Genomic DNA, 922,746 nt, shown 5'->3' with positions numbered 1-922,746 from the left:
TGGCCAGCGTCCAGGAACCGGGCGACCATGCGCGCAGCCAGTTCCGGCTTGGTGGCGAAAGCGGTCTGCTCGCCGAGCCCGGCGGCGCGGCAGCGGTCAGGGTCAGCGGTCCAGGAGCGCGGGATGTACAACTCCCGGTCCACCGCGGCGTGCCCGCGCCGACCGGCGTAGACCATGTAGACGGCAACCTGGGCGTTCTCGATCCGGCCAGGGGCCCGTATTTCAATAACTGTCAGCGACAGGTTTCCGCGGGGGTTGTTCGGGCGTGTAGCTGTTCCAATGTGCGGGCGGGCGATCCGGGTATCGGCGTGACGAGGATCCGGTGCAGGTCCAGGAGCCGTTTTGCGTCCTGGTACTGGATGGACAGGTTGGTGCGGTTGACGCCCAGTAGTTGGGCCAGGAAGGTCATGGTCACCGCTCTGCGGCGGCGCAGAATGGCTGCCAGGAGCCGGTGGGTGTGGTCCACGCTGCTGGTCTGTGGGTGGCGGTAGCTGCGCGGGCGGTGGAAGCGTCGCTGGAATGCTGCCTCGGCCAAGGCGTCCCAGAAAGGCTCCGAGACCGCCACCAAATACTCGAAGGCGGTTCGTGACATGCCGGTCAGGGCCGGATCGGTGAGCATCGCGGTCAGGGCCGGGTCGGTCCGGTGTGTCGTTGCCGACGCGTCTGGCGCTCGCGGTGGAACGGGAGACAGTGTGTAGTTCCAGTCGCCGTGGAAGGTGTTGGGTGTGATCGGAAGGGTGTGGAACTCGGCGGGTGTGACGCTGATGCCGAGGTCGTAGTTGCCTGTGTCCAGTTCGGCCCCGATGGTCAGGCCGGTCTTGGTTGTTGTGGCGGCGATGGTCTCGAGGACGACCTGGTAGCTGGTCAGCGGCCGCCCCCGCCAGTTCGCGGTGATGTGACAGAACATCCGGTGCTCTATCTTGTTCCACTTCGAAGTCCCCGGCGGTAGGTGACAGACCGTGATCTCCAGGCCGGTCTCTCGTGCGAAGGCGGCAAGGTTGCTTTTCCAGGTCCAGCGCCGGGGGTCGTTGGAGCCGCCGGAGTCGGCGGTGATCAGGAGCCTGCCGGCATTCGGGTGGTCCGCCCGTCCGCGGTGCTGCCACCAGCGTCGGATGGACTCCACCGCGAACTGGGCGGTGTCGTGGTCGGTGCCGACGTTGACCCATCCGCTGTTGTTGGCAATGTCGTAGATCCCGTAGGGGATCGCCATGGGCTGGTCGTTGGTGGTGAACGTGTGGCAGTCCACCTTGATCGCGTTCTTGCCCGGCCGCCAGGTGCGACCGGGCCGGTCCCGGTTGCCGAGCCATTCCTTGGCCTTGGTGTCGACGCTGATCACCGGCTGGACGTCGTTGAGGAACTCGGCGGCGGTGGCATTGAGGTGGGTGAACTGGGCATCGCGGTCCGGATGGCTGATGCCCTCTGTTGTCTTCGCGGTTCCCTGCAGGCTGTAGCCCAGGGTGTGCAGCAGGTGTCCGACGGTTGAAGCGCTGATCGGGTGGCCCTGTGTGGTGAGGGCCGAGGCCAGGGCCCGTAACGACAGCGTGGTCCACCGCAACGGGGAGACGGGGTCGCCTCGGGTGTGCGGCTCGATCAGCGACTCCAGCGCGGGCAGCAGACCAGGGTCGGTGTCTGTCAGCCGCTTGCGGCCCGCACCTGGAGCCCGGACCCGCAGGATCGGTGAGGAGCAACCGGCCAACTCGGCCATACCTCGCGCGATGGTTGCAGTGCTCGTGCCGGAGGCGGCGGCGACCCGGACGATCCCACCACGGCCGAGGGCCGACGCCTCACTGGCCAGGTACAACCGACGGCGGCGCTCATCGAAGTGCGGCAGGATCTGATCGAACTTGGCCCGCAGAGCACGAGCGGCAACGCGGCCTGCCAGACACGGGGTCATATCTCAGACTCCCACCAACACCCCTCTACCGAGCACTTATTGAAATACAAGCCCCAGCAGTCCCGGTGTACTGGCGCTGGACGCCGACCGTGCCGACGCCCTTCTTCACGTCGCCGGTCTCGTCGACCACCAGCACCGCCCGCTCGTCGTGCAGATGTTCCACTACGTAGCCCCGCAGGGCGTCACGGACCGCGTCAGCGTCCCACTTGGCCCGGCTGAGCAAGTGCTGCATGCCGTCCGGGGTGGACTCCCCGGCCCACTCGGCGATGGTCCAGCAGTTCTTGCGAGGCAAGTCCGACAACAGTCCGAGCACCAACCGCCGGACCCGGCGTCGGGGTTCGACCCGGGCGAAATGGCCTGCGATCCGCGCCATCAGGCCCTCGAATGCCTCCTGCCAGTGGGCAGGATCTAGGCTGTGACCTGCGGCCATCGCGTGATCTTCAGTCTTCACACACCGATGATCAGCGGTGGCCGTACCCATTCCTGCACCGGCCCCTGCCAGTACGAACGCGGCTTGGGGTCATAGCACTGACCACTCACGAGCTGAACCAGCGCAGCCAGATGGGCACGTCCGTCCCTGCGTGCCAGCGGTCGCTTGCCGCACGACGCAGTTCCGGGGTTGTCAGCGGCTCCTCGCGGGTGAGCCAGTCCAGGTACCACTCGCCGAAGGAGGCGGGCTGTCCGTCGTCGTTCAAGAGCGGGCTGAGGCGATCGCAGGTCGCGCGTCCGTCGAACCACATGGCACCACGCATGGGTCCGCTGACCACGAGGAGGGTGTAGAAGCCGCAGCCGTCATCGCAGAGAGGAACGGCCCCGGAAGTCCGCGCGTCCTCGGCGGCATCGGCCGTCTCCAGCCATGCGTCGTGATCGGCTTGGTACGCAGCAACAGAGGCGTAGTCCCCCTCCTGGGGTTCGGTCAGACAAAGATCTTCGCTCGCTGCGAGAGCGGTGTCGTGGTCCGGGAACGGCACATGCAGGTTCGCACGGTCCACAGGCTGGTCGCCGTCCCAGCGCCAGCCACGCTGATCGACCCGAAGCGTGCGAACCCGCCCGCCGGCACTGACGCGCAGCAGGTACTGGCGATAGTCGTCAGGGAACACCACACCGAACTGTTCCTCGGCCTGACGCACCTGAGCCTCACTTAGAACCGGCGGGAGAACGGCACTGGCCTTCGATCCCCGCCGTGCGTAGAGAGCGATTGTCCGCTCCCGGACACCGCTCCAGTCCATAGTCTGCATGCCCGGCAAGATAGCCCGTCAGCCAAGGACCATTCAGGCGGCCCTTGTCGGATTCGCCGAGTTGCAGCTGGGGTGTCCCCGCAGTTGACCTCCCATCTCGCGGCGACAGGGAGATCACCGGGAAGCCCAAGATCACGATCTACGACTGGAGTATTAGTACTCCAGCAGCACTTTGACGTTTTCCCTGTTCAGGGGCGGTCTGGGTGAGTGTAGAGGGCTGATGACCGGCCTGTGTTCTCTTTCCCGGGCCGCCCCTCGATCGTGTGCAGCCGCCGCTGATAGTGACAGCGGCGGGCGACGGCTTGGCGTCGTCTGCGCCAGTGTGACCACCTCAACGCGCGTGCGCTGATGAGGGGCTGGTGAACGGCGATGGATGAGTGGCCAGTTGCCAGGAGCCGCCGAATTTCTGCCACGGTGAGGGGCGCGAGGCAGGAACCGTTTCTGCTGCCCCTTTGCCGCGGCGTCGACGGCCATGACGGCCAGAAAGGCATGCGCCAGCATGGCCAGGGTGATGTGCCGCATCCAGCCGGTGTAGCGGCGGACTTCGTACTGGTCGAGGCCGCATTCGTTCTTCGCGGCCTGGAAGGCTTCCTCGATGGCCCAGCGCGTCCCGGCGACGCGGACCAGGTGCTCGATGGTGGTGCCGAGCGGTGCGTAGGCGAGGTAGTAGGCGATCTCTTCGGGCTTGCTGATGCTGCGGCGGGCCAGTGCCCACCGCTGGTGGGTGGGCATCTCGTCGTCGAAGTCCTCGATGGGCGTGATCTGCAGGGCGGCCCAGTGGTAGACGCGCGGGCCCTTGGCACCGTCACCGCACGAATGCCTCTCCCACGCTTCGTCGGGTGCTTGGGAGAAGAGGTGGTCGATGCGTCCGAAGTGGGGCACCTGCTGGGACTTGGGAACCGCGAGTACATACCCCAGGCTGGTCTCCTCCAGCATGTGGCGCAGCCGCCATTCCTGGCCGTAGGCGGCGTCCGCGGTCACCCATGCGATCGGCAGCGGTGAGGCGATCGCCCGCAGCACCATGGCCTTGGCCAGGTCGGGTTTGGTGGCGAAAGTCCGCTCGTTGGGGATGTGGGCGGCGCGGCAGCGGTCGCGGTCGTCGGTCCAGGTCTTGGGCAGGTACAACTCCCGGTCCACCAGGGCGCGTCCACGGGTGGTGGCGTAGGCGGCGAACACGCCGATCTGGCAGTTCTCGGTGCGGCCGGCGGTGCCGGAGTACTGGCGCTGCACGCCGGCCGAGGTGGTGCCCTTCTTGAGGAAGCCGGTGTCGTCGAGGATGAGGATCCCGTCGGGCTCGCCGAGCCGTTCGGCTACGTAGTGCTGGAGGTCGTCGCGGAGCTCATCGGCGTCCCAGCGGGCGCCGTTGAGAAGCCGCTGGAGGCGGTCGGGTGTGCGGTGTCCGGCGTATTCGGCCAGCTGCCAGCCGTTTTTGCGGCCGACCGGGCCCAGTAGTCCACGGATGTAGTCACGCATCCGGCGACGCGGCTCGACACGCCTGAAGCGGTGGCCGGTACGCAGGAACAGTTCCTCGAGTTCGTCGTTCCAGATCTCAACTGCACGCTCGTCGATCACGCAGGGAGGCTGCCCGGACCGCTGTCACTATCAGCGGCGGCTGCACACGATCGAGGGGCGGCCCGGGAAAGAGAACACAGGCCGGTCATCAGCCCTCTACACTCACCCAGACCGCCCCTGAACAGGGAAAACGTCAAAGTGCTGCTGGAGTATTAGGGGGCAACAGGGGCCGCTGGTCGCCGAGGGATGTTGATCGGGCTGATGCCCTGGGGGAGCGGCTGTGGTTGTGCGGGCAGCCCCCGGTGTCTATACGCGCGTGCGACGTCACGCGGACGCTGGACTGGCGGGGCCGAAGCGTCGCGAACGGGCGCCGAGTGCAGGACAGATTCGTGTCCTGCCTCTGCTGGGGATGCCGGCTGGAGTGCCGATTCAGGCGGCGGCCTTCGACAGCGCCTCGAACTCGTCGTCGGTGAGCTCGACGCTCGCGCCGGCGAGGTTGTCCTCCAGGTGCGCGACGCTCGACGTCCCCGGGATCGGGAGCATGACCGGGGAGCGCTTGAGGAGCCAGGCGAGGGCGAGCTGCGACGGGGAGGCGTCGTGCTGCTTGGCGAGTTCGGTGAGCGGGTTGCCCTCGCCGGTGAGCTGTCCGGTGGCGAGCGGGAACCAGGGGATGAAGCCGATGCCCTGCTCGGTCGACCAGTCGAGCAGCTCTTCGGAGGAGCGGTTGGTGAGGTTGTAGAGGTTCTGTACGGAGACGATCGGCGCGATCTCCTGCGCGGCCTTGACCTCGGCGACGGTGACCTCGCTGAGGCCGATGTGGCGGATCTTGCCTTCGTCCTGGAGCTTCTTCAGTTCGCCGACCTGGTCCTCGAGCGGGGTGTCGGGGTCGATGCGGTGCAGCTGGAACAGGTCGATCCGGTCCACGCCGAGGCGGCGCAGGCTCAGCTCGGCCTGCTGGCGGAGGTAGGCGGGGCGGCCGACGGGCATCCACAGGTCGGGGCCCTGACGGGTGAGTCCGGCCTTCGTCGCGATGACGACGTCGTCGCCGTAGGGGTGCAGTGCCTCGCGCAGCAGGGGCTCGGCGACATCGGGGCCGTAGCTGTCGGCGGTGTCGAAGAAGTTCACGCCGAGCTCGACGGCCCGCTTGAGTACACGGACGGCTTCGTCGTGGTCCTTTGGCTCGCCCCAGACGCCCTTGCCGGTGAGCTGCATCGTGCCGTAGCCGAGGCGGTTGATCTCGAGGTCGCCGCCGAGGCGGAAGGTGCCCGAAGCCTCTGCCGGGCGGGTGTTGGTTGCCTTGCTCATGGGGTGGTCCCTTCGCATCGGATATCCGGACAGGTCGCGTACCCGTTCGTGGCCGGGGCACGATGACCTGACCGTGTGCCATGACCCCACGATGCAGGGTTGACATTTATGTCAAGGTCAAGCCGGACCGGGGTGACCCGCCTCTCCGCAGGACACGTGCGGCTTCCCCTTTGACCTTCCACCAGTGTCAACGTTTGACCCTGGAGTCACGACAACAGCACAAGACCCCGAGCACGCGGTCCAGCTTCCCCGACCTCCCAGGGCACCGCGACCGCGAGCGGGGTCGAGTGAACCAGACGGAACAGGGCATGAGCGCGCAGGCCCCAGCCGCCGGGTCAGGATCATCGGGCCCGGCTTCTGGGCCGGCTACGGACACATCCCGGCGTTGCGGACACTGCCGGAGTTCGAGGTGGTCTCCGTATCGGCGCGCCGGCAGGAATCCGCGCAGCAGACGGCCCAGAAGTTCAGTATCCCGCACGCCTACGATGACGCCCACGAGCTGATCAAGGACCCCGGCGTCGACCTCGTGGCGGTGCTGACCCCGACTTCGCAGCGCGTGCCGCTCGTGAAGGCCGCCATCGAGGCCGGCAAGGACGTCTACAGCGAGTGGCCGCTCACCACCCGCACCTCGGACTCGGAGGAATTGCTTGCCCTGGCCGAGGCGAAGGGTGTCCGGCACGTCGTCGGCCTCCAACGCCGCCAGGGGCCCGCCGCCCGCTACGCACGGGACCTGGTAGCGCAGGGCTACGTCGGGGACGTGCGGGCCGCCCGGATCTCGCTCGGCGTGGACGCCTTCCCGCCCGTCATGCCGGAGAGGGTCGCGTGGACCTTCGACGTCGATGGGGCATGCCCATTCCAGGCCACCGCAGCCGGCTACCAGGAGATGCTGGCGTGGGCACGCTCCTTCGGCGATCTGCATCACCCGGGTGTGGAAGGCACGGGCTCCTACGGTGCGGCCCTGTGTCGGTACCTGCTCTCCCAGAACGTTCAAGTGATCGAGGTGAACAGGCCGGACCGAGCATCGCTTTCGAGGCGATCGTGGTTCTCGCCGGCGGCGACCAGGAGGGCCGCGGCGCTGTCGGGTCCCACGCCCTCATCTCCAGGAGCGCGGGGTTGTGGTCCTTGAACGCACCCTCCGCCGGGGCCTGCGCCACATCCAACTCCGCCCCGACCTGATCGACGGCTGCCTCACCGGCACCGGACTCACTCACCGACCAGCCGACACCAACCCCAAGAGCTCAGAAGTCGTCCTTGTGAATCGCGTCGGTTGAGACGTCAGCTGGAGCGCTGATCAGCTGCTGGAGGTGGTGAATGAAGTCCGAGTCGTCGAGACGGGGGTCGGTGACACGGTCGCGCACATCGGTGAGGAGCCATTCCACCAGCTCCGCGGTGGCGTGGTACTCGCTGTGGAACCCCAGGCTCAGGTCGGTGATCTCGTACTCGAACAGCACGTCGACCATCAGGTCCGCCAAGTGTGCGTCGGCGGCCGGGGTCCGGGTGGCGGTCCAAATGTCCAGCGAGGGGCGCAGGCTGTCGGTGGCGACGGTGATGAGGCCGAGGGTGTCCCTGATGGACACCGGGCTGGGGTGGGTGTGCAACGTGGCCTGCCACCATGCGGTCCAGACGTTGCGAAGAGCGTCGGCCAGGGGCGCGTCCCAGGTGCTCCAGCCTGCCTCGCCCAGGCGGGTGGCGATCAGTTCCTCGGAGACGTGGAACTGACCGGCGACAAGGGGGCGGATGATGCGCGGGACGAGACGGCGGTAGAGACGTGGGAAGTCGTCCCAGTGGCTGGGCACCTCTCCGGCGGCCGCGGACACCATGTCGTCGGGTATGAGGTGCAGCGGTCTGGAGAGCTCGGCGAGTCCCTCCTCGCCGTAGCAGTACGTGCAACCGCCGACGGGGAACGGCTCTTCCGAGGCGAAGGCGCAGTCCAGCGCATCGAGGGCTGTCAAGAGCTGCTGATGGTGCGACATGGCGACCCGCCGGGGAACTCCGTCCGGGTGACCGGCGAAGATCGCAGGCTATCAGGCTGTGCCGGAGCTGATGCTGCGGACTGAACCGTCACTACCCGACTACAACTCGAAATTCTCAGTAGGCCGAGTGCAGGGGTGGGACGTTCCTCGCGAGCGCGGCGGCTCGCAGCAGGATGCTCGGCTCGGCGCCGGGGTCCTCGACCATGACGACGCCGGCCGCCTGGATGTCGAAGCCTGTCGGCCAGATGGTGACGTCGCTTGCCAGTGCACCCTCAAGCTTCGCCCGTGTCAGGTCGGCACTGGTGAGGTCGGTTCCTCGGAGGTCAGCCAGTCTCAGATCCGCGCCGGTGAACTTGGTGCCATGGCCTCGCGCCTTGCGCAGATTCGCCTCCCGCAGGTCGGCCCCGGAGAAGTCAGCCTCGCGGAGGTCGGCCCTGACCATGCGAGCGCCGCGCAGGTCGGCTTCGATGCAGCGGCTCTGGTGGAGAATCGACGTCCCGAGCTCCACGTGCCGCATGTTGGCCGCGATCAGCGATGCCTTGGTCAGGTTGACCTGGTAGATGCTCGCCGCTTCCAAGCAGGCGCCGTCGAAGTTGATGTGGTGCAGCCACAGTCCGTCGCAGTCGGCCCGACGCAGGTCGGTGTAGCTGACGTTGAGCCAGTCGGGCTGGCGTTCCTGGCACAGGACTCCGAGGCCGGTGAGAGCCACCTGGGCATCCGGAGCACGGGTCTCCAGCGGAGGCACGGAATTGATGGAGGCTTCCGCCGTCGGAGAGTCCTGCCCTTGCGGAGGCCATGGCAGGTGAGTCCGGAGGAACGCGGCCTTGATCGAGATGACCGCCTCCCGGTCGTGAGCCGAATGGTCCGCGATCCGCCACAGTGCGTGGAGGCCGCCGATCCGCACGTCCGTCTTTTCGTTGCCCAGCTGGTCGACCGCCCGGCTGAAGCGGTCCGTGATGTGTCCCTCCCGGGTGGCGTTCAGCCCCTCCTGGTTGACCCTCAACTGCCGCCAAGTGGCGTACGCGCCGAAGAGGACGACAACGCCACCGATCGCCTGCACGAGCGTCGTGCGTACGTTGTTCACAGCTGCGAGCCGTTCAGCGGCCGAGATCCTGGCCCCGCCGAGATCGCGCTCGACCACCAGCCCTGGCAGCACCACGACCACTACGGCCAGCGCGGCGAGCACCGCCAGCACCGCCGCCACCGCGAAAAGAGCGGAATTGACCCGACGCCGCCGAGAGGCGACCGGCATGCGGCGGCCATGAGTAGATCCCCCCGTATCCATTCGCACATGATCGCAGGGAGGCACGGAAGCCGGTGCACCTGTCCGGTCAGAGCACTAGTAGGACTCCGTTAGGTCTGTCTCGCGGTCCTGTTTGAGGGCATGGTGGGGGTGTGGACGCACATGAAGTGAACCGTGCTCGGGCGAAGTTGGCGATATTCGTGGCTGATGTGTTCGCGTCGGTGCCGCGCAAGGATCAGCGGGCGAAGGGTGACTGCTATCTGCGCGGACTGATGCTGGACGGGCGGCGCAAGTCCATCCAGGCCATGGCGGAGCGGCTGCCGGACGGCAACGAGCAGAACCTGCAGCAGTTCGTGAACCAGTCGACCTGGGATCCGGTGCCTGTGCGGCGGCGGATCGCTGAGCGGATGGTGCCGCAGATCGGCCCGGACGCGTGGGTGGTCGACGACGTGTCGTTTCCCAAGGACGGGAAGATGTCGGTGGCGGTCGCTCCGCAGTACTGCGGGGCTTTGGGCAAACAGGCCAACTGCCAGGTCGCGGTGAGCGTGCACGCGGTCTCCGACACCGCGTCCTGTCCGCTGCAGTGGCGGTTGTTCGTGCCCGAGGAGTGGGCGCACGATGCCGGGCGGCGGAAGAAGGCCGGGATGCCGGAGGGGGTCGGGCATCGGGAGAAGTGGCGCCTGGCCCTGGACACCATCGACGAGTTGGCCGGGTGGGGTCTGGTGCCGCCGGTGGTGGTGGCCGATGCTTCCCAATCTGGAAGTCAAGCGGCATGAGTGACTGGTGGTGTGACGGTGTAACACCGTCGGTCACGAATCAGAGCCCAGATCACATTGACGCGTCGGCGTGCGAGAGCGAGCACGGCCTGGACATGGTGTTTGCCCTCGGCTCTCTTGCGGTCGTAGAAGCGGCGGGAGTTGGGATCCCAGCGGATGCTGACCATGGCGGACTGGAAGAAGACGCGTTGCAGCCGTCGGTGATACCGCCGGGGGCGGTGGTGGTTGTCGCTGACCTGGCCGGAGTCCTTGGGTGCGGGTGCCACCCCGGCGAAGGTCGCGAGTCGGTCAGCGGTGAGGAAGGCATCCAAGCTGCCGCCGGTCGCGGCGAGGAACTCGGCTCCGAGGATCGGCCCGATGCCAGGCATCGACGTGATCACCTCGGCGAGTTCGTGTTCGCGAAACCGACCCTCGATGAGCTTGTCGGTCTCGGCGATCTTCTCGTTGAGGGTCATCACCTCCTTCGCCAGAGTGTGGACCATCTTCGCGATGGCCTTCTCCCCGGTCACGGCGGTGTGCTGACGGTCGGCGGCTTCCAGCGCTTTGGCCGCGACGGCCTCGGGGGTGCGAACCTTGCGGTTGCGCAGCCACATCGCAAGGCGTCGCTTGCCTGCCCGGCGGATCGCCGCGGGTGTCTGATAGCCCATGAGCAGGACCAGAGCACCGGTAGTGCCCATGTCGAAGGCGCGTTCCAGGGCCGGGAACATGCTGGTGAGCAGGGACTTTAGCCGGTTCACGGTCCGGGTCCGGTCGGCAACCAGGTCGGAGCGGTGCTCGGTCAGCAGCCGCAGCTCGATGGCGGCCTCGTCGCCAGGGCGGATCGGTTGCAGATCGCGACGCATGCGGGCCTGATCCGCGATCACCCTCGCATCACGGGCATCGGTCTTCCCCACACCTCGGTAGCTGTCGGTGGCCCGGTTGACCGCGATGCCAGGGATGTAGACGAGTTCCTGTCCGTGGTTGAGCAGCAGCTCGATCAACAGGGCAGGTTCACCGCCCGTCATGTCCATCGCCCAGGTCGCCCGGTCTCCACCGACGATGTCCAGGACATCAGCGATCAGTTTCAGCAGCTCGGGTTCGTCGTTGGCCACCCGGCGCGACAGCAGCGTGTCGCCATCAGCATTCATGACCAGGCAGTGGTGGTGGCTCTTGCCGCAGTCGGTCCCCGCCCATATCCGGCTCATCGTGCTCCATCAGGTCGTACTTGCAGTGCGTACCACGGACGACCTCGCCGGCAAGGCTCTACACAGCGACACATTCGCACTTCCCAATCGGCGGCCGAGTCGTCGTGGGGAGGCAGGCGGCCAAGCATCGAAGGCCACGAACGGCAGCCGGCTACAAGCCACACCCGCCTCCCCTGGTGTCCCCACCCTACGAACGGGAGGACCAACCGGTTGAAAGGTAGAGCCGGTTACGGGCAGAACGCTGACTTCCGGGCCGGCCTGAGCGAGCGGGGCATCGGCTATGTCGTGGCGGTCCGTTCGGACGTGACCGTCCACCCGCACGGCACCGAGCCCCTCACGCCGCCGTGGTCGGGCCACGGCCGCAAGCCACAGCCCCGCTACCGGGACAAGCCGTCCCCGGTGGTCGCGCTCGCGGCCGGCCAGGGGCGGCAGGCGTTCACCGAGGTCACCTGGCGTGAAGGTTCCCGCGGGCCGATGCGCTCGCACTTGCTGGCAGTGCGGGTGCGGCCGGCTGGGGTCAGGGCCCGCCGTCTGGCCCGGGCCGCCGCCACCGCCGAACACGGCCACTGGGACGGTGTCCTGCCCGAGGCGACGCTCCTGGCCGAATGGCCCGAGGAAGCCGAAGTACCCAGTGACTACTGGCTGTCCAACCTGCCCACCAGCACACCGCTGCCCGAGCTGGTCCGTCTGGCCAAGATCCGCTGGCGGATCGAGCACGACTACCGGGAACTCAAACACGGCCTCGGCCTGGACCACTTCGAGGGCCGTTCCTGGGCGGGGTGGCATCACCATGTCACCCTGGTCACCGCCGCCCACGCGTTCCTCACCGAACAGCGCCTGGCCCCAAAAGCCGATACAGCGGACTCACCCTCTACCAGATCCTCGACGCCATCCAAGACCTGCTGAACTGCTGGACCGGCACCTGCCCCACCTGCCACCGCCCCCTGCCCAGAACAGCCACCACCAGCCCAAACCCAAGAACCAGAGCAACCTAACGGAGTCCTACTAGCAGTCATGCCTGGCTCCCGCGGCTTCACCCATCCTCTCTGCACGATGGCGCCTGTGCTTGGGGGACGGGGTGAGTCATGACGTGAGCTGGGCCGACAGCCGCCAGACCTCTGCGCACACCACACAACGGTCGTTCTTCATCCGCCGATCAGCCGGAACGGTCCCCGGTACCGTGTGGACACCGGTCAGGCGCTCAGGACCAGTTCCCGCGCAGGGGTGCCGCCACTCGTGAGCTGTTCTGTTTGCCCGGATGATACGAGGCTGAGGAACGGCTGGAGTTCACACCCTTTGGCGCGGCCCAACGCAGTCAGTGGCGCAGCGAAGACGACCGGCTCCGGCGCGCTGTGACCAGCGCGCCGGAGCCGACATCACCTCGCTGTCACCTCTCGGGCTGGTGTGGTGAGCCGGAGACCTCAGGGAACAATTCCGACGCCGTCGATGCGGCTCCAGGACTTCTCCTGGGCGGCGGTCATGGCCGGCCAGTGGAGTCCGCCCGGCCGTGCATTGACCCGTGAGGCGTAGGAGTCTGGGTGGAAGTCCTGGTTGTAGAAGCAGCCGGTGCCGTATGTACGGTCGAACGCCGCGCAGGATTCCGCGATCGACTGGGGCGTCGGCTTCTTTCCGGTGCGCACCCACGTGTCCAGGGCGGAGATGGAGTTGGCGTACTCGGAGTTACTCAGTCCGCTGTGCTCGCTCTCCTTGGTGAAGGTCTGCACCAAGTACTTTTCCCGGTGCTCGCCTCGGAGGGTGGCTCGGTAGGCGGCCTCGTGTTCGACGAACGCCGTTGGGTCGTCGATCGCGTGGAGGGTGAGGACAGGGATGGCGACCTTGCCGGTGAGGTCGCTGTCATAGGACAGGTCCCGTGCAGCGGTCGGGTCGGCGGAGAACCGCTCGACGCCGGTGTTGAGCGCCTTGTCGTCATGTGAACCGGAGTACCACACGCCTTGGTTGCTGAACGGATTGCGGTCGCCGAGCCGGTTGTGCACGATGTCGCGGAAGGTGAAGGTCGCAAACCGTAGGTGTGACTCCAGGGTGCGCTCGGGGATCTTTGTGACGGCGAGGATGTCGTCGAGGTTGCGCTGCTGCGGCGCGGTCCGCTCCTGCGGGGCGGAAGCGTATCCGGTGCATTCCTGCAGGCGGGCGCGGAGCCCGGCGGCTGTCATGGTCGAGTCGGCGCGCAGCCCTTCCCACAGCGGGTACTGAGGCTCGCTGGGACGGGGGTGGTTTTGGCAGTAGTACTGGTAGACCACGCGCAGGTCGACCCGGTAGTCGTATCCGCGTGAGCCGCCGCCGAGGACGCCGCTGGTGAGCAGGGCTCCGTCGTACGGGCCGTTTTTCTTGCCGTAGGTCTCCACGACCTTGGCGGCGACGTTTCCGCCCCAGGACTGGCCGTGCACGTAGGTTCGCTTCGGCTTGCCGAACTCCTGGACGAACAGGCGGCGCAGGTTCTCGGTGTCGGCGGCCGCCATCCGGGTGCCATAGCCACCGCGACGATAGGACGAGCCGGCCCAGGCGTAGCCCTCGTCCACCATCACCGACCAGCGGTCCAGATCGTCGACGCTGCGGCCGGGGTCGGAGCCTTCGCCGAGGTCGGGACCGCCGTGGGCGTGCACGACGAGCGAGCCGTTCCATGTCTTGGGGAAGGCGATCCAGTAGTAGGCCCCGTTGGCATCCTGGCCGGTGTAACACGTGGCCCACCCCGCCAGGCTTGACGGGCATGCGGCGGATACCGGATGACCCGCGTCCGCGTGGGCCGAAGATGTGCTCGTGAGTGCGCCAATGACCACCCCGGCAAGGCAGGCGGCCAGTCCCACGCGGCGCTGGTTACCGGACCGGACCCATCTGGGGATGCGTGCGAGCGTTCTGGACCTGTCCAAGGTGCGGCTCCCTGTCCTCGCGGGCGCACCGTTGCGCCGCGAGTTGTGATGCTAAGGAGGCTGCAGCCGAGGAGCCCCACTCTTGATCGTTATGTTCATAGTGTTCGCTCAGCAATGCGCTGACCCGCTGCGTGCCTCTCTCAGCCGCCCGGCCCGAGCCCGCGGCGGCCATACGCAGTCACACCCACCTCAACTACAGCGACATCTGCGCCATGCTGCGAGCACCAGGAGCCGTACCTGGAGTGGGCCGAGCAGAAGCTCCGCCGGACAGCACCGCCACCGGGACCACCACGTCCCGCACGGCGGCCTTCATGTGTCGTCACCTGGTGGGAGGCGTACCGGCAGGCGGGCCGCCATGTCCCCATGCGGGAGATCCACCGCGCCGTGGGCCTCCGCAGCGGCGACCTGATCGAGCACCTGCTCGGAGACGACCGCGACCCCGACGGCGACGAGCAGCTCACCTCGGCCCACCACGCCCTCTACGCCACGTACTTCGAGCGGCTACCGGCGCTGGACGAGGCAGGCAACCTGCTGCGCGCACTGGCCGGGCGGGACTGGGAGATCGTCCTGGCGACCTCGGCGAGCGGCCCGGAACTCTCCGCGCTGCGCGGCGCCATCGACGCCGACGACGTCATCCTCGGGGCAGCCAGTGCGGACGACGTCGATGACGGCAAACCCGCCCCCGACCCCGTCCGGCAGGCAAGGGAGCTGACCGGCGTGCCCTTGCTGCCGATCCTTCGTGAACTGTGAGCGTGGGATGACCGCAAAGCGTGATCCCACGCGCGGACCTGGAAGCGGTCGGCGCCCGCGCGTTGTACCGAGATCCCTCCGACCTCCTCAGACACCTGGACACCAGCGTCGTCGCCGACCGCGAGTCAGCAGGGGAGACCGGTGTCCCGGGCCGTTGACCGAGCGCAGCGTCTGGTCGTACAAGGTGGCTCTGCGCCTGGCTACCGCTTCGTGGGAGGCGCGGGCCCGGTCGCGGACTGTTCCGGCCCGGTCTGCGGGGCCATGCGGAAAGTGGCCATGTCCCAGGCCTTCCCGGACGACGGTGCCTGTTCCAGGATCGCCCGAAATCATTCGTGACGCCCGCGGGTGCTCGCGGGCGTCACTGGGGCTAAGGGCTATGGGCATGGCGTTGCGGATCGTCGGCATCGCTGGCTCGACGATGCCGCTTTTCATCGTTCGCCCCCACTCCGACAACCAGGCATTCTGAGCGCCGTCCGCGCGCGCTTCTGGTGACGGCGTTGGGACCGATCGACTACGGGTACTCGGAGGCCGAACGGCGGTGAAAGCATCGCCCACTACACTGAGGGATGGTTCCGTGACTCGGCATGTCAGCGACGTCATGGCAAAGGCACGGTGAAGCCCTACGACAACCTCGGCCGCGCGGTGGGCGTGGTGCGCGAGCATTTCGTCCGCCGTGTACCGGTCGTCGACGAGTGGTGAGATTCCTGGGGACTCGAATCGATCGGCCTGCTCTCCGCCACCCCACGCGGTCGGGCGGCGGGCACCACGCCGCCCCACAGGCCGCCGAACATCTGTCGAACCCAACGACGTGACCAGCCCACGGGGAGCTGGGCCCCGAGAGGAGCGTGCGCCATGACGACTCCTGACCCCGACCCGACGCGAACTCCGAGAACCGAACCGCGCCGCGGTGTGTCACCCGGTGAGACACCGCCCGCCGAAGGGGGCATTTATGGCATCTCCTATCCGGAGCCACCCGGGGTGGGCAAGGGATGGGGACCGATGGCACTCGCCCTGATCATGGCGGTGGTGGTACTGATAGCGATCGGACTGATCGCCATGGTGGTGGCCCTGATCGTGTAACTTCTCCTGCGCATGCTGGCGTCCCCGGCCCCGGGTCCTGCGAGGTGCGCTACGAGGACAACGAGGTCGTCCTGCGCAGCCGGGGCGACGTGGTGGCCCGTATCCACTCCGGCGCGGTCGAGGCGGCCCCCGACCCGACGATCCGGCCGCACTGGCAGATCCACTTCACCGTCGACGACGTCGAGGCCGCCGCCCGCGCCGCACGCGCCCACGGCGGCACGGCCCACCAGCAGGGCCTCGGCTCGACCGAGGCCATCCTGACCGACCCCGACGGAGCCCGCTTCTTTGTGACCGTGCGAGGGGAGCTCTGAGGGTCGCGCAGTTGTCGAGGCCGTGAAACAGACGCCGACCGGCATGCCGCGTGACTCGCCCCCGCGGCCAGCGCACCAGCTCCCCTGAGAAGCTGAGGGCCCAGCTGTGTAAGGGCGGCGGGGCTGCCGGGACATTCGCGCGGGCACCACCGCACCCGGCTCCTCTTCGATCGCGATCGGCCGAGATATTGCCGCCCAGCGAACGCAGCGTCGATTCAGCGCAGGCCGTGTCCCGTGCGCTGGTGCGGCCTCCATGCGGCTGATGCTGACTACGTCGCGTCGCGCGGGACGTTACCGTCAAACAGCCCGTTATGGAGCCTTGCCCTTTCCCGCGACCGCGCCACCAAGCCGTACCGGTCGAATCAGAGGCAGGTACATCGGGAGTCGACCGGGGCAGACCGCCCTCGCTTGTGAGCCGTCCCCATAGGGTCGATCATCGCGACTCATGACTTCACTCGGTGACGGCCGGCATGAACGGATTTCGTGGCCGTCATGCTGTCATCGTCAGGAGACTCCTCCGTGCCATCGCTCCCATGTCCGGCCCCCTGCCCGGGCCGGGTTTCGTGGGGGTTCTCGTGCTGGTCGAGGGCGGCCAGCAGGCCCGCCACGGTGAGGCCGGCGTCGGCCGGGTGCCGGAGGACGGTTCCCTCTTCGATGCGGTAGCGATTCGAGCGGCCCTGCCGGGTGTGGGTGAGATAGCCGTTCTGCTCAAGATCGGAAATGATCTTCTGGACAGCGCGCTCGGTGAGCCGGCATCGCGCGGCGATGTCACGGATACGGGTGCCCGGATCGTCGGCGATCGCGGCCAGCACTCGGGCGTGATTGGTCAGGAAGGTCCAGCCACTGTGTCCCTCAGGTACTCCACCCATGCCTCTCAGCGTAGTGCCCGACGTTCACGTATTCAAAAGGGTGAAAATGAGTTCATGTATCTCTTGACGTGCGAGGTGAGGGAGGTCGAGCCTGGAGGAGGCAAGGACCAGTGGATGCCCCCGGAGCGACTCCCATGCAAGAACATCTGCCTTCTTCCCAGGCGGGGGGCGCAGACGAAGCCGTCCACGAGACGCAAGCGGATGGCACGGTTGGAGCCCACACCTCGCCGTTCCTGAAGGTCGCGGCATACCCCGCCGGCGAGCGGACGGTCGTGGCGGTCGCAGGTGAACTCGACATCGACACGGAGCAGGCGCTGCGGCACGCCCTGCGTGAAGCGCTGGCCAAGTCGGTCCACGGCCTCGACCTCGACCTCGCCGGGGTCGACTTCTGTGACTGCTCCGGCCTCAACGTCCTGGTGCACATCCGCCGCCTGGCCCTGGTAGAGGCCAAGACGGTCCGCATCCAGACCGCGGGGATGGCGGTCGAGCACCTGCTCACACTTACCCGCACCTGGCCGCTCTTCCCGCACCCGGATGATGTCGGTCCGGGCATGGCCACCAACGGCCAGGGCATGCGTACCGGTACCACCCCCAGCCCCGTGGAGGAGGACGGGTTGCCCGAGGATGTCGAGGAGGACCTGCGCATCGAAATCAGCCAGCTCAAACGGGCCATGCAAACCAGGCCGGTCATCGATCTGGCCCGCGGAGTCCTGATGGCCTCCTTCGGCCTGAACGCCGAGGACGCCTGGAGCGTCCTGGTCGAGGCCTCGCAGCGCACCAACACCAAACTCCATCACCTGGCCCAGGAGTTGGTGGGAGCGGTCAACGATGCTCCGCTGTCCGACCGGTTGCAGCAGGGGATCTCCGCGGCGGTCACCGAAACCCTCAACCCCCTCTCCCCGAATCACCGACGCCATGACTGGACCTCTCCCGCCAGCAGACCCGCGCCACGGAACAGCGACAGATCCGCGCCGTGACCCTTCCTCGAGGCGTCGCCTGTCGGCACAGGAGTCCGGGATTCGCTTCTAGCCCCGGAGCACTGTGGATGCTGTCCGTTCACGCTCGTCCGGGCCGGTGTCCGTCGCCGGTGGCGTCGGCCGGCGATGTATTGCTCCAGTGAGTAGATGCAGGGCGGCGTGGCTTTGTTCGCTTTTGGTGGCAGTGTTTGTTGACGGGGTTCAGCAGCAGTGGGCAGGTAAGGACATCGCTGATGTCCGCGGGAAATGACGGCACCGCCGTGCGATCAAGAGGCCGAGGACCTTCAGTGTCGGATCATGAGCCAAGAGAGCCAAGAGCCGCCTACACCGAACTCGCGGATCAGGAAGTGCGCAGTCTGCGAGTGCGTTACTGCCGGTTGCGGACCGTTGGAGGTGAACCGGTCGCCGAGCTGGAGGTGCTCTCTTTCCAACTGCGGTTCGGTGCGGTGGCCGTTGCAGCAGAAGGCATCGGTGGCGTGGAAACCCAGCCCGAGTTCCGACGTCAGGGGCACATGAGTCGACTCCTCCGACAGGCGTTGGCCGGCATGGCACAGCGGGTGGACGTCGCCTTCGTATCCAACGGTATCGAGGGGGTGTACGAGCAGTTCGGTTTCATCGGAGCCGTCGCCGAAGGGCACCTGGTCATCCCCGTGCGCAACGTCGAACAGGCGGTGGGAGACGATCTGGGTACGGCCGTCCCGGGCATCCGCAGCAGCTCTCCGGCCGATCTCCCGGCGATGATCCGCATGTACAACACCGCGCACGCCCAGCGGCCCTGGACCCACGCACGGCACCCAGGCTGGAACCGGCTCATTCCCCAGGCCACGTGGAAGCCCGGGTCGCAGACCCTGGTCCTGCAGACCGATGGTGCTGCCGCCGGCTATGCCGTGCTGGAGGGCCGAGCGTTCGGCGACCCCCTGGGTTCGCTGACCGTGGACGAACTGGTTGCCGAGAATGCCGCCGCGGCACGCCTGCTGCTCATGGCCATCGCCCGACTCTGCTGGAAACGGCGTCTGAGCGAATTCACCGTGCGGGAGCCGGCCGACAGCCTCACCGGCCGAGTGGCTCGCCATATGGGCTGCACCTACCAGCAGAGATTTCCGCCGAGCGGCGGGATGATGGCCGCCGTCTTGAACCGCTCGTCCCTGGTGCGGAAGCTCGAGCCCGAGCTGCGGCGCCGGGCTGCCGTGCAGCAGTCGGACAAGGCCTACGACAGGGCGTTCGACGCGCTGCGACGCGGCGATCTGTTCCCCGATGACAAGGCGCTCATCCGGCTGCTTCTTGGCTACTGGTCGACCGATGACGCATACGTGCACGGCATGTCGGTCCCCGAACGGTACCGGGATCTATGCACGGCTTGGTTCCCCCGAGGCGGCACACAGTCTCTGCCGACCCCGTACGCCCACCGCCTGGATCGGTATTAGAACCTGCTCTCAACAAAGCACTGTGACCAGCCCTGTACCGCGAAGCATTCGCTGAGTCGGATGATGTTGGTTCCGGCGGCTGTGGGCACATGTTGGACGTATGTCTTTGCCAGGCCGCGGTAGTGGCAGTGACGCAGGCCATGAGCGTGGACCGTTTCTGAGACCTGTCAGGGCTCATCGTTATCGACAGGTGCACCCACGACCCGGCCGGCCTCGACATCGACCAGAACGGCGCCGTAGGTGCAGCCTTTGCGGAAGGCGAACTCGTCGACCCCCAGCACCCGCGGGGCACGGCTTTGAAATGGTGGCGCGGTCAGCAGCCTGAGCAGCCGGGTGCGCCCCGCGGCCAGCCGCAGACGACGGCACAGCCGTACCGCCGGACGGCCGCCCAGCTCCACCGCGATCGACCGCAGCCACCCCGTCAGCCCGGTGCTCGACCGGCGGTGCCGCTCGGTTAGGCCCGGCACCTGCTCGACGAACGTCTTCAGGGAGCACTGTTTCCGGTCGCAGAAGTACCGGCGCACCCGGAGACGGACCACAATCCGCCGAGAGCCCAACGGCCGTTCGTCGAGGCTGCGTTGGTGCGAGCTGTGCACGCGTCTCGCCTGCTTCCGGCAGTCTGGGCACTGGCCCGGCCGACCGGTGGACACCGCATCCACCGCCAGCGCGCCGGAGGAGTCGCTGACACGCTCCACTCGTACAGCGATCCCGGGAATCAGCACATCCTCTATCGTCTTGCTCGCCACGCCAGGAAACACACTGCCGAAGCGATCCCCCGTCCGGCCCCTGACCTGGGGATTCACGGAACTGCAGACAGAGCGAATTTCGGGATCCCCATCAGCGGCGGCGAGGTTGCACACCGCACGTGCCCAGGCTGGTCCAGTACCCGTCGCAAGGCGCACCCCGGCCGGGCCGAGGCGGACTGAACGCCGCGCCAGGGGCGTCTGCCTCGGCCCACCACCGTCGCCCTGAAGTGCCGAACTCGGTAATGCGGCGGCGCGACGGACGTGATCGGCGTCGGCTTCCCCGCGGCGGTGTTATCAAGGGTGTATGGAGGTATTTTCTGGGCGCCCTCGGAGCCCGGAACGTCATCCGCTCATCGGACGCTCGCGGCAACACCGGGCTTCCCGGTTGGACCTGCGCAGTATGGCCGGTCAGGTATTCCTTCTCCAGGTCGTCATCGTGGTCCTGCTGGTCGTGGCCGCGGTGGCGGCCGTGGTGCTCCAGACGTCGAGTGACGCGCTGCAACGGGGGCGTCGTGAGTCGGTCGTCGCGGCCCAGTCGTTCGCGTCTGCCCCTGGCACGGCCGAGGCGCTGCGGAGCCCTGATCCGACGGCGGTGCTCCAGCCGCGGGCCGAGGAGGTGCGGAAACGCACGGGTGTGGACTTCGTCGTCGCCATGAACACGCGGGGGATTCGTTACACGTATCCCTATCCGCGGGAGATCGGCAAGAAGTTTGTCGGCACGATCGCACCGGCGCTGAAGGGCCATACCGTCGTCGAGCAGGCCGGCGGGCCGCCTCTGCCCGCGGGCAAAGGGACGGCCGTGCAGGCCGTGGTCCCGGTGACCGACTCGCGCGGCGAGGTGGTCGGCCTGGTCTCTGCCGGAATCACGGTCAAGAACGTGGCGGCACTGTGGCTGCCGCAGCTGCCGATCATCCTGGGGAGCGGCGCGGCCACGCTGGCGCTGTCCATGACGGGAACGACGCTGGTGGCCCGGCGGCTGCGGCGGCAGACGCACGGCCTGGCCCCGGCGGAGCTGGCGCAGCTGTACGAGCACCACGACGCGGTCCTGCACGCGGTGCGGGAAGGAGTGCTGATCACCGACACCGACGGACGACTGCTGTTGGCCAACGACGAGACGAGGCGTCTGCTCGACCTGCCGGCGGACGTGCAGGGGCGCCCGGTGCGGGAGCTGGGACTGCCGGAGCCGATCACGCGTCTGCTGTCGTCGCCGGAGGTGGTCACCGATGAGGTGCATCTCGCAGGGGACCGATTGCTGGCGGTCAACAAGCGGCCAACGTACCCCCAGGCCGACCGGGGAGGCAGCGTGGTGACCCTGCGGGACACCACGGAGCTGGCGGCGGTCTCGGGGCGGGCCGAGGTCGCGCGGGAGCGGCTGAAGCTGCTGTACGAGGCCGGGGTGCGGATTGGCACGACGCTGGACGTGGGACGTACGGCGCAGGAACTGGCCGACGTTGCGGCGCCGCAGTTCGCCGACCTGGTGACGGTGGACCTGCTCGACGCGGTACTGCGGGGGTGGGAGCCGACGGCGGAGGGCTGGCGGCATCTGCGCCGGGCGGCGATCGGCGGTGAGCAGCGGATGATCCCGGTGTATCCGCTGGGCAAAGTGATCACGTTCTCGCGCCGAACGCCGCAAATGCGGACGCTGCAGGAGCGACGGGTCATGCTGGAGGCGGACCTGCGGCAGGCACATGGCTGGCGGGAGCAGGATCCGGAGCGCGCCCGCAAGGCCCTGGAGTGCGGGTTGCGTTCGTTGGTGACCGTACCGCTGCAGGCGCGGAACGTGCCGCTGGGCGTGGTGAACTTCTACCGGACAGTGGATTCCCCGGCGTTCCAGCCGGAGGATCTCTCCTTCGCGGAGGAACTGGCCGTGCGGGCGGCCCTGGCCATCGACAATGCTCGGAGGTTCACCCGGGAGCACGCGATGGCGGTGACGCTGCAGCGCAGTCTGTTGCCGCGGGCACATCCGGATCAGGACGCACTGGAGGTGGCCTGGCGGTATCTGCCCGCGGAGGCGGGGGTGGGCGGGGACTGGTTCGACGTCATCCCGCTTCCGGGCGCTCGGGTGGCCCTGGTCATGGGTGACGTCGTCGGTCACGGGCTGCACGCGGCGGCGACGATGGGCCGGCTGCGCACCGCGGTGCACAACTTCTCCACCCTGGACCTCCCCGTTGACGAGGTGCTCGGGAAACTGGATGACCTCGTTGTCAGCATGGACAACGAGGAGAACGCGAGCGGTGCCGCGGAGGGCCACGAGGGGGAGGGGGTGACCGGAGCGACCTGTCTCTACGCGGTCTACGACCCGGTGGCGGGGGCCTGCACGATGGCTCGTGCGGGACACCCGGAACCGGTGTTGGTGCGTCCGGACGGGACGGTCACCTGTCCTGGCGTCCCGGCTTCGACGCCGCTCGGCCTGGGCGGCTACCCCTTCGAGACCGCCGAGCTCTCCTTGCCAGAGGGTTCACAACTGGTGCTGTACACCGACGGCCTGGTGGAGGACCGCACCCACGACATCGACGTCGGGATGGAGAGGCTGCGCCGGGCATTGGACGGTTCCGGGCGCCGCACTCCGGAGGAGACGTGTCAGGCGGTGATCGACGCGCTGAAGCCGTCACACTCCTCCGACGACATCGCGCTGCTGGCGGCGCGTACGCGGATATTCCCGCCTTCGCGCGTGGCCGAGTGGGACGTGCCGTCGGACCCGGCGGCGGTTCCCTCTGTGCGGGCGCGGTGCAGGGAGACGTTGCGGGAGTGGGGACTGGAGGAGGTCGGATTCGCCACGGAACTGATCCTCAGCGAGCTGATCACGAACGCGATCCGGTACGGCTTGCCGCCGGTCGGTGTGCGGCTGCTGCACGGACGCTGTCTGATCTGCGAGGTGTCGGACGGCAGCGGCACCTCGCCGCGCCTACGGCGGGCGGCGACCACGGACGAAGGCGGGCGGGGGCTGTTTCTGGTGGCACAGTTCGCCCAGCGATGGGGAACGCGGTACACGACCCGCGGCAAGGTCATCTGGACAGAACAGTTTCTCCACGACGGCACATCCGCCGTCCCGAGCCGGACACCGGTCGACTTTCTTCTCGACCAGTTCGATGATCTCGACGCGTGAGCCCGCATGGCCCACGTGCGCCGCGTCCTCTCTGCACACGCGCCGGAGATCTTGCACCCGCGAGCACGACGACGCCTGAGGGCGCGAGTTTCATCTGGGCGTTCAGGAACCGCCTCCAGTCCTGTGCTTGTGCAGTGGGACCAGCGCCAACCACCTGCTCGAACCTCGACCAGAACCGCCACAACGCGTTCCGCGGCCGACTGAAGGAGTTGCGGGCCAAGCACGTTGGTGAGCGCGGGAAGCCCTTCGGCTCGTAGGTCGCCGGATGGGCCGTTGCCTGGGCCGTCCGAGGCCGCTCGGCGGTGGCCGACAACGACCAATGACAACCGCTCAAGCAACCGTGCTCATCACGCGGCCAGGGAAATCCCAGTTCCCCAAGATCCACGACAGGCTCCAGCAGATCCTGCAACTGCTCGAGGACGCCAACCCGCACGGGGAGATCTGGATCGCCACCGACACCTGTGGTGCCTGACGAGAGGCCGAGCCTCTGCGTCCGGCAGAGGGCTCATGGCAGTCGCGCGAATGCCGTCGTCGGGTCAGCTGCCGCACGCGGGCCATGCCCGTTCGCAAGCTCGTTGAACGCCCCTGAACTGCGCTTCGATGCGAACCCGTTCTCCATCACTGTCAAACTGACCGGGGCGACGACACGGTCCCCGGCATCACAGCTAGCTGCTCCAGGTCGTGGACGGCAGGTCCGCGAAAAAGGTGCCTTTCGGCGGGGCATCGTTGGCTGATCCCCGGCAGTACCGCGAGACCGGATGGTGCTCGTCCTGTCCGTCCTCCGTTCCGGGGCCCAGGACACTCACAACTCGCCCCGGAACGAGGTCACATCACGGCATCGGTCTGAAGCGGGCCCGCGGTGATGCGGAGTGTCCGGATGCGAACCGGCTCTTCCTGGTCGAGGTAGAAGATGTGCATGAACGGGGCGCGCACCACTTGGTCGGTTCGGTCTTCCTGGCCATGGTCGCTTCGCCGCGCAGCAGGCGGACGCCGTCGCCCGCGGTCCAGAACTCCAGGACCTCGTGGGTGATGTTCAGCGGCGCGTCGATCTTGATGAAGAACTCCTTGATGGCCTCGACGCCGTGGATGTGTGCGGTGCCGAAGAACATGTCGGTGTCTTCGGACAGTGGCGCGAAGCCCTCACCGAACTCCAGGGTGTCGATGGCGTCCATGAACTTCAGGACCCAGCCGGGCACGGCCGTCGCTTGTGCGTTGTCTGTCATGGTGGTGGTCTCCTGATCAGGCCGCGGCGGGCAGGGCGGCGAGGAAGGCGTCGATCTCGGCGTTGACGCCTTCGGGGTTCTCGCGGGCGGCGAGGTGGGCGGTGTGCTGGAGCACACGGAAGGTGCTTCCCTCGATGGCGTCAGCCATTTTCCGCACCACGTGCACGGGGAACTGGCTGTCCTCCTCGCCGGCGAGGATCAGGACGGGTACGTTCCTGATGGTGTTCAGGCGGCGTGCTCGTCCTTGCGGCCGATGAGGATGCTGCGCAGGGCCCAGGCCACGGACTGATCGCCGCCGTGGTCCGCTGCGGGTAGTAGGCCGGGAATACCCCGGCGAGCATGCCGCCCCAACTGTTGCCCACCAGGACGCACTTGTCGATGTCGAGCGTGTCGAGGATCTCGACGAGCGCGTCGGAGCAGTCCTTGAGATCAATGATCTTGCGCAGCGCGTCGGACTTGCCGTGTCCGGGACTGTCGATGAGTACTACGCGGTGGGTCGGGGCGAAGTGCTCGTGCTGGTACTGCCATATGGTGCCGAGGCTCAGTGAGGTGGGGATCAGCTTCTCGGTGACTCCTTCGAGCCGGTTCGTGGTCATGATCAGTCCTCTGCGACCGAGGATGCGTTCTAACTACCCGTTGGGCCGAGACCTACGCGACCGATACCGACATCACGCATCACCCGCTGATGCACACCACGTGCGGCAACCCGACCAATCCGTACCTCGCATGCAGCAGCTGCCACCAGCCGGTCGAGGCCTCGACTCTGCGGCCGACGTCCGCCAAGGAAGGCGGTGCCGATCAGCGGAGGGAGGGGAAGGGAGCGGCTCCCGCGGGGCCGGACGGCCTCGGTTCGAGGCCCCCTGCGGTCTAGTAGTGCTTTGAAACTAGTAGCGTTATGCCGGTGAGCTCGTACTCGTACCAGGGCTTGTCCGGGCGGTAGGCGCGTTTGGTGAGCAGGCCCAGCTCGGTCAGGCTGTTGAGCCGCGCGGTCAGGATGTTCGCCGAGATACCCAGGGCTCGCTTGAGTTCGCCGAACCGGCCGATGCCGAAGAACACCTCCCGAAGGATCTGGTAGTTCCAGCGCTCGGAGATCGCGGCCAGGAACTCCTGTCCGTGCTGGAAGGTGACGTGGCTCCCATGGTCGGGCACGGCTTCGCCTCTCCGGTGGTCCGGTAGTGGTTTTGTATCGAAAGTAGTTCTGCAATGTTACTAGTCGCACTCGCTGCCGACGTGACGGCCGCGGTGGCGTCCCGGCAGGCGTCGGTCACGACGATCACGTGCACCGGCAGAGCCCGCACGAGCGGGTGGCGGGCCGCGGCGTCGAGACAGGCCCCGGCGCACACGGCACTGGTGGCCTAGGTATTGATAAATCGGAAGGACTCGTCGTGAGCGGTGCTATCCCAGTGGACGACAGCTGCGCCACGCCGGGGATACCCCGGTGATCTCCTGTCTGTCCTCGGACCAGTACGCGAAGGCGCGGTGCATACCCTGCGGATGGGTGGCCGGCCGCCACGCCTTCTCGAAGTCATCGAGGGCGCCCGACCGAATGCGGCGCGTCGTCACCCAGACGAAGTGTTCATCCATCCGGCCCATCCTCCTCCGCTACGTGAGTCCGGTTTTTCGGCGCCCATGCGGCCACTGTGGGTCCGCCGCACCGATTGCGCCTGAGCGGCGGTCGCGGTGCTACGGAGAATCCCCCTGTGGTGTCGGCAGCGGCTGAATCGCGACCCGGTGTGCTCTGTGCTGCGCCGTGCGCGGCGGGCGTCCCCAGCACGGAAGGCGGGACATGATGGACGTAAATCCATGTTCTGGGAGGAGGGGTATGAAATGGTCGAGTCCGACCCTGGTGGTACCGACGGTGTGGCGGGCGGCAAATCGCGGTTCGATGACATCTATGACCGTCCGGACCCCCGCGCGTACTTCCAGCGGTTGGCCCCGCTTGAGTACGAGATCCCGCATCATGCCCAGCCGGTCTTCCGGCGGGTAGCAACCGACCGGGCGGCGCTCGACGATGGGCACCGCGGCAGGCCGGCCGTGCTGGACGTGTGCTGCTCGTACGGGATCAATGCCGCGCTGCTCAACCACGACGTCACGCTGGCGGAGATGTACGAGCGGTACACCTCTCCTGCTTGCCAGACGATGTCGACGGCAGAACTCGCCGCAGGGGACAAGGAGTTCTATGCCGAGCGACGCCGACCGGACGCAGTACCTGTCTTCGGCCTGGACGTCGCGGCACCCGCCGTGCAGTACGCGCTCGGAGTGGGACTGTTGGACGCCGCCTTTACCGATGACCTGGAACAGAGCTCACCCAGTACCGGTCTGAGGCGCGCGCTCGCCGAGGTCGGTCTCATCACGCTGACAGGCGGCGGCAGCTATATCACCGCCCGCACATTCAGGGCACTGCTGGGCAGTGTCAGAAGGCCGGTGTGGGTCAGCGCGTTCGTTCTGCGGACCGTGTCGTACCACCCGATCGTCCGGGCACTGGCCGCGCATGGTCTGAGCACCACCGTCGATGTCGCCCACACCTATCCGCAGCGTCTCTTCACCGACGAGCGGGAACAGCGGTATGCGATCGAGGCGGTACGGGCGCTGGGAGGCGACCCCGCAGGGCGCGAGAAGGACGGTCGTTTCCACAGCCTGCACTACGAGTCCCGGTCTGATTCGCGGTGACAGTCAGGCGATCAAAGGCCCCGGACCAAGATCGGTCCGGGGCCTTTTGCCTGGTGCCCCCACAGGATTCGAACCTGCGGCACCCCGCTTTAGACGTCGTCTCATTTGGTGAGTCGGCGGTAGCGAATGAGGGTGCAGGCGATGGCGGTGAAGGCCAGGAAGTGTTCGGCTTTGCGTTCGTAGCGGCGGTGGAGCCGACGGCCGCCGCCGAGCCAGGCCATGGTGCGCTCGATCGTCCAGCGGTGGCGGCCCAGCCGTGTGGAGGATTCGATGCCCTTGCGTGCGATGCGGTGCGTGATGCCGCGCTTGCGCAGCCATCGACGCAGGTGGTCGTAGTCGTAACCCTTCTCGGCGTGCAGCTTGGCGGGCTTGCGTCGGCGTGGGCCGCGGCGGGAGTCGGCGGGATCCCGCGGACCAGGGGCTGCAGGGCCTGGTTGTCGTGGAGGTTGGCGCCCGATATGCCGACGGAGAGGGGCAGACCAGTCCGCTCGGTGATCAGGTGGATCTTCGAGCCTTTCTTGCCCCGGTCGACAGACATCCCACGCAGGTAACGCGTCAAGCGGCTTGTGCCGGGAGGTCTCCTCCAGACTGGTTGGGAAAGGCCTTCTCCTCGTCGTAGCACTCGCCGTGTTGGAGGCAGTAGAAGAGCATCCCCATGAAGCGGTTGAAGAGGTTGCGCTGGGCGGCGATGTGGCGGTCACCTGCTTCTTTGCGACGGTCATAGTGGGCTCTGGCACCCGGGGAGGCGGTCAGTGAGGCGAAGGCTCAGACATAGCCGACGGCGGCCAGCCGCTGGTTCTTGACCCGGCGGGCCATCACCGTGCAGCTTTTGCCGCTCGCCCGGGTGACCGGTGCACTGCCGGCGTATGCCTTCATTGCTGTGGCGGTCGTGAAACGAGCCCGGTCATCGCCGATCTCGGCCAGGACCCGGGCCCCGGTCAGGGACCCCAGGCCCGGAAAGCTGGAGACGATCGGGGCGTCCGGATGCTGCTCGAAAGTCTCCCTTGTGGCGGCTTCGAGCTGGTCGGCATTGGTGCAGGCTGCTTCCAGCTGACGCAGCAAGGCGGTGGTCTGCCGGCCGAAGGCATCCTCGACCAGGGGTGGTTGGTGGAGGTACTCGCGGTGGAGGACCTCGTGGAGCCGGTCGGCTTCGACTTCGATGCCGCGCAGGCGTCCAGCCTGTTTGAGCAGGGACTGCAGACGTCGTCGTGTGAGGCGGGCCGCCGCTGTGGGCGTCGGCGCCGCGGCCAGGATGGTCCGGGCCTCGGGCGAGCAGATGCCCTCGCGTTTGTCAGCGAAGGCGGCAAGGATCGCAGGGTAGAACTCACGCAGCTGAGAGCGGAGTTTGTTGTGTGCCTGGCAGTGGTCCCAGACCGCGTCCTGCTGGGCTCGGGCGAGCACCGCAATCGCCTGGGCCAGCTCGGAATCCTTCGGCAGAGGCCGGTGGGCGGCCATGTCAGTGCGCAGGATGTTCGCCAGGGCAGCAGCGTCGATGGCGTCCGACTTCTTCCTCGCAACTGAGTGCCGGTCTCGATAGCGGGCCGCCGCCAGCGGATTGATCGCGAACACTGGGCGTCCCGTCGCGCGCAAACAGGCGACCAGTAGTCCCCGGGACGTCTCGATCGCGACCGGGATCGGGTGATCCTTGCCGTCTCCGTGCTCGGTCAGCAGCGCCGCGAGCTGGGTGAATCCAGCAGCATCGTCGTTGATTCGCAGCTTGGCGAGCCGTGTTCCGCCGGCGTTGACGAGCGCGACATCGTGGTGGTCTTCTGCCCAGTCCACCCCGCAGAACACCGGCACTGGTAACCCTGCGATTTCCATCATGTTCTCCCTGGTGATCCGCTGTTCATGCAGGCCAGAGCCTGTGCAGGGTGCGCGTGCTCCCTAATGGAAGTGCTCGAGGCACAACATCCCACCAGCCGTTCGCAACCCCAGCTAACTGCACGGTCCTTCGTCTTCGTGAGAGCTCTCAGGCTCGCGACGCGGTGAAAGGTGCTCCGTGCGGTCGGCTCAGGCCACGACCATCGAAGCGCTCGGTGCGAACCGCCTGGTGACGTGATCTGAACTGGGCCTGCTAAGACCCACTCGGAGGGCATTTTGTCCGCGCGAGGTGCTGCTGTGCCCGCGAAGATGGGAGGCTGCGAACGGTTCCGGCCGGAACCAGATCGCTCTCAGTAGAGGACTTCCTGCCCTGGTGGCAGATGAGATCTTCGTCCTGACCGGAACCGCTGCTGAGGCGAGCCTCGCGGTCTGTCGAAAGAGCTCTCACTCCGGATTCGGATAGCAATGACTCGCTTCGCCGCCCATTAGGATTCGGACCTGTCAGGTCCCCCCTTGTCGGCGTACACGCCTATCTCCCCAGCCCGGTACGAGCGAACGTCCTCGGCTGCCTGGCCGCCGCATGGCCGGGGCCGGCCGATAGCCAGCCAGCCTCGGGACAGGGCGGTCGGGCAGGGTGGGGCGCGGCCCCGTCGTGCAGCGGCGGCCGCCCGTCGGAGTATGCGCTGAACTGCGGGCGCGCGGGAACCGGGTTGCGAGACGGTCGGGAGCTGCGGTGGAATCGGGCGGCCTGTGCATCTGCGGCCCGGGCGGGGAGGGGTCGGTTCATGGACAGGTCGACAGCGCTGGATAGCGTGCTGCAGCAAGCGCACGTGGTCCAGGTCAGCTCGGTGAGCGGGTTCGGGGCGTTCGGAGAGATCCGGGTGGACCTCTCCGATCCGGCGGAGTCGGTCCAGCTCAGGACGGCCATGGCCGTGGAATCGCTGCCCGGGGTTCGCTGCATGTGCCTCGGGGACGTCCGCTTCGAGGTGTTCGACCGGTCCGGTGGGCGGCTCGCAGTCGTCGTCCTGCACCACGGGGCGACACTGAGGTGGGGGCAGTGGGAGAGTGACGCCGTCCTCGCCGACGGCCGCCTGCTCCTGGCCTGGCTGGCCGGGCACGGCATGCCCGGCCCCATGCAACAGTTCAAGGCAGACCGGCAGCGAGCGGAGGAAGGCGCTGAAGAAGAGCGCAGCTGGCTGGCCGCGATGACCGCCGACCGGATCCTCGGCCTCTCCCGCACCGGCGGCAGTCCCTCCCCCGAATTGCTCGCGGAACTCACAGACCGACTGCACCTGACGTTCCCCGACCCGGTAGAGCGGGTGCTGGCCCTGCTCGACTGGTACGGATCCGGCAGCGGGCGCTGCTCCGGCTACCCCGTCCACGAGAGCGTGCCTGGCGAACTGCTCGGCAGGGTGCCGATCGCCGACCTGCTCGCCGCCCTGGCCGACCCGCGGGCCGAGGAACGGCACGACGCCGGGGCCGTGCGGCATCTGGTGGGCTGGAAGACCCGCCCACGCCAGAAGCGGGACATCGCCCGCCTGCCCGAACCACTGCGCGCCCGACTGCTGGCACACGCCCGCCGCTCTGGAGACTCCGACAAACAGGGCCGCGCCGAACGATGGTTGGCACCCCCGCGGGCCTGAGAAAGTCGGGTGGCCCTGGCTCCCGACATACGCACGGCCACCTTCAGGACGGGGACGTCTCGCTGTACCTCACTGGCCACGTTCGGGTGTACGCCGACACCCCTTTCAGGGCCCGCATGTTCACCGAGTCGATCGCACACCTCGACCAGTCCAGGTCTCCGCGAGCGCCGAGTTCGTCCAGCACCAGGCGGTGCAGTCTGGCCCGGACCCGGGCCCTGCTCCATTCGCTGAACCGGCGGTGCGCGGTCGGCCCTGACGGGCCGAAGGATGGCGGTAACGGCGCCCGCAGGCCCGGATCAGGGGCCCTCAGCCACTGCAGCCCACCGCCAAAGGGCACCCGTGGCCTCCTCGTTCATTCGCACAGCGCACGCCCACCCCCACACCAAGTGTCCGCTCAGGCTTGGGACTTGGCATGATTGTGGTGCTCGACCGAGTCGCCGCGGGCGACGAATATGTCGGCGACCAGCGTCGGAGGGAACAGGCCGTGCTCGACGACGCCGGGGGTGGCGCCGAGCAGCGCCGCCAGGCCCGCGAGGTCGTCGACGGCACCGTGGTAGTCCCCGATAACGCCGCCGTCGGGGCTGCGTGGCGCGTCGCGCAGGGAGATCGGGTGGAGCAGGCGCATCGTCGCGGCCAGCCCGAACTCGAGCAGCTCGAGCGGGACCGGCGGGTGCAGCGCGGTCACTCGTTTGCTCGAGTCGGCGATCACGACGAAGCGGTCGGCGGCCGCCGCGACAATCTTTTCCCTGGTGTGCGCGGCGCCGCCGCCCTTGACGAGCCAGCCGTCCGGCGCTATCTGGTCCGCACCGTCGATCGCGATGTCGAAGCGGTCGATGCTGCCGAACGGTTCGACCCGCAGACCGAGCATCAGGGCCGCCTCCTCGGTCTGCGGCGACGTCGCGACGCACCGCAGTGACAGACCGCGGCGGGCCAGCGCAGGCAGGAGGTAGGCGACGGTCGAGCCGGTGCCGAGGCCGACGGTCATGCCGTCCTCTACCAGCTCGGCCGCAGCCTCGGCGGCACGTTGCTTCTCATGGTCGACGCTCACGGTCCTCCTCCTTGGGCCAGGTCTCAGGCTGAGGGCAGCCAGGTCCGGGCAGTGCGGTGACGCGGGTCATAGGATGAACTGCTCGACCGCGTTCGCGAAGCCCTCCTCCTCGTTGCTCGTTGTCACCTGCCTCGCCGCGCGCTGGACCTCGTGGCTGGCGTTGCCCATCGCGATGGACAGTCCCGAGTGGGCGAACATCAGTACGTCGTTGGGCATGTCGCCGATCGTGGCGATCTGTTCGGGGGAAATCTGGAGCTTGGCGGACCAGTACTTGACCACAGCGCCTTTGTTGGCCTGCGGATGGGTCACATCGAGGTAGTAGGGCTGTGAGCGGGCGGCCGAGACATGCTCGCCGAACTGCGCGCGAGCTGCGACCGCGGCCGCCTCGACGACCTGGTGGTCATCGCTGACCCCGACGACCTTGGCGGTGCCCTCCTCGAGCCCGTCGAAGCCGGGAACGAGCGTGGGCGCGAACTGCACCGTCCAGCTCTCGCGATCCACGTGCGGCCCCTTCAAGTCGCGGACGTACCAGTCGGCACCCCGGTAGATCCAGACGCTGAGGCCGAACGACTCCATCAGCGCGACGACCGGGGCCACCACCTCCGCGGGAATGACCTGCTGTTCGACAACGGTCATATCCGGGTTGACGATGAGACCACCGTTGAAGGCGGCGAGTTCAGTGGTCAGCGCCAAGGGCTCGATGATCATGGACATGCCGCGGGGTGGTCTCCCGCTGGTCACCGCGAAGACGACGCCGGCGTCGTAGAGCTTGTGGACCGCACGGACGGCGCGGTCGGTGAGGACCTTGTCGCTCGTGACCAAAGTGCCGTCGACGTCGGCAAGAAGCAGTCGGATCGGGCGGGTTGGCATCACGCCTCCGTAAGCTCTGGTCGCGGCCGGTCCGGGTGGGAAGAGGCAGCGGCTCATGGATGCGGGGGACCTGTGGGACGGGTTCCCAATCGGCTTGATTTCCGAAACCCAATGCCCTTGAGGGCGCGCAATGCTTGGATTTACCCCTTGGGCTTCGATGCAACCCTGTAAGAGTGATGTGGCGAATATAGGGGACATGTGCGAGCGTTAAGGATTACATGGCAAAGCTCTTACGGGGCCTGACGTCCAAAATTCACACAACACATTTTGGGCCGACCCCTGAGGGGAGCGGGCAGTGGCGCAGGCAAGTCTGGACGAGACGGCCCACGTGCTGGGGATCGACATCGGCGGAACCGGTATCAAGGGAGCGCCGGTCGATCTCGAGCTCGGCAGCCTCATCGGTGAGCGGGTCCGGATCCCGACCCCGCATCCGGCGACCCCGGGGGCAGTCGCGGACGTGGTCGTGCAGGTGCTCTCCCAGATCGGCGTCCCAGGACCGGTCGGGCTGACGCTCCCGGCAGTCATCCGGGCCGGCAAGGTCCAGACGACGTCCAATATCGACCCGGCCTGGATGGAGACGGACGCGGCCCAGCTCTTCGCGCGAGCGACCGGCCGCGACGTGAGGGTAGTGAACGACGCCGACGCGGCCGGGATCGCCGAGATGCGCTTCGGCGCCGGCAAGGGACGCAAGGGCGTCGTCGTGATGGTGACGCTCGGCACCGGTATCGGCAGCGCCGTCTTCTCCGACGGATACCTGGTGCCCAACAGCGAGCTGGGGCACCTGCCGCTGCACCACGAGGATGCCGAGGACTGGGCCGCGGAGTCGGTGCGCGAGCACGACGACCTGTCCTGGAAGAAATGGGCGCACCGTCTGGAGACGTATCTCGAGCTCGTTCAGCGGCTGCTGTGGCCCGACCTGATTGTCATCGGCGGCGGCGTCAGCAAGAAGGCCGACAAGTTCCTGCCGCACATCGAACTCAGGACCGAGATCGTGCCGGCGCAGCTGTTGAACGACGCGGGAATTGTCGGCGCGGCGCTCTTCGCCCCGGCCGGGAAAGCTCAACCCTAGTCTGCCGCCCTCGATATGAGCGCAGGGGGAGCACCTTCAGGGAGGCTCGCGTTGAGCAAAATGGACCTGGAAACACCTTCCGTCGACACGATCCGCACTCTGTGGATGGACGCCCTCCAGGCGGCCGACTCCGGCCATCCGGGGACGCTGCTCGCCCACGACACGCGGCGAACGGTGGCGGCCGCCAAGGCGCTGCACGCCGAGGCCGACGGGCGCAACCTCTACGTCGCCGACCGGCGCAACCTCTGCATCGCCGACCGGCGCAACCTCTTCATCAAGGTGACGCTGCCGTTCTCGGCATACCACCACCGGGCCGTGGCCGACGCCCACCTGCGTGGCATCGAGCGCCGGGTACAGGCCGGCCACGACCCCGCCCTCGCCGTCGGCCTCGACGTGTACCGGGCGTACCGCGAAGTGATGGGCTCGCAGTGCTTCCAGCGGCTGGAGAATGCCGGCGCGCGCATGCGGCGGCTGCTCCGGGCCGGCACGAGGACGAAGGACCCGGCCTGCTCACCCCGTACCGGCTCGGCACGCTGGTCGCGCTCGACGAGCACAGCGTGTTCACCCGGGGGACGATCTGAGGGATCGACTCCTTCGACCAGTGGGGCGTCGAGCTCGGCACGGTGCTTGCTGTCGCGATCAGCCCGGAGCTCAAGAGCGTGACCGACCCTGAACTCGTCCACGACTCGTCCACGAACGCGCTGATCCGGCACTACCGCACGCTCAAGGACTAGGAGGCGCCACATGGCGACAGACAAGCCCATGCAGCTCGGGATGATCGGTCTCGGCCGGATGGGGGCGAACCTGGTGCGTCGGCTGATGCGAGACGGCCACCGCTGCGTCGTGTCCGACGTCAACGCGGCCGCCGTCGCCGAACTGGCCGGCGAGGGCGCGACGGGCGCAGACTCACCCCGGGACTTCGTCGCGAAACTGGACAAGCCACGGGTCGTATGGCTCATGCTTCCGGCCGCGATCGTCGACTCCATCCTCGACCAGCTCGAGCCGTTGCTGGAGCCCGGCGACATCCTGATCGACGGCGGCAATTCCTACTACCGCGACGACATCACACGCGCCAAGCGTCTTGCCGACAAGTCGCTGCACTATGTCGACTGCGGGACCAGCGGTGGGGTCTGGGGCCTGGAGCGCGGCTACTGCCTGATGATCGGCGGCGAGGACGAGGTCGTGGCCCATCTGGACCCGATCTTCAAGACGATCGCTCCCGGCGAGGGCTGTGCCGAGCCGACGCCGAGCCGGACCCGGACCGACGGCACCGCCCCGCTCGGGTACCTGCACTGCGGGCCGAACGGCGCCGGGCACTTCGTGAAGATGGTCCACAACGGGGTCGAGTACGGGATGATGGCCGCGATCGCCGAGGGCCTCAGCATCATCAAGAGCGCGGACGCCGGCAAAACCCGGCAAGAGGTCGACGCGGAGACGACGCCCCTGCGCGATGCGTGGGCCTACCAGTACGACATCGACGTCGGCGAGGTGGCCGAGGTCTGGCGGCGCGGCTCGGTCGTCGGCTCGTGGCTGGTCGACCTGATCGCCGACGCCTTCGCCGGCTCGCCCTCCCTCGACGGCTTCGCCGGGCGGGTCTCCGACTCCGGGGAAGGCCGCTGGACCGTCCTCGCCGCGGTGGACGAAGGCGTCCCGGCACCGGTCATCACCACCTCGCTCTACGAGCGCTTCGAGTCCAGGGAGGCCGGGGAGTTCACCGACAAGATCCTCTCGGCGATGCGCTCGGAGTTCGGCGGGCACGCCGAAAAGAAGGGCTGAGGGCTGTGCATCACGAACTCCAAGTCGTCGCCGACCCCGACGCGGTCGCCGGCACCGCGGCGGCGTTCGTGGCGCGGCTGGCCCGGGCCTGCGTGCAAGCCCACGGCCGATTCACGTTCGCCGTCAGCGGGGGGCACACGCCATGGGCGATGTTCGCGCGGCTCGCACATGAACACGTCCCCTGGGAGCACGTGGCGGTGTTCCAGGTCGACGAGCGGGTCGCGCCCGACGGCGACCCGGACCGCAACCTCACCCATCTGCGGGAGAGCCTCGGTGCGGCCCCGGCCGAGGTCATCGCGATGCCCGTGAACGACGCCGACCTCGACGCGGCGGCCGCCGCCTACGGGCGGTCGCTGCCGGAGCGTTTCGACCTCGTTCACCTGGGCCTCGGCCCGGACGGGCACACCGCCTCGCTGGTGCCACGGGACCCGGTGCTCGAAGTCTCGGACCGGCTGGTGGCCCTGACGGCGCCCTACATGGGCCACCAGCGCATGACACTCACCTATCCTGCGCTCGCCCGCGCCCAGCAAGTGCTCTGGCTCATCACCGGAGCGGACAAGAGCGAACCGCTCTCCAAGCTCGTTGCGGGAGACCGGTCGATTCCCGCCGGCCGGGTCGAGGCGGCGGCCTCGCTCGTCCTCGCGGACGCGGCGGCCGGCCAGGGCCCGGCTCGCGCCGGCCCCCAGTCGCCAGCATGACCATGACGCCCGACCCTGTTGCCGTACCGGCCCCGTAAGGGGGATCAGATGGCTTTGAACTCGTCGAACGTTCCCGCAGACGTGCTGGTCATTTTCGGGATCACTGGCGACCTGGCGCGAAAGATGACGTTCCGCTCGCTCTATCGGCTTGAGCGGCGCAAGCTGCTGACCTGCCCGATCGTCGGAGTGGCCCGCGACGGCTGGTCCGACGACGCGTTGCGTGACCACGCCCGCGCGGCGATCAAGGCAGCGGGCGAGCCGCTCGACGACACCGTCTTTGCCCGGTTCGCCGCCCGACTCAGCTATGTGCAGGGCGATTACACCGACGAGGAGACGTTCCATCGCCTCGGCCGGGCGATCAACGGCAGTCGGCACCCCGTCTTCTACTTGGAGATCCCGCCGTCGCTGTTTGCCCGGGTGGTCGGGGGCCTGGCAGGCGCCGGGCTGACCAAGGGCGCCCGGGTTGTCGTGGAGAAGCCATTCGGGCATGACCTCGCGTCGGCGCGCGCCCTCAACGCCGAGTTGCGTCAGCTCCTCGACGAGGATCAGCTGCTGAGGATCGACCACTTCCTCGGCAAAGAGCCGGCGATGGACATCCTGTTCCTGCGGTTCGCCAACTCGGTGTTCGAGCCGGTGTGGAACCGCGACCACGTTTCCTGCGTGCAGATCACCATGGCCGAGGACTTCGGGGTCGAGGACCGCGGCCACTTCTACGACCCGGTCGGCGCGTTGCGCGACGTCGTGCAGAACCATCTGCTGCAACTGCTCGCCCTGGTGGCGTCCGAGCCGCCGTCAGCCGCCGATGCGGACGCGCTGCGAGACCGCCGGGTTGATGTGTTCCGGGCGATCCCCGACGCCGACCCGGCCCACTACGTCCGCGGGCAGTACGAGGGGTACCTGCAGGTCCCCGGCGTGCGGCCGCGCTCGGGCACCGAGACCTTCGTCGGGTTGCGGCTGGAGGTCGAGAACTGGCGCTGGTCCGGGGTGCCGTTCTTCATCCGCGCCGGCAAGTCGCTCCCCGAGCGAGTGACCGAGATCCGGATCGTGTTCAAGCGCCCGCCGCGGCTTGCGTTCGCGGCGCGGTTCGCGCCCGAGCCCGATCAGTGGATCCTGCGGATCGATCCGAGCCCTGGCATGGACTTCCGCATCCAGGCCAAGCAGCCGGGCAAGCAGGACACGCAGCTGGTGGACCTTGACCTCCTCTTCGCGGCCGCGCTGGGTGAGGCACCCGAACCGTACGAGCGCCTGCTCAGTGATGCAATGCAAGGCAACGCGAGCCTGTTCACGCGGGAGGACTCGGTGGAGGAGACGTGGCGAATCGTCCAGCCACTGCTGGAGGCGCCCGGCGACCCCGAGCGCTACCGGCAGGGGACCTGGGGACCGGCGGGCGCGAACAAGCTCGTCGCCGGATATCCGCGATGGCACGAACCATGGCTGCCGGCGAGGTCTCCCGACTGACACAGCCGCGCCCCCGGACCCGGTGAACCGCCGGTTGCGCCCCCCATCTCGGTGTCGGCAACTCGACCGGCGCCTTTTACAGTGGCGGGGCTGGTGCCACCTGCACATCTACGAAGACCACATCCGTCGCCTCACCACGGAGAACGCATCCCTGCGTGCAGACCTGAAAGCCCACAGCGACGTCGCCATCATCCACCCCACGGCACAGCAAGCCGAGGCGTGACGGCGCAACTGCACGCCTGGCGAGCGGGCCGCGCGCCTGGGTCGACGGACTCTGTGGTCGCGCAGTCCGGCCTTCGCCGTCAGGCGGCCTGGTGCTGGAAGGTGCGGCGATAGGCCGTGGGGGTATTGCCGACGGTGTCACGGAATCGGGCGCGCATGTTGGCGCCGCTGCCGAGGCCGCACCGGACGGCGATCTGCTCCACCTGGAGGTCGGTGGCCTCCAGGAGTTCTCGCGCGCGGTTGATGCGGGCGGTCAGGAGCCATTGGTGGGGGCTGACGCCGGTTTCCTGGCGCCACAGGCGGGTCAGGGTGCGTGGGGAGACGCCGGCATGGTCGGCGAGGTGGGGGATGGTGAGCTCTTCTTCGAGGTGGAGCAGGGCCCATTCACGAGTGTCGGCGAGCGTGGTGGCCTGGGGGGTGGGGAGGGTCCTGTTGATGTATTGGGCTTGTCCGCCGTCGCGGTGGGGGGCGGCGACGATGTCCCTGGCGATGTCGTTCGCGACGGCTGCGCCGAGGTCTTTGCGGACCAGGTGCAGACACAGGTCGATGCCGGCCGTGAAGCCCGCGGAGGTCAGGATGGTGTCGTTGTCGATGTAGAGGACGTTGCGGTCGACGCGCAGCCGGGGGTAGAGCTCTTCGAGGTCATCCGCCTTGGCCCAGTGGGTGGTGACGGTGCGGCCGTCGAGCAGTCCGGCCGAGGCGACGGCGAAGGCGCCGGTGCAGATGGAAGCGATGCGTATCCCGGCGCGGCCGGCGAGCTTGAGAGCGGCCCTGACCCGTGGGCGCGGAGGGCGCCGGAAGTCCTCGAAGCCCGGGACGATGATCGTGTCCGCTTCGGCGAGCGCCTCGAGACCCGCGGTGAGCCCGAGGGTGAAACCTGCGCTCGTGGTCACGGCCTCCTCGGTGTCGCCGCACACGGTGAGCTCGTAGGGGGTGTTCGGACGGGCGTTGAAGATCTGCGTGGGGATCCCCAGATCCATGGGCAGCACGCCGTCGACCGCCAGAACCATGACCCGATGCTTGTTCATGGCCGCAATATTACGTCCGCCGCCAATATCGCGGGGAAGGCCAGGGAGCCGCCGTGCCCTGACCCAGAGATGTTCCCTGGGTAAATCCCCTGATCAAGTCACTGATCGTGTGACCGGAAAGCACGGGCCCACCCGCAACGTTCTGGCCCAAAAGATGCGCATGCTGCAGATGAGCCGTGGCCTGGAAGGGTGGTTCCGGAGCAGGATCGAAGAGCGAGCGCGGGGCAGCCGACTCCACACACCGGTGGAGCGGTCCCAGAGCCCCGGCCGTGGATGAGGAGCCGGCGATGACTTCGCAGAATGTGGTGGGCCGCTTCTTCGACGTGCGGGGCGGCCAGGTGTACGCCCACGTCCGCGAGGGTGACGGCCCGGCGCTGATCTTCCTGCACTACTGGGGAGGCTCACGGCGCACCTGGATCCCGGTGCTGCAGCGTCTGGATTCCGGGCAGGGCTTCGTGGCCTACGACCAGCGTGGATGGGGCGACTCCACGAGCGTGCCGGGACCCTATGACCTGGAGCAGCTCGCGGACGACGCGCAGCGGGTCGTCGACGCGCTCGGATACTCCCGCTATGTGCTGGTCGGGCATTCCATGGGCGGCAAGGTGGCTCAGATACTGGCCGCACGCAAGCCCGCCGGGCTGCGGGGAGCCGTCCTCGTGGCACCCGCGCCGCCCGCGCCGGTCGGGGTGACCGAGCAGGTGCAGGAGACGGTTTCCCACGCCTACGACAACGAGGAGGCGGTTCTTCAGAGCATCGACCTGATGCTGACCCGCGGCGGGCTGACTCCCGAGCTGCGCCGGCAGGTGGTCGAGGACAGTCTGCGCGGTGGCGACGAGGCCCGTCTCGAGTGGCCGCGCCAGGGCCTGGTCCAGGACGTGTCGGCCGACATCTCAGCCATCGAGGTGCCGGTGCTGGTTCTCGCGGGCAGCCACGACAAGGTCGACCCGCCGACCGTGCTCGCCGACCACCTGCTGCCGCTGATCCCGACCGCCACGCTGACCGTCCTGAAGGACACCGGCCACCTCTCGCCCCTTGAGGTGCCCGACCAAGTGGCCGCGCACATCGGCGCGTTCGTCGCCCAGCTGTAAGCGCAGCACTCCAGCCGCACATCCCCCCCGTGGGGCGACCGGCTGCCACGCCACCTGCCGTACAGCCGCACCCCCCATACCCGGCACGCGTGAGCGCGCCGCCCGGCCACCGTGCCGATCCGCCCCGGACCGGGGCCCAAAAGAAGGAGAATCTCAATGATCGTGTCAAGCCGCCTGCGTGACCGGCGGGGCGGAGGTGAACAGTCTCTTGTCACGCAGCAACGCCCACAGAACGTCGACCCGGCGCCGGGCGAGCGCGAGCAGGGCCTGGATATGCAACAGTCCTTCGGCGCGCTTCTTGAGGTAGTAGTCCCGGGAGGGGCCGGGTCGCATCATGGCGGACTGCGCGGACATGTAGAACAGCCAACGCAGGCGCCGGTTGTAGCGTTTGGGCCGGTGATAGTTGCCGGTGCGGCGGCCGGAGTCGCGGGGCACCGGCGCCAGGCCGGCGTGCGAGGCCAGGCGCCCGGCGTCGCGGTAGCCGGACAGGTCACCGACGATGGCAACGAACTCGGCACCCAGGATCGGGCCCATGCCGGGCATGGACTCGATGATCTCAGCGCGGTCGTCGGCGCGGAAGGTCTCGCGGATCTCCCGGTCGTTGTCCTTGATCCGCTCGTCCAGGGCCAGGAGCTGGTGGGCCAGGTCGCGCACCAGCTTGGCCGCCCGGGCCTCCCCGGGCAGGGCAGTGCTCTGGGACTGGGCAGCCTCGACGGCCTTGACCGCAACGGCGTCGGCGCCGCGGACCTTGCGGCGTTCCAGCCAGGTGGTCAACCGCTTGGCGCCGGTCCGGTGCAGAGCAGCCGGGGTCTGATACTCCGTCAGCATGACCACCGGGCCCTTGGCCGCGGAGTAGTCGAAGGCCCGCTCCAGCGCGGGGCAGATGCCGACCAGCAGGTCACGCAGCCGGTTGATCAGCCGGACCCGGTCGGCGATCAGGTCGCGCCGGTAACCGGTGAGCAACTGGAGCGCGGAGACCAGTTCTGGAGGAGTCTCAATCGGAGCGAAGTCCCGGCGCATGCGGGCCTGGTCGGCGATGACCAGGGCGTCTTTGGCATCAGTCTTGCCCTCACCGCGGTAGGCGCCGGTCATCCGGTTGACGGTGCGGCCGGGCACGTAGACGACCCGCTGCCCGTGCGCGATGAGCAAGGCCAACAGCAGGGCGGAGGCCCGGCCGGAGATGTCCACCGCCCACGCCACCTCGTCGGCCTTCTCCCGGGCCGTGTCGATCAGCGTAAGGATCTGGGCCTCGTCGTTGATCACCTTCGTCGAGAACAGCGTCTCACCGTCGGCGTTCACGCCACCGCCCAGTGATGCCCCTTGCCGGCGTCAATGCCGACCCATATCCGCGCGTGAGGCGTGCTCAAGCCCGTCGCTCCGTTCCACCGTGACCAGCACTTCCGTGGCCCGGGGAACACTCCGCCGACAGGTCCTTAACCAGCGATGACCGCAGTTCTCAATCAGTGGTCGGAGCATCCCGGAGGACCGGGCGGCCATTCTCCTGGAGCCATCAACAGCAAACACATCATCAGCCACACCCGGTCCTCCCGGACCGCCCAACATTCTTAAGGACACATCATGACCACCGACGCACACCTGTCCGTCTTCGAGCAGCTCGACCTCCCCGACACGAGCCTCACCCGGGACACATTCGCCTTTGCGGCACAGGCCACGCCTGCGTTCATTCACGATCACTGCGTCCGCAGCTACGTCTTCGCCCGCGCCCATGCCCAGAACCAGGGTCTGCGCGCCGGTACCGACTACGACGACGAGCTGCTGTTCGCCGCTTGCGTCCTGCACGACATGGGACTGAGCGAGGAGGGCAGCAACAGCGACCAGCGTTTCGAGTTCGACGGCGCCGACCTCGCCGCGGCATTTCTCCGCGAGCGTGGTGTCGAGGAAGCGCGTATCGCCGTCGCCTGGGACGCCATCGCTCTGCACACCTCGGACGGCATCGCGTCGCGGAAGGGCACGGAGGTGGCGCTGGCCCAGGCGGGTATCGCCACCGACATCCTCGGAATCCAGCGTGAGAGCCTTCCGGCCGGCCTCGCCGACGAAGTGCACGCCCTGCTGCCGCGTCAGGACCTGGCGCACGGGTTCAGCGACCTCATCATCACCCAGGCCGTGGCCAAGCCCCACAAGGCGTCCCCGACGACCTTCATCGGCGACCTGCTGCGTCGCCACCTGCCCTACGGCGCCTATCCCAACTGGTACGACCTGATCGACGCGGCCGGCTGGGGCGACAAGCCGGTCGGCGTCACCGCCCGGCGCCGTGCCCAGACACCCCAGGAGTTGGGGGCCATGTACATGGAGTACCTGGAGGCCGGTGACGTCGAGGGTCTGGTGTCGCTCTACGAGCCGAACGCCCACTTCGTCCCCACTCCCGGAACCCACCTGGTGGGCACGGACGCCATCCGCCAAGCCATGCGGCAGATGGTCGACAGCGGTGCCCGCCTCAAGCTCGAAATGCGCGAGATCCGACAGGTCGACGACGTCGCCCTGGTGTCGAACACCGCCACCCTCACCGGGGTCGGACCGGAGCCGGTGGTCACCACCACCACCGAGATCCTCCGACGCCAGCCGGGCGGCGGCTGGGTTCACGTCGTGGACGACCCGTTCTTCGGCTGACCGCGTCGGGCGGCCTGGGCACGGAGGGCGTTGCCATTCCCGTGTTCGGTCGGCACGCCGTCAATGCCCATCTGCTGCTGGGCAGGCAACCGATCATCGTCGACGCCGGAACACCCGGCAGCGGCCGGCTGGTCAACAACGGCCTGGCGACGCGAGCGACCGGGCGGCCGCCCCGGTTCACCGCGGTGGCCCCCGATGTTGATGGACGCTCACCGCGAGGCATCCCGGATCAGCCACCCCGACATGCCGGTCGAACTGCTCACCGACCGCACCGACGTCATCGCTGCGGTACGGCGGCTGACCGCCGAGGCGCGCCGCGAAGTACGGGTCTTCGACCGGCCCCCGTACGTCGACCGCCCGAGCGACGACATCCTGCCCAGCGTCCGGTCCGGCGAACAGGCGCGGGTCCGAGCATCGAGGTGGAGTGGGAGCGCGCCGTTCCGGTGTCCGTGACGGGCCAGGCGCCGCCCCGCCGGTACCGCGGAGGAACCTGCGGCCGACGGACCCGACGTGGCGACCCGCCACCTGCTCACGCTGCCGCCGCCGGGCACACCGACGCCGCCATCGCCCGGGGCCAGGGCCGGAGCGAGCGCACCACGCAAAGGCGCATTCAGCGTGTGATGGCCCAGTTGGGTGCCCCCGCACGCTTCCGGGCCGGCCTCCTCGCGACTCGCCGCGGCCGGCTGCGACCACGACCGCCGCACCCGAGTGCAGGGCGGTCCCGGTCGGAACTCACGTCGTTACGAACCGCTGACGAAGCCACCAGGTTCCGTTCTCACGAACCTTGTCCGTGGGAACACCTTGCCCACCAGCGTAAATGATGTCTGGACGAAATGAGGAAACGAGTTCCATTTCTCTCCGCCCCCTTTGGCTTATTTCAACTCGTTGGTGCAGTTGACTTGCTTCAGGAAATCTCAATAGCGTGCACATGACCAAACTTGCGATAGGGGGAACTGACCCGTGCACAGAAAAGCGATCAGCCTGTTCTTTGGAGCCGCGACCATCGCCGGCACCGTCGCCATGGGTGGTGCAGCCGAGGCGGCGACGCCCCACTCGACAGCGGCGGGCGTGACGCACCACGTCGTCTGGCAGTCGGGCAAAGTAAGCCCCATGCATGTCCCGAACCACGGCTTCAACACGTACTCCTTTAATGGGGTTTCCTGGCGCGCAACGGTCACCGTCGATTACGGCCGCACCGGGGCATGGACGCACTGCAGTGATGGCACGGACATCCACGGCCCGCTGCAGGGGCCCGGTTTCTGGGACTTCGGGGGCAGCTGCAGCGGTCACGGCACCATCACTCAGTACGGCTGGTACGACGGCTGATGATTCTCCCGGAGGCGCAGCGGAATACTGACCGCACCGAATAGACGGCAATGGTGGTGTACCGGAATCTGATTCATTGTCCGGTACACCGTCACCCGTCCAGGGCCACACCGAATTTCGCGTCTGAGCGGAGCATGCTGGACTCTGGAGACGGCACACCCGGCGGAGCCGTGGCACCTCTGCGGTCGACGCGACTGGGATGCTGGACAGCCCTCCGCTCCCTCAAGTACGCGTACGCCCGTATCCAGCCGATCCAGTCGATCCTGCGCAAGGCGGGCAAGGTCCGCCCGGCCGCTCACCCGGGGCTGGAACTGGCCTCGGCCGAGCGTGAGTTGGCCCGCACCCTGCACCAGGGCATGGCCCAACTGGGCATCGGGACGCCCGAGCGCCTCTGACCGAACCCTGATCGAGGCCTGACCAAAACCTTGATCATGCCTTGCGACCCGTCGCCGCGTAGATGTTGATGTCCGCTTCCGTGACGTCGTTGATGTCATGGAAGCGGATCATCTCGATGGCATCGAGGGTCGCGAGGTGGGCGGGGTCGGCCTGTTCGGGGGAGGGGGCCGCGCCGTCGGGGCGCCAGCGGTGGACCGGGACGACACTCGGCTCCTCCAGTACGAGCCCGACCTCCGTGAAGAACCGCTCGACGTCCCGCTTCGATCGCAGCACGAAGGTGAAACCGCGCTCGGTGTACGTCCGTCGCACCGCGCCGATGGCCTCGGGGTTGACGTCCTCGGTGAGATGACTGAGGACGAGCCGGCTGCCCGACGGCAACGCGTCCACCAGCTCACGCACGGCCCGGTAGGCCTCCTCGTCCTCGACGAAGTGCAGGACGGCCGCGAGCACGAGCGCGACCGGCTGGTCGAAGTCCAGGGTCTTGGCAGCCTGTTCGAGGATCCGAGCAGGCTGCTTGAGGTCCGCGTCGATGTAGTCCGTACGGCCCTCGGAGCCGTTGGTGAGCAGGGTGTACACCTGGGCCAGGACCACCGGGTCGTTGTCGACGTACACGACCCGCGAGTCCGGGCTGATCCGCTGGGCGATCTGATGGACGTTCTCCTGCGTCGGCAGCCCCGTGCCGACGTCCAGGAACTGCCGGATGCCGTCCTGCGCCGTCAGCGTGGTCACCGCCCGGCGCAAGAAGTCCCGGTTGTGCCGGATGTCGAGGTAACCCCGCGGGTTGGCGGCGAGCGCCGCGGCGGCCGCTGCCCGGTCGACCGGGTAGTTGTCCGTGCCCCCGAGAAACAGGTCGTAGACGCGTGCCGGGTGCGCCTTGGTGATGTCGACCCGCCATCTCAGCACGGCGGCGTCCTGACCCAAAGCGTCACCGAACATAAAGCTCCTCCCCGGAGAGCCGCGCTATTCAAGAGCAAACAACCTAACCCCAGGGGGAGTTGATCGGGGACGGGTCGACAAGACCTTCACGTACGTAGGCCACGCCACCCGCACCACACGACCTTTCCGGGATGTCTCCCCAGAGACTCCTCCGGACGGCTCCTGATGTACTCGCCCCCCTGACGACGCCGACTCCCGGCGCATGACCGCCGGGCACCCCGTGCATGGCGTGTGTCGGCTGCGCCTGGCATCCGTCCCCGCGGGCGGCCGGGCGGGAAACTCTGGGAAGGCACCGAGCGGGCCGCCGCCGCGTTCCCTGGCGTCCGCAAACCGGCCCTCCACGCCCTGTACGGACGGACCAGCGATGGATGCGCCTCTACAGCGTCGTGGATCGGCAGGGCGGCCTCGACGACCAGGCCGGCCGGGTCATCGAGCTGCCAGTCCAGGTACCGCACGGCACCCTGTCACTGCCTGCGGCGTGGGCACTCGTTGGTGGGACAGCCGGCACAGGACCGTTCCGTGCACTGAGCGGATCCGTTCGCCCTTGGGCCGGAGACGGCTCAACGGCGAACGGACGATGGTGCGGTAGACACCGATCCAGGTGCGGTCTTCGTGAGATCAGCGGAGACGGCAGATCATCTCGGTCGGAGCAAGGAGACCATCCTCCATGTTCTGGAGCACCTTTGCGAGCTTGGTCGATGCGTCGGTGCCCATCGCCACGCTGATCGGGGCAGGAGGCGTGTCTCCGCCCGCAGGGTTGTGCGGCGTGCTGTTCCGGTGGTGCGCGTCGCCCGCGTCACGAAGCGCCTGGACGGCTTGCGAGCGGTGATCGTGCTCGGCGACGATGTCGAACCCGGCCTTGCGCAGCAGCGAGCGGTACTCCTGGGGGCGGGCCAGGAAGCTGTGTTCGGGCTCCGAGGCCCATGGCAGTGGGTAGCTGACGAGGGTGGGATCGCCGAGGAGCATGACGTCGTACACGATGAAGAGGCCGTTGTCGGTCAGGACGCGGCTGATCTCGGTGAACAGGCGGGCCTTGTCCTCGATGTTCATGCCCACGTGCAGCATCCAGGCCCGGTCGAAGCTCGCCTGGGGAAAGGGCAGTGCGGTCACGTCCCCCTGCTGGAAGCGGACCCGGTCGGCGAGGCCCACGCGGTCGGTGAGCCGGCGCGCGACGTCGACGTACTCCTCGGTCAGGTCCACGCCGGTGACATCGGCGCCTGCGTGCTGGGCCAGATGGCGGGCCGGGCCGCCCAGGCCGCTTCCCACGTCGAGGACACGCAGGCCCGCGCTCAGTTCCAGGTGTTCGGCCAGTTCTCGCGTCGCCGCATGGCCGCCGATGTGGAACTCGTCCACGCCATGAAGGTCGTCGGTGGTGAGCGTCGTATGCCCCGGGTGGAGGCGGTCGAGCGCTTCGTCGATCTTCCGGCGCAGGTCGCCTTGCCGGTAATGGCGTGCTGCGGCGGACGGTTGCTGTGGGGACGGCTGCTGTGCGGTCACGGGAACGTCCTTCCGGTGAAGACGGCGGACTCAGGGGTGTTTTCCTAGTCGTGATCGGTGGCGAGGGCGACGTGCCGCCAGGCGTCCATCTCCTTGCGGAACGTGTCCAGTTTGGCGCCGAAGGCTTGCAGGGTGTCGGCTCCGAGGGGGAGGCGCAGGGGCGGCTCAGGAGCGGCGGCCATCTCGACTATGGCGTGCGCGGCCTTGACCGGGTCGCCGGGCTGGGCGTGGTTCAGGCTCGCGGCGGCTGCACGCATCGCGCCGACGGTGGGTGCGTAGTCGTCGATCGTGTCGGGGCCGGTGTGCAGGCTGGTGGGGTCGAGGAAGTCGGTGCGGAAGAAGCCCGGTTCCACGAGCGTCACGTGGATGCCGAGGGGGGCCAGTTCGGTGTGGAGAGTCTCGGTGAAGCCTTCGACGGCGAACTTCGTGGAGGCGTAGATGCCCCAGCCCGGCGCGGTGGCGAAGCCCACGATGGAGCTGATGTTGATCACGTGGCCGGAGTGCTGGCGCCGCAGTACCGGCAGTACGGCGCGTTGGACGGCGAGCGGGCCGAACACGTTGGTCTCGTACACCGCGCGGACCGCGGCGTCGTCGGACTCTTCGACGGCGGCGAGCAGTCCGGTGCCGGCGTTGTTGACCAGGACGTCGATCCGGTCGAACCGCTCGACCGCCGCGTCGACGGCCGCCTGGATGCTCTGGGGGTCGGTCACGTCCAGCGGCACGGTGAGCAGCGCGTCGCCGGCGTCGGGAAACTGCTCGCGGACGGTTTCGGTCTTCCGCGCGGTCGCGACCACCTGATGGCCGGCGGCGAGGGCGGCACGGGTGATCTCCAGGCCGAAGCCCCGGGATGATCCAGTGATGAACCAAACGCTCATTGCTTTTCTCCGGTGTTCAGGCAGTGGGCAGGTCGAAGGCCGCGCGGTTTTGGGCGATGAAGCCCTCGACGTCGAGGGGGTCGCTGTCGCCGATCGTCTTCACGAGGTCGTTGGTGCCGGCGAAGACGCCGTTGCGGTAGTCGACGGCCACGGCGAGCAGGTGTTGGATCAGGTGGTCAGGCGCGCCGCGCCCCTGCAGGATGGCGGCGAATTCGTCGAGTTCGATGGGCACGTAGGTGACTTCACGGTCCAGCGCCCGCGACATCTTCTCGGCGATCTCGTAGTGGTTGAGCTCCTCGGCTCCGTACAGCGGGTAGATCTGGCCGGCGTGCGGGGCGGGATCTTCCAGGACGGCCGCGATCACCTTCGCCTGGTCGCTTTCCGCGATGGGGGCGTGGCGTCCGTCGGCGAACGGCAGGCGCAGTTCGCCGGTTCCGTCGGCCCAGGTGTCGATCAGCCACTGGGCGAAGAAGGTCGGGCGGATGTGGGTGACGGGGACCGGAGAGTGGTCCAGGACGCGTTCGGCGACCCAGTGCTGGCGTGCCGCGTTGCTGGCGGTGTTGCGCCGGGCGGAGACCTGCGACATGTTCACGATCGCCTGGACCCCGTTCTCCTCCGCCGCCTGGGCCACGTTCGCGGTCGCGTCCATCAGGCCGGGGCTGATCGGATAGGTGAAGTACAGGGCGTCGATCCCCTGGCTCGCCCGGGCCAGGGAGTCCAGGTCGAGGACGTCGCCTTCCACGACGTCCGCTCCGAGGGCGGCGAGCCGCTCGGCGCGCCCGTCGAGGCCGCGGACGAGTGCGCGGACGCGGTGTCCGCGCTGGAGCAGGAGTTCCGTGGTGTGGCCGCCGGTCTTGCCGGTGGCCCCGATCACGAGGAGGTTGCGTTCCATGATGGTGATCTCCGTTGTTCGAGAGGGAGCTGGTGGGAACTCCAGCGTCAGTGCTTCGAGCGGGTGTCGCTCGCGAGGGGTGAGAGACGGTGCGATGCCCGTCCAGCAGGAGCAGGAGGCTGTGGTGGCGGGCCTGACCCGAGTGGCCGCGGCCCTGTGGTCAGGGCGTGTGGTCAGGGTGTGTGGCGGGGCCGGAGGGCGAGCAGCGCGGTGGCCGCGGCGATTCCGGCGCCGGCTTGGACGGACCAGGCATGGTCGAACCCGGCGGTCGTGGTCTGGGGGGTGAGGGCGACGAGCAGGGCCACGCCCACGGCGCTGCCGATCTGCCGGCTCATGTTGAGTACGGCGCTGCCGGTGGTGGCGCGTTCGGGTGCGAGGGTGCCTGCGGCGGCGAACAGCGGCGCTTGGGTCAGACCGCCGGCCAGGCCGACCAGGATCAGGCCCGGGAGCATGCCGCCCCAGTAGTCGGGGGTGGTGTGCACGTTCGTGATCCAGTAGCCGGCGGCGAGTGCCATGGCCAGCGTGCCGGTCACGGCGGGGGCGGTGCGTCCGAAGCGGCTCTGGATGGGGCCGGCGTTCATGGCGAAGGCGATCGAGGCCAGGGGGGCCGGGGCGATGGAGACGCCGGCGCGCAGCGGGCTGAAGTGCCAGACCTCCTGCATGAACAGGGCGGTGCTGAGCAGGACGATGGCGAAGCCGGCGGAGAACAGGAACAAGGCCACGGTGGCGGCGGTGAACGGCCTGCCCGCGAACAACTGCTTCTCGATCACCGGCGCCTTGGCGCGGAGGGTGCGCTCGACGGTCGCGGCAGCGGCCAGGGCCGCGACCGCGAACAGGGCCACGGTGCGGATGTCCGTCCAGCCCCACCCCGGTCCCTCGACGGTGGCGAGCACCAGCAGGCTCACGGCCAGCAGCAGTGCGAGGGCGGAAGCCGCGTCTGGCACAGCGGCACCCTTGGGCTGACGCACCTCGGGCAGCAGCAGCGCGCCGGCGACGAGGGTGGCGATCCCGACGGGGACGTTGATCAGGAAGATCCACCGCCAGTCGAGGGTGACGAGCAGACCGCCGACGGGCGGGCCCGCCGAGGCTGCGATCGCGCCCACGCCCGCCCACAGGCCGACCACCAGGGTGTGCCGGCGCTTGGGGAAGCTCGGGTAGAGCAGGCCGAGCGAGGTCGGCACGATCATCGCCGCGCCGACGGCCTGGAGAGCCCGGGCACCGACCAGCACGCCGAGACTCGGCGCGGCAGCCGCGACGGCGGAGGTCAGGGTGAAGAGTGCCACTCCGGACAGCAGCATCTTCTTGCGCCCCCAGTGGTCCGCGATCCGGCCCGCGGGCACGAGCACGGCGGCGAAGACGATCGCGTAGGCCGACAGAACCCACGACACGCTCGCGACTCCCGTGCCCGGGAACGACTGCCCGATCCCGTCGAGGGCGACGTTGACGACGAAGAAGTCGAGCTGCGCCATGAAGGCGACGGCACCCAGCACCGCCATGATGCTCCAGCGGCGCGGGTGACCCGCCTCGGTGACGGCCGGGGCCGGGCCGGTGTGCGGTGGCGTCGCGACCGCCTGCGGTGCAGCCTGTGTGGACATCCTGTCCGCCTCCCCAGAGGAATGGGCTTGGCAGCCCTTTTTGACCTGCCTCCAGGAGACACCCCGGAGAATGGGTTGTCAAGCCCCTTTTTGCGGTACGATGCTCACCATGACCATCACCAGCGAAGCGCCGGGCCAGAAGCTGACCGCCAAGGGCCTGGCCACGCGCGAACGCATCGTCAAGGCGGCCGCCGAGCTGATCTACGAACACGGCGCGCAGAACACCAACAACGAGCAGATCCGGGAGGCCGCCGGAGTCAGCGGCTCGCAGCTGACGCGCCACTTCCCCACCAAGGAGTCCCTGGTGCGCGCGGTGCTCGCCTGGCAGGCCGACAACATCGTCGCCCGCCACCAGGCACCCGAGCTGGGCGAGCTGGACAGCTTCGCCGCCCTGCGCCGGTGGGCCGACTCCTACATCGCCTCGCAGGACATGCTGCGCGGCGGGTGCACGTTCGGCTCCCTGGCCGCCGAGGTCGTCAAGGCCGAGCCCTCCCACCGGGACGCGGTGGCCCACGGCTTCGAGCGGTGGCAGGAGCTGTTCAAGCGCGGTCTGAGCAAGATGCGCGAGCGCGGCGAACTGCGGCCGGAGGCCGACCCGGCCGCGCTCGCCCACCTGCTCGCCGCCGCGTTCCAGGGCGGAGCACTGCTGGACCAGGCGGTCGGCGAGTCCACACCCCTGCGTGACGCGCTGTACGGGGCCCTGGCCTACATCGAGTCATTCGCCGCAGAACGCTGACCGCACTGCGGAGTGCGGACCCTCGAGCAAGCGGCGCTCAGCAAGCGTCGGAGACGACTGGGCGGGGCGCCCGATGGGACCGGGCCCGTGTCGTCAGCGGGAGTCCTTCGAATGCCTGATCGGCAACGCGCTCCAGCGCGACCACGTCGAACCCGGCCCTGGCCATTACTTCCATGCCCCGGTTGACCGCCATGAGCAGGTGACTGATTCCTCGGGCGTCCGCCTCGGGATCGAGGTCGCCATGGCGCTGCGCAGCCTGAACGCACCCGGTCAGCGAACCCTCGATCCTCCCGAGGGCCTGGCTGACGCGTGCACCGGCCTGTGGATCATGGTCGACTCCCTCGACGGCGAAGCCGGTCACCATGCAGCCGAGCCGGTCGGGGTCATCGTGCACACATCGCGCTGACTTCACGAGATAGGCGTGCAGCCGTTCCAGGGCGGTGTCATCCGGGCCTTCGAGTACGGCCTCCCAGGCGGCCTCGGTGCGGTCGCAGTACGCCTCCAGCGTCCGCAGGTACAGCTTGCTCTTGTCGCCGAAGGCGGCGTAGAGGCTGCCGCGGCCCAGCCCGCCGGCCTTGGCGATGTCGTCAACACTGGTACCGGCGTATCCGGTGCGGCGGAACTGCCGTTCCACGGCGTGTACGACCTCGTCCTTGTCGAAACCTGGTGGGCGTCCCATGAGACCAGCGTACAGGCCCCACAAGCATTCTTGACATTCCGGTCCACAACTTCCTACCGTTCCTGACAGGGCGGTCCAGAACCCCTGGTGTCCTTTGCTCACGGCATTCCGTGCATCCCGCAGAACGGAAGAGGCGCATGTCTTCGCATGGCACTGCTCGGCCAACGAGACCGGATGTGCCGGCCTCCCCGGCCCTGCGGGCTTCGTGCCGGCCGTCACTCTCGGTGATGCCATCCAATGCCGATTCCGCCTTCCGGCCGGCACCATCGCCGCGGTCGGATGTGCCATCGCCTCTGCCGGCGCCCTTCTCTTCGCCGTTCTGCTGCCCAACGACGCGAAGCACGCTTCCGGAATTTTCCCGTGCTGGCTGATCTGTTGCGCGGGATGGAACGGCACTTCAGGCCACGACGCAGTTCCGAGAGAATGTCGTCCTTTGATTTATGTCTAGTGATTGGGATATGCGTCGATGGGTGTCGAATCAGAAATTAACAACATCGCTACCGGTGACGGCAACCCTGTTGCAGCACAAAGCGGCCGGACGGTGACCGACGTAGTGACCTCTGACCTGGTGTTTCGACTCACGCGAGGGGTCCAGGGCAGCGGCCGTACCGTGAGTTGTACCCCCATGACGGGCGAGATTGTCGCGGAGCTGCCCGCGTCGACACCCCACGATGTAGAGGTGGCGTTCAGCAGGGCCCGGGAGGCCCAGCGGGAATGGGCCTCGCTTTCGGTTCGAAGGCGTGCGGCAGTTCTTCTCCGATTTCACGACATCCTCCTGGACAAACAAGCCGAGGCGATGGACCTGATCCAGGTGGAGACAGGAAAGGCTCGCCTGCACGCACACGAGGAAGTGCAGGGAGTCGCCGTGGTGGCCCGGCACTACGGACGCAAGGCCCCCGCGTACCTCCGGCCGCGGCGACACCTCGGCGCGTTTCCGGTGCTCACGAAAGTCACCGAGTGGCGCCACCCGCGAGGCGTGGTCGGGCAGATCGTCCCCTGGAACTACCCCCTTGAACTCTCCCTGGGGGACGCGCTGCCCGCTCTCGTCGCCGGCAACGCCGTCGTGACGAAACCGGATACGCAGAGCACCCTGACGCCGCTGTGGGCGCGCAGGCAGCTCATCCAGGCCGGGCTGCCGCCGACGTCTGGCAGATTGTCATCGGCGACGGCCGGGTCGTCGGGCCCGCCGTCGTGGATCAGGCCGACTACGTCGCGTTCACCGGCTCTGTTCGCACCGGCCGGGATGTCGCAACCCGTGCGGCGGCCCGTCTGGTCGGCGCGTCACTCGAACTGGGCGGCAAGAACGCCCTGCTCGTGTTGGCCGACGCGGACCTGGACAAGGCGGTCGAGGGCGCGGTTCGCACGTGCTTCTCCTCGGCCGACCAGTTGTGCCTGTCGGCCGAGCGGATCTTCGTCCACTCGTCGGTCGCCGCCGCGTTCTTGGAGCGATTCGTCAGACGCACCAGAGCGCTCACCCTCGGCACATCGCTGAGCTACGGGGTCGGAATGGGTTCGCTGGATGGCCGGCGCCAACTGGAAGCGGTATCCCGGCACGTCGACCAAGCCGTCGCCGAGGGGGCCACAGTCCTCACCGGGGGAAGGCCGCGCCCTGATGTCGGCCCCTTTTTCTATGAGCCCACCATCCTGGACGGCGTGGAGCCCACGATGGCCGTCCATGCGGAGGAAACCTTCGGACCGGTCGTATCGGTGTACCGCTTCACCGACGAAGACGAGGCGGTCGAGCGAGTGAACGCCACGCCGTACGGCCTCAACTCCAGTGTGTGGACGAAGGACATACGGCGCGGTGAACGCATCGCGGCCCGTCTGCAGAGCGGCACCGTGAACGTCAACGAGGGCTACACATCTGCCCATGGCAGCGTCCGGTCTCCGATGGGCGGCATGAAGGACTCCGGACTCGGTCGTCGGCGCGGCCTCGAAGGCATCCTCAACTGCACGGAGGCGCAGACCGTCGCCACGCAGCGGATACTTCCGCTGGCCCCGCCGATGGGCATGGACGATCAGCAGTACGCAGCTTTCATCAGCGTGAGCCTACGTGTCATGAAGGCACTGAGACTCCGCTGATCCAACCTCCCATCGATTCCTCGTGAGTGCCTGTCGCGGACGTGGCCGCCCGCTACAAGCGAGCGGCACTCGACATCACCGCCGCGCTGGCCGCGTCCGCCCTCGCTGGTAGACGAAGCAATGACCACACCCGACGCGCCCGTTGCGGGCGCCGGTGGGGACAGCTGCGCCCATCACCGCCCGACCGTCAGCAGCTCGTCGGCGTACATCACCCGCTCGGCCCCGGGCCGGATGACCTCGACGAGTGCACGACAGTCGGCCCTTCCGCAGGACGGGCGGGCAAACGCAGCGTTCGCGTAGCCGGGAGCTTTCATGCCCCTACTCATCGAAGAGGTACTGACCATGGATCCGCTGTCCGAACGAGGCATGGGCGGGGTGTCCGCACAGAACCACGCGGAGCCGCTCGCACGCCGTCGTCGGCACGCAGGCTGCTCGCTACCCTCACCGAACTGATCGGCGACTGCGCACAAGCCGCCGGTGAGGTGTACCGGCCGGTCGCCGAGGCCCGGCCCACACGGACCGACGTCTCCGTGAACCTCGGGCTGTTCGCCGGCCTCTGATATGAGGACACAAAGGCCCCACAACCACCGCGCATGATCCCCAGTCAGCCCCTAATGCAGTGTGCGGCCGGCGCGCTGGCAGACGTCGGTGCCGACTTCCTCACCGAACTGCTGGACGATCCGGCGCAGGCCATCAAACGGGCGCGGGAACTGGCGGGCACAGGCGAGGTGACCGTGGATCAGATCCTTGACGAGGCAACCGATATGGCCGTGCTGTCCGGACTGCTCTCGCTCCACGAAGCGCAGCGGCAGTCCGACCCGAGCACAGCGGCGGCGAAGTGCGTGGCCGCCACCGGGTACTTCGCCTTGGCCAACTTCGCAATATCGGTCGACGTACCGGCCGCCACGCCCTGAGTGTCCGTACCCGACTGTCGCGTCTCAACGGAGTTTGACCAGTCTCACCGAAGTCTGATCGCCGCGCGGTGGTGGGCTCGTCTCAGGATCAATGAAGTCAGGCGAAGAGGAGCCACCTCCTACGGGCCCTCGGGGCTGGTGTCCTCGGCTCGCGCGGCGGCCGCCGGCTCCAGCAGGAGCCAGCCGTCGACCTCCACCGCTCGCGGCTCCCCTGGCTGCCACCCACCGGCCAACGCCACGTCGAGCAAAGCCCGGACGGCGCCCGGCTCGTGCAGGTTCAGCTCTGCACCCCGGATGAAGCCCACGTCCCCGGAGCCGAAGGGGGCGCCGCCTGGGACGTATCGGCCGGGACCCGCGGCAAAGACAATGCGCAGCGGGCCGCCGGTGCCAACCGGTTGCGGGGACAGAGTCAGGGTTTGGCGGCAGTCCACGGACCGGCCGTCGGCGTCCCGTCGGTGGCTGTGGCGCATCGTCCACATGTACACGCGCCCGTTGGCGACCAGCCGGCGGGGCTTCTTCGAATGGCGAGGCACGCAGCCGAGGGTACGCGGCCTGATCTACGAGACGCCCCTAGCAGTGATCAAGCTTCGATAAGACGAACAGGATGGTCGTCAAACTTCGGTGAGACCGATCAAAGTCCCTTGAGACAGGACACCGACCGAGCGTCCGGCTCCAGAAATGAAACCGAGCGCGGGTGCGGCGGACGTCCACGAGCTTTACCCTTCCGCCGCACCTACGCACGGATTATTACGCGGCCTCGGTCTCGGTGGGAACGTCGCGAACGAGCTCGGTCAGCTCACCGGAATCGATGTCGTAGAAAAGGCCGTAAATCTCAACGTGCTTGGGGGTGCCCGGGCTGTTGCGGATCAGGCTCACGTCGTAGTTGAGTGACTTTTCTAAGTCGGCGATGGCGATGCCGTCCCAGTCGTACAACGACGAGATGTCGGTGTGCTGCTCCTGATTCCACGCAGCGGTGATTCCCTCCGCCGTGAAGGTGGTGGCGCCGCAGAAGGAGTGGTGTACGACGACAACTCGCTCGACTCCGAAGAGGTGCTGGGAGACCGTGATCGAGCGAAGAGCGTCCGCCGCGCGCCCACCGCCGACGATCAGGGGGAACACCGTCGCGTGAAGCCTATCTTTCTGCCGGTCTCGTCGAGGAGAAGTTCGCCGGGGTAGATCTCGTCGCCGAAGTGATCGGCCACCGCTTGTGCGGCCCCGGCCGCCCGGGGGTCGAAGCAGTACATGGCGATCGTCCTGACGGGAATCGATCTGGTGACGATCTCCCGAGCCGCTGCTTCGTTGTAACCCGGCTGTGCTCGGAACGTGAACTCTGCAAAATTCGACACTGCTTGACTCCGCTTCTCATGGTTGACTCCCCGGATTTCTTGGGAAGCCAGGAAAGTTTCAAATATGGAATGGGACGACCGGCTGGATCCCTCTCACTTGGACGGCAGGCCGCCCACGATGTCGAAAACGTAGAGCCACCGGCCATCGGTTCCGTGAAGAACGGTGCCTGGTTCGGGCTGCACATATGCCTCGGGCTCGTACAGCGAAAGCTTCGCTACTCACCCCACGGTCCGCTGACCACGCCACGCTCCATGGAGGTGACGCCGTGGGCTGCCCGCTCCTGCGCAAGGTGGTAGGCGATCGCGTAGGGAGGCGCGGCCGTCTCGGAGCGGGCACCGTGGGCGAGGACTTCTTCGGTCAGATTGCGGACCATCTCCAGCCGCGGATACGCGGCATGGATGCGCTCCTGTTCCCCGGCCACGAGGTCGGCGTTCTTGCCGAAGTCGATCCAGATGGCTTCGTAGGTCAGGTAGGTCAGCAGCCCCATGCGTTCGGGGATCTGCGGAGTGGTGTGAAGCGCGATGGCTTCCCAGACCTTGTCGACGTCTCCGGCGGGGGCTCCGAGACCGGTCAGCACGGCGGCGGCGAGATCGGCGCCTTCCATCTCGAACCGGAGTCGGCCCGGTGCGTCCGGGCCCGTTCCCAGGTCGTGCATCACGTTGGCGGCGAAGAGGAGCTCCTCGTTGTAGTCCGCGTCGTTCAGAACTCCCCTGTGGGCGGCGAACAGGCGGGCCCAGTAGAAGCCGCGAATGCTGTGGTTCAGCACGGACGGATGCACCGCGGCGCGGGCGGCGGCGAGGCTCGCCTCGACCAGCGGCCCGGAAGGGAGAGCGAGTACGCCGTCGTGCAGCCTGTTCGAGAGGGTAGGAGGAGTGTTGGTCATGACTTGACGCTACGAGAGCCGACCTCGCGCCAAAAGTGGCACGGATGCCAACCAGCGCTACTGTCGTGCCACTATGACGAACAGGCATCATGTCGCGGTGCTCGTGCTGCCGGGTGTGCTCGCCCTTGAGTTCGGCGCCGCGACGCAGATCTTCTCGACGGATCCGCACTACGAGCTGACCGTGTGCGCCGAAAACGGACCCGGACCCGTGCCCGGGTCCGGCTTCGCGATCACTGTCGCAGCCGGCCTCGCAGCGCTGGAGGACGCCGACACCGTGATCATCCCGGGTTACGACGACATCGACGCGACCCCGTCAGCCGGATTCCTGACGGCGCTGCGGGCGGCTCACGCCCGGGGCGCCAGGCTCGTCTCCATCTGTACCGGGGTCTTCGCCCTCGCCGCGGCCGGACTGCTCGACGGGCGCCCCGCCACCACGCACTGGCGGCAGGCCGAGCAACTGCGACGGCGCTACCCGCACGTCGATGTCCTGCCGAACCAGCTCTACGTAGACGACGGCGACATCCTCACGTCCGCCGGCGTGACGGCAGGGATCGATCTGTGCCTGCACCTGATCCGCACCGACCTGGGCGCGGCGGCGGCGAACACGCGCGCACGGGACCTCGTCGCGCCGCCACGGCGACAGGGAGGTCAGGCACAGTTCATCGAGCGGTTCCGCCCCGAAGCCGACGGAGACGAGCTCGCTCCCCTGCGGGAGTGGATGCTCGACAACCTCGCGGCCCCCCTCACTGTCGACGACCTCGCAGAACACGCCCATATGTCCCGGCGGACCTTCATTCGCCGCTTCCGCGAGGAGACCGGCACTACGCCGATGGCCTGGTTGACCGACGCGCGTATCGACCGAGCACGGGAACTGCTGGAGGCGAGCGCCGTGCCCGTCGAGCAGGTCGGCCGCCTCACCGGCTTCGGTGCTCCCGCTTCCCTGCGGGCCGCCTTCCACCGGCATCTCGGCTCCTCCCCCCAGGAGTACCGGACTCTGTTCCGCCACAAGTCGGAGCCGGCGCAGACCTGACCGCGCAACCGCCGCCGGTAGATCGTCGTGCCCGTGCGAGGTGATCGCCTGACGGTGGATACTCACGCACCGGGTTCCAGGTGCACCGCGGCCCTCGGTAGCAGTGCAGGAAAACCTTGGGCAAGGCGCTGACCTGGAACCCTCGTGACCATGAGCGGGAGCGGGCAGCGGGCAGCGGACGTGATGGCGTTGCTGTCGCGCCTGAGCGCTCAGGAAGCGTCTGAGACGACTGGGCGGGGCGCCTGATGGGACCGGGCCTGTGCCGTGAGCGGGAGTCCTTCGAACGTTTGATCGGCAACGCGCTCCAGCGTGGCTGCGTCGAGCCCGGCCTTGGCCATCACTTCCATGCCGCGGTTGACGGCCATGAGCAGTTGGCTGATTTCGGAGGCGTCCGCCTCGGGTTCGAGGTCGCCACGGCGCTGTGCAGCCTGAACGCACTCGGTCAGTGAGCCCTCGATTCTCCTGAGGGCCTGTCGGACTCGTTCGTTGGCCTGCGGATCGTGGTCGACGCCCTCGACGACGAAGCCGGTCACCATGCAGCCGAGCCGGTCGGGGTCGTCGTGGACGATCCGCGCCGACTTCACGAGATAGGCCCGCAGCCGTTCCAGTGCGGTCTCGTCGGGGCCTTCGAGTACGGCCGCCCAGGCGGTTTCGTTGCGGTCGCAGTAGGCCGCCAGCGTCTGCAGGTACAGCTTGCTCTTGTCGCCGAAGGCGGCGTACAGGCTGCCGCGGCCCAGCCCGCCTGCCTTGGCGATGTCGTCCACGCTCGTGCCGGCATATCCGGTACGGCGGAACTGCCGCTCGACGGCCTGCATGACCTTGGTCCTGTCGAAACCTGGTGGGCGTCCCATGGGGCCAGTTTACAGGCCACGCGAGCATTCTTGACATGTCGTTCCAGAACTTCATAAGGTTCTTGACAAGGCGGTCCAGAACTCTGCCGCCAGTCACTCACGGCGCCCCTCGAAGCCCACGGAACGGATCGAACACGCATGTCTTCGCAAGATCAGATGGCCTCGGTAAAAGCGCTGAAGGCGCAGAGGGGAGGTGGGCGCACGTCGAACGCACGGCCGGCTCTCATCCTCGCCGTACTGGCCATGGCGAGTTTCCTCGGCCAACTCGACGTATGGATCACCAACGTCGGTCTGCCGAACATCGGGCAGGGGTTGGGTTCGACCTCTTTGTCGGACCTGAGCTGGGTGCTCAATGGCTACGCGATCGTCTTCGCCGCCCTTCTCGTCCCTGCGGGGCGGCTCGCCGACCGCTTCGGACGCAAGAGCGGCTTCCTTCTCGGCATGGGTGTCTTCGTGGCGGCGAGCCTCGGGGCGGCCCTCGCCGGCGATGTATGGGTGCTGGTCTTCTTCCGTGCCCTTCAGGCGGTGGGCGCCGCCCTGTTGACCCCCGCCAGCCTCGGCCTGGTCCTGACGAGCGCCCCTGCCGACAAGGTGGAGCGGTACGTCAAGATCTGGTTCACCGCGGGCTCGCTGTCCGGGGTGTGCGGACCGATTTTCGGCGGGCTGCTGGTTCAGATCTCCTGGCGGTGGCTGTTCCTGGTGAACATTCCCGTCGGACTGCTCGCCATCGCGCTGGCCGCCCGGCTCGTAGCCAATGTCAAGCACGAACAAGACGCCCGCGTCCCCGACATGCTCGGCGGCGTCCTGCTGATCGTGATGGTCGGCGCCCTGGCTCTCGGCGTGGTGAAGGCGCCCGACTGGGGCTGGTCGGACACCCGGGTCATCACGTCCCTGGTCGTGGCAGTCGTCGGGTTGCTGGCGTTCCTGCTCCGCTCGTCCCGGCACCAGGTGCCGGTAGTTGACCTTTCTCTCTTCCGCGACCGGATCTTCGCCTCGGCGAACCTCGCCGGCATGCTGCAACTGGCCTCGTTCGCCAGCCTCCTGCTGTCGACGATCCTCTGGCTGCAGACCCACTGGCACTACTCCGCCATCAGAACCGGATGCGCCAGTCTTCCCGGCCCGATCGGCTTCGCGCTGGCTGCCACTGCCAGTGAAACCCTCCAGCGCCGGTTCCGGATCCCGGCCGGTGTCATCGCGGCGGCCGGCAGTGTGATCGCCTCTGCCGGCATCCTGCTCTTCTCTGTTCTGCTGCACAACGACCCGAACTACGCCTCCGGAGTCCTCCCGTGCTGGCTGCTCTTCGGGTTCGGCGCCGGCTTGGCGCTCCCGACCGTCGTCTCTTCCGCGACGGTCGGTCTGCGCCCGGAGCAGGCCGCTACCGGCAGCGCCATCGTGACCATGTCGACTCAGATCGGTTCGGTCGTCGGCATCAGCATCCTGGTCGCCATGCTCGGCACCGCCTCCGGAGGAGCCTCTCTGGAGACCTATCGGCACGCATGGTTGGTCACGATGGCCCTCATGGCTGCCGCGGCTGTGGTGTCGCTGGGCGTATCGCAGAAGAAGCTGGTGGCAGTCCGATGACGGCGTCCGTTCCGGCTCAGGCTTCCCGCGCCACGGCCCCCGGCAGCGGGCGGGCCCGCTGGCTCGGCCTTCTGGTGGTCTGCCTCGGGGTCATGATGGCCTTCGTCGACGTCACCTCCACCATCTCGGCCCTGGGCGACATACAAAGCGACCTGCACGTCACCGCGAGCACGCTGGTATGGATCACCAGCGCGTACAGCCTTGCTGTCGTGAGCTTCGTGATGTCCGCCGGGACCTTCGGCGACCTCGTGGGGCGTCGACGCGTGTTCAGCCTGGGTGCCGCCGTCTTCCTGGTCGGCAGCGTAGTCGCCGTCTTCGCCGACAGCGCCGGCATGCTCATCACCGCACAGGCGATCGCGGGCCTCGGCGGGGCAGCCGTGTTGCCGACGAGCCTGGCGATCGTCAGTGCCACTTTCACAGACCCGCACGAGCGCACCTCCGCCATCGGTATCTGGGCCGCGTGCTCCGGCGTGGGCCTGGCCATCGGCCCGATCCTCGCCGGAGCCCTGCTCGAACGCTTCTCCTGGCACGCCGTCTACATCGCCAACATCGTGATCGCCGGCGCGGCCCTCCTCCTGGCCCCGGTCTTCGTGGCCGAGTCCAGACACCCCACGCGCAAGCCCGATCTTGCGGGACTTGTCCTGGGCACAGTGATGACGGCCTCGGCCACCTACGCGATCATTCAGGGTGGCTCCACCGGATACACCAAGGCGCCGATCATCACCATGTATGTGGTCTTCGCTGTATCCCTGTTCATGTTCGTGCGGGTGGAACTCCGAAACCCCGACCCCATGTTGGACCTGAGGCTCTTTCGGAACGCTTCCTTCTCGGCCGTCATGGGCGTGGCTGCTGTCAGCGTTTTCGGACTGGTCGGTGTCGCCCTGCTCAGCGTGCTCTACATGGAACGTGTGGGACAGACCAGTCCGCTCGACGTCGGCGTGCGCCTGCTGCCGCTGTTCGGAACGTTCCTCCTGGTCACCGTGGTGGCGGCCCGGGTGCTGGTACACCGGGTCGGCCTCACACCCTTGATCACCGCGGGTCTGGTCCTCATCGGAGCCGGGTCTCTCGCGCTGCTCGCGACCGATGCCTCGGGAAGGTACGGGGCGATGTGGCCCGGACTGCTCGTGGCGGGCGTCGGCGCGGGCCTGTTGACGGCGCCTTCGACGGCTGCCGCGGTCAACAGTGTCCCGCCACAGCAGGATGGCATGGCGGCAGCAGCGGTGAACATGGCTCGTCAGCTGGGAACGGTGCTCGGCCCCAGTGTGCTCGGAACGATCGTCACCAGTCGCTTCCCCCGGAACCTGCATGACCGTCTCGTCGAGGCAGGCGTCCCCTCGCCGCAGGCGGACAGGATCGTGGAGGGGGCGTCACACGGCGGCGGCGCGACAGACCTCCCCGCATCCCTCGCTCGCGTGGTGGGAACCGCGGTACCGAGGGCGTTCACCGACGCCGTGCACTTGGGCAACGTCATCGGCGGAGTCGTACTGATCGTCATGGCCGTGCCTGCGGCGCTGTTCGTCCGTCACAAGGTTCACAGTCCCCGGGCATCCGCCGAAGCGTGAGCGGTACGTCAACGGGACGGTGTGAGGCGCCCACAGGACTTCGACCGAACAACGTCCCCCCGAACAGCCGGTGTTGATCGCTGAGTCCAGCCATCAACACCGGCGCCGTCCACGAACCGACCACCGGTCAAACGCGGGACCGGACCTGGACCAGACCTCCGGGCGACGCCGTGATCAACCGTCGGCCGGTTCAAGCCAGACTGAAACCGTGCGCCTGACGCCCTGCGTCAGCGTGCGCGCGAAAGGGAGACACCGCCATGGCCAAAATCCTGCTCAGCATCCACGTACTGGCGGCGATCCTGCTCATCGGACCGGTCACCATTGCGGCGAGCTTGTTCCCGCGTTATGCGCGCCAGGCACTGGCCGACGGACCCGAGCAGCAGTCGGCCGAGGGATCGGTCCGGCTGCTGCACCGGATCTGCCGGGTCTACGCCGTGGCCGGCATCTCCGTCCCGGCCTTCGGTATCGGCACCGCCGAGGTGATGGGCGTGATGGGCAGCGCCTGGCTCATCGCCTCCATGGCTCTGACAGTGGTGGCCGCCGTCCTGCTGGGCGTCGCGGTGCTCGGCACCCAGGACAACGTGGTCACCCAGCTCGACAATCCCGAACAGACGTCGACCGCCGCGGAGGCCCTGATCGCCCGGCTGCCCCGCCTGTCGATGATCACCGGCCTGTTCGCCCTCAGCTGGCTGATCGTGGTGGTCCTGATGATCGTCCGCCCCGGCTCGACGACAGGCGCATAACGGCTCAACCACCGCAGGAACCACGCGCTCTGCCAACGGCTGTTGACGTGGCCGTGCTGTTCAACAGCGTGCGGGTGCGCCCCAGGGCAAACCAGCCGGCCGGCGCGGCCGGCCCGGGGCGCTCCCCAACTCCGGTCCGTTGAACAGCTGATCACGGTCGAGGCGGGCGGCGGTGTGCCGCCGTACCGGTTTCACCACCGCAGGCACCCCTGAGAACGCTCTGAAACCGCGCTGAATGGGGGGTCGGCCACGCTCTGCGCCATGACGACGACGACCCCGCCAGGGGCAGCAGACCGGGAGGGGATCACCATGAACGGCCTGCGACTGATCCGTCGGCACGCGGCGGCCTTCGGGCGCTTCGCCGGGCTGGGCAGCGGGGTCACCCTGGCTGCCTCGGCGGCCCTGGTCCTGCTGTCGCAGTGGATCCCGTGGATGGCGGCGAACGCGCTCACCACCGTCGCCTCCACCGTGGTCGCCACCGAGCTGCACGCCCGCGTCTCGTTCGGCCACGGACGGCCCGGTCTGGTCGGCCACCTGAAGAGCGCGGCCGCCATGGCTCTTGGCTGGATGGTCACGTCCGCCGCGGTCGGCTCGCTGGCCGTGCTCCGTCCCGGCGCCGGACTCGTCCTGCAGCAGACGGTGTACCTGTCGGCCACCGCGCTCGTCGGGATCGGTCGCTATCTCGTGCTGCGTCTGGTTGTGTTCGCGGAGCGCGCCCCGAGGTCCCGGGCCGGTGGCGGCGTCCGGTTGCGGGCCGCGTACGACGCGGCGGCGTGAGGGCCGGCGGGGAAAGTACGGGCGGCCCGTTCCGCAAGGCGGCCGCTGTCGGGGGGATCAGGTCGCGGGTGTCGGCGAAGACCGTGAGCGGGGGAGGGGCTGCGAGCCCTGCCGGCCTGTGTCGATCGGGTTGGCAGGCCATGATGCTCCGTGATGTGTTCCGCCCTCTTGACGCAGGGCCGATGGCGGCGGGGATGAGCTCGTGGCGATGGTGCTGCCCAGGGGCGCACCGCCTGATCACTTCCCGCGGTGATTGTCTTGCGTGGCTGGACCGTCGTTCGCCTGGTCGGGACGGTCCGCCCACTGGAGGAGGAAACGCAGTGCTTCCTGGGAGGGAGAGTCGGGTGGGGCGGTGTACGCGACCAGTTGCTGGTCAGGTTGCGTGTCGACGGAGAACTGCTGAACGTCCAGGGTGATGCTGCCCGCGACGGGGTGGAGGTAGGTCTTGGCGAGCTGGCGCGGCCCGCGGACCCGGTGGTCGGCCCACCAGGTGCGGAAGTCCGGATCGTGCAGGCTCAGCTCGCCGATCAGCGCGGCGAGGGCCTGGTCTTTGGGGTGGCGGCCGGCTTCCATGCGCAGAACAGCCACGCACTCGCGCGCGGCTCGCGGCCAGTCCGCGTACAGCGCGCGATAGGCGTCGTCGAGGAAGGTCAGCCGGATCAGGTTGCGTTCGGCCGGGGCGAGTGCGCCGAAGTCGGTGAGCAGGGCGGCCGTGCCCCGGTTCCAGGCCAGGACGTCCATGCGCCGGTTGAGAATCATGGCGGGGATGTCGTGCATGGTCGAGAGCAGCTGTTGCAGCTGCGGGTCGACCTGCTGCCTGCCCGGTCTCGGCGTGGGAGCGCTGGGGGTGACGTCGGCGACGGTGAAGAGGTAGGCGCGTTCGTCCGGAGCGAGTTGCAGCGCGTCGGCGAGGGCGTCGAGGACCGGGCGCGAGACCCTGCGGGTGCGCCCCTGCTCCAGGCGGACGATGTAGTCGATGCTCACGTGTCCGAGCTGGGCGAGCTCCTCGCGGCGCAGGCCCGGTACTCGGCGTGGACGGCCGTCGTCGGGAAGGCCGACCTGGTGCGGATCGAGGGCGGCGCGGCGGGAGCGCAGGAAATTGCCCAGCTCGTTGCCGCCGGCAGCACTGTCCTGGAGTTCCATGACCTAAGTGTGCGCAGGCGGACCGCCGCGTGCCTGGTACTGGCGTGCATAGGCAGCACCGTCCCTGGTACCCCCCAATGCGCCGACGCCACCGTGGATGTGTGGCCGCCGGCAGGAGGCCACCGGACCCGCCCATCGCGAGCCCGTCCCTCTGCGACTGGAGCACCTCTGTGAGGACCGACGTCACCTTTACCAGTGCCGGCCTGAAGCTCGCCGGTCACCTGTACACGCCGGACGACGGGGTCGTCGGCCCGCGCCCGGCGATCGTCGTCAGCCACCCCGGCAGCGGTGTGAAGGAGCAGGCCGCCGGCCTGTACGCGCTTCGCCTGGCCGAGCAAGGCTTCGTCGCCCTCGCGTTCGACGCCGCCTACCAGGGTGAGAGCGAGGGCGAGCCGCGCGGCCTGGAGGACCCGGCCCACCGGGTCGAGGACATCAAGGCCGCGGTCTCGTTCCTCACTACTCGTGACGATGTCGCCGCTGACCGCATCGGGGCGCTGGGCATCTGCGCCTCCGGCGGCTACGTCCTCAGCGCGACGGTGTCCGACCACCGGATCAAGGTCGTCGGTACCGTCAGCGCCGTGGACATCGCCCGCCAGTTCCATGACGGCGCCGACGGCGCCCAGGACCCGGCCGTCTTCCAGGGCATGCTCGCCGCGGCCGCGGCCGCACGCACTGCCGAGGCCCGCGGTGAGGGAGTCCAGACCTTCCCACTCTTCCCCGACACGGCCGAGCAGGCCCGCGCGCTGGGGGGCCGGCACGCCGTGGAGGGCTGCGAGTACTACTGCTCCGACCGCGCTCAGCACCCGCGCTCGGCGAAGTCCTTCACCTGGTCCAGCGTCGACCGCATGGCCTTCTTCGACGCCTTCCGCTTCGTCCACCTGATCGCGCCGCGCCCGCTCCTCATGATCGTCGGACGCGAGGCGGTGACCTCCTGGATGAGCGTGGAAGCGTTCCGGAACGCCCGCGCCCCGAAGGAGCTCCACTGGATCGACGGCGCCAGCCACGTCGACCTCTACGACAAGGAGCCGTACGTCGGGCCCGCGGTCGAGAAGCTGACCGACTTCTTCCGGGCCCAGCTGGCCGACACCGAGTAGACGTCAGGGCGGGCCGCCGATGGGGGCGCTCTACCAGCCCGACGCACGTCGCCGGGCCCGGCTGGAGCCAGATCGTTCGTGACGGGACACCCCGTCCCGTCACGCTGATGCAGCCCGCGGCGTCGCCTCCAGCCACGGTGGAAAGGACATAACCATCCGCTGCGTGCCGTCGCTCTGACCGTCGTTTCGACGGTGCCCGAAAGGGGTTTGGGCCGGCAATTCCGCAGGAGAGGGTCGCGAAGTCGCAGGCCCCGCACGGTAGGCCTGCGCAGTTGCTCACCCGTCGGCTGGAGGGCTTTACCTGGACCGGTTCAGACATAGGGGGAATGACATGCGCAAAATCTTGCGTGGCGTCGCCGCGTTGGCTACCGCGGCGACCGCCGTCGTGGCGATGTGCGGCGCGGCGCAGGCGAAGCCCGCTGAAGGCGATTGGAATGGTTGCCCGTACGGGGCCGTCTGCATCTGGGGCCAGGACCGCTACCCGTACCTCGAACCCCACCCGACCAACGTGTACTGGAGCTACGGCGCCCACAACCTGAGCAACCAGTATGGCGACCACTACGTCTTCAACAACCAGTACGGCGGCGCCGGCGTGGGCCTGTGCACCGGCTACAACGGTGTTGGCTGCCACGTGGCGCTCGGGATGCAGGAGATCGGGAGCTTCAACCTGACGCCCTACAACTCGGTCACCCTCAACCGGTAGCCCATCCACTGCCCGGGGACCGCATTCGAAACCGCGAACGGCGGTGCCGAGCTCGCGATCAGGCGACAGCTCTACGTGCTGGGCCTCAGCGGTCGGTTCGTCACACGGTGATGACGACCTTCGAGCGCGCGTGCTCCACTTCGAGGTACCGAATGGCCTCGGGTACTTCACTCAACGGGTAGGTCCGGTCGATGACTGGGGTGAGTTTCCCAGACTCGGCGAGTTCTCTCAGCGCTGCCAAGTTCTCCTTGCTCGGCGTCGCCGTGAGGATGAGCAGCTGATGGTGGACAAAGCGTGACATCACTTGCCCCTTGAGGATGAGACCCATCGGCCCGATAAGACTCCCGCCTTCGGATACGCCCCCACCGGAGAGAACGAGCCTTCCCGTGGGTGTCAGCGCGCGTCGGCACTCGGTCAACGAATGGTTCCCCACCAGGTCGAACACGACGTCGTACCGCCGTCCGTTCCGGGTGAAGTCTTCCTGGGTGTAGTCGATGAGGTGATCCGCGCCCATCGACCGGATCAGTTCCATGTTTCTCGTACTGCACACGCCGGTCACTTCCGCGCCGAACGCCTTGGCCATCTGTACGGCGAAGGTGCCCACACCACCTGACGCACCATTGACCAGTACCCGCTGTCCCGGCTGTACCCGTCCCAGGTCGCGCAGGCCCATCAGTGCGGTGTTCCCCGCCAGCGGCACCGCGGCCGCCTGCTCGAACGACAGGCCGGCTGGTTTCGGCTCCACCATGTTGTCCTGGGCACACACGTACTCGGCAAATGCCCCCTCGACTTCGCCGAATACCTCGTCACCGGGACGGAACCGCTTCACGTTCCTGCCCACCGCTTCCACCCGACCCGCGAAGTCCGTGCCCCGGATCTTCGTTTTTGGGCCGCTCAACCCGAGCACCAGGCGCGCCAGGTACGGGTCGCCCCGCATGAGGTGCCAGTCGCGGGCGTTGACAGCGGCCGCGTGGACTCGAACCAGTACCTTGTCGTCGGCGACGACCGGCTTGTCGACCTCCCTGAGTTCCAAGACGTCAGGTGAGCCGTACCGGTCCTGGGCGATCGCCTTCATCGGGCCTCCACGGCATACGAGTTCGATGCGGATGGGATCGGCTGACCGGAAGTTCAGCACTACTCATGACGGTAGGCGAGTGACCTCGGTGCGGGCATCGGGGCAAATCCCTAGGTGACGCACGGAACCAGGCGGCGACGTGCGCTGGTCCCTCGCCGAACTCGTCGGCAACGGTGAGGATCTTCTCCGCCTCGTGGAGGAACGTTGATGGCTCTGGCGGAGTGGCCGCCCGGTCCTCCGGGACGCTCCGACTGCTGATTGAGAACTGCGAAGCATCGCTGGTCAGGGACCGGTCGGCCTGCCTGCCCGCGAGCCCGCGGGACTTGCCTGAGCGGTGTGCCTGGAAAGCACCGCTCGTCCTCAGACAAGTACCGCGGCGAGACCGAGCTGGTGTCCCGCTCAGGTGTTGCGACCACCTCCAGAACCCGAGCCCGTAGGTGGGACCAGAACTCACGCCCAGAATCAGGGGGTTACTGCTGACCACCCTGTGCCCGATGACAGCACGAAGCCCCGGGCCCGTGGGCCCGGGGCTTCGCCGTGCTTCTGTCACCGCCGGGTTCCACGACCGCTCAGCGGCGATGTCACGGTCAGACGCGTCGTTGCCGGGCGTGTCTTTCGCCTCGGCCATGAGGACCGGGACGACGTTCTCAAGGACGTTGCAGTGCCGTCCGGATCCGTCTGCTCGTGCTCAGAGCTCTGCGTGATCCAGCGAAGCCTTGGTCAGCGCGGAGGTCATCCCGCGGCCGGCTGCGTGATTTGGGTGGGCTCAGGAGGTCGGGGCGACGAGCATGTGTTCGGTTCCCAGCTGGTTGGCGAGGGTATCGGCGTACATGGTGGTCTCGCCGTCGGACCAGCGGATGACGAGGTCGTCGGTACGGCCGTTGCCGGTGAAGTCGCCGGTCGTCATGGCCGCGTCGTGCTTCCAGAGCCCGTTGGGGTCCAGGATGCGATGCTCGCCGCCGAGGCCCGAGGTCGTCGTACCGACGTAGTTGTCGAGCTCGCAGTCGGTCCAGCGCACCATGAGGTCCCATTTCTGGTTGCCGGAGAACTCACCGGCCGTCAGGAGCGTGGCGTCCCGCCAGGTGTCGTTCTTCGGCTTCAGCTGGTGCTCCTGGCCGAAGGTGCCGGCGCTGACGTTCGTGTAGAGGGTCAGCTCACCGTCGACCCAGCGCACGATGAGGTCGGTGACGTACTTCGACGCGGCGAAGCGGCCCGCGGCGATCTGCGTCGCGTTCTTCCAGAGGTCGTTGGGTTTGATCATCTGGGTGCCGGCCCAGTTCAGTCCTTTGGAGCCGACGTCGTTGCCGCCGTGTCCGTTGCCGGGGTAGAGCGTGACCTCACCGTCGGACCAGACCACGATCATGTCGCTGTGGCCGGTCTGGCGGAAGTCGCCCGAGGCCATCAGGTTGGCGTGCTGCCAGGTGGTTGCCGCGCCGGGCAGCCAGGGGTCTCCGGACGGCTGGTACGGCGGCTTGTTGTCATCCACTTTCCGATGCGCGGCGGCGTCGGCGAACAGGTCCTGGGCGTCCTTGCCGTAGATCGGCGAGTAGGTCACCCAGTCGTCGTTGGCGTCGTTGCCGCCGCCGTGATATCCGCCGGTGTTGCCGATGACCTTGCCGGTGCCGTTGGTGCTGTTGTAGTCCTCGATCCACGGGCCGCCGGAAACACCACCGTAGAAGCCGGTGCAGGTCATGCGCATCTGTCGGAAGCCTGGCAGCTGGGAGGTGCTGCCGGGGCAGCGGACCGGCACGTGGTCGGGGTTGACACTGACGTCGTCGGGATAGCCGATGACGGTGACCTCGTGGTGGTAGCTGCTGGTCGGGGTGAAGGTCAAAGCCCCCGTGACGTCCTCCACCTTGCCCCGCGTGTTGGGGTCGACCTGCGCGAAGGCCAGGTCCAAGTCGGAGGTCGGCTTCTTGGTGTTCGCCTCGTAGCGAGGGTCTATGTACAGGCGGGACACCGGGTAGACGCCGGACGGCTGCTCGACGGCGGACCTGCCGATGCGGTACTGCGGAACGAAGATGCGGTGGGTGGCCCTCTCCAAGCCACGGCCGCAGTGTCCGGCGGTCAGGACGATGTCCTTGGCGGCCGTGTGTACGACGCTGCCGGCGCAGTACGTCTTCGGGCCGCCGAGCGGCTTGCCGTCGAAGAAGAACGTGCCCACCATCGGGTGGCCGAGGAAGTGCTCCGGGGTGGGGGTGCCCCCGTCCAGTACTTCTCTTCCTCACTCAGACTCGGCCCGTCCGAGGGGGAGGGAGAGGAGGTTGGCTCGGCGGACTGCGTCGAGGACGCCGAGGGCGTGGCGGAGTCGGTCGGCTCGACGGCCCCCGCGACCGTCGACGGCACCGAGGGTGCCGACGACGTCGGCGGGGCCTGACGCCCAGTGCTGGGAGCCGCCGGTGATGCGGAGGCCGCCGGTGGGGCGGAGGGCGCTGGTGCCGGATGGGCCGTCGCGGCCGATGCTGTCCCGGCGCCGAGAACGCCGACGCCCAGTCCTAGCGCTAGGGCTGGAATCCATCTGTGTCTGGAACGCAACAAGGTGCCTTTCCGTCTTGTAGGGGGCCGTACGGTGAGCGAGCCCCGAACTACCTTTGATCGTACGTATGTTCGATGAAACGGACTATCGAGTAGCAACCGACATATCGTCAAATAGGAGATGGGTGAGGCGATGGACCGACTCCGCAAGACCGCGTGGGCGGCACTCCCTCTCCTGCTGCCCTTTCTGGCAACCGGGTCGGCCTCGGCCTCCCCGCTCGAGTCATCCCTCCCGTTCGGGAGCGTCCGGTCGGTGCATCCCGGCGACACACTGACGGTCAATGCCAAGATCGGCGAGGCCAGTTACGCCGAGACCATCACTTCATCCGCGTTCATCAGGGCAGGGAAGCTGCGGATGATGGATCCGCTGCTGACCACCACCGTGACCGTCGCCTGCGATACCCGGCCCGGCACCTACCCGGTCCTGCTGCACGGCGCCGGGGACGTGGGCCCGGAAGAGCATCCGTTCCGTTGGGCACGCGTACGCGTTGAAGCCGCCGACGAGGCGGCACGCCGCGTCTGCCGGAACAAGGTCAAGAAACTGCCCCCGCCCAGCCTGGAGGAACGCTGGGCTCCCGACAGCACGTGGCCCCAGTCGGCATGGGACGTGCGGACCTTCCGGGCCGGCAGCCGCATCACGATCACTGACAACTATGACGAGGGATCGGACGGTGACATCACCCTCACCTCCCGCGCATTCACCGACCGCTCCGTCCTGCGCGGAGCCAGAGCCGTCCTGACCGCCACCACCACCCTCAGATGCGACTCCGCACCCGGCCTCTATGTCGTTTACCGGCATGGCGCCGACCAAGCCGGCCCCGACAAACCATGGGCCCGTCTGCGTATCGCCCCCGCCGCACCCGGAAAAGCCTGCGCTGCTCAGCAAGCTGCAAAGCACTCAGCCGGGACATCCCGCATCGGCACGGTGGCCTGGGCCGCGGGGGGCGTACTCCTCGCCGCCGCAGTCGGCGCCGCACTTCTTCTGCGGGCCAACTCCCGCCGCACACACTCCGCCTGAGCGCGCCTCGCCGCTCGTTGTCCGGCTTGGATCGCTGCTGCGTTGACGCGATCAGGCGGCCCGCGCACCCACTCTGACCCTCGAGTTCACTGGCGGCACACCGCCCCGTAGCCCGGGGGACGGTTGAGCCGTCGTCGCCCCATCGCGCGTGAGCTGGTTCAAGGCGTCTGCTGCCGGGCTGGGCGACGAGCCGGTCTGCTCTGCACCCGGCTGCGTTCCGGGGCCGGGCAGACGGCTGAAATCGGCCACTCGGGTCGAGCCGCCAGGTGGTGTCTTCACCGAGCCCGACGACCGCGGCCTCGGACGCCCGGCCGGGCAAGGTGCGTGCCGGCAAGGCATACGGATCCCGCGCGTACCGCGCCTACCTGCGTAAGCGCGGTACGAGGCAACCGTACTGGTCGCAGCCATCGACGAGTTGCTGTGACCAGCACTTTCGAAACGCACCCCCAGTACTCCAGCAGCACGGCCCTTCAAGGCGGCACGCCCTCAAGCGGCACGGCAAGGCTCCGCCGGCTGCGGCTCCCCAGCCGCACCCGTTTCCGTTATCCCGCACGACCCACTCCGGTCTCCCCTATGGAAGCCCCACGCCCGTGGGAACGGACAGGAGTCTTGTGACATGCACCACCTCCGCCGGCGCCGCCAGGTTCTCCGGCCTGGCCGCCACCGCCGCCGTACTCTTCACGTGCCTCGCCCTGGTGACCGGCGTGGTGCTGGCCCGTATGCAGTCGGGCCCCGCATCGGCACACCGCGCCGTCGCCGCCGACCCCTCGGCCACGCCCCGTACGACGGCCACCGCCACCCCCCTCAGCAGCTCCTCGCCGAACACGTCACCGTCCCGCTCGGCGAGCCCGCATGCCACGCCCCGCACCTCGCCCTCCGCCACCGCCTCCCGCACGGCAAAGCAGCCGACGACCGCTGCCCAAACCCCCGGCAAACGCACCATCACGCTGCCGGCCCCCGTTGGCTGTCAAGCCGCTGGAGTCAGGTCGGTTTGGGTGATTCGTTCGGTTGGTGTGCTGGTCAGTGCGCGGTAGACCTCTCGGGCGGCATATCGCTTGAGTCCTCTGAGTCAAGTCAGCTGGCTTTGAGGCGTTGGGTGGCGGGGTGGTTGTCAGGGTCGTAGGGGGTGGCGTTGTGCCAGCAGGCCCATATGACGCGGAGCCACGCGCGGGCGACGATGCGGGTGGCGTGCGGGTTGCGTTTCCCGCGTGCGCGGGCGTTTGCGTAGAGGGCGGCGGCCCAGGGTGATTGCATGCGGGAGTTGTGAGCGAAGGCGGTGACGGCCTTGCGGGCACGTGTGTTGGCGGCCCATCGGAAGTAGACGCCATGTGCCTTCCCGGATGCCTTGGTCACCGGTGCGGCTCCGCACTCGGCGGCGGCCTGTTCGGCGGACTCGACGCGGTCGAGGATCGGGCCGACCTCGGCAAGCAGCTGCGCGAGGTTGATGGTGCCCACGCCAGGCAACCGGGCGAGGAGGACGGCGCGCGGGTGCCTGGCGAGACACTTCTTGATGGCCGTCTTGAGCTGGGTGATGGTGGCCTGCAGACTGCGCAGGAGCTGGACTTGTGCCGTGATGAGCGCGGTGAGGACGGGCGTGGGGAGGCTGACCGGGGCGACGGGAGCGGAGCGGAGCCGGGCCAGCAGTGCGGATGCCGGTTTGCCGCCGCGTTAGGCATGGCGCTTGCAGAAGGCGGCCATGCGGGCTTCGCCGAGTCGGGCGGCCGCCTGCGGGGTGGGGTAGTCGGTCAGGAAGTTCAGGGCGATGTCGGAGACGAGCGAGCAGAACAGGTTCCTGGGCCCCAGGCCAGTGCTGTTCGAGCAGGGCGCCGAGCTGGTTGCCCGCGGCGTAGCAGCCGCCCACGTGGACCTCGATGGGCGGGCGTCCGTTGCCGATGCCGAGTTCGACGATCCAGTCCGGCTCCCTGTGGCCGGTACTTCTGGCCGTGTTCCTGTTCGGCTTCCCGCTTCTGGAAGTCGGCGATCTTGGTGTCGATGCGCTGCAGCCACATGGCGTGCCACACCCGCATTCTGTGGAATCAGGGTCTGTCAAGCAGCTCGGCATGCGGCGCGGGGCCGCCCTACGGTCGGAAGCCGATCTGCCGGGGCAGCGCCGGCGGGATGGTTGAGGGTGCGCCACAGGCAGCTCAAAGCCCGAGTCGCTGATCATGTGGGCTGCCATCACCCTGATGACCAGGCGCATCACCCGCCGAACCTTCCGCTGCACCAGCCAGCAGACTTCCCGAGAGTACGAACGGGACTGATCATCATGGCCCTGCCGACGGGCAGGGCCACCTCTCCCCGGCCGCGACGCTGACGCCGTCACCCGGCCGACGGACGGGTGACCCTGGAACGTCGGCGCGGGCCCGGGGCCGACGACACCTCTCGCGCCGCGGTACTGGTTAGACGCCTCTTCGGCGCGCAGGGCTGCCGCGTCGGTCGGTTACGAGCCGGTCTTTGTCCCGATGCCATGGGCGAGGAGGCTCTCGGCGGTCTCCGCGATGGTGTCCTCAATGGGACGTGTTCTCCACCCGAGAAGCTTCTCCGCCTTGGCGCTTGTGGCGTTGAGATCCCGGCCGAGCTGGTGCTTGAGCAGTCGCAGTTCCGGGTTCACGATGCCCAGTGTGCGTGCGAGCCACACGGGCAGTTCACGGGTCGGGGCCTGCGCGGCGCGCTGACCCAGGCGGTCATGCAGAATGCGTGCGATGTCGATGACGCGCAGGCTGTGCCCGGCGATTGCCAGGAAGCGTTCGCCAGCGGCTGCCGGGTCGGTCATTGCGCGCACGTGCAGATCCGCGACGTCGCGGACGTCGACGAAGCCCATCCCGAAGGGAGGGCACGCAGGCACCTGTCCCTCGAGCATTCTGCGGACCAGACGCAGGGACGGTGGGTCGTCCGGGCCGAGCAGCGGTCCAAGGACCCCCACGGGATGAACCGCTGCCAGTTCCAGACCACCGCCTTCGTCCTGGACGAACTGCCAGGCGGCGCGTTCGGCGAGTGTCTTGGACCGCTGGTAGGGCGGGATATCGCTGTCGACGTTGGTCCAGTCCTCCTCGGTGAACGGGGTCGAGCGCGGAGGGTGCCCGATCCCGACGGCGCCGAAGGCGCTTGTCAGGACGACCCGGCGCACGCGGGCGTCGCGAGCGGCGCGCAGCACCCGCAGGACGCCCTCTCGTGCCGGGACCACCAACTCGTCGTCGTTCGCCGGCGTATGGCGCAGGGTCGGCGAGGCGACGTGGAGGACGAACTCGCAGTCGGCGACGGCAGCGTCCCAGCCGTCGGGGTGTTCAAGGTCGGCGCGTACGACCGTGAGACGGTCGTCGTCGAACGGTGCGGCCGCGTGCAGCCAGGAGCGCAGCGCCGGCTCGCGCCGCAGGTCACGGACTGTGGTGCTTACGGTGTGCCCGGCATCCAGCAGAGCCTGGATGCACCAGCTCCCGACGAATCCGGTTCCTCCGGTGACCAGTACTCGTGTCATGTGTCTCTCCTCAGCTCTCGACTCGTGCAGAAAGGGGTGCCAGCGGGTGCGTCGCACGATGCCGCTCGGTGGCGGCCACGCTGCTTCCGAGGAGGGCGTGGCCGATCAAGATCGGGTAGATCACGGCGCGCTCGAACAGCCCGATGTCCCACATCCAGCCGGTGAACACGTCGGCCATGAAAAGGGGGAACGCAATCAGCCCGGCGGTGCCGAGAGTGATGCTCGCGATCGACCGGCCCCTGGTGAGACCGATGCGGGTTCCGCCGGCTCCGACGGCGATCGCCATGAGGTTGCCGGCGAGCATGACGCCCTGTGCGCCGAAGGTGTGGAATGCGATCAGGCCGTTGTCGACGTTGGCGTTGGAGCCCTGGAAGATGCCGACGAGCGAGACTCCGACGCCGGCGAGGACGGCGAGGATCATGATGATGATCGGGCGGGTGCCCTTGCGAGGGTCGAACACGAGGAACGTGCCGACGATCAGGAGGGTGCCGTAGATCACCCAGCCGGTGTCCATGACGGCGCCGAGGGGGGAGTTGGCGACCTGTCCGAACGCGGTCTGCGGCGGGCCGGTCAGGCCGAGGTGGCTGACCCAGTTGTACAGGGGCGAGTACGGCGGGTCCTGCCATGCGGCGGCGGTGATGAACTCGGCGACCCAGGAGACGAGCGGGCCGAGAAGGATGAGGAGGGCTCCGGCGCGGGCAGCGGCGCCGGAGCGGACGATGGGTTTCATGCGAGCGCCATGCCGGGCACGCGCTGGCGGATGGCCTCCATCTCGGCTTCGTCCGAGACGCCCTGCCAGTCGTAGCGGGGGGTGTACGGGGCCTCCAGGGCGCGCACTTCGTCGTCGGTGAGCTCGATGTCGAGGGAGGCCACGGCCTCGTCGATCTGCCGGATCGAGCCGGCGCCGACCAGCGGCGCGGTGACGACCGGCTGGCGTCGCAGCCAGGCGAGCGCGACCTGTGCGCGGCTGACGCCGTGGGCGTCCGCGACCTGCCCGACCGCGTCGATGATCGCGTGGTTGGACGCCTCCTCGGCCGGCGAGTAGAGCAGGTCCGCGTAGGCGCTGTCCGTCTCGGAGCGCACCGTCGAGCGGGCGTCGTCCCACGCGCGGGTGAGGCGGCCGCGGGCCAGCGGCGACCAGATGACCGTGCCGACACCCTCGTCCAGGCACAGCGGGATCATCTCGCGCTCCTCCTCACGGGCGAGGAGGTTGTAGTGGTCCTGCATCGACACGAACCGCGCCCAGCCGTTCTCTTTCTGCAGGCGGAGAGCCTTCGCGAACTCCCACGCGTGCATGGACGAGGCGCCGAGGTAGCGGACCTTGCCGGCTTTCACGAGGTCGCTGAGTGCCTCCAGGGTCTCCTCCCAGGGGGTGGCGTGGTCGTTGCGGTGGATCTGGTAGAGGTCGATGTAGTCGGTTCCGAGGCGGCGCAGCGAGTGGTCGACCTCGGTCATGATCGCCTTACGTGACAGTCCCCGTCCGTTGGGTCCCAGCCGCATCGGATGGCGCAGTTTCGTGGCGATCACCACGGCATCACGGTCGGCGAAGTCCTTGAGCGCCCGGCCGAGGATTTCCTCGCTGGAACCGTTGGAGTACATGTTCGCGGTGTCGAAGAAGTTGATCCCCGCCTCCAGCGCGTGCTTGATGAGCGGTCGCGCGTCCTGTTCGCCCTTGGACCAGACGGGGTGCCCGCGGTCGGGCTCGCCGTAGGTCATCGCGCCGATCGCGATCGGGGATACGTCGAGGCCGGTCATGCCGAGCTTGATGTAATGCATGACGCTCCTTAGAGTAGGTGGAGAGCTCTCCATATAACGTAGTGGAGAACTCTCCACTTATCAAGGTGAGGTCCTGTGGTCCGTTCGGACGCCCGTGAGAACAGGGCGCGCATCCTCGCCGCCGCACGCGAAGCTCTTGCGGCGGACGGCAGCACGTCGATGAACCAGATCTCTCAGCGCGCGGGAGTCGGCGCGGGCACCCTGTACCGCAACTTCCCCACCCGTGAGTCGCTGGTTCTGGCCGTCTACCAGGACGAAGTGGCACGCATCATCAACACCGTGCCCGACCTGCTGGCCCGGATGCCGCCACTGGAAGCGCTCCGCCTCTGGACGACCGACCTCGTCGAGGCCATGCGCAGGAAGCACGGCCTCGGCGACGCCCTCGGCCCGGGCGCACACCAGGCGATCAGCGAGCAGAGCTACGGGCCGGTCATCGCCGCCATCACAGAACTCCTCGACGCCGGCAAAAGGGACGGAAGCATCCGCCCAGACGCCGACCCAGGCGACTTCCTCCAACTCACCGGTGCCTTGTGGCGCGCAGCGTCCAGCCCCGAGGACCGGGCACCCCGCATGCTCGCGCTCATCCTCGACGGACTCCGCCCGCACCGGTGAACGACGCGCGCGCGACAGGGCCCGCCAGATGAACGACTTTTCTGTGTAATCAGATTTGTCATGCTTGCGCTGCTTTGCCCTGTCGGACGCCGACGATCGGTAGGAGCTGAGCTGTGCCGGGTGCCGTCGTCTGCCGGGGTGTTGGCCCGGCCGGGGTCGGGGTATCGGCGAGTCTGCCGAGGAGTTCGTCGATCGCGGTCTGACCGTCGGTGAGAGCGGCCTGTTCGTCCTCGGTGAGCGGGATCGAGACGGCCATCTTCTGCAGGTTGCCTTTGGCTTCGAGGAGTTGGGCTCTCGTGGAGTCCTTTGGGGAGTAGAAGTCGCAGCGGGCGCAGGCCATGCGGTGCTGGCACTGTTCGAAGAAGGTGTAGGTGCAGTAGCCGTGTCCGAGGTCGTAGTGCTGCCAGGGTTCGGTTCGCCGGCTGCGGCGGCGCCAGAGGCGACCGCGTCGCGGTCGACGAGGACCTCGATGGTGCGTACGTTGCGGGCGAAATACCCGGCGTCCTCGTATGCCTTGGCCAGTGTGTTGGGGCTGACCTTCGCGGCCGGCATCAGGCGCCGGGCGCCGGGCACGGCGCGGTCGTTGTCAGTGGCGCGCAGTAGGCTGACCGGGCTGTGCCACCAGCACGGCGGCCGCGGCGACAGGGGAGGGGGCGGACGTGAACCGGGGCCGAGCGACCAGCCTGCTGACCTTGCCCTTGCCGAAAACCTCATCCGCCCTGGTCAGAGCCCATGTGCCGTGATCTTCGTTCCGTTGGATGCTGAGGCCGACGCAGTGCTCCGGCGGAGATGACGGTCACCTCGGCATGATCGTCGCTCGTGCTGTTGAAACTCGCCTACCTGAGCGTGACCAACATGTTCGCGATGCTGCGACTGCTGCCGGTGAGCACCCAGGACAAGGATGTAGAGATCCTGGCTCTACGCCATCAGATCACCGTGCTGCAACGGCATCTGAACGGGCGGCGAGTCCAGTTCGCACCGGGGGGTCGGGCGTTCCTGGCGGCGCTGCTGCATGACCTCCCGAAGGAGGCGCTGCTCCGTATGCGGTTGCTGGTGCGGCCGGACACGATCCTGCGTTGGCACCGTGACCTGGTCGCCCGCCGGCATGCCGCCCGATCCCGGCCTCACCGCGGAGGCCGACTGCGCACCGTGGGCCGAGTGCGCAGACCAACGTCGACGGCGCCTTCCCCGCTGTGCGCAGTCGGCTGCACATGCCGAATGCGCAGGACCCGGAACCATTGCGCAGCCGACCGCGCAATGAGCGACGCTGCCGCTGCGCAACCGCGACTGCGCATCCTTCGGGTGCCACCGGGGAAGCGCCGTGGTCGGCCCGACCATGAGCCCGACCACGCCAGCCCAGTGCGCATGTTGCCGGATCGTGACCAGTGGTCGGGGGCTGTGGCCGCCAGCCTGGTCGGGGGCGCCGGGTGAGCTGACGGAATGGATCTCGCTCACGTCACCTCACACAGCGGCCCCGGCCCCCTCGCTCCCGCACGTCCGCTCCAGGGCATCGGCGGCCGCGCGCACGGCGCGCGAGGAAGCACGATGAGCCGCTTCGGGGCGGGAATCCGCCGTGGAGTGATGGCGGCGGACCAGTTCACCCAGATCGCCAACGGCCTGTTCCACGACGCCCGGCTATCGTTCAAGGCGAAGGGGATCTTCGGCTACATCAGCACCCACGTCACCGGCTGGCACGTGACGGTCGCCGACCTCGTCCGCGTCGGCCCCGACGGGCGGGACGCCGTGCGGGACGGCCTGGGCGAACTGCAGCGGCATGGTTACCTCATCCGCGAACAGCTGAGGCACGGCAACGGGACGCTCGGCGAGATCATCTACTCGATCACGGACCGCCCGGCCTCCGACGACGTCGACCTTACGCAGGCGGTTCGCACGGCATTCGCCTCCGCTCCGACGGGCGAGGCGGGGCCCGGCTTCGGGGCGGGGATCCGCCGTGGGGTGATGGCGGCGGATCAGTTCACGCAGATCGCCAACGGCCTGATCCGCGACAGCAGGCTGTCCTTCAAGGCGCGGGCCTGTTCGGGCTCATCAGCACGCACCGGGACGGCTGGCGGATGACCGTCACCGACCTGGCGCGACGCGGCCGCGACGGCGAGGCGGCCGTCAAGAGCGGACTCAAGGAGCTGGAGAAGCACGGCTTCCTGCTCCGGGAACGCGAGCGCCACCCCGACGGCACCCTCGGCGCGGCCGCGTACTTCATCACCGACCTGCCCAGCCTGCAAACCGGCAGGTCGCAACCGACGTCGGGTTCTCCACCGGTGGATAACCCGACGTCGGTTAATCGCCCCACTAAGAACGCCAACAGAAAGTAGACCAACAAGCAGAAGACCAGCCCCCTCCGTCCGTGCGATCGCGGCGACGTCGCGCGAACGTCCGGAGGGGCGGACCAGCCGGACGCCCCAACGTCCCCGCCGGCCGGGCTCCCGGCGGACGAGATGCATTCGGGGATCCAGCTGCTGCTCGAGATCGGAGCGAGCCGTCCGGAACTGCTGCTGACCGGGACGGTCCTCACCGATCAGGGCCGCGTGGTCACCGTGATGATGGAGGCAGGCTGGAGCAGCGAGCAGGTGCGACACGTCATCACCGACCGGCCACTGCCGCACCCGGTGCGCACCACGGTTGGTGCGATCATCGCCGCCCGCTTGCGGGCCGCTCAGGCCTACCCGCCGCCCGTCACAGTGGAAAGCCACCACCCCCGCGGCGACGTCCTCGAGCACCAGCCGCCCGCGTGGCTGGTGACCGGGCGGCCGTCCACGGGGGCTGCCGCACGCGCGGTGACCGAAGCACTGACCTACCGAGTCGAATGCGCCGGCTGCGGCGTGCCCGCGACCGCCCCCGGCGAGGACCTTTGCCCGGCCTGCCTCGGCTGGCCGCTGTGCCGCACCTGCCCCGGACCGACACCCCGGCGGGCCCACCCCGACGGCGACGGCCGCTGCAGGACATGCGCCTCCGCCTGACCGCCCCACTGGAAGGAAGCAGCCCGTGACGGACACGCTCCGCACACCACCGCCGACCGCGGCCGAACAGCACCGGCGCCCCTTCACGCTCGACCCGGGCCGCTGGGAGGCGGAACGCTCACGCGCCCTGCGGACCGGCCACGTCCGCGACAGCACGTGCTCAGCCGAGTTCGAGCCCCTCCTCGTGTATGAACGCACCCCGTGGGGCTGGCTCGCCTGGACTGTCCCCGGTGACGGCACCCCGCCTGAGCAACCCCATCAGGTCGGGGTTCTCACCCCCGCCGCGACGCCCACGCAACGCCTGTCCCTGCGCTGGCTGACCAGGCGCCCCGCCCGCCGCATCGCCCTGGTCCCCACCACCCCCGGGTCCCTCAGGCTCTGTAGCCCTCATCAGCCTGGTTACCAGCCTATTCGCCATGACCCACGGCGTCCCCGCGGGCATGATGCTGCCAGCGTCGGTGCTTGCTCCACTGCTCGCCGAGCACTTGCCTGGACGGCTGGACGCCCGGGCCCGCGAACACGTCCGCAGCGTCGAGGACGACGGCGCCTGCCGCTACCTGCAGCGCCTCGCTGTCCTGCACACCTACCTCGTCCAGGCCGTCGCCGGCAGCGACCGCTACGAGCTGCACCGCTCGGCCGAGATCGGCCGGCACACGCTGTGGGATGCAGCCGGCCTGCTCCAGACCCAGGACACCCGCTCAGCCTCGGCCGAACTCATCGCCCGCGAGCGGCTGATGGTCCAGCTTGCCGACCAAGTCGCCCAGACCCTGAAGTGCGCCCACGCCGAGGACAGACCAGCCGACGCGGGCCAGCCTCATACGCGAGAGCGGCCGTTGGGGCCCTACCCGCCAGGCTCCGAGCAGACGACACGGCCATCGCCTCATCACATGCACGGCACTTCACCGCTGAACGGACACCACTCCATGCCCCAGCCCGAACCTGGCTGGCACGTCTCGCTGCGGCGGTGGGCATCTTCAAGGGAGGCGAGCTGACCGGCGCCGAACAAGCCACGGGCCCGGGGGCATGCCCAGGGGCCGGTGCAGGCGGTCGCGCTGTTCAACGACGACGCAAAGCGCGCGTCCGGGAAACGTGGCCGCTGCTCGCGTACGGCCGGTCCCTGTCTCAGCTCCCTGCTCGTCTACGAGGTTGCTGCGGGGACGCGGTACAGCTGTCTCCACCTCAAGTCTGCGGTGCGTGGACTACGGGGATCGAGTCGGTGCACAAGTCGTCACGAGTTGAATTCTGGAGCTCATCCAGGATGCCGCTGGCCCCCGCGCCCCGCAGCCCGAAGGCGCCACCCAGCCCACCCGCCCACCTGCGCCTCATACCGCGTGGACAAGGCTGAGAGCAGGAAGGCCGAAGCCTCCGGGGCCTGTTGGCCCCCGGAGGCTTGCCCCATGCTCCGCATCACTGTTTAACCGGTCTGACTCGGTTGGTTCACGCCAGTCAGCCCAGTGGGAGGGCCGCCGACTGCTGGAGCCTGTGCACTTGTTCGTTCCGGCCGCTGTCTCAGCCGGCCCGCGCTGCATGTGTCCGGCTCGCGCTGTACGTCACCGGGATGACGTGCGCCGACGACGGCCAGGTGCACGTCGTCGCGGCTGTTTCTACGGGGAACGGCCGCCGTGGTCGGGGTTGCGGCATCCGCTGTGTTGAGTGTTGCGACAGGTGTTGCGGTGTCCGGAGTCCGGTACGTGTTGTCGCTCCAGGTGGGCCCGCATGGTCGGGCGATTCCACTTCCCATGACATCCCCTCTACACCACCCACGACCGCCACGAACAACCAGGAGGAAGGGAAAGGGAGGTGGGGCGGGAGCTCGGGCGGTGGGCGAGGGGACCGGGCGCCGTTCTGTCCCCTCGCGCGCGACGGCGGGGCCGCGCGCGAGGGCCGGGCAGGCGAAGCTGCCCTCAGGTCACGTCCGCTGGAGTGGTGTATCGACGGCCACTCGGTGATCTCGTCTTGAGGCTATGCGGTGAGTCCGGTGGGCAGGGCGGTGTCGTCGCGTTCTGACTCGATCGGGTGGAGGCGGGCCCTGGCGAGGAGTTCGCGGCCCACGTATGACCTCGCTCCATTCGTCGTTCTGCTCGGCCAGGACGGCGCCGACTAGGGCCTGTCCGGCGGATCATGCCGGACAGGCCCGTGGTCCCGAGGAGGGCTCAGCGTCTCCTCGGTTGCGACAAGACGTGCGTATCCGCCATCGAACTCGGAAAGCTCAGCCCCACTGCTCTCGGATCCCGATGCTATGTCTGTGACCAACTGTGCCTGCCACCACACATCCTGGGCGTCACCGACGCAGCCGATGTCGATCGCCGGGCGATGCTGCATCCAACCCGGCGCGCGGGTAAAGGCCTGACGCCGCGATCACGACGGCGGCTTCTTCTGATCCCGCGTCAGGCGCTGCGGTCGTCAACCGACTTCCGCCGGTGGGGCGACGACTTGCGCCCGAGGGGGGCACCCGGTGGCTCCTCAGGGTGTGCTGTCGACGTCCATGGCCGCCGGGTTCAGTGACGCCAGGAGTTTCAGGAGCAGTGAGTGGGCCTGTTCCTGCTCCGTCGGTGTGAGTACTTCCAGGGCTTCGGTGTGGGTGGCGTCCACGGCGACGCCGGCCTCGGCCGCGAGTCGCAGGCCGGCCTCGGTGGCGTGCAAGCGGTGAGTGCGCCTGTCGCCGGGGGCGGTCCGTCGTTCCAGGAGCCCCCGCTCGACCAGCCCGTTGACGGCGGTTCCCATGGACTGGGGGGTGATCGCCGCCCGGCGTGCGGCGGTCGCGCTGGAGACGCCCGGGTCGAAGGCGGCCTGGATCAGGGCACTGTTCTGGGCGAGGGTCAGCTGGAAGGGGCGCAGAGTGCGCTCGATCCGGGTCGCCATGATCTGGCCGATCTGCCAGGCCACATAGCCCGTACGCCGGTCGGGATGTTTCACGTGGCGGACCCCTTTTGTAAGGCAGCTGATTGTGGTGTACAACAGATTATCAGTTGACTTCTATTTTCGAGGATCCTGCCTCTGATGTCCCAGCACGCCTCCGCCCGACAGCACCACAAGCACGCTCTGGACGTGGCTCACGCGCCGCCGCGCCCCGGGACCCCGCGCGCCGTCCTGGTGCCCGTGGCGGTCGTCCTGCTGATCGGCACCGTGTTCGTCAGCGTCTACCTCGCCGCCTTCCACGCACCGCGCCCCCACGAGTTGCGGGTGGGTACCACGGAGATCGGCACCCATCAGGCCCAGCTGCGCCAGGACCTCGCACGCGCCGTCCCCGACGGCTTCACCCTGGAGACCTACCCCGACGAATCCGCCGCCCGGCGCGCCGTCCAGGACCGGTCCGTCTATGCGGCCTACCTCGGCAACGGGGATCTGCTCTACGGCAGCGCCAACGGAGCCGCCGTCACCGCCACCGTGACCACCGCGTTCGGCTCCGTGGCCCGCGCGGAACACCACCGCCTCTCAGTCGAGGACGTCGCCCCGGCGTCAGCGGGAGACACCCGGGGACTGTCCGTCTTCTACGCGGCCTTCGGCCTGGTACTGGCCGGATACCTCTTCGGCATGACCACCTACCAGCTCGCCCCCCGCCTCCAGTACCGCTGGCGGATGGCCAGCCTGGCCCTGTTCGGCGTGGCCGGCGGCGTCCTGGTCGCCGCCATCGCCGGCAGCACCGGCTTCGGCGCCCTGCCCGGCCCCTTCCTGCCCCTCGCCCTCGTCATCGCGCTGATGGGCGCCGCGGTCGGCGCCACCACCATGGTGCTGCTGCGCCTGTTCGGCTCCGCCGGCGTCAGTCTCGCCTCGATCCTGCTGCTGATCCTCGGCAACAGCAGCAGCGGTGGCATCATGCCCGCCGCCTACCTCCCCGCCTGGCTGCGCCCGCTGTCCGAGATCCTGCCCGTCGGGGTCGGCGTCCGCGCCATGCAGGGGCTCGACCGATTCCAGGACGACGGCCTGACCCGCGCCCTGGTGATCCTCCCGCTGTGGGTGCTGGGCGCTGCCGCCGTGCTGTACCTCAAGGACGTCTTCCGACGCGAGACCCCGAGCCGCGTGCCGGACACGGTCGAGCCGCAGCCCGCAGCGGCCTGACAGCGGACGCTTCCGCACCCGGCCGTTGCGGTGACGGTGACGGTGACGGTGACGGTGACGGAGCGAGTGTGGGCGCGCAGCAGGGAAATCGAGGCCCGGATGAAGTCAGTCGGCCCGGATGAAACGGGCCATCCCGATGGACTTGGGCGCCCGGTCGGTGAACCCGAACTTCCGGTAGAGATGGTGGGCGTCGCCGTCGGCCATGAGGGAGACGTGCGAGAGTGCCGGTGCGCGGCGTTCCAACTCGTCGTTCAAGGCCTGCATGATGCGGCGGCCGAGTCCACGGCCCTGGTGCTCGGGCAGGACGCAGATGTCGACGATCTGAAAGAAGCAACCTCCGTCGCCGATGATCCGGCCCATGCCGATCGGATCGCCATTGTGGATGGCCATCACCCCGTACCAAGTGTGGGCCAGCCCCACCGCCGCGCCCTCGGCGGACTTGTCGCTGAGGCCGGCGCGGGTGCGGAGCCGGCGGTAGTCCGCCACCGACGGGACGCCGGGCCGGATGTCGTACGTGCTGGGATCGGGCAAGGCGGGTCCCCTTACGGCTCGGTGTGACGCGGGGCGTAGTGGCCCAGGAACATGTCGACCCCACCCGTGATCAGGCGGTCGGCGAGACCGTCGTCGATGTCGGTGCCGTAGGCACTGAAGACCAGGTGCGGGAAGACCAGCAGGGAGGAGAGCTGGAGCACGGCCACCTCGATGTCGGGGACATCGAGCCGGCCCTGTGCGACCAGTTTCCGGAGTGCTCCCGCGACGGCGGGGTGATGGCGCTCGGGGCCGGCATCGAGGTGGCCCTTGCCGAGTTCGGGGAAGCGGTGCAGTTCGCGGGCGACGACGTTTCGCAACGCGAGGATCTCCGGGTGGGTGCGGATTCCGGCCACCCAGGCGCGGGCGGCGGCGATGAGCGACTCACGCAGGTCGTCCGAGTCGGCGAGGCGGGCGACGGCGTCGGCGAGGGTGCCGCCGAGCGGGGCGTCGAGCGAGTCCTTGACGACCCCGATGAACAGGGCTTCCTTGCTGCCGAAGTGGTTGTAGACCGTCACCTTGGACACGCCCGCCTCGGCGGCGATGAGATCGACACTCACGTCGAAGCCCTCACGCACAAAGAGCTCGCGGGCCGCTTTGAGGATGGCCAGTCGCTTTGCCTCGGCGCGCGGTCCGGCGGGGGGCCGCTTGACGTCCTTCGTGCTCATGCGACGAGTCTACCGACATGTGAACTGAACGGTGTAGTTCATATGTGCTGGGCCGTACAGTTCACTCGACTGGGCTCGTATGGAGTTCGTCGCGGCCCGGCCGCACTTCCCCCTTTCGTATCGCACGCTTGGAGGAGTCGCCGTGAGCGACCGACCTCGACCTCGGCAGGCAGGCGCTGACCTGGGTGGTGACCTCGTACACCCTGTGCTTCGGCGGGCTGATGCTGCTCGGCGGGCGCGTCGCCGACGTGTTCGGTGCCCACCGCACCGTCCTTGTCGGGATCGCGGTGCTCACCACCTCATCCCTGGTCAGCGGGCTGGCCACGGGCGCGCCCATGCCGCTGGGCGGGGCGCTGACTGTCGCCGCTCGCGGCGGTCGTGCTGTACGGGGCGTTCGCCGCGGCCGAACGGGTCGGCGGCGCCCCGCTGATGGGCCTCCGCATGCTCACCCGCCGTCCCGTGGTCGCGGGCGCGTTCCTGTTGCTGATCGCCACCGCGCTGGCTGGTCGCGTTCTTCTTCCTGGGCTCGGTCTACGGAGGCGGGGCTCGCCTCGGGCGTCGTCAACACCTTCCACGAGGTGGGGGGCGACCGGCGTGGCCGTCCTGTCCACCGTCGCCGCCGCGGGCGTCGAGCGCGGCGCGATCGACGGTTTCACGGACGCGTTCACGTTCAGCGCGGTCGCGGCCGCCGTGCGCGCGGGCGTCGCCCTGTTCCTCGTACGCCTCGACAGCTGTTCCCGGCAGCCCGGCCGGTGGTGCTGCTTCCACGACCGCGGGGGCGGTTTCCGCGACCGGCGGGGGAGTCACAAGGCGTCGATAGGTCGCCCGGACGACGGCTGTCGTGGCGGTCGGCGTACTGGGCGTTGCCGTGCGCCTCGGGCCGGGTGCGGTCCTGTTCGCCCACTGGCGGTGGATCGGCTGGGTGGCGGGCCTCGTCCTAGCAGTTGTCCTGGTGAAGACCACCGCCCTCACCGGCCCGGCCTGCTTCGCCGTCCGCCTCCGCAGGGCATCCAAGGGGGCTGCTGGTCAGGGTGTGGTGGAACAGGACGTGCCCGGCCTCGACGGCGGTGAGCGCCAAGGCCGGGCGTGACCGCTCCGGGCGCCCCACGGCGGCCGAGGGAGCCCGGAGCGGTCAACGGTTACCGCGGATCAGAGCCGGTCTAGGATGCTGTGGAGTTGCTTGACCTCGGCGGACTGGCCCGTGACGATGGCGTCGGCCATCTTCTTGGCGTCGGCGTTCTGGCCGCTCTTCTGCTCGGTCTTCGCCATGGCGATCGCGCCGTTGTGGTGGTCGATCATCATCTGGGCGAACATCTTGTCGAACTCCTTGCCCTGCATGGCCTTGAGTTCCTTCATGTCCTTGTCGGACATCATGCCGTCGCCGCCCATGTCCATCCCGGGCGTGTCCCCCGTCGCGGTGGGCTTGCCCCAGGACTTGAGCCAACCCGTCATGGTCTTGATCTCGGGGTCCTGAGCCTTCTCGATCTTCGCGGCCAGGTCCTTGATCTCCACGTCGGAAGCGCGGCCGTCGGCCAGTTCGGCCATCGCCACGGCCTGCTCGTGGTGGGGGATCATCATCTGCGCGAACGTGACGTCCGCCTCGTCGACGTCACCCGCCTTGGCGGCCGCCGTCGCGGTCGCTGTGGCCGAGCTCTTGCTGCCGCCGTGGTCCATGCCGCTCATGCCGCTCGCGCCGTCGCCGTCGCTGCCGCAGGCGGAGAGCATCAGGGCCCCGGCGGCTACGACGCCGACGGCCGCGACACGGCGGACGGGCTTGCGGTGGAGGCGCTTGCCGTGGAAGGCGCGCGTGAAGGCAGTCATCGTGAACTCACCTCGTGTGTTGGTTCTGGCTGTGTGGGCGTACGCGTCGTCGCGGGAGCGCGCGTGGTGCGCGTCCGCGAGGGCGGTTCGGCCTACAGCCGCAGGACCGACAACTCGGTGAGATCAGGGCCTCGGGGTGGGGGATTGGGCCGCAGCATGACGGGCGCCTCGGCAAGGAGCTTCGCCAGCCAGTTCGGACGGCGGGCGAGGGCCCTCCTCAGCAGTGCGGTGAGTACCCACGCACCGAACATCACCGCCACGCACAGCGAGACCATGTCCATCGCCATGGCCGGCCTGTCCTTGGAGGACGTGTGCGTGGAGTGCGCGGCGCTGCCCCGCTCCGGTGATGCCGGAGCCCCCATGGGGTCGTGGGCGGCCACCACCGTGGACATCGTCGAGACCTGGGACGCGGGGCTCATACCGTCGCCGGGCGCCTGGTCGGGGTGTCCCACGGTGTGCATGACGAACACGCCCAGCGCGAGAACGACGACGAGCAGCAGGTGCCCGTAGGCCCCTCCCACCCGTACGTATCGGTTCACGTGCACGTCGGCAGTCTCCGTCTGTGATCGCTCCGGACTGGCTTTCCGACACTATCGAAGGGGAGTGGTGCGTGCCGTCGTGGGGGGCGGGTTCCGGCCGACTTCCTGAACGGCTCATTGAACGCACGGTGCGGTACCGGAACCCCGCACAGACATGGTCGACCCGGAACCGCACCCCCGGCGGGGCGTCCTTCACCCGGTCGGGCCAGGGCACGTCAAGGCGGTGTCAACGTCCACATGACCGGCGCCAAGGATGCGTCAAGGGTCGTGCCGGACGACTTGCGGAAGGGCTTCCGTGGGGGGAAGTACCCCTTCCCGTCGGAGAGTTGATCTTCAGTGAGCGGAGTGCGTCGGCTGCGATGAATGACGGACCGACCGAGATGCGTGATGTGCGGACCGGCGGGGGTGAGGTACGGACCGCCGTGGGTGACGTACGGCCCGGACGGTTGAAGGTCTATCTGGGGGCGGCCCCGGGGGTGGGCAAGACCTACCGCATGCTCGACGAGGCGCGCCGCCGGGCGGCACGCGGCGCGGATGTGGTGGCGGGGTTCGTGGAGTGCCACGGGCGTCCCGGCACGGAGGCGATGCTCGACGGCCTGGAGGTCGTACCGCACGCCCGCTGCGTCCACCGCGGCGAAGAGTACGAGGAGATGGACCTCGCCGCGGTCCTCGAGCGCCGGCCGCAGATCGCGATCGTCGACGAGCTGGCCCACACCAACGTCCCCGGAGCCGGCCGCAACACCAAACGCCGGCAGGACATCGAGGAACTGCTCGGCGCCGGGATCGACGTGATCACGGCGCTGAACATTCAGCATCTGGAGTCCCTCAACGACGTCGTCGAGAAGATCACGCGGGTGCCGCAGCGCGACACGGTGCCCGACGAGGTCGTACGACGGGCGCAGCAGATCGAGTTCGTCGACATCACGCCGGAGGGACTGCGTCGCCGGATGGCGCACGGCAACATCTACGTCCCCGAGAAGATCGACGCGGCCCTGGCCGACTACTTCCGGCCCGGCAATCTGACCGCGCTGCGCCAGCTCGCCCTGTTGTGGGTGGCCGACCGGGTGGACGAGGCGCTGCAGTCGTACCGCTCGGAGCATGGCATCGGCGGGGTGTGGGAGATCCGGGAGCGGGTGGTGGTCGCCCTCACCGGCGGGCCGGAGGGAGACACCCTCGTCCGGCGGGCCGCGCGGATCGCCGACCGGTCGGCGGGCGGTGATCTGCTCGCCGTGCATGTGACCCGCAGCGACGGTCTCGCCGCGGGTACCTCGCACGCCTCGCTCGCCCGGCAGCGGCGGCTGGTCGAGGATTTGGGCGGTAGCTATCACTCGGTCGTCGGTGACGACGTGCCGACCGCCCTGGTCGAGTTCGCGCGCGCCGAGAACGCCACCCAACTCGTCCTCGGCACCAGCCGCCGGGGCCGCATCGAGCGCTTCGTGACCGGACGCGGCACCGGCGAGACGGTCGTCGAACTCTCCGGCGACATCGACATCCACACGGTCACGCACGAACGCGCGGGGCGCGGCACGCTGCTGCCCTCGCGGCGGCGCACCCTGTCGACCGCGCGCCGGGTCGCGGGCCCGGTCGCCGGGCTGCTGCTGCCCGTGGCACTCACCTTCCTGCTCGATCTCGACTGGGCCCGGGACCGCCTCAACCTCACCAGCGAGGCGCTGCTGTTCCTGCTCAGCGTGGTGGGCGTGGCCTGCATAGGCGGGGTCGTCTCGGCGGTGATCGCCTCGGTCACGGCGTCCCTGCTGCTCAACTACTGGTTCATCCCGCCCGTCGGGCAGTTCACGCTCGACGATCCCAACGCGCTGCTGGCCCTGGCGGTCTTCGCGGCGGTCGCCGCCGTGGTCGCCGGTGTCGTCGACCGCTCCCTGCGCTTGTCGCGGCGCTCGGCCCGTGCCACCGCCGAGGCCGAGACCATGTCCTCGCTCGCCGGCACCATCGTGCGGGGCGGCGCCACCATCCCGGCGCTGGTGGAACGCACGCGCGAGACGTTCGGCATGGACTCGGCGGAACTGGTCGTCGAGCCGCCTGGAGAGGATGGCGCGACGGTCGTGCCCGCGGGGCCCGGCGCCTTCCTGGTCCTGCGCGGTCGCACCCTTCCGTCGTCCGAGCGGCGCGTGCTCGCCGCCTTCGCCGCGCATGTGGGGTCGGCGGTCGAGCGTGCCAGGCTCGCGGAGGCCGCCGCCGAGGTCGAACCGGTCAAGGCGGCCGACCGGATGCGTACGGCGCTGCTGCGGGCGGTCGGCCATGACCTGCGCACGCCTCTCGCGGCGGGCTGGGCCGCGGTCTCTTCGCTGCGCAGCCGGGACGTCGATTTCTCCGACGAGGACCGGGACGAACTCCTCGCGACCGCGGACGAGTCCATGGCCAAGCTCAACCGTCTGGTCGAGAACCTCCTAGACCTCAGCCGCCTTCAAGCGGGCGCGCTCACCCTGAACCTGCGGGCCACCACGCTGGAGGAGGTCCTTCCGGCGGCGCTCGCGGACACCCCCGAGGTGGTGGTCGGGGACCTGGAGGAGATTCCGGCCGTGCTGGCCGATCCCCCGCTCCTGGAACGTGTGATAGCCAACCTCGTCGGCAACGCGGTCCGCCACAGCCCGGCGGACCGCAAGGTGCTGCTGACCGCGAGCACACACGCGGGCCGCGTCGAGGTGCGCGTCGTCGACCGCGGCCCCGGCCTGCCACCGTCCCTCAAGCTCTCGGTCCCGCCCGAGCAGGGAGGCACCGCCGTCCGTGACCGGCTCTTCGAGCCCTTCCAGCGGCTCGGCGACACCGACAACACCACCGGCCTCGGCCTTGGCCTGGCCCTGTCCCGGGGGCTGACCGAGGCGATGGACGGCACCCTCGCCCCGGAGGACACTCCCGGCGGCGGTCTGACGATGGTGCTGTCGCTGCCCTTCGCCGAGCGGGTGGATCTTCCCAGTGATACGCACAGCGTAGGAGGCGGCGTATGAGCGGGAGCGTACGAGTCGTGGAAGCGGCGTACGAGGGCCCGGGCCCGAGGTCGCCGTGGCAACCGCAGGAGGTGACGGTGTGATGACCGGCTATTCGCTCCGGGACCGGCTCGCCCTGGTGGCGGGCCTGGTGGGCCCCTTCCTGGTGGCGCTCGTCCTGGTGCCCTTCCGCACGGATCTGTCGCGTACGAACGCGGCGCTGATCCTGGTCGTGGTGGTGGTCGTGGTCGCCGCCCTCGGCAGCCGTACGGCGGGGGCGCTCGCGGCGCTGTCCTCGGCGGCCTGGTTCGACTTCTTCCTCACTCGCCCGTACGAGACGTTCGACATCAATACCTCCGCCGACATCGAGACGGCGGTGCTGCTGCTCGTCGTCGGCGTGATCGTGTCCCAGCTCGCGGCCCGGGCCCGCCGCCTGGAGGTCATCACGGTGACGGACGCGGACTATCTCGCCCGCGTCCACGAGACCGCCGAGCTCGCCCAGTCCGCCAAGTCCTCCGACACCGTGGTCGACCACGTCCGCGGCCAGCTCACCGAGCTGCTCGGCCTGCGCGGCTGCCGCTACGAGTACGGCAGCCTGCTGGGGCAGCCGCCCCGGCTCGAGCAGGACGGAAACGTCTCGGTCGGCCACCGGCGCCGGGACGTCGACGCCTGCGGATGGCCGGACGGCGAGATCGAACTGCGCACCTACGGCAACGGCCACTACCTGGGCCGCTTCATGCTCACCCCCGGCCCGGGCGCCGTACCGCCGCTCCAGGCCCGCCTGGTGGCGGTCACCCTCGCCGACCAGACGGGCGCCGCCCTCGACACGGCCGGGCGGTAGGTACTCGCAGGGTCACTGAGCGCAGCCGTGCAGGAGCCGCGCGGGAGTCGTGCGGCGCATACAGCCGTCAAGGTCGCGTCAAGGTCGGGGGTTCCGGCGCGAAGAAGGCGCAAGGAAGGGTCGAAAGCAATCGGGGACGGACAGAACCTGGGCGCACCCGCGCACCGCCTCCCCGCGTGCGCGGGCCACCGCGTAAGGAGCCCGTATTCCATGTCTGTCCTGACCATCGAGCCGGGGGCGAGCCCCGCCGACGAGGAGCCGCCCGATACCGGTGAGCGTCATCGCTTGACGGCCCTGACGGGTCTGGCTGCTCTGTCGCTGGATGCGATGGCCTCGGTGGCGTACGGGCCGGAGGCGATCGTTCTGGTGCTGGCGGGGGCGGGTGCGCACGGTCTGGGTTTCACGTTGCCGGTGACGCTGGCCATTGCGGGGCTGCTGGCGGTGCTGGTGGCTTCGTACCGGCAGGTGATCGCCGCGTTTCCGGACGGTGGCGGGTCGTATGCGGTGGCCAGGAGGCATCTGGGTGCGCGTACGAGTCTGGTGGCGGCGGCGTCGCTGGTTCTGGACTACGTGCTGAATGTGGCGGTGGCCGTGACCGCGGGGGTGGCGGCGCTGACGTCGGCGTTTCCTGGGCTGTACGGGGAGCGGCTGTGGTGGTGTCTGGCCGTGCTGGTGCTGATCACGGGGGTGAATCTGCGGGGCATCGTGGAGTCGGCGCGTGTGTTCATCGTGCCGACGGCGGTGTTCGTCGTGTCGGTGCTGGTGCTGATCGGGGTGGGTCTGTTCCGGTCCGCGCCGGTGAGCACCGTGGCCGCGGCCGGGCATGCCTCGGTTCTTGCGGGCAATGCGACCACGGTCGGGGCGCTGCTGTTGCTGAAGGCGTTCGCTTCGGGGTGCAGTGCGCTCACGGGTGTGGAGGCGCTGGCCAATGCTGTGCCGTCGTTCCGTGTGCCGCGGGTGCGCCGGGCGCAGCGGGCGGAGGTGGCGCTGGGGGCGGTCCTGGGGGTGATGCTGATCGGTCTGTCGGTTCTCATCTCGCGTTTTCATCTTCAGCCGGTGGCGGGTGTCACGGTGCTGGCCCAGCTCGCGGATGCCTCGCTGGGCCACAACTGGGCTTTTTATGTGATCCAGTTCGCGACGATGGTCTTGCTGGCGCTGTCCGCGAACACGTCGTTCGGTGGTCTGCCGGTGCTGTTGAAGCTGCTGGCCCGGGACAACTATCTTCCGCATGTCTTCGCGTTGAAGGCGGAGCGGCAGGTGCACCGGCATGGTGTGCTCGCGCTGGCCCTGGTCTCGGCGGCTCTGCTGGTCTTTTCTGGTGGGGACACGAACACTCTGGTGCCGCTGTTCGCGATCGGTGTCTTCATCGGCTTCACGGTTGCGCAGGTGGGGATGGTTCGGCACTGGCGTGGTGAGCGGGGGAGGGGGTGGCGGGGCAGGGCGGTGCTGAACGGTTTGGGTGCGGTGCTCACGGGTGTCTCGGCGGTCGTGGTGACGGCGACCAAGTTCGCCGAGGGTGCTTGGCTGATAGTGATCGCCGTGCCGTTGCTGGTGGCTGCCTTCGAGACGGTGCACCGGGCGTATGGGCGGATCGGTGAGCGGCTGGGCCTGGGGCGGATTCCCGAGCCGCCGCACCGGGACCGTTCCCTGGTGATCGTTCCGGTGTCGAACCTGTCCCGGCTGACCGTGGAGGCACTGAACGCCGCCGCCTCCCTCGGCGACGAAGTACGCGCCGTCACGGTGTGCCACCCCGACACCGAGGACCGCGCCCAGGCCCACGCGCTGGCCCGCGACTGGGCACGGTGGGACCCCGGAGTACCGCTCGTCCAGCTCACTTCCGAGCGCCGTACCGTGGGGCGCCCGATCGCCGAGTACGTGGGCGAGGCGGCCGCCGCGGAGCCCGGCACCCGCGTCACCGTGCTGATCCCCGAGGTCGAGCCGGACCGGCTGTGGCAGCGGCTGCTCCAGAACCAGCGGGGCGCGGTCGTCGCCCACGCGGTGCGCCGTGACACGGACGCGGTGATCTGCCGGCTGCGGTTCCGCATCTACTGAATCCTTATCTACTGAATCCTTTGACGCCCTATTCCGACGCCCTGCTTCGGCGTCCTTCCCTGCTACGCGTCCTGCCGGCCCGCATCTCGTCGATGCGGGCCATCGGCGTATTCAGCCGGACGGCGGGACCCGTCGCCGCACGTGGAGCGGTCGGCCGTAAGGGTTCCGTCAAAGGCAGACCGGCCGCCGTATGGGAGGTGTCAACGGCGCTCGAATTCGGCCAGAGAGGCGGTTTCCTCTAACCGTCCGTCTCATTCATTCCGAACCTCTCCTAGGAGTTCGCGATGGCCGATCTGGCCTTCGTTGTCACCACGATCGCGGTGTTCGCGCTGGTGGCCCTTGTCGCCAAGGGGGTGACGAAGCTGTGACCGCCGAGAACATTGTCGGCCTGGTCGTGGCCGTCGCCCTGCTGGGCTATCTCGTCCTCGCCCTGATCTTCCCGGAGAGGTTCTGAGAAGCGATATGAGTCCCGTTCTTGCCGGCGTGCTCCAGTTGCTCGCGCTGATAGCGGCGCTGGCTCTCGCCTATGTCCCTCTTGGCGACTACATGGCCAAGGTCTACTCCTCCGACAAGCACTGGCGTGTGGAGAAGTGGATCTACAAGGGTATCGGTGCGAATCCGAACACGGAGATGCGCTGGCCCGCGTACCTGCGTGGCGTACTCGCCTTCTCCGCGGTCGGTGTCCTGTTCCTCTATCTGCTGCAGCGGCTGCAGGGTCATCTGCCCGGCTCGCTCGGCTTTGCCGCGATCGACCCGGACCAGGCGTTCAACACCGCCGCGTCCTTCGTCACCAACACCAACTGGCAGTCGTACTACGGCGAGCAGGCCATGGGCCACGTCGTGCAGACCGGCGGCCTGGCGGTGCAGAACTTCGTCTCCGCCGCGGTCGGCATCGCGGTGGCTGTCGCGCTGGTGCGCGGCTTCTCGCGCTCCCGTACCGGTGAGCTCGGCAACTTCTGGGCCGACCTGGTGCGCGGCACGGTCCGCATCCTGCTGCCGCTCTCGGTCGTCGCCGCGATCATCCTGGTCGCCTGCGGCGCGATCCAGAACTTCTCCGGGATCCACTCGGTGGGCCAGTTCATGGGCGGCTCGCAGCAGTGGAACGGTGGCGCGGTCGCCTCGCAGGAGGCCATCAAGGAGGTGGGCACCAACGGTGGCGGTTACTTCAACGCCAACTCCGCCCACCCCTTCGAGAACCCCACCCCCTTCTCGAACCTTTTCGAGATCTTCCTGCTGCTGGTCATCCCGTTCTCACTGACCCGCACCTTCGGCCGCATGGTCGGCTCGCTGCGGCAGGGCTACGCGATCCTCGCCACGATGGCCACGATCTGGCTCGGCTTCATCGCCCTGATGATGTGGACCGAGTTCGCCCACCACGGTCCGGCGTTCCAGATCGCGGGCGGCGCGATGGAGGGCAAGGAGAACCGCTTCGGTGTCGGCGCCTCGTCGATCTTCGCGGTGTCCACGACGCTGACGTCGACGGGTGCGGTGGACTCCTTCCACTCCTCGTTCACGGGTCTGGGCGGCGGTATCACCATCCTGGGTATGCAGCTGGGCGAGATCGCGCCCGGTGGTACCGGTTCCGGTCTCTACGGCATGCTGATCATGGCGGTCATCGCGGTGTTCATCGCCGGTCTGATGGTCGGCCGCACCCCCGAGTACCTGGGCAAGAAGATCGGCACCCGCGAGATCAAGTTCGCGGCCTGCTACATCCTCATCACCCCGGCGCTGGTGCTCGTCTTCACCGCCGCGGCGATGGCCCTGCCCACCCCGGGCCACTCCATGACCAACTCGGGCGCGCATGGTTTCTCCGAGATCCTGTACGCCTACACCTCGGGTGCCAACAACAACGGTTCCGCGTTCGCGGGTCTGAACGCGGACACGCAGTGGTTCAACAGCACGATCGGCATCGTGATGCTGCTGGGCCGGTTCCTGCCGATGGTGTTCGTGCTGGCGCTGGCGGGTTCGCTGGCCGAGCAGAAGCCGGTCCCGGCGACCGCGGGCACCCTGCGCACGGAGAAGCCGCTGTTCACCGGTCTGCTGGTGGGCGCGATTCTGATCATCACCGGTCTGACCTACTTCCCTGCGCTCGCGCTGGGTCCGCTGGCCGAGGGGCTGGCGTCATGACCACTCGCACAGATTCACCTTCAGAAGAGGACTCGATGTCCACAGTCACTCCGACCCGGGCGCCGCACAGTGATGTGCCGACCGGTCACAAGGACGAAGGAAGGGTCGGCGCGGGTCTGTTCGACCCGAAGCAGCTGCTGAAGTCGCTGCCGGACGCCTTCCGCAAGCTCGACCCGCGGGTGATGATCAAGTCGCCCGTCATGTTCGTGGTGCTGGTCGGCTCGGTCCTGACGACGGTGTTCTCGTTCAAGGACCCGGGTGACTGGTTCGGCTGGGCGATCAGTGCCTGGCTGTGGCTGACCGTGATCTTCGCCAACCTGGCGGAGGCGGTGGCCGAGGGCCGCGGCAAGGCGCAGGCGGACACCCTGCGCAAGGCCAAGACGGACACGGTGGCCCGCCGCCTCAACGGAGACGTGGAGGAGCACGTCCCCGGCACCGAACTGCGCGTCGGCGACCTGGTCGTCTGCGAGGCGGGCGACATCATCCCCGGTGACGGTGACGTCGTCGAGGGTGTGGCCTCCGTGGACGAGTCGGCGATCACGGGTGAGTCGGCCCCGGTCATCCGCGAGTCCGGCGGTGACCGCAGTGCCGTCACCGGCGGTACGAAGGTGCTCTCGGACCGGATCGTCATCAAGATCACGACGAAGCCGGGCGAGACGTTCATTGACCGGATGATCGCTCTGGTCGAGGGCGCGGCCCGGCAGAAGACGCCGAACGAGATCGCGCTGAACATCCTGCTCGCGTCGCTCACGATCGTCTTCCTGCTCGCGGTGGCGACCCTGCCGCCGTTCGCGGACTACGCGGGCACGCACCTGACGATGGTCGTCCTGGTGGCCCTGCTGGTGTGCCTGATCCCGACCACGATCGGCGCACTCCTGTCCGCGATCGGCATCGCGGGCATGGACCGGCTGGTCCAGCGCAACGTCCTGGCCATGTCCGGCCGTGCGGTTGAGGCGGCCGGTGACGTCTCCACGCTGCTGCTGGACAAGACGGGCACCATCACCCTGGGCAACCGCCAGGCCTCCGAGTTCGTGCCGGTGACCGGCACCACCGAGGCCGAGGTGGCGGATGCCGCGCAGTTGTCGTCGCTGGCTGATGAGACGCCCGAGGGCCGTTCCATCGTCGTGCTGGCGAAGGAGAAGTACGGGCTGCGCGAGCGGCACCAGGGCGAACTCGCGGGGGCCGAGTGGATCGCCTTCACCGCCCAGACCCGTATGTCGGGTGTGGACGTCGACGGACGCAGGATCCGCAAGGGCGCGGCCGGTTCGGTCATCACCTGGGTCCAGGAACAGGGCGGCACCGTCTCCAAGGACGCCGACACCCTCGCCAACCGCATCTCCGAAGCGGGCGGCACGCCGCTGCTGGTGGCCGTCGAGGACACCGACGGCGCCCGCATCCTGGGTGTCATCCACCTGAAGGATGTCGTCAAGGAGGGCATGCGGGAGCGGTTCGACGAGCTGCGCCGGATGGGCATCAAGACCATCATGATCACGGGTGACAACCCGCTGACGGCCAAGGCGATCGCGGACGAGGCCGGCGTCGACGACTTCCTCGCGGAGGCGACTCCCGAGGACAAGATGGCGCTGATCAAGCGGGAGCAGGCGGGCGGCAAGCTCGTCGCGATGACCGGTGACGGCACCAACGACGCCCCCGCGCTGGCCCAGGCCGACGTCGGCGTGGCGATGAACACCGGTACGTCGGCCGCGAAGGAGGCCGGCAACATGGTCGACCTCGACTCCAACCCGACCAAGCTCATCGAGATCGTCGAGATCGGCAAGCAGCTCCTCATCACCCGGGGTGCGCTGACGACGTTCTCGATCGCCAACGACGTCGCGAAGTACTTCGCGATCATCCCGGCGCTGTTCGCGGCGGTCTACCCGGGCCTGGACAAGCTGAACATCATGCACCTGTCCTCGCCCGACTCGGCGATCCTGTCCGCGGTCATCTTCAACGCGCTGATCATCATCGCGCTGGTCCCGCTCGCCCTGCGGGGTGTGCAGTACCGGCCGGTGAGCGCGGACAAGATGCTGCGGCGCAACCTCGGGATCTACGGCATCGGCGGCCTGATCGCCCCCTTCATCGGCATCAAGATCATCGACCTGCTCATCTCCCTCATCCCCGGAATCGGCTGATCGGCTATGAACAACTCGGTTACGAACACTGCCCGGTTGCTCTGGGCGGGCCTGCGCGCGCTGCTGGTGCTCACTGTGGTGACGGGTGTCATCTACCCGCTCGCGATCACCGGTGTCGCCCAGGGCCTGTTCCCCGGCAAGGCGAACGGCTCGGAGATCAAGTCGGACGGCAAGGTCGTCGGCTCCTCGCTGATCGGCCAGTCCTACAACCTGCCGCTGAAGAAGGGCCAGGAGACCCCGGATGCCGACTTGAAGTGGTTCCAGGGCCGCCCCGCGAACGGGCTGGGCACCAACAGTGTCAACACGCAGTACAAGCTGATCCTGTCCGGCGCCACCAACCGTTCCGGCGACAACAAGGACCTGATCGACTGGGTGACCGCAGCCAAGAAGGCCGTCATCAAGGACAACTCGGTCAACGGCTACACGGTCAAACCGTCCGACGTGCCCGCCGACGCGGTCACCTCCTCCGGCTCGGGCCTGGACCCGGACATCTCCCCGAAGTACGCCGACATCCAGGTCCACCGGATCGCGGAGAAGAACGGCCTGTCCGTCGCCCGGGTGCAGAGGCTGGTCGACGAGCACACCGACGGCCGCACCCTCGGCTTCATGGGCGAGCCCCGCGTCAACGTGCTCGAACTCAACATCGCGCTCAAGGAACTCGTGGCGAAGAGCTGACGGGCTTAAGGCACAACCGCGCGGGAGTTGACGGACGGGGAAACACATCCCGGTTCGTCAACTCCCGCGTTCACGAGGCCGGTTCCACGGTTCCGGCCCGCCGTACGACAGGAAAGGCGCACCCCGATGACCCGGGTACTGGTGGTGGAGGACGATCCTCAGCTCGTCCGGGCCCTCGTGATCAACCTGCAGGCCCGCAGATACGGAGTCGACCCCGCCCCCGACGGCACCACCGCACTGCGTATCGCCGCCGCCCGCCAGCCCGACGTGGTCCTGCTCGACCTCGGCCTGCCCGACATGGACGGCACCGACGTCATCAGGGCCCTGCGCGGCTGGACCCGCGTACCGATCCTCGTCCTGTCCGCCCGCCGCGCCTCCGACGAGAAGGTCGCGGCCCTGGACGCGGGCGCCGACGACTACATCACCAAACCCTTCAGCATGGACGAACTCCTCGCCCGGCTGCGCGCCGCCGTCCGCCGCCGGGACGACGTTTCGCCGGCCCCCGAGACGACACTCGTCACGACCGACGGCTTCACCATCGACCTCCTCGCCAAGAAGGCCACCCGCGCCGGGCACGACGTACGCCTCACCCCGACCGAATGGCACCTGCTGGAGATCCTGGTCACCAACCCCGGCCGGCTCATCACACAGAAACACCTCCTGGCCGAGGTCTGGGGAGCCAGCCAGAGCAACAAGACCAACTACCTGCGGGTCTACATGGCCCAACTCCGCCGCAAACTCGAGACGGACCCCGCCCACCCCCGCTACCTCATCACCGAACCCGGCATGGGATACCGCTTCGAAAGCTGAAGACCGGACGGCGCTCGCGCTGTCAGGACGGGTCCTGTCGGCGGAGGACCGCCGGGTGCCGCGGCCGCCTTCGCCGCCTTGCTGGAGGGCATAGAGGAGGGCGGACTGGAAGGGTGACGTCCTGGTGCGGGGTGCCCGGACCGGCCGGCTGCTGAAACGGCTCAGCGTGGCCACGGGCGAGAAACCTCTCGTCAAGGACGTTGAACTGCCGGACGAGCCCGGTGGTCGTCGACCCCTTTTCGGTGATGCTCCCGGCGCGACCTTCCGGTCCACGGACCTCACCGTCTGGTCCCGGGCCGCCTGCGTCCGGGCGGGCCGGGCACTGACCGGCGCCGAGGCCCACCGCTTCGACACCGGCGACCCGCTCTCGTGCTCGCTCTGACCCGCCGACCGCATGCCGTCGTGGTCCCCGGGCACAACTGGGGTCATGGAGACCCGAGGACCATGGCGAAGACACCGCGAGGAGCAGAGGTACGCGACACCCCGCCTGGTGGTGTACCAGGACGAGATCACCCTGCCCGACGGGCAGCCAGGCCACTACGACTGGGTGCGCGTACCGGATCTGGTCCGGGTTGCGGCGCTGGTCGACGGGCGGCTGCTGATGATCGAGCAGTACCACTACCTCACCGGATCCATGTGGCAGCTGCCCGGCGGCAACGTCGACGCGGACGATCAGGGCCATGAGGCGGCCGCACGGCGCGAACTCGCCGAGGAGACCGGCTACCGCGGCGGCCGCTGGACCCCGAGGGGCGTCGTTCACCCCATGCCGGGACTGACCCCGGCACGTGTCCACCTCTGGAGTGCCGAGGGACTCACCCCGGGAGAGCCGGCACCGGAGTCCGGGGAGGTGGATCTCCAGGTGCGTCACCTGTCCCTGGACGAGGCCGTACGGGCCGTGCGCGACGGCCGGATCGGATGTGCGTCCAGCGCGGCCCTCGTCCTGGCCGTGGCCGCCCCTCGTTGAGGGCTGACGCGACTACCCGCCCGCGATGAGCAGGCGATATCCGTAGTCCATGGTTTGCTGAGCCAGCAGGTCGGCGTGGCGCCGGTGCCAGGTGCCGGAGTCGAGGTCGGCGCGGAGCCGGGCGATCGCCGGCTCCACGACGGACGGCGGCAGCTGCGCGAAGGTGGAGCTGGCCTGGCGGATGACCGGGTCGAGGTAGCACTCCGGTCGGCGCCAGTAGGCGCGCTGGAAGCCGTCGGTGAAGTCGTGCGGGATGGAAAAGGGCGACATGGTATGCGCGTTGAGCGCGTCGGCGACCTCGGTCACAGGGGTGAAGCGGGCGTGGTCCAGCTCACGGATCTCCGGCAGGTACTCCTCGAGCAGCCACAACTCCGGCCGGTGCGTGGGATCCCAGGTGAAGACGACCTGCCTGTCGGCGACGCGGCGCAGTTCGCCGAGTCCGCGGTGCAGGTCGGGCCAGTGGTGGAGGGTCATGATGGCCATGGCCGCGTCGAAGGAACCGTCAGCGAACGGCAGCGCTTGGGCCCCGGCCTTCACCCTCTTCGTCCCAGGGTGCTGGTCGAGCATGACCTGGGAGGGATCGACTGCGGTCACGTCGACGCCTTCCGGCTCGTAGGAGCCGGTACCGGCACCGACATTGACGACGGTGCGGGCATCTCCCAGTGCCTGGCCGATCAAGGCGTGCAATTGGGGGTCAGGGCGCCGGATGTCGCTGTGTCCGAAACCGATGCGGTCGTAGGTCGCCGACGGACGGTCGGCAGCGGCGGTGTCCATGGGGCAAGCCCAGCAGATCGAAGGGCGGAAGACCATTCAAAGATTCAGCACGATGCCCCGGCGCGGACGTGACCGGAAAGGGCAGCGAGAATCCACGCATCACAACGTCAAAGCCGAGGGAGAACCCGTGAACAGACCGGTCCCGCGCCGCGCCACGGTCCTGTATGCGATATCAGCGACCTGCGTGGCCATAGGCGCCCTGCTGTGGGTGCGCGGCCAGACCGGCGCGCCCCCCAGGGTCTACGGGTCCTACCTGGCAGCCGATGGCTACACCTCATCAGCTTGGCGGGTGTGGTCACCGGCAGTGCCCGAAGAACGTCTTGGCCTCTATCTCATCGTGGCCGGGCTGGTGCTGGCTGTGGCGGCACGCCTGTTCTCCATCCGGCGCGACTGAGCAGCGCCAACCCTATTTCTACAACCGGCTGCGGATAATATGGGCCGTCGCGGGGGAGCGGGTGTTCACCGCGCTGATGGCCCAGGCTGCCGCGGACGAGGACCTCAACTGGGCCGTTTCGGTGGACTCCACGATCGTGTGCGCTCATCCGAAGCGAGGTTGATCCGGCCCGACAGGACAGGTGCTGACAACGGTGAAATGCTGGCTGTCAGGACGTACTGATGGTGAGCGCCGCGCTTACCGCCTACCCGAACCAACACCTCCGATGGCTCGGTATACGCATCGCGCGTCCAAGCGCTGCGGGCGGGTGTGAGTGAGACGATCGCGGGCGCGGAATTCCCGATATGTGGATGGCGGCGGAGGCCACGGAACTGGTTCGTGAAGCGGAGCCGCCGCTGCTGTTCGACCCCTCGCGCAGAGTTTGCCTGTTCGGGATGTCGCAAGGTCCACCACGCGGTCCGAAGCCCGTTCCGGAACTTCTCTACGGCGGAGCGATCTTCCACGACCTGGGTCTGGGTCTTGCTGGAAGATACCGGACCACTGATCAGCGATTGGATCAATGGTGCGAATGAGGCGCGTCGGCCCAGGAGTTATCAAGGAGTACGTAGCCATGGTGAGCATTCACAAGCGTTATGGCGCAACGGCCCTTGCCTCAGTGCTGCTGGCAGGGAGCATCGTCCTGCCGGCCACGGCGGCCGCGGCCGATCCAGGCCTGTCGACGAAACCGACCACCCCAGCCGCGGCAGGGTATGCCGCGCGGCCAGCTGCTCACACGGCACCGACGGGGTCGGTCACCCTCCTTCAATACACCGACACCTTCACCGTCAGTCACGACATCAGATTCGGGGGCGGTGTCCCGGTCGGCGGCTGGTCGGCGCTGACCCTGCACTCCAACGGGACGTACAACTGGACCGGGCACGTACACGACTCAGGCTTCACCGGATACAACTTCAGCAGGGCCTGTGTTGTCCGCTTCCACACGGGCGATACCTACATCTTCGACGTCCGTGGAACCATGGGCGGAACCATCGGCGGGTCCCGCGACTTCAACTGGCAGAAGTCTGGGCGACTGCGGACTCTTCCCACAGTGTGGGACAAGGCCTCGGGCTACAAGACGAGCTGCTCCTCGCGAGCCAGTCTCGACGTCGGCGGCACGATCCAGTCGGCGAAGGACGCCATGCCCTACGTCATGACGGTCCTCGCGGTCGTGGCCGCCTGATTCGCACCGCACGTACCGGGGCCTGCCCGTACGTACCGCGTACGGTACCGAGTTCGGCCCAGCGCAGCTGCCGGACTCCGTGGACGACTGCTGAGCCCCTGGGAAGCACAGGTCGACGGGCACCGACTGTCCCGCACAGGGATGTGCGGGGCGTCGTCCATGTTCAACAACGCACGCGTCGCCAACTCGGGCTCCAATCCCGGAGCGTTGAACATGTACGTGTACCGGCCGACGTCCCCGCCCGGATGCGACGGGTGAGATGGAGGCGCATGGTGGTATTGGAGGCAAATCTCGCTGGAGGTAATGGCGATGGGGCATCCGCTCACTACTATGACCACTGCCGCAGTCCTGCTGGTCTCTGTCGCTTCTGCGGGGGGCGTGGGGACCGCCGTCGAGGCACAGACGGCCCGGGCCGCTGCTCCGGCGACCCTGTGCACATACCGCGACGCATTCCCACCTGCCGGCGGCACCAACACCGGAGGTACCCCGAAGCGGTACCGGTATCCGGGCAGCCCGTACGCCGGTGCCCGCTTCGACGGCTGCACCAACACGCTCAAGGTGTTCTACGGCGGCAATTCCAGCCCCCGTTACGCCTACTACGAGATCCGGTACACCTATCCGTCACGGCTCGGCTGGTTCAACTGGCAGATGCGCATGGGGCCGAACAGGGTCGCGACGCTCCGCGCGCCCGCTCACGGCGACTGGAATTTCAAGGTGCGGGCCTGCGCCAGAACGATTGACGGCCCGGGTCCCGGCACTTGCACGGCGTGGTCGCCGCAGCTCTTCCTGCACGCCGTCTGAGCGCACCAGAGCCTGCATGGCCGCTCGCGCCAGGAGCTGTTCGGGCGATCACGTTCTACTGATCGTTCAGAATGAAATGCATTGTGGGGATTGGTAGTTGGGTGCTGTGTCGGCAGGATCGGTTGGGTGCCTCCGGATGACCGGGCGAGCTCGTGAGCCCCGCCGCCGACAGGCACCCCCCGCAGGCGGGGTGCTGGGAGTGTCGCTCACCGCGGGGCCCCGACCGCGCGCAGCACCGCGTCGGCCATGCCGCGCGCGCCACGCTCGTTGGGATGCATCGGGGCGGCGGGAAGGCTGGGCAGCAGCGGCTCGATCCAGCGGGTGTCCCTGCCCGAGCAGGCGTCACGGCCGGCGGAGGGCTTGTACGTGTCGACGTATCCGGCCCCGGCGTCCTGCGCCCGCTGACGCAGCACGGCGTTGAGCTGCTGTTCCTTGTCGTGGAGGTAGGTCGCGTCACCGGGTGCGAGGGTCAGGTCGTCGGCGCATCCGGAGCCATGGGCCGGCAGGATCGCCGGGTATCCCACGACGTACACACGGGCCTTCGGGGCACGGCGCTTCACCTCGGCCAGTGCTTCGGACAGCCGCTCACCCGCCGTGTCGATCTTCCGCTGTACGTCGTCGGTGTCGCCGGAGACGTACTTCCCCCGGCACGGCGCGTCGTCCCCGGTGTACTTGCCGCGGCCGGTCATGTCATAGAACACGCCCGCCTTGACGCACATGGTGACCAGCGAGGCGAAGCCGATGTCGTTGCCGCCGATGCCGAGGGTGACCAGCCGCGTCCCGGCGGACAGTGCCGACAGCTGGGCCGGGTTGGTGCCGTCGTCGGTGGACTGCGGCGCCGTCAGGTCGGCGACGGTGGCCCCGCTGCAGCTCAGGTCGCGGAAGTCGGCCGCCCGCAGCCCCAGCCGCTCGGCGACCAGCGCCGGGTAGTCGTGGTCGGAGCGATCGCACCCGGCGGGGGCTCCGGTCCGGTCGGGGATCCGTGGCCCGGCGGTGTAGGAGTCGCCGAGCGCCACATACGGTCCCCGTGGCGTCGCGACGCCGGCCGGGTCGGTGCCCGAGGTGTGACGGCTGATGCCGACCGCGGCGACCAGGGTGGCGCAGGCGAGGAAGACGCCGATCAGCACGGTCCGTAGGTGATTCGTCATCAACATGTCCTGCTGCCTCGGTGACGGATGAGGGCGCGCACGCCGGAAGGCCCAACAGCCCGGTGGCCAAAGGGAAACAGCCATGGGAGAGGTCTTGTCGTCCCGCTCTCGGGGACGTCTTCAGGCTCTCGGACAGGGCCCTGCCGCGTCGTCCTGCGGCTGCCGACAATCCCGGCTACTGAGAACGCAGTACGCCGTGGAGTGCGCGTAGTGCCGATGCAGACGCACGCCGGCGCCCACCGTGGTCCTCAGTCGCTGCCACGCCACTGGAGCAGATCGAGGGCGACGGCGACCTTGACGGTGTGGTCCTCGAGCGGCTTCGGAAGCAGTTGGTCGGCTCGGTCGAGCTGCCGGAGCAGGGTGTTGCGGTGGGTGAAGAGCCGGCCGGCGGCGCGGGTCGTGTTGCACTGGGCCTGGATGTACGTGAGGACGGCGTGCCTCAGTTCCGGGCTCGCCGTGGCGAGGTCGCCGAGGGTGGTCTTGACGAAGTCGTCGGCCTGTTCGACGTCCTGGCTGATCAGGCTGCTGAGCTGGACGTCGTCGAAACCGGCGACTCGACGCGGCGAACGGAGCCTGGCGAGCATGCGCTGGGTGGTCAGCGCGGCGAGGTGGCTGCGCCGGAAGCCCTCCCTGCCCCCGGCGGGCGGGCCTACGGCGATCCGGACGCCCGGCAGCGGGTCGAGGAGCCGGCTCAGCAGGCCGGTGTCGGGTGCGGCGGGTCCGGGCAGCCACACCCACAGAGTGGCCGCGCCGACGATCACGGTGAGCGGCTGCTGCACTCCGGCCGTCTGCGCCAGAGCCTCGGTCGCCCGCTCGAGGTGGCCCGGTTCGGGGGCCGGTTCCTCGCTCCACACGACGGCGGCGGTGTGTGTCCGGTCGAGGGCGTAGCCCAGGCGTGCTTCCGCCCGTTGTCGGCTGATGGGTGCGCCCTCGACCAGCAGGGTGACGATCTCGCGACGTTCGGCGTGGGTGCCGTGGGTCAACTCTTCGCGCTCGGCGGCCATACGTGCGGCGATGTCGACGATCGTGGCGTCGAGGAAGCCCGAGACGGAGCGCGCCGAGGCATCGAGCAGCTCGCGCAGTTCGTCGGGGTCGGAGGTCAGGGTGAAGGCGGTCTGCATCCAGCGCCGCCAGGCCGCGTTCTGTCCGACGCGGTAGGAGTCGAGGGCCGATTCGTCGAGCCCCCGGCGTACCAGGTCGCGGGCGTGGCTGAGACTGTCCGGGCCGGTGTACGCGGGTACCGGCGCGCCGGGGTCGCGCACGGTCTCCGACGCCCAGAACGTCAGGTGGGCGCGGTTGATCCGCCGTGTGGCGGCGCGCAGGGCGGGGTCCTGCGCGATGGCTCGCATGGTCACCGCCGCCAAGGTCGCCTCGTCGATCTCGTCGAGCCACTCCTGCAGACTGTTGAGTGCGATCTCCGCACCCTGCCGAAGCAAATCGCATGTACGTTCGGAAGGGTGCTGCCAGGCCATGTCCGCACGTTAGCCCGCGGTGGTGCAAAATGCACTGGTCTTTTCCGATGAAGGTGCGAACTGCCACACCGTACTGGCTGGTATGTGAGGTCATCATCGAGGCACCACCCAGCGAACGCCTCATCAACGGAGTCCCCGCACATGACCCGTCAGAGCGAGCACATCGACGTGCTGATCATCGGCGCCGGCATTTCCGGCATCGGCGCTGCCCACTACCTGCAGACCGAGCGGCCGGGCAGCAGTTACGCGATCCTGGAGGCCCGTGGTGTCTCCGGCGGCACGTGGGCGCTGTTCCGCTATCCGGGCATCCGGTCGGACTCCGACCTGCACACGTTCGGCTACGCCTTCAAACCGTGGCGCAACGACAAGTCGATCGCCACCGCCGATCTGATCCTCGACTACCTGCGGGAGACCGCGGGGGAGAGCGGCATCGAACAGCACATCCGCTACCACCACAGGGTGCGCGGCGCGGCCTGGTCCACCGCCGAGGCCCGCTGGACGGTGGAGATCGAGCGCGCCGACACCGGTGAGACGGTGTCCATGACCGCGAACTGGCTGTTCTGCGCCGGTGGTTACTACCGCTACGACGAAGGCTTCACCCCCCGGTTCGAGGGCCGGGAGCGGTTCGCCGGACAGATCGTGCACCCGCAGCACTGGCCGGAAGACCTGGACTGCGCGGGCAAGAAGGTCGTGGTGATCGGCAGCGGTGCGACGGCCGTCACGCTGATCCCGGCGCTGGCGGACACGGCCGGTCATGTCACCATGCTCCAGCGTTCCCCCACCTACATCCTTCCGGTCGCCTCGGAGGACGTGATCGCGAACACGCTGCGCAAGGTGTTGCCCGCGGGCCTCGCCTACCGGATCACCCGGCGCAAGAACATCGCCATGCAGCACTTCGTCTGGCGGACCTCGCAACGCCACCCACGGGTCGTGCGACGTCTCATCCGCGCCGTGAACATCAGGCAGCTGCCGGCCGGTTATCCCGTGGACGAGCACTTCAACCCGTCCTACGACCCCTGGGATCAGCGGCTGTGCGCGGTCCCCGACGCGGACCTGTTCAAGGCGCTCAAGAAGGGAACGGCCTCGGTCGTCACCGACCGGATCGCGACGTTCACCGAGACCGGCATCCGGCTCGAGTCCGGTCGTGAGCTCGACGCCGACATCATCGTCACCGCCACCGGGTTGAACGTGCAGTTGTTCGGCGGGATGGCACTCTCGGTGGACGGCGAACCCGTCGACTTCGCCGACAAGGTGGCCTTCAAGGGCATGATGCTGAGCGGCGTACCGAACTTCGCCTTCGCGATCGGCTACACGAACTCCTCGTGGACGCTCAAGGTGGGCCTGCTGTGCGAGCACTTCACCCGGCTGCTCGGACACATGGACGCCACCGGCACGGACATCTGTTGCCCCGAGCTCCCCGACCCGGCCATGCCGACCCGCCCGCTGCTCGACTTCGGCGCCGGATACGTCAAGCGGTCCCTCCATGTGATGCCGCGTCAAGGACTCGCCTATCCCTGGCTCATGTCGATGAACTACCACTCCGACGTCAAACTGCTGCGCGGCGGCCCCGTCGAGGACGAGAACCTGCACTTCACCTCCGTCGCACGCCACGCGAAGGCCCAGACGTCGGCCTGAGCGACGAACGCTTCGCTCCCGCCGGACACGACATCACCTCTGCCACCGGACGCACGGCGACGACCGACGGCTGCGTCGGGCGGCACTCCTTCGTCACCCGCTCCGACAACCGTGACGCCGGTCGGTCCACGAGGATCGCGGCGTCGCCGCCGGGCACGCCGCGTCAGGCGTCGGCCCGCCCGCGGTCCGACGCGTACGGCCTCGGCGACGACCTGGCCCAGGACACCACCGGCCCGCTCGACCACCTCGGTGCGGCGGTCGCCGTCGTGACCGGCGCGGACTCGGAGACCGGGGCCGATCCCGCGCGTGCTGCCCGCCGATCTAACGAGCGGTGAGGTCCAACGGCTTCGCCGACGGGCCGGGGCGGGTGCGTGCCTCCGGGGGGACGAGGGCGCCGTGTCCCGCGGAGCAGACGACCAAGGTCTCGACCGGCGCGCCGCAGTCGGCGTGCGTGACCTCCAGGGGCGGGCCCTCCGGATCCGCCGCATGGCGGTCTCCCCACTGCTTGAGGGCCATCATCGCCGGCCACAGCTCCCAGCCCTTGCGGGTGAGCCGGTACTCGTGGCGGGTGCGGCTGCCGGGCTCGTTGTAGGGGACGGTGTCCAGGATTCCGGCCGCGACGAGCTTGCGCAGCCGGTCCGCGAGCACGCTCTCGGACAACCCCACGTGCCGGCGGAAGTCGTCGAAGCGCCGTACGCCGTTCATGGCGTCCCGCACGACCAGCAGCGACCACTTCTCGCCCACCAGGTCGAGAGTCCGCTGGACCGTGCAGTTCTCGGTGCTTGTCTCCAGCCACGTCATGCACCCCATCGTAGGCTGGCTTCGACGTTGACATCCAGACCTCGTCCTGGCTAGCTTCGAATTCCACATTCAGATCATTGAGGGAGCGACATGGGCAGGTCACGCACGTACGACTGGGAGGACCCCGCCGTCTCGGCCGCCGCCGTCCGGCAGTACAGCGGTCTCGACTTCCTCCGTGAGGTGCAGGCCGGACGGCTCCCCGCCGCGCCGATCGCGGCGACCCTCGGGATGACGTTCGAAGAGGTCGAACGCGGCCGGGTCGTCTTCGCCCTCGTCCCGGGCGAGGAGCACTACAACCCCATCGGAAGCGTCCACGGCGGTGTGTACGCCACCCTGCTCGATTCGGCGGCGGGCTGCGCGGTGCAGTCGGTCCTGCCGCAGGGGATGGGGTATACCTCACTCGACCTGAATGTGAAGTTCCTGCGCCCGGTCACCGTGGACACCGGCAAGGTCCGTGCCGTGGGCACCGTCCTCAACAGCGGACGTCGTACCGCCCTCGCGCAGGCCGAGCTCTTCGATTCCGGGAACCGGCTGCTGGCGCACACCACCAGCAGCTGTCTGTTGTTCCCCGTCTGAGCGGCCCCGCACAGGAGCGCGACGTACGGAAAGCAGGCAGCTATGGTGGTGTACGACTACGACCGGCGCCGGACGGGGGTTCTGCTGGTCGATCCGCTGAACGACTTCCTCGCCGACGAGGGCAAGCTCTGGCCGCGCATCGCGGAGGTCGCGCGGGAAGTCGACCTGCGGGCCCATCTGTCCGAACTGGTGACCACCGCTCGCGAGGTCGACGTGCCGGTGTTCTATGTTCCGCATCACCGCTGGACACCGGGGTTGTACGAGTCCTTTTCCCACCCGAACCCGTCACAACGCTCCGTGGACAAGCATCAGCTCTTCGCCCAGGACGCGTTCGGCGGGGACTGGTATCCGCCCCTGCGGCCCGAGCCCTCGGACACGGTGGTCGTACAGCACTGGGCCCAGAGCGGATTCGCCAACACCGACCTGGAGATGCGCCTGCGTCAGCGTGGCGTGGATCACGTGATCGTCATCGGACTGCTCGCGAACACCTGCATCGAGACCACGGCCAAGTACGCGATGGAACTCGGATTCCATGTGTCGCTGGTGACCGACGCCACAGCGGCGTTCTCGAGCGAACTCATGAGGGCCGCCCACGAATTGAACGGTCCGACCTACGCGCATGTGATCACAGACACGAAAAGTGTCGTAGCGGCACTGAAGACATAAAGTCACAGGGTCAGATGGTGCAGAGGATGTTGGACCGGCTCTGAGCCGGGCTTCACCGGAAGGATCCACTCATGGACGAGCGCTTCGACGTGGTCGTACTCGGAGCAGGACCGGGCGGCTATGTCGCCGCCATCCGTGCCGCGCAACTCGGCAAGCGGGTCGCGGTCGTCGAGGAGCGGTACTGGGGTGGTGTCTGTCTGAACGTCGGCTGCATCCCCACGAAGGCGCTGCTGCGGAATGCCGAGCTGGCGCACATCTTCACGCGGGAGGCGAAGACCTTCGGCATCAAGGTCGACGGCGAGGTCTCCTTCGACTACGGCGAGGCGTACCGGCGCAGCCGCCGGGTCGCGGACGGCCGTGTCAAGGGCGTCCACTTCCTGATGAAGAAGAACGCGATCACCGAGATCGACGGCCGCGGCACCTTCCTCGACGCCCACACGCTCCAGGTCGCCCTCGCCGACGGCACCACGAAGACGGTCGGTTTCGACGACTGCATCATCGCCACCGGCGCCACCCCCAAGTTGCTGCCCGGCACCCGGCGCAGCGACCGTGTCGTCACCTACGAGGAGCAGATCCTCGCCGAGGAGCTGCCGCGCTCCATCGTGATCGCGGGCGCCGGGGCCATCGGCATCGAGTTCGCGTACGTCCTGCACAACTACGGCGTGAAGGTCACGGTCGTCGAGTTCCTGGACCGGGTCGCCCCGCTGGAGGACGCGGACGTCTCCGCCGAACTCGCCAAGCAGTACCGGAAGCTGGGCATCGACGTGCTCACCTCGACGCGTGTCGAGTCGATCGACGAGTCGGGCCCGCAGGTGCGGGTGACGGTCACCGGCAAGGACGGTGCGCAGAAGGTGCTGGAGGCCGACAAGGTCCTCCAGGCGATCGGCTTCGCGCCGAACGTAACCGGGTACGGCCTGGAGGCCACGGGCGTACGGGTCACCGAGCGCGGCGCGATCGACGTCGACGGCCGCTGCCGCACGTCCGTACCGCACATCTACGCGATCGGGGATGTGACCGCGAAGCTGATGCTCGCGCACAACGCCGAGTCCATGGGGATCATCGCGGCCGAGACGATCGCGGACGCGGAGACCATGGAGCTGGACTATGTGATGATCCCGCGTGCCACGTACTGCCAGCCGCAGATCGCCAGTTTCGGCTACACCGAGGAACAGGCGAAGGAGCGGGGCTACGACGTCAAGGTCGCCAAGTTCCCCTTCACGGCCAACGGCAAGTCGCACGGCCTGGGTGACACGGTCGGCTTCGTGAAGCTGATCAGCGACGCCAAGTACGGCGAGCTCCTCGGTGGCCATCTGATCGGTCCGGACGTGACGGAGCTGCTGCCGGAGCTGACGCTGGCGCAGCAGTGGGACCTGACCGTGCACGAGGTCGCCCGCAATGTCCACGCCCACCCGACCCTGGGTGAAGCGGTGAAGGAAGCCGTGCACGGCCTGGCCGGACACATGATCAACTTCTGAGGCGGTATTTTTTGCAGTCCAGTGCAAATTAGCCGAGGATGGTAAAGTTCGGGCATGACGAGCGATGGTCTGCGGGAGCGGAGCAAGGCCCGGCGCAGGGAAGCGATCGTCCGGGCGGCGTACGAACTCTTCGCCGAGCGAGGCTTCGACGCGACGACGATCGCCGACATCGCCGCGGCCGCCGAGGTGTCGCCGCGGACCGTCACGCTCTACTTCCCCTCCAAGCTGGAGCTCGCGCTGTCGCGCCCCGAGGCCTTCGCGGACCGGCTCGCCACCGCGATGCGCGAGCGACAGGAGGGACGGGGGGCCCTCGACGCGCTGGAGCACTGGCTGCGCGAGGAGGTTGCCCACCGAGGTGACCTGGACGACCTCACTCACCGCATGCTCGAGCTCAACCCGCAGCTCAGGGCGGTGGCCGGCGCCCGCCTTGCCGAGGTCGTCCAGGATGCCACCCGCATTCTCGCCGAGGAACAGGGCAGTGTCCCGGGCGACTTCGGCCCGCGCATCGCGGCCGCCGCCGCGGCAGCGGTCGTCGGCGAAGTGGTGCACCGTCGTGAGGAAGCCGACATCGAGGCGGCGATGACCTTCCTGCGCGCCGGGCTCGACACCCTGACGCCCGCCGCGCAGCCCCCGCGGTGACTCGCTCCGCAGCCGTACGCGGGGCCGGCCGGCGGTGACGTGGAGCCGCTCAGGGGCGCAGCACCAGGTGAGGCGTCCCCCGGAGTGTGGACACGGGGGTTCATGCTGCGAGTGTGAGTTTACGTTCTCTCTGCTGTTGCTGTTCGAACTCGGCTGGCGAGAGGTAGCTGAGAGCGCTGTGGCGCCTGCGTGCGTTGTAGTACGTGAGCCACTGGAAGATCTCCAGCCTTGCCTGCCGCATCGTGGAGAACAGCCTCGGGTGCATCGTCTCTCTCTTGAGCCCCTGCGAGAACGACTCTGCGAGGGCATTGTCATAACTCGAGCCGACCCGGCCCATGCTCCTGCGGATTCCGAAACCATCGCAGACCTGCGCGAACGCGGCCGACGTGTACTGGGAGCCGCGGTCCGCGTGAAAAATCACCCCGCCCACGCGGCCACCGCGGGTCGATACCGCCATCTTCAGGGCGTCGATGACCAGCTCCGCACGCATGTGTGAGGCCATCGACCAGCCGATCACCCGGCGTGAACAGATGTCCAGGACGCAGGCGAGGTACAACCACGTCCCGCCGACCTGCACGTATGTGATGTCGCCGCACCACTTCTCATTCAACTTCCTGGCACGGAAGTCGCGTTGGACGAGGTCTGGGGCAGGCGGCGCGAGCCGATCGGGGACCGTGGTGCGCTTGCGGCGCCGCAGGTGGCGGCCCTCGAGCCGGTTGATGCGCATCAGACGCTCGACCCGCTTGCGATTGACCGTGTGCCCGAGGCCCCGTAGCTCGGCATGGATGCGCCGGACTCCGTAGGTGCCCTTGTGTTCGGTATGGATCTCACGGATCTCCACGAGCAGGGCGTTGTCGGCGGCCTGCCGTTCTTGACGGGTCTTCGCGCCGGCGAGCCACCGGTAGTAGCCCGAGCGAGAGACCCGAAGGACCCGGCATATCCGCTGGACGCCGAAGACCTCTGCGTGGGCGGAGACGAAGTCCCAGCGGCGGGTCTTCACTTCATCTCTTGCGCGAAACAGGCCGCTGCCCGGCGCAGGATCTCCCGCTCAAGTTCCCATTCCTTCTCCGCTTTGCGCAGCCGACCGTTCTCCGCGCGCAGCCTGCCCAGTTCCTCGTCCCGGCTCTCCGCGCCCTGCTCGCCATAGCCGTGATCGCGGCCCGCGTGCTCGTCGGCCTGGCGCACCCAGCTCCGCAGGGTCTCGCCGGTCACCCCGACATCCGCCGCGACCGCCGCATACGTGCGTTTCCCACCCGCCGCGCGGTACAACGCCACCGCATCGTTCCTGAACTCCGCCGGATACGGAGACCTACGTCCCACCAGGACACCTTCCCTCGGATCTGCAAGATCCATTGTCAGAGTGTCCACACCACAGGGGTCGCCTCACCGGTGCCAGTACCCGCCGAGCGGACGGGATGTCGACAGCACACCCTCCCCCTGTTTCGTTACGGGGGCGATCCGGGCTGAGGTCTGTCGTTCGAGTCGGGCGGGGGTGAGTCGGTGGCTGAAGCTGGGGCGGAGGGCTGCGTGTGCACGGTGAATCGGGAGAGCGCTTTCGGCAATTGATCTGACTCCCCGTCAGTTCTCGCTATTCTCCCGTTGCCCCCACAGGCGGGGCGGCAACAGTGAGGCCGCGGCCTTGGACCAGGGCCTGTGAGCCGCAGTCTGCCGTCCCCTCATGCCTGAGGAAGCCATGACTCCCACCCCCCACCTCACCGAACTCGACGCCCGCGTGGAGCGCCCCGCCCCCTTCCAGCCCGTGGAACGTTCGCTTCTCCCACACGCCGGTACCGCGACGGTGGACATCGTCGTTCCGGTCTACAACGAGGAACGAGCGCTGCCCGGCTGCCTGCGCACGCTCCACGCCCGTCTGTCCCAGGGCTTCCCCTTCCCCTGGCGGATCACTGTCGCCGACAACGCCAGCACCGACGAAACCCTCGCCACCGCCCGCCGCCTCGCGGACGAGCTGCCCGGCGTCGGCGTCGTCCACCTGAACCGCAAAGGGCGCGGACTCGCGCTGCGCACCGTCTGGGGCGCCAGCAACGCGGACATCGTGGCGTACATGGACGTGGACCTCTCCACCGGCCTCGACGGACTGCTTCCGCTGGTCGCGCCCCTGGCCAGCGGTCACTCGGACCTCGCGATCGGCTCCCGGCTCGCTTCCGGCGCACGCACGGTCCGCGGCCCGCGCCGCGAGTTCATCTCCCGCTGCTACAACGGCATCATCCGGCTCACCCATGGAGTCCGCTTCACCGACGCCCAGTGCGGATTCAAGGCGGCCCGCACAGACGTGCTCCGGCCGCTGTTGGAAGTGACGCGCGACGACGCGTGGTTCTTCGACACCGAGCTGCTCCTGCTCGCCGAGCACAACAGACTGCGTATCCACGAGGTCCCGGTCGACTGGGTCGAGGACGTCGACACCCGGGTGGATGTGGTGAGCACCGCCAGGGAAGACCTGCGGGGCCTGTGGCGCATGGCGCGGCTCAAGGCGTCCGGTGACGCCCGGGTCGAGGTGCGGACGCGCCCCGAGCCGGCCGCCGAACACCCCGACGCCGTCCTCGCCCCCTCCACACGACGCGGTGTGCTGTCGTGGGAGGTCGGCTGTTTCCTCGCGATCGGTGTCGTCTCCACGGTCGGACAGGCCTTGCTGTACTGGCTGTTGCGCGGTTGGTGGTCTCCGGTCGTCGCCAACCTGATCTCGCTGTTCGGCCTCACCGTCCTCAACACCGAGGCGAACCGCCGCCTCACCTTCCGGTACTCCACCACCCCACCCGCACGTGCGCACCTCGGTGCCGGGGGTCTGTTCGTCCTCGGCTATCTGGTCACCTCCGCTGCGGTGCTGTGGTTCAAGCGGCTCGATCCCGGTGCCTCACCGGCCGCGGAGACCGCGGTCCTCGCCACGGCGTCCGTCGCGGTCACCTGCGTGCGCTTCGCCGTGCTGCGGCTGGCTGTCTTCACCGCCCCCCGTAGCCGTACCCGTTGATGAGAGCGAATCCCGACATGAGCAACTACGCGCACATCAGGCCCGCACCGGCGGCATCGGCACACGACGGGAGAGGTACGAGTACGTCCGTCCGCTCGCTCCCCGCCTGGGCGGTACCCGCGGCGCTCGGAGCCGTCCTCGTGCTCGCGGCCGTCCTTTACGGCTGGGCACTGGGCTCCCTGGGGTGGGGCAACAGCTACTACTCGGCGGCCGTGAAGTCGATGGGGAAGAGCTGGACCAATTTCCTCTTCGGCTCCTTCGACCCGGCCGGCGTGATCACGGTCGACAAGCCCCCGGCCGCGCTGTGGCCGCAGGTGATCAGCAGCAAGATCTTCGGGATGCACGGCTGGGCGCTGATCCTGCCGCAGGTGCTCGAAGGTGTGGCCGGGGTGCTGGTGCTGCACCGCACCGTGCGCCGCTGGGCGGGGGAGGGAGCGGCGCTGATCGCGGCTCTGGTGCTCACCCTGACGCCCATCACCGTGGCCATCAACCGGGACAACAACCCGGACACGCTGCTGGTCCTGCTGCTGGTGTCGGCGGCGTACGCGCTCACCCGTGCGCTGCAGGCCGAGGGCCGGGCCGCGACCTGGTGGCTGTGCGCGAGTGGCTTCCTGATCGGGTGCGGATTCCTCACCAAAATGCTCGCCGCCTGGATGGTCATCCCCGCGTTCGCCGTCGCCTGGCTCGTGGGAGGACGCGGCCCCTGGATACCGCGAGTGCGGCGTCTGCTGAGCGCAGGAGCCATCCTGGCGGCGTCCTCCTTGTGGTGGGTCGCCATGGTGGCCCTGTGGCCGGGCGACCGCCCCTACATCGGCGGCAGTAAGGACGGCTCGGCCTGGGATCTCGTGATCGGCTACAACGGACTGGGGAGGGTCTTCGGCTCCAGCGACGGAACGCCTCAGACGATGGGCGGGTTCGCCGGGGGATTCGGCGGTCAGTCCGGCCTGGGCCGGCTGTTCGGCGTACAGGTGGGCGGTCAGATCAGCTGGCTGCTGCCGGTCTGTGCGCTGGCCCTGGCCGTCGCCGTCGCCGGCGCGGTACTGCGCCGACGCGGCGGACTGCCCGACTCCGCCGTACTGCCGGCCTCCGGCTGGCTGCTGTGGGGAACCTGGCTGGTGGTCTGCGGGGCCGTGTTCTCGACCCAGAAGGGCATCTTCCACCCCTACTACACCACTCAGCTCGCCCCGGCGATCGCCGCCCTGTGCGGCGGACTGATGGCTGCCCTCGTCCGCATCCACCGCGCCGGCCTGCGCTGGGCGCCTCTGGTCGGCGTAGCCGCGGTCGTGGTGAGCGTCGCCTGGGCCGTGGCGCTGGTTCGCCGTGAGCCCGACTGGAACGGCTGGCTGGTGTGGCCCGTGCTGCTGGTCGGTTGCGTCGCGGTCGTCCTGCTGGTGCTGTCACGACGCCGTGGCCGGCTGTCGACGGTTGCCGGTTGTGCCGCGGTCGCATCGGTTCTGCTGGCGCCGGGAGCGTGGGCGGTGGCCGTACCCGGCTCCATCAGCACGGGGGGCTCCAACCCGATGGCCGGTCCGCAGACGCTCGGATTCGGCGGAGGGGGTGGCATGCCCCGGCAGGGCTCGAACGGTGGAGACCTTCCCTCGGGCATGCCGTCCGGGATGCCGTCGAACATGCCGGGCTTCCCCGGCGGTGGCACCTCTTCGGGACAGACCGCTGAACCTCCGTCCGGCGGAGTGCCTTCCGGCATGCCCACAGGAGGAGCGAACGGTATGCCCGGTGCACCCGGGGAAGCGGGCTCGAAAAGCCGCGGCGCACCCTCGTTCCCAGGTGCTGGCTCAGGAAGGGCCCCTGGTGGGCGCGGCGGCTTCGGTAGCGGGAAACTCACCGCCCAACAGCGCAAGATCATCCAGTACGCCGTCGAGCACGCACCCCACGCACGCATCAAGCTCGCCGTCGAGGGCGGCGCCCTCAACGCCAGCGCCTACATCCTGGGCACCGACGAGACCGTCATCGCCATGGGCGGCTTCACCAACAGCGACAACTCGCCGTCGGTGGCCCAGTTGGAGAAATGGACCAAGGACGGCGAACTACGCTACATCCTGGGCTCCGACACGAACGGCGGAGGCGTGCCGGGCCTGTCCGGCGGATACACCAAGCAGCGCTCCGACTGGATCGCCGACCACTGCACCAAGGTTCCGGCGTCGGCATACGGCGGCACCTCCGGCACGTCGTCACAGCAAGACGGCGGCGGTGCGATGGGATCCGGGGGAGGCAACGTGCTCTACGACTGCGCCGCCAAGTAGCCGACGCCCAAGCGACGGTCACGACACGGCAGAACGGACCAGCAGACGCATGACCGAGCAGCCCACAGCCGCGCGGCCGCGACATCGGCTCCTCGTGGTCGAGGACGAGCCCAGCATTCGCACCCTGCTGGAGGCAACGCTTCGCCTGACCGGATACGAGGTGAGAAGCACCGACACCGGACAGGCTGCCCTCCTGGAGGTCGAACGCCTAAAACCGCATCTGGTGCTGCTGGACGTGATGCTGCCCGACCTGGACGGCTTCGAGGTGACCCGCAGGCTGCGGGCGGCAGGCAACGACTGTCCGATCCTGTTCCTGACCGCCCGCACCGGCACCGACGATCGCATCACCGGTCTCAGCGCCGGCGGGGACGACTACGTTGCCAAACCCTTCAGCATCGAGGAGGTGTTGCTGCGCATCGAGGCCATTCTGCGTCGCACGGCGCCGGCCGCCGAATGGCAGGCGGTGCAGAGCGTTCTGCGCTACGCCGACCTCGAACTCGACGAGGGCGCCCACGAGGTGCACCGCGCAGGGCAGTACATCGCCCTGTCTCCAACCGAGTTCAAGCTCCTGGCCTACCTCCTGTCGAACGCGGGCCAGGTGGTGAGCAAGGTCCAGATCCTCGACCACGTCTGGAGCTACGACTTCGCGGGCGACTCCCGGATCATCGAGACGTACGTCAGGTACCTGCGCAGGAAGATCGACTGCTTCGAACCGCCACTGATCCACACCGTGCGCGGCGTCGGCTACTGCCTCAGGCTTCCCCGCGACCACGCAGGGACCTCGGGCCAGTGACCCGGTTCCTGCCCCGGCCGCCCAAGTCGGTGCGACGGCGCCTCATCCTCGGCGCCACTCTGCTCGCCACCGCGGCAGTCCTGACCTCCCAGGCGATCGGCTACGTGGTGCTTCGCTCCTGGCTGCTGGACCGCGTCGACGAGCAGCTTGTCGAGTTCCATACACCGGCTCCCGCCTATGACGACGCGCTCCAAGGCAGGCTCCCGGACCCGGGGGAACGCCCGGACATACTTCCCTCGGACTTCCACGTCTACTTCTACGACTCCTCCGGGCGCCGTCTGAACGACTCCCTGGGCTCCGAGACCAAGCCAGGACCCCGGTTGGCCGATCAGGCGGAGGAGCTCGGACTGCGGGACGGCCACCCCGAAACCGTGCCCGCCGTCAGTGGTGACGGCCGCTGGCGGGTGCTGCTGAACCCCGGTCCGGACGGCATGAGCGCGGTGGTCACCCTTCCGCTCGACACCGTCGACGGTGCCACATCGAAGCTCCTGTGGCTGAACGCCGTGCTGCTCGCCGTCACGATCGTCGCCCTGATCGCCCTGGGCCGGTGGGTGGTTCGTCTGGGGCTGCTGCCTCTGACCAGAATGGAACGGACGGCTCAGGACATCACCGCAGGCCGGCTCGATCTGCGTTTGGCAGACACCGATGCGCGTACCGAGATCGGACGACTCGGCCGGGTCCTGAACTCCATGCTCGACCGCCTGCAGAGGGCGCTGGTGGCCCGGGAGGCCTCGGAGGCCCGCCTTCGCCGGTTCGTCGCCGACGCCGGGCACGAATTGCGCACTCCGCTCACCGCCATCCAGGGCTACGCCCAACTCGCCCTCCGCCCGGAACCGCGCTCGGCCCTCGAACGAAACGAGGCCAACCGGTTCATCGCACAGAACGCGGAACGCATGAGTCTGCTCGTCGACGACCTCCAGTTGCTCGCGACCCTCGACAAAGAACCCTCCTACCGCAGGGAGCGGGTCGACCTGCTGTCCCTCGCGGCGGACGCCGTCAGCGCCGCCGCCGTCCACAGCGAGTCCCACCCCGTCGACCTCGGCCCGCTGCGCACCCCGGCCGATCCCACCGGGGCCGAGGAACTCGACGTTGCGGAGACTGTCGGCGACCCGCACCGATTGCGTCAGATCGTGGAGAACCTGCTCTCCAACGCCCGCACCCACACCCCGCCGGGCACCCGCGTCCACGTTCACGTCGGCACGACCGAGGCGGGTCCCGGAACCGGAGGCACGGACCGACCCGGACGCACCACCGCTTCACCGCCTCTGCCGGAGGGCCTGCCGATCACCGTGATCGAGGTGTCGGACGAAGGGCCGGGCCTCGAACCCGTCGACGCCGAGCTCGTCTTCGAGCGCTTCTACCGCGCCGACCCCGCCCGCTCCCGCATCCACGGCGGCAGCGGCCTCGGCCTGGCCATCGCCGCGACCATCGCCGAGGGCCACGGCGGCCGCCTCGAACTCGACACGGGCACCGGCCGCGGCTGCACCTTCCGCCTGGTTCTGCCCGCAGCCGACTCCGGCCAGGAACCCCGCTGATCCCGCGCGTACGGGTGTGCGGCCCTCAGGGACCGAGAGCGACAGCGGCTCCCCGGACGTATGGACGGGATCGGGAGGATGACCCACAGTCGATGTGGCCGGGGAGCGTCACAGCGGTCGGTGCGTGCAGCGGAGTTCAGCGGATGCGTGCGGAAAAATCCGTGGGCGTGGGGGTGACAGCGCGGGATGTGAGCGGCCGACCGGTCACCAGGAGTGCGTCGACGGCTACGGGCGAGGTCGCGTTCCTGCACGCGCTCCAGGAAGCGCAGCATGGCGAGGCGAGACACCGGATAGTCGTTCACGTGTTCGATTATAGAGCTGTTCCTATTGGCCAGCGCTGTGACGTTCAGGCGTAGGTGGCCAGGCACAGCGACACTTGACCAGGATCCATCACTCGACGACTCAATGCTCGAGTGGGCCGCGATCTGGAAGCCGGTCGGCGGTCTCCCCGTACAGCATCGTCTCGTACAGCCGTCGTCCCAACAGGTGGACGCCGACCTCTCGTATCTCGTTGGTGGCGAAGCGAAAGACCTCCTCGTCGGGCGCCGTCCAGTCGAAGTCGCCGTCCGGCCCGACGATGTAGCCGTCAAGTGAGACGCCCATCGAATAGGTCACGCTGCGCATCAGAAGCCCTCTTCGGATCATTGAGGCCCTCGCCGCCTTGGTGGAGCCGAACGTGAGACTTACTCCAGCTCCTCCGCCAACAGGTCCATCAGCAGCCCGTCGTGCCAGCTGCCGTCCGGGCCACGCTCGTACTGCCGCATGATGCCCACCGGGCGGAAGCCGACCTTGCGGTAGCACCGGATGGCAGCGGCATTGTCTGCGGCCGGGTCGATCACCAGTCGGCGGTATCCGTGATCATCGATCAGGTGGCGTGCCAGGGCGCGGACGGCGTCAGTGCCAAGGCCGCGCCCGTGTACCGCCGGGTCGAGATAGATGTCGATGTTGGCATGCCGGTAGTCGGGCTCGTCCTCGGCTCCCCACTGGATAGCGCCGACCACCCGGCCGTCGTGCTCGACCGTGAAGGTCCGGGCCCCGGGATCTTCGAGGTCCTCGGTCACGGCGGCCGTCAGGTCGTCGCCGCCCCGCCAGCGCGTGTACACCTCAGGCGTGGTCCGGATCGCGGCCAGAGCCGGGATATCGCCCACGGTCGACGGGCGAAGCGTCACCAGGGCTCCGCGCAGGACCGTCTGCATGCCACTGATCATCCCCGACTTCGGATCCACTCGTCCAGGCCGAAGTCCATGCTGCGTCGACCCGGGACCTGGCCCGACCGAAAATTCGGCGGCAACCTTTTCGCCACCCGTGGCCACTGAGTAGGGCAAGCGACACGCTCTTCGAACGGATGGACATGCAAGAAACACGCCAGATCGCGCGGCAGCGCAGGCGCAGACGCCGGCTGATGGTGGGTACTACCACGGGGCTGGTCGTCACAGGTCTCCTCGTCTGCTTGGCCATGGCGATGCAGCCGGACCGCAAGGAGGATGCCGGGCGGGCTCCAGCCACGACCGTCGCCAACTCCCAGGAGACTGACCCACCAGCATTGCCCGAGAAGAAGAAGTCCTCCCCCACACCTTCCCCGTCCAAAGTCTCCGCGTCCCCGTCGGCCGGGGCCAAGAAACCGAAGGCCTCTGCGTCCCCGTCGGGGACGCCGTCATCGACGTCACCGGGGAAGACGTTCACCACGTCCTCCTTGGCCGGACGGATCCGAGGCAAAGTCACCTACCCGGGAGTCGCCACCGTCTACAAGGCCGGGGTCGGGGACGGCGCCTGCTCGTATGGCCCGAGCGGCGACATGATGATCGCGGCGATGAACACCACCGACTACGAGACGTCCAAGGCCTGCGGGGCATACATACTCGTTCACGCGGCGGACGGTGCCTCCGTCACCGTCCGGATCACCAACGAATGCCCTCTGCCCTGTGCGCCGGGCCAACTCGACCTCAGCGAACAGGCCTTCGCCAAACTGGCCCCTGTCTCGACCGGCCGGATCGCCATCACCTGGAGCCTGGTGAGCCCCAGCTCGTCGGGCACGATCTCTATCCGCTACAAGAACGGATCCAGCCCCTACTGGTGCGGCGTCCAGGCCATCGGGCACCGCAACCCGCTCGCCCGGCTGGAGGTCAGCACCGGCGGCGGCTGGCGCCAACTGACCCGGACCGACTACAACTACTTTCTCTCTCCCGACGGCAGCGGATGCGGCAAGGCGATCAGGCTCACCGACATCTACGGAGAACAACTGACCATCAACGGCATCGCCCTGCGGCCGGACGTCGTGCAGTCGACGGGAGTCCAGTTCGCCCGGCACTGACTCCGCCGCCGACACCGGGCCTCTCCGAACGCAACGCTCGGAGGGACCCGGTGTTGGTGTGCCAGGCCGGTTGCCCGAACTGGATACCGCGACCGTTGGTGGCCAGGCGCACGTGGCCGTAGGCCCGGGGGTCCCCGGTGATGGCCTCACCGATCCAACCCCACTGGTGCTGGTCGTCGTTGATGCGCAGCCAGGCCCGTTGTTCTTGGCGCTGAGCCACAGGGTCCCCGGACCGGTGGCCCGGGCCGCGAACGTCGTACCCTTGTCGGTGCTGGCGAACAGGGGGCCTTCCACAAGGGCGGGTAGTTAGTGTATTTCCGCTGGTGGCAAGGGAGTTCGGTGTCGGGTAGGAACGCGGGCAACGGGGCCGCGTTGGTCAGGTAGTCCGCCAAGACTTCCGGCCGTTGAGGAGCCCCGTTGCCCACGCGTCATTGTGTCCTGCCACCCGGTCTGGCGAGGGTCACCCGTGAGTTCATCGTGGCCGAGGGCCGGTTCGCGCCAGGTCATCTGGGCGAGTTGACGCAGGTCATACCGTTCGACCTCGTCGATGCCGTTCTGGATGAAACCCGTTGCGTGCAGCGCCGGTTACGGGATCTGCCCTCGCGGGTCGGGGTCTACTTCCTTCTCGCGATGTGCCTGTTCCCGGAGCTCGGCTACCGGCTGGTCTGGCACAAGCTGACCGCAGCCCTTACGGGCGTCGGGATCGAGGTCGCGGAGCCAACTGCGAAAGCCTTACGTGACCTGCGCAGACGGCTCTGTGCAGAACCGATGAAGCGCGTGTTCGAGACCCTGGCCGGCCCGCTCGCCCAGCCGGTGACTCCCCCCTGCTCGGGACCCCCGCTGGCTGCGGGCGCACACCCGCGGAAGGCTTCGAGGGGCCCGGCGGCCCGGTCGGAGCGGCTCATCATGTCACCCCGCCGGTCTGTCGACACACCGGCCCCAAGCCGTGGAAGCCGTGCCCGCCGGTCCCCACCCGCCGCCATCGGTCAGTCTTCGCCGCGGCCGAGTGCCGTGCCCAGGGCGATGGGGCGGGCCGCGGAACTTCGCCCGCCGCCATGCCTGCGACTACGAACGGCTTGCGTGACTGCCCAGCGGCTCCGGCTGCCTGGCTGTCTGTGCCGAGGGTGCGGTGAGGCCGGCGCCCTGCGGAACGGATCAGCAGACGTCCGGCGGGCACACCTGGCGGATACCTCGTAGGTTGGAGATGAAAGCGGTCGCGCTCGTAAAGATCGGCAGGGCACGCGCGTGACGACAGCGGAGATCGATTTCGAGGAGCTGTTCGACGCCGCGCCGAACCCGTACCTGGTGCTGGACGCCGACCTGGTGGTGCGCTACGCCAACCGGGCCTATCTCCGGGTCTCCGGCAGGACCCGCGAAGAACTGGCCGGGCGGTACATCCTGGAGGCATTCCCGGACACGTCTGCCGCGCCGGACGCGGCGCGTGACTTCGGCGCCTCACTCCAGCGCGTGCTGGGCTCCCGCGAGCCCGAGGTGGTGGCACCGCAGCGATTCGACATACCCGTCGCCCGGCCGGCCGGGCGACGTTGAGGAGCGCTGGTTGTGCGGGTTGTCCAGCCCCGTCCTGGGGTCGGATGGCACCGTGAAATGGATCATCGCGCGGGCCGACGACGTCACCGAGTTCATGCGTTCCCCCGTCATCCGTGAGCTCACTCCGTCGCTGAGCAAGCAGTCAACAGGGACCGCGGCCCAGGTGTGCGCCCGGTCGCACGATCTGGAACAGCTGAACGAGCAACTGCGCCAGGCGCATGCCCGCGAACGTGAAATCGCCGTCACCCTGCAGGAGGCCATGCTCCGCTCGCCCGACTTGGACAGGCACCGGGACATCGCCGTGCGCTACCTGCCTGCCAGCGGATCACTCAACGTGTGCGGTGACTGGTACGACGTGGTCGATCTGCCACCCGACCGCTACGCCATCGCTATCGGGGACGTCGTCGGCCATGGCCTGCAGGCCGCCGCAGTCATGGGCATGCTGCGCAGCGCCTTGAGCGCAGCCATCCGGGCCGTTCCCAGCCCGGCACAGGCCCTGGAGGTACTGGGTCTGTACGCCCGGGCGGTCGACGGCGCGCTGGCCACGACCGTAGTCAAAGTGCTCATCGACCCGCGCAGCCGACTGATCATCTACAGCAACGCCGGCCACCCACCGCCGGTACTGCTCCATCCAGACAGCAGATGGCAGCTGCTGGACCAGGCCACAGACCCGCCGCTGGGCGCCCGACCGGACCATGTCCCCCGTCCCCAGGCCGGCCTGCCCTACACGCGGGGCGACACCCTCGTGCTCTATACCGACGGCCTCATCGAACGCCGCGGTGAAGACATCGACGCCGGCCTGGCGCGGCTGACCGACGCCCTCGCCCAGTACAGCACGTTCCCTGTTGAACAACTCGCCGATGCGCTGCTGGCCCACCTGGGCGTCACCAGCGGTAGCTGGGATGACATCGCCCTGGTTATCGTCCGCGTGTGACCGTTTCCAAGGGGTGAAGTTCCGCCGGGCTGGGAACAGGTCCGCGAACTCCTCGTCGCGGAACAACACTCCCAACTCGTCCCGGACCCGGATCGCCAGGCTCCCCTTGGGGAAAGCCGCCCGCGCCACCCGGACCGTCTCTGCCGGGATCTGTCCAGGGCCCTTCGGACGCATCGACATCGACACCTTCCCCATACGACAACGTCGGTTCCCAGGACCACAACCAGGTCTTGGGAACCGACGTCACGCGAGGCCCCGAATTAAGTAAGACCCCCCGGTGCGGCGAGGGGCCGACGACTACGTGCTCCGGTCCGTTGTCAGGGGCGGTTCGTACCCTGGCTGCTGCTGTCCCGCGCCACCGGCACCTTCAAGGAGACGCCTTCCATACCGGCCATCGTGCGGCGTCTGGCCCGCCGGGAGTTCGTCGGTCCCTTCGATCAGAGGCCGCGGTCTTGCGGTATCCCGCTCGCGACGCGGTTCGAGGGCCGGCGGGCGGCCAGCTCCTCGAGGCGGGAGCGTCTCCAGCGCTGCTGGTGGGGGCGGCCGGCGCTGCCGCAGTGGTAGGCGACCCCGTCGGGCTGCTCGAGATCGGGCAGGAGCCCGTGTCCGCGTCTCGGCGGGCCGCGTGAGCTGGTCCTTGGTGAGCTTTTCCGGTCCGGACTTTGTGTTCGAGTTCCGTCATGCGGCGTGGTGCGGGATGTCTTGTTCGGTCCAGATGCATTTGCCGTCATGGTGGTAGCGGGCGCCCCAGCGTTTGGAGAGGGCGGCGACGAGTTGCAGGCCGCGGCCGCCCTCGTCGGTGTGGGCGGCGTGGCGGATGCGGGGGGTGCTGAGGCTGCCGTCGTAGACCTCACAGGTCAGCGAGCGGCTGCGTAGCAGGCGCAGGCGGATGGGGCCCTTGGCGTGCCGGATCACGTTGCCGACCAGTTCGCTGGCGAGCAGCTCGGTGGTGATCGCTAGCTCGTCCAGTTCCCAGGCGGCCAGTTGGTTTCGGACGTGTTCGCGGGCCTGTTTGGCCGCGCGGGGATCCTCCGGGAGGATCCAGGAGGCGACGTCACCGGCGTGGATGGCCCGCGTGTGGGCGATCAGCAGCGCTGCGTCGTCGTTCGTCCGGGCGTGGTCGGGCAGCAGGGCCGAGACCACTGTGTCGCACAGGTCGTCCAGGCGCCGGACGTCGTCGTCCTCGTCGGATGTCGTGAAGGTGGGCGCCGCGTGCTGGGCGAGGACCTGTTGCAGTCGGGTCAGTCCTTGGTCGATGAAGCGGGTGGCGGATTCGACGAGTCCGTCGGTGTACAGGACCAGCAGGCTCTCCTCGGGCAGGAGCATCTGGTGCGTTTCGAACGGTGGCTCGGCGGCTCCCAGTGGCGGGTCGGCGGTCAGGTCGGGCCTGTGGACAGTGCCGTCGGGATGGACGACGACCGGTGGGGGATGACCGGCCAGAGAGAACGAGCATATCCGGGTGATCGGGTCGAAGACGGCGTACAGGCAGGTGGCGTAGCAGTCCTCGCTCAGGTCGCTGACCAGGTCGTTGAGACGGCTGAGCAGCTCGGCAGGGGGTATGTCCAGGTCGGCGAGGGTGCGCACCGCGGTGCGCAGCTGGCCCATGGTGGCCGCTTCGGGGGTGCCGTGTCCCATGACGTCGCCGATCACCATGGCGACCCTGTCGGCGGACAGCGGGATCACGTCGTACCAGTCGCCACCGACTTGCTCGCCCCGGCCCGCAGGCAGGTAGCGTGCGGCAGCGCAGGCGGCAGGCAAGCGGGGCAGTGTCCGGGGCAGCAAGCCACGCTGCAGCTCCTGTGCCCGGGCGTGTTCCACGTCGTACAAGCGGGCCCGCGCCAGCGACTGGCCGACCAGACCGCTCAAGGCGGTCAGCAGCGTGCGCTCCTCGTCGGTGAAGGAGCGCTGCCGGGTGAAGGACACCAAACACATGCCGATGGCGTTCCCGGAGGCGATCATGGGCAGGAACGCCCACGCGTTCTTCTGGGACGCGGCCGGTATGGGTTTCAGTGTTGGATAGCGTCGGCAGTACTCTGCGGCCGATTCGATGAACCGGGGAGCGCACGTCCCGAACACGTCGGCGGCCACGGGGTAGTCGGTGACCGCGAGCCCGTCAAGCAGGCTGAGGAATTCCTGTGTGTATCCGGCGGAGTCAACCACATGCTGTCGGCCGCTTTCGAACACCCAGACTATGAGCCCGTCGGCGCCGAATGGGGGCAGGACGTGCGCCGCGACGGCCTGTACGACCTCCCGGGAGGTGACGGCCTCGGCGAGCGCCGAGGTCAGCTTGCCCATCTGGACAGTCCGCTCAGAGCCGGCCACCGAACGACGGACGGGTGGCGTGCTGGGCAAGTCCTCCAGGCGCGCAGCGGCCCATCCTGCCACCGACCGCAGAAAGGATCGCTGTGCCTCTTCCGGCTCGCCGGGCCCTGCCGTGATCACGGACAGCACACCAACCGGCCCGTCGGCGCCGAGGAGCGGCACTGCTGCCGTGCCGGCCGCCCCCATACCCAGGCTGTCCCCGGCCACCCAGGCATAGTGACCGCGCCGCATGGCGCGTATGGGCGCCACGTCCTGCTCAGCGGACAGATCCGCCCACGCCTCGGCGCTCTCTGCGGCCAACCCGCTGGCCGCAACCATGCGCAGCCGGCGAGCAGCAGGGTCCCACCAGTGCAGGAACGCGCCCCGGCCTTCCAGGCACTCGGTGGCCTTGAGGGCCAGCGTCAGTGTCTCCGCGCCCCGCGGCGTTTTGTACGAGTCGGCAGGAAAGCTCAGCCCTGACGGCTGAGGGTGACTCCCGGCTTTGGCTGCCCCAGGTGCCAACTCGTCTCCTACTCACTCTTATAGCTCGCGGACCTGCACAAGCGGTGACGGATGACTCCGCAAATCAGGCAAACACTCCTATACGCTACCCTGCCGTCCGTCCATATCCCCAGCTTCGAACCCGTCGGCAGGGGCGGGTCGGTTGGCTCCAGGCCGTCGGGCGGGGAGCCGGAAGGCGGTGTGGCCGGCAGGGGCGGATCATGCGGAAGCGGCGGTCGGTGGTGAACGGGGGTGCCGGTGCGGCAGGCGGTGGCAAGGGCCACGTTCATCGCGCCTGTCAGTCCGTTGTCCTCGCCGCCATCGGCGTCCTGACCTCCTGGGCCACCGGCCGACCGCCCCGCCGCAGCACCACTTCAGGGGTCGAAACCCTGGCTGTACGCGAGCCCGGCTGCCACTACCTACAGGCATAACGGCCACAAAGTCTGCATAATCGTGCATAGTCGGGCATGAAACGGTATAGAGTGGGCATCGTTTAGCAAGGGTGTGCACCACCGGCACAGTCTCGACGCCAGGAGAACTCATGACCTACGGAGCGATGGCCGCTCCCGATTCCAACCCCCGCGCCAACACCGCTTTGGCCGCCGGCTGCGAGCTGTGTTAGGGCTGGGGAAGCGTGATCACTTTCCAGGGGCGGCACGAACTGTGCCAGGCCTGCCAGTCCCTCACCGCACACGAGTGCCACGACAGCAGCACTCCTGCGCCTGGGACGGAATAAAGAGGAATGGCGCGGGGCAGCGGCCCTGACCTGCGACATTATTGCGTCTGGGATTTCCGGCAGCTTTCCGCCGTGACCTACCTCTATTCCTCGTAGCTTGCCCTCCGATCGGGCACGGCTGGGGCGCGACGTCGTTCCTGCGGCACCTTCACCTGTGCCGACCGGCACCCCTCCGAGCGCCAGCAGTGCTTCCTGGTGCCAGTCGATTGGTTTCGCCTCGGGCAACGCAGATCATGACGTAGATGGTTCTGATGGCGTGTCCCATCAAGGCGATACCGAAGACCAGGAACAACCGACCGCGCGATGCGCCGAGGTAGGTGAACACGCTGGCGGCTGCCACACCAAACAGAAGGTTCGCGATCAGCAAGGGCCAGCCGGAGTCGGTCTTCGCCATGTTGAACCGCTCCCACGTGAAGCGGGGCGTCGATTTCGGGTAAGGGCTGATCCGCTGCTCGAAGGTGCCCCTGTCAGACCGCGCTAGCATGCCGCCCATCCAACAGGCTGGATGATCCCTTTACAAGATCTTCCAGCCAACCGCCCACCAGCCCCATCGAGGGCATGCGCGCCAAGCTCAAGCGCCTCATCCGACGCGGCATCCTCATCAAGACCGAACCGGGCTTGTTCGCCCAGACGCGCCCGTAACCCGCCACCGAGGCAAGTGACCAGCCGACCTCACCCTCATTCGCCCAGCGGGGTGTACTCGATGACTCGGCCAAGCCAGCCGCGGAAGGACCATCATGCCCAGCCACCCAGAGCCCCAGTTTGGAAGATCGCACGCCCCACGACGGGGCGGAGGGCCGTCCCTCGCCCGTAGCGGATCGTGACCTCCTGCAGTGGCGCCGTTGGGCACTCAGTCAGCTGCGGCCCGTTCGCTCGCTTGTGTGGGGCAGCTCCGCGGTGAACACCTGGAACGCCCGGCGTGCGTCGGTGCTCTCGTGGCTGGGCTGGTGCGATGAGCGCGGGTACGACGGCCCGGCGGTCCCGGGCTGGGCGAAGCGGCTTACCCCGCCGGACTCCGAGACCCCGGCCCGCTCGAAGATGGCGATCGACCGGCTGATCGCACGGCGTGAGGTGCACCTGCGGGAGAAGACGCTGTGGCGGATGCTCTATGAGACCGTCGCCCGCACCGAGGAGATCCTGGGCGTCAACATCGAGGAGCTGGACCTCGCCGGGCGCCGGGCTCCGGTGAAGGCCAAGGGCGCTCGTCCTCGTACGCGTCGCCGTGGTGCCGTCCGCGAGGACTTCGTCCTGGAGACGGTCTACTGGGACGCGGGTACCGCCCGGCTGCTGCCCCGCCTTCTCAAGGGCCGTACGCGCGGGCCGGTGTTCGTCACCCACCGCAAGTCCGGCCCTGGCAAGGTCGTCAGCACTCGCGACGTGTGCCCCGACACCGGGCTGGCCCGCCTGTCGTACGGGCAGGCCCGGATGCTTCTGGACGAGCACACGGCCCTGGGCGGCGAGCCGGGCACGGGCTGGGATCTGCATGAGTGGCGGCACTCCGGTCTGACCCACCTCGGCGAGGGTGGGACGAGCCTGCTCATGCTGATGGCGAAGTCCCGGCACAAGAAGCCGGAGAACGTACGGAAGTACTTCCATCCCTCGCCGGAGGCGATCGCCGAAGTCACCAGCCTGCTTGCGCCCGGTGACAGCAGGCGCTGATCGGGGTGGCCGCTGGCGGAGCTTGGATCGTGTGGTGGTTGCGGATGCGGATGGCGAGTGCGCTCAACCGGAAGTCGCAGTGCTTCCTTCGGCCGGGCAGGCTGAGGCGAGCGTGAGGGTAGCCGTCTGGACCGCAGACGATGGCGAGCGGCCGGTCTGTGCGGGATGCCGTAGGTGCGGGTGTGCTGCTGCGTCGTGGTGGCGATGAGCATCCATTGATTTGTACATCTGTTCTTAAGGCTTATACGTTTGTGCGCATGCTGCACATCGAACCGCCGTCGGCGGACCCTCCCGAAGGTGAAACGGCCAAGGAAATGGCCGGTGGTGAGCGCCGGACCTCCGCCGAATCGGGTGGCGGGCGGCGACGGACCCGTCGCAACGACCCCGGCCGCAAGACGCACATCCTGGACGCCACCCTCGACGTCATCGCGGATCATGGGGTGGCCGGGACGACGCATCGGCACATCGCTGCCCGGGCCGGCGTGCCGCTCGGGTCGATCACCTACCACTTCGCCAGCTTGACCGATCTCCAGGCGCAGGCGTTCGCCCGGTATGTCGAACTGCAGTCCGCGGTGTTTGAGAATCTGTTCGAGGATGTCAATACGCGCGAGCAATTCATTGATGTCCTGGTCGATCTTGTCCACGGAGGTCCTGCCAGGCACCGCAGTGCGGTCCTCGGCTTCGAGCTGCACCTGGCGGCCCTCCGCAACCCCGGACTGCGAGCTCTGACACAGGCATGGACGGAGGACAGCCGCACCGTTCTGGCCCGTTTCACCGGCCCGGACAGCGCCGCCCGCCTGGACCCCCTGCTTGAGGGAATGATCATGCATGCTCTGCTCACGACTGCGCCGGAGTCGCGCGAGAGAACGCGGGACGCGATCGACCAGACGCTCGGCCCAGCCGGTCGACCGGGATCGTGACCGGAGCGTCTGCCGCCGTCCCGGCGGCGCCGACAGCGCGGGAGGTGACGGCGGGTGCGAGGTCGACCTACGCGGTCTTCGCCGGTCTGGGGCTCGCCGGGTCGACCTGGTCCTCCCGGCTCCCCGAGGTCCGCACGCAGCTTAATCTCGACTCGGCATCACTGGGACTCCTGCTGCTCACCATCGCCGTCGGCGGCGTGATCGTGCTGCCTCTGTCAGGGACGGTCGTCACACGCATCGGCCCCCGCCGGGCCGTCACTGTCGTCGCCCTGCTCGTCGGCGCGAGCCTCGGCGTCATCTCACTCGGATACGCCCTCTCAGCATCCCTGCTGGTGGCCGGGCTGTTCCTGCTCGGCGCGGCTACGGGTTTCTGGGACGTCGCGATGACCGTGCACGCTGCGGCGGTCGAACGGCAGCTCGGCCGTCCCGTCATGCCGCGCTTCTTCGCCGCGTTCAGCCTCGGTACAGTCGCCGGTGCCGCGGTCGGTGTGCTGATGACCGCACTGCGCGTCCCGGTAAGCATCCATGTGGCCGTGGTCGCAGCAGTCATCGCCGGGGCGATACCCGCGGCGGCACGGCACTTCCTTCCCGAGCACGCCGCGCGCCCCATCGCAGTGCCACCGCCGGCGAGAATGTCCCGCCCGGGTCTGGGCGCGTGGCGAGAACCGCGCGCCCTGGCGGTCGGGCTCGTCGCACTGGCCTTCGCGGTCGCGGAAGGGGGGGGTAGCAACTGGGTCAGCGTCTCGGTCATCGACCGTCACCACGTCACCGCCACGATCGGCACGCTGGCGTACGCCTCCTTCCTCACCGCGCTCACCGCCGGCCGCTGGCTCGGGCCAGCGGTCCTCCACCGGTTCGGACGAGTCACTGTCCTTCGGACAGCCGCCGCCGTCACCGCCACCGGCGTCGCCCTTTTCGCGCTTGGGCTGTCCACTGGACTGGCGTTCGCGGGAAGTCTGCTCTGGGGGATGGGCGCGGCGCTCGGCTTTCCGGTCAGCATGAGCGCCGGGGCCGACGAGCCCGCTCGTGCCGCCGGCCGGGTCAGCGTCATCACCTCGATCGGATACTGCGGCTTCGTCGGCGGACCGCCGCTCATCGGCTTCCTCGGCAACCAGACCACTGTCGGGCATGCCCTGCTCGTCATCGCGATCCTCATGGCCCTGTCCGCTGTGATCGCCGGGACCACCCGCCGGTCCCCCGACAACCGCACGCAGAGCGGCTCCGACACCCAGGCACGCACCGCTGTCATGTGAGAACGAACCCCTTGGAGACCCCCATGACCCGCCACGCGCCTGTGATCGCCGTCCCCGAGGCCGAGCTGAACGAGCTGCGCTCACGGCTGCTCAACACACGCTGGCCGACCCCCTGGCCTGCCACAGGCTGGGAGGCCGGCACCGACTCCGGCGAACTGCGACGCCTCGTCACCTACTGGGCCTCCGAATACGACTGGCGTGCCCACGAAGCCACCATCAACGCCCTGCCGTCCCATCTCGCGGATATCGACGGAACCCCCGTCCACTACCTCCGCTTCGACGGCGAACACCCCGGCGCCCTGCCGATCGTCCTGACCAACGGGTGGCCCAGTTCCTTCCTCGAACTGACCACCCTCGCCCGCCGGCTGGCCACGCCGTCGCGGTACGGGGGCGACGCCGCCGACGCGTTCACCGTTATTGTCCCCTCGCTACCCGGATTCGCCTTCTCACCTCAGCGGCCCTCGCTTGCGGAGCCCCCGCAGACACATGAGATCTGGCACCGGCTCATGCACGACGAACTCGGCTTCGAGCGCTACGTCGCGCACGGGGGCGACCTGGGTGCCGGCATCACTTCCCGGCTCGGCGAAGCTCACCCCGAGGCCGTGGTGGGCATCCATCTGATGGCGATCGCCAGCCCAGTCGCCTATGACGCGGCCGGTGTCACCCCCGAGGAGCGGGATTACCTCGATTCCGTCGCGGTGTGGTCCGCGGAAGAGGGCGGGTACATGCACCAACAGAGCACCCGCCCTTTCACGCTGAGCTACGGTCTGGCCGACTCACCGACCGGGCTGCTTGCCTGGATCGTCGAGAAGTACCGTGCGTGGAGCGACTGCGGTGGTGACCTGTCGTCCCGGTTCAGCGACGACTTCCTCCTCACGCAGGCATCGCTCTACTGGTTCACCGGCAGCATCTCGACCTCCTTCCGGCCCTACTACGAATACGCCCAGCGGCTGACGAGGCGGGTGGAGCGGGTCAACGTGCCCACGGCCCTCGCTCTGTTCCCGGCCGACCTCACCCAGCCGCCCCGCAGCTGGGCCGAGCGCACGTACAACATCACGAGGTACACCCGCATGCCCCGTGGCGGACACTTCGCCGCCCACGAAGAACCCGAACTCCTCGCGCACGACCTCACCGAGTTCTTCCGCGCACACCGGTGAACACCGAAACCCGTGAGAGTTCTTGAGTCTCAGCACCAACGCACCCGTAGCCGGATCGACTTACCGGTCGTCGTCGGCGTCCGGATCCCGCAGGGGCCGCAGGCCCCCGGGCAGCTCCGGCAACTGGAACGAGTACCGGCCCAGCATGTTGACGTGGTGTCGCACGAACGGCGAGAGGCGGGCCACGTCCTCGTCGCGGACATCGAAGCCGTCGGCCCAGAGCTGGGTGATGGCGGCATCCATGTAGCGGGTGTTGAACAGCACCAGGGCGTTGAGGACGAGGCCGAGGGCGCCGATCTGGTCCTCAATGCCGTCCTGGTAGCGCTGGTAGAGCTGCCCGGCCCGGCCGTGGAAGATCTTCCGGGCGAGCGCGTGGCGGCCCTCCTGGAGGTTGGCCTGCACCTTGATCTTCCGCCGGTAGGCCGGTTCGTCGGCCAGGCGCAGGATGTGCAGGGTCTTGGCGATCCGTCCGTAGTGCGCGATCGCGTCGCCCAGCGGGGTGGGCCGCCCGTCGCGCGAGAGCATCCGGATCACGTCGTACGCGCGCACGGCCCCGGTGTGGATGGAGCCGATGATCCGCAGGATGTCCTCCCAGTGCCGCTCGATGCGGACGATGTCGACCCGGCCGCGGGCCGCGTCCTGGAACGCGCCGTAGTCCGCCGTGCGGTCAATGCGCCACATCTTTTGGTCCGGCAGGTCGGCCAGCTGCGGTGCGTAGGTGAACCCCGCCAAGGTCAGGAGTCCGAAGACGATGTCGGAGTACGAGGCGGTATCGGTCACGATCATGTCGGGGCGTTTGCCGCCGTCACGGTCGTAGAGGACGTCCAGCACGTACAGCGAGTCGCGCGGAGTGCCGGCCACCACCTTCCCGCCGAGTCCGGCCGCCTGGTCATTGATCATGTTGAGCCAGGTGGCACCGCCCCGGCGCCCCAAGTACTTCGGGTTCGGCCGTGCATAGACCGAGGGCACCGGCACTACGAACCGCATCCCGTCCACGGAGGCGACCAGCCCGCCACCCCACGCACTGGCGAGCGGGATCGCCGCCTGGGTGTCGATCAGTGTGGCGTTCGCGGCCCGGTAGGTCGCCAGCCGCAGATACGTCTGGTCGACGTGGGACAACCGCCCGTACTTCAGCGCGTCGACGCCGCTGATCACGGGGGTGTAGCCGATGTTGCAGCCATGGGCCACCAGGAGCGCCGCGATGGTGACGGGCAGGTCCTTGAGCCGGGCCTCGCCGCCGGTGACCGAGGTGAACGCCTGGTCGGCGCCGGTCCAGGAGAACACCTCCAGCAACACCTCCGGCAGGTCGACGCGGGGCAGCATCGCGTTCACTGCCGCCCGCAGGTCAAGCAGGGAGGCCGGTTCGGGCTCCGGATCCAGGGCGGCGAAGTGCAGGCTGCCGCCATCGTCGAAAGAGATCTGCGCATTGTCAGGCAGACGGCCCGAAACCTCCCGGTAGGTACCGTCCAACAGCGCGGCCCGCGCCGCCAGGTGTTCACCCGCCCCCTCGGGCAGGCCCAGGGACGCAAGGACGGTGGGCTTGACCTGCTCCCACGCCTCACCGGACAGCAATTTCGCCCTGGGGTCACCCCACTTCCATGCTCATTGGCCAGCTGTCCGCGTTCGGCGCCGACCTCGCCACCATCCGCGCCAACACCCAGCGGTACGGCGGTGAGCGCCCGGGCGAGCCGGCCCCGGCGGTGGAGCAGTCGCCCGTCGAGGATCACGAAGAGGGCAAGGAAGACAAGCATCCGAAGCTGCTCCTCGCCGCAGCCGGCATCTCCGCGGCCGAGCTACGAGTCCACCGCGACACCTGGCCGTTCCTCGTCGAACACGCAGGCCAAGACCGGCACTTCCACATTCCCGGCGGCGTCGAGGAGAAAGACGGCATCGTCAAGGTGCAGGTGTCCGGGCCGTCCCTCGTCGCCGCGCTCACCAGCCTTCGAGCCGTTCACGAAGCCGACGGCGCTGACCCGGGTACGGCGGCCATCGCCCAGCACGTGTACGGGCGCATCGCCAAAACCGTGAAGGCCGTCGCAAAGGACCCCCACAGCGGCACCGGCGGCAATCCCGTGGCCATCGTCATCGACGACCGGATCAAATCGACTGGCGAGCAGGCCGGCAGCAACAGCGACGACCAGCGGCCGACCGACGAGGACTGACAGAACGGCGCCCCTGCTCCTGCTGGAGTTGGGGGCGCCTCGGCGTGTAGCTATCCCTCCGGGAGCTCCGCCCACACCGTTGCCGCGATCAGATCCACCCCGTCCTGTGGCAGGCCTGGCTTCACCGCAACGACCACCCGCGCGCCATCCGGCAGCGTCGCCTCCCGCATCTCCGTACCCAACGGGCCCGGCGTCGGCTCCTCCGGCATGACGGCTCCTCTCGATCGGCTCTCAGACGGCTAACTGTGAACATCGCCGACGCGAAACGCGGGCGGAAGAACAGCGTGTTCGCGTCTACTCGGGCAATACGTCGTCCAGGTAGGCCTGGACCGGCGCGAACAGCCCGCCCGGCACGAGCTCCGGGATCTCCCCAAGCCGCACCCAGCGAACTTCCGCCACCTCCCGCGGACTCGCCGCATGCGCCGTACCCGACAGGAGACGGCAGGCCACGTAGACCACCGGCCAGCCGGATCCCGGATGCACCCGCTCGCCCAGCAGCAGGACCGCCTCCACCGTCACGCCCGCCTCTTCCAGGGCCTCGCGTGCGGCAGCCTCGGCCGCGGACTCGCCGCCCTCGACCTTGCCAGAGGGGAACGTCCACAGCAGGGAACCCGCGGGGGTACTGCGGCGAATCAGCAGAACGCGGTTGGCGTGGACGATCACCGAGCCCGCGATCAATCTGCCTCCGTCTGCCGGCAACCTCAACTCCACCTCTGAAAACGGTCATTCACCGCATGCTGTCCAGTGCGCGCGGACAGCATGCCGCCATGAGCGACAGTGACGACAAGACGAAGATTCCGGCCAAAGTGTGGATCGGCGGAACACTCGGTGCCGCCCTCTTCATCGCCGTCCCCATCTGGGGGCCGTGGCTCGTCGAAGGCCACCACCTTCGCGACAAGGGCGAGCTCGTCTCCTCCGCCGGGATCATCATCACCGGACTCCGCACTGCCCTCATCGCTATCGTCGCCGGCGTCATCGCCGCAGCAGGCCTCCTGTACACGCACAAGAGCCACGAGCAGACCGTCAAGAAGGACCGCGAGCAAGCAGGGCTCACCCGCGAGGAGCAAGTCACCGGCCGCTACGTCGAGGCGGTCAAGCTCCTCGCCTCGGACAAGCTTCACGAACGCCTCGGCGGAATCTATGCCCTCGAACGCATCATGACGGACAGTGATCGCCGTCGTGGCGGTGGATGCTACGGAACCCGAGGCCCTGCACCAGCGGGTTGCGGACCTGGTCGGTCTTGTCTGGGATGGTGCATCGGATGCCACGTCTGCGCAGGTAGGCGCGGTTCTTGCGGGAGGCGTACGCCTTATCTGTGCGCACCCGCTTGGGAAGGGTTCGCGGTCTGCCCGGCCCCGGTCGGGGCACCCTGATGCGACCCGGGACGACCTCGAACTGAGGGGAGTCTCCGCGCTGCCCGGCGGTGATCACGATGGACATGGGCTTCTGTCCCTGCTCGACGGCCAGGTGCAGCTTGGTGGTCAGGCCGCCGCGTGAGCGCCCGAGGCCGTGGTCGTCGGGCTCGGTGGCGACGCCGCCGGGCGGCTCCTTCTGCAGCTCCCCTTTTTCCTCGCTCCGGCGGCGTGTTGGGATGAACAGCGCGAAGTCGATGCCCACCGCGAGGCCGATCATGACGGCGAGCATGGCGGAGGTCCCGGTCATCTCCACGAAGCGGGACACGAACTTGATGTCCAGCACGCCGATCGCCACCCCCAAGAGCGCGGTGATCAGCGACAGCCCGCCGCGACCAGCGAGCCGAGGGTGAGGGCCAGGACGGCGAAGGCGATCACGACACCCACGAGTTCCGCAGGACCGCCGACCTTGGTCGCCGCCTTCATGGCCGACCCGCCGTACTCCACCCGCAGTCCGGCGTCCCGGGCCTGGGCCATCGCGCGGGACAGGGCGTCCTTGGACTCCCGCGTCACATTGGCGGCGGCCTGGCGGAAGCGGACGTCGGCGTAGCCGATCCGCCGGTCCGCCGAGAGGTCCTTCGTCCTGAACGGATCGGTGACCTGCACGACGCCCGATATCCCGGCGGCCTTCGCCAGGCCGGCCTCGGCACTGGGCGCGGTGAGCGTACGGCCTGCGCAGGACGGAAGGAAGACGGACATGGCGTCACGCCTGTACGCGTTGGGGCGCTGGGCGGTCCGCCGCCGGGGCCGGTTCACGGCGGTCCGGTTGCTGCTGCTCGCCGTGGTCGGCGGCCTCGGGATCACCGTCCACGGCAAGGTGGCCTCGGACTTCACCGTGCCCGGGATCGAGTCTCAGCAGGCCCAGGACCTCCTCGAAGCCAAGTTCCCGGCCGCGGCCGGCGGTGTGATCCGCGTGGTGTACTCCGCCCCGGCGGCCCGCGGGTGCTCCTTCGGGCCGCAACGTTCTGCGTCCTAAGGCATAGTTGCCATCGAAGGTAAAATAACCATGGGCAGTAGCATGCGGCGGATGGGGGAGTGTGCGGGGTGGCCGTTCTACGATCCGGGGCATGACGACTCCCCCCTGCTACGCATGCGGCAAGGAAGCGCGGTTCGACGAACTTCCGGCGCGTGAACGCATCGCGTTCGACCAGTACTGGCGGGTGGCTCACAGCTTCAACACCGCGGTGCCCGGCTGGCTGGTGCTACTTCCGCGGCGGCACGTCACGGCCGTCCACGACCTCACCGACGTTGAGGCCGCGGCCCTGGGGGTGTGGCAGGTCGGGCTCTCCAGGGCGCTGCGCGGGGTGACGGGTTGCCTCAAGACCTACGTCGTCCAGTTCGCCGAGTCCGAGGGCTTCGCGCACGTGCACTTCCACATCGTGCCGCGCATGGCGGATCTGCCCGCCGCACACCGTGGGCCCGGCATCTTCGGGCTCCTGGACCGCCCGGAGGCGGAGGGGGTGACAGCGGAAGGCGCGGACCGTATGGCCCGCGCCCTACGAGCCCGGCTCCACGGGCTCCCGTACTTCTAGGGTCCGCAGCCCCTAGTTCTGGACCCGGAGGGTGCCCCGGTCGCTCTCCCGCAGCGCGCGACCGATGATCAGGCGCTGGATCTGGTTGGTGCCCTCGAAGATCTGCATGACCTTGGCCTCCCGCATATAGCGCTCGACCGGGAAGTCGCGGGTGTAACCGGCGCCTCCGAGGACCTGGACGGCGTCCGTGGTGACCTTCATGGCGTTGTCCGTGGCGATCAGCTTGGCGATGGACGCCTCGCAGGCGAACGGGAGCCCCTGGTCCTTGAGCCGGGCGGCGGCGAGCGTGGTGGCCCGGGAGGCCTGGACCGCCGCGGCCATGTCCGCGAGGACGAACGCCAGCCCCTGGTGTTCGATGATCGGGCGGCCGAAGGTCTCCCGTTCGCGCGAGTAGCGCAGCGCGTGGTCCAGCGCTCCCTGGGCCAGGCCCGTGGCCACGGCCGCGATGCCCAGTCGCCCGCAGTCGAGTCCGGCGAAGGCGATCTTGAGTCCCTGGCCCTCCTCGCCGATCCGGCGATCCGCCGGGACGCGCACGTCCTCCAGGCGGATGGTCGCGGTGGCCGACCCGGTCAGACCCATCTTGTGCTCGGGCGGATCGGCTATCAGGCCGGGGGTGTCGGCCGGGACGAGGAAGCAGGAGATCGCGCCCGAGCCCGCGTCGGACGTACGCGCCATGATCGTGTAGAAGTCCGCGTGCCCACCGTGCGTGGTCCACGCCTTGGCGCCGTTCAGGACGTAGTCGTCGCCGTCCCTGACGGCCCGGGTGCGCATCGCGGCGGGGTCGGAACCGGCGTGGGCCTCGGACAGGCAGTAGGCGCCGAGCAACTCGCCGCTGAGCATGTCGGGCAGCCACTCCTTGCGCTGCTTCTCGGTGCCGAAGGAGGCGAGGGCGAAGCAGGACAGCGCGTGCACCGAGACGCCGACCCCGACGCTGGCCCACACGGCGGCGATCTCCTCGACGACCTGGAGGTAGACCTCGTAGGGCTGGTCCCCACCGCCGTACTCCTCGGCGTAGGGCAGGCTCAGCAGGCCCGCCCGGCCGAGCGTGCGGAAGACCTCGCGGGGGAACTTCTCCTCGGCCTCCGCCTCGGCGACGCGGGGCGCGAGCTCCTTCTCGGCGAGCTCACGGGTCAGGCCGATCAGGTCGACTGCTTCCGGGGCGGGAAGCGTGCGGGTAGCAGGCATGGGATGTCCTCGGTCGCTCAGAAATTAATGATACGGCGAGCGATACAACAGTATCGTTTTTGGTACCGTGATGCCATGCAGTCCAGCGATGGATCCGCCGGTCCCCTCGCCGGCCTACGCGTCCTCGAACTCGCGGGACTCGGGCCGGCTCCGCACGCGGCCATGGTGCTGGCCGATCTCGGCGCCGACGTGGTGCGCGTCGAGCGGCCCTTTGGCCGGGCGCTGCGGTTCGGCCCGGAGGACGCGACCGACATCGTGCGACGCGGCCGCCGGTCGGTCTTCGCCGATCTCAAGGAGTCCGAGGGACGTGCGCTGGTACGGGCGCTGGCCGCCCGAGCCGATGTGCTGATCGAGGGCCTCCGGCCGGGCGTCGCCGAGCGCCTCGGCGTCGGCCCCGAGGACTGCGGCAGGGACAATCCGGGGCTCGTCTACGCACGCGTCACCGGCTGGGGTCAGGACGGCCCGCTCGCCCAGGATCCCGGGCACGACCTGAACTACATCGGTCTCACCGGGCTGCTCCACGCGATGGGCCGTGCCGGTGATCCGCCGCCCCCGCCGCTCAATCTGGTGGGAGATTTCGGGGGTGGGTCCATGCTCCTGGTCATCGGCGTCCTGGCCGCGCTCTGGGAGCGCTCACGCTCCGGGGCCGGGCAGGTCGTGGACTCCGCCATGGTCGACGGGACCGCCCTGCTGGGTCAGATGACGTACGCGCTGCGCGGCATGGGCGAGTGGTCGGACGAACGGAGCGCCAACCTCCTCGACGGGGCCGCCCCCTTCTACGACACCTACGAGTGCGGCGACGGCAAGTACGTGGCCGTCGCCGCACTCGAACCGCAGTTCTTCGCGGCGCTGCTGGAGGGACTGGGCATCGCCGGGGCCCACCTGTCCGCCCAGGGCGACCGCGGCGGCTGGCCCGCGCTGCGCGCCCGGTTCGCGCGGCGGTTCGCCTCCCGTACGCGCGACGAGTGGGCCGCGCACTTCGCCGGCACGGACGCGTGCGTCACCCCCGTGCTGACGTTCGCGGAGGCGGGAGCGCATCCGCACGTGGTGGCCCGGAGCACCCTCATCGAGGTCGACGGCATCCTCCAGGCCGCCCCCGCCCCGCGCTTCTCGCGCACGCCCAACCGGCGGCCCTCGGCCCCGGGTGCGCCGGGCGCGGACATCGAGTCGGTGCTGCGGGACTGGGGTGTCGGCTCACCGGCCGCCACCCCCGCGGTCAGGGCGAGACCGCGTGCACGATGAGCGACGCCAACTCGGCGTACGCCTCCGCGTCGGTCAGCCCCGTGCGCGCGGACACCTCGCCGCGCTGGATCTCCTGCATGGTGGCGGCGACGACCTCGCCCACGAAGGCCGCGTGGACGTCACGGAACGCGCCGGCGGCGACCCCGTCCGCGATCAGCTGTCTGATCCGGCCCGCGGCCAGGCGGGTGTTGGCCTCGTACACCTCGCGGGCCGGTTCGAATCCGGCCATGTCGTCGAGGAAGCGCCGGGACAGCGGCCTCAGCTGCTGGGCGACCGCGTTCAGGTAGACCACCACGCGTTCCGCGGGCGCGGAGGTGTCCGCCACCTGCTTCTCGATGGCCTCGGCCGCGCTCCGGAAGTAGTGCTTCACGGCCTCGCGGACCAACTCCTGCTTGCTTCCCGCCAGTTGGTACAACGTCGTCTTCGAGCAGCGCAGCCGCTCGGTCAGCTCGTCGAGCGTGAACGAGGCGAAACCTTCCGCCGCCAGCAGGGCGACCAGCCTTTCGAGCAGGTCGGTCTGGCGCGCTGTGCGACGTGTGGACGGCATGACCTCAGCGTAGCCGTTTCCCTTTACTCGGCAGGAGGTGCTGTCAGCGGGCGGTCCAGCCGCCGTCGACGACGACCGTCTGCCCAGTGACATAGCTTCCGGCGTCGCCGACGAGCCACAGGACCGCGCCGGCGATGTCGTCGGCGGTCCCCTCCTTGGGCAGCGGGGTGTTGCGGCGCAGGTACTCGGCGGCGCGCTCCCCCTCGTAGAGCGGGCCGGTGATCTCGCCCGGCAGACGGCGTCCGGGATCACCGTGGGCGACCCCCGGGGCGACTTGGTGATGGGGCCGGTGGTCTCGGGGGCCCAGTTCGAGAAGATCCAGGCGCTGATCCAGAAGGGCATCGACGAGGGCGCCACCCTGGTGGCCGGCGGCACGGGGCGTCCGGACGGCCTGGAGAAGGGCTACTACGTGAAGCCCACCGTCTTCGCCCGGGTCACCAACGACATGACCGTCGCCCGCGAGGAGATCTTCGGGCCGGTGGTGACGATCCTCGGCTACGACAGCGTCGACCACGCCGTCGAGATCGCGAACGACACGGAGTACGGCCTCGCCGGTTATGTGGCGGGCGCGGACCTGGAGAAGGCGCGTGCCGTGGCGCGTCGCATCCGGGCGGGACGGGTCGCGATCAACGACGCGTTCGACTTCGACTGCCCGTTCGGCGGGTACAAGAAGAGCGGCAACGGGCGGGAGTGGGGCGAGTTCGGCTTCCAGGAATACCTGGAGACCAAGGGCATTCTCGGCTACATGCCTGAGGCGGCCTCGTCGGGCTGACGAGGCCGCCTCACGGAGCGGACATCCCGGTGCCGGCTGATGCGGGCGAGGGTGTCGGACGGGTCAGGCGCCGCAGGAGCGCAGGAACTTGCGGGTGCGGACGGCGATCGGGAGCGGCTTGTCCGGCTCGCAGGGGTACATGTCCTGCTCGACGATGGCGAACAGGTCCACGCCCAGACGCTGGGCGGCCACCAGCACCGGTTCCAACTCCGGTACGCCGGACGGCGGTTCGCACATCACGCCGCGCTGCACGGCGGGACCGAACGGCACCTCGTTCTTGACGACGTCGGCGAGGATCGCCGGGTCGACCTGCTTGAGGTGCAGATAGCCGATGCGCTCGCCGTACGTCTCGATGAGCTTGACGCTGTCGCCGCCGCAGTAGGCGTAGTGCCCGGTGTCCAGACACAGGTTGACCAGGTCGGAGTCGGTGGAGTCGAGGAAGCGCTCGACGTGGTCCTCGGTGTCGATGTGCGTGTCCGCGTGCGGATGCACGACGATGTCGAGGCCGTACGTCTCCTTGACCTCGTGACCCAGCCGTTCCATGCCCTTGGTCAGGTGGGCCCACTGCTCGGCGGTCAGCTCCGGCGGCTCGATGATCTCGGCGGTCTTGTCGTCCCGCCAGAAGGAGGGGATGACCACCAGATGCTTCGCGCCCATGGCCTGGGTGAGCGCGGCGACCTCGCTGACGTGCTCCCAGGTGGCGTCCCAGACGGACGGTCCGCGGTGCAGCCCGGTGAAGACCGTACCGGCCGACACCTTCAGGTCGCGCTTGTCGATCTCGGCGGTCAGCCGGGCCGGGTCGCTCGGCAGATAGCCGTAGGGGCCGAGTTCGATCCAGGAGTAGCCCGCCTCGGACACCTCGTCCAGGAAGCGTTCCCAGGGCACCTGCTGGGGATCGTCGGGGAACCAGACACCCCAGGAGTCCGGCGCGGAGCCGACCCGGATGCGGTCCAGGGGAGCGGTCATGTCAGGAGGTCCCTTCGGGGGAGGCCGTCACGGGTGCTTTGAGGTCCTCCGCTTCGGGGAGTTCGTCGACGTCGACGCCGCGGACCTGGGCCAGTTCGTGCTTGAGCGCGGCGAGTTCGGCGCCGCCGGCCATGTGGTTGGTCAGCTCTTCCAGGCTGACCTCGCTGCGGGCGGCGCTGAGTTCCATGGTGCCCAGGCGCAGCACGCTGAAGTGGTCGCCGACCATGTACGCGTGGTGCGGGTTGTGGGTAATGAAGATGACGCCGAGGCCGCGGTCGCGGGCGGCGGCGATGTACTTGAGCACCACGCCGGACTGCTTGACGCCGAGGGCGGCGGTCGGCTCGTCGAGGATCAGCACGCGGGCGCCGAAGTAGACGGCGCGGGCGATGGCCACCGACTGGCGCTGGCCGCCGGAGAGGGTGCCGATGGGCTGGTCGAGATCGTCCAGAACGATGCCCATGTTGCGCAGTTCCTCGTCCGCGGTCTTCTTCATGCGGTCGATGTCGAGACGCTGGACGGGCCAGGGGCCCTTGGTCATCTCGGAGCCGAGGAAGAAGTTGCGCCAGACCGGCATGAGGGGGACGGTGGCGAGATCCTGGTAGACGGTGGCGATGCCCTTGTCGAGGGCCTCGCGCGGGGTGGAGAAGCGCACCGGGGCGCCGTCGACGAGGAATTCGCCCTCGGTGTGCTGGTGCAGGCCGGAGATGATCTTGATGAGGGTGGATTTGCCGGCGCCGTTGTCGCCGAGGACGCAGGTCACCTGGCCGGGGTGGACGGCGAGGGAGACTCCGTGCAGGGCACGGATGTTGCCGTAGGCCTTCCCGGCGCTGCGCAGTTCGACGATCGGGGCGGTGCCGTCCTCGGGCGGAGCGTCCGGGAGGATGGCGCCGGCGGGTCCGGATCCGTTGGTTGTCATGGGTCGGTTCACCTCCGGGTCGCCGCGCGGCGGACCCACAGATTGATGAGCGTGGCGCCGAGCAGCATCACGCCGAGGAAGGCCTTGAACCAGTCGGGGTTCCAACCGGCGTACACGATGCCCTGGTTGACCATGCCGAACATGAAGGCGCCGAAGACCGGTCCGATCGCGGAGCCGTAGCCGCCGGTGAGCAGACAGCCGCCGATCACCGCCGCGGCGATGTAGATCAGTTCCTGGCCGACGCCCTCGCCGGACTGCACGGTGTTGAAGGAGAACAGCTGGTGCATGCCGATGAACCAGGCGCCGAAGCCGACCATCATGAAGAGCGTGATCTTGGTGAAGGTGACCGGTACGCCGACCGCGCGGGCGCTGTCCTGGTTTCCGCCGACGGCGAAGATCCAGTTGCCGTACTTGGTGCGCAGCAGGACCCAGGTGGCGATGGCCGCGAAGACCAGCCACCACACGATGGTGATCTTCACCTGGACGCCGCCGACGTCGAAGGAGGAGGCGAAGACCTTCTTGGCCTGGTCGAAGCCGTCCATGGTGCTGATGTCGTCGGTCGCCACGTTCCCGGTGATCAGCTTGGTCACCGCGAGGTTGACGCCTTGGAGGATCAGGAACGTACCGAGAGTGACCAGGAAGCTTGGTAGCCCGGTGCGGACCATCATCCAGCCGTTGAACGCGCCGACCGCCAGCGAGACGATGAGCGCGACGATCACGCCCACCCAGACGTTCATGGTCAGTTGGTAGCTGATCATGCTCGCGGTGAGCGCCGAGGTGATCACGGCGACACCGGCCGACAGGTCGAACTCGCCGCCGATCATCAGCAGGGCCACGGGCAGTGCCATGATCCCGATCGTCGACGACTGGTAGAGGACGGTCGCCATCGAACTGCCGGAGCGCACCGACGGCGCCGCGATCAGGAAGAAGACGAACACCGCCACGGCGCCGAGGAAGACGCCGACCTCGGGCCGGGCGAGCAGCCGCAGTGTCAGGGAGCGCTGCGCGGTCCGCCCGTCGGTCTCCTTGGGGCCGGGGGCCGGCGGTGTGGTCACCGCCGGCTCAGCCTGCTGGGCCATGCGCATCACCGGGTGCCCTTCGCGGCGAACTGGGCGACGGCGTCGACGTTGGACTTGTCGACGAAGGCCGGGCCGGTCAGGATCGGCTGCTCACCGCCGCCGCTGTAGTTGCCGTTCGTCTTGTAGAGCCACAGCGAGTCGACGGCCAAGTAGCCCTGGAGGTAGGGCTGCTGGTCGACCGCGAACTGGATCGTGCCCTTGCTGATGGCGCCGGTCAGGTCCTTGTTCAGGTCGAACGTGGCGATCTTCGCCTTGCTGCCGGCGTCGCCCACCGACTGCACCGCGGTGAGGGCGTACGGGGCGCCGAGGGTGACGACGTAGTCGATGGCGCTGTCCTGCTTGAGCTTGGCGGTGATCGTCGACTTCACGGACGGCATGTCGGTGCCGTTGACGTAGAGGGTCTCCGTCTTGCCGCTGAAGGTCTTCTTCACTCCGTCGCAGCGCTGGGTGAGTCCGATGTTGCCCTGCTCCTGGATCACACAGACGGCCTTCTTCGCGCCTTCCGAGTTCAGCCTCTTGCCCAGCGCCTCACCCGCCACCGTCTCGTCCTGGCCGAAGAACTCCATCAGGCCCAGCTTCTGCCAGTCGCTGACGCCCGAGTTGAGGCCGACCACGGGGATCTTGGCAGACGTCGCCTTGCTCACGACGTCCTTCATGGCGTCCGGCTTGGCCAGGGTGATCGCGATGCCGTCGACCTTCTGGTCGATGGCGTTCTGGACCAGGTTGGCCTGGCTGCCCGCGTTCGGGTCGGCGGAGTAGATCAGCTTGACGTTGTCCTTGGCCGCGGCGGCCTCGGCGCCCTTGCGGACGATGTCCCAGAACGTGTCGCCGGGTGCCTGGTGGGTGACCAGCGCGACCGTCATGCGGGGCGTGCTGGCCTTGCCGGCCGACACCGCCGCCCCGCTCTCCTCCGCCTTCTTTCCGCCGGAGCTGCTGGAACAGCCGGCTATCAGCAGCACGGACGCTGCCGCGGTCGCGACGAGGGGGGCGATTCTGCGGGTACGGGGGTGAAACGTGCGGTCCATCTTTCCAGCACCTCACTGTGCGACAGGGGAAAGGGAACGGGACGGCGCCGGGGCGCTGGGCCCGTGCGGAGCTCGGACAGGACGTCCGGGTCGATGTGGGTGACGCGGCTGCTTCGTTGGGACGGGATACAAGTCCCTTACGCACCCCCCTGTCAATACTTTGTTAAGACATCATTTCCTGAGCAGGTCCGAATGTCAGTACAAAGTCTTGACAGGGGAGGGCCGTGGGTCCTACACCTAAGAGGCACCGGGCGCCCCGTTGCCCGCATCCCACGCATCAGGAGCGTCACGCATGCCTGAGTCCGCTGAATCCTTCGACGCCGAATCCCTCGACGTCATCACCATGGGACGCATCGGCGTCGATCTGTATCCCCTGCAGACGGGTGTGCCGCTCGCGCAGGTCGAGTCCTTCGGGAAGTTCCTCGGCGGCTCGGCGGCCAACGTCGCGGTGGCCGCCGCACGCCTGGGCCGGTCCACCGCGGTGATCACCCGCACCGGACAGGACCCCTTCGGTACCTATCTCCACCAGGCGCTGGGGGAGTTCGGCGTCGACGACCGCTGGGTCACACCCGTCGACGCCTACCCCACGCCGATCACGTTCTGCGAGATCTTCCCGCCGGACGACTTCCCGCTCTACTTCTACCGGCGGCCCAAGGCACCCGACCTGGAGATCCGGACCGACGAGCTGGACTTCTTCGCGATCCGCGCGGCCCGCATCTTCTGGATCACCGGCACCGGCCTGAGCGAGGAGCCCAGCCGCTCCGCCACGCTCGCCGCGCTGAAGGCGCGCGCCAAGTCCGGCACCACCGTCTTCGACCTCGACTGGCGGCCCATGTTCTGGTCCGACCCGGACGAGGCGCGCCCGTACTACGCCGAGGCGCTGCGGCACTCCACCGTCGCCGTCGGCAACCTCGACGAGTGCGAGATCGCCACCGGCGTACGCGAACCCCGCGCCTGCGCCGAGGCCCTGCTGGCGGCCGGTGTGGAACTCGCCGTCGTCAAACAGGGCCCCAAGGGAGTCCTGGCCGTCCACCGCGACGGCACCGTCGCCGAGGTCCCGCCGGTCCCGGTGGAGGTCGTCAACGGCCTCGGCGCCGGAGACGCGTTCGGCGGCTCGCTCTGTCACGGGCTGCTGTCCGGCTGGGAGCTGGAGAAGACCATCCGGTACGCCAACGCGGCCGGCGCGCTCGTCGCCTCCCGTCTCGCCTGCTCCTCCGCGATGCCCACCGAGTCCGAGGTCGAGGGCCTCCTCGCGCGCGGCTGACTGCCGCCACCCCCTGAACGGAGCCTGTCTTGAGCATCAGCATCCCCGACCTCGCCACGGTGCGCGCCCGGCATCCGGAGGCCATCGCCGAAGCGGCCGCCCGCCGGGTCCGCCGCCCGCTGATCGGCGACAGCGGCCGCCTGATGATCGTGGCCGCGGACCACCCCGCGCGCGGCGCGCTCGGCGTCGGCGGGCACCGCCTGGCCATGGCCAACCGCGCCGACCTCCTCGAACGACTCTGCGTCGCGCTGGCCCGGCCCGGGGTGGACGGGGTGCTCGCCACCGCCGACATCCTGGAGGACCTGCTGCTCCTGGGCGTTCTGGAGAACAAGGTCGTGATGGGCTCCATGAACCGCGGCGGCCTGTCCGGCGCGTGCTTCGAGATGGACGACCGCTTCACCGGCCACCGCGCCGAGGACATCGAGCGGCTGCGCTTCGACGCCGGAAAGCTGCTGGTGCGCATCGACTACGACGACCCGGGCTCCCTGGAGACCCTGCACACCACCGCGCGCGCCATCGACGACATGGCCGCCCGCCGACTGCCGCTGTTCGTCGAGCCGTTCATATCCCGCCGGGTGGACGGCAAGGTCCGCAACGACCTGAGCGCCGAGGCCGTCACCCGGTCCATCGCCATCGCCTCCGGCCTCGGTGGCACCTCGGCCTACACCTGGCTCAAGCTCCCCGTCACCGACGACCCCGACGACATGGCCGGGGTGCTGGAGGCCTCCACCCTGCCCGCCGTCCTGCTCGGCGGTGAGGTCGGCGGCGACCAGGAGGGCGCGTACGAGAGATGGCGCAAGGCCCTGCGGCTGCCCACCGTCCAGGGCATGGTCGTGGGCCGCTCGCTGCTCTACCCCGCCGAGGGCAGCGTGGAGACCGCGGTGGACACCGCGGTCGGCCTGCTCTGACTCCCACCCGCGCCGACTCGCCGCCTCCCGAAGGCCCGCTCTGATTCCCGTAGAGGAGCCCCTCCCGATGACCACCACGCACCATCTGCCCGCGGGCAAGGCCGCTGCCGACGTCTACGCCGTGGACGTCACTCCCGAGTCGGCCGACTGGGGCCACTCCAGCCTGCGGGTGCTCGAACTGCCCGCCGGTGGCTGGCACACCTTCGACACCGGCGACAGCGAGTGGATCGTGCTCCCGCTCTCGGGCGGCTGCACCGTCGCGGTCGGCGGCGACACGTTCCGGCTCACCGGGCGCGAGAGCGTCTTCAGCGGGGTGAGCGACTTCGCGTACGTGCCCCGCGACGCCCAGGTCTCGATCGCCTCGCGCGAGGGCGGCCGGTTCGCGCTCACCGGCGCCCGCTGCTCCCGCCGGCTGCCTGCCCGCTACGGGCCCGCCTCCGCCGTCCCCGTCGAACTGCGCGGCACCGGCTCCTGCTCCCGCCAGGTCAACAACTTCGGCGCCGCAGGGGTCTTCGAGTGCGACAAGCTGATCGCCGTCGAGGTGATCACCCCCGGTGGCAACTGGTCCTCCTTCCCGCCGCACAAGCACGACGAGCACCGGCCCGGCGAGGAGTCCGAACTCGAGGAGATCTACTACTTCGAGTTCGCCCCCCACGAGGGCACACCCGGCCTCGGCTACCAGCGCGTCTCGCCCTCGGGTCGCGGCGCCCACACCGATGTGCTGGCCGAGGTGCGCGACGGCGACGTCGTCCTCATCCCCGACGGCTGGCACGGACCGTCCATGGCCGTGCCCGGCCACGACATGTACTACCTCAACGTCATGGCGGGCCCCGGCACCGACCGCGCCTGGCTGATCTGCGACCACCCCGACCACGCCTGGATCCGCGACACCTGGCCGGAGCGGCCGGTCGACCCCCGCCTGCCCCTCTACACCGCCCCCGAGAGGTCCTGATGAGCACCACCACCCGTCGCCTGACGACAGCCCAGGCGCTGGTGCGCTTCCTGTCCGCGCAGTACAGCGAGCGCGACGGCGTGCGCCACCGGCTGATCGCCGGCACCTGGGGCATCTTCGGCCACGGCAATGTGGCGGGCATCGGCCAGGCACTCCTGGAGGCCGGCGAGGACACCATGCCCTTCCACCAGGGCCGCAACGAACAGTCCATGGTGCACGCGGCGGTCGGCTACGCCCGCCAGCTCAACCGCCTCTCCGCGCAGGCCGTGACCACGTCCATCGGCCCCGGCGCCACCAACCTCGTCACCGGCGCCGCCCTCGCGACGATCAACCGCCTGCCCGTACTGCTGCTGCCCGGCGACTACTTCGCGACCCGCTCCGCCGACCCGCTGCTCCAGCAGCTGGAACACCCCGTCGAAGCGGACGTCTCCGTCAACGACACACTGCGCCCGGTCTCCCGCTACTTCGACCGGATCACCCGCCCGGAGATGCTGATCCCGGCCGCGCTGAACGCGATGCGGGTGCTGGCCGACCCGGCCGACACCGGTGCCGTCACCCTCGCCCTGCCGCAGGACGTGCAGGCGGAGGCGTACGACTGGCCGGAGGAGTTCTTCGCCGAGCGCGTCTGGCGCGTACGCAGGCCCGCCCCCGATCCCTTGGAACTCGCCGAGGCCGTACGGGCGATCCGCGCCGCCGAGCGCCCCCTGATCGTCGCCGGCGGGGGAGTGCACCACAGCGAGGCCGAGGCGGCGCTCAAGGCCCTGGTCGACGCCACCGGCATCCCGGTCGCCTCCACCCAGGCGGGCAAGGGCTCCCTGCGTCACGACCACCCCGCCGACCTCGGCGGCATCGGCCACACCGGCACCGCGGTCAGCGACGACATCGCCCGCACCGCCGACCTGATCGTCGGGGTCGGCACCCGCTACACCGACTTCACCACCGCCTCGAACACGCTGTTCCAGCAGCCGGGCGTGCGGTTCGTCAACCTCAACATCACCGCCTTCGACGCCCACAAGCTCGCCGCCCGGCCGCTGGTCGCGGACGCGCGGACGGGGCTCGAGGCGCTGACGGAGGGGCTGTCCGGCCACCGGGTCGACGCGGCGTACGAGGCCGAGTACCGCGCGGGCAAGGCGCGTTGGGAGGAGGTCGTCGAGGCCGCCTACCGGGCGGAGGACTCCGCCGTGCCCACCCAGACGCAGGTCCTCGGCGCCCTGGACGCCGTCGTCGGCGACGACGACGTGGTCATCAACGCGGCCGGCTCGCTCCCCGGTGACCTGCACAAGCTGTGGCGGGCCCGCGGCCCGCGCCAGTACCACCTGGAGTACGGCTACTCCTGCATGGGCTACGAGATCCCGGCCGGCATCGGCGTCCAGCAGGCCGCCCCCGGCACGCCCGTCTGGTCGCTGGTCGGCGACGGCACCTATCTGATGATGCCCACCGAGATCGTCACCGCCGTCCAGGAGGGCCTGCCCGTCAACCTGGTCCTGATCCAGAACCACGGTTACGCCTCCATCGGCGGCCTCTCCGAGGAGGTCGGAGGCGAGCGCTTCGGCACCGCCTACCGCTACCGTGCCGCCGACGGCACGTTCTCCGGAGCCCCGCTCCCGGTGGACCTCGCCGCCAACGCCGCGAGCCTCGGCATGGACGTCATCCGCGCCAAGACCGTACGGGAACTGCGGGACGCCCTGACCGCGGCACGCGCCTCGGACCGGCCCACCTGCGTGTACGTCGAGACCGACCCGACGCCCACCGCACCGCCCGCCGAGGCCTGGTGGGACGTACCCGTCGCCGAAGTCGCCTCCCGCGACGCCGCGTCGAGCGCCCGTGCGCGGTACGACGGCCACGCCGCCGACCGCCGCCGCCACCTCTGATCCCGACCTCTTCGCCTGCCCCGCCACCGAAAGGCCCCCGCACCATGAAGACCATCACCCACTGGATCGGCGGCAAGCCCGTCGAGTCCGCCTCCGGACGCTTCGGCCCCGTCTACAACCCGGCCACCGGCGCCCAGGAGAAGCAGGTCGGCCTCGCCTCGGTCGACGAGGTGGACGCCGCCGTCGCCAACGCCAAGTCGGCGTACGAGAGCTGGGGCAGCGCCTCGCTCGCCAAGCGCACGGCGATCCTCTTCAAGTACCGCGAACTGCTCGACGCGCACCGCGACGAGATCGCCGAGCTGATCACCGCCGAGCACGGCAAGGTGCACTCGGACGCGCTCGGCGAGGTCGCTCGCGGCATGGAGATCGTCGAACTGGCCTGCGGCATCGCCGACAAGCTCAAGGGCGAGCTGTCCACGCAGGTCTCGACCCGGGTCGACGTCGCCTCGATCCGGCAGCCGCTGGGCGTCGTCGCCGGCATCACGCCGTTCAACTTCCCGGCCATGGTGCCGATGTGGATGTTCCCGCTCGCCATCGCCTGCGGCAACGCCTTCGTGCTCAAGCCGAGCGAGAAGGACCCGTCGGCCTCCTTCCGGCTCGCCGAGCTGGCCTCCGAGGCCGGACTGCCGGACGGTGTGCTGAACATCGTGCAGGGCGACAAGGTCGCGGTGGACCGTCTCCTGGAGCACCCGGACGTCGTCGCGGTCTCCTTCGTCGGTTCCACGCCCATCGCCAAGTACATCCAGCTCAAGGGCGTCGAGCACGACAAGCGTGTACAGGCCCTCGGCGGTGCCAAGAACCACATGCTCGTCCTGCCCGACGCCGACCTGGACTTCGCCGCCGACCAGGCGATCAACGCCGCCTACGGCTCGGCCGGCGAGCGCTGCATGGCGGTCTCGGTCGTGGTCGCGGTCGGCGACACCGGCGACGAGCTGGTCGGCAAGATCGCCGAGCGGGCGAAGAACCTGCGCATCGGCCCCGGCGACGACCCCGCCTCCGAGATGGGCCCGCTGATCACGTGCGAGCACCGCGACAAGGTGGCCTCGTACGTCGCCGGCGCGGCGGCCCAGGGCGCCGAGGTCGTCGTCGACGGCACCGGCTACTCCGTCGACGGCCACGAGGACGGCTTCTTCCTCGGTGTCTCGCTGCTCGACAAGGTCCCGGTGACGGCGGACGCCTACAAGGACGAGATCTTCGGCCCGGTGCTGTGCGTGGTGCGCGCCGACACCTACGACGACGCCATCAAGCTCATCAACGCCTCCCGCTGGGGCAACGGCACCGCGATCTTCACCCGGGACGGTGGCGCCGCCCGCCGCTTCCAGCTGGAGGTCCAGGCGGGCATGGTCGGCATCAACGTGCCGATCCCGGTGCCCGTCGGCTACCACTCCTTCGGCGGCTGGAAGGACTCCCTCTTCGGCGACCTGCACATCTACGGCAACGACGGCATCGCCTTCTACACCCAGGGCAAGGTGATCACCACGCGCTGGCCCGACCCGGCCGACGCGGGCATCAACCTCGGCTTCCCCAGCCACTCCTGACTCGCAGTGGCGGCCGGTGCGGGGACAGATCTCCTCGGTTCCCGCACCGGCCGTCCTCAGGACCGACCGTCAGGACGATGCGATGGCAAGGGTTCCCGTCCGCCGGACCGCCCGGACCCCACGAGCAGCGGCCGCGATGCCCGTGGGCCTGGACTTCGCGCTGGACCGCAACAGCCCCGTACCGCTCTACTACCAGCTCGCGCGACAGCTGGAGGCCGCGATCGAGCGCGGTGTGCTGAGCCCGGGCAGCCTGCTGGGCAACGAGGTCGAGCTCGCGGGCCGCCTCGGCCTGTCCCGCCCCACCGTCCGGCAGGGCATCCAGACCCTGGTCGACAAGGGGTTCCTGGTCCGCCGCCGGGGCGTGGGCACCCAGGTGGTGCACAGCCAGGTCAAGCGCCCGCTGGAGCTCAGCAGCCTCTACGACGACCTGGAGAACGCCGGACAGCGCCCCACGACGCAGGTGCTGCACAACGCGGTCGAGCCTGCGTCCGCCGAGGTCGCGGCCGCCCTGGGCATCGCGGAGGGCGGCGCGGTGCACCGTGTGGAGCGGCTGCGCCTCACCCACGACCGGCCCGTGGCGGCCCTGTGCAACTACATTCCGGAAGGGCTGCTGGACGTCGACACCGCCCGGCTGGAGTCGACCGGCCTCTACCGCATGATGCGTGCCGTCGGCATCACCCTGCACAGCGCACGCCAGTCCGTGGGCGCCCGCTCCGCCACGGCGGAGGAGGCCGAGCGGCTGGACGAACCGGCGGGCGCCGCCCTGCTCACCATGCAGCGCACGGCCTACGACGACACCGGCCGCGCGGTCGAGTACGGCACTCACATCTACCGCTCCTCGCGGTACGCCTTCGAGTTCCAGTTGCTGCTCCGTACCTGAGCGCGCCGCGACCGATGGGCGGGCGCCCGCCCGTCACCCGCCCGCCCGTCACTCCCCGGTGTCGCGGCGGGCCCGGTCGCGGCGGCGCAGCAGGAGGAAGCCGCCCGCGAGGGCGGCGACGCCGGTGGCGGCGGTCCAGGCCGGCAGGTCGGAGGAACCGGTGGCGGCCAGGTCGCCGCCCTTCCCGCCGAGGGGGCTCGCGGAGGAGGAGGGCGTGGCGGACGCGGCGCCGGAGGGTGACGTACCGGACCCACTCGCGGTGGGCGTCGGCGACGCCGTCGCCTCGGCGGCGGTGGCCCGGGGCCGGGTGAACGCCAGCGTGCCGAAGCCGAGTTGGTCGTAGCCGCCGCTGTTGGGGCCGTAGTCCCCACCGCCGCCCTCGGGCGCGAAGCGTGCCGCGATCTTCGTGAGGTGCGGCGCGTCCAGTCCCCGGCGCCTGGTGTAGTGGTTGGCGATCATGGCCCAGATCGGCCGGGCCATGGCCGGGTCGACGGCGGCCGCCGCGGACGCGGTCTCCGAGCCCGACCAGATGCCGGGTGCGCCCTTCTTCCGGGTGTACGAGGTGTAGGGCACGTCTCCGCCCAGGCTCCACTTGGCGACGTACTGGGCACCCTTGAGGAAGCGGCTGTCGTCGTAGCCGTACAGGTCGATGCCCTGGTTCCAGGCCATCTCGCAGATGGTGCCCATCAGGCCGACGCCCAGCAGGGCATGACCCTGGTCGCGGCCGGCCTCGACCCACTCGGCGAGGCCGTCGGCGTACACGACCGGGATGGCGTTCTTGACGGAGCCCATCCCCGCGCCGTGCTTGAAGTACTCGACGGCGCGGTCGACCTTCGCCCGGTCGTCGCACAGGATGCCGATGGCCAGGACGGAGGCGATGTTCGTCAGGTCCCAGTTGGCCCAGTAGTTGGTGATGTAGGAGCCGTTGTGGTGCGCGAGGAAGTCCTCGCTCAACGGGTGGAAGACGTCGAGCATCATCTTCTGGAACCGGGCCAGTTCGAAGCCGTCGTGGCCGCGGACGAGCTCGGCGGCATTGGCGAACTGGTAGCCGTAGAGACCCGAGGCGAGGAACCGGTCGGCGCTGCCGTCGAGCCTCGTCAGCCTGGCCGACCAGGCGTTGAGGATGTCGCGGGCGGTGTCGGCGTACGCGGAGTCGCCCGTGATGTGCCAGCGCAGGGCGTTCTGGTAGGCGGCGTGGATGTCGTTGTAGAGCGTGGCGTAGTTCTCGGGAGTGCCGGAGCCGCGGTACACGGTCGCCTGGGGGTTGGCCGTCCAGGTGCTCTGGGCGTGCCGGTTGGCCGTCAGCCTGGCGAAGCCGGCCGTGTAGGTCTCCGCGCCGGCCTTCACCTGGGTCGCCATACGGTGCAGATCGGCCCGGGTGTGCAGCATCCCGGGGTGCGCGAAGGCACCGTCCGCCGCCGTTGCCGGGGCCGCCGCGAGGGCGGTACCGGCCACGGTGGCGCCCGCGGCGACCCCGGCGATCTTCAGCATGTTCCGGCGACTGATGTGTGCTGTCACTGACGTGGTTCCTTAGCGCTCGGTGCCCGGGGATGCCTGCGCACAGGAGACGCCGTGGAACGCGGCCGATAACAGAAAGTCGTCCAGAGGCCTTTCTCCATGGCGGCGATGACCGATCCGGCCATCGCGCCCGCCCCGTCATGCCAGAGGCACCCACGCTCCCCGCTCGGCGGAGCGAGCCATCGCGTCCAGCGCGGCCGCGCTGTGCACCGCGTCGGCCAGCGTCGCGCCGTACGGGGTGTTCTCGGCGATCGACCGCAGGAAGTGGTGGGCCTCGATGACCTTGAGATCGTCGTAGCTCATGCTGTTCGCGGAACCCGGCTGGAAGGCCGCGTACTCGCCGTCCCCGGGGCCGACGTACACCGTGCTGACGGGCTGGTCCTGGTACGACGTACCCCTGCTGACGCCCAGTTCGCCCATGCGCCGGAAGTCCCAGAGGACCGCGCCCTTGGTGCCGTGCACCTCGAAGCCGTAGTTGTTCTGCTCGCCGACCGAGACCCGGCAGGCCTCCAGGACGCCCCGCGCGCCGGAGGCGAAGCGCAGCAGACAGTTGACGTAGTCCTCGTTCTCCACCGGGCCGAGTTCGCCGCCCGTCGCGCGGGTGTGACCGGCGGTGGCGCCGGTCGGGCGGGCCCGGCGAGGCAGGAAGATCGCGGTGTCGGCGGTCAGTGCCTCGATCTCGCCGAGCAGGAAGCGCGCCAGGTCGACGCCGTGCGAGGCCAGGTCGCCGAGGACGCCGCTGCCGCCGCGCTCCCGCTCGTAGCGCCAGGTCAGAGCGCCCTCGGGATGGGCCGCGTAGTCGCTGAACAGCCGGATGCGGACATGGGTGACGGTGCCGATCTCGCCGGAGGCGATCAGTTCGCGGGCGGCGGCGACGGCGGGCGCGCCCCGGTAGTTGAACCCGACCGTGCCCTGGACCCCGGCCTTGGTGACCGCGTCCGACACGGCCCGGGCGTCCTCGGCGGTCAGTCCCACCGGCTTCTCGATCCAGATGTGCTTGCCCGCCTCGGCCATGGCGAGGCCGATCTCGCGGTGCAGGAAGTTCGGCGCGGCGATGCTCACCGCCTGGACCCGGGGATCGGCGGCCACCTCGCGCCAGTCGCGGTGGGCGGCGGCGAAGCCGTACTGGGCCGCGGCCTCCTCCGCCCGGCCCGGCACCTCGTCGGCGACGGCGACCAGTTCGGGCCGCAGGGACAGCCCGGGGAAGTGGTGGGGCACGCGGGCGTACGCCTGGGTGTGCACCCGTCCCATCCAGCCGAACCCCACGACGGCAACGCCGAGCGTACGCACCATGACTGCCCCTCTTTGGACCGGTCCAACGACTTCCTGGCTCACAGTGAAGGTCGCTGCAGTGCGTGTCAAGACCTTTGACAAGCTCGCCCGCCGTATGGAACGGTCCAGGAATGGAGCCACGCAGACCATGAGAGCACCGACGATTCGCGACGTCGCCGAGCGGGCCGGAGTGTCGAAGTCGCTGGTCTCCCTCGTGCTGCGCGGCTCCGACCAGGTCCGTGACGAGAAGCGGCAGGCCGTGCTGGCCGCTGTCGAGGAGCTCGGCTACCGGCCCAACGCCGCGGCGCGCAGCCTCAGCGAGCGGCGCACCCGTACGGTCGGGGTGCTCCTCAACGACATGCGCAACCCCTGGTTCGTGGAGCTGCTGGACGGTCTGAACTCCCGGCTGCACGACTCGGGCCTGCACATGCTGCTCGCCGACGGCCATCTCAACCGGCGTCTGGGCGAGGACCTCACCCGTACCTTCGTGGACCTGCGTGTCGACGGTCTGATCGCCGTCGGCACCCTGCCGGCCGCCGAGGCGCTGCGGACGGCGGCCGGGCAGATTCCCACCGTGGTCGCGGGCGCCCGGGAGCCCGAGCTGCCCGGTGTCGACGTCGTCGCCAACGACGACGAGCGCGGCGCCCGTCTGGCCACCGAGCATCTCATCGGCTTCGGACACCGCCGGATCGCGCACATCGCGGGGCGGGGGGTGGTCGGTGAGCTGCGCCGCCGTAGCTTCGAGGCGGTCATGCGCGAGCACGGACTGGCCGCGGAGGCGGTCGTGGAGCAGGGCGACCTGACCGAGGAAGGCGGCTACCGTGCCACGGTCCGGCTGCTCAGCGCACGCGAACGGCCCACCGCCGTCTTCGCGTTCAACGACATCGCCTGCGTCGGCGCCCTCTCGGCCGCCGAGGAACTTGGCCTCCAGGTGCCGCGCGACCTCTCCCTCGTCGGGTACGACAACACCTACCTCTCCCGGCTGCGGCACCTGTGGCTCACCACCGTGGACAGCGCCGGCCATGACGTCGGCCGCCGCGCCGCGCAGTGTCTGCTCGACCGGATCGCCGACCCCGCCCGCCCGGGCGAGGTCGTCCTCACCGCCCCTGCCCTCGAGGTCCGCGGCACGACGGCGCCCGTGCGGGGTTAGGGCCCCTTCGGTCTCCTGCTCTCCGACGCGAGTACCTCCGCACCGGGGGGACTTGGCGATCGCGCCGGTCAGCCACGAACCGCACCGGGGGCCGCCTGCACGGATACGAACCACACTTCGTGCCCGCCTACACGGACACCGCGCTCCGGCCGGACTCGGGCCGCGCCGACCCACACGGTCCCACCGGGGAGCCGCTGCATGTCCGGACCCGGCCGCCGAGCAGGCCGGTCAGGAGGGCGTCGGTGGCCGGGGCCAGCAGATGCCGACTGTTGGGGGACGACTCCAGGCCGACGACCAGGGCCAGACAGATGTCGGCGGCCTCGGCGGGCTCGACACCGGTCGGGGCGGCCGCCTCGGCGAAGAGGCTGATCAGCAGGCGCCGCAACTCCCCGACGAACGCGTGGCAGATGTCCCCGAACAACCGGGCCTTCTCGTCGAGGAGTTCGGCCGTGTGCGGGGAGTCGCCGGCCAGCTGGAGCACCAGGTCGAGCTTGGCGGCCAGCACGCCCCGGACGCGCTCGGCGTGCGGGGCGCCGCACTCGGCGGCCGCCTCCCGGGCCCGGCCGAGCGCCCGCTCGTGCAGATGCCCGGCGAGCAGACGGAAGACGTCGTCCTTGCCGCGGACGTACTGGTAGACCGCCGACCGGGACACGCCCATCGTGGAGGCGATGTCGTCCATCGTTGTGCGCCGTACGCCGTACCTGGTCAGGCAGTCGTAGGCGGCGTCGAGGACCTCATCGAGCCGGTCGGTGGCCATGAGGGTCAGGCCAGCTTCTTCAGTAGCTCGACGGCCAGAGGGGCAGAGGACGCCGGGTTCTGGCCGGTGACCAGGTTGCGGTCGACGACCACCTTGGGGGCCCACGGCTCGCCCTCCTGGAAGTCGACGCCCACCTCGACGAGCCGGTCCTGGAGCAGCCACTTCGCCTTGTCGGCGAGACCGGCCTGCGTCTCCTCGGCGTTGGTGAAACCGGAGACCCGGTAGCCCGCGAAGGCGTTGGTGCCGTCCTCCTTCGTCGCGGCGAGCAGCGCGGCCGGGCCGTGGCACACCACACCGAGCGGCTTGCCCGACTCCAGCGCGAGGGTGAGCAGCCGGCCGGAGTCCGCGTCGACCGCCAGGTCCTCCATCGGTCCGTGGCCGCCGGGGTAGAAGACGGCCGCGTAGTCGGCGAGGTCGACCTCCGCCAGCTTGATCGGCCGCTGGAGCGCGGTCATCGACGCGAGGGCGCCCGCGATGCGGTCGGCGGCCTCCTGGCCACCGTTGACCTCGGGAGCCAGGCTCCCCTTGTCCACGGTCGGCACGACGCCGCCCGGCGTGGCGACGACGACCTCGTGGCCCGCGGCCTCGAACGCCTCGTACGGGGCGACGGCCTCCTCGGCCCAGAACCCGCTCGGGTGGCGGGTGCCGTCGGCGAGCGTCCAGTGGTCGACGCCGGTGATCACGAAGAGAATCTTCGACATGGTGCGTTTCTCCGAGGGTGCGAGGGGTTGTTGCCGGTAGTTCCTGTCGTACGCCCTGACGCTCTGGACCCAGAGCGTCAGGGCGGTGATGTCCTCGACGGTATGCGGCTCTGACATAGGTGACCAATAGGAACGGTGGCCAGAGCCATAGGAATTCCAATGTCTGGACGTCGGGCACCACCCCAACTACTCTGTTCGTAACCTAATCAATTAGTTGAGTGAGAGAGGTGGGGCTCGGATGCACCCCTTCCGGAAGGCCGTAGAAGCGGGCGACCTCGCCGCGATCGAGGAGATGCTGGCCGACGACGTGGTGTTCACCAGCCCCGTCGCCTTCAAGCCGTACCCGGGGAAGGCCATCACCGCGGCCATCCTGCGCGGCGTCTCCCGTGTCTTCACCGACTTCCGCTACGTACGCGAGATCGCCGGTGCCGACGGTCGCGACCACGCGCTCGTCTTCACCGCGAAGGTGGGCGACAAGGAGCTCAACGGCTGCGACTTCCTGCACTTCGACGAGGACGGCAGGATCGACGACCTGATGGTGATGGTCCGCCCGCTCTCGGCGGCCCACGCGCTCTCCGAGGCGATGGGTGCCCAGTTCGAGCGGATCTCACGCGAGGCGGCGGAGGCGATGGGCGGCTAGGAGCCGTTCGTTCGCTTCAACTCGTGGGGTGTCAATCGGTGCTCGCTCGGGGGCAGTTCGTTGGGCTCGCGGTGCTCCCTGACCTCGTGGACCGGGCCGCTGTCGGGCAGGCGAGGCTGTTCCTCCGGGCGGGGCGGGGGCGGTTGTTGTTGCCGCTTGCGGCGGCCCCACCAGACGACACCGATCAGCATCGCCACCAGCACGACGCCCACGGCGAGCGGCCCGATGATCAACAGACCCTGGGCCGCGGCGAGCACTGTCCCATCCGTATCCATGGCACTCATGCGTCCCCGGGTACCCAGAGCTGTCCGTGCAAACCGGTGGACGCTGGTCCGAAGAGCGGCCGCAGGGCCCTGAAGTGAGGGTTTGGCGGGTCTTCCCGTGGCTACCCGTCCGCGGTGACGACAATGACATCCCAGCAAGAACGCATTCGATTCCTCGAGGACCGCTTCGACTGTGCGCAGGCCTGCGCCGAGGCCGCCCGCGCCTGTGCGCTGCGGGCGAGCGCGGTGGATCCGGACGGGCCGAGGGAGCACGAACTCGTACGGCGCAAAGGCCTTCTCTGTGTGGAGGTGTGCGACGCGACCTGCCGTGTGCTGGCGGAGGAGGCCCGCCGGGACACGGCCGGCATCCGCCTCCAGGTCGAGTGGTGCCGTACCGTCTGCCGCGAGTGCGCGGACGTCTTCGACGAGCACCCGGGTGGGCAGGACAGCGCCAAGTCCTGCCGGGAGTGCGCCCAGGCCTGCACGGACTTCCTCGCCACCCTGAGCCGCGCCTGAGCACCACTTCGCAGGCGAGTACCGCCTCGTTGACGGACCGCCGCCGAGGTGCAGGTGATGGTCCGCATGCCATGTCCGCGTCGGGTTCGGGACGATCTCTCCTCCGCTGAGAACCTGGAAATCTACGTCACGGCGCTGCTCTCGCTGCCCCTGGCCGCGCTCGGCGCACTCGATGTGGCCGGCGGCAAGGTACTGGCCGCGGCCACCCTCGCGACGCTCGCCCCCGCCGTCGCAGGAGGGGACGCCGTGTTCACCCTGCGCCCCGCCGCGACGGGCACTGGTACCGGCACCTCCAGGCCGAGTTCGACCGTGTCCGGGAGTACGGCCGCCCGTTCGACACCTCGGACGGGTTCCGCGAATGAGTGTCCGCTGGAAGGTCACGGGTCGGGGCGTCGGCGTCATCGGCATTCACAATTTCTGAAACACGTTCTACGGTGTGCGCCGTCAGGTCCGGCCTTGGGGAGCCAGGAGGCGCCGTGCATCTCGAATACACGCCAGAGCAGCAGCGGCTGCGGACCGAACTGCGCGGCTACTTCGCCGAGTTGGTGCCCGATCACGCCTACGCCCGATACGGCGACCCGGCCGCCCAGAAACGGTTCTACCGCGAGACGATCCGGCGGCTCGGCAGGGACGGCTGGCTCGGGGTGGGCTGGCCCACGGAGTACGGCGGGCGCGGGCTGACCCCGATGGAGCAGTTCATCTTCTTCGACGAGGCCGCCCAGGCGGGCGTACCGCTGCCCCTGATGGCGCTGAACACCGTCGGCCCGACGATCATGCGGTTCGGCACCGCGGAGCAGAAGGAGTACTTCCTTCCAAGGATCCTCTCCGGCGAGATCGACTTCGCGATCGGCTACAGCGAGCCCGACGCGGGCACGGACCTGGCCGCGCTCAAGACCAAGGCCGTGCGGGACGGCGACACCTACGTCGTCAACGGGCAGAAGATCTGGACCACGAACGGCGACACCGCCGACTGGGTCTGGCTCGCCGTGCGCACCGACCCGGACGCCCCACCCCACAAGGGCATCACCATGCTCCTCGTGCCGACCTCCGACCCCGGCTATTCCTGCACCCTCATCAACACCCTCGCCTCCCACGACACCACCGCCAGCTACTACGAGAACATCCGCGTCCCCCTCTCGCGCCGGGTCGGCGAGGAGAACAAGGGCTGGCGGCTGATCACCAACCAGCTCAACCACGAACGCGTCACCCTCGCCGCTCACGGCACCATGGCGATCCGGGCCCTGCACGACGTCCAACGCTGGGCCATGGACACCAAGCTCGCCGACGGCCGCCGCGTCGCCGACCTCCCCTGGGTGCGCCGCCGCCTCGCCCAGACCCACACCAAACTTGACGCGATGAAACTCCTCAACTGGCAGATGGTGAACGCCGTCCAGGAGGGCACCCTCACCCCGCAGGACGCCTCCGCGGTCAAGGTGTACGGCTCCGAGGCCCGCCGGGACGCGTACGCCTGGCTCATGGAGGTCGTCGCCGCGCCCGGCGTCCTCAAGGAGGGCTCCACGGGCGCCGTCCTGCACGGCGAGCTGGAACGCGGCTACCGCTCGGCGGTGATCTTCACCTTCGGCGGCGGGAACAACGAGATCCAGCGCGAAATCATCTCGTGGATCGGACTGGGGATGCCGCGGGTCCGGCGTTAGCCTGATTGTGACGAGGATTTATAGTTGGCACAAAAGAGGGATAGTTGGGATCAAGATCACCGCATTTCTCAGAGGTGACGGCGCATCACTTCGACGCCTAGCTCGGGCCGCGTTCGATCGGTCCCGAGGGTACGGGACTCCAAGGTTCATGCCGCTGTCTGTGCCGATCGGTGGCTGCTGCCAGGCGAGGCTCATTTGCGCGCCAGCTTCCGCTCGTGCCGTGGCCACGAGGGTTGCGTAAGGGCCCGCGACGGTTGTGGCCTCGATCTGGAGCCATGCCTGGTGGAAGGCCATTCGTGCCAGCAGACTACTGGCCTCGTCGGTGAGTTGCTGTCGTATGGCGGACGAGGACTCGGGGCGGCGCCGTATGCGGTACGGCATCTCCAAGTATTCCTCGACCGCCGTCAGCGCTTCGGCGAAGGTCTTGGCCCGGTGTTCCCTTCGTACGGCCCGTTGGTTGAGGGCGTAGGTCAGGAAGGCGCCGAAAAGGGCGATGCACGGGACGATCAGCCCAGCGGTCTGGGCCCACGTCCAGCTGCTGTCCGTCGTTTGTGCCGCCGAGAAGACCTGCACACGTCGCTCCCCGGGATGCCGTGAGGGGCATCCTCCATCAGCCAATGGCCGCCCTGCTCACCGCCGGTGAGCCGCCAGTAGTGTTCGAGGAACAAGTGTGTGCGAACAATCTCGATGAGGTCCAGAAGCCCTTTGGAACTTGTCCACCGCTGCTCTGCCGGGTCGAGCGGATACCAGAGGCAGAGGGCGTCGTCGAACGAGTACCGGTGTTTCGAGAGGGCTCCGGGCCTGGCGCGGACCCGAGGGAAGTCCTCCGGCTTCTGGCCGTAGGTGGAGTAGGGCGGATCCTCGTAGAACCGGATTCGGACGTCGACCGGGTCGGGTTCGCCTATGACGTCGAGTCCGGTGAGTTCGTACGTCAGTGAGTCGCGACGGTAGGTGTGGCGGAGGGCGTCACCGAAGTGTTGCCGGGCGTCCCGTTCGAGTGGGGCCCACCAGATGGGCTGGGCCCCGTACCAGGCCAGCATGGCCTCAGTCTCCCCAGGCGCGGGTGGGGGTGACGAGTCCGGTAGCGAGCCCGAGTCCAGTGGCGGCCGTACCGCCCGAGCGGACGGTCCTCGCGAGACGATCGGCTTCCTCCTGCGTGCCGTCCGCGTCGGGCACGAGTTCTGGGAGGGCCTGGTGCAGCACGTGCTGCGCGCTGAGCGGGCGTCCGCCCTTCTCGTGTTCGATCGCGAGGTCGATGTGCTTCCGGGCCGTGCAGAGCCGCTTGTGCACGTCGGCGCGCGGCATGTTGAGAGGGATCGGGCCGGCCACACCGGCTGGGTCGGGTGTCGGGCCCATGTCGACCTCGTCCGCCGCGTGGGTGAAGAAGACCTGTAGCGCGTTGATCAGCGGCATGGGCTCGTCGAGGCAGTCGAGGCAGAGGGCCTTGATGTTCCAGGAGCACATGGGCTTGCTGTGGGTGCCGTTCCAGTGCTTCAGAAGCCGGACGACGCGGGCGAAGACGACGTTGGTGTCGTCGATGGCCTGGAGCACCATCCGGGTGTGGGTGACAGGGTCGGCACGGTCCCACTGGTCCGCGATCTTCGTGTTCGGGATGTACAGCCCACGGCCCGATGGGTGCGGGATCGCGGTCATCACGTCCGCCGTGAAGTCGGCCTGTCCAGGCGTGACCGGGTCGCCGAACCGGACGAGTACGGCCCGGCGGCGGCCGATGACCTCGATGGTGAGCTTCGGGAATTCGTCGCCGAGGTCCTCGCGGATCGTGTCGTGGACGATCTCCATCAAGGGCAGGGCGCTCTTCTTGCCCGGACCGTAGGGGGGCCCTGACCCAAGGCCGGGTAGTTGACGTTTTCCAGGTCACACAAGGGAGTTGAAGGATTCCCGACGCAGAGCAACGGAGCTCGTTGGTACAGGCAGTCGACCAAGACAGCTTGTCCCGAAGGAGCTCCGTTGCCCCGTCATTGTGTCCTGCCGTCTGCGCTGACGGCCATCACGCGTACGGTCACCGTGGCCGGGGGCCGGTTCGCTCCCGGGCATCTGGGAGAGCTGACGGCGATCGTGCCGTTCGAGCTCGTTGACGCGGTCTTGTCGGAGACGAGGACCGTGCAGCGGCGGCTGCGTGATCTGCCCTCGCGGGTGGGGGTCTACTTCCTGCTCGTGATGTGCTTGTTCCCCGAGGTCGGCTATCGGCTCGTCTGGGACAAGCTGACGGCTGGTCTGTCCGGGGTACCGGTGGTCTGCCCGTCGGCGAAGGCGTTGCGTGACCTGCGCCGGAGACTCGGCAGCGCGCCGGTTCGGGCGTTGTTCGACGTACTGGCCGGGCCGTTGGCCCGGCCGACGACGCCGGGAGTGCGGTTCGGGCCCTACCGGACGGTGTCCTTCGACGGCTGCAGTTCGCAGAGGGTCTCCGACTCCGATCGGAACCGGGCCTGGCTGGGGAGAACGTCTCATCACGGCTATCCGACGCTGGAGTTGATGACGCTGGTCGAGACCGGCACCCGGGGCCTGCTCGGTGCGGTGTTCGGCCCGACGGCCGAGGGCGAGACGAGCTACGCGGGCCGCCTGCTGCACCTATTGAGGCCGGACATGCTGGTGCTCTGGGACAGGGGATTCGACGGCAACGCCTTCCTCTCCGCCGTCACCAGCACCGGCGCCCAGTTCCTTGGACGGCTCCGCAGCAACCGGCGCACACCGGTTCTCACTCGACTCGTCGACGGCTCCTATCTGTCAGTCATCGGCACCGTGCGGGTGCGGGTCATCGATGCGCAGATCACCGTGACCTGCACCGACGGCTCTGTCTTCACCGGCTCTTACCGGCTGGCCACGACCCTGACCGATGCCCGCCGCTTCCCGGCGGCCGTGTTGGTGGATCTCTACCATCAGCGGTGGGAGCACGAATCAGCGTATTACGCGCTCCGCCACACGATCATGAACGGGCGCCTGTTGCGCTCGGGCGACCCCATCGGCATCGAGCAGGAGATGTAGTCGCTCCTTACGCTCTACCAGGCACTGCGGACCGTCATGGTCGACGCCGCCGAGTCCGTCCCTGGCACCGACCCCGATCGCTGCGGCTTCACCATCGCTGTCCAGGCCGCCCGTGACCAGGTCATCCAGGCCGCCGACGTCGTCACCACGACCGTCGAACCGGTCGGTCTCATCGGACGCCGGATCCTGTCCGGCCTGCTCCCGCCCCGGCGACAGCGGGTGAGTACCCGCAAGGTCAAAACACCGACCTCCCGCTACAACGGGCGATGCGACAGCGACGGCCGGCCCGATGCCAGCCGCACCGTCACCGACCTCGACGTCACCATCCTCGAACCCTCCGATCCGCTGCCCTCGCTGCCGACCGCCTCCAGGGATGATCGGCACACCGCCCCCGGCAAGCGCCGCCGACACCGAATCCTGGCCCTGCTCCAGGAAGACCCCACCCGCCTCTGGCAACCCCGCGACATCGCGACTCACTTCGGCGACGTCACCCTGGAAACCATGTATAGACAACTGAACCGCTGGGCCGCCAGCGGACTCATCCACAAGCTCGGCCCCGGCCTCTACGCCGCCACAGTGTGGTCACCAACTCCCCTTGCGTGACCTGCGAAAACGTTAACTACCCGGCCTTGGGGCCTCCCCTGAGTGGTGGACACGCTGATACTGGATCTGCTTGATCCGGAGGAAGCGAGAACACCGCCGATGGCGATGAAGGACTACTCGGACGAGTTCAAGGCCGATGCCGTGGCCCTGTACGAGTCCACACCCGGGGCGACCTGCAAGAGCATCGCCGCCGGCCTGGGCGTCAACCGGGCGACCCTGCGCGAGTGGGTGCTGCGGGACCGCGAACGCCGCGGTGTCACCGCCACGGCTGCAAAGCCGGCCGTCCAACCGGGGTCGGCGGTGCCCTCCGACGCTCCGGACGAGCGGATCCGGCAGTTGGAGGCCCGGGTGGCCGAGCTCGAGGCGAGTGAGCGGAAGCTCGCGACCGAGCGGGACATCCTCCGCAAGGCGGCCAAGTATTTCGCCAGAGAGACGAACTGGTGAGGAGCCGCTTCCAGTTCGTCGACGACCACCGGGACACCTACGAGGTGAAGCGGCTCTGCCACGTCCTGGACGTGAACCGGTCCAGCTACTACAAGTGGCTCGCCGGCGCCGAGGCCCGGGCCGCCCGGCAGCACAAGGACCGGATCCTGGCCGAGGAGATCCGCGAGATCCACGGCGAGTCCGGCGGCGCCTACGGCTCCCCGCGAGTGACCGCCGGGCTCCGCGAGAAAGGACGGCGGGTCAACGAAAAGCGGGTCGCCCGGATCATGCGGACGTTCTCGATCACCGGCATCCGCCTGCGCAGACGCGTGCGCACCACCGTCCCGGACCCGGCAGCCTCACCGGTTGCGGACCTCTTCCAGCGGGACTTCACCGCCGCCGATCCGGGACGGAAGTACATGGGCGACATCACGTATCTCCCGCTCGCCGGCGGGGAGTTCCTCTATCTCGCGACCGTGCTGGACTGCTTCAGCCGCAAGGTCGTCGGCTGGTCCATCGCCGACCACATGCGCACCGGCCTGGTCGCCGACGCGCTACGGATGGCAGCCTCGACCCGCGGCCGCCTCGACGGCGCCGTGTTCCACTCCGACCACGGGGCCCAATACGGATCCCGGGCCTTCGCCGGCCTCTGCGACCAGCTCGGGGTCACCCGCTCGATGGGCGCGGTCGGCACCAGCGCCGACAACGCGGCCTGCGAAAGCTTCCACGCCTCCCTGAAACGCGAGACCCTCCAGGGCGCCCACGACTATGGTGACGCCGCCACCTGCCGCCGGACCGTCTTCGCCTGGCTGACCCGCTACAACACCCGCCGCCGGCACTCCGCCAACGGCCACCTCAGCCCCAACGAATACGAACACCGACACCACACCGCTAAACTCACGCTCGCCGCGTGATCAATAACCGCGTGCCCACCTTCACGGGGGAAGGCCCCTCCTCGGACACCACAATGTCGAGGTCGATGATCGGTTTGGCGGCGCACCCGGGCGCGGCCGTACTGCCGACATGCTCGATGGACACAGCCAGATCCGCGACGTGAGGTGCCAATCGCTGCCGCAGTTCCTCGAACCGCTCGGACCATCGGGGGGCGTAGTCACTGACCACGATCATGCCAGTCATGTCGGCAGTCTCACAGGATCGCCGGGACCCTCGCATCCGGCGGAGATCCCTGGCTATCGCGTACCGAGCCGTAACGTCTGGCAGGGCGACGGCCCGTCCGGTTGTTCCGAGCGACGGATGGAAGGACGCCCGTTCCCGCAGTCATCGCGGCGGGAACAGGTATGCCGCGTTCAGGCATGTGGCAGTAGCCGTTCGATGCCGGTCTTCAGTGACGGTTCGCCTGCCCGGGGCGGGTTCGCGCCGGCGACGGAACAGGTCAGGGCTGCGACGCGGGCGGCGAAGGCGCAGGCTTCGGTGACGTCTTGGAGGCTCAGCCGGTCGAGCCGCCCGCCCAGGTGGCCAAGTGCGGCGAGTCGGTGCAGCAGGCCCGCGGTGAAGGAGTCGCCGGCGCCGACGGTGTCGACGACGTTGACGGCCGGAGCCGGGACGGTGACGCGAAGGCCGTCGAGGGAAGCGAGCGCGCCGCGTGAGCCGAGGGTGATGACGACGAGGCGTGCGCCGGCGGCGTGCCAGGTGTCGCAAGCCTCTTCAGGGCTGGCGCCAGGGAGGAGCAGGGCGAGGTCGTCCTCGCTGAGGCGGAGGATGTCGGCGAGGGCACACCAGCGTGGGAGCCGTTCGCGGTAGGCGGAGGGCGGTACGAGCAGGGGTCGGACGTTGGGGTCGATGGACACGGTGACGTGCTCGTGTGCCTTGGCGAGGTGGTCCTCGATGCGGCTGCCGCCGGGTTGGCGTATCAGTGCCAGGGAGCCGGTGTGCAGGCAGACGGTGCCGTCGTGTTGGGTGGCGGAGAGTTCGTCGGCGGTCCACTGCCAGTCGGCGGTGCTGTCGGCGTGGAAGGTGTAGGTGGCCTGGCCGGTCTCGTCGAGGGTGGCGACGGCGAGGGTGCTGGGCTCGGGGGCGGTCACGCTGCCGCTCAGGTCGACGCCGGAGTCGCTGAGGCGGCTGCGGAAGAGCGTGCCGAAGACGTCGTGGGAGAGCCGCCCGAGGAAGCGCGTGGGAGTACCGAGCCGGGCAAGGGCGACGGCGGTGTTGGCGGGGCCGCCACCGGGCAGGGCGCGCAGGGCGAGTTCGCTCGGGCCGGACAGGGCGGGGTCGGTGAAGGCGTCGGCGACGCACTCACCGAGGACGGTGACACCGCTGGGGGACTCGAGTCGAGCCATGGGACGGTCTGCCTCTCTGGGAAAGCGCGCGGGACTGCCGCGGTCCGCGCATGGGCTTTGGTGGCCGGTGCCAGGCGGCCCGGGCGTACGTACGGGCGAAGGGACACCGCACGGTGGCCTAATGCAGCCCATGCCTAGGTATTGACATGCCGTGCGAAACGCCCGTAACTTCCTGGCAACCTACCACTAACGCGCGTTATTAAAGCGCGAAACTAGAGGCCATGTCGCGCCTCCTGTGGCTTACAGGACACGAGAAGTAGCCACGGGCGAGACACGCCGTGTGGTCATGAGTGAGGGTGCGGGTGCCTCGCTGGCCACGGTCTCCTACGTCTCCAGAAAGGAACACCGAGCATGGAGCATCGCCATCTGGGCGGCAGCGGCATGCTGGTCAGCGCCATCGCCTACGGGAACTGGGTCACCCATGGCTCGCAGGTCGATCAGGACGCGGCCACGGCCTGTGTACGCGCCGCTCTCGACGCCGGCATCACCACCTTCGACACCGCCGACGTGTACGCGGAGACCCGGGCGGAGGAGGCACTGGGCGCCGCCCTCAAGGGCGTGCGCCGTGAGGGTGTCGAGATCTGCACCAAGGTCTACTTCCCGACCGGCCCGGGCAAGAACGACCGCGGCCTGTCCCGCAAGCACATCATGGAGTCGATCAACGGCTCGCTGCGCCGCCTGGGCACGGACTACGTGGACCTCTACCAGGCTCACCGCTACGACTACGCCACTCCACTCGAGGAGACGATGGAGGCCCTGGCCGATGTCGTCCACTCGGGCAAGGCGCACTACATCGGCGTCTCGGAGTGGAAGCCGCAAGAGATCAGGGCCGCGGCGCAGCTGGCCCGGGAGCTGAAGATCCGTCTGGTCTCCAACCAGCCGCAGTACTCCCTGCTGTGGCGTGTGATCGAGCCGGAGATCGTCCCCGTCTGCCAGGAGCTGGGCATCGGCCAGATCGTGTGGTCCCCGCTCGCCCAGGGCGTACTGACCGGCAAGTACAAGCCGGGAGCGCAACCGCCGTCCGGGTCCCGTGGCACCGACACGAACGGTGGCAGCGACGCGGTGGCCGGATGGCTGCGCGACGAGGTCCTCGCCCGGGTCCAGGAACTGGTTCCGCTCGCTGCCGAAGCTGACATGTCGCTGGCGACCCTGAGCCTGGCGTGGGTGCTGCGCAACACGAATGTCTCCGCGGCCATCGTCGGAGCATCCCGCCCCGAGCAGATCGCTGAGAACGCCAAGGCGGCGGACGTCACGCTGGACAACGCGTTGGTCAAGCGCGTCGACGAGATCCTCGATCCCGTCATGGAGCGCGACCCCGAGCGCGTCGACGTGTTCACCAAGCGACCCTGAGCCGCATCCCTCGGCGCGCTCGCCGGTGAGTCACAGCCATGCCGTGACCTTGGCCGTCTCGCGCGATGTCGCTGGCACCGAGGAGGCGTCTGGTTTCCATCCCTCTTCGTTACCGGCGATGTATTGACATGCCGCATAAGGCGGCCGTAACTTCCCAGCAACACTGAAGTAACGCGCGTTATTAAAGCGCGAAACCGGAGGAGCCACAGCGCACCTCCACCGACCGAAGGGGACTGAAAGTGGCCACGAACAAGACGCAGCGCGTGACCATGAGCGATGTGGCTCAACGCGCGGGTGTCTCGCGGACCACAGTCTCCTTCGTCCTCAACGACAAGCCCGGCGCCGCCATCCCTGACGAGACCCGTCGGCGGATCCTGGAGGCGATCGACGAGCTCGGCTACCGGCCCAACGCCGGGGCGCGGGCGCTGGCCGCCAACCGCAGCGGCTGGTTCGGTCTGATCACCGAGATCGTGACCGGCCCCTTCGCGGCGGAGGTGATCACGGGCGCGCAGAGCCGCGCCTGGGGTGACCGGAGGTTCCTGCTGATCGCCGCGAGCGAGGGCGATCCCGTGCAGGAGGCCGCCGCGCTCGACCAGATGCTGGAGCACCGCGTGGAAGGGCTGCTGTACGCCACGACCTGGCACCGGGCCGTCAGCCTGCCCAAGGCCGCCCGCGAGGTGCCGACGGTGCTCGTGAACTGCTACGACGCGGCAGGAGAGCTGCCGTGCATCCTGCCCGACGAGGTGTCCGGTGGACACAAGGCGACCCGCCGGCTCCTGGACGCCGGTCACACCCGCATCGGGTTCATCAACCTCGACCCGGCGATCCCGGCCGCCATCGGCAGGCGCGACGGGTACGAACGTGCCCTGCGCGAGGCCGGGATCACCCCCGACCCCTCCCTCGTCATCCCCGGCTGGGCCACCGCGGACGGCGCCTACACCGCCGCCTGCGAACTGCTGGACCGTCCGGCCGCCGACCGGCCGACCGCTCTGTTCTGCGGCAACGACCGGATGGCGATGGGTGCGTACGACGCGATCAAGGAACGTGGACTGCGCATCCCGCACGACGTGGCCGTGGTGGGGTTCGACAACCAGGAACTCATCGCCGCCTATCTGCGGCCGAAGCTGACTACGCTCGCCCTGCCCTTCGAAGCCATGGGCACCAAGGGCGTCGACATGCTCGCCGCTCTCGCAGCGGGGCAGCCGCTCGACACCCACCGGGTGACGATCGACTGCCCGCTGCTCGAACGCTCGTCGGTCTGACTGCGAATCAGTCCGCCGAGGAATCCCATCCCGTCTTCGTCCTGTGTGTTGAAGAGAGGAAAAGAGTCTCCATTATGGCACCCTCCATCGCCCCGCGGCGGCTTCGGCCCGCCCTGAGAGCGGTCACCGCGACCGCCGCCGCAGCCCTGGTCCTGTCCGCCTGTACGGGTGGCTCGGGCGCCGCCGGCGTCGGTGACACGTCTGGCAACCAGCTGCTCACCATCCCGCGCGAGGATCTGGCGACGTTCACGCGCAATTTCAATCCGCTCTCCCCGCAGGCCGCCCCCATGACCCTCCAGGCGGTCTACGAGCCGTTGGCAGTACACAGCATGGCGGATGCCAAGGACACGCCGTGGCTGGCCACCAAGTGGGAGCAGGCCAAGGACGGCAAGTCCCTCACCTTCACGCTGCGCGACGGCGTCAAGTGGTCGGACGGCCAGGCGCTCACCGCCGACGACGTCGTCTACACCTTCGAGCTCCAGAAGAAGGTGCTCGGTGGCTTCGACTACCTCGACAAGGTCACCGCGGTCGACGCCCACACGGTGAAGTTCTCCTTCAACAAGGTGTTCTCGACCGCCTTCTACGAGATCAGCGGCCACTACATCCTGCCGAAGCACATCTGGTCCAAGGTGAAGGACCCGGCGAAGTTCACCAACCCGAACCCGGTCGGCACCGGCCCGTACACCAAGATCGAGAAGTTCCAGAGCCAGTCGTACGAGCTGCGCAAGAACCCCGACTACTGGCAGCCGGACAAGCAGCAGATCGCCGGCATCCAGATGCTCGCCTTCTCCGGCAACGACAGCGCCAACATCGCCTTCACCAACGGCGAGGTGGACTGGACGCAGTCGTTCATCCCGGACATCGAGAAGTCCTTCGTCGCCAAGGACAAGAAGCACAACCACTACTGGTTCCCGGCCACCGGCGCCATGATCAACTGGCAGCTGAACACCACCAAGGCGCCGTTCAACGACCCGGCCGCGCGCAAGGCGCTCAGCATGACCGTCGACCGCGACCAGATCACCAAGGTCGCGATGAACGGCTACGCCGAACCCGCCGACTGCACGGGCCTGGCCCACACCTACGACAAGTGGCGTGACACGTCGCTGGCCGCCTCCTGTACCTGGACGAAGTACGACACCGACGCGGCAGCCAAGGCCCTCGACGCGGCCGGCTACAAGGAGAGCGGCGGCAAGCGGAAGCTGAAGAACGGCAAGAACTTCACCCTCGACATCTCCGTCGGCTCCGCCTCCTCCGACTGGATCTCCGTCGCCAACATCATCAAGCAGGACCTGGCGAAGGTCGGCATCACCGCCACCGTGAAGACGCCCGACTGGTCGGCGGTCTCGTCCTCGTACAACACCGGCACCTTCGACACCGGCATCGTGTGGAGCAACAACGGCGCCACCCCGTACGAGTACTACCGCGGCGTGATGTCGACCAAGATGGTGCAGCCGGTCGGCAAGCAGGCCACGGAGAACTACCACCGCTTCGGCGACAAGAAGGCCGACAAGCTCATCGACGCCTTCGCCGCCGCCACGGACGAGAAGACGCAGCGCGAGCAGACGAACGGCCTGCAGGAGCTGTACAACAAGGACGCGCCCGTCGTCCCGCTGTTCACCGGCCCCGAGTGGGGCGCGTACACGGACGCCCGCTTCACCGGCTGGCCCACCGAAGAGAACCCGTACGCCACCCTCGGCAACCGCAACGGCAGCACGATCCTCGTGCTCACCTCGCTGAAGCCCGTCAAGAGCTGACGCACGGATCGGCGGCCGTCCTCCTCCCCGGACGGCCGCTCCCCACCGCACCCCCGCACCCCCTACGACAGGAGCACGACCCGTGCGTCTCATCCTGCGCAACCTGGGGTTCTATCTGCTCGCCTTCTGGGCCTCCCTCACCCTGAACTTCGTGCTCCCGCGCTTCATGCCGGGCGACCCGGTCTCCCGGATGTTCGCGCAGGCCCAGGGCACGATGCAGCCCGACCAGATAGCCCAGTTGCGGAAACTCTTCGGCCTCGACCACCGCCCCCTGTGGGAGCAGTACCTCAGCTACATCAAGAGCGTCTTCACCGGCGACCTCGGCATCTCCATCACCCGCTTCCCCACCCCGGTCACCGACGTGATCGGCTCGCAGATCGGCTGGACCCTGCTCCTCGGTGGCGTCGCGCTCGTCATCGCGGCCGTGCTCGGCAACCTGCTCGGCATCGTCGCCGCCTGGCGGCGCGGCGGCGTCCTCGACTCCGCCTTCCCGCCCCTGCTGATCTTCGTCGGCTCGTTCCCCTACTTCTGGCTGGCCATGGGCGCGCTGTACCTGTTCGGGGTGAGCCTCGGCTGGTTCCCCATGCGGCACGCCTACGACGTCGGACTGACCCCCGGCTTCAACGGCGAATTCCTCTCCAACGTCGCCACCCACCTGGTGCTGCCCGCGCTGACCATCGTGCTGGTCTCCATCGGCGGCTGGATGCTCGGCATGCGCAACACCATGATCGCCACTGCGGCCGAGGACTACATCACCATGGCCGAGGCGAAGGGGCTCAGCCCCTCGCGGATCATGTTCCGCTACGCCGCCCGCAACGCGCTGCTCCCCTCCGTCACCAACTTCGGCATGGCGCTCGGCTTCGTCGTCGGCGGCGCGCTGCTCACCGAGGTCGTGTTCGCCTACCCCGGCATCGGCTACCAGCTGCTGATGGCCGTCCAGGGCCTGGACTACCCGCTGATGCAGGGCATCTTCCTGACGATCACGGCGGCGGTGCTGATCGCGAACTTCCTCGTCGACCTCGTCTACGTCCGCCTCGACCCGCGCGTCCGCGTCCGCTGAAGGGGGCTGCCGACATGACCGCCATCGAGATCGCGACGGCCACCACGCCGACCACCCCCGCACGCACCTCCCGCCGACGCGGACTGGTGCGCCAGCTCATCGACAGCAAGAAGGCGTTGACCGGTCTGATCCTGCTCGCCGTCTTCGCGCTGCTGGCCCTGCTCGCACCCGTCCTCGCACCGGGCGACCCGTCGCTCATCAACTCCACGGGCAGTCAGGCCCCCTCGGCCGCACACTGGCTCGGTACGACCGCCAAGGGTCAGGATGTGCTCGCCCTCACCCTGTGGGGTGCGCGCAGTTCGCTCTTCGTCGGGTTCACCGTGGGGCTCGTGGCGACGGGCGTCGCCATCGTCGTCGGCCTCGCCGCCGCGTACTTCGGCCGCATCGTCGACGACGCGCTGACCCTGGTCACCAACGTCTTCCTGCTGCTGCCTGGCCTGCCGCTGCTCATCATCCTGGCCGCGTTCCTGCCGCCCGGGACCTCCACCGTGATCCTGGTGCTCGTCGTCACCGGCTGGGCGGGCTCGGCCCGGGTCCTGCGGGCGCAGGCCAAGTCGATCCGGGGCAAGGACTTCGTGGCCGCGGCCGTCGTCACCGGGGAGCGCCCGCTGCGGATCATGTTCCTCGAGATCCTGCCCAACATGGCGTCCGTGGTGATGACCACGCTGCTCGGCTGCGTGATCTTCGGCATCGGCGCCCAGGCCGGCCTGGAGTTCCTCGGCCTCGGCGACAGCAGCGTCGTCAGCTGGGGCACCAACCTGTACTGGGCCAGCAACGACGGCGCGCTGATGACCGGCACGTGGTGGGCCTTCGTGCCCTCCGGACTGTGCATCGCGCTCGTCGCCTTCGCGCTCGCGCTGGTCAACTACGCGGTCGACGAGATCACCAACCCGAGGCTGCGCAACCGCCGTGCCCGACGTGAGAGGAGGGGCTGAGCCATGGAACCCGTACTTGAGGTGAACGGCCTGCGCGTCGAATACCGCGGCGACGGACGCACCGTCGTGGGCGCCGACGACGTCTCCTTCTCCATCGGCGCCGGAGAGATCTTCGGCCTCGCCGGGGAGTCCGGCTGCGGCAAATCGACCATCGCCAACGCCGTGATGCGGCTGCTGAAGCCCCCGGCGGAGATCACCGCCGGCAGCATCCGCTTCCAGGGCAGGGACGTCCTCGGCCTGGACCCACGGGAGCTGCGCGCCTTCCGGTGGCGGGAGATCGCCATGGTCTTCCAGTCGGCGATGAACTCCCTCAACCCCGTCCTGACCATCGGCGAGCAGATCGTCGACATCTTCACCACCCACGAGAAGCTGAAGAAGCGGCTCGCGCGGGAGCGGGCCGGCGAGCTGCTTCAGCTGGTCGGCATCGACCCGGGAAGGCTGAAGGCGTACCCGCACCAGCTCTCCGGCGGCATGCGCCAGCGCGTGGTCATCGCCATGGCCGTCGCACTCCACCCCCGGCTGCTGATCATGGACGAGCCGACCACCGCGCTCGACGTGGTCGTGCAGCAGGAGATCATGGCGCAGATCCGCGACCTCCAGCGGGAGCTGGGCTTCTCCATCCTCTTCATCACCCACGACATGTCCCTGATGATCGAGCTCTCGGACCGCATGGGCGTGATGTACGGCGGACGGATCGTCGAACTCGCCGACGCCAAGGATCTGTTCGCGGGGCCGCTCCACCCCTACACCGAAGCGTTGATGAACGCCTTCCCGCCGCTGACAGGCCCGCGCCAAGAGCTCACCGGCCTCTTCGACGCCCCCCGCACCGCCGACAGTTGCGGCTTCCACGTCCGCTGTCCCGAGGACCGCTCGGACTGCTCCATGAACATCCCCGACCTGCGCGAGATCGCCCCCGGCCGGTGGGTGGCCCAGAGTGCCCAGGGAGCCCCGCGATGACCCAGCCCCTGCTGTCCGTACGCGGTCTGACCAAGGACTTCCAGGTCGGCACCGTCTTCTCCCGGCGCCGCGTCCGTGCCGTCAACGACGTGTCCTTCGACCTGCCGGCCGGCCGGATCACCGCCCTGGTCGGCGAGTCCGGCAGCGGCAAGTCCACCATCGCCCGCTGCCTCGCCCGCCTCGAACAGCCCTCCGCCGGACAGGTACTGCTCGACGGCCAGGACATCCTGCGCACCGAGCCGCGCCGGGCATCACGGGCGTACCGCCGCAAGGTCCAGATGGTCTTCCAGGACCCCTTCGGCTCACTCAACCCCGTCCACCGCATCGAGCACTTCCTCACCCGGGCCCTCGTCCTGCACGGCCACTCCGCCACACCAGAGGCGCTGCGCGAGCTGATAGAAACGGTCGGCCTGACCGAGGACATGCTCCAGTCCTACCCGCACGAACTCTCCGGCGGCCAGCGTCAGCGTGTCTCCATCGCTCGCGCGTTGGCGGTGGAACCGCGCCTCATCCTGGCCGACGAACCGACGTCGATGCTGGACGTCTCCGTGCGCGTCGGCGTGCTCAACCTGATGCGGCGCCTGCGCGACGAGCGGAACATCGCCATGCTCTACATCACCCACGACCTGGGCTCCGCCCGCTACCTCGCGGACACCACGATGGTCATGTTCGCCGGCGAACTCGTCGAGGGCGGCGACGCACTGGCCGTCATGGACGCCCCCGCCCACCCCTACACCCGCCTGCTGCTGTCCGCCGTACCCGACCCCGAACGGGCCGGCAGCTACGACCCCGTCGAGCGCGCCAGGCTCCGCGAGGCGATCCTCAACCCCACGTCCTGCCCCTACGGCGACGACGGCGCGTGCAGCCGCACCGAACCCGTCCGCCACATCGTCGGCGAGAACGACGGACAACCCCACTGGGTGCGCTGCCACCTGCGCGCACCCGCCTCCGACATCGCCCGCCGCGTCCTCAAGGCCACCGACCGGCCGGACGACGAGGCCACCGACGACACCGAGAAAGCGGAGACCACCGCCGCATGACCCACGACCTCACCCTCCCCTCCGGCACTCCCGTCGCCGAGGGGCTGGCTGAACGCGCCCTGCGCGACCCCCACCGCCCCCGCTTCCACTTCACCTCGCCCGGCGGCTGGCTCAACGACCCCAACGGGCTGAGTCACTGGAACGGCGTCTACCACCTCTTCTACCAGTACAACCCGCTCGCCGCCGCCCACCACCGCATCCACTGGGGCCACGCCACCAGTACCGACCTCGTGTACTGGGCCGATGAGCCAGTCGCCCTGATGCCAGGCTCGGACGGCCCGGACCGCGATGGCTGTTGGTCCGGTGTCCTGGTGGACGACGGGGGAGTGCCGACGCTCGTCTACTCGGGCAGGCACGGAGACCACGAACTCCCCTGCGTGGCCAGGGGATCGGCCGACCTGCGGTACTGGACCAAAGACCAGGCCAACCCGGTCATCACCGCCCCGCCCGAGGGCGTCGACATCACGGCCTTCCGCGACCACTGCGTCTGGCGGGAGGGCCAGGTGTGGCGCCAGCTGGTGGGCTCGGGCATCCGGGGCGTCGGCGGAACGGCCTTCCTGTACGAATCCGACGACCTGCGCAGCTGGCGCTACGTCGGCCCCCTGCTGACCGGCGACGCCTCGCAGAACCAGGGCGAGCTCGACTGGACCGGCACGATGTGGGAGTGCGTCGACCTCTTCCGGCTCGGCGAGGACGAGGAGGCCGACAGCACCGACGTCCTGGTCTTCTCCGCCTGGGACGAGGGCACCACCCACCACCCCCTGTACTGGACCGGCCGCTACCAGGGCGACACCTTCAACCCGACCGCCCTCCACCGCCTCGACTACGGCGGACGCTACTTCTACGCCCCCCAGTCCACTCGCGACGAGCACGGCCGCCGCATCATGTTCGGCTGGCTCCAGGAGGGACGGACGGACGAGGCGAACGCGCAGGTCGGCTGGTGCGGCGTGATGTCCCTGCCGAGGGTCGTCACGCTCGCCACGGACGGCGGCCTGCATCAGGCCCCGGCGCCGGAGCTGACCGAGCTGCGGCGGGAGCGCGTAGAGGTGGCTCCGGGCCGGCAGGCCGACCGGTACACCCGGCTGCCCGCCGTGCGCGGGGACCAGCTGGACATCGAGACGACCCTGCGTCTCGCTCCCGGAGCGACCGCCCGGCTCGTGATCCGCGAGACACCGGACGGCGCGGAACGCACGGTCGTGGAGGTGAGCAGGGCGCAGGACGGAACGGGCGGCACCCTCCGCCTGCACCGCGAGACCAGCAGCCTCGACCCGACGGTCGACACCGAACCCCGTTACGGCGAACTGCCGTTGGGCACTGACGGGCGGGTCGACCTGCGCGTCCTCGTCGACCACTCCGCACTGGAGGTCTTCGCCAACGGGCGTGCCCTCACCGCCCGCATCTACCCCACCCGCCCGGACGAGGCCGTAGGCGTCGGTATCGGCGCCGACGGCGAGGTGGCCCTGGAGCGGTTCGACGCCTGGCAGATGGCGTCGGCCTTCACCAACGGACCCCGGCCGCTCTGGCCGTGACGGTCTTACACACGGCCACGGCCCGCGGGGTGGACGTCCCCCCGGGCCGTGGCCCACCCTCCCCTGCTCTCCTCAGGAGCTGCCATGAGCGTGTCCCGCCGTACCCTCCTGCTCGCCGGAGGAACCGCCGCCACCCTGCTGCCTCTCGGAGGCATCCTCCCCGCAGCACAGGCCGCCCCGAGCGACGCCGGAGCGACGCCCGCCGCCACCCCGATTCCCGACCCCATCCCCGTCACCGGCACCTGGACCCGCACCTCCGACGGCGGCCAGAAGGCGACCGCCGGCCGTCGCGGGCCCGCCCTCGCCCTGTCCGAGCAGCAACTCGCGGCCAAGGGCACGTACGCGGCCCGCGTCACGGCCCATTCCTCCTCCGCCGTAGGCGCGTTGGTGTTCCGGGCAGCCCTGGACGGCTCGACCGGATACGCGGTCGCCCTCGACCCCGGCCGCGCCCGCATACGGCTCTACGACCTGGCCGGCGGCGACACACTCGCCACCGCGCCGCTGCCGGGCGCGCGGACCGCAAGACCCTATGACCTCGAAGTGGCAGTCGACGGATCCGAGCTGACGGTGCATGTCGACGGCAAGCGGCTCCTCCACATCGAGGCCCACCGCCACGACACCGGCTCGGTGGGCCTGCTCGCCCAGGGCGGCACGGTCACCTTCGGCCCGCCCTCCCTCTCCTCAGTCACCACCAACCTCACCGGCTGGACCACGAGCGGCGGCACCTGGACGGCGAGTCCGCTGGGCTGGCGCGCGGCCCCAACCCAGAAAGCCACCGCCCGCGCCATCACCACGACCAAGACCTACGACACCGCGCTCCAGGCCGACCTGCTCCTGCACGACGCCTCCGCCATCGCCTCACTGCTGGTGCGCACCGACGCCACGGCCACGCTCGGCTACGGCGTCCAAGTCGACGCGGACCAGGGCACGCTGAGGCTCTACCGCATCGACGGCAACGTCACGCTCAGCACCTACGCGACCACCATCAAGGCCGACACGGTCTACCGCCTGCGCATCGAAGCCGAACACGACGAACTGCGCGTGCACTGGCAGACCAACTTCCTCTCTCCCGACGGCTACAGCCCCGTCATCACCGCCCAGGACTCCACCCACACCAAAGGCCGACTCGCCGTCACGGCATCGGCCGGAGCGGTGTCCTTCGAGAACATCGCCGCGGCCGACCTCGCCACCGGCCTCCAGGGCTGGACGGCCCGCTCCGGCACCTGGACCCCCGACCTGCGCGGCATCCGCGGCGAGAACGGCCTGCGCACGACCCCCTTCACCGACGGCGACCTGGTGGCGAGAGCCGACATCACACCCGGCGGCCCCTCCTCCTCTGCCGGTCTCGTCCTGCGCGCGTCCGCGAACGGCTCCGGCGGCTACGAAGCCCGCCTGGAAGCCGGCCGCAACGCCGTCGTCCTGCTGGACCGCTCCTCCGGCGCCCGCCTCGCCTCCGCCTCCGGCCCGGTCCGGCGCATCGCGTCCGGCGGCACCTATCGCGTCGAGGCCCGAGCGACGAGCAGGACGATCGAGGTGTACCTGGACGGCGTACGGGCGCTCAAGACCCGCATATCCCGAACCACGGGCGCCACCGTCGGCACCGCGGCCGCGCACGGGGCGTCGTACTTTCAGAACGTCGAGATCCGCAGCACCGCCGACTACTTCACCGAGCCGTACCGCCCCACGTACCACTACTCCCAGCTCACCGGCTCCACCAGCGACCCCAACGGCCTGGTCTACTACGACGGCGAATACCACCTCTTCCACCAGGACCAGGGCCGCTGGGCGCACGCGGTCAGCACCGACCTCGTCCACTGGCAGGCCCTGCCGATCGCCCTGCCCTGGAACGCCTACGGCAACTGCTGGTCGGGCTCGGCGATCGTCGACGCCGACGACACCTCCGGCCTCTTCGACGGCGGCTCGGGCCTGATCGCGTACTACACCAGCTACCACCCGGACAAGCCGGGCGGAAACGCCAGCGTGCGCATCGCCTACAGCAAGGACAAGGGCCGCTCGTGGCAGTGGCATGGCGGCTCGACCCCGGCCGTGCAGAACCCGGGAGGCCCCGACGCCGGCTGGACCTTCCGCGACCCGAAGGTCATCCGTGACGAGGCTCACGACCAGTGGCTGATGGTCGTCTCCGGCGGCGACCACATCCGCTTCTTCACCTCCGCCGACCTCCTCACCTGGACCCAGGTCAGCTCCTTCGGCTACGGCGACTGGGCCACGCCCGGCGTCTGGGAGTGCCCCGACTTCTTCCCGCTGCCGGTCGACGGCGACAAGGACAAGGTGAAGTGGGTCCTCACGCTGAGCACCGGTGCCGTACGCGCCACGAACGGCTCGGCCGCCCAGTACTTCACGGGTGAGTGGAACGGCACCGGTTTCACTCCCGACCAGAAGGCCGGCACGGTCCTGCGCGCCGACTCCGGCCGTGACTACTACGCCGCTATGTCCTTCTACGGTCTGCCCGACGACCGCCGCGTCTGGCTCGGCTGGATGAGCAACTGGGACTACCCCTTCAGCGCCCCGACCGGCGGCTGGAACGGCCAGCTGAGCACCCCCCGCGAACTGACCCTCACGGACACCGCCGACGGCGTACGCCTGGCGCAGCGCCCGGTCCCGGAGCTGGTCACGCTGCGCACGTCCACCACAACTCGCAAGGACCTCGCCGTCGGCCCCGACTCCGCGAACCCGCTCGCGGGCGTCACTGGCATCGCCTATGAGATCGAGGCCGAGATCACCCTCGGCACCGCCACGGAGATCGGCTTCCGGCTCCGGACCGACGACGACCAGCACACGACAGTCGGATACGACGCCGAGGCGCAGGAACTGTTCGTGGACCGCTCGGCATCGGGTCTGAGCGACTTCACGCAGTACTTCGCGGGCCGCACGACCGCGCCGATGAAGACGACCGACGGCCGCGTGACCCTGCACGTGTACGTCGACTCGTCCTCGGTCGAGGCATTCGGCGCGGACGGCCGGGCCGCCGTGACCAGCCTGATCTTCCCCACGCCGGACGCCAGCGGCATGGCCTTCTACGCCAAGGGCGGCACCGCGCACATCGACTCGCTCAAGGTGCACAAGCTGGACAGCACCTTCCGCCTGGTGGATCGGGTGAAGCCGCTGGTGGCCGCCCCGACCGGCGGTGAATTCCGCTCGGACCTCGACAAGTTGACGATCACCCCCGCCGGCCGCTGGTCGACGGACAGCGCGGGCCGCGCCGGAAGCTTCGACAAGGACTCCAACGCGATCTCGTCCCGCACGGCGGCGGACTTCGACCTCACCACCCTGGTCCGGCTCGGCGGCCCCGACCCGGACACAGGCGGCGCCCTCTCCCTCCTCTGGCGCGCCTCCTCCGACGGCACCGATGCCTACTGCCTCAACATCGACCCCGACCTACGCGTGATCCGCCTGGTCGGCAAGGCCAACGGCTTCTTCGACGACGGCGCCGCCCTCGCCCGCGTCCCGGCCCTGCTCCGCCGCGGCACGACCTACCCCGTCCGCATCCTCACCGAGGGCGACCGCATCCAGGTGTTCCTCAACGGTGAGCGGATCATCGACGTGACGGACACGACGTACACGAGCGGACACATCGGCCTCAACGTGTTCGGAGGGAGGGCGGCGTACCAGGACACCTACGCGAAGGAGCTGTGACCGCCGGAATACCTCGCCAGGAGAGTTACTCCTCGTCCGGTTCATCACGCTCGGGCGGCTGGTCGTAGGCGCTCAGGAGCCCTTCGCATCGTGCGCGCCAGCGCAGCCGATCTCACTGCGAGGCCGCGCCGGAGCGCTCCGGCGCGGCCTCGTGGTCTCACGGCTCCGCACAGAGGTCCCGTCAGGATGGTTCCCGGCGGGGCTTCGCCGTATCACAGACGCCCCTATAACGGGGGGTCGATAGAGACCGTCCTGACCAGGTGGAAGACCTCGCGGGCGGCATATCGCTTGAGTCCTCTGAGTCAAGTCAGCTGGCTTTGAGGCGTTGGGTGGCGGGGTGGTTGTCAGGGTCGTAGGGGGTGGCGTTGTGCCAGCAGGCCCATATGACGCGGAGCCACGCGCGGGCGACGATGCGGGTGGCGTGGGGGTTGTGTTTCCCGCGTGCGCGGGCGTTTGCGTAGAGGGCGGCGGCCCAGGGTGATTGCATGCGGGAGTTGTGAGCGAAGGCGGTGACGGCCTTGCGGGCACGTGTGTTGGCGGCCCATCGGAAGTAGACGCCATGTGCCTTCCCGGATGCCTTGGTCACCGGTGCGGCTCCGCACTCGGCGGCGGCCTGTTCGGCGGACTCGACGCGGTCGAGGATCGGGCCGACCTCGGCAAGCAGCTGCGCGAGGTTGATGGTGCCCACGCCAGGCAACCGGGCGAGGAGGACGGCGCGCGGGTGCCTGGCGAGACACTTCTTGATGGTCGTCTCGAGCTGGGTATGGTGGCCTGCAGACTGCGCAGGAGCTGGACTTGTGCCGTGATGAGCGCGGTGAGGACGGGCGTGGGGAGGCTGACCGGGGCGACGGGAGCGGAGCGGAGCCGGGCCAGCAGTGCGGATGCCGGTTTGCCGCCGCGTTAGGCATGGCGCTTGCAGAAGGCGGCCATGCGGGCTTCGCCGAGTCGGGCGGCCGCCTGCGGGGTGGGGTAGTCGGTCAGGAAGTTCAGGGCGATGTCGGAGACGAGCGAGCAGAACAGGTTCCTGGGCCCAGGCCAGTGCTGTTCGAGCAGGGCGCCGAGCTGGTTGCCCGCGGCCGTGCGTGCGCGAACGTGGTCGTCGCGCAGGCGCACGAGGGCTTGGAGTTCTCGCAGGCCGCTGTCGACAGGCACGAGGCGGCGCAGGCGGTGGCCGTCGGTTCGCAGGTAGTCGGCGAGTTTGTAGCTGTCACCAGGATCGGACTTGGCGCCGGAGGCGCCCCATCGAGGCCGGGCGGCGTGGAAGGCGGTGGGGTGCACGGGGACGACCGGGTGTCCGGCCTCGAGCAAGCGGTCGACGACCAGCCCACTGGAACGTTCGATGATGACGGGCAGTTCGGCCGGGGTGCCGTGGCTGGCCAGCCGGGCCAAAGCAGTCTCAAAGTCGTCTTCGCTGTGCTGGAAGGCCCAATGGTCGATCACGATGCCGCGGTCGTCAATGACGGTCACGTCATGGCTGGCGCTGGCCCAGTCCCATCCGACGAACATCAATCCCAGCCCTTCTGTCGGAGTTGGCGGTTGACTCCGCAGGTGGCGAGACCCAGCTGCCGGTTCCTCATTGTTCGGCCCTCGGTCGGGCATGTCCTTGACGCCGGTCTGGGGCCCCGGTGTGTCAGGGGCGGCAAAACTCAAACTGGCCGTCGAGCGCGGCACGGCAACGAGGCCGTCCCCCAACACCCACCGAGGGAGTCACGACCCGTGGATTGGGCCGCACCATCAATACTTCCCCAATGAGTCCTTGACGTTCACGAGTCGTCGCACGCTTGCTTGTAGCCCCTGGGCCGGGAGACGGTCGTCCGGCCACAGTGTGGAGAAGTCCTCGAATTCGATCGTTCGTTTGAGGATCTCCCTGCGAACACCCAAGCCTGCGTCGCCCTGTTCATTGATCCGGCTGAGCACGGCACGAACGATCTTGTACTTGCTGACTGCTGACTTGTCCGCGGCGAGCTGGTGTCGATGGGGCGCGAGCAGGTCTTCGCTGACGCCAGCGCCCCGCAGGAATCCAAGGACCCCTTCTTTGCTCCGGTTGAGCCGGGGCACCAGTTCAATCAGCAGGTCCAAAAGCTCAGGCGGCCAGTGGTAGGCGTCGCTGTGGGCCACTCGTCATCTACACCTTCCGCGCGGGAGCAGCTCTCCGGGGTGGTCGATCTGGACGATGTCCGAACGGCGCAACGCTATGAACCTGATTGTGCAGCGGCTGCGGCTGCTTGAGACCGGGGTTCGCGGCATGAGGCTGGTGCGGAGATCTCTGATGGCGCCTCTCGGTACGCTGGAAGACTTCTTGGACCCACTGGCAGCTTCAGACTGGCCGAGCCGGGGGACTGGCCCTACTGCAGCGGTTGGCCTGCCGGGTGGTGTCCAACTCGCGTTCCTTCACGTCCCCGACGGTGAGGTCGACTGCGCGGGCAACGAGCCAGACGCGCGATCTCGTCAGTTTGACGATTTCCCCTATCTGGTGGAGCCCTCGGTGGGAGGCTGTGTTCATGCACGCCTTCATCTCTCACAACCACCGCGACAAGCCCCAAGTGACGCCACTTGCCGCCCGCTTGCGGCTGCTAGGCGTGGACGTCTGGCTCGATTCATGGAAGATCCGACCTGGGGATCGAATCCCCGGCAAGGTCAACGAGGCGCTGGGGCTCGTAGACACCGTCATGGTCTTCTGGTCCGCCAACTCTTCGAAGTCTCCTTGGGTGAACACAGAGTGGGAGGCCGCCCTCACACGGCGACTGCGGGATGACTCTTTCCGCGTCATCCCGGTTGTCCTCGACGACACCCCGCTTCCGCCGCTCCTTGAGCCGATCATGTGGGTTTCCGTGGTTGACGGTGATGTCGATCGAGCTGCTCGGGAACTCGTAGGTGTGGACTCCCAAGCAGAACTCGTGAAGACGATGCAGCGGACGGTTGAGGAGTCCGGACTGGAGTACAGGTACTTCCATGGGTTCGGCGTCATCGTTGGCTGTCCCCGGTGCGGAGCTCCAAGTTCGAAGTTGGAAGGCTGGAGCGCCGTTGATCACGTCCGAGACGACATGTACGCGGGAGTTCGTTGTACTGAATGTGGGTGGGACGAGGGCGGCGAAGTCTGACTACACCGCGCACACCGCACAGAGTTTCGTCGGGGCCAACGCGCCGTGGCATTGGCCCTCGTCATAGGGGCAGTCGTGACAGATGAGAGGGTCAGGCGGGTGAGTGAGACGCCAGTGAACACCCTGCAATACCGCTTTGACGGGCCAGAAGACGCTCCTGTCCTGATCTTGGGTCCCTCACTGGGTACCACATGGCACAGGTTGTAGAGACCGTCCAGCGGTGTCCTTCTGATCCAGGGCGGGCGCGTATTGCCAGGTCGGGGCCGCATGGTCCGGGAGAGTCCGCACAGTCGGTGAGACTTGCGTGCGAGCGCGTGCGACGGCCGTGCGACGACGAAGCCCCGCCGGCATGGTCCGACGGAGAGCTGTCTCGTCCCTGGTGAGGTGTGGACCGGTCCGCGGAATACCGCCGTCGTCTGTTACTTGTCGACCAGCGACATGTGGTGCTCGTTGTAACGGTCTCCCTGTACCCCGACCCGGCCGGCGAGTTGGTTGAGGTCCGCCAGTTCGTCGGGGGACAACGGCAGCTTGGTGGCGCCGGAGTTCTCGTCGATTCGCGCGATGTGTCGTGTGCCCGGAATCGGAACGATCCACGGATCCTGTGCGAGCAGCCAGGCGAGTGCGACCTGCCCGGGTGTGGCGCTCTTGGTTTGCGCGAGGGTGGTGATGTGTTCGACGAGAGCCTGGTTCGCCGCCCGGTTCTCGGCCGTGAATCGTGGAATGTTCGTGCGGACGTCACCGGTCACGAACGAGGTCGACGCGTCCACCGTGCCGGTCAGGAATCCCTTGCCGAGCGGGCTGAAGGGCACGAATCCGATCCCGAGCGCCGCGCACGTCGGCAGGACCTCCGGCTCGGGATCCCGGGTCCACAGCGAGTACTCGCTTTGCACCGCGGTCACGGGGTGGACCGAGTGTGCGCGGCGGATGGTCTCCGCACCGGCTTCCGAGAGCCCGAAGCAGCGGACCTTGCCCTCCTGCACGAGCTCACCCACCGTGCCGGCGACCTCCTCGATGGGCACCTCCGGATCAACGCGATGCTGGTAGAACAGGTCGAGCCTCTCGCCCCCGAGCCGTTTCAGGGAGGCCGCGGCGACGGCACGGATCTGCTCGGGCCGACTGTTGAGCCCGGCGGGGGCGCCGTTCTCGATGCGGAATCCGAACTTGGTGGCGATCACGACCTGGTCACGCACCGGAGCGAGGGCCTCGCCGACAAGCTCCTCGTTGACGTAAGGGCCGTACACCTCCGCGGTGTCGAAGAAGGTGATCCCGCGGTCGACGGCGCCACGGAGTACGGCGATCATGTCGCTCCGGTCACCGGGGTTCGGCCCGTAGCTCTGGGACATGCCCATGGCGCCGAGGCCGATGGCGGAGACCCGCAGGTCGCGCCCGAGCGTTCGCGTGTGCATTGTTTCTCCTTGTCGAGGCTGGCGCCGGCCGGCCGATGTCGAGCGCAGGACGGCCGGCCGCAGCGTCCTGCGTCCTTCCGGCGGCCCATGGAGCCCGGAGCGTGCGGTCGGTTCCCGGCGTCTCAGGTTCGCAACGGTGAATGAGTAAGGCCGATGGTGGAGGCGCAGTCGGTGTTCAGGGCTTCCAGGTGAGCGAAGTGGTGCCTGGTGAGCCGGGCTACCACGCTTCGTTGTCGAACACGAGGACGATTCGTTCGCGCAGGCCGCCCTGCTCGAGCCGGGCATGGGCCGCAACCGCGTCGTCCGCATCGAAGGACATTGCGGCGCGCAGTGTGATGGTGCCGTCTTCGACCTGGTCGCGCAGACGTACGATCGCGTCCCGGTCCGTCCGTCGTTCTCGCACGTTGAGGTGCTTGACCTTGATTCCGCGCCCTGGATCGCCGTCCCAAGAGCGCAGGATGCTGATCTGGCCGCCGTCACGCACGGCGGGGGCGATCTGCTCGTGCAGCAAGGCGGCATCAGCCACCGCGTCCACCGGAGTACCGAGCTCGTCGAGTACCCGGAGGGCGATGCCGGGGCCGCGCGGTATGAACGCGTGCGCGCCGAGTGAGCCCAGGAGGTCGGCATCTTCCTCTGCCGCGACGGCCACGACGCGAAGGCCCGCCGCGGCACCGAGTTCCACGAGGTATCCGCCGACCGATCCCGCAGCGCCTGTCACCAAGAGCGTGGCGCCTTCTGGCAGCCGAAATGCGTCGAGCACGTTGTGAGCGGTGAGCGCATTGTTGAGAAAACCGGCCGTCTCGGCGGCGGAGGCATTCGAGGGAGCGATGGCCACGGACCGCGCGGGTAGGGCGAGATATTCGCTGTAGCCGCCGTGACTTCCGGCGTTGTCGACGAATCCCACGACGTGTACGCCCGGCACCAGGCCCCAGCGAGGGTCTACATCGCTGCCCACATCTTCGACGGTACCTGTGACCTCCATCCCGGGGACGAAGGGCGGCGTGAGGCCCTTGTACATCTGCTCCAGCTGTCCGGACCTGACCATTGCGTCCACGGGATTAACTCCGGCGGCGTGAACACGGAGCCGCACCTCCTCGGCTCCAGGGTGCGAGTCGGGGAGTTCGAAAGATCGCAGCACTTCCGGTCCGCCGAACTCGCGCAGTCCAATGACTTTCATCCGGCCGTTTCCTAACTTCTCGCGATGTGATGTGGCGAGGCTCAATGGATTTCTCGCGCAGAGCCATCAGTTATCGTACCCAGGCACTCGATCCTGAAGGGGGGAAGGATTTTTCCCAGGATGAATCCTTCCCCTGCGCAGGGGTGGGTCGACCGTGCAGGCTCTATCTGCCTAGCAGCATCGTCCTTGGCAGGAATTCTCGCGTCCGGACGACTGTGCATGCATCGATCCGGTGACTGATAGGTCCCGGCAAAATAGATCCGTGGCCGCAATGCTCGCCTACAGTCATGCTCCGGCTGCGACCAAATTCCCATTCCACCTCTGTTCGGAGAATCCTGTTCATCGTCAACGCGTACGTCGCTACGTCCGCGTCCGAACCGCTCGCTCAGGCCACCGTCGTATGGGGGTGTCCGCGTACAGGAGTGTCGCGAGGCCGAGGACGACGTCTTGCACTGAGCATCTCCGCCCCCGCTCTGGAGCGGGCGGGCGAGCAGGGTGCCCAAAGCGTCGGCGGCCTGGGCGCCGCCGACCCGCCTGCGCGGTTCGGACACGCCGCTGGCGGTGCCGGGGCCGAAGTGTGCCGCTTTCCAGCACCACAGCCGTGGTCGGGGCATGACCAGCGAACCGGCCGCTGGGGCAACCGTTGGCCGCCCCCTACAAGGGAGAGCTTGAGCAGGGGGTGCTTGCGGGCCGCTCGGCGATGATGGGGGCGCCCCGTGCCCTTCGCGCGGCGTCTCGACCTCCAGGTGAGGACGAGGTTGGTGGTGAAGGGGCGTTTGGGGCGCGGGATCGCGGCAAGGTGCGAAGCTGTGGGTGTGCGACGCGATCCGAGCCTGGAGGAACTGGGCGCCTTCCTCAAGGCGCGCCGTGCCCAGCTGAGTCCCCACAAGGCCGGGCTGCCCGACAACGGTGAGCCCCGGCGTGTTCCCGGCCTGCGGCGTGAGGAAGTCGCTCAGATGGCCGCGATCAGCACCGACTACTACACCCGGCTCGAGCAGGGACGTGTCCAGGCGTCGGCTGCCGTACTCGACGTGCTCGCACAGGTGCTCCGCCTCGACGGCGATCACCGCGAGTACCTCCTGACCCTCGCAGGGAAGACGGCCTCGCCCCCTGCCAGCCGGAGCGTTCGCCAACGAGTCCAGCCGCAGATGCAGCACCTGCTCGACGACCTCTCCTTGACCGCGGGCTTCGTCATCGGGCGCAACACGGACCTGCTGGCGTGGAACGCCATGGCCGCCGCCCTGGTGATGGACTTCGGACATGTCCCGGAGGAACAGCGGAACTACGTGCGCCTGGTGTTCACCGAGCCCGCCATCCGCGTGCTCTACCGGGACTGGGAGGACATGGCTCGCCTGGCCCTGTCCCATCTGCGCATGGACAGCAGGCGGAACCCTGATGACCCTCGACTGACTGCCCTCGTCGAGGAGCTTTCCACGCTGGATGCGCATTTCCGCCTGTGGTGGACCTCGCACGATGTCGCCGTGCGGGCCGGCGGTACGAGGCTGCTCCGGCATCCCCTGGTCGGCGACCTGGCCCTCGAGCGGTCCACCTTCATGTGCGCCGAGGATCCCGAGCAGCAGCTCGTCGTGTGGACCGCGGAGCCGGGAAGCCCCGCTCACGAGGCTCTGCGCTCTTTGGCGTCCACGATCGAGAGGGAGTCTGAGGGAGTGGACAGCGCCGTGTGACGCCTTCGCCGAGCAGGCACATCGGACCTGGGCCCTGGAGACGAGGTTCGCCGCCGGACCGGCGGCGCAGGCTTCATGACCGCGTCGGCACGTGGCTCGCCGTGGTTCATCACGAGGCGCTCTGGAAGACACGCTTGGCGTTGGCCGTCGTGAGCGACCGCCACGTGGCGCCTTTCGCCGGCGGCTCGGCGGCGTCGATCGCCGCGATGTGCGCGTCGGCCAGCGGGGACGGCGTCCAGCAGTAGTCACTGCCGAAGAGCACGCGGTCCGGGTCGACGAGCTTCAACAGCGCCGGCACGAGGCGTGGGAAAGCGGTGCCCGCCATGTCGTAGTACAGACCGCGCAGTTGCTGTACCGCGTCCAACCGGGGCGGCTGCTGCGACTGCAGAAACAGGCTCATGAACTCGTTGATGCGATCAGCGAGGACGGGCACCGCACCGCCGCAATGCGGGACGATCACTTTGATGTTCGGGTGACGTGCCAGGACGCCCGCCATCACCATGTCGGTGACGGTACGGGCCGTGTCGAAGATGTACTCGACCATCGGCCGCGGTCTGCCGAGTGCGGACTGTTCCCAGCACACCGGTGAGGTGGGGTGCAGGAAGACGACGGCCTGGCGGCGGTCGAGTTCGGCGAAGACCGGCTCCAGGCGCTGGTCGCCCAAGTACACCCCGTGCGTGTGGGTCAGCAGGGCCACGCCGTCGGCGTCGAGTCCGTCGAAGGCGAAGGCGATCTCCTCCAAGGATCCGTCCACGTCGGGAAGGGGCAGCGAGGCGAAGGTGCCGAAGCGACCCGGGTGGCCCCGGGCCAGTTCGGCGGTGTACTCGTTGACGCGGCGGGCGAGGAGGCGGGCCGCCTTGTCGTCGCCGAAGTGCACGCCGGGTGAGGACATGGACAGCATCGCGGTCTCGATGCAGTTGCGGTCCATCAGGTCCAGGTGGGCTTGCACGGACCATGACGGCCAGCCGCCCATGCCGTCGGGGTGGCCGTGGCCGGCTGCCGTCGCCTGCTGGACGTAGAAGTCGGGGAGGAGATGGGCGTGGACGTCGACGAGGCCGGTGGACATGACGGGAGGTCCCTTCTGGTGTGTGGTGTCGTCGAGGCCGGCTCGGCTCACTCCACCTGCTCGCGTCCGGCCAGCCGCACCTCTTCGTAGTCCAGGGCGGTCTGGAGGCGGCGCAGCACGGTGTCGTCGATCCGCTGTTCGTCACGCACGGACGACGGTTGCGCGCTTGTGGGCGACGAGGGCGAGGCGGAGGTCGGTGTAGTGGCGGTCGTGGAGCAGAGCGGGATCCTCGTCGGTGCCGGCGCCTTCGGCCCGTACGGTCGCCAGGTGGGCTTCGTACTCCCGGCGCAGCCACTCCGTGACCTTGGGAGCGGTGCCCAGTTCGGCGGCGAGTTCCGGGAGCGACTTGACGGCTTCCTCGGTCGCCGTGGTCTCGGCGAGGATCTGTTCCTCGTCGACGGAGGTGTCGCGGGGCAGCCGGGCCCAGCGCACCACGCCCGGCAGCAGCAGTCCCTGCACGACGAGGGTCACCACGATGACGCCGGAGGTGACGAAGACGATGAAGGCGCGGTCGGGGAAGGGTGCGCCCGAGTCGACGGTCTCCGGTACGGAGAGCGCCACGGCCAGCGACACCGCGCCCCGGAAGCCGGCGAAGCCGCTGACGGTGCGTGCCCGGTGACTGATTCTCCGCAGCCGCTGCTGTGGACGTCGGTCGATCAGGCGGATCAGGTAGGCGGAGGAGAACAGGAACGCGAACCGGACGAGGACCAGCACCAGGCTGACCACACCGACGGCGATCAGCGCATCCCGCAGATCTGCGCGGCTCAAGTGGCGGAACGCGTATTGGAGTTCCACTCCGACGAGGACGAACAGGGCGCCGTTGATGATGAAGGTCGCCAGCGGCCAGAACGCCAGTGCCTGGCGTCGGTGCTCGGCCCGGATCAGGCTCGGAGCCACCTGGGCCATGATCAGTCCGCTCACGACGACAGCGAGGACACCCGAGGCGTGGATCAGTTCGGCGATCAGATAGGCCGTGAACGGTGCCAGGATCATGACGAGATTGCCCAGCAGGGGATCAGCCAGGCGGCGCCGGAGGTTCATGTTGACCCAGGCGACCCCCACCCCGACCGCGGCCCCACCGCCGTACGCCAGCAGGAACAGCGCTCCGACGTGCGCAAGGGTGAGGTGCTCCTCGCCGACGGTGATGCCGACCGCCAGACCGTAGATGACCAGCGCCGTGCCGTCGTTGACGAGGCTCTCCGCCCGGAGCACGGTGACCTCACGGCGCGGCAGGGAACCGGCCAGCGCGCCGACCGCGGTCGCGTCGGTGGGCGCCACGGCCGCGCCCAGAACCCACGCCGGTCCCTACGGCAGTCCGAGCGCGTGCCCGGCGGCCGCGACGGCCCACGCGGTGAGGATCACCAGGACCGTGCTGAGCAGGACGATGCCGCGCAGGTTCGAACGGATCTCCCGCATGGACGTGGTCAGGCTCTCCCAGTACAGCAGCACGGGGAGGAAGAGCAATAGCACGACTTCGGGCGGGAGTTGGGTTTGGCGGACGGCCGGCACGAGCCCGATGAGGGCGCCCACGATCAGTAGGACGACGGGCGGCGCGACACCGAAGCGCTGCCCCAGGGCATTGCCCAGCAGCACGGCCGCGCCCAGGACGACGACGAGTTCAAGACCGAGCATGGCGCTTACTCCAGTGCTGGACCAGCTGTTCGTGGGGGCTCAGCGGCTTCCGCGGGGATCGTTCTGCTCATCGGGGGATCAGCCGTAGCGTCGTGGAGCGTGCGGCGACCATGGGGTCGACGTAGGCGCCGCCGAAGCGGCCGTACTTGGTGCGGTACGCCGTGTCGATACGGTCGTTGATCTCGTCGTCCTGCACTCCACGAAGGTGACGTCCTTGTCGACTCCGCCGGAGCGGATGTGCCCCTCGTGGCTCGCACGGGCCGTACGCCACCAGCCGCCATCCGCGCCTCGGAAGGAGCGGACGCAAAGGTCGTCACCGTCGCGGACGACCCAGATCGGCACCGGCCTCGCCAGAGTGCCGTTGCGCCTGAGCGGTGCCATCTCCAACTCGTCAGCGGTGGCGATGCGGTTGAGGTCATCGCTCGTCCATGCCGTCATGGGTGTGTCTCCGATCTCCTTGATCCGGTGAGTACGCGAGGAAGCTCGTCAGGGTCGTAGGGCCGGCCTCGGGGAGAGAATCGCCGCAACACCGACGAAGGCCATGACCGCGGTGATGGCCAGGCTTTCGCGCAGGCTGTGCGGGATGTCGCCATGGGCTGCCAGCAGGGCGCCGAACGGACATGCGGGGGCTCCTGAGACCGAGGAAGGCGTACGCACCGATGTGTTGCTTTCGAGGGGTTCGGAAGACCTGCGGTCAGGCGGGACCTGGGGTGAGAGGCGCACCGAGGTAGCTACGGGTGATGCCGAGCGAGTCCTCGAAGTCGCGGTAGTCGGTGATCAGGCCGTCGGCGATGGTGAAGCGCAGGATCATCTCGCTTTCGAGCACCTGCCCCGAGGGATGGAACCGGGAGGCGTACCGGCCCGGTACCAGCACCTGTCCGTCGGTCTCCACCAAGGAGCGCAGCTCACATGCGAGCGGCTCGACGGCCGCGAAGAACGCGGCGAGAGACTGCCGGATCTCCTCCGGCCCGCTGCGGCGCCCAGCCCATGGCGTCAGGGCCGGATCACCGGGGATCGTCCAGGTGGCATCGGGAGCGAAGTGGGGGAGGATCCGTTCCATGTCGCGCGTATCGAGCGCCTTGAAGTACGCCTCGACGGTGGCGATCGCCTCGCTGGTCATGGCGGTCGGTCCGTTTCTGCTGGGCTGCGGTGGGCGGGCGCTCACCGCTCGGTGGTGGCGGCGGTGGTGGGCACGGCTCATCCCGCACCCACCACCGCCGGGCTTCATGTCACGGACGCAGCAGCGCCTTGATGGCGCGGCGCTCGTCCATGGCCTTGTAGCCTTCGGCGACCTCGTCCAGGGGCAGGGTGAGGTCGAAGACCTTGCCCGGGTTGATACGGCCGCTGACGACGCGGTCGATCAGGTCGGGAAGGTAGGCGCGCACGGGCGCAGGGCCGCCGCGTAGACCGACGTGGGAGAAGAAGAGTTCCTGGCCGTCGATCTGCACGCCGTGAGGCATGCCGACGAAGCCGACGTTGCCACCCGGGCGTGCGGACTGCAGGGCCTGGTGCATCGACTCCTGGGTGCCGACGCACTCCAGGACCGAGTCGGCGCCTATGCCGTTCGTCAGCTCCTTGACGCGGGCGACGCCCTCCTCGCCGCGCTCGGTGACGATGTCGGTGGCACCGAACTCCAGGGCCAGCTTCTGCCGGGATGCGTGCCGGCTCATGGCGATGATGCGTTCGGCGCCCAGTTCCTTCGCCGCGATGACCCCGCACAGGCCCACCGCACCGTCACCCACGACCACGGCCGTCGAACCCGGCTCGACCTCGGCCGCCTTGGCGGCGTACCAGCCGGTGCCCATGACGTCGGAGAGGGTCAGCAGATTCGGGACCAGCTCTGAGGTCGGCTGCTCCGGGGTGGCGACGAGGGTGCCGTCGGCGAGGGGGATGCGGACGTATTCGGCCTGGCAGCCGTTGGGGAAGTCACGGTGCTGGCAGGAGGTGTGGTAGCCGGCCCGGCAGACCGGGCAGGTGTTGTCGGAGGCGATGAAGGAGCCGATGACGAACTGGCCGGGCCTGACATTGGATACGTCGCTGCCGACCTCCTCGACGATGCCGACGTACTCGTGGCCGATCGGCTGCGGCTCGGTGACGGGGTTGATGCCCCGATAGCTCCACAGGTCGGAGCCGCACACGCAGGTGGCGACGGTACGGATGACGGCGTCCGTCGGTGCGACGATGTTCGGTTCGGGGACGTTCTCCACCCGGATGTCACCAGGCGCGTGGATGATGGTGGCTCGCATGATGCTCTCTCAGGTCGCGTCGGATCTGGCGTGGTGTCAGGGGTGGGTACGGGCGTTGGCGCGCGGTCCGTTGTACTCGTCGACCGAGACGTGCTCGAGCCAGGTGGCGTCGTCCGTCTCCCACAGGGCGAGGTGGGTCATGAACTGGTCGGGCGCGGCACCGTGCCAGTGCTGCTCACCCGGAGGCGTGTGGATGACGTCTCCCGGGTGGGCCTCGATGATGTTGCCGCCACGGGACTGCACCAGCGCGATGCCCTCGACGATGTAGAGGGTCTGGCCCAGGCCGTGGGAGTGCCAGGCGGTGCGGGCGCCAGGAGTGAAACGGACCATGTTGGCCCGCATCCGAGAGGGCTCCTCGCCACGGTGGATCACGTCGGCGTAGGCGTCGCCGGTGAACCATTCGGCAGGCAGCTTCATGGTCGGAGGCTGCTTCAGCAGTTCCATGGTGTGTCTTTCCCTTGATGGGGGCGGTACCTCAGCCCGACTGCTCCGACTTCTCCACGATCGCCTTGAGCTGGGTCACCGCGGTCATCGCGTTGGGCCATCCGGCGTAGAAGGCCAGATGGGTGAGGGCCTCTACCAGTTCGTCCTTGGTCACGCCGTTCTCCAGCGCCTTGCCGAGGTGGAAGCCGAGCTGGTCGTTGCGGTACAAGGCGGCCAGAGTGGTGACGGTGACCAGGCTGCGGTCTCGAGGGGACAGGCCCGGTCGCTCCCAGATGTCACCGAACAGGACCGTGTCGGTCACCTCGGCAAGCTTCGGGGCGAATTCCTGGATCGCCGGCGGAGCGAACTTCTTCCGCTCGGTCATGGGGTGGTGCTCCTCGCGTGTTCAGGGATTAGGGTGGCCAGGCCTATGGCCGGGAGCTGTCTCATATTCGCAAACCAATTCCGAACTCAGCGTTTGACAGCCTGCCTTTTCGGTTGAAGGCTTTCCGCGGGCCGACCGTGCTCGCCGACCCCGGCTTCGACCCTGCCACCATCGCGTGAGCCCGCAATGGGGAGAATTCCACCCCGGGCAAGGCTTATCCAGGGAAGAATCCTTCCCCCCTCGTCAGGACGGAGCGGTGCGAGACTGGTCGGCATGACCAGCGACGCGCATGTGAACGAGCTGGGAGCATTTCTCAAGGAGCGGCGGGCCGAGTTGAGTCCGCGCACCGTCGGTCTGCCCGACACTGGTGGCCCGCGACGTGTGCCCGGCCTGCGCAGGGAGGAGGTCGCCCTGCTCGCGGCCGTCAGCTCCGACTACTACACACGGCTGGAGCAGGGGCGTATCCAGCCCTCTGCGCCGGTGCTGGCGGCTCTCGTCAGGGTCCTGCACCTGAACAACGACCAGCGGGACCACCTCTTCGAGCTGGCCGGTCGCCAGGCGGCTTGCCCGCGCCGTCAGGCCGCACAGAAGGTGCAACCGCAGCTGCGTCGCCTGCTCGACGATCTCACCGCGACCCCCAGCGTGGTGATCGGTCGCCGCATGGACATCCTGGCCTGGAACTCTCTGGCGGCCGCTCTCTTCACTGACTTTCATCGCGTCCCGGAGAAACGGCGCAACTACGTCCGGCTGCTCTTCACCGAGCCCGCCTTCCGCGATCTCTACGTCGACTGGAGTACGGTCGCCCGGAGCTGCGTCGCGCAACTGCGCCTGCTGGCCGCCCGGTGCCCCGGGGAACCCGGATTGACGGCGCTCGTCGGCGAGTTGTCGGTGGCGGACGCCGACTTCCGGCAGTGGTGGGCAGGCCGCCACCTGGCCGGCCCGCGGGTGGGCGCCAAGAAGCTGCGCCACCCGGTCGTCGGCGACCTCACGCTCGACTGGGACAGCCTGACCTGCTTGGCCGACCCCACGCAGCAGTTGGTGATCCTGACCGCGGAGCCCGGGACGCGGTCCCATGACGGACTGCGCCTCCTGGCGTCATGGACTGCCGATCCGTACGAGCCAGAACGGGATGTGACAGCTTGAGTGGCACTCAGAAGGTCAGGACGAGCCGGCCTCGCACCCCGCCGGGCCGCCGGCACCTGATGGGCCTCGGCGGCCCGTTCCGCCGGAAACGTCTTCGCGGCCCGGAGGCGTGATCCGGCCCTCCTCCACCTGCTGCGGGAGCCGAGGGCTCACCCGAAGGAGCCGGATGCCGTCCGCTTCTGGTCCGCTGCCCAGGATGCCAGCAGACGCAACCCGTCGTGCGAAGGGGAACCGGGTGCTGCGGTCCACACGATGATGTGCTGCTCGGGATCCGTGGCACAGGTGAGCGTGTCCCAGTCGAGCGTCAGCTCCCCGACCACCGGGTGACGAAGCTTCTTGGTGCCCTTGCCCCGCGTGGCGACGTCGTGCTCGGTCCACCACTGTCGGAACTGCGCGTCGCGGGCAGAGAGCTCCTCGACCAGATCGGTGAGGCGCTGGTCGCCGGGGTAGCGCGCACTCTGCATGCGCAGCTGGGCGATGGCCAGACGGGTGACCTCTTCCCAGTCCGCGTACAGCTCGCGCATCCAGGGTTCGGCGAACAGCAGCTGGACGAACACGCGCTCCTGCTCCGGGTAGCGCCCGAAATCGGTCCACAGGGCGGCGGCGAGCTGGTTCCAGGCCAGGATGTCGGTCCGCCGACCGATCACGAACGCCGGAGTGGCGGTGAGATCGTCCAGCATGCGCCGTAGTTGGGTGTCCACCTGCTGGCGCTCGCCTGCCCTGGGCGTGCGCACCGTCTCCTTCGCCGCGAGCTCGAACATGTAGGTGCGCTGGTCCTCGTTGAGGCGGAGCACTTGGGCGATCTCGTTCAGCAGGGGACCCGACGCCTGGAGACGGCCCTGCTCGATCCGCGCGTAGTACTCGGTGCTGATCGCGGCCAGAAGGGCCACTTCCTCGCGGCGCAGACCGCGCACACGCCGCCGTTGGCCGCCGCGCAGCCCGACCTCCTCGGGGCTGAGCTCGGCACGGCGGGCCTTGAGGAACTCTCCCAGCTCGTTCAGGTGCGGTTTGCGGTTCATCACCTCCAGCGTCGCACAGAGGTCAGGCGTTGTGAGGGGGAAGGATTCTTCCTACGTTGCGTTCGACCAGCGTGGGAAAATCATGCGTTTCGACGTTTGTGTCCGCATGTGACGAGTCTCGGCGGCCAGGTCGCGCCTGGTGAGCGCGACCTGGCCGCCGAGTGAGCGCACCGCTGGGACGTCTGGGACGTCAGCCCAGTGCCTTGAGCAGCTCCTGGGCCAGTGCAACCGCCGAGCCAGGGTTCTGGCCGGTGAACAGGGCGCGGTCGACCTCGACGTGCGGGGTGAACGGCTCGGCCTCGCGGTAGTCCGCCTTGAGCTCGCCGACGAGGCGGTCCTGCAGCAGCCACTTCGCGCGGTCCGCGAGACCGTTCTGCTTTTCCTCAGCGTTGGAGAGGCCGGTCAGGCGGTAGCCGGTGAACGGGGACGTCCCGTCCGCACCGATGGTGGCCAGGAGCGCCGCGGGGCCGTGGCACACCAGAGACACCGGCTTGCCCGAGGCGAGCCATTCGGTGAGCAGCTTGCCGGACGCGGCGTCGTCGGGCAGGTCCTCCATCGGGCCCCAGCCGCCGGGGTAGAACACGGCGACGTAGTCGTCGATGTTCACGTCCTCGATGCGCATCGGATGCGCCAGTTCGGTGGCCTCGCGCAGCGCGGTCCGCATGCGCTCGGCGCCTTCCTCGCCGCCGTTGAACTCCGGGCTGAGGCTGAGCGCGTCCGCCGTGGGCGGCACGCCTGCCGGCGTGGCGGCGGCGATCTCGTACCCGGCCTCCTTGAAGACCTGGTACGGGCCGAGCGCTTCTTCGGCCCAGAAGCCGGCGGGTTGCCGGGTTCCGTCGGCCAGCGTCCAGTGGTCGGACGCGGTGATCACGAAGAGGATCTTCGCCATGGGGGTCTCCCGGTGCTGGGTCAGCCCTTGAGGGCTTCCTGAAGGACGTGGCTGTCGGCGGCCTGCTGCATCCGTACGGCCTTGCCGTCGCGGATGGTCCACAGGTGGATGAAGCGGACGTCGGCCTTGTTCCCGGTCTTCGTCTCGGCGTGGTAATGCCCGTACACGAAGACGTGTCCTTGGTCGTCCGCGTAGAACTCCTCGGGCACCGCGCCGAAGGACTCGTAATTCGGCATCATCCCGCCGAAGAAGTCCCTCGCCGCACTGTCCCAGCCGTGGTACACGCCGCTGTTCGGAAAGCCCGGGGTGATGTCCCAGACGAGGTTCGGTGCCATGATCTCGGCGGTTGCTTCCGGGGACATTCCGGATTCGTAGAGCCGGCGGATGAGGGCGATGTTCGGGGAGTCGGACATAGTTCTCTCCTTGCGGAGGCGCATCAGATGGAGGCCCGGAAACGGCACATGGTCGCGCGGCCTGTCGCATGTCGTGCTCGCCGCGTGATGAAGCATTGCATCGGAAGGACGCGGTGTGAGGGGGAAGAAATTTTCCCCGGCACGCAATGCACCGGAGATCCGGTTGATCCCTCAGCGAGAAGGGAAAACGGCGAAGCAAAAGCACGGGGCGCTGCATTCAATTATGGGAGCGCAGGGCTCAGCCCTCGGCGGCGTTCCACAGCTCGCTGAGTTCTGCCCAGTCCGGAGCCGGGCTCTGCAACGTGGTGGGCCCGTCGGTGGTCGACGTGCGCAGTCCGGCGAGGATCAGGTCCAGGTACCGCAGGTGGAGCGTGGTGGCGCGTTCGTCGGTGACGGGGATCCGCGCGGTGAGGTGTTCGAGCAGCAAGGGGATGTCGGCGGAAGTGAAGTCGGCGCGCAGTACGCCCGCGCGGTGCGCGCCGTCCACCAGGTCATCGAGGGCGGCCCGGAGCCGGCTGGAGGCGGCCACGATCTCACCGGTGGCCGGCAGTCGGCCGCCCACCAGCGGGAGCAGCGGACCGACTGCACCCTGGGCCGAGAGCGCGTTCCGCAGGAAGCGGGCGAAGGCCGCCCAAGGGTCCGGCTCCTCGGCGAGGGCTGTGCGGGCCTGGGCGATGAGCTGTTCCATCCCCATGACGCGCATCCGCTGGGCCAGCAGCTCCTTGCTGGGATAGCGGCGGTAGAGGCTGCCCATGCCGATGCCGGCCCGGCGGGCGATCTCCGAGACGGGGGCGTCCCAGCCGAGCTCGGCGAAGACTTCGCGCGCAGCCTGCATGAGGCGGGCGTCGTTGCGGTCCGCCTCCCGCCGGCGGCCGCGCGGTCTGCCGGTCTGCGTGTCACCCATGGACAGGTATTTTTCCCTACCGGCGTGCCACGCCGTACCCACCGTCGACGGTGAGCACCTCGCCGGTGACGAAGCCGGCTTGCTCACCGACGAGCATCGCGATCGCCCGGGCCACGTCCTCCGGCTCCGCGACCCGCCCCAGGGGGGTGTTCGCAGCCAGTCGCTGTTGGAATTCCTGCGGCATACGCGTGCTGCTCTCGGTGCGGACGTAGCCGGGTGCCACGACGTTGACGGTGATGCCCAGCGGGCCTGCCTCGTGGGCGACGAAGCGGGCGAAGGTGTTCAGGGCGGCCTTGGCGGTGCCGTGGGCGGCCATGCCCGGGGCGGGCGGACCGTCGGCCACGGCGCTGGAGACATACACGATCCGGCCCTGCCCCTGGGTGCCCATCAGCCCCAGTGCCCCCTGGGTGAGCGTGTAGACGGATGCCAGCTCGTCCGTCACCTTCGTCCTGAAGTCGTCCCAGGCGAGGGCTTGAACCGGGGTGGGAATGAAGCGGGCACCGGCGTTGCAGACAAGAACGTCCAAGCGCCCGTCGACCGCGGAGCGCTCCAGCAGTTCGGCAGCCTGGGTGGGGTCGTACACGTCGGCCTGTACGGCGAAGGCTTCCCCGCCGTCGGCCTCGATGAGCTTGACCACCTGGTCGGCGGACTCGCGGCGGGAGAAGTAGTTGACGGCTACGCGGTAGCCGCGAGCCGCCAGTTCCCGTGACGTGGCAGCGCCGATTCCCCGGCTGCCGCCGGTCACCAGGGCCGTGGGTTTGGTCATGGCGTTCATGTGTCCTCCCGCGTCGGTTGATCGGCTGCCCAACTTATCGGAGCGGAGCGCTCCGCTCAAAAAAGTCACCGCAATGGGGAATCGGGCCTTCCGGCACCGCGTTCTCTCCTGACATGAGCGAAGTAGTAGTAGCGCGTGCTTACGGTGGTCCCGAGGTGCTGTCGGTGATCGATGTCGCCGTAGCGGAGCCCGGGCCGGGTCAGGTGCGCATCGAGGTCCGCGCCGTCGGCGTCAACCCCTTCGACCACAAGATGTACAGCGGCGCCTTCGGAACCGATCAGGCGAACCTGCCGATGCGGCTCGGCGCCGAAGCGGCCGGTGTGGTGACCGCTGTCGGTGCCGACGCGACCGGCCCCGCCGGTCCGATCCAGATCGGCGACGAGGTGATCGCGTACCGAGCGCCCGGCGCGTACGCCGCCGAACTCATAGTCCCGGCCTCGTCGGTGGTGCCCAAGCCCGCCGCTCTCTCCTGGGAGCAGGCCGGAGGACTGATGGTCACGGGCGTCACCGCTGTGCACGTTCTCGAAGCGATCGGCCTACGCGAGAACGACTCGGTGCTGGTCCACGGCGCGGCGGGTGGCGTCGGCCTGATGGCCGTGCAACTGGCCGTCGAGCGCGGAGCCAGGGTGCTGGGAACGGCGAGCCCCGCCAAGCACGACGTACTGCGCGACCTGGGGGCGATTCCGATCGCGTACGGGCCGGGTCTGGCGGACCGGGTGCGCGCGGCAGCACCGCAGGGAGTCCAGGCGGCTGCCGACCTGGTGGGCACCGACGAGGCGGTGGACGTCTCGGTGGAGCTGGTGGCGGACCGGTCCCGCATCGCGACCGTCGCAGCGTTCGAACGCGGGGCCCGAGCCGGCATTAGGCTCCTGGGCGGCGGGCCCGGCGCGGACCCCGGCACGGAAGTCCGCGCCGCTGCGCGCCTGCAGCTCACCGAAGCCGCGGGCGCCGGGCGACTGCGCGTCCTGATCGCCGCCAGCCATCCGTTGCGCGAAGCCGCCGCCGCGCATCGGCAGATCATGACCGGGCATACGACGGGGAAGATCGTCCTCGTCCCGTGACCGGGCCCCTGACTGCACCGGCAACTTCGTTCGGATGGCCGTGGCCGGCCGACGCACGAGTCCTGACGCTGGTGTGCCCGTGACGGCATGACGCAGTGAGAAGAGAGAAGGGAGCGTCCGAGGCGGAAGCGGAGGGCGAAGAAGCTCTGCCCCGTTGCTCGCGGTGGTGGGGACCGCTGGAAGCTGCGGCACCCACCTGCTTCAGGCGGCAGGGCGCCGTTCAGGATCCCTGCCGCCCTGCACGGACCGACCGTGCATGGACGAGATCGCCGTGCCGATGTCGACCTTGAGGTGAGGGCGGTGGACTGGTCCTCGAGCGAGTGGTCGCTGCTTTCGCTGCGGGCCGACCGGTGCCGCGGTCGGCTGGAACCCCGCTGGCGGCGGCATACGATGCGCCGAGACCGCCGGGGGAGCGGGCGGCGTGCGCCGCGCCTGGGCCACCGACGCGCCATCCTGTCCTTGACCGGCCGACGAGCTCAGGCGTTGCGCACCGTCTTGCTCACCTGGTCGAGCAGCGTCCGTAGCTGCGCGCTCTGGTCCGGTCCCAGGCCCTCGGTGATGTGACGCTCTACGTCGGCGATCACCTGGTCGGCCGCGCGCAGCGCCTCCCGCCCGGCGTCGGTGAGGTGCAGTTCCTGCACGTGCCGGTGGCGCGGGTGCTCGCGCCTCTCCAATTGGCCGCGGCCCTCCAGGCGTGCCACGAGGGAGGCGACGGCCTGAGGGGTGACGTTGAGGCGGCGGGCCAACTCGGCGCCGGCCAGCCCTGGTTCGCTGTGCACCGACATCAGCAGGGTGTAGTGCGCGGCTGCCATGCCCAGCGGACGTAGCCGCTGTTCCTTGAGCGTCTGCACCGCCAGTTCCGCGCGGCGCAATGCCCAGGTCACCCGGTCAAGCGCGCCGAGCCCCACAGGCTCCTCGTCATCACGTATCACCTGTCAAGGATACGACACTTCATAACCATCAAGCGTTTGACACTAAGCTAACGGTTGAGGCATGCTCAGCGTATGACTCGCACGATCGCTCTCATCACCGGAGCTTCCTCCGGCATCGGCGCCGAATACGCCCGTCTGCTGGCGGATGACCACGACCTCGTCCTGGTGGCGCGCCGTGCGGACCGGCTCGGCGACTTCGCAGAGGAGCTCCGCGCCCGGGGTGCCGCCGTGGAGGTGCTGCCCGCCGATCTCGGCACCCACGAGGGCATCACCGCTGTCACCGGCCGTCTCGCCGCGGGGGACGTGCGCCTGCTGGTCAGCAACGCCGGCGCCGGCGGCTACGCCCCGCTCGTCGACGTCGACCCCGCCGACATCGACCGCCTGCTCACCCTCAACGCCGTGGCCCCCATTCAGCTGGTCCGCGCCGCGCTTCCCGGAATGCTCGCCGCCGGAGAAGGCGCGATCATCACGGTGGCCTCGCTGCTGGCCTTCAGCGGCGGCCTCAACGATCCCCGCGCACCACGACGCACTCTCTACGCGGCGGCGAAGGCCGCCACCGTCGCCTTCACCCGGACCCTCACAGGTGAGCTCGCGGACACGCCCATCCGTACGCAGCTGCTGCTGCCCGGCGTCGTGGCCACGGAGTGGAACGAAGGCGTCGGCCGCGACATCCCCTGGGCGATGCCCCCGCAGGACGTCGCCTGGGCCAGCCTTGCCGGCCTGCGCCTGGGGGAGACCGTGTGCGCACCCGGTCTGGAGAACCAGGCCGCAGCCCTTGAAGCCCTGCTGGCCGCGGAGTCCGCTCTGCTCACCGGCGGCAACCAGCCCACCCCCGCAACTCGCTACCGCGGCCCGCACGCGTAGCAGCGGGCGTCTCCTCGGCGCTGCTCCCGACCCGGCCACGGGTCGCCCTCCCAAGGCTGCGCTACGCCCGTCCGTCGAGGGTGCCTCCCGATCCGCGGCCACCCTTGCCCAACTGCCGAACGGGGCACGGCACACGCTCCCCATGACCTCCACCATGCAGTCCTCCACGTCGGCCCGCGCCGACTGCCCTCCAGCGGCCACTCGTGCCGAAGACCGCCTCCGCCACCGCCCTCACCCACGGTGTGTCTCATTCGGGCGGGCGGAAGAAAGTTAGGGAAGACCTATGACCGACAACATTCCGACGATCACCCGTGACGGCGTCATCGGGTACGACGCGACCGAGATCGTCACCATCGACCAGGCCACCGGAGCCGAGTTCGCCCGATATCCCGTGGCCGGCAAGGAAGAGGCTGCCGCGGCCGTCGCCGCCGCACGCTCAGTCACCGGGGCCTGGTGGGACCTCGGCTTCGAGGGCCGTGCGGAGCGGCTGCGTGCGTGGCGGCGGCAGATAGCTTTGAGCGGTGAGGAGGGCGCCGCACTCATTCACGCCGAGAATGGCAAGCCCCTCGACGACGCCCGCGTGGAGGTGCTCGGGACTCTCGAGCACCTGCAGTACGTTGCTGACAACGCCGCGCGGGTCCTGGAGCGCCGGGAGGTTCCATCCAGCCCCACCACGCCCAACCAGCGTGCGTGGGTCGAGTACCAGCCCTACGGCGTGGTCGGCGTCATAGGCCCGTGGAACTTCCCCCTGCTCACTCCCGCGGCCATCCTCGCCGATGCGCTCGCGGCCGGGAACGCCGTCATCCTCAAGCCGAGCCAGATCACGCCCGGCGTCGCCGAATGGCTCATCCGAACCTGGCAGCGTGCCGTACCGGAACTGCCGGCCGTCCTGCAGAACCTGAACGGATACGGGGCCACGGGTCAGGCGCTCATCGAGGCCGGCCTCGACAAGCTCGCGTTCACGGGCAGTGTCGCCACGGGCCGGACGGTGGCCGCCCAATGCGCGCAGACCCTGACCCCCGTTCTGCTGGAACTCGGCGGAAAGGACGGCGTCATCGTCGCCGAGGACGCCGATCTGGACGAAGCCGCCGCTCACATCGTGTGGGGCGCGATGCAGAACACCGGACACGGTTGCATCAGTCTCGAAGTGGCCTATGTCGTCGAGTCGGTGCACGACGAGTTCGTCGAGAAGATCAGCGAGCTCGCCGGGCAGGTACGCGTCGGCAGCGACGAGGACGCGGAGATCGGGCCGGTTCCGCTGCCGAGCCAGACCTCGATCATCCGGGAACACATCCAGGACGCCCTGGAGCGCGGCGCGACAGCCACCGTCGGCGGCCTCGACGCGGTGGGCGACCGCTATGCCGCGCCCACCATCCTGGTCGGTGTGGCCCCCGACGCCCTCGCGGCGACGGAGGAGACGTTCGGGCCGACGCTGGCGGTCGTCAAGGTCGCCGACGCCGATGAGGCCGTCGCTCACATCAACGCCGGCCGGTACGGGCTGGGCAGCGCCGTCTTCAGCCGCGACCGCGGCGAAGCCATCGCTCGTCGCCTCCGCGTGGGAATGACCAGCATCAACGATGCTCTGGTGTTCTCCATGAACCCCGCCGTGCCGTTCGGCGGTCGGGGCGACAGCGGTTACGGGCGCAAGCAGGGGGAGGAGGGACTGCGGGAGTTCGCCTACGCGCACTCCTTCACCGCCAAGACCGGCCCCGCCCGGTTCTCCGCCTCGACCTTCGGCAGGCCCGCGGGTGCCATGGCGGGAGCCCTCGCCGGCGCCCGTAACAGGATCCTGGCCGAGAGCGGCGAGAAGTCGGACTGATTCAACTCACGGGCGCCCACGGACGTTCCGGACCGAGCCCGGCCCGCCGTACGTGCCCTCACAAGGCAGGCCATCGGCCTGCCCGGCACCCGGGTTCGAGACGTTGCACCGTCTTGGACCCGGGTCCCGGACGCCGCGCCGATGTCGGGGCGCATGGGAGAGCTGCGGCGCGCCGGGCGCGGGTGCGAGCGGTGAGCGATGGATGGCCGCCGGGCATGCGGCCGCCTGGCGATGGTACGGAGCGCTGGACCGGACATCGGAGGATGCCGGGCCCAAGGCAGCGTCGACTCCTATCAGGCGGGGGCCCCGCCATTTCGCCTGAACCTCGACGCCCGACCCCCTTCGGTCCGGGCCTGGGCCCGCTCACCCGCGGGTCAGGCCCAACTTGCCCGCGCGCACCCCGGCCTGGAAACGTGAGCCCGCGTCCAGGGCGACGAGGAGTTCGGCGACTCTGCGGCGGTAGGTGCGCAACGAGATGCCCAGTTCGCGTGAGGCTGTCACGTCGCTCATTCCAGAGCCCAGTGCGTACAGCACCTCGCGGGCTCGCGCGTCGATCCGGGGCCGGTTGGGGTCGAAGAAGGCCGCCAGTTCGGTGGCCGTCTCCCACGCGGCTTCGAACAGCGCGTACGCCCCGCTGACCAGGGCGGGTTCGGCACTCATCGTGTACTTACGGTGCTGGGGACCGAGAGCGGACGAGGCTGAGGACGCATGCCCGGCAAGGACGGCATAGAGGCCACCCGCCGCATCGTCGCCGCCGGTGACCGTTCACGCGTCCTCGTGCTCACGAAGTTCGACCTCGACGAGTACGTCCACGCCGCCCTGCGGGCCGGCGCGAGCGGCTTCCTTCTCAAGGACGCCCGCCCCGAGGAGCTCCTCGCCGGGATCCGCGCGGTCGCCGTCGGCGACGCTGTCATCGCGCCCGCTCTCACCCGCCGCCTCCTTGACGAGTTCGCCCAGTACGTCCCCTCCCACAGAACTGACCCCTCCGAGGACCTGAGGCTCACCTCCCTGACCGACCGTGAGCGCGAGATCCTCGTGGCCGTCGGCAAGGGCTGGACCAACGGGGAGATCGCTGCGCGGTTCGTTCTGTCCGAGTTCACGGTCAAGACGCATGTCGGCCGTGTCCTGGCCAAGATCGGAGCCCGCGACCGCATCCAGACCGTGATCTTCGCCTACGACCACGGCCTCGCCCGGCCCGCCGTGGACTGAACCGGCGAGCGGCCGCCGCCTGTGATCCGGAACCCCGTCACGTCGAGGGTGATGGGGCTCGCGCTCATCGGACGATCCGGTATGGCCTGCCGCACCACCGGAAAGATCGTCGTCACGCCGTAACCCATCTCCGTGAGCTCATACGGACCCATCTCAGGAGCCCGCCCGCGCGATGACCCCTTCCAGCAGGAATCGGATCAGCTCGTGGGCGGGGCGCTGACGGGAGCGGGGCACATTCGCGCCTTCGAACACGGCGACGGTCAGATCCGCGATCATCTCCCTGTCCACTGGGTGCGGGCACCGGTCGAGCACCTCGCACACCATCGACCGCATCCAGTGCAGGAACCGCTCGTGGACCTCCCGCACGACCGATGAGTGGTCGAGTCGCTCGTGCGAAGCCCGATGCAGCGAGCGGAAAGTACGCATGTCCGCGAGGCGCCAGGTCAGCGGATCGCGGTCACGGAATTCGCTGTCCAGCGCCTGGATCTCGTGACTTAGCACCCCGTCCATCACCGCGGCGAATATGTCACTCTTTAGTCAGTAATACCCGTAGACATTGCCTCGGGCGACACCTGCTGCCGCGCTGATGTCCGCCATCGCCGTGCCGGCATAGCCGCGGGTCAGGAACAGTTCCGTCGCGGCGGCGAGCTGCTCCGCGGCACGATCCTCGCGCTGAACGCGCCGCATCTTCCCCGGTGAAGGATCTCCAGAGACTCCTCGCCGGGGGCCGGTGGGCACAGCACTCCTTCCTCCTGAGCAGGGCGCGGCCTGCCGGGTGTCTACACTCACTTGAGATGTGGTGAACTCATGGGAGGAGTCGGGATGCCGCGGAACCGCCAACAGATCCCCCGGGAGGAGCGCACGGGTGATCTGCTAGCCGCGGCCACCGAGCTCTTTCTCTCGAAGGGCTACGACAAGACCACGATGGCGGACATCAGTTCCGCCGCAGGCGTGGCCCGGGGCAACGTCTATTGGTACTTCGACTCCAAGGACCACATTTTCGCCGCCGTCATGAACCGCATGCTCAGTCGCGAGATCCGCATCCTCAACGAGGAGCAGGCCGGTGCAGACCCACTGAGCCGCCTGGTGCGCGGGCTGTCCGACATGCGCTATTCCCGTCCGCTGCACCAGGCCATGCACGACCGGCTTCCTCATTCGGAGGCAGTCCGCGAGGCCCACAACACCTTCCTGAACTGGATCGTGGGACTGGTCGACGAGCTCATGGCCGAGCACGGCCTCGATCACGCTCCCGGCGTCGATGCCGCGCTCGTCCGCGATGTCGCGGTCGCCGTGTTCGAAGGGGCGAACGTGCCCAACGACCGGAACAGGCCGGCCCACGAGATGATCCGGTTCCTGATGGAGTCCGCCCTGGCCAGGAGTTCGGGGGCCAAGGGGCGGGAGCGCTGAGAGCGGTAACTCAGACGAGGTGAGTACCGACTCCCGCTGATACCGTCCGCGCCGCTCCGGGCGCTTTCGCGTCCGGAGGCGGGACCGTCGCCCCGCGCAGCATGTCGAGCACAGCGACGGGATCCGCGGGAGCCTTCCGGCCCCGCCAGCCGACGTGGCCGTCCGGGCGGACGAGGACGAGTGGCCGCTCGTACAGCTCTGCGGCGGCCGGGTCGGCGAGGCGCAGCACCGTCAACGGCACATCACACCGGCGGGCGGCCTGCACCAGCGGCGTCGGGTCCGCGGAACCCGAGACCACGAGCGTGAACCCGCGCCCGAAGTGGTCGAGCACCGAACTGCCGTCGGGCAGCCAGACGTGCGGTGCGCGGCAGCCGGGCCACGTCGACGGTACGTATTCGTCCGGCTCGTCGGGCGGTTCCGGGCTGCCGTCCGGCACGCAGATCGGGGAATCGCCGTAACGGTATCCGAGCTGGACGCCCGTGCAGCGGAACTCCTTGGCCCGGGACCGGCGGATCTCCTCGCCCAGCTCACGTCGGAGCCGTTCGCCTTCCGCGTCCATGCGGTCGAGCACCGGATCGGGGACGAGTCGCGCGTCGGCCCTCCAGTTGCTGGAGGCTTCCGTGACGTTGCGGACGGCGACCGGCCGCCGCTCCTTCTCGTAGCTGTCCAGGAGCGCCGGGCCTCCCCATCCTTGGAGGGTCGCGGCGAGCTTCCAGCCGAGGTCCACGGCGTCGCCGATCCCGGTGTTGGCGCCGAAGCCTCCCTTGGGCCAGAGCAGATGCGCGGCGTCGCCCGCGAGGAACATGCGCCCCTCCCGGTAGGTGCGGGCCACGACGCAGTGTCCGCTCCAGGGCTGCGCTGCGAGGATCTCGACGTCGATCGGCGCACCGACGGCGTCGCGTATCCAGGCGACCGCGTCGTCGGGGTCGGGCTCCTCGTCCAGGTAGACCGAGAGCCGCCACTCGTCCACGCCGTTGACGACCGTGATGTACGGCCTGCGCACCGACGACAGGGTGTGGATCTGCACCGCTGGGCCGCCCAGCCGCTCCCGCAGCAGGTCCAGCAGCTGCGGCGAACGGAAGTGCACGGCGAAGTTGTGCCCCTGGGCGAACATGCCCTCGAACTCGATGCCGAGCGCCCGACGTATGGCGCTGCGGCCTCCGTCGCAGGCCACCAGGTAGGTGCCGGTCAGCGTCTCCGTGGCACCGCTCGCCAGGTCGCGCACCACGGCCAGGACACCCTTGGAGTCCTGTTCCATCGTCTCCAGGCGGGTGCCGTACCTGATCTCGACTCCTGGCAGTTCACCGGCTGTGCGTGCGAGCAACGGCACGAAGGAGAACTTGGACAGGAATGCGGGACCCTCCGGCGTCAGCGGGTTGTACACGCCCGAAGACCGGTTGGTGACCCCGTAGTCGAACTCGGTGAGGACGTGCCCGGTGGCGGAGGTGGCGAACACTGTGCGGTGCGGGTAGTCCGGGGCCGGTGCCGACTCCGTGCGTGCCTCTTCCGCGCAACCCCAGCGCCGCAGGTGTTCCATGGTGCGTGAAAATATCGCCTCGCCTGCCGGAAAGGGCACGCGGCCGTCGCCCTGATCGATCACGGTGACCGGTACACCACGCCACCCCAACTCGATCGCGAGCGCGAGGCCCACGGGCCCCGCTCCTACGACTAGGACGCGCCGAGATTCGGCTCTTTCGTGCTGGTCAGACATAGAAGATCTGCCTTCCTGAGCAAGGGTCGGACCGCTCATGGTCCTACCTCTTGAACCGGGGTCAGAATTGCACGCGCATGTCGATGTATGGAAGACCTGGAAAAATACAAGACTTTTGACCGATCGTGTGCGGTGCTACGCTCATCTCAGGTTCAAGAGACAGGGAACGTCATGGTGACACCTGCTGATTAAGACGATGCCGGGAGCAACTGCGTGGCTCTGGTTGTCGGCTGCCACCACGACATCGACAGAGGCTGGGCCACTGCCGGGATCGACGTGTTCGCGGACGATGCCGAATTCGAGGCCCACGGCAGGGCCTTCCGTGGGCGCAGTGCAGACCGTCCATGTGCTTGCCAATGAGGTCACCACGGTCCAGGCCGGCGGCCCCACGGTGAGTCCGTCCAGTTGCAGGCGCTGATCCTGCTGCACGTGCGGCAGCCCGATGGCGCCTATGTCCCGGACGGCGTCCTCAACACGACCCACCGGTTCCGCCGTACCGGGGGCCAATGCCGCATCGCGCGCCGCGCCTCAAGGCCGCTGCACCCCACCGTTTGACGGGCAAGGAGGCCCTCACGATGACGACGACCCCCCGGGCCGAGGCCGGGACAGTGGCCGGCGGGACGCAAGCCGTCGCGCTGCAGCTCTCCGAGCTGGTGCTCAAGACCGCGTGCTACGACGACATGGCCGCCTTCTACGCTCACGTTTTCGGGCACGGCCCGTTCTACGAGCGAGCCCCTGACCCGGACGCCCCGCCGCGTCCCGCAGGCATGCCCGAGCGGGCGGTCGACGTCCGGCTGGGCTTCTTCCGTATCGCAGACGCCCCGCACAGCCAGGTTTTCGCCCTGTTCGGCGTCGAAAGCCTGAGCGAGACGGAGTCCTCCGGGCCCGGTCTGCACCACTTCCAGTTCGGCGTCAGCGGCTTGGGCGACCTCATCTCCCAGCACGAACACATGGCCTCCATCGGCGTGCGCCCGCACCGTGCGGCCAACCACGGACAGGCCACCAGCTTCTATTACCGTGACCCGGACCGGAACATCGTCGAGTTCTCCTGCCCCAACTTCACCACGGTCGAGGAGGAGGTGGCCTTCGTGTCCGGGCCTGTCTTCGCCGCGAACCCCTCCGGGCTGGAACTGGACCCCGACCGCTTCGACGCCCGCTTCCGCGCCGGTGACTCCGAGCGCGAGCTGCTGCGTCTCGACAACCGGGCGGTGGCCTTGTGACCAGGCTCGTCAGCGCGGTCAAGGGAATCGGCAGGCTGGAGGACGACGGCGAGACCGTCGCCTTCGTCGACGTCGATGCAACCGGCGTCGGTACGGCTCTCCAGGGCGGCCTCGACCTCGGCACCCTGGCCACGGCCGCGGTCCGCGACCGGGTGCCCACGACGCAGACCCAGTTCCTCGCTCCCGTCCCCCGTCCCTCGAAGATCTGGGCAGTGGGCTACGCGTACGCCGACCACCGCACCGAGGTGGCCTACAACGGCGTCGCGGAGGAGCTGGTCGTCTTCCTGAAGGCGCCGTCCTCGGTCATCGGCACGGGCGAGCGGATCCGCTTCCCGAAGGCAGCCCCCGACGAGGTCGACTACGAAGGCGAGTTCGCGGTCGTCATCGGCCGACGCGCGACCGACGTGTCCGAGGCGGAGGCGTACGCGTTCGTCGCCGGCTTCACGATCGTCAACGACGTCAGCGCCCGTGACGTGCAGAAGGGCCGCATCCCCGGCCGGGCGGCCGATGTCACCGCCGCCAAGAGCTTCGACACTTTCACCCCCATGGGGCCGGCCCTGGTCACGATCGACGAATTCACCGAGCCCGACGACCTGCGCCTGCGCACGTGGGTGGGTGGCGATCTGCGCCAGGACGCACGCACCTCGCAGCTCATCCACCCTGTTCCAGCGCTGGTCTCCTATCTGTCTCGGCAGACGACCCTTGAACCCGGCGACGTGATCAGCACCGGAACCCCGGCCGGCGTAGGCCACAGGCGGGGACTCTTCCTGCGGTCCGGCACCGAGGTGTGCATCGAGATCGAAGGCATCGGCACCCTTGTCAACACCTGCGCTTGATCGACCGGGCGCGCCGGGGGCGGCATTCCAGCCGGAGGAACGGCCCCTTCACCACACGATTCCGGCAGGCTATGGAGGACATGACGACATGAGTACACAAGCCAAGGACAGCTTCGGTGGCGGAGACCCGTGGGGATACATCCAGCCGTGGGACGAGGAGCGTTTCGGCCCGGAGATCCAGGACGTCAACCTGCGGGCGAAATGGGAAATGGCCATGGCCATCGCCGGTGGCCTGCCGTATATCTGGCAGGAGCTGGCGCGGCCGATTTCCGAGATTGTCTACGGTCTGCTCGAACTCCGTGCCGGAGACCGGGTTCTGCTCATCGGTGAGGGCATCGCGCCCTCCGGATGGGTCGAAGACATGCGGGCCTTGGTGGGGCCGGAGGGCGTCATCGACACCGTGGAGATCATCAAGGACGGACGAAACGCGGTCCTTGGCAAGGTCCCCGGTCGGAACGGCCAGATCGGCTGCTGGCGCTGGTCGTACACGGACTCGGTGGACGACGAGGCATACGATTGCGTCGCCGTGTTGCAGGCGACCCAACACTGTGACGACTGGGCCGAGACGGCTGCGGACCTGCTGCGGGTGATGAAGCCCGGCCGGCGCATCGTGTTGGCCGAATCGGTCCTTAAGGGAGCGACGTTCTTCTCCCGTATCAACTCCGACGTCCACCTTCGGCAGTGGTTCGACAAACTCTTCGCGCACGTCCCCGTGGACGACATCCCCTACTACTCCGGAGAGCAGATCCGCGAGGCGTTCGGGGACAAGGTCGACAGTCCTCAGCTGTTGGAATGGAAGGGCATCGAGATGTACTGGGGCCGAAAGAGGTGACCACTGCCACGAGCTTCAGGCAACAGGCTGCGGCACACATTCCCTCCCCGTCACCCGAGTCGATCCACTCATTCACCCAAGGACAAGGAGGTCCCCGTGAGTGTCGTTGAAGACGTCATGGTCTTGGGCTCCGACCATCCCTTGCGCAGCATCGTCCGCGACGAGCACCTGCTTCTCTCGCCGCCGCATCCCCCGAAGGTGCCCGTCCAGTTGTGGGGGGAGCACCCGCCGCTGACCGTGGTGCACTACCCGCAGCAATACGAGCCGGAAGCATTCGCCCCGCCGCGCGGCGTCTACGAGAACGACGAGATCCGCGTCGAGTGGCAGAAACTCGACGGCCGGCAGCCGTTCTACCACCGCAACTGCGACGTCGACGAGATCTCCTACCAGATCGGCGGCGAGCGGACGCTGATGTCCGAGCTCGGCGTGATCGAGTTCCAGCCCGGCGAGTTCTCCCGTATCCCGCGCGGCGTCGCCCACGACAACTACGGCCGCGAGGACACCCACCTGCTGTTCTACATCCCCGCGCCGGTTACCGAGCTGGCGCCGGCCCAGCGGGAGTCCGGGGCCGTGTTCCCGCCGTTTCCCGGCTGGCAGCCCGGCGAGGCCAACGAGGCGATCACTCAGTGCATGGCCGCGGTCGGCCACGACATCACCGTCTTCGGGGTCGACGAACAGCTCCTGCTCGAGCAGGTGCACCAGGAGGACCGGCGGATGGCGGTGCTGCGGGCCGATCCCGGTCAGGACATCACCTGGCTGTACACGACAGATCGCATCCGCCTCGGCATGGTCGCCACCATTCCCGGTGGACAGCGCCGCTACCGGCGCACCCTCGACGCCGACGAGATCCAGTACCAGGCCCATGGTCACCGCACGCTGATCACCCAGCGGGGCATCGTCGACCTCCAGCCGGGCGACTTCGTGCGCATCCCGCTCGGCATCTCCCACACCAGCGTCGTGACCGAGCCCGGTGACTACGTCAGTCTCCTCTCGCACCAGGAACTGCCCCAGGTCGCCGAGACCACGCGTACGGCGGATGCCTACACCCCCGAACTTCTCCCGAGCCTCACCGTGGAGGTCCGCTGATGGCCACGATGCTTGCCCTGCGAGCGCACCAGGGCGCCGAAGCACTCGTCCTGGAGGAAGTGCCCGTCCCCGAGCCAGGTCCGCACGACGTGGTCGTGAAGGTCGCCTCCGCCGGCCTGGCGCCGGGCATCATGCGCCTGCTTCGGATGGGAGCGCTCAAGCACCTGCCCACCACACTCGGCCACGAGGCCGCAGGCGTCGTCTCCGCCGTCGGCCGCGACGTCACCGGCCACGCGGTCGGCGATCGAGTGCGGGTGCACCCCCTGCTGAACTGCCGTGAGTGCGAGTACTGCCGTACCGACCGGGACATGATGTGCGCCCAGCAGGCCATGCTCGGCCACGCCGCCTTCGGCGATGCCCCGATGCCCCTGTACGAGCAGTACCACGACGGCGGACTCGCAGAATACGTCCGTGTCCCGCACTGGCTGACCGATTCCCTGCCGGACTCCGTCGGCTTCGACGTCGCGGCCAAGGTTCAGGATCTGGCCAACGCCGTGCGCGCACTCAAGTGCGCAGACCTGCCGGAACGGGCCACCCTCGTGGTCACCGCGGCGACCGGCACCATGGGAACCGCGACGGTCAAACTCGCGGAGCATTTCGGAGTCGCCCGTCTGATCCTCGTCGGCCGCGACAGCGAGCGCCTCCACCGCGTCGCCGGGCTCGCCGGCGGCGTACCGGCCGGTGTCGTCGCACTCGACGAACTCCCTGAGAACTGGTCGACCGACGGCACTCTCACCCGTCGGCTGCGCGAGCTGGCGCCCGAGGGAGCCCATGCCGTCATCGACTTCATCCCGGAGGGTCCCGCCCTCGGCCAGACCATGGCCGGCATGGCCACCGGCGGCACACTCGTGCACATGGGCGGTAACTCCACCCCGCTGTCGCTCCCCGCCATCGCCCTGATGATGCATTGCTGGCGCTTCGTCGCCACTCGCGCGTGCACCCGCCAGGACACGACGGATGTGCTGCGTCTGCTCGCGACGGGCGCCCTCACGGCCGACGAGCTCATCACCCATCGGTTCCCGCTCACCGAAGCGCTCAAGGCCATGGACGCCATAGAGCAACGGGTCGACGACCCGATGTGGATGACCGTGATCAATCCCTGAACGGACGCACGAGCCTGTCACGACTCTGAGAAGTCGCCGCAGAACTGCGAGAGGAAGCCGGGAACGTGTCCGAATCACAAGCCGTACGCAGTCAGGAGCCGCCCCTGATCGCGGTGATCGGGGCGGCCGGGCTCTGCGGTACGTACGTGCTGAAGGCCGCGCTGCGAGCTCCATTCAGGGTCCGGGCCGTGGTGCACGGCCCGGCAGGGCGGGAACGAGTGGCTGCCCTGGGCCTGGACGACATCGTCGAGGCCGACCTGGCGAAGCCGGACAGCATCCGTCAAGCGCTGGAGAACGCGGACTCCGTGTTCATGATCCCGCCGGCGTTCCACCCGGAGGAAGACGTGCTCGCGATGAGGGCGCTCGAGGCGGCTGAGCACGCGGGCGCCCGCCGGTTCGTGTACCTGTCTGTCCTCCACCCCCACACCCCAGGGCTGCGCCACCACTTGCGCAAAGCGAACGCCGAGGCCGCCGTGCGGGCCTCGCGGCTGAACTGGACGATCCTCCAGCCCTCGATGTTCGCGCAGATCGTCCTGTCGACGTGGGGGAGGGCTCCGGCCGGCCCCGTCGGGGTGCCGTTCAACGTCGACAACGTGTTCTCGTTCATCGACTTGCGCGACCTCGGGGAAGCCGGCGTCAAGGTGCTTGCCGAGAAAGTCCACGACTCGGCGACCTACGAACTCGCGGGACCCGCCCTGACGTTGGCCGAGGCGGTGCGCTTCGCCGGGCGTGCGCGAGGAGTGGATCTGGAGGCGAGGACGGTGGACTGGGCGGACGCACCGCTCCCGCCGGGAGTGGCCGACTCTGCCTCCCGGGCCTCGGACATGCGCGCCATGTGGCAGGACTACGACCGGCACGGCCTGCGCGGCAACAGCAACGTCCTGCGGATGCTGCTCGGCCGTGTACCCGCGTCCTTCATGGAAGCGGCCACCGCGTTCGCCGCGAGAGACTGAGCGCCCCGACGCAGTCGTGGGGTGCCGGCCAATGGAGGGGAGACATCTCACGCAGGGACAACGGAGAACCACCACCGCGCTGACGGCTGGTCGGTATGCGACGGACAAGCGGCCGGGGCGCACCACCGTGTCGGGTTCGCGCGCCCACCGGGTGCGGCGGGCGGGCGGGTGGCAGCGGCTGCGCCCCCATGCCTACGCGTTCAACTGCGTGGGGAGCTGACAGGCCGTAGGCCATGGAGGACGGTGTCGACGATCTCTTCGGGCAGTCCATCCGGGAGGTCGGGGTCGTGGCGTACGAACGTGCGGATGAGCAGCGGGCCGACGAACATGTCGATGGCCAGTTCCAGGTCGATGCCCGGCGCCGAGGAGGCCATAGCGCTTGAGGTAGTCGTTGTACACGTCGGGGGAGTAGTGCGCGTGGGTGTCAATGCGCCAGTTGCCCTTCGGCAGCCCCGGCCCGGACGCTGCCGCCTCCGGACTGGCCATGGCAGCAGGCACCGTGGCCGCAGCCGCCGTGACAAGCGCCGCGGCCGATGCTCCTTCGATCATCCTTCGACGCGAGATGTTCCGTCGCAGGTTCATTTCCGGTTCCCCTCTTCATTCTGTGTGCGAGTCAGGTCGTGTGTGCGTGCGTCACGGCGCCGTCGCCAGCCCGGCAGGGCCTGCGCAGAAGGGCGATGGTCCCCGCGATGGTGGAGACCGCTCTCTCCTCGGGCTGGCGTGCGCGCGGTCCAGGCCGACCGGGGAGCGTAAGCGGCCAAGTCGCTCCTCGGCCTGGCCGGTTGCCGCCAACAGGCCGGTCCGGCGCTCAGGCGTGGGAACCCACGGCGCCGACGTAGCCGCGTAGGCTGGCGGTCACCGGTCGGCTAGTGGAGCGGACCCGCGAGCAACGCCGCCGGCCCCGCCGCCGCTGCCCCCACCCAGGTGAGCAGGCCGGCGGTTCCTCCATGTAGCGCGTCATCGCCGAGCTCGTGTCCAGCGGGCTCCACGTGCCTGGCCGACCCCATACCAAGGAACGCGCTCACGACGGAACCGGACAGCGCGGTGCCGACCGCCGAAGTCAGGTGCCGCACAGCAGGGTGGTCGACGTTGTCCACCGGCGGGACGAGGAGTACGTGCATGACCGCCAGACAACAACCGCCTCATAAAGCACGTACCACTCAGCACATGAAGCCGATCGCCTGAGCGACGCCCGTGCCTTCGAGAACTTCGCACCGGTGCAGGGTCTCGCTCAGGTCGATGGTCGACCACACCGGCTCGGCCAACCAAGGGTCGGCGAGCATGTCCGCGAGGACCTGACGGCGCTCCACATGCGGACCGGGGCAGCTGGCCGGCGGTCATGCTGGGTGTGGAGCAGCGCCCGGCACCAGGCGGCGAGGCTCACGCGGCAGGGGCGGCGATGACGGGTTGACACGAGTCCGGTTTCGCTGCCTGTACGCGGTTGTTCCTCTCTGTAGAGAGCTTTCGGTGATTACTACCGGGAGTCCTGCGGTGCCTCGGCAGGCTGCAGCGTGGTGAGCCATTGGGCGACCACGGCGTCGATGAAGGCGTCGGTGACCTGGCCACGGTCGAGGAAGAGGCGGGCGAGGACGGGCCCGTACAGGAGGGTGAAATCGTCGTCGCTGATCTGGATGCCCGAAGGCTCCAGCAGCTTGTTGAAGCCGACATAGCGGTCTTCGCCGATGCGGACGAGCGCCCGCGCACTGTCGGGGTCGTGGTCGGCCTGGGCGGTGACGGCCAGGGCCGCGGCTCGCACGGCCGGCACGCTGACGCCGGCGCGCAGGCTCTTCAGCCAGGCGGTGGCCACCTCACGCACGTCGCTGCCCGGTTCGGGGTAGGTGCCGAGGTCGGGGCCTTCGAGGACGAGGTCGAAGAGCAGCGCGGCCCTGGTGGGCCAGTGCCGGTAGAGGGTTTGGCGGGTGACGTCCGACCGCTCGGCCAGCAGGGCGTAGGTCAGCCCGGCAGGTCCGACCTGAGGCAGCAGTTCCCGCGCGACCGCCAGCACACGATTGCGGGTGCGCTGTACGCGCGGGTTGCCCGGGGTCGGCTGACGGCGGTGGAGGGGCTGCTTCATGCCACCACCCTACCCGCACATCATACGGCGTGTGTGATTGACGTCACAGGCGGCAATCATACGCACTGTGTGATAGACCTGAGGAAGTAATCACACGCACTGGATGATTCTTGCGTGTCGACGATTCGAAAGGCAGACGCCATGTCACCCCGCAACCTCACCGCACCCACATTCGCCCGCACTCGCCTCGGCTTCGGCCCCGGCCTGCTCCTCGCCCACGGCGCCGGCAGCAGCCTGGCCGGCACCTACGGCCCCGTCCTGGAAGCGCTCGCCGCCCGCCACACCGTCGTCGGCGTCGACTACCCCGGCAGCGGCGACACTCCCCGCTCCACCACCCCGCTGTCCGTCGACGACCTCGCCGACCAACTCGTCGCCGCCGCCGACGCAGAGGGCCTCGACCGCTTCGCCGTGTCCGGCTACTCCCTCGGCGGCCCGGTCGCCATCCGCGCCGCCACCCGCGACCCCGAGCGCGTCAGCGCACTCGTCCTGACCGCCGCCTTTCCGCACCGCGACAACCGGCTCGCTCTCGCCTCCTCGATCCAGAGCAAGATCGCCGCGTCCGGCGACCGCGAGCTGCTCGCCGAATTCCAGCTCATGACGGCCCTCGGCACCCAGGCGCTGGAGTCGATGTCGGCCGAGCAACTGCAGCAGACCCTCGGCTACGTCGCCGCCAGTACGGCCGACGGCAGCTCCGAGCAGACCGACCTAGTCGGCCAGGTCGACGTCCGGGACGACCTCGCCGGCATCACGGTCCCCACGCTGGTCATCTCGACCACCGACGACCGGCTCGTCTCCAGCGACCTGCACCGCCGGCTCGCCGAGACCATCCCCGGCGCCCAACTCGCCGAAATCGCCACCGGCCACCTGCCGATGCTGGAGCGGACCGACGAGTGGCTGCAGCTCATCACCGATTTCCTCGACAAGCACAACGCCTGAACGCACACCACGGGCGGTGCCACAGGGGCCTGGCCCCTCACCCGGACCGCTCCTTGATCACAACTCACCACACACGAGTTCATGGAGGAACCATGCTCAAGTTCGGCCACCTCGACGAGTCCACCCACTTCCACGACCAGCAGAAGGAGGAGGCCGGCCCGGTCACCATCATCAACACCTTTGTCGCCCCGGAGGGCAAGGAGGATGAGGTGGTGGCCGCCTGGACGGACGACGCGGAGTACATGAAGAAGTCGGGGAGCCTCCTCTCGGTGCAGCTGTACCGGGGCATCGGCGGCAGCCGGCTTTTCACCAACGTCGCAGTCTGGAAATCCACCGAGCACCTCCGTGCAGCGCTCGGCACGCCGGAGTTCGCCTCGCATCTGGGGAGCTACCCTGCCGGTACCGTGGCCTACCCGCACCTGTACCAGAAGTTCGCTGTAGAGGGCGTCTGCGACGGGGAATGACGACCACTACTCGATTCCGGGCCGCCGTTGGCCATGCGCACGACGGGTGGCGACGTTCGGTCCCTGGTCAGCCGTGGGCTCGCGCCGACGACGCCGATCCGTGTCCTCTGACCGACCGACTGGTGCTCGAAGCACTCGGCCTGGTCCGTACAGAGAAAGACTCAGCGGCAGGACGTACGAGAGGACGCATATCGCTGGTCACCAGGACGGGGTACATCCCGCTGCTGGTCCGACGGTCGGGACGGGGCGACGGCGATGGCGGTACCTGGAGCTGTTTCCCCAGGTACCGCCAGAAGGCCGGCAAAGCCGATTGACTCCCTCCGGGGAAGCGGGAGCGTCACCGCAACGCCGCCGGCCAGTTCGCCGCCGCGGCGAGCGCCGTCACACCGCCTCGACGGAGTCCGCCTTGCCACGGACGACATCCCGCAGACGCTTCTTGTCGATCTTGCCGACCTTTGTCAGCGGCAACTCCTCCACGACCAGCAGGTCTTCCGGGAGCTTGTATCGCGCCACCTGCATCGCGATGAGGGCGGCACGGACCGATTCGAGGCTCAAGTGGGTTCCCGCCTCGACGACCACGACCGCGCACACCCGCTCCCCCAGGTCGGGGTCGGCCTTCGCGACGGCCGCGACGCGGGCGACACCGGGCAGGCGGTAGATCAGGTTCTCGACCTCCTCGGCGGAAATCTTCTCGCCGCCCCGGTTGATGAGGTCCTTGTCTCGTCCTTCGACGACGAGATTGCCCGACGGGTGCAGCCGGACGACGTCACCGGTGCGGTACCAGCCGTCGGGAGTGAACGCTCGGGCGTTGTGCTCGGAGGCCCGGTAGTAGCCGCGTGGGGTGTACGGGCCGCGGGTGAGCAGGGCGCCCATCGCGCCGGGCGGGACCGGTTCGTCGGAGGCGTCGACGACGAGGATCTCGTCGTCCGGGCACATGGGGCGCCCCTGTGTCTCGATCTTGATCTCGTCGGGGTCGTCAGGGCACGTGTAGTTCAACAGCCCCTCTGCCATGCCGAACACCTGCTGGAGCGTGCCACCGAGCACGGGTCCGGCGCGGCGGGCGACCTCCGGCGCGAGGCGGGCGCCACCCACCTGCAACAGCCGTAGTGCGGGCGGGGCGGGGTGGCGGCCGGAGGCCACCGCGTCGATCCAGCGCTGGACGACGGCCGGTACGGCGGCGGTGGCCGTCACGCCCTCGGCGGCCATCAGCGGCAGCACCTTGCCGGGCTCCGGGGTGCGGGCCAGGACGACCCGGCCGCCGTTCATGAGGGTGCCGAGGATGCCGGGGCAGGCCAGGGGGAAGTTGTGTCCGGCGGGCAGGGCCACCAGGTATACGGAGTCGGAGTCGAGGCCGCAGACCTCGGCGCTGCGGCGGGCGTTGTACTCGTAGTCGTCATGGGTACGGGTGATGAGCTTCGGCAGTCCGGTCGTGCCGCCGGAGAGCAGGAAGACGGCGATGTCGCCGCTGTCCGGGGCTGTCCGGTCGAGCCGGGCCCGTGCGGCGACCGGGTCGTCGGCCGGTTCCGCCAGGGCGCGCAGGTCCGTGGCGCCCGTGCCGACTGTGCCACCCGTGACGAGCAACAGCCGTACGCTCGGGGTGGCTTCGGCGATCTCCCGCCCCAGGGCCTGGTGGTCAAAGTCGCCGAGTCGGTCCGGTACGGCGATCGACGTGACCTCGGCATGTGCGGCCAGGTAGCGCAGTTCGTGACCGCGGTGCGCGGGCATCGCCATCACGGGAGCGATTCCGGCCCGCAGACAGGCGAGGGTGAGTGTGACGAACTCCCAGCCGTTGGGCAGCTGGACGAGCATCGCGTCACCGGGGTTGAGACCACTGTCCAGCAGACGGCATGCCAATCCGTCTGCCCTGTTGATGAGCTGACGGTACGTCAAACGCATGTCGCCGTCCACGACGGCCACCGTGTCGTCGTAGGTCTCGGCCCACTCGTGAAGGTACGAGCCCAGTGGCCTGCCACGCCAGTACCCGGCCTCGCGGTAGCGGTCGGCCGCCTCCTTGGGCCAGGGCACGAATCCCTCACGCGTCATTGGATCCTCCTTGATCCCGGGGGTCTCGCAGCAGCAGTACGGCGTCGAGCGCGACGACGTCGCCGTCGGGCAGGACGCGCAGAGGGTTGATCTCGCACTCGGCCACGGCATCGTCGGCGGCGAGGGAGGCGAGGGCGAGCAGCACGTGGGTGAGTCGCGCGCGGTCGACCGGGGTGGCGCCGCGCGTGCCGAGGAACATCTGGCGGGTGGCGAGCTCGTCGAGCATCGCGTGGGCCTCGTTCGCGGACAGAGGTGCGAGGCGCAGGGAGACGTCGCCGAGGATTTCGGCAGCCGTTCCCCCGGCGCCCAGAGCCAGCACGGGGCCGAAGACCGGGTCGCGGCGTACGCCGACGATGAGTTCGGGACCCGCGGGGGCCATCTGTTCCACCAGCAGCGCGGGGCTCGCGGGCATGCGGGCGAGGGCTTCGTCGAGCTCCTCGTGCGTGCGGATGCCGACCTGGACCCCGCCCACTTCCGTCTTGTGCAGGATGTCCGCGTCGAGGATCTTCACGACGACCGAGCCGCCGAGCTCATCGAGAGCCGCGTGCGCCGCGGCGGGGTCGGCGCACACGCGCCGTACGGGCGTGTGGATGCCCAAGTCCGCGAGGACGCCCTTGGCCGTGTGCTCGTCGACCGGCCCCGGCGGGGGCAGGGTGGGTGCACCGGGCACGGTGACGTCGGGGGCCTCCAGACGGGCTCGGGAGGCCGCGTCCTCGACGAGCGCACGCACCATCGCCGATCCCGAGGCCGGCGTGGCCGCGCAGGGAATGCCGGCTTCGCCGAGTTCACGGCGGGCCCGCCGCGCCTGCTCCACGGGTCCGCCGACGACGGCGACGAGCGGAGTGGCCGTACGGGCGGCGGTCAGCGCCGCCGGGAGGTCCACCGCCGTCGGTTCCAGCAGCCCGTACACGGCGGTGACATCGATACCGGGGTCCTCCGAGACCCGCTCCACCACCTGCGTGAGCACGGGCGAAGGCCGGCCGGTGTCGACGGGGTTGTTCAGATAAGTGAGGGCCGGAAGCAGCTCACGCAGCTCCTTCACCGTCCGTTCGACCAGCGAGGGAACCTGGATGCCGTGGGAGCGCAGGACGTCCGTGAGCAGCAGACCGGGTCCGGCCTGGGCGGTGACCAGGCCGACGCCTGCACGGGGATGCGCGGGAAGTCGTAGACGGCTGAGCGCGGTGACGGCGTCGACGAGGTCGCGCTCGTCGTCGACGAGGACTGCTCCGGCCTGGCGCAGGGCCGTCCTGGTCACGCGCCAGGAGGTGGCCAGGGCACCGGTGTGGGAGCGGGCGAAGTCTCCGATGTCGCTACGGCCCACGACCAGGGCTACCACGGGGACACGATCGGTCAGACGCCGTACCGCCTCGGTGAGGCGGCGGCCTTCCGCGGCGGTCTCCACGTGCAGGGCGACGGCCCGTACGCCGTCGTCCTCTGCAAGGTGGTCGAGGACGTCGGCCTGGGTGACGTCCAGGCTGTTGCCCAGCCCGACCCCGAGACGCAGGCCGACGCCGGCCTCGGCCAGGGCGAACGCCAGCGCGTGGTTCACGCCGCCGCTCGCGGCCACGACCGCCACCGGACCCGGTTCCAGGTCGGGCGCGCCCGGGACGAAAGTGGCCGTGAGCCGTCGGTGGGGAGCGAGGAAGCCTGATGTGTTCGGTCCGAGGACCCGGATGCCGGTGTCCCGTACCACCTCGGTCAACGCCTTCTGGTGCAGCGGGCCGTCACCCCCGGCTTCCGCGAACCCGCCGGCGCACACCAGTGCGGCGCGGGCGCCGACGGTTGCCGCCTCGCGCAGGGCGTCGGCGGTCACGGTGGCCGGAATGCAGGACACGACCAGGTCGGGTGTGATGCCGTGGGCTGCGGCGGCCTCGCCGACGGTGGGGAAGAAGCCCCGATCGGGGTCCGGACGGCCGGAGTTGACTTTCATCACCGGCCCCGGGAAGGAAGCCAGGGAGTCGGCCATCGCCGCGCCGAGCTTCCCAGGCGTGGCCGATGCGCCGAGCACGGCAATGGCTCGGGGTGCGAACAGCGCGTCCAGGGCGGTCACTTGGTGCCTCCGACGAGGTCGGCCCGGCCGGAGAGGACGAGCGTGGTCGCGGTGTCGTCGTCGTACGCGCCGACGATCGCGGCGGGCAGGCTGTGCACGAGCCGGGCCTCCTCCGCGACCAGTACGCGGGTCAGCGCCGTACCGCCGCGTACACCGACGAGCAAGGCGCCCGCCTCTGCCGTCTCACGCACCTGATCAAGGGCGAGCGGCAGACCTTTCTCAGTGTCCGGGGCGTCGATCCATACGCCCGCCCCCGACGACTGACCGCTGAAGGGGACCATCGGGATGCCGGTGCCGTCGGTCCCGGTCAGGACGTCGTCGTCGACCGTCACCCGCCGCGAGGGAAGTCGGTACGGACCGCCCCGGAAAGGCGTCTTCAGGGGCCCCGCATCGTGACAGCGCCGCCACCATCCGTCGACGCGGTCCACGTACGACGCGTCGCGCACGGCGAGTTTGCCGCGCGGGATGCTGCGGGTGAGGAAGTGGAAGGCGAACTGCGTCGGGGCGTCGAGCGTACGGACGTAGCGGCCGAAGTGCTCCCACCAGGACAGGCTGGGCCGCGCCGAGTTCTGGATCTTCTCCACCTTGGGGCGGCGGCGCTCCTCGTAGATCTCCAGTGCCTCCGGCACGCTGTGAGACGCCTCACCCAGGGCCTCGGCCAGCGCGACCGCGTCCTCCATGGCCATCTTGGTGCCGGACCCGACGGAGAAGTGCGCGGTGTGCGCAGCGTCGCCCAGCAGCACCCACTTGCCCCGTCGCCACGAACGGGCCCTGCGGGTAGCGAAGTTGGCCCAACGGGAGTTGTTGCCGACCAGCGGGTGCCCGTCGATCTGCTCGCGGAACAGGTCTTCCAGGTAGCTCTTGGTCTTCTCGTCGCTCATGCCCGGCGGGGTCGACGGATCGAAGGCGTCGAGACCGGCCCTGGCCCATGAGTCCGCGTCGGTCTCGACGATGAACGTGCTCAGCGAGTCACTGATCGGATAGGCGTGGGCGGCGAAGACACCGTGGGGGCCGTACTGGTGGACGAACGTGAGCCCGTCGAACGCGTAGGTGGTGCCGAACCAGATGAACTTCGCGCTCGCCACCTCGGCGGTCGGTCCGAAGTCGTCGGCGAACAGGGTGCGGAAGCGGCTGTTGGCGCCGTCGCACACCACAACCAGGTCGAAGTCGTCCAGCTCGGCGGGATCGCGGACCTCATTCTGGAAGCGCATCTGCACGCCCTCGGCGCGGGCCCGTTCCTGCAGCAGGCTCAGCAGCGTCTTGCGTACGACAGCCGCCATGCCCATGCCGCCGACGCGCTCCCGGGCACCGTGCACGCGGACCTCGATGTCGTCCCAGTGCCGGCCGTGCTTCTCCAGCGCCTCGCTGAGGACGGGATCGGCGGCGTCAATGGCGTCGAGTGTGGCGTCGGAGAAGACCACTCCGAAGCCGAACGTGTCGTCGGGGCGGTTGCGTTCGAAGACCACGACCTCGGCGCCGGGCCGGCTCCGCTTGAGCAGTGTGGCGAAGAACAGTCCTCCGGGACCTGCGCCGATGCAGGCAACTTTCATCGTCTTTCCTTCGTGCTCACAGCCACGCGGGCAGCTTCGGCAGGGATCCCCCGCCGGTCGGGTACAACGGGCCGGGGACGGGGCGCCCGGTCGCGTAGGCGGCCAGGCTGGGCAGGTCACCGCTCACCACGACCGGCTCGACGTCGGCCGAGTCGCCCAGCAGCCAGGTGCGCGGACCGGCCTCGGACCGCAGCCGGACGGAGGGTCGGTCCGGCCGGCCGGGGAAGGAGGCGGCCACGTCGTCGACGAGGCCCGCGCACACCTCGTGCGGCACGTCGTCGAAGCTGGTGTCGATGTTCAGGTCGACGGCGTGGACCCATACCTCGCGCACCCGCATCCAGGGCACCTGAGAGACGGGCACCTCACGGCCTCGCGCGGTGCGGACGGTCGCCGCCCAGCACTCGTCGGGCAGCGCGGCGAGCTCCTCGGCGAGACGGCCGTCGGCCGCGAGCAGCTCGGCACGCAGCTTTTCGGCCGGCTGCCGGGCGCCCTCCTCGATCTCGCGCGCACGCTGGTCGCCACTTGCGTACATGGGCGTCTCGATACCGGTACGCGCCCAGATGAGCAGGTTGACGAGTGCGTCGGCGTTGCGGGCGACGTGGGCGACCACGTGAGCGCGGCTCCAGCCCGGCAGGTACGAGGGCCTGGGGAATCCCGGGTCGGTCAGCCGGTGCACGGCGGCTTCGAACGCCGCCGTGCCCTTGGTCACCCGCCCCAGCATCGCGGCCGGGCGTTCGCTCACCGTGTCTCCCGACGGCAGGTGTTGCGGGTCTCGCCGATCCCCTCGATCCGGGTGACGAGGAGTGATCCGTCCTGCAGATAGCGGGCGGGCTTGCGGGCGTGGCCGACCCCGCCCGGAGTGCCGGTGGCGATCACGTCGCCGGGCACGAGGGTGACGACCTCGGACAGGTACGCGACCAGTGCGGCCGGGTCGAAGACGAGGTCACCGGTGTCGGCCTTCTGGACCGTGTCGCCGTCGACCTCACACGTCAGGTTCAGGCCCTGGGCGGAGACCGCGGGGTCGTCGACGGTCACCAGCCACGGTCCGATGGGCGTGGTGGCCTCGAAGTTCTTGCCCTGGTCCCACTGGGTGGTGCGGTACTGCCAGTCGCGGGCGGTGACATCGTTGAGCACGGTGTACCCGGCGATCGCGGCCCGCGCCTGCTCCGTGTCGGCGTGCCGGACCTCGGCACCGATGACGACGCCGAGCTCGGCCTCCCAATCCATCTGCGTGGACGCGGCGGGCAGGGTCACGTCGTCGTACGCGCCGACCAGCACCCGCGCGAACTTGGAGAACAGCGTCGGGTGCGAGGGGAGTTCGCGGCCCATCTCCAGAATGTGGGTGCGGTAGTTGAGACCGACGCACACGACCTTCTCCGGCGCGACGACCACGGGGGCGTAGTCCAGGGCGCCTTCGTACGTCTCACCGTCGGCGTCCGCGGCACGCGTCGCCCAGTCACTGTGGCGCAGGAAGACCACCAGATCGCTCTCGCCCAGGTCCACCGCCTTGTCGTCATCGATACGGACGGCGCGCGTGGTGCCGTTGACCCGGATGGTGGCGAGCTTCACTTGTGTTCTCCTCGGGAGGTACGGGCGAGGCCGAGGGCCTCGTAAACGGGCTCGTCGCTGAAACGGAACAGGTCGACCTGGGTGCGGGCGGACAGCGAGACCTCGCACCAGGACGGGACCACGAACAGGTCGCCCTTGGCGATCTCGAAGACCTTGTCGCCGACCTGGGCGACCGCCTCGCCCTCGAACACCTGCCAAACCGCGGAGCCGACCGTGCGCACCGGGGTGGTCTGGGTGCCGGCACTCAGGCGGCGCATCTCTGTGCGCATCGTGACCAGGGCGTCCCTGCCGGTGGTGGGGTTCGAGAAGCGGACTCCGGCGTGCCCGGGCTCGAGCACACCGGGCACGCCCTCCTGCTCCAGCTCCAGCTGGGCGTTCAGGGCGGCGTCGGTGTGCTCCCAGCGGTAGGCGTTCAGCGGGGAGTTGGGCTGGTCGGGTCGGCTGATCGGGCGCAGCCCGGGGTGGCCCCACAGTCGCTGGCCGCGCGAGCGCTCGGGGGTTTCGCGGGTGGAGAGCTCGTCGGGGCCGAACTCGAAGAAGCCGGCGTCCAGCTTGGAGACGAGCGGGATGTCCAGGCCGTCGAGCCAGGCCATCGGCTCATCGGTGACGTTCTGGTGCTCGTGGAAGGCCCAGCTCGGCGTGAGCAGCAGGTCACCCCGCCGCATCGCCACCGCGTCCCCGTCGACGTTGGTCCACACGCCCTCGCCTTCGACCACGAACCGGAAGGCTCCCTGGCTGTGCCGGTGCGAGGGTGCGACCTCGCGCGGCCCCAGGTACTGGATCGCGGTCCATAGGGTCGGAGTGGCGTAAGGCAGGCCCGGAAGACCGGGGTTGGACAGGGCCATGGCGCGGCGCTCGCCGCCACGCCCCACCGGTACGAGCTCTCCGGAGCGCTGTGCGATGGGCAGCAGCTCCGCCCACCGCCACAGGTGCGGAACCGCGGTGGGCTGCGGCACCGTCGGCATGAGGCCGTCCACCTGGGTCCACAGCGGGATCAGGCCCGCGTCCTCGAAATCCGCGTACAGCTCGTCGAGCAGCTTGCGCTCGGTCTGTTCGTTGGTGGTGTCGGTCACGGAAACCTCCACGTCGTGTTGTACGGCGACCGCCGGAAGAAGCGCGCATCGTGCCGCGCTGTCCCTGACGTTACGCCGCGTTTTCCTCTCACCGGAATCCATGAAGGGTAGGATTCCTCTATGGAGAATTCAGGCAGTCTTTCGACGAGCCCTTCGTATCCGGTGAGCGCAGCCGGCAACGCCCTGCGCGTCGTCCGGCTGCTGCACGAGCTCGACGAACTTCGGGTGATGGACGTCGCCGACCGGCTCGGCGTCGCGCGCTCGACCGCGCACCGGGTCCTCGCGATGCTCGTCTTCGAGGGATTCGCCGTGCAGGACCGTCACAAGGTGTACCGGCCGGGGCCGGCTCTGCAGGCGATCAGGGGAAGCCAGGCAGCCCCTCCTCCGGACTTGATCACCATCGCCCACCCCCACCTGCAACGGCTGGCGGACGCCGTTCGAGAGACGACCCACCTGATGGTGCTCGAGGGCAACGGCAGCCGCTTCCTCGACGGCGTGGAAGGCCCACAGGCGTTGCGCGTCAGCTACCGCACCGGCACACTCCTGCCCGCCCACGTGACCTCGGGCGGCAAGGCCCTGCTCGCGGCACTGCCGACTGACCGGCTCCGGGCCCTCTACCCCAACGGGCTCCCCGAGGGCCGGGCCAAAGCTCCCAAGGACTTCGAGAGCCTGATGAACGAGCTGGTGTCCGTGCGCCGCCACGGCTACGCCCTCAATTTTCAGGAGAGCGAGCGCGGAGTGCACGCCGTCGGCGCATGTGTGCGCGACCGTACGGGCGCCGCCGTAGCTGCCGTGGTCGTGGCGGCTCCGTCCGTCCGCTGCACCCGCGCAAGGCTCGCTGAACTGTCCCAACCTCTGCTCGCGACCGCGCGGGACATCGGTCAGGGTCTGTGAACGGCAGCGGCGCACGCCACCGTCAAACCGCATGGTGGCGTGCGCCGTAGCGTCTTCGAGGCATGTCGTACGACCTCTGCGAAGGGCATCCCGGTGAAGGCGGCAGCTGTAGTCGTTCTCCAGAGCGGCCCCGGCGCGCGCCGCCGACTCACCGGCTGGGCGCGAACTTCGTTCATCAGCGGGGGTGAGAGTTCGTCGCGGCTTGAGCACGATCCTTCCTCACCGTGCGAGGACGTTCCGGTCCTTGGAAGGCTTTGAGTACGTTGTCGAGCTGGTGGCAAGGGCGATGGGGATTCGCAGATCACCATCGGCGATCAGCGTGGTGACACTCTGCGGGACATTGCCCTTGCCGCGGCGCAACCTCCATCTTGGTGCCGCGCCTCGCCCGGGTGGATCCCGGCGGCCGTCACCTAGACCTGCACCGGGCTGGGGCCCTTTGACGCCGACCACGTTCCGTACGTCGATGCCCCTCCCCGTTCGGCATCGTGGCTCGTCACAGTCCCAGAACGCGCTCGGCGTTGCCGTGCGCGATGCTCGCGAGGTCGGCCGGCGCGTACGGTGCGGAGCGCAGGAATTCCACCGCCGCAGCGCTGGACTCGAACGGGTAGTCGATGGAGAACAGCACCCGGTCGACACCCACGGCATGGACGGTTCCCAGCAGCGCGGCATGCGACATGACTCCGCTGGTGGTGACGTACACGTTGTTCCGCAGGTAGTACGAGGGCAGGTGTTGCACCCTGTGCTCGGGGGGCACCTGGTCGTAGCGGCTGTCGAGCCTGGCCATCTGGAACGGCAGCAGCTCGCCCATGTGGCCCAACATCACCGACGCGCGCGGGAACTCGTCGAACACTCCGCCGTAGATCAGCCGGAGCGCATGGGCACCCGTCGTCGCGGTCCATCCCCAGGAGGGCCCGACCAGCACGGGATACCCGTCGAAGACATGCCAGTTGTCTGCCGGAACGACAGCCGGATGCAGATACAACGTCACACCGAGGCGCTCCAGTTCGGCCCAGACCGGCCTGAACTGCGGCTCGTCAAGGTAGTGCCCCCGCACATGGTCGTTGTACAGCACGCCCTTGAAACCGAGCTCCGTCACCGCCCGGCGCAGCTCCACGACCGCGGCCTTGGGATCCTGCAACGGAAGGGTGGCAAAGCCGGCGAAGCGGGTCGGATGGGAGGCGATGGCCTTGGCGAGATAGTCGTTGATCCGCCGCGCGGCCGCCACGGCCTCCGCGGGATCCTCTATCACTTCCACGCCCGGCGTGGAATACGAGAGGACCTGGACGTCGACGCCGTTGGCGTCCATGTCCGCCAGCCGCAGCTCGGTCAGATCGTCCAGGCGCCGGAACCACTCCTGCTTGATCGCCTCCGGCACCGCCATGTGCTGACGGATCGCTTCCTCCTGCCGGATGGATCCGGGAACGGAGAACGCCTCTTCCACGGCCACAATGCGCATCTTGTCCTCCGAAGTGTTCCGATGGTCCTTCGAGCGGCCGCCTACGGGCCGGGGCGGCGGACCTGACGTCGGGTGCTTGGGGTTGACCCCCTGGGCACCGGTGACCGCCGTGGAGACACGGCTGCCGGGCGCGGCCTCGGCGGCCCGCGCGGGCGACCCCGAGACCAGACCGCCGACCATGGCGGCTCCTGAAGCAGCGGCGGTCGCGGCGATGAATCTTCGCCGGGTGCGGGGCTCGGCGGGCGGAGTCACGGCTTGGAAGGGACGGTCGTCGGGCATGTCCACTCTCCCTCGAGGGCGCGCGGGTGATTGCCGGGGTCCTGTCAATGGCTGTTGCGCTCCGCGAGGGTGCGCGTCGTTCGCGAGCGGTCCGACGGCCCTTCCAACCGCGGCCGCTGAAGGCATGGCGTCAGTCAGGGGGCTGGTCGTGACCGGCTGGTCCTGGTCGGCTCGCAGAGTCGGCGAGCCGCGTCCGTCGACAGGGTCCGACTGTGAGTGCACTCTTTCGGGCTGGACCAGCCCGAAAGAGGTCAGGCTGTTTCTCGGTAAGTCGCTGATGCTCATCCCTGCGTGCCACCTGACCATCAGCGTCTGAGCAGAGGAGGTGTTGGCTCATGCCGCTACAGAGCGCTCCTGCGTGGCGTGGGACTGCCGTCTCCCTCTCTTGAACTGGAGCCAAGCTAGTTCTAGGGTACTTTCCAGTCAAGGCCAGCAAGGAAGCTGCTTAGGCTCGGCTTTTTCTCATGACCCGTAGCCAAGAATGTTGACGGACTGTCAACTGGCGGCTGCCTATGTGGCTGCGTCGGAGGGTCGAGCGTCGGGTGCGTCGGACTCGGTCGCTGTTGCGTTCGTGGTCCGGCCCTGGTGAGCCGCCTGGCCGGGATCCGTTCGCTCACGGTGTCGCCGGGTCGGGTGAGGTGCGGGCGGCTGTGTGGAGCCTGCGGTGAAGTGCGTAACGATCTGAAGGAACGTGAAGTGGTACAGACCATGATGGCGGTCCGCCTGTTCGAACACGGCGGCCCCGAGGTGCTCCAGTACATCGAGACGCCGATTCCCGAGGTCGGCCCGGACGACGTCTTGCTGCGTGTGCACGCCACGGCCGTCAACAGCTGGGACCTGCGCTACCGCTCGGGCAACCTGCCGCGGCCTCTCCCGGGACGCCCGTCGTGGCCCCTGCCCTTCCAGCTCGGCCGGGACGCGGCCGGTGAAATCGTCGCCACCGGCGAGAACGTCACCCGCTGGCGCCCCGGCGACAGGGCGGTACAGCTCCCGCACCCCCCCTGCCGCAACTGCGCCCTGTGCCTACGCGGACTCGAAAACCTGTGCATCGACACCGCCTACCCAGGACACCAGGTCTTCGGCGGATACGCCCAGTACGTCGCCCGCCGCCAGGACGCCATCCTGCCCATCCCCGACGGCGTCGACTACGAGACAGCCGCAGCCACCATGTGGACCTACACCACCCCCCTCAACTGCGCGCGCCAAGCACCCGTCGGCCCCGGCGACACCGTGGTCATCACCGGCGCCAGCGGCGGAATGGCCATCGCCTGCGCACAACTGGCAAAACTGAGCGGAGCCACCGTCATCGGCACCACCACCAAGGCGGACCACGACGAAGCGCTCACCAAACTCGGCTACGACCACATCGTGCACTCCACCGATCCCCGACTCCCCGCACAGGTACGCGAGCTGACCCACGGCCTGGGCGCCGACGCCGTCTGGGACTGCGTCGGCGGCAACGACTTCTTCCAGCTCTCCCTCGCCTGCACACGGCTCGGCGGCACCGTCATCGTCCTGGGCACACCGACCGACCAGGGATCCCGCCTCGAACTGGACGCACTCGCCCTCATCGGCCAGCAGGTGACCATCGCCAGCGTCCGCGGCGCCACCCTGCGCGACCAGCAACTATGCCTTCAACTGCTGGCAGACAAAAAGATCACCCCGATCATCGACCGCGCCTACCCCCTCGAACAAGCCGCCCAAGCCCACACCTACCTCGAAAGCCACCGACAGACCGGCAAAGTACTCCTCCTGCCCTAACAACCCGGAGCCGATCACTGACGAGGTGAAGGCGGCAGAACCCTGCCAGAGGTCGGTGGGACCGCTGTGGTCGTCCCACTTGTAGGCGTCCCGCTCGGTGACCGAGAGCTTGTCGACCCACCCCGGACCCGCGGGCCGGGGAGCCGGCTCACAGCGGGTGATGTCTCCTTGAACAGCGACGCCCAAGCCGCCATGTGCCCTCGGCGAATCCGGAATCCGCCCCCCCTTCTCTCTCCCCTCTTCCCTCCACGATTGAGGAACGCGTTCATGCGCATCGACACGCACGCGCACGTCTACCCCAGCGACTACCTGGACTTCCTGGCCGACTCGGGCGTCACCACCACCGGCGGCCAGCGTGGGCTCGGGGCCGACGACACCGACAAGGAACTCGAGGCCCGCTTCTCCCTGATGGACCGGGCCGGTGTGGACCGGCAGGTGATCTCCGCCTCGCCGCTGACGGGCGCCCTGCCGGATCCGGATCGGGCCGCTGCCGCCGCGCGCCTGATCAACGACCGGTACGTCGCCCTGGTGGACCGCCACCCCGACCGCTTCCTGGCCTTCGTCGTGCTTCCTCTGCCGCACGTCGACGCGGCCCTGGCGGAACTCGACCGCGTCCTCGACGCGCCGGGGGTGGTGGGCGTGGCCCTGACCACCTCGGCCGCGGGCCGGGCGCTGACCGACCCGGCCTTCGCGCCGGTGTGGCAGGAACTCGACCGCCGCGGCACCGTGATGTACCTCCACCCCGCCGGCGACGGGGTCGCCTCCCCGCAGATCATTGACCACCACCTCACCTGGATGGTCGGCGCGCCCGTGGAGGACACCGTCGTAGCGGCCCAGCTCATCACCCGTGGCTTCGTGACGCGCTACCCCCATGTGCGCATCCTCAACTCCCATTTCGGAGGGGCGTTGCCCATGCTGCTGGAGCGGTGGGACAACCTTGCCCACTTCGAGGCACCTGAGGCCCCCCTCCCGCCGAGCCAGGCGGCGCGCCGAATGTGGTACGACACCGTTGCCCACAGTTCCCAGACGGCGCTGCGGGCCGCGGTCCAGGCCGTTGGCGCGGACCGACTCGTCCTCGGCAGCGACTTCCCGTACCAGGGCGGCGAGCACTACCTCGACACTGTCGCCTACATCGAACGGGCAGGTCTCGACGCAGAGGACACCCAGGGCATCCTGGCCGGCAACGCCGAAGCGCTTCTGGGACTGGCCTGATCATCGGGGTGCGTTGACGAGACCATCCGTGGCCGACAGGACAGCGGTGCGACGGATCGCCGGCACACACTGCCTGGCACCTTCTTCGTGACCAGCGGTATCGGGACCTGAAGTCCGTCGGCCGCACACGGGGGAGCTTCACGCCCGGAGGACAGCTGGATTTCCTGCTCCAGCGACACGCCCTGTGACCTGCGCTGTACCAAAGTGCCAACTATCTCTCTGATTCCGTACCTCCAGTCGCTGAACCTAGTTGGCATCGGTGCAGGTCACGAATGTTGCCTGGTGCCAACTAGCGATCCTTGTCACACTGACGAGGTGGACGCGCTTCGCTCGGGTGACCAGGGGTTGTTCGGTCCCTCCTCGGTGACCTGGCAGATGCACGGTGATCCCATGATGTGGGTCGCCGGGATCCGCGCGCTCTACCTCCAGGCCCTGCACCCCCGCGCGGTCCGGGGCGTCCTGCAGAATTCCGACTTCCGGCGCGACGCCTGGGGTCGGCTGATGCGCACCGCGAACTTCGTCGGCACGGCGACGTACGGCACCACCGAGGCCGCCGAGCAGGCCGGCGCCCGGGTCCGGAAGATCCACACCCTGCTCAAGGCCACCGACCCGGACACGGGGGAGCGGTACCGGATCGACGAGCCGGAGCTGCTGCTGTGGGTGCACTGCGCCGAGATCGACTCCTATCTGCACGTCCTGCGCCGCTCGGGCTTCCCGATGACGGACGCGCACGCCGACCGGTACATCGACGAACACCGGATCAGCGCACGCCTGGTCGGCCTCGACCCCACCGACGTACCGGCGAATCGGGCGGAACTGGCCGCCTACTTCGAGAAGGTGCTGCCGGAGCTCGCCGCCGGGCCCGAGGCGCGGGACGTGGACGACTTCCTGTCGCGCCCGCCGACCCACCCGCTGCTCGTCCCGGCGCGCGCCCTGCTGTGGCGGCGCGTGGCGCGGCTGGCGTACGCCGCTCTGCCGCCGTACGCCCACGAGCTGTACGGCAGACCCGCGCCGGCCCCCTCGACGGTGACCCGGCGCCTGCGTGTCACGGGCACCTTGCTGCGCTGCGTTCCCGCACGTCTTCGCTGGCGACTCCCGCCCAAACACATTCTGCGGGCCATGGCGCGGCTCGGCCCCGGCTCCCGACCGGCGCCGTACAAAGTCGGCAGATAACTCGCCATACTGGACGGGCCAGGGGAGGGCGCGGCGAGCAGCGACGGGGGCGATCGCACGAGATGGCGGAGACCAGGCTGATCCAGAGCCGGTACCGACTGCTCGATCTGATCGGGCGGGGAGGCATGGGTGAGGTGTGGCGCGCCCGCGACGAGTCGCTGGGGCGGCAGGTGGCCGTGAAGTGCCTCAAACCGCTCGGCCCGCACCACGATCAGTCGTTCACCCGTGTGCTGCGGGAGAGATTCCGGCGCGAGGCCCGGGTGGCCGCCGCGCTGCAACACCGCGGGGTGACCGTGGTGCACGACTTCGGAGAGTCGGAGGGCGTGCTGTACCTGGTCATGGAGCTGCTGGAGGGCCGCAACCTCAGCCAGCTCCTGGAGGACAACAAGCAGCATCCGCTCCCCGTCGCCGATGTCGTCGACATCGCCGACCAGGTGTCCGGCGCCCTCGCCTACACCCACCAACAGGGCATCGTGCACCGCGACCTGAAGCCCGCCAACATCATGCGGCTGGCCGACGGCACGGTGAAGATCTGCGACTTCGGCATCGCGCGCCTCGGCCACGACATCGGCTTCACGGCCCGGCTGACCGGCACCGGCATCGCGATGGGCACCCCGCACTACATGTCGCCGGAGCAGATCAGCGGTGCCCACGTCGACCAGCGCAGTGATCTCTACTCCTTCGGATGTGTGCTCTACGAAATCGCCACCGGGGCACCGCCGTTCGACCTGGACGACGCGTGGGCGATCCTCGTCGGCCACCGTGACACGCCTCCCGAGCCGCCGCGCCACCACCGCGCCGAGCTCCCCGAGTACTTCGAGCGGATCATCCTGGATCTGCTGGCCAAGGAGCCCGAGCGGCGCCCGCAGGACGCGCGCGAGCTCGGCCGACGGATCGGCACGGGGCGTACGACTCCGGTGTACGTGCCGACGGTCGTGTCCCCCGCCATCGGCCGTCCCGCCGACGAGCGGCGCATGTTGGAGCCGTCGACGAGGGCTCCCGCGCCCTCTTCCTCGCGTGAACCCCGGCTGCCCTCCTGGACCCGGGGCATGACCACCGGCCACAAGGCGACCGGTGCCGGACTGGGCGGCGCCCCGCCGGACGCGGCGGCGGGCCTGACCGGCGCATGGACGGCACGCTCGGCCGCGTCCGTACCGGAGGTGCCGGAGCGCGTCGAACGCCCGACTCCCGCACCGGAGTTGCTCACCACCCTGACGGGCCGGCACAACGCCGGACTGAGCCTCGGGCGGCTCGGCCGGTGGACCGAGGCCGGCGAGGTGCACCGCGCGGTCGCCGCTGAACGCGAGCACGTCCTTGGCCCCGACCACCCCGACACCCTCGCCAGCCGCTACGAGGTCGGCTTCACCCTCAGCCGCACCGGACGCGCCGCCGAAGCGTTGCACGAGTACGCGCGGGTCGCCCGGGGCAGGGAGCGGGCGCTCGGCCCCGACCATCCCGACACCCTGGCAGCGCGCCAGGAAATGGCCTACGTGCTGGGCCAGTTGGGCCGTCATTTCGAGGCGCACCAGGCGTACATCGCGGTGCTCGCCGCCCGGGAGCGTGCCATGGGCCCCGACCATCCCGACACCCTGCGCTGCCGCCACAACCTGGCCTTCAACCTGAGCAGGCTGGGCCGCCTGGAGGACTCGTACCGGATGGCGAGCGAGGTCGCCGCCGCGCGGACCCGGGTGCTCGGCGCGAACCACCCCGACACACTCGTGTCACGGTACGAAGTCGCGTACACGCTGGGCCAGTTGGGCCACTGGCCGGAGGCGTTGGGGACCTACAGGGAGGTGGCCGAGGCACGGGCCGAGGCCCTTGGCCCCGACCACCCGGACACCCTCTCCGCCCGCTACGAGGTCGGCATCAGCCTCGGCCGGCTCGGCCGCAGCGCGCAGGCCCTGGAGCTGTACCGGGACCTGATCGACGATCGCACCCGGGTGCACGGCCCCGCCCACCCCGAGACCCTGCGCGCCCGGCACGGCCTCGGCGTCAACCTGGGCCGGATGGGGCGCTGGGAGGAGGCGCTCGCCGAGTCCCGTGACGTGTGGGCCCTCCGCGAGCGCGTGCTCGGCCCCGACCACCCGGACACCCTCGTCAGCCGCCGCGAGGTCGCGGTCGGCCTCGGCTGGCTGGGCCGCTGGTCCGACGCCCTCACCGAGTACCGGGGCGTCGCCACCGCCCGCGAGCGCGTCCTCGGCGCCGACCACCCCGACGCCCTGGCCAGCCGCAACGACGAGGCACACTGCCTGGAACAACTGGGCCGGGGCCAGGAGGCGGTGGAGCTGTACCGCAGAGTGGCCGCGTTGCGCCAGCAGCGGGCGGCACGGGGAGACTGAGGGGCTCTCGTGCGGGGGTGCGCTCGCCCTGTTCGAGGGACGGCACCGGCCATACGGCGGTGCCGTGGTCGACGGCACCGGCCATACGGCGGTGCCGTGGTCGACGTACCGGCCATACGGCGGTGTCGCGGTCGAGCGCCCCGGCCATACGGCGGTGTCGTGGTCGACGGTGGTGAAGGCCACGCCGGGGCCGATGCCCGCGCTCGTGCCCCGTCCGGACGCCCGCCGGGTGCCGCGTACCTCTGGCCGTTCTAGATCATCGCGTGCTACGAAGAACCATGCCTGCACACGAGGGATACGACGTCGTGATCGTCGGCGGGGGCCACAACGGACTCGTTGCCGCCGCCTACCTGGCCCGGGCCGGCCGGTCCGTGCTGGTGCTCGAGCGCCTGGGGAGCACCGGCGGCGCCGCCGTGTCCACCCGGCCGTTCGCCGGGGTCGACGCCCGGCTGTCGCGCTACTCCTACCTGGTCAGCCTGCTGCCCCGGAAGATCGTGCGGGATCTGAGCCTCGACTTCCGCGTGCGTGGCCGCACCGTGTCCTCGTACACGCCCGTCGAACGCGACGGACGGCCCACCGGCCTGCTCGTCGGCGGTGGCGAGCGCCGCACCCGCGAGGCCTTCGCGCGTCTGACCGGCTCGGACCGTGAGTACGAGGCCTGGCAGCGCTTCTACGGCATGACCGGCCAGGTCGCCCAGCAGGTCTTCCCGACGCTCACCGAACCGCTCCCCACCCGCGAGGAACTCCGCGCCCGCATCGACGACGAGGAGGCCTGGCGGGTCCTGTTCGAGGAGCCGGTCGGTGTCGCCGTGGAGGAGAACTTCGCCGACGACCTCGTGCGCGGTGTCGTCCTCACCGACGCGCTCATCGGGACCTTCGCGGACGCCCACGACCCGTCCCTGCGCCAGAACCGCTGCTTCCTGTACCACGTGATCGGCGGCGGCACCGGCGCCTGGGACGTGCCGGTCGGCGGCATGGGTGCCCTCACCGACGCGATCGCCGCGGCGGCGCGCGCCGCGGGCGCCGTGATCGCCACCGGCCACGAGGCGGTGCGCATCGAGACCGACGGGCGGGCCGCCGAGGTCACCTACCGCACCGCGGACGGCGAGGGCGTCGCCGCGGCCCGGCACGTCCTCGTGAACGCCTCGCCGCAGGAACTCGCGCACCTCACCGGCGACGAACCGCCCACCCCCGCCGAAGGAGCCCAGCTGAAGGTCAACATGCTGCTCAAGCGGCTGCCGAGGCTGCGCGACACCTCCGTCGACCCGCGCGAGGCGTTCTCCGGCACCTTCCACGTCGCCGAGGGCTACGAGCAGTTGGCGACCGCCCACGCGCAGGCCGCGTCCGGCGAGCTGCCCACCGCGCCGCCCTCCGAGATCTACTGCCACTCCCTCACCGACCCGAGCATCCTCGGCCAGGACCTGGTCGAGCAGGGCTATCAGACCCTCACCCTCTTCGGCCTCCACACACCCGCCCGGCTGTTCGAGCGGGACAATGACGCCGTACGGGCGGAGCTGCTGAAGTCGACGCTGGCGCAGCTGGAGGCGCACCTCGCCGAACCGCTCGCCGACTGCCTGGCCACCGACACGGACGGCCGCCCCTGCATCGAGGCGAAGACCCCGCTCGACCTGGAGCGCGACCTGCGGCTGCCCGGCGGCAACATCTTCCACCGTGACCTCGCCTTCCCGTACGCCCAGGAGGGCACGGGCCGCTGGGGCGTCGAGACCCGGCACGCGAACGTCCTGCTGTGCGGGGCGGGCGCGGTGCGCGGCGGTGGCGTGAGCGGGGTGCCCGGGCACAACGCGGCCATGGCGGTACTGGAGGACAGGTCCTAGCTCCGCCGGTCGGTCGTGTGCCGTCGGCGCGGCGCGGGGTCTGGAACTCTGCCGAGGGACTGGCCAGAAATCTGACGGAGCATCAGAAAAGGCCTTCCCTCGTCCGGAGGACTGCGGCATTCTGCGGCCATGCAGACGGAGCTGAGCAAGAAACTGGGAGTCGAGCACGCCATTTTCGGCTTCACGCCGTTTCCCGCCGTCGCCGCGGCCATCAGTCGCGCGGGCGGATTCGGTGTGCTCGGCGCGGTCCGCTACACCGCACCCGACGACCTCAAACGCGACCTCGACTGGATCGAGGCGAACGTCGACGGCAAACCGTACGGCCTGGACGTCGTCATGCCCGCGAAGAAGGTCGAGGGGGTGACGGAGGCCGACGTCGAGGCGATGATCCCGGAGGGACACCGGCAGTACGTCAAGGACACCCTCGCCAAGTACGGCGTGCCCGAACTCGCCGAGGGCGAGGCGTCCGGCTGGCGCATCACCGGCTGGATGGAACAGGTCGCCCGCACCCAGCTCGACGTCGCCTTCGACTACCCGATCAAACTGCTCGCCAACGCGCTGGGCTCGCCACCCGCCGACGTCGTCGAACGCGCCCACGAGCGCGGAGTGCTCGTCGCGGCCCTCGCGGGCAGCGCCCGGCACGCGCGCAAACACGCCGAGGCGGGCATCGACGTCGTCGTCGCACAGGGCTACGAGGCGGGCGGCCACACCGGCGAGATCGCCTCGATGGTGCTCACCCCCGAAGTCGTCGACGCCGTCGATCCGTTGCCCGTACTGGCGGCGGGCGGCATCGGCAGCGGACAGCAGGTGGCCGCCGCCCTCAGCCTCGGCGCCCAGGGGGTGTGGCTCGGCTCCCTGTGGCTGACCGTCACGGAAGCGGACATGCACGCGCCCGCCGTGACCCGCAAGCTGCTCGCCGCCGGGTCCGGCGACACCGTCCGCTCGCGCGCGCTGACCGGCAAGCCCGCCCGCCAGCTACGCACCGAGTGGACCGACGCCTGGGACGACCCGAACGGCCCCGGCACGCTCCCCATGCCGCTCCAGGGGCTGCTGGTGGCCGAGGCGGTCTCCCGGATCCAGAAGTACGAGGTGGAACCGCTGCTCGGGACGCCGGTGGGGCAGATCGTCGGCCGGATGAACAGCGAGCGCAGTGTCCAGGCCGTCTTCGACGACCTGACGAGCGGCTTCGAGCGGGCCGTCGAGCGCGTCAACCGGATCGCGGGAAGGGGCGAACAGTCATGAGCACCTCACCCAACGGCTTCTGGGCCCAAGCCACTGCCGACCCCGGGCGGACGGTCCTCATCACCCCGGACGGGGACGAGTGGACCGCGGGCCGGCTGCACGCCGCGGCCAATCGACTCGTCCACGGGCTGCGCGCCGCGGGACTCGAACGCGGCGACGCCTTCGCGGTCGTCCTGCCCAACGGCGTCGAGTTCTTCGTCGCCTACCTCGCCGCCTCCCAGGCGGGCCTCTACCTGGTGCCGGTCAACCACCACCTCGTCGGCCCCGAGATCGCCTGGATCGTCTCCGACTCGGGCGCCAAGGTGCTGATCGCCCACGAACGGTTCGCCGACGCCGCCCGCCACGCCGCCGACGAGGCGAAGCTTCCCGCCGGTCAGCGGTACGCGGTGGGCACGGTGGCGGGCTTCCGGCCGTACGCCGAACTCCTCGACGCGCAGCCCGACTCGGCGCCCGCCGACCGCACCCTCGGCTGGGTCATGAACTACACCTCGGGCACCACGGGCCGCCCCCGCGGCATCAGGCGCCCGCTGCCCGGCAAGCTCCCCGAGGAGTCGTACCTCGGCGGCTTCCTCGCCATCTTCGGCATCAGGCCGTACGACGACAACGTGCACCTGGTCTGCTCTCCGCTCTACCACACCGCCGTCCTCCAGTTCGCGGGCGCCTCCCTGCACATCGGGCACCGCCTGGTGCTGATGGACAAGTGGACGCCCGAGGAGATGCTCCGCGTCATCGACGCCCACGCCTGCACCCACACCCACATGGTCCCGACCCAGTTCCACCGGCTGCTGGCACTCCCCGACGAGGTGAAGGCGCGCTACGACGTCTCCTCGATGCGGCACGCCATCCACGGCGCGGCCCCGTGCCCGGACCATGTGAAACGAGCCATGATCGAGTGGTGGGGCCACAGCGTCGAGGAGTACTACGCGGCCAGTGAGGGCGGCGGCGCCTTCGCGACCACCGAGGACTGGCTGAAGAAGCCCGGCACGGTCGGCAAGGCCTGGCCCATCAGCGAACTCGCGGTCTTCGACGACGACGGCAACCGGCTGCCGCCCGGTGAACTCGGCACCGTCTACATGAAGATGAGCACCGGTGGATTCGCGTATCACAAGGACGAGAGCAAAACGAAGAAGAACCGCATCGGCGACTTCTTCACCGTGGGTGACCTGGGCTGTCTCGACGAGGACGGCTATCTCTTCCTCCGTGACCGCAAGATCGACATGATCATCTCGGGTGGGGTCAACATCTACCCGGCCGAGATCGAGGCCGCGCTGCTCTCCCACCCCGCCGTCGCCGACGCGGCCGCCTTCGGCATCCCGCACGACGACTGGGGCGAGGAGGTCAAGGCCGTCGTCGAGCCCGCCCCGGGCCACGAACCGGGCCCGGCCCTCGCCGCCGACATCCTCGTCCACTGCGAACGCCTGCTCGCCGGGTACAAGCGTCCCAAGAGCGTCGACTTCATCGAGTCGATGCCGCGCGACCCGAACGGGAAGCTGTACAAGCGGCGCCTGCGGGATCCCTACTGGGAGGGCCGTACGCGAGCGGTGTGACAGCGGAGCGGGGTGTGACCGGGGTGGTCCCCGCCGGCGCGGGCAGGGACCACCCCGCTGCCGTCAGCGGTGCTCGCCCACGCGGATCACCCGCAGCCCGGGCGAGGACAGGATGTCCTTCTCACAGAACCGGGAGGTGACCCACTTCCCCTCGGAGAACAGCCGTGTCTGGTCGCTGAAGTGCGGCGAGTTCGGGTTCGACGACTGGGAGTAGGTCAGCAGCGTACGGGCGACCGGGCAACGGCCGCCGTCCCACCCGACGGCCTGGATGTACGAGGACCCCGTGGTGACCTCCGTGTAGCCGCCGGCCGCCGCGTCCCACACCGGCTCGACCTTGTTCCACACGCCGAGCGACTCCGTGCCGCCCGGCACGGGGATACGCCGATCGCCCCGGACGACGACCTGGTGCGCGCCGAGCGTCGCGTCCAGCGCGATGCCCGTCGCCCGCAGCTCGCTCACCGCGTCGGCGAGGGCCGTGGCCACGCCGGGCGCTTCGGTGTTGAGCGTGTTCGGGGTGTGCACGGGGTCCGCCGCCGAGAACGGGACCTTCCAGAGCTGCGCGGGCGCGACCGCGACCATCAGTCGCCGCCAGAACCGGTCGAAGAGCAGTGCGCCCCGGCTGCCGGTCTTCATGGAGTGGTCCCACGCCTTCAGCACACCGCACGCCTCGCCCACGTCGACGGCCTTGCCGTCGCTGCCCGTCGCCGTGCCACCGGGCAGCGCGGCACAGGCACGGGCCGTGTCGTCGGCGATGAGGTCACCCGAGGTGGCCCGGTTCGCGAACTGCTGCGCCTGTAGATCCCGTACGGTCAGCTCCCCCTTTGCGGCCATCGCGGCCACGTCCGTCTTCGCGCCGCGCGCACGGGTCGACAGCGGCGAGCCGATCGAGCCGAAGACCCGTTCGTACCCGGTGAGCGGCCGGTCCGTATTGGCCAGCCAGGCGCTGTCGTTGGAGTTCTCCGCGTACGGCGCATCCTTGAGGACCGGCATGTTCGCCGGGCCGAAGATCCCGGGCTGTACGGCGTCGGGGTCGCTGCCCGGCGCGCAGTCGCCGCGGGAGCCGTCGAGGACCGCGATACCGGACGACGGATAGAGGGCCTTGCCGAGCGCCGTCGAGCAGCGCTGGGCCAACTCGTCGGTGATACGCGGGAGTACCTGCGACTGTGTGAACAGCGAGTGGCCGCCCGAGTCGGCGGCGATCGTGTTGATCCAGGGCAGCCCCTGTGTGCGCCTCAGTGTCGTGAGGACGTCGGCCGTGCCGCGGGCCCGGCCGAAGCCGAGGGCGGTGTCGGGGGCGCGCAGGTTCTCGGCGTTGGGGTCGTTGAGTGCGTACGCCGTCGTGGACGTCCAGGGCAGCGGGAGTCCCGCGCCGAGCGAGGTGACGACCGGGCCGTAGCGGGTCCACCACTGGGTGCGGGTGACGGGCGGGCCGCCCCGCGCCTCGACGGTGACGGTTCGCCTCGTCATCCGCTCCGGCTTCCCGTCCACCAGGTACGTGGTCGGGTCGGCCGGATCCAGCGTCAGCTGATGGAGGTTGAGCGTCACACCGGTGGCGACGGTATGGCTCCAGGCCACCCGTGCGTTGTGCCCGATGGAGACCGTGGGGGAGCCGAGCAGCGTGCCGCCCGCCACGTTCAGCTCGCCGGGGATCGTCTGCTGCGACTGCCAGAAACGACGGCCGCCCTGCCACGGGTAGTGCGGGTTGCCCAACAGCAGCCCACGGCCGTTCGCCGTGCTGGCACCGCTGAAGGCGACCGCGTTGGACCCCATGTCGGCGGTGTCGAAGAGTTTTCGGGCGGCGCGCGCGGCACTCTGCGCGTCGGGTATGCCGACGGCTGTACGCGCGGCGGGTGTCGCGGGCGGCTGCGCGGCCGTGATGCCGTCGACCGCGCGGCCCTGACCGCCGAGCACCGCCAGCGCGAAGGTACGCGCGGCCACGTCCACCGAGGTCACGGGCCGGACCCAGGAGGCACCCCGGCAGGCCGGATCGGTGATCCGGTGCTGGGCGAGCCAGGCGTTGTAGCCGGCCGCCCAGCCCAGCATCAGATCCTTGGAATCGCGGCTCGGACCCCGTGGCGCGGGCTCCGCGAGCAGTTTCTCCACGGTGCCCGTCGCCCGCACGCCGCGGAAGTAGAGGTCGCTGGAGAGGTTCTCGGCCGCCGAGGACAGCGAACCGTCCGGCTCCGCGTCGGCGCCGAAGAAGCGGGAGCGTTCGCCGCGTAAGGTCACGAACCCGTCGGCGAGGGTGCACACCTGGTCGGCGGCCTGCGCCCAGCCGGTGCCGAAGCCTAGGTCCGCGTAGTTCTTCGCGAGGATGTGCGGAATGCCGTACTCGGTGTAGCGGATCACGGCGGACAGACCGCCGGCGGACGGGTGGGACGGAGAGTGCTGACGCTCCTGGCCGTTCGCGGCGGCCGCGGGCAGCGCGGCCGAGGCGGTGAGCAGGGCTACGGCCAGGACGGCGAACCGTCTGGGGCGGATGCGCATCGTGCCTCCCGACATCATTGAGGGAAGGGGCGGTTGAGCGTAACAACAGCCACAGACGTGTGACCTGGTGTCAGTACGTTCCACGGCGGGGTTGATCCTCTTCGCGCCAAGAGCGCGGGACGCTTGACCCCGCTCGCGGGCCGGAACGAGGATCACGGCACAGCAGCCGGACGAAGGAGCAGGTCATGACGGCGGGTCAGAACCCCACGGTGGCGGCGGGCCGGAGCGCCACGGTCGACGGGGTGCTGCGGCGCAGCGCCCGGCGGACCCCCGAACGCGTCGCGATCCACTACCGCGACCGGTCCTGGACCTACGCCGAACTCGACGAGGCCGTCTCCCGCGCGGCCCAGGTGCTGCGCTCCTCGGGACTGGCACCGGGCGACCGTGTCGGTGCCTACGGCCACAACTCGGACGCGTACCTGATCGGCTTCCTCGCGTGTGCGCGCGGCGGGCTTGTGCACGTGCCGGTCAACCAGAACCTGACCGGTGACGACCTCGCGTACATCGTCGGACAGGCCGGCTGCGGACTGGTCCTGGCCGACCCGGACCTGGCCGGGAACCTCCCCGAGGGAACCCGCTCTCTCGCCTTGCGCGACAGCGACGACTCGCTGCTCGCGCGACTCGACACGACCCCGCCGTACGACGGACCGGAGCCCCGCGGCGAGGACCTGACGCAACTCCTCTACACCTCGGGCACCACCGCGCTGCCCAAGGGCGCCATGCTGACCCACCGCGCGCTGGTGCACGAGTACCTCAGCGCGATCACCGCCCTCGATCTGCAGGCCGGCGATCTGCCCGTGCACTCGCTGCCGCTCTACCATTCGGCGCAGATGCATGTGTTCCTGCTGCCGTATCTCGCGGTCGGCGCCGTGAACGTCATCCTCGACGCGCCCGACGCGGGGCAGATCCTCGACCTGGTCGAGGCCGGTCACGCGGACAGTCTGTTCGCGCCGCCCACCGTCTGGATCGGACTGTCCAACCGCCCCGACTTCGCCACCCGTGACCTGAGCGGACTGCGCAAGGCGTACTACGGGGCGTCGATCATGCCGGTGCCGGTTCTGGAACGGCTGCGGGAGCGGCTGCCGAAGCTGGCGTTCTACAACTGCTTCGGCCAGAGCGAGATCGGACCGCTGGCCATGGTCCTGGCACCCCACGAGCACAAGGGGCGGATGGACTCGTGCGGGCGGCCGGTGCTGTTCGTCGAGGCGCGGGTCGTCGACGAGTCCGGCAAGGACGTGCCCGACGGGCAGCGGGGCGAAATCGTCTACCGCTCACCGCAGTTGTGCGAGGGCTACTGGGACAAGCCGGAGGAGACCGCGGAGGCCTTCCGCGACGGCTGGTTCCACTCCGGGGACCTCGCCGTGCGCGACGAGGAGGGCTACTTCACCGTCGTCGACCGGGTGAAGGACGTCATCAACTCCGGTGGCGTGCTGGTCGCCTCGCGTCAGGTCGAGGACGCGCTCTACACACACGACGCCGTCGCCGAGGTGGCCGTGATCGCGCTCCCCGACGAGCGGTGGATCGAGGCGGTCACGGCGGTCGTCGTCGCCCGTACCGAGGTCACCGAGGCCGAACTCCTCGCCCACGCACGCGAGAAGCTGGCCGCCTTCAAGGCGCCCAAGCAGGTCGTCTTCGTGGACGAACTGCCACGCAACGCCAGCGGGAAGATCCTCAAACGCGAGCTGAGGGACCGCTTCGCGGACGCACGGGCCGAAACCGCCCAGGGGTAGGGCGCCCTGACGGAGACGGCCGACGACCGTCGCGTTCGACCGTCACCGGTCGCCCGGGACGGGCTCGGCGTGGGCGCTCTGCTCAACCTGGGCGCACGTCGATCGCAAGCCACCTGGTGCCGGGGCGGCGGTTGTCGGTCGCGGTGGCCGCCGCGGGATTCCTGACGGCGGCGGCCCTCGCCGCGAGCTTCGTCCGTTCGCCGGTCACGCGGTGACCGACGCCGGTCACCGCGTGACCGGCGTGGGGCGGCGGTTGCGCCGCATGCGTCAGCGGGTCGCCTCCGTCGCCACCGAGCGCGCCCACCGGTAGTCCGCCTTGCCGCTGGGCGAGCGCTGGATGGTGTCGGTGATGACGAGCTGGCGGGGAATCTTGTAGCCGGCGAGGTGGCTTCGGCAGTGGGTCTGGATGTCCTCCAGCGAGGGCCTGCCCGCGCCCTCGCGGAGCTGGACGACCGCCGCCACATGGTTGCCCCACTTCTCATCGGGGACCCCGGCGACCAGCGCGTCGTACACGTCCGGATGGGACTTCAGGGCCTGCTCGACCTCCTCCGGATAGACCTTCTCGCCGCCGGTGTTGATGCACTGGGAGCCGCGTCCGAGGACGGTGACGATGCCCTCCTCGTCGACCGTCGCCATGTCGCCGAGCAGCACCCACCGCTCGCCGTCCTTCCGGAAGAAGGTCTCGGCGGTCTTCTTCGGGTCGTTGTAGTAGCCGAGGGGCACATGGCCGCGCTGTGCGACCCGGCCGGGCTCACCGACGGCGACCGGCTTGTACGTGGCCGGATCCACCACCTGCGTACGGGAGTTGACCCGTAGCCGGAAACCCTGTCCGGCCCCCGAGTCCGCGGTCGCGGTGCCGTTGAAGCCGGACTCCGAGGAGCCGTAGTTGTTGAGCAGCATCACGTTCGGGACCAGTGACTGGAACTGCTCACGCACCGTCTCCGACATGATCGCGCCGGACGAGGACACGCTGAACATCGAGGAGCAGTCCGTGCCCTTCATCGGCCCCCGCAGCGCGTCGATCAGCGGGCGCAGCATCGCGTCGCCGACCAGCGACATGCTGGTGACCTTCTCCTTCGCCACCGTCCGCAGGACCTCTTCGGGCACGAACTTGCGGTGGATCACGATCCGTTGGCCGAAGTTGAACCCGATGAACGCCGTCAGTGTCGAGGTGCCGTGCATCAGCGGGGGAGTGGGGAAGAAGGTGATGCCCTCGCCACCGGCCGCCACCCGCTCGGCGAGCTCCTCCGGCTTCCTGACCGGCTCGCCCGTCGGGGCCCCGCCGCCCAGCCCGGAGAAGAACAGGTCCTCCTGGCGCCACATCACCCCCTTGGGCATGCCGGTGGTGCCGCCGGTGTAGATGATGAACTGGTCGTCCGCCGAGCGCGGCGGGAAGCCCCGTTCGGGGGATCCGGCGGCCTCGGCCTCGGCGAAGTCCAGGGCGGGCAAGGAGGTTCCGTCGGTCGCTGCGCTCCCCACCCGCAGGAGATGCCGCAGCGCCGAGGCCCGCGGCAGTGCCGCCGCCACCCGGTCGCTGAACTCCGTGTCGAAGACCAGCGCCACCAGATCCGCGTCCCGGTAGAGGTAGACCAACTCCTCTTCCACATAGCGGTAGTTGACGTTGACCGGCACGATCCGTGCCTTCAGGCAGCCCAGCACGGTCTGCAGGTACTCGACGCCGTTGTAGAGGTGCAGTCCGAGGTGCTCGCCGGGGCGGATGCCGCTGTCGATCAGGTGATGGGCGACGCGATTCGCCGCCGCGTCGAGTTGCGCGTACGTCAGACGGCGCTCCGCGCCCGTGCCCGGATGGTCGATGTACACGAGCGCCTCGCGGCCAGGAACCACGTCGACGACCGACTCGAACAGGTCGGCAAGGTTGTACTCCACCGCTCCTCCTGACCTCGCGCGTCCGGGTCCGCCCCAAGGGCCTGTCGTTTGGATCAGGCCTGGGCCGCGGGGTCTGGCACGCACATCTGCGGCGTTGTCGTCGGTCAACGACGCTCCGCGTCGCTTCCCTCCTCCGCCTTGCAGCTGCACGCACCAGACCCCGCTCACCGGCACTGACCAAGCCCCGTCTCCTGAAACGACCTGATCCAAACGACAGGCCCTGGGCTCGACGGCCATCAGAGCAAAGGCCGCCACAACTGGGAAGGGCCCGCGCAGAAGAAATCTGACTGTCTGTCAGAAAACTCTTGTACTGGTCCCGCGCCTACTGCAACCTGTTCTCGTTCCAGAGAGCCTGTCTGACGGGAGGACGGCAATGGGTGGTACGGAACACCTCACCGTGCAGCGCGAAGGCGCCACACTGGTGCTCACGCTCAACAGGCCCGAGGCCAAGAACGCGCTCTCGCTGCCGATGCTCGTCGGTCTGTACGACGGCTGGCTCGAGGCCGACGAGGACGACGCGATCCGCTCGATCGTGCTCACCGGCGCGGGGGACGCCTTCTGCGCCGGCATGGACCTCAAGGCGCTGGCGGGGCGAGGCATGGAGGGCCAGCAGTACCGGGACCGGCTGAAGGCCGACCCCGATCTGCACTGGAAGGCGATGCTGCGCCACCACCGCCCCCGCAAGCCGGTGATCGCCGCCGTCGAGGGGCACTGTGTCGCGGGCGGTACGGAGATCCTCCAGGGCACCGACATCCGGGTCGCGGGAGAGTCGGCGACCTTCGGGCTCTTCGAGGTCAAGCGCGGGCTGTTCCCGATCGGCGGCTCCACGGTCCGCCTGCAACGCCAGATCCCCCGCACGCACGCCCTGGAGATGCTCCTCACGGGGCGTCCGTACTCGGCCCGCGAGGCCGCCGGGATCGGCCTGGTCGGACACGTCGTGCCCGACGGGACGGCGCGGCACAAGGCCCTCGAGATCGCCGAACTGATCAACGCCTGCGGTCCGCTGGCCGTCGAGGCGGTGAAGGCGTCCGTGTACGAGACCGCCGAGATGACGGAGACGGAGGGCCTCGCGGCCGAGCTGACCCGAGGCTGGCCGATCTTCGACACCGCCGACGCGAAGGAAGGCTCCCGAGCCTTCACCGAGAAACGCCCACCCGTCTATCGGCGCGCGTGACGTGCGGGGGCGTGACGGTGTGCGGGTCCGGGACGGGCGTGACAGAGGCCTTCTGTGGCCGGGAGAGGGAGACCCGAGGGCCTGGGTTCCGCCCTCGGGGGCGTGCTCGATCCTCTCCTTCCCCCCGACGGAGTCACCGCGTGCTCGATCCTCCCCCTCCCCCCGACGGAGTCGTGACGCGCACGATCCCCCTCCCCTAAGGAGACATCCGGGATGCCCGAAGTCCTCAAAGCCCCCCTCGTCGTCGAGTTCCCCTTCACCCGATCGCTCGGCCCCGTCCAGAGCGCGTTTCTCACCGGGCTGCGTGAGCGTGTCGTCCTGGGTGTGAAGACCACCGACGGCCGGACGCTCGTCCCGCCCGTCGAGTACGACCCCGTCACCGCGGAGGACCTGGACGAGCTCGTCGAGGTCGCCCCCACCGGCACCGTCACCACCTGGGCCTGGAACCACGAACCCCGTCGGGGTCAACCCCTCGACACCCCCTTCGCCTGGGCCCTGGTCCGGCTCGACGGCGCGGACACCGCCCTCCTGCACGCCCTGGACGCGCCGGGCCCCGAGGCCGTACGCACCGGTATGCGCGTGCGTGTCCGCTGGGCCGCGCAGCGCACCGGCGCCATCACCGACATCGCCTGCTTCGAGCCGTACGACGGAGACCGCCCGCAGATCGCCGGCCACGACGGGCGGTTCGAGGACATGGTCACCGGCATCGTCGCTCCCGCGCGCCTCGACTACGTCTACTCGCCCGGCCGCGCCCAGTCCGCCTACATCAACAGCCTCTCCTCACGGCGCACCGTGGGCGAGCGCTGCCCGTCCTGCCGCAAGGTGTACGTCCCGCCGAGGGGCGCGTGCCCCACCTGCGGTGTCGTCACGTCGGAGCAGGTGGAGGTGGGCCCGCGCGGCACCGTGACCACGTACTGCATCGTCAACATCAAGGCCAGGAACCTCGACATCGAAGTGCCGTACGTCTACGCGCACATCGCCCTCGACGGCGCCGACCTCGCGCTGCACGGCCGGATCGGCGGCATCCCCTACGACCAGGTGCGCATGGGGCTGCGGGTGGAGCCGGTGTGGACGGAGGGCGGCCGCTATCCCGACCACTACCGGCCCACCGGCGAACCGGACGCCGAGTACGACACGTACAAGGAGCTGTTGTAGATGCCGCCCATCAGGGACATCGCCGTCGTCGCCTTCGCGCAGAGCGACCATCTGCGCACCACCGACGAGCTCTCCGAGGTGGAGATGCTCATCCCGGTCCTGCACGCCGTCCTGGACCAGACCGGGTTGAAGACCAGCGACATCGGTTTCACCTGCTCCGGTTCGAGCGACTACCTCGCGGGCCGCGCCTTCTCCTTCACCATGGCCCTCGACGGGGTGGGCGCCTGGCCGCCGATCTCCGAGTCGCACGTGGAGATGGACGGGGCCTGGGCGCTGTACGAGGCGTGGACGAAACTGCTCACCGGGGACGCCGACACCGCGCTGGTGTACGGGTACGGGAAGTCGTCACCCGGATCCGTACGGGACGTCCTGACCCGGCAGCTCGACCCGTACTACGTCGCGCCCCTGTGGCCCGACTCCGTCGCCCTCGCGGCCCTCCAGGCGCAGGCGCTGATCGACGCCGGCGAGACCGACGAGGCCGCGCTGGCGGGGGTGGCGTCCCGCAGCCGCGCTTCGGCCGCCACCAACTCCCATGCGCAGGTGAGGGGTTCGGTGCCTCAGGGTGAGTACCTCGTACGGCCCCTGCGCGTCGGCGACTGTCCGCCCGTCGGCGACGGTGCCGCCGCCGTCATCCTCGCGGCGGGGGAGCGGGCCCGCGAGCTGTGCGAGCGGCCCGCCTGGATCCGGGGCATCGACCACCGCATCGAGGCGCACGGCCTCGGCGTGCGCGACCTGACGGACTCGCCGTCGACCCGCCTCGCCGCCGAGCGGGCCGGGGCCTTCGAACGGCCCGTCGACACCGCCGAGTTGCACGCGCCGTTCACCTCCCAGGAGGTGGTCCTGCGCAAGGCGCTGCGGCTCGGCGAGGAGGTGCGCGTCAACCCGTCGGGCGGCGCCCTCGCCGCCAACCCGATCATGGCCGCCGGGCTCATCCGCATCGGTGAGGCCGCCGCCCGCGTCCACCGGGGCGAGTCCGACCGGGCGCTCGCCCACGCCACCTCCGGGCCCTGCCTCCAACAGAACCTGGTCGCCGTACTCGAAGGGGATCCCCGATGAGCAAGGAGCCCGTGGCCGTCGTAGGCATCGGCCAGACCAAGCACGTGGCGGCCCGACGGGACGTGTCCCTCGCCGGACTCGTCCGCGAGGCCGCCGGGCGGGCGCTCGCCGACGCCGAGTTGACGTGGGCCGACATCGACGCCGTGGTCATCGGCAAGGCGCCCGACTTCTTCGAGGGCGTCATGATGCCGGAGCTGTACCTCGCCGACGCGCTCGGCGCGGTCGGCAAACCCATGCTGCGGGTGCACACGGCGGGTTCCGTCGGCGGATCCACGGCCCTGGTGGCCACGAACCTGATCGCGGGCCGCGTCCACGGCACCGTCCTGACCCTGGCCTACGAGAAGCAGTCCGAGTCGAACGCCATGTGGGGCCTCTCGCTGCCGATCCCCTTCCAGCAGCCGCTGCTGGCCGGGGCGGGCGGCTTCTTCGCACCGCACGTACGGGCGTACATGCGGCGCACCGGCGCGCCCGACACCGTCGGCTCGCTGGTCGCGTACAAGGACCGGCGCAACGCGCTGAAGAACCCGTACGCCCATCTCCACGAGCACGACATCACGCTGGAGAAGGTGCAGGCCTCACCCATGCTGTGGGACCCGATCCGCTACTCGGAGACCTGCCCGTCCTCGGACGGCGCCTGCGCGATGATCCTCACCGACCGGGCGGGGGCGGCCCGCTCGCCGAGGCCGCCCGCGTGGCTGCACGGCGGCGCCATGCGCAGCGAGCCGACCCTGTTCGCGGGCAAGGACTGTGTGTCGCCGCAGGCGGGCAAGGACTGCGCGGCCGACGTGTACCGGCAGGCGGGCATCGCGGACCCGCGCCGCGACATCGACGCTGTGGAGATGTACGTGCCCTTCTCCTGGTACGAGCCCATGTGGCTGGAGAACCTCGGTTTCGCCGAGGAGGGCGAGGGCTGGAAGCTCACCGAATCCGGTGTGACCGAGCTTGACGGGGACCTGCCCGTCAACATGTCGGGCGGTGTCCTCTCCACCAATCCGATCGGCGCCTCCGGCATGATCCGCTTCGCCGAAGCGGCACTTCAGGTGCGCGGTCAGGCGGGAGAACACCAGGTGGAAGGGGCTCGCAGGGTGCTGGGACACGCCTATGGAGGGGGATCCCAGTTCTTCTCGATGTGGCTGGTCGGGGCCGAGCCGCCCTCCTCCTGAAAGCGTCCCCCTCACGTGGCCTGTCCGCCGCCGGAACCGATCGCTAGGCTGGCGGCGGACGACGAACCGGGAGGAGCACGGACGTGGCCGAGAGCACCATCGAGCAGCACCCGCTGGCGGGGTGGGACAAGCCTGAGCTGGACCTCAGCAACGCCGAATGGCAGTCCAGCAGCCGAGGGCGGGGAGACGTCCAGATCGCTTTTGTCGAGGGCTTCATCGCGATGCGCAACAGTGGCCGCCCCGCGAGCCCTTCCTTGATCTTCACACCGGCCGAGTGGGGCGCGTTCGTGTCGGGCGCCCGCGAGGGAGAGTTCGACCTGACCTGAGCCGACCTGACCCGACCTGATGTCGAGACCATGAGCCGACGCCCCGTACGAGGAGGCGATACGCGACGTGGGTCCCGTCCCGGGGCCGGTGCCCGAGCCGGGGTCCGGTCCCAGGACGAGGCCTCCTCTTCGGGGCGGGCGATCCGTGAACGACACGGCGGCCCCGAGCGACTGAACGGTGTGGCGGCCCGGAGCGACTGAACGGCGTGGCGGCCCCGAGCGGCTAATGGGTGCACGTGTACCTATCATTACCGTCATGGCGGACTCGATCGACGCGGACACCCGGATCGCCCTGGACCTCGCCCTCACCATCCGGCACGACGGACAGGGCGGAGTGGTCGACGACCTCGCGGAACCCGGCGGACTCACCACCTGGGTGCGCGGGCACGCCGAGCTGCTGCCCGGAGCCGACGCCTTCATCGCCGACGCCACCGCGCTCGCCGCCGTACGCGACCTGCGTGCCGCGGTCCGCGCCCTGTTCGCCCGCGCCGTGCGCCCCGGCGACCCCAGCCCGGCCGACGCGGCCCGGCTGCTTCCCGTACCGCAGGCGGTGCTGTGCCTGAACACCGCCGCCGCCCTCGCTCCGACCGTCCCCGTCCTCACCTGGGACGACGGCGCCGAACCCGTCGTACGCCGGCAAGCCGTGGGCGCCGCCGCTCCTCTCCCGGCACTGCTCGCCCGCGCCGCCCTCGCCTTCCTCGCGAGCCCGGACCGGTCGCGGCTGCACGCCTGTCACGCGCCGCGCTGCGTGCGCTACTTCATCAAGGAACACCCGCGACAGGAGTGGTGCAAACCCTCGTGCGGGAACCGTGCGCGTGTCGCCCGCCATCACGAACGGCACAGGAAGTCCGCGCAGGCCGTGGGGGATTGACCGAAGAATCCGGTCGGTGGTCCGAAGCCCGCGCCGGTCGCGGCGGAAGGGCTCCCCACGAGGCGCTACGAGCGTACGCTGAGGTCCCTGGAGGTCACGGTACGCATCCGCTCCCCGCGTGGACCGCACCACCGTGGCCAGGGGGTGGATCATGGGACAGCGCGCTGTACGCAGCAGAAGGACACTCTTCGAACGAGAGGGTGAACTCGCCGCTGCCGATGAGGCGTTGAACGACCTCACCGGTCTGCGCGAGGACGGAACCGAAGCATCCGAGCGGCCCCGCGGCGCGCTCCTCGCCTTCGCCGGACGCGCCGGAATCGGCAAGACCACGCTCCTCGCCGAGGTACGGCGCCGCGCCGCGGCCCAGGGCTGCACCGTCCTGTCCGCGCGCGGCGGCGACCAGGAACAGGGCGTCGCCTTCCACGTCGCCCGCCAGCTCCTGCAACCCCAGCTCGCCGGGATCGCGGAGGCGGAACTCCGCGCCCAGCTGGGGAGTTGGTACGCGATCGTCGGCCCCGCGCTCGGCCTGTGCGCCCCGTCCGAGGGAGCCCCGCCCGACCAGCAGGGCCTGCGCGACGGCCTCGACTGGGTGCTCACCCACCTCGCGGTGCAGCGCGCCCCGATGGTGCTCGTCCTCGACGACGCGCACTGGGCCGACCCCGAGTCACTGAGCTGGCTCGCCGCCTTCGCGCCGCGCGTCGAGGAACTTCCGCTGCTGCTCGCCGTCGCCTACCGGCCCGACGAACTCCCCGACCACGCCGAGGCGTTCAGGAGCCTTCCCGGACGCGCGGGCCAGCGTCCCCTCGACCTCGAACCGCTCAGCGCCGCCGCCGTCGCCGACCTCGTCCGCGAGGACCTCGGCACCCAGGCCGACGACGTGTTCTGCCGCGAGTGCTGGGCGGTCACCGCGGGCAACCCCTTCGAGGCGGTGGAGCTGACCGCGAAGGTCCGCGACCGCGGGCTGGTCCCGACCGAGGAGGGGGCGCACCTGCTGCGCGACCTCGCCGCCGCCGTCAAGGGCAGCGGCCTGATCACCCGCCTCGAACGCCTCGGCGCCTCCACCGTGCGCTTCGCCTGGGCCTGCGCCGTCCTCGGAACCGAGATCCCGCCGACCCTGGCAGCCGCCGTGGCCGGCCTCGGTTCCGAGGAGGCCGCCGACGCCGCGGACGCCCTGCGCGGCGCCCGTATCCTCGCCGGCGTCGACACCCTGGAGTTCGTCCACCCCCTCATCGCCACCGCCGTCTACCGCGCCATCCCCGCCGCCGTCCGCGTGGCCCTGCACGGCCAGGCCGCCTGGTGCGTCATCAACGAAGGACTCGGCCCCTCGGCCGCCGCCCGCCACCTGATGGAGACCCACCCCGAGGGCGACAACTGGGTCGTCCAGCAGCTGCGCGCCGCCGCCCGCGAGACCCAGCGCGCCGGAGCCCCCGACGCCGCACGCCGCTACCTCGCCCGCGCCCTGCGCGAACCGCCGCCCCTCAAGGAGCGGGCCGCGGTTCTCCACGAACTGGGCTGCGCCTCCCTGCTCACCGAACCGGCGACCACCGTCAACCACCTCCGGGCCGCCCTCGAAGAGCCCATCACCGATCCGGAGCTGCGCCACAACATCGTCTACCGGCTGTCCCAGGTCCTCGCCCACAGCGACCGGCTCGCCGAGGCCTCCGAGACGCTGGCCCGTGAGATCCGCGTGACCGGTGACGCCCGGGTGCGGCTGCGCATGCAGTCCGAACAGTTCATGTGGGACGCCTTCCGCGCCGACGAACCCGACTCCCCGGCCCGCTCCCGCCGCCTGGCCCGCCTCGCCGACCGGCTCACCGGCCGCGACCTCACCGAGCGCTATGTCATCGGCCTGCGCGCCTGGGACGCCACCCTGCGCGGCGAGCCCGCCCACGTCGCGCTCCACCACGCCGAACGCGCCCTCGCCGGAGGGATCCGCTGGGCCGAGGCCGACCGCGGCTTCGAGGTGCCCGTCCTGGTCGCCCTCACCTTCATGTACGCCGACCGCCCGGGCCGCACCGAGGAACTGTTCGCCGCCGGGATCGCCGACTTCGAGTCCCAGGGCTGGCACGGCGCGCATCTCTCCTTCGGCTACACCCTCCTCGGATACGTCCGCTACCGCCGCGGCCGACTCGCCGAGGCCGAGGACTTCGCCCGCGCGGGCCTCAGGCTCGCCGAACGCGTCGGCGCCAAAACCCCCGTCCACTGGTACGCCGTCGGTGTCATCATCGAGATCCTGCTCGCCCGCGGCCGTGTCACCGAGGCCGCCCAGATCGGCGAGGACCACGCGTTCGGCGCGCCCTTCCCGGCGGCCGTCACCTTCCCCGACGTCCAGACCGTGCACGGCGAACTGCTGCTCGCCCGCGGTCTCACCAAGGAGGCCGCCGCCGAGCTCGAAGCGGCCGGACGCCGCCTGGACCCGCGCGGCATGCGCAACCCCTCCTGGTGTCCCTGGCAGCTCCACCTCGCCCGCGCCGAACGGCACGACGCGCCGGAACGCGCCGTCGCCACGGCACTCGAAGCGGTGCACCGCGCCCGCCAGTTCGGCGCCCCCTCGGCCGTCGGACAGGCGCTACGGGCCGCCGCGGACGTCTCCTCCGGCTCGACCCGCGTCAAGTTCCTCGAAGAGTCCGTCAGCCATCTGGAGCGCTCCCCGGCCGCCTACGAACTGGCCTGCGCGCTGGTCGCCCTGGGCACCGAACTGCGCCGCTCGGGCTCGCCCAAGGAAGCCGCCGAACACCTCTACCGGGGACTGGACGCGGCCATGCAGTGCGGCGCCGACGGCCTCGGCGACGAGGCCCGCGCCGAGCTGGCCGCCGCCGGACTGCGCCCGCGCCGCCTGCACAGCACCGAGACGGACACCCTCACCGCCCCTGAACGCGCGGCCGCCGCGCTCACCGCCCGGGGCCGCACCACGACCGAGGTCGCCGAGGAACTGGGGACCGAGGAGCCGGCCGTCGTCCGCCTGCTCTCGGCGGTCTACCGGAAGCTGGGCACGGACCGTACGGGACTGGCGGCGGCGCTGGGCCGGCAAACGGTCCGGTAGCCACACGCGACCGGTCCGCCAATCATCCACGAACCGGGTCCGGCGACCATCCACAACCGGGTCCGGCAACCGCGCACAGCCGGGTCCGGCAGCCATACACAGCGGGGTCAGGCGGCCATGCACAGCGGGGTCCGGGGGCCACGCACGGGGGACGCCCCCGAGGCCCGGTTCGCGCCCGGGCACGTACCATTGCGGCATGTCCTTCCTCCGCCGCCGCAGCGCCACGCCCGCCGGGCCCGACTTCGACGTTCTGGCCATGGATCCGGGTGACTGGCCGGGCAATCTCGGCGCGGGTCTGCTGCCCGCCCCCGACGGCAGCTGCCAGGGTGTCTTCCTGCGCTACGACCTGTTCGGCGGCCGTGGCCCCGCGATGATCATCGGCAATCTGCCCGAGGGCTCCCCGGCCCGCGAGGTCGCCGAGGACGAGATCCCGTTCGAGGTGGCCCAGCTGCTGCTGGCGCTGGAGAACGACGAGGAGGTCACCGTCACCGGGACCGAGGACATGCCGGTGATGCAGGGCGACGGTCTCCTCATCGTGCGCCGTCTCAAGCTGTCCGAGACCCGCATCTCCTGCGTGCAGTTCGACCGCAGCGACAACGTCCTGGTGACCATCGCCGCCTGGGACCGTCCCATCACCGACGACCTGTACGCCCTGCTGAAGCCGCTGCCCCCGGAGCTTTTCCAGCAGGGCTGAGGCCCCGGCGCCGCGTTCAGGCGGCCGGCTGCCACCCGAGTGCCGGACCGAGCCGGGTGGCGATGTCGGTGAGGATCTGCACGTAGTCCTCGTGCCCGAAGGTGAACGGCAGCGCGAACGCGACCTCGTCGACCTCCCGGAACGCGGCGTGGGCGTACAGCCGTTCGGCGATCTCCTCGGAGGTGCCGACGAGATCGGGCGCGAACATCATCCGGGCCGGGCCCTGCGGGGTCGCGGTGCGAGGAGTGCGCTTCAGGGCGTACTCCTCGTACTTCTCGCGTTGCTCGGGTGAGGCGCTGTCGGTGGGGATGACGACGAGGCCCTGGGAGACCCGGGCACGGTCGCCGTCGGGGTGGTGGGCGCGGAACGTCCGGATGTGCGACCGCTGGATCTCGGCGAAGTCCTCGGACTCCTCCGCCTTGACGACACTGCTGGTCAGCAGGTTCATCCCGTGCTCGCCCGCCCACTGCGCGGAGCGCAGGCTGCCGCCCCCGTACCACATGCGCCGGCCCAGACCCGCGGCGTGCGGCTGGACGCGGTCGGAGAACACCTCGAAGCCCTCGACGCCACTGAAGTCGGTCGCCGACTTGCCGCGCACGAAGTCCAGCAGCCGTTCCACGCGGGCGTAGCTGAAGTCCTCGACGTCGCCGGTGTCGGGGTAGAGGGCCTGCTTGACCTGGTCGTAGTGCATCGGCGGGCCGACGCTGACGCCCGGGTTGAGGCGGCCCCCGGACAGGATGTCGACCGTGGCGAGATCCTCGGCCAGCCGCAGCGGGTTCTCCCACCCCACCGGGATGACCGCCGTCCCCAGCTCGATCCGGCTGGTGCGCTGCGAGGCCGCCGCCAGCACGGCCACGGGGGAGGAGATCCCGTACTGGAGATGACGGTGTCGCACCCACGCGCTGTCGAATCCCAGCCGCTCACCGAGCTCGATGATCTCCAGCGTCGACTCGTGACCACGCCGCGGGTCGGCCTCGTCGAACAGCCCGATGGTCAAGAAGCCCAGCTTCCGCAAGGGGTGTGAGGGCAGTGGCACGAGGCTCCTCCAACGTTCGCGACGATCTCTGTTGAACAGATGATCTCTGTTGAACAGTCGAACGTCAGCGCCACGGCGGCTATGCCCAGGGAAGCAGGCGTCTTCCGTGTTCCCGCCCCGACCTCCGCGCGGTCCGCGGGGTGGCGCGGTTGCGACATGTCCCATCCGCGCCACCGGGAAACGGTGACATCGCGTCCGGCGGCGGCGGATTCTGTGCAGCACCCGCATGAAGATCTCCTCACGCGCACAACCATGCACGGAAAGGTGCTGATCTGATGAGACGCATCCGCCTCGCGGCGGTGATATCCGCCGGCCTGGCGCTGACCGCCGGCGGCGTGCCATCGGCGGCCGGCGCGGCTGGAGTGTCCAGTACGGCCGGGACGACCACGACGGCAGCGCCAGCCACGACGGCAACGGCAGCCACGGCTGTCTCGGCGGGAGGCTCGGCCGGCGGCACCGTCACCGTGCGGCTGATCACCGGCGACCGGGTGACCGTCACGACGGACGGTGACGGCAAGCGGATCGCCGCCGTCGAGCCCGGCAGCGGCAGGCGCGGCATCCTGTTCCGGACCGTGGAACAGGACGGTGACCTGACGGTTCTGCCCTCCGACGCCCAGGACCTGGTCTCCGCCGGGCGCCTGGACCGGCAGCTCTTCAACGTCAGCGCACTCATCAAACAGAAGTACGACGCGGCGCACACCGACACGCTCCCCCTGATCATCGGCCGGCCGGACGGTGTCCCGGCCTCCGCGGTGCGCAGGCTCACCACGCTGACCGAGGACGACGCGCCCGCCCGCACGCTGGACAGCATCGACGCGCAGGCGGTCCGGATCTCCGACGACGACCTGGACCGGTTCTGGAAGCAACTCGCCCCCGCCCCGGACAGGGTGAGCGCCGCGGGCGTGGCCGCCACGCCCAGGATCTGGCTGGACGGCCGGGTGGACGCCACCCTCGACCGCAGCACCGGACAGATCAACGCCCCGGCGGTCTGGAAGGCCGGGTACGACGGCACGTCCGTCAAGGTCGCGGTACTCGACACGGGTGTCGACCGGACCCACCCGGACCTGGCCGGACGCATCAGCCAGGCGAAGGACTTCTCGGGCAGCTCCGGGACCGGTGACGTCTTCGGCCATGGCACCCACGTCGCCTCCACGGTCGGCGGGACCGGCGCCGCGTCCGGCGGCACCCGCAAGGGGGTGGCACCGGGCGCCGACCTGCTGATCGGCAAGGTTCTCGGGGACGACGGCTACGGAACCGAGTCGCAGGTCATCGACGGCATGGAGTGGGCCGCCGCCGAGGGCGCCAAGGTCGTCAACATGAGCCTGGGCTCGGACGAAGTCAGCGACGGCACCGACCCGATGAGCCTCGCCCTCGACGAACTCAGCAGCACCAGTGGCGCCCTGTTCGTGGTGGCGGCCGGCAACAGCGGAGAGCAGGGCGCGGGAACCATCGGCTCGCCCGGCGCCGCGGACGCCGCACTGACCGTGGGCGCGGTGGACCGCGACGACTCACTCGCCCCGTTCTCCAGCCGCGGTCCACGCCACGGCGACCGCGCGGTCAAGCCCGATGTCACCGCGCCGGGCGTGGGCATCGTCGCGGCCCGCGCGGCGGGCACCACCATGGGCGAACCGGTGGACCAGTACTACGTGGCCGCTTCCGGTACGTCGATGGCCACTCCGCATGTGGCGGGTGCCGCCGCCCTGCTCGCCCAGGCGCATCCGACCTGGAGCGGACAGCGGCTCAAGGACGCGCTCATCAGCACGGCGCACACCGTCGGGGGACAGCAGGCGACCGAGGAGGGCGGCGGCCGCGTCGACGTGGCCGCGGCGGCGCTCGGACCGGTCACCGCCACCGGGAGTGTGGCCCTGGGACCCTACGGGACCGGCGGCGACAACGGCGCCCCGCGCACGGCCACCGTCCGCTACACCAACACCTCGGACAAGGACGTCACCCTCGCGCTCGCCGCCCGCCTCGCCACCACCGGTGGCCGGGAACTCACGACCGGTGCGCTGCGACTCGGCTCCGACGCGGTGCGGATCGCCGCCGGTGCCACCGTGGACGTGCCGCTGACGGTGGACCCCTCCCGGGCCGGCCGGGGCGACTACTACGGCTATGTCACCGCCACCACGACCGACGGCGCGGTCAAGGTCCACACCACGGTGAGCGTCGTGGTGCACGGCCCCACCCACAAGCTCACCGTCACCACCTACGACCACGACGGGAACCGCGTCCCGGCACTGCCCACCATCTGGGGCACGGACGGATTCGTCGACTACGTCAGCACCGAGCCCGCTGTCGCCGAAGTCGAGGAAGGCACCTATCAACTCGACTACTCCAGCCTGGACACGGCCGACGACGGACAGGAACTGCGCCACGTCGTCCTGCCGGAGGTGAAGGTCACCAAGGACACGGCCGTCACCCTGGACGCGCGCAAGACCACCAAGGTCGACATCCGCACGCCGCGGCCCGCCGAACAGCGCGGCATCCTCGACTACCAGACCTACCGGCAGATCGACGGACACAGCCTGCTCCAGGGCACGATGTACTTCGACGTGGCCAAGCGGCTCTACGTCAGCCCCACCGCCGCCGTCACCGACGGAACCTTCGAGTTCGCCTCGCGCTGGCAGCTGGTCGCCCCGCTGCTCGAGGCGAAGGTGTCGGGCAGCGACCTCGCCCTCAATCCGTACTACATGCCGAGTTCGCCGCTGTTCGACGCCGGCGGCACCACCTTGACCGCCGTGGACGCGGGCACCTTCGCCGAGCCCGACTTCAGCCGGGCCCGCGGCAAACTCGCGATCGTCCGCAACGAAGAGGGCACGGACGAGCGGGAGTTGACCCGGAAGGCGGCCGCTGCGGGCGTACGCGGACTGCTGATGACCCACTTCGCCGACATCGCCTGGACGCGCTGGAGCCCCGACGGCGAACGCACCGCCGTGCCGACCGTCCGCGTCGGCACGGCGGTGGGCGCCGCCCTGCTCGACCGGCTGAAGAAGCACCCGACCACCACCGTCAGGTTCACCGGAACGGCGAAGAGCCCGTACCTCTACGACGTCATGCAGACGTCGTCCCAACAGATACCCCGGCAGGTCGTGTACACGGTGTCCGAGCGCAACAGCGCGGTGCTGCGGACCACCTACGCCGACAACGGAGGAGCGCCCTGGGCCAGTGAACAGCGGTTCGCCCGGCGCCCCTACCAGGACACCGCCTGGCTGCAGTACACCCGCTATGTGCCGACGGGCTTCGTACGCACCGAGTACGTCAGCGCGAACGGCACGACCTGGCTCCACCGGGTGCATCACACGACCACGTTCGACGTCGACATGCCGCTGGCCGTGGGCATGAACGACGCGCCCCGCATCTACCGGCCCGGCGAGCACCTCGACGAGCGCTGGCAGGGGGCAGTGGTGCGCCCCTCGATCCCCCGGGGCACCACGACGCCCTCGGTACGGACCGGAGACGTACTGGCCCTGCGTATCCCGGAGTTCACCGACTCCACGGCGGGTCACTGGTCACGGCTGCTCGCCGGTGACGGCGGCGGGGTGGGCGGACTCGCCACGGCGGCCGACGCGCCGGGCGGTGACACGGCAGCCGCGGCGCTCTACCGCGACGGGGTGAAGGTCGCCGACGCCGACAGCGCCTGGACCGATTTCGAGGTCTCCCCGGGCGCAGCCGACTACCGGCTGGACCTGACGACCTCGCGCGTGGACGACGAGTGGGCGTTCGCCGCCCGTACGGACACCTCCTGGTCCTTCCGCTCCGCGACCACGGCCATGGCGACACCGCTGTCCCTGCTGCAACTCGACTACGACGTACCGGTCGACGCGCACAACGCGGTGGGAGCCGGGCGGACGCACACCATCGGCCTGGCCGTCCGCGCCCAGGACGGGCAGCCCGCCCCGCGCGGAGTGTCCCTGCGCGTGGAGGTGTCCTACGACGACGGCAGGCACTGGGGCGGTGCGGCGGTCCGCGGCCGCGGGCACAACGCCTTCCGGGCCACCGTCACCAGGCCCTCCGGCCACGGCGACGCGTACGTGACCCTGCGGGTCACGGCGCGGGACCGGCTCGGCAACAGTGTCCGACAGACGGTGCAACGCGCCTACCTGCAACGGGGGTAGACACCGCTGCGCACAGCGAGCACAGCGCGCAAGGCGGGTGCACGGCGGAGCGACGCGGCCGTGCACCCGCCGCCCGTCCACACGGATGCAGTACGGTGTGCAACCGTTGGACGGGGTGGGACCAAGGAGAGCGCCGTGACACTGGAAGCCGCCGGGGTCACCGATGCCGAGGAGTCCGCCTACCGGATCCTGGTGACGATGAGCAACGCCTCGGCGGGCGAATTCGCGATCCGCTCGGGTGCCACCACCGCGGACGCCGCACAGATCCTCGAGGCGCTCACGGCCAGGGGACTGGCCAGTCACACCGACGGATCACCACGGCTCTACCGGGCCACACCACCCGATGTGGCCCTCATGCCCCGGCTCAAACGCAACGCCGACGCCCTCGACCAGGCCCGCGCCACGGCCACCGCCCTCCTGGCGACCTACCGGAACACCATGCGCCGGCGCGACGCAGGCGAACTCATCGAGGTGATCACCGGGGCGGACGCGCTGCGCCAGCACCTCCGCCGCATCCAGGCGGACACCCAGGACGAGATGCTGTGGTTCTGCAAGGCCCAGTACGTCGCCATGCCATCGGGCAGCAACGAGGCGGAGTTCGACGCCCTGGCCCGCGGGGTGCGCTATCGGGTCCTCTACGAGAAGGCGTTCTTCGACGACGAGGGAGCCGTGGACAACGTTATCGAGGGCGTACGGGCGGGTGAAGTCGCCCGCGCGGTACCCCATCTGCCCCTGCGGCTCGCCGTGTCCGACCGTGCCATCGCCATCTGCCCCCTCGTACCCGGTGGTCCGCAAGGCAGCCCCGAGGAACCCACCGCGGCCCTGGTGCGCGACAGCAGCCTCCTCGCCGCGCTCATCGCACTCTTCGAACGCTACTGGGACGACGCCGTCCCCCTGCACGTCGACGACACCGGAACGGTCAGCGGCACTGACGGGACATCCGACGCCGACTCCCTCTCCACCACGGACCGGCGGCTGCTCTCCCTGCTCGTCGCAGGCGTCACGGACAAGGCGATCGCTTCGCAACTGGGCCTGAGCAGGCGTACGGTCCAACGTCATATCCAGCAACTGATGACGTTCGCCGGGGCGGCCACCCGTATGCAACTGGCCTGGCAGGCCGCTCGCCGGGACTGGGTGTAGCGGAGATGGGCCCGGCGCCCGTCTCCGGGCAGTACGCCCGCCACCGATAGGAGTCCCCATGACCGACGGTTCACTCATCGTGGAAAGCCTGAAGGTCGGCACCCATCTGAAGGACCTGCGGATAGAGGCCCGGGAGATCTATCGGTTCCGTCCGCAGAACGTCGGGGCGGGGCAGCCGGACGTCTGGACGGTCATCGAGTTCAGCGTGGCGGCGGCACGCGCGGCGGAGGTCGCGGAGGCGATTTCGGGGGCCTTGGACCAGCCCGGCTGGTACGCGGATCTGCGGTCCGCCGACGAGACGTTCGTGGTGTTCCCGGGGCGCGTTCTGCGTTATGCGCGGGGCGACCGCGCGGCCCGGGCCGAGGCGCGGGCGGTGGGCTGGACCTTCGGGGTGCCAGAACACCAGCTCGACTGGTCGGAGTGACGACGGTACGGCAGCCGGGGCCGGGACGCTGTCCGCGGCCCCGGCCCCCGCTGCCCGGCTCCTATGCGTGCGAGCGCGTCAGGTTCACGTCCGCCGCCCGCACGAACGCCACCCGGTGGCCGAACTGGATCTCGTAGTACATGTCCTTGCCGATCACGACCTTGTGCGGGGCCGTGTCGAACGTCGGCGCGTAGAAGTACTCGCCCGGCACCTTGTCGCCGACCGCGTACTTCTGGCCTGCCGGGATCTTGTACGGCAGCGGCGAGACGGCCTGGACGGGCACGCCCGCGGGGTACGCCGCCGCCTCCGGGTAGGCACGCCCGTACACGGGGATCGCCGTGACGCCGGCCTTGGGGGTCACGACCTGACCCGAGGCGTTCACGGCCGTCGGCCGACTCTGCGGGTTCTTGAACCAGGCCTTCTGGCCCAGGTACCAGATCGCCGTCCAGTCGCCGGCACGGTCCGCGACCGCGTACCGCTGTCCGGTGGAGACCCGGGAACCCACGTCGTTCACGTCGATCGTCGAGTCGTTGCCGTTGGGACGCAGCCCGATGTCCTTGATCAGGGGCGAGGTCTCGTCCGCCCGGGAGTAGAGCCGCACCTCGCTGGAACCGTGCGCCGCGCAGGTCTCGCCGCTGGTGACACAGCCCGTGTACCGGGGTTGGTTCTGCGCGAAGTCCGGCAGCACGGTGACCAGACCGCCGCTCGTCTTCGTCGCAGGCTTGAAGGGGTGGCCGAGCAGGGTGAAGTAGTGCTGCCAGTCCCAGTACGGGCCCGGGTCCGTGTGCATGCCGGGGATGGTCGACGTGGTCGGACCGGGCACGTTCTCGTGGCCCAGGATGTGCTGGCGGTCCAGCGGAACGCGGTACTTGTCGGCGAGGTAGTTCACCAGCCGCGCCGAGGCGCGGTACATCGCCTCCGTGTACCAGGCGTCCGGCGAGGCGAGGAATCCCTCGTGTTCCAGGCCGATCGACTTGGCGTTGATGTACCAGTTCCCCGCGTGCCAGGCCACGTCCTTCGCCTTCACATGCTGGGCGATGTGACCGTCGGTCGAGCGCAGGGTGTAGTTCCACGACACGTAGGCCGGGTCCTGGACCAGCTTCAGAGAGCCGTCCCAGGTGCCCTCCGTGTCATGGATGACGATGTACTTGATGCTCTGCGACGCGGGCCGGTCACCGAGGTCGTGGTTCCCGTAGTCACTGCCGCCGAACTCGGTGTACGGAGCTGGGATCCACTCGCAGGACACGGACGTGGGGCACTCGGTGTTCGCGGCGGAGACGGTACGCAGCCCGGCCCGCCGCAGCTGCGCGGTGTCGGGGCTCAGTCCGGGCCGGGCGGTGAGCACGACCTGCTGACCGGCGTCCGTGGTGCGCTCCTCGCCCTGGCGGATCACCTCGTAGACGTCATTGGCGTAGGTCGCCGCGGTCGCGGTGTCGTCCGCGCCGGAGAAGCGTGCCACCGCGCCGTACCAGTCGGCCGCGTCGTCACTCAGCGGCTCGCCGAGGTCCTTCTGCTCGGCGGCGAGGAGCGCGGCCCCGCCCGCCACGTTCGCGGCGGCGTCGATACGCAGCCGCTCCTCGGGCAGGCCGGTGAGCCGGGCCGCCTTCGGCAACGTCTTCAGCCGGTCGGGGAGTTGGGAGTCCTGTGGCACCTGGGTGGTGGGCAGCAGGGGCGGGCGCGAGCTGTCGCCACGGGCGTCCTCCGTGCCCTCGCTGTGGTGCGGGGCCTTCGCGATCGCCGTCCGCGCGTCGGTGAGGTGCATGGGGCCGTAGCCGCCGCTGACGCTCGACGCGCCCTCGTGCGCGTCCCAGCGGGACTGGAGGTAGGAGACGCCGAGCAGGACGCTCAGCGGCACGTGGTACTCGGTGGCAGCGTCGGCGAAGGCCTGCTGGAGCTCCGCGGAGGACGCCTGCGCGTTGCTGCTCGACGGGGCCGCGCCGAGCAGCGGCAACAACAGCGCCGCCGAGGCGACGGCGCCCGCGGTGCGGCGCGCGCGTCTGTGCCCGGCAGTGGCCTCGGGGTCGATGAGAGATCCTCGCAATGCAGCCTCCTGGGACGGTCGAGCGCGGTGGGGCGTGCGGGGCCGATCGTGGGTCAGTGGTATCGGCTCTCCGACGATCCGTCAATCTTGCCCAGGAACAGGCGATTTCCCTTGTCAAGACGGGACGAACGGGTTTTCGTGGCGGCAGCGGGACGGCCTGCAAGGCGTCAGTGGAGTGGACCCCTGGCGCGAACGGGTGAAGATGCCCGGGGGAGAGATACCGACGGGGGAAGAGCCGCTCGCCGTACATCGGTGCCGCACGGCAGGTCCCGCACGACGAAGGCCCGCGGCGCGCCGCCGTTCAGGCGCACCGCGGGCCTTCGTCCCCGTCAACGAGTGCCGACCGCCGCTCGAACGGCCCGACGGGCCATCTGGCAGTCGTCGTGCAGCCGCCGCAGCAGCAGCCGCTGTTCCTCGCCGGACGGCGCAGCACCCGGATGGGCCGGTCCCGGTGCCGCCGGGGTCGAGTCGTGCATCGAACGCTGCACGGCCGTCTCGTACGTACGGATCTCCCGGGTCAGTACGAGCATCAGGTTCACCAGGAAGGCGTCACGCGCCGCGGGACCGGCGGACTGCGCGAGCTGACTGATCTGACGGCGCGCCACGGGAGCGTCACCGAGGACCGCCCACAGCGTCGCCAGGTCGTAGCCCGGCAGGTACCAGCCCGCGTGCTCCCAGTCCACCAGTACGGGACCGGCCGGTGAGAGCAGGATGTTCGACAGCAACGCGTCCCCGTGACAGAACTGGCCCATGCCCTGCTGGCCCGCCGAGTGCGCGATGCCGTGCACCAGCTTCTGCAGATCGCCCATGTCCCGGTCCGTGAGCAGACCCAGCTCATGGAAACGGGAGATCCGCTCCGCGTAGTCCAGCGGGGCGTCGAACGTCCCCGCCGGCGGCCGCCACGCGTTCAGCCGACAGATCGCACCCAGTGCCGCCCGGATGTCCGCGCGGGGCGGCGCCTCCGCCGGGTGCCGCTGCAGCGCGGCCACCCGTCCCGGCATCCGCTCGATCACGAGGGTGCAGTTGTCCGGGTCCGCCGCGATCAGCCGGGGCACCCGGACCGGCGGCCGATGCCGCACGAACGACCGGTATGCCGCTATTTCGTGCCTGATCCGCTCCGACCAGATCGGGGAGTGGTCCAGTAAACACTTGGCGACTGCCGTGCTGCGCCCCGTCGTGCCGACGAGGAGCACGGAGCGCCCGCTGCGGCGCAGTACCTGGACCGGAGCGAACTCCGGACAGATCCGGTGCACCGACGCGATCGCCGTGCGCAGCTGCGCGCCCTGGGGGCCGGACAAGTCGAGTCTCCCGCTGAGCGGTTGGGTGCCGAGCCCCGGAACGCGCCGCGTCCTGCCGGCGCCGAGCACGGGGGCCGCCGGTCGAGCGGGGTCGAGGTAGGGGCCGCTGCCCGCCGCCGCCGGGCGGGGGTGAAGCGACCGGGGCGGAGCGGACACGGAGGACGATGCTGTGTACATGGGCGAAACAGATCCCTTCGTGTGCCTGCAAGTTGCCGCGCTACCCGCCCCGGCCGCCCTGGTACACCCTGGGGGAATGTCCCTCGGCAACCGGGTCGGGGTGGCGCTTTCCTACCTGACACCGGATGCCCAGTGGCAGACCATCTGGCGCACCCTGGCGAACCCTGGCGAATAGTCGCTCAGCAACTGACAGAGGGTTACTGTCAACTCAGCCGAGAACCTGGGGGCTTGACGTGAACGGACAACCCAACACTCGTCTGTCGGATCTGTTCGGCCTGGCCGGCTGGTCCAAGGGCGAACTCGCGAGGCTGGTCAACAAGCAGGCGGCGGCCATGGGTCACCCCCAGCTGGCGACCGACACCTCACGGGTGCGGCGTTGGATCGACATGGGAGAGATCCCGCGCGATCCGGTTCCGCGAGTGCTGGCGGCTCTTTTCACCGAGCGTCTCGGCCGTGTCGTGACCATTGAGGACCTCGGTCTGGTGCGGCACGGGCGTGTGGGGAAACGGCCGGGCGGCGGGAATGTGGAACATCCCGACGGTGTGCCGTGGGCGCCCGAGCGAACCGCTGCGGTCCTCACCGAATTCACGGGAATGGACCTCATGCTCAACCGACGCGGCTTGGTGGGCGCGGGTGCCGCGCTCGCCGCGGGATCCGCACTCAGCAGTGCCATGCACGACTGGCTCCACACCGATCCGGCCCTCGTGGCCGACGCCCCTGTAGTCGACAATCCCCTGCACGCCGACCCCGCTGGGTTCGACCGTTACGAGGCCGCCCCCATCGGGTCGCAGGAGATCGAGGAACTGGAGCGCTCGGTCGAGGTGTTCCGGGCCTGGGACGCGGCCCGCGGCGGCGGGTTGCAACGCAAGGCCGTGGTGGGCCAGCTCAACGAAGTGGGAGGCATGCTCTCCTACCGACACCCTGACCATCTGCAGCGCCGCCTGTGGGGCGTCGCCGCCAATCTCGCCGTCCTCGCGGGCTGGATGTCGCACGACGTCGGCCTGGAGCCCACGGCCCAGAAGTACTTCGTCATCGCCGCGCACGCGGCCAGAGAAGGCGGCGACCGGCCGCGCGCCGGGGAGGCGCTCTCCCGCGCCGCCCGTCAGATGGTGCACCTGGGCCGGCCCGACGACGCCCTGGACCTGATGAAGCTCGCCAAGTCGGGCTCGGGTTCCGAGATGTTGCCGCGCACCCGCGCCATGCTCTGCACGATCGAGGCCTGGGCTCAGGCGTCGATGGGCAAGGGCCAGGCCATGCGGCGCACCCTGGGAGAGGCGGAGGACCTCTTCGTCTCCGACAAGGGTGATGTGCCACCGCCGAGCTGGATGCAGATGTTCGACGAGGCGGACATGCACGGCATGCAGGCCCTGGCCTACCGGACGCTCGCGGAGCACGATCCGGCCGCGGCGACCACGGCGCAGCGCCACGCGAAGGCAGCGTTGCATCTGCGGGAGAACGGGCGGCAGCGGTCACAGATCTTCGACTGGCTGTCGCTGGCCTCGGCGTGCTTCATCGCGGACGACCCCGAGCAGGCGGACCGCTATGCCCGGCTGGCCCTGGTGTCGATGGGAGCGAACTCCTCCCACCGCACCTGGGACCGACTGCGGGAGATGTACCGGCTCACCGCCGAGTACTCCGGCTTTCCGAAGATCCACGAACTGCGTGAGGAGATCCAACTCGCCCTCCCCAAGAGCTCGCTCAGGCCGAAGCGCGGGGGCACCACCACACAGGCATGAACACTCCTTGCCTGTGTGCGGAAAGGGTTCCGGGTCGGGTCGTGCCAGGTCGGGTCTGTGAGTCGATCTCGGCGAGGTCTATGAGCCGATCCTGGCGATGAGCACGCAGGCGTCGTCCTCGCGCTCACTCTCGCCGAATTCCTCGACAACCGTCCGTACACAGTCCTGGGCCGTGCGGGCTCCGCGAAAGCGCGGGGCCAGGTCGAGCAGCCTCTGGACGGCCTCCGCTCCATAGTGCCCGGGGACCAGTCCGTCGGTGTGCAGAAGCAGCAGGTCGCCGTCTTCGAGGGTCTCTTCGGCCTGCCCGTAGACGGCCCCAGAGGTCGCCCCGAGCAGCACGCCCTCCGGCGCGGCCAGCATGCGCCCCGTCCCGTTGCGGAACAGCAGCGGGGCGGGGTGTCCTGCCTGCGCCCAGGTGAGCGTACGGGTCTCGGGCCGGTAGCGGCAGCAGACGGCGCTGCCGAGGGACGGCTGCACCGAGGCGTCCAGCAACTGGTTGAGCCAGGACATGAGTTGCCCGGGCCGGGTGCCCGCGACGGCCATGCCGCGCAGGGCACCGAGCAGCATCGCCATGCCCGAGGCGACGGTGACGCCCTGCCCGGTGAGGTCACCGACGCTCAACAGCGTCGCTCCGTCGGGCAGTTCCATCGCGTCGTACCAGTTGCCGCCGATCAGCGCGTTGTTCGAGGAGGGCAGATGGCGGGCGGCGAGGTCCAGGGCCTCGGGGCCGCGCTGTGGGAACCGCAGGGAGCCGCGCCAGGGCGGCAGTACGGCCTCCTGCAGCTGGACCGCGAGCCGGCGCTCGCTCTGCGCGTGGTGCCGGTGCAGCTGAAGCGACTCACGGCTCTCGCTCACCGTCCGCTGGCTGCGGCGCAGTTCGCTGACGTCGCGCAGCACGGCCCACATCGCGGCGGTGCTGCCGTCGGTGTCGAGCACGGGCTCGCCCATCATGTGCACGGTCCGTACCCCGCCGTCGGGGCGCACGATGCGGAACTCGCCGTCGATGGGCTTCGCGTCGATGAGGCAGTCGGTGACCATCGCCGTCAGCATCGGCCGGTCCTCGTCGAGCATCAGCGACGGCAGTTCGTCGAGGGTGAGCGGGGGAGCGGCGGGGTCGCGGCCCAGGATGTCGTAGAGCTCTCCGGACCAACTGGCCTCGTCCGTGAGCAGGTTCCACTCGGCGCTGCCCACCCGGCTGAGCAGCGAGCCGCGCCGGGGCGCGGCCGACACGGCCGGTGCGGCGGGCGCGCCGGCCGGCTCCGCGGGCACCGGCGGGGGTCCGTCCCGCAACTGTGCCAAGTGCTCGTCCAGATCGTCGAGTTGGTGCACCGCCAGATCGCACAGCGCGCGCTGCCAGCGTCCTTGGGGGTCCGTGCCGTCGAAGGGGGCGTCCCGCCGTACGGCGTCCACCTCGCCGCGCAACCGTCGCGTCTGCGAAATGAGCGCGTCGACCGAGCCGCGTGGGGGCGGCTGGGCGGCTGGGCGGTCCGCAGAGAGATGGGACGGCATGACGCACTCCGATGGGGGACGGTACGACCAAGGCTGGGCGGAAGGACCGTTACGACTGTTGCACAGCCCGCGACGCCCTGTAAGGGATTTGGCAACACACGATCCGGTGGTGCTTCTGGCATATGCCTCAGTCCAGACGGACGGGTCGACCGGCATCGATTCGGTACGCGGGTCGCGCGCCCAAGTCGTAGAAAGCGTACGTGACTTGAGGGGGTCCAGGGGTGGCCGGGACTCTCCTTCATTTCTTTGTTCGACGGTCATATGTACGTGGCGTGCCCATGTCGGGGAACGAGGGGCCCACGTTCGCAGTGAACGGACGAAAGGCGGCGGCGTTCGGCCGCTGTTCATTCGTCCCTCACCGCATCGGTATGACCCTTGGCGATTGCCGCGTGCACGCTGTCGCGCGGTGTGCCGCAGGGGCACTCCGGTGAGGAGGAGGCGGGCGAATGACACCGATCAGCCGAAGAGGCTTCGTGGGACTCGGCGCATCCGTGGCGGCGGGCGCCGCGCTGGGCGTCGGCTCGCGCCCGGCGGCGGCCGTCGGCGCGACGACCGGCACCATCTCGGACGTACGGCACGTCGTCGTCCTCATGCAGGAGAACCGCAGCTTCGACCACTACTTCGGCCGCCTCAAGGGCGTCCGCGGCTTCGACGACCGCAGCGGCATCACCCTGTCCGGTGGGTACTCCGTCTTCAACCAGCCGAACGGCGGCGGACGGCAGTACCCGTGGAAGCTCAGCTCCACGCCCGCCGCGGGCGGCAAGGACGGCGAGACCCTCGCACAGTGCAACGGCGACCTCCCGCACTCCTGGTCCTCGCAGCACTCCGCCTGGAACAAGGGACGCCTCGACAACTGGGTCTCCGGTGTCGGCAACGTCCGCTCGCTCGGCTATCTCGACCGCTCCGACATCCCCTTCCACTACGCGCTCGCCGACAACTACACGATCTGCGACGCCTACTTCTGCTCCGCGCTCAGTGCGACCGGCCCCAACCGCACCTACCTGTGGAGCGGCAAGGTCGACGGCTCCAGCTACGACGGCGGCGACGAGTCCGGACTGACCTGGCAGAACTACGCCGAGGCGCTCCAGACGGCCGGCGTGACCTGGAAGGTCTACCAGAACGCGCAGGACAACTACGGCGACAACGGCTGCGCCTACTTCAAGAAGTTCGCCTCCGCGAAGGCGGGCGACCCGCTGTACGACCGCGGCATGGCCTCCGTGCCGAAGGCCACTGGCTCCACCCCCGACGACATAGCCGCCGCCATCAGGGCCGACGTCCTCGCGGGCACCCTGCCCCAGGTCTCCTGGGTGGTCGCCAACCAGGCCTTCTCCGAGCACCCATACGCCCCGCCCGGCGACGGCGCCCACTTCGTCGACCTGGTGTACAAGGCCCTCGCGGCCGATCCGGACGTCTTCGACTCCACCGTCCTGTTCCTCAACTACGACGAGAACGACGGCTTCTTCGACCACGTGCCGCCCCCGGCCCCGCCCGCGAACACGGCGGGGGAGTTCCTCAACGGCGTCCCGTACGGTCTCGGCTTCCGTGTCCCGATGCTCGTCATCTCGCCCTGGACGCGTGGCGGCTGGGTCTCCTCGGAGGTCTTCGACCACACCTCGGTCCTGCGCTTCCTGGAGACGTGGACGACGGCGCTCGGCAAGCCCGCCGCCTGCCCCAACATCAGTGCCTGGCGCCGCAAGGTCACCGGCGACCTCACCGGAGTCTTCGACTTCTCCAACCCGGCCTACGGGACGGTCCCGCTGCCCGCCACGAGCGTGCTCGGGATCGCCACCTGCGGCCCCCTGCCCAACCCGGTGCCGACCACCAACGCCCTGCCCGCCCAGGAGCCCGGCACCCGGCCCGCCCGCGCCCTGCCCTACCAGCCGAACGGCTTCCTGGACCACCTGGAGTTCGGGGCGAGCGGCAAGATAGTCGCCTGGTTCACGATGGCCAACCAGGGCACCCCGGCTAGCAGGGCCGCGCACCTGTCGATCCACCCGAACGCCTACCGCGACACCACGCCCGGGCAGTACACCGTCGACGCCGGCGCCACCGCCTCCGACTCCTTCAACATCGGCTCGGGGTACGGCAACGGCAAGTACGACTTCACCATGGCCGGCCCCAACCGCTTCCTGCGCCGCTTCAAGGGCGACGCGACTTTGGCGGGCAAGTCGGCCGAGGTGAGCAGCCGTTACGCCACCGAACCCGGCACCGGCAAAACCGCCCTCTACTTCAAGATGACCAACTCCTCGGCCGCCCTGGTGAAGTTCACGATCACTTCGAACCACTACCGCGACGACGGGCCGTGGACGTACACCGTCGCCGCGGGCGGTTCGGCCGAGGACTTCTTCAACGCCGTCGCGTACCAGAACGGCTGGTACGACTTCACGATCACCGTCGACTCCGACGCGAGCTGGTCGCGCCGGTTCACCGGGCACATCGAGACGGGGGCGGCGAGCGTCAGCGGCTGATCACACGTAGAGGTCCGGGCGCGGGGCGAGTTCGACGGTCACCCGGCCGCCGCCCTCCAGCGCCCGGACCCCTGCCTCGGCGACGGCCGAAGCCGCGTACCCGTCCCACGCGCTCGGCCCGGTCACCTTCCCCTGCCGGGTGGCGTCCACCCAGGCCTGCACCTCGCGGTCGTAGGCGTCGGCGAACCGTACGAGGTAGTCCTGTGCCACCTCCTCGCGGGCGCCGCCCGCAGCCGTCACCACCATGGTGTGCTCGTCCCCGATCCGCGCGCTCCCGGACTCGCAGACCGCCTCGCAGCGCACCTGGTAGCCGAAGCCGGAGTTGACGAAGACCTCGACGTCGACGAGAGCGCCTTCGGCCGTCTCGAACACCACGAACTGGGGGTCGAGAAGACCCTCGGGGGCATCCGCGGACGGCCGTGGGCGCAGCACGGTCACGGCGGTGAGTTCCTGGTCGAGCAGCCAGCGCGCCACGTCGATCTCGTGCGAGACCGAGCTGTTGACCAGCATCGCCGAGGTGAAGCCGGGCGGGGAGGACACATTGCGGTGCGTGCAGTGCAGCATCAGCGGACGCCCCAGGCGCCGACTGTCCAGCAGGGACTTCAGGCGCTGGTACTCGGCGTCGTACCGGCGCATGAACCCGACCTGCACCAGCCTCCGGCCGAGCCGCGCCTCCGCCTCCACCACCCGCAGTGCCCCGGCCGACTCCGGCACCATCGGCTTCTCGCACAACACCGGAAGACCGCGGTCGAAGGCCGCGAGCAGCGCCTCCTCGTGCGCGGGCCCGGGGGAGGCGATCAACACCGCCTGTACGCCGGGCGTGTCGAGGGCCGCCGCCACCTCGGTGTGCACCGAGGCACCGTCGATGCCGGCGACGGCGTCCTTGGCGCGCCCGGTGTCGGGATCGGCCACCGCCGCGACCCGGGCGCCGTTCACCACCCGATCGATCCGCCGTACATGGTCGGCCCCCATGTGGCCCGCACCCAGGACCGCGACACCCAACAGCTCACTCACGCGCTCACCTCTCCGGCAGACAGCTCTGGAAGCGATTGTCTGCCGGAATGATCAGTAGCGCAGCACCCCGGCGATGCCTTTCGCGTCACCGAGACTGCCGTCGGGGACGAAACGGACGTCCGCTCCGGTCTCCAGGCACTGTTCGACGATCTCGTCGACGATGTCCTCGCGGGCGTCCAGATCACCGCTCTCGGCCGGGATCAGATGGTCACCGCCGTCGTCGCGTACCGTCACGCGGTAGTTCTCCTCGACGGCCAGCAGCCGGACCCGGCCCTGGGAGGCGTTCTGCCACACCTCGTCGACCCCGGCTGCGAACTCCTTGCGGCCACGGGCCGACTCGAGTTCGCGGGCCACCGCGTCGGTGTCCCTGCGCTCCTCGGCGCTGATCAGCGGGCGGACCGCCTGCCACACGGCGTCGGGGGTGCCGTGCGCGAGTCCGCCGTGCGGGATGTGCGTGGCGTCCTTGGTGACCGTGCCGACCTCGTCGAGGAGGGAGAGCGCGGCGGTTTCGCCGGTGACGTACAGCGGACGCGGATCCTCGCGCAGGACGGCGCTCATCGCGGTGTCGGCGTCCCGCACGAAGTGCTTGGTGCGCTCGTCGCGGAAGGTGCTCGGCAGGTCTCCGATGCGCTCCTTGCGCTCGGCGTTCGGGTCCTCGAGGCTGCGGGTCCGCGGGAAACCGCCGATGCGCTCCTCGGTGACCCGGTCGGCGCCGCCGTTCCACAGCGTCACCCGGTCCGCCGACACCGCGAGCACCCAGAACGGCCGCTCCGAGACCTGCGCGGCGACGAGGTTGCGGGTCAGGAAGGTGTCCGAGAGCACCACGCGTTCGGGCACCGTGCGGGCCAGCGACCACACCTGGTGCTCGCCAGGCGCCGCGAAGATCGCGAGGCCCTCCTCCGCGTGCGCCAGGTCGACCTCCGCGAGGGCCTGGTCGAGCTGCTGGACGAGGTCGGTGCGCCGTTCGCGGGTGACGGCCGGATCGGACTCGATCTGTTTCTTGGCCTCGGCCACGACATTGCGCAGCCGGACCGGATCCTGGGCGTTGTCGGGTTCGCGGCGGTGCGTGGGCGTCAGCACCGACACCGCGGGATAGGGCCGCGGCCTGCGCAGCATGGTGAGGGTCGCTGGGCTGAGTGCGTGCTCCATAACAGCACAATAGAGCGGATTCAGTTATCGGGCATTTGGGGCAATTGATTGTTGGTGTCGTTCGGGTCGCCAGATTGGGACAGCGGCAACAACGCGGTCGCGCTGGAACCGGGCGTGGTGGTCACCTACGACCGCAACACCCAGACCAACACCCTGCTGCGCAATGCCGGGGCGGCGGCCACTGCATGACCTGCCCCGTCATCAGGGACCCGGTGGAGTTCTGAACGCTCAGAACGCGTCCGGATCCGCCGCCTTCCAGTCCGCCTCCCAGGACGCGGGCGGCTCCGCGAGCAGCACCCCGGGCTCCAGCCACTCGTAGAGCTGCGCGTACGACCGTACGGTCGCCGGGTCCGTACGCCGCAGCAGCTGATGCGGGCCGAGCTCGGCCGGATCGCGTACCCCCATGGCGGCCATGATCCGGCTCGCGCTGCGGACCGTGGCCCGCTGGTAGCGGTGCACGCGTGCCGACTTGTCGGCCACGTCCAGGGCGCGCGCCCGACGCGGGTCCTGGGTCGCGACCCCGACCGGGCAGGTGTTGGTGTGGCAGCGCCGGGCCTGGAGGCAGCCGAGCGCGAACATCATCGCGCGGGCCGCGTTCGTGTAGTCGGCGCCCTGCGTCAGCCGTTTGACGATGTCCGAGCCGGTGGCGACCCTGCCGCTCGCACCGATCCGCACCCGGTCGCGCAGCCCGGTGCCGACCAGCGCGTTGTGCACCGTGATCAGCCCTTCGGTCAGGGGCGTACCGAGGGAGGCGGCGAACTCCGGCGGCCCGGCCCCCGTACCGCCCTCGGCGCCGTCGACCACGATGAAGTCGGGCGAGACCCCCTCGGTGAGCATCGCCTTGCAGACGGCGAGGAACTGGCGGCGCGAGCCGACGCACAGCTTGAAACCGGTCGGCTTGCCGCCCGCGAGCTCCCGCATCCGGGCGAGGAAGCACACCAGCTCGCGCGGGGTCGAGAAGACCCGGTGGTACGGCGGTGACACCACCGCCTCGCCCTCCCGGACGCCGCGGGCCCGGGCGATCTCGGCGCTCACCTTGGCGCCGGGCAGCACCCCGCCGATGCCCGGCTGCGCTCCCTGGGAGAGCTTCAGCGACACGCACTTGACCTCCGGCAGCGCGGCCTTGTCCGCGAACTCCCTTGCCTCGAAGCCCCCTTCCGGGGTGCGGCAGCCGAAGTACCCGCTGCCGATCTCCCAGATCAGGTCGCCGCCGCCCCGCAGGTGGTGGTCCGAAAGACCGCCCTCGCCGGTGTCGTGCGCGAAACCGCCGAGCGCCGCGCCCCTGCTGAGCGCCAGGATCGCGTGCGAGGACAGCGCTCCGAAGCTCATCGCGGAGACGTTCAGCAGGGCCATGTCGTACGGCTGGGTGCAGTCCGGGCCGCCGACCCGCACCACGGGCGGCTCGTCCGGCATCTCGACCGGGCGCATCGACGGTTCCAGGTACTCGTACCCGTCCCCGTACAGGTCCAGCCCGGTGCCGAAGGGCTCCTCGGCCTCGACGCCGCCGGCGCGCGCGTACACGATGCCGCGCACATCGCGGTCGTCGGGCCGCCCGAGGAAGCGGAGGTGGCCGAGCAGGGGACGGTTCCGCAGGATCGCCCGGCGGCGCTGGGCCAGGTCCCGGACGGCGAGCGCGGTCAGGGCGAGCAGTACGGCGGCCGCCCACCACCACCAGGGCGAGACGGCCCAGGCCAGGACCAGCGCCCCGGCCGCGCCCAGGGCGACGAACAGCGGTAAAAGCATCCGGCGCACACCATGAGTCAAACCCATGGGACGGAAAGGGGCGAGAGCGGGCATGCCGCTCGGGGTCCCGAGGGTGCCTCCCCGGGCGGTCCGGTGGATGTTGGGGAAGACTTTGCTCGTGGCCGATTCCCGTTCGCGGACGCCCGGCAGCGGGACGATCCGCCCGTCCGCGGGATGCAAAGCGCGGCCGAAACCGTCGGGGTGACTGGTCCGGTCAGGTTACGTACGTGTTGACGTCACTTGCGCACATGACACAACCTCGTCATATAGCTGCCCAATACAACTGGTTTTGCGGAAGTGCTGGCCCGTCCATGAAACCGCAGGCAGGCGCGGTGTTCCCGGTAGAACCGGACGCGGGAGGTAACACATGTGCGGCATCACCGGCTGGGTCTCCTTCGACCGCGACCTGCGCGCCGAGGCGGAGACATTGGATGCAATGACGGAGACGATGTCCTGCCGGGGTCCCGACGACCGCGGCACCTGGACCGAGGGGCCCGCGGCCCTCGGGCACCGCCGGCTCGCGATCATCGACCTGCCCGGCGGACGCCAGCCCATGACCGCCGAGACCCCGGACGGCACGGTCGCGCTCGTCTATTCGGGGGAGGCCTACAACTTCACCGAGCTGCGCCGCGAGTTGACCGACCGCGGGCACCCTTTCTCGACCGACTCCGACACCGAGGTGGTCCTGCGCGGCTACCTCGAATGGGGCGAGGCGCTCCCCGAGCGGCTCAACGGGATGTACGCCTTCGCGGTCTGGGACGGCCGGCACGACAAGCTCGTGATGATCCGCGACCGCATGGGCATCAAGCCCTTCTACTACTACCCGACCCCCGACGGCGTCCTCTTCGGTTCCGAACCCAAGGCGGTCCTCGCCAACCCGCTGGCCCCGGCCCGGGTCCGCCTCGACGGACTGCGCGAGCTGTTCACCTTCGTCAAGACGCCCGGACACGCGATCTGGGACGGTATGCGCGAGGTGGAGCCCGGCACCGTCGTCACCGTCGACCGCTCCGGTCTGCGCCGCCGCGTCTACTGGCAGCTGGAGACCCGGTCGCACACCGACGACCGCGACACCTCCATCGCCACCGTCCGCTCGCTCCTCGAGGACATCGTGCGCCGCCAGCTCGTCGCCGACGTGCCGCGCTGCACCCTGCTCTCCGGCGGCCTCGACTCCTCCGCCATGACCGCGCTGGCCGCCCGGCAGCTCGGCGAGCACGGCGAGAAGGTCCGCAGCTTCGCCGTCGACTTCGTCGGCCAGACCGACCACTTCGTCGCCGACGAGCTGCGGGGCACCCCCGACACCCCCTTCGTGCACGACGTGGCCCGCGCCTCGGCCACCGACCACGAGGACATCGTCCTCGACGCGGACGCCCTGGCCGACCTCGACGTCCGCGCGAAGGTGATCAGGGCCCGCGACCTCCCCATGGGCTTCGGCGACATGGACGCCTCCCTGTACCTGCTCTTCCAGGCCATCCGCGAGCACTCCACGGTCGCCCTCTCCGGGGAGTCGGCGGACGAGGTCTTCGGCGGCTACCTGCAGTTCTTCGACGAAGAGGCCCGCAGCGCCGAGACCTTCCCCTGGCTCGTCCGGTTCCGTCGGGACTTCGGCGACGACGCCGACGTACTGCGCCCGGACCTCACCAAGGCGCTGGACCTGGAGTCGTACGTCGCCGACGGCTACCGCACGGCCGTCGCGGGCATCCGGCGGCTCGACGGCGAGAGCGACTTCGAGTACCGGATGCGGCGCATCTGCCACCTCCACCTCACCCGCTTCGTCCGCGTCCTGCTCGACCGCAAGGACCGCGCGAGCATGGCCGTCGGCCTGGAGGTGCGGGTGCCGTACTGCGACCACCGGCTCGTCGAGTACGTCTACAACACGCCCTGGTCCCTGAAGTCCTTCGACGGACGGGAGAAGAGCCTGCTGCGGGAGGCGACCGCCGACCTGATCCCCAAGTCCGTGTACGACAGGGTCAAGAGCCCCTATCCGTCGACGCAGGATCCCAAGTACGCGATCGCCCTCCAGGAACACGCCAAGGACCTCCTGGCCCGGCCCGCGCACCCGGTCTTCGACCTCGTCGACCGGGAGCGGGTCCACCGGGCCACCCACCGCGACAGCCCGCAGATCACGCAGGCGTCGCGGCGGGGCCTGGAGCGCACCCTGGACCTGGCGCTGTGGCTGGACATGTACGCCCCGGACGTGCTCGTTGCCTGAGCGCCTGGTTCACCCGAGTGCCCGGTCGGCGGCCGCCTGAGAGGGCTTCCACCACGAGGTCACCGGCTCCCACACCAGGACGACCCGACCGACGCCCAGCTCGCGCGCGGTGAACGTACGGCCGAAGCGCATGGGGTCTGCCGAGACGCTGATCGCCTCCACCCGGCGGGCCTCCGGGTCCGCCGGGTCGGCGATGGTCCGCAGGGCCGCGTACGCCGTCCGGCCCGCCTCGAGCAGGTACGGCCCGCTCCGCCCCGCGGGAACCGGCAGGGCGGCGCCGTCGAGGTCCCCGAAGACGACAGCCGGGATGCGCTCGATGGTGCACGCCCGGGTGGAGCGGTTGGTGACGTCCAGGTGCAACAGGGTGGGGTCGGCGGAGCGGTGGGCGTGGACGACGACGGCCTTCTCGGTGCACTGGGCGGGCCGCGCGGCGGCGGAGCCGCTCTGCGGCGCGGCGAGGAGCAGCGCCACGGCGACGGCCGGGAGGGCGAGAACGGGTCGGATGCGCATAGGTGGGTTCCCCCTGTTTCGGTCACGAGCGGTGTCATGAGGGTGTCACGAACGGTGAGCGACACCTGCTCAGTGTGACGGCCGAGGTGTCCTTCGGGTGGTGTCCGACCCCTCAGGGGGCCGTCGCATCCTCCGGGCCGCAGGAGCTGCCGTTGTCCGGCAGCGAGCCGTACAGCAGGAAGTCGGTGACCTTCTGGCGCACGCACTTGGAAGACGCGTACCCGGTGTGGCCCTCGCCCTTGTTGTCGAGTACGACGGCCGAGGGGCCGAGCCGCGCGGCGGTCTCCTCGGCCCAGCGGTACGGAGTCGCCGGGTCCCCGCGGGTGCCGACGAGGAGCATCTTCGGCGTGCGGACATCGCGTACCTTCTCGCGGATGTAGTCGCTGCCCTTGGGGCGGCCGTAGCACATCAGCAGCTCGTTGAGGCGGAGGGGGCCGAAGATGGGCGACGCCTCCTGGTAGGCGGCCCTCAGCTCGTCGATCTCCTTGGTGAGCTGCGCGGCGCTGGGCCGATCGGGGTCGTCCGCGCAGTTGATCGCCAGGAGTGCGGACTCGAGGTTGTCCGGAGGCACGTTCGCGGGGTCGACCAGCCCGCTGTACGTGGCGTGGGGCAGGGCGACGCCCCCGGCCGCCTGCAACAGTGGGCTCGGGTCGCCGTCCTGGACGAGTGAGGCGAGGGACCGCTCGAGCTGCGGCCACCCCTTGCGGTCGAAGAGTTCAAGACCCATGGTCGCCACCAGGTCCTGGCCGGAGAACTGCTGCCCGAAGCTCGTCGGCACCGGGTCCTTGTCCAGCGAGTCGACGAGCCGGGCGACCCGCTGCCGGGCATCGCGCGGATCCTGCCCGAACGGACACGACGTGTCCTGGGTGCACCAGGTGAGGAAGTCCTCCAGGGCGGTCTGCTGCCCCTCGGCGCTCACCAGGCCCGACTCGGACAGCGGCTCGGTGAGCGTGTCCACGCCGTCGAGCACCATGCGGCCCGTCTTGTCGGGGAACTGGCTCGCGTACACCGCGCCCAGGCGTGTTCCGTACGAGAATCCCAGGTAGTTGAGCTTCTTGTCGCCGAGGGCCTGGCGCATCACGTCCAGGTCCCGGGAGGCGTTGACCGTGCCGATGTGGGCCAGTACCGGGCTGGAGTGCTTGGCGCACTCGTCGGCGTCCTTCCGCACCTGCCTGAGGAGTGCCTCGGGGCTGCTGTCGTGGGTGGCGGGGCCCGTCGCGCCGGAGGCCTGGCCCATGCCGCCGCCGCAGCTGACGGGAGAGGACCGGCCGACACCGCGCGGGTCGAAGGTCACCACGTCGTAGCCGTTGGTGAGCGGCATGAAGTCCTTGCCGCCGGTGGCGAGCTGCGGGACTCCTGGGACACCGGGGCCGCCGAAGTTCAGCAGTACGGATCCCCTCGACGCGCCGGTGGCGCGGTAGCGGGCCAGCGCGAGGTCGAGCGTCCCGGCCCCCGGGCGCGCGTAGTCCAGCGGGACGGTCACCTGCCCGCACTGCAGGTCCGCGGGCATTGCATCGCCTTTGCAGGTGCCCCACTTGATCTGCTGGTGGTAGAAGCGGGACAGGTCGGGGCTCTCGGCGGCCGTCGCCACCCCCGAGGGCAGACCCGCCGCCAGCAGGGCCAGTGTCACGACGCGGGCTCCGGCGTACGCCCAGCGTTGGTGCGCGGACAGCATGGATGCCTCCAGGGACGCCCGGCGTCGTACCGGGCGCCAGGGGATAGCTCCTCGCTCACGATAAGCGGGTGTCCGGGAGCGCGCCTCTGGGCGGGCGTTCGATAAACGTGACCCCCGATGGGGTGAAAGCGCGATCAGCCATAACGTCGGATGGTCCTCCCGCGTTTTACGCGGTGCGGGCGAGTGCCCGCGTCCATGTCTGGAAGGCAGGGAACCTATGAAACGGGTTACCCGAAATAGTTTGATCGCCGCGGCCGCCGCCTCGAGCGCGCTGGCCGTGACGATGCCGGCGCACGCCGACGCCTCGGCGGACGGCGGCACGGCGGCTTCGCCCGGGCTGATCTCCGGCAACACCCTCCAGCTCCCGGTGCACGTCCCCGTGAACGTGTGCGGGAACACCGTGAACGTGGTCGGGCTCCTGAACCCCGCCGCGGGCAACGGTTGCGCGAACGTGAGCGAGGCCGGTGGCCCCGGCGTCGGCGGGAGGAGCAACGGCAGGAGCCGTGAAGGCGCTGGTGGCGCGACCCGCGGCGGGGCCCTCACACACGGCGGTGCTGTCGCGGTCGGGAGCGGAAAGGATTCTCCGGGCGTGCTCTCGGGCAACGTCCTGCAGCTCCCGTTGCACCTCCCGGTGAACGTCAGCGGCAACTCCGTGAGCGTGGTCGGCCTCGGCAACGCGTCCGTGGGGAACACGTCCACGAACACCTCCGTCGACCACCCCCAGCCGGTGAAGACCGCCCCGAGGCCGCACACGACGCCCAGGGCGCAGGGGACGCCGTACCAGGCCCCGCCGCGGCCCATGGCCTCCCTCGCCCACACGGGCGCCGACCAGACGATGCCGGCGGTCGCCGCGAGCGCCGCCCTGCTGCTGGGCGGGGCCGTGCTGTACCGGCGGTTCCGGCCCACGGGGGTCCGCTGACGCGCTAGGTCCTGTCGTCACATTCCCGTCGCGGGGCAGACGGGAATGTGACGACAGGACCTAGGCCCCACCGGGCACACGACCGGTGGGGCCCCGTTCGGGTGGCATGCGCGAGCGGTCCCCGGGCCGGGTCAGCGCATCTCGGGAAGGTCGTCGCGCAGGATGCTGTAGCGCACCCCGTCACGCCACCGGCCGTCCCGGAACCCCACACTGCGCAGCACGCCCTCGCGGGTGAACCCGGTCTTCTCCAGGGCGCGTTGCTCGGCGATGTTCTCCGCCTCGGTGTCCGCCTCGATGCGCACCACGGTCGTGTGCGCGAACAGGTAACGGACCAGCTGCCGCTGGGCTTCCGTGCCCCAGCCCTTGCCGCGCGCCTCCGGCAGCAGGCCTATGCCCATGTTCCAGTAGTACGTGCTCGGCGTGGGCCGGATCTTCCGCCACCCGACGAAGCCCAGCCGCTCCTCGCCGCGCACGACCATCAGATAGCCCGCGTCGTCGCCGAGCATGTGGTCCTCCGCCCACTTGCGCCGCCAGCGGTCCGGGTCCCGCCAGCCGAACCACTGGAAGGGTGTGGCGGTCTCGGGTTCCGTCAGGAACCGCTCCATGACGGGCAGGTCGTCCTCGGCCACCGGGCGCAGGGTCACGTCATCGACACTCATGGGCGGCAAGCCTATGAGTGACGGAGGGTCAACTACACGTCGCTAAAGCGGCGGGCTTGCACAACGGGCATCACTGGCGGTGATGTGTCGTTTGCGTCCAGCCCTGCTCCGAGGTGTTCGGGGTGGGGCGGGGGCCGTTGACGGGGCCCCGCGTCGCCACAACTCCCAGGCTCGTGCCTGGATGTTGCGGGAGCTGTTGCGGTCTGCGTGATCAACGAATCCGCAGTTCCGGCATGCGAACCAGGCCTGGGAGACCCGGTTCGCCCTGTCGATGTGGCCGCACTCGGCGCAGGTGCGGGAGGTGTACGCCGGATCGACGTGCACCACCGGCACTCCTGCCCGGCGGGCCTTGTATCCGATGAAAGCCCCCAGCTGGGAGAAGGCCCAGCTGGAGTGGGTGGCCCGTTGGGGCTTGCGAAGCCGTACCCGTTCGCGGATCCCTGTCAGGTCTTCCAGGGCGATCCCGCGACCGGTGCGTGCTGCCTCGGCCACCACATGCTTTGCGATCTTGTGGTTGATGTCCCTCGCCCGCCGCGCCTCCTTGCACCGCCGCTTCCTGGCGCGGCGTTTGGCGGACGGGGTGTTCTTCTTCTGCAGCTTGGCCCGCAGTCCGCGCTCCCGGACCCGGACGCGGTTCAGCTCGCGTCCGGCCATGATCTCGCCGTCCGAGGTGGTGGCGATGTTCACGATCCCCAGGTCGATCCCGAGGAAGTCCACCGGGTTGGGGTTCAAGGGCGTTTCGGGCACCTCGCAGGTGGCGTTCAGAAACCACATGCCGTCCCGCTGCAGCAGGTCCGACTCGCCCTTGCGGTACAGGGCCAGCATGGCCAGCTGCTTCGGTGAGGCGGTGAACGCCACGTTCTTGACCCGACCCGCCACGGTCCAGACCGACACCGTCCGGTCCGGGATCTGCCAGGACAGCATGCGGTCGTCGTAGGGCTGCGCGCCCTGGAGACGGAAGGCGATCGGCTTCTCGGTGGCCCGACGGTATCGGCGCGAGCCAGAGCGACCCAGATTTCCGGCCCTCAGGTTCGCCTTCAGCGTGGCGTACGCGTCACACGACTTCTTGATGACGTGCTGGGCGGCCTGCGCGCCCAGGTCCCAGCGGGACTTGACCTCGCCGTAGACCTGCTTGCGCAGGGCGAAGTTCTTGAACTCCCCGCGCTTGAAGGCGGTCTCGCTCACCCAGGTCGCGGCCTCGTTGCACGCACGCAGGGTCGCCTCGAGCGCCGCCGCCTGCACCGGCGTCGGCAGCAGCTTCACCTGCACCACCAGCTTCACCTCCCCAGGCTAGCGACGAGAATTGATCTGTGTCACCGAGACCGACGAGCTCCTCACGCGCTGCGAGGAGATCATGCGGGACGTGTGCGCGGATTTCGGCGCTCAGCTGCACGAGTTCAACGGCGAGAAGGACCATGTGCACCTGCTGGTCCACCATCCGCCCAAGATCGCTCTGTCCCGGCTGGTGGGCTCATTCAAGGGCGTCTTCGCGCGCCGCCTGCGCCAGGCATTCCCCGACCATATCCGCCGCTACCTGTGGGGCGACCATTTCTGGTCCCCGTCCTACTTCGCGGATCCGCAGACGGCGCACCCCTTACGGTCATCAAGGAGTACATCGAGAACCAGGAACGTCCTGGGTGAGCCATCAGCGGCTCCGCCGCCACGACACGGCGGCGCTCCGCGCCACCCCACCAAGGATGCGATTCCTCCTGGGCGCAAACGCCCGGGATTCCTCGCAAGAATCAAGCTGAAATCCCCGTGGAGATCGGGAAGGATGCTGCGGGCGCGGGCGACCGCCGCGCACCCCCGCCGCAAGCGAATGGAGCGCACACATGACTTCTCCGGGTTTCGCGGATCTCGTCGTCGCCCGGGCCTCGCTCGACGACTGGTCGGTGATCAGCGGGTGGGCGGGGGACGAGGGATGGAATCCGGGGCTGTCCGACGCACCGAGCTTCTTCGCCCAGGATCCCGAGGGTTTCTTCATCGGCAGGATCGACGGGCAGCCGGTCTCGGCGGTCTCGGTCGTGACGTACGACGCCGACTACGCCTTCCTGGGCTTCTATCTCGTACGACCCGATCTGCGCGGCCGCGGCCACGGCCTCGCCACCTGGAAGACGGCCCTCGCCCACGCCGGCGGCCGGACCGTCGGTCTGGACGGTGTGGTGGCGCAGCAGGACAACTACCGCAAGTCCGGCTTCGAACTCGCCCACCGCACCGTCCGGTTCATCGGAACCGTGCCGGCGGAACAGACGCCACCGGGGGTGCGGCCCGCCGCAGCGGCCGACTTCGCGTCGATCGCGGCGTACGACAGTGTCTGCTGCCCGGCCGACCGCCCCCGCTTCCTGGAACGGTGGCTCACCGGTCCCGGCCACCGCACCTTCGTCCGCGTCGCCGACGGCCACCTCACCGGCTACGCGGTGATCCGGCCCGCCCTCGACCGCCCGCGCGTGGGCCCGCTGTTCGCCGACACCGCCGAGGATGCCCGCGCCCTCCTGCTGGCGCTGGCCGCCGACGCTCCCGGGGGCGAGGTCGCCATCGACATCCCCGAGTCGAACGTGCCGGGCGTCGCCCTCGCCGAGGAGTTCGGCCTCACCCCCTCCTTCGAGACCGCCCGGATGTACACCGGCCCGGTCAGGCCGTTCAGCGGCGAGCGGGTCTACGGGGTTACCACGCTCGAACTCGGCTAGGGCGGCCTGTCCGGTGGATCAGGCCGGGCCCCGGTTCAGGCGGCGGAGCGTTCGTCGGGCAGGCGGCGGCGCAGGGCGGTCTGCTGGATGGCGGGCGGGTTGTAGGCCATGTCGAGCGTCCCGATGTCGGTGCCGGGCGGCACGATCGCGTCGATCTGGTCGAGGAGCTCGTCGGTCAGAGTGGTCTCCGCGCCCGCGAGGAGGTCGTCCAAGTGGGCCATCGTGCGTGGTCCGATGATCGCGGAGGTGACGCCGGGGTGGGCGATCGCGAACGCCATGGCCAGGTGCGTCAGCGGCATCCCCGCCTTCTCGGCCAGGGGGATGAGCTGTTCGACGATGTCGAGCCGGCGTTCGTCGCTGAGGTGCTTGAAGCCGAAGGCGGCACGGTGGCTGTCGGCCTGGCGGTCCTTGCGGTAGCGGCCGGTCAGCAGGCCGCCCGCGAGCGGGCTGTAGACCAGGGCGCCCATGCCGTAGCGCTCGCAGACGGGCAGCACCTCGCGCTCGATGCCGCGGTTGAGGATCGAGTACGTCGGCTGCTCGCTGCGGAACCGCGTCAGGCCCCGTCGCTCGGCGACCCACTGCGCCTCGACGAGGTCCGAGGCGGGGAAGGAGGAGGTGCCGATGGCCCGGACCTTGCCCGCGCGCACCAGGTCGGTGAGGGCCGAGAGGGTCTCCTCCACGTCGGTGTCCGGGGCGGGCCGGTGGATCTGGAACAGGTCGACGTGGTCGGTTCCGAGCCGGCGCAGCGAGTCCTCCAGCGCGCGGACCAGCCAGCGCCGCGAGTTGCCCCGCTGGTTGGGGTCGTCCCCCATGGGGAGGTGGGCCTTGGTGGCGAGCACGACGTCGTCCCGGCGGCCCTTGAGGGCCTTGCCGACGATTTCCTCGGACTCGCCGCGTGAGTAGGCGTCCGCGGTGTCGACGAAGTTGATGCCCGCGTCCAGCGCCTTGTGGATGATCCGGACGGAGTCGTCGTGGTCGGGGTTGCCGATGGCGCCGAACATCATCGCGCCCAGACAGTAAGGGCTGACCTTGATGCCGGTTCGGCCCAGTGTGCGGTACTTCATGAGTCTCCTTGCGCGTCGGCCATTGCCCGCCGTGGCGCGTCAGGCCGGCAGAAACGGAACAGCGTTCAGCATGGACAATACGGAACGGCGTTCCGGTTAGCAAGGGGGAGCATCGTGAACGAGGAAGCGACTCGGGAAGCCGATGCCGCCGTGGTCCCGCACCGGTGCGTCCACTCCCGAAGTGGCGAAGACTTTCCGCGGCCGCAGTGATCAGGGCGTCGGTGCTGCGTTGCGCGTCGGCGCGCAGCCGCTTACGGGGCTGCCCTTCCGCCGACCACCGCCAAGGCGGTCGCGGGGGCCGGCACCCTCTACCGCCCCCGGCGCAGGGGTACCCGCCCGCCCGCCGGTTCGCCGGGCAGGCCCGGAACCCGCCACCGCACCCAGGGCGCGAGCAGCGCGGAGAGTAGGGACGGCACGCCGAAGGTCATGAGGATCGGTGAGCTGTCGCGCCGCACCGGCGTCCACACCCGGATGCTGCGCTACTACGAGGAGCAGGGCCTGCTGCGCCCCGCGCGGGTCGCCAACGGCTATCGCTCGTACGGCGACGCGGCCGTCCCGTGCGTACGGCAGATCCGCGGACGGCTCGACTCCGGGCTCACCACCGAGATCATCCGTGTCATCCTGCCGTTCCTGTCCGACCCCGGCGAGATCCCTCTCCACCCCGAGTGCCTGACCCAGGAGACCGCCGCACTCCTGCGGAGCGAGATCGACCGCATCCAGAGCCGCATCGACTGCCTGGCCCGCAACCGGGACGCGCTGCGGGCCTACCTCGACACCGTCCAGCCGGGAACCCCGCGGCCCTGAGTCGGCGGGCTCACGGCGGCCGTCAGTTGGCGAGTGCCCGGGCGCGCTGGGCCGCCTCGCTCACGGATCCGCGGTGCACGGGGCCGTGACCGGGCAGCAGGACGTCCGCCGAGAGTGCCTCGATGAGCTTCAGCGACGCGAGGGCGTTCGCGCGCTCGGCGTGGAACATGGCGGGCAGCAGCTGCGGTCCCTGTATCCGCGAGGTGGGGTGGCCGCTGACCAGGGCGTCGCCGGAGATCACGATGCCGGCGTCCGGCAGGTGGTAGACACAGTGTCCGGCGGTGTGCCCGGGTGTGTGCACCGGCACCGGACCGCCGGGAAGATCGAGCGCCCCCTGGCCGGGGAACGGCTCGGGCCGGGTCATCCGGACATCCGCCTTGCCGCCGGACCGGATCGCGTGCACCGCCCAGGGCAGCACGCCGGGACGCCAGGCCTGGCGCATCACCTCGCCCACGCTCACCTGCTGGAGGAACTCGCGGCGCGCGTGCGGCACCTCCTCCTCGTGCAGATGGACCGGGACGCCGTATGTGCTGCTCAGGTACTCGGCCGACCCGAGATGGTCGTTGTGCGCGTGGGTGATGAGTACGGCGCTGATGGCCTCGGGGGAGTGGCCGAGCGCGTCGAGGGAGGCGAGGACGTCCGGGCGGTCACCCGGATATCCGGTGTCGATCAGGGTGACGGCGTCCCCCTCGGTCAGGATCACCCAGTTGGTGTTGCTGCCGTGAACCAGATGGATTCCGGCCGCCACCTCGACGATCGCGTCCTCGCGCATGACCATCCCGATGCTTGAGATCTTTGCCGGCCGGGTCGGGCCGGATCGAACCGAAGGTACCGCGTGCGGGTGGCGACGCGACGGGCGGCCTCCGGGGCGCGGAGACGTTCACCGACGGTGTGGCCGAACGTGAACGGGCTCTGCCGGCAAGGGACTTGACGCGCCTGCGGAATGGCGGCTCCCATATGGCGAGTCTCGTTGACTTTTGTTCGAGTCTGCGAACAAACCGCCCAAGGGAGAGCCGCATGTCCCCCCATTCGCACACCGCGCGCCTCAGGGGCCTCCTGAAGCGCGCAGCCGTTCATGGCGTCGTCCTGGGCCTGGCCATCGCCGGATTGGCCGGAGTCGGACGCTCCGCCACTTCGCTCACCGCCGAGCCGACCGCCGTCAGCACCAACCAGATCGGGGTCGCACCGGCCCCGATGGGCTGGGCGTCCTGGAACACCTTCGCCAGCGTCATCGACTACGACACCATCAAGGCCCAGGCCGACGCCCTCGTGTCGTCGGGCATGGCCGCCGCGGGCTACAAGTACGTCAACATCGACGAGGGCTGGTGGCTGGGCACCCGCGACAGCAGCGGCAACATCACCGTCGACACCGCCAAGTGGCCGGGCGGGATGAAAGCCATCGTCGACTACATCCACAGCAAGGGCCTCAAGGCCGGGATCTACACCGACGCGGGCAAGAACGGCTGCGGCTACTACTACCCGACCCCCTCGGGGACGCCCGCCGCACCCAACACCGGTATGGAGGGCCACAACCAGCAGGACCTGGAGACCTTCCAGAACTGGGGCTTCGACTTCCTGAAGGTCGACTGGTGCGGCGGTGACGCCGAGGGCCTCGACCAGGAGACGACGTACAAGGCGATCCGCGACGCCAACACCGCCGCGACCGCGGTCACGGGCCGCTCACTGGTGCTGTCACTGTGCGAGTGGGGCACGGGCAACCCCTGGAACTGGGCTGCCGGCACGGGCGCGATGTGGCGCACCAGCACCGACATCGTCTACTACCCCGACAACCCGACGATGACCAGCATCCTGGCCAACTTCGACAAGTCGCTGCACCCCGCCGCCCAGCACACCGGTTACTACAACGACCCGGACATGATGACGGTCGGCATGAACGGCCTGAGCGCCGCCCAGAACCGCACCCACATGGGCCTGTGGGCGATCTCCGGCGCCCCCCTGCTCGCGGGCAACAACCTGGCCACCATGAGTGCGACGACCGCCTCGATCCTCACCAACTCCGAGGTCGTCGCGATCGACCAGGACCCGCGCGGCCTCCAGGGCGTCAAGGTCGCCGAGGACAGCACCGGCCTGCAGGTTTACAGCAAGATCCTCTCCGGTACCGGCAAGCGCGCGGTCCTGCTGCTGAATCGTACGTCCGCCGCGGCGAACATCACCGCCCGCTGGCAGGACATGGGTCTGACCACCGCCTCCGCCGCCGTACGCAACGTCTGGTCGGCGTCCAACGCCGGTTCGTTCGCGACGAGTTACACCACCAGCGTCCCCGCGGGCGAGGGTGTGCTGCTCACCGTCTCCGGCACCGAGGCGTCCGGGACGACGTACGAGGACACCACGTCCGCGACGACCCCGGCCTTCACCGGAGTCACGGCGTCCGCCGCGGGCACCGAGTTGATCGACATCACCTACGCCAACGGGGGTACCGCGGACCGCAAGGCGACGCTTCAGGTGGGTGGCCAGTACGCGCAGACGCTGGCCTTCCCGCCCACCGGCTCGGCGACCACCTACCGGACCGTCTCCGTCCTCGCGTCCCTGGCGAAGGGCTCCAACACGCTGACCTTCGGGGCCTTGGGCACCGCGCCCGACATCGACGCCGTGGCCGTGCGCGCCGTCCCGGGCACCAACGGGACGGCGGTCGTCGGCACCGGATCCGGACGGTGCCTGGACTTCTTCAAGAGCACGATCACCAACAACAGCCAGGCCGAACTGTGGGACTGCGGCGGTGGCCAGAACCAGACGTTCACCTACACCTCGCGCGGTGAACTGGTGGTCTACGGCAACAAGTGCCTCGACGCCTACAACAGCGGTACCGCCAATGGCACCAAGGTCGTCCTGTGGGACTGCAACGGCGGCACCAACCAGAAGTGGACCTTCAACTCCAACGGAACCGTCACCAACAATGTCTCGGGCCTGTGCCTGGACGCGCTGGGCGCCGCGACGGCGAACGGAACCCTGATCGACCTCTGGTCGTGCAACGGCGGATCCAACCAGCAGTGGACCCGCAACTGAACCGTGCCTGACCAGGGACGAAACACCGGGGTGGAGTGGGCCGATCGACTCCGCCCCGGTGCAGAGCCGTTGCCCTATGCGCTCCGGGGTGCTGGAGTGACCCCATGGATCACGTTGCGGTACTGGCCCTGTTCGACCGGGACATGCGGGAGGGCGCGCGGCCCGACAGCCCGGGAGCCCGGGTCGAGCGCGTCGACAAGGTGGTGCGCCAGGTCGGCACCGAGCACGGCTGGAACGGAGTGATCTGGTCGGACCTGGACGAATCGATCGCCGATGCCGCGATCGCCGAGCAGATGCGCTACTTCGGCGAACTCGGCCGCGAGTTCGAGTGGAAGCTGTACGGGCACGACAAGCCCGAGGGCCTGGGAAAGCGGCTGCGCGCCGCCGGGTTCGTCGCCCAGCCCGAGGAGACCCTGATGATCGCCGAGTTGGGCGACCTCGCGCTCGACGCCCAGCCGCCCGAGGGCGTACGGCTGCTGCCCGTCACCGACCGCGCGGGCGTCGACCTCGTCGCGGACGTCCACGAACAGGCCTTCGGTACGGACAGCACCCGGATGCGCCACCAACTCCTCGCCCAGCTCACCGGCGACGAGGACAACGTCGTCGCGGTGGTGGCCCTCGCCGGTGACGTCCCGGTCAGCGCCGCCCGCATGGAGCTGGTCCCCGGCACCCGCTTCGCCGGCCTCTGGGGCGGCGGCACCATCGACTCCTGGCGTCGCCGCGGCATCTACCGCGCGCTGGTCGCCCACCGCGCCCGCGTCGCCGCCGAGCGCGGCTACCGCTATGTCCAGGTGGACGCCACCAGCCAGAGCCGCCCGGTCCTCGCCCGTCTGGGCTTCGAGCCCCTGACCACGACAACGCCGTACGTGTACGGGTGACACCGGACGTCGTCCGGGCGGGGACGGCGTCACCGACCGCCGGTCGGCCCCGTCAGCGGCGCACCTTCACCCGGTCGAGCGCCGCGACGCCCACCGCCGCGAGTCCGATCTGAATGAGCCACTCGATCCAGTCGACGCCCTTCGTGTTCGCCACGCCGAACGCGGCGGCGATCCCCGAGCCGATGAACGCGGCCACGATGCCGACGAGGATCGTCCACAGGATGCCGATGCGCTGGCGTCCCGGGACCACGAGCCGGCCCAGTATGCCGATGATGATGCCGATGAGAATGGCACTGATGATGCCTGAGATCTCCATGTCCGCCCCTTTTTGCCAGGACCCCCGCAGTTAGGTGTGTTCCCCCTGCGGGCGAAGACAGTCCGTTCCGCTTTCCGGCCGTCCCGCGTCCGCTCCGACGGGCTCCTGTTCACTCGCGTTCCTGTCATGTACCGTTCAAGAATCTGTCGCGCGGCAGACGGCCAACCACCGTTCTACGCGCGCAGACTTGGCGCCCGCACCGCCTCTCCCCACCCCTCATGGAGGTTTGCAGGATGCTCGGATTCAGAAGATCCCGCCACAGACTCACCACGGCTGCGGCCGTGTTCGGACTGCTCGTCGCGGGTGCGGCCGTCCAGGCGTCCGCGGCCGCTCCGGCCGCCGCCGCGACCCCGCACCGCATCCTGCTCGACAACGCCCACGCGGAGACGGCCGGCAACGCCGACTGGATCATCTCCACCAGCCAGCCCGACCCGCTGGGCCAGGACTCCTCGCCGTCGGCGGAGACCGATTGGACCGGCGCCCTCTCCTCCTGGGGTGTGGCCCTGCAGAAGACCGGCGACTACAGCCTGAAGACGCTGCCTTCGGGCTCCAGCCTGGCCTACGGCGGCTCGACGGCCACCGATCTGTCGAACTTCGACACGCTGGTGCTGCCCGAGCCCAACACGCTCTTCACGACCGCGGAGAAGACCGCGATCATGACGTTCGTGAAGAACGGCGGCGGTCTGTTCATGGTCTCCGACCACACCGGTGCCGACCGCAACAGCGACGGTGAGGACGCGGTCGAGATCCTCAACGACCTGATGACCAACAACAGCGTCGACTCCACCGACCCGTTCGGGTTCTCCATCGACACGCTGAGCATCAGCTCCGACTACCCGAGCGCCATCAGCGACAGCAGCAACGCGGTCCTGCACGGCTCGTTCGGTACGGTCACCAAGAGCCTGATCGCCAGTGGTACGACGGCCACGCTCAAGCCGGCCGACAACTCGGCCGTCAAGGGCCTGCTCTACCGCACCGGATACTCCGGCAACACGGGAGCGTTCTTCGCCACCAGCACCTTCGGCAGCGGCCGAGTGGCGTTCTGGGGCGACAGTTCGCCGATCGACGACGGCACCGGTCAGTCCGGCAACACCCTGTACGACGGCTGGAACGACACCGGCGCCACCGACGCCGCCCTCGCCCTGAACGCCACCGAGTGGCTCGCGGGCGGCGGCAGCAGCGGCGGTGGAGGGGGCGGCGGTACCTGCACGGCCGCCCAACTGCTCGCCAACCCCGGCTTCGAGTCGGGCAACACGTCCTGGACCGCGACCAGCGGTGTCATCACCAACAGCTCCAGCGAGGCCGCCCGTACGGGCTCCTACAAGGCTTGGCTGAACGGCTACGGCTCGGCCAACACGGACACGCTCTCCCAGTCGGTCACCATCCCGTCCGGCTGCGCGGCCACCCTGAACTTCTATCTCCACGTGGACACGGCCGAGACGACCACCAGCACGGCCTACGACACCCTCAAGGCCCAGGTGCTCAACAGCAGCGGCACGGTCCTGTCGACGCTCGCCACGTACTCGAACCTGAACGCCGCGTCGGGCTACACGCTGCGCAGTTTCGACCTGTCCAGCTACGCCGGGCAGACGGTCACCGTCAAGTTCACCGGTACCGAGGGCTCCACCCTGCAGACGTCGTTCGTCCTCGACGACACGGCGCTCAACGTGAGCTGAGCGCGAACAAGTGAGAGGGCGGGCCCAGGAGCGGGCCCGCCCTCTCGCGCACCGGAGTTCGGGGCGCCCGCCGCGTCAGGCGACGTGATGCGTCTTGACGCCGCCGGCCTCGAAGTCGTAGACGTACTGATTGATCCGCAGACCGTCCACGGCGCCGACCCACATGTGGTCGCGGCCTTTGCCCACGGCGGCGGAGTAGATGGTCGGCACCGGGCCGCCGTCGTTGAGCGAGGTCCTCAGCTGCGCGAGGGAGCAGTGCGCGACAGGGCCGTTGCAGGCGGTCTCGCCGCCCGTGAGGTACCAGTAGCCGGTCGTGGTGGCATCGATGTAGCCGCTCCAGCGGTTCGTCACCGGTGCCGCGTCCGGTACCCACACCAGCGCGGAGTAGTTGTCGCCGGGGTGCGCGCTCACGTTCGGATTGATCTCGAACCTGATGTTCGGCATGTTCTTCGTGCCGCCGTAGTTGATGTTCGCGCCGGTCTGGAAGACGTGGAACCCGACCTTGTTCAGGCTCAGCACCGGATCGCCGAGGAAGTCGACCTCGTTGCCGAAGTCCACCCTCTCGCTGGGACTGGTCAGTGAGGTGGACCTGTCCGCGACCTCGATTCCGAGGCTGCCCTTTCCGTAGGGCGGCCTGCCGGAGGAGTCCAGCACGCCGGCGGAGCCGTACGGGCCGTTCCTGAGAGCGGCGACGGGGGAGCCGATCGTGGTGCGGGTGATCACACCCCAGTGCTCCGAGTGCACTCGGTTTCCATCAGCGAGAGCGGGCACCGATCCCGGGACGGTCGAGGCGAGGATCGCGGCCAGTGCGGTGGCCGCAAGCGCCTTTCCCCGGCTCACGCCAAAACGAGCTTTCACGCTCACTCCTTGCAGGTAGTCGGAGAGTCGAGGTGCGCCGGTGTTCGGCCGGCGCGACGCCCGTCACGCTATTCGACTCTCTGTGACGGAATCGGCAGCGACATACCCTAGACATATGACTATTCAGGTCATAAGGCATGAAACGCGCGAGTCGCTGTCACCCTCCGTGTCGGGTGGATCGGGTGCCGGCCGCCGGGACGGTCGTCTCCGGCGTGTTCCATCCCGAGACCCGAACCCGGGGGGCCGAACCGTGCAGGTCGGCCGTCCGGTAGGTGGCGGTGAGCGTCGTGGACTCGCCGGGCCACAGGCTGACCTGGTTGTCGGACCACCGAACGGGCAGGACGGGCTTGCCGGCGGCGTCCACGAGGTGCACGTCGGTCAGCAGAGAAGGAGTCTTCCCGGTCCCGGTGTTCCGTACCGTGACGGTCGTCCTGGACGCGCCGTCCACGCCGACCGAGGTCGAGGCCGTCGCCGAAACCGGCACCCGTGCCATGGAGTTGAGCCCCTTGAGGTCCGCGTAGCTCGTCGTCGGCGTGTAGTACCAGTCGGTCTTGGCCCAGTCGAGGGTGTCGGACTTGGTGGACAGCCAGTAGACGTTGCGGCTGACCTCCTTGCCCTCGGCGTCGGTGAGGACGAGGCGCGCCAGGTAGGTCGTCGACAGGCCGGTCACGGAGGACGGCACGGTGAGGGGGGTGCTGTGGGCGCCGTCCCCGTCCACGCCCACCCCGGTCGCCGTCCTGTCGTACTTCTGGCTACCGTCGGTGTTGAAGAGCGTGACCCGGGCCGTGAGTCCGGACACGGAGGCGTGCCGGTTGTTCACGACGACGACCGAGCGGGTGTCGTAGGAGTACTGGATGTGCAGCGGCTCGTTCCCCTTCTTGGCCCCGAAGTAGGCGCCGCCCTGGTCGAGGTATCGGTCCATCAACTGCCAGTGCAGTGACGTCCATCCGCTGTTGAACATCCAGTAGACGACCCCGGTCGCGGGCTTGGCGGAGTCGGTGGAGTTGCGCCCGTACGCCTCGTACTGCGCGCGTACGTTCTCGTACTGGGCGAGCTGTGCCTTGCGTACGTAGTCGGTCAGGCCGCTCGGCGCTCCGTACCGTCCCGCGAGCGCGGCGTCGTACAGCTTGAGCGTGCCGAAGGTCGACGACGGTGAGCGGTGGTACTGCTTGGCGGTCGGGTTCTTCCACAGGGTGTCCAGCTCGGCGGGGGACATCATGCGGCGCAGGGTGTCGAGGGTGGGGATGTCGGGGCCCGCGCTGGTCTCGGAGTTGAAGCCGGTGGCGCCGCCCTCGCGCTTGGCGTACCAGTAGTTCGGCGGGATCCAGTCGTAGGGCCCGGTCATCTTCATGCCCGAACTGCCGCTGATCGGGGAGGACTTGTCGGAAGCGGCGGCGACCACGGGGTTCGGCCAGTCGGCGTCGGCCAACGCGTCGAGGTAGTTCTTCTCGATCGTCGCGTCCGGCGCGAAGTCGCTGCCGATGAGGAAGGAGATGACGCTCGGGTGGTCGCGCAGCCGGGCGGCCTCGGCGGCCATCGACGCCTTGGCGACGGGGTAGTCGGCCGCGGTCCACTTCTCCCCGGCCTCGCTGCCGTTGACGTTCCCTTCCCACTTGTCGCAGCATTCCCAGCCGGGCAGCGTGAGGATGCCGTACCGGTCGGCGAGGTCGAAGAACTCGTCCGGCTCGATGTGGCCTTCGAGGCGGATGGTGTTGAGGCCGAGGTCGAGCGCGTACTTCAGCCGGTCCTCGACATACGTCCGGTCCCAGCGCAGGAACTCGTCGGGGGACCAGCCTCCGCCCTTGATGAGCAGCTTGCGACCGTTGACGCTGTACTGCCGGGCGCCGTCGGAGTTGAGGGGCGCCTTCACCTCGCGGATGCCGAAGTTCTCGTGCGCGGTGTCCGAGGCGGTGCCGCCGACGGAGGCCGTCAGGTCGAGGCCGTACAGCGGCTGTCCGCCCATGCCCGCGGGCCACCACACCTTCGGCGCGCTCAGATGCAGGCCGGGGGTGTCGGCGGGGGAGAAGGTGACGGTCTTCGTCTCGTGCGCGGCGAGGGAAACGGTCTTGCTGAAGGAGCCGACCGGGCCGATGCTGCCCGACACCGTCGCCGTGACGGGAGCGCTCGTCTCGTTGCGGGCCTCTGCCTTGACCGTCAGGTCCGCGGAGGCGAGCGAGGGAACGGCGAGCTCGGTCACGACATGCGCGTCGCGCAGCGCGACCGGACCGCCCCGGCGGACGAGAACGTCACGCACGATGCCCATGTTCTGGTCGGGCGGAGGCTGGAGCCAGTCCAACCAACCCATGGTCAGGTTCTTGGTGGGCACGTTGGGCCGGATGCGGAAGGCCACCGTGTTGGTGCCCGACCGCACCAGCGAGGTGATGTCGAGTTCGTGCCGTGTGTAGGCGCCCGCAACTTCGGCGGCGGTGGCGACCCGCTTGCCGTTGACGTAGACGTCGGCGGCCGAGATCACCCCGCTGAAGTCCAGGTAGCTGCGCGCGGTGGTGTCGGTGGCCGTGAAGTCCGAGCGGTACCACCAGGGGACCTGGAAGTCGGCCTTCGGGATCTTCTGCTGGTTGGTCGAGTAGAACGGGTCGGCGTACTTGCCGTCCGCGAGCAGCGCCGCGAGGACGGTGGAGCGGGAGCCCGCCGAGTACCAGCCGCTCGCCGGATAGCCCGGGCTCGAGACGTCGGCCGCCGCGTCCGTGACCTTGGCCGTCGACTGGATCGCGTACCCGGACAGCGCGGTGGTGCTTCCCGTGGTGGCGGGCACCGGGGTGACCGGCACGCGTGCGGCCGCGTCGGGTCCGGCGCTCCGGGACCCGGCCCACGCGCTGGTCGGGAGGGTGCACAGGAGGCCCAGGGCGACGGCGGCCGTGGCGGAACGCCGTCTTGGGGCAGGGTGATGGAACACGGTGGTCTCCTTGGGGGTGGGGAGCATCCGCGCTACGAGACTGCATGTCGGCACTGCGAGGCAGGAGCAAGGAAGGAGTGAGGAGGCGCGAGCCGGGCCTGCAAGTTAGGAAACTTTACTAACTGGCCCACAAGCTAGGCGGCCGAGCAATCCGTGTCAATCACCGAAGCCGAGTGCCCCGCTCAGGACGCCGAGCGTCGCTCGAACACCACGTCCCGCGCGGTCCCGAGAGCCGTCGCCACCGCGCCCAGCAGAACCGCGTCCTCGCCCAGCCGACTCGGCACGATCTTCGGACGCAGGGGCGTGAGCGTACGCAGGGTCTCGCGCACGGGCCGCAGCAGCAGGTCGATGCTGTGGCCCACGCCGCCGCCGAGCACCACCAGATCGGGATCGAGCACCGCGGCGGCCGCGGCCACCGTATAGGCGATCCGCTCACCCTCCAGCCGTACCGCCCGCACCGCGGCGGGGTCTCCTTCGCGCGCCGCGTCGAACACGGCCTTGGCCGTGAGCTGGCCGGTCATGCCGAACTGCCGCGCGGCCTCGACGACGGCCTCCCCCGACACCGCGTCCTCCAGCCTCTCCGGCTTCTGCAGCCCCGGCCACGGCAGGAACCCGATCTCCCCGGCCCCACCGCGCGCCCCCGTGAACAGCCGCCCCTCGCTCACCACGCCCATGCCGAGACCGGTGCCGATCAGGATGTACGTGAACAGCCGGCTGCCCGCGCCGACGCCGTACGTGTACTCGCCGAGCGCCGCGAGGTTCGCGTCGTTGTGCACCTCCAGCGGGATGCCCAGCTCCTCGCGCATCCGGTCGAACAGGCCCGCGCGGCCCCACCCGGGCAGATGCATCGCGTACCGCACCCGGCGCCGTTCCTCGTCGTACACGCCCGGCGTGCCCACCACCGCGTGCGCCACCTCGTGTGCTCCCGCGCCGGAGTTGGCGACGACCTGACGGGCGGTGGAGACGACGAGGTCGGCCATGGCACCCGAACTGCGCGCCCGATTGCGCACATCGGCGCGCGCGACCACGCCGCCGTCCAGATCGGCGACCGCCACCCGCAGCCAACTGCGCCCGATGTCTATGCCGAGCGCGTACCCGGCCGCGGGATCAGGTGCGTAGAGCACCGCCACCCGGCCGCGCTCGGGTGCGTGCGTGCCCGCCTCACGCACCAGCCCCGCCTCCTCGAGTGCCGCGAGCGCGCTGGAGACCGTCGGCTTGGACAGCCCCGTTTCCCGTGCGAGCTGAGCCCGCGAGGCGGCGCCGCCCGTACGCAGCCGGTCGAGCAGCAGCCGCTCGTTGGTACTGCGCAGCCGCTGCCGGTTCCAGGGCTGTTCGGGCTGCGCTATGACGTCGCTGGCGGGCATCGCACCATTCTCACGCATGCCTGACACCCTCTTGACGCATCTAGTAAGTCTCCTTAACTTTATCGCCCAGTCAGCCTCGCCGGGCCGGCCGAAAGGGAGCCCGCTCCCCGCGTCCCGATATCAGGAGACCCCTATGTCCGGTAGCCCGCCACCCACCGGCGGTTTCGTCCGCCGCGTCGGCCTGTTCCAGGCCACCGCCATCAACATGAGCCAGATGTGCGGCATCGGCCCGTTCGTGACGATCCCGCTGATGGTTGCCGCGTTCGGCGGCCCGCAGGCGATCATCGGCTTCGTCGCGGGCGCGCTGCTGGCCCTCGCGGACGGCCTGATCTGGGCCGAACTGGGCGCGTCCATGCCCGGCTCCGGCGGCAGTTACGTGTATCTTCGCCAGGCCTTCCAGTACCGCACCGGACGCCTCATGCCGTTCCTGTTCGTCTGGACGGCCATGCTCTTCATCCCCCTGATCATGTCCACCGGCGTGGTCGGCTTCGTCCAGTACCTCGGCTACCTGGCTCCCGACATGGGCAAGACGACGGGCGACCTCATCGGCCTGGCCGTCGTCGCCCTCGTGGTGCTGCTCCTGTGGCGCGGAATCGAACACATCGCCCGCATCACGGCGGTCATGTGGGCGGTCATGATCACCTCGGTCCTCCTGGTGATCACCGCCGCGGCCACCGACTTCAGCGCCCATCTGGCCTTCACCTACCCGGCGCACGCCTTCGAACTGACCAGCAGTCACTTCTGGATCGGCTTCGCCGCGGGACTGACCATCGGCATCTACGACTACCTGGGCTACAACACCACCGCGTACATGGGCGCCGAGATCAAGGACCCGGGCCGCATCCTGCCCCGCTCCATCGTCTTCTCCATCCTCGGCATCATGGCGATCTACCTCCTCCTTCAGATCGGCACCCTCGGTGTCATCGACTGGCACCGCATGACCGATCCGACGGACATCGCCTCCACCTCCGTCGCCTCGGCCGTCCTCGAAGAGACCTGGGGCAAGGGAGCCGCCGACACGGTCACGGTCCTCATCCTCATCACCGCGTTCGCCTCGGTCTTCACCGGACTCCTCGGCGGCTCGCGCGTCCCCTACGACGCCGCCCGCGACCGCGTCTTCTTCCGCCCGTACGCCAAGCTGCACCCCAAGCACCGCTTCCCGATGCTGGGCCTGGCGACCATGGGCGTCATCACGGCGATCGGCTTCCTCATCGGCCGCCACACCGACCTGGCCACCCTGATCCAACTCCTCACCACCGTCATGGTGATCGTCCAGGCCCTGGCCCAGATCGTCGCCCTCTCGGTCCTGCGCAAGCGCCAGCCCACGCTCCAGCGCCCCTACAAGATGTGGCTCTACCCGATCCCCAGCCTCCTCGCCCTCGTCGGCTGGCTCACGATCTACGGCTACGCCGACAAGAACTCCCCGGGCCGACACCCCATCGAATGGTCCCTGGCCTGGGTGGCCCTGGGCTGCGTCGCCTTCGTCGTCTGGGCGAACCTGGAAAAGGTATGGCCCTTCGGCCCGAAGGAGATCAAGGAGGAGTACCTGCCCACCTCGACCCCGGACCCGGAGCCCGCCGGAGCCTGAACAGCCCACTGCCCGCACTCGCCCACGCACGGAAGGGGCCGTGACGGTACGTCGCAAGCCCGTCGCTTACGTTCGGATCTGGAAACGGCTCCCTACAGGGCAACGCCTGATCCGGCGGCGACGGGCTCGACGTACCGCCACGGCCCCGACCCACTCACCCGCGACCGGCGAAGGGATCAGCCCAGCCCCGCACAACGCAACGCCGCCCGGACCTCGTCCACCGGATCCCCCCGGTGGTAGGGCCGCTCCGAAGGCTCGATGCCGTCCAGGAACTCCTGATACCGGACGGCGTACGTGAGATGGGCCAGCGGCTCGGCGAGGTCGAGCGCCCGAGCCGGGTCACTGCCGGGCACCCGCGATTTCCAGGCCGCCACCCAGTCCCGGGCGGCCGCCGCACGACCCGACTCGGGAAGGAAGCCCTGGACACGCAGACCGTCGAGCACGGGATTGCCCCAATGGGCATCGGCGAAGTCCATCACGACAGGCGCCCCACCGTCGCTGCGCCAGTTCCCGGGGTGGAAGTCGCCGTGCACCAGCGTGTCGGGCAGCCCGCACTCCGACAGAAGCTCCCACCGCCCGGCCAACTCCCGCGCTCCCTGCACCTCCGGCTCGGTCAACTCCTCGGCGAGGGGCCCGTCGAGCAGATCACGCACCGCCACCTCGAGAACCGGCGCACGCCAGTCCCGCACCCCCGCCACGAAGCCGCCGCACCCACCCGAACCCCCGGAGGCGACCGCGGCCTGCGCGCCGACGAACCGCTCCACCGCCGCACCGACCGTCTCCGGCGAGGCCCCCCAGCAGTCCTCACCGGGAATGTGCTCCATCAGGACGCGCCGCTCACCCACGCCGAGGACCGGGGGAACGAGCCCCGGGTCGACCCCCGCGAACGCGGCGATGACAGCGGCCTCGTCCGCCGCGAAGTGCGGTGTCGCCTTGAGCCACACCGGACCGCGCGCGGTGGGCAGACGAAAGAGCCCGGCCAGATTCCAGCTACGCCGCTGCACGACCGGACCGCTCACCGGCCGCCCCGCCGAAGCCAGCTCCCCGGCCGCCCAGTCGAGCAGCTCGCGCAGCCCCTCCGCCCGGGCCCACGGCGACCTGAGCGCCTCGGAACCGTCCAACACCCCTGGTTCGACCGGTCGTTGATCCAGCAGGCCGCTCGCCGGGCGCTCCAACGCCTCGACGTGGTACGTCACATGGCCGTCCCGCCCGCGCGCACCCCCCTCCACGTCCAGCAGACGCAGTACCAGCACGGGAACCCCGAGCCGTTCCTCCAACCACCCGACGACCGGCCCCACTTCGGACCACCAGGGAACGTCCACGGCGAACGGCCCCGCGCTCCCGAGGAACTCGTCCCCCGAAGTCACCCACGCACTCACAGTTCTTGTCACCGCGCGAGTGTGAACGACCGGGCGCGCTCCCAGCCAGCGATTATCGGCGGCCGGGACGCGCGTATCGGAAGGCACGGGTATCGGACGACGCACGCATCGGAAGGGGAGCGGAGCCGATGCGGCGACTCCGCTCCCCTTCCCCCGGGTCCCCCAACCCGGTCCCCCCGCGGGCCCTGTGGCCTCCCGGGCCGGAGCGCCCCCCGCGCGCCCCGGCCCGAAATCCTCCTGTCCGACCCGGACCCGAGGGCCGGACAGCACATCGAACGAAACCCTCGGCGTCAGCCCTCGGCCTCGGTGTAGACGAAGGTCTCCAGCAGCCGGCGGTCCGCCGCCCGGTATCCCGGACACACCACGAAGGCGACGGGGCGCCCGGCCTCGCACGAGGGCCAGAGAACGTGTTCCTCCGGATCCGCCGGGGCGCCGGGCTCCACCGCGAAGTCGAAGTGGCTGGCATGACCACTGCCGGTCATGGCCCGGAACAGATGGGCGGCCTCCGTGCCGACCCGCTCCAACAGCCGCTGGTGGCGCGCGTCGAGCCCCACCACCCCGGCGTCGGTGGCGATGCGGGCCAGTTCGGCGAGGTCGGGCTCGCCGAGCCCACCGTGCTCGTCGGGGCCGAACAGCACCACACACAGCCGGCTGATCAACTGCGCCTGGCGCCGTGCGACATCACGGGGCCGCTCCGCCGTCAGCCGCGGCTGGATCAGGTCGGGCATCCGCTGGGTGTACAACGCCCGCAATCGCTGGGCGAGTTCGTAGTGGACGAGAAAGTCCTCACGGGTGAGATCGTCCCGTTCCGCCACCTGGGTGACCCGCACCAGGTCCAGTACCTCGCTCTGCTCGTCGAGCACGCGGCGGGTGTCCGCGACGGCCGTCTCCAGCGTCCGGGCCCGTTCCTCCGCGCGTTCTTGGCGCATCCTCAACTCGATCAGCCGGTCACCCAGCGGGTCGAGCGCGGCGAGCGCGGCCCGCTGGTCGTCCGCGGCGGCCTCCAGCTTCCGGATCCGCGACTCCAGGGTGTCCAAGCCGTCCAGCCTGATGCTCACTTCCTGCGGCCGCTTGCCCTTGTCGCGGTTGAACAACACGTCTCCTCCTTCGGGGCGGTAGGCCATGGCTATACGCGGTCGAAGTCGACGGAGACCCGGCTGGTCTCTCCGGTGGCGGGGTCGAACACCTCGACCCGAAGCTCGGCGGCGCCGAAGTAGAACAGCAGCATGATCGGACGCTCCCGCAGCGGTCTGCCGACGGTGCCGGACAGGTCGACGGTCAGTCGGCCGATCTCCTCGGACCCGTCCTCGTCGACGTACCGGGGATCGGCCTTCGCGGAGCGGTACAGGCGTACGTCGAGCTCGTCCTGGTCCTCGCGGACCGGCACGATCCGGAAGGGGTGGGCGTCGTTCACCCGCACGCTGTCCATGCGCCGGACCGCGACACCGAAGCGGCCGACGCACAGGAGGTCGCCCTCGTCGTCGCGGTACATGCGCATCGTGGAGTCGACCCCCTCCTCGAAAGGCTTGGCCGTCTCGAAGCCGTAGGTGTACTTGGCCTGCCGGGAGACGAACACGTCCGGCCGGTAGGCGAAGTGGACGGCGCCCTCCAGCACCGCGAGGGCCGGGTCCGGTGGGACGAGGATGCGGTGCCGCTCGCCGAAGCGGGCCCGCATCCGCTCGCGCAGCCACGGGGAGCGGGCGAATCCGCCGACCAGGACCAGGGTCTCCGGCTCCGCGCTCGCGCCGCTGGTCCGGCCGATGGTCGCGAGCTGCTCCGCGACCTTGTCCAGGATGCCGTCCACCCTCTCGTCGAGCAGCCCCTCCACCTCCTCGGGAGACAGGACGATCTGCCGTGGCAGGCCGGCGGCGTCGTGTGTCAGCCGCGCCCGCACCTGCTCGTCCAGGAGGTCCCAGACGGTGACCGGAACCTCGATCCGCACCGGGTCCAGCACAGGGGCGACCGCATCCGCCTCCCGGTCCAGTTCCACCGTCGCCTTGGCCCGCTCCCACTGCCCGGACAGCTCGAGCAGCTCGCCGGGGTGATCCCGTTCGATCCGCTTCAAGACCGCCGGACCGAAGCGGTCGCCGAGCGACTTGTCGAGGAAGGCCTGGTTGACGTATTCCGAACCCAGCCACCCACCGGTGGCGAGGCCGATCTCGCGCAGCGCGATGGACGGACCGGCGTCGCCGTGCGACTCGTACGCCGTGATGTCGACCGTGCCGCCGCCGCAGTCGACCACCACGGACCGGAAGCCGTCGAGGTGCAGGGGCAGCGGGGCCCGCCGGTGCGGACCCGAGGCGGCGTCGGGCATCCGCAGGTGGCAGTACAGGGCCGCCGCCTCCGGCTCGATGGCCAGCAGCAGCCGCTCCGGATCACCGGGGAACCCCGCGTCCACGGCCAGCCGCCGCAGCACCGCCTTGTCCTCGTCGTCCCAGATCGCGGGGACGGTGATGCACCAGCGGACCTCTCGTTCCGTGTACGTCATCCTCTTGATCTCCGCGGTCGCCAGTTCGCGGATCTCCTTGAGGTAGGCGGTGACCAGTTCCCTTATCAGACCGCGGTCGGAGCGGTCGACGAAGCCGCCCGTGATCGGCAGGTCCGCCATCGAACCGCCGCTCTTCAGCGCCGTCTTGAAGGCGTAGGCGTAGCCGAGCCCTTCGGTCTCCCCCTTCGCCAGGGCCTCGACCCACCGAGCGCGCGCCTCGTGGCCCCAGGCGACCGTGTCCCCGTCGTCCGTCACCAGGATCGCGGTCAGGTTCTTCGGACTGTCCAGCTGCCGGCCGGGGAACCGGGTGAAGAACTGGACCCGCCTGGTCAGCGGATCGTCGTTGAGCGGCGTTCGCACCGTCCAGGCGAAGCCGGTGCCGTGCGTGCCGAAGTCGACGGCCGCCACCACCTTGGCTTCGTCCGATCCCATGACCAGTGCTCCTGTCCGCCGGTGCTCGCACCCTTGCTCGCTGTAAGCTCGCTCACAGACAGAGTGGTGGGTTTCCGCGGCAACGTGGAGCGGTCGGCTGTTGCCAACGCTTTCTGGCAACACAGGGCGGGAGCGGGCCGTTGGGAGGATGGCGATCGAAGAGAACGCGTTCGGCGCAGAGTTGCGCCGACGTCGGACGGCGGCCGGCAAGTCACTGAGCGAGCTGGCCGAAGAGGTGCACTGCAGCCGTAGCTTTCTGAGCAGGATCGAGACGGGCCAGCGACGTGTCACGCACGAGCTCGCACAGCTGTGCGACGAGCGGCTGGAGGCGAAGGGCGCGCTGCTCGCCCTCGTTCCCGATCCGTCCACGGAGCGGATCTCGAAGACGATCGGCCCGGGCCCGGGGGAGCGGGCGGCCAAACTGGTCAAGTCCGGCGCGGGCACGGGAGGTTCGGCCGCCGCCCGGCAACGGGACGAGTTCGACCGGCTGCTGCGGCGCGGCGACCTCAGCCACACCGCCGGGGACATGCGCGAGGCGGACCGGCTCTACCGTGCGGCGTACGCGAGCGCAGAGGGGGATCCCACGGCCCGGGCGGAGGCCGTCATCAGGATGGCCCGCCGCTGGTCGGACCCCGGGCAGGTCGACCACGAACTGCTCCAGCTGATCAGGGAGAGCCTGGCCGCGCTGGGCGACGACGGGAGCGTCGAGGCCGCCGGACTGCGCCTCAGGCTCAACGCGCACCTGGCGAAGAAGCTGTCCATGGCGGTCAGCCAGGACACCGCCGCCGGCCAGGCGGGCCCGGAGCAGGGCGCACGGCTGGCGCGCAGCACGCTGCGCAGGCTGTCCGTGGACGGCAAGGACGACGAGGTGGCCTGCGAGGTGCTCACCGAATGCCGGTGGGGACTGTACGACTTCATGTCCACCACCGAGTCCCTGACGCTCTCCGAACGCCTGCGGGACGCCGCGGCCCGGCACGGCTCGGCCTACTTCCGCGGCGAGGCGCTCATGGCCGTCGCCCTCGACCAGCTGCGGGCCGGCAAGGTGTACAGCGCGCTGGCCACGGCGAACCAGTACCGCAAGCACGCCGCGGACACCCGCGGCGCGCTGACCACCTGGCAGCAGCACACCCTGGACGCGCTGCTCGACCTGTGGCACGGCCGGTTCGACAAGGCCGCGGGCTGGATATTCGGCGACGCGCTGACGTTCGTCGAGCGATTACCCGCCGATCTGGCCGTCCCCGCCGACAACCTGCACCAGACCCGCCTCGGCCAGGCCTACTGGCTGCTGCGCGAACAGGGCCGGATGGCGGACCTGTTCGCATCCGGTCTGGCCGACACCGTCGAACGGCACGGCTACTTCCCCGTCTGGCGGGCCGGGCTCGCGCTCGCGCTGTGCGAGACGGGTCAGTACGCCGAAGGGGCGGACCGACTCGTCGGATTCGCCCACGACACCGCCGACTTCAGCCGGTTCCCGCCCTCCGGATGGGCGGTGCCCACGCTGGTGCTGCTCGCCGAGGTGAGCGCCGCGCTCGACGCCCGGGGCGGATTCGAGACCGAGCTGCGCCAGGTCCTGCCGGTACTGCGGGAGCGGCTCGCCGCCCACGACGGCGAGCAGATCGCCCTCGCGGGCTGGCCCACCGTGCTGATCGGACCGACCGCCCGGGCCCGCGGACTGCTGGCCCTGGCCGCCGGAGAGCCGGACACGGCCCTCGCCCACTTCCGCACCGCGACCGAACCGGTCCGCTCCTCCCAGCCCCAGCTGGCCCGCCTCCGGCTGGCCCAAGCCCGCGCGCTGCGCAGGTCCGACCGCCCCGGCGCCGCCGCCCACGCCTCCGGACTGCTGCGGGAGGCGCTGCGCGTGGCCCGGACGTACGGCATGGCGGCCCTCGCGGCCGAGTGCGCGGCCCTGCTGGACTCCACGGCGGACGCCTAGGTCCTGTCCGGTGGGATCAGGCCGGAGGGAAGCGACGGTGCCTCATCGGCACAGGAGGCCGTGCCAAGCCCGCGTCTGCGGCGTGATCCGCCGGACAGGGCCTGGCGCTCGGCCGACGAGAACGGCCGTGCCGCCGGGCCCCTTTCGCGTGGGGCCGGCGGCACGGGTGGTGTGGAGCGGACGGGCTACGGCTTGCGGGCCACCACCCCGTACATCGCGATGTCCTCGTCGCGGATGCCCGTCTCCGTGCCGTCCGGGTGCCACTTGTGGACCTGGACGACGCCGGGCTCGACGAGTTCGAGGCCCTCGAAGAACTCCTCGGCCTCCGCGTGGGTGCGCAGCCGCATGGGCATGTTGCGGGCCGCGTACTCACGGGCGACGCGGGCCACCTCGTCGGGAGCGAACTCGGCGGTGCCGATGGACATCGCCAGGTAGCTGCCCGAGGGAAGGGGCTCCAGGAGGCGCCGGACGATGCCGACCGCGTCGTCCTCGTCCAGGACGAAGTGGACGATCGCGATCACCGTGAGGGCGACCGGCTGGGTGAGGTCGAGGGTGTCGCGCAGTTCCGCCGCGCCCAGGATCGTCGCCGGGTCGAGCATGTCCGCCTCGACGTACGCGGTCTTGCCCTCGGGAGTGCTCGACAGTAAACCCTGCGACAGGGTGAGGACGATGGGGTCGTTGTCCACGTAGACGACCCGGGAGTCGGGGGCCACCGCCTGGGCGATCTCATGGAGGTTGGGGGAGGTGGGGATGCCGGTGCCGATGTCGAGGAACTGGCGTATCCCCGCCTCCTTGGCCAGATAGGCCACCGCACGGTTCATCCAGTCGCGGTTGGCCTTCATGTGGATCGGCAGGGCGGGCCACTCCCGCGCCATCGCGTCGCCCGCCTCCTTGTCGGCGGGGTAGTAGTCCTTACCGCCCAGGATGTAGTCGTAGATGCGCGCGGAGTGTGCGCTCTCGGTGTCGATACGGTCGGCAGGCCATCCGTTGTCGGGCAACGCCGCCCCTCCCATCAAGTCGTCGGTACTCAGCTGGTGTTCGTGGGGAAAAGAACTTCGTGGCGAACGAGAACATCGTGGGGGAAAGAACAAGGCATAGGAATCAGACAAGGTTGTCAGAGGAGGAAGTCGGCCTCCCCCGCCTTGACGCCCGCAAGAAAGCTCGTCATTTCACGGGGCGTGAAAACCAGAGCGGGCCCTTCGGGATCGGTGGACTGACGCAGCGCGATCCGCCCGTCGCCCAGTTTCTTCGCCTCGACGCAGGCGCCGCCCGCGTCGTCACTCCACGGCTTGGACCAGCCCTGCGTGCCCAGGTCCCGGGACGGCATACCGTTGCGTATGTGGTGGTGCACTCATAGCTCCTTGCGAATCGCACCGAGAAGTTCCTCGGTCTTCCTGGCGGGCGCCGACTGTGCGCCCAGCCGGTCCAGGGCCTCGCGGTACACCACGACGTCGTCGTCCTTGTCGAGGTAGACGGCGCCCACCAGACCGCTCAGATAGACGATGTCCGGCAACTCCGGTGCCCTGAACCGGAAGAGATGGAACGCGCCGGCCCGCATGGCCGGATGCGGGCCGTTTCTGAACGGCATGATCTGCAGGGTCACATGGGGGAGCGCGTTGACCGCGATGAGATGGTCGATCTGCGCGCGCATCACCTCGGGCCCGCCGACCGGCCACCTCAGCACGGTCTCGTCCATCACCACCCAGACGCGCGGCGGAGCGGGCCGGGACAGCAGTTCCTGACGGCGCATGCGCAGCGCGACCCGGCGCTCGGTCGCCTCGGCCGAGGCGTGCGGATTGCCCGCGCCGAGCAGGGCGCGGGCGTACGCCTCCGTCTGCAGCAGCCCGTGCACGAACTCCGCCTCGTACGCGCGGATCTGGAGGGCCGCCTGCTCCAGGCTCAGATACGCCGCGAACCAGTCGGGCAGGACATCGCGGTACGTGTGCCACCAGCCGCGCTTGTTGGCCTCGCGGACCGACTTCAGGAAGGTGTCGATCTCCTGCTGGTCCGTCACGCCGTACGTCTGGAGGAGCTTCTCGGCGTCGGTGAGCCGGAGCCGGGCCACCTTGGCGGCCTCCATCCGACGGATGGTGGAGTGGCTGACGCCGATCGCCTCGCCCGCCTGCTCGAATGTCAGCCCGGCCTGGGTGCGCAGCTCCTCGAGCTGCTTGCCGAGAATCATGCGCAGGACGGAGGGGGCGCCGCCCCAGTCGGTCTCCGTGGACACGCCTTACCCCCTCACAGCGGGCTTCGAGGTCGCAGTCTGTCACGATCATCCGTCATCGGGGGAAGCATGCACCTGGCACATTGCAATTTTCAACTTGTCGGTTGCGAGGTGTTGTTGACAGCTGCCACAGTGGTCCTATCGTCCCTGGCCCGGTGAAGGGAGTGGTTGTGCGGCCCAGTTGGGGGAGACGGGGCTGCAACGTGACGTCTTGCGTGGCGAGTTGTGTGCATCTCGCGACAGTGCGAGGTCACGGGGGACGGCATTGGCACCGCTTGTGGTGCGAAGGCAGACGAAAGGCGAACGGCGATGACCCCGCCCTCCCTCCCCCAGCCTTTGGGCCTCTCACCAGGGGACGAACATCCCCGTCGGGCAGGTGTGTTCGCCCTGCCCGCGGCCCCCGCCTCGGTGGGTATCGCCCGAAGAGACGTCCGTGAGTGGCTCACCGAGTGGGGCATCGCCCCCGAGACCCGCGACAGCGCGATCCTGGTGACCTCCGAGCTCGTCACCAACGCGCTGACACATACGGCGAGCGAGTGGATCGTGTGCAGAGTCCACATCGCCGAGGAGCGGCTCCACATCGAGGTCGAGGACCAGCACCGCGGCTGGAGCCTTCCGGCCCAGCGCCGGCCGGGGCCCGACGACCAGGGTGGACGTGGACTCCTGCTGGTCGGCGCCCTGAGCAGCGACTGGGGCGTCACAGACACCGCCGACGGCTCCGGACGCATCGTCTGGGCCGTACTGCCGTCGAAGGGAGGAGACACCGTGTCGACCGGCTCGCCGGCGACCGTGACCATGGCCCGGCCCATCCCCCACTCGGCCGAAGGATCTTTATCTGATGGAACGACAGCACATTCCTGACCTGCGCGATCACCAGCCCGCCGGACACCCGGGCGACCACCTTTCCGCCCTCGACGGCCGAGACCGTCTCCAGGCCCCCGAAGGACGCGATCACACCGCCGTCGTCGAACCGCGCCCCTATCCCGCCGTCCTTGGCCTGCGCATGTACCTCCCCACCGCGCCGCCGCACGAGTCCCCGGCACGACTGGTGATACCCGCCGAGTTGTCCGCCGGTCTGGGGTACGACGCGGTGGGCACCTCCCCGGAGCACGGGGAACGGATCATGGACTGTCTGCCCCGTGTCGGTTGTGTCTTCGCCGACGACGAGCGGTGGTGGTGGATCGTCCCCTCCGGCTCCCACATAGGCGTCACCTGGCCGCCTTCCACCAGCTACGCGGTGGGCGCCCGGCTGGCCGACCCGTCCTGGACACGGGCCCTGCTGCGCTCACGGTCCGCGCGCCCCCGTTTGATCCACAAGCCCGCGGGTGACTCGCCGTACACGCCGCCGATTCCGCTGTACTTCCTCACCTGCCGTCTCGCGGGCAGCACGCCGAGCTGGTCGCTCGGCGCGGGTATCTAGAGACCTGCGGCTCTTCGGGCCGCCCACACGCAAGCAATCGCCTGAGCAACTGTCCGTGGCTGGGTGACTGCCTCGATCGGGAGGCATGCGGGGTGGGCGTGAAGGAGGCCGGTCCGCGTGGGCGGGCCGGCCTGTGGGGTTGTTCGTTTCCTTTCGTGGTGGTGCCTGGGCTCAGCTCGGGCATCGACTCGCTGGGCTGAGCCCGGGTATGTGGCTCCGGCGCTGTTCCCGGGAGTGTCCGTCGGGACCGCTCCGGAGGGTGTTCGTCGGGCCTACGCCCGAGGAGAGCTCCTCGTCGTCGTGACCGCGCACAGCGCCCCGAGCACCACGGCCAACGCGCCGATGATGATGCTGTTGATCACGACGCCGGTGTCCGGGCTGATTCCGACCACCCACGGTGAGATGATCAACCACGCGCCCATCGCGCACATGGCCCAGCTCAGGCCGTACATCCTTTCGGGGGCCCTGGTGAATCCGAGGGCCAGCAGGCCTATGGCGATGCCCATGATGAGGTTGTGCGTCGCCAGGGCGGGCTGGCTCGTCGTGTAGTGAAGTATCCACGGGGACACGGCGCAGTACAGACCGAGCAGGAACACCGGTCCGTCGACGAGCGCCACATCGCGGCCACCGAGCACGCGGTCATACCGCTCCCGCATTTCGGATGCATCGGGGTGGGTCGTGATGTCACTTCTGGGGTGCGAGACGTTGGCCATGAGTCGTCTCCTTCGTTCTCTGCAGGCCTGACCGCTTCTGGCGCGGTATGCGGTTGGCGCCGCTTGTTTTCATTGTGCCCTTATTTCTTCTTTATGTGTAGAGGTGGCTTTTGGCTCCGCCGGGGCGGCATCCCTCCTCAGGAGGCGCCGAGGAGGCGGGCGACGGCGCGGCGGGCCCGCGTGGGTGCCTGTGGGTCGCGATGGAGCTGGATGGACTGATTGGCCGCCAGGGCGACGCCGTTGAGCTCGAAGGCGAGCTGTTCCACATCGGTGCGCGGGGGCAGTTCGCGGGCCTCGACCGCCGTGCCCAACTCCGCGGCGACATACGCCGACCAGGAGGCGAGCGCGTCGAGCACCGCGTCGCGTACCGGACCGGGCCGGCCGTCGAACTCGCTCGCCACCGAGGTGAGGAAGCAGCCGCCGTGCCCCTCGCCCTCCGCCATGTAGTCGATCCACTCGCCGAAGGCGCGCGTCAGCCGCTCGGTGCCGGGCCTGGCGCCGACGGCGCGGGCCGGCACGCGGAGCCGGAACCTCTCGACGGCCGCGGCCAGAACGGCGAGTTGGAGCGCTTCCTTGCTGCCGAAGTGGCCGATCACTCCGGCCTTGCTCATCTCCAGGTCGGTCGCCAGGCGGCCGATGGTGAGGCCTTCGAGGCCCTCCGTGGAGGCCAGCGTCAGGGCGCTGTCGATGATCCGGCTCCGCGTGGCGGCGGTTTCGGCAACGGACTTGCGGGGGCTCATACGGTCACTTTAACCTAACGACCGTTCGCAATTAGCTCACGATCGTTCGGTAGCTATGAAATCGTCGAAGGGACTCACGGTGAAGATCCATCACCTGAACTGCGGCTCCATGCGGACCATCGACACCGAGGAGGGGAGCCTTCCCGCGGTCTGCCACTGTCTTCTCGTGGAGACCGACCGGGACGGGCTCGTCCTCGTCGAGAGCGGCATCGGTACGCAGGACGTGGCGCGGCCCGAGGAGAGCCTCGGCCCGGACTTCCTCGGCCGGGCCCAGCCCGTCCTCGACCTCGCGGAGACCGCGCTGCACCAGGTCATCGCGCTCGGCTTCCGCCCGGAGGACGTCCGGCACGTCGTCCTCAGCCACCTCGACCTCGACCATGCCGGGGGACTGCCCGACTTCCCCTGGGCCAAGGTCCACCTGAGCGAGGCCGAACACCGTGCGGCGATGGCGGCCCCCGGGGCTCACCCGGAGGACCGCGTCCGCTACCGCCCCGCCCAGTGGGCGCACCGGCCGCACTGGGTGACGTACGCGCAGCCGCACGGCGAGGCGTGGTTCGGATTCGACGCCGTGCGCCCGCTGGAGGGCGTGGACGCCGAGATCCTGCTGGTCCCGCTGGGCGGCCACACCCGCGGCCACAGTGCGATCGCCGTCGCCGACGGCGGTCGCCGGGTGCTGCACTGCGGGGACGCGTACTACTTCCACCACGAGATCGACCCCGACCACCCCCGGGGACACCCCGGTTTGGACGTCCTCCAGCAGATCACCGAGGTGGACCGGCCGCTGCGCCTCGGCAACCACGCCCGTCTGCGGGAACTGGTGCGGCTGCACGGCGACGAGGTGGAGGTCTTCAGCGCGCACGACCCATGGGAACTGGCGCGCTACGCGGGCGAGGCCGAAGGTCCGGGAACGACTCCGTCGTGATCGCGGTCCACCCCGACCAGGCCCTGCGGCTGCCGGCGGATCGGCTCGCGGTGGCGAATGCAGAGTTCAGCCGACGGCCTGCGCGCGCAGACAGCGGCGCAGTTGGTGAAGTCCGCGCCGGGAGTGGCTCTTGACGGTGCCCAGTGGCCAGCCGGTGCGCTGGGCGATCTGGGGCTGCGTCAGGTCCTCGTAGAACGCGAGGTGCAGCACCCGGCGCTGGGGTGCGGGAAGTCTGGCGAGCTCGCCGCGCAGGAGGACGCGGTCGAGGACGGTCTCCGGGCGGGCCCGGGTGTCGTCGACCGGGCCGAGGAGGGCTCCGGCGGCGGCGACCAGATCGGTACGGCGGGTCCGCGCGGAGAGCGCGTCGGCGATCTTGCGGCGGGTGATGCCGACGAGCCAGCCCACGAACGCGCCCCGCTCGGGGCGGTAACCCTGCCGGCCCTGCCAGGCGGCCAGGAACACCTGCTGGGTGACGTCCTCGGCCTCCCGGGTGTCGCCCAGCGAACGCCCGGCCAGTGTGTGCACCAGCGTTCCCCAGCGGTGGTAGGCGGCGGTCAGACACTCCTCGTCGCCGTCCACGAGGCCCCGCGCCAGATCCGTGTCGGACAGCGCCTCCCCCCGCCCGTCGACGCACTGCTCGGTGATGGAATCCACGGTCATGGCCACGGCTCCTCGGTTCGGGCGGGCTCCCGGTCACCGTGCGCTTCCCGCGACGCGCCCGGTGATCCCCATCGTGTGAACCGAGGCACATGACGGACAACTCGCATCGTTTGTGCGTCGTATAGTCGCCGCATGGGCGAGAACCGACCGGCACAGCGGCGGGAGGCGGCCGCGCGGCCCGTCGAAGCGGGCGTCACGACGGGGTCCCTGGCCCGCCGCCTCGGGGTGTCGCCCACGACCCTGCGTTCCTGGGACCGGAGGTACGGGGTGGGGCCCGCGGTCCGTTCCGACGGGCGGCACCGCCGCTGGACGCCGCAGGACGTGGCGATGCTCGAGGAGATGTGCCGGCTGACCTCGGCCGGGGTACCGCCCGCCGAGGCGGCCAGGACCGCCCAGGAGGGCGTCGGACGGGTTCGGCCCGAACCGGAGCTGCCCGGGGGAGGCGACCGGCCCGGTGGGCCCCGCTCGCAGGCGGCCGGCGCACTGCCGCTCGGTGACGTCCGCCAGGAGTGCAGGGGTCTCGCGCGCGCCGCGGTCCGCCTCGACGCACCGACCGTGGGCGACCAGCTGGCCTCCCTCGTGGCGCGCTACGGCGTGGTCCCCGCCTGGGACGAGGTGATGGTGCCGACCCTGCACGCCGTCGGACGCAAGTGGGAGTCCTCCGGCGACCGCTATGTGGAGGTGGAACACCTGCTGTCCTGGCACATCTCACGTGCCCTGCACCGCGCCACCGAGCGGGTCGGGCCCGTGGGAACCCCGGCGGCCGCCGCGGGGCCGGTGGTGCTGGCGTGCGTCCCGGGCGAACAGCACAGCCTGGCGCTGGAGGCGCTGCACGCGGGGCTCCTCGAACTCGGCCTGCCGACCAGGATGTTCGGCGCGGCGGTTCCGACGGAGGCGCTGACCGCCGCCGTACGACGGCTGGGCCCGAAGGCCGTACTGCTGTGGGCCCAGACGCGTTCGACGGCCGACCTGCCGTTGGCCCGTCATGTCGCGGACACCCGGTGGGGAGTCACGGGGGCCCGCAGTCACCCGGCCGTGCTGCTCGGCGGGCCGGGCTGGGCGGGCCGCCCGGTGCGGGGGATGTTCCGCCCGCCCGGGCTTCGGGACGCCCTCGGGACCCTCTCGGCCCTGTACGACCCGGCCGTCCCGGTCACCCGGAGCTGATCGCCCGCGCGCCGGAGGGCCGGGCACGGCTCAGCCGACCGTCCCGGTGGGCGAGGGGGAGGCGCCGGCGGGCGGAGTGAGTACGACGGTGGGCTCACCCGGCGCGGGCGCGGGCGGCGTGAGATCGGAGGCGGGCAGCTTCGGCGGGGTGGTCTGCTGGAACAGCGTCTGGTCGAAGTTCACCAGTCCGGTCTTCTCCATCACCGTGATGTGGTCCAGCACGGTGGTGTTGGCCTGGTCGGCCAGCTGGCGGACCAGCGAGTTCTTGGTGGTGGACCGGATCTTGGCGACGGTGTTGAAGATCGAACCGTGGGTCATCCGCAGGATGTTGGCGAAGTCGGTGTCGAACTGCTTGCCGGTTTCTCCGCTCAGCGTCGACACGAAGCCCTGCTGCTGAGGAGACGGCTTGTTGGGGATGGTGATGCCGAGTGCGGCGGCGACCTTGCGGTCGGTCTCGTCGAGCGCGGCATGGCCCTTGACCAGGTGGTCACCGGCGGTCCTGACCGCCGGGGTGGTGCCCTTCTGCAGACCCAGCATCCCCACGGGGTACTCCCACAGGCCGGCCGCCCGCACCTTGACGACGAAGTCGCGGTCGGCCTCGGTCACCGGGCCCGTCGAGGTATTGGCGATGACGCGGCTCTGATCGGCGGCCGTGGTCTGCAGTCCGAGCATGCTGGGGTACGCGAGCGCGGCGAGAGTCATGACCAACGCACCTGCCACGAAGACGGTTCCTGCGGTTCGTGCAATGCGCATTGAGCCTCCTGGCGGGGCGGCGGCCCGGAGTGTGACGCTCCGGTGGGCCGCTCGGTGGATCCGGTGCGTGGATCCGGTACGGGTGTGTCGAACGTCCACCAGTACGGCTGCGCGGGCCGGAGAAATCTTTAGGGAAAGCAAAATCTGTGCCGCCGCCCGCGCAGTCGCGAACCGCTGAGCCGCCCTCTCATCTGCCGCGACGCTGCTCGGCCGCGCAGCTGCGATGCCGCTCAGCCACGATCCCGAGCGGCCCTGAACCGGGCCAGCCCCTCGGAGAGTTCGACGACGGGGTCCGGGTAGTCGTACGCGGCGCGCTCCAGGCTCTGGAGTTTCCAGGGTTCGTGCACCGCGCCGCCCGCGAGCCCCGCCAGCTCCGGCACCCAGCGCCGGACGTACTCCCCGTCCGGGTCGTACCGCTTGGCCTGCGTCACCGGATTGAGGACGCGGCCCGGCCGCGAGTCCGTGCCCGTTCCGGCCATCCACTGCCAGTTGAGCTGGTTGTTCGCGACATCGCCGTCCACCAGCAGGTCCAGGAAGTGCCGGGCCCCGATCCGCCAGTCCACGTACAGCGTCTTGGTGAGGAAGCTGGCGGCCAGCAGCCGTGCCCGGTTGTGCATCCAGCCCTCGTGGCGCAGTTGGCGCATCGCCGCGTCGACGACCGGATAGCCGGTGCGTCCTTTCTTCCACGCCTTGATGTCCTCGTGCGCCGCTCTTTCCGAGCGCCAACGGTCGCGTTTGGTGCGGTAGTCGGCGACGGCCGCGTCCGGCCGCGCGGCGAGCACCTGGTGATGGAAGTCACGCCAGGCCAGTTGCCGTACGAACGCCTCGGCGCCCGGGCCGCCCGCCGCGCGCGCCCGGTGGACGAGTTCGACCGGGGAGAGGGTGCCGAAGTGCAGATGGGGGGAGAGCCGGGAGGTGACGTCGCCCGACAGGTCGTCGTGGCCGTCCTCGTACGAGGCGATGTCCGCGCGCAGCCAGGCCGTGAGCCGCTTCCTGCCTTCCGACTCGCCGCCGCGCGCCAGCCCTTCGGACAGCCCGGACAGGCCCGTGCGGGAGGGGATCGCCTCCGAGCCGACGCCGTCCGGCACCCGGATCGCCCGGGGCGCGGCGACCGGGTCCCGCAGAGGCTCCCGCGACCAGTGCCGGAAGTACGGTGTGAACACGGCGAAGTGGTCCGAGGTGGACGGAGTGACGGCGCCGGGCGCGAGCGCGGTGATCACGGTGTCGTGAACGTGCAGTCGGCACCCCTCGCCCTCCAGGGCCGCGCGCAGCCGCTCCTCGCGGCGGCGGGCGTAGCCACTGACCCCCGCCGCCATGTGCACCTCGTCGGCGTCCGCCTCCGCGACCACCTTGCACACCTGTGCGACGACATCGCCGGAGCGCACCACGAGGCGGCCGCCGCGTGCCCGCAGTCCGCCGTCCAGGTCCGCCAGACAGTCCGCGAGGAACGCCATCCGGTTGGGTGCCGTGAAGCCCGCATCGGCGACGGCGTCGTCGCGTACGAACAGGGGCACGAGCGCGGCCGAGCCGTCCTGCGCCGCGCGCAGCGCTGGATGGTCGTGCAGGCGCAGATCTGAGGTGAACAGGACGACCGAGACGTTCATGGTGTGACTCCGAGACGGGGGAACGCGGTGCTGTGACAGGGTGGCGACGGGTGCGGTCATGATTGCTTCGGGCCCGCGGTCCCCGGTGGATGCGGATATCGGCGAGTGGATGCGGGACTCAGTGGGACGGCACGGCGGGCTGCGGTGCCCCGGCCGGTACGTCGGCCTCGGCCGCCGCCTTGGCGATGTTGCGGGCCATGCCGCCGAACACGACGGCGTGGAAGGGCGAGATGCTCCACCAGTAGGCGTGTCCCAGCAGGCCGTGCGGATGGAACAGGGCGCGTTGCCGGTAGCGGGACCCGCTCTCGGCGCCGGCCTCGGCGTACATCTCCAGCCAGGCGAGGCCCGGCAGTCGCATTTCCGCGCGCAGCCGCAGCAGCCGGCCCGGCTCGATCTCCTCGACGCGCCAGAAGTCGAGCGAGTCGCCCACCCGCAGCCGGGCGGCGTCGCGCCGTCCGCGCCGCAGGCCGACACCGCCCACCAGCCGGTCCAGCCGGCCGCGGAGCGCCCAGGCGGGCGGGAAGGAGTACCAGCCGTTCTCACCGCCGATGCCCTCGATCACCCGCCACAGCGCCGCGGGCGGCGCGTCCACGGACCGTTCGCGTTGATCGGTGTAAAGACTGCCGCCCGCCCAGTCGGGGTCGGTGGGGAGGGGATCACTGGGCGCGCCGGGCACGGAGGCCGACGACCACCGGGTGGTGACCTGGGCGTCCCGCACCCGTTGCAGGGCCAGCGACACCGCCTCGTCGAAGCCGAACGGGCGTCCTGGGGGATCGGGGACGTACCGGGCGATGTCGTGTTCGCGGCAGACGACCTCGTGGCGCAGTGATTCCGTGAGCGGGCGCGCGATGGACGCGGGCACCGGGGTGACCAGGCCGACCCAATGGCTGGAGAGCCCCGGGGTGAGCACCGGCACGGGCAGGATCAGCCTGCGCGGCAGCCCGGCGACGGCGGCGTACCGCTGCATCATCTCCAGATAGGTCAGGACCTCGGGACCGCCGATGTCGAAGGCGCGGTTGACCTCGGCGGGCATCCGAGCGCTGCCCACCAGGGTGCGCAGCACGTCCCGTACGCCGATCGGCTGGATCCGGGTGCGCACCCAGCGGGGCGTGACCATGACCGGGAGGCGTTCGGTGAGGTAGCGGAGCATCTCGAAGGAGGCCGAGCCGGAACCGATGATCACCGCCGCGCGCAGGACCGTGGTCGGCACGCCCGACTCCAGCAGGATGCGGCCGACCTCGGCGCGCGACCTGAGGTGGGGCGAGAGGCGTTCTTCGGGGACACCCTCCGGGGTCAGGCCGCCCAGGTAGACGATCCGGCTCACCCCGGCGGCGCGGGCCTGCTCGCCGAAGATCCGGGCCGCCTTCCGGTCGGTCTCCTCGAAGTCGCGGCCCGTGCCCAGGGCGTGCACCAGGTAGTACGCGACGTCGATGCCGCGCAGCGCCTCGGCGACCGAGCCGGCGTCCGTGACGTCGCCGCGCACCACCTCCGCGTCGCCCGACCACGGGTAGTCGCGCAGCTTGGCGGGGGAGCGGGCGAGACACCGCACGCGGTGCCCCGCCTCCAGCAGCTCGGGGACCAGCCGGCCGCCGATGTAGCCGGTGGCACCGGTCACCAGACAGCGCGGGCCGGGGCGGGGATCGTCGTCGCTCATGCGTCCCTCCGTCGTTAACCGGGCCACCCGCTTTCCGTGTTCCCTCTCTCATCTCTTCCACGCGAACACGGCGGTCGGATGCGCCCAGGACCTGTCCGGCGGAGTCCTTACGGACATGTCCGGGGGAATCGCGGGCAAGCGGGGGAACACGAGCGTCCGAGGTCACAGCTGGAGGTGTCTGCCGTGATGGGCACGAAGGTGTTGGAGCGGTTTCCCGCGGGAGGCCCGCGCGGATCCTGGACGGCGGAGGAGTACGCGGCCCGGCGCCGCACCGAGGGGCAGCCCGCGACGGTGGTGATGGACCTGAAGTCGGACGCCTTCCTCGTGGTGGTGCCGGTCGGCGACGAGGACTGAACGACCCCGGTCAGGGCCGATCCGACAGCCGGCCGCCGAGCTCCGCCGCCCTGCGCACGAACGCCTCGTGCAGGTCGTGGGCGGCACGTGGCACCGACTCCGCCCGGCGGCGGCGCAGCATCAGCAGGACCCGCGTCGTGTCGTCCGTGAGCGGCCGATGGGTGATGGCGCCGCACCGCTCGAGGGGATCCCCGATCACACTGAAATCGGGCAGGACCGTCGCGCCCAGCCCCTCGGCGACCATGAGCTTGCCCATCTCCGCGCCGTCGGTCGTGTACGAGAGGGCCGGGCCGCGGCCCTCCAGGAGCCGGTGGAGATAGCGGTGCATGACGTACCCGGAGCGCATGGCGATCAACGCCTCGCGTCCGTCCAGCAGGTCCGCCGCCGACACCGCGTCGAGTGCGGCGAGCGGACTGTCCGGGCGCAGGCACACCACCGGTCGGCCGCGCAGCAGTTCGGTGGTCTCGAAGTCGGCGGGCAGGTCGTCGCCGTCGAGATGGTTCACCAGGCCCAGGTCGAGGCCGCCCTCCGACAGGGCCCGGTGGATCTCCGTCTGCTGGGCGCCGACCACCTCGACCTGCGTCAGCGGATGCGCCGCGCGGAATTCCCGGACCGTCGGGATGAGCAGGGGCACCGTCGCCGCGTTCACCGTGCCGACGCGGACCATCCGGCTGATGCGGTGCTGCTCGCCGGCCGCGCCGCGCAGCCGGTCCACCGCGTCCAGCACGTTGATGATGTGGGGCAGCAGCTCCCGCCCCTCGGCGCTCATCCGCGCGCCGGACCGCTTGCGCTCCAGCAGATCGACGCCGAGTTCGCGCTCCAGGTTCCGCACGGTCTCGCTCAACGCCGGCTGGGAGAGGTGCAGTTCCTCGGCGGCCCGGCGCAGTGAGCCGAGCCGGGTGACCGCCGCGATGTATTCCAGTTGCTCTGTCCGCACGCCAGCAGAATGCGGTTCATTTCACGGCCCGTTCAAGGGTTTCCCTGTCACACGTTCGTGAAATTCGGTGGTCCGCGATACGAGACCGGTCGGGTTTTCCTTGACTGCCCTCGCGGCAGGCTGCCACGATCGACGGCATGATGATGCGACTGGACCTCACGCGGCGACGCCATGTCGACCTCGCGCGCGTCTCCAGCGCCTCCTGTTGCACCGCGGCCTGAGTCCCCGGATCCGCCGCACCCCATCGGCCCCACCGCTGTCGCCGGACAGCCGTGTGCGGCGTTCTCACAGCACCGCCTGAATTCCGTGATCCCGCGCGCCGTCCTGAACGCGCTCCCTGAATTCGGCGTACCCGAAATCCGCAACAGGAGTTCCGCATGTCCGCAGCGCCCGTGAATCCCCTGAACCCCGTGATTCCCGCGAATCCCGTGAAATTCGCGTACTGGGTTCCCAACGTCAGCGGCGGCCTGGTCACCAGCAGGATCGAGCAGCGCACCGACTGGGGTTACGACTACAACCGCGAACTGGCCGTCCTCGCCGAGAACAACGGCTTCGACTACGCGCTCAGCCAGGTCCGCTACATGGCCAGCTACGGCGCCGAGTTTCAGCACGAGTCGACCAGCTTCAGCCTCGCGCTGCTGCTCGCCACCCAGCGCCTGAAGGTCATCGCCGCCGTCCACCCGGGCCTGTGGCACCCGGGTGTCCTCGCCAAACTCGGCGCCACCGCCGACCACTTGTCGAACGGCCGCTTCGCGGTGAACGTCGTCAGCGGCTGGTTCAAGGGCGAGTTCACCGCGCTCGGCGAGCCCTGGCTGGAGCACGACGAGCGGTATCGCCGCTCCGAGGAGTTCATCCGCGCCCTGCGCCAGATCTGGACCGAGGACCACACCGAACTCGCCGGGGACTTCTACCGGTTGCGCGACTTCTCGCTCAAACCCAAGCCCCTCAACACCCCCGAACGCCCGCACCCGGAGATCTTCCAGGGCGGCAACTCCACCGCGGCCCGCGCCATGGCGGGCCGGGTCTCCGACTGGTACTTCTCCAACGGCAAGGACTTCGACGGGGTGGTCGAGCAGATCGCGGACGTCCGGAAGTCCGCGGCCGAAGTGGGGCGCACGGCACCGAAGTTCGGCCTCAACGGCTTCCTCATCGCCCGTGACACCGAGGCCGAGGCCCGCGAGACCCTGCGCGAGATCGTCGCCCAGGCCGACCACGAGGCCGTCGAGGGCTTCGGCGCCGCCGTGAAGCAGGCCGGACAGTCCACCGCTGACGGCAAGGGCATGTGGCAGGACTCGAGCTTCGAGGACCTCGTCCAGTACAACGACGGCTTCCGTACGGGCCTGATCGGTACCCCCGAGCAGATCGCCGAACGGATCGTCGCCTACAAGCGGCTGGGCGTCGACCTCTTCCTCCTCGGCTTCCTCCACTACCACGAGGAGGTGGAGTACTTCGGCCGCCGGGTGCTGCCCCTGGTGCGCGAACTGGAAGCGCGACTGCCGGACACAGGGACCGGCACCGAGACCGCGACCGAGTCCGAGTCCGAGTCCGTCTCCGCGCACGCCTGAATCCGTTCCCCACTCCGCTTCCGCTCCCGCTCCCGCTCCCGCTCCCGCTCCCGCTCCCGCTCCCGAAAGAGGACCCCATGGCCACCGTCCTGTCCGTCTCCGGCAGTCCGTCCGTCTCCTCCCGCACCGCGAAGCTCCTGCGCCATCTGGACACCCGGCTGGCCGCGCAGGGACACGAGGTGATCCCGCTGGACGTCCGCACGATCCCCGCCGAGGCACTGCTCGGCGCCGACTTCAAGCACCCCACCATCGTCGAGGCGACCGAACTCTTCGCCCGCGCCGACGGCGTGGTCATCGGCACCCCCGTCTACAAGGCCGCCTACTCCGGCGTCCTCAAGGCCCTGCTCGACCTGCTCCCGCAGTACGCCCTCACCGGGAAGACCGTGCTGCCGCTCGTCACCGGCGGCAGCACCGCGCATGTCCTCGCCCTCGACTACGCCCTGCGCCCGGTCCTCAACTCCATGGGTGCCGCGCACATCGTCCAGGGCTGGTTCACCCTCGACAAGGACATCACCACGGGCGAGGACGGCGGCATCACCGTCGCCCCGGCCACGGCCGAGGCCCTCACACAGGTGGTCGACCAGTTCTCGGCGGCCCTCGGCAGCGCGCCCCTGCTGGCCGCGGCGGGCTGAGGCGATGTCCGCCAAAGTGATCGCCGACGACGTCGAGGCCCTCGCCGTCGCCGCCGCGCTCGCCGAGGAGTTCCGCGCCGGTGCCTCGGCGCGGGACTCCGAACGGCGGCTCCCGCGCGAGGAGTTGGACCGCCTCTCCGCCTCCGGGCTGCTCGCCGTCACCGTGCCCGCAGAGCACGGCGGGGCGGACGTACGGCAGGAAACCCTCGCGGAGGTCTTCAGGCTGCTGGCCTCGGCCGACGCCAGCCTCGCCCAGATCCCGCAGAACCACTTCGTGTACGTGAACGTGCTGCGCCGCCAGGGCACCCCGGAGCAGCAGACGTTCTTCTTCGACGAGGTCCTGGCCGGACGCCGCTTCGGCAACGCCCAGTCGGAGGCGGGCACCCGACACGTCCAGGACATCCGCACCCGCCTCGACCCCGGGCCTGACGGCTCGTACGTCCTCACCGGCGTCAAGCACTACTCCACCGGCGCGCTCTTCGCCGACTGGATCCCCGTCCTCGCCCGAGTCGCCGACGACAGCCTGCACGTCGCCTACGTCCCCCGCGGCGCCGACGGGGTCACGGTCGTCGACGACTGGGACGGCATGGGCCAGCGTACGACGGCCAGCGGCACCGTCCGCCTCGACGCCGTCCACGTGCCCGCCGACCGTGTCGTCCCCCATCACCTCACCTTCCAGGGGCCCCAACTCCACGGAGCAGTGGCGCAGTTGCTGCACGCCGCCATCGACGCCGGGATCGCCGCGGGCGCACTGGCCGAGGCCGCCGAGTTCGTCCGCACCAAGAGCCGGCCCTGGTTCGAGAGCGGCTTCGACACGGCGGCCGAGGACCCGCTCCTCATCCAGCGGTTCGGTGAACTCGCCGTCCAGGTAAGGGCGTCCGAGGCGCTGCTCGGTGCCGCGGCCCGCACGGTGGACGCGGCCCACGACGAACTGACCGAGGACTCGGCGGCCGAGGCGTCCATCGCGGTGGCCACCGCGAAGGTGCACACCTCCGCCACCGCCGTGGAGGTGGCGGGCGCACTCTTCGAGCTGTCCGGGACCCGTTCCGCCCTCAACTCGCTCAATCTGCACCGGCATTGGCGCGACGCCCGCACCCACACCCTGCACGACCCGGCCCGCTGGAAGATCCAGCACATCGGCCGATACGTGCTGGGAGGCACCAGACCACCCCGCCACGGCCTGCTGTGACCCCACTCGCTCATCGGCCCCCACGATCGGAGAACGCCCCCGTGTCCCTCACCTTCCACTGGTTCCTGCCCACCAACGGCGACAGCCGCCATGTCGTAGGCGGCGGTCACGGCACCCCCGCCACGGCCTTCGGCCGGAACCGGCCGCCGACGGTCGCCTATCTGAGTCAGATCGCCCGCGCCGCCGAGGACCTGGGCTTCGTCGGCGCGCTCACCCCCACCGGCGCCTGGTGCGAGGACGCCTGGCTGACCACCGCGATGGTCAGCCAGCACACCGAACGGCTGAAGTTCCTGGTCGCCTTCCGGCCCGGCTTCGTCTCCCCCACGCTCGCCGCGCAGATGGCCTCCACCTTCCAGCGGCAGACCGGCGGCCGGCTGCTCCTCAACGTGGTCACGGGCGGCGAGAGCCACGAACAGCGTGCCTACGGCGACTTCCTCGACAAGGACGCCCGCTACCGCCGTACCGGCGAATTCCTGCAGATCGTGCGGGACCTGTGGGAGGGCAAGACCGTCGACCTGTCCGGCGAACACCTCCAGGTCGAGGACGCCAGGCTGGCCCGGGTCCCCGACCCGGTCCCCGAGGTCTACTTCGGCGGCTCCTCGCCCATCGCCGGCGAGATCGCCGCCCGCCATGTCGACGTCTACCTCACCTGGGGCGAACCGCCCGCCCAGGTCGCCGAGAAGATCGCCTGGGTACGGGGGCTGGCGGCGAAGGAAGGGCGCACCGTCCGCTTCGGCATCCGGCTGCACGTCATCACACGCGACACCGCCGAACAGGCCTGGACCGAGGCCCACAAGCTCCTGGACGGCTTCGACCCGGACACCGTGAAGTCCGTCCAGGCGGGCCTGGCCCGCAGCGAGTCGGAGGGGCAGCGGCGCATGCTCGCCCTCCACGGCGGCAGCCGCGAGGACCTGGAGATCCACCCCAACCTGTGGGCCGGCATCGGCCTCGTCCGCGGCGGCGCGGGTACCGCCCTGGTCGGCAGCCACGACGAGGTCGCCGAGCGGATCAAGGAGTACCACGCCCTCGGCATCGAAGAGTTCGTCCTCTCCGGCTATCCGCACCTGGAGGAGGCGTACTGGTTCGGCGAGGGCGTCCTGCCGCGTCTGGCCGCACAGGGCCTGTGGCAGCACCCGTTCGCACCGACGTCCGCCCCCGCCGCGCAGGTGCCGTTCACAAGCTGAGCGAACCGGACGAACCGAGCGCACCGAGGTGGGCGGCGCGCACCTGGGCGGTCTGCCCCTGCACCAGCAGGAACATCCCCTCGCGTGCCAGCCGTTGCGCCGGGCTGCCCAGGTCCATCGCGCGCCCGCCACCGGCCACGACCGCCGCGGTCGTGGCCGCGCGCATGACGTCGTACGCCCGCGTCTTGACCGCCAGCCGCTCCGCGATCCGCTCGGTGGGCACCGGGTGGTCGGCGAGTTCGTACGCCTGGCGTCTGACCTCTTCGAGGCGGGCGCGCAGCACCTGCCCGGTCTCCTTCGCCGCGGGATCGCCGTCCAGCAGGTCGAGTGCCGACGCGCTGATCCCGAAGACGGCCGGCGAGGCGTTGGTGTTCTTGGGGCGATCGGTGACCGCCCAGCTCTCGTACGGCGTGCGCAGGGCCACGGCGTCGTCCGGGAGCCACAGCCCGTCCAGCTCCAGGGACACCGTGCGCGAGGCGGTGAGCGCTGCCAGCCGCATCGGCGGCGAAGGCCGCAGTCCGGGCTGCTCGCGCGCCTCGGTGAACGCGAACAGCGCCTCGTCCGCGTCCGTCACCCCGGCGAGCAGCATCACGTCGTTCAGTCCCCAGCCCGTGTACCAGGGGACCGTCCCGTCGAAGCGCCAGCCGCCACGCTCCCGGGTGACCCGAACGGGGATCCGCGGGTAGGCCCGCAGTTGTGCGTACGCGACCCCGGACAGCAGCTCCCCGCTCGCCAGCGGGCCCAACAACCGTTCCCGCGCCGCGGGTTCACCCTTCGCCAGGGTCAGTACCGGAGTGTGGTGCTGGGTCTGCACGAACCAGGTCGAGCAGCACGCCCCGGCCAGGATCTCGGCGGTCTCCCGGACCACCGCGGCGGGCGCGGCCGACCCGCCGTAGGCCACCGGCGCGCTCACCCCGAGCAGCCCCGATCGCTTGACCGCCTCGATGCTGCTCGCCGGCACGCCCTCCTGGTCCACGCGTTCCGCCCGTGGGGCCAGCACCTCGGCCGCCAGCCGTCCGGCCGCCGCGACGAGCGGATGCGGTGGGGTGGTCATCGAAAAAATCTCCCGCTGTCGTCGTGTCGTGTGTCGATCCGGCCGCCTCCCGTTCGTGTAGTCAGTGAAAGACCACCCGAGAACGAGCCGAGAACGACACGGCCGAGGAGCACACATGAAGTACTACCTGCTGAGCGTGATGCAGCCGCCCGGTGAGCCGCCCGCGCCCGAGATCCTGAAAGAGATCATGCACAATCTCGACGTCTTCCACGCGGAGCTGCGCGAGGCCGGTGCGTGGGTGTTCGCCGGGGGACTGCACGGACCGGAGACGGCCACCGTGGTGCGCGCCAAGGACGGCGACGTGCTCGTCACCGACGGCCCGTACACCGAGAGCAAGGAGTACCTGGGCGGGATCTGCCTGATCAAGGCACCCGACCTCGACGCGGCGCTCGCCTGGGGCCGCAAGGCGACGCTGGCGACCACGCTCCCCATCGAGGTGCGGCCCTTCATGGGCGAAGCCGAGGACGGATGACCCCGAACGCCGACATCGAGGCCGTGTTCCGCGCCGAATACGGCCGCGCGGTCGCCGTCCTCGTCCGTTTCCTAGGTGACATCGAGCTCGCCGAGGAAGCGGTCCAGGACGCCTTCACCACCGCCCTGCGGAAGTGGCCGGAGTCGGGCATACCGCCCAGCCCGGCCGGGTGGATCATCACCACCGCGCGCCACCGAGCCGTCGACCGGCTGCGTCGCGAGTCCACGCGCGAGGCCCGGCACGCCGAGGCCGAGCGGCTGTACGCCCGGGACGAACCGGCCGAGGAGGGCCCCGTGCGCGACGACCGGCTCCGCCTGATCTTCACCTGCTGCCACCCCGCGCTCGCCACCCAGGCCCAGGTCGCCCTCACCCTGCGCCTCCTCGGCGGCCTGACCACGCCGCAGATCGCCCGCGCCTTCCTCGTCCCCGAGCCGACCATGGCGCAGCGGATCGTCCGCGCCAAGGCCAAGATCCGCGACGCCCGCATCCCGTACCGCATCCCGCGCGACGCGGACCTCCCGGACCGTGTCAGGGGAGTGCTCGCGGTCGTCTACCTCATCTTCAACGAGGGCTACGGCGGCCGGGAGGACCTCTGCGCCGAAGCCGTCCGGCTCGGCCGACTCCTCGTCGAGCTGATGCCGGACGAGCCCGAGGCCCTCGGCCTGCTCGCGCTGATGCTCCTCATCGAGTCGCGCCGGCCCGCCCGCGCCACACTGGACGGCGACCTGATCCTCCTCGCCGACCAGGACCGCTCGCGGTGGGACCGCGATCTCCTCACCGAGGGACAGACCCTCGTACGCCGCTGTCTGCGCCGCAACCGGCCGGGCCCGTACCAGATCCAGGCCGCGATCAACGCCGTACACAGCGACGCCCCGACCGCGGCCGCCACGGACTGGGGCCAGATCCTCCAGCTCTACGACCAGCTGGCCGCGCTCGCCCCGAGCCCGGTGGTCGCCCTCAACCGGGCCGTCGCCGTCGCCGAGGTCGAGGGCCCGGAGCAGGCGCTCGCCCTCGTGGACGCGCTCGACCTGGACGGCTACCACGCCTTCCACGCCGTACGGGCGGACCTGCTGCGCCGCCTCGGGCGGCACACCGAGGCCGTACGGGCGTACGAGGCGGCCATCGCGCTGACCGACAGCGCACCGGAGCGCGCCTACCTCGAACGGGCCCGCGCGGCACTCCCACGAAGCTGAGCGGCGCCTGCACGAAGCCGGGCGCCGCGCGCAGGAGACCGAGCGGCGCCCGTACGAGCCGGGAAGCGCCCGCGATCACACGCTGAGCGCCTCCCGTACCGACCGCTCGGCCTCCTGCCCGCCCTCGCCCGACGAGGTGACCCGGCCCGCCTCCAGGACGTAGTACCGCTGCGCCGCCCGCATCGCGAACCCGACGTGCTGCTCGACCAGCAGGACCGAGAGCCCGCCCCGGGCGGCCAGGGCGAGGATCGTCTCCTCGATCTCGGCGACGACCGAGGGCTGGATGCCCTCGGTGGGTTCGTCGAGGAGCAGGATCCTGGGGCTCGTCACCAGGGCGCGGGCGATGGCGAGTTGCTGGCGCTGACCGCCGGAGAGCAGCCCGGCCCGGCGGTTCGACAGGGTCCTCAGCGCCGGGAACAGATCCAGCGCCTCGGCGATCGCCTCCTTGCCGCGCCTGCGCCCGTCCGCGACCAGCTGGAGGTTCTCGGCGGTCGTGAGGTGCGGGAAGGCCTGCTGACCCTGGGGGACGTACGCCATGCCGCGCGCCACCCGCTCGTGCGGCTTGCGGCGGGTGATGTCCTCACCGTCGAGACGGACGTGGCCGCTCTGTGGGGTGAGCAGTCCGACGGCGGCGCGCAGCAGGGTGCTCTTGCCCGCGCCGTTGTGTCCGAGCACGGCCGCCACTGCGTCGCGCGGGACCTCGACACGGACGCCGTGCAGGACGGTACTGCGGTGGTAGCCGACGCGTACGTCGTCGATCTCCAGCATCACGTCAGGCCTCCTGTACGGCGGTCGGTCGGGGCACGCTCGTCGTGGTGTCCTCGGTGTCCTCGGTGGCCGCGTGTCCGAGGTAGACCTCCTGCACCTTCGGATCCGCCTGCACCTCGGTCACCGTCCCCTCGCTGAGCACCTTGCCCGCGTGCAGCACGCTGACGCTGCGCGCGAAGGAGCGCATGAAGTCCATGTCGTGTTCGATGACGACCACGGTCCGCTCCCGGCTGATGCGCCGCAACAGTTCGCCGGTGGCCTGCCGTTCGTCGTGGCTCATGCCGGCCACCGGCTCGTCGAGCAGCAGCAGCCGGACGTCCTGGACGAGCAGCATGCCGATCTCCAGCCACTGTTTCCGGCCGTGCGCGAGTGTTCCGGCGAGGCTGCCCGCGAGGTCCGTCAAGCCCACCGTCTCCAGGGCGCGAGCGACGGACTCCGGTACGCCCTTGCGGCGCCGCAGCATGGTGAGCGCGCCGCGGCCCGCGCCCGCCGCGATGTCCAGGTTCTGCAGGACCGTCAGCTCCTCGAAGACGGTGGCCGTCTGGAAGGTGCGGCCAATTCCCGAGCGGGCGATGCGGTGCACGCTGCGGCCGAGAATGTCCTCGCCCCCGAAGCGCACCGACCCCTCCGCCTTCACCAGGCCGGTGACGGCGTCGACCAGGGTCGTCTTGCCCGCGCCGTTCGGTCCGATGAGGAAGCGCAGATCGCCGGGGCCGACGTCGAGGTCCACTCCGTCGACGGCCGTGAAACCGTCGAAGGACACGCGCAGTCCCCGTATCTCCAGTCCCGAGAGTCCGGTGTCCGTCCGGGGCTCGGTGGTCGTCGGATCCGTCATGCCGCTTCTCCCTCCGGCGCCCTGCTCGCCCTGCGCCGCCGGACGATCCCCACCAGTGAGGCGAGGCCGCCCGGCAGGAAGGCCAGGGCCACGATGAACAGCAGTCCCTGGAAGTAGGTCCAGGCCGCGGGGAACTCCTCGGACAGCGCGGTTCTGGCCCAGGCGACCGCGATCGCGCCGAGCACCGCGCCCACCAGGCTCGCCCGGCCGCCGACCGCGGCGCCGATGACGAGTTCGATGGACGGCACGATTCCGATCAGCGCGGGGGAGATGATGCCCACCGCGGGCACGAACAGGGCGCCCGCGAGTCCGGCCATGCCCGCCGCGACGACGTACGCGACGAGCTTCACGTTCGCCGGGTCGTAGCCGAGGAAGCGCACCCGCTCCTCCGAGTCCCGTACGGCGACCAGGAGTTCGCCGTACCGGCTGTGGATGAGCTGGCGGGCCAGGGCGATCAGGAGCAGCAGGACGGCGGCGATGACGAAGTACACCATCCGCTGGTTGACCGGGTCGTCGAGGTCGTAGCCGAAGAAGCCCTGGATGTCGGTGAGTCCGTTGGTGCCGCCGGTCGTGGCCTGCTGGCCGACCAACCAGATCGCGAAGGCCGCGGCGAGCGCCTGGCTGAGGATCGCGAAGTACGCGCCCTTGACCCGGCGTCGGAAGACGAACGAGCCGAGGATCGCAGCGACGGCCATCGGCAGCAGCACGGTCGCCGCGAGGGCGAAGACCGGGTTGGCGAACGGACGCCACCACCAGGGAAGTTCGGTGGCGGTGCCGTACAGCTGCATGAAGTCGGGGACCTGGCCGGGCCCCGCGTCCGCGATCTTCAGATGCATCGCCATGGCGTAGCCGCCCAGCCCGAAGAACACCCCCTGCCCGAGTGTCAGCAGTCCGCCGCGGCCCCAGGCCAGACAGATGCCGACCGCGACCATCGCGGTGCACAGGTACTTGGCGAGCAGCCCGAGCCGGAAGTCGGAGAGCGCGAGCGGGGCGACGGCGAAGAGCGCGACGGCGGCCGCGGCGAAACCTGCCGCAGGACGCAGGAATGTCAACCTTCCTTTCGGGGACTGGAGTTGCTTCACCGATGGGGCATGAGGAGTGGTGGTCGTCATACGAGGCTCCTCGTCCGAACGGTGTACAGGCCCTGGGGCCGCCACTGGAGGAACGCGACGATGGCCACGAGGACCAGTACCTTCGCGACGCTGACCGTGGTGGAGTACTCCAGCACGGACTGCAGCACACCCAGCACGAAGGCGACGATGACGCTGCCCTTGAGCTGTCCGATGCCGCCGACCACGATCACCAGGAAGGCGTCGATGATGACGTTGGTGCCCATCGTGGGCCCGATCGGACCGACGAGTGTCAGCGCGACCCCGGCGATCCCGGCCAGGCCGGACCCGATGAAGAACGCGGTCCGGTCGACACGGCCGGTGGAGATGCCGGACACCTCGGCGAGGTCCCGGTTCTGCACGACGGCACGGATGCGCCGCCCGAGTGGGGTCAGCCGCAGGGTGAGCGACAGGGCGACCACCGCCGCGACCGCGAGCCCCAGGATGAACAGGCGGCTGCTCGCGAAGGTGAGCGGGTCGTCGCCGCCGATGACGGTGATGTTCCCGGTGAGGACGTCAGGCGCGCGGGTCTGCACGTTGGGCGCGCCGAAGATGTCCCGGGCGAGTTGCTGGAGCATCAGGGAGACACCCCAGGTGACCAGCAGGGTGTCCAGGGGACGCAGGTAGAGCCGGCGGATGAGCAGCCATTCGAGCAGCGCGCCGAGGGCACCCGAGACGAGGAAGGCGACGGGCAGCGCGACGATCAGCGAGAGACCCGCGCCGGCGATGGACTTCTGGAGGACGTACGTGGTGTAGGCGCCGGCCATGATGAATTCGCCGTGGGCCATGTTGATGACGTTCATCTGGCCGAAGGTGAGCGACAGGCCGAGCGCGATGAGCAGCAGAACGGCACCGATGCTGACGCCGGTGAACATCTGCCCGAGGATCACGGTCATGGAGCGACTCCGGGGGACGGGACACGGGGGCCTCACGTCATGGACGAGGTCTGTCGTGGTCGAGGCCCCCGTGAGAAGGGCGGTCAGGAGAGGCCGGAGGCCCAGGAGTAGCCCTTGAGGAACGGGTCCGGCTTGATCGGCTTGCCCGAGTTCCACACTTCCTGGATCAGCCCGTCGGTGCCGACCTTGCCGATGCGGGCGGTCTTGTAGATGTGCTGGCTCGCGCCGTCGATGGTGACCTTGCCCTCGGGCGCCTCGAAGGTGATGCCGTCGGAGGCCGCTTTGACCTTCTCCGGGTCGAAGGACTTCGCTTTCTCGACCATCGCCTTCCACAGGTAGACCGAGGTGTACGCGGCCTCCATCGGGTCACTGGTCGGCTTGTCCTGGCCGTACTTGGCCTTGTACGCCTTCACGAATTTGGTGTTCGCCGCGCCCGGGGTCGTCTGGTAGTAGTTCCAGGCCGTCAACTGGCCCGCCAGATACTGCGATCCGATCGACTTGACCTCCTCTTCGGCGATCGACACCGAGACCACCGGCATGCGGGCGGCGGTCAGGCCCGCGGACTTGTACTCCTTGAAGAACGCCACGTTCGAGTCACCGTTGAGGGTGTTGAACACCGCGTCCGCCTTCGACGCCTTCACCTTGTTGGCGATCGTGCTGAACTCCGTGGAGCCCAGCGGCGCGTAGTCCTCACCGAGAACCGTCATGCCGTTGGCCTTCGCGTACGCCTTGATCTCCTTGTTGGCGGTGCGCGGGAAGACGTAGTCGCTGCCGACGAGGTAGATCTTCTTCTTGCCCTGTGACTTGAGGTAGTCGAGTGCTGGGACGATCTGCTGGTTGGTGGTCGCGCCGGTGTAGAAGATGTAGGGCGACTCCTCCAGGCCCTCGTACTGCACGGGGTAGAACAGCAGCGACCTGTTCTTCTCGAAGACCGGTTTGACGGCCTTGCGGCTCGCCGAGGTCCAGCAGCCGAACGTGGCCGCGACCCGGTCCTCCTTGATGAGCTTGCTCGCCTTCTCGGCGAAGGTCGGCCAGTCGGAGGCGCCGTCCTCGCTGATCGGCTTGATCTTCTTGCCGAGCACTCCGCCTGAGGCGTTGATCTCGTCGATCGCCAGCTTCAGCGAATCGCGTACGGTCACCTCGCTGATCGCCATGGTGCCGGAGAGGGAGTTGAGGAGTCCGACCTTGATCGTGTCACCGCTGGTGTCGGCCTGCGCCGCCTTGTCGGACGTACTGCCGGAGTTGGTCTTCGCGCCGCACGCGGAGAGCGCGACGACCGCGGCGAGCGCCGCGGTGCCGGCCATGAACCGACGCCTGGAGGTGCTGGAGATCGGGGAAAGCCGGGAACCGCTGGAAACGCTGGAAACGCTGGACAAAAGAACCCCCTAAGTCCCATGAGGGGACAGCCGGAAAGAAAGAGACAGCCCTTCAGAGGCGGCGATGGCGCGCGAGTCTCCAGCTTTCCGCTGATGGTGTACCGGCTGGTTCCTGAAGTGCGGTCACAGCCTCAAGTCGCCCTGTTTCCAGGGCGTTTCACTGGACTTTCCCGGCTGTATCTTCCCGCTCTCTCCGGGCAAGAAAAAATGCCCGGGGCGGAATTCTGTGCATGAATTCACAGATCGCCCGAGGCATTCTAATTACTTCCTGCGGGAAGTATCTTGGTGCGGGTGCGAACGTGTCAAGGGCGGGATCCGTGAAGATCGAGTTCGGCCACCACGTCGAAGTCGACTCCTTCGGCCCGTGCCAGATAGATCCGCTGCCGTACGTGGCTGCCCCGCAGGTGCAGCAGTCCGCGCGGTCCCTCGTACGACACGGTGTCGGCCGTCGCCCCGATGGCCGACACGTTGAGCGACCCGGCCCGGGCGATGAGCGCGGCGAGCAACAGGACGCCCTCGTAACAGGATTCGCCGAGGCTTCCGAGCGCCGGTGCCTCGATGCCGTACCTCCCGGCGTACTGGCCGTGGAAGTCGAGGGTGTCCTGATTCGCGAGTGAGGCGAAGAAGCCCGCGGTGCTGAAGAGGTCCGAGGTGGTGCTCGGCCCGCTTGCCATCAGCATGTTCTCGTCCATCAGCGTGCTCAGCCGCAGGCAGCGCTCGTCGAGTCCGGCCACCGCGAACGCCCGGTTGAAACGCACCGCGTCGCTGCCCACCAGCAGCATCAGGACGGCGTCCGCCTCCGACCGCTCGATGCGCCGCAGCACGCCGTCGAAGTCGTGGGTGCCGAGCGGGAGATAGGACTGCCCGCAGATGTCGGTCCCCGACTCGCGGGCGTACCCGAGCGCCGCACGGGCCGTACGGCGTGGCCATATGTAGTCGTTGCCGACGACGAACCAGCGCCGCACCCCGCGTTCGTGCGCCAACAGCCCCATCGCGGGGCGGAGTTGGTCGCGCGGTGTCTCGCTGGTGAGGAACACCCCCGCGGTGTGCTCGCCGCCCTCGTACAGCGCGGTGTAGACGTAAGGCACCCGGTGCGCGACCCTCGGCGCCAGTGCCTGCCGCACCGAGGAGATGTGCCAGCCCGTGACGCCCTGTACGACCCCCAGGTCCACCAGGGCCTCGACGTGGTCGGCGACGGCACTCGGCGAGGCGCCGCCGTCGACGGGCAGTAGCCGCAGCTCCTTGCCGAGGACGCCGCCCGCGCGGTTGACCTCCTCCGCGGCCAGCCGCGCGCACAGTTCGCAGGTGGGCCCGAAGATGCCCGCCGACCCCTGGAGCGGGAAGACCAGAGCCACACCGAGTACGGAGTCGTCGGCCGTGAACCAGTCGAGCGGAGGGGGAGCGCTCCCGAACATGGCGTCATGATTTCGGGTCCCCGCGGTGAACTCCAGTCCGTCTCATACGATGTACGCACCTCGTGACCAAGGAGCATGATGGCCGGCCGATCTGCGCGTGAGCCTCAGAACCTGATGCAGCTCTTGACGCGGGCCGAACGGCTTGCCGCGCGCCACCTCCAGACCGTCCTCGACGAGGACGGCTGCTCGCTCGACGCCTGGCGGGTGCTCGCCCTGCTCTCCGACGGCGAGGGCCACCACATGACAGCGGTCGCCGAGGCCGCCTTCCTGCCGCCCGCGACGCTGACCAAGCTCGTGGACCAGCTCGTCGACCAGAACCTCGTCCACCGCCGCGTCGACCCTCTCGACCGGCGGCGCATCCTCGCCCATCTCACCCCGCGCGGCCAGACGTACTGGCGCCGCCTCGACCGCGAGGTCCGCGAGCGATGGCCGGTGCTGAGTGACGGCGAGGACGAGCTGCTGAGGGGCCTGCTGGAGCGCCTGGCCGACACGCTGCACGGGTCTCCCGCGGAGCCCGCCCTCTGACGCCCCATCGTGACTCGGTCATCACGGTACGTATTCTTCGTGTACCCGGAATTTATTTGGCCACATGAAAGGTTGGCGTTTACACCGAGCCGTACGGCTCATGACGACCGCCCGTGGGCCACCAGGTCCGCACCGATCAGCGAGGCACCGTGAACGACCGCACCCCCGAGCAGCCCGCCGACATCGTCGCCCGGCTGCGCGCCACCTTCCGCTCCGGCCGCACCAAGCCCCTCGACTGGCGCACCACCCAGCTGCGTCGACTGCGTGAACTGCTCACCACGCACGGCGCCGAGCTCGCGGAGGCCCTCCATGCGGACCTCGGCAAGAGCTCCACCGAGGCCTTCCGCACCGAGATCGACTTCACCGTGCGCGAGATCGACCACACCCTCGACCACCTCGACGAGTGGCTGCGCCCCGAGTCCGCCCCGGTCCCCGCCCACCTCGGCGCCGACGCGAGTGCCTGGACGCGGTACGACCCGCTGGGCGTCGTCCTGGTCATCGCCCCCTGGAACTATCCGGTGCAGCTCCTGCTGACGCCGATGCTCGGCGCGCTGGCCGCGGGCAACGCGGTGGTCGTCAAGCCCAGTGAGCTCGCCCCCGCCACCTCGGCGGCCGTCGCCCGGCTGCTGCCGCGCTACCTCGACACGGACGCGGTCGCCGTCGTCGAGGGCGCCGTCCCGGAGACCACCGCGCTGCTGGCGGAGCGCTTCGACCACATCTTCTACACCGGCAACGGAGCGGTCGGCCGGATCGTGATGCGGGCCGCCGCCGAGCACCTCACCCCCGTCGCCCTCGAACTGGGCGGCAAGTCACCGGCGTTCGTCGACCGTGACGCCGACCTGTCCGTCGTCGCCGACCGGCTCGCCCGCGGCAAGTTCCTCAACGCCGGGCAGACCTGCGTCGCACCGGACTACGTCCTCACCGACCCGGAGACCGCCCGCGCGCTGGAGCCCGAGCTCGTCCGCGCCGTCGAGGCCCTCTTCGGCGCCGAACCGCGACAGTCGGGCGAGTACGGGCGGATCGTCAACGAGCGGCACTTCGACCGGCTCAGCTCGCTGCTCGACTCCGGGCGCACCGTCATCGGCGGCACCGGAGACCGGGCCACCAAGTACCTCGCGCCCACCGTCCTCGTCGACGTCGACCCCAAGGCCCCCGTGATGCAGGAGGAGATCTTCGGACCGATCCTGCCGATCGTCACGGTGGCGGGGCTGGACGAGGCCATCGACTTCATCAACGACCGTGACAAGCCGCTGGCGCTCTATGTGTTCACCGAGTCGGACACCACCCGGGAGCGGATCGCCGAGGAGACGTCCTCCGGAGGCCTCGGCCTCGGTCTGCCGCTCGCCCATCTGACCGTCTCCGACCTGCCGTTCGGTGGGGTCGGCGAGAGCGGCATGGGCCGCTATCACGGCCGCTACTCCATCGAGACGTTCAGCCACCGCAAGGCGGTGCTGGAGAAGCCGCTGGGCTGAGTCGGCCCCGACGGTGCCCCGGAAGATCCTCGCCGATCTGCCGGGGCACTGTTGTGCGACCCTCTCTGCCAACGTTGTCAGATCTGACTGGTCTACACCCTTGACTGGTACATACCAAAGCGGTTGAGTGTGGCTCCACACCCCCCACCACGGCCGCCCCCGACGCCGTGGCCGGCCTCGCCGGCACGTGCGCACAAGGCTCCGCTCCGCGCTGCCCTTGTCCGGGAGCGGCCGTGTCCCGCAAAGGAGTTGACCTGTGTCGAGGCGCCGCATCTCCGCAGTCCTGATCGCCCTCGCCCTCACGTCCGCCACCCCGGTGCTGCTGCCGGCCGCCGGCGCCTCCGCCGCCTCCTGTTCGAGCTACCCGAGCTGGGTGGCCGGGAGGTCGTACGTCACCGGTAACGTCGTCCGCTACACCGACGGGAAGACCTACATCGCCGAGCACGACAACCCGGGCTACGACCCCACCATCAGCACCTGGTACTGGGACCCCTACGCCTGCGACGGAGGTTCCACGCCTCCCTCCGACGGCTTCGTGGTGAGCGAGGCGCAGTTCAACCAGATGTTCCCGAACCGGAGTTCCTTCTACACCTACAGTGGTCTGCGGGCGGCGATGAGCGCCTACCCGGCCTTCGCCAACACCGGCAGCGACACCGTGAAGAAGCAGGAGGCCGCGGCCTTCCTCGCCAACGTCAGCCACGAGACCGGCGGCCTGGTCTACGTGGTGGAGCAGAACACCGCCAACTACCCCCACTACTGCGACTGGAGCCAGCCCTACGGCTGCCCGGCCGGACAGTCGGCCTACTACGGCCGCGGCCCGATCCAGCTCAGCTGGAACTTCAACTACAAGGCCGCGGGCGACGCGCTCGGCATCGACCTCCTCAACAACCCCTACCTGGTGCAGAACGATGCCGCCGTGGCCTGGAAGACCGGCCTCTGGTACTGGAACACCCAGTCGGGCCCCGGCACCATGACGGGCCACAACGCCATGGTCAACGGCGCGGGATTCGGCCAGACCATCCGCAGCATCAACGGCTCCCTGGAATGCGACGGCAAGAACCCGGCACAGGTGCAGAGCAGGGTGGACGCCTACCAGCGGTTCGTGCAGATCCTCGGGACCTCGGCCGGCGGCAACCTCTACTGCTGATCCGCCGTCGACGGCAGCAGCCCGGGCCCGAGAAGGTGTGCGAAACTGCCGCGATGACCTCGGAAACGATCACCGCGGCGGCCTCGGGCACCTGGACACTCGGCGATCTGCCCGTCCACCGCATCGGCTTCGGCGCGATGCGGCTGACGGGCAGCGCGGCCTTCCATCTCGGCACGGCGAGCGACCGCGACCGGTCGATCGCCGTGCTGCGCCGCGCGATCGAGCTGGGTGTCGACCACATCGACACCGCCGCGTTCTACTTCTCGTCGCTGCGCTCCGCGAACGAGCTGATCAACACCGCGCTGGCGCCGTACGCGGACGACCTGGTCATCGCCACCAAGGTCGGGCCGTTCCGCGACTACTCGGGGGAGTGGGGCACCCCGGCCCGGCCGGACCAGCTCCGTGCCCATGTCGAGGAGAATCTGCGGCAGTTGGGCCGCGACCACCTCGACCTCGTGTACCTGCGGCGGATGGGGCAGGACTCGATCGCCGAGCACTTCGGCGCACTGGCCGAGCTGCGCGAGGCGGGGCTGATCCGGCACCTCGGCATGTCGAGCATCGGACTCCGGCACCTCGAGGAGGCGGGGACCATCGCGCCGGTGGTGAGCGTGCAGAACCGGTACGGGCTCGACTCCCCGAACGCCGGGACCGACGAGCTCCTGCGCAGGTGCGGGGAGCTGGGCATCGCGTTCGTGCCGTTCTTCGCGATCGCCGGCAAGGGCGGTGCGCAGGGCCCGAGCGGCAGCGACGGCGACGAGGAGGTGCTCGCCGTCGCGCGTGCGCACGGCGCCACGCCCGCGCAGGTACGCCTCGCGTGGACCCTGCGGCAGGGCACGCACGTGCTCGCCATCCCCGGCACCGGCAGCCCGGACCATCTCGTCGAGAACGTCGCCGCGGGCGCGCTGCGGCTCACCGACGACGAGACGGCCCGCCTCGACGCACTCCATCGGCCGGGCGAGTGACCGATGGCCCCGTCACCGGGGGCGGTCCTTGCCGAGCCGCCCCGGGTGACCTGCTCAGCCCAGTTGCTCGTGCAGGAAGAGCACCGTGCTCTCCCAGGCCCGCGCGGCCGACTCGGGGTCGTACGTTTCCGGGCGGCCGTCATTGAAGAAGGCGTGGTTGGCAGGGTAGAGACGGAAGTCCGCGGCAATGCCGGCCTGCTGCTGGACCGCCTCCCTCAGCTGCTCCAGGTTCTCCTTCGGGATGCTCGTGTCGAGTTCGCCGTAGTGACCCAGGATCTGCGCCTTCAGGCGGGAGAAGTCGGGCAGCTCACCCTGGATCACGCCGTAGAACGGCACCGCCGCGCTGACCCGGGGATCGGCCGCGGCCAGGTAGAGGACGAAGCCGCCGCCCATGCAGAAGCCGACCGCGCCCACCGTGTCCGAGGTGACCTCGGGCAGCCCGAGCAGATGATCGACCGCACCGGAGAGCAGCTCGACGCCGCGTGACACCGGCAGCTCCTTCATCATCCGGAAGGCCTCGCCGCTGTCATGGGCGACATTGCCGCCGTACAGGTCGGGCGCGAGGGCCACGAAGCCCTCCGCGGCCAGCCGGTCCGCCACCTGCGCGATGTGGTCGGTCAGACCCCACCACTCCTGGATGACGATCACTCCGGGTCCCTGCCCGGACGGCGGCAGCGCCAGATAGCCGTGGGCCGTGGTCCCGGCGCTGGGGAAGGTCACGTTCTGATGGGCGGGGGCTCCGGTCGGCGTCGGCAGCTCGGACATCGCACTCAACTCCTGTGGGGCAGCGCTGGACAGGAGCCGGCGGGGCCGGCCCCGAGTTGATCTCCACGATGTCATGCGCGGGCGCCCGGCCTTCCCCCGGCCCGCACGACGCGCCCAGCGGCCGCCTTCTGCAGCAGGTCGTACGCCGGCACCGGCAGCAGGACGTGCGGCCGGTCCTGCAGGTGGTCACGGAGCCGAGTGAGGGGGGACTTCGCGGTGCGGGTGGGAGTCGTCTGGGCGCTCTTCCGTCGTCGTGGGACCAGGGCGGATACGGAGCGCCGATATGGCGGCGAACGTGTGCGGGGCGATGCGGGCGAGGGCGTAGACGCTGAGGCTCAGCCAGCACAGGGCGAACAGCCAGCCGCCGAGCACGTCGGAGAACCAGTGGACGCCCAGGTAGACCCTGGTGAGTCCGACCAGGACGGCCCAGCATGCGAGGAGCGCCGCGAGGCCTCGCCCGCCGCGGGGCGCCCGCGCGAGCACCGCGAGGACGAGCAGACCGCCGGTGATGGCGGACGTGGTGGTGTGGCCCGAGGGGAAGGACCAGCCGGAGGCGTGCGTGGCCCACTCCACCGTCGCGGGGCGGGGGCGGGCGACCAGGGACATCACGCCGTACCGAACGGCCTGGGCGGCGGCGAGACAGCCGACGCAGCCGAGGGCGAAGAGGATCCGCTGTCGTGCGGTGCGACCGAGGACGACACCCGCCAGCGCGACCAGCACGTACGGCAGGACGCCCGTGCCCGTGTAGGTCAGTCCGCGGGCCACGGCCAGCGCCACGGGTGGGCGGTGGTCCGCGGACCAGGCGTTCAGGTCCTGGTCGCCGAAGAGCGGGGCTCCGTCCTGGCCGCTCACGACCAGCGTCAGCAGTACGAAGGCGACCAGGCTGCCGACCGCGGTCGATCCCGCGAGGTCCGACGCGTCCGCACGCCTCATGACAGGGGCCGGGGGACATCGACCGCGTACGGCGGCGCGGTGCGCAGGGCTGCGGACATCGACGGAGGCCCCTTCCATGATGGGCGTGCGGGCGCGTCGGAAGACCGCGTCCGCGGTGACTACAATCCTGTAGACGGTCTACACAACTGTAGACGATCGGCGGGCCGAGATCGTTCCCGCGGCGGCCGCGAAAGATGAACGCCGCGCGTGGGGCCCGGCCTTGTCGAACACGGGCGGTCGACGGGGGCCGAGGGTGTGCCCAGCGTCCCGCACCCCGTCGCACCGTGCGACTCGGCGTGAGCAGGGCGGGCGGGAGCATGCGGTGGGATGCCGTACCCTAGCGTGTTACGTATAACTACCTAAGGGGTCCCGATGCGACGCATCGCGCTGGTCACCCTCGTCGTCGACGACTACGACGAGGCGATCCGCTTCTACACCGAAGCCCTCGGGTTCCGGCTCGTCGAGGACCAGCCGCGGCCCGACGGCTCCCGCTGGGTCGTCGTAGAGCCGGGCACGGAGGGCGGCGGCAGCGGACTGCTGCTGGCCCGGGCCAAGGACGAGGCACAGCGCGGCCGGGTCGGCGACCAGACCGGCGGGCGCGTGGGCTTCTTCCTGCACACCGACGACTTCGCCCGCGACCACGCCCGCATGCGCGAGGCGGGCGTCACCTTCCTGGAAGAGCCGCGCCACGAACCGTACGGCTCGGTCGTCGTCTTCCAGGACCTGTACGGAAACCGCTGGGACCTGCTCCAGCCCGCCACCGCCTGACATCCACCCATCTGTTCAGAACCTGCCGAGGAACGACACGCATGACCGCGCCCCGCATCGACATCGACACCATCCGCCGCCTCCCCAAGGCCGTGCTGCACGACCACCTCGACGGCGGTCTGCGCCCCGCCACGCTGGTGGAGCTCGCCGAGACGGTCGGCCACACGCTGCCCACCACCGACCCGGACGCGCTGGCCGCCTGGTACTACGAGGCCGCCAACTCCGGTGACCTGGTGCGCTACATAGCCACCTTCGAGCACACCCTCGCCGTGATGCAGACCCGCGAGGGCCTGCTGCGCACGGCCGAGGAGTACGTGCTCGACCTGGCCGAGGACGGCGTCGTCTACGGCGAGGTCCGGTACGCGCCCGAGCTGATGGTGAACGGCGGGCTGACCCTGCCCGAGGTCGTCGAGACCGTGCAGGAAGGCCTGGCGGCCGGTATGGCCAAGGCGGCGGCCGCGGGCACCCCGGTCCGGGTCGGCACCCTGTTGTGCGGGATGCGCATGTTCGACCGCACCCGGGAGATCGCCGACCTCTCGGTGGCGTTCCGGGACGCCGGCGTCGTCGGCTTCGACATCGCGGGTGCCGAGGACGGCTTCCCGCCCGCCGACCACCTCGCCGCCTTCGAGCACCTGCGCGGCGAGAGCGTCCCGTTCACCATCCACGCCGGTGAGGCCCACGGTCTGCCCAGCATCCACCAGGCCCTCCAGGTCTGCGGTGCCCAGCGCATCGGCCATGGCGTCCGCATCACCGAGGACATCGTCGACGGCAAGCTCGGCCGCCTCGCGGGCTGGGTGCGCGACCGCCGGATCGCCCTGGAGATGTGCCCGACATCCAACCTGCAGACGGGTGCCGCGACCTCCATCGCCGAGCACCCCATCACCGCCCTGCGCGACCTCGGCTTCCGGGTCACCCTCAACACCGACAACCGACTGGTGTCGGGTACGACGATGACGCGCGAGATGGCGCTGCTGGTGGAGGAGGCGGGCTGGACGGTGGAGGACCTGCGCACGGTCACGGTGAACGCCGTGAAGAGCGCGTTCATCCCGTTCGACGAGCGCAAGGCCCTCATCGAGGACGTCGTGCTGCCCGGCTACGCCCTCTGAACCAGCCCCCGTACATAGGCGGCCTGTCCGACGTGCTGCAGATCGTCGGACAGGACGCTGACCAGCCGTACGCCCAGCGTGACCGCGGGATCCCAGCGCTCGTCCACGATCCGCTCGAAGTCCTTGGCGGTCAGCCCGCGCAGGAACTCCAGCGTCTGTTCGTGCACGGCGTCGTAGTACCCGGTCAGCAGGTCACCGGAGTCGACCCGCACCTTGGCGACCTTGGCGGAGCTGTGCCCGTACCCCGTGTCCCGGCGCGGCAGATCGAGCCCGAAGCGCTTCTCCCAGTCCTGCGCGAGCCAGACCTGCTCGAGCCCGGCGGCGTCCGCGACATGGTCGTCCTGGACGCGGGTGAGGTGCCAGACCAGCCATGAGACGGAGTTGGCGTCGTCCGAGGGGCGGGCGTTGAGAACGTCCGGTGACAGGCCCCCGACGGCGGCATGGACCTCTTCCTGGATGCGGCTGTACGCGTCGATGAGGATGTCCTTTGCATGCATGCGTCCACCATCGCGCATCGCGGTCCCTCACGCGTCCGGAATCCAACTCCCGTGGAAGCCGAGCGGCACCCGCCCCGGGAGATGGACCCGGGCGACCGGCTCGCCCGTGAAATCCTGGGCGGCCAGGATCACCAGGTCGGCGGCCCCGCGATCGGGATTGTGCACATAGGCGATCGCGTAGCCGTCGTCCTCGGCCCGCGCGCCCTCTGAGGGGACGAAGACGGCTTCCCCCGCGGCGGCGTCCCGCGGCAGCCGGTGGACCTGCGTGGTCCCGCGCAGCAGGTCGTGCTTGATCAGCGCGTTGGCGAAGGCCCGGTCGGGCGGGTTCCCGTCGGTCGTCAGATACGCCAGGGTCATGTCCGCGGCGGCGGCCGTGTAGGCGTAACGGTGCCGCCTGGACACCAACGCCTCGTGGACGCGCGGAAACTCCTGCGGGCGGTCGTCGAGCGTCCTGGTGCGCACCCGGCCGTGCGCCACGTCGATCGTCCAGCGTTCGAGCGAGGCGGTGCCGGCGCCGTACGGCCCGTCGCAGCCGCGGCCCGCGACGTAGAAGGGCGCCGGGTAGGTCGTCATGTCGACGACCACGGACGAGCCCTCGTCGTACGCGTTCAGGGTGTGCGAGTAGAAGACCGGATCCACCTCGAACCAGCGGACCTCTCCTCCTGCGCGCGGCAGCAGACCGACCCGCGTCGGGTGCTTCTCGTTCCAGACGTACGGCACGGGGTCGCCCCGCTCGGCTCCCGCGGGGTCGAAGGTGATGGGCAGATCGAAGATCACGACGTACTTCTCGGTGAGCGCGAAGTCGTGCATCATCGGCGCGTCCGCCACCGGGATCCGCGTGGTCCTCGCGACCCGGCCCGTGTGGTCGATCACCTGGTGCCGGACGTGGTCCCAGGTGGGGTAGTAGGCGATCGCGTGCAGTTCTCCGGCCGCCGCGTCGAACTTGGTGTGGGCGGTGAAGGCCCCTTCGAGGGTGCCGCGGAAGTCGTACGTGCCCACCGTGTCGAGCTCGTGGTCGAGTTCGTACGGCAGCGGCCCGCTCTCCTGGAGGGCCAGGATCCGTCCCTTGTACCCGATCACATGGGTGTTGCACGGGAAGTCGTCCGGCGGGACGGGCCCGGGGTACGGCTCGCCGAGCTTCTTCGCCACGGAGGCCGAGCGGACCCAGCGGTTGCGGTACCACTCCGCGCGACCGTCCCGCAGCCGCACGCCGTGCACCATGCCCTCACCGAGCATCCAGTGGTGGGCGCGCGGGTCCTCCAGGCCCAGGACGTTGGGGCCGTTGCGCAGGAAGCGGCCGTTCAGCTCGCGCGGGACACGTCCGGTGACCGGGAGGTCGAACGCCGTCAGCTCCTCGGTGACGGGCTTGAACGCCCCCTCCAGGAAAGGGAACCGGTGCCCGCCCTGTGCCGCCGTGCCCGGCATCGGTGCCGCCGCCGCTGCCACCCGGCCCCCCATCGCGCCGACGAGCCCGCCCGCCGCCGCGACCGCCGTCCCGCGCAGGACCGTCCGTCGTGTGTGATCCGCCATCTCCGCACTCCAGCCTCGCAGTCGTCTTCGTGGACGTCCACGAGTCTGCGGCCGGGCAGCGGTCCCGGTCAGGAGTGCTGGAGCCCCTCCGGGGGTGGTGTCAGGCCCCCTCTTGCGGGGTGTCGAGAAGCACCATCAACGCCCGCGCCGCCGGACTGGTGGCGTCCGGCGGCGGCAGCATGGCGACCGTCTCGTACGAGGCTTCACAGGCGCCCTTGAAAGGGAGGGCGGTGAGATCGCCGGCCTCGCGCTTGTGGCCGAAGTGGCGGGGCACGACGGCGATGCCGAGACCCTCGTGGACCAGCTCCAGCAGGCTGTGCACGTCGCTGACCTCCAGCGCCACCGTCCGCCGTACGTCCGCCGCCGCGAAGGCCGCGTCCGTGGTGCGGCGCGGCCCCCAGTCGGGGTGGAAGTCGACGAAGGCCTCGCCGCCCAGCTCCTGGGGCGTGACCACGGCGGCGGTCGCGAGGTGGTGCGTGGGATGGCAGAGCATGGTCATCGGCTCGCTGGTCAGCGGCACCGACCGCAGCTGGTCGCCGTCCGCCCGCGTCCTGACGGCGAAGGCCAGGTCGAGACGGCCCGCGGCGACCTCCTCGGCCAGCGCCTCGGAGCCCGCCTGCCGCAGTCGGATCTCGACGTCGGGATGGCGCCGCCGGAACGCCGCGAGAAGCTTGGCCACGTCCACGCCCGCGATGCACTGCTCGGTGCCCAGGGAGAGCGTGCCGCGCAGCACGCCCTGCACGGCGGCCACGGCGTCCTGCGCCGAGCGCACCTGGGCGAGGATCCGCTCCGCCTCGCCGAGCAGGGCGCGACCGGCCTCCGTGAGCGTGACCCGACGGGTGGTGCGCACGAACAGCGGGGCCTGAAGCTCCCGCTCCAAGGCGCGGATGGAGGACGACAGTCCCGACTGCGACACCATGAGCCGTTCCGCCGCCCGGGTGAAGTGCTGGTCCTCGGCGACCGCGACGAAGTGCTGAAGGTGGCGCAGTTCCATGGGGCACCACAGTAGTCGCCGATTGAGAAGCGCCGTCGCTCAGTCCCATCCGATTCTCCCGTTGGACCTCTGCACCGTGCCCGCGCGAGAGTGGAGACCTGTTTTCCCGGCCTTCCAGGAGTTTTCGTTGTACACCGCACACCCCGACCGTTACGCGGACATGCCCTACCGGCGCACCGGACGCAGCGGACTGAAGCTGCCCGCGCTGTCGCTCGGCCTGTGGCACAACTTCGGCCCCGACCGGCCGGTGGAGACCCAGCGCGCGATCCTGCGCCGCGCCTTCGACCTCGGTGTCACCCACTTCGACCTGGCCAACAACTACGGTCCGCCGCCCGGCGCCGCCGAGTCGGCCCTCGGCGACGCCCTGAAGGCCGACTTCGCGCACCACCGCGACGAGCTGGTCATCTCCACCAAGGCCGGATACCTGATGTGGCCGGGTCCCTACGGCGAATGGGGCTCCCGCAAGTACCTGCTGTCCTCGCTCGACCAGAGCCTGGCCCGGATGGGCCTGGACTACGTGGACATCTTCTACTCGCACCGCCCCGACCCGGAGACTCCCCTGGAGGAGACGATGGGCGCCCTGCACTCGGCGGTCCAGCAGGGCAAGGCGCTCTACGTCGGCGTCTCCAACTACTCCGCGGAGCAGACCCGGGAAGCCGCCCGCATCCTGGCCGAGCTCGGCACCCCGCTGCTGATCCACCAGCCGCGCTACTCGATGCTCGACCGCCGCCCCGAGGACGAGGGGCTCCTGGACACGCTGGACGAGCTGCGGGTCGGCTCCATCGCCTACTCCCCGCTGGAGCAGGGCCTGCTCACCAGCCGCTACCTCGACGGCATCCCGGAGGGCTCGCGCGCCGCGAGCGACAGCCCCTTCCTGAGCGCCGACACGGTCACCGAGGACCTGGTACGGCAGCTGCGCGCCCTCGACGAGATCGCCAAGTCCCGCGGCCAGTCCCTGGCGCAGCTGGCGCTCGCCTGGGTGCTGCGCGGCGGCCGGGTGACCTCCGCGCTCATCGGCGCGAGCAGCCCCCAGCAGCTGGAGGACAGCGTCGCGGCCACCCGCGCCCTGGACTTCACCGCGGAGGAGCTGGCGCGGATCGACGCGATCACCAAAGCCTGAGGCGCGCTGATCAGGCCGTAGGAGAAGCCGACCGGGCCGTGGGGCCCGGTCGTCAGGCGGTGAGCCGCTCGCTGAGCTCCCAGAGGCGGTCGACCGCCGTCGGGTCCACGGCGTAGGGCACCACGCCGGCCTTGGCCGTCCTGTTCCCGAGGGACCACTCGCGGCCCTCCTCCGCGGACATCGGAGGGGCGATGTCGCTGTTCTCGCAGTAGACGCCGCCCCGGCCCTCGAGCAGGGGGCTGGTCGCGCACCACACGCTGGTGGCCGCTCCCTGCTCGACGGTCTTCAGCTGGCGCTCCGGGTCGAGGATCGGCCGGCCGTCCGCGTCGAGGACGCCGACGGCCCTGAGGTCCTCCTCGGCCAGGTACTTCTTCAGACCGGTGTCGACGATGCTTCCCGGGTGCAGGGCGAAGGCCCGGATCCCGTCCGCCCTGCCCCGCTCGTCGACACCGAGCGCGAAGAGGATGTTCGCCGTCTTCGACTGCCCGTAGGCGACCCAGCGGTCGTACGCGTGGTGCTCGAAGTGCGGGTCGTCGAACAGGACGGGCGAGAACCGGTGGCCCCACGAGGACACCGAGACGACCCGGGCCCCGTGCGCCCGGCGCAGCGCCGGCCACAGGCGGGCGACCAGCTGGAAGTGGCCGAGGTGGTTCGTGGCGAACTGCACTTCGTACCCCCGGGCGTCGCGCGTCAGCGGCGTCGCCATGACGCCCGCGCTGTTCACGAGGATGTGCAGCGGCCGGCCGGAGTCGAGGAAACGCTCGGCGAACGCGTCGATCGAGGCCGGATCCAGCAGATCCATGGTCGCGGTCTCGACGCCGTCGATCCCCTTGAGAGCGGCCCTCGCCCTTTCCGTGTCCCGCGCCGGTACGACGACCTCGGCGCCCGCGGCCCGCAGGACGCGCACGGTCTCCAGGCCGATGCCGGAGTAGCCGCCGGTGACGACGGCGACCTTGCCGGTCAGGTCGATGCCCTTGATGACGTCCTCGGCGCTGGACGCGGCGTCGAATCCGGAGTGGAGGGGCTGCTGCTGTTGCTCGGTGGTCATGTTTCGGCTCTCCTCATGTGTGCCTTCCCGACCACCGTAGAACCGGGCATCCGTACGATGAATGCTTGATAGTCCGCATTACTTGCGCGATAGTACGGACATGCCTGCGGATCCTCTCTCCGACACCCTCGGCCTCATGGACGCCCGGTGCGTCATCTCCGGCGGCTTCACGGCCGGCGGTGACTGGGCGCTGCGCTTCCCGCCGCCCGGGATGCTCAAGATCACCGCGGTGGTGCAGGGCGGCATGTCGGTGTCCCTGGAGGGACTGCCTGAGTTCGCCCGGCTGGGGCCGGGCGATGTGGCCGTGTTCGACGGCAGCCGGGCGTTCGTGGTCGCGAGCGATCCGTCCGTGCAGCCGGCTGACGCCGAGACACTCTTCGCGGACACCTCCGGGTCCATCATTCGTTACGGCGGCGGAGAGGACGCCGTCTTCGTCGGCGGGCACATCGAACTGGGCCGGGCGGGCGAGGAGTTGCTCCTGCACGCCCTGCCGCCGCTGCTGTGCGTCCGGTCCGGGGCCGAGGAGGCGCCGGTCATGCGCTGGCTGCTCGACCAGCTGCTGCGCGAACTGACCGCCGAGCGGGCCGGGGCCGACTTCGCGGCCGACCAGCTCGCCCAGCTCATGTTCGTCCAGGTCCTGCGCGCCTATCTCGCGGACGCCGACGCCCTCCCGGCCGGACGTCTGCGCGCCCTCGCCGACGAGCGCATCGCCCCGGCGCTGCGGCTCATGCACGCCGACCCGGGCCGCCCCTGGCAGCTGGAGGAGCTGGCCAGGGCGGCGGCCATGTCCCGGACCACCTTCGCCGAGCGCTTCCGGGCCGTGGCCGGGGTGCCGCCCCTGACGTATCTGCTGGACTGGCGGATGAGTCTGGCCCGCCGGGCCCTGCGGGACGGCGAGACGTCGGTGTCGGCCCTGGCCCAGCGGGTCGGCTACACGTCCGAGAGCGCCTTCAGCAACGCCTTCAAGCGGACGACGGGTGTCGCCCCTCGGCGCTACCGTGACGTCGCGCGGGCGGCCCTCACGGGCTGAGGCGCTCCTCCAAAGGAGGCGGTCGGTCGAACTCCGCGCTGACGGACTGAAGGCTCCGGAGCGTCACTGGGTCGGCACGCGGTCCAGGAATCCGTGCACGCTGCGGATCCGGTCGTCGCCGTCCAGGGTGATCACGTCGAATCCCGCGACGGGCGCCGTGCCGTCGGCCTCGTTGACCAGTTCCCAGCCGAAGCGGGCGATGTCATGGTGCCCGTCGACCGGCCCGGCGGGCCGGAAGGAGAACCCCGGGAACTGCTCGTGCGCCGCCGCGATCACCGCCGCGATTCCGTCGTGCCCGCGGACCTCGGCCAGCGGGTCGGTGTAGCTGCCGTCCGTGCTCCAGGCGGCGGCGACCGCCTTGGCGAGCGCATCCCGGTCAGTGGCGTTCCAGGCCTCGAAGTAACGGGCGACGGCGTTCTCGTAACGGCTGTCGGCTGCGGACATGGTGGATCAACCTCCGTGGAAAGTAGGGTAGTTGCTGGTCAGTGAGTGGATTCCGGGCGGTGGTTCCCCGCCGGGGTCCGACACCGCAACCATGCCCGCGGACGCCCGAGGGCGTCGATTACCTCCCGGGTAAGGACAGCGAGTCGCATTTCGGCCAAACCCGGCGGTGAATATGCCAGGAGACTGGCTGGAATGGCATGGTGACAGAGTGTCAGGAGTGGCGATACTCGAGTGACAGGGCGATTCAGCCACGCCCGCGCGCTGCACGACCATGCACGACGCGCGCAGCACCACCGTGCACCACGAACGAGCCGCAGCAGTGAGCGAGCCGCAGGGAAAGCGAGGCCGGGCCGGCGGACAGCGTTGCAATGGGGGAGCGATCGTGCACGACGAATTCCTGTGCCATGTAACCGCATACGGAATATGCGGAGGTAGACGCATCGGCGTCCCGTTGGGGACCTATCGCGCGCCCACCCTGGCGCTGGCCCTGTGGTGGATGCGGGACCGTGCCTCCTGGATGGCGTCGCGGCTCGACCCGCAACCCGACGATCCGACCTTCCCGCCGAACTCGATCGCGCCGGTGGCGGACACCGTCCCGGACGTGCCGAGTGTCCTGCGCGCCTGGTGCGGTGACACCCTCCAGCAGGAGCTGGTCGCCGAGGAGCTGGCCGCCGGAAAGCTCGTCCGCATCGCCACCAGCGACGACACCACCGAGTACGAACTGCTCGCCGAATCCATCGACGCGCTGCGCATGCAGCGGACCGCCACCGCCCTCGGCAGCTCCGCGGCCTGACCGCCGCCGGGCGGGTCCCGGAGGGTCCCGCCGACCAGCAGCGCCAGGTCGGAGACGTCGGAGACGATCGTTTGCGACGACCGCCTTCTGCGCGCCGCCGTCGACGTGCGCCCGGGCGTCGCCCGGCTGGTCATCCGACTCGCGCGGGACGGGTCGGCGGAGGCGCCGCCCGCCCTGACCCGCCTCGCGGAGCGCGCACAGCACCGGCCATGAGCCGCCGATCAGGCGCATATGTGAACGAATAGCTAGAATTCTGGGCATGGGAGAGCGGTCGGTCGCGCCGACGGCGCCCGAACTCGTCCTCGAAACCGAGACGGGCTCCACGGTGCTGAGTCCGAGCCGCGACTATCACGTCGGGCGTGACCCGTCGAGCGAGATCGTCATCGACGACGTCCGGGTCTCGTGGCACCACGCGGTCCTGCGGCCCGAGGCGGACCACTGGACGATCCAGGACGAGAACAGCACGAACGGCACGTACGCCGACGGCAGGCGGGTCCGCGAATGGGGTGTCGGACCCGGCAGCGTCATCCACTTCGGCAGCCCCTCCGACGGCCCCCGGGCGGTCTTCGCCGGCCAGCCCCCGCAGCGGCAGTCGGGCGAATTCCGGCCCTCGGCCAGCGGCACCTTCCCACGGCCGACCACCGTACGACCGCTGCCCACCCGCACCGTCCGCATCGGCCGCGGCACCGACAACGACCTGGTCATCGACGACCTCGTCGTCTCCCGGCGGCACGCCGAACTGCTGACCCACCCGGACAGGACGTACGAGATCCTCGACCTCGGCAGCCACAACGGCACGTTCCTCAACGGGCAGCCCGTCACCCGCGCCGCGATCACCCCCGGTGACATCGTCGGCATCGGCCACTCCGCGTTCCGCCTCGTCGGAGACGAGTTGCAGGAGTACGTCGACACCGGCGAGGTCTCCCTCGATGTCCAGGAACTGACCGTCGCCGTCGACCGTGGCCGCAAGATCCTCCTCGACCAGGTGTCCTTTCCCGTCGGCGAGAAGTGCCTGCTGGCCGTCGTGGGCCCCAGCGGCGCCGGGAAATCCACGCTCCTCAACGCCCTCACCGGGCAGCGCCCCGCCGACCGCGGAGCGGTCCTGTACGACGGCCGCGACCTCTACCGCGACTACGCCGAGCTGCGCCAGCGCATCGGCCTCGTGCCGCAGGACGACATCCTGCACGCCCAGTTGACGGTGCGGCGCGCCCTCGCGTACGCCGCCGAGCTGCGCTTCCCGCAGGACACCGCGAAGGCGGAGCGCCAGGCGAGGGTCGACGAGGTCATCCAGGAACTGGGCCTGGAGCAGCGCGCCGGCCTGCCCATCCACAGTCTGTCCGGCGGTCAGCGCAAGCGGGTCAGTGTGGCCCTGGAGCTGCTGACCAAGCCGTCGCTGCTGTTCCTGGACGAACCCACCTCCGGTCTCGACCCCGGCATGGACCGCTCGGTGATGCACATGCTGCGCGGCCTCGCGGACGACGGTCGTACGGTCATCGTGGTCACCCACAGCGTGCTCAGCCTCGACGTCTGCGACCGGCTCCTGGTGCTCGCTCCCGGCGGCAAGGTCGCCTACTTCGGACCGCCCGGAGACGCGCTCGCCTACTTCGGCTACGAGCAGTGGCCCGAGGCCTTCGAGGCCTTCGAGCGGGACCAGGACCGGGACTGGGCGGGGGAGTACCGGAGCTCGCCGCTCCAGGGCCGGTACATCGACAGCTCCAGCCCACAGCCTCACCCGCTCCGGGCCGGCTCGGCCGTCCCCGTCGGACCGCCGCCCAAGGCCCAGAGCTGGGGGGCGCAACTCGGCACCCTGGTGCGCCGGTACGCGGCCGTGCTCAGCGCCGACCGGACCTTCCTCGCCGTCATGATCGCGCTGCCGTGCGTCATGGGCGTGATGACCCGAGCCGTCGCGGGCAGCAAACTGACGCTGGAGACGTCGACGAACGCGCTGCTCACTCTGTGCATAGGCGGAGTCCTGGCGGGTGCGGCCAACGCCGTACGCGAAATGGTGAAGGAACGGGGCATCTACCAGCGGGAGCGCGCGGTCGGCCTGTCCCGGTCGGCGTACCTGATGTCGAAGATCGTGGTCCTCGGCACCATCACCGTTCTCCAGGCCGTCGTCCTGACCCTCGTCGCGCTGTTCGGCGTCGACCTCGACGCGCCCGGCGGCAAAGGTGTCCTCATGCCGCCGCTTCTCGAGATCACGCTGGCCGTGGCCCTGCTGGCCTTCAGCGCGATGATGCTCGGCCTCCTGGTCTCCGCCGTGGTGACCAAGGAGGAGGTCACCATGCCGCTGCTGGTGCTGATCGCCGTCGTCCAGGTGGTTTTCAGCGGCGCGCTGCTCAAGCTGCACGGGGTGCCCGGTGTGGAACAACTGGCCTGGCTCGTCCCCGCCCGCTGGGCCCTGGGCGCGATGTCGGGGACCATCGACCTGGGCCGGATCGTCCCGGGGGCGCTCACCTCCGACCCGCTGTTCCGGCACGAGCCCAGCGTGTGGCTGGTCAACATGAGCATGCTGGTCGTGCTGTCGATCGTGTTCGGGTGCCTGGTGGCCCGGCTGCTGCGGCGGCGCGAACCCGAGGTCATGCGGAAGTAGGTGCGATGACGACCCCCGACCCGGCGACGACCGACGACTTCCGCCCGACGCACGTCGTTCCGCCGGACGGCCTGCCCGCCTGGGAGGCGCCGGACCCCTCCCGGCCCACCGTGCCGCTCGACGCGCTGCTCCCGGTGCAACTCGTCGAGCGGCTCGGTGACTGGGGCCGGGTCGTCTGCGCCAACGGCTGGTCGGCCTGGGTCGACGGCCGCCTGCTGGTCGCCGTACCGCAGCCGCCGCCCGCGGAGGGCGACCCCCTCACCCGAACGGCCGACCCGCGCCCGCTTCTCGCCCGCGTCGAGCAGGCCCTCACCCGGTATCGGAGCGCGGCGGAGGACCTCGCGGCCGGGCGGCTGGACGGGGCGTCCTTCCGCGGCATCACGAGCGGGCAGCGGATCGGGGTGGTCGTCGACGGCGAGTCCCTCTGGCTGTACGACGCCGAGCAGGAGCGCTGGGTGTACACCGACGGGACGCGGCTGAGCACGTACGCGGTCGCGGACGAACCGGCGGCGACCGGGGAGCGGAACGGGAGTGTTCCGGGCCGGGCGCGCACGGGTGTCGTACGGGCGCCCGACGACCATGAACCGACCCGTCTGGTCCCGGGGGTGACGGACGAGCCGGGTGACCGCTGACGGCGCGGGAGGCAATCGCCCTGGCCGCCGGTGTCCTTGCTAGCCGACCGTGTCCTGCACGACCTCGCCCTTTCGGTGGACCCCCCTCGCCAGCAGGGCGCCGAGGAACCCGGTCACCAGGCCCCACACGACGGCGAGGCCGAGCGCGCTCCAGAGTTTCGGCTTGAGGAAGAGCTCGCCCGCGAGGCCGCCGGCGGCGTCACCGATGCCGATGAGCGACAGGCCGTAGTGCGCCGAGATCCTGCCGACCAGGCAGATCATGAGCACCGTGAGCGCCAGCGCGAGGGCCGTGCGCACGGCGTGCTGCCAGGCCCGCATCCGGGCCGGTGAGCGGGCGGCCATCAGGAACGCGGCGCCCAGGAGCAGCAGCGCGTCGACGACCGGCAGCCACCACACCCTGCCGTCGTAGTGGGCCAGGGTGCGCAGGTTGACCGTGGAGACGTCCGGGGTGCGCAGCACCTGGTCGAGGACGTGCGGCACGGGCAGTCCGAACGGCCCGTCCACCCGCCCCCTCCAGGTGGCGCCCAGCCCGATCGTGAAGGCGAGCCAGGCGAGGTTGGGCAGCCCGAGGAAGATCACCGCGAAGGTCTCGGGGACGTGTCCGCGTGTCGCGGCCACCACAAGCGCGACGACCGCTCCCGCCGCGACGCAGGCGAGGAGCAGTACGACCATGGCGTACGCGGCCGGGCGCACCGACTCCTGGAAGCGCAACAGCCGGGCCGGGAGCGGAGCTCCGCGCGACACCAGCAGGGCGAGGACGAGGACACCCGCGAGCCACAGCACCCCGTAGAGCAGCGTCACCGGCACGGCTGTCTTGAAGCCCACCTCGGGCGAGACCCCGATGAGGTCGCCGATGTCGCTGATCGTTCCGGTACCGAGGGAGATCTTGAAGTTCTGGTGGGAGTAGAGCGCGAGTCCGAGGAGGGCCAACAGCCACAGGACCGCGATCCTGGCGGCCCAGCCGGCCAACTCGGCGGTACTCGCGACGGCCCGGTGCCGCAGCGGCCGCAGGAACCCGGCGGCGATCATCAGGGCCCCCGCGAGCGTGACCGACAGAGGGATCACCGTCAGTCCCGCCCGGGTGTCGGCGATCACGCCCGCGTCACCCGCGAGCTCGATGGTGCCGCCGACCGCGGTCACGACGGAGGCCGCGACGACCCGTGGGTAGGCGTGCTCGGGCAGGCCCGTCGCACCGGCCCCCCACAGCCCGAGGGCCGCGACCGCGAGCATGACGATCACCCCGGCCACCACCGCCAGCAGGGCCTGAACCCAGCCGTGACGGGCGGCCGTCCGCTCGCCTGGAGTGGCGATGACCTGGTCGGACGGTGTCTGCGGGCGCACGCTGCCACGCTAAGCAGCACCAGGGTCCACCGCCCGTCGGGAGGGCCGACCGCGTCAGCTTGCGGGGGACACCCGACCGGAGCACACAATGGGCTCGTTGTGGAATGAAACTGCATAAAAGGCGAGAAATGACGCGAGACCCCTACGCGCGGAAGAAGAGCCAGTGAGCGTCGACCCGCCGTCCTCCGACCGGCCCACCGGACCTCCTTCGGGACCGCTGTCGGGCTCCCCCCGGCCGGGTGCCTCCGACCACGCTCCGACCCAAGGGATCGGCCGCCCGCTCGCGGCACCGCCCACCGGTTCGCCGACCGGTCCGCCGACCGGTCCGCCGAGTGGTCCGCTGGGTGGTTCGCCGACCGGTCCGCCGAGTGGTCCGCTGGGTGGTTCGCCGACCGGTCCGCCGAGTGGTCCGCTGGGCGCCCGCCCGGATCAGCCCTGGTGGAAGTCGGCGCCGCGGATGGCGCTGATCACCGGGATCGTGGTGGCCGGGGTGGTGCTCGGTGTCGTCCTCGCCCGCTCGGGCGGCACGTCCCGCACGGCGTCGGGCAGTGAGTTGTTCCTGCAGGCCGCGAACAAACCGGGTCCCGACCCGTTCACGGCGTCGACGGCGAAGGACAGCTCCACCACGCCGGTGACACCGGCGGCGAACGCGCCCGAGTCCCCCAATGTGACGCGCGGTGTGTCGGGTTCCGCGCCCGGGCTCTACGGCGGCGCCCGCAACACCGCGAGTTGCGATGTGGAGAAGCAGGTCAAGGCACTCCGGGCGGAGCCCGCGAAGAACAAGGCGTTCGCATCCGTGGAGGGCGTCCAACCCCCCGAGGTCCCCGCCTACCTGCGCTCGCTCACCCCCGTACAGCTGCGGATGGACACCCGCGTCACCAACCACGGCTTCCGGGGCGGCGCGGCCACCAGCTACCAGGCGGTGCTCCAGACGGGCACGGCGGTCCTCGTCGACGACCGCGGGGTGCCGCGTGTGCGCTGTGCCTGCGGGAACCCGTTGACACCGGCGGTCGCGCAGCAGACCGTGCCCAGGCGGACCGGTGACACCTGGCCCTCGTACCGGCCGCAGAACGTGGTGGTCGTCGTGCCCGCCACGACCACCATCGACGTCTTCGTCATCTACGACTCCCACCGCGACGCATGGGTCGGCCGTCACCGGGGTGACTCCGACGGCCGCCGGGACGAGGAGACGCACCCTCCGGCGAAGCCGTCCCCCGCGGCGAGCGTGTCGTCGGCGTCATCGAAGTCTCCGGCACCGAAGTCTCCGGCATCGAAGTCTCTGGCATCGAAGTCTCCGTCCCCTTCCTCTCCGTCGTCCTCTGCCTCCCCTTCCTCCCCTTCCTCTTCCTCCCCTTCCTCCCCTTCCTCTCTTTCCTCCCCAACCTCCTCGTCGTCCCCATCGTCGTCCGAGGTGTCGTCTCCGCCCACCGCTTCGTCATCGGATCCGGAGTACCCCTCCTCCGACCCAGCCACGACGGCATTGGAGTCGGCCCTGACGCCTCCGGGGTACTGAGGCGACCTCAGCCGGTCCGTACGACCAGGGCGTAGTCCCCGAGCCCGACCAGTCGGTCGCCCGGGATGTCGCCCAGCGCCGTGCACATCTTCTCGACGCGGCCGGTGACCGGGTCGAAGGCGATGTCCCGCACGGTGCCGCGCTCGTCCCCGTCCTCGGTCAGGACCCGGACGCCCAGGATTTCCACGGGCGCCGGGGGAGGGGCGGTGTCCAGGGCGGTGCCCGACCGGACGAGGACGGCGTCCGGGCCGATCACGTGCAAGGCGCTCCAGTCGATCGCGATCTCCTTGCGACCCCGGGCCGGCGACAGCCGGACCCGGCCGACCAGCCCCGAAACGACATCGATCGTGAGTGACCTCACGACGCCGAGCTCGTTCGCCTCGCCGAGCGTGACGACCGGCAGGCCGCGGATCTCAGAGAACAGCGTCACGGTGTGGGTTCCGTCCGGTCGGCGGTGTCCCGGAGCCGGAACGCCTCGACCTGGGCGGCGAAACCGGCCAGGTCGTCCGCGACGAAGCGGGTCGCGTCCGCGGGGATGACAAGAGCCTGTCCCGACACGGCGAGCGTCTCGCCCCGGGGGACGTACACCTTGCGGCGGCGGCGTTTCGAACCCGACTCCAGCGACTGACGGGCGGCGATCCGGAACCCCACCACGCGGCCGCTGATACCGGCTTCGACGACGAGGTCAAGCACGGTCCCCACCTCCGTGCCCCCGTCCGTGAGCACCCTGGCGCCCAGCACCCGGCCGTGCGCCGCCTCGTCCCGGACGATCACCGCGGCCGGTTCGGCGAGGACCCCCCGGCCGAGGATCATGACGGCGTCGCGGCCCAGCGAATGGACCGCGCTCCACGGCAGGCTCTGCTTCAGCGGCCCCGCGAGCAGCCCCCGGCCGTTGAGCGTGAAGCCGGTGACACGTCCCGCGGGCCCGTCGAAGACGGTGTCCTTGACCCGCGCCACCGCCTCACCGCCGAGCGTGACCACCGGTCGTCCACCGAGGTCGCGCGCGGACATCAACTCGCTCATCACACCTCCCGCTTCCCGAACCGGTGCCCGCGCCGCACGGCGATGACGGTCCCCGACCGTCTGCTCGTCTGCACCCAGACCGCCGCCGCGCTCAGCAGCACCAGGGCCGCGACCACGACGACCAGCCACATCCACCAGTCCACCGTCCACCTCCGGGCCTTCGGGCCCCGGCCGCCGTCGACCGGATTCCGCCCGGTCCGGGTGCCCCGAGCGGACGGGGGAATGCGCGGTGGCCGCCGTCATTTCGGCGGCCGAACCCGGGCGCGACGTCAGCCGGACGGCGTGCCGACCGGTCTGCCGGACCAGTCGAGACACACGATCAGCGCGTCGTCCAGCGGCTCGGTGACGCGGTAGCGGGCCAGCTCGTCGAGGACGGCGCGCGGTACGTCGGCCGCGGGCAGCAGGGCGGTGGCCGACACGGCACGGGCCAGCGCCCGCTCCCCGAAGACCTCGCCCAGCGGGGACAGGGCGTCGTACACTCCGTCGCTCACCACCAGGAGCCGGTCACCGGGCAGGACGCCGAACTCCTGCGCCACGTAGTCGGACTCCTCGAACATGCCGAGCGGCAGCTGCGCCTCCAGCTCGATCCGCTCCACGGCCGTGCCCCGGCGGCGCCACATCCGGGGCGAGCCCGCGTCCACCGCGAGCGCGCTGCCGGTGGCGAGGTCGAAGGAGAGCAGCAGCGCCGACACGTGCTGGTCTCCGTGGTGCTGGGCGTACAGGGCCTGGTCGGCGAGTCTGGCCTGGTCGGCGACCGCGAGCCCGGCGCGGCGGGCGTTGCGCAGGGCGCCGACGGCGAGGTGGGTCAGCAAGGACGCGTGGATGCCGTCCCCCATCCCGTTGATGATCGACAGGGTGAGCCGGTGCGCGTCCGAGGACCAGTCGAAGTTGTCCCCGCGCACCGCGTACGCGGGCTCCAGCTGGGCGCCGACGGCGAACTCCTCGCGGGCACAGGCCCGGCCCGGGAGCAGCTCCCACTGCATTTCGGCCGCCAGCGTCAGTCGGCCGACCCGCCGGGCCTGACGGTAGACGTCCGTGTCCCGTTCGGCCACGACGATCGCGTGGCCCAGCAGATCGGCGACCTGCACCAGTTCGTCGGTCACCGCGGGGTCCACGGGTCCCGGGGGCAGCAGGACGGTGAGGATGCCCAGGCGCTCGCCCCGGGCGGTGACCGGCAGATGCAGACGCGTCCGTCCGGTGTTGCGGGGGTGTTCCTCGTGCGGCGCCTGACTGCCGAAGGCCCGGCTCTCGGGGGTGTTGTGCAGGGACACGGCACGCGCGGGGTCGCCGGGCTCCTCGACCGGCTGGAGCACGGTCATCCCGTAGTCCGCCAGCAGCAGGTCGGCGTCGATCGCCCCCCAGACATCCGTCAGGAGGGGACGCAGGGTGTCGAGCAGCGCGTGCGGCGGGGCCGCGCGCAGGGCTCTGTCGACGTCGTTCACAGAGGTCACGGTCGTGATGACTTTCTCGTGCGGTTGTCGTGCGAGTGGGTCTGCGTGGTCGCAGGGGTCTGTGTCGAGGGCTCCGGTGGACCGGCGCGGCTGGTAATGGCCCTGAGTTGATGACAAGGTGGATCGGTGCCTCGCTCGATCCGTCCACCCGTCTCCCGAGACGAAGCCGCGCACACGCTCGACGCCGTCTCGGAGCTCCTCGAACTCCTGTGGGGTCGAGGGCAGGAGTCCGCGCCGTCCGGACCGGTGCCGCCCTCTCAGCTACGGGCCCTGATCGTGATCGAGCAGGGCGGGTCCATGAATCTTCGCTCGCTCGGTGACGCCCTGGCCTCGCGTCCCTCCTCGGTCAGCCGTCTGTGTGACCGGATGGAGGCAGTCGGCCTGATCCGCAGAGTGCCGAGCTCGACGAGCCGGCGCGAGGTCGAGGTCGGCCTCAGCCCGCTCGGCGAGCAGGTGCTGAGCGAACTGCGGGAGCACCGTGCGCGCGAGGTGCGGGCCGTACTGGAGCAGATGTCCTCGGCGGACGTCACCCGGCTCACCGAAGGCCTCGAAGCGTTCCGGGCGACCGCGCTGGACCAGCTCGAGGAGCGCTCCGGCGGGTCCGGCCGGGCGCCCGGGCATGCGACCGGTACCGGTTAGCTCCATCTGCGTCCCTTCGGTGCGACCCGTCACTGCGCCCCCATCACTGCGACAACCGACCCACGGGTCGCCGGACTTGGGATCGCAGGGGCACCAGATTGTTGCCTCACGGCAATTGTTGTCAAATGACAACGATCGGCTACGGTAGGGCCTGACACCGCTCCATCGCGGCGTTGTGGCGCACCGTCCCCATGCGGTTACCCCACTCTCCGCGGATTCGACAACATTTCGAGGGATCGCTGTGCATTCAGGCCGGAGTCCAGGTCAGGCGGCCATGTCGCTGTCCACGCGCGAGGCCGGTCGGTCGACCGTGATCGCGGTCCGCGGCGAGGTGGATCTCGACAACGCGGGTGAGCTCGACGAGGCTCTCGCGGCGGCAGGCCGGGCCTGTCCGGGCGCGGTGGTCCTCGACCTGGCCGCGGTGACCTTCCTGGACTCGACCACGATCAACGTCGTCCTGCGGGCCCACGGGGTGCTCGGCCCGCGGCTCCGGCTGGCCGCCCTCTCCCCGTTCGTGGAGCGGGTGCTGGGCATCACCGGTGTCTCGGACGTGCTGCCGGTCTTCCCCGGCGTGGGGGAGGCACTGGAGGCCGATGCGGTCTGAGTGCGTGTCAGGCGGACCGGTCGGGCGGCCCGGGTATCTCCGCGTGCTCGGGATGCCCGTGGGCCAGGGACGGGCCGAGCGAGCGCAGCGCGGCCAGCAGTCCGCTCAGATCGGCCTCCGGCATCCGCAGCAGCGCGTCCTTGATCCAGGCGGTGCGCTGATCCCGCACCCGGTCGAGGGCCGAGCGGCCACGGCCGGTCAGACTCAGGCCGACGCCCCTGCGGTCCTCGCTGCGCGGCGAACGGGCCAGCAGTCCGGCCTCTTCGAGCGTGTCGCACACCCGGCTCGCCCGGGAGCGGCTGATCTGCGCCCGCTCGGCGAGTGCCGCGAGCGTCAGACCCGGATCCGTGCCCACCTGGGTCAGGGCGCGCAGCAGCGGCGGCGACAGTCTGCTGTCGACCGCGACCGCCGTACGGGCCGACACGGAGACCAGGATCTCCGCCGCGGCCGCGAGCCGGTCGGCGGCCCGGAGCAGGACGTCGTCCCCTTCCCGGGCCGGTGTCTCGTCCCGTACTTCGGGGTCCTGTCCGTCCATCCGTCCGCGCCCCTTGCTCGCACCGAGAACTCGGTGACCGGTCATGCCTCGCCTGGAGGCCCTGCCCTGCCGCGTCGGGATGACACCGTTCCCTTGTGGGAATCGTGTGCGCAAGCCACCGGGACGGGGGAACATCGGGGTGACTGTGGAGGACTTCACGGGGTACGAGCCCCTGTGCAGCAGTGTCGGGACGCGCAATGTCCCGACATACCGGCATCCGAGAGAGAACCACATGATCGAGCGCTTGGACGGAGCGGTGATACCGACTGGCTTCGACGTGCCCGTGGAACCGCTTCGGCGGGCGGCGCACTACACCGGCGAGCCGGGGTGCATCGCCGAAGCGCGCCACTTCGCCGAGCTGTTCGTCGAACAGCTCCGTTCGGAGTGGTGTGCCGAGATCGGCGCACAGGCCACCGGCGACCTCCTGCTGGTCGTCAGCGAGCTGGTCACCAACGCGGACCGGCACAGCCATGGGCCGTACATCCTGGAACTGGAGGGAACCGACACCTCCGTGACCGTCATCGTCTACGACAGCAGCGCCGCCCTGCCCCGGCGCTATCCACGGGATCCCGAACGCGTGGGGCGGCACGGCCTGGAGATCGTGCACGCGCTCGCGACGGAGGTGACCGTCGGGCGGGTGCCGGTCGGAAAGTGTGTCAAGGCGCGGCTCGCCCTGCGCCGTTGACCCGGAGAGACGTACCAGTAGGCTCACAACGAACCATGGTCGGCGTGGGTCACCCAAGGGGGGCGAGCGTGGCGGATCGCCTGCCGCGGACAGGTGAGCGAGGCGCGGTGCCCCGGCAGGGGAGTGCGGATCCCCGCTGGGCCCTGGACGCCACCGCGGTACTGCTGCTGGTCGAGGACGACGCCGGAGACGCGCTGCTGGTGCGGGAGGTGCTGGCCGACAGCGGACTGCCGATGGAGGTCACCTGGTGCAAGTCCCTCGCCGAGGCACGCATGTTCCTCGACGCCACGTCGCACTCCGTGTGCGTCCTGCTGGACCTGCATCTGCCCGACACCCACGGTCTCAGCGCGGTCCGGATGGTGCGTGACGCCGCGCCCGACGCGGCCGTCGTGGTACTCACCGGAGTCGCCGAGAACGAGGCCGGGCTCGCCGCGGTGGCCGAAGGAGCGCAGGACTTCCTCGCCAAGGACGGCCTGGACGCCGAGGCGCTCAGCCGCGCGGTCCGCTACGCCCTGCAACGCAAGCAGGTGGAGCGTTCGGGCGCCGAACTCCAGGCGAGCCGGCTGCTGGCCCGGGAGAACGCGCGCCTGGAGCGTGGACTGCTGCCCACGCCCCTGCTGCGGGGCGCCGGTTGCCAGGTGGCCTCGCGCTACAGCCCGGGACGGGACCACGCCCTGCTCGGCGGCGACTTCTTCGACGTCGTCGAAAGCGAGGACGGCACCGTGCACGCGGTGATCGGGGACGTCTCCGGCCACGGCGCGGCGGAGGCCGCCCTAGGCGTCTGTCTGCGGGTGGCCTGGCGGACCGCCGTGCTCTCCGGATGCGTGGGCCCGCGTCAGCTCGAGCTCCTGGAGGAGATCATCGGCGCCGAGCGCGCTGCGGACTACATCTTCGCCACCCTGACCGTCCTGCGGATCGTCAAGGACCGCAGCCGTATGAGCGTGATCCGCGCCGGACACCCGGGACTGCTCGTGAGTACATCGCGTGGCATCGAGCTCTTCGAGCCGACCCCAGGCCCCGCGCTCGGACTGCTTCCGGGCCGGGCCCACTGGCCGGAGACCGAGCTGCCCGCGCACGACATCAGCGCCGTGACGCTGTTCACCGACGGTCTCTTCGAGGGCGTCGTGGCTCCGGACCGGCGGCTGGGAGAGGAAGGACTGCTCGCGGTGGCGAGGACACACCAGAGCCTGCGCGGGCGCCCGTTCGTCGACGCGGTGGTCGAGGACGTCGCCGCGCTGACCGCCTCCCACGGCGGACTCGCCGACGACGTGGCCGTCCTGCACCTGGCGACGGACGGAATGTCATGACCCCTACGCCGAACGCCCCGGGACCGGACCATGCCACGGCGGACACTGCCGAGGACGCAAAGCCCACACGCGTCGCCCGGCTGACCGTGCAGGGCTGGATCCAAGTGGTGCTGGCCGCCAACGTGCTGCTGGTGATCGTCTTCGCCGTGTCCGGCGGAGTCCTCCAAGCCCGCGCCGACGACCGCACCGATCTGCTCACCGACCGCATCCAGCCGGCCCGCGCCACCGCCTACCAGCTGGAGACCTCGCTGGTGGACCAGGAGACCGGCGTACGAGGCTACGTACTGAGCAGGGACGCCGGTTTCCTCGATCCGTACGCGTCGGGAGCACGGGACGAGAAGACCTTCGAAGCCCGCCTGGCGACGCAACTCGCCGACCACCCCAGGATCGCCGCGGACCTGAAGGCGGCCGGGCGCCTCAGTGACGCCTGGCGCCGCGACTACGCCGAGCCGCTGATCGAGGCGGCCCGCACGCCCGGCGGCGCCAAAGCCCCCTCCCTGGAGGCGAGCAAGGCCAGGTTCGACGAGATCCGGGGGCAACTCGCCACCCTCGAGAAGGACATCCAGCAGCTGCGCGACCGGACCCGCGCCTCGGCCGACGACAGCCGTCGGTCCCGCAACCTCCTCTTCCTCGGCATGCTCGCCGCCTTCCTGACCAGCGGCCTCGCGCTGACCCTGCTGCTGCACCGGATCGTGGGGCGCCCCCTGCAGGTTCTGGAAGCGGCCTCGGTGGACGTCAGCGGCGGCGCGTTCGAGCGCAGGATCCGGCTCGACGGGCCGCGCGACCTGGAGAGGGTGGCCCGGGCCGTCGAGGAGATGCGCCGCCGCATCGTCGAGGAACTCTCGGCCTCCCAGGCCCGCGAGGTCCTCCTGGAGCGGCAGGCCGAGGAGCTCGACGCCCAGACCCTGGAACTGAAGCGCTCGAACGCGGAGCTGGAGCAGTTCGCCTACGTCGCCTCGCACGATCTGCAGGAACCCCTGCGCAAGATCGCGTCCTTCTGCCAGCTCCTGGAGAAACGGTACGGCGACCAACTGGACGACCGGGCCAAGCAGTACATCGACTTCGCCGTCGACGGTGCCAAACGCATGCAGATCCTCATCAACGACCTGCTGACCTTCTCCCGTGTCGGCCGCGTCGGCGAGGAACTGATACCCGTCGCCCTCGACGACGTACTGGACCGGGCGCTCGGCAACCTCAGCGTGGTCCTGGAGGAGACGGGCGCGCGTGTCGTACGGGAGGGGCCGTTGCCCACCGTGACGGGCGACGTCACCACCCTGACCATGCTCTGGCAGAACCTGATCGGCAACGCCGTGAAGTTCCGCCACCCCGACCGGCCGCCCGAGATCGCCGTCCGCTGCGAGGCGGAGCCGGAGGACGGACAGTGGCGGCTGACCGTACAGGACAACGGCATAGGCATCGAACCCGAGTTCAGGGAGAAGGTCTTCATCATCTTCCAGCGGCTGCACGGCCGCGACGAGTACGAGGGCACGGGCATCGGCCTTGCCGTGTGCCGCAAGATCGTCGAACATCACGGAGGTGCCATCACCCTGGACGGCACCGCCGGTGGCGGCACGCGCGTGACCTTCACCCTGCCCATGGCGCGACCGGAACCCGACCTCGGGGCCGAGGAAGCGGCGCGCCCACCCGAAGGAGCACACACGTGAGCACCCCCGCTGTACCCATCCAGGTCCTGCTCGTCGAGGACGACCCCGGCGACGAGCTGATGACCCGCGAGGCGTTCGAGGACAACAAGATCCGCAACACCCTGCACGTCGTACGGGACGGCGAGGAGGCCCTCGACTTCCTCTACCGCGCCAACCAGTACACCGAGGCACCGCGCCCCGACCTGATCCTGCTCGACCTCAACCTGCCCAAGTACGACGGGCGCCAGGTCCTGGAGCGGATCAAGTCCGACGACGACCTGGCCCACATCCCCGTCGTCGTCCTCACCACCTCCTCCGCCGAGGAGGACATCCTGCGCAGCTACAGGCTGCACGCGAACGCCTATGTGACCAAGCCGGTCGACCTCGACCAGTTCATCGCCGCGGTCCGCCAGATCGACGACTTCTTCGTGACCGTGGTGAAGCTGCCCAAGACCACGCCAACTACCCGTGGCTAAAGCGACGGGCTTGCACAACGGGCATCACTGGGTGTGATGCTGCGTTTGCGTCCAGCCCCATCCGGGTGCTTCCGGGGTGGGGCAGGGGCCGTTGACGGGGCCCCGCGTCGCCACAACTCCCGGGCGCGGGCCCGGATGTTGCGGGAGCCGTTCCGGTCCGCGTGATCAACGAATCCGCAGTTCCGGCACGCGAACCAGGCCTGGGAGACCCGGTTCGCCTTGTCTACGTGGCCGCACTCGGCGCAGGTGCGGGAGGTGTACGCCGGATCGACGTGCACCACCGGCACCCCTGCCCGGCGGGCCTTGTATGCGATGAACGCTCCCAGCTGGTGGAAGGCCCAGGAGGAGTGGGTGGCCCGTTGGGGTTTGCGAAGCCGTACCCGTTCGCGGATCCCTGTCAGGTCTTCCAGGGCGATTCCGCGACCGGTGCGTTCAGCCTCGGCCACCACATGTTTCGTGATCTTGTGGTTGATGTCCCGCGCCCGCCGCGCCTTCTTGCGCCGCCGTTTCTTCAGCCGCCGCTTGGCGGACGGGGTGTTCTTGCGTTGCAGCTTGGCCCGCAGGCCTCGCTCGCGCAGGCGGGTGCGGTTCAGCTCGCGGCCGGCCATGATCTCGCCGTCCGAGGTGGTGGCGATGTTCACGATCCCCAGGTCGACGCCGAGGAAGTCCACCGGACCGGTGTTGAGCGGCGCTTCGGGGACCTCACAGGTGGCATTGAGGAACCACATGCCGTCCCGCTGCAGCAGGTCGGACTCGCCCTTGCGGTACAGGGCCAGCGTGGCCAGCTGCTCGGGTGAGGCGGTGAACGCCACGTTTTTGATCCGGCCCGCCACGGTCCAGATGGACACCGTCCGGTTCGGGATCTGCCAGGACAGCATGCGGTCGTCGTAGGGCTGCGCGCCCTGGAGACGGAAGGCTATCGGCTTCTCGGTGGCCCGGCGGTACCGGCGCGAGCCGGTGCGGCCCAGATTTCCTGCCCTCAGGTTTGCCTTCAGTGTGGCGTACGCGTCGCACGTCTTCTTGATGACGTGCTGGGCGGCCTGCGCGCCCAGGTTCCAGCGGGACTTGACCTCGCCGTAGACCTGCTTGCGCAGGGTGAAATTCTTGAACTCCCCGCGCTCGAAGGCGGTCTTGCTCACCCAGGTCGCGGCCTCGTTGCACGCACGCAGGGTCGCCTCGAGCGCCGCCGCCTGCACCGGCGTCGGCAGCAGCTTCACCTGCACCACCAGCTTCACTTCCCCAGGCTAGCGACGAGAATTGATCTGTGTTACCGAAACCGACGAGATCCTCACGCGCTGCGAGGAGATCATGGGGGACGTGTGCGCGGATTTCGGCGCTCAGCTGCACGAGTTCAACGGTGAGGAGGACCATGCGCACCTGCTGGTCCACTACCCGCCCAAGATCGCTCTGTCCCGGCTGGTCGGCTCACTCAAGGGCGTCTCCGCGCGCCGCCTGCGCCAGGAATTCCCCGACCGCATCCGCCGCTACCTGTGGGGCGACCATTTCTGGTCCCCGTCCTGCTTCGCCGCCTCCGCAGACGGCGCACCCCTTGCGGTCATCCAGGAATACATCGAGAACCAGAAACGTCCCGGGTGAGCCATCAGCGGCTCCGCCGCCACGACACGGCGGCGCTCCGCGCCGCCCCACCAAGGATGCGATTCCTCCCAGGCGTAAACGACTCAGTTGGGAAATCCGCGAAACGGCTCTCGGGAGCTGTCATGCCGCGAGGGTGAGTCGCGCGAGGTGGGAGACGCGGGTGGTGCCGAGTGGGGTGTTGTTCAGCCAGGCGTCGATTCGGGTGAGGTTGAGGGCGGTGGCGGAGAGGACGTTGGCGAGGTGGGTCTTGTGCTGGCCTTGGTAGGGGGTGCGTCGCAGGTGACTGCGCGGACGGCCTGGGAGATGGTGCCCTCCACCCCGGCTCGCACGTCGTAGCGGGCCTTCCACTGGTCGGTTTGCTGCTCGGCACGTCGTTCTTCGAGGATCTGTTGCTGCTCGCGGGGCAGCAGGGTCAGGCTGCGGCCCCATTTGCTGTTGGATGCTTTGGTGCACCTCGGTCTCAGCGGGCATGGATCGCAGTCGGCGAGCGCGAAGTGCACCCGGACGAGCGGGGTCCCGCTGACCTTGCGCTGCTGGGACCAGCTGACGCTGGAGGCTCCCTGGGGGCAGGTGACCTGCCGGGCGTCCCAGTTGGTGGTGAAGGGTGAGGGCGGCCTGGGTCAGGTCCGGAGCCTGCGCGTCCCGTCCGTTGTGGTGGGTATCAGCGCCGACGGGGCCGACCAGGTCGATGCCGTGGTCCTCACGCGCGGCCAGGATGTGCGCGGCGGTGACGTATCCGGCGTCCACCACATGCTCGCGCGGCCTCAACCCCCGTTCAGCCAGACGCTGGTGGATGGTTGCGGTGACCTCGGTGTCGTTGACAGTGGCGTTGGTGGTCTCCACATTCGTGATCAGGTGGGGTGCGTCCGGCTCGCAGGTCTCACTCAGGTGGACTTTGTATCCGCACCAGCCCGTCCCGCGCTTGATGCCGTAGTGGGCGTCGGTGTCATATGGCGAGGACAGCCGGTCTCTGGCCGGCGGGAGGTCCTTGCCCTCCCGCCAGTGCACCCCCTCCCCGTCCCGGTGATACTGCTCTGCCCAGGCCCGGCGCAGGATCCGCACTGCGGGCACCTCACGAAGCCAGGCCACAGCGGCCGGCCCATCAATGGCGTCAAGGAGAGCGAACCCGTCCCAGCCGACCTGCTCGGCCCATTCCCGGCGAACGTTCTCCCCCTTCGGGAAGCGGTAGTTGTCGACCTTGTTCCCATATCGCTCCACCCAGGCGGAGCTGATCAACGGCGCCAGCCAGTGGGGGGCAGCTGCGGCCAGCGCCTCCAGAGCCGCCCGCAGCGTCTCGCCGACGAACCCCATCCGGTTCAGCGTGCGCACTGCAGCCAGCCCATGAGTGGAATCGGTCCGCTGCCGGCCACCGGCCCTCAGCAGCCCGGCCTCCGAGAGCCGGGCCAGCATCGCCTCCAGCACCCGCTCTTCCAGCCCGTGCATGATCAGACGGGAGCGGAAATCCCCCAGGACGGTGAAGTCGAAGCCGGGATCATCCAGCTCCAGCGCCAGCAAAAACTTCCAGTCCATGCGGGCCCGCACCTGGTCAGCGGCCTGCCGGTCGGACAGACCCTCGGCATACTGCAACACCGACACCAAGGCCAGAGCTCCCGGCGAGATCGCGGGCCGGCCCCGGTCGGGGAGTGCTGCGACGAAATCCTCGTCCGTGAACAGCGCACCGAGTACTTCCCGGATCCGCATGGCCAAGGTCCCCCTCGGGAACGAGGCCCGCACCACCCGAGCCGTCAGCTCAAGCACCCCGTCCTCCGACCGCGACTCCAACGACATCCCGTCCCACCACCCCGCCAACGACCACAGCCATCAGCAAGACCAACGACACCGCCCCGCCCCAATCACGACTTTCCCAACGGAGTCGTAAACGCCCGGGATTCCTCGCAAGAATCAAGCTGATCTCCGCCCCGGACGGGGTCAATGAATGCGCGAAGTCGGGGAACAGGGACAACGGCGGCACAACCTTGCCGACCAGGAGATCTGTTGTCGAGACGCGAGGGTGGGCCTCTGATGAGAAGGCGCGGGACGGGGCGAGGGACAAGCGGCGGCACGCCGTGGTGGCCGGGCGGGGCGGCCATGGGACCGGCCGGGCCCTCCGGATGGCGGCGGACCGTGGCCGGTGGACTCGCGTGGGGCGCCGCCGCCGCGGCTCTCGGCGCGTCGGGGAACCGGACCGCGCGCCGGGCCGCGCTGCGCGGCATCGGCACCGTGGCCATCGCCTCGGCCGTGACCCGCGTGCTGGCGCGCCCGGCGGCCCGCAAGGCGCAGCCGCTCGACGCGGCCGGCCGGGTCGCGTCGGCCGCCGCGTTCGCCGTCGGCGTCCTGCTCGAAGCGCCCCGGTACGGCCTGTTCGCGGTGCCTGGCGCCGCGGCACTGACCGTGGCCCGCACGCGCTCGGGGGAGCGGCGTCCGGGTGACGTGGCCGTGGGCGTCGCGATCGGTGTCGGCGCCGCCGCGCTGACCGCCCGCTGGTGGCCGGTCAAACCGGAGGCGGCGGCCGCGGCGGCGCACCCGCGGCGACCCGCTCCCGCGCTGCCCGGGGGCGCCGGACTGCACATCGTGGTCAACCCGTCTTCCGGACTCTCGTGGAGCGCCGATACCCCCGACGCGAGCGCGTATCTGCGCGCCGCGCTGCCCAAGGCCGAGATCACTGTGCCGCGGGAGGACCAGGACCTGGCGGAACTCCTGGAACAGGCCGCCCGGCGGGCCAAGGAGGAGGGCGGCGCACTCGGCGCGTGCGGCGGCGACGGCACGATCAACGCCGCGACGGAGATCGCCGCCCGGCTCGGCCTGCCGCTGGCGGTCTTCCCCGGCGGTACCTTCAACCACTTCGCCGTCGACCTCGGCAACCAGACCCTGGAGGACGTCGTGCGAGCCGTGCAGGCGGGTGACGCGGTCGTCGCGGACCTCGGGCGGGCCCGCGCCCCCGGTGGACCGGAGCAGGTGTTCCTCAACACCTTCAGCCTCGGCGTCTACTCGGACCTGGTCGGTGCCCGGGAGAAGCTGGAGCAGCGGATCGGGAAGTGGCCCGCGCTGGTGGTCGGACTGGCCAGGGTCCTCGCCAAGGGCAGTCCCGTGAACGTCTCGGTCAACGGCCGCCCCAAGCGCCTGTGGCTCCTCTTCGCGGGCAACGGCATCTACCACCCCGCAGGGTTCGCCCCCACCTACCGCACCCAACTCGACGACGGACTGCTCGACGTCCGTGCCGTCGACGCCGGCACCCCCTTGGCCAGGACCCGGCTGCTGCTCGCCGTCCTGACCGGCACCCTGCACAACAGCCGGGTCCTCACCACGGCGCAGGTGCGCGGCCTGCGGCTCGAAGTGCTGCACGGTGACCCGCGGTTCTCGTACGACGGCGAAGTGACCCGGGTCGCGACGCCGAGTCTGGTGCTCGACAAGGTGACACGGGCCGTGACGCTGTACCGGCCCGCGGAGAAGGACCAGTGGCTGCGTTGAAGGGGCTGAAGGGTCGGGTGGGCTCGCTCGCGGGCCCACCCGACCTGGCTCGGATCACTCACTGAGCTCGGACATCAGGGCTTCTTGGGCACCACGTCCGCGCCTCGGGTCAGGCGACGACGGAGTCGTCCGTCGTCCGAGCACCGGGCAGCCGGTGGCGGGCCGCGACGAGCGCCGCGTCCACGTCGCTCGTACCGGTCGAGACGCACAGCGTGTAGGCCACGTCGTCCATGCGCCGCCGGACTTCCGTACCGCCGTCCTCGGCGTGGAGCGTGCGCAGGGTGACGTACTGCTTGACGAGGTTGCGCAGTACCGCGGGGTGGGCCATCAGCACGGGAGTCCTCCGGTGGGGTGAGCCGACCGGTCGGTCGTGACCGGTGATCGTTCCTGACCCCGGCTACCCGGTTTCTCCCGATCTACGCGGGCCGGGTCTCGCCCCGATTTCCGGGCACGGCGGGCGACTTGACACCGTTTCGGGGCGGTGGAAAACCGGTGGCGGATCGCGGTCGGGGCGCCGATGCTCGTAGGCATGGCCGACCCCGCACTTCCCCAGCCTCCCCAGTCCGGGGGCACCCCGTCCGAGCGGAGCTTCGGGTGGTGGGACATGTTCGTGCACCCGGACGACGATCCGCGCTCCGACGGGGGGTTCGTGGGGGAGCGGGACACGCTCGTCGGGTATCTGCGCGACCAGCGGCTGACGTTGGAGATGAAGTGCGCGGGTCTGGACGCCGAGGCGATGGCCCGGCGTTCCGTCGAGCCCTCGAACATGTCGCTGCTCGGGCTGGTGCGTCATCTGGCGGGGGTCGAACAGGCCTGGTTCCGCGGGGTGCTGGCCGGCCAGGACGCGCCGCGGCACTACCGCTCGGACGGCGACCCGGACGGCGATTTCAACGGCGCGGTGCCCGACCCCGAGGTGGTGGCGGATGCCTGGGACACCTGGCGCTTCGAGGTGGCCTTCGCCGAGCGGTTCGTGGACGAGGCCCGCGACCTCGACATCACCGGCACCCACGACGACGAGCCGATCGCGCTGCGGGAGGTGCTGGTGCACCTGATCGAGGAGTACGCCCGGCACAACGGCCACGCGGACTTCCTGCGCGAGCGGATCGACGGGCGGGTCGGGCAGTGACGCGCATGTGGTGCGGCTCGATTTCCCCCAGAGCGGAATGCCGAGCCGATCCCTTCCCTCGCGGCTCGGCGCTTCTAGGCTGAAGGGGTGAGCAACCAAGCGCCGAACGAAGCCCGCGTCATTCCCCTCCGCCCGGCGACCGCACCGGGTCCGGCCACCGGCCCGGCAGCCCGTCCCACCGGTCCCGCCGCCCCCGTGGCCGACGCGCCCCAGCGGCCCCGCCCGGCCCTCGCGCCCCGGCAGACGCCACCGGCGCCCAGGCACAGGGAGCCGCTGTGGCGCGATCTGGTGGGTGACGTCCTGCGGCGCGAGCGGCTCGCGCAGGAGCGGACGCTCAAGGACGTGGCCGACGCGGCCCGGATCTCGATGCCGTACCTCTCGGAGCTGGAGCGCGGACGCAAGGAGGCCTCGTCCGAAGTCCTCGCGGCAGCCGCGCGCGCCCTGGGCCTCGGGCTCACCGATCTGCTCTCGCTGGCCCAGGGCGAACTCACCCGACTCGCCGAGGTGCGGCCCGCCCGCCACCGCACCCCCTCGGCCTCGCGCCACGACGGCATGTGCCTCGCCGCCTGACCGGGCCGACCGGCCAGGGCCCGTCGGCGGACGATGCCGCAGACGTGGGCCCTGGCGGTGGTCCGGTCTCAGACCGTCGCGAGCCGTCGGCTCAGGACCTCGTCCGCGAGTCCGTACGCCACGGCCTCCTGTGCGGTGAACACCTTGTCGCGGTCCATGTCCGCGCGCAGGGTCGGCACGTCGTGGTGCGTGTGCCGGGAGAGGACCTCCTCGACCTGGGCCCGGATACGGAGCATCTCCTTGGCCTGGAGGGCGAGGTCGGACACCGTCCCCTGCCGGCCGCCGCTCGCGGGCTGGCCGAGCAGCACACGCGCGTGCTCCAGCACGAACCGCCGCCCGGGATCGCCACCCGCCAGCAGCACCGCCGCCGTGGAGGCCGCCTGGCCGACGCAGAACGTCGAGATCGGCGCCTGTACGAACGTCATCGTGTCGTAGATCGCCATGAGCGAAGTGAACGACCCACCGGGCGAGTTGATGTAGATCGCGATCTCGCTCTCCGGGTTCGACGACTCCAGATGGAGGAGTTGCGCGATGACGACGTTGGCGACCCCGTCGTCGATCTCGGTGCCGAGAAAGATGATCCGCTCGGACAGCAGCCGGCTGAAGACGTCGTAGGACCGCTCGCCCTGCGGGGTCCGCTCGACGACGTTCGGAATCGTGTACGTACCCATGTCAGAGTCCCATCCGTCGCCGTGACGCGGCCGGGCGGACGTCGTCGAGCGACTCCACGACCCGGTCCACCATGCCGTACTCCTTGGCCTGTTCGGCCGTGAACCAGCGGTCGCGGTCGCCGTCCCGGGAGATCGTCTCCTCGCTCTGGCCGGTGTGCTCCGCGGTGATCCGCTCGATGGCCTGCTTCGTGAACTCCAGGTTCTGCGCCTGGATCTCGATGTCGGCGGTGGTGCCGCCGATGCCCGCCGACGGCTGGTGCATCATGATCCGCGCGTTGGGCAGCGCGTAACGCTTGCCGTGGGTGCCGACGCTGAGCAGGAACTGTCCCATGCTCGCGGCGAATCCCATGGCGAGGGTCGAGACGTCGTTGGGGATCAGCCGCATGGTGTCGTAGATCGCGAGCCCCGCGGTCACCGATCCGCCCGGGCTGTTGATGTACAGGCTGATGTCGGTGCGCGGGTCCTCCGCCGACAGCACGAGCAGCTGGGCACAGACCCGGTTCGCGGACACCTCGTCGACCTGGGTGCCGAGAAGGACGATCCGCTGCGCGAGCAGCTGCGCGGCCAGATGGTCGTCGAAGCGGGTCGCGGGGGTGTCGCCGTCCTCGGCGCGCGGTGCGTGGGCCGGGTACCGGCCGGTGATGAGTGGAGTCATCGGTCCTCCTCGTGGTGGCGCGGCTGTCGTCGCCGCGATCCCCACTCTCGGACCGAGAGCCCCCCCGGATCAGCTTTCTCGGCCCGCAGCAGATTCGCCACGGGCAGAGGGGATACGGGGTTGCCGTCACCGGCGCCACCGACGGCCCCGGCGCCATCGACGGCCCTGGCGGGGGACCGGGGCCCAGATGTCCGACCTGTGCTCAGGCGTCGGTGCGCAGGTCCCGGAAGAAGGACCGCACATCCTCGACCAGCAGCTCGGGCTCCTCCGCCGCGGCGAAGTGTCCGCCCCGGTCGAATTCCGTCCACCGCACGATGTTGTTCGTACGCTCCGCGATGTGCCGCAGCGGTACGAAGGGCTCGTGCGGGAAGACGGCCAGCGCGGTCGGCGCCGTCGACGGCTCGGGCGGTGTGCCCCAGTAGTCCGCGTGCGCCCGCTCGTAGTAGATGCGGGCCGAGGACCCCGCCGTGGCGGTCAGCCAGTACAGCATCACGTTGGTCAGCATCAGGTCCCGGTCGACGGCTTCCTCGGGGCGGTCCTTCGCATCCGTCCACGCCCTGAACTTCTCGACGATCCAGGCGAGTTGACCGACGGGGGAGTCCGTCAGCGCGTAGGCCAGGGTCTGTGGCCGGGTGCCCTGGAGCTCGGCGTACCCGGCCTCCTCGCGGCGCCATTCCAGACCCCGCCGCCACGACAGCAGCGCGCGCTCGCGCTCCTCGGGGCTCAGCGCGGCGAGTTCCTCGGGAGTCGGCTCGGTGGCCGCGGACGATCCGGGCAGCAGGTTCAGGTGGACACCGACGAGCCGCTCGGGGAACGCCCGGCCCAGCTCCCGGGAGATGGCTCCGCCCCAGTCGCCGCCCTGGGCGCCGAACCGCTCGTAGCCGAGCCGTGTCATGAGCTCGGCGAAGGCGGCGGCCACCCGTTGGAACTCCCAGCCGGTGTCCCGGGTGGGCCCGGACAGTCCGAACCCGGGAATGCTCGGTACGACGAGATGGAACGCGTCGGCCGGATCGCCGCCGTGTGCGCGCGGATCGGTCAACGGGCCGACGACGTCGGTGAATTCGACGATCGAGCCGGGCCAGCCGTGCGTGATGACCAGCGGGGTCGCGTCCGGCTCCGCGGAACGGACGTGTGCGAAGTGGATCCGCGCGCCGTCGATCTCCGTCGTGAACTGCGGCCATGCGTTCAACCGCGCCTGCGCCGCCTGCCAGTCGTAGTCGTGCCGCCAGTACCGTACGAGTTCGCGCAGGTACTCCCGCGGGACGCCGTAGGCCCAGCCGACCCCCGGCAGTTCGTCGGGCCAGCGGGTGCGATCGAGTCGTTGGTGCAGGTCGTCGAGGTCGCTCTGCGGGAAGTCGATGCGGAACGGCTCGATCCGCGCGCTGTCCGAGGCGGAGGAAGGGGCGGAGGAATCGGCGGAGGAGGTCATGTCCGCGCATGCTATAGCGCCCCTTGAGGGGGGCTCGAGGAACGACGCGATCGGCCGCCACCGTCCCCCGGCGAAAGTGTCCCGCGCGACGCCGATGAGCTTTGGGACGACGATCGGTCGACAGAGGTGACGAAACTTTTCCCGCCGCAGGAGGTACGTATGTCCGCCGACGGATTCACCACGTGTCTGTGGTTCGACGGTCAGGCCGAGGAGGCCGCGCACTACTACGTCTCGATCTTCAAGAACTCCCGGCTCGGCAGGATCGCCCGCTTCTCCGAGTCCGAGCACGGCACCGCCGGTTCCGTGATGGCCGTCGACTTCGTGGCCAACGGACAGAAGTTCGTCGCGCTGAACGGCGGCCCGCAGTTCACGTTCGACGAGGCCATCTCGTTCCAGATCCACTGCGACGACCAGGAGGAGGTGGACCACTACTGGAACAAGTTCGTCGAGGACGGCGGCGAGGCGGGCCCCTGCGGTTGGGTCAAGGACAAGTACGGCCTGTCCTGGCAGGTCGTCCCGAGCAGGCTCATCGACCTGATCAGCGACCCGGACACCGAGAAGGCGGCCCGGACGGCCCAGGCGATGTACAAGATGTCCAAGCTGGACATCGCGGCCCTGGAGAAGGCGTACGCGGGCGAGTAGCGGACCCACGACACACAGCGGCCGGCCCGCTGTTCCGCGCCCCGGGGCGCGGAACAGCGGGCCGGCCGCTGTGCGGTGCGGTGCGGCGGTGGCCTCGTCCACCGCCCCCGAACGGCCCGGGTCTGCGGGTCCGACATCCTCACCCACCCCGTAACGAGTGGCTTTCCGACGTTAATTTCCGGGTTCCAAGGGTTGGCGCGGAACCATCTCCTCGTTATCGTCCACGCACTTCACTCAATCGCTCCGCTGAACGAATAGCGAGAAGGACGGTCGGTCCATGTCCGACCGTCCACCACCCGGGACGGCGATCGCTCCTCACCGCGGGAGCCGCGAGCACCGTGGCACTCGGTGCGTCCTGGCTGCTCACCGGGTGTACGGGTGCCGCCGCCGACCGCGGCGGCGAAGAAGGGCGCCCCCGCCGCGGCGGCACCCTCCGCATCGCCCGGCAGCCCGCCTCCGAGGCCGAGACGCTGGATCCGGCCAGCGCCCTCTCGGCGTACGAATACCTGGCGCCCTCTACAACCGCCTCGTGCGCGTCGACGCGGACGGCGACCTCGCTCCCGACCTCGCCGAGTCCTGGGAGCCCGACGCCCAGGCCCGCATCTGGACCTTCCGCACCCGCGAGGGCGTCACCTTCCACGACGGCCGAAGGCTCACCGCCGCGGACGCCGCCTACACCCTGCGCCACATCCTCGACAAGGCGACCGCCTCGCCCCAGGCCGCCGTCCTCGCCCCGCTGATCGACCCCAAGAGGCTCCGCACACCCGACGAGCACACTCTGGTCGTGCCGCCGAAGACCCCCAACGCGGAGTTCCCGAGGCTGGTCACGCACTACAACTGCTAGGTTGCAGAGACCGTCCAGGGTCGTCCAGCTGATCCAGGTCAGGTGCGTAATGCCAGGTCAGAGACCCACGGTCCGGGGAAGTCCGAACAGTTGGCGAGACCTGTGTGAGAGCGGGTGAGACGATGAAGTCCTGCCCAGGCGACGTCGTAGTCTCCGCCCGACAGTGCGGCCGCTGGGCCGAACCGCGCGAGTTCTGCGTGTGCGCGGCCGGGCGATGTCTGAGAGACCGGCATCAACTCGCGGAGTGCCCCGGACAGGATGTCTCGTGAGGGTCCGTCTCTCGGCTCAGGCTTTCGGCCGTGAGGACTCGTGTGCAAGTGTCAGCAGGTCCGGGGCCCGGCCTCCGGCGGTGTGCCGGTGCGGGAAGGCGGTGGCGCTCCATGTCGTACGTCGCAGTGAGCGCGCTGAGCCACCCCGGGCTCCTCCGCGAGCGGAACGAGGACAGCCTCGTCGTCGGACCGTGGACACTGTGCGCCACCGTGACCGAGAACCCGCAGACCCTGGTCTTCCCGCTGGGGACGCCCCTCGTCGTCGGCGTCGCCGACGGGCTCGGCGGACATCCCGGCGGCGACGTGGCCAGCGCCCTGGCTGCCCACCGGCTCGCGTCGATCGGTCCCACCCTGAGCAGCGAGGACGCCGTCCGCGACGCCTTGAACGCTTGCAACCACGCCCTGTACAAAGCCGCCGGCGGCACCGGAAGTGAGCTGGCCACCATGGGGACGACCGTCGCCGGCGTCGTCGTGCGGCCCGGCTCGCTGCTGACGTTCAACGTGGGTGACAGCCGGGTGTTCGCGGCCTCCCGCGACGGTCTGCGCCAGGTGAGCGTCGACGACAGCCCGCCGCTCGAACCCGGGCAGCGCACCACGTCCCTCGTCACCCAGTGCCTGGGCGGTGCGCCCGGCTACCGCCCCATCAGTCCTCACGTGTCGGCCGCGTCGCTGTCGCCCGGCGACCGCTACCTCATCTGCACAGACGGCCTGACCGACCCGGTGACGCCGGAAGAGATCGACGCGGTGACGCGGGAGTACGACGACGCCCGGGTGGCTTTCGAACTGTGGAAGGCCGCCATCGCCGCGGGCGGGCCCGACAACATCACGCTGGCGGTCGTGCGCATCGGAGACGAGTAGGGAAGGCCCCGGTCGCCCTTTCGGTAAGCGGTCGGACAGGGAAGACCTCTAACGCGCCAGGACGGCGATACGCGGTGGGGCGGAAATCCGGGGTCACGGTGGCTACGCCGTTGTGTTGTCCCGGTCGTACGGTCCGCCACCACGCCACTCGATCAGCTTCGGGTCGTCGATGCCCCGGTCCTCGGCGGCCAGGCCGACACGGTGCAAGAAGTCCAGCACGTCGAACAGGCTGTACGCGGTGCCCGTGCACTTGCCGTGGATCATCACGCGCCGACCCCCGTCCGACTCCGGCGAAAGCACGACCACCGGGGGCGTACGTCCATGTCACCAGCATGTGCCGGGACCGGTCGGCCCGCAGCTTCCGGTCGTCGTCGCTGAGGCTCACCGAGACGTTGTTGCCCAGGCTGTGCTCCATGCCCTGTGGGGTGTCGGCGCTCATCAGGGTGAAGCTGCCCGGGGTTTCCAGTGCCGTGCATGATCTTGTCGGCTCCGGGGTGACCTGCCGGCCGAACACCCCTTGGGTACCTGCCGGTGGTGACAGCATCGGACAGCGCGGTCGTAGCGATGTGTGGTGCGGACCGCGTTCACCGGAACACTCGACGCCACCGCCTGGCACCCCCACCGGGCGCACACTGGACACAGAGAGCCCATGCGTCATGAGTCGAACATGGAGGTGGGCCATGAGCATCCTGGAAGAACACGTCGACGTTGGAGTGCCGATCGACAAGGCTTGGGACGACCTCCACCGGGTGGAGAACTATCCGCGGTTCGTGGAAGGAGTGCGCGAGGTCCGTACGGAGGCGGGTGGTCGAGCGCGTCTGGACGTCGAGGCCGGCGGCCGGGCCCGGGTGTTCGAGGCCGAGATCTCCGATCGCAGGGGGGAACGCGTGATGGAGTGGCACACCACCAGCGACCCCGAACTGGGGGGTTCCTTCTCGCTGCAGCCGATCGACGAGAACCGCACCCGGGTCCAGGCACGGCTCGAGTACGACCCCGACACGATTAGGGAGACATTCGGCGGGCTGAGGGGATTCGCCCAGGTGAACGCGATCGAACGGCTTGTCCGCAGCGATCTGGAGCATTTCAAGGAGTGCGTGGAACAAGGGGGTTGAGCGGTAGAGAAGGCGGGCGCTGGGGGCTGTCGAGGACGGCAGCCTCCGCTCGGAGCCGCCGCTGGCGGGCCGGGGCGCCGTAGCCGCTGCGCGCCGTTCCGTCGGAGCCCGCGGTGGGGCGGGGGATGTGACGGATATGGAATGGCCTTGTTTGGAGTCGCATGCTCCGAACGCCGGTCAGGTCTCGATCACGGCATCGCAGTCGGAGCAGACGACGGATGCGTACTGCACGGGGTACCAGGGAGCGCCAGGGTGTTCGGAGGGCTTCCAGTAAGCCGTCTGCATGGCGAAGGTGTCCTTGCCGCAGAGGGTCCGCGGTCCGGTCGCGGAGGGCTCCCCCGGGGCGGAGGGTGCGGCGTGCACCTTGTGGACGGGCTGTTCCTCACCAGCCGGTATCCCCAGGGAGGAGCGCTTGGTCATTGGGTTGTCGAGCTCGTACACGACGACGATTTCGCCCATGCCTCCACAGTAGGCGGCCGACCTGCACGCAGCCTCGAGTCGGGTGGCTGTCCAGTCCCATCCACCGGTTCGAGAGTCGCATCCACCGGTTCGAGCCTGGCCACCTCGAACTCCACCATGATCTCGTCAGCCGGCCGCAACGCACCCAAGAACGCGGTGTAGGGCTTGATTCCCCAGGCGGATTGAGTGACGGTCGCTCAGCAGCGCAACAGCCTGTCGCCATTCCCCTTCCCGTGCACCGTGACCGGGTGGGTCCGGGCCTTGACGGTGAGCTCCCCGTGATCTCGAAGGACTGCGGGATTCCTGTGATGCGGGTGGATCGTCTGCTCGATCAGCAACGTGCCCCTGGCCGTGCTGCTGTGGAAGGGCGACAGGAGCTTCGGCGGCGTGATCGCCTTCATCTACGCCGACCTGTTGATCCTCCCGATCCTCAATGGCTGCCGGAAGTACTACGGCGCGCGCATGGCCGCCATTCTCCCGGTCACCTTCTTCGCCGCGATGATTGTCGCCGGTTACGTCGTCGAGTTCGCCTTCGGCGGCCTGGGACTGATCCCCTAACCAGGTCGACGCCGAGCTGGGTACAGAGCTCACGGGCCCGTCACCACACCGCCGATCCACCAGCGCGGACCACCCCTGTGAGTGAACGCCTCCGCTGAGCTGGGGCGATAGGGTCATAACGGAAGGTCTGGGCAGTCTCGAGGGCCGGGTCTGGCGCAGTTGTCCTTGTCATCCCAGGGGCGCGTCTGCGCCCGGCACACGTCAGGGGGCCTCTTTGCCGCCAGAGACACAACGATGCGCTCTGACGCTCCCGGGCTCCGATCGCCGAGCGACACCCGGTGTGGCCACCAACACAGACACGGCCAGGCTGACCTTCCTGTGCGACGCCGTGCGCGGTATCGGCACAACCCTGGATCTCAAGCGCCAGGCCGGCCAACTTGCCGGCCTGGCGGTGCCCGGGTTCGCCGACTTCGCTTCGGTTCATCTGTGCGATCAGGTCGTTGCGTCGGAAGATGACCTTGCGCCCCAGGGCCTGGAGGGTGCGGTGGTGATGCACCGCGTGGCGGCAGTCCACCACGAGGACCTGGACTGCCGGGAGGAACTTCGCCCGGGGAAGACCTTCGTCTACACGACCGGCACGGCCATGGCCCGATTCCTTGCGGAGATCGAACCGGTCCTCATTCCCCATGTAGGAGATGAGGTCCTGCAGCAACTTCCGGCGGAGCTCGACTGCCCGGCCGCCCGGTTGGTGCTGAAGGGCTCCTCCGTCCTGCTGATGCCGCTGGTGGCGCACGGCGGGGCCCTCGGCTTCCTGGTGTTCGGGCGCAAACCCGACCGCCCCGCTTTCGTCGCCGACGACCTGACAGCCTGTGAGAAGGTGGCCGAGCGGGCGGCCGTGGCCCTGCACAACGCCCGGATCCACAGCGACGAAGCGACGGCATCCGCGGTGCTGCAGCGCAGCCTGCTTCCCACGCCGCCCCCTCGTCTGCCAGGGGTGGAGATCGCCTACCGGTATCACCCCAGCAGTCGCACCACACAGGTCGGAGGCGACTGGTTTGACGTGATCCCCCTGCCGGGCCACCGAGTCGGACTCGCCATCGGCGACGTGGCAGGTCACGGCCTGCATGCAGCGGTCGTCATGGGGCAGCTGCGCACGGCGGTCAGAACCCTCGCCACTTTGGACCTGCCCCCCGGGCGGCTACTGGCCCAGCTCGACGCCTTCGCACAGCACCTGGGCCACACCCAGCTGGCCACCTGCCTGTACTGCGTCTACGACCCGACGACCGGCCGCTCCACCCTCGCCAGCGCCGGCCACCTTCCGCCAGTCCTCGTGGGGCCTGACGGCAGCGATGAACTGCTGAAGGTCCCCGTGGGCGCACCGATCGGAGTGGGCAGCGTCACCTTCGACACCCTGGAACTACTCACGGACCCCGGCAGCCTCCTCCTGCTGTGCACCGACGGCCTGGTGGAGACCCGCGGGCAGGACATCGAGGAGGCACTCCGCGCGCTCGGCCGCAGACTCACCGCCCAGCACTCGTCGCTGGAGGACACCTGTGAGGCACTGATGCGACACCAGCATCCCGAGGGTCACCACGACGACATCACCGTCCTCATGGCTCGCCTGAACGGGATTCCATGCGATTCTCTGCGGAAGTAGCTCTGGATGCCGGGGCGGGCCGCTCAATTTCGAGCTGTTCCCAGGCGCGTTTGTTCATCGTGGCTAACGTCGGGCTTTCACGCGTGCACCCGTCCGCCCCTTGATCAAATAAGCGGAGAGTGGTGCTGACCTGCGACGATGGGTGATTCGGTTCGAGTCGGTCGCGCTGTCGATCAGGCTGTACGCCGCCACGGAGGAGCATCCTGTGCGCCTTCACGAGATCCATGTCAGCGATGGAAGTCGCGTCGAGCACCGCTGCTTCTGCAAGGCCGAGAACCAGGAAATCCCGTACGAACAAGTCGGCAGGGGCTTCGCCCTGGGCGACGGGCGCATGGTGCGGCTCACGGACGAGGACCTGGCTCATCTGCCTCTGCCCACGAAGCGGACCGTCGACGTGCTTGGTTTCGTGCCCTTCGAGGACATCGACCCGATCAGTTACGGGCGGCCGTACTACGTGGGCTCCGGACCGGGCGGCGACCGCCCGTACTCTTTGCTCGTCGAAGCGCTCGCCCGCACCGGCTGCGCCGCCGTCTCCAAGGTCGCCCTCTGCGGCCGGGAGCGGCTGGCGCTGCTCCGCCCTCGCCACGGCATGCTCATCCTTCAGACTCTCCTGTGGCAGGACGAGCTGCGCGACCCCGGAGACCTCGCGCCCTCGACGCCGGTCACCGACCGGGAGCTGGAACTGGCCGAGATGCTGATCCGGGAGCTCACCGGTATCGACGTCGGCGAGGTACACGACGAGTACGCCCACGCCCTTGAACAGCTCGTAGACGTGAAGATCACCGGCGGTGAGCTTGCCGGGCCGGTGGAGGCCGCCCCTTCGCTGGACCTGATGGCGGCACTGGAGGAGAGCGTCCGGGCAGCCAAGCGGGCGCACCCACGCCCGTCGGCCCGGCCTCGGCCATAGCCCTCGTGGCCGTACAAGCGCCGCGGAGGTTCGCTGTAGCGGATGCTGCTTGGTGCGCCGCCGGGGCCCCAGCCGCGCGGGTCGGTGACGAGCCAGTGGCGCAGGTGCTGCAGGCGCCCTGCGGAATCGAGGCGGTGGTGATGGAAGGCGTCGGTGTCGGCGCCGTCGGGGATGACGGGTATCTCGTGGGACACTGCGACGACGGCGAGACCCCCGCATCGGCTACCTGAGCGCAGCCGAACTGAACAAGTGGATCGGCCACACCAAAAGGTTGCTCACCGCGGACACCAGCGAGCTGGGCCCCGGGACGGACATGGCTATCGCGCTGCTGGCGATGTTTGCGCAGATGGAACGGATCTACATGCTGGAGCGTGCCGCTGGCGCCCGTACTGCCAAGGAAGCCCGCGGACTGCCGACCGGACGGCCCGCGAAGCTCAACGCGACCACCCGCGCCGGAGCCGCCCAGCGGATCAAAGACGGCGCGATCCCCGAACAGGTCGCCGCAGAGCTCGGCGTCAGCCGCTCCACGCTGTACTGAGAGCTACGCAAGCACCGCGAGAGCACCAGCCACGAAGGCTGATGAGTGATCCAAGCCGCATCCCTGCTGGTCAGCGGTATCCGTTGCTTTCGCAGCGAGTACTACCGGGACCCCAAGACCCCAGCGAGTTCACGAAAACTGAAGGGTTCTCAGCGGGAACCCGAGGGTCTGTCGCTGTGCGTTGAAGAGGTGGACCCGCGGGTTCGTGGTGAAGTCGCGGGGTCGGTTTCCAGCGGACGTTCCAGGAGAGCGCGGGCGGAGTTCGCGTAGCGGATCGCGGTCTTCTCGTCCAGGCCGAAGACCTCGGCGAGGTGGAGCGGGTCGGGACCGTGGACGAGGGCTTCTTCGAGCTGGCGGTCGACGCGGAGCCGTTCCAGGGTGGCGTCCTGACCGTGGAGTTCGTGCTTGATCCACCAGCCGCTGACCGGGCCGGTCTCCAGCGCGGTCATCTGGTTGATGAGCAGGTGGGGATTGGCGGTGTTCGGCCAGCGCCGACGCCGGTAGTCCAGCCAGGCCAGCAGCATCTGGTGGGTGAGGTCGTCCATGGGGCGGACTCGTCCGGCGATGGTCAGCTGGCGGTTGCCGAGGTCCACGTCGTCCACATGGAGAGCGCGTATGGCTCCGGCCCTGGCGGCGTGGACGGCCGCGAGTGCGAGGGCGAGGCGGGCGGCTGGGCCGCGGACCGCTTCGACGGACCGGGTCACCTGCTGGGGCAGCAAGGGCTGCAGGACGGAGTACTCGAACGCACCGACCTTGATGCGCGCGGTCGGGTTGCGGAAGACGACGCCGTTCTTCTTTGCCCAGCCGAACAGCGACCGCAGGGCCACGAGAGTCTGGCGCCGTTCGTGCCCGTGGAGAGTCTTGACGTGGGCGACGACGTCGTCGCGGGTGACCTCGCGCAGGTGGTCGTAGCGCTCGGACCATTCCAGCAGGGTGGGGCGTACGGCGTTGAGGTAGGCCCAGACAGTGGCCTGGTCGCGGGGGCGGGTGCGTGGTCCGCCGTCGCGCAGGGTGCGGTTCCAGCTCTCGGCTTCCCGGCGGATCCCGGCAGCAAGGCCGTCGAGCCGCTTCTCCAGCCAGTCCTCGTAGGACGGCCTGCGGTCGTCGACCAGGATGTTCATCGATTCCAGGACCTCGGCGGTTCGCTCGATGCTGCTGTCCAGGGCCCGCAGCGGCGCGATGATCTCCGAGTAGTGGATGACGTCGCCCTCGGTGTGCGGGGACAGCAGCACGACCAGGGCCCGGTCCACGTCGAGACGGACGCGGCGGCCCCACCCGCGCGCCTCGGCCAGGCCATGCGCAAGGTGGCGTCCCCAGGTCAGCCAGGGACTGGCGGGATTGGCGTGCGCATTGCGGTCGAAGCGGCGGTAGTCGCGGGGGACGCCGTCGAACAGAGCCGGCTGGCACCAGCGACTGACCGGCCGGACGGCAGCAAGCGGTGGCGGTTTGCGTGGGCGCCCCCGTCGGGCCTGGCCTCGGGGTTGCGGCGTCGTGGAGGAGCCGCGGTGGTGGTGCATGCCGACGAAGAAGAGCTGAAGGTCACCGACCTGACGAAGCCAGGGCGCCATCACATGCCCGGCCGAGGTCGGCTTGCCGGTGGCCAGGCGGATGTTGCGGCGGGCCTGGCACCAGCACAGTCGGCAGTAGCCGGACTTCAGCGGCTGGTGGCGACGGCAGGCCCCGCACTCGCCGCCGGCGTGCTGACGAGCGAACTGCCAGCACGCCGGGCAGAGCCTGCCCGTGGAATCGCCCCAGGCCAGGCAGTCGTCGCAGCTGGTAGCGGGCTTGCGGTAGCCCTTGCGCGGACTCATGGCGTCACATCGGCGGCAGGGACCGGCCGTCCCGTCGGCGCGGCACCACCGCCGGGGCCGGACCGGACGCAGCGGCGGCCTGCTGGCCGGTCTCCTCGCCAGGGCGGCGGACCTTGTCCGGCTCGGGGATCAGCAGGTCGCCGATCTTGCAGCCGAGGACGACGCAGATGACGTCCAGGTCCTCCAGCTTGAGGGAGACCGGCTGGCCGGACCACAGTCCGGACATCTTCCCCGCCGAGATCACCAACCCGTGCTCGGCCAGGCCCCGTTGGAGCTCGGACGCCTTCCAGATATTCTTGTTCGCGGCCGTCAGCCGCAGGTTCCACCTCATCGGATGAGCCCTTCCAGCCGCTTCGCGGCCCGCTCGGTCCCGGTGACCCAGGCGTCCTCGACCCGGGTCTGCTGGACATGGACGTATCGCATCGTCGTAGCGATCCAGGAATGTCCCAAAACCTCCTGAATTGCAAGCAAGTCCAGCCCGTTCTCATAGAGTTGGGACGCGCAGAAATGCCGCAGGACATGCGGCGTCAGCCTCTCGCCCCACCCCGGCAGATGCGCTTTGGCCGCCTCCTTGAGCCCGCCGCGCAGGGCGTCGTCGCCCACCCGGCGCGAGGAGCCGTCGGCGTTCTTGCGCTCGGAGGGGAACAGCGGGGCGCCGGGGCGGGTGTGGTCGTCGTCGAACTGGCCCCAGACGTCCTCGATGAACCACCGCAGCGTCCTATCGGCGCCGTTGATCAGGGGCACCATCCGCTCGCGCGGTCCGGAGCCGCGGGCGCCCTTGCCATGGCGGACGTGGAGTTTGCCGAAGCGGCCCAGGTTCCACTTGATGTCGTCCAGGTCGAGTTTGCAAGCCTCGCTGACCCGCAGGCCGACCTGGGACATCAGCTTCGCCGCGGTGTAGTTCCGGGCGGTCGGGGTGAACTTGCGGCAGGTGGCGAGCTCGCCGCCCCAGCCGGTGAACAAGGTCCCAACTTCCGGCTCGGTCGGCGGGATCCGCAGCTGGGCGTCCTTGGCCCCGCGCGGCCGGTTCATCTCGTCGATCGGGCACTCGACGACCCGGCCGGTCATGCGGTGGAGTTCGACCTTGTGTCGAAGCTCCAGGAACATGAAGTACGTGGTCATCGCCTGCGAGCGGGCCAGGCGGGTGCCGCTGGGCGAGTTCCGCAGGACTTTTCCGAAGTACGCGTCGGCGTCAGCGGGCTCCATGTCCCACAGGGGCCGGCCGAACCAGGTCCTGATCTGGTCCAGGTGCCCGACGTCCCCACGGATGGTGCCGTCCGCAAGGCCCGCCGAGGCCCGTGCGAGGACGAACCCGGACAGCACGTCGGTTTCGAACCGCTCCAGCTCTTCCGCCGACGCGGGCGCCCAGTGCTCACGCAGGTCCCGTACGACTGCCAGCGCCGCCAACCCGAGCCTCCTCGCCTTCGGCCCGACTGCGGATCGGTCGGACGAGGTGAGAACGCTTCAAGAATCCCGAAGTTACGTCACAGAGCTGCAGAGCACCCGAAGGAGGAAGAACCCCCTGGCCACGGGGTCAGGGAGTCAGCGGGGCTCAGGGGAACTCACGGGATGTCGCACACACCTTGCGACGCTTGCTACCAATGACGGACCCTGGCCGTAGTCGTCCACAGGCACGGGCGGAGTACACAGCTGCCGTACCTTGCTGCTCCTGTGGTCCGCGGGGTGCGAAATGAAAGTCGAACTGATCCAACAGGCTGCCAACGTGCTGTTCGGCCTCCCGGACGATGTGCATGAGGAGATCATCACGCTCATCACTGCTGTGACCCGGGCCCCGAAGCTACAGGCCCCGGAGCTGGCCGCAGTATTCGGTGAATGGTGCTGGCTTGTCTACACCAGCCACGGTGACGTGATCGAAGTGCTGGATGTCGGCTGCGCCCGGTGACGTCAGCGGCGTGCGGGGCTCTTGCGCTGTGGTCTGGCGTGCTGGGCCTGTGCGTGGTCTTCCGCGGGGCCGTGTTCAGCGGCATCTGGCTCGTACTCATCGGTTGGTTTGTGATCGCCTCAGCGACTGCGGAGAGCGGGCAGGCCATGCTCCAAATACTCCTGCGGGGTGTCCCAGTGCGCGAGACCATGACCGCCAACCCTCTTGTGGCCGCAGCCGACACCACCGTCGCCGGCTTCCTCGCCGACCCCGCTTTCCGCTACCGTCACTCGGCCTTCCCCGTCACCGACAACATGCCGTGGGGCGCCGACCGCATTTGGGGTGCCTCCCATCCGGTGCCGACAGGACGTCCCCGCTTATGGCCCCGCGGTGAAGCCGCAGGGAGCATGGAGGAGAGGGACGGCGTCCGCGATCAGGCCCTCCAGCAGGGCCTCAAAGACGCCCGCGTCACGCCACTGCCACGCGGTAGAGGACCCCGTTGATCACCCGACGGTGATCACTCCACCGGGCCCCACGCACACCACCACGAAGCAAGAACGAATCCAGCCGATCCCACTCCGCATTGGTCCGATCCCCATGGCCCATACCGCCAGCCGGACCCCAACACCCCACCCACGTCAGGAGGTCCGGGAAACAGCGCCTAGTCCGGCCGCCGGTAGCCCGCCATGGCGGGCGTGCTGGTGATGCGGCGATTCGAGTGCACCCGGTGCCACCCGTCGTCAGGCCGGCCGCGGCCGTTACACCCTGCCGGGGCCGAAGACCGCTCTTGCAGTGCTCGGCCCCCGGGTCACTCCCGGGCCACCAGCCGGGCGAGGGCATCCGGGCTGCACAGGCCGGTGCCCTCCATCGGCACGCACCCGGAAGAAGCTCGCCGACAACCGCCGCAACCTCGCAGCCGCAGGGCTCACCGAGACCGGATGGCGAGTCCGTCGCCGAGCTCCACCAGCGCGCTCCTTGGCGCGGATCAGAAGGCTGTGTGGGCGAACCAGCAGTCGAGTGCCGTGACGTCTCCTGAGATGTCGAAGGCGGTCTCCTGGTACGACCGCCGCCCGTAGAGCAGCAGGAGGAGGTCGGCCGACTGCCCCCGTACCGCCGTCTGCGCCTTGAACGGCGCGGCGCTGGCTCCGTCCCGCGTCAGCAGTCGGAAACCGTCCGGATCCAGCCGCACCCGCCACTCCTCGCCGGTTTCGCCGGCGGAGTCCGCGCACTGGAAGGCGATGATCTCGCCGTTGCCGTGCAGCTTCGCCACGGCTGGGGCGAAGAGGCCCGCGTAGGGCAGGTTGACGAGGAACTCGTCAACCCCGTCCGCCGCCAGCGCGGGATCGATGTCCGACTTCCGGCCGACGGCACGCTCCGCGTCCACCCGGTGCACCAGCGTTTCGAACAGCATCCGGCGGGCCCAGAACCGCGCGTGGTGGTCCTCACCCCACGCCCACATCACCGCCTGGGGATCCGTGGCCCGCAGCACGGCGGCCACTTGGGGTACGCCGGCTGCCACCCAGTCGGCATATTCCTGCGCACGTTCCGGCAGCCCCAGCTCCACGTCGCGACTGTGCGGAGGCTCCTGCACCAGCCGGGTCAGCAGCGTGCAGAACCAGCGCTGCAGCGCTCCCACGTGCCGGGTGAGCTCAGCCAGCGTCCAGTTGGGGCAGGAGGGCACGGCGGTCGCGGGGTCTGCACCTTTGACCACCTCGGCAAACTGCAGGGTCTCCCGCTCTATCGCCTGCCGGTAGGTGTCGTGGGGCAGAGGGTGCCCCGTCCGGCTCGTCGTCTCCATCTACTGCCGTCTTTCTGTCCGCCGCTCGGATCTTGTCGTGACCAGTCTGGAGGCTGGAGTCCACTCGAAGGCAAATCCGAGGGGGTTGCGTCCCACGGAGGACACTGACACGAAGAATTGGGTCGGTGTGCTGGTCGGGTCGACGGGATGGGCGCTGCCGTGTTGGCTGACCGGGTGAGAGGATCTTCTGGTTGATCATGGTGGTCCGGATGCTTCGCCTGGGGATCCGCGGCGTTGGCCAGGTGTTGTTCAGGTCGGTGACCGCTGTTGCCAGACGGAGGTGAGCGCTGCGACGGGGTCGGTGTCGGCTGGTGCCGCGGGCCACCATTCGCCGTCGTCGTCCCGGAGGTAGGGGTACCAGCGGGCGTCGGGGCCCAGACGCAGCTGGATGCCCTGGCCGGGGAGGGTGAGGCGGTTGCGCCAGGCCCTGAGGGGGACAGGGTCGGCAGCCATCTCGGCGAGGGTCATGGCCAGGGCGGTGCGGGCGGCTGCCATCACCGCTGGGTCGGGGGTGCGGGGCTGTTCGGCGACGGTGAGGCCGGTGGGACCGCCGTGGCGCCAGGCGCGGACGAGGCGGGCGAAGGCGGTCGGTTTGGCGCCGGTGTTCTGGATCAGGTTATGGAACCACTCGGGCCCGGGGCTGCTCGCGGCGATCCGTACGGCGTCCTGATGCTGGGTCAGGTGCAGGCAAGTTTCCGTTTGTACGATGCACGCGCGTCGTGCTTGACGTACCTCGCGAACAGCGGTGTTCCGGATCACATCCTGGCCCGGTGGGCGGGGCACGCCAACGTGAAGACGACCAAGACATGGTGCGTGAAGCCGGACGTGGAGGACCTGCGTCCGGCGGCGGAAGCCTGGGGTGGTTTGGCCAGCGCCGCGACCCCCTCCCGTGAGAAATTGTGAGATGTGGGCGTGTGAGCGGGTGAGTGACATGAACGCTGAAATCCTGCAATAGCGCTTTGACGGGCGATATCACGCCCCGGTCCTGAGCTTGGGGCCATCCCTCGGCACTGCAACTGCTAGGTCATAGCGACCGTCCACGGACGTCGTTCGGTCCTGCAATCAGACGCGCACTTTGGCTGAGCCGCCGTCACCACAGCACCCACACCGAGATCATCGACTGCGCACCACGTGCTTGCGCACGACGTGCTTGCGCGCAGAGGGTCGTTGTCTTCGGCGAGGCGGCCCTGCCTCCTGTTCGGACGTGCCGGGGTGGCCGCTGCGAGCGCTACTACCAGCCGGCCCCGACCAAACCACCGACCACAGGACCCCGACCATGATGACGAAGCGGACACGAAAGTCCTGGTCGGGCCCGTGGTCACCCGACGACGGGCCCGACCAAGTGCGAGGCACCGGGTGACTCGTAGTGCCGTGCGTCTCGCGGACAGCCCGTGCGCAGAACGGCGGCGAGCTCAGTCGCGCGCACTACTACGAGGCCATCGATAGTCATGGCGGGATGCGCAGTGCAGCCCAAGGAGGATGTTGCGGACGCTGCCTGGCGAACGAACGTGCGCTGCGCAACTGCGCAGTCGTCTCTGGCGTCCAGTGCGCAGGCCCTTCTGCAATCGAGTGCGCAGCGTTCGTCTGCTGGTGCGCAGCCAGGCGTGCAGCAGACCCGTTTGATGCTGTGGGGCTCATTGGTTTGACTGTGCCAGGGGCCGCAAGGAGCGAGGGAAGAGCGCGCAGGATGCACACCTGCGTGGCTTGCTACCGCCGTGTGGGACCACCAGGTGGTGACGGGGCCGTCTGGTCGGCCCCGACCACAGGGCCGACCACGGCAGCCTGCGGTCCATGTTCTGGGATCTTGATCGGTCGTCGAGCTCTCGGCCGCACCCGCCCGGGCCATGTCAGTACGCGAGTAGCCTCGATGAGCCCTGCGCCGGGCTCAACACTCGCCTCTGCCGGCCGACTCGTCGGTGCGTGCGCCCCGAGTCCTGCCGGGTGGAACGATGCCGTTGATCATTTTACGTAGATCGCCAACGCCTCTTCCGGGACCCGTGGGGATCCTTTTCGCAGTGCCGCGGCCATCCTGCGGGTGTGTCGCTCTGCGATCCTGGTTTGGTCTCGCGGATGTGTTCAACGCCACCATGGCGGCCTGCTGTCGGGAGCTGTCGGCGACGGCTGAAGCAGTTTTCGCTGGTGCGCCCGATCCGCTCGGGTTCGTTGCCACGAAGCACGGTCAACGCTCCTTCGTGTCCCGCCGACCGGGGGCGGGCTGGGACACGGCGACGAGTTGGTCATCTTTTGTGAGCGGAAGGTGTTGAGACACCAACTGTTGGAACCATCTACTGCGGCAACTGTTGCACCTGACTGTTGCATCAAGGGTTCCCTACCTCCTGTCAGCGCCTGTGCGTAGGCCCAGGTCAGACCCTAATTTCCGCGTGGTCGGGGGCCTGACATCCCCTCTGCTGCCGCTGCTCCCATGCCCGGTGGAGAAGAAAGAAGGGTGGTGGGCGGGCTGGGGCGACGCGACGGCCTCGGGGATCGGGGCCGGCTCAGCATGGTTGCGCGTCGGCAGGCCTCCGCGCCGGCCGCTGACGCGGCGTGAGAAGGGTGAGCGGCGAGGTGCTGGAGAGTGGACGCGATGCGCGTGCCGGCAGACAGCTGCGCGGGTGTTTGAAAGGCGCCCCTTCTGGTACGGCCGGTCAGCAGGACTGTGTCGGTTCGGAGATGCGCGAGAGCGTCTGCAAGCGAGGGCAGCGGCCTGGCCGCAGTCTCCGGAAGCTTGCCGCCCTGGGTGCCCCGGTGATCGGCGAGGCGGGCAGGTGGCGCCCGCAGCTCCGGGAATGTTTCGGCCACCGCGCATTGGGCGGACGCAGTGCCAGGCTCGAAGGGCATGCTCATCCGTGCTGGCGCGGGCCGTCCAGGTTCCTTTGGGACGCGTCGGCAAGGCTCTTGGGACAGGCGTGACCTCAGTCTGGTCCTCGTGCGGCCACTTGCGTGGCCAGCCGTTGCCGGAGCCGTCCAGGGCGGCCTCAATGTCGGGGCCGGACGGGACGCCAGTAACCCTGTGGCGATGCCCCCGGGCGCGCGCCATCTCGAGGACATTGGGCTGCCCCAATCGTCGGCAGGGCGGGACGGTGGCGAGATGTGGGATCTGGTTCGGCCTGCAGCAGCCTTTCCAGTTCTGTCTTGGCGTGGCCGACCGCGCCCGTCAGAGCCTCCTGGTGGTGGGCGGACAGGACGCCGGATCCCAGTCCGGCCGTGGCGATCACCGCGTTGAGCGCGTCTGTCGCCCGGTCGTCCAGGGCGGACGCGGCGACGGGGTGGTGCGCGAAGCGCCCCTACAACCTACGTCACGCTGGCATCTCGTTCTGGTTGGCCTCCGGAGTCGACCCTGCCGAGTGCGCGCGCCGTGCCGGACAAAGCATCCAGGTTCTCTTCCGCTACTACGCCAAGTTCCTGGCTGAAGCGCGGAACCATGCGAACCGGCTGATCGAGGAGTCCATGCAGCGGTGGGAGGCGTCGATGGGCGACGCTGAGGGCGACTTAGCGGGACCTTGGCCCGGAAATGCCCCGGAACTGCTGGTCAGAGCTGGGATACCAGTGGGAGATATCGGGAGTAAGGGCGCATCTCGGCTTACCGCTTCGCCGCACGCTGCGAAGGGCGCCTGACGGGTACCTTGCCTGGTCAGGCGCCCTTTTCCATGCCTCTAGAAGAAGCCCAGCTACTTCGGCGAGTACGACACCAGGAGGTTCTTGGTCTGCTGGTGGTACACGGGCTGCTGCCCGGCTGACCTGTGCGAACGGGCGAAATCCCCGATCGGGAGGGAGTATTGGGCCGGGCCTGGTCCGGATCTTGGTCACGATGTGACCGACTGTCTGCGTATGGGCGACGTGACCGTGTTTCAGGACCGGGGCAACGGCGAGCAGGACATCCTTCTGTACGAGCTGACGACGAATCCGAGGCGGCGGGAGAGCACCCGACCGACCCGGACGCGGTGGGCCGCTGAGGCCCTGTACACGGGCAGGCCGCTCCCCGGTGGGCACATCACGGGATTGTTCATGTAGGGGTGCAGACAGCTCTCCACTACTACGGCGAGTCGAGTCCCGGACCAGGTTCACGTGCGTCGGCCCGAAGAGGACCGACGCACGTCGTGGGGTGCCTCCGGCTGCCTACACGGCACCGTCCTGCGCGGAGGTGGTCCGAAGGACGAAGTCACGGACCGCGCCCGCGAACAGCTCGGGCTCCTCGATGTGTCCCATGTGCCCGCTGTTCTCCAGCACCAGCAGCTGCGAGTCGGGGATCAGCTCGTCGAGTTCGAGCGCCCAGCGAGGCCCGCAGATCACGTCGTGTCGGCCCACGACGACCAGAGCCGGCGGCTCCAGTCCCTTGAGGGCGGCACGATCGTCGATGACATCGGGCGCGAGGTACTCGTCCAGGCCTGAGATGTACGTGGCCCGGACCGCGTCCCGGAACGGGGCCAGCCGCTCCTCGTTGCCCCAGTAGTCGGCGAAGTACGACGGCAGTACACCGCGGGCGACCGCCAGGGTCTGCTCGTCGCTGGAGATGGCGGCCATCGCGCCGAACGCGGCCAGCACATCGGGCAGCCCGGGGTGACCGGCGTGCTTAGCGGCGAAGGCCTCCACCCTGCGGCCCGCCTCCGCGCCGTGCTCGGGACCGGTAACGGGCGCGCCTTCGTACAGCACGACGCCCGCCAGCTGCTCGGGGCGGTGCAGGGCGTGGTGGGCGGCCACGAACGCGCCGTGCGAATGCCCCAGCAGGTGCACCTTGGGCACGCCGAGCCGGTTGATCAGTATCTGCAGGAAGCGGCTGTACCTCTCCCGGGTGTAACCGTGCGGGTGCGAGGGGAGACGGCTGTCCTCGGCGGTGCCCACGGGCTCGACGTAGACCACGGTCAGGTGTTCTTCGAGGGCCGGCATGCGCAGGTAGTCCCAGAAGATGCCGGGACCGCCGGAGTGCGCCACGCACACCGGGCCGCTGCCGTGGACGTGATAGTGCTGGACGATTCCGCCCATCCGGTACGAGTGGGTTCCGGGGGAGAGGGGGCCGGCACCGGACATCGAGCCGTCGGCGTGCGCGGTGGATGCGTTCATCGGGATCTCCACGGTCTGCATGTGTCTGGGACACCGACAAGATGCACCGGGAGCCGAGAAGTCCTATCGCCGGAATGTGATCTGCGTCATGTTGCCGGGGCGATGCGGCGGGCCCCGGACTCAGACCGCGGCAGGAGCGGGGGTTGCCTCGGGGCGTGATGCGTGATGGAGGGAGACCCGGTCGAAGCGGCCGCCGTCCAGCGACATGATCCAGGCGACACCCGGCGGGCAGTGGTCCGGGTCGTCAGGCGGGTTGATCAGTTCCATCTCCCAGACGACCAGGGACCGGCCGGCCACCACGTGCAGGGGCCGCTGGCGCACACCCGCTGAGAGGTCCCAGTCCATCCCCGCCAGCAGAAGGTCGACGCCGCCGAGCCGCCGGCCGCCGGTCAGCAACGCGACCCCGGAGGAGTAGCGGTCCTTGACCACCTTGCCGAACTCGCCGCGCTCGGCAGCCGCGAGTGTCTCGTGCGCCTCCTGCCAGCTGGCTTGGGTACGGCGTGTCGCGTCCTCGTGCGCCGTGGCCGCGGTGGCGGTGAGGGCCTGGGCGAGGGCGCCGCGTGCCTGGCTCAGCCGGCTGCGCACAGTGCTGACGGGAACCGAGCAGGCTTCGGCTATCTGCTGGTACGAGGTGATCCCGGTGGAGAAGTAGCGCAGGACGAGCGGCAGTCGCAGGGTCGGGGACAATGCCTCGACGGCCTCCCAGATCCAGTCCCGCAGCGCGTGGCTCTGCAGGATCTGCTCGGGCGTGGCGCCGTCCGACGGCAGCGGCACCGACTCCATGGGCTCGACACGTCGCGAGGCGCGCAGCAGCGTCCGGCAGCCGTTGCGTACGACCATGCGCAGCCATGGCCCCACGGCTTCCGGATCGCGTACGTCCACGATCCGGCGCAGCGCCACCAGCGCCGCTTCCTGCATGACGTCGTCCACGTCCGGGCCCGGTCCCAGCAGGCTGAGCGCCACCGCACGCATCCCGGGCCGGTGCCGCTCCAGCAGCAGGGCCAGTGCCGATACGTCACCCGCCTGCGCGGACCGTGTCAGTGCCGTGTCCTCCGCCGGTCCGGTGTCTCCCGGTATCCCGCTCATACCTCGTCCTCCCGGTCACGACACCTGTCTTCTTCCGACCCTACGCGCTACGAGGCACATGCCGCCCGTGACGCCGACAGAGGGAGCCGTGCGTGTTGTCACGGTACGTGTGCCCGGACGGGTCGGGGCCTCAGTACCAGCGGTTGGCCTGCCAGAACGCCCAGGCGCCACAGGGGCTGTCGTAGACGCTGTTCATGTGGTTGAGGCCCCACTTGATCCGGGCGGCCGGGTTGGTCCGCCACCGGCGCCGACGGAGGACGTCTCGGAGTCCTCCGGTGCCTGGAAGAGGCCGCAGGCACCGGAGGGGGGTTCGCGGCCTGGTAGTTCCAACTGGACTCGTGCTCCACGATGTTGCTGAAACACTCGAACTGGCTGCCCGGCACCATCTCCGCGGCCATCGCCTGGATCTGCGCGACGGTGTACGAGCTCTGCACGGGGACGCCGGAAGTGTCCCGGGAGGCCGCCGCCTTGGTCTCGGCGCGCTCCTCAGCCTCCTGTTCCGCCTGCTCGGGCACGGATGGAGGGCATCGACGTACTGGAGCGAGCGCTGGGTCCGGCGCGGGCGGAGTTGGCCGCCGCGGATCCGGTGGTGGCCGCCAGGTGGACCGCTGTGCGTATCGGGGCTCCCGGCGCGGGGCGGGCTTCCCGGGGGCGCTCGGGCCCTGAAGGTGCCGCGGGCCGTGAACATTAAGTCATACGACTGTCGCCTCTGACCTGAGCCTGAACGATCCTGAAACTGTCGCCGGCGTGCCAGTGCCGGCTGATCGTCATGCTCGGAGGGCCAGCCGTGAACCACACTCCCGTCGTCTTCATCCATGGCACCTGGCTGCACGCGCTCGCCTGGGAGTCATGGGCGGAGCGCTTCGCCGGCCGGGGGTTCCTCGCCTTCGCGCCGGGTTGGCCGGGGGAGGCGGCCGCCGTCTGGGAGATGCGCAGGTCCGAGGCGCTCGCGGGCATCGGCCTGGACGTGCTGACAGACCACTACGCGAAGATCGTACGGTCGTTTGAAACCGCGCCGGTGATCGTCGGCCACTCGGTCGGCGGCCTCATCGCGCAGCATCTCATCGGCGCCAACATCGGCCGGGCCGCGGTGGCCATCGCACCCGCCCCGATCAACGACATCCCGCTGCCCGCCTCCCCGGCCCGGTTGTGGACCCCCGGCCAGCCCGACGCCGCCGAACAGCTGGTGTCCCTGTCTCCGGAGCAGTTCCACCACGCCTTCGCGAACACCGTGGGGGCGGAGGAGTCCCTCCGGCTCTTCGAGCGCTATGTCGTGCCGACGCCCCACCGTCTGCTCGCCGACCTCGGGTGCGCGGGCGCGGTGCGCAGCCCGCGTGCCGTGGTGGATGTCGGCAACGCGGACCGTGGCCCGCTGTTGCTGATCTCCGGGCAGGAGGACCTGCTGGTGCCCGACTCCGTCACGCGCGCGGTGTACAAGCAGTACGGCGACTCCACGGCCGTGACCGACCTGAAGCAGTTCCCGGACCGCGCCCACTCCCTGGTCATCGACAGCGGATGGAGATTCGTCGCCGACTACGTGCTCGGCTGGCTGGACGAACGCGGCCTCCGCGCCTACCCCGCGTAGGGTCTCGACGTGCCGCGGCCGCAGGCGGCACGGTCACACGTTCTGGTCGCCGGGGATCTTGCCCAGTGCGTCGCGCAGGGCGGCGCGTGAGGTGATGCCGAGTTTGGGGAAGACGCGGTAGAGGTGTGAGCTGACGGTGCGGGGGGACAGGTGCATGCGTTCGCCGATCTCTTTGTTGGTCAGGCCGCTGGCGGCGAGGTCGGCGATCCGGCGTTCCTGCCAGGTGAGTTCGGCGAGCTGGGCGGACGTGGTGTGCGTGGTCAGGCCTGATGCCTTGAGTTCGGCCCGGGCGCGTTCGGTCCAGGTGGGTGCGCCCAGCCGCTCGAATGATTCCATGGCCTGGATGAGGAATCGCCGTGCGGCTTTGGGTCCTTGGGTGTGACGTTGGCGGATGCCGTGGGCGAGGCGGATGCGCGCGAGTTCGTAGGGGAAGTGGGGGGCGGCGGGGTGGGATTCGGCGCGGTGGTACATGTGGTCGGCTTCGGTGGGGTCGGTGGTGGTGATGGCGAGGGCGCCGTAGGTGGTGAGGGCGAGGCGGGGGGAGATGTCCGGGAGGCCTGCGTCTTGGGCGGCGAGGGCGTGTGTGCGGGCTTGTTGGGTGCGGCCGGTGTGGAGGGCTGTTTCGACGAGGTCGAGGAGGGTGCGGGGGGCTTGGTGGGCGTAGGGCTGGAAGGTGCCGGGGGGTGTGATGCCGATGGCGTGGAGGTAGGCGGCTTCGTAGTCGCCTTCGGCGAGGGCGGCGGTGGTGCCGATGGCGTCGGTGATCTGGGTGAGGAATCCGACGCCGCGGGGGCGGGCCCAGGCCTCGACGGTGGCTTGTAGTTCGCGGGCGCGTTCGACCTCGCCGCGCAGCGCGGCCAACAGTCCCAGATACGCCTGGGTGTGAAGAACGAACAGGGCGTGCCCGTGCGCTGTCGTCACCTCCAGGCAGCGCTGTCCGGTGTGTTCGGCCTCGGCCCACTCGCCGACCCCGATCTGGTCGAGCATGATCAGGTGCAGCATGGTCATGGCGTCGGCCACGGCCCCCGTCTCCACCTCGCGGTCCACGGTGCGCTGCAGATGCGGCCGGTAATGGCTGAGGGTGTCCACGTGGTAGGCGGCGACCCCCAGCCGGGTGATGTCCCATGGCTCCAGGTCGCGGAGGTCGGCGAAGGCGCGTTCCACCCGCTCCCGCACCCCGGCGCCGCGACGCACCACGTCGCCCCAGGCGTCCTGGTAGATGCGTGAATGCGAGGGCACCAGGTCGCCCAGGGGGCCCAGAAGTTCATGGGTCCGCTCCCACGCGGCCTCGTCACTCGCGTACTGGTTGATGGCCAGCAGCAGGTCGACCAGTCGTGTGAGCACCTCGTCCGGCTCCCGCACCCCGCTGTCGCGCATGCTCTCGATCGCCGCGAAGACCTGGCGCTGCGAGGACCGTACGTCCCCGTCCTCGAAGAGCGCGACATAGCCCGACGTGACCGCCGAGGCCGGGGAATCGGTGATGCCGGACCCGGTGCCCGAGCGGACCAGCCGCCGGGCCTGGTCCAGTCGGCCGGAGTGCCCGGCGATATAGGCCGCGCTGCCCAGCCGTCTGGACCGTTCCTCGGGGCTCTCGCTCAGTTCCGCGGCCCGGGTCAGCCAGGCCACCGCGGCCAGCGCGCCACCCCGCAGGATGGCGGAGTCCGCGGCTGCCTCCAGCGTCGCCGCGGCCTCCTCGTCGGGGTCGACCGTCGAGGCCGCCAGGTGCGTAGCACGCCGTTCCAGATCGTCACGGTGTACCTGAGCGAGCACGGCGTGCGCCGCACGCCGTTCGTTGGGTGTCGCCTTCTGGACGACGGCCGAACGCACCAGCGGATGCCGGAAGACGAAGTCACCGCTGAGCGGGTCGATGTCCAGCAGACCGCAGGCCGCGGCCTCGTCGGCCTCCACCATGCGGTAACGCGTGCCCCCCGCGAGGACGGTCGTCGTACCGGCACCGACGCCGTCCAGGGCGCCTCGCAGCAGCTCCGCGCGCACGGCGTCGCCGAGGGCCGCGATACGGGCGCCGTACACGTGCTGCAGCCGCAGGGGGAGTGGGATGCCGGTGTACCCGAACAGTTCCTCGGGAGTGCGTCCGGTCCGGTTGCCGCGCACGTACGGCGGCAGTTCCAGCAGGGCCAGCGGGTTCCCCTGCGCCTCGTCCAGGACCAGACGCCGGATCCGGGGGTCAAGACCGGGGTGGTGCCTGTCCAACAGTTGCTCGGAGGCCTTCTCCGACAGCGTGGTCACCGGCAGTTCCGGCAGCGCGGCGGTGTCGAAGCCCGAGGGCACCTCGGAGCGCAGGCCGACGACGAGTCTCACCGAGCTGCCGGTCAGCCGGCGGCCCACGAAACCGCACACCTGGGTGCTGGAGGTGTCGAGCCACTGGCCGTCGTCGAGCACCAGCAGGAGGGGATGCTGCGACGCCGCGAGGGAGAGCAGGTCGAGGACGGCGATCCCGAGCGTCATGACCGAGGGACGTGTGCCCCCACCCCTGCCGAAGACGACGTCGAAGACTCCCCGGTGGGCGTCGTCCAGTCGGTCGATGTAGGTGAGCAGCGGATACAGGAACTGGTGCAGACCGGCGAACGGCAGCTCCGACTCGGCCTCGACGCCGGCCGCCCTGATCACCCTGTGTTGCTGGGCCGTCGCGAGTTCGGCGAGGTGGTCCAGCAGGGCACTCTTGCCCACACCTGCGTCACCGCGCAGAACGAGTGCCCGGCCCCCGGGGGCCGCCACGAACGCCGACAGCCCTTCCTGCTCGCTTTCGCGGCCGACCATGGTCCCGAAGACAGACTCCACCGTCCCCCGCTCCCTTCACCCCGAACGCTCTCGCGTCCGTGCATACGGATCACGCCAGGCGCGATCGCGAGGGTACGTCGTCGTCCCTCGCCGCCCGGACCTCGAGGGTGGTGCGTTCCCGGCAGCCACATGTCGGGCAGCCGCGCGTGTGACAGCACGGCGGTGGCCGGCCCCTCACATGCTCGGTGCGGTCACCCCTTACACCTCACGCAGAAGATTAGATGCCTCCGGCGGATTCCGTAAGCCGATATGGCCGAAGGAGTTCTTGCTGTACGGCCATCCCGCCCTCCGAATGCGGCTCGCCGCAGCGCGGCCGGCGCCCAGCACCAGGTGTGTACCTTCTGCTGCGAGATATGTTTCGTCGGCTCGACGAATACGTATGGGCTCGGCAGGTCGTGGAACGAATTGAGCGGGGGCGGGGTGAGACCCGTGTGTACCGCCGTCTGTGTGTCAGGACGTTCCCCCGAGGCCGTTCAGCAGGGTGTCGACGACGACGTCCGCCGCTTGTCCGGGGCTCAGCTCGGGCAGCTGCCGGGACACGAGGTGCATGAGCTGGGGCAGCAGTGCGCTCGCCCACCCCTCCGGGAGTCCGGGGCGTAGGAGGCCTTCGTCGGTGGCGCGTTGGAGGAAGGCGTCGACCTCGGCGATGGATGCGTCGCGGCGTGTGTGGACGCTGTCGTCGGTGAGCATGCGGGTGAGGTCGACGGGCCAGGTGCGGTTGACGGTGATGATGTTCTCGACGTAACGGTGCAGGGCGACGGCGACGGGTGCCTCGCGCAGTCGTGCGTCCTCGATGGCGTGCTCGATGGCCGTGAGACGGGATTCGTAGATGGCCGCCAGGAGGTCCTCGCGGGAGGCGAAGCGGCGGTAGACGGTGCGCCGGTCCACACCTGCCTCAGTGGCGATGCTCGTGATGCTCGCGCCGGGATCGGCGGCGAGCATGCGTGCTCCGGTGGTCAGGACGGCTTCCAGGTTGCGTGCTGCGTCGGCTCTCACCGCACCGAGTCTAGTGGCGGAATGTGAAGCCTGAGACATCTAGCGCCTCTTGGGAGTGGAACCCTCTTCAGTAACTGCTACAGTGGTGTGACATATAAGACCAGTAGCGTCAGACCCATGAGTCCGATCGACTGATGGCGGTCGACGCACCGTCCCTGTGCTCCAGAAAGGCAAGTTCCGATGTCGAAGGCACAGCAGTCCGCATCACCCAAGGCAGGTGGTGTGGCCGCCGCCATGAGCGCGCTGATCCTGGCGGTCCTCTTGGCGGCCCTGGACCAGACGATCGTCTCGACCGCGTTGCCCCGGATAGCGGAGGACCTGAACGGGTTCGACGACATCGCATGGGTCAGCGCCGCGTATCTGCTCGCGTCGACGGCGGTGACCCCGCTGTGGGGCAAGCTCGGCGACATGTTCGGCCGCAAGCGGCTGTACCTGGCCTCGACCTCGATCTTCCTGATCGCCTCGGTGGCCTGTGGCCTGGCGCGGAACCTGCCCGAGCTGATCGGCGCCCGCGTACTGCAGGGCGTGGGCGGCGGCGGCATGATCGTGCTGACCTTCGCCCTCGTCGGTGACATCGTCGCCCCGAGCGAACGCGGCCGTTACCAGGGCATGTTCGGTTCGGTCTACGGCGTCGCCAGCATCGTCGGCCCCCTGCTGGGCGGCGTCTTCACCGACCAGCTGTCCTGGCGGTGGGCCTTCCTGGTCAACCTGCCCGTCGGCATCATCGCCCTGGCCATCGCCGCGCGGGCGCTGCCCGCGGCCACCCGGGGCGCCAAGGCCCGCATCGACTACCTCGGCGCGACCATCCTGGCCGCCATCGCCACCGGCCTGGTCCTGATCACATCTTTCGGTGAGCGCTGGGGCTGGGGCTCGCCGGCCATCGTCGGCCTGATCATCGCCACCGTCGCGCTGACCGTCGCGCTGGTGCCGGTCGAGCGCCGCGCCGCTGCCCCTGTCCTGCCGTCGGCCATGCTCGCCTCCCGGACCGTGGTCTTCTCCTCGCTGATCGGGTTCTTCGCCAACGCCGCGATGTTCTCCGTGCTGGTCTACCTGCCGACCTACCTCCAGATCGTTCACGGGGTCTCGGCCACTCTCTCCGGCATCCACATGCTGCCCCTGGTCGCCGGTCTGGTCGTCAGCCAGTCCCTGGCCGGACGCTGGGCCGCACACGTCGACCGGCTGCGAGCGATCCTCCTGGTGGGCCTGCTCGCCAACCTCGCAGGGCTGCTCCTGCTGGGCACCATCGGGGCGGCCACCAACACCCTTGTGCTGAGCGTCTACTTCCTGATCACCGGTGTCGGCATCGGCATGGTGCCCATGGTCGTGCTGACCACTGTCCAGAACAGCGTGCCCACCGCCGATCTCGGCGCGGCCAGCGCCGTGGTCACCTTCGCCCGTTCCATCGGCGCGGCCTTCGGTGTCGCTGTCTTCGGCACCCTCCTCAACACCGGCTTCGCCGACCGCACCCACGGCCTGGCGACCGCCGGCGGCTTCGACGCCGCCCGCCCCGACACCATCGGCCGGCTGCCCGCCGACCTGCGCGACACCGCACTGGACGCCTTCGACCACGCGACGGCCACCGGCTACCTCTGGATCGCCCCCACCCTCGCCGTTGGCATCCTCCTCGCCCTCTTCCTCAAGCCGGCGCGGAAGACCGCCGAGACGCCCCGTACCCCCGAGCCCGCCCCCGCCAAGGACGCCGTCCCGGCCGCCTGACCCCCGGACAACACTCCCTCGACCGGCCGACGCCCTCACCGGGTGCCGGCCGGCGGCGTTGCGGGACACCCGCGGTGCACGCCACGGTGTCGGCTACGCGCTGCCGTCTCCCGGGGCACTCTCCGGGAGCCTCTTGAGCTGGGCGACCCACAGGGGTTCAAGCGCTGGCGGTCGCCGGCTCCACCACCGCGGAACCGGTCAGCGGATGCCGGAGGGGCAGCCGGCGGTCGTCGGCCGAGACCGTCACCAGGTGGTTCCGCTCGGCGGGAACGAAGTCGTCGATGGAAGCTCGGCCAACCGCGGCCGCCTGGATGGAGCCAGGTCACCGGTTCCGTCGAGGACGGCGATCAGCGGCAGCTCCCGGCCGCGGTCGGGCAGGTCGGCGACGCGCGAGGCGAACATGACCTGGAGGCACTCGCTCAGGGGCGTGGGCGCCGCCGTCAGGATCGCGGGCTGCTCGGCGGAGAGCGCCACCGGCAGCTCCACCAGCGCCGACGGGTTGCCGCGTGCCTCGGCCGCGATGTGGCGCCGTACCGCGGGGGAGACGTCGGGGTGTGCGAGTGCGAGCAGTTCGGCCGACGAAGCGTCGTCCAGCGGCTTGAGCCGGTGCTCGGACAGGTCACTCGACTCGAAGAAGCTGTCGGAGCCCTCACGGGAGGCCGCGAGGAAGCTGATACGGCTGTGGACGAGCCGTCGGGCCACGAAGCCGAGCACGGCGTTGGTCGCCCGGTCCGGCCAGGGCAGGTCGTCGATGACGAGCAGGAGCGGCGTCCGGGGGCGGAGATCAGCCGGAGCAGCAGGAGGACCGCGGTGGAGGTCAGGAGACCGTCGCGCCCAGGTGTCGCAGGTCGAGGGCGAGGTCGCCCAGCAAAGGGTGGCTGTACTGCTCGGTGCCGTAGGTCGCGCTTTTGACGCGATGTTCGGCCCACCAGGTGCGGAAGTCCGCGTCCTGAATCGTCAGTTCGCCGACGAGGCGGGCGAGGTCGGGTTCGGCCGCGGCCTCCATGCGCAAAGCGGCGACGGCGTCGCGGGCGTCACGTGCCCAATCCTGGTGCATCCCGCGGATCGCGGGGTCGGTGAACATCAGGCGCAGATAGTTGCGCCTGTTGGCCGGAACGGCGGCGAAGTCGGTGTACAGCGCGACGGCGGCGGGGTCCCAGGCGAGGATGTCCAGGCGTTTGCCGAGGACGAGGGCGGGTGTGTGGGTGAGTTGGTCGAGGAGGCGGCGCGTGGCGGGCCGTGTGCGTTGGGCGGGTCGGCGGTGGCGTGGGCGTGCGTCGGTTCGGCCGGCGAGTTCGTAGAGGTAATGCTGCTGGTCGTCGTCGAGGCGCAGGGCGCGGGCCAGGGTGGTGAGGACGGGGGCGGAGGCGCGGACGCGGCCCTGTTCGAGGCGGGTGTAGTAGTCCACGCTGATCGCGGCGAGTTGGGCGACCTCCTCGCGACGCAGTCCCGCGACCCTGCGCGCGGAGTCCGTCTCCGGCAGGCCGCACTCCCGCGGATCCAGCTGCTCCCGACGGGCCCTGAGAAAGGCACCGAGCGGCCGGGGGTCGGAGTGTGAGGTCATGGCTCAATTCTTGTGCGGGCCGCACACCTGTGTGGTGTGCCGTTGATGTCCCGAGGACGGCGGGACCTGGAGTCCCGCCGTCCTTCGAGGGGTGTCAGCGGACGGTGGCGTGGGCGGCCCGCTCGATCACGTCCGCGACCAGGCGGGGGTGGGAGACGGCGACCGAGTGGGAGGCGGCGACCTCGGTCGTGTGCGCGTGGGCGCGCTTGGCCATGAAGCGCTGGACGGCGGCGGGGATGTTGAGGTCGCGGGTGGTGACAATGTCCCAGCCGGGCTTGGCCTTCCAGGCCGCGGTGGTGGCCTTCTCCTCCAGGGCGGCCTGGGCGATGGGACGCTGCTCGGCGGCCATCAGGGCGGCCTGCTGGGCGGGCACGTCAGCGGCGAACTGGTGACGGAACTTGTCCTGCTGGATGTACAGGTCGGTGGCGGTGGAGCCGTCGGCCTGCTCGTAGGTGACCGGGTCGAGGGCGTCGGGGAGGGTTGAGCCCGGGTATTTGTTGGTGAGCTCCAGGGCGCTCTCGCCGGGGGCGGGCAGGAAGGCGGCGACGTAGACCAGGGCCTTGACCTCGGGGTCGTCGGTGGCGGCCTGGCTGATGACGTTGCCGCCGTAGGAGTGGCCGACGAGGATCTTCGGGCCTTTGACGTGGTCGAGGACCGTGCGCAGGGCGGCGGCGTCGGAGGCCGGGCCGCGCAGTGGGTTGGCGGCGGCGATGACCGGGTAGCCGTCGGCGCGCAGGTCGGCGATGACGCCGTTCCAGCTGGAGCCGTCGGCGAACGCGCCGTGCTCCAGGACGATGGTCGGCTTGGCGTGTCGGCCTGCGTCGGCGGCCTCGGCGGTCTTGGCCGCGCCGTTGGCGGTGCCGCTGAGGGCGAACGCGCCGAACGCGAGACCCGCCGTGACCGTCGAGACCACACCCGTTACCAGCCGCTTGCGTCCACCCTTGATGCTCACCACGACAAACCCCTCTCAGGCATTTTCTCGGTATACGGGCGGGCCGGTCCTACCGGCTTTCGTCACCGCCCTGGCTGGTGATTAATCTGTCATGCGACCCGTCACCCGTCAAGATGGTGACGGAAGGGTGTGGAGATTCCGGCGTGCAAGCCTGGAGCCCGCACGGACAGACGCGGACAGAAAGGTGATGTGTCATGAGCGACGTCGAGGAGAAGGCGCTGCTGGCGGGTGGCTGCTTCTGGGGTATGCAGGAGCTGATCCGGGCGCTGCCCGGTGTGGAGCGCACCCGGGTTGGCTACGGCGGCGACGACGACAAGCCCGATCCCACCTGTCGCGACCACGGAAAGCATGCGGAGTCGATCGAGATCACCTTCGATCCCGCGGTCACCGACAACCGCACGATCCTGGAGTACTTCTTCCAGATCCACGACCCGACCACGAGGAACCGGCAGGGCAACGACATCGGCCTCAGCTACCGCTCCGCCATCTTCTACCTTGACGACGAGCAGCGCCGCATCGCGCAGGACACCATCGCCGACGTCGACGCGTCCGGGCTGTGGCCGGGACCGGTGGTGACCGAGGTGGTGCCGGCCGGCCCGTTGTGGGAGGCCGAGCCGGAGCACCAGGACTACCTCCAGCGCTACCCGGACGCCTACACCTGCCATTTCCCGCGGCCGAACTGGCGCCTGCCCAGGCGCGACGAGTCCTGAACACCGGCGCGGCCGGGAGGGACGATGCCCTTTCCGGCCGCGCATCCGGGCCCGGCGTACACATGTGCCGCTGCGGGCCCGGCAGGCCGTCCGCCCGGCTCTCTGGACTCCGCGGGCAGCGTGATCCGCGGCCCGTGCGCCTCCTTCAGGTGCTCGGTAGCGATCGGTTCGGGGAAGGCGGCCATCATCATGGACGTCTCCCTGCCAGGAGGAACTCCACCTGGGCGTGACCGACGCGGTGTGTGGGGGCCGGGTCGGTGACGGGTGCGGATGTTAGAGGTGGTCGGCGTCGACCACGGCCTGGGCGAAGGCGGTGGGCGCTTCCTGTGGCAGGTTGTGGCCGATGTTCGCGATGGTGCGGTGCTGGTACGGGCCGGTGAAGTGGCCGCGGTAGGTGGAGCCGTCGCCTGCCGGGGTGAAGGGGTCGAGTGCCGCGTCGAGGGTGACCGTGGGAACGCCGATGGGGGGCTGGGCCGCGAGGAGCTTCTCGTAACGGTCGTAGCGTCGCTCCCCCTCGATGAGGCCGATGCGCCAGCGGTAGTTGTAGAGGACGACGGCGGCGTAGTCGGGGTTCTTGAAGGCCTGGGCCGTGCGCTGGTAGGTGGCGTCGTCGAAGTTCCAGTTGGGGGAGACGAGGGTCCACACGTAGCGGCACAGCGCGATGCGCTTGTCGACGTTCTCCATGGTCTTCTTGCCGCGCTCGGAGGCGAAGTACCACTGGTACCACCAGTTGTGCTCGACGGCCGGGAGGGCGGGCTCCAGCTGCGCCTTGCGGTCGGTGATGAGGTAACCGCTGGTGGAGACAAGGGCCTTGACGCGCTCGGGCCACAGGGCGGCGATGATGTCGGCGGTGCGCGAGCCCCAGTCGAAGCCGGCGAGGACGGCCTTGTGGATCTTGAGGGCGTCCATCAGGGCGATGATGTCGAGCGCGATGGCGGACTGCTCCGCGGTGCGGGGAGTGTTCCGGGACAGGAAGCGGGTGCTGCCGTGGCCCCGCAGGTAGGGAACGATGACGCGGTAACCCTGGTCGGCGAGGAGCGGGGCTACGTCGACGAAGCTGTGGATGTCGTAGGGCCAGCCGTGCAGGAGAAGGACGACCGGGCCGTGGGCGGGACCGGCCTCGGCGTAGCCGATGTCCAGGACACCCGCCTTGACCTGCTTGATCGTGCCGAACTCGGTGTGGGTGCCCGGGGTGACGGCGGGCATGGTGGGGACGGAAGCGCCGCCCGGCTCGTGTGCGGCGGTCGCGGCGGATGCGCTGGCCTGCAGGCCGGACAGTGAGACCGCGGCCGCGCCGGTGCCCAGGCTGACGGCCTTGCTGAAGGTACGCCTGTTGATCATGTGATGCCCTCCGTCGTGCGTTTCCGGTGACCGGCCCGAGCCCGGGAAACCTCCCGCTCATATCGGCGGTACGAGATCACCGCGGCTCTTGACGCGACGACCCTCGCACACCCTGCGTCACCTGTCAAAGGGGTGACGGATGATGGATTCGATGAGGACGGGCGGCAGATCCGAGGCCGTTCCTCTCCGTGAGCGGGGCCGGCGGCACACACTCTCGTCCGCGGCGAGACCGGACGCATCAGCCATATGACGGTCAGTCGCGGAGAGGGGCATCGCGTGGGCTCGTGACGCCGGGCGCCGATGCCGCACAGATACGTGTCGACCGCCACGTCGGCCGCCCGCCCAGGGCTCAGATGTGCCTCCTGTAGAGGATCGTGACCTTGAGGTCACTGCTGTGTGTATCTAGAGAATAAAAGTGCTACATTGATGTGGCAGTTGAGTCCTGACTGAACTGAACCGAAAGCACCGGAAGAGAGAAAGCACATGATCACCTACGACCGGCTTTTCATCGGAGGTTCCTGGGCCGAGCCGAGCAACCCGGAGCTGCTCGACATCGCTTCGCCGCACGACCGGTCGGTGGTCGGCCGAGCCGCGCAGGCGCACCCGGCGGACATCGACCGCGCGGTTGCCGCGGCACGGGCGTCCTTCGAGGCCGGCGCGTGGCGTCTGACACCGCCCGCGGAGCGGATCGCGGTCCTGCGGCGATTCAACGCACTGCGCGAGAAGAACGCGGAGAAGATCGCACACCTGATCTCGCTGGAGAACGGTTCGGCCGGATGGTTCACCCGCGCCGGACAGCCCGGCCTGACCCGGCAGGCGAACGCCTACCTGAAGGCGGCCGAGCAGTTCGGCTGGGAGGAGACGCTCGTGCCCTCCGACCCGGCGTCCCCGGTACGCAGCGTGGTGCGCCGCGAGGCGATCGGCGTCGTGGCCGCGGTGATCCCGTGGAACTCGCCCTTCTCCTCGGCCACTTCGAAGATCATCCCGGCCCTGGTCGCCGGCAACTCCGTGGTCCTGAAGGTGTCCCCGGAGAACTCGCTGAGCATGGGCTTCCTGGCCGAGCTGCTGGAGCAGGTGGGCCTGCCCGAGGGCGTGATCAGCGTCCTGCCCGCGGACCGGGAGACCAGTGAGTACCTGGTCTCGCACAAGGACGTCGACAAGATCGCCTTCACCGGCTCGACACGGGCGGGCCGCCGTATCGCCTCGATCGCGGGCGAGCAGCTCAAGCGGGTCAGCCTGGAGCTGGGCGGCAAGTCCGCCGCCATCATTCTTCCCGACGCGGACATCGAGAAGGCCGTCGCGGGCGTCAAGTTCGGCTCCCTGCTCAACAGCGGCGAGTCGTGCATCGCCCAGACCCGGATCCTGGCCCCGCGCAGCCGGTACGAAGAGGTCGTGGCCGCGCTGAAGGAACTGGTGGAGTCGCTGAAGGTGGGCGACCCGAACGACCCCGACACCTTCATCGGCCCGATGATCCGCCCCGACCAGCAGGAGCGGGTACGCACCTACATCCAGCTCGGTATCGAGGAGGGTGCCCGCCTGGTCGCTGGCGGCCCGCAGATCCCCGAGGGCCTGGAGAAGGGCAACTACGTCACGCCCACCGTCTTCGCCGACGTAGACAACTCCATGCGGATCGCGCAGGAGGAGATCTTCGGTCCGGTCCTGGTGGTCATCGCCTACGACGACGAGGACGACGCAGTCCGCATCGCCAACGACTCCGAGTACGGCCTCTCCGGCGGCGTCTGGTCCTCCGACGAGGAGCGCGCCCTGACGGTCGCCCGCCGCGTCCGCAGCGGCACCATCACCGTCAACGGCGCCTCCGTCGCCTTCGACGGCCCGTTCGGGGGCTTCAAGGCCAGCGGCATCGGCCGCGAGTACGGCGCGGTCGGCCTTGGCACCTACACCGAGTACAAGACCATCACCGTCTGACCCCCCGGCGTCCAAGAGGGTCGGTTCCGGCGAACTGGGACGGCTGCCCGTACGCCACCTACGACGGGCTCCCGGTCACCGGCGTCGGCCTGCGCAACGCCGGAGCCCGACCTTGTGACCGACCTGGCCCCGTGAAGACGTGTGTCCCGCGCCGAAGAGACCGGCGCGGGACACACGTGCGTGCATGACCCCTAAGGTCATTCAGTGACGAGTAGCGAAGCGACCCGTTCCCCGTCTTCGACGGCACCCGTCCGACAACGCAGCCCAAAGACTGGCGGGAACGACTTCGGAGATTCGGATACGTAGCACGCCCGGGGACCGACATCCGCGAGCGTCTTGTTCCGCCCTTTCCGAAGCCGCCGGCCCGTCCGTGCGAGCTCACACGTCTCGATCCGGCACGGGCGTACCGTGCCGCGAAGGCGATGGACCGGCTGGGGCCGGTAATCGTCGCCGTCCTGGCCGGGGCAATCCGCTTCTGGCACCTTGGCCGGCCGCGGGCGGTCGTATTCGACGAGACGTACTACGCCAAGGACGCCTGGTCCCTGCTGCGGCTCGGCTACGAGAGCACCTGGCCGGACCGCAAGATCGCCGACCCGCAGATACTCGCCGATCCCCAGGTGATTTTGCTCTCCGACACCGGGTCCTTCGTCGCGCACCCGCCGACGGGCAAGTGGGTGATCGCCCTCGGCGAGTGGATGTTCGGCCTGGCCCCGTTCGGCTGGCGCTTCATGACGGTGGCCCTGGGCACTCTGTCGGTGCTGATGCTGTGCCGAATAGGACGCCGCCTGTTCCGTTCGACCCTGCTGGGCTGCCTGGCCGGAGCACTGATGGCGATGGACGGTCTGCACGTAGTGATGAGCCGCACCGCTCTGCTCGACCTCGTCGTCATGTTCTTCGCACTGGCGGCGTTCGGATGCCTGCTCATCGACCGGGACAGTGCACGAGCCCGGCTCGCGGTGGCCTTACCGGTCGGCGAGGACGGCCGGGTACGCCCGGACGGACACACCGGTGACCATGCCCGGACGGGGCTGCGTCCCTGGCGGCTCGCAGCCGGCCTCTTCCTGGGACTGGCGGCCTCCGCCAAATGGAACGGCCTGTACTTCCTCGCCTTCTTCGTGATCCTTACCGTGCTGTGGGACGTCGGCGCTCGCCGCGTAGCGGGAGCGCGCCGTCCCTACCGCGCGGTGCTGCGCAAGACCTCAACTGGTCGGTGCTGTCCCTCGTCCCGGTCGCCGTGGTGACGTATCTGGCGACATGGGCCGGCTGGTTCCTGTCCGACAACGGTTACGGACGCCACTGGGCGGACGGCCGCGGCGGCACCTGGTCGTGGATTCCGGCCTCGCTGCGCAGCCTGTGGCACTACGAGTACGGGGTGTACGTCGTCCCGGGGGTCGGCCGCGACCACCCCAGGAGCGGCCCGAGGCCTTCACCGCCGCGATCCTCGAAGCCGACGTCACGGGGTAACCGGCCCGCGTCTGACCGTCACCTCCTTGACGGGTGACGAATGGAGGAGCATGCTGATCGTCGTCCAAGGCAACAAGCAGGACGCCAGCCGCGATCGACGAAGTGGAGCACGGCCATGAACAAGAAGCCCACCACGGACGCCGCGGCGGCGGTACGGCACGCGCGATACGGCAGGCTTCCCGAGCGCATCCGCTTCGAGGACATGACCGAAGAGGTGGAGGCGGCGCCGGGCGGCGGGGCGAGTGCGTCGTACGACCCCGAAGGCTCGTGGAAGTTCTACTCGTGCCTCGCCCTCGACCTGGGGCTGTAGGCATCCGGCACAGTATGCCGGGACCACGCCTACCGACGGGGCCTTCGCCCTGTTCGACCGGGCACTTTCCCCGGCTGGGCCCGGCGACTGGCCCTTCGACGTCGCATGGGCAGCCCTGTACTACGGCGAACGCCTACGCCGCCGGCGTGCGACGGAGGAAGCCCGTGACCAACCGGTCAAGGCGTCCGAGGCGTTCAACAAGCTCGGAGCGGAACCGTGGGCGGCCCGCGCCACGGCTGAACTCCGCGCCGGCGGTCACCCCGCAGCCGCCACCGCCCAACCGGGCAAGGGGACGCTGACCGCTCAGGAATGGGCGGTCGCGAGGCCGGCCGCCACCGGGCGGACCAACAAGCAGATCGCCGAGCGACTGTTCCTCCCGCCAGATCATAGGCGTCCACCGGTACCAGATTTGTCCCAGACTCGGCGTCAACTCCCGAGCTGCGCTGTGTGACGCTCCGGCCGCTCTCGACCTCGAGGATGTCGACTGAGATGGCCCGACGACCGCACCGTCACAGCGAGTTGGGCCATCGGACTCGGCTGGCGGTCAGCAGGGCGCCGGCGTACGACAACGTGGCCACCACACCCCAGGCCGCCACCCCAAGCAACCAGCCACCCGGCGTGCCCGGTCGGCTCGGCGAGGCGCACGGCACGTCGCATCCGGGGCCGGCGTGGTGTTCGCGCTGGGGGACGCGCAGACACGCACCCGCCCGGCATGCCGCCGCGCCGACGCCTGGAGTTGGTATGGGGCGTCAGGCAGGTTGCCCAGGATCACCTCGGTGTGACGGCCGGCATCTTCCCGGCCTCGGTGACATGCATCCGTCGGCCATTACGGGTGAACTCGGCTGTTACGGGTGAACGGGGGCATGCCCGCCTCCCGCTCGAGCGCCCGGATCTCCTGAGTGGCAGCGGACTGGGTGTAGCTCGAGGCGTGCGGGCGGCGTTGCCGACCGCGGTGTGTAGCCGGTCGGAGGGGCACCGGTCCGCCGGGGGGGGCAGCCACTGAAAGCCTCCAATCACCGCCTTGACGGGTGACGAAAGTGGCTGCCATGATTGCGTCACTGCCTCAACCAGTGACGCAAAGGGTGTCCTGGTCGGCAGGCGACCAAGGGCCTTTCGGTCCAGATGGGGAGCACCAGTCATGGCAGTCAGCTACACCGCCGTTGTCGACGTCGACGGAGAGGGCCGGAACGGCGGTCATGTCCGCTCCTCCGACGGTCTGCTGGAGACCGGCCTCGCCCTCCCCAAGGAGCTCGGCGGCGCGGGCACCGCGACCAACTCCGAGCAGCTCCTCGCCGCCGGCTGGGCCGCCTGCTTCCTCGGCGCCCCGCGCCGCGCCGCGACCACCCGCAAGATTCGTCACCAGCACCACCATCACCGCCGAGATCACCCTCACCCACGGCGACGACGGCGAGTTCTCCCTCTCCGCGGTTTTCAACCCTGTTCTCGGTGGTGTCGACCAGGCCACCGCCGAGGAGCTCGCGCACGCCGCCCACCAGATCTGCCCGTACTCCAAGGCCACGCGCGACAACATCCCGGTCATCATCAACGTCGGCATCGCCGCCTGATCTATCCCTCCCCTCGACCGCGGGTCCCGTGTTCCCCCTGCACGGGACCGGCCACCCCCTCAGCCGTACTCACACCGCCGACCGAAGAGCGAGGGCAGGACATGGCTTCCATGACGCACACACACGTACAGACCGCCCCGCAACCTCGTTCGGATCTCCACCGTGTCTCCGGCGAGGTGCCGTCCCGAGCCGCGGGAGGCTCCGAGGACCGGGACTGGCCAAGGGACACCCAGGTGTGGAACTGGGCGGAGGGCGCAGCGCTGTCGGGGTACGGCCCGCCGGCCTCGAGCTTCATCTGACCGGCGGCACCACGCGAAAGGCCCGGTCGGCACCGGATCGTGCCGCACCGGTCACCTCGCTACGAAGGAAACGTCAGTGGTGCCGGCCGATGATGACGGTGACCAGGTCGGTGCCCCGGTCGAGGGCGTCGAACTGAGCTGGCACGCCGTCGGTCTGAGGGGCCGTCATGACAGCGATGGTGGCACCCGAGCACCTGACGTCCGTGCACCCACGTCAATGCGCGGCCGGCGCGGGAGGTGGGAAAGGTTCTTCCCAAGATCTGTCCTCCCGTGATCGGTCGATGGCCTCCGTCGTGCGCGCACCCTGCTGAAGGCGGAGCGCCGAATCTTCACACGTATCCGGACGCCGTCAGGTGCTCTGGCTTCAGTAACGAGTAGTCAACGCTGTCGAGCCACACCCTCAGATGACTGAAGCGGCACATGTCGATCGCGGCCGACACTGAGAGCTCGGTGCCCGCCGACGTATGTGAGCACCGCTGACGGGTGTGGTCTCGAGCGACCCAGAACCCATGACCGAACCATCGAAAGCGAGATCACAGCCATGGACATGAAGCTGGAAGTCGTCATTCTGCCCGTCTCCGACGTGGACCGAGCCAAGGGGTTCTACGTGGAGCAGCTCGGCTGGCGCCTCGACGCCGACTTCCCGATCAACGACGGCTACCGGATCGTGCAGGTGACCCCGCCCGGCTCCGAGTGCTCGATCATCTTCGGGGAGGGCCTGACCCGGCAGGAGGCGGGCACGCTCCACGGCCTCCAGCTGACCGTCACCGACATCCTCACGGCCCAGGAGGAGCTGACCTCCCGCGGTGTGGAGGTCTCTGGCCCCTTCCGCGACGAGACCGGCGCCTTCCACCACGCCGGTGACTCCCACCGAGTGCCCGGCCTGCACCCCGAGCGCGTCAGCTACGGCACCTTCGCCGCCTTCAAGGACCTCGACGGCAATGAGTGGTTCCTCCAGGAGGTCACCGAGCGCGCCCCCGGCCGCTGAGAGTCACCACGGACCACGACACCCATCCGACCGGCATCCAGCCACTGGAGGACGCGTGACGACCGAGAACATCCGCACGTACGACGTCATAGTGATCGGCGCGGGTCCGGTCGGCGAGAACGTCGCGGACCGTACCACCGCCGCGGGCCTGAGCACCGTCCTCGTGGAGAGCGAACTGGCGGGCGGCGAGTGCTCGTACTGGGCCTGCGAACCCAGCAAGGCCCTGCTGCGCCCCGCCCTGCTCCGCGCCGACGCCATGCATGTCCCAGGTCTCGACCCCGGCGTCAAGAACCCGCTGGACGTCGAGGCCGTCCTGGCGCACCGCAACCGCATGTCCACCGACTGGAACGACGAGGGCCAGGTCGAGTGGATCAAGTCGGCCGGCATCGACCTGCTGCGGGGCCACGGACGGCTGGCGGGGGAGCGCGAGGTGTCCGTGGAGACGCCCGCGGGCGACACCGTCCGCCTGCGGGCCCGGCACGCCGTCGCCGTGTGCACCGGCAGCCGCGCGGACCTGCCCCCGCTGCCCGGGATCGAGAACCTTCGGCCCTGGACCAGCCGGGAGGCGACCAGCGCCCAGCAGCCGCCGCGGCGCCTCGTGATCGTCGGCGCCGGTGTGGTGGGCGTCGAGATGGCCACCGCCTGGCAGGCCTTGGGCAGCCGGGTGACCCTGCTCGCCCGGGGGGACGGGCTGCTGCCCCGGCTGGAGCCCTTCGCGGGCGAGCTGGTCACCGAGCGCCTGCGGGAGGCCGGTGCGGACGTACGGTTCGGCGTCTCTGTCGTCGACGCGGAGAGGGTGGACGACGGAGAGGTCCGTGTCACCCTGTCGGACGGCGGTGAGATCACCGCCGACGAGATCCTCTTCGCCACCGGCCGCGCCCCGCGCTCGAAGGACATCGGGCTCGACATCGTGGGACTGAAGCCGGGTGACTGGCTCACCGCCGACGACAGTCTCACCGTCACCGCGGTCCCCGGGGACTGGCTGTACGCCGTCGGCGACATCAATCGCCGCGCCCTGTTCACCCACCAGGGCAAGTACCAGGCGCGCATCGCCGGTGCCGTGATCGCCGGCCGGGCCCGAGGTGAGCGGCTGGACACCGGGCGCTGGACTCCGCACAGCAGTACGGCCGACATCGAGGCCGTCCCCGGCGTGGTGTTCACCGACCCCGAGGTCGCCTCCGTGGGCCTGACCGTCCGCGAGGCCCAGCGCACCGGCCGGGCCGTCGAGGTCGTCGACTACGAGATCGGTCACCTCGCGGGCGCCGTCCAGTACCGGCCCGACTACCGAGGCCGGGCCCGGATCCTCATCGACCGGGACCGCCAGGTCGTCGCCGGCGCCACCTTCGTCGGACCGGGCGTCGGCGAGCTGCTGTATTCGGCCACCGTCGCCATCACCGGAGAGGTGCCCGTCGAGCGTCTCTGGCACGCCGTACCCGCCTTCCCCACCATCAGCGAGGTGTGGCTGCGCCTGTTGGAGACGAGGCGGGATTCATGACCACCGCACGGGACCTCGCGCTCATCACTCTGGGCATGCCGACCGACCTGCCCGTGGCGCAGGGCGACCTGTCCCTCGCGCTCGCGGGGGCCGAGGCGATCGATCTCCTGGAGAACGGGGCGCTGAGCCTGAACGGAGATCGCATGGTGCCCGGCCCTCGGGTGGCGACGGGTGACCGTCTGCTGGACCAGGCGGACGCCTCGCTCACCCGGCGGGAGCCGTACGAGACGGTCGACGACTGGCTGTGGCGCCGCGGCAGCGAGCTCGCCGCGGCCTACGTCGACGACCTGGAGCGGGCCGGGCTCGTCAACCACCCACGGGGTCACGGGTTTTGGCAGCGGTCAGCGCGGACCGTGCTGGCCGATTCGCAGGCGCGCCGCGGTGCGGAGGAACGCAGGTTGTCCGGCGACCCCGTCCTCGCCGCTCTGCTGGCAGCCGCAGGGATCGGGGCGGACCCGGCCGAGGCCCACGAGAGCCTCGACGCGGACGCGGTCACGACGGTGCTGGCTGCCGTCGGCGGCGCGGTGACGCAGCTGGAGGCCGTACGTCTGCGGCATGACATCGAGAACGCCGCGTTCGACAACGTGTGGCGGGGTTAGGTCGGCGCAGCGGGGGTGCGCCGACGGGTGTCGTCACATCGGTGAGTGGGGTTTTCACACCTACGTCATGAGGAAAGGACGGCGACGGCCGGACCGGGACCCGACGAGGACATGTTGCCTGGGGTGCCTTGGGACTTCGCTGCCTTGGCGGGGCCTCCCAGGGCGCCCGTCAGCAGATCGACCGTCGGCTCCGTCGTGAGGAGGATGCCCGCTCGTGAAGATCGGTATCGGGCTCGAAGGCCTCGCCCGTCGCCCGTACGGCACCGACTCGACGCCGAGGTGCCTCACCCGTCCCGCGTGGCGGGCTGTGTCGCACGGGGTGCAGAGCAGTGCCCGGCTGCGGACCACTGCCCGCGGGACGAGCGCAGGTGTCAGTCGGAGCTGTCCGCCTCGCCCCGCTTCACCAGGGTGTACATGACGGAACGCTGCTGCTTGTGACGCCTGATACGTCCCTTGGCGACCAGGGATTCGATGGTGTTCCGCACCACCTGCGGTGTGGGGTTGCGGTCCGGGTGTTTCTCGAGGAGTTCGTCCCGCAACTCCTTCGCCAGACGCGGCTCGTCGTACTGGCCGAGCAGGTCCGCCAGCAGGTCACCGAGCAGAGGCCGGCGCGACTTCCCCTTCGCGCCGGCCTTCGCCGTCTGGCCGGCCGGAGTGGTCTTGGCCGATGTGGAGCGCCGCGCAGCAACTCCGGCGGGGGCCTGCTTCGCCTTTGCGGCGACGGGCTCGTCCTGCAACTGCCCGGGCAGACGGGACGCGTCCGCCAAACCCTCGTACCGCTCGGCGAGGTTGAGGATGTCCGACAGGAGGGCTTCCTCCTGCTTCAACACCGTGATCCTCTCCGCCAGCTCCCGCTGTTTCTGGCGGTTCTCCTCCAGGTCCGACGCGGCTTGTGCTACGTACCGCGATCGGAGCGTGGAGGCTGATTGGCTGGTCACACCGTTCACTCCCTCGCTATGGATGACGTTGCGCATGGTACCCACGCCGAGGGTCCCGTGGGGATAAGTGTCAGCGCCAGATGGTCCGTCTGGCATGCCCACTCTTCACGATAGGCGCTGATGTGCCTGCGCATATAGGAAGTGTGTGCCCTCTTCGACCTCCCGAGGGTTCGGCGACGTCACTCGCACGAGGTTCTCCCCGTACATACTGCTCGGTGAGTATGTCGCCGAACCGCCGCCCTGACGACCCTTGGTGGACCGTTGTATGCGCCGGCCGGGGGACGAGTGCGGGTGTCGGCCGCCCCTCGGATCCGGGGTCCGTCCACCTGGCGGCGGCGTGCTCGCGGGCCGTCAGAGCAGCCTCCTCGGCCGACCTTGGTGCACAGGCCCGTGGCCGGGCAGGACGAGACCCGCGTCCAGCCTCTCGCTCACGGCCAGGGAGTCGCCGCTGCAGGGCGGGTGGTAGGCGCAGTGGCCCTTGGTGTGCCACGGCGTGTGCACGGGCACGGGCGCACCGGGCAGGTCCGGTGCTCCCGGTGCGGGGAACCCTGGTGCATGAGGACGGGCACGTCATACGCGGCGCGTAGGTGTTCGGCCGCGTCGATGTGGTCATTGTGCGCGTGCGTAACCAGGACGGCGGCCACGGACCCTGCGTTCAGCCCGACCGCCTCCAGCGAGGCCGGCACGGCGTCTGGGTCTGTCCCGGTATGGCCCGCTCCCGCATTCCTGTGGCGGGAGCGGGCCATACACGTGTCGCCATGAAGGCGAGTGAAGGGCGTCCACTGGCTTCATCCGCACGGCGCGCAGCGGCGGGGCGCGGCCGGCCAGCAGGCCCATGAGAGCGTCGGCCACCGGGGCGCCCAGGGCGAGCCACAGTTCCGGCACGGAGGTCCACTGCTCCGACGCCCGCCACGTACACCCTGACGTCCGCGCACACCCGGCGAGGAACTCCCCGCCTGTGGCGCGCTCTGGGTGCCTCCCCGGCCGACGGCACCTGACCCGCGCGGCTACCCCGCCACCCGGACCACCGATTTGCCCGGGCCGGGAGCCCCCTGCCCGGCGATCATGTCGGGCACATCGATGAACGAGTGCACCGTCCCCACCGGGGTCGTGATCGTCTGCTCCGCGGCCAGACGTGTGAGCCGGCTCCACACGGCGGCCTCGACATCCGGGTCCTCGTCGGGGCCCGCCAGCACGCCCACCGCCGAGTAGTTGCGCAGCAGCAAGTCGGCCGAGTCCAGAGGCACGGTCGTCCCGGCAGCGAGCCCGATCACGGCGATCCGGCCGCCCCGCGCGATGCTCTTGAGGGTGGTGGCGGCCGTCTCGCCGCCGACCGGATCGTAGATCAGGTCCACCCCGCGTCCGCCGGTGATCTCGGTGACGCGCGCTGTCAGATCCTCCGTCCGGTGATCGATGACGTGGTCCGCGCCGTGGCGTGCGCAGAACTCCGTCTTGGACCTGCCGCCCGCCACCGCGATCACGGTGGCGCCCAGGGCCTTGCCCAACTGCACTGCCGCGGCGCCGCTGCTCCCGGCGGCGCCGAGTACGAGCAGGCTCTGGCCGGGTTCGACGGGGGCACGCTCGACCAGGCCGGCGTAGGCGGTCCGGAAGGCGATCGGGAACCCACCCGCCTCCTCGTCCGTCATGCCCGAGGGCACCCGGACGGCCGACACCTCACGCAGGTATGTGTACTGCGCGTATCCGCCCCACCCCTCCAGGAACCCGGTGATTCCCGTGACGCGGTCGCCGGGCGCGAACCGTGAGCCCGGCGGGACGGCGACAACCTCCCCTGTGGCCTCCTTGCCCAGCCCGAAGGGGGGATCCCCGAGCAGCGGGAAGCGCCCCGTGGCCATCAACAGGTCGGGAAATCCGGCGCCCGCCGTGCGCACCCGGATCAGCACCTGGCCGGGTTTCGGCTCCTCCCAGGTCATGTCCCGCAGCCGGACCGCCTCACGCGGCGTGCCGAAGCGCTCGACGCGCCAGGCTTTTCCCGAGAACATCCCCTGAACAGGGACAGGCGAATCCGCCATGGTCAGCGGTCCGCATCCGTCGTGATCAGCCGGGCCAGTTCCTCAGGCACGGACAGGAAGGGCGAGTGGCCGGCCGCGATCCGGTATGACCGCTCCGAGCGGGCCGCCATCTGCTCCTGGAACCCGGGATCCACTGCCCGGTCCTGCTCGCAGACGATGTACGCGGCTGGCACGGCCTTCCAGGCGGCCGTGGTGAGGGGCTCGCTGAAGGACTTCACGGTCTGCAGCACCAGCCGGTCGACGGCTTGCTGCGCGACATCGTCCGGGACGTCCGCATACAGGTGGCTCCCGGGGTCCTCGTGGGCCGGCAGGGTGCCGGTCTTGCCGCTGGGCAGCGCGCCGCCGCTCAGCCCCGAGAGGGACTCCCCCTCCTCCAGTTGGAACGCGGAGAGGTAGATCAGACGGGACACGTTGGGAGCGGCGGCCTCGGTCGCGGGCAGCCCGCCGTAGGAGTGCGCGAGGACCGTCACCGGCCCGTCGAGGTCGGCCAGCTTCTCCCGGATGACGCGGGCGTCGTCGTACATTCCGGCGGTGTTGTCCGGGTCGGCCGACGCGCTCGGCAGGTCGACGGTCTCCACCCGCCAGCCGAGCGCGGTGAGTTCGGGAGCCAGCAGCTCCCAGCACCAGGAGCCGTGCCAGGCACCGTGGACGAGCAGGATGACGGGGTCGTTGTGCGCTGCGCTGGTCATGCGGGGCAGGTCTTTCTCGAAGCGAACCATGGGTCCGGTGGTGGGCGGATGCCTCGGCCGAGGGGGCCGGGCGGCAGACATGTGCTCCTGATAAGGGGTCACATATGAAGGGGCATATGTCCCGCTCGACCCTCGCCAGCCTAGGGACCATGCCGAGCGGCGGCCATGCTCGGGCGTCCGGCGGACTTGCGTGAGCGTTCCGCACCGCGAGAGTTGTCGTTCCCTCGGGCTCCGCCTGGGGGACGTCGATGCGCCGCTGTATGTTGAAGGAGCCGCAGGTTCTGTCAGCCCTGTGCAGCCGCGGGGGCCAGCACATGCCGGGCGGCCCGGAAAGGAAGCCGCGTGGACCCCTTGGAAGACGTCCTCGCGCTGCTGGACACCCGCGGTCACCTCTCCGCCGGCCTGGTGGCGGGCGGTGACTGGGCCGTGGAATTCCCGCCGCCTCCAGGTGTGAAGTTCAACGCCGTGCGGCGCGGAAGGTGTCTTCTGGAGGTCGACGGGGTGCCGGCGTCCATCGCGTTGTCGGAGGGCGACTGTTTCCTCCTGACCCGCAGACGTGGCTTCACGCTCCGCAGCGGCCCGCATGTGCCGGCTGTCGCGGCGGGTCCTCTCTTCGCGCGGGCCGATGCGAGGGTGGCGCGGGCCGGCGGCGGCGACGAGGTGCATCTTCTCGGCGGTCGCTTCTCCTTCGGCGCCCGGGCCCAGGGGCTGCTGCTGGACGGCCTTCCGCCGGTCATCCACCTGCCGGCCGGTACGGGCCGGGCACAGACGGTGCGCTGGGTGCTCGACGCGATCGACGAGGAACTACGGCACCGGCGGATGGGAGCCACCCTGGTCGCGGAGCACCTCGCGATCGTCATGCTCGTGCACGTTCTGCGCTCCCATCTGGAGAGCGAGGCCGGCACCGGCCCTGGCTGGCTCGCGGGCCTGGCCGACCCTGCGGTCGCGGCGGCGCTGGCCTGCGTACACCGGGATCCGGCGCACCCATGGACCGTCGCCGAACTGGCCCGGGCGGGATCGGTCTCCCGCACCGTGCTCGCCACACGGTTCAAGAAGGTGGTCGGCCAGGCGCCGCACGAGTACCTAACGGCGTGGCGGATCGAACTCGCGGCCAAGCAGCTGCGCAAGGGGGAGGGGACCGTAGCCTCCATCGCGCAAGCGGTTGGCTACAGTTCCGACAGCGCCCTGAGCACCGCGTTCAAACGTGTCATGGGGACGTCACCCCGGCATTACCGGGAACACCCGGAGTCCGCGGACATGGCGCAGATACACTGACACATGTCTCTGGTGATTCGTTCCGTGATCGGCCAGTCCGACTGACCCACGTGTTTCTCTATGCACGGGTGTGAAGGCTGCACGCGCGCACGGAAGGGTCATCTCTCTTCGTTCTACCGGAGACGCCATTCTTCGGCGGCTTGCGGAACTTGTTCGTCAACATTCCCTGAGCGCGCATGACGGACCGGCGCCCCTCAAAGACCTCTGCGCCGACTGACCCCGGCGCTCGCCGGGGCCATGCGCCGCTCAGGTCAGGAGGTCAGCGTGCGGTCACGGCGGGAACGGACTTCTTGCGTGCGCGGTACGCGGCGGCCTTGATCTTGTTGCCGCAGGACTCCATGCCACACCACTGGCGCCGCATGCCCCGGGAGCGGTCGATGTAGACCCGGGTGCACTCGGGGTTGCCGCATTCCTTCATCAAGGGGACGTCCGGGCCGCTGAGCAGTTCCACGGCCTGCCGGGCGACGGTCGCCAGCGCCTGCTCGGGCGTCGCGTCGGTGTGCCGTCCGGCCACGGTGAGCTGCGGCGTCGCGGGGGGCTTGCGCGCGGCGGCGTTGAGTACGGCGAGCGCTTCGCGGTTGAACTCCTCGTCGAGACGGCGGTCCGTGACGAGATGGTAGATGGCCTCGCGCACGGTCGTGGCCTCCCGGACGTCGTCCTCCTCGCCGGGAGTGATCGTGTCCACCAGCCCGGACTCCAGGTACCAGGCATTCAGCCGCTCCGGCGTCACGAACATCTCGAACCGGGTCGAGCGTCGGGCCCGGAGGGTGGCCGCGAAGTCGAGGGCCGGGTGCCCGCATACGAATACATGGTCAAGATTCACATCACCATCTTGACAGGTGACTCCTGTCGAGCGCAAGAAGCGTCACCGTTCCAGGCGGTGCTTCCGCGCAACAGCGCGATCGAGATCGTACGGCACCTCGCGCGGTCCGCGCCGGTCAGGACCGTAGACGGGCGCGGACCGCGAGCGGGCCCGGCTCAGGACCCGGAGCAGGCCGGTGCCGCCTCCTCTTCCCGCCGGTCGCGTCCCGGTTCCAGACGGAGTTCGCGGCCCTGCCACCGCCGGCGCAGCCAGCGGTCGTGGCTCGCCACGACGATCGCTCCGGGGCCGGGACCCAGTGCGGCCTCCAGTTCGTCGCACAGGGCGGGGGAGAGGTGGTTGGTGGGCTCGTCGAGCAGCAGCAGCTGGGGCGGGCGGGCCACCAGGAGGGCCAGCGCGAGCCGCCGGCGCTGCCCCACGGACAGCTGCCCGACCGGCTTGTCCAGGTCCGTCTCGTGCATCAGGCCGAGCGAGCCGAGCGGCACCTTCTCGGCCCGCTGCGCGCCCAGTGACTGCTCGTAGGTGTCCCGGACGGTGCGACCGGGCCGCACGAACACGGTGTCCTGGGTGAGTAGCCCCACCGTCAGCCTGCGCCGCCGGTGCACCTCGCCCTCGGCCGGAAGACGTCCGGCGAGCACGGTGAGCAGCGTGGACTTGCCCGCCCCGTTGCCGCCCGTGATCAGCAGCCTGTCCGTCGCCGACACCTCCAGGCCGTCCAGCGCGAGTCGGCCGGGCACCCGCACGTCGTGCAGGGACACCAGGGGCCGCGAGCCCTCCTCGGCACGCGCGGCCAGGTCCCCGGCCGCGAACCGCAGCGGGCGCGGTGGCTCGGCGAGCTGGGTGCGCTCCAGTTCCTCCAGCCGCCGGGTGGCGTTGCGGACCCGGCGGGAGATCTGGCTCTGCACCCGGCTGGCCCGGTGGCCGTAGCCCATCTTCTCGTTGTCGGTGCGGCCCCGAAGCGGCGCGACCCGGTGCGCGGTCACCCCCGCCGCGTGCCGTAGTTCCGCCAGTTCCTCCTGTTCCTCGGCGTACCGCCGCTCCCAGCGTTCCCGCTCGGCGCGCTTCTTCGACAGGTAGGCGCTGTAGTTTCCGCCGTAGCGGACCGGACCGTCCACCGCCGGGTCGAGGTCGATCAGGTCGGTGCAGACGGCGTCGAGGAACGCCCGGTCGTGGCTGGCCGCGACCACGGTCCCGGGCAGGCCGCGGATCTGCTCCTCCAGGAAGACGGCGGCGCCGTCGTCGAGGTGGTTGGTCGGCTCGTCGAGCAGCAGCGCCGACGGCCGCCGGACGAGCAGTGCGGCCAGGGCCAGCCGCCCGCGCTGTCCGCCGGACAGCGAACCGAGCGTGCGGTCGTGTCCGAACGCGCCGAGACCCAGGCCGTCCAGCACCAGGGCCGCACGACGGTCGGCGTCCCAGGACTCCCGGTCCTGCGCCTGCTCGAGCCGCCTTCCGTAGGCGTCGAGGAGCTTCCGGTGACCTGGGTCGTCTTCCGGGGCGCGGCCGAGTTCCTCGCCGAGCCGGTCCAGCTCGGCGAGGTCCTCGCGGGCCTCACGCAGCGCCTCGTCCAGCACCGCGGCGATGGTCGAGTCGGCGTCGTACGGCATCTCCTGGTGGTGGAAGCCGAGGTCGCCCGGGCGGGTGACGCTTCCCGCGTCGGGTTCGTCCACGCCGGCGAGCACGCGCAGCAGGGTGGACTTGCCGACGCCGTTCTCCCCGATCAGGCCGATGCGGTGGCCGGGGGAGGCGGTCAGGGAGATGCCGTCGAGGACGCGACGGCCGCCCAGGTCGCGGACGAGGTCGTGGGCGAGCAGAGCGGGCTGAGGCATGGAGAACCGTCCAACGTGATCGGTGTTCGGTCCGCGGGGCGTGCTGCCTCGGACGCGGACCACTGCACACGCCGACAGCTCACACCGCGGGGGCTCCCGTCTCCGTGAGCGTTCCGTCGGCCAGCCGCAGCCAGCGGTTCACCCCGATCTCGGTGAGGAACCGCTCGTCGTGGCTGACCACCATGAAGGCGCCCTGGTAGGAGTTGAGTGCGCTCTCCAGCTGGCCCGCGCTGATGAGGTCGAGGTTGTTGGTCGGCTCGTCGAGCAGCAGCAGATGCGGGGCCGGTTCGGCGCACAGGACGCAGGCCAGAGTGGCGCGCAGCCGTTCGCCGCCGGAGAGCACCCCGACGGGCAGGTGCGCCCGCGCGCCCCGGAAGAGGAAGCGGGCGAGCAGATTCATCCGCTCCGCCTCGGGCCGCCCGGGGGCGAAAGCGGCGAAGTTCTCCGCCACGGTGCGGTCCAGGTCCAGCAGGTCCAAGCGCTGCGAGAGATAGGCGACCCGGCCTTCGTTGCGCTTGATCTCCCCGCTGTCCGGGGCGAGTTCGCCGGTGAGCAGACGCATCAGGGTGGTCTTTCCGGCGCCGTTGGGACCGGTCAGCCCGATGCGCTCGGGGCCTCGGACGGTCAGGTCGACACCGCCCGCGGCGAACACGGCCTTGTCCCCGAGGTGGACCTGCATCCCTTCGCCGAGGAAGAGGTTGCGCCCGGTGGGCACCTGGGTGTCGGGCAGGTCCAGGGAGATGCGCTGCTCGTCGCGCAGCGTGCGTCCGGCCTCGTCGAGGCGGGCCATTGCCTCACTGACCCGGGACGCGTGCAGCTGGCCGGCCCGGCCCGCGGACTCCTGCGCGCCGCGCTTCATGGTGCCGGCGAAGATGCGGGGCAGGCCGGCGTTCTTGAGGTTGCGGGCGGCGTTGCTCTGGCGGCGCTCGGCACGCTCGCGGGCCTGCTGCATCTCCCGCTTCTCACGCTTCAGCTCCTGTTCGGCGTTGCGGACGTTCTTCTCGGCGACCTCCTGCTCGGCGCGCACGGCCTCTTCGTACTCGGTGAAGTTGCCGCCGTAGAAACGCAGTTCGTCGCTGCTTAGCTCGGCGACGCGTTCCATGCGGTCGAGCAGCGCCCGGTCGTGGCTGACCAGCAGCAGACAGCCGGTGAAGTCCGACAGCCCGTCGTAGAGCTTGTGCCGGGCCTGAAGGTCGAGGTTGTTGGTGGGCTCGTCGAGCAGCAGCACGTCGGGACGCCTGAGCAGCTGGGCGGCGAGGCCGAGCGAGACGACCTGGCCGCCGCTGAGCGTGCTCAGGCCGCGGTCCAGGGTGAGGTCGACAAGGCCCAGGCGGTCGAGCTGGGCGCGGGTGCGCTCCTCGACGTCCCAGTCGTCGCCGATGGTGGTGAAGTGCTCCTCGCTGACGTCGCCGGACTCCACGGCGTCCAGGGCCCGGATCACCGCGGCGACGCCGAGCACCTCGGCGACCGTGAGGTTCCCGGTCAGCGGGAGGCTCTGCGGGAGGTAGCCGAGTGTGCCGCCGACGGACACCGAGCCGGTGGCGGGCTTCAATTCATCGGCGATCAGCTTGAGCAGGGTGCTCTTGCCGGAGCCGTTGGGGGCGACCAGGCCCGTGCGGCCGCTGGTCACGGTGAAGGACAGGTCGTGGAAGACCGGGGTGTCGTCGGGCCAGGCGAAGGACAGGTTCGAGCAGACGATGGCGGCGTCGGACATGGAGGCGACCTCGAAGGGACTGAGGGCAGAGAACAGAGCTCTACCCCGGGCAGACCTGGAAAAGGGGGTACGACGAGACAGGCCACGTCGGCAGCACTCCTGGGCGCCGGCCCGTGGCCGTCAGATCCGGGTCTCACCCGGAGATGTCGTCTTCACCCACCATGTCTGCGACTCCTCGATACAAGGTCTACGTCACTCACAGCGTAACAGCCGGCGTCTTCGTCCTTCGCCGTCTGGCTCATACGTGTGTCGTCGTGTCGTCAACGGCTTCTTGTTGACAGTACCGAGACCCTATGCAAGCATCGTCACCAGTTTAAACGGTGACGATATCGTGCGAGGTAGAGCTCACACGTGTCCGAAGGAGCACACACCATGGCAGAAAGGCCGAAGCCGCGAGCCGGGGGCGCACCGGTGGGGCGGCGGGCGATGCTCGGCATGCTCGGCGCGGGTGCGGCGGGGCTCGCCGCCGCACCCTGTCTCCAGCGCGGCTGGGAGGGATTCCTCGGTGCCGCCTCTCAGATCGACCCCTCGGGCTTGACCGGTCTGCTGCCCAATCCGGGCGGCTTCCGGTACTACAGCGTCGTCGGCTCGGTGCCGCACAAGGACGAGACGAACTACGAACTCACGGTCGGCGGACTGGTGGAGTCGCCGAAGACCTACACTCTCGACGCGTTGCGCGCGATGCCGCAGACCCGGGTCGTCCACGACGTCGTATGCACCGACGGATGGCGCGTGGAGAAGACGCCCTTCGAGGGAGTGAAGCTGGCGGACATCCTTGACGACGCTGGGGTGCGTCCCCCGGGCGCGGCGATTCGGTTCACCTGCTTCGACGGCGCCTTCAGCGAGAGTGTCACGCTGGAACAGGCGCGCCGCTCGGACGTCCTGATGGCGCTGAACATGCAGGACAAGCCCATCACTCACGCGCACGGCGGACCGGTCCGCCTCTACGTAGCCCCCATGTACTTCTACAAGTCGGCCAAGTGGCTGTCCGGCATCTCGGTCACCGACAAGGTCGTTCCCGGCTACTGGGAGGAGCGCGGTTATGCGGTCGACGGCTGGCTCGACGGCGCCGACCGGCACAGCGACGCGGCCTGAACACGAGGGCCGGGTGCGCCGCTTCGGCACCGCCGAGCGTATGGTCCACCGAGCCACGGGCTACTTGATGCTGCTGTGCCTGGTCTCCGCCGCCTGCCTCTACCTCGGGCCGCTGGCCCAGCTCGTCGGACGGCGGCACCTGATGGTCACGGTCCACGAGTGGTCTGGCATCTCGCTGCCCCTGCCCTTCCTGCTCGGGCTCTTCTCTCCGGCCTTCCGTGCGGACCTGCGCAGGCTGAACCGCTTCGCGGTGTACGACCGGCAGTGGCTGCGCGCCGTCCGCAGGCGCCGTACCTCGCCCGAGGCCCGCCCGGCCGGCAAGTTCAATGCGGGCCAGAAGCTCTACGCGGGCTGGATCGCCGGCGCCGTGCCGGTGATGATGTTCACCGGCCTGCTGATGTGGTTCATGGGGCTGCTGCCCTTCATCTCCCGCACCAGTGCGATCTTCGTCCATGACCTCCTGGCCTGGGCGATCACCTTCGTCGTGCTCGGACACATGCGCATGGCGTTCGGGGATCCCGAGGTGAGGCTGGGGATGCGCACCGGATATGTCACCCGGTCGTGGGCGCAGCGGCACCACTCGCGTTGGCTGAAGGAAGAGCGGGCGAGTGACGTGTCCGAGCAAACGGATAAAGTTTGATGTATCCCTCAGGCGAGGACAGTCTGCCCTCTTGAGGCACCGGCCCGGAACGTCTGCCCTCTCCCCGCCGAGGGTGGCGCATGGGCGGAGCGCGGCGGCGGTCTGTACCTGGTTGACGCGCTGGCGCGCACTGGAACACCTCTCCGAGCGGCCGGGCAAGACCGTCGGGCTCGAGATGGACATCCCCGAGGCGGAGCGGCGGACCGTCGAATGACCTAACACGTCCGTCATGGCGCTCGGTCACTGCTCCTGGGTGTGGACCGTCAACTGACTGTTGTCGGGACATGTGGCGCCTGGCCAGAGTGGGACCGGGTCGAGGACGACCGCCCACTGGATCACCGGGATTCAATCCATTTTGCTTCGTCACCTGCTTAACGGGTGATAGTGTCTGGATCAGTCTTCGGCGAGCAGTGGCTGCCTCGGCTCGCACACACGAGCCACGGAGAGATACGTGCGGACGTCGTCCGCGGTGAAACCTACGCTCCACCCACTCCGGCTCATGTGACGTGCCTATGTGCCGCCGTGGCCAGGCGCACACCTCCTTCTTCGATGGGAAAGCAATGAGACGACTTCTGACTGTCCTCGCGGCCGGTGTGCCGCTGGCTGCGGCGGTGTACCTGCCGACCGCCTCGGCGGAGCCCGAGAACGGTTCCGCCTCCGCGTCGTTCGCGTGCTCGGCGCGGTCCGTGAAGGCCCCGGCCGGCACCAAGGTGGAGTCCGTGACGGCGGTGCGCCAGGCGGGCGGCACCATCATCGGTACCGGGGTCCTGGGCGGTTCGGTCTCCGGCGTCCCCGCCTACTGCGAGGTGACGGTCACCCTCACCCACCCTGGCGACGGCGACCATGCCAAGGTGCGGACCTGGCTGCCCGTCAGCGGCTGGAACGGCCGCTTTCAGGCGATCGGCGGCGCCGCCTACCTGGCCGGCGACAACGGCGTCGGTCTGGGCACCGCGGTCAAGAACGGCTACGCCGCCGTCAGCACCGACGCCGGTGTCAAAGACGTCCTCGACACCGACTGGGCGCTGAACAGCAACGGCCAGGTCAACAATGCGCTGCTGAAGAACTTCGCCTCCCGCTCCCAGCACGAGGCCGCGGTTGTCGGCAAGGAGGTCGTCGACGGGGTCTACGGCAAGGGCCCCGCCCACTCCTACTTCAACGGCTGCTCCACCGGAGGTCGCCAGGGCTACATGGAGGCCCAGCGCTACCCCGACGACTACGACGGCATCCTCGCCAACGCTCCCGCCGTCAACTGGGACGAGTTCGAGGTCGCCACCCTGTGGCCGCAGGTGGTCATGAACAACGAGAAGACCTACCCGTCGAAGTGTGAGTTCGACGCCTTCACCAACGCCGCGGTCAAGGCCTGCGACTCGCTCGACGGCGTCAAGGACGGTCTGGTCAACGACCTGTCCCGCTGCGACTTCGACCCGCGCACGCTGATCGGCACCAAGGTCGTGTGCGACGGCAAGGAATTGACCATCACGGCGGCCGACGCGGCCGTGGTGCGCAAGATCTGGGACGGTCCGCGTACCGCCTCAGGCAAGAAGCTGTGGTCCGGCGTCCCGGTCGGAGCCGACCTCTCGGCCCTCGCCGGCCTCACCGAGCCCGACGCCGACGGCAACGTCGCGGGCGCGCCGTTCCCGGTGCCCGCCGCCTGGGTCAAGCTCTGGGTGGCGAAGGACCCGTCCCTCGACATCTCGAAGATCACCTACAGCCGGTTCACGCAGCTGTTCAAGCAGTCCCAGGCCGAGTACGACAAGGTCATCGGCACGGACGACCCGGACCTGTCCGGCTTTCGCAGGTCGGGCGGCAAGCTGCTGACCTGGCACGGCCTGGCCGACCAGTACATCCCCACCCAGGGCACCGTGCAATACCGCGAGCGGGTCGAGCGGGAGATGGGCGGCGCCAAGCGGGTCGACGACTTCTACCGTCTCTTCCTCGCCCCGGGCACCGTCCACTGCGGCCTGAACAAGGGTGACGGCACGACCGACGACCTCGGCGCCCTGACCGCCTGGGTCGAGCATGGCAAGGCGCCCACGACCCTGCCCGCCACCCTGACCAACGCCTCCCAGCAGAGCGTCACCCGCGACCTGTGCAACTACCCGCGGGTGTCCCGCTACAAGGGCCACGGCGACCCCGCCGTCGCCTCCAGCTTCCGGTGCGTCTCCCCGTCCTGGCACTGACCGGGCCGACGCCGACCCCCTGACCTGAGAAAGGCCGAACTCACATGAGCATGCAGACATCGACGCCGGCGTATCCGGCGGCCGCGGCGGGCGAGCGCTCCTCCCTGCTGAGGCTGTACCTGGGCCGCGGTGTCCTGGCCGTGGCGTGGGCCCTGGCGTTCGCCGGAGCCCACGAGGACGTCGACGCCGTGGCGATCACACTGCTGGTCGTCTACCCGCTGATCGACGCGGTGTCCTCACTGATCGACTACCGGGCCCTCCCCGCCGGATCGGAGCGCCGGGTCACGGCGTTCAACGGGGTGCTGAGCACGCTCGCCGCCATCGTGGTCGGTGTCGCCGGGGCCGGTGGCGTGGCGCCGGTGCTCCATGTGTTCGGCACCTGGGCCGTCGTCTCCGGGGCGGCCCAGGTGGCCGTCGGCCTCCGTCGGCGCGGCCCCGAGCTGGGCAAGCAGTGGCCGATGCTGATCGCGGGTGGGCTGTCCTTCCTCGTCGGCATCTTCTACAACATCCAGGCCGCGGGCGACGATCCCTCGCTCGACGTGCTCTCGGTCTACGCCACGGGCGGCGGGGTGTTCTTCATCGTCCAGGCGGGCCTGCTGGGCTGGAAGGCCCGCCAGCTGCGCACGCGGACCGTTTGACAGCCGTATCCCTTCTGTTCCGTCCCGGCCCGCGCCTTACGGCGAGGGCCGGGACGTTTCTCGTGCGGGGTCGTCCTTCCCGGAACTGAAGCGAGGTGTCTGTCGTCAGCCGACGCGATAGCGCACCGGAAGGGACAGCACGCCGCGGATGATGCCGGAGCCGATCCACGCCAAGGAGTCCGCCGGGGCGGCGAGTTCCAGTTCGGGTACGCGGGAGAGCAGGGTGCGCAGGGCGATGCTCGTCTCCAGGCGGGCGAGTGGGGCGCCCAGGCAGTGGTGGATGCCGTGGCCGAAGGCCAGATGACGGGCGCCCGGCCGGGTCACGTCGAGAACGGCCGGGTCGTCGTCCTCGGCCTGCGGGGCGTCGCGCCCCGCCGCACCGAGAGCGACGACGACCATGCTGCCCCTGGGAATCGGCACCCCGCCCAGTTCGATGTCCTCGGCCGCGTAGCGGCTGGTGGAGCGCTCGACGGAGGTGTCGTAGCGCAGGAACTCCTCCACCGCGCCGGGCATCAGCTCGGGCCGCTCGCGCAACAGCCCCAGCTGCTCGGGGTGTTGCAGCAGGGCCAGCACGGCGTTGCCCAACAGGTTCACGGTGCTCTCGTGACCGGCGACGATCAGCATCATGGCCGTGCCCACCAGTTCCTCCTCGGTCAGCCGGCCGTCCTCCTCGTCGCGTACGGCGACCAGGGCGGACAGCAGGTCGTCCTGGGGGCGGCGGCGTTTGTCCGCGACAAGATCGGCCAGCAGCCCGTGCAGACCGGCCAGTGCCGGGCGGTGCTCGGGCGAGGCCACCCGGAGCGCATGGGCCGACCAGCGGCGGAAGTCCGGGTGGTGCTCCTCGGGGATGCCGAGGAGTTCGGAGATGACCGTGGCCGGCAGTGGTGCGTTGAACACCTCGACGAGGTCGGCCTCGCCCGCCGGCGGCAGCGCGTCGATCAGGTCGTGGGCGATCCGCTCGATGCGCGGCGCCAGTTCAGCCGTACGGCGTGGCGTGAAGGCGGCCGAGGCCAGTCGGCGCAGACGGGTGTGCTCGGGCGGGTCGGCCTCCATCATCTGCGCGCCGAGCCCGACCGAGGGTTTGTGGAGGACGTAGCCGGCGGCGGCCAGGGCATCGGCGGCGGGCGTGGCGTCCTTGAGCAGGGCGGGGTGGGTCAGCGCCTCCCGGGCCAGGTCGTGGCCGACGATCACCCAGCCCTTCAGTCCGAGGTGGAACTCGGCCGGATGGATGGGCCCGAACCCCCGCAGCCGGGCGTACCGCGCGGGAGCGTCCGCCTTGAAGGCGGGATCGATGACCACCCGGCCGTCCTGGTCCGGGCATTCCTCATGGGGGTTCAAGACGTGTCTCTCCCGTTCCGGCGGTCAGGTCGTCGCCATGAGAACGAGCCGCGTGCCGTGAAGGTTCAGCCGGCGGACCCGCGCACGGACACGTTTGAGGGGCATGCGCGGTGCGCATGCCCCTCAAACGCCGGAGAACTCAGTTGTCACTGTTGAAGATGGTCAGCACGCGCAGCACCTCCAGGTAGATCCACACCAGCGTCATGGTGAGTCCGAAGGCGGCCAGCCACGCCTCCTCGCGCGGGGCACCGTAGGCGACGGCATCCTCGACCTGCTTGAAGTCCAGGGCGAGGAAGGCCGCGCCGAGCAGGATGCCGATGACGCCGAAGAGGATGCCGAGGCCGCCGCTGTTGAAGCCGAGGCCGTTTCCCGCGCCGAAGGCGGAGAAGAGGAGGTCGGCGACCAGCAGCAGGAGAAAGCCGGTCGCTGCGGCGGCGACGAACCCGGTGAACCTCTGAGTCACGCGGATCCAGCGCATCCGGTACGCGACGAGCACGCCCGCGGACACCGCGAAGGTGCCGAGCACCGCCTGCACGACCACACCCGGCGCGATGTAGGTCGAGATCGTGCTGGAGAGCACGCCGAGGAAGACACCCTCGAACGCCGCGTACCCGAGGATCAGCGCCGGGGACGGTGTCCGCTTGAAGGCCTGGACCATCGACAGGACGAAGGCGACGAGAGCCGCGCCCATGGCGATGCCGTAGGACCGGCCGATGTTCGCCTCGTCGACGGGCAGCGCGAGCCAGGACAGCACCGCCGCCAGGGCCACGGTGCCGAGCGTCGTCCCGGTGCGGACGATGACGTCGTCCATCGTCACCGCGGTCCCGTCGGTCCGGGGCGACGTGTCGGCACCGGGGGCGTAGGGGTTGGTCGCGTAGTCGTCCGTCGGCCGGCCTCCGACCGTGGCACCCACCGGCCGGTGCGCGTAGGCGTCGGCCGGGCCGGCGTCACGGGCGGCACCCCAGCGGGAAAAGATCGGGTTGCTGGTTCTCACGTCATTCTCCTCGTCCGCCGCACACTCGCGGCCTGCGGCAAAGCGTTGTCATCGGATGCCCGGGATGGCATACGTGTGGCACTGGCCATGTATCGGGCCGACGACGGCAACCCTGTTCGTCACCACTCTGACAGGTGACGAAATGAGAAGCAAGTCATCCATACGTCCGTCCGGTGGCGGTCATTCGGACGGTGCCCCCGGGCCGTCCAGCAGCTCCACGAGGAAGTTCTCCCAGTCCAGACCGTCCATCTCCGCCTCGGCCGAGGTGACCCGGTAGGTCGCGTCGAGCCACTCCGCCAGCGGCGCGACGGGCACCTCGAACAGAGCCTCCACCTCCTGCGATTCGAGAAGCAGCCAGGACGAGGGCCGCTCCCTGGGCAGCGCCGGCCACATCCGTACGTCGCCGCAGCCGCTCATCGACGTCAGACCGCGATGCAGGAGTTCGCGGCCGATGCGCCAGATGAGACTCGGTCCTCGTTCCGCCAGGAACTCGACCGTGATCACCGCGGGCATGTCCGGGTCGAAACGGAACTCCGCACGTATCGGCAGCGGGGTGAACTCATCAACCATCTGGTCGAGGTCCAGGAACAGCGAAGTTATGAGCTCGGGCGCCGAACGCGCCTGCAGGGGTGACTGATCGCGATGCATGACGGGAGTTCCCCTCCGTGGGGCGAAGTCTGTGCCAACAACTCTTCGCCGGGAACAGAAACCGCACATCGGTCACTTGACGGTCAAAGGACGGCCTGGAGCGGGGAAGTCGACGGGGCGCCGATGCCGGTGCGCGTCGCTTCTGGGAGGCGTCGAACGGACCGCGCAGCGCGTGACGTAAGTCAATTGGCTGCGGCGGCCGCGAGTCGGCGGGCGGGATGAGCCGTCCGGCCGAGACCCACTGTGCGTGCGTCTTTTCAACCCCGCCGTCGACAAGCTCACCGACTTCTTCATTGCCCGCCTGGTCAAGTGATCGACACAACACCACGGCCGACCGCACCGGCCTGCACGGCGATATGACGAAGGGGCCGACAGCTCACGCTGCCGGCCCCTCATCGTGTGAGCCGCGCCGCACCGTTGGCCCTGCGGATCAGGGGCCGGTGGTGCGTCACTTCGCCTGTAGGGGCCCCGCGAAGGACTTGCGGAGCGACGCGGGAGCGGCCAGGGGAAGGAGCGCGGCGAGCATCTTGCCCTTGACCGTGCTCGGCTGCCGCGTCAGCTCGACGTCGACGCGGGTGCCGTCGTCCTCGGGGGTCATCCGGAAGACCCAGCCGCCGCCGGCTCCGAAGAGCTTGGAGTCGAGCGTGGTGATGGTGACCGTGTCACCGGCCGGCCCCCACTCGTAGCGTGCGCGCTCCCAGGCCGCGGCCGTCCCCTCGGTGACCTCGGCCCAGGTGTCACCGAGTTCGTGGACCTCGAAGTGTGCGGTGTCGATCGTGGGCCAGGCCTCGGCGCGTGAGGGGCCGAAGTCGGTCAGCACCTCCAGCACGTCCTTCGGGCCGAGCTTGGAGATGAGATGGAACCGCACGACTGCCATGGGATGTCCTCACCGAGAAGTAACCATTCTGACCGGTGACGAGAGATTCTCACGGCGTCTCGTCACCTGTCAAGATGGTTACTCTGAAGGGTGTTCGGTCACCTGTCAGGAGGATCACGTGAGGCATGTGTTTCCGTGCGGGACGCTCACGCTCGGCTTCGTGGACACCCTGAAGGCGGCGGGCGCCGGTTCCGATCGGGCGGATCCGCTTCACCGGGCTGCTCGACTCCTGGTTCGTCGAGTCCGGGCTGCTCGACGAGAAGCCCGGATCCGGTCAGGCGGATGACTCGTTGCTCAAGCGTGTGCTCAGGAGGGCGCCGGACAGGCATCTGCCCACTTCAGGCGCCCTCCTTCTCTACTGAGAAGAAGCCCAGCTTCTTCGGCGAGTACGACACCAGCAGATTCTTCGTCTGCTGGTGGTATACGGGCTACACGTTGCTGACCAGTGCACAAAGCGACTTCCCGCACTCGGAGCGGTTCGTTACGGCATCCTCGGCGGCTGGGCTGGTGAGGTGGGGCCGCTGGTTCGGCTTTGCCGGCCAGGTGGTTGCGGGGTGCCCGTCCCACCATTTCCGTTCGCTGCCGCGGGGATCCTGGACGACTTGGTGAGCGGAGTCGTGGTTGTTGTGGGCGTAGGACATGATCTGGCGAGTATCGGTGTCGTAGGCGGGCCAGAGCACTTCTTTGCCCGTGGCGAAGTCGGCCCACGTCTGGTGGAGTGTCTCGGTCAGGTCCAGGCTGTGGCAGGCGCCGACGCCGACCTGCTTGTCGTTGGGCGCGACCTGCGAGCGTCGGCCGGAAGCTCCGCGGTACGGGCAGCTGCGATACGGTCGAAGCTGCTTGCAGGACCTGCACATCCCCTGCTCACCATGAGAGGCGATCTCTCAACAGCCGGTCCGCCGGTGTCCTTGATGCATCTCCCCGAACCGCGGGGTGCGACCTGTCGGAGGGCCCTGCGCCCCACGGGGCGACGCACGGGCGCCCCGCCGACGGACCGGCTCCAGCGGAGGCCCAGGCCCACACTGCTCGTCCGCGTGCTCGTTCTCTGCACGCGGACCGTGCGCAACTGCTATGCGCCATCAGGCAATTGACGTGGCGGTCGGGGGGCTGCTTCACTGGGGCAGTGGCTGAGCCACTAGACCAAGAAGTCGCTGAACCAGTGGGCCACTAGACCAGTGAGCCGCTGAACCATTGACCGAAGCCTGGGAGATCCTCCGTGGCCGTCGAAAGCATTCTGCGCCGAACCGTGGTCGACCTGCTTGAAGCGCGGCTGCGTGACGACATTCTGAGCGGCACGCACGAACCCGGATCCTTGCTGCCCCCCGAGAGGGAGCTGGCCGCCGGGTACGGGGTCACCCGTACGACCTTGAAGCACGCGCTGACCCGGTTGGAGCAGGCGGGACTGCTGAGCACCAGGCACGGCATCGGCACGCGCATTCTGGATTACCTGCGGGTCGGCGGCGCCGACCTGCTTCCGATGCTGGCCGCACAGGACCCCATGTGGCTGCGGGAGGTCTTCGAGGTGCGGCGGCAGATCGGCACCCTGATCGCCGGCCGTGCGGCCGACCGGCGCACGGAACGACAGGCCCGGCGGCTGGAACACCTGCTGCGTCAGGTCGCGGACGGCTCGGACGCCGACGCCGTCCAGCTCGCCGACGTGGAAGTGCATCGTGAACTGGCGCGGGCCACGGGGAACCGGGTCTATCTGCTCCTCACGAACACGCTGTTCAACGCCTACCTTCCGGTACGGGCCTCGCTGCGGGCGCCGTTCGAGGACGCGGCGCGGGCGACGGACCGGCTCGCGCCGGTGGTACGGGCCGTGGTCGACCGGGACGGCGAGGAGGCGCGGCGCGCGGCGGAGAGGTATCTGGCCGGCACCGAGAAGATCATGCTCGGTTCGCTGAGCAGTTCTCGCGGGCGGCCGACCGCCGACGGTCCCCGGTAGCCGCGCTTCCCGGCGGCGACTCCGGGCCCGCCGGCTCCCGTCGAGGCGAGGTGTGTGCGGCGAAGCGGCCCAGCCTCGGAGTGGCCCCGATCATGCACGGATGCCCGTTCGTCCCACGTTTCCTCCATTGTCATGCATAGGTCAATGCTGACGCCCTGGTGAACGCCCGGAGGGGTGGGACCAGGTGCGCGGCCGCGACCCCTCAGGTGCCCGAGGCAATCCGGGCCCATCACCCCAGGACGGCCGCCCGTTCACCGTGGGCGCGGCGGCGACCAACAACACAAGGAGCATGGTGAGCAGATCAAGCAAGAGACGCGGCGTCCTCATCGGTGTGATGCTGTCCGCGGTCATCGGCGGCACCGCCCAGCCGGCGATCGCCGCGCCGGTGCGGGACACCGGGGACCAGGCCACGCCGTTCCGGCAGTCTCCGGTGCGGTCGACCGAGCAGGAGATCGCGCGGGCGCTGTCCGCCTCGCTGCGCGACCCGCAGTGGCGCGAGCAGGTCCGTGCGGCCGCGCTCGGCACCGAGGACGTGGACCTCCAGGCGCTGGCGGGCAGGACCGCCGCTCCGGAGGGCAAGAACCTGTTCGCTTCCGTCTCTGCCGCGGACCGTCGCATCGCGGGCCTGAAGGGCCTGCCCGCGTCGACCGGGTCGCTACTGCGCGTTCGGCTGGGCGCGCCGTCCATGCGGTCGCACCTGAATGCCGAAGTCACTCCCTGGATCGCCGTCGCCGCGGCCGCCGACGACGCCAAGACCATCACGGCATACGACAGCCAGGGCCACGCCCACGCCGTCGACACCGCGCGCGTCCCCGACCGCCCGCTGTACGTCCTGGACATCGACGTCACCAAGGCTCACCGGGCCGGCCTGAAGGTGCTGCAGAAGGCCTTCGCCGACAAGGGGCTGACCTCCCTGCCGTCGAAGGTGGCGAACAGCGCCGACGCCGCGAGCGCGGCGGGCTGGTGGGCGACCAAGGTCACGGCCGTCGAGGTGAACGACGACCAGGAGCCCTGGTTCAAGGGATCCGCCGAGATGTTCTCGCTGGTGACCGGCTTCGGCCAGGACGGCACGGCGCGCGTCGACTCGGTGGACATGCCCTACCTGGACTACGACGGCACCGTCTACTACCCGAACCAGATCCTGGTCAACTGGTCGAACTACAAGTACAACCTGGCCGACGTCGTCATGATGGAGGACGACGACGGCACCAACTACCGTGCGCTGGCACAGGCGATCACCACGGCGCTGCTCACCGTGACCGACCAGGGCACCTACATCCCGTTGGTGAACGCGGTCCTGAGCGCGATACCCGACAGCTGGTTCACTGACGACCCCGACTACGTGGAGTCCTGGTACACCCTCGCCCGGAACTCCTCGGGCCGGCTGAACGGCGCTTCGGGCAACGGCTGGATGACCGTCGAGCCCTACTTCGTCGAGGAGTTCTAGACCTCGCACGCCAGCGCGGACCGGCCGCCGCACGTCGGTGAACGCGCCGGTCCGCGCCGAGGACACGGCTGTCGTGCCGGAGGCCGCATGCCCCCGACACCACGGCGCAGCCGTGCCCGGCACTGACCAAGAGGGGCGCCTGCCGGACATCTGACCTGGCCAGGCGCCCCTTTTCTGCGACCGGAAGAAGCCCAGCCGCTGCGCCGAGTAGGACACCAGGAGGCGCTTCGTCTGCTGGTGATGCATGGCCTGCGCGCCTCTGAGCAGCACGAATGCGGTTGAGGGAGCGGTATGTCGGCCCTGGCTGACCATCTTGGAGCGGGCTGGAGGCCGTGGAGCGAGCACCGCAGAGTGTTGAGCGAGGTCGGTTCCTCCGCGCCGACGGGAAAACCGTGGACGGCCGTTGCGGGGAGAGGTTCCGGGAGCCGTGGTGGTTCGGCGTGCGGTACTCGTCGTCCGGCTTCAGGACCGGACACGGAACGGGGCGGGCAGGGCGTAGGGCGACGTCACGTGGTATCTACTTCACGGCCGGTGTTCTGGTCGTGGGCCAGGGCGTGGGTGACCGCGGTGGTGCTCTCGTACAGGACCCGGTACTGGGTGAACCGGCGGTCGTAGACACCCGCGGTGGCGGGATCGGGCCGGACCACCGATTCCGCCGGATTCCAGGCCGCGATGTCCGGTCGGCCGATCAGCCCGGCGGCGAGGAAGGCGGCACCGTAACTGGCACCGATGGTCGTGCGGGCGACGATCTGTTCGAGACCGCTGACATCGCTGACGATCTGAGGCCACAGTCCGCCCCGGGTGCCGCCGCCGACCGCCACGATCCGCCGGATGTCGGCGCCGGCCGCGAGCATCGTCTCGACGTTGTGCCGGACACCGTAGGCGGTGGCCTCCAGCGCCGCCCGCATCAGGTCGGCCCGGGTGTGACCCAGCGTCAGGCCCGCGATCACGCCCCGGGCGTCGGGGTCCATGACGGGTGTCCGTTCCCCGGCGAAGTACGGCAGCATCACCAGGCCGTTCGCACCCGGGGGCGAGGCGGCCGCCTCGTCGAACAGCACGCCGAGGTCGGCGTCGCCGAAGAGGTGCCCGAGCCAGTCGGTGACGGCTCCGGAGGTGGCCATACCGCCGGCCAGGCAACGGGTGCCGGGCAGGGCGCCGACCGTGGACCACATCGACGGGCTGGTCACGAGCCGGTCGACGGTGTTCACCAGGAACATGGTGGTGCCGTACATCAGCATCAGGTCGCCGACGCCGTGGCCGCCGACGCTGATGGCCTCGCTCCAGGCGTCGATCGTCCCCACGATGACCGGCGTCCCGGCCGGGACGCCCGGGACGGGCGTGCTCACCCGGCCGGCCTCCTCGCCCGGCCAGCGCAGCGGGGGGAGTTCGATGCCGGGTGCGATGTGCTCGGCCCACTCGGGGATCCAGCGCTGTTCGTGGATGTCGAACAGCGGGGTGCACTGGCTGGCGGAATGCAGGTCCAGCACGTAGGCGCCGGTCAGCCGGTGGGCGAGCCACGAGGCAGGCATGAGGAGGCGGCGGGCGCGTGCCCACACCCCGGGCTCCCGCTCGCGGATCCAGGCGAGTTTCGGCCCGACGGCCTGGGACGACAGCGCCGAACCGCACCTGCGGAAGACGGTGTCCGACCCCAACTCCCGGTTCAGCCGGGCGATCTGGTCCTCGGCGCGGGTGTCCACCCCGTACAGCACCGCCGGACGCACCGGCTGCCCCGCGTCATCGACCAGAAGGGTGCACGGGCCCATGCCGCTGACTCCGACGGCGCGGACGGTGACGTCGTCGCGATCGAGCAACTCGGACGCGAGCGAGACGAACTCGTCCCACCACACATGTGCGTCCATCTCGACGTGCCCCGGCCGGGGACGGTCGACCACGTGACTGCGTACGGCCTCACCCAGGATGCGGCCGGCAGTGTCGACCACCACGCCCTTGGTGCTGGAGGTGCCAACGTCAACTCCGAAGACGACGTCGATCATGTACTGCCTCCCTTGGCGCCGGGTGCGCCACCGTAGGTTGTCGCTCGGTCCGCCGCAGTTCAGCCGGACGGCTGCCGGAGATGTCGTCACATCTGTACCTCGGACGAGCGCGGCGGCACCCCCGGGTCTCCATGGCAGAACCCAAATACCGGATCCGCGCCCAGTACACGGACTTCTTGGCCTGCTGGTGGTACAGAGGTAGCGCATCGCTGACCAGCGCACAAAGCGCCCGTCGAGACTTTGGCAGGATCGCCGGCCCGGAAACCGTGCACCGGTCTATCCGGAGGCTTCCATCAGCCGGAGTGGCAACAGATGTCACGGTCCCAGTGTTCGAACAGGCCCAGCAAGACCACATGCGTGGTGGGTGATGCTGGATCGAGCCGAAGTCGCAGGTGCCGGTTGTTGTGAGGGGCCTGGTCGGTGCTGTGAAGTCTGCGCCTGGATGGCCTGACATGTATTCAATTGACGGCGTGCAATCAACGATGAAACGGTGAAGCGGCGCCACCAATGAGGCGCTTCGTACACCAACTCCCCGCTGACCACGGGGAGAACAGAGGGGAACGCATGCTTCACAACACTTCCGTCAAGGCAGGGCTGTCTGCTGCTGCCGTCATATCGGCCCTGCTGATTCCGGCAGCCGGTTCCGCGTCCGCCGCGCCCGCCGTCTCAGGGAAGACCGTCACCGCGGCGGCCGACAGTTTTGACGCCAAGTGCAGGAGCCACAGCCGCAACTACGTCCTGAAGAAGTACTACCGCCAGGTGCCCGTCGGCCCCCCCACCTTTTACACCCTGCGCTGCGGCACAAGCACGTGGGGCTGGAAGCACATCAAGGCGGGGCACGGCTGGGACAGTACGATGGACCGGAAGATAGGCGCTGCCATCGGGTCCGGGGACGCCAATGGCCGCGGTGGTTACTCCACCTACGCCAATCAGTGCCCGCGAGTGGAGAAGTTCCGCACCATCATCGGTACCCCGGCCGCTAGGAACGACCTCCTGACGGCCTACAAGGTCGACCAGCCGGCCGCCGCCGGCGCTGCTCGCTGCTGAACATGGTGTTGGGGTGCGGGCCGAGGTGAAAGGGTGGTTGACCACTGTGGAGGAACAGACACCAGCCGAGCAGGCCCTGAGCCGCTCGTACGTCACCGCTGACGGACTGCGGTTCGACGTCATCGACATGACGGTCGAGCACCATCCGGACCGCAGCGCGACGTTGACGTACTGGCTGACTGTAGGCCGCCAAGACCACCCGGGCGAACGTTGGGTCGTCGCCCTCCCCTGGGACGACAAGTCCTGGGCGGATGTGCTCGCCTCGCCCGCACCCCCTTCCGACCGACTGCTGCAGCTCGTGCACCTCGTCCACGCCCATCTGGAAGAGTGGTGGGACACGAAGGGACACAACCGGAAGTCAGCAAAGATGGGACGGCGACTTACCTGACCCATCCCGCCCACGCAGCCAACACCTCCTTCCGTCAGGCGAAGTCGCGTGTCTGGCGCTGCGCGGCTTCAAAGATCTCGGTGTGGGCAACCTTGAGGGCGTCCTCGGCGTTCAGGGTTCCATGCCTGGCGACTTCCCACCCTTTCTGTGGAATCGAAGATGTCAAGCGGTGTGCTTGTGGATCACGCCGAGATAGTGGCGTTCACGATGGGGCACGTGGTCGTCACGGCCAGGCGTGAAGAACACCGCGCAGACGTTGGCGGGTTGGGTAAGGATGCTGGATTGCTCTCCGAACGTGAGGCGGTCGTTGACGTCGTGGCGGCAGTCGACTGCATCAAGGGCAGCGACCAGGTCTTCTCGGGGCACTGTGGACGGGTAGGACTCCGAGTCAGGCAAGACCAGCGGCGGCAACATGGTCGTCGAGCCTGGCCGGAGCCTGATCCAGATTCCGCTTACGGATAGCGGGGTGCGGGCGTCCTGGACCCAGGAGATCCTCGGCCTCGGTCAGCGGCATGCCGCAGCGAAGCGGGCCGATATGGCCGGTCCGGGCGAAGTCGACGAGCACGTTCATCAAGGTCACGGCAGTGACTCTGGCATCTTCTCGCGCCGGCCCACACCTGGATAATGCTCGAGGGGTCCTCAGTACGGCTCACCAGGTCGGCACGATCGTGTGCGGGCGGTGATGTCGATGACCGGCAGCAGAGTCGCAGTCGCGGGGGCGCCGATCTGGCTCGGTGTCGGCCCTGCGGGGGTAGGAACGTCGGCGAGTCGCTTGAGTAACTTGTCGAGGGCGGTCTGCCCGCCACGGCTGGTGCACCTACACCTTCTTCGAGCAATGCCAGCACCGCATGGCCTGGGCACGCCATCTTCTGCAGGTTGTCTGAGGCCGTAGTACTGCCAGGGCTCGCCGCGGCCGGTAGCGGCGCCCTTCGGTGTAGCCGCGGTCCCATTCGTCCTGCGTGGTGTGCGGAAGCACACCCTTCTCGGTAGCGGTACTGGCGACGGCGGGGCAGTGGAGACCGCTGGTAGCCGCCTGGGCCGGTCGGTCGTGTGCGGCCCCGTCAGGACCAGCCCATGGGGGTGTAAAGCGCGCCGCGGGAGATGGCCGCCAACGCGACGCGCGTGTACTCCACGATGGGCTCGGGCAACGCGTCCAGCGGCCACCAGCGCCATTCGGTGCAGCTTTCCGGTTCGCGTACGAGGGGCTCGCCCTCCCAGCGGGAGGGAGCGAAGAACAACCCCACACGCGGGATCGTGCTCCCGGGGTCGAGCAGGTCCAGGACGTGGACGAGCGACAAGTCACGCTCAGCGATGCGGAGTCCGGTCTCTTCCTGCGCTTCCCGGACCATGCAGGTGACGGCGGATTCCATGCCTTCGCGGTGGCCGGCGGGCAGGTGCCAGGTCGACGGGGCGAAGGCGCTGCTCGGGTGGCGTTTGCCCAAGAGGACGGCCCCGTACCGGATGAGGACGAGGTGGGCGCCGATGATGCTGCGGCTGCGGTGATCGCGGGGCTCGCGGACCTCCACCACGGGAAGCGTTCCGCCGCGGCGGCCACGGGGCTGGTGCGCGTTGTGGTGTGCGTGGAGAACCGCGGCGGTGCCGGGGTCCATGGTCATCTCCGCTGTTTCCTCGATGCGGGTCCAGCGCAGGTGGATGCCCTCGCGCAGTTCGATCTCGTGCACGGGGGTGTTCAGTGTGCCGTGGTAGACGCGCACGCGGTCCTTGAATGACCCGTTTGCGCTCAGCGTGTCCAGCGTGACGAAGCCCATCAGGTCCGGGACGGCGAGCCCGATCTCCTCGGCGAGTTCGCGCACGACGGCCTCGTCGCAGGTCTCGCCCCTCTCGGTGTTGCCGCCGAGCAGGGCCCACTGCCCCGGACGCCAGATCGGTTTGTTCGCCGAGCGCAGGTGGAGCAGGTAGTGGCCCTCGTCGTCGGTGAGCAGGGCCGCCGTGCCGGGAATGATCGGCCAGTCGATCGTGACGCGGGTGTGCTTCTTGACGAAGACGTGCGGATCGTCGGTCGCGGGCGTGGGACCGGTGTCGGCCAGGGGGTGGATGGTGATCCGCGGACAGAGTGCGGCGCGGTGATTGCGCTGCCAGTGCTGGACCTGTTCGGCCATCTCCTGGGCGGCCAGGTGGCCGTGGGGACCGTAGCCGTGGACGACCAGCTCGTACACGCCGTTGCCGTCGTCGCCGTCGGAGATGCGCTCGGTGGCCAGCCGCGCGAGGGAGGCGCCGCGTACGATCGCGGCACCGGGCCAGTGCTCGGGGGGCGGGTTCAGGACCCCGTTGTCGTCGTCGGGGTCGACCGACAGGCGGCAGAAGCTGAGCAGGGCCCCGGCCAGGTAGAGGGTGAGGGTGTCGAAGGGCTCCTGGCCGCCGACGGTGACGTGGGTGTGCGCCACGAACGGCTCGCGGGCGAAGGCCGGTGCGAGCTGGTCGACGGGCAGTGGGGTGCCGTCCTCCCAGGACAGGTGCACGCCGGTGCCCGGGACGGTGCGCCGGTTCGCGTCCCATGCGCCGGCTCCCCGCACGGCGACGAAGCCGCAGACGATGAGCGGCTCGTCACTGTGGAGAGCCCCGTCGCGCTTGGTGAAGCCGATGGCCCACGTGTACTGGTGCAGGCGCAGGGGCGCGACGAGGCGTCCGCCGTCGGCGAGAGCGTTGAACCAGGGAAGGTCCCAGGTGCCGACGGTGACCAGGATGGCGTCGAAGCCGCCGTCCGGCACGATGCCGACGGGCAGGTGCTCGGCGTCGGCGGTGACCACGCGGACGCGGTCGTATCCGGTCTGGGCCAGGCAGCGGGTGGCGCGGTCGGTGACGGCCGGGTCGATGTCGAGGGTGGTGACGCCGCCGGTGGGGCCGACGAGTTCGGCGATCAGGGCGGCGTTGTAGCCGCCGGAGCCGATCTCCAGGACGCGGTGGCCGGGGTGGAGGCGGGCGGCCTCCAGCATGTCGGCCTGCAGCCAGGGTGCCGAGATGGAGCTGGTGATGCGGCCGTCGTCGCTGTGGCAGGTGGCGACGATGTCGTTCGCGTACGCCTTCTGGGGAGGTACTTCGGGGGCGAAGGCGTGCCGGGGCACGGTGCGCAGGGCCTTGTCGACCGCGGGGGTGCGGAGGTGGCCGGCGGCGGCGAGCTGGTCGGCCAGCTGGTGGCGCAGTGCGCCCGCCTCGTCGAGGCCGGTGGTGGGAGGTGTCGTCACGGCGAGCCTCTCGATCGGTCGGGTCATGCGGGATCCGCGATGGTGGGTGCGGCGGGGTTCGGGATGCTGGCGGTCGGGGCGTACTGGGCGGCCTGGGCGTCGAACATGGCGGCGTACCGGCCGCGTGCGGCGATGAGTTCGTCGTGCGTGCCGTGTTCGGCGAGGCGTCCGTGGTTGAGGACGTAGATGCGGTCGGCGTGGCGGACCCCGGACATGCGGTGGGTGACCAGGACGACGGCCCGGTTCGGTGCGGCAAGGCGGCGGATGCGGTCGAACGCTTCGATCTCGGCTTCGGGATCGAGAGCGGAGGTGGGCTCGTCGACGATGAGGACGCTGTCCGCCTGCGAGGTCGAGCTACGCCAGTGGGTGCGGGCCAGACCCACTTTCTGCCATTCACCACCGGAGAGTTCGATGGCTCCGCGGAACATGCGGGCCAGCAGACTCCGAAGACCGTCGGGGAGTTTGGCGATGACCGGAGCGGCGCCGGCGTAGTCGACCGACGGCTGCAGGTCCTGCGGTGTGGCGGCGTGGGCGGGGCGGCCGAGGCGGATGTTCATCGCGGCGGTCACGGGCCAGCGCTGGAAATCCTGGGTGAGCAGCGAGACGCGCTCGAAGACCTGCGAGCGGTCGAGGCCGGTGATGTCCGCCTCGCCCCAGCGCAAGGCGCCGGCCTGGGGCAGCAGCAGGCCCGAAAGGATCTTCATCAGCGTGCTCTTGCCGGAGCCGTTCTCACCCACCACGGCGGTGACCGACCCCATCGGCAAAGTCAGCGACACCTGCTCCAGGGCAGCCGTGTCACGGTCGGGGTAACGGTAGGTAACGCCGTCGAGGACGACCTCCTTGACCCGCTCGGGCACCGCGTCGCCGCCCGCGGGGATGGTGCGCTGCGCGGCCTGGGTCAGGAACCGGCCGTGGTCGCGGACGTAGAGGGACTCCTCGTGCAGCTGGTTGATGTTCATCACCAGTCCGCCCAGGCTGGCCGATCCGGTCCGCACCGCGATCACGGCGGTGCCGGCGATGGCGAGGCTCATGTGTCCGTCCATGATCAGCCAGAACATGGCCCCGTACGTCGCGGCCATCGCCAGGCCGGACAGCGCGGAGGCGACCCATTCGGTCAATGCCTTGCTGGAGGCGAGGCGTTCCTGTTCGGCTTCGGCGCTCTCGGCCATGCGCTGGTAGCGGCTGAGGAGGAAGGTGCCGACGGCGTGGAGGCGGACCTCCTGGGCGGCGGTGCGCTCGGTGAGCAGATTGCCGATGAGCCGGCTGGCCCGCACGTGCTCGATCCAGCTCATCACCGACACGTACCGCTCCTGGGCTACGCGCATGGCGCCCCAGCCGCGCGGTGCGGCGATGAGGATCAGCATGGGCAGCAGGAGGGGGTGGAGCACGGCGAGGACGCCGGCGGTGGTGATCAGGGAGATGAGGCCGTTCAGAGCGGCGACGCAGGCGCTGATCATGCGGCGGGCGGAGCCGGGGCCGTGCTGGGCGATGTCGACGAGCCGCCGGAAGTCGGGGTCGTCGATGGCTTCCAGTTCGACGCTGGCTGCGGCGGCCAGGTACTGGGTGGTGGCGATCCGTTCGACCTTCGGTTCCAGGCGTCCCGCGCGGGAGGTGGACCAGGCAGAGAGGGCCGAGTTGACGACACTGATGGCGGCGGCGGCCAGCAGGCCGGGTAACAGCGCGTGCAGTCTCTCGGGGGCGCTGCCGCTTCCGGCGAGCAGGGCGTGCATGACGGCGTTGATGGCGAGCAGGCCGATGGCCGCGGCGATGCCCTGGCCCATCTCGCTGACCGCCACGGCGAGCAGTGCGCGCCGGTCGGCCTGCCACGCCATGCGCAGGGTGGCGCCGACGAGCGCGGGCATGGAGCGCAACGCGGACGTCATGGTCAGGTCCAGGCCCGCGTGCTCGTGCTGAGACCAGCCCAGGTCGTAGCGCAGCGGTCCGCCGAACAGCTCTTGTTCGGCGTCGGAGACCCGAGGCTCGGCCATCTTCACCGGTCCGAAGAACCTCTTCACGGGGTGCCTCCCGAAGTGGGCCAGTTCAGTGCCCGGTACGACGGGCCGTGGATGAGCATGTGGAAGATGGCGGTGGTGTACGGGTGGCAGGCCGGCGGGGGTTTCTCCATCGGCACCCAGAACAGCCCTTCGTGCTTGTCCGGCTCGGCGTTGCGCGGCTCCCCGGACCAGGACTGGGCGACGAACACGGCGGTGATCCGGTCCATGCCTTCGCCGTGTTCGTGGTGGTGGACGAGGCCGCAGAACTCCTGCTGGTCGGCGCTGATGCGCACCCCCGTCTCTTCCATCGCTTCGCGCCGCGCGGCGCGGTCGAGCGGTTCGCCGGCCTTCAGATGGCCTCCCACGACGGTGAGCTGTCCCGGTGCGAGGACCGCGTCGGGTTTGCGGAGCACACACAGGGCGGCGCCGCTCGCCCGGAGAAGGACCTGAGCCACGTCGGCGATCAGCAGGTGAGGAGAGTCGCTCAACGTCGTCCCTCCTGCATCAGGCGCTCCACCACGGTGCGCCGGCCGCGCGCGGTCACGAGCGGGTTGCCGTGACGTGGGCTGTAGGCGAGGGGGAACGGAAGGCGGGTGGAGGCCGTCATGCCAGGTACCTCGTATCCGGTCGTGACCCGTCGGCGAGGAGGGCGGCGCGGCCGGCAGCAGGGTGGGCGGTGGTGTCCGAGGAGATGGCGGTGTTTTCGAACGCAGGATGAACGAGCGCAGAGCGGCGTACGGGATGCATGAAGACTCCTCGGGGTGGGATGCGGACAGGTGATCGGGTAACGGGAGGTCTTCTGTCGCCGTCACGGGTGCGCGCGGGCTAAATCTAGAACCCGATTTCGAATACCGGACCCTCTCCTTGTGTGGCCGAGCGCGGCGTGCCGTGACGCTGTGTTCGATCACTCATGTGGGTTGCGGTACCTCCTCCGGGGGATTGTCGGGCGCCGCCTTGCCGTCCTGCAGCAGATGCCCCAGTTCGGTCTCGGCGAGGGCGAGGGCGAGGGCGAGGGCGAGGGCGAGGGGGAGGGGGAGGGCGACGGCGACGGCATCGGACAGCGACTGCCGGTGGCCACCGGGTAGGACGCCGGCCCCGAGCCCCGCTGCCGTGATCACCGCGTTGAGGGCGTCGTCCCGGTCGGTGCTCGGGGCGGTGCGCGTGGCGGGATGGTGCAGGACCTCGCGTGCGGCGTAGGCGTCGAGTCGGGCCACGTCGGCGACGGCTTCGAGCAGCGGTCCCGCGTACGGTCCGGTGGGGTCCCAGTTCCAACGCGGCCAGGCCCGTCCGGGTCTGGAACACGGCGGTCGACGGATCGGCACACCCAGATCCGCGAGCTGGCCGAACGAGGCGTCGCCGAAGGGGAGTTCAGCTCCGAGGACCTGGACGGCTTCACGGTGCGCTTCGCCGCCCTCGCCGACGCCCTCGCCCTGCAACGGCTGCGACAGGCACCCCCGCTGAGCACCGAGGACGCGCACCGCCACCTCAACCGCCTGATCGAAACGGAACTCCGACAGCGGTCGTGAGAGGGTCGCCGGGCCCCGCACAATGGTGCCCGGCACCCAACAGGAGGACCCCCACATGTCCCGCAACCCCGAACGGAAATACCGCGTCGTCACCTCGTTCCAGCGGTGGATCGGCAATCCACTCCTGAAGCGCCTGCCGATCCAGACCCTGCTGGAGACCACGGGACGCAAGTCGGGGCTGCCGCGCCGGACCCCGGTCGGCGGACGGCTGGTGGGGCGGGAGTTCTGGTTCGTCAGCGAGTACGGCGGGCGTTCGCAGTACGTGCGCAACATCCAGGCGGATCCGCGGGTGCGCGTCCGCGTCCGGGGCCGCTGGTACACCGGGACCGCCCATGTGATGCCCGAGGACGACGCCCGCGCGCGACTGAGGACCCTGCCGCGGTTCAACAGCGCCGCGGTGCGGGCGATGGGCGCCGGTCTGACGACCGTGCGCGTCGATCTCACGGACTGACCCCCGGCGCACGGGGAATTGCGCGTCGGACGTGGAATTCGCATTTGCCTTTTCCGGAAAAGTGTGGGCACGCGCTTGTGTGCCTTTTCCGTGCCCACACTCCAGGGCGGTTCGTCAAGCGCGAGATTGACAACATTCAAAGGGATCGAACGCGCCCGGAGTGGTGCCGAAGGAATGCTACGGTTGAGCCTCGTCCCGAGTCCGGATCGCGTGCCGTATCGGCACCCTGGCCTCGGATTGCATAGCGAGTGTTCCGTTTCATCAGACTCCGTTCACTCTTTCTTTTCCCCGATCGCGACATCGGCATTTCATGTCTGTGGCGTGGTCGGGGAGCACTGTTTCCTGCGCACTCCCTGGAGTACTCGATTCATGTCTGCTGAGAGCGTGACCGCTGTTGCCCCCGCGGGGCCGGATACGTCCGGCTCCTCGTCCGGAGGCCGACATCTCGGCCTGGCTCTTTTCGTGATCGCCGCGGCCCAGTTGATGGTCGTCCTGGACGCCACGATCACGAACATCGCCCTGCCCGCCATCCAGACCGACCTGGGCGTGTCCGACGCGAACCTCGCCTGGATCGTCAACTCCTACGCGCTGGCCTTCGGCGGCCTGCTCCTGCTCGGCGGGAAGGCGGGTGACCTCTTCGGCCGGCGGAAGATGTTCCAGGTCGGCACAGCCGTCTTCACCCTCGCCTCCCTGCTGGGCGGACTGGCCCCCAACGAGAGCCTGTTGATCGGCGCGCGCGTCCTGCAGGGCGTCGGAGCCGCACTCGCCGCACCCAGCGCCCTGGCACTGATCACCACGACGTTCCCGGCCGGAAGGTCGCGCAACACCGCGATGGGCGTGTACGCGGCGATGGGCGGCGTCGGCGCCACCGTCGGCCTGCTGCTCGGCGGCACACTCACCGACGTCCTGGACTGGCGCTGGGTGTTCTTCGTCAACATCCCCATCGGACTGGCCGTCCTGGCGGGCACCCGCAGCCTGGTCGAGGCGGAGCGCCACCCCGGCCGCCTCGACGTCCCCGGCGCGATCACCGGCACCGGTGGCCTGATCGCCCTGGTCTACGGCATCACCCGGGGCGGCGAGCATGGCTGGACGGGCGGCGTCACCCTCGTCTCCTTCGCCGCCGCGGCCGTACTCCTGGCCGCGTTCCTGTACCTCCAGGCCCGCACCGCCGACCCGATGATGCCGCTGCGCCTCTTCAAGGACCGCACCCGGTCGGGCAGTTACGCCACCATGCTGTTCATCGGCGCGGGCATGTTCGCCACGTTCTACTTCCTGACCCTCTACATGCAGCTGATCCTCGGCTACAGCCCCGTCAGGACCGGCATCGCCTACCTGCCGTTCAGCTTCGGCATGGCGATGGCCGCGGGCATCAGCTCCAAGCTGGTCACGCACCTCGCACCGCGCCTGATCGCCGGCCCCGGCCTGCTGGTCGCGGCCGTGGGCATGCTCTGGTTCGCCACCCTGGAGCCGGACTCCTCCTACACCGCGCATCTGATGCCGGCAATGTTCGTGACCGCCCTGGGCCTGGGCATGAGCTTCGTCCCGATGACACTCGGCGCGGTCAGCGGCGTCTCCCACCAGGACACCGGCGTCGCCTCCGCACTGCTCAACACCGCCCAGCAGATCGGCGGCGCGCTCGGCCTCGCCATCCTGTCGACGATCTCCACCTCCGCGGCCGACGACAAGCTGCCCGAGGCGGCCGGCTCCCTCTACCGGGGCCTGGCCACCAAGGACTTCGCCCTGGTGGCGAAGGCGGGGGACGCGGTGACCCACGGCTACATGATGGCCTTCGTCGCCGCCGCGGCCATGTTCCTGGCCGGTCTGCTCGTCACCGGGTTCGCCATCAACGCGGGCAGGCAGCAGCACACCCAAGGCGCCGCCCCGATCCACATGGGCTGACGCCCACCCCCGGCATCACCACGACGGACAGGCAGGGAAGACCGGGCCCGCCCCGCGGCACGTGGCCGCGGGGCGGGCACGCTCCTCCCGCCGCTGAAGCGCGCCATGACGAACCCATCCGCTCAAACGGACCCCCAGGACCCCCAGGACTCCGAACCCTCCGCGACCTCCACGCCCTGACCCGCGCCTTCGCCCTGCTCGGCAAGCGCTGGAACGGCCTGGTCCTCGCCGCTCTCGCCCAGGGCCCCGCCGGATTCGGCGAGGTGCGCGAGCGCGTGCCCGGCATCAGCGACCGCATGCTCGCCGACCGCCTCCACGAACTGGCCGTCGCCGGACTCCCGGACCGTCCAACCGTCCAACCGTTCACCACGGACCACCGCTGCGCTCCGAGGAACACCTGCCGCCGCACCCCGACCGACCCCGCCACAAGACCCTGGCGGGGCAGCCGTGAGGACCGTCAGCCGACGTGGTCGGCTATCACCCGGGTGATCTCGCGGGTGATCCGCGCGATGCCGGGGGAGCGGACGGGGCAGGGCTTCGGTGTGGACGTGGTCGGTGCCAGGCAGAAGTGCAGATAGTCGTCGTCGCGGTGCAGGGCGGTGCGGTCGCGGCCCGGTTCGGTGCAGTACGACGCATGGTCGTGCTCGTACGCGGTGCACGGCAGGTACTGCGCCCACGTGTAGCGGGCCGTCGCCGGGCTCACCGTCCTCCCGGCGTCGGCGACCAGGTCGTGGGAGGCCGCGGCCCGTGCCGCGTAGAGCGCGTTCACGGTCCGGATCCGCTCCGGGGTGATCGGGTCCGGACCCTGCGACACCCAGACGATCCGGGGTCGTCGCCCGCCGCCCGCGTCCGCGATCTGTTCCGTCAGCCGCTTCATGTCCGCCTCGTACCGCTTGAAGTACGTGGCTGGTTCCTTGTCGTACGTGATGCCGTCCATGCAGGGCGTGTAGCCCCAGGAGTTCCCCCAGAACTGGAGCACCACGAAGTCCGGACGCAGCGAGCGCACCAGCGCGGCGGCCTTGTCCGTGGGCGGTACGAGGGATCGCTCCCCGGTCCCCTCCAGGTAGTCGCAGAGGGTGGTGCCGGAGTAGGGGGCGCTCGTGTAACGGGCGTTCACCTGCTCCCGGAGCGACTGTCCGAGCACCTTCTGGCTCTCCATGGCGAGCGAGTCCCCGAGGTAGAGAACGGTGGGCGCCTTCGCCGCCGCGTCAGCTGCCGTGGGAGCAGTGGGAGCCGTGGGTGAGGCGGCGGGGCGCTGGCGGGTGGTCGTGGTCGGTGACGGAGCGGCCGTGGGCAACGCGGGATCCGGCGGCGGCTGTTCCGGCCCCGACGCGGGATCCCCGCACGCGCCGAGCAGCAGCCCGGCCAACAGCACCCCCACGATCCACGGCCTCCGCATGAAGCAACTCCCGCCTCGCCCGCCGAAAGGGGTCCCCAGGCAAGCACAGCGGGGCAGCAGGGGGAAGACGTACGTCGGTCATGGCGGCGTCGGGTCTCAGACCGGGGGACGATGGCGGATGCGGGCTGCCAGCAGCGCCACGTCGTCCTCCGCGTGCCGGGCGTCGAGCCCTGCGAGGACCCGGTCGAGGGCCGCTTCGACACCGGTCCCGGGAGGCAGCCGCAGCCCGGCCAGCCGGGCGAGCGAGGCGTCGATGTCCTCGCCGCGCCGCTCCACCAGACCGTCGGTGAACATCATCAGGGTGTCCTCGGGAGCGAGCGCGCGCGAGACCGCCTCGTAGCCGCCCACGCCAGTGCCCAGCGGCGGCCCGACCGCCAGCTGCAGGAGTTCCCCGGTGCCGTCCTCGGCGAACACGACCGGTGGCAGATGCCCGGCGCTGGCCAGCATGGCCGTGCCCCGGGCCGGGTCGACCTGGACGAGCAGAGCGGTCGCCGGACGCCGGGCGCTGTCCTCGGACACGGCCGCGTCCAGGCGGCGCAGCACGCGATGCGGCGGCAGATCGGTCGAGGCGACGTAGCGCAGCATCGAGCGGTACGCGTTCATGTCCACCGCGGCGTCCAGCCCGTGCCCCATGACGTCGCCCACCACCAGCAGGGTGCGCCCGAAGTGCAGCCGTACGGTCTCGAACCAGTCCCCGCCCACCAGGACGCTGCTGCCGGACGGCAGATAGCGGGTGGCGAGGTCGAGGTTGGGATGCGGGCGGCCCGGTTCGGACAGCAGCGCCCGCTGCAGGGAGAGCACGGTGTCGCGTACGGTGTCGTGCTGCCGTGAGTGGCCGAGGTGGACGGCCGCGAGCCGTGCCGCGTAGTGCGTGACGGCGGTTCCCCGGTCGCTGAAGGCCCGCCCCTGCCGGACGGCCAGCAGCACTCCGAACAGGTGGCCGTGTGCCAGCAGCGGCACCGTCATGACCTCCCGGGGGGCCGTGCCGGACAGGTCGAGCGACGCCGTGATCGGAAGCCCCTCGTCGAGCGCCTGGACGGACAGCGGGCGGGCGCCCTGCGCGGTCCACGGGGTGAGCAACTCGGTCCGGCCACTCGTGGCGACACGGGTCAGGTTCGGCTCGTGCGAGTGCTGTGCGGCCGGGACGTCCGTGGGCAGCAGATCCACCGCGGCGGCGTCGCAGACCTCCCGGCACACGAACTCCGCGAGCTCCTCGCAGGTGGTCCGCTCGTCCAGGGTGGTGCCGATCGACTCGACGGCGTCCTCCATCGCGGCGAACGACGCCCCTGCCCCCGTAAGGTCGTCACCGCCTCGGCCCGTCATGCCACCTCCACCGTCGCACACACGTCTGGTTCCATCCACGCACGCGCGTCGCGGGCGCGCATGCTCAGGTGCGCGCCGGAAAGTCGTTCACCAGCACGGCCGCCCCGTCGAAACGGCCGGCCTTGAGGTCCCGCAGGGCCCGCTGCGCCTCGGACAGCGGGTAGGCGTGCGTCGTGGCACGTACGCCGTGGCGGGCCGCCAGCGCCAGGAAGTCCCGCCCGTCCCGGCGGGTGTTGGAGGTGACGCTGCGCAGCTCCTTCTCGTAGAACAGGTCGCTCTCGTAGTGCAGCGGCGGGGTGTCGCTCAGATGGATCCCGGCGACCGACAGGATCCCGCCCCGGTCGAGGGCCCGCAACGCGACCGGGACCAGGTCGCCGACCGGAGCGAACAGGATCGCGCTGTCCAGCGGCTCGGGCGGCTCGTCGTACGCGCCCCGGGCGGACGCGGCCCCGAGTTCCAGCGCGAGCCGCCGCGCGGCCGGGTCGCGTGTCAGTACGTGCACGGTGGCGCCCTGTGCGAGGGCCAGCTGCGCGCACAGATGGGCGCTGCCGCCGAACCCGTACAGGCCGAGCCGCCCGGCGTCCGGCAGCGCGGCCCGCAGCAGCGCGCGGTAGCCGATGATGCCCGCGCACAGCAGCGGCGCCAGCGCGACGTCGTCCACCTCGCCGGGCAGCCGGTAGGCGAAGGCCGCCGGGACGGTCGTGTACTCCGCGTAGCCGCCGTCGGCGTCCCAGCCCGTGTACTCGGAGGCCGGGCAGAGGTTCTCGGACCCGCGCGCGCAGTACCCGCACGTGCCGTCCGTACGGCGCAGCCAGGCGACGCCCACCCGGTCGCCGACCACGTGGTCGCGCACGTCCTCACCCGTCGCCGCGACCACGCCGACGACCTCGTGGCCGGGTGTCACCCGGGGCCGGCGCACCGGCAGGTCTCCCTCGCTGACGTGCAGGTCGGTGCGGCACACCCCGCACGCGCGCACATGGACGAGCAGCTCGTCGGCCCCCGGCACCGGGATCGGCCGCTCGACGAAACGCAGCGGTTCTCCCTCGATGGGCCCGGGCCGGGCCACTTCCCACGCGTGCATCATCCCGTGTCCCCGTCCCGTCGACGACCACCCGAGCCCTCTCTCCAGTGTCGTCCAGGGCGTCCCGCTCGGCGCGCGGCCCGGACGGAGGCTGGCTAGCGTGAAACCGGAATGAACCATAACGAAATGAACCGTAACGAACCGGGAAGAGTGGAACGCCATGGCCGTACAGCCCGAGGGAACGCCCTGCTGGGCGGACGCGATGTTCAGCGACGTCGAGGGAGCGAAGAGTTTCTACGGTGACGTGCTCGGCTGGACGTTCGGCGAGTCGTCCTCGGAGTACGGCAACTACACCCAGGCCTACGCGAACGGCAAGGCGGTGGCCGCCGTCGTCCCGCCGATGCCCGGCCAGGAGGGCCAGTCCGCCTGGTGTCTGTACCTCGCGTCGCCCGACGCCGCCGCCACCGCCCAGAAGATCCGGGCCGACGGCGGCGAGGTGCTGATGGAACCGATGCAGGTCGGCGACTTCGGCACGATGGCGATCGCCCGGGACCCGAGCGGGGTCGTCTTCGGCGTCTGGCAGCCCGGCCGGCACGAGGGCTTCGAGGCGCGGGGCGTGCCCGGCGCGTACTGCTGGGCCGAGGTCTTCACCCGTGAGCCCGAGAAGTCGGACACCTTCTTCTCGGCCGTCTTCGGGTACCGCATGAAGCAGCTGGACGACGACGCCGTCGACTTCCGGCTGTACGACCTCGGCGAGGATCCGGTCCTCGGCCGGATGCGGATGACGGACGACTTCCCGCCCGAGGTCCCGTCGTACTTCAACGTGTACTTCACCGTCGAGGACTGCGACGGCGCGGTCGCGAAGGCCACCGAACGGGGCGCGATTCTCCGCTTCGGGCCGATGAGCAGCCCGTTCGGCCGCTTCGCCGCGCTGAGCGACCCGCAGGGCGCGGCGTTCTCCGTGATCGACGTCAAGACGACCGAGGGCGCGATGCCCAAGGCGACCGAGGTCTCCTGAACGGACCATGGATCCCCCACGGGCCGGCCCCCCGGGGAATGGCGGAATTCCTCCGGGGCGGACCGGGCCTTTTGCCTCCGGGGCAACCATGCGCATGCGGTACTCGTCCCCTCTTGTGGTTGCGGCACGTTCGAACGGCCGAACCCCCCACAAGGATTGCGAGCGAAAGAGACCTCATGCTCCGCATTCACTTCACTTCGGACGACCTGCAGAACATTCGAGTGGCCCGGCAGCCTGATCCCCTGTGGGAACTGATGTGCAGTGTCTGCCGTCTGGAAACCGGCCAGGGACCGCTGGAATTTGGACATTGGCGTCGCTCGGCGCGGCAACGATTCTCCGGCGACTCGAACCTGGGCCGCGCGCTGCGCCCATTGCGCGCCCTGATCCCCGCCACCGGATATATTCCGGACTTCCTCACCCCGCCGGTCACCGGCGGCGGTCTTTCCGCCGGACTCGACCAACTGCTGCGCACACCGCGTGTGCAAATGGTCCGCGAACTGTCGCGGCTGGCCGAGTCGCGCCCGGTCCCGAGCTGGGCCGCCTCGCTGGGCAGACCGGGCAACGACGCGCTCAAGGTGCTGGCGAGCTCCCTGGGCATCTACTTCCGCGGTCTCCTGGAACCGCACTGGCCGCACATCCGTACGGCGGTTGGCAACGATGTCGGGGTGCGCGCCCGAGCCCTCCTCGACGGCGGCACCCAGGCACTGCTGGAGAGCCTGCGCCCGGTCGCGCGCTGGAGTGCCCCGGTGCTCGAAGTGGACTATCCCGTCCAGCGCGACCTGTATCTGGAGGGCCGCGGACTTCTCCTGGTGCCCTCCTATTTCTGCTGGCGCAGACCGACCGCGCTGGCGGACCCCGGTCTGGATCCCGTGCTCGTGTACCCGGTGGCGAAGACGCCGCTCGCCGTCGCGGCCGGTACGGACGGCGGGGTCGAGCGCCTGCTCGGCCGCACCAGGGCCGCCGTACTGACCGAGGTGGCCGGGCAGAGTGCCCGCACCACCTCCGAGGTGGCCGAGGCCGTGGGGATCGCGCTGCCCAGCGCCAGCTACCAGATCGGCGTGCTGCGCGACGGGGGACTGGTGGCCAGCCACCGTGACGGCAAGTACGTCCTGCACACGGCGACGCTGCTGGGTCTGCGGCTGCTCGGCACCAGCCCCCGGATGCGGGAGAGCGTCCTCCGGCCCGTGCGGGGAGCCGCCGCCGGACCGTGGCATGATCGGGGACATGCTTGAACGTGTGGTGGCCGCCTGTGACGGGGCTTCGAAGGGAAACCCGGGACCGGCCGGATGGGCGTGGGTCGTGGCCGACGGCGCGGAGACGCCGACCCGCTGGGAGGCGGGAGCGCTGGGCACGGCGACGAACAACGTCGCCGAACTCACCGCGCTGGAGCGCCTGTTGACGGCGATCGCGCCGGACGTCCCGCTGGAGATCCGAATGGACTCCCAGTACGCGATGAAGGCCGTCACGACCTGGCTGCCCGGCTGGAAGCGCAAGGGCTGGAAGACGGCCTCCGGAAAGCCGGTCGCCAACCAGGAGCTGGTCGCGCGCATCGACGAACTCCTCGACGGCCGCACCGTGGAGTTCCGTTATGTCCCGGCCCACCAGGCCGACGGCGACCGGCTGAACGACTTCGCCGACCGCGCCGCGAGCCAGGCCGCCATCGTCCAGCAGCCCGCCGGCAGCGACCTGGGCTCCCCGGAACCCCCGCCGTCCCCCGACACCCCGGCCCCCTCCGCCGCCGGCCGCCGCCGCACCACGGCCACCGCCTCCGCCAAGACACCCCGGCAGGGCACGTCGGCCCGCACGATCAAGGCCAAGTTCCCGGGCCGCTGCGTCTGCGGCCGGTCCTACGCGGCGGGCGAGTCCATCGCCAAGAACGGCCAGGGCTGGGGGCACCCCGAGTGCCGTACGGCCGAGCCCAGCAACGCCTAGCACTCACCCCGCCACGGTCTCCTTCGGGGGCTGTCCGCCGAACATTCGGCGGACAGCCCCCGAAGTGCGTGGCGGACACCGGTGCGAAGACGGGGCGGGTCGGGGAGGATGTGGGATCTTCGGCACCGGCCGGGGCGTGGGGCCTTGCAGGGGGTTGCGTGGAGGCGTTCGAGGCGCTGGAGGCGGGGGACCCTCGCCAGGTGGGGCGCTACCGGATCGTGGCGCGGCTCGGTGCGGGCGGGATGGGGCGCGTCTACCTGGGGCGTTCGCCGGGAGGGCGGTCGGTCGCGGTCAAGGTGGTGCGCCCGGAACTGGCGGACGAGGGTGACTTCCGGCGCCGGTTCGCCCGGGAGGTCGCCGCGGCCCGACGGGTGAACGGCGTGTTCACCGCGGGTGTGGTCGACGCCGATCCGGACGGGTCGCCCGCGTGGCTGGCGACCGCGTACGTGCCCGGGGTCCCGTTGGGCGATGCCGTGGCGGCGCACGGGCCCTGGCCCGAGGGCCCGGTGCTGGCGCTCGGCGCGGGACTTGCCGAGGCCCTGGAGGCGATCCACGCGGCCGAGGTGGTCCACCGGGACCTCAAGCCGTCGAACATCCTGCTCGCTCCGGACGGACCGCGGGTGATCGACTTCGGGATCTCGGTGACCGGGGAGGCCAGCGCGCTGACCCACACCGGCGTGGTGGTGGGCACGCCGGGGTTCATGTCTCCCGAGCAGCTGACCGGCAAGCCGGTCGGGCCGGCCAGCGATGTCTTCTCCCTGGGCGCGGTCCTGGCCTTCACCGCCACCGGGGCCGGGCCGTTCGGGACCGGTTCGGCGCACGCCCTGAGCTTCCGTGTCGTCTACGAGGAACCCGACCTGCGCCGACTCCCGCCCGACGTACGGGACTTGGTGGCGGAGTGCCTCGTCAAGGAGCCCGGCGGACGGCCCACCGTGCCCACGTTGCTGGACCGGCTGGACCGGCTGGCCCGAGCGACCGGCGGCGCACCGGCCGTCAACTCCGCCCCGTCGCACGCTGGTTGGCTGCCCGAGCCGGTGGCCGCCGCCGTGCACACCCGTACCGCCACGCAGCGCTCGCCCGAACCGTCGGCGTGGGTGGCGCCGCCCCGGACGGGGGAGTGGCCCGACGGTGACCGGCCGCCGTCCGTCGATGCCGCCGGTGGCCCGGCGGGGCCGTCGCGCCGACGGGCCCTGCTCGGCATGAGCGCCGGTGTCGCGGGTCTTGGGTTCGGCGGCTGGAGCATCTACGACAACAGGTCCTCCGCCACCCGAAGACGCGAGGCAGGACCCGGCGAGCAGCGCTGGCGGTTCCAGGTCGGCGGCCTGGTGTACGCGTCGCCGGCCGTGGCGGACGGTCTGGTGTACATCAGCAGCAGCCGCAACCTGTGCGCGGTGGACGCCTCCACCGGCGAACAGCGCTGGAAGCGCCCCAGAACCGGTGTCGGGTATTCGTCACCGGTCGCCGTCCGGGGGACCGTCCTCCTCAGCAGCGTCGACGAGAACCTGTACGCACTGGACGGCGCCACCGGCGAGGAACAGTGGAAGTTCCACCTCGGCAGCGTCGGTTCCCAGTCGCCCACCGAGGTCGGTGGGATCGTCTATGCCGGCGGTGAGAACGGCAACCTGCATGCCGTGGACATCGCCGACGGCAGCGAAAAGTGGCACTTCTTCGCCGGCGGAGGGGTGTCCTCGTCTCCGACCGTTGCAGAGGCGGTGGTCTACTTCGGCAGTTTCCACAGCCTGTTCGCGGTGGACGCGGCCACCGGTGAGCAGCGGTGGAAGACCACCACCGACGCCAGCGTGTTCACACGGCCCGCCGTGGTCGACGGAGTGGTCTACGCCGGCTCCGAGGGCGGCACCCTCCTCGCGGTGGACGCCGTGACGGGCGAGCAACGATGGAAGACAGCGGTCGGAGGTGTCGTGTCCTCGTCGCTGACCGTGTCCGACGGGGTGGTCTACGCCGGAAGTGCCGACGGCAACCTGTACGCGGTGGAGGCCGCCACCGGCAAGCGACGATGGAAGTTCCCCATCGGCAAACGCACGCTCTCCTCGCCGACCGTCTCCGACGGGGTGGTGTACGTCGGCGGTGGCGACCGCCACCTGTACGCGGTGAACGGCCCGACCGGCAAACAGCGGTGGAAGTTCGCCACCGGCGGGGCCGTGTACTCCACGCCCGCCGTGTCCGACGGGGTGGTGTACGTCGGCAGCGAGGACGGCTATCTGCACGCGGTGACACGGTAGCGACGGATTCGGGTGGGCGATGGGGGACGGGGGATAGGGGACGGGGGGATAGGGGATGAAGGATGAGGGATGGGGGATGGGGACGAAATGGGGCACGAAGAACTGCTGACCGCGGACGTCGAGGCCCGCGTGCTGGCCGAAGCCGACCGATGGCTGCGGGCGGGGCTGAGTACCGAGCCCTGCGACCGGCCGAGGGCCGAGGCCTCGGTCGCCGCCGTGTACCGTGCCCATGGTCTGCCGGTCCCGCGGACCGTCGTATGGATGGACTCCCCGCTGGGCGGCGCACCGGCGTCCTGGGCACTGCGTCACGGGTGCGAGGACCGGCTCGACGGGACACTGTTCACCGACCTCGCCGCCGGTCCGCCGCTGCGGCTCTCGCCGGAGTTCGCGCGGCGGGCGGAGGAACGGATGCGCGGGCAACTCCCGGCGGCGGGTGACGGCCGGCTGCCGGCCGGTCGCGCGAGAAGGCCGTTGACCGGCACCTTCTGGGACACCTCCGAAGCGAGGACACGACTGGTACGGGCCCTGGGCGAGCCCCTGTACGACACGCTCGGCCTGCACTGGGAACGCGGCGAGTCCGGTGCCTACGAACTGGAGGAGGAGATGAGCCGTGTCCTTTCCCGGTCGACGGACCCCGCGCCGGGGCGCTTCGGCGGGCTGGTGCGGCGCCGCCTTCAGGACAGGCTCCACGGTCCGGTGCCGGAGCACATCGTTCGGCCCGTCCGCGTCATGGACGTCATCACCCCGCCACCGCCGCCGAGCCGGGAGGAGATCTACTTCCGGCAGGAGTTCGGCGGCAGGCTGGACAGCTGGTCCGCCGCAGGGGAGTTGATCCACTGGCGTTGCATGCTCGCCGCCGCCGGGCTGCCCGGCTCGCCCGCCCTGGAATCCTTGCAGGAGGCCTTGTACCAGGTGGGCGCCTGGTGGCCGCTGGAGGACGCCGTCGTCCTCACCGAGCGCCCCGTCGTCCTGCAGCACCAGGACGGGACGGACACCACCGCGCCGCACGTACGGATCGGGTACGCGGACGGCTGGCAGGTGGAGGACGTCTAGACGAGCGGCGTGAGGCCCCGGTCGCCCCTCCCGGGGAGGAGGGGCGACCGGGGCCGGACCTGTGAACGCGCGGTCAGACGCTGTCGAAGGTGTAGAACGCGGTGTGATCCAGCAGGTCCGCCGGCTTCACGTCGTTCCACGGCTTCATGGTCTCGCCGAGGTCCACGACGTCGGGGGTGCCGGAGAGCGGCAGATAGCCGGAGGCGGGGTGGCGGCGCTGCCAGTCGGCCCAGAGCTTGTCTATGTAGGCGTGGTGCAGCCAGAAGACGGGGTCGTTGGGGGAGACACCGGTGGCCATCTGGCCGCCGACCCAGACGTGCACCCGATTGTGGAGGTTGACGCCGCGCCACCCTTCGAGGTGATTGCGGAAACCGTCCGAGGAACTGTTCCAGGGCGCCATGTCGTACGTCGCCATGCCGAGCACGGAGTCCACCTCCGCGCGGGTCGGCAGCTCACGGACACCGCTGCCGAGCGAACGCCGCAGATACGTACGGCCGTCGACGCGCACGCTGATCGGCCAGTTGCCCGCGGAGGCCGCGAAGGGGCCGTCCATCACCCGGCCGTCCAGGCTGCGCCCGGTGCCGCCGAGGAAGTCGGGGGCCCACAGGGTGGAACGGGGCGAACGGTCGGTGCTCCAGTCCCAGTACGGGAGGGCGACGGAGGCGTCCACGGACTGCAGGGCCCGCTCGAACTCCAGCAGGAATCTGCGGTGCCAGGGCAGGAAGGAGGGCGAACGGTGCCCCGTCCGTTCGCCGTTGTCCGTGTCACCGAGGATGAACGCGTTGTGCGTGGTGACGAAGGTGTCGTACCGGCCACTGCGCTTCAGCTGGAGGAGCGCGTCGACGAAACGCCGCTTCTCGTCGGCGGTCAGGTTCGCCTGGTTCTTGCGTACGGTCATGTGCGGGACTCCACGGTGTGCTGACGGGGCTGGGTCACTGCTGGGGCATGGGCATGCCGAGGGGGACGAGCGGTGCCCCCTGGAGTTCCACGACCGCGGCGCGGGCGGCGGCGCGCGGGGTGGGCACCGGGTCGTAGTGGCTGACGACGCTGATCCAGCTGCCGTCGGCGTTCTGCATCACGTGCAGCTCGACCCCGTCGATGAACACCGCGTACCCGGCGCCGTGTTCGTGATGGTGACCGCCGCCGCCGGCGGCGCGGCCCGTGATGCGGCGACCCCGGTAGACCTCGTCGAAGGCCTCGGGCCCGCCGTGGTGTCCGGTGTCCGCGGCCCTGGCCACGGCGACGGCGACGGTCTGGGCGCCGGCCGCGGCGGCGAGGGCGGCCGCGGCCCCGAGGGCACGGCGACGGGTGAGTTCCGGCATGCGGAGACCTCCTGCGATCAAGCTCGGTCGATGACCCGATATGCCTATCGGTTCGTCGGAGAGTGGGAGAAATCGCCGAATGTCGGTTGGCCGCGATCAGGACAATTAAGTAAATGTCGTGCAAGGTTGAACGAAGATGATCTTGCTGTGCGGGTGTCCGTGATCGACCGGAAGGTGGAATTCCTCCGGCCGGTGGACGTTCCGCCGATGATCTTCCCGGGTGGGCCGGTGGCGGGTGGCGCGGCTCACGCCCGCAAGCTGGCGCGAACCGCGGGGGTCGCGCCCGCCGACAGCTTCGGCGGTGACATCACGATGGGCCGCAGGCCCGCTCGCGCCGGTAGCGCCCCCTGAAGTGGGGCTCCCATTGGGTGAATGGCAATTCACCAGCTATGGTGAATTGCCATTCACCCACCTTCTTCGCGCCGACTTCTGGAGAGTTCATGGTGGCACTGCGTGACCGACTGACGGTCCCGGTCCTCGCGCTCGGCGGGAGTCTCATGGCCGTCATGCAGGTGGTGGTGGTGCCGCTGCTGCCCGACCTGCCGCGGCTGACGGGTGCGTCGGCGGGGGCCGTGTCCTGGATGGTGACGGCGACGCTGCTGACCGGAGCGGTGCTCAACCCCGTGCTGGGCCGCGCCGGCGACATGTACGGCAAGAAGAAGGTGCTGCTGATCGCCCTCGGGATGATGACGGTCGGCTCGCTCATGTGCGCCCTCACGTCCGACATCCGCATACTCATCGCGGCCCGAGCCCTGCAAGGGGCCGCGGCCGCCGTCGTACCGTTGTCGATCAGTCTCCTGCGGGACGAACTACCGCCCGAGCGCACGGGTTCCGCGGTGGCGCTGATGAGCTCCACCGTCGGGATCGGCGCCGCCCTCGGCCTGCCGATCGCCGCGATGGTGGTTCAGTACGCCAGCTGGCACGTCATGTTCTGGGGGACGACCGCGGTCGGCGCCCTCGGGACGGCGCTGGCCTGGTGGGCGGTGCGCGAGTCGCCCGTCCGCGAGCCGGGCCGCTTCGACATGACCGGCGCGCTGGGCCTGGCCCTCGGACTGTCCTGTCTGCTGCTGGGGGTGTCACAGGGCGGCCAGTGGGGCTGGACCAGCCCCCGGATCCTCGGTCTGTTCGTCGGGAGCGTCTGCGTCCTCGGCCTGTGGTGGGCGCAGCAACTGCGTACCGCACGCCCCCTGGTGGACCTGAAACTGGCGACCAGCCCCCGTGTCGCCCTGCCTCATGTCGCGGCGCTCCTGACCGGCTTCGCCTTCTACGCCAACTCCCTGGTGACGGCGCAGCTGGTGCAGGCGCCCAAGGCGACCGGCTACGGCCTCGAGCTGTCCATCGTGGCGACGGGCCTGGTCCTGCTGCCCGGCGGGGTGATCATGCTGTTGCTCTCGCCGGTCTCGGCGCGTATCTCGGCGGCCCGCGGCGCCCGGGTGACGCTGGCCCTCGGCACCCTGGTCATCGCCGCCGGCTACGGCATACGCATCATCAACAGCCACAGCCTGCTGGTGATCCTGCTGGGCTCCGCGGTCTGCGCGATGGGCACGGCGTTCTCCTACTCGGCGCTGCCCACCCTCATCCTGCGCGCGGTGCCCGCCGGTCAGACCGCGTCCGCGAACGGCGTCAACGTGCTGATGCGCACCGTCGGCCAGGCCGTGAGCAGCGCCGCCGTCGCCGCCATCCTGGTCCACCACACCAGCCTCGTCGGCGGTGCCCCGATCCCCACGCTGCACGGTTATCTGCTGGCCTTCGCCATGGCGGGTACGGTCGCACTGGTGGCCTGTGTCGCCGCCCTCGTCATACCCGCCGACCCCGGCCTCGGCGACACCCGACGGGCCTCCAGCAGTGCGGACGCACCTCGGGACGAGGCATTCGAAGGAGCCTGAGCACCGTGTCCACTCCGCCCCCCGGCCTCAGCGCGACCCCGATCGCCCCACCGCGCCGCGACGCCGAGGCCACGAAGGCGGCCATCCTCCGCGCGGCCCGCCATCTGATGGCCCGGCACGCCCACGCGGACATCACGCTCAAGGCGATCGCCGACCGCGCGGGGGTGAGCGCTCCGCTGATCCTCAAGTACTTCGGGAACAAGGACGCGCTCTTCGGGCGCGTGATGTCCTTCGAGACGGATGCCGCCGCCCTCCTGGACGCACCCCTGGACCAACTCGGCCCCCACATGGTCCGCCAGGTGCTCGTCGGCCAGACCGAGCGCGGAGCCGACCCCGTCCTGCGGATCATCTTCGCCCCGCGCCAGGGCGACCAGGGCGACATCATGCGCGCCAACTTCCGCACCCAGGTCAGTGACCGCCTCGCCCTGCGGCTGAGCGGCCCCGACGCGGGCCTGCGCGCCGAACTCGCCGTCGGCACACTGCTCGGGCTCGGTGCGATGTACGGCATCGCACGCGGCACGCAGCTGCGCGCCACCGCGATCGAGGACATCGTCGACCGGTACGGCCCCACGGTCCAGGCACTCCTGACGCCGTGAGGCGAAGGACGCTGCCGGACGGGAACACCCGCCCCCGTCTCAGTTCACGCCGGTCGGGCGGAACTGGACGCTGATCCGCGGCCCCGCAGCCCGCACCGTCTTGGGAATGGCGTGCTCCCAGGTGCGCTGGCAGGAGCCGCCCATCACGATCAGGTCGCCGTGTCCGAGCGGGCGCCGTACGGTCTCCCCGCCGCGGCGCGGGCGCAGCAACAGGTCGCGCGGAGCGCCCACGGAGAGGATCGCGACCATGGTGTCCTCCCGTGCGCCCCGCCCGATCCGGTCCCCGTGCCAGGCCACGCTGTCGCGGCCGTCCCGGTAGTAGCACAGGCCCGCGGTGGTGAACGGTTCGCCCAGCTCACGGGCGTAGTGCGCGGACAGCGCCTGTCGCGCCTCGTCGAGGATCGGGTGCGGCAGCGCGTCGCCCGTCCGGTAGTACGCGAGCAGCCTCGGTACGTCCACCACGTGCTCGTACATCTGCCGCCGCTCCGCCCGCCACGGCACCTCGTCGACGAGCCGTGCGAACAGGGCGTCGGCGCCGCCGAGCCATCCGGGCAACAGGTCGATCCAGGCCCCGTCGCCCAGGACCGTCCGGCGCATCGCGTTCAACTGACTGAGGTGGAGCTCGTCGGTCTGGTCGAACAGCGAGCCCTGGAGGTGCGTGGACATGCCTCCAGCCTACTCCGTATTCGAATATACGTTCCATTGATGTCTCAGGGCCTGTCGTCGGCCTCCGTGAGCACCGCGTGGATGACGTGCTCGGCATTGGCGGCGATCACCGGATTGGTGACGCGGTAGTACGGGAGCTGGATGAGCGCCATGGACAGGGCCCAGCCGCGCCCCCGTGCCCAGGTGGCGTCGTCGGCGCCCGCCGCCTGGCGGAAGGTGTCCCGCGCCTCGGCGGGGAGCAGGTTCCAGGCCGGGATGAGATCGCAGGCCGGGTCGCCGACGCCGACGGTGCCGAAGTCCAGCACGGCGTCGAGCCGGCCCCCGCGGGTGAGCATATTGCCGGGCATCAGGTCGGAGTGGACCCATAGGGGCGGACCGGTCCACGCGGGCGCGGCGAGCGCCGCCTCCCAGGCAGCGGTGGCGGCGGAGGTGTCGATCGTGCCGCGCAGCTCGTCGAGCGCGGCGCGCGTCATGGCATCGGCGGTGGACAGCGGCACACCCCGGTAGGCGGTCGGCCCGTCGGGCAGCCGGACCCGGCGCAGCGCGGCCACGAAGGCGCCGAGGTCGGCGGCCAGGGGCAGCGGATCGGTGAGACGGCCGGCGTGCGGGGGTTCGCCGTCGAGCCAGCGCTGCACCATCCAGGGCCACGGATAGCCCTCGCCGGGAGTGCCGGTGGCGAGGATCTCGGGGACGGCGGCCGGGAGCAGCGGGGCGAGGCGGGGAACCCAGTGCGCCTCTTTGGCCACGTCCTCGGCGCCCCCTTCGATCCGGGGGAGGCGTACGGCCAGGTCGTCGCCGAGCCGGTACAGGGCGTTGACGGTACCCGCCGACGGGAAGCGCTTCAGGGGCAGCTCGGCCCACCGTGGGAACTGCGCGGCCAGCAGTCGTCGCACGAGCGAGGCGTCGATCGGGAACTCGCCGGGACGCATCGGGCCCTCGGGGATCGTTTGCGCTTCTGGTTCTCTGTCTGACACGTGGCGCAACTATGCCTGGAGCGAAGGAGGTTCGCGCTTCTTTTTCGCGACAGGCAACCTGGCGCACGCCGTCGCCGTCTTGATCGACAACGGATGGGCGGCGTGACAACCGCGATACGGCATGGATTCACGAGTGGAAATCCAGCACACTATACGCTCCATGTATACAGAGTGTGTATACGTGGTGTGTATACGTGAGGTACAGAGTCGAGTCGTCGGGTGCCGCCGATCCGTGAAAGTCAGCCGATCGAAAGGGATCCATGTACGGCAAGGCCTTCGCCCCCGAGTACCAGGGCGCTTTGACCACCCTGTCCGTGAACTCCTCGCTGACCGATGTCCTGGCGGCGGGTACCGAGCAACTGCGCGCCGCCGAGCGCGTGGGCGCCCGTGCCGAGGCGGCCCGTTCGGGCCTGGCGGTCGCCGAGGCGCACCGCAGGCTCGGGCAGGTGGCCGACGCCGACCGGGCATGGAAGGCGAGCTACCGCACCGCCCGCGAGGCCCGGGACACCGGCGCGATGGCGTGGGCGCTGTGGAGCGGCGGCACCCTGGCCCGCCAGCGCGGGGCGTTCCCGCTGGCCTGGCGGCTGCTGCGACTGGCCGCCGAACTCGGCAAGCAGTCCGGGGACGTCGTCGTACGCGGCTACTCCTTGGCGGGCATGGCGGAGACCGGCCGCATCCAGGGCGACTACGCCGCCGTGACCGCTTTGCACGAACAACTGCTGGCCGAGGCCCGCAAGCGCGGCGAGGCCCGCCACACCGTGTGGGCCCTGGAGGGCATCGCGCAGATACACCGCAACACCGGTGCCTACGACACCGCGTACGCCATGTTCGAGGAAGCGGCCGAGATCGCCGCGCGCGCCGAGGACCGGCGCGGCCACGCCTGGGCTTTGCGCGGCCTCGCGGACATCGTCTCCGTACGCGACCGGGATCCGGACCGCGCGCTGGCACTGCTGAGCGAGGCGGAGGTGTCCTGCCGGGCGATGAACCTGTCCGGGGCACTCGCCTACAACCACAAGATGCGCGGCAACGTCCTCTATCGGGCCGGGCGTTATGAGCGAGCCCGGGACCTCTACGCGCAGGCACTGGCGGAGTTCGAGGCGATGAGCGAGCCGCGCGGGCGGGCGCTGTCCCGGCTCGGGCTGGTCAAGTCCCTGGCCAGGCTCGGCCGCGACCGGGCCGAGACCGCCGCCGAACTCACCGAACTGGCCCGCGTGTTGGAGGGCATCGGGCTGCGACACGCCCGGGAGATGGTCGAACGGGCGCGGACGGAACTCGGCCTCACTCCGGCGGAGGGCGCGGACACGGAGGCAGCCCGATGACCTCTCCCCGTACGGTCCTGACGGCGCCGCCCGCCGCCCCGGAGATCCTGGCGCGCTGCCGCGAACTGGTCGCCCCGGCCCTCGCGGAGGCGATCGACGGGCTGCACCCCTGGGTGGCGGAGATGGCCGGCTACGCGCTGGGCCGCTGCGAGGTCGGCGGCGCCCCCGCGACCCACCGTCAGGGCAAGGGCGTACGACAGGCACTCGCCGTGCTCGGTGCCGAGGCGGCCGGAGGCTCCGCCGAGGCGGGCGTGCCGGGCGCGGTGGCGGTGGAACTGCTGCACACCTTCTCGCTCCTGCACGACGACATCATGGACGGCGACGCGCTGCGCCGCGGCCGCCCCGCCGTGTGGAAGGCGTACGGCACCGGCCCCGCCGTCCTCACGGGCGACGCGCTCTTCGCCCTGGCCGTCGAGACCCTCACCACGGCGCCCGCGACCTCCCACGCCCCGGCGGCCGTGCGGCGGTTGACGAGGGCCTCGCGCGACCTGGTCCGCGGTCAGGCCGACGACCTGCTGTTCGCCCACCGCCCCTGGACCGGCCCCGACGCGGTGAGTGCGGGGGAGTACGAGGCGATGGCCGAGCACAAGACCGGTGCCCTGCTCGGCTGCGCGCTGGCCCTCGGGGCCGGGCTGGCGGGCGCGCCGCGGGAGACCGCCGCCGCCCTGGACCGCGCCGGACGGCATCTCGGGGTGGCCTTCCAGATCGCCGACGACCTGCTCGGCATCTGGGGCGATCCGGCCGTCACCGGGAAGCCCGTGCACGGTGATCTGCGGCACGGGAAGAAGACCCTCCCCGTTCTCGCCGCCCTGGCCGAGCCGGGCCGCTCCCCGCTCGCCGAACTCCTCGCTTCCACCGCCGTCCTCGATGACGGCGCCGTACGCCGGGCGGCGACCCTGGTCGAGCGGGCCGGCGGTCGCACGGCGGCCCTGGGCGCGGCGCGCCGGCATCTCACCGCGGCGGACACCCTGCTGGCGGGAGCCTCCCTGGCCCCGCGCCCCGCCGCGGACCTGCGGACGCTCCTCTCCTCCCTCGCCCACCGCACGATCTGACACCTGCGCGCCTCCGGCTCCCTCCGCTGTGGGCCGGAGGCGCTGCGACCTCGATCACATGTGCGGGTTGGTGGACCTCGTCGGGCAACCACCGCCCCCCTCGTCGCATCTGTCGGGAGGGCCCGACAGCCTCCACGGCGTTCAACGACGCCGTGTCTCAGGGCGGTTGGCGACGCCGGCCGTCCCCGTTCGAAGGAACTCAGTGCGTAGACCCCACATACGCCGCGTGGCGATCGCCGTCGCGGTGACGACGGCGGCCACGCTTCCGGCGGGCCCCGCCCTCGCGGCGCCCGACTCGCCCGCCCGCGCCGCGACTTCGGCCTCCTCGCCGGTGGAGGCCGCCCGGGCCGCCGCGTTCGCCCACGCCCAGGCCACCGGTGTCGGCCCGGGCGACACCCTGCGGGCCACGGACGTCATGACGGACCCGGACGGCAAGCAGCACGTCCGCTTCGTCCGCAGCCACCAGGGGCTCCCGGTGCTCGGCGGCGACCTCGTTGTCCACCTCGGCAAGCAGTCCGCCTACCTGGGCGTGACCAGGGCCGCCGACCACGCCGTAAAGCCGGCCACGACCGAGGCGAAGCTGACGCCCCAGCAGGCCGAGCAGAAGGCCGCCGCGGTCGCCCAGGGCGACGCGGGCAGCGCCGAACTCGTCGTCGACGCCCGCGACGGCGCCGCCGCCCTCGCCTACCGGGTGCGCGTGACGGACAGCGACACCACCGAGGCCGGTGCCTCCCGCACGGTCGTCGTGGACGCGCAGAGCGGTCGGATCCGCAGCAACACCCCCGACAGCGACGAGTTCATCTCGCCGCACCTGGAGAAGACGCTGCGCGAGAAGGGCGAGACGGCGACCCCGGTGACGGGCGTGGCCACCCAGCCGGCCGGCCTCCTCGGCGCGACGGCGGCCGCCCGCTACCCGGTCAAGGCCACCGGCAGCGGCATCTCCCTCTTCGCCGGCAAGGTGACGCTGACCACGACCCGGACCGCGCGCACCAGCTTCCTCCTCAAGGACCCCACCCGGTGGAACACCGAGACCCGGGACGCCAAGGGCGCGGAACTGGAAGCCTTCTCGCGCGGCACGAAGTTCACCAGCACCACCAACAAGTGGGGCACCGGCACCACCGCCAACCGGACCACCACCGCGGTCGACGCCCAGTACGGCATCACCCAGACGCTGGACTTCTACAAGAAGACCTTCGGCCGCAAGGGCATCAAGAACAACAGCACCGGCGCCCGCGCGATGGTCCACTTCGGCCGCAAGGTCGGCAACGCCTTCTGGGACTCGACGTGCGGCTGCATGCTCTACGGCGACGGTGACGGCGACATGTTCAAGAAGCCGCTGGTCGTCCTGGACGTCACCGGCCACGAGCTGACCCACGGCGTCGTCGACGCCACCGCCGCCCTCGAACCCACCCGGGTGGACGCGGACGGCAACCAGTACGGCGAGCCGGGCGCACTCAACGAGTCACTCGCCGACATCTTCGGGTCCAACGTCGAGTTCTCCGCCAACAACCCGAAGAACCCGCCCAACTACCTCATGGGCGAGAAGCTGGGCCTCGCCCAGAAGTTCCTGCGCCGCCTCGACCACCCCTCCCTGGACAAGCTGGAGGGCACCATCGACTACTGGTCGCCCGCGGCGTACGACACCGAGGTGCACGCCGGTTCCGGCGTCTCCTCGCACGCGTACTACCTGCTCGCCGAGGGCAGTGGCCGCAAGACGATCGGCGGTGTGAAGTACGACTCGCCGACGTACGACGGTTCGCGGGTGACCGGCATCGGTCGCGCCAAGGCGACCGCGATCTTCTACCGCGCGCTGACCCGCTACATGGTCTCCACGACCGACTTCCACGACGCGCGGACCGCGACCCTCAAGGCCGCCGCCGACATGTACGGGGCGACCAGCGCCGAGTACCTGGCGGTGGACGCGGCGTGGTCCGCCGTCAATGTCACCACCGCCAACACTCCGGCCGCCGGACGCTGACGGACGGGACGAGAAGGACGGCGCCAGAAGAAGGCGCCAGTAGAAGGGGCCCCGCCATCGGGCGGGGCCCCTTTCGCCGTCCCCCCGGCGTCAGTGCTGCTGTGCCTTCTGCGGAGTCGCCTCACTCGGCCGTACGACGACCAGGCCGTCGCCCTCCAGCTTCAGCTGCACGGCCTCGCCCGAGCCGCCGCGGATCATCGAACCGATCGACTGCGAGCGGTGCAGAGAGGTGTGGAGCTGCGCGGTCCAGCCGACGACCGCGTCCGTGTCGACGTACACCGGCTGCTGCGGCGAGACGGGTATCACCAGCGGGTTGCCCTCGCAGATCAGCCCCAGTCTGCCGTGACCGCTGAAGACGCTGTTGAAGATGCCGCCGCCGGTGACGCCCGCGCCCTTCACGGTCTTTATGTCGTACGACAGCGTGGAGTCGAAGCACAGGACGTTGCGCCCGTTCACGGTGAACAGGTCGCCCGGCTCGATGTCGATGATGAAGCAGTTCTGCGCCTCGTGCGCGAACCAGGCCTCGCCCTGTCCGCGCACCGTCATCAGCGGCAGTCCCTCACCGGTGACCGCCCGCTTGAGCATGCCGCCCACGCCCTGGCCCTTGCGCTCGAACTGCAGATTCCCCCGGTAGGCGATCATCGCCCCCTGGCGCGCGAGCATGTCGCCGTTGACGGCGTACTTGATCGACTTGGCGTTCTGGATGGTCATGCCCGGCGTGACGGCGGGCTGCACCATGTGGTCACTGGAAAAGAGATCACCCTTCATGCGGGCATCTTGGCCCGGAGGGTTTGGTTCCGCCAAGATCGCCGACACCCCGGGACCGTTGCGGGCGGTCGGCGACCGCCGGGAACGCGCGAAGGGCCGGTCCGGTGGCACCGGACCGGCCCTGGGGGGAGTCGTCAGGAGGCGCTGGCGGTGCCGACCTGGCTGTGCAGACGGGCGACGACCTCGGTGAGCTGGGCGGCGACCTCGGCGTCGTCGACCGGGTGGGTCTCGGCGAAGCGGGTCACGGAGCCGGGAACGGAGAGCTTGACGTCCTCGAGGACGGTGGCACCCGCGATGCCCAGGGCCTTGCGGGCCTCGTCCTGCGCCCAGACGCCACCGAACTGACCGAACGCGGTGCCGACCACGACGGCGGCCTTACCGGTGAAGGCGCTGGCGCCGTACGGACGCGACAGCCAGTCGATGGCGTTCTTCAGGACGGCCGTGATCGTGCCGTTGTACTCCGGCGAGAAGAGCAGAAAGGCGTCGGCGCGGCCCGCGGCCTCGCGCAGGGCGATGGCGGCGGCCGGCACCTTGCCCTCGACGTCGAGGTCCTCGTTGTAGAACGGGACCTCGGCGAGCCCCTCGAACAGCTCGATCTCCGCGCCCTCGGGGGCGAGCTTGATGGCCGCCTCCGCGAGCTGACGGTTGTGGGAGCCGGCGCGAAGGCTGCCGACGAGCGCGAGGATGCGTACGGACATGGGGAACTCCCGGGGACGAAACATTGCGGCAATAAAACGGACCGAGGTCCGCTTGCTGGTCTGTTTAATGTTGTAGCAGCTAAACGGACCAGGGTCCAGTTGCCCCCGTCTGCCGTTACGCTGTGTTCATGTCCACCCCACTTCCGCCCTTCCCGAAGGGGCAGGAACCCTCGGGAGCCCCGGTCCCGCTGGAGCTGACCGTCGGGCCCGCCGCGCCGCAGCTCCGCGCCGATGCCGCACGCAACCGCGCCCGGCTGCTGGAGGCTGCCACCCGCCTGGTGGAGGAGCACGGGGTCGCCAATGTGACCATGGAGGCCGTCGCCGCCGCGGCCTCGGTGGGCAAGGGAACCGTCTTCCGGCGCTTCGGTGACCGCACCGGCCTGCTGATGGCCCTGCTCGACCACACCGAGCAGCAGTTCCAGGCCGCTTTCCTCAGCGGCCCGCCACCTCTCGGCCCCGGCGCGTCACCGGCGGACCGTCTGCACGCCTTCGGCTGCCGGGTCCTGCGCGAGATCCACGACCGGCTCGACCTGTACATCGCCGCCGAGCCGGACGCCTCCCGCCGCTTCAGCTCCGCCCCGTACCGCGTCCGCTTCACCCACGTCGCCATGCTCCTGCGCGAGGCCGTGCCCGGCGCGGACGGCGTTCTCCTCGCCCAGACCCTCATGGGCTACCTGGAACCCGCCCTGATCCACCACCTGACGCGGCAGTGCGGGATGCCCCTCGAACGCCTGGAGTCCGGCTGGCACGACCTCGTGAAGCGGACCACCTGCCCGGTGCCCGACTAGGACCTGTCCCAGCCTTCGGAATCCGTCAGTTGAACGGGTCCAGCGTGACGTACGCCTGTTGGGGGTTGCCGTCGTGGACGAGGGACTCGTAGTTGCCGACGTCGTCGAAGGCGAACGCGTAGGCCTTGCCGTCGGCCATCTGCGCGTGGATCTTGCGGGCGTACTGGTTGGTCACCGTGTCCTGGTAGAAGTTCGCCGAGCTCGTGTCCGGCTGGTTGGGGTTGGTGAGCAGGGTTGAGCGGTTGAATCCCGCGCACAGGGTCCGTGAAATGGGGCCGCGTACCAGGTCGTTGGGGGCGTCCAGCCGCTTGTAGCAACCGAAGATGCTGTCCGAGTCGGGCTTCTGGAAGCTGGTGACGACCGCTCCGGCGCTGTTGGTGAAGTTCATGACGTCACCGGAGACCCGCCCGAAGTACTTCGTGTTCGGCTGATCGGTGAACGGCGTCACCGTCAGCGTCGACGAACTGTACTTCTGCCACACGCGGTTGACGTAGTCGTCCATGACGGTGCCTGGCAGCGCGCCCGCCTCGATGCCGTGGCCGGGAGCCAGCGCCCGCAGGACGGTGCCGTCGGACCGGGTCTGGATCAGATTGGCCCAGCCGCCCGGCTGGCCGCGCAGGGCGTTGAAGAACCCGGTGTAGCCGCCCGTTTTGAGGTGGCCGGTGTTCTTGGTGCTCCCATCGGCGAGCTGGACCCCGACGGCGTACGGGGCCGAGAACATGTCGACCTGTGTGCTGTTGATCCACAGCCCGGAGTCGTTGAGCGTGTACTCGGACCAGTTGAAGAGGATGTTGTGGTTGGGGTCGCTCGGGTTCTGCACGGCCGGCTGCACCAGACCGCCGGTGGTCAGGCGGAAGTCGAGTTTCTGGCCGTAGGAGAAGTAGATCCGGCCGGAGAACTTGGGCATCCGGATCGTCTTCGACTGGCCGTTGACCGGTCCCGTGATCGAGGCGTCGGGCGCGGGCGTCGGCGGATTGCCGCCGGCGGGCCAGGCGTGGAACGTGCCGTTCGCGTCGGCCCAGCCCTGCTGGCCCGTCGAGAGGAGTGTTCCGAGGTCGTAGATGTAAACGGGTTCGCTGCGGCCGGAGTTGTTCGTGAACTTGAGTGGGATCGTCGTGGGGACGGCCGCGTTCGCGTCAGAGGGGGCGCCGAACGTGAGAAGCGCCGTGGTGACGGTGGCCGCAGCCACCGCCAGGGCATGCCATTTCAGCCTTCTGGGCACTCGCTCTCTCCTTGAGTGGGGGGATTCCAACGAGGTGGATTCCGGCGGAGTGGAGCCGTCCGGTTCTCGTTGAGAGCGCTCTCAGAATTGCGGCGGGTGCCGTACATGTCAACGATTCGGACAGAATTGGTCTGGTCCAACTGGGCCTGGGGTGGCGTCACATGGTGATGTCCACGGCGGATTTTCTGCGTTGAGTCACCGAAGAGACCGACGACGCTTGCTTCCCGGCCCGGAGCAATGGTCGATTCCTGTGGATTGCTGGGTTGTACTCCAGTGCGACTTCGTGATCTGGCTAGGCGTCGAGGTAGTGGTAATCCCCATCCGGGAGGCCGATCACCAGGCCGCCGTTGTGGACCTTCCACTCGCTCATGCCGTCGACGTCGTGGCTGACCAGAAACAGCCCCCGGGGCCTCTCGTCGTACTCGTCATCCTGGTAGGAGGCCGGGATCTGGGCGATCTGACGCAACCTCTCCTCGAACCAGTCGAGGGACACCGCGCGTATGTAGCCCCCGTAGAAGGCCCACCTGGCACCGTTGTACTGCCGAGCGGGGAAGGCCCAGCCTCCGCTGTAGGTGCGCTCCGGATCGTCTGCTTCCACGATCTCCTTGATCTGGGCCAGCTGTCCGTCGTCACACTCCAGCCAGCCCCTGACCGAGACCATGGTTCCCACGGCGGTTGCTCCTCATTCGGTGGCGCGCTGCCCTGGCGCACGGTTCCTATGCGCTTGCACGCTAGGGGTGACCTGCTCGGTCGCGCAAAGGGATTGACGGGTGGATCAGCCGCCTCGGGCGGGAGCGCGCCATCCCCGTCCGGTCGGACCTCGCGATTTTGCGCTGGGCCCGGGTGAGTATGAGAACGGCCAAAGCGTGATCATCAAGGGTTGTGTGGACTCCTGAAGATCGTGCGATGGCCACGGGCCACAGCATGGACGCGACCCGCTGGCAGGTGATGTTCGACCAGGCCATGGCCCGCATCGCGGTCCGGTTTCACCGAGCGGAACCGCGGGCGACGGCGCGGGCGTTCGTCCTCGGACTGCTGTCCGGCGTCGAACGCAAGAACTGCCGGCAGCTGGCCGAAGAGGCCGGCCATGCCCGCCCCGGCGCGATGCAGAGGCTGCTGCGAAGCGCACGCTGGGACGCCGACGGGGTGCGTGACGAGGTCCGCCAGGCACGCTCTTCAGACCACCGGCCACACCGCCGTGCCACCTTCGGCCTGGTCAATCTGGCGCAGGCTCCACCAGGCACAGGCCAGACGCGCCCACTACCGACGACGGCTCACCAGCCACTCGGACACCTATACACCAGCCCCGCTCACCTGTGGCTGGGTAGCACCGCCGAAAACCGTGCGGAATGGGCCAGTCGGCACTGCACCACCACAGGCCCGCTCGCAGAACTCCGCGGGGCTGCTGGACGCACCCGCCTTATCGCCGCCGCCCGGGCTTGCTGCCGGAGAGGACCCAGCACGATCGGAGACCGGAATCACGCAGCAGAAGCCGCAGGACTCCCCTCTCACCTTGCGGGGGCGCCGCAGCTTTCGTGGCTGGCCGCGGTTGGGGCGGAGCCCCCTCGCCTCCTGGAGCGGCCTACCGCGCGCCAGGTTGTTCAGCTCGGTGATCGCGGTCCCTGCGTGCGGTGCTCACGCTTCCCCGTCGTTGGTGTCCCGGTCGCCGTCGGCGAGGTGCTTGCCCTGGCGAACGGGCGCGTGGGCTCCGCAGGGTCGGAAGCGGGCGAGGTATGCCGGGCTTGGGCCGCGGCGCTCGGTCAGGTGGAGGCCGGCGGCGTCGGCGAGCCGGTGCAGTCGGCCGAAGGGGATCCAGTGCCGGTCGAAGAACTCGCCGATCACCAGCCGCCCGCCTGGTGCCAGCACCCGTGCCGCCTCGCGCAGTACCCGATCAGGCTCGGGGATCTCGCCGAGCGCGGTCACGGCGTATACGGCGTCGAATGTCCCGTCGGCGTAGGGCAGTTCACGTGCGTCCGAGCGGGTGGGCCTGATCGTCGCCAGGCCGTCGCGCTCGGCGCGGCACATCACGTGGTCGAGCATCTCCTGCTGGATGTCGAGCACATCGAGCCGTCCCTCCGGCCCGAGCTGCGGGGCGACGTGCAGCGACTGCAGGCCCGTCCCCGGGCCGATCTCCAGGATCCGCTCCCCCGGCCGCGGTTGCAGTACGGCGTCCATCCGGTCGGCTGTCAGGAACGGCAACGGCACGTCGAGGAGGCCGCGTTGGGCGTACGGATAGGACGCCGTGTCGCCCAGCCACCAGGCGGCGGCCAACGCGGCGCCCGCGCCGGCGGCGACCGCCCAGCGGGTCCGGGCCGGGATCGGGGCGACGGGGGCGGTGGTGATGCGGTGCATGGTGTTCTCCGGTGGATCGATTCGGTCCGTGGTACGTAGTCGGGCGGTCGGCGTCACGCGTGCCGGCTCAGCGCCCGCAGCGCCAGCCGGCCGCACAGCGCGGCGAGCGGCAGCTCGGCGCCGAGCGCCATGGCGACCGCGGTGGCGAAGTCGCCGCCCGGGGCCGCGGTCGTGGTGTCGAACCAGGCGTCCACCACAAGCAGCGTCGCGGTCGCGGCGGCTGCCAGGGCGTGCCGGCGGTCGCCGCGGGCGGCGAGGAAGCCGGTGGCGATCAGGCCGAGCGCCTCCAGCGCGTCGAGCCCGACCCAGGCGACCGGCCAGTGCGCCGCGGTCGCGGTGGCCGGCAGGCCGGTGGCCAGCACGTACAGCCACGGCAGCAGGGCGAGCCCGCAGGCGACCAGCAGCCACCCGGCCCGTCTCATGCCCCGCGCCGGGCGCGGCTCCTCCGCCTCTTCGTGGAGCGGGATGACCTCGGCGGGGTCGAAGCCCTCGGCACCGGCCAATTCGTCATCGCACGACACCAGTTGACGCATCGTCTTCCCCCGCTCCCCGCCGGCTCTCCCCTTCACGTGCTCCACCCTCCGCCGCACACCAGGGCGCCGTCAGTCACGCAGGGTTCCGACCCGGGGTGGAGACAAGTGCACCCCCGAACCGGGCGGGAGCGTCATGGCACGGGGATGGCCTGCGGCTTTACCGTTTGACGCATGCAACTCACGACGTGGCTGCAGCTGGTACTGGGCCGGCCGTTCCGCAGGGCGGGACACCGGACCGCGCTCGTCGCCGCCGGCCTGCCGCTCCACCTCGCCGTGGTGCCACTGTGGCTCTGGCTGCTCGGCACGATGGCGGCGTTGGTGCCGGCCGCGACTCCGCTGCCCGTGCTGCTCACGCTCGTGGCGCTGCCCGTGCTGCTCACGCTCGTGGTGACACCCCTGCTGACCCTCGGGCAGCGGCGGCGCTACCGGGCGCTCGTCGGCAAGGACCTCCCGCGCCCCGCCGTACCCGGGCCGGGACGCAACTGGAAGTCGGCGGTGCGCCGGCTGACCACGCGGGCCTTGTGGCGGCAGGTCTGCTACCACGCCGTGGCGGGTCCGCTGCTCGCCGTCCTGGACCTCGCCGTCCTCGCCGTCTGGGCCGTCGCTCTCGTGGCCGCCTCCATCTACGTGTGGATCTGGGCGCTGCCCCCGCAGTGGCGGGTCACCGACGTCGGGTACACCACGCAGGCCGCGTACATCACCGCCGGCGGCCTCGCCCTGCTGTTCCTCGAGCCCCGGCTGACCGGCGCTCTGGTGCGGCTGGAGACCCGGGCGGCCGAGGTCCTGCTCGGCCCCAGCCGCACGGAGAAGCTGGCCCGCCGGGTCGCCGACCTCGCCGAGAGCCGGGCCGGTGTGCTCGACGCCGCCGACGCCGAGCGGCGGCGGATCGAGCGCGACCTGCACGACGGCGCGCAGCAGCGCCTCGTCTCACTCGCCGTCAACCTGGGCCTGGCCAGGGCCACCCTCGGCGACCTGCCGGCGGACGCCCGCAAGGTGATCGACGAGGCGCACCGCGAGGCGAAGGAGGCGATCGCCGAGCTGAACAACCTGGTGCGCGGCCTGCATCCGGCCGTCCTTGAGGACCGCGGCCTCGACGCCGCGCTGTCCGGGGTCGCCGCCCGCCTCCCGATCCCGGTGCGCGTGGCGGTGGACCTGTCGCAGCGCCCCTCACCCACGGTCGAGGCCGTCGCGTACTTCGTGGTCTCCGAGGCCCTGACGAACGTGGTCAAACACGCCCAGGCGACCCGGGCGGACGTGACCGTGGAGCGGATCGGGGAGACACTGCTGGTGGTCGTCGCGGACGACGGCGCGGGCGGCGCGGATCTCGCGGCGGCCGGCGGTGGCACCGGGCTCGCCGGGCTCGCCAAGCGCGTCGCGTCCGTCGACGGCACGTTCTCCTGCCGCAGCCCCGCCGGGGGGCCGACCGTCATCACCGTGGAGCTGCCGTGCGCGCCGTGATCGCCGAGGATTCCCTCTTGCTGCGCATCGGCGTGGTCAAGGTGCTGGAGGCGGCCGGCTTCGAGATGTGCGCGCAAGTCGCCGACGCGGAAGGGCTGCTGGCGGCCGTCGAGGAGCACCGTCCCGACATCGCCGTGGTCGACGTGCGCATGCCGCCCGGCTTCACCGACGAGGGAGTGCGCGCCGCGCTGGTGATCCGCCGCCAGTACCCGCGTACCGCCGTGCTCCTGCTGTCGCAGTACGTGGAGGAGCGGTACGCCGCCGATCTGCTCGCCGCCAACACCTCGGGCGTCGGCTATCTGCTCAAGCAACGGGTCGCCGACGTCGAGGAGTTCGCCGAGGCGGTACGCCGGGTGGCGGCCGGCGGCACCGCGCTCGACCCGCAGGTCGTCGCGCAGCTGCTGGTGCGCCGGCACAGCGATCCGCTCGACCGGCTGACACCGCGCGAGCGGGAGGTGCTGGAGCTGATGGCGGGCGGCCGGTCCAACTCCGGCGTCGCCGCCGAGCTGGTCGTGAGCGAGAGCGCGGTCGCCAAGCACATCAACAGCATCTTCACCAAGCTCGACCTGCCCAAGGCCGACGCCGACCACCGCCGCGTCCTAGCGGTGCTGCGCTTCCTGGGCGTTGCGACCGCATAGTGCGCGATCACGCCCGCATGCCCAGTCGACAACGGTGCTGAGCAGCACTTAGTGGGGAATGCGGCGCCTTCGGACAGGTGCTCTCCACCAGGCTTTGCCGCGCTGGGTGCCGAAGGCGGTGGCCGTCGTGCGCAGGGCCATGGCATGGGTGGGGCTGGTCATCACTGGTGTCCTCGCAGTCTTCGGGGTTGGGCGCGGTGGCTCGGGCTGATCGGTCGGCTGTTGTCCGGAGCGGACGTGATGTCAGGGCGATCGTCGCGTCAGCGCCTTCGTCCCGGGTTCGGCGGCGCCGGTGCGTGGGAGTCGGCCGGAGCCGGGGAGGACTGGCCGGGAGCGGCCGAGGCCGCCTGCGGGCTGCGCTTTCGGGCGGCGAGAACGCGCTGCTCGGCGAGGTCCGCCCGGCCTTCCATCTCACCGCCGGACAGGCCGGTGACGCGCCTGCCTTCGCTGACGTGATGGCGCGGCTGCGTGTTCCCCGACGGCGTGGACGGCCCCGGACCCGGCCAGCGGCAGTCCTCGCAGACAAGGCGTATTCGTCGCGGGCCATCCGTGAAAACCTCAGGCGGCGCGGCATCCGGGCGGTCATCCCCGTGACGGCCGATCAACGCGGCCACCGTCTGCGACGCGGCAGCCGGGGTGGCAGGCCACCCGCCTTCGACCGCGAGACCTACAAGCAACGCAACACGGTCGAACGCTGCATCAACCGCTTGAAACAGTGGCGAGGCATCGCCACCCGCTACGAGAAGACAGCAGCCATCTACCTGGCCGGACTCCACGTTGCGAGCATCTTCCTCTGGTCAGCCAGGTGATCCAAACGAAACCGCCTAGATCGCGAAGCCACACTGGAGTATTAGTACTCCAGCAGCACTTTGACGTTTTCCCTGTTCAGGGGCGGTCTGGGTGAGTGTAGAGGGCTGATGACCGGCCTGTGTTCTCTTTCCCGGGCCGCCCCTCGATCGTGTGCAGCCGCCGCTGATAGTGACAGCGGTCCGGGCAGCCTCCCTGCGTGATCGACGAGCGTGCAGTTGAGATCTGGAACGACGAACTCGAGGAACTGTTCCTGCGTACCGGCCACCGCTTCAGGCGTGTCGAGCCGCGTCGCCGGATGCGTGACTACATCCGTGGACTACTGGGCCCGGTCGGCCGCAAAAACGGCTGGCAGCTGGCCGAATACGCCGGACACCGCACACCCGACCGCCTCCAGCGGCTTCTCAACGGCGCCCGCTGGGACGCCGATGAGCTCCGCGACGACCTCCAGCACTACGTAGCCGAACGGCTCGGCGAGCCCGACGGGATCCTCATCCTCGACGACACCGGCTTCCTCAAGAAGGGCACCACCTCGGCCGGCGTGCAGCGCCAGTACTCCGGCACCGCCGGCCGCACCGAGAACTGCCAGATCGGCGTGTTCGCCGCCTACGCCACCACCCGTGGACGCGCCCTGGTGGACCGGGAGTTGTACCTGCCCAAGACCTGGACCGACGACCGCGACCGCTGCCGCGCCGCCCACATCCCCAACGAGCGGACTTTCGCCACCAAACCCGACCTGGCCAAGGCCATGGTGCTGCGGGCGATCGCCTCACCGCTGCCGATCGCATGGGTGACCGCGGACGCCGCCTACGGCCAGGAATGGCGGCTGCGCCACATGCTGGAGGAGACCAGCCTGGGGTATGTACTCGCGGTTCCCAAGTCCCAGCAGGTGCCCCACTTCGGACGCATCGACCACCTCTTCTCCCAAGCACCCGACGAAGCGTGGGAGAGGCATTCGTGCGGTGACGGTGCCAAGGGCCCGCGCGTCTACCACTGGGCCGCCCTGCAGATCACGCCCATCGAGGACTTCGACGACGAGATGCCCACCCACCAGCGGTGGGCACTGGCCCGCCGCAGCATCAGCAAGCCCGAAGAGATCGCCTACTACCTCGCCTACGCACCGCTCGGCACCACCATCGAGCACCTGGTCCGCGTCGCCGGGACGCGCTGGGCCATCGAGGAAGCCTTCCAGGCCGCGAAGAACGAATGCGGCCTCGACCAGTACGAAGTCCGCCGCTACACCGGCTGGATGCGGCACATCACCCTGGCCATGCTGGCGCATGCCTTTCTGGCCGTCATGGCCGTCGACGCCGCGGCAAAAGGGGCAGCAGAAACGGTTCCTGCCTCGCGCCCCTCACCGTGGCAGAAATTCGGCGGCTCCTGGCAACTGGCCACTCATCCATCGCCGTTCACCAGCCCCTCATCAGCGCACGCGCGTTGAGGTGGTCACACTGGCGCAGACGACGCCAAGCCGTCGCCCGCCGCTGTCACTATCAGCGGCGGCTGCACACGATCGAGGGGCGGCCCGGGAAAGAGAACACAGGCCGGTCATCAGCCCTCTACACTCACCCAGACCGCCCCTGAACAGGGAAAACGTCAAAGTGCTGCTGGAGTATTAGGGCAACGGGTTGGCGCCTTGGATGACCTGCCCTCCGGAGGTCGCGGGGGCCGACATGAGACGCTGGACGTCTTCTCCTCGGAGCGTCACGAAGGCGGTGAGGCCGGTGTCGAGTGCTGTGACCCGATGCCCGTAGACGAGGGCCTGCGTCAGCGTCAGGTCGATCGCTTGTGCTGAACCGCTGAGCTGGTTGAAGCGGGCACCGCGACGGACTGGTCCCTGCAGGCAGCGCACATTGACAGTGGCCTGTTCGAGGGACGCGACGATGACCCGCACAATCTGCAGTTCTACGCGGCTACGACAGCTACTGGGGTTGGGCATCTCGCTCACGCGGCTGCCTCCTCTCGCTCGACCAGGATGCCATTCTTGAACCGGGCACCCGCGCGGACCAGGCGAACGAGGTGGGCGCCGGTGATCGCGCGCCAGCGGGCCTGGGCGGACTCGACGAGCTTGAACACCATCGCGAGGGCCGCGGCCGGGCTGCCGGCGCCGCGGGTGACCTTGGTGCGGAGCTTGACCGTGGAGAACGTCGACTCGATCGGGTTCGCGGTCCGCAGGTGGATCCAGTGCTCGGCCGGGAAGTCGTAGAACTCCAGCAGCTCCTCGGCGTCGTCGGTGATCTTCGACGGCCTCGGGCCACTTGGTGCCGTAGGTGCGGGTGAACGCCTCGATCGCCTTCTCGGCGTGGGCCCGGTCCTCGGCGCGGTAGATCTCTTGCATCGCCTTCGTTGCGCTCGGCTGAGCGGACTTCGGCAGGGCGTTTATGACATTGCGGGCCTTGTGGACGAGCAGCGAGCGACGGCAGCAACGGGGCGGCCGGCTCCCAGAGTTCATCAGGAACCAGACGCTTCGATAGACAGCACCCACGACCGGCATCATGCCGCACGAACATCAAGTCACGTGAGACAACCTCTAAGCCTTGATCGGTGCGGCCGACCTGGCGGCCTGCTCGATCTTCGCGCAGTAGGCCGCACGGGCTTCCTCGTCGATCTGCTGCTCGTGTTCGGCGCGCAACCCGGTCCGGCCGTCGAGGCCCTCGCGCAGGATATCGGCGTGCCCGGCATGGCGGATGGACTCGCCGAGGACATGGACCATGACGGCGAACAGGTTCGTGTCGGCATAAGGCTCCGGCCACCACGGCACGTGGCCGAGGGCGTCGAGGGGAAGCTCGTTGATCGTCGCGTCCGAGTGTTCCCACGTGCGCCGGTAGAACCCGATGATCTGATCGCGGGTCTCGTCCTCGGTCGCCCACAGATCGCTGCCGTCGGAGTCCTGCCACCGGGGCAGCGGTTCCGGGGAAGGACGGTCGAAGACCTCACCGAAGTACCTGGCCTCGACGGTGGCCACGTGTTTGACCAGGCCGAGGAGGTTGGTCCCGGTCGCTGTCAAAGGTCTGCGGGCGTCGTATTCGGACAAGCCGTCGAGTTTCCAGAGCAGCGCCTTGCGGTCCCGCCGCAGTCTTCCGTGCAGGTTGTCTTTCGCGAATTCATCGATCATGCGGTACGAGCCTGCCATGGGCTGCTCGTGGTCTCAAGATCCCGTACGTGGCCCGCGCAACGACTGGCAGGGCCGAGGCCTGGCCATGGCCGCCGTCCTGACCTGCTACAAGAAGCTCGCGAAACTTGCCATGTGAGACAACCTCTAACTGTCTATCTAGCGGCATCCCCATCACGGATGTGGCTGAGTCTTGCTGGACGTCGTGCTGGCCGGGTGAGGAGAGTCGAGGTGGCCTGAGGTGATGGTTCCTCAAGGATCTTCTGGCTCCGATGCTGACCTTTTGCTGACCCCCGAGTGCGGTCCGACGTTCTGACCTGCGTGGACACTCAATCTGCTGGGGTTGTTCGTGAACTTCAGCGGTGAGACTCCTGCGCCTTCTGGGCACTCGCTCTCTCCTTGGGTGGGGGGATTCCAACGAGGTGGATTCCGGCGAAGTGGAGCCGTCCGGTTCTCGTTGAGAGCGCTCTCGGAATTGCGGCGGGTGTCGCACATGTCAACGATTCGGACAGAATTGGTCTAGTCCAACTGGGCCTGGAGTGGCGGCACATGGTGATGTCCTCGGCGGATCCGACGGGTAGTCGGCGGAAGTGGTCACGCATGCCGGCGGAAGTGGCGATCGCTGCGTGAGGGTTCACCGCCGGTGGCGCCGGGCGCCTCTGTCTGGGGGAGGTCTCGCGAACCCGATTCTCCCAAGGAGTCGTCCGGCGACGACAGTTACCAGGGTCAGTGTCTGACCGTGTCCTCGATCTACTTTCAGACATAGTTCGCCCAGCTGCTTGGGTACCACGATCCGGTACTCGAAGATTTCGAGAATGACCCACTTCGCCGGAACGCTCATGGCCGACCTGCGACTCTCGACGTCCACGTGGTCCAGGTCGGGGCCACCTGGGTTCCTGGGTTCGGGGACGGCTTGGTGCGCGGTGGTCGGCGTGGTCTTGTCGCGCTCCCGTACCAGCGAAGGCCGGGGAAGGCCGGCGAAGGCCAGCCGGCAGCCACCGGATCCGCCACGGCGTTTGCGTGTCGCGATCTGATCGGCCGCTCGCGGCACCACCGCGTGAACGCCCTGCCTGCTGAGGTGAGTTCGGATGGCTCGCGAGGAGCGAGGCCGGCTTCGCGTCCACGACTGTGGATCTGCTGGCACAACTACCGGAACGGTCGTGAAGAGGCAGGTCAGGACATCTTTCGTCGCCAAGGCGCCCGCAGGCGGTCACCGATTCGTGGATCCGGCTTCAAATCTTGAGCACAAATTCCACACGCCCCTCTCTTCAGACGGGCCCCGATGGTCTAGATTGACCGTGCTTCGCATGCTGGGACACGAGGCGACAAATGATGATCTATGGGTCCGGCGATACAGACGGCCAGCAGCGTTGTCTCTGGCGCCAGACGTGGGGGTGATCGATTCGTGGAGCCCGAGAGGGGCTTCGGGTGCGGGGAGCATCCGAGGTTTCGACGGGTTCCCGCGCACCTCAAGAGCCTGGCAGGACGTGCAAGTCTGCCGCCGCCAGGGTGGGTTGTTCACGTAGCTCTGAAATTGCCGGGATGTCATGCGCGGGGGGTGGGGGCCTCGCGAGGGGGAACAGCCGGCGGGAGGCGGGGGCCTCCCGTAAGGGGCGAAACAGTGTGAGGCGAACACGTCGAACCACTGGGGACCTTGGGGGGTTCTGTGCGGCAGGGGGGAATAGTCGGCCCTTATCCGTCGGCGCGCGGGCGTCTGGCGGACGGGGCAATCAGCCAGCCCGCGATCGAATGGGAGCAGCGGTACAGACGTACCGTGATCATCAGTGACACCGTGGCCACCGCCTTCGTGGTGGCGGCGATCGGCGACTTCTTCGGGGCCCGGGACGCGGCCAACTGGCATGAGAAGTGGGGAATTCTCGCCTTCGGCACCCAACTGCTGGTGCTGGGAGCGCTCGCGGTGAGCCGGTCGTGGTCTCCGGCCGTACTCGGCCAGGGCGCCGAGGAATTCCGCCGACTCGGACGCTCACTGTTCACGGCGACCGTCGTCCTGGCACTCGGCGGGATCGCCCTGACCTCGCGCAACATCAAGCTCTGGATCTTCGTCGCGATCCCCGCGATCGCGCTCGTCACCATGACCGAGCGGTATCTGCTCCGCCTCTGGCTGCACAAACAGCGCAACGAAGGACGCTGCCTGAGACCGGTGCTCGCTGCCGGGAGCCCGGCCACCGTGCGCGACCTGATCAACCGAACCCGCAAGCTCCCGCACCTCGGCTGGCGGGTGGAGGCGGTGTGCACGACGGACGGCCGCGGGCTCGACGGCGACCAAGGCGGGCTCGACGGCGACCAGTTGGACGGAGTGCCGGTCATCGGCCTGCTGGAGGATGTCGCCAAGCACGTCCGCCACGACGGCTACCGCGTCGTCGCGGTCACACCGGACCCGCACTGGTCACCGGACCGGCTGCAGCGGCTGGCCTGGAACCTCGAAGGCAGCGACGCCGAGATGATCGTGGCCCCCGTGCTGATGGAGGTGGCCGGCCCGCGGCTGCACGTCGACGCGGTGCTCGGGATACCGCTGCTGCGGGTCAGCATGCCGACCTTCACCGGAGGCCGCCGGGCGATCAAGGGGGTCGTCGATCGGATGGGCGCGGCGATCCTGCTGATGCTGTTCGCGCCGCTGATGGTCCTCGTCGGGCTGCTCGTCCTGGTGGACAGCCGGGGCGGGGTCTTATACCGCCAGCGCAGGGTCGGCAAGGACGGCCGCGAGTTCACCATCGTCAAGTTCCGCACCATGGTCGCCGGGGCCCACGGGGCACGTGCCCAGTTGACCGACCGCAACGAGGGCGCGGGCCTGCTGTTCAAGCTCCGCCGGGATCCGCGGGTGACCCGGGTGGGAGCAGTGCTGCGCCGGTACTCGCTCGACGAGCTCCCACAGCTCTTCAACGTGCTGACCGGATCGATGTCGCTCGTCGGACCGCGGCCTCCGCTACCGGAGGAGTGCGCCGCGTACGACCCGGACATCCGGCGGCGGCTGCTGGTCAAGCCCGGGCTCACCGGCCTGTGGCAGATCAGCGGACGCAGCGACCTGCCGTGGGAGGAGGCCGTCCGCCTCGACCTGCGGTACGTGGAGGACTGGTCGCTCGCCCTGGACACAGTGATCTTGTGGAAGACGCTGCGTGCCGTGCTCCACGGGCAGGGGGCCTACTGATGCGCGGGGGTCGTCCGACCGGCGCGCGGACCGCAGGCCGCAGGGGCCTGCCTGGGGGGAGAGACCGGTCATGAGAGTCAGCGTTTTCGGGCTCGGCTACGTGGGCTGCGTATCGGCCGCGTGCCTGGCCAGCATGGGGCACGAGGTCATCGGGGTGGACGTGAACCAGGTGAAGGTCGACCTGGTCAACGACGGCAAGGCCCCGGTGGTGGAGGAACGTATCGGCGAGCTCATCGCCGAGGTCGTGCGGACCGGAGCCCTGCGCGCCACCGACGACGTCCGCGAGGCGATCGCGGGCAGCGAGGTGTCGCTGATCTGCGTGGGCACGCCGTCGGAGCCCAACGGCAGCCTGTGCACGACGTACTTGGAGCGGGTCACCGAGGAGATAGGCGCCGCGCTGGCCGAGCGGGGCGGGCGGCACACCGTCGTGTTCCGCAGCACCATGCTCCCGGGCACCTGCCTGAACCTGCTGGTGCCGATCCTCGAGAAGCACGTCGGCGGTCTGGCCGGGGTGGACATCGGGGTCGCGGTCAACCCGGAGTTCCTGCGCGAGGGCACCAGCGTGCAGGACTTCTTCGACCCGCCGAAGACCGTCATCGGCGAGCTCGACCCGGCAAGCGGCGACGCGGTGCTGGCGCTCTACGACGGCGTGCCCGGCGAGGTGTTCCGGGTGCCGGTCCCGACGGCCGAGGCGATCAAGTACGCGGACAACGCGTTCCACGGCCTCAAGATCGGCTTCGCGAACGAGCTGGGCGCGGTGTGCCAGGCGCTCGGTGTGGACTCGCACCAGGTGATGGACGTGTTCCTGGCCGACCGCAAGCTGAACATCAGCCCCGCCTACCTGCGGCCCGGCTTCGCCTTCGGCGGCTCCTGCCTGCCCAAGGACCTGCGCAGCCTGGTCCACGCGGCGCAGCGGGCCGACGTCTCGGTGCCGATCCTCTCCCACGTGCTGGCCTCCAACTCCGACCATCTGCAGCGCGCGGTGGACCTGGTCGAGCGCACCGGCAAGCGCCGGGTGGGCCTGTTCGGGCTGTCCTTCAAACCCGGCACCGACGACCTCCGCGAGAGCCCGCTCGTCGAGCTGGCTGAGAGGCTCTTCGGCAAGGGCTACGACCTCAAGATCTACGACGCCAACGTGAGCCTCTCCCGGCTGCTCGGCGCGAACCGCGAGTACATCGAGAGCCGGCTGCCGCATCTCGCGCAGCTGCTCGCGGACTCCGTCGGCGAGGTGCTCGAGCACGCCGAGGTGTGCCTGGTCGGGACCAGGGATCCGGCCGTGCTGTCGGCGCTGCCCCATGCGGACGGACCCGTGATCGTCGACCTCATCCGCCTTCCCGACGCCGAGGCGCGCCGGGCCGAACCGGGGTACATGGGCCTTGCTTGGTAACGCGACCGGCGGCGACGGGACGAACCGTCGCGCGCTGATCCTGGTGGAGAACCTCTCGGTCCCCTTCGACCGGCGGGTGTGGCAGGAGTGCACGACGCTGCGCGACGCGGGCTGGGAGGTCCACGTCATCTGTCCCCAGGGGGAGAAGCGGGACACGGAGCCGGAGGCGGTGATCGAGGGGGTGCGGATCCACCGCTACCCGTTGCGCGCGGCCACCGGAGGGCCGGCCGGATACCTGCGGGAATACGGATCGGCGTTGTGGCACACGGTCCGGCTGGCCCGCAAGGTCGGCCCGGTCGACGTGGTTCACGCCTGCAACCCGCCCGACCTGCTGTTCCTGCCGGCTCTGTGGATGAAGCGGCGCGGCGCGCGGTTCGTCTTCGACCAGCACGACCTGGTGCCCGAGCTGTACCTCTCCCGGTTCGACCGCGGCGAGGACCTGCTCTACCGCGCCGTGTGCGCGCTGGAACGGCGGACCTACCGGGCCGCGGACATCGTGCTCGCCACGAACGAGAGCTACAAGGACGTCGCGCTGCGCCGCGGCGGCCGGCGGGCGGAGGACGTCTTCGTGGTGCGCAGCGCACCCGCGACCGACCGGTTCCAACCGGTGCCCCCGGAGCCGGAGTTGAAGCGCGGCAAGCCCCATCTGCTGTGCTACCTCGGCGTCATGGGCCCTCAGGACGGGGTCGACTACGCTCTGCGGGCCCTGGCGAAACTGCGCGACGAGGTCGGCCGGACCGACTGGCACGCGGTCTTCGTCGGCGCCGGCGACGCCTTCGACGCGATGGTCGAACTGTCCCGGCGGCTCGGTCTCTCCGAGCAGGTGCAGTTCACCGGACGCATCCCGGACGCCGACCTGGTGCGCTACCTGTGCACCGCCGACGTATGCCTTTCCCCCGACCCGCACAATCCGCTCAACGACGTGTCGACCATGAACAAGGTCCTGGAGTACATGGCGATGGGGCGGCCGATCGTCTCGTTCGACCTCCGGGAAGCGCGCGTCTCCGCCGGTGACGCCGCCGTCTACGCGCCCGCCAACGACGAGGCCCAGTTCGCCAAACTCATCGCGCTGCTCCTCGACGATCCGGAGAAGCGGGCCCGGATGGGAAAGACCGGCCAGGAGCGGATCAGCGGGCCGCTCTCCTGGCGGAACTCGCAAGCGTCACTGCTCGCCGCCTACGCCGCCGCCTGCCGGGACCAAGCCCCGGTGTCGGCGGGTGGGCCGCTCCGTACGGGGAAGAGGCCGCACCATTGAATGACGACACGATCCGCCTGGTCACGATCGGACGGATTCTCCGTCGGCGGTGGCGGCTCCTCGCCGTCCTCGCCGTAGTGGGCGCGCTTTTCGGCTACGGCACCTCGGTGCTGCTGCTTCCGCCGCGGTACACGGCAGAGGCATCGGTACTGCTGCCGGGTCAGTGGGAAGAGCGCGAACTGCTGACCCAGGTGGACATCGCCACCAGTTCGGCGGTGGTCGACCGCGCGGCCGCCGCGCTCCACTGGACGGGCGTCGACGGCACCGAGCTGCAGAAAGACGTGAGCGCCAAGGCGGACGACGGGAACATCATCAAGGTCTCCGGTACGGCCGACACCCCGGAGCGCGCGCAGCGGCTCTCCGACCAGCTGGCCCAGCAGTTCGTCACCTTCGCCACCCGCATCGCGGGCGGCAGCACCGACCCCGCGGCGGACACGGCGACAGAGGCGCTGCGGAAGCAGGTGGCCGAGACCAACCGCCGTATCACCGACCTGGCCAACTCGGCAGATCCGGGGCAGACCGTGGAGGCCGTGCAGGCCCGCACCGAGCTCGAGGGTCTGCGCACCGGGCTGCAGGACGCCATGAAGAAGCTGGAGGAGGCCAACCCGGCGACCACCAAGGCCGGCATGGTCGTCATGGGGCCGGCACCCCGACCCACCGGCGCGGCGGCGCCGACGAGGATGCAGCTCATCGTCGCCGGGGCGCTGCTGTTCGTCCTGCTCGCGGTCGTCGGCCATCTCGCCGCCGCACGGGTGAGCCGCCGGCTGCGCACCGAACCGGAGATCGCCGCGGCGCTCGGCTCGCCGTTCCTCGGCACCGTCGACGTGCCCGGCGAACGGCACGGACACCGGCCCGAGAGCCATGGCGCACGGGCCCGGCTCCGCCGGCTGCTCGGCACCGACGTCCGATGGGACGTACCGGCCCCGCAGCGCTCCGGCGACGAGGCCGAGCGGCGGATCCGCTACCGGCGGGTGTGCGCCCGCCTCAGAGTCCAACTGCCCGCCCCCCGGCGGCTGCTGGTCGTCGTACCGGAAGGCGACGAGGTCGCCCGGCTGGCCGCCGGACAGCTCGTCGCCGAGGCCACCGGTGATCCGCAGTTGCGGGTGGTGGAGGTCTCGGTGGACCGGCCGATCGTGCCGGACCGCGACACCGAGTCCGGTGCCCTGGCCGTCCTCAGCGCGGGCAGCTGGACCGCCGAGGAACTCGCCGGCATCGCCGAGGCGTGTGCGGACGGCGGGCACGAGGTCGTCGGCGTCGTCGTGGCCGGCACGGTCCGCAACCGCCCGCCGCGCACCGCCGACCGACCTTCTGACGAGGCCACCCTGGCGCTCGCGGTTCAGGGCCACGCGACAGGAGATCCAGCGTGACGACGAGTACGACTTCGGAGTCGTCGGCCACCGCTCCGCTCATCGACCTGCAGGGGCTGGTGGTCGCGGTCCGCCGCCGACGCCGCCTGTGGAGCGCCATGGCGCTGCTGGGACTGCTGAGCGGCGCGGCCGTGGCGGTCCTGCTGCCGCCGGCACCGGCCGCGGTGACCAAGGTGCTGGTCGCGCATCAGGAGGACCAGCCGAACGACACCGGAACGCTGATCCGCACCGACGCCCAGCTGCTGGGCACCTCGCGGATCGCCGGCCAGGCCCTGCGGATCCTCAAGTCCCCGGAAAAACCGGCGGACTTCATGAAGGACTACCGGGGCGCCGGACTGACCAACAACGTCCTCGAGATCGATGTGACGGGCAAGACCGACGCGGAAGCGGTGGCCCGGGCCAAGGCACTGGCCGAAGCGTTCGTCGCGGACCACGCCAAGCGCATCCAGGCCATCGCCAACGCCAACGCCAAGGGCCTGCTCGATCAGCGTGACCGCATGCAGGTGGAGCTCGCCGACGTCAACAAGGCGATCGGCGGCCGGTCGCCCGGCACCGACCCGAAGGACGCGGCGAACCTCGAGTCGCTCTTCGCCCGGCGGGCCGAACTCACCTCGCAGATCTCCGACTTCGGCCAACGTGCCGAGGAGGCACGCGTTGGCGCGCCCCAGCTCGTCGCCGGCACCCAGATCGTGGACGCCCCGCGCGCGGTGCCGCACTCCCTGCCCAAGGCCGCCGTCACCAACGCCGTGATCGGACTCGTCCTCGGGCTCTTCCTCGGGCTCGCGCTGGCCGCGGTCGGCGTCGTGGTCGCGGACCGGCCTGTGCTGCGCCGGGACATCGCGGCGAACCTCGGCGCCTCGGTCATCGCGGAACTGCCCCGCCGGTCGGGCAGGCTGTGGCAGCGCCGACGGACCCGGGTGGCACGCGAACGGCTCACCACGACCCTTGCCCGCACCGCGCGCGGCTCCGCGGAACCGCTGTCGCTGCTGGAACTGGGCTGCGCGCGCAGCACGAGCGTGATCGCCCTCGGCCTCGCCCGGGCACTGGCGGAGGACGGGCCAGTGGTCGTCATCGACGGTCTCCCCCGCCCGCAGCTCGCAGGCCGCCGCCCGAAGCCAGGAGACCCCACCGTGGTCAGCGGCGAACGCGCCGCGGCCGTGTCGCCTCAGGAGCAGCGGATCGGCGTCGGCTCGGTGGCGCCCGGCACGGCGTGGACCGACCTCCAGTACCTCGGCACCCAGACCGTGCTCGTGGTGCGTGCCGGGCACGGCAGCGCCGCATGGCTGCACACAGTGGCGCGGCAACTCGCGGACCAGCGCATCCCGGTGATCGGTGTGGTGCTGATCGACCCCGATCGGCGCGACCGGACCGACGGCACGCTGTGGGACGGGCTGGCCAACGCGCTGCGCGGCCGGACCGAGCGGCCGACCTGGCAGAACGCGACGGGCCGGCGGCTCACCGAACGCCAGCCGATACGGGCCGCACGGGTCCCGGACAACGACCAGGAGGTGCGGTAGGACGTGTGTGGCATCGCAGGCACTTACCGATGGCCGGACGGAAAGGCAGTGACCGACCGGCTCACCCACACCCTCGCCCACCGCGGCCCGGACGGCTCGGGCCGCTACGGCCACCCCCTGGGTGACGGCGAGGTGCAGCTCGGGCACCGCAGGCTGGCCATCGTCGACCTGTCGGAGACCGGCGCCCAGCCGATGGTCTCGGACGGCCTCGCCCTGACGTACAACGGCGAGCTGTACAACGCGCCCGAACTCCGCGCCGAGTTGGAGGCCACCGGGGTGCGCTTCCGCGGCACCTCCGACACCGAGGTGGTCCTGGAGGCCTGGCGGCGCTGGGGCACCGACTGCCTGCCCAGGCTGCGCGGCATGTTCGCGTTCGGCATCTTCGACGAGCGCACCGGCGACCTGGTGCTCGTCCGCGACCAGCTCGGCATCAAGCCGCTGTTCCTGCTGCGGCGCGGCGAGGGCCTGATGTTCGCCTCCGAGCTCAAGGCGCTCGCCGCCGTGACCGGCAAGTCGCTGGAGGTGGACCACGCGGCGCTGGTGGCGTCCCTGCTCTACTACTGGGTGCCGGACTCGCGCTGCGCGTTCCGCGAGGCGGAGAAGCTGCCGCCGGGGAGCTGGCTGAGGTGCCGGCCCGACGGCCGGGTGGAGCGCGGCAGCTTCTGGAACCTGAAGGACGTCGCCGCCGAGGGCCGGGACCGGGCACTGGCCGGTGAACAGCCCGACCTCGCCGCCATCGTCGAGGAGTCGACCCGCCGCCACCTCATATCCGACGTACCCGTGGCGACCTTCCTCTCCGGCGGCCTCGACTCCAGCTACCTGACCGCGCTGGCGGCCCGCCACCAACCCGGGATCTCCGCCTACACGATCGGCTTCCGCGCCGAGGACGCCAAGTTCGAGGCGATGCCGGACGACCTGCGCTACGCCCGGCAGGTCGCGGAGAAGTTCGGTGTCGACCTGCACGAGATCGAGATCGCCCCGAATGTGCTCGACCTGCTGCCGCAGATGACGTACAGCCTGGACGAGCCGATCGGCGACCCCGCCGCGATCAACACGTACCTGATCTGCATGGCCGCCCGGGAGGCCGGGGTCAAGGTGATGCTCTCGGGGATGGGCGCAGACGAACTGTTCGCCGGGTACCGCAAGCACCTGGCCAACCTCCTCGCGCTGCGCTACCAGCGCGTCCCGCGGCCCCTGCGGCGCGGGGTGTCCGGGGTCGTGGACCGGCTGCCGGTCGCCTCGGCCCGCAGGGGCTACAGGTCGGTGCGTTTCGCGAAGCGGTTCCTCTCCTTCGCCGATCTGCCCGAGGAGACCGCGTTCCGGCGCAGCTACACCATGTACGACCAGGACGAGCTGCTCGCCCTTCTCGATCCGGACCTGGCCGGGACGGTCGACGACGTGGTGACCGAACACGCGGACGTCTACCAGGACAACGACCTCGACGACTTCGTCAACCGCATGTGCCTCACCGACGCCCGGATGTTCCTGCCGGGCCTGAACCTCGCTTACACGGACCGGTCGAGCATGGCCGCGTCGACCGAGGTACGGGTGCCGTATGTGGACGTCGAAGTGGTGAAGGCGGCGTTCGCCGTGCCCGGTGATCGCAAGATCGTCGGACGGCAGGGCAAGGTCGTCCTCAAGGAGGCGGCCACCTCGGTCCTGCCCAAGGAGATCGTGTACCGGCCCAAGGGCCTGTTCAGCGCCCCGCTGCGCGCCTGGATGAGCCGGGACCTGGCACCGCTGGTGCGCGAGGTCGTCAACGACGGCGAGCTCGTCCGTTCCGGGCTCCTGCGCCGCGACGCGCTGGCGCGCATGGTCGCCGAGGACGCCGCCGGGCAGCGGGACTTCTCCAAGCATCTGTGGCACGTACTGACCCTCGAGTACTGGTATCGCGACGCGACCTCCGGGTCCGGCCAGAGCGCTCGGTTGACGGCTTAGAAATCAGGAGTTCGGGTGAAGCAGGTCGTACAGAACTACAAGAGCGGCGAGCTGGCGGTGCTCGACGTTCCGGTGCCGGGGTGCAAGCCGGGCGGTGTGCTGGTCCGCAGCGCCTTCTCGCTGATATCCACCGGGACCGAGCTCATGAAGGTCTCCGAGGCCGGCATGTCGATGCTGGGCAAGGCCCGCTCCCGGCCGGACCAGGTGGCCAAGGTCATGCAGAGCGTGGCCACCAACGGGGTGCCCGCCACCTACCGCAAGGTGATGGGCAAGCTGGACTCCTACACCCCGCTGGGCTATTCGCTGTGCGGGGTGGTCGAGCAGGTCGGCGCCGGGATCGACGATGTCAAGGTCGGCGACCTGGTGGCCTGCGCGGGCAACGAGCACGCGCTGCACGCCGAGTTGAACTGGGTGCCGAAGAACCTCTACGCCCCGGTCCCCGACGGCCTCGCGCCGCGGCACGCGGCCTTCGGTACCGTCGGCTCGATCGCGATGCAGGGCGTCCGCCAGGGCGAGCCGCAGCTCGGCGAGGTGGCGCTGGTCATCGGCCTCGGGCTGATCGGGCAACTGGTCGTCCAACTCCTCACCGCCGCAGGCGTCCGCGTGGTCGGCGCCGACCCGGACCCGACGCGCTGCGAACTCGCCGAGCGCCTCGGCGCCGCGGCCTGCGGCGACCCCGCCTCCGCGGCCGTGGAAGCGGCCGTCGCCGAACTCACCGACGGCCACGGCGTGGACCAGGTGTTCCTGGCCGCCGGCGGCGGCAGCAACCAGCCCGTCGAGCTGGCCGCCCGGCTCTGCCGGGACCGCGGCCGGGTCGTCGACATCGGCAAGTGCCGCCTGGACCTGCCGTGGAACGCGTACTACGAGAAGGAACTCGACGTCCGCTTCTCGCGCTCCTACGGTCCCGGGCGCTACGACCCGTCGTACGAGCTGGAGGGCCGCGACTACCCGATCGGCTACGTCCGCTGGACCGAGCGCCGCAACCTGGCGTGCTTCCTCGACCTCGTCGCCCGAGGCAGGGTCGACGTGGAGCCCCTGGTCTCCCACATCGCCGACTTCGACGACGCCGTCGAGACGTACCGGCGGCTGAAGGACGGCGAACTCAAGGCCGTGGCCGTGCTGTTCAGGTACCCCGAGCAGACGGAGGAAGCGGGAGAGGCGGAGGCCCCGTCGGTGACCGTGCCCGCGGTCCGTCGCAGCGAGGGAACGGCCGCCCCGGCCCGGTCCGCGAAGACTCCGGTGCGCCTCGCCTTCGTCGGCGCGGGCAACTACGCGACGTCGATGCTGCTGCCGCACCTGGCACAGCGCGAGGGCGTCGAGTTGTCGACCGTGGTCACCACGACGGCGCTGTCCGGGGCCAACGCGCAGCGGAAGTTCGGCTTCGCCAAGGCGACCACCGACCTCGACGCGGTCCTCGGCGACAAGTCCGTCGACGCCGTGTTCGTGGTCACCCGGCACAGCTCGCACGCCGAACTGACCCGGCAGGCGCTGCTGGCCGGCAAGACCGTGTTCGTGGAGAAGCCCCTGGCCCTCACCGAGGACGAGCTGGCCGGCGTACTCGCGGCGGTGGAGGAGTCCGGCAACGACCGGCTCCAGGTGGGCTTCAACCGCCGGTTCGCACCGCTGTTGCAGGAGGCCAAGGAGCGGTTCGGCGCCCGGACCGGTCCGGCGAGCCTGCGCTACCTGGTCAACGCGGGCAAGCTGCAGCACGGCAGCTGGTACCTCCAACAGGGCGCCGAGGGCTCGCGGTTCGCCGGGGAGGGCGGCCACTTCATCGACACGGCGAGCTGGCTGCTCGAAGCCGACCCGGTCTCCGTGTACGCGACGGCCGCGCCCGGCAACGAGGACCTCCAGGTCGTCCTGCGCTACCCGGACGGGTCCACCGCCACCATCAGCTACGTCACCACCGGCGCGGCCGGCTTCCCCAAGGAGACGCTGGACCTCATCGCGGACGGCAAGGTGCTGCGGCTCGACGACTTCGTTCGTGCCTCGGTGTTTGTAGAAGGGGGGGTCGGCCGCAAGAAGTGGGTCAGTTCACGGCTGCCCAAGGCCCGGGACAAGGGCCAGAACGCCGAGCTGGCCGCGTTCATCAAGGCCGTGCGGACCGGCGGGCCGATGCCGGTGCCGCTTGAGTCGCTGGTCGCCACCACCTCGGCCACCCTCGCCGTGCAGACCGGCCTGGCCGGCGGCGCGCCGGTGACGTTGGCGAGGACGCCATGACCATGAGCGCGGGCTGGTACCTGCGCCGACTGTCCCGGATGGGCCCGCGCGAGGTCGCGGGCCGGGCGGGCGACACCGTGCGCAGACGGCGCTGGCGGTCGGCGCAGCCCGACTGTCCGACCGTCAGCGGCGCCCGGTTCACCGCCGTCCTGCTCGCGGGCACGGTCGCCGCAGTGCCGCCGGACGCCGCGAAACGGCTCGTCGCCGAGGCGGACCTCCTGATGGCCGGGCACGCCGAGTTCTTCGGGGTGGCCCGCGACGACCTCACCGACCCGGACTGGTCGTACGACCCGAAGACCGGGCGCCGGGCCCCCTCGGGCTACGCCTTCGACGTGCCGTACCGGAACGAGAGCGTGGCCGGGGACATCAAGCAGATCTGGGAGCCGTCCCGGCACCAGTACCTCACCGTGCTCGCCGCCGCCTACGCGGTCACCGGGGACGAGCGGTACGCCGAGCGCGTCGCCAAGCACCTGCGGTCCTGGTGGGCGGCCAACCCGCCGCTGCGCGGCGTGCACTGGATCAGCGGCATCGAGCTGGGCATCCGGCTGCTGTCCTGGGTGTGGATCCGCCGGCTGCTCGACGGCTGGCCGGGCGCGGCCGAACTGTTCGAGGACAACCCGGTCGCGCTGAACCAGATCTGGCACCACCAGCGCTGGCTGGCCGCCTTTCCCAGCCGGGGCTCCTCGGCGAACAACCACGTCATCGCCGAGACCGCCGGGCAGTTCGCCGCGGCCTGCGCGTTCAACTGGTTCCCCTCCTCGGCGCGTTGGCGGTCCGACGCGTTGCGCTCGCTGGAGCGGCAGCTGCGCGCCAACACCTTCGACTCCGGCCTCAACCGCGAACTGGCCACCGAGTACCACGGACTAGTGCTGGAACTCGGCCTGGCCGCGCTGGCCGAGGCCGATGCCGCCAACGTGCAGGTTCCCGAGTCGCTCCGGCTGGTGCTGCTGCGGATGACCGACGCCCTCGCCGCCGTAGTGGACAACCGGCTGCGACCGCCCCGCCAGGGAGACGCGGACGATGGGCACGGCCTGATCCTGGACGGCGCGGGCACCGACCGCTGGGCCTCGCTGCTGGCCACCGGCGACGCCGTGTTCGGCCGGCTCGAATGGTGGCCGGCGGTGACCGGCACCGATGTGCGCACCCCGCTGCTGGCCGCGCTCATCCGGCCGTACTCGGACAAGGGAACCGCACCGGCAGTGACCCGCCCGGCAAGCCGACCGGCCCACTTCGCCGACGCGGGGCTCACCATCCTGCGCGGTCCGGGAGAGATCTGGTGCCGCTGCGACGGTGGTCCGCACGGCTTCCTGTCCATCGCCGCGCATGCCCACGCGGACGCGCTGTCCGTGGAGGTCCGGCACGACGGGGTCGACGTGCTCGCCGACCCGGGGACGTACTGCTACCACGGGCAACCCGAGTGGCGGCAGTACTTCCGGTCGACCCTCGGACACAACACCCTGCGACTGGACGGCAGCGACCAGTCCGTATCCGGTGGCCCGTTCCTGTGGACCCGGCATGCCCGTACCCGCGTCCTGGCCGCGGACCCGTCCGGCGAGGGCGTGGCCCGCTGGTGCGCCGAGCACGACGGTTACCAGCGCTCCGTGCACCGCCGCCGGGTGGAACTGACGGCCGCGAGCCAGGAGCTGCGGGTGGTCGACGAGGTGCGCGGCCCGCGCCGGGCCGTGCACCTGGCGTTCCACCTCGGCCCGGCGATCGCCGCGGACCTGGCGGACAACCGCGCAGTGCTCACCTGGACCCGGGACGGCGAGGACCGCTCCGCGGTGCTCGACCTGCCCGGGCTGCTGTCCTGGCGGGCGCATCGCGGCGAGAGCGACCCGCCGTTGGGCTGGTACTCCGCCGGCTTCGGGCGCAAGGAACCCACCACCACGCTGGTCGGCACCGGTTTCGCCGACGGCGCCGAGGGGTTCACCACCGTCCTCAGGTTCCGCGGCTAGGGGGGCGAGTGGGGATCAAGAGTCGGCACTGGGCGTTGGCGGCGGCACCGCTGGCGCTGGCCCTGCTGGCGACGACCGGCTGTGAGAGCACTTCGGGAACCAAGGCGGAGTCGAAGGCCGCGCCATCCACGTCCGCCACGTCCGCGGCCCGATCCGTGACCCAGGTGTGCGCCAAGCCCGCGGCCGGGCCGGCGAAGGCACCGGCGGACGCGGTGACGGTCGACCCCGCGGTGGTCGGTGACCTGGCGGCGAAGACCAAGAGCAGTCCACCGAACACCACGTTCTGGCTCAAGCCGGGCAAGCACAGGCTCGACCCGGACCGCTACGCCCAGGTCATCCCCAAGGAAGGGGACCGCTACCTCGGTGCGCCGGGCGCCGTGCTCGACGGCCGGAACAAGAACCAGTACGCGTTCGCCGGCAGCGCCCGCAACGTCGCCATCCGCTACCTGACCGTGCAACGTTTCGTGGCGCCGCCCGACGAAGGCGTGGTCAACCATGACTCGGCCGACGGGTGGGTGATCGAACACACGACGATCCAGGACAACTCCGGCGCCGGGCTGATGGCCGGTGCCCGCCAGCAGGTCCGCGCCAACTGCCTGCGCGACAACGGCCAGTACGGCATGAACGCGTACAAGGCCAACGGCCGCATCACCGGCCTGGTGGTCGAGGGCAACGAGATCGTGGGCAACAACACCGGCGACTGGGAGCGGCGGCGAAAGGGCTGCGGCTGCACCGGAGGCATCAAGTTCTGGGCCGTCAACGGCGCCGACGTACGCGGCAACTGGGTGCACGACAACCGCGGAACCGGGTTGTGGGCGGACACCAACAACAACGACTTCCGCATCGAGAACAACGTGATCGAGGACAACGACGGTGCCGCGCTGATCTACGAGATCAGCTACAACGCGGTCATCCGGAACAACACGATCCGGCGGAACAACTGGGTCGAGGGCCGAAAGGGAGCCGACAGCGGCGACACCTTTCCGTTCGCGACCGTCTACCTGTCCGAGTCCGGCGGCGAACCACGGATCCGAGCCCGCACCGACAAGATCGAGATCTACGGGAACGTGTTGGAGAACAACTGGTCCGGGATCACCCTGTGGGAAAACGCCGACCGGTTCTGCAACAGCCCGGCGAACACCTCGTCCGGTGACTGCACCCTGCTGGTGAAGAAGACCAGCAGCTGTGTGAGACCGGCGATCGCCAAGGCACCCCTCTACTCCGACTGCCGGTGGAAGACCCAGCGGGTGGACATCCACGACAACCGCTTCGTGCTCGACGAGTCCGTCGTCAAGTGCACGGAGATGTGCGACCGCATGGCGGTGCTGTCCAACTACGGCACCTATCCGGACTGGTCCCCGTACCACGGCGAAGGGGTGGCCGACGCCATCACCGAGCAGCAGCACAACCGCTGGCACGACAACGTCTACGTCGGGCCGTGGAAGTTCGTCGCCGAGGACCAGAGCCGGGGGCTCGACTTCGGGCAGTGGCAGGCGACGCCGTACCAGCAGGACAAGGGCAGCACCCTCGACCTACAGGCCGGTGGTTGAGATGGGTGAGAACCTGACGCGCGGACCGGACAGGGCGGGGACGCTGCCCGGCGCCGAACCGCGCCCGGCCGGCACACCGAAGGCCGTCGGGATCGTCTGGGGGCTGCTGATCCTCAACACGCTCGGCTCCGCCGGGGCGAAGACCATCGTCCCGCTGCCCCGCTCCCTCATCCAGATGGTCACCATGGGCTCGCTGGTCGCCGCGTTCGCTCTGGCACTCGTGGTCAACCAGCGGGTGCGCATCAGAGCCAGCGCCTACGTGCTGCTGCTCACCCTGCTGCTGGTGTCCAGCGTGATCTCCAGCGCGAGCCTGGAGTCCGGGACGGGCGCGCTGTTCCGCTGCTTCCGGCTGACTCTCTTCGTCGGCACCCTGTGGCTGCTCAGCCGCTGGTGGGACGGCAGCCTCACGTTCGTCCGCTACCACATCCGGGCCTACTTCGCGGTCCTCGGCTCGGTGGCCCTCGGCCTGGTCGTCTCCCCGGGCAAGGCCCTGCCCGACCTCTACGGCGGACGCCTCGTCGGCGCGCTGTGGCCGCTCACCCCGCCGCAGATCGGGCAGTACGCGGCGGTGATCATCGGGCTCACCATGCTGCTCGTCATCGGCAGGCGGACCGACCGGACCAGCGCCGCGCTGGTCATCGTGCCGTCGCTGGTGCTGCTCGCGCTGACCCACACCCGGACGGCCACGCTCGGCCTGCTGCTCGGGCTGGCGCTGGCGATCGGCTCGCTCGTCCTGACCAGCGCCGCGGCCCGCCGGTTCTTCACCTGGGCCGTGCTGTGCTCGGTGGTGGCCGCGGTCGGCTTCGCCTCCGCGCTGCAGACCTGGTTCCTGCGCGGACAGAGCCAGGAGAACTTCTCCAGTCTCACCGGCCGGGCCAAGGTCTGGAACGCGCTGCTGGCCGCGCCCCGGACGACCGGGGAGAAGGCGTTCGGCGTGGGCCTGGGCGACAAGTCGTTCGGCGGGCTGCCGATCGACAACAGCTGGCTGGCCGTCTACAACGAGCAGGGCCTGATCGGCGTCACCCTCGTCGCGGCGATCATCATCGTGCTGGGCGGCGTCGCGCTGCTGCGCCCGCCGTCGCTCCAGCGGGCCTGCGCGATCTTCCTGATCAGCTACTGCGCGATCGCCTCGTACACCGAGGCCGGCCTCGGCGACGCCTCGCCGTATCTGCTCCATCTGGCCCTGGCCGCCTCGCTGTTGGCGGCCCCCGCCCAGGCCGTTCCGCTCGCGCTGCCCGAAGCCCCTCGACGGCACGTCCCGCGCTGGGCCCGTAGATCGGAGGTGACCTGACCATGCACGTCCTCGTGGTGCACAACCGCTACGCCTCGGCGCAGCCGAGCGGGGAGAACAAGGTCGTCGACCAGGAGGTGGAGCTGCTGCGCGCGGCCGGCCACCGCGTCGAGGTGTTCGAGCGGCGCAGCGACGACATCGGCGCCCGCTCCCTCCTCGGCAAGGTCGCGGTGCCGCTCCTCGTGCCGTGGAATCCGGCGGTCCGCACGGAACTCGCCGCCCGGCTGCGCACCGAGCGGCCGGACGTGGTGCACGTCCACAACGTCTTCCCGCTCCTGTCGCCCGCGGTGCTCGCCGCCTGCGCCGACGCCGGTGTGCCCGCCGTCGCCACGCTGCACAACTACACCCAGGTGTGCCCGCCAGGCACGCTGCAGCGGGACGGCCGGCCATGCACCGAGTGCGTCGGATCGGCGCCACTGCCCGCCGTCCGGCACGGTTGCTACCGGAACTCCCGCCTCGCGACGGTGCCGCTCGCGGTCAGCCTGTCGGTCAACCGGCGGCGGTGGTGGTCCGGCGTGGAGCGGTTCTTCTGCATCTCCGCGGCGCAGCGCGACGTCCTGGTGCGGTCCGGCATGCCGGCCGAACGGCTGGCGGTGAAGCACAACTTCGTGCCCGAACCGGACACTCGCCGGGAAGGCGGGGGAGAGCAGTTGCTCTATCTCGGCCGGCTCGCGGAGGCCAAGGGCGTACGGCTGCTCATGGCCGCGTGGGACGAGATCGCGGCGAGCGGCGGTGTGGGCGTCCCGCTCGTGATCGCGGGCACGGGGCCGCTGGAGCGAGAGGTGACCGCCTGGGCGGCGGGCCGGGACGACGTGCGCTACGTCGGCCTGCTGGACCCGGCGGAGTGCCAAAAGGCCATCGCGCGGTCGGTCGCCGTGGTGGCCCCCTCGACGTGGCTGGAGGCGTTCGGCCTGGTGGTCGTGGAGGCGATGGCGGCCGGGGTCCCGACCGTCGCCGCCGGTCACGGCGCTTTCGTCGAACTCGTCGAGGACGGCGTCACCGGGCTGCTGCACCAGCCGGGCGAGCCCGCCTCGCTCGCGTCCTGCATACGCCGGATCGCGGCCGAGCCGACCCGCAACCGGGAGATGGGCCAGGCGGCCCGGCGCCGTTACGAGCAGGGGTTCAGCCCGGCCGTCGGCCTTGAGCGCCTGGTGGAGGGGTACCGCACCGCGATCGCGGGTCGGTCAGCACTGGCTCGCGCTGGGGACACCCGCGCGAGCAGGGATGGGGGCAGTAGATGACACGATGCCGACTCTGCGGCTCGGCGACGCTGGCGAGCGTCGTCGATCTGGGGGCGACCCCGCCGTGCGAGAGCTTTCTCGCCGCGGACCAACTGGACCAGCCGGAACCGGCGTACCCGCTGCACCTGCGCGTCTGCACCGACTGTTGGCTCGCGCAGATCCCTCCGCTGATCACGCCGGAGGAGACGTTCAGCGAGTACGCGTACTTCTCCTCCTTCTCGACCTCCTGGGTGGAGCACGCGCGCACGTTCGTCGACGGTGCCGCACAGCGCCTCGCTCTCGGTCCCGACGCCTTCGTGGTCGAGGTCGCGAGCAACGACGGGTACCTGCTGAGGCATGTGGTGGACCGCGGGATCCGCTGCCTGGGCATCGAGCCCTCGGTGAACGTCGGTGCCGCGGCGCGAGAGGCGGGTGTGCCCACGCTCACGGAGTTCCTGAGCCCCGACACCGGCTCGGCCGTCCGCGCCGAGCACGGCCCGGCGGACCTGGTCGTGGCCAACAACGTCTACGCGCACATCCCCGACGTGGTCGGGTTCACCCAGGGGCTGCGCGCCCTGGTCGCCGACGACGGCTGGGTCTCCATCGAGGTGCAGCACCTGCTGACCCTGATCGAGGAGAACCAGTACGACACGATCTACCACGAGCACTTCCAGTACTACACGGTCGCGTCCGCGATCCGGGCCCTGGCGAGCGGCGGACTCACGCTCGTGGACGTCGAGCTGCTGCCCACGCACGGCGGGTCCATCCGGCTGTGGGCCCGGCCGACCGAGGTGGCCGGCGAGCCGACCCAGCAGGTGGCCGACGTGCTGGACCGGGAGAAGGCCGCCGGGCTGCAGGAGCTGTCCGGCTACACCGAGTTCTCCGCCCGGGTCGCCAAGGTGCGCCGGGACCTGCTGCGGTTCCTCATCGACGCGGCCGAGCGCGGTGAGACGGTCGTCGGCTACGGCGCCCCGGGCAAGGGCAACACCCTGCTCAACCACTGCGGTATCCGGCCCGACCTGCTCGCATACACGGTCGACCGCAACCCGTACAAGCACGGCCGGTTCACCCCCGGCACCCGCATCCCGATCCTTCCGCCCGAGCAGATAGCCGCCGACAAGCCGGACTACGTCCTCGTCCTCCCGTGGAACCTGCGGACCGAGCTGGTCGAGCAGTTGTCCTTCGTACACGAGTGGGGCGGCCGGCTGGTCTTTCCGATCCCGGAACTGAGCATTGTCGAGGTCAAGTCATGAAGGTCGTTCTGTTCTGCGGCGGTTACGGAATGCGCATGCGCAACGGAACCTCCGACGACGTGCCCAAGCCGATGGCGATGGTCGGGCCGCGACCGCTGATCTGGCACGTCATGCGCTACTACGCGCACTTCGGGCACACGGAGTTCATCCTGTGCCTCGGTTACGGGGCTCACCACATCAAGAACTTCTTCCTCAACTACGAGGAGACCGCGTCCAACGACTTCGTGCTGCGGGGCGGGCGGACCGAGCTGCTGTCCACCGACATAGCCGACTGGACGATCACGTTCGCGCAGACCGGCATCGAGTCGCCGATCGGGGAGCGGCTGCGCCGGGTGCGGCACCATCTGGACGGCGACGAGATGTTCCTCGCGAACTACGCCGACGTGCTCACCGACGCCCCGCTGCCGGAGATGATCGACCGGTTCGCCCGGCGCGACGCCGGTGCGTCGATGATGGTGGTGCCGCCGCAGTCGTCGTTCCACTGCGTGGACCTGGGCGAGGACGGCCTGGTGGGGGGCATCACCGCGGTGAGCGACATGCCGCTGTGGGAGAACGGCGGCTACTTCGTGCTCCGCCAGGAGGTCTTCGACCACATACCGGAGAACGGGGACCTGGTCGCCGACGGCTGCGCCCAACTGGCCAAGCGCGGCCGGTTGGTGGCGCACCAGCACCGCGGCTTCTGGAAGCCGACCGACACCGTGAAGGAGCGGGCCGCGCTCGACGAGGCCTACGCGCGGGGCGACCGCCCGTGGGCCGTGTGGGAGCGGGACAGCGCCGGAGTCAGAGCGTGATCCGGCTCGGGGCCGGGCCCCTGGACCGGATCGTCGCGGTGGGCGCGCACTGCGACGACATCGCCATCGGTGCCGGCGGCACGCTGCTGACGCTGTGCCAGGCGCGGCCCGGAATCCGTGTCGACGCGCTGGTGCTCTCCGGCGGCGGCAGCGAGCGGGAGCAGGAGGAACAGGCCGCGCTCACCGCCTTCTGCCCGGGCGCCGACCTGCGGCTGACCGTGCACAAGCTGCCGGACGGCCGGTTGCCCGCGCACTGGGAGGAGGCCAAGGCCGCGGTCGAGGAGCTGCGCCTGCAGACCGAACCGGAGCTGGTCCTTGCGCCGCGCACCGACGACGCCCACCAGGATCACCGCGGCCTGGCGAAGCTGATGACCACGGCGTTCCGTGACCACCTCGTGCTCGGCTACGAGATCGTCAAGTGGGACGGCGACCTCGGCCGACCGGCGGCGTACCAGCCGCTGTCACCTGAGATCGCCGAACAGAAGGTGCAACTGCTGCAGGAGCACTATCCCTCGCAGCGGCACCGGCCCTGGTACGACCGGGAAGCCTTCCTCGGCCTTGCCCGGATCCGCGGCATCGAATGCCACGCGCGCTACGCCGAGGCGTTCGCCGTCACCAAACTCACGCTCAACCTGGGGGATTGAACCTTGCGCGTACTGCTGACTGGACACCAGGGCTACCTGGGCACCGTAATGGCCCCGGTGCTCACGGCCGCCGGACACGAGGTCGTCGGTCTCGACGCCGGCCTGTTCGCCGACTCCGTCCTCGGCCCGGCGCCCGCCGACCCGCCGGGGGAGCGGGTGGACCTGCGCGACATCACCGCCGACCACGTGGCCGGGGTGGAAGCTGTGATCCACCTGGCCGCGCTGTCCAACGACCCGCTCGGCTCGCTGGCGCCCGAACTCACCTACGACATCAACCACCACGCGTCCGTGCGGCTGGCCCGACTGGCCCGCGACGCCGGAGTACGACGCTTCCTGTACGCGTCGACCTGCTCCGTCTACGGCGCCTCCGGCGGCGACGGCCTGGTGGACGAGGACGCTCCACTGCGCCCGGTGACGCCGTACGCGGAGTCGAAGGTGCGGGTGGAGGACGACCTGCACGCGCTGGCCGACGGCGACTTCACCCCGGTGTTCATGCGCAACGCCACCGCCTTCGGCTACTCGCCCCGGCTGCGCGCCGACATCGTGCTCAACAATCTTGTCGGCCACGCGCTGCTTTCCGGCGAGGTGTTGGTCCTCTCCGACGGCACCCCCTGGCGCCCGCTGGTGCACGCCGCCGACATCGCGCGCGCCTTCACGGCCGCGCTGACCGCGCCGCGCGAGGCGGTGCACGACCGGGCGTTCAACATCGGCAGCGAGATCAACAACGTCACCGTCGCCGAGATCGCCGACCAGGTCGCCGAGGCGGTGTCCGGCGCGAAGGTGGTGATCACCGGCGAGAACGGTGCCGATCCGCGGTCGTACCGGGTCGACTTCTCCCGCTTCCGCGCCGCGATACCCGGCTTCGACTGCGAGTGGACGGTGAAGCAGGGTGCGCTCGAACTCGCCGACGCCTACCGGAAGTTCGGGCTGACCCGGGAGGACTTCGAGCAGCGCTTCACCCGGCTCGCCGTGCTGCGCGCGGCTTCCGAGGCCGGCACCGTCGACGACACCCTGCGGTGGCGCCGATGACCGCAGTCGGCGAGGAGATGCACGCGCTGGTGGAGCGGCTGTACCCGCTCTGCCGGAGCATCACCGGCGACGGTGTGCGCGCCACCCTGGACATCGTCGGCGAGTACGTCCCGTTGCAGGTGCACGAGGTGCCGACCGGGACGCAGGTGCTCGACTGGACGGTTCCGCAGGAGTGGAACATCCGGGACGCGTACATCGCCGACGCCACCGGCCGGCGGGTCGTCGACTTCGCCGCGTCCAGCCTGCACGTGCTCGGCTACAGCGTGCCGGTGTCGAAGACCATGCCGCTGGCCGAGCTCCGCGAACACCTGCACACCCTGCCGGACCACCCGACCTGGGTGCCGTACCGCACCAGCTACTACAAGCCGGAATGGGGCTTCTGCCTGGCCCAGGAGACCCTGGACGCGCTGCCCGACGGCGACTACGAGGTGCGCGTCGACTCCAGCCTCGCGGACGGCCACCTCACCTATGCCGAGCACGTGGTCCCCGGACAGGTGGCCGACGAGGTCATCGTCTCCTGCCACGTCTGCCACCCGTCGCTGGCCAACGACAACCTGGCCGGCATCGCGGTCGCGACCTTCCTCGCCCGCGAGCTGGCGCGGCAGACGCCGTACTACACCTACCGGTTCATCTACGCCCCCGGCACCATCGGGGCGATCACCTGGCTGGCCCGCAACGCGGAGCGGATCGAGCGGGTCAAGCACGGCCTCGTGCTGGCCTGCGCCGGCGACTCGGGGCAGCTGACGTACAAGCAGAGCAGGCGCGGCGACGCGGAGATCGACCGGGTGCTGCGGCACGTGCTGGCCGCGTCTGAACGCCCGCACCACGTCACCGAGTTCACCCCGTACGGATACGACGAGCGGCAGTACTGCTCACCCGGGTTCAATCTGGGCGTGGGATCGCTCAGCCGGACCCCGTACGCCGGCTACCCCGAGTACCACACCTCGGCGGACAACCCGGACTTCGTCTCCCCGGAGGCGATGGCGGACACCCTCGCGGTCTGCCGCGAGGCGTTCGCCGTTCTCGACCGCAACCGGCGGTACCTCAACCTCAGCCCCTACGGCGAACCCCAGCTGGGCCGACGGGGGTTGTACGACGCGCTCGGCGGCCGCAGCGACACCAAGCAGGCACAGATGGCCATGCTCTGGGTGCTCAACCTCTCCGACGGCGAGCACAGTCTGCTGGACGTCGCCGAACGGTCCGGGCTGCCGTTCGACACCGTCGCCGGCGCCGCCGACGCACTCCACGAGGCCGGGCTGATCAAGACATGACGCCGACGACCACCGACGGGGAGAAGGCGACGAGACCCGCCCGGTCCGCCAAGCGGGCCCTCGTCGGCCGGCTCTCCTGGGGACTGGCCGACCAGGCTGCCTCCAGCATCAGCAACTTCGCGGTGGGCATCTACGTGGCCCGCTCCCTGGGGGTGACCGCGTTCGGCGTGTTCAGTCTCGCCTGGGTGACCTACGGCGTAGTGCTCAACGTCTCCCGCGGCCTTGCCACCGACCCGCTCGTGGTCCGCTTCAGCGGAGGGCCGGACGCGTCCTGGCGCGGGGCGGTGGCCCGCTCGACGGGTACCGCGCTCGGCGTAGGAACGGCTCTCGGAGTGCTGTGCCTGGCCGCCGGACTCGGCCTCGGCGGCCGGGTGGGGCCCGCCTTCGCCGCCCTCGGTCTCATGATGCCGGGGCTGCTGCTCCAGGACGCCTGGCGGTTCTCGTTCTTCGCCGCAGGCGACGGACGGAAGGCGTTCGTCAACGACGTCGTGTGGGGCATCGCGCTCGTCCCGGCGATGGTGGTGGCGGCCCACGTCGGCAGTGTGGCCGCCTTCGTGCTCGCCTGGGGCGCGTCCGCCACGGTGGCGGCCGGGTACGGCTGCGTCCAGTCCGGCATCCGGCCCCGGATCGCACAGGCCCGCGGGTGGCTGCGCGAACAGCGTGATCTTGGCTACCGGTACCTGGTCGAGAACGTCAGCCTCAGCGGCGCGAGCCAGTTGCGGGCGTACGGGCTCGGCGCGATCGTCGGGGTGAGCGCGGTGGGTGCGGTGCGCGGCGCCGAGCTTCTGCTCGGCCCGTTCCTCGCCGTGCTGATGGGGCTTTCGCTGGTCACCGTCCCCGAGGCGGCACGGGTGCTGCGGCAGGCCCCGCATCAACTGGGCAGGTTCTGTCTCCTCCTTGGCGGGGGGCAGGCCGCCGGAGCGCTGCTCTGGGGCTCGGCGCTGCTGCTGATGCCGGGCCGGCTCGGTGAACTCGCACTCGGCGACGTCTGGCACTCCTCCTCGCACCTCATCGTGCAGATCACCCTCAGCGTCGCGGGAGCGGGCCTCGGCACTGGCGCGGCGGCCGGACTGCGCGCGCTCGGCGCGGCCCGGCGCAGCCTGCGCTGCCAGCTGTTCGCCTCCGCCTGCTACGTCGGCGGCGGACTCGGCGGAGCGGCCCTCGGCGGCACGGCCGGCTCGGCCTGGGGCGTCGCCGCCGCGACCATCAGCGGCTCGGCCGTGTGGTGGCTGCAACTGCGCTCCGCCCTGCGCGAGCGCCACCGCGATCCCATCCCGGAAGTGAGGACCTCATGACCGACCGACCGAGGCTGAGCATCGGCCTGCCCGTGTACAACGGCGAGGAGTACCTGGCCGAGTCGTTCGACGCGCTGCTCGGCCAGACCTACGAGGACTTCGAACTGGTCGTCTCCGACAACGCCTCGACCGACGGGACCGAGGACATCTGCCGCAAGTACGCCGCGCAGGACTCACGCATCCGGTACCACCGCCTGCCCCGGAACATCGGCGCCACTCCGAACCACAACCATGTTTTCGCCGAGTCCCGCGGCGAGCTGTTCAAGTGGGCCTCGCACGACGACCTCTACGGCCGCGACCTGCTGCGGCGCTGCGTGGAAGCGCTGGACGAGAGACCGGACGTGATCCTCGCGCACACCGACCAGGCGGTCATCGACGGCGACGGCCAGGTGACGGTGCCCTACGAGTACACGCTCGCCACCGACTCCCCGCACGCACCGGAGCGCTTCCGCAGTCTGCTGTTCGAGCCGGGTGGCGACGACTTCTACGGGGTGATGCGGGCCGACATGCTGCGCCGGGTGAAACCGATGGACAGCTACCACCACGCGGACCGCACGTTCGTCGCCGAGATCACCCTGCACGGACGCTTCCACCAGGTGCCGGAGCTGCTGTACTTCCGCCGCGACCACCCCACCCGCGCCGAGCGGGCGAACCCCTCCAAGCGCTCCCGGTGCGTCAACCTGGACCCGCGCCGGGCAGGAGCGCTGCACCCGACGCCCCGGCTGCTCGCCGAGTACATCTGGGGCTTCGCCTCGGCGATCCGGCGGGCTCCGCTGTCCCCGGCCGACCGGCGCGCCTGCTACCGCCACCTGGCTTCGTGGATGACCAGCCGGGTCCGGCCGGGCGCCGGCGAGCGGGTCGAGGACCGCGCCCCGGTCGACCCGGCCCAGCTCACGGTCTCCGTCGACGCTCTCGTCGCCGGCCGCGAGGGGAGGCGGGCATGACGTCCGCGGACGGAACTCCGGTGCGCGTCGGGGTGTTCGGCCTGCTCGGCTCCGGCAACCTCGGCAACGACGGGTCGCTCGAAGCCGTCCTCGGATACCTCCGCGCCGACCACCCCGAGGTGGTTGTGGACGCCCTGTGCGGCGGGCCCGAGGCCGTGACGGCCCGGTTCGGGATCCCCGCCACCCGGATGCACTGGAACCGCGCCGAGTACCGGACCGCGTCCCGCGCGGGCGCGATCGCGTCCAAGGGGCTCGGCAAACTCGTCGACGTCTTCCGCACCGCCGCCTGGGTGCGCCGCCACGACGTGGTGATCGTGCCGGGCATGGGCGTCCTGGAAGCCACCCTGCCGCTACGGCCCTGGGGCTTCCCGTACTCGCTGTTCCTGCTCTGCGCGAGCGGCCGGCTGACGCGTACCCGGGTCGCCCTGGTCAGCGTCGGCGCCGCCGAGATCCGCAACCGGCCGACCCGCGCCCTGGTCCGCTGGTCGGGCCGCCTGGCCGCCTACCGGTCCTACCGGGACGCCCAGTCCCGGGACGCGATGCGGGCGATGGGCGTGGACACCGCGCGCGACGAGGTCTACCCCGACCTGGCGTTCTCCCTGCCGGCACCGCCCGCGAGCCCGTCCTCGGACGCGCCGGGCACGGTCTGCGTCGGTGTCATGGACTTCCACGGCGGCAACGACGACCGCGCCCGGGCCGACGAGATCTACCGTCGCTACCTCGACGGGACGATCCGGTTCGTCCGCACGCTGGTCGAGGAGGGCAGGCCCGTCCGGCTGCTCACCGGCGACCAGTGCGATGCGACGGTGGTCGCCGCGATCCTCGAGGCGGTGGACTCACCGCTGGTCACCGCGGCCGAACCGGGCTCCCTGGCCGACCTGATGAAGGAGATGGTGGCCGCCGACACCGTGGTGGCGGTCCGCTACCACAACCTGATCTGCGCGCTGAAGACCGGAACACCGGTGCTCGCGCTCAGCTACGCGGCGAAGAGCGACGCGCTCATGGACCGGATGGGCCTCGGCGCGTACTGCCACCCGGCGCGCGAGGTCGACGCCGACCGGTTGCTGGAGCAATTCCGGGCGCTGGAGAAGCGAGCGCCCGAACTGCGGCAGACCCTCGCCGAGCGGAACCTGGCCGCCGCACGCCAACTCGAGGACCAGTTCAGCTCGTTGACCGCAGCCGTGTTCCCCGCGACCCACCGCACCCACGCCCGGCAGGAGTCTCCATGAAAGCGACCGAAGTCCCGGAGATCGCCGGCGCGTATCTCTTCGAGCCGACGCCGTACACCGACGAACGCGGCTTCTTCTGCCGCACCTTCGACGCCGACGTGGTCCGCTCGGTGGGCCTCGACCCGGACGCCTTCGTCCAGGACAGCCTGTCCCGCTCGGTCCGGGGCGTGCTGCGCGGCCTGCACCTGCGCTCCGGCGCCGGCGAGGCCAAACTGGTGCGGTGCTCGTACGGGCGGATCTTCGACGTCGTCGTGGACCTGCGGCCGGATTCTCCGACTTACCGCAATTGGGCCTCCTTTGAACTCACAGGAGAATCACAACCAACTCTTTACATTCCCGCGGGATGCGCGCACGGTTTTCAGGCACTGACCGACACCGCCGACACCTCGTACCGCATCGACCGCCCGCACGATCCGGCCGAGGACGTGACCATCGCCTTCGACGACCCGGAGCTGGCCATTCCCTGGCCGCTGCCGGTCGCACTGATGTCCCAACGGGACCGTGAGGCGCCGAGTCTCGCCGAGGTCCTGAAGCACCGAGAAAGCTGAGGTCCCCGTGGACACCGAAGAGCTTCGCCTGCCCCTGTCGCGGACAGCCAACGAGCGGTTGCACGCCATGATCCCCGGGGGCGCGCACACCTACGCCAAGGGCGACGACCAGTACCCCGAGAACCTGGCCCCGGTCATCAGCCACGGCCGCGGCGCCCACGTGTGGGACATTGACGGCAACCGCTACGTCGAGTACGGCTCCGGCCTGCGGTCGGTCAGCCTCGGCCACACCCACCCACGCGTGATCGAGGCGGTACGGCGGGAACTCGACCGCGGCAGCAACTTCGTCCGGCCGTCCATCGTGGAGGTCGAAGCCGCGGAACGCTTCCTGGCCACGGTGCCGACCGCCGAGATGGTGAAGTTCGCGAAGAACGGCTCCGACGCCACCACCGCCGCGGTGCGGCTCGCCCGCGCCGCCACCGGGCGCCCGCGGGTGGCCCTCTGCGCCGACCATCCGTTCTTCTCCGTCGACGACTGGTTCATCGGCACCACGCCGATGTCCGCCGGCATTCCGGCGGCGACCAACGAGCTCACCGTGGCGTTCCCTTACGGGGACCTGGCCGCCACGGAAGAGCTGCTCACCCGGTACAGGGACGAGGTCGCCTGCCTGATCCTCGAACCCGCCACCCACACCGAGCCGCCGCCCGGGTACCTCGCCGGCCTGCGCGAGCTGGCCGACCGGCACGGCTGCGTACTGATCTTCGATGAGATGATCACCGGCTTCCGCTGGTCCGAGGCGGGCGCCCAGGGCCTGTACGGCGTCGTCCCCGACCTCTCCACGTTCGGCAAGGCGCTGGGCAACGGATTCGCCGTCTCCGCGCTGGCCGGGCGCCGCGATCTGATGGAGCTGGGCGGGCTGCGTCATTCCGGCGACCGGGTATTCCTGCTGTCCACCACGCACGGCGCGGAAACGCACTCCCTGGCAGCCGCGATGGCCGTGCAGACCACCTACGCCGAGGAGGGCGTCACGGCGCGGCTGCACGCCCTCGGTGAGCGCTTGGCCGCCGGTGTCCGCGACGCCGCGGCCGCCATGGGCGTCGGCGACCACATCGTCGTCCGGGGCCGGGCCAGCAACCTGGTCTTCGCCACCCTCGACGAGAACCTGCAACCGTCGCAGCAGTACCGCACCCTGTTCCTGCGCCGGCTCCTCGAGGGCGGGGTGCTGGCCCCGTCGTTCGTGGTGAGCAGCGCGCTCGACGACGCCGACATCGATCACACCGTCGACGTGGTGGCCCAGACCTGTGCGGTGTACCGGAAGGCACTGGACGCCGCCGACCCCACCCCCTGGCTGGCCGGACGACCGGTGAAGCCCGTATTCCGCCGCTTGGCGTGACGTCAGCGACGCTCCCGCCGGCCTGAGTCGGTCATCTGGTCGGCCATCCGGTCGGCGAGATGGTCGACCAGCCACGCGGTCGCCGGTATCACCGCCAGCGCGGTGCACCAGCCGCCGAGGACGTCGGTCGGGTAGTGCGCGCCCAGGGCGACCTGCGCCCAGCCCATGACGGCGCCGGCAATCAGCGCCGCGGTGAGCACGAGTGACGTGCCGGCCGTCCTGCCGAGGCCGAGCCGACCGGTCGCGAGCAGCGCCGCCATGAGGGCGAGGGCGGTGAAGAAGGCAGTGTGCCCGCTCGGGTAGGACAGGTTGCCGTCGCCGTGGATGGTGCGTCCCACCAGGTGCTTGAGCAGCGTGGTCGTCCCCACGGTCATGCCGACGCCGACCACGACGAGCACCGCTGCGCGGGGACGTCGAAGCAGCAGACAGCCCGCCACGCCGGCCGCGATCAGCATCGCCGATCCCGCGGGTTCCCCCAAGAAGTCGAAGGCCAGAGCGACGTGCCGCCACGGCGGCCGCACACTGTCCGCCGTCGGCCGGATGAACCACCTGTCCACCCTGCTGGGCTCGCCTTGGCCGGCGTACAGGACCCCGAGTACGACGACCACCAGCGTGGCGAGCACTGCGATCAGCCTGAACCACACGCGCAGCGACGGGGGCAGCACCGCGGGCGTCGGTCGGCCGGTCACACGTTCACCGCGTCCGGTCGACCTGCGGTAGTGACGTCCAGGTTCTCTCCTGCCAGGTGATCCAACGCGAGCCCCTCCGTCGTGTCCGATTCACCCTCAAGCGACCGTGACCGCCCCGCGGACACCAGCTCCTGGCCTGTACACCTCCGAGGGAGCCGTCAGCACCCTAACCCCAATCCGGTCGCGGCAAACCGCCGTCGGACAGTCTCGGACAAACTGGCGCGGCAGCGCGTGGTCGTTCAAGTGGTGGAGGAACAGGTCGGGTCGAGGTGAGGCCCGTGGTCGGATTCTGAACGGATCGCCGGGGCGGCGCGCGGCGTGGCCCAAGTCGTCCGCCTCTTGCTGCCCCCGCATCGACGAACTGCCGTGGATTCGGCTTCAGTTGTTGACGCCGGACAGGGGCGGGGCTACAACCCGGAGAGAGCGCTCTCACACCCGCTGTTGCTCCTGCCCCCCGCACGCCGAACCGGCTTGAGGAGACCCCCCATGCAGACTTCCGCCGGTGTATCCGGCACACTCGGCAGACCTTCGGCCAGTGCCGTACGCTCCCGCACGGCTCTCGGTCTGGTCGTCATCCTGATAGTCGCCTGCTTCGCCGCCCTGACTCCCTCGCCCGCCCGCGCCGCCGACCAGTTGCTGTCCCAAGGACGGCCCGCCACCGCGTCCTCGACCGAGAGCGGGTCCTTCCCCGCGAGCGCGGCCGTCGACGGCGACACCGGCACCCGATGGTCCTCGGCCTTCGCCGATCCGCAGTGGCTGCGGGTGGACCTCGGTTCCACGCAGCAGCTCACCCGCGTCTCGCTGAACTGGGAGGCCGCCTACGCCACCGGATACCAGATCCAGACCTCGAGCGACGCGAACAGTTGGACCACCGTCTACTCCACCACGGCCTCCACCGGCGGCACCCAGAACATCAACATCACAGGCAGCGGGCGCTACGTCCGGGTGTACGGCACCGCACGGGCCACCCCGTACGGCTACTCGCTGTGGGAGTTCCAGGTCTTCGGCCCCGGGAGCACCACACCGCCGGACGACTTCTGGGGCAGCACCAGTGACATACCCCCGGCGAGCAACGCCGTCGAGGTGAAGATCCTCAACCGCACCAACGGCAAGTACCCCGACAGCCAGGTGTACTGGAGCTTCAACGGGCAGGTGCACTCCATCGCCGAGCAGCCCTACCTGGACATGCCTGCCAACTCCGCGGGCCGTATGTACTTCTACCTGGGCTCGCCCAACGGCCCCTACTACGACTTCATCGAGTTCACGGTCGGCAACAACGTCTTCAACGGCAACACCACACGGGTCGACGCCTTCGGCCTCAAACTCGCCATGCGCCTGCACACCAAGGACGGTTACGACGTCGAGGTCGGCGAGAACCGGCAGACCTTCGCCGAGGACCGCGCCACCACCTTCCAGCGCTTCACCGACGCGGTTCCGTCCCAGTTCAAGGTTCTGGCCCAGACCCAGGCTCCGTACCGGATCATCGCACCCGGCAGCGACCCGAGCTTCCGCGCGGGTGGTGCCAACGCCGGCTACTTCACGTCCTACGCCCAGTCGGTCGGCGTGAACGCGGCCACCTCCGACATCTTCGGCTGCGCCGCCTCGCTGGCCGCCAACCCCGACATGTGCGCCGCCCTCAACCGCCACGTGGCCACCCTGCCCGCGTCGCAGCAGTCCGACCCGGCGCAGTTCTACAAGGCGGCCCCTGCGAACTACTACGCCAAGTTCTGGCACGACAACGCCATCAACCAGCTCGCCTACGGCTTCCCCTACGACGACGTGGCGGGCCAGTCCTCCTTCGTCTCCCACGCCAACCCGCAGTGGCTCCTGGTCGCCGTCGGCTGGTAGGTACCGGCACATACCGAAACGGGGCCGCCCTTGTCAGGAAGGGCGGCCCCGCTTCATGGGGTGATGGCCGGAGTTACTGGACGTTGATCGTGAAGGTGGACGTGGTGTTGCGGATGTCCTGGGCGTTGCCGCTCATCCGCAGGTTGACGAAGGTGGCCGAGCCGACGGCCGGTCCCTGGCCGGGTTCGGGCAGCTCGTTGGCCCAGATGCCCCACCCGGACTTCGCGTCGAACGCGTCCCCGCTCTTCTTGGAGTTGGTGATGGAGATGTCGGTGAAGATCGTGTCCTTCACCGGGAACTGCGGCTGGCCTCCGACGTAGTTGGTCTGGAACATCACGCCTCCGTAGGTGGAGTCGTCGATGTCGACGTCGTTGACCCGGATGCCCTGGAAGACCTTGGAGGCCGAGAACGCCCAGATGGCCGGGAAGACCTGCGAGCCCCAGAAGTGGCCGCCCGTTCTGTCCAGGGAGACGTTCTCGATCGTCGTCGGATCGGTCCCGAAGCCGTTCATCGGGTAGCCGAAGTCCAGCGAGGAGATGGTGATGCCGGAGTAGACCAGGGTGTCGGCGACCCGGATGTTGCGGAAGGTGTTGTTGTAGCCGCCGTAGACGGCGATACCGGCCGCGCGCCAGGTGAGGGTCGACGTCAGGTTCTCGTAGAGGTTGTTCTTCTCGTCGGCGCCACCCGCGTCGATCGCCGAGAAGAGCGCGAAGCTGTCGTCCCCCGTGGCCCGGGCGTCATTGTTGACCACGTGGTTGTCCGTGGAGCCGTTCGTCATGTTGATGCCGTCGGCGAAAGTGTCACGGATGCGGGAGTTCTTGATGGTCATGTTGTCGGTGTTGGCGCCCCAGTAGAGGCACACCATGTGCTCGACCCAGATGTCGTCGATGGTGATGCCCGAGACGTTGGAGAAGTCGAACACCTTGCCCGGACCGTCGATCCGGGACGTGTAGTTGCCGAAGTAGGAGAAGCCGGTGAACGACGAGCCGTTGGCGGTTGCCTCGGCCCGGAAGCCCACGTCGGTGTTCTCCTGCGAGGCGGGTGCGTGGAAGCGGGTGAACCACGACCCGGCTCCGACGACCTTGACCGCTTTGCCGTAGACCTGGAACTTGCTGGAGGTCTCGTAGTCGCCGGTGGGCAGGTAGACGCCGACGAGCTTGCCCGTGGTGTCCATGCGGACCTTGTCGAGGGCGTTCTGCACGTCCTGGTGGGAGAAGCCGGCCGGGACCGTGTAGGCGGCCGGGTCCGGGTTCGGGTTCGCGGTCGCCTGTTCGGTGTTGATGAAGTCGATGGCGTAGGTGGAGGTGTTGGCCGCGTCCTTCTGGAGACGGATCTTGGAGCCGGCCGGAACGGTCCTGCCGAGCTGCAGGTTCGCCTCGTCGTAGATGTGACGCGGGGCACCGGAGCCGGGCGAGTTGCCCGGAGAGGTCTCGTTGCCGTAGAGCCAGGCGTACTTCGACGTGAGGTCGATCGGCTTGAGGAACTGGCCGTCCACGTAGACATTGAGCGTCGTGTCGGTGCCGTCCGGGATCTCGAAGCGAGTCACCAGGGTGTTGGTGGCCGCCCGGGTGGTCCACTCGACGTACTGGCCGGTCCCGGTGAGGGTCACCGCCTTGCGGCCGCTCGCCTCGCCCGCGATGTCGCCGATCGTGCGGTTCGGGCCGACGACCTTGGCGCCGCCGCCGACGGTGCCGTCCTCGGCCTCGTACATGTCGTACGGCATGTCCGCGCCGCGGCCGACGAACAGGGCCTGCGTGGTGGTGTTGTTGGCTCGCTTGACCGGCAGTTCGTTGGCGTCATCGGCGATGACGGTCTTGACGGTGTACTTGCCGTTGGCGGCCGTCCAGGAGCCGAGGCCGACCGGTGCGGTCGTCTGGCCGGACGCGATGGCGCCGCTGTAGGAGCCGGTGAGCGTCTTGACGGTGGCGCCGTTGGAGTCCTGGACCGTCAGCGTGACGTTGTGGGCGGCGGAGGCCGAGGCCACCGTCCCCTGGTTCTTGATCGCGACGGTGAACGAGACGTTGTCGCCCGCCGAGGCGCTGGAGGGGGTCCAGGCGACCGGAGCGGTGACCAGGTCCGAGCTGGAGACGGGCTTGACGACGAGGGCGTCGGAGCGGGTGAAGACGTTGTTCGCCTCGTTCTGCTCGATGACCTTGTTCGACGGGTCCACCTCGGCGCCGACCGGGTAACTGCCCGCATCCCTGGTGCCGATGCTCGCCGTGACCGTCGTCGAATCTCCGGCCGCGAGGGCCGGGACGTCCGCGGTGGCGGCCTTGGTGCCGCCGAGCGTGACGTTCAGGTCGGTGGCCTTGGACGGCTCGCTGCCGCTGTTGGTGACGGTCGCCGTCAGGCTGATGGCGTCCGACTCGACCGGGGCGGCGGGTGTGTTGGTGATGCCGGTGACCTTGAGGTCCGGGTTGGCAGCTGGGGTGCCGATCACCTGGAGCTCGGCGACCTGAGCGCCCGGAGCACCGGAGTTGGAGGCGAACTTGAGCTGGATGTCGGCGGCGGAGCCGGAGACCGGGATGGTCACCGTGTTGCCGCTCGCCGGGTTGAACGTGTAGTCCTTCGCGGCCACGAGGCTGGTGAACGCCGTCGCATCCTGGTCGCGGCCGAGCACCTGGATGTTCTGCGTGCGCGTGGACCAGGCGGCATCGGGGTTGAGCTTGACGACGACCTGGCTGAGGTCGGCGTTGGCACCCAGCTTGGTGGTGAGGGTGGCCGGGTAGGCACCGCCCGCGCTCTCCCAGTAGGTCGCTGTCTGCCCGTCGTTGGCGTTCGTGGCGACGTAGGTGAAGGTGTAGGAGGAGGCCTCGATGGGCTTGCCCTGGGCGAGGTCGGAGCCGGAGCCGGAACCGGTCCTGGTGACGCTGTTGCTCGCCACCGACACGTTCCCGGCGGCGTCCTTGGCCTTCACGTAGTAGGTGACCGTGGCCCCCGCCGACGGAGTGTCGGTGTACGTGGTGACGTCACCCGCCACGGTCTTGACGACCTGGTTGTTGGCGTAGACGTCGTAGCCGGTGACCTGGACGTTGTCGCTCGACGCCTGCCAGGTGAGCTTGACGTCGTTGCCGGACTGCGTGTACGCGAGGTTTCCGGGTGCGGTGGGGGCCTGGGTGTCGCCGCTCGATCCCTTGCGGGTGACGCTGTTGCTGTTGGCGGAGACGTTGCCCGCGGCGTCCTTGGCCCGCACGAAGTAGGTGATGTCGCTGCCGGCCGGCTGGGTGTCGGTGTAGGTCAGGACGTTCCCGGCGACGCTCGCCCGCAACTGGCCGTTGGCGTAGACGTCGTAGCCGGTGACGGCGGTGTCGTCGGTGGCCGCGCTCCAGGTCAGCTTGATCTGCCCGGTGGCCGGCTCGGTGTAGCTCAGGTTGGACGGGGCGGTGGGCGCCTGGATGTCACCGGTCGCCGGTCCGTAGACCTCCAGCTCGGACGCCTGCCCGGCGGGCCAGCCGGTGTTGGCGGTGAACAGCGCGCGCACGTACCGCGTGGTGGTCGTGTCGAAGGAGATGGTCGTCGACTGGTCGTTGGTGCTGTCGAAGGTGTACGCCTTCGAGGCCGTGAGGTCGGTGAAGTTCTGGTTGTCGGTCGAGCCCTGGACCTTGAAGGTCTGGCTGCGGCTCGGCCAGCCGCTGGGCAGCCGCAACGTCACCTGGTTGATCTTGACCGACGAGCCGAGGTCGACCTGGAGCCACTGCGGGAAGGCGTTGTTCGTGCTCTCCCAGTAGGTGTTGCGGTTGCCGTCACCGGCGTTGGCCGCCCCGTAGACGTCGGCGTGCCCGCTCTCGCTGAAGGGTTTGCCCTGGGCGAGGTTGGGGGTCGCGGCGGCGGTCGTGAGGACTTGCATCTCGGCGAGCTGAGCGGTGCCGGTGACCGAGTTGGCGCTGAAATCGGCCCGTACGTACCGGGCGAGAGTCGCGGGCAGGGAGATCTTCACCGTGTTGTCGTTGCCGGGGCTGAAGACGTACTGCGCCGACGGCTTCAGCGTGGCGAAGCTCTTTCCGTCGGCGCTTGCCTGGAGCGCCAGCGTCTGTTTGCGGGTCTGCCAGTGCTCGGGCAGCCGCAGCACGACCTGGCGGACGCGCTTCGTCCGCCCGAGGTCGGTCTGCACCCACTGGGCCGACTTCTTTCCGGCCTGCCAGTAGGTGTCGGTGTCGCCGTCGGTGACGTTGGCTGCGGCGTGTACGCCGCGGGTGCTGCCCGCCGTGGTCACGGCGTCCGCGGCGGCGTTGGGGCCGCCGGCCGCGTGTGCGCCGACGGCGGGCAGGCCCAGAACCATGACGGCGGAGGCGAGCGCGGCGGTCGCTGCGCGGCGCCTTGTGGATCTCTGCTTGTGTCGAGTCATGCGGGGTCACTTCCTGCGGAGGCTCGCGCGCCGGTGGGGCGGCGAGGGCGGCTCATTCCTGGCGGAGTGGGGCAGAAAGGTGCAGGACGAACTGTGCGGTGAGGTGCGGAGCGGGGTGCGGTGCGTTCGGCACCGTGTTAAGGGCACTGTGAGGCAGTATTTTGCGTTGTTTCATCGAAATATTGCAGAGCTACCTGGGTGGGTCTACAGCCGGAACGGCACAATATTCACCAGAAACACCCATCACTCAGGAGTGATGGCGGCGCGGGCGCCACTTCCGAGCCGCTGAAGCGGTCAAACGGCAGGCGTTGGGTCCAGCTTTACAGGACCGCACAGTCCGGTCCGCGACTCGGCGGCGGTTGCGGGCTTGCGCTCTGAGAGCGCAAGTGAACGCAAGGCGCGCAAAATCTTGCGCGATCCATGCGGTGGGCGGGGGGTTATCACGACCTGTCCGCCCACCTGCCCGGCCGGGGCGCGCTCGCCGGCCAGCTGTTTGGTGAGCCCACGGGCGACGATCTGCGCCGCGATCGGGCGGGCCGTCCAGCCTGACCTTGCCGCTGTCCGTCCAAATACATCACCAACCGCGGCCCATCCACCGTACTGGTCAACGGTCTGGCCGAATGTGCCATGAAAGTGCCCCGAGAAGCACGGCACGTTGCCCGCCAAGCGGCCTCGCGATATCCCTGACCAGTAATGGAACCTTTCGTGTCAGGTATGCATGTACCTGACTGGGGCAGCACTCGCGTTGGCCAACGGTTGCGGCTGAGTAGCCAGGTCGGCACGAGTTCCACTGCCCGATTGCACGAGCCAGACCAAGTCTGGCGGGTACCACAGAAACAGGGTGTGCATGGCAGTCTCGGCAGACTACGACGGCAGCGGCGTGACAGCGGCTCCTTTCCGGGTGCTAGGGCCACTTGAGGTGAGCGGCAAGCTGGGGGCCGTGTACGTGGCACCAGGGCGACAGGAGATCGTTCTCGGGGCTTTGGTGCTCGAACTGAACCGGGTGGTGGAGACAACCTTTCTGGTGGATGTCATCTGGGCTCACGATCCGCCGAAGACCGCACGCACCCAGGTGCAGATCTGCGTTTCCCGGCTCCGCAAGGCACTGTCGGACGGGGGAGTCGACGCCACCATCGAGACCCGCGCTCGCGGGTACGTCCTGAGGGCGCCGGAGGATGCGACCGACGTCGGCACCTTCCGTCGCCTGGTAACAGAGGCGCATGCCCTGGCCCGTGATGGTCTGAAGGCGTCTGCGGTGGACACGCTCCGCCCGGCGATAGGCCTGTGGCGGGGCCGGTGCCTGGCCGGTGTACCCAGCGAAGTCCTGGCCGGTACGGCAGCGCAGTTGGACGAGAGCCGCCTGGAAGCGGTGGAGACCTGCATGCGGCTGGAGCTGGAGCTGGGCCGTCACGAGAACCTGGTCGGCGAACTGCAGCAGCTCGTCGCCAACCATCCGCTGCGCGAGCGGCTGCGGGGGCACCTCATGGTGGCGTTATACCGCTCGGGCCGGCAGGCGGAGGCGCTGGACGCCTACCACCAGGGCCGCGCGATGCTCACCGAAGAACTGGGCCTGGACCCGGGAAGGGAACTGCGCGACCTGGCGCAAGCGATCCTGACCGACGACGCCGACCTGGCACTGGCCGAACCGGCGGAACCGGCCGAACCACGTTCTCTCGTGGCGACGCCGCTCCCTGAGGCGGTGCAAGAGCGTGGTGCCGATTCCAACCCGGTCGTCACCCCAAGGCAACTTCCCGCCGACATCGGCGACTTCGTAGCCGACGACGTGATCGTTTCAGCGGTCTGCGACGCCGTCACCGAGGGACAGGAAAAGGGGCAACTGAACGTGGTCCTGGTGCTTGGCGGACCTGGTGTGGGCAAAAGCACGTTGGCCAGGCACGTGGCGCACCGACTCGCAACCGAGTACTTCCCGGATGGACAGCTCTACTGCGACCTCCGAGGGCCGGGCGGACAACCAGTGGGCCCCGCCCAGGCGTTGGGGCGGTTCCTCCGAGCGCTGGGCGTACCGGGCCAGGCCATACCCGATGCGCTTGACGAGCGCGCGGAGATGTACCGCAGTCTGCTGGCCGATCGCCGGATCCTGGTGTTGCTGGACGACGCGGTGAGCGAGTCGCAGGTGATGCCCCTGCTGCCCGGAACCGGCAGCAGTGGCGTGCTGGTCACCAGCCGCGGCCAGCTCACGACGTTGCCGGGAACACGCCGTTTCGACTTGGCTCCGCTGAGCCCGCAGCAGGCCATCCAGCTCCTGGGGCGGATCATCGGAGAGCACCGTGTGGAGAGCGAGCGGGAGGCAGCGCGGGTCCTCGTACGCTTGGTGGGCGGCCTGCCCCTCGCGCTGCGTATCATCGGCGCGCGCCTGGCAGCGCGCCCGCACTGGTCACTGACCTCCATGTGGCGCCGGCTTGAGAACGAGCACCGCCCTTTGGACGAGTTGGCATACGGCGAGCTGTCGATCCGGGCAAGTCTTTCGCTCAGCTACGACGGCCTGGCGGCGGCCGACCGTCGCCTGTTGTGCCTGATCAGCCTGGCCGAGGGGACGGAGATTCCGAGCTGGCTGGGTGCCGCTCTTGTCGACGACCGCACGCCCCACCCCGCTGACCTGCTGGAACCGCTCATCGACATGCGGCTCCTCGACATCACCGCCATGGACCAGGGCGGGGAGATCCGATGCGGACTGTCGCAGATCGTACGGACGTTCGCGCACGAACGGCTGCCCGCGGAGATTCCCGAGGCAGAACGCGCCGGAGCGGTGCGGCGTATGGTCGGTGGCTGGCTGTCGCTGGCGGAGAGCGCGCACAAAGAGATCTACGGCGGTGCGTACACCATCGTGGCGGGCCGGGCCGAACGGTGGCATCCGCCGGAGGACCATGTCCGGCGGTGCCTGCGCGACCCGCTCGGGTGGCTGGAGAGCGAGCAGACGAACCTGCTGAACGCGGTCGAGTTGGCGGCCCGGTCCGGGCTGGACGAGTTGTGCTGGGAGCTGGCCACGACGCTGGTGACGCTCTTCGAGGCCCGTGGCTATCCCGAGCTCTGGGAGCGCACACATCAGGTAGCGCTGACCGCCGTACAAGAGGCCGGCAACGAACGGGGCCGGGCGGCGGTACTCGGCTCGTTGGGGACCCTGCACCTGTACCGGGGAGAGCATGAGGCAGCAGGCCCTTACCTCAGCACCGCTTTGGAGATCTTCGAGCGGCTTGGGGAGCTGAGTGGCCAAGCGCTGTGCCTGCGCGACCTGGCGCGCATCGAGCGGCACCATGGTCACGACGATCGGGCGCTGGCCCTCTACGAGAGGGCCGAGCGGAACTTCGTGCGGGCGCAGGACGTCATTGGCCGGGCGTACGTGCTTGGCGAGATGGCACACATCACGATGCGGCGAGCGGACTTCGCGCGAACCCGTTCGTATCTCGACGAGGCTCTCGGGATCTGTCGGTCAGCCGGCTTCGACCGGGGTCAAGCCCTTGTACTGCGGCGGCTGGGCCAAATGCTGATGTACCAGCAGCGGTACGAGGCGGCGGAACGGACCCTGCTCGAGGTTCTCGCCATGGTCGGGGCGAGCGGCGACCTGGTCGGAGAGGGGTATGTGCTGCACGACCTGGGCCGGGTCAATGCCCACCTGCGTCGCGTGGAACAGGCCGTCCAGTACTACTCGCAATCGGCCAGGATTCGGGAGCGGATCCTGGACCACAGCGGGGCCGCGGCCGTAAGGGCTGACATCGTTGCCATCCTGGGCAGGCCGATGACGTCGGTCTGCTGATACCAGGAGGCATGCTGGTCCGTCACGTCCACGGCGTGTTTCTGGGTGTTTCGTCGGCCAGCGGCACGGTGACCGGGCGCTGCTCCGCGTCGTGCTGATTTCCTACCGCGCACAGGATCAGCACGGCGACGGCCCCCGCGGCAGCCAGCAACTTCTTGATGGACTTCTTGATGGCCATCTCAGTTCTTCTCCCTTCGCAACCCCTTTCGCAATCCGTCCGGGCGTTGCTGAAACCAGTGTGAACCAGGTGCCCATCGCGGCCGCATGCTCGCGCTATCACCGCCTTATCGCGGGCCCGTCCCGCAGTGGATGCGTTGTGATGCCGGGCCGATAGGGCGACACCGGAGATTGGGTCCTGCCGACCTCGGCGCCCCCTCGGGGGACGGCCCTCAAGGAGTGGTCCGAATGACCGTAGTGACCCGGGACGCGGTGACGCCCGCCGCGTTCGGCGTCCCGGAAACCGAATCGAAGCGCAGCACAAAGACCCCCGCGATAGCAGCGGTAGACCTTGTCAGAGAGTTTCCACGGAAGAGGCAGGAACCGGTGCGTGCGCTCCAGGGCCTCTCCTTGACCGTGGCTCAGGGGAAGGTGCACGGATGACGATGGACGCGGAGTTCTACTCCCGGGTGGCCGAGCGGTTCGGCGGCTACTTCAGCGATGCGCGGAGCACCGACGTATTCGCCGACGGCCGCCCGGACGCCGTCTTCGATGAACTGGCGAATGCACTGGGAGCGCCGCACGCCCGACTGCTGGATGCCGGCTGTGCCGACGGGCGTAGTTTGTTGCGCATCTCTCGTGCGTACGGCGCCGTGACCGGGATAGATCTGTCGCCGTCGATGCTGGAATGCGCCGCGCGGTATCGAGCGGAGGCAGGTCTGTCGCACGTCACGTTTGAGCTGTGCGATGCCGCCCACACGGGGCTGCCCGATGGGTACGCCGATGTGGTCACTTCCCGCCGCGGTCCGCTGATCGCCCGGGAGTTCGAGCGGGTGCTCCGCCCCGGTGGGGCCGTGCTGTACATGGGGATCGGGGAGCAGGACGCGCGCGAGCTGAAGGAAACGTTCGGTCGCGGCCAGAACTTCGACAGCTGGAACGGCACGCCCTTGTCGGAGGAGATTGCTCAAGAGCTCTCCGATGCAGGCTTCGTTGTGACAAGAAACCAGGCGTTCGGGTTCGAGGAGTTCTATCACTCGGCGGCCGATCTGGACACCTTTCTGCACCAAGTGCCGATCGTCGACAACTACGATTCGGCGGCGGACAAGGAGGCATTCGATCGATATGTCGCCGCGGTGACCGCCGATCAGGGCGTCCGGCTGAGCCGGCATTGGTTCATAGTGCAGGCGCAGAAGCCGGCGGCCGTCGAGCCGTCCCACTCATAGGAAACGGTGCGGCATGGAGCAGGATCTCGTAGTCAACGAAATCTTCGGTCCGACCGTCCAGGGCGAGGGTCGGTCCCTGGGACGCAGGTGCGCGTTCCTGCGACTCGGCGGGTGCAACCTGTCGTGCTCGTGGTGCGATACGCCCTACACGTGGGACTGGACCGGAGCCGGTGAGAGCGGGGTCGCCCACGATCCGCGTAAGGAGCTGCACCGTCGCCCGGTCGAAGATGTCGTCGCAGAGTTGCTCGCATTCGACACCGAGCTGATCGTCATCTCCGGCGGTGAGCCCCTGGGTCAGCAAGAGCGACTGATTCCTCTGGTGGCAGCACTGACCGGACGTGGTAAAGAGATCGAGATCGAGACCAACGGGACGCACGCCGCGCACCCCGAACTCATCGCCGCCGGCGTCAGGTTCAACGTCTCGCCGAAGCTGTCGCACTCGGGCGACGCCCTGCAGCGCAGGATCGTCCCTGCCGCACTCACCAGTCTTTCGGCACTGCCGGGAAGCACGTTCAAGTTCGTCTGCCAGAACACCCGCGATCTCGACGAAGTGGCCCAGCTGGTTGCCACCTTCGACCTGCCCTCGGTATGGATCATGCCGATCGGGCGTACCGCCGACGATGTCACAAAGCACATGGGCGAGTTGGCCGACGCGGTGGTAAAGCGCGGCTGGAATCTGACGACCAGACTGCACACCTTGTTGTGGGACGAAAAACGTGGCGTGTGAGCAACGGCACACGCAAAGAAGAACGGAACTCGGATCGATGGCATTTCGAATCTCGAAGAAATTTGAATTCTCGGCCAGTCATCAGCTTACCGGCCTTGCTCCTGAGCATCAGTGTGCCCGAATGCACGGGCACAACTACGTGATCGAGTTGGAGCTTGGAGCCGACGACAAGGATCTGTCGCCCGTGGGCTTCGTTCGAGACTACGGAGAATTGTCCGCATTCAAGGTGTGGCTCGACAATCATCTTGATCATCGGCATCTGAACGATGTGATGGACGAAAATCCGACGGCTGAGAATATGGCAGCGTGGGTCTACAAGACCTGGTCGATTGAGTTCCCCGAGTTGACCTGCGTGCGTATCTCAGAAACTCCCAAGACTTGGGCCGAGTACCGGCCGTGAGGTCAGTAACTCCGAAGCCCGGACGAAAGGTGCCCGCATGTCGGTGACAGAATTGGACCTCGATGGTGACTCGTCGGCGTCGAGGACGACCGAGGACCCACTGGTAGAGCTCGCCCGCCAACTGTTGGCGGAGATCGGCGAGGACCCGAATCGCGACGGACTGCGCGACACACCTGCGCGGTTCGCGCGCTGGTGGCGAGAGTTCATCAACTACGACCCGGGTTCGCTGGGCACGCTTTTCGAGTCCATCGGCACGAGCCAGCTCGTGGTCGTCTCAGACATTCAGGTCTGGTCGCTGTGCGAGCATCACCTCCTGCCGTTCAACTGCTCCGTGACGATCGCGTACCGCCCGACGGGGCAACTGCTCGGCTTGTCGAAGTTCGCCAGGGTCGCCCATCAGTACGCGCACAGGCTGCAGGTCCAGGAGCGCCTCGTGGACCAGATCGCGCTCGAGATCAGCACCCTGAGCGGCACCCCGGACGTCGCGGTCATAGCGAAGGGCGAGCACCTTTGCATGTCGATGCGCGGCATCAAGGCCGCGGCGCAGATGACATCGACCGCATATCGCGGGGAGTTCAGCACGGACTCCGGGCTCCGGGCCGAGCTGTTCGACTTGCTCCGGGCGTGACGAGCCATTCGACTCCGCAAGCGAAAGCAGTGAGCGATCCAGGTGGTGCGGCGACGGATTCGCACGCCTCGGGAGCGCTGCGGGGCTGTCGCGAACTCCTGGCCCTGCCAGGTGCCCGCGGGGCCGTCGCGGTCCTACTGCTGTTCTGGCCTCCTGGAACGCGGCCGCACCGACCGCCGCGAGCAGGGTCTTGGCCAACTCCCTCGAATCGGCGCTGATCGACCGCACGCTCATTACCGGATCGCGCGGTCGCGCGATCGCTGGATCATCGGCCGTGCGAGACGCAGACGGGCCGATGGCAACGCATCCCGGCGGGGTCGCCGGCATCGTCGGAGCGATGGGTTGTGGAGCCCTTGCGCCCGCGATCCGCGGACGTATCACTACGCCGTGGCCGCTCGCGGCATTCCTTGGTGGAACGGACGTGGTCGCAACGGCCATGCCCTGGTCTCCCCTCGCTGCTCTCGTCGTCTGCCCGCGCGCCGGCGCCGTGATCGGTGCGATCTTCTCGGCTCGGTTCGTCGCGGTCGGTGCGTCCCGCACCGACCGGGCGCGCCAACGAGATCCAGAGTTGGGGCACGAGCGTCGTCCCCGCCGGCTTCGCCGTCGGGACATCCTCCGGCGCGTCGATCGCCTCCGCACTGGGCCCACTCGCTCGCCGTGCCGGTGATCGTGACAGCTATTGGCCGCATCCGCATCGGAGAGCCAAGGACCGAGGCCGTTCTCTTCGACACACATACGAATCCGGTCCGGTCGACATGAAAGGACAACGATGAACGTAGATGAATCCTCGACGCCTGCGGAAGCGGTTCGGCTGCTCCCCGTGCTGGACGCCGACCGGCTGGTGGCCGACCTCATGACCGCACGCGACCACCTGTGGGATGAGCAGAGCTCGTACGAGAACGGGCGAGTGTCCAGGTGGGCCGAGCAGGACTGGCGCTGCCTCTCGGTGCGCAGCCCCGGTGGTGACAAGACACGTACCGACCCAGGGGGCCCTGGCAGCGCGGAGTTCGCCGACACCGAGTGGCTGGACCACATGCCGTACGTGCGGGAGGTCCTGCGCTCGATTCCCGGGCCCCTCTACGCGGCCCGATTCATGGATCTTGGACCCGGCGTCGTCGGCTACCGCCATTCCGATCCCAAGTTCGCCCCGGACTGGGGTATGGCCCGGCTGCACATCCCGGTCATCACCCACGAGGAAGCCTCGCTGGACCTCGACGGAGGGATTCATCGCTGGCAGCCCGGTGAGTTCTGGTTCGGCGACTTCAGCCGCAAGCACCAGATCCAGAACCTCGGTCCCGAGCACCGGGTGCATCTCGTCGTGGACGTGCTCGTCACACCGGAGCTCGCGCAGCTGTTCCCGGCTGACTGGGCCGACTACTTCAACGGCTCGGACGTGCTCTACAACCGTCCGGCTGTGGCCACGACCGACCGAGAGCGGGAAGCCGCGCGGTGTTCGTTCGACGCGCCGGCGCACCTGCTGGAGATAGAGGTGTTCGGGTCGCTCACCGGCCCGCAGCCGCAGGCCACCTTCAGCATCGTCGACACCGGCACGGGCCTTGCCATTCGCTCTCCCCAGGACCACCTCTTCCCGCTGGTGGCCCTCGGCGGACACGAGTACCGCTTGGTCGGGTGGAGCGAGGAGCGAACCGTCACCACGAGGCTGGACGGTCCGCGGCCCGAAGTCGAACTGACCTACCGCAAGGGCCACCGATCGACCCGGCTGCTCGTCCCGGCCACGCCGGCGGCGTGACGGACGCCCGCACGTCCGCCGCTGTTTCGGTGCACAGCACACCGGGGCCCTGATCCCCACGTACTGATCCTCCCTCCATTTCCGTCTGCCGGAAGGCGGCGCATGCCGAAAACCGTCGCAATCGTGTCCGGCGGCCTGGACTCGGTCACCATGGCCTACCACCTCCAGGCGCAAGGACACACACTCCACCTGCTGTCCGTGAACTACGGCCAGCGTCATCTCGTCGAGCACGAGTTCGCCGTGAAGGCGGCTCGAACGCTCGGGGTGCCGCACGACGTCGTCGATCTCAGCCCCGTCGGCAAGCTCCTGAGCGGCTCCTCGCTCACCGACCCGACCGTCGACGTGCCGGATCACAAGAGTGAGTCGTCCGGCGAGAGCCCGAACGTCGTACCCAACCGCAATGCCCTTCTGCTGTCCGTCGCCTTCGCGGTCGCCGTCGCCGAGAAGGCGGAAGCGGTAGCCGTCGGGGTGGTCGACGACCTGCAGGCCGCGCCCGACAGCAATGCCGCGTTCATCGATTCCTTCCTCGCCATGGAGCGGATCGCGACCCGCGGATACGCGCACCCCGACCTGACCCTGACAGCGCCGCTGGTCAGGCTGCGCAAGAGCGACGTGGTGTCGCTCGGTGAGGAACTCGGCGTCCCATGGACCGAGACCTGGAGCTGCTTTCGCGGCGACGCGCTGCAGTGCGGACGGTGCGCCGCCTGCAGGGAGCGGCAGGAAGCGTTCCGGGACGCCGGCGTGACCGACCCGACGACCTACCAGACCAGCGATTCCAAGGAGCTGCGATGACCGACCCCTTTCCCGTGCTCGACCTCCGTGACGCCGCCGGTTCGGAAGAAGCCCGGGCAGAGTTCCTGAACCGGTTGCGCAAGGCCGTGCACGAGATCGGCTTCTTCCAGCTCGTCGGCCACGGCGTCGAGGACGCCGACGACATGCTCGACCTCACCCGCCGGTTCTTCGCCCTGCCCGAAGCCGATCGGCTCGCGCTGAACATCCTCGACTCGCCGCTGTTCCGCGGCTACTCCGAACTCGGCCGCGAACACACCCGGGGCGTGCCCGACCAGCGCCAGCAACTGGACATCGGGCCGGAGCAGCCCGAGCGGCAGCCCGAGCCCGGCGACCCCGCCTACCGGTGCCTGATCGGCCGGAACCAGTGGCCCGCGGCGATGCCCGAGCTGCGCCCGGCCGTCGAGTCATGGATCACCCGGCTGACCGCTCTGTCACATCGACTGCTGCGGCTGCTGCTCGAGTCGCTCGACGCCCCCGCCGGGTTCCTGGACGATGTGGTCGATCCGGATCCGCAGATCCACCTCAAACTCCTGCACTACCCCGGTCCCGCGCAGGCGAGCGAGAACGCGGGCGAGGGCCAGGGGACCGGCATTCACAACGACCTCGGGCTGCTCACCCTGCTCGTCCAGGACGGCAACGGCGGCCTCCAGGTCGCGGTCGAGGACGGCGAGTTCGCCGACGTGCCGGTGATCCCGGGAGCGTTCGTGGTCAACCTGGGAGAGCTGCTGGAGGTGGCGACGAGGGGCTACGTGCGTGCCACCCTCCACCGGGTGGTCCGGCCCGCCCCGGGCGTCAACCGCTACTCCATTCCCTTCTTCTACAACCCTCGGCTGGACGCCACGATGCAGCCACTGCCCAGCCCCTATGTCGAGGGCGCCGGCGGAGTCATCGACGTCGCCGGCAACCCGTTGTTCGCCCTCTACGGCGACAACGTCATGAAAGGGCTGATCCGCTCCTTCCCCGACATCGTTGCCCGACACCACCCGACCCTGGCCGCGGTAGCCGGGTCCAGGAGTTCCTGACACCGGGCGGCCGAGCACATCCTCACCGCCCGGCCCGAGTGGTCGGGCCTGGCGGTGGCGTCGTCGGCCGGTCCGACGGGGACCGAACGAACATGAGGCAGGGCGAATTTCATGAGAATCAACCTTCTCGGGCCGCTCCAGGCCTACGGGGACGATCACCGCGTCGACCTGGCGCCGGCCGCCCAGAAAGTACGTCAGACACTGGCACTGCTCGTGCTGAACGCGGGCCGGGTGGTGCGCTTCGAGCAACTCATGGACGAGCTGTGGGACGCCGACCCGCCGACCAGCGCGCACACCGCTCTGCAGACGTATGTGTACCAGCTCAGGAAGCGGTTCTCCCTCGGCAACCCGAGGAGCGGCGGCGCGGTACGGGCGGCCGGCCCGCTGCTGGGCACGGTCGACGGTGGCTATCAGCTGACGCTGCCCGCCGACCACGTGGACGTCTTCCGGTGCGAGCCGCTGCTCGCCCGTGCCCGTGCGGAGTTCCGTGACGAGGACTTCGCACGGGCCCGTGAGACGGCCGCCGCGGCGCTGCAGCTGTGGCGGGACGATGCCCTGGTGGACGTGCGCAAGGGGCCCGCGCTGCAGGCCGAGGCGGTCCGCCTGAAGGAGTTGCGTATCAGCGCACACCACCTGCGGATCGAAGCCGACCTGCACCTCGGCCGACACCACGAGGTGCTCGGCGAACTCACCTCGATGGCCGGGCGGGAACCCACGAACGAGTGGGCTCAGCGCAATCTGATGACGGCTCTCTACCGCATGGACCGGCGGGTGGAGGCGCTCCAGGTCTACCAGCGGGCACGCGAGCGGATCGCCACCGAGCTGGGTCTCGACCCTTCCCCCGAACTCCAGGCCCTGCACACGGCCATGCTCATGTCGGACGAGGAACTGCTGCGTCCCGCCGGGCGGCTCACGGCCGTGACCGCCGCCACCCGGGCGCCCTGCCATCTGCCCGCCCCGCGCGAGCGTCTGACCGGACGCGCCGACCAACTGGCGCGCATCACCGCGGTGCTGACCGGCCGGGCGCGGGCGGACCGGCCGCTCGTGATCGTGGGGGGCGCTCCCGGCACGGGGAAGAGCGAGCTGTGCCTGCACGCCGCGCATCAGGTGAGCGGTCACTACCCGGACGGACGGCTCTACGCGCGTCTGCGCGACGGCGCCGGCCGGCGGGTGCGGCCCGCCGAGATCCTCCGCTCGTTCCTGCGTGGACTCGGCGCGACGGAGGAGCAGTTGCGACTGGGCACGACCGACCTGAGCCTGCTGTTCCGTAGCTGGACCGCCGACCTGCGCGTCTTGGTGGTGCTCGACGACGTGTGCGACGTAAGGGACTTGACGCCGCTGTTGCCGTCCGGCGGCGGCTGCGGCGTGGTGATCGGCAGCCGACGGCGGCTGTTCGTGTCATCGTCGGCGGTCCACGTCGAACTGGCGGGACTGCCCTTCGACGACTGTCTGCACCTGCTGGCATCCTCCGTGCCGAGCCACCGGACCACCATGGACCCGGAGGGGCTGCGACGGCTGGCCGGATTGTGCCGGGGGCTGCCGGGAGCGCTCTTCGCGGTCGCTTCGCAGCTGCGCCGCCGCCCGCACTGGACGGCCCGGCAGGCCACTGCCTGGGTCCTCGCGTCCCGGGGCGCCGACAGCGATCCGCTGGGCGTGCGGGCCGGATTCGACCGGACGCTCGCGACGCTGCCCGCCGAGTCGCGGTCCCTGGCGTACGCGCTGTTGTCTCCAGGCGTCCCCGATCGGCTCACGCCGGCGCTTGCCGCCGCGGCCCTGGGGATCAGCGACCAGCAGGCCGAGGACCTGCTGGAGGAACTGTCGGAGAGCTACCTGCTGCGCGCGCAGCACCCGTGCGTGAACGGCCGGTTCTCCTACGAATGGGAGCCCGGTATACGCCCGTTCGCGGCGCGGCAGAGCAACACGCCGGTCATGTGCTCCGCCTGACGGTCACGGTTCCAGGACGACCTTGCCCGTCGTATCGCGCGCACCGGCCGGCGCGCCTTGCCCGAACCCGCCCAAGCAACCGAACCATGGAGAGAGAACCGTCATGCCACAGCGCCCGAAACTCGTCCTCGCCGGTCAACTGTCCACGTTTCCCTGGGTGTTCGAGGCCGCCGAGCGTGCCGGTATCGACCTGATCCTCATCCCCAGGGGGGACGACACGGCGGAGTCCGCCGGGCGGGCCAAGTCGGTGGTCGAACTGCTGCCACTGGACATCGACGGGAACCCGGACGGTGCGTTGTCCGCGCTCGCCGACCGCTACCGGCGGGAGCCCTTCGACGGCATCATGTCGGGCAACGAAAGGGTCATACCGTTCGTGGCGCGCGCCGCTCGGGAGCTGGGCCTCACCGGCCTGACCGAGGAGGCGGCGGCCGTGGTGCGCGACAAGCGCAGCATGCGCCAACGCCTGCTGGAAGCGGGTTTGGGCGTGCCCGGCTTCGTGGTCATCAAGGATCCGGACAGCTGGACCGACGCGCTGACCTTGCGGTTCCCCGTTGTGGTCAAACCAGCGAACGGCCACTCGAGCTTCGGTGTGATCCGTGCGGATGACAGGGACAGCCTTGAACAGGCCGTGGCCCGCACCTGGAAGCTCGTCGAAACCCACCTGGGCGCCGCCGACGGATCGGACTCGGAAACCAGTGTGCTGGTCGAGGAGTACCTGGACGGGCCGGAGATCTCCGCCGAATCCCTCGTATACCAGGGGCAGGTACGGGTCTGTGCCATCAGCTGGAAGGGAGAACTGACGGGGCCCTACTTCGAGGAGTCCACGTTGCGGGCCCCCGCCCAACTGCCCGCCGAGATACTCGCCGCGATCGAGACGGAGGTGATCGGTGCCCACCACGCCTTCGGCGTCACGGAAGGCACCACGCACACCGAACTGCGGCTGGTCGGCGGGGTGCGGCCGGTGCTGCTGGAGATGACCGCGCGCCTCGGCGGCGGGGGCAATATGCACCACCTCGTCCACGTCAGCAGCGGGATCGACCTGGCGGCCGAGGCGCTGCGCATCCACCTCGGCCGGGAGCCGCTCTGCTGGAGTGAGGAGCCGGCACCTGCCGGCCACGCGGCGGCCTATCTGGTGCCGATCGGCAGCGGCGGACGGGTCAAGCAGATACGTGGCTTGGACGCGGTGCGTACCGACCCGCAGGTGGACTACGTGGTGCAGACCGCGGGCCCCGGCGCACTGCTGCTCCCTTACCCGGACTGGTCCGGAAACCCGGCGGTCGTGCTCTCCCACCACAAGTCGGATGCGGAGGCCGAGGCTTACCTCGACCACCTCGCCCGGACGCTGCACGTCGAGTACGAGGAGCAGGATTGAGCGTCAGAACTCAAGTCAGGGAAGTCCTGGGGATTCCCTGGTGCCGGGAGCGGGTCAGGATGCCCGTCCCGGCCGCTGCCAGGCGTGAGCGCAGCCGGCAGCTGGGCGCGCGACGTCACTCCGATTTCATTGAATATCCGGTACAGGTGGCCGGCCACCGTTCGTACTGAAATGTGCAGTCGCTCGGCGATCTCTCGGTTGGTCAGACCCGGGACGGCCCATTCGGCGACCGTCGGCACCGGGCGTGACCGGACCATCGGTCGCACCCGACATCAACCGCACCCGGCCCGGCCGGAAACGCCGGCCCCGCCGGGACACCCGTGCAGAGGGGAAACACCATGACCGACATCATCAGCAGCACGCCGACCACCGGACAGCAGCTCCGTGACGGCGTGCCCACCTTCTCGGAGCAGGTCCGCCGCACCGGCTTCGTCGTCATGCGCAAACAGGAGCTCGCCGGGCTGATCAGCGACGCCGACCTCGAGGAACTCCGCGGCGCCTGGGAGAACCTGCCGGTCGACACCCAGGTCGACGGCGTCGACGTCTACCGCGAGCGCCGCTACGGTCGGCTGCTCGTCGACGTCGACGGCGACACCGTCACCTTCGAGGTCCTGCCCAACGCCGTCTTCCGCCAGGACTCCATCCCGCTCTGGAAGGGCAAGGACCGGGTCTTCGAGCCGGTCGCCGAGGATGTCCTGCTCAGCGCCGGCATGCGCGCCCTGGTCGGTTTCAACGCCCGGATGGCGACCGCCGTCAACGGCAACACCTCGTGGAAGGTCGGGGTTCACCTGGTCCGCGTCGTCGCCCGCGCCGGCGCCGATGGCCAGCCCACCCCCGAGGGCCGCCACCGCGACGGCCATTCCTGCGTCGGCTTGCACCTGATGCGCCGCGACGGCGTCACCGGCGGCCTGTCCACCGTCCACCCCAACGACGGCAGCGACATCGTGCGGACCACCCTGCTCCAGCCGCTCGACTCCATATTCTTCGACGACAACATGATCACCCACGAGGTCTCGCCGACCGTCTCCGAGGGCGCCTCGGGCGTGCGCGACATGCTCCAGATCGACTTCAACCCGGTGGCCTGAGCGCCTATGGACCGGGCGAGCGAGGTGGAGCTGCTGCACGCCATGGTGCGCATCCCGTCGGTGTCGGGCTCCGAGTGCGCCCTCGCCGGTCTTCTGGCCTCACGCATGTCCGCACTCGGCTTCCGGACCTCGATCGACGGGGTCGGCAACGTGCGCGGCGAGGTCGGCGGCCCGGACTGACCCGAGATCCTGCTGCCCGCCACGCCGACACCGTGCCGGGTGGGCCGTCGTGCGGCTCGTGGTGATCGGGGATCCCAGTGGTCGACTTCGAACAGGTCCATGAGCCGCGAGATCTCGTACACCCGCAACTCGTACGCCTGCAAACTGTTCGAGCACGCTGGCATCCCTGTCGTCAACAGAGCGCGCGTGGTGGACCCTGCGCGACGCCAACCTGCCCACCATCCGCGCCATGGTCGCGACCCTTCGCCTGGTGTTGCCGGCCGGTGAGGGCCTGGCCGTCATGACGCCCTTTCCAGGCAGGCGTGCTCGCGGTGCGGCGCGGCTGTCTGCCCAGCTCCGCCGAGTGATGCCGAGGGGCTGTTCAAACGTCCGTCGTGGATGGTTGAACAGCCTTTCTCTTTTCCTCGACCAGGTCTTTGTCGTATCGCGCTTGAGTCGCGGTTGAGCCGCCTTGAGCGATCCCGTGCCACACTCGGCCCATGCTCCACAGGCGTGCTGATCAATCTCTGGTCGAACGGACGAGGCAAATTCGCAGGGGTCTCATGGGAACCCCGCTGATTCCCCTGGCGGACGAGCAGTGCGACATCGTCGCCAAGCTGGAATTCTGCAATCCCACGGGTAGCAGCAAAGACCGTTCGGCACTGTGGATTCTGGAACAGGCGATCGGTCGCGGGGAGATAGCGCGCGACACCACGGTGGTCGAGTCGTCGTCCGGGAACTTCGCGCTGGCGCTGGCTTTCTACTGCCGCATGCTCGGCATCTCGTTCGTCCCGGTCATCGATCCGAACTGCAACGAGGCCACCGAAGCCCAGCTCCGGCTCCTGTGCGAGCGGGTGGAGAAAGTTTCCCTCCGTGATGGGACGGGCAGCTACCTGAAGAACCGGCTGTCCCGGGTGCAGGAACTGCTGGCTGAACTCGACTCGGCCTATTGGCCCAACCAGTACGCCAATCCGGATGCCCGCGACGCGCATTACCGCTTCACCGCGGGCGAGTTGATCGCGCAGGCCGGCCCGCTCGACTATCTCTTCGTCGGCGTGGGCACGGGCGGCACGATCGCCGGGCTCTCCCACCGGATCAAGGAAACGTACCCGGGCTGCGTGGTCGTCGCTGTCGACGCCGAAGGCTCGGTGATCTTCGGCGGGCCGCCGAAGAAGCGGCGGATCCCCGGCATCGGCTCCAGCATCGTCCCGCCGCTGTGCGGCCAGGCACTGATCGACCAGGTCGAGATCGTCTCCGAGGCACGCGCCGTCGAGGCCTGCGGCACCCTGGCCGCCAAGTACGCCCTGTACGCGGGAGGTTCCACCGGCAGCACCTACGCCGCCGTCCAGGACTACTTCGCCCGGCACCGTCCCGGCCCACACCGTCCCCGGGTCGCCTTCATCGCCGCCGACCGCGGCCATGCCTACGCCCAGACCGTCTACGACCCCACATGGGTCCAACAACTACACGCACAAGCGGCACAGCCCGCCCGCGTCGAAGCCCTGGCCGTCAACTGAAGGAGCACCACCCCGTGTCCACCCTGGCCCCGCCGCCCATGACCGTGATCGGTGCGGGCGACATCGCCGCCGAGACGGACCGTCACCGTCCGGAACTCATCGAGGTCGTCCGTGCCGCCTACCTCGTGCACGACGCCGGTCAGAGCTCGAACCCGCACAGTTCGTTCCTGCGCTTCCCGCACCAGAACCGGTCGCGCATCATCTCCCTGCCGGCCTATCTGGGCGGCGAGTTCGAGGTCGCCGGCAACAAGTGGATCGCCAGCTTTCCGGACAACACGCGGCACGGAATCCCCCGCGCCTCGGCCACGCTGATCCTCAACGACTGCGTCACCGGCTACCCGTTCGCCTGCATGGAGTCCTCGATCGTCTCGGCGACGCGGACCGCGGCCTCCGCGGTGCTCGGCGCGCAGACGCTGCTCGGCGCGCGCCGTGCCCGCCGGGTCGGCATCGTGGGCACGGGTCTGATCGCCCAGCACGTATGGCGGTTCCTGCGTGATCTCGACTGGGAGATCGACGGCTTCCGGCTCTTCGACCTCGACCCGGCGGCGGCGGGCCGCTTCGGAGCCGTCATGACCGAGCACACCGAGGCCGAGATCGTGGTCGCCGACAGGGTGGAGGACGCGTTCACCGACTGCGACCTGGTGGTGCTGACCACAGTGGCCGGCGAACCGCACCTGCACGACCCCCGGCTGCTGGCCCACAACCCGGTGGTCCTGCACCTGTCCCTGCGCGACCTCGCCCCCGAGATGATCCTCGCCGCCCAGAACTTCACCGACGACGTCGACCACGCCGTACGCGAGCGCACCTCGCTGCACCTGACCGAACAGCGCACCGGCAACAGGGACTTCGTCGACGGCACCCTCGCCGACCTGCTGCGCGGACGGCTGAGCCGGCACCACGGACGCCCGGCGATCTTCTCGCCGTTCGGACTCGGCGTACTCGACCTCGCGGTCGGCAAGTGGGTGCACGACCGGGTCGTCGCCGCGGGCCGGGGCCGCCGCGAGAGCGACTTCTTCACCGGGGTGGGGGTCTGACGCATGAGGGCCTCAGTCGCCCCGCGGCCCGCCGGGGACCAGTACGTCGTCGTGGTGAACCACGAGGAGCAGTACTCGGTCTGGTTCGCCGACCGTGAGCTGCCCGCCGGCTGGACCGCCACCGGCGCGCAGGGCACCCGCCAGGAGTGCCTGGACCACATCGAGCAGGTGTGGACCGACCTGACCCCGCGCTCCGTACGAGCCTCACGATGACGGCCGGTGCTGTCGCAACGGCCTGGCTGCGGGGGCTCGGCAGCCGTGAACTCACCGCGCAGCGGCGCCTGTTCGTCTTCCCGCACGCCGCGGCAGGCGCCTCCGCCTACCGGCTGGCGGCATACCTGCCGGACGCCGTCGAAGTCTGCACGGTCCAGTTGCCCGGCCGGGAGAACCGGCTCGCCGAACCGGCACTGACGTCCCTGGACGACGCCGTGGCCGCGCTCGCGCCGCTCATCGCGGACCACACGGACCTGCCGTACGCCTTCTTCGGGCACAGCATGGGGTCCCTGATCGCCTTCGAGACGGCCCGCCGGCTACGTGCACTCGGCACGCGCCTGCCCGACCGCCTGTTCCTGTCGGGTATGCGCGCCCCCGGCCTGCCGGACCGCGACCTGCGGCACACGCTGCCGGACGACAAGCTGCTCGCCACAGCCGAATTCGGCGACGTGGATGCCGAGTTGCAGGAGCTGCTGCTGCCGCTGCTGCGCGCGGACCTGACGCTGTGCGAGACGTACACGCACCGGGCCGAGGCACCCCTGCCCTGTCCCCTGACCGTTCTGGCCGGCTCGGACGACGAAAGCGTCGACGGAACGGAGCTCGCCGGCTGGCGCGAGCACACCTCGGCCGACTTCGAACTGCACCTGTTCCCGGGCGCCCCCCACCTGTATGTGCGCGGCGCCGAACGACAGCTGGCAGAGACGATCACGCGCACCTTCCCCGAACGGGGCTGAGAAAGGATCCGTTCATGGCGCCGACCACCCTGGTCGCACTGTGGGAGCAGCAGGCAACCGCGACACCGGACGCGGTCGCCGTCGTCGCGGGAGCACACCGCGCCACCTACGCCGACGTGGACCGCCGGGCCACGGCACTCGCCGCCGAGTTGCAGGCACGCGGCATCGGACCGGAGAACCTGGTCGGCGTCTGTCTCGGCCGCTCGGTCGAGATGGTCGTGGCCCTGCTCGGCATCCTCAAGTCGGGCGCCGCGTACCTGCCCCTCGACCCGAGCTACCCGGCCGACCGGCTGCGGCACATGACCACCGACTCGGGGGCCGGGCTGTGGCTGTGCGACGCGGAACACCGCGCGCAGGCTCTGGCGTCCGGAGCGGCCGACGTCCTGCTGGTCGAGGACCTCCCCGCGGAAGCTGCCGCACCGGTGGCCCCGGCGGTACACCCGCATGACCTGGCTTACGTCATCTACACCTCCGGTTCGACCGGCCTGCCCAAGGGCGTGGCCGTCGACCACGCGGCGATCGCCTCGTTCCTGCGGAGTGCGGCCGAACGCCCCGGCCTCGGGGCGGACGACCGGGTCCTCGCGCTGACCCCGCTGTCGTTCGACATCTCGGCACTGGAGCTGTTCCTGCCGCTGACCCGGGGAGCGACGGTGGTGATGGCCCCGCGCGCCGCCAACACCGACCCCGAGCTGCTGGCCGCCACCATCGCCGAGGGGGGTGTGAGCGTCGTCCAGGCGACCCCCACCACCTGGCGGATTCTGCTGGCGTCCGGCTGGACGGACGGGCACGGCCGGGTACTGCTGTCGGGCGGTGAGCCGCTCGATCCGCAGCTGGCCCGCGACCTGCTCGCCACCGGCGGCACCCTGTGGAACCTGTACGGGCCGACCGAGGCGACGGTATGGGCCACCGCCGCCCGCATCGACGCCGTGGCCGACCGGGTCACGGTCGGGACGGCCCTGTCCAACACCCGGCTGCACGTCGTCGACGAGGGCGGGCGGGAGGCCGCACCAGGAGTCACCGGCGAGCTGTGGATCGGCGGCGCGGGCGTGGCGCGCGGCTACCTCAACCGGCCCGCGCTGACCGCCGACCGGTTCGTGCCCGACCCGTTCGGGGACGCCTCCGGGCGCCTGTACCGGACCGGCGACCTCGCCCGGTGGTCCGCCGACGGCACTCTGGAGGTGCTGGGGCGCGACGACCATCAGGTCAAGGTGCGCGGCGTCCGTATCGAACTCGGCGAGATCGAGGCCGGTGCGCGCAGCCACCCCCTCGTCACGGACGCGGTGGTGGTCGTCGACCGTGAGGCAGCCGGTGGCGACCAGTTGGTGGCGTACCTCGTGCCCGCGTACGACGCGCGGAACGTATCCGAGGATCTGCCCCGCCAGGTCCGTGACCACCTCGCCCAGCGGCTGCCCGCCCACATGGTGGCCCAGGGCTACGCAGTGCTCGACGCCCTGCCCCGCACCCCCGCGGGCAAGACCGACCGCGGCGCCGTGCAGCGGATCCCCCACAGCCCGGTCCGGGCGAGCGGGTCGATGCCCGACGACGCCCCGCTGCCGCCGCACACCGCGGCAGTGTGCCGCGTGTGGGCCGAGGTGCTCGGGCTCGACGACGTGTCCCCGTACGACGACTTCTTCGGCCTGGGCGGCCAGTCGCTCACCGCGGTACGGGTCGTGGCCCGGCTGCGTGTGGAGCTCGGCGTGCCGGTCGATGCCCAGTCGGTCTTCGCGCATCCCACACCCGCCGCGCTCGCCGCCGCCCTGGACGGCGTGGCGCCCTCGGACGACGAGCCGATTCCCGCGGCCGCGACCGCCGAACTCTCCTTCGGCCAGGAGCGGATCTGGTTCTTCGAGCAGCTGAACGACGCCGTGCCCGCCTACCACCTGCCGGTCGCCCTGGGCCTGCCCGGCGGGCGCGTCGGCCTGACGCTGCTGCAGGACTGCCTGTCCGCGCTGGTGCACCGGCACCCGGCGCTGCGCACGGCGCTCGTCGCCGTCGACGGCCGGGTCCGCCCCGAACTGCGCGAGCCGGGACCGGTGCCGCTGCGCTGCACCGAGGTCGCCGAGGAGGACCTGGACGCGCTGGTGACCGAGCGGATCCGCGCCCCCTTCGCCCTCGACCGCCCACCGCTGCTGCGCGCGGACGTGCTGCGTACCCCGAGCCGTGATTTCACGTTGCTGACGATCCATCACATAGCGTGCGACGGCGCATCGGTGGACCTGATGGTGCGGGAACTGGGCGAGCTCTACACGGAGCTCGCCGCCGGCCGCCGCCCCGCCCCGGCACCGCTGCCCGTGACGTACGCCGACTACGCCGCCTGGCAGCGCGAGCGGCTCACGGGCGCTGAGCTGGAGCGGCTGCTCGACCACTGGCGCACCCGGCTGGCCGGCGTGCCCGTCCTGGAGCTGCCGACCAGCCGACCCCGGCCGGCCGTCGCGAGCCACCGCGGTCGCCGCGAACTGCTGCGCATCCCCGCCGACTTGACGCACCGGCTGCGCACGCTGTGCCGGGCCGAGGGCGTCACCTTGTTCATGGGCCTGCTGGCCCCGTTGCAGGTGCTGCTCGGCCGGTACGCCGACGAGAGCGATGTCGCCGTCGGCACCCTGGCAGGCGGCCGGCCGCGCCCCGAACTGGACGATGTGGTCGGCTACTTCGTGAACACCGTCGTCCTGCGCACCGACCTGTCGGGCGACCCGACCTGGCGCGAGCTGCTGAGCCGCGTCCGCGAGGTCGCGCGGCAGGCCTACGCGCACCAGGAGCTGCCCTTCGAGAAGCTGGTGGCGCAGCTGAGCCCGGAGCGCGACCTGAGCCGTAACCCGCTCTTCCAGGTGCTGTTCGCCCTGCACGAGGAGCCGAGGGCCGGTCACGTCACCGAGCTGTACGACCGCAAGGAGCTGGAAGGACGGCTCGGCACTGCCCGCTTCGACCTCGCCTTCGACGTGACGGACCACGCCGCCGGGGCCGGTGACCTCAGCATCTCCATCGAGTACGCCACCGACCTGTTCGAAGCCGACTTCGTCCGGGGCCTCGGCCGGCACTTCCTGCGGGTGATCGAGCAGATGGTGTCCGGCGCCACGGCCCGACTGTCCGAGCTGGAGATCGTCTCGGCCGATGAGCTGCGTGCCCTCTCCATCGGCAACCGGGCCGAGCCGCTGCCCGAGCCGACCACCCTGGTCCGCCTGTGGGACCGCCAGGTGCGGACCACCCCGGACGCGATCTGCGTCGTGGGCGACGGCCGGTCGCTGACGTTCGCCGAGACCGACGCGCGGGCCTCGGCCCTGGCCCGGGAGCTGCGGACCGGGGGCGTGCGCCCCGAAAGCCTGGTCGGCGTCTGCCTGGAACGCTCGGTGGAACTGGTGGTCGCCCTGCTGGGCGTGCTGAAAGCGGGCGGTGCCTACGTCCCGCTCGACCCCGGCTACCCGGCTGAGCGGCTGCAGTACCTGCTGGCCGACTCGGGCGTACGCCTGGTCGTCGCGGACCCGGGGCACCCCACCTCGGCCCTGTTCGGCGACGGCGTGCGTCTCGTGGCGGTGGACCAGGAACCCGGGGCGGACCCCGGGCCGACCGAGGAGGCGCAACCGCACCACCTCGCCTACGTGATCTACACGTCCGGCTCGACCGGCAACCCCAAGGGCGTCGCGATCACCCACGCCAACATCACCGGGTTCCTGGAGTGGAACCAGCGGCTGTGTCGACTCACCGAGCGGGACCGGGCCCTGCTCAACCACTCGGTGGCGTTCGACAACTCGGTCTGGGAGATCTTCCAGTGCCTGGTATCCGGCGCCGAACTGCACCTGGCGAGCCCCACCGCCGCCTACGACCCCGAGGAGTTCCTGCGAGAGGTCGCCGAGCGCGGCATCACCACGCTCAACGCGACGCCCTCGCAGATGCGGATCCTGCTGGAATCCGGTACGGATCCCGCTCCCCGACTCGGCTCCGTACGCCTGGTGTTCACCGGTGCCGAGGCCGTGCCGCACGATGTGGCCCGCCGCATCCTGTCCTCCACCGCGCCGGGATGCCAGGTCTTCAACGAGTACGGGCCCACCGAAGCGACCGTCACCTCGGCATTCTGCCCGATCACCGAGGAGCTGCTCGACCGGCACAGCCATCGCCCGAGCGTCCCGTTCGGGAGGGCGACCGACAACGCGCACCTCTACGTGCTGGACCCGCGGCTGCGCCCGGTTGCCCCAGGCTGTCGCGGCGAGCTGTACGTCGGCGGCAGCGCGGTCGGCCGCGGCTACCTCGGCAGGCCGGCCCGCACGGCCGGGGCGTATCTGCCCGACCCGTACGCCGGGGAGCCCGGCGCCCGTATGTACGCCACGGGCGACGTGGTCCGGCTGTTGCCCGACGGAAATCTGGTCTTCCTCGGCCGCAACGACCACCAGGTCAAGGTGCGCGGTTTCCGCATCGAGCTCGGCGAGATCGAGTCCGCGCTCCAGAGCCACCCGGCCTTCGCCGACTGCGTGGTGGCCGTGCGCCGCACCAACACCGCTGTGGACCAGTTGGCGGCCTACCTGATCCTCGAGCACCCCGACCGACCCACCCCGGACCCGGCGGAACTGCGCGCCTACCTGGCGGAGCAGCTGCCGCTGTACATGCTGCCGCAGAGCTACACCGTGATCGAGGAGATCCCCCTCACCCCGAACGGCAAGGTCGACCGGGACGCACTGCCCGACCCACGCCCGGCGCCCGCCCATGCCCCCGCCACCCGCAGGGCCGTCACCAAGCAGCAACTCCTCGTCGCCGACGTGTGGCGGGAGTGCCTGGGCGTCGAGGAGGACTTCGGGCCACAGGACGACTTCTTCGACGTCGGCGGCACCTCGTTGACCATCACCACGGTCGCGGGCCGGCTCGGCGAGCGACTTGGGCGCCGGGTCTCGCCGGTCCTGGTCTTCAGGAACCCGACCGTCGAGGGCCTCGCCGAGGCGCTCGGGGAGGACACACAGCGATGAGCGGCATCAACAGCACGAGCGTCGTCCTGGTCGACGCCTGTCCGTCGAGTTAGGTGCCGGCGCAAGCGTTCACCGACCGCGGCTGCGCCGTCGTCCGCGTAGAGAGCACCGCGGAGGTGCCGCGGTGCCACCGCGGCGCGTTCGAGACCAATGCCCTCAGCGACGACATCATCCACATCGGAGGCCCGGCCGACACGGTCGACGCCGTCGCGCGGCGCGCGCACGTCGCCGTGATCGCAGCAGGCGGGTACGGTGCCGAACTGGCCGATCGGCTCAGCGTGCCCCTCGGTGTGCCCACCAACCGACGTCATCGTCAACGACCTGATCATTTTCCCCACCGTCAGAACCGGTAAGCGCCAGGCACTCCACGCCGCACGGAAGGAACCTCAGACCCATGACCGTTCTCGATTCCCCCATCCCCCGCTTCCACCTCGCCGTCCCGGTCGACGACCTGGACGCCGCCCGCCGCTTCTACGGCGAGACGCTCGGCCTGGAGCAGGGCCGCAGCGCCGACACCTGGGTGGACTGGAACCTGCACGGCCACCAGTTCGTCACGCACCTTGCCCCGGCCCGCGCCGCACAGATTCACAACCCGGTCGACGGCCATGACGTCCCCGTACCGCACTTCGGGCTGATCCTGAGCATCGACGTCTTCCACCGGTTCGCCGACCGGCTGCGCGCCGCGGACACCGACTTCGTCATCGAGCCCTACGTGCGCTTCGCAGGCGAAACCGGCGAGCAGTGGACGATGTTCCTGCTCGACCCGGCGGGCAACGCCCTGGAGTTCAAGGCGTTCGCCGACGACTCCCAAGTGTTCGCCGCCTGACATCTTCTGTGGGCGGTGGAGGCTTGCGAAGGGGCTGCCCGCCTGACCCATCGGGCAGCCCCGTCGACACCCAGGCACTCCCGCCACACTTCGGCTACGTCGGACGCGAGGTCCTTCAGTTGACGGCCAAGGTTTTGACGCCGGGGGGCTGTGCCGTTTGTGCGTGTAGTTGTTGGACCCATGTGGGGTCGTAGACGGTCTGGGCGTAGGCATGGCCGCGGTCGGCGGCGATGAAGGCGACCCGGGGACGGTGTGGGCCGGGACGGTGCCGGGCGAAGTAGTCCTGGACGGCGGCGTAGGTGCTGCCGGTGGAACCTCCCGCGTACAGGGCGTACTTGGCGGCCAGGGTGCCGCAGGCCTCGACGGCGCGTGCCTCGGAGACGATCTCGACCTGGTCGATCAGTGCCTGGCCGCACAGCGGCGGGACGATGCTGGAGCCGATGCCGGGGATCCGCCGCTTCTTCGGCGGCCCGCCGAAGATCACCGAGCCTTCGGCGTCGACAGCGACGACCACGCAGCCCGGGTACGTTTCCTTGATCCGGTGGGAGAGCCCGGCGATCGTGCCGCCCGTGCCCACGCCGACGAAGAGATAGTCGAGCGGGCCGGCCTGCGCGATCAACTCGCCCGCGGTGAAGCGGTAATGCGCGTCGCGGGCATCCGGATTGGCGTACTGGTTGGGCCAATAGGCCGAGTCGAGTTCAGCCAGCAGTTCCTGCACCCGGGACAGCCGGTTCTTCAGGTAGCTGCCCGTCCCATCACGGAGGGAAACTTTCTCCACCCGCTCGCACAGGAGCCGGAGCTGGGCTTCGGTGGCCTCGTTGCAGTTCGGATCGATGACCGGGACGAACGAGATGCCGAGCATGCGGCAGTAGAAAGCCAGCGCCAGCGCGAAGTTCCCGGACGACGACTCGACCACCGTGGTGTCGCGCGCTATCTCCCCGCGACCGATCGCCTGTTCCAGAATCCACAGTGCCGAACGGTCTTTGCTGCTACCGGTGGGATTGCAGAATTCCAGCTTGGCGACGATGTCGCACTGCTCGTCCGCCAGGGGAATCAGCGGGGTTCCCATGAGACCCCTGCGAATTTGCCTCGTCCGTTCGACCAGAGATTGATCAGCACGCCTGTGGAGCATGGGCCGAGTGTGGCACGGGATCGCTCAAGGCGGCTCAACCGCGACTCAAGCGCGATACGACAAAAGCCTGTCGGGGAAAAGAGAACGTCTGTCAAGCCGCGTGAGGGATGGTCGGCGCGGCTTCGTAGCGCCGACCGTCGCGTAGCAGGGCCCAGAGACACCTCACGGAGCTAAGTCGTCAAGCAGCTTCGAGAAGTTGTGTGGGGAAGGCGAGGTTCTCGTCGAACAGGATGTGCTTCTGGAGGCAGTGGTAGAGCTGGCCGATCATCTTGTTGAAGAGGTTTCTCTGAGCGGCGGCGTGCCAGTCCCCGGCCTCGCGGCGGCGGTCGTAGTGGGCCTTTGCGCCCGGTGAGTGGGTCAGTGAGGCGAAGGCCCACAGGTAGCCGGTGTGGTTGAGCCGGTCGTTCTTCACCCAGCGTCTGGTGATGCTGGACTTCTTGCCGGACGCCCTGGTGATGGGGGACGCACCGGCGTAGGCCTTCATTCCGCGGGCAGTGGCGAAGCGGGCGTGGTCGTCCCCGATCTCAGCGAGGATCCGGGCGCCGAGCTGGGTGCCGAGCCCGGGGAGGCTCAGGATGATCTCGGCGTCCGGATGCTGAGGGAAAACCTCTTCAACCGCCTCGGCGAGCTGGTCGGCGGCCGTGCAGGCGGCTTCGAGCTGCCGCAGCAGAGCGAGCATCTGCTTGCCGAGCGCGTCCTCGACCAGTAGCGGCTGGTGCGCGTATTCGGCCCGCAGGACCTCGCGGATGCGCTCGGCGTCGGCATCGATCCGGCGCTGGCGGCCGGCGCGCTTGAGCGCCGAGCGCAGTTGCGCGAGCGACAGCCGGGCCGCCCGCGAGGGCGTGGGGGCGAGTTCCAGCAGGACGCGGGTCTCAGGGCGGCAGAGACCGTTCTGCCAGTGCAGGTAGGCGTCGAGGGCGGCGGGGAAGTACTCGCGCAGGAGCGAGCGGAGCTGGTTGGCGAGCTGCTGCCGGTTCCAAACGGCGTCCTGCTGGGCGCGGGCGAGGACGGCGATGGCGCGGGCGAGATCGCTGTCCTGGGGCAATGGCCGGTGGGCGTGCATATCGGTGCGGAGGATGTTCGCCAGGACGAGGGCGTCGCCGGGGTCGGACTTCTTCCGTGTGACCGCGTGGCGGTCGCGGTAGCGTGCGGCGGCCATCGGGTTGATGGCGTAGACCTGGCGCTTCCCGGTGCGCAGGACCGCGACGAGCAGACCGCGGGAGGTCTCGATGGCGACCGGGATCGGGTTGTCCTCGGTGTCGCCGTGCTCGGCGAGCAGATCCAGCAGGATCTTGTAGCCGGTCGCGTCGTCTGTGATGTGGCGCTTGGCCAGGAGCGTGCCGTCGTCGTCGACCAGGGCGACGTCGTGCGTCTTCTCGGCCCAGTCGATGCCGCAGTAGATCAACTTTCCCTCCTCGAAGTGCGGGTGTTTGCGCTGGTCACGAGCGCATGCGGGGCCACGCAGCGACCTAATTCCAGGCCTCGATCAAGGAACGGGCCGACACCTCACAAGCCGTTCGTGGCACCAGCTCACCGCACGGGCCCCGGTCTGTTCCCAGAGCTCAGACGGCTCGGGGAATGCAAGAGATCACCGTGCGACGGGCTCGCACCACCAACTCCAACGAGTGATCAAGCAAACAGTGTTGACGCCGCTGGTGGCCGTGAAGGCGCCGAACGCCGCCGATCTTGGCGGAGACATGATGGCCGGGCTGAAAGAAGGCGTGCGTCCGGAGCCCACACAACCGCCAGCAGCGTCAGTGCTGGGTGGGTGGCGGCCACGAGAGCACCGGATGGCGCCGCTCTCTGGGAAGGCATCTTGGCCGTGACGTTGAGAGGTATCCACCGGCACTCACGAGACCACCACCCGCCAGCTGGGTTGCGCAGCCGTGCTCGTCGCAGACCTGCGGCCCGGCGGGGTGCAAGCGTCACAACCCGTTCGAACCACCTCACCGACCGGCGAGGGCCGGTGAGCTGGTTACACGGGAATTAGGATGTTGACGCGGCGGCGGGCAAGGGCGAGGACGGCCTGGATGTGGAGCCCATCATGCTGCCTACCCCCAGGGCGTGGGCCGGGGGAGTGGAGGCCTTCCAGCGGGGCTGCTCGCGTTCGAAGGCCGGCGGTCTGCCACCGGCCCAGCCGCGCCGCAGCCGGTTGGCAATCTGGCCGGCCCGCGCCGGGATGCGGCCCGCGCCTCCCCCGTGGCAAGTGGAGGGAAGCCCACGGCGCTCACTCCTTGCTCCGCCGCAACTTGCCCTGCATCATCGCGACTTGTACGAGGAGTGCACAGCTGGCCGAGTGAAGTCGGTCAGGCGTGAAAGACATGAAAGCAGCCGCAGACCTGGGCCGGCTCATTCGTGGATTCCTGCAAGAGCCGGTCAGATCTGCGGCGTTGCCGAACTCCTATTACTGCGACGGCAGTTGGCCTCAGCAGTACGGCTCCCAGAGCTCGTACTCCAGGGCGTCGGAAACCGCGGGCGAGGAGTCGCGCAGGCGGGTGAGCAGGGCGCGGTTGTGCGCGCGGATCTCCTCGTCGTACCCGGCCAGCGGGCTGTCCTCGGACAGGTCCAGCAGCCACAGCGGCCGGAGCGTCGCGCCGCGCAGTGCCTTTCCTTCCGCGGTCTCGGTGCCCGCGTGAATCCGGCGCACTCCCGGGAGCCGCGCCGCCATGTAGTAGGTGATGTTGAAGTACTCGGCGGCCGACACGAGTTGGTGGTGGTCGAGGCCGAGTCCCCGCAGGTACACGGTGTCGCCGCAACGGTAGTACAGGCAGAAGCCTACGGGCGGTTCGCCGGAGCGCGAGCACAGCACCACTTCGGCGCGCGAACCGGCGAGTTCACCCTGCTTGCGGAAGGACTCGGCCATCGGGGCCACGTCGACAGTTCTGCCGTAGCGCAGCAACGAACATGCCAGCAGCCGAGCGACGTCCTGCCAGCACTCGGCGAGCGTCCGGTGCTCCACCTCGTATCCGGCCTTCTCGAACTTCCGTATCTCGCTGCGGATACGGCGGGCCCGGTGCGCCGACAGCGATTCCAGCCAGGCGTGGTAGCCGCCGGGCGGGATCTCGATCCAGGCGTCGGTCTTCAGCGCGACCGGGGCGGTCCGCACCCCCGCGGCGCGCAGCGTCCCCACGTCCTCGGTGGTCAGGTACATCGCCACGCGGGCGATCTTCGACTCCTCGTGGAGGGGTGAGCGCAGCGCGCGGACCGCGTCGAGCACCTCGGCGGCGGCCTCGGTCCGATCGGTTCCCTCGCCGGTCAGCAGGTGCGCCAGGTAGCCGCGGCGCTGGCCGATGAGCAGGCCGCCCGGCTCGGGCGCCGGCAGGCCGCGCGCGGCAAGCAGGTCGTGCCACCGCAGGTCTGGGGTGGGCTCGTCGGTCACCGCCGCCACGGGGATCGCGGCCCGGCCGCCGCCCGGGGTCTCCACGTGTAGTCCGCCGGAGACCGACCCGGGGTCGAGGGCGCACACCCGCAGCCACAGCGCCGACGAGTAGAACCTGCCGTCGGCGAGCCGGTCCCACTCGGTGTCCCCGAGCCCGCCGATGGCATCGGCGAAAGTGTCCGTCGTGGCGGTCATGGCGCCTCCCGTAGTCTCGGCCTGACCGTGCCCGCGAGTTCGCTGCGCGATCGGACGCTGAGTGTGCCGAACATCTTGCGTAGGTGATAACTGACCGTGCGAGGCGGGCGGTTGATGCGAGTGGTGCGATCTGGCTGTTGGTGAGGCCGTCGCTGACCAGGGTGGCGATCACCCGGTCGATCTCCCCCAGGCTGGTCGGCCAGGGTTGGGCGGCCATGGTTGGGCGGCCATGGCGCCCGCGGCGGGGCGGGCGGGCTCGCCGGGGCGTACGGACCCGCCGCGGGCCCCCGTCCGCATCGGTTCGGGCAGCGACTCCAGGACGGCCTGCCAGAACAGCGGTTGGGTGAGACCTGCCGGTCGCCGACGCCGGCGATGACCCCGACATCGGTGGCCTCCTCCACCAGCGGCAGCAGCATCCCGGCGGGCTGCCCGAAGGGCTCGGCCACCGCGCCGAGCGCCGCGAGCGTGGGGGAGGGCGGAGCGCCGAGCAGGTCGGCGGTGAGTTCCCGCACCGTGTTTTCGGACAACGGGCCGAGCGCCACTCGGGTGTGGGGCAGCGGCGGCTCGGGCAGCAGTGCGAAGACGTGCTCGACTCTCCCCGGCTTGTGCAGATCATCGACGCCGACCAGGACGGATGCCGCAGGGGCACTGAGCCCCAGCCAGACCCATAACAGGGAGGGAACCGAGACAACATGGGCCGCGGGGGCCCGGAACCCCTTTGTCGCGCCTCGGCCGCCACGGCCGACAGCAGATGGCTCTTTCCGGTTCCTGAAGGACCTTCCACCAAAAGCAGGCAACTGGTGCCGCCTTCCCCCATGGCTGCAGAACTATTGTTTTTCGGGTGTTCAAGTATTCTAGTCTTAACACAGATGTTCAGTGTCCACAGGGGTCGTTGACGATAATTGGGCCGCAATTGAGCCGCAATTGAGTCGCACTGGAGACCGGGGTGAAACAGTGACCCCTGCGGGCCGTGAGGCCCAGTCACCAGCGAGCGGGAGCGGAGACTACATGTCGGCGGAGCGCGTAACAGCCCAGTACAACGAGGAGTTCCGCACGCCAGGCAGCGCCTTGCCCACGGTCGCCCAGCACGTCAAGGACTTCCCGACGCTCGCACCTTGGCATGGCGAGTATTTGGCCAGACCCCTCTTCGTCGCCGAGCGTGAGATTCGCGAGTTCGCCGATGACCTGCAGCACCTCGTCGAAATACAATTTTCCTTGCCGGACCGGATGTTCGGCGGCGATCTGGACGCATTCCGGTCGGTGCTCGGTATCAGCGACGGCCACTGGGAAGCGATACGGCGGTTCGGTGGTGACGTACTGCCACCCCGCTATGGCCGGGCCGACATGTACCACGACGGCACTTCATTCAAGCTCCTCGAAACCAATCTGGGGAGCGAGGCCGGTGGCTGGGCCCTTGCGAGTGAAATCTCCCGGTCGATGATGGAGATCGACGGCTTTGCCGACTTCGCGCGCCGGAACCGGCTCGGCTACGTGCATCCCGTTCGCGCCGTGGTGGAGGCGCTGCGCCGCTTCGGTGCCCAGGTGGCACCCGGGCGCCAGCCGGTGGTGGCCATGCTGGAATGGCGTGGCGGTTTGAAGGACTACGGCGAGCTCGCGCTCAACTTCCAGTCCGCACTGCGCTCGGCGGGCCTCGACATCCTGGTGGCTGAGGTCTCAGACGTGCACGAACGCGGCGGGGCGCTCTACCTCGGGGACACGAAGATCGACGTGGTCTACCGCACCTTCGTCCCGGACCAGATCGCCGAGGAACCCGACGGCTGGGACCTGGTCGCACCCCTGCTGCGTGCGCATCGGGCGGGCGGGACACTGCTGTGGACGCCGTTTTCCAGCAACATGTTCGCCAACAAGGCCGGTATGGCGCTGCTTTCGGACCCGGTGCGGCGGCGCAACCTCAGCGACGACGAGTGCCGGCTCATCGACCGGGTGCTGCCCTGGACCCGACTGATCAACACCGACGTGCTCAAGACTGACACCGACCTCGTGGACGAATGCCTGGAGCGGCGCGAGCAGTTGATCCTGAAGGTCAACGCGCGCGGCGGCGGAGTCGGCGCCGTGGTGGGCTGGGAAACGGACGACGCCACGTGGCGGCGGGCTCTGGAGAACTCCGCCGCCGAGGGATGTGTCGTACAACAGAGAGTGATTCCCCGGCCTGAGCTTGTGGTGGACCCGGTATCCGGGGAAACCGAGGAATGGCATGCGGCCTATGGCATGTTCTACACCCCGCATGGTTGGGCAGGAGCATATGCCAAGGTGGTGCCGGCCGGTTCGGGCAGCATCATCTCCATCGCGGCGCATGCCAAGGCGTGCAGCGCAGCCGTCTTCCATCAGAGCGAGCTGCCCGCCGGGGGCGAAGTGCCTGCCGCGGGCGAATTGCCTGCCGATGCAGCGAAGTAACGAGAAGTCATGATGCCGCAGCCTTCCCCCGCGCCTTCGGCGTGGCGGCGGATTCAGACGGCCTGGGGTCTGCCGGATCTCGCGGGAAAAGGCCGATTCGTCACGGCCAATCTGATCGACAGCCTGGGAAACGGGTTGGTGGTGGCGTTCACCGTCGTCTTCTTCGTGAAGACGACGTCGCTGTCGCTGGTCGCCGTCGGTGCCGCGCTGACCGTCGGTCAGCTGCTCGTCCTGCCCTTTCCGCTCTTCATCGGGCGCCTGTTGGACAAATACGGTCCGCGCACCGTGGTCGCTGCGGGTAACTGGATTTCGGTGGCCGGATTCATCGGTTTCCTGTTCTCGCACGCGGCCTGGCAGATCGTGCTGTGGCAGTTCGTGGTGCAACTGGGTTCCACCGCCTTCTGGATGGGCAACAGTCCGCTCACCGTGCTGGTCGCCCGGGGCGTCGAGCGGGCCCGCTGGTTCGGCTTCGTCCGTGCCCTGCGCAATGTCGGCGTCGGTTTCGGCGGCGCCGCGTCCGCGGTGGCCCTGAGCATCGGCACCGTCGCCGGGCTGCGGGCGGTCATGGTGATCAACGTGGTCACCTTCGCCGTCGCAGGCTGGCTCGTGTTCACCTTGCGGGGCGCGGACACGAGCGAGGCGGCCGGCGCCGGGCCCGCGGAGCCGAAGCCCGCCGAGCCGGAGCAGGCCGCGGGCGAAACCACTGGACAACCCTCGGGCGGCTATCGCACCGTGCTGAAGGACACTCGGTATCTGCGGCTGGTCGCGACGAACATCTCCTTCGTCTTCTCCTCCACGGTGATCACGGTGCTGCTCGCCGTCTACGCGGTGGACGACCTCGATGTCGGCGCCTGGATCGTCGGCGTGTTCGTCGTGCTGAACGCGGCCATGGTTGCGCTGCTCCAGACGCTCGCCAGCCGGTGGATCGAGGCTCGCAGGCCGGTGACGGTGCTGGTGCTGGCCCTGCTGTTCAACGCGGCGGCGTTCGTCGTCTTCGGCACGCTGCTCGTGCTGCCCGGCTGGGCGGTGATCGCCGGGCTGCTGATCGCGATGGTGCTCTACACCGTGGCCGAGATGCTCGGCTCGCCGCCGACCAGCGAACTGAGCGTGGTGATGGCACCCGAGCATCTACGGGGCCGCTATCTGGGCGTCTACCAGCTGTCCTGGTCGGTCGGCGGTGCCGTCGCCCCGGCGCTGCTCACAGCGCTGTTGGAGGGCGGTGCGGCGCTGCCCTGGGTGTTCCTCACCGCGATCAGCGTGCTGGCCGTACCGCTCGTGCTCGGGCTCGACCGGCGGCCCGCGGCCACGAGCGAGGCCGCACCGGCCGGGGATGTCGACCCCCAGGAGCAGCTCGACGGCGACCCCGTCGGCTGAGCCTGCCCACGCCTGTTGACCGCGCACCGCGCTCGACCCCGACGCCGCCCGGCAGCGCACCGGGCGGCGGTCGGCGTTTCCCGTGTTCGCCGTTCGTCAGCCCGCGGCCCTGCGGCCCCATGCCGTCCCGGCCGGCACCAGCGCGCCGCCCGCGAGGCCGAGCGCGCCCCGACCGTGTCCGCGTGGAGCCAGGACGTAGGCGTGCGCGGCCTGCCCGGCGCGGGTGAAGACGTGGCCCATGAGTGCTGCGCGGTGGTGACCGACGAGTCCACCTCGGCAGCGGCTGCCCCCTGCGCTCCGACCCAGCGGGGCTTCGTCGGAGAGGTCGCGAGGGAGCGTCGTACGGGCGGGAGTGCCGGACGGGTGGCCACGGCGTGGGAATACGAGGTTCCGGCCACCGGCGGGACGCCTGCGCGAAGGTGCCGGCTCAGCCGGTGGACGCGGCGGTCTGCGAAGACCGTCGGGCGAGACGGGCGTCGGCGTCCCGCGTCATCCGCCGCACCACCTCCCCGGCGGGCAGGATCTCCTGGGAGGTGTTCTTCTTCCAGCCGTTGCGTCGGCCGCACCGGGAACGGCTGCACGGGGGGCGCAGGTTTGGCCTGGTCTGTAGATCGTCTGCGCGATGGCCCGTGGCCATGGCGGAGACGCCCGCGCCGTTCCCCGGGGGCACCGGCCTCGTACTGACGGCCGTGACAGTGGTGACATCCGTTTGCGACGCCTACCGTCGTCTGCCGGGCGATCTCGCCGATGGCGCCCTGCGGGCTTCGCGGGCGTCAGCGAGAGGCTGCGTGGCGGTCGGCAGAACATCGTTGCCGTAGAGATCACGGACCCAGTTGGCTTGGTAGATGGTCTCGAGATAGCGCTCTCCGAGGTCCGGGGCTATGGCCACCGTGGTGAGGGAGGGTGTGTCATGTCGGGTCAGCCAGTCGATCGCCCCGCTGACCACGGTGCCCGTGGAGCCGCCGAAGAGGAAGCCATGTCTGGCCAGGCTGTGGCAGGCCCGGATGGTGTCGGCCTCCTCGACCTGTATCGCCTCGTCCACGTACGACGAGTCGAGCAGCGGTGGTCGCATGCTCATGCCCAGGCCGGGGAGCATCCGGCGGCCAGGTGCTCCGCCGAAGGAGACCGAGCCCAGAGGGTCGACCGCCACAATCCGCACGAGGCGATGCCAATGCCTGAACCAACGGGCACAGCCCATGAGCGTTCCGGTCGTGCCCGCCCCGACGAACAGGACGTCAAGGTCAGGGAACGTGCGCGCGATGGCCGGTGCCGTTGTCTGGTAGTGCGCCTTCCAGTTGTTGGCGTTGGTGTACTGGCTCAGCCACACATAACGTTGGTCCTGTCTGCAAAGCCTGCGGATGTAGTCGAGGCGAGCTCCGAGGAAACCATCGTGCGGGCTGGGCTGGGTGACGATGTGGACCTGGGCTCCGAGTGCCTCCATCAACAACCGGGTCTGCAGGTTGCAACGCGAGTCCGTCACGCACAGAAGCCGGTAGCCCTTGCTGGCCGCTATCACGCTCAGGGCCACGCCCATGTTGCCGGATGAGGACTCCAGCAGGACCGATTCGGGCGTCAGGACCCCTGCCCGTTCCGCGGCCTTGACCATCTCCCTGGCCGGCTTCAGCTTGATGGAGCCTGCGAAGTTGAAGCCCTCGCATTTCAGGAACAGCGGCTGCCCGAAGATCGGCTGCAGGTCGACGTAGAGGTCCTCCTCATTGAAGCTGTAGGGCTCGGAGATGACTGGCACGATGGCCTCCGTGGTTTGATGCGCGGCGTGGCGCCGTGGGCTGCCGTGCCGCTCATCCGAAACGGTTCAGCTGGTGGAAGAAGTCGTCGACGACGTGCAGTTCTTCGGAGTCGGCGACCTTGTCGTAGACGTACTTGCCGACGGCCAGATCGAGTGCCCCCAGGCCGAAGGGGGAGGACAGAGTCGTTGGTGTCAGGTGCCGCAGCGATATGTGGAGCACGAGTGGGTCGCTGAGGCGGATCACTTCCCCGGCGTCGTCGTGCACGGTGATGTGCCCCATGGCGCAGGACTGCTCCAGACAGCAGCGCGAGGTTGCCGCATTGTCGAGGGACGGATCGAACACGCCGATGTTCTCGACCGGCGTGCGGGGCCAGCGCGGAAGGTTGGTGACGTCGCCGCGGCTGACAACGGACTGCCAGAAGTCCTCGTCGTTGGGCTGGACCACATTGACGTCGGGTGCGACGGTCATCAGCTGCACCTTTCTGCCTGGTCACAGCCCTGGTCGCAGCCCTGATCCAGCTCCCGGGCCGGATTGCCGCCCCACCAGGAGTGCGAGGGAACGACCTCCCCTTTCATGAGGAAGGAGTCCGGGGCGAGCACCGCGCCGTCGCCCACTGTCACGCCGTAGTGGACCAGCGCACCGACACCGACCGTGCAGCCGCGGCCGAGCGTGATGCTGTCGGACTTGAAGGTCCCGTCCTCCTGCGAGTGGCACTGGATGATGCTTCCCGCGTTCAGAGCGCACGCGTCACCGATGGACACCATCCGCCGCTCGGTCACGTAGCAGCCGTCGTCGAAAACCCTGCGCCCGATCCGGACGCCCAGCAATCGCCAGATCACGTTCTTGAACGGAGTGCCGTTGAAGATGCGCAGATAGGTCTCCGACGGCACCTTCCAATAGCGCTCGCGCCACCAGAACCGGGGATCGTAGATCGAGCAGTACAGGGGGCCTGGACAGCGCACCGCGGTGAGGACACGCTCGACCAGCACGAAGTACACCGCGGTGAAAACCAGAACGAGCACATCGGCCAGCGCGAGAGCAAGCGCGCCCAGACGTGCGTAGGTGTCGACAGCGCCGGCGGCGAGCAGTGCGGCAACCAGAACGTAGATCCACCGCACCAGCAGGTACCAGCCCATGGTGGCCGCGTTGTGCTTGTTCTTCGCCGCGAGGCCACGGCGAAGCTCTTCGCCGCTGGCCAATTGGTCGAACCGACTGTCGCGCAGGACCGACCGGGGGATCTCGAAGCTGGGTGAGCCCAGCAGACCCACGCCTTCCCGGAGCTTGCCGTCGACGGGGACCATGACCTTCGTCGCCAGAAGGCAGTTGTCGCCGGCGCGTGTCCGCGCCGGATAGGCGATGCGGTTTCCCAGGAAGCTGTGGGCCCCGATCGGTGCCCGGGAGACCCGGAACGCTGTACTGGAGAAGTCGGCATTCACGATCGACAGGCCGTCCGCCACCATCGTTCCGCTGCCGACCGAGCTCATGAACGGGCTCTCGTGCCTCACGTCGCAACCGAAATTCGACCCTGTCTGCTCGATGGGGGAGAAGTCGTAGCCGATGCTGCGCAAATAGTGGACGATGCAGGAACTGTCACCGAACAAGCGGGTGAGGAATCGCCTGTTGGTAAGACGCGCGACAGCTCGGTGCACTGAGTGGTGCCATCCGTACAAGGGGTAGTCGCGGCCCGGTACGACGGCGCGACGGAGCACACGGGGCAGCAGGGTGATGAGCAGGAGGCCGAGCGCCACACCGCCGAAGACCAGCACGGCGGCAGCCACCGCGGCATCGCGATAGAACGTGCCGCTGGTGAAGGCCGAGGGCCCCGGCTCGATGAGCGTGTTGAACTGCGGAACCGCGACCAGCAACATGACTGTGCCACCGACGACGAGCGGCACGCACAAGAACAATGCGCCCGCCAACTGCAGGACACTGTGCAGGGCTCTGCGGAGCGTGGCGTGCGGCATCTCGCCGACGACCTGGAAATTCGTCTCGGTGCGCTGTGCCGGTGATCCGTGCCAGTGCTCGCCGTCGGACACAACCTGCCCGCTGTGCAACGAGGAGGCATGGGCGAGCTGGGCTCCGTCACCCAGCGCTGTCCGGATGTCGATCACCGTGGCCTCGCTGACGAGCACCGACTTCCCGATGCTGACCGGGCCCAACTGGAGCACGCCCCCCTGGGCGCGATAGCAGGAGAAGAACGAGTCCTTCCGGATGACGGTGTCCTCACCGATGGTGAGCAAGTCGGTGCACACAGGCACGTTTCGGGAGAGGATCACGGCTCCCCGCCCGATGTCGGCACCGAGCGCTCGGAGATAGAGCACGTACAGGGGCGAGCCGACGAACAGCACCAGCGGATCCGAACGGATCAGCGTCCTGACGATCCAGAAGCGAACGTACGTCATTGACCAGATGCGGATCTGCCCCGGCTTCCACCGCCCGATGAGCGTCCACTTCACGAGGACGGGAAGGGCGCACAACCCGAGGAAACCGGCGCCGCCGAACAGTACCGACCTCACATAGACATCGAACACGCCCGACCCGGTGGAGATCCACTCGTACCCCCATGCGGTGGCCACGGCCACGAGACAGGTGTAGCCGAGGAAGGCGAAGGCCTGAAGGAATCCGCACAGGACGTATTCCGCCGCGGTCGCTTCGGTGGGCGGGCCCATGGCCTGCGAGGGCCGGGCGGGGGTCGGTGCGGGCGCCGGCTGAGGGGCCGTGGGGGCCGGTACCGCAGCCGCCAGGCCCCTTACGGTGGGATGTTGGTAGATCTCCTTCATCGACACGGAGGGCAGATCCGCCCTCTTCCGCAGCCGCGCGCAGAAATGCGCCATCACGAGGGAATCGGCGCCCAGGTCGTCGAAGAAGTGACTGTCGACAGGTACCTGCTCGATGCACACGACCTCGGCCAGCACTTCCGCGAGAGCGTGTTCCATGTCGAGGTCTGCGGGGTGCCCGTTGTGCGACGGTGAGGTGGATCGGAGCCCAGGTCTTCGGAGATCGGAAGCGAGCAATTCAGCTTCGCCGATGCCGGGACGGCCGCCTGCCCGGCCATTGCGGGCAGTGCTTCCGGATGCCTTTGACGTGATCTTCGATTCTGACGTCATGATCTGTATACGCAGCCCGTGCGGGAATGTATCGGATATTTGATCTTTTCTCATATTAAAGTCATTTACCTTGCGGTGCAGATGAGGGAGCGCGCAGTCCGGGCCCCGCCTCGGTGATCTCGGGCGCGGTCGCACGGGGGAGAGGCGGACCTCTCGCGTACAGGCAGAACAAGGCGTCGGCCCCGGTCTCGCAAGTGGGCCATGGGGCAGTGGCGTTGGTTCCCAGGGCCGTCGAGGTCCGGGAGGGGAGGCAGGGGGTCGGTGAGCGACGAGGGGAGCGGCGGCGTACAGGGGCTGCGCGCCCTGGCGGCGGACGCCGCGGAGCGGGTCAAGCGGCTGACCTCCGCCATGGGCGCAAGAGATGCTCCGCCTCGGGCGTACGACGCGTCGATCGCCGAACTCGACCAGCCGGCAAGGCTGCTGGACCACGACCCCGCTCTCCGCAGCGCGGTGAGCGGGCGGCTGGGTGGTGCGCTGGCCATGCGGCAGTCCGCCGGGGGTGGTGAGCCCGCGGTCGGCGAGCGCGCGGAGCAACTGCTGCGGGAAGCGCGGGACCGCGGGACGGTCTTGGGCGCCGCGACGGCCGAGGAGGACCGGCGATGGGCGGCCTTGTACCTGGTGTCGATCATTACGCCGATACGGTCGCAACAGGGCGGGTACGGGGCGGTGCCCGACCTCTGCGTCTGCGGAGGCCGCAGAGAAGGCATTCGCCACGGCTGATCACGAGCGCAGCGCTGGACGCGGTCGGGCCTGACTGTCAGTGGTGCCGCATACCCTGAATGAGCACCTCGGTCGGCTACTTGTCGACGGGCCGTGTCCAGCAAGGAGGGCGGGGCGATGGCTGATGGCAAGACGATGACGCGCCCTACGACGCGTTCGAGGCCCTCCCACGAGTGCTGGACCAGGTCCGCACCGAGAACCACCGCCTGGTGCACCGCCCGCAGCCCACGCTCGGCCGGGCCCGCCGCCCGCGTCCGGCCCGGCCGAGCGGATCGAGCTGGTCCGACTCTCAGCAGCCCGTTTCCACCGCTTCGGGGATGCCGTCGGTGCCCAGGGCCTGGCGGAGGTTCTCCACGCTCGGTGCCCCGTCCGCGGTCCCGCCCGCGTGCCGGTAGATCCGGCACGACACGCTCGGCCCCATTCCGGCCTGCGCGAACGGGTCGATCCCATCGATGAGCACCGTGGGCGAGCCGGTCATGCCCCACCGGGCCGCCTCCGCGGCGTCGCGCACCTCGACCGCCTTGACCTCAGCGGCCCGCCCGGCCAGCGCGGCCCGGATCCGTTCTTGCACCAGGGGCGCGTTCGGGCAGTCTGGAACCGTCAGCACCGTGATCCGCATGACCGTCGTCCTCCCAGTTCAAAGGCTTCGCCTGCGACGCTAGACCTTCCAGTGCACGGGAAGGTCAAGGGCTAGCCTGGAAGCATGCGCATCGGCGAGCTGGCCACTATGAGCGGAGTTGCTGCCAAGACCATCCGCTTCTACGAACAGGCCGGCCTCATGCCCGAGCCCCCACGCACCGCGGGCGGCTACCGCGACTATCCCGCCCACGCCGCCACGCGTCTCACCTTCATCCGCCACGCCCAGCGCGCCGGCCTCACCCTCGCTGAAATCCGCGGCATCCTCACCCTGCGCGACAGCGGGCAGGCCCCCTGCAGCCATGTCAGCGATCTCGTCCACCAGCACCTCGGTGATATCGACCGGCGCATGGCCGAACTGCGCAAGACCCGCACCGCGCTCAAGGAACTCGCCCAGCGCGCTGCCGCAACCGACCCGGCTTCTTGCAGCGATGCCGACATCTGCCGCATCCTCAGCCAGCCTGCTGGAAGCATCGCCGGATCCGTCTCCCCGTAGCAAGGCGCCATCGCTCGATTCAGAGAAGGCGCCACACCTGTTGTGCCGGATATCGTCAAGAGCACCGGCGCTGAGCTGCACTGAGTCGTCGGTCCGCCTCGTGCCACACCTCTCTCCTCAGAGAATCCGCTGTGCCCCTCCTGCCGGGTGAGCGAGGAGCGGGCCGCCGGGGACGCACCCGCTTCGGGTACTCGTGCGCCCCGGTCTCCGAGTCCTCGCCGCGAGAAGACTGCACCTTCACCCACTGAATGCTGAAAAATTTACCCAAAACCTATTGACTCTTGGCGTATCCCGTGCAGGGTGATTACTAGGCCACAACACCGGAAGAGCCACAAAGTCGGTGAGGACGTCTAGTCGGCGGAGTGACTTGGACAGGATGTGGTTCAGGCCCCCGGCAAGCCGGCGCGATACCGAGGCGGCAGTGACGACTGAAGCTTCAGGACACGTGCAGCACTACCGGGGACTGTTTTGCCCTCGGAGCCCTCGGAGCCCTCGGAGCCCTCGGAGCCCTCGGAGCCTTCGCGCAGGCCTGACCGCGGCGCGAAGGCTCCGCCTCGCCTGCGCTCCGCGGAACCGAAGAGCGCCAAGCCTGTCCCCTGAGGCCGGATCGGTCAGCCTGCGTCGATGTCGGGCTGGATCTCCACGGTGAAGGCCGCGTCCTCGGGGCCGTCGCCTTCTTCGTCCTCCCAGACGATCACGCGTACGTGCCTCTGCCTGGTGCCGCGCACCTCCCATTCGGTCACCAGGTCGGTGACGACGAGGGCGGCGACGTATTCGGCGGCCTCTTTGGGATCGTCGGTGATGACGGTCCCGCGCCACCGCTCGGGAAGGCCGCCGTAGGGGCGCCAGCCCTGCGAGCCGTACGGCTCGTCGACCCGGTACACCCAGCCCTTCTCGGTGCCCATGGCTCCGATCCTTCCACTACTGCCCCGGCGGCATCGAGCTGGAGAAAACGGGGGTGACACGGGGCGACACGGGGGACTTCCTCGTGACCGGGGCAGCTCGCTGGGGGTGGCCGCGACCGGGATGCGCGCCAGGTGCTGTGGGATGACGCTGGATGTATGAAGGCCACGTGGTCCGGGATGATCCGGTTTGGGTTGGTCGCGCTGCCGATCAGGCTGTACGCCGCCACGGAGGAGCATCCCGTGCGCCTTCACGAGATCCATGTCAGCGATGGAAGCCGCGTCGAGCACCGCTGCTTCTGCAAGGCCGAGAACCAGGAAATCCCGTACGAACAAGTCGGCAGGGGCTTCGCCCTGGGCGACGGGCGCATGGTGCGGCTCACGGACGAGGACCTGGCTCATCTGCCTCTGCCCACGAAGCGGACCGTCGACGTGCTTGGTTTCGTGCCCTTCGAGGACATCGACCCGATCAGTTACGGGCAGCCGTACTACGTGGGCTCCGGACCGGGCGGCGACCGCCCGTACTCTTTGCTCGTCGAGGCGCTCGCCCGCACCGGCTGCGCCGCCGTCTCCAAGGTCGCCCTCTGCGGCCGGGAGCGGCTGGCGCTGCTCCGCCCTCGCCACGGCCTGCTCATCCTTCAGACTCTCCTGTGGCAGGACGAGCTGCGCGACCCCGGAGACCTCGCGCCCTCGACGCCGGTCACCGACCGGGAGCTGGAACTGGCCGAGATGCTGATCCGGGAGCTCACCGGTATCGACGTCGGCGAGGTACACGACGAGTACGCCCACGCCCTTGAACAGCTCGTAGACGTGAAGATCACCGGCGGTGAGCTTGCCGGGCCGGTGGAGGCCGCCCCTTCGCTGGACCTGATGGCGGCACTGGAGGAGAGCGTCCGGGCAGCCAAGCGGGCGCACCCACGCCCGTCGGCCCGGCCTCGGCCATAGCCCTCGTGGCCGTACCGCGCGGGTCGGTGACGAGCCAGTGGCGCCGGTGCTGCGGGCGCCACGCGGACTCGAGGTGGTGGGGCTGGAAGGCGTCGGTGTCGGCGCCGTTGGGGATGACGGCCGCGGACACCAGCGAGCCGGGCCCCGGGACGGACAGGGCGATCGCGGCTATCGCGCTGCTGGCGATGTTCGCTCAGATGGAACGGATCTACATGCTGGCGCGTGCCGCCGACGGCCGTGCTGTCAGGGAAGCCCGCGGACTGCCGACCGGACGGCCCGCGAAGCTCAACGCGACCACCCGCGCCGGAGCCGCCCAGCGGACCAACGGCGGCGCGATGCCCGAACAGGTCGTCGCAGAGCTCGGCGGCAGCCGCTCGCCGCTCCACGCTGTACCGAGAGCTACACAAGCACCGCCAACACCTTGCGACGCTTGCTACCGATGACGGACTCTGGTCGTAGTCGTCCATACGCACGGGCGGAGTACACAGCTGCCCTACCTTGCTGCTCCTGTGGTCCGGGGGGTGCGAAATGAAAGTCGAACTGATCCAACAGGCTGCCAACGTGCTGTTCGGCGTCCCGGACGATGTGCATGACGAGATCATCACGCTCATCACAGCGGTGACCCGGGCCCCGAAGCTACAGGCCCCGGAGCTGGCCGCAGTGTTCGGTGAATGGTGCTGGCTTGTCTACACCAGCCACGGTGACGTGATCGAAGTGCTGGACGTCGGCTGCGCCCGGTGACGTCAGCGGCATCCGGCTCGTACTCATCGGCTGGTTCGTGATCGCCTCAGCGACTGCGGAGAGTGGGCAGGCCACGCTCTGGTGGATCACCACCGACCCCAACACCGCGCTCGCCCTGAGCATCCTGGCCGACGGCTGCGCCGCCGGTCGGGCCCGTCCGGCATCGGCGTGCTCCCGCCCCGACGACCAGGACGCCCGCGCAGCCCTCGAGCGGATCTCCGCGGCGTACGCCTACGAGCAGGTGGCCAGGGAGGTGTTCCGGGCTTCCTGGGGCAGGAACACGTCAACGTCGTCGAACTCAACCACGATCTGGCCGGGCTGGTGTGACCACAATGTGAGGGTGTCGGCGACGGCGGCCGAAGCAGGGACGAACACCGGAATGGGGGCGTGGCGTGGACGTGGGAGCCGTGGCCGTACTCGCGGGGATCGCCGCGTTCGGCGGCATGCTGGCCGTCCTCGTGGGGGCCTATGAGCTGCGCGAGGCGCGGCGTGCGAGCAGGACGGGCGTGCGCGTCGAGGCGCTGGTCAAGAGACGCCCGGGAGAGGCTCCTGAGGAGTCGCCCCCGCCACGCCCGGTGCTCCAGTTCGTGACGGAGGACGACAGAGTGATGGAAGTGGTCTGTCCCGCCCCCTCCACGCGGCGACAGCCGCTCCGCCCCGGCGGCAACGTACTTGTCTCCTACGATCCGGCCGACCCGCGAAACGTCGTCGTCCACGGGCGCGAACGCCTCGGCCCTGAACGCGCGTTCATCGCCGGGGGCGCGCTAGTCGTGCTGATCTCGGTCGTCCTGCTCGTTGTCGCGATCGCGGGGCAGTGACAGTTCCGGACTGATGCTTGTCGTCGTTCTCTCGCCGAACGCCTACCGGATGCGGAGATGGTCGCCGTGGACATGGACCCGCTGCACCCGGAGCTGGGTCGTACGCACCACGCGGGCGCCGCCCGCTCTGAACTGGCCGACGAATTGCCAGGTCAGTAGCTGTAGCCGCCGGATCGATCCGCCCTACGTCAACGTTTCGCATGACCTGCCTCTCGTCGGCTGACCGGGCAAGCTCAGGGGGTGCGGGAGGCGGCGACTGCCTCGCACTCGCCGCCTTCGGCGGCGCCATCCGCCTCCGCGAGAGGGGGTCGATGGGGTCCTCGGCGCCGTTCACGGAAGTACGGGTGTGACGTCCTCTGCGTCGCACCCGTCCCTCGGCGTCCGGCGCACCTACACCTCGATGTGCGAGCCCATGATGACCGTGCGGTCGCGGGGCAGGCTGAAGTACTCGGCGGCATCAGCCGTGATGTAGGAGGTGGCGATGAACAGCCGCTTGCGCCAGGGCGCCATCGTCGGTGCCTTCCCGCGACGGAGCTCGATCTTCGACAGGAAGTAGGACGCCTGATCGAGTTGCAGCGGTCCTTCGGTGTCGGCCGGGTCGAGCATGGCCAGTGCGCCGGGCACGTCCGGTGTCTCCATGTAGCCGAACCGGGCGGTGACGTGAATGATCCCGTCGTCGGCGTACCCGAGGTCGTCGACGACGATCCGCTGCTCGGCCGGGACGCGGGGCACGGGCTCGGTCTTGATGGACAGGATCACGACCTGGTCGTGCCGCACGTGGTTGTGCTCGACGTTGGCCCGCATGGCCAGGGGCGCGGTCTCCTTGTCCCGGTTCAGGAAGACGGCTGTGCCGGGCGCCCGGAGCGTCGGCTCCCGCCCCGCGCGGAGGTCGTCGATGAACTCAGGCAGCAGACCTTCCTGGCGCGCTCGTTCTGCGGTGACGAGTTCGCGGCCGCGCTGCCAGGTCGTCATGACCGTGAACGCGGTGAGGCCGATCAGCAGCGGCAGCCACGCGCCGTGGACGAGCTTGGTCAGGTTGGCCGCCACGAACAGCAGGTCCACGAAGAGCAGCACGGTCGCGCCGATGGCGAGCAGCCACCGGGGCGTGCCCCATTTCGCGCGGGCGACGTAGAAGAACAGCAGCGTGGTGATGGTGATCGTGCCGGTGACCGCCATGCCGAACGCGAAGGCCAGCGCCGTGGAAGTGCGGAAGGCGAAGACCAGGGTCAGCACCGAGACCATCAACAGCCAGTTGATCCACGGGACGTAGATCTGGCCGATGGTGGATTCGGACGTGTGCGCGATCCGCAGCCGCGGCAGGTAGCCGAGCTGGGCCGCCTGGGAGGCGACCGAGTACGCGCCGGTGATCACTGCCTGGGAGGCGATGACGGTGGCAGCCGTGGCCAGCAGAACCATCGGCCACCGTCCCCAGTCGGGCGTGAGCAGGAAGAACGGGCTGCTGATGTTGTTCGGATCGTCGAGGATCAGAGCGCCCTGGCCGAGGTAGCTCAGTACGCACGCTGGGAAGACGAGGAACATCCAGGCGCGGGTGATCGCCCGGCGGCCGAAGTGCCCCATGTCGGCGTAGAGCGCCTCAGCACCCGTGACCGCGAGTACGACCGCGGCCAGGGAGAAGAACGCGGTGCCCCAATGGCCGAACAGGAAGCCCAGCGCGTACGTCGGTGACAGCGCCCTGAGGATGCCCGGGTGGTCGGCGATGCCGGCGACGCCGCACGCGCCGATGGCCACGAACCAGACGATCATGACCGGCCCGAACACTCGGCCCACCGCCGCGGTTCCCCGGCGCTGCACCAGGAACAGCACCACGATGATCACCGCGGTGATCGGCACGACCGCGCTTCCCAGCGACGGCTCGACGACCTTGAGTCCTTCGACCGCGGACAGCACCGAGATCGCCGGGGTGATCATGCTGTCACCGAAGAACAGCGACGCACCGAAGATGCCGAGCGCGGCCAGTACGACGGCGGCCCGACGCCCACGCTGTGAACTCCACCGCCGCAGCAGGGTGATCAGCGCCATGATGCCGCCCTCGCCGTCGTTGTCGGCGCGCATCGCCAGCAGCACGTAGGTAACCGTGACGATGATCATCACTGACCAGAACACCAGCGACACCACCCCGTACACGTTGTCCGTGGTGACCGGGACGGGGTGCGGGTCGCTCGGGTTGAACACCGTCTGGAGGGTGTAGATCGGGCTGGTGCCGATGTCGCCGAAGACCACGCCGAGAGCACCGATGACCACCGCAAGGCGCACCGTGTCGTGCGTGCTCGCCCGACGGGCCTCCGGTGCCCGCGACGCGGATCCGTCATCCGACGCGGTTCCCTGTTGGCCATTGGCCATGGTGCTCCTCCTCCGTGCCGTCCGCCGAGCCGCGGACCCGGGGCATCGGGCGGACGATATCGATCCCCTGGCGTGACCGTCGGCAGGGCGCCGCTTCGTCTTGAGTGGCGTCTGCCGACGTGGCCTTCGACGGGGCAGGGCCGCAGGGCAGAGGACGGTCGGCGGTGAGGGCGAAGACGCACCAAATGCCTGCCGGACGTGGTGGAGGCGGTGGCGGGCGGTCACGCTCGGCTTGGGCAGGCAGGCCATCTCCGGCGGGCACAGGGCAGGCAGGCAGGCCTCCAGCAGACCGGCGTCGAGCGACAGCCCCGGCTCCAGGTCTTCTTCCGAGTCGCCCCGGTGCCGCGCATGAGGAAGGAGCTGCCGGTAGCCGCCTTCTGACGGTTGAGGTCTTGCTCCGCTTCGGCGTGGTCCAGGAGGAGATGCTGCACGGCCGTGCCGAGCGTGGGACGGTCGACCAGTTCGGGCCAGCGTTCGGGGCAGGTGGCGAGGATGCGCCAGGGGAGCCTTCGCCGAACTCGTGGGGCAGGCCCAGGCCGGGGCGCTGGGAGATCTCCCACCCCGGGTGCTCGCCGAGGTTGTCCAGGATGCGGGCGCGGGGCGTGAGGGCGTACTCCAGCACTGCATCGAGAGGGCCGGAGGCACGGGCGGGAACGCCTCGGTATCCGCGCGGTAGCGGCGGGGGTTCCACTCGCTGACCACCCGCTCCAGATCGGTGTCGTGGAGATGGCGGAGCAGGCCGATCGCGCCGTCGACTTGCCCGGGGTGCCGGGCAAGTCCGGTGACGAGGCCCGGGGTGGGGCGGTGGGTGCTCAGAATCGCGGGCAGGTCGGCGGCCGTGACCACGCCTTGGCCGACGAGGTCGGCGAACTGCCCATCGTCGGCCTGTTCCAGGGGCCGCCGGCGCAACGCGGGGTCGGTCGTGCGTCGTAGGAGGGCGGGCAGCGCGTCCGCGAAGGCCTTCTTGCGCCACTCCTCGCGGCGGTCGTAGACGTCGTAGACGTCGTGGATGGCGCGGGCCGGCGCGCACAGCGCCTCGATCACCGCGGGCAGTGCCTCGTCCGGCAGCCCCTCTGCGACGGCGAGTTACTGCCACAGCGGGTACGTCCCGGCGTTGACCATCTTCGACCCCTCCCAGCTTGCGGCCCTGTGTGATCGTCCGGTCACTCATCGCCTGAGGCGACGTTTCGCGGCGACGGCCACCCATCGGTCCGGAACCGGGTAATACGCCGGCAGGTGCTGCGGACGGCTGCTGTCGGCGGGTGGTCTGGAGGATGAACAGGGCTGCTGGCACGTTGAGATGAGGCGAACGGGGTGGGCGTAGGGCGTTGCGCAGTGGCGGGTTGTCGGGCGCGGACCGGCGGCAGATCCAGACGGCTGGGGTCGTTGAGTGGTGTGTCCCCGTCGACGAGTTCCCGAGCCACGGGCGGCGGCGCGTACCGGGACGCGGCACTGCGCCGTGGCTGCGGCCTCGTCGAGATCCGCGCCGCCCTCCACGGGGCGACGAATACGGCCGCACTGCGTGCGGCGACCGGCCGGGCCGTCACTCCTGCGGCGTCTGCCGGATCTTGGCAAGCGTCAGGACATCGCCGCCGATGCCCCATCCGGCGTCGGCGACCTCTTCGACCAGTACGAGGGTGGTGGCCCGGGCGCGGTCACCGAAGATCTCGGCGTACAGGTCGGTGGTGCGCGTGATGATCTGCTCCTTCTGCTCTGCGGTGAGGGCGCCGGCGGGGACCTTGAAGTTGGCGAACGGCATGGTGCTCTCTCTCTTCGTGCGGGGCGCCGGAGCTGCTCACAATGAGCAGGAGGCCGACCCCGATGGGGCAACCATCCGTCCGAGTCAGCTGCTCTGACCAGGGCTGAGCCCACCCAGGGGTCACCAGCCCCTGGCTCGGACCCCGCCGGAGAGGCGACGATGAGCGGGTGAACCTTCCCGAGCTTGCGGCGTTCCTCAGGTCCCGGCGTGATCGGATCCGGCCGGCCGACGTCGGCCTGCCCGACGGGCCCCGGCGCCGGGTGCCCGGCCTGCGGCGCGAGGAGGTTGCGCAACTGGCGGGCCTGTCGGCCGACTACTACACCGAGTTGGAGCGCGGACGCGGCGCCCAGCCCTCGTCCCAGACACTGGCCGCCCTCGCCCGGGCCCTGCGGCTGGGCGGCGACCAGCGCGATCACCTGTTCCATCTCGCCGACCGGCCGCTGCCCGCGTCGGCGCACGGCGCGAGCGCGCGACACGTCCAGCCCGCCCTGCTCGGGCTGCTGGACCGGCTGGCCACCACCCCGGCCCAGGTGATCACCGACCTGCACGAGACCCTCGTCCAGAACGAGCTGGCCGCGGCACTGCTCGGCCGGGCTCCGGAGCCGCGCGGGCCCGCCACCGGCTTCGCGTACCGCTGGTTCACCGATCCGGCCGCCCGCGCGGTCTACCCGCCCGAGGACCATCCGCACCACTCGCGGGTCTTCGTCGCTGACCTGCAGGCAGTCGCCGCCCGCCGGGGCCGCGACACCGAGGTCGCCGGGATGACGGCCGCACTGCGGCGAGGCAGCGCGGAGTTCGCTGCCCTGTGGGACACCCACGACGTCGGGCTGCGCCGCACCGATCACAAGCGCATCGTGCACCCCGCGCTGGGCGTCATCGAGTTGGACTGCCACAGTCTGTTCAGCGAGGACGGTCGCCAGCGCCTCCTGTGGTTCACGGCCCCGCCCGGTACCGAGGGCGCCGCTCAGCTTGAGCTGCTTGGCGTCATCGGCACGCAGGACATGGCGGCGACCGAGGGTGCCTCCCGCGCCGAAGGCGGCGTTCACGCGGACTGAGAGCGACTGAGAGTGGACTGAGAGTGGGTGGCCAGGCCCGGCGCCGCCCGTTCGGCAGGCCCCGCCTCTCGTGGCCATCGCCAACGACGCACAGCCGAGCACTAGGCCCAGCGACGGCCCGGGCGAACAGGCGGGAGGGAAGATCGTGATTCTCTCGGCTCGCCTCGGGGCCAGGAGCTAGTGCCGTGTGCTGGGTGTCTCGGATGTGCCGCGTGCGGTCGCGCTCTGGATGGAGGGCACGCACCTCGTTCGCATGGCTGACGACAGCCCGGGCCGGTGGGGCGCGAAGGAAACGGAAGCTCAAGTTCTATGACGTCGGTCACAGCGCTCCACCAATAAACCGGCGCACTTAGTAGACGAGGCATGGCGGACATCTGAGGATTTATCCGTCTTGGCCCGGATGTGGATCCTGCCGCGCGTCCCGGGATTCCGCCCGGCCGGCCCGCAGGCCCGTTGCCCCGTGGCGTAAGGCTTCTGACGCCGCGACAGATTCTCCTCCTGTCGCCATGTGCGGACCGAAGACCCGTGCACTGCCCTGGCGAGGTCTCGGGACCTACGAGGCGACGTAGTGGCGGGACCCCTTTGCGCTCCCTGTCGAGCCGTTCTAAGAATGTCGACCCACAGGACGTCGCCGCAGGTCGGAACCGGTGTTCACGCAGAGTCGACCGCGCACCGTGCGCTTGGCGTCACCGAGTGAGTAGGAGCCCCCCCACATGAAGTCGTCCCGAACGTCCCCGAGACTCCTCGCCCTCGCTCTCGGCCTGGGTCTGGCCTCCAGCACGCTGGGCGCGGCGGTGTCGGCGAGCGCCCAGACGGCCGCCACCCCGTCCGCTGCCTCCGGTACTTCCGCTGCCTCCGGTACCTCCGTGGCACGGTACGCCGGGTCGGTTGAGGAGGCCGCGAACAACAAGGCGTTCTTCGAGGCCGTGCTCAAGTCGGTCGCCGAGAAGCGCGCCGCCCAGCCCAACGCGCAGGCGGTGACCCTCTACTACGACGCCTCCCAGGCGCCGAGCTTCCGTTCGCAGATATCGAGCGCGGCCTCGATCTGGAACAGCTCCGAGTCCAACGTCAAGCTCCAGGAGGCGTCGAGCGGTGCCGACTTCTCCTACCGGGAGGGCAACGACCCGCGCGGGTCCTACGCCTCCACCAACGGCCACGGCAGCGGCTACGTCTTCCTCGACTACACCCAGAGCCAGCAGTACGACTCGGTCCGCGTCGTCACCCACGAGACCGGGCACGTGCTGGGCCTGCCGGACGACTACAGCGGGCCGTGCAGTGAGCTGATGTCGGGCGGCGCCGCCGGCCCGTCCTGCACCAACCGCTACCCGGACGTCACCGAGCGCTCGCGTGTCGACCAGCTGTGGGCCACCGGACTCGCGCAGGCCCCGGGCGCGGTGACCAGCCCCGCTGACCAACTGAGCGCTACGCCGTCGCCACGGGCCGTGGCGCCGAGCCACGGTCCGTGGCATCGGCTCCACAGCACGTCCTGGAGGTGAGTGCGTTCCCAAACGGGAAGTGGCTCACTGTCGAGGATGGCTTCAGTCACATGCGCCGGATGCGGCACTAGTGCCGCATCAACCAACGATTGCCTCCTGGGACGTCGACTGCTGGTTGGCCGGACGCCCGCACCCGGTCGTGGGAAAGGACTTGTGATGGCCCGTACCCACGTACGGTGTTCGGGTGTTCAATCGGCTTGAGGTCAGTGCGTTGCCCCCGGGGCCCCGATGGGCTGCCCAATTGCAGTTCTGGGTTGATGGCGAGGAACTGGTGTCAGAGGTGGTCGGCGAGGGAGGTCGCGGCCCGTTTGCGGAGGAGGCGCTGCCCGCCGACGGCCACGGTCCCCTCTGGGGGACCGGCGAGGGACGACGTGTAGTGCTGGGCGAGCCTGAGTGCACCGGCGGGTGCTGTGGCTACCTGTCCGTCTTCGTGCAGCGCCACGGCGGGATCGTGGAGTGGTCCGAGTGGCAGGTGCCCGTTGACAAGGTGCGGCCCCCAGCGTTTCATTTCGACGCCGATCAGTACCACGCCGAACTCACCCGAGCACTGACAGACCGTCGGTGGCAGGTCCATACGGAGTGAAGGCGAACGTTGCCTGATGCGGCACTGGTGTCGCGAGCACGGTCGAACGCGATGCCCCCAGCGCCACTCGTGAGGCCTACGAAGCTGCTGCCCCCACCTATGCGTAGCTGTTCCGCGATGCGCTGCGTAACAGTTCCCTGGACCGCGCGTTGTGGCGCATCCGGCCAACTCTTCGCGATGAGTGGGACCTTGGGCCGTCGGATGGCGATCCTGGCAGTGTCGATGCCCATTGCGTTCGGGAGTCCGTGAGCCCGAGATCGACGACGAGGGTCGGTCGATCGTGGAGTGGCCGCAGACCTCGGCCGAAATGTGAAGCCTCCGCCGCGTGCCCCCTCCCTGCGGCCAGGTTCGGCTCCCGGACCCAGCCTCAAGTGCGAGCGCCCCGTCGCCGAGGTGTCCTGGGCATCAGGCGACGCGGTCCTCGGCGACGTTGCGCCAGTCGGCCTGCGGAGGCCAGTCGGGAGGTGTCCATGAGTCAACTCGAACCCTCTGCGGAGTGCTCCGCTCGGTGATGGGGCTCCCCCCCCCACGCCAGGACGACGTCTCGGGTACGGCCAGGGCCAGTCGCCGTCAGCCGCCGACGGGGCCGGTGTAGGTGCCGGGGTGCGTGGCGCCGTCCTGGAGCAGGACGCTGCCGCCGGGCCAGGCCAGGGTGGTCGAGGTGGTCTCGTTCGGCGGGGTGACGACGACCGAGGTGGCCTTGAACTCGGTGCCGCTGCCCTGGTTCCACGGCAGGAAGGTGATGGTGAACGTCGTGCTGCTACCGGCGGCCAGGGTGATCTTCTTGGGCGTCGCACCGCTGCGGGTCAGCGACCAGCTGCCGCCGGAGGACTTCAGGTCGACCCCGGGGAAGCCCTGGATGGTGCACGCGGCTGACGTCTTGTTCTTCAGCACCACGGCCAGCTGCTGCTGGTCGTCCGAGCTGCTGACCTTGCCGTCGCCGGAGCCGAACGAGAAGCCCAGCCCGGCGGTGTGGCAGCGGCCCGCGCCCGCGCCGGTGCCGCCACCGCTGGTGCCACCAGTGCCCCCGGTGCTGGTGCCCGTACCGCCGCCCGTGCTGCTGCCCGCATCCTTGGTGGCACCCGCGTTCTCGGCCGGGGCGCCGTCAGTCGCAGTGGCCGAGGACGAGGAAGCCGGTGTGGACGACTGGTCGCCCGAGGCGTCGTTGCCGCTGCCGTTCCCGCAGGCGGTGAGCGTCAGGGCCAGCGCGGACGTGACGGCGAGTGCGGTGGCGGCGTGGGACAGGCGCATGGTGGTTCTTCTCCGTTGCATGAGGGGCGCTGGCGAGCGCCCTGTTGATCAACACAGTACGTGGGAATCCTCAACAGTCCTGTAACAGAGGCGTCCTGACCTGGCGTCAGCCATCTAGAGGGCTCTGAGGGCACTCGTTGGGTTCCGCGGTCTGCATGCGACCGCAGTCGGCCGCCGCCCGATGAAGTCCGGCACCGTGACGGCACGGCCGCAGCGGCAACGCTTCTCACCACGGCAGGGACAGCGCAGGCAGCCGCCACCGTGGACGACGAGAGTGACGACATCCGGCAGGCCACGAACCAGGAGACCGATACACCCATGGCCGTCACCACCGAAGAGCAGAAGTACGAAGCCTACGTGGCCAACAACGAGGGGGAATGGCTGACCCACGCCACCTTCGACCCCCACGCCGACATCGGCGACATGTGAGCCTTCGTCGACGCGGCCCTGGCCCGCCTGCGGCCGAGGTACCCGAACTACACATTCACCGGGAACATTCGGCGGTACGACCAGGTGATCACCGACATCGCACACCCGTAAGGACTCGCTTCCGGAACGGACATCACGCGAGCCGGGTCGAGCCCGGCAGTGCCGTACCGACTGTTGGGCGTGTTGGTCCCGACAGTCGGTACAGCGGCTGTGGCACCGGCGCTGTGGGGACCGAATCCGCCTGATGCGGTCGGTCTCTCGTCGCCGGACCGTTCCACCTGGTCATGGGTTTCTGACGGGGGATCGGCACCGGAAGCTACGGATGAGGCCTCTCGGCGTGGACGGTCAAGGCAGGATCTCGACGTATCCGTCGGTTCCGTGCACGCGGATCCGCTGCCCGTCCCGGATCAGCCGGGTGGCCTGCTCCACGCCCACGACGGCCGGCAAGCCGTACTCCCGGGCGATCACCGCGCCATGGGTCATCTGGCCGCCCACCTCCGTCACCAGGCCCGCGATTCCGACGAACAGCGGCGACCAACTGGGGTCCGTGAAGGTCGTGACCAGGATGTCGCCCGCTTCGAGATCGGCCTCCGCGATGTCAAGGATGACGCGGGCCCTCCCCTCGACGGTCCCGGCGGAAACCGGGAGGCCGATCAGGGCGCCGGCCGGCACGTCGTCGCGCCGGTACGCCCCGGTGACGGCCTCACCGTCGGAGGTGAGCACCCGGGGCGGTGTGAGCGCGTGGTACGACCGGAAGGCGTCCTTGCGCTGCTGGATGAGCCGGCCGTCCACCTGGTGCGAGCGCACGACGTCGTGGAGTTCCTGGAACGTGAGGTAGAAGATGTCCTCCTTCTCAGGAAGCACGCCTGCCTGCACGAGGCGCTCGGCCTCCTCCAGTAGGGCCTGCTTGTAGAGGAAGTAGCGGCTGACGATGCCGTACTTCGGGTACTCCCGGTACCCGATGAAGGTTCTGACCCGGTCGATCATCCGCTTGGCCTCGTCCGCTTTCCGGTCCCCGTCCGGCAGGGCCCGCAAGCGTGACAGCACGTCCTGTTCCTTCTTCTGCGCCTTCTGTCGCCCTTGTTCGAAGCGCCGCTCGGCGGCGCCCGGCTCGAAGTTCCTGACGTTGTCGAGGATCACGGGCACGAGCGTGGTGGGGCGCTCGCGCCAACGTGGCCTCGTGATGTCGATCTCGCCGACGCAGCGCATGCCGTACCGGTCGAGGTAGGCCTCGATGGCGTCGCGCGCTTCGGTCCCGCCGGTGAGCTTCGCCAGCTCGTCCAGGAAGCCCTCGTCCTCGACGCCCTGCAGGAACGCCACCACCTCCGAGTGCGGTCGGATCACGTCCGCGACGTCGAGCAGCGCCAGTCCCATCTCCGACGTGACGTTGTCGGGGGCGGACAGGGTGAGCGTGTCAGCCGCGTTCTTCTCGTCCAGCCACTCCCGCAGCGTGTCGTTGAGCCACCACGTGGCCTCCATCCCCGCCATGATGGCCTGCATGCTCAGCGGATCACTGAGGACCCGCTTGTGCTCCTCGAAGGCCTCCAGCAGGAAGTCGAACAGCGCCGGTCCGGTCTTCGTCCGGACGTCGCGCTCCAGGGCGGCGATGGACACCTGGCTGCGCTCGATGAGCTCGGTGACGATGGCCGGGTCGGTCTCGATCGGGGCGGACGCACCGCCGGCCGGCGGCCCGCCGGGACCCGCGTCCGGGAGCGACGGGACGAAATCGTCGCGGTCGAGGACGGTCTCCAGAGCGTCCCTGATCAGTGGGTCGCCTCTCCCGATGACGTCCAGGAGGCCGGCGCGGCTCGCGGGCGAGGCCAGGCGCCGGGTGACGTCGACGAACAGCCTCCCGCCCGCCGTGTGCATCGGCACCATGGCCGTCAGCTGCCACATGGAGAGCCCCAGGGGCTTCATGGGGTCGGTCATCATCTGCCCATGACCAACGGAGACGTAGACGTGATTCTCCTGGTCGCCGGTCTCGGGGATGGGGAACAGCGTCGTGATCGGCCGGCTCTGAACGATCTGGAAGCCACCATCGACCAGGCACCATTCGATGTCCTGCGGGCGGCCGAAGTGCGCTTCGATCCGCCGCCCGAGTCGCACGAGCCGCACGGCCTGCGCATCCGTCAGCGCCGGCTGCTCCTGCCGCTGCGGGTCGATCGCCACTTCCTGCGTACCGCCGGTCGGCAGGGCGTGAACGGCACGCTGTTTGGCGGCGATCGCCTTGGCGACGACTTCGCCGTGTCGCACCTTGAAGACGTCCGGGTTCACCAGGCCGGAGACCAGGGCCTCGCCGAGGCCGAAGCCGGCGTCCACGGTGGCGACCTTCCGGTTGCCCGTGACGGGGTCGGCCGTGAACAGGATGCCGGCCGCATGCGGGAAGACCATCCGCTGCACGACCACGGCCATGTGGACCGTACGGTGGTCGATGCCGTTCCGCTGGCGGTAGGTCACGGCCCGCTCGGTGAACAGCGAGGCCCAGCACCGGCTGACGTGCTGGAGGATCGCCGTCGGCCCCACGACGTTCAGGTACGTGTCCTGTTGGCCGGCGAAGGAGGCCGTCGGCAGGTCCTCTGCCGTCGCGCTGGATCGGACGGCGCAGGCGGCCTGCTCGCCGAGCTGGGCGAGCGCGCGGGTGATCGCCGCCGCGAGATCGCCCGGGATGGCGATCTCTTCGATGGTCCGGCGGATCTCCGCGCTGAGCGTGCGGATCGCCTCACGATCGTCCGGGTTCAGGCGCGACAGCTGATCGAGCCGATGGTCGAGCGACGGCGCTTCCGCCATGATCCGCTGGAAGGCGTCCGTCGTCACGCAGAAACCACCTGGCACGCGGATGCCTTCGATGCGCGACAGTCCGCCCAGGTGCGCGCCCTTGCCGCCGACGACCGCGAGCTGCGTCTCGTCAACCTCTTGAAGATCCCACACGTACCGCTCAGTCACTGCGGTACCTCCGAGGCAACCGTGCTCCGCTGCACTGCAGTGGCCGATCGAATCACCGGCGCCTCGAACTCTGTCGAACCTCTTGTCGAGCACGTCCTCGGCCGATACGTCGACAACAACACACGCACGTCGTGTCCCCATTTCCGCAGGTTGTGGCATCGGCCGACGATTCTGCGCCGTGACCCGGGTCTTGTGGCAAGCCCCCCAGTGCGCTATACGTTGAGAGTGGCAAGGAGAGAGCTCTCCTTGCCTTTGCCTTTTGCCGTCCACCAGAGGTTCTTTCCCTCGTCGGCAAGGCCCGAACGCCGTCGAGCGCCCCGCTGTCTGGGCACCCGGTTGTGCCTGCCCGGGTAGGCGTGCAACGCCCTTTCGTTCGAGGCGCAGGCGTCGAACAGCGCGAGACCGGCCTATCGGTTGATTTCCTCGTCGTCCCACGGGCACCGGTGAAACCGCAGATGGTCACGTGGTGGTGTGCACGGTGCAGTCCCGCGCCGAGACCCCGGTTCGCCGTGGGCCGGACACCCCAACGGGTCAGCACCGATCGCGGACGCGGAGCCCGGCACGGAGCATGAGGGAGGCCCGTAGAGCGGGTTTTCGGACCGGCAGGAAGAGGACGAGCTCCATGAGCAGACGCACCCACGGTGTCCCGGCACGGACCGGCCGCAGCCGCGCGACCGCGGCCCTCCTGGCCACCCTGACCTGCGGCGCCGCGCTCGTCTCGTGCAGCACGAACAGCGGCGGCGACAGCGGCGCCGCCTCCGTCACCCCGCGCGCCACCCCGCCGGACACCTCGTCGTTCAGTGGCACACCGCCGTCCGCCCTGGCCTCGGCCGCCTCCTCGATCATCGGTTCCGCCCGGGCCTCGGCCTCGGCGGCGGCCTCCTCGCTGTCCGCCGCGGCCTCGGAGTTCGAGGCGTCCGTCTCGGCCGACACGGCCCGCGCGAGCGCGCAGGCACAGGCGGAGCTGAAGAAGGTGCAGGGCGCCGGGAACGCGCGGTCCGACGTCGCCATGACCGGCCTGCCCAGGGCGAAGACGGGCGGCCTGCTCGCCGTGCTCGTCAACATCACCAACAACACCGATCGCACGGCCTCGTACGCCGTCCAGGTCGACTTCAAGAACGCCGACGGCAAGGTCGTCGAGACCAGGTTCGTGGGCGCGGAGAACCTCAAGCCGGGTCAGCGCGCCCAGCCCGTCGCCATCAGCAGACAACCCACCCAACCCCAGCTGACCCCGGTCCTGGCGAAGGCCCAGCGGTACTGACGGGCCCCCGACGGGCGAGAGCGACATCGGGCGGCCCACCAGCACATTGACGGGGTGTCAGTCCTCCCGGGCGAGGTGTCAGTCCTCCCGGACGAGGTGCACCGTCGTGCTGGCCCAGTCGCCCGCCGGCAGCTCCAGGTCGAGACCGTACTCGCCGAGCACCGTGGAGTGGTGCACGGTGCCGGTGCGGGCGTCGCGGTAGCGGCCCCCGGGGGTCAGACCGCGCGGCCGGACCGGCAGCCTCGGCGCGCCGTGGCGGGAGACACGCCGGTAGGCGAGCAGCAGGGTCTCCGAGGCGTCCGCGGCGGTGTACTGCACCACGCAGACCGAGTCCTCGGCGGGCGGCGACAGCCGGTCAAGGCTGCCGTGCTGGACGAGATGGCGGACCTTCTTGTACGTGGCGACCAGGTCGGCCCCCTCCCGCAGTTCCTCCTCGGACCAGCGGGTGAGATCGCCCCCGATGCCGAGCGCCCCGGCCATCGCGACGTGGAAGCGGAAGCGCAGCGGGACCGTACGGCCGGTGAGCTGGTTGGGTACGTCGGTCACCCAGGCGCCCATCGTGCGGGCGGGGTAGATCTGGCCGTAGCCCTGCTGGATCCCCATCCGGTCGGCGGCGTCGGTGTTGTCCGACGCCCACGCCTGGTCCGTACGGGAGAGAATGCCCAGGTCGACGCGGCCGCCGCCACCGCTGCACGTCTCGATCCGCAGCGCCGGATGGTCCGCGCGCAGACGGTCGAGGACGCCGTAGAGATTGCGCACGTACGCGGGGCCGAGGCGGTCGGCGCCGTCCTGCCGGTCGGGCCAGCCGGCCTCGCTGAACGCGCGGTTCATGTCCCACTTGAGGAAGTCGATGCCGTGGTCGCTGACCAGCCGGGTCAGCCAGCCGTGGGCCCAGTCGGCGACCTCGGGGCGGGCGAAGTTGAGGACCAGCTGGTTGCGCAGTTCGGAGCGGGGGCGGCCGGGGAAGTGCAGTACCCAGTCGGGGTGTTCGCGATACAGGTCGCTGTCCGGGTTCACCATCTCGGGCTCCACCCAGAGGCCGAAGCGCATCCCGAGCCCGTGCACCGCGCGGACCAGCGGGGCCAGCCCGTCCGGGAAGCGGTCGGGCGCCGGTGTCCAGTCGCCGAGGCCCGCCCGGTCACTGCGGCGCGCCCCGAACCAGCCGTCGTCGACGACGTAGAGCTCCACCCCGAGCGCCGCCGCCCGCTCGGCGAGTGCCTTCTGCCCGATCTCGTCGACGTCGAAGCCGGTCGCCTCCCAGGAGTTGTAGAGCACCGGGGCGAACTCGTCGGCATGGGGCAGGACATGGGCCAGGACGTACGCGTGCCAGGCGCGGCTGGCAGCGCCGAAGCCGCCGTCGGTGCACAGTCCCGCGAACGGGGGAGTGGCGAACTCCTCGCCCGGCTCGAGCGGCACGGTCGTGCCGTCCTGGCCGGGGCCGCCGGTGAATCCGGCCCGCCCGTCGGGGGTGCGCTGCACGGTGACGCGCCAGCTCCCGCTCCATGCGAGGGCGGCACTCCACACCCGCCCGTGCTCCTCCGTCGCCTCACCCGCGTCGAGCATCAGCCATGGGTTCGCGTGGTGGCTGGTGATCCCGCGACGGCTGGTCAACACGGTTTCGCCGTACGGCAGTCGGTCGCGTCGCAACTGGCTCTCGGCTGACCACTGGCCCGTGACATGGCTGAGCCGGTAGTCCCGCTGCGGCGGCAGGGTCCAGGCGGCGGAGTCGGCACGCAGCAGGGTGACGGGCTCGTCGCCGTCGTTGCGGACGACGGTCCAGCGCTCGATGACGTCCGTGTCCTCGCGCACCCGGTAGTGGAGCGCCACCCGCAACGGGTAGCGGCGGTCGCGGAACGACAGGGTCAGCTCGCCCTCGTCGACCTGGTGGCCGGTCGGCTGCCACTCGAAGGCGCGCGAGCCGTCCGCGAACCGGACCTGCAGTGACGGCGGTCCGTAGCGCGTGCCGCCGTCGACCGGCAGCTCCTCCCCGACGGGCGGCCTGCCCTCGAAGCTGCTGGCCTCGGGCGCGGGTGGCGCGGCGAGCTCCTCGGCCTCCGCAAGCGTCAGTCGTGGACCCCACGCGACATGGCAGGGCGCTCCGGTCTCGTCGATCCGCAGCGCGTACGAGGTGCGCGGTGTGGACAGCAGCCAGACCCCGGTGTCCGGGGCGAAGGAGATCGGCGACATGGATCCTCGCGTTCAGGTGGAGCTCACGTACGAGACAAGGAAAAGCCAACCCCGACCTTGGATCACGTGTCAATGCTTGCTCGCATTCTGGAATTCACAGGTCACAGGTACCTCATGGAGCATCCTCAAGAGAATCCTGCTTCTTTCATTGACAGCAGAAAATAAGGGCCTTAGGTTCCGGCCATGCGTTCGACCTCTCTCACCGAGGCGTTCCCGGCCCACACGCCGGCCGCTTCCCAGATCTTCACCACCGTGCTGTCCCACGGCCCGCTCACGCGGTCGGAGATAGCGGGGCGGACCCAGCTGTCGGCGGCGGCGGTCACCAAGGCGGTCCGGCCGCTGATCGAGGCCGGCTACCTCGTGGAGGACGTCGCCGAGGACGCACGGCAGCCCGTCCTCGGGCGGCCCGCAAACCCGGTGCGGGTCGACGGCGGGAGGGCCCTGTTCCTGGGGATCAAGGTGACGGGCGACGAGCTCATCGCCGTACTCACCGACCTGTGCTGCCGCATCCGGGTCGCCCGGCGCGTTCCGCTCACCTCCCGCGAACCCAAGGCGGTACTGACCTCCGTCGCGGGACTCGTGCAGGAACTGCTGACGGAGGCGGACGGCTTCGGGGTGCAGGTCCGGGGGCTCGGCATCGCCGTCTCGGGTGACGTGGACCGGGCGGCCGGGGTGGTGCGCTACTCGCCGTTCCTGGAGTGGCGCGACGTTCCCCTCGCCGAACTGGCCGCGACCACGACCGGACTGCCGGTCACCCTCGACAACGACGTTCGGGCGCTGACGGTGGCCGAGCAGTGGTTCGGGGCCGGGGTGGGGCTGTCCGACTTCGCGCTGGTGACCGTCGGCGCGGGCATCGGCTGCGGCCTGGTGGTGCATGGACAGGTGGTGGCGGGAGCGCACGGCGTGGCCGGGGAGATCGGGCACGTGGCGATCGACCCGGCCGGTCCCCGCTGCCACTGCGGAAACCGGGGCTGCGTCGAGGCGATCGCCTCGGACCCCGCGATCGTCGGCCGGATCCGGGAGGTCACCGGCGCGAGTGTCGCCGACGCCACCGCGGCCCTGGCCCTCGCCCACGACGGCGACCCCGGCGCCCGGGAGGTGTACGCCCGGGCGGGAGCGGCGATCGGCCGGGGCATCGCGACCGTGGCCAACCTCCTCGGCCCCGAGCGCGTGATCATCTCCGGCGAAGGCCTGGCCGCCTACGACCTGTTCGCCGAGCAGATCCGTGACGCGTTCGCCGCGGCCGCGTTCGGTTCGGCCGCGGACTGCGACGTACAGACCAGGCCGCTGCCCTTCGAGGAGTGGGCGCGTGGCGCGGCGGCCACCGCCATCCAGTCCTTCACCACCTCGGACGCGCGCTGAGGAGCACGACGCCCTGAGGGGCGAGCACGCGCCGACGAGCACACCACGCACCGACCAGCACGTACTGAAGCACAGCCATGCACGGAAGCACAGCCATGCACTGAAGATCAGACATGTACGGACACGCGTGAGGAGCAACAATGACGCAGCAGAGCCGCAATCCCCTGGCTGCGCGTGACCCGGGCCGCCGCAGAGTCGTCGGCGGACTGTTCGGACTCGGCGCCGCCGCACTGGCCGCGCCCGTTCTGACCGCTTGCGGCGGGGGAGCGGGGGCCGACCCGAAGACGGTCACCTTCGGATCCAACGGCGGCGACGCCACGCCCAAGAAGGCCTACGCCTCCGTCACCGGAGCGTTCGCCAAGGACAGCGGTCTGACGGTGAAGACGAACACCGTCGACCACGACACCTTCCAGAAGAGCATCACCAGCTATCTGCAGGGCACCCCCGACGACGTCTTCACCTGGTTCGCCGGCTACCGCATGCAGTACTTCGCCAAGAAGAAGCTCTGCAGCCCACTGGACGACGTCTGGGACAAGATAGGCGTCGACTTCAGCGACGCCACCAAGCAGCTCTCGCGCGGCGAGGACGGCAAGTACTACTTCGTGCCGCTGTACAACTACCCGTGGGCCGTCTTCTACCGCAAGAGCCTCTTCAAGGAGCGCGGCTACCAAGTCCCGCAGAAGTGGAGCGAGTTCATCGCGCTCACGAAGCGGATGAAGAAGGACGGGCTCTCGCCGATCGCCTCCGGCTACGGCGGCGGCGACAGCTGGAGCATCCTCGGCGCCTTCGACTACGTGAACCTGCGGACCAACGGCTACGACTTCCACATGTCGCTGATGCGCGGCAAGGTCTCCTGGACCGACAAGCGCGCCCTCGCCACCCTCGACCACTGGCGCGAACTCGCCCCCTACTACCAGCAGGGTGCCGCCGGTCGTTCCTGGCAGGACGCCGCCCAGTCGCTGCTCGACAAGAAGTCCGGGATGGCCGTCATCGGCCTCTTCCTCGGACAGCAGATCACGGACGAGAAGATACGCGCCGACATCGACTTCTTCCCCTTCCCCGAGATCGACGCCGCGCACGGTCAAGGCGCCGTCGAGGCCCCCACCGACGGGTTCATGCTCAGCCGCCGGCCCAAGAACGAGGCCGGTGCCAAGAAGTTCCTGGAGTTCCTCGGCGGCGCCCACACCGAGGAGCTGTACATGGGCGTCGACCCGAGCAACCTCGCCGTCAACGACAAGGCGAGCACCGGCTCGTACAACGCGCTCCAGAAGAAGTCCGCCGACCTCATCGCCTCCGCCAAGCAGATCAGCCAGTTCGCGGACCGCGACAGCGACCCCGGCTTCATCTCCACCGTCGTACTCCCCGGCCTGACCGAGTGGCTCAGCCACCCCGACGACGGCTCGGGAACGCTGAAGAAGATCGAGTCCCAGCGTTCGCGCTTCTTCACGGCCTGACCAGGACCGGAAAGGTCTCACGCACCGTGTCCTCCGCGCCCACCACGCCCCCCGCCCCGCGACGCGCCCGCCCGCGTCGGCTCGGCACCGGCGACCGGATCTTCCTCACCGTCATCATCGGCATCCCGCTGGCGGCCCTGCTCTTCTTCGTCTGGCTGCCCGCACTGGCCTCCCTGGGGCTGTCCTTCACCACCTGGGACGGCATCGACCTGGCCGACATCCACTGGATCGGCCTGGACAACTACAAGGAGATCTTCACCAACTACCCGCCGTTCTGGCCCGCGGTGCGGCACAACGTGATCTGGCTGCTGTTCACGGCCCTGCTGCCGACCCCGTTCGGCATCTTCCTCGCCTACCAGCTCGACCGGAAGATCCGCTTCACGAGGATCTACCAGACCGCCATCTTCCTGCCGATGGTGCTCTCCCTGGCCGTCGTCGGCTTCATCTGGGAGATCATCTACAACCCCGACACCGGGCTCCTCAACGGCCTCCTGGGCGCCGCCGGATCCAGCCACCACATCGACTGGCTGGGCAACCCCGACCTCAACCTGTGGGCCGTCCTGGTCGCCTCCAGCTGGCGGCACACCGGATACATCATGATCCTCTACCTGGCCGGCCTGAAGGGCTTTGATCCGGCACTCAAGGAGGCCGCCGCGCTCGACGGCGCAAACGGACGCCAGACCTTCCTGCGGGTGGTCTTCCCGGCCCTGAAACCGGTCAACGTCATCATCCTGGTCATCACGGTCATGGAGTCCCTGCGGTCCTTCGACGTCGTCTACGTCCTCGGTGGCGGCGTCGGAAGCAAGCCGGGCATGGAACTCCTGTCCCTCCTCATCACCGACAACATCATCGGCGAGTCCAGTCACATCGGTTACGGGTCCGCCCTCGCGGTCGTCCTGCTCGTGGTCTCCCTTGCCGCCATCGGGACCTTCCTCGTCCAGAACTTCCGCAAGGAGGACCAGTGACCACGACCGTGCCGCGCCCGGCCTCCCGACCGCGGACCCGGCGCGCGCAGCAGACGCCGAAGACCCCCTCCGGGCCGCGGCGCCAGACCGGCCGCCATCTGATGCTGGGCGGCATCGCGCTGCTGTGGCTCGTCCCGCTGCTGTGGGCCATGTACACCTCGCTGCGGCCCTACTCGGACACCGCGAAGCACGGCTATCTCTCCTGGCCCCACAGCATCGGCTTCGGTAACTTCAGCGACGCCTGGAGCCAGTCCGGGATGCCGCACTTCTTCTGGAACTCCGTCCTCATCACGGTGCCGTCCGTTCTGTGCACCCTGCTGTTCTCGGCCGCGGTCGCCTTCTTCGTCTCCCGCTTCGACTTCCGCTGGAACATCGTCCTGCTGATGCTGTTCACCGCGGGCAACCTGCTCCCGGCCCAGGTCCTCATCACCCCCCTGTACCGCCTCTACCTCCTCATCCCGCTGCCGCAGTGGATGAGCGACTCCCTCCTCCTCTACAACTCGGCCTGGGGCATCATCGCGATCCACATCGCCTACCAGTCGGGGTTCTGCACCTTCGTCCTCAGCAACTACATGAAGACGATCCCGAAGGAGATATCCGAGGCGGCGCTCGTGGACGGTGCCCCCGTCTGGCGCCAGTTCTTCCAGATCATCCTGCCGCTGTGCCGCCCCGCGTTCGCGGCCCTCGCGACCCTCGAATCGATCTGGATCTACAACGACTTCTTCTGGCCGCTCGCGCTGATCGAGAGCGGCGACAAGCGCCCGATCACCTCCGCCCTGGCCAACCTTCAGGGTGCCTACTTCACCAATCCCAACCTCATCGCGGCCGGTGCCCTGATGACCGCGATCCCCACTCTCCTGGTGTACTTCGCGCTCCAGCGCCAGTTCATCAGCGGACTCACCATCGGCTCGGGCAAGGGCTGAGCCGCCCCAACCCTGACCCCACAGGAGGCACGACCCATGCGGTCATCCTCGTATTCCGTCCTGCCCGCACGCACCCTGAGAGCCGTGGTGGTGTTCGCCCTCACGGCAGGACTCGCGACGACCGTCCCGGCCGCAGAGGCCAAGACCCCGGTGCCGCGCGAGACCCCCGCCACCACTCCCGTCGCCGCCAAGCCGTACATGGGCTGGTCGAGTTGGAGCATGCAGTCGTCGAAGTACCCGGGCCTCAACCCGGACGGCGACTACAGCTACCTCACCGAGGCGAACGTCCTGAAGCAGACGGACGCCCTCGCGGCCAAGCTGAAGAACTACGGCTACGACCATGTCAACATCGACGCCGGCTGGTGGATGGACAAGACCTGGAAGACGGGCTTCGACCAGTACGGTCGCCAGACGCCCGACCCGGTCCGCTTCCCCCACGGCATGAAGTCGGTCGCCGACCACATCCACTCCAAGGGCCTCAAGGCCGGCATCTACCTGCCCGTCGGCCTGGAGAAGGGCGCGTACGGCGACGGCAGCACGCCGATCTGGAACGCCCCCGGCTGCACCACCACCGACATCGTCTACCCGGACCTGCGCACCACCAACGGCTGGGACAACGCCTACAAGATCGACTTCGACAAGCCCTGCGCGCAGAAGTACATCGACTCGCAGGCGCAGCAGTTCGCCGACTGGGGCTACGACTTCCTCAAGCTGGACGGCGTGGGCCCGGGCTCCTTCAAGTCCGGTGACAACTACAACAACGTCGCCGACGTCGCCGCCTGGCAGCAGGCCATCGCCACCGCCGGGCGCCCGATCCACCTCGAACTCTCCTGGTCCCTCGACATCGGCCACGCCGCCGACTGGAAGAAGTACTCCAACGGCTGGCGCATCGACACCGACGTCGAGTGCTACTGCAACACCCTTGTCACCTGGGAGAACTCGGTGAACGACCGGTGGGACGACGCCCCCGCGTGGAGCCGCAAGGCGGGCCCGGGCGGCTGGAACGACCTGGACGGCATCGACGTCGGCAACGGCGAGATGGACGGCCTCACCAAGGCTGAGCGGCAGAGCTACATGACCCTGTGGGCCATCAACAAGTCGCCCCTGTTCACCGGTGACGACCTCACCAAGCTGGACAGCTACGGGGTCTCCCTGCTGACCAACAAGGAAGTCATCGCCGTCGACCAGAACGACTCGCCCGTCGCGCGTCCGGTCACCACCGTCGGCGACCAGCAGGTCTGGAGCACCAAGAACGCCGACGGCAGCTACACCGTCGCCCTGTTCAACCTCGCCGACTCGCCGGCCTCCGTCACCGCCCAGTGGGCCTCACTCGGATTCACCGGAAACGCCTCCGTGCGCGACCTGTGGAACAAGGCGAACCTCGGGACCTACAAGAACAAGATCACCGAGGCGCTGCCCGCCCACGGCTCGCGGCTGTTCACCGTCAAGCCCGGCGGCGGCACGCTGACCACCACGAGCTACGAGGCCGAGTCCGACACCAACACCCTGTCGGGCAACGCCTCGGTCGCCGGCTGCGACGCGTGCTCCGGCGGTAAGAAGGTCGGCAACCTCTACACCGGCGGCAAGCTGCGGTTCAACGACATCACGGTGAAGAAGGACGGCATCTACACCGTCAAGGTCGGCTACGTCAGCGGCGACCCCCGCTCGGTGACCGTCTTCTCCAACAGCGGCAACGGCACCAGCGAGAAGTTCCCCTCCACGGGCGACTGGGGCACGGCCGAGACGGTCAGCGTCCAACTGGCGCTGAAGGCGGGCTCCAACACGATCACCTTCGACAGCGGCAGCGGATACGCCCCCGACATCGACAGGATCGTCGTCCCGCAGTCGGTCTGAGTTCCGTAGTCGGTTGGTTCAGCGGCCGGTTCTCAGTTCGGCCGTCCGTCCGACCCGCTTCCCGCGGGGCCCGGTGACACGACCCGGGCCCCGCGGGGACCCGTAGCACGCCGACGGTCCGCAGCCGTCGTTCCCGCATGAGCAGCTCCCGGATATGGAGTGCAACACCGTGGACGTTCAGCACACCGCAGCACGCGACAACACCCCCAGCCGCAGAGGCTTCCTCGCCCTCGCCGCCGCAGCCGGCGCGGCCACCGCACTGGGTGGTCTGCCCGCCTTCACCGCCTCGGCGGCCCCCCTGCGCCCCACCGCGTCGCCCATGCTGTCCGCGGCCGACGCCGCGAAGAACCAGCTGTGGTGGGGGGCTCCCGGCTCGGCCAAGTCGATGATCGAGCAGGGGCTGCCGGTCGGGAACGGGCGCCTCGGGGTGCTCGCGAGCAACGACCCCGCCGACGAACTCCTGATGATCACCGACGCCACCCTGTGGACCGGAGGTCTCAACGACAAGCTGCAGAGCGACGGTCAGTTCCCGTACGGCCGGGACGACTTCGGCTCCCTGACGATGCTGGCCCAACTCACCGTCGCCCTCCCCGACCACGACCTGGGCAACGTCAACAACTACCGGCGCACCCTCGACCTGGCCCAGGGCCTGATCACCACCTCGTACGACATCTCCGGCGTCACCTACCGGCGGCAGATCTTCGCCAGCCGTCCCGACGACGCCGTCGTCCTGTACTTCTCCCAGCAGGGCGGCGGCTCCTACACCGGTACCGTCTCCCTCGCGGGCACCCACGGCGAGTCCACCACCGCCAACGGCGCGGGCCGTTACACGTCGTTCGGTGCCTCCTTGGCCAACGGCCTGAAGTACGGCGCCGCCGTCACCGCGTACAGCGGCACGGGCAGGGTCCGCGTCGACGGTACGTCGATCGCGTTCAGCGGCTGCAAGGACCTCACCGTCGTCGTCAGCGGTGGAACCAACTACGTGCCCGACGCGGCGACGAAGTACCGCGACCCGTCCCTGGCACCGGAGCGCCTCGCCAGGACCAAGGTCCTGAGCGCGGCCGGCCACTCGGCGAGCACCCTGCTGCACACACATGTCGCCGACTTCCGGGCCGTGTTCGGACAGCTGGACATCGACCTCGGCACGTCCTCCGCCGCGCAGCGCGAACTGGACACCTTGGAGCGGCTGCGGGCGCGCCATCGGGACGACATCCCCGACCCGGAACTCGAGGCCGCCTACCTGCAGTTCGGCCGCTACCTCATGATCTCCGGATCCCGGGGCAGCCTGCCGATGGGCCTCCAGGGCCCCTGGCTGGACGGCAACGACCCGGACTGGATGGCCGACTACCACACCGACGTCAACCTCCAGATGAACTACTGGATGGCCGACCGGGCGGGCCTGTCCGACTGCTTCGACGCCTTCGCCGACTACTGCCTCGTACAGCTGCCCGACTGGACGGAGGTCACCCAGCGGCTGTTCAACGACTCCACCAACCGGTACCGCAACTCCAGCGGAAAGATCGCCGGCTGGACCGTGGCGATCTCCACCAACCCCTATGGCGGGGGCGGCTGGTGGTGGCACCCGGCAGGCAACGCCTGGATCTGCCAGAGCCTGTTCGAGCACTACGAGTACACGCAGGACCGCGCCTACCTCAAAAAGATCTACCCCCTCCTCAAGGGCGCCGTGCAGTTCTGGGAGGCCCGCCTCATCACCACGACCGTCACCGACGCGTCGGGGGCCGAGCGCGAGGTGCTCATCGCCGACAGCGACTGGTCGCCCGAGCAGGGTCCGCTCGACGCCAAGGGCATCACGTACGCCCAGGAACTGGTGTGGAACCTCTTCGGCAACTACCGCACCGCGACCGAGGAGCTCGCCAGGGACGCCGCCTACCGCAAGACCGTCGACGGTCTGCGGGCGCGCCTCTACCTGCCCGTGGTCAGCCCCAAGACCGGCTGGCTCGAGGAGTGGATGTCGCCCGACAACCTCGGCGAGACCACCCATCGGCACCTCTCCCCGCTCATCGGCCTCTTCCCCGGCGACCGGATCCGTCCGGACGGATCCACGCCGAAGGACATCCTCGACGGCGCGACCGCCCTGCTCACCGCGCGCGGCATGAACAGCTTCGGCTGGGCCAACGCCTGGCGCAGCCTGTGCTGGGCGCGGCTGAAGAACGCCGAGAAGGCCTACCAGCTGGTCGTCAACAACCTCAAGCCGTCGGTCAACGGCAGCAACGGCAGCGCGATGAACCTCTTCGACATCTACGAGGTGGAGACGGGCCGGGGCATCTTCCAGATCGAGGCGAACTTCGGCACCCCCGCGGCGATCGTCGAGATGCTGGTCTACTCACGGCCCGGACACATCGAGCTGCTGCCCGCGCTGCCCGCCGCCTGGGCGGCATCCGGCTCGGTGTCCGGCGTGGGCGTCCGCGGCGGCTTCGTCGCCGACCTCAGCTGGAAGAACGGCAAGGTGACCCGGGCCACCCTGAAGAGCGTCGGCGGCCGCGAGACGACCGTCGTCGCGGGCGGCGCCTCGCGCAAGGTCAGCCTCAAGCCCGGTGAGTCCGTCACCCTGAGGGGCCTCGGGTGAGCGGCGCCCGGTTCCGACGCCGCGCCGTGGGCATCGTGTCGGCGCTGCTCCTCGCGGTCTGCGGACCCCTGACCGCCTCGGCGGCGGCGCAGCCGGGAGCCTCGTCGGGCACGCCGGTGACGCCCGCCGCCGAGGCGCGGGCGAAGCACCCCGTGGTCACCTGGGGCGCCAGCGCCGACCGGCAGGGGGCGGGACCCGCCGACCGCAGCTACCGACTGATCGTGCGCACCAGCGTCGGCGGCACGAACATGCGGATCCGGCTGTCCAACGCCTTCGGCGAGCACCCGGTGACCTTCGCGAGCGCGTACGCCGGGCTGCGGAGACAAGGTGCGGAGCTGGTCCACGGCTCCAACCGGCGGCTGTCCTTCGGCGGGGCCGCGTCCGTCACCGTCCCGGCCGGCGAGACCGTGCTCAGCGATCCGCTGCCCGGAACACTGGCCGCCCAGAGCGACCTGGTCATCAGCCTGTACGTGACCGGCGCCCAGGGACCGACGACCGGCCACGGCATGGCCATGCAGACCAACTATGCGACCGCGGGCGACCACGCGGCCGAAGAAGGCGCGGCCAACTGGACCGATCCCATGGGCTCTTGGTACTGGCTGGACGCCGTCGACGTGGAGACGTCCGCCGCGGTCGGCTCGGTGGTGACCCTCGGCGACTCCATCACCGACGGATGGGCCTCGACCACCGACCAGAACCGCCGCTGGCCCGACTATCTGTCCCGGCGGCTCCAGGCCGCGTCCGGGCTCACCGTGAAGGGAGTGGCGAACGAGGGGATCTCGGGCAACAAGGTGCTCGCGGACGGCGCCGGGCAGGCCGCCCTGAACAGACTCCAGCGTGACGTCCTCTCGCAGCCCGGGGTCCGCACGGTCTTCCTCTTCGAAGGCATCAACGACATCAAGGCCCACTCCGGTGTCACGGTGGACGACATGATCGCCGGCTATCGGCAGATCATCGACCGGGCGCACGCGGCGGGCAAATGTGTCGTCGGCGCGACCGTCATGCCGTTCAAGGGCTGGTCCGAGTACGACGCCGCCTCCGAGGCCGTGCGTCAGGGCGTCAACGACTGGATCAGAAACAGCGGCGCGCTCGACGCCGTGACGGATTTCGACAGGATCACGCGCAATCCCTACGACCCGCAGCTGATCCTTCCGTTCTTCGACGGCGGCGATCACCTGCACCCCAACGACAAGGGGATGCAGGCGATGGCCGACGCCGTGGACCTCGGGAGCCTGACGTCCTGCTGACGTGAGCTCCGCGCGGGGCGGTCAGGGGTACGAGACCACGGTGGACGGCACCGTCGAGGTGCCCGACGTGGGTGCGCCGGTCTCGTTGACGACGTGCTCGTACTGACCCTGGCCGCCCAGCGAGACGACCAGCAGGTCGTGGAACTTCACGCCCGGTGTGTTCGGCGCGGCGAAGCCGTTGTGCTGGACGATCGCCGGGTCGACGTTGTAGTAGCAGTAGCTGCCCAGGCCCCATCCCTCGTGCGTGGTCACGGAGTCGGCGACCTTGTAGGCCGCGTACCCCTTGACGCTTCCGTTCTGGATGGCGGCCTGGTTCGGCGCGTCGTACGCCTTCTCGTTCTGGAAGAAGATCGTCCGTCCGCGCTGGCCGTACCACTGGACGTCGTACTTGTTGAAGTGCTCGACGAACAGGCCGGTGGCCAGGACGTCGTCGCCGTTGACGCGGATGCCGTAGTCGGCCCGGTTGGTCTCCCAGCCGACCCCGGTGCCGTGGTCGGCGCGCCAGACCCAGGTGTGGTCGATGATCGTGTCGCGGCTGTTGATCACCATGCTGGTGGTGGCCTTGCCGGCGCCCGCGCCGCCGATCCGGATGAAGACGTCCTGGACGGTGGTCGGGTTGGCGGAGTGGCTCGCGGAAGCCCCCGTGGGGCCCACCTCAAGCAGCGTCGACGAGTTCACGGGACCGGCGTCGATGAGGAATCCCGCGAGCCGCACCCCGTCGACGTCGGCCGTCCTGAGCGCGGTGACGCCGTTGTCCGGGATCAGGGTGGCGTAACCGAGGCCGAGGACCACGGTGCCCGCGCGGTTGACCTGGATCGGCTGGTCGAGGTGGTAGATCCCCGGGGTCAGCAGCAGATGGAGGCCCTGGGTGAGCGCGGCGTTCAGGGTGGCGGCGGTGACGCCCGGCTTGGCCACGTAGAACTGGGTGAGCGGCAGGGACGTGCCGCGCGGGGTGCCGCTGCCCCAGGTGGTGCCCCGGGCGTTGGTGCGCCGCTCCGGAAGGAACACGCGGTACTCGCTGCCGTTGAGGTACAGGAACGGCTTCTCCCGGGACACCGGTGTGGTGTCGAGGGTGGTGTAGGGCGGGTTCGGGAAGGACTGCGCGGGTGCGCCCTGGACACCGGAGAAGACCATGTTCCAGACGGCGTTGGCCCAGCCGCCCACCGAACTGTCGCGGGTGTACCACTGCTGCTGCGAGTACGGTCCGACCGAGCCGTCGATGCGGCTGTCGGCGATGTAGCCGCCGCTGGCCCAGCCGTAGCCCGTGGGGGCGAGGTTGAGACCGCCCCTGACGTGCATCCGCCGGAAAGGTGCGGCCTGGGCGACCGCCCACCGGTTGGTCCCGCTGACCGGGGTGAGGGCGAGATTCTCCGCCGAACGCCAGAAGTTCTGGGTGGCGTTGCCGTTGAACCAGCCCGCGTCGACGGTCACATCGCCGTTGATCGCCGTGTCGTCCGGGGACAGCCCGAGGCCCGCGATCGAGGTGTAGAAGCCGAGTTGGGCGTTGAGCCCGTTGTAGGTGCCCGGCTTGAACAGCAGCGCGTAGCGGCCTGTGCCGAACTGGGCCGACTCCTGCTGTCGGAACACCTCGTCCAGCTTGGCCTGGATGCCGGAGGTCGAGGGGTCGAACACGATGACGTTCGGGCCGAGATCGCCGCCGCCGGGCAGGGCTCGCGGCTGCGCGACGGGCGCGGCGGACGCGGCGGACGCCGGCGAGGACAGGCCGAGCAGCGCGGGCGCGGCCGCGGTGGCGGCCATCGCTCCGAGGACGGACCGTCTGGCGGGCAGGGACCGGACGGAGTCCGGGGAATCCGTGGGGAGGTGAGGCATGGGGGCGACTCTCCTGGTTCAGAAAGTGAACGGTTGGAGGTGCTGGGAGCGCTCTCTTGCGGATGCATGCTTCATCCGCGTGAACACAGCGTCAAGAGTTGTCGCACGAGTGCCGTTGATTGTTTCCCGATGAGACGTCAACACGCAGTCATTTTGCGGTAGTTCGGTGACGTCTGGGCTCCGTAGAGGTCGCCGGACCGTGGATGATTGTCTTCAAGAGGTGCGCTCACAAGGGTCGGGGCGTTCCTGGTGTCGTGGTGCGAGAGAGCGCTCCATACCCTCGTGGCGCCGGGCCGGATAGGCCGCTGAAATGAGCAGACACGCCCCCAACCGGGCCGCCAGATCACTGGTGACCCGACGGACCGAGACGGGCGCGCTCGTCGTGTCCGGCGTGTCCCGCGAGGAGCGGAACGCCTTCACGGCACGGGTACCGTCGGACCTGTTCTTCGGCCGGGTCGTCACCGGCGTGGTGGACTGCCTGCGTCCCCGGTCGACGCATCCGCTGCTGATGTTCGCCGACTCCGCGCAGACGCGGCAGCAGGCGCTGAACGAACTGCGGCAGGACCTAGTCGTCTCCACCCACGCCGACGACCCGCTGCCGGCGCTGTTCGCCGACGCCGGTCTGCCCGCGGTGTTCTTCGCCCGGCCGTCGCGCCCGGTGCCGCTCGGCTATGTCGACCTGGCCCACCGGGACGGCGCCCGCATAGGCGGTACACCCGGGCCCTGCGCGACCCGGCGGTCGCGGTGACCGACACTGGACCGGTCAGCAGGATCGAGGGACCGGCGGCGTGGGCGAGCCGGCTACGGAGAGGCAGGCGCATGACCGACAGGATCACCGTGGGCGTGGACGGATCCCCTGAGAGCCGGGCCGCGCTGGCCTGGGCGGGCAGGGAAGCCGTCCGCCGCGGGCTGCCCCTGCGCGCGGTGTACGCCTGGCAGTGGTCCCACCACGAACTGCTCGGCGGCGCGAACCGGGACGAGCAGGCGCGCTGGGCACGGGACATGGTCGAGGACGCGGCCCGCACCGTCACCGACCGGCACCCGGACCTGCCGGTGACGACCGAGGTACTGGACGGCGGCGCCGTCGACTCGCTGCTGGCCGAGGCCGCGGAGGCCGGGACGCTGGTCCTCGGATCCCGCGGACACGGCACGATCGTCGGCTTCCTGCTCGGTTCCGTCGGCCAGCAGGTGATCGCCGAGGCCCCGTGCCCGGTCGTCCTGGTGCGGGCCGGTGACCGCGCCTCGTCCGAAGTGGGCGGCCGGGAGATCGTCGTGGGCCAGCAGGGCGGCCCGGAGGACAGCGCGGCCGGCCTTCGGTTCGCCTTCGAGACCGCGGCGGCGCGTGGTGCCGGGGTGCGTGCCGTACGGGCGTGGAGCCTGCCGCCGGTGTTCGCCTACAGCCCCGGCTCGCTGAAGCTGCTGGACGAGGCCGGGGGCCTGGAGCCGTACGAGAAGAAGGCGCTCGCCGAGGCGCTCCAGCCGTGGCGGGAGCGCTTCCCCGACGTGCCCGTGACACAGCACGTCGAGATGGGCAGCGCCGGGCAGGTCCTGCTGTCGCTGGCCGACCGGGCCCAGCTGATGGTCGTCGGCCGCCGCGCACACCACTCGGCGGTAGGGGCACGGATCGGTTCGGTGACCCACGCGGTGATGCACCACGCGTCCTGCCCGGTAGCGGTGGTTCCGCACTCCTGAGCCGGGGGTACGGGTCGACCCCGCGCCGGCACGGGCGGGGCCTTCAGGATCGTTCAAGTCCCGAAGGCAAAGCCGGGGCCGAGGTTCGGCCCCGGCAATCTCGACGTGAAGTATTGACGGCACCATGACAGTCCGGTTGACTCCCCGCCCAGCGCCGGAACCGGTTCCGGTACCGCTTCCGGTTCCGCCCCTGGCGCGTGAAGTCGCGATCCCCCTGTGCCGGGAGGCAGTTGTGGCCGTGACCATCGTCGATGTGGCCCAGGCGGCCGGCGTGAGCAAGACGACCGTGTCGCGGGTACTGAACACCCGTGGCGAGGTCGACGCGTCGACTGCCGCCCGCGTCCGCGAGGTCATCGACCGCATGGGCTATGTACCCAGTTCGGGTGCTGTCGGGCTGGCCCGCGGCAGCAGCCGGACCGTGGGCATGCTGGTGCCCTCACTGACCTGGCCGTGGATGGGCGAGGTGCTGCAGGGCGTCGTCGACACGGTGGAGGCCGCCGACTTCGGGCTGCTGCTGTTCACCTGCAACCGGGGCGCCGAATCCGTCGCCCGCTTCACCAGCCAGGTGTCGGCACGCGCCTTCGACGGGCTGCTCGTGGTGGAGCCGGAGAACACCCTGGAGATGTTGACGGCGCTGCACCGCGACGGTCTGCCCGTCGTCCTCGTCGACGACCGGGGACACCACCCGGAGTTCCCGTCCGTCACGGCCGCCAACACCGAGGGCGGAGCGGCGGCCGCACATCACCTGCTGGCAGGGGGCCGGCGCAGGCCGCTGGTCCTCACCGGGCCCGCGCGGTTCGGTTGTGTACGCGACCGGCTCGCAGGGTTCCGAGCCACCTGTGCCGAGCACGGCGTGGGGCTCGAACTCGTCGTCGAGGGCGACTTCACCGAGGCCGACGGGCGAGCGACGGTGCGTCGACTGCTCGCCGAGGGATGGGAGTTCGACGCGGTCTTCGCGCACAACGATCTCGCGGCGGTGGGCGCTCTGGGCGCCCTGCGGGACGCCGGGATCCGGGTGCCCGAGGACATCGCGGTGATCGGCTTCGACGACATCCCGGTGGCCCGCCACACCGAGCCCTCACTGAGCACCGTCCGCCAACCCATGCGGGAGATGGGGGAGACGGCCGCCCGCCTGCTCCTGGCCCGCCTCGCCGGCCAGGAGTCGCCGACCACCCCCGTCGTCCTGCCCACGCACATGATCGCGCGCCGGTCGACGCCGGCGCTTTAGACCCTGCGCTCGGGAGGCTCCGGAGCCTGTCTTCTGGAGTCTTCAGAGTCTGCCTTCGGGATCGGATCGCTTCAGGAAGCGGTGCTCCATCGGCGCCGGAGCAGTTCGACGTCACCGCGTGACCAACCCGCACATCAGCACGGAACCGGCACCCCCAACCTCCCTCAGGAGAGCCGCATGCCATCCCGTACCCACCGCACGCTGATGATCGCCCTCGCCACCCTGTCACTGCTCTCGCCGGCGCCGGCCTTCGCCGTCCCGGCGCCCCAGCGCGTCGCCGCGGCCGCCGACGCCACCTGGGACACCGACCGGGCCGCGGCCGCCTACACCGCGAACCCCGGCGCCGTGACCGCCTCGGGCAGCGAGAACCCCGGCACTACGTCGGGCCTCGCCTTCGACGGCGACGCCTCGACCCGCTGGTCGAGCCAGTTCGCGGACGACGCCTGGATCCGTATCGACCTGGGTGCCACCCTGCGCATCGACCGGGTCGTCCTGGACTGGGAGGCCGCCTACGGCAAGCGATACGTCCTGGAGACGTCCAGGAACGGCACCGACTGGACGCCGTTCTTCACCGAGACCAGCGGCTCCGGAGGTTCGGTCACCGCCCACACCTATCCGCAGGAGGTCACCGGCCGCTACGTACGGCTGCGCGGCGTCGAACGGGCCACCGCGTACGGCTACTCGTTGTACGCGTTCAAGGTCTACGGCGGCGAACCGGCCCAGGCCTCGACCACCCGCACCAACCTCGCGCTGAGCCACCCGGCCTACTCCAACCTCTACCAGCACGCGGGCAATTCACCCGCCTTCGTGACCGACGGAGGCTGGCCGGCCGACCTCAAGGCGGACTCGACCCGCTGGTCCAGTGACTGGAACGCCGACCGGTGGATCTCGGTCGACCTGGGCGCTACCTCGACCATCAACACCGTCGACCTGTACTGGGAGGCGGCCTACGCGGTCGACTACCAACTCCAGGTCTCCGACGACAACAGAACCTGGCGTACCGTCTACCAGCCGTCGGCCGCCGAGGTCGCCGCCCGCCGCGCCGACGTGAAATCCCCCGCGGACGCGGTGGGCCGCCACGACTCCGTCACCCTCCCGCAGCCCGCGACCGGCCGCTATGTGCGGATGCTCGGCAAGGAACGCCGGTCCTTCTACAACCCCGCGCCCGCGACCGCCCAGTTCGGCTACTCCCTCTACGAGTTCCAGGTCTGGGGCACGGGAGGCAGCGCCGCGGCCGCGTATCCCGCACTGCCCGGAGAACAGTCGGGCACGTACCGGACGACGTTCTTCGACGACTTCACGGGCACGAGTCTCGACCGCTCCAAGTGGCGCGTGGTCGGAACCGGACAGGAGATGGGCCCGGTCAACGGGGAGTCGCAGGCGTATGTCGACTCCACCGACAACATCAGCACCGAGAACGGGAGCCTTCTCCTGAAGGCCAAGTACTGCAAGGGCTGCACCCAGGCCGGGGGCGGGACCTACGACTTCACCTCCGGGCGGATCGACACCCACACCAAGTTCGACTTCGCCTACGGCCGGGTCAGCGCCCGGATGAAGCTGCCGGTCGGCGACGGCTTCTGGCCCGCGTTCTGGCTGCTGGGCAGCAACGTCGACGACCCGTCCGTCTCGTGGCCGGCTTCCGGGGAGACGGACATCATGGAGAACATCGGCTACGGGGACTGGACCAGCACGGCCCTGCACGGCCCCGGCTACTCGGCGGACGGCAACATCGGTGCCCGCCAGACCTACCCCGCGGGGGGCCGTGCCGACCAGTGGCACACGTACGCCGTGGAGTGGACACCGACAGGCATGCGCTTCTACGTCGACGACGCCCTGGTCCAGGAGACGACGCGCAACAAGCTGGAATCGACCCGCGGCCAATGGGTCTTCGACCACAGCCAGTACGTCATCCTCAACCTCGCCCTGGGGGGCGCCTACCCCGCGGGATGGAACAAGGTCACCACTCCGTACTGGGGGCTGCCGCAGTCGAGTGTCGACCAGATCGCGGCCGGGGGAGCGCGGGCCGAGGTCGACTGGGTGCGCGTGGAGCAGAAGGGTTGACCGGCGCCCGGGCGTAGCGCACCGAGGAACGCCCGGGCCCGGAAACCCTCGCGCCGGCCTCACTCCCGGGATCGGGACAGCCCTGACAGGTCCTAGGTGTTGTCGGCCCTCGACATGCGCAGGGCGAGGTCCTGGAGCAGGTCGGCCGTCGTGACGTCGGTGCGCCCGGAGTCGTGGAGGTCGGCGAGTTCGGAGAAGAGGAACGCGAAGGCACCCACGAGCGAGATGGTGGCGGGGAGGTAGGCGTCCGCGACGGCCTGCCCGGCCTCCGCGGGACCGGCGTCCCCCGGCACCTCCACCCTGGGGAACACCTCCGTGACGAGCGCGCCCAGTTGGGTCTCGGCCGAGTCGACCTCGGCGTTCTCGTCCTGGGCGATCCTGCGCACCATCGCGTTGGTCTCGGTGAGCACGCCGATGGCGCGCAGGATGATCTCCGTCTGTTCCATGCCGTGAGCCTAGACGGGCGAAGCCCCGCTGTGGCCTCGATGTTCGGGCCGGGATGGTAGACAGTGGTCATGAACCACTTCTCCCGCCCGCGCCCGGCCCGCACACGATGACCGCGGGAATCGACACCCCGGACCGCCGGGGCCGTACCGGACTCGACCGCGTCGGCCGCGATCTGACCGGCAACCCCCGGGTCAAGGTCCGCGAAGTCACGCTCCTGTCCAGCTACTGGTACGTGGAGCGCACCACCACCTTCGACTTCCAGCACGCGGACGGCACCTGGAGCACCCAGGAACGCGAGACGCACGACCGCGGCAACGGAGCCACCCTCCTGCTGTACGACGCCGAGCGCGAGACCGTGCTGCTGACCAGGCAGTTCCGCTACCCCGTGTACACCAACGGCCATCCCGACGGCATGCTGGTCGAGACCCCGGGCGGCCTGCTCGACGAGGACGACGAACATCCCGAAGTCGCCGTACGGCGCGAGGTCATCGAGGAGACCGGGCACACCGTCGGCGAGGTACAGCACGTCTTCGACGTCTACATGAGCCCGGGCTCGGTCACCGAGCGGGTCAGCTTCTACGCCGCCACCTACGGCCCGTCCACCCGCACCCACGATGGCGGCGGCCTCGACGAGGAGGGCGAGGACATCGAGATCGTCGAACTGCCCTTCCGTACCGCACTGGCCATGATCCGCTCCGGGGAGATCGCCGACGCGAAGACGATCATGCTGTTGCAGTGGGCGGCTCTGGAAGGACCGTTCAAGACCTTGCGTTGAAGTGCGACCTGCCCGGCGGCGACCCAACCAGGTGCTCGCCGAAGAATGCGGTGAGCTTGGCGACGGCGGGGGTGACGTACTCGTCCTTGTCGTACAGGTCGATGTGGGTGGCGCCGTCGATGACGAACAGTTCCTTGGGCTCGGCCGCCTTCTCGACCGCTTCCCGGCTGAAGTAGCCGCTCTCCGCCTCCGAACCGGCGATCATCAGCAGGGGACGGGGCGAGACGAGCCGGATCATCGCGTACGAGTCGTACGGGGCGATCAGGTCGATGCTGCGCAGTATCCATCCCTGGTTCGCACGGGGGTGGTGACCGCGCGGGGTGCAGTAGAACTCGAACGTCTCCCGGAACTGCCTGCCCGCGGTCTCCAGCAGTTCCTCGGCGTCGTCGGGAATCCATGCTTCCAGCCGCGGGGCCGCGCCGCGCGCTTCCGCGGTGCGCAGGGCACCGGCCTGGTCGAGCAGGGCCTGCAGGATCGCCGGGTCCTGTGTGCGGCCCAGCCCCTCACGGAACACCGACCCGAGGTCCACGGCGCTGACCGTGGCGACGCTCTTGATGCGGTGGTCGGTCTGCGCGGCGTAGGGGACGTAACCGCCGGACGCGCAGATACCCAGAGCCCCGATACGGTCCGGGTCGATGTCGTCACGAGTGGTCAGGTAGGTCACGGCGGACTTGATGTCCTCGGCCCGCTGGAAGGGGTTCTCCAGACCTCGCGGCTCACCCTCGCTCTCGCCCTGGTAGGCGGCGTCGAAGACGAGCGCGGCGAACCCGGCACCGGCCAGACGCTCGGCATAGACACTCGGGCTCTGCTCCTTCACGCCGCCTCCCGGATGGGAGATGACAACGGCCGGCAACCGTCCGTCGATGTGGGCGTCGGGGGTGAAGAGGATCCCGGCGAGGGCGAGATCGCCGCTGGGGAAGGTGACGCTGGTCTTCATGGTGTCCTGGGTCTCCTGGTGCAGGTGAGGAAGTGTCGTGACTGCGGACAGGACGGATTCGTCAGGGAAGGCCTGCCGCGTCGGGCGGCCGTTCACCGGTCACATCACCGACACTCGCACGCGGTGCGTGGGCGGGTAAGGGGCGTTCTGTGTCCCCGGACAGCGCTGTCCTGGGACAGACCAGGCCCCCTGTCACGGGCCGGGCGCGCTGCAAGACTGGTTCTATGAGCAGCAGCAACGCGGACCACGGCGAACTGGGCGCCTTCCTCAAGGCTCGGCGCATGGAGCTGAGCCCGGCTCAGGTCGGGCTGCCCGATGCGGCCGGCGGCAGGCGCAGGGTCAAGGGTCTGCGCCGGGAGGAAGTGGCCTTGCTGGCGTCGATCAGCCCCGACTACTACACGCGCCTGGAGCAGGGCCGCCGCCAGGCTTCCGAACCGGTGCTGGACACTCTTGCGCGTGTGCTCCGGCTCGACGACGGCGAGCGTGCCTACATGTTCGAACTGTCAGGTCGGGACGCTGCCCGGCCCCGTCGGCGCACCACGCAGAAGGTCCAGCCGGAGCTGCGGCGGCTGCTGGACGACCTGTCCACCACGCCGGCCGTCGTCCTGGGCCGGCGCACGGACATCCTCGCCTGGAACCCCATGGCCGCCGCCCTGTTCACCGACTTCGCGCGGATCCCGGAAGACAAGCGCAACTTCGTACGGCTGGTCTTCTGCGAACCGGCCATCAGAGCGCTGTACCCGGACTGGGACTGGGTGGCACAGATCAGCCTGGCGCAGCTGCGCATGGAGGCCGCCCGGGACCCGAAGGATCCACGGCTGGCGGAACTGGTGGGCGAGCTGTCACTTCAGGACCCCGACTTCCGACGGTGGTGGGGTGCCCATCGCGTCGCCGTCCAGGGCACGGGCACGAAGGTCCTGAACCATCCGATCGCCGGGCAGCTCACCCTCGACTGGTCCTTCCTCACCTGCACCGCCGACCCCGACCAGCAGCTCATCACCCTGACCGCCGAGCCCGGCACACCCAGCCACGACCGTCTGCGCATCCTCGCCTCATGGGCCGCACAAGCCGCCGGACAGGCCCCAGACACGTGACACTCACCTGCTGCCGGGGGGAGCAGGCTGGTGGGCTCGCCGGGTCAGTGGCGGACCTCGCGTGTGGAGCGGCGGGTGGTGAGCAGGAGTGCGATGTCGTCGGGGCGCTCGGTGGCCCGCCGGGCCTCCTCGGTCAGCAGGTCCGCGGTGCCGGACAGGGAGGAGGCGCCGGGCCGGGCGTGCGGGGTGCCCGCGCGGGCCAGCGCCGCGCGGATCTTCTCGATCCCGTCGTCGATGTCGGCCCCGGGATGCTCTACCAGACCGTCCGTGTAGAGGGCCAGCACGGCGTCGGGTTCCAGCAGCAGGTCCGTCACCGGGTAGCGGGCCCGCGGGGCCACGCCGAGCACCACACCACCGGGCAGGTCGAGGAGCTCGGTGCGGCCGTCGGGATGGCGCAGCAGGGGCTGCGGGTGACCGGCGCGGGCGGCCCGGGCGACTCCGGTCACCGGGTCCAGCCTGACGTAGCAGCAACTGGCGAACTGGCCCGGGTCGAGGTCGATGAGCAGCCGGTTGGTATGGCTCATCACCTCGTCCGGAGGGTGGTCGCTGAGCGCGAACGCCCGTACCGCGCTGCGTAGTTGGCCCATGGTGGCCGCCGCCTGGACGCCATGGCCCTGGACGTCGCCGATGACCAGGGCCAGCGCGTCACCGGCCTCCACGACGTCGTACCAGTCGCCGCCCACGTCCATCCCCTTGGTGCCGGACAGATAGCGCCCGGCCGTCTCCACCTGCGGGTGCGAGGACAGCCGGTGCGGGAGCAACGCCTCCTGGAGGCCACGGGCGAGGGCGGCCTCGGAGTCGTAGCGCCGCGCTCTCTCCAGGGCCTGCGCGATGAGTCCGGTGAGCGCCGTCAGCACGGAACGTTCCTCCGTGCTGAAGCCGCGCGGACGGTCGAAGCCGAGGATGCAGGAACCGACCGGCCGCCCCGAGGCGATCAGCGGCAGGAAGGCCCGGGCACCCTCCGTCGCGTCCAGCGGGATGCCGGGGTAGGCGGCGGCCAGTTGGGGCATCGACTCGAAGAACAGCGGGCGGCCGGTGGTGAGCGTCTCCACCCCGGGCAGCTTGGCGTCCAGTCCCACCCCGTCGAAGGGCGCGAGGAACCCCTGCGGGAAGCCGGTCTCCCAGGCCAGGTACAGGCGCCGGTCCTGCAACAGGTAGATGGCCAGGCGCCGTCCGCCGAACGCGGGCAGCAGCTCCCGCATCACGGTCTCGGACACCTGGCGGGCCGTCACGGCCTCGGTCAGGGCCATGGCCAGGACGACGGGCCGGTACAGCGCCGTCGCGGTGATGCCGGTCGTGGGCTCGGCGATGCCGGACCCGTTCCCCACGGGCCGGCTGTGGAGCGGCGCGGCCTCGGGGGCCTCCGTGGTGTCCACGACCCGCCCCATGGGGATCAGTTTGCAGGTCAGACTGCCGGGGCCGGGATACACGGACAACGTCAGCCAGGTGTCGCCGTCGGCCGCCGTGGGTGTTCGGCGGCTCACGCTCGGGCGGGCGACCTGGAAGTGCACCGGCTCCGGTGACAGCAGCGCGCCGCGCAGATGATCCTCGTAGAACGGCTGGTTCAGCCAGGGCACGGCCTGCCACAGCGGTCGCCCCAGCAGTTCCGGCCGCGGCCGGCCGAGGAGCTCGGCGGCGGCCGGATTGACGTAGGTGATCAGCCCGAGCCGGTCCAGTGCGAACACGCCCTCGGGGAGCAGCTCCGCGGCACCGTCCGCCGCCGAGCCCGGGCCCGGATCGACGACCGCTCCGCCGACCGCGTACGGCGGCACGAGCGCGTTGCCCGAGGTCCACAACTCCAGCAGCCGCAGCCCGCCGTTGACCGTGTGCACGGGCAGCGGGTGGGCCGGGGGCCGCCCCGCCGCGGTCTCGTGCAGCGCGGCCAGCAGCACATGCGGATCGTCTAGGGCCAGCGTGTGGGTGAGTGCCTGCGGCGTCCCGGGAAAGGCATGGGCGCTGGTGCCGAGCAGGGCCCACAGCGCGTCGTCCCCGGTGACCTCACCCGTGACCGGGTCCCAGGTGAACCGCCCGGCATAGCGACGCGGCAGACCCTCGACGGGCGGCCGTACGCACATCGGCTCCCCGTCCCAGACGACGTCGGCACCGTCCTTCTCCAGGACCGACAGAGCCGTCCCCAGGTTCTCCGCCACCGCCGTCATCCGGTCACGGTCGGGCAGTACGTCGTTGGCGTCCGAGGCCGAGGGACGCAGCACCGTCAGGACCCCGAAGGACGAGGAGGCGCCCACGACGGGGACGTACAGCGAACCGAACTGGAACGGCAGCCCCGCCGCGAGCTGCGGATAGCGGCGCATCGTCTCGGTGGCGTCGGTGAGCAGTACCTCCATGCCCAGCCGATGGGAGTCGGCGGCCGGGAACGGCCGGTCCAGGGGCATGCGCCACCAGCCACGGAACAACTGTCCCGGCAACCCGGCCAGCACGGCCAGCCGCAGCAGTTCGGGGGAGCTGGAGCGCAGGTACACACCCCCCGCGAAGCCGCGGGCCGCCCGGATCGCGTCCGCGACGGACCCGCTGAGCAGGGCGGCCAGGCTATTAAGCGCCTGGTCCTCACGCTCGGCGCTCCCAGTCATCGGTCTGCCCTCGTCCGCCCGCCGTCAGGGGGTTTCCACAGCAAGAATGCGCCTCACGGGTACCCACCCGCACCTCGACGCCTCAGCCGTGATGGTCGCTTGGAGTTGCACTCGGCCGCATCCGGCCGTGTGCGGCCGTGCTCAGCTTCGCCCTGCGCGAAGATACCGCGCCCGCGCCCCGTCCAGGAGCCCCGCGTAGATGTTGCTTCAGGTGCCTTCGGGCCGCGGCGTCTGCGCATCCCGGCCATTTCGGTGCTCAGCGTCTCAAGCTCTCCGCGGCGACGGCCGCCACGGCCTCGGCCACCGCCGCGAGGGCAGGGAAGTCGAGTTTCCACTGCTGCCAGAAGAGGGGTACGTCGACGGTCCGGTCCGGCGCCAGGCGGACCAGCCGTCCGGCCCGCAGCAGCGGCTCGGCCTGTACCTCGGGCACCATGCCCCAGCCCAGTCCGGCGACGACGGCGTCCACGAACCCCTCCGAGGTGGGCATGAAGTGCCGCAGCGCGCTCGCTCCGACACCGCCCCCAAGGCCCCGGACGAACTCGTCCTGGAGATCGTCGTTCCGGTCGAAGGCCACCACCGGAGCGTCGGCGATCAGCTCGTCCAGCGCCGCGTCCGTCCCCGCGCCGAGCCACCGCCCGGCGAAGTCCGGCCCGGCCACCGCGAGGTAGCGCATGTGGCCCAGGGCGCGCACGGAACAGCCCGCCACCGGGTCGGGCCACGTGGTCACCGCCGCCATCACCACCCCCTCGCGCAGCAGCGCGGCCGTGTGGTTCTCGTCCTCACGGCGAAGTTCGAGACAGAGCCGCAACTCGCGCGATACGCGGGTGAGGGCGGGCAGGAACCAGGTCGCCAGCGAGTCGGCGTTCACCGCGATCGACAGCCGCGTCGGCTCTCCGGCCTCGCTCATGCCGAGCTCGGTACGGGCGTCGCGCTCAAGCCGGGCCAGTCGGCGCGCGAACCGCACGACGACCTCGCCGGACTCGGTCGGACGCACCGGCTTCGTCCGCATCAGCAGGACCCGGCCGGTGCGCTGTTCGAGTGCCTTGACACGCTGGCTGACCGCCGAGGGCGTCACATGCAGGGCGGCGGCCGCCGCGTCGAAGGTGCCCTCGTCGACCACCGCGAGCAAGGTGCGTACCTGATCGAGCGGGAGATCCGTCATCACAGACGCTAATGATACGTAAGAATCTTTAGCTGTACTCTTGACGGCCGTGTTCCTAGCGTCTCTGGCATGAACAACGCCCTGACCGCCGCGGCCGCCGGGTTCGGCACCGGCCTCACCCTCATCGTCGCCATCGGCGCCCAGAACGCCTTCGTGCTGCGCCAGGGGATCCGCCGCGAAGCGGTCCTGGCGGTGGTGGGCATCTGCGCGGTGTCCGACGCGCTGCTCATCGCGCTGGGCGTCGGCGGGGTCGGCGCGGTGGTCGTGGCCCGGCCCGAGGCGCTCACGGCGGTCGGACTGATCGGCGGCGTATTCCTCCTCTGCTACGGAATCCTGGCCGCGCGGCGGGTGCTGCGGCCCTCGGCGCTGGAGGCTGCGGCCGGTGCGGCGGGCTCCCGGCGGCAGATCGTCCTCGCCTGTCTGGCGATGACCTGGCTCAACCCGCACGTCTATCTCGACACCGTGTTCCTGCTCGGCTCCCTGGCGGCCGACCGCGGCCCGCTGCGCTGGACCTTCGGACTCGGGGCCGCCCTGGCCAGCCTGTGCTGGTTCGCCGCGCTGGGCTTCGGCGCCCGACTGCTCGGCCGCTTCCTCGCCCGGCCGTCGTCGTGGCGGGTCCTGGACGGTGTGGTCGCCGCGACGATGATCACCATGGGCACCCTGCTGATCGCCGATGCCTGAGACGACGTACGCGATAGTGAACCCTGACAACTGAAAGATGTATCGAGCATCCAGGACGGTCGTGGACACGAGCAGGAGCAGTACGGACGGGACGGACGGCGGGACGGACGGCGGGACGGACAGCGGGACCGACGGCGGGACTGACGGCGGGGCCGGGAGCGGTTCGGCGGCCGGATCCGCCGAACACGACGGGACGGCGGGAGCGGACCGCACCGGCTGGCGCCGCTGGGCGATGGACACTCGCCCGCTGCGCCGCCCCGCGTACCGCAGGCTCTGGTCCTCCACCATCGTCACGGCGGTGGGCAGCCAGCTCACCGCCGTCGCCGTGCCCAAGCAGATCTACGACATCACCGGCTCCTCGGCCTGGGTCGGCTACGCGAGCCTGGCCGGACTGGTGCCGCTCGTGGTCTTCGCGCTGTGGGGCGGCGCGGTCGCCGACAGCATGGACCGGCGCAAGCTGCTCCTCATCACCAACACCGGCATAGCCGTCACCTCGGTGCTGTTCTGGATACAGGCCCTCGTCGGACTCGACTCGGTGCTCGTCCTGATGGTGCTGCTCGCTCTCCAGCAGGCCTTCTTCGGACTGAACTCCCCGGCCCGCAACGCCTCCATCGCCCGGCTCGTCCCCGAGGACGAACTGCCCGCGGCGAACGCGCTCGGTTCGACCGTCATGCAGACGGGCCTGGTGGCGGGACCACTGCTCGCGGGTGCCCTGATCCCCGTCATCGGCCTGGGCGAGCTCTATCTGATCGACGCCCTGGCCCTGTGCGTCACCGTGTGGGCCGTGATGCGGCTGCCCGCACTGCCGCCCCTGACGGGCTCCGCGGCCAAACGGGCGGGCTGGCGCGAGGTCGCCGCAGGCTTCCGCTACATCGCGCTGCACAAGGTGCTGCTGCTGTCCTTCCTCGCCGACATCATCGCCATGGTCCTCGGCATGCCCCGGGCCCTGTTCCCGCAGCTGGCCGCCGAAACCTACGCGCCCTACGGGGAAGGCCTCGCGCTCGGCCTGCTGTTCGCGGCGATCCCGATCGGCGCGGTGATCGGCGGACTGATGTCGGGGACGTTCTCCCGAGCCCGTCGGCACGGACTCATGGTGATCGCCGCGGTGATGGCCTGGGGAGCGGCGATCACCGGCTTCGGCCTGAGCACCAGCCTCTGGGTGGCCGTGGCGTTCCTCGCCGCCGCCGGGGTCGCCGACATGGTCTCCATGGTCTTCCGCGGCGCGATCCTGCTGTCGGCCGCCACGGACGAGATGCGCGGCCGGATGCAGGGCGTGTTCACCGTGGTGGTCGCGGGCGGCCCGCGGCTGGCCGACGTCCTGCACGGAACGGCCGGTTCCGTCCTGGGCGCCCGCGCCGCCGTGGCGGGCGGCGGACTGCTGGTGGTCGTCGCCATGGCGATCCTGGCCGTCGCGGCGCCGGCGCTGCGACGGTACTCGTGACCTTCCGTGCCGGGCGTCAGCTCTCCGAGGCCTGCGCCATCAGGGTCTGGAGGTGAAGTCCCCGGTGGACGTCGAGTTCACCGGACACCCCGGTGCGTACGGCCGTGGCGAACTCCCGGCGCAGCACCGGCCAGGTTTCCTCGTGGTCGAGTTCGGTGGCGTCGTAGACCAGCGGGGCCTGCGGACCAAAGAGTTCGATACGCGTGTTGCCCTGCTCGACGTGGACCGATCCGGACAGTGAGGCCTGACTGACGACACCATTGGCGTGCTCGCAGGTCAGCTCGATCCAGCGGCGGGGGTCACCGGTGCCGCGGACCCGGACGATCGGTCCGACGGCGGCGTCCAGGAGATCCAGGAGATGCGGCCCCAGGTCGAGCAGGGCGCCGTGCTCGAGCCGCCAGGTGGTGGCGAACTCGCCGCCCAGGAACGCCCCGTGCAGGAGACACGAACGGGCCCCGGTGATCTCCAGCTCCCGCGCTCTGTTCAGGAACTCCCGGGTGGCCGGGTGGTAGCGGTTGGTCAGGACGAGCTGGGAGACGACCCCGGCCTCGTCGACGGCGTCGGCGAGGCGCCGCGCCGACGCCAGATCCACACCGAGCGGCTTCTCCAGGAGCAGTGCCTTGCCCGCCTTCGCGGCCAGCGGAGCGAGTTCGGCCTGCACCGCGGGCGGAACGGCGAACGCGACCGCCTCGCAGCCGTCGAGCAGCTCCTCGAAACGTGTGACGGCCGCGGCCCCGTGGGGCTCGGCCGTCTCCCGGGCCGCCTCGGCGCGCCGCGCCCACACCGCGGTCAGCCGTGTCTCGGGCCCGGCGGCGAGCACACGCGCGTGCACGGCCCGCGCCCAGGGCCCGGCACCGACCAGCCCGACCTTCACCGGGTGATGGGGCCACGGCAGCGCGGCATCGGTCTCGATCGCGGTCACGGAGGTCTCCTTCTCCTGGCGCCCGGAGTGGGCTGGGGAAACTCCATCACGCGGGCTGGGCTCTCCACCAGGGGGTGCGGTGCGCCGCGGCCCGGCGGGCGGGCCTGCCGGTGAGCGGTTCTTGACCCGCCCTTTTCCTCATTACCTCTGCTACAGAGCTATTCTCGGAACGTGGAGTCCGAGAGCTTTCCCGAGGCACTGGCAGACGCCCTGGCCGGAGTGCAGCGACTGATCCGGCGGCGACTGCGCAGTGGCACGACCGCGCCGCGGCTGCGCGGCGCGGAGGTCGAGCTGCTGCGGCTGGTCGTGGCCCGCCCCGGCATCGGTGTGTCGGAGGCCGCCAAGGAGCTCTACCTGGCGGGCAATTCGGTCTCGACGCTAGTCAACCAACTGGCCCGGGACGGCTATCTGAACCGCGAGACGGACCCGGCCGACCGGCGGGCGGCACGCCTGCTGCCCACACCGGCGGCGGACGCACGACTGCGCGACTGGCGCGAGCGGCGCACGGCTCTCGTACGCCGCCAGGTGGCCCGTCTCGACGAGGCCGAACGCGCGGCTCTGGAGGCGGCCCTTCCTGCCCTCCGCAAGCTGGCGGTGAACCTGCACGAGGAGGCCGAGGAGACATGACGCGGAACTCGACGGGCGGGGGAGACCCCACCGAGGAGACGGATACGGACACGGATACGGAGACCGTGGCGATGGCGGTGGCGGACGCCGGGACGGAGGCCGTCAGCTGCGCCGGGCTCGTCTACGCCTTCGGTGAGACCACCGCGGTCGACGGCCTCGACCTCTCCGTCCACGATGGAGAGGTGTTCGGACTGCTCGGGCCCAACGGCGCGGGCAAGACCACCGCGATCCGCTGCATCACCACACTCCTGCCGGTCCCCACCGGCATGGTCCGCGTCTTCGGGCACGACGCCACCCGCGAACGCATGGCGGTACGCCGCCTGCTGGGCTACGTACCGCAGCAGTTGTCCGCCGACGCGGGGCTCACCGGCCGGGAGAACGTGGTCCTGTTCGCCCGCGTCTTCGACGTCGCCCGCAAGGAGCGCGCGGCGCGCGTCGAGCAGGCGCTCGCGGCGGTCGACCTCACCGACGCGGCCGACCGGCTCGCCAAGACGTACTCCGGCGGCATGGTCCGCCGCCTCGAACTCGCCCAGGCACTGGTGAGCGCACCCCGGCTGCTGATCCTCGACGAACCGACCATCGGTCTCGACCCGATCGCCCGCACGAGCGTGTGGGAACACATCAACGCCGTACGCGCCGCCACCGGAATGACCGTCCTCGTGACGACCCACTACATGGACGAGGCCGACCAGTACTGCGACCGGGTCGCGCTGATGCATCGCGGCCGCGTCCGTGCCCTGGGTACCCCCGACGAGCTGCGCAGGGGCCTCGGCGAGCGGCGCGGCGCCGGGAAGAACGGTGAACTGCCCACGCTGGAGGACGTCTTCCGCGACATCGCCGGCAGCGGCCTCGACGAACAGTCAGGAGACTTCAGCGATGTCCGAAGCACCCGTCGTACAGCGTCCCGTGTCGGCTGAGCGCATCCACCCGGGCGACCTCGACCTGCTCGTCGTCCCGCCACGGGCCCGTACCGGCTGGCGGGTGCTGCCCGCCCGGGTCGGCGCGATGTGTGCGGTCGAACTGCAGAAACTGCGCCACGACCGCACCGAGCTGTACACCAGGGCGGTCCAGCCGGCGCTCTGGCTGCTGATCTTCGGCGAGACCTTCACCCGGATCAGGGCGATACCCACCGGCGGCATCCCCTATCTCGACTACCTTGCGCCCGGCATCATCGCCCAGTCCGCGATGTTCATCGCCATCTTCTACGGCATCATGATCATCTGGGAGCGGGACGCCGGGATCCTCACCAAACTGCTCGTCACCCCGACCCCGCGCTCGGCGCTCGTCACCGGCAAGGCCTTCGCCGCCGGGGTCAAGGCGCTGATCCAGGCGGTGGTGGTCGTCGTCATCGCGGCGCTGCTCGGGGTCGCGATGACCTGGAACCCGCTGCGTCTGCTGGGCGTGGCGGTGGCCGTCGTCCTGGGCTCCGCCTTCTTCTCCTGTCTCTCGATGACCATCGCGGGCATCGTGCTCACCCGGGACCGGCTGATGGGCATCGGCCAGGCGATTGCCTGCCCATAAGCTTTTTCCATGGACGCAGACGAGCAGCAGACAGACCGTCAGGCACTGGCGGACCGCCGCATCTCCCGGTTATCCCTCCCCCGACAGGCCCGCCGCAGCACTGCTGACTGGAGCGGAGAGAAGGCCGCGATCTACTGCCGCATCTCGCATGCGGATGACGACGACCAAACGGGTGTTGACCGTCAGGAACGGATCTGCCGAGACACCGCCGAGCGCCTGAACCTCACTGTGCCGAACCCTCTGGTGTTCGTGGACAACAACCGGTCCGCGTGGAAGCGCAACCGCAAGCGCCCGGGGTGGGACGCGCTGCTCGAAGCCGTCAGCGACGGCCAGGTGCGGCACATCCTTACCTACCACCCGGACCGGCTCATGCGGCAGCCTCACGACCTCGAACAGCTCTTGCACATTGCCGACCAGCACGACATCACGTTGCACGGCCAGGCCAACCGCCGTGATCTCGCCGACCCTGACGACCGATTCTTTCTCCGCATCGAGGTAGCGCACGCTTGCCGCTCCAGTGACGACACATCACGGCGGTTGCGAGACGCCACGGTTGACCGAGCCCGGGATGGCCAGCCGCACGGGGGTAAGCGTCGCTACGGCTACGACAAATCGGGAACGTTGATCATCGCGGCGGAGGCGGCCATCGTCCGAGAAGTCTTCACTCGCTACCTTGAGGGCGAGACCCCGACCGCTCTGGCCCGCGACCTCAACGAACGCAACGAGCGAACGGCCCTCGGACGCGAGTGGAACGCCGATAGCGTCCGAGCGCTTCTCGACAGTCACCATGTCGCAGGCATCCGTGTCTTCCGAGGTGAAGAAGTCGGCCGGGGTCAGTGGCCCGCGATCATCAACGAAGGTCTCTGGCAGGAGGTACGCGACCGGCGGACGTACCGGGCTCCGGCCGTCCCGAGCAGTCAGAAGGGGGACAACCGTTTCTACCTGCTGCGCGGCATCGTGATGTGCAAGCGGTGCGGCGTGCGCATGGCCGGGTCCCTGGGCAAGTACCTGTGCGGGCGTAGTCAGCGGACGGACAGCAAGTTCTGTGGGCGCAGTGTCTCCGCGCCGACGTTGGAGGCGTTCGCGACAGACGCGGCCATCAACCTGTTGGAGCGGCTCGACGTGACCGGCAGCACCGAGCCGCCGAGTCTGACGGCAGTCGATCAGGCAGCCATCAAGGCTGACCAAGAGGAGCTTGCCGAGCTGAAAGACATGTGGGATGCCGGGGAACTGAAGACGCGCGAGTATCGCGCCATGCGCAAGACAGTTGAGGACCGGATCACTCAGATCCACCGCAAACTGGTGGTCCGACCGGCGGTTGAGGTGCTTGAGGGTTTGGTGGGCCCCAACGCGCGGAGCAGCTGGGAGGAACTGGAGGAGGGGAAGCAGTACGAGCGCATGAACGCCGTTCTCCGCTTCCTGTTCGGCGCAGTAATCATCGATGCCTCGTCGACACGGGGCCGCAGCTTCGATTTTGGCCGTGTGGACATCGAGCCGAACGAACTGTAGCGAGTGAAGCGGAGGGGCCCGCAAGGGCTCCCTCCGCAATTCGGCTGGTCACTGACTCTAGGTCCCGCTCCCTGGAACTTCGGACGTGGGTTGCAGAAGCCGGGCGAGCCGCCGCGCCCCCTCAGGGCTGATCTTGGTTGGGAACTTGGCGCACACTCGCTCCAGATGCCGAGCACGATCCGCCTCACGATCACGCCGCACCGTCAGGTGATCACCTTCTCCGGGCCGGAGGAGATCTCTTCTCGGGCGATCTCGCGGTTCGTGGCGATGTCTTCGGCGACGCCAGCGGCCAGCAGGGCAGCCCCGGGGGTGTGGCCAGAACCGGCGTAGCGCCAGTGCCGTTCGGTGATCGCGTCGGGCATGTCGGCATGGCCCATGTGGTGAGCCCGTTCGGCGCGGAGTGCTGCGTACGTCGTCGAGTAGGCACGGGACTTGGTGAGGATGTGGCCGCGGTAGCCGAGCGTGTGAGCCCAGGCCCGGAGGCGGAGGGGCTCGTACTCGGGGATGCCGCCGAGACGCCAACAGGTGCGCATGAGGGTGCTGACGTGTTCGCTCACGGGTGCCGTTTCGACGTCGCCCCGGTTGGTGAGCGGGTGGTCGGTGCCGGCGCCTGTCTCGCTCGCGCCCTTCGTGACGTACTTGGCCACGTACGCGGCGACCGCGTCGTCGTCGGGTCCGTCGGCATTGGTGTGCAGTGGCCGGGTGTCGATCTGGGCACCCCAGCGCAGGGCCAGCTCACCCATAGTCGGGCTGTAGGACGTGCGGACCAGGACGCGCCCGGCGGAGGCGTGGACGGCGTCGATGAGCAGTTCCGCGGTGCCCCAGGACGGGGGTTCGTCGTCGGGTCCGTTCGGGCCGTCGAGGCGGACGACGGCGTGCACGTGGACTGCTGCCCGTTTCTGGTATTCGGCGACGCGGGCGAAGGAGAGCCGGGCGTGCTGGGCGAATCGGGACTGTACGAGGCCGACCGAGGTGGCCAGGCGCCGCCGGACGTCGATGACGAATCGGTCCCAGAGCTTGGACGCGTGTGCGTGCCACAGCACGTGGCCCGTGTAGTCGTAGCAGTCGGCGCACACGGGTTGGCCGACGAGGGGATCGGTCGCGTCGTGGACGGCCCCGCAGCCGAGAGGGCGCCCGTGGTCGCACTCGGCTCGGTCGCGGCGGGGGTGGCAGCGCTCCCCGGCACCGTGCACGGGCCCGAAGGAGGGGGCGGTCAGGGTGACGAAGAGCCGGGGCCGGTTGCGGACGTTGGCGGGGATGTTCTTGCCGCCGAGGAGTCCGGCGCGGACGAGGTGGTAGGTGTCTCCGGCGTGGAGTCGGGAGCAGGGGGCGCAGACGGTTGCGCGTCTGTTGCGGCAGCGGACGAGGAGGCGTTCGCCGGGTTCGGTGCGGGTGTCGTAGTGCTGGATGATCTCGCCGGTTGTGCCGTCCAGGGTGGTGGTGGAGCCGGAGAGGTGGACGGGGTGGGAACAGCCGCCGATTGCGGTGATCTGCTCCAGCCAGCGTGTGAACTGGGGATCTTGGGCGATGCGGATTGCGTCTCGGTCTGTTTCGGGGAGCTGACGCAGGCGCGCCGCGCGGTCGAGGGCGGCGCGCCTGTCAGCCGGGGTGAATCCGGGTGTGATGGTGGTGACCTTCCGGGGTGGGCCGCCGTAGCGGCACGGGTGATGGTGGGTGGCGCGCAGTCGTCCATGGGGATCACTCCCTTGTGTGGTCGGGGGTGCTTGCGAGGTCAGCGGATGGTTCCGGTGCCTCTGCAGACGCGGCAGCGGTGAAGCCGTCCGGTCCAGGTTTTGCGGGCTCCGTCGCCTTTGCAGTGGGGGCACCTCACGCGGGGCATGGGCATGGCGTTGGTCCTTCCTGCCGGTCTAGAAGTGGGAGAAGCCGCTCAGGACCCAGGTCAGAAGGCCGTTGATGGTGAGGCTGACGGGGGTCTGGCCGAGGTACATGCCGAAGAGGGCGATGCAGATCGCTTCCCAGGCGCGGACGTCACGGGAGCGGATGAGGAGGAAGGTGATGATCCCGAAGACCACCACGAGGGACACGGCGGTACCTGTGCTGATCACTTGTCGTCTCCTTCGAGCGCTGCGAGGGCACGGTCTATGGCGGGCAGTGCGGGGGTGAGGGCCGCGTACTTACGGGCCGTTGCCGAGGCCTCTTCGGTCGAGGTGAGGTGGGAGCGGGCGCGGCTCCAGCCGCCCTCGGGCCCGGTGCAGACGGCGACGCCCTTCTCGTCCGGGTTGATCGACTGGGCGACGACGACGGCGTCCTTGTTGAGGTCGCCGAGGGTCATCTCTGCCGTGCCGGGGTCGTTGACCCGGTGGCAGATCCGGCCGCCGAGCTGGGCCCGCAGTGCGGTGACGCCGGGGCCGAGGTCGGAGCCGACGCGTTGGCCGGCGACGACTAGATGCATGCCGAGCGCGGCACCGAGCTGGGCCAGGCGGAGCAGGAGCGTGGAGCACTGTTCGGCTTCTGCCTTGCTTTCGCGTCTGCCGTCGGAGAGGTACAGCTCGGCGATCTCGTCGACGATCACGACGACCGGTATGGGACGCAGCTTCTCCGGGAGCTCCCAGATGGAGCGGACTCCGGCCGTGCGGCAGGCGCGCATGCGGTGCTGCATGTCGTCGACGAGCGCGGCGAGGACTGCGACCGCTTCACGACGGCAGGTGGTCAGTGCGCTGAGTCGGTCGGCGAAGAGGCCGAGTTCCATGCCGCCTTTGCAGTCGATGCCGACCAGGGCAACGGGTTGCGGGGCGAGTTGGGTGATCAGCCGGGCGAGCAGCGTCGACTTGCCCGAGCGGGTGGCGCCGGCGATGAGCCAGTGGGGCATGAGCCGCAGGTCCATGACCCAGGCGCCGCCGTTCTCCAGTACGCCGATGAGTGCGGACAGCAGTGCGGCGGGCGCGGAGGCTAAGCCGGGACTGGCCAGCGGATCACTGGCGGTTGCGGTCAGCAGTACGAGGCCGCGTTCCGGCGAGGTGACTCGTACGGCGTGGACCTTCCACGCGTGCACGAGCGCATCTGCTGCCTTCATGTAGGTCGCGGGGGTCTGGCCCGCGTGCAGGCGCACGGTCGCCGTCAGTCCCATGCGGGTAACCCGCGGGAACGACAGCCGGGGAACAACCGGCCGCAGCGGATCGCCCTTGACGACCAGGTCCCCGAGGAGCCCGCGGGGCGGACGCTGAGAGACAGAGAGGTCGTTGAGCATCGCGACCTTGCGCCAGGTGAACACCACCCGGCAGGCCGTCAGCGGGTATCCGGCGAGGTACCAGTGCCAGGCCGGACGGTGCCGGCGCAGCAGGTCACCGATGACGAGCGCCCACGCGAGCGCGGCGAGCCCGAAGGCGAGTGCGATCGGTCCCATCACGCACCCCCGGTCTTGTTCGGCGCGGGAGCGGCGTGGACGGGGGTGATGGCGTCGGCGCGGAAGCTGATTCCGTGCCGGTCGCCCATGGCCCAAGCGAACGCGGTCAGTCCGGTGACCTTGAGGATCTGTCCTTCCTCGATGCCCTTCGGCTCACCGGCAACGGCGATCTCGATGACGGAGATACGCCGTCCGTCCTGCCGCACCGTGACGGCCACGGAGTAGACCGTGTTGCCGTCCCGGTCCTTCTTCACCTCCTGTGTCTCGAAGTTGCTGATCTTGGCTTCGGGTGTGATGGCGCACCGCAGTACGCCCAGTCGTGCTGTGTCCACGGGAATGGACCGCATTGCGTGGCCTCCTTGGCCAGTCGGGACGCCTGACATATTCAGACGTCACTTGTCCTTACGAGTGATGACTATGCGGCTCTGTACGGCGAGGGGTCAACTACTTATGCTGACGAGTGATGTCGCGCGTGCGACGTGCCTACGACTTCAACCCGAAGGTGCCGAGATGACGGAGATCCAACGCCCCGGAGCGCTGTATCAGCAGGTTGCCGCCGCGATCCGGGAAGCGATCCTGAAGGGCGAGTTCACGCCTGGCGCACCGCTGCCCTCGGAGGCCCAGCTCATCGAGCGCTACAAGGTCTCCCGCCCCACCGTCCGCAACGCCGTCGCAGCCCTGCGCGCGGAGGGCCTGATCGAGGTGCGGCACGGCAAGGGCAGCTTCGTACGCTCCGACGGACAGCCCTCCGTCACCCTCGACCGCCGCGTGATCCGCACGTCGGAGGGGCGTTTCGTGATGCCCAACGGCGCCGTCTGGGACGAGGCCGAAGAGCCCACCCCCTACCGCTCGCACACCACCACGGCCACCGGCCAGCTCCTCGAACTCGGCAAGGAGGAAGCCCTCTTCGGCTGCGACCGGCTGCTCATCGACCCCGCCAGCGGCACCCGGGCGATGCACCGGACGCTGATTCCGTTCGAGGTGGCCGAGGGAACGCCGTTGGTCGAGGCTCCAGACACCCGCCCGGCAGCAGCGTACGAGTTCCTGACGCGCGCCGGACACAAGCTGTGGTGGTCGGAGACGGTCCGCGCCCGCATGCCACTCCCGGACGAGCGCAGCGCTCTCCAGCTCCCGGACGCGACCCCGATCCTGCACCTGGCCCGCGTCACCCACGGCACCGACGACCATCCGCTGATTCTTGAAGAGCTGCGTGTCGGTGCGGACCGTGCCGAACTGGCTTACCGGATCACCGCCGACAAGCAGCCCGGGCCGCGCTCCCGCGGCTGACCCGCAACCGACATCGGTCGAAACAGCCTTCACTTCCTCAAGGGCGCGCCTGCGGCGCGCCGGGCAGCCCGGCCGCCCCGGCCGGGCGTGCGGCGTGACCGCCGGTCCCGTCCGGTCGGCCCACTGCCCACGCCGCAGCATGCCGGAGGACTGACGGCGTCGACGGAACGATGTGGGCCGGGGCCCGCGGGGCTGGGGGTCGACGGCCTCCGAGACTTTAGGCAGCTCCCATGGGGCGAGCCTCGAAGAACAGGGGGCCCATCGGGCACACCAGCGGGCAGGTCCAGTACCTGCCCGATTCGCCGGGCCAGCGTAGGGCCCCCTGTTCACTCGCCCCATGGCAGCTACCGCCCAAAGTCTCTGCGGCCGGCGACGTGCCCACGCGCGCCATTCACCAGCGAACAGGCGCCTCATGCCGCGCCGCCGTCGCTGCCCGCGACCGCCTCCAGGAGCCCGGCGAGCCGCTCCACCGCATCCGGCCAGCCCGCCACCCGCACAACCCCGTGCCCACGCTCGTCCGTCGACGCGACCGCCCGCACCTGCGACAGCTCGAACCCAGCACCGAGGAACGCCCGGTTCAGCCGGTCCGCCGCCTCCCGCGCACCGCGCCAGCCCGCCATGTAGTCGACACCAGCCACCCACAGACCACAGTCCGCGCCCCCGACATCGAGACCGTCGCCCACCGAGTCCTCACTCGCGCCAGCCATCCTGCCCACCTCTGCCCTGATCTTGTAATGGATCGTCAACTCTCTTTGGCCAAGGGCAGATGCGCAGCGCAGCGGCCCCGGTACCATCAGGCACCGGGGACCGCTGTCCCCTCCCGGACCACCCCAGTTGCTGCCAGGCGCGGGGGTGGTCCGGTCTCGGTATGAGGTTGTGCAGCGCGGCCCCCCGCTCGGGAGGGGAGCCCCCGGGATGGTCCGAGGAGCCGCGCCCCTTGTAGCCGGAGTGGTCAGACTCCGGCCAGGGTCCGGGCCGCCTTCCACTCCCGATCGCGTGGGAGTGCACGGGGGAGACGGCCCGGAGATCTCTACGTCGTGCCGTCGAGGTCGAAGCGGCACCACACGGTCTTGCCGCCCGGTCCCTTCGGCGACCACCACACCGCGTCCGCCAGCCGCTGAACGATCAGCAGCCCGCGCCCTCGGTCCGGCAACAGCGCCTCGGCGAAGTCGACCGCCAGTTCCGGCGAAACGAACTCACCCACCGGCAGGTCAGGCGGAGTCGAGTCCTCATCGGCGACACCGATGAACAGCCATCCGGGCCACGCCTTCACCAGCACATCGATCCGCCGCGCGGCACCAGGCCGCGACAGGCAGTCATCCGGTACCGCGTGGTGGACGACGTTGCCGACCAGCTCTGAGACGACGAGCCGAGCATCCTCGACCATGTGGCCAAGTTCCCAGTCCTGGAGGCAGCCCCCGACCATGTTGCGCGCGGCGTACACGGTGCTTGAGGACTCGTCGAAGAGCGTCATCGCCCGGAAGTGACCCGACGAGGGATCTTGCGCCGCTTCACGCTGCGAGACCGCCCGAGGGGTGTCCGCTCTGCGTGTGCTCTGCCGAGCATCCATTGCGTCCCCTGCCGACATTCGACGGACCCTGTAGCCCGTCGCTCCGTGCCGAACAGTGAACGGCGCGAGCCGCGCCACCGGGAGTGTTCACTAGGGGGTTCACATGAACACCGGCAAAGACAAAGGGGGTTCGTAAGTGAACCCCCCTGGGTTCACGAGCTGTGACACGATGGACGCTCGTCGCCATTCTCGGGTTGGCAGGGGAGCATGAACCGAGAACCAAACGCGCAGTTGATCTCCCTCATGGCCGAGGCTGAAGTCTCGAACAAGGGGCTCGCCAAGCGGATGCGCGATCTCGCGCAACAACGCGGCATTGACCTGGGCACCACGCACGTCGCCGTCCAGCGTTGGCGGGACGGGGCAGGAATCCGGTCGCAGGCTGCCGGGGTTATGGCCGATGTCTTCAGCGCGAAGCTCGGGAGGCGGATTGCGGCCGGTGATCTCGGGCTGTTCGGCCAGACTGAAGCAAGCACACCGCAGCCGGTCGCTTATCCCGCCGCCTTATCCGAGGCGTTGTCCGTGCTGGACGGTCTCACTGGAGAACAGCCCCAGGGCGCATCGAGCAGCGAACTGGCGGTCCCGGACACGGAGCTCAGCGCCGCTGTCCTGTCATGGATGATCGCCCGCCCCGACGACGTACAGGCCGACAGGCCCACCCCGCAGCGCGCCACCATGCGCGACGTACACGCGATCCGCACCGCCACCGAAATGTTCATGCGCCTGGATTTCCTGTACGGCGGCGGCCACGGCCACAAAGCCTTACGACACTACTTCCGCGACGATGTGCTACCTCTACTCAATGCCAGCTACACGGAACGAGTAGGCCATGCCCTCTTCACCGTGGCTGCGGAGACTGCCGAAGTAATCGGCTGGATGGCCTACGACATCGGAAATCATGCGTTGGCAAACCGCTACCTACTTTCCGCCCTACGACTCACACAGGTCACCGGCGATCGAATGTTCGGAGCATCCATTCTCGCCAACCTCAGCCACCAGGCGAACTACCTTGGGCACACCTCCCGCGCCGTGCAACTGGCCCGATCCGCCGTCGAGGGAGCCAAGGGCAGCAGCGCCACGCCGCGGGCCAAAGCCATGTACGCCGCTCACGAGGCCCGCGCACTGTCCAACGCCCACGACCTCACGGGGGCATCCCGCGCCATGAACGAGGCAGAACGCCACTTTGAGAAAGCCGATGTAGTCGAAGACCCCGAATGGCTCGCCTACTTCAACGAAGCAGAACTGATCGGGGAGTTCTCACACTGCTTCCGCGACCTCAAACGCCCTGTCGAGTCCCTCCGATTCGCCAAGCAAGCCGTCGCCAAAACTGACCCGCAGTACGCCCGAACACTGGGGTTCTGCCGCATTGTGCTCGCACAGAGCCACCTGCTGAACGGCGACCTGGAGAGCGCCATGGGAACTGCCAGTCAGGCAGTCGAGGAAGGCGAATCACTCCAGTCGGCCCGGTTCCTGCGCTACGTGACCGACTTCCAAGGGGAGATCAGCACCCACGCAGGAGTGCCCGTCGTGACCCGCTTCAACGAGCAGGTTGCCGAGGCGCTGGCCAGCTTGGATGAGTGAGTAACCCGCCTCTCAGTACGGGAGCCAGTTGCGTGGAGCAGCATCATCACGCAGCGACGCAATCCGCCGGCCCACCTCTTGAGCCACGTCCTCCCCCTCGGACACGTTCTGCATGAGCCACGTGGTCATCTTGAACTCCTGGATCGCGCACAGCGTCGCGAAGCCGGGCCACTCGGTCAGGTCACGGCCGTAGGAACGAACGAAGTCGGCGTACTGCTGCTCTGACACCCACCCAAGACGGTGGTATTCGTGCGCGGCCACCTCAAGATCCCACTCGGGATGATCAACGCAGAAGTTCTCCAGGTCGATCAGGTGGACAACCCCGCTCTTGTCGACCATCAGGTTGTCGGTGTGCGCGTCGCCGTGCACAGGCCCCAGCGGCGATCCAAACCGCAACTCCGCCAAACGACCCTTCAGTTCCTGCCCCCGCTTGCGCAGAAACTGAAGGTCGTCATCCGATATCCCCGCGGCCCGCTCAAGCCGCAGGTCTGAGAGCCCAAAGGCGCTGTACCGCGGCAGCTCCAGACCGTCAGGCAATGTCAGCGCGTGCAGATCACGCAGGACCGCGCCCAACTCTCCATACGTGGCCGCCCTGCCCGCGTCGACGATCAGATGCCAGAAGGTCACCGGATGTCCGTCGACCACCAGCGGCTGTTCGAGATCCCCAACGATACGAGCCGCCGGAAACCCCTCGCCGGCCAGCCACCGAGACACGGCCACCTCTTTGCGAGCTGCCGACAGGTACTCAACCGACCGCGCGATACGCACGATCACCGGCACCGACCCGAGCCGGAAGAGTGCGTTCTCCCCGAGGCGGATCAACTCCGCGCCTCTGTCATCGAGCCCCGCAGCCCGGCAGGCGGCAACCATCACCCGCGTCGCCCCCGCCGACGTGAACCCCTCTTCCGATCGAGCAGCGTCAACCGCCATGCCCGTACCAACTCCCCTAGTCGCGCGCGATCAACCGGCGCACGCCAACGGGTGACCAACCCGACGCACGCCAGACACGACCACGACCGTACCCATCCGCAGACGGTCGGAGCGAGGACAGCCTCAGGGAGCGAACTTCCGCAGGCACCGACAAAAGGGGGACACGAGAGCTCTCAGCTTGGGAAGCTGAGGGTATCGAGGGCTCGCGCCACGGCTGACCTGCGGCGGAGCGGTGGCGGCGCCTGGTGGGCGGTCGGCTGGTTCCCCGGTATTCCCCATGGTTCCCCGCAGGATCTGGCACGGGTCTGGCACGGACCCCTTCGTCCCGACCTCTCGGCTGAGAGCTCGTCGGGGTCTGGCGGACTGGCCGTCGGCCCTTAATGGCTGTTGGCAGTCGCCTGAGGGCCCGGTGGTTGCTGTACTGCTGCGACCTTCGACCGGCCCCGCATTTGCTCTCACTGCTCGTCTTCCGTGTTCCACGGAGATGAGGGTGAGCCGTCCGGGTCCAGCCCGTACTGCCATCTCCCATGGCCCAGCAGGGAGCGGAGATGGCCAGCGTTGGCGGCGTGCCGGTAGAGGGCGTCGAGGCCCTCCTGGTCACCGGCTTTTCCCCGCATTCGCTCCAGGTCGCGCAGGACGTGTCGGCGGCGGCTGAATCCTGACCCAGTTTGGACGGTCGAGTTCTGACCCACCGGGTCTGGTTGCCGGTGTTCAGTCGGTGTCGTGTGTCGCGGTGGGGACGCGTCCCAGTTGGCGTCCGCGCATGCGGTAGGAGTCGCCTTTGAGAGAGTGGACCTCGGCGTGGTGGACGAGGCGGTCGATCATGGCGGCGGCCACGGTCTCGTCGCCGAAGACCTCGCCCCAGCGTCCGAAGGGCTTGTTGCTCGTGACGATCACGCTCGCTCTCTCATAGCGGTTCGAGACCAGCTGGAAGAACAGGTTCGCGGCCTCGGCTTCGAAGGGGATGTAGCCGACCTCGTCGACCACGATCAGCGGATAGCGGGACAGTTTGGTGAGCTCGGTCTGGAGGTGTCCGGCGTGGTGGGCTGCGGCCAGGCGGTCGACCCACTCGGCGGCAGTGGCGAACGCGACCCGGTGACCGGCCTGGCAGGCGCGGACCGCGAGCCCGATCGCCAGGTGCGTCTTCCCGGTGCCCGGCGGTCCCAGAAAGACGGTGTTCTCCTTCGCGGCGATGAAGTCCAACGTGCCCAGATGCGCGAGCTGTTGGCGAGTGATGCCGCGCAGATGGGTGACGTCGAGTTCCTCGATCGTCTTGATCGCGGGGAAGCGGGCGGTGCGGATGCGGGCCTCGCCGCCGTGGGACTCACGGGCGGAGACCTCCCGCTGGAGACAGGCGACGAGGAACTCGGTGTGCGTCCAGGTCTCCTTCAAAGCGCGTTCGGCCAGCCGCTCGGCAGCGTCCAGCAGGGCCGGGGCCTTCATCGCCCGGGCGAGGAAGGACAGGTCGGCGGCGGTCTGACGGCCCGTCCTGGGCTTGTCCGCGGCGGCGGTCTTGGTGGTGGCGGGCATCAGGAGACCTCCGGCTCGTCGTGTCCGCCGCCACCCTCGATGAGGGTGAACATGCGGTCATAGGAGTCGAGTTGGCGCTGCTCGACCTCGACGAGATCACTGGCTGTCGCAGCGTTTTGCCCACGGGCGGCGAGGGCCTGGGAGGCTTGGTGGTGGCGATAGTCGCCGCGCAGGAGGGCGGCGGCGCGGGCATGGTCCGGGTCGGTGATGGTCTGCTGCTTGGCCCAGCACCGCGGATGGCGCGCGACTTCCGCCCCGCCGGGGGTGAGAGTGACGATGACTTCGTCGGTGTCGGTGCGGACCTGGACTTTCTTGCCGATGGCCAAGGGGTGCACGGAATAGTCGCAGGTGTCGACGCGGATGTAGTGGTCGCGGCCGATGCGGGTCGCGAAACGCCACCAGCGTGGCGGGTCGACCGGCGGCAGGGCGAGCATCTGGGCCCGGTCGGCCTCCCACCGGTCAACCGGACGGGCGCCCAGGGTGCGGTGCTGGCGCCGGTTGGCGACGGCCAGCCAGGCAGTCAGCTGGGTGTTGAAGTCATCGGCCCCGGTGAAGGTGCGGCCGGGAAGGAAGCTGGTCTCCAGATAGCCATTCGCCCTCTCCACCAGCCCTTTCGCTTCGGGATCGCGAGGCCGGCAGAGATAGATCCGGGTGGCGAGCAGGCCCGCGAACGCAGCGAAGTCCCCGGTCACCTTGCCCCGGCCGATCCCGGCCTCGTTGTCCCAGACCAGCATCCGCGGCACTGCATCCCAGCCGGTCAGAAGCTTCCAGTGCCCGTCGATCAGGTCGCCGGTGGTGCGGGTGGGCAGCATCCGCGCGGCGATGATCCGCGAGTAGCCGGACACCATCACGAGCACCGGAGGCCGGCCGCTCTGCCCGTATCCGAGCGGGATGTCGACGGGCGGGAACCACAGGTCGCACTGAGCCAGCTCGCCGGGCTGATACGTCGTGCGCGAGACCGGATCGACGGGCAGATAGGCCGGCCGCAGCTCGCGTACGCGTTCTTTGAGGACGGTCATCCCGCGCTCCCAGCCGATCCGCTCGGCGATCACGGTCGCCGGCATCGTCGGGGTCTGCTTCAGCAGTTCCCGGATCTGCGGCTCGACCGCGTCGACCGCCGAGCCCTTCGGCGGCCGCGAGTAGACCGGCGGCCGGTCCGTGGCCAGGGCCCGCTTCACGGTGTTCTTCGAGATGCCCAGCTGCCGGGCGATCGCCCGGATCGGCATCTGCTCGGCCCGGTGCAGCCTGCGGATCTCTGCCCAGTCCTCCACGGAAATCACCCTCTTCTCCTGACCTTCGATCAAGATCAGGTTGGTCAGAAGACCACGAAGTGGGTCAGTTTTGATCCGCCGTCAGAGGGTCACGATTCACCCGTCGCCGACAGGACGTAGAAGTCACCAGCGTCGGCGACCTTCAGAGCTATGGCTTCGGCGCCCTCTCGGTCCCCGGCTTCCTCGCGAGTCCTTGCCAAGTGGGCCGGGGTGGGACTGCCGTTGGTTTCCGCAGCCTGCCGGAACGCAGCTTCGGCGCGCTCCGGGTAACTGTCGAGCCACGCTCGCCACAGATGCAACAGAGGGGAGATGTCACCAGCATCGGCTGCTTCCCGGGCGATGGCTTCGGCACCTTCCCGGTCCCCGGCGCCCTCACGCATCTCTGTCAGAACGGTGAAACACAAGGTATCGCCAGCAGCGGTGGCTTCCCGGGCGATGGCTTCGGCACCTTCCCGGTCCCCGGCGCCCTCACGCATCAACATCAGATCGGCCAGGGAATTGGGGTCCCCAGCGTCGGCGGCTCGCCGGTAAAGGGCCTCGGCACCCTCCAGATCTCCGACTTGTTCCCGCAGCCGCGCCAGACCGCGTATCGCATCTGGATCACCGGCGTCGGCGGCCTGCCGGTAAAGAGGCTCGGCACTCTCCCGGTCCCCAGCCATCTCCAGCTTCTGACCCAAGAATTTCAGGCCTCTGGGGTCCCCAGCGCCCGCGGCCTGCCAGAACAGGGAATCGGCACCTTCCCGGTCCCCGGTCCCTTCCCGCGCCCAGGCTACTTTGATCATGGCGCCCGAGTGGCCGGCCCTGGCAGCTCGGAGACGAAGGTGGTGGGCCCATTGCGCACGGCCCATGTCCTCGGCGGCTTCAGCGAGGCTGTTGAGGTCGCCGGGGTGAGCGAGATGTGTGTAGGCAGCGTGCCAGAAGGACGCTGGTGGGCAGAGTAGGCGGCGGGCGGTTCTCCCGTGCTGTTCGAGATAGTCGGCGAGGCGGAGCATAGGACCCGTTGGCGGGGCCGTAACACTGGCCAGCGTCGGACCGATCGGGGGACGGCGCGCGGGTCTGGGGTTTGTACGGCCCAGCGGGACCTGCTTGCCGTGGACGGGGCGGGCGAGGTCCGCGTAAGCGGCTTCTGCCCAGTCGTTGGTGAGTCGGTCCCAGTCGTCGTCGGTGAGATAGTCGGCGGCGGCGTCGGTGAGAAACGCTTGGGGGAGGTGGAGGCCCATCCCGAGACGGCGGGCGTCCATCGCGGCTTCCAGCAGAGCCCGGACGGCCGGGGCGCCGTGTTTGTAGCGGCGCAGCAGTTCGGGGGCGCCAGCGAGGTCTTGGGCGACGCGCCCGTGGGTGCCAGCGCGAGCAAGGGCATCCGCCAGCAGGCGGTCACCGCCCTGGGCAAGCCTTGCGGCAGCTCCGAGTGCGTCCTGGTCGAAGGTGTCGGGGACAGTCACTGTGCGGCCGGCGAGCAACTCCCGGGCGCGGCTGTGCGGGTCGGGACTGCCGGGTCTGGGGATGGCGGTGTATTGATCCTCGTACTCGGACCAAAGGGTTCCTAGGATGAGGACCGGTCCGCGGCTGGGATCGGTGAGGAGGGTATGCAGGGCGGCGGCGATGCGCTCACCTGATTGGGGGTCGCCAAGGTAGTGCTGCGCTTCGTTGAACCACACCACCGTGTGGGGCGCGACGCGTTCGAGGTCGGCGAGCGCGGCTTCGGCCCGTGTCGGGTCGTAGGGATGCCACAGAAGCCACCCCTCTGCGGCGAGCGGTTGGACGGCCTCCCAGCACGCCCGTGTCTTGCCTGTGGACGACGAACCGACCAGGACCAACATCCGGCTGCGACCACCCATGGCTTCGCCTACCGCATCAGCTAACACCTGGTCGTGGGCACGGCGGACGTAGCCGGACAATGCCCGCACTGAGCCGGCGGATGCGGCGGCTCCTGACGGATGGATCTCCAAGTCGTGCGGATCCCACTGTCCGATCGACCGGCCGGTACCTTCGCCGCCTCCGGGCACTAGACCGTTCCGGTGGGCGGCAGCCCGGCGCTGAAGATCTAGTAGCTCCCCTTCTGGTAGGCCGAGTGCTCGGGCCAGCGCCGCGACGGTTTCAGCTGACGGGACGGTCCCGTCCGCCCGGAACGCTTCCTGGACGGTCGTACGGCCCAGCCCGGACCTGGTAGCGAGCTGGGTCTTGGTCAGCCGTTTGCGAGCCAGCCCATCGCTGAGCTTGTCACGCAGCTTGGCCAGCGGCTTCTCTTGCCTATCGGGTTCCTTGCCCGGCATCAGGCCCCCACTCGAATGTGTTCGCCGACGTTCATCATCGTCCGGCCGAACCACAGCGAACATCACCTCGGCGAACTTGGGTCACGTCAGCATCCCACCGTATGCAGGAGATCACCGTGGCTCGTGTCGTCGCCGTCCTTCTGACCGCTGCCGTGGTCGTCGTGTTCGCGCTTCTGGCTGCCGCTGCCGCAGGCACACTGGCCCGCCTTGACGGCGCCACCTATCCAGCCGCTCTGATGCGTGCTGCTGCTACCTTCGCCGCTGTGATCACCCTCGCCACTGCCGTCGCCAGCGTGCTCACTCAGTACCTCATCTGAACGGCAGTGCATGCGTCCAGAAGACCTCTCGGTCTAGAGGAAGCAACTGGTCAGGGCTCATGGGTGCTGGGCACGGCGAGGCGCTTCCATGCATAGTCCACGGCGCGCTGGCCACCGCATTAGGAGTTCGATCGCTCCTCGGCACTGCCGGGGAGCTGCCTGACCCCGCTGGCTGTGCAGGACCACCCAGGAGTGCTGGCGTCCGGGGTCGTTGATGTCACCTCTGGATGTCAGAACGGTGCAACCACACGCGCTCGCTGGCACGATGCTCCTGTGGTTGACCTGGAGCGCATCAAAGCGGAGAGCGTGGCGTACTTCCGATCCCTTGATGAGGGGGCCACCCTGCGGCACCACTTCCGCCACGCCGACGAGGACGGCGGCTTGTGGTACTTCGAGGCCGTACCCGACCGCGGTGAGTTGATCGCCATCAAGCAGGCCGAGCTGACTCCGGCCGGCCGACTCCACCGGTACAGCTGGGAGCACCTGGAGGACGAGCACGGCTTCCTGACAGACCAGGCGCTCGACCCTGAAGAGGACCCGCTGGAAGCCATCCCGGCCGAAGAGTTCCAGCGGGTATGGACTCAGTGACAGGGGTGGACAACCACTTTAGGAGAGAGGCTGGGGCATCGGGCCAGTGCCCTGCCGCTTCGCTGGCCGCGCTAGCGGGCACGGATACGCCGGAAGTCACCCTCGTTGTCCGCTACTAACCCCTGCATCTGGCACGGCCATGGCACGCGGCCACCTCTTCGTCTTGAAGCTTCTGTGACACGGCTCAAACTCGCCAGCTTCCGGACGGGTTGATCTCTGGAAGTGGATCAGGCCGCGAAAGACTTCCGCGAGCGGCGCTACCAAGCCAGAGAGCCCAGCGGTCTACGAATTCGGTAATCTTTTCAAAATCTATGGGAGTAAAGGGCCAGGCTACCTCATAGCGTTGAGTGTCCCCCGTAAGTGGACCTGCGGAGTCTGCACCCGGTGGAAGCGGAAACGGGACTTCAGCATCAAATACCGAGGTAGTCGGGCTACTCATGAAAGCCGTCTCGAACCATCTGTAGTTGCCAGCCTCCCGCACATCACAGAACCAGAGTGAATGGCCTCGCCCCGTATAGTTGGAGCCATCGGGTGGGCACTCTACATGAATTTCTACGCATGCGATTACATCAATTTGCGGAGAAACGGGCGTACCCCAAGGGTCGCTGTCGACAGTTGCGACGGCGCATTGAAATTTCAACGCACTAGGACCGAGCTGGATCTCCCAAGCTTCATTTCGCCGGGACGTTTCTACAGCAGACGGCGCAGCACCAATTATCTGCTCTCTCAATGTCTCACCCATGCTAGTGAGGCCATGGACAGCTACTTGCAATAACGTTGCTCGATTCTCAGACTCCGACAATCCTTCCGACCACTTTCGTTCCCTCTCCCATCTTTCGGCTACTATTTCAGCGTGGGCCTTCTCTAATTCCTCAAGACCGGCCGATCGGGCAGACGATGCCACTCGCTCCAGTCGGCTCAAGAGATTGGCGGCGGTCGGACGCGCAGGTGCCGCCTTGTACATGCATTCTTCGACAAGTGCCATGATCTGTCGGGGAGCCACAACATCTCTCGGGAACGGCCCATGCAGATGCTGCTCTCGAAAGTCTGGCCCCATGAATGGCCTTCTGCCAGTCAACATTTCGAAGCCAATAATTCCAGTGGAGTAGATGTCTGTGGCTGCCGTCGCTCGTTCCCACCGCCATTGCTCCGGAGCAGCGTAAGCTTGTGTCCAGAAATATTTTCGCGTATCTGGTGCAGTTGTCGCCTCGGCATAGCGGGAAATTCCAAAATCGACAAGGCACCATTTCTCCTCCCAAAGGAGGACATTCTCGGGCTTGATGTCCCGATGGACGACCTTACCATTTAGCCCTGCGATCGCCGTCACGATGTCGCGGAGAATGTTGATCGTCTCAGGAAGACCCAGGGGGCCGGCCGATTCTATTAGCCGCGCACGAAGTGATTTTTCTGCCAGTGGCATAGCAAGCGCCCATGCTTGTTCCGTTTCCCCCCAATCTATGACTGGGATTACATTCGGCTTTCCCGCTAGGTCCACGAACAGCAACTCGCGCTCGGCACCCTTTTCCTTGGGTACAAGCTTCACTGCGCCGATGCGAGTGGGTGACTGCCCTCGGAATACGGTACCGAAGCCACTCTTATCGCCGATCCTCGGACCGATAAGCCAATCCTCTTTCTGCATTTTAATTAGCATCATTACCTCCGAGCACGTGCGGTCGGGGGCCGGTCAGCCGCACATATCAATTTCGGTTAAGGATGTGCAACATGGCCACCGTAATCTTCCAATTCTTTGGCAAAATGCTCTACTACGTCATCAAACAGTCCTTGATCCGCTGTAATTGCGTGATGCTTGGCGATGAGAGCAATCTTGTATCTCCTCGCTAGCTCTGCTACCTCGGCGTAAGAATGTCCTTGCAGGCTCTCTACCGCTTTTGATAGTTCAGGAACCTGAGCTTTTACCAGACCTGCGATTGTTTGCTGCAGTAGGGCTCTCCGATGTTCTTTTGGAGGACCCGTCACTTTGATATGCACACCCAACCTACCTGGTCTTAGCAACGCGGGATCCAATTCATGAATTCGGTTTGCGGAGGCAAGTAGGACGTACCCTTCTGTTGGTTCGACACCGTCCAGGAATTCGAGAAGGTCAGCCAGAAAGCGTTGGCGCTGGGCGGTAGTGTCGTGAACTTCAGAGGTGCCGACTCTATGGCCGCAATGCACATCCAAATCGTCTAGGATTATGAGAACCGGAGATCTTGTAGCTGCGAGCCGCAACTGTTCCCCTACCGCCTCTTCCCACAATGTGCCTACGTTCAGAAATACCACGTTAGTTCCAGCTTGTATTGCACGCTTTGCGGCCAAACGGGTCAGAATAGTCTTTCCATTACCCGGATCGCCATGCAGCAAAACACCTCGCTTTGGCGGAATGCCCCAGTCTACGAAAAGTGAGGCAAGGTCTCCTTTCAAGAAGTGAGCGGTGTTATCGATGACATCAGAAATCAGCCCATCGACAAATAGATAGTCACTTTCATTAAGCTCAAGCCACTGATCTGGGTCTTCGAGGCGAGTACCTGTCCATACGTTCCCGGTTCCCTGCCCTGCCATCTTCAGGGCTGAGAATACTGCTGGAAACTCGTTTCTTCGGCAGACAAGGGTCGGTTTGTCGTTGTCCTTCTTGCAATCTATGAATACGTAACGGAGTTCCTTCCGCTCTTCGACATCCTCAACGGCGCACAAGTAAACAGCAGGAGTATCGTCTAGCAATTGTTTTGAATTGACACTGAAATCGCGTCGTCGAAGGGCACGGCCAGCTCCGTCCTCCCCCACGAGAACCAGTCGGTCGATCACTTCGCCTTCATCGAAGCCTCCCGCTATGGTGCTATACCATTCGACGTAGACCAGGTCGTCAGAGTTGACGCCATTGAGGAAGGTTTTAATCCTGAGAATTTCTCGCTCAGGAAAATCAGTGGTACCTGCGATCTGTGCCCATCGTGGGCCATGTGGAACAGGTATGTCAGTCATTTCTAGCCTTTTGTTTCACAGTTGCCGCTCGGTATCAAAGTCCCAAGCGTTGAATAGTCGCCAAGCGAAACCCTCAAGTACGCGATCTCTCAAAAAATCAAGCAATGCAATGCGATAGTCAGAACCGTAATCGGCGTCAAACCCTGTCGTGTGAGCTACACTGCCTTCTTCCAGTACTTCAGCTGCGATATTCCTGAGCTGGGCAGTGAGCACTATGAACCGGCCATTCTCATTAAAAGGTGCCTCGACAACTACCCATGTATTTCGGGCCTTGTCACCAAAGGTTTCACGCCTGGATATTGTAAGATCAAGGCGATACAAATCCTGCTCGGCTAGGTCCGTTATGGTCCTACCTACGGGAATGTGTGGTATAAAGGATTTAAGCACATCCATGTTGCGAGGTGGGCGCGTCTCGCTTGGGTCTTCTATTCGCCGGCGGAAGTTACTGAAGTTGAAGACGAATTCGTACTGAGAGCGTACCGGCGTGAGTATGCTTTTGGTGGCTGTTTGGACTATCTGGCGTAGAGTCATCTCAATGCGCAACGCCTCCGGCATTACGACGGCGTACCAGCTATAGAAGTCAGAAAATGAGCACGATGATCGAAGTATTTCAAATCTATTGTCTCTAATCTGAAACTTGCAGTGATGCCTGTCGTGGGAAAATCGGAAACCGAGAAGGATTCCGTCTTTGCCGTTCGTTGAATCCGGCAATTGCACTTCAAGTTCGTGCAGGTAATGAATGCCGGATGATTCGAGGAGGTCATTCAATACCGCATATCCTTGTCTTGCAAGGATGTCCCTTGCGTCGCTTATGGCCGAGTTTTTCTGATATTCCACCAGAAAAGAAAATTTGTTGAGTTCCTTGACGCGTTCCACGACGCCTGTCTTCATCTGGAACTCGGCAAGTGACGGCAAGGGATCTTGGCGATTCAGTGCAGACAAGGAATCAGACATGATGAACTCCACGCCTGAGTGAGGTGACGGCAAACTGGCCCGAGGATAGGGGCTCGCGATCCGACGTAGCGGGACACTGAAAACTGAAGAGGCCCAGTTGAAGGGCCATTTTTTAGGTCGCTATCTCCAGTTCACGGCCGCGTGTGGGATCTGTCAAACCGTGGCGGCATGGTTCGACTTTCATCCTTTAGTTCAGTCTTCCTGATGGCCATGGCAAACGATCTGACGTCGGCGACCGTGAGGCGGGCACATCATCTCGCGGGCGGTGGAGCGGCTTTGGGGTGGCGCTGCTTTGGCGCGAGTGATCACGGCCCCGTAAGCTTCCGGCGTGTCGGGCAGTCTGTGGACCTGCCCTGTAAAGCACGACGTTGGGGCCATGATCTTCGAGGCTCGCGCCAAAGTAGCTCCGTAAAGCCGTGGAGCCGACCGCCCCAGCCACGATGTACGCCTTCTCTGGCATTAGGTGGCTGATTGCTGCGCGCGCGGCACGGGCGCCGGCCGGGCTGGAGCGGGGCGGAGACAGGAGCACAGGGCCGGCCGGGGGCCGGGCCGCGCGCGGTGAGCGGAGCGAGCCGCCTTGAACCCGTAAAGAAGGTTGTAAGCGGACACGGCCGAAGCAGGCCGAGTGGGACTGACTCACAGTTGTGAGGGGCAGCCACCTGCATAGCGAAGCAACAGGACGCGTGACGGCCGCTCAGGCGGATCTCGCCACGCTAGGAAGCCACAGAGCACCTCGCGAACCGCGAGCAGCCACTCTCAGTCGACATGAAATACCTTGTGAACCGGCATTGACCCAGGCCATCACGATGCCGCTGTTCTTCGGCTCCAACGCCCTTTACCCGGTCGCGGTCATGCCCGGCTGGCTCCAGGCCATCAGCAAGGTCAACCCGTTGAGCTACCAGGTGGACGCGCTGCGCGGCCTGCTGCTCGGCACACACGCCCACCTGGCCCTCGACTACGGGGTCCTCGCCCTGGCCGCCGCCCTCGGCATCCTGTCCGCCTCGTCCCTGCTGGGCCGCCTGGCCCGCTGATTCGGGCATGGCCTCGAACTTCCTACCGGGTTCCTCCTGTACGACGGTGCGTATGCGCCGCCCCCCGGCCACGACTTGACCAGATGATGAGGGTCACCGGCCCGCGGGGCTCATAGGCTGTGCGTCATTGATCACTTGATCCCTGATCACCTGATTGCCGTCGCACCGGAGGAGCCAACGTGACGCCACGTCCGCATCAGACCACCAGACGCACAACTGTCCTTCGAAGGGCGGCAGTTGTGGCCGCGGTTCCCGTCGCCGTCGCGGCCCTGCTCGTCGCGGCGGGCCCGGCGGCGGCCGGTACGGTGGGCTCGTCCGGTGCGGGGGACGCGTACTTCCCGCTCTCGGGCAACGGCGGTTACGACGTCCGGCACTACGACCTGACCCTCGGCTACGACCCCCAGAGCCGCCACCTCGACGGCAAGGCGGTCATCACCGCCCGGGCCACCCAGCGACTGACCCGCTTCGACCTCGACCTCAAAGGGCTGAAGGTCACCGGCGTCACCGTCGACCACGTCAAGGCGTCCTACCGACGTGACGGCCAGGAGCTGGTGGTCACCCCCCGCCACGCCCTCCGGCGGAACCAGGAATTCCGAGTCACCGTCACCTACTCGGGCACGCCCAAGCCGGCCACCGACCCGGACGGCTCCCCGGACGGATGGATCCCCACCGACGACGGCGCGTTCGTGGCCGGCGAACCGCAGGGCGCCATGACGTGGTTCCCCGCCAACAGCCACCCCAAGGACAAGGCCTCCTACGACTTCACCCTCACCGTCCCCAAGGGACACACCGCCGTGGCCAACGGAATCCTCCGCGGACAGTCGACCAGCCACGGCCGTACGACGTTCCACTGGCGGCAGTCCGAGCCGATGGCGGCCTACCTCGCCACGGCGACGGTAGGGAAGTTCAAGGTCGAGCAGTACACCACCCGCGACGGACTCAAGGTCTACAACGCCGTCGACCCCCGTGAGGCGACCGCCGCGGCGCCCGTACTGAAGAAGCTGCCGTCCGTGCTGGCGTGGGAGAGCGGTGTCTTCGGGCCTTACCCCTTCCGGGCCGCCGGGGCCATCGTCGACCGGGCTCCGCAGGTCGGATACGCGCTGGAGACCCAGACGCGTCCTGTGTACGACTCCGCGCCCGACCTGAGCACCCTCGTCCACGAAAGCGCGCACCAGTGGTTCGGGGACTCCGTCAGCCTCACCGCGTGGAAGGACATCTGGCTCAACGAGGGCTTCGCGACGTATGCCGAGTGGCTGTACGCCGAGCAGCACGGTGGGAAGACGGCGCAGCAGACATTCGACTCCCTGTACGCCAGTCCTGCCGGCAGCGGTCTGTGGGCGTTTCCGCCGGCGGATCCCGGGAGTGGGGCGCACATCTTCGACACGCCCGTGTACGCACGGGGTGCGATGGCTCTGCAGAAGCTGCGTACAGCCGTGGGGGACGGGGTGTTCTTCCGCATCCTGCGGACCTGGGCCACGGAGCACCGTGGCGGACATGGCACCACCGCCCAGTTCATTCGCCTCTCCGAGCGGCTGTCCGGGAAGGACCTCGGCGCGTTGTTCCACACATGGATCGGCACGGCGGGCAAGCCTGCCTCTCCCTGACCGGTTCCCTCGCCCCCGCGCCTGAGGCGCGGGGGCGAGAACGCGTCAGGTGGGGCGGAGCCAGATGGTGGCCAGGGGAGGGAGCGTCAGACGCAGGCCGCCGTCGTGGGCCCGGGGGTGGGGGTTGTGGATGCCGCTGCCGCCGTAGCGGGCGGCGTCGGTGTTGAGGACTTCGTGCCAGGCGGGGATGTCTTCGGGGATGCCGAGGCGGTAGTCGTGGCGGACGACGGGGGAGAAGTGGGAGACGGCGAGCAGGGGGGTGCCGTCGGCGTCGTGGCGGAGGAAGGCGAGGACGTTGTCGTCGGCGGCGTCGCCGGCGATCCAGGTGAAGCCGGCGGGGTCGGTGTCGCGTTGCCAGAGGGCGGGTTCGTGGCGGTAGACGGTGTTGAGGTCGCGGACGAGGTCGCGTACGCCGCGGTGGTCGGGTTCGGCGGGGTAGGCGGGGTCCAGGAGCCACCAGTCGGGGCCGTGGGCTTCGGACCATTCGGCGCCCTGGGCGAATTCCTGGCCCATGAAGAGGAGTTGTTTGCCGGGGTGGGCCCACATGAAGCCGAGGTAGGCGCGGGTGGTGGCGCGTTGCTGCCACCAGTCGCCGGGCATCTTCGACACGAGTGAGCGTTTGCCGTGGACGACCTCGTCGTGGGAGATGGGCAGGACGTAGTTCTCGCTGTAGGCGTACACCATCGAGAACGTCATCTCGTTGTGGTGGTACTTGCGGTGCACGGGGTCATGGGCGATGTACACGAGCGAGTCGTGCATCCACCCCATGTTCCATTTCAGACCGAATCCCAGTCCACCGTCCGCGGTCGACCGCGTGACGCCGTCCCAGGCCGTGGACTCCTCGGCGATCGTCACGACGCCGGGTGCGCGGCGGTAGACGGTGGCGTTCATCTCCTGGAGGAAGGCGACGGCGTCGAGGTTCTCCCGGCCGCCGTGTTCGTTGGGGGTCCACTGTCCGGGTTCGCGTGAGTAGTCGAGGTAGAGCATCGAGGCGACGGCGTCGACGCGCAGTCCGTCGATGTGGAACTCCTCGCACCAGTACACGGCGTTGGCGACGAGGAAGTTGCGTACCTCGCGGCGTCCGTAGTCGAACTCGAGGGTGCCCCAGTCGGGGTGGGCGGCCCGCTTCGGGTCCGCGTGTTCGTAGAGGGGGCGTCCGTCGAATTCGGCGAGGGCCCAGGCGTCGCGGGGGAAGTGGGCCGGTACCCAGTCCATGAGGACGCCGATGCCGGCCCGGTGCAGGGCGTCGACGAGGTGTTTGAAGTCGTCGGGGGTGCCCAGTCGTGCGGTGGGGGCGTAGAAGCCGGTGACCTGGTAGCCCCAGGAGCCGCCGAAGGGGTGCTCGGCGACCGGCATGAGTTCGACATGGGTGAAGCCCAGGTCGCGGACGTAGGCGGGCAGTTGCTCGGCCAGTTGGCGGTAGGTCAGGCCCGGACGCCACGAGGGGAGGTGGACCTCGTAGACGGACAGCGGTGCCTCGTGCACCGGACGGGCCCCGCGCCCCGCCATCCACTCCTCGTCCGTCCACACGTGGGACGACTCCGTGACGATCGAGGCGGTCGCCGGAGGCACTTCGGTGCGGCGGGCCATCGGGTCGGCGCGCATCGTGTGCGTACCGTCGGGCCGGGTGATGTCGAACTTGTACGGCGTTCCCTCGCCGATGCCGGGCAGGAACAGCTCCCAGACGCCCGAGGAACCGAGCGACCGCATGGGGTAGGCGGTGCCGTCCCAGTGGCAGAAGTCCCCGCAGACCCTGACCCCCTGGGCGTTGGGTGCCCAGACCGTGAAGCGGGTGCCGGTCACGCCCTGGTGGGTCAGGGGATGAGCCCCGAGCGCCCGCCACAGCTCCTCGTGGCGTCCCTCGCCGATCAGATGGAGATCGACCTCGCCCAGCGCGGGCAGGAAGCGATACGGGTCATGCGCCTCGTACGCGTGGCCCGCGTACGTCACCGACAGCACGTACTCGGGGATCCTGTCGAGCGGGAGGACGCCCGAGAAGAGGCCGTCGCCGACCCCGCGTAGCTCCGTGCGCCGTCCGTCCACCACCACCGCGACGGCCTCGGCGTACGGTCGGAGCACGCGGAACGCGATGCCGCCCGGCACCGGGTGCGCGCCGAGCAGCGCGTGCGGATCGTGGTGGGCGCCCGACAACAGGCGCGCGCGGTCCGTCGCGTCCAGCGCGGCTACCGGCCTGGCGCCAACGGCGGTGGTGGGAACTGCCACGGCTTCAGCCTCCTCGGGGAAAGCGGTGGGGCGGATGGATCCTGGGCTCCGGGTCGTCGTCAAAGGCGTTCGGCAGGACGTTCGACGCGGTGTTCGGTGGGGTGTTCGCCATGCCGTTCCCCCGCGCCTTCGGCGAGGCGACCGACCGCGGCCATCGGGACCGGCAGCCAGTCGGGCCGGTGCCTCGCCTCGTACAGCACCTCGTACACGGCCCTGTCGGTCTCGTACGCGCGCAGCAGTTCGGGCTCCTCGCGCGGGTCCCACGCGGCCGCGGCGGCGTACCCCGCGCAGAAGGCCTCCCGGCAGCGCTGCGCCCACTCGGGGCGCCACGGCTTGCGGGAGCGTGCGGCGTAGTCGAAGGAGCGCAGCATGCCCGCGACATCGCGTACGGGGGACTGGAGGCGCCGGCGCTCGGTGAGCGGACGGGCCGGCTCGCCCTCGAAGTCGATGACGGACCACTGCGGCCCGGCTCGCAGCACCTGCCCCAGGTGGAGGTCGCCGTGGATCCGCTGCGCCGGCCGAATCGCCGCGTCGAGCGCCGCGAGCGCGTCGAAGGCCGAGCGCAGCCCGGCCGCGTACGGCCGGAGTTCGGGCACGGAGCGGGCCGTGGTGTCGAGCCGTTCACTCATCGCGGCCGCGAGTTGCCGGTGCTGCAACGGACTGGGCGCTCGTACGGGGAGCGCCGCCGCCAGCGCCACATGTATCTCGGCGGTGGCCCGGCCGAGTTCGTATGCCTCTTCGGTGAACTCCCCGCCGGAGGTGAGTGATTGGAGTGCCAGGGTCCAGCCGTCGGAGGCGTCGCGCAGGAACGGCTGGAGCACCCCGAGTGTCGCCTCCCGCGGCTGCGAGGTGCCGAACCACGCCGCGGGGGCGGGTACGCGGGTGCAGCCCTGCCGGGCCAGCGCCCAGGGCACCTCCAGGTCGGGGTTGATGCCCGGCTGGACGCGGCGGAAGACCTTCAGGATGAAGGAGTCCCCGTACACGAGGGAGGAGTTCGACTGCTCGGTGTCGAGGAGCCGGGGGGCGAGACCGCAGGGGACTGTCACCTGGGGATCCCGTTCGAAGAGCAGCGGTCCCGCAGCCCCGGGCGTGCGCAGCCGTTCCAGGAGCAGTCCCGCCGCGTCGGGATCGTGGAAGGCGTCGTACACGCTGAGGTCGGCCAGGGGGCCCGCGCTCGGACGGCCTATGAAGGCGGGGGCGAGCCGGGGTGGCAGGACCTCGCGTGCGCCGAGCAGAAGCTGGTAGCAGTCGTCGGGCGGGGGAGTGCCGGGACCTTCGGGATCGGAGCCGCCGAGGTGTTCGGTGCGTATCAGGAGATGCAGGCAGCCCGGGTAGAGCTCGGTCGACGACACCACGCTCAGACCGGTGACGGGGTGGCCCTTGCCCGCGAACCAGCGCTGCCGCGGCAGCCATTGCCGCAGCAGTTCGGCGAGCGAGGTGAGCAGTGCGGCGGGGGCATGGCTGCCCGGACGGTGCAACGCGGTCTTCGGCATGGCGACACGTCCTTTCAGAGGCAAGCGATCTTCGATGGGCACACGATCACGTGCGATCACGTGCGGTCAGGATCGCCTGGCGGTGCCGGCGGTGATCGCGCGTCGCAGCCGGAACCAGTAGAAGCCGTGGCCCGCGAGGGTGAGCAAGTACGGCAGCTCTCCGATGGCCGGGAATCGCACCCCGCCGATGAGTTCGACCGGGTGGCGGCCGTTGAAGGCCCGCAGGTCCAGTTCGGTGGGCTGGGCGAAGCGGGAGAAGTTGTGCACGCACAGGACGAGGTCGTCCTCTTTGCCCTCGGTCGAGGGGGCTTCGCGCAGGAACGCGATGACCGCGGGGTTGGAGGACTGGAGTTCCGTGTAGGAGCCGAGGCCGAAGGCCTGGTTCTGCTTGCGGATCTCGATCATGCGGCGGGTCCAGTGCAGCAGGGACGAGGGTGAGGACATGGAGGCCTCGACGTTCGTCACCTGGTAGCCGTAGACCGGGTCCATGATCGTGGGCAGGAACAGCCGGCCGGGATCCGACGAGGAGAAGCCCGCGTTGCGGTCGGGTGTCCACTGCATCGGGGTGCGCACCGCGTCGCGGTCGCCGAGCCAGATGTTGTCGCCCATCCCGATCTCGTCGCCGTAGTAGAGGATCGGTGAGCCGGGCAGGGACAGCAGCAGGGCGGTGAACAGTTCGATCTGGTTGCGGTCGTTGTCGAGCAGGGGGGCGAGCCGCCGCCTGATGCCGATGTTGGCGCGCATTCGCGGGTCCTTGGCGTACTCCGCGTACATGTAGTCGCGTTCTTCGTCGGTGACCATTTCGAGGGTGAGCTCGTCGTGGTTGCGCAGGAAGATGCCCCACTGGCAGCCGGACGGGATCGCGGGGGTCTTCGACAGGATTTCCGAGACCGGGTACCGGGATTCCCTGCGGACCGCCATGAAGATCCGCGGCATGACGGGGAAGTGGAAGGCCATGTGGCACTCGTCGCCGCCGGAGGGGAAGTCGCCGAAGTAGTCGACGACGTCCTCGGGCCACTGGTTCGCCTCCGCCAGCAACACCGTGTCCGGGTACTGGGAGTCGATCTCCTTGCGCACCCTTTTCAGGAACTCGTGCGTGGCGGGGAGGTTTTCGCAGTCGGTTCCCTCGACCTGGTAGAGGTAGGGCACCGCGTCGAGACGGAACCCGTCGATTCCGAGGTCCAGCCAGAACCGGAGGGCCGCGAGGATCTCTTCCTGGACGGCGGGGTTCTCGTAGTTGAGGTCGGGCTGGTGGGAGAAGAAGCGGTGCCAGAAGTACTGCTTGCGGACCGGGTCGAAGGTCCAGTTGGAGGCCTCGGTGTCGACGAAGATGATCCGGGCGTCTTCGTACTGTTTGTCGTCGTCGGCCCAGACGTAGTAGTCGCCGTAGGGTCCGTCGGGGTTGGTGCGGGACTCCTGGAACCACGGGTGCTGGTCGCTGGTGTGGTTCATGACGAAGTCGATGATGACGCGCATGCCGCGCTGGTGGGCGGCGTCGACGAATTCGACGAAGTCGGCGAGGTCACCGAATTCGGGCAGGACGGCGGTGTAGTCGGAGACGTCGTAGCCGCCGTCCCTGAGGGGTGATTTGAAGAACGGGGGCAGCCACAGGCAGTCGATGCCCAGCCATTGCAGGTAGTCGAGTTTCGCGGTGAGGCCCTTGAGGTCGCCGATGCCGTCGCCGTTGCTGTCCTGGAAGGAGCGGACCAGGACTTCGTAGAAGACGGCGCGTTTGAACCAGTCGGGGTCGCGGTCCCTGGCCGGGGTGTCCTCGAAAGTGTCCGGGACGGGCTCGTTGACGATCATGTGGTGGGTGACCCTCCGATCCGCGGTGAGGTGTCGACGGCGAGCACATGCGCACCGCCCGGCCCCAGTCGCACGAAGCTGGCCCTGCCCCAGCGGTAGGTCGCGCCGGTGAGCTCGTCGCGCACCGGCACGGACTCGTGCCAGTCCAGGCCGAGTCGCGGCATGTCCAACGAGACCGTCGCCTCCTGGGTGTGGTGAGGATCGAGGTTGGCCACCACCACGACCGTGTCGTCGGCCGAGCGCTTGCTGTAGGCGATCAGGGCCTCGTTGTCCGTCTGGTGGAAGTGCAGGTTCCGTAGCGCGTGCAGAGCCTTGTGACGCCGTCTGATCCGGTTCAGCTCCGTGATCAGCGGTGCGATCGTGCGGCCCTCGCGCGCCGCCGACTCCCAGTCACGTGGCCGCAGTTCGTACTTCTCGGAGTTCCGGTACTCCTCGCTGGCGGGCCCGACCGGAGCGTTCTCGCACAGCTCGTACCCGGCGTAGACCCCCCACGAGGGCGAGAGGGTGGCGGCGAGCACGGCGCGTACTTCGAAGGCGGGCCGACCGCCCCGCTGGAGATGGCCGGGCAGGATGTCGGGGGTGTTCACGAAGAAGTTGGGCCGCATGAAGGCGGCCGTTGCGCCCGACAGTTCGGTGAGGTAGTCGGTCAGCTCCTGCTTGGTGTTGCGCCAGGTGAAATAGGTGTACGACTGCTGGAAGCCGACCGCCGCGAGCGTGTGCATGATCGCGGGCCGGGTGAAGGCCTCGGCCAGGAAGATCACATCCGGGTCGGTGCGGTTGATGTCCGCGATGACCCGCTCCCAGAAGACGACCGGCTTGGTGTGCGGGTTGTCGACACGGAAGATCCGCACGCCGTGGCTCATCCAGTGGCGCAGCACCCGCAGCGTCTCCTGGACCAGCCCCGGCATGTCCTGGTCGAAGGCGATCGGATAGATGTCCTGGTACTTCTTCGGTGGATTCTCCGCGTACGCGATCGACCCGTCGGCCCGGTGGTGGAACCATTCGGGATGCTTCTGCACCCACGGATGATCCGGCGAGCACTGGAGCGCGAAGTCGAGCGCGACCTCGAGCCGCAGTTCCGTGGCCCGGCGCACGAACGCGTCGAAGTCGTCGATCGTGCCGAGATCCGGGTGGATCGCGTCGTGGCCGCCCTCGGGAGAACCGATCGCCCAGGGCACGCCGACATCCCGACGGCTCGCCGACAGGCTGTTGTTGGGGCCCTTGCGGAAGGTGGTGCCGATGGGGTGGACCGGCGGGAGGTACACGACGTCGAAGCCCATCCCGGCGATGGCGGGCAGGCGTTCGGCGGCGCTGCGGAACGTGCCGTGCACCGACGGGTCCAGCTGTCCGCTCTCCGAACGCGGAAAGAACTCGTACCAGGCGCCGTACAACGCCCGCTTCCGTTCCACGAGCAGGGGGATCGGCAGCGAGCGGGAGACCCGTTCGCGCAGGGGGTGCGCGGTGAGAACGGCGGTCGCTTCCGGGGCCAGGGCGGCGGCGAGACGGGCCGTCGGCCGCCAGGAGTCGTCGCGCAGGGCGTGCGCCGCGGCGCGTACGACCGCTTGACCGGCCGGGTCCGGTACCGCGGCCGCGGCCCGCTCGTACAGCGCGGCGCCCTCCTCCAGGACCAGACCGGCGTCGATCCCGGCCGGGACCTTGATTGCGGCGGTGTGGCGCCAGGCGGCCACGGGATCGCTCCAGGCCTCCACCAGACAGGTCCAGTGGCCCACGGATTCCGGTGTGACCTCGGCGCCCCAGCGGTCGGTGCCGGGGGCGAGTTCACGCATCGGGGCGCGCGGGCCGGGCCGGCCGCTCTGGTCGCACAGGACGACCTCGGCGCCGAGCACATCCCGGCCCTCGCCGAAGACGGTGGCGGTGACTTCGAAGGTCTCCCCGACCACCGCCTTCGCGGGGCGCCGGCCGCACTCGACGACCGGCTGGACGTCCACGATCGGGATACGGCCGATCGGGTCACGGCCATGGGCCGGATGTGCCTCCATGTTTCGCCTCCGCCGTCCTCGCGCCCTGCCCCCTCGGTTCAGAGCTGCACCGAAAATTCCCGACACCACGGTCCGTCTCAGGGACGCCTGCCGACCGCTCGACCCGCTCCCCGCCCCTGAGGCCCCTGGGAGAGCTGAGAGCCCCGCGCGCCGTGCGCCACCGTCATCGACGACAGCGCGGCAGCCGGTGCCTCGTCCCGCAGATACTGCTCGGCGGCGTCCACCGCCTCCCGCGCGCAGCGCTTCCCCATCAGCACGCACAGGGTGTACCCCGAGTTCTCGAAGTTGCCCCGCACCACGTGGTCGGCGGGGGCCACGAGCAACAGGCGTTCCCAGGCCCGGTATTGCTCCAGATGCCTGGCGACCTCGGCTTTGGCAGGAAGCAGCATGGGCCGGTCACCTTTCCACTCTCGCGACTGCGCACGGGACCCGGCTGATGCCGGACGGCCGTGCACGGAAGGGCACCGACCCACTACGGAGGGCGGTGCCCTCACCCATGGTGCCTGTGCGGGCACCCAGCGTCTTGTTGGCTCTTCAACCACACGGAGTCGGGCCCTCGTGTTGCACGAACGGAGTAGTGCTCGCACTCTGGGACTGACTCAAAAGCGATCAGTGCTCACGCTTCGTGATCGGGGCTCGGTCCGAGAAGGGCGAGGAGAGGCGAGAGCTTCGCCGTGAGGAGCCAACGAAGATGAAACCTGCAGTGCCCTGCTACTACCACCTCGACGTGGAGGTCAGCCCGGAGCGGGTTGGCCAGGTCAAGCGCATATTGGGGGCCCATCTCCGGTACTGGAACCTGGATACGCTCGTCGATTCCGTCTGCCACTGTGCGGAAGCGCTGCTGCACACGATCGACCGGCACGCGACGGACAAGAACACCACCATCGAGATGTGGTGGAACGGTTCCCACCTCATCACCGCGGTCTCGGACAACGACCAGGATCTCCGCCCGCACAACGAGCCCCAGGGCTGCCTGGCGCAGATCGCCGCCCTCAGTGACGGCTGGGGCTGCTGCGCCACCGGCGCCGGCGGCAAGATCATCTGGTTCTCCTGGCGGGCCCGCGCTGCCGAGCATGCTCCGCTGGTCCCGACCACGCCCATGCCCAGCCTGCGGGAGGCGCGCCGGACGCCGCGTCAGGTGGCGTTGCCGGAACCGGCGCTCGCGGTGTCCCGTCATGACACGGAGGCCGTGATCGCCGTGACGTGACCACGACGACCGAGGGGCGGGGACCACCCGCCCCGGCGGTTGTGCAGAACAGGCGCGTCGGATCCATCGGAGGGAGACTGGAGCCAGGCCCCGGACACGGGTGCCCTGAAACCGGCCTCCAGGCAGGGGGAGGCGTATGTCCATCACGACGGCAGAGGCAGCGCGCCAGGAACTGAGGGAATTCAAGGGACAGTTGGTCGCACCCGGCGACTCCGCGTACGACGAGGCACGCACCGTCTACAACGCGATGATCGACCGGCGGCCCGCCTTGGTGGCGAGGTGCACCAGCGCCGAGGACGTCTCCTACGTCATCGGCTTCGCCCGCGACCACGGCCTCCCGCTCGCCGTGCGGGGCGGTGGCCACCACGGCGCGGGCCTGGGGGTCTGCGACGACGGCGTGGTCCTCGACCTCTCACCGCTCAAGGACATCGAGGTCGATCCGGGGGCCCGCACGGTACGGGTCGGGGGCGGCTGCGTGTGGGGCGAGGTCGACCGTGCCACCCACGAGTACGGCCTGGCCACACCCGCCGGCATCATCTCCACGACGGGAGTCGCCGGCCTCACCCTGGGCGGCGGCATCGGGCATCTCTCCCGCAAGTACGGGCTGACGGTCGACAACCTCCTGGCGGCCGACCTCGTCCTGGCGAGCGGCGAGCGCGTGCGCGCGAGCGACACGGAGAACACCGACCTGTACTGGGCGATCCGCGGGGGCGGCGGCAACTTCGGAGTCGTCACCTCGTTCCTGTTCCGGCTGCGTGAGGTGAGCACCGTCGTCGCCGGCCCCACCTTCTGGCCCGTCGAAGTCGGCGCCGAAGTCCTCACCGCCTACCGCGACTTCCTCCCGGACGCTCCCCGCGAACTGAACGGCTTCTTCCTGTTCGGCTCCGTGCCGCCCGGCCCGCCGTTCCCCGAGGAGATCCATCTGCGCAAGGTCTGCGGGGTCGTCTGGTGCCGCGTCGGTGACGACACCGAGGCGGCGGCCGCGGAGATGGCACCTCTCCTCGACGCCGTGCCCGAGCCGCTGCTGCACGGAGCCGCGCCGATGCCGTACCCCGCGCTGCAGTCCGCGTTCGACGGGATCTACCCGCCCGGCGACCAGTGGTACTGGCGTGCGGACTTCGTCGACGAGATCCCCGACGAGGCGATCGCGTCGCACCTCGGGTACGGCACCGAACCGCCGACCTGGAAATCGACGATGCACCTGTACCCGATCGACGGCGCCGTCCACGACATCGCACCGGCGGACACAGCCTGGAGCTACCGGAACGCACGCTGGGCGACCGTGTACGCGGGCGTGGACTCCGATCCGGCCGGTGCCGAGCGCGTCAAGCGGTGGAGCGTCGACTACTCCGACGCCCTGCACCCGTACTCCGCGGGCGGGGCCTACGTGAACATGATGATGGACGAGGGCCAGGAGCGCGTACGGGCCAGCTACCGCGACAACTACGCCCGCCTGGCCCGTATCAAGGCCGACCGCGACCCGGACAACCTGTTCCGCCTCAACCAGAACATCCAACCGGCGCCGCGCACCTGATCACGGCTTGAGGGCCACCCCGCCGTGCACGTCCGTGGGCTCCGGCGCGGTGCCGGGCTCGGGGCGCCACAGCGGACAGGAGACGATGCCGGGTTCGATCAGCTCCAGGCCCTCGTAGTACGCGGTGATCTGCTCCGGGCTGCGCAGCACGTAGGGGACGGCGCCCGTGTCGTCGTAACCCTGCTGGGCCTGCTTGAGCGCGGCGTCGGTGTCGGTGCTGTCGTAGTGCACGAAGTAGCTGCCGGAAGGCAGGGCGGCCTGGAGGGTGCGGACGATCGACCTGGCCTCCTCGTAGTCCTGGATGTGACCGAGGATCCCCATGAGCATCAGGGCGACGGGCCGGCCGAAGTCCAGGATTCGGCTCGCCGCCTCGACGATCTTCTCGGGCTCGTGCAGATCCGCGTCGATGTAGTTGGTGACGCCCTCGGGGGTGCTGGTCAGCAGCGCCTGGGCGTGCCGCAGCACCAGGGGGTCGTTGTCCACGTAGACGATGCGCGACTCGGGCGCCACCCGCTGGGCGACCTGGTGGGTGTTGTCGTACGAGGGCAGACCGGTGCCGATGTCCAGGAACTGGCGGATGCCGAGCTCACCGGCGACGAAGGTCACGGTCCGGATCAGGTACTCGCGGGAGGCCCGGGCCATCGTCTCGATGTTCGGCGCGACCTCGCGGTAGGCGTCGCCCGCGATCCGGTCGACCTCGTAGTTGTCCTTCCCACCCATCCAGTAGTTCCAGATGCGGGCCGAGTGCGGTACCGTGGTGTCGATCTTGGACAACGCCTCTTGGTCGGGGTTGGGCCGGTCGTCTGCCATGGATGTCTCCTGCCTCCGTCACGCGGTCTGTCAATAACCTACCGTCAACTGCCTTTCACCCGGCTCGAGTTGATCGCTCGGCAGGCAGGGCCGCGGATGGGGTGGCCGAGGTCCTTGGCCTCCAGGGTCACCACGGGGACATGCTGCGCGAGGGTGTGCAGCGCCCGCTCGTACGCGTCGACCGCCTCCGTGTCGTCCGTCTCGCCGGTCACGTGGACGAGGGCCCCGTCGCGTTCCGCCACCGCTTCGGCGAAGTCGAGGGCCTGGATCCAGGTCACCCGGGAGCGTCCGCGGCGCAATGGTCCGTAGACCAGCTCGTGGACGAGACTGCCGTCGACGGCCAACCGGCCCGACGCCGCCAGGAGTTCGCGGTAGGGCTGGGTGGGGTCCACGTGATGGAGGGGCCCGCGGCAGAGCCGGACCAGGAATCCGTGCCGGGCCAGCTCGGCGATCAGGGCGCTTCTGCCGATTCCGTCCGGACCGTCGACGACCAGGGTCCGGCACTGGGCGAGGGCCTGGCCGAGGATCATCCCCGCACCTCGCGACAAGGACCGGTGCGCATACCGCTCCCTCCGGGACGACCGATTCCCTCAGTGTGAACGGACGACCCGCACGGCGGGAGTGGGCGTGCGGGTTGTCCGGTTGTGCGGGCGTAGTGGTGGTGCCGGCGTGGTGGTGGTGCGGCTCCGGTGGTTGCCCGAGGGGCGGACGGCTCTCCCGGCCTCAGGCGGTCTGTGAGCGCGTCAGGCGACGAGGAAGTCGGCCTGGCCGGACTTCGCGCCTTCGAGGAACGAGATCATCTCGTCCCGGGTGTACACCAGCGCGGGCCCGTTCGGGTCCGTGGACTGGCGGAAGGCCACACTGCCGTCGGGCAGCCGCTTGGCCTCGACACAACTCCCGCCGTTCGTACCGCTCCAGGGCTTCTCCCAGCCCTCGGTGCCCAGGTCGACGGCCGGCATGCCACTGTAGATGGGGCCCTTTGATCCCATGGATCACAACTCCTTACGCAATTCGGCCAGGATGGCCCTGGTCCGAGCGACCGGTTCCGCCTGCACGGACATCCGGTCCAGTACTTCGAGATAGGTGACGACGTCGCCGGGCCGGTCGACATAGACCGCGCCGGCGAGGCTTTCCGTGTAGATGACGTCGGGCAGTTCGGAGAAGCCGAAGCGGAAGTGGTGGAACGGGCCGAAGGCGCCGGGGTGTGCCCCCACCCCGAAGCGCATGACCTGGATCCGGACCTTCGGCATGTCCAGGACCTCGTGCAGCCGGTCGATCTGGGCCCGCATCACCTCGGCCCCGCCCACCGGGCGGCGCAGCACCGTCTCGTCGAGGATGGCCCAGATGGCGGGCGCGTCCGGCTTGGCGAGCAGGTCCTGCCGCCTGGTCCGCAGGGCGACACGGCGGGCGACGTCCTCCTTCGACTCGTTGGGGAAGCCCACGCGCATGAGCGCGGTGGCGTAGTCGTTCGTCTGCAACAGGCCCGGAACGTAGTGGGGTTCGTAGAGACGGATGACGCTGGCTTCGCTCTCCAGGCTCACGTAGGCGCTGAACCACTCGGGCAGCACGTCGCGGTACTTGTACCACCAGCCCGGCTGGTTGGCCTCCCGGGCCAGCGCGAGGAAGTCGTCGATCTCCGTCGCCGGCACCCCGTAGGTGCGCAGCAACTCCTTCACATAGGGGATCCGGAGGCCGACCTCGGCCTTCTCGATCCGGCGGACCGTCAGTGGAGTGACCTCGATCGCCCGTGCCGCCTCCTCGAACGACACTCCCGCCTGTTCCCTCAGCTGCTTCAGTCGCTTGCCGAGAACCATCCGCAGGACCGTGGGTGCGCTGCCGCCCGAGCGGTTGTCACTCACGTCCTACCTCCCGGTACGGCTGTATCACAGCGTGCAGTGTGCCACGCGGTCGTTGACAGAGACAGGGTGATGCGGATCGTTCTGAAATTATCAGAACGCCGGTTGCGTGTTGAGCCTGTCGGCGACCATAGTGACCGAGTGACCTGTCGCACAGTCCCTGGCGACATACGTTCAACTGTGCTGTGTCGTAACGAAGTTGATGGACCGGCAGATACGAGCGCAGCCGTACGGACCGTAAGGCGAGACCTGGGTGGCCACCGTGAGCGACGGACAATCAAGGAGCGCAGGCAAGGGCCCCGGCGGGGCCAACTCGGCGCTGGCGGTCGCCCTCAAGGAAGCCGGTTGCTCCTACGCGTCCCTCGCCCTCAGGGTCAACGAACTGGGCCGCCGCCAAGGCGCGGACTCCAACTACGACAAGGCGTCGGTCACCCGCTGGCTCCAAGGCCAACAACCGCGGGGCACCACACCGGAGTTTATCGCCACCGTGCTCTCCGGAAGGCTCGGCCGCGCCGTGTCGCCCGCGGACCTCGGCTTCCACTCCGATCAGCAGCGCCCGGTCGCGGGCCGGGCCCTGGTCTATGGCGAGGACGTGTCGGAAACCCTGCACACCCTGGCCGAACTGGGCTCCACCGACATCTCCCGCCGCAGCCTCCTCGGCTCGGTGCCCTTCGTCGCCGCCGCGCTGACGAACCCCCAACGCGAGTGGCTGCTGTGGCTGTTGGAGCAGCAGGAGGCCTTCCGCCCGACGGTGGTGACGAGCGGCGGGCCCGTCGAGCAGGTGCACGCGATGATCGCCATGTTCGACCAGATGGACAACCACTACGGCGGTGGCGGGGTGCGCACCAGCATCGTGCACTACCTCTCCACCGAGGTCGTCCCCATGCTCCAGCGCCGCGGCACCCCGCCCCAGCTGCAACGGCAGTTGTACGCCGCAGCCGCGCGCCTCGCCGCGATGGCCGGCTGGAGCTCGTACGACGCGGGGGAGTACGGGCTCGCGCAGCGGTACATGACCCAGGGGCTGCGCCTGTGCGCCGAGGGGCGCGACCGGGTGCTGGGCGGCCAGATCCTGGCCGGGCTCTCCCATCTGACCACCAACCTCGGCCGCCCCGACGAGGGGGTGGCACTGGCCCGGGCCGGAGTCGCCACCGCGAAGGGGGCGGGCAGCCCGCTCGGACTGATGCGCCTGTACGCCATGGCGGCACGCGGACATGCCGCGCAGGGGCACTCGTGCGAGGCCTCGGAGGCGCTGCGCCTGGCGGAAGCGCAACTGGACATGAGCCGGGGCCCCGACCAGGAATCCGTCTGGGTGCGCTATCTCGACCACCACTATCTCCAGGCCGAGGCCGCCCTGTGCTTCCGTGACCTGGGGCTCGCCGCCCAGGCCGAACGTACGGCGAGCGAGTCGCTGAGCGCGAACGCCGACCGGCGCAGACGCCAGGCCATCAGCCGCTCGGTGCTCGCGACCGCGCATCTCCAGCAGGACCGGCTCGACGAGGCCGTCCGCACGGCCACCGAAGCGCTGGACACTCTCAGTACCGTGCACAGTGAACGGTCGATCCAGGCCCTGCGCGACTTCCGTACCCGTCTGGAGCCACGCCGCCACGAGCCGATGGTGCAGGAGTTCGAGCGCAGGTCCCGTGCGGTGCTGGGGGCGGTCGCATGACGGGGAGCGCGGCGGTCGGCCCGGTGGGTGACTTAGCGGGAGCGGTCGCTGGGACGGGAGCGGTCGCTGAGATGAGAGCGGTCTTTGGGGCGGGCAGGGTCCCTGAGGCAGGAACGGCCGGCTCAGTAGCCGTCCGGCGAGGGTGCGTTCTGGGCGCGGTCGACGGGCAGGTGCGCTCCGGAGATACCGCTCGACCAGTCGGACAGCAGAAACGCCACCACCCGGGCGACCTCCTGCGGAGCGACCGGCGCTCCGCTCGGAAGTTCCGTCGCCACGAATCCCGCGTACGCCTCGGGGTCCTCCCGGCGCATCCGGTCCCAGCGCCTGCCCGGGATGAGCATCGACCCGGGGGAGACGGCGTTCACCCGGATTCCGTCCGGCCCCAGTTCACGGGCGAGCGAGGCGGCCAACTGGATCTGGGCGGACTTCGCCACCCCGTACTGGACGGGCGGCCCGGGCTTCCAGCCGGAGATCGACGAGATCACCACGACCGATCCGCCTCCGGCGGCCCGCAGATGCGGCACCGCGGCCCGGACCAGGCGCGCGGCATGGCCGACGTTCACTTCCCAGGTCGCCGCCCAGTCCTCGGCGTCCGTCTCCTCGAAGCGGCCGCCGCGCGAACCGCCCGCACAAGCCACCACCCCATCGAGCCCGCCGAAACGATTCGCCATGGCCGCGACAAACTCCTCCAGACGCTCCGGCTCGGTGACGTCGAGCGCCTGGGTGAACAGCGGGGAGTCCAGCGATGCCGCCAGCGCCGCCAGGTCGCCCGCGCCGCGCGCGCAGGTCGCCACCCGGGCCCCTTCGGCGGCGAGCAGCCGCACGATCTGCTCGCCGAGACCCCGCGTTCCACCGGTGACCAGGACGCGCTTGCCGCGCACCCCCGACCACCCGGTGGGATCGCCTGGGCGCACCGGCGTCCGGCTCCCGCTCACGTTCCTCACCTGATCGAACATACATCCCATGCCACTACGTGCCTGCAACCGGACAACCCCGATACCCCCTGGTCGGCGGGGGGCCGTGCCCTGTTGGCTGCATGGGCAGCCACCGAGCACATCCCCCACCCGCGCTGCAACGAAGGAGGACCGATGACGGCATCCAGGGCTCATCGCCGCGGGCCGTCGCCCTCACCGCGGCACGACGCCGCCGTGCTGCCCAGGACGCACCCCAGTCTGGTGCGAACCACGGTCCCCGCCCAACCCACGCGCGCGGCCGGCGTGCGGGACATGGTCGCCGAGCACCTCACCCCTCTGCGCCTGCCCTCCGAGTGCCTCGACAACGCTGTCCTCGCCACGGACGAGCTGTTCGCCAACGCGGTGAGACACGGCAGTCCCGGCCCCCGCGACACGATCACCGTCACCCTGGAACACATCGGGCACGAGCTGCGTGTGACGGTCGCCGACCGTTCGTCCGCACTGCCGCGACCGCGCGACCCGGGCGGCGCCGAGGAGTCGGGACGCGGACTGGCCATCGTGGCCGCTCTGACGGACGACTGGGGCGTCGCACCGGCCGACCCCGGCACCACGGGCAAGAAGGTGTGGTTCACCCTGGCGCTCCGGGGCATGCCATGAAGCGATTACCGGGGCACCTCACGGTCGGCACGCCGACCGAGCCGGACGGAGCACCGGTGGAGCCGGGGCCCGCGTCCGCGGGGATCCTCCCGGCACTCGCCGCCGCGCTCGCCCGGGAACTCTCACGCCGGGCCGACGAGGAGCGGCACCTGATGCGGCAGGCGCGGACGAACCCCACCCCACAGGTCCGGCGCGGCCTCGTCGAATGCCGCAGGACCAATGCCGACGCCCTCGGGACGATCGTCCGCCGCCACGGCTGGCCGGCCGCGGACCTGGTCGGCGCGCCCGCCTCGACCGCGGCCCTGATGATCCTGCTGCACGCTCCGGACCTCGACTTCCAGCTCCGCTGCCGCGACCTGATCGCCCAGGCCACCGCGGACGGCCGCTGCCCCGCCCCGCACCACGCCTACATCGCCGATCACTGCGCGGTCGAACTGGGCCAGCCCCAGTTCTACGGCACCCGGGTCGACCCCGCGACCTTCCGCCCGTATCCGATCCGGCGGCCCGAGACCCTCGAGGAGCGGCGCCGCGACGTCGGCCTCGGCCCCCTCGACGAGCAGATGCGGACGCTGCGCCGAGGCGCCTGAGAACGTGATGTGCAGCACGCACGGAAATGTCCCCGCAATGGCAGGTACACGGGTTCTGGCTGGGCACGGCTTGATCGCCGATCAAGGAGGGCAAAAACGCTGGCCACGGTGCGTTCCGCCCATTTGACACCCCGTTGAGGGCACAGATAGGAAACAGCTCTCTGAGGTGGAGAGGTGGACCGTGCACGAACCGAACGTGGTCGGGGACTGGCAGGAGTACGACGAGCACGCCGGCCTGCGCGTCCGCGTCCATGGGGTGGAGCGGGCGGAGCCGCCGCGCGGACGCGACGACGCCGCCGAAGGGCTGACCTACTTCCGGTGCCGGGTGACCGTCGAGAACCGTGGTGGCGAGCACTTCGGCATCCATCTCGAGGACGGCCAGATGGACATCCGGGTCGGCCCCGACGGCGAGAGCGCCTTCCTGGACTGGCGGAACTCCCAGTTCATCGAGGGCTACGACGTCTACCCCCTGCGCCGGGCCACCGCGGTCCTCTTCGCCGCGGGCCCGGACGCCTCCCTGTCCCGGGTGGACATCCAGATCCAGCTGAAGGTCGACGACGAGTGGACCGACCGGTACCTGTGGGTCGGCGGCATCGACCTCTACGAGGGCTCGGTCGACGCCGCCGCCCGCTCCGACTCGGCGAGGGACAGCCTCGCCTGTCAGGTGAGCAACTTCCTGCGGGGGGAAGCGGGATCGTGACTCGCTCCCCGGGCCACTGATCAGGCCGTACGGCGTTCCGTCGTCCAGTGGAGCAGGCCCAGCACCGGCAGGGCGGCGCCCAGGACGGTGACCGCGGTCCAGCCGGCCGCGTGGTAGGCGATCGAGCCGAGCTGGGAGCCGAGCGCGCCGCCGACGAAGAAGATCGCGATGAACGCGCTGTTGAGGCGGGCGCGGGCGTTCGGGTCGAGCTGGTAGATGGTGTGCTGACCGAGGATCAGGGTGGACTGCACGGCCGTGTCGATCAGGATCGCGGCCAGGGCGATCAGCGTGATGTGGGACTGACCGAAGCCCGCGACCGCGAAGGCCAGGGCCGCGACGGCGAAGGCGATCCCGGTCATGGGACGGACGAGCCCGCGGTCGGCCCAGTGACCGGCGAACGGGGCGACGGCCGCACCGGCCGCGCCGACGAGCGCGAAGAGGCCGACTCCGATGGGGGAGTAGTGGAAGTGGGGGCCGGTCAGGACGTACGACACGGTGGTCCAGAACGCGCTGAACGCACCGAACATCGCCGCCTGGTAGAGACCCCGACGCAGCAACACGGGGTGCCGGCGCACCAGTTGGAGCGTGGAGCGCAGGACATGGGCGTACGGCATGGTCGTGGTCGGCGCGTGCTGCGGCAGGGCCGCGCGCAGGGCCAGGGCCAGCAGGGCCATCAGGACGGCGGAGCCGAGGTACACCACCCGCCAGCCCGCCACGTCGGAGACCAGGCTGCTGAGGGTGCGGGAGAGCAGTATGCCGGTGAGCAGGCCGCTCATCACCCGTCCGACGATCCGGCCACGCGCGTGGTCGGGGGCCAGGCTCGCCGCGAAGGGGATCAGTATCTGGGCGACGACCGAGGTGCCTCCGCTGATCAGGGAGGCGATCAGCAGCATGGGGAAGTTGGTGGCGAGACCCGCGGCGACCAGGGCGAGCGTGGTGACCGTCAGGAGCACGCTGATCAGTCCGCGCTTCTCCAGCCGGTCGCCGAGCGGGACGAGGAAGAGCATGCCCAGGACATAGCCGATCTGGGTGAGGGTGATGAGTCCGCCGGCGGCCGCCGTGCCGACATGGAACACGTCGCGCAGCGAGGACAGCAGGGGCTGGGCGTAGTACAGGTTGGCGACCGTCATGCCGGAGGCGACGGCGAAGAGGGCGACCAGCCAGCCCGGCACGCCGTGCGCCGCCTGCGCGGTGGCGGTCTGACCCGGTGACTTGAGGACGGGGGACTCGGACACGGGCACCTTCTCGGGAAGGGAACCGGTGGAGCGGTTCGGGAAACGCTGGGTGATGGTCGAGCGGCCTCGTTGCCGCTCGCACGGTTTCCTCAGCGCCGGCGGAGCCCCCGTGCTTCCCCTGACGTGGCGATGATTTCGAATGTCAGTCATCTCCGAACGAGATGGGCTGAGACCCCGGCGGCCGCGGGTACGACGAGGGCAAGAAGGTGGCGGGCCGCAAGCGCCAGGTGATCGTGGAAACGATCGGCGAAGCGCGCCGAACGGGACCGTGCGCCGGGAGCGGCTCGACCGCACCGGTAACCCCTTCCTGACACTCCTACCGGCGGAACCGTTTCACCGGGCGCCGTGTCCTCCTTCGCGGAGGGTGGTTCCACGCCGCGGAGCCACCTGCGAAGGGGGATGGCCATGGGGCAGGTACGCGAGGGGGCACGGTTAGGGGCTTGGGCCGTTGCCGGGGTCATCGGCCTGGCGGTGTTGTACGTGATCGGGGCGTTCGCCTTCGGCGCCGCGGGGTGGATCACCGCCCCGTTCCGCGGTGAGGCGGACAAGCGCGAGAACACCGTCGGCTCGGGTGAGTTCCGGCAGACCACGTACGAGGAGTTCTTCGATCTGTGCGAGGCCGTGCAGAACGCCGAAGGGACGATCCAGGTGCTCCAGGAGGAGCGGAAGTCCGCTTCGGAGACTCGCACGACGCAGATCGACCAGTCGATCACCGCGCTGAAGGCCAGCCGGATCGAGTCGGTCAACGACTACAACTCGAAGGCCGCCCAGGAGCACCGCGCGCCCTTCCATGACAAGGATCTGCCGTACCGGCTGGATGCCACCGCCGAGCGCACGACGTGCACCAACTGATCCCCATCTCATCCCGGGAAGAGGGCAGCACCGCATGAAGAAGTTCGTACGCATGGCCCTGGCCACCGTCATCGCGCTCGTTGTGGGCCTGGCTCTGACGTCCTGCACCGAGGACTCCAGCCAGGACAAGGAGAACCAGCGCAAGCAGGACACCTACGACCACCTCGTGGCCCAGCAGCCGGCGGGCCGCATGGAGTACTCGCCGACCCGCGAAGCGATCAACCAGTGGATCAAGACGTGGGGGAAGCGGGGCAAACTCTCGTACGTCTACATCCAGAACGCCAACGGCGAGTACGGGTACTTCATCATGAAGGGCCTGCCCGTGCCGCGCTGCAAGATGCTCACTCCGACGGAGAGGGTGGAGTCCTACTCCAACGGCGTCGCGGTCCTCGCGCAGCCCGGCATGGACGGCACGTACACGTCGGGTTCCACCTGCAACGCCTACTACGGTTTCGACGCCACGACGGGCGCGTACATGGAGTTCACGGTCGGCACGAACCAGTCGTTCTTCCTGTTCGACAAGCCCATGACGATGCCGGAGTACGCCAGCGCCAAGCAGTTGGGGCCGACCTCGGTGAAGGACGTCGCGAAGCAACCTTGAGCGGTCGGGGGGCCGGTTGGAAGAGTTCCGGCCCCCGTGTCCCGTCAAGCGACGTCGATGGCGCCGATGATCTTGCGGGTCGTCTCCGCCAGGACGGGAGAGGTTGAGCCGGGGGACGAGCCACTTCGTCCCTGCGCCGCCTCCCACGCCATGCCCGTCAGGCCATGTGCCGCAGCAGGGCCGCGACCGCCGGGGGCGCCTCCCCGCGCGGCTGGACCACCATGACCTTCCAGCTCGGCGCGTGCCGGTCGAACCGGTGCTTGTCCAGGTCGGGGAAGCGGTCGGCGATCGAGATGGGCATGACGCAGACACCCAGGTCGGCGCGGACGAGTTCGGACGCCGCGACGATGTCGTTCACCTCGAAGGTCGACTCGCGCTCGACGGCGGCGGCACGGAACGCCCGGTCGACGGCGAGGCGGATCGCCCAGCCGGGCGTGAAGTCCACCAGCGGCAGCCGGGCCGCTTCGGCGAGCGTGACCCTTCCGCTGGCCCCGGCCCCGGCCCCGCCCAGGACCCGGCCCGGCGCGGACACCAGCACCATCTCCTCCCGGGCGAGCAGCCGGGTCACAAGACCGCGCTGCTGCTGACGGTCGAGGGCGACCACCGCCAGATCCACCGTGCCCTCGCGCAACGCCTGGCGGATGTCGGTCACGGCCCCCTGCCGCAGCCGCACCACCACTCCCGGATGCTCCGCGCGCAGCGCGGCCAGTGGGCGGTGCAGGTCGGCCCACACCCCCTGCATCGTGCCGACCGTCACCCGTCCGCGCAGCTGTCCCCGCGCGGCGTCGACCGCCGACCGCGCCTGTTCGGCGGCCCGCAACGTCGCCCGCGCGGCCGGTACGAAGGCCTCGCCCGCCGGGGTCAGCGACACCCGGTGCGTGGTGCGGTCGAACAGCGGGGTCCCGAGCTCCCGCTCCAGCGCGCGCACGGTGCTCGACACGGCGGACTGCACCACGTGCAGCCGCTGCGCCGCGGCGGTGAACCCGCCCTCCTCGGCCACCGCGACGACGACCTCCATCTGCCGCAGATCCATGTCCTCTCCCGATGCCCCGGTCCATCTCTCGCAGAGATGGTGGTCCTTCTGGGTTATCACAGAACGAGGCGGGGTGGCTTCCCGGCGCGGTGTGGGGTCAGGGGGCGGGGGGTGTGGGGGTGACGAGGCCGGTTTGGTAGGCGATGACGACGAGTTGGGCACGGTCACGGGCGCCGAGTTTGGTCATGGCGCGGTGGATGTGGGTGCGGACGGTGAGGGGGCTGACGGTGAGTTGGTCGGCGATTTCGTGGTTGGAGTGGCCCTCGGCGGCGAGTGCCATGACTTCGCGTTCGCGGGCGGTGAGGGTGGTGAGGGCTTCGGGGGGTGCGAGCGGAGCGTTGGGGGTGGGGGTGGTGAGGAAGCGGGTGATGAGAGTGCGGGTGGCTTGGGGGGAGAGGAGGGTGTCGCCGGCGGCGACCGTGCGGATGGCGTCGAGGAGGGCGTCGGCGCCGACGTCTTTGCCGAGGAAGCCGCTGGCTCCGGCGCGGAGGGCCTGGGCGACGTATTCGTCGATTTCGAAGGTGGTGAGGATGAGGACGCGGGTGGTGTCGAGGCCGGGGTCGGCGCAGATGGTGGCGGTGGCGGCGAGGCCGTCGGTGTGGGGCATGCGGATGTCCATGAGGACGATGTCGGGTCGGTGGATGCGGGCGAGGTCCACGGCTTCTTTGCCGTTGGTGGCTTCGTCGACGACTTCGAGGTCGGGGCAGGAGTCGATCAGGATGCGGAAGGTCGCCCGGAGCAGGGCCTGGTCGTCGGCGAGCAGCACGCTGATGGTCATGGGGTGCGGTCCTCTTCCGGGGCGGGGGTGTACAGCGGCAGATCCGTGGTGACCTCGAAGCCGCCCCCGGCCCGGTGATCGGCCTTGAGCCGGCCGCCCACGGACAGGGCGCGCTCACGCATGCCGATGAGACCGAAACCGTGGCCCGGGGCCGGAGCGGCGGTCACCGTGCTCTCTCCCTCGTCGGTGACCGTGATGGTCAGCCGGTGGTGGGAGTAGACGAGCCGTACATGTGCGGTGTCCGAGGCAGCGTGTTTGGTGACGTTGGTGAGCGCCTCCTGAATGATGCGGAAGGCGGTCAGGTCCACTCCTGGTGACAGTGGGCGCACCGCGCCCTCGGTGGTGACGTCGACCTTGAGCCCGGCGGTCGCGAACGCGGCCGTGAGTTCCGCGAGCCGGTCCAGGCCCGGGGAGGGTTCCAGCGGCGCGTCGGGGTCGTTGGTCTGGCGCAGCAGTCCGACGGTGGCCTTGAGTTCGCGCAGCGCCGATGCGGTGGTGCCGGCGAGGTCGTCGAGGATGTTCTGCACTTGCTGGGGATGGGTGCGCTGGAGATGGGCGGCCGTCCCGGCCTGCGCGTTGGCCAGTGCGAGGTGGTGGGCGACGACGTCGTGCAGCTCACGGGCGATGCGCATGCGCTCCTCGGCCACCCGGTGCCGCGCCTCCTCCTCCCGGGTGCGCTCGGCGATCTCCGCGCGGGCGTGCACCGCCTCCAGGTAGTCGGCCCGCAGTCGGGTCGCGGTGCCCCAGGTGATGGGCACCAGCACCCAGAAGATGGGGCCGACCGTCGCGAGGACGAGGGACAGCGGATGGTGATAGGAGTTGACGAGCAGCGCGGTCGTGACCAGCAGCGCGGCGGTGCCGATCAGGCCGATGCGCGCGGTCCTGCGGTCGGTGTGGAGGGCCAGCCAGTACAGCGCGGCCATGAGCGGTGCCAGCAGCAGGGGAGTGATCAGATAGCCCAGGGCGCTGGCGGCGTTGGCGGCGGCCGCGGTCACCGCTACCACCGTGAGCGGATACCTGCGGTGCCACATCAGAGCCAGGGCACCGATGCCGCCCAGGAGAATGCCGGGCCACGGGGAGATGTGCCGGCCGATGGATTCCTCGCTGGTCCAGGTGCTGCCGAGAGCGGCGGCGACGAACAGCAGCAGAACGACCGCCACCTGCAGGACGCGGGGGTGGTCCTTGGCGAACCGCTGCCAGCTGGTGTTCATCGGGAGGGATTCCTGTCGGGTGCTGTGACCATGGTGAACCTTTTCAGCTTGCCTGAGCAGGGGCGTCCCGTCGTCATGTGTCGGCCGACTCTCCCGGCTACTGAGAACGCAGTACCAAACGGCCGGTATGTCCTACCTGAGCATGACGAGCGGTCCGGCGTGCACGCCCGCCGCGCGCGGGGGACACCGGTGCCGAACGGGGGCGTCGGTCTAGGGCCTGTCCGGCGGATCATGCCGCAGACGCGGGGCTGGGCACGCCCATCTGCGGCGTTGTCGTCGGTTGCCGACTCCCCCTAGCTCTCGGCTTCGCTCGAGCAGGGGGGACCCCCATCGCGTCGTCGCCCTCCTCCGCCTTGCAGCTGGACGCACCAAGCCCCGCTCACCAGCGTCGATGAAGCACCGCCCGTTTCCTGCGACCTGATCCGCCGGACAGGCCCTAGTCGTCAGCCACCAGGATCAGGTCGAGGAAACGGTTCAGCGGTTCGATGATGTCGAGGCGCTGGTTGAGCAGCCACTGTGCCTGCAGGCCGTTGAGTACCGCCTGGAAAAGGGTCGCCGCACTGTCCGGGCCGAGGCCCTCCCGCAGCTTCCCCTGCGCCTCCAGCTCCCTCAGGCGCCGCGTGACATGGGTGCGGCTGCGCTCGTACCGCTCGACGAAGTAACCGTGCGCGGGGTGCTCCGGCCGCGAGGCGGCCGCCGCCAGCTCCAGCCACAGACGCATCAGCTCGGGGGTCTTCTGGTGGCGCACCAGCAGAGTGCCGAGGTAGGGCGCGAGCGCTTCCAGACTGTCGACCTCGGCCACGCCCTCCTCCCACTCCTCGGTGTCGCGCTGGGCGAGCACCTCGGCGAGCAACTCGTCCTTGCTGCGGAAGTGGTGCAGGAGACCGGCGTGGGTGATGCCGGCCCGCTCGGCGATGTCGCGGAGCGAGGCCCGGGCGTATCCACGCTCGGCGAAGCTGTCGCGCGCCGCGCGCACGATCTCCGCTCGCCGGGCCGGTGTCTTCGCGTACGGGCCACGTGCCTTCCCCTGATCCACCAGCGCATCGTAGCGCTGTGTGAGCGCTTGCTACGCGGACGGCATCAACCCGGTCCGCGCGGCAAGGCTTCGGTGACGAACGCCGGACGCGCATCTCGGACGCCGGCTTTGACGCCCGCTCCGACGCCGGCTTTGGCGCCCGCTTCGGCTTCGGCCCGACGCTCGTCAGGTGGCGGACCAGCCGTGGTCCACGGGCCGGACGGCGCCGTTGATGTTGCGCGCGGCGTCGGAGGCGAGGAAGACGCCGGCGGCGGCCTGTTCCTCGGGTTCGGCCACCGGCGGCGTTGGTGCGGATGCCCTGGCTCCGGCTCCGGTACAGCACGGCGAGCGATTTGGTGAGGCCCACGATGCCCTCCTTCGACGCCAGGTGGTCCATGATCCCGGCGTTGTTCACCAGGACGTCCACGCTCCCGAAGGTCTCCACGGCCGTCTCGACGGCCTCGTCCACCCCGCGTGGGTCGCTCAGGTCGCCGATCACGGCCGGGGACACCCCCGGCGTACTCGATCGTCTGGACGACGTGCCCCGCCCGGGCGCATTGGAACTTACTTGAGTCAGGCAAGTAGTGCTACCTTGGGGATATGCCCACACCAGTGCCACGAGCGCCCGCGTCGTCCGACGTGATCGAGATCGAGCGAGCCCTCAATCGCATCTCGTACCTGAACAGCCGGGTCCGGCAGCACGATCGCCTGATGGCCATGGCCGGGCTGCGGTTGGACCGTGCCGCGGTGACGCTGCTGCGGCAGATGGCCGACTCCGATCCCATGCGTCCCGGTGAGCTGGCGGCCCGGTTGGAGGTGGAGGCGTCCCACGTCACGCGGCAGGTGCAGCAACTGCAGAAGGCGGGCTATGTGAGCCGCGCGCCGGACCCCGACGACCGGCGGGCCCAGCGCATCGAGCTGACCCCGGCCGGCCGGGACGCGATCGACCGGATCCGTGCCACGAGCTCGCGGGGCATGCGGATGGCGTTGGCGGAGTGGACACCGGCGGAGCTGCAGCGCCTTGCGACGCTGTTCCACGGGATGGTCGACGACTTCCTCGCGCATGCCACGACATGAGTGAGAATCGGTCGCAGGCTCGCGGCGACGGACAACACGTCCTGGTTGTCGTCGAGGACGCCGAGACCACCGAACTGCTCGCGACGACCATGGAGTTGGCGGGCTATCGGGTCAGCACGGTGAGCACCGGCGCCGAGGCCATGGTGCGCCTCGTCGAGCACCGCTTCGACCTGGTCGTCCTCGACGTGACCCTGCCCGATCTGCAGGGCCTCTCCCGCGGGAGCCGCTTCACGCCCGCCGATCGCCCCCCGGTGCTCTTCCTGACCGCCTACCAGACCCTGGGTCGACTCGTCCCCGAACTCGGTGCCGGCGGGGAGGACTACGTCACCAAGCCGTTCCGGATCGCCGAGGTCCTCGCGCGGGCCGAGGTGCTGCTGCGCGACCACGGTCCCGTACGGGAAGGACCGTCCTACGGAGACCTGGTCCTCGACGACGACACCTGTCAGGCGTGGCGCGGCCAGCGGGAGATCGGCCTCACCCCCGCGGAGTACCGACTGTTGCGGCATCTGCTGGTCAACGCCGAGCGGGTGCTGTCCAAGGAGCAGATCTGCCGTCATGTGTGGGGCGAGGGTCGTGCCGACAACGCGATCGAGAAGCTCGTCTCCCGGCTGCGGCACAAGGTGGACCGGGAAGGTCCCGCGCTGATCCACACCCGCAGGGGCTTCGGGTACTGGCTCGGCCACTGACCTCGCCCGGGGCGGTGATCTGCGTCACGTCAGCTTGTGGTCAGGAAACTGGCCGGACCGTGTCAGTCCGGTCCGATTGCATATGCGTACCGGCCCTTCCGCCGTTCTTCGTTCTCTGTCCCGACGGAGCCCCCCGACGCGAGTTCTTCCCTTGCGACTGCGACCGCGACCGCGCACCGACCTGTACGGGCCTGTGCGGACCCGTACCGACCGAAAGGAAAAGATCATGCGTGTGGAACTGGACGAACCGAAGTGCGTCGCGTCGGGGCAGTGCGTAATGGCCTCTCCCGAGGTCTTCGACCAGCGGGAGGACGACGGCGTCGCGATCCTGCTGGCGGAGGAGCCCGGCGCCGAGCTGCTCGACGGTGTGCGCGAGGCCGTCGCGATCTGCCCGGCCGCGGCGATCCGGCTGGTCGAGAAGTGAGGCGGATCCTGGTCGTCGGCGCCTCGGCCGCCGGGCTCGCGGCGGCCGAGACGCTGCGCCGGGAGGGGTACGACGGCACGCTCACCCTCGTCGGTGAGGAGGCCCACCTGCCCTACGACCGTCCGCCGCTGTCCAAGCAGATCCTCTCCGGCGAGTGGAGCCCGGAGCGGTTGCCGCTGCGCGCCCGCGCCGATCTCGACGTGCTCGACCTCGACCTGCGTCTGGGGCACGCCGCGACCGGCCTCGACCTCGCCGGGCGCGCGGTACTGCTGGCCGACGGGGCGAGACTGCCGTACGACGGCCTGATCGTGGCGACCGGCGTACGGCCGCGCAGGCTGCCCGGCGAGGGGGACGCGCATGTGCTGCGCACCCTGGACGACGCGCTGGCCCTCAGGGACCGGCTGGGGCCCGGGCGGCGACTCGTGGTCGTCGGCGCGGGGTTCCTCGGCGCGGAGGCCGCCGCGGTGGCGCGGGGGTTGGGCGCGGAGGTCACGCTCCTTGAGCCGGCGCCGGTTCCGCTGGCCCACGCGGTCGGTGAGCAGGTGGGACGGGTCCTGTCGGGGGCTCATCTGGACCACGGTGTGGACCTGCGCACCGGGGTCGGTGTGACCGAGGTGTCCGACACCGGCGTACGGCTCACGGACGGGGAACTGGTCGCGGCCGACGAGGTGTTGGTGGCGATCGGTTCGCTGCCGAACACCGAGTGGCTGGAGGGCAGCGGTCTGAAGGTGGCCGACGGGCTCGTGTGCGACGAGTACAGTGCCGCCGCGCCGGGTGTGTACGGGGCCGGGGACGTGGCCCGCTGGCGCAATCCGCTGTTCGGTACGTCGATGCGGATCGAGCACCGGACCAACGCCGCCGAGCAGGGCATGGCCGCCGCCCGCAATCTGCTCCGTCCGGACGCGCGCAAGCCGTTCGCGCCGGTGCCGTACTTCTGGTCGGACCAGTACGACATGAAGGTGCAGGCGTTCGGTCATCTGCGCGGACACGACGAAGTCGCCGTGGTGGAAGGTGAGTTGACCGCACGTCGGTTCGTGGTCGCCTACCGTACCGGTGACCGTCTGGTGGGGGCCCTGGCGATCGGCATGCCGCCCAAGGCGATCCGCGGCTGGCGCCAAGCCGTGGCCACCGGCATGTCATGGCACGAGGCCGTCGACGCGCCGCCGCCCTCCGGGGCCCCGGCCCGCCGCATGTAGGCCGGGGCGCCGAGGATCCCGTAACGGCCGATGGCTAGTGTGCTGTTGTCGCTCAGCGGCTCAGCCGAGCCGGGCCACGATGTGCGGAAGGTCGGCCGTCGTGCGGATCCCGGGAGACGCCTCGCACAGGACCGGCACGGCGTTGACGGCGCGGTTCGCCGTGTACGAGGGCGACATGGCGGCCATCCGGTCGAGGGGCACCGGGAGGCGCGGGTCGATGTCGAGCGGTGCGTCGCCGTCGACCGTGACGTGCCAGCCGGTGGCGCGGACGTCCCAGGCGCGATCGAGGTCGGTGGTGCAGTACCAGGTGGCCCGGAAGCGCAGCAACGGTCGGCCGCCGCGCAGTCCCGAGACCGTGATCCGCTGGGCGGCCACGGTGCCCGGCCGCAGGGTGCCCGCCGCGATGTGGACCGGGCGGGGCGCGGTCGCGACCTCCCCCTCGGCCTCCACCGAGTCGAGCGGGATCGAGAGCGTGTCGGCGACCATGTGCAGCGACGGGCCGAGGCTGTCGCGCACCACGGACAGCCGGCGCTCGTCGTACTCGGCGGGGGGTTTGCCGAACCCCATCACGTCGAAGAGGAGCCCGGGCGAGTCGCGCCGGGAGAGATCGGCGAACTCCTCGATCGTCAGGCCGTAGAGCCGCCGTTGGATCGAACCCAGGGCGAGGGGCAGCGCCTCCGTGATGAACCCCGGGCTGCTGCCGGTGCTGTGGATCGAGGACTTGCCGCTCTCGCACGCGGCCTCGACCCGCTCGCGCACCACGGGGTCGAGGCTGGCGGCGCGATGGAACTCGCCGCGCGTCGTCACGACGTTCGCGCCCGAGGCCAGCAACCGGCACACCTCGTCCTTGTCGCAGGCGCGCGGCATGTAGAGGACGCAGTCGGCGCCGAGCGCCACGATCTCGTCGATGTCGTGGGTGGCGATCACACCCGTCGGGCCCAGGCCGCACAGCTCGCCCGCGTCACGTCCCGCCTTGTCCGGCGTGTGCGCGCACAGCCCGGCCGGCGTCAGGTCCGGATGTTCGAGGACCGCCCGCAGCGCGCGGGAGCCGATGTTGCCACTGGCCCATTGGACGACCCGGAGTTGAGGCCTGCCGTCCGTCCGTACGGTCATGGGAACCCCTGATCCTCCGGCACGATGATGAGAACCATACTCTCCGAAATGGAGAATGGAACTCCCGGCGCGGGTGAACCAGGGGGTCGGGGCCCGTGTTACGCGGAGGCGGACCTGCCCGCCGTGGCCGGAACGCCCGAGATGCCGCCCAGGCAGAACTGCCAGACCTCCTCGGAGGTCACCGGGTGGGCGTGGTTGTCGGCGGGGACGCCGTGGGCCTGCGAAGCGAACATGACGGTCTGCATGACGAGGGCGGCCTGGCGGCGGGGTTTCCCGCCGGCGATGAGACCCGCCTCGGCGGCCTGCTCGATGATCTCGGTAAAGACCGTGAGCAGAGGGGTGTGGGCGGTCGCCACCTGCTCGGGGTGCTTGACCAGCAGTTGCAGCGCGAAGTCGTTGAACAGCGGGCGCTGGACGCCGGGGCTGGGGTGCGACTGCTCGTAGAGCGTCTCGACGGCGATCCGCAGGCGCTGCAGCGGGTCGCTCTCGGTGGCGGCCGCCTCACGGACCTTGGCGGCACCCGTCGAGAGGGCGTCCTCGAACAGGGCGAGGAGCAACTCGTGCTTGCCGTCGAAGTGCTGGTAGAAGCTGCGCAGGGACTGCTTCGAGCGGTTGACGACCTCCTGGACGGTGAAGTCGGTCGTGCCCTTCTCGACGATCAACTCCTGTGCCGAGTCCAGGAAGCGCTGCACGCGTTGCTCGGCGCGAAGCTTCGCGGCGCGGGTCGATCGCTCTACGGCGCGCTGGCGCCACGCTGGTTCTTCGGGGACCGCGGTCACATTGCAGAACGATACTCCACTTCAACGGGAATAAGTTGCGGCGCCCTACCGAATCACGCAGCGCAGATTTCGAGACTCTTACGTGCATTCACTGAGAATTATATTCTCACCGCATGCATCCGGGATGGCAGGCGAAGCAGCGCCCCGACGCGATCGCGGTCATCGAGAGCGGCGGCAGGACCGTCACGAACGCCGAGCTCGACGCACGGTCCCGGCAGCCGGCGGCGCCGCTCGACCTCAGGCCGGGGGACGCCATCGATCCGTATGCCCAGCGGCGCCCACCTGTATCTGACCGACCGGGCGGGGGCGGCCGACGTCGCGGTGATCGGGGTCCCGGATCCCGGGAGGGGCGAACGGGTCCTCGCGGTGGTCCAGCCGGCCGTCGCCGACGTGACCGCCGACGAGCTGCTCGCGTACTGCCGGGAGCGTCTCGCCCCGTACAAGTGCCCGCGCGCCGTCGACTTCGTCCTCAGTCTGCCCAGGGACCCCAGCGGCACGTTGCGCAAGGGCCTGCTCCGGGAGACGTACTGGCGGAACCACGAAACGAGGATCGTCTGACATGGCATGGGACTTTTCCACCGAGCCGAGTTCTCGACTGGTGGGTGCTGGACGGCTTCGCGCCCGATCGGCCGGTGCGGGCCCAGCATCGCAGCGGGGCGCTGTGGATGTGGAACAGCGCGGCGTTGCGGGCCGCTGGCCTGGACGGCGGGGGTGACGGGGGTGACGGGCGGTTCTGGCGGGAGGGCGAGCGGCTGCGCGGGTTCACTCCGCCCGTACGGCTGGATCTGCGCGGCGTGGGGTCCCGGACCGCGGCGTACGGCATCACCGGGTTCACCAACGCGGATCCGCATCCGGGCCAGGACCTGCCGGAGTTGCTGTCGTTGCTGCCGCAGCGGCTCGTCGTGATGGGGATCGGCGACGCGCCGGTGAAGTTCCTGCTCGACGACGCGACCCTGCCGACGCCGGGTGAGCTTGCGGCATCGGTGGCGGCCGTGCGGCCCCGCCCGGTGGCCGTGCACTGCGTGAGCCGGGTGCAGTTGCTCGTGACCCTGCTCGCACTGGAGGAGGCCGGCCCGGTCGCGGGCGACCGGATCGAGCACGGGTCGGTGATCCCGGCCGAGACGATGCCGCACTTTCCCAGGGAGCGGGGACGGGAGTATGCGACCGATGTGGACCCGGACGACCAGGCCCACCTGTACCGCTGCCGGTCCCTCACCGATGCGGGGATTCCGCTCGCCGCCGGGACCGACGCGCCGTACGGAAGTGCCGACCCGTGGGCGGATGCGGGCGGCCGTCGAGCGCTCTGGCGGGGAGGCGGTGGACCGGCGCGCGGCGCTGGACCTGTTCGCGGGTGAGCCCCAACACCCTTCCCGAGCACGGCGGTTGACGGTCGGCGCGGTTGCCGACCTGTGCCTCCTCCACGTACCGCTGAAGGAAGCCCTCGACCTCATGTCCGCCGACGTCGTACGCGCGACGTTCGTCGGCGGACGGCGGATCACGCCGCCGGAGTGAACACCCAGGGCACTAGACGCTGTACCCGCCGTCCACACCCAGCGCCTGCCCGGTGATGAAGCCGGCGCGGTCCGAGGCCAGGAACGCCACGGCCTCCGCGATGTCCTTCGCCTCGCCGAATCGGCGCAGCGGGATGTTGCGCCGTGTGATGTCCAGGGCCGCGGTGTCGAGTTCGCCGGAGCTGATCAGACGGGCGGCGATGCCGTCGGTCAGCATGCCGGGGCCGACGCAGTTCACGCGGACCCCGTAGCGGCCCTCCTCGGCGGCCAGCGCCCGCGCCACCGCCTCGACCGCCCCCTTCGTGCCCGACGACAGTCCGTCGCGCACGGGGAACCGGCGGGTGGCCACGGTGGTGACGGCGACGATGGAGCCCCGTGTCTCCCGCAGCCGGGGCAGCGCGGGATGGACGAGGTTGAAGAACGCCACCGCGTCCGCGTCGAGCTGGGCCCGGTACTGACTCGGCGTCACCTGGCTGAGGTGCACCATCGGCACATGAGGGCCCGCCGCGTACACGAGTGTGTGCAGGCCCCCGAAGGCGTCGGACGCCTCGGCGACCGCCTCCGCCGTGGCCCGCTCGTCGCCCAGGTCGAGGCTCAGCGCGAGGACTTGGCGCCCGTACGCCTTCACCTCGGCGGCCAGGGCGTCGGCCCCGGCCTGACTGGTGCGGTACGTGAACGCCACGTCGCTGCCGCGCTCGGCCAGCATGCGCACGACGGCCGCGCCGATGCCGCCGGTGCCGCCCGCGACGAACGCGACGCCGGTCCTGCTGGAGAAGTCCGCCATGATGCTCACAGTCCCAGGGATTTGGCGATGATGACCTTCATGACCTCGCTGGTGCCGGCGTAGATGCGGGTGATGCGCGCATCCGCGTACAGCCGGGCGATGGGGTACTCCAGGATGTACCCGTACCCCCCGAAGAATTGCAGACAGCGGTCGACCGCGCGTGCCTGCACCTCCGTGCAGAACAGTTTGACCTTGGCCGCGTCCGCGCCGGAGAGTTCGTCGTCGACGAGCTCGCGCACCGCCCGGTCGAGCATCGTCTGCGCGGCCTCGATCTCGGCGGCCACCGCGGCGAGTTCGAACTTCGTGTTCTGGAAGGAGGGGAGCCCGTGCCCGGTTCGGTCATGGCGACGGCGGTCAGGAGCCGGACCGCCGCGAGGCCGGGGAACCAGCGATCACGCTGGTTCTCGTCGGCGTACGCGAGGAAGTACGGCAGGACGACGTCGAGTTGGGTGCGTACCGTGCCGAGCGTGACCAAGGCGCGGGCCGCCTCCTCCTGGGAGAGTTCTCGGCGCACGACGTCCTCCGTGAGGGTGCTCAGGATGCGGGGGATACGAGCTCTACGAGGGTCGCGTTGGCGGTGCCGCCGCCCTCGCACATGGTCTGCAGGCCGTAGCGGATCCCGTGGTCCCGCATGTGGTGGACCATGCGGGTCATCAGCACCGCCCCCGACGCGCCGAGCGGATGCCCGAGCGCGATCGCGCCGCCCAGCGGATTGAGCAGCGCGGGGTCCGCGCCGGTCTCGGCGAGCCACGCCAGGGGCACGGGCGCGAAGGCCTCGTTCACCTCGAAGACGCCGACCTCCGGCAGGCCCGCGCCCGCCTTCCGCAGCACCTTCTCGGTCGCGGGGATCGGGCCGGTGAGCATGAGTACCGGGTCGGAGCCGGTGACCACGCCCGCGCGGTAGCGCACGAGCGGAGTCAGCCCCAGCTCGCGCGCCTTCCGCGGTGTCGTCACCAGCAGCGCCGCCGCCCCGTCGGAGATCTGGGAGGCGTTGCCCGCGTGGATCACCCCGTCCTCGGTGAACGCCGGCCTGAGCTCGGCGAGGGTCGCGACGCTCGTACCGCGCCGGATGCCCTCGTCGAGGGTCACGGTCGTCGTCCCCTCGGTCGGCACGGCGGTGATCTGGGCCTCGAAGGCACCGGCGTCCCGCGCCGCCGCGGCCCGCTCGTGCGACAGCGCCGAGAACGCGTCGAGCCGCTCCCGTGCGAAGCCCCGCTTCTGCGCGATCTTCTCGGCGGAGACGCCCTGGTTGAAAGAGAAGTCCTGGTAGCGGGTGAGGACCTGTGGACCGTACGGCATGCCGGTGGAGCGCGCGGCGTCGAGCGGGACCCGGCGCATCACCTCAACCCCGCCCGCCACGACGACGTCATGCTGGCCGGACATGACCGCCTGCGCGGCGAAGTCCAGCGCCTGCTGGCTCGATCCGCAGGCCCGGTTGACCGTGGTGCCCGGGATGCTCTCGGGCCAGCCCGCGGCCAGCACCGCATAGCGTCCGACATTGCTCGACTGATCCCCGATCTGGGAGACACAGCCCCAGATCACGTCGTCGACGACCTCCGGATCGGTCCCCGTCCGCTCGACGAGCGCGCCCAGGACGACCGCGGACAGGTCGGCGGCGTGCATGCCCGACAGCCCGCCGTTGCGCTTGCCGACGGCGGTACGTACGGATGCGGCGGCCCTGCGCGAGCGTGTGCGTCCTAGCGGTCCGCGGCCGGGTTGCCCTCGACCCACTGGATGAGGAGCTGGCGTACGTACGGGTTGCCCTCCTGCGCGGAGTGCGCCAGGCGCTCGGCGCTCGCGCGTGCCGCCCGCCAGGCCACCGGGGTGTCCTCGGCGTGCGCGGTGTCGGCGGCGGCCAGCGCGTCGGCCGCCAGGCCCCGGAGGTCCTCGGCGAGGTCGTCGTGCGCCGCGGCCCGGTACGCCTCCAGACGCAGCGCCGCCAGTTCCTCGGCGGTGGGGGCGGGTCGCGCCGGGGGCTGGGCGTAGCCGCTGACCGCTATGACCACGCAGAAGGTCGCCACGTCCCGGCGGCTCTCCCGCTGTCCCCGCGCGATGGCGGGCCCGAGCCAGGCGGCGGCCTTCCAGTGGGCCACGGTGGTGGCCGCGAGGAGGGAGACGGTGAGCGCGGTAAGAGGAATCCAGCCACCGAGGAAGTAGCCGATCGGGCCGAGCACGAGGAGGCAGGCCCCGCTGAGCATCCAGATGCGACGGCGGCCGATTCTGAGGTGTCGGGACTCCATGCCCTTCAGTGTCGCAGGGGCGCGCAGGGAGCGGTGAGGCGGCGCGGGATTCACGGAGCGCGCCGCCCAGCGCCGGGGGAGCGGAGTCGGGCGGCCGGGTTGCCCGCCCGGGCCGCACGCCCGGCGCTAACGTGGCGGACATGCGCCGTGGGAACTGGCTCGGAACCGTAGTGACGGCGGCCGTGGTGGCCCTCACCGCGGGGTGCGGGGGTGCCTCGGGGGCACCTGCCGCGTCCCCGGCACCGACACCGGGCGCCTCGGGGGCGATCGCGGTGACGAGCCCGGCGTTCGGGGACGGCGGCACCGTCCCACGCCGTTTCACCTGCGACGGTGCGAACGTGTCCCCGCCGCTGCGTCTCTCCGGTGTGCCGGGTGGCGCGGCCGAGCTGGTCGTGCTGGCCGAGGACCCGGACGCCGCGTCCGGCACCTTCGTGCACTGGCTCATGTGGGGCGTCGACCCGCACGAGACGACGCTGGGTGCGGGCGTAGTCCCGAAGGGGGCCGTGCAGGGCCGCAACGGCTTCGGACAGCGCCGCTACGGCGGTCCCTGCCCGCCCGCCGGCAAACCCCACCACTACGTCTTCTCGGTCCTCGCCGCCGACGTGAAGCTGCGCCTTCCCGGGGACGCCACCGTCGACGCCGTACGGCGCGCGCTGGCCGGTCACACCGTGGGTTCCGGCACCCTCGTCGGGCGCTACGGACGCACGGGCTGAATGGCCGGAGATCGCCCTGCCCAAGCGTGACGGGCGTACATACGATGCGGTCGATCCCGGCCTTCACAGCTCCTTCACAGGGCGGGGTCGCATAGGCATGTACTTGACATGTCCATGCTTCAACGATCCGCGCTTGCTCCAACGCACTGGTCTGCGACGGCGCCGCACGTCCGCTTGAGGCGCCGCACCCCCCAATTCACGGCGGCACACGTTCCGTACCGCCGTAGACACCAACGCAACGGATTGGAGCACCATGGCTGGTGGGCTGCTTCTGGGTGGCGCGATAGCCGCCCTGTTCGCCACCGCACTACCGGGTCCGGACCCGTCCTCCGGGATCGTCGACCCGCCCCCGGACAAGATCGTCATCAAGGTCGCCACCGTGAACGGCTCCGGCTGTCCGCAGGGAACCGCCGCCGTCGCGGTCTCCCCGGACAACACGGCCTTCACGGTCACCTACAGCAACTACCTCGCCCAGGTCGGAGGCAACGCCGACCCCACCGCCTTCCGCAAGAACTGCCAGCTCAACCTGATCGTCCACGTGCCGCAGGGCTTCACGTACGCCATCGCCAGCGCGGACTACCGCGGCTTCGCCGCACTCCAGTCGGGCGCGAGCAGCACCGAGAAGGCCTCGTACTACTTCCAGGGCTCGTCGAGCACGGCGGCCATCACCCACCCCTTCCGCGGCCCCTACAACGACAACTGGCAGTCCACGGACGTCACCGACTGGGCCCAACTGGTGTGGGCGCCCTGCGGTGTCCAGCGGAACTTCAACATCAACACCGAGCTGCGCGTCAACGCGGGCACGTCCACGCCGGGCAGCTCCAGTTTCATGACCATGGACTCCACGGACGGTGACATCAGCACCATCTACCACCTCGCCTGGAAGGAGTGCCCCGCCGCCTGACCTCCCGCTCCGTCCGCATGACCTTGACCGGCTCCGCCGCATCGGAGCCGGTCAAGTGGAGCCGGCGAACTGGGTGGCCGGGTAGGCGGGTAGCTGGGTAGCTGGGTAGCCGGGCGAGCTAGGGAAGCAGGCGTTCGATGGCGGTGGGGCCATCCTCCCGCAGCCTGCGCTCGGCCCAGGCGAGGTTCTTCGGACTGAGGTCGCGACCCGCGGCGAGCACCATGTCCTCGGCGGTCACGGGGCCTTCGGAGCCGGTGTGCAGCAGCGTGTCGGGGGTCGCCCTGTCGTCGGACGGTGAGGACGAATCGGGCTGGCTTGTTGGCATGATCTCTCCCTCTTCCACCTGACCTGTTCTCACGCTACGGGCATTCCGCGCACCCCGCGCGACACGCCCCGTGCGGACACGGTTCAGGGAGGGTTCGGGGTGCCCGCGCCCCATTCGGACGTACAACGATGTCGGTCGTCGGCCGCGGAGGTGATGGTGGAGGAACTCGCACCCCTGCGACTGATCGGAGCATGTAATGCGTATTCGTCTGATGGCTGCTGCCGGGCTGGCGGGCGTGGCCCTGCTGGCCACCGCCGGGACCGCCGCCGCCGACCCCGACCCGGTCGGTGCCGCCTCGAACAGTCCTGGTGTCCTGTCCGGCAACGTCATCCAGATCCCCCTCGACCTCGGCTTCAACCTCTGCGGCAACTCCATCGACCTGGTGGGTCTGCTGAACCCGGCCGTGGGGAACACCTGCACGAACGACTGAACGGGCTGACCGCCGAGCCGCGCCGGGCAGGTCTTCCCCTGCCCGGCGGACGGCCACCTTTTCCTGGCGGACGGCGATCGGCATGGGCGAGTGGTCTCGTGCTTTGGCGGACGGCTACCGGTCATGGCGGACGGCCGGACGGCCGGACGGCCCCCGGCTTCGGCGCACGGTCGTCGGTGATGGCGATGATGGCGAACCACTGCCGGAGGCGCTGGTCGGCCATCGGTCTTGGCGGACGATCACCGGCCTCGGCGCACGGGGCGCGGTCTTTGGCGGACGGCTACCCGTTCTGGCGGACGGTCGCCGGTTCTGGCCGAACCGCTGCCGGTTCTGGCGGACGGCCACCGGTCCCTGCGGAGGGGGATCTGTCCCGGCGGACCGCCACTGGTGTCGGCGGGCCGCAGCTCGTCCTGGCGGATAGCCATCGATCCGGGCGGGCCGCCACCAGACCCGGCGGGCCACCCGTTCTGGCAGGCGGCCCACCGGTCCCGGTGGGCCGCCACCCGCAGACAGCCGCCGGTTCCGGCCGAGTGCTGCCAGGCCCGGCGACCTGCCATCCGAGCCGGGGATCTGTGCCTCCGACCCGGCAGTCTGCCCCCGACCCGGCGGGGCGCCGCCCGTTCCGACGGGGGGGTTCGGGACGTGGGGCGCCCGTTGGGTTACTCGTCCGTCCCGCCCAGCGGCTCGTCCGACGAGGGGATGATGCGGGCCCTGAGGTCCGGGTCGGGCATGTGCGGGTCGAAGGGGAACATGGGGCGGCGGATGCGGTGGTGGCCCAGCCGGACGAGGTCCTGGTCGACGCCGCCCGGGGTCAGCGCCATCTTCCAGCCGGCGGACATGGCGAACAGTTCCGGTTCCAGATAGCCGATCTTGACCACGACGACGTCGGCGCCGCGCGGGTCGAGCGCCAGGCCGGTGAAGTCGTGCTCGTGGTGGTACGGCTTACGGAGCCGCGTGATGATCACGTACACGCTTCCGACCCGCAGGACGACCTCCGTCCCGGCGTCCCGGTCCCCGTGCCGGACCGCGTGGACCACCCCAGTCAGGGTGAGCGGCCCGGCGTGCCGGTCGTCCACCTCGGCACCGGCCGTGACCGTGACGGTCGCGCCGACGCCCGCCTGCTCCGCGGTCGCGACGGCGGCCGGCCCCGGCACCGACGCGTAGATGACCGTCGGCCCGGCCGGTTCCTTGAACTCCGGCCGGGAGAGGACGTGTTCGAGCCCCCATGTGACATCGCCCGCGCCGCCCGCCGTCGGATTGTCGCCGGTGTCGCTGATGAAGAACGGCCGGGCGTCGGGGGAGGAGGCCAGCGCCTCGTCGAGGCACTCGTCCAGTGACCCGGTCGGCGCGACGAACGCGAACGCGCCCCGCGCCTCCCAGAATCCGCGCGCCAGCCGCTCGGCGCCCTGCGCGACGGCGGCCTCGGACGGCCCGGTGACCACGACCGCGGCGCGGTTGCGCGGCTCGTCCGCCCACGCGTACCCGACCCAGATCGCGGCGTCGGTCACGCCGTCCGTCGCCTCCACCTCGTCGATGGCCGCGTACACGCTCCTGGCGGGCTCGATGCGTGTCGAGGTCTGCTCACCGGCCAGCAGCACGGGCACCGGGATCCAGGCCTTGACCGGCCGGGCCGCACCGGTGGCGAGCAGATCCACGAGATGACGGGCGGCCCGCTCCTTCGTCTCCATGTGGTCCTCGTGCGGAGCCGTCCGATAGCAGGTGATGAGGTCGCTCATGTGCGCGAGCTCGCGCGAGACGTTGCCGTGCAGGTCCATGGAGGTGGACACGATGACGTCGGCTCCGACGGTCTCGCGGATCCGGGCGAGCAGGACGGCCTCGGCGTCGTCGACGCCCTCCACCGTCATGGCGCCGTGGATGTCGTACCAGAGCCCGTCGAGGCGCGGCAGCTCCCCGAGCCGCCGCAGGAGCTCCGCGGAGAGCTCCGCGAACGCTGCCGCGGTCACCGTACCCCCGGGCAGCGCCTTGCCGACGAGCGCGCCGCGCCAGGAGGCCGCGTCACGCAGCGGCGTCCCGGGCGCGAGGAAGGGATAGCGCGTGAGGACGTCCTCGCCGCGCTGCGGGTGGAAGGCGGGTGCCTCGGTCCGCGCCGGTGAGAACGTCGACGACTCGATGCCGAGTCCGGCGATGGCGATGACGGGCCGGGCGACGGCGGTACGGGGATGCGTCATGGCTCCTCGATTCGTATGCGCTGGTCGGTACGGGGTCCCGTTCCCGCTCCGGTCACGGTCTGGAGTGCGTGGACCAGCGCCCGTTGGAGCGCGAACTGGCCCGCGCCGACCAGCCCCGCGTCCGCGCCGAGGCTCGCTCGCTCGATCACCAGGTGCTTGGTCACCAGCGGATGGCACCCCTCGTACAGCTGACTGCGGACGGCGGCGACGAACGGTTCGAGCGTGGAGAGGATGCCGCCGAGGTACACGGCGTCCGGGTTGAAGAAGTTGACGTTCGCGGCCAGCACCATGCCGAGGTAGCGGCCGGCCTGACGGACGGCGCGGGTCGCCTCCGGGTCGGCGTCGGACGCGAACCGGACGACGTCCTCGATCGAGTCGACGTCGAGCCCCCGCTCACGCAGGACGCGCACCAGCGCCGCGCCCGACGCGACGGTCTCCAGACACCCGGTGTTGCCGCAGGAACAGGGGATGTCGTGGCCCGCTTCGACCCGTACGTGGGTGATCTCGCCGGCGGCGCCGGTCCCGCCCCGGTAGAGCCGTCCGTCGGCGATGACGCCCGCGCCGATCGCGGAGCCCATCTTCACCATGATCGACTGGCGGCGCTCGGCCGGCTGGACACTGTGCTCGCCGACGGCCATGCAGTTGGCGTCGTTCTCGATCGCCGCCGGGACGCCGAAGCGGTCCTCCAACCAGGCCCGGACCGGGAACCGGTTCCAGCCGGGCATGCGCGACGGCAGTGTCACCACTCCGGAGGCGACGTCGACCGGCCCCGGCAGCGAGAGGCCGACCCCCTTGAGCAGCTCCCGCCCATGCTGCTCGGCGAGGCCCTCCAGTGTCTCGGCGAGCCCGGGCAGCGCGGTCTCGGGCCCCTCCGCCGTCGGGAACGGCACCGTCGACACGTCCGTGAGCCCGCCGCCCGGCAGCACGACACCGACGTGCGCGTGTCTGCCCCCGAGTTCGGCCGCGACCGCGAACCCGTCGCTGCCGCCGAGCCGCAGGACCTTGCGCGGGCGCCCTCCCCTGGAGGAGCGCGTGCCCTGCTCCGCCACCAGCCCGTGGGCCACGAGCTGACCGACCGTCAGGGAGATCGTCGAGGGCGCGGCCCCGAGCAGATCGGCGAGTTCGGTGCGCGTGGTCGCCTGCCCGGAGGCGAGGAGTTCGAGGACGCGCCCGGCCAGGGACGAGACGCCCGTGGCGCCCCTGCGGTGTACCGCACTTTTTTCAGGCATGGAAGAAGTAACTTCCGACGACGGGATCGGGACGCCGAGCGTACGTCCCTGAAGCCGCCTCTCCACTTTTTTCAGAACAGCAGAAACAGGCTTTTTACAGGAGGGCGTCTGTTTCTTCGAACAGTCGGGTCGTTGACTGGCTCCGCCACGCCCCTTTGTTCATCCCTGTCCATCCGTGTTCACCCCGAGGAGAGTCATGTCCCCTGCTCGCGCACTCGTCGCCGGTGCCGTCGTCTCGGCGGGCACGCTGCTGCTCGCGGGCTGCTCCGGGACGAGCGGCACGTCGTCCGCCTCCCCCGACTCCATCAACTACGCGCTGCCCGCGAACTTCACCCCGAACTGGATCCTGCCGATCGGCACGGCGGCGCATCTCAACACCAACAACCGCTCCATCGCCGACAGCTTGTGGGAGCGTCTCGTCGCCTACGACGGATCCACCGGCAAGATCGCCTGGAACAAACCGGCGTCGGTGGCCACCGCCGCCGATTTCGCCTCCGACAGCAAGAGCGTCACGTTCACGCTCGGCGACCGCACTTGGAGCGACGGCAAGCCGATCACCTCGCGTGATGTGGAGTTCTGGTTCAACCTCATCAAGGCGAACAAGGAGCAGTGGGCCGGGTACACGCCCGGAAAGTCGCCCGACAACTGGACGTCGTTCAAGACCGTGGACGACCACCACTTCACCATCACCTTTGACCGGGCCTACAACTCCCAGTGGATGCTGGCCAACGAACTGACTGAGGTCACCCCGCTTCCCCAGCACGTCTGGGACAAGACGGCCGCATCCGCCGCGGTGTCGGACGCCGACCGCACGGCCGCCGGCGCCAAGCAGGTGTGGACGTACCTCAACACGGCCGCGAAGAACATCTCCGGCTACGAGAAGGACGCGCTGTGGAAGACCATCAGCGGTCCCTACGCGGTCAAGTCCTTCTCGACCGCGGGCAAGGTCGTGCTCACCGCCAACAAGAAGTACGACGGCGGTGAGAAGCCGGACATCGCCACCGTGAACCTCCTCCCGTTCACGACGGCGGACGCCGAGAAGAACGCACTGCGCTCGGGAAGCGTCGACTACGGCTACATCGAGGCGACCGACCTCGACCAGAAGGACCGGTTCACCGCCCAGGGGTACACGGTCAAGCCCTGGTCGGGCTGGGCGATCACCTACATGCCGTACAACTTCAACAACCCCTCCATGGGCGCCGTGTTCAAGCAGCTGTACGCCCGTCAGGCGGTCCAGCGGTCGATCGACCAGAGCAGCCTGGCGAAGGTCATCTTCAACGGCACCGCGGTCCCCGGCTACGGCCCGATCCCGCAGGCGCAGTCGAGTGACTTCCTCTCGCCCACGCAGAAGGGCAATCCGTACCCGTTCTCGACCTCGGTCGCCAAGTCCCTGTTGACCGGCCATGGTTGGACCGAACAGGGCGGAGTCATGGTGTGCACGGATCCGGGCGCGGGTGCCTCGCAGTGCGGTGACGGGGTCGCCAAGGGCACCAAATTCCAGATGCAGGTGCTGTCGCAGTCCGGCTCGACCGTCACCGACAACATGATGAGCGCGATCCAGTCCTCGCTGGAGAAGACCGGGATCAAGTTCACGATCAAGACCGCGCCCGTGAACTCGGTGCTGTCCCAGACCCCGCCGTGCACCGCGAGCCAGTCGATCTGCGCGTGGCAGCTGTCGTTCTTCGGCACCGCCGGCAGCTGGTACTTCAACGCCTTCCCGACCGGCGACTCGCTCTTCCAGAGCAAGGGCGGCTCGAACTTCGGCACCTACTCCAACCCCGAGATCGACCAGCTGATCACCGCCTCCACCACGTCCAACTCCGCGCAGGCCGTGCAGGACTACAGCGCGGCCGTCGCCAAGGACCTCCCGGTCATCTGGCTGCCGGAGCCCGACTACCAGATCTCGGTCCTCAAGAACGGCCTCGGCGGCTTCTCGCAGGACTCGCTCGCCAACTTCCACCCGGCGCAGTGGAAGTGGAACCGCTGACCGCATGGACACCCTCCTCTATCTCACCCGGCGCGTCCTGCAGTCCCTCGCGGTGATCCTCATCGTGACGGTGGTGGTCTTCTGCCTGCTGCACGCGCTGCCCGGCGGTCCCGCGCGCGGGATCCTCGGCCCGCAGGCGACGGCCCAGCAGATCGCGCAGTTCGACCACGAGCAGGGCCTCGACCGCTCGCTCCCCGTCCAGTACCTCTACTACCTGCGCACCCTGCTGCACGGCGACCTCGGCACCTCGTACACGCTGAACGAGGCGGTCTCCCGGCTCATCGAACAGCGCCTCCCGAAGACCCTGGTCCTCACCGTGCTGTCCGCACTGACCGGGCTCGCGCTCGCGATCCCGCTGGGGATGTGGCAGGCGGTCCGGCGCAACAAGCCGGTGGACTACGTCATCACGACGCTGAGCTTCGTCGCGTACTCGACCCCCGTGTACTTCCTCGGGCTCGTCCTGGTCCTGGTCTTCACCCAGTTGCTGCCCTGGTTCCCCTCGCAGGCGCCGCAGGGCGACACGCTCGGGCAGGTGCTCTCCCAGCCGAACGCGCTGGTCCTGCCGGTCGTCGCGGGAGCCGCGTCCATGGTCGCCGTCTTCAGCCGGTACATGCGCGCCGCGACCCTGGAGAACCTCTCCGAGGACTACGTACGCACCGCGCGGGCCGGCGGCTCCCGGCCCCGCGCGATCCTGTGGCGGCACGTGTTCCGCAACTCGCTGACCCCCGTCGTCGCGATGCTCGGCTACTACGTGCCCGTCCTCTTCGGCGGCGCCCTCGTCGTCGAGCAGCTCTTCAACTACCCGGGGATGGGGCTGCTGTTCTGGAGCGCCGCGCAGTCCTCCGACTATCCGGTGCTGCTCGGCTGCGTCCTCGTCATCTCCGTCGCGACCGTCGTCGGCACCCTGCTCGCCGACATCGTCCAGCGGATCGTCGATCCCCGAGTGAAGGCGGGCCGGTCATGAGCACCGTATTGCCGGTGACACCCACCGTGGAGGCGGCCGCCGGCTACCGCCTCGCCCTGCGCCGGTTCACGCGCAACCGGCTCGCGGTCGCGGGTCTGACGGTCGTCGTCCTGTTCCTGCTCTTCTGCTTCGCCGGCCCGCTGCTCCACTCGACCGACCAGTCCCACACCCATCTGACCCAGGTGAACCTGGCACCGAGCGGCGCGCACCTGCTCGGCACCGACGCCGTCGGACACGACGAGCTGGGGCGCCTCATGTACGGCGGCAAGGTGTCGCTGCTCGTCGGCCTCGCCTCCGGCCTGCTCGCGACCGTCATCGGCACGCTCTGGGGCGCGGTCGCGGGCTACGCGGGCGGCTGGATCGACGCCGTGATGATGCGGGTCGTGGACGCCGGAATCGCCATCCCGGCGCTCTTCATCCTCCTCGTCGTCTCCGCCATCACCACCCCGGACACCTGGGGGTTGGTCGTCATCCTCGGCCTGGTCTCCTGGCTGGTCCCCTCCCGTCTCGTCCGGGCCGAGACGCTCACCCTGAAGGGCCGGGACTACGTGCTGACACTGCGCGCCATCGGCGGCACGCACGGCCGCGCGATCGGCCGGCACATCCTCCCGAACTCCGTCTCGACGGTCGTGGTCGCCGCCACCTTCCAGGTCGCCGACGCGATCCTCCTCGTCGCCTACGTGTCCTATCTCGGCCTGGGCGTCCAACCCCCGTCGACCGACTGGGGCGGCATGCTCTCGGCCGGTCTGACAGCCGCGTACTCGGGACGCTGGTGGCTCATCGTGCCGCCCGGCCTCGCCATCATCCTCGTCGTCTGCGCCTTCAACGCCATCGGCGACGGACTGCGCGACGCCTTCGACGTGAGGGGACGCGGATGACCGCCGACATCCTGCGGATCGAGAACCTGGGTGTCACCTTCTCCACGGAGACAGGTGAAGTGGCAGCGGTACGAGAGGTCTCGCTGCGGGTCCGGCCCGGTGAGACGCTCGCCCTCGTCGGGGAGTCGGGCTCCGGCAAGTCGACCGTCGCGCTCGCCGCGATGGGGCTGCTGCCGGGCACCGCCCGCGCCACGGGCCACGCCGTCGTCGGTGGCACCGACGTCATCGGCGCCACCGAGGCCGACCTCGCGGGTCTACGGGGTCGCACCGCGTCGATGGTGTTCCAGGAACCCGCGACCGCGCTCGACCCGCTCACCCGGATCGGCGCCCAGATCGCCGAAGTCATCCGCAACCACCGTCCCGCCACGGCCAAGGAGGCCGCCGGGGAGGCGGTCGAACTCCTGCGCCGCGTCGGCATCCCGGATCCAGGGACACGGGCGTCCGCGTTCCCGTTCCAGCTCTCCGGGGGACAGCGGCAGCGCGTGGTCATCGCCATGGCGATCGCCAACGCCCCGAGCCTGCTCATCGCCGACGAACCGACCACCGCGCTCGACGTCACCGTGCAGGCCGAGATCCTCGACCTGCTGCGGTCGCTCGCCGCCGACTTCGACACGGGGGTACTGCTGGTCACGCACAACATGGGAGTGGTCGCCGACTTCGCGGACCGCGTCGCCGTCATGCTCCAGGGGGAGATCGTGGAGACGGGGCCGGTGGACGAGGTGCTCCTGCGGCCCACGCACGAGTACACCAAGGGCCTGCTCGGGGCGGTGCCGCGGCTGGCCGTCGCCGAGCCGGGGGCCGACTCCCGGCGCACCGAAGGGGATCGGCCCGCCGCGGACCCGGTGGTCGAACTGCGGGACGTGAGCGTGCGGTTCGGCCGTGGGCCCCGCGCCGTCCGGGCACTCGACGGCGTCTCGCTGACGGTCGGGGCCGGTGAGACCGTGGGTCTGGTGGGGGAGTCGGGCTCGGGCAAGTCGACCGCGGCGCGCGTCGCGCTGGGCCTCGTACCACCGTCGTCCGGCTCGGTGTCGCTGTTCGGCGCCGACCTCGGCAGGACCCGGGGGCGAGCCCGGCGTGCCCTGCTGGCCGGTGTCGGGGTGGTCCTGCAGGACCCGGTGGCCTCGCTCGACGCCCGCATGAGCGTGGCGGAGTGCGTCGCCGAGCCGCTGCGCGTGCACCGCCGGGGCATGTCGGCGGCCGAGCGCCGGGCCCGGGTCGGGGACGCGCTCGAACTTGTCCGTCTGCCCAGGGAGTTGGCTCATCGGGGTCCGCGCGAGTTGTCCGGTGGCCAGCGGCAGCGGGTGAGCCTCGCCCGGGCGCTGGTCCTTGAGCCGCGGCTGCTGGTCGCGGACGAACCGACGAGCGCGCTCGACGTGAGTGTGCAGCAGTCGGTCCTCGATGTGATCGCGGGGCTCCAGGGCGAGCTGGGGTTCGCCTGCCTGTTCGTGTCCCACGACCTCGCCGTCGTACAGCAGTTCGCCCAGCACGTGGTCGTCCTGCGGGCCGGGCGCGTCGAGGAGGAGGGCAGTACCGCGACCACGCTCCTGCACCCGCGCACGGACTACACGCGACGGCTCATCGCCGCCGTGCCCGTGCCGGACCCGGTGCTGCAACGCCGTCGGCGCGCGGAACGGCGGGCCGCCACGGGGGTCACGGCGTGACCGCGTCCGGGAGCCGCCCCCCGACGCCCGAGGTGTACGCCGGTGTCGACATCGGCGGTACGACCACCCAGGTCGTGCTCTGCGCGGCCGACCTCACCGTCGTCGACTCCGTGGAGGTGCCGACACCGGCGGCCGAGGGCGGACGGGCGATGGTCCGCGCCGCGCTCGCCGCCCTCGATCTGCTCCGGGCACGCGCGGCCGCGCGGCTGCTGGGCGTCGGCGTCGGCGCGGCAGGTGTCGTCGACAGCCGGGCCGGCCGCATCCTCGTGGCGAGCGACTCCTTCCGCTCCTGGGCCGGGTTCCCGGTGACGGCGACGGTCGAGGAAGCGCTCGGCGTACCGGCCTTCCTCGACAACGACGTCAACGCCTTCCTGCGCGGCGAGGTCGCGAAGGGGGCCGTCGTGGGAGAGCCCGCCGCACTCGGGATGACGCTCGGCACCGGGGTCGGGGGCGCGCTGTGGCTGGACGGCGCGCTGTTCGAGGGGGCACACGGGGCGGCGGGCGAGATCGGCCATCTCCCCGGTTTCGGCGACCTGCCGTGCACCTGCGGCGGCCGTGGCCACCTGGAGACGCTCGCCTCCGGCCGCTCCCTGGCGGCCCGCTACGGCGAGCGGACGGGGCGCTCCCTGACCGCCCGGGGCATCGCCGAGGCGGCGGTCGACGGCGACCTCGACGCGCTCGCCGTCTACGAGGCCGCGGGGGCCGGCGTCGCCCGCGCGATCCTGATCACGGCGGGCCTGGTGGACCTCACGACTTTCGTGATCGGCGGCGGGGTCAGCCGGGCCTGGGACCTCCTCGAACCGTCGATCGGCGCCGCGCTCGCCGCCGAGCCACCGGTCAGCGGGCAGCCGATCCGGGTCGTACGGGCCCGGCTGGGGAGCCGTGCGGTGGCGATCGGCGCGGCGTCCCGGGCGCGGACGGAACTCGGGGCGGTGACAAGGGTGTAGGGGGCGGGGTGGGTAACTGCCGTTGACCGGATGGTGAGTTGACGGCCAACGCTCCTTCATTGGCCTGTACATGACCGCAGTTGACAGGTCAGACTGTGCGCCGAAACCGCACCCCCCACCGAGGAGCACCTCATGCGCATGCCCGCTCGGCAACGTTGTCACGCGGTCCTGGCCGGACTCGTCACCCTCGCCACGGCCGCCGTGCTGTCCGTCTCCGTCACCACGCCCGCCGCGGCCGCCGACACCTGGACCGAGGTGGGCTCCGACCGTGCCGACCCGCTGACCGAGAGCCAGGGCCTGACCTCGGTCGAGGTCCCGGCCGGCAGCCCTAACCACTACACCGGGATCGGCACCATCCCGGTCGGTGTCAGCGTGCGCGGCTGGAACCATGTCGGAGACCCGGACGCCTCCTACAACGGCTACTACGTCGAGCCGTACCAGGCCGACTCCGGCAGCGCCAAGATGTACCGGGTGCAGGCGCCCGGCGGCGCCTGGTCGGAGTACGTCCACGCGCTGAGCCCCGGCGAGGCGCTGAACAACTCCTTCGACACCATCTCCCCGGACGGCCAGTGGATGGTGTCGGGGGAGTGGGGCACGATGACCCGGCTGCTGGTGTTCCCGACCCCCGGCGTGAACCCGAGCACCTCCCCCTCGGCCAACCTCCCGCAGGCCTCCACCATCAACCTCGACCACGCCGTCCGTGACGTACAGGGCTGCGACTTCGTCACCGCGACCCAGTTGCTGTGCGCCTCCGACGACCCGGCGGGCACCCTCTTCGGCATCACCAAGCCGCTGCTGCAGATCGACCTGTCCGCCGCCCCCAGTGGCAGCGGTGACGTGACGGGCCATGTCACGGCCCTGCGTCAGCTCCCGCTGCGCAGCTCCTGCTCGGGCACCTTCGAGGCCGAGGGCATCGACTACGACCGGCGCACCGGCACACTGCGCGTGATCGTCGTGTCGCCCGGCTTCTGCGTCCTGACCGACAGCAAGACCTACCGGTTCACCAAGAGCTGAGCGTCCGCACGCGAGGAGTGACACGGGTAGCGACGGGCGCGTAGGCGTCCGAGGTGGGGGAGGTCTAAGGTCGGAAGCAGAACCAGAGAAACGGGGAGGCGGCCGACAGTGGTGCAGGACGAGGCCGTGATCGGCTGTATCGGGGAGCTGCTCATCGGCACACGGGGAATTGCCGGTCCCGGCGAGATCCTCGTGCGGATCAGAGGCGGATCCGAGACCTTCCTCGCCTGGTCGCAGGAGCCCCTGCCCGTGGGGGCGACCGTGCTCGTGGTCGAATCCCGGGGATGCCGCGAGGTCGACGTCATCCGCTGGGTCGATCCGCTGGACGCGTTGGACGGCGACTCCGTCGACGCCGGTTAAGGAGAAACAGGATGTTCGGTTACCGCGTTCCCGCTCCCGACGAGGCGATGTTGATCTCGGGAGGCAGGCGGGGACTGGGGGGCGCGCCGTTCCGAGTGGTGACGGGGCACGGAAAGTTCGTGCTCCCCGTCTTTCGCAAGACCCGCTTCCTCACCTTGTCGATGTGCGAGGCCGAGGTCACCGAGACCTGTGTGACCCGGCAGGGCATCGCGTTGCACGTCCGTGCCGTGATCGCGTTCAAGGTCGGCAACGACCACGAGAGCATCATCAACGCCGGTCAGCGGTTCCTCTCCGACCAGGACCAGATGTCGGTGCTGACCGGCCGGATCTTCGCCGGTCATCTGCGCGCCATCATCGGCTCGATGACCGTCGAGGAGATCGTCACCGAGCGGCAGAAGCTCGCCGCGGAGGTCCTGGACACCTCGAAGGTCGAGATGGCCAAGATCGGCCTGATCGTGGACTCGTTGCAGATCCAGTCGATCGACGACGGCGACGTCGGTTACATCGAGGCCATGTCCGCACCGCACAAGGCGGCCATCCAGCGGCAGGCCCAGATCGCGCAGGCCCAGGCCACCCAGGCGTCCGTCGAGGCGGAGCAGGTGGCCGCGCGCAACCAGGCCGAGTACGCCCGGCAGACCGCGGTCGTCAAGGCGGAGTACTCGGCCGAGGTGGACCGCGCGCAGGCGCAGGCCGCCCAGGCCGGACCGCTCGCGCAGGCGCACGCCCAGCAGGAGGTGCTCGCCGCGCAGACCGAACTGGCCCAGCGGGCGGCCCAGTTGCGTCAGCAGCAGCTCGTCGCCGAGATCGTCAAGCCCGCCGAGGCCGAGGCGGAGCGGATCAAGGTGCTCGCCATCGCGGAGGCGGAGCGCATGAAGATCCAGGCCGAGGCCGCCGCCTCGCACGACCGCGTGGCGCTCGACCGGATGCTGATCGACCAGCTCCCGCTGATCGTGAAGGAGGCCGCGGGCGGTCTCGCCGGCGCCAACGTCAACGTCCTGAACGGCGCGGACGGCCTGGGTGAGATCGCCGCCGGGCTGGTCGCCCAGGGCCTGACGATCCTGGACTCGGTCCGCCAGAACCTGAACGGTCAGAACGCGGGCGACCAGAAGTCCGGGGGTCGTTCGGAGAAGACGGAAGGACTGCTGGAGCTCCAGAGCTTCCGGCGGACCCCGGAGGACAAGGACGGAAACGAGCCGGAGGGCGGCCCGTCCTCGACGACCTGACCCGAAGTTCCCCTACCGCAACGGCGCGGAGCCCGGTTCGGTGAGGGACGAATGACGGAGTGAAGCGGCCGCCGTTCCCTGGGGACGGCGGCACGCTCCCACCCTGACTGCACACCGGAGTTGACGTGCCGTCAGGAAAGCCATCCTGTGGAGCTGTTCCCGGGAGGAAGAGACGGGGGCAGCGCGCGAGGTCCGGGGCCCGGAGCGCCGGGCGGTCTCGGGGGGAGACCGCCCGACGAGGGATCCCTGTTGAGGATCCATTCGAGTTCGCGCTGGATTCTGCGAGCCTCGTTGCGGACCTGCAGGGGTATGTCCCCTCGTTCGGAGATCAGTTGGGCGTAGATCGGTGCGTCGTGCACAGGTGGCGCTTCTCCTCGGGTCTGGTGCCTTCCCTCTACGGTAAGGCCGCGGCGGTGCCGCGGGACTCATCCTCCCAGTTCGGCCAGAACCGGAAGCACCCGACCAAGGAATGGCACCTTCCCCATGAACGGTCGGTGTCCCTACGAGTCGTTGGCGCTCGACGGACCGAACAACTCGATCTCGGCAATGGAGACCTGCTTGTCCCCGGCGGCGCCGTAGGCCGAGCGGATGATGAAACGGACCGCCGTGACATCACCCACACGGAACTTGCGCTGCTGAGCGCCCGCAACCTGGTCGAGGGTGAGGAAGCGGGTGCTCGTCTTGCCGTTCGCCGTGGTGATCCGGGCCTCGATACGGTGCGGCAGCGCCGACTTCGTGAGCTGGTCCGCACGGTTGGAGGTGCCCGAGGTGATGAGCACGTCCAGCAGCCGGGTGGGCTGTTCGAACCGGGCCTCGAGCCACTCGCCGTCCCCGGACTGCGCGATGCCCGGTCCCCACCAGGTGTTGTTGAGCTTGTCGAAGGCGAGCCCCGCGCCGTGGCCGGGGAAGGAACGCGACGCCTTGACGTGGTCCGGGCCGACCGGGACCCGCTTGGCGAAGTGGTCCTTCACCGCCTGCACGGCCGCAGCGGTGTTCGTCACGGCGAACACCAGCAGGCCGAGCACCACCGCGCCGACCACCCAGTTCATGACGCGTCCGAAGCCCCGTCGCAGTCGGGGCCGGTCCCCGGCCCACGGCACCTCTCCGTTACGGGAGTTGAGCACCCGACGCCACCAGGGCAGCCGGCCCGGCGCCTGCCGTTCCCCGGCCATGGACAGCGCGCAACGCCCGCAGAAGTGCCGGTCCGGACGGTTGGGAGTGGCGCACCAGGGACAGGGCACACCCCCGTCCGCACCGGGCTCCGCGACCGGGGTACGGACCTGGGGGCGGCTCGCCGCGGGGCGGCCGGGCAGTACGGGTGCCACCGACGGCGCGACCCGCGGTTCCGGGTCCGCCACCGGCACCAGCAGGGACCTGGCCCGCTCGGCCGCGGAGTCCCGGTCGGGGGCGGCGGAGGGCAGGGGCTCGGTGGCCGCGGTCTCGTCCGGCCGCGCGGGAGCGGCCGGTACGGAGCCGTGGGCGGCGACGGGGGCCGGGTGGGGACGCGCGGTGTCGTCGCTCATCGGGCTCGGATCCGCCGCGTCACCGGATACCGGCGTACCGGATACCGGCGTACCGGATACCGGCGCACCGGGGGCCGACGCGTCCGGTGCACTGCCGACGGCATCGGCCTCGTGCGGGTCGCGTGCGGGTCGCGCGGTGCCCGCCCTGTCGGCGCCCACGGTGTCCGCCTCCGCGATGGAGCCCGCCGTGTCGTGCGCCGTACGAGCCGTTCCCGTACCGGCGCCCGGTCGCGCGAACGCGTCCCAGCCCGGCTCGCCCTCGGCCGACCCGGCGGAGCGCGCCGCCCGGGAGCCCTGGTCGTCGGCCGTCGGCGCCGCCTCGTCGGCGGCAGCAGCGGGACGCCGGGACCGGGCCGCGACCCCCGCCGGAGCCGGGTCCCCGGCCCAGTCGAGCACCGCGCCGCAGGCGTCGCAGAAGGACTGGCCGGGCTCCGCCCGGGTGCCGCACTCGGCGCAGGCCGGGGCGCGCCCGGGGCCGGTGCCTGGGGTCTGGGTGGTCATTTCTCGGGGATCCTTTCGGCGGCGGTCACCTGGACCGTGTAGGGCATGTGGGCGGGACGGGCGGCCGCCACGAGGTTCTCCAGCCGGTACTCGTCCGCCGGGGTCGGCTCGGGCAGCCGGAGCGTGACGTGCAGCCGGGGGCGGCGGTCGCCGGGGACCGGGCCGAGCGGACGCGGGTCCCAGGCGGCGGCGCCGCTCTCGGTGATCTCCGGCTCGACACCGAAGGCGAGGCGTATCGCTTCGGACAGGCCGCGGCGGGTGCCTCGTACGCGATGCAGGTACGCGGCGGCGGCGACGGCCGCGCGCAGCCGCGCGTCCGGTTCCGTGCCGTCGACCTCGGCGCCGACCCAGGTGCCCAGCCAGCGGGCGAAGTCGGCCGGTGCGAGCGCCGGGTCGAAGTAGGTGTGCAGACAGTCGAGGGCCAGCAGGATCGGCGCGACCACCTCGTCGAGGCCCGCGACGAAGCGCAGCGCCAGGTCGTCGTCGGCGAAGACCGCGGGGAGCATGCCGCCGATCGGCGCCGAGGACTCCAGGCCGTCGATGGAGCCCCTCATGAGCCGTCTCCGATGACGCGGACCCGGTGGTCGAAGGAGAACACCAGCGAAGGGGCCTCCAGGTCGATCCGGTCGGTCGGGTCGCCGCGCTTGCCGGTCAGCGGGTCTGCGGGGTGGAGCTGCACCGCGTCGACGAGTTCGACGCCGGGCACACGTTGCAGCACCGCGAAGACCTCGCCCGCCTGCACGGGCCGGCCGAACGGCCAGCCGGTGCCGTCCGCTCCGCCGGTGAGCGGGTCCAGATGGCGGTAGAGCGCGTCGTGGGCCTGGCGGCGCACCCGGTCGGTGTCGACCCCGCGGAAGGCGTGCACGGTCGCGACGACGGTGACGCCCTGGTAGAAGGGCGGCCCGACCGCGAGCCGGGTGCCGATCAGCCGGCGCTCGTCGAGGTGGCGGGTGATGCGCTGCAACAGGGCGTCGCCGGGGACGAGTTGCTCGAAGCGCAGCCGTCCGCCGGGGTCGGGCACGGCCTGCGGGACGACCAGGACACGGACCGCGTAGGCGCCGTGCTCGCCCTCCTCGCCCTCCAGGCAGGTGATGCGGGCCGTCTCGGGGGCGGCGCGCCTGGCCAGTTCCTCGTAGTCGCGCAGGGTCACGGCCCGCTCCTGGGCGCGCAGCGTGATCGGGGCGCGGGTCTTCGCCTCCTCGACCGTCTCGCCCTCGACGCCGCCCCGGGCGGCCTCGCGGTTGACGACGTCGGCCACGTACGGCACCGAGCTGCGCAGCACCTGGACGGCACCCCGGGCGACGTTCCCGGCCCGGCCGCCACCGGTGCGGTAGCGGCGGGCGCGGACCACGGCCCCCTTGGGCGCCGCCGTCCCGTACTGGCGCATCGTGCCGTCGGGTTCGCGGACGGCGGGCCCGAAGGCGATCTCGCCGGTCGCCGCGTCCAGGGTGATGTGCCGGTCGGTGGGACCGGACGCGGCGAAGTGCGGGACGACGTCCCAGTCGACCCAGCCGTCGCGCTCGGCGGTCTGCAACAGCACCGGCGGAGTGTCGCCCACGACGGGGAAGTGGGCGAGCCGCAGCCGCTGCCCGGGCAGACCGGTGGACTCGCCGAGCGCCTCGTCCTGGACGGTCTCCGCGTGGATGGCCGAGGTGGTCCCGCCGAGGGTGAACGCGTCGACGGACCGGATGGTCGGAGACGTGGTGTAGAAGGGCTGGTCGGACAGCGGTTCGGTGACCCGGCAGCGCAGCCAGCCCGCCTCCTGCCCGCCGGTGCGCGACAGCGTGTGGCCGCCCGGGATGTGCAGGACCACCTCACCGGGCCGGTTCAGACCACCGGTGCCGTCCCGGTCGACCTCGCAGGCCGCCCAGCCGTCCTCGGTCCACGCCTCCCAGACCAGCGGCGGCTGCCGCGGATCGACACCGACACCGTCGACCCGGCTGTCGAGCTCCAGGCCCAGCGCGCAGTGCGGTACGGCGGCGGTGAGGCCGAGGAGCATGCAGTCACCGGGGCTCGGCGACTCCGCGAAACACAATACGTCCTTGCCCTCGGCGAGATCGGCGGTCCGGTCGGTGACCGCACCACCGTTCTGCTGCACGACGAGACGACGCAACGAGCAGGGCACCACGGTCAGTTCGCGCTCGGTCGCGAAGACGACCGCCTCCTCGTTCTCGGTGCGCACGGTGGCGGCCTCGGTTCCCACGGGCAGCACGATGGGCTCCTCGTGCGGCGCGGACAGCCAGAACGTGAGGTCCGTACGGGCGGCCGAGGGCGGGAACAGCGTGATGCCGACGAGGTCGAGGAACGCCAGGTGGTTCTTCTCGGGGACGCGGTTGAGCCGGTAGACGATCTGGTCCGCCATGTGGGCGACCGTTTCCACGAGGGTGACACCGGGGTCCGACACGTTGTGGTCGGTCCATTCGGGGGCGCGCTGCTGGATGTAGCGCTTGGCGTCGTCGACGAACTGCTGGAAGCGGCGGTCGTCGAGGTTCGGGGAGGGCAGTGCCATCAGCGGTCGCTTTCAAGGGAGTTGCCCGTGCCGGAGGCGTCGGACTCCTCGTGGGAGGGGATGACGTAGAACGGAAAGACCAGGCTGCGCGGGTTGTTGGTGCCGCGGATCGAATAGCGCACGTCGATGAAGAGCACGCCCTGGTCGGGACCCGCCGTCACCTCGACGTCGTTGACCTCGATCCGTGGCTCCCAGCGGTCGAGGGTGGTGTACACCTCGTGCTGGATCCGGCCCGCCGTCGCCTCGTTGACCGGCGCGAACACCAGGTCGTGGATGGCACAGCCGAACTCGGGCCGCATCGGCCGCTCGCCCGGCGCCGTGGCCAGCACCAGCCGGATGGCCTCCTCGATCTCCCGCTCCCCGCTGACCATGGCGATGCCACCGGTGGGACCGATGCGCATGGGGAACGCCCAGCCGGATCCAACGAACTGCTCGGCCATCAGAGGGCCACCCGCCTACTCCTGAAGTACGTCCCGGCCGTCACGGCAGCGGATACGGCTTGTTGTTGACCAGCACCACACCCTGCAAGGCGAGCGTGATGGCCCGAATGCCCACATTCGCGATGGAGTTGACCTGCACGCTGCCGCCGGCGGTGAGCGTCGCGGCGCCCACCGCCTTGAGGCTGAGCGCCCCCATCGCGTCGACGGTGACCGCACCGCCGAGCGACTTGAGGTTGACCAACCCGCGGCCCTCGATGTCGAGCGGGCCGCCGCTCTTGATGGTCAGTCTCCGGCGCGCGCTCAGGGTGAGGTCGGTGCCGGCCTCGACCGACACCGACCGGCTGCCCTTGATGGTGACGGACCCCTTGCTGTCCACGGTGATCTCGGTCTTCGTGCGATCGAGATTGATGATCAGCTTGTCGTTGCCGGAGGCGATCCGCACCCCCTGCTTGCGGGCACCGGTCTGCTGGCTGAGCAGGTCCACCCGGTTGCCCTTCCGGTCGGACAGGGTGTGCCGGATCGCCTGCTTCTTCAGCCCGTCGTGCAGCGGTACGTCACTGACCACGGTCGGTTTGTCCTTGCCGTTGTAGAGGCCGCCGATGACGAACGGGTGGTCCAGGGCGCCACGGTCGAAGGCCACCAGTACCTCGTCGTTGACGTCGTACGGGAACACCCCGCCGCCGCCCTTCCCGCCGAGCTGTACGGTCCGCGTCCAGTCGCTCTCGTACGCGTCGTCCAGCCAGGGGAACTGGAGCTTGACCCGGCCCTGTTTCAGCGGGTCCTGCACATTGGTCACCAGGGCGTTGGCCACACTCGGCAGCTTCGGCGCGGTGGCCGTGCCCCCGCCGGACGTGAGCCCGTACAGGGAGCGCCACTGTCGGCCACTGACGGTGATCCAGGTCTGGTAGTGCTCGTCGTAGCCGAAGACGTGCCGCACGGACGTCACCGTGTACTTGCCCTCGAACGGCTTGCCCACGTCGGTCAGCGTGACCGGAACGCCCGGACGCAGCTTGGGGTTGCCGAACACCATGACCTCCAGCTCGGCGAAGGAGGAGGTCACGTCGTCGGCGAGGGCCTTGGCGGCGACCTTCACCTCGGCCAGGCGGTCGTAGGGTGTGTCGGTCTCGACCAGCTTGGCGGTCTTGAACTTCTTCGCCGTCTTCTGCGGGGTGGTGCCGATCGCGAAGCCGTCGTTGGACGTGGCGGGCGACATGGCGGTGAGCTTCTTCTTCGTCGTGACGTTCCAGCCGCGCGCCTCGGTCTTGGCGACCTGGTCGGCGGAGGTCACCGCGGCCCGGCAGCGCAGCACGTCGACGCCGCCCTGCAGCACGAAGGGGCTCTTGTCGCCGGGCATGCTGGTCGGCGGCGCGGTGGAGGCCGGGTCGGCCTTGGCGAACTGGAACTTCCCCTCGGAGTCCAGCGACATGACCACGTCGTTCTCGTCGGCGAGCCGGGCGAGGAAGTCCCAGTCGGTCACATTGGCCTGACTGATGAACTCGTAGACCGTCGTGGTGGGCTTGATGCCGCCCTTCCCCTTGCCGATCGGAATGCCGTTCATCGTGGCCAGTTTCTTCGCGATGTCCGCGGCCGTCTGATTCCGGTACGCGGCCACCCTGCGCTGGCGCATCAGACGGTGGCCCATGTCGTAGCCGCGGATGACCGTGAAGGTGCCGGTGCCGTCGTAGTCGGTCTCCATGCCGGTCACCTCGCCGGTCAGCAGCGGGGAGGCCGCGCCCTGGCCGTCCGCGACCGGCGCGAGCGTCACCGGGGTGCCGCACTGGATGCCGAGTTCGCCGAGCACCAGCCGGTCCGGGTCGCGGAAGGTCAGCCGGAACGCGGCCGGTACCCCCGCCCCGAGGTCGACCCAGCAGCCGACGAGGTCGGAGGCGATCTTCTCCGGGACCGGACTGCCGTCCACGGTCACGTGGACGACGTTGGAGTACGAGGGCTGGACCATCAGAAACCCACCTCTTCGGCGGCGGGCAGCACGAGCTCGGTGCCATTCGACAGCCGGTTCGGGTCGTCGATGCCGTTCGCCTCGGCGATCGCCCGCCAGGCCGCCGCGTCCCCGTACTCCCGCCACGCCAGCGACTGCAGCGAGTCGCCCGCGACGACCCGGTGCACACGCTGCGCGGTGAGCGCGCCCGACGTCGGGTTCTGCCCCTTGGTCTTGCTGGGGATCTCGTGCAGATGCACCTGACAGGTGGCGCGGATCGGCACGCCCGTCGTGCCGAACAGGGAGTAACTGGCGTCCACCGAGCTGACGTACGCCGTGAACCGCGCGGTCGAGAACGACCCCCACTGGAACACCACCCACGGCGTGGACGGCTGCTTCGCCGCGATGCTCTTCGTCGTCACCTCGCAGCACGAGAACAGCGCCTCGACCTTCTTCAGCACCGAATTGCTGGTCGGGTCGTCGGACGAATCGAGGAAGATCTCGACGGTCATCTCGCGGGGCTCGGGCCCCATGAACTCCGGGAGGGAGCCGTCCCGCACGGCCGCGGTCGGGGTGGTCTTCCACCGGGCGCGCCGGCTCAGCGAGAGCGTCGAGGGGTTGAAGTCGAAGTTGAACGTCTTGATCAACCCGCCCGGAGTGGTGCTGCGGCCGATGGGCGGCTCGTGAATGGCCAGCGTGGCCCTCACCAGACTCTTGCCCGCGCCGCCCTTTCCTGACTTGCCTGCCATGTTCTTCGCCGTTCCCTAGTCCGTGAACCCGTGGTGGGTGATTTCCAGCACCTCCGTGGCCACGGCCGGGCTGGCCGGGTCCAGGGAGGGCCCCTGCCAACTGACCGGGAGCACGTCGAGCAGACCCCAGCGGGCCACCTCCGAGCCGTCCGCGCGCAACGCCGCGATCTGCGCCGTCGGCCGCTTGACCCCCGTGGTCACGGAGGACACCCAGGCCGCGACCTTCGCGGTGTCCGGTGTCAGGGGGCGGGTCAGCCGGATGTTGGAGAAGGTCACGCGGGACGGAAGCTGCCACACGAACCCGTTGTTGCCGCCCTCTTGGCGCTGCTCGATCTCCACCTGCGACGAGAGTCCTTCACACCCGTTGAAGTAACCGAGGCTCTCGCCGTCGATGGTGAGGGTGAAGAAGATGGTGGAGCCCGGGTCTCGATCGGTGGCCATCGGGGATCGGCCTTTCTTGGGGTGTCGTACGGGGAGAGGTGTCGGACGGAGTGGGGGAGGTCAGCGACGGGGATCGCGCAACTTGCCGATCCGCTCCCGTTCGAGGCGGAGTTCGGTCCGCAGCAAGCGGGTGATCGGCCCCGACAGCTTGTGCGTCAGCTCGTCGATCTGACCCTGGGTCAGGGACCGGGGATCGAAATCGACGGCGGTGTACGTCGGCGGGGCCTCCTCGCGCTCGGCGTGCGAGGGCAGTGGCCGACGGGGCGGCTCGGTCGCGGAGTACGGGGGCGGGGGGCCGCTCGGAGGAGGTGGTGGTGGCGTGGCCGGAGGCACGGCGGGTGAGTACGCGGGAGGGGACATCGGGTTGACGTCTCGCTGGACCGAGGGGAGGGCTGGGGGCACGGCGGGGGTGGCAGGTGTGGTGATGGTGGTGGGTGCGGTGCCGGTGCCGGTGGCGATGGGTGCGGGAAATACGGGGGGTGCGGGAAGTACGGGAGGTACCGCCGAGGAGCGCTGTACCGGCAGGGCTACGGGTGGGGCGGCGGGGGTTGCGTTGAGGGGGACGGCCGCTTTGGGGGTGGGACTCGTGGAACTCGTCGGCTGTGCTGGGGCCGTCGACTTCGTGGGCTGAATCGGTCGCGTCGGTCGCGCCGGGTCTGTCGGAAGGGGGAGTCCGCCCGAGGGGTGAGGCATGGGCGCGCTCGGAGTGGAGGAACGCTGTACGACGGGGGTGGCGCTGTGCGTCGCCGGGGGCGTGGGACCGAGGGAAACGCCTTCGGCGGCCAGCGGGCGCGCAGGGGTGTGGCGAGCCTTCGAGCGCTGTACGGCGGGTGTGTCGGGTGCCTGCCGCGACGGAGCGGGCTCGGAGGCGACTTGCTGGACGACGGGGGCACCGAGGCCGAGACGGCGCGGGGTCGTGGCATCGGAACGAGGAGCGCGGTGCTGCTGCGCGGACACCTGCGGTTGGGGTGCGGGTGTCGAGGTCTCGGGCTGCCGAACGGCTGAGCGCTGCACAGGGGGCACAGGGAGCGCAGGGGGCACGGCGGACCCGGCGACATTCGTACGGGCGATGCCGGGACGCGCTGGAGCTGAAGCTTGAGTCGGCACAGATGCGCGAGGGGCGAGCGGTCCTGTGGCACCGGTGGGTGTTGCCGGTGACGCACTCGCACGCGGCAGCGGTGTCGAGGAAGTCGAGGGAGTCGGGGGAGTCGGGGGAGTCGAGGTGGCAACGCGCTGGACCGCAGGGGCAGTTGGCGTCGGTGTGCTCGGCGTCGACGGCTTCGTAGGGCCTGCGGAGGCCGGGCTGCGTCGTGCCGACGGGCCGCTCGCGACGGTGCCGGGTTGAGCAAGAGGGACGGTGACAAGTCGCCGGAGCACCGGAGCACCGGCGCCGGGAGTCTCGGGGCCACGCGCTGCCGGACCGCCGTGGGTACCGGCGACGGGCCCGCCGACCGACGGTTGCGACACGGCCCGCTGCACCACGGCACCGACGCCACCGGGCACCCCGGGCGCCCTGGTCGACGAAGGTGCCGTTCCCGGTGCCTCAGGCGATCGGCGTATCGGACGGGATACCAGACGGCCGCCAGGCCCTGGACGGGCCCCGACTGCCGAGGAACGCTGTACGGCCGGGGCCGGGGTCGGGGCCGTTCCGGCTACGGCTCCACCAGGGGCGGTGGACGTGCCCCCTGTCGGGCCGACTGCTCCTGCCGACCCGGGCCCGGCGGCACGCCGCGCCGACGGGCCACTCGCAGAGCCACCGCCGGAGCCACTGGAACGGGGTCCGCTCCGGCCCTTGTCGGCTGTTGTGGCGCGCCGCAGCGGTACGGCCGCGGGAGCGGCACGGCGCTGCACAGCGGCGGCAGGAGGCGTGGAGGGCAGCAGCGAGGTCAGCGCGCGTGCGGGAGCGAGCGGGCGCACCGGTGCACGCGGCGACGGCGGGGAGGTGGGAGCGACCGGCTCCGCGCCACCGTCCTGCCGGGGGACGACGGGCTCACTGCCTGCCGCACTCTTCGCCGTTCCCTCCACCGCACTCGTGCGTTCCTGAGCGCTTGGTTCCGCTACGACGGCCCGCTGTACGACAGGGCTGCCCACCGAGGCAGTCCCTGACGCCGCGGAACCTGCCGGAGCCGGAACCGGAGCCGGGGGCGGAGTCGATACCGCACGCTGAACAGGCAGGTCCCCGGACGGGGCTCCCGCCTCGGGAATCTCCAGTCGAGACGGTGCCGCACCTGATGACGACGATGCCGAAGGAGCCATCTCCGGTGCTATCCCTGGCCCGGGGGACAGCGGCCTGGGAGACCTCGTCCCGGACGGAGTCGTCGCACCACCGGGCGTGCTTGGTCGTCCCGTTGGGGTCCCCGTCGCACGCTGCACCGGACGTTGTACGGGCGTCGCGCGCGAAGGCGGATTGGACAAGGGCGCGCCCAGCCCCGAGCGTCGACGCGGCGGCCCCGCCGTCGGGCTGCTGCCCGGAGCGGTCGGTGCGCCCGGTGCTGCCGGAAGGGGAGGCGCCGGTACGGATGCCCCGGCCGACGGCTCGTCCCGAACGGACGGCGCCGCCAGCCCCGTACGTCCGGAACCGCCCGGCGTACTCCGCTGGACCGGAAGGTCGGACCCGGCGGCAGAACCGTCGCGCGATCGCGACACGGAGACGGGAGGCGCGACCGGGCCGGTGAAGTCAGCAGGTGTCCCGGAACCCGGGAGCGTGGAGGCGGGAGCCGAAGCCCGGCGAGCAGCGTCCGATGTCCGGGAAGCACTTACCGAAGCGGCAGAACCGACCGACGTTCTGCCACTGCCACTACCGCTGGCACCGTCACTGCCGCCGCCACCGCTGGCCGGGTCGGTGACGGCCGGCGTCGACGACGGCTGCGGTACGGACGGCAACGGCGCGGACGGCTTCATCGCCGGCAGAGCCCGCCGCTGTACCGCGGGCCTGGTCGGTGCCTTGGTCAGTGAGGTCGGCCGTGTGGCCCGGGGAGCGGCGGGCGTCACCCGTGGGCCCGCCGGGCCGAGTGCCGCCACCGGGGAACTCATGCGCTGCACGGGCAGCGCACCGGTCTCCTCGCCCGACTCCACGGGCAAGGCCACCGGCAGGGAGAGCGAGGGGAGTTCGAGCCCGGAGGCAGGTCCCACCGGGGCGGCGAGCAGGCCCTTGACCAGTCCGCCGGGCGCGCCGTCGAGGACGGCGTGCGACAGCGGGCCGGTGAAGGAGGGGTTCTGCCAGGTGGTCAGCCGACCGCCGAACCCGGCGTCGGCGACAGCACCCGGCCGGTCCGTGGCCCGCTGGATCGGCGGCAGCGCGGGCCAGGCGGCAGGCCGGACCACACGCGCACCGGCTCCCCGCCCCGCACCGTCCGCCGCGGACGTGTCGCTCACCCGGGCATCCGTACCGTCGGCCGGAGCCGAAGCGCCCGCCGGTCCGGAAGCGGACGCGGCGGCGGAACCGCTGCCGGATCCCCGCTCGGGTCCGCCGCCCCCGCCGCCCCGCACCCGATCAAAAAGCCCCACGCCGTGTCACCCTTCTCCGGCGCCGCGGTTGACGAGTGCCGCGATCTGTTCCGTGTAGCCGCGCCGGTCGCGGTGTTCGAGATCCAGGATGGTCTCCAGGCTCCAGTGGAAGTGATAGGCGATGTACGCGATCTCCTCCTGGATGCGGTCGGTCGCGTACGTCACGATTCCCCCAGGCGGCTCCCGCCGAGTTCGACCTCGAACGGCTCCTCGCAGTGCGGGCAGGTCACGGCGGCACGGGTGTGGCCCTCCGCGTTGACCTGGCGGTAGAAGTCCTGCAGGAAGGCCAGGTCCGAGGCGAACATGTTCTCCACCACCCCGTCGTGCACCAGCGGAAGCGTGCCGAGCCGGGTGATGACCCGGCCGAGCAGTACGACCGACAGGTACGCCGGGTTCTCCTGCACTCGCATGTCCCGCAAGGGGACGAGCTCGTCGCGAGCGGTGGCGAGCCGCATCACGCCGTGCCGGTGCACGGTGCCGGAGTCGTCCACGTACCCGCGCGGCAGCTCGAACTCGAACTCGGTGCGCAGCGGTTGCGCGGCTGCAGCCAGGGCCGGGGCCGGGGCCGGGGCCGGAGCCGGAGCAGCGGTCTGCCCCGGCTCCGGTTCGGCGACGGCCGCGGCCGCCGCCCTGGGAGCCGTACGGCGCATTACTCGATGACCAGTTCTTCGAAGGTGATCGTCACGGTCTCGGTGAGCGCGGACGCCTCGCCGGCCTTCACGGTGCTCGTGTCGATCTTGCTGCACCAGGCGTTGCGCATGTTGTACCGCTTGACCGGGTTGTTCATGTAATCCATCACCATGATGGTGGCGTTCTTGCGGGCGGTGCTCATCTGACCGGCGACGGACTCGGTGATCCACTGGTTGAAGGCCGCCGACTGCGTCATACCGCGGACGACCGTGCAGGTGCCGGCCTTCTTCACGCCCGGCAGCTTCTTCGTGACGGGGATGCCCTGAGAGGAGACCTGTTGGTACTCGATGACGTCCTGCTCGATGCTGAGGCCGCTGACCTCCGCGAGGTACTCGACCATCACACCGTCGATCTGGAGGCCGAAATTGTGTGAAGTAAGGGCGTCACCCGGCTGGAGACTCATCTGTTCTCTGTCCTTCTAGGGTTTCTTGGGCGTACGGGGCGGAGCTGGTGCCCGAGAGGGCGGTACTGCTACTCCTCCAACTCGCCGCTGCCGCTGGAGAACTGGGCCAGCCGGAAGATCACGAACTCGGCGGGCTTGACCGGCGCGATGCCGATCTCGCAGATGACGCGGCCGAGGTCGACCGACTCCGGCGGGTTGGTCTCCTCGTCACACTTGACGTAGTACGCCTCCTCCGGCCGCGAGCCGAAGAGGGCGCCGTTGCGCCACTCGTTGACCAGGAAGGCGGAGACATTGCGCCGGATCCGGGCCCACAGGGCGTGGTCGTTCGGCTCGAACACCACCCACTGGGTGCCGATCAGGATCGACTCCTCCAGGTAGTTGAAGTACCGGCGGATGTTGAGGTAGCGCCAGGCCGGGTCGGAGGACATGGTGCGGGCGCCCCAGACGCGGATGCCGCGGCCCGGGAAGGCGCGGATGCAGTTGACGCCGATGGGGTTGAGCAGGTCCTGCTCGCCGCGGGTGATCTGGAGCTCCAGGTCCACCGCTCCTCGTACGACCTCGTTGGCGGGCGCCTTGTGCACACCGCGCTCGGAGTCGTTGCGCGCCCAGATGCCGGCGACGTGGCCGCTCGGCGGGATCAGCCGGGACTGGCCGCTGGCCGGGTCGAAGGCCTTGACCCAGGGGTAGTAGAGGGCGGCGTACTTGGAGTCGTAGCCGGCCGTCTCCTGGCGCCACACCCGGATCTGACGTGCGTTGAGGCCCGGCGGCGGGTCGATGACCGCGACCCGGTCACCCATCAGCTCGCAGTGCGCGATCAGGCCGAGCTGGACGGCCTTGACGGCCTCCAGGTCGATGGCGCCGCGCTGGTAGGCGGCCATCAGGTCGGGGACGGCGACCATCGAGACCTCGTCCACGGCCTCCAGGCCGCCGAAGCCGGTGCGGTCGGCGGAGTCGCCGAGGTACTGGGCGGGGCCGGGGTGGCCGTTCTCCGTGGTGGCCGGGACGGCCGGTGAGGAGGTGGACGGGGCGGCGAGCGCCACCGTCTGGTTGTCGGGGCGGGCCAGCTGGGCGGCGGGCGCGGCCTCCTGCACGGCGATGAGCTTCGAGCGCTCCTTCACCTGGGTGACCACGTAGTTGCGACCGCCCTTCTTGGCGGTCACGTCGAAGGTCTCGGCGACCTTGTCGCCGTCCTTGACGATCAGCTTGAACCGCTCGGCCGGGCCCTCGCCCTCGGGGTCGGCGACCTCGACGCTCAGCGAGCCGCTCGCGACGGCGCTCACCGAGAACGTGCCGAGCTGCTTCGGCTCGCCCGGCGGCAGCGCGGCCTGCGCACCGGAGCCGGTCACCGCGGCGGGGGCCGAGGAGTCGCCCGAGGCGCCGCCGGGCGTTCCGCCGACCCGCACGACATAGGCGGCGCTGCCGCCGTTGTTGAAGAAACCGTAGACGGAGTGCGCGAGGTAGTACCCGTCGGTGAACTCACCGAAGGCCGCCACGTACTGCGTCCAGTTGGTCACCAGTGTCGGCTCGTGCAGGGGGCCGATCGGGGCGAGACCGACGAAGGCCGCCACCGAGGTGCCCACGCCCTCGATCGGACGCGAGCCGCTGGCCACCTCCTCGACGTAGACGCCCGGCGACAGGTAGGACGGCATGCTCTGCTCTCCTCGGGGTACGAGATGGGACGTCACTCACCCTCACGCGCGAAGCGCGCCCCCCGAAACGTCCTGCGGTGCCGGGTCGGGGGCAGCCGTGTTGCCCCCAGGGGCAATTCAGGAGGGGGATTGCGGGGGCGGAGAGGCCGTGGTCCCCCGAGGACCGGCGCGCACACCTCTGCCGTACCGGTTGCGCTCTGCCGTACTAGTTGCTGATGCTCCACGCCCACGCGGCGCCCTTCGCGATTCTCGCGGCGAGCGTCAGGAAGTCCTGCTTGACGGCCTCCGGGGTTTTCTCCGGAGGGAAGAGCGGCTTGATCGGCGATTCTTCGGGGAAGTCGGCCGACAGCAGGGCCCGGTAGCGGTTGTAGACCTTTGCGATGTCATTGCGGACCGCCTCCGATCCGCTCTTCGCGGGCGCTCCGAGGAGCCGGTTGTCATTCGTCGCCGCGATGGAGGCGACATCCATCAGGAAGCAGTCCAGAAGGTCGGTCACGTCCTGTTCCTTCGCGCCGTCCACCTTGCCCTTCGCGTCCTGCAGGAGACGTTCCGCCATTTCCTTGGTGACCGCCTTGTAGACCCCGTAGCGGGGGCCCTGCGGGATCGCGCCGAGCACGTGGTCGGCCTGCTTCGCCTCGTCCGAGTTCATGAACTTGGGCTGCTCCTCGAGACCCGGCACGGGGAAGGGCATCCCCTTCAGATGCTGTTCCTCGTCGAGGAGTTGAGGTTTTGCCTCCGCGAGGGGATGTATGCCGAACTCGTGGGAGAGCATTCCGACGATGTAGCCGATGTCGTAGTTCTCGAAGTAGTACGCGGCGAGAATGACTTTTACGCCCTCGTCCCCGTTGTCCTTGACCTCGGCCGGAGCGTCCTTGATCCGTTTCTCCAGCACGATGTCGCACGGGCGGCCGCGGAGGTAGTCCTGGATTTGCTTGTGCTCCGACAGCAGCTGAAGAACGCGCTGGGCCTTGCCGAAGTACGCCGGGTATGTGTTGGCCACATTGGTGAACGCGATCTTCCCGCTGACCATGCGGGCCCGCTGGATCGGCAGTGCGGCGCGCTGCACCGGAGCCGCTTCGGCCGCACCGGCGGAGGCCGGCCGGTTCTCCAGTGGGACCGGCCCGGACATGACGCGTTTCGCGTTGGCCTCGGCCGCTTGCTCGAAGCTGTCCCCGGGGTCGGACATGTGCAGTCCGTTGCCGTTGTCGGTGCCCGCCACGGGGCCCTGCCGCTGCTGGACCACATGCGTGAGTTCATGAGCGAGCGTGTGCTTGTCGGCGCCCCCGGGGCCGATGACCACATGGCTGCCGGAGGTGTACGCATGGGCACCGATCTCGGCCGCGGAACGCTGCGCGACGGTGTCCGTGTGCAGGCGTACGTCGGAGAAGTCGGCGCCGAGACGGGCCTCCATCTCTGTCCGCACCCCGTTCTCGAGCGGGCTTCCCGTGCTGCGCAGGACGTCATGGACCGCCGATCGCTGCACCGGTGCGGAGTGCCCGCACGCCGGGCCGTGTTCGTGAGCCTCCCGGGCCAGCAGTCCGGCGACCGCCGCGTTGCCCGCGGTGCGCTGGAGCGCGGTCACGGCCGACGGGGAGAATCCGCCGCCGGGGAGCAGGGCGGGTCCAGATACCGGGCCCACGCCCGCGGCCCCGTCCGTCCGTCGTGCAGCCGCCCGATCGGCAGGCCCACCTTTTCGGGCCTGCTGCTGGTCTGTCTGGCGTTCCTGCACCGTCTGCCTCCTCGGCCGTCCGCGTGTGGTCCGCCGAGCGCACGGTCACACAACTCACCAGGAGAATGATGCGAGCGCCCTCCGTCCGGCCCGCAAGGTCATGGGGGACCTGTTCGGGAGCAGACCTGGTGCCCGAATGGGCCACGCAGCGGGTCCGCGTGACGTCTGGCGCTCCGTCCGGGTGCCGTGGCAGGGGACTTCCGGGCAGCGTTTCTGCCCTCTGGTCTCCTGACCGGAGCCGGTCGTCCTCATAGCGTCGACGGGTGAGCCTTTGGACTTCGCTGGAGCCTGCCTCCAGCACTGTGGATCCCGGTGGCAGCACCAAGGTGCGGTTGCGTTTGCGCAACACCGGTGACGTGGTGGATGAGTACCGGTTCGAGCCGGTGGGTGATGTGGCGCCGTGGACGGTGGTGGAGCCGCAGACGCTGCGGTTGTATCCGGGGACGACGGGGACGGTGGAGTTGACGTTCTCGCCACCCCGTTCTCCCGACGCGGTGGCGGGTCCGAATCCGTTTGCGGTGCGGATCACGCCGACGGAGCATCCGGAGGCCACGACGGTTCCGGAGGGGAATCTGACGATCACGCCGTTCACGGAGGTGCGGGCGGAGTTGGTGCCGCCGACGGTGAAGGGGCGTTTTCGTGGGCGGCCGAAGCTGGCGGTGGACAATCTGGGCAATACGAGGCTGACGGCGTCGATCAGTGGCAGTGACAACGGCGATCATCTGTCGTACGACATTCATCCCAGCAATGTGCAGATCGAGCCGGGTCGTGCGGCGTTCGTGAAGGCGACGTTGAAGCCGCGGCAGATCATCTGGTTCGGGTCGAAGGAGCAGCGGCCGTACACGCTGGCGATTCAGCGTTCGGGTATGGGGCCGCAGCCGGTGGAGGGTACGTATGTGCAGCGCGGGTTCCTGCCGCGTTGGCTTGCCACGTTCTTGGGTGTGTTCATGGCGCTCGCGATCACGTTCGTGATGCTGTGGATCGCGTACAAGCCCTCCGTGCGCACGTCCGCCACGGAGAAGCTCCAGGAAGCCGGCATCAGCACGCTCCCGGCACCCACCCCGTCCTTGTCGCAGGCGCCGAGTTCCGCGCCGGCGGACGTCCCGGCGGCTCCGTCCCAGCCGCAGCAGACGCCCGAGAGCGGTGGTGGTGGAGGGGGCGGCGGCGGAGCGGAGGCCAGTCCCAAGGCGACGAAGAAGACAGCGACCGGGCCGCTGCCCGCGAACAACATCGTGCTCAGGAACCCCACGACCAAGAAGTGCGCCGACATCCCGGGCTACGACAAGGGTTTGGTGAACGGCCCGGTCAGGGAGTTCACCTGCGACGGCACCACCCATGACAACCAGCTCTGGAACCTCGAAGTGCGCGAGAAGGGCGGCGGTCCCGAGAAGTCGGACCTCTTCCAGATCCGCAACGTCAAGGACCAGATGTGCATGGACCTGCCGGACTACGGCGCCAAGCCCGCACAGACGGGTGTGTTCGAGTTCCAGTGCGACGGCACGACCGCCGACAACCAGCTGTGGTGGATCGACAAACAGGACGACGGCCACTACTGGATCCGCAACTACTCCAGCAATCACCTGTGCCTGGACGTCGCCGGCTTCAGCACCGGTGGCAACGACACCCCGCTCACCATCTACTACTGCAGCAAGACCGACGACCAGGAATGGGACATCGTCCACCCGTCCTGACCCACAAAGGGCAGTGCGCCGCAGCTCTTTGGGCAGCCCTCATGCCCCGACGCTTGCTGACGGGAGCGACACCCCGGCCATAGCGTCGACGGGTGAGCCTTTGGACTTCGCTGGAGCCTGCCTCCAGCACTGTGGATCCCGGTGGCAGCACCAAGGTGCGGTTGCGTTTGCGCAACACCGGTGACGTGGTGGATGAGTACCGGTTCGAGCCGGTGGGTGATGTGGCGCCGTGGACGGTGGTGGAGCCGCAGACGCTGCGGCTCTATCCGGGGACGACGGGGACGGTGGAGTTGACGTTCTCGCCACCCCGTTCTCCCGACGCGGTGGCGGGTCCGAATCCGTTTGCGGTGCGGATCACGCCGACGGAGCATCCGGAGGCCACGACGGTTCCGGAGGGGAATCTGACGATCACGCCGTTCACGGAGGTGCGGGCGGAGTTGGTGCCGCCGACGGTGAAGGGGCGTTTTCGTGGGCGGCCGAAGCTGGCGGTGGACAATCTGGGCAATACGAGGCTGACGGCGTCGATCAGTGGCAGTGACAACGGCGATCATCTGTCGTACGACATCCATCCCAGCAATGTGCAGATCGAGCCGGGTCGTGCGGCGTTCGTGAAGGCGACGTTGAAGCCGCGGCAGATCATCTGGTTCGGGTCGAAGGAGCAGCGGCCGTACACGCTGGCGATCCAGCGTTCGGGTATAGGGCCGCAGCCGGTGGAGGGTACGTATGTGCAGCGCGGGTTCCTGCCGCGTTGGCTTGCCACGTTCTTGGGTGTGTTCATGGCGCTCGCGATCACGTTCGTGATGCTGTGGATCGCGTACAAGCCCTCCGTGCGCACGTCCGCCACGGAGAAGCTCCAGGAAGCCGGCATCAGCACGCTCCCGCCCAGCCCCTCGGCCTCCGTCGCGCCACCCACGCCTCCCTCACCCAGCGCCCAGGCCCCGGTCGTGCCCTCGGCGCCCGAGACACAGGCCGCGAGCGGTTCCGGCGGGGGCGGCGGAGGCTCGACCGAGACCAAGCCGAAGGAGTCGGCCACACCACAGGAGGAGACGGCGGCGACCGCCGTGGCGCAACTGGCCGCACAGGACCCCGGACGGCACATCTGCTACCGGGCCTATCTGACGGACAAGGGCTGGACCAAACCGGTGTGCGACGGTGCCATGGCCGGCACGGTGGGTCAGAACCGCCCGATCAAGTCACTCAACCTCGCCACGTCCGACACCGGCGGCACCGCTGCCACCGCCTTCGTCTACTACCCCCAGTCGACCGACGGCAAGGGGCACTACAACGGGCCGTGGAAGGGCGTGGTCGACGGCACCGACCTCTACATCGGCAGCACCAAGAAGGACGACCCGTACATGCTGGGCTTCGCCATGAACGTCGGCGAGAGCAAGAGCGTCGTCTGCCAGACCGCGCACGTCCACAACGAGGGCTGGCACGGCCTGGGTTGCGACGAGCCCGGCGGGGACAACTACATCTTCGGCGGGACCCTGAGCAACCTGCTCTGGCTCGCGGCCGTCAAGTTCACCGTTTGACTGCTCCCCTCCCTGAAGGGAGGGATTCCTTCCTTCAGGGCTGAGCGGGGATTCCTGGCTCAGGCTGCCTCTGGGAGCAGCGCTCCCGGTGGTCTTACACCCTCGACACCAGCCGGGTTCAGACCTGCCCGGACGAGCATCACGCGGGCGGAGTTCTTGTCCCTGGGGGAGACGACTCCGCATGCGGTGCAGGTGTAGGTGCGTTCGGACAACGGCAGTGCGTGCTTGGTTCTCGCTCCGCACGATGCGCAGTCCATGGTGGTGTGCGCGGGATGCACGAGACGGATGTCCCGTCCGTGCTTGCGGCCCATCTCGATCAGAGCCTTCTTCGTGGCGCCGATCGCGGCGTCCGCCGCCTTGGGCGCCATCGAGGACCTGGCAAGAAACTTCGGCCTGAAGTCCTCGACAGCGATGGCGTCGTGGTCGGTCACGACCTTCTTCGCCCATTTGCGGCCGGCATCCTGGCGCTGCCGGGCGATCTTCGCGTAGGTCTTCGCCCGCCACTTCTTCGCCTCGCGGTAGCCCTTCGAGGCGGCCTGCCCCTTCTTCGGCCGGCGGCGGGCCATCATCCGGTCGTAACGCGTCAGCCGGGTCTGCGCCTTGCGGCCGTGCTGGGCGTGCGGCAGGTCGTGGGCGTTGGAGGTGGTGGTCGCGGTCTGCTTCACGCCCCAGTCCACGCCGAGCACCCGGCCGGTCTTCGGCAGCGGCCGCACCTCGGCGGGAACCACGAACGAGCAGTACCAGTGCCCGACACTGTCCCGGTATACACGCACCGAGGAGGGCTCACCCGGCAGGCTGCGCGACCACACCACCGACAGCACGATCCCACCTGCCACATGCAGGCGGCCGTCCTTCAGCCGGAACCCGCGCCGGGTGTAGTTCAGCGTCGGCAACGCCTCGCGCTTCTTCTTCCACCCCGGCATACCAGCCCGCTGCCGCTGAGGCAGGCCCTCCCGAATGTCCTTGTGCGCCTTCGCGCGGGACCTGCCGAAGTCCCGGATCAGCTGTTGCTGAGGAACCGAGCTGCCCTCACGCAGCCACGACGTACGCTCCCGCGCCCCGGTCAGCATCCGGTCGAGCTGCGCCGGGCCACAGGTCCGCTTCTCCCCCGTGGTTTTGTTGTGCAGGTGGACCGCCTTGGACTTGGCGACGCACTCGTTCCAGATCCACCGGCACCGGTCCCACTCCGCCTCCAGCGCGGTACGGGCACTCGACGACACGCGAAGCCGGTAGGTGTACCGGGCGTACCCGGCCCCATCGGCTTCACCGGGTGTCGTCATGGTGCCACCGTAGCGTGATGATTCGTTTCTCACTCCGGATCCCGGCAGACCTACACGAACAGGTGACCGCTCAGGCCGCTGCGGACCGGCGGTCCCTCAACTCCGAGATCCTGCACCTCCTGGAGGCCGCCCTCACCGCTCTCCGGCCGGACGCCGGATCGCCCAGCGGCGATCCGGCTTCCCCTGCCCCGCTCCGCGGGAAACCGGATTCCTCCCCGGCCTGAAGACCAGGGCATCCTCCGGGAATCCCGGTGAAGCGACCCTGCCCGGCCGACAGTCGTCGGCCGGGCAGCGTCGTCTGCGTGAGCAGCCGGGCGAGGAGCTACCAGGTGCCCTCGCCCGGCACCAGCCGGCCCGCCTTCCGGTACTCGCGGCGCGCGCCGTCCAGGAGGTCGGCCGTGTCGACCGGCGCACCGCGGCCGGCGGCGCCGTAGGCGGCCGTGACCACGGCGCTGCGGATCGAACCACCGGCCAGCTCGAAGTCACGGGCGACGGCCCCCGGATCGGTGTCCTCGGCGCACGGCACATGGGTCAGGGCGTGCTGCCACAGGGCCAGCCGCTGGCCGGCGTCCGGGAACGGGAAGTCGATCACGAGGTCGAGACGGCGGGTGAACGCCTCGTCGATGTTGGCGCGCAGATTGGTCGTGAGCAGCGCGATGCCGTCGAAGGACTCCAGCCGCTGGAGCAGATAGGAGCTCTCCATGTTGGCGTACCTGTCGTGCGAGTCCTTGACCTCGGACCGCTTGCCGAACACGGAGTCCGCCTCGTCGAAGAGGAGCACGGCGTCGGTGCGGTCCGCCTCCGTGAAGATGCGTTCCAGGTTCTTCTCCGTCTCGCCGACGTACTTGTCGACGATCGAGGAGAGCTGTACGACGTAGAGGTCGAGGCCGAGTTCGGCGGCCACGACCTCCGCGGACAGGGTCTTGCCGGTGCCGGAATCACCCGCGAAGAGGCCGAGGACGCCCCGGCCCCGCCCGCCGCCCGCGCTCAGCCGCCAGTCGCCGAGCACCTGGTCACGGTGGCGGGCGCGCAATGCCAACTCGTGCAGTTGCACCAGCGGTTTGTCGGGCAGGACGAGATCCTCCCAGCCGACGTCCGGACGGATCCGGCGGGCGTGCCGCTCCAGCCCGGAGGCGGACTGCTGCCGGGCGGCCAGCCGCAGATGAGCGGGGGTCAGCGCGGTACCTTCGAACACGGCGAGGCGCTGCGCGGCACGAGCGGCGCGCAGGATCCGGTCACCACCGAGCCGGTACGGCGCGACCACCGGGGCGAGGTCGAAGCCGGGGGCGGGTTCCGGTACGGGTGCGACCTGAGCGGAAGTCTCGCTGTCGACCCCGGTGCCGAGCGCCACCGCCCACGCGTCCACCGCTCCTGAACGCAGGCGGGGCGCGTCCAGGACGAGCGGATCGCGATGGTCGCACCAGTGCGGATCGTACGGACGCGGATCGGTGAACAGCACGGACACGTCGTCCACCGCCAGCGCCCGCATCAACGGGGCGGGATCCTCCGGCAGCGGCGACACGACGATCGCGCAGTCACGCAGCCGGGCCTCGCGGAGCAGGTCGGCGATCGGCTCCTGCCCGGCGGTCCTGTCCGGAGCGAAGTGGAGCGCCTCCTGCCCCGATACGTCGCGCAGCGCGCCCGCGGCACAGGCGAGACCGTCTCCCGCCCGGTGTTCGCGCAGATAGACGGTGAGCGGGGCGGCCGCCAGCCGGTCGGCGAGCCTGCGCAGGAAGACCTCGTCGTACTGCTCGCCCCGCACCGGCGCCCGGAGCCGGTGGACATGGCCGGTCAGCGCGGCGTCCAGGGTCTCGTCGCCCAGCAGGTGCGCGATGAGCCGGTCGGGTACGCGCAACGACCTGCTCAGAAAAGGGCGTTCGGGTTCCTCGACGACGATCAGGCCCAGTGCGGGCAGCGGTGCCGAGGGATGGAACCGGGCCCGTGCCTCGGCACGGTGTGCCGGAAGTCCGCACAGGTCGAGCGCGAGCCCGGTGGTGGCCCGGCGGCGGCTGACGTCGTCGTTGAGGTAGCCGTACAGCGGCTCGAAGGTACGGTCGAGGTCCGGGGCCAGCGCGATGAGCAGGATCCGGACGTCCAGCTCGGTCAGCCCGAGCCGCCCGGCCAGCAGATCCAGCCGGTCGCCCCGCTCGGAGCCCCAGTTCTCGGGAGCGGGGTCCTGACCGGCCGGCTCCAGCAGATGCCGTACCGCGTCCTCGGACAGATACAGGCCGCGCAGCGGGTCGGCCGCGGTGGGATCGGTCGCGCTGCGGTGTTCGACCAGCAGCGCCACCTGCTCGCGGAGCCGGGACACCCGGAGCAGGAGCGCGTCGGCCGATCCCTCGAAGGCGGTGGCGGGTGAAGTGTCGTCGATGGACGACGAGGTGTCGGTGGCGGCCGACGCCGGGACGTGCGGGGTCACTTCGCTCGCTTCTCTCCGTTTCGATCCTCCGCGACCGGGTGGTCCCCGGCCGGGAGCTCCGTGCCCGGGGCCGTGTCGGCCGCGGTCGTGGAGGTCAAGTGCCGTGCCCGGTGCCGCCGTTCGGGCGAGCCCTCCAGGGTTCCGTCCATCCCGCGTACGCGCACGCCCGCGCCCTCCGTGACCGGCGGCCCGGCGTCGTACTCCGGGAACGACGGGAACGGCGCGGTCACCACCAGATCCAGCGACGGCTTCAACTCGCCGCCGAGCGCGGACCAGATCTCCGCGAGGGACCGGGACTCGGTGTGCAGATTCGCCACCGAGAGCGGCACGGACAGCCCCAGTGCTGCCAGCGCGTCGGGCAGTGCGTGCGGGGGCAGGATCTCGTGCGGGAGCAGTGTCGCCAACACCGCCGACAGCAGCCGGTGTTCGTCCTGCGGCTGCTTGGTCCAGGCCGTCACGAGATACGACAGCCGGAACCAGCGGGGCGGCTGGCGGCGGCGCAGCACGATGCCGCGTTCGTCCCGCACGGCCATGGCGCCGCGCTCACGACGCCGCACGTCCTCACGGATGTCGTACAAGTAGGCGTTGATGGCGGGCGCGTTGCGGCGGGCGGCCCACTCGCGGCTCGGCGCGTCGAAGGCGACCTCGATGCCGGAACCGGCCAGCGCACCGCTCCTGAGCAGCCCTTTGAGGACCTCGTCCACCTCGTGAATCACCGTCGTGCTCCCGCCGTGCCGTCACGTCCTGCCGCGTACCAGCCGTGGGCCGGCTGGGTACCCGCTCTGTACCCGTCTGCTGTGATCCGCTCGGTACCTCGCTCGGCAGGCCCCGTGCGAACGATCGGCCGCCTCAGATGTAGCCTTCCCTGAGCGCATAGGCCACGGCGTGGGCGCGATTGCGCAGATGGAGCCGGGTGGTCAGTCCGTGCATCACGTTCTTGACGGTACGTTCGGAGTAGGAGAGCTTGCTCGCTATCTCCCCGGTGTCCAGCCCCTCGGCGACGAGCCTCAGTACATCGATTTCGCGCGGCACCAGGCCGGAGAGCGGAACTCCGGTCTGGCCGGATGCGGTGCGCTGGAGCGATCCCACCTGAGTGATGAGGCGTCCCAGCAGATCCGCCGGCAGATCCCCGTCGCCCCGCGCGGCCGCGAGCACAGCCTGTACCAACCGGTGCGCACTGGCCTCGTGGCGCCAGACGATGGCCCCGACACCGCACTCGATGACGTCGAGCAGCTCGGCCTCGCGGATCGCGTTCACCACCAGCACGGCACGCGCCCCGTCGCTGCGTACGAGTCGGCGCAGCCGGGACAGCGTGGTCTCGTCCGGTCCCTCGTTGACCAGGACGGCCACGGTGCCGGGCCCGGCCTCCGCGCTGTCGAGGAGGTCGATCACCGGGTGCTGCGCCAACTGGCTGCGCACCCCGGCCCGGGAGATCGGGTCGGGTGCCTGGACCACCACCGGTATGCGGTTTCCGGAATCCACCGCACCGGTGTCGGCGGGCCGCTGTGACACGCCTGCGTCAGTGGTCCGTAATGAACTGCGCAACCGCTTCTCCCAAATCCACGTGCTGGTCGCCCCTGTGGCGCCAGTGGCCGAAGAGCTTGTCCCAGACTTCTGTGCTTGGCGTGCCTCGCGCAATCGTGGAGGACCACGAGACGTACCACGAGATGGATCATGAAACGTCCCCGACAGGAGACATCGATGGGCGAGACCGAGGCGCTGTGTGAACGACGGGAGGCGCTCGAGCTGGTGGCCGCCGAGGCGGACCGCGCCTGCGCCGGGTCCGGCCGTCTGGTGCTGCTCAAAGGGGCCACCGGCACGGGGCGCACCGCCCTCCTGGAGGCCGTCACCGAGCAGGCGGCGGCCCGTGGCATGCGGGTGCTGCGGACCCGCTGCTCGCCCGACGGCGAGGCCGGGGAGTTCGCGGCGGTCCTCCAACTCCTGTCATCGGGGGGCGAATACGACGCCGGAACCAAGCTGTTTCCGGACATTTTCGACGACAATCCGCACCATTGGTCATACGCCGAACACCTGTGGAGGCGGCTGCGCTCCCACGCCGCCGACGCCCCACTGCTGCTGGCGGTGGACGACGTCCACTGCGCCGACGAACCCTCGCGCCGCTGGCTCGTCGACGTCGCCCGGCGGATCGACGCACTGCCCGTCCTCCTGGTGGCGACCGAGCGCAGCCAGTACGACATCGACCCGCCGTCCGCCGGTCTGGCACACGCGCTCTCGCCCACCCTGGTGCGCACCCACACCCTCGCCCCGCTGAGCGCGAACGCGGCGGCGCAGCTGATCCGTTCGGACGTCGACGCCGCCACGCCCGCCTGGGTGGACGACTGCGTCCGGGCCGGCGCGGGCAGCCCCCTGCTGCTGCGCGCCCTGCTCGACGACCTCCGTACACAGGAACCGGACGGCGCGCCCCCGAGGCCCGTGCCGGACACCTGTGCCGCCCTCTACCCGGGTGCCTATCCGGCCGCCGTCTCCTGGTGGCTGGACAGCGCCGGAGAGGCGACGGCGAGGATGGCCCGCGCCCTCGCGGCGCTGGACGCGGACGTGTGGGAGGAGGGCCACGCGGAGGAGTTCGCCGAACTGCTCGCCGAGACGGCCGGCGCGGACCCCGCCCGGGTGCCCGGCTGGCTGACCGCCATGACCCGCCTCGGCCTGCTGCGGCCCGATCCCGACGGGCGGCCGCGCTTCGCCCACCCGCTGCTGCGGGACGCGGTGCTCAGCGGCTGGCCCGCCGTCCGGCGGCAGGCGGCCCACCGTACGGCGGCCGAAGTGATGCTGGGCCGTGGCGACCGCGCCGAAGCGGTGGCCGGACAACTGCTGAGGACCCAGGCCGTGGGCGCGGCCTGGGCCACCGTGGCGCTGCAGGACGCCGCGTCCGTGGCGGTGCGGGACGACAGGCCCGACGACGCCGTGTCGTATCTGCGTCGTGCGCTGGACGAGCCGCTGACGCCCGCCCGCCGGACCATGGTCCTCACCGAGCTGGGCTCCCTGGAGTTCGCCGCCGCCCGCTCCTCGGCCGGGATACCGCGGCTGACCGAGGCGACCCGGCTGCCGGGCATGCCGCAGGACCGGGTACGGGCGGCCGTGGCCCTGGGCACCGTACTGGCCCGGCGCGGCAAGGCGCGCGCCGCGATGGACGTCCTGCGCGACCTGGACGAGCAACTGACCGACCATCCGGACCTGACACGGCTGCTGCAGACCGCCTCGGCGCTGCTGTCGGACCACGACCAGGGCATCCGTCAGGAGGCGTACCGCTGGCTGCACGGTGCCGCCGAGCGGTCCCCGGAGCTGGTCGGAACCGCAGGTCAGGCCCTTCTGGTCCGCTACGACGCGACGGCCGGACTGATCTCCGCAGCCACGGCCATGAAGCGGATCCACGCCCTGCTGGACGAACCGAGCGACGCGCTCGCCGAACCCTTCCTGCTGGGTACGGCCGCCGCCGTCGCGCAATGGGCCGACGAACTCGCGGAGGCCGAGGGGCTGGTACGCCGGGGACTGGACCGGCAGAGCCCGTCCCTGTTGCACCCCATGCACCTGGCGCTGCTCAACGTACGGGCGGACATCGCCGCGACGCGCGGACAGTACGCCGATCTGCTCGCCGAACCGGCGGCCTGGCAGGTCACCGAAGCCACCCGGCGCCGGCCCGCTCCGGCCAACGCGCACGCACACGCCGTGATCGCCCTGGTCGAGACGGGCCGCACCGAAGAGGCCGCCCGCCTCGCGGACAGCTTCGCCCTGGGCGACGCCCACGACTCCTGGGAACTCAACCGATTCCTCTACGCGCGGGGCGTGTTGCGGTCCGCGCAGGGCGATCACGCCGGCGCGCTCGACGACTTCCTGGAATGCGGCCGCCGGCAGACGGCACGGGACGTGGTGAGCCCCGTGGTCACGCCCTGGCGGACCGCGGCGGCCGAGTGCCGCAGCGCGCTGGGCCGTCCGCAGGAGGCCCTCACGCTGGCCCGTGAAGAACTGCGACTCGCCCAGGTGTGGGACACCCCCCGGCTGGTGGGCCGGGCGCTGCGCGGACTCGCCACCGCGACCGGGGGCCGTCGCGGTCTGGAACTCGCCGACCGTGCCGTACGCATCCTGCGGGACGCGTCCGTACAGACCGAGCTGATCCCCGCCCTGATCGGACAGGGGCGTCAGCTCGTCGCGGCGGGGGACCGGAGCCGGGCCCGCGACGCGCTGCGCGAGGCGGCCGAGCACGCCGAACGGCTGGGCGCGGTACGGATGCGGGCGCTGGCCGAGGAGGTTCTCCCCGAAGGCCGCTCCCGCGGCTCGGCGACCGCGCTCACCGGATGGGAGGCGCTGACCGGCAGTGAACGCCGGATCGCCGCCCTCGCGGCCGACGGGCGGACGAACGCCGAGATAGCCGAACTCCTGCACCTGGCCCGACGCACCGTCGAGACCCATCTGACCAGCGCCTACCGCAAGCTGGGCATCCGCCGCAGGACGGAGCTCACCGCGGTCATCGGCGAGCGGCCGGCGGATCCGGCGGAGCCGGTGGAGGAGCCGGGCGGCTGACACGCCCCCGCATCAGGACGTGAGGCGGCCGTCCGGGTCGTGGAGCTTGGTGTGGTTGGACGGGTCCTGGAGCATACGGCGGGCCACGGGCGCCGGGATCCGCACGACCACCGGAGTGGGGACGGTGAAGTCCCGTACGGCGACGGAGGGGGCCCCGGAGCGGCCCCGGCTGCTCACCCGGGCCACCACCCGCACGTCCAGGGTGAACTGCACCAGCGTCGCCTCGAACTTGGGCTTGTGCAGAGGCATCGAGCCGGACCCGTGGGCGGAGGTGTCGGTGGCGCCGCCGACCTGGTCGACGTTGCCGAGGAGCTGGTTCATCCGGAACTCGTCCGCGTTGAGCACACCGGCGCCGCCCAGTCCCCGTACCGACTTGTTGTGCTCCACCGCCTGTTGGTGGTCCGTACCCGTGGGCCGGGGCGCGTCCAGGGCGCTCTTCGCCACCGTCTCGAAGGTCATCTTGTCGCCGACGCCCAGCACGCGGCCTGCGCGCAGCCGGGCGTGCAGTGAGGTCCGCAGATCCTGCCCCTGCGCCCCGGAGGCGTGCACGACGGGAAGGTCGACCCCCGCCGCGGTGAGCAGGGGCAGGGCGGAGATCAGCCACTCGGTGGACACCGCCTCGCGCTGCGCGTACGCCGCCGCGTCGCCCGTCCTGCGGTAGCGCTCCCCGCCGTGCGCGGCCCGTACCGCGTCGTCGATCACCCGGCGGATCTCGGGAGCGCCGCGGAACCCGTTGACCTGTGCCTCCATCGGCAGGCTCACCCCGCGGCCGTGCCAGGGCCCCAGTCGGCTCGCTTCGGCGTCGTCCTGCCGCAGGAACGCCTGTCCCGCCTCCGCGCGCGGCACGGGCCGCAGCCGGGACAGTGCCTCGAGGTCCTTGACCAGAATGCGGTGGACCAGGGACTGGCCGCCGAGGATGGCGAGGCCCACCCGCCCACGGGACGAGTGCAGTTCGAGGGTCGCCTCGATCGGCACCCGCATTCTGACGGAACGCGCGGAGGCCTCGGCGACGGTCTTCATGCCGAGCTGACCGCGCCCCACGGTGGCCGACTTCGTGACCTCGCTGACGCCGACGCCGAGCCCGCCGGAGCCGCCGACGCTCTTGAGCGGACCACCGCCGCCCTCCGGCTTGCCCGCACCGGCCACGACCCCCTCGACGGTCCGCGTGTCGCTCGTCTCGCGGGTGTCCGCCCGCTGTGCGGCGGCCGAGGTGATGTACTCCATGTCGCGGCCGTCCTTCGCCTCGCCCTCGGACGTGCCCTGCCGGGTGCGGCGTACGCGGAACACGGCCCAGTACGGTGTGTTGCGCCCGCGGAAGAGTTCGACGGGCACCCCGCCGTCCATGGCCCCCGAGAGCAGTCCGGCCGACCCGTCCCGGTCCAGGACGCGCAGCAGCCGCTGCATGTTGTCGTGCGGATCGGCCAGTTGCTGCTTCGGCAGCAGTTCGTCGGCGAGAGACCGGTCACGCCGCCCGACGTCGGCGCGCAGCCGCTCGAGCAGGGGAACGAAGTCGGGCAGTTCCTCGATCATGCCGAAGCCGAGCGGCAGCTCCTGGGCGAGGGCGGGCGCCGCCGGGGCGGTCGTGCTCGACGACTCCCCGCTCCGGGACGCCTCGGTCTGCTCCTGGGTGGCCTTCCCCTTGCCCTTGGATTCCTTGCCCTTGGATTCCTTGCCCTTGGATTCCTGGTCCTTGGACTCCGTACCCCGGCGTGCGGACTCCTCCTGCGAGGACGTCCGCAGGGCGGCCCCGGGAACGCGCAGGCCCGCCGCCGCCACCTGCTCCTGGGTGAGCCAGACGGCGGCCGCGGCGGGCAGCGTCCGCTCGCCCTTCGCGACGTACGGGCCGCCTCCCGTGACCTTGACCTCGCTGACCATCCGGACCACCAGATCGCAGTGGACCAGGTAGAGGGGCCGGGAGCGCGGAGTGTGGGCGTTGCGCTCGACGGTGCCGCTCAGCGTCGTCGCCGTCGCCGCGCTCCGGCCCAGGCTCCGGCCGGCCGACACGCCCTCGCCCAGCCGCCAGCCGGCGCCGTTCTCCGATCCGAGGGCGCCGCCCTGCACGGTCGTGGAGGTACCGCTGCCCTCCTGCCCGGTCATCTGGTGGCCGCCGAGCAGGAACGTCTCGGTACCCGCCCCGGTGCCCTCCGCGACCACCTCCGGGTTGGTGAGGGCGAACCGGGTGCCGATCGCGCCGTTGAGCGCGTGGAGCCTGCGCGGGTACTGCAGGTTCTTCACCACCCACCCGGAGGACACCGCCTGGCGCAGCGCCGAGGTGATGGCCTGGGGACTGAAGCGTTCCTCGATCGCCAGCCGCGGCGCCAGACCCTCCGTCTGCAGCGCGAGGTCCTCCCGCAGTTGCCGATTACGGCTCGCGGCCCGCGACAGGAGCTCGAAGGCGAGGTCCCGGACCGGTCCACCACCTCCGACGGTCTCCACCAGCGTCCAGTCCCGGACCGCCCGGCCCGCGATCGAGCGCGGCGCCATGGTCGACAGATCGCCGATGCCCGACGCGTTGAACTGCCGCTGCGGCGGCGCCAGTGCGGCGGTGCGCCTGCCGGTCCTGGCCGTCAGCCGGTCCTTCCCGGCGGTGTCCAGGGTGAACGCGGTCGGGGTGAGCAGCCGTACGTCCTGCTCGGCCAGGTCGAGCGCCTCGGTGTCTGCGGTCGAGGCGATGCGCACGGCGTCGGGTGCGTCCCGCCCCGGCATGCCTGGGGTGAGGGCACGTTTGGCGGTCCGCTCCCGTGTCGTCATGGTGACGTCCACATCCAGGCGCAGGGCGCCGCCGAACGCGCCGGTGTTCTCACCGCCGTTGGTGAGCACGTCGGAGCGTGTCGCCGGGCCCGCCTGGTTGCGCCGGGTGCTCTGCCGGGTCCGTTCGCCGCGCACCGTGGCGGACAGGGCACCGGGGATCAGCCGGAACTGGCCGAGCGCCAGTCCGCCGATCGACCGTGAACTGGACCGCCCGCTCTGCGAGTTGCTGGTGACGCCGCTGTGGCTGCGCACCAGCCAGTCCTTCGTCTCCCCCTGGTAGCCCGTCTCGCGCAGGGCGCCGACGACCTTGATCTGCACGTCGTGCGCGTGCCATCGGCTCTTGCGCCGCATCCGGACCCGGATCCCGGAGGAGAGCAACTGGTCCTTGTTGACCCGCAGGTTGGTCTCCGAGAGTACGGTGATCAGCTCGCGGTAGTTGCGCCGCTGCACCTCGCCCTCCTCGCGGCTCACCTCGGTCCCCGCCCCCGCGCCGAACGCGGGCAGATAGCCCGCGAGTCGCTGGTCGGTGGCGAAGAGCCGCTCGATGCCGGAGAGCAGGGGAGCGGTGTCCAACTGGCTGATCGCCACGCTCGACCCCATGGCTCCGAACGGCAGATGGCGCTCGTTGCCCGGACCGGCCGACGACCCGGCCCCGTCCCGTGACTCCTTCCCTTGCCGCCGGTCGAGCTTCTTCCCGTCCGCGTCCGTTCCCGGCTCCCTGATCATGGAGCCCGCCGTGACGCCTTCGGGCAGTTCGAGACCCAGCGACCGGGCCTCGTCGGCGCGCAGACCGACCCACACATCCATCGAGTGCTGGGCCGCGCGGGCCCCGGAGCGCACCTTCATGGCGGGGGAGAGCGGTCCGGTGCCCTCGACGCTGAACCGCACCTTGCCGAAGTAGAGCACCTTGTCGCCCCTGACCTCGGCGCCCTGACGACTCGACACCGTCTGCTCGGCCACCGTGAACCGCGCTTTGCGCGCGCCGGCCGTGGGCATGACCGTCGCGCGCACCGCGGCGGCGTTGCCCAGCACGCCGAACCCCGCCGCCGGGCCCGCGCCGAAGGTCCCCCCCTCGACCCTTGGCCGCCGTGTGGGACACCGAGTGCTGTGCCTGCTGGTGCGTCCGCAGTTGGGTCTTGCCGGTCGTCCAGGCGGGCGACAGGGCGGTGAGGTCGGCGCGCATCCGATAGGTGCCCGTGGCACTGCCGTCCTTGGAGACGAGATCCTCCCCGATCACCCAGCCGCTCAGCAGCCGGGGCAGGTCCTCCAGGACGGTCGTGGCGGAGGTGGCGTCGTGGAGCCGGGCCCGCCCGGGCGCACCGCGGGAGGTCAGGGAGGGGTGCAGCACGGAGCGGACCGTGTCGAACAGGCCGCCGCCGCCCGGATGGGGGGCCGCGGCGTCGTCCAGGGCGACCGGGGCCAGCGAGTCCGCGAGCCGAACGCTCCGCGCGGTCCCTGGACCGAGGCGGCGTGGCCGCGCGGGTGCCTCGGCGGTGACCGGCACCAGGTGTTCGGTGGGCACCCGCATCATGAGGGACCCGGCGCCGCTGAACGTCTGCGCCCGGCCGCCCCGCCCCTCGTCCTGGGGCTGGACCCGTACGCCGTAGCGCACCTGGCGCCGCATCTCGACGGACCCCTTGTCGCTGCGCAGCACCCGCGGTTCGGACATGGTCTTCTGCACACGGGAGTCGGTGGAGGACTGGAACGGCTGCGCGTTGGCCATGACCGCCCCGCCGAGCCAGACGCCCGGGACGACCGGCGCCAGCCCGAACGCCATGAAGTTGACACCCTTGCTGGACGAACCGCCCGAGGAGTGGCTCACCACGCCCGAGGTGTTGTGCTGGGTGTCCACCTTGATGGTGGCGCCCTCGGCCATCCGCGCGTCCTGGGCGGCCTGCCGGGGGGCGACCTCGGTGCCGGTGCCGGTGCCGCCGTCGTGATCGTCGGCTCGCGCCTTCCCCTTCCCCTTGCCCATGGCGGCCTCCGACTCGGCCAGCAACGCGGCCATGGCTTTGGCCTGTTGCTCGGCCGCGGCCTGAGCCTTCGCGGCCTCGGGGGAGACGAAGGTCTCGGGCAGATCGGTGCCGTCCCGGGAGATGGTGACGGTGACGTCGTACCAGCCCTTGCCCTCCGGGCCCTCGACGGCGAAGGAGCGGCCCTGGCCGTAGAACGTCTCCGGCCGCCCGGCCAGTTCCTCGCGTATCTCGGCCACCGTCCCGTCGGACCGTCCGACGACCGTCCCGAGGGCGGTGGACACGAACTCGTGCCCGGTGAGCCCGTACGCCGTGGAGAGCCCCGCCGCCCGTAACTCCCGCAGGTAGGGCGGCAGTCCGAGCGGCGGATGGGCGGCGCCGGACCCGCCGGCGATCGGCCCGGGGACCGGCCGACGCGTGCCCGTCCGACGGGGGCGTGTCGTGGTGGCGGCGCGCGGCCGGACGGTCTTCGCGCCGTCCTCGGACTCCTCCGCAGCCTCTTCGAGCGTGGGAAGCACCGCGGGCAGCCGGGTGGCGGCACTGCTCTCGGGCAGTTCCTCGAGGGTGGGCAGTACGGCAGGGGCGGGCCTCGGCGCACGCGTGGCGCCCGCCGTGCCCTCGGCGGCCGGGAGCCGTCCGCGCAGTGCGCGCGTGGTCGCCGCGTTGCCCGCGCCCCGCTGCAATGCCAGCAGCGCTTGCGGAGTCATCCCCGGTCCGGTCGTCGGGGACGCCGGGCGCGGCGCCGTGACCTCCGCGCCGTTCCTGGCGGCCGAGGCCGTGTCCCGGCCGACGGCTCCCCGGCCGTGGTCCCCGGTCCTGCCGTTCCCGCCCGATGCCTGCCGCTGCCTACGCACAGTGAGCCATTCCCGTCATGAGGACCGCCGTCCCGCCCCCATCGGATCCGTCCGCTGGGGAGCGTAACCACTGCGTAGGCCCCACAGGGAGCAAGATCATGGACCCGGACATATGGACGCCCGCCGACCACCGAAGGGACCACGGCAGTACACCCGCGCTCCATCTTCCGCGGCCGTGTGCTCACTTCGAACACCGTTGAATGGCATTGCCGCCGTGCTCCCTCGGCGCCCACTGTGGCGGTGGTCGAAAGCGAAACACCACACATAGGGGGAATTTCTCATGCGCCGTATTCCGGCCGTCATCACCACGTGCGCCGCGACACTCGCCTTCCTCGTCCCGGCCGGCCTGGCCGCCGCCGCGCCTGTCGCGCCTGCCGCGCCCGCGTCGCCCGCCGAGCAGTCGTACACCGTGGTGCCCTACGAGAACGTCAAGGTCCGCAAGCTGCCGACGAAGGACAGCGCCTACCTGGCCACCCTGACCGCCGGCCAGTCCTACACCGCGTACTGCTGGACCCACGGGCAGACCGTCACGGACCACGGCTACACGAACGACATCTGGATCGGATTCGCCGACGGATTCAGCAGCGCCGTCTATTTCAAGGGCGACCAGTACGCGAATCTGCCGGCCACCGCCCAGTGCTGAAGGCAGCGGAACTCACCGGAATCCACCGCGATCGTCCCTACATGCCAGGGAGTTCATCCATGAGCATCCGACGCAAGGCCGCCGCCGTCCTCGCCGGAGCCGTGCTCGCGTGCGGCCTGCTGAGCGCGGGAACCGCCTCGGCCGCGGCGCCGACCGGCCTCACGCGGCAGGCCGCCTTCGAGACGTACACCGTCGTGCCCGTCGTCGACGCGCCCCTCCGTTCCGGCCCGGGCAACGGCCACCCCGCGATCGGCAGGCTGCGCGCCGGGTACAGCTACTCCGCCTTCTGCTGGCTCTCCGGCGAGACGGTCGTCGACCATGGCTCCACCAGCCACATATGGATCTACCTCTCCGGCGGCCCCGGCATCGGCAACGGCTGGGTCAGCGCCCTGTACCTCCGCGGTGACGAGCGGGCCGATCTTCCGGCCTCGGCGCAGTGCTGACCCGCGCGGCAGCCGGGCGGACGGACCAGTCAGATGACTGAAGCTTCCTCGAGGCACCTCTTCACACAATGGACGGGGTCCCGCCCGACCGCCTCACGAAGCGAAGGATCAGCATGCACGTGGACGCCCATGACGATGAGATCTGGGCCGTACTCGAAGGTGAGATCACCTTTTTCGTCGGAGAGCAGCGCTATGACCTGGGCCCGGGCGACGTCGCTTTCGGCCCGCGCGGCGTGCCGCGCCGCCATGTCGTGCGCAGCCCGGAATCCCGACTGCTCGTGACCTCGGTGCCCACCGGGGTCGCGGAATGGTTCACCCGCAACGGCACCCCGGTGGCCTTTGCCGGTGAACTGCCCCCGTCACTCGGCCTCGACGCCGCTGCCGGCCTGGTGGGCGCCTACGACCTTCATGTCGTCGGGCCGCCGGCCACGGGCGAGTGACGCGGGCCCGCCGGGCCGAGGCAGGACGGTCCGGCCGCCGCGGGCGAGTCGAAGCTCAGCCCTGCTGGGCCCGCAGCGCGGCGAGGGCCCGGTCCGCGTGGGCGCTCATCCGCAGTTCGCTGCGCACCACCTCCAGGACGGTGCGGTCCTGCGCGATGACGAAGGTGACCCGCTTCGTGGGTGCCAGGGAGAAGCCGCGCTTGACTCCGAACCGCTCGCGAACCGTGCCGTCGACATCGGACAGCAGCGGGTACCCGAGCGTGTGACGCCCGGCGAACTCCTGCTGCTTGTCGACCGCGTCACCACTGATGCCGACCGGCCGGCCGCCGGCGGCGGTGAACTCGGCGGCCAGATCACGGAAGTGGCACGCCTCGGTGGTGCAGCCGGGGGAGAGGGCGGCGGGGTAGAAGAACAGCACGACCGGTCCCTCGCCGAGCAGCTCGGTCAGCTTGCGCTCCGTACCGGTCTCGTCGGGCAGGGCGAAGTCCTCGACCTTGTCGCCCACATCCACACCACGCGTCATGACTGACCCTTCCCACCATTGGCAACGCTGCGTGCCCACAGTACAAGGGGCACCTGCAAGGGGAGTCGCGCCATCGCCGCGGCCTTCTGCGGAGCGGGACGCCGGCGCCAGTCCACGGCCATCTGGACGTTGGCGGGGAACACCCCGACGAAGAAAGCCGCCGTGGCCAGCGCGGCCACCCGCCGGGTACGGGGCATCGCCACCCCGGCGGCCAGTGCCAGTTCGGCGACACCGCTCGCGTACGTCCAGGTCCGGGGCGCCCCCGGCAGCGCCCGCGGAATGGTCGCGTCGAACTGCCGTGGCGACACGAAGTGACCGACACCCGCGGTGGCCAGCAGGCCGGCGAGCAACAGGGCTGAGCGTTCCGACCGTGGCACGGTTCCTCCTCCAGGGGACTGCCGCGAGATATTACTGGAGGGTAGGGGAGGTGTGGGCGGCGAGGCTCACGAAGGGGTAGGGATCCCTCCTGCCTGCCCCGGGCCGATGTCAGCGCGCGGCGCGGACGCCGTCCAGCGCAACCGTGAGGACCCGGTCGCGCTGGGTGTCGTCGAGGAAGTTCGTCGAGGTGATCCCGGCGACCATGCGCAGCAGGTCGTCGAAGTCCATGTCCGCGCGCGCCTCGCCGGCCTTCTGCGCCCGCTCGAACAGTGGGCCGCCCGCCTGGTACATCGAGTCCCGGCAGGTCAGGAAGATCTCCGACTCGTTGTCGAGCGCCTCACGGATGGCCCGTTTGGTCACGGTGTAGTCCACGAACCGCCGCAGCCACGAGGTCAGCGCCTCCCAGGGCTCCCGATCGGCGACTCCCAGGGCCACCTGACACAGGGCGTCCACCTCGTCCGCGTACACGCTCTCGAAGAGGTGGCGACGGGTGGGGAAGTTCCGGTAGAGGGTGCCGATGCCCACGCCCGCGCGCCGCGCGATGTCCTCCAGGGACGCCTCCGCGCCGTGCTCCGCGAAGGCCTCGCGCGCGGCGGTCAGCAGAGCGTCGTAGTTGCGTGCGGCGTCTTTGCGGTGCGGGCGCCGGGACGCCACGATCCCGCTGATGGGGAACGGCTGAGCCGTCACTGGGTGCCTCCCGGCCGAGAAGAAGTTGAAGCGGAGGTGAGCCTCCGTTACAGTGGAGGCATACCTCCACTTTAGCAGTCGGGGGGGTGCGTTCCCCATGGTGGCGTGCGTCCGCACGCACCGTCGACGCGCTCGTACCCCCTGTGACCTCGAACGGGCCGTACGCAGCCCGCCCCCGCTCCTTGAGTGGCCGTTCCGCTTGCTCCGTTTCGTTCTCTGTTCTGTTCCGTGCTCTGTTCCGCTCCGTTCGGAGAGGCTTTTCATGCCCACGAAGTCCACCCGCCTCACCTTCGCGGTCCTCGCGACCGGTGCGGGCGTGTTCTCCATGCTCCAGTCGCTGATCGCACCGGCCCTGCCGACCGTCCAGCACGCCCTGAACACCTCGCAGTCCACCGTCACCTGGGTGATGACGGCCTACCTGCTGTCCGCCTCGGTCTTCACCCCGATCCTCGGCCGGGTCGGCGACCTGATCGGCAAGAAGCGCACCCTCGTCGCCGTCCTCGTGACCGTGACCCTCGGCTGTCTGCTCGCCGCGCTCGCGCCGAACATCGGCGTACTGATCGTCGCCCGGGTCGTCCAGGGCATAGGCGGTGCGCTGTTCCCGCTCTCCTTCGGCATCATCCGGGACGAGTTCACCGCGGCCGAGGTCGGCCCCAGCATCAGCAACCTGTCCGCCGTGATCGCCGCGGGCGGCGGCGTCGGACTGGTGGCGGCCGGTCCCATCGTGTCCGCGCTCGACTACCGCTGGCTGTTCTGGCTGCCCGTCGGAGTCGTCGCGGTCACCACACTGATCGCCCTGCGCTACGTCCCCGAATCCCCGAGCCGGGCCGAGGGACGCGTCAGCTGGCTCGGTGCCGTCCTGCTGTCGGGCTGGCTGGTCGCGCTGCTGCTCCCGCTCAGCCAGGCGGGCCAGTGGGGCTGGGGATCGGCCCGGGTGATCGGGCTGTTCGCCGCCGCCGTCCTGCTCTTCGCGCTGTGGCTGCTGGCCGAGGCGCGCTCCCGCACCCCGCTGATCGACCTGCGCGTCATGCGCCTGCCCGCGGTGTGGACCACCAACACCGCCGCGCTCCTGTTCGGCGCGGGCATGTACGCGATCTGGTCCTTCCTCCCCGGCTTCGTACAGACCCCGAGCTCCGCCGGATACGGCTTCGGCGCCAGTGTCACCGCGGCCGGACTGCTCATGCTGCCGATGCTGCTCGCCATGTTCTGCTCGGGCGTGCTCAGCGGTCGGCTGGAGCCCGTCCTCGGCGCCAAGAAGCTGCTCACGACCGGTGCCGCACTCGGTGCGGTCGCCTGCGGCTTCCTCGCCCTGTGGCACGACCAGCAGTGGCAGGTGGCCTTCGCCGCGGGCATCTTCGGCCTCGGCATCGGACTCGCCTTCGCCTCGATGGCCAACCTGATCGTCGGGAGCGTGCCGCCCGAGCAGACCGGCGCCGCGACCGGGATGAACGCCAACATCCGCACCATCGGCGGGTCCATCGGCGCGGCCGTGACCAGCGTTCTGGTGACCGGCCGGCTCCAGTCCTCGGGCCTTCCCTACGGTTCGGGATACACCCACGGGTTCACCCTGCTCGCCCTGCTCTGCCTGGCCGCGGCTTTGGCCGCCCTCCTCGTGCCGGTCCAGCGTGCCGGCCGGCTCTCCGCCTCGGCCCGCGCGGGCGCCGACTCCGCGCGTACGGAACCGGAGGCGGCCGTCGCTCCCGGCGCGCGGAGCTGACCCGGTCCACGCTCTGGCGTGACCGCGTCGATGCGTGAAATTGACGAGTGAAGTTGATGGGTGAAGATGCTTGTCGGACAGGGGCCTGGCTCCGAACGGGTGGCGCGTTCACCCGACTCGGTGAGCGGTACCAGGGGTGCGTACCACGGGCGCACGCACCGCCGTTGCTCCGACATGGACAGCACTCACACGGCCCAGCGGCGCCGCCCGCAGCCGGGCCTCGCGGGTCGGCCTTACGCCGAGCTGACGGACGGGCGTCTGGGCCACCCGCCGATCCACGCCCAACTGGTCGCGGAGTGGCGGGCCGAGGGCCGGGTGGTTCCGGAGCACCGCGAGGTGGTCGCGGTGCTGTGGGCCTCCTTCGCCGCCTCCAGCCCTTTCGAGAGCGCGGCGTGGCCGGTCGACTCCTGGGTGGAGACGCGGGACGAGAGGACCGTCGGACCGGTACCTGCCGAGCCCGGGACCGTACCCGCCGTCCCCGTACCCCGTGGCCTGCTGGGCTGGTGAACCCCTCCGCGCGTCGCCGCGGAGTGCCGGTCACCCTCCGGGCGGGGGTGCCAGGACGGCGAGCGTCCCGTTGGCCCGCTGCAACGCCAGTTCCAGGGGGACCGCGGCATGCAGGGCTCCGGTCCCGTCGGGTGGAATGATCCATTCCAGGAACCGCGCGGCGCGGTACGGCGGTGGTACGGCGACCCACGAGCCCTTGCCCGCGTGGCGGAGCCCGGAGCCGACCCAGTGGCTGGCCGGGTCCGGCGGCAGGAAGAAGCCCACTCTCCGGGAGGCGGTGTCCACCAGGGTGGGGCCGGGGGCGCGCAGCGGATCGTTCCACAGGATGTCCAGGGCGAGCAGCCCGAGTTGCTCGGGAACGCTGAGTACGTCCCAGAACCGCCCGGCCTCCATGAGCACGGTCCCCGACCCCTGATCCCACTCCCGCTTGCAGACCCGGGGGTCCGAGGCAGCCGCCGCGAGCCACTCGACACCTTGCATCCACATCACATCCGGCATGACCAACTCCAGGGCATTCGCAGGCCGTCTGACCAGGCGTGGAGCGGCGCACTCGGATGCGGAACCCGCACCTGGGCGCCGACCCGGCGTGTTCATGCTGGTAGATATTTCTATGTGGCGGAAGGGGTGGCGCGGTCTGGCGTTTTCGCCGAAACGTTCTTCTGGGGACCTCCGCTGCTCGGATTTCCGTCAGGTCCGTGAAGTGTCCGTCAACTTCGTGCAGCCAGAATGCCGAGCACGTTGGCCGCGACGACGGAGCCGATGCCCGTCCACTCCGTCCAGTCCAGGCTCTGACCGAGGACGATCCACCCGACCAGACCGGCCAGGACGGGATTGACGCTCATGAAGAGACCGAAGGCCGGGGCCGGGACGCGGCGCAGGGTGAACAGGTCCGCGAGGCAGGGCACCGCGGAGGACAGCACGCCGGCGGCCACGGCGCAGCAGACCGCCGTCGGCGTCGGAGGATGCCGGACCACGACGGCGACGCCGACCGGCAGGAACAGTACGGCGGAGAGCCCGGCGGCGGCAGCGGACCCCGCCGCCCCGGGGATACGGCGGCCGACGGTGCGGTTGAGCAGGATGTACGACGCCCAGCACCCGGCGGCGAGCAGCCCGAGGCCCATTCCGAGGAAGTCGGCGGAGGGGCGCGGACGCATCAGCGTGACGACACCCGCCGCGGCGATCACCGCGCAGCACGCGTCCACGCGGCGGCGGGAGGCGGCCAGCGCGATGCTGAGCGGGCCCAGGAACTCGAGGGTCACCGCCAGCCCCAGTCCGATGCGGTCGATCGCCGTATAGAGGGACAGGTTCATGGTCCCGAACACCAGCGCCAGCAGCACGACCGGCCACCACTGCCCCCAGGTGAACGTCCGCAGCCGGGGGCGGCCCACTGCCATCAGGACGACCGCGGCGACGTACTGACGCACCGCGACCACACCGACGGGGCCGAGGACGGGGAAGCCCAGGGAGCCGATCGCGGCACCGGTCTGGTTGGACAGGCCACTGCCGACCATGGCGACCACGCCGGCCAGGGGGGGTGCCGCCCGGCTTCGGGGCCGTGGGCGCCGGGGGAGTGCGACGCGCGGGTTCTGCCGGGCGTGCGGAGGCTGCGTGCATGTCTCGATGCTGGGAGGCCGGGGCTCTTGCGCAAAATGCATCAGCGGGTCCATCTATACGCTTGAGTCATGGATCCTTCAGCCGAGGACGCTTCCGACAAGGGCGCATCCGTCACGGACGACTCCGCCACGCACGCCTCCGTCATGAATGTGGAGCTGCGACAGTTGCGCTGTCTCGTCGCGATCGTCGACGAGGGCACCTTCACCGACGCCGCCATCGCGCTCGGGGTCTCCCAGGCCGCCGTGTCCCGCACACTGGCCTCGCTCGAGCGCGTCCTCGGGGTGCGGCTGCTGCGGCGCACCTCCCGCGAGGTCGCCCCGACGGCGACGGGACTGCGTGTGCTGGCGCATGCCCGGCGGGTACTCGGGGATGTGGCCGACCTGGTCCAGGAGGCCACGTCGGGTCGCGCCTCGCTGCGGATCGGGTACGCCTGGTCCGCGCTCGGCCGTCACACCCTGGCCTTTCAGCGCGACTGGGCGCGGGCACACCCCGAGACGGAGCTGCGGCTCGTCCGTGTCAACTCCGCCACCGCCGGCCTCGCCGAGGGAGCCTGCGACGCGGCCGTGGTGCGCAGACCCCTGGACGACCGGCGCTTCGACTCCGCGATCGTGGGGCTGGAACGGCGGCTGTGCGCCCTGGCCGCGGACGATCCGCTGGCCGGACGCCGCTCGGTGCGACTCGCCGACCTCGGCGGGCGCGTCCTGCTGATCGACCGCAGGACCGGCACCACGACGACGGAGCTGTTCCCACCCGACTCCCGCCCGGTGACCAGGGAGACCCACGATGTCGACGAGTGGCTCACCGCGATCTCCACGGGTCGCTGTGTGGGCATGACGGCCGAGTCCACCGCGCACCAGTACCCGCGCCCCGGCGTCGTCTACCGCCCGGTGCGCGACGCCGAGCCCATCGCGGTGCGGCTCGCCTGGTGGCGGGACGACCCGCACTCCGCCGCCCCCGCCGCCATCGAACTCCTGACGGAGCTCTATCGCCGGGCCGCGTAGTCGACGTCGGGGTGCATCGGGTGCGCCGTGTTGCCCGCCGGTGTCACGCCGAGTCGCGCGCGATGATCCGCCCGGGCTCGGGGCTGAGCCCGGCGCGATCGAGGCCGAGCGCGGCGCGGGCGGCGAGGCGGCCGTGGACTTCGGCATCGATGCGGACGGTGGTCAGCGCGGGTGTGACGAGGGCGCCGTACTCCGTGTCGTCGAAGCCGATCACGGCCAGGTCGTCGGGCGCGGCAAGTCCCAGGTCGTGCAGGGCGGTCAGGGTGCGCAGGGCGATGTCGTCGTCGAAGGCTGCGACCGCCGTCACGGTCCCGTGCGCGGCGCGGAAGGCCTTGACGGCGCTGGTGCCGGCCGTCCTCGGACGGGGCACGATGAAGGAGGTCAGCGGGGCGAGCCCCAGCGTGCTCACGGTCTCCCGGGCAAGGCGCAGCCGCACTTCCAGCAGGGGGGAGTCGTGGTTGGGCAACGCCATCGCGACGTGCGTGTGGCCGCGGTCGGCGAGATGTCGGATCTGCAGGGCGGCGTTCGCGGCGAACCCGGCACGCCAGTCGCCCGCCGCTCCGGGCTCGTGGCCGGTGAGATGCGCGGCGAACCGGAGCACGGCCCGGGGAGCGATCGTGTCGAGGACCTGCTGCGTCGAGTGCGGCGCGCAGTGACCGTGCCGGACGAGCAGCACATGGTCGTGCGCGGCGAGTTCGTCGTCGAGGCCCCGGATGTAGCTGCGCGAGTAGTTGCCCTCCAGGCCCCAGTCGACGTTGAGGACGACGATGCGGGAGGAGCCCTCGCGCAGCGCCCGCGCGATGCCGTGCGGTACGTAGCCGAGGTCGCGGGCGGCCTGCCGTACGCGCTCCCGGGTGACCGGTGAGATCGTCTGGTTCGGATCGTCGTTGAGCACGAAACTCACGGTCGCCCGCGAGACGCCGCTCGCCGCGGCGACGTCGCTCAGCGTCACGCGCCGTGCACCGGCCATCATCACGCCCCCGATCGGTTCTGTCGCGGCGGTACCGGGACCGTGGACGACCGCCAGTCTAGGTCGTACGGCCGCACGCCGAACGGTCCCGTGTCGCTGGCGCGACGCGGGACCGTTCGGAGAAGACCAGTCGTCTTTGGCGAGATGACAGGCCGTCAATCTTCAGATGTCAGTTGCGACCACTGGGGTCAGTGTCCGCCACCGCCCCCGCCGCCACCGTTGCCGCCACCGCCGCCGTGGCCGCCGCCACCGCCGCCGCCGTTGCCGCCGCCGCCGTGGTCTCCGCCACCGCCGCCGCCGTGGTCTCCGCCGCCGCCGCCGCCGTGGTCTCCACCGCCACCGCCGCCGTGGTCTCCGCCGCCGCCGTAGTCACCGCCGCCGCCGTAGCCGCCGTCGTCGTCTCCGTGGTCTCCGTGGCCTCCGTCGTCGTTCCAGTTGCTGTAGGAGTAACCGGAGTCCGAGTGGGAGCTGGTCGCGCTGGCGATGCCGGCCGTGCCGAACGCCAGGGCCAGAGCGGCGAACAGGCTGGCGACCAGCCGGAACGTCCTTGAAGTGATGATCCGCATGGTGCTTTCCCTTCCCGGGAGCGTAGACAGGTCCTGGCCCTGCACGGCCGCGGTGACGTCGGCACCAGTGAGGCACTGAGACGTTCGCGATGAGGGTCCGGTACATCGGCGTTGAAAGTGACGGGAATTGCCGTCCGCCGACTCACGCGCTGATCGCGCGGCATCGGGCCCACCTGGGCTGCTGAGTGCAGCGAACCCCGCGGCGGGGCGCCCGTCCGTCAGTTAACCGACGACCGGGTTGTCGTCGGTCGGGATGTAGTCGGTCGGGATGCTGAGATTGATTGTCTTCTCACCAGGCAAAACGTCTGTTTTCTGTTCAACCCGTATCCAAACTACGCATACCGGGACAATGAAGTCAAGCGCAGCAGGTGGGCCCCGGGGACGGGGGAAGTGGGCCGTGGCGTCGCAGGTAACTCCCTTTACTTCCTTTTGGTGTTGGGTGACTGACGCCCGCCCAGATCGGAGCTGGTCAGGGCGGTCCCGGCCGTCGTCCTCGGCCCGCGCGGCGTACGACGCGCGCCCGGCCCGACTCGCTCAAGGAAACGGATCCGGCGTCGAGTTGGCATTCCCGGCGGCGGATCCTCGACGGTCCTGCCCTCGGGCCGCCGACGCGCTGGGTGTCCGCGGAGTGGGCGTCGTGCCCTGGCCCGGCCCGGGAGATGGGGCAGTGGCCTCTGCGTATTCGGAGATCGACACGTGCCCGGCCGGGCGACGGTCACTGCCGAGTGGCCGTGGGACGCTTGGGGCTGGTCGGCGCCCTGTGGCGGTGAGTGACCTGGCCGTCGACAGGACATGTCGGCAACATGGAGAACAAAATTGTTGACAATCTTGTTGGACTGGATTTAGGTTCGACAGGCACTCACTCAGGGAGGGCGCGATGCCGAAGGAAGCCCGTCCAGGCACCGGCGAGCAGGCCAAGCAGCACGCACTGGTGCACCTGCGGCAGGCGATCCTGCAAGGCGACATGGCACCGGCCCAGCGGCTGGTGGAGAACGAACTCGCCGAGCAGTTCGGTGTCACGCGGGCCAGCGTCCGGGCGGCGCTGATCGAGCTGGAGTCGGAGGGACTGGTCGAGCGGATCCGCAACCGCGGCTCGCGGGTGCGGGTGGTGACGGTCGAGGAAGCCGTGGCCATCACCGAGTGCCGCATGGTCCTGGAAGGCCTCTGCGCGGCCAAGGCTGCCGTCGAGGCGACCGAGGACCAGCTGGACCAGCTGACCGACCTGGGCACAGCGATGTCCAAGGCGGTCGCGGGCGGCGAGCCACTGGTCTACTCCCGGCTCAACCACGAACTGCACGACCGGATCAGGGAGTTCTCCGGCCAGCAGGTCGCCGTGGGGCTGCTGGAGCGGCTCAACGGGCAGCTGGTGCGCCACCGTTTCCAGCTCGCGCTGAGACCGGGGCGCCCCCAGCAGTCACTGAGTGAGCACCTGGCCATGATCGAGTCGATCAGGGCCCGGGACCCGCAGGCGGCCGAAGCGGCCGTCCGTACCCACCTCGCGGGAGTCATCGACGCGCTGCGCCAATGACGTCGCGGTGGTGGGGCATCCGGCCTGTCCACCAAGGAGATGTGAGCAATGACGTACGGCAAGGCGCCCACCACCCCACGATCGACACTTGTCATCACCGCGCATGCCGGGGACTTCGTCTGGCGGGCCGGGGGAGCCATCGCCCTGGCCGCCTCCCGTGGAGAGAAGGTGACCATCGCGTGCCTCACCTACGGGGAGCGCGGTGAGTCCGCCAAGGCCTGGCGCGAGGGCAAGTCGCTGGAGGAGATCAAGGAGATCCGCCGTGCCGAGGCCGAGGCGGCGGCCTCGACCCTGGGCGCCCGGGTGCGCTTCCTGGACGCCGGCGACTACCCCCTGCTCGTCACTCAGGAGCTGACCGCCCAGCTCGTACGCATCTACCGCGACACCCAGCCCGACGTGGTCCTGACCCACCCCCTGGACGATCCCTACAACGGTGACCACCCGGCGGCCGCCCGCATGGCCCTGGACGCCCGTGTCCTCGCCCAGGCCATCGGCTATCCCTCCGAGGGCGAGATCATCGGAGCCCCGCCGGTGTTCTTCTTCGAGCCGCACCAGCCGGAGATGTGCGGCTTCCAGCCCGAGGTCCTCCTCGACATCACCCCGGTCTGGGAGACCAAGCGCAAGGCCATGGAGTGCCTCGCCGCCCAGCAGCACCTGTGGGACTACTACACCGACCTGGGCAAGCGGCGCGGCGTACAGCTCAAGCGCAACGCGGGCCCCAACCTCGGCCTGCCCCACGCCACCTACGGCGAGGCCTACATGCGTCCCTACCCGCAGGTCACGGAGGAGCTGGCATGAGCGGCCTGATCGTCACCGACCCGCCGCGCGCCCATGCCGAGGACGTCGAGGCACTCGGCGGTTACGGGGTGGCCACCGTCCACGAGGGCATGGGCCGAACCGGCAGTCTCGGTCCCGGGTTCCGGCCCATCCAGCAGGACGTGCGCATCGCGGGCACCGCGGTCACCGCCCTGTGCTGGCCCGGCGACAACCTCATGATCCACGCGGCGGTCGAGCAGTGCCGCGAGGGCGACATCCTCGTCGTGACCACCACCTCGCCCTCCACCGACGGCATGTTCGGCGACCTCTTCGCCACCGCGCTCCAGTACCGCGGGGTGCGCGGCCTGATCATCGACGCCGGGGTGCGCGACACCGCCGACCTGCGTGCCATGGGCTTCCCCGTCTGGTCGAGCGCCGTCTGCGCCCAGGGCACGGTCAAGGCCACGGCGGGCTCGGTGAACATACCCGTCGTGCTCGGCGGCCAGGTCGTCCGCCCCGGTGACGTCATCGTCGCCGACGACGACGGCGTGGTGTGCGTACCCCGCGAGAGGGCCGGTACGGCCGTCAAGGCGGCCGAGGCGCGCACCGCCAAGGAGGACGCCTCCCGGGCCGCCTTCGCCGAGGGCCAGTTGGGCCTGGACCGCTACGGCCTGCGCGAGACCCTCGTACGGCTCGGGGTGCGGTACCAGGCCTACGACGAGTACGAACGCAACGGTTCCCCGTCATGAGCACCGGCGAGGAGCTGCGCTGCATGCTGATGCGCGGTGGGACCTCGAAGGGTGCCTATTTCCTGGCCGAGGACCTGCCGGCCGACGCCGGGGCGCGCGACGACCTGCTGCTGCGGGTCATGGGCAGCCCCGACCCCCGGCAGATCGACGGACTCGGCGGAGCGCACCCGCTCACCAGCAAGGTCGCGGTGGTCTCCCGCTCCCAGAGCCCCGACGCGGAGGTCGACTACCTCTTCCTCCAGGTGGGAGTGGACCGGGCCGAGGTCTCCGACCGGCAGAACTGCGGCAACCTCCTTGCGGGGGTCGGCCCGTTCGCCGTCGAACGCGGTCTGGTCGCCGCCCGGGACGGGCACACCTCGGTACGGATCCGGATGGTCAACAGCGGTGACCACGCCACCGCCACCTTCCCCACGCCGGACCGGCGCGTCTCCTACGCGGGCCCGGCCGAGATCTCCGGCGTGCCGGGCACCGCCGCACCCGTGGTGATCGAGTTCGAGCGGGGCGGCAACCCCCTGCTGCCCACCGGGCACGCCCGGGACATCGTCGCGGACACGCCCGTGACCTGCGTGGACAACGGCATGCCGACCGTGCTGATCGCCGCCGCCTCCCTGCAGGTCACCGGCTACGAGAGGCCGCGGGACCTGGAGGAGGACCTGACCCTGCACGACCGGCTCCAGCGGATCCGCCTGGAGGCGGCCCTGCTGATGGGCCTGGGCGACGTCAGCGAGACGACCGTGCCCAAGCTCAGCCTGCTGGCACCGCCCACGAACGGCGGCGCGGTCATGACCCGCACCTTCATCCCGGTCCGCTGCCACACCGCCATCGGCGTCCTGGGAGCCGCCAGTGTCGCCGCCGGGCTGCGCGTCCACGGCGGCGTCGGCCAGGACGTCGCCCGTCTGCCCGAGAACGGCGGACGACTGCGCATCGAGCATCCCACCGGATTCCTCGACATCGAGAGCGAGATCGACGACGGCATCCCGGGGGCCGCCCCCGTGGCCCGCCGTACCGCCGTCGTCCGCACCGCACGCAAGATCTTCGACGGTACGGTCTTCCCCCGGCCGGCCGGAGCCGCACTTCACCCTTAAGGAGGCCTGCATGGCCCCGCCCCTCGGCGACATCGCCCACCTCGGGCACGTCGAACTGCTCACCCCCGACCTGGACGGAAGTCTGCGGTTCTTCACCGACTACCTCGGCCTGACGGTCAACGGCCGCAGCGGCGACTCGGTCTATCTGCGGACCTGGGACGACTACGAGCACCACAGCCTCGTCCTCACCGCGCACCAGACCTCCGGCCTGCGCCGCACTGCCCTGCGCGCCTCCAGCGAGGAGGCCCTGCAGCGGAGGGCCAAGGAACTGGAGGCCGCCGGTCACCAGGGCCGCTGGACCGAGGACGAGCCGGGCCTCGGCCCGCTGTACGTCACCGCCGACCCCGACGGCCACGAACTGGCCCTGTACTGGGAGTCCGAGTGGTACCAGGCCCCGGACGAGCTGAAGCCGGGGCTGAAGAACCAGCCCCAGGCCAAGCCCGGCCACGGCGTGGGCGTACGCCGCCTGGACCATGTGAACTACCTGGCCGCCGACGTCGCCGCCAACGCCGACTTCCACCAGCACCTCCTGGGGGCCCGGCCGACCGAGCAGATCCAGCTCGACGGCGGCCGGATCGCCGCGAAGTGGCTGACGTTCACGAACAAGTCGTACGACGTCGTCTACACCGAGGACTGGACGGGCTCGCGCGGGCGGCTGCACCACATCGCGTTCGCGACCGACACCCGCGAGGACATCCTGCGCGCCGCCGATCTCGCCCTCGACACCGGTGTGTTCATCGAGACGGGCCCGCACAAGCACGCCATCCAGCAGACGTTCTTCCTCTACGTCTACGAGCCGGGCGGCAACCGCATCGAGTTGTGCAACCCGCTCACCCGTCTCGTACTGGCCCCCGACTGGCCCCTGATCACGTGGACCCAGGCCGAACGGGCCAAGGGGCAGGCGTGGGGTCTGAAGACCATCGAGTCCTTCCACACCCATGGCACACCGCCGCTGGACCCGGCCGCGGACCACTGAGAACAAGTCAGCGAAACAGGCAGGGCGGCACACGGCTGTGTGCCGCCCATGGCCGTTTCACCTGCTGTTTCTCTCCTGCTGTAGCCTCTCGGAACCGTTGGCTGGATTGTTCCTGAGATTGTTGACAAAAGCGTTGACACTTAGGGAACCGGAACCCTAGCGTCGTGCGCACCATCGGGTCAGGCCGCTCGAGCCGCACCGACCCGCCCCACTCATCCCCTCCAGGGACACTTCTCCCGGACGAGAGGAAACAATGATGTCTCCCTCCCCAGACCTGCGCGCCCGCGGGACCGGACTGGCCACGCTGGTCGTCGGCCTGTGCTGGCTGGTCGTGCTCTTCGACGGCCTCGACATGTTCGTCTACGGCTCCGTGCTGCCCAACATGCTCGCCGAGCACGCCCTGGGGCTCCAGCCGTCCCAGGCCGGCGACCTGGGCAGTTACGCCACCTTCGGCATGCTGATCGGCGCGCTGTCCGCGGTACGGTCACCGACTGGATCGGCCGCAAGAAGGTGATCATCACCTGCACGGCGGTCTTCTCGCTCGCGTCCGCCCTCTGCGCTGTCGCCCCCAGCCTCGGTGTCTTCGGACTCGGACGGTTCATCGCGGGTCTCGGACTCGGCGGTCTGCTCCCCACCACGATCACGATGGTTGCCGAGTACGCCCCGCGTGACCGCCGCGCTCTGATCGTCGGCACGCTGATGACCGCCCACCAGGCCGGCGGCATCCTGGCGGGCTTCGTCGGCCTGTGGACGACCGGCGCCGGCCAGTGGCGCGTCGCCTACTGGATCTGCGTGGTCCCGCTGCTCATCGGCGTCCCGCTGATCGCCAAGTACCTCCCCGAGTCCCTGAACTTCCTGGTCGCCAAGGGACGCACACGGGAAGCCCGCGAGCTCGCCGAGCGCTACGACGTCGAACTGCCCGCGCCCACGGCGGAGCGCCCCGGGGCCGGGGACCGCTGGAGCGCCGTCGTCGCCCTGTTCCGCGGCGGCCTGTGGCGCACCACGCTGCTGTTCTGGCTGGCCTCGTTCTGCGGTCTGCTGCTCGTCTACGGCGTCAGCAACTGGCTGCCCACCATGATGCGCGGCGCGGGCTACGAGCTCGGCTCCTCGCTGTCCTTCGTCATCGTCATCAACCTCGGCGGCATCGCCGGCATGCTGATCGTCGGCCGCTTCTCCGACCACTTCGGCGGTGCGCGCGTCGCCACCGTCTGGTTCGCGGCCACCGCCCTCGGCGTCTATCTGCTCGGCATCCACATGGCGCTGCCGCTCACCTACGTCGTGGTCTTCCTGACCGGCCTGTTCCTCTTCAGCGCCCAGGCCATGATCTACGCGACGGTCGCCGGCCGCTCCAGCGACGACAACCGCGCCACAGCGCCGCGCCGCCCAGACGCGCGCGGGCCCGCTGGGCGGCACCGGGCGCACCCATCGCCGACTCCGACGGCACCTCCCTCTACTACGAGCGCCACGGCAGCGGTCCGGCGATCCTGTTCGTGCACGGCAGTGGCGGCCACCACGCCGCTTGGTGGCAGCAAGTGGCCGCGCTGCGCGAGGAGTTCACGGTCGTCACCATGGACCTGCGCGGCTTCGGCAAGTCCGACGCCCCGGCCCGTCCGCACTCCTCGAAGCCCGAGTTCGACGGACAGGACTTCCCCGGTGACGTCGTCGCCGTACTCGACCAGGAGGACCTGACCGACGTCATGCTCGTCGGCCAGTCCATCGGCTCCGTCGCCGCCCTGCGCGCCGCCCTACTGCGCCCCGAGCGCGTCTCCTCGGTCGCCCTCGGCCACTCCCTGGGCGGCATCAGCCACCCCGAGCTGCAGGAACTTGCCGCCGCCGACCGAGCCGAGGCCGTCAAGCTCCCCGTCATCGACCGCCTGCTCACCCGGCGGTTCCAACAGGAGCGGCCCGACCTCACCTTCCTCTTCCAGCAGATGGGCACTTTCAACGTCGCCAAGATGGCCGATCTGCGCAACCTCGACACCAACGGCCCCTCGCTGGAGGAGATCCAGAACTCGGGCGTCAAGGTCGCCTTCCTGGCCGCGGAGAAGGACGCGGTACTCAGCGTGAAGACCGTGACCCGCGCCCACGAACTGCTGCCCGGCTCACATCTGGAGATCGTCCCGGACGCCCCGCACTCCATGTACTGGGAGGCGCCCGCGATCGTCGTCGACGAGACGATCACCCACAGCCGCGTCGTGAAACGCCATGTGCAGGCCTCCGACCCCGACTCGTACTTCTATGTGCAGGGCGGACTCGGCCAGGGCATCGCGGTGGCCCTCGGCGTCAAACTCGCCGCCAGGGAAAGGCCCGTGGTCCTCACCATCGGCGACGGGGCCTTCGCGTACAACCCCGTCATCCCGTCGTACGACGCCGCCAAGGCGTACGACCTGCCGCTGCTGATCGTGGTGTTCAACAACCGCGTCTACAAGTCGATGAACCTCAACCACCGCAGGTTCTACCCCGAGGGTGCGGCCGCCGAGACCGGCGAGTGGCTCGGCACCGACCTGCACCGGCTGCCCCGACTCGCCCAGTTCGCCGAGCCGTTCGGCATGCACACCGAGACCGTCGACGCGCCGGGCGCGCTCGCCCCCGCCCTGGAGCGCGCGCTCAAGGCCGTGGCGGAGGGCACCACCGCCGTCGTCGACGTTCTCGTCACCCGCTGACCCAGGAGGCCACCGCCACCATGACCGACACCCCAACGGCCAAGCCGGGCAAGGTCCTTGTCCCGGCCGACGGCCTGCGCGCCTTCGCCGCCGCCCTCCTGGAGAAGGGCGGACTCGGCCCCGAGCACGCCCGCACCATCGCCGACGTGTTCGTCTGGGCCGCGCTGCGCGGTGTCGACTCCCACGGCACCGCGCGGGTCCCCGCCTATCTGGAGCTGCTCGCCAAGGGAGTGGCCAACGCCCGGCCCGAGATGACGTTCGAGTCCGGTACGTCGGCGGTCGCCGTCCTCGACGCCGACCGCGCGCCCGGCCCGGTGGCCCTCACCGCGGCCGCCGAGGAGGCGGTGACCCGGGCCAGAGCGGGGGGTGTCGCGGCCGTGGGGGTGCGCCGGACCGTCCACACCGGAGCCATCGGCTACTACGTGTCGAAGATCGCCGAACAGGGCCTGGTCGGCATCGCCTTCGTCGCAGGGATGCCCAACATGGGCTACACCGGGGTCAAGGGCGCGGCCGTGGCCACCAGCCCGCTCGCCATCGCCGTACCCGCCGAGAGCCACGCGCCGCTTCTGCTGGACATGGCCACCGCCACGATCGCCCTGGGGAAGATCCGCCAGGCCAGGGCGAGTGGCACCCCGTTGCCGGAGGGGGCCGCCGCCACCGCGGACGGCACCCCCACCACCGACCCGGAGGAGGCGGTCATGCCGTTGCCGCTGGGCGGTGCCAAGGGGTCCGGCATGTCGCTGGCGTTCGAACTGCTCACCAGCGTGCTCGTCGGCGCGCCGATCTTCGCCGCCTTCCACTCGGACGATCCCCAGGGCCGGGGGCACCGCCAGAACGCCCTGATCATCGCCATCGACCCGGCGGCCTTCGGTGACGCGGACGCCTTCACGGCGGCTGTCGACGCCACTCTGGGCACGCTCAAGGGTCTGGCCGCGGCGGACGGCGCCGAGGGCGTGTTCTACCCCGGTGAGCGCAGTGCCGCCGTGCGTGTGCGGCGTACCGAGAAGGGGGTACCCGTGGCGGCGAAGGTGTGGCGTGAACTGACGGAGAGCGCGGACAGGTTGGGCATCACGCCACCCGAGGCCCGCTCGCAGGGCTGACAGTCACCTCCATGGAGAGGGGGATGGAGGAGCGGGTGGTCGGGGCGTCCGACGTGCGGCGGGCGCCTCGTCCGTCCCGGGCCCGCCCGCTTCGCCGCCTCCGGCCCGCCTTGCCCATCCCGGTGTGCGGCGCTGCTCAACCAGCCTCGCGGGCCTCGGGGTTGAGGGCCCTCCGCACATGACGGGCGATCACGGCGTAGGTCTCCAGGGCCTTCTTGTCGTCCTTGCCGTCGTACCCGTGATCGACCCCGAGCACGTCGTGGTGCTCGATGAGGGCGCCTGCCCGCTGAAGACGCTCGGCGTAGCGCACGGCTTCCGCCTTGAGAAGGTCGTACTCCGCCGTGACGACCAGGGCCGGGGCGATGCCCTTGAGGTCGGCGGTGTCGGCCGCGCCCGCGGGGGACACCAGTCGGTCGGCACGCTCGCGCGGGTCGGGGACGTACGAGCTGTCGAAGATCTCTCCCATCCAGGGGCGCAGCACCGGCTTGGCGATGGCGGCGCGCTTGTCCCGGGCGCTCGTCGCGAGGTCCAACGGAGGGTAGTGCAGGACCTGCAGGGCGATACGGGGCCCGCCCTCCTCGAGTGCCTGACGTGCGACGGCCGCGGCGAGACCGCCTCCGGCGCTCTGTCCGCCCACGGACAGACGGCTGCCGTCCCAGCCGTGCTCGCCGCCGTGCTCGGCGATCCACCGGACGACCTCGAAGGCCTGCCGGGGCGGGGCGGGGAACGGGTGCTGCGGGGCCACGACGTAGTCGACGTTGACCACGGCCACCCCCGCCTCGGCGGCGAGGAAGCGGCAGAGCGGATCGTCGATCTCCGTCAGCGGCATCACGTACCCGCCACCGTGGAAGTTGACGTGAACCGGCGGTGGCGGACCCTCGGACGTCGGCAGGTACACCACGACCCGGGCCGGAGCGACCGAGGTCGGGACCGTCAACTCGCCCACGGAGCGCGGGAACTCGGGGAAGCGCCCGTGCGAGGCGGCCGCCGAACCGCGGCCGCTCGGGCGCCGGTCGGCCGCCACGGCGAGGCGCTGTATCGACTTGGCGGCGAAGGAGGCCACTCCGGGCCGGGCAAGGAGAGACATACGGTTCCGATCGTCGAGCCGTGTCGCCAATCGACAGGATTCCTGGCAATTGGTGGGGCGATTTTAGCACGCGCACCCGAGCCTTCTCGGCCCTCTCAGGTGCTTGCCAGAATTGGCTTACGCACGTGAGGGCGTCGACGGAGGCCGGGATTCCCTGGCCGACGCGCGTGCGGCGGGCACGGATTCGCTCGTACTGAACGGCGATCAGGGCCTGTCAATGTTCCCCCCCGTTGCGGTCAGCCGAGGCACGCCAAGATGTCTCAGCGACCAGTCGTCGTGCCGTGCCCAAGCCGGACGCCGGCGTGACGTGGCACCCGCCGCGCCGCACGTCCATAGGCTTCCCCGCGAGCCCCCCCATGATGGACCGGAACCGTCCTAGGGGGTCCCGCCGTTGTTCCACAGCTGCTGGGGTTCGTCGCTGTTGCAGGTGGCCACCATCACTTGCTTGCCGCCGCCGTACGCCGGGGAGGCGATCTCCAGGCAATGCCCGGTCTTGGTGTTCTTCAGGGTTTGGCCTGCCGCGGTGGAGCTCCCGATACGCCACTCCACGTAGCCAGTGCCTCCGACACCGCCGCAGGCTTCCAGCCCGGCCGCGTAGTTGTTGTTGAAGGGCGCCGACAGGCAGTTTCCACTCGCGCGGTTGACCAACTCGAAGGTGCCGCCACCGGAGGAGCGCAAGGTCCATACCTAGGCATCGCTGGAATTGCAGGTCCCGAAGCCGGGGTAGACGGAACCGTCGCCGGACGCGCACTGGTTGGTGGAGACGTTCCGGAGGCGTGACACGGACCCCGGGGAGAGCTTGGTCGCCCCGGACTCCGCGGAGGGCGGCGCCCCGGCCTCGGGCGTGGCCGCCGCACCGGTCCGCTCCGGCTGGGCCACGGCTGCCGCGGAGCCGGACGCGCGCACGATCGGTGCCGACGGCGAGGCGGTGGCGGACGGGGAACCGGTGGCGGACGGCGGCCCGGAAGGCGACCGTGTCGCGGAGAACCACGGTGCCGTGGAGGACCGCCCGGGGCCCGACCCGGATGAGTCAGGCCCGAGAGTGATGGCCGTGATCGTCCCGCCCGCCACGACGACGGGCACGACCAGCATCCGCAAGCGGCGCGCACGCTGCTTGCGGATGTACGTGACATGGTCGGCGTGGCCGACCGCCACCGCCCCGTGGGAGGCGGTGACGTAGGGGGCCCGGCTGTCACCGGCGGCGCCGAAGCCCGCCATGTGCAGCAGTGTTCCGAGGAACGCGCCGCGGCTACGGCGCTGTGGACTTGAGGAGCCGGGGGCGGTCAGTCCTGGACCGGCCCCGGCTTCGGAGGGTCCACGCGCACACCTCCGTTGACCACACCGGCGACAACCGATCCGTTTGTGGCCTTCATGATGACGTCGCCGGTGGCCGCGAACCCACCGGTACCGGCCGAGGCACCGGAGCCGGAAGCGTGCTGCCGGACATGCTCGACCAGGGAACGCAGCGCCCTGACGGCCTCGTCCCTTTCGGGTTCCGGCAGATCCTGGAGCAGGTCCGTGAAACGCGTCTCCCAGGACCGGGACTGTGCGACACGTACCCGTTCCAGCGCTCCCTGCGCGTCTTCGTCGGATGCCCGTGCGAGATCGGCGGCGGTCTGGTCAAGGCGCTGCAACACCGCCTCTTCCCGTTGCCCGTCTCGTCCCAGGAGCCGGGCCACTGTTGTTCGGGTCCCTGACCAGGCATCGGTGCCGGCCGCCGTCACGACCGCCGTTCCCCCCGAAGCAGCAAGCCCGACCAAGATTTCCGGCAACATCCAGATCCCCTATGAACAGTTGAGTGACGGACCTTCAGCCACGCCATTCAACACGCCTCTTCGGGTGCAGGGGCGACGAATCCGACAACGGGGCGACCGACCGGGAAAAGGATTCGGAACTCGCCGGACCGGTCACGTTCGCCGACGCGCACCACGCTCTCCCTCTGGCGCCCGTTGACAAAGCGGAACGTCGCTCCGTATATTAATCGGAACGACGCTCCGCTTGATGCGGAGTCGATGCCGGACGCCCCTGACCGGGCCTGACCGCCTCAGGCGTCAGCCGAACGGGACCGGCAGCAGAGGTCATTGAAGGGAAATACGCATCATGAGTGAATCGACGTACCCGGCCCACGCCTTCGCTCCGCCCACTCCAGTGCTCTCGGTCAGTCCCGTAGTACTGCCGGCCCCCGGTCGAGCCGTGGATCTGGAGGTGCGCGTCTCCGCGCCCGTGACCGGGAGCGACCTGCCGGTCATCCTCCTCTCGCACGGCCAGGGTTACTCGAACCACCTCTCCTCGCTGAACGGCTACGCCCCCCTCGCCAACTTCTGGGCAGCGCACGGCTTCGTCGTGATCCAGCCCACCCACCTGAGCTCGAGCACGCTGAGCCTGGATCCCGCTACCCCCGGGGGGCCTCTGCACTGGCGCTCACGGGCCGAGGACATGACGCGCATCCTCGACCGACTCGACGTGATCGAGGCCGCCGTCCCGCAGCTTCTCGGGCGCCTGGACCGCGACAAGGTCGCCGTGGCCGGGCACTCGATGGGCGGGCACACCGCGAGCCTGCTGCTCGGCGCCCGGCTCACCGATCCGGACGACGGAACGGAAGTGGACCTGGCCGAGCCCCGGATCAAGGCGGGTGTACTGCTTGCCGCGCCCGGCAGGGGCGGCGATGCCGTCACCGAGTTCGTGGCCGAGAACTATTCCTTCTTCTCGACCATGGACTTCTCCAAGATGACGACGCCCACGCTCGTCGTCGCAGGCGACAAGGACGCCTCCACCCACCTGACGGTTCGGGGCCCGGAATGGCACGCCGATCCGTACTTCCTCTCCCCGGGCCCCAAGTCCCTGCTCACCCTGTTCGACGCGGAGCACGGGCTCGGCGGGGTTTCCGGATACGACGTCGCCGAGACCACCGACGAGAACCCCGAGCGAGTGGCCGCGGTCCAGCGGCTCACCTGGGCCTACCTCCGCACCGAGCTCCACCCCGGGGATTCCGCTTGGCAGGCGGCGCGTGACGCGCTGACGGCCGACCCCGACCCGCTCGGACGAGTCGAATCCAAGTAAAGGGTGCAAGACGGTCCCGGGCGGCCACCAACGGTCAGCAGTACGGGTGTTGGTTGGTGAGGGAAGCCGCCACTCGCATCCACACTCCGAACAGCCGGTACAGGCTGGGCAGAGGGCCCTGCGCCTGGACGGTCCGTGTGTCCGTCGAGGTGACCCCGGGAATTCCCAGGAGGGTGGAGGCCACTGAAGCCGACTGCCAGCGGACGGTGAGCGTGGACGGGCCCGATGGGACCACCGTGGCCGGTCGTTGCGCGGACAGACTGGCGGCGACCGCGTCCTCGATCGCGGTACGCGCTTCCGCGGCAGGTCGCAGATCCGCCGCGAATCTGTTACGCGCATTCTTCACGGCCACGGTGGTGACGGAGGCGTCCCATTCGGCCATCTCCGCGCAGGCGCAGTCGTCACCGGTGAGGACTGCCACGGGAACGCCGATGGCCGCCGCGGTGGCGTGGGCCAGGCCGATCTCGCCCACCGGCCGGCCGTCCAGCCACATGTCTTCGATCTCGTGGCCCATGAAGCTGTGGCTCAGCACCCCGAGTGCGCCGGCCCGCGAGTGATAGCCGACGCAGACCATGGCATCGTGCTCGGGCGCGAGACCTTCGAGCATGAGCATGTGCTTGGGCTTGCCGCGGATGAGGCGGGCCGCCGGGTGCAGGGCCTCCGGAAGGATGTTGCGCATCGGTCCGTGAGCATCGTTGACAGTGATGTCGGTGGCGCCGGCCGCGAGGGCACCCCGGATCGCGGCGTTGACGTCCTCCGCCATCATCGACCGTCCACGCTCGTAGTCCCGGCCGCCGGGCTGCACATCGTCGGCGTCGACGAGCCCTGTGACGCCCTCCATGTCCGCGCTGATGTAGATCCGCACTGCGCACTCTCCTCAAGTTTGATCGCTGAGGAGACGACTGCCACTCCTCCTACGGTTCCGCCGGGCGCGATGGCCCGACTCCGCGAAGTGACCTGCCTCACATGCTGTCACAGCGATCGATCCCGCGGTGTCTTGAGGCCGAACCCCCGGAAACGAAGGAGACATCATGACGGAGAACACCGATGTGGTCGTGATCGGCGGCGGATACGCCGGCGTCATGGCGGCCAATCGCCTGACGCAGCGCGACGACGTGACAGTGACTCTGATCAACCCGCGCCCGACCTTCGTCGAGCGGATCCGCCTGCACCAACTGGTGGGCGGGTCCGACGACGCGGTCGTCGACTACCGCAAGGTCCTGAGCGAGCGCGTCCGGCTGGTGGTCGACACCGTGACCCGGATCGACGCGGCCGAGCGCAGCGTGACGTCGGCGACCGGCGGCACGGTCGGCTACGACTATCTGGTCTACGCGGTGGGCAGTGGCAGCGCCGACCCGCAGGTGCCCGGGGCGGCCGAGTTCGCCTACCCGATCGCCGGCCTGGAGGAGGCCCAACGGCTGCGGCCGGTCGTCGACGCCGCGCCCGCAACGGCCGCGGTGACCGTTGTCGGAGCCGGTGCGACCGGCATCGAGACCGCCGCCGAACTGGCGGAGGAAGGCCGCACCGTGACCCTGGTCTGCGGCGGGGTGCTCGGCCCTTCCCTGCATCCTCGGGGTCGGCGCTCGGTCGCCAAGCGGCTGGCCCGACTCGGCGTGACCGTGCTCGAAGGCCCCGACGCGAAGGTGACGGCGGTGACTCGTGATGCCGTACGGCTCAGTGGCGGCCACGAGCTGCCGAGCGAGGTGACCGTCTGGACCGCCGGATTCGGTGTGCCGGACCTGGCCGCGCGCAGCGGACTGAGCACCGACGCCTTGGGCCGCCTGCTCACGGACGAGACCTTGACGAGCGTGGACGACCTGCGCATCGTCGCGGCCGGGGACTCGGCGGCACCGTCGGACCTGCCGTTCCGGATGAGCTGCCAGGCTGCGGTTCAGCTGGGCCCGCAGGCCGCCGAGACAGTGCTCAGCCGGCTCGCGGGCGAGCACCCCGCGCCCATCGACGTCGGGTTCGTCAGTCAGTGCATCAGTCTGGGCCGTCGCGCCGGCGTCTTTCAGCTCACCGCCAGGGACGACACCGCGAAGGGGTTCTACCTCGGCGGCCGTCCGGGCGCGAAGATCAAGGAGCTCATCTGCAAGGGCATCCCCTGGCAACTGGCGTACGAGGCACGCAAGCCCGGTGCGCGCACATGGTGGACCAAGGACGCCAAGCGCCGGCAACTGTTGCAGACCAAGCGGCGCGAGGCGCCGGCCACCGCTGAACGGGCGGCCTAGCCAGGCACTCGCGGGGCGGCCTACCACGGGCATCGACGATGACAAATGAGAAGGATCTCGCTGTGGATGCACGCTTGAAGGACTTCGGCGACCGGCGTCGGCCGGGAAGGGGAGGGGTCGAGACATGAGCGACCACGTCACCAGCACGGCGACCGAGACGTTCGTCGCCCACCGCAACCTGCTCTTCACCGTGGCATACGAGATGCTCGGATCGGCCGCCGACGCCGAAGACGTCCTCCAGGAGACCTGGCTGCGGTGGGTCAAGGTCGACTTGGGGCAGGTACGCGACCCGCGCGCCTATCTGGTCCGGATCACGACCCGGCAGTCGCTCAACCGGCTGCGCACCATGAGTCGCCGCAAGGAGGTGTACGTCGGCCCCTGGCTGCCCGAGCCGCTGCTCACCGCGCCGGACGTGGCCGAGGACGTCGAACTCGCCGAGAGTGTGTCGATGGCGATGATGCTCGTCCTCGAGACGCTGTCGCCGACCGAGCGCGCCGTCTTTGTGCTGCGCGAGGCCTTCGACGTCAGCTACGACGAGATCGCGGCCGCCGTCGACAAGACCCCCGCGGCCGTCCGCCAGATCGCACATCGCGCACGTCGGCACGTCGATGCCCGCCGCCCCCGCGAGGTGGTCCCCTCGGGCAAGATCCGGGCGGCTCTGGAGTCGTTCCAGCGCGCGTTCGAATCCAGGGACCTGCAGGGCCTCATGGACGTGCTCGCCCCCGAGGTCGTCCTGGTGAGCGACGGCGGGGGCGTCAAGCAGGCCGCGCTGCGGCCGATCAGCGGTGCCGAGAAGGTGGTCCGCTTCATCGTCGGCGGGACGGGCAAGGCCGAGGGCTCGCTCACCAGTGCCCCCACCGTGGTCAATGGCAACCCGGCACTCGTCCTACGCCTGGACGGCGAGGTCGACGGCATCATGGCGATCCGTGTCGAGGGCGCCCGCATCACCGGCCTCTACTACGTCCGCAACCCGGAGAAGCTGACCCGCGTCGCATCCGAGACCTCGCTCACCCTGCGATGAAGGCGATGAAGACCGGTGGCGGAACAGACCCCCGGTCATCAGGTGCGCGGCCGGCGCGGGGTGTGCCGCGCGGGGACCCGGCCGGCCGCTCGTCCCGTCCCGGCGGGCTCTGCCTCTCAACTGTGCGGAGAGACACGCCGATACGCGTGTGGTGACGGGAAACGGCGTTCGGTGACTCGCGCGGCGATGGCTCACGCGGCGATGACGGCGGCACCCACGCGGCCGCCGTCGACGTCCACCACCGATCCGTGCACGAAGGAGGCCTCGTCACCGGCGAGCCAGACGGCGGCGCGCGCGATGGCGTCCGGGCTGCCGACTTCGCCGGCCGGTGTCCCCTTCATCATGATCTCGCCGGGGTGCGGTTCGCTCCCTTCCGCCGTGTGGGGGAGGATCACGCCCGGCGAGATGGCGTTCACCCGCACTCCCTGCGGTCCGAACTCCGCGGCCCATGCCCGGGTGAGGGTCTCCATGGCCCCCTTGGTGGAGCTGTAGAGCGCGCCGACCGGAATACCCAGGCGCGCGACCCATGACCCGAGGTTGATGATGCTGCCCCCTCCGGCCCCCACCATGGCCGGTGCGACGGCGGCGGTCAGGAAGAACGGTGCCTTGACGTTCACCGCGTAGACCCGGTCGAAGGTCTCCTCGTCCGTGGCGGTGGTCACGGCGCCCGGGTAGATACCGGCGTTGTTGACCAGGATGTCGATGCGCCCGCCGAGGGACCGACGCGCCCGCTCGGCCAGGTCCCGGGAGGCCCCGGCACTGCCGTCGAGATCCGCCACGAGGAAATCGGCCCGCCCGCCGGCGGCGCGGATGCCTTCGACGACCCGGGCCGCCCGCTCCCGATCGCGCCCCGACACGATGACATGAGCCCCCTCGGCGGCGAACGCCTCGGCGATCGCCCGCCCGATATTGCTCGTCGACCCCGTGACGAGCGCGGTCTTGTTGTGCAGTCGTTCACCCATGATGTGGTCCTCGTCCCGCTCTCCGCGGCCGGGCAGGCCGACCGGCTCCGTACGGCGGTCCACCGGTGGGCTGGACCGCGCGACCCACTGTGCATCGGCAAAAATGGACCAGCAAGTCCAGTCTGGAACGCCTGTGAGGACGTAAAATGGACTCCTCGGTCCAGTGAGTTAGTCCGGTGAGTCAGTTCAGTACGCCGGTCCAGGGAGGGAGCACGCCATGCCGCACGCGCCGACCACGAAAGGCCGGGCCACGCGGGCCCGCATCATCGAGGGTGCCGCCGAGGTGCTCCGCGAAAGGGGTGTCGCCTTCACCACCCTCGACGACATCCGCGCCCGGACCGGCACGAGCAAGAGCCAGCTCTTCCACTACTTCCCCGAAGGCAAGGACGAGCTACTGCTGGCGGTGGCGCAGTTCGAGGCGGACCGCGTCCTGGAGGACCAGCAGCCGTATCTGGGATGCCTGGACTCCTGGGAGTCCTGGTACCAGTGGCGGGACGCGGTCGTGGAGCGCTATGAACGCCAGGGAGATCAGTGCCCGTTGGGGTCCCTGTTCCTCCAGGTCGGGCGATCCCGGCCGGGCGCACGGGCCATCGTGGCCGAGCTGATGCGTCAGTGGCAGGAGCAACTCGCCCGAGGCATACGCGCGCTCCGGGCGCGTGGCCTGGTGTCGCCCACCCTCGACGTCGACACGACGGCCGCCGCACTGCTGGCCGGAGTCCAGGGAGGTGTGTCGGTGATGATGTCCACGGGTGACTCGACCCACCTGAAGGCCGCGCTCGACACCGGCATCGAGTACCTGCGCGTGACGGCGGACCGGACCGGCCCACGCTGACCCCGGCGCTCCCCGTGCCCGCGATCGCTGATCACGCGGGCGTGCCACATGATGGCCGGACGCCCGCTCCCCGTCCCCCCGTCAGGACGTTCCGCGTGGGACGACCAGACCGCAGTCGTACGCCAGGATCACGGCCTGGACGCGGTCGCGCAGCTGGTACTTCTCCAGGATGTGGGCGACGTGCGTCTTGACCGTGGTCTCGCCCACGCCGAGTTCGAGAGCGATCTCCGCGTTGGACAGACCACGGGTGAGGGCGCGCAGCACGTCGAGTTCGCGCCCGGTCAGGGCGTCGAGCTTCGTCGGCACGGTCGGCGTCGCGGGCGCGGCGAGGTGGGCGAAGCGGTCCAGCAACCGGTGGGTGACGCGCGGAGAGAGCACCGCCTCACCGCCGGCCACCGTACGGATGGCGCCCACCAGGGAGTCGGCGGGACCGTCCTTGACCAGGAAACCGCTGGCCCCGGCGCGCAGGGCGTCCACGACGTGCGCGTCGAGGTCGAAGGTGGTGAGGATGACGATCCGGCTGGGCGAACCCGCCCCCACGATCCGGCGGGTGGCCTCTACACCGTCCATGTGCGGCATCCGGATGTCCATCAGGACGACGTCCGGGGCGAGGGCCTCGGCGCTCTCGACGGCGGCCACGCCGTCCGACGCCTCGCCGACGACGACGATGTCCGGTTCGGCCTCGAGGATGAGCCGGAATCCCGTCCGGATCATGGGCTGGTCATCGACCAGCAGGACGCGGATGGATCGCATGCGGGGAGTGCCCTTCGTGCTGGGGGTCGGGTTCGGGGGAGGGGAGCGGGACGACCGCGTGGACGCAGTATCCGCCGCCCGGGCGGTTGCCGGTGTGCAGGGAGCCGCCCACGGCGCCGATCCGTTCCCGCATACCGACCAGGCCGTGACCGGAACCCCTCGTTGGCATGGGCGGTCGCGCCGTCTCGCCGCCCTGCCGCGGCCCGTCGTCGCAGAGCCGCAGGGTGAGCCGGTGCCGCTCCGGCTCCCACGAGACGGTCAGCGCGGTGTGCGTGTGACCGGCGTGCTTGAGGGTGTTGGTGAGGGCTTCCTGTACGACACGGTAGACGGCGAGTTGTGAACCCGCCGGGAGCTCGGCGGGGGTTCCCCTGGTGTCGAACTCGACCTGGAGACCGGCGGCGCGCACCGATTCCACGAGCGCCGGCAGGGCGTCGATGGTGGGCTGGGGCGGTTCCTTGTTCGGGTCGCTCTCCGCCTCTTCGTCGGTTCGCAGCACGTCAAGGAGCCCGCGCAGCTCGGTGACGGTGGCCCGTCCCGTCTCCTCGATGGTGCCGTGCAGTTCGTGGGCCTTGGCGCTGTCGCGGTCCTGGACCCGGTCGGCGGCGATGGTCTGCACAACCATGAGACTCACATTGTGGGCGACGATGTCGTGCAACTCGCGGGCGATCCGGGCCCGTTCCTCCATCACGGCGGCGCGCGCGGTGGCGACCTGTTCGCGTTCGATCGCCGCGGCCCGTTCCAGCGCCTGGTTCCGGATGGCGGCGCGCGCCCTGGAGAGCCGGCCCAGTGCCCACGCGGCGACCAGCAGCACCGTCTCGATCAGCAGGGTGGTGACACGGTACCCGGCCGGCGCGAGCAGCGACTCGGTGACGGCCGCGGCCGGGATGAGCGCCGCCACGACCAGGGTCGCCGTACGGGGGGTGGACCGTACGGCGGTGAGGAACACGCCCGTGGCCACGCCCACGTAGGTCGGTCCGATGGAGGTGCCCTCGGGTCCGGAGAGCTGCGGGATGTAGTGGAGGCCCTGGAGCGCGGCGGCCGCCGCCGACATCACCAGCAGAGCGGGCAGCGGAGACCGGCGGTGCACGGCGAGCGGCAGCGCGGACACCAGCACGAGCACCAGGAACCAGGCGTCCGGCGAACGCAGTTCGGGCCCGCCGGGCGGGATCGCCAGCGGTGTGGCCGCGCATCCGGCGATGAGCAGCAGGGCCAGACCCGCGTCGGTGACGGCCGGGGGCACACGACGCCCGGCGAACGAGTCCATCAGGTCCATGCGCCCCACGTTAGACGGCTCACCCGGTGTCCTGATCTGCCCTGCGGGTGAGAGCGCGCGGCCGGTCTCCTCCGCGGCGGCATCCTCCGCAAGGAGGAGGCGCCCCGCGCGACCGGCGGCGCGAGGAGACCCTGCACTCCTTCGTACGGCGGAGGGCATCGGGGATCTCGCCCGACCGGCGGAGACCACCGTTCGGCGGTGCGGCCGAGGCCGCGGCCCGTTGCCGCCGCTGGACTGGGAGCACCACTCACGGAACGCCCTGCGAGAAGCCGGAACTTGAGAAGCCGGAACTTCAGCAGCCCGAATGTGAGAAGTCGGAATTTGAGAAGTCGAGGAGTCACAGTGCGGTCTTGGGGCCAACAACCGGACGGGCCGGCCGACGGCCGGTACGCGGTGCAGCTGACGGACGTGACCAAGCGGTACGGCGACGGCCCCTCGGCCGTCCTGGCGCTCGACAAGGTCGGCGCGGGCATCGCACCCGGCACGTTCACGGCCGTGATGGGCCCTTCGGGATCCGGCAAGAGCACCTTCCTGCACTGCGCGGCGGGCCTCGACCGGCCCACCTCGGGCGTGGTCCGGCTGGGCGCCCAGGACCTGTCGACGCTGAAGGAGCGACGGCTCACGGAGCTGCGGCGCACCCGCATCGGCTTCGTGTTCCAGGCGTTCAACCTGCTGCCCTCGCTGACCGTCGAGCAGAACATCACGCTGCCCCTGCGGCTGGCCGGACGGCAGGTCGACGAGGGCTGGTTCGACCACATCGTGAAGGCCGTCGACCTCGGCGACCGGCTCGCGCGCTTCCCCGCCCAGCTGTCCGGCGGCCAGCAGCAGCGGGTGGCGATCGCGCGCGCCCTGGTCACCCGGCCCGAGGTGATCTTCGCCGACGAGCCGACCGGGGCGCTCGACCCGGAGACCGCACGGGACATCCTGGGGCTGCTGCGGCAGGCGGTCACCGATCTGCATCAGACGGTGGTCATGGTCACCCACGATCCGGTGGCCGCCGCACACACCGACCAGGCACTCTTCCTGAGCGCGGGGCACCTCGTCGACGCCTTGGCCGAGCCGAGCGCCGACCGCGTCGCGGACGTCATGGCCGGCCTGCGGAGGGCCGCCTGATGCTGAGTCTCGCCCTGTTGACGCTCAAGGCCCGCAAGGGCGGTTTCGTCGGCACCTTCGTCGCCCTGCTGCTGGGCGCCGCCGTCCTGAGCGCGTGCGGGATCCTGCTGGAGTCGGGCATACGGGCCGGATCCTCCGCCGAGCGGTACGCGGCGGCCGATGTCGTCGTCGCGGGCCGCCAGGAGGTCGAACTGACCTTCAAGGACCTCGACGGATCGACCGTGAAGGAGTCCCAGCCGCTGCCCGAACGCGTACCGCTACGGGCCTCGTCGGCCGACCGGATCACCGGCGTGGACGGAGCGAAGGCGGTGATCGCGGACGTGGGCGCCCCGGTGCGGCTGGTGACCGGCGCCGGTCGGCCGGTGCCGGGACACTACGGCGCGGGGGTGGAGGCGCACAACTGGTCGAGCCTGGGCCTCGGCGACTTCCGGCTGACCATCGGTCACGCGCCCCGCGCCGCCGGAGAGATCGTCCTGGACATCGAACTCGCCGCACAGGCGGACGTCCGCCCCGGCGACGACATCCGCCTGATGACCACCTCGGTGCCCCGTACCTTCCAGGTCGCCGGACTGGTCGCCCTGAAGGACGGCGGCGCCCCCCGCCGGTCCGTGGTGTTCCTGGCCGACGCGACCCTGCGCCAGTCGGTGCCCGAAGCCTCCGTCCAGGCCTTCGGCGTCCTTGCCGCGCCCGGCGTATCACCGCACCGACTCGCCGACGCCATCCGGTCCACGCTCCACGACGACACCCTCGCCGTGCACACAGGGGAGGGGCGCGGACGGGCCGAGTTCCTCGACGTCACCGTCAGCGGCTCCAACCTCGTCGTCCTGGCGGCCGCGATCGGCGGCAACGTCCTGCTCGTCGCCGTCTTCGTCCTGTACGCCACCACGTCCCTGTCGATCCGGCACCGCCGCCGGGAGATCGCCCTGCTGCGCGCGATCGGCACCACTCCCGGCCAGATCCGGCGCATGGTCGCCGCCGAGGCCGCCGCCACCGGCCTGCTCGCCGGAGTGATCGGCTGCCCGGCGGGTCTGCTCCTCGTGTACTGGCTGCGCGACCGGTTCGCCGGACACGGCATCGTGCCGTCGGACTTCGGGCTCGCCCTCAGCCCCCTGCCCTTTCTCGCGGCGGTGCTCGTCACCGTCCTGACCGCGCTGGTCGCGGTGTTGTCCGCCGCGCATCGCGCGACCCGGATCCGGCCCACCGAGGCGCTCGGCGAGGCCGCCGTGGAGACCCCGGGGCTCGGCCGCGGGCGCCGGATCACCGGCGGCGCGCTGCTCGTGCTGTCGGCGGGGATCTTCGTCACCGGACTGGCACAGGACGCCGACTTCTTCACCCTCGTCGGGCTCGCCAACTCCCTCGTCCTCGTCCTCGTCGTCACGGTTGCCGTCCTCGGCCCGCTGGTCTCCCGTACCGCCGTAGGCCTGCTCGCCCCGCTGCTGAACCGGACCGGTGTCACCGGCTACCTCGCGGCGGCCAACACCCGGGCCAACGTGGCCCGGTTGGCCGGCGCGATCACCCCGCTCGTGCTCGCCGTCTCCTTCTCGTCGACCGTCGTCTTCGCGCAGACCACCGGGCTCAGGGAGTCGGCCGACCAGCTGCGGGCCGGGCTCGTCGCCGACCACGTCCTCACCGCGCCGTCCGGAGTGTCACCCGAACTCGCCGAGAAGGTGAGGGACATGAAGCAGGTGGCGTCGGCCACCGGACTGGTCAGGTCCAAGGTCGTCGCCATGGGCAGGATGCTGGGCGCCCAGGAGTCCGTCTCGCTCAGCGCGCAGGGCGTGGATCCCCGGGCGCTCGGCAGCGCCCTCGATCTGCGGCCGCGGGAAGGGACCATGAAGGCCCTGTCGCGGGACACCGTGGCGATCAGCACCACCACGGCCTCCTGGCTCGGGCTCGGCGTCGGGGACACCGCCAGGCTCCACCTCGGCGACGGCACCCCGTTGCGGGCCAAGGTCGTCGCCGTGTACGAACGCGGCTTCGGATTCACCGACGTGACCATGGACCACGACCTGCTGCTCGCCCACACCACCGGCAAGGTCGACGAGTCCGTCCTCGTACGCTCCGCCCCCTCGGCACCCGACCTGACCCAGGCCCTGTCGCACGTGGCCGCGGCCTACCCCGGCACGGTGCTCCGTGACGGCCTCGCCGTCGACGACCAGCTCGCGGAACAACGGGCGAACGCGTGGGTCAACTACCTCGTCGTCGGCGTGATCATCGCCTACACGGCGATCACCGTCGTCAACACGCTGGCGATGAGCACGGCCGCGCGCCGACGCGAGTTCGCTCTGCTGCGGCTGTCCGGTACGGCCCGCGGGCAGGTCGTGGGCATGATGCGGCGGGAGAGCGTCATCGTCATCGCGGCCGGGGTCGGCATCGGGACCCTGCTCTCCGCGTTCCCGCTCGTCCTCGTGTCGATGGCGGTGAGCGGCACCCCGGTCCCGGCCGTGCCCGGCCTCGGCTACCTGGCGATCGCCGGCGCGACGGCGGCCCTCGCGGCCGCGGGCACGATGCTGCCGACGCGGATGCTGCTGAGGATCCGGCCGGTCGAGGCGATCGGCGCGAAGGAATGACCTCGGCGTGAGCGGGCCCGGGGTGCCTCACAAGGCGTCCCGGGCCTCGCCCGTGCCGGACCTCGATACGGGCCTCGCCGGGCCCTGGCGGTGGTCAGTCCCTCAGGCGGTCTATCTGGCGGATCTTGTTGGTGGCGTCCAGGGCGGCGACCTTGTAGGACTCGGCCAGCGTGGGGTAGTTGAACACCGCGTCGACGAGGTAGTCGACCGTGCCGCCGCACCCCATCACGGACTGCCCGATGTGGATCAGCTCGGTGGCCCCGGTGCCGAAGCAGTGCACGCCGAGCAGCTTGCGGTCGTCCGGGGAGACCAGGAGCTTGAGCATGCCGTGCGAGTCACCGATGATCTGGCCTCGGGCCAGTTCGCGGTAACGGGAGATGCCGACCTCGAAGGGCACGCACTCCTCGGTGAGCTGGTCCTCGGTCCGCCCGATGAAGCTGATCTCCGGGATGGTGTAGATGCCGATCGGCTGGAGGTCGTGCATCGGGTGCACCGGCTCGCCGAAGGCGTGGTACGCGGCCGTACGTCCCTGCTCCATCGAGGTCGCCGCCAGCGCCGGGAAGCCGATGACGTCGCCCACCGCGTAGATGTGCGGCACTTCGGTGCGGTAGTTCTCGTCGACCTTGATACGGCCGCGTGGGTCGGCGGACAACCCGGCCTTGTCCAGGTCGAGTTCGTCGGTGAGTCCCTGTCGGCCCGCGGAGTACATCACGGTGTCCGCGGGGATCTTCTTGCCGCTCTCCAGGACGGTGAGAGTGCCCCGGGGATGATGCTCGACCGAGGCGACCGTCTCTCCGAAGCGGAAGGTGACGGCGAGGTCCCGCAGGTGGTACTTGAGCGACTCGATCACCTCGACGTCGCAGAAGTCGAGCATCGAGGCCCGCTTCTCGACCACCGTGATCTTGCTGCCGAGGGCCGCGAACATGGAGGCGTACTCCATGCCGATCACCCCGGCCCCCACGATGACCATGGAGCGCGGCACCCGCTCCAGGTTGAGAACGTTGTCCGAGTCCATGATCGTGCGTCCGTCGAACGCGACGCTCGCGGGCCGTGCCGGCCGGGTGCCGGTGGCGATCACGATGTGTTCGGCGGTCAGCAGCTTTTCGTTGCCGTTCGCTTCGACCAGGGCGACCGTGTGGTCGTCCACGAAACGGCCGGTGCCGGCGAACAGGGAGACGTGGTTGCGGGACAGCTGGCTGCGGATGACGTCGACCTCGCGGCTGACCACGTGCTGGGTGCGCGCGGTCAGGTCGGCGACGGTGATGTCCTCCTTGAGGCGGTAACTCTGGCCGTACATATCGCGTTGGGTGAGGCCGGTGAGATAGAGGACCGCCTCGCGCAAGGTCTTGGAGGGGATGGTCCCGGTGTGGATGGAGACCCCGCCGACCATGTCGGGGCGGTCGAGGACGGCGACCCGGCGGCCGAGCTTGGCCGCGGCGATGGCGGCCTTCTGACCACCCGGGCCGGATCCGATGACAAGCATGTCGAAGTCGCGCACCCTCCGGAGTCTGTCAGGCCGAAGTCCTCACCCGGAAGGGTGAAAGGACAACAGTCGGTCCCACGACGGAAATGAGAGTGCCTCAACGCACCAGACACGGACGCTTGCCGTCGAACTCCCAGCCGGGGACGAGGTAGCGCATCCCGACGGCGTCGTCACGCGCCCCCAACGCCTTCTCCTGGTAGAGCTCGTGGGCCGCGAGCAGCCGCTCCCTGTCGAGCCGGACACCGAGACCGGGCGCGTCCGGCACGGCGATCTCCCCGTCGACGATGCGCGGCGGTGCGACGGTGAGGCGCTCCAGACCCTCCTGCCAGATCCAGTGCGTGTCCAGGGCGTTGTACGCGCCCGGAGCCGCGGCCCCGCAGTGCGTCACCATCGCCAGCGAGATGTCGAAGTGGTTGTTCGAGTGACAACCCCAGGTCAGCCCCATCGCGTTGCACAGCTGCGCCACCCGCACCGAGCCCTGCATGGTCCAGAAGTGCGGGTCGGCCAGCGGGATGGACACCGACTGCAGGGCCAGGGCATGGGTCAGCTGCCGCCAGTCGGTGGCGATCATGTTGGTCGCGGTCGGCAGGCCCGTCGCGCGGCGGAACTCTGCCAGGATCTCCCGACCGGAGTAGCCGCCCTCGGCTCCGCAGGGGTCCTCGGCGTAGGCGAGCTTGCCCACCAGGGGCGTACACAGCTCGATCGCCTCGCGCAGCGACCACGCGCCGTTCGGGTCCAGGGTGATGCGCGCCTCGGGGAAGCGGTCCTTGAGCGCCCGTACGGCCTTGACCTCCTCCGCGCCCGCGAGGACACCGCCCTTCAGCTTGAAGTCCCGGAAGCCGTACAGGTCGTGGGTCGCCTCGGCCTGCCGGACGATCGCCTCCGGAGACAGGGCCTCCTCGTGCCGGATCCGGTACCAGTCCTCGGCCGCGTCCGGCTCGCGGACGTACTCCAGTTCCGTGCGGCCGGGGTCACCGACGTAGAACAGATAGCCGAGGACCCGTACGGAGTCGCGCTGCTGTCCGTCGCCCAGGAGCGCCGCGACGGGTACGTCGAGATGCTGCCCCAGCAGGTCGAGCAGCGCCGACTCGACCGCGGTGACGGCGTGGACGGTGGTCCGCAGGTCGAAGGTCTGGGCGCCGCGCCCACCGGCGTCGCGGTCGGCGAAACGGCCACCGATCTCGCGCAGGACGCGCTTGTAGTCACCGACCTTCGCTCCGACGACCAGGGACTCGGCATCCCGCAGCGTCCGCGTGATGTTCTCCCCGCCGGGGACCTCACCGAGACCCGTACGCCCCTCGGAGTCCGTCAGGACGACGACATTGCGGGTGAAGTAGGGGCCGTGCGCGCCGGAGAGGTTCAGCTCCATGGAGTCCCGGCCTGCGACCGGGTAGACGGAGAAGGCGGTGACGGTCGGCTGGCTCTTGCTCATGCGTCTCAAAGTCCTTGGGTACGGAGGTGATGGGGGGCTGCGGTCAGAGGCTGAGGACGTCGAGGGCCCATTCGACCGCAAGGACACCGCCCAGACCGAGGACGGCCAGCACGGTGGTGTACGTGGTGCGGACCTTGATCGCCTCGACGACCGAGAGGTCGAAGTACTCCTTGAACAGCCAGAATCCGGGGTCGTTGACGTGGGAGAAGGCGATCGAACCGCAGCAGACGGCGAGCACCATCATCTCGGGGTGTACCCCGCCGCCCGCCAGGAGCGGCAGCACCACGCCGGAGGCCGTGACGACGGCGACCGTCGCCGAGCCCAGTGCCACCCGGAGGATGACCGCGATCAGCCACGCGAGGACGATCGGCGAGATGGACCAGCCGTGCGTCTGGTCCTTGATGTAGTCGGATATCCCGCCCTCGACGAGGACGTTCTTGAAGGCGCCGCCGGCACCGATCACCAGCAGGATCATGGCCATCGCTTGGGCGGCGGAGTTGCAGGAGGCGCTGACCTCCGCGAGGCTCCGCCCGATGCGCGGGCCGAATGCCCAGACCGCCAGCAGCAGGGTCAGCAGCAGTGCGATCGGCGCGGATCCGATGAAGGCGACGAAGTGCAGGAACGGGCTCGAACCGGACGTGGCCATGTCGGTCACGGCGGCACCGGCGATCAGCACCACCGGGAACAGGGCCACGCCCAGTGACCAGCCGAGCCCGGGCATCTCCTCGTCCTCGAAGACCCGCTCGCCGACCAGGCCCGCGGGGATCGAGGGATTCATCGCCCTGATGAACGGCAGCCGTGGCCACACCAGGGCGATGAGCGCGCCGACCGGGACGGCGATGAACAGGCCGTAGAACAGCGTCAGACCGACGGATGCGTGGAAGGTCGCGGCCACCGCGGTGGGACCGGGGTGGGGCGGCAGGAAGCTGTGCATGGTCGACAGGGCGATCGACATCGGCAGCCCGACCCACAGCAGCTTCGCGCCGGTCACCCGTACCAGGGTGAACGCGATGGGCACGATGATGATGAACGCGACCTCGTAGAACATCGTCACGCCGATGAGCATCGACGTCACCACCATGGCGACCTGGACGCCGCGCGGGCCGAAGGCGTCGAGGAGCTTGCCGGCGATGCGCTGGGCGGCGCCCGAATCCCCCATGACACGGCCGACCATCGCGCCCAGCCCGATGGTGAGCATCGTGTCGCCGACCTGGCCGCCGATGCCTTCGGAGAGGACGTCTGGGATCTTCTCCAGCGGAATCCCACGGACCAGACCGACGCCGACCGCCACCAGCAGCAGGGCGGCGAAGCCGTTCAGTTTGAGCTTGGTCATGAGGAGCAGCAGGACCAGCACGCTGATCCCGACTACGAGGAGCGGCACGTCTCAGTTCCCCTTTGAACTGGTTGGACCGGGTGACGGATAACGGATGACAGAGGGCAGATGACGGATTGCGGGTGACAGATGACAGATGACGGATGACGGATGACGTCATCTGTCAGTCGGATCGCCGCACGGCTCCGACCACCTTCAGACCGTCGTCGAGCACCTGCGCCAACGCGTCGAGCTCCTCCGGACCCGGGTCCGTGAGCGGCGCGCGGACCGGCCCGACCGGCAGACCACGCAGCCGGGCGGCGGCCTTGACCAGCGACACCGCATAGCCGGGGACCCGGTCGCGCAGTTCGACGAGCGGGACGTAGAAGTCGCGCAGGAGCTTGGTCACTGCCGCGTCGTCGCCGTCCCGCAGGGCGGCGAAGAAGGCGTTCGCGATCTCGGGCGCGAAGGCGTGGACCGCCGAGGAGTAGGCGGGGACGCCCACGGTGGCGTAGGCGCGGGCCTGGATCTCGGCGGTGGAGGCGCCGTTGAAGAAGAGGAAGCCGTCGGGCGCCGCGAGCGTGAGGCGCTGGAGGCGGTCGAGGTCGCTGTGTCCGTCCTTGAGGCCGATGACCGTGGGGATCTCCGCGATCCGGCGCAGGCTGTCGGCGGTGAAGGCGACCTGACCGCGCTGGTAGGCGATCAGCGGCAGAGAGGTGCCGGAGGCGATCCGCCGCAGCTGTTCCACCAGTCCGTCCTGCGGGGCCGCGACCAGGTAGTGGGGGAGTACCAGCGCGGCGTCCGCGCCCGCCTCCTCCGCGATCCGGGCGAAACGCAGGGCCTGCGCCCAGCCGTAGCCGATGCCCGCGACGACCGGCAGCCGTCCGTCGGCGATCTCGACCGTGGCCCCGACGACCGCGCGGTACTCGTCCTCGTCCAGCGAGAAGAACTCTCCGGTACCGCAGGCGGGGAACACCGCGCCCGGCGCGCTGTCCAACTGGGCGGACAGGTAGGCCCGGTACGCCTCCAGATCGAGACCGCCGTCCTCCCGGAAGCTCGTGAGCGGGAAGGACAGCACCCCGCCCGCCATGCCGTCCCGCAGTCGCTTGGCCACGCCCTCGGCCGCCGCACTGAACCGTGTCATGAACTCTGTCCTCATATGCAGATGGTGTCTATGTATGAAGATGGAGGCTAGGTTCGTGAACGCGCGGGGTCAATGGGTTCGGCAGAGCGGATTTACGATGGGCCCCATGCCGGAGAGCAGTGGTGTCCGAGAAGTGAAGTCGGCGGCCCGCACGGTCGCGCTGCTGGAACTGCTCGCCGGGCGGGGCGACCGGCCGGCCCGGCTGGACGAACTCGCCGTGCAGCTGGGGGTGCCGCGCAGCAGCATGTACCAGTTGCTGCAGACCCTCGTCGACCGTGGCTGGGTGCGCGCCGACACCACCGGTTCGCTGTACGGCATAGGGATCCGTGCCCTGCTCACGGGGACCAGCTATCTCGACAGCGACCGGCACGTACGGGTGGTCCGCCCCTACCTCGACGAAGCCTCGGAGGCGCTCGGGGAGACCATTCACCTGGCCCGCCTCGACGGCGCCGACGTCGTCTATCTCGCGACCCGCGAGTCCCACGAGTACGCGCGCACCCTCAGCCGGGTCGGCCGCCGGGTCCCGGCCCACGCCGGTGCCCTCGGCAAGGCTCTGCTCGCCGAGCGTCCGGACAGCGAACTGTCGCTTCCAGCACAGCCGTTGACCGCTCTCACGGAGAACACGCACACCGAGTCGGCCACCCTGCTCGCGGACCTCGCGGAGGTACGGGAGCGCGGCTACTCCATCGACCGCGAGGAGACGGTGCCCGGCATCGCGGGCTTCGGCTTCGCGCTGCGCTACGACACGCCGGCCGTCGACGCGATCAGCTGCTCGGTTCCGGTGGCCCGGCTCACCGGCGAGCACGAGGCCCGTATCGTCGCCGTCATGCGGGAGATGCGGATGAAGATCGAGTCCCTGCTGTCGCCCGCCTCGGGTGCGCCCGACTGGCGTTGACCGGTTCGGTGGCGACGGTTTCGGTGGAACAGCCGGTCCGGCACCGGCCGCCGTTGTTACCTTCAAGCATGGACACGACCTTGTACGGCCCCGGGGCCTGGGAGGGGCCGACGCGCCGCTACGGTCCCATGCGACGGGTCGCGGTCATTTCCGACGTCCACGCGAACGTGCCGGCGCTGACCGCGGTCCTGGCGGAGATCGAGGGAGCCGGCGTCGATCTGGTGGTCTCGTGCGGAGACCTGACCTGGGGTGCCGAACCCGACCGTACGGTGAAGCTGATGGCCGGGCTGCCGCGGGCCCTGTTCGTCCGGGGCAACGGGGAGCGCGCCGTCGTGGACATTCACCGCGGGGTCCGTCGGCCGAGCACCGAACGTGAGGCGTGGGTGCCGCGGCAGCACTCCGACGCGAGTGTCGCGTTCGTCGCCGGGATCCCCTTCAGCGTCGTCGTGGACGTCGTCGGACTGGGACCCGTGCGGTTCTGCCACGGATCGCCCCGCGGCGACACGGAGTTGGTCACACCCGCCACGCCTGCCGAGCGTTTCGCGGAACTGGCCGCGGACGTCGAGGAGGCGGTGATCGTCACTGGGCACACGCACCTCCAGTTCGACCGCACCGTCGCCGGACGGCGCAGCGTCAACCCGGGCAGCGTCGGGCTCCCCTTCCACGAGGGCCCGCCGGGCACCGCCTTCTGGGCCCTGCTCGGCCCGGACGTCGAGCTGCGGCAGACCTCGTACGACGTCGACGCGGCCCGTGCCGCCGGGCCCCGGACGGGCGACCCTGCCGCCGAACGCATCACCGCCCTGCTGGACGCCCCGCCCACGCCGGCCGAGATCACCTCGGACGCGGAGGCGCGGGTCTTCTCCGACTAGGCACCCGGCCCACGGGGCGTCGGACAGCGGCGGCGAGTGTGGGGTTCACCCTGCCGGGGCCGTGCCCGAGTTCGCGCGGCCCGGTTCAACGACGGGCGGCCAGGGTGTCCTCCACCCACTGCCGCAGCGCCGGCGCGGGCGCCGCTCCCGTCTTGCGTGCGATCACCTCTCCCTTGTCGAGCAGCAGGAGCGTCGGGACGGCCTGCACCTGGAACCGCTGGGCGAGCCGCGGGTTCTGGTCGATGTCGACCTTGACCAGCTTGACCCGCCCGGCGAGTTCGTGGGCGACCTGTTCCAGCGCGGGGCTGACCATCCGGCAGGGTCCGCACCAGGTGGCCCACAGGTCGACGACGACGTACGGCTTCGCCTGTTCGGCGACCTCCGCGAAGTCCGCGTCGCCGGCGTCGGCGATCCACGCGAGCGGGGACGCGCAGTTCCCGCAGCGCGGCGTGCCCCCGGCCGCCGCCGGCACCCGGTTCTTGCGACCGCAGTGGTCGCAGACGACCGTCGTGCTCGTGCCCGTACTCGTGGTCACCGCACTCACGCGGCTTTCCGCACGTCCGGTGCGGCCTGTGCGCCGTAGGTGACGACGAGTTCGCCGTTCTGGGCGTCGACGCGGATCGTCGTACCGTCCTGCACGTCACCGCGGATCAGCGCCCGGCCGACCATCGTCTCGACCTCGTGCGAGATGTACCGGCGCAGCGGCCGGGCTCCGTACACGGGGTCGAAGCCCTGCTCGGCGATGAGTTCGCGGGCGGCGTCGGTGAGCTCGACGCTGATCTGCCGCTCTGCCAGCCGTCGGCGCAGGTCGTTGAACTGCAGCTCCACGATCCGCTCGATCTGGGTCATGCCCAGCGGCTTGAACAGCACGATGTCGTCGACGCGGTTGAGGAACTCGGGCCGGAAGTGGCTCCGCAGATCGCTCATCACCAGCGTCCGCGCGTCGGACTTGATCTCGCCGTCGGCGGTCACCCCGTCCAGCAGGTGGGCCGAGCCGATGTTGGAGGTCATGATGATCACGGTGTTGCGGAAGTCAACGGTGCGGCCCTGGGCGTCGGTGATGCGGCCGTCGTCGAGGATCTGCAGCAGGGTGTTGAAGACATCGGTGTGCGCCTTCTCGATCTCGTCGAACAGCACGACCGAGTACGGCTTGCGGCGTACGGCCTCGGTGAGCTGGCCGCCCTCCTCGTAGCCGACGTATCCGGGCGGTGCACCCATGAGCCTGCTGACGGTGTGCCGTTCCTGGTACTCGCTCATGTCCAGGCGGACGATGCTCTCCTCCGAGTCGAAGAGCGCCGCGGCGAGCGCCTTGGCCAGCTCGGTCTTCCCGACGCCGGTCGGGCCGAGGAAGATGAACGAGCCGATCGGCCGGCGCGGGTCCCGGATCCCGGAGCGGGCCCGGATGATCGCGTCGGTGACCAGCTTGACCGCCTCGTCCTGGCCGATCACCCGCTCGGTGAGGATCTCGTCGAGGCGCAGCAGCTTCTCGCGCTCGCCCTCCTGGAGGCGGGTGACGGGGATGCCGGTCCAGGCGGCGACGATCTCCGCGATCTCGTCCTCGGTGACGACCTCGCGCAGCAGCCGGTTCTCGCCCTGCTTGGCGGCCAGCGCGTCCTCCTCCGCCGCGAGGCGGCGTTCGAGTTCGGTGAGCTTGCCGTAGCGCAGTTCGGCGGCCCGGTTGAGGTCGTAGGCGCGTTCGGCCTCCTCTGCCTCCTGCCGGACCTGCTCCAGTTCCTGGCGCAGTTCCTGCACGCGGCGGATGGCCTGGCGTTCGGCCTCCCACTGGGCGTGCATGGCGTCGGCCTCGGCGCGCAGGTCGGCCAGTTCGCGGCGCAGCTCGTCGAGTCGCTTCTGGCTGGCGGCGTCGGTCTCCTTGGCGAGGGCCGCGTCCTCGATCTCCAGACGGGTCACCCGGCGGGTGATCTCGTCCAGTTCGGCGGGCATGGAGTCGATCTCGGTGCGCAGCCGCGCGCACGCCTCGTCGACCAGGTCGATGGCCTTGTCCGGCAGGAACCGGTCGGAGATGTAGCGGTGGCTGAGGGTGGCCGCCGCGACCAGCGCGGTGTCCTGGATCTTCACGCCGTGGAAGACCTCCAGGCGCTCGCGCAGTCCGCGCAGGATGGAGATGGTGTCCTCCACGCTCGGCTCGTCCACCTGCACCTGCTGGAAGCGGCGTTCGAGGGCCGCGTCGGACTCGACGTACTTGCGGTACTCGTCGAGGGTGGTGGCGCCGATCATGTGCAGCTCGCCGCGCGCCAGCATGGGCTTGAGCATGTTCCCGGCGTCCATGGCGCCCTCGGCACCGCCGCCCGCGCCGACGACCGTGTGCAGTTCGTCGATGAAGAGCAGGATGCGTCCCTCGCCCGCCTTGACCTCGCTCAGTACGGCCTGCAGTCGTTCCTCGAACTCGCCGCGGTACTTCGCGCCCGCCACCAGCGAACTCATGTCGAGCGAGAAGATCGTCCGGTCGCGCAGCCCGTCGGGCACGTCGCCCCGCACGATGCGCTGGGCGAGCCCCTCCACGATGGCGGTCTTGCCGACACCCGGGTCACCGATGAGGACGGGGTTGTTCTTCGTCTTGCGGCTCAGGATCTGGATGACCCGGCGGATCTCCGCGTCCCGGCCGATCACCGGGTCCATCCTGCCGCTGCGTGCCTCGGCGACCAGATCACGGCCGTACTTCTCCAGTGCCTCGTACGCCGCTTCGGGCGTCGCCGAGGTGACGCGCTGGTTGCCGCGGATCCGCGTGAGCGCGGACAGGAACCCGTCCTTGGTGACGCCGTGCTCCTTGAGCAGCCGGCCGGCTGCCGTGCGGGACCCTTCGTCGGCGAGTGCCAGCACCAGATGCTCGACGGACACGTACTCGTCCTTGAGCCGCTTGGCCTCCTGCTCGGCCGAGTCCAGCACCTTCGCCAGCCGTTGGGTGACGTACACCTGCCCGGGGGTGGCACCGGGGCCCGTCACCTTCGGCCTGCGGGCCAATTCCTCGTTCAGCGCGGTGCGCAGGGCCCGGGTGTCGGCGCCCGACTGGTCGATCAGCCGCGGTATGAGGCCGTCGGGCTGGTCGAGGAGGGCGAGGAGCAGATGCTCGCCGTCGACCTCGGTCTGGTTCAGCCGGCCGGCGATGGTCTGCGCTTCCTGGAGCGCCTCCTGGGACTTCTGGGTGAGCCGGTTCATATCCACGATTCATCACTCCTGGAGCCGGCGTTGCTGCGCCTCAGGGCGTCCTCCAACTCACTGATCCGGTCGAGCAGATCGAGCACCAGACCCAGGGAGGCGTAGTTGAGGGGGAGCGCGGCTCGTAGTCGTTGGATGCGGGCGAGGGTGGCGGGAGCGGACGGCTCGAACCACAGTCGCCCAGTGGCGTCCCGGGTGGCGTCGACGAGGCCGAGGGTGACGAACCGGCGTACGAGATCCGGATGGAGACCGGAACGGGTGGCGACGGCGTCGAGACCGAGCCGATGGGCCGGTCCGAGCGGGGCGGCGCGGACCACGATGTTCAGGGTCGGCCGGGGTACCGGGGTGGCGCTACGGCGGTGCGCACCGCCGGGACGGGGGGCTGTGGTCATCGGGGCCTCCTCGGGTCGAAGGCGGACGCGGCGGCCAGTTCCTCGAAGAGCTCACGCTCACGGGCGGTCGGCTCGGGCGGCACCATGATGCGGACCTCCGCGTACAGGTTGCCGTCCTCGCCGCGCGGGTTGGGCATGCCCTCGCCGCGCAACCGCAGCCGGCGGCCGCTGGAGGAGCCCGCGGGGACGGTGACCTTGGCCGTGCCGCCGGGGGTGGACACCGGCACGGTCGCGCCGAGTGCCGCCTCCCACGGTGTCACCGGGAGGACCACGTGGATGTCGCGGCCCTCCAGCCGGAACCGCCCGTCGGGCTTGATCCGCACGCGCAGATACAGGTCGCCCGGCGGGGCGTCGGGGCTGCCCCTGCCGCCCTCTCCGGCCAGCCGGATGCGCTGCCCGTCCACCACCCCGGGCGGGATGGTGACGTCGTAGGTGCGCTGCCCGGTGGGGCCGCCCAGGGTGATGCTGCGCTTGCCGCCCCGGTAGGCCTCCTCGACGCCGAGCTGGATCTCGGCCTCCTGGTCGGCGCCCGGCACGGGACCCCAGCCGCCCCCCGCCCCCGCGCCCCCGCCGCGTCCGAAGATCCCACCGAACAGGTCCTCGAAGTCGACGCCGGAGCCGTCGAAGTCGACACCGTCCGCCGTACGGAAGCGCACCCCACGTCCGCCGCCTCTTCCGGCCCCTCCGACGCCTGCGCTCCAGCCGCCCCGGGCACCCGCTCCCGCGGCCACCCGCTCGTCGTAGTCCTCCGGGACCTGCCGGAAGTTCTCGCCGAAGCGGTCGTAGCGCTGCCTGGTCTTGGGGTCGGACAGCACGCTGTACGCGTCGTTGATCTCCTTGAAGCGTTCCTCGGCTCCCGGGTCCTTGTTGACGTCGGGGTGGTGTTTGCGCGCCAGCTTGCGGAAGGCCTGCTGGATCTCCTCCGCACTCGCGGTGCGCGGCACCCCGAGCACGTCGTAGTAGTCCCGTGCCATGGGGCGTCACTCCTGCCGCTTGCTGACCACGACGAAGGCGGGGCGCAACTGCTTCCCGTCCGCCCCGTAGCCCGGGCTCACCACCTGGGCCACGGTGTTCGGTTCGGCGTCGGGGGTGTCGACGACTCCGACGACCTCGTGCCGGGTCGGGTCGAAGGGCACCCCGGTCTCCTCGTAGCGGGGATACCCGAGGCCGCGCAGCACCTCGACCGCCTGGTCGCGTACGGCTTCGACGCCCTTCAGCACGGCGGAGGGGTCGGAGTCGGAGTGGGCGAGCGCCCGTTCCAGGTTGTCGAGGACGGGCAGCCAGGCCCCGGCGGTGCGGGCGCGCTCCTCGGCCCGCACGCGTTCGAGTTCCTTCGCGTGACGTTTTCGGAGGTTGTCCAGGTCGGCGAGCGCGCGGCGCCAGCGGTCGCGCATCTCGTCGAGGGCGGCGGTCTGCTCGTCCGCCTCCGCCTCCGGCTCCTGCGAGGGCGAGGGGGGCTCGCCCGGCTGTTCCGGGGGCGTCATCGGCTCCTGCTCGGTGGCCATGACCGCTCCTCAGCTCTTGTCGAATTCCGCGTCGATCACGTCGTCGTCGGCTGCTGCCGAGGCGCTCGCGGTGTCCTCCGTCCTGGTTCCGGTTGCGGCGCCGGCCTGGGCCTGTGCGGCCGCGCCCGTCTGGTACTGGGCGAGCGACGCCAGCACCTGCTGGAGCTCGGAGGTCAGCGGCCTGGCCTTGTCCGGGGACGCCTCCTGCTGGACCGCCTCACGGGCATCGGCGACGAGCATGTCCGCCCGGGCCCGCTCGTGCGAGGGCACCGCGTCGCCCAGCTCGTTCAACCGGCGCTCCACCTGGTAGGCCACGGCGTCCAGTTCGTTGCGGGCGTCCACGGCGTCGCGCAGCGCCTGGTCCTCGCCGCGGTGCTGCTCGGCCTCCTGGACCATCCGCTCGACCTCGGCCTGGTCGAGGTTGGAGCCCTCGCTGATGGTGATGGTCTGTTCCTTGCCGGTGTCCTTGTCCCGTGCGGTGACGTTCAGGATGCCGTTGGCGTCGATGTCGAAGATGACCTCGACCTGCGGCTCGCCGCGCGGAGCGGGGCGGATGTCCTTCAGCTGGAAGCGGCCGAGGACCCGGTTGTCGGCGGCCATCTCGCGCTCGCCCTGCAAAACGACGACGTCCACGGCCTCCTGGTTGTCCTCCGCGGTGGAGAAGGTCTCCGAGCGGCGGACCGGGATCGTGGTGTTCCGGTCGATGATCTTCGTCATCACACCGCCGCGGGTCTCCACGCCCAGCGACAGCGGGGTCACGTCGAGCAGCAGGACGTCCTTGACCTCGCCCTTGAGCACGCCGGCCTGGATCGCGGCGCCCAGCGCCACGACCTCGTCGGGGTTGACGCTCATGTTCGGGTCCTTGCCGCCGGTCAGCCGGCGGACCAGGCTCTGCACGGCCGGGATGCGCGTCGAGCCGCCGACGAGGATGACCTCGTCGATGTCGTTCGCGCTGGCCTTGGCGTCGGCCATCGCCTGCTTGACCGGTTCCATGGTCCGCTCGACCAGGTCGGCGGTGATCTTCTCGAACGTGGACCGCATGATCGTCTCGGTCAGGTGCTTGGGGCCGGCGGCGTCCGCGGTGATGAACGGCAGGCTGACCTGCGTCTGCGTGACCGAGCTCAGCTCCGTCTTGGCCTTCTCCGCGGCTTCGAACAGCCGTTGCAGCGCCTGTGGGTCCTTGCGCAGGTCGATCCCGTTCTCCTTCTGGAAGCCGTCCGCGAGCAGGTCGACGAGGCGACGGTCGAAGTCGTCGCCGCCGAGGTGGCTGTCGCCCGCCGTCGAGCGCACTTCCACGACCCCGTCACCGACGTCCAGGATGCTCACGTCGAAGGTGCCGCCACCGAGGTCGAAGACGAGCACCGTCTCGTGCTGCTTCTTCTCCATGCCGTACGCCAGTGCCGCCGCCGTCGGCTCGTTGATGATCCGCAGTACTTCGAGCCCCGCGATGCGCCCCGCGTCCTTGGTCGCCTGGCGCTGGGCGTCGTTGAAGTACGCGGGCACGGTGATGACGGCCTCGGTGACCTTCTCGCCCAGCTGCTTGCTGGCGTCGTCGGCGAGCTTGCGTAGCACCAGTGCGCTGATCTCCTCCGGCGCGTACAGCTTGTCGCGCACCTTGAAGCGCGCGACTCCGCCCTCGCCCTCGACGACGTCGTACGCCACCGCCTTGGCCTCGTCGGATATCTCGTCGAAGTGCCGGCCGATGAACCGCTTGGCCGAGTAGATGGTGCCCTTGGGATTGAGGATCGCCTGGCGCCTGGCGAGCTGACCCACCAGCCGTTCGCCGCTGTCGGTGAAGGCGACGATGGAGGGCGTGGTGCGCGAGCCCTCGGCATTGGGTATGACGGTCGCTTCACCGCCCTCCCATACGGCGATCACCGAGTTGGTGGTGCCCAGGTCGATTCCGACTGCCTTGCCCATGAGGAACTCCTTCGCCTGCCACCCCCGGCGTCCGCCCGTCTCCGGTGGCGGCGGTTGTCTTCAGGTGAGGTCGCGTGTCCGCGGGCGTCAGCGGGCGGACACGGGTCGTGGGTTCCGTCCTTGCCAGGGTGTTACGGGACGAAGGGCGACGCCTGCTCCCGACGGGGCGAAGTTCGGCCCGTCCTCTCGCCCCGGGAGTACAGGAGGCCACGCGGCACGCGCCACCCCAGGGGTGCTCGGTGCAAGAAGCGGTGAAAGGGGGCAAAAGATAGTATTGCGGCATGTCTGGCACGGCCGACGACGCGACCGGTGCGGCGCACCGGAGCATCGCACCACGCGGCCTCGGCAGCCGGGCGCCGACCGCCGCACTGGCCGGCTGGGGGCGCAAGCAGTCGGCGAGCCTGTACGACGTGTTCGTGCTGGCCGCGACCATGCTCGACGGTCGCCCGGTGGACGAGATCCTCCAGTTGGCCATGGACGAGGTGCCACGTCTCCGCGACTGCCGGCCCGAGGGCTGCTACATGCTCAGGGACGGCCGCTTCGAGCTCGCGGCCACGCCGAGCACACGGGCCCTTGCCAGCCGGGCACCGCGCGATCTGACCGACCTGGTCGAACAGCTGACCGCGCTGGAAGGGGAGGACGGCGCCGTCCACTTCCGGGAGGACGGCTGGGGCTGGGCAGCGGGCCTGCGCAGCTCCGGCGGGCTGCTCGGCTACCTGCTGGTCAGTGCCGGGAATCCGCCTCCCGACGAGGACCGCTTCCTCGTCTACGCCCTTGCTCATTCGACCGGCGCCGCGCTCTACAACGCCGAAGCCCGTCGCCGCGACCGCGAGTACGCCCGACAGCTGTTCCGGGCGATCGAGGAGCGGGACGCGGTCAACGAACGACTCACCGCGCTGGTGGCGGAGCTGGAGGAGCAGCGCACCGTGCACGACGTCCTGGCCCGGACCTCCCTCACCGACGAGGGGGAGCACGGCATCGCCGCCGCCGTGTACGAGTTGACCGGCCTCGCCACCCGGGTCGAGGACCGCTTCGGAAACCTCCTCGCCCGCGCGGGGCCGGTCCCGACCGAGGCCGACACCAAGCCCGATCCGCTCCAGCGCGAGCAACTCATGCACGACGCGATGCGCGAGCTCGGTCCGATCCGCCGCGAGGGACGCCTCATCGGACTGGCCCGCCACCACGGGGAGCCCCTCGGCAGCATCGAGCTGATCGACCCCGACGGCACGGCGGGAGAGGCCGAAAGGTTCGCCCTCGAACACGCGTGCACGGCACTGTCGCTGGAACTGGCCCATCGCCGCAGCCTGGCGGAGGCGGAACTGCGCCTGCGCCGGGAACTTGTGGACGACCTGCTCACCGGCGCCGACGCCGGCGGCGCGTACGCCAGGGCCGAGGCCGTCGGCCACGACCTGCAGGGACCGCACCACGTCGCGGTCGCACAGTGGCGGGGAACGGCCGCCGACGACCGCTTCCTGGGAGCGGTGGGACGTGCCGCGCAGGGGCGGGGCCTGCGGTCGCTGCTGGCCCGACGAGGGGACATGGCGGTGCTCGTGGTCCGGGGCGAGCCGCGCGACTCGGGTCTGTACAAGGCCCTCGCCGACGAAGTGGGCTCCCCGCACGGCGCGGTGGGCATCGGCAGCCTGTGCGAGGCGGTGGCGGACATCCCGCGCTCCTTCGACCAGGCCGTCCGCGCGCTCGCCGTACGCCGCCAGTCCCACCCCGCGGACGGCACCACGACCAGCGAGGAACTCGGCCTCTACCGCATCCTGGCCCGGGACAAGGACGCGGGGGACATCGCCGACTTCGTCCGCGAATGGCTCGGCGCGCTCCTGGACTACGACGACGCCCACGGCACCGACCTGGTGCACACCCTCACCCGGTACTTCGACCACGGCGGCAACTACGACGAGACGGCGCAGGCCCTCGCCGTGCACCGCAGCACGCTCCGCTACCGTTTGCAGCGCATCAAGGAGGTCAGCGGCCGTCGGCTCGACGAGGTGGACAGCCGCTTCAACCTCCAGGTCGCCACCCGGATCTGGAAGGTCAGCGGCCCCGCCTTCTGACCGCCCGCTTCGCCCCGCTCCCTCGCATCACTCGAACCGGGAGGGATCGCCCGCTCCTCGTCGTACGATCTCGGGCTCGCCCTGCGAGAAGTCGATCACGGTCGTCGGCTCGACGCCGCAGTCGCCGGAGTCGAGGACCGCGTCCACCACGTGGTCGAGTTCCTCCTTGATCTCCCAGCCCTGGGTCAGCGGCTTCTCCTGGTCGGGGAGGAGCAGGGTGCTCGACAGCAGGGGCTCGCCGAGCTCGGCGAGGAGCGCCCGGGCGACGACATGGTCGGGAATCCGGACCCCGACCGTCTTCTTCTTCGGGTGCAGCAGCCTGCGCGGTGCCTCCTTCGTCGCCGGGAGGATGAAGGTGTAACTACCCGGAGTCGAGGCCTTGATCGCACGGAACACCGCGTTGTCCAGGCGTACGAAGTGGGCCAGCTGCGCGAAGTCCTGGCACATCAGGGTGAAGTGGTGCCGGTCGTCCAGCCGGCGGATCGAACGGATCCGGTCGAGTCCGTCCCGGTTGCCCAGCTGAGCCCCGAGGGCGAAGCAGGAGTCGGTCGGATAGGCGACTAGCCCTCCGCCGCGGATGATGTCCGCCACCTGGCTGAGAGTGCGCTGCTGGGGGTTCTCGGGGTGCACGTCGAAGTACTTGGCCATGCGCCGAGCTTAGATCGGCGACGTCGGGGACCTGACGATTCGCCCCATGGCCGCTCGTTCGGCCCGTGAGACACCGGCACCGCTCGCGGCTCGGCGCGGGCGGCCGGTCCTGAGATCTCGCGTCCCAGGTACCAACCAGGTACCATCCGGGTATGCCATCACTGAACGTGACCTTCACGGAAGAGGAGCTCGAGGGAGTGCGCGCGGCCGCCGCGGCCGACGGCAAGAGCCTCAAGCAGTATCTGCACGACCTCGGTGTCCGGGAGATGCAGCGCAGGCAGTTCGTCGCGGGCGCCACCGCCTGGGCCGACCGGCTGCGCGGCGAGTTCGACGACGCGTTCCCCGACGAGGTGCCGCCCGCCGAGCGCCGGGACGGATCCGCGGCCGCCTGATGCACCTGACCATCGATGTCGCCTGGCTGCTCGACGTCCAGGAGGCCGCCCTCGCCCGCGAGGACATGTCCGTCTCGGACTACTCCGCGCTCGTCGCGGCCGTCGCCCGGCACAGGACCAAGCTGCCCACGCTCGCCGCGGCCGACCCGGACGCGGCCTGGCGCGCCGCCGCGCTGATGCACACCATCGTGCGCCTGGAGCCCCTGCCGCACCGCAACAGCCTGTTCGCCGCGTTCGTCGCCGCCCAGTACATGGATCAGTCGGGCGAGGGCATCGACCCGCCCTACGGAGCCCTGTCGGACCTCGTCCGCAAGATCCGCGACACCCGCGTCGGCGTCCCCGCCGTCGCCGACCAGCTGCGCTCCTGGAAGGTCTGAGGACGTCGGGACACCAGATCCACCGCTGCGCCCCGGAGTCGTCATCGCAGGCAGGCGCGAGAATGCGCGCCCCGATATCGAGACCCATACTTTTTGAACGGCCGGAATGTCCCTTGGACTGCGACCACGTACAGGACGACTCGATCGGAAAGACTCATGCGAGCAACTCTGATTTACGGTGCCGGTGACGTGCGGGTGGAGGATGTTCCCGACCCGAAGATCCAGCGGCCCACGGACGCGGTCGTACGCGTGGTGCGGTCGTGCATCTGCGGCAGCGACCTCTGGCCGTACGGGTCGCGTCCGCCCACCGAGCAAGGCGACCGCATCGGCCACGAGTTCCTGGGCGTCGTCGAGGACGTCGGCGCGGAGGTGTCCGGACTGAAGACCGGAGACCTGGTGGTGGCCCCCTTCGTCTATTCGGACAACACCTGCGACTTCTGTCGCGAGGACCTGCACACCTCGTGCCGGCACGGGGGTTTCTGGGCCACGGACGGGGTGGACGGCGGCCAGGGAGAGGCGGTGCGGGTACCGCAGGCCCAGGGCACGCTGGTGAAGCTGCCCGTAGGCGAGGACTCCGCCCTGCTGCCGTCGCTGCTGACCCTGTCGGACGTGTTCTGCACCGGCCACCACTGCGCGGTGACGGCGGGCGTCACCCCGCGGACGACCGTGACCGTGGTCGGTGACGGAGCGGTCGGGCTGTCGGCGGTGCTGTCCGCCAAACGGCTCGGCGCCGAGCGGATCATCCTGATGGGGCGGCACAAGGTCCGCACCGATCTCGGCCGCGACTTCGGTGCCACCGACATCGTCGCCGAACGCGGTGAGGAGGGCGTCGCGCGTGTGCGCGAGCTGACCGGCGGCGACGGTACGCACACGGTGCTGGAGTGCGTCGGTACGCTGCCCGCCTTTGAGATGGCGCTGGGCGTGGTGCGCGCGGGCGGCACGATCAGCCGGGTGGGCGCTCCCCAGTACGACCAGGCGCCACTGGGCTTCGAGGTGTTCATGAACAACATCACCGTCACCGGCGGTGTGGCTCCGGCCCGCGCCTACATCGAGGAACTCCTCCCCGACGTCCTCGAGGGGAAGATCGAACCCGGGCGCGTCTTCGACCGCACGGTGAGCGTCGAGGAGGTCCCCGACGGCTACCGCGCGATGGCCGCCCGGGAGGCACTGAAGGTGCTCGTCCAGCCCTGAACACGACGCCGACCGCTGGTGGTGCGCCCCACTCCGGCGCCCCCGTGACCTGCGCGACAGCCCCGTGGGGGGCCCTGTCACACCCCTGAACACCGCTCCCCTGAACATCACGGTCTGCCGGGATGCGGGCTGGGCGAGCAGGCTGGATGCTCGTTGAAGATCCCATTTCCCGGGAGCATCCATGCCCGTCCTCGTCACTCCGACCCGGCGATCTGTCGGCGTTCCCCCGGGGCAAGCCCTCCCAAGTCCCACGCCGGCGCTGGCGGCGGCCGTCCTCGGCTTCTTCGTGATCACCCTCGACGCACTGGTCGTCAACGTCGCCCTGCCCTCGATCCAGGACGACCTCGGCGGTGGCGTCACGGGCCTGCAGTGGGTCATGGACGGCTACACGCTGATGTTCGCCGCGCTGCTGCTGTCCTCGGGGGCCCTCTCCGACCGGATCGGCGCGCGTCAGGCGTACGCGGCCGGGTTCGCGCTGTTCATCGCCGCCTCCGCGGCCTGCGGATGCGCGCCCACGCTCGGCGTTCTGGTCGGGGCACGGCTGGTGCAGGGGCTCGGCGCGGCTGTCATGCTCCCCGCGTCCATGGCCCTCATCCGCGAGGCCTACCCGGACCGGGTCGAGCGCGCCCGGGCCATCTCCGTCTGGGCGATGGGCGGCGCGGTCGCCTCGGCGGCCGGACCGGTGCTCGGCGGCTTCCTGACCCTGCTCAGCTGGCGGGCGATCTTCTTCGTCAACCTTCCGGTGGGCCTGGTCGCGCTGCTGCTGTTCACGAGGATCGCGCGCTCACCTCGCCGGGAGGCGCCGCTGGATGCGACCGGGCAGATCGCCGCCGTCGTGGCCATGGGCGGACTGACGTACGGCGTGATCGAGGCCGGTGCCGACGGCTTCGGCGCGCCCAGGGTGCTGATCGCGCTGGGCCTCGCGGTCCTCGCACTGATCGTGTTCCTGACGACCCAGGCACGCGGCAGGCACCCCATGGTGCCCCTGGACCTGTTCCGGTCCCGCGGTGTCGTGGTCCCGCTGCTGGGCGGCTTCGCCTTCACCGTCGGCTTCTACGGACTGGTGTTCCTGCTCAGCCTGTACTTCCAGGACTTGCGCGGCCTGTCCTCGTCGGCCACGGGCCTCGCCTTCCTGCCGATGACCGTCGTGACGGCCTTCATGAACCTGGTGGCAGCCCGGGCCGCGGAGAGGTTCGGGGCGCGCGTACCCATCGCTGTCGGACTGTTCCTCATGGCGGTGGGCCTGATGGCGCTGTGCGTCGTCCCGCAGTCGACGCCTGTCTGGCTGATGGCCGTCCTGCTGGTCCCGGTCGGAGCGGGCGGCGCACTGGCCGTGCCCGCGCTCACGGCGGTGCTGCTGGACGACGTCCCGGCCGAGCGGGCGGGCACCGCGAGCGGCGTGCTCAACACCTTCCGGCAGCTGGGCGGCGCCCTGGCCGTGGCGGTCTACGGCGCCCTGATCACCACCGACTTCCTGCACGGCATGCGCGTCGGCCTCACGATCTCGACCGTCCTGCTGCTCGTGATGGCCGCGGCCGCTCTCACGCTGAAGCGTCCCGCAGAAGTGACCACACCCATGAAGGAGACCAGGCCATGACGCCCGCATCACGAGCCCCGTGGCGGGCTCCACGACGATGCGACCGGTGCCACGCGGCGCAGCGGACGCCTGGCCAGACTTCGGCAGCCGTCCGGCTGCCGACGACCCCATCACCTCCCCCCCCACTGGAGAACCGGTGCTTACCGTCCCCGCATACGCCGCCACTTCGGCGACCGAACCGCTCGCGCCGACCACCGTCGAGCGCCGTGACGTCGGCCCGCACGACGTCCTCATCGACATCAAGTACTGCGGCATCTGCCACTCCGACATCCACAACGTTCGCAGCGAGTGGGGCCCGGCGACCTACCCCCTGGTCCCCGGCCACGAGATCGCCGGCATCGTCACCCAGGTCGGTTCCGAGGTCACCCGGCACGCCGTGGGCGACCGGGTCGGCGTCGGCTGCATGGTCAACTCCTGCCGTGAGTGCGTGCCCTGCCTGCGGGGCGAGGAGCAGTACTGCCTCAAGGGCAACACCCTCACCTACGGCTCGATCGACGCCGACGGCACCCTGACCCAGGGCGGCTACTCCACCCACGTCGTGGTCGACGACGACTTCGTCGTCACCGTCCCCGAGGGGCTCGGCCTCGACGAGGCCGCCCCGCTGCTGTGCGCGGGCATCACGACGTACTCCCCGCTGCGCCGCTGGGGCGCGGGCCCCGGCAAGAAGGTCGCCGTCATCGGCCTCGGCGGACTCGGTCACATGGCCGTCAAGATCGCACACGCGATGGGCGCCGAGGTCACCGTCCTGTCGCAGTCGCTCAAGAAGATGGACGACGGCCTGCGGCTGGGCGCCGACCACTACGACGCCACCAGCGACCCGGCCACCTTCGAGCAGCTCGCCGGCACCTTCGACGTCATCCTCAACACGGTCAGCGCCAAGCTCGACCTCGACACCTTCCTCGGCCTGCTCGCCGTGGGCGGCACGATGGTCAACGTCGGCGCTCCCGCGGAGCCCCTGTCGCTGAACGTGTTCTCGCTGATCATGCAGGGCCGCGTGTACGCGGGCTCGCTGATCGGCGGCATCCGCGAGACGCAGGAGATGCTCGACTTCTGCGCCGAGCACCGCATCGGCGCCGAGGTCGAGGTCATCCCCGCCGAGAAGATCAACGAGGCGTACGAGCGTGTCCTGGCCTCGGACGTGCGCTACCGCTTCGTGATCGACACCGCGACCCTGACCTGACCCGCCGCGGCACCGTCCGCCCGAGACCACCCCCGTACGAGGCGCGCCCCCGAGCCCTCGTACGGGGTGCTGCCGCCCGCGCCGAGGTCACCCGAGGGGCACGTGAAGACAGGGGCACGTGAAGAAGGGAGCCGCTAGCCGGCCGCGGGCCGACCGGCCCCCGCCCGGCGAGCGGGCTGCTCTCCGGCCTCCCCAGCCGTGTCGAGCAGGAGCATCGCGTCGTACTCCGGGGTGCCGGGCGGGGCGTGGTACGCGACCAGGCGGTGGCCGTCGGTGCCCTCCAGCGTCATGGACTGGTAGCCGAAGGTGACGTCGCCGACCCGGGGGTGGTGGAAGGTCTTACGGCCCGAGGAATGACCCTTCACGTCGTACGCCTCCCACAGACGCGCGAAGTCCGGGCTCTTGAGCAGGAGTTCGTCGACGAGGTCGACGAGGTCCGGGGCGTCGGGGTCGGTGCCGGCGAGGGTGCGCAGCCGGGCGACGCAGCCGCGGATCTGGTTCTCCCAGTCGTCGAAGAGCGCACGGGCGGCGGGGTGCAGGAAGACGTAGCGCACGATGTTGCGCTGCTTCTCGGGCCAGTCCTCCAGCCCGGCCATCAGGCGCAGGCCGCCCGGATTGGCGGCGATCATGTCCATGGTGCGGCCGACCACGTGCGCGGGGTTGGGCCGCATGCTCTCCAACAGCAGCTCGACACCGGGATCCACCGAGCCGCCGCGATCCCCGGACCCGCCGGGCGCCGTCGGCAACTCCGGGACGGCGCGCGCGGCGCGTGCGGCGAGGTCGCGCAGATGCTCGCGCTCGGTCCCGTCCAGCCGGAGCGCGGCGGCGAGGGCGTCGACGACGGACGGGCTCGGATTGGTTTCCTTGCTCCGCTCCAGACGCGTGTAGTAGTCGATGCTGACCCCCGCCAGCGTGGCCAACTCCTCGCGGCGCAGTCCGGGCGTGCGGCGCAGCCCGGGGCCCGCCGGGAGACCGACGTCGGCGGGCGTCACCCGGGCGCGGCGGGCGCGCAGGAAGCGCCCCAGTCCCGTACCACCCTTGCCCCCTGCGTTGCCGCTGTGCTGCTCACGTGCCATGCGATCCAGTGTGGCAGTCCCGTGACCAGGGCGGCAGCGGCGTGGGGGGCCCTGCCACACCCCCGAACACACCCAGGCGCGCGGCAGGAACCCGATGGGTGGGCCGCCCACCCCACGGAAGTGAGCCGCGCGCCGTGTCCCGCGCGGCCCGAGTCCCTGTCAGGCGGTGGTTTCGGGGCGGTCGGGCTGCGACCAGTGGGTGTGGAAGGAGCCCTCTCGGTCGGTGCGCCGGTAGGTGTGGGCGCCGAAGTAGTCGCGCTGCCCCTGGAGGAGGGCGGCGGGCAGGCGTTCGGCGCGCAGGGTGTCGTAGTGTGCGAGCGCGGCGGAGAACGCGGGGACGGGGATGCCACGCCGGGCGGCGGAGGCGACGATCTCCCGCCAGGGCACCTGGGCGTCGCTGATCTCCTGGGCGAAACCGTCCTCGGCGAGCAGGCTGACGAGGTCGGGGTCGGTGGCGTAGGCGGCGCGGATACGGTCGAGGAAGGAGGCGCGGATGATGCAGCCGCCGCGCCAGATGCGCGCGACCGAGCCGAGGTCGATCTTCCAGCCGTACTCGGCGGCGGCGTCCAGGATCATCTTCCAGCCCTGGTCGTAGGCGATGACCTTCGAGGCGTACAGGGCGTGTTCGACCTGGGCGGTGAAGCGTGCGGCCTCGGTGCGGCTGAGCGGGGGAGTCGTGCCGCCGGGCAGCCCTCGGTAGGCGGCGCGCAGGTCGCTCTGGCCCGAGGCGGCGCGGGCGAAGGTGGCCTGGGCGATGGCGGTGACCGGGGAGGCCAGGTCGAGGGCGGTCTGCACGGTCCAGCGGCCGGTGCCCTTCTGCCCGGCGGCGTCGTCGACGATGTCGACGAACGCGCCGCCGGTCTGCGGGTCGGTGTGGGCGAGGACCTCGGCGGTGATCTCGACCAGATAGGAGCCGAGGCGGCCCTCGTTCCAGGTGCGGAAGACGTCGGCGATCTCGGCGGGGCTGTACCCGGCGACCTGGCGCAGCAGGTCGTAGGCCTCGGCGATGAGCTGCATGTCGGCGTATTCGATGCCGTTGTGGACCATCTTGACGAAGTGTCCGGCGCCGTCGGTGCCGATGTGGGTGGCGCAGGGTTCGCCGTCGACCTTGGCGCTGATGCTCTCGAACATCGGTCCGAGGACGGCGTACGACTCCGCCGAGCCGCCGGGCATGATGCTCGGCCCGTTGAGGGCGCCCTCCTCGCCGCCGGAGATGCCCGCGCCGACGAAGTGCAGGCCGCGTTCGCGCAGTGCGGCCTCGCGGCGGCGGGTGTCGGCGAAGTGGGCGTTGCCGCCGTCGATGATCATGTCGCCGTTCTCGAGGAGCGGGGCGAACTCGTCGATGACGGCGTCGGTGGCCGCGCCCGCCTGCACCATGATCATGAGGCGGCGGGGGCGGGCGAGCGCGGCCACGAATTCCTCGGCCGTCTCGGCCGGGACGAAGGAGCCCTCGTGGCCGAACTCGTCCACCAGCGCGCGGGTGCGGCCGGCGGAGCGGTTGTGGACGGCGACGGTGTAACCGTTCCGGGCGAAGTTACGGGCCAGGTTGCGGCCCATCACTCCGAGGCCGGTGACGCCGATGGAAGCGGATGCGTTCATGAGGCTGCCTGTTCTTCGAATGTCGGCCATGTCAGGGGCGGGGCGACCCCATGACCATGGGTACGGGCCGACGGCCCGGTCTTCTCGATGTCGCGGCGGCCAATCTTGATCAGGTTCCAGGAGGACGTCGTCGAGTGCGGTCCCCGCGGCCGGTGCCGGTGCCCGGGCCGGGGTCGAGGACGATCCGCCCCTCGTCGATCCTGCGGGCGGTCAACTCCTCGACGCATCGGCACAGTTCGGCATCGACGTCGCGTGGAGGCCGCACCGCCCATGCGGAGTGCTTCGCCCAGGCGGCGGCTCGCAGCGTGTTCACCATCAGAAGGGCGATCGTCATCGGTCCTACGCCGCCCGGTACGGGAGTGAGTCGGCCGGCGCCGCCGTCCACCTCGCTCGCGCGGACGTCGCCGGTGAGCCCGGAGTCGGTCCTGTGGATGCCGACGTCGATGACCGTCGCCCCCGGCTTGATGTGCTCGGGGCCGACGAGCCCGGGCACCCCGGTGGCGACCACGACGATGTCGGCCGGCCGGGTGACGGCCGCGAGGTCCGTCGTGTACCGGTGGGCGATCGTGACGGTCGCGTCCCGTTGCAGGAGCAGCTGGGCCATGGGCCGAACTCCCCGCGGGCCAGCAGACCGGCGCTCGCCGTGGTCAGTCCGTCCACGTCCTTGCCGACGGGGATACGGTCGATCAGCGCGGCGGAGTCGAGCCCCTCGGGCAGCGGCAGTTGCAGCAGGATGCCCGACACCGCGGGGTCGGCGGCCAGTTCGTCGATGACGGCGGCGACCTCCTCGGTGACCCGTGACCGGATGTCCCGGGCGATCTTCTTGCCGTCGATTTTCGTCGTCATGGCAGTGACATCACCTTCTGGTGTGGGAACCCATCTGCGGTGGGACCCGGTGGGACCCGGTGGGACCCGATGGGAACCGGTGGGAACCGGTTGGAAACGGTGCGTCGGTCAGGCGAAGACGATCGTGTGGTTGCCGTCGCGGATCACGCGGTCCTGGCTGTGCCACTCCACCGCCCGGGACAGGACGGCTCGTTCGACGTCCGCGCCGCGGCGCTGGAGGTCGGCGGCGTTCTCGGCGTGCGTCACCCGGACGACGTCCTGCTCGATGATCGGGCCCTCGTCCAGGTCCTCGGTCACGTAGTGGGCGGTCGCGCCGACGAGTTTCACGCCCCGCTCCTTCGCCTTGGCGTAGGGACCGGCGCCGATGAAGGCGGGCAGGAACGAGTGGTGGATGTTGATGATCGGCACGCCCACCTGGGCGATGAAGTCCCCCGACAGGATCTGCATGTAGCGGGCGAGGATGATGAAGTCGACGTTGCCCCGCAGCAACCGCAGGTGTTCGGCCTCGGCGGCGGACTTGTCAGGACCCGTCGACGGCACGTGGAAGAAGGGGATCCCGAAGCCGCGGACCTCCTGGGCGGTGTCGGGGTGGTTGGAGATCACCATGGAGACGGTGATGGGGAGTTGACCCTGCCGCTGCCGCCAGAGGAGGTCGAGCAGACAGTGGTCGGACTTCGAGGCGTAGATGGCGACCCGCTTCGGCACGGACATGTCCCGCAGCGTGAACCGAAGTTCGAGCTCCTCGGCGAGCCGCGCCTTCAGCTCGCTCTCGATCGCGGGCAGCGCCGCCTTGAGGTTGTCCATGCTGAAGACCGTGCGCTGGAAGAACGCGCCGCCCTGCGGATTGTCGGAGTACTGGTCGAGGGAGACGATGTTCGCGTCGTGACTGCTGAGCACCGCGCCGACGGCGGCGACGATGCCGGTGCGGTCCTTGCCCTTGACGATCAGCGAGGCGTGGTGCGGGGCGGGCTTGCGCGCCGGCGTGCGCGCGGGCGCGTCCTGGGTGAGCGTCACGTCAGTTCTCCTTGTCGCGGAAGTCGGCGACCCACTCGGAGGTGGTCTTCAGGCCGCCGAATGTGTAGAAGTGCAGCTTGAGTTCGCCGTGCCGGCGTGCGTCGTAGCCGTTGGCCAGGGCCCTGATGAAACGGTCGGGCCCGGCTGTGCCCATGAGGTTGGTGAGCGAGAAGCCGTACTTCTTGGCGATGGACGTACTCGTGCCGACGCCGAAGCGAGCCGCGTAGGTCATCAGCCGTCTGATCCCGGCGGGTCCGGGCACACCGATCCGGACGGGCAGGCCGATGCCCCGGGCCCGTACCGCCTCGACCCAGGCCAGGACGGCGTCGACGTCGAAACCGAACTGGGTGATGACGGCACCGGGCAGCCCGTGCTCCTCAAGGGCGGCGCTCTTGTGCTCCATCGCCGACCAGAGCACCGGATCCGCGATCGCGGGGTGCCCCTCGGGGTAGCCGCTCACACCGACGTGCCGCACGCCGTGCTTCTGCAACAGTCCGGACCGGATCAGGGCCAGCGCGTCGTCATAGGGGCCGTGCGGCTCGACGGGGTCGCCGCCCACGACGAAGACGTTGTCGGCGAGGCCGTTCGCCTCCAGCGCGGCGAGGAACTCCTCCAGCGCCGCCCGCGAGGGCAGCCGGCGGGCCGATATGTGCGGTACGGGGACGAAGCCCAGCCGTTTGACCGCCCGCGCGGCGGCCAGTCGCATGGCGAGGTCCTCATTGCCGAGGAAGGTCACATTGATCCGCGTGCCCCGGGGGATGGTGCCGCGGGCCTCCTCGAGCTTCGGGACGTCCTTGCCCGTCATCTCGAGGGAGAAGTCATCCAGCAAAGGGGCGACGGCCGACGCCGACGCCGTGGAGACGGAATCCATGGTGCTCCTTGTTCACATCGTTCTCCGTGCCGCATGCGTTGCGTTCTCCGGGAGGGCGCGGGTGGGGGTGCGCGACAGTGCCGCAGGGGGAGTCACCCCCCGTTTCAGGCGGTGGATCACGCCCATACGTACACTAGATCGATCTAGTGACGAAGCGTAACAGGTGTCTGCTAAATCGATCTAGCAATAGGGCGGGAGCATGCGACGAGCGGCATCGCGTGGGCGCTGCGCGTGGGCTCGTCCCGGATCGTCGTACTTGACGGGCCGTGAACTCGACGGCAGCGGCGGCAGCGTGACCGACGGGTTCACCGTGCACATGGCCCCGCAGATCGGCCATCTCGCCGAGCGCGCCCGCGCCCGCACCGCCATGGTGCTGCTCATGCCGCCGTCGTGCGCCGAAGCGCCCGCGTGTTCCGAAGCCGAAGCGCCCTCCGGATCGCGGAGGCGACCGCCGACGGGGCCACCCGGTCCCGCAACTCGGCCCGGTGTCGACGCCGCTGACGTCAGGCGTCGCGCCGGTACAGCGTCCGTGCGTGCTGGTTGAAGGGCGCGGGCTGGACCGTAGCGCGGATGCGGGGGAATCCGAGGTCCGCGTTTGGGGCCGTCCCCGGTCCGGGGTGCTCGCCCCACACCACCGACACCTCGGTGCCCGGCTCGGCGTACCGCTGGTCGATCAGGGTCAGCGACAGGACGGTGCCCACCGGATCGATGCTCGCGCTCTGGCAGGTGATGCCGACGAGCCCGGAGCGCGACTCCACCCGGTGCCGGGAGTAGCTGAGCACGAATCCGGGGTCGTCTCCGAGGGCCTTGCGCACGTCGTCGGCGTCGAAGACCAGCGTGACCTTCTTGCGCAGGACCTCGTCCTTGGCCTTGCGCAGGGCGTCGCGGCCGATGAAGTCGTGGTTGAACGAGATCATCTTGCCGTAGCCGAGTTCGTACGGGGAGCAGTAGTAGTCCTCGATGTTCTCCGAGAAGAAGCTGCCGCCCAGGGGTCGTTGGCCCTCGATGCCGTACAGGGCGATGTGCCTGCGGTACGCGAGCAGCTCCGGGTCGCTGTAGATCCCGGGTACCGGCGACGGCACCCAGCCGCTCTCCACGCTGGGTGTGGCGTACGCGAGCGCGCCCACCTGGACCAGCCCGAAGGGCTCACCCGCCCGTAGCAGTGCCTCCCGCACCGCCTCGGCGTGCTCCCACGCGCCGATGAACTCGTAACCGGCCTGCCCCGCCATGCCGTGGCGCAGGGCGCGGAAGTCCCTTCCGTCCAGGGTGACGGGGGAGGAGTGGAAGAACTTGGTCGGCGGCAGCGGGCCCCCGAACGCGCGCTCCACGAGCTCGCTCGCCAGCGGTCCCTGGATCTGGTAGCGGAACAGCTTCGGGTCACCGCTCTTGCGGAACGCCGACGACGGGTCGGTGACGTAGGTGACGTCGTAGCCGCCCTGCTCCCCGTGGTACCGCACCCAGTGCTGGGCGGTGGGGATGCCGCTGAGGGTGTACGTGTTCTCCGCGTCGCGGGACAGGATGCCGTCCGTGACGATGTTCCCGTCCCGGGTCACGGGTATGTACTGCTTGGCCTGACCCACGGCGAAGTTCTCGAAGTTGTTCGCACCCAGGTCCGCGAGCAGACGGGTGGCGTCGGGTCCCTCGATGAACATGTCGTACATGTGGTGCGAGAGGTTGAGAAGCGCGACGCCCTCGTGCCACGCGGCCTGTTCCTCGCGCCAGCCGGCGTACTCGCGCGCGACGACCTCGGGGGTCCAGGGCGCCCCGTTCGGCTTCCACAGCAGCTTGACGGGCGAACCGGCCCGGTCGATGCCGTCCTGAAGACTGGGGGATGCCATACGGCTCCTCTCATCACCGTCTGCCCGGGCGACTCGCCCCATCGAACCGGTAGTGCCGCAGCTCTGCGCTAGATCGTTCTAGTTTTGTGGGCAGACGTGTCCGCTAAATCGATCTAGCGGGACCGTAACAGAGCGAATCCGGCGTTGGCGAGAGTCGTGCAATGATCTTTCGGAACGAACGTGGTCCGGCTGGATTAGGCTGCGCTGCAGGGCAGGAGTCGACGCCGGCGTCGATGGCGGCGCGGTACGACGACCGGGAGTGCGGTGATGGCTGGTTCGGGGCGGGTGACGTTGAACGACGTCGCCGCGGCGAGCGGCGTCTCGCGGGCGACCGTGAGTTTCGTGCTCAACGACGATCCGAACCAGACGATCTCGCCGGCCACCCAGGAGCGCGTACGGCAGGCCGCCCGCGATCTCGGCTACGTGCCGCACGGCATCGCGCGGGCGCTGCGCGAGGGTTCCTCCCGCATCGTCGTCCTCGACATCGACTGGGGGCTGGAGGGCAACTACTCGCGCAGTTACATCCGGGGCCTCGACGACGAACTCGCCGCGCACGACCATGTGCTGCTCGTCCGGCACGGTCATGGCGCGCCGCACTCGACGCAGCAGGTCCTCGACACGATCACCCCGCGCGCCGTGCTCCGGTTCGCCGAGGCCTATCTGAGCGGCCACGAGCCCGACGCCGAGGACTGGAAGAACGGCTTCGCCGGGCATGCGGCCCTGCAGATCCGCTACCTCGCCGAGCGCGGCCACACGGACATCGCCATGGCGCTGCCGGACAGTGACTCGCCGCTGACCGAGGTGCGTCTGCGCTTCGTCCATGAGACCGCGGACGTGCTGGGACTGCCGGCGATCACCCCCTTCGTGGTGCCGAGGCCAAGAGCGGCCGGTACCGTGGCCGTTGAGGCGTTCCGCGCGGCGCACGAGTCGGTGACGGCCGTCGCGGCCTTCGACGACGACGTCGCCCTGCGGACCCTGACCGCCCTGCACGACCTCGGTCTCACCGTGCCCGACGACATCGCCGTGGTCGGCTTCGACGACACCGAGTACGGCGCCCTGATCACCCCCGCACTCACCACCGTCCACATCGACGCCGAAGCCCACGGGCGACTGGCCGCACGCGCCGCCCTCGGGCTCGACACGGGCGGCATCACCCGGTCCCCGGGACGGGTGCTCGTCCGCGACTCGGCCTGACCCGGCCTGCTCCCCAGAGGGCCGTGACCTCCGTGGCGTGGGGGAACTCGGCGCCGGTGAGGCGGCGCCCCCTCCGGCCGGCACCGACTCCCCACCTGCGGCAGCGGTCGGATGTTTCGGATCATGGCTACGGGTAATGCGGAGGATATGGTGCAAATCGGCTACACGATGATGACCGAGCAGGCCGGCCCCCGCGACCTCGTAGAACACGTGGTCGAGGCGGAGCGGGCCGGTTTCGACTTCTCCGTCACGTCCGATCACTACTTCCCCTGGCTGGAGTCGCAGGGGCACGCCCCCTACGCGTGGAGCGTGCTCGGCGCCGCCGCCCAGGCGACGGCGCGGATACCGCTCATGACGTACGTGACCTGCCCGACGACCCGCTATCACCCCGCCGTCGTCGCGCAGAAGGCGGCGACGCTGCAACTGCTCTCGGAGGGCCGGTTCCGGCTCGGGCTCGGCTCAGGCGAGAATCTCAACGAGCATGTGGTGGGCGGCGGTTGGCCCTCCCCGCAGATCCGTCTGGAGATGCTCGAAGAAGCCGTGGAGATCATCCGCGAGCTCTTCGGGGGCGGCGACGTGCGTCACCGGGGCACGCACTTCGAGGTGGCGAACGCCCGGCTGTGGGACCTGCCGGACGAACCGCCTCCGATCGGGGTGGCCGTATCCGGCAAGCGGTCCTGTTCCCTGGCCGGCCGACTCGCGGACCTCGTCATCGCCACCGAGCCCGAGCCGGAACTCATCGAGGCCTTCGACCGAAGTGGCGGCCGGGGCAAACCTCGCGTCGGCCAGCTGCCCGTCTGCTACGACCCGGACCGGGAGGCCGCGGTGGCCCGCGCGCACGAACAGTTCCGCTGGGCCCTCGGCGGCTGGCCCGTCAACGCCGAACTGCCGGGCCCCTCGGGCTTCGAGGGCGCCACCCGGTACGTCACCCCGGAGGACACCGCGGGAGCCATCCCGTGCGGCGACGACGTCGACACCTTCATGGAGGCGGTCCGGTCCTACGTGGAGGCGGGCTTCACCGAGGTCGCCCTGGTGCAGGTGGGTGGCGACCAGCAACTCCCGTTCATCGCCTGGGCCGAGAAGACACTGCTGCCCGCCCTGCGCGAACTCTGACGACAACGCGACCCGCACACGGTTCGGCTCCGCTCCGTCGGCGCCGCGCCCGACCAGGAGACGTGAGAGGACACCATGAACAGCACGGCGCACCACACCGACACCGCGCACAACACCTCGTCATCCCCCGACCCGGCCGATCGGTCGGCCTCTTCCCCTGAGCTGGTGCAGGTCGTCCTGGACGCCTGCTCCGTCGCGGACGCGGACACCGTGTTGCGCGTCCTGGGTACACGCTTCGCCGAGGAGAGCGGTGACGACATGCCACGGCACGACAGCACCGCGCGGTCCGACACCTGGACCGGAGCCTTCCTCGTCGGGCGGGACGTGCGCGACGCCGCGCTGCCGTCCGACCTTTCCCTGGACGGTTCCGTCGCCGTGGAACTCCAAGGCGGTCCCGTGGCGGTGGACCGGCTGCGGCAGACCCTCACGTCCGCCTTCGGCGTCCAGGTGTCCGGGTCCGCCTCCGGCGACCAGGAGATCGATCTACGGCTTCGGCTGACGCACGCGTAGACCCGCCCGGGGAACGAGTCGCCCCCTCGGACCCTCAGATCTCCTCCTCCATCCGGATCACGTTCCTGAGGTTCTCGTACGCCCTTCCGGGTTCACCTTCCTGCGCTTCGAGCAGAGCGGCGGCGATGGCGTCCAACTTGCGCTGGATCGCTCGCTCGGCCCGGAGTTCCGAATTCTTGAGCAGCGCGAGGAGCAGCAGCGTCACCGCCGTCATGGAGTCTCCGGCGAGCAGGAGCCACTCCGTCGCGATTCCGGCGATGTGCACGGCGACAGTGAAGGAGACCAGCGCGAGACAGAAGACGAAGAAGACCGGTGAACTGGTCACCGTCGACACCGACTCCGCGAATCGTTCGAACCTGCCGCGTCCGGCACCGCCGCGGTCGGCGGGATGCTGAAGAGTCATGGTCCTGCGCGCCCTCCGTTGCGGTGTTCCGGCCCGGCCCGGGCGGAGCTTCCGGCGTGTCGCGCGGACCCTCCTCGGTGGCGTGGTCACGCATGCCACCGAGACGAAGGGGCCTCGTCGGCATCGATCCCGGCACCGTCACATCAGCCCGGAGGGACGACGCCGAGGACGGCGCCCCGGGGCGCCGAAGGCCCTGCCCGGGGCGCCGAAGGCCCTGCCCGGGGCGCCGACCGTGTCCGGGACGCCCGGGCCGTCGTCCTCAGTGCTTGGTCCGGTGGCGGATCTGGCCCGCGGCCCTTTCGGTCATCTCCTGGGCCTTTCCGCGCAGCTGTTCGCCGCGGCCCGCCCTCTGCATGGACTTGTTGCCCAGGGCCTTGCCAAGGGTCTCCCTCATCTTGCCCCTGAGCTGCTTCGTTCTGGCATTGCCCTTCATCATCACAGTCGCCTTCCTCGAGGCCGCCGACGAGTGGAGCGCGGCGACATGCCCTTCTTCACCGTGTGGCCAGGAGGTGGACACCGCAAACCGGCATACGCGATTTCACCGTGCGAGCCACGAACACGGACCCGGGCGTCCCCCACTTGACGCCACGGATCCCACGGACCGACGGGTCCGTTCCGCGCGCCGTCCCGTGCGACGGTCCGGCGGGATCCGGCGCACCTCTTGCACGGCCCTGCTGTTGCTGATGTCATATTCAGTCGCAGGTCGGTGACTTTGGCTGATTACGCTTTCGGGTGATCCGAAAGTTTCGGCTACCTTGTGGCTGCACAGATGTTGATGCCTAAACAAGGCCTGTGTCGATGCCCTTCCCCGGTCTCGGTCGTGTCGATTCATCCCGCATGCCCGTTTCCCGACTTGCCCTCGTTCCGAGCGGAGTTCGTGTGACCCGACATCGCGTCATGGCATGGACGAGCAGTCCTCTCTCCACCGGTCCCGGTGGCGAGGCGGTCCGCACCACCCCGTAGGTGCCGCCGGTTTCGAACGGACCGCCGCCGGGGCGTCACGCCGTGGACGGCGGGTGGCTCTCCGGCTCGATGAATGTCGTGCACCTGCCCGCCTGAGGGTCCTTCGAGCCCGCCGGGCGTTCCCCATCACAGCTGAGTGAAAGCCCCCCAAACTCCGTGACCATTCAACTGTACGAGGGCCGACCGGCCGGTCGGCATGCCGCCGTACCTCCCGGCAGCCTGCTCCGCCGGGTCTACGCACCGCGGGCCTTCGACGCACTCGCCTTCTCCATGTCGACGTACGCCATGCCCCTCCTGGTGCTGGCCACGACCGAATCCGCCTCGCTGACCGGACTGGCCTTCGCGCTGGAATGGATACCGCGGGTGGCGGCCTTCGGCCTCGCCGGTGACCTGGTCGACCGGCGTGGAGCCGCCATCGTGTTCTTCCTCGCCTCCTCGGCGCGCGCGGTCCTCGTGGCCGGCGGGAGCGTCGCGCTGACGATGCTGAAACAGGGGACGGCGCAGACACTCGTCGTGATGGCGCTGGCCGCCGCGACGGGCACCCTGACGCAGTTCAGCTTCATCGCCAACGAAGCCGTGGGCGCGATCGTGAGCCGCCGCGCGGACACCCAGGCACACAAGGTTCAGGCCGTCCTGATCGGCATCGACCAGACGGCGACGCTCACCGGACCCGCGCTCGGCGGCGTCCTGCTGCTGGCGGGGCCGACCCATATGCTCGCCGTTCTGAGCGTGCTGTCGTGCCTGGCGGCGGCCCTCGCCCTGCAGACCCCGCCGACCCCCCTGCGCGGCTCCCAGCCCGGCACCACACAGCGGGGAGCGGGCCTCAAGACGGGCTGGCGGACGCTGCGTTCGCTGCCCGCGCTCGGCTGGCTGGTGGGCGGCCTGACCGTCTCCAACCTCGCGCTCGGACTGCTCCAGTCCGCCAGCCCGATCATCGTCGTCGAGCGCTTCGGTCTGTCCCCGGCGGCCGTCGGCACCCTCTGGTCGGCAGCCGCGGCCTCCACACTCCTGACGGTCACCGTCTGCCGTTTCGCGCTCAACCGGCTGGGCCTGTGGGGAGTCGGCGTGGTGTGCTCCACCGTCGCGTCAGCGGCCTGTCTCGCCCTGGCCCACGCGCCCACGTACACCGCGTACGTCGTCCTCATGGCGCTGTTCATGGCGGGCGACGGCGGCCTGACCGTCGTCCTGCGCACGCTGCGCTCCCTGCTCATCCCGGCCGCGGTCTTCGGCAGCACCCTCTCCCTGACCATCCTGCTTCTGCTGCTGCCCTTCCCGCTCGCGGGCATCGTGGTCGCCCTCACCTCACCGTGGGCCCTCGACTACGTCATCGCGGTGTGCGCCGCGCTGCAGGCCGTCGCCCTCGGTCTCGCCTTCCTGCGTCTGCGCACCGACCCGGTCCTGCGCACTCCGGGCAAACCAGCGCAGGTCACGGCCTGAACCACTGCCTGAGCCAACGGGCGCCCCGCGGCGGCCCGTTCGTGCGGCCTGGGGTAGGGTCTGGCACCGGTCCGTAGCCACTGAAGGGCTACGAACCGGTGGCGGGGAGCGTCGAAGGGCTGCGAACGGTGGAATCCCACATGGGGGACGGCGGATCCATGGAAGTGGACGACACGCGGTTGGAGGCGATCACCGCGCAGCCGCTGCTGACCCGGGACTACGAGACGCGCCCCGCACTCGTCTACGAGCGGCTGAGGCAACGGCACGGCCCGGTCGCGCCGGTCGATCTGCTGGGCGTACCGGCGTGGTTGGTGCTGGGGTACCGCGAGTCGCTTCAGGTCCTCCAGGACGACGACGCGTGGCCCAAGGGGCTGGAGAACTGGCGGGCCCGGTCGGAGGGCAGGGTTCCCGCCGACTGGCCGCTGGGACCCTCCCTGGAGGTGAACCATGTGCTGATCCAGGGCGGTCCCGGCTACCAGCCGCTGCGGACGGCGTGGGACGCGGCGCTCAAGCCCTTCCAGGATCCGCGCCATCCGCAGACCAAGCGGCTGAAAGCGGCCGTCACCGCCCATGCCGACGAGCTGATCACCCTGTTGGGACAGGGCGGCGGCACGGGCGTGGCCGACCTGTCCGCGCAGTTCGCGCGACCGCTGCCGCTGATGGTGGCAAGCCATCTGCTCGGTTTCCCCGGCTCGCAGGGCGACGACGCGCTGATGGACATGTGGCGGGTCCTCGACGCGGGGCCGGACGCGGAACCCGCCCTGGAACGCCTGCTGGAGACCCTGGTGGAGCTGGCGGCGGCCAAGCGGACGCGGCCGGGCGACGACTTCCCCTCCTACCTGCTGGCCGCTTACCCCGACCTCTCCCTCGACGCGCTCGCCCGTGAGCTGTTCATGCTGCTCGGCATGACGTCCGACCACGTCGGCATCCTGATCTCCAACACCGTGGTCGAGGTCATCGCGGGGGAGGGCAGCGCACGGGCGAGTCTGTCCGCCGGGATGGTCAGGGAGACCATGAACCGGGTCGTCATGCGCAAACCGCCGCTGGTGAACTTCGTACCGAGATTCGCGGCCAAGGACACTCCGCTCGGCAACTACACGATCCGCGAGGGCGATCCGGTCTGGGTGTCCTCCGCCGCCGCGCACGCCGATCCCGTCTTCGCCGACCACGCGGTGGCCAGCACGGCGATCAGCAGCCGGGCGCACCTCGCGTGGGGCGCGGGCCGACGTCAGTGCCCGGCACGCGAGCTGGCGTCCACGGTCGCGGCGGCGGGGGTGAGCCGCTTGTTCGAGCGCTTCTCCCACCTGGAACTCGCGCTCCCGGTGGACCAACTGCCCTGGCGCTCCTCCCCGTTCATGCGCGGCCTGCGATCGCTGCCCGTACGCTACGAACTCGCCTCGCCGGTCGCCCCGTTGGCGCCGGAAGGGCAGGTACGCGCCGCGGGCCCGGAGTCCGACACCTCCGATACCTCCGACACCCAAGACGTGTCCGGGACGGTGGAGGCGGACCAGGCCGTCCAGCGCCGCTCGTCGCTCTGGCGCTACCTGACGGGCCTGATCCGGACGGGCCGTTGAGCCGCCGCCACCCGCACCGCCCCCGCCGTCCTTGAGCGTCTCGTTGTCGGGCCTGACCGAGACCCACGCGAGATGCGTATCAACGGTCTGGACCAGCCCGTGGCGCCGACGGCCGTCGACATCGCCGGGGAACCCGGCATCGGCAAGAGCCGGTTGCTGGGGGAGACATGCGCGCGGGCGCGGCAGGCCGGGTTCACCGTGCTGAGCGGAACTCCCTGTTGCGCGCCGCTCTCTTGGTGAAGCGCTCCGGACAGGGCCCCCGCGCCGCCGTGATGGGGCACCGGGCCCAGCGGATCGCCGCGCGCGCCGGCCTTGCCGTGCTGTTCGGCTTCGGTGCGTCCGGCGAGGTAGGCCGCGGCGGCGCGTGCGGGTTGGCCTTGGAGCCAGTACAGGTCGCCCATCACGCGTTGGTGGCGGCCTTCCCAGCCGAGATTCTGAGCGGCGGCGAGGGCGGTGGGGAAGTCGCCGGCCAGGCGTGCGGCGTGGGCCATGCTGCGGCGGGCTGCGGGGGCGAGGCGGCCGCCCTGGTCGGCAACCTGCTGGTAGTCGCGGCGGGACTGGGCGGCTCGGCCGGTGTCGCGCAGGGCCTTGGCCCCGTAGTAGAGCACCATCTCCTGCAGGTCGGCGGGCAGCAGGTCGGCGTCGAGGACGGCGGTGAGTCGGCTGACGGTGCGAGCGCGGTGCTCGTACTGGCGGCGGGTGAGGGTGCTGAGGAGTTCCACGAGGGCGCCGGCGGGCGTGCCGGGCGCCGGGGCACCGGGGGCGGGTGGGGTGACCGGCTCCCAGACGGAATCGCCGACGTAGGTCCAAGCGGCGTCGGTGAGCCAGTCGAGGTCGAGGTTGTAGTCCCGGGCGATGGCGAGGCCCTGGCGCAGGCAGCCCACGAGGAGCCGGCGGTCGCGGCTGTTGCCGGCGGCCCACTGCTGGCCCAGCGCGGTGCGGGTCCGCTGGGCGGCCTGATGCCAGTCACGCGGAGACCAGCGGTCGTCGGCGTGATCGTCGGCGTCCCGGAAGGCGGAGGGGATCAGCCCATGCAGGTAGTAGGGCCACAGGCCGAAGAGGTCCTGCCGGACGAAAGGGCGTTCGATCAGGCGCAGTGCCGGCGCCTCGAGGGTCAGGCCTGGCGGCTTGTGCGGCGAGCGGCAGGTCGAAGGCGTCGAGCAAGGACACAGAGCGCAGTACGTGCCGCCCGGGCGCGGTGAGGTCCTAGAGGGTGCGGGCGATCAGGGCGGGGAAGTCGTGGTCGAAGTCGGCCGGGGCGGGGTTGCGGCCGGTGCGGCGATCGAGGAACCGCATCACCGACAGGTCGAGGTAGAGCGGCAGGCCGTGGGAGCGGCCGGTGATGAACTGGCGGATCTCCTCGCTGATAAGCGGTTCGCCGTCGCGGGTGAGCCGGCGGGCGAGGTGGTCGTCACAGTCCTTGGGGGAGAAGTCGCCTATACCGACTCTCGATGTGTGCGGTTGGACTCTGAACTGAGGCGATGCGTCGCGTAGATCGGCCTTGGGAACCAGCGGAACAGCCAGTAACGCTAAGCACTTGATCTTGGGCTTCTAGCACAGGTGATCGGTGCCGTGCGGGGGTTCGGCGGAAGGTCCCTGATCGCTGGTGGGGGATGGCTACGGTCCGCCGCATGCCGGTGGAATTTCTGACTGATGAGCAGGCTGAGGCGTATGGGAAGTTCGCCGAGGAGCCGACGAAGCCCGAGCTGGAGCGGTTCTTCTTCCTTGATGACGAGGACCTGAAGCTGATCGCGAAGCGGCGCGGCGACCACAACCGTCTCGGCTTCGCGCTTCAGATGTGCACGGTGCGGTACATCGGGCTGTTCCTGGAGGACCCCCTCGCGGTGCCGTGGCCGGTCGTCGAGCATCTGGCCGAGCAGCTGGGGATCGGGGATGTCTCCCAGATCAAGCGGTATACCGAGCGCAGGCCGACGCCGTACGAGCACGCGTGGGAGATACGTGACGCGTACGGCTATCACCAGTATGAGGACCACGACCAGGGCCGGAAGTTCCGGGCCTTCCTGCACGGCCGGGCGTGGACGGCGCACGCGGAGGGGCCGAAGGCTTTGTTCGATCACGCGGTGGGCTGGCTGCGCCGCAACCGGGTGCTGCTGCCAGGAGTGAGCGTGCTGGCCCGGCAGGTCGCCGAGGTCCGCGGCGTCGCGGACAAGCGGCTGCACGCCACGGTCGCCAGGGCGGCCCGGCGGGCGGACCCGGCTCTGCCCGGCGACCTGGTTGCCACGCTGAAGACGCCGGAGGGCAAACGGCATTCGGAGCTGGAGCGGATGCGCCGACCGCCGACGCGGACCACCGGCACCGCGATGAAGGCCGCGTTGCAGCGGGTCGAGGACATCGCCGCCTTCCAGCTGGGCCGTCTCAGGCTGGAGCAGGTTCCGCCGAACCGGCTGTCCGCGCTGGCCCGGTACGGGCTGGGCACCAAGGCGCCGAAGCTGGAGCGGACCCCGGAGCCCAGGCGCACGGCGATGCTCACCGCGGTGATGCGCCACTTGGAGGCGAAGGCGATCGACGACGCGCTGGACCTTTTCGAGATCCTGATGGCCACCCGGCTGATCAGCTCCGCGAGGCGGTCCACGGACAAGCAGCGCCTGTCCACGCTTCCGCAGTTGGAGAAGGCGGCACGGATCACCGCCCGGGTCTCGAAGGTGATCACCGAGGAGCTGGAGCTCATCGAGGGGAGCGGCTGCGATGTCGACGTGGCCGCGCTGTGGCGGGCCTTGGAAGAGGTCGCGCCCCGGGCCGCGCTCTCCAGCGCGGCGGCCACGGTGGTGAGCCTGGTGCCGGAGGACGACGGCACGGCGGAGACCGCGCTGCGTGGGGCGCTGGCGCTGCGCTACAACACCGTCAGGCCGTTCCTGTCGCTGCTGGGTGAGTCGAAGGCGCTGGACGCGGCGCCCGCCGGCAGACGGATCCTCACTGGGGTGCAGCGGCTCCCGGCTCTCTCCCGGCGGAAGGTGGGCGAGAAGCCGCTGCTGCCGCGCGAGGTCGACGACAAGCTGGTGCCGGCGCACTGGCGCAAGGCCGTGTACGCGAACGCGGAGCTGCCGCAGGGGGCGGTGGACCGTGATGCGTACGTGGTGTGTGTGCTGGAGCAGCTGTTCGGCGCGCTGAGGCGCCGCGACATCTTCGCCTCGCCCTCGCACCGCTGGTCCGACCCGCGAGCCCGGCTGCTTCAGGGCAAGGGGTGGGAGGCGGTGCGTGAGGACGTCCTGGCGGGCCTGAGCCTGGCCGAGGACGCCGAACAGCACCTTCGGGAACTGGTCGCCGTGCTGGACGCGACGTGGAAGCAGATGGCCGAGCGCCTTCAGGAGGCGGGCTCCGACGCGAAGATCAGTATCGAGGTGCAGCCAAACGGCCGGGCGAAGCTGAACGTGGAGAAGCTCCATGCGCTGGGTGAGCCGAAGTCGCTGAAGTGGCTGCGCGAGCGTGTCGAGAAGATGCTTCCGAAGATCGACCTGCCGGACCTGTTGTTCGAGGTGTACTCATGGACCGGGTTCCTGGACGCTTTCGTGCATCTGGGCGACGGCAGAACCCGGATGAAGGACCTGACCACCTCGGTCGTCGCCCTGCTGGTGAGCGAGGCGTGCAACATCGGGATGACTCCGGTCATCAACCCCAACCACGAGGCTCTGACCCGCTCCCGGCTGGTCCACGTCGACCAGTACTATCTGCGCGCCGACACCATCGCCGCGGCGAACGCGGCCCTGATTGCCGCCCAGGCCCAGGTGCCCATCGTCGAGCACTGGGGAAAGGGGCTGCTGGCCTCCGTCGACGGCCTGCGGTTCGTCGTCCCCGTCCGCACCATCAACGCGGCCCCCTCACCCAAGTACTTCGCGAAGAAGACCGGCATCACATGGTTGAACGCCATCAACGACCAGGTCATCGGCATCGGGCAGATGGTGGTGCCCGGCACCCCGCGTGACTCCCTGTTCATCCTGGACGCCTTGTTGAACCTGGACGGCGGAGTGAAGCCGGAGATGGTCGCCACCGACAACGCCTCCTACTCCGACATGGTCTTCGGCATCTTCAAGCTGCTCGGCTACCGCTTCTCCCCGCGCTTCAAGGACCTTCAAGACCAGAGGTTCTGGAAGGCCCAGATGCCCGGCGCCGAGACGGCCGGCGGGTACGGGCCGCTGGAGGCGATCGCGCGGAACAAGGTGAACGTGAAGAAGGTGATCACGCACTGGCCGGACATGCTGCGGGTCGCCGGCTCCCTGGTCACCAACCAGGTCCGCGCCTACGACCTGCTGAGGATGTTCGGCAGAGAGGGGCATCCCGCCCCGCTGGGGCAGGCGTTCGCCGAGTACGGGCGCATCGCCAAAACCCTGCACCTGCTCGCCGTCGTCGACCCGGTCGACGACACCTACCGCCGCCAGATGCACAAACAGCTCACCGTCCAGGAATCCCGCCACAAGCTCGCCCGCGACATCTGCCACGGCAAGAAGGGCACCATCCACCAGGCGTACCGGGACGGGATGGAGGACCAGCTCGGGGCGCTGGGGCTCGTGCTGAACGCCGTGGTCCTGTGGACGACGCGCTACATCGACGCCGCCGTCGCCCAGCTCCGCGCGGAGGGCCACGAGATCCGCGACGAGGACGTCGCCCGGCTCTCCCCGCTCAAGCACAAGAATCTGAACGTCCTGGGCCGGTACAACTTCACCGCCTCCCAGCCGGTGAAGGGGCTGCGGCCCCTGCGCTACCCGGATGCCATCGACCTCGACGATGACGACGACGGCCAGGAGGAGTGAGCGCCGCATCCGCCGTCCGGGGCGGGTCGTTGTACTTCGAGAAGACCACCGCCGACCGGCGGGGCAGTGAGAAGGGGGCGCCGGTATGACCGTGACGGACTCGCACGACGAGATTAGGGAGCACCTGCGGGAGGCCAACGAGCGGTTCGCCGCCGACCGCAGGGACGCGCCGATGGCCATCCGCTTCGAACCCATCGAGGCGACCTGACCTCCACGAAGCCTCAATTTTCGTGTCAGAGTCAAGCTCAGCGTCCAGCTTCAAAGCCTCCATGGCGCGGCGGCACGGCCGTCCGCGGCTCCAAACTCACCCTCCCGGCCAGAACAGCTCAGGCGTGCCAGTCGTGGTCCATCCGCAGGAAGTACGGGAAGAGGGTGCGCTCCTCGAAGTCGAGATGGGCCTGGAGGTGGTCGGCAAGCGCGACGATCTGTTCCAGCACCACGTGGACGGAGCGCTCGTCCTTGGGGTTCAGCTGCCGCGCGTCGGCGCGGATGCTCACGATCATCTGTTTGACCTCCTCATGCTCGCGCCGGAGCCGCCCGATCTGATCGGTGAGCTCGGGGAACCGGTGCTGCATGACCGGCAGCATCCGAGCGTCCTCGATCGTGTGGTGGGCGTCCAGGTGGGCGCAGAAATGCTGGCAGCCCACCTTGAGCTGCCAGGTGAGGTCCGCGACAGTCAGACCGCCGAGCAGCTCCTCGATGTCCTCTGCGCGTGTGGTCGCCGCATCGAGCACCTCAAGCCCCTTGCGCAGGGCGGCGACGTCGCTGCGCAGCGGCGCATGCGCCATCAGCAGCTGCTGCACCATCTGGCGGCCGGCGACAGTTCCCGCCTGCGGCTGTGTCATCGTCGATGCTCCTTTGCGACTGCCTCGCGCACGGCGGGCGCGACCTTCTCGATGATGGGGCGCAGCGCGGACTCGTCGACCGGGCCGCTGAAGATGTAGCCGTTCATGCCGTGCTCGACCGACCAGCTCGTCAGCAGGTCGACCCGCTGCGTAGTCGAACGGTCACCGACCAGGTTGTAGACCCGGTTGGTCCGGCTCGGGTCCCGCCCGGCAGCGCCGGCCGCCTCGTCGATTCGCCGGTTCGCGTCGTCCAGCTCCTCCGGGGCGAGAAATTCCTTCGAGGGCAGCCAGCCGCCTGTCCCCGCTGGAGTTCGCCCACGGCGGCCGTGAAGCGTGCTTCACGGCCGCCGTCCGGAGGGCGCTGTTTCTAGGCGGCGATGCGGTGGGCTATCGCCTTGGCCGTGGAGGCTGCGTCATCCAGTGCCTGCTGGCGGGAGGCTTCGAAGAGGGGGATCAGCTGGGACATCGCCGGATTGTGTACGGCCATCGTGAGCTCCGGGACGATGAAGTTCACGTCCAGGGCGAGCGCGTCGGCCAGAACGGCCGTGAGGTAGTTCTGCACGTATTCGTAGCCCTCGCGGGGCGTGCCCGGGGCGTAGGAGCCGCCGCGGCTGGCGACGACGGTGACGGAGGTGCCCTTGAGCCTGGAGCTTTCCACGCCGGCGGTGCGGCCGACGAGGACGATGTTGTCGAGCCACGCCTTGAGGGTCGAGGGAATCGAGTAGTTGTACATCGGAGCGCCGATCAGTATGGCGTCGGCGTTCTCCAGCTCGTCGATCAGCGTCAGCCGGTGGGCGAGGGCGGCGGCCTGGGCGGGGGTGTGCGTGGCCGGGTCGGTCTGGCCGGCGGTGTGGGCGTCGGCGGTGAGGTGCGGTACGGGGTTCGTGGCGAGGTCACGGTAGATGACCGTGCCCTCGGGGTGGTGCTCCTGCCAGGTCCGGCGGAAGGCGGCGGTCACGGCGCGGGAGGAGGAGGCGTCGCCGGAAAACAGCGAGGAATCGAGGTGCAGAAGAGTGGTCATGGGATGTTCCTCAGGTGTAGCAGTGGTCGGGAAGGCGGATGATCGGTGACGGTCCGCGTAGCGAGGGCGGTCTCGCGATCACCCGGCCGGGTTTGCCGGGCGGAAGGTGAGCTGTGGCGCCTCGGATTCAGGCGCTGGTCAGGAGGCGAGGACGAGCGTGGCGGCGGCAGCGATCGCGATGACGGTGAGGATGATGGGTGCCATCGCGTTGCCGCGGGTCTCGGGGTTGGCGTAGTCGCCGGACTTGGCGTGGAAGCCGACGGCTCCGACGAGCAGGACTGCGAATCCCAGGGCGGCGGCAACGCCGATGGGCTGCCAGAAGAGACCGGCGATGAGCCCTGCGGCTGCGGCCAGCTCGGCCAGCCCGATGAACCGGACCAGCGGGGCGCTGAAGCCTCCGGGAGACTGCAACTGGGCTGGAATGCTGCCCTTGAGCAGGGCTTTCGGTAGTCCGGCGGCCAGCCCGACAACGGCGAGCAGAACGCTCAGTACGGCGGCGAAGACAAACACGGGTCATGCCTTTCTGGAGAGTGATTCGGACCGCCCGAGCTGTGAGGGACCGGCATCCGTGGAGGATGGGTGTGCCGGCGGGTTTTGCTGCTCACGCGTGAGCGTTGCTGAAGTGCGGTCTCATCGATGGAGAGCGCTGCTGCGCGGCAACCCGGCCGCGGGCCGGGCGCCGGCCGCCGCGGTGCGGCCGGTGACGGCAGACGCTGAGGCGGGACGGCTCGTCGGCGCCGGCCGCACCGCCTGTGGAAGGCGGAACGCGGCCGATCAGGTGAGGGGCTGTTCGGTGAAGTTCCTGAGCACCAGTGCGCCGGGAACCTCGATGAGGCGTCCGCCTTCGTCGATCCTGCCGAGTTCCACCGGCGACAGGCCGAGCGTGCGGGCGAACTCGGCGATCTGGGAGCTGGCCTCCCCGGAGTCGCTGGAGACGAAGACCACGCGCTTGCCCTGGCCGGAGGGCACTTCGGCGGCGAGCGTCTGGGCGGGAAGGTGGTTGAAGCCCTTCACGATCTGGGCGCCGGGCAGGACCTCGGCCGCGTACTGCGAGGAGAGCCGACCCTTGAGGATGTCGCCCGCGTTGGGCGCGTAGTGCGCGTTGGTGGTGTCGACGACGATCTTCCCGTTCCAGTCGGGCAGGGCGTTGCCGAACGTCTCGACTGCGCCGAACGGGATGGCCATGAAGATGACGTCGCTCGCCAGTGCCTCGGTGAGCGTCACGGCCCGGACCGTGGAACCCCAGGAGGCGGCGAGTTCGCTGATCGAGCCCGGTCCGCGGGTGTTGGCGATGCTGACCTCGACTCCGGCCCGGGCGAAGAGACGCGCCAGCGCCGAACCGATGTTTCCGGTGCCCACGATGGCGTAGCGGGTGTCTGCAGACATGAGTGTTTCCAGTTCCAGTCGGTTACTGAGGGCTGTCGAGGCGGCGGAGCGGCTTCGCCGCCCGGCCTGTCGTCGCCGCGTTTCTGTAGGCGGCTCCGACCTCCGCAAGTCCATTTGGTTGAGGTGTTAACCAAACCGTACGACGGACTGGTTAACATGTCAACCAAAGCGGTAGGATGGGCTTCATGGACGAACCGCGATGGCTGGACGAGCGTGAACAGCGGGCTTGGCGCAGCCTCATGAAGATGCAGGCCGGCCTGTCCGAATACATCGAGCGGCAGCTGCGCACCCACAGCGGGCTGTCCACCGCCGACTACCAGGTGCTGGCGCACCTGTCTGAGGCGCCCGAGGGACGCCTGCGGTCGTTCGCACTCGGAGATGCGCTGCAATGGGAGAAGAGCCGTCTGTCGCAGCATCTGACCCGCATGCAGAACCGCAACCTCATCCGCCGCGAGCGATGCGCGACCGACCAGCGAGGGGCCGTCGTGGTCATCACCGAACAGGGCCGCACCCTCGTTGAGGCAGCCGCCCCGCTCCACCTGGCTGACGTGCGCAATGTGCTGATCGACCACGTGACCCCTGCGCAGATGGACCTGCTGATCGAATTGGGAGACCAGGTGGAGGCGCGACTCGCCGAGATCGATCAGAAACCGGGATGACCCCTTGCGTCCCCGCCGGGCTGCCGCCGACCGTGCCGTCAGAGTCTCGCCCGGGGTGCTGATGAGGGCCCGGCATCGCACCAACCGCCCCTACTGCGACACTCCCATCCAACAAAGAAGACGATGCGGGTCGACGAGCCTCGCCTTCAAAAAACGAACGTTTTCTGAAGATCACCGTGCGGGGGTCCGCACACCCCGCAGCCCCTTCAAAAAACCCTTCAAAAACCTGGGTCATTCAAGAACCCTCGACCACCGTTTTCTGACATGATCCGGGGTCATGAGTGACACTCCGGAGCCGTCCGGCCACCCCGAACTCCTCGTTGCCGAACCGCTTGTCTGCACCGAGATCAAGATCGGGTACGCGCGGGTGTCCAGCGGCGGACAGAAGCTCGACCGGCAGATCGACGCCCTCACCACCGCCGGATGCCGGAAGATCTTCTCGGACAAGAAGTCCGGCAAGAACGCCCTCCGCCCGGAATTGAAGGCGTGCCACGCCTTCCTCGACGCTGGCGACACCCTCGTCGTCCCGTCGCTCGACCGCTACGGCCGCAGCCTCCAGGACCTCATCAACATGGTCGCCGAACTCCGGACGCGCGGGATCGGCTTCACCTCGCTGCACGAGAACCTCGACACCACCACCCCCGGCGGCCGACTCGTCTTCCACGTCTTCGCCGCTCTGGCGGAGTTCATCCGCGAACTCATCGTCCAGGGCACCCGCGAGGGCCTGGCCGCCGCCCGCGCCCGCGGCCGGGTCGGCGGGCGCCCCACCGTCGCTACCGAGGAAGTCATCCGCGCCGCCCGCGACCTGCTGCCCGACCCCGGCCGCTCCATCACCTCGATCGCCAAAATGCTGGGCATCTCCCCGGGCACCCTCTACAACCACATCCCCGACCTCCAAGACCTGCGCGCCTCCGCCGTCCCCCACCAGCTCGACGCTGCGGAACGGTGACCCCACGTGCCGATCCGTCCCTAGGACCGCGAGCGTTGTCCCGCCGACTGGCCGGACATCTCCAACGCCATCAACGAACGCGCCGGCTGGCGGTGCGAGTGTGAAGGCGAGTGCGGACGCGGCAGTCACCCCGGCCGGTGTCCCAACCGGCACGGACAGCCCGTGTACGGCACCGGTTCGCGGGTCATCCTGACGACGAGAGCGCGCACCTCGACCACACGCCGGAGAACTGTCACCCGGCCAACCTCAAAGCCATGCCAGGGCTGCCACCTGCACTACGACCGTAACCACCACGCCCGTACCCGGGCCCAGACCCGGCATACCGCGCTCGAAACCGGCGGGCAGCTGACGTTTGAGTTGTAGGCGAACGTAGCAAGATCAAGTGCTTAGCGTTACTGGCTGTTCCGCTAGTCCCCAAGGCCGTAGATGTCCGTGACGGTTTTGAGCCGCACATCAAAGCAGCGGCTTTGCACGTCGCCGGGTCGCTCACCAACGGTCGATCTGCGCGACCCCGACCTCGCTCACATTTGGCAAGAGCTGAGCGTCACGTCGGCGGCCGGGTGAGTTTGGCGGCCACGGCGTCCAGGACCCAGTCCAGGCCGGTGTCATAGCCGCGGTCGGCGAAGAGCGAGTCAGGCTTGCGGCGGGGACGGCCAACCCGGCCGCGGACCGATGGGATCGCGTCGAGCAGGGGAAGCAGCTGGGTGACGTCGTTGCGGTTGCCGCCTGTCAGCAGGATCGCGAGCGGGGTGCCGTGCCCGTCGGTGATCAGATGGTGTTTCGAGCCGGGCCGGCCCCGGTCGACCGGCGACGGCCCCGTGTGCTGCCCCCTTTTAACGCCCTGACGTGGGAGGAGTCGGCCACGCAGCGAGACCAGTCCAGGCGCGAGGCCGCGTTCAACTCGGCCAGCAGGACCTCGTGCAGCCGCTGCCAGACTCCGGCCTCGTTCCAGTCCCGCAACCGGCGCCAGCACGTCATGCCCGAGCCGAAGCCCAACTCCTGCGGCAGGTACTCCCATTGGATCCCGGTGTGCAGGACGTACAGGATCCCGCACAACACCTCGCGGTCCGGCAATGCCTTGCGACCCGGATACCGGAACCTGCGCTCGCGCTGCGGCAGCAACGGCTCCAGACGGTCCCACAGCTCATCCGACACGATCCACGGCGACGTTCCCACATCGGAACGCCCAACTCCCGCCCCGGACACGGCCATCAGGACCGATCCACCTCTTTGTGTCAGCCGTTGTTAAAGACGTCTATTTTCAGGACAGCGGAAGCCGCGCTACGGGACTCTCGGACGTCACCCTCAACGACATTGATTACCTCGACCTGGATTACTGAATAGAGGAAAAGTGTGGCCACCACCGAAGACCGTGTGGTCGGGGCGCTTCATTCGGCGAGTGAGCACACGAGTTGGCGGCTGGTGAGAATACTTCGTCTGGCTAGTGAGTTTCGCGTTCGCCGTGACCAGTCCGCACAGGCCTCGGTCTGGCGGTCACCAGGAAGTGGGCTGGGGTGAACCCGACCATGAGGCCTCTGGCTGGCCGGATGGTTCGCCGGGTGTGCCGTTCCTAGCGTTGGGTCATGTCGATTACGCAGAGTCGGATCAGTCGTCGGACAGCGACCGTCCTCGCTGTTGCCCTTCTGGCAGTACTCGTCCCAGCGGAGGCCGGAGCGACGGCCTCTGCCCCCTTGTCCCAGCTGCAGCGGGATGCCGACGCGTTGCGTGACGACGGAGTGACGGGTGTATCGGTCAGGCTGGAGACGCGTCGGGGAGTGCGGACCGCTCGCAGCGGGGTCGGCGATCTCGGCACTACAGAGCCGGTGCCTCAGAACGGGTATGTGAGGATCGGCAGTACTACGAAGACGTTCGTCGCGACCGTTCTGCTGCAGCCGGTAGGTGAAGGCCGACTGTCGCTGGACGACACGGTTGACCAGTGGCTGCCGGGCGTGGTGCGAGGCCACGGGAATGACGGGCGCCGGGTCACCCTGCGCCAACTGCTTCAGCACACCAGCGGGCTGCCCGACTACATCGGTGACGTCGTCCCAGATCTCAGTGGGGCCGGGTATCGCAAGAATCGCTGGACCACCTACACCTCCGAGCAGCGCGTTGCTTTCGCGATGCAGCACCCGCCGTCCTTTATGCCTGGCAGCGACTGGGAGTACCTGAACACCAACTACGTCCTCATCGGGATGGTGATCAAGGCGGCCACGGGCCATTCCTGGGAGCACGAGGTTCGAGACAGGATTCTGCGTCCGTTACGGCTCACACACACTGTCGTACCCGGCAACTGGCGGTTCCTGCCGGGTCCCCATGCCCGTGATTACCAGCAGTTCGAGCCGGGCGGCGCCATGACTGATACCACGATCGCGTATCTGCCCTTCGACGGCGACGCCGACGGAGCCATGATCAGCACGACAGCAGACACCAACAAGTTCTTCAGGGCGCTGGTGCGAGGTGAGATTCTGGCCCCTGCCCAGCTGGCTGAGATGCAGCGCACGGTCGAAGTGCCTGCCGACCACGGCGCCCCGCCGGGCACGCGCGACGGGCTCGGACTGGACTGGACGCCATTGTCCTGTGGCGGCGGGTACTGGGGGCACAGTGGCGATGGATTCGGCTACTTGGTATGGCCTGCCACGACTTCGGACGGGCGGAGCGCCGTCACTGTCTCCTTGCATAGCCGACCTGGCGATGAGGGAACTGCCGTGCGGCAGATCGGGGACGTCACAGCTCTCGTGGACCATGCGCTGTGCTCTTCTCGCGGCGGCGGAACCCCGTGAGAGCCGGTGGTGGCCCGTCCGGGCAGCGCGTACGGCGGCACAAGAATTGTCCAGCTGGCTGGTGCGGGACCGCACCAGCCCTGCCGGAACATCGACGACCTGCACGTCACCCATAGCGACAGCACATTGCGGGGACGCCTCGGGCACCGGGGAAATGCCGAAACCAACATCACCCTGCCCGTCCCGTGCTCAACTCGCCAAATCAGATGCTCAGTCACAGACCGCTTGAGCCGAAGCACGATAGTGGTCACAAAGGCAGGCTTGTTTTCACCACGATCGCACGGGCGCGCAGAGCTGCCCGCTGGGGGCGCCTGTGAGTGAGCCGGTGCCTGCCGGGTCGTACGGCATGATGGCGGCCATGCGTAGAGGAGTGGGCGGGGGGCTCCGCCGATTGTGGCCATGGCGCGCACGCGACGAGTCGGCGCTTGCTGAGATCGAGGCCAAGATCACTGCTTTCGGTGAGGCCCTGAACGCCCATTCCTTCAGCCCCGGCCAGCCCGGTGCCACAGATGCGATGCGCGCCGAGCTGTCGCGTGCCCTCGACGCGTACGAGCAGGCGAAGCGGGACTTCGTCGGCGGCCAGACCTGGGCGGACGCACTCGACGTCCTACGCGCACTGGACGAGGGCAGGCACGCGCTGGCCTGTCTGGACGCCCTGCTCACCGACGGGCCGCTGCCCGAGCGCATGCCGCTGTGCTTTTTCGACGCCCGGCACGGGCGGGCCGTCCGGCAGGTCAGGTGGGCGCCTCCCGGGGGTATCGCCCGCGACATCGCCGTGTGCGCAGCGGATGCGGTGCGCCTGGCGGAGAACCCGAGCCCGATCGCTCCGCGGCCGGAGGCGGTCAGCAGGCTCCCTGGCGCACAGCCGCGTACGGCCAAGTTCCCGAAGACGACGCCGGTGAGCGCCCCTCAGCCGCAGGTCAGCGGGAAGGGAAGCAGCGGCGCGCAGACGCATCAGCTGGCAATGCCGTCGTATCGGCCGGCCCTCATGGTCTTCTCGACGAATGAGCGGGCACGGGTCAACCTGCGTTTCGAGGACAAGAAGGGGCGCTCCTCACTGCTTTACCGGCTGTCAGGCGACGGTACCCCTGTCATCGCCAGGATTCCGCTGCCGGAGGCGAAGAAGGCAGTCGCCTTCCGGGTATTTGCCGCTGGCGGCCGGGAGGCGTGGACGGCGACCCCGGCACCACTGCGAGAAGTCCCCCGCTTCCACGGCGAGATCAACGGCACCGGGTCCGATGTCGTGCACTACCGGGGGGAGCCGGGTCCGGGTGTTCTGCGGTACGAGGGACCGAGCGTGATCCAGTTGGAGGCTCTGGACGACCGGCTCGCCTACCGGGTGACGGTGGCCGAGGGAAGCGCCGGGGAGCACACGTTCCAGTGGCCGGGCCGCGGCTACTATCAGGTGCGCTCGGCCGGGGCATGGCGTCTGTCCGCCGCGTGACGTGAAACGCGGACAGAACGCTGCCCTCCGGCCAATCGTGATGCGCAAAGTGGCCAACTGGCGCCCCACAGCGCCGTGCAGCTCAGCTGGCCGACGGGCCACCGGAGCCGGTGACAACTACGATGCTTTCCGCGTTGCTGGTGACAAGTAGCGTGCTGACCTGCTGACAACTATCGAGCCTCGTCGCGCCAGGGCCGCAGGTCAGTGGCCGCCGATGGTGCCAACTATCGTGCCTCGGCACACCGCTTGAGCCGAGGCGCGAAAGTTGTCACATAGGCAGGCTTGTTGTCATCTGCGAGGTTTGACGCCGGAAGGTCGTTCTCTCAACTCTTGACGGCCTCTGCGATCTGCTGGGCGGCCTGGGCGGGTGTGCGGTGCGTGGTGTCCACGACCTCGGCCTCGGCGTGCAGCCACGTGCGGGCCGCCTCGGCGTAGGGCTCAAGGTATTGGAGACGGAACGGGGAGTTGGGGCCAAGAACGGTGTCGCCCGCGATGCGCCCGCGGAGGGCGTCCTGGTCGGCATGGAGGACGAAGTGCCGGACTGGAATGGCGTGCTGGGCAAGGCCCGAGCTGATCTCGCGCCAGTACTGCTCGACCAGGACCGTCATGGGCATCACCAGGGTGCCGCCGGTGTAGTCGAGGACGCGTCGGGCGGTCTCGACCACGAGGGGCCGCCACGGCGGCCAGTGCTGGAAGTTGTCCGTCGCGGGCAGCCCTGGCGTGATGTCCATGAGTGTCTCGCCGACCTTCTCGGCGTCGAACACCCGTGAATCCGGGATCAGCTGCTGCACGAGCGCACTGGTCGTCGTCTTGCCTGCGCCGTGGGTGCCGTTGAGCCATACGATCATGGACTTGACGCTAGTGTCCTGCGCCAGAGATCCGTCGGCAGAAGCGGGCGAGGGAGTCGAGGATTTCTTCGGCCGTCTTGGTCCAGACGAACGGCTTGGGGGCTTCGTTCCAGTCCTTGACCCATGCCCGGATGTCGGCTTCCAGGGCCTGGATGTTTTTGTGTGCGCCGCGGCGGATCATCTGGTGGGCGAGGTAGCCGAACCACCGCTCGACCTGGTTGATCCAGGACGAGCCGGTCGGGGTGAAGTGCAGCTCGAACCGCGGGTGTTTGGCCAGCCAAGCCTTGATCGCGGGTGTCTTGTGGGTGCCGTAATTGTCCACGATCAGGTGGACCTGCAAGTGCGCGGGCACCTCCTTGTCGATCCGGATCAGGAACTTCTTGAACTCCACGGCCCGGTGCCGGCGGTGCAGGGCAGTGATGACTTCACCCGTGGCGACATCGAACGCGGCGAACAACGTGGTCAGGCCGTTGCGCACATAGTCGTGCGTACGCCGCTCGGGCATGCCCGGCATTATCGGCAGCACCGGCTGGGACCGGTCCAGTGCCTGGATCTGCGACTTCTCGTCCACCGACAGCACCACCGCACCCTCGGGCGGGTTGAAGTACAAGCCCACGACGTCGTAGACCTTCTCCACGAACAACGGGTCCGTCGACAGCTTGAAGGTGTCCGCCAGATGCGGCTTGAGCTGGAACTGCCGCCAGATCCGGCCCACGGTCGACTTCGACAGACCACTGTGCTGCGCCATCGATGTCCGCGACCAGTGGGTGGCGTTCTTCGGGAGCTGTTCCAGCGTGGTGACCACCACCGCTTCCACCTGATCGACGCTGATGGTGGGCGGCCGGCCCGGCCGGGGCTCGTCCGCCAGCCCGTCCAGCCGCTCGGCGAGGAAGCGTCGGCGCCACTTGCGGACGGTGTCCGCGGTCACCCGCAGTTCCCGGGCGACCGCGACGATCGGCGGCACCTCCGGGCCCGCGCACGCCAGCACGATCCGCGCGCGCAGGGCCAGCGCCTGGGCCGATGTAGCCCGACGCGTCCACCGCTCCAACACCGCCCGCTCGTCATCAGACAGCAGCAACGGTTCCAGCTTCGGGCCCCGACGAGGAGCTGACGCACCAGCAGTAGAAGTCACGCAACTTCTAACGATCAACTACTGGCGCAGGACACTAGCGTGGTGCGGGCCGCGGGGACAGGCGGAAATGAGCGTCTGTGACAAGTCGGGTGCCTCGCCTGTGACAACCAGGATGCTTCGACCGATCCCTATTGCCAGCTCGCTCGACCCCCGTTAGTGACAACTCCTGAGCTTCGGCTCAACGTGTCCCGTCCCGTCGCGGTCGGTCTGGCCGGAATATCGGATGATCTGGTCCGTTCCGCTAATCGCCTCAGGTGATCTGGCTCCTGGCGTGGGAGCAGGCCACCAGGAAGGGATATCGAGGAGCCGTCGGCGTCCACGCCCCCTACCGGGGCGTGCACACCTGAAGAAGGCGCCTGGGCCGGTCGCGGCTATGATCCGCATCTTCGAGCGATTGGGGACCTGGTGGGGATATTTCGGCGCGGAGAGCGTCGTGATGGGGTGGACCTGCCGCGCGACGGGGAGTTCACGTTCCTGTCCGAGGCGGAGGCTGCCCGGTTGCGTACCTTCGTCCGCGAGGCATTCGCGGAGCGCGGCATCGAGGTAACGGTCGAACCGGGCCGCGTGACCACGGACTCGGGTTGGCGCTTCGGCCTCTCCAATCTCGCGGCCGTGTGCCACCACGACAGCCGCGGCCCCCGATGCTGGCGGGCGCTCGTAGACGAACATGTCGACCGGGTCATCCGATCGATGGATGGACCTCAGGCTCTCAAGGCCCTGCCGCACGAACAGCTCCTGGCCCAGCTCTACCCCCGCTTCATTCCCAGCGACCCCGCGCTCCTGAAGGCTTTCGGGTACGGTCCCCCATCGGTCCCGGGGCTGTTGGAGGTGCTGGCGCTCGACCTCCCGGAAACCGTCGACATGCTGACCGCGGACTCCCTCTCCGATCTGGGTGACATCACAGCCCTTCGGGACCGTGCGTTCCAGAACCTACGAGCCGTCCGCGTTGACAAGCACAAGGTGGTCAGGGACAAGGACGGCTCCCACTTCGACGTGCTGATGGGCGGCTCGTACTTCATCGCGAGCCTCGCCCTGGTCCTGGACGAGGTCGTACTCCGCTACACCAAGGACGCACCGGCGCCGGACGGAATCCTGGTCACGCTGCCCCACCGGCACCAACTCGCCTTCCACGTCGTCCGCGACAGGAGCGTGGCCTCCTCGCTGCACGCCATGGCCCGGTTCGCCGCCATGGGCTTCGAGCAGTCACCGGGCGCGCTGAGCCCCTCGGTGTTCTGGTGGCACGAGGGCAGCTTTACCCAGGTCGCCACCCAGGACGACGCCGGCCTGCACATCAGACTCACCCAGGAGGCCATGGACCTGGCAGCACGTTTCGCGGGCGGGTAGCCAGACCTGGCTCGACATGCAGTCTTGCAGTCACTTCGAAACACCGCTGGCGAACCACAACGATTGAGACGACGGACACCATCTGCGGGCGGCAGACCAGATCACATGAGATTCGAGGGAGCTCACCATCTCAAGTGACCTGGTCCCCACAGGTCCCAGCCCTGGCTCCGAACCAGATCAATCGAGACGGGACACACCGCTACAGGTGCTGCCGTCCTGGCCGCGATCGACGCCTCCGGCCAGCCGATCCCGCCTTGCCACAGCTGCGGTCAGCCGGCCAGCCTCCGAAATGCAGAAGACAAGCCCGAGCACTATTCGTGTCGTCAACGGCAGGGTGCCCCCTCCTGAGACTCCAGGACGCACGCCCAGAACGCCCGCTGCGCCCAGAACCGCGCCCGCCTCGTACGGGCGCTCTACAGGCGGCTGGACCGCCTCACAGAACCCCAACCGGCCGCCACATAGCCCGAAGGGGGAGCAGTCCAAGGTCCCAGGGCCTACACGCACGCCATGCCGCTGACCCCGAGCAGCGAAAGACTCCGAGCCGCACGTAGCGCCCGGGGCCCGCCCGACGGCGTCAGGATGCCGCCCAGTTGCGGGCGGCATGCGTGGCGCCGAACTCCGCTACCGTGTCGGCGATTTCAAGCACTGGGGACGGAACCGGCCTCGTGCCGTCACCGACTTGGATGGACTGGCCCGGGTTTCATGTCGGGCATGTGGCGTGTGGTGCCTGGTCCGGTAGGTACGTTGAGCGTTCCGGCGCGGTGAGGTCACGGCCGAGAGCCCGGCAGATCCTCCTGATGGCTGTGGCGGGGGGAGGCAGGGGGATGTTCCACAGGCGTACGGTCTGGTCGGCGCTGGCGGTGAGCAGGGTGTGGCTGTCTGAGCTGAATACCAGTGCGAGCACGGTATTCGTGTGCCCGGTGAGCGTGGCCAGTGCGCTGCCGGTGGCGGCGTCCCACAGGCGCACCGTGCCGTCTATGGCGCCGATGGCCAGGACGCGGCTGTCCGGGCTGAAGGCCACGGATCCTGCCTCGCCGGTGTACCCGGCCAGGCTCGCGCGGCTGTGGCCGCTGGCAGTGTCCCACAGACGCACGCGGAGGCGGCCGGTGCGCGTGTCCCACAGGTACGCCCCGAGTCCGGAGATGCTCGCGGTGGCCAGGGTGCCGGCGTCCGGGCTGAAGGCCATCGAGCCTGCTTCCCGGGTCGGTACGGCAACGCTCGTGCGCAGGCGTCGTGCGGCTACGTCCCATACCTGCACGGGATGGCCACCGTAATTCGCGGTGGCCAGGGTGCTGCCGTCCGGGCTGAAGGCCATCAAGTCCGCCTTCATGCGGGGATCGGCGAGAACGGAATTGGACGCGCCGAGTGTCATGTCCCACAGCCGCACGCTGCCGTCGTCATCACCGGATGCCAGGGTGCGCCCGTCCGGGCTGAACGCTATGGAGCGCACGCCGTGGGCGTGGCCGGCCAGGCTTCTTCGGAGGCGGCCTGTGCCGGTGTCCCACAGCCGCACGGTGCGGTCTTCGCTGCCGGATGCGAGGGTGCGTCCGTCTGGGCTGAAGGCGATCGAGGTCACGCGTACGGTGGCTTCGGAGTCTGTGGCGTGGGCGCCTTGGGCCAGTGTCCTCTGGAGGCGGCCGGTGCGTGTGTCCCACAGTTGCAGTGTGCCGTCCTCGCCTCCCACCGCCAGGGCGTGTCCGTCCGGGGCGAACGCCATCGAGGCCACGATGGCCGGGTCGCCGGCGAGGGTGGCCCGGGTGCAGCCGGTGTGCGTGTCCCACAGTTGTAGCGTGCCATCCTCGCTGCCTGTCGCGAGGGTGCGTCCGTCTGGGCTGAAGGCGATCGAGGTCACGCGTACGGTGGCTTCGGAGTCCGCGGCGTGGGCGCCTTGGGCCAGTGTCCTCTGGAGGCGGCCGGTGCGTGTGTCCCACAGTTGCAGTGTGCCGTCCTCGCCTCCCACCGCCAGGATGCGCCCGTCCGCAGTGAACGCCTCTGTGGCTGCCCCCTGACTCTCCCAGTCAGCGGCTTCCGGATACGCCAGCGGATTCATGCGAGCGTGTCCAGTGGTCACGTTCCACAGGTCTACCCCGTGTCCGAAGTTGCCGGCGGTGGTCAGGGTTTGCCCGTCGGGGCTGAACGCCACCAACGCCGTAGCTTCGCTCTGCCCGTTGAAGGTTCTGCCCAGTCGGCCGGTGCGCGTGTCCCACAGCTGGTCGTCGCTGGTGCTGCCGGTGGCAAGGGTGCGCCCGTCGGGGTGAAGGCCACCGAGGAGACAGCGCCGCGCTGGCCGGTAGGCCTGTGCTTGAGAGGGACGGCAGCGGCTGCATAAAGGCTCTCTATCGCCTGGGAGGTCGCACTGGTCCGGTAGGCCTGGACGGCCAGCAGCGAGGCCAGGTCGGAGTTGGTGTCGATGAGAGCGGAGGACTGCGCGGCGAGCTGACGGGAGAGGGCCACCTGCCGGGCCGAGTCGGCGCTGTGCTTCTGCTGGTTGCTGAGCCGGCTCTGCTGCCACGCGACGAGCCCAGCGATGACTGCCAGGACCAGCAGGACAGCCAGGGACGCGGTGAGGGCGCGCAGGCGCCGCGTGGTGCGGGCGGCGGCCTGCTCTTCCTGTTTGTGTGCGGTGATGCCGGCGGTGAGGAATGCATGTTCCAGCCTGGTGAGGTCCGCAGCTTGCGCGGACCCGAAGTGTTCCTGGGCGGTGGCGAGGCGGGTGCCGCGGTACAGAGCCCCCGTGTCCCGGCCCAGGTCTTCCCACGCGTGGGCGGCTTCGGCGAGTTTGCGGTGTGCGCGCAGACGTTCACGCTCCTGTTCAATCCAATCACTCAGCCTCGGCCAGGCGGTCAACAAGGCTTCATGGGCGAGCTCGACGGTGTCGCCGTCAAGAATGAGCAACCGTGCCTGAGCCAGAGCCTCCAGAACGTTCTCGGTTTCGGTCTCCTGAGCGCCGGTGGCCTGAAGTTCCTCCCGGTCGGCGGGGCGACGGGTGTCGAGGGCGCCATCACCGAGGGCGACCAGGCGCAGCAGCAGCCGGCGGGCCGCGGCCGCCTGGGCTGCAGTGAACCGGCCGTAGGCGTCCTCGGCGGTCTTGGCGACCGCGCCCTCCATACCTCCTGCCGCCTCGTAGCCGGCCAGGGTCATTGTCTTGCCGCGGCGGCGGCGCCAGGTCTCCAGCAGCACGTGCGAGAGCAGCGGCAGTCCGCCCGGGGCGTTGGCGACTTCCTCGACCAGGCGGGAGGTCAAGGCGCGTTCCACGGTCAGGCCTTCGGCTGCGGTCGGTTTGACGATTGCCTCGCGTAGTTCCACCGGACTCATGGGACCCACCAGCAGGTTGGCGTCGCGCAACGCCTCGGCCAGGCCGGGGTGTCCGGCGCAGCGGCCGTAGAAGTCGGCGCGCACCGCCAGGAGTATCCGCAGCCGGCTGTCCGGTTGTCGCGCGGTCAGGAGCACGTCAATAAAAGCGGCGCGTTCGGCCGGATCGTGGCAGAGGGTGAAGACTTCCTCGAACTGATCAACGATCACGAACACATCCGCCTGAGCACCATCCGCGCCGGGACCGGTGTCAAACACCTGGGCGTGCGTGCGTGCTGGGAGCTGGCCCGGGGTCAGGATCCGGATGGCGGCCGGGCGCAGTGCGACGTCCTGGGTGTCCCGTAGGGCGGGGATGAGGCCAGCGCGCAGCAGTGAGGACTTGCCGCTGCCGGACGCCCCGAACACCGCAGCGAACCGTCGCCGACCTGCCAGCTCCAGTACGTCCGAGGTGAGCTTGTCACGGCCGAAGAACCGGCTGCTGTCGCCGGGCTCGAACCGAGCCAAACCCCGATACGGCGGCTCCCCGCTCTCCGCGTCCTCCGAACTCGATGCAGCGGCCTCATCCACTGCCCGCTTCCAACGAGCCTCCCACTCCGCCGGATCGCCCCCGCACGCCTCCACGTACGCCAGGACCACCGCCAGCGTCGGCAACCGCTCACCGGCGGCAGCCTGCGACAGCGCCGTCACCCCATAGAGGTGGTGGTCGAGGTGCTCGCCACCTGCGTGGCCCCGTACGCGGCCGAGGTCTTCAGCGGCGAGCGAAACTACCCCCTGGTCCCGCCCGTCGTGCCCGGGATCGGCGGCGTGGGACGGGTCGTCCACGTGAGCCCGGACGCCACCCGGCGGCGCCCTGGCGACCTGGTGTGGTGCGACTCCACGGTGCGCTCGCGGGACGACGCCTTGACGCCCGACATCACGCTCCAGGGCTGGAGCTCCCGCGGCGAGGGCGGGGCGCGGCTCGCCCGGTACCTGCACGACGGATCGTTCGCCGAGCTCATGCGGGTCCCGACGGAGAGCGTCTTCCCGCTGCCCGCCGGCGCGGGGGAGGACCCGGCCTGCTGGGCCGCGCTCGGCGTGCACGTCATCCCTTACGGCGGGCTGCTGGCCGGCGGGCTCGCAGCCGGTGAGACGCTGCTCGTCAGCGGGGCCACCGGCAACCTCGGCAGCAGTGCGGTCGCGGTCGCGATCGCGATGGGGGCGGGCTGCGTGGTCGCCCCGGGCCGCAACCGGGCCGCGCTCGGCCTCCTCACCGACCGGTTCGGTCCGCGTGTGCGCCCGGTCCCGCTAACCGGGGACGAGGCTGGCGACCGCGCGGCGATGTCCGCGGCGGGCGACGGCCCGATCGACATGGTGATCGACCTGCTACCGCCGAGCGCACCCAGCTCGGCGGCGCGCACGGCAGCCATGACCGTGCGCGAGTACGGCCGCGTCGTTCTCATGGGCGGCGTCGGCATGCTCGGGGGCGACGACCTCGCGCTCCCGTACCCATGGATCATGCGCAACTCGATCACCGTGCTCGGCCAGTGGATGTACCCGCGTACAGCGAACGTCGGCATCATCCGGCTCCTCGCCTCGGGCACCCTGGACCTCGCCCCCGAACGGGTCCGGTCGTTCGGCCTCAATGCCGTCAACGACGCCGTCACGTACGCCGCCTCACATGGTGGCCCGTTCGACCGCACCGCCCTCACCCCACCGGCTCGCTGACAAGACCGACTGCTCTCCACATGTCAGCGCCACGGCCCACCGCCCTCACGAGCGCAGGCCGCCGTACTGCTGCTGCTATTTCTCGGGTTCTGGCTCACTTTCCGGGCTCTGTCGCTGATTTGGGGGTGGTGACGATCGAGAGCAGGTGGGCATCACCTGGGCGTGGGGGATGTGTTTCGCCTCGCCGACCTTCTTCTTCCGGGGGTTGGGGTGGCGGTAGATGGAGTGGTTCTTGGGGACGCTGAGGTCCGGCTTACTGTGCGGTCCACGGTGGAGTCGGCCGTCTGTCCGGGATGTGGATGGAGATCCTCGCGTGTGCACTGCTACTACCAGCGGTGTCTGGCGGACCGTCCCGTCGTCGGCCGTCAGGTGCGACTCGAGCTGCGGGCACGTCGTCTCGTGTGTGCTAACGGCGGCTGTGGGCGTCGGACGTTTGCCGAGCAGATACCGGACCTGACGCGTCGACATGCCCGCCGCACGAATGCCCTCACGACTCAGCTCACGGACATTGCCTTGTTTCTGGGCGGACGTGCGGGAGCCAATCTGTGCGGACGCCTGGCCGTCACCACCGGCAAGGACACCCTGCTCCGGCTCCTTCGCGCACTGCCCGTCCCGGCGCCGGAATCTGTCCCGTGTCTGGGCGTCGACGAGTTCGCCGTGCGCCGCGGCCGGACCTACGCGACGGTCCTCGTCGACATGAACACCCGCCGTCCCGTCGACGTCCTCGCGGACCGCGCCGCGCACACCTTCGCGGTCTGGCTTCGCGAACACCCTGAGGTAAAGGTCGTCTGCCGCGACCGGGCCGGCTCCTTCCGCGACGGCGCCCACGCCGGTGCACCACAGGCCCGGCAAGTGGCCGACGCCTGGCACCTGCTGCACAACCTCGCCGAAGCCGTCGAGCGCGTCGTCGGACGACACCGCGCCGACCTGCGCGAACCCCTCACCGTCCGGCCCAACCAGGACGCCATCCGTCCACCCGCAGGCGTCCACCCCTCCGCCCTGGACGAGCTGGACGTGCACGGACGGCCTCGGCCGCTGATCGCCCGCACCCGCGAGCGCCACCAGCAGATCCACGAACGCATCGAACGCGGCGACAGCCTGCGAGCCATCGCCCGGGAGCTCCGCCTCAGCCGCGGCACCGTGCTGCGCTTCGCCCGGGCCGCCGATGTCGAGCAGCTTCTCGTCGCGGCAACCCACCGCCCGAGCATGATCGACGACTACCGCCTCTACCTGCATCACCGCTGGATGGAGGGCTGCACCAACGCTGCCGCACTCACCCGGGAGATCCAGCAGCTGGGCTACCGCGGAGACGTCAACACCGTCCGCCGCCACCTGCGTCCCTACCGCACCGGGACGATCCCGACCGATGCACCGCTGCCCCACCTGACCGTCCGCAGGGTCACCGACTGGATCATGCGCCGCCCCGAGCTACTCACCGAGACCGAGCGCAAGTGCCTCGACGAGCTGTGTGAACGCAGCCCCTCCTTGGCCACGACCACGCAGTACGCCCGCCGCCTCGCCTCGATGGTGCGCGAACGCCGCAGCGAGCACCTGGCGCTCGACGTCTGGCTTGCCGATGTCCGCCTCGACGGACAACGAGAACTCCGTACCCTGGCCGCCGGCATACGGCGCGACCGGGCAGCCGTACTCGCCGCCCTGACCACCAGCTTCACCTCAGGAGCGGTCGAGGGCAACGTCACCAGGATCAAACTGCTGAAGAGACAGATGTACGGCCGGGCCAACTTCGACCTCCTGCGACGCCGAATTCTCCTGTCACCTTGGTCAACCAGCCACCACCCCCAAATCAGCGACAGAGACCGGAAAGTGAGCCAGAACCATTTCTCGTGAACAACCATGAGCCTCAAGATCACCAACTGCCGCAGAGGAGACCATCCGTGAGGCTGCTGAGGTGCTCGAACGACGGCGAGCAGAGGTGGTCCGATGAGCGGTGATCCACGGGAACCTCAAGACCAGTCACAGACGATCCCGATGCTCACGATCACCGTTCTTTGCCTGCTCTTCGTTTTCTTGGCGTACCTCACGCACGAGCACCCCACGCTTATGGGGCCACTGACAGTAGCCACTGGTGGCGTAACCCTGGTGCTCGCCATGCTCCTCTACGCCCGAAGAGACCGAGGCCTCTTGCGGGTCGGTCTGCCCGTCACCAGGTGGGCCGCCCCGTCATGACCTGCGTTGCGGCGCATCAAAGCTCGTCAGCGGTCACGTTGTGGCCACCTACCGGGAAGGCCGACGACCCGTCATGCTGAACCGGGGCGAACCAGCACACACCACATGACCGAACTCTCGTGACCAGCATGAATCACGCTCCGCCCTAGCTCTAGCCCCAGCGCCGCCTGTGCCGCAACGGCAAGGCCCCGATGCTCGCTGAAATGAGCAGACGCATCTGTCCGCCGTCCACCGCGAGAGCGGGACACCGTCCCGCTCGGCCCCGGCCGTCGGCCTCATGACACGCGCCGCCCTCGGCACGGCGGGCTGAACGGGCGGGGTCACAGGGACAGTTCCAGCACGAGCGGGCGATGGTCCGAGATCCCCGTCGCGGGCGTGCGCGCTCCGCTCGCCGCTGCCACGCCGACGCCGTTCGCGAGCACATGGTCGAACTGCACGACCGGGCGATGCGCGGGATAGGTCGGGGTGCGGGCCAGATCGAACCAGCCGCGGGGCGACGGTGGGGTGCGCGTCTTCCCGGGAGCGTTCAGTACGACCCTGGGCAGAGCACCGATCAAATTGAAATCGCCCAGCAGGACATGAGGTGAGGGAAGGTCGGCGATCCAGTCTCGGACGGCGAGCAGCTGTGCGACGTTCCAGCCCGGTACGAACGACAGGTGCACCGCCACCGCCGTGAACGGACCGCCCGGTGCCTCCAGTACGGCGGCCAGCGCGGCGCGCGGCTGGTCCCGGACCAGGGTGAGCCCGGGCCGCCCGGCCATCCGCAGGGGCATACCGAGGGGCGCGGGAGCCAGCCGCCGGGCCCGCCAGTCCCGTACCGGAAAGCGGGACAGCAACGCGATCCCGTGCGAGGGGACGTCCGTGGCCGAGTCGGCGTCCTGCGGGCCGTACACCCGTAGCCCCGGCTCGGCCGGGGCGAGGATCCACCCCCGGTCCGCTGTGGAACGGGCGTGGCACGCGCTCGCGTAGCGCCAGTGCTTCAGCCCCGCCGCGTCGGCTGCGACCGCCGCCTGGTCGACGCCGCCCGATCGCTCCTGGAGGCGGTCCAGTTCCTGCAACGCCAGGACATCGGCGTCCAGGGAAAGGACGGCTCGGGCGAGCGGTCCTTCGGCCGGGTTCGCGGCGAGGGAGAGGGGAGGCCCTCCGTCCGGCAGCGGCCGACCGTGCAGCACATTGAACGTCGCGAACCGCACCGGCCGGCGGCGCGTTCCCTGGTTCCGCTGATTCCGCTGATTCATCGTCAGGCCAGTGTCCCCCGTATCGGTCCGGTCCACGGGAACCGGCGTGAGCAGCTTCCCGTAACCGTGAACCCACGCCACCCACGCCACCCACGCCACCCGGACCGTCCGGCACCGGCCGAAAAGCGCCCTGAGCCGGGGTGAACATCCAGCAAGCAATAGCCATTTTCAGCCTTTGCTTTGTCATCTCCATGACAAAACTGTGCATGCGATGCCAGTCTGCTCTTGAACGTTCACCGTTCCTTCACACCCCCCACCTGTCGCGCGCCGCCGAGTTCCGTCACACCCCTCGTGGGTCACCTCGTGCAGCGCCCTTCCCTGCTCAGCGCCTTGCCAGTCGGCCACACCCTGCCGGCCCGCTCTCTCGGCCTCGACCACGGGCCGATCGTCGCCAGAAGGAGAAGCCCTTGCTCCCGCCCCACCGCACCTCGCACCGACGCAGATACACCGCGGCGTTGGCGCTCACCGCCGCCGGCACGCTGCTCGCCGCCGGTTTCCACACCGGCGTCGCGTCCGCGGCTCCCCGTGAACGCGGCCACGCGAAGATCGTCGCCACCCCCCGGGCCGCCGCGGCCCCGGCGAAGCTGTCTCCCGCCGCGCACGCCGCGCTGCTCAAGAGCGCCACCGCCGCGGTCGGCGACACCGCGAAGATCCTCGACCTCGGCTCCAAGGAGAAGCTGATCGTCAAGGACGTCTCGAAGGACGCCGACGGCACCACACACACCCGCTACGAGCGCACCTACGCCGGACTGCCGGTCCTCGGCGGCGACCTCGTCGTACACGTCAGGAACGGTCTGTCCACCGTTTCCGAGACGAGCAAGGCCGACCTCAAGGTGCCTACCACCACCGCCCGCGTCACGTCCGCCACCGCCGCCCACAAGGCACTCGCGATCGCGAAGAAGGCCGACGCCACGCGTCCCGCGGTCGACGGCGCTCCCCGGCTCGTCGTCTGGGCCGCCGGAGCCGAGCCGGTGCTGGCCTGGGAGTCGGTGGTCGGCGGCACCCAGGACGACGGCACGCCGAGCGAGCTCCATGTCATCACCGACGCCACCTCGGGCAAGGCCCTGTTCGACTTCCAGGCGGTGCGCACGGGCACGGGCACGGGCACGGGCCAGTACAGCGGATCGGTTCCGCTCAGCACCACGCCGTCCGGCTCCACGTACCAGCTGGTGGACGGCGACCGCGCGGGTCACCGCACCTACGACCTGAACCAGGGAACGTCTGGCACCGGCACCCTCTTCACGGATGACAACGATGTCTGGGGAGACGGCACCCAGAGCAACCGGCAGACGGCCGGCGTGGACGTCGCCTTCGGCGCCGCGGCCACCTGGGACTACTACAAGGACGTCTTCGGCCGCAACGGCATCCGCAACGACGGCGTGGCCGCCTACAGCCGGGCGCACTACGGCAACAGCTACGTCAACGCCTTCTGGTCCGACAGCTGCTTCTGCATGACGTACGGGGACGGCGCGAGCAACACGCACCCCCTGACCGCCCTGGACGTGGCCGCCCACGAGATGAGCCACGGCGTGACCGCCGCCACCGCGGGCCTCACCTACTCGGGTGAGTCCGGTGGCCTCAACGAGGCGACCTCGGACATCTTCGCCGCCGCGGTGGAGTTCCACGCCAACCTGTCCGCCGACGTCCCCGACTACCTGGTCGGCGAGAAGATCGACATCAACGGCAACGGCACCCCGCTGCGGTACATGGACAAGCCCTCCAAGGACGGGGCGTCCCGCGACAACTGGGACTCCTCGCTGGGCGGCCTCGACGTCCACTACTCCTCCGGACCGGCCAACCACTTCTTCTACCTGCTCTCCGAGGGCAGCGGTGCCAAGACCGTCAACGGGGTCTCGTACGACAGCCCGACCTACGACGGCGTACCCGTGACCGGTATCGGCATCGAGAACGCCCAGCGAATCTGGTATCGGGCCCTGACCACCTACATGACCTCCAGCACCAACTACGCCGGAGCCCGCACCGCGACCCTCCAGGCCGCCGCCGACCTCTTCGGCGCGTACAGCGACACCTACCTCGCCGTCGCCGCCGCCTGGGCCGGGATCCACGTCGGCGACCGGATCGCGCTGGGCGTCAACGTGGCCCCGATCGACGACCAGACCAGTGGCGTCGGCCAGCAGGTCTCCCTGCAGACCAGCGCCTACACCACCAACTCCGGCGCGAGCCTGACCTATGCGGCCACCGGCCTGCCGGACGGTCTGACGATCAGCGACACCGGCCTGATCTCGGGAGTTCCCACCACCACCGGGACCAGCCCCGTGACCGTCACGGTCACCGACAGCACGGGAGCGTCCGTCTCGGTGAGCTTCACCTGGCGGGTGGCGAACATCTACGCCAACAGCACGCGGGTGGACATCCCCGACGCCGGAGCCGCGGTCGAGTCACCCATCACCGTCACCGGCCGGACCGGCAACGCGTCGGCCACCACCCAGGTCTACGTCAAGATCATCCACACCTACCGCGGTGACCTGACGGTCTCGCTCGTGGGCCCCGACGGCACCGTCTACTCGCTCCTGAACCACAGCGGGGGCAGCGCCGACAACGTCGACCAGACCTTCACGGTCGACGCCTCCGCGCAACCCGTCAACGGCACCTGGAAGCTGAGGGTCCAGGACACCGCCTCGATCGACGTCGGCTACATCCAGCAGTGGCAGCTCACCCCCTGACCTGTCCGCCCGCCGACCTCGCCCGTCCGGCCCGCCCCGCGCGGTCCGGGCGGGCGATCCGTCCTCACCCCCGCTCGCCCCGGGGGGCGGGGGTGAGGACCAGCATCGTGACGTCGTCACGCACGGCGGTGCAGAACCGTAGGAGGTCCTCCCAGAGGCGGTCGGTGAGGTCGGCCGACCTCACTTGGGCCAACGTGGTCAGGCGCTCGGCCAGGGGATAGAAGGCGCCCGTCTCGTCCCGGCTCTCGGACACTCCGTCGGAGCCGAGGAACAGCCGGTCGCCGCGCTCCAGCCGGACGGTGCAGATCTGCGGCGGGGAGATGTCGAAGAACCCGAGCCCGAGGGGGGCTCCCGGTTCGAGAACGAGCTCGACGGCCTTGCCGTCGCGCAGCAGAAACGGATGCGGGTGTCCGCAGGACGTCAGACGCACCGCGTCCGCGTCGGGCGAGAACTCCAGCAGCAGAGCGGTCGCGAACAGTTCGGCGTGTGCGGTCTGGGCCGAGTCCACGACGAGCCGGCGATCGAGGCGGGCCGCGGCCGACTTCAGGTCGCCCTGGTCGAGCACGGTCTCCCGGAACGCCCCGAGGAGGGAGGCGACGGTCGAGACGGCCGACAGACCGTGCCCCTGCACATCGCCCATCACCGCCCGCACACCGTACGGGCCGGCGCGCACGTCGAAGAAGTCGCCACCCACCAGTGTCTCGCGCTGCGCCGCCCGGTAGAACGCCGTGCAGCGCACCGGGCCGACGCGTTCGGGAAGCGGTGGCAGCACGGCGAGCTGGGCGGCCTCCGCGACGGTGCGCACCGTGACCAGATGGGCGTCGCGCCGACTGCGCACCAGGGAGATGGCGACGCTCAGGATCGCGACGAAGGTGATGGTCAGCAGGTCGGTGTTGCCCGGATGGTTGAGCTGGAGCGGCGGTACGTACAGGAACACGATGACGACGGCGCCGAACATGGCCGTCGCCACGGGTCCGTAGGAGAGCACGGCCAGCGACGGGATGGCGCCCAGCAGGAAGCCGATGTCCAAGGGATACCGACTCAGGAGTTCGGCGGTGCAGACCGCCACCAGCAGGGCGGGCGGCAGCACCCGCACCCAGCGCGGTGGTGGTGCTCCGCGCAGCCAGCCTTGGCTCTCCCAGCCGCGATGCCGGTGGTCGGCCGTGCCCATAGCACTCCTCCCTACCCCACCACGCTCCCCCTTCCGGCGGTCGTGCGCATCACGGTGGGGCCGGGCGGGCCGCCGGACGCCGGACGATTTCCTTTTTCCGCGCGGAGAATTCCCGTGTTGGTTGAAAATCGCAATTCTCTGAGAATTCTCTTCGGGGAAAAGAGTGTCGGCGCGCGCTGAACGGACACCCGGTGTTTTCAAGCGCACCGCGACAGAGCTGGAGGATTTCTTCATGTACGAGAATCTGTGGGCCTACACTCCGACCAGCGGCCACACACCCGACGCGGACCTCACCGGGTACCGGGTGGAAGCGACCGATGGACACATCGGGAAGGTCGACAAGCACTCGGACGAGGTCGGATCCCAGTACATCGTGGTCGACACCGGCATCTGGATCTTCGGCAAGGAGGTCCTGCTGCCCGCCGGGACGATCACCACGATCACCCACGAGGACAAGACCGTCCACGTCGCCCGGACGAAGGACGAAATCAAGTCGGCACCGGAGTTCGACAAGGAGAAGCACCTCGGCGACCCGCATTACCGCGATCAGCTCGGCGGACACTACGGGTCCGGACACTGACACCGCCCCGTCCGCCGGTGCTGCCCCCTTTCGGGGGCAGTGCCGGCGTTTTCGCGCCGGGCATCACCGCGCCGGGCATCACCGCGACGACGGAGCCGTTGATCGAAGCTTCCAGGTGTTCAACACCCCTACCCCCAGGTCCGCCGGCGCCTCGCACTGCGCGCGCTGCGGTCGCCCTCCTGGGCACAGGGGGCGAACTGGCCGCGCGGGTGGTGGTGGCGACCGGGCCCGGCCAGGCAGCCGCACTGCTGCCGGGCTGGAGACGCCCGAGTACCGCACGGTGACGACGTGCTACCACACCGCGCCCCGTGACGGACGTGAGGCGGAGGTGCGCGGAACGCTCGCCGAGGCGTACGGCACCGACACCGGCGCCTGGCAGCCGCTGACCGTTCGTACGGTGCCCGACGCGCTGCCGGCCGTGCCGCCTCCGCAGCCGCTCAGCCGTACCGCCCGGGTCGGCCCGCGACACTATGTGTGCGGGGACCACCGCGCCACCGGTTCCGTCCAGGGGGGCCTGGCCTCGGGGGCCCGGCCCCGGCGACCATGATGGCGTTGAACCGCCGCCTCGCGGGTTCCCGGAGCAGGGACATGAGAAACGCGTAGAGAACACCGATGAGCACGGGTGCGACGAAGAGCATGAGCGAGACGCTACGAGGGTGATCGCGGCCCCGGCAGTGGCCCGAATGACGGAGTGCGACGGGTTCTCGCCAGTCGGCACCACCGAGAGATGTGACCCGCGATGGGACACTTCTCCCACAGGCGGAGTCGGAACACGGGAAGAGCTGTGATGCGAGGCCGAACGCGGACAAGAACCTCTGGCGCACCGGCGCGTGGACTGGTCGGGGCGGACACCGCCCTGGTGCCGGTCCGTCACTCGGACGCGGTGCGTGCGGCCGTGCTCGTTCTGCACGGCGGCCGGGCCGACAGCCTGGCTCCCTCACGACCCTGGAACGTGGCGGCGCTGCGGATGAGGCCCGTGGTCCGGGCCGTCGCCGCGGCCGTGCCGGACGACGAGGTCTTCCTCGGGCAGGTGCGCTACCGCCTCCAGGGCTGGAACGGTTCACGGGCCGACCCCGTCGATGACGTTCAGCGGGCACTCGCGGAGCTCGCCCGCCTCGTCGGTGAGGTGCCGGTGATTCTCGTGGGTCATTCGATGGGCGGCCGGGCAGCCCTGCGCGTCGCGGCGGCGACACAGGTGGGGGGAGTGGTGGCGCTGGCGCCCTGGTGTCCGGAGGGCGAACCGGTGGCCCACCTCGAGGACAAGAAGGTGATCGCGCTCCACGGTGACCGCGACCGCGTCACCGATCCGTCGGAGTCGATCGCGTTCGTCCGCCGGGCCAGGGCGGCCGGCTCCCGCGCGGGTGTGCTGCTGGTCAAGCGCGGTGACCACGCCATGCTCCGACGGTACGGAACCTGGCACGGCGCCACGGGGGCGGCCGTCGCCGAACTGCTGCGGCCCACGGAGCCGCCCGGTGGACTGCTGGCCCGGGCACTTTCGCAGGCCGACTCCGGCCTGCTCTGACCGGACCTGCCCGGAATCCGCACATCGGGACCGGACCGGGACCTGCGGCTCCGAGACCTGCCGGAGTTGTCAACTCCCGGACCCCTCGGAGCCGTCAACTCCGGGACCGGGCGCGGCGCGAGGAGCGAAATTCCGGTGCGCCGCCCGCTGCGCGCTCCCTACACTCACCCCACAACGCGCGCTCACCGCACCTGCGGAACATCACGGCGCGCGTCCTGACGAGTGAGGGGAGCCGGGCCGTGCGTCACCGCATCGCTGTCGTCGTTCCCCCTTCGCGCTACGAGGTGATCCTCGTGTCTCCGGGTCCCCGGTGCCGGCTGCGCGGCCGACACCGGTGGTCCGTGACGAACATCTGACCTCTCTCCGCCCGTCGCCGGGCAGATCGGCTCCGTACGCCCCGATGGGGATGTGCCGTGGCCAGAGGTCCCCGCACGGCCCGTGGCACGACCGCGGGCCGCTTCGTCCGGGAAATCGCGCCGCCCCATCCGGATCATTCCGAAAGGCCATGGGCCGTGCGTACCGACCTGCACCGTCACCTCGACACCCCGCTCGCCGCCGTCCGCAACCTGGGCATCCTCGCCCACGTCGACGCCGGGAAGACCACCCTCACCGAGCGGATCCTGTACCTCACCGGGAGCACCCACAAGCGGGGTGAGGTCCATGACGGCACCACCGTCACCGACTTCGACCCCCAGGAACGTGATCGTGGCATCACCATCTTCGCCGCGGCCGTGAGCTGTACCTGGGACGCGCACCGGATCAACCTGATCGACACCCCGGGCCACGTCGACTTCTCCGACGAGGTGGCGCGCTCCCTGCGGGTGCTCGACGGCGCCGTGGCGGTCTTCGACGCCGTCGCGGGAGTCGAGCCGCAGAGCGAGGCGGTGTGGCGCCAGGCGGACCGGTACGGCGTGCCGAGGATCGCCTTCGTCAACAAGCTCGACCGCGCCGGTGCCGACCTCGACACCGCGGTCGAGTCGATCAGGGAGCGGCTGCATCCGGCCCCGCTGGTCGTCCAGTTGCCGATCGGATCGGAGTCCGGGTTCACCGGTGTGGTGGATCTGCCGCGCATGCGGTCACTGGTCTGGCCCGAAGGCCGCGACACGGTCGAGGAAGGCCCGGTGCCCGAGGCACTGAGGGACGCCGCGGAAGGCCGCCGCCGACAGCTGGAGGAAGCGGTGGCGGAACTCCACCCCGGCGCGCTCGAGGAGTTCTGCGCGGAAGGGACGCTCTCCGCGCGGACCCTGACCGCCGCACTGCGCGACCTGACCCGTTCCGGCGACGGCGTGGTGGTGCTGTGCGGCTCGGCCTACCGCAATCGCGGGATCGAGCCACTGCTCGATGCCGTGGTGGCCTACCTGCCTTCGCCGCGCGACGTGCCCGCGGTACGCGGCACCCGGGACGGTGGGGAAGACGGTGGGGAACAGGAGCGGTTCGCCGACCCGGCGGCACCTTTCGCGGCACTGGTGTTCAAGGTGAACGGGACCGCCACGGGGCGGCTGACGTATCTGCGTGTCTATTCGGGCACGATCGGGAAGGGAGAGACGGTGTGGGACTCGGGCACGGGGCGCACCGAGCGCATCGGCCGGATCCTGCGGGTCCAGGCCGACCGCCACGCCCCTCTGGAGCGGGCGGTGGCGGGCGACATCGTCGCGGTGGTCGGTCTGAAGTCGGCCCGCGCCGGGTCGACCCTGTGCGCCCCCGGGGCTCCGTTGGTTCTCGAACCGCCGACCGTCGCCGATCCGGTCGTCTCGGTGGCCGTCGAGGCCGTCGGCAGCGCTGAGGCGGAGCAGTTGGTGTCCGCGTTGACGCGGCTGGTCGAGGAGGATCCCTCGCTGGTCGTGCGCACCGACCCCGAGACCGGCCAGCTGGTCCTGTCCGGCATGGGCGAACTGCATCTGGAGGTGGCGGTGGAGAAGATCCGGCTCGCCCACGGTCTGGACGTCCGGGTCGGCCGGCCGAGGGTGGCCTACCGGGAGACGGTCGTCCGGGGAGTGTCGGGGCTGGTCCACCGGCACGCCAAACAGGACGGCGGCGCCGGTGAGTTCGCCCATGTCGTGCTCGACGTGGAGCCGCTGGAGGACGTCCAGGGCGACGGCGACGGCGGGGGCGCGACGCGTTTCGAGTTCCGCTCGACCGTCGTCGGCGGACGGGTGCCACAGGAGTACGTCCGGGCGCTGGAGGCCGGGTGCCGTGACGCGCTGGCCGAGGGGCCGCTCGGCGGGCACCCGGTCACCGGGGTGCGTGTCGTCCTCACCGATGGAGCGACCCATCCGAAGGACTCTTCGGAGCGGGCGTTCCGGACGGCCGGCCGGTTCGCGCTGCGAGAGGCACTGCGCGCCTGCGCGATGGTTCTCCTGGAACCGGTGGCGGACGTCACGGTCACCGTGCCGGACGACGCCGTGGGCGGGGTCCTCGGTGACCTGGCGGCGCGACGCGGGCAGGTCTCGGGCTCCGTCGCGCGGGCGGGCGTTGTGGTGATCACGGCGACCGTGCCGCTGGTCGAACTGTTCGGCTATGCGACCCGGCTGCGCAGCCGGACCCGGGGCCGGGGAGTCTTCACCGCCCGGCCCGCCGGGTATGCCCCGGCACCGAGCACGGCGTCGACCGGGACTGCGGCCCGGTGACGCACAGGACGGTCCCGCCCGAAGTCGGGCGGGACCGTCCCGCGGCGCCCCGGTCGCACGCTGTCCCGGTCGTACGCTGCCCGGGGCGGGTGCGTCGGACGACCGCGGCGCGTCAGGCGACCGCGGGATCGAGCAGCCCGGTGCGAAGACGCTTGATGATGCGGGTGATCAGACGCGAGACGTGCATCTGCGAGATGCCGAGTTCCTCGCCGATCTGGGCCTGGGTGCGCTCCTCGACGAACCGCATGTGGATGATCCGACGCTGACGGTCGTCCAGTTCGGCGATCAGCGGGGCCAGGGACTGGAAGTCGTCGACGAGTTCGAGCGAGGGATCGTCCTCGCCGATGAAGTCCGCGAGAACGGTGTCCCCGTCCGCGCCGTCGTCCGCCGTGAGCGCGGCGTCGAGGGACGAGGAGTTGTAGCCGTTCGAGGCCTTGCGCGCCTCGATGACCTCCTCCTCGGAGAGGGACATCAGAGCGGCCAGCTCACGCGTGGTCGGGGTGCGGCCGAGGCGGGTGCGCAGTTCCTCCGTCGCCTTGGCGAGTTCGATCCGCGCCTCCTGAAGGCGGCGGGGTACGTGGACGGCCCAGCTGGTGTCGCGGAAGAAACGCTTGATCTCGCCGACGATGTACGGAACCGCGAAGGAGGTGAACTCGACCTCGCGGGTCAGCTCGAAACGGTCGATCGCCTTGATGAGCCCGATCGTGCCGACCTGGACGATGTCCTCCATCTCGTCCTGGTTGCGGCTGCGGAAGCGGGCCGCCGCGTACCGCACGAGGGAGAGGTTCATCTCTATGAGCGTGTTGCGCGCGTACTGGTAGTCGTGCGTGCCTTCCTCCAGCACGGCCAGCCGGTCGAAGAACTGACGCGACAACGCGCGCGCGTCCTTCGGGCTGATCTTCAGCGGCTCGTCGATCAGGGGGAGTACCTCCTCCTGTGCCGTCCCTGCCTGCTGTGCCGTGTTGGTTGCCTTCGCTGCCGTCACGGCTGCCATGCGGTCCACCCCAGTTCGTTCGAAGGAATTGAAGACAGAGCCCGTCTGCCCCGTCTCAAGCCAGTCATGCCACCCAAACTCCGAAACCCGCGGAACGCCTCAGTTCCGCGGCCCGCCGGACGTGGCTCCCGTACTACTTCTCGCCGAAGCCCTCTGCCGGATGCACACCGACGGCAACCGCCGCCGCCTACAGTGGGATCCGAGGTGAGCCAGTGGGCATGGAGCAGGGAGAAGTCGAAGCGCGGTCGCCCCTCGTCCGAGACCGGGCGGAGCCGTTCGCGCACCCCGCGCTCCTGTACCGCTCCGAGCAGGACTACGTACAAGGCACGCTGCCGTTCGTGTCCGAGGGCCTCGCCACCGGTCTGCCCGTGGCGGTGGCGGCACCTCCGTCCCGACTGGCGCTGCTCAAGGCGGAACTCGGACCGGCCGCCCACGAGGTCCGCTGGATCGACATGACACAGGCCGGCCGGAACCCCGGCCGGATCATCCCCGCCGTCCTGCGATCCTTCGCCGACGCCCACCCCGGACGCCCTGTGCGCATCATCGGGGAGCCGATCTGGTACGGCCGTACGCCGCTCGAGTACCCGGCCTGCGTCCAGCACGAAGCCCTCATCAACGCGGCGTTCCACGGCCGCGACGCGACCATCCTGTGCCCGTACGACGCCCGAACCCTCTCCGACGACGTGATCGCCGACGCACACGCCACGCACCCCGTGGTGATCAGCGACGGGCGGCCGGGCGTCAGCCACGCCTACGATCCCGAACGCGTCCTCGCGCGCTACAACGAGACCTTGCCGTTTCCGCCGGGAGCGGCCACGGTCCGCTTCGTCGCCGGACTGCTGCCTGCCGCACGCGACTTCGCGCTGCGCGAGGCACGGGAGCGGGGGATGGCGCCGCCCCGGCTGCAGGATCTGAACCTCGTCGTCGCCGAGTTGACGACCAACAGCGTGGTGCACGGAGGCGGTTCGGGGACGCTGCGGATCTGGGCCGAGAGCGAGCAGATCGTCTGCGAGGTGCGTGACGAGGGACACCTGACCGACCCCCTGGCCGGCCGCCGCCCGGTGCGCCCGGACCAACTCGGCGGTCGGGGCCTGCTCCTCGTCCACTTCCTGTCCGACCTCGTACGCGTCCACACCGCCGCGTCGGGAACGACCGTACGCAGCTACCTCGCCCGAAGATGACCGTGGTCGCTCTACTCGCCGCGGTGCCGCCAGTACCAGACCAGGACCGCGACGAGCCCGCAGAGGTAGACCAGGGGCAGGACCAGGCCCGGGACACGGGCCGCGTTCACGCAGCGGCTCCGACGGGGGAACAGGTCGATGCGGCCGGGGTGTGTGCCATTGCTGTCTGCTTTCGATGAGCTGCGGCCCGGGTGGTGGGCTCAATGATGACGGCAGGACCCGCGGTTCGGCCCCGTCCGGGCCGGCCGGACTCGCACCGATGCGCGAAGTGGTGTCGACAGGATTCCCGGGGGCACTCGGACTCCACCACCACTTCGGAAGAGGAGAGTTCATGCTCGGAATCGTTGCGGCGATCGTGCTGTTCATAGCGTTCTTGATCAATGCCGCGGACCTCTCGACGAACGACGTCTTCACGTCGACCAACGTCATGCTCATCGGGCTGGCCCTGCTCGCCCTGCACGTCTCCGGCGTCGGCGGCGGCTGGGCGACCCGCGGCCGTAGGCGCTGACACCGGCGTGTGGGTGTTCGGAAAGATGGCCTCGGTACCGGTCTCCCGGACCGACCGCGAGACCCTGGACCCCGCATACCTGCCCGGGTCGGCAGCTACTACCGAAGCCTGCCGCCCGGACAACTCGCCTGATGTCGTCGTCCCCGAGCGGACGACATAGCAGCCCAAGGAGCCCGAGTGACCTACGACGTCGGCGCGTTGCGCGCCCAGATCCCCGCCCTGCGGACCGGCATCGCGTATTTCGACGGTCCGGGCGGCACCCAGACGCCGGCGCCGGTCGGCGCGGCGATCGCCGACGCGCTCACCCGCCCGCTGTCGAACCGCGGGAGCGTCACGACGGGAGAGGCGAACGCGGAGGCTCTCGTCAGGGAGTTCCGGCAAACCATGGCCGACCTGTTGGGCGGGGACCCCTCGGGAGTCGTCTTCGGCCGCAGCGCCACCCAACTCACGTACGACTTCTCCCGGGCGCTGGCCAAGGACTGGGCCCCAGGCGACGAGATCGTGGTGAGCCGTCTCGACCACGACGCCAACATCCGCCCCTGGGTCCAGGCCGCGGAGCGGACCGGCGCCCGGGTGCGATGGGCCGACTTCGATCCGGCCACCGGCGAACTCCCGCCCTCAGCCGTGGGCGAACTGCTCACCGAACGCACCCGGCTGGTCGCCGTCACCGCCGCCTCCAACCTGATCGGCACACTTCCCGACGTCGCGGACATCGCCCGTCTGGTCCACCGCACGGACGCACTGCTCTACGTCGACGGCGTGCACTACACGGCCCACACGTTCGTGGACCTCGCACGGCTCGGCGCCGACTTCTTCGTCTGCTCGCCGTACAAGTTCCTCGGCCCGCACCACGGCGTCCTCGCCGCCGCTCCGGCCCTGCTGGAGACGCTGCGTCCCGACAAGTTGCTGCCCTCCTCCGACGCGGTCCCGGAGCGTTTCGAGCTCGGGACGCTGCCCTATGAGCTCCTCGCCGGCACCCGCGCCGCCGTCGACCTGCTCGCCGGACTCGGGACCGGTCCGGCGGACGACCGGCGCGCCCGGCTGCGGTCCGCGTTCGCGTCGATCGAGCGGCACGAGCGAGCGCTGCGGGACCGGATGGAGAACGGCCTGGCCGCACTCGCGGGCGTCACGGTCCGCTCCCGGGCGGCCGACCGCACCCCCACCCTGCTCCTGACCTTCGACGACCGCGACACGGATGACGCCTACCGCTTCCTTGCGGCGCGGAGCGTGCACGCGCCCGCGGGAACGTTCTACGCGCTGGAGGCATCGCGCCACCTCGGCCTGGGCGACACCGGAGGCCTGCGCCTCGGACTGTCGCCGTACAACGACGCGGACGACGTGGAACGACTGCTGGAGGGCCTGGCGGCATTCCTGAAGTCGTGACCCCCGCGACCCCCGACATCGCGACCACCGGCACTCCCCGGGCCGCGGCCACCGGCACTTCCTAGCTTGGTCTTTAACATCCGGCGTCGAATGGTGCGTCGAACTTGATCACTCGGTTCGGTAACCGGCGTACACGGAAGCGGCCTTCGGCTGAACATGTGCTCCGACCAAGGAACACACACGTCCAGCACGAAGGCCGTGAGGATGAGTCTGCTGCATCACGAGGCCCGATCGGAGGCATTGGCGCAACTGTCATGCTTCCGGGGCGAGTTCTACTCCTGTCTGACCGCTCGTTCGGACGCTTGTTCGAGCTGGCCGATGCCGTTCTGTGCGGCGACGGACCGGTGAGGTCGCTGGCTGAGCTGTCGCTGGTGGGCGAACACCGCCGAGGCCATGGCGGGCTCTACGCCGCCCTGGCCCGTGGACGCATCGATGCCAGCCGGCTGCGGCGGGCACTGGCCGAAGTCCCACTGCCACGGGCTGCCGACGGCCGGCTGGTCCTGGCCATCGACATCACCTGCTGGCTACGCCCCGACGCCCACACCTCACCACAGCGGATCCTGTGCCACACCTACGGCCGGGGCAAGGACCAGCACATCCCCGTCCCCGGCTGGCCCTACTCGATCGTCTGCGCGCTCGAGCCCGGCCGCAGCTCATGGACCGCACCGCTGGACGCACTGCGTCTGACGCCCGGGGACGACACCGCCACCGTCACCGCACGGCAGCTGCGCGATCTGCTCCAGCGACTGATCACCGCGGGGCAGTGGCAGACGGGCGACCCGGACATCCTCATCGTCGCGGACGCCGGATACGACGCACCCCGCCTCGGCTTCCTCCTCAAAGACCTGCCCGTGCAGGTGCTGGCCCGGATGCGATCCGACCGCGTCCTACGCAGGGCTGTCCCACCCAGGCTCCCGCACACCCAGGGCCGGCCGGCCCGGCACGGAGGCGAGTTCGTCTTCGGGCAGCCCGACACCTGGGGCACCCCGGACACCGAAACCGTCACCGACACACGCCTCTACGGCCAAGCCACCGCCCGCTCATGGAACCGGCTCCACCCCAAGCTGACCCACCGCTCCTCCTGGGCAGCCGCCGACGGCACCCTCCCGATCGTCGAGGGAACAGTGATCCGCCTGGACATCGCCCACCTGCCCAGCGGAGCAACACCCAAGCCGGTCTGGCTGTGGTGGTCAGGCACCGATGCCACACCGGCGGACGCCGACCGTCTCTGGCAGGCATACCTGCGACGCTTCGACATCGAGCACACCTTCCGCCTGTTCAAGCAGACCCTCGGCTGGACCTCCCCGAAGATCCGCACCCCCGAGGCGGCGGACCGGTGGACCTGGCTGATCCTCGCCGCCTACACCCAACTGCGGCTCGCCCGCCCGCTGGCAGCCGACCTGCGTCGGCCCTGGGAGAGACCAACCTCGCCGGACAGGCTCACCCCCGCCCGAGTCCGCCGCGACTTTCGGCACATCCGCCCACAAGCCGCCTGTCCGGCCCAAGCACCGAAACACTCCCGCCCCGGCCCCGGACGGCCACCGGGCCGAAAGAACACCCGACCCACACCCCGCCACGACGTGCACACACCGCGCAAAACACCATCGGCGAACCAGCGAACGAAGAAGTCAACCACCCCACGCCCCCGCCGCACGGGTTAAAGATCAAGCTAGGCCCTGTCGTCAAACTCCCGTCTGCCTCGCGACGCCATGCACGCCCTCTCGCCGCACCGGGCGAAAGCCCAAGTACATCCAGTACGAGGACTTCCGCCCGGCACGCCGAGAGCACGCACCTGACGCCGCGAGGCCCGCCCTTCGGGCGGACGACGGGAGTTTGACGACAGGACCTAGGCGGCGGGTCCCCGGGACGCCGCGTTCGCGGGGGTCGACACCGGTACCCCGAGAGGGCGGGCGAGGCCGATCACGCCTTCGTCCAGGCGCTGCAGATGCCGCAGGACCCGGTCGGTCACGCGGTCGTGCCGGGGAAGACCCGGCCGGTCCGTCTCCAGCATGGACGCGAGGCTGGGGCCGGTCTCGGCCACGCCTTCGGTGTCGTCGTCCTCGACGCGCGCGACCAGGACGTCGATGTTGTGCGCGATGCGCCGGCCGGCCCGCTTGAGCCGGGGATCGGCCGCGACGGTCTTGCTGTAAGGCAACAGCTCGGCCGTCGCCGCCAGGGAACGCGCGTGGTACGCGCACGTCTCCAGGAGCGCCACGAGATAGCGCGCGGTCTGCCGACGCGCCCGCAGCGGGGTGATCGGATGGGTCAACGGCTGCGTGGAGGACCGTAGATCGTCCAGAGCCGTGTCGAGATCCCGCGCCTTGTCCAGCAGCTCGATCGCCGGACCGCCGCTCAGCTGGTCGACCGCCGCACCGGTGACCTCCCCGAGCCGCTTCAGAACCGTGGCCAGCAGCTCGTCGGTACGGCGGTCCGTGTTCACCGGCAGCACCAGGGCGGCCGCGATGACACCACAGGTGGCGCCGAGCGCCGTTTCCTCGATACGAAGGACGAGCACCCCGGTGCTGTAGGTGTTGAGCAGCGTGTACAGCAGACCCAGCATCGCCGTGACGAAGAAGGACATCAGGGCGTACGACAGCGGCGCGGTGAAGAACATCGCGAAGATGAACAGCAGCACCAGGCCGAACGCGGTCCAGGTGTGGGAGCCGACCAGACTCGCCAGCAGGGCACCGGCGACGACGCCGAGGACGGTGCCGAGCAGCCGCCGGTACCCCTTGACCAGGATCTCTCCGGTGGACGCCGTGTTCAGGAAGACCACCCAGCAGGTCAGCACGGCCCAGTACCAGCGCTGACTGGACAGGAACTCCCCACCGACGATGGCCAGGGCCGAACCCACCGACACCTGGACCGCGGTACGGGTCGTCGGACGCTTCCACCCCGTGGGGTCGTGCGCGTCCTCCTCGTCCTCCTCGGCCCTGGCGATGGCGACGTCCTCGGCGTCCAACTCCTCACGGGAACGGGTCGTCGACGGTGTGTCGTCGGACTCGTCCTGCGGCCCGTCGAGGGCGAGCCGCAGTCCCAGGACGGAACGCCCCGTCTCCCCGATGCCGCGGAAGACATCCTGGACGGCCGCCGAGGCGCGCGGCAGGTTCTCCTCGTCGCGGTAACCGAGCAGCCGGTTGCGCACATGGGCCACCCCGGTGCCGCGGTCCTCGGCGACCGGACGCAGGACGAGCAGGCGCAGCGCCTCGAGATCACGGCGCAGGGTGGCGGTGGTGTCGACCTGCGCCCGGAGCCGGTCACTCGCCGCGGGCACGGGCGCGTTCGGCAGATGCAGGGTGAGCGTGTCGGCGCGTTCCGCGCTGCGGGCGGTCAGGATGAGCACCCCGAGCCGCTCGGCGGCGATCTCGGCGTCGGCGATACGCCGCTGCACGAGCGCGGCGGTGGCGCTGTCACTGGTCCCCTCCGCCAGCCGTCCCTGGATCATCATCGCGCTCTCGTGGAGCCGGGCGGTGTGCCGCCTGACCTCCTCCAGAGCCTTCTCCACCCGGTCAGGGCCGGCGTCCAGCAACTCGATCTGGGCGGACACCAGTTGCGCCAGACGGGCCCGGAAGGCCGCGCGCAACCGACGCAGCACACGCTCGGGCGTCTCCGGTACGACGACGAAACGCACCAGCGCGCTGGACACGAACGCGACGACCAGGGTCCCGCACAGTCCCGGCAGACCGGGGACGCCGGCCCTGACGAACAGCGACACGAAGTAGACCTGGAACCCGATGAGACCCAGCGCCGTTCCGCGATCACCGAAGCGGCGGCTGTACACGGCGGCGAAGATCAGCGCCAGGAAGAAGAGGTCACCCGCGACCACGTGCGTGCTGAGCAGCGCCCCCAGCGACATCGCGGCGAGTGCCACGACCAGCCCGAGCGCGAGCGTGACCGCCTGTTGGCGCTGCTGCTTCTCCTTGATGGCGAAGGTCGCGGCCATGGCCGAGATGGAACCGGCAACCAAGTGAGTCTTGCCGGCCCCGAGCAGCGCCAGTACGGCGAGCGTGAGCGCGATGGCCCCCACCGTCCGCAGCCCGGCCATGAGCCGCAGCAGCCCGGGGTCCGATGCCGCGAATCGGTCCCAGATCCTCGTCCGGCCCGGCCGTGTCGCTGTCCTCACGCTGTGGTTCTGCCTCGCTCTCCGCCATGATCAGCGGTTCCAGCATGGCACGTGTCGACGCCCGCGCTTCCTTCCCGGCGTCCGCGGCGACCCCGGGCTCAGTCGGCCTCGCTCAGCGCGGGCGTCAACTGCGCCCAGGGATTGGGAGGTTCCCCCGTCACGGGACCGTAGACCGCCGCGCCGCGTTCGCGGGCGGTGCGCACGGCGAGCGGTACGAGCGCCTCGGGCACACCGTAGACGAGATGGCAGAACCGGTCGGGCGGGTGCCGGGCGGTCCACGCCGGTCTGCTGAACGCCGACACATAGGTCGTCCAGTGCCCCTCGAAGGTCACCGTCAGGTCGGCGACGCGCGCGTACCCCGGCGCCGGGTGCACCCCGGGGTTGAGCACGACGGTCGTGGCGCCCAGCCGGCGTACGGCCCGCACCAGCCTTCGGCAGGCGGGCAGTTCGGCCGGGTCCGAGGTCACCCGGTCCAGGAAGCAGCCGTCGGCCCCATACCACTCCCGGTGCCGTACGACGTCTTCCGCGACCTCGGCCGTGGAACGCGCACCGTAGTCGGTGTCCACGTAGCCGAGCAGGCGGGCGCCGGCCGCCCGCAGCGCTCCAGCCGCCGCCGTGAACGCCGGATCGGGGCTCGGGCCCGGACCGTTCGCGGGATTGATCACCACCGCGTACGTACGGGCCGCGGCCGTGATCAGCCGGTGCCAGGCGCCCGGCCGCCTTCCGGTCGGACGGATGCCGCCGTCCAGAGCGAGGCCAGCGACTCCTCCAGGGCGTACGACGGCCGCCAGTCCAGGCTTTCACCGGCGGCGGCTATGTCGGAGCACTGCCACGACACGGCCCCCGAGCGCGCCGAACCGCCGCCGTCCTCCTCGATCCGCCCCCGGAACCCGGCGGTGCGGGCCAGTGTCCGTACGTGCTCGCGCACCGGGACGGCACGTCCGCCCCCGATGTTGAGGACGTGCGGCAGGGGCCCGGGCGACGTGGCCGCGAGCACCGCCGCCCGCGCCACATCGCGTACGTCCACGAAGTCGCGGTATGCCGACAGGTCACCCAGTCGGATTGGGGCCGTACTCGGCGGCCGAGCCCAGATGGACGAGGCGTGCCGAGGGCGCCGCCTCCCGCAGCGCCGCGCACAGGACGGCGGGGCCACGGGAGTTGACCTCCGCGAGGGTCACGGCGTCCCCGTCGGTCGAGCCCGCGCAGTTGATCACGGCATCGGGCGCCGCCGACGCCAGGGTCTTCGCCAGCCCGTCCGTACGGGCGGTGGCCAGGTCGATGTCCAGCTCGGCATCGGGCGAGCGACCGCCGCCGAACACCCGGGCGCCGGGCAGGGCGCGCAGGTGCTCGACGACGTGACCGCCCAGATAGCCGGTGAAGCCGAGGACGAGAATGCGCATGCGGTGGTCAGGCTCCCTTGAGCAGCATCGACTTGCGGGTGGTGAACTCGGCGTTGGCCCGGTCGTAGTCGTCGGGACGGCCGATGTCGAGCCAGTACCCGTCGAAGTCGTACGCGTGCGGCGGGTTCTGTGCCCTGAGCAGATCGAGCACCAGTTCGTCGAAGCCCAGCGGCAGCCCGGGCGTGTAGCCGTCGAGGGTCGACCTGGACAGCCCGTAGACGCCCATGGAGACGCGGTAGTCCATGCTCGGTTTCTCGGTGAACGCGACGACCTTGCGCTGGTCGGTGGTCAGCACGCCGAAGTCTATGTGCACCTTGCGCGCGTAGGTCGCGATCGTCAGCGGGGCCGCCGAGTCCCGGTGCTGCTTCAGGACGTCGGCGTAGTCGAGGTCGGTCAGGACGTCTCCGTTCATCACGAGGAACGACTCGGGCAGGCGCTCGCGCATGGTGAGCAGCGGCCCCATGGTGCCCAAGGGGCTCTCCTCGGTGGCGTAGTCGACGGCCATGCCCCACTGCGAGCCGTCGCCGACGTAGGCGCGGATGATCTCGCCGAGGTGGCCGATGGCGAGCGTGCAGCGGGTGAAGCCCGCGGTGGCGAGCTGGCGCAGCACGATCTCCAGGATGGCGTGCTGGTCGCCGATGGGCACGAGCGGCTTGGGCAGCGCGGTGGTGTAGGGCCGCAGCCGGACGCCCTTGCCTCCCGCCAGGATCACTGCGTGCATAGGGGCTCCTCCTTCGTGGACGTGCCGGACGGGGTCAGATGTTGTAGATGCCGGTCTTGTACCGGGCGAGGTTGGCCGGGTCGCGGAAGAACTCCACGGTGTGCGCGAGCCCCTGCTCCAGATCGTGGCCGGGACTCCAGCCGGTCGCCTCGCCGAGCCGGGTCGCGTCCGCGACCAGCCGCATGACCTCGGAGTTGGCGGGCCGGATGCGCTGCGCGTCCTCGCGTACATCGATGACCGTGTCCATCACCTTGCCGATCAGCGTGACCAGGTCACCGACGGAGATCTCGCCCCCGGTTCCGGCGTTGAAGGTGCGGCCGACCACCCGCTCGGCGGGCGCGGTGCCCACCGCGAGGAACGCGGCACCGTTCCTACCGCTCGTGAGGCGGAGACGTTCTCGGCCAACCCGTGATTTCCGGCCGGGGGGCTGACCGTGTCGGGCGCATGGCGGCCATGCCGCGGCGGAGCGTCGCCGACCGGCGTGAGCGAGATGTCTGCCCAAGCAGCGGACTCCGCGGTGGCGCGGGAGCATGGGGGTGACGTGTGCTCCTCGGTTGGTGCCCGTGGGAGGAAACGGGAGAGGAGCGGGAGAGGAGGAGGGGCGAGCCGGTGGCGTTGGTGTTCTCCGTCGTCTTCGCGGTGCTGGCCGCGGTCAGCAACGCGACCGCCACTGTCCTTCAGCGCCGCGCGGCCCAGGACGTGCCGTTGTCCGAGGGCTTCCACGCCAGGCTGCTCGTCGAGCTGCTGCACCGGCCGGTGTGGCTGGGCGGGATGGCCGCGGTCATGGCGGCGGCATGCTTCCAGGCGCTGGCGCTGGTCAACGGAGCGCTGTCCGTCGTACAGCCGATCTTCGTCCTGGAACTGCCGTTCGCGCTGCTCATCGGCGGTCTGGTGCTACGGCGGCGGGTGACCCGGCGTGGGTGGATCGCCGTGGTGTGCATCGCCGTAGGGCTGGGTACCGTGCTGGCCGCGGCCGCCCCCTCGGTCGGGATCGACCGGCCCACCACCGGCGGGTGGATCCTGGCCATCGTGTGCTGCGTCGGCGTCGTCGTGGCTGCCGTCGGTGTCGCGCTGCGACGCCCCGCAGGACGCGCACGCGCGGCCTGTTTCGGCGCCGCGGCGGCCATCGGCTACGCCCTCACCGCGGCCCTGATCAAGGACGCCACGCACGCCTGGGAGACGGGCGGCGTCACCGGGTTCTTCCTCGCCTGGCAGACCTACGCCTTCGCCGCCGCCGGAGTGTGCGCGCTGTTCCTCCTGCAGAACGCCGTCCAGTCCGGCCCCCTCGTCGCTTCCCAGCCCGCCCTCACCCTCGGTGACGCCCTGGTCAGCCTCGTCCTGGGCGTCACCTTGTACGCGGAGCGGGTACGCACCGGCTGGTGGCTGATCCCCGAGACCGTCGGGGCCGCCCTGATCCTGTACGGAGCGATCCAGCTGGCCCGGATCCCGCTCACCCAGGTGCTCGTCGCGCAGCCGGCCGCGCCGGACCGTACCAGGACGTGAACCGCGGGAATCGACGGCTCGGCGGGGTTCAGGCCTGGAACTCGGTGAGATCGATGGCGTGAACGCGCAGCGGATAGCCGTACACCGGGTGCGTCGTCTCGCGCTCCGGCGTCATGCCGAGCTTGCGGATGACGTTCTCGGAGGCGTCGTCCCCCGCTCGGGTGATGCTGATGACGCGGTCGAGGCCACGGTCCTGGAGCGCGAACTCCAACGTGGCCTGGGCGGCTTCGGAGGCGTACCCCTGACCCCAGAACGGTGAGCCGAGCCGCCAGCTGATGGCGACGGCGGGCAGTACCTCCGGCAGGAACTCGGGCACGGACAGGCCCACGAAGCCGGCCAGCTCGCCGGAGGCCAGCAGTTCGACCGCGAAGAGGCCGAATCCCTCCTCGTCCCATTCCTCCTCCCACTGTTCGATGGCCTCTGCCGTGTGGTCCAGGTCGCGGACGGAGCCGTCGTCGATCCAGTGCATGACCCGGGGGTCGGCATTGATGTCGGCCATCGGCACGAGGTCGTCGTCGGACCAGCGGCGGAGGAGGAGGCGGGGCGTGTGGATCTCGGTCATGGCGCCCATCCTGCCCGACGGGCGACCTCGGGCCGACGGCGGCAGCGCCAAGACCGTGTTGTCGGTGTTCGGGAGGGCCCTCAACGACCGCTGGGACGGGACAAGAGGTCGGTGACCAGCTCGTGGACCGCTTCCCAGGCTGTGGCGTGCAGTGCGCCGACGGCCGTGCGACGCAGGTCGTCGAGGACCTGTCCGGAGTCGGAGTCGTACTCGGTGCACTCGGTGATCACGTCGTACCCGTCGCGGACGGCGACGCGCAGCCGCGTTCCTCCGGTGTCGGCGGTGTGCAGAGCGGCGGCGACGACGAGCGGTGGCGGACCGCCCGCCTCGCCGGGCAGCTTGCGGTACGCGCTGGTGATCGGATCGCGCCAGCGGAGGCCGAGCAACAGGTGGCCCTTGGCCAGTACCTCGGTCAGGTCGGTCTCGTAGACGCTGTCCGGATCCAGGACCACCGCGCGCGCTTCCAGCACGAGTGAGGCGGGCAGCAGACAGCGCAGGGTGCTCCCGACGATGTTGCCGCCGACGGTGGCCGTGCGGCGCACGGCTCCGGTCCCCACGGTGGCCGCCGCCCGGCGCAGTGCTTCGGGCACGCGGTCGTCGATCCGGTTCAGTATCACGGCCCCGCCCAGCGTCTCGCGGCCGATCGTGTTGGCTTCCGGCAGGTCGCGCAGCGACATGGCCTGCTCGGGGAAGCCGTCCCGCTGCCAGGTGGCCCATATCAGGGTCGCCCCGCCTATGGGCACCGCCCCCTCGGCCATGCACTCCTGTGCTTCGGAAACGGACGTGGGCAGACGCAAGAGCACGGCAGCCGACCTGCTTTCTCGAAAATGAGCGGCCGAGTACGCGCCACCTCAGCCACATGACCGTCGACATGGCGCATTTTCCCCCGGCACACAGGGGCGCGTACAGGGCTCACCGCAGCATCCGGTGCGCCCTGTACGCAGTTCAGCCGCGCTCGCCGCCGAACACCCCCAGGATGCGCTCGGCGGCCAGCGTGGCCGTCAACTCCCCGTCCCGCACCTGTTGTTCGAGGCCGGGGGCGAGGGCGCGTACGGCCGCGTCGGCGTGCAGGCGGCCGAGGAGTTCGTCGCGGACCATCGTCCACGTCCAGTCCACCTGCTGGTCGCGGCGCTTGGCGGCGAGACGGCCGGTGGAGCTCAGGAGTGTGCGGTGCTGTTCGAGGCGCTCCCAGACCGTGTCCAGACCGGTCGACTCACGGGCACTGCAACTCAGGACCGGCGGGGTCCAGGCCGCGTCGGCGGGATGCATCAGCCGCAGCGCGCCGGCCAGCTCCCGTGCCGCCGCGCGGGCGTCCCGCTCGTGCGGTCCGTCCGCCTTGTTGACCGCGATGACGTCCGCCAGTTCCAGGACGCCCTTCTTGATGCCCTGCAACTGGTCCCCGGTGCGGGCCAGGGTCAGGAGCAGGAAGGAGTCGACCATGTTCGCGACGGCGGTCTCGGACTGGCCGACGCCGACCGTCTCCACCAGGACCACGTCGTAGCCCGCGGCCTCCATCACCACGATCGACTCCCGGGTCGCCTTCGCGACCCCGCCGAGCGTGCCCGCGGTGGGGGAGGGCCGTACGAAGGCCGCCGGGTCGACGGCCAGGCGCTCCATCCGGGTCTTGTCGCCCAGGATCGAACCGCCGGTCCGACTCGACGACGGATCGACGGCGAGCACCGCGACCCGGTACCCGAGCGAGGTGAGCAGCGTGCCGAACGCGTCGATGAACGTCGACTTGCCCACACCGGGTACGCCGCTGATACCGATCCGCCGCGCCTTCCCGCTGTACGGAAGCAGCTCGGTCAACAACGCCTGTGCCAGGACGCGGTGTTGGGGCCTCGTCGACTCCACGAGCGTGATGGCGCGCGCCACCAGCGCCCGCTTTCCGTCGAGTACGCCCTTCACATAGGTGTCGAGTTCGATCGCCATGGGGGTCAGAGGTCGTGGCCGAGGTCGGCGGACAGCCGCTGCACCAGGTCGTACGCCGCGTCCGGGATCACCGTCCCGGGCGGGAAGACGGCCGCCGCGCCCATCTCCAGGAGCGTGGGCACGTCCTGCGGCGGGATCACCCCGCCGACCACGACCATGATGTCCTCCCGGCCCTCCTCGGCGAGCGACTCCCTGAGCGCCGGTACGAGCGTGAGGTGCCCGGCGGCCAGCGAGGACACCCCGACGATGTGCACGTCCGCCTCGACGGCCTGGCGCGCCACCTCGCCCGGGGTCTGGAACAGCGGGCCGACGTCGACGTCGAAGCCGAGGTCGGCGAAGGCGGTGGCGATCACCTTCTGGCCGCGGTCGTGCCCGTCCTGGCCCATCTTGGCGACCAGGATGCGGGGCCGACGGCCCTCGGCCTCCTCGAAGGAGGACACCAGGGTGCGGGTGCGTTCGACGGACGGCGACTCGCCGGCTTCGGTGCGGTACACACCGGAGATCGTACGGATCTGGCTCGCGTGCCGCCCGTACACCTTCTCCAGGGCGTCGGAGATCTCGCCGACCGTGGCCTTCGCGCGGGCCGCGTTCACCGCCAGCTCCAGGAGATTGCCGGTGCCTTCGGCGGCCCGGGTCAGGGCGTGCAGGGCGTCCTGGCACGCCTGTTCGTCGCGCTCCGCGCGCAGCCGCCGCAGCTTCTCGATCTGCTGGGTGCGTACGGAGGAGTTGTCGACCTTGAGGACGTCGATCTGCTCGTCGGTCTCCACCCGGTACTTGTTCACGCCGATGACCGGCTGGCGTCCGGAGTCGATCCGGGCCTGGGTGCGGGCCGCGGCCTCCTCGATGCGCAGCTTGGGAATGCCCGCGTCGATGGCCTTGGCCATACCGCCCGCCGCCTCGACCTCCTCGATGTGCTGCCAGGCCCGGCGCGCGAGGTCGTACGTCAGCTTCTCGACGTACGCGCTGCCGCCCCACGGGTCGATCGCCCGCGTCGTGCCCGACTCCTGCTGGATCAGCAGCTGGGTGTTGCGGGCGATGCGCGCCGAGAAGTCGGTGGGCAGGGCGAGCGCCTCGTCGAGGGCGTTGGTGTGCAGCGACTGGGTGTGCCCCTGCGTCGCCGCCATCGCCTCCACACACGTACGCGTGACGTTGTTGAACACGTCCTGCGCGGTCAGCGACCAGCCGGAGGTCTGCGAATGGGTGCGCAGGGAAAGGGACTTGGCGTTCTGCGGGTCGAACTGCTTGACCAGCTTGGCCCAGAGCAGCCGCGCCGCCCGCATCTTGGCGATCTCCATGAAGAAGTTCATGCCGATCGCCCAGAAGAAGGAGAGCCGGGGCGCGAACGCGTCCACGTCCATCCCCGCCTCCCGTCCCGCCCGGATGTACTCCACCCCGTCGGCCAGCGTGTACGCCAGCTCCAGGTCGGCCGTCGCGCCCGCCTCCTGGATGTGGTAGCCGGAGATGGAGATGGAGTTGTAGCGCGGCATCCGCTGGGAGGTGAAGGCGAAGATGTCGGAGATGATCCGCATCGACGGCTTCGGCGGATAGATGTAGGTGTTGCGGACCATGAACTCCTTGAGGATGTCGTTCTGGATGGTCCCGGCCAACTTCTCGGGCGGTACGCCCTGTTCCTCGGCGGCCACGATGTACAGCGCGAGTACGGGCAGTACCGCACCGTTCATGGTCATCGACACGGTCATCTTGTCCAGCGGGATGCCGTCGAAGAGCTGCCGCATGTCGTAGATCGAGTCGATCGCCACGCCCGCCATGCCGACGTCACCGGTCACGCGCGGGTGGTCGCTGTCGTAGCCGCGGTGGGTGGGCAGGTCGAACGCGACGGACAGGCCCTTCTGGCCGGCCGCGAGGTTGCGCCGGTAGAAGGCGTTGGACTCCTCGGCCGTGGAGAAGCCCGCGTACTGACGGATCGTCCAGGGCTGGTTGACGTACATCGTCGGGTAGGGGCCCCGGAGATACGGGGCGATGCCCGGGTAGGTGCCCAGGAAGTCCAGGCCCTCCAGGTCCTGCCCGGTGTACAGCGGCTCGACCGTGATGCCCTCCGGGGTCTCCCACAGGAGATCGGCCCCGCCCGTGGCCTTCTTGACGGCGCTTCGCCACTCGTCGCTGCCGCCGTCGGCCTTCGGGACCCCCAGCTCGATCCCGGAGAAGTCGGGGATTCCCATCGCTGCCATCAGGACACTCCCATACGGTCGAGGGTGGCGGAGAGCACGGCGACGGCGTCGCACCCCGCGAAGACATAGGCGTCGACATCCGGGTACTGCCCGGGACGGCCCGCGAGGAACACGTGCCCGGCGCCCGTCGCCTTCAGCTCCCCGGCGACCTCCGCGGCCCGCTCCTCGTACAGCGTGTCGCTGGAGCACAGGCAGACCTCGGTGGCACCGCTGTCCTCGAAGGCGCCCTCGGTGACGGGCTCGATGCCACCCGCCTGGAACAGGTTCGAGGCGAAGGTGAGGCGGGCGGTGTGCGCGGCGGCCGGGCCGAGGGCGGCCAGGAAGATCCGCGGCCGGGAACCGGTCGCCGCCAGGTGGGCGTCGGAGCGGGCCCGCAGCGCCTCGAACGCCTCGTCGCGCCGCACCCGCGGCAGCCCGCCGGACGGCGGTACGGGGGCGGGAGGACGTTCTACGAGGCGTTCGGCGAGGTTCGGGAACTCGCTGACCCCGGTCACGGGTTCGCGCCGCTTGGCGAGCTTCGCGCTGCGCGCCTCCCAGGTGCCTGCGAGGTCCCGGCCGAGCCGCCCGGAGCGCAGGGCCGCCGCCTGGCCACCCTCCCGCTCGATCCACTGGAAGAACTCCCAGCCCGCGTGGGCGAGTTCGTCCGTGAGCCGCTCCACGTACCAGGAGCCGCCCGCCGGGTCGATCACCCGGGACAGATGCGACTCCTCGACCAGGATGGTCGAGGTGTTGCGGGCGATCCGCCGGGCGAACGCGTCCGGCAGACCCAGGGCGTGGTCGAAGGGCAACACGGTGACGGCGTCGGCGCCGCCCACGCCGGCGGCCAGCGTCGCGACCGTCGTGCGCAGCATGTTCACCCACGGATCGCGGCGGGACATCATCACCGGCGAGGTCACCGCGTGCTGCACCTGCCCGCCCGGGGCCCCGCAGACCTCGCTCACCCGCGCCCAGAGCCGGCGCGCCGCCCGCAACTTGGCGATGGTCAGGAACTGGTCGGCGGTGGCCGCGTACCGGAACTCCAACTGCGCGGCGGCCTGTTGCACGGTCAGGCCCGCCTCGGTCAGCTCCCGCAGATAGGCGACGCCGGTCGCCAGCGAACTGCCCAGCTCCTGCGCCGCCGAGCCACCGGCCTCGTGGTACGGCAGCGCGTCCACGGTCAGCGCCCGCAGCCCCGGATACTCCTCGGCGCACAGCCCCGCGAGGGCGGCGACGGGCGCGAAGTCGAACCCGCTGTCTCCCGTACGGGCCTCGTGGCCCAGCGGGTCGGCTCCCAGGTTGCCGCGCGCCGCCTCCTTGGCGACCCCGCGCTCCTGGTAGAGCCGTAGCAACTCGCGTGCGGCGGGCTCGACTTCACGTCCCGCGTCGAGGACGACGGGCGCCAGGTCGAGATAGACGCCGTCGAGGACCCGGCCGAGCGAGGACACCGCGATGCCGCCCGCACCGGCGACCAGCCAGAGCGAGGTGACGCCGTTCTCCAGGTCCGCGAGGACCGCCGCGCCGTCGGCGGCCGTGTGCTGCTGCCGTACGTCCCAGCCGCCGAGGGTGTTGCCCTCGGGGCGTCCGCCCCGTACGAAGGGAGCGAAACCGGGCAGGCCGGGATCGGGCGCGGAGTCGTCCGCGGTGTACAGGGGACGGGCGCGCAGCCCGTCCTCAAGCGTCGTGGACAGGGCGTCTTCCGCTGCCGCGCCCGAGACTTCCTTGCCCGACTTGCGCAGGACGCCTTCAACCAGGCGTTGCCACTGCTCATGGGTCGCGTCAGGGAACTCGGCGGCCAGCGAGAGCCCGTCGTCAGGCAGGACCGTCATGCTCGGATGCTAGGCCAGATACGCAGGTGAGCAGCAGAGGACGCGGCTGTGACCTTGACCTCCCAGGGGTGGTCTTGATCAACAGGCCGGGTTCGTACTACGGCAGCACAGGGATCTCGGACAGCGTCGGGTGCCGTGGAGCGAGTAGGACGATCTGCGCGGGGTGCGCCCCCGGCCGCGGGTACACGGTCTGGCGCCAGCCCCGGCAGCGGAAGAAGTTCAGCGCCGTGGTGTCCTGATGGTCGGTCACCGCCCAGGCCCGGTCGTCCATGGCGGGCAGCAGCAGTATGTCGAGGATCCCGGTGCCGACGCCACGGCCGCGCGCCGCGGGCGCCACCACGAGATCGGTGATCCGTACGGCACCCGCGAGCCACTCCTGCGACCGCCGCGCCCCCAGTACCGGATGTTCCGGGGCGGGATCCGCGGAGCGCACGGCGGTGCCGAAGCCGCACAGCCGACTGCCGATGCGGGCCGTCACCGCCAGGAACCCCGGCCGGCGCACCTCGTCCGCGATCCGCTCCCGTACCTCGGCGGCGACCTTTTCGTCCCGCTCGGGCGAATGCTCGCGCGACGGCACCAGCCGCAGATGCACGAACTCCTCGACGACGCCGAGCGCCGTGTCGCCCTGATAGACGGTGGTACCGACGTCCATGAACTCCTCCGGCCGGGATGGTCGCCTTCGGCGCGGAGGCGATCGTGATCTTCCGGCCGCAGTTGTCGAGCGACACCGCACCGGCGGATTTCGGGGACTTGCTCCCGTCGGCGGACGAGCCGCCACCACAAGCGGTCAGCAACAGGGCTCCGGAAAGGAGCAGGGCACAGCGGCGGGCTGGGCGCGCAACGGGCACGGGACATTCTCTGGCGTCGAGGGCCCAGGCGCGGGGCCCGTTCGTACGGTCCGCCAGCAGGTCTTCGGACTCGGGATCGCCCGGACGAGGCGCCTTCCCGGACTCCGGTCACATATGACCGCCGTCCAGTGGCTTCGTGTTGCCCCGCCTGTCACCCTTACCGCTGCGCGTCAGCTCCGGATTCGCACCGGATTCCCTTGACTGGCCTCGGCAAATTGTCACGCCCCGTCAGCCGCGGCCTCAGCGCGATTGTTAGCCTTGGTTGTGATCCAATTCCTCGTGCCCGGCCAAGGCTTGCGATGAGCGCCGTCGGCTCCTTCCCGCTCGGTGCCGCGACCACGCTCGCCGAACTCGCCGCGGATCCGCATCCGCGGCTGGCGCGACTCCGTGCCCACGAGCCTGTTTCCTGGCTGCCCGAGCTGGACGGCTGGCTGGTGACCCGCCGTGATCTCGCACTGAACGTGATGCGGGACCCCGCGACCTTCACCGTCGACGACCCCCGGTTCTCCACCGCACAGGTCGTCGGCCCGAGCATGCTGTCCCTGGACGGTGACGAGCACGCCCGCCACCGGGAGCCCTTCACCGCTCCCTTCCGCCCCAGGGAAGTTCGCGGCGGCTTCGCCTCGTTCATCGAGCGGGAGACCGACCGGCTCATCGCCGCGCTGGAACCGGCGGGCGCCGTCGAACTGCGACGTGCCTTCGCCGGCCCGCTCGCCGTCGCCGTCGTGACCGAGGCGCTCGGGCTGGTCGGCACCAGCGCGGACACGGTGCTCTCCTGGTACGACTCCATCGTGCGGTCGGTCTCGGACATCACCGCGGGACACGAGGCGGCACCCGCGGGCGCGGAGGCGTACGCGCGGCTGCGGGCCGCCGTCGAAGCCACCGTCGCCGACCCGGGCGCGACGTCGCTCCTCGGCTCCGCCGCCGAGCGGCTGGAGCTGCCCGAAGTGGCCTCCAACGCCGCGGTGCTGATGTTCGGCGGGATAGAGACCACCGAGGCGATGATCACCAACGCCCTGCTGCACCTGCTGCGACACCCCGGCCAACTCGCCCTTGTCCGCGACGACGACGGCCTGCTGGACGGCGCGATCGAGGAGTCGCTGCGCCTCGAACCCGGAGCGGCGGTCGTGGACCGGTACGCCACCCGTGACACCGTCCTCGGCCCGGCCACGATCCGCCGGGGTGATTTGGTCACCGTCTCCCTGGCCGGCGCCAACCGCGACCCGGCCGTCTTCCCCGATCCCGATCGGTTCGACGTCCGCCGCGAGAACGCGCGTCTCCAGCTGGCCTTCGCGCACGGCCCGCACTACTGCCTCGCCGCGCACCTCGCCCGACTGGAGACCCGTATCGCCCTTCAGCGCCTGCTCGAACGCCTCCCCGCCCTGCGCCTCGACCCGGCCCGTCCGGCCACCCCGCAGGGGCTCGTCTTCCGCAAGCCGCCGACCCTGCATGTGCTGTGGGACAGCCCCGCCTGATCAACGTGACACCGGAGTGCGTCGCAGGGATCTCAGGAAGGGCCGCAGCAGCCAGCGCCGGGCGGGTACCTCCACGTACTCGTACAGGAGCCAGGCGAGCGCCAGGGACACCGCGAAGGCGCTGATCGCGCCGATCGGCGACGGTTTGAACAGGTGCTGCCCCGCGCGCAGCACGAGCAGGTGGACCATGTAGAAGGCGAAGGAGAGTTCACCCAGTCGGACGAGGGCCGGATGTCGCCACAAGCTGGGCAGGCCGCGTACGTCGGCGAGGGCGGCCGCGGGGATCAGACAGGTGAAACCGACCAAGGTGCAGGCGACGCAGGCATACGATCCGCCGACCTGGGAGACGAGGAAGTAGCCGATGATCGTCAGTGCGACCGACGCCTCCAGGCCGGGGCCGCGCCAGCGGCCGAGGAGCACGAGGCGGGCGACGGCGACTCCGAGGACGAACTCCGGCAGCCGGGCGGCGGGGAAGGAGTACAGGGTGCGGCCGACACCCAGATGCAGGTCCGCCCGGGTCAGGATGAGCACGGTCAGCACGCTCGCGCCGGCGAGCGCGGTCGCGGTGAGGGCCCCGGCGTGCCGCAGCAGCAGGGCGAACGCGGGGAAGGTCGCGTAGAAGAACGCCTCGCACGCGAGGGACCAGCTGACGGGGTCGAGTGTCTGCCACCACGGGTGCCACCAGGAGTGGACGAGGAGCAGATTCGCCGCGCTGCCGGCCGGCTTGCCCATGCCCATGACGAACACCGCGATACAGGCCGTGACCAGGTGGACGGGGTAGAGGCGGGCGAAGCGGCGGCGCCAGAAGGCCGTGGGGCGGTCGTCGGACCGGGCGGACCAGCCGAGGACGAAGCCGGAGAGCAGAAAGAAGAAGGAGACCCCGGTGGAGCCCGCCCCGAAGCCCCAGTCGGCGAAGTGACGGGCCTGCCCATTGAAATAGCCCAGATTGCGGGTGTGCAGGCAGAAGACGAGAAGGGCCGCCACCCAGCGCAGACCGGTGAGGGAAGGCAGTGGACCGGGATGGGTCACCTCGCGGTGGTGAGTCTTCGATCGGACCGGCGATTCGGATTGCTCCGGCTCGGCGAAGGAAGACTTGCTCACGATGGGACCGCCTGTGTTGGTCAAGGAGAGGTGCTCGCTGGGGGACTGGGGTGTTGAACTGGGCATGTTTGGGGTGGTTGTCGTCGACGCGTGTTCCCCGAGGAGCCGATAAGTATGCGTGTCGAATTGCCGTTCGATCTGGTGCTGGGCGTCGGCCGCTGCGATGCCATGTCAAGGTGTGAACGCCTGGTCGGACGCTGGGTCACCCTCCATCTGACGGTGGACGGGACACCCTCGGGCAACGGGATGGCCGATGGACTGTGACACGCGCGGGGACCCGCGCCGCGTACCGAATTCATTCGACCGTTTCACGTTATTCGTACAGGTATACGCCAATGCTCCCGCGCCTGCGATGGGCGGCAGGCGCGGGAGTGTTCGGCCGGGCACTCAGCGCGAGGTGAGTTTCCACAGATGGTCGGCGGTGCCGTTGTCGTCCCACTGGAGGACCTGGGCGCCGGAGGAGGTGCTCATGTCGGTGACGCCGAGCAGGAGGCCGCTGTTGTAGTTGGCGATCTTGTAGTAGCCGTTGTCGGCGGGGATCGCTTGCCAGAGGTGGTCGGCGGTGCCGTTGTCGCCCCAGATCAGGGCTGTACCTCCGGCGGCGGTGCTCATGCCGTTGACGCCGAGCAGCAGACCACTGGCCTGGTTCACGATCTTGTAGAGGCCCGAGCCCGCCGTCACCAGTGTCCAGTTCTGGTCGGTGCCGGTGGTCGAGGTGGCCTGGACGACGGCGGTGCCCTGTGCGGTGCCCGCGCTCTGTGTGTCCAGCGCGAGCCCGCTGTTCTTGTTGGTGATCTGATAACGCCCGGCGAGCGAGGCGGACGTCCCGCTGGGCGTGACGACCAGGTGGTAGCCGTCGGACGCGTTCATCGCGACGGGCACGGTGATGGAGCCGTTGCCGACCGGATAGTCGCTCTCGGAGATGGTGTACGGGGCGGAGACGGCCGTGGTGCGGCCCTTGGACGGGGTGTACTCCAGCTTGACGTGGACCGTGCCGCCGAAGGCGGACAGGGAGCCGAGTCCGTTGACGGTGACGGCCGTCGAACCGGTGCCTCCGCCGAAGATCACGCTGATCTGTCGGCCGTCACCGGTGAGGGAGGCGGCGCCGTCGATGCCGGTCTGCGCCGGGGGAGTGGTGGTGAGCATGTTCCCGGACATGTCGCCGTACCACTTGTAGAGCCAGTAGGAGCCGTTGGGTGATCCGCCGGTGTCGGTGAGGGTGTCGCCGAGGGTTCCGTAGTGGTTCCAGAAGGCGAGTTCCGCGTCGTGGACGCCCGCCCGCTCGAACTTGGCGACGTAGCCGACGAGGGCGCCCGGTATCCCCATCTCGCTCGGTGTCGCGTACTCCTCGATGGAGATCGGCCGCGGGCTGATGCCGAGTCCGCTCTCCAGGGAGCGGTAGGCGGAGACGTGTGCGGCGATGTCCTTGCTGCCCTGGAGTTCGTGCCAGGCGATGACGTCAGGGACGGTGCCACTGGCCTTGGCGTCGGTGAGGAACTGGCTCATCCAGCTCTGGTTCCACGCCGAGTAACTGGGGCCCTGGAGGGGAGTGGTGGCGTCCTTGGCACGTACCTCCTTGTACGTGCGTGCCCAACCCGCGTCGAAGGCACCGGCGTTGGTGGTGTCCCAGGTCCAGTCGGGCTCGTTCCACAACTCGTACGCGCTGATGTTCCCGGCGCCGGAGGACTTGACCGAGGCGACCTGGGTGTCGACGGCGGACAGCCAGTCGTTCCAGCTCACCCACTTGTAGGGGAAGTCGGGGTACCAGTCGGGCATCCGGACGACGACCTTCGCGCCGGCCCTGGCGGCCTTGGGGGCGACGACCAGGGAGTCTCCGGCGGGGCGTGGCTCACCGTTGGGCAACTGGTGGCCGCCGGGTGCCATCTGGACGAAGGTGTTCGGCTCCAGCGGCTGGACGAGGCTGTCGGCCGGGGTGCTCGCGTCGGCGAGACCGTAGAGGCTGCCCGTGGCGACATGGGTGACGGATCGCAGGGTCTGGGCGGCGTTGACGACCAGGGTCGTGGACGCGGTGGGGGCCGCCTGGGCGGGCGGCCCGGTGAGGACGGTCGCGGCGGCGGCCAGGGCCGTCGCCAGGACGGCGGCGGCCGTGCGGTCGAACGGCCTTCTGGGCGTGCGTGGTTGAGATCTCGCAAACGGCATGGGTGGCGGCTCTCCTGACGGATGAGGAGGTGGATGGGTGGCTGACGTCCCGGTCAGTCCTTGACCGCGCCCGCGGTGACCCCGGCGGCCACGTACCGCTGCGCCAGGACGAGCAGGACGGCGGCGGGTACGGACGCGACGACGGCGGTGGCCATGATCGCGTTCCATTCCTGGTTGTTGTTGCCGATGTAGCGGTAGATGCCGAGGGTGATCGGGCGAAGATCGCCGCCGCCGTCGAGGGTGTTGGCGAAGACGAAGTCGGACCAGGCCCACAGGAAGCTGAACAGCGAGACGGTGACCACGGCGTTGCGGCTCACCGGCAGGACGACGGACCAGAAGGTGCGCCAGGTACCCGCGCCGTCGATGCGCGCGGCGGCGATGAGTTCGTCGGGGATGCCCGACATGAACGCCGTGAAGATCATGACGCTGAAGGGCACGGCGATGGTGGAGTCCGCGATGATCAGGCCCCACCAGGAGTTCAGCAGGCCGAGGTTGAGGAAGATCCCGTAGAACCCCATCGCCATGACGATGCCGGGGATCATCTGGGCGACGAGGAGGGCGAGGCCCATGACGCCGCCGCCGCGGGGGTGGAGCTTCGCCAGTGAATAGCCGGCCGGTGCGGCGAGGACGAGGGTGGCGGCGACCGTGCCGAGTCCGATCAGCAGACTGGTGCCGAGGTAGGGCATCTGGTCGTGCAGCACGGCCCGGTAGCCCTCGAACGTGGGGTGCAGCGGGAACAGGTCGGGCGGGGACTTGCGCATGTCCTGCTGCGGGGTGAGGGACACGTTCAGCATCCAGTACACCGGGAACAGCATGAGCGCGGTCAGCAGGAGTCCGACGGCGGTGTAACGGCGGGAACTCGCGGGGGACTTCACGCTTCCTGCCTCCTCTGGACGCGGATGTACAGCAGGCCGAAGACGAGGGCGATGAGGATGAGGATGTTGCCGACGGCGGCACCGGGGCCGAAGTGCGGGAGCAGGGTGCCGAACGCGAGCTGGTACGACCAGGTCGCCAGCGTCGACGAGGAGTCGCCGGGACCTCCCTTGGTCATGATCCAGATCAGGTCGAACACCTTGAGCGTGTAGACCAGTCCGAGCAGCAGCGTGATCGCGGAGACCGGCCGCAGGAGAGGGAAAGTGATGCGCCGGAACTGCTGCCGGCCGCTCGCCCCGTCCAGCGAGGCGGCCTCGTACAGCTCCCCGGGGATGTTCTGCAGACCGCTGTAGAGGATGACGAGGTTGAAGGGGATGCCGATCCAGACGTTGGCGATGACGACCGAGGCGAGCGCCCAGTGCGGCGAGGTCAGCCAGTCGACGGTCGGGACGCCGACGAGGTGGAGTGCGTAATTGACCACGCCCGACTCACTGTTCAGCATCCAGGACCAGGTCGACGCCGACACGATCAGCGGCAGCAGCCACGGGATGAGGAACAGCGCCCGCAGCGTGGTGGAGAGACGGAAGTGCCGGTTGAAGAAGACCGCGAGCGCCAGCCCGGCCGCGTACTGGAGCGCGATCGACACGAAGGTGAACACCATCGTGTTGCGCAGCGCGGGCCCGAAGGTCGGGTCGTCCAGCACCTGGGAGAAGTTGTCCCAGCCCGAGAACGGCGCGTCGCCCGCCACGAACGAGCGGACCGTGTAGTCACGCAGACTCAGATCGAGGTTGCGGTAGAGCGGATAGAGATAGAAGGCGGCGAGGTAGGCCACGAGCGGGGCGAGGAAGCCCAGCGCGGTCAGCCGGTCCCTGCCGCGCCGACGGCGTGGCGGCACGTCACGCCGGTCGGCGCCGCCCGCCGCTCCGGACACGGCCGGGGACCGCTTGGGACGGCGGTCGACTCGGGCGATGGTCATGCGAACTCCTGGATGCGGGTGGCGATGTCCGGGACGCGGCCTGCGGCGCCGCGCGCTGTCTGCCCTTGCTCCGGCCGGCCGCGTCAGCCCTTGCTCTTGCCGGCCGCCGTCTGCGCGGCGTCGAGAGCTGCCTCGGGGCTCTTGCCACCGGACAGGGCCGCCTGTACGGCCGTCCACATCGGCTGCGAGATGGTGGGGTACTTCGTGCCGAGACCACCGCTGGTACGGCCCCGCGCGGCGGCCACGGCCGCCACCCACGGCTTGAGCTTCGGGTTCGCCTCGACCTGCTGGGCCTGGACCGCCGCGGTGGGCGCGACGTACGTCAGGGCGGTGTCGCTGGCCAGCAGGCTCTCCGAGCTGGTCAGACAGGTGACGATCTTCTTGCTGATGTCGTAGCGCGCGGTGTCCTGCTGCACGGGTACGGTGACGAACTCGCCGCCGGTCGGCACCGGCGCCGAACCGCCGTTCCGCCCGGGGATGCTGACGACCCCGTACGGGAATCCGGCCTTCTCCGCGTTGGCGAGCTGCCAGGTGCCGTTCTCCGCGAAGGCGTAGTCGCCGGTGGCGAACTCCTGCCAGCTGGTGGTCTGGGTGTTGTTCAAGACGTCCTTGGGCGCGAGCCCCTCGTCGACCCACTGCTTCCACAGCGACAGCGCGGCCGCGCTCTTCGGCGAGTCGAGGTGGGTGAGGTCGCCGCCCGCGCCCCAGAACCACGGCAGGAACTGGAAGCTGCCCTCCTCCGTGCCGATCGCCGAGAAGGTGATGCCCTTCTTCCCGGCCGACTCGACCTTCTTCAGGGCGGCCGTGAGCGACGCCCAGTCCTTGACGGAGGCGGGGTCGACGTGGGCGGCCGTCAGGATCTTCTTGTTGTAGTAGAGGGCGAGCGTGTTGGCGCCGATCGGTACACCGTAAGAAGCGCCGTCGATGGTGCCCGCGCCGATGATGTTCTTCTGGATCGCGGACGTGTCCAGACCGAGGTCGTTGGTCTTGTTGAGGATCCCCGCCTCGACCAGCGTGGAGACGACCGGATTGTCCACGAGCATCACGTCGGGCGCGTTGCCCTGCTGGGCGGCCAGCAGCGCCTTGTTGCCCAGGTCAGTGGTGTCGTAGCCGGTGCGCTTGATCTTGACGCCCGCCGAGGTACCGCACTGGGCGACACGCTTGCCCCAGTCCGAGGAGGCGTCGAACTGCGGGTACGGGTCCCAGAAGGCGTACGTCGCCGACTTGCCGGTGGAGTCGGAGGAACCCGAACCGCCGCCCCCGCAGGCCGTGACGGAGGCGAGGGTGCCGACGGCGACACAGGCGGCGAGGAGAGTTCTGCGGGTGTTTCGCATTGCGGTGACCTCGTTGTCATGAGTGGTCGTGCGGGGTGACGGGGTGACGGGGTGACGGGGTGACGGGTGTGCCCGGTTGCCGGGAGGAGGCCGTGGAGGTCGGCCGACGTCAGGAGGTGGGCAGCCAGACGCGCATGCTGCCGTCCTGCCGGTTGGCCCAGGCGTAGTAGGGGATCGCGGTGAGCTCGACGGACTCGCCCGAGGGCGCGATGGCCGGGTCGGCGTCGGCGGACCGGTAGGGCCACCAGCCGGTGTCCGGGACCGTGCGGCGACGGCCCGTGGCGACGACGGTGGTGACACCGCCGAGCAGATCGGGCCGCTGCCGCACGGTGAGCGGCCGCGCGGTGTCGATGACGACGTCGTCCAGACCGCCCCCGGGGTGGTCCACCTGCTCCAGGCAGTACACGAGCGGGCCCCGCTCGATCGCCACACAGCCGCGGACCGCGTCCACCCGCGGGTCGGCCGCGGTGAGGCGGGGCTCCAGGCCGAGTTCGACGACGATCCGGTCGCCCGGCGCCCAGATGCGCTCCAGGCGCAGCCAACCGTCGGTGACGGGGGCGTCGGCCTGGTCGTACGTCCGGTCGCCACACCGCACGCGGTACTCGTGGCACCACTGAGGGATGCGCAGAGACAGTGTCCAGGGCCGCTCCCGCGGGGCCTCCTCGACGGTCAGGGACACCGCGCCGTGCCAGGGGTAGTCGGTCTCGGCGGACACGGTGACGGGCGTGCCGTCGAGGTCACCGCGGTAGCGGCCGGTGACGTACTGGTGGATCTGCAGGCCCTGCCCCTCGGCGTCGGTCGAGGAGAGGTAGTGCTCGAGCCCGGCCAGCAGCCGCATCACGTTCGGGGGGCAGCAGGCGCAGCGGAACCAGCGGGTACGGCGGGCCGACTGGTCGCCACCGGGGTCCGTGTGGCCGTCGCGGACCTGGAGCGGATTGACGTACAGCCAGCTTTCGCCGTCCAGCGAGACACCGGCGAGGAACCCGTTGTAGAGGGTGCGCTCGATCAGGTCGCTGTAGCGGGCCTCGCCGGTGAGCAGAGCCATGCGCCAGCTCCACTGGATCGAGGCGATGGCGGCGCAGGTCTCGCAGTAGGCGCGTTCGTTGGGCAGCTCGAACGGGTCGCCGAAGTCCTCCTCGTCGTGGTGCGCGCCGAGACCACCGGTCAGATGGGTTTTGGTCGTGGTCATCGCCCGCCACAACCGCTCGGCGGCGGAGCGCAGTTCGGCGTCGCCCGTCTCGGTGGCCACGTCCGTCGCACCGGCCAGCAGATACAACTGGCGCACGGCGTGCCCTTCTACGGTGACCGCCTCGCGCAACGGCACGCGGTCCTGGCAGTACGCCTCGCCGCCGAGCAGGCCGTGGCCGTAACGGTCGACGAAGTAGCCGGCGAGCTCCAGATAGCGTCGCTCGCCGGTCTCCCGGTACAGCTCGACCAGGGCGGTCTCCACCTCCGGATGGCCGTCGACGCCGTCGATCGGCCTGCCGCTGCCGGGAAGGCCGAAGACGGAGTCGAGGTGGTCGGCGAACCGTCGTGCCACGACGAGGAGTTCGTCGCGACCGGTCGCACGGTGATGAGCCACCGCCGCCTGGATCAGATGGCCCGCGCAGTACAGCTCGTGTCCCCAGCGCAGGTCCTGGTAGCGCTCACCGTTCATGCGGACCTGGAACCAGGTGTTGAGGTAGCCGTCGGACTGCTGGGCGTCGGCGACCAGGGCGATGATCCGCTCGACTTCGGCGGCGAGCTGGCGCAGGTCGGGGCTGGTCTCCTCGCCGTCGGCCGGCGGCCCGCTGCGGGCGAGCCGCCAGGAGGCGGCCTCCAGCCACTTGTAGACGTCGGTGTCGACGAAGGGGTAACCGCCCCGGAACTCGCCCTGGGCCGTGCCGGCCGCCAGGCGCAGGTTGTGCAGGTTTCCCGCGGACTCCAGCAGAGCGGGGCCCTGCGGGATCGAGGTGTGCGCGTTGACCTCGCGGCGGGCGTGCCAGAAGCCGGTGCGCACCTCCGCGGCGGCGGGGCGCAGTGCGGCGGGGGCGTCCGGGCCGAGCCGGACCGGGCCCACGGGGGCGGCGCCCTGTTCGGTGGAAGCCGAGACGTCGGTGGGGGAGGGCAGGGCGGAGTCTGTGCGGGGCATGGTTCTCCGAGAGGGGTGGAGGCGGGAGGGGCCGGGCTGCGGGGCAGGGCGCGACGGCCCCCGTGCTCAAGAGGCGGGAGGTTCTCGGAACTCGTTTGAGCAACCGTTTTTCCTGCCGAGAAGTAGAGGGCAGCGGGGTAGTCGGGTCAAGAGTCGCGACAAGAGATTCTTCTGTTGCCCGGTGGCTGGCACACACCCCCGGGAGGCTGCGACGATGGACGGGTCGTTGCCGCCCAGGAAAAGGTTTGCTCGTGACCGTTGCTCCAGGTTCCCGCTCCGCCGGCCCGGCGAAGCTCGCCGACGTCGCCGCGCTCGCGGGCGTCAGCGTGGGTACGGCGTCGAAGGCGCTGAACGGCGGCGGGCGGATGCGTCCCGAGACCCGCCAGCGGGTCCTTGACGCCGTCGACGCACTCGGGTTCCGGCCCAACCAGCACGCGCAGAGCCTGCACACCGGGCGGAGCTGGACGGTCGGGCTGATGACGACCGACGGCATCGGCCGCTTCAGCACCCCCGTACTGCTCGGCGCCGAGGACGCGCTCGGAGCCGGCAAGATCTCCGTCCTGCTGTGCGACACCCGCGGCGACGCGATCCGGGAACAGCACCACCTGCGCAACCTGATGGACCGCCGGGTGGACGGCATCATCGTCACCGGCCGCCGTACGGACCCCCGTCCGCCCCTGGACGGCATCGAGGCCGTCCCCATCGTCTACGCGCTCTCGCCGTCCACCGACCCGGCCGACACCTCGGTGGTCTCCGACGACCGGGGCGGGGCCGTACTGGCCGTCGAGCACCTGCTGGCCGCGGGCCGCACGCGCATCGCTCACATCACCGGCCCGGAACACCACGCGGCCGCCCGCGACCGGGCCCGGCACGCGGTCGAGCACCTGGAGCGGGCCTCCCTCGGACTCTCGACGGGACGGGTGCACCACGGGGAGTGGAGCGAGGCGTGGGGGCGCCGCGCCGCCGACACGGTCCTGCGCACGGCACCGGACACGGACGCCTTCTTCTGCGGCAACGACCAGATCGCCCGGGGCGTGGCGGACGCACTGCGCGAGCGGGGCGTCGACGTGCCCGGTGACATCGCGGTCGTCGGCTACGACAACTGGGACACCATGGCCCTGGCCAGCAGGCCGCCCCTCACGACGATCGACATGGACCTCACCGAGATCGGCCGGATCGCCGCCCTGCGACTCCTCGAAGCCATCGACGCCGACCCGGCACCGGGGGTGCACACCGTCCCGTGCCGACTGATCGTCCGCGAGTCCAGCTGAAGCGGTCAGGGTTCCAGGGGGTTGGAGGGACGGTGGAGGAACCGGAGTTCAGAGTTGTGCTGACCGGGACCGGCGGCCGGAGGATGGATGTCGTCCAGGCGGTTCGGTCGATCACCGGTCTGAGCGCCTGGCGGAGCGCGCGGCTGCTGGAATCCGTCCCGGTCGTGGTCGTCGAGGACACATGGTTCGGGGCGGCCGTGGACGCTGTGGGACGTCTGAAGGCGGTCGGCGCCGACGCGAGCCTGCTGTGCGGGTGGTGCGAGCGCGCGATAGTCCCCGGAACGGGGCCGGTGGACTCGGGACCGTGCGCGTCCCCCTGTTGGTCTTCGGCGGACTGCCCGGCCGGCCGTCCGAGGCGCTGACGGGGGCCGAGTGGGGGCGGCCGTTCGCTCGCTCGCAAGGCCCGCCGCACTCAGGTCGCCCACAGGGGGTGACTTGGCGGGAGACCCCGTCCGAGCGGCGCGGGGCGGTGGCGGTGTCGCGGAGGCCGTCGAACAGGAGCGGGGTGACGTCCGCGCGGATCGCGCCGGGTGCGACCGCGGCGGTCATGAGCCGACCGATCGTCTCGATCATGGAGGCACGGGCCCGGGCGAACACCGGCGATCCGAGGTCCCTGCCCGCCTTCAGGGCGACGGCCGTGCTCCGGCTCGCCGCGGAGTGCACCACCAGCTGCTGGAGAAACGCGCGGAGCGCCTGCTCAGGGGGGAGGGTCTCCAGAAGGTGCGGCGTCGCGTCGCACAGGTCACAGGCGGTCCGGGCCGCCCTCGGCGCCCCGCACGAGACGGCCGGCGCCGCCGCTCTCGGCGGCGACGCCGCACGTGTCCGCCGCCAACCTGGCCCCGTGAGCTGATCCCACAGTCGGCCGGGCGCAGCGTCAGTCGCTCGCGTCAGCTCAGTGAGTGCTGCCCGGATCGCCACCCTCGGCGTGAGCGAGCGGTCTCCCGAACGTCGCGTTCCAGCGTCCGGCACGACCGCTCAACTCGGTGGCGGTCAGCGGCGGTACGTCGATCCGCCAGAACGCCGACTCCGGTGCCCCGAGGGCCCGAACGGCCGCGGCTCGTACGATTTCCGGCTCCACCACGGCGACGGTCCGGCCGGAGAACCGCGCGGCCTCGTCCAGCCAGGCCGCGACCCGCTCGCACAACTGGTGCACCGACTCGCCGCCGTGCGGTGCGGCGGTCGGGTCCGCCAGCCAGAGGGCGACGGCGTCCGGGGCGTCGGCGCTGACGTCGGCCAGCGTACGGCCCCGCCAACCCCCCACGTCGAGCCCGCCGGGCGCGGTTTCGACAGCGCCGTCGAACCCCAACGCCGACGCGGTCTCCCGGCATCGCGGAGTGGGGGATACGAGCACCCTCTGTACTGCCGGAAGGGAGCCCGCGGCCGATCGCGCACGCGCGGCGCCGGTGGCGTCGAGCGGGCATCCGTCGTCGAAGCGCGCCTCCCGCAGCGCCGCACTGATCGCGGGGGAGATCATCATCACTCGGCTCGTCATTCGCCCACCCTCATGTCCGACTTCCCTGTCCGCCCGGGCCGGTGAGCCTCCGGACCACCGGGTGTGTCGTGGAGGGCGGCGAGGTGCTCGAGCAGCAGGCCCTCGCGGGTGGACCAGGGGCAGACCTCGACCGCCTTGGCCTCGCAGGCCTCCATGAGCGCCTCGGCGACCAGGGCTCCGGCCAGGGACTGCTCGGCGCGGTGCCGGGAGATGCCGGGGAGCTTGGCGCGGCGCGCCGGATTCGCGGCGGCCAGTACCGGGACGGAGGCACGCAACTGGGACAGGGCCAGCTTCCGTTGCGAGCGGTGTGCCTTGCCCTGGGCGGCAGCGAGCCGGGCGAGCTGCTCGAAGGTCTTGGAGCAGGCCAGCACGCGGGTGCCCGGTTCCGCCCGCGGCAGATCGGGGACGGCTTCCAGCTTTCGACGCAGATACCGACGGATCTCGGTGAGCCCCTGTTTGGACGGGGCGATGCCGCCGGGCAGCCAGTCCCGGGTGATTCTGCGGGCGCCCAAGGGCAGGGAGTGGACGCTGTGCGGCTGGTCTCCGGTACCCGAGGCGATCTCCACGGTGCCGCCGCCGACGTCCAGGACCAGCAGCCGGCCGGCCGCCGGGCCGACCCACTGGCGGGCGGCCACGTAGGCGAGCCGCGCTTCCTCTTCGCCGTCCAGCACGCTCAGTCGGGTGCCGGTTCTGCGCGCCACGCGTCTGATGACCTCGTCACGGTTGGGCGCGTCCCGGATGACGGAGGTGGCGAACGCGAACATGTCGGTGCCGCGCAGCCGGGGGTCGGAGGCGATCGCCTGGGCGACGGCGCGCTCGACGCTCTCCACCCCGGCGTCGTCGAGTCGACCCTTGCGGTCGAGCGTCTCGTGCAGTCGCAGCCGCACCTTGTGGGAGAACACCGGCTCCATCACATGGCCCGGCCGCGATCGCACCACCGTGAGCAGAGCGCTGTGGCACCCGACGTCGAGTACACCGGCCTGCCGCATCCCATCGCCTCCCCTGGTCTCGTTTCCTCCATGTCGGAACGGATCGACTGCGTCTCCCCGTCGTCCGACGGCCCCGTCACCGACGCGCCGGGACTTCCGGTCCACTGCGTGCACGTTCCCTCACCAACCGTGTACCCTACGTCCCGCTCGAATGGGACGGAGGCACGGTCTACGCGAACCCGGAGGGAGGGCCGACGGCCTCACACCTTCTGCCGGGCATCGATCTCGCCGATCAGGTTCTCGACACGGACCTTGATCTCGTCCCGGATGGGGCGCACGGACTCCACACCCTTGCCTGCCGGGTCGTCCAGGGCCCAGTCGAGGTACTTCTTGCCGGGGAAGACCGGGCAGGCGTCGCCGCAGCCCATGGTGATCACGTAGTCGGACGCCTGGACGGCCTCGGTGGTGAGGAGCTTCGGCTGCCGGCCGGCGATGTCGACGCCGACCTCCCGCATGGCCTCGACCGCGGCCGGGTTGACCTGCTCGCCCGGGATCGACCCGGCCGAGCGGACCTCGATCCGGTCGCCCGCGAGCTGCGAAAGGAAGCCGGCCGCCATCTGTGAACGCCCGGCGTTGTGCACACAGACGAACAGCACGGAGGCGAGCGGAGTGGCAGACATCGGTACTTCTTTCGCGGTCAACGGGTCGTGCGGGGGTGAGTGTCGGCCCGGAGGGCGTGAACCCTGATCGGCGTCGGCCGGAACTCGTATCAGCCTCAAGTAATGTGACAGTATCAGTCCATGCTGACGTCAGCCGATGCTGATCTGATGCGGGTCCTGGCCGACCCGCTCAGGCTCCGGATCGTGACCCTCCTTGCCCGGGAGACGCTCTGCACCACGCACCTGATCGAGGAGACGGGCGCCAAGCAGACCAACCTCTCCAACCACCTGAAGGTGCTGCGCGAGTCCGGGATCGTGGAGACGGAGCCGTGCGGCCGGTTCGTCTACTACCGGCTCAGGCCCGAGGCCCTCGCCGCCCTCGCCGGTCGATTCGCCGACTTCGCCGCAACCGCGCGCACCACCGTCGAGAACAACACCAAGCGGTCCTGCCCCTGACCTGCCGTCAGGGTTTTTCCCCCGTTCTCTTCCCCGGTTGCGGGGCGCTGAACGGACACGGGGTCAGGCCTCCTGGGACGTGCCGGCCAGCGCCGGGGAGTCGACGGCGTCCTCGCCGTACAGGTCCTGCACCCAGTTGGTCTGGTAGATGGTCTGCAGATACCGCTCACCCAGATCCGGGGCGATGGCCACCGCGGTCAACTCCCGCCCCTCCTGCCGGGCCAGCCAGTCCATCGCGCCGCTGACCACGGTGCCGGTGGACCCTCCGAACAGAAACCCGCGCCTGGCCAGCCGGTGACAGGCCCGGATGGTGTCGGGCTCCGCCACGCGCACCACGTCGTCCACATAGGACTCGTCCAGCATCGGCGGGCGTCTGCTGGCGCCCAGGCCGGGAATCATCCGCCGACCGGCGTCGCCCCCGAACGTCACGGAGCCCACGCTGTCCACGGCCACGATGCGCACCGGGCGGTGCCACTCGCGGAAGTAGCGCGCGCAGCCCATCAGGGTCCCGGTGGTGCCGGCCCCGACGAACAGGACGTCCAGGTCAGGGAACTGCCGGGCGATGGCCGGTGCGGTCCTGCGGTAGTGGGCCATGCCGTTATTGGGGTTGGTGTACTGGTTGAGCCACACATAGCGGTCCTCGGAGGCGCACAGCGCGCGGACGTGGTCGATGCGCGCGCCGAGGAAGCCGCTGACGGGGTCGGGTTCGGTGATGACGTGGACCTGGGCTCCCAGGGCCTCCATCATCAGCCGGGTCGCCAGGTTGCAGCGGGCGTCGGTCACGCACAGGAACTGGTAGCCCTTGGCGGCAGCGATCATGCTCAGGGCCACGCCCAGGTTGCCCGAGGACGACTCGACCAGAACCGAACCCGGCCTCAGCAGGCCGTCGCGTTCGGCGGCCTCGACCATTTCGGTGGCGGCCTTGAGTTTGATCGAACCGGCGAAATTGAAGCCCTCGCACTTGAGGAACAGCGGGTGCCCGAAGATTCCCTCAAGGTCGACGAAGAGACCGTCCTCGTTGAAGTCCTGGGGGACGGATATGACGGGCATGGTCGTCTCCTTCACTGCGGCGGTGGGATTGTCTTCCGGTCTTCCTGCCGCTGATTTGTCCGGGTGCGGCCCGGAGAGGAATCCCGGAGAGGAATTCGGAGCGGCGAGTCGCGAGTCGCCGGAACGACTCCAGTACGCCCGAATCCAGGCCCCCTGTCATGCCACCGAAATTCGGGACTTGACACGCGCCGTCTTCGTGCGAAAGCAGCCGTGACCTGGCCGGGTGGGGCCGTTCAGCGCAATTCCCGGGTGATTTTCCCGCGGATCGAACGGGTCCCTGTGAGGCTTGGTCGTAAGCCTGCGCGACGCGCACGGAAAGCAGCGGATCGAGGGGCGACGACGGGCAAAATAGGCGGGCTATCAAGACCGATGCGCTTCGTCAAGCCCCGAAATGCAGGGGCAGGACACGAAGCCCCCGGCCGGGCCTACTGGAGAGGCGCGGACATCACGAGTCCGTCCGTACCGACCGACGCAGAACGACACGTCATCGAGGAGCTCACGTGCTAGAGAAATCCGTGGAGGTCTTGACGGCCGGACCGGTTGACATCCCACCCCTCCAGGACGGCGGGGACGCCGGTTCGGCGACCGACACCGAAAGGCTTCTGGCCGACGTGCTGGCAGGCGTCGTACGCGTCGAGCAGGTGCCGGTCGACAGTCACTTCTTCAACGACCTGGGTGCCGATTCCCTGGTGATGGCCCAGTTCTGCGCTCGGGTCAGGAAGCGAGGGGACATGCCGGCGGTGTCGATGAAGGACATCTACCGGCACCCCACCATCCGCAGCCTGGCCACCGCGCTCGTCGATGCCGCTCCCGCCGCCGCCCCCACCGCCCCCGTCCCGTCCCCGTCCGCGGAAGCGCCGTCACCGGCGCGGACACCGACCGACGTACGGGTATCGGCCGAGGGGACGGCGCGGGCCGAGGCGCAGGCGGCGGCTCGTACACGGCGCTACATCGTCTGCGGAGTGCTGCAGTTCCTGATCTTCCTGGGTTATTCCTGCCTTGTCGCCCTGGCCGTCGAGGAAGGTCATCAGTGGATCTCCGCGGGATCAGGCCTGTTCGACCTCTACCTGCGGTCCGTCCTGCTCGCTGGCGCGGGCTTCCTCGGCCTGTGCGCCTTGCCGATCGTGGTGAAGTGGACCCTCGTCGGCCGCTGGCGGTCCGGGGAGTTCCCCCTGTGGGGCATGGCCTATCTGCGTTTCTGGGTCGTCAAGACGTTGATCCGCACCAGCCCCGTGCGTCTGTTCGCCGGTTCGCCGCTCTACGTGCTCTACCTCAGGGCGCTCGGGGCACGGATCGGCAAGGGCGTCACGATCCTCTCCCACACGATCCCGGTCTGCACCGACCTGCTCACCGTCGGCGAGGGCACGATCATCCGTAAGGACGTGCTGCTGTCCTGCTACCGCGCCCACGCCGGCGTGATCCAGACCGGCCCGGTCACCCTCGGCAGCAACGTGCTCGTCAGCGAGCACACGGTCCTCGACATCGACACCTCGATGGGCGACGGCGCCCAGCTGGGCCACGCCTCCTCCCTGCACACCGGCCAGGTGGTGCCCGCCGGCGAACGCCGACACGGCTCCCCCGCGCAGCCGACCGAGGTGGACTACCGAAGGGTCGCCCCCGCCGACTGCCGCACCGCCAAAAGGACCGCGTACGGCGTTGCACAGCTGCTGAGCCTGCTGACGGTGTACCTGCCGCTGGCGCTGGGCGGCGTGACGGCCCTGCTCACGGGCCTCCCGCAGCTTCAGACGCTCCTGAACCCGCAGTCGATGGCGAGCCCGGCGTTCTACGTCGATGCTCTGATCGCCTCCGTGGTCCTCCTCTTTGGATCCCTGCTCGCCGCCCTCCTCGTCGTGGGCACCGTGCCGCGTCTTCTGAGCCGGGCCCTCAAGCCCGGCAAGGTCTATCCGCTGTACGGCTTCCACTACGGCATTCAGCGGGCGATCGTGGTGATGACCAACAGGAAGTCCCTCACCACCCTCTTCGGCGACAGTTCCGGCATCGTCCACTATCTGCGCTACCTCGGATACGACCTGTCCCGCGTCGAGCAGACCGGGTCGAACTTCGGCACCGAACTGCAGCACGAGAATCCGTATCTGAGCTCGGTCGGCACCGGCACCATGATCGCCGACGGACTGTCCATCATGAACGCCGACTTCTCCAGCACGTCCTTCCGCGTGTCCCGCACGTCGATCGGGCCGCACAACTTCCTCGGAAACCGGATCGCCTACCCCGCGCAGGGCAGGACCGGAGACAACTGCCTGCTCGCGACGAAGGTCATGGTCCCCATCGACGGACCCGTGCGCGAAGGCGTGGGCCTGCTGGGCTCACCCAGCTTCGAGATCCCGCGCACGGTGATGCGCGACAACCGGTTCAACCACCTCGAGACCGGCGACGAACTGCGCCGCCGCCTGGCCGCCAAGAACAGGCACAACGCGGCGACCGCCGGCCTGTACCTGCTCGCGCGGCTGATCCACTTGTTCGTGATCACCCTCATCACGATGGGCGCGGTCGACCTCTACCCCTCGTTCGGGGCACTGGCGATCGCACTGGCCAGTGTCCTCACCCTCACGTACACCGTCGTCCACTTCGCGCTCGTCGAGCGGGCCTCCACCGGATTCAAGCCCCAGAAGCCGCTGTACTGCTCGATCTACGAACCCTCCTTCTGGAGCCACGAACGCTTCTGGAAGATGGCCTCGGTCCACTACATCCAGGCCTTCGACGGCACCCCGTTCAAGAACGTGATCTGGCGGCTGCTGGGGGCGCGGATCGGCAAGCGGGTCTTCGACGACGGCTGCTTCTTCCCGGAGCGCACCCTCGTCACCATCGGCGACGACAGCACGCTGAACGCGGGGACCGTGGTCCAGTGCCACTCGCAGGAGGACGGCGCCTTCAAGTCCGACCGCAGCGCCCTCGGCAACGGCTGCACCCTCGGGGTCGGCGCCTTCGTCCACTACGGCGTGACGATCGCGGACGGCGCCGCGCTGGCCCCCGACTCCTTCTTGATGAAGGGAGAGGAAATCCCCTCGCACGCCCAGTGGGGAGGCAACCCTGCCCGGGAAATGCCGGACCACAAGACCCAGGTCGAGGCCGGCAAGGAACCCCACGCCACCCAGGCCGCCCCGGCTCGCGGCCTCTGACACCGCGCGCCGCCGACAAGCAGAGGAAAGATCCATGACAACGCATGTGAGTCCCAGTCGGACCGGCCGCGAATACTGGCGCGGCGTACTGACAGCCGGCGGCTTCACCCCCGCCCCACGCTGGACCCTCAAGCCGGTGCCCGGCGTGGGGGAGTACGAGACACCGGTCCCCGACGACACCGTGACCGGGCTGTGCCGACTGGCGGCGGAGCTGGCGGTACCACTGCCCTCGCTCCTGCTGACCGCGCACGCCAAGGTGCTCGCGGCCCTGTCCGGAGAGCGGGAGATCACCACCGGCTACGCCGCCCGGGGCGGCAGCCCGCTCCTCTGCCGGCTCACCACCGCACCCGCCTCCTGGCGCGAGCTGCTGCACCACATCCACCAGGTCGCTACCGAACTGTCGGCACACCAGGACGTCCCGGCCGAGGACATCGAGGTTCTGAAGAGTGAACTGGGCCTGACCGGGCCGCTGTTCGAGACCGTCCTCGACCTCACCGAGACCGTCCTCGATCCCGCCGCGATCGACGGTGCCCTCACCGAGGGCACCGCACTGCGGGTGGGCGTCCGTCACCACGACGGGCGGCTCGTACTGCGGCTGCGCTACCGCACCGACGCGCTCGACGCCGACAGCGCCGCCCGTATCGCCGGCTACCACCTGACCGCGCTCGCGCTGATCACCGCCGACCCCGATGCCGAGCACACACACCAGAGCCTGCTGTCCGCCGAGGAATTGCGGTTCCAGCTCGACCAACTGGCCGGACCGGACCGGGAACTGCCCGACGCGCGGATGCACGAGCTGTTCGAGGACCGGGTGCGGAGGCATCCGGACGCCGTCGCCGCTGTGCACGCCGACCGGCAGTGGACGTACGCGGAACTCAACGCCCGGGCCAACCGGCTCGCCCGCGCCCTAGTGGCCCGCGGCCTCGCCCGTGAGGGCGTCGTCGCGGTGGTGACCGAACGCAATCTGGACTGGCTGGCCGCCGTCATCGCGGTCTTCAAGGCCGGAGGCGCCTACCTCCCCATCGAGCCGCACTTCCCGGCCGCACGCATCGCCGCCAGCCTCTCCCGCGCCGCATGCACGCTGGTGCTGACCGAACCCGGCAGCACCACCACCCTCGACCAGGCCCTCGACTCCCTTCCCGGAACCGAGCGGCTCCTCGTCGACACGGCCTACGCGGAAGACCACCCCGACGGTGATCTCGGCATCCCGGTCACGCCCGACCAACTCGCCTACATCTACTTCACCTCCGGCTCCACCGGTGAGCCCAAGGGCGCGATGTGCGAGCACGCGGGGATGCTCAACCACCTCTACGCCAAGATCGACGACCTCCAGGTCGGCGAGGGACAGGTGGTCGCCCAGACCGCGCCCCAGTGCTTCGACATCTCCCTGTGGCAGTTGGTCTGCGCCCTGCTGGTCGGCGGGCGGACCCTGCTGGTCGCACAGGACGTCATCCTCGACGTGCCCCGCTTCCTCGACACCCTCACCGACGGCGAGGTCACCGTCCTCCAGGTCGTGCCCTCCTACCTCGAAGCCGTCCTGACGGAGCTCGAACAGCGCCCCCGGCCGCTGCCCGACCTGCGGTACGTGTCGGTCACCGGCGAGGCGCTGAAGAAGGAACTCGCCGAGCGTTGGTTCGCCGTCCAGCCCGGGATCAAGCTGGTCAACGCCTACGGGCTGACCGAGACCTCGGACGACACCAACCACGAGGTCATGGACCGGGCGCCGGACCGCATCCTGCTCGGCCGCGCGGTCAACAACGTGCGCGTCTACGTCGTCGACGAACACCTCACCCCGGTGCCGCTCGGCGCCCCGGGCGTGATCGCCTTCTCCGGGGTGTGCGTCGGCCGCGGATACATCAACGACCCCGAACTCACCCGGGCCTCCTACCTGGTCGATCCGCACCGCGAAGGCACACGGCTCTACCTCGGCGGCGACCACGGCCGCTGGCACCCTTCGGGAAAGCTGGAGTTCCTCGGCCGCCGCGACGCCCAGGTCAAGATCCGCGGCTTCCGGATCGAGATCGGCGAGATCGAGAACACCCTGCTCCGTCTCCCCGGTGTCCGCGACGGCGCGGTCGTGACGGTCGAACGCGCCGACCGGAGCAAGCACCTGGTCGCCTACTACTCCGGCCCGAAGCCCCTGGACACCGGGACGATCACCGACCGGCTCGCCGAGTCGCTGCCCGAGTACATGGTCCCGTCGGCCTTCCACTGGCGCGAAAGCCTGCCGCTGACCGCCAACAGCAAGATCGACAAGAAGGCCCTGGCGGCACTCGCCGAAGAACCCGCCACCCCCGACGACGAGCACCAGCCGCCGGCCACCCCGACCGAGCGGCGCCTGGCGGCCGCCTGGGCGAAGGTCCTCGGCGTCCCGCAAGAACGGATCGGACGCCGCGACCACTTCTTCGACCGCGGCGGCACCTCCCTCTCGGCGGTGAAGCTCGCCATCACCCTGGACCGCGCCGTGTCCCTCAAGGACGTCACCGCACACCCGGTCCTCACCGACCTCGCCGCTCTGGTCGACCACGGACCCCAACGCCACACGACCCCACCACCGACCTCCGCCTGACCGACTTCGAACCGACATCGTCCACGGCGCCGAAGTACTGCCCTGCATCGCCCACACCGCGGCCGGGTGGCCGCTGACCGGCGAGGTGAGCGCCGTATGACCACCGTCCGTTCCCTCGCACAGGAGCCCGTCATGTCCCAGCCGCACCTCGTGCCGACCTTCGCAGTGATCTCCGGCGCCCAGGTCCAGCACGCCCTTCAGGACCGGGAGAAGCAGATCGTGGACCTCGTCGAGGCCACCTATCACCTGCATGCCGCCGGAGAGTCGGTCAACCCCCCGTCCTACTTCCTGCGCTTCCCCGACCGACCCACCGCCCGGATCATCGCGCTGCCCGCCTCGATCGGCGGACCGGCGCCGGTGGACGGCATCAAATGGATCTCCAGCTTCCCCGACAACGTCCAGGCCGGCATCCCCAGGGCCTCCGCCGTCCTGATCCTCAACGACCACGACACCGGCTACCCCTTCGCCTGCCTGGAAAGCTCCATCATCAGCGCCACCAGAACCGCCGCGTCGGCGGCGCTGGCGGCCGACCACCTCACCCGCAACCGGCTGCGCCCCACCCGCGTCGGGTTCTTCGGTACGGGCCTGATCGCCCGCTACATCCACACCTTCCTGACCGCCCTGGGATGGTCCTTCGAGGAGACCGGCGTCTACGACCTGTCCGGCGACAGCGCCGCCGGTTTCCGCGACCACGTCCTACAGAGCGACGCCGCGGGACAGGTCACCGTGCACGAGAGTGCCGAGGCAGTCATCCGCTCCAGCGACCTCGTCGTCTTCGCCACCATCGCGGGCGAGCCGCACATCGGCGACCCGGCCTGGTTCGACCACAACCCCCTGGTCCTGCATGTGTCCCTGCGCGACCTCGCACCCGAGATCATCCTCGCCTCGGCGAACATCGTCGACGACGTCGACCACTGCCTCAAGGCCGACACGTCACCCCATCTGGCCGAGCAGCTCACCGGCAACCGCGACTTCCTGCACGGAACACTCGCCGACGTCATGACCGGCCGAGTGACACCACCCACCGACCGACCCCTGGTGTTCTCACCCTTCGGACTGGGTGTGCTCGACCTCGCCGTCGGCACCTACGTCTACAACGAGACGGCCCGCTCCGGGCATCTCCACGTCATCGAGGACTTCTTCCACGACCTGCGCCGACACGGCTGACAGGCAGAGCTCGCTTGGCAGGGAATGAGGCATGTGTTCTCGTCAGCGAGAGGTGTGCTCTCAGGGTGCGACGAGATCGGCCCACCGGGTGATCCCGCCGGAGTGGACACGTATGCCGTGCCGAGTCGCCAGCGCGTGGACGATCTCCTGGCCCCGGCCGTGCTCGTCCGGATCGATTCCGGGGGGTGACTGGCCGGCAGGAAGCGCGGATCCCGCGTCGGTGACCTCGATGCGCAGCGTGCTGAGCCCCTCGGCCCGCACCCAGGACAGCCGCAGCTCCGCCGGGGGCAGGGCGTGGACGATCGCGTTGGTGAGCAGCTCCGAGACCACCAGGAGACAGTCCTCGACGATCTCGCAGGACACGTCCCAGTCGGCGAGGACCGCCTTCGCACGCCGGCGTGCGGCCGAGACGACCTCGGCGGCGTGGGGCAGCGGGCCGACGTGTTCGACCGCCTCCCGAAGCATCGTATTGAGCTGTGCCGCCATGTCTTCTCCTCCGGTGAGCGCTGTCGGCCGGTTGCCGAGCCTCAGCGCGCGTTGCCGGGCCTCAGTGAACGGTAGGAAGCGAAGTGGGGTGGGTCAATGAACGGCGGTCGCCATTACCGAACGCTCACCTTCACCCGGTGATGAACCGGTGGTGGCCTGCACGTAAAGCGAACCCTCCGTGGCGGTACTAGGCTCGCCTCATGGCCGGCCCAGTCCAGTCGATCGAACGGGCGGCGGCGATTTTGCGTCTGCTCGCTGGTGGGCCCCGTCGACTCGGGCTCGGCGAGGTGGCGGCCTCGCTCGGGCTGGCGAAGGGCACGGCGCACGGCATTCTCCGCACCCTCCAGCACGTGGATTTCGTGGAGCAGGACGCGTCGACGGGAAAGTACCAGCTCGGCGCGGCGCTGCTGCACCTCGGCACGAGCTACCTCGACATCAATGAGCTGCGATCGCGCTCCATCAACTGGGCCGATGCCCTGGCCGCCCGTAGTGGGGAAGCGGTCCGCCTGGGCACCCCCTTCGAGGGCCAGGTCCTCGTTGTCCACCACGTGTTCCGGCCGGACGACACCCTCCAGACCCTGGACGTGGGTTCACTGCTGCCTCTGCACGCCTCCTCGCTGGGCAAGGTGCTGCTGGCGTACGGGACCGCGTCCCTCGAGTCGGCTTCGGAAGCCGGGCTGGAGGCCTACACCCGGCACACCCTGGTCGTACCGGAGAAGCTCACCCGGGCGCTCGCCGGGGTCCGGGAAGTCGGCTGGGCCGCGGAGATCCAGGAGATGAGCATGGGGGAAGCCGGTATCGCCTCGCCGATCCGGGGGCACGGCGGCCTCGTCGTGGGTGCCGTCGGCCTCTCCGGCCCGGTCGAGAGGATCTGCGACAGCCACGGCCGTCCCCGGCCGAACCTGATCACCCTGCTCCGCGAGGCCGCACGGGCGATCTCCAGGGATCTGGGAGCAGCGCGCTAGGAGAACCCCGCCTCCTCGACACATCGGAAGGCAGACCGGATCATGGTTGAACGGTATGTGATGTCCATCGATCAGGGCACCAACTCCACCCGATGCATTCTGTTCGACCACCACGGGCGACTGGTGTCGGTCGTCCAGCGGGAGCATCAGCAGCACTTCCCCAAGCCCGGCTGGGTCGAGCACGACGCCGTCGAGATCTGGCGCAATCTGCGGCGCATCATGCCCGAGACGCTCTCCGACGCAGGTGTCGGCGCGGGAGAGGTCGCCGCCATCGGTATCGCCAATCAGCGCGAGACGACGGTGCTGTGGGACCGGCGGACGGGTGCGCCGCTGGGCAGGGCGATCGTCTGGCAGGACACGCGTACGGCACCGCTCGTCGAGGACCTGAGAAACCAGCCCGGGGACGAGTTCTTTCTCGAGCGTTGCGGTCTGCCTCCCTCGACCTATTTCTCGGCACCGCGGATCCGCTGGCTGTTCGACCATGTGAACGGACTGGATCAACGCGCCAAGGACGGCGAGGTGCTGTTCGGCACGATGGAGACCTGGCTGATCTGGAACCTCACCGGGGGCGCGGACGGTGGCCTGCACATCACCGACGCCACCAATGCCAGTCGCACCATGCTGATGAACATCCGGGCCCTCACCTGGGACGAGGAGCTGTTGGAGTTTTTCGGGGTTCCCCGCCCCATGCTGCCCGAGATCCGGTCCTCGGCCGAGGGCTACGGGGATGCCCGCTCGGTCCTCCCGGGTGTCCGCATCACGGCAGCCCTCGGTGATCAGCAGGCCGCCCTGTTCGGCCAGACCTGCTTCACACCGGGTGAGGCGAAGTGCACGTACGGAACGGGCAGCTTTCTGCTGCTCAACACCGGTACCGATCTCGTGCGGTCCCGGCACGGACTCCTCACGACCGTCGCCTACAAGATCGGGGACCAGCCCCCGGTCTATGCCCTGGAGGGATCGATAGCCGTCACCGGCTCGCTGGTCCAGTGGTTCCGTGACCGTCTGGGACTGATCAACAGCGCGCCGGAGATCGAGACGCTCGCGCGGACGGTCGAGGACAACGGCGGTTGCTACATCGTCCCCGCGTTCTCGGGTCTCTTCGCACCGCACTGGCGCAGCGACGCACGCGGTGTCATCGTCGGTCTCACCTCCTACATCACCAAGGGACACCTGGCCCGAGCCGTCCTGGAGGCCACCGGCTGGCAGACGCGCGAGGTCGTCGACGCCATGAACGCCGACTTCTCGGTCGCGCTGAAGGAGCTCAAGGTGGACGGCGGCATGACAGCGGACAACCTGCTCATGCAGTTCGTGGCCGATGTGCTCGATGTGCCCGTGGTGCGGCCCATGGTCGCCGAGACGGTCTCCCTCGGCGCCGCCTACGCCGCGGGGCTCGCCGCCGGCTACTGGCCGGACCTGGAAGTGCTGCGCCGCAACTGGCACCGGGCCGCCCAGTGGCTGCCGGACATGGACCCCGAGCGGCGGGACCTGGAATACGACAACTGGCAGCGCGCCGTCGAGCGGTCGCTGGGGTGGATCAGACCGCCGAGGCCCAGGTGATTCCCTGGCGACGTCGACCGCGCGCCGGAGTGCCCGTCAGTGGGTGGCCGGGAACGGCGCAACACCGCGCCGCCCGTACCCGCGGTGTGCGGATACGGGCGGCGCGGTGAGTGCGGCCCAGGGGTGTTGTTACACGGAGCCGCGCCGGATGCGGCGCAGGAGCACCAGGCCCGCGATCACGAGAACCCCTCCGGCCGCTGCCGGCCAGAGGTTCGTGCCGGTGTCGGCCAGATCGCCGGTGACCGCCTGCGGTTCGGTCTGCGACTGCGACTGCGACTGGGACTGCGAACCTGCCTGCGACGTCTCCTGCGCTGTCGCCTGCGTGGACGGGGCGTCCGCGCCCGCGGCCGGCGTCTGCGGGCGGTGGGTCGCTTCGCTGCCCTGGTGCTCGGGCGCACCACCCTGCGGCGCGGCGGCCGTGTCGCTCGCCGCGGCCGAGGGCGACGTGTCCGCCTTGGGTACGACGACAGTGTCGCCGGTGCCGGCACCGGTGGTCTGGCCGCCGCGCGTCGGTTCGGTGGTGCCGGGCGTATTGGCCGGAGGCTGCGTGGTCTGTGTGTCCGTGGGGGTTGCGGAGGCTGTTGCGTCGTCGCCGCCGGACGATGCGTCAGGACTCGGGGACGGCTCGTCCTGCGACGGCTCACCCGTGCCGGCACCGCCACCGCCGCCACCAGCACCGTCATTGCCACCGTCACCGCCGCCGGCCCCTCCACCAGCACCGTCGCCGCACTGTCGACCGGCGTTGATGCAGTCCACCATCTCCCGCATGAGGGATGCGTCGAAGACGTTGATGAAGTCGTCGTGGTCGGTGATCGCCTTGTGCACCTGCTCCGGGAACCCGTCCACGGCGTACGGGTTCTTCGCCTGGCCGTTCTCGAGGGTCGGCGCCGGAACGTCGTAGATCAGGCGCATCGTCAGCTGCGGGATCGCCTTGAAGCCGCCCGCGCAGTTGCCGTTGGCGTCGGCGAAGGCGACGTGCGTGCGGTGGTTGGCGCTGTCGATGTTCTGACCGTCCCAGCAGCTCTGGAAGGCGAACGACCGCACCACGCTGCTGCCCTGGGGACAGATCGGGTACTTGTCCGTCAGCTGCACCTTGTCCTCGAAGCCGGTGCAGCTCCAGTGGGCGTTGGCGTTCGCGGGGCCGTTGGTGAACGCCTTCGCGTCGCCCGTGATGATGCGCAGGAACGTCGGCATCTCGACGACCTTGCTCTGCGGGCTGCCGATGAACTCGATATGCGCCTGCTTCGCCTGCAGGACCTTCCCGACGTTGCCCTCCAGGCCGCCACCGTTCTTGTCGGCGTCGAACTCCTGCGTACCGTCCTGCACTCGGAGCACCGGCCAGTAGTACGTGGACTTGTCGCCCTGGTTCTGGCACGTGGTCTCGGCGTTGGCGAGATCGTCGTTCGTGGCGAACGCGTCGTTCGACTGGTTGCCGACGTAGTCGTGCAGGTGATGGGCGCCGTTGGTGACACCCGGGGCGACGATCACGTTGTCGGTGTTGAACTTCTTGTTGGCGTTCACACCGCACGAACTGGTGAACGTACCGGTCGAGGCGTTGTCGCCGCCGCCCGGCTTCTGCGGCACGTTCGGCTGGAGCGTCGTGATGTCCACGAAGTCCGCTGCGACAGGGCCGCTGACGGCGCCGGCGCCGCCGCCCTGCTGGCCGCCGCCCTGTTGCCCGCCCTGCTGGCCGCCGTTGTTGTTCTGCTGCTGGCCGTCGCCGTTCTGACCACCGGCGTTGTTCTGGGTCTGGTCCGCGGGGACCGCGGTGCAGGTGGCCAGATCGTCGATCGAGTTCGGGGCTTCGGCGCCCGCGTTCTTGAAGTCGGTCTTGATGCGGTCGATGACCGCGCCCCGCTTCTCCTTCAGCGGACCAAGGATCGCGTTCTGGAGGAAGTCCGCGTCCTGCGCCTTGGCCGACTGCTCCGAGGTCATTCGTGCGTACGCCTCGGAGACCTGCTGGTCGAGAAGGGCGAGTTCCTTGTCGACCTCCGCCCTCGCCTGCTGTGGCACCTCGGCGAGTTTGCTGCCCACGTCCGGACAGTCGATCGTGGCGGCACCCGATGCCCAGGTCTGGTTGTTCGGGTTCGCCTGACCGGCCGAGCCGCTCTCGGTCGCTGAAGCGTAGACATTGACCGCTACGAGCCCTCCTCCGCCCAGTATCAGTGCGGCTGCGGCAAAAGTTGCACGCTGTGCCCCCATGGGGCGTCTGCGCGTGTTGCGTCTCACGTGTGTACTCCTACGTCCCGTGGCAGGCCAGGCATGGAAATCCCCCGTCCCATACGCAGGCGAGCACGGTAGCGTTCAAACGCCGCACGAATTCACAGCAGCCTCGTAGCTCGTAGCCAAACCTGGAACGGTGATCCCGGGCCGCACCCGTCAAGCCCGCCCGTGTGCCTTCTGCGAGCGGCGTGACAGCGAGTCGATGACCACCGCGGCGAAGAGCACCCCGCCCGTGATGACGAACTGGACGGCAGCGGGGGTGTCCGTGAGCGCCATGCCCGAGGCGATCGACTGGATGATCAGCATGCCGAGCGCGGCGGACCAGGTCGTGCCGCGTCCTCCGAACAGGCTGGTGCCCCCGATGACGGCTGCCGCGATGGCATTGAGCAGCAGGACGCCCGATCCCGAACTCTGACTCACCGAGGTGATGCGCGAGGCCAGGAACAGACCACCGATCGCGGCCATGGTGCCCGAGATCGCGAGCACCGCGGTCTGCACCCCCGTGACACTGAGACTGGCGCGACGGGCCGCCTCGACGCTGCCGCCGAGTGCGTAGATCTGCCGCCCGTAGTGCGTGCGGCGCAGCACGATGTCCAGGCCGGCCACCACGACGAGGAAGATCAGGAGGGCGAGCGGCAGGCCCTGGAAACGGTTCAGCAGATACGCTCCGGTGAACGCGATCACCGTGAGTACTCCGGTGCGCGCCACGATTCCCCGCAGCGAGCGGTACGGCATGCCGACGGCTTTGCGGCGCCGCCTGCCCTGGTAGCACACGAGGAAGACCGTGGCCGCGGCGATCGCCGCCAGGCCGTAGGCGACGGCGTCATTGGTGAAGTAGTAACTGGTCAGCTTGGCGACGAGCCCGTTCTCGTCGAGGTTGACGGTGCCGCTGGCCCCGAGGATGTACAGCATGAAGCCGTTCCAGGTGAGCAGCCCCGCGAGCGTGATGACGAACGCCGGCACCCGGGTTTTCGCGAAGGAGAAGCCCTGGACGGTTCCCGCCGCGGTACCCGTGAGCACCCCGATGATGGCGGCAAGCCATTCGGGCACGCCGTTGTTCACGTTGAGAACGGCGAAGACGGCCGCCGCGAGACCGCTGATCGAGCCGACCGACAGGTCGAGTTCACCGATCAGCAGGACGAAGACGATGCCGACCGCGATGAGGCCGGTGCCCGCGACGTCCACGCTGAGATTGGACAGGTTCCGGGGCGACAGGAAGCTCTGGTTCAGGGACTGGAAGGTGATCCAGACCGCGGCGAGGACGAGGACGACGGGCAGTGAGCCCAGTTCGCCGGCGCTGAGCTTGCGCCGGGCGCCGGCGGCCCAGCGATCGACGACACGGGCGACGGCACGGACGACGGCCTGCCCGCGGCGGGGCGCCGGGGCCTCGGCGTCGGGTGCGGTGGGTTCGGCCCGAGCGTTGTCCGCCGTCCTGCGCATCCCTTTCACCACCCCGACTCGTGGGAGGCCATGCGGTGGGGCACGTTCTCCGTGGCGCCGGTGACGGAGGAGATGATCTGTTCCTGGGATGCGGTGTTCACGTCGAAGAAGCCGTTGTTGCGACCGAGCCGCAGCACGGCGGCCCGGTCCGCGAGCGCCTTGACGTCGCCCATGTTGTGACTGATGAGCAGTACTCCCAGGCCGCGGTCGCGCAGCTGGTCGACGAGGTCCAGGACCTCGCGCGTCTGCTCGAATCCCAGAGCCGCGGTCGGTTCGTCCAGGAGGAGAACCCGCGGGTTGCAGAGGAGCGAGCGGGCGATGGCGACCGTCTGCCGCTGGCCACTGGAGAGTGAGACGGTGGGAACCCGTAGATCGGGGACACCTTTGGTCAGGCGTTCCAGCAGGTGCCTGGTACGGCGCTCCATCTCCACCTCGTCGAGGAACCCGAACCTGCGGATCTCGCGCCCGAGGAAGAGATTGCCGACGACATCGAGGTTCCCGCACAGCGCGAGGTCCTGGTAGACGGTGGCGATACCGAGGTCCCGGGCGTCGTGGGGGCGTTTGATGGGGACCGCCCGGCCTTCCCACTCGATGGTGCCCTTGTCCGCGGGGGCGACGCCGGAGATGACATTGACGAGGGTGGACTTGCCGGCCCCGTTGTCCCCCAGAAGAGCGACGACCTGGCCGGCGTAAATCTCCAGTTCGATGTCGGTGAGGACCTCGACGACCCCATAGCGCTTGCACACGCCACGCAGCGCTAGCAAGGGGGGAGTCGGCACGGTCACCATCTCCTTCCCGGGGCCCGGACCTGCTCGGCACCTGCCTGTCAGGTGAGCCCCGCCTTGCCGCATGCGGCCGCGAGTTGGGGGGTGCAGATCTGCCGGACCGTGTAGATGCCGTCCTTCACCAGGGTGTTCTTGATGTTGCCGGCGGTCACGGACACGGGGGTGAGCATGGCGGCGGGAACCGTCCTCCCGTCGCGGGTCCTCACCGTGCCCGTGGCGACGCGGTCGAGGTTTTCGTGGCGGGCCGCGGCCACGGCCATGGCCGCGGCGGCGGCAGCCTCGGGTGCGAAGGGCTTGTAGACGGTCATGTACTGATCGCCGCCGACAATGCGCCGCAGGGCTCCCAGTTCGGCGTCCTGCCCGGTGACGGGAGGCAGCGGGGCGACCTTGTTCGCCTTGAGGGCGGAGATGCTGCCGGCGGCGAGGCCGTCGTTGGCGGCGTAGACCCCGTGGATGGTGGAGACGCCGAGGGCGGAGATGGCGCCGGACATGTCGAGGTTCGCGGTCTCCGGCCGCCACTGGAGGATGTCGTACGCCTTGCCGATCTTCACTCTCCCGTTGAGCACGGACAGCGCGCCCTTCTTGAACGCCACCGCGTTGGGGTCGCCGGGATCGCCGTTCATCATGACGATCGCGCCGGTGCGCGCCTTGTCGCCCATCGCCTTCAGCAGTGCCCTGCCCTGGAGCCTGCCGACCTCTTCGCCGTCGAAGGAGGTGTAACCGGAGATCGGGCCCTCGGAGAGACGGTCGTAGGCGATGACCGGGATACCTGCCGCATGGGCCTTCTTGACCGCGACGCCGAGCGATCTGGAGTCGACTGCCACGAGCACGATGGCATCGACCCCCCTGGTGATCATCGAGTCCATCTGTTCCTGCTGGGTGGCCACATCGCCCTTGGCGTTGACGTGCTCGACCTTGCAGCCGTGACACAGCTCCATGATCTTCTTCGTGAGCAGTGGCGTGTCCTGTGTCTCCCAACGAGACGTGGCGGCGTCCGGCAGCAGCAGACCGATCGTCAGGTTGTTGCCACCGCTGGAGCCGTTCCCTGCGTCGTGCCCGCAGGCCGTGAGAGCGACGGCCGTCGAGATCGCGGTCATGACGACGGCCGCGCCCCGAATGCAGGCCTTCATGCGAGAGACCTCCCTGTCCTTCACCTCGCGCGGCGAGGGCCCGGTGGCAGGACGACCACGTCGTAAGTGTGACACCGGCTGAGGAATATGTCCTATTGATACCCATATACGATTCTGGTGTGCGGGTGCCGGATTTCCATCCGTGGGCACCTGACGCATCGACGGGAGGTAGGTCGCCGACATGCCTCATGACGGCCGTGCCCGGACCGGGGTCTCGGAGCCACGGGCATGCGAGGCCGACGCCGCCGACACCGGTTCAAAGCCTCCGGTGCCGGAGGCGCTCACGAGCGAGCGGGCCCTGACATTCGTGGGGGCGGCGCTGACAGCGGTCTATCTGCCCGGTGCCGGGAATCAGGAGCTTCGGCTGGTGGAAACGGCCGGATGCGCCCGTTGCGAGTACGGGCTGCCGGAGCGTCTGCCGCTGTCCGGTGACTCACCCGCGGCGCACACCTTTCGCACCGGCCGGCCACTGTGGCTGACTCCCGCGGCACTCGCCTCCCACTCCACGGGCGGGCCCACGCCCCCGCGGCCGGAGACGTCGCTCGCCGCGCTGCCCCTCGGGACGGAGGACCGGCGGCTGGGCTGCCTCGTCGTCGTGGGGGATTCGACGGACGGCTTCGAGGCCGAACAACGGCGCTTCCTGGAGCAGTACGCCGACGCGGTCGTCGCCGTACTCCGGACAGGAACCGGCCCGCCCGCTGCGTCGCCGCTACTGAGTCCGGCCCTGCGGAGTATGTGCGTCGGCTCCTTCGTCATCACGCCGGACACCGGCCTGATCGAGGCGGACGAGACGCTGCTCGAGCTGGCCGGCATCACGCCCGATGACTTCGACGGCAAGGCGGACACCCTGCTCGCGCATGCCCTCCCGGAGGATATGCACGCGCTGATGTCGGTCCTGGAGCCCTCCACTCAGACGGTCGGCCGGCGGGAACTGGAGTTCCGTGTCCGCTGCCCGACCGGTGAGATGCGCTGGCTGAGCCTGAGCTGCCAGGTGGTGGCCGGCCTCGACGGCCGGCCGGAGCGGGTGGCGGGGGTGGTCACGGCGACCTCGGTCCTGCGGCAGAGCGCCGACGACGTGTCCAGGATCCAGTGGCTGACTGCCGCACTCGACGATGCCGTAACGGTCCGTGACGTCAGCCGGGTGGTGGTCACCGCGCTGGGTGAGCCACTGGGCGCCGACCGGGTGGCGCTCGCCGAGTTGCAGGACGACCGGCTCGCCGTCACCGTGCTCGATCCGCCCGAGCCCGCCGCCTGGCCGCAGTGGTGGCGTTCCGAGTGGCGTTCGGAGTGGCCCGACGCACCGGTCAGCGCCCTGCCCACCCTTCAGATGGCTCTGCGGGACGGACGTATGGATCTGTGGCCCACCACCGCGGCCCTCGAACCCGGACTCGCGGGCATCGGCGCCGGAGGTCTGGCCGTCCTGCCGCTCCCCGCCAAAGGCTGGGTCGCCGGCGTGTGCCTGGTCGGCTGGGACCAGCCGCACGAGTTCGTCCCCGAGGAGCGGTTCCTGCTGACCGCCACCGCGGCACTGGTGGGACAGGCCCTCAAACGTGCGCGCGCACACGACGCCGAACAGGAGCTCGCGACGATGCTGCAGCGCAGTCTCCTGCCCCGGCGCCTGCCCGAGCTGCCCGGGGGGACGGCCGTCGCCCGCTACCTGCCCGCCAAGCGGGGACTGCAGGTGGGCGGTGACTGGTACGACGTCATAGCCCTCTCCGAGGACCGGGTGGCGCTGGTCATCGGCGACGTGCAGGGACACAGCGCCGGAGCCGCGACGATCATGGGCCAGATGCGTACCGCCATCAGGGCGTACGCCGTGGAGGGCCATCCGCCCGACGTGGTCGTCTCGCACGCCAACCGGCTCCTCGTCGGTATGGAGACCGATCTGTTCGCCACCTGCTGCTACGCCGAGCTGGACATGGAGGAGGGCAACGCCCTGTTCGTACGGGCCGGGCACCTCGCACCGCTGGTGCGCCACCCCGACGGCAGGACCGAGGAGGTACAGGTCGAGGGCGGACTCCCGCTGGGCATCCTCGCGGACGCGGAGTTCCCCATGACCACCTGCGCGCTGGCCCCCGGCACGGTGATCGTCATGGTCACCGACGGCCTGGTCGAGGCCGTCGACCTGCCCCTGGACGAGGGCATGGACCGGACCCGCACCGCGCTCGCCGCGGCTGATCCGGCGGATCCGGGGGAAATGGCCGACGAACTGCTCGGCGAACTCGACCCTCGTGAGGACGACGTGGCGCTGTTGCTGCTGCGCTACGACGGCATGAAGACCCGACCGATACGGGCCGGCTGGGCGGTGTGGCGGCTGCCCGACGCCGTCATGCACGCACGCCGTTTCACCGCACGCGCGCTGCGTCGGTGGAAGGTCGAAGAAGTGACCGACACGGCGTTGCTGGTCGTGTCGGAACTGGTCACCAACGGCCTCGTGCACACTCAGGGCCCCGTCCGCGTCGACCTCATGCTCCGCGGAGACCGGGTGCGGGTCAGCGTGAGCGACTGCTCGCCGCGTGCCCCGGCCAAGCCGGTGATCGTGGACTGGGACGCGACCGGCGGCCGAGGTCTGCTGCTCGTCGAAGCGATGTCGGAGTCCTTCGGCTCCGTGCCGGTGGCCGGCGGCAAGCAGGTGTGGAGCGAGCTCGTCGTGCCGCACTGCGAGCAGGCGCACGTGGATTCGGGGCCCCGGACGGAGCGAGGGGGTCTGCCATGAGGACCCGTACATGGCACGTCGTCGCGGTGCTCGTCGCGGGATTCATGACGACGTCCCTGGCCGCCTGTGAAGAAGTGGAAGAGGAGAGGGGCAAGGACGGCTTCACCGTCGGCCTGCTGCTCCCGAGCCGAACCGTCCCCCGCTGGGAGCGGTCCGACAAACCGCTGATCGAGAAGCGGCTGAAGCAACTGTGCCCCCACTGCACCTTGGAGTACGCCAACGCCCAGAACGACGCGATGAGGCAGCGGCAACAGATGAGCTCCATGATCACCAAAGGGGTCAGGGTCCTGATCCTCGACGCCACCGACACCAGGGCGCTGCGCTCCTCGATCCAGGAGGCGCACGAGGCGGGTGTCCCGGTCGTCGCCTACGACCGGCTCGCCGAAGGCCCGATCTCGGGCTACGTCAGTTTCGACGGCGCGCAGGTCGGCAGGCTCCAGGGCGAGGCGCTCCTGAAGGCCATGGGCGAGAAGGCGAACGGCGGAAACGTCGTCATGATGAACGGCGATCCGACCAGCCCCAACGCGGATTGGTTCCGTAGGGGCGCACTGTCCGTCGTCTCCGGCAAGGTGAGGATCGGAAGGGCGTACGACACCCAGGGCTGGAGCACGGACAGCGCCCACGCCAACATGTCCGCCGCGATGGCGGCCCTGGGCCCGGACCGGATCGACGGTGTCCTGGCGGCCAACGACAGCATCGCCGCGGGTGTCATCTCCGCTCTCAAGAGCGCCCGGGTCAAGGACCTTCCTCCCGTCACCGGTCAGGACGCCGACCTCGACGCCGTGCAGCGCATCGTCAGGGGCGAGCAGTACATGACGGTCTACAAACCCTTCAAGGCGGAGGCCGAGGCGGCCGCCGCCATGGCCGTCGCCCTGGGACGCGGAGAGGACCACCGCGGGATCGCCACGACGACGACGGACAGTCCCACCACCAGGCACATCCCCTCCGTCCTGCTCACGCCGAGCGCGGTGACGGTGGACAGGATCAAGCCGACGATCCTCAAGGACGGCATGTACAGCGTCGACGAGATCTGCACCGCGGAGCTCCGGCCCGCCTGCGAAAAGGCCGGACTCACCCGCTGAAAGGCCGGACTCACCCGCCGAGAGGACGAGTGACGGGTACTCAGCGCACGGGAAAGCCGAAGGAGTACCCCTGCTGCTTCAGCCAGGGCAGGATCTCACGCAGGGCGGCCACGGTCTGGGAGCGGTCCCCGCCGGCGTCGTGGAAGAGGACGGTCGGGCCGTTGGAGATCTCGCTCTTGACGGTGGCGACGATGGCGCCCGTGCCGGGGTGTTCGAAGTCCTTGGAGTCGACGTTCCAGCCGAGCGGTCGCATGCCGTGGGAGGCGGCGAGGTGGCGGCTGTAGGGGGTGAAGGCGCCACCCGGGGCGCGGTAGTACTGCGGCCGGACGCCTCCGGAGGCCTGGGTGATCATGCGTTCGGCGTCCAGGATCTGCTGGGACTGGTAGGCCTGGGACTTTTTGTCCATGGTGGTGTCGTGCGAGACGGTGTGGTCGCACAGCCGGTGCCCGGCGGCCACCACCGCCTTGACGAGGTCCGGGTGGGCCTGGGCCTGGGTGCCCACCATGCAGAACGTGGCCTTCACGCCGTTGTCCCGGAGCACCTGGAGGACCTGCGGCGTCCACGTGGGGTCCGGTCCGTCGTCGATGGTGATGTTGACACCGCGGGCCCCGCGGTCCGAGGCATGGGCGATGTCCACCGACACCGGCGTCCCGCCGGGAGCCTTGGACCCGGCGTTCGGCGCGCTGGAGTGCGCCGAGCTGCCGGCCGGCGTGTGCTGCCCCTCGACGGGATTGGCCTGCGCGGTCCACAACGAGGTGGCGGCAGCCGCCGCGGTCACCCCGACCGCCGCCGCGAGAACCCGCCCGTGCCAACCCCGTCCCCCATGCCGCGACATGTCCGCCCCACTCCTCGTCGTCCTCGTGGATCTCGTGCACCCGGGAGGACGGAGATGGGCCGCCGGGGGGATGCGTCCGTTACCGATCACGGACAATTCCGCGGGGATTCGGAGACAGAGCGGCGACACCACGCAGGGAAACCCCTCCGAACGAGCGGCGGTGAGCCCGGTGTTGGTGACCCCGACTCCCTCCTCCGGTATGCGGCCGATCTCCTCGCCATCGCGGCCGGCGACCGCCGTCAACTCGTCGGGACCTCGGCACCGTTGAGCAGCAGGCGCACACTGTCGCCCGGCCTGTGGACATGAACCGTCACCGGACGATCGTGGGAGCTGGGGCATGTTGGCAGGATGGGGGTCATGTCGAGGGAACCGCTGCTGGTCAGAGCCCGTGGGCTGTGGGAGGGCCTGGCCCGGGTGCCGGTGTCGTTCGCGCCGACGGGGGGTGTGAACGTGGTGGTCTCCCCGGAGTCCGGGATGTGCCCGGTCGGCTGGGTCGGAGTGGTCGCCCTGGGCGGATCGGCGATCGTGACCGTGCCGAGCGAGAGTGCCGCCGTGATCGTTCGCGACGCAGTGGCGGGGCTGCCGGTCGAAGACGTCGTGGATGGCATTGCGGTCCGGGAGGTGCTGCCCGTGGCCCAGGTGCTGGGGCCGGCAGCGCTGTCGTACGTGTCTGCGGAGGCCTTCCGTCCGGTGGACGCCGGTGCGTCGACGGTCGAGCACCTGCCGGCCAGTCACCCGGAACTGCGGCTTCTGGAGCGGGCGGCGGGTCGTGAGGACGCCGGCGAGGCCGCACTTGACGAGATCACGTCGCCCGTGTTCGTGGTCCGAGAACACGGGCAGGTGGTGGCCGCTGCCGGGTATCGGGCCTGGCCGAGTCGGACCGCGCACATCGGCGTGCTGACGGCGCCAGGAGCGCGAGGACGAGGGCTGGCGCGGGTGACGGGTTCGGCGACGGTCGCGCATGCCCTCGCTGCCGGACTCCTGCCGCAGTGGCGCGCGCGGCCTCCCGCCTCCCGACGTGTCGCCGCCGTACTGGGTTTCGAGGAACTGGGCTCTCAACTCAGCGTGGAGATCGCCGGTTGAGATCGCCTGGAAGCGGTCGACGGCCGTTCGCGGACCGCCCGTACCGGCGTCGCACGGCCGGCTTGGGCGACGACCCGCTCCTACGAGGGTGCGTTGTTCCGGCGCTGTTCCGTCGGTGCCGGGCCGGCCACAGTGGGCGGTCGGCTCCGCGGCGGGTTGTCCTGGGCGGGACGCGGCCCGCCGCGTAGGGCCGAGGCGAGGGCGGAGACCAGCGCCATGCCCGCGGCGACGCTGAACACGATGGCCAGTCCGTGGTGGAACGGGCCGGAGACCAGTTGTGGGAAGAAGGTGTGACCGGTCAGGGTGGCGTGCTGGGCCGCGGTGAGGTGGGTGAGGGTTCCACCGGATCCGAGCAGGTGCTCGACGGGATTGTTGCCGAGGAACGTGGCGAACAGCGTGCTCACCGGCGGCAGTGACGCGGCATGCTCGGCGGTGCCGGCCGGTACGCCGTGCGCCTGGAGGCCGCTGCTGAGCGCCGCGGGCAGGGATGAGGCCAGTCCGGAGACCATCAGGGAGAAGAACACACCGATGGACAGGGCGGTGCCCGAGTTCTGGAACGTGGAGCGCATCCCCGAGGCGACGCCCCGGTACTCGGGCGGCACGCTGCCCATGATCGAGGACGTGTTCGGCGCGGAGAACATGCCCTGGCCCAGCCCGTTGAGCAGGAGCAGCGCCGCGAAGAGCCCGTAGTCGAAGTCGATGGGCAGCGCGAGCAGCCCGAGGAAGGAGACCGCGACGACGACCAGGCCGGTCGTGGAGAACATCCGGGCGCCGAACCGGTCCGACAGGTACCCCGACACAGGACCCGCGATCAGGAAGCCGAGCGTCAGCGGCAGCATGAAGATGCCCGCCCACAGCGGGGTGTCCTCGAACGCGTAGCCGTGCAGGGGCAGCCAGATGCCCTGCAGCCAGATGATGAGCATGAACTGCAGCCCGCCGCGTGCGATCGCGGTCAGCAGCGCCGCCAGGTTGCCCGCGGCGAACGCCCGTATCTTGAACAGCGACAGGGTGAACATGGGGTCGGCGACGCGCGACTCGACGTAGCAGAAGAGCAGCAGCAGTACGACGCCGCCGATCAGGCCGCTGAGCACCCACGGATTTCCCCAGCCGGTGGCGTCGGAGCCGTAGGGCTGGATGCCGTAGGTGATGCCGGCCAGCAGGATTCCGGCGCCGGCGGCGAAGGTGATGTTGCCCAGCCAGTCGATGCGACCGGGGCGCCCCGCCGCGGTCTCGCGCAGGCTCAGGTACGACCAGATGGTGCCGGTGATGCTGATCGGCACGCTCACCCAGAACACCGCGCGCCAGTCGACGGCGGCGAGGAGGCCGCCGGCGAGGAGACCGAGGAACTGGCCGGCGAGCGCGGTGATCTGGTTGATGCCGAGGGCCATGCCGCGCTGCCGGGTGGGGAAGGCGTCGGTGAGTATCGCGGCCGAGTTGGCGGTGAGCATGGAGCCGCCGAAGGCCTGCACGATGCGCCAGAGAATCAGCCACATCGCACCGGCGCCGGCCCGGAAGGGGTCGAGGGACAGCGCGACGGAGGCGCAGGCGAAGATGAGGAAACCGAGGTTGTAGATCTTGACCCGGCCGTACATGTCGCCGAGTCGGCCGAGGACGACGACGAGTACGGCCGACACCAGGAGATAGCCCAGGATCATCCAGAGCAGATAGCCGATGTTGCCGGGCGCGAGCGGGTCGAGCCCGATCCCGCGGAAGATCGCGGGCAGCGAGATGATCACGATGGAGGCGTCCATCGTGGCGATCAGTACACCGAGCGTGGTGTTGGACAGGGCGACCCACTTGTAGCCGGGGCCCGCAGGGGTGTCCTTCCGGCGCGTCCAGCGCGAGGTGCGCGCGGTCACAGCCGTTCCGCCAGTCGGTCGAGGAGGGGCAGGGCGGACGCGAGTGTCCCGCGCTCCTCCGGGGTGAACTCGTCGAGGACGGCCGAGAGCCGGTGTACGGACTCGGAGCGCCGCTCCGCCAGCATGGCCCGTCCCTCCTCGGTGATCGCCACGATGATCCGTCGCCCGTCCGCCGCGTCGGGGCCGCGACCGACGAGCCCGCGCTGTTCGAGTACGGCGAGCGTGCTGGCCATCGCCTGTGGCCGTACGCGTTCCAGGTCGGCGAGGGACCCCGGGGAGCTGGGGCCGTCGGCGGCGAGCCGCGCGAGCACCGAGACGCCGGAGAGTGACACGTCCCCCACGGCGTGGGCCTGGCGCAGTCGCCGGGTCATGCGGCCCACGGCGAGGCGAAGGTCGGAGGCGAGCCGGACGGTGTCGCTCGGTCCGTGGGTGTGATCGGTACCTGTTTCTGTATCCACCTGCACAAGTAATAACAATAGGTTTATCAGTCTGGACTGGCCAATCAAAAGTTAGTAGTGATCGACCGGGTGATCCTCGACGACGGCAGGTGATCCCCGACGGCGACAGTCCGCTTTCCCGTGTGCCCGCACGGTCGCGGCGCACAGTCTGTCGCGACCGAACGATTGAACGTACTCTGACAAGTCATAGAACTTCGGGCGTGATTGACTGGGGGAGCCGTCATGTCCTGGGACAACAACGGCCCGCGCGCCGGATTCGTCGTACCGCCGATGCCGAGCGCACCACCGCCCGCTCCGGCTGACGGACTGCGAGCGGCCGCGGTGGCACTGCTGAACCTGTGCGGACTGGGCCTGGGTTATGCGCTGGTGCGCCGTTGGGGACTCATGGCGCTGTGCTGGGTCGCGACCGCGCTGCTGCTCTTGGTGGCCCTGCCGGCGGACCCGGACGGCGTCCCGGCCGGAGCTGTCGTCGCCTACCTGGTCTTCCTCGGTCTCGCGGCCGTTCATGGCGCGGTCGTGGGGCTGCGGACCCGTCTGCTGTGGCCGCCGCGCGCCTGGCTCGCGATCGCGCTCGGGGTCGTCCTTCTGGCCGTGCCGACCGGAGGCGTCGTCCTGTACGACGGCGCGCGTGACGAGGCCACCGAGGCGATGCTCATGGACCGGTTGGAGCGGGCGGACAAGCTCGTCCAGACCGCCGGCAAGCAGCCGTTCGCGACGGCGGAGGCCGCCTACCGCCGGGCACTGGCGGTCTATCGAGGCCTGCGCGGCGACCATCCCGGCTCCCGCGCGGCCGCTCGGGTCCCCGACCGGCTCAAGACGTACTACGCCACGGTCGGTGCGCCCTTCGACCAGAAGAACTACTGCGACGCCATAGCGCCCTTGAAGTACCTGCGCACCGTACCCGGGACCATGGGCAAGCGGGAACTCGGAGCACTGTCCACGTGGCCCGACGATCGGCTGGCGACCTCGCTCTACGAGTGCGCGTCGCGGTCGCTGAGCGGTGGCGAGGCGAACTGGACCACGCACTTCAGCGATCTCCTGACGACGTTCCCGCGGTCCGCGTCGGCCGCGAAGGTGGAGCCGACGGTCAAGGCGGCGGTCGACAAGGCCGTGAAACAGGTGGCCGGCGGCGATCCCTGCACGGCCGTCCAGCACCTCAACAGCCTGGGCACCCAGGTCCGTGCGCTGCCGGGGGAAGAGGCGGGTGTGGCCGCGGACCTCCGCAAGGACGCCGACCGGGCCGACAGGACCGCGGAGTCGGGTACGTACGCCTGCGGAGTGGACCAGTACAGGGACGGGAACTTCGACGAGGCCGTCACCACGATGAACGACTTCGTCAAGAACAATCCGCACCACACGAACCGAGCCCGCGCCCAGAAGATCGCCATCGCGGCGGAAATCGCCCAGACGGTGCCCGCCGCGGGCAAGAGACTGCCCACGACGGCATCCGGCGGCAGTATCACCGTCACCGTCAAGAACGACAGCCCCGACGACATCACCGTGATGTACACGGGGCCGGTGACGGGAAGCTTCCCGCTCGATGCCTGCGGGAGTTGCACGTCGTACTCCCTCGCCAGCACGCTGGTGCGAGGCTTCAAACCGTGCAACGACAGCGGGAAGAACTATCCGCAACGGACCATCCGACTGCCCGCGGGCACCACGTACTTCGTGCACAAGGCCCGGAGCGGAACCGGGAAGTCCCCGGCCTCGGACACCGCCAAGCTGAGGTCCGGCTACATCTACACCGAGTGTGCCTACACGACGAGCTTCGGCTACTGAGGCCCCGGCGCGTGGGATGGTCGTGGCCCCGACTGATCGCGACGCTGTCGCCCGGCGCGCAGGGAACCCGTGCCGCGGTCGTCCCCGGCCGACTCGGAGACCGACCGCGAGGAGAGGGGCATCGTGGCGGACGAGCGGAGCGAGGTGCCGGACAGCACCGCGGTGCGCGTCGCCCTCTGGCGGGCGATGCACGTGCGGGTCGACTCGCCGCCCCACGTGATCGAGGACGAGATCGGGGTGCGCCTGGCGGCACCTGATGAGGGACGGCGGCGCCGCCCGGACATGGACCCGCGGGGCACCAGCGGGTTCCGGGCGGCCATCGTGGCCCGGGCCCGGTTCATCGAAGACCAGGTGGCCGAGCAGGTCGGCCACGGCGTCGCCCAGTACGTCGTGCTGGGCGCCGGTCTGGACACCTTCGCCCCGCGCAAGGCCAGAGATCGCCGCCCGCCTGAGGGTGTTCGAGATCGACCAGCCGGGCACCCAGGCCTGGAAGCGCCGACGCCTGATCGAACTCGGCTACGGGATCCCCGACTGGCTGCGACTGGTACCGGTCGACTTCGAGGCGGGTGCGGACTGGTGGGAACGGACTGGTGGGAGCGGCTGTCCGACGCCGGCTTCGATACCGGCCGACCGACGGTCATCGCCTGCACCGGCGTCAACATGTACCTCACCGCGGCCGGAACGCCGTTCATCAGCTTCTACACCCCGCAGGAGATGCTCGCGCCGGCCCGTGTGGCCGGCTTCAAGGGCGTCCACCACGTGTCGGGAACCGCCCTCGCCGCACGCTACTTCGCCGATCGGACCGACGGCCTTCGCCCGTCGAGCGGAGAAGATCTGTTGTTGGCCACAACATGGCGGGTGGTCCCATGACCGGTGACGTGAGGTTCGAGCCCGATCTGTACCGCGGTACGGCCGGATACTACGACCGGTTCCGGCTTCCCTACCCCGACGCGATGATCGCCGATCTCGTACGCCGGATAGCCCCCTCGGGGCATGGGCGTCTGCTGGACCTGGCATGCGGCACCGGCCAACTCGCCTTCCCGTTGCGCGCCTCGTTCGCGGACGTGTGGTGCGTGGACGCCGAACCCGGCATGACCGAAGTGGTCCGCGCCAAGGCGATCGCCGTCGGCGCGGCCCACATTCGTACGATCACCGTCGGCGCCGAGGACCTGCCCGCCGGGCCGGACAGCTTCGAGTCGATCGTCATCGGCAATGCCTTCCACCGGCTGCGTCCGCCGACCAGCCGGGTGCGCAGGGCACCGGACTCCGCGAGCCACCCGTACGGCCCGAGAGACTCCTCCTCCAGGAGACGCCGGAGGCTGCGGCGCGCGGGGTCACGCGAGGTGGTGTGCGTGGTGTTCGTCGATGCCAACGTGCCGCACACGAACCGGGGTGCTGTGATCTGCCATCCCTCGACGGTGAGGCGGTCGAGCAGCTCGGATGCGGTGCAGCGGAGCCGGGGCGGGGCGGTGTCGCCGTGGGTCGCATCTGGCGCGCGGTGGTGCGTGTGCGGGCGAGGGTGAGGCAGGCAACTGGCTGGCGGGGAGGAACGCGTTGGATGGGAGCCGGGCCGGGCGCGTGGTGCGGGTGCGAGGCGTACGACGTCCCATTGTCATGCTAAGTCCGGTGATTATCCGTAGTATATGAGCTTATGGTCGACGGTGGGGTGTCGTTCGAGGTTGACATGCTTGTTGAGCTTTCGCGTGTGCCGGCCAGTGATCAAGAGCTGTATGTATGGCGGCACCCGCGGCTTCTTGAACCTTCTGTGGTCGAGGGACTTGCCGTTGAGGTTGCGCGGTGGCCACGGTCTCAGCGTCGGGTGATGGTGAAGGCTCTTGACGGCGTCCGAGTGATCCGGGAGCGCTATGAGGCGCAGCCGGAGGGCTACCCGATTGGTGTCGGGCCCCTGGAGACTGTGTGGCAGCAGGTCGACTCCGAACAGATCTCGGCGCAAGAAGGCGAACGTCTGGTCAGCGTTCCGCCCTTTACTGCCGCGCTGTCAGCCCGCTACCTGAAGTCGTTGTCGGATTGGGCGGTGGATGAGGCGCAACGGGGGGCGGGGAAGCAGGCGTTAGCGATGATGCGCCTGTTACGGGCAGCGGCCCTGGCGTGTGATCCGGTCGTGGTCTCGGCCGAGTTGCGTGGATGGATTGCCGTCGCCTTCATCGAGGGAGCGAAGGGTGTCCTGCATGACGCGCCGGATGGTGGGCTGTTGACCGAGGCGCAAACCCTCGGTGAGGAGGCGCTGGCGGGCGTGGGGCCCCACGGCGAGGTGGGCGTTCGCTCGGCGTTGCTCTTCGGGCTCGGCACCCTGTTTCTGCATCCGTATTTCACCAACGCCGTGCTCGGCAGGGCCGAGGAGCGGCTGGAGCCGTGGCGGCGTCGAGCGCATTTGCAGGCGGACCCGTTTGCCGAGCTGGCCGACACCGAGATGCCCGAACCACGCCAAGCCCTGCACATTGCACAGGCCTATCTGACGCGAGCACTTGACCTCACGCCTGCCTGCTCACGCGCTGCCACGCAAAAGGCGCTCAGCGATGTGCTGATCTGGCGGCGGGATCTTGGTGATGAGGTGGACGTGGCCGAGATCGTCGGGCTGTGCAACGACGCCCTGGCCGAGCTCGGCGAGGAAGGCAGCCCTGGGCTGCGCATGTCGTTGCTCAACTCCTTGCTGTACTTCGGTGAGGCGGTGGAAGCGGGCGACGCCGCACCGGTGTTGGAGCGTCCCCTTGAGGCGATGATCAAGGAGTTTGGGCGAGAAGGAGCCAGCTACCTCATCCTTGCTGCCGCTCGCGTGGTGGGACCGTCGGCGCCTCGTGTGGCTCTGGAGGCGCTCAAGCGCAGTCGGAGTCTGTTTGCTGAAGCGAGCGAAGAAATACGCATCGTTGCACTGGAGTACGAGCTGACCGCCCTTACCGAGGCGCTGACGCCGCAATTGCCCCTGGGAAACCCGCTGGAGGCGAGCGTAGGGGAGATGACCAGGCTTGCTGACCGCGAGGGCTGGAACGGTGCACGCCGGGCCGTGGCCCTGCTACGGCTCGCCTCCCAGAGCAGGAACACCGATGAGGAAGCGTTCGGGCTGCAACTCCTTGACCAGATTCCCGAAACGAGTCCTATCGTGGCCGCGGAGCACGCGGAGCTCCTGGCCTGGTTGGGCACGACGCTTGAGTTGAACATGGGCGTCAACGCCTTTCGAGCCAGGCAGTGGCCGGAATGCGCCGGCTGGTATGCCCGCGCGTTGTCTGGATGGTTGGACCTGGGGTTCGACGGTCGCGCGTATGACACCCTGCTCCGGGTCGGGGACATCGCCCGACGGGCCGATGAGCCGGTTGATGTTGAGTTCCTGATGGCCTTGGCGCCCAATGCCGCCCGCATCGAGACGCGGCTCGGGGACGGTGCGACGGAGGTGATCCAGGACCTCGTCATGGAGGCGGTTGTCTCCATGGGGAGTCGGGGGACGAGTCCGGAGGCGCTGCACCTGCTCTGGCAGATCGCCAAGGGCGCCCGCTTGGCGCCGGTCCTGGCGTCCGAGGGCCGGTATGACCCAGCCGAGGACGGCTACGGCGCTCGCCTGCTTGCGAAGATCGACGAGCTTCGCTCGGGCCTGCACCTCGCGCCGGGCCTGACTGAGGGTGACCCGGATGTGCTGCTTGACGAGGAATTGGCGCTGGCGGCCTACGCCCGTCCGCGGCCCAGTGAGCCGGGCGGCACACGTAAGGAACAGCTGCTCAACCTGGAGCGCGCCTACGACGAACATCTGACGCGCCACCTGCTGCTGGGGACGGGTGCGGCATCGTCGGCGTTCTTGGGACTGCAGGCCGTCCAGGCACGTCTGGGCGGTCGCACCGTGTTGGTGAGCCTTTACCTGGGCCGGACGGTGGATGGCCAGATCGCTGTCCACGTGCTGTACATGACCCGCGACGACGTGGACGTCTCGGTCATCCCGCACGGCTTCCCCGTCAGCATGGTCAACACGAGCGGTCTGCTGGTCAATCCCTTCGCCTTGATCGTCGAGCAGGTGAGGCGGGAGATACAGGACCCGCCCCTGGGCCGTCGCACGGTGTCCCGGGACGCCGAACACACCCTCCAGTACTACCTTCCCGGTCTGCTGGGGCACCTCAGCGCACGCCTGGAGGAGTACAAGGCCACAGGACACGACCATGTGTGCATCGTGCCGCACGGCCCCTTCCACTACTTCCCCTTCCATCTCCTGGGACCTGCGGGGCATCCCCTGGCGGAAGACTTCGCCGTCACCTACCTGCCACAGCTGCACCTACTCGGCACCGCCCGTGGCAACCAAGCACCTGCGCGTAGGGGCTCGGCGCTGGGCCTGAGCTTTGCCGCGGATCGAAGGCCCGGCCTTGCCCCCCTGCCGGAGGCGGTGCCTGAAGCACGAGAGATAGCGGCCCTCTTCGGCTGCGACGCCGTGGTCGACGCTCGCGCCACGGAGCAAGCCGCTCTGGCCGCTCTTCGGCAATCACGGGCCGTCCACTTGGCCACGCACGGCCGCCACAACGTGGACGCACCCGCCTTCCACACCCTGTATCTGCACCCGACGGCCCACACCGACGGCCACCTACAAGCCCACGAACTGCTCGGTCTCGACCTGAGCGGATTACGATTGGTCACGCTCAGCGCATGCGAGACGGCCCTCGGCCGCTTTGACCGCGGTGACAACCTCCGCGGTCTGCCCGCCAGTTTTTTCCTCGCCGGCGTCCAGACACTGATCGGAACCCTCTGGAAGGTCCGCGACACCGTCTCCCGCGACTTCTTTGTTGCCTTCTACCGCTTCTACCTCGGCGGCATCCCGCTGCTGGACGCTTTCGTACGGGCACAACGCCAGACGCGCTCACGCTACCCGCAGTATCGGGACTGGGGCGCCTTCTATTTCGCCGGAGACTGGGCCGAGCGCCACCTCAGCCACGAGGAGCAGCCGTGATCACCCTCGAGATGCCGGAACCCCCGATGCAGGACCTTGTCCTGACGCCCAAGCAAGAGGACTTCAGGAGCAACGCGGCCAGGCCCGAGGCACGCGAGGTGCTGCGCCATCGGATCTCGATCGGCGGTCCCGTGTATCGCCGTATCACCGCGGACTCGACCGACGACGCGGAACTCCAGCGGTTCTTGCGGGGCGAAGGCGCCGACTCAGACTTCTACATGCTGCACCTGACGTGCACGCTGCGCCCTGGTGAGGAAGAACCCTTCACGGAAGCCCTGATCGAACTCGACCTCACCAGCGAAGGCGACAGGGGCCTACCGATCGCGTGGTCCATGCTGCCCGACCGGCTGGTCGACGCCGTCGAGATCTCGCGCACTGTCAGCCTCACGCCGACCTTGAAGATCGCTGGAGCGGGTGTGGCCGTGAACGCGGAACGCACGAGCGCAGCCACCAAGCAGGAAGTCCTCCTGGAGGCCATGTACGAACTCGAGTCGACCCCGAGCTGGGGCCTATACCGAACGAGTTCGGTGGAACTTCGCGGCCTGTACCGCTTCCACCTCGTCGTACGAGCGCCCAAGAACTCCACCGTCGCGGGCACCACGCTGGCCGAAGCCAAGGTACGCCGCCGACGCTTCGGGATCGTCCCCTACAGCGCGCGCCTGCCCCAGTCTGCGCAACATCATCAGGCCTTCACCCTGACCGGGCACCTCGCATGAACACTCCCGTCGACCCGTACGCGGTCCCCGATCACCTCGCCACCCGATTTCTTCAGGTCAAGAGGATGATGGAGGCACTTCAAGCGCCCAACCCCCCGCAATTCTTTGTGCTGTTGACCCGGTATGTGATCGAAGGAGAGCCCTACGCCGCAACCGCGGTCACCGTGTCCGCGGCGACGCCTCATCTCGTGCAGACACAGACAGGCTTCGCCTGCGACGCCACCTTCCCACCGCACCTGCTCAGGCCACACGCACGCCAGGGCAAGCTACAGCGAAAGGGCACCGTGACCGTCCGGCTGGAAGTCTTGCTCGAAGACATCCTTCAGATCGTCCCCTCCGGGCTTGGCGGGTAGGCCCGAACTGTGACGCCGTCGGTGACCTTTTCGATGTCCAGGCGCAGTCGGATGCGTCCAGCTCCTTCGCCGTTGCGCCGCAGGTCCTGTTCGAGCTGGTCGGAGATGCGGTCGAGAGCGGCTTCGGCCGCTTCGAAGTCGGCCAGGTCACGGACAAGGAGCCGGCGGGTGGTGGTGTCGCGGACCTGGTAGCTGGGCATCGGGGCTCGTCCTTTGGCGTGGGGCGATCAGGTGGTGGGGCCGGCGAGCCTGCGTGCCGCGTTCACCGCGCGCGACCAGACGTCGGGGCTGCCTCCGTGCTCGCGGGCGAGGGAGGCGGCGAGTCCCCGGATGTCGCCGCGCTCACGCAGGGCGGCGAGGGCGATGACCGCCCGCCGGTCGGATTCCGAGCGGGGCGGCGCGGCCGCGGGGACGTGCTTGAGGACGTTGCGTACGACGTACTCCCAGGACCTCTGCGGCCCCCCGTACTGCACGCTGAGATCTGCGGCCAGCCCCGGTCGGTAGCCGTCGCGCTCGATCGCCTCGGCGGCGAATTGCTCGGTGAGCTGCGTGGCGGTGAGCGGATCACCGCCGGCACGGACGCTCAGCTCGGCCGCGAGGACCTCCTCGAGGGCCGAGGGGCGGCCGCCGGGCGCCTCGGGCTGCGGTCCCGGACGGCGGCCGGCCTTGCCGAGCATTTCCCGGTGCGCCCTCGGTCGAAGTCCTGCAGTTCGCCAACGCGGAAGGCCTGGATCATGCGGCCGGTGGGACCCTCGACCTCGCCGACGGAGTCCGGGAAGTAGCCGGGGTTCGCCTGCTGGTACTTGCGGATCACCGAGGCCCCGCTGAAGTTCAGCTGCTCGGCGGCCTTGTTGATGGAGACGATGTCCGCGGGGTTGAGCTCGTACAGCTCGGGGTCGGCCTTGAGGACCTTGCTCGCCTTCTCCTCCTGGAACCACGGGGAGAAATCGCGGAACTGCTGCTCGTCCCGCACCTTGTACCAGCGGGCCGCGGAACCGACGCTGGCGCGGGTGAACTCGCGGATCCAGTCGCGGTTTACCACGGCGCGGTCCCCGACGAGGTGGCGCTGCGGGTTCAGGGCCTTGGTCATTGCACTCTCCGGTTCCGGCTGCGGCCCTATGCTGAGGGTTTGCTCCTCTTTGTCCCTCCGGGGCTCACGCGCCAGCGGGCGAGTCGAGTTGGTGAAGGTGGTCGGCGGGACGTTCGGCCGGGGTTGCCGCCCTGGGGCGAAACCCCCTGAGGGGGGTGCCTTCCGCCGCCCGCCGTTTTCGCCGCTAGATTCGCGTAATCAATATGGCGCTTTTGGTGGGCGGCTCTCAATCTTGCTGGCGCACACCCCGCCATGGGCAGGTCGGCATCAGCTCCTCTACGGTCGGCAGCTAAAACGCATAGGGCAATCCACCTACTTCAAACGCCCACTCAGGCCCGCGCAACGCGGGGCCTGCTTATACGCCTGTGTGGACGAACGGGGCCCACAACGACGGGTATGCGGACCATCTGCGGCGCACCTGGCGGACGATGGTGTGGAGCTCGCGAGCCAGGGACGGATCCTCGTCCGCAGGAGCGGTCATCGCGGGATACAAAAGGCGCGCGACACGCGCGGCCGCATTGTCGGGAACACTCCAGAGGGTGCCGACCACCTGTGCGTAGCCTGCCAGGTGGAAGGCCGCAGTGATGTGGATCGCCTCATCGGCCAGCTCGGGAGCCGTGCTGCTGCTGTGGCATACGCTCAACACAGCTGCCTGAGCCCCGTCCAGTCGAAGCTGCGACACCTCGCCGACGGTCAGCCGCTCGCCGCCCTCGAGCAGCAGGTACCCCGCCGATGGATGCTCCACGTCGGTGAACGCGTGGCAGGCGAAGTACACGCGAGGGTGCGCGGGGAGTTCACTCAGGACGGCGGCGCGAGAGACCGGGGTTTCGATGCGCTCCGCGACCAGCCGGGCGGCATCACGGGCCACCGCCGGCAGGGGATCGGCTTCGGGGCTGTCGGGCACCAGTACGGCGAGCAGCGGGTCGCGACCGGAACGGAGACCTTCGGTTGTCCTCTGACCGACGCGTACGCGCAGGTACCGGAGGGCGGACAGGGTGGGCGTGTACGAGGAGACTGCATGGTCGAGTACGGACTTCTCGTCGTCGTCCGAGGTCCGGTACACGCCCGCGGCGTGCAGGGGAAGGAACGACAGCTCCCCGGTGGGCATCCACCACAGGCGCGGCAGTTCCTCCTCGGACGGGGTGCTGCCCGTGAGCCCGAGAGCATGGAGCACTGGTTCTGTGACGGCGTCCCACAACCAGTGCAGGATCCGGGTGATCTCGGCCTCGCGGTCGGTGACGTCCTCTTCGGCGTCCTCGTCCGTGCCGGTCTCGAACGAGAGAAACTTCCGTGCGCGGCGCGAAACCTCCGCAGGGAGGGCGTCGGGGAGCCTGACGGAGCGCACTCCCTCCGAGGTGAGGAGCAGGGCATCGGAGCGGAATTCGCTGATGTTGATGACTGCCACGGGGCCCTCAGATGCCACCGCGAGGAGATCGTTCTGCCTGGGGGTGCCCATGAAGTCCTGGAATCCGGGCAACTGCCTTACCTGACCGACCAGTTCCTCCCATCGGCGGTCCTGGGCCCGGCGCCGTGCTGCCGTGGCGGTCGCCGAGGCAAGGCTGAGACTCTGAGGCATGGACAGGGGACTGCCCGTGCCCACGGGATCCATCGGGGAGGAGGTCTCCTCGCGCCGGAGGTCTTCCAGCGTCTGCGCATGTACGGGACTGGCCATCCGCAGCCTGTCCACCTCGATACGCGACTGGAGGTCCCTCCCGAGCAGAACCCCGCGGCCACGTTCGAGCAGCGCGACAGCGGACAGAGGGGCATTGGCAGCCATGGCGCATGCGGCGGCGTCGGTGGCCAAGTCCCGGAATCGTCCCAGATAGTGTTCTTGGTCGGTCCTGGCGTTGTCCTGCCCAGCCAGTCGCTGTAGCAGGCCGATGGCCGTGGACAAGTCCTCGACGGCGTGCTGCCACTGTTGGTGACGTGCCGCCAGTCGGCCGCCGTCGGCCGCTGCGGCCGTACGCACGGTCAGGGGAGAGGCCCGGTGAGCGGCTGCCGCGCGGTAGGCGGCTAGCGCCGACGTGAGCGTGTCCGGCTCCCGGTGCAGGTCGTACATTTCCACCAGCGTGTTAGCAAGGTTGACCAGCCGGCCCCCTCGGTCCCCGTGTTCCGCCGGTGTCTGTTCGACCGCCGTTCGGGCGAGGCCCAGCGCCTCCTCCAGGAGTTCGGGGCGTTGCTGCTGTTGGGCCCACGCACTGCGCAGCACCAGGGACAGGTTGGACAGCCTGCCCAGCCGGTCGGGGTGCCCCTCGGGTGTGGAGGCCAGCGCTCCGCGCGCCAGTCGCACGGCTTCCGCGATCGGCCCCGTCTCCTGCGTGTCGCCGAATCTCCGGTCCAGGAGGGCTGCCAGGTTGGAGAGGTACATGGCGCGGTCGGGATGGTGTGCGGGAGTCACCCGCACCACCTCACGCCCTGTGCGAATGGCCTCGTCCAGTGGTTCCATCTCGCCGGTGCGTACGTGCTTCGCCCACAAGGCGCCCGCAAGATTGGCCAGAGAGCCAGAACGACGGGGGTCGGCCGGCGAGGCGGCGGCGACGGCTCGGCGGCCGGCGTCCAGGGCGTCCTCAGCGGTTCCCACCTCGCCAGTGATCTGGAAGTGTTCTTGGAGGACCAGAGCAAGGTTGGACAGGTGAACGGCCAGGTCGGGGTGGCCGGACGGAGTTGTCTGCACTGCCGTCCTGGCCAGCTCGACCGCTTCGTCCGCAATGCCGATGTCGCCGGTTCGTGCGACGTCGGCCATCAGAGCGAGCGCCAGATTGGAAGCCCGGCCCGGGGCGTCCGGATGACTGGGCGGCGTGCTGTCCCACGCCGAGCGCTTCACACCGATGGCGCGGCTGAGGTACGCAACGTCACCGGTGTCCCCGTACAGAAGCATCAAAGTGGCCCCGAGCCCGGCCTGGCAGATGTCCCGCCAGCTGCCCTCCGGAGCTGTACGCAAGGCGAGTTCCTGATGGTGTGCCGCTTCTCTCAACACACCGCGGTCGCCGGTCTGCCCGTACAGGTCGGCCAGCGCGGCCCCAAGGTTGAATTCGGCGGCCACCCGGTCGGGGTGTCCTTCGTTCAGGAGCCTGACGGCCGCCCGACCGCGGTCCACGGCCTCGGTGAGATGGACGTCGTCTCCTGTCACCTGGTGCACGGCGCGGAGCATAAGGCTGAGGTTTGTCAGCCGGATCGCCTGTTCCCGTGGCGGCGTCTCCTCGAACCGGCAGGCGCGACGTCCCGCGGCCACTGCCTCCGCCAGATCCGACGGGTCTGCCGTCCTTCGGTATCTGTTGTAGAGGACGAGGGCCAGGTTCGTGAGCGCCACCCCGTATTCATGTGACGGTGTGGCCAGCGACTCCGCTTCCTCCACGAGGGCTCGAGCGATACTGATGGCTTCGTCGGCCACCGAGGCATCTCCAGTTCTGACGTAGAGCTCACGCAGGGCCAGGACGTAGTTGCTTGTCCAGTGGCCCCTTCGCCCTGGCGTGCTACGGGTGAGGTCCCAGGCACGTCGGCCGGTGTCGGCCATCTCCCGCAGGATCGCGTCCGGGTCCTCGGCCACAGGGACGGCGGCCAGCAGTACTGCCAGGAGGTTGCCGATGCGGATCGGTAGACCGTCGTCGTCGCGCGATGTCACGGCGACTGCGACCCTGCCGGCGGCCAAGGCCAGATCCAGGTGCTCTGGATCACCGGTCTCGCGGTACAGGTTGTGCAGTGTCGCGCACAGGTTCCCCAATCGCGACGCCTTCTGCGGATCCTGTGGAGGGGTGAGCCCCACGGCCTGATTGAGCCGCTCTGCGGACTCGCGAAGGGCTTCAGTATCGCCCGTCCATTCATGGCGGGTGCGCAAGGCAAGACCCAGGTTGCTCAGCACGAGAGGCCGCATCGGGTCCGTTTCCGTGCATTCATCGAGCAGCTGACGCATGCGGTCCGTGCACTCCTGCAACAGCGAAATGTCGTGTCGTCGCCTCGCCTCGCCGAGGAGGTACGCGGCCTCATCGTGGGCCGTGACAAGGTCTGTGCCGTCGTCGGGCTCCTGCTGAGGAGCACGGGTGCGCGGTTCGGGAGTCTGTCCGGTCGGTGCGCCGGTGGGTCGGGCATCGGGGGTGCGCTGGGACAGCAGGTGGATGAGAGTGTCGACTCGCTCGCGTACGGGTTCCGGAGCCAACTCCGTCTGTCTGCCTATGCGGCGTGGCCCGTGCCGTGGTGCGTACACCTCCAGCCTGCCCAGACTGTCCTGGAAACGCTCCAGTTCCCCCTCCTGCAGCGCGGCCGTCAGACTGTCCAGCGTGTCACTCACGTCGTCCCACCGTGCCGGTGAGGCCGCCCAGTCGCGGACATCGCCGAGCAGGTCCACCGCCTCTTCCAACATGTCATGGGGGAAGAGGAAATCGCCGGGCGCCTCTTGCGGGGACTCCCAGTCGCGTCTGTGGCTCGTTACTGCTGGGCGGAGCGAGGTGAGCGAGGTGGCGCCGACCGATGTCGTCGGCTCATGGCGCATCCCGGGTGCGTCGGGCCGCGTCCCGGTGAACGTGAGCAGAGGAGCCGCGGTGTCCGCTGCGGCCAGACACCGAGTTGCCGCGGCGAACCGTTCTCGCACCGGCCCTTGGGTTGCGGCCTCCTCGATGAGACGGAAGCCCTCGACCAGTAGGCGGAGTCCCTCGGTGCACACGGGCAGTCCCAGGGCCCCCGCTTCAGAGAACGCCGTCCGCACCGCGCCGACCGAGCCGTCCGTGGCCCCGGAGCGCATGCGCTCCAGCAGGTGCCAGCTGGCGATCACCGCGCCGTCGGCGGTTCCTGTGCTGCGGTCGAGTACGCATTCGGGCCACGTCTCGGGCGCGGCCCGCTTACGGATCAGGTGGTAGCCCAGTGCGACACTTCCCAGCCAGGACACGGACGGTGCAGTCAGTGTCTCGGCGATCACGTCCGCCTGGTGAACGGCGCCGATGGCCAGGTAGCCGAGCAGGGCATGGGCGGCCGGATCGGGACTCAGGACGGACAGGACGAGGCGCGGCTGCCGGGCAGGTGTCGCCTGCACCACCACAGCCGTCCTCGGCCCCGGTGGGAGCCGTACCATCTGGCAGTCCGCCGGTGGATTGCCAAGCTGAAGTACACACGGGTCGGCCGGGAGGTCGTTCAGGACCAGCCGGGTTCCTTCTGCCGCTCGCTCGACCTGCGTGTCCGGCCAGTCCGCGATGGTCCACTGGCCATCGCGCAGGCACCACAGCCTCAGCCAGGCCCTTGCGTACTCGGGTGCATCCAGGCTGCCGAACGTCGTCACCCGCTGCGGAACGAGCAGGGCGGATGCCTCGAGCCACGGCTGTGGTGCCAGATCGCCGAGCCTGAGAGTGCACCGGCTTGCGTCGACGGGAAGGAACTCTCCACCAACAGCGTGCCCGGAGGGCAGCAAGGCACGCACCGCGTACTCCCCGGGGGGCAGTTCGAAGGCCACCGGCGTCCCGACGGAGAGGAGCTGCCGGGCCACGACTCGCTGCCGCAGATCGACCACGTCCACGGGGAGCGGAGTGCCCGCAGCCCATTCGTCCTGGACGGCCAGGTCGACCGCGAACCCCATGGCCGTCACGGTGCCACCTCGAAACGCGCCCTCGAGTGCGGTGGGCACACGTGGTGAGGGCGGGAGATCTCGGTCGTCGCGGATTTCGCACTGAGGGTGTACACGCCGGCGCGTAGTTGCATCCGCCACTCGCGCGCCGCAGGGCTGCCGTTCTCCTCCCGGGTCTGCCGGGCCTTCCCGCAATCGACGCCGGGCAGGTCCGGCGGGTAGTACGGCGTGCACGTCAGGGTCGTGCGCGACGCGGCTTCCGCGGGGTGGCAACTGACGGTCAGCCGGGCCAGAGGCGCGCCGTTCAGACGGAGCAGGACGGTGTCGCCGAGCGTGTCGGCCTCGACTCCGCGGGCGAGTGAGGAAACGCCCAGTTCCTCCATGAGGAGCAGGTCGATCGCCTGGCGGATCCCCGCCAGGCGGACCACCCAGGCCCCCTCCTCGTCCATCGTCGCGGCCTGTCCGTCAAGGGCTCGCAGGAGCGCCTGGGTGAGGTAGGAGACGTTCTCCCGTCGGCCGAGCGCCTCGTCGTAGGCGGGCATGCGCAGCGTGAGTTCGGTCTGGCAGATGCCGGGGCTGAGCGGTTCCGGCCGAGCCAGGGGCAGGGCCTCTGCGGGTGCCACACCGTAGTAGTCCATCCGGCACGCATCGATGATGAAGCACTGGGTCCGGGGTGCGCGTTGCTGCAGCGCCAGTCTCGTTCTCTCGAAGTCGAAGGCCTGGGCGAACGGCGTGTCACCGTACCGGTTGAAATCACTGGCGAGCAGCAGCTGGTGGTCCCCTTGGACGCCGTGACCGCAGAAGTAGAGGACGGCGATGTTGTCCGGGTGTGCCGAACATCGGGCCGACCACGCTTCAAAGGCATCCCGGATGTTGTCGATGGTCGCCGCCCGAGGCATGGGGCCGCACAGGTCGGGCAGACTGTCCCCCTGCTTGCAGGAGATCAGCAGATCCACGCTCGCTGGAGGCACCCTCCAGCCGCCTACTCCGCCTTCAGTGAGGTGCCGGGCGAACGCCAGGGCAGATCTGGGTGGCGAGGTGAGCTGTCTCATGTCCGGAAAGGTGAGGTCAGCGCGTGGATCAGCGTTCGGGCCGCCTGGCAAATAAGGGTAGCCGCCGACGCCTATGACGAGTGCGTGAACGGCGGGGCCGGGATGCGAGGAGTTGAAGAACAGAGGATTCACTTCCTAGCCCTCATGCAATGTGCCCAGCCGGTGGGCCAGCGTGCGGTGGAAACTCGGCCTGACGAAGTAGGAGGAGTGGGAGTGCAGCAGACCGCGGCCCGTGGAGTAGCGGTAGTCCTCGGCTCCAGCGAAAATCTCGCCGACCACGAATGCCAGGACGTCGTTTGGGTCGTAGACGTTGATCCACCGCGCCAGGTTCGGCAGCTCCGGCACCCGGTACGCGACATGGTCCGCAGGGGCTGTGACTGCCGGGAACAGCCCAAGTTCGGCGAAGACTCCCACCTGGGAGCCGACGGTCGCCAGTATGTCGACGCGCAGGTCGGTCCTGAGGTGGGAGAGCAGGTCGTACACGACGTTCCCGCCCATGCTGTGAGCGACGACAACCACCCGCGGATCAACGTCACTGCGTGAGCGGTGCGCGTCCTCGATCGCGTCCGCGACGATGCGCGCGATCGGTGCGTGGGCGCCGTGGTTCTCCCGTTGCCGCAGGTAGCACAGGATGTCGCCCAGAAAGAGGGACACAGAGCGGTGTGTGCGAGCCCTGGTCGCAGCGAGCAGGCCGGTGCTCGCTGCGCGGGGCGCAGCCGAGGCGATCCTGCCGATTGCCTCACGAAGTCTGCCGACCGCTCGCCGGCGGGTTGATGAGCCGAACGTCTCCTGGTCCCCGTCCTCCCTGACCGAGATCAGCGACAGCAACTGGGCCAGGAAGTCCCGGTCGTCGGATACCTCGTGCAGCCAGACGGGGTGCGGGTTCCCTTCGGCGTAGTCCATCGCGGCCGACGCGAGTTCCCCGAGTTCGTCTACTTCGTGCGCGGTTGCGCGTTCCGCGGCCGCTGCCCACAGCAGATCGATCGCGTCGGCCAGAGACTGCCGGGCCACTCCGATGAGAGGAGGCGTTCCCTCCAGCGGAGTGGTCTCCGCGCTCAAGCCTGCGTCGAGGAGCTCCGCCAGGGGGCCCTCGGCGTCAGCGCCACCGAGTTTTTCCGCATCGGCGACAGGTAAGGACGCGTGTTGCCAGGCAAACGCGGCGGCTACCTCGCCCCAGTAGGGGTTGACCACTTTGAACGCCGAAGCCGGTACCCCCAGTGCCGGGCCAAGGAACGACCTCCACATCGCGGTGCGTTGCTGCACTACGCGGTCGTAGGACGGGGAACGGCGCGTGGCCACCCCGTGCACGAAGACAAGCGGCATGCCCGCGCCCCCCTCTTTCTCCTGAAATGTACAACCAACTGGGGTGCGGCATGGGCGCTTTGCGCTGTTCTACGCACCTCGGAACGAGTGGGCCCCTCTTTCGGCATCGAGAACGACGGCGCGGAGCGATCGGTGGCGAATCGTCAGACTGCGAACTCAGGAAACGTGCCGTACGTGCCTGCACGAGATTCGCGGTGATCGCGAAGGATCTGCGGGTGAGTGGGAGGTCGGTGGAACGCTGGCGTCGTGCGTGGCGGGAGGGCGGTATGGCTGCCATCGCCTCGGTGGGGCCGCCGAGGCTGGCCAGGCTGTCCGATGGCCAGTTCGCCGCGTTGGAGAAGGAGTTGGCGCTGGGGCCGGCCGTGTGTGGCTGGGAGGATCAGGGCTGGACGCCGGCCGGGATCAGAGCGTTGATCGCCCGACGGTTCCGGCTGGACTGCTTGCCGGCGGCGGTGTGGCGGCTGATGCACCGGCATGGCTGGTCCTGGCAGTGTCCCGCCCGCTGGGCGCTGGGACGCGACGAGGGCGCGATGGGCTTGTGGAAGAAGGATGTGTGGCAGCAGGTGGAATGACTGCGGCGGCGCTGGGGGCGTTCATCCTCTTTGAGGACGAGGCCGGGTTCTCGATGACTGCGTCGCGCGCTCGCACCTGGGGTCGGCGTGGGCACACGCCGGTGGTGCGGGTGCGGGGCCGCTCCTGGCGCCGCTGGTCGATCGCCGACATGTGCTGCTACCGGCCGGGCGAGGTGTCCCGGTTGATCTACCGGCCGCGCCGCCGCCGTAAGCATCGGGGCAAAGGACGCGACACCTTCGCCTGGAGTGACTACCGCGACGTTCCCGCCGACGCGTCACCTTAAGCATCGCGCTCACGCCGGCTGGTTCCCGGAGCCGCAGGCGTGGGTGTGGGTGTGGGTGAGGTCGAGACGGGCTGGCGGATACGGCGGCTCGGTCCCGTCTTCCGACATGGGGAGCAGCAGGGCGTAGGCGCGGACCATCGTGAACGCGTTGGGTTCGGGCAGGTCCATGGCCGCCAAGGCCGCGGAGGCCGCTTCGTGACGTTCCCCGTTGACGCGGATCTCCGCCTGCATCTTGCCGGGTTGCCCACCGTAGAAGACCTTGATGCCGTTGAAGAACGGCGATTCCAGGTCTGCCGTGAACGTGTCCGCGATGTGGTGGAGCACGTTCGCGTCGACCAGGGAATTTTGCAGGCGACGGCTCTCCTCGACGTCGACGCCGAGGCCGACGGCCCCGGAGACGATGCAGTGCCACCCGGGAACGCCGCGTTCGTCATCGGGACCGGCATGGTCGGCGAAGTACTGGCGCCGGTCCAGGAGTTCCAACATGCACGCACCGGCGGTTTGCACCCATGTGTCGGCCGCCTTGGGGGCGTCCCCGGCGATCGCCACAACGCAGTCCATGAAGCACGGCACGTCGGGCTGGAGGCTCGTGTCCGGCAGCGCGACCAGGTCGTAGTGGTGGGGACCGCCGTGCACGGGCGGCATCACGCCGATCGCCCACCCGTGCGGGCTGCTCAAGGAGTTACCTTTCAGCTCGGTCCCTTCCGTCACACCCGGCGCGTACCTCTCCAGGCTGGCCTTCACCAGAGCGAGGAACTCCAGGTCCGGCAGACGTTCGGGCGGCGGTTCGGCGTCACGCACTCGGCGACGTATCCAAGGCATGCGGAGGATCTTAGAACGCGGTCACGCTTCCGGGGGGCGTCCCCGTCTGAACGGTCCGCTGTGGCCTGTCGCGCAGTTCCCCGCGCCCCTGGTGCTCCAGGCTCCCCCCCCCGCCTGCGCGGGGAGGACCCACCGTCAATCGCGGTGAAGTGGATGCCGTTCGGTTCAGTGCCCGTTTCTCATCTTGGCGTTTAACCTTGACCGTTCACCTGACCCGCTGATCTTGGTTCGTTCCCGGGACAGCAGGGCGGCCGTTCTTCACGCTTCGAGGTGTCGAGCAACGTCGCGTGAGGGAACGGCCGCTGGTGAAGAGTCTCGCCGCTGAACAGTCCGCTGACGCCGCGTTGGGCGTCCTGTCCCACTTTCGTATCGAGTTCTACGACTGCCTCTACACCCGGGCGGATGCGCTCTTCGAGCTCACCGACGCGGTGCTGTGCTCGGACGGGCCGGTGACGTCGCTGGTCGAGCTGACGCTCACGGCCGAGCACCTGCGCGGGCACGGAGCGATGTACACCGCGGGCGAAGGCTGCCGGATGGCACGCGAACCACTACCCGATCGAAATGATCCGTGCCCTGGTCGGGGTGTGGTTGTTCGGCGGGCTACGGATGGACGAGATCCGCCGACTCGAACTCGAATGCGTCCGCTGGGACCAGGCCACCGACCCCGACAAGGGCGAGACCTACCGCGTCTGTCTGCTGCACATTCCGGCGAACAAGACGACGGCGGCATTCTCCAAGCCGGTCGACCCCATCGTCGGTGAGCTCATCGATGCCTGGAAGGACGTTCGCCCTGCCCAGCCGGACATCACCGATCGCAATACCGGACAGCGACGCCAGCACCTGTTCTGCTACCGCGCCCAGCTCATCGGCTCCGCCTACCTCAATGACAAGCTCATCGCGATTCTCTGCGCGAAGGCCGGCATCCCCGAGTCCGACTCCCGCGGCGCACTTACGAGCCATCGGGCTCGCGCCACGATCGCCACCCAACTGCTGAACGCCAAGGACCCCCTGTCTCTGGCTGACCTGCAGCAATGGCTCGGACACAAGCACCCATCCAGCACCCGCTACTACGCCAAGATCCTCCAGCGGACGCTGTCAGCGGCTTACAAGAAGGCCGACTACTTCGCCCGGAACGTGCGCACCATCCAGGTCCTCATCGACCGTAAATCCATCCTCACGGGCGCTGCCGCCAGCGGCGAGCAGCCGTGGAACTGCTACGACCTGGGTGAGGGCTACTGCTCTTACGACTTCTTCGCCAAGTGCCCCCACCGGCTGGCCTGCGCCCGCTGCCCGTTCTACGTCCCCAAGACCTCAAGCCGCGGCCAGCTCCTAGCCGTCAAGGACGGCATCGACGAAATGCTCGAACAGCTCAACCTCACCGACGACGAACCCGAAGCCCTCGAAGGAGACCGCGAAGCCGTCACCGCCCTTGCCGAACGTCTCGCGGACACCCCACCCCCGCCGGCCCCACTCCCAGGGACCTCGGAACGACCGGCGCCTTCGTCCCACTGACCCGACTCATGAGCACCGTTCCTGCGCAGAATCCGGGGCAGCACGACAAGCGAGATATCGATCGAAAACCGCCTGGCTATCAGGAGTGAAGGTCCACTGCTGCAGAGCCCGTCGCAGCTCGGACTCAGTCAGCCACCCGTGCCAGGCCACCTCTTCCGGATCGGGGGCGACGATCTCCGGAAGCACGGCGTCACAGACCGCAAGCCAGTGAGGGCTGAGCCCGCCCCGGTTGAGGAACTTGAACCGAAGGCACGCTGTTGCCCGCACTCCCAGCTCCTCGCTGAGCTCGCGGGCAGCTGCCTGCTCATAGGACTCGCCGACTCCCGCAGCACCCCCGACCCCGAGTTCGTAGTGCCCTGGGAAACGGGACAGGTGCTCGGCACGCCGATGGACGAGAAAACGGCCTTGCCTATCGCGGCACACCACCACGCCAACCCGGTGCAGCCAGCCCTCCCGAACGGCGTCCCGCCGACTGACTACCCCCAGCACACGGTCCTGAGCGTCAACACGTTCCACGAGTTCATCCACGACGCACACGATCGCAGAACCCACTGACACCCGCCCGGAATGCCCGGACAGGCACGCAGTCAACGTCGCTGAGGAGACCGGCTGCGACGCGGTGGTCGAACGCCTGCTGGGCGTGGACTCGAGGGTGATCCCCGCGGCCGCCGCGCGTGCGGGCGTCGAGCACCAGAATGTCGGCATCTTCTACCGGGTCCGTATCACCGGCGGCCAACTCCGGCCTGAGCCGAACGGCGACATCGCCGAGTCGGTCTGGACTGCGATCCCCGACGTCGCTGTCCTGCGCCGGTCATCGCTGGTCGACATCGGCCTCGCCCTGGCGCAGACCGTTCCGGCAACCGGCCACGTCGCTCCCGTTTCAGTCGGCGGCCTGATCCAGCACTGAGGCACCACCAACATCTACCTGGCGCGCTTGACCGAAATCCGGCTCCGCGCGTAATTGATCGGGCAGGCTCAATCGCCTTGGGCGTGCAGGTGCATGTCGTGTCGGCCGTCGTCGTGGACGGCGGCGCTGCGCTTGGTGCCTTCCAGGAGGTAGCCGGACTTGGTGGCGACCCTGCAGGAGGCATGGTTGCGCGTCGAGTGGTCCAGCTGCAGGCGGTGGAAGCCGATCTCGTCCAGGGCCCAGGCGGTGAGCGCCGTGAGGGTGCGAGAGGCGGCACCGGCGCCGCGGCCGGCCGGGAGCATCCAGTACGCGGCGCCGGCGATGCCGTCGTCGAAGTCCAGGCCGCGCAGTGCGATCCGGCCGAGCATCTGGCCGTCGTCGCGGGTGATCGCCCAGTGGCCGTCGTCTCGCGTTCCCAGTCCTGGCGGTATGCGTCGAACCATTCCCGGACCTGAGGCTCGGTGGCGGGCCGGCGCGTGTGCCAGCGGCGGATCTCGTGATCCTGGTAAGCGGAGAGGAATGCTGGTGCGTCGGCTGGTTCCCAGGGGCGTAACAGCAGACCCCCGGTGGCGGGAAGCGCAGGTTGAGAGGAGTCAGCGAGGAAGCCGGAGGGAATGGCGGATGGCGTCGACAGGGTGCGAGTCGTGGACCATGATCACGCAGCGGTGACCACGCACGTCAAGGGCAGTAGCGGCTCACCCCCACCTGCGCGGGGAAGGCCCATGTGTCTGTAAGCACTTCTTTGGGCTCCACTGCACGGAGTTCTTTTGGCTCCATAGGCAGGCTGGAGGGGGTGTGCGGGCAGGGTATTCGCGCCCCTGTAGCAAGGTGATTCGGCCCCACTTCGATCGGGTGGTTCTGCTGGTCCGGGTGGGTGCGTCAGACGGGGTGTTCGACCGTGGCTGGCCAGACGCCCCGTTCGGACAGGTGGAGCACGAGGGCCGCGATGTTCCAGGCATCGTCCTCGCCCCGGTGGTGACGGCCTTCAAGCGGCCGCCCGGCGATCTCCAGGGCCTGTGCCATGCCGGGGCGTTTGCGCAGACCATACGCCTCGGTGAAGACCGCCTTGGCGTTGGTGTGGTGGCGGCCGAAGGGGTAGGGCGTCCGTGTGGCCTGGCACTGCCGGGTGAACTGGTGTCGGTCGTAGTCGCCCCAACTGACCCACGGCCGGGTGCCTGCGCGGTGCTCAGCCGCCAGCAGCTGGCATGCCTCGGCGAAGCTGACCCCCTGGTCGACTTCGTGTGGGGTGAGGCCGGTCAGCTCCGTGCAGAACTCGCTAACCGTGGACCGGACGGGCCTCACCAGGATCCGGTGCCGGGCGAGGCGCTCACCGGCAGCCAGGTCGATGACGGTCAGTCCGATCTCGATGATCTCGCTGACCGCGCCAGGCGGCTGGGAACCGGCCCAGCAGGTCGCCTCGACGTCCACGACGTTGACGAGGCGCTCGGTCCAGGTGCTGTCCATGGCGGGGAGCGTAGGGAGGGGCGGCGGCTGGGGCACCTGGTTTTCGGGGCTGCCCCGACGCCGGCCCGCTCTATATCGTCCTCACCTGCGTCGGATTCCACCAGAACACCGCGCCGACGGCCGGCAGTGAAGCACTGGAAACGAACAATTCGTCTTCAAGGACTACGAGAACCACCCAAGACTCGCAGAACGCCCTCTGAAAGCACGGACTACATCCGTGCCGCCACAGTCAAGCATCGTCCCGTTTACGTCGTTCGACGGTGCACCCCGGCCCCTGCCCAGAAGGGCGGTCTCGCTGCCAAAGCGTCCGCTGCGCCGCATGAGTAGCTCGGCTCAAGTGCGACAGAACCTTGAAGTCCTCGAAGGTGAGGGCCCGGTGGAACTGGCCGATCTAGCGCCAGCCGTCCAGAGACACTTGGAGGCCGTCGGTGAGGTAGCGGTGGAGGGCGCTGGCGGTGGTGTCCACGAACTCCTCGGGGATGGCGTCGGCGTGGACCCGGCGGACCTGGGCGTGTTTGTGCGGCTCGCGGTTCTCGGGTTCGCCGGTCCATTCGTGGGCTGCGAAGACGACGGTGAGGAAGCCGCCTGGGGCTTCGACGCCCCCAGGCGCCGCGGATGATGTGGGCGACCTTCAGGGCCTCGGGCTTTACCGTCAGGCCGGTCTCTTCGAACAGCTCGCGCACGGCGGTTTCGGTGATGGGTTCGCCGGGTTCGCTCTTGCCGACGGGGAGGTCCCACATGCCCTGGGCGAACTTGGCGTTCTGGCTGCGTTGGAGGAGGACGACGCGGTTGGCGGCCTTGTAGTGGACGATGACCGCGGCGACCAGCAGGATCATGGATTCGAGGGCGGGTTTGAGGGCTTTGGGCTGGTCGTCGGTTGTCCGCTGAGCCACGGCTGGTGGCCCTTCGTCGGCCGGTTGGTGGGCAGAACGGCTCGCACGCCACGGCCCGATGACGCTCAGGCGATTCGTTCGCTAGGCTGACGGACGACGCAAGGCCGAGCCACGACGGACGCGCCAGCTGCGTATGGGGAGAGGGGAACTGGACCGTGCAGCGTGTACTGCCCTTCTACCTGGCTGTGGACACCTCGACATCCATGTATGTGTCAGGGCGCCTCGACGCGGTGCAGGAAACGGTCGTCCGGTTCACTGAGGAACTGCTGAGCAACCCGCTCCTCGGCGAGCATATTCGGCTCGGCCTCGTGACCTTCAGCGACCAGGCGGAGCTGGTTCTCCCACTGACCGACCTCACCGAACTGCGTTCCCTGCCACGGCTGTCCGGGCACGGCGCCGCCCATTACGGCGTTCTCTTCCGCTACCTGGGCCGGGTGATCGAACGAGACCTGAGGGTCCTCCGCGCCCATGACACAGTGACCTTCCGGCCCTTCGTCTTTCTCCTCACCGCCGGTATGCCTTCGGACTCCGGCTGGGAGCAGGCGTTCCACGAATTCGACGAGCTGACACGCGCGCAACTGGTGGTCATGGGTGTCGGCATGGAGGAACTGCCACCCGAGGTCCTGCGACGCCTCAACCCGGTGGACGCCGAGGCGTGGAGCGACGTTCCCGCCGATGTACTCGCAGCCAGGATCACCTCGGTGCTGGAGAGGTACGCCATGTCGTTGATCGCCTCGACGATGGTCTCGATCAACCGGGACTCGGATCCGCCTCGAATGCCGCCACCGAACCCGCCGCTGAACGAAACCGACATCCGCTGACCGACTGCGGAGGAGTGACGTGACCGTTCAGCCTGTACCCCATACCTGGCCCAGCCTGCCACAGCGCGTACCGGAGGGAGAGCTCCGCACCTATGGGGCCGGGTCGCGAGGCGGCTCGTCCACGGTTTTCGACGTCTTCGGCCATGAGGACCGCGTCCTGTACAAAAAGTACGCGATCCAGCGTTCCGAGGCCGACCTGGACCGCCTGGTACGGCTCCACCGCGAGTTGGACAGCGACAGCAATGACGGTGCCTTCCTACGGCGCCGCTTCGCCTGGCCGCTCGCTGTGGTGACGGCGGACGGCGGGGCGGTGTCCGGCGTGCTCGTACCGAAGGCCGAAATGACCTACCGCGCGCAGCTCTCCACCAACAGGGTGCGGGCCCGGGACTTCAACTACCTGCTCTACGAAACCCGCGCGGCCCGCGTGGGCGTCGAGCCGGCGACCGTTCGGGAGAAGCTCGTGCTCCTCCGGCTGACGGTCGAAGCGTTTGCCTGGCTGGAGGAGCGAGGCCTGGTGCACGAGGACATCTCCGCCGGCAATCTGCTGTGGAGCGTACGGCCCGAACCGGCAGTACTCATTCTGGACTGTGACTCGATCCGGCCAGCGGGCAGTACAGTCGACGATCCGCTGCTCACCACCACGGATTGGACCGATCCCCGCGTGCTGGGCGGTGAAGTTCCCCGCCCCGACCAGGCTTCGGTCACCTACGCCGTCGGCCTGCTGACCGCCCGGGTATTCGGCACCCCGTCGTGGCGTCCCTCAGCCACCGATTCCCAGGACTCGCCCCAGGAAGGGGTACCAGCGGCACTGCTGCCAGTCCTCCGTGAGTCAGTGCGCGCGACGACTCCTCGCCCCCCGCTGCACCGGTGGCTTGCGATTCTCGACGAGGCCCTCGAGGACACTCCGGCGCGTACCCACACACCACGCACGGCGGTGCGTACGACGGTCTCCGAGCCATTACGGCAGGGCGGTTTGAGCTACGGAGTCAAAGAAAGAGTTGCACTCGCTGTAGGTTTGGTCTGCGGCGCAGTGGCGGCGATTCTGCTCCTCATCGAGATGCTGTGAGCGAGGCGCCGGTGGGGGAGGGCGTACCGTCGACGTTCGCGGAGCGCCTGTCGAACTGGTTCGGCCGGACCACACAGATTGTCACCGGCGTAGCCGGGTTCTCCTACGCCTTCGGCTGGGTGCTGGCCGCACGGTTCTACGGCAGTTTCGGGGTGGCGCCGGAGGAGGCCGGCATCTCCTTCAGCTGGCTGGCGATCCGTGCGTTCCTCGTCGGCATCGCGGGTCTCGCCCTCTTCCTCGGCGCCCGGTGGCTGCTACGCGCGGCCGAACGAGGCCGGGCGGTAGTGCACATCGTCCGGAGCCGCGCCATGATCACCCTGCTGATCTCCGCCAGCTGCGTCGCGGTTGCCACGGTCGTCTCCGTCGCAGCCTGGGCGTCAGCGCGCGGCGGCAGGGCCGGCACAGTCTCGGTAGTCGCCATCCTGGCCTGCGGCGCGTCGACTGCCCTCGTAATCTTATGGTTGCGGCCGTCGGGTGTCCGACTCGGCTGGAACAGCAGTCTGTGGCTGCGCGGTGTCGGCGGCGCGGTGCTGGGGTTCGTCATCGTCGGCCTCGTCCTGTTGCCGTACCGCCTCGGTGATCATCTCGCCGCCGATGTCCGCGAAGGCCGACCGGTGCGCCTTCCGATGGCCCTCGGTGTACCGGCCTTCCAGGTCTCCCAGGTCCGGCTCGCCCTCGCCGACGGCTCGAAGCCCGCGACCGACCCGTTGGCGGCACTCGGCTGCGTCATGCGTCTCGGCGGCAACGGCACAACGTCGATCTACTATGCCAGGGGCCGGGTGCTGCGCATCGCCGACGACAACGTGACCGTGGCGTCACCGTGTTGAACGAGATGGCTGGTACGCACATGCCAGCTGAAGATCAATTGGCTTCCGAGCAAGCACCTCCGTCCCGGCGCCGTTACGCGTGAGACGCCCAAGGCACCCCAGGGGGGGAGTGTAAATCTAACGGCGGATCCAACGATCATGGGAGGGACGTCAAGTGGCTGACACCGCCGTGGAGTTGGAGACCGTGGAACCTGTCGAGAGTGCCCCGTCCGGGCAGCCTGCGCCCGTTTCTGACGAGCAGCTGGTCGCGACGCTGGTGGAGCGGGCCCGGTCGGAGGGGCTGCAGCTGACCGGGCAGGGCGGGCTGCTGCAGCAGCTGACCAAGCGGGTCTTGGATTCTGCTCTGGAAGGTGAGATCACCGATCACCTCGGCTATGAACGCCACGATGCTGTCGGCCGGGGCAGCGGCAACTCCCGCAACGGGAGTCGGGCCAAGACCGTACTGACCGATGTCGGGCCGGTGGAAGTAAAGGTGCCCCGCGACACTGCCGGCAGCTTCGAGCCGCAGATCGTCAAGAAGCGACAGCGGCGCCTGACCGGCGTCGACGAGATGGTGCTTTCCTTGTCCGCGAAGGGCCTCACTCACGGAGAGATATCGGCTCATCTCGCCGAGGTGTATGGGGCGGAGGTGTCCAAGCAGACCGTCTCCACCATCACCGACAAGGTGATGGAGGGCATGGCCGAATGGCAGAACCGTCCCCTCGACCGCGTCTATCCCGTCCTGTTCGTGGACGCCATCAACGTCAAGATCAGGGACGGGAAGGTCGCGAACCGTCCCATCTACGTGGTGATGGCGGTGACGGTGGACGGCACCCGCGACATCCTCGGCATCTGGGCCGGCGACGGCGGCGAGGGCGCGAAGTACTGGCTGCACGTGTGCACGGAGCTGAAGAACCGCGGCCTGGACGACGTGCTCATGCTGGTCTGCGACGGGCTCAAAGGGCTCCCCGAGGCCGTGGAGGCCGTCTGGCCTCGCACGATTGTCCAGACGTGCGTGGTTCACCTGCTGCGGAACTCGTTCCGATACGCCGCCCGCCAGGACTGGGACAAGGTCGCAGGGGCCCTCAAGCCCGTCTACACCGCGCCCAGCGAGGACGCCGCGACGGAGCGGTTCCTGGAGTTCCAGGAGACGTGGGGCCGGAAGTACCCGGCGATCGTGAAGCTGTGGTCGGACGCCTGGGCCGAGTTCGTGCCCTTCCTCGCCTTCGACGTCGAGATCCGCAAGGTCATCTGCAGCACGAACGCGATCGAAAGCGTCAACGCCCGCATCCGCAGGTCCGTCCGCGCCCGCGGACACTTCCCCAACGAGGCCGCCGCCCTCAAGTGCATCTACATGGCGCTGATGAGCCTGGACCCGACAGGGAAGGGCCGCAAGCGGTGGACCATGCGCTGGAAGGCACCCCTCAACGCCTTCCAGATCGCCTTCGAGGGCCGCCTGACCCCGAGCAACAACTGACCACTCAACAACCAAGATCAGCCGTTAAATTGACACACCCCCTGCGCGCACATGTCGGGGGTGCCGGACCGGGCAGGAGGGCGACGTGGACATCCGCCACCGCCGACGGCCACCCCTTCTGGGCGGTCGGGCCGTTGACCTGGGGTGCGCCGGTCAGGGATCCGGTGGAGAACTCTTCCTTGTGGTACCGCCTCGACCGAGAGGATGAGAGTGTTGCGTGACACAGGAGTGGTGACCATGGGCAGGGTTCAGAATGAGGCCTCGGCAATCAGTCTGTCCAAGATGCAGACGCAGGCCCCGGATCTGCTGAGCCTCTACAAGGCGGCTGGGTCGAGCGTGCGCGCGCACGGTCTCGAGGGGGTGCGTGCTGCCGTGTATCTCGTGCTGGACCGCTCCGGTTCGATGCGGCCCTACTACAAGGACGGCACCATGCAGCATCTCGGTGAGCAGGTCCTCTCCTTGTCTGCCCACCTCGATGACGACGGCACGGTGCCAGTGGTGTTCTTCTCCACCGACGTCGACGGATCCACCGATCTCAGCCTCGGAGGGCATCGTGGCCGCATCAACAAGCTGCACGAGAACCTCGGCCACATGGGCCGGACGAACTACCACTGGGCCATGGACGAGGTCATCGACCACTACCTCGCTTCCGGCAGTGACGCCCCAGCCCTGGTGATCTTCCAGACCGACGGCGGCCCCACCAGCAAGTCCGCCGCCGAACGCTACCTGTGCAAAGCCGCCCGCCTGCCGCTGTTCTGGCAATTCATCGGCTTCGGCGACCTCGACGACAACGAGTTCGCCTTTCTCCGCCGTCTCGACGACCTGGCCGTACCCAGACACCGCATCGTCGACAACGCAGGCTTCTTCCACGCCGGCCGCGATCCGCGCACCATACGCGACGATCTCCTCTACGACCGGCTTCTGCAGGAGTTCCCCAGTTGGCTCTCGTCGGCTCGCACCGCTCAGGTCCTGCAGTGAGCGCCTGAACCGCATCGAACCGGAGGACCGAACTCGCCCGACGTGGCGTGAACAGTCGAATGCCCTCTCGATCCACTCCTCGGGCTCAGCCCGGATCGGATCGCGCGGCCGCGGTGCTCCGTGGCGTGTGCTGTGCTCCGGACGTCGGGAAACACCGGTGCGAAGACCGCCGGCCGAGACCCGGCAGAAGAGCGGTGGCCGCAGGATTTTGAGCAGTGGGGCGGGACAAGGGATGCTGACCGGCATGAATGGGGTGCCGATTTCCGATGATGGGTTCAACGCCGTGCCCGGAGCCACCGGGTGGGCGGTCGTGGACGTGGAGACATCGGGCCTGAAGCCGTACGAGCACCGGGTGCTCTCGGTGGCGGTGCTGACACTGGATCCGGCGGGGGAACTGGCGGAGGAGTTCTCCACGCTGCTGGATCCGGGCTGTGACCCCGGGCCGGTGCACATCCATGGCCTCACGACGGAGCGCCTGCGGGGCGCGCCCGCCTTCGAGTCGGTCGCCGAGCACATCGGGACGCTGCTGGCCGGCCGGGTGATGGTGGCACACAACGCCCACTTCGACTACGAGTTCCTCGCGCGCGAGTTCGCCCGGGCCCGTTCGTGGCTGCCGGTCTCACAGCGGATGTGCACCCTGGCGCTGAACCGGCGGGTCGCGCCGCCCACCGACGACCTGAAGCTGGCCTCCCTGGCCGCTTACTACAAAGTGCCGCAGCAGCGGGCGCACGACGCCCTGGACGATGCCCGGGTGCTCGCCGGGATCCTGAGAGGCTCCCTGGCAGCGGCGGGGGAGCTGGGCCTTTCCCTGCCGTTGGTGTCGTGCCCGCCCAAGCAGGGGTCGGGGTATCCGCCCCGCGTGCCCAAGACGCCCTGCGCGCACCGCAACCCCGGCCGGCCCGTGCCGAGAAGCCACTCCAGGCAGCGCATCGGCCACCTTGCGCAGGTCACAAGCCACCACAACCTCCATACCCCCGAGATCACTGGATGCTGAAGTTAGTGGGCGTCGCTGCCGGTGAGGGCTGGACAACCTCGTTCGCAGGGGGCTGCAGGAGGGATAACGCGATGCAGCTCCCAGGTGCTGAAACGATCCGCTGTCATCGCCACCGAGGGTCCGGCCGGGCTGCGCTCGATGGGGCGTCCCCTGTGGGCGGATCACACCGTGTCGGCGGCTGCGGGATCGGTCCGTGCAGGGGCGTTGTCGGCGCGGGTCGCGTGTTCGCCCGGGAGGGTGGAACCGGCGCGTCTTGCAGCGGTGTCGCCAGGCTCGGTGATTCGGGACCAGGTCGGGAGAACGGTCGTGGGAGAAGTCGGCGCGACACCCCGAATGTTCCATGAAAGGGTTAAAGGAAAGGGTTAAATGGCAGTGTGGGGCTTGGTAAGGTCCCGAGCGGAGGTAGTGGTCTGTGGCATCCGAGGAAGAGCTGTTCGCGTCGGTCGACGCACTGTTGGAGGCGGAGCCGCAGCTCCCTCATCCCGCAGAGCGCGCCCGGCTGCGTGAGGCCGCCGGTATCACCCAGGCCCGATTGGCGACCGCACTGAAGACCACAACTCAGTCCGTCAAGAACTGGGAGAACGGCCGGAGCGAGCCGAAGTCGCCCCGCCTGGAGGCATATCAGCGACTGCTGAACGGCTGGGCTGCGAAATACCCCGCACATGGCACGCCCGTGACGGTGCCGGCCCCGCTTCTTCCCTCGCCCCAACAGGAGACGCCTTCCACGGCGTTCACGGCCCCCGCACCCGCGCTCCACGAGACCGACGCCACCGCACCGGTGAAGACGCCCGACGCTTGGGCACCCCAAGGGCGCCCCATCGCCCTGCCCGCCACATCCGCACACCAGCCGGTGAAGAGGCCAGCTGCCCAACCCCTCGACACCGACCAGCGCTTTCCCCACGGCCCACTCGCCGTCCTGGACGGCGACGGCTCCGCCTACGCGACAGCCGGCATCGTGCTCGACTGCCCCGCCGCCACCATCCCGGAACTCGTGGAATGGACGCTCGCGGAATCCGGCCTCGGCGCAGCCAAACTGCACCGCAACGGCAAGGACGCCGATCCCCTGATCGTCCTCACCGCAAGCGCCGCGGTGAAACTCGGCCTCCCCGAGCACCTCGAGGGCCACGAGCAACGCCGCTCCCTGCGCCTGCCCGCCGACCACCCGGTGGTCAAGCAGGTGGCGAAGGCGAAATGGAACCTCACCCAGCGCGGCTTCGGCCCGTGGGCGCGCATCTACCGTCCCGCGCAGTCGGGCCGACGCCAGTGCGTCCAGCTCGCCGTCCTGTCCTGGGACGCCCTCGACGAGCGTTCCTGGCCGGGCGTCGCACAGATGGAGCCGGCCGACATCGCCCGCGTCCTGGGCGTCTACGCGATGAGGGTCAGCACCCCGCGCGGCAGCACGGCCGTCTGCGGACTGGAGCTCATGACCGCGCTGCGCCCGCCCACCCGGGCCCTCCAGGACAAGGAGACCGGGAACTGGGTGTCCGGCCACAACCCGGGTTCAGTGGGCACCGAACCGATGGATCCGGCGCCGCCGGAGGCCACCCCCGAACATCCCGTGGTCGTGAACTCCGGCTGGAGCGGTGGCTTCCTGGACGAAGAGGCCTACCAGTGGGTCCGCGACGTGGACCTGCTCACGGGGCAGGAGGCGGCCCTGCCGTGGGCGGTGGGCCTGGACCTGAACACCGCGTTCCTCGCGGCCTCGGCCCGCCTCACGGTGGGCCTGTCCGCCCCGGACCACTTCTACGCTCCCGCGTTCAACCCGAAGATCCCCGGCTCCTGGCTGGTCGACCTCAGCCGCATCGAGACGGACCCGCGTCTGCCCTCGCCGTTCACCCCGTCCGGGATCCGCCCCCAGGGCCCGGCCTGGTACCAGACACACACCGTCGCCTATGCCCAGGAACTCGGCCACAACGTCGCTCCGATCGAGGCGTATCTGCGCCGGGAGACGGGCGCGTACCTGGATCCCTGGCACGACCGGCTCAAGACCGCCTATGTCGACACCCTCGCCGACCTCGGCGTCACCAAAGACCTCACCGACACCGAATTCCTCGCGGCGATGGAGCGGCACAAGGATGCCGACCCGGCTCTGGCCGCGGTTCTCGCCGCGATCAAGGCAACCATCAAGGGCGGCATCGGCAAGCTCCGCGAGCGCCCGCAGGGCCGCCACTACCGGCAGGGCGAACGATGGCCCGCGCTGGAGCGCCCGACCTGGCGCCCCGACATCCGCGCCGCGGTCATCTCCAAGGCGCGCGTGAACATGCACCGCAAGCTGAACAACATGGTCAAGATGACGGGCCTGTACCCGCTGGCGGTACTGTCCGACTGCGTCGTCTACCCCTCACCCGGCCGCAGCCCGCTGGACTTCCTGCCCTACAGCGCTTCCGGCAAGCCCCAGCCCGGTGGCTTCCGCCTCGGCCCCACCCCCGGCCTGGCGAAACTGGAGGGCGTCCAGGATCTGGCCTGGGCAGTCGACCTGATGGAACAGGGCCTCAACCCCGCCCGCCACATCAAGGGCGGCGACGCCGTCATGGACGACGGAGAGTAGAACCGTGGGACAGATCGACGACGCGATCGAACGCGCCGACCGGGAAGCCTTCACCCGAGAACCGCCCAAGACCCTTCCGACCCGCATCAACTACCTCCTCAAACAGCTGGGGAGCGCGAAGGCCGTCGCGGCGGAACTCGGCGTCACCGCCGACTCGGTGAACCGCTACCGGCGCGGAGCCAGGAAGAACCCGCCCAAGGACATCACCGCCAAGATCGACGCCGCGGTGCGATCCCGCTGGCAGCCGCTGGTTCGCAAACGCCGACGCAAGCAGGCCGCCGCCACGGGCGGCATCACCGTCGAGACGAGGGCCCGCTTCGGCTACACCGCCCCCATCGGCACCACCGACGACGGCCGCTTCCGTCGCCTCACCGTCCACCTCCCCGCGACCTACGCACAGCGCCTCTTCGACGCCCGCGACGCCGGTGCCGACGACCAGGAAATGCGCCGGATCATCGCCGAAGGATTCAAGGACATCTACTTCCAGGACGGCGGAAGCCGCGCCACGGGAATTTCGGACGTGGCCATCAACGACATCGATTACCTCGACCTGGATTTCTGAACAGATCGCGTGCACGCCGAGCACTCGATCATTGTGAGCCGAAGCATGACAGTTGTCACCACGGCAGGCGCGTTGTCACTTCGCGGCAGTGGCTGGCTCTGCCGATGCGAACTTCGCGGTAGATGACATCGGGTCGATCGAACTGACACCGGCTGCGTCTGCCGAAGGTGCCTGTGCCCCTTACCCGGCCGCCGACCCGGCGGGCAGACTGCGCACATGCAGCTCCCCGCCGAAGCCGTTGCCGCCACCGTGCTGATCGAGGTCGTACGAATCTCCGCCCTCCCGACCAGGCGGGACGTCCCATACCCCGGCACGACGGTCGCCCACTGGGCAGGGAGCGAAGCTGCCGCAGCGCTGACCTTGATCGAGAGCCTGCCCGGCAGTGAACAGCACCGCTGCGGCTTCTCGCCCGGCTGGAGCGTCCGGGCGTACGAGAACTCTCTCGACCTGGCGCTGTTCGAGGCGGCGTTCTGCTTCACCTGTCACGAGGTCCGCATGCACGGAACGACCGTGCCACTCGCTCTGGCCACGCAGTTCTTCGACCCGGGCGCCCTGCCGGCCCAGAACCTGCTGTCGCTCTTCCGTACGGCAGCTTTGTAGCCGACCGACCGAATGGGCGTCACGCCCCGACCTGGTGACAGGAAGGCTGCCGATTGAGCGTCCGTGACCATCAGCCTGCCTCCCAGGTGACAACCATGCTGCTTCGGCCGGGGAGTGAGCGCGCGAATCGGCGACCTGTGCGGTCGGGTATCTGGGACATGGCTACCCGGCCGCAGACAGTTGTGAGCGCCGGCGCCGTATGGGATTGCCTCGAACCGGCAACAACATGATGTGGTGGCAGCCCGACCTCGGCCTGGTGGCTGGGGAGTCGGCCGAAGCGGTTGCCGCCGCGCAGGTCGCCGTCGACGCCTCCAAGGGGATCGGCACCATCACCTCCTACGCCACCGAGGTCGCGCTCCCGGTGAAGGGCACCTGGAAGAACCCCGCTATCGGCAGCGCCCGCGCCGACGTCGTCGTGATCGCCCCAGATGACGATGTGCCCCTGCTGTTCATCGAGGTCGACAACTGCACCGAGGAAGCCGTCCTCATCGCCGCGAAGTTCGACAAGTACGCCCGGTTCTTCAGGCGGAAGGAGGAGGACACCGACGGCATCGAGATCTGTGTGCGGTGGAACGACTCGGAGATCTAGTTCCTTGTGAGGCTGGCTCGCAGCTGACCGGGTGAGCGGGGCCAGTCGATGGCCCCGCGCCCGTCGGTGGGCACGGGGCCGTGTGGTGGGGTGGAACTACAGGGCGGCCGCGGCGCCCTGCAGGTTCTTGGCGGCCAGAGTCAGTCCCTCGGTCTGGGAGTAGGCGGCGTCCTCGTGTTCGATGTTCACGGCCATGTCCGGGTCGATCTCGGCGAGGGCGCGCAGGAACTCGGTCCAGTAGGCGACGTCGTGTCCGACGCCGACGGCGACGAACTTCCACGCCGGGTTCTCGGGCCAGGCGTTGCACCAGAACCCGTAGCCGGTGGGCACCTTGCCCGGCGCGTCGGCGGGCACGCGGGTGAACGAGGTGTCCAGCACGCCACGGATGTCGGCGCCGGGGCAGAGCGTCGCGTCCTTGGCCGCGGCGTGGAACACCAGCGGACCCAGCCACTTGATGCAGGCGACGATGTCCATGCCCTGCCACATCAGATGCGAGGGGTCCATCTCCGCGCCCACGTTCGTCGCGCCCGTCTCGTCGACGAGCCGCTTCACGGTGACCGGGGAGAACACCAGGTTGTGCGGGTGCATCTCGATGGCGACCCGGACGTCGTTCTCCCGGGCCAGCGCGTCGATCTCCTTCCAGAACTCGACGGCCACGCCCCACTGGTAGTCCAGGACGTCCATGTAGACGCCGTCCCAGGGGTTGACGACCCAGGACGGGTACTTGGCGTCGGGGTCGGAGCCCGGTGTGCCGGACATGGTCACCACGTGCCTCACCCCGAGCAGGCCGGCGAGGCGGATGGTGCGGCGCAGGTCGTCGGCGTGCTTCGGGCCGACGCCGGGGAGCGGGTTGAGCGGGTTGCCGTTGCAGTTGAGGCCGGTCAGCTCCATCCCGCGGTCGGCGAAGGTCGCCAGGTACTCCTCGCGCGCGGTGGCCGAGGACAGCAGCAGGTCGACCGGGCAGTGCGGGGACGGAATGAAGCCGCCGGTGTTGACCTCCACGGAGGTCAGGCCGTTCTCCTTGAGGATGTCGAGGGCCTCGGTGAGGGGCCGGTCGTGCAGACAGGCGGTGTAGGCGCCGAGTTTGAGGGCCATGTGTGTGCTCCTTGGACGCGGGTGGGGGGCAGGCGGTCAGGCGGCGGGCGGAACCGTGACGGCGGCGCCACCGCCCAAGGAGGACTCGACGACGGCCCGGATGATCTCCATGGTCCGCAGCGCGTCGGCGAATGTGGCGCAGGCCGGCAGCGGCTCGGCGACGCCCGCGACCTGGTCGAGGAAGGCCCGGGCCTGGTAGGTGAAGTTGTCGGAGTTGCTGGCGCCCACACCCGGCGCCTCCATCGGGACCCCGCCCGCGAAGTACGGCAGCTGCGGGCCGACGATGATCTGGCGCGCGCCTCGGGTACGAGCCTCGGGCTGGGCGTCGTCGAAGAGGTACTCGGCGGGCCGGTGCTGGTCGAACGCGGCGCGGCCACCGACGCCCAGGATGTCGAAGGACAGCCCGTTGGGCAGGCCGAAGCCGGTGCGTGTCACCGAAAAGGTGCCGACGAGACCGGACTCGAAGCGGGCGGTGAAGGACGCGGTGTCCTCGTTCTCGACCTCACCGAACTCGTCGGAGACGGGAGCCGCGTTGTGCCCCACGACCGCGCCCAGCGGCAGGGGCCGCTTGGGGATCTGCGTCGACAGCGAGGCACCGGAGACCGAGGCGATGGACCCCGCGACGTACTCGGCGGCGTCGATGACGTGCGAGCCGATGTCACCGAGCGCACCGGAACCGAGGCCGCCCTTGAACCGCCAGCTCAGCGGCCCGTTAGGGTCGGTCGCGTAGTCGCACCAGTAGCGGCCGCTGAACAGGGTCGGGTCACCCAGCTCGCCACGCCGGACGTGCTCGCGGATCGCGGCGATGGCGGGGGAGCGGCGGAAGGTGTACCCGACGGCGGTCACGACCTCGGCGGAGCGCTCCAACTCGGCCATGGCGCGGGCGTCTTCCAACGAACCGGCAAGCGGCTTCTCGCACAACACGTGCTTGCCCGCGGTGACCAGTGCCTCGGCGATCGGTCGGTGCAGCGCGTTGCCGACCACGATGCTGACGGCGTCGATCGTCGGGTCCTCGGCGACGGCCTCCCAGCTCGGGAGTGCCTTCTCGAAGCCGTAGCGGCGGGCGGCGTCCTCGCCGAGCTCGATGTTGGCATCGGCGATCGCGGCCAGCCGGACCGGCGGCAGACCGGCGCCGAAGACCGTGTTGACGTTGCGGTAGCCGGCGGCGTGGCTGCGGCCTGCCATGCCGGCGCCGATCACCGCGACGGAGAGGGGTTTGGCGGATGTGGACATGGGGGTGCCTCTCTCAAGGGTTCACAAGGAAGGTTCACGAGGAAGGAATGTCAGCCCGCACCCGGGACGTCCGTGCCGGGGCGGTCGTGCCGGGACGGACGTGGTCCGTCAGGACCAGGTGGCCAGGTACTCGTCGATCTTCTTCCGCATGAAGACGGAGGACTCCTTGGCGCGTTCTTCCCAGGCGAAGACACAGGCCGTGAGGGTGCCGTCGAAGCCGTTCGCGCGCAGCTCGCGGAAGAGTTCGGCGAAGTCGACCTCGCCCTGGCCGATGTCGAGGTGCTGGTGGATCCGGGCGTGCGTGCCGGGCGGGTTGAGTATGTAGCGGTTGCCGGAGGACGCGGTGTGGTCCAGGGCGTCGGCGAGGTGGACGTGGGTGAGCAGGTCGCCGGCGTACTGGATGATGCCGGGAGCGTCGTTGCCGATGTGGAAGGTGTGCGGGGCGCAGTACAGGAAGCCGACGTTCGGGTGGTTGATGCCGCGAATCAGGTTGATCGCGTCGTGGCCGTTCTCGATGAAGTCGTCGGGGTGCGGCTCCAGGGTGAGGCGGATGCCCTCCTGCTCCAGGAGCGGCAGCAGATCGTCCATCGACTTCCAGAACTGGGCCTCGCTGCGGTCCGGATCCTCGGGCCGGCCGTTGAGCTCGGAGATCATGCTGTCCACGCCGAGATCCGCGGTGATCCGGATGGCGCGCTTCCAGTAGCGGACGGCGGCCTGCCGGGCATCCTCGTCCGGTCCCGACCAGCGGAACAGGGGCAGGACGGAGGAGACGCCGACGCCCGCCGAGTCCAGTGCCTTGCGGAACTTCCGTACGGTCGCGTCGTCGACGCGCGGGTGCCGGAAGAAGGGGATGAAGTCCTCCCGGGGGGAGAGTTCGATCCATTCGTAGCCCAACTCGGCGACCACAGCGGGTAGTTCGAGGAGCGGAACGTTGCGGATCATGTAGGGATCGAGGGCGATCTTCACGAGAGTGTGCCTTCCGGTCACGGGGAGACGGTGGAGCGTTGGGGCAGGACGTCTTCCGTCCAGCGGCGGTGCCCGGCGGTGGGTGGAGGTTGGTGAACCGACTCGTGCACCGGGGATGCCGACAGGTCATGTCCGCCCTGCGCGTGGGGCCTCTACGTGCCCGAACGAGATCTCGTTGTTGGCGGTGCGGGCGAGGACGCCCGGGGTGACCCGCTCAGGGAGTGCACGAGTACGGCGGTGCCGCCGAGGAGCACGCCGTCCTCGGGTCGGGCGAGCAGCCGCAGTGTCTGGGAGCGCTGCTCGGTTTGTCCGTCGGTCTCCTTGGGGCCGGGGGCCGGCGGTGTGGTCACCGCCGGCTCTGCCTGCTGGGCCATGCGCATCACCGGGTGCCCTTCGTGGCGAACTGGGCGACGGTGTCGACGTTGGACTTGTCGACGAAGGCCGGGCCGGTCAGGATCGGCTGCTCGCCGCCGCCGCTGTAGTTGCCGTTCGTCTTGTAGAGCCACAGCGAGTCGACGGCCAAGTAGCCCTGGAGGTAGGGCTGCTGGTCGACCGCGAACTGGATGCTGCCCTTCTCGATGGCGGCGATGAGGTCCTTGTTGAGGTCGAAGGTCGCGACCTTGGCCTTGCTGCCGGCCTCGGACGTCGCCTGTGCGGCCGTCAGCGCGAACGGGGCGCCAAGCGTGACGACCTCGTCGATGGACTTGTCCTGCGCGAGCTTGGCGGTGATCGTCGACTTCACGGACGGCATGTCGGTGCCGTTGACGTAGAGGTTGTCGGTCTCGCCGCTGAAGGTCTTCTTCACACCGGCGCAGCGCTGTTCCAGGTTGATGTCCCCCTGGGCCTGCACGACGCACAGGGCGTGCTTGGCGCCGGTGTCGTTGAGCTTGGTGCCGAGCGCCTGGCCGGAGACGGACTCGTCCTGACCGAAGAACGACAGCAGACCCTGCTTCTTCCATTCGGACAGGCCGGCGTTGAAGCCGACGACCGGGATGCCGGCCGCCTCGGCCTTGGCGACCACGGCCTTCATGGCGTCGGGCTTGGCGAGGGTGACGGCGATGCCGTCGACCTTCTGGTCGATCGCGTTCTGCACGAGGTTGGCCTGGTCGGCGGCGGTCTCGTCGTTGGAGTAGATGAGTTTGACGTTGTCCTTGGCGGCGGCGGCCTCGGCACCCTTGCGGATGGTGTCCCAGAAGGTGTCGCCGGAGGGTGCGTGGGTGACCATGGCGATCGTCATGCGGGGGGTGTCGGCCTTGCCGGCCGACACCGCGGCCCCGCTCTCCGCGGCTTTCTTCCCGCCGGAGCTGCTGGAACAGCCGACGAGGGTGAGAGCGGCCGCGGCGGCCACCGCCACGGCGGGGGCGATTCTGCGGAAACGGGGAGAACGGGGAAGGGATGTGTGGCTCATGGCGCGTGCACCTCGCTGAGCAAGTGAGAGGGAGTGACGGGCAGTGGGCTGTGGATCGACGGCCGCGGGATGGGGCCGGGGAGGTCGGGGCGGCTTCGGTCGCGGTGTGTGGTGCGCGGGAGAGACCTGCTGCATCGGGTGCGGCGGGTCTCGGAAGCGGGTGGGGTGGCCCGAAAGCTGTTGGCAGCCGGACGCGGGCCCTCGACTCGGTGGGGTCAATGGCCCTGGGTGCGATGACCGTCCCGGGGTCGAGACGGTGCGGTGGCTTGGGGAACTCGGTCTGCGGGACGGTGACGTGGCCGGTCTCGGAATGCCGGGAGCCGTAGCGGTCCGAGCTGACTTCGTTGGAACGTCAGGACAATTTAAAGCGCTTTAAGTTCTGGTACTATCGGCTCGTTTCGTGAACGTGTCAAGGGTGTTGCCCGAGGAGATCTGCCGGGAGGTGCGAGTGGACGATGACGCTTCCGCGAGTCGCAGGGACGGCGCGAGCAAACGCCCCCGGCTGGAGGACGTGGCCGCCCGCGTGGGCGTGTCCACCGCGTCCGTCTCCCTGGTGCTGCGTGGTGTGCCCGGCCCCAGTGAGCGCACCCGGCAACGCGTCCTGAAAGCCGCCGCCGAGCTCGGTTACCAGGTGGACCGCACCGCCAGTCTGCTGGCCAGCAGACGCACCCGGCTGCTCGGCGTCATGGTGGACATCCACAGCCCCTTCCACGCGGATCTGGTCGAGCACCTCCACACGGCCGCCGAGGAGGTCGGCTACGACCTCGTCCTCAGCACCCAGACCCGCACCCGCGACGAACACACCGCCGTCGAGACGCTGCTGGCCTTCCGCAGCGAGGCCCTGATCCTGCTCGGCCCGACCGCCTCAGGGGACGCACTCGCCGCGCTGGACCGCAAGGCTCCCGTCATCGCCGTCGGCCGCCGGATCGCCGACGCCGACCTCGATGTCGTCCGCTCGGCCGACGACGACGGGGTCGGCCAGGTGGTCGACCACCTGGTGGAGCTCGGCCACCGCGCGATCACCTACGTCGACGGCGGCAAGGGTGTCATCGCCACCGACCGTCGCCGCGGCTACCGCGCCGCCATGCGTCGTCACGGCCTGGACGCGCACATCGGGGTCCTGCGCGGCGACAACACCGAGGCGGCCGGCGAACGTGCCGCCCGCCAGCTGCTCGACGGCGCCGAACTCCCCACCGCCATCGTCGCGTTCAACGACCAGTCCGCCATCGGCGTCCTGGCCGCTCTGTCCCGTGCCGGGGTCGCCGTCCCGGGCGAGGTGTCCGTGGTCGGCTACGACGACGACGCCCTCTCCCGCCTGAGCTGTTTCAATCTGACCACGGTCAGCCAGAGCGCCCGTGAACAGGCCCGGCATGCGGTGGTCGCCGCCGTGGAGCGCCTGGACCAGGGCCGCACCGAGTCCCGCGAGGTCGTACTGACGCCACGGCTCGTCCTGCGTGGCACCACCGCGCGTGTCTGACAGGCGTTCCGGGGTCGCGGCGGCCTCGTTCGGGGCGCGGCGCGAAGGGGAGGCGTGGCCTACGCGGAGTGGCACCGCGACGCGGACCTGCTCGCGGAGTCTGCGGCCTTGCGGTGCGGGTCGGCGTCAGGCGGCCGGTCGCACCAGGCCCGACTCGTAGGCGAAGGCCACCGCCTGCACGCGGGCGCGGGCGCCGATCTTGGCGAGGATGTGGCTGACGTGTGACTTGACGGTGGTCGGCGCGATGGACAGCCGCGTGGCGATCTCGGCGTTGGACCAGCCGGAGGCGACGGCGGTGAGGACGTCGCGTTCCCGCTCGGTGAGCATGTCGAGCCCTGTTTCCCGCTCGGTGGTGCGGGCCGGGTGCTCCTGGCGGACGGCGTCGATGAGCGCACGGGTGACGCTGGGCGTGGTGACGGCGTCTCCGGCGGCCACGATACGGACGGCCGCGGTCAGTTCGTCGGGGGTGGCGTCCTGGGGGAGGAACCCGCCGGCTCCGGCGCGCAGTGCCGCGTAGGCGTACCCCTCGTGGCTGCTCGGGGTCAGGACCAGTACGCGCGGGGGGTGTCCGCCGGCTGTGACGGGCTCGGGTGCCGGAAGTGGGGTGAGGGGCCGGGTGATGCGGCGGATGGCCTCGACGCCGTTCGGATCGGCTGCGTGAGTGCCCATCACGACGACGTCGGGACCGAGCGCGGCGCTCATGCGGACCGCCTCGGCGCCACTCGTCGCCTCGCCGACGACGGTCAGGTCGGGCTCGGCCGCCAGAAGCATGTGCAGACCGAGCCGGTGCAGGGACTGGCTGTGCACGACGAGTACGGAGGTCATGACGGGCGCCCTTCGTGAGGATGGGGGCGAGCGCCGACGTGGGTCGGTGTCCGCCACCGCACTCCCTGCGAACGAAACGGTTTCGTTCACTTCGGTGTCATCAGCGTAGCTCCGGTGCTATCGAAACGGCATCGTTTCCTTTGTGGTCTCGGTCACTTCTCGACCCGCGGGGCGCCGGGCCTTTCGCGGGGCGGCCTTGCATGACCATGCGGGATGTTGCATAATCTTGCCATGTCCAAGGTCCTCACTTCCCTCCCCACCGGCGAGCGCGTCGGCATTGCCTTCTCCGGCGGGCTCGACACTTCGGTCGCCGTCGCCTGGATGCGCGACAAGGGCGCCGTCCCGTGCACGTACACCGCAGACATCGGTCAGTACGACGAGCCCGACATCGCGTCCGTGCCCGGCCGTGCCACCGCGTACGGCGCCGAGATCACCCGGCTCGTCGACTGCCGTGCCGCGCTGGTCGAGGAAGGGCTGGCCGCGCTCGCCTGCGGTGCGTTCCACATCAGGTCGGGCGGGCGCCCGTACTTCAACACCACGCCGCTGGGGCGTGCCGTGACCGGCACGCTGCTGGTGCGGGCCATGCTCGAGGACGGGGTGCAGATCTGGGGCGACGGCTCCACGTTCAAGGGCAATGACATCGAGCGGTTCTACCGGTATGGGCTGCTCGCCAACCCGCACCTGCGGATCTACAAGCCCTGGCTGGACGCGGACTTCGTCACGGAGCTCGGCGGCCGCAAGGAGATGTCGGAGTGGCTGCTCGCGCACGGGCTGCCGTACCGGGACTCGACGGAGAAGGCGTACTCCACGGACGCCAACATCTGGGGCGCCACGCACGAGGCCAAGACCCTGGAGCACCTCGACACCGGTATCGAGACGGTCGACCCGATCATGGGCGTGCGGTTCTGGGACCCGTCGGTGGAGATCGCCACGGAGGACGTGACGGTCGGCTTCGACCAGGGTCGTCCGGTGACCGTCAACGGCAAGGAGTTCGGCTCCCCGGTCGACCTCGTCATGGAGGTCAACGCGATCGGCGGTCGGCACGGCCTCGGCATGTCCGACCAGATCGAGAACCGGATCATCGAGGCCAAGAGCCGCGGCATCTATGAGGCGCCCGGCATGGCACTGCTGCACATCGCCTACGAGCGTCTGGTCAACGCGATCCACAACGAGGACACCGTGGCCGCGTACCACAACGAGGGCCGGCGGCTGGGCCGACTGCTCTACGAGGGCCGCTGGCTGGACCCGCAGGCGCTGATGGTGCGCGAGTCGCTGCAGCGCTGGGTCGGCGCGGCGATCACCGGTGAGGTGACCCTGCGGCTGCGGCGCGGCGAGGACTACTCGGTCCTCGACACCCGGGGCCCGGCGCTCAGCTACCACCCGGACAAGCTCTCCATGGAGCGGACCGAGGACTCGGCGTTCGGCCCGGTGGACCGCATCGGCCAGCTCACCATGCGGAACCTGGACATCGCCGACTCCCGTGCCCGTCTCGAGCAGTACGCGGCCCTGGGCCTGGTCGGCAGCGACCACCCGACGCCGATCGGCGCCGCGCAGGCGGCCTCGACCGGTCTGATCGGCGCCATGGACGAGGGCGGCGCCGAGGTGATCGCCTCGCGGGGCGAGGCCACGGACGAGGAGACGATGCTGGACCGCGCCGCGATGGAGTCCGGCACGGACTGACGCCGGTCACCGGTCGTACGTACCCGGGCGGCGGGCCCCGGCGGATTCTGTTCCGCCGGGGCCCGCCGTCGTCCGCTGCGCGAGGGGGAGGGTTCACCGCCTTGACTCCCGTCGCCGACAGCGACCTCACGCAGGGGGAGTGGCGGCGCCAGGCCCACGGACACCGTCCGCCGACGTTCCCTGTCCGCCGGAACTCCCAGCGCGTCTGGTAGGGCATCACGTCGCGACAGCCGGCGAGCGGCAGTGGCCGGAGGGTGCGGTCCGCAGGGCTACGGGTGCAGTATCACCTTCGTGTAGCCCTCGATCCGCTTGTCGAACTTGTCGTAGCCCGACGGTGCCTGATCCAGGGGCAGTTCGTGGGAGACGACGAAACTGGGCTTCGCCCTGCCCTCGATGATCATGTCGCGCAGGTACCGGTTGTAGCGCTTCACGTTGCACTGTCCCGTCCCCATCCGCAGGCCCTTCTCGAAGAGCTTGCCGATCGAGACGAGGAGCATGCCCTGCTTGGCCTGCTCGTCCGGGCCGCCGGGGTCGGAGGGCACATAGAGGCCGGGCACTCCGAGCGCTCCGGTGGCTCGAACCGTGCCGACGAGCGAGTTCAGGACGGTCGCCGGTTCTTCGCGGTCCGTGCCGTGCCCTGTCGCCTGATAGCCGACGGCGTCAATGCCCTTGTCCGTGCCGATGCCGTCCGTCTGGTCCTTGATCTGCTCGATCGGGTTGCCCTCGGAGAAGTTGATCGGAACCGCGCCTATCTCCTCGGCCTTCTGCAGCCGTTCGGGGACCCGGTCCACGACGAAGACCTGCTTCGCGCCGCGCATCAGAGCCGAGTATGCGGCCATGAGTCCGACCGGACCTCCGCCGTACACCGCGACGCTCTCGCCCGGGCGGACCTGGGCGAGCTCACAACCGTGGTATCCGGTGGGGAAAATGTCGGCGAGCAATATGAAATCGCTCTCGTGCTCGTTTCCCGGCGGCAGCTTCAGACAGTTGAAGTCGGCGAAGGGTACGCGCAGGTATTCGGCCTGGCCGCCCTTCCAGGGGCCCATGGCGACGTATCCGTACGCGCCGCCCGCGAAGCCGGGATTGACGGTCAGACAGTAACCGGTGAATCCCTCGACGCAGTTCATGCAGAACCCGCAGGCTACGTTGAAGGGCATGACCACACGGTCGCCCTCCTTGAGCGAGGTGATGCCCTGGCCCAGTTCTTCGATGATTCCCATGTTCTCGTGGCCGAAGACGATGCCGGGCTCAGCGGCGGTACGGCCCTCGTACATATGCAGATCGGATCCGCATATCGCGGTGGAAGTGACCCGTACGATCACATCGTTCGGATGCTGGATGCTGGGCTTTTCAACCTCTTCGACCGCAACGCTGAACGGCCCTTTGTAAACGACGGCCTTCACGGCTGCCACCTCCGCTCGGTGACGCATGTATGTGATGTCCACGCCCCCGCCCGTATTCTCCGCGTGACCCATCTCTCATGATTCTCCGTCCTGCGCGATCGGACAAGCCGGTAACGTCGATGTGAATAACTGCCCGGTGCCGTGCAGAGAAATGCAGCGGCGAAGGAGGCCGAAAGATGTCAGCACAGCGACTGGGAACGCTGCTTGTCCCCGTGCCGGGATTGTCCGGCACCACCTACCCGCCGGGAACGACCGTGACGGTCCGCGGCCGAGGCGCTACGGTCGACGCCTTCGTCAACGGCGACTGGCTTCCCCTGTCGTGGTGGGAATTCTCCGACGGCCTGCGCGAGGACATCGCCGACCGCTGACCTTCCGCGCCGATGCCGTCGCGGGCATCGGCGATGACGACGGTCCTGGGTGCGGTCGTGTCGTTCCTCTGGAGTTCAAAGCCCCCGGCAGTGAGCCTCTGTGCCTGCCGGGGGCTTCGTGTGCCCGCCCACCCGTCATGGATCGGTGGTGAGGGCGTTTGTGTCGGAGTTTCTCTATCGGAGTTTCTCTAGTGGTGGGCCGTGGCGGGTCGGCCGCACTGGCCGGTGTTCCTGGCCCGTCCCGTGCGGAGCCGTTGGGCGGCGAGCGCGAGGGCGCTGAAGGCGATGACGGCCGCGCTGTAGACGACCGAGGTCTCGTGCAGGCCGACGTTCGTGGCCGCGATCCCTGCGACCACGGCCGGGACGCTGAAGGCCAGGTAGGAGATGACGAACGCGACCGCGAACAGTTCGCCCCGCTCGGCCGGCTCGGCGATTCGGGCCAGTGTGCCGAAGCTGGCGAGAGCCGAGCCACCGAAGCCGATTCCGGCGATGGCGGTGCCGGACGCGGCCATCGTGAGCGAGTTCGCCTCCACACCGCCCAGGCCCACGGCCGTGCCGAGCAGCAGCAAGGTGGCCGCAAGGGCGAGCGTGCGCTCGGTGGGCCAGCCGCGCAACGCGAACGCCGTGATCGAGGCGGGCACGCAGAGCAGGGTGACCACCAGGCCGCCGATGACATGGCTGGACAGGCCGAAGAGGTTGGCGGCCACTGACGGACCGAGAGAGAGATACAGTCCGCCCAGTGCCCAGCTCGCCACCAGGATCGGCACGAGCGCCATCAGGTCCGTGCGCAGTCGCGGAGCGACGCCGAGGCGAGGCTGAAGCGACCGTACGACGCCGGGCCGGCGCTGTGCCGTCTCGGGTATGAGGGCGACGAGCAGACCGGCGAGGACCAGAGCCGCGAGCAGCAACACGTAGACCAGCCGGGTCGGGTGCGGCCCGTACTCCGCGAGGACACCACAGCCCAGTGCACCGAGGCCCAGTCCGAACGTCGGGGCCGCACCGGTGATGACGCCGGCGCGGTGCGGCGCGTGGGGCGGGTTGAGATCGACGAGGGTCGCGCCGAGTGTGGTCATGGCCGCGCCGGTGGCGACACCCTGGACGAAGCGGGCCGTCAGAAGGATCGAGACGTCGTCGGCGACGATGAACAGTGCCATCGCCACCACTTCGAGGGCGATGGCCGAGGCCAGGACCGGCCGGCGGCCGATGTGATCGGACAGTGCGCCGAGCACCAGGAGCGCCCCGATCATTCCGACGACGTACACCGCGAAAACGGTGGTCAGCGTGGTCGCCGAGAAGCTCCACTCGTGCTGGTAGATGACGTACAGCGGCGACGGCGCGCTCGACGCGGCCATGAAGAGGACGAAGACGGCCGCGATGGAGGCGAAGGCCACCGGTCGGCTCAGCCCGCGCCGCACACGGCCGGACGGTGGGCCCTCTGTGGCTGAGGCCGACGGGATCATCTTGGAGGACGTGGGTGCGTCAGACATGCGCTCTCTCTCGGAATGCAGTGATCACTGCGTTAGCAGTTCTCCCCTAACGCAGCGATCAGTGCGATAATTTCCGCATGACCGAAGCAATAGTTCAGCCCCGTCCCGGCGGCCGCTCCGCGCGGGTGCGCGCGGCCGTTCACCGCGCGGTCGGGGAGCTGCTCGCCGAAGAGCCGACCGAGGTGCTGACCATTCCCGCCATCGCGGCGCGCGCCGGCGTGCACGCGACCACGGTGTACCGCCGGTGGGGTTCAGTGGCTCAGCTCCTTGCCGACGTCGCCACGAGTCGGTTCAGCGGCGATGTCGTGGTGCCGGACACCGGCTCTCTGGCGGGTGACCTGGAGCGGTGGACGGGCGATGTCGCCACCGACCTCGCCGACCCCGACGTCCTCGCCCTGATGCGGGCGACGATCGGCGCGGGTCCGGAGGGCGGCTGCGCCTGCACGGCCGACCGGCACGCTCAGCTCGGGGCCATCATCGAGCGGGAGCGAGCTCGAGGAGGCAAGGTGCCGAGCGTGGAGCGGGCCGTCGACGGACTGCTCGGTCCGCTGTACTACCGCGCGATCTTCAGCGTGGAGCCCGCGTCCGGCGAGTGGGCGCGGGGTCTGGTCGCGCCGTTGCTCGCGGCGGTCTAGTGCTGTGACCGGACAGGTCAGCCGGGAGGGAGGGGCGGCGGCCGCAACCGATCGTGCGGGAGGCGGCGCCCGTTGCGTCAGACGTCGTACGCCGAGAAATCGACGACCGCTGTCGAGTCCTTGCCGTACTGCACTGCTATGTCCACCGCCATCGCCCCGCCTGCAGCTTCGGGGTGCAGATCGATGTGAGCGCAGACGTCCGCCGGTGTCCCGGAGCAGTTCTCCGACGTGAGACGGGTGCCGGGATAGGCCTCCTTGAGCCACGCGTCCAGATCCGTGCGTGTGATCGTAAATCGCGCCTGGTAATCCGTGTCCAGCCAGGCGCGGACGGTGCACTTCGCGTCTTGAGCCCCCTTGGGCAGCCCGTCCTGGTCCGCGTAGTGCATGGCGTCGTCGCACGAGGCGGCTTCCACCTGGGTCATCGGATCGGCTGTGAGGGCCGTGATGACCGTCCAGGCGATCCACCCCACGAAAGCCATCGGAAACGCCACCACTGCGGCGAGCACCCATTTCCGCCTCATGATCACCCTTTGCTGTTGTTCGCGCCCCGAGCGGCGGCCGTCACTCTGCAAGACAGACAGGACGCACCAACGTGCCCCGCGGTTCTCGGCCGTGCCGGTCGGATGGACGGCGACGTCGTTATGGCAAGGTCATGGCTCTCGGTGCTCGTGGGCCGCCGATTCCAGCGTCGCGATCTCCGCCTCGGCCAGGCGGGCCTCGGCATCGACGTCGATCGACCGGGTGAGCAGCCAGTAGAGCACCGCGGAGACGGGCAGCCCGATGAACAGGGCGATGTCCGCACCTCCGAGCGCGTGGGCGGCGGGTCCGACGTAGAGCGTGCCGACGGAGAAGAACGGGACCATGACGGCGAAGCCGACCAGGTAGGAGATGATGCCGTGCCAGCCCCAGCGGCCGTAGATGCCGTGCGGGTTGAAGATCTCGGCGACCGCGTAGTGGCCGCGGCGCACCACGTAGTAGTCCATGAGGTTCACGGCGGTCCACGGAATGAACAGGTAGAGCACCAGCAGCAGGAAGTTGTTGAAGTTCTCGAGGAAGTGGGCGGTGGAGGCCAGTGCCCCCACCACGGAGAGCGCGGCGGTGAGGCCGATCGTCACGAGCCGTACGGCGACGGTCGGCCGCACTCTCTTGAACGAGTCGATCGCGCTGATGAGGGTGAGGGACCCGCCGTACATGTTCAGGGCGGTCACCGAGATCAGGCCCAGGGCGGAGAACAGCAGGACGATCGCGCCGAAGCCGCTGAAGACCTTGTCGCCCGCCGCGTTGATCGAGCGGACGGTCTCGAAGTCCTTGCCCGCCCACGCGGCGAGCAGAGCCCCCAGACACATCAGCCAGATGCCGCCGAGCGCCGACCCGAAGTACGTCCAGTAGAAGGTCTTGCGGACGGTCACGTCCGGCGGGAGGTAGCGGGAGTAGTCCGAGACGTAGATGGCCCAGCTGATCTGGTATCCGGCGACCACGCCGAACTGCGCGAGGAACGGGGTCCATTGGAAGCCGCCGAGGTCGAAGGAGCCCGGGGGATAGTGCAGGGTGAGCAGGATGCCCACGGTGAAGATCCCGAAGACGACCAGGAAGGTGTAGGTGAGGACCCGCTCGGCGCGGTGGATGACGTCGTAGCCCACCAGCGCGATGACGAACCCGATGAGTGTGACCACGACGACCCACAGCTTGACGCCGCCGTGCAATGTGGTGTGCAGGGCCTCACCGGCCAGGATCGTGTTGAAGATGTTGAACCCCGCGTACTGCACATAGGCGAACAGCCATACGAGCAGGGCCCCGACATAGCCGAACTGCGGCCGTGACTGGATCATCTGCGGCAGTCCCAACTGCGGACCCTGCGCGGAGTGGAAGGCCATGAAGAACGTGCCGAGGATGGTGCCCGTGGCGATCGCGATCAGCGACCAGATGAGGTTGCCGCCCTCGGTGATGCTGATCAGCCCTACCGCCAGGGTGGCGATCTGCGCGTTGGACATGAACCACAGAGGCCCCAGGTGCCAGAGTTTCCCGTGCCGCTCGTCGAGGGGGACGTAGTCGATGGAGCGGATTTCCAGACCCGATACCCGTGGCTGCGACGAGGTGGTCACGAGTGCCTCCTTTGGGCGGGTTCATTGTGTGATGAGAAGATTAACCACTTGTGATCACGTTCATCTTCTTGTCGTACCGGCCGAGGAGGCGTACCGGTCAGTATGTCCGACCGGTACGCCGTGCGACCCCCGGTACGCCACGCCACTGAAAGGATGAAAACGGCCCCTGCCGGGCTGCTCCGGCGACGCGCCCTGGAAGGGATCCCGCGTCAGGTGATCGCGACGACCCCCGTGGAGCATCCGTGCCGGAGAACCGTCGGAAGAGACCGGGGCGTCTGGGCGTCCTGTCCTGCAGTGCCGTCGTCCTCGCGGCGACCGCCCTCGTCGGAGCGGGGGAGGCGCAGGCCGCCGCGCGGGTGCCCACCTGTTTCGGCCGACCGGCGACGACCACGGGCACCAGCGGGACACCGGGGCCGGACGTGATCATCGGTACCGCGGGCGCCGATGTCATCGACGGCCTTGGTGGCAACGACCTGATCTGCGGTCTGGGCGGGGACGACCGTCTCATCGGCGGACCGGGTGCCGACTCCGTCGACGGCGGAGACGGCGACGACAGTCTGATCGGTGACAATTTCGGCGCCACCGGGGCCGTGAACGCTGCCACGGGCCGGGACCTGCTGTTCGGTCGTGCCGGGAACGACACTCTGGTGGGTGACAACTCCGCTCAGCTGGGCGCCGCGGCCGGTGCCGCGGCCGACCGCCTGTTCGGCGGGCCCGGAGATGACAGCATGGTCGGTGACAGCAAAGGCGACATCGCTTCCGGAGGAGCGAACGACCATCTCGAGGGCGGTGACGGCAGCGACAGCCTCATCGGGGACGCCTTGGGATTCTTCGGCGCCTCGGGGGCCGGCGACGACGTACTCCTGGAGGGGCCCGGGGAGTTGGGCGACGCGACGGGCGACAGCGTCGCCGTCTCGGGGAACGCGAGTGGGGCCGGCGGTGACGACGTCATCGACCTCGGCGAGGACGGCGGCACGATCGCGATCGGGGACCACTCCGCTTCCGGAGGCACCGCGGTCGGCTCGGGCAACGACCGGATCGCGGGAGGAAGCGCGGGGGAGTTCCTCGTCGTCGGCGACAGTTCCCTGGGCGACGCCACCGGGGCGACCGCCGGGCGCGATGTGATCTACGGGCGCGGTGGCAACGACCTGCTGTTCGGCGACAACATCGACCAGAACACCCGGAGCGTCCCGGGAGTGGGCGGGACCGACTCGATCGACGGAGGAGCCGGGGACGACATCCTCAGGGGCGGCCCCGACGCCGATTTCCTCAACGGCAACACCGGTAGGGACGACTGCGACGGCGAGCAGGGGACGGACGTCGCGATCAGCTGCGAGATCTGACCTCCCGGGGATCCCAACTCCGGAGCCCGCCCGCGGAGTTGTACACGTAGCCGGTCACGTAGTCCTCCGGGCACACCGCAAGAGGCCGGGTTCCCTCAACAGGCCCCGGCGAAATGCCGGTTGGCCACTGTTCTCGTTCCGGCCGCAGAGGTCAGTCCGTCGCGGGCCGAGCGGAATGATCGAACGCCAGCGAGTGCTGCTCGCGCTCGGGCCTGCCGTCGCGCCGTGCCTCGTGCTGGTCGAGGAGGGTCAGTAGGCCTTCTACGCTCAACCCGGCCTCCGCCGGGTGCCGGAGGATCGTCCCCGGTTCGATGTGGTAGACGTTCGAGCGGCCCTGGCGGATGTGGGTGAGATAGCCGTCCTGCTCCAGATCGGAAATGATCTTCTGGACGGCGCGCTCGGTGAGCCGGCACCGTGCGGCGATGTCGCGGATACGGGTTCCCTGATCCCTGGAGATCGCGGCCAGCACTCGGGCGTGGTTGGTGAGAAAGGTCCAGCCGGTATGTCCCTGCGCTACTTCACCCATGTCTCGAGGATACGGCTCGGCATTCGCGCATTCAAAAGGGTGAAAGAAAGTTCCTGTATCTCTTGACGTGTGAGGATCCGAAGGTCGACGCTTGGAGTAGTGAAATAGGCGGATGCCTCAGGAGCGACTGCCATGCACGAACGTCCACTCTCCGTCCAGGTCGGCAGCGAAGGCCTTTGCCCGCTTCTGAAGGTCGTGGCACGTTCGGCCGGTGGGCGGGCGGCCTCCGCGATCTCCGGTGACATCGACACCGGGCACCCACTCCAGCGCTCCCTGTGCGAAGCCCCTGTGCGGTCGATCGGCGGACCGCCGACGGCCGTGACAGGCATCCCGGCAAGAACGACCGAGCGCACAAGGAGGACGGGTTGAGCGACGACGCCGAGCAGGACCTGCGCACCGAAGTCGTCCAGCTCAAACGGGCCATGCAGACCCGGCCGGTCATCGATCTGGCCCGGGGAGTCCTGATGGCCTCGTTCGGCCTGAGCGCCGCCGACGCCTGGAACGTACTGGTCGAGGTGTCCCAGCACGCCAACACCAAAGTCCACCATGTCGCCGAAGACCTGGTCGGCGCCGTCAACGGAGACCCGCTTCCCGACCCGCTCCGGCAACACGTGTTCGCGGCGGTCGCCGAAGTGCTCGGTCCCCATGCCCCCAACCATCCGAGCGCCGAGTGGACCCCTCCCACCGACCGGACGTCACAGGAGGGCGGTGACAAAGACACGCCGCCGATGTCCGACCGACGTCGCGATCTGTCGTCGGACCCCCTCTGACCCCTGGCCCCTGGCCTCTGACGCCTGGCCTCTGACCCCGTCACGCACGCTTGCGGCCGACGCCCGCGTACACCCAGTACTCCGACGGGTTCTCCGGGATGTGGTCGTCCGGGGCCGGGCGCCACAGGGGTACGTAGACCAGGTCGGGCTCCACGAGGTCGAAGCCGTCGAAGAGATCCCGGATCTCGCCGCGGGAGCGGGCGGTGACCGGGGAGGTGGCCTTGGACCGGTACAGCTGCCCCACGGCGGCGGCCGTGTCCGGGCGATCCTGGTTGGTCGCGTGTGTGAGCGCCAGCCAGCTCCCCTCGGGCAGGGCGTCCCGGAACGCGGCCACGATGCCGGCGGGGTTCTCCTCGGGCGTGATGAAGTGCAGGATCGTGATCATCAGCACCGCGACGGGCTGCTCGAAGTCGATCAGCTTCCGTACCTGCGGGGACGACAGGACGTCGGCCGGCCGGCGGATGTCGGCGTCGACGATGTCCGCGCCGGGATTGTCGGCGAGCAGGGCGGCGCTGTGGGCCACGGCGACCGGGTCGCTGTCCACGTAGACCACCCGGGCGTCCGGGCTGGCCGCCTGTGCCACCTCGTGCACGTTGCCCTGTGTAGGGATGCCCGATCCGAGGTCGATGAACTGCCGTACCCCGGCCTCGACCAGAAAACGCACGGCCCGGCCGAGAAAGGCGCGATTGGCCCGCGCCAGCGTGCGCACCTGGGGGTCGATCGCCGTGAAGGCCGCCAACGCCTCCCGGTCTATGGGGAAATTGTGCTGTCCGCCGAGCATCGCGTCGTACATCCGGGCAACGCTCGCCTTGTCGGGATCGATCCCCTGCGGGAGACCGTCGTTGTCGGCCAACTCAACTCCCTGTCATGTCCTTGATCTTGACGCTCCATCATATAGTTGCCGACCATGTGTGGCGGGACGATGCCCAGGCCACGCTGCCGAGGCCGCGCCCCACCGGAAAGGCACAACCCTGCGGAACGAAGCGCACTGTCCCATGGACGACGAACCCGCCACCGCGCGTTCACCCCGTCGGCCGGCCTTTTCCCCCGCGGCCGACGCCATCGGCTCGGAACTCGACCTGCGCCTGACCGGCAGCCATGTCGTCGACGCGCTGACGCCCGGGTTCTGCGACGCGGCCTCCGTCTACCTGTTGGAGCGCTGGCGGCTGGAGGAGAACGCGTACGCCTTCGCGGAACCACCGCAGATCGAGGGCCGCCGACTGGCGCTGCGCATCGGAACGGACGCGCCCGAGGACTGGGAGGGGCTGCTGCCGGTCGGCGAGGTCATCGTCTTTCCGCGCGGGACGCCCTACACACGTGCCATCGCCACCCTCGAGACGCAACTGCTCGACACGGTCGACGCCCATACGTCCGCGCGGCTGAGCACCTCCGGTGGCGGCGACGCCCGCATGGACGTCCTCCTGCGCACGGCTTCCTTCCTCGTCGTCCCGCTGCATCTGCGCGGTATCGCCGTCGGATTCATCGCCTGCACGCGCGGCCCGGACCAGGCACCCTTCCTGCCCCCCGACGCCGAGGCCGTGGAGTCGCTGGCGGCGCGCGCCTGTGTGGCCCTGGACAACGCGCGCCGGTACGAACGCGAGCGCCGTACGGCACTGGCCATCCGCCGAAGCCTGCTCCCCGCCACCGAGCAGGCGTTCGAGGGATGCCGTATCGCCCACGGCTACCTCCCCGCCGGGCGCGACAACATCATCGGCGGTGACTGGTTCGACGTGCTGCCCCGGTCGGGAGGCCGCGTCAGTCTGATCGTCGGGGACGCCATGGGACACGGTCCGGAATCGGCCGTCGCCATGATCCAGCTGCGCACCGCCGTCCGTACCCTGGCGGGACTCGACATCACCCCGGCCGAGTTGATGCACCGTCTCGACGCGCTCGCCTGCGACACACCGGGAGCTTCCTTCGCCACGTGCATGTATGCCGAGTGGGACGCGAGGCGCCGCATCTGCACCTTCGTCGGAGCCGGCCATCCGCCCCCGCTGATCCGCGATCCGGGCGGACGGACCGGGCCGGTCACTCTCACCAGCCCGGGCCTGCCCCTCGGACTCGGCATGGGGACGTACGAACCCACCGTTCTGCACGTGCCCGACCCGGTGCTGCTCCTGCTCTACAGCGACGGTCTGGTCGAGTCCCGCCACACCGACATCGACCAGGGCATCGCCCGCCTCGCCGCCCTTCTCGACACGGACGGCCACGACCCCGACCGCGTCACCGGTCCGGACACCCTGGAGTCCCTGTGCCGACGGCTGCTGCACGGCACGTCGGCCACCGACGACGGAGAGCGGACGACCGTACGCTCCTGCTCACCGAACTCGTACCCGCGAAGATCCCACCCCCGCCGCAGAAGCCGGAGAGGTTCCCCGATCGCCTGCCGCAACCGCGTTAATCGCCTGCCGCGACCGCGTTAGGAGTTGCCCTGCGGTGGTACACGGAGGTGACGAGGGGGGCTCATTGCGGGAGGTTGCAATGCTTGTCCTCGGCATCATTCTGCTCGTCGTCGGTTTCGTCACGGGCATCAGCATTCTTTGGACGATCGGCGTGATCCTTGTGATCATCGGACTCGTCCTGTGGATCCTCGGGGCGGCCGGACACGCTGTCGGTGGTCGCCGCCACTACTGGTGACTGGGGCCGAGGGCAGCCCCCTGTGCGCGCCAGGTCGTGAAACGGTGGTCGCCGGAGCCGACCTGGTACACCACGTAGCCGTCCTCTGTCCGCAAAAACGTCGCGTGGGTGTGGGTCACCGCGTCCGGGTCTTCCCCGGGGACCCACACTTCCGCGGTCGTGTTGGGAGGCACGGCGCAACTCAGGACGAACTCGCCGGATCGCAGCCGCCACCGCGTGGAGACCGGGCCGTAGCCGGAGGTGAACGTCGCGCGGGCGGTGGTGACGTCGCCGCCCGGGCGGGGGCGTATGACGATCTCGCGGTAGCCGGGCCGGCCCGCCGAGATGCCGGCGATGTTGGTGTACATCCACTCGCCGACCGAGCCGTACGCGTAGTGGTTGAAGGAGTTCATGGCCGGGGTCTGGAAGCTGCCGTCGGGCTGGATGGAGTCCCAGCGTTCCCACATCGTGGTGGAGCCCTTGTCGATCTGGTAGCCCCAGCTGGGGAAGGAGCGTTGCCGAAGCAGCCGGTGGGCGACGTCGGTGTGGCCGGTGTCGGTGAGGACGGGCAGCAGCCGGGGTGTACCGAGGAAGCCCGTCGAAAGGTGCCAGTCCTTGGCCTCGATGAGCGCGACGAGGCGGTCGGCCGACGCCTTGCGCAGCGCGTCCGGCAACAGGTTCATCGACAGGGCGAGGACATAGGCCGTCTGCGTGTCGCCCTTCACCTTGCCGTCGGCGGTGACGTAGGCGTTCTGGAAGGCGGCGCGGACGCGCTCGAACAGGTCGAGGTAGGGGGCGGAGTCCTTGCCGAGCTCCTTGGCCGTCCGAGCCGCGAGGTCGGCGCTGTACGCGAAGTACGCGGTGGCGATGACGTCCTTGGGGGTCTCGTCGGAGACGTTCAGCCAGTCGCCGTACCCGCCGGCCGGCCGCAGCAGGTGGTCGCTGTTCTTCTCCAGGTACTTCAGCCAGGCCTGGATGGAGGGCCAGGCATCGTCCAGGACCTGTCGGTCCCCGTACGCCTGGTACAGGGACCAGGGGACCGTGACGCCCGCGTCGCCCCAGCCGGCGACACCGTTGCCGACCGTGCCGACCATGGGTGCCACGTCCGTGAAGGCGCCCTCCGGGGTCTGTGCGTCGCGCAGGTCCACGAGCCACTTGGTGAGGAAGCGGGCCGATTCCATCGTGTACGCCGCCGTGGGCGCGAAGACGTTGATGTCGCCCGTCCACCCCAGGCGCTCGTCGCGCGCGGGTGTGTCCGTCGGGACGGACAGGAAGTTACCGCGCTGCCCCCAAGTGATGTTGCTGTGCAGCTTGTTGAGCATCGGGACGTCGGTCTCGAAGTCGAGGGTGAAGGGCGCGGAGGTGTGCATGACGCGGCCGGTCACGGCCGTCGCCGGGGGAGTGCCGGGGAACCCGGTCACCTCGACGTAGCGGAATCCGTGGAAGGTGAAGCGCGGCTCGTACGTCTCCTCGCCGCCACCCTTGAGGGTGTACGTGTCGGTGGCCGCGGCGGTGCGCAGATTCGCGGTGTAGAGGGTGCCGTCCGGGTTGAGCACCTCGGCATGCCTCAGACGTACGGTCGTTCCCGCCTCGCCCGAGACGCGCAGCCGCACCGATCCGACCATGTTCTGGCCGAGATCGAAGACGAAGACGCCCGGCTCCGGTTCGGTCACCGTCCGTGCCGTGAGTTCCCCGGCCACCCGGACCGGGCCGTCCACCTGCGCGACGATCAGGTCGGGGGCGGTGTCGCCCGCGGCGTGGACGTCGAGCCAGGTGCGGTCGTCGAAGCCGGGTGAGGTCCAGCCGGAGGTCTCCTTGCGCGCGTCGTACGTCTCGCCGCCCAGCAGGTCGGCGGAGACGATCGGTCCGGACGCGGCCCGCCAGTCCGTGCCCGAGACGATGCGCTCACTCATCCCGTCGGCGTACTCGACCTCCAACTGCGCCAGCAGCGCGGGGCGTTCGCCGTACTGATGGGGTCCGAACATACCGACGTTGCCCGCGTACCAGCCCGGAGCCACGTACGCGCCGACGGCGTTGGCGCCGGGCCGCAGGAGCGTGGTGACGTCGTACGTCTGGTACTGGACGCGTTCGCGGTAGTCCGTCCAGCCGGGAGCGAGCTGATCGCGGCCCACGCGGCGGCCGTTGAGGTGGGCTTCGTACAGGCCGAGAGCCGTGGCGTACAGGCGGGCACGGGCCACCTTCTTGCCCGGGAGCCTGAACTCGTGGCGCAGCTGGTTGGCCGCGTACGACGCCGGGACGACCCGCCCCCAAGGCCCGGCTCCCCAGGCGGCGGCTTCCTTCGCCGCCGGCCAGCCGCTGTCGTCGAAGTCCGCCGCGCGCCAGTCGGCGGCGGGCTCCTTGTCCGTCGATCTCCAGGAGTCGTCGGTGACGAGCCGCTGTTCGCCGGATGCCGTGTGCAGGACGAGGACGGCGACCAGACCGGCGGGTCCCTCGGTCGCGTTGGTCGCCGAGACCGCGAGGACGTTCTTCCCGGAACGCACCTGCGCGAGGACGTCGATCACGGCCGGCCGGCGCCAGCCCTCGTTGTCCGTCGCCAGGTCGGTACGGGCCACCTCGGTGCCGTTCACGGAAACGGCGTACACGTTGTCGGCGGTGATGGCCAGGGTCGCCGCCGTGACGCCGTCCGGGAGATCGAAGGCGCGACGGAACCAACGAGTGGCAGCGGGCGCGCTGTTGGCCGGCTCGCCCTCGGGGAACCAGATCCAGGCGCTGCCTTCCAGTGAGGGTGCGTCGGTGAGAGCCGGAGGGGCCGAGACCCATTCCGCCGACCACTGCGCGGCGCCCATG

At 69.7% G+C, this 922,746-nt stretch carries 787 protein-coding genes, 63 pseudogenes and 1 riboswitch (2 of these 851 cut by a window edge); of the genes and pseudogenes, 438 read left to right on the top strand and 412 right to left on the bottom strand.

Annotated elements, in window-relative coordinates; all coding sequences use genetic code 11:
• The 6 genes and pseudogenes from OG798_RS09625 to OG798_RS09600 all read right to left on the bottom strand — a co-directional run.
• Positions 1–209: pseudogene (locus tag OG798_RS09625) on the bottom strand (IS701 family transposase); its annotated part reaches 709 nt to the left of the window's first position; the annotation flags it as partial.
• 3 nt (positions 210–212) lie between these two features.
• Positions 213–1,894, bottom strand: a pseudogene (locus OG798_RS09620) (ISAzo13 family transposase); the annotation flags it as partial.
• A gap of 52 nt (positions 1,895–1,946) precedes the next feature.
• A pseudogene (locus OG798_RS09615) lies at positions 1,947–2,324 on the bottom strand (transposase); the annotation flags it as partial.
• Between the two features lie 106 nt (positions 2,325–2,430).
• Positions 2,431–3,123 carry an SMI1/KNR4 family protein gene (locus OG798_RS09610; RefSeq protein WP_328760007.1) on the bottom strand — a complete coding sequence of 231 codons (693 nt, stop codon included), beginning with the start codon at positions 3,121–3,123 and terminating at the stop codon, positions 2,431–2,433.
• Between the two features lie 447 nt (positions 3,124–3,570).
• A pseudogene (locus OG798_RS09605) lies at positions 3,571–4,680 on the bottom strand (IS701 family transposase); the annotation flags it as partial.
• A gap of 393 nt (positions 4,681–5,073) precedes the next feature.
• Entirely contained in the window at positions 5,074–5,949 is an 876-nt protein-coding gene (locus OG798_RS09600) for an aldo/keto reductase (RefSeq protein ID WP_121417063.1), read from the bottom strand.
• Positions 5,950–6,133: 184 nt separating this feature from the next.
• Here OG798_RS09600 and OG798_RS09595 point away from each other — a divergent pair, with 184 nt between their 5' ends.
• Positions 6,134–7,075 carry a Gfo/Idh/MocA family protein gene (locus tag OG798_RS09595; protein WP_328756807.1) on the top strand — a complete coding sequence of 314 codons (942 nt, stop codon included), beginning with the start codon at positions 6,134–6,136 and terminating at the stop codon, positions 7,073–7,075.
• 112 nt (positions 7,076–7,187) lie between these two features.
• Here OG798_RS09595 and OG798_RS09590 read toward each other — a convergent pair whose 3' ends face one another.
• Positions 7,188–7,922: a hypothetical protein gene (locus tag OG798_RS09590; RefSeq protein ID WP_328756806.1), complete on the bottom strand. Its 735-nt coding sequence runs from the start codon at positions 7,920–7,922 to the stop codon at positions 7,188–7,190.
• 115 nt (positions 7,923–8,037) lie between these two features.
• On the bottom strand, positions 8,038–9,174 hold the full coding sequence (locus OG798_RS09585) for a pentapeptide repeat-containing protein (protein ID WP_328756805.1): 1,137 nt from the start codon (positions 9,172–9,174) through the stop codon (positions 8,038–8,040).
• Between the two features lie 143 nt (positions 9,175–9,317).
• Here OG798_RS09585 and OG798_RS09580 point away from each other — a divergent pair.
• Positions 9,318–9,914 (top strand): annotated as a pseudogene (locus OG798_RS09580) (IS701 family transposase); the annotation flags it as partial.
• 14 nt (positions 9,915–9,928) lie between these two features.
• On the opposite strand, the gene OG798_RS09575 reads toward OG798_RS09580, so the two are convergent.
• Positions 9,929–11,125, bottom strand: coding sequence for an IS110 family transposase (locus tag OG798_RS09575; protein WP_267060511.1), 1,197 nt, complete (start codon positions 11,123–11,125; stop codon positions 9,929–9,931).
• A 222-nt stretch (positions 11,126–11,347) separates the two neighbouring features.
• Here OG798_RS09575 and OG798_RS09570 point away from each other — a divergent pair.
• A pseudogene (locus OG798_RS09570) lies at positions 11,348–12,031 on the top strand (IS701 family transposase); the annotation flags it as partial.
• A 515-nt stretch (positions 12,032–12,546) separates the two neighbouring features.
• Here OG798_RS09570 and OG798_RS09565 read toward each other — a convergent pair.
• Entirely contained in the window at positions 12,547–13,947 is a 1,401-nt protein-coding gene (locus tag OG798_RS09565; protein ID WP_121417067.1) for a hypothetical protein, read from the bottom strand.
• A gap of 378 nt (positions 13,948–14,325) precedes the next feature.
• Here OG798_RS09565 and OG798_RS09560 point away from each other — a divergent pair.
• From OG798_RS09560 to OG798_RS09550, 3 genes and pseudogenes are all read left to right on the top strand, one after another.
• A pseudogene (locus tag OG798_RS09560) lies at positions 14,326–14,918 on the top strand (HAD family hydrolase); the annotation flags it as partial.
• A gap of 694 nt (positions 14,919–15,612) precedes the next feature.
• Positions 15,613–15,840 (top strand): DUF6480 family protein, encoded by a 228-nt coding sequence (locus tag OG798_RS09555; RefSeq protein WP_328756803.1) that lies wholly within the window; start codon positions 15,613–15,615, stop codon positions 15,838–15,840.
• Between the two features lie 29 nt (positions 15,841–15,869).
• Positions 15,870–16,151: pseudogene (locus tag OG798_RS09550) on the top strand (VOC family protein); the annotation flags it as partial.
• Positions 16,152–16,594: 443 nt separating this feature from the next.
• Here the strand turns inward: OG798_RS09550 and OG798_RS09545 are convergent.
• Positions 16,595–17,020 carry a helix-turn-helix transcriptional regulator gene (locus tag OG798_RS09545; protein WP_267060964.1) on the bottom strand — a complete coding sequence of 142 codons (426 nt, stop codon included), beginning with the start codon at positions 17,018–17,020 and terminating at the stop codon, positions 16,595–16,597.
• Positions 17,021–17,154: 134 nt separating this feature from the next.
• Here OG798_RS09545 and OG798_RS09540 point away from each other — a divergent pair, with 134 nt between their 5' ends.
• Entirely contained in the window at positions 17,155–17,997 is an 843-nt protein-coding gene (locus OG798_RS09540; RefSeq protein WP_121417070.1) for an ANTAR domain-containing protein, read from the top strand.
• Between the two features lie 287 nt (positions 17,998–18,284).
• The gene (locus tag OG798_RS09535) at positions 18,285–19,421 is read left to right on the top strand and encodes a GNAT family N-acetyltransferase (RefSeq protein WP_328756802.1); all 1,137 of its coding nucleotides are present in this window, start codon (positions 18,285–18,287) and stop codon (positions 19,419–19,421) included.
• Here OG798_RS09535 and OG798_RS56510 read toward each other — a convergent pair.
• Both OG798_RS56510 and OG798_RS09530 read right to left on the bottom strand, forming a co-directional pair.
• Positions 19,418–19,573: pseudogene (locus OG798_RS56510) on the bottom strand (hypothetical protein); the annotation flags it as partial. The gene OG798_RS09535 and the pseudogene OG798_RS56510 sit on opposite strands and share 4 nt — an antisense overlap.
• Before the next feature lie 15 nt (positions 19,574–19,588).
• Complete coding sequence (locus OG798_RS09530; RefSeq protein ID WP_147474220.1) at positions 19,589–20,167, bottom strand: transposase family protein; 579 nt, start codon at positions 20,165–20,167, stop codon at positions 19,589–19,591.
• 400 nt (positions 20,168–20,567) lie between these two features.
• Between OG798_RS09530 and OG798_RS09525 the strand changes: the two genes are divergently transcribed.
• From OG798_RS09525 to OG798_RS09515, 3 genes are all read left to right on the top strand, one after another.
• Positions 20,568–23,273, top strand: coding sequence for a SpoIIE family protein phosphatase/ATP-binding protein (locus tag OG798_RS09525; RefSeq protein WP_267060962.1), 2,706 nt, complete (start codon positions 20,568–20,570; stop codon positions 23,271–23,273).
• A 134-nt stretch (positions 23,274–23,407) separates the two neighbouring features.
• Complete coding sequence (locus OG798_RS09520) at positions 23,408–23,530, top strand: hypothetical protein (RefSeq protein ID WP_328756801.1); 123 nt, start codon at positions 23,408–23,410, stop codon at positions 23,528–23,530.
• Between the two features lie 62 nt (positions 23,531–23,592).
• Positions 23,593–23,745: a hypothetical protein gene (locus OG798_RS09515; protein ID WP_179436676.1), complete on the top strand. Its 153-nt coding sequence runs from the start codon at positions 23,593–23,595 to the stop codon at positions 23,743–23,745.
• Between the two features lie 358 nt (positions 23,746–24,103).
• Here the strand turns inward: OG798_RS09515 and OG798_RS09510 are convergent, their stop codons facing one another.
• The 4 genes from OG798_RS09510 to OG798_RS09495 all read right to left on the bottom strand — a co-directional run bounded on the left by OG798_RS09510 (position 24,104) and on the right by OG798_RS09495 (position 25,645).
• Positions 24,104–24,496 carry a nuclear transport factor 2 family protein gene (locus OG798_RS09510; protein ID WP_328756800.1) on the bottom strand — a complete coding sequence of 131 codons (393 nt, stop codon included), beginning with the start codon at positions 24,494–24,496 and terminating at the stop codon, positions 24,104–24,106.
• A gap of 16 nt (positions 24,497–24,512) precedes the next feature.
• Positions 24,513–24,695 (bottom strand): alpha/beta fold hydrolase, encoded by a 183-nt coding sequence (locus tag OG798_RS09505; RefSeq protein WP_267063767.1) that lies wholly within the window; start codon positions 24,693–24,695, stop codon positions 24,513–24,515.
• Positions 24,637–25,092 (bottom strand): alpha/beta fold hydrolase, encoded by a 456-nt coding sequence (locus OG798_RS09500; protein ID WP_267060960.1) that lies wholly within the window; start codon positions 25,090–25,092, stop codon positions 24,637–24,639. Before OG798_RS09500 ends, OG798_RS09505 begins: the two co-directional genes overlap by 59 nt.
• Positions 25,093–25,363: 271 nt before the next feature.
• Complete coding sequence (locus OG798_RS09495; RefSeq protein WP_328756799.1) at positions 25,364–25,645, bottom strand: winged helix-turn-helix transcriptional regulator; 282 nt, start codon at positions 25,643–25,645, stop codon at positions 25,364–25,366.
• Positions 25,646–26,236: 591 nt separating this feature from the next.
• Here OG798_RS09495 and OG798_RS09490 point away from each other — a divergent pair.
• A complete protein-coding gene (locus OG798_RS09490) occupies positions 26,237–27,166 on the top strand; it encodes a hypothetical protein (RefSeq protein ID WP_267060958.1) in 930 nt (309 codons plus the stop codon).
• 101 nt (positions 27,167–27,267) lie between these two features.
• Here OG798_RS09490 and OG798_RS09485 read toward each other — a convergent pair.
• Both OG798_RS09485 and OG798_RS09480 read right to left on the bottom strand, forming a co-directional pair.
• Positions 27,268–27,752 (bottom strand): annotated as a pseudogene (locus tag OG798_RS09485) (IS5 family transposase); the annotation flags it as partial.
• Positions 27,722–28,987, bottom strand: a pseudogene (locus OG798_RS09480) (IS110 family transposase). The pseudogenes OG798_RS09480 and OG798_RS09485, both read right to left, overlap by 31 nt.
• A gap of 785 nt (positions 28,988–29,772) precedes the next feature.
• Between OG798_RS09480 and OG798_RS09475 the strand changes: the two are divergent.
• Entirely contained in the window at positions 29,773–30,630 is an 858-nt protein-coding gene (locus tag OG798_RS09475) for a hypothetical protein (protein ID WP_267060956.1), read from the top strand.
• A 100-nt stretch (positions 30,631–30,730) separates the two neighbouring features.
• Here OG798_RS09475 and OG798_RS09470 read toward each other — a convergent pair.
• The 3 genes and pseudogenes from OG798_RS09470 to OG798_RS09460 all read right to left on the bottom strand — a co-directional run.
• Positions 30,731–30,907: pseudogene (locus tag OG798_RS09470) on the bottom strand (IS5/IS1182 family transposase); the annotation flags it as partial.
• A gap of 117 nt (positions 30,908–31,024) precedes the next feature.
• Positions 31,025–31,678 carry a ribose 5-phosphate isomerase A gene (rpiA, locus tag OG798_RS09465; RefSeq protein ID WP_121417078.1) on the bottom strand — a complete coding sequence of 218 codons (654 nt, stop codon included), beginning with the start codon at positions 31,676–31,678 and terminating at the stop codon, positions 31,025–31,027.
• A 66-nt stretch (positions 31,679–31,744) separates the two neighbouring features.
• Positions 31,745–32,548: a Cof-type HAD-IIB family hydrolase gene (locus OG798_RS09460; RefSeq protein WP_267060955.1), complete on the bottom strand. Its 804-nt coding sequence runs from the start codon at positions 32,546–32,548 to the stop codon at positions 31,745–31,747.
• Positions 32,549–32,843: 295 nt separating this feature from the next.
• Here OG798_RS09460 and ppgK point away from each other — a divergent pair, with 295 nt between their 5' ends.
• Genes ppgK through zwf form a run of 6 tightly spaced genes read left to right on the top strand, consistent with a single transcriptional unit; the run spans position 32,844 to position 37,549 of the window.
• Positions 32,844–33,617 carry a polyphosphate--glucose phosphotransferase gene (gene ppgK, locus OG798_RS09455; protein ID WP_257016964.1) on the top strand — a complete coding sequence of 258 codons (774 nt, stop codon included), beginning with the start codon at positions 32,844–32,846 and terminating at the stop codon, positions 33,615–33,617.
• A 51-nt stretch (positions 33,618–33,668) separates the two neighbouring features.
• Entirely contained in the window at positions 33,669–34,280 is a 612-nt protein-coding gene (locus OG798_RS09450) for a hypothetical protein (protein WP_328756798.1), read from the top strand.
• A complete protein-coding gene (locus OG798_RS09445; protein WP_306454756.1) occupies positions 34,241–34,351 on the top strand; it encodes a hypothetical protein in 111 nt (36 codons plus the stop codon). Before OG798_RS09450 ends, OG798_RS09445 begins: the two co-directional genes overlap by 40 nt.
• A gap of 10 nt (positions 34,352–34,361) precedes the next feature.
• The gene (gene gnd / locus OG798_RS09440) at positions 34,362–35,393 is read left to right on the top strand and encodes a phosphogluconate dehydrogenase (NAD(+)-dependent, decarboxylating) (protein WP_095856326.1); all 1,032 of its coding nucleotides are present in this window, start codon (positions 34,362–34,364) and stop codon (positions 35,391–35,393) included.
• A gap of 5 nt (positions 35,394–35,398) precedes the next feature.
• Entirely contained in the window at positions 35,399–36,091 is a 693-nt protein-coding gene (pgl, locus tag OG798_RS09435; RefSeq protein WP_183127464.1) for a 6-phosphogluconolactonase, read from the top strand.
• 48 nt (positions 36,092–36,139) lie between these two features.
• Entirely contained in the window at positions 36,140–37,549 is a 1,410-nt protein-coding gene (zwf, locus tag OG798_RS09430) for a glucose-6-phosphate dehydrogenase (RefSeq protein ID WP_328756797.1), read from the top strand.
• A gap of 302 nt (positions 37,550–37,851) precedes the next feature.
• On the opposite strand, the gene OG798_RS09425 is transcribed toward zwf, so the two are convergent.
• Complete coding sequence (locus OG798_RS09425; protein WP_095856328.1) at positions 37,852–38,799, bottom strand: GlxA family transcriptional regulator; 948 nt, start codon at positions 38,797–38,799, stop codon at positions 37,852–37,854.
• Between the two features lie 287 nt (positions 38,800–39,086).
• Between OG798_RS09425 and OG798_RS09420 the strand changes: the two genes are divergently transcribed.
• A complete protein-coding gene (locus OG798_RS09420) occupies positions 39,087–39,887 on the top strand; it encodes an alpha/beta fold hydrolase (protein WP_328756795.1) in 801 nt (266 codons plus the stop codon).
• Between the two features lie 165 nt (positions 39,888–40,052).
• On the opposite strand, the pseudogene OG798_RS09415 reads toward OG798_RS09420, so the two are convergent.
• Positions 40,053–41,254: pseudogene (locus tag OG798_RS09415) on the bottom strand (IS110 family transposase).
• Positions 41,255–41,465: 211 nt separating this feature from the next.
• Between OG798_RS09415 and OG798_RS09410 the strand changes: the two are divergent.
• The 4 genes from OG798_RS09410 (at position 41,466) to OG798_RS09395 (ending at position 44,236) form a co-directional block, all read left to right on the top strand.
• Positions 41,466–42,515, top strand: coding sequence for a nuclear transport factor 2 family protein (locus tag OG798_RS09410; protein ID WP_267060948.1), 1,050 nt, complete (start codon positions 41,466–41,468; stop codon positions 42,513–42,515).
• A 195-nt stretch (positions 42,516–42,710) separates the two neighbouring features.
• Positions 42,711–42,968 (top strand): hypothetical protein, encoded by a 258-nt coding sequence (locus tag OG798_RS09405; RefSeq protein WP_267060947.1) that lies wholly within the window; start codon positions 42,711–42,713, stop codon positions 42,966–42,968.
• Between the two features lie 507 nt (positions 42,969–43,475).
• Entirely contained in the window at positions 43,476–43,841 is a 366-nt protein-coding gene (locus OG798_RS09400; protein WP_121417081.1) for a hypothetical protein, read from the top strand.
• A 134-nt stretch (positions 43,842–43,975) separates the two neighbouring features.
• Positions 43,976–44,236, top strand: a complete 261-nt coding sequence (locus tag OG798_RS09395; protein WP_328760227.1) for a hypothetical protein — start codon at positions 43,976–43,978, stop codon at positions 44,234–44,236.
• Positions 44,237–44,270: 34 nt separating this feature from the next.
• On the opposite strand, the gene OG798_RS09390 is transcribed toward OG798_RS09395, so the two are convergent.
• From OG798_RS09390 to OG798_RS09370, 5 genes are all read right to left on the bottom strand, one after another.
• Entirely contained in the window at positions 44,271–45,173 is a 903-nt protein-coding gene (locus tag OG798_RS09390; RefSeq protein WP_328756794.1) for an SAM-dependent methyltransferase, read from the bottom strand.
• A 618-nt stretch (positions 45,174–45,791) separates the two neighbouring features.
• Positions 45,792–46,670, bottom strand: coding sequence for an SAM-dependent methyltransferase (locus OG798_RS09385; protein ID WP_328756793.1), 879 nt, complete (start codon positions 46,668–46,670; stop codon positions 45,792–45,794).
• 44 nt (positions 46,671–46,714) lie between these two features.
• Positions 46,715–47,545, bottom strand: coding sequence for an oxidoreductase (locus OG798_RS09380; protein ID WP_328756792.1), 831 nt, complete (start codon positions 47,543–47,545; stop codon positions 46,715–46,717).
• A 16-nt stretch (positions 47,546–47,561) separates the two neighbouring features.
• Positions 47,562–48,437 carry an NmrA family NAD(P)-binding protein gene (locus OG798_RS09375; RefSeq protein ID WP_328756791.1) on the bottom strand — a complete coding sequence of 292 codons (876 nt, stop codon included), beginning with the start codon at positions 48,435–48,437 and terminating at the stop codon, positions 47,562–47,564.
• A 173-nt stretch (positions 48,438–48,610) separates the two neighbouring features.
• Positions 48,611–50,032: an MFS transporter gene (locus tag OG798_RS09370; RefSeq protein WP_328756790.1), complete on the bottom strand. Its 1,422-nt coding sequence runs from the start codon at positions 50,030–50,032 to the stop codon at positions 48,611–48,613.
• A 109-nt stretch (positions 50,033–50,141) separates the two neighbouring features.
• Between OG798_RS09370 and OG798_RS09365 the strand changes: the two genes are divergently transcribed.
• Positions 50,142–50,768: a TetR/AcrR family transcriptional regulator gene (locus tag OG798_RS09365; RefSeq protein ID WP_328756789.1), complete on the top strand. Its 627-nt coding sequence runs from the start codon at positions 50,142–50,144 to the stop codon at positions 50,766–50,768.
• Between the two features lie 37 nt (positions 50,769–50,805).
• On the opposite strand, the gene OG798_RS09360 is transcribed toward OG798_RS09365, so the two are convergent.
• Positions 50,806–51,447 (bottom strand): TetR/AcrR family transcriptional regulator, encoded by a 642-nt coding sequence (locus OG798_RS09360; RefSeq protein ID WP_328756788.1) that lies wholly within the window; start codon positions 51,445–51,447, stop codon positions 50,806–50,808.
• 466 nt (positions 51,448–51,913) lie between these two features.
• Here OG798_RS09360 and OG798_RS09355 point away from each other — a divergent pair.
• Positions 51,914–53,529, top strand: a pseudogene (locus tag OG798_RS09355) (succinic semialdehyde dehydrogenase).
• 173 nt (positions 53,530–53,702) lie between these two features.
• Here the strand turns inward: OG798_RS09355 and OG798_RS09350 are convergent.
• Positions 53,703–53,843 carry a hypothetical protein gene (locus OG798_RS09350; RefSeq protein WP_328756787.1) on the bottom strand — a complete coding sequence of 47 codons (141 nt, stop codon included), beginning with the start codon at positions 53,841–53,843 and terminating at the stop codon, positions 53,703–53,705.
• 279 nt (positions 53,844–54,122) lie between these two features.
• Here OG798_RS09350 and OG798_RS09345 point away from each other — a divergent pair, with 279 nt between their 5' ends.
• A complete protein-coding gene (locus tag OG798_RS09345) occupies positions 54,123–54,443 on the top strand; it encodes a hypothetical protein (RefSeq protein WP_147474225.1) in 321 nt (106 codons plus the stop codon).
• Positions 54,444–54,562: 119 nt separating this feature from the next.
• Here OG798_RS09345 and OG798_RS09340 read toward each other — a convergent pair whose 3' ends face one another.
• The 4 genes from OG798_RS09340 to OG798_RS09325 form a co-directional block, all read right to left on the bottom strand.
• Entirely contained in the window at positions 54,563–54,976 is a 414-nt protein-coding gene (locus OG798_RS09340) for a hypothetical protein (protein WP_328756786.1), read from the bottom strand.
• Between the two features lie 214 nt (positions 54,977–55,190).
• Positions 55,191–55,562 carry a hypothetical protein gene (locus OG798_RS09335; RefSeq protein ID WP_328756785.1) on the bottom strand — a complete coding sequence of 124 codons (372 nt, stop codon included), beginning with the start codon at positions 55,560–55,562 and terminating at the stop codon, positions 55,191–55,193.
• A complete protein-coding gene (locus tag OG798_RS09330) occupies positions 55,550–55,789 on the bottom strand; it encodes a hypothetical protein (protein ID WP_328756784.1) in 240 nt (79 codons plus the stop codon). The genes OG798_RS09335 and OG798_RS09330 overlap by 13 nt, the downstream gene beginning before the upstream one ends.
• A gap of 215 nt (positions 55,790–56,004) precedes the next feature.
• Complete coding sequence (locus OG798_RS09325; protein WP_328756783.1) at positions 56,005–56,673, bottom strand: HD domain-containing protein; 669 nt, start codon at positions 56,671–56,673, stop codon at positions 56,005–56,007.
• Positions 56,674–56,746: 73 nt separating this feature from the next.
• Here OG798_RS09325 and OG798_RS09320 point away from each other — a divergent pair, with 73 nt between their 5' ends.
• A complete protein-coding gene (locus tag OG798_RS09320; protein WP_328756782.1) occupies positions 56,747–57,703 on the top strand; it encodes a GlxA family transcriptional regulator in 957 nt (318 codons plus the stop codon).
• A gap of 209 nt (positions 57,704–57,912) precedes the next feature.
• On the opposite strand, the gene OG798_RS09315 is transcribed toward OG798_RS09320, so the two are convergent.
• Positions 57,913–58,554, bottom strand: coding sequence for a TetR/AcrR family transcriptional regulator (locus OG798_RS09315; protein ID WP_328756781.1), 642 nt, complete (start codon positions 58,552–58,554; stop codon positions 57,913–57,915).
• Between the two features lie 138 nt (positions 58,555–58,692).
• On the opposite strand from OG798_RS09315, the gene OG798_RS09310 reads away from it, so the two are divergent.
• The 4 genes from OG798_RS09310 (at position 58,693) to OG798_RS09295 (ending at position 63,217) form a co-directional block, all read left to right on the top strand.
• Complete coding sequence (locus tag OG798_RS09310) at positions 58,693–60,135, top strand: MFS transporter (RefSeq protein ID WP_328756780.1); 1,443 nt, start codon at positions 58,693–58,695, stop codon at positions 60,133–60,135.
• Entirely contained in the window at positions 60,132–61,697 is a 1,566-nt protein-coding gene (locus OG798_RS09305) for an MFS transporter (protein ID WP_328756779.1), read from the top strand. The genes OG798_RS09310 and OG798_RS09305 overlap by 4 nt, the downstream gene beginning before the upstream one ends.
• A 257-nt stretch (positions 61,698–61,954) precedes the next feature.
• Entirely contained in the window at positions 61,955–62,440 is a 486-nt protein-coding gene (locus tag OG798_RS09300) for a DUF2269 family protein (protein ID WP_267060938.1), read from the top strand.
• 309 nt (positions 62,441–62,749) lie between these two features.
• Positions 62,750–63,217 (top strand): hypothetical protein, encoded by a 468-nt coding sequence (locus OG798_RS09295; protein ID WP_121417096.1) that lies wholly within the window; start codon positions 62,750–62,752, stop codon positions 63,215–63,217.
• 237 nt (positions 63,218–63,454) lie between these two features.
• Here OG798_RS09295 and OG798_RS09290 read toward each other — a convergent pair whose 3' ends face one another.
• Positions 63,455–64,360, bottom strand: a complete 906-nt coding sequence (locus tag OG798_RS09290; protein WP_267060936.1) for a helix-turn-helix transcriptional regulator — start codon at positions 64,358–64,360, stop codon at positions 63,455–63,457.
• A gap of 170 nt (positions 64,361–64,530) precedes the next feature.
• Between OG798_RS09290 and OG798_RS09285 the strand changes: the two genes are divergently transcribed.
• Together OG798_RS09285 and OG798_RS09280 are read left to right on the top strand one after the other, a co-directional pair.
• Positions 64,531–65,454, top strand: coding sequence for an alpha/beta hydrolase (locus OG798_RS09285; RefSeq protein WP_121417098.1), 924 nt, complete (start codon positions 64,531–64,533; stop codon positions 65,452–65,454).
• A 331-nt stretch (positions 65,455–65,785) separates the two neighbouring features.
• Positions 65,786–66,157, top strand: a complete 372-nt coding sequence (locus OG798_RS09280; RefSeq protein WP_328756778.1) for a hypothetical protein — start codon at positions 65,786–65,788, stop codon at positions 66,155–66,157.
• Between the two features lie 100 nt (positions 66,158–66,257).
• Here OG798_RS09280 and OG798_RS09275 read toward each other — a convergent pair whose 3' ends face one another.
• Both OG798_RS09275 and OG798_RS09270 read right to left on the bottom strand, forming a co-directional pair.
• Positions 66,258–67,232: an NAD(P)-dependent alcohol dehydrogenase gene (locus OG798_RS09275; protein WP_328756777.1), complete on the bottom strand. Its 975-nt coding sequence runs from the start codon at positions 67,230–67,232 to the stop codon at positions 66,258–66,260.
• Positions 67,233–67,998: 766 nt separating this feature from the next.
• Entirely contained in the window at positions 67,999–69,399 is a 1,401-nt protein-coding gene (locus tag OG798_RS09270; protein ID WP_328756776.1) for a trypsin-like serine peptidase, read from the bottom strand.
• 3 nt (positions 69,400–69,402) lie between these two features.
• Between OG798_RS09270 and OG798_RS09265 the strand changes: the two genes are divergently transcribed.
• Together OG798_RS09265 and OG798_RS09260 are read left to right on the top strand one after the other, a co-directional pair.
• Positions 69,403–69,609, top strand: coding sequence for a hypothetical protein (locus tag OG798_RS09265; RefSeq protein WP_328756775.1), 207 nt, complete (start codon positions 69,403–69,405; stop codon positions 69,607–69,609).
• A gap of 291 nt (positions 69,610–69,900) precedes the next feature.
• Positions 69,901–70,785, top strand: coding sequence for a hypothetical protein (locus tag OG798_RS09260; protein WP_147474226.1), 885 nt, complete (start codon positions 69,901–69,903; stop codon positions 70,783–70,785).
• Positions 70,786–71,356: 571 nt separating this feature from the next.
• Here OG798_RS09260 and OG798_RS09255 read toward each other — a convergent pair.
• From OG798_RS09255 to OG798_RS09235, 5 genes are all read right to left on the bottom strand, one after another.
• Entirely contained in the window at positions 71,357–71,680 is a 324-nt protein-coding gene (locus OG798_RS09255; protein WP_183127474.1) for a hypothetical protein, read from the bottom strand.
• Positions 71,681–71,859: 179 nt separating this feature from the next.
• Positions 71,860–72,249: a transposase gene (locus OG798_RS09250; protein ID WP_328756774.1), complete on the bottom strand. Its 390-nt coding sequence runs from the start codon at positions 72,247–72,249 to the stop codon at positions 71,860–71,862.
• A gap of 976 nt (positions 72,250–73,225) precedes the next feature.
• Positions 73,226–74,260 (bottom strand): NAD-dependent epimerase/dehydratase family protein, encoded by a 1,035-nt coding sequence (locus OG798_RS09245; RefSeq protein WP_121417105.1) that lies wholly within the window; start codon positions 74,258–74,260, stop codon positions 73,226–73,228.
• A 10-nt stretch (positions 74,261–74,270) separates the two neighbouring features.
• Positions 74,271–74,990 carry a DUF998 domain-containing protein gene (locus OG798_RS09240; protein ID WP_121417106.1) on the bottom strand — a complete coding sequence of 240 codons (720 nt, stop codon included), beginning with the start codon at positions 74,988–74,990 and terminating at the stop codon, positions 74,271–74,273.
• Complete coding sequence (locus OG798_RS09235) at positions 74,987–76,036, bottom strand: aldo/keto reductase (RefSeq protein ID WP_328756772.1); 1,050 nt, start codon at positions 76,034–76,036, stop codon at positions 74,987–74,989. Before OG798_RS09235 ends, OG798_RS09240 begins: the two co-directional genes overlap by 4 nt.
• A gap of 75 nt (positions 76,037–76,111) precedes the next feature.
• Here OG798_RS09235 and OG798_RS09230 point away from each other — a divergent pair, with 75 nt between their 5' ends.
• Entirely contained in the window at positions 76,112–76,648 is a 537-nt protein-coding gene (locus OG798_RS09230; RefSeq protein WP_328756771.1) for a TetR/AcrR family transcriptional regulator, read from the top strand.
• A gap of 58 nt (positions 76,649–76,706) precedes the next feature.
• Here OG798_RS09230 and OG798_RS09225 read toward each other — a convergent pair whose 3' ends face one another.
• The gene (locus tag OG798_RS09225; RefSeq protein WP_267060932.1) at positions 76,707–76,904 is read right to left on the bottom strand and encodes a hypothetical protein; all 198 of its coding nucleotides are present in this window, start codon (positions 76,902–76,904) and stop codon (positions 76,707–76,709) included.
• 563 nt (positions 76,905–77,467) lie between these two features.
• Here OG798_RS09225 and OG798_RS09220 point away from each other — a divergent pair.
• From OG798_RS09220 to OG798_RS09200, 3 genes and pseudogenes are all read left to right on the top strand, one after another.
• A complete protein-coding gene (locus OG798_RS09220; RefSeq protein WP_267060931.1) occupies positions 77,468–78,079 on the top strand; it encodes a hypothetical protein in 612 nt (203 codons plus the stop codon).
• 114 nt (positions 78,080–78,193) lie between these two features.
• A pseudogene (locus tag OG798_RS56505) lies at positions 78,194–79,652 on the top strand (hypothetical protein).
• Between the two features lie 387 nt (positions 79,653–80,039).
• A complete protein-coding gene (locus OG798_RS09200; protein ID WP_328756769.1) occupies positions 80,040–80,615 on the top strand; it encodes a hypothetical protein in 576 nt (191 codons plus the stop codon).
• A gap of 970 nt (positions 80,616–81,585) precedes the next feature.
• On the opposite strand, the pseudogene OG798_RS56500 reads toward OG798_RS09200, so the two are convergent.
• Together OG798_RS56500 and OG798_RS09195 are read right to left on the bottom strand one after the other, a co-directional pair.
• Positions 81,586–81,727: pseudogene (locus tag OG798_RS56500) on the bottom strand (IS256 family transposase); the annotation flags it as partial.
• 359 nt (positions 81,728–82,086) lie between these two features.
• The gene (locus tag OG798_RS09195) at positions 82,087–82,539 is read right to left on the bottom strand and encodes a MarR family winged helix-turn-helix transcriptional regulator (RefSeq protein WP_267060926.1); all 453 of its coding nucleotides are present in this window, start codon (positions 82,537–82,539) and stop codon (positions 82,087–82,089) included.
• Between the two features lie 84 nt (positions 82,540–82,623).
• Between OG798_RS09195 and OG798_RS09190 the strand changes: the two genes are divergently transcribed.
• Positions 82,624–83,682, top strand: a complete 1,059-nt coding sequence (locus OG798_RS09190; RefSeq protein WP_328756768.1) for an ABC transporter permease — start codon at positions 82,624–82,626, stop codon at positions 83,680–83,682.
• A 105-nt stretch (positions 83,683–83,787) separates the two neighbouring features.
• On the opposite strand, the gene OG798_RS09185 is transcribed toward OG798_RS09190, so the two are convergent.
• Positions 83,788–84,213, bottom strand: coding sequence for a GNAT family N-acetyltransferase (locus OG798_RS09185; RefSeq protein ID WP_328756767.1), 426 nt, complete (start codon positions 84,211–84,213; stop codon positions 83,788–83,790).
• A gap of 11 nt (positions 84,214–84,224) precedes the next feature.
• Positions 84,225–84,878: a TetR/AcrR family transcriptional regulator gene (locus OG798_RS09180; RefSeq protein ID WP_121417111.1), complete on the bottom strand. Its 654-nt coding sequence runs from the start codon at positions 84,876–84,878 to the stop codon at positions 84,225–84,227.
• Positions 84,879–85,719: 841 nt separating this feature from the next.
• Here OG798_RS09180 and OG798_RS09175 point away from each other — a divergent pair.
• A complete protein-coding gene (locus OG798_RS09175) occupies positions 85,720–85,968 on the top strand; it encodes a hypothetical protein (protein ID WP_179857189.1) in 249 nt (82 codons plus the stop codon).
• A gap of 59 nt (positions 85,969–86,027) precedes the next feature.
• Here the strand turns inward: OG798_RS09175 and OG798_RS09170 are convergent, their stop codons facing one another.
• Positions 86,028–86,699: a DUF305 domain-containing protein gene (locus tag OG798_RS09170; RefSeq protein ID WP_267060924.1), complete on the bottom strand. Its 672-nt coding sequence runs from the start codon at positions 86,697–86,699 to the stop codon at positions 86,028–86,030.
• A gap of 92 nt (positions 86,700–86,791) precedes the next feature.
• Complete coding sequence (locus tag OG798_RS09165; protein WP_267060923.1) at positions 86,792–87,244, bottom strand: DUF6153 family protein; 453 nt, start codon at positions 87,242–87,244, stop codon at positions 86,792–86,794.
• A gap of 416 nt (positions 87,245–87,660) precedes the next feature.
• On the opposite strand from OG798_RS09165, the gene OG798_RS09160 reads away from it, so the two are divergent.
• The 10 genes from OG798_RS09160 (at position 87,661) to OG798_RS09115 (ending at position 99,781) form a co-directional block, all read left to right on the top strand.
• Positions 87,661–90,201, top strand: coding sequence for a sensor histidine kinase (locus OG798_RS09160; RefSeq protein WP_121418621.1), 2,541 nt, complete (start codon positions 87,661–87,663; stop codon positions 90,199–90,201).
• An 82-nt stretch (positions 90,202–90,283) separates the two neighbouring features.
• On the top strand, positions 90,284–91,021 hold the full coding sequence (locus tag OG798_RS09155; RefSeq protein ID WP_328756765.1) for a DUF4118 domain-containing protein: 738 nt from the start codon (positions 90,284–90,286) through the stop codon (positions 91,019–91,021).
• Positions 91,022–91,231: 210 nt separating this feature from the next.
• Entirely contained in the window at positions 91,232–93,073 is a 1,842-nt protein-coding gene (locus tag OG798_RS09150) for an APC family permease (RefSeq protein WP_267060922.1), read from the top strand.
• 364 nt (positions 93,074–93,437) lie between these two features.
• Positions 93,438–93,527, top strand: coding sequence for a K(+)-transporting ATPase subunit F (gene kdpF / locus OG798_RS09145; RefSeq protein WP_016434100.1), 90 nt, complete (start codon positions 93,438–93,440; stop codon positions 93,525–93,527).
• Between the two features lie 8 nt (positions 93,528–93,535).
• A complete protein-coding gene (gene kdpA, locus OG798_RS09140) occupies positions 93,536–95,200 on the top strand; it encodes a potassium-transporting ATPase subunit KdpA (protein WP_328756764.1) in 1,665 nt (554 codons plus the stop codon).
• A gap of 35 nt (positions 95,201–95,235) precedes the next feature.
• Positions 95,236–97,332, top strand: a complete 2,097-nt coding sequence (gene kdpB, locus OG798_RS09135) for a potassium-transporting ATPase subunit KdpB (RefSeq protein ID WP_328756762.1) — start codon at positions 95,236–95,238, stop codon at positions 97,330–97,332.
• Positions 97,333–97,338: 6 nt separating this feature from the next.
• Positions 97,339–98,007: a potassium-transporting ATPase subunit C gene (locus tag OG798_RS09130; protein ID WP_121417117.1), complete on the top strand. Its 669-nt coding sequence runs from the start codon at positions 97,339–97,341 to the stop codon at positions 98,005–98,007.
• A 126-nt stretch (positions 98,008–98,133) separates the two neighbouring features.
• A complete protein-coding gene (locus tag OG798_RS09125) occupies positions 98,134–98,817 on the top strand; it encodes a response regulator (RefSeq protein ID WP_121417118.1) in 684 nt (227 codons plus the stop codon).
• A 124-nt stretch (positions 98,818–98,941) separates the two neighbouring features.
• Positions 98,942–99,199, top strand: a complete 258-nt coding sequence (locus tag OG798_RS09120) for a hypothetical protein (protein WP_121417119.1) — start codon at positions 98,942–98,944, stop codon at positions 99,197–99,199.
• Between the two features lie 45 nt (positions 99,200–99,244).
• A complete protein-coding gene (locus OG798_RS09115; RefSeq protein ID WP_267060917.1) occupies positions 99,245–99,781 on the top strand; it encodes an NUDIX domain-containing protein in 537 nt (178 codons plus the stop codon).
• A 12-nt stretch (positions 99,782–99,793) separates the two neighbouring features.
• Here the strand turns inward: OG798_RS09115 and OG798_RS09110 are convergent, their stop codons facing one another.
• Positions 99,794–100,555, bottom strand: a complete 762-nt coding sequence (locus OG798_RS09110) for a class I SAM-dependent methyltransferase (RefSeq protein WP_328756761.1) — start codon at positions 100,553–100,555, stop codon at positions 99,794–99,796.
• A gap of 127 nt (positions 100,556–100,682) precedes the next feature.
• Here OG798_RS09110 and OG798_RS09105 point away from each other — a divergent pair, with 127 nt between their 5' ends.
• The 3 genes from OG798_RS09105 (at position 100,683) to OG798_RS09095 (ending at position 102,969) form a co-directional block, all read left to right on the top strand.
• Positions 100,683–100,949 carry a hypothetical protein gene (locus tag OG798_RS09105; RefSeq protein WP_267060914.1) on the top strand — a complete coding sequence of 89 codons (267 nt, stop codon included), beginning with the start codon at positions 100,683–100,685 and terminating at the stop codon, positions 100,947–100,949.
• Between the two features lie 610 nt (positions 100,950–101,559).
• Positions 101,560–102,168 carry a hypothetical protein gene (locus OG798_RS09100; RefSeq protein ID WP_121417122.1) on the top strand — a complete coding sequence of 203 codons (609 nt, stop codon included), beginning with the start codon at positions 101,560–101,562 and terminating at the stop codon, positions 102,166–102,168.
• 330 nt (positions 102,169–102,498) lie between these two features.
• Positions 102,499–102,969 carry a hypothetical protein gene (locus OG798_RS09095; RefSeq protein WP_121417123.1) on the top strand — a complete coding sequence of 157 codons (471 nt, stop codon included), beginning with the start codon at positions 102,499–102,501 and terminating at the stop codon, positions 102,967–102,969.
• A gap of 206 nt (positions 102,970–103,175) precedes the next feature.
• On the opposite strand, the gene OG798_RS09090 is transcribed toward OG798_RS09095, so the two are convergent.
• Positions 103,176–104,117: an SGNH/GDSL hydrolase family protein gene (locus OG798_RS09090; RefSeq protein ID WP_121417124.1), complete on the bottom strand. Its 942-nt coding sequence runs from the start codon at positions 104,115–104,117 to the stop codon at positions 103,176–103,178.
• A gap of 248 nt (positions 104,118–104,365) precedes the next feature.
• On the bottom strand, positions 104,366–105,589 hold the full coding sequence (locus OG798_RS09085) for a PucR family transcriptional regulator (RefSeq protein WP_328756760.1): 1,224 nt from the start codon (positions 105,587–105,589) through the stop codon (positions 104,366–104,368).
• Between the two features lie 141 nt (positions 105,590–105,730).
• Here OG798_RS09085 and OG798_RS09080 point away from each other — a divergent pair, with 141 nt between their 5' ends.
• On the top strand, positions 105,731–107,224 hold the full coding sequence (locus tag OG798_RS09080; RefSeq protein ID WP_121417125.1) for a flavin-containing monooxygenase: 1,494 nt from the start codon (positions 105,731–105,733) through the stop codon (positions 107,222–107,224).
• Positions 107,225–107,545: 321 nt separating this feature from the next.
• Here the strand turns inward: OG798_RS09080 and OG798_RS09075 are convergent, their stop codons facing one another.
• The gene (locus tag OG798_RS09075) at positions 107,546–108,025 is read right to left on the bottom strand and encodes a winged helix-turn-helix transcriptional regulator (RefSeq protein ID WP_095856377.1); all 480 of its coding nucleotides are present in this window, start codon (positions 108,023–108,025) and stop codon (positions 107,546–107,548) included.
• 90 nt (positions 108,026–108,115) lie between these two features.
• Here OG798_RS09075 and OG798_RS09070 point away from each other — a divergent pair, with 90 nt between their 5' ends.
• From OG798_RS09070 to OG798_RS09055, 4 genes are all read left to right on the top strand, one after another.
• Entirely contained in the window at positions 108,116–108,601 is a 486-nt protein-coding gene (locus tag OG798_RS09070) for a PaaI family thioesterase (RefSeq protein WP_328756759.1), read from the top strand.
• A gap of 42 nt (positions 108,602–108,643) precedes the next feature.
• Positions 108,644–109,267 carry an isochorismatase family cysteine hydrolase gene (locus OG798_RS09065; protein ID WP_328756758.1) on the top strand — a complete coding sequence of 208 codons (624 nt, stop codon included), beginning with the start codon at positions 108,644–108,646 and terminating at the stop codon, positions 109,265–109,267.
• Positions 109,268–109,338: 71 nt separating this feature from the next.
• A complete protein-coding gene (gene lpdA / locus OG798_RS09060) occupies positions 109,339–110,742 on the top strand; it encodes a dihydrolipoyl dehydrogenase (protein WP_095856380.1) in 1,404 nt (467 codons plus the stop codon).
• 54 nt (positions 110,743–110,796) lie between these two features.
• Positions 110,797–111,381 carry a TetR/AcrR family transcriptional regulator gene (locus OG798_RS09055; RefSeq protein ID WP_267060911.1) on the top strand — a complete coding sequence of 195 codons (585 nt, stop codon included), beginning with the start codon at positions 110,797–110,799 and terminating at the stop codon, positions 111,379–111,381.
• 100 nt (positions 111,382–111,481) lie between these two features.
• On the opposite strand, the gene OG798_RS09050 is transcribed toward OG798_RS09055, so the two are convergent.
• Positions 111,482–112,701, bottom strand: a protein-coding gene (locus OG798_RS09050) for an IS3 family transposase (protein WP_443053726.1) whose coding sequence is annotated in 2 segments (ribosomal slippage) — positions 111,482–112,425 and positions 112,425–112,701 — 1,221 coding nt in all. Because the reading frame shifts where the segments join, the coding sequence is not laid out codon by codon here.
• A 373-nt stretch (positions 112,702–113,074) separates the two neighbouring features.
• Between OG798_RS09050 and OG798_RS09045 the strand changes: the two genes are divergently transcribed.
• Genes OG798_RS09045 through OG798_RS09030 form a run of 4 tightly spaced genes read left to right on the top strand, consistent with a single transcriptional unit; the run spans position 113,075 to position 118,953 of the window.
• The gene (locus OG798_RS09045; RefSeq protein WP_121417127.1) at positions 113,075–114,364 is read left to right on the top strand and encodes a bifunctional glycosyltransferase family 2/GtrA family protein; all 1,290 of its coding nucleotides are present in this window, start codon (positions 113,075–113,077) and stop codon (positions 114,362–114,364) included.
• Between the two features lie 17 nt (positions 114,365–114,381).
• Entirely contained in the window at positions 114,382–116,625 is a 2,244-nt protein-coding gene (locus OG798_RS09040; RefSeq protein WP_267060910.1) for an ArnT family glycosyltransferase, read from the top strand.
• A 49-nt stretch (positions 116,626–116,674) separates the two neighbouring features.
• Positions 116,675–117,418, top strand: a complete 744-nt coding sequence (locus OG798_RS09035) for a response regulator transcription factor (RefSeq protein ID WP_121417129.1) — start codon at positions 116,675–116,677, stop codon at positions 117,416–117,418.
• Positions 117,415–118,953: a sensor histidine kinase gene (locus OG798_RS09030; RefSeq protein WP_267060909.1), complete on the top strand. Its 1,539-nt coding sequence runs from the start codon at positions 117,415–117,417 to the stop codon at positions 118,951–118,953. Before OG798_RS09035 ends, OG798_RS09030 begins: the two co-directional genes overlap by 4 nt.
• Before the next feature lie 426 nt (positions 118,954–119,379).
• On the opposite strand, the pseudogene OG798_RS09025 reads toward OG798_RS09030, so the two are convergent.
• Together OG798_RS09025 and OG798_RS09020 are read right to left on the bottom strand one after the other, a co-directional pair.
• A pseudogene (locus OG798_RS09025) lies at positions 119,380–119,577 on the bottom strand (dihydrofolate reductase family protein); the annotation flags it as partial.
• Positions 119,578–119,636: 59 nt separating this feature from the next.
• Positions 119,637–120,149, bottom strand: a complete 513-nt coding sequence (locus OG798_RS09020) for a GNAT family N-acetyltransferase (RefSeq protein ID WP_121418622.1) — start codon at positions 120,147–120,149, stop codon at positions 119,637–119,639.
• 155 nt (positions 120,150–120,304) lie between these two features.
• Here OG798_RS09020 and OG798_RS09015 point away from each other — a divergent pair, with 155 nt between their 5' ends.
• The 3 genes and pseudogenes from OG798_RS09015 to OG798_RS09000 all read left to right on the top strand — a co-directional run bounded on the left by OG798_RS09015 (position 120,305) and on the right by OG798_RS09000 (position 123,746).
• A complete protein-coding gene (locus OG798_RS09015) occupies positions 120,305–121,264 on the top strand; it encodes an expansin EXLX1 family cellulose-binding protein (protein ID WP_328760006.1) in 960 nt (319 codons plus the stop codon).
• A 438-nt stretch (positions 121,265–121,702) separates the two neighbouring features.
• A pseudogene (locus OG798_RS09005) lies at positions 121,703–122,086 on the top strand (transposase domain-containing protein); the annotation flags it as partial.
• Positions 122,087–122,509: 423 nt separating this feature from the next.
• Positions 122,510–123,746: pseudogene (locus OG798_RS09000) on the top strand (PP2C family protein-serine/threonine phosphatase).
• 678 nt (positions 123,747–124,424) lie between these two features.
• On the opposite strand, the gene OG798_RS08995 reads toward OG798_RS09000, so the two are convergent.
• Together OG798_RS08995 and OG798_RS08990 are read right to left on the bottom strand one after the other, a co-directional pair.
• Entirely contained in the window at positions 124,425–126,569 is a 2,145-nt protein-coding gene (locus OG798_RS08995) for a SpoIIE family protein phosphatase (RefSeq protein WP_267060907.1), read from the bottom strand.
• Positions 126,570–127,432: 863 nt separating this feature from the next.
• Complete coding sequence (locus OG798_RS08990) at positions 127,433–127,678, bottom strand: hypothetical protein (RefSeq protein WP_328756756.1); 246 nt, start codon at positions 127,676–127,678, stop codon at positions 127,433–127,435.
• A gap of 482 nt (positions 127,679–128,160) precedes the next feature.
• Here OG798_RS08990 and OG798_RS08985 point away from each other — a divergent pair.
• The 4 genes and pseudogenes from OG798_RS08985 to OG798_RS08970 form a co-directional block, all read left to right on the top strand.
• Positions 128,161–128,943 (top strand): annotated as a pseudogene (locus OG798_RS08985) (tyrosine-type recombinase/integrase); the annotation flags it as partial.
• Between the two features lie 257 nt (positions 128,944–129,200).
• The gene (locus tag OG798_RS08980; protein ID WP_267060905.1) at positions 129,201–129,863 is read left to right on the top strand and encodes a TetR/AcrR family transcriptional regulator; all 663 of its coding nucleotides are present in this window, start codon (positions 129,201–129,203) and stop codon (positions 129,861–129,863) included.
• Positions 129,860–131,116 carry an MFS transporter gene (locus tag OG798_RS08975; RefSeq protein WP_328756755.1) on the top strand — a complete coding sequence of 419 codons (1,257 nt, stop codon included), beginning with the start codon at positions 129,860–129,862 and terminating at the stop codon, positions 131,114–131,116. The genes OG798_RS08980 and OG798_RS08975 overlap by 4 nt, the downstream gene beginning before the upstream one ends.
• Positions 131,117–131,139: 23 nt before the next feature.
• Complete coding sequence (locus tag OG798_RS08970) at positions 131,140–132,273, top strand: epoxide hydrolase family protein (protein ID WP_328756754.1); 1,134 nt, start codon at positions 131,140–131,142, stop codon at positions 132,271–132,273.
• Positions 132,274–132,333: 60 nt separating this feature from the next.
• Here OG798_RS08970 and OG798_RS08965 read toward each other — a convergent pair.
• Positions 132,334–133,869, bottom strand: a pseudogene (locus OG798_RS08965) (Tn3 family transposase); the annotation flags it as partial.
• Positions 133,870–133,871: 2 nt separating this feature from the next.
• On the opposite strand from OG798_RS08965, the gene OG798_RS08960 reads away from it, so the two are divergent.
• A complete protein-coding gene (locus tag OG798_RS08960; RefSeq protein ID WP_328756753.1) occupies positions 133,872–134,435 on the top strand; it encodes a hypothetical protein in 564 nt (187 codons plus the stop codon).
• Between the two features lie 50 nt (positions 134,436–134,485).
• On the opposite strand, the gene OG798_RS08955 is transcribed toward OG798_RS08960, so the two are convergent.
• The 5 genes from OG798_RS08955 to OG798_RS08935 form a co-directional block, all read right to left on the bottom strand.
• Positions 134,486–134,644, bottom strand: coding sequence for a hypothetical protein (locus OG798_RS08955; protein WP_183127482.1), 159 nt, complete (start codon positions 134,642–134,644; stop codon positions 134,486–134,488).
• An 85-nt stretch (positions 134,645–134,729) separates the two neighbouring features.
• Positions 134,730–135,134: an NUDIX domain-containing protein gene (locus OG798_RS08950; RefSeq protein WP_121417137.1), complete on the bottom strand. Its 405-nt coding sequence runs from the start codon at positions 135,132–135,134 to the stop codon at positions 134,730–134,732.
• A gap of 2 nt (positions 135,135–135,136) precedes the next feature.
• Positions 135,137–135,556, bottom strand: coding sequence for a hypothetical protein (locus OG798_RS08945; protein ID WP_328756752.1), 420 nt, complete (start codon positions 135,554–135,556; stop codon positions 135,137–135,139).
• A 34-nt stretch (positions 135,557–135,590) separates the two neighbouring features.
• On the bottom strand, positions 135,591–136,133 hold the full coding sequence (locus OG798_RS08940; RefSeq protein ID WP_220788917.1) for a transposase: 543 nt from the start codon (positions 136,131–136,133) through the stop codon (positions 135,591–135,593).
• A 29-nt stretch (positions 136,134–136,162) separates the two neighbouring features.
• Entirely contained in the window at positions 136,163–136,546 is a 384-nt protein-coding gene (locus OG798_RS08935; RefSeq protein ID WP_328756751.1) for an MMPL family transporter, read from the bottom strand.
• Here OG798_RS08935 and OG798_RS08930 point away from each other — a divergent pair.
• Together OG798_RS08930 and OG798_RS08925 are read left to right on the top strand one after the other, a co-directional pair.
• Positions 136,545–136,823: a hypothetical protein gene (locus OG798_RS08930; RefSeq protein WP_121417140.1), complete on the top strand. Its 279-nt coding sequence runs from the start codon at positions 136,545–136,547 to the stop codon at positions 136,821–136,823. The two genes, OG798_RS08935 and OG798_RS08930, sit on opposite strands and share 2 nt — an antisense overlap.
• 91 nt (positions 136,824–136,914) lie before the next feature.
• Positions 136,915–137,379 (top strand): HIT family protein, encoded by a 465-nt coding sequence (locus OG798_RS08925; protein WP_328756750.1) that lies wholly within the window; start codon positions 136,915–136,917, stop codon positions 137,377–137,379.
• Between the two features lie 12 nt (positions 137,380–137,391).
• Here the strand turns inward: OG798_RS08925 and OG798_RS08920 are convergent, their stop codons facing one another.
• Positions 137,392–138,585: an acyl-CoA dehydrogenase family protein gene (locus OG798_RS08920; protein ID WP_435864117.1), complete on the bottom strand. Its 1,194-nt coding sequence runs from the start codon at positions 138,583–138,585 to the stop codon at positions 137,392–137,394.
• Positions 138,586–138,639: 54 nt separating this feature from the next.
• On the opposite strand from OG798_RS08920, the gene OG798_RS08915 reads away from it, so the two are divergent.
• Positions 138,640–139,806 carry a CaiB/BaiF CoA transferase family protein gene (locus OG798_RS08915; protein ID WP_267060896.1) on the top strand — a complete coding sequence of 389 codons (1,167 nt, stop codon included), beginning with the start codon at positions 138,640–138,642 and terminating at the stop codon, positions 139,804–139,806.
• Here the strand turns inward: OG798_RS08915 and OG798_RS08910 are convergent.
• Complete coding sequence (locus tag OG798_RS08910) at positions 139,781–140,353, bottom strand: TetR/AcrR family transcriptional regulator (protein ID WP_054232974.1); 573 nt, start codon at positions 140,351–140,353, stop codon at positions 139,781–139,783. The two genes, OG798_RS08915 and OG798_RS08910, sit on opposite strands and share 26 nt — an antisense overlap.
• A 43-nt stretch (positions 140,354–140,396) precedes the next feature.
• Positions 140,397–140,516 carry an SDR family oxidoreductase gene (locus tag OG798_RS08905; RefSeq protein ID WP_328760005.1) on the bottom strand — a complete coding sequence of 40 codons (120 nt, stop codon included), beginning with the start codon at positions 140,514–140,516 and terminating at the stop codon, positions 140,397–140,399.
• A 75-nt stretch (positions 140,517–140,591) separates the two neighbouring features.
• Here OG798_RS08905 and OG798_RS08900 point away from each other — a divergent pair.
• A pseudogene (locus OG798_RS08900) lies at positions 140,592–141,125 on the top strand (aldehyde dehydrogenase family protein); the annotation flags it as partial.
• 63 nt (positions 141,126–141,188) lie between these two features.
• Here OG798_RS08900 and OG798_RS08895 read toward each other — a convergent pair.
• Genes OG798_RS08895 through OG798_RS08880 form a run of 4 tightly spaced genes read right to left on the bottom strand, consistent with a single transcriptional unit; the run spans position 141,189 to position 145,111 of the window.
• Positions 141,189–142,091 (bottom strand): sugar phosphate isomerase/epimerase family protein, encoded by a 903-nt coding sequence (locus OG798_RS08895; RefSeq protein WP_060899598.1) that lies wholly within the window; start codon positions 142,089–142,091, stop codon positions 141,189–141,191.
• Position 142,092: 1 nt separating this feature from the next.
• Positions 142,093–143,007: an ATP-binding cassette domain-containing protein gene (locus OG798_RS08890; RefSeq protein ID WP_095858301.1), complete on the bottom strand. Its 915-nt coding sequence runs from the start codon at positions 143,005–143,007 to the stop codon at positions 142,093–142,095.
• An 8-nt stretch (positions 143,008–143,015) separates the two neighbouring features.
• Complete coding sequence (locus tag OG798_RS08885) at positions 143,016–144,092, bottom strand: ABC transporter permease (RefSeq protein WP_095856386.1); 1,077 nt, start codon at positions 144,090–144,092, stop codon at positions 143,016–143,018.
• Positions 144,092–145,111, bottom strand: coding sequence for a sugar ABC transporter substrate-binding protein (locus OG798_RS08880; protein ID WP_095856387.1), 1,020 nt, complete (start codon positions 145,109–145,111; stop codon positions 144,092–144,094). The genes OG798_RS08885 and OG798_RS08880 overlap by 1 nt, the downstream gene beginning before the upstream one ends.
• Before the next feature lie 292 nt (positions 145,112–145,403).
• On the opposite strand from OG798_RS08880, the gene iolC reads away from it, so the two are divergent.
• The 6 genes from iolC (at position 145,404) to OG798_RS08850 (ending at position 152,524) form a co-directional block, all read left to right on the top strand.
• On the top strand, positions 145,404–146,375 hold the full coding sequence (iolC, locus tag OG798_RS08875; protein WP_121417145.1) for a 5-dehydro-2-deoxygluconokinase: 972 nt from the start codon (positions 145,404–145,406) through the stop codon (positions 146,373–146,375).
• Positions 146,376–146,404: 29 nt separating this feature from the next.
• Positions 146,405–147,283, top strand: a complete 879-nt coding sequence (locus OG798_RS08870) for a Cgl0159 family (beta/alpha)8-fold protein (protein WP_095856389.1) — start codon at positions 146,405–146,407, stop codon at positions 147,281–147,283.
• A gap of 67 nt (positions 147,284–147,350) precedes the next feature.
• Complete coding sequence (iolB, locus tag OG798_RS08865) at positions 147,351–148,235, top strand: 5-deoxy-glucuronate isomerase (protein WP_095856390.1); 885 nt, start codon at positions 147,351–147,353, stop codon at positions 148,233–148,235.
• Positions 148,235–150,106, top strand: coding sequence for a 3D-(3,5/4)-trihydroxycyclohexane-1,2-dione acylhydrolase (decyclizing) (gene iolD, locus OG798_RS08860; protein WP_328756748.1), 1,872 nt, complete (start codon positions 148,235–148,237; stop codon positions 150,104–150,106). Before iolB ends, iolD begins: the two co-directional genes overlap by 1 nt.
• A 44-nt stretch (positions 150,107–150,150) precedes the next feature.
• The gene (locus OG798_RS08855) at positions 150,151–151,644 is read left to right on the top strand and encodes a CoA-acylating methylmalonate-semialdehyde dehydrogenase (protein ID WP_267060892.1); all 1,494 of its coding nucleotides are present in this window, start codon (positions 150,151–150,153) and stop codon (positions 151,642–151,644) included.
• Positions 151,645–151,780: 136 nt separating this feature from the next.
• On the top strand, positions 151,781–152,524 hold the full coding sequence (locus OG798_RS08850) for a GntR family transcriptional regulator (protein ID WP_315904507.1): 744 nt from the start codon (positions 151,781–151,783) through the stop codon (positions 152,522–152,524).
• A gap of 48 nt (positions 152,525–152,572) precedes the next feature.
• Here OG798_RS08850 and OG798_RS08845 read toward each other — a convergent pair whose 3' ends face one another.
• Together OG798_RS08845 and OG798_RS08840 are read right to left on the bottom strand one after the other, a co-directional pair.
• Entirely contained in the window at positions 152,573–154,015 is a 1,443-nt protein-coding gene (locus OG798_RS08845) for an alginate lyase family protein (RefSeq protein ID WP_267063765.1), read from the bottom strand.
• Positions 154,016–154,180: 165 nt separating this feature from the next.
• On the bottom strand, positions 154,181–155,335 hold the full coding sequence (locus OG798_RS08840; RefSeq protein WP_121417150.1) for a Gfo/Idh/MocA family protein: 1,155 nt from the start codon (positions 155,333–155,335) through the stop codon (positions 154,181–154,183).
• Between the two features lie 127 nt (positions 155,336–155,462).
• Here OG798_RS08840 and OG798_RS08835 point away from each other — a divergent pair, with 127 nt between their 5' ends.
• Positions 155,463–156,464, top strand: coding sequence for a LacI family DNA-binding transcriptional regulator (locus tag OG798_RS08835; RefSeq protein ID WP_121417151.1), 1,002 nt, complete (start codon positions 155,463–155,465; stop codon positions 156,462–156,464).
• 127 nt (positions 156,465–156,591) lie between these two features.
• On the opposite strand, the gene OG798_RS08830 is transcribed toward OG798_RS08835, so the two are convergent.
• Positions 156,592–157,221: a TetR/AcrR family transcriptional regulator gene (locus tag OG798_RS08830; RefSeq protein ID WP_267060890.1), complete on the bottom strand. Its 630-nt coding sequence runs from the start codon at positions 157,219–157,221 to the stop codon at positions 156,592–156,594.
• Positions 157,222–157,226: 5 nt separating this feature from the next.
• Positions 157,227–157,922 (bottom strand): type 1 glutamine amidotransferase domain-containing protein, encoded by a 696-nt coding sequence (locus OG798_RS08825; protein ID WP_095858304.1) that lies wholly within the window; start codon positions 157,920–157,922, stop codon positions 157,227–157,229.
• Positions 157,923–158,160: 238 nt separating this feature from the next.
• Here OG798_RS08825 and OG798_RS08820 point away from each other — a divergent pair, with 238 nt between their 5' ends.
• Positions 158,161–158,562, top strand: a complete 402-nt coding sequence (locus tag OG798_RS08820) for a nuclear transport factor 2 family protein (RefSeq protein ID WP_095856396.1) — start codon at positions 158,161–158,163, stop codon at positions 158,560–158,562.
• Here the strand turns inward: OG798_RS08820 and OG798_RS08815 are convergent.
• Positions 158,559–158,846 carry a DUF6479 family protein gene (locus OG798_RS08815; protein WP_147474228.1) on the bottom strand — a complete coding sequence of 96 codons (288 nt, stop codon included), beginning with the start codon at positions 158,844–158,846 and terminating at the stop codon, positions 158,559–158,561. The genes OG798_RS08820 and OG798_RS08815 overlap by 4 nt on opposite strands.
• 114 nt (positions 158,847–158,960) lie before the next feature.
• Between OG798_RS08815 and OG798_RS08810 the strand changes: the two genes are divergently transcribed.
• Both OG798_RS08810 and OG798_RS08805 read left to right on the top strand, forming a co-directional pair.
• A complete protein-coding gene (locus OG798_RS08810; RefSeq protein ID WP_097226732.1) occupies positions 158,961–159,341 on the top strand; it encodes a four-helix bundle copper-binding protein in 381 nt (126 codons plus the stop codon).
• Positions 159,342–159,817: 476 nt separating this feature from the next.
• The gene (locus tag OG798_RS08805; RefSeq protein WP_267060889.1) at positions 159,818–160,996 is read left to right on the top strand and encodes an acyl-CoA dehydrogenase family protein; all 1,179 of its coding nucleotides are present in this window, start codon (positions 159,818–159,820) and stop codon (positions 160,994–160,996) included.
• 506 nt (positions 160,997–161,502) lie between these two features.
• Here OG798_RS08805 and OG798_RS08800 read toward each other — a convergent pair.
• The gene (locus OG798_RS08800) at positions 161,503–162,036 is read right to left on the bottom strand and encodes a hypothetical protein (protein ID WP_267060888.1); all 534 of its coding nucleotides are present in this window, start codon (positions 162,034–162,036) and stop codon (positions 161,503–161,505) included.
• Between the two features lie 4 nt (positions 162,037–162,040).
• A complete protein-coding gene (locus OG798_RS08795; protein ID WP_328756747.1) occupies positions 162,041–162,799 on the bottom strand; it encodes a hypothetical protein in 759 nt (252 codons plus the stop codon).
• 165 nt (positions 162,800–162,964) lie between these two features.
• On the opposite strand from OG798_RS08795, the gene OG798_RS08790 reads away from it, so the two are divergent.
• The 3 genes from OG798_RS08790 to OG798_RS08780 all read left to right on the top strand — a co-directional run bounded on the left by OG798_RS08790 (position 162,965) and on the right by OG798_RS08780 (position 165,939).
• Positions 162,965–163,999 (top strand): transposase domain-containing protein, encoded by a 1,035-nt coding sequence (locus OG798_RS08790; protein ID WP_328756746.1) that lies wholly within the window; start codon positions 162,965–162,967, stop codon positions 163,997–163,999.
• 36 nt (positions 164,000–164,035) lie between these two features.
• A complete protein-coding gene (locus OG798_RS08785; protein WP_328756745.1) occupies positions 164,036–164,602 on the top strand; it encodes a hypothetical protein in 567 nt (188 codons plus the stop codon).
• 99 nt (positions 164,603–164,701) lie between these two features.
• Positions 164,702–165,939, top strand: a protein-coding gene (locus tag OG798_RS08780; RefSeq protein WP_328760004.1) for an IS3 family transposase whose coding sequence is annotated in 2 segments (ribosomal slippage) — positions 164,702–165,029 and positions 165,029–165,939 — 1,239 coding nt in all. Because the reading frame shifts where the segments join, the coding sequence is not laid out codon by codon here.
• Here the strand turns inward: OG798_RS08780 and OG798_RS08775 are convergent.
• Positions 165,923–166,162: a GrpB family protein gene (locus tag OG798_RS08775; protein WP_267060883.1), complete on the bottom strand. Its 240-nt coding sequence runs from the start codon at positions 166,160–166,162 to the stop codon at positions 165,923–165,925. The genes OG798_RS08780 and OG798_RS08775 overlap by 17 nt on opposite strands.
• 170 nt (positions 166,163–166,332) lie before the next feature.
• Positions 166,333–167,322 (bottom strand): carbohydrate kinase family protein, encoded by a 990-nt coding sequence (locus tag OG798_RS08770; protein WP_168500014.1) that lies wholly within the window; start codon positions 167,320–167,322, stop codon positions 166,333–166,335.
• Positions 167,323–167,673: 351 nt separating this feature from the next.
• Between OG798_RS08770 and OG798_RS08765 the strand changes: the two genes are divergently transcribed.
• From OG798_RS08765 to OG798_RS08725, 9 genes are all read left to right on the top strand, one after another.
• Entirely contained in the window at positions 167,674–168,672 is a 999-nt protein-coding gene (locus OG798_RS08765) for an aldo/keto reductase family protein (protein WP_328756744.1), read from the top strand.
• A gap of 239 nt (positions 168,673–168,911) precedes the next feature.
• A complete protein-coding gene (locus OG798_RS08760; protein WP_267060881.1) occupies positions 168,912–169,934 on the top strand; it encodes a LacI family DNA-binding transcriptional regulator in 1,023 nt (340 codons plus the stop codon).
• A gap of 74 nt (positions 169,935–170,008) precedes the next feature.
• A complete protein-coding gene (locus tag OG798_RS08755) occupies positions 170,009–171,688 on the top strand; it encodes an ABC transporter substrate-binding protein (RefSeq protein ID WP_267060880.1) in 1,680 nt (559 codons plus the stop codon).
• Between the two features lie 82 nt (positions 171,689–171,770).
• Positions 171,771–172,748 (top strand): ABC transporter permease, encoded by a 978-nt coding sequence (locus tag OG798_RS08750; RefSeq protein ID WP_093595270.1) that lies wholly within the window; start codon positions 171,771–171,773, stop codon positions 172,746–172,748.
• 14 nt (positions 172,749–172,762) lie between these two features.
• Entirely contained in the window at positions 172,763–173,683 is a 921-nt protein-coding gene (locus OG798_RS08745) for an ABC transporter permease (protein WP_067385377.1), read from the top strand.
• A gap of 3 nt (positions 173,684–173,686) precedes the next feature.
• Complete coding sequence (locus OG798_RS08740) at positions 173,687–174,640, top strand: ABC transporter ATP-binding protein (RefSeq protein WP_328756743.1); 954 nt, start codon at positions 173,687–173,689, stop codon at positions 174,638–174,640.
• Positions 174,637–175,680 (top strand): ATP-binding cassette domain-containing protein, encoded by a 1,044-nt coding sequence (locus tag OG798_RS08735; protein ID WP_267060878.1) that lies wholly within the window; start codon positions 174,637–174,639, stop codon positions 175,678–175,680. The genes OG798_RS08740 and OG798_RS08735 overlap by 4 nt, the downstream gene beginning before the upstream one ends.
• Positions 175,677–177,209: a glycoside hydrolase family 32 protein gene (locus OG798_RS08730; protein ID WP_267060877.1), complete on the top strand. Its 1,533-nt coding sequence runs from the start codon at positions 175,677–175,679 to the stop codon at positions 177,207–177,209. Before OG798_RS08735 ends, OG798_RS08730 begins: the two co-directional genes overlap by 4 nt.
• 84 nt (positions 177,210–177,293) lie before the next feature.
• Positions 177,294–180,863: a GH32 C-terminal domain-containing protein gene (locus OG798_RS08725; RefSeq protein WP_328756742.1), complete on the top strand. Its 3,570-nt coding sequence runs from the start codon at positions 177,294–177,296 to the stop codon at positions 180,861–180,863.
• 307 nt (positions 180,864–181,170) lie between these two features.
• Here the strand turns inward: OG798_RS08725 and OG798_RS08720 are convergent, their stop codons facing one another.
• The 3 genes from OG798_RS08720 to OG798_RS08710 all read right to left on the bottom strand — a co-directional run bounded on the left by OG798_RS08720 (position 181,171) and on the right by OG798_RS08710 (position 182,981).
• Positions 181,171–181,560, bottom strand: a complete 390-nt coding sequence (locus OG798_RS08720; protein WP_443053725.1) for a transposase — start codon at positions 181,558–181,560, stop codon at positions 181,171–181,173.
• 203 nt (positions 181,561–181,763) lie between these two features.
• Positions 181,764–182,369: an IS110 family transposase gene (locus OG798_RS08715; RefSeq protein WP_328756740.1), complete on the bottom strand. Its 606-nt coding sequence runs from the start codon at positions 182,367–182,369 to the stop codon at positions 181,764–181,766.
• A 228-nt stretch (positions 182,370–182,597) separates the two neighbouring features.
• Positions 182,598–182,981, bottom strand: a complete 384-nt coding sequence (locus tag OG798_RS08710; protein WP_267060874.1) for a hypothetical protein — start codon at positions 182,979–182,981, stop codon at positions 182,598–182,600.
• A 383-nt stretch (positions 182,982–183,364) separates the two neighbouring features.
• Between OG798_RS08710 and OG798_RS08705 the strand changes: the two genes are divergently transcribed.
• Positions 183,365–183,964 (top strand): toll/interleukin-1 receptor domain-containing protein, encoded by a 600-nt coding sequence (locus tag OG798_RS08705; RefSeq protein ID WP_267060873.1) that lies wholly within the window; start codon positions 183,365–183,367, stop codon positions 183,962–183,964.
• Between the two features lie 419 nt (positions 183,965–184,383).
• On the opposite strand, the gene OG798_RS08695 is transcribed toward OG798_RS08705, so the two are convergent.
• Together OG798_RS08695 and OG798_RS08690 are read right to left on the bottom strand one after the other, a co-directional pair.
• The gene (locus OG798_RS08695) at positions 184,384–185,370 is read right to left on the bottom strand and encodes an aldo/keto reductase (RefSeq protein ID WP_267060872.1); all 987 of its coding nucleotides are present in this window, start codon (positions 185,368–185,370) and stop codon (positions 184,384–184,386) included.
• Between the two features lie 217 nt (positions 185,371–185,587).
• On the bottom strand, positions 185,588–186,592 hold the full coding sequence (locus tag OG798_RS08690; RefSeq protein WP_328756739.1) for an NADP-dependent oxidoreductase: 1,005 nt from the start codon (positions 186,590–186,592) through the stop codon (positions 185,588–185,590).
• Positions 186,593–187,362: 770 nt separating this feature from the next.
• On the opposite strand from OG798_RS08690, the gene OG798_RS08685 reads away from it, so the two are divergent.
• Positions 187,363–188,232, top strand: coding sequence for a helix-turn-helix domain-containing protein (locus tag OG798_RS08685; protein WP_267063764.1), 870 nt, complete (start codon positions 187,363–187,365; stop codon positions 188,230–188,232).
• Positions 188,233–188,341: 109 nt separating this feature from the next.
• Here the strand turns inward: OG798_RS08685 and OG798_RS08680 are convergent, their stop codons facing one another.
• From OG798_RS08680 to OG798_RS08650, 7 genes and pseudogenes are all read right to left on the bottom strand, one after another.
• Positions 188,342–189,298 carry an amidohydrolase family protein gene (locus OG798_RS08680; RefSeq protein WP_267060870.1) on the bottom strand — a complete coding sequence of 319 codons (957 nt, stop codon included), beginning with the start codon at positions 189,296–189,298 and terminating at the stop codon, positions 188,342–188,344.
• A gap of 141 nt (positions 189,299–189,439) precedes the next feature.
• Positions 189,440–190,930 (bottom strand): annotated as a pseudogene (locus OG798_RS08675) (Na+/H+ antiporter).
• Between the two features lie 67 nt (positions 190,931–190,997).
• Positions 190,998–191,311 (bottom strand): annotated as a pseudogene (locus tag OG798_RS08670) (DUF2255 family protein).
• A gap of 313 nt (positions 191,312–191,624) precedes the next feature.
• Entirely contained in the window at positions 191,625–192,050 is a 426-nt protein-coding gene (locus tag OG798_RS08665; RefSeq protein ID WP_267060868.1) for a nuclear transport factor 2 family protein, read from the bottom strand.
• A gap of 109 nt (positions 192,051–192,159) precedes the next feature.
• Entirely contained in the window at positions 192,160–193,176 is a 1,017-nt protein-coding gene (locus OG798_RS08660; RefSeq protein WP_267060867.1) for a zinc-dependent alcohol dehydrogenase family protein, read from the bottom strand.
• Between the two features lie 36 nt (positions 193,177–193,212).
• Positions 193,213–193,620, bottom strand: coding sequence for a (R)-mandelonitrile lyase (locus OG798_RS08655; RefSeq protein ID WP_328756738.1), 408 nt, complete (start codon positions 193,618–193,620; stop codon positions 193,213–193,215).
• A 31-nt stretch (positions 193,621–193,651) separates the two neighbouring features.
• A complete protein-coding gene (locus OG798_RS08650; protein WP_267060865.1) occupies positions 193,652–193,984 on the bottom strand; it encodes a carboxymuconolactone decarboxylase family protein in 333 nt (110 codons plus the stop codon).
• A 273-nt stretch (positions 193,985–194,257) separates the two neighbouring features.
• On the opposite strand from OG798_RS08650, the gene OG798_RS08645 reads away from it, so the two are divergent.
• A complete protein-coding gene (locus tag OG798_RS08645; protein WP_328756737.1) occupies positions 194,258–195,127 on the top strand; it encodes a helix-turn-helix domain-containing protein in 870 nt (289 codons plus the stop codon).
• Between the two features lie 149 nt (positions 195,128–195,276).
• Here OG798_RS08645 and OG798_RS08640 read toward each other — a convergent pair whose 3' ends face one another.
• The 5 genes from OG798_RS08640 to OG798_RS08620 all read right to left on the bottom strand — a co-directional run bounded on the left by OG798_RS08640 (position 195,277) and on the right by OG798_RS08620 (position 199,127).
• Positions 195,277–196,146, bottom strand: a complete 870-nt coding sequence (locus tag OG798_RS08640; RefSeq protein WP_267060863.1) for an MmyB family transcriptional regulator — start codon at positions 196,144–196,146, stop codon at positions 195,277–195,279.
• Positions 196,147–196,336: 190 nt separating this feature from the next.
• The gene (locus tag OG798_RS08635) at positions 196,337–197,035 is read right to left on the bottom strand and encodes a type 1 glutamine amidotransferase domain-containing protein (protein ID WP_267060862.1); all 699 of its coding nucleotides are present in this window, start codon (positions 197,033–197,035) and stop codon (positions 196,337–196,339) included.
• A gap of 20 nt (positions 197,036–197,055) precedes the next feature.
• On the bottom strand, positions 197,056–197,448 hold the full coding sequence (locus OG798_RS08630) for a nuclear transport factor 2 family protein (protein ID WP_266393536.1): 393 nt from the start codon (positions 197,446–197,448) through the stop codon (positions 197,056–197,058).
• A gap of 238 nt (positions 197,449–197,686) precedes the next feature.
• Positions 197,687–198,352: a TetR/AcrR family transcriptional regulator gene (locus OG798_RS08625; protein WP_267060860.1), complete on the bottom strand. Its 666-nt coding sequence runs from the start codon at positions 198,350–198,352 to the stop codon at positions 197,687–197,689.
• A gap of 16 nt (positions 198,353–198,368) precedes the next feature.
• The gene (locus tag OG798_RS08620) at positions 198,369–199,127 is read right to left on the bottom strand and encodes an SDR family NAD(P)-dependent oxidoreductase (RefSeq protein WP_328756736.1); all 759 of its coding nucleotides are present in this window, start codon (positions 199,125–199,127) and stop codon (positions 198,369–198,371) included.
• Positions 199,128–199,240: 113 nt separating this feature from the next.
• On the opposite strand from OG798_RS08620, the gene OG798_RS08615 reads away from it, so the two are divergent.
• Positions 199,241–200,188, top strand: a complete 948-nt coding sequence (locus tag OG798_RS08615) for a quinone oxidoreductase family protein (RefSeq protein WP_267060858.1) — start codon at positions 199,241–199,243, stop codon at positions 200,186–200,188.
• Positions 200,189–200,664: 476 nt separating this feature from the next.
• On the opposite strand, the gene OG798_RS08610 is transcribed toward OG798_RS08615, so the two are convergent.
• Positions 200,665–201,120 (bottom strand): MarR family winged helix-turn-helix transcriptional regulator, encoded by a 456-nt coding sequence (locus OG798_RS08610; RefSeq protein ID WP_116507027.1) that lies wholly within the window; start codon positions 201,118–201,120, stop codon positions 200,665–200,667.
• 72 nt (positions 201,121–201,192) lie between these two features.
• Here OG798_RS08610 and OG798_RS08605 point away from each other — a divergent pair, with 72 nt between their 5' ends.
• Both OG798_RS08605 and OG798_RS08600 read left to right on the top strand, forming a co-directional pair.
• The gene (locus tag OG798_RS08605) at positions 201,193–201,984 is read left to right on the top strand and encodes an SDR family NAD(P)-dependent oxidoreductase (RefSeq protein ID WP_267060857.1); all 792 of its coding nucleotides are present in this window, start codon (positions 201,193–201,195) and stop codon (positions 201,982–201,984) included.
• A 283-nt stretch (positions 201,985–202,267) separates the two neighbouring features.
• Positions 202,268–203,803 (top strand): aldehyde dehydrogenase family protein, encoded by a 1,536-nt coding sequence (locus OG798_RS08600; protein ID WP_328756735.1) that lies wholly within the window; start codon positions 202,268–202,270, stop codon positions 203,801–203,803.
• Between the two features lie 363 nt (positions 203,804–204,166).
• On the opposite strand, the gene OG798_RS08595 is transcribed toward OG798_RS08600, so the two are convergent.
• Positions 204,167–204,463, bottom strand: coding sequence for a DNA-binding response regulator (locus OG798_RS08595; protein ID WP_267060855.1), 297 nt, complete (start codon positions 204,461–204,463; stop codon positions 204,167–204,169).
• Positions 204,464–204,508: 45 nt separating this feature from the next.
• On the opposite strand from OG798_RS08595, the pseudogene OG798_RS08590 reads away from it, so the two are divergent.
• A pseudogene (locus OG798_RS08590) lies at positions 204,509–205,012 on the top strand (LuxR C-terminal-related transcriptional regulator); the annotation flags it as partial.
• Positions 205,013–205,165: 153 nt separating this feature from the next.
• On the opposite strand, the gene OG798_RS08585 reads toward OG798_RS08590, so the two are convergent.
• Positions 205,166–205,525 (bottom strand): hypothetical protein, encoded by a 360-nt coding sequence (locus OG798_RS08585; RefSeq protein ID WP_267060854.1) that lies wholly within the window; start codon positions 205,523–205,525, stop codon positions 205,166–205,168.
• A gap of 24 nt (positions 205,526–205,549) precedes the next feature.
• Positions 205,550–205,699, bottom strand: a complete 150-nt coding sequence (locus tag OG798_RS08580; RefSeq protein WP_267060853.1) for a helix-turn-helix domain-containing protein — start codon at positions 205,697–205,699, stop codon at positions 205,550–205,552.
• Positions 205,700–205,834: 135 nt separating this feature from the next.
• Between OG798_RS08580 and OG798_RS08575 the strand changes: the two genes are divergently transcribed.
• Positions 205,835–206,419, top strand: a complete 585-nt coding sequence (locus OG798_RS08575; protein WP_168489259.1) for a TetR/AcrR family transcriptional regulator — start codon at positions 205,835–205,837, stop codon at positions 206,417–206,419.
• 10 nt (positions 206,420–206,429) lie between these two features.
• Here OG798_RS08575 and OG798_RS08570 read toward each other — a convergent pair whose 3' ends face one another.
• Together OG798_RS08570 and OG798_RS08565 are read right to left on the bottom strand one after the other, a co-directional pair.
• The gene (locus tag OG798_RS08570; RefSeq protein ID WP_267060852.1) at positions 206,430–208,130 is read right to left on the bottom strand and encodes an FAD-dependent monooxygenase; all 1,701 of its coding nucleotides are present in this window, start codon (positions 208,128–208,130) and stop codon (positions 206,430–206,432) included.
• Between the two features lie 141 nt (positions 208,131–208,271).
• Complete coding sequence (locus tag OG798_RS08565; RefSeq protein ID WP_267060851.1) at positions 208,272–208,613, bottom strand: hypothetical protein; 342 nt, start codon at positions 208,611–208,613, stop codon at positions 208,272–208,274.
• A gap of 92 nt (positions 208,614–208,705) precedes the next feature.
• Here OG798_RS08565 and OG798_RS08560 point away from each other — a divergent pair, with 92 nt between their 5' ends.
• The 6 genes from OG798_RS08560 (at position 208,706) to OG798_RS08535 (ending at position 214,160) form a co-directional block, all read left to right on the top strand.
• Positions 208,706–209,350: a VOC family protein gene (locus OG798_RS08560; RefSeq protein WP_267060850.1), complete on the top strand. Its 645-nt coding sequence runs from the start codon at positions 208,706–208,708 to the stop codon at positions 209,348–209,350.
• Positions 209,347–210,186 (top strand): fumarylacetoacetate hydrolase family protein, encoded by an 840-nt coding sequence (locus OG798_RS08555; protein WP_267060849.1) that lies wholly within the window; start codon positions 209,347–209,349, stop codon positions 210,184–210,186. Before OG798_RS08560 ends, OG798_RS08555 begins: the two co-directional genes overlap by 4 nt.
• Positions 210,187–210,274: 88 nt before the next feature.
• Positions 210,275–211,018: a hypothetical protein gene (locus tag OG798_RS08550; protein ID WP_266421312.1), complete on the top strand. Its 744-nt coding sequence runs from the start codon at positions 210,275–210,277 to the stop codon at positions 211,016–211,018.
• 96 nt (positions 211,019–211,114) lie between these two features.
• Positions 211,115–212,104 (top strand): hypothetical protein, encoded by a 990-nt coding sequence (locus OG798_RS08545; RefSeq protein WP_267060848.1) that lies wholly within the window; start codon positions 211,115–211,117, stop codon positions 212,102–212,104.
• A complete protein-coding gene (locus tag OG798_RS08540; protein WP_328756733.1) occupies positions 212,104–213,207 on the top strand; it encodes an alcohol dehydrogenase catalytic domain-containing protein in 1,104 nt (367 codons plus the stop codon). Before OG798_RS08545 ends, OG798_RS08540 begins: the two co-directional genes overlap by 1 nt.
• A 65-nt stretch (positions 213,208–213,272) precedes the next feature.
• Positions 213,273–214,160: an SDR family oxidoreductase gene (locus OG798_RS08535; RefSeq protein ID WP_267060846.1), complete on the top strand. Its 888-nt coding sequence runs from the start codon at positions 213,273–213,275 to the stop codon at positions 214,158–214,160.
• 200 nt (positions 214,161–214,360) lie between these two features.
• Here OG798_RS08535 and OG798_RS08530 read toward each other — a convergent pair whose 3' ends face one another.
• The 4 genes from OG798_RS08530 to OG798_RS08515 all read right to left on the bottom strand — a co-directional run bounded on the left by OG798_RS08530 (position 214,361) and on the right by OG798_RS08515 (position 216,234).
• Positions 214,361–214,534: a hypothetical protein gene (locus OG798_RS08530; protein WP_168489250.1), complete on the bottom strand. Its 174-nt coding sequence runs from the start codon at positions 214,532–214,534 to the stop codon at positions 214,361–214,363.
• A 492-nt stretch (positions 214,535–215,026) separates the two neighbouring features.
• Positions 215,027–215,281: a hypothetical protein gene (locus OG798_RS08525; RefSeq protein ID WP_328756732.1), complete on the bottom strand. Its 255-nt coding sequence runs from the start codon at positions 215,279–215,281 to the stop codon at positions 215,027–215,029.
• A 39-nt stretch (positions 215,282–215,320) separates the two neighbouring features.
• The gene (locus OG798_RS08520) at positions 215,321–215,470 is read right to left on the bottom strand and encodes a hypothetical protein (protein WP_328756731.1); all 150 of its coding nucleotides are present in this window, start codon (positions 215,468–215,470) and stop codon (positions 215,321–215,323) included.
• Between the two features lie 164 nt (positions 215,471–215,634).
• Positions 215,635–216,234 carry a TetR/AcrR family transcriptional regulator gene (locus tag OG798_RS08515; protein WP_267060843.1) on the bottom strand — a complete coding sequence of 200 codons (600 nt, stop codon included), beginning with the start codon at positions 216,232–216,234 and terminating at the stop codon, positions 215,635–215,637.
• Positions 216,235–216,348: 114 nt separating this feature from the next.
• Between OG798_RS08515 and OG798_RS08510 the strand changes: the two genes are divergently transcribed.
• Positions 216,349–217,170, top strand: coding sequence for an alpha/beta fold hydrolase (locus OG798_RS08510; RefSeq protein WP_323138695.1), 822 nt, complete (start codon positions 216,349–216,351; stop codon positions 217,168–217,170).
• A 92-nt stretch (positions 217,171–217,262) separates the two neighbouring features.
• Complete coding sequence (locus OG798_RS08505) at positions 217,263–217,634, top strand: antibiotic biosynthesis monooxygenase family protein (protein ID WP_267060842.1); 372 nt, start codon at positions 217,263–217,265, stop codon at positions 217,632–217,634.
• Between the two features lie 381 nt (positions 217,635–218,015).
• Here the strand turns inward: OG798_RS08505 and OG798_RS08500 are convergent, their stop codons facing one another.
• From OG798_RS08500 to OG798_RS08475, 6 genes are read right to left on the bottom strand one after another with little or no spacing between them, the layout of a single operon-like run.
• The gene (locus OG798_RS08500; protein ID WP_267060841.1) at positions 218,016–219,677 is read right to left on the bottom strand and encodes a (2,3-dihydroxybenzoyl)adenylate synthase; all 1,662 of its coding nucleotides are present in this window, start codon (positions 219,675–219,677) and stop codon (positions 218,016–218,018) included.
• A complete protein-coding gene (locus OG798_RS08495; RefSeq protein ID WP_328756730.1) occupies positions 219,667–221,727 on the bottom strand; it encodes an acetate--CoA ligase family protein in 2,061 nt (686 codons plus the stop codon). Before OG798_RS08495 ends, OG798_RS08500 begins: the two co-directional genes overlap by 11 nt.
• A complete protein-coding gene (locus OG798_RS08490) occupies positions 221,724–223,277 on the bottom strand; it encodes an FAD-dependent monooxygenase (RefSeq protein WP_328756729.1) in 1,554 nt (517 codons plus the stop codon). Before OG798_RS08490 ends, OG798_RS08495 begins: the two co-directional genes overlap by 4 nt.
• A 16-nt stretch (positions 223,278–223,293) precedes the next feature.
• The gene (locus OG798_RS08485) at positions 223,294–224,019 is read right to left on the bottom strand and encodes a maleylpyruvate isomerase family mycothiol-dependent enzyme (protein WP_267060838.1); all 726 of its coding nucleotides are present in this window, start codon (positions 224,017–224,019) and stop codon (positions 223,294–223,296) included.
• Positions 224,016–224,846, bottom strand: coding sequence for a fumarylacetoacetate hydrolase family protein (locus OG798_RS08480; protein WP_267060837.1), 831 nt, complete (start codon positions 224,844–224,846; stop codon positions 224,016–224,018). The genes OG798_RS08485 and OG798_RS08480 overlap by 4 nt, the downstream gene beginning before the upstream one ends.
• Positions 224,843–226,021: a cupin domain-containing protein gene (locus OG798_RS08475; protein ID WP_413253519.1), complete on the bottom strand. Its 1,179-nt coding sequence runs from the start codon at positions 226,019–226,021 to the stop codon at positions 224,843–224,845. The genes OG798_RS08480 and OG798_RS08475 overlap by 4 nt, the downstream gene beginning before the upstream one ends.
• An 18-nt stretch (positions 226,022–226,039) precedes the next feature.
• On the opposite strand from OG798_RS08475, the gene OG798_RS08470 reads away from it, so the two are divergent.
• Positions 226,040–226,813, top strand: a complete 774-nt coding sequence (locus OG798_RS08470) for an IclR family transcriptional regulator (RefSeq protein ID WP_328756728.1) — start codon at positions 226,040–226,042, stop codon at positions 226,811–226,813.
• A gap of 493 nt (positions 226,814–227,306) precedes the next feature.
• Here OG798_RS08470 and OG798_RS08465 read toward each other — a convergent pair whose 3' ends face one another.
• A complete protein-coding gene (locus OG798_RS08465) occupies positions 227,307–228,548 on the bottom strand; it encodes an amidohydrolase family protein (protein WP_328756727.1) in 1,242 nt (413 codons plus the stop codon).
• A gap of 696 nt (positions 228,549–229,244) precedes the next feature.
• Between OG798_RS08465 and OG798_RS08460 the strand changes: the two genes are divergently transcribed.
• The 7 genes from OG798_RS08460 (at position 229,245) to OG798_RS08430 (ending at position 239,657) form a co-directional block, all read left to right on the top strand.
• Positions 229,245–230,309, top strand: coding sequence for a quinone oxidoreductase family protein (locus OG798_RS08460; RefSeq protein ID WP_328756726.1), 1,065 nt, complete (start codon positions 229,245–229,247; stop codon positions 230,307–230,309).
• 267 nt (positions 230,310–230,576) lie between these two features.
• Positions 230,577–231,521 carry an amidohydrolase family protein gene (locus OG798_RS08455; protein WP_168489227.1) on the top strand — a complete coding sequence of 315 codons (945 nt, stop codon included), beginning with the start codon at positions 230,577–230,579 and terminating at the stop codon, positions 231,519–231,521.
• A 375-nt stretch (positions 231,522–231,896) separates the two neighbouring features.
• Positions 231,897–232,694, top strand: coding sequence for an oxygenase MpaB family protein (locus tag OG798_RS08450; RefSeq protein WP_443054181.1), 798 nt, complete (start codon positions 231,897–231,899; stop codon positions 232,692–232,694).
• Between the two features lie 62 nt (positions 232,695–232,756).
• Complete coding sequence (locus OG798_RS08445; protein ID WP_328756724.1) at positions 232,757–235,033, top strand: serine/threonine-protein kinase; 2,277 nt, start codon at positions 232,757–232,759, stop codon at positions 235,031–235,033.
• 278 nt (positions 235,034–235,311) lie between these two features.
• Complete coding sequence (locus OG798_RS08440) at positions 235,312–236,868, top strand: phytoene desaturase family protein (RefSeq protein ID WP_095856402.1); 1,557 nt, start codon at positions 235,312–235,314, stop codon at positions 236,866–236,868.
• 129 nt (positions 236,869–236,997) lie between these two features.
• Positions 236,998–238,110: an NAD(P)H-dependent flavin oxidoreductase gene (locus OG798_RS08435; protein WP_121417224.1), complete on the top strand. Its 1,113-nt coding sequence runs from the start codon at positions 236,998–237,000 to the stop codon at positions 238,108–238,110.
• Positions 238,107–239,657: an acyl-CoA synthetase gene (locus tag OG798_RS08430; protein ID WP_328756723.1), complete on the top strand. Its 1,551-nt coding sequence runs from the start codon at positions 238,107–238,109 to the stop codon at positions 239,655–239,657. Before OG798_RS08435 ends, OG798_RS08430 begins: the two co-directional genes overlap by 4 nt.
• Before the next feature lie 63 nt (positions 239,658–239,720).
• On the opposite strand, the gene OG798_RS08425 is transcribed toward OG798_RS08430, so the two are convergent.
• Positions 239,721–242,144 (bottom strand): penicillin acylase family protein, encoded by a 2,424-nt coding sequence (locus OG798_RS08425; protein ID WP_328756722.1) that lies wholly within the window; start codon positions 242,142–242,144, stop codon positions 239,721–239,723.
• A gap of 185 nt (positions 242,145–242,329) precedes the next feature.
• On the opposite strand from OG798_RS08425, the gene OG798_RS08420 reads away from it, so the two are divergent.
• Positions 242,330–243,874 carry an acyl-CoA synthetase gene (locus OG798_RS08420; RefSeq protein WP_328756721.1) on the top strand — a complete coding sequence of 515 codons (1,545 nt, stop codon included), beginning with the start codon at positions 242,330–242,332 and terminating at the stop codon, positions 243,872–243,874.
• Between the two features lie 267 nt (positions 243,875–244,141).
• On the opposite strand, the gene OG798_RS08415 is transcribed toward OG798_RS08420, so the two are convergent.
• A complete protein-coding gene (locus tag OG798_RS08415) occupies positions 244,142–245,761 on the bottom strand; it encodes an acyl-CoA synthetase (RefSeq protein WP_328756720.1) in 1,620 nt (539 codons plus the stop codon).
• Positions 245,762–246,134: 373 nt separating this feature from the next.
• Here OG798_RS08415 and OG798_RS08410 point away from each other — a divergent pair, with 373 nt between their 5' ends.
• The 8 genes from OG798_RS08410 (at position 246,135) to OG798_RS08375 (ending at position 255,243) form a co-directional block, all read left to right on the top strand.
• Positions 246,135–246,935 carry a crotonase/enoyl-CoA hydratase family protein gene (locus tag OG798_RS08410; protein WP_097226736.1) on the top strand — a complete coding sequence of 267 codons (801 nt, stop codon included), beginning with the start codon at positions 246,135–246,137 and terminating at the stop codon, positions 246,933–246,935.
• A 213-nt stretch (positions 246,936–247,148) separates the two neighbouring features.
• Entirely contained in the window at positions 247,149–248,090 is a 942-nt protein-coding gene (locus OG798_RS08405; protein WP_097226737.1) for a Zn-ribbon domain-containing OB-fold protein, read from the top strand.
• Positions 248,091–249,146 carry a thiolase domain-containing protein gene (locus tag OG798_RS08400; protein ID WP_267060800.1) on the top strand — a complete coding sequence of 352 codons (1,056 nt, stop codon included), beginning with the start codon at positions 248,091–248,093 and terminating at the stop codon, positions 249,144–249,146.
• Complete coding sequence (locus tag OG798_RS08395) at positions 249,143–250,309, top strand: thiolase domain-containing protein (RefSeq protein WP_121417265.1); 1,167 nt, start codon at positions 249,143–249,145, stop codon at positions 250,307–250,309. Before OG798_RS08400 ends, OG798_RS08395 begins: the two co-directional genes overlap by 4 nt.
• A gap of 83 nt (positions 250,310–250,392) precedes the next feature.
• Positions 250,393–250,635, top strand: coding sequence for a DUF397 domain-containing protein (locus tag OG798_RS08390; protein ID WP_054232930.1), 243 nt, complete (start codon positions 250,393–250,395; stop codon positions 250,633–250,635).
• A 256-nt stretch (positions 250,636–250,891) separates the two neighbouring features.
• A complete protein-coding gene (locus tag OG798_RS08385; RefSeq protein ID WP_097226738.1) occupies positions 250,892–251,506 on the top strand; it encodes a CGNR zinc finger domain-containing protein in 615 nt (204 codons plus the stop codon).
• 151 nt (positions 251,507–251,657) lie between these two features.
• A complete protein-coding gene (locus OG798_RS08380) occupies positions 251,658–254,549 on the top strand; it encodes an ATP-binding protein (protein ID WP_328756719.1) in 2,892 nt (963 codons plus the stop codon).
• Positions 254,550–254,745: 196 nt separating this feature from the next.
• A complete protein-coding gene (locus OG798_RS08375; protein WP_095856414.1) occupies positions 254,746–255,243 on the top strand; it encodes a hypothetical protein in 498 nt (165 codons plus the stop codon).
• Positions 255,244–255,259: 16 nt separating this feature from the next.
• Here the strand turns inward: OG798_RS08375 and OG798_RS08370 are convergent, their stop codons facing one another.
• Positions 255,260–256,279, bottom strand: coding sequence for an LLM class flavin-dependent oxidoreductase (locus tag OG798_RS08370; RefSeq protein ID WP_095856415.1), 1,020 nt, complete (start codon positions 256,277–256,279; stop codon positions 255,260–255,262).
• Positions 256,280–256,554: 275 nt separating this feature from the next.
• Here OG798_RS08370 and OG798_RS08365 point away from each other — a divergent pair, with 275 nt between their 5' ends.
• The 3 genes from OG798_RS08365 to OG798_RS08355 all read left to right on the top strand — a co-directional run bounded on the left by OG798_RS08365 (position 256,555) and on the right by OG798_RS08355 (position 261,958).
• The gene (locus OG798_RS08365; RefSeq protein WP_328756718.1) at positions 256,555–260,394 is read left to right on the top strand and encodes a S8 family serine peptidase; all 3,840 of its coding nucleotides are present in this window, start codon (positions 256,555–256,557) and stop codon (positions 260,392–260,394) included.
• A gap of 135 nt (positions 260,395–260,529) precedes the next feature.
• Positions 260,530–261,534, top strand: coding sequence for a helix-turn-helix domain-containing protein (locus OG798_RS08360; protein WP_121417268.1), 1,005 nt, complete (start codon positions 260,530–260,532; stop codon positions 261,532–261,534).
• 58 nt (positions 261,535–261,592) lie between these two features.
• A complete protein-coding gene (locus tag OG798_RS08355) occupies positions 261,593–261,958 on the top strand; it encodes a hypothetical protein (protein WP_067377714.1) in 366 nt (121 codons plus the stop codon).
• A gap of 61 nt (positions 261,959–262,019) precedes the next feature.
• On the opposite strand, the gene OG798_RS08350 is transcribed toward OG798_RS08355, so the two are convergent.
• Entirely contained in the window at positions 262,020–263,999 is a 1,980-nt protein-coding gene (locus tag OG798_RS08350; RefSeq protein ID WP_267060796.1) for an N-acetylmuramoyl-L-alanine amidase, read from the bottom strand.
• Positions 264,000–264,328: 329 nt separating this feature from the next.
• Entirely contained in the window at positions 264,329–265,474 is a 1,146-nt protein-coding gene (locus OG798_RS08345; protein WP_328756717.1) for an aminoglycoside phosphotransferase family protein, read from the bottom strand.
• 233 nt (positions 265,475–265,707) lie between these two features.
• Between OG798_RS08345 and OG798_RS08340 the strand changes: the two genes are divergently transcribed.
• Positions 265,708–267,210: a DNA-binding protein NsdB gene (locus tag OG798_RS08340; protein WP_095856420.1), complete on the top strand. Its 1,503-nt coding sequence runs from the start codon at positions 265,708–265,710 to the stop codon at positions 267,208–267,210.
• Between the two features lie 78 nt (positions 267,211–267,288).
• Here OG798_RS08340 and OG798_RS08335 read toward each other — a convergent pair whose 3' ends face one another.
• Positions 267,289–268,719, bottom strand: a complete 1,431-nt coding sequence (locus OG798_RS08335; RefSeq protein WP_095856421.1) for a PP2C family protein-serine/threonine phosphatase — start codon at positions 268,717–268,719, stop codon at positions 267,289–267,291.
• Between the two features lie 446 nt (positions 268,720–269,165).
• On the opposite strand from OG798_RS08335, the gene OG798_RS08330 reads away from it, so the two are divergent.
• Positions 269,166–271,187, top strand: a complete 2,022-nt coding sequence (locus tag OG798_RS08330; protein ID WP_121417271.1) for a phosphocholine-specific phospholipase C — start codon at positions 269,166–269,168, stop codon at positions 271,185–271,187.
• Here OG798_RS08330 and OG798_RS08325 read toward each other — a convergent pair whose 3' ends face one another.
• Together OG798_RS08325 and OG798_RS08320 are read right to left on the bottom strand one after the other, a co-directional pair.
• On the bottom strand, positions 271,188–272,201 hold the full coding sequence (locus tag OG798_RS08325; RefSeq protein ID WP_328756716.1) for a Gfo/Idh/MocA family protein: 1,014 nt from the start codon (positions 272,199–272,201) through the stop codon (positions 271,188–271,190). It lies immediately after the preceding gene.
• Positions 272,202–272,252: 51 nt separating this feature from the next.
• Complete coding sequence (locus tag OG798_RS08320; protein ID WP_267060794.1) at positions 272,253–273,350, bottom strand: baeRF3 domain-containing protein; 1,098 nt, start codon at positions 273,348–273,350, stop codon at positions 272,253–272,255.
• A 75-nt stretch (positions 273,351–273,425) separates the two neighbouring features.
• On the opposite strand from OG798_RS08320, the pseudogene OG798_RS08315 reads away from it, so the two are divergent.
• Positions 273,426–273,574 (top strand): annotated as a pseudogene (locus OG798_RS08315) (arginine deiminase family protein); the annotation flags it as partial.
• Positions 273,575–273,578: 4 nt separating this feature from the next.
• On the opposite strand, the gene OG798_RS08310 reads toward OG798_RS08315, so the two are convergent.
• Positions 273,579–275,093, bottom strand: a complete 1,515-nt coding sequence (locus tag OG798_RS08310; protein ID WP_220788929.1) for an FMN-binding glutamate synthase family protein — start codon at positions 275,091–275,093, stop codon at positions 273,579–273,581.
• A 367-nt stretch (positions 275,094–275,460) separates the two neighbouring features.
• Here OG798_RS08310 and asnB (OG798_RS08305) point away from each other — a divergent pair, with 367 nt between their 5' ends.
• Positions 275,461–277,302: an asparagine synthase (glutamine-hydrolyzing) gene (gene asnB, locus OG798_RS08305; protein ID WP_328756715.1), complete on the top strand. Its 1,842-nt coding sequence runs from the start codon at positions 275,461–275,463 to the stop codon at positions 277,300–277,302.
• A gap of 9 nt (positions 277,303–277,311) precedes the next feature.
• On the opposite strand, the gene OG798_RS08300 is transcribed toward asnB (OG798_RS08305), so the two are convergent.
• Together OG798_RS08300 and OG798_RS08295 are read right to left on the bottom strand one after the other, a co-directional pair.
• Positions 277,312–277,812 carry a DUF4232 domain-containing protein gene (locus OG798_RS08300; protein WP_095856426.1) on the bottom strand — a complete coding sequence of 167 codons (501 nt, stop codon included), beginning with the start codon at positions 277,810–277,812 and terminating at the stop codon, positions 277,312–277,314.
• Between the two features lie 112 nt (positions 277,813–277,924).
• Positions 277,925–279,487 (bottom strand): alpha/beta hydrolase, encoded by a 1,563-nt coding sequence (locus OG798_RS08295; RefSeq protein ID WP_328756714.1) that lies wholly within the window; start codon positions 279,485–279,487, stop codon positions 277,925–277,927.
• 217 nt (positions 279,488–279,704) lie between these two features.
• Between OG798_RS08295 and OG798_RS08290 the strand changes: the two genes are divergently transcribed.
• Complete coding sequence (locus OG798_RS08290) at positions 279,705–280,406, top strand: chaplin (RefSeq protein ID WP_328756713.1); 702 nt, start codon at positions 279,705–279,707, stop codon at positions 280,404–280,406.
• A 131-nt stretch (positions 280,407–280,537) separates the two neighbouring features.
• Here OG798_RS08290 and OG798_RS08285 read toward each other — a convergent pair whose 3' ends face one another.
• Together OG798_RS08285 and OG798_RS08280 are read right to left on the bottom strand one after the other, a co-directional pair.
• On the bottom strand, positions 280,538–281,065 hold the full coding sequence (locus tag OG798_RS08285) for a GNAT family N-acetyltransferase (protein ID WP_095856429.1): 528 nt from the start codon (positions 281,063–281,065) through the stop codon (positions 280,538–280,540).
• Positions 281,066–281,107: 42 nt separating this feature from the next.
• Entirely contained in the window at positions 281,108–282,346 is a 1,239-nt protein-coding gene (locus OG798_RS08280) for an RNA-guided endonuclease InsQ/TnpB family protein (protein WP_328756712.1), read from the bottom strand.
• A gap of 43 nt (positions 282,347–282,389) precedes the next feature.
• Here OG798_RS08280 and tnpA (OG798_RS08275) point away from each other — a divergent pair.
• A pseudogene (gene tnpA / locus OG798_RS08275) lies at positions 282,390–282,706 on the top strand (IS200/IS605 family transposase); the annotation flags it as partial.
• Between the two features lie 191 nt (positions 282,707–282,897).
• Positions 282,898–283,752, top strand: a complete 855-nt coding sequence (locus tag OG798_RS08270) for a GNAT family N-acetyltransferase (RefSeq protein WP_267060790.1) — start codon at positions 282,898–282,900, stop codon at positions 283,750–283,752.
• 35 nt (positions 283,753–283,787) lie between these two features.
• Here the strand turns inward: OG798_RS08270 and OG798_RS08265 are convergent, their stop codons facing one another.
• Entirely contained in the window at positions 283,788–284,816 is a 1,029-nt protein-coding gene (locus tag OG798_RS08265; protein ID WP_097226749.1) for an aldo/keto reductase, read from the bottom strand.
• A gap of 426 nt (positions 284,817–285,242) precedes the next feature.
• Here OG798_RS08265 and OG798_RS08260 point away from each other — a divergent pair, with 426 nt between their 5' ends.
• Positions 285,243–285,620 (top strand): MerR family transcriptional regulator, encoded by a 378-nt coding sequence (locus OG798_RS08260; protein ID WP_328756711.1) that lies wholly within the window; start codon positions 285,243–285,245, stop codon positions 285,618–285,620.
• Positions 285,621–285,642: 22 nt separating this feature from the next.
• Here the strand turns inward: OG798_RS08260 and OG798_RS08255 are convergent, their stop codons facing one another.
• Positions 285,643–286,392 carry an MBL fold metallo-hydrolase gene (locus OG798_RS08255; protein ID WP_121418643.1) on the bottom strand — a complete coding sequence of 250 codons (750 nt, stop codon included), beginning with the start codon at positions 286,390–286,392 and terminating at the stop codon, positions 285,643–285,645.
• A 245-nt stretch (positions 286,393–286,637) separates the two neighbouring features.
• Between OG798_RS08255 and OG798_RS08250 the strand changes: the two genes are divergently transcribed.
• Positions 286,638–288,644 (top strand): ricin-type beta-trefoil lectin domain protein, encoded by a 2,007-nt coding sequence (locus tag OG798_RS08250; RefSeq protein WP_328756710.1) that lies wholly within the window; start codon positions 286,638–286,640, stop codon positions 288,642–288,644.
• Positions 288,645–288,748: 104 nt separating this feature from the next.
• Entirely contained in the window at positions 288,749–289,522 is a 774-nt protein-coding gene (locus tag OG798_RS08245; RefSeq protein WP_095856434.1) for a GNAT family N-acetyltransferase, read from the top strand.
• Positions 289,523–289,574: 52 nt separating this feature from the next.
• On the opposite strand, the gene OG798_RS08240 is transcribed toward OG798_RS08245, so the two are convergent.
• Positions 289,575–289,838, bottom strand: coding sequence for a GlsB/YeaQ/YmgE family stress response membrane protein (locus OG798_RS08240; RefSeq protein ID WP_095856435.1), 264 nt, complete (start codon positions 289,836–289,838; stop codon positions 289,575–289,577).
• 233 nt (positions 289,839–290,071) lie between these two features.
• On the opposite strand from OG798_RS08240, the gene OG798_RS08235 reads away from it, so the two are divergent.
• Positions 290,072–291,514 (top strand): hydrolase, encoded by a 1,443-nt coding sequence (locus tag OG798_RS08235; protein WP_328756709.1) that lies wholly within the window; start codon positions 290,072–290,074, stop codon positions 291,512–291,514.
• 75 nt (positions 291,515–291,589) lie between these two features.
• On the opposite strand, the gene OG798_RS08230 is transcribed toward OG798_RS08235, so the two are convergent.
• The 3 genes from OG798_RS08230 to OG798_RS08220 form a co-directional block, all read right to left on the bottom strand.
• Entirely contained in the window at positions 291,590–292,372 is a 783-nt protein-coding gene (locus tag OG798_RS08230; RefSeq protein WP_257016977.1) for a hypothetical protein, read from the bottom strand.
• Positions 292,373–292,529: 157 nt separating this feature from the next.
• Positions 292,530–295,286: a glycoside hydrolase family 2 protein gene (locus OG798_RS08225; RefSeq protein WP_328756708.1), complete on the bottom strand. Its 2,757-nt coding sequence runs from the start codon at positions 295,284–295,286 to the stop codon at positions 292,530–292,532.
• A 182-nt stretch (positions 295,287–295,468) separates the two neighbouring features.
• Positions 295,469–296,650: an ROK family transcriptional regulator gene (locus OG798_RS08220; RefSeq protein WP_095858308.1), complete on the bottom strand. Its 1,182-nt coding sequence runs from the start codon at positions 296,648–296,650 to the stop codon at positions 295,469–295,471.
• A gap of 133 nt (positions 296,651–296,783) precedes the next feature.
• Here OG798_RS08220 and OG798_RS08215 point away from each other — a divergent pair, with 133 nt between their 5' ends.
• Positions 296,784–298,238 carry an APC family permease gene (locus OG798_RS08215; RefSeq protein ID WP_328756707.1) on the top strand — a complete coding sequence of 485 codons (1,455 nt, stop codon included), beginning with the start codon at positions 296,784–296,786 and terminating at the stop codon, positions 298,236–298,238.
• Positions 298,239–298,414: 176 nt separating this feature from the next.
• On the opposite strand, the gene OG798_RS08210 is transcribed toward OG798_RS08215, so the two are convergent.
• From OG798_RS08210 to OG798_RS08200, 3 genes are all read right to left on the bottom strand, one after another.
• The gene (locus tag OG798_RS08210; protein WP_328756706.1) at positions 298,415–299,629 is read right to left on the bottom strand and encodes an aminoglycoside phosphotransferase family protein; all 1,215 of its coding nucleotides are present in this window, start codon (positions 299,627–299,629) and stop codon (positions 298,415–298,417) included.
• A 278-nt stretch (positions 299,630–299,907) separates the two neighbouring features.
• The gene (locus OG798_RS08205) at positions 299,908–300,714 is read right to left on the bottom strand and encodes a hypothetical protein (RefSeq protein ID WP_095856441.1); all 807 of its coding nucleotides are present in this window, start codon (positions 300,712–300,714) and stop codon (positions 299,908–299,910) included.
• A 29-nt stretch (positions 300,715–300,743) separates the two neighbouring features.
• On the bottom strand, positions 300,744–302,537 hold the full coding sequence (locus tag OG798_RS08200) for an Hsp70 family protein (RefSeq protein ID WP_328756705.1): 1,794 nt from the start codon (positions 302,535–302,537) through the stop codon (positions 300,744–300,746).
• Positions 302,538–302,685: 148 nt separating this feature from the next.
• On the opposite strand from OG798_RS08200, the gene OG798_RS08195 reads away from it, so the two are divergent.
• On the top strand, positions 302,686–304,470 hold the full coding sequence (locus OG798_RS08195) for a helix-turn-helix domain-containing protein (protein WP_121417285.1): 1,785 nt from the start codon (positions 302,686–302,688) through the stop codon (positions 304,468–304,470).
• A 185-nt stretch (positions 304,471–304,655) separates the two neighbouring features.
• Here the strand turns inward: OG798_RS08195 and OG798_RS08190 are convergent, their stop codons facing one another.
• The 3 genes from OG798_RS08190 to OG798_RS08180 form a co-directional block, all read right to left on the bottom strand.
• Positions 304,656–305,468 (bottom strand): SAM-dependent methyltransferase, encoded by an 813-nt coding sequence (locus OG798_RS08190; RefSeq protein WP_095858309.1) that lies wholly within the window; start codon positions 305,466–305,468, stop codon positions 304,656–304,658.
• A gap of 116 nt (positions 305,469–305,584) precedes the next feature.
• The gene (locus OG798_RS08185; protein ID WP_095858310.1) at positions 305,585–305,797 is read right to left on the bottom strand and encodes a DUF397 domain-containing protein; all 213 of its coding nucleotides are present in this window, start codon (positions 305,795–305,797) and stop codon (positions 305,585–305,587) included.
• A gap of 24 nt (positions 305,798–305,821) precedes the next feature.
• Complete coding sequence (locus tag OG798_RS08180; RefSeq protein ID WP_261688133.1) at positions 305,822–306,697, bottom strand: helix-turn-helix domain-containing protein; 876 nt, start codon at positions 306,695–306,697, stop codon at positions 305,822–305,824.
• Between the two features lie 306 nt (positions 306,698–307,003).
• On the opposite strand from OG798_RS08180, the gene OG798_RS08175 reads away from it, so the two are divergent.
• Both OG798_RS08175 and OG798_RS08170 read left to right on the top strand, forming a co-directional pair.
• Positions 307,004–307,555 carry an ATP-binding protein gene (locus OG798_RS08175; RefSeq protein ID WP_328756704.1) on the top strand — a complete coding sequence of 184 codons (552 nt, stop codon included), beginning with the start codon at positions 307,004–307,006 and terminating at the stop codon, positions 307,553–307,555.
• Positions 307,533–308,114: a hypothetical protein gene (locus OG798_RS08170; RefSeq protein WP_328756703.1), complete on the top strand. Its 582-nt coding sequence runs from the start codon at positions 307,533–307,535 to the stop codon at positions 308,112–308,114. The genes OG798_RS08175 and OG798_RS08170 overlap by 23 nt, the downstream gene beginning before the upstream one ends.
• A gap of 272 nt (positions 308,115–308,386) precedes the next feature.
• On the opposite strand, the gene OG798_RS08165 is transcribed toward OG798_RS08170, so the two are convergent.
• Complete coding sequence (locus tag OG798_RS08165) at positions 308,387–308,827, bottom strand: SPW repeat protein (protein WP_328756702.1); 441 nt, start codon at positions 308,825–308,827, stop codon at positions 308,387–308,389.
• Positions 308,828–308,964: 137 nt separating this feature from the next.
• Positions 308,965–309,567: a TetR/AcrR family transcriptional regulator gene (locus OG798_RS08160; RefSeq protein ID WP_328756701.1), complete on the bottom strand. Its 603-nt coding sequence runs from the start codon at positions 309,565–309,567 to the stop codon at positions 308,965–308,967.
• A 79-nt stretch (positions 309,568–309,646) separates the two neighbouring features.
• On the opposite strand from OG798_RS08160, the gene OG798_RS08155 reads away from it, so the two are divergent.
• On the top strand, positions 309,647–310,489 hold the full coding sequence (locus tag OG798_RS08155) for an MBL fold metallo-hydrolase (protein ID WP_328756700.1): 843 nt from the start codon (positions 309,647–309,649) through the stop codon (positions 310,487–310,489).
• Between the two features lie 66 nt (positions 310,490–310,555).
• Here OG798_RS08155 and OG798_RS08150 read toward each other — a convergent pair whose 3' ends face one another.
• On the bottom strand, positions 310,556–311,149 hold the full coding sequence (locus OG798_RS08150) for a sigma-70 family RNA polymerase sigma factor (RefSeq protein ID WP_261688137.1): 594 nt from the start codon (positions 311,147–311,149) through the stop codon (positions 310,556–310,558).
• 132 nt (positions 311,150–311,281) lie between these two features.
• Between OG798_RS08150 and OG798_RS08145 the strand changes: the two genes are divergently transcribed.
• Positions 311,282–312,313, top strand: a complete 1,032-nt coding sequence (locus OG798_RS08145) for a MerR family transcriptional regulator (RefSeq protein ID WP_328756699.1) — start codon at positions 311,282–311,284, stop codon at positions 312,311–312,313.
• A 30-nt stretch (positions 312,314–312,343) separates the two neighbouring features.
• Here OG798_RS08145 and OG798_RS08140 read toward each other — a convergent pair whose 3' ends face one another.
• The 3 genes from OG798_RS08140 to OG798_RS08130 all read right to left on the bottom strand — a co-directional run bounded on the left by OG798_RS08140 (position 312,344) and on the right by OG798_RS08130 (position 316,324).
• Positions 312,344–313,066, bottom strand: coding sequence for a DUF4142 domain-containing protein (locus OG798_RS08140; protein ID WP_183127525.1), 723 nt, complete (start codon positions 313,064–313,066; stop codon positions 312,344–312,346).
• Between the two features lie 230 nt (positions 313,067–313,296).
• Positions 313,297–314,670, bottom strand: coding sequence for a cryptochrome/photolyase family protein (locus tag OG798_RS08135; RefSeq protein WP_267060779.1), 1,374 nt, complete (start codon positions 314,668–314,670; stop codon positions 313,297–313,299).
• Between the two features lie 118 nt (positions 314,671–314,788).
• On the bottom strand, positions 314,789–316,324 hold the full coding sequence (locus tag OG798_RS08130; protein ID WP_097226764.1) for an SDR family oxidoreductase: 1,536 nt from the start codon (positions 316,322–316,324) through the stop codon (positions 314,789–314,791).
• 183 nt (positions 316,325–316,507) lie between these two features.
• Between OG798_RS08130 and OG798_RS08125 the strand changes: the two genes are divergently transcribed.
• Entirely contained in the window at positions 316,508–316,678 is a 171-nt protein-coding gene (locus OG798_RS08125) for a hypothetical protein (protein ID WP_159055310.1), read from the top strand.
• Positions 316,679–316,688: 10 nt separating this feature from the next.
• Here the strand turns inward: OG798_RS08125 and OG798_RS08120 are convergent, their stop codons facing one another.
• Entirely contained in the window at positions 316,689–317,615 is a 927-nt protein-coding gene (locus OG798_RS08120) for a LysR family transcriptional regulator (RefSeq protein ID WP_328756697.1), read from the bottom strand.
• Positions 317,616–317,752: 137 nt separating this feature from the next.
• On the opposite strand from OG798_RS08120, the gene OG798_RS56495 reads away from it, so the two are divergent.
• The 5 genes from OG798_RS56495 (at position 317,753) to OG798_RS08100 (ending at position 322,185) form a co-directional block, all read left to right on the top strand.
• On the top strand, positions 317,753–317,836 hold the full coding sequence (locus OG798_RS56495) for a putative leader peptide (protein WP_351305882.1): 84 nt from the start codon (positions 317,753–317,755) through the stop codon (positions 317,834–317,836).
• Positions 317,837–318,028: 192 nt separating this feature from the next.
• Positions 318,029–319,180, top strand: a complete 1,152-nt coding sequence (gene sfnG, locus OG798_RS08115; RefSeq protein ID WP_328760003.1) for a dimethylsulfone monooxygenase SfnG — start codon at positions 318,029–318,031, stop codon at positions 319,178–319,180.
• A gap of 77 nt (positions 319,181–319,257) precedes the next feature.
• The gene (ssuE, locus tag OG798_RS08110) at positions 319,258–319,812 is read left to right on the top strand and encodes an NADPH-dependent FMN reductase (protein WP_097226765.1); all 555 of its coding nucleotides are present in this window, start codon (positions 319,258–319,260) and stop codon (positions 319,810–319,812) included.
• Positions 319,813–319,816: 4 nt separating this feature from the next.
• On the top strand, positions 319,817–321,001 hold the full coding sequence (locus OG798_RS08105; RefSeq protein WP_328756696.1) for an SfnB family sulfur acquisition oxidoreductase: 1,185 nt from the start codon (positions 319,817–319,819) through the stop codon (positions 320,999–321,001).
• Between the two features lie 41 nt (positions 321,002–321,042).
• Positions 321,043–322,185 (top strand): LLM class flavin-dependent oxidoreductase, encoded by a 1,143-nt coding sequence (locus tag OG798_RS08100; protein ID WP_328756695.1) that lies wholly within the window; start codon positions 321,043–321,045, stop codon positions 322,183–322,185.
• Here OG798_RS08100 and OG798_RS08095 read toward each other — a convergent pair.
• Positions 322,175–323,239 carry an acyl-CoA dehydrogenase family protein gene (locus OG798_RS08095; RefSeq protein WP_328756694.1) on the bottom strand — a complete coding sequence of 355 codons (1,065 nt, stop codon included), beginning with the start codon at positions 323,237–323,239 and terminating at the stop codon, positions 322,175–322,177. The genes OG798_RS08100 and OG798_RS08095 overlap by 11 nt on opposite strands.
• 115 nt (positions 323,240–323,354) lie before the next feature.
• Here OG798_RS08095 and OG798_RS08090 point away from each other — a divergent pair, with 115 nt between their 5' ends.
• Together OG798_RS08090 and OG798_RS08085 are read left to right on the top strand one after the other, a co-directional pair.
• Positions 323,355–323,711, top strand: a complete 357-nt coding sequence (locus OG798_RS08090) for a YciI family protein (RefSeq protein WP_095856459.1) — start codon at positions 323,355–323,357, stop codon at positions 323,709–323,711.
• The gene (locus OG798_RS08085; protein WP_328756693.1) at positions 323,708–324,904 is read left to right on the top strand and encodes an RNA polymerase sigma factor; all 1,197 of its coding nucleotides are present in this window, start codon (positions 323,708–323,710) and stop codon (positions 324,902–324,904) included. Before OG798_RS08090 ends, OG798_RS08085 begins: the two co-directional genes overlap by 4 nt.
• Positions 324,905–324,979: 75 nt before the next feature.
• Here the strand turns inward: OG798_RS08085 and urtE are convergent, their stop codons facing one another.
• The 6 genes from urtE to OG798_RS08055 form a co-directional block, all read right to left on the bottom strand.
• A complete protein-coding gene (gene urtE, locus OG798_RS08080; protein WP_067377911.1) occupies positions 324,980–325,672 on the bottom strand; it encodes an urea ABC transporter ATP-binding subunit UrtE in 693 nt (230 codons plus the stop codon).
• 4 nt (positions 325,673–325,676) lie between these two features.
• Positions 325,677–326,507, bottom strand: a complete 831-nt coding sequence (gene urtD, locus OG798_RS08075; RefSeq protein WP_328756692.1) for an urea ABC transporter ATP-binding protein UrtD — start codon at positions 326,505–326,507, stop codon at positions 325,677–325,679.
• On the bottom strand, positions 326,504–327,619 hold the full coding sequence (gene urtC, locus OG798_RS08070) for an urea ABC transporter permease subunit UrtC (RefSeq protein WP_095856461.1): 1,116 nt from the start codon (positions 327,617–327,619) through the stop codon (positions 326,504–326,506). Before urtC ends, urtD begins: the two co-directional genes overlap by 4 nt.
• Positions 327,616–328,512 (bottom strand): urea ABC transporter permease subunit UrtB, encoded by an 897-nt coding sequence (urtB, locus tag OG798_RS08065; protein WP_095856462.1) that lies wholly within the window; start codon positions 328,510–328,512, stop codon positions 327,616–327,618. Before urtB ends, urtC begins: the two co-directional genes overlap by 4 nt.
• Before the next feature lie 83 nt (positions 328,513–328,595).
• On the bottom strand, positions 328,596–329,816 hold the full coding sequence (urtA, locus tag OG798_RS08060; RefSeq protein WP_095856463.1) for an urea ABC transporter substrate-binding protein: 1,221 nt from the start codon (positions 329,814–329,816) through the stop codon (positions 328,596–328,598).
• A gap of 374 nt (positions 329,817–330,190) precedes the next feature.
• Entirely contained in the window at positions 330,191–331,303 is a 1,113-nt protein-coding gene (locus tag OG798_RS08055; protein ID WP_267060771.1) for a substrate-binding domain-containing protein, read from the bottom strand.
• A gap of 114 nt (positions 331,304–331,417) precedes the next feature.
• Between OG798_RS08055 and OG798_RS08050 the strand changes: the two genes are divergently transcribed.
• From OG798_RS08050 to OG798_RS08035, 4 genes are all read left to right on the top strand, one after another.
• Positions 331,418–331,828 carry a MarR family winged helix-turn-helix transcriptional regulator gene (locus OG798_RS08050; protein WP_257016982.1) on the top strand — a complete coding sequence of 137 codons (411 nt, stop codon included), beginning with the start codon at positions 331,418–331,420 and terminating at the stop codon, positions 331,826–331,828.
• Between the two features lie 149 nt (positions 331,829–331,977).
• On the top strand, positions 331,978–333,300 hold the full coding sequence (locus OG798_RS08045; protein WP_267060770.1) for an aldehyde dehydrogenase family protein: 1,323 nt from the start codon (positions 331,978–331,980) through the stop codon (positions 333,298–333,300).
• 256 nt (positions 333,301–333,556) lie between these two features.
• Positions 333,557–334,447 (top strand): glycoside hydrolase family 19 protein, encoded by an 891-nt coding sequence (locus tag OG798_RS08040; RefSeq protein ID WP_267060769.1) that lies wholly within the window; start codon positions 333,557–333,559, stop codon positions 334,445–334,447.
• A gap of 53 nt (positions 334,448–334,500) precedes the next feature.
• Positions 334,501–335,409, top strand: a complete 909-nt coding sequence (locus tag OG798_RS08035; protein WP_267060768.1) for an aldo/keto reductase — start codon at positions 334,501–334,503, stop codon at positions 335,407–335,409.
• Between the two features lie 54 nt (positions 335,410–335,463).
• Here the strand turns inward: OG798_RS08035 and OG798_RS08030 are convergent, their stop codons facing one another.
• Entirely contained in the window at positions 335,464–336,174 is a 711-nt protein-coding gene (locus tag OG798_RS08030) for a dienelactone hydrolase family protein (RefSeq protein WP_267060767.1), read from the bottom strand.
• A gap of 186 nt (positions 336,175–336,360) precedes the next feature.
• A complete protein-coding gene (locus tag OG798_RS08025) occupies positions 336,361–337,107 on the bottom strand; it encodes a phosphatase PAP2 family protein (protein WP_095856468.1) in 747 nt (248 codons plus the stop codon).
• A 372-nt stretch (positions 337,108–337,479) separates the two neighbouring features.
• On the opposite strand from OG798_RS08025, the gene OG798_RS08020 reads away from it, so the two are divergent.
• Both OG798_RS08020 and OG798_RS08015 read left to right on the top strand, forming a co-directional pair.
• A complete protein-coding gene (locus OG798_RS08020; protein ID WP_054233807.1) occupies positions 337,480–337,875 on the top strand; it encodes a VOC family protein in 396 nt (131 codons plus the stop codon).
• A 41-nt stretch (positions 337,876–337,916) separates the two neighbouring features.
• On the top strand, positions 337,917–338,981 hold the full coding sequence (locus OG798_RS08015; RefSeq protein WP_267060766.1) for an adenosine deaminase: 1,065 nt from the start codon (positions 337,917–337,919) through the stop codon (positions 338,979–338,981).
• Here the strand turns inward: OG798_RS08015 and OG798_RS08010 are convergent.
• The 3 genes from OG798_RS08010 to OG798_RS08000 all read right to left on the bottom strand — a co-directional run bounded on the left by OG798_RS08010 (position 338,969) and on the right by OG798_RS08000 (position 342,002).
• Positions 338,969–339,478 (bottom strand): mycothiol transferase, encoded by a 510-nt coding sequence (locus OG798_RS08010; protein WP_095856470.1) that lies wholly within the window; start codon positions 339,476–339,478, stop codon positions 338,969–338,971. The genes OG798_RS08015 and OG798_RS08010 overlap by 13 nt on opposite strands.
• Before the next feature lie 27 nt (positions 339,479–339,505).
• The gene (locus OG798_RS08005; RefSeq protein ID WP_095856471.1) at positions 339,506–341,008 is read right to left on the bottom strand and encodes a carotenoid oxygenase family protein; all 1,503 of its coding nucleotides are present in this window, start codon (positions 341,006–341,008) and stop codon (positions 339,506–339,508) included.
• Between the two features lie 100 nt (positions 341,009–341,108).
• On the bottom strand, positions 341,109–342,002 hold the full coding sequence (locus tag OG798_RS08000) for a LysR family transcriptional regulator (protein ID WP_095856472.1): 894 nt from the start codon (positions 342,000–342,002) through the stop codon (positions 341,109–341,111).
• A gap of 127 nt (positions 342,003–342,129) precedes the next feature.
• On the opposite strand from OG798_RS08000, the gene mgrA reads away from it, so the two are divergent.
• The gene (mgrA, locus tag OG798_RS07995; RefSeq protein WP_095856473.1) at positions 342,130–343,122 is read left to right on the top strand and encodes an L-glyceraldehyde 3-phosphate reductase; all 993 of its coding nucleotides are present in this window, start codon (positions 342,130–342,132) and stop codon (positions 343,120–343,122) included.
• A 52-nt stretch (positions 343,123–343,174) separates the two neighbouring features.
• Here the strand turns inward: mgrA and OG798_RS07990 are convergent, their stop codons facing one another.
• Complete coding sequence (locus OG798_RS07990; protein ID WP_267060765.1) at positions 343,175–344,170, bottom strand: oxidoreductase; 996 nt, start codon at positions 344,168–344,170, stop codon at positions 343,175–343,177.
• A 100-nt stretch (positions 344,171–344,270) separates the two neighbouring features.
• On the opposite strand from OG798_RS07990, the gene OG798_RS07985 reads away from it, so the two are divergent.
• Complete coding sequence (locus OG798_RS07985; RefSeq protein WP_095856475.1) at positions 344,271–345,200, top strand: helix-turn-helix transcriptional regulator; 930 nt, start codon at positions 344,271–344,273, stop codon at positions 345,198–345,200.
• Between the two features lie 63 nt (positions 345,201–345,263).
• Here OG798_RS07985 and OG798_RS07980 read toward each other — a convergent pair whose 3' ends face one another.
• Positions 345,264–345,644, bottom strand: a complete 381-nt coding sequence (locus tag OG798_RS07980) for a nuclear transport factor 2 family protein (protein WP_121417302.1) — start codon at positions 345,642–345,644, stop codon at positions 345,264–345,266.
• Between the two features lie 382 nt (positions 345,645–346,026).
• On the opposite strand from OG798_RS07980, the gene OG798_RS07975 reads away from it, so the two are divergent.
• The 3 genes from OG798_RS07975 (at position 346,027) to OG798_RS07965 (ending at position 349,662) form a co-directional block, all read left to right on the top strand.
• A complete protein-coding gene (locus tag OG798_RS07975) occupies positions 346,027–346,437 on the top strand; it encodes a hypothetical protein (RefSeq protein ID WP_267060764.1) in 411 nt (136 codons plus the stop codon).
• Between the two features lie 259 nt (positions 346,438–346,696).
• Positions 346,697–349,030: an FHA domain-containing protein gene (locus tag OG798_RS07970; protein ID WP_328756691.1), complete on the top strand. Its 2,334-nt coding sequence runs from the start codon at positions 346,697–346,699 to the stop codon at positions 349,028–349,030.
• Between the two features lie 5 nt (positions 349,031–349,035).
• Positions 349,036–349,662: a hypothetical protein gene (locus OG798_RS07965; protein ID WP_121417303.1), complete on the top strand. Its 627-nt coding sequence runs from the start codon at positions 349,036–349,038 to the stop codon at positions 349,660–349,662.
• Between the two features lie 39 nt (positions 349,663–349,701).
• Here OG798_RS07965 and OG798_RS07960 read toward each other — a convergent pair whose 3' ends face one another.
• Together OG798_RS07960 and OG798_RS56490 are read right to left on the bottom strand one after the other, a co-directional pair.
• On the bottom strand, positions 349,702–351,003 hold the full coding sequence (locus OG798_RS07960; RefSeq protein ID WP_328756690.1) for a streptophobe family protein: 1,302 nt from the start codon (positions 351,001–351,003) through the stop codon (positions 349,702–349,704).
• A gap of 429 nt (positions 351,004–351,432) precedes the next feature.
• Positions 351,433–351,669: a hypothetical protein gene (locus OG798_RS56490; protein WP_107424638.1), complete on the bottom strand. Its 237-nt coding sequence runs from the start codon at positions 351,667–351,669 to the stop codon at positions 351,433–351,435.
• On the opposite strand from OG798_RS56490, the pseudogene OG798_RS56485 reads away from it, so the two are divergent.
• Positions 351,635–352,105: pseudogene (locus OG798_RS56485) on the top strand (DUF6777 domain-containing protein); the annotation flags it as partial. The gene OG798_RS56490 and the pseudogene OG798_RS56485 sit on opposite strands and share 35 nt — an antisense overlap.
• 50 nt (positions 352,106–352,155) lie before the next feature.
• Here the strand turns inward: OG798_RS56485 and OG798_RS56480 are convergent.
• From OG798_RS56480 to OG798_RS07935, 5 genes are all read right to left on the bottom strand, one after another.
• On the bottom strand, positions 352,156–352,476 hold the full coding sequence (locus OG798_RS56480) for a hypothetical protein (protein WP_328983286.1): 321 nt from the start codon (positions 352,474–352,476) through the stop codon (positions 352,156–352,158).
• A gap of 47 nt (positions 352,477–352,523) precedes the next feature.
• Positions 352,524–352,946, bottom strand: coding sequence for a PRC-barrel domain-containing protein (locus tag OG798_RS07950; protein WP_328756688.1), 423 nt, complete (start codon positions 352,944–352,946; stop codon positions 352,524–352,526).
• Positions 352,943–353,539 carry a PRC-barrel domain-containing protein gene (locus tag OG798_RS07945; RefSeq protein ID WP_095856482.1) on the bottom strand — a complete coding sequence of 199 codons (597 nt, stop codon included), beginning with the start codon at positions 353,537–353,539 and terminating at the stop codon, positions 352,943–352,945. The genes OG798_RS07950 and OG798_RS07945 overlap by 4 nt, the downstream gene beginning before the upstream one ends.
• Positions 353,539–353,682 (bottom strand): hypothetical protein, encoded by a 144-nt coding sequence (locus OG798_RS07940; RefSeq protein ID WP_167552135.1) that lies wholly within the window; start codon positions 353,680–353,682, stop codon positions 353,539–353,541. The genes OG798_RS07945 and OG798_RS07940 overlap by 1 nt, the downstream gene beginning before the upstream one ends.
• 126 nt (positions 353,683–353,808) lie before the next feature.
• The gene (locus OG798_RS07935; protein WP_382139224.1) at positions 353,809–354,990 is read right to left on the bottom strand and encodes a PP2C family protein-serine/threonine phosphatase; all 1,182 of its coding nucleotides are present in this window, start codon (positions 354,988–354,990) and stop codon (positions 353,809–353,811) included.
• Positions 354,991–355,116: 126 nt separating this feature from the next.
• Between OG798_RS07935 and OG798_RS07930 the strand changes: the two genes are divergently transcribed.
• Positions 355,117–355,629 (top strand): MarR family winged helix-turn-helix transcriptional regulator, encoded by a 513-nt coding sequence (locus OG798_RS07930; protein ID WP_095856483.1) that lies wholly within the window; start codon positions 355,117–355,119, stop codon positions 355,627–355,629.
• A 274-nt stretch (positions 355,630–355,903) separates the two neighbouring features.
• Positions 355,904–356,233: an STAS domain-containing protein gene (locus OG798_RS07925; RefSeq protein WP_075025895.1), complete on the top strand. Its 330-nt coding sequence runs from the start codon at positions 355,904–355,906 to the stop codon at positions 356,231–356,233.
• 7 nt (positions 356,234–356,240) lie between these two features.
• Here OG798_RS07925 and OG798_RS07920 read toward each other — a convergent pair whose 3' ends face one another.
• Positions 356,241–356,768 (bottom strand): MarR family winged helix-turn-helix transcriptional regulator, encoded by a 528-nt coding sequence (locus OG798_RS07920; RefSeq protein WP_183127536.1) that lies wholly within the window; start codon positions 356,766–356,768, stop codon positions 356,241–356,243.
• 232 nt (positions 356,769–357,000) lie between these two features.
• On the opposite strand from OG798_RS07920, the gene OG798_RS07915 reads away from it, so the two are divergent.
• The 4 genes from OG798_RS07915 (at position 357,001) to OG798_RS07900 (ending at position 360,879) form a co-directional block, all read left to right on the top strand.
• Entirely contained in the window at positions 357,001–357,453 is a 453-nt protein-coding gene (locus tag OG798_RS07915) for an ATP-binding protein (RefSeq protein WP_095856485.1), read from the top strand.
• 68 nt (positions 357,454–357,521) lie between these two features.
• Positions 357,522–358,760 (top strand): PP2C family protein-serine/threonine phosphatase, encoded by a 1,239-nt coding sequence (locus OG798_RS07910; RefSeq protein WP_328756685.1) that lies wholly within the window; start codon positions 357,522–357,524, stop codon positions 358,758–358,760.
• Positions 358,757–360,424, top strand: coding sequence for a sensor histidine kinase (locus tag OG798_RS07905; protein ID WP_095856487.1), 1,668 nt, complete (start codon positions 358,757–358,759; stop codon positions 360,422–360,424). The genes OG798_RS07910 and OG798_RS07905 overlap by 4 nt, the downstream gene beginning before the upstream one ends.
• Entirely contained in the window at positions 360,421–360,879 is a 459-nt protein-coding gene (locus OG798_RS07900) for a response regulator (protein WP_121417309.1), read from the top strand. Before OG798_RS07905 ends, OG798_RS07900 begins: the two co-directional genes overlap by 4 nt.
• On the opposite strand, the gene OG798_RS07895 is transcribed toward OG798_RS07900, so the two are convergent.
• Positions 360,876–362,114: an RNA-guided endonuclease InsQ/TnpB family protein gene (locus OG798_RS07895; protein ID WP_328756684.1), complete on the bottom strand. Its 1,239-nt coding sequence runs from the start codon at positions 362,112–362,114 to the stop codon at positions 360,876–360,878. The two genes, OG798_RS07900 and OG798_RS07895, sit on opposite strands and share 4 nt — an antisense overlap.
• A gap of 43 nt (positions 362,115–362,157) precedes the next feature.
• Between OG798_RS07895 and tnpA (OG798_RS07890) the strand changes: the two are divergent.
• A pseudogene (tnpA, locus tag OG798_RS07890) lies at positions 362,158–362,475 on the top strand (IS200/IS605 family transposase); the annotation flags it as partial.
• A gap of 120 nt (positions 362,476–362,595) precedes the next feature.
• On the opposite strand, the pseudogene OG798_RS56475 reads toward tnpA (OG798_RS07890), so the two are convergent.
• A pseudogene (locus tag OG798_RS56475) lies at positions 362,596–364,263 on the bottom strand (IS1182 family transposase).
• 336 nt (positions 364,264–364,599) lie between these two features.
• On the opposite strand from OG798_RS56475, the gene OG798_RS07875 reads away from it, so the two are divergent.
• The gene (locus tag OG798_RS07875) at positions 364,600–365,943 is read left to right on the top strand and encodes a diacylglycerol/lipid kinase family protein (protein ID WP_267060757.1); all 1,344 of its coding nucleotides are present in this window, start codon (positions 364,600–364,602) and stop codon (positions 365,941–365,943) included.
• A gap of 109 nt (positions 365,944–366,052) precedes the next feature.
• Here OG798_RS07875 and OG798_RS07870 read toward each other — a convergent pair whose 3' ends face one another.
• A complete protein-coding gene (locus OG798_RS07870) occupies positions 366,053–366,277 on the bottom strand; it encodes a DUF5133 domain-containing protein (protein ID WP_121417313.1) in 225 nt (74 codons plus the stop codon).
• A gap of 270 nt (positions 366,278–366,547) precedes the next feature.
• Here OG798_RS07870 and OG798_RS07865 point away from each other — a divergent pair, with 270 nt between their 5' ends.
• Positions 366,548–367,069: a DinB family protein gene (locus OG798_RS07865; RefSeq protein WP_267063757.1), complete on the top strand. Its 522-nt coding sequence runs from the start codon at positions 366,548–366,550 to the stop codon at positions 367,067–367,069.
• Positions 367,070–367,156: 87 nt separating this feature from the next.
• Complete coding sequence (locus OG798_RS07860) at positions 367,157–367,639, top strand: helix-turn-helix domain-containing protein (protein ID WP_323138691.1); 483 nt, start codon at positions 367,157–367,159, stop codon at positions 367,637–367,639.
• Between the two features lie 68 nt (positions 367,640–367,707).
• Here the strand turns inward: OG798_RS07860 and OG798_RS07855 are convergent, their stop codons facing one another.
• The 3 genes from OG798_RS07855 to OG798_RS07845 all read right to left on the bottom strand — a co-directional run bounded on the left by OG798_RS07855 (position 367,708) and on the right by OG798_RS07845 (position 370,394).
• Positions 367,708–368,310 (bottom strand): ClpP family protease, encoded by a 603-nt coding sequence (locus OG798_RS07855; RefSeq protein WP_054233833.1) that lies wholly within the window; start codon positions 368,308–368,310, stop codon positions 367,708–367,710.
• A gap of 1 nt (position 368,311) precedes the next feature.
• Positions 368,312–368,965, bottom strand: coding sequence for an ATP-dependent Clp protease proteolytic subunit (locus OG798_RS07850; RefSeq protein ID WP_054233834.1), 654 nt, complete (start codon positions 368,963–368,965; stop codon positions 368,312–368,314).
• Between the two features lie 202 nt (positions 368,966–369,167).
• Positions 369,168–370,394, bottom strand: a complete 1,227-nt coding sequence (locus OG798_RS07845; protein WP_267060756.1) for an epoxide hydrolase family protein — start codon at positions 370,392–370,394, stop codon at positions 369,168–369,170.
• Positions 370,395–370,553: 159 nt separating this feature from the next.
• Here OG798_RS07845 and OG798_RS07840 point away from each other — a divergent pair, with 159 nt between their 5' ends.
• The 3 genes from OG798_RS07840 to OG798_RS07830 all read left to right on the top strand — a co-directional run bounded on the left by OG798_RS07840 (position 370,554) and on the right by OG798_RS07830 (position 373,007).
• Positions 370,554–371,036 (top strand): VOC family protein, encoded by a 483-nt coding sequence (locus tag OG798_RS07840; RefSeq protein WP_095856492.1) that lies wholly within the window; start codon positions 370,554–370,556, stop codon positions 371,034–371,036.
• Positions 371,037–371,565: 529 nt separating this feature from the next.
• Positions 371,566–371,880, top strand: coding sequence for an ABC transporter substrate-binding protein (locus OG798_RS07835; protein ID WP_267060755.1), 315 nt, complete (start codon positions 371,566–371,568; stop codon positions 371,878–371,880).
• Between the two features lie 380 nt (positions 371,881–372,260).
• Entirely contained in the window at positions 372,261–373,007 is a 747-nt protein-coding gene (locus OG798_RS07830; protein ID WP_121417316.1) for a PP2C family protein-serine/threonine phosphatase, read from the top strand.
• A 102-nt stretch (positions 373,008–373,109) separates the two neighbouring features.
• Here the strand turns inward: OG798_RS07830 and OG798_RS07825 are convergent, their stop codons facing one another.
• Positions 373,110–373,271, bottom strand: coding sequence for a hypothetical protein (locus OG798_RS07825; protein WP_328756683.1), 162 nt, complete (start codon positions 373,269–373,271; stop codon positions 373,110–373,112).
• 416 nt (positions 373,272–373,687) lie between these two features.
• Here OG798_RS07825 and OG798_RS07815 point away from each other — a divergent pair, with 416 nt between their 5' ends.
• Positions 373,688–374,119, top strand: a complete 432-nt coding sequence (locus tag OG798_RS07815; protein ID WP_121417318.1) for an SRPBCC family protein — start codon at positions 373,688–373,690, stop codon at positions 374,117–374,119.
• A gap of 177 nt (positions 374,120–374,296) precedes the next feature.
• Here OG798_RS07815 and OG798_RS07810 read toward each other — a convergent pair whose 3' ends face one another.
• Entirely contained in the window at positions 374,297–374,578 is a 282-nt protein-coding gene (locus OG798_RS07810) for a hypothetical protein (protein WP_121417319.1), read from the bottom strand.
• A 321-nt stretch (positions 374,579–374,899) separates the two neighbouring features.
• Here OG798_RS07810 and OG798_RS07805 point away from each other — a divergent pair.
• The 4 genes and pseudogenes from OG798_RS07805 to OG798_RS07790 form a co-directional block, all read left to right on the top strand.
• Positions 374,900–375,133 (top strand): annotated as a pseudogene (locus tag OG798_RS07805) (permease); the annotation flags it as partial.
• Positions 375,134–375,416: 283 nt separating this feature from the next.
• The gene (locus tag OG798_RS07800; RefSeq protein ID WP_328756682.1) at positions 375,417–376,733 is read left to right on the top strand and encodes a PP2C family protein-serine/threonine phosphatase; all 1,317 of its coding nucleotides are present in this window, start codon (positions 375,417–375,419) and stop codon (positions 376,731–376,733) included.
• A gap of 142 nt (positions 376,734–376,875) precedes the next feature.
• On the top strand, positions 376,876–377,640 hold the full coding sequence (ku, locus tag OG798_RS07795; protein ID WP_328756681.1) for a non-homologous end joining protein Ku: 765 nt from the start codon (positions 376,876–376,878) through the stop codon (positions 377,638–377,640).
• A 271-nt stretch (positions 377,641–377,911) separates the two neighbouring features.
• A complete protein-coding gene (locus OG798_RS07790) occupies positions 377,912–378,178 on the top strand; it encodes a helix-turn-helix domain-containing protein (RefSeq protein ID WP_121417322.1) in 267 nt (88 codons plus the stop codon).
• Between the two features lie 149 nt (positions 378,179–378,327).
• On the opposite strand, the gene OG798_RS07785 is transcribed toward OG798_RS07790, so the two are convergent.
• Genes OG798_RS07785 through OG798_RS07775 form a run of 3 tightly spaced genes read right to left on the bottom strand, consistent with a single transcriptional unit; the run spans position 378,328 to position 381,396 of the window.
• Positions 378,328–379,989, bottom strand: coding sequence for a hypothetical protein (locus tag OG798_RS07785; protein WP_328756680.1), 1,662 nt, complete (start codon positions 379,987–379,989; stop codon positions 378,328–378,330).
• A gap of 4 nt (positions 379,990–379,993) precedes the next feature.
• A complete protein-coding gene (locus OG798_RS07780; RefSeq protein WP_328756679.1) occupies positions 379,994–380,320 on the bottom strand; it encodes a helix-turn-helix domain-containing protein in 327 nt (108 codons plus the stop codon).
• Entirely contained in the window at positions 380,317–381,396 is a 1,080-nt protein-coding gene (locus OG798_RS07775; RefSeq protein WP_328756678.1) for a tyrosine-type recombinase/integrase, read from the bottom strand. Before OG798_RS07775 ends, OG798_RS07780 begins: the two co-directional genes overlap by 4 nt.
• 283 nt (positions 381,397–381,679) lie before the next feature.
• On the opposite strand from OG798_RS07775, the gene OG798_RS07770 reads away from it, so the two are divergent.
• On the top strand, positions 381,680–381,892 hold the full coding sequence (locus OG798_RS07770; protein ID WP_121418648.1) for a hypothetical protein: 213 nt from the start codon (positions 381,680–381,682) through the stop codon (positions 381,890–381,892).
• A 964-nt stretch (positions 381,893–382,856) separates the two neighbouring features.
• On the opposite strand, the gene OG798_RS07765 is transcribed toward OG798_RS07770, so the two are convergent.
• The 5 genes and pseudogenes from OG798_RS07765 to OG798_RS07745 all read right to left on the bottom strand — a co-directional run.
• Positions 382,857–383,669, bottom strand: a complete 813-nt coding sequence (locus tag OG798_RS07765; RefSeq protein ID WP_121417324.1) for a maleylpyruvate isomerase family mycothiol-dependent enzyme — start codon at positions 383,667–383,669, stop codon at positions 382,857–382,859.
• Between the two features lie 249 nt (positions 383,670–383,918).
• Entirely contained in the window at positions 383,919–384,428 is a 510-nt protein-coding gene (locus OG798_RS07760) for a hypothetical protein (RefSeq protein ID WP_328756677.1), read from the bottom strand.
• A 3,357-nt stretch (positions 384,429–387,785) separates the two neighbouring features.
• Positions 387,786–388,727, bottom strand: coding sequence for an alpha/beta fold hydrolase (locus OG798_RS07755; RefSeq protein WP_121418649.1), 942 nt, complete (start codon positions 388,725–388,727; stop codon positions 387,786–387,788).
• A gap of 120 nt (positions 388,728–388,847) precedes the next feature.
• A complete protein-coding gene (locus OG798_RS07750) occupies positions 388,848–389,813 on the bottom strand; it encodes an RNA polymerase sigma factor (RefSeq protein WP_121417326.1) in 966 nt (321 codons plus the stop codon).
• 130 nt (positions 389,814–389,943) lie between these two features.
• Positions 389,944–390,322: pseudogene (locus tag OG798_RS07745) on the bottom strand (transglycosylase SLT domain-containing protein); the annotation flags it as partial.
• 278 nt (positions 390,323–390,600) lie between these two features.
• Between OG798_RS07745 and OG798_RS07740 the strand changes: the two are divergent.
• Entirely contained in the window at positions 390,601–391,398 is a 798-nt protein-coding gene (locus OG798_RS07740; protein ID WP_121417327.1) for an alpha/beta hydrolase, read from the top strand.
• A gap of 33 nt (positions 391,399–391,431) precedes the next feature.
• Here OG798_RS07740 and OG798_RS07735 read toward each other — a convergent pair whose 3' ends face one another.
• Together OG798_RS07735 and OG798_RS07730 are read right to left on the bottom strand one after the other, a co-directional pair.
• Entirely contained in the window at positions 391,432–394,176 is a 2,745-nt protein-coding gene (locus OG798_RS07735) for a helix-turn-helix transcriptional regulator (protein ID WP_328760002.1), read from the bottom strand.
• 471 nt (positions 394,177–394,647) lie between these two features.
• On the bottom strand, positions 394,648–395,139 hold the full coding sequence (locus OG798_RS07730) for a TetR/AcrR family transcriptional regulator (RefSeq protein WP_267063755.1): 492 nt from the start codon (positions 395,137–395,139) through the stop codon (positions 394,648–394,650).
• A 288-nt stretch (positions 395,140–395,427) separates the two neighbouring features.
• Between OG798_RS07730 and OG798_RS07725 the strand changes: the two genes are divergently transcribed.
• Positions 395,428–396,909 carry an MDR family MFS transporter gene (locus tag OG798_RS07725; protein ID WP_267060744.1) on the top strand — a complete coding sequence of 494 codons (1,482 nt, stop codon included), beginning with the start codon at positions 395,428–395,430 and terminating at the stop codon, positions 396,907–396,909.
• Between the two features lie 243 nt (positions 396,910–397,152).
• Here OG798_RS07725 and OG798_RS07720 read toward each other — a convergent pair whose 3' ends face one another.
• From OG798_RS07720 to OG798_RS07710, 3 genes and pseudogenes are all read right to left on the bottom strand, one after another.
• Positions 397,153–397,611 (bottom strand): hypothetical protein, encoded by a 459-nt coding sequence (locus OG798_RS07720; RefSeq protein ID WP_328760225.1) that lies wholly within the window; start codon positions 397,609–397,611, stop codon positions 397,153–397,155.
• Between the two features lie 114 nt (positions 397,612–397,725).
• Positions 397,726–398,473, bottom strand: a pseudogene (locus OG798_RS07715) (helix-turn-helix domain-containing protein); the annotation flags it as partial.
• Positions 398,474–398,567: 94 nt separating this feature from the next.
• On the bottom strand, positions 398,568–399,428 hold the full coding sequence (locus OG798_RS07710; protein ID WP_183127544.1) for an alpha/beta fold hydrolase: 861 nt from the start codon (positions 399,426–399,428) through the stop codon (positions 398,568–398,570).
• Between the two features lie 191 nt (positions 399,429–399,619).
• On the opposite strand from OG798_RS07710, the gene msrA reads away from it, so the two are divergent.
• Positions 399,620–400,135 (top strand): peptide-methionine (S)-S-oxide reductase MsrA, encoded by a 516-nt coding sequence (gene msrA, locus OG798_RS07705; protein ID WP_121417331.1) that lies wholly within the window; start codon positions 399,620–399,622, stop codon positions 400,133–400,135.
• 273 nt (positions 400,136–400,408) lie between these two features.
• Here msrA and OG798_RS07700 read toward each other — a convergent pair whose 3' ends face one another.
• Positions 400,409–401,476 (bottom strand): alpha/beta fold hydrolase, encoded by a 1,068-nt coding sequence (locus OG798_RS07700; protein ID WP_121417332.1) that lies wholly within the window; start codon positions 401,474–401,476, stop codon positions 400,409–400,411.
• 483 nt (positions 401,477–401,959) lie between these two features.
• On the opposite strand from OG798_RS07700, the gene OG798_RS07695 reads away from it, so the two are divergent.
• The 9 genes and pseudogenes from OG798_RS07695 (at position 401,960) to OG798_RS07660 (ending at position 410,122) form a co-directional block, all read left to right on the top strand.
• Positions 401,960–403,402, top strand: a complete 1,443-nt coding sequence (locus OG798_RS07695; protein ID WP_328756676.1) for an aldehyde dehydrogenase — start codon at positions 401,960–401,962, stop codon at positions 403,400–403,402.
• A 204-nt stretch (positions 403,403–403,606) separates the two neighbouring features.
• A pseudogene (locus OG798_RS07690) lies at positions 403,607–404,780 on the top strand (dolichyl-phosphate-mannose--protein mannosyltransferase); the annotation flags it as partial.
• 201 nt (positions 404,781–404,981) lie between these two features.
• Entirely contained in the window at positions 404,982–405,176 is a 195-nt protein-coding gene (locus tag OG798_RS07685; protein WP_143599875.1) for a hypothetical protein, read from the top strand.
• Positions 405,109–405,627, top strand: a complete 519-nt coding sequence (locus tag OG798_RS56470; protein ID WP_413253516.1) for a helix-turn-helix transcriptional regulator — start codon at positions 405,109–405,111, stop codon at positions 405,625–405,627. The genes OG798_RS07685 and OG798_RS56470 overlap by 68 nt, the downstream gene beginning before the upstream one ends.
• Positions 405,628–406,314: 687 nt before the next feature.
• A pseudogene (locus tag OG798_RS07680) lies at positions 406,315–406,741 on the top strand (Ohr family peroxiredoxin).
• Between the two features lie 110 nt (positions 406,742–406,851).
• Positions 406,852–407,040, top strand: a complete 189-nt coding sequence (locus OG798_RS07675; RefSeq protein ID WP_267060739.1) for a hypothetical protein — start codon at positions 406,852–406,854, stop codon at positions 407,038–407,040.
• Between the two features lie 541 nt (positions 407,041–407,581).
• Positions 407,582–408,028, top strand: a complete 447-nt coding sequence (locus tag OG798_RS07670) for a VOC family protein (protein WP_267060738.1) — start codon at positions 407,582–407,584, stop codon at positions 408,026–408,028.
• A 55-nt stretch (positions 408,029–408,083) separates the two neighbouring features.
• Positions 408,084–409,523: a dihydrolipoyl dehydrogenase family protein gene (locus OG798_RS07665; protein ID WP_121417337.1), complete on the top strand. Its 1,440-nt coding sequence runs from the start codon at positions 408,084–408,086 to the stop codon at positions 409,521–409,523.
• A complete protein-coding gene (locus tag OG798_RS07660; protein WP_121417338.1) occupies positions 409,520–410,122 on the top strand; it encodes a GPP34 family phosphoprotein in 603 nt (200 codons plus the stop codon). Before OG798_RS07665 ends, OG798_RS07660 begins: the two co-directional genes overlap by 4 nt.
• 371 nt (positions 410,123–410,493) lie before the next feature.
• Here OG798_RS07660 and OG798_RS07655 read toward each other — a convergent pair whose 3' ends face one another.
• From OG798_RS07655 to OG798_RS07640, 4 genes and pseudogenes are all read right to left on the bottom strand, one after another.
• On the bottom strand, positions 410,494–411,060 hold the full coding sequence (locus tag OG798_RS07655) for a hypothetical protein (RefSeq protein ID WP_328756675.1): 567 nt from the start codon (positions 411,058–411,060) through the stop codon (positions 410,494–410,496).
• Between the two features lie 334 nt (positions 411,061–411,394).
• Positions 411,395–411,773, bottom strand: a pseudogene (locus tag OG798_RS07650) (MBL fold metallo-hydrolase); the annotation flags it as partial.
• Between the two features lie 294 nt (positions 411,774–412,067).
• The gene (locus OG798_RS07645) at positions 412,068–413,060 is read right to left on the bottom strand and encodes an NADPH:quinone oxidoreductase family protein (protein WP_267060737.1); all 993 of its coding nucleotides are present in this window, start codon (positions 413,058–413,060) and stop codon (positions 412,068–412,070) included.
• 32 nt (positions 413,061–413,092) lie between these two features.
• The gene (locus OG798_RS07640) at positions 413,093–413,779 is read right to left on the bottom strand and encodes an alpha/beta fold hydrolase (RefSeq protein ID WP_328756674.1); all 687 of its coding nucleotides are present in this window, start codon (positions 413,777–413,779) and stop codon (positions 413,093–413,095) included.
• Between the two features lie 342 nt (positions 413,780–414,121).
• On the opposite strand from OG798_RS07640, the gene OG798_RS07635 reads away from it, so the two are divergent.
• The gene (locus tag OG798_RS07635; protein ID WP_267060735.1) at positions 414,122–415,054 is read left to right on the top strand and encodes an AraC family transcriptional regulator; all 933 of its coding nucleotides are present in this window, start codon (positions 414,122–414,124) and stop codon (positions 415,052–415,054) included.
• A 259-nt stretch (positions 415,055–415,313) separates the two neighbouring features.
• On the opposite strand, the gene OG798_RS07630 is transcribed toward OG798_RS07635, so the two are convergent.
• From OG798_RS07630 to abc-f, 3 genes are all read right to left on the bottom strand, one after another.
• Positions 415,314–415,877: a CGNR zinc finger domain-containing protein gene (locus OG798_RS07630; protein ID WP_121417341.1), complete on the bottom strand. Its 564-nt coding sequence runs from the start codon at positions 415,875–415,877 to the stop codon at positions 415,314–415,316.
• Between the two features lie 155 nt (positions 415,878–416,032).
• Positions 416,033–417,700: an ABC-F family ATP-binding cassette domain-containing protein gene (locus OG798_RS07625; RefSeq protein ID WP_328756673.1), complete on the bottom strand. Its 1,668-nt coding sequence runs from the start codon at positions 417,698–417,700 to the stop codon at positions 416,033–416,035.
• Between the two features lie 79 nt (positions 417,701–417,779).
• Positions 417,780–419,414 carry a ribosomal protection-like ABC-F family protein gene (gene abc-f, locus OG798_RS07620; RefSeq protein WP_328756672.1) on the bottom strand — a complete coding sequence of 545 codons (1,635 nt, stop codon included), beginning with the start codon at positions 419,412–419,414 and terminating at the stop codon, positions 417,780–417,782.
• Positions 419,415–419,786: 372 nt separating this feature from the next.
• Here abc-f and OG798_RS07615 point away from each other — a divergent pair, with 372 nt between their 5' ends.
• The 4 genes from OG798_RS07615 to OG798_RS07600 all read left to right on the top strand — a co-directional run bounded on the left by OG798_RS07615 (position 419,787) and on the right by OG798_RS07600 (position 423,967).
• Positions 419,787–420,509 carry a molybdopterin-dependent oxidoreductase gene (locus OG798_RS07615; protein ID WP_328756671.1) on the top strand — a complete coding sequence of 241 codons (723 nt, stop codon included), beginning with the start codon at positions 419,787–419,789 and terminating at the stop codon, positions 420,507–420,509.
• On the top strand, positions 420,457–421,149 hold the full coding sequence (locus OG798_RS07610; protein WP_328756670.1) for a cytochrome b/b6 domain-containing protein: 693 nt from the start codon (positions 420,457–420,459) through the stop codon (positions 421,147–421,149). Before OG798_RS07615 ends, OG798_RS07610 begins: the two co-directional genes overlap by 53 nt.
• A 560-nt stretch (positions 421,150–421,709) precedes the next feature.
• Entirely contained in the window at positions 421,710–423,329 is a 1,620-nt protein-coding gene (locus tag OG798_RS07605) for a tannase/feruloyl esterase family alpha/beta hydrolase (protein ID WP_328756669.1), read from the top strand.
• Positions 423,330–423,373: 44 nt separating this feature from the next.
• On the top strand, positions 423,374–423,967 hold the full coding sequence (locus tag OG798_RS07600; protein ID WP_121417346.1) for a DUF308 domain-containing protein: 594 nt from the start codon (positions 423,374–423,376) through the stop codon (positions 423,965–423,967).
• Between the two features lie 105 nt (positions 423,968–424,072).
• Here OG798_RS07600 and OG798_RS07595 read toward each other — a convergent pair whose 3' ends face one another.
• The 5 genes from OG798_RS07595 to OG798_RS07575 all read right to left on the bottom strand — a co-directional run bounded on the left by OG798_RS07595 (position 424,073) and on the right by OG798_RS07575 (position 428,681).
• Complete coding sequence (locus OG798_RS07595; protein WP_328756668.1) at positions 424,073–425,305, bottom strand: cytochrome P450 family protein; 1,233 nt, start codon at positions 425,303–425,305, stop codon at positions 424,073–424,075.
• A 139-nt stretch (positions 425,306–425,444) separates the two neighbouring features.
• Entirely contained in the window at positions 425,445–426,299 is an 855-nt protein-coding gene (locus OG798_RS07590) for a Bax inhibitor-1/YccA family protein (protein ID WP_121417348.1), read from the bottom strand.
• A gap of 180 nt (positions 426,300–426,479) precedes the next feature.
• Positions 426,480–426,947: an SsgA family sporulation/cell division regulator gene (locus tag OG798_RS07585; protein WP_060897171.1), complete on the bottom strand. Its 468-nt coding sequence runs from the start codon at positions 426,945–426,947 to the stop codon at positions 426,480–426,482.
• A gap of 448 nt (positions 426,948–427,395) precedes the next feature.
• On the bottom strand, positions 427,396–427,824 hold the full coding sequence (locus OG798_RS07580) for a hypothetical protein (protein ID WP_121417349.1): 429 nt from the start codon (positions 427,822–427,824) through the stop codon (positions 427,396–427,398).
• A gap of 428 nt (positions 427,825–428,252) precedes the next feature.
• Complete coding sequence (locus OG798_RS07575) at positions 428,253–428,681, bottom strand: hypothetical protein (RefSeq protein WP_267060731.1); 429 nt, start codon at positions 428,679–428,681, stop codon at positions 428,253–428,255.
• Positions 428,682–429,040: 359 nt separating this feature from the next.
• Here OG798_RS07575 and OG798_RS07570 point away from each other — a divergent pair, with 359 nt between their 5' ends.
• Together OG798_RS07570 and OG798_RS07565 are read left to right on the top strand one after the other, a co-directional pair.
• On the top strand, positions 429,041–429,769 hold the full coding sequence (locus OG798_RS07570; RefSeq protein ID WP_328756667.1) for a FadR/GntR family transcriptional regulator: 729 nt from the start codon (positions 429,041–429,043) through the stop codon (positions 429,767–429,769).
• Between the two features lie 289 nt (positions 429,770–430,058).
• The gene (locus OG798_RS07565; RefSeq protein WP_095856494.1) at positions 430,059–431,216 is read left to right on the top strand and encodes a DUF3103 family protein; all 1,158 of its coding nucleotides are present in this window, start codon (positions 430,059–430,061) and stop codon (positions 431,214–431,216) included.
• Positions 431,217–431,722: 506 nt separating this feature from the next.
• Here OG798_RS07565 and OG798_RS07560 read toward each other — a convergent pair.
• Positions 431,723–433,210 (bottom strand): FGGY-family carbohydrate kinase, encoded by a 1,488-nt coding sequence (locus OG798_RS07560; protein WP_328756666.1) that lies wholly within the window; start codon positions 433,208–433,210, stop codon positions 431,723–431,725.
• Positions 433,211–433,774: 564 nt separating this feature from the next.
• Between OG798_RS07560 and OG798_RS07555 the strand changes: the two genes are divergently transcribed.
• Together OG798_RS07555 and OG798_RS07550 are read left to right on the top strand one after the other, a co-directional pair.
• A complete protein-coding gene (locus OG798_RS07555; protein WP_257016996.1) occupies positions 433,775–434,257 on the top strand; it encodes a hypothetical protein in 483 nt (160 codons plus the stop codon).
• Positions 434,258–434,294: 37 nt separating this feature from the next.
• Complete coding sequence (locus OG798_RS07550) at positions 434,295–434,645, top strand: hypothetical protein (protein ID WP_143669748.1); 351 nt, start codon at positions 434,295–434,297, stop codon at positions 434,643–434,645.
• Between the two features lie 162 nt (positions 434,646–434,807).
• Here the strand turns inward: OG798_RS07550 and OG798_RS07545 are convergent, their stop codons facing one another.
• The 7 genes from OG798_RS07545 to OG798_RS07515 all read right to left on the bottom strand — a co-directional run bounded on the left by OG798_RS07545 (position 434,808) and on the right by OG798_RS07515 (position 441,056).
• Entirely contained in the window at positions 434,808–435,059 is a 252-nt protein-coding gene (locus OG798_RS07545; RefSeq protein ID WP_328756665.1) for a hypothetical protein, read from the bottom strand.
• Positions 435,034–435,225: a hypothetical protein gene (locus OG798_RS07540; protein WP_328756664.1), complete on the bottom strand. Its 192-nt coding sequence runs from the start codon at positions 435,223–435,225 to the stop codon at positions 435,034–435,036. The genes OG798_RS07545 and OG798_RS07540 overlap by 26 nt, the downstream gene beginning before the upstream one ends.
• Positions 435,226–435,706: 481 nt before the next feature.
• Positions 435,707–437,875 (bottom strand): methyltransferase, FxLD system, encoded by a 2,169-nt coding sequence (gene fxlM / locus OG798_RS07535; RefSeq protein ID WP_328756663.1) that lies wholly within the window; start codon positions 437,873–437,875, stop codon positions 435,707–435,709.
• Entirely contained in the window at positions 437,872–439,863 is a 1,992-nt protein-coding gene (locus OG798_RS07530; RefSeq protein ID WP_328756662.1) for an ABC transporter ATP-binding protein, read from the bottom strand. The genes fxlM and OG798_RS07530 overlap by 4 nt, the downstream gene beginning before the upstream one ends.
• Positions 439,860–440,330 (bottom strand): NUDIX domain-containing protein, encoded by a 471-nt coding sequence (locus tag OG798_RS07525; protein ID WP_328756661.1) that lies wholly within the window; start codon positions 440,328–440,330, stop codon positions 439,860–439,862. The genes OG798_RS07530 and OG798_RS07525 overlap by 4 nt, the downstream gene beginning before the upstream one ends.
• Positions 440,327–440,449, bottom strand: a complete 123-nt coding sequence (locus OG798_RS07520; RefSeq protein WP_257039539.1) for a hypothetical protein — start codon at positions 440,447–440,449, stop codon at positions 440,327–440,329. Before OG798_RS07520 ends, OG798_RS07525 begins: the two co-directional genes overlap by 4 nt.
• Before the next feature lie 301 nt (positions 440,450–440,750).
• Positions 440,751–441,056, bottom strand: a complete 306-nt coding sequence (locus tag OG798_RS07515; protein ID WP_328756660.1) for a hypothetical protein — start codon at positions 441,054–441,056, stop codon at positions 440,751–440,753.
• Between OG798_RS07515 and OG798_RS07510 the strand changes: the two genes are divergently transcribed.
• The 4 genes and pseudogenes from OG798_RS07510 to OG798_RS07495 form a co-directional block, all read left to right on the top strand.
• Positions 441,012–441,368, top strand: a complete 357-nt coding sequence (locus OG798_RS07510) for a TetR family transcriptional regulator C-terminal domain-containing protein (RefSeq protein WP_323138689.1) — start codon at positions 441,012–441,014, stop codon at positions 441,366–441,368. The genes OG798_RS07515 and OG798_RS07510 overlap by 45 nt on opposite strands.
• A 55-nt stretch (positions 441,369–441,423) precedes the next feature.
• Complete coding sequence (locus OG798_RS07505; RefSeq protein WP_075025909.1) at positions 441,424–441,819, top strand: nitroreductase/quinone reductase family protein; 396 nt, start codon at positions 441,424–441,426, stop codon at positions 441,817–441,819.
• Positions 441,820–442,188: 369 nt separating this feature from the next.
• Positions 442,189–443,718: an MFS transporter gene (locus OG798_RS07500; protein ID WP_443053719.1), complete on the top strand. Its 1,530-nt coding sequence runs from the start codon at positions 442,189–442,191 to the stop codon at positions 443,716–443,718.
• Positions 443,715–444,011, top strand: a pseudogene (locus tag OG798_RS07495) (winged helix-turn-helix transcriptional regulator); the annotation flags it as partial. The gene OG798_RS07500 and the pseudogene OG798_RS07495, both read left to right, overlap by 4 nt.
• A gap of 164 nt (positions 444,012–444,175) precedes the next feature.
• Here OG798_RS07495 and OG798_RS07490 read toward each other — a convergent pair.
• The 3 genes from OG798_RS07490 to OG798_RS07480 form a co-directional block, all read right to left on the bottom strand.
• Positions 444,176–445,117 (bottom strand): hypothetical protein, encoded by a 942-nt coding sequence (locus OG798_RS07490; protein WP_097226788.1) that lies wholly within the window; start codon positions 445,115–445,117, stop codon positions 444,176–444,178.
• A 96-nt stretch (positions 445,118–445,213) separates the two neighbouring features.
• Positions 445,214–446,440, bottom strand: a complete 1,227-nt coding sequence (locus tag OG798_RS07485; RefSeq protein WP_328756658.1) for a PP2C family protein-serine/threonine phosphatase — start codon at positions 446,438–446,440, stop codon at positions 445,214–445,216.
• A 64-nt stretch (positions 446,441–446,504) separates the two neighbouring features.
• Positions 446,505–447,521 carry a zinc-binding alcohol dehydrogenase family protein gene (locus tag OG798_RS07480; RefSeq protein ID WP_095858318.1) on the bottom strand — a complete coding sequence of 339 codons (1,017 nt, stop codon included), beginning with the start codon at positions 447,519–447,521 and terminating at the stop codon, positions 446,505–446,507.
• Positions 447,522–447,681: 160 nt separating this feature from the next.
• Between OG798_RS07480 and OG798_RS07475 the strand changes: the two genes are divergently transcribed.
• The 5 genes from OG798_RS07475 (at position 447,682) to OG798_RS07455 (ending at position 453,704) form a co-directional block, all read left to right on the top strand.
• Positions 447,682–448,479 (top strand): VOC family protein, encoded by a 798-nt coding sequence (locus OG798_RS07475; protein ID WP_095856506.1) that lies wholly within the window; start codon positions 447,682–447,684, stop codon positions 448,477–448,479.
• Positions 448,480–448,655: 176 nt separating this feature from the next.
• Positions 448,656–449,711: an ArsR/SmtB family transcription factor gene (locus OG798_RS07470; RefSeq protein ID WP_107424641.1), complete on the top strand. Its 1,056-nt coding sequence runs from the start codon at positions 448,656–448,658 to the stop codon at positions 449,709–449,711.
• On the top strand, positions 449,692–450,411 hold the full coding sequence (locus OG798_RS07465) for a ribonuclease H family protein (RefSeq protein ID WP_121417374.1): 720 nt from the start codon (positions 449,692–449,694) through the stop codon (positions 450,409–450,411). The genes OG798_RS07470 and OG798_RS07465 overlap by 20 nt, the downstream gene beginning before the upstream one ends.
• Positions 450,412–450,569: 158 nt before the next feature.
• Positions 450,570–452,651, top strand: coding sequence for an outer membrane protein assembly factor BamB family protein (locus tag OG798_RS07460; RefSeq protein ID WP_328756657.1), 2,082 nt, complete (start codon positions 450,570–450,572; stop codon positions 452,649–452,651).
• A 69-nt stretch (positions 452,652–452,720) separates the two neighbouring features.
• Positions 452,721–453,704, top strand: a complete 984-nt coding sequence (locus OG798_RS07455) for a hypothetical protein (protein ID WP_328756656.1) — start codon at positions 452,721–452,723, stop codon at positions 453,702–453,704.
• Positions 453,705–453,777: 73 nt separating this feature from the next.
• Here OG798_RS07455 and melC2 read toward each other — a convergent pair whose 3' ends face one another.
• Together melC2 and melC1 are read right to left on the bottom strand one after the other, a co-directional pair.
• Positions 453,778–454,602, bottom strand: coding sequence for a tyrosinase MelC2 (melC2, locus tag OG798_RS07450; protein ID WP_095856510.1), 825 nt, complete (start codon positions 454,600–454,602; stop codon positions 453,778–453,780).
• A 34-nt stretch (positions 454,603–454,636) separates the two neighbouring features.
• A complete protein-coding gene (gene melC1, locus OG798_RS07445) occupies positions 454,637–455,026 on the bottom strand; it encodes an apotyrosinase chaperone MelC1 (RefSeq protein WP_267060718.1) in 390 nt (129 codons plus the stop codon).
• Between the two features lie 30 nt (positions 455,027–455,056).
• Between melC1 and OG798_RS07440 the strand changes: the two genes are divergently transcribed.
• The 3 genes from OG798_RS07440 to OG798_RS07430 all read left to right on the top strand — a co-directional run bounded on the left by OG798_RS07440 (position 455,057) and on the right by OG798_RS07430 (position 457,508).
• On the top strand, positions 455,057–455,377 hold the full coding sequence (locus tag OG798_RS07440) for a hypothetical protein (protein WP_328756655.1): 321 nt from the start codon (positions 455,057–455,059) through the stop codon (positions 455,375–455,377).
• An 89-nt stretch (positions 455,378–455,466) separates the two neighbouring features.
• The gene (locus OG798_RS07435) at positions 455,467–456,912 is read left to right on the top strand and encodes an MFS transporter (protein ID WP_095856513.1); all 1,446 of its coding nucleotides are present in this window, start codon (positions 455,467–455,469) and stop codon (positions 456,910–456,912) included.
• Positions 456,909–457,508: a TetR/AcrR family transcriptional regulator gene (locus tag OG798_RS07430; RefSeq protein WP_328760001.1), complete on the top strand. Its 600-nt coding sequence runs from the start codon at positions 456,909–456,911 to the stop codon at positions 457,506–457,508. The genes OG798_RS07435 and OG798_RS07430 overlap by 4 nt, the downstream gene beginning before the upstream one ends.
• Positions 457,509–457,547: 39 nt before the next feature.
• Here OG798_RS07430 and OG798_RS07425 read toward each other — a convergent pair whose 3' ends face one another.
• The gene (locus tag OG798_RS07425) at positions 457,548–458,174 is read right to left on the bottom strand and encodes an alpha-ketoglutarate-dependent dioxygenase AlkB (RefSeq protein ID WP_328756654.1); all 627 of its coding nucleotides are present in this window, start codon (positions 458,172–458,174) and stop codon (positions 457,548–457,550) included.
• A gap of 44 nt (positions 458,175–458,218) precedes the next feature.
• Complete coding sequence (locus OG798_RS07420) at positions 458,219–459,103, bottom strand: aminoglycoside phosphotransferase family protein (RefSeq protein ID WP_328760000.1); 885 nt, start codon at positions 459,101–459,103, stop codon at positions 458,219–458,221.
• Positions 459,104–459,408: 305 nt separating this feature from the next.
• Here OG798_RS07420 and OG798_RS07415 point away from each other — a divergent pair, with 305 nt between their 5' ends.
• From OG798_RS07415 to OG798_RS07405, 3 genes are all read left to right on the top strand, one after another.
• Positions 459,409–460,467, top strand: a complete 1,059-nt coding sequence (locus OG798_RS07415; RefSeq protein ID WP_121417377.1) for a tetratricopeptide repeat protein — start codon at positions 459,409–459,411, stop codon at positions 460,465–460,467.
• Positions 460,464–461,519, top strand: coding sequence for a polyprenyl synthetase family protein (locus OG798_RS07410; RefSeq protein WP_267060713.1), 1,056 nt, complete (start codon positions 460,464–460,466; stop codon positions 461,517–461,519). The genes OG798_RS07415 and OG798_RS07410 overlap by 4 nt, the downstream gene beginning before the upstream one ends.
• Positions 461,520–461,721: 202 nt before the next feature.
• Positions 461,722–463,497 carry a M4 family metallopeptidase gene (locus OG798_RS07405; protein ID WP_121417379.1) on the top strand — a complete coding sequence of 592 codons (1,776 nt, stop codon included), beginning with the start codon at positions 461,722–461,724 and terminating at the stop codon, positions 463,495–463,497.
• A 90-nt stretch (positions 463,498–463,587) separates the two neighbouring features.
• Here the strand turns inward: OG798_RS07405 and OG798_RS07400 are convergent, their stop codons facing one another.
• Positions 463,588–464,265 carry an AIM24 family protein gene (locus tag OG798_RS07400; protein ID WP_095856519.1) on the bottom strand — a complete coding sequence of 226 codons (678 nt, stop codon included), beginning with the start codon at positions 464,263–464,265 and terminating at the stop codon, positions 463,588–463,590.
• 134 nt (positions 464,266–464,399) lie between these two features.
• Entirely contained in the window at positions 464,400–464,963 is a 564-nt protein-coding gene (locus tag OG798_RS07395; protein ID WP_121417380.1) for an NAD(P)H-dependent oxidoreductase, read from the bottom strand.
• Between the two features lie 128 nt (positions 464,964–465,091).
• Here OG798_RS07395 and OG798_RS07390 point away from each other — a divergent pair, with 128 nt between their 5' ends.
• On the top strand, positions 465,092–465,751 hold the full coding sequence (locus tag OG798_RS07390; RefSeq protein WP_328756653.1) for a TetR/AcrR family transcriptional regulator: 660 nt from the start codon (positions 465,092–465,094) through the stop codon (positions 465,749–465,751).
• A gap of 25 nt (positions 465,752–465,776) precedes the next feature.
• Here OG798_RS07390 and OG798_RS07385 read toward each other — a convergent pair whose 3' ends face one another.
• Both OG798_RS07385 and OG798_RS07380 read right to left on the bottom strand, forming a co-directional pair.
• Positions 465,777–466,940 (bottom strand): glycoside hydrolase family 64 protein, encoded by a 1,164-nt coding sequence (locus OG798_RS07385; protein ID WP_328759999.1) that lies wholly within the window; start codon positions 466,938–466,940, stop codon positions 465,777–465,779.
• A gap of 325 nt (positions 466,941–467,265) precedes the next feature.
• Positions 467,266–467,634, bottom strand: a complete 369-nt coding sequence (locus tag OG798_RS07380) for a hypothetical protein (RefSeq protein WP_257017400.1) — start codon at positions 467,632–467,634, stop codon at positions 467,266–467,268.
• Between the two features lie 302 nt (positions 467,635–467,936).
• On the opposite strand from OG798_RS07380, the pseudogene OG798_RS07375 reads away from it, so the two are divergent.
• Positions 467,937–468,158 (top strand): annotated as a pseudogene (locus OG798_RS07375) (transposase); the annotation flags it as partial.
• 450 nt (positions 468,159–468,608) lie between these two features.
• Here OG798_RS07375 and OG798_RS07370 read toward each other — a convergent pair.
• Together OG798_RS07370 and OG798_RS07365 are read right to left on the bottom strand one after the other, a co-directional pair.
• Entirely contained in the window at positions 468,609–469,325 is a 717-nt protein-coding gene (locus OG798_RS07370; protein ID WP_328756652.1) for a class I SAM-dependent methyltransferase, read from the bottom strand.
• A 53-nt stretch (positions 469,326–469,378) separates the two neighbouring features.
• Positions 469,379–469,894 (bottom strand): hypothetical protein, encoded by a 516-nt coding sequence (locus OG798_RS07365; protein ID WP_267060710.1) that lies wholly within the window; start codon positions 469,892–469,894, stop codon positions 469,379–469,381.
• 135 nt (positions 469,895–470,029) lie between these two features.
• Between OG798_RS07365 and OG798_RS07360 the strand changes: the two genes are divergently transcribed.
• The 4 genes and pseudogenes from OG798_RS07360 to OG798_RS07345 all read left to right on the top strand — a co-directional run bounded on the left by OG798_RS07360 (position 470,030) and on the right by OG798_RS07345 (position 474,202).
• The gene (locus OG798_RS07360; RefSeq protein ID WP_328756651.1) at positions 470,030–471,316 is read left to right on the top strand and encodes a sensor histidine kinase; all 1,287 of its coding nucleotides are present in this window, start codon (positions 470,030–470,032) and stop codon (positions 471,314–471,316) included.
• Positions 471,304–471,954 (top strand): response regulator transcription factor, encoded by a 651-nt coding sequence (locus OG798_RS07355; protein WP_067360243.1) that lies wholly within the window; start codon positions 471,304–471,306, stop codon positions 471,952–471,954. The genes OG798_RS07360 and OG798_RS07355 overlap by 13 nt, the downstream gene beginning before the upstream one ends.
• 302 nt (positions 471,955–472,256) lie before the next feature.
• A pseudogene (locus tag OG798_RS07350) lies at positions 472,257–472,763 on the top strand (IS5 family transposase); the annotation flags it as partial.
• Positions 472,764–472,960: 197 nt separating this feature from the next.
• Positions 472,961–474,202, top strand: a complete 1,242-nt coding sequence (locus OG798_RS07345) for an IS701 family transposase (RefSeq protein WP_443053718.1) — start codon at positions 472,961–472,963, stop codon at positions 474,200–474,202.
• A gap of 174 nt (positions 474,203–474,376) precedes the next feature.
• Here OG798_RS07345 and OG798_RS07340 read toward each other — a convergent pair whose 3' ends face one another.
• From OG798_RS07340 to OG798_RS07330, 3 genes and pseudogenes are all read right to left on the bottom strand, one after another.
• The gene (locus OG798_RS07340) at positions 474,377–474,709 is read right to left on the bottom strand and encodes a hypothetical protein (RefSeq protein WP_267060709.1); all 333 of its coding nucleotides are present in this window, start codon (positions 474,707–474,709) and stop codon (positions 474,377–474,379) included.
• Positions 474,706–475,162, bottom strand: a pseudogene (locus tag OG798_RS07335) (transposase); the annotation flags it as partial. The pseudogene OG798_RS07335 and the gene OG798_RS07340, both read right to left, overlap by 4 nt.
• A 129-nt stretch (positions 475,163–475,291) precedes the next feature.
• On the bottom strand, positions 475,292–475,876 hold the full coding sequence (locus OG798_RS07330) for a DinB family protein (protein ID WP_328756650.1): 585 nt from the start codon (positions 475,874–475,876) through the stop codon (positions 475,292–475,294).
• On the opposite strand from OG798_RS07330, the gene OG798_RS07325 reads away from it, so the two are divergent.
• From OG798_RS07325 to OG798_RS07215, 22 genes are all read left to right on the top strand, one after another.
• On the top strand, positions 475,875–476,012 hold the full coding sequence (locus OG798_RS07325) for a hypothetical protein (protein WP_328756649.1): 138 nt from the start codon (positions 475,875–475,877) through the stop codon (positions 476,010–476,012). The genes OG798_RS07330 and OG798_RS07325 overlap by 2 nt on opposite strands.
• A 1,527-nt stretch (positions 476,013–477,539) precedes the next feature.
• Complete coding sequence (locus OG798_RS07315; protein WP_095856526.1) at positions 477,540–479,039, top strand: sugar transferase; 1,500 nt, start codon at positions 477,540–477,542, stop codon at positions 479,037–479,039.
• Positions 479,040–479,109: 70 nt separating this feature from the next.
• Positions 479,110–480,426: a nucleotide sugar dehydrogenase gene (locus OG798_RS07310; RefSeq protein ID WP_328756648.1), complete on the top strand. Its 1,317-nt coding sequence runs from the start codon at positions 479,110–479,112 to the stop codon at positions 480,424–480,426.
• Complete coding sequence (locus tag OG798_RS07305) at positions 480,416–481,681, top strand: glycosyltransferase family 4 protein (protein WP_328756647.1); 1,266 nt, start codon at positions 480,416–480,418, stop codon at positions 481,679–481,681. The genes OG798_RS07310 and OG798_RS07305 overlap by 11 nt, the downstream gene beginning before the upstream one ends.
• Positions 481,678–483,048 carry a Wzz/FepE/Etk N-terminal domain-containing protein gene (locus OG798_RS07300; protein ID WP_328756646.1) on the top strand — a complete coding sequence of 457 codons (1,371 nt, stop codon included), beginning with the start codon at positions 481,678–481,680 and terminating at the stop codon, positions 483,046–483,048. The genes OG798_RS07305 and OG798_RS07300 overlap by 4 nt, the downstream gene beginning before the upstream one ends.
• Positions 483,045–484,565 (top strand): Wzz/FepE/Etk N-terminal domain-containing protein, encoded by a 1,521-nt coding sequence (locus OG798_RS07295; RefSeq protein WP_328756645.1) that lies wholly within the window; start codon positions 483,045–483,047, stop codon positions 484,563–484,565. The genes OG798_RS07300 and OG798_RS07295 overlap by 4 nt, the downstream gene beginning before the upstream one ends.
• A 3-nt stretch (positions 484,566–484,568) precedes the next feature.
• Positions 484,569–486,503, top strand: coding sequence for an asparagine synthase (glutamine-hydrolyzing) (asnB, locus tag OG798_RS07290; RefSeq protein ID WP_267060705.1), 1,935 nt, complete (start codon positions 484,569–484,571; stop codon positions 486,501–486,503).
• A 15-nt stretch (positions 486,504–486,518) separates the two neighbouring features.
• Positions 486,519–488,723, top strand: coding sequence for a bi-domain-containing oxidoreductase (locus tag OG798_RS07285; RefSeq protein WP_121417389.1), 2,205 nt, complete (start codon positions 486,519–486,521; stop codon positions 488,721–488,723).
• Positions 488,720–490,678, top strand: a complete 1,959-nt coding sequence (locus OG798_RS07280) for a heparinase II/III family protein (protein ID WP_328756644.1) — start codon at positions 488,720–488,722, stop codon at positions 490,676–490,678. Before OG798_RS07285 ends, OG798_RS07280 begins: the two co-directional genes overlap by 4 nt.
• A gap of 8 nt (positions 490,679–490,686) precedes the next feature.
• On the top strand, positions 490,687–492,228 hold the full coding sequence (locus OG798_RS07275) for a right-handed parallel beta-helix repeat-containing protein (protein ID WP_121417390.1): 1,542 nt from the start codon (positions 490,687–490,689) through the stop codon (positions 492,226–492,228).
• A gap of 1 nt (position 492,229) precedes the next feature.
• On the top strand, positions 492,230–493,519 hold the full coding sequence (locus OG798_RS07270) for an O-antigen ligase domain-containing protein (RefSeq protein WP_121417391.1): 1,290 nt from the start codon (positions 492,230–492,232) through the stop codon (positions 493,517–493,519).
• 2 nt (positions 493,520–493,521) lie between these two features.
• The gene (locus tag OG798_RS07265; protein ID WP_328756643.1) at positions 493,522–494,760 is read left to right on the top strand and encodes a glycosyltransferase family 4 protein; all 1,239 of its coding nucleotides are present in this window, start codon (positions 493,522–493,524) and stop codon (positions 494,758–494,760) included.
• Entirely contained in the window at positions 494,757–495,992 is a 1,236-nt protein-coding gene (locus tag OG798_RS07260) for a class I SAM-dependent methyltransferase (protein ID WP_328756642.1), read from the top strand. The genes OG798_RS07265 and OG798_RS07260 overlap by 4 nt, the downstream gene beginning before the upstream one ends.
• Positions 495,989–496,783, top strand: a complete 795-nt coding sequence (locus tag OG798_RS07255) for a glucose-1-phosphate cytidylyltransferase (protein ID WP_095856538.1) — start codon at positions 495,989–495,991, stop codon at positions 496,781–496,783. Before OG798_RS07260 ends, OG798_RS07255 begins: the two co-directional genes overlap by 4 nt.
• A complete protein-coding gene (locus OG798_RS07250) occupies positions 496,780–497,427 on the top strand; it encodes a PIG-L deacetylase family protein (RefSeq protein ID WP_121417393.1) in 648 nt (215 codons plus the stop codon). Before OG798_RS07255 ends, OG798_RS07250 begins: the two co-directional genes overlap by 4 nt.
• A gap of 3 nt (positions 497,428–497,430) precedes the next feature.
• On the top strand, positions 497,431–498,456 hold the full coding sequence (locus tag OG798_RS07245; protein WP_328756641.1) for an NAD-dependent epimerase/dehydratase family protein: 1,026 nt from the start codon (positions 497,431–497,433) through the stop codon (positions 498,454–498,456).
• Positions 498,453–499,727, top strand: a complete 1,275-nt coding sequence (locus tag OG798_RS07240) for a DUF4910 domain-containing protein (protein ID WP_382122644.1) — start codon at positions 498,453–498,455, stop codon at positions 499,725–499,727. The genes OG798_RS07245 and OG798_RS07240 overlap by 4 nt, the downstream gene beginning before the upstream one ends.
• Complete coding sequence (locus OG798_RS07235; RefSeq protein WP_328756640.1) at positions 499,724–501,022, top strand: hypothetical protein; 1,299 nt, start codon at positions 499,724–499,726, stop codon at positions 501,020–501,022. Before OG798_RS07240 ends, OG798_RS07235 begins: the two co-directional genes overlap by 4 nt.
• Positions 501,019–501,966 carry a glycosyltransferase family 2 protein gene (locus tag OG798_RS07230; RefSeq protein WP_067377354.1) on the top strand — a complete coding sequence of 316 codons (948 nt, stop codon included), beginning with the start codon at positions 501,019–501,021 and terminating at the stop codon, positions 501,964–501,966. Before OG798_RS07235 ends, OG798_RS07230 begins: the two co-directional genes overlap by 4 nt.
• On the top strand, positions 501,963–503,195 hold the full coding sequence (locus tag OG798_RS07225; RefSeq protein WP_328756639.1) for a polysaccharide pyruvyl transferase family protein: 1,233 nt from the start codon (positions 501,963–501,965) through the stop codon (positions 503,193–503,195). The genes OG798_RS07230 and OG798_RS07225 overlap by 4 nt, the downstream gene beginning before the upstream one ends.
• Positions 503,192–503,743: a dTDP-4-dehydrorhamnose 3,5-epimerase gene (gene rfbC / locus OG798_RS07220; RefSeq protein WP_095856544.1), complete on the top strand. Its 552-nt coding sequence runs from the start codon at positions 503,192–503,194 to the stop codon at positions 503,741–503,743. The genes OG798_RS07225 and rfbC overlap by 4 nt, the downstream gene beginning before the upstream one ends.
• Positions 503,744–503,750: 7 nt before the next feature.
• Entirely contained in the window at positions 503,751–505,076 is a 1,326-nt protein-coding gene (locus tag OG798_RS07215) for a glutamate-1-semialdehyde 2,1-aminomutase (RefSeq protein WP_097226801.1), read from the top strand.
• A 2-nt stretch (positions 505,077–505,078) separates the two neighbouring features.
• Here OG798_RS07215 and OG798_RS07210 read toward each other — a convergent pair whose 3' ends face one another.
• A complete protein-coding gene (locus tag OG798_RS07210; RefSeq protein ID WP_121417398.1) occupies positions 505,079–505,765 on the bottom strand; it encodes a phosphatase PAP2 family protein in 687 nt (228 codons plus the stop codon).
• A gap of 486 nt (positions 505,766–506,251) precedes the next feature.
• On the opposite strand from OG798_RS07210, the gene OG798_RS07205 reads away from it, so the two are divergent.
• Positions 506,252–507,613: a beta-1,3-glucanase family protein gene (locus tag OG798_RS07205; protein WP_121417399.1), complete on the top strand. Its 1,362-nt coding sequence runs from the start codon at positions 506,252–506,254 to the stop codon at positions 507,611–507,613.
• A gap of 73 nt (positions 507,614–507,686) precedes the next feature.
• Here the strand turns inward: OG798_RS07205 and OG798_RS07200 are convergent, their stop codons facing one another.
• Entirely contained in the window at positions 507,687–511,958 is a 4,272-nt protein-coding gene (locus OG798_RS07200) for a discoidin domain-containing protein (protein ID WP_328756638.1), read from the bottom strand.
• Positions 511,959–512,805: 847 nt separating this feature from the next.
• Here OG798_RS07200 and OG798_RS07195 point away from each other — a divergent pair.
• Positions 512,806–515,730, top strand: a complete 2,925-nt coding sequence (locus tag OG798_RS07195; protein WP_328759997.1) for an AfsR/SARP family transcriptional regulator — start codon at positions 512,806–512,808, stop codon at positions 515,728–515,730.
• 22 nt (positions 515,731–515,752) lie between these two features.
• Here the strand turns inward: OG798_RS07195 and OG798_RS07190 are convergent, their stop codons facing one another.
• Positions 515,753–515,908 (bottom strand): hypothetical protein, encoded by a 156-nt coding sequence (locus OG798_RS07190; protein ID WP_179436695.1) that lies wholly within the window; start codon positions 515,906–515,908, stop codon positions 515,753–515,755.
• A gap of 227 nt (positions 515,909–516,135) precedes the next feature.
• On the opposite strand from OG798_RS07190, the gene OG798_RS07185 reads away from it, so the two are divergent.
• The 10 genes from OG798_RS07185 (at position 516,136) to OG798_RS07140 (ending at position 525,744) form a co-directional block, all read left to right on the top strand.
• A complete protein-coding gene (locus tag OG798_RS07185) occupies positions 516,136–516,330 on the top strand; it encodes a hypothetical protein (RefSeq protein ID WP_095856549.1) in 195 nt (64 codons plus the stop codon).
• Complete coding sequence (locus OG798_RS07180) at positions 516,327–517,109, top strand: class I SAM-dependent methyltransferase (protein WP_121417403.1); 783 nt, start codon at positions 516,327–516,329, stop codon at positions 517,107–517,109. The genes OG798_RS07185 and OG798_RS07180 overlap by 4 nt, the downstream gene beginning before the upstream one ends.
• Before the next feature lie 13 nt (positions 517,110–517,122).
• Positions 517,123–517,836: a 7-carboxy-7-deazaguanine synthase QueE gene (locus tag OG798_RS07175; RefSeq protein ID WP_095856551.1), complete on the top strand. Its 714-nt coding sequence runs from the start codon at positions 517,123–517,125 to the stop codon at positions 517,834–517,836.
• A gap of 37 nt (positions 517,837–517,873) precedes the next feature.
• The gene (locus tag OG798_RS07170; RefSeq protein ID WP_095856552.1) at positions 517,874–518,236 is read left to right on the top strand and encodes a 6-pyruvoyl trahydropterin synthase family protein; all 363 of its coding nucleotides are present in this window, start codon (positions 517,874–517,876) and stop codon (positions 518,234–518,236) included.
• A 37-nt stretch (positions 518,237–518,273) separates the two neighbouring features.
• Positions 518,274–518,864 (top strand): GTP cyclohydrolase I, encoded by a 591-nt coding sequence (gene folE, locus OG798_RS07165; RefSeq protein WP_095856553.1) that lies wholly within the window; start codon positions 518,274–518,276, stop codon positions 518,862–518,864.
• A 769-nt stretch (positions 518,865–519,633) separates the two neighbouring features.
• A complete protein-coding gene (locus OG798_RS07160) occupies positions 519,634–520,614 on the top strand; it encodes an aspartyl/asparaginyl beta-hydroxylase domain-containing protein (RefSeq protein WP_267060693.1) in 981 nt (326 codons plus the stop codon).
• 102 nt (positions 520,615–520,716) lie between these two features.
• Positions 520,717–521,406, top strand: coding sequence for a 7-cyano-7-deazaguanine synthase QueC (gene queC / locus OG798_RS07155; RefSeq protein ID WP_097226807.1), 690 nt, complete (start codon positions 520,717–520,719; stop codon positions 521,404–521,406).
• Positions 521,403–522,428: an isopenicillin N synthase family dioxygenase gene (locus OG798_RS07150; protein ID WP_095856556.1), complete on the top strand. Its 1,026-nt coding sequence runs from the start codon at positions 521,403–521,405 to the stop codon at positions 522,426–522,428. The genes queC and OG798_RS07150 overlap by 4 nt, the downstream gene beginning before the upstream one ends.
• A gap of 111 nt (positions 522,429–522,539) precedes the next feature.
• Positions 522,540–524,372, top strand: coding sequence for an AfsR/SARP family transcriptional regulator (locus OG798_RS07145; protein WP_267060692.1), 1,833 nt, complete (start codon positions 522,540–522,542; stop codon positions 524,370–524,372).
• A 103-nt stretch (positions 524,373–524,475) separates the two neighbouring features.
• Positions 524,476–525,744 (top strand): ATP-grasp domain-containing protein, encoded by a 1,269-nt coding sequence (locus OG798_RS07140; RefSeq protein ID WP_121417407.1) that lies wholly within the window; start codon positions 524,476–524,478, stop codon positions 525,742–525,744.
• Here OG798_RS07140 and OG798_RS07135 read toward each other — a convergent pair.
• Entirely contained in the window at positions 525,690–526,001 is a 312-nt protein-coding gene (locus OG798_RS07135) for a response regulator transcription factor (protein WP_121417408.1), read from the bottom strand. The two genes, OG798_RS07140 and OG798_RS07135, sit on opposite strands and share 55 nt — an antisense overlap.
• Positions 526,002–526,082: 81 nt before the next feature.
• On the opposite strand from OG798_RS07135, the gene OG798_RS07130 reads away from it, so the two are divergent.
• The 9 genes from OG798_RS07130 to OG798_RS07090 all read left to right on the top strand — a co-directional run bounded on the left by OG798_RS07130 (position 526,083) and on the right by OG798_RS07090 (position 536,261).
• Positions 526,083–526,829, top strand: coding sequence for a 2OG-Fe dioxygenase family protein (locus OG798_RS07130; RefSeq protein ID WP_121417409.1), 747 nt, complete (start codon positions 526,083–526,085; stop codon positions 526,827–526,829).
• A gap of 6 nt (positions 526,830–526,835) precedes the next feature.
• A complete protein-coding gene (locus OG798_RS07125; RefSeq protein ID WP_267060691.1) occupies positions 526,836–527,009 on the top strand; it encodes a hypothetical protein in 174 nt (57 codons plus the stop codon).
• Between the two features lie 542 nt (positions 527,010–527,551).
• Positions 527,552–528,505, top strand: a complete 954-nt coding sequence (gene sbnA, locus OG798_RS07120) for a 2,3-diaminopropionate biosynthesis protein SbnA (RefSeq protein ID WP_328756637.1) — start codon at positions 527,552–527,554, stop codon at positions 528,503–528,505.
• Positions 528,506–528,543: 38 nt separating this feature from the next.
• Complete coding sequence (gene sbnB, locus OG798_RS07115) at positions 528,544–529,539, top strand: 2,3-diaminopropionate biosynthesis protein SbnB (protein WP_121418655.1); 996 nt, start codon at positions 528,544–528,546, stop codon at positions 529,537–529,539.
• A gap of 3 nt (positions 529,540–529,542) precedes the next feature.
• Positions 529,543–529,752: an MbtH family protein gene (locus OG798_RS07110; protein WP_097226815.1), complete on the top strand. Its 210-nt coding sequence runs from the start codon at positions 529,543–529,545 to the stop codon at positions 529,750–529,752.
• Positions 529,749–530,486, top strand: coding sequence for a thioesterase II family protein (locus tag OG798_RS07105; protein ID WP_095856562.1), 738 nt, complete (start codon positions 529,749–529,751; stop codon positions 530,484–530,486). The genes OG798_RS07110 and OG798_RS07105 overlap by 4 nt, the downstream gene beginning before the upstream one ends.
• A 14-nt stretch (positions 530,487–530,500) precedes the next feature.
• Positions 530,501–535,435 carry a non-ribosomal peptide synthetase gene (locus tag OG798_RS07100; RefSeq protein ID WP_328756636.1) on the top strand — a complete coding sequence of 1,645 codons (4,935 nt, stop codon included), beginning with the start codon at positions 530,501–530,503 and terminating at the stop codon, positions 535,433–535,435.
• Between the two features lie 53 nt (positions 535,436–535,488).
• Positions 535,489–535,788, top strand: coding sequence for a hypothetical protein (locus OG798_RS07095; protein WP_328756635.1), 300 nt, complete (start codon positions 535,489–535,491; stop codon positions 535,786–535,788).
• A 41-nt stretch (positions 535,789–535,829) separates the two neighbouring features.
• Entirely contained in the window at positions 535,830–536,261 is a 432-nt protein-coding gene (locus OG798_RS07090) for a VOC family protein (protein WP_328756634.1), read from the top strand.
• A gap of 115 nt (positions 536,262–536,376) precedes the next feature.
• Here OG798_RS07090 and sbnA (OG798_RS07085) read toward each other — a convergent pair whose 3' ends face one another.
• From sbnA (OG798_RS07085) to OG798_RS07075, 3 genes are all read right to left on the bottom strand, one after another.
• Positions 536,377–537,330, bottom strand: coding sequence for a 2,3-diaminopropionate biosynthesis protein SbnA (gene sbnA, locus OG798_RS07085; protein ID WP_121417414.1), 954 nt, complete (start codon positions 537,328–537,330; stop codon positions 536,377–536,379).
• A 241-nt stretch (positions 537,331–537,571) separates the two neighbouring features.
• A complete protein-coding gene (locus OG798_RS07080) occupies positions 537,572–538,798 on the bottom strand; it encodes an IS110 family transposase (protein ID WP_328755881.1) in 1,227 nt (408 codons plus the stop codon).
• Between the two features lie 1,020 nt (positions 538,799–539,818).
• Entirely contained in the window at positions 539,819–540,967 is a 1,149-nt protein-coding gene (locus OG798_RS07075; protein WP_328756633.1) for a GNAT family N-acetyltransferase, read from the bottom strand.
• A gap of 1,008 nt (positions 540,968–541,975) precedes the next feature.
• On the opposite strand from OG798_RS07075, the gene OG798_RS07070 reads away from it, so the two are divergent.
• Positions 541,976–543,382, top strand: coding sequence for a hypothetical protein (locus tag OG798_RS07070; protein WP_121417416.1), 1,407 nt, complete (start codon positions 541,976–541,978; stop codon positions 543,380–543,382).
• A gap of 9 nt (positions 543,383–543,391) precedes the next feature.
• Positions 543,392–544,756 carry an MFS transporter gene (locus OG798_RS07065; RefSeq protein ID WP_328756632.1) on the top strand — a complete coding sequence of 455 codons (1,365 nt, stop codon included), beginning with the start codon at positions 543,392–543,394 and terminating at the stop codon, positions 544,754–544,756.
• Between the two features lie 96 nt (positions 544,757–544,852).
• Here the strand turns inward: OG798_RS07065 and OG798_RS07060 are convergent, their stop codons facing one another.
• From OG798_RS07060 to OG798_RS07045, 4 genes are all read right to left on the bottom strand, one after another.
• A complete protein-coding gene (locus OG798_RS07060; protein ID WP_179436700.1) occupies positions 544,853–544,996 on the bottom strand; it encodes a hypothetical protein in 144 nt (47 codons plus the stop codon).
• A gap of 478 nt (positions 544,997–545,474) precedes the next feature.
• Positions 545,475–546,503: a 2,3-diaminopropionate biosynthesis protein SbnA gene (gene sbnA / locus OG798_RS07055; RefSeq protein ID WP_328756631.1), complete on the bottom strand. Its 1,029-nt coding sequence runs from the start codon at positions 546,501–546,503 to the stop codon at positions 545,475–545,477.
• Positions 546,504–546,555: 52 nt separating this feature from the next.
• Positions 546,556–546,972, bottom strand: coding sequence for a hypothetical protein (locus tag OG798_RS07050; protein WP_328756630.1), 417 nt, complete (start codon positions 546,970–546,972; stop codon positions 546,556–546,558).
• Entirely contained in the window at positions 546,972–549,440 is a 2,469-nt protein-coding gene (locus tag OG798_RS07045) for a Pls/PosA family non-ribosomal peptide synthetase (protein WP_121417420.1), read from the bottom strand. The genes OG798_RS07050 and OG798_RS07045 overlap by 1 nt, the downstream gene beginning before the upstream one ends.
• A 432-nt stretch (positions 549,441–549,872) precedes the next feature.
• On the opposite strand from OG798_RS07045, the gene OG798_RS07040 reads away from it, so the two are divergent.
• The gene (locus OG798_RS07040) at positions 549,873–550,331 is read left to right on the top strand and encodes a hypothetical protein (protein ID WP_328756629.1); all 459 of its coding nucleotides are present in this window, start codon (positions 549,873–549,875) and stop codon (positions 550,329–550,331) included.
• A gap of 289 nt (positions 550,332–550,620) precedes the next feature.
• Here the strand turns inward: OG798_RS07040 and OG798_RS07035 are convergent, their stop codons facing one another.
• Entirely contained in the window at positions 550,621–550,950 is a 330-nt protein-coding gene (locus tag OG798_RS07035; RefSeq protein WP_121417422.1) for a thioredoxin family protein, read from the bottom strand.
• Positions 550,951–551,034: 84 nt separating this feature from the next.
• On the opposite strand from OG798_RS07035, the gene OG798_RS07030 reads away from it, so the two are divergent.
• Positions 551,035–551,463 (top strand): heavy metal-responsive transcriptional regulator, encoded by a 429-nt coding sequence (locus OG798_RS07030; RefSeq protein WP_121417423.1) that lies wholly within the window; start codon positions 551,035–551,037, stop codon positions 551,461–551,463.
• A gap of 611 nt (positions 551,464–552,074) precedes the next feature.
• Here the strand turns inward: OG798_RS07030 and OG798_RS07025 are convergent.
• The gene (locus OG798_RS07025; RefSeq protein ID WP_121417425.1) at positions 552,075–552,368 is read right to left on the bottom strand and encodes a hypothetical protein; all 294 of its coding nucleotides are present in this window, start codon (positions 552,366–552,368) and stop codon (positions 552,075–552,077) included.
• Positions 552,369–552,524: 156 nt separating this feature from the next.
• Here OG798_RS07025 and ku (OG798_RS07020) point away from each other — a divergent pair, with 156 nt between their 5' ends.
• The 4 genes from ku (OG798_RS07020) (at position 552,525) to OG798_RS07005 (ending at position 554,869) form a co-directional block, all read left to right on the top strand.
• Positions 552,525–553,310, top strand: a complete 786-nt coding sequence (gene ku / locus OG798_RS07020; protein ID WP_328756628.1) for a non-homologous end joining protein Ku — start codon at positions 552,525–552,527, stop codon at positions 553,308–553,310.
• A 95-nt stretch (positions 553,311–553,405) separates the two neighbouring features.
• Entirely contained in the window at positions 553,406–553,753 is a 348-nt protein-coding gene (locus tag OG798_RS07015) for a hypothetical protein (RefSeq protein WP_267060681.1), read from the top strand.
• Positions 553,754–553,838: 85 nt separating this feature from the next.
• Entirely contained in the window at positions 553,839–554,051 is a 213-nt protein-coding gene (locus tag OG798_RS07010) for a hypothetical protein (protein ID WP_095856578.1), read from the top strand.
• 392 nt (positions 554,052–554,443) lie between these two features.
• Positions 554,444–554,869 (top strand): DUF3592 domain-containing protein, encoded by a 426-nt coding sequence (locus OG798_RS07005; protein WP_097226826.1) that lies wholly within the window; start codon positions 554,444–554,446, stop codon positions 554,867–554,869.
• 390 nt (positions 554,870–555,259) lie between these two features.
• Here the strand turns inward: OG798_RS07005 and OG798_RS06995 are convergent, their stop codons facing one another.
• Entirely contained in the window at positions 555,260–557,230 is a 1,971-nt protein-coding gene (locus OG798_RS06995; protein WP_328756627.1) for a potassium transporter Kup, read from the bottom strand.
• A 720-nt stretch (positions 557,231–557,950) separates the two neighbouring features.
• Between OG798_RS06995 and OG798_RS06990 the strand changes: the two genes are divergently transcribed.
• A complete protein-coding gene (locus OG798_RS06990) occupies positions 557,951–558,163 on the top strand; it encodes a hypothetical protein (protein WP_328756626.1) in 213 nt (70 codons plus the stop codon).
• 610 nt (positions 558,164–558,773) lie between these two features.
• Here the strand turns inward: OG798_RS06990 and OG798_RS06985 are convergent.
• On the bottom strand, positions 558,774–558,989 hold the full coding sequence (locus tag OG798_RS06985) for a tautomerase family protein (protein ID WP_095856583.1): 216 nt from the start codon (positions 558,987–558,989) through the stop codon (positions 558,774–558,776).
• Positions 558,990–559,156: 167 nt separating this feature from the next.
• Here OG798_RS06985 and OG798_RS06980 point away from each other — a divergent pair, with 167 nt between their 5' ends.
• Complete coding sequence (locus tag OG798_RS06980; protein ID WP_095856584.1) at positions 559,157–560,044, top strand: helix-turn-helix transcriptional regulator; 888 nt, start codon at positions 559,157–559,159, stop codon at positions 560,042–560,044.
• Positions 560,045–560,757: 713 nt separating this feature from the next.
• The gene (snpA, locus tag OG798_RS06975; RefSeq protein WP_328756625.1) at positions 560,758–561,540 is read left to right on the top strand and encodes a snapalysin; all 783 of its coding nucleotides are present in this window, start codon (positions 560,758–560,760) and stop codon (positions 561,538–561,540) included.
• A 274-nt stretch (positions 561,541–561,814) separates the two neighbouring features.
• Here the strand turns inward: snpA and OG798_RS06970 are convergent, their stop codons facing one another.
• Both OG798_RS06970 and OG798_RS06965 read right to left on the bottom strand, forming a co-directional pair.
• Complete coding sequence (locus OG798_RS06970; protein ID WP_183127557.1) at positions 561,815–561,982, bottom strand: hypothetical protein; 168 nt, start codon at positions 561,980–561,982, stop codon at positions 561,815–561,817.
• A gap of 711 nt (positions 561,983–562,693) precedes the next feature.
• Positions 562,694–563,374, bottom strand: a complete 681-nt coding sequence (locus OG798_RS06965; protein WP_179436702.1) for a DUF4232 domain-containing protein — start codon at positions 563,372–563,374, stop codon at positions 562,694–562,696.
• A gap of 261 nt (positions 563,375–563,635) precedes the next feature.
• Here OG798_RS06965 and OG798_RS06960 point away from each other — a divergent pair, with 261 nt between their 5' ends.
• Positions 563,636–563,803, top strand: coding sequence for a hypothetical protein (locus OG798_RS06960; protein WP_328756624.1), 168 nt, complete (start codon positions 563,636–563,638; stop codon positions 563,801–563,803).
• Positions 563,804–564,148: 345 nt separating this feature from the next.
• On the opposite strand, the gene rph is transcribed toward OG798_RS06960, so the two are convergent.
• Positions 564,149–566,746 (bottom strand): rifamycin-inactivating phosphotransferase, encoded by a 2,598-nt coding sequence (gene rph / locus OG798_RS06955; RefSeq protein ID WP_328756623.1) that lies wholly within the window; start codon positions 566,744–566,746, stop codon positions 564,149–564,151.
• Between the two features lie 622 nt (positions 566,747–567,368).
• On the opposite strand from rph, the gene OG798_RS06950 reads away from it, so the two are divergent.
• Positions 567,369–568,007: a hypothetical protein gene (locus tag OG798_RS06950; protein WP_095856590.1), complete on the top strand. Its 639-nt coding sequence runs from the start codon at positions 567,369–567,371 to the stop codon at positions 568,005–568,007.
• Positions 568,008–568,085: 78 nt separating this feature from the next.
• Here the strand turns inward: OG798_RS06950 and OG798_RS06945 are convergent, their stop codons facing one another.
• Positions 568,086–570,194, bottom strand: coding sequence for an alpha-galactosidase (locus OG798_RS06945; RefSeq protein WP_267060675.1), 2,109 nt, complete (start codon positions 570,192–570,194; stop codon positions 568,086–568,088).
• A gap of 183 nt (positions 570,195–570,377) precedes the next feature.
• On the opposite strand from OG798_RS06945, the gene OG798_RS06940 reads away from it, so the two are divergent.
• The 7 genes from OG798_RS06940 (at position 570,378) to OG798_RS06910 (ending at position 580,586) form a co-directional block, all read left to right on the top strand.
• Positions 570,378–571,556 (top strand): ROK family transcriptional regulator, encoded by a 1,179-nt coding sequence (locus tag OG798_RS06940; protein ID WP_067377305.1) that lies wholly within the window; start codon positions 570,378–570,380, stop codon positions 571,554–571,556.
• A 140-nt stretch (positions 571,557–571,696) separates the two neighbouring features.
• Positions 571,697–573,010: an ABC transporter substrate-binding protein gene (locus OG798_RS06935; protein WP_328756622.1), complete on the top strand. Its 1,314-nt coding sequence runs from the start codon at positions 571,697–571,699 to the stop codon at positions 573,008–573,010.
• Between the two features lie 26 nt (positions 573,011–573,036).
• Complete coding sequence (locus OG798_RS06930; protein ID WP_257039543.1) at positions 573,037–573,975, top strand: carbohydrate ABC transporter permease; 939 nt, start codon at positions 573,037–573,039, stop codon at positions 573,973–573,975.
• Complete coding sequence (locus OG798_RS06925; RefSeq protein ID WP_218835976.1) at positions 573,972–574,898, top strand: carbohydrate ABC transporter permease; 927 nt, start codon at positions 573,972–573,974, stop codon at positions 574,896–574,898. The genes OG798_RS06930 and OG798_RS06925 overlap by 4 nt, the downstream gene beginning before the upstream one ends.
• A gap of 36 nt (positions 574,899–574,934) precedes the next feature.
• Positions 574,935–576,752, top strand: coding sequence for an alpha-galactosidase D (locus OG798_RS06920; protein WP_328756621.1), 1,818 nt, complete (start codon positions 574,935–574,937; stop codon positions 576,750–576,752).
• Positions 576,753–576,921: 169 nt separating this feature from the next.
• Positions 576,922–579,339, top strand: a complete 2,418-nt coding sequence (locus tag OG798_RS06915) for a glycosyl hydrolase family 95 catalytic domain-containing protein (protein ID WP_328756619.1) — start codon at positions 576,922–576,924, stop codon at positions 579,337–579,339.
• Entirely contained in the window at positions 579,336–580,586 is a 1,251-nt protein-coding gene (locus OG798_RS06910; protein ID WP_328756618.1) for an SGNH/GDSL hydrolase family protein, read from the top strand. The genes OG798_RS06915 and OG798_RS06910 overlap by 4 nt, the downstream gene beginning before the upstream one ends.
• A 21-nt stretch (positions 580,587–580,607) precedes the next feature.
• Here the strand turns inward: OG798_RS06910 and OG798_RS06905 are convergent, their stop codons facing one another.
• Positions 580,608–582,416 carry a coagulation factor 5/8 type domain-containing protein gene (locus OG798_RS06905; RefSeq protein WP_328756617.1) on the bottom strand — a complete coding sequence of 603 codons (1,809 nt, stop codon included), beginning with the start codon at positions 582,414–582,416 and terminating at the stop codon, positions 580,608–580,610.
• A gap of 301 nt (positions 582,417–582,717) precedes the next feature.
• On the opposite strand from OG798_RS06905, the pseudogene OG798_RS06900 reads away from it, so the two are divergent.
• The 4 genes and pseudogenes from OG798_RS06900 to OG798_RS06885 form a co-directional block, all read left to right on the top strand.
• Positions 582,718–583,122, top strand: a pseudogene (locus OG798_RS06900) (LacI family transcriptional regulator); the annotation flags it as partial.
• 113 nt (positions 583,123–583,235) lie between these two features.
• Positions 583,236–584,108, top strand: a complete 873-nt coding sequence (locus OG798_RS06895; protein ID WP_328756616.1) for a universal stress protein — start codon at positions 583,236–583,238, stop codon at positions 584,106–584,108.
• A 232-nt stretch (positions 584,109–584,340) separates the two neighbouring features.
• Positions 584,341–585,336: a LacI family DNA-binding transcriptional regulator gene (locus OG798_RS06890; RefSeq protein WP_095856597.1), complete on the top strand. Its 996-nt coding sequence runs from the start codon at positions 584,341–584,343 to the stop codon at positions 585,334–585,336.
• 177 nt (positions 585,337–585,513) lie between these two features.
• Complete coding sequence (locus OG798_RS06885; protein WP_267060669.1) at positions 585,514–587,397, top strand: discoidin domain-containing protein; 1,884 nt, start codon at positions 585,514–585,516, stop codon at positions 587,395–587,397.
• A gap of 92 nt (positions 587,398–587,489) precedes the next feature.
• Here the strand turns inward: OG798_RS06885 and OG798_RS06880 are convergent, their stop codons facing one another.
• Positions 587,490–587,843 (bottom strand): hypothetical protein, encoded by a 354-nt coding sequence (locus OG798_RS06880; RefSeq protein ID WP_095856599.1) that lies wholly within the window; start codon positions 587,841–587,843, stop codon positions 587,490–587,492.
• A gap of 107 nt (positions 587,844–587,950) precedes the next feature.
• Between OG798_RS06880 and OG798_RS06875 the strand changes: the two genes are divergently transcribed.
• Entirely contained in the window at positions 587,951–588,619 is a 669-nt protein-coding gene (locus OG798_RS06875; protein WP_097226835.1) for an NUDIX domain-containing protein, read from the top strand.
• On the opposite strand, the gene OG798_RS06870 is transcribed toward OG798_RS06875, so the two are convergent.
• Positions 588,603–589,556 (bottom strand): alpha/beta hydrolase, encoded by a 954-nt coding sequence (locus tag OG798_RS06870; protein WP_328756614.1) that lies wholly within the window; start codon positions 589,554–589,556, stop codon positions 588,603–588,605. The two genes, OG798_RS06875 and OG798_RS06870, sit on opposite strands and share 17 nt — an antisense overlap.
• A gap of 224 nt (positions 589,557–589,780) precedes the next feature.
• On the opposite strand from OG798_RS06870, the gene OG798_RS06865 reads away from it, so the two are divergent.
• The gene (locus OG798_RS06865) at positions 589,781–590,650 is read left to right on the top strand and encodes a helix-turn-helix domain-containing protein (protein WP_121417438.1); all 870 of its coding nucleotides are present in this window, start codon (positions 589,781–589,783) and stop codon (positions 590,648–590,650) included.
• Between the two features lie 44 nt (positions 590,651–590,694).
• On the opposite strand, the gene OG798_RS06860 is transcribed toward OG798_RS06865, so the two are convergent.
• A complete protein-coding gene (locus tag OG798_RS06860) occupies positions 590,695–593,238 on the bottom strand; it encodes a SpoIIE family protein phosphatase (RefSeq protein WP_328756613.1) in 2,544 nt (847 codons plus the stop codon).
• A 256-nt stretch (positions 593,239–593,494) separates the two neighbouring features.
• Positions 593,495–594,400 carry a LysR family transcriptional regulator ArgP gene (locus OG798_RS06855; protein WP_328759996.1) on the bottom strand — a complete coding sequence of 302 codons (906 nt, stop codon included), beginning with the start codon at positions 594,398–594,400 and terminating at the stop codon, positions 593,495–593,497.
• 69 nt (positions 594,401–594,469) lie between these two features.
• Here OG798_RS06855 and OG798_RS06850 point away from each other — a divergent pair, with 69 nt between their 5' ends.
• Together OG798_RS06850 and OG798_RS06845 are read left to right on the top strand one after the other, a co-directional pair.
• On the top strand, positions 594,470–595,081 hold the full coding sequence (locus OG798_RS06850) for a LysE/ArgO family amino acid transporter (protein ID WP_095856604.1): 612 nt from the start codon (positions 594,470–594,472) through the stop codon (positions 595,079–595,081).
• Between the two features lie 37 nt (positions 595,082–595,118).
• Positions 595,119–596,522 (top strand): MFS transporter, encoded by a 1,404-nt coding sequence (locus tag OG798_RS06845; RefSeq protein ID WP_328756612.1) that lies wholly within the window; start codon positions 595,119–595,121, stop codon positions 596,520–596,522.
• A gap of 16 nt (positions 596,523–596,538) precedes the next feature.
• Here OG798_RS06845 and OG798_RS06840 read toward each other — a convergent pair whose 3' ends face one another.
• Complete coding sequence (locus OG798_RS06840) at positions 596,539–597,444, bottom strand: Gfo/Idh/MocA family protein (RefSeq protein WP_382140277.1); 906 nt, start codon at positions 597,442–597,444, stop codon at positions 596,539–596,541.
• A gap of 171 nt (positions 597,445–597,615) precedes the next feature.
• Between OG798_RS06840 and OG798_RS06835 the strand changes: the two genes are divergently transcribed.
• From OG798_RS06835 to OG798_RS06820, 4 genes and pseudogenes are all read left to right on the top strand, one after another.
• Positions 597,616–598,071: a MarR family winged helix-turn-helix transcriptional regulator gene (locus OG798_RS06835; protein WP_067377257.1), complete on the top strand. Its 456-nt coding sequence runs from the start codon at positions 597,616–597,618 to the stop codon at positions 598,069–598,071.
• Between the two features lie 71 nt (positions 598,072–598,142).
• Complete coding sequence (locus tag OG798_RS06830) at positions 598,143–598,988, top strand: ABC transporter ATP-binding protein (protein WP_095858331.1); 846 nt, start codon at positions 598,143–598,145, stop codon at positions 598,986–598,988.
• A pseudogene (locus tag OG798_RS06825) lies at positions 598,948–599,589 on the top strand (ABC transporter permease); the annotation flags it as partial. The gene OG798_RS06830 and the pseudogene OG798_RS06825, both read left to right, overlap by 41 nt.
• A 12-nt stretch (positions 599,590–599,601) precedes the next feature.
• The gene (locus OG798_RS06820; protein ID WP_328756611.1) at positions 599,602–601,101 is read left to right on the top strand and encodes a recombinase family protein; all 1,500 of its coding nucleotides are present in this window, start codon (positions 599,602–599,604) and stop codon (positions 601,099–601,101) included.
• Between the two features lie 203 nt (positions 601,102–601,304).
• Here OG798_RS06820 and OG798_RS06815 read toward each other — a convergent pair whose 3' ends face one another.
• From OG798_RS06815 to OG798_RS06800, 4 genes are all read right to left on the bottom strand, one after another.
• Entirely contained in the window at positions 601,305–602,669 is a 1,365-nt protein-coding gene (locus OG798_RS06815; protein WP_328759995.1) for a replication initiator, read from the bottom strand.
• Between the two features lie 300 nt (positions 602,670–602,969).
• Complete coding sequence (locus OG798_RS06810; RefSeq protein WP_143608071.1) at positions 602,970–603,167, bottom strand: hypothetical protein; 198 nt, start codon at positions 603,165–603,167, stop codon at positions 602,970–602,972.
• Complete coding sequence (locus OG798_RS06805) at positions 603,164–604,465, bottom strand: FtsK/SpoIIIE domain-containing protein (RefSeq protein WP_328756610.1); 1,302 nt, start codon at positions 604,463–604,465, stop codon at positions 603,164–603,166. Before OG798_RS06805 ends, OG798_RS06810 begins: the two co-directional genes overlap by 4 nt.
• The gene (locus tag OG798_RS06800) at positions 604,465–604,812 is read right to left on the bottom strand and encodes an SCO3933 family regulatory protein (RefSeq protein WP_328756609.1); all 348 of its coding nucleotides are present in this window, start codon (positions 604,810–604,812) and stop codon (positions 604,465–604,467) included. The genes OG798_RS06805 and OG798_RS06800 overlap by 1 nt, the downstream gene beginning before the upstream one ends.
• A gap of 163 nt (positions 604,813–604,975) precedes the next feature.
• On the opposite strand from OG798_RS06800, the gene OG798_RS06795 reads away from it, so the two are divergent.
• Positions 604,976–605,752: a GntR family transcriptional regulator gene (locus tag OG798_RS06795; RefSeq protein ID WP_328756608.1), complete on the top strand. Its 777-nt coding sequence runs from the start codon at positions 604,976–604,978 to the stop codon at positions 605,750–605,752.
• 410 nt (positions 605,753–606,162) lie between these two features.
• Here OG798_RS06795 and OG798_RS06790 read toward each other — a convergent pair whose 3' ends face one another.
• Both OG798_RS06790 and OG798_RS06785 read right to left on the bottom strand, forming a co-directional pair.
• Complete coding sequence (locus OG798_RS06790) at positions 606,163–606,459, bottom strand: hypothetical protein (protein WP_328756607.1); 297 nt, start codon at positions 606,457–606,459, stop codon at positions 606,163–606,165.
• 323 nt (positions 606,460–606,782) lie between these two features.
• The gene (locus OG798_RS06785) at positions 606,783–607,322 is read right to left on the bottom strand and encodes an ATP-binding protein (RefSeq protein ID WP_443054180.1); all 540 of its coding nucleotides are present in this window, start codon (positions 607,320–607,322) and stop codon (positions 606,783–606,785) included.
• 243 nt (positions 607,323–607,565) lie between these two features.
• On the opposite strand from OG798_RS06785, the gene OG798_RS06780 reads away from it, so the two are divergent.
• The gene (locus OG798_RS06780) at positions 607,566–608,900 is read left to right on the top strand and encodes a sporulation protein (protein ID WP_328756605.1); all 1,335 of its coding nucleotides are present in this window, start codon (positions 607,566–607,568) and stop codon (positions 608,898–608,900) included.
• A 12-nt stretch (positions 608,901–608,912) separates the two neighbouring features.
• Here the strand turns inward: OG798_RS06780 and OG798_RS06775 are convergent, their stop codons facing one another.
• The 4 genes from OG798_RS06775 to OG798_RS06760 all read right to left on the bottom strand — a co-directional run bounded on the left by OG798_RS06775 (position 608,913) and on the right by OG798_RS06760 (position 614,904).
• A complete protein-coding gene (locus tag OG798_RS06775; protein WP_328756604.1) occupies positions 608,913–609,830 on the bottom strand; it encodes a phosphotransferase enzyme family protein in 918 nt (305 codons plus the stop codon).
• A 711-nt stretch (positions 609,831–610,541) separates the two neighbouring features.
• Complete coding sequence (gene istB, locus OG798_RS06770; protein WP_328755810.1) at positions 610,542–611,360, bottom strand: IS21-like element helper ATPase IstB; 819 nt, start codon at positions 611,358–611,360, stop codon at positions 610,542–610,544.
• Positions 611,360–612,640, bottom strand: coding sequence for an IS21 family transposase (gene istA / locus OG798_RS06765; protein ID WP_328755811.1), 1,281 nt, complete (start codon positions 612,638–612,640; stop codon positions 611,360–611,362). Before istA ends, istB begins: the two co-directional genes overlap by 1 nt.
• An 80-nt stretch (positions 612,641–612,720) precedes the next feature.
• A complete protein-coding gene (locus OG798_RS06760; protein ID WP_328756603.1) occupies positions 612,721–614,904 on the bottom strand; it encodes a helix-turn-helix domain-containing protein in 2,184 nt (727 codons plus the stop codon).
• Positions 614,905–615,005: 101 nt separating this feature from the next.
• Between OG798_RS06760 and OG798_RS06755 the strand changes: the two genes are divergently transcribed.
• Together OG798_RS06755 and OG798_RS06750 are read left to right on the top strand one after the other, a co-directional pair.
• Positions 615,006–615,221: a hypothetical protein gene (locus OG798_RS06755; protein WP_328756602.1), complete on the top strand. Its 216-nt coding sequence runs from the start codon at positions 615,006–615,008 to the stop codon at positions 615,219–615,221.
• 273 nt (positions 615,222–615,494) lie between these two features.
• Positions 615,495–615,809, top strand: a complete 315-nt coding sequence (locus tag OG798_RS06750) for a hypothetical protein (protein WP_328756601.1) — start codon at positions 615,495–615,497, stop codon at positions 615,807–615,809.
• Positions 615,810–615,993: 184 nt separating this feature from the next.
• Here OG798_RS06750 and OG798_RS06745 read toward each other — a convergent pair whose 3' ends face one another.
• The 3 genes from OG798_RS06745 to OG798_RS06735 all read right to left on the bottom strand — a co-directional run bounded on the left by OG798_RS06745 (position 615,994) and on the right by OG798_RS06735 (position 619,739).
• Complete coding sequence (locus tag OG798_RS06745) at positions 615,994–617,448, bottom strand: serine/threonine-protein kinase (RefSeq protein WP_328756600.1); 1,455 nt, start codon at positions 617,446–617,448, stop codon at positions 615,994–615,996.
• A 68-nt stretch (positions 617,449–617,516) separates the two neighbouring features.
• Entirely contained in the window at positions 617,517–618,785 is a 1,269-nt protein-coding gene (locus OG798_RS06740; protein WP_328756598.1) for an AAA family ATPase, read from the bottom strand.
• Positions 618,786–618,800: 15 nt separating this feature from the next.
• Positions 618,801–619,739, bottom strand: a complete 939-nt coding sequence (locus OG798_RS06735) for a hypothetical protein (RefSeq protein ID WP_328756597.1) — start codon at positions 619,737–619,739, stop codon at positions 618,801–618,803.
• A gap of 794 nt (positions 619,740–620,533) precedes the next feature.
• Here OG798_RS06735 and OG798_RS06730 point away from each other — a divergent pair.
• Together OG798_RS06730 and OG798_RS06725 are read left to right on the top strand one after the other, a co-directional pair.
• Positions 620,534–620,770 (top strand): annotated as a pseudogene (locus tag OG798_RS06730) (ABC transporter permease); the annotation flags it as partial.
• 239 nt (positions 620,771–621,009) lie between these two features.
• Positions 621,010–622,374: a M1 family metallopeptidase gene (locus OG798_RS06725; RefSeq protein WP_328756596.1), complete on the top strand. Its 1,365-nt coding sequence runs from the start codon at positions 621,010–621,012 to the stop codon at positions 622,372–622,374.
• Between the two features lie 45 nt (positions 622,375–622,419).
• On the opposite strand, the gene glgB is transcribed toward OG798_RS06725, so the two are convergent.
• The 5 genes from glgB to OG798_RS06700 form a co-directional block, all read right to left on the bottom strand.
• The gene (gene glgB, locus OG798_RS06720) at positions 622,420–624,597 is read right to left on the bottom strand and encodes a 1,4-alpha-glucan branching enzyme (RefSeq protein WP_328756595.1); all 2,178 of its coding nucleotides are present in this window, start codon (positions 624,595–624,597) and stop codon (positions 622,420–622,422) included.
• A gap of 59 nt (positions 624,598–624,656) precedes the next feature.
• Positions 624,657–626,090 (bottom strand): maltokinase N-terminal cap-like domain-containing protein, encoded by a 1,434-nt coding sequence (locus tag OG798_RS06715; protein ID WP_095856611.1) that lies wholly within the window; start codon positions 626,088–626,090, stop codon positions 624,657–624,659.
• Between the two features lie 66 nt (positions 626,091–626,156).
• Complete coding sequence (gene treS / locus OG798_RS06710; protein WP_095856612.1) at positions 626,157–627,896, bottom strand: maltose alpha-D-glucosyltransferase; 1,740 nt, start codon at positions 627,894–627,896, stop codon at positions 626,157–626,159.
• On the bottom strand, positions 627,893–629,896 hold the full coding sequence (locus tag OG798_RS06705; RefSeq protein WP_328756594.1) for an alpha-1,4-glucan--maltose-1-phosphate maltosyltransferase: 2,004 nt from the start codon (positions 629,894–629,896) through the stop codon (positions 627,893–627,895). The genes treS and OG798_RS06705 overlap by 4 nt, the downstream gene beginning before the upstream one ends.
• Before the next feature lie 77 nt (positions 629,897–629,973).
• Entirely contained in the window at positions 629,974–630,285 is a 312-nt protein-coding gene (locus OG798_RS06700; RefSeq protein ID WP_095856614.1) for a DUF5133 domain-containing protein, read from the bottom strand.
• A gap of 302 nt (positions 630,286–630,587) precedes the next feature.
• Here OG798_RS06700 and OG798_RS06695 point away from each other — a divergent pair, with 302 nt between their 5' ends.
• Positions 630,588–631,103 (top strand): hypothetical protein, encoded by a 516-nt coding sequence (locus OG798_RS06695; protein ID WP_054229265.1) that lies wholly within the window; start codon positions 630,588–630,590, stop codon positions 631,101–631,103.
• 136 nt (positions 631,104–631,239) lie between these two features.
• Positions 631,240–632,637, top strand: coding sequence for an FAD-binding oxidoreductase (locus OG798_RS06690; RefSeq protein WP_267060646.1), 1,398 nt, complete (start codon positions 631,240–631,242; stop codon positions 632,635–632,637).
• On the opposite strand, the gene OG798_RS06685 is transcribed toward OG798_RS06690, so the two are convergent.
• The 4 genes from OG798_RS06685 to OG798_RS06670 form a co-directional block, all read right to left on the bottom strand.
• Positions 632,638–633,447, bottom strand: a complete 810-nt coding sequence (locus OG798_RS06685) for an SAM-dependent methyltransferase (RefSeq protein ID WP_095856616.1) — start codon at positions 633,445–633,447, stop codon at positions 632,638–632,640. It lies immediately after the preceding gene.
• 44 nt (positions 633,448–633,491) lie between these two features.
• A complete protein-coding gene (locus tag OG798_RS06680; protein WP_328756590.1) occupies positions 633,492–633,977 on the bottom strand; it encodes a hypothetical protein in 486 nt (161 codons plus the stop codon).
• 213 nt (positions 633,978–634,190) lie between these two features.
• Positions 634,191–634,436, bottom strand: coding sequence for a DUF397 domain-containing protein (locus OG798_RS06675; protein ID WP_097226850.1), 246 nt, complete (start codon positions 634,434–634,436; stop codon positions 634,191–634,193).
• Positions 634,437–634,439: 3 nt separating this feature from the next.
• Positions 634,440–635,261: a helix-turn-helix domain-containing protein gene (locus OG798_RS06670; protein WP_097227732.1), complete on the bottom strand. Its 822-nt coding sequence runs from the start codon at positions 635,259–635,261 to the stop codon at positions 634,440–634,442.
• Positions 635,262–635,556: 295 nt separating this feature from the next.
• Here OG798_RS06670 and OG798_RS06665 point away from each other — a divergent pair, with 295 nt between their 5' ends.
• Positions 635,557–636,969 carry a hypothetical protein gene (locus OG798_RS06665; RefSeq protein ID WP_328756586.1) on the top strand — a complete coding sequence of 471 codons (1,413 nt, stop codon included), beginning with the start codon at positions 635,557–635,559 and terminating at the stop codon, positions 636,967–636,969.
• A 122-nt stretch (positions 636,970–637,091) separates the two neighbouring features.
• Here OG798_RS06665 and OG798_RS06660 read toward each other — a convergent pair whose 3' ends face one another.
• On the bottom strand, positions 637,092–637,904 hold the full coding sequence (locus tag OG798_RS06660; protein WP_257017017.1) for an SDR family NAD(P)-dependent oxidoreductase: 813 nt from the start codon (positions 637,902–637,904) through the stop codon (positions 637,092–637,094).
• A 153-nt stretch (positions 637,905–638,057) separates the two neighbouring features.
• Here OG798_RS06660 and OG798_RS06655 point away from each other — a divergent pair, with 153 nt between their 5' ends.
• The 3 genes from OG798_RS06655 to OG798_RS06645 all read left to right on the top strand — a co-directional run bounded on the left by OG798_RS06655 (position 638,058) and on the right by OG798_RS06645 (position 639,827).
• Positions 638,058–638,540, top strand: coding sequence for an ATP-binding protein (locus tag OG798_RS06655; protein WP_095856621.1), 483 nt, complete (start codon positions 638,058–638,060; stop codon positions 638,538–638,540).
• Positions 638,537–639,127 carry a DUF6624 domain-containing protein gene (locus tag OG798_RS06650; RefSeq protein ID WP_257039547.1) on the top strand — a complete coding sequence of 197 codons (591 nt, stop codon included), beginning with the start codon at positions 638,537–638,539 and terminating at the stop codon, positions 639,125–639,127. Before OG798_RS06655 ends, OG798_RS06650 begins: the two co-directional genes overlap by 4 nt.
• 181 nt (positions 639,128–639,308) lie before the next feature.
• Positions 639,309–639,827 carry a hypothetical protein gene (locus OG798_RS06645; RefSeq protein WP_054229268.1) on the top strand — a complete coding sequence of 173 codons (519 nt, stop codon included), beginning with the start codon at positions 639,309–639,311 and terminating at the stop codon, positions 639,825–639,827.
• Positions 639,828–639,847: 20 nt separating this feature from the next.
• On the opposite strand, the gene OG798_RS06640 is transcribed toward OG798_RS06645, so the two are convergent.
• Positions 639,848–640,999 carry an MFS transporter gene (locus OG798_RS06640; RefSeq protein ID WP_220789017.1) on the bottom strand — a complete coding sequence of 384 codons (1,152 nt, stop codon included), beginning with the start codon at positions 640,997–640,999 and terminating at the stop codon, positions 639,848–639,850.
• A 462-nt stretch (positions 641,000–641,461) separates the two neighbouring features.
• On the opposite strand from OG798_RS06640, the gene OG798_RS06635 reads away from it, so the two are divergent.
• Complete coding sequence (locus OG798_RS06635; RefSeq protein WP_095856622.1) at positions 641,462–641,914, top strand: hypothetical protein; 453 nt, start codon at positions 641,462–641,464, stop codon at positions 641,912–641,914.
• Between the two features lie 34 nt (positions 641,915–641,948).
• Complete coding sequence (locus tag OG798_RS06630) at positions 641,949–642,515, top strand: hypothetical protein (protein ID WP_095856623.1); 567 nt, start codon at positions 641,949–641,951, stop codon at positions 642,513–642,515.
• 157 nt (positions 642,516–642,672) lie between these two features.
• Here the strand turns inward: OG798_RS06630 and OG798_RS06625 are convergent, their stop codons facing one another.
• The 5 genes from OG798_RS06625 to OG798_RS56465 all read right to left on the bottom strand — a co-directional run bounded on the left by OG798_RS06625 (position 642,673) and on the right by OG798_RS56465 (position 646,849).
• Positions 642,673–643,548: a LysR family transcriptional regulator gene (locus OG798_RS06625; RefSeq protein ID WP_121417449.1), complete on the bottom strand. Its 876-nt coding sequence runs from the start codon at positions 643,546–643,548 to the stop codon at positions 642,673–642,675.
• A gap of 97 nt (positions 643,549–643,645) precedes the next feature.
• On the bottom strand, positions 643,646–644,326 hold the full coding sequence (locus tag OG798_RS06620) for a response regulator transcription factor (protein ID WP_097226854.1): 681 nt from the start codon (positions 644,324–644,326) through the stop codon (positions 643,646–643,648).
• A complete protein-coding gene (locus OG798_RS06615) occupies positions 644,323–645,537 on the bottom strand; it encodes a sensor histidine kinase (RefSeq protein ID WP_121417450.1) in 1,215 nt (404 codons plus the stop codon). Before OG798_RS06615 ends, OG798_RS06620 begins: the two co-directional genes overlap by 4 nt.
• A 436-nt stretch (positions 645,538–645,973) precedes the next feature.
• Entirely contained in the window at positions 645,974–646,573 is a 600-nt protein-coding gene (locus tag OG798_RS06610; RefSeq protein WP_095856627.1) for a TetR/AcrR family transcriptional regulator, read from the bottom strand.
• A 165-nt stretch (positions 646,574–646,738) separates the two neighbouring features.
• The gene (locus tag OG798_RS56465) at positions 646,739–646,849 is read right to left on the bottom strand and encodes a hypothetical protein (protein ID WP_413253510.1); all 111 of its coding nucleotides are present in this window, start codon (positions 646,847–646,849) and stop codon (positions 646,739–646,741) included.
• Positions 646,850–647,152: 303 nt separating this feature from the next.
• Between OG798_RS56465 and OG798_RS06600 the strand changes: the two genes are divergently transcribed.
• The 4 genes from OG798_RS06600 to OG798_RS06585 all read left to right on the top strand — a co-directional run bounded on the left by OG798_RS06600 (position 647,153) and on the right by OG798_RS06585 (position 649,935).
• The gene (locus OG798_RS06600; protein ID WP_095856628.1) at positions 647,153–647,629 is read left to right on the top strand and encodes a MarR family winged helix-turn-helix transcriptional regulator; all 477 of its coding nucleotides are present in this window, start codon (positions 647,153–647,155) and stop codon (positions 647,627–647,629) included.
• On the top strand, positions 647,626–648,315 hold the full coding sequence (locus tag OG798_RS06595) for a response regulator transcription factor (protein WP_328756577.1): 690 nt from the start codon (positions 647,626–647,628) through the stop codon (positions 648,313–648,315). The genes OG798_RS06600 and OG798_RS06595 overlap by 4 nt, the downstream gene beginning before the upstream one ends.
• A gap of 226 nt (positions 648,316–648,541) precedes the next feature.
• The gene (locus tag OG798_RS06590) at positions 648,542–648,739 is read left to right on the top strand and encodes a ferredoxin (RefSeq protein WP_054235675.1); all 198 of its coding nucleotides are present in this window, start codon (positions 648,542–648,544) and stop codon (positions 648,737–648,739) included.
• Complete coding sequence (locus OG798_RS06585) at positions 648,736–649,935, top strand: NAD(P)/FAD-dependent oxidoreductase (RefSeq protein WP_328756573.1); 1,200 nt, start codon at positions 648,736–648,738, stop codon at positions 649,933–649,935. The genes OG798_RS06590 and OG798_RS06585 overlap by 4 nt, the downstream gene beginning before the upstream one ends.
• 60 nt (positions 649,936–649,995) lie before the next feature.
• On the opposite strand, the gene OG798_RS06580 is transcribed toward OG798_RS06585, so the two are convergent.
• Positions 649,996–651,048 (bottom strand): NAD(P)H-dependent amine dehydrogenase family protein, encoded by a 1,053-nt coding sequence (locus OG798_RS06580; RefSeq protein ID WP_328756572.1) that lies wholly within the window; start codon positions 651,046–651,048, stop codon positions 649,996–649,998.
• Positions 651,049–651,146: 98 nt separating this feature from the next.
• Complete coding sequence (locus OG798_RS06575) at positions 651,147–651,827, bottom strand: TetR/AcrR family transcriptional regulator (RefSeq protein ID WP_121417454.1); 681 nt, start codon at positions 651,825–651,827, stop codon at positions 651,147–651,149.
• Between the two features lie 264 nt (positions 651,828–652,091).
• Between OG798_RS06575 and OG798_RS06570 the strand changes: the two genes are divergently transcribed.
• From OG798_RS06570 to OG798_RS06560, 3 genes are all read left to right on the top strand, one after another.
• The gene (locus tag OG798_RS06570; RefSeq protein WP_121417455.1) at positions 652,092–652,385 is read left to right on the top strand and encodes an AMP-binding enzyme; all 294 of its coding nucleotides are present in this window, start codon (positions 652,092–652,094) and stop codon (positions 652,383–652,385) included.
• A gap of 74 nt (positions 652,386–652,459) precedes the next feature.
• Positions 652,460–653,182, top strand: coding sequence for a hypothetical protein (locus OG798_RS06565; protein ID WP_328756571.1), 723 nt, complete (start codon positions 652,460–652,462; stop codon positions 653,180–653,182).
• A 28-nt stretch (positions 653,183–653,210) separates the two neighbouring features.
• Positions 653,211–653,339 carry a hypothetical protein gene (locus tag OG798_RS06560; protein ID WP_328756569.1) on the top strand — a complete coding sequence of 43 codons (129 nt, stop codon included), beginning with the start codon at positions 653,211–653,213 and terminating at the stop codon, positions 653,337–653,339.
• 12 nt (positions 653,340–653,351) lie between these two features.
• On the opposite strand, the gene OG798_RS06555 is transcribed toward OG798_RS06560, so the two are convergent.
• The 4 genes and pseudogenes from OG798_RS06555 to OG798_RS06540 form a co-directional block, all read right to left on the bottom strand.
• Entirely contained in the window at positions 653,352–654,122 is a 771-nt protein-coding gene (locus tag OG798_RS06555) for an SDR family NAD(P)-dependent oxidoreductase (RefSeq protein WP_121418662.1), read from the bottom strand.
• A 5-nt stretch (positions 654,123–654,127) separates the two neighbouring features.
• Positions 654,128–654,463 (bottom strand): annotated as a pseudogene (locus OG798_RS06550) (acyl-CoA dehydrogenase family protein); the annotation flags it as partial.
• A gap of 193 nt (positions 654,464–654,656) precedes the next feature.
• Positions 654,657–655,853 (bottom strand): thiolase family protein, encoded by a 1,197-nt coding sequence (locus OG798_RS06545; RefSeq protein WP_267060635.1) that lies wholly within the window; start codon positions 655,851–655,853, stop codon positions 654,657–654,659.
• Complete coding sequence (locus OG798_RS06540; RefSeq protein ID WP_121417457.1) at positions 655,820–656,362, bottom strand: hypothetical protein; 543 nt, start codon at positions 656,360–656,362, stop codon at positions 655,820–655,822. Before OG798_RS06540 ends, OG798_RS06545 begins: the two co-directional genes overlap by 34 nt.
• A 140-nt stretch (positions 656,363–656,502) precedes the next feature.
• On the opposite strand from OG798_RS06540, the gene OG798_RS06535 reads away from it, so the two are divergent.
• Together OG798_RS06535 and OG798_RS06530 are read left to right on the top strand one after the other, a co-directional pair.
• Positions 656,503–657,075, top strand: coding sequence for a YbhB/YbcL family Raf kinase inhibitor-like protein (locus OG798_RS06535; protein ID WP_267060634.1), 573 nt, complete (start codon positions 656,503–656,505; stop codon positions 657,073–657,075).
• A 253-nt stretch (positions 657,076–657,328) separates the two neighbouring features.
• Positions 657,329–657,979: a DUF4360 domain-containing protein gene (locus OG798_RS06530; RefSeq protein WP_095856635.1), complete on the top strand. Its 651-nt coding sequence runs from the start codon at positions 657,329–657,331 to the stop codon at positions 657,977–657,979.
• Positions 657,980–658,097: 118 nt separating this feature from the next.
• On the opposite strand, the gene OG798_RS06525 is transcribed toward OG798_RS06530, so the two are convergent.
• Entirely contained in the window at positions 658,098–658,304 is a 207-nt protein-coding gene (locus OG798_RS06525) for a hypothetical protein (protein WP_095856636.1), read from the bottom strand.
• Positions 658,305–658,500: 196 nt separating this feature from the next.
• On the opposite strand from OG798_RS06525, the gene OG798_RS06520 reads away from it, so the two are divergent.
• On the top strand, positions 658,501–658,734 hold the full coding sequence (locus OG798_RS06520; protein ID WP_121417458.1) for a chaplin: 234 nt from the start codon (positions 658,501–658,503) through the stop codon (positions 658,732–658,734).
• A 659-nt stretch (positions 658,735–659,393) separates the two neighbouring features.
• On the opposite strand, the gene OG798_RS06515 is transcribed toward OG798_RS06520, so the two are convergent.
• Positions 659,394–660,923, bottom strand: coding sequence for a M81 family metallopeptidase (locus OG798_RS06515; RefSeq protein WP_121417459.1), 1,530 nt, complete (start codon positions 660,921–660,923; stop codon positions 659,394–659,396).
• Positions 660,920–662,152 (bottom strand): ROK family transcriptional regulator, encoded by a 1,233-nt coding sequence (locus OG798_RS06510; protein WP_095856639.1) that lies wholly within the window; start codon positions 662,150–662,152, stop codon positions 660,920–660,922. The genes OG798_RS06515 and OG798_RS06510 overlap by 4 nt, the downstream gene beginning before the upstream one ends.
• A gap of 196 nt (positions 662,153–662,348) precedes the next feature.
• Here OG798_RS06510 and OG798_RS06505 point away from each other — a divergent pair, with 196 nt between their 5' ends.
• The 8 genes from OG798_RS06505 (at position 662,349) to OG798_RS06470 (ending at position 671,186) form a co-directional block, all read left to right on the top strand.
• Complete coding sequence (locus OG798_RS06505) at positions 662,349–664,139, top strand: peptide ABC transporter substrate-binding protein (protein WP_328756563.1); 1,791 nt, start codon at positions 662,349–662,351, stop codon at positions 664,137–664,139.
• Between the two features lie 4 nt (positions 664,140–664,143).
• Complete coding sequence (locus OG798_RS06500) at positions 664,144–665,103, top strand: ABC transporter permease (protein ID WP_095856641.1); 960 nt, start codon at positions 664,144–664,146, stop codon at positions 665,101–665,103.
• Complete coding sequence (locus OG798_RS06495) at positions 665,100–665,981, top strand: ABC transporter permease (RefSeq protein ID WP_328756560.1); 882 nt, start codon at positions 665,100–665,102, stop codon at positions 665,979–665,981. The genes OG798_RS06500 and OG798_RS06495 overlap by 4 nt, the downstream gene beginning before the upstream one ends.
• On the top strand, positions 665,978–667,642 hold the full coding sequence (locus tag OG798_RS06490) for an ABC transporter ATP-binding protein (protein WP_328756558.1): 1,665 nt from the start codon (positions 665,978–665,980) through the stop codon (positions 667,640–667,642). The genes OG798_RS06495 and OG798_RS06490 overlap by 4 nt, the downstream gene beginning before the upstream one ends.
• Before the next feature lie 32 nt (positions 667,643–667,674).
• The gene (locus tag OG798_RS06485; RefSeq protein ID WP_267063749.1) at positions 667,675–668,589 is read left to right on the top strand and encodes an ROK family protein; all 915 of its coding nucleotides are present in this window, start codon (positions 667,675–667,677) and stop codon (positions 668,587–668,589) included.
• Between the two features lie 132 nt (positions 668,590–668,721).
• Positions 668,722–669,603 carry a hypothetical protein gene (locus tag OG798_RS06480; RefSeq protein ID WP_121417465.1) on the top strand — a complete coding sequence of 294 codons (882 nt, stop codon included), beginning with the start codon at positions 668,722–668,724 and terminating at the stop codon, positions 669,601–669,603.
• Between the two features lie 108 nt (positions 669,604–669,711).
• Entirely contained in the window at positions 669,712–669,963 is a 252-nt protein-coding gene (locus OG798_RS06475; protein WP_121417466.1) for a hypothetical protein, read from the top strand.
• 11 nt (positions 669,964–669,974) lie between these two features.
• The gene (locus tag OG798_RS06470) at positions 669,975–671,186 is read left to right on the top strand and encodes an SPFH domain-containing protein (protein WP_267060629.1); all 1,212 of its coding nucleotides are present in this window, start codon (positions 669,975–669,977) and stop codon (positions 671,184–671,186) included.
• 500 nt (positions 671,187–671,686) lie between these two features.
• Here OG798_RS06470 and OG798_RS06465 read toward each other — a convergent pair whose 3' ends face one another.
• From OG798_RS06465 to OG798_RS06405, 13 genes are all read right to left on the bottom strand, one after another.
• Positions 671,687–673,210, bottom strand: a complete 1,524-nt coding sequence (locus OG798_RS06465) for an NADase-type glycan-binding domain-containing protein (RefSeq protein WP_328756554.1) — start codon at positions 673,208–673,210, stop codon at positions 671,687–671,689.
• Positions 673,207–673,764, bottom strand: coding sequence for a phage tail protein (locus tag OG798_RS06460; RefSeq protein ID WP_095856649.1), 558 nt, complete (start codon positions 673,762–673,764; stop codon positions 673,207–673,209). The genes OG798_RS06465 and OG798_RS06460 overlap by 4 nt, the downstream gene beginning before the upstream one ends.
• On the bottom strand, positions 673,761–675,719 hold the full coding sequence (locus OG798_RS06455) for a putative baseplate assembly protein (RefSeq protein WP_121417468.1): 1,959 nt from the start codon (positions 675,717–675,719) through the stop codon (positions 673,761–673,763). Before OG798_RS06455 ends, OG798_RS06460 begins: the two co-directional genes overlap by 4 nt.
• Positions 675,719–676,159 carry a GPW/gp25 family protein gene (locus tag OG798_RS06450; RefSeq protein ID WP_095856651.1) on the bottom strand — a complete coding sequence of 147 codons (441 nt, stop codon included), beginning with the start codon at positions 676,157–676,159 and terminating at the stop codon, positions 675,719–675,721. Before OG798_RS06450 ends, OG798_RS06455 begins: the two co-directional genes overlap by 1 nt.
• 40 nt (positions 676,160–676,199) lie before the next feature.
• The gene (locus OG798_RS06445; RefSeq protein ID WP_095856652.1) at positions 676,200–678,116 is read right to left on the bottom strand and encodes a VgrG-related protein; all 1,917 of its coding nucleotides are present in this window, start codon (positions 678,114–678,116) and stop codon (positions 676,200–676,202) included.
• A complete protein-coding gene (locus OG798_RS06440; RefSeq protein WP_067374696.1) occupies positions 678,116–678,844 on the bottom strand; it encodes a CIS tube protein in 729 nt (242 codons plus the stop codon). Before OG798_RS06440 ends, OG798_RS06445 begins: the two co-directional genes overlap by 1 nt.
• Before the next feature lie 15 nt (positions 678,845–678,859).
• On the bottom strand, positions 678,860–679,285 hold the full coding sequence (locus OG798_RS06435; protein WP_054235291.1) for a phage tail protein: 426 nt from the start codon (positions 679,283–679,285) through the stop codon (positions 678,860–678,862).
• Positions 679,286–679,345: 60 nt separating this feature from the next.
• Positions 679,346–679,645, bottom strand: coding sequence for a hypothetical protein (locus tag OG798_RS06430; RefSeq protein WP_095856653.1), 300 nt, complete (start codon positions 679,643–679,645; stop codon positions 679,346–679,348).
• A 3,153-nt stretch (positions 679,646–682,798) separates the two neighbouring features.
• A complete protein-coding gene (locus tag OG798_RS06425; protein ID WP_095856654.1) occupies positions 682,799–682,957 on the bottom strand; it encodes a DUF6760 family protein in 159 nt (52 codons plus the stop codon).
• Positions 682,954–683,442: a hypothetical protein gene (locus OG798_RS06420; protein ID WP_328756548.1), complete on the bottom strand. Its 489-nt coding sequence runs from the start codon at positions 683,440–683,442 to the stop codon at positions 682,954–682,956. Before OG798_RS06420 ends, OG798_RS06425 begins: the two co-directional genes overlap by 4 nt.
• Positions 683,442–683,885 (bottom strand): phage tail protein, encoded by a 444-nt coding sequence (locus OG798_RS06415; protein ID WP_054230236.1) that lies wholly within the window; start codon positions 683,883–683,885, stop codon positions 683,442–683,444. Before OG798_RS06415 ends, OG798_RS06420 begins: the two co-directional genes overlap by 1 nt.
• A gap of 68 nt (positions 683,886–683,953) precedes the next feature.
• The gene (locus OG798_RS06410; protein ID WP_095856656.1) at positions 683,954–685,534 is read right to left on the bottom strand and encodes a phage tail sheath subtilisin-like domain-containing protein; all 1,581 of its coding nucleotides are present in this window, start codon (positions 685,532–685,534) and stop codon (positions 683,954–683,956) included.
• Positions 685,535–685,739: 205 nt separating this feature from the next.
• Complete coding sequence (locus tag OG798_RS06405; RefSeq protein WP_328756541.1) at positions 685,740–687,173, bottom strand: eCIS core domain-containing protein; 1,434 nt, start codon at positions 687,171–687,173, stop codon at positions 685,740–685,742.
• Positions 687,174–687,526: 353 nt separating this feature from the next.
• Here OG798_RS06405 and OG798_RS06400 point away from each other — a divergent pair, with 353 nt between their 5' ends.
• Both OG798_RS06400 and OG798_RS06395 read left to right on the top strand, forming a co-directional pair.
• Positions 687,527–688,954, top strand: coding sequence for an RICIN domain-containing protein (locus tag OG798_RS06400; protein ID WP_328756539.1), 1,428 nt, complete (start codon positions 687,527–687,529; stop codon positions 688,952–688,954).
• A gap of 92 nt (positions 688,955–689,046) precedes the next feature.
• Positions 689,047–690,486, top strand: coding sequence for a hydrolase (locus OG798_RS06395; RefSeq protein WP_328756537.1), 1,440 nt, complete (start codon positions 689,047–689,049; stop codon positions 690,484–690,486).
• Between the two features lie 59 nt (positions 690,487–690,545).
• Here the strand turns inward: OG798_RS06395 and OG798_RS06390 are convergent, their stop codons facing one another.
• Positions 690,546–691,766: an RNA-guided endonuclease InsQ/TnpB family protein gene (locus OG798_RS06390; RefSeq protein ID WP_328756534.1), complete on the bottom strand. Its 1,221-nt coding sequence runs from the start codon at positions 691,764–691,766 to the stop codon at positions 690,546–690,548.
• A 17-nt stretch (positions 691,767–691,783) separates the two neighbouring features.
• Between OG798_RS06390 and OG798_RS06385 the strand changes: the two genes are divergently transcribed.
• The gene (locus OG798_RS06385) at positions 691,784–691,990 is read left to right on the top strand and encodes an Arc family DNA-binding protein (protein WP_328756532.1); all 207 of its coding nucleotides are present in this window, start codon (positions 691,784–691,786) and stop codon (positions 691,988–691,990) included.
• A gap of 98 nt (positions 691,991–692,088) precedes the next feature.
• Here OG798_RS06385 and OG798_RS06380 read toward each other — a convergent pair whose 3' ends face one another.
• The 3 genes from OG798_RS06380 to OG798_RS06370 all read right to left on the bottom strand — a co-directional run bounded on the left by OG798_RS06380 (position 692,089) and on the right by OG798_RS06370 (position 695,697).
• A complete protein-coding gene (locus OG798_RS06380; RefSeq protein WP_121418663.1) occupies positions 692,089–694,137 on the bottom strand; it encodes an ATP-binding protein in 2,049 nt (682 codons plus the stop codon).
• A gap of 44 nt (positions 694,138–694,181) precedes the next feature.
• Positions 694,182–694,901 carry a DUF4255 domain-containing protein gene (locus OG798_RS06375; RefSeq protein ID WP_121417474.1) on the bottom strand — a complete coding sequence of 240 codons (720 nt, stop codon included), beginning with the start codon at positions 694,899–694,901 and terminating at the stop codon, positions 694,182–694,184.
• A gap of 133 nt (positions 694,902–695,034) precedes the next feature.
• Positions 695,035–695,697 (bottom strand): helix-turn-helix transcriptional regulator, encoded by a 663-nt coding sequence (locus tag OG798_RS06370; RefSeq protein WP_095856661.1) that lies wholly within the window; start codon positions 695,695–695,697, stop codon positions 695,035–695,037.
• 189 nt (positions 695,698–695,886) lie between these two features.
• On the opposite strand from OG798_RS06370, the gene OG798_RS06365 reads away from it, so the two are divergent.
• Positions 695,887–698,721, top strand: coding sequence for an AAA family ATPase (locus OG798_RS06365; protein WP_328756529.1), 2,835 nt, complete (start codon positions 695,887–695,889; stop codon positions 698,719–698,721).
• Between the two features lie 12 nt (positions 698,722–698,733).
• Here OG798_RS06365 and OG798_RS06360 read toward each other — a convergent pair whose 3' ends face one another.
• Entirely contained in the window at positions 698,734–702,504 is a 3,771-nt protein-coding gene (locus tag OG798_RS06360) for a hypothetical protein (RefSeq protein WP_328756527.1), read from the bottom strand.
• A 605-nt stretch (positions 702,505–703,109) separates the two neighbouring features.
• Between OG798_RS06360 and OG798_RS06355 the strand changes: the two genes are divergently transcribed.
• From OG798_RS06355 to OG798_RS06340, 4 genes are all read left to right on the top strand, one after another.
• A complete protein-coding gene (locus OG798_RS06355; protein WP_328756525.1) occupies positions 703,110–703,412 on the top strand; it encodes a hypothetical protein in 303 nt (100 codons plus the stop codon).
• Positions 703,413–704,579: 1,167 nt separating this feature from the next.
• On the top strand, positions 704,580–704,942 hold the full coding sequence (locus OG798_RS06350; protein WP_267060620.1) for an SH3 domain-containing protein: 363 nt from the start codon (positions 704,580–704,582) through the stop codon (positions 704,940–704,942).
• Between the two features lie 59 nt (positions 704,943–705,001).
• Positions 705,002–705,385 (top strand): SH3 domain-containing protein, encoded by a 384-nt coding sequence (locus tag OG798_RS06345; protein WP_328756523.1) that lies wholly within the window; start codon positions 705,002–705,004, stop codon positions 705,383–705,385.
• 113 nt (positions 705,386–705,498) lie between these two features.
• The gene (locus OG798_RS06340) at positions 705,499–705,825 is read left to right on the top strand and encodes a cupin domain-containing protein (protein ID WP_267060618.1); all 327 of its coding nucleotides are present in this window, start codon (positions 705,499–705,501) and stop codon (positions 705,823–705,825) included.
• 55 nt (positions 705,826–705,880) lie between these two features.
• Here the strand turns inward: OG798_RS06340 and OG798_RS06335 are convergent, their stop codons facing one another.
• The 3 genes from OG798_RS06335 to OG798_RS06325 form a co-directional block, all read right to left on the bottom strand.
• A complete protein-coding gene (locus tag OG798_RS06335) occupies positions 705,881–706,348 on the bottom strand; it encodes a peroxiredoxin (RefSeq protein ID WP_095856666.1) in 468 nt (155 codons plus the stop codon).
• Positions 706,345–706,725 carry a DoxX family protein gene (locus tag OG798_RS06330; RefSeq protein WP_095856667.1) on the bottom strand — a complete coding sequence of 127 codons (381 nt, stop codon included), beginning with the start codon at positions 706,723–706,725 and terminating at the stop codon, positions 706,345–706,347. The genes OG798_RS06335 and OG798_RS06330 overlap by 4 nt, the downstream gene beginning before the upstream one ends.
• A 109-nt stretch (positions 706,726–706,834) precedes the next feature.
• Complete coding sequence (locus tag OG798_RS06325) at positions 706,835–707,413, bottom strand: TetR/AcrR family transcriptional regulator (protein WP_095856668.1); 579 nt, start codon at positions 707,411–707,413, stop codon at positions 706,835–706,837.
• Between the two features lie 262 nt (positions 707,414–707,675).
• Between OG798_RS06325 and OG798_RS06320 the strand changes: the two genes are divergently transcribed.
• Together OG798_RS06320 and OG798_RS06315 are read left to right on the top strand one after the other, a co-directional pair.
• The gene (locus OG798_RS06320; RefSeq protein ID WP_121417481.1) at positions 707,676–709,130 is read left to right on the top strand and encodes an MFS transporter; all 1,455 of its coding nucleotides are present in this window, start codon (positions 707,676–707,678) and stop codon (positions 709,128–709,130) included.
• Between the two features lie 174 nt (positions 709,131–709,304).
• Complete coding sequence (locus tag OG798_RS06315; protein WP_328756514.1) at positions 709,305–709,637, top strand: hypothetical protein; 333 nt, start codon at positions 709,305–709,307, stop codon at positions 709,635–709,637.
• A 30-nt stretch (positions 709,638–709,667) separates the two neighbouring features.
• Here the strand turns inward: OG798_RS06315 and OG798_RS06310 are convergent, their stop codons facing one another.
• Positions 709,668–710,135, bottom strand: a complete 468-nt coding sequence (locus OG798_RS06310; RefSeq protein ID WP_095856671.1) for a hypothetical protein — start codon at positions 710,133–710,135, stop codon at positions 709,668–709,670.
• 209 nt (positions 710,136–710,344) lie between these two features.
• Positions 710,345–711,148, bottom strand: a complete 804-nt coding sequence (locus tag OG798_RS06305) for an EamA family transporter (RefSeq protein ID WP_443054177.1) — start codon at positions 711,146–711,148, stop codon at positions 710,345–710,347.
• Positions 711,149–711,394: 246 nt separating this feature from the next.
• On the opposite strand from OG798_RS06305, the gene OG798_RS06300 reads away from it, so the two are divergent.
• On the top strand, positions 711,395–712,252 hold the full coding sequence (locus OG798_RS06300; protein ID WP_328759993.1) for a LysR family transcriptional regulator: 858 nt from the start codon (positions 711,395–711,397) through the stop codon (positions 712,250–712,252).
• 43 nt (positions 712,253–712,295) lie between these two features.
• Here OG798_RS06300 and OG798_RS06295 read toward each other — a convergent pair whose 3' ends face one another.
• Positions 712,296–713,204, bottom strand: coding sequence for a LacI family DNA-binding transcriptional regulator (locus OG798_RS06295; protein WP_328756511.1), 909 nt, complete (start codon positions 713,202–713,204; stop codon positions 712,296–712,298).
• Positions 713,205–713,410: 206 nt separating this feature from the next.
• A complete protein-coding gene (locus OG798_RS06290; RefSeq protein ID WP_328756509.1) occupies positions 713,411–713,788 on the bottom strand; it encodes a hypothetical protein in 378 nt (125 codons plus the stop codon).
• Between the two features lie 877 nt (positions 713,789–714,665).
• Between OG798_RS06290 and OG798_RS06285 the strand changes: the two genes are divergently transcribed.
• The 8 genes and pseudogenes from OG798_RS06285 (at position 714,666) to OG798_RS06250 (ending at position 722,645) form a co-directional block, all read left to right on the top strand.
• The gene (locus tag OG798_RS06285; RefSeq protein WP_095856674.1) at positions 714,666–715,316 is read left to right on the top strand and encodes a GntR family transcriptional regulator; all 651 of its coding nucleotides are present in this window, start codon (positions 714,666–714,668) and stop codon (positions 715,314–715,316) included.
• Positions 715,317–715,364: 48 nt separating this feature from the next.
• Positions 715,365–716,114, top strand: a complete 750-nt coding sequence (locus OG798_RS06280; protein WP_328756506.1) for a PIG-L deacetylase family protein — start codon at positions 715,365–715,367, stop codon at positions 716,112–716,114.
• Entirely contained in the window at positions 716,111–716,821 is a 711-nt protein-coding gene (locus OG798_RS06275) for a 4-carboxy-4-hydroxy-2-oxoadipate aldolase/oxaloacetate decarboxylase (protein WP_095856675.1), read from the top strand. Before OG798_RS06280 ends, OG798_RS06275 begins: the two co-directional genes overlap by 4 nt.
• Positions 716,818–717,906, top strand: a complete 1,089-nt coding sequence (locus OG798_RS06270; RefSeq protein WP_328756503.1) for a 4-oxalomesaconate tautomerase — start codon at positions 716,818–716,820, stop codon at positions 717,904–717,906. Before OG798_RS06275 ends, OG798_RS06270 begins: the two co-directional genes overlap by 4 nt.
• A 10-nt stretch (positions 717,907–717,916) precedes the next feature.
• Entirely contained in the window at positions 717,917–718,882 is a 966-nt protein-coding gene (locus tag OG798_RS06265; RefSeq protein ID WP_328756501.1) for a catechol 2,3-dioxygenase, read from the top strand.
• A 256-nt stretch (positions 718,883–719,138) separates the two neighbouring features.
• A pseudogene (locus OG798_RS06260) lies at positions 719,139–720,256 on the top strand (MFS transporter); the annotation flags it as partial.
• A gap of 116 nt (positions 720,257–720,372) precedes the next feature.
• The gene (locus tag OG798_RS06255; RefSeq protein ID WP_328756499.1) at positions 720,373–721,545 is read left to right on the top strand and encodes an alpha/beta fold hydrolase; all 1,173 of its coding nucleotides are present in this window, start codon (positions 720,373–720,375) and stop codon (positions 721,543–721,545) included.
• Between the two features lie 20 nt (positions 721,546–721,565).
• On the top strand, positions 721,566–722,645 hold the full coding sequence (locus tag OG798_RS06250) for an Ldh family oxidoreductase (RefSeq protein ID WP_328756497.1): 1,080 nt from the start codon (positions 721,566–721,568) through the stop codon (positions 722,643–722,645).
• Positions 722,646–722,781: 136 nt separating this feature from the next.
• Here OG798_RS06250 and OG798_RS06245 read toward each other — a convergent pair whose 3' ends face one another.
• The 4 genes from OG798_RS06245 to OG798_RS06230 form a co-directional block, all read right to left on the bottom strand.
• Positions 722,782–723,732 (bottom strand): alpha/beta hydrolase fold domain-containing protein, encoded by a 951-nt coding sequence (locus OG798_RS06245; protein ID WP_328756495.1) that lies wholly within the window; start codon positions 723,730–723,732, stop codon positions 722,782–722,784.
• A 375-nt stretch (positions 723,733–724,107) separates the two neighbouring features.
• On the bottom strand, positions 724,108–724,410 hold the full coding sequence (locus tag OG798_RS06240) for an RICIN domain-containing protein (RefSeq protein WP_328756493.1): 303 nt from the start codon (positions 724,408–724,410) through the stop codon (positions 724,108–724,110).
• A 9-nt stretch (positions 724,411–724,419) separates the two neighbouring features.
• Positions 724,420–724,950: a hypothetical protein gene (locus OG798_RS06235; RefSeq protein ID WP_328756491.1), complete on the bottom strand. Its 531-nt coding sequence runs from the start codon at positions 724,948–724,950 to the stop codon at positions 724,420–724,422.
• A gap of 65 nt (positions 724,951–725,015) precedes the next feature.
• On the bottom strand, positions 725,016–725,369 hold the full coding sequence (locus tag OG798_RS06230; RefSeq protein WP_328756489.1) for a hypothetical protein: 354 nt from the start codon (positions 725,367–725,369) through the stop codon (positions 725,016–725,018).
• A 463-nt stretch (positions 725,370–725,832) separates the two neighbouring features.
• Here OG798_RS06230 and OG798_RS06225 point away from each other — a divergent pair, with 463 nt between their 5' ends.
• A complete protein-coding gene (locus tag OG798_RS06225; protein ID WP_121417492.1) occupies positions 725,833–726,792 on the top strand; it encodes an alpha/beta hydrolase family protein in 960 nt (319 codons plus the stop codon).
• A gap of 34 nt (positions 726,793–726,826) precedes the next feature.
• Here OG798_RS06225 and OG798_RS06220 read toward each other — a convergent pair whose 3' ends face one another.
• Entirely contained in the window at positions 726,827–727,657 is an 831-nt protein-coding gene (locus OG798_RS06220; protein WP_328756488.1) for a M55 family metallopeptidase, read from the bottom strand.
• A gap of 166 nt (positions 727,658–727,823) precedes the next feature.
• On the opposite strand from OG798_RS06220, the gene OG798_RS06215 reads away from it, so the two are divergent.
• Together OG798_RS06215 and OG798_RS06210 are read left to right on the top strand one after the other, a co-directional pair.
• Positions 727,824–729,023, top strand: a complete 1,200-nt coding sequence (locus OG798_RS06215; RefSeq protein WP_095856700.1) for an NAD(P)/FAD-dependent oxidoreductase — start codon at positions 727,824–727,826, stop codon at positions 729,021–729,023.
• Positions 729,024–729,147: 124 nt separating this feature from the next.
• Positions 729,148–730,044: an RNA polymerase sigma-70 factor gene (locus tag OG798_RS06210; RefSeq protein ID WP_095856701.1), complete on the top strand. Its 897-nt coding sequence runs from the start codon at positions 729,148–729,150 to the stop codon at positions 730,042–730,044.
• A 191-nt stretch (positions 730,045–730,235) separates the two neighbouring features.
• On the opposite strand, the gene OG798_RS06205 is transcribed toward OG798_RS06210, so the two are convergent.
• Entirely contained in the window at positions 730,236–731,006 is a 771-nt protein-coding gene (locus tag OG798_RS06205; RefSeq protein ID WP_095858346.1) for an SDR family NAD(P)-dependent oxidoreductase, read from the bottom strand.
• 217 nt (positions 731,007–731,223) lie between these two features.
• Between OG798_RS06205 and OG798_RS06200 the strand changes: the two genes are divergently transcribed.
• Positions 731,224–731,838 (top strand): TetR/AcrR family transcriptional regulator, encoded by a 615-nt coding sequence (locus OG798_RS06200; protein ID WP_095856702.1) that lies wholly within the window; start codon positions 731,224–731,226, stop codon positions 731,836–731,838.
• Positions 731,839–731,919: 81 nt separating this feature from the next.
• On the opposite strand, the gene OG798_RS06195 is transcribed toward OG798_RS06200, so the two are convergent.
• Together OG798_RS06195 and OG798_RS06190 are read right to left on the bottom strand one after the other, a co-directional pair.
• Positions 731,920–732,591: a response regulator gene (locus tag OG798_RS06195; RefSeq protein ID WP_095856703.1), complete on the bottom strand. Its 672-nt coding sequence runs from the start codon at positions 732,589–732,591 to the stop codon at positions 731,920–731,922.
• On the bottom strand, positions 732,560–733,864 hold the full coding sequence (locus OG798_RS06190; protein ID WP_121417493.1) for a sensor histidine kinase: 1,305 nt from the start codon (positions 733,862–733,864) through the stop codon (positions 732,560–732,562). Before OG798_RS06190 ends, OG798_RS06195 begins: the two co-directional genes overlap by 32 nt.
• A gap of 342 nt (positions 733,865–734,206) precedes the next feature.
• Between OG798_RS06190 and OG798_RS06185 the strand changes: the two genes are divergently transcribed.
• Positions 734,207–734,977, top strand: a complete 771-nt coding sequence (locus tag OG798_RS06185; RefSeq protein ID WP_328756487.1) for an ABC transporter ATP-binding protein — start codon at positions 734,207–734,209, stop codon at positions 734,975–734,977.
• Positions 734,977–737,547 carry an FtsX-like permease family protein gene (locus tag OG798_RS06180; RefSeq protein WP_328756486.1) on the top strand — a complete coding sequence of 857 codons (2,571 nt, stop codon included), beginning with the start codon at positions 734,977–734,979 and terminating at the stop codon, positions 737,545–737,547. The genes OG798_RS06185 and OG798_RS06180 overlap by 1 nt, the downstream gene beginning before the upstream one ends.
• Positions 737,548–737,641: 94 nt before the next feature.
• Here the strand turns inward: OG798_RS06180 and sthA are convergent, their stop codons facing one another.
• The 4 genes from sthA to OG798_RS06160 form a co-directional block, all read right to left on the bottom strand.
• Entirely contained in the window at positions 737,642–739,045 is a 1,404-nt protein-coding gene (gene sthA / locus OG798_RS06175) for a Si-specific NAD(P)(+) transhydrogenase (RefSeq protein WP_067374801.1), read from the bottom strand.
• An 82-nt stretch (positions 739,046–739,127) separates the two neighbouring features.
• Positions 739,128–740,462, bottom strand: a complete 1,335-nt coding sequence (locus OG798_RS06170) for an enolase C-terminal domain-like protein (protein WP_097226894.1) — start codon at positions 740,460–740,462, stop codon at positions 739,128–739,130.
• 43 nt (positions 740,463–740,505) lie between these two features.
• Positions 740,506–741,843 carry a GntT/GntP/DsdX family permease gene (locus OG798_RS06165; RefSeq protein WP_095856708.1) on the bottom strand — a complete coding sequence of 446 codons (1,338 nt, stop codon included), beginning with the start codon at positions 741,841–741,843 and terminating at the stop codon, positions 740,506–740,508.
• A 115-nt stretch (positions 741,844–741,958) separates the two neighbouring features.
• Complete coding sequence (locus OG798_RS06160; RefSeq protein WP_121417496.1) at positions 741,959–742,918, bottom strand: 5-dehydro-4-deoxyglucarate dehydratase; 960 nt, start codon at positions 742,916–742,918, stop codon at positions 741,959–741,961.
• Between the two features lie 106 nt (positions 742,919–743,024).
• On the opposite strand from OG798_RS06160, the gene OG798_RS06155 reads away from it, so the two are divergent.
• Positions 743,025–743,813 carry an IclR family transcriptional regulator gene (locus OG798_RS06155; protein ID WP_121418668.1) on the top strand — a complete coding sequence of 263 codons (789 nt, stop codon included), beginning with the start codon at positions 743,025–743,027 and terminating at the stop codon, positions 743,811–743,813.
• Positions 743,814–743,881: 68 nt separating this feature from the next.
• Positions 743,882–744,682: a metallophosphoesterase family protein gene (locus OG798_RS06150; RefSeq protein WP_220788934.1), complete on the top strand. Its 801-nt coding sequence runs from the start codon at positions 743,882–743,884 to the stop codon at positions 744,680–744,682.
• An 85-nt stretch (positions 744,683–744,767) separates the two neighbouring features.
• Here the strand turns inward: OG798_RS06150 and trxA are convergent, their stop codons facing one another.
• From trxA to dnaK, 6 genes are read right to left on the bottom strand one after another with little or no spacing between them, the layout of a single operon-like run.
• Complete coding sequence (gene trxA / locus OG798_RS06145; RefSeq protein ID WP_267060603.1) at positions 744,768–745,226, bottom strand: thioredoxin; 459 nt, start codon at positions 745,224–745,226, stop codon at positions 744,768–744,770.
• The gene (clpB, locus tag OG798_RS06140; RefSeq protein ID WP_095856712.1) at positions 745,223–747,865 is read right to left on the bottom strand and encodes an ATP-dependent chaperone ClpB; all 2,643 of its coding nucleotides are present in this window, start codon (positions 747,863–747,865) and stop codon (positions 745,223–745,225) included. Before clpB ends, trxA begins: the two co-directional genes overlap by 4 nt.
• A complete protein-coding gene (locus tag OG798_RS06135) occupies positions 747,856–748,251 on the bottom strand; it encodes a chaperone modulator CbpM (RefSeq protein WP_121417497.1) in 396 nt (131 codons plus the stop codon). Before OG798_RS06135 ends, clpB begins: the two co-directional genes overlap by 10 nt.
• A complete protein-coding gene (locus OG798_RS06130) occupies positions 748,248–749,225 on the bottom strand; it encodes a DnaJ C-terminal domain-containing protein (protein WP_095856714.1) in 978 nt (325 codons plus the stop codon). The genes OG798_RS06135 and OG798_RS06130 overlap by 4 nt, the downstream gene beginning before the upstream one ends.
• Positions 749,226–749,231: 6 nt before the next feature.
• Positions 749,232–749,756, bottom strand: a complete 525-nt coding sequence (locus tag OG798_RS06125) for a nucleotide exchange factor GrpE (protein ID WP_121417498.1) — start codon at positions 749,754–749,756, stop codon at positions 749,232–749,234.
• Between the two features lie 9 nt (positions 749,757–749,765).
• Entirely contained in the window at positions 749,766–751,676 is a 1,911-nt protein-coding gene (dnaK, locus tag OG798_RS06120) for a molecular chaperone DnaK (RefSeq protein ID WP_328756485.1), read from the bottom strand.
• 281 nt (positions 751,677–751,957) lie between these two features.
• On the opposite strand from dnaK, the gene OG798_RS06115 reads away from it, so the two are divergent.
• The gene (locus tag OG798_RS06115) at positions 751,958–753,739 is read left to right on the top strand and encodes a PucR family transcriptional regulator (RefSeq protein WP_328756484.1); all 1,782 of its coding nucleotides are present in this window, start codon (positions 751,958–751,960) and stop codon (positions 753,737–753,739) included.
• Between the two features lie 27 nt (positions 753,740–753,766).
• Here the strand turns inward: OG798_RS06115 and OG798_RS06110 are convergent, their stop codons facing one another.
• Positions 753,767–754,387, bottom strand: a complete 621-nt coding sequence (locus tag OG798_RS06110) for an L-threonylcarbamoyladenylate synthase (protein ID WP_060900152.1) — start codon at positions 754,385–754,387, stop codon at positions 753,767–753,769.
• A 152-nt stretch (positions 754,388–754,539) separates the two neighbouring features.
• Between OG798_RS06110 and OG798_RS06105 the strand changes: the two genes are divergently transcribed.
• From OG798_RS06105 to OG798_RS06085, 5 genes are all read left to right on the top strand, one after another.
• The gene (locus tag OG798_RS06105; protein WP_067374823.1) at positions 754,540–754,779 is read left to right on the top strand and encodes a hypothetical protein; all 240 of its coding nucleotides are present in this window, start codon (positions 754,540–754,542) and stop codon (positions 754,777–754,779) included.
• Positions 754,779–755,156, top strand: a complete 378-nt coding sequence (locus tag OG798_RS06100; RefSeq protein WP_095856718.1) for a toxin Doc — start codon at positions 754,779–754,781, stop codon at positions 755,154–755,156. The genes OG798_RS06105 and OG798_RS06100 overlap by 1 nt, the downstream gene beginning before the upstream one ends.
• Before the next feature lie 156 nt (positions 755,157–755,312).
• Complete coding sequence (locus tag OG798_RS06095) at positions 755,313–756,347, top strand: zinc-binding dehydrogenase (protein WP_097226899.1); 1,035 nt, start codon at positions 755,313–755,315, stop codon at positions 756,345–756,347.
• A gap of 181 nt (positions 756,348–756,528) precedes the next feature.
• The gene (locus OG798_RS06090) at positions 756,529–757,944 is read left to right on the top strand and encodes an MFS transporter (protein ID WP_267060597.1); all 1,416 of its coding nucleotides are present in this window, start codon (positions 756,529–756,531) and stop codon (positions 757,942–757,944) included.
• 136 nt (positions 757,945–758,080) lie between these two features.
• Positions 758,081–759,124: an NAD(P)-dependent alcohol dehydrogenase gene (locus OG798_RS06085; RefSeq protein WP_328756483.1), complete on the top strand. Its 1,044-nt coding sequence runs from the start codon at positions 758,081–758,083 to the stop codon at positions 759,122–759,124.
• Between the two features lie 134 nt (positions 759,125–759,258).
• On the opposite strand, the gene OG798_RS06080 is transcribed toward OG798_RS06085, so the two are convergent.
• From OG798_RS06080 to OG798_RS06045, 8 genes and pseudogenes are all read right to left on the bottom strand, one after another.
• Positions 759,259–760,200: a helix-turn-helix transcriptional regulator gene (locus OG798_RS06080; RefSeq protein WP_328756482.1), complete on the bottom strand. Its 942-nt coding sequence runs from the start codon at positions 760,198–760,200 to the stop codon at positions 759,259–759,261.
• A 159-nt stretch (positions 760,201–760,359) separates the two neighbouring features.
• Positions 760,360–761,799: an NADP-dependent phosphogluconate dehydrogenase gene (gndA, locus tag OG798_RS06075; protein WP_328756481.1), complete on the bottom strand. Its 1,440-nt coding sequence runs from the start codon at positions 761,797–761,799 to the stop codon at positions 760,360–760,362.
• A gap of 109 nt (positions 761,800–761,908) precedes the next feature.
• Entirely contained in the window at positions 761,909–762,403 is a 495-nt protein-coding gene (locus OG798_RS06070) for a hypothetical protein (RefSeq protein WP_267060594.1), read from the bottom strand.
• Positions 762,404–762,513: 110 nt separating this feature from the next.
• A pseudogene (locus tag OG798_RS06065) lies at positions 762,514–762,645 on the bottom strand (bifunctional methylenetetrahydrofolate dehydrogenase/methenyltetrahydrofolate cyclohydrolase); the annotation flags it as partial.
• A gap of 108 nt (positions 762,646–762,753) precedes the next feature.
• Positions 762,754–763,659, bottom strand: a complete 906-nt coding sequence (gene purU / locus OG798_RS06060; protein WP_267060593.1) for a formyltetrahydrofolate deformylase — start codon at positions 763,657–763,659, stop codon at positions 762,754–762,756.
• A gap of 1 nt (position 763,660) precedes the next feature.
• On the bottom strand, positions 763,661–764,530 hold the full coding sequence (locus tag OG798_RS06055; protein ID WP_267060592.1) for a methylenetetrahydrofolate reductase: 870 nt from the start codon (positions 764,528–764,530) through the stop codon (positions 763,661–763,663).
• Between the two features lie 180 nt (positions 764,531–764,710).
• On the bottom strand, positions 764,711–764,911 hold the full coding sequence (locus tag OG798_RS06050) for a hypothetical protein (protein WP_267060591.1): 201 nt from the start codon (positions 764,909–764,911) through the stop codon (positions 764,711–764,713).
• 122 nt (positions 764,912–765,033) lie between these two features.
• On the bottom strand, positions 765,034–766,368 hold the full coding sequence (locus tag OG798_RS06045; protein ID WP_121417504.1) for an aminomethyltransferase family protein: 1,335 nt from the start codon (positions 766,366–766,368) through the stop codon (positions 765,034–765,036).
• Between the two features lie 267 nt (positions 766,369–766,635).
• Here OG798_RS06045 and OG798_RS06040 point away from each other — a divergent pair, with 267 nt between their 5' ends.
• The 3 genes from OG798_RS06040 to OG798_RS06030 all read left to right on the top strand — a co-directional run bounded on the left by OG798_RS06040 (position 766,636) and on the right by OG798_RS06030 (position 769,185).
• Positions 766,636–767,562, top strand: coding sequence for a LacI family DNA-binding transcriptional regulator (locus OG798_RS06040; protein ID WP_267060590.1), 927 nt, complete (start codon positions 766,636–766,638; stop codon positions 767,560–767,562).
• A 147-nt stretch (positions 767,563–767,709) separates the two neighbouring features.
• The gene (locus OG798_RS06035; protein WP_267060589.1) at positions 767,710–768,675 is read left to right on the top strand and encodes an LLM class F420-dependent oxidoreductase; all 966 of its coding nucleotides are present in this window, start codon (positions 767,710–767,712) and stop codon (positions 768,673–768,675) included.
• 75 nt (positions 768,676–768,750) lie between these two features.
• Positions 768,751–769,185, top strand: a complete 435-nt coding sequence (locus tag OG798_RS06030; protein WP_095856728.1) for a hypothetical protein — start codon at positions 768,751–768,753, stop codon at positions 769,183–769,185.
• Positions 769,186–769,219: 34 nt separating this feature from the next.
• Here OG798_RS06030 and OG798_RS06025 read toward each other — a convergent pair whose 3' ends face one another.
• Both OG798_RS06025 and OG798_RS06020 read right to left on the bottom strand, forming a co-directional pair.
• Entirely contained in the window at positions 769,220–769,588 is a 369-nt protein-coding gene (locus OG798_RS06025; RefSeq protein WP_328756480.1) for a low affinity iron permease family protein, read from the bottom strand.
• Between the two features lie 259 nt (positions 769,589–769,847).
• Complete coding sequence (locus OG798_RS06020; protein WP_257017403.1) at positions 769,848–770,021, bottom strand: CsbD family protein; 174 nt, start codon at positions 770,019–770,021, stop codon at positions 769,848–769,850.
• Positions 770,022–770,707: 686 nt separating this feature from the next.
• Between OG798_RS06020 and OG798_RS06015 the strand changes: the two genes are divergently transcribed.
• Complete coding sequence (locus tag OG798_RS06015) at positions 770,708–771,988, top strand: MFS transporter (protein WP_095856730.1); 1,281 nt, start codon at positions 770,708–770,710, stop codon at positions 771,986–771,988.
• A gap of 158 nt (positions 771,989–772,146) precedes the next feature.
• Positions 772,147–773,562: a cytochrome P450 gene (locus OG798_RS06010; protein WP_328756479.1), complete on the top strand. Its 1,416-nt coding sequence runs from the start codon at positions 772,147–772,149 to the stop codon at positions 773,560–773,562.
• Here OG798_RS06010 and OG798_RS06005 read toward each other — a convergent pair.
• Positions 773,529–774,446 (bottom strand): hypothetical protein, encoded by a 918-nt coding sequence (locus OG798_RS06005; protein ID WP_328756478.1) that lies wholly within the window; start codon positions 774,444–774,446, stop codon positions 773,529–773,531. The genes OG798_RS06010 and OG798_RS06005 overlap by 34 nt on opposite strands.
• A gap of 747 nt (positions 774,447–775,193) precedes the next feature.
• Between OG798_RS06005 and OG798_RS06000 the strand changes: the two genes are divergently transcribed.
• Positions 775,194–778,328: a Tn3 family transposase gene (locus OG798_RS06000; RefSeq protein ID WP_267060585.1), complete on the top strand. Its 3,135-nt coding sequence runs from the start codon at positions 775,194–775,196 to the stop codon at positions 778,326–778,328.
• Positions 778,329–778,413: 85 nt separating this feature from the next.
• Positions 778,414–778,536 (top strand): hypothetical protein, encoded by a 123-nt coding sequence (locus OG798_RS05995; RefSeq protein WP_267060584.1) that lies wholly within the window; start codon positions 778,414–778,416, stop codon positions 778,534–778,536.
• 118 nt (positions 778,537–778,654) lie between these two features.
• Here OG798_RS05995 and OG798_RS05990 read toward each other — a convergent pair whose 3' ends face one another.
• The 4 genes from OG798_RS05990 to OG798_RS05975 form a co-directional block, all read right to left on the bottom strand.
• Positions 778,655–779,173, bottom strand: a complete 519-nt coding sequence (locus tag OG798_RS05990) for a hemerythrin domain-containing protein (protein ID WP_181649891.1) — start codon at positions 779,171–779,173, stop codon at positions 778,655–778,657.
• Positions 779,174–779,540: 367 nt separating this feature from the next.
• Positions 779,541–780,194, bottom strand: coding sequence for an FMN-dependent NADH-azoreductase (locus tag OG798_RS05985; RefSeq protein WP_267060583.1), 654 nt, complete (start codon positions 780,192–780,194; stop codon positions 779,541–779,543).
• Between the two features lie 138 nt (positions 780,195–780,332).
• Positions 780,333–780,704 carry a DoxX family protein gene (locus OG798_RS05980; protein WP_057582123.1) on the bottom strand — a complete coding sequence of 124 codons (372 nt, stop codon included), beginning with the start codon at positions 780,702–780,704 and terminating at the stop codon, positions 780,333–780,335.
• Between the two features lie 264 nt (positions 780,705–780,968).
• Positions 780,969–781,694, bottom strand: coding sequence for an NADPH-dependent F420 reductase (locus OG798_RS05975; RefSeq protein WP_267060582.1), 726 nt, complete (start codon positions 781,692–781,694; stop codon positions 780,969–780,971).
• 71 nt (positions 781,695–781,765) lie between these two features.
• Between OG798_RS05975 and OG798_RS05970 the strand changes: the two genes are divergently transcribed.
• Positions 781,766–782,239 (top strand): MarR family winged helix-turn-helix transcriptional regulator, encoded by a 474-nt coding sequence (locus tag OG798_RS05970; protein ID WP_181649889.1) that lies wholly within the window; start codon positions 781,766–781,768, stop codon positions 782,237–782,239.
• Positions 782,240–782,516: 277 nt separating this feature from the next.
• Entirely contained in the window at positions 782,517–783,188 is a 672-nt protein-coding gene (locus tag OG798_RS05965) for a recombinase family protein (RefSeq protein ID WP_143606564.1), read from the top strand.
• Positions 783,189–783,789: 601 nt separating this feature from the next.
• Here OG798_RS05965 and OG798_RS05960 read toward each other — a convergent pair.
• Positions 783,790–784,400, bottom strand: a pseudogene (locus OG798_RS05960) (IS5 family transposase); the annotation flags it as partial.
• A 35-nt stretch (positions 784,401–784,435) separates the two neighbouring features.
• Between OG798_RS05960 and OG798_RS05955 the strand changes: the two are divergent.
• From OG798_RS05955 to OG798_RS05945, 3 genes and pseudogenes are all read left to right on the top strand, one after another.
• Positions 784,436–784,528: pseudogene (locus OG798_RS05955) on the top strand (telomere-protecting terminal protein Tpg); the annotation flags it as partial.
• Between the two features lie 351 nt (positions 784,529–784,879).
• Entirely contained in the window at positions 784,880–785,968 is a 1,089-nt protein-coding gene (locus OG798_RS05950) for a serine hydrolase domain-containing protein (RefSeq protein ID WP_328756477.1), read from the top strand.
• 358 nt (positions 785,969–786,326) lie between these two features.
• Positions 786,327–787,412, top strand: coding sequence for a hypothetical protein (locus tag OG798_RS05945; protein WP_267060580.1), 1,086 nt, complete (start codon positions 786,327–786,329; stop codon positions 787,410–787,412).
• A gap of 323 nt (positions 787,413–787,735) precedes the next feature.
• Here the strand turns inward: OG798_RS05945 and OG798_RS05940 are convergent, their stop codons facing one another.
• Positions 787,736–788,260 (bottom strand): ATP-binding protein, encoded by a 525-nt coding sequence (locus tag OG798_RS05940; protein WP_267060579.1) that lies wholly within the window; start codon positions 788,258–788,260, stop codon positions 787,736–787,738.
• Between the two features lie 10 nt (positions 788,261–788,270).
• On the bottom strand, positions 788,271–789,392 hold the full coding sequence (locus OG798_RS05935) for an IS630 family transposase (RefSeq protein ID WP_438948367.1): 1,122 nt from the start codon (positions 789,390–789,392) through the stop codon (positions 788,271–788,273).
• A gap of 441 nt (positions 789,393–789,833) precedes the next feature.
• On the opposite strand from OG798_RS05935, the gene OG798_RS05930 reads away from it, so the two are divergent.
• Positions 789,834–790,736: a hypothetical protein gene (locus OG798_RS05930; RefSeq protein ID WP_267060578.1), complete on the top strand. Its 903-nt coding sequence runs from the start codon at positions 789,834–789,836 to the stop codon at positions 790,734–790,736.
• A gap of 700 nt (positions 790,737–791,436) precedes the next feature.
• On the opposite strand, the gene OG798_RS05925 is transcribed toward OG798_RS05930, so the two are convergent.
• Together OG798_RS05925 and OG798_RS05920 are read right to left on the bottom strand one after the other, a co-directional pair.
• Positions 791,437–792,807, bottom strand: a complete 1,371-nt coding sequence (locus OG798_RS05925) for a WD40 repeat domain-containing protein (RefSeq protein ID WP_328756476.1) — start codon at positions 792,805–792,807, stop codon at positions 791,437–791,439.
• Between the two features lie 41 nt (positions 792,808–792,848).
• Positions 792,849–794,735, bottom strand: a complete 1,887-nt coding sequence (locus OG798_RS05920) for an nSTAND1 domain-containing NTPase (RefSeq protein ID WP_328756475.1) — start codon at positions 794,733–794,735, stop codon at positions 792,849–792,851.
• A 6-nt stretch (positions 794,736–794,741) separates the two neighbouring features.
• On the opposite strand from OG798_RS05920, the pseudogene OG798_RS05915 reads away from it, so the two are divergent.
• Both OG798_RS05915 and OG798_RS05910 read left to right on the top strand, forming a co-directional pair.
• A pseudogene (locus tag OG798_RS05915) lies at positions 794,742–795,752 on the top strand (alcohol dehydrogenase catalytic domain-containing protein); the annotation flags it as partial.
• A 162-nt stretch (positions 795,753–795,914) separates the two neighbouring features.
• Positions 795,915–797,600 (top strand): ISL3 family transposase, encoded by a 1,686-nt coding sequence (locus OG798_RS05910; RefSeq protein WP_328756474.1) that lies wholly within the window; start codon positions 795,915–795,917, stop codon positions 797,598–797,600.
• A 659-nt stretch (positions 797,601–798,259) separates the two neighbouring features.
• Here the strand turns inward: OG798_RS05910 and OG798_RS05905 are convergent.
• Positions 798,260–799,177 (bottom strand): endonuclease/exonuclease/phosphatase family protein, encoded by a 918-nt coding sequence (locus OG798_RS05905; RefSeq protein WP_328756473.1) that lies wholly within the window; start codon positions 799,175–799,177, stop codon positions 798,260–798,262.
• A gap of 407 nt (positions 799,178–799,584) precedes the next feature.
• Here OG798_RS05905 and OG798_RS05900 point away from each other — a divergent pair, with 407 nt between their 5' ends.
• Entirely contained in the window at positions 799,585–801,861 is a 2,277-nt protein-coding gene (locus OG798_RS05900) for a M4 family metallopeptidase (protein WP_328756472.1), read from the top strand.
• Between the two features lie 64 nt (positions 801,862–801,925).
• Here OG798_RS05900 and OG798_RS05895 read toward each other — a convergent pair whose 3' ends face one another.
• Positions 801,926–803,032, bottom strand: coding sequence for a PP2C family protein-serine/threonine phosphatase (locus tag OG798_RS05895; protein WP_097226914.1), 1,107 nt, complete (start codon positions 803,030–803,032; stop codon positions 801,926–801,928).
• Between the two features lie 232 nt (positions 803,033–803,264).
• Between OG798_RS05895 and OG798_RS05890 the strand changes: the two genes are divergently transcribed.
• From OG798_RS05890 to fusA, 4 genes and pseudogenes are all read left to right on the top strand, one after another.
• The gene (locus tag OG798_RS05890) at positions 803,265–803,612 is read left to right on the top strand and encodes a PRC domain containing protein (RefSeq protein WP_095856742.1); all 348 of its coding nucleotides are present in this window, start codon (positions 803,265–803,267) and stop codon (positions 803,610–803,612) included.
• A 137-nt stretch (positions 803,613–803,749) separates the two neighbouring features.
• A pseudogene (locus tag OG798_RS05885) lies at positions 803,750–804,159 on the top strand (amine oxidase); the annotation flags it as partial.
• A gap of 312 nt (positions 804,160–804,471) precedes the next feature.
• Positions 804,472–805,134, top strand: a complete 663-nt coding sequence (locus OG798_RS05875; RefSeq protein ID WP_328756471.1) for an alpha/beta hydrolase — start codon at positions 804,472–804,474, stop codon at positions 805,132–805,134.
• A 512-nt stretch (positions 805,135–805,646) separates the two neighbouring features.
• Positions 805,647–807,761 carry an elongation factor G gene (fusA, locus tag OG798_RS05870; RefSeq protein ID WP_328756470.1) on the top strand — a complete coding sequence of 705 codons (2,115 nt, stop codon included), beginning with the start codon at positions 805,647–805,649 and terminating at the stop codon, positions 807,759–807,761.
• Positions 807,762–807,873: 112 nt separating this feature from the next.
• On the opposite strand, the gene OG798_RS05865 is transcribed toward fusA, so the two are convergent.
• Positions 807,874–808,755, bottom strand: coding sequence for an RNA polymerase sigma factor SigF (locus tag OG798_RS05865; protein ID WP_095858353.1), 882 nt, complete (start codon positions 808,753–808,755; stop codon positions 807,874–807,876).
• Positions 808,756–808,973: 218 nt separating this feature from the next.
• Between OG798_RS05865 and OG798_RS05860 the strand changes: the two genes are divergently transcribed.
• From OG798_RS05860 to OG798_RS05845, 4 genes and pseudogenes are all read left to right on the top strand, one after another.
• Entirely contained in the window at positions 808,974–809,936 is a 963-nt protein-coding gene (locus OG798_RS05860; RefSeq protein WP_267060571.1) for an anti-sigma factor RsbA family regulatory protein, read from the top strand.
• A gap of 331 nt (positions 809,937–810,267) precedes the next feature.
• The gene (locus OG798_RS05855) at positions 810,268–810,444 is read left to right on the top strand and encodes a hypothetical protein (protein ID WP_095856747.1); all 177 of its coding nucleotides are present in this window, start codon (positions 810,268–810,270) and stop codon (positions 810,442–810,444) included.
• A 177-nt stretch (positions 810,445–810,621) separates the two neighbouring features.
• Entirely contained in the window at positions 810,622–811,827 is a 1,206-nt protein-coding gene (locus tag OG798_RS05850; protein ID WP_328756469.1) for a cysteine desulfurase-like protein, read from the top strand.
• Between the two features lie 204 nt (positions 811,828–812,031).
• Positions 812,032–813,488 (top strand): annotated as a pseudogene (locus OG798_RS05845) (NF041680 family putative transposase).
• 185 nt (positions 813,489–813,673) lie between these two features.
• Here the strand turns inward: OG798_RS05845 and OG798_RS05840 are convergent.
• The 5 genes and pseudogenes from OG798_RS05840 to OG798_RS05820 form a co-directional block, all read right to left on the bottom strand.
• Positions 813,674–815,950, bottom strand: coding sequence for an FUSC family protein (locus OG798_RS05840; protein WP_267060569.1), 2,277 nt, complete (start codon positions 815,948–815,950; stop codon positions 813,674–813,676).
• 98 nt (positions 815,951–816,048) lie between these two features.
• Positions 816,049–816,615: a spherulation-specific family 4 protein gene (locus tag OG798_RS05835; RefSeq protein ID WP_267060568.1), complete on the bottom strand. Its 567-nt coding sequence runs from the start codon at positions 816,613–816,615 to the stop codon at positions 816,049–816,051.
• Positions 816,616–816,644: 29 nt separating this feature from the next.
• Positions 816,645–817,350, bottom strand: a pseudogene (locus OG798_RS05830) (NAD-dependent epimerase/dehydratase family protein).
• A 7-nt stretch (positions 817,351–817,357) separates the two neighbouring features.
• A complete protein-coding gene (locus tag OG798_RS05825) occupies positions 817,358–818,071 on the bottom strand; it encodes a nucleotidyltransferase family protein (protein ID WP_328756468.1) in 714 nt (237 codons plus the stop codon).
• 34 nt (positions 818,072–818,105) lie between these two features.
• Positions 818,106–818,432: pseudogene (locus tag OG798_RS05820) on the bottom strand (NAD-dependent dehydratase); the annotation flags it as partial.
• A gap of 248 nt (positions 818,433–818,680) precedes the next feature.
• On the opposite strand from OG798_RS05820, the gene OG798_RS05815 reads away from it, so the two are divergent.
• Entirely contained in the window at positions 818,681–819,574 is an 894-nt protein-coding gene (locus tag OG798_RS05815) for a DMT family transporter (protein WP_097226923.1), read from the top strand.
• Positions 819,575–819,602: 28 nt separating this feature from the next.
• Here OG798_RS05815 and OG798_RS05810 read toward each other — a convergent pair whose 3' ends face one another.
• The 6 genes from OG798_RS05810 to OG798_RS05785 form a co-directional block, all read right to left on the bottom strand.
• Positions 819,603–820,136 (bottom strand): GNAT family N-acetyltransferase, encoded by a 534-nt coding sequence (locus tag OG798_RS05810; protein WP_095856752.1) that lies wholly within the window; start codon positions 820,134–820,136, stop codon positions 819,603–819,605.
• A gap of 80 nt (positions 820,137–820,216) precedes the next feature.
• Positions 820,217–820,939, bottom strand: a complete 723-nt coding sequence (locus OG798_RS05805) for an FAD binding domain-containing protein (protein WP_095856753.1) — start codon at positions 820,937–820,939, stop codon at positions 820,217–820,219.
• 142 nt (positions 820,940–821,081) lie between these two features.
• Positions 821,082–822,068, bottom strand: coding sequence for a methylmalonyl Co-A mutase-associated GTPase MeaB (meaB, locus tag OG798_RS05800; RefSeq protein WP_121417518.1), 987 nt, complete (start codon positions 822,066–822,068; stop codon positions 821,082–821,084).
• A gap of 5 nt (positions 822,069–822,073) precedes the next feature.
• Positions 822,074–824,248: a methylmalonyl-CoA mutase gene (gene scpA / locus OG798_RS05795; protein ID WP_095856755.1), complete on the bottom strand. Its 2,175-nt coding sequence runs from the start codon at positions 824,246–824,248 to the stop codon at positions 822,074–822,076.
• Between the two features lie 8 nt (positions 824,249–824,256).
• Entirely contained in the window at positions 824,257–826,062 is a 1,806-nt protein-coding gene (locus OG798_RS05790) for a methylmalonyl-CoA mutase subunit beta (RefSeq protein WP_328756467.1), read from the bottom strand.
• Between the two features lie 97 nt (positions 826,063–826,159).
• Complete coding sequence (locus OG798_RS05785; RefSeq protein WP_267060566.1) at positions 826,160–826,714, bottom strand: GNAT family N-acetyltransferase; 555 nt, start codon at positions 826,712–826,714, stop codon at positions 826,160–826,162.
• A gap of 236 nt (positions 826,715–826,950) precedes the next feature.
• Positions 826,951–827,131, bottom strand: a riboswitch (cobalamin riboswitch).
• 78 nt (positions 827,132–827,209) lie between these two features.
• Here OG798_RS05785 and OG798_RS05780 point away from each other — a divergent pair.
• Positions 827,210–828,385, top strand: a complete 1,176-nt coding sequence (locus OG798_RS05780) for a cytochrome P450 (RefSeq protein WP_267060565.1) — start codon at positions 827,210–827,212, stop codon at positions 828,383–828,385.
• Here OG798_RS05780 and OG798_RS05775 read toward each other — a convergent pair whose 3' ends face one another.
• Positions 828,386–829,414 (bottom strand): acyltransferase family protein, encoded by a 1,029-nt coding sequence (locus OG798_RS05775; RefSeq protein ID WP_257017046.1) that lies wholly within the window; start codon positions 829,412–829,414, stop codon positions 828,386–828,388.
• 186 nt (positions 829,415–829,600) lie between these two features.
• On the opposite strand from OG798_RS05775, the gene OG798_RS05770 reads away from it, so the two are divergent.
• Positions 829,601–829,750 carry a hypothetical protein gene (locus OG798_RS05770; RefSeq protein WP_179857206.1) on the top strand — a complete coding sequence of 50 codons (150 nt, stop codon included), beginning with the start codon at positions 829,601–829,603 and terminating at the stop codon, positions 829,748–829,750.
• Between the two features lie 123 nt (positions 829,751–829,873).
• On the opposite strand, the gene OG798_RS05765 is transcribed toward OG798_RS05770, so the two are convergent.
• The 5 genes from OG798_RS05765 to OG798_RS05745 form a co-directional block, all read right to left on the bottom strand.
• Positions 829,874–831,646 carry an RICIN domain-containing protein gene (locus OG798_RS05765; RefSeq protein ID WP_267060564.1) on the bottom strand — a complete coding sequence of 591 codons (1,773 nt, stop codon included), beginning with the start codon at positions 831,644–831,646 and terminating at the stop codon, positions 829,874–829,876.
• A gap of 53 nt (positions 831,647–831,699) precedes the next feature.
• Positions 831,700–832,461: a carbohydrate ABC transporter permease gene (locus tag OG798_RS05760; protein ID WP_267063746.1), complete on the bottom strand. Its 762-nt coding sequence runs from the start codon at positions 832,459–832,461 to the stop codon at positions 831,700–831,702.
• Positions 832,462–832,517: 56 nt separating this feature from the next.
• Positions 832,518–833,495, bottom strand: coding sequence for a carbohydrate ABC transporter permease (locus tag OG798_RS05755; RefSeq protein ID WP_097226930.1), 978 nt, complete (start codon positions 833,493–833,495; stop codon positions 832,518–832,520).
• Positions 833,496–833,578: 83 nt separating this feature from the next.
• Complete coding sequence (locus tag OG798_RS05750) at positions 833,579–834,829, bottom strand: sugar ABC transporter substrate-binding protein (protein ID WP_267060563.1); 1,251 nt, start codon at positions 834,827–834,829, stop codon at positions 833,579–833,581.
• Positions 834,830–834,938: 109 nt separating this feature from the next.
• On the bottom strand, positions 834,939–836,960 hold the full coding sequence (locus tag OG798_RS05745; protein ID WP_267060562.1) for a glycoside hydrolase family 127 protein: 2,022 nt from the start codon (positions 836,958–836,960) through the stop codon (positions 834,939–834,941).
• Between the two features lie 251 nt (positions 836,961–837,211).
• Between OG798_RS05745 and OG798_RS05740 the strand changes: the two genes are divergently transcribed.
• Positions 837,212–838,231 (top strand): LacI family DNA-binding transcriptional regulator, encoded by a 1,020-nt coding sequence (locus OG798_RS05740; protein WP_095858355.1) that lies wholly within the window; start codon positions 837,212–837,214, stop codon positions 838,229–838,231.
• Positions 838,201–838,461, top strand: a pseudogene (locus OG798_RS56460) (ribosomal protein L7/L12); the annotation flags it as partial. The gene OG798_RS05740 and the pseudogene OG798_RS56460, both read left to right, overlap by 31 nt.
• On the opposite strand, the gene OG798_RS56455 reads toward OG798_RS56460, so the two are convergent.
• The 4 genes from OG798_RS56455 to OG798_RS05725 form a co-directional block, all read right to left on the bottom strand.
• A complete protein-coding gene (locus tag OG798_RS56455; RefSeq protein WP_358577364.1) occupies positions 838,343–839,149 on the bottom strand; it encodes an SbtR family transcriptional regulator in 807 nt (268 codons plus the stop codon). The pseudogene OG798_RS56460 and the gene OG798_RS56455 overlap by 119 nt on opposite strands.
• Positions 839,124–839,723: a histidine phosphatase family protein gene (locus tag OG798_RS05735; protein WP_097226934.1), complete on the bottom strand. Its 600-nt coding sequence runs from the start codon at positions 839,721–839,723 to the stop codon at positions 839,124–839,126. Before OG798_RS05735 ends, OG798_RS56455 begins: the two co-directional genes overlap by 26 nt.
• Positions 839,720–840,712: a Ppx/GppA phosphatase family protein gene (locus tag OG798_RS05730; protein WP_328756466.1), complete on the bottom strand. Its 993-nt coding sequence runs from the start codon at positions 840,710–840,712 to the stop codon at positions 839,720–839,722. The genes OG798_RS05735 and OG798_RS05730 overlap by 4 nt, the downstream gene beginning before the upstream one ends.
• Before the next feature lie 200 nt (positions 840,713–840,912).
• Positions 840,913–841,332, bottom strand: a complete 420-nt coding sequence (locus tag OG798_RS05725; RefSeq protein WP_095856768.1) for an arsenate reductase ArsC — start codon at positions 841,330–841,332, stop codon at positions 840,913–840,915.
• Between the two features lie 120 nt (positions 841,333–841,452).
• Between OG798_RS05725 and OG798_RS05720 the strand changes: the two genes are divergently transcribed.
• Entirely contained in the window at positions 841,453–841,767 is a 315-nt protein-coding gene (locus OG798_RS05720; RefSeq protein WP_095856769.1) for an ArsR/SmtB family transcription factor, read from the top strand.
• A 63-nt stretch (positions 841,768–841,830) separates the two neighbouring features.
• Here the strand turns inward: OG798_RS05720 and sbnA (OG798_RS05715) are convergent, their stop codons facing one another.
• On the bottom strand, positions 841,831–842,817 hold the full coding sequence (gene sbnA / locus OG798_RS05715; protein WP_267060560.1) for a 2,3-diaminopropionate biosynthesis protein SbnA: 987 nt from the start codon (positions 842,815–842,817) through the stop codon (positions 841,831–841,833).
• Positions 842,818–843,317: 500 nt separating this feature from the next.
• Here sbnA (OG798_RS05715) and OG798_RS05710 point away from each other — a divergent pair, with 500 nt between their 5' ends.
• The 3 genes from OG798_RS05710 to sbnB (OG798_RS05700) all read left to right on the top strand — a co-directional run bounded on the left by OG798_RS05710 (position 843,318) and on the right by sbnB (OG798_RS05700) (position 849,690).
• Positions 843,318–845,954: a Pls/PosA family non-ribosomal peptide synthetase gene (locus OG798_RS05710; protein ID WP_267060559.1), complete on the top strand. Its 2,637-nt coding sequence runs from the start codon at positions 843,318–843,320 to the stop codon at positions 845,952–845,954.
• A 34-nt stretch (positions 845,955–845,988) separates the two neighbouring features.
• Positions 845,989–848,523 (top strand): non-ribosomal peptide synthetase, encoded by a 2,535-nt coding sequence (locus OG798_RS05705; protein ID WP_328756465.1) that lies wholly within the window; start codon positions 845,989–845,991, stop codon positions 848,521–848,523.
• Between the two features lie 96 nt (positions 848,524–848,619).
• Positions 848,620–849,690, top strand: coding sequence for a 2,3-diaminopropionate biosynthesis protein SbnB (sbnB, locus tag OG798_RS05700; protein ID WP_183127576.1), 1,071 nt, complete (start codon positions 848,620–848,622; stop codon positions 849,688–849,690).
• 60 nt (positions 849,691–849,750) lie between these two features.
• Here the strand turns inward: sbnB (OG798_RS05700) and OG798_RS05695 are convergent, their stop codons facing one another.
• A complete protein-coding gene (locus OG798_RS05695; RefSeq protein WP_121417531.1) occupies positions 849,751–850,176 on the bottom strand; it encodes an ATP-binding protein in 426 nt (141 codons plus the stop codon).
• 200 nt (positions 850,177–850,376) lie between these two features.
• On the opposite strand from OG798_RS05695, the gene OG798_RS05690 reads away from it, so the two are divergent.
• Together OG798_RS05690 and glpK are read left to right on the top strand one after the other, a co-directional pair.
• A complete protein-coding gene (locus OG798_RS05690; RefSeq protein WP_097226939.1) occupies positions 850,377–851,141 on the top strand; it encodes an IclR family transcriptional regulator in 765 nt (254 codons plus the stop codon).
• 42 nt (positions 851,142–851,183) lie between these two features.
• A complete protein-coding gene (gene glpK / locus OG798_RS05685) occupies positions 851,184–852,698 on the top strand; it encodes a glycerol kinase GlpK (RefSeq protein ID WP_095856774.1) in 1,515 nt (504 codons plus the stop codon).
• Positions 852,699–852,827: 129 nt separating this feature from the next.
• Here glpK and OG798_RS05680 read toward each other — a convergent pair whose 3' ends face one another.
• The 4 genes from OG798_RS05680 to OG798_RS05665 form a co-directional block, all read right to left on the bottom strand.
• Complete coding sequence (locus tag OG798_RS05680; RefSeq protein ID WP_328759991.1) at positions 852,828–854,900, bottom strand: DUF1996 domain-containing protein; 2,073 nt, start codon at positions 854,898–854,900, stop codon at positions 852,828–852,830.
• 177 nt (positions 854,901–855,077) lie between these two features.
• Positions 855,078–856,361, bottom strand: a complete 1,284-nt coding sequence (locus tag OG798_RS05675) for a sugar ABC transporter permease (protein ID WP_328756464.1) — start codon at positions 856,359–856,361, stop codon at positions 855,078–855,080.
• Between the two features lie 5 nt (positions 856,362–856,366).
• The gene (locus OG798_RS05670; protein ID WP_121417534.1) at positions 856,367–857,149 is read right to left on the bottom strand and encodes an ATP-binding cassette domain-containing protein; all 783 of its coding nucleotides are present in this window, start codon (positions 857,147–857,149) and stop codon (positions 856,367–856,369) included.
• 38 nt (positions 857,150–857,187) lie between these two features.
• Positions 857,188–858,276 carry a sugar ABC transporter substrate-binding protein gene (locus OG798_RS05665; protein WP_121417535.1) on the bottom strand — a complete coding sequence of 363 codons (1,089 nt, stop codon included), beginning with the start codon at positions 858,274–858,276 and terminating at the stop codon, positions 857,188–857,190.
• Positions 858,277–858,457: 181 nt separating this feature from the next.
• On the opposite strand from OG798_RS05665, the gene OG798_RS05660 reads away from it, so the two are divergent.
• Positions 858,458–860,992 carry a SpoIIE family protein phosphatase gene (locus OG798_RS05660; RefSeq protein WP_121417536.1) on the top strand — a complete coding sequence of 845 codons (2,535 nt, stop codon included), beginning with the start codon at positions 858,458–858,460 and terminating at the stop codon, positions 860,990–860,992.
• Positions 860,989–862,074 carry a sugar ABC transporter substrate-binding protein gene (locus OG798_RS05655; protein WP_095856780.1) on the top strand — a complete coding sequence of 362 codons (1,086 nt, stop codon included), beginning with the start codon at positions 860,989–860,991 and terminating at the stop codon, positions 862,072–862,074. Before OG798_RS05660 ends, OG798_RS05655 begins: the two co-directional genes overlap by 4 nt.
• A 40-nt stretch (positions 862,075–862,114) precedes the next feature.
• On the opposite strand, the gene OG798_RS05650 is transcribed toward OG798_RS05655, so the two are convergent.
• On the bottom strand, positions 862,115–862,909 hold the full coding sequence (locus OG798_RS05650) for a polysaccharide deacetylase family protein (protein WP_328756463.1): 795 nt from the start codon (positions 862,907–862,909) through the stop codon (positions 862,115–862,117).
• Positions 862,910–863,266: 357 nt separating this feature from the next.
• On the opposite strand from OG798_RS05650, the gene OG798_RS05645 reads away from it, so the two are divergent.
• Positions 863,267–863,992: a GNAT family N-acetyltransferase gene (locus tag OG798_RS05645; protein ID WP_097226947.1), complete on the top strand. Its 726-nt coding sequence runs from the start codon at positions 863,267–863,269 to the stop codon at positions 863,990–863,992.
• 80 nt (positions 863,993–864,072) lie between these two features.
• On the opposite strand, the gene OG798_RS05640 is transcribed toward OG798_RS05645, so the two are convergent.
• Positions 864,073–865,743: an MFS transporter gene (locus OG798_RS05640; protein WP_413253635.1), complete on the bottom strand. Its 1,671-nt coding sequence runs from the start codon at positions 865,741–865,743 to the stop codon at positions 864,073–864,075.
• 104 nt (positions 865,744–865,847) lie between these two features.
• Complete coding sequence (locus OG798_RS05635) at positions 865,848–866,309, bottom strand: MarR family winged helix-turn-helix transcriptional regulator (protein ID WP_328756461.1); 462 nt, start codon at positions 866,307–866,309, stop codon at positions 865,848–865,850.
• Positions 866,310–866,531: 222 nt separating this feature from the next.
• On the opposite strand from OG798_RS05635, the gene OG798_RS05630 reads away from it, so the two are divergent.
• From OG798_RS05630 to OG798_RS05605, 6 genes and pseudogenes are all read left to right on the top strand, one after another.
• Complete coding sequence (locus tag OG798_RS05630; protein WP_328756460.1) at positions 866,532–868,088, top strand: hypothetical protein; 1,557 nt, start codon at positions 866,532–866,534, stop codon at positions 868,086–868,088.
• Positions 868,089–868,211: 123 nt separating this feature from the next.
• A pseudogene (locus OG798_RS05625) lies at positions 868,212–868,958 on the top strand (class I SAM-dependent methyltransferase).
• Positions 868,955–869,611, top strand: a complete 657-nt coding sequence (locus OG798_RS05620; protein ID WP_328756459.1) for a class I SAM-dependent methyltransferase — start codon at positions 868,955–868,957, stop codon at positions 869,609–869,611. Before OG798_RS05625 ends, OG798_RS05620 begins: the two are co-directional and overlap by 4 nt.
• Positions 869,612–869,910: 299 nt before the next feature.
• Positions 869,911–873,027 carry a CHAT domain-containing protein gene (locus OG798_RS05615; protein WP_328756458.1) on the top strand — a complete coding sequence of 1,039 codons (3,117 nt, stop codon included), beginning with the start codon at positions 869,911–869,913 and terminating at the stop codon, positions 873,025–873,027.
• Entirely contained in the window at positions 873,024–873,743 is a 720-nt protein-coding gene (locus OG798_RS05610; protein WP_097226951.1) for a hypothetical protein, read from the top strand. The genes OG798_RS05615 and OG798_RS05610 overlap by 4 nt, the downstream gene beginning before the upstream one ends.
• Positions 873,740–874,096, top strand: coding sequence for a hypothetical protein (locus OG798_RS05605; RefSeq protein WP_328756457.1), 357 nt, complete (start codon positions 873,740–873,742; stop codon positions 874,094–874,096). Before OG798_RS05610 ends, OG798_RS05605 begins: the two co-directional genes overlap by 4 nt.
• Here OG798_RS05605 and OG798_RS05600 read toward each other — a convergent pair.
• From OG798_RS05600 to OG798_RS05575, 6 genes are all read right to left on the bottom strand, one after another.
• The gene (locus tag OG798_RS05600) at positions 874,066–874,296 is read right to left on the bottom strand and encodes a hypothetical protein (RefSeq protein ID WP_328756456.1); all 231 of its coding nucleotides are present in this window, start codon (positions 874,294–874,296) and stop codon (positions 874,066–874,068) included. The two genes, OG798_RS05605 and OG798_RS05600, sit on opposite strands and share 31 nt — an antisense overlap.
• 27 nt (positions 874,297–874,323) lie before the next feature.
• Positions 874,324–874,773 (bottom strand): hypothetical protein, encoded by a 450-nt coding sequence (locus OG798_RS05595; protein WP_328756455.1) that lies wholly within the window; start codon positions 874,771–874,773, stop codon positions 874,324–874,326.
• Complete coding sequence (locus OG798_RS05590; protein ID WP_328756454.1) at positions 874,680–875,186, bottom strand: hypothetical protein; 507 nt, start codon at positions 875,184–875,186, stop codon at positions 874,680–874,682. The genes OG798_RS05595 and OG798_RS05590 overlap by 94 nt, the downstream gene beginning before the upstream one ends.
• Before the next feature lie 355 nt (positions 875,187–875,541).
• Positions 875,542–880,746 carry a CATRA system-associated protein gene (locus OG798_RS05585; protein WP_328759990.1) on the bottom strand — a complete coding sequence of 1,735 codons (5,205 nt, stop codon included), beginning with the start codon at positions 880,744–880,746 and terminating at the stop codon, positions 875,542–875,544.
• A 5-nt stretch (positions 880,747–880,751) separates the two neighbouring features.
• Positions 880,752–881,786: a caspase family protein gene (locus OG798_RS05580; RefSeq protein ID WP_328756453.1), complete on the bottom strand. Its 1,035-nt coding sequence runs from the start codon at positions 881,784–881,786 to the stop codon at positions 880,752–880,754.
• 135 nt (positions 881,787–881,921) lie between these two features.
• Positions 881,922–883,109 carry a hypothetical protein gene (locus OG798_RS05575; RefSeq protein WP_097226956.1) on the bottom strand — a complete coding sequence of 396 codons (1,188 nt, stop codon included), beginning with the start codon at positions 883,107–883,109 and terminating at the stop codon, positions 881,922–881,924.
• A gap of 191 nt (positions 883,110–883,300) precedes the next feature.
• Here OG798_RS05575 and OG798_RS56450 point away from each other — a divergent pair.
• Positions 883,301–883,956 (top strand): annotated as a pseudogene (locus tag OG798_RS56450) (winged helix-turn-helix domain-containing protein); the annotation flags it as partial.
• 18 nt (positions 883,957–883,974) lie between these two features.
• On the opposite strand, the gene OG798_RS05560 reads toward OG798_RS56450, so the two are convergent.
• Positions 883,975–884,787: a DUF6348 family protein gene (locus OG798_RS05560; RefSeq protein WP_328756450.1), complete on the bottom strand. Its 813-nt coding sequence runs from the start codon at positions 884,785–884,787 to the stop codon at positions 883,975–883,977.
• Between the two features lie 344 nt (positions 884,788–885,131).
• Here OG798_RS05560 and OG798_RS05555 point away from each other — a divergent pair.
• Positions 885,132–885,305 (top strand): annotated as a pseudogene (locus tag OG798_RS05555) (NF041680 family putative transposase); the annotation flags it as partial.
• 43 nt (positions 885,306–885,348) lie between these two features.
• Complete coding sequence (locus OG798_RS05550) at positions 885,349–886,299, top strand: tyrosine-type recombinase/integrase (protein ID WP_328756449.1); 951 nt, start codon at positions 885,349–885,351, stop codon at positions 886,297–886,299.
• Positions 886,300–886,305: 6 nt separating this feature from the next.
• On the opposite strand, the gene OG798_RS05545 is transcribed toward OG798_RS05550, so the two are convergent.
• On the bottom strand, positions 886,306–886,815 hold the full coding sequence (locus OG798_RS05545; RefSeq protein ID WP_328759989.1) for an NUDIX domain-containing protein: 510 nt from the start codon (positions 886,813–886,815) through the stop codon (positions 886,306–886,308).
• A 76-nt stretch (positions 886,816–886,891) separates the two neighbouring features.
• On the opposite strand from OG798_RS05545, the pseudogene OG798_RS05540 reads away from it, so the two are divergent.
• Positions 886,892–887,206: pseudogene (locus OG798_RS05540) on the top strand (NUDIX hydrolase); the annotation flags it as partial.
• 68 nt (positions 887,207–887,274) lie between these two features.
• On the opposite strand, the pseudogene OG798_RS05535 reads toward OG798_RS05540, so the two are convergent.
• The 3 genes and pseudogenes from OG798_RS05535 to OG798_RS05525 all read right to left on the bottom strand — a co-directional run bounded on the left by OG798_RS05535 (position 887,275) and on the right by OG798_RS05525 (position 889,506).
• Positions 887,275–887,822, bottom strand: a pseudogene (locus OG798_RS05535) (GNAT family N-acetyltransferase).
• Positions 887,823–888,085: 263 nt separating this feature from the next.
• Positions 888,086–888,670: a 3'-5' exonuclease gene (locus OG798_RS05530; RefSeq protein WP_097226961.1), complete on the bottom strand. Its 585-nt coding sequence runs from the start codon at positions 888,668–888,670 to the stop codon at positions 888,086–888,088.
• A gap of 391 nt (positions 888,671–889,061) precedes the next feature.
• Positions 889,062–889,506: pseudogene (locus OG798_RS05525) on the bottom strand (NUDIX domain-containing protein).
• 212 nt (positions 889,507–889,718) lie between these two features.
• Between OG798_RS05525 and OG798_RS05520 the strand changes: the two are divergent.
• The 10 genes and pseudogenes from OG798_RS05520 (at position 889,719) to OG798_RS05475 (ending at position 900,004) form a co-directional block, all read left to right on the top strand.
• A complete protein-coding gene (locus OG798_RS05520) occupies positions 889,719–890,384 on the top strand; it encodes a vWA domain-containing protein (protein WP_328756448.1) in 666 nt (221 codons plus the stop codon).
• A gap of 19 nt (positions 890,385–890,403) precedes the next feature.
• Positions 890,404–891,450, top strand: coding sequence for a hypothetical protein (locus OG798_RS05515; protein ID WP_097226963.1), 1,047 nt, complete (start codon positions 890,404–890,406; stop codon positions 891,448–891,450).
• Positions 891,447–892,277 carry a hypothetical protein gene (locus OG798_RS05510; RefSeq protein ID WP_097226964.1) on the top strand — a complete coding sequence of 277 codons (831 nt, stop codon included), beginning with the start codon at positions 891,447–891,449 and terminating at the stop codon, positions 892,275–892,277. Before OG798_RS05515 ends, OG798_RS05510 begins: the two co-directional genes overlap by 4 nt.
• A 241-nt stretch (positions 892,278–892,518) precedes the next feature.
• Positions 892,519–893,733, top strand: a complete 1,215-nt coding sequence (locus OG798_RS05505; protein WP_328759988.1) for an IS256 family transposase — start codon at positions 892,519–892,521, stop codon at positions 893,731–893,733.
• A gap of 237 nt (positions 893,734–893,970) precedes the next feature.
• A complete protein-coding gene (locus OG798_RS05500) occupies positions 893,971–894,711 on the top strand; it encodes a vWA domain-containing protein (protein ID WP_328759987.1) in 741 nt (246 codons plus the stop codon).
• Positions 894,712–894,955: 244 nt separating this feature from the next.
• A pseudogene (locus OG798_RS05495) lies at positions 894,956–895,618 on the top strand (exonuclease domain-containing protein); the annotation flags it as partial.
• A gap of 499 nt (positions 895,619–896,117) precedes the next feature.
• Positions 896,118–898,253, top strand: coding sequence for a telomere-associated protein Tap (tap, locus tag OG798_RS05490; RefSeq protein WP_328756447.1), 2,136 nt, complete (start codon positions 896,118–896,120; stop codon positions 898,251–898,253).
• A 4-nt stretch (positions 898,254–898,257) separates the two neighbouring features.
• Positions 898,258–898,815 carry a telomere-protecting terminal protein Tpg gene (tpg, locus tag OG798_RS05485; RefSeq protein WP_328756446.1) on the top strand — a complete coding sequence of 186 codons (558 nt, stop codon included), beginning with the start codon at positions 898,258–898,260 and terminating at the stop codon, positions 898,813–898,815.
• 216 nt (positions 898,816–899,031) lie between these two features.
• On the top strand, positions 899,032–899,415 hold the full coding sequence (locus tag OG798_RS05480; protein ID WP_097226970.1) for a hypothetical protein: 384 nt from the start codon (positions 899,032–899,034) through the stop codon (positions 899,413–899,415).
• Positions 899,416–899,614: 199 nt separating this feature from the next.
• Positions 899,615–900,004 (top strand): replication-relaxation family protein, encoded by a 390-nt coding sequence (locus OG798_RS05475; protein WP_328756445.1) that lies wholly within the window; start codon positions 899,615–899,617, stop codon positions 900,002–900,004.
• Between the two features lie 96 nt (positions 900,005–900,100).
• On the opposite strand, the gene OG798_RS05470 is transcribed toward OG798_RS05475, so the two are convergent.
• The 5 genes and pseudogenes from OG798_RS05470 to OG798_RS05450 all read right to left on the bottom strand — a co-directional run bounded on the left by OG798_RS05470 (position 900,101) and on the right by OG798_RS05450 (position 904,706).
• A complete protein-coding gene (locus OG798_RS05470) occupies positions 900,101–901,099 on the bottom strand; it encodes a sugar phosphate isomerase/epimerase family protein (RefSeq protein WP_328756444.1) in 999 nt (332 codons plus the stop codon).
• 36 nt (positions 901,100–901,135) lie between these two features.
• Entirely contained in the window at positions 901,136–902,332 is a 1,197-nt protein-coding gene (locus tag OG798_RS05465; protein WP_328756443.1) for a Gfo/Idh/MocA family protein, read from the bottom strand.
• A gap of 108 nt (positions 902,333–902,440) precedes the next feature.
• Positions 902,441–903,298, bottom strand: a complete 858-nt coding sequence (locus OG798_RS05460; RefSeq protein ID WP_328759986.1) for a sugar phosphate isomerase/epimerase family protein — start codon at positions 903,296–903,298, stop codon at positions 902,441–902,443.
• Positions 903,299–903,501: 203 nt separating this feature from the next.
• A pseudogene (locus OG798_RS05455) lies at positions 903,502–903,678 on the bottom strand (ABC transporter permease); the annotation flags it as partial.
• Entirely contained in the window at positions 903,678–904,706 is a 1,029-nt protein-coding gene (locus tag OG798_RS05450) for a sugar ABC transporter substrate-binding protein (protein ID WP_328756442.1), read from the bottom strand. The pseudogene OG798_RS05455 and the gene OG798_RS05450, both read right to left, overlap by 1 nt.
• 448 nt (positions 904,707–905,154) lie before the next feature.
• Here OG798_RS05450 and OG798_RS05445 point away from each other — a divergent pair, with 448 nt between their 5' ends.
• Entirely contained in the window at positions 905,155–906,183 is a 1,029-nt protein-coding gene (locus OG798_RS05445; RefSeq protein WP_257039568.1) for a LacI family DNA-binding transcriptional regulator, read from the top strand.
• 126 nt (positions 906,184–906,309) lie between these two features.
• Here the strand turns inward: OG798_RS05445 and OG798_RS05440 are convergent, their stop codons facing one another.
• Positions 906,310–907,008: a LuxR C-terminal-related transcriptional regulator gene (locus OG798_RS05440; RefSeq protein WP_267060545.1), complete on the bottom strand. Its 699-nt coding sequence runs from the start codon at positions 907,006–907,008 to the stop codon at positions 906,310–906,312.
• A 231-nt stretch (positions 907,009–907,239) separates the two neighbouring features.
• Between OG798_RS05440 and argG the strand changes: the two genes are divergently transcribed.
• Positions 907,240–908,688 carry an argininosuccinate synthase gene (argG, locus tag OG798_RS05435; RefSeq protein ID WP_121417549.1) on the top strand — a complete coding sequence of 483 codons (1,449 nt, stop codon included), beginning with the start codon at positions 907,240–907,242 and terminating at the stop codon, positions 908,686–908,688.
• A 269-nt stretch (positions 908,689–908,957) separates the two neighbouring features.
• Here the strand turns inward: argG and OG798_RS05430 are convergent, their stop codons facing one another.
• Entirely contained in the window at positions 908,958–910,091 is a 1,134-nt protein-coding gene (locus tag OG798_RS05430; protein WP_095858360.1) for a glutathione-independent formaldehyde dehydrogenase, read from the bottom strand.
• A 176-nt stretch (positions 910,092–910,267) separates the two neighbouring features.
• Between OG798_RS05430 and OG798_RS05425 the strand changes: the two genes are divergently transcribed.
• Entirely contained in the window at positions 910,268–910,459 is a 192-nt protein-coding gene (locus OG798_RS05425; protein WP_030190387.1) for a hypothetical protein, read from the top strand.
• A gap of 188 nt (positions 910,460–910,647) precedes the next feature.
• On the opposite strand, the gene OG798_RS05420 is transcribed toward OG798_RS05425, so the two are convergent.
• Positions 910,648–911,946 (bottom strand): MFS transporter, encoded by a 1,299-nt coding sequence (locus OG798_RS05420; protein WP_095856794.1) that lies wholly within the window; start codon positions 911,944–911,946, stop codon positions 910,648–910,650.
• A gap of 77 nt (positions 911,947–912,023) precedes the next feature.
• On the opposite strand from OG798_RS05420, the gene OG798_RS05415 reads away from it, so the two are divergent.
• Positions 912,024–912,581 carry a TetR/AcrR family transcriptional regulator gene (locus tag OG798_RS05415; protein ID WP_328756441.1) on the top strand — a complete coding sequence of 186 codons (558 nt, stop codon included), beginning with the start codon at positions 912,024–912,026 and terminating at the stop codon, positions 912,579–912,581.
• Between the two features lie 77 nt (positions 912,582–912,658).
• Here the strand turns inward: OG798_RS05415 and OG798_RS05410 are convergent, their stop codons facing one another.
• Both OG798_RS05410 and OG798_RS05405 read right to left on the bottom strand, forming a co-directional pair.
• A complete protein-coding gene (locus tag OG798_RS05410) occupies positions 912,659–913,102 on the bottom strand; it encodes a hypothetical protein (RefSeq protein WP_143669759.1) in 444 nt (147 codons plus the stop codon).
• Positions 913,103–913,231: 129 nt separating this feature from the next.
• The gene (locus OG798_RS05405) at positions 913,232–914,683 is read right to left on the bottom strand and encodes a purine-cytosine permease family protein (protein ID WP_121417551.1); all 1,452 of its coding nucleotides are present in this window, start codon (positions 914,681–914,683) and stop codon (positions 913,232–913,234) included.
• 242 nt (positions 914,684–914,925) lie between these two features.
• Between OG798_RS05405 and OG798_RS05400 the strand changes: the two genes are divergently transcribed.
• Positions 914,926–916,026: a calcium-binding protein gene (locus OG798_RS05400; RefSeq protein WP_328756440.1), complete on the top strand. Its 1,101-nt coding sequence runs from the start codon at positions 914,926–914,928 to the stop codon at positions 916,024–916,026.
• Between the two features lie 151 nt (positions 916,027–916,177).
• On the opposite strand, the gene OG798_RS05395 is transcribed toward OG798_RS05400, so the two are convergent.
• Positions 916,178–916,552 (bottom strand): helix-turn-helix transcriptional regulator, encoded by a 375-nt coding sequence (locus OG798_RS05395; RefSeq protein WP_121417553.1) that lies wholly within the window; start codon positions 916,550–916,552, stop codon positions 916,178–916,180.
• A 365-nt stretch (positions 916,553–916,917) separates the two neighbouring features.
• Between OG798_RS05395 and OG798_RS05390 the strand changes: the two genes are divergently transcribed.
• Positions 916,918–917,322, top strand: a complete 405-nt coding sequence (locus tag OG798_RS05390) for an ANTAR domain-containing protein (RefSeq protein ID WP_257017054.1) — start codon at positions 916,918–916,920, stop codon at positions 917,320–917,322.
• Between the two features lie 40 nt (positions 917,323–917,362).
• On the opposite strand, the gene OG798_RS05385 is transcribed toward OG798_RS05390, so the two are convergent.
• Positions 917,363–918,175 carry an SAM-dependent methyltransferase gene (locus tag OG798_RS05385; protein WP_261690427.1) on the bottom strand — a complete coding sequence of 271 codons (813 nt, stop codon included), beginning with the start codon at positions 918,173–918,175 and terminating at the stop codon, positions 917,363–917,365.
• A gap of 142 nt (positions 918,176–918,317) precedes the next feature.
• On the opposite strand from OG798_RS05385, the pseudogene OG798_RS05380 reads away from it, so the two are divergent.
• Together OG798_RS05380 and OG798_RS05375 are read left to right on the top strand one after the other, a co-directional pair.
• A pseudogene (locus tag OG798_RS05380) lies at positions 918,318–919,723 on the top strand (PP2C family protein-serine/threonine phosphatase).
• An 80-nt stretch (positions 919,724–919,803) separates the two neighbouring features.
• Positions 919,804–919,959 (top strand): DUF6131 family protein, encoded by a 156-nt coding sequence (locus OG798_RS05375; protein ID WP_095856802.1) that lies wholly within the window; start codon positions 919,804–919,806, stop codon positions 919,957–919,959.
• Here the strand turns inward: OG798_RS05375 and OG798_RS05370 are convergent.
• Positions 919,950–922,746, bottom strand: the 3' portion of a protein-coding gene (locus tag OG798_RS05370) for an alpha-L-rhamnosidase (protein WP_328756438.1). 452 nt of this gene lie beyond the right edge of the window; only the last 2,797 of its 3,249 coding nucleotides appear in the window; its start codon lies beyond the right edge, outside the window — the gene reads right to left on this strand; it ends in the stop codon at positions 919,950–919,952. The genes OG798_RS05375 and OG798_RS05370 overlap by 10 nt on opposite strands.

Source organism: Streptomyces sp. NBC_00271 (genome assembly GCF_036178845.1).
GTDB lineage: Bacteria > Actinomycetota > Actinomycetes > Streptomycetales > Streptomycetaceae > Streptomyces.
The sequence above is the reverse complement of the archived record's forward strand: the minus strand, read 5'-3'. Positions and strand labels throughout refer to the sequence as shown.

Bases quoted from the DNA above. Each gene is read 5' to 3' on its own strand.
- OG798_RS08735 (WP_267060878.1), top strand. From the start codon at position 174,637: ATGACCCAGCCCCTGCTGTCCGTACGCGGTCTGACCAAGGACTTCCAG.
- OG798_RS06090 (WP_267060597.1), top strand. From the start codon at position 756,529: ATGCCCGTCCTCGTCACTCCGACCCGGCGATCTGTCGGCGTTCCCCCG.
- OG798_RS07360 (WP_328756651.1), top strand. From the start codon at position 470,030: ATGCAACTCACGACGTGGCTGCAGCTGGTACTGGGCCGGCCGTTCCGC.
- OG798_RS06510 (WP_095856639.1), bottom strand. From the start codon at position 662,152: ATGCCTGAAAAAAGTGCGGTACACCGCAGGGGCGCCACGGGCGTCTCG.
- OG798_RS06450 (WP_095856651.1), bottom strand. From the start codon at position 676,159: ATGGCCGAGCAGTTCGTTGGATCCGGCTGGGCGTTCCCCATGCGCATC.
- OG798_RS08320 (WP_267060794.1), bottom strand. From the start codon at position 273,350: ATGGAGCACGCACTCAGCCCAGCGACCCTCACCATGCTGCGCAGGCCG.
- OG798_RS06620 (WP_097226854.1), bottom strand. From the start codon at position 644,326: ATGACCATCAGCGTGCTGCTCGCCGACGACCAGGCCCTGCTCCGGGCG.
- OG798_RS09380 (WP_328756792.1), bottom strand. From the start codon at position 47,545: ATGAGCGTTTGGTTCATCACTGGATCATCCCGGGGCTTCGGCCTGGAG.
- OG798_RS08135 (WP_267060779.1), bottom strand. From the start codon at position 314,670: ATGAACGTCTCGGTCGTCCTGTTCACCTCAGATCTGCGCCTGCACGAC.
- OG798_RS08615 (WP_267060858.1), top strand. From the start codon at position 199,241: ATGAGCGAAGTAGTAGTAGCGCGTGCTTACGGTGGTCCCGAGGTGCTG.
- OG798_RS07920 (WP_183127536.1), bottom strand. From the start codon at position 356,768: ATGGACGGACAGGACCCCGAAGTACGGGACGAGACACCGGCCCGGGAA.
- OG798_RS08050 (WP_257016982.1), top strand. From the start codon at position 331,418: ATGCAGCTCTTGACGCGGGCCGAACGGCTTGCCGCGCGCCACCTCCAG.
- OG798_RS08970 (WP_328756754.1), top strand. From the start codon at position 131,140: ATGACCCGCCACGCGCCTGTGATCGCCGTCCCCGAGGCCGAGCTGAAC.
- OG798_RS08450 (WP_443054181.1), top strand. From the start codon at position 231,897: ATGCACGGTGATCCCATGATGTGGGTCGCCGGGATCCGCGCGCTCTAC.
- OG798_RS06895 (WP_328756616.1), top strand. From the start codon at position 583,236: ATGACCGACAGGATCACCGTGGGCGTGGACGGATCCCCTGAGAGCCGG.
- OG798_RS08825 (WP_095858304.1), bottom strand. From the start codon at position 157,922: ATGTCGAAGATTCTCTTCGTGATCACCGGCGTCGACCACTGGACGCTC.
- OG798_RS07070 (WP_121417416.1), top strand. From the start codon at position 541,976: ATGTCGGCGGAGCGCGTAACAGCCCAGTACAACGAGGAGTTCCGCACG.
- OG798_RS05785 (WP_267060566.1), bottom strand. From the start codon at position 826,714: ATGGACGTCGGTACCACCGTCTATCAGGGCGACACGGCGCTCGGCGTC.
- OG798_RS08745 (WP_067385377.1), top strand. From the start codon at position 172,763: ATGACCGCCATCGAGATCGCGACGGCCACCACGCCGACCACCCCCGCA.
- OG798_RS06460 (WP_095856649.1), bottom strand. From the start codon at position 673,764: ATGAGGGGCTCCATCGACGGCCTGGAGTCCTCGGCGCCGATCGGCGGC.
- OG798_RS09300 (WP_267060938.1), top strand. From the start codon at position 61,955: ATGGCCAAAATCCTGCTCAGCATCCACGTACTGGCGGCGATCCTGCTC.
- OG798_RS05595 (WP_328756455.1), bottom strand. From the start codon at position 874,773: ATGCTCGGCAAGGCCGGCCGCCGTCCGGGACCGCAGCCCGAGGCGCCC.
- OG798_RS08625 (WP_267060860.1), bottom strand. From the start codon at position 198,352: ATGGGTGACACGCAGACCGGCAGACCGCGCGGCCGCCGGCGGGAGGCG.
- OG798_RS06530 (WP_095856635.1), top strand. From the start codon at position 657,329: ATGGCTGGTGGGCTGCTTCTGGGTGGCGCGATAGCCGCCCTGTTCGCC.
- OG798_RS07695 (WP_328756676.1), top strand. From the start codon at position 401,960: ATGATCACCTACGACCGGCTTTTCATCGGAGGTTCCTGGGCCGAGCCG.
- OG798_RS05630 (WP_328756460.1), top strand. From the start codon at position 866,532: ATGTCCTGGGACAACAACGGCCCGCGCGCCGGATTCGTCGTACCGCCG.
- OG798_RS08375 (WP_095856414.1), top strand. From the start codon at position 254,746: ATGTCCTTCCTCCGCCGCCGCAGCGCCACGCCCGCCGGGCCCGACTTC.
- OG798_RS08335 (WP_095856421.1), bottom strand. From the start codon at position 268,719: ATGCCGTCCCATCTCTCTGCGGACCGCCCAGCCGCCCAGCCGCCCCCA.
- OG798_RS08345 (WP_328756717.1), bottom strand. From the start codon at position 265,474: ATGTACACAGCATCGTCCTCCGTGTCCGCTCCGCCCCGGTCGCTTCAC.
- OG798_RS08890 (WP_095858301.1), bottom strand. From the start codon at position 143,007: ATGACAACCAACGGATCCGGACCCGCCGGCGCCATCCTCCCGGACGCT.
- OG798_RS08785 (WP_328756745.1), top strand. From the start codon at position 164,036: ATGGTCGACGCCGCCGAGTCCGTCCCTGGCACCGACCCCGATCGCTGC.
- OG798_RS07500 (WP_443053719.1), top strand. From the start codon at position 442,189: ATGTCTGCTGAGAGCGTGACCGCTGTTGCCCCCGCGGGGCCGGATACG.
- OG798_RS07965 (WP_121417303.1), top strand. From the start codon at position 349,036: ATGACGACCCCCGACCCGGCGACGACCGACGACTTCCGCCCGACGCAC.
- OG798_RS07370 (WP_328756652.1), bottom strand. From the start codon at position 469,325: ATGCACCGCATCACCACCGCCCCCGTCGCCCCGATCCCGGCCCGGACC.
- OG798_RS08640 (WP_267060863.1), bottom strand. From the start codon at position 196,146: ATGAACCGCAAACCGCACCTGAACGAGCTGGGAGAGTTCCTCAAGGCC.
- OG798_RS07755 (WP_121418649.1), bottom strand. From the start codon at position 388,727: ATGAACGCATCCACCGCGCACGCCGACGGCTCGATGTCCGGTGCCGGC.
- OG798_RS07440 (WP_328756655.1), top strand. From the start codon at position 455,057: ATGACCCGATATGCCTATCGGTTCGTCGGAGAGTGGGAGAAATCGCCG.
- OG798_RS05680 (WP_328759991.1), bottom strand. From the start codon at position 854,900: ATGGGGGCACAGCGTGCAACTTTTGCCGCAGCCGCACTGATACTGGGC.
- OG798_RS05780 (WP_267060565.1), top strand. From the start codon at position 827,210: ATGAGCGCCGTCGGCTCCTTCCCGCTCGGTGCCGCGACCACGCTCGCC.
- OG798_RS07110 (WP_097226815.1), top strand. From the start codon at position 529,543: ATGAGGGCCTCAGTCGCCCCGCGGCCCGCCGGGGACCAGTACGTCGTC.
- OG798_RS05730 (WP_328756466.1), bottom strand. From the start codon at position 840,712: ATGCGGCAGGCCGGTGTACTCGACGTCGGGTGCCACAGCGCTCTGCTC.
- OG798_RS07045 (WP_121417420.1), bottom strand. From the start codon at position 549,440: ATGGAACACGCTCTCGCGGAAGTGCTGGCCGAGGTCGTGTGCATCGAG.
- OG798_RS06265 (WP_328756501.1), top strand. From the start codon at position 717,917: ATGGCCCCGCCCCTCGGCGACATCGCCCACCTCGGGCACGTCGAACTG.
- OG798_RS07330 (WP_328756650.1), bottom strand. From the start codon at position 475,876: ATGATCGATGAATTCGCGAAAGACAACCTGCACGGAAGACTGCGGCGG.
- urtE (WP_067377911.1), bottom strand. From the start codon at position 325,672: ATGCTGGAGATCGACGACGTACGCGTCGGCTACCACCGCAGTACCGTC.
- OG798_RS06870 (WP_328756614.1), bottom strand. From the start codon at position 589,556: ATGAAGACCAGCGTCACCTTCCCCAGCGGCGATCTCGCCCTCGCCGGG.
- OG798_RS08025 (WP_095856468.1), bottom strand. From the start codon at position 337,107: ATGAGGCGTGCGGACGCGTCGGACCTCGCGGGATCGACCGCGGTCGGC.
- OG798_RS07810 (WP_121417319.1), bottom strand. From the start codon at position 374,578: ATGGGCGAAATCGTCGTCGTGTACGAGCTCGACAACCCAATGACCAAG.
- OG798_RS05650 (WP_328756463.1), bottom strand. From the start codon at position 862,909: ATGTCGCGGCATGGGGGACGGGGTTGGCACGGGCGGGTTCTCGCGGCG.
- OG798_RS07325 (WP_328756649.1), top strand. From the start codon at position 475,875: ATGCGGTACGAGCCTGCCATGGGCTGCTCGTGGTCTCAAGATCCCGTA.
- zwf (WP_328756797.1), top strand. From the start codon at position 36,140: ATGGCTTTGAACTCGTCGAACGTTCCCGCAGACGTGCTGGTCATTTTC.
- asnB (WP_328756715.1), top strand. From the start codon at position 275,461: ATGTGCGGCATCACCGGCTGGGTCTCCTTCGACCGCGACCTGCGCGCC.
- OG798_RS07490 (WP_097226788.1), bottom strand. From the start codon at position 445,117: ATGCGGAGGCCGTGGATCGTGGGGGTGCTGTTGGCCGGGCTGCTGCTC.
- OG798_RS08310 (WP_220788929.1), bottom strand. From the start codon at position 275,093: ATGCTTTTACCGCTGTTCGTCGCCCTGGGCGCGGCCGGGGCGCTGGTC.
- OG798_RS06505 (WP_328756563.1), top strand. From the start codon at position 662,349: ATGTCCCCTGCTCGCGCACTCGTCGCCGGTGCCGTCGTCTCGGCGGGC.
- OG798_RS08105 (WP_328756696.1), top strand. From the start codon at position 319,817: ATGTCCGCCAAAGTGATCGCCGACGACGTCGAGGCCCTCGCCGTCGCC.
- OG798_RS07660 (WP_121417338.1), top strand. From the start codon at position 409,520: ATGACCACCGCACGGGACCTCGCGCTCATCACTCTGGGCATGCCGACC.
- OG798_RS05940 (WP_267060579.1), bottom strand. From the start codon at position 788,260: ATGATCGTATGGCTCAACGGCACCCACGGCGCAGGCAAGACGACGACC.
- sbnB (WP_121418655.1), top strand. From the start codon at position 528,544: ATGACCGTGATCGGTGCGGGCGACATCGCCGCCGAGACGGACCGTCAC.
- OG798_RS06625 (WP_121417449.1), bottom strand. From the start codon at position 643,548: ATGGATCTGCGGCAGATGGAGGTCGTCGTCGCGGTGGCCGAGGAGGGC.
- OG798_RS06410 (WP_095856656.1), bottom strand. From the start codon at position 685,534: ATGCCGTCCTACCTGTCGCCGGGCGTCTACGTCGAGGAGGTGGCCAGC.
- OG798_RS08570 (WP_267060852.1), bottom strand. From the start codon at position 208,130: ATGTCTGACCAGCACGAAAGAGCCGAATCTCGGCGCGTCCTAGTCGTA.
- OG798_RS09155 (WP_328756765.1), top strand. From the start codon at position 90,284: ATGACCGGCTATTCGCTCCGGGACCGGCTCGCCCTGGTGGCGGGCCTG.
- OG798_RS06525 (WP_095856636.1), bottom strand. From the start codon at position 658,304: ATGCCAACAAGCCAGCCCGATTCGTCCTCACCGTCCGACGACAGGGCG.
- OG798_RS05895 (WP_097226914.1), bottom strand. From the start codon at position 803,032: ATGGGCACGGCCGACCACCGGCATCGCGGCTGGGAGAGCCAAGGCTGG.
- OG798_RS09540 (WP_121417070.1), top strand. From the start codon at position 17,155: ATGCAAGAACATCTGCCTTCTTCCCAGGCGGGGGGCGCAGACGAAGCC.
- OG798_RS08815 (WP_147474228.1), bottom strand. From the start codon at position 158,846: ATGAGTGCCATGGATACGGATGGGACAGTGCTCGCCGCGGCCCAGGGT.
- OG798_RS05415 (WP_328756441.1), top strand. From the start codon at position 912,024: ATGACCGAAGCAATAGTTCAGCCCCGTCCCGGCGGCCGCTCCGCGCGG.
- OG798_RS07435 (WP_095856513.1), top strand. From the start codon at position 455,467: ATGGTGGCACTGCGTGACCGACTGACGGTCCCGGTCCTCGCGCTCGGC.
- OG798_RS05375 (WP_095856802.1), top strand. From the start codon at position 919,804: ATGCTTGTCCTCGGCATCATTCTGCTCGTCGTCGGTTTCGTCACGGGC.
- OG798_RS08955 (WP_183127482.1), bottom strand. From the start codon at position 134,644: ATGCCGGAGGAGCCGACGCCGGGCCCGTTGGGTACGGAGATGCGGGAG.
- msrA (WP_121417331.1), top strand. From the start codon at position 399,620: ATGAGCGACGTCGAGGAGAAGGCGCTGCTGGCGGGTGGCTGCTTCTGG.
- OG798_RS06865 (WP_121417438.1), top strand. From the start codon at position 589,781: ATGAGCAGCAGCAACGCGGACCACGGCGAACTGGGCGCCTTCCTCAAG.
- OG798_RS05725 (WP_095856768.1), bottom strand. From the start codon at position 841,332: ATGTCTGCCACTCCGCTCGCCTCCGTGCTGTTCGTCTGTGTGCACAAC.
- OG798_RS09070 (WP_328756759.1), top strand. From the start codon at position 108,116: ATGGGCAGGTCACGCACGTACGACTGGGAGGACCCCGCCGTCTCGGCC.
- OG798_RS06950 (WP_095856590.1), top strand. From the start codon at position 567,369: ATGAGCAGACGCACCCACGGTGTCCCGGCACGGACCGGCCGCAGCCGC.
- OG798_RS08960 (WP_328756753.1), top strand. From the start codon at position 133,872: ATGCTCATTGGCCAGCTGTCCGCGTTCGGCGCCGACCTCGCCACCATC.
- OG798_RS09240 (WP_121417106.1), bottom strand. From the start codon at position 74,990: ATGAAACCCATCGTCCGCTCCGGCGCCGCTGCCCGCGCCGGAGCCCTC.
- OG798_RS06335 (WP_095856666.1), bottom strand. From the start codon at position 706,348: ATGACGCGTGGTGTGGATGTGGGCGACAAGGTCGAGGACTTCGCCCTG.
- fxlM (WP_328756663.1), bottom strand. From the start codon at position 437,875: ATGACCCGACCGATCGAGAGGCTCGCCGTGACGACACCTCCCACCACC.
- OG798_RS08665 (WP_267060868.1), bottom strand. From the start codon at position 192,050: ATGACCAGCGAGGCGATCGCCACCGTCGAGGCGTACTTCAAGGCGCTC.
- OG798_RS05620 (WP_328756459.1), top strand. From the start codon at position 868,955: ATGACCGGTGACGTGAGGTTCGAGCCCGATCTGTACCGCGGTACGGCC.
- OG798_RS07010 (WP_095856578.1), top strand. From the start codon at position 553,839: ATGAAAGTCGAACTGATCCAACAGGCTGCCAACGTGCTGTTCGGCGTC.
- OG798_RS07090 (WP_328756634.1), top strand. From the start codon at position 535,830: ATGACCGTTCTCGATTCCCCCATCCCCCGCTTCCACCTCGCCGTCCCG.
- OG798_RS07850 (WP_054233834.1), bottom strand. From the start codon at position 368,965: ATGACTCCACTCATCACCGGCCGGTACCCGGCCCACGCACCGCGCGCC.
- OG798_RS07205 (WP_121417399.1), top strand. From the start codon at position 506,252: ATGCAGACTTCCGCCGGTGTATCCGGCACACTCGGCAGACCTTCGGCC.
- OG798_RS07400 (WP_095856519.1), bottom strand. From the start codon at position 464,265: ATGAAGGGTGATCTCTTTTCCAGTGACCACATGGTGCAGCCCGCCGTC.
- OG798_RS08525 (WP_328756732.1), bottom strand. From the start codon at position 215,281: ATGCACGTACTCCTCGTCCCGCCGGTGGACAACGTCGACCACCCTGCT.
- OG798_RS09090 (WP_121417124.1), bottom strand. From the start codon at position 104,117: ATGACGAATCACCTACGGACCGTGCTGATCGGCGTCTTCCTCGCCTGC.
- OG798_RS08000 (WP_095856472.1), bottom strand. From the start codon at position 342,002: ATGGAACTGCGCCACCTTCAGCACTTCGTCGCGGTCGCCGAGGACCAG.
- OG798_RS06250 (WP_328756497.1), top strand. From the start codon at position 721,566: ATGACCGACACCCCAACGGCCAAGCCGGGCAAGGTCCTTGTCCCGGCC.
- OG798_RS09365 (WP_328756789.1), top strand. From the start codon at position 50,142: ATGACCATCACCAGCGAAGCGCCGGGCCAGAAGCTGACCGCCAAGGGC.
- OG798_RS08490 (WP_328756729.1), bottom strand. From the start codon at position 223,277: ATGAAAGTTGCCTGCATCGGCGCAGGTCCCGGAGGACTGTTCTTCGCC.
- OG798_RS09280 (WP_328756778.1), top strand. From the start codon at position 65,786: ATGCGCAAAATCTTGCGTGGCGTCGCCGCGTTGGCTACCGCGGCGACC.
- OG798_RS05440 (WP_267060545.1), bottom strand. From the start codon at position 907,008: ATGACCTCCGTACTCGTCGTGCACAGCCAGTCCCTGCACCGGCTCGGT.
- OG798_RS05640 (WP_413253635.1), bottom strand. From the start codon at position 865,743: ATGGACGCCTCCATCGTGATCATCTCGCTGCCCGCGATCTTCCGCGGG.
- OG798_RS07830 (WP_121417316.1), top strand. From the start codon at position 372,261: ATGTCGTACGTCGCAGTGAGCGCGCTGAGCCACCCCGGGCTCCTCCGC.
- OG798_RS08175 (WP_328756704.1), top strand. From the start codon at position 307,004: ATGACCCCGCCCTCCCTCCCCCAGCCTTTGGGCCTCTCACCAGGGGAC.
- OG798_RS05450 (WP_328756442.1), bottom strand. From the start codon at position 904,706: ATGAGCCACACATCCCTTCCCCGTTCTCCCCGTTTCCGCAGAATCGCC.
- OG798_RS08440 (WP_095856402.1), top strand. From the start codon at position 235,312: ATGCCTGCACACGAGGGATACGACGTCGTGATCGTCGGCGGGGGCCAC.
- OG798_RS05675 (WP_328756464.1), bottom strand. From the start codon at position 856,361: ATGCGCAGGACGGCGGACAACGCTCGGGCCGAACCCACCGCACCCGAC.
- OG798_RS08055 (WP_267060771.1), bottom strand. From the start codon at position 331,303: ATGTTCGGGAGCGCTCCCCCTCCGCTCGACTGGTTCACGGCCGACGAC.
- OG798_RS06805 (WP_328756610.1), bottom strand. From the start codon at position 604,465: ATGGGACCGATCGCACTCGCCTTCGGGCTCGCCGCGCTCGCGTGGGCG.
- OG798_RS06420 (WP_328756548.1), bottom strand. From the start codon at position 683,442: ATGCGCCGTACGGCTCCCAGGGCGGCGGCCGCGGCCGTCGCCGAACCG.
- OG798_RS08215 (WP_328756707.1), top strand. From the start codon at position 296,784: ATGTCCGGTAGCCCGCCACCCACCGGCGGTTTCGTCCGCCGCGTCGGC.
- OG798_RS05735 (WP_097226934.1), bottom strand. From the start codon at position 839,723: ATGACGAGCCGAGTGATGATGATCTCCCCCGCGATCAGTGCGGCGCTG.
- OG798_RS07125 (WP_267060691.1), top strand. From the start codon at position 526,836: ATGGACCGGGCGAGCGAGGTGGAGCTGCTGCACGCCATGGTGCGCATC.
- OG798_RS05990 (WP_181649891.1), bottom strand. From the start codon at position 779,173: ATGACACAGCCGCAGGCGGGAACTGTCGCCGGCCGCCAGATGGTGCAG.
- OG798_RS09600 (WP_121417063.1), bottom strand. From the start codon at position 5,949: ATGAGCAAGGCAACCAACACCCGCCCGGCAGAGGCTTCGGGCACCTTC.
- OG798_RS05590 (WP_328756454.1), bottom strand. From the start codon at position 875,186: ATGACCAAGGCCCTGAACCCGCAGCGCCACCTCGTCGGGGACCGCGCC.
- OG798_RS07160 (WP_267060693.1), top strand. From the start codon at position 519,634: ATGAACGTAGATGAATCCTCGACGCCTGCGGAAGCGGTTCGGCTGCTC.
- OG798_RS06745 (WP_328756600.1), bottom strand. From the start codon at position 617,448: ATGCAGAAAGAGGATTGGCTTATCGGTCCGAGGATCGGCGATAAGAGT.
- OG798_RS09500 (WP_267060960.1), bottom strand. From the start codon at position 25,092: ATGACCACGAACCGGCTCGAAGGAGTCACCGAGAAGCTGATCCCCACC.
- OG798_RS56495 (WP_351305882.1), top strand. From the start codon at position 317,753: ATGATGATGCGACTGGACCTCACGCGGCGACGCCATGTCGACCTCGCG.
- OG798_RS06435 (WP_054235291.1), bottom strand. From the start codon at position 679,285: ATGGCCACCGATCGAGACCCGGGCTCCACCATCTTCTTCACCCTCACC.
- OG798_RS08015 (WP_267060766.1), top strand. From the start codon at position 337,917: ATGACCGCGCCCCGCATCGACATCGACACCATCCGCCGCCTCCCCAAG.
- OG798_RS07465 (WP_121417374.1), top strand. From the start codon at position 449,692: ATGATCGGGGACATGCTTGAACGTGTGGTGGCCGCCTGTGACGGGGCT.
- OG798_RS07200 (WP_328756638.1), bottom strand. From the start codon at position 511,958: ATGACTCGACACAAGCAGAGATCCACAAGGCGCCGCGCAGCGACCGCC.
- OG798_RS09245 (WP_121417105.1), bottom strand. From the start codon at position 74,260: ATGACACGAGTACTGGTCACCGGAGGAACCGGATTCGTCGGGAGCTGG.
- OG798_RS07255 (WP_095856538.1), top strand. From the start codon at position 495,989: ATGAAGGTCGTTCTGTTCTGCGGCGGTTACGGAATGCGCATGCGCAAC.
- OG798_RS06235 (WP_328756491.1), bottom strand. From the start codon at position 724,950: ATGGCGGGCTTCGGCGCCGCCGGTGACAGCCGGGCCCCCTACGTCACC.
- OG798_RS06580 (WP_328756572.1), bottom strand. From the start codon at position 651,048: ATGACCGTACGGACGGACGGCAGGCCTCAACTCCGGGTCGTCCAATGG.
- OG798_RS07615 (WP_328756671.1), top strand. From the start codon at position 419,787: ATGGCAGAAAGGCCGAAGCCGCGAGCCGGGGGCGCACCGGTGGGGCGG.
- OG798_RS09525 (WP_267060962.1), top strand. From the start codon at position 20,568: ATGGCCGGTCAGGTATTCCTTCTCCAGGTCGTCATCGTGGTCCTGCTG.
- OG798_RS08270 (WP_267060790.1), top strand. From the start codon at position 282,898: ATGACTTCTCCGGGTTTCGCGGATCTCGTCGTCGCCCGGGCCTCGCTC.
- OG798_RS07380 (WP_257017400.1), bottom strand. From the start codon at position 467,634: ATGGTCTCGGTCAGGGGCTGGCTGGAGTGTGACGACGGACAGCTGGCC.
- OG798_RS06690 (WP_267060646.1), top strand. From the start codon at position 631,240: ATGTCCATCACGACGGCAGAGGCAGCGCGCCAGGAACTGAGGGAATTC.
- OG798_RS08575 (WP_168489259.1), top strand. From the start codon at position 205,835: ATGCCGCGGAACCGCCAACAGATCCCCCGGGAGGAGCGCACGGGTGAT.
- OG798_RS06680 (WP_328756590.1), bottom strand. From the start codon at position 633,977: ATGATCCTCGGCCAGGCCCTCGCCCAGTGCCGGACCCTGGTCGTCGAC.
- OG798_RS08560 (WP_267060850.1), top strand. From the start codon at position 208,706: ATGACGACGACCCCCCGGGCCGAGGCCGGGACAGTGGCCGGCGGGACG.
- lpdA (WP_095856380.1), top strand. From the start codon at position 109,339: ATGGACGAGCGCTTCGACGTGGTCGTACTCGGAGCAGGACCGGGCGGC.
- OG798_RS08835 (WP_121417151.1), top strand. From the start codon at position 155,463: ATGAGAGCACCGACGATTCGCGACGTCGCCGAGCGGGCCGGAGTGTCG.
- OG798_RS05720 (WP_095856769.1), top strand. From the start codon at position 841,453: ATGCTGACGTCAGCCGATGCTGATCTGATGCGGGTCCTGGCCGACCCG.
- OG798_RS08650 (WP_267060865.1), bottom strand. From the start codon at position 193,984: ATGACCGAGCGGAAGAAGTTCGCTCCGCCGGCGATCCAGGAATTCGCC.
- OG798_RS07100 (WP_328756636.1), top strand. From the start codon at position 530,501: ATGGCGCCGACCACCCTGGTCGCACTGTGGGAGCAGCAGGCAACCGCG.
- OG798_RS07030 (WP_121417423.1), top strand. From the start codon at position 551,035: ATGCGCATCGGCGAGCTGGCCACTATGAGCGGAGTTGCTGCCAAGACC.
- OG798_RS08595 (WP_267060855.1), bottom strand. From the start codon at position 204,463: ATGAGTGCCGAACCCGCCCTGGTCAGCGGGGCGTACGCGCTGTTCGAA.
- OG798_RS05575 (WP_097226956.1), bottom strand. From the start codon at position 883,109: ATGCCGCTTGTCTTCGTGCACGGGGTGGCCACGCGCCGTTCCCCGTCC.
- OG798_RS09590 (WP_328756806.1), bottom strand. From the start codon at position 7,922: ATGTCGCACCATCAGCAGCTCTTGACAGCCCTCGATGCGCTGGACTGC.
- OG798_RS08005 (WP_095856471.1), bottom strand. From the start codon at position 341,008: ATGGCGGATCACACACGACGGACGGTCCTGCGCGGGACGGCGGTCGCG.
- OG798_RS07140 (WP_121417407.1), top strand. From the start codon at position 524,476: ATGCCACAGCGCCCGAAACTCGTCCTCGCCGGTCAACTGTCCACGTTT.
- OG798_RS07410 (WP_267060713.1), top strand. From the start codon at position 460,464: ATGACCTCTCCCCGTACGGTCCTGACGGCGCCGCCCGCCGCCCCGGAG.
- OG798_RS07700 (WP_121417332.1), bottom strand. From the start codon at position 401,476: ATGATCAACAGGCGTACCTTCAGCAAGGCCGTCAGCCTGGGCACCGGC.
- OG798_RS06305 (WP_443054177.1), bottom strand. From the start codon at position 711,148: ATGGTCGGCAGTGGCCTGTCCAACCAGACCGGTGCCGCGATCGGCTCC.
- OG798_RS06280 (WP_328756506.1), top strand. From the start codon at position 715,365: ATGACGTACGGCAAGGCGCCCACCACCCCACGATCGACACTTGTCATC.
- OG798_RS06215 (WP_095856700.1), top strand. From the start codon at position 727,824: ATGACGGAGAACACCGATGTGGTCGTGATCGGCGGCGGATACGCCGGC.
- OG798_RS09305 (WP_328756779.1), top strand. From the start codon at position 60,132: ATGACGGCGTCCGTTCCGGCTCAGGCTTCCCGCGCCACGGCCCCCGGC.
- OG798_RS06635 (WP_095856622.1), top strand. From the start codon at position 641,462: ATGGCCATGGGGCAGGTACGCGAGGGGGCACGGTTAGGGGCTTGGGCC.
- iolB (WP_095856390.1), top strand. From the start codon at position 147,351: ATGACCACCACGCACCATCTGCCCGCGGGCAAGGCCGCTGCCGACGTC.
- OG798_RS05480 (WP_097226970.1), top strand. From the start codon at position 899,032: ATGCAGCTCCCCGCCGAAGCCGTTGCCGCCACCGTGCTGATCGAGGTC.
- OG798_RS08695 (WP_267060872.1), bottom strand. From the start codon at position 185,370: ATGCACACGCGAACGCTCGGGCGCGACCTGCGGGTCTCCGCCATCGGC.
- OG798_RS08725 (WP_328756742.1), top strand. From the start codon at position 177,294: ATGAGCGTGTCCCGCCGTACCCTCCTGCTCGCCGGAGGAACCGCCGCC.
- kdpB (WP_328756762.1), top strand. From the start codon at position 95,236: ATGTCCACAGTCACTCCGACCCGGGCGCCGCACAGTGATGTGCCGACC.
- OG798_RS08295 (WP_328756714.1), bottom strand. From the start codon at position 279,487: ATGCTGTCCGCGCACCAACGCTGGGCGTACGCCGGAGCCCGCGTCGTG.
- OG798_RS06025 (WP_328756480.1), bottom strand. From the start codon at position 769,588: ATGACTCTTCAGCATCCCGCCGACCGCGGCGGTGCCGGACGCGGCAGG.
- iolD (WP_328756748.1), top strand. From the start codon at position 148,235: ATGAGCACCACCACCCGTCGCCTGACGACAGCCCAGGCGCTGGTGCGC.
- OG798_RS08605 (WP_267060857.1), top strand. From the start codon at position 201,193: ATGACTCGCACGATCGCTCTCATCACCGGAGCTTCCTCCGGCATCGGC.
- meaB (WP_121417518.1), bottom strand. From the start codon at position 822,068: ATGGCGATCGAACTCGACACCTATGTGAAGGGCGTACTCGACGGAAAG.
- rfbC (WP_095856544.1), top strand. From the start codon at position 503,192: ATGAAAGCGACCGAAGTCCCGGAGATCGCCGGCGCGTATCTCTTCGAG.
- OG798_RS05790 (WP_328756467.1), bottom strand. From the start codon at position 826,062: ATGACGGTCCTGCCTGACGACGGGCTCTCGCTGGCCGCCGAGTTCCCT.
- OG798_RS06860 (WP_328756613.1), bottom strand. From the start codon at position 593,238: ATGACTGGGAGCGCCGAGCGTGAGGACCAGGCGCTTAATAGCCTGGCC.
- OG798_RS08660 (WP_267060867.1), bottom strand. From the start codon at position 193,176: ATGCGAGCCACCATCATCCACGCGCCTGGTGACATCCGGGTGGAGAAC.
- OG798_RS09555 (WP_328756803.1), top strand. From the start codon at position 15,613: ATGACGACTCCTGACCCCGACCCGACGCGAACTCCGAGAACCGAACCG.
- OG798_RS06415 (WP_054230236.1), bottom strand. From the start codon at position 683,885: ATGAGTCTCCAGCCGGGTGACGCCCTTACTTCACACAATTTCGGCCTC.
- OG798_RS06320 (WP_121417481.1), top strand. From the start codon at position 707,676: ATGCCCACGAAGTCCACCCGCCTCACCTTCGCGGTCCTCGCGACCGGT.
- OG798_RS07520 (WP_257039539.1), bottom strand. From the start codon at position 440,449: ATGACGGCCTCCACCCGCCTTCCGTTCCCCCTCGCCTACAGCCCACGT.
- OG798_RS05550 (WP_328756449.1), top strand. From the start codon at position 885,349: ATGATCCGTGCCCTGGTCGGGGTGTGGTTGTTCGGCGGGCTACGGATG.
- OG798_RS07600 (WP_121417346.1), top strand. From the start codon at position 423,374: ATGAGCATGCAGACATCGACGCCGGCGTATCCGGCGGCCGCGGCGGGC.
- OG798_RS07170 (WP_095856552.1), top strand. From the start codon at position 517,874: ATGGCATTTCGAATCTCGAAGAAATTTGAATTCTCGGCCAGTCATCAG.
- OG798_RS09115 (WP_267060917.1), top strand. From the start codon at position 99,245: ATGGAGACCCGAGGACCATGGCGAAGACACCGCGAGGAGCAGAGGTAC.
- sbnA (WP_328756637.1), top strand. From the start codon at position 527,552: ATGGGAACCCCGCTGATTCCCCTGGCGGACGAGCAGTGCGACATCGTC.
- OG798_RS06100 (WP_095856718.1), top strand. From the start codon at position 754,779: ATGCACCTGACCATCGATGTCGCCTGGCTGCTCGACGTCCAGGAGGCC.
- OG798_RS07925 (WP_075025895.1), top strand. From the start codon at position 355,904: ATGTCGCTGTCCACGCGCGAGGCCGGTCGGTCGACCGTGATCGCGGTC.
- OG798_RS09200 (WP_328756769.1), top strand. From the start codon at position 80,040: ATGACCCACGGCGTCCCCGCGGGCATGATGCTGCCAGCGTCGGTGCTT.
- OG798_RS06880 (WP_095856599.1), bottom strand. From the start codon at position 587,843: ATGGAACAGACGGAGATCATCCTGCGCGCCATCGGCGTGCTCACCGAG.
- OG798_RS08470 (WP_328756728.1), top strand. From the start codon at position 226,040: ATGGAGAATTCAGGCAGTCTTTCGACGAGCCCTTCGTATCCGGTGAGC.
- queC (WP_097226807.1), top strand. From the start codon at position 520,717: ATGCCGAAAACCGTCGCAATCGTGTCCGGCGGCCTGGACTCGGTCACC.
- OG798_RS06850 (WP_095856604.1), top strand. From the start codon at position 594,470: ATGAACAACGCCCTGACCGCCGCGGCCGCCGGGTTCGGCACCGGCCTC.
- OG798_RS06755 (WP_328756602.1), top strand. From the start codon at position 615,006: ATGCAGGAGATCACCGTGGCTCGTGTCGTCGCCGTCCTTCTGACCGCT.
- OG798_RS09370 (WP_328756790.1), bottom strand. From the start codon at position 50,032: ATGTCCACACAGGCTGCACCGCAGGCGGTCGCGACGCCACCGCACACC.
- OG798_RS08290 (WP_328756713.1), top strand. From the start codon at position 279,705: ATGAAACGGGTTACCCGAAATAGTTTGATCGCCGCGGCCGCCGCCTCG.
- OG798_RS05760 (WP_267063746.1), bottom strand. From the start codon at position 832,461: ATGCTGTTCCCGGTGTACTGGATGCTGAACGTGTCCCTCACCCCGCAG.
- OG798_RS08405 (WP_097226737.1), top strand. From the start codon at position 247,149: ATGCCCGAAGTCCTCAAAGCCCCCCTCGTCGTCGAGTTCCCCTTCACC.
- OG798_RS06935 (WP_328756622.1), top strand. From the start codon at position 571,697: ATGACGCAGCAGAGCCGCAATCCCCTGGCTGCGCGTGACCCGGGCCGC.
- OG798_RS07065 (WP_328756632.1), top strand. From the start codon at position 543,392: ATGATGCCGCAGCCTTCCCCCGCGCCTTCGGCGTGGCGGCGGATTCAG.
- OG798_RS08145 (WP_328756699.1), top strand. From the start codon at position 311,282: ATGGGCGAGAACCGACCGGCACAGCGGCGGGAGGCGGCCGCGCGGCCC.
- OG798_RS08530 (WP_168489250.1), bottom strand. From the start codon at position 214,534: ATGGCCTCCTCGGCGCCGGGCATCGACCTGGAACTGGCCATCGACATG.
- OG798_RS05660 (WP_121417536.1), top strand. From the start codon at position 858,458: ATGCCTCATGACGGCCGTGCCCGGACCGGGGTCTCGGAGCCACGGGCA.
- OG798_RS05745 (WP_267060562.1), bottom strand. From the start codon at position 836,960: ATGCCCCGCACAGACTCCGCCCTGCCCTCCCCCACCGACGTCTCGGCT.
- OG798_RS05585 (WP_328759990.1), bottom strand. From the start codon at position 880,746: ATGGGGTTCGCGGTCGACCTGGCCGTCCAGGACGAATGGGCTGCGGGC.
- OG798_RS06780 (WP_328756605.1), top strand. From the start codon at position 607,566: ATGGCCGAGGCTGAAGTCTCGAACAAGGGGCTCGCCAAGCGGATGCGC.
- OG798_RS09065 (WP_328756758.1), top strand. From the start codon at position 108,644: ATGGTGGTGTACGACTACGACCGGCGCCGGACGGGGGTTCTGCTGGTC.
- OG798_RS09270 (WP_328756776.1), bottom strand. From the start codon at position 69,399: ATGGTGGGCACGTTCTTCTTCGACGGCAAGCCGCTCGGCGGCCCGAAG.
- OG798_RS09475 (WP_267060956.1), top strand. From the start codon at position 29,773: ATGGACAGGTCGACAGCGCTGGATAGCGTGCTGCAGCAAGCGCACGTG.
- OG798_RS08895 (WP_060899598.1), bottom strand. From the start codon at position 142,091: ATGACCGCTCCCCTGGACCGCATCCGGGTCGGCTCCGCGCCGGACTCC.
- OG798_RS06885 (WP_267060669.1), top strand. From the start codon at position 585,514: ATGCCATCCCGTACCCACCGCACGCTGATGATCGCCCTCGCCACCCTG.
- OG798_RS06775 (WP_328756604.1), bottom strand. From the start codon at position 609,830: ATGGCGGTTGACGCTGCTCGATCGGAAGAGGGGTTCACGTCGGCGGGG.
- OG798_RS06795 (WP_328756608.1), top strand. From the start codon at position 604,976: ATGACGGAGATCCAACGCCCCGGAGCGCTGTATCAGCAGGTTGCCGCC.
- OG798_RS08620 (WP_328756736.1), bottom strand. From the start codon at position 199,127: ATGAACGCCATGACCAAACCCACGGCCCTGGTGACCGGCGGCAGCCGG.
- OG798_RS08160 (WP_328756701.1), bottom strand. From the start codon at position 309,567: ATGAGCCCCCGCAAGTCCGTTGCCGAAACCGCCGCCACGCGGAGCCGG.
- OG798_RS06875 (WP_097226835.1), top strand. From the start codon at position 587,951: ATGACCGCGGGAATCGACACCCCGGACCGCCGGGGCCGTACCGGACTC.
- OG798_RS07420 (WP_328760000.1), bottom strand. From the start codon at position 459,103: ATGCGTCCCGGCGAGTTCCCGATCGACGCCTCGCTCGTGCGACGACTG.
- OG798_RS08140 (WP_183127525.1), bottom strand. From the start codon at position 313,066: ATGCGCATTGCACGAACCGCAGGAACCGTCTTCGTGGCAGGTGCGTTG.
- OG798_RS05500 (WP_328759987.1), top strand. From the start codon at position 893,971: ATGGGCAGGGTTCAGAATGAGGCCTCGGCAATCAGTCTGTCCAAGATG.
- OG798_RS06740 (WP_328756598.1), bottom strand. From the start codon at position 618,785: ATGACTGACATACCTGTTCCACATGGCCCACGATGGGCACAGATCGCA.
- OG798_RS08840 (WP_121417150.1), bottom strand. From the start codon at position 155,335: ATGGTGCGTACGCTCGGCGTTGCCGTCGTGGGGTTCGGCTGGATGGGA.
- OG798_RS06290 (WP_328756509.1), bottom strand. From the start codon at position 713,788: ATGCGGATCATCACTTCAAGGACGTTCCGGCTGGTCGCCAGCCTGTTC.
- OG798_RS05690 (WP_097226939.1), top strand. From the start codon at position 850,377: ATGGCCGGCCCAGTCCAGTCGATCGAACGGGCGGCGGCGATTTTGCGT.
- OG798_RS06555 (WP_121418662.1), bottom strand. From the start codon at position 654,122: ATGGCGGACTTCTCCAGCAGGACCGGCGTCGCGTTCGTCGCGGGCGGC.
- OG798_RS09585 (WP_328756805.1), bottom strand. From the start codon at position 9,174: ATGCCGGTCGCCTCTCGGCGGCGTCGGGTCAATTCCGCTCTTTTCGCG.
- OG798_RS06125 (WP_121417498.1), bottom strand. From the start codon at position 749,756: ATGGCCACCGAGCAGGAGCCGATGACGCCCCCGGAACAGCCGGGCGAG.
- melC1 (WP_267060718.1), bottom strand. From the start codon at position 455,026: ATGCCGGAACTCACCCGTCGCCGTGCCCTCGGGGCCGCGGCCGCCCTC.
- OG798_RS07565 (WP_095856494.1), top strand. From the start codon at position 430,059: ATGGTGAGCAGATCAAGCAAGAGACGCGGCGTCCTCATCGGTGTGATG.
- OG798_RS06590 (WP_054235675.1), top strand. From the start codon at position 648,542: ATGCGTGTGGAACTGGACGAACCGAAGTGCGTCGCGTCGGGGCAGTGC.
- OG798_RS06180 (WP_328756486.1), top strand. From the start codon at position 734,977: ATGCTGAGTCTCGCCCTGTTGACGCTCAAGGCCCGCAAGGGCGGTTTC.
- OG798_RS08800 (WP_267060888.1), bottom strand. From the start codon at position 162,036: ATGCTGGCCTGGTACGGGGCCCAGCCCATCTGGTGGGCCCCACTCGAA.
- OG798_RS06945 (WP_267060675.1), bottom strand. From the start codon at position 570,194: ATGTCGCCGATCTCCTTCGCCCCGGACACCGGGGTCTGGCTGCTGTCC.
- OG798_RS08330 (WP_121417271.1), top strand. From the start codon at position 269,166: ATGACACCGATCAGCCGAAGAGGCTTCGTGGGACTCGGCGCATCCGTG.
- OG798_RS07610 (WP_328756670.1), top strand. From the start codon at position 420,457: ATGCGGTCGACGGCTGGCTCGACGGCGCCGACCGGCACAGCGACGCGG.
- scpA (WP_095856755.1), bottom strand. From the start codon at position 824,248: ATGGGAATCCCCGACTTCTCCGGGATCGAGCTGGGGGTCCCGAAGGCC.
- OG798_RS08150 (WP_261688137.1), bottom strand. From the start codon at position 311,149: ATGACCGTGGATTCCATCACCGAGCAGTGCGTCGACGGGCGGGGGGAG.
- OG798_RS09375 (WP_328756791.1), bottom strand. From the start codon at position 48,437: ATGGAACGCAACCTCCTCGTGATCGGGGCCACCGGCAAGACCGGCGGC.
- OG798_RS08635 (WP_267060862.1), bottom strand. From the start codon at position 197,035: ATGGCGAAGATCCTCTTCGTGATCACCGCGTCCGACCACTGGACGCTG.
- OG798_RS08600 (WP_328756735.1), top strand. From the start codon at position 202,268: ATGACCGACAACATTCCGACGATCACCCGTGACGGCGTCATCGGGTAC.
- OG798_RS06000 (WP_267060585.1), top strand. From the start codon at position 775,194: ATGCCGGTGGAATTTCTGACTGATGAGCAGGCTGAGGCGTATGGGAAG.
- OG798_RS09515 (WP_179436676.1), top strand. From the start codon at position 23,593: ATGACAACCGCTCAAGCAACCGTGCTCATCACGCGGCCAGGGAAATCC.
- OG798_RS07480 (WP_095858318.1), bottom strand. From the start codon at position 447,521: ATGCACGCGTGGGAAGTGGCCCGGCCCGGGCCCATCGAGGGAGAACCG.
- OG798_RS09260 (WP_147474226.1), top strand. From the start codon at position 69,901: ATGGACCGACTCCGCAAGACCGCGTGGGCGGCACTCCCTCTCCTGCTG.
- OG798_RS09110 (WP_328756761.1), bottom strand. From the start codon at position 100,555: ATGGACACCGCCGCTGCCGACCGTCCGTCGGCGACCTACGACCGCATC.
- OG798_RS06020 (WP_257017403.1), bottom strand. From the start codon at position 770,021: ATGAAGGGCAATGCCAGAACGAAGCAGCTCAGGGGCAAGATGAGGGAG.
- OG798_RS07240 (WP_382122644.1), top strand. From the start codon at position 498,453: ATGACCGCAGTCGGCGAGGAGATGCACGCGCTGGTGGAGCGGCTGTAC.
- melC2 (WP_095856510.1), bottom strand. From the start codon at position 454,602: ATGACCGTACGCAAGAACCAGGCGAACCTGACCGCCGACGAGAAGCGG.
- OG798_RS07415 (WP_121417377.1), top strand. From the start codon at position 459,409: ATGTACGGCAAGGCCTTCGCCCCCGAGTACCAGGGCGCTTTGACCACC.
- iolC (WP_121417145.1), top strand. From the start codon at position 145,404: ATGCCTGAGTCCGCTGAATCCTTCGACGCCGAATCCCTCGACGTCATC.
- OG798_RS07725 (WP_267060744.1), top strand. From the start codon at position 395,428: ATGAGCGCGCTGATCCTGGCGGTCCTCTTGGCGGCCCTGGACCAGACG.
- OG798_RS08740 (WP_328756743.1), top strand. From the start codon at position 173,687: ATGGAACCCGTACTTGAGGTGAACGGCCTGCGCGTCGAATACCGCGGC.
- OG798_RS06535 (WP_267060634.1), top strand. From the start codon at position 656,503: ATGCGCCGTGGGAACTGGCTCGGAACCGTAGTGACGGCGGCCGTGGTG.
- OG798_RS08245 (WP_095856434.1), top strand. From the start codon at position 288,749: ATGGATCACGTTGCGGTACTGGCCCTGTTCGACCGGGACATGCGGGAG.
- OG798_RS06310 (WP_095856671.1), bottom strand. From the start codon at position 710,135: ATGCCGGATGTGATGTGGATGCAAGGTGTCGAGTGGCTCGCGGCGGCT.
- OG798_RS08455 (WP_168489227.1), top strand. From the start codon at position 230,577: ATGCGCATCGACACGCACGCGCACGTCTACCCCAGCGACTACCTGGAC.
- OG798_RS07025 (WP_121417425.1), bottom strand. From the start codon at position 552,368: ATGGGCACCGAGAAGGGCTGGGTGTACCGGGTCGACGAGCCGTACGGC.
- OG798_RS09390 (WP_328756794.1), bottom strand. From the start codon at position 45,173: ATGTTCGGTGACGCTTTGGGTCAGGACGCCGCCGTGCTGAGATGGCGG.
- OG798_RS06105 (WP_067374823.1), top strand. From the start codon at position 754,540: ATGCCATCACTGAACGTGACCTTCACGGAAGAGGAGCTCGAGGGAGTG.
- OG798_RS06050 (WP_267060591.1), bottom strand. From the start codon at position 764,911: ATGAGCAGCACCATGGCGGTGCGGGCGCGGGCGCGCTCGGCGAGATGG.
- OG798_RS06110 (WP_060900152.1), bottom strand. From the start codon at position 754,387: ATGGCCAAGTACTTCGACGTGCACCCCGAGAACCCCCAGCAGCGCACT.
- OG798_RS08300 (WP_095856426.1), bottom strand. From the start codon at position 277,812: ATGCGCATCCGACCCGTTCTCGCCCTCCCGGCCGTCGCCGTGGCGCTG.
- OG798_RS07280 (WP_328756644.1), top strand. From the start codon at position 488,720: ATGACCATGAGCGCGGGCTGGTACCTGCGCCGACTGTCCCGGATGGGC.
- OG798_RS07545 (WP_328756665.1), bottom strand. From the start codon at position 435,059: ATGTTGCCGCCGCTGGTCTTGCCTGACTCGGAGTCCTACCCGTCCACA.
- OG798_RS08755 (WP_267060880.1), top strand. From the start codon at position 170,009: ATGGCACCCTCCATCGCCCCGCGGCGGCTTCGGCCCGCCCTGAGAGCG.
- OG798_RS06115 (WP_328756484.1), top strand. From the start codon at position 751,958: ATGTCTGGCACGGCCGACGACGCGACCGGTGCGGCGCACCGGAGCATC.
- OG798_RS05705 (WP_328756465.1), top strand. From the start codon at position 845,989: ATGACAACGCATGTGAGTCCCAGTCGGACCGGCCGCGAATACTGGCGC.
- OG798_RS06210 (WP_095856701.1), top strand. From the start codon at position 729,148: ATGAGCGACCACGTCACCAGCACGGCGACCGAGACGTTCGTCGCCCAC.
- OG798_RS07855 (WP_054233833.1), bottom strand. From the start codon at position 368,310: ATGGGTACGTACACGATTCCGAACGTCGTCGAGCGGACCCCGCAGGGC.
- OG798_RS07670 (WP_267060738.1), top strand. From the start codon at position 407,582: ATGGACATGAAGCTGGAAGTCGTCATTCTGCCCGTCTCCGACGTGGAC.
- OG798_RS07815 (WP_121417318.1), top strand. From the start codon at position 373,688: ATGAGCATCCTGGAAGAACACGTCGACGTTGGAGTGCCGATCGACAAG.
- OG798_RS06430 (WP_095856653.1), bottom strand. From the start codon at position 679,645: ATGTCCCCTCCCGCGTACTCACCCGCCGTGCCTCCGGCCACGCCACCA.
- OG798_RS08475 (WP_413253519.1), bottom strand. From the start codon at position 226,021: ATGGATTCCGGTGAGAGGAAAACGCGGCGTAACGTCAGGGACAGCGCG.
- OG798_RS08200 (WP_328756705.1), bottom strand. From the start codon at position 302,537: ATGGGATCGGACGAAGCCAAGGTGGTGGCGGCCGTCGACTTCGGCACG.
- dnaK (WP_328756485.1), bottom strand. From the start codon at position 751,676: ATGGGCAAGGCAGTCGGAATCGACCTGGGCACCACCAACTCGGTGATC.
- OG798_RS07845 (WP_267060756.1), bottom strand. From the start codon at position 370,394: ATGACCTCCTCCGCCGATTCCTCCGCCCCTTCCTCCGCCTCGGACAGC.
- OG798_RS08930 (WP_121417140.1), top strand. From the start codon at position 136,545: ATGGCGTCACGCCTGTACGCGTTGGGGCGCTGGGCGGTCCGCCGCCGG.
- OG798_RS07105 (WP_095856562.1), top strand. From the start codon at position 529,749: ATGACGGCCGGTGCTGTCGCAACGGCCTGGCTGCGGGGGCTCGGCAGC.
- OG798_RS07190 (WP_179436695.1), bottom strand. From the start codon at position 515,908: ATGGCCATCAAGAAGTCCATCAAGAAGTTGCTGGCTGCCGCGGGGGCC.
- OG798_RS05965 (WP_143606564.1), top strand. From the start codon at position 782,517: ATGAGTGACACTCCGGAGCCGTCCGGCCACCCCGAACTCCTCGTTGCC.
- OG798_RS05865 (WP_095858353.1), bottom strand. From the start codon at position 808,755: ATGGCAGCCGTGACGGCAGCGAAGGCAACCAACACGGCACAGCAGGCA.
- OG798_RS06195 (WP_095856703.1), bottom strand. From the start codon at position 732,591: ATGCGATCCATCCGCGTCCTGCTGGTCGATGACCAGCCCATGATCCGG.
- OG798_RS07265 (WP_328756643.1), top strand. From the start codon at position 493,522: ATGCACGTCCTCGTGGTGCACAACCGCTACGCCTCGGCGCAGCCGAGC.
- ku (WP_328756628.1), top strand. From the start codon at position 552,525: ATGAAGGCCACGTGGTCCGGGATGATCCGGTTTGGGTTGGTCGCGCTG.
- OG798_RS08540 (WP_328756733.1), top strand. From the start codon at position 212,104: ATGGCCACGATGCTTGCCCTGCGAGCGCACCAGGGCGCCGAAGCACTC.
- OG798_RS06715 (WP_095856611.1), bottom strand. From the start codon at position 626,090: ATGCCGAAGACCGCGTTGCACCGTCCGGGCAGCCATGCCCCCGCCGCA.
- OG798_RS09085 (WP_328756760.1), bottom strand. From the start codon at position 105,589: ATGGCCTGGCAGCACCCTTCCGAACGTACATGCGATTTGCTTCGGCAG.
- OG798_RS09310 (WP_328756780.1), top strand. From the start codon at position 58,693: ATGTCTTCGCAAGATCAGATGGCCTCGGTAAAAGCGCTGAAGGCGCAG.
- OG798_RS07865 (WP_267063757.1), top strand. From the start codon at position 366,548: ATGTTCGTGCACCCGGACGACGATCCGCGCTCCGACGGGGGGTTCGTG.
- OG798_RS09420 (WP_328756795.1), top strand. From the start codon at position 39,087: ATGACTTCGCAGAATGTGGTGGGCCGCTTCTTCGACGTGCGGGGCGGC.
- OG798_RS06760 (WP_328756603.1), bottom strand. From the start codon at position 614,904: ATGCCGGGCAAGGAACCCGATAGGCAAGAGAAGCCGCTGGCCAAGCTG.
- istB (WP_328755810.1), bottom strand. From the start codon at position 611,360: ATGCCCGCCACCACCAAGACCGCCGCCGCGGACAAGCCCAGGACGGGC.
- OG798_RS08845 (WP_267063765.1), bottom strand. From the start codon at position 154,015: ATGCTGAAGATCGCCGGGGTCGCCGCGGGCGCCACCGTGGCCGGTACC.
- OG798_RS06300 (WP_328759993.1), top strand. From the start codon at position 711,395: ATGAATGTGGAGCTGCGACAGTTGCGCTGTCTCGTCGCGATCGTCGAC.
- OG798_RS09080 (WP_121417125.1), top strand. From the start codon at position 105,731: ATGACCCGTCAGAGCGAGCACATCGACGTGCTGATCATCGGCGCCGGC.
- OG798_RS09235 (WP_328756772.1), bottom strand. From the start codon at position 76,036: ATGCATTACATCAAGCTCGGCATGACCGGCCTCGACGTATCCCCGATC.
- OG798_RS08715 (WP_328756740.1), bottom strand. From the start codon at position 182,369: ATGTTCGTCGGATGGGACTGGGCCAGCGCCAGCCATGACGTGACCGTC.
- OG798_RS06540 (WP_121417457.1), bottom strand. From the start codon at position 656,362: ATGGAGTCCCGACACCTCAGAATCGGCCGCCGTCGCATCTGGATGCTC.
- OG798_RS07035 (WP_121417422.1), bottom strand. From the start codon at position 550,950: ATGCGGATCACGGTGCTGACGGTTCCAGACTGCCCGAACGCGCCCCTG.
- OG798_RS08980 (WP_267060905.1), top strand. From the start codon at position 129,201: ATGCTGCACATCGAACCGCCGTCGGCGGACCCTCCCGAAGGTGAAACG.
- OG798_RS09405 (WP_267060947.1), top strand. From the start codon at position 42,711: ATGTTGATGGACGCTCACCGCGAGGCATCCCGGATCAGCCACCCCGAC.
- OG798_RS05765 (WP_267060564.1), bottom strand. From the start codon at position 831,646: ATGCCGTTTGCGAGATCTCAACCACGCACGCCCAGAAGGCCGTTCGAC.
- OG798_RS06365 (WP_328756529.1), top strand. From the start codon at position 695,887: ATGGGCGAGACCGAGGCGCTGTGTGAACGACGGGAGGCGCTCGAGCTG.
- OG798_RS06490 (WP_328756558.1), top strand. From the start codon at position 665,978: ATGACCGCCGACATCCTGCGGATCGAGAACCTGGGTGTCACCTTCTCC.
- snpA (WP_328756625.1), top strand. From the start codon at position 560,758: ATGAAGTCGTCCCGAACGTCCCCGAGACTCCTCGCCCTCGCTCTCGGC.
- OG798_RS07425 (WP_328756654.1), bottom strand. From the start codon at position 458,174: ATGTCCACGCACCTCCAGGGCTCGCTGTTCGACCAGACCGACGAGCTC.
- OG798_RS09320 (WP_328756782.1), top strand. From the start codon at position 56,747: ATGACGAACAGGCATCATGTCGCGGTGCTCGTGCTGCCGGGTGTGCTC.
- OG798_RS06480 (WP_121417465.1), top strand. From the start codon at position 668,722: ATGCGCATGCCCGCTCGGCAACGTTGTCACGCGGTCCTGGCCGGACTC.
- OG798_RS05530 (WP_097226961.1), bottom strand. From the start codon at position 888,670: ATGGACAGCACCTGGACCGAGCGCCTCGTCAACGTCGTGGACGTCGAG.
- OG798_RS08250 (WP_328756710.1), top strand. From the start codon at position 286,638: ATGTCCCCCCATTCGCACACCGCGCGCCTCAGGGGCCTCCTGAAGCGC.
- OG798_RS09040 (WP_267060910.1), top strand. From the start codon at position 114,382: ATGAGCAACTACGCGCACATCAGGCCCGCACCGGCGGCATCGGCACAC.
- abc-f (WP_328756672.1), bottom strand. From the start codon at position 419,414: ATGTCCGACGCCGCCATCGTCTGCTCGAACCTGTCCTTCGCCTGGCCC.
- OG798_RS06615 (WP_121417450.1), bottom strand. From the start codon at position 645,537: ATGAACACCAGCTGGCAGCGGTTCGCCAAGGACCACCCCCGCGTCCTG.
- OG798_RS08915 (WP_267060896.1), top strand. From the start codon at position 138,640: ATGCAGTCCAGCGATGGATCCGCCGGTCCCCTCGCCGGCCTACGCGTC.
- OG798_RS07575 (WP_267060731.1), bottom strand. From the start codon at position 428,681: ATGTGCAGGTCCTGCAAGCAGCTTCGACCGTATCGCAGCTGCCCGTAC.
- OG798_RS07580 (WP_121417349.1), bottom strand. From the start codon at position 427,824: ATGGCAGTCGTGCGGTTCCATCTCATCTCCAAGCTCGGCCCGAAGGAC.
- OG798_RS06170 (WP_097226894.1), bottom strand. From the start codon at position 740,462: ATGAGCAAGAGCCAGCCGACCGTCACCGCCTTCTCCGTCTACCCGGTC.
- OG798_RS06735 (WP_328756597.1), bottom strand. From the start codon at position 619,739: ATGTCTGATTCCTTGTCTGCACTGAATCGCCAAGATCCCTTGCCGTCA.
- OG798_RS05395 (WP_121417553.1), bottom strand. From the start codon at position 916,552: ATGGGTGAAGTAGCGCAGGGACATACCGGCTGGACCTTTCTCACCAAC.
- OG798_RS08010 (WP_095856470.1), bottom strand. From the start codon at position 339,478: ATGCATGCAAAGGACATCCTCATCGACGCGTACAGCCGCATCCAGGAA.
- OG798_RS08235 (WP_328756709.1), top strand. From the start codon at position 290,072: ATGCTCGGATTCAGAAGATCCCGCCACAGACTCACCACGGCTGCGGCC.
- OG798_RS06385 (WP_328756532.1), top strand. From the start codon at position 691,784: ATGATTCGTTTCTCACTCCGGATCCCGGCAGACCTACACGAACAGGTG.
- OG798_RS08255 (WP_121418643.1), bottom strand. From the start codon at position 286,392: ATGCGCGAGGACGCGATCGTCGAGGTGGCGGCCGGAATCCATCTGGTT.
- OG798_RS06700 (WP_095856614.1), bottom strand. From the start codon at position 630,285: ATGCTGCTTCCTGCCAAAGCCGAGGTCGCCAGGCATCTGGAGCAATAC.
- OG798_RS09125 (WP_121417118.1), top strand. From the start codon at position 98,134: ATGACCCGGGTACTGGTGGTGGAGGACGATCCTCAGCTCGTCCGGGCC.
- OG798_RS09130 (WP_121417117.1), top strand. From the start codon at position 97,339: ATGAACAACTCGGTTACGAACACTGCCCGGTTGCTCTGGGCGGGCCTG.
- OG798_RS07990 (WP_267060765.1), bottom strand. From the start codon at position 344,170: ATGACCACCGAGCAACAGCAGCAGCCCCTCCACTCCGGATTCGACGCC.
- OG798_RS07985 (WP_095856475.1), top strand. From the start codon at position 344,271: ATGCCTGCGGATCCTCTCTCCGACACCCTCGGCCTCATGGACGCCCGG.
- OG798_RS07050 (WP_328756630.1), bottom strand. From the start codon at position 546,972: ATGACCGTCGCACCCGACGTCAATGTGGTCCAGCCCAACGACGAGGAC.
- OG798_RS06695 (WP_054229265.1), top strand. From the start codon at position 630,588: ATGAAACCTGCAGTGCCCTGCTACTACCACCTCGACGTGGAGGTCAGC.
- OG798_RS05655 (WP_095856780.1), top strand. From the start codon at position 860,989: ATGAGGACCCGTACATGGCACGTCGTCGCGGTGCTCGTCGCGGGATTC.
- OG798_RS05770 (WP_179857206.1), top strand. From the start codon at position 829,601: ATGCGTGTCGAATTGCCGTTCGATCTGGTGCTGGGCGTCGGCCGCTGC.
- ssuE (WP_097226765.1), top strand. From the start codon at position 319,258: ATGGCCACCGTCCTGTCCGTCTCCGGCAGTCCGTCCGTCTCCTCCCGC.
- OG798_RS05890 (WP_095856742.1), top strand. From the start codon at position 803,265: ATGTACGAGAATCTGTGGGCCTACACTCCGACCAGCGGCCACACACCC.
- OG798_RS08855 (WP_267060892.1), top strand. From the start codon at position 150,151: ATGAAGACCATCACCCACTGGATCGGCGGCAAGCCCGTCGAGTCCGCC.
- OG798_RS09545 (WP_267060964.1), bottom strand. From the start codon at position 17,020: ATGGGTGGAGTACCTGAGGGACACAGTGGCTGGACCTTCCTGACCAAT.
- OG798_RS06455 (WP_121417468.1), bottom strand. From the start codon at position 675,719: ATGGCACTGCCCTCCCCGAACCTCGACGACCGCCGCTTCCAGCAGTTC.
- OG798_RS05605 (WP_328756457.1), top strand. From the start codon at position 873,740: ATGAACACTCCCGTCGACCCGTACGCGGTCCCCGATCACCTCGCCACC.
- OG798_RS05970 (WP_181649889.1), top strand. From the start codon at position 781,766: ATGGACGAACCGCGATGGCTGGACGAGCGTGAACAGCGGGCTTGGCGC.
- OG798_RS06135 (WP_121417497.1), bottom strand. From the start codon at position 748,251: ATGACCACAGCCCCCCGTCCCGGCGGTGCGCACCGCCGTAGCGCCACC.
- OG798_RS08880 (WP_095856387.1), bottom strand. From the start codon at position 145,111: ATGGACCGCACGTTTCACCCCCGTACCCGCAGAATCGCCCCCCTCGTC.
- OG798_RS08020 (WP_054233807.1), top strand. From the start codon at position 337,480: ATGCGACGCATCGCGCTGGTCACCCTCGTCGTCGACGACTACGACGAG.
- OG798_RS08630 (WP_266393536.1), bottom strand. From the start codon at position 197,448: ATGTCCGACTCCCCGAACATCGCCCTCATCCGCCGGCTCTACGAATCC.
- OG798_RS08505 (WP_267060842.1), top strand. From the start codon at position 217,263: ATGCTCAAGTTCGGCCACCTCGACGAGTCCACCCACTTCCACGACCAG.
- OG798_RS08550 (WP_266421312.1), top strand. From the start codon at position 210,275: ATGAGTACACAAGCCAAGGACAGCTTCGGTGGCGGAGACCCGTGGGGA.
- OG798_RS08830 (WP_267060890.1), bottom strand. From the start codon at position 157,221: ATGGCCACCGACCGGCTCGATGAGGTCCTCGACGCCGCCTACGACTGC.
- OG798_RS06445 (WP_095856652.1), bottom strand. From the start codon at position 678,116: ATGGTCCAGCCCTCGTACTCCAACGTCGTCCACGTGACCGTGGACGGC.
- OG798_RS07675 (WP_267060739.1), top strand. From the start codon at position 406,852: ATGACGCACACACACGTACAGACCGCCCCGCAACCTCGTTCGGATCTC.
- OG798_RS06495 (WP_328756560.1), top strand. From the start codon at position 665,100: ATGAGCACCGTATTGCCGGTGACACCCACCGTGGAGGCGGCCGCCGGC.
- OG798_RS08775 (WP_267060883.1), bottom strand. From the start codon at position 166,162: ATGACTGGCATGATCGTGGTCAGTGACTACGCCCCCCGATGGTCCGAG.
- OG798_RS08260 (WP_328756711.1), top strand. From the start codon at position 285,243: ATGAGGATCGGTGAGCTGTCGCGCCGCACCGGCGTCCACACCCGGATG.
- OG798_RS06205 (WP_095858346.1), bottom strand. From the start codon at position 731,006: ATGGGTGAACGACTGCACAACAAGACCGCGCTCGTCACGGGGTCGACG.
- OG798_RS07135 (WP_121417408.1), bottom strand. From the start codon at position 526,001: ATGGTCCGGTCACGCCCGGTGCCGACGGTCGCCGAATGGGCCGTCCCG.
- OG798_RS08705 (WP_267060873.1), top strand. From the start codon at position 183,365: ATGCACGCCTTCATCTCTCACAACCACCGCGACAAGCCCCAAGTGACG.
- OG798_RS06035 (WP_267060589.1), top strand. From the start codon at position 767,710: ATGGTGCAAATCGGCTACACGATGATGACCGAGCAGGCCGGCCCCCGC.
- gndA (WP_328756481.1), bottom strand. From the start codon at position 761,799: ATGAACGCATCCGCTTCCATCGGCGTCACCGGCCTCGGAGTGATGGGC.
- OG798_RS06940 (WP_067377305.1), top strand. From the start codon at position 570,378: ATGCGTTCGACCTCTCTCACCGAGGCGTTCCCGGCCCACACGCCGGCC.
- OG798_RS06985 (WP_095856583.1), bottom strand. From the start codon at position 558,989: ATGCCGTTCGCCAACTTCAAGGTCCCCGCCGGCGCCCTCACCGCAGAG.
- OG798_RS06800 (WP_328756609.1), bottom strand. From the start codon at position 604,812: ATGCGGTCCATTCCCGTGGACACAGCACGACTGGGCGTACTGCGGTGC.
- OG798_RS08430 (WP_328756723.1), top strand. From the start codon at position 238,107: ATGAGCACCTCACCCAACGGCTTCTGGGCCCAAGCCACTGCCGACCCC.
- OG798_RS07780 (WP_328756679.1), bottom strand. From the start codon at position 380,320: ATGAGGTGGAACCTGCGGCTGACGGCCGCGAACAAGAATATCTGGAAG.
- OG798_RS07750 (WP_121417326.1), bottom strand. From the start codon at position 389,813: ATGAGCGGGATACCGGGAGACACCGGACCGGCGGAGGACACGGCACTG.
- OG798_RS06275 (WP_095856675.1), top strand. From the start codon at position 716,111: ATGAGCGGCCTGATCGTCACCGACCCGCCGCGCGCCCATGCCGAGGAC.
- OG798_RS06440 (WP_067374696.1), bottom strand. From the start codon at position 678,844: ATGGCAGGCAAGTCAGGAAAGGGCGGCGCGGGCAAGAGTCTGGTGAGG.
- OG798_RS09100 (WP_121417122.1), top strand. From the start codon at position 101,560: ATGGTGAGCATTCACAAGCGTTATGGCGCAACGGCCCTTGCCTCAGTG.
- OG798_RS08645 (WP_328756737.1), top strand. From the start codon at position 194,258: ATGACCAGCGACGCGCATGTGAACGAGCTGGGAGCATTTCTCAAGGAG.
- OG798_RS05995 (WP_267060584.1), top strand. From the start codon at position 778,414: ATGACCGTGACGGACTCGCACGACGAGATTAGGGAGCACCTGCGGGAG.
- OG798_RS05615 (WP_328756458.1), top strand. From the start codon at position 869,911: ATGGTGAAGGCTCTTGACGGCGTCCGAGTGATCCGGGAGCGCTATGAG.
- OG798_RS08220 (WP_095858308.1), bottom strand. From the start codon at position 296,650: ATGCCCGCCAGCGACGTCATAGCGCAGCCCGAACAGCCCTGGAACCGG.
- OG798_RS05750 (WP_267060563.1), bottom strand. From the start codon at position 834,829: ATGCGAAACACCCGCAGAACTCTCCTCGCCGCCTGTGTCGCCGTCGGC.
- OG798_RS09510 (WP_328756800.1), bottom strand. From the start codon at position 24,496: ATGACAGACAACGCACAAGCGACGGCCGTGCCCGGCTGGGTCCTGAAG.
- OG798_RS07175 (WP_095856551.1), top strand. From the start codon at position 517,123: ATGGAGCAGGATCTCGTAGTCAACGAAATCTTCGGTCCGACCGTCCAG.
- urtA (WP_095856463.1), bottom strand. From the start codon at position 329,816: ATGGCCGGCACCGCGGCGCTCGCCGCGGTCGTCGCGCTCTCCGCGTGC.
- OG798_RS08090 (WP_095856459.1), top strand. From the start codon at position 323,355: ATGAAGTACTACCTGCTGAGCGTGATGCAGCCGCCCGGTGAGCCGCCC.
- OG798_RS09395 (WP_328760227.1), top strand. From the start codon at position 43,976: ATGCTGGACTCTGGAGACGGCACACCCGGCGGAGCCGTGGCACCTCTG.
- OG798_RS08095 (WP_328756694.1), bottom strand. From the start codon at position 323,239: ATGACCACCCCACCGCATCCGCTCGTCGCGGCGGCCGGACGGCTGGCG.
- OG798_RS08990 (WP_328756756.1), bottom strand. From the start codon at position 127,678: ATGGCGAAGACCGACTCCGGCTGGCCCTTGCTGATCGCGAACCTTCTG.
- OG798_RS05580 (WP_328756453.1), bottom strand. From the start codon at position 881,786: ATGAGACAGCTCACCTCGCCACCCAGATCTGCCCTGGCGTTCGCCCGG.
- OG798_RS09180 (WP_121417111.1), bottom strand. From the start codon at position 84,878: ATGAGCACGAAGGACGTCAAGCGGCCCCCCGCCGGACCGCGCGCCGAG.
- OG798_RS06785 (WP_443054180.1), bottom strand. From the start codon at position 607,322: ATGGATGCTCGGCAGAGCACACGCAGAGCGGACACCCCTCGGGCGGTC.
- OG798_RS08435 (WP_121417224.1), top strand. From the start codon at position 236,998: ATGCAGACGGAGCTGAGCAAGAAACTGGGAGTCGAGCACGCCATTTTC.
- OG798_RS06855 (WP_328759996.1), bottom strand. From the start codon at position 594,400: ATGACGGATCTCCCGCTCGATCAGGTACGCACCTTGCTCGCGGTGGTC.
- OG798_RS07905 (WP_095856487.1), top strand. From the start codon at position 358,757: ATGACCCCTACGCCGAACGCCCCGGGACCGGACCATGCCACGGCGGAC.
- OG798_RS06030 (WP_095856728.1), top strand. From the start codon at position 768,751: ATGAACAGCACGGCGCACCACACCGACACCGCGCACAACACCTCGTCA.
- OG798_RS08425 (WP_328756722.1), bottom strand. From the start codon at position 242,144: ATGCGCATCCGCCCCAGACGGTTCGCCGTCCTGGCCGTAGCCCTGCTC.
- OG798_RS08400 (WP_267060800.1), top strand. From the start codon at position 248,091: ATGCCGCCCATCAGGGACATCGCCGTCGTCGCCTTCGCGCAGAGCGAC.
- urtD (WP_328756692.1), bottom strand. From the start codon at position 326,507: ATGACGGATCCGACGACCACCGAGCCCCGGACGGACACCGGACTCTCG.
- OG798_RS06150 (WP_220788934.1), top strand. From the start codon at position 743,882: ATGGACACGACCTTGTACGGCCCCGGGGCCTGGGAGGGGCCGACGCGC.
- OG798_RS09095 (WP_121417123.1), top strand. From the start codon at position 102,499: ATGACCACTGCCGCAGTCCTGCTGGTCTCTGTCGCTTCTGCGGGGGGC.
- OG798_RS08850 (WP_315904507.1), top strand. From the start codon at position 151,781: ATGCCCGTGGGCCTGGACTTCGCGCTGGACCGCAACAGCCCCGTACCG.
- OG798_RS07840 (WP_095856492.1), top strand. From the start codon at position 370,554: ATGTCCGCCGACGGATTCACCACGTGTCTGTGGTTCGACGGTCAGGCC.
- OG798_RS08680 (WP_267060870.1), bottom strand. From the start codon at position 189,298: ATGTCCACCGGCCTCGTCGACGTCCACGCCCATCTCCTCCCCGACTTC.
- sbnA (WP_267060560.1), bottom strand. From the start codon at position 842,817: ATGCCCGTCATATCCGTCCCCCAGGACTTCAACGAGGACGGTCTCTTC.
- OG798_RS07195 (WP_328759997.1), top strand. From the start codon at position 512,806: ATGGCAGTCTCGGCAGACTACGACGGCAGCGGCGTGACAGCGGCTCCT.
- OG798_RS06010 (WP_328756479.1), top strand. From the start codon at position 772,147: ATGGAAGTGGACGACACGCGGTTGGAGGCGATCACCGCGCAGCCGCTG.
- OG798_RS09045 (WP_121417127.1), top strand. From the start codon at position 113,075: ATGACTCCCACCCCCCACCTCACCGAACTCGACGCCCGCGTGGAGCGC.
- OG798_RS05560 (WP_328756450.1), bottom strand. From the start codon at position 884,787: ATGCCTTGGATACGTCGCCGAGTGCGTGACGCCGAACCGCCGCCCGAA.
- OG798_RS06820 (WP_328756611.1), top strand. From the start codon at position 599,602: ATGGACGCAGACGAGCAGCAGACAGACCGTCAGGCACTGGCGGACCGC.
- urtB (WP_095856462.1), bottom strand. From the start codon at position 328,512: ATGACCGTGATCCTCGGGCAGATGTTCACCGGCGTCAGCATCGGTGCC.
- OG798_RS09150 (WP_267060922.1), top strand. From the start codon at position 91,232: ATGTCTGTCCTGACCATCGAGCCGGGGGCGAGCCCCGCCGACGAGGAG.
- OG798_RS06595 (WP_328756577.1), top strand. From the start codon at position 647,626: ATGAGTGAGAATCGGTCGCAGGCTCGCGGCGACGGACAACACGTCCTG.
- OG798_RS08085 (WP_328756693.1), top strand. From the start codon at position 323,708: ATGACCCCGAACGCCGACATCGAGGCCGTGTTCCGCGCCGAATACGGC.
- OG798_RS06155 (WP_121418668.1), top strand. From the start codon at position 743,025: ATGCCGGAGAGCAGTGGTGTCCGAGAAGTGAAGTCGGCGGCCCGCACG.
- OG798_RS08410 (WP_097226736.1), top strand. From the start codon at position 246,135: ATGGGTGGTACGGAACACCTCACCGTGCAGCGCGAAGGCGCCACACTG.
- OG798_RS07130 (WP_121417409.1), top strand. From the start codon at position 526,083: ATGACCGACATCATCAGCAGCACGCCGACCACCGGACAGCAGCTCCGT.
- OG798_RS06285 (WP_095856674.1), top strand. From the start codon at position 714,666: ATGCCGAAGGAAGCCCGTCCAGGCACCGGCGAGCAGGCCAAGCAGCAC.
- OG798_RS06790 (WP_328756607.1), bottom strand. From the start codon at position 606,459: ATGGCTGGCGCGAGTGAGGACTCGGTGGGCGACGGTCTCGATGTCGGG.
- OG798_RS05860 (WP_267060571.1), top strand. From the start codon at position 808,974: ATGGAGCAGGGAGAAGTCGAAGCGCGGTCGCCCCTCGTCCGAGACCGG.
- OG798_RS08465 (WP_328756727.1), bottom strand. From the start codon at position 228,548: ATGCCCGACGACCGTCCCTTCCAAGCCGTGACTCCGCCCGCCGAGCCC.
- OG798_RS07505 (WP_075025909.1), top strand. From the start codon at position 441,424: ATGTCCCGCAACCCCGAACGGAAATACCGCGTCGTCACCTCGTTCCAG.
- OG798_RS08030 (WP_267060767.1), bottom strand. From the start codon at position 336,174: ATGTCCGAGCTGCCGACGCCGACCGGAGCCCCCGCCCATCAGAACGTG.
- OG798_RS06705 (WP_328756594.1), bottom strand. From the start codon at position 629,896: ATGGAGGCACATCCGGCCCATGGCCGTGACCCGATCGGCCGTATCCCG.
- sbnB (WP_183127576.1), top strand. From the start codon at position 848,620: ATGACCACCGTCCGTTCCCTCGCACAGGAGCCCGTCATGTCCCAGCCG.
- kdpA (WP_328756764.1), top strand. From the start codon at position 93,536: ATGAGTCCCGTTCTTGCCGGCGTGCTCCAGTTGCTCGCGCTGATAGCG.
- OG798_RS07060 (WP_179436700.1), bottom strand. From the start codon at position 544,996: ATGGGCCACGTCTTCACCCGCGCCGGGCAGGCCGCGCACGCCTACGTC.
- OG798_RS05470 (WP_328756444.1), bottom strand. From the start codon at position 901,099: ATGGCCCTCAAACTCGGCGCCTACACCGCCTGTCTGCACGACCGGCCC.
- OG798_RS06630 (WP_095856623.1), top strand. From the start codon at position 641,949: ATGAAGAAGTTCGTACGCATGGCCCTGGCCACCGTCATCGCGCTCGTT.
- OG798_RS06390 (WP_328756534.1), bottom strand. From the start codon at position 691,766: ATGACGACACCCGGTGAAGCCGATGGGGCCGGGTACGCCCGGTACACC.
- OG798_RS07145 (WP_267060692.1), top strand. From the start codon at position 522,540: ATGAGAATCAACCTTCTCGGGCCGCTCCAGGCCTACGGGGACGATCAC.
- OG798_RS07470 (WP_107424641.1), top strand. From the start codon at position 448,656: ATGCTCCGCATTCACTTCACTTCGGACGACCTGCAGAACATTCGAGTG.
- OG798_RS09325 (WP_328756783.1), bottom strand. From the start codon at position 56,673: ATGACCAACACTCCTCCTACCCTCTCGAACAGGCTGCACGACGGCGTA.
- OG798_RS06670 (WP_097227732.1), bottom strand. From the start codon at position 635,261: ATGGTTCTCGGCAAGCGACTGAAGCAGCTGAGGGAACAGGCGGGAGTG.
- OG798_RS07485 (WP_328756658.1), bottom strand. From the start codon at position 446,440: ATGACGGGCCGAGGCGGTGACGACCTTACGGGGGCAGGGGCGTCGTTC.
- OG798_RS06520 (WP_121417458.1), top strand. From the start codon at position 658,501: ATGCGTATTCGTCTGATGGCTGCTGCCGGGCTGGCGGGCGTGGCCCTG.
- OG798_RS07475 (WP_095856506.1), top strand. From the start codon at position 447,682: ATGGCCGTACAGCCCGAGGGAACGCCCTGCTGGGCGGACGCGATGTTC.
- OG798_RS05410 (WP_143669759.1), bottom strand. From the start codon at position 913,102: ATGAGGCGGAAATGGGTGCTCGCCGCAGTGGTGGCGTTTCCGATGGCT.
- OG798_RS06920 (WP_328756621.1), top strand. From the start codon at position 574,935: ATGCGGTCATCCTCGTATTCCGTCCTGCCCGCACGCACCCTGAGAGCC.
- OG798_RS07915 (WP_095856485.1), top strand. From the start codon at position 357,001: ATGATCGAGCGCTTGGACGGAGCGGTGATACCGACTGGCTTCGACGTG.
- OG798_RS05945 (WP_267060580.1), top strand. From the start codon at position 786,327: ATGCGTAGAGGAGTGGGCGGGGGGCTCCGCCGATTGTGGCCATGGCGC.
- OG798_RS07510 (WP_323138689.1), top strand. From the start codon at position 441,012: ATGGTGCAGGACCTCGCGTGCGGCGTAGGCGTCGAGTCGGGCCACGTC.
- OG798_RS09460 (WP_267060955.1), bottom strand. From the start codon at position 32,548: ATGCCAACCCGCCCGATCCGACTGCTTCTTGCCGACGTCGACGGCACT.
- OG798_RS06315 (WP_328756514.1), top strand. From the start codon at position 709,305: ATGGACAGCACTCACACGGCCCAGCGGCGCCGCCCGCAGCCGGGCCTC.
- OG798_RS05905 (WP_328756473.1), bottom strand. From the start codon at position 799,177: ATGAATCAGCGGAATCAGCGGAACCAGGGAACGCGCCGCCGGCCGGTG.
- OG798_RS07225 (WP_328756639.1), top strand. From the start codon at position 501,963: ATGACGTCCGCGGACGGAACTCCGGTGCGCGTCGGGGTGTTCGGCCTG.
- OG798_RS08925 (WP_328756750.1), top strand. From the start codon at position 136,915: ATGACGACTCCCCCCTGCTACGCATGCGGCAAGGAAGCGCGGTTCGAC.
- OG798_RS07075 (WP_328756633.1), bottom strand. From the start codon at position 540,967: ATGACCGCCACGACGGACACTTTCGCCGATGCCATCGGCGGGCTCGGG.
- OG798_RS05755 (WP_097226930.1), bottom strand. From the start codon at position 833,495: ATGACCATCGCCCGAGTCGACCGCCGTCCCAAGCGGTCCCCGGCCGTG.
- OG798_RS05855 (WP_095856747.1), top strand. From the start codon at position 810,268: ATGCTCGGAATCGTTGCGGCGATCGTGCTGTTCATAGCGTTCTTGATC.
- OG798_RS09225 (WP_267060932.1), bottom strand. From the start codon at position 76,904: ATGGCCGTCTCGATCCCGCTCACCGAGGACGAACAGGCCGCTCTCACC.
- OG798_RS06685 (WP_095856616.1), bottom strand. From the start codon at position 633,447: ATGGCAGACGACCGGCCCAACCCCGACCAAGAGGCGTTGTCCAAGATC.
- OG798_RS07770 (WP_121418648.1), top strand. From the start codon at position 381,680: ATGAAAGTCGAACTGATCCAACAGGCTGCCAACGTGCTGTTCGGCCTC.
- OG798_RS05810 (WP_095856752.1), bottom strand. From the start codon at position 820,136: ATGACCGAGATCCACACGCCCCGCCTCCTCCTCCGCCGCTGGTCCGAC.
- OG798_RS08730 (WP_267060877.1), top strand. From the start codon at position 175,677: ATGACCCACGACCTCACCCTCCCCTCCGGCACTCCCGTCGCCGAGGGG.
- OG798_RS07605 (WP_328756669.1), top strand. From the start codon at position 421,710: ATGAGACGACTTCTGACTGTCCTCGCGGCCGGTGTGCCGCTGGCTGCG.
- OG798_RS09290 (WP_267060936.1), bottom strand. From the start codon at position 64,360: ATGGAACTCCAGGACAGTGCTGCCGGCGGCAACGAGCTGGGCAATTTC.
- OG798_RS07945 (WP_095856482.1), bottom strand. From the start codon at position 353,539: ATGAGCGAGTTGATGTCCGCGCGCGACCTCGGTGGACGACCGGTGGTC.
- OG798_RS08445 (WP_328756724.1), top strand. From the start codon at position 232,757: ATGGCGGAGACCAGGCTGATCCAGAGCCGGTACCGACTGCTCGATCTG.
- folE (WP_095856553.1), top strand. From the start codon at position 518,274: ATGTCGGTGACAGAATTGGACCTCGATGGTGACTCGTCGGCGTCGAGG.
- OG798_RS06095 (WP_097226899.1), top strand. From the start codon at position 755,313: ATGCGAGCAACTCTGATTTACGGTGCCGGTGACGTGCGGGTGGAGGAT.
- OG798_RS05825 (WP_328756468.1), bottom strand. From the start codon at position 818,071: ATGCACGCAGTGATCCTGGCGGGAGGCAAGGGCGTCCGGCTGCGGCCC.
- OG798_RS08195 (WP_121417285.1), top strand. From the start codon at position 302,686: ATGGCGATCGAAGAGAACGCGTTCGGCGCAGAGTTGCGCCGACGTCGG.
- OG798_RS08820 (WP_095856396.1), top strand. From the start codon at position 158,161: ATGCACCCCTTCCGGAAGGCCGTAGAAGCGGGCGACCTCGCCGCGATC.
- OG798_RS07785 (WP_328756680.1), bottom strand. From the start codon at position 379,989: ATGAGTCCGCGCAAGGGCTACCGCAAGCCCGCTACCAGCTGCGACGAC.
- OG798_RS07645 (WP_267060737.1), bottom strand. From the start codon at position 413,060: ATGTTCTCGGGAAAAGCCTGGCGCGTCGAGCGCTTCGGCACGCCGCGT.
- OG798_RS07980 (WP_121417302.1), bottom strand. From the start codon at position 345,644: ATGTCCGCAGCCGACAGCCGTTACGAGAACGCCGTCGCCCGTTACTTC.
- glpK (WP_095856774.1), top strand. From the start codon at position 851,184: ATGGTTGAACGGTATGTGATGTCCATCGATCAGGGCACCAACTCCACC.
- OG798_RS06470 (WP_267060629.1), top strand. From the start codon at position 669,975: ATGTTCGGTTACCGCGTTCCCGCTCCCGACGAGGCGATGTTGATCTCG.
- OG798_RS05695 (WP_121417531.1), bottom strand. From the start codon at position 850,176: ATGGCGGCACAGCTCAATACGATGCTTCGGGAGGCGGTCGAACACGTC.
- OG798_RS08355 (WP_067377714.1), top strand. From the start codon at position 261,593: ATGACCGACGGTTCACTCATCGTGGAAAGCCTGAAGGTCGGCACCCAT.
- OG798_RS07735 (WP_328760002.1), bottom strand. From the start codon at position 394,176: ATGGTCGGCCGCGAAAGCGAGCAGGAAGGGCTGTCGGCGTTCGTGGCG.
- OG798_RS09360 (WP_328756788.1), bottom strand. From the start codon at position 51,447: ATGGGACGCCCACCAGGTTTCGACAAGGACGAGGTCGTACACGCCGTG.
- gnd (WP_095856326.1), top strand. From the start codon at position 34,362: ATGGCGACAGACAAGCCCATGCAGCTCGGGATGATCGGTCTCGGCCGG.
- OG798_RS08935 (WP_328756751.1), bottom strand. From the start codon at position 136,546: ATGTCCGTCTTCCTTCCGTCCTGCGCAGGCCGTACGCTCACCGCGCCC.
- OG798_RS08770 (WP_168500014.1), bottom strand. From the start codon at position 167,322: ATGGCTCGACTCGAGTCCCCCAGCGGTGTCACCGTCCTCGGTGAGTGC.
- OG798_RS06350 (WP_267060620.1), top strand. From the start codon at position 704,580: ATGCGCCGTATTCCGGCCGTCATCACCACGTGCGCCGCGACACTCGCC.
- argG (WP_121417549.1), top strand. From the start codon at position 907,240: ATGTCCAAGGTCCTCACTTCCCTCCCCACCGGCGAGCGCGTCGGCATT.
- OG798_RS07640 (WP_328756674.1), bottom strand. From the start codon at position 413,779: ATGACCAGCGCAGCGCACAACGACCCCGTCATCCTGCTCGTCCACGGT.
- OG798_RS06845 (WP_328756612.1), top strand. From the start codon at position 595,119: ATGTATCGAGCATCCAGGACGGTCGTGGACACGAGCAGGAGCAGTACG.
- OG798_RS06225 (WP_121417492.1), top strand. From the start codon at position 725,833: ATGAGTGAATCGACGTACCCGGCCCACGCCTTCGCTCCGCCCACTCCA.
- OG798_RS06130 (WP_095856714.1), bottom strand. From the start codon at position 749,225: ATGGCACGGGACTACTACGACGTGCTCGGGGTGCCGCGCACCGCGAGT.
- OG798_RS06055 (WP_267060592.1), bottom strand. From the start codon at position 764,530: ATGGATTCCGTCTCCACGGCGTCGGCGTCGGCCGTCGCCCCTTTGCTG.
- OG798_RS06500 (WP_095856641.1), top strand. From the start codon at position 664,144: ATGGACACCCTCCTCTATCTCACCCGGCGCGTCCTGCAGTCCCTCGCG.
- OG798_RS05985 (WP_267060583.1), bottom strand. From the start codon at position 780,194: ATGACCACTCTTCTGCACCTCGATTCCTCGCTGTTTTCCGGCGACGCC.
- OG798_RS06080 (WP_328756482.1), bottom strand. From the start codon at position 760,200: ATGGCACGTGAGCAGCACAGCGGCAACGCAGGGGGCAAGGGTGGTACG.
- OG798_RS09315 (WP_328756781.1), bottom strand. From the start codon at position 58,554: ATGGGACGCCCACCAGGTTTCGACAGGACCAAGGTCATGCAGGCCGTC.
- OG798_RS07230 (WP_067377354.1), top strand. From the start codon at position 501,019: ATGACCGACCGACCGAGGCTGAGCATCGGCCTGCCCGTGTACAACGGC.
- OG798_RS08385 (WP_097226738.1), top strand. From the start codon at position 250,892: ATGGCGGACTCGATCGACGCGGACACCCGGATCGCCCTGGACCTCGCC.
- OG798_RS07555 (WP_257016996.1), top strand. From the start codon at position 433,775: ATGCTTCACAACACTTCCGTCAAGGCAGGGCTGTCTGCTGCTGCCGTC.
- OG798_RS08885 (WP_095856386.1), bottom strand. From the start codon at position 144,092: ATGCGCATGGCCCAGCAGGCTGAGCCGGCGGTGACCACACCGCCGGCC.
- OG798_RS05600 (WP_328756456.1), bottom strand. From the start codon at position 874,296: ATGCCCAGCTACCAGGTCCGCGACACCACCACCCGCCGGCTCCTTGTC.
- OG798_RS08910 (WP_054232974.1), bottom strand. From the start codon at position 140,353: ATGCCGTCCACACGTCGCACAGCGCGCCAGACCGACCTGCTCGAAAGG.
- OG798_RS09295 (WP_121417096.1), top strand. From the start codon at position 62,750: ATGAACGGCCTGCGACTGATCCGTCGGCACGCGGCGGCCTTCGGGCGC.
- OG798_RS07150 (WP_095856556.1), top strand. From the start codon at position 521,403: ATGACCGACCCCTTTCCCGTGCTCGACCTCCGTGACGCCGCCGGTTCG.
- OG798_RS07390 (WP_328756653.1), top strand. From the start codon at position 465,092: ATGTCCACCCCACTTCCGCCCTTCCCGAAGGGGCAGGAACCCTCGGGA.
- OG798_RS09075 (WP_095856377.1), bottom strand. From the start codon at position 108,025: ATGACGTGGCTGGAGACAAGCACCGAGAACTGCACGGTCCAGCGGACT.
- OG798_RS07310 (WP_328756648.1), top strand. From the start codon at position 479,110: ATGAGAGTCAGCGTTTTCGGGCTCGGCTACGTGGGCTGCGTATCGGCC.
- OG798_RS08500 (WP_267060841.1), bottom strand. From the start codon at position 219,677: ATGACGCGTGAGGGATTCGTGCCCTGGCCCAAGGAGGCGGCCGACCGC.
- OG798_RS09410 (WP_267060948.1), top strand. From the start codon at position 41,466: ATGACCACCGACGCACACCTGTCCGTCTTCGAGCAGCTCGACCTCCCC.
- OG798_RS09610 (WP_328760007.1), bottom strand. From the start codon at position 3,123: ATGGACTGGAGCGGTGTCCGGGAGCGGACAATCGCTCTCTACGCACGG.
- OG798_RS08580 (WP_267060853.1), bottom strand. From the start codon at position 205,699: ATGCGGCGCGTTCAGCGCGAGGATCGTGCCGCGGAGCAGCTCGCCGCC.
- treS (WP_095856612.1), bottom strand. From the start codon at position 627,896: ATGATCGTCAACGAGCCCGTCCCGGACACTTTCGAGGACACCCCGGCC.
- OG798_RS06465 (WP_328756554.1), bottom strand. From the start codon at position 673,210: ATGACCACCCAGACCCCAGGCACCGGCCCCGGGCGCGCCCCGGCCTGC.
- OG798_RS08655 (WP_328756738.1), bottom strand. From the start codon at position 193,620: ATGGAACTGCTGAAGCAGCCTCCGACCATGAAGCTGCCTGCCGAATGG.
- OG798_RS09350 (WP_328756787.1), bottom strand. From the start codon at position 53,843: ATGAAAGCTCCCGGCTACGCGAACGCTGCGTTTGCCCGCCCGTCCTGC.
- OG798_RS09035 (WP_121417129.1), top strand. From the start codon at position 116,675: ATGACCGAGCAGCCCACAGCCGCGCGGCCGCGACATCGGCTCCTCGTG.
- OG798_RS09015 (WP_328760006.1), top strand. From the start codon at position 120,305: ATGCAAGAAACACGCCAGATCGCGCGGCAGCGCAGGCGCAGACGCCGG.
- OG798_RS06245 (WP_328756495.1), bottom strand. From the start codon at position 723,732: ATGTCTCTCCTTGCCCGGCCCGGAGTGGCCTCCTTCGCCGCCAAGTCG.
- OG798_RS06830 (WP_095858331.1), top strand. From the start codon at position 598,143: ATGGCGGTGGCGGACGCCGGGACGGAGGCCGTCAGCTGCGCCGGGCTC.
- OG798_RS06655 (WP_095856621.1), top strand. From the start codon at position 638,058: ATGACGGCATCCAGGGCTCATCGCCGCGGGCCGTCGCCCTCACCGCGG.
- OG798_RS07970 (WP_328756691.1), top strand. From the start codon at position 346,697: ATGGGAGAGCGGTCGGTCGCGCCGACGGCGCCCGAACTCGTCCTCGAA.
- OG798_RS09345 (WP_147474225.1), top strand. From the start codon at position 54,123: ATGATCCCCAGTCAGCCCCTAATGCAGTGTGCGGCCGGCGCGCTGGCA.
- OG798_RS08170 (WP_328756703.1), top strand. From the start codon at position 307,533: ATGGAACGACAGCACATTCCTGACCTGCGCGATCACCAGCCCGCCGGA.
- sbnA (WP_121417414.1), bottom strand. From the start codon at position 537,330: ATGGGAACCCCGCTGATTCCCCTGGCGGACGAGCAGTGCGACATCGTC.
- OG798_RS06600 (WP_095856628.1), top strand. From the start codon at position 647,153: ATGCCCACACCAGTGCCACGAGCGCCCGCGTCGTCCGACGTGATCGAG.
- OG798_RS09170 (WP_267060924.1), bottom strand. From the start codon at position 86,699: ATGACTGCCTTCACGCGCGCCTTCCACGGCAAGCGCCTCCACCGCAAG.
- OG798_RS06200 (WP_095856702.1), top strand. From the start codon at position 731,224: ATGCCGCACGCGCCGACCACGAAAGGCCGGGCCACGCGGGCCCGCATC.
- OG798_RS05665 (WP_121417535.1), bottom strand. From the start codon at position 858,276: ATGAAGGCCTGCATTCGGGGCGCGGCCGTCGTCATGACCGCGATCTCG.
- OG798_RS05465 (WP_328756443.1), bottom strand. From the start codon at position 902,332: ATGTCCACATCCGCCAAACCCCTCTCCGTCGCGGTGATCGGCGCCGGC.
- OG798_RS06995 (WP_328756627.1), bottom strand. From the start codon at position 557,230: ATGGCCAATGGCCAACAGGGAACCGCGTCGGATGACGGATCCGCGTCG.
- OG798_RS06270 (WP_328756503.1), top strand. From the start codon at position 716,818: ATGAGCACCGGCGAGGAGCTGCGCTGCATGCTGATGCGCGGTGGGACC.
- OG798_RS08765 (WP_328756744.1), top strand. From the start codon at position 167,674: ATGGAGCATCGCCATCTGGGCGGCAGCGGCATGCTGGTCAGCGCCATC.
- OG798_RS08240 (WP_095856435.1), bottom strand. From the start codon at position 289,838: ATGGAGATCTCAGGCATCATCAGTGCCATTCTCATCGGCATCATCATC.
- OG798_RS09575 (WP_267060511.1), bottom strand. From the start codon at position 11,125: ATGAGCCGGATATGGGCGGGGACCGACTGCGGCAAGAGCCACCACCAC.
- OG798_RS08365 (WP_328756718.1), top strand. From the start codon at position 256,555: ATGAGACGCATCCGCCTCGCGGCGGTGATATCCGCCGGCCTGGCGCTG.
- OG798_RS09425 (WP_095856328.1), bottom strand. From the start codon at position 38,799: ATGAACAAGCATCGGGTCATGGTTCTGGCGGTCGACGGCGTGCTGCCC.
- OG798_RS07235 (WP_328756640.1), top strand. From the start codon at position 499,724: ATGACGCCGACGACCACCGACGGGGAGAAGGCGACGAGACCCGCCCGG.
- OG798_RS06570 (WP_121417455.1), top strand. From the start codon at position 652,092: ATGCCCAGCGGCGCCCACCTGTATCTGACCGACCGGGCGGGGGCGGCC.
- OG798_RS06675 (WP_097226850.1), bottom strand. From the start codon at position 634,436: ATGGGATCAAAGGGCCCCATCTACAGTGGCATGCCGGCCGTCGACCTG.
- OG798_RS08285 (WP_095856429.1), bottom strand. From the start codon at position 281,065: ATGAGTGTCGATGACGTGACCCTGCGCCCGGTGGCCGAGGACGACCTG.
- OG798_RS07730 (WP_267063755.1), bottom strand. From the start codon at position 395,139: ATGCTCGCCGCCGATCCCGGCGCGAGCATCACGAGCATCGCCACTGAG.
- OG798_RS08265 (WP_097226749.1), bottom strand. From the start codon at position 284,816: ATGAAGTACCGCACACTGGGCCGAACCGGCATCAAGGTCAGCCCTTAC.
- OG798_RS06340 (WP_267060618.1), top strand. From the start codon at position 705,499: ATGCACGTGGACGCCCATGACGATGAGATCTGGGCCGTACTCGAAGGT.
- OG798_RS06345 (WP_328756523.1), top strand. From the start codon at position 705,002: ATGAGCATCCGACGCAAGGCCGCCGCCGTCCTCGCCGGAGCCGTGCTC.
- OG798_RS07625 (WP_328756673.1), bottom strand. From the start codon at position 417,700: ATGCCTCAGCCCGCTCTGCTCGCCCACGACCTCGTCCGCGACCTGGGC.
- OG798_RS06160 (WP_121417496.1), bottom strand. From the start codon at position 742,918: ATGACACGGTTCAGTGCGGCGGCCGAGGGCGTGGCCAAGCGACTGCGG.
- OG798_RS07185 (WP_095856549.1), top strand. From the start codon at position 516,136: ATGACCGTAGTGACCCGGGACGCGGTGACGCCCGCCGCGTTCGGCGTC.
- OG798_RS08420 (WP_328756721.1), top strand. From the start codon at position 242,330: ATGACGGCGGGTCAGAACCCCACGGTGGCGGCGGGCCGGAGCGCCACG.
- OG798_RS09055 (WP_267060911.1), top strand. From the start codon at position 110,797: ATGACGAGCGATGGTCTGCGGGAGCGGAGCAAGGCCCGGCGCAGGGAA.
- OG798_RS05670 (WP_121417534.1), bottom strand. From the start codon at position 857,149: ATGGTGACCGTGCCGACTCCCCCCTTGCTAGCGCTGCGTGGCGTGTGC.
- OG798_RS08515 (WP_267060843.1), bottom strand. From the start codon at position 216,234: ATGAAGCAGCCCCTCCACCGCCGTCAGCCGACCCCGGGCAACCCGCGC.
- OG798_RS08035 (WP_267060768.1), top strand. From the start codon at position 334,501: ATGACCTCGGAAACGATCACCGCGGCGGCCTCGGGCACCTGGACACTC.
- OG798_RS07270 (WP_121417391.1), top strand. From the start codon at position 492,230: ATGGGTGAGAACCTGACGCGCGGACCGGACAGGGCGGGGACGCTGCCC.
- OG798_RS09275 (WP_328756777.1), bottom strand. From the start codon at position 67,232: ATGAAGGCGATCGCCCAGGACCGGTACGGCTCACCTGACGTCTTGGAA.
- OG798_RS06650 (WP_257039547.1), top strand. From the start codon at position 638,537: ATGAAGCGATTACCGGGGCACCTCACGGTCGGCACGCCGACCGAGCCG.
- OG798_RS09020 (WP_121418622.1), bottom strand. From the start codon at position 120,149: ATGCAGACGGTCCTGCGCGGAGCCCTGGTGACGCTTCGCCCGTCGACC.
- OG798_RS09190 (WP_328756768.1), top strand. From the start codon at position 82,624: ATGTCCCAGCACGCCTCCGCCCGACAGCACCACAAGCACGCTCTGGAC.
- OG798_RS06515 (WP_121417459.1), bottom strand. From the start codon at position 660,923: ATGACGCATCCCCGTACCGCCGTCGCCCGGCCCGTCATCGCCATCGCC.
- OG798_RS07455 (WP_328756656.1), top strand. From the start codon at position 452,721: ATGGGGGATGGGGACGAAATGGGGCACGAAGAACTGCTGACCGCGGAC.
- OG798_RS07260 (WP_328756642.1), top strand. From the start codon at position 494,757: ATGACACGATGCCGACTCTGCGGCTCGGCGACGCTGGCGAGCGTCGTC.
- OG798_RS05645 (WP_097226947.1), top strand. From the start codon at position 863,267: ATGTCGAGGGAACCGCTGCTGGTCAGAGCCCGTGGGCTGTGGGAGGGC.
- urtC (WP_095856461.1), bottom strand. From the start codon at position 327,619: ATGACGACCACCACTCCTCATGCCCCATCGGTGAAGCAACTCCAGTCC.
- OG798_RS05975 (WP_267060582.1), bottom strand. From the start codon at position 781,694: ATGGACTTGCGGAGGTCGGAGCCGCCTACAGAAACGCGGCGACGACAG.
- OG798_RS07395 (WP_121417380.1), bottom strand. From the start codon at position 464,963: ATGTCCGTACGCATCCTCGCGCTCGTCGGCAGCCTTCGCGCCGGCTCC.
- OG798_RS05420 (WP_095856794.1), bottom strand. From the start codon at position 911,946: ATGTCTGACGCACCCACGTCCTCCAAGATGATCCCGTCGGCCTCAGCC.
- OG798_RS06965 (WP_179436702.1), bottom strand. From the start codon at position 563,374: ATGCGCCTGTCCCACGCCGCCACCGCACTCGCCGTCACGTCCGCGCTG.
- OG798_RS06040 (WP_267060590.1), top strand. From the start codon at position 766,636: ATGGCTGGTTCGGGGCGGGTGACGTTGAACGACGTCGCCGCGGCGAGC.
- OG798_RS05475 (WP_328756445.1), top strand. From the start codon at position 899,615: ATGGGATTGCCTCGAACCGGCAACAACATGATGTGGTGGCAGCCCGAC.
- OG798_RS08395 (WP_121417265.1), top strand. From the start codon at position 249,143: ATGAGCAAGGAGCCCGTGGCCGTCGTAGGCATCGGCCAGACCAAGCAC.
- OG798_RS08380 (WP_328756719.1), top strand. From the start codon at position 251,658: ATGGGACAGCGCGCTGTACGCAGCAGAAGGACACTCTTCGAACGAGAG.
- OG798_RS07765 (WP_121417324.1), bottom strand. From the start codon at position 383,669: ATGGAGACGACGAGCCGGACGGGGCACCCTCTGCCCCACGACACCTAC.
- OG798_RS07180 (WP_121417403.1), top strand. From the start codon at position 516,327: ATGACGATGGACGCGGAGTTCTACTCCCGGGTGGCCGAGCGGTTCGGC.
- OG798_RS08165 (WP_328756702.1), bottom strand. From the start codon at position 308,827: ATGGCCAACGTCTCGCACCCCAGAAGTGACATCACGACCCACCCCGAT.
- OG798_RS06190 (WP_121417493.1), bottom strand. From the start codon at position 733,864: ATGGACCTGATGGACTCGTTCGCCGGGCGTCGTGTGCCCCCGGCCGTC.
- OG798_RS06905 (WP_328756617.1), bottom strand. From the start codon at position 582,416: ATGCCTCACCTCCCCACGGATTCCCCGGACTCCGTCCGGTCCCTGCCC.
- OG798_RS08185 (WP_095858310.1), bottom strand. From the start codon at position 305,797: ATGCCGTCCCGGGACCTGGGCACGCAGGGCTGGTCCAAGCCGTGGAGT.
- OG798_RS07685 (WP_143599875.1), top strand. From the start codon at position 404,982: ATGAACAAGAAGCCCACCACGGACGCCGCGGCGGCGGTACGGCACGCG.
- OG798_RS07560 (WP_328756666.1), bottom strand. From the start codon at position 433,210: ATGATCGACGTCGTCTTCGGAGTTGACGTTGGCACCTCCAGCACCAAG.
- OG798_RS06045 (WP_121417504.1), bottom strand. From the start codon at position 766,368: ATGGCATCCCCCAGTCTTCAGGACGGCATCGACCGGGCCGGTTCGCCC.
- OG798_RS06070 (WP_267060594.1), bottom strand. From the start codon at position 762,403: ATGGCCCAGCTGCTCCTGCAACGGGACGCGACCGTCACGATCGCCCAC.
- OG798_RS07585 (WP_060897171.1), bottom strand. From the start codon at position 426,947: ATGCATCGCGATCAGTCACCCCTGCAGGCGCGTTCGGCGCCCGAGCTC.
- OG798_RS05425 (WP_030190387.1), top strand. From the start codon at position 910,268: ATGTCAGCACAGCGACTGGGAACGCTGCTTGTCCCCGTGCCGGGATTG.
- OG798_RS08130 (WP_097226764.1), bottom strand. From the start codon at position 316,324: ATGAGCGACGACGATCCCCGCCCCGGCCCGCGCTGTCTGGTGACCGGT.
- OG798_RS07825 (WP_328756683.1), bottom strand. From the start codon at position 373,271: ATGATCCACGGCAAGTGCACGGGCACCGCGTACAGCCTGTTCGACGTG.